The following is a 904,668-nucleotide window of genomic DNA, read 5'->3' as shown; positions in this document are numbered from 1 at the left end:
GCCGCGTCAGCAGCACCAGCTTGTCAGCCTGCTCGATCGCCTCGTCGAGGTCGTGCGACACCAGCAGCATGGTGGTCTTGGTCTTCATGAAGATCTTCTGCAGCTGCTCGCGCATCGACATCGTCATCTCGTAGTCCAGCGCCGAGAACGGCTCGTCGAGGAACAGCACCTCGGGCTCGGTCACCAGTGCGCGCAGGATCGACACGGTCTGCTGCTGCCCGCCCGACAGCGTGTAGGGATAGGCATTGAGATCGATGCGGATCTCGAACTCGGCCAGCAGCTTTTCGATCCGCCGCTTGCGCTCGGCGCGCGGCACGCCCATCACCTTGAGAGGGTAGTGGATGTTGTCGATCGCCTTCAGCCAGGGAAACAGCGCCTCGCGATAGTTCTGGAACACGTAGGAGATCCGCGTCTCGCTGATGCGCTGGCCATCGTACAGCACCTCGCCGGCGTCCATCGGCATCAAGCCCGAGATCATGTTGATCAGCGTACTCTTGCCGCAGCCGTTCGGACCGAACACCGAGATGAACTGGCCGAGCGGCAAGTCCAGGTCGAAGCCGTCGTAGATGACGGCGTCGTTGAACGTCTTGCGCAGGCCGCGGATCGTCATCTTCGCCTGCCGACCGGGCTTTGCGGCGGGGGGCGTGGGTGCAGTCTCGGTCATCGGCTCCGGCCGCAGTTGGAGGACGCTGCTCGGGCTCATTCGCCGAGATCCGCCTTGGTCAGCAGCTTCTCCCGAACGTTGATCGGCCCCGGCACCACGCCTTCGGCAACGAATACGTCGACCAGCGCCTGATAGGATTTGACGTCGGTGTCGTTGAGATCCTTGAAGCCGCGCAAGTAAGGCTGCGCGACCAGATCGAGCTGATCGGCCTTGATCGGCGTGTAGGCCGGCAGCACCGCCTTGTATTTGTTGAAGTCGGCGTTGACGAGGTCGGTGGCCTGATCGATCACCGCAACGACGCGGCGGGCGACGTCGGGGCGCTCGGTCATGAACTTGGTCGTCATCACCGAGGCGCCGGAGTAAAACGGATCGGCGATCACGCTGGCGACCGGATTGGTCATCGCGCGCTTGGCCTTGCCGGACGCGACCGCGATCGAGCCGACCGGCTCCAGTGACAGCGTGGCGTCGGCCGTGCCGCCGACCACCGCCGGCACCTGCATCGCGACCGCAAGGTCGACCAGCTTGACGTCCTTGTCGGGATCGAGGCCCGCCGCTTTCACCATGTGGCGGGAGATCGTCCGCCACTGGATGCCGGGCACGTGGCCGAGCGTCTTGCCTTTGAGATCGGCGAAGCTCTTGATGGTGCTGTCCGGCTTGACGATCAGCCCGTCATTGATGCGGTCGACCTTGATGCCGCCGCCCTGCAGCCCGAAGATCTTCAGCTTGCCGGGAAACTTCGCCTCCGCGATCATCGCGATGCCGGCGGCAGCGCCGGGCGGACCGAAATCGGCGCGGCCGGCGATCAGCGCGTCGATGATCTGGTTCGGCGATTCCATCTTGGCGGAGTCGATCTCGATGCAGGCCTTCTCGAACAGCTTCTGATCGAGCGCGACGTAGTAGGCGGTGGTCTGCATGATCGGCAGCCAGGCCGCAGTGACCTTGTCCATCTTGTCGCAGGCCGCCTGCGCGCCGCCGACGGTGGAGAGCGCAGCCGTGAGCGTGGCGGCCAGCAGGAATGATTTGGACATCGTCGTCTCCTTGTGAACGAGGGCAGCGGTGCGGATCATTTGCCCGACCAGTGGATGATCGAGCGCTCGATAAACAGCAGGATCAGATTGAGGCCGTAGCCCATTGCACCGGCGATCAGGATCGAGCCGTACATGTCGGTGAGCGAGTAGGAGATCTGCGCATCGATGATGCGGTGCCCCATGCCGTCGGTGGCGCCGATGAACATCTCGGCGACGATGATCACCACCAGCGCCAGCGACACCGCCGTTCGGAGTCCGATGAAGGTCTGCGGCAGGGTCTCGAAGAAGATGACGTCGCGGAAGATGCGCAGCGAGGACGCGCCCATCGACCGCGCGGCGAGGATGCGGGTCTGCCGCGCATTCATCACGCCATAGGCGACGTTGAACACGATCACCAGCCACGCCGCGAATGCCGCCACCGCGATCTTGGCGAGATCGCCGAGCCCGAACAGCAGCAGGAACAGTGGAAACATCGCGGTCGCCGGCGTCGAGCGGAAGAAGTCGACGATGAACTCGACCGAGCGATACACCGCCGCCTTGGCGCCGAGCACGATGCCGACCGGAACGCCCGCGACGATCGCAATCGCGATCGAGTAGGCGACGCGGACCATGGTGTGCCAGAAATCCTTGGTCATGCTGCCGGACCAGATCGCGGCAGCGGTGTCGCGAAGGGTGTCGACCGGGGAGGGCAGCAGATCCTTGTTGACCCAGCCGCCACGCGCGGCGAGCCACCAAATGCCGAACAGCAGCAGCGGGCCGACAGCGAGTTCGGTCGCGCGTCGCAACCTTGCTGTAGTGGCTTTCGAGATGGCTGTTTGCACGGCGCTCTCCTGCTGATCAGGTCGAAGTCGTTAGTTAGCTCGCTCATCATCGCTGACGGCGGCGCGATGAAAATGACGAATTGTGCAACGCAATGTGCAAATCTGCATATTCAAATCGGCAGGATGAGCGATCAATCTGTAATCATACACTGTCGAGATTGTGGGCAGTCTGGCGCCTTCCGCGGCTTCGCAAACTGCTGGGTGCCCCGCTCGGAGACGACGAGACATCGCGTGCGGAGCAATTTGTTCGCGGAGCGGCGGCACGTTCGTGGTGGCACGCGGACGGCTGTGGCTGGGCGAGTTTCCGCCCGCCCGTGGAGCCTTAACGAAACGTCAACGAACTCAGCCGGTTATGGTGAACCCTTTGTTAAGGGGCATGGTTTATTGATCGTTTATGAGAGGCGCCGAACAGGCGTGAGGTGAAGTTGCGTCGGCCGGAAGTGTCATGATTGTTCGGCAGTTCATCAGTTGGATCCGTCACGCACCGGCCGGCGAACGCGCCGAAGCCACCCGCGCTCTCGCCCGCGCCTGGTTGATTTCCGATCTCACGATCGACGACCGCATCGCCGCCGAAGGCGCGCTGCTGTTGATGCTGGATGATCCCGCTGCCCAGGTGCGGCAGGCGATCGCCGAAGTGTTCGCATCCCATCCTGACGCCCCGCCGACGATCGTGCGCGCGCTCGCCTCCGATCAGGCCTCGGTGGCGCTGCCGGTGCTGGAATTCTCGCCGCTCTTGCTCGACGCCGATCTGGTCGACATCGTCGCCACCGGCGACAACGCCGTGCAATGCGCGGTGGCGCGGCGTTTCCAACTGCCCGCCGCGGTGTGCGCGGCGATCGCCGAGGTCGGCTCACCCGCCGCGGCGCTGGAGCTGATCGAAAACCCGCACGCCGAACTGGCGCCGTTCTCGTGGGACCGCATCGTCGAGCGCCACGGCCATCTCGCCGCGATTCGCGAGTCGATGCTGGCGCTGCCCGATCTGCCGGCGGCGACGCGGCTGGCGCTGGTGGCGAAGCTGTCCGACACCTTGCAGCAATTCGTGGTGGCGCGCGGCTGGCTCAGCGCCGACCGCGCCGCGCGCGCGACCGGCGAGGCGATGGATCGCTCCACCATCGCGATCGCGGCGCGCGCCCGCGGCGCCGACATGGCGGCGTTGATGCGGCATCTGTGCGAGACCCGCACGCTGACCGCGGGACTGATCTTGCGCGCGCTGCTGTCCGGCAATCTCCTGCTGGTCGAACACGCGCTCGCCGAACTCTCCGGCACTGCGCCGGCGCGGGTTGCGGCGCTGCTCGCCGACGGCGGCCGCGCTTCGCTCAACGCGCTGCTCGGCCGCGCCGGGCTGCCCGAAACCGTCTTCCCGGCGTTCCGCGCCGCGCTCGCCGCCGAGCGTGAGATCGGCTTCGTCGCCAATGAATCCAGCGCCGCACGGCTCCGCCGCCGCATGGTCGAGCGGGTGCTGACCCAGTGCGAGACCGATCCGGATGCGGCCGGTCCGCTGTTGATCCTGCTGCGCCGCTTCGCCACCGAATTCGCCCGCGAAGAAGCCGCCGCGCTGCGGGACGAAGTGATCGCCGAAGAAGCCAGCTGGCGTTACGCGCCGGTTGCGGCGTAGGTCCAATCCCTGTCGCATTGCTACACGCACCAACATAGTTAGCGCTGAACCACTCCGCCTCGAGTCATCCCCGCGCAGGCGGGGATCCATATCCCCTGGCTTCGCAAGTGAGGGAAGGTGGCTGACGCAGGGCTTCAATCGAGATGCTGCGGCGTATGGGTCCCCGCCTACGCGGGGACGACATGTTGATAAGCGATGCCAGATAGCTGGTCGACGAGGTGCGGAGGCTCAGACGCGACGGGTTTGCCGCGCGGGAAGCGCTACGCGGCGCCCCCGGATGACGAGCGCAGGACGACCTACTCGTCCGGTGCGATGCTCGGTGCGAGGATGGCTTCGAGGTGTTCGGGGCGATCGCGGTTGACGGCGGCGAGGTAATCGTCGGCGACGCCGCGCAGCTTGCGGTTCAGCGCGCGCTGCACTTCGGATTTCTGGCCGCCGGCGCCTTCGCGCACGATCGCCTGGATCGCGGCGACGTGGTTGGCGATCAGCTCGGCCGGCACCTTGGCGAGATCGGGCGCGTGTTCGATGATCCGGCACAGGCTGGCGGCGGTCGCGGCCGCGGCCGGAAAGCCGAAGGTGGCGGCGTCGCCCTTGATGTCGTGGGCGGCGCGAAACAGCGCGGCGCGGCTGTCCTTGGTGACGCCGTCACGCACCAAATCGGCATGGGCGGCGGCGAGCCGCTGGCATTCCTCGGCCATCCAGTCGCCGAATTCGCCGGACAGCGACGCCAGCGCGGCTTCGGCGCGTGCCACCGGATCGTCGGCGGTCTCGGCCGGGGCGTCCTCGGCCAGCCGCCGCATCGCGCGGCGCAGCGGATTGGCCTGGGTGATCACCTGATGGGTCGGGAAGGTGGCGACCTGAATGTCGCCGGGGCGTGGCTTGCTCATGGCTGTCGAAACGCCTGCTAGGTGTTGACCCGGGCCTTATCGAGCAGCGACGGCTGCTGGATGATGTCCGCTTCGCCGCCGTGGCGCCGCTCCGGGCCGATATAGCCGGCGGTGGTGTTGCGGCGGCGGTCGGGGCCGAAGTAATTGCGGGTGCGGATGAACGGGCGCGGGCTCGCCACCACGTTGAGGATGCGCTGATACAGGCCCTTCGACGAGATCGGCTTGGCGAGGAATTCGGTGACGCCCGCATCGCGCGCCAGCGTGACGCGGCGCTTTTCCGAATGCGCGGTCAGCATGATGATCGGCGCATACGGATTGCCCTTGGCTTCCGGCTGCCGGATCATCTGCGCCAGCTCCAGCCCGTCGAAGATCGGCATCTCCCAATCGGTGATCAGGATGTCGGGCGAATAGTGGCTGTACATTTCCAGCGCGGTGGCGCCGTCTTCGGCCTCATAGACTTCGCGGGTGCCGAACGAGTGCAGCAGCGTGCGCATGATGCGCCGCATGTGCGGGTTGTCGTCGCAAATCAGGAAGCGCAGCTTGTTGAAGTCGATCCGATACATGGCCCGGCCCGGGAGCGCTGTGCGCCGATAAACGTTGCGTTAACGATAGCGGCGCGTCGTTAAGGAAGGGTTGAGGGCCCCGGTGGCGGGCAGGCCGCCGGCGAGGGGGCGACTTTGGGCTGCGACCGGATATCGCACCTTTGGCGAATCCGGCGTCGCGAGATCGCAGTGGCGGTGGAACCCGAAATCGTGCCGACTAGGGACTGTACTGATTCGGATGGCGCGCATGACCACGACCACCCCGCATTGCCCGACCTGCAACCTTCCGCTGGAGCTGATCGGCAATCGGCCGCTGGTGCAGGGCTATCAGGTGCGCGAATACAAATGCACGACCTGCGAGGCGGTGACCCACCGCGCGATGCCTTGGGACCACTCGCTGACCGAGCCGCACGGGCCGTTCTATCACGAGTAGCTTCGATGCGATCACGCCCCGCACCGGCCGGACCGTCCGCGGCACGATCGCTCCCCGACATCCCGCTTGCTGAAAGAGGTCGCCGCGGCGCACGTCGCTCTCGCCGCTTAGCAGTGCGCCACGCTTGCCATGTGCGCCCTCGTTGCGCTGCACTGCACAACAGAACGTTTAATCAGCGATTATCCATCGCACACGACAGACGCATCGGAGCGGCGATCGGTTGTTCCCGGTCATTCATGATTATGACTCCGGCGCCTAGCATCATGTATCGTTCATGCAGCGACGCAGCCGGCTGTCCCAGCCGGCCTGCGCGCCACGCGGCCCGCCAGCCAGCGGCCGTGCTCATCAAGGAAAGGGACGACCATGGGTGACGACGTCGTAGCGTTCGCAGTGTTCACGCTGATCTGCAGCGCGTTCCTCGCCGGACTGATGTTCAACTACACCCGCCGCATCAACCGCCTGCGTAGCACCGTCTCCGCCCTGACCACCCTGACCGAGCTCGTCCCGCAACCGGTGCCGGTGCGCAGCAAGAAGGGCTGATCGCCCGTCAGCGTTTTTTCGCGCGGCGCGGACAACCTCTCCCCAAGTCATTCCGGGGCGCGAGCAAAGCTCGCGAACCCGGAATCTCACGTTGTGTACGGCATGGCCATGCAAGCTGTCGCATCGTAAATCCCACATCTTCCGTCTCTGATTGCTTTGTGATCGCGCGCAGACCCGCGCCGCCGTTCGCGCGGCGCGCCGTTACTGCTATCACGCGCGGGGCGGGCCGGTGCCGGCCCGCTGGAGCAGCAGACGGAGGCAAGCATGGCAGTCGACAAAGTAGCCCTGATCACCGCGGGCGGCAGCGGCATGGGAGCTGCGGCGGCGCGACGGCTGGCCGCGGACGGCTTCCGCGTCGCGGTGCTGTCGTCGTCCGGCAAGGGCGAGGCGCTGGCGCGTGAGCTCGGCGGCTTCGGCGTCACCGGATCGAACCAGTCGAACGACGATCTGAAGCGCCTGGTCGATCAGGCGATGGCGCAGTGGGGCCGCATCGATGTGCTGGTCAACAGCGCCGGCCACGGTCCGCGCGCGCCGCTCCTCGAGATCTCCGACGAGCAGTGGCATCAGGGGCTCGACGTCTACTTCCTCAACGTCGTCCGCGCGACGCGGCTGGTGGCGCCGATCATGCAGCAGCAGAAGGCCGGCGCCATCATCAACATCTCGACCGCCTGGGCGTTCGAGCCGAGCGCGATGTTTCCGACCTCGGCGGTGGCGCGGGCGGGGCTCGCCGCCTACACCAAGATCTTCGCCGACCAATACGCCGCCGACAACGTCCGGATGAACAATGTGCTGCCGGGCTGGATCGACAGCCTGCCGGCCACCGAACAGCGCCGCGACACCGTGCCGATGAAACGCTACGGCACCAGCGCCGAAATCGCCGCCACCATCGCTTTCTTGGCTTCCGACGGGGCCGCCTACATCACCGGCCAGAACATCCGCGTGGACGGCGGCCTGACGCGGGCGGTGTGAGGGGGGGCGCCGAGAGCCGCAACCTTCAAGCTACGAGACGGAAGCCGCACCTCGCGGCCTCTCCCCACGTCATTCCAGGGCGCTCGCGAAAGCGAGCGAACCCGGAATCTCTGGCGATGAAGTTTGCGCTCGCCGGCAGATCAGTCGTTCAGCCGCAGCCTCCGCCCCGTGTCGTCCCCCGCCTGCGCGGGGTCGACAAGCTGACAGGTCGTGCCTGTGGCCATCAATCGCCGCCCATCCACGTCGGACGGAAGCGCTATGCAGCCCGACGTAGCGCGAAGCTGACGCCATCGGTCGTGCTGACGTAACCGAGCCGCGCGAGCGAGGCGAGCGCGTCAGCAATCCTTTTCTCGGAGGTCTTGGTGTATTTGAATTGCCCGGCGAGCGCCTTGGCATCGATCGCGCCTGGCGCTGCAGAGAGTGCTGCAAACACAGTGGCGGTTTGCTCCACTGGGCTTGCCGGAAAGGCTGGCTTGTGTCGCTTCTCACCGAGACTGAACGTTGCCGCGACCTGAGCTCCATCCTCCGCGGCCGCTTGCTTGTCGAGCGTCTTAGCAAATCGCGGGACCTGATAGTCCGGCCGAAGCCAGCGCACCAGGCCGCGCTGTTCTTCTTCGGCGCGCCGCTTGTTCAATGCCACCAAACGCGCAAGGATGTCCTCGTCCGAAATGTCAGCCGGCCAACCATAGGCGGCCGCGACAGCGACATCGAGCCTGTCGTGCAGCTCCTTGAGGATCAGCACGAGGCCATCGTCGAAAATGCGCTGCTCGTCCGACGTCAGCACATTGCTCTGCTCGTCATGGACCGTCGAACTTCTCCCTCCGTCATGGCCGGGCTCGTCCCGGCCATCCACGCTTTTCTTGCGGTCGCGCACCGAAGACGTGGATCTCCGGGACGAGCCCGGGGATGACGGCTGTGCCTGCGGCACGGCCCCCGCCTTCACACGCTCCAGCACGTTGTAAAGCCCGGTAAGCGTCAGATGCGGATGCTCCGCCAGCACGCGCTTGCGATGCGCGTCGAGTTCCTCGGCAATCACCCGAATGGTCTGCTTCTGAATCGGATTGGCGTCGGGGAAGGGGAAGGGGTCGAAACATTGAGACTTCGTGTATCGTGGACGGTCTTCGAGTGTGCCTCCTTGGGCGAGTGTCCAGATTAGATGGATGCGTGAAGAGAGTACTCCCAAGTGACACGCGTCGGCTGTCGCAATGCCTATGACCATGTGATCGTGGATAAAGCGGGAGTCGACAAACTGAAATATGCGATGTTTGGCTGTCTCTGTAGTGCCAACATAGCGATCCAAGTCGACTAGGGCGTCGCGAAAGGCGGCCCTCGGCTTTGCAAATAGCCACCATCTCGCGGCGTAGTCGTGAGCATCACGAACTGTAGTTTTTGCAGCGACGGAGGCGCGCTCGACCTTCACCGTCGTGGCAAGATGTTGATAGACGTTAGGGAATCGCGAGCGAGCGTCGTCCAGAGTGATCCCGAACAGGTCGATGATATGGCGCCCCGACCAACCATAGTACAACTCGCGCCCATTGATGTAGGGCCTTACAACGCTTTCCACTTCCAGTCGCGAGCCTACGCCAAGATGTTCTGCCTCGCTTCTAGATAGGACGAATCCGCGTCCCGCAAGCAGCATTCCATTACTCGAAAGGCCGAAGTTAGCTGTCAGCTTAGACGCGGAAGTAAGGTCGGCGCCGATTGTTAGGTCGGGGTTTATGCGACCTAGTTCGATGGTCATTTCGATGATTGGGTGATCGCTGGTTAGATCGCCTTCACGCTCGACTCTTGCCAACGCGCCCTGTCGAACATCTTTCTCACCCACTGTCATGGCGATCCGGACGGAGGCTGCGTCTTCGGTGGCCTTTGTCCATGGATGATCCGGAATCGCGAAGACGAGCGAGATGGGTTTTTTTGCCGTGAGATGACGTTCCACAACTCGTCGATTGAAAACCTGTGAGATGGAATTGGTGGTCACGAATCCAAACCGCCGAAGCACTGTACCTTTGACCGTGAGTAGCTCGGCGGCTCTGTCCCACCAGAACATCACGAGGTCTGCTGACTCGTTGATGCGAGGATTCGCTCTCCAGAGGGCTTCCGTCAGCCTCTCTCCGAGGGCCTCTCGCATGAATGCGCCTTTTCCGATAAAAGGCGGATTGCCCACGATGAACTCCGCCGGCGGCCATTCCGGCCGGCGCGGGTTCGGGTAGATCTCTTTTCCGTCCACGATCTTCGGCAGCGGCGCGCCGTCCCAGTCGAGTACGGCGTTCTTGACCTTGATGTTCTTGAAGGCGCGCAGGATCGGCTCATCCGGCGGGGCACCCTTGGTGCGGAAGTGCCATTGCAGATAGCCGATCCATAGCACCAGCTCTGCGATCGCTGCGGCACGTGGATTGATTTCGAGGCCGAGGAATTGGTGCGGGTCGACGCTGTGAGAGCCAAGACCTCGCAAGGCTTCCTGACCACCGAGATCGAGCAGAGCTTCCAGTACTTCACCTTCGAGACGCTTGATCAATTCGAGGGAGACATAAAGGAAGTTGCCAGTCCCGCAGGCGGGATCGAGCACGCGTGTTCTGCACAGCTGGTCGTGAAATGCCTGGACTTCCGCTGCGGCGCGCTTGAGGTCGCCGTTGCTGCGAAAGGTTTCTGCGGTGGCTTGAACGTTGCGCCAATCTTCGCGTAGCGGTTCGATGATCGTCGCGATGACGAGCCTTTCGACATAGGCGCGCGGGGTATAGTGGGCGCCGAGTTTTTTGCGATCTGCGGGATCGAGTGCTTGCTCCAGCAATGTGCCGAAGATCGACGGATCGACCTCATTCCAGTCGTGATCTGCGGCACGACGGAGTTCACCGATCTCTTCTCGACCAAGGGGGAGGGCGGCGCGGCTACGAAAGAACTCGCCGTTAAACTTCCGTACCTTGGCTTTGAGCGTATGAGCCCACGTACCACGATCCATCGCTTCCCACAGCTGTGTCACCTCGGGCACGGAATACCTCCGGACGTTGTTCGCACGCCTCCAGCAGTGTTCTGAACGCTTTCTTCGGAAGCAGGCCAACGTCTTCGGCGAACATCGTGAACAGACAACGCATCAGAAACATCGCCACGTCTTCGGCGGGATATTTCTGTCTGGTCTCCAGCGCGAGCGATACTTGTGCGAGGCGTTTGGCGATGTCGCGTGTCACCTTCGCGGAGTTTTGCGTTGGGTCGAGTGCCTGCGGTTCGAGCCAGATCCTACGTAGCCGCTCGCGGACGGCGTCATCGCGTAGGTCTTCGAGATAGATGCGGAAGCTCTGACGGTCGGGGAACTGCGTATAGTTCTTTCCCTGCCCGCTGAAGTCGGCATAAACCTCCACGCAATGGCCGACGTCGCAGACTAGGATGAATGGCGGCCAACCGTGTGAGGCGGGGAGGGCGCGTGCGTAGTCTTCTGCCTGACGCTTTGCATTGAGCATCAGAACATCCCACGCACGATCAGCGCCGCGGCGGCCGAGTTGCACGCGCTCGTATTCGGGACGTACAGAACCGACCCGGTCCCGGACTTCCTTTTTTTGGCCGTGCCAGCGGCTTTGTTTGGCCTCGAGAACGAAGCTGTTCTTCTTGTAGAGGTCGATACGTCCCCACGTGTCAAAGGCCTCTCCGCTTTTTTTCACGGCCCGCTCAAACACGTAGTCGTTGTTTTCGTGAGTTGCGCCGGCCGGCTGCGGATGTTCGACGCCGATCACGTCGCATAGCTCGGTCAGAAACAGGCTATAGTTCGCCCGCTCCTGGCCGCCTTCCCGGTCTTGCCAACGCTTAATAAAAAGATCGACTTGGGAAATACTAACGCTATCCATGACGGCAACGTAAGATTGCCGTATGTCGGTTGTACACCGTGATTTAATGCGACCTGTAGTTGGGTATGGTGGATTTAGGTTGTAGGGAAATTTCCGGTCATGGCCGTGTCGGCGTGCGGTTGAGCCTGGAGTTGTGCGACAAGATCAAAGATCACTGGCTAAGCCAGACAGCCGCGCCAGTCTCCGCTCCCTCAATACCCAAATTGCTCGCTCAAGATCCGCTCTTCCAGGCTGTGGCCCGGGTCGAACAGCATCCGCATCGCTATAGTCTTGTCGGAGATCACTTCGACGCGGCGGACGTCGCGGGCTTCGTCGTGGTCGGCGACGGCGGCGACCGGGCGCTTGTCGACTTCGAGCACGTCGATCACCACGTAGGCGGTGTCGGGCAAGAGCGCGCCGCGCCAGCGGCGCGGGCGGAATGGCGAGATCGGGGTGAGCGCCAAGAGCTGAGCGTTCATCGGCAGGATCGGGCCCTGCGCCGACAGATTGTAGGCGGTGGAGCCCGCCGGGGTTGCGACCATGATGCCGTCGGCGACCAGCTCGCTCATCCGCTCGCGCTCGTCGATGCTGATGCGCAGCCGCGCCGCCTGATGGGTCTGGCGAAACAGCGAGACCTCGTTGATGGCGTGATGGATGTGCACCTCGCCGTAGATGTCGGTGGCGCGCATCAACAGCGGATGGATCACGGTCTCGCGCGCGGCGGCGAGGCGGGCGCGCAAGTCCACCGTCGAATACTCGTTCATCAAAAAGCCGACGGTGCCGCGATGCATGCCGTAGATCGGCTTGCCGCTGCGCATCTGCTGATGCAGCGTCTGCAGCATCAATCCGTCGCCGCCGAGCGCGACCACGACGTCGGCCTCGTGCGGCTCCGCATTGCCATACAGCTGCACCAGCTGCGCCAGCGCGGCCTGCGCCTCGGCGCTGTTCGAGGCGACGAAGGCGATGCGGTCGGTCGCGATACGCGGCGAAACGGGATGGGAAGAAGCGGTGCGGTCTTGCCGCGCGGACGTGCTCATCGAAGGCGGCCTCTGACGGCGGCGGACGGCTGACAGGCCATCGTGGTGCCGGCCGCCTCTCACCGTCGCCGGTCTATACGACCTGCCCGGGGGTGTCGAGGCGAGCAGGCGAGGGCGCCTGTCGGCGCCGGCGCGGCACCAGCGTGCATGACCAACAATTCATGCTGATGAACGGAAGCCATCGGCGGCCGTCAGGTGCGGTTCAGTGCCGCAGATCTAGGGTCGGCACCGTGATCGAGCACCCGGCCGCTCCGGCCCCGCGTTCGGATCAAGCGAATTTCGAACCGCCTCTTGAAGGAGACCCACCATGATCAAGACCCTGTCCGCCGCGCTCGTTGCCGTTTCGATGCTGGCTGCCCCGGCGCTTGCCGCTTCCGCCGACAAGACCCCGGCTGCGCCGGCTACCACCCAGACCGCGCCGGCCGGCAAGACCGCGCAGGCCGCCCCGGTGCAGAAGCAGGCCGGCAAGCATCACGCCCAGCGCCACGTCGGCAAGCACCATGCCTCCAAGCATCACGCCAAGCACCAGGCGATGAAGCAGCCGGTCGCCAAGCAGCATCTGTCCAAGGCGTCGATCCGCCACATCGCGCCGAAGCGCGGCTGATCCTCAGCCGTCCCAACGCCCGCCGTGCCGCGCTTCCCCTCGCGGCACGGCGGGCGATTGATTTCGCCGCCCGGCGCGCTATTGCATGAGGCATGCGCCGTCCTGCGATCCCATTGCCGACCTTCCCGCGCCCGCTGCGCGCCGCTTTGGCGCTGCCGCTCGCGGCGCTGCTCGGCGCCTGTGCGATCGGCGGTTCGATGTCGTTCGACACCGATCCGCCGCAGCCGTTTCCGGTGAACTATCGCAGCGAGATCCCGGCCTTCCTGCGGACGTATCTCAACAACCCCTCGGGCCTGCGCGATGCCGCGATGGCCGAGCCGGTGCAGCGGCCGGTCGACGGCCGGGTGCGCTGGGTATCGTGCCTGCGCTTCACCCCGCGCGGCGGCACGCTGCAGGATATGGCGATCGTGCACGTCGACGGCCGGCTCGACCGGGTGGCCCCGCACGCCGGCGAGCTGTGCACCGGCGTCGTTTATGCGCCGTTTCCCGAACTTGAAAAATTGTCGCGCTGATCCCGACCGGATCGCAATCTGCCGCGACTAATCTGATGCCGGCCTGGCAGGGACGGGTTCCCGAGTGTTGCGGCGTCGTCACAGTCCTGCTGAATGATTGCTACGCCGTCGCCACCGGGCAACCAAACGATTGCCATGCTGTTTTGAGCACATCGGAACGCATCGAAAGAGGGACGACGATGAAGACGATGAAGAACACTCTGCTCGGCGCAGCGGCGGTGATCGCGCTCTCCGCTCCCGCCTTTGGCGCCGACCTGCCGCCGCGGCCCTATACCAAGGCCGCGCCCGCCTATACGGCGCCCGAGGTGGTTTACAATTGGACCGGCTTCTATGTCGGCGGCCACGTCGGTGGCGCCTGGGCCGGCGATAACAACATCACCGGCAACTCCGGCCGCTTCTTCGGCGGTGTGCAGGGCGGCGCGGACTATCAGTTCGCCACCAACTGGGTGATCGGTATCGAAGCCCAATATAGCTGGATGTCGTCGAACAACACCGGCGTGATCTTCCCGGGCGGCAGCACCGCGACCGAAGACACCCGCGGCCTCGGCTCGGTCACTGGCCGACTGGGTTACGCCTGGGGGCCGACGCTGGTCTACGCCAAGGGTGGTTACGCCTGGCGCGACAGCGATCTCAGCGTCGCCGCGCTCGGCGGCGTGCCGGCCGGCTACACCACCAGCGGCAGCCGGAACGACGGCTACACCGTCGGCGCCGGTCTCGAATACATGTTCGCGCCGAGCTGGTCGGCCAAGGTCGAGTACCAGTACTACAAGTTCGGCGACACCACCTTCACCGGCGGTCCGGCGGACGTGGTCGGCACCTCGTTCCGCAACGACGAGCACACCGTCAAGGCCGGTATCAATTACCGCTTCGGCTGGGGCGGTCCGGCGGTCGCCAAATACTGATCGGTGATCCGCTAAGTATCGATCCCGCCTCACGAATCGCAGCTTCAAGGCCGGCCTCAGCGCCGGCCTTTTTGCGTCAGCCGGAACGGGGCAGGGAGTCGGGAATCGAAGGTTAACGAGGGTTAAATCCGGCGAAAAATATCGCTTGGGACTCCAAGGCTAGAATCACCCGATGGTCCGGTCATGACATCGGGTTCCAACATGACGACGATCCTGAAAACCCGCATCGATAGCGCTCCGTTCGGCCTCACCCTGGCGTTGCTGGGGGCCTGTGCGGTCAATCTCACCGTTCTGGTGCGGTGGCTGTGAGCGCTGGAATGCCTGCCGCCGCCGCGGTTGACCGGCATCAAAGCCGGCCCGCGCCGTGCAGCAATAATCGCGCAAGAGTTGCGGCGCCGCGGATGCGACGCCGCCGAACGTAGCAGCCTTTTGGGCTACTACCCCGTCCTTGCGGAGGACTGATCCGATGAGCGAGACCGACCTACTGGTAGTGGTTGCGGCCGGCCTGTCGACCTTGGTGATCTGGCTCGGCGTCGTGATCCAGGGCCGTATCGCCGCGGCGCTCGCCTCGCGGCACTGAGGCCTGAGGTTCATTTCACCGGCCGTGCTCCGCGGCTGGCTCTGAAACCGCACCGGCGCCACGCGGGCGCCGGTGGTGATTGGTTGGCTAGGATCGAGCGCGGTGAGGCGTGCCGTGTCAGGCGGCGCGTACCGTGCTGAGAAACTTCGCGACTTCGCTGCGCAGCCGCTCGCTGTCGCGCGACAGCCCTTGGGCGGCCGACAGCACTTGGCTCGATGCCGAGCCGGTCTCGGTGACGCCGTGCTGCACCTCGACGATGTTCGACGACACCTGCTGGGTGCCTTGCGCGGCCTGCTGCACGTTGCGGGAGATTTCCTGCGTGGCGGCGCCTTGCTGTTCGACCGCCGCCGCAATCGTCGAGGAGATCTCCGACATCTTGGCGATGGTCTCGCCGATCTCGCGGATCGCCCGCACCGACTGATCGGTCGCGCTTTGGATGCCGCCGATCTGGGCGCTGATTTCACCGGTGGCCTTGGCAGTCTGCTCTGCCAGCGCCTTTACTTCGCTCGCGACGACCGCGAAGCCACGGCCGGCTTCACCAGCGCGGGCGGCTTCGATCGTGGCGTTCAGCGCCAGCAGGTTGGTCTGGCCGGCGATGGTGTTGATCAGTTCGACGACGTCGCCGATCCGTGCCGCGGCCGCCGACAATTCGCCGACGCTGGAATTGGTGGTGCGGGCCTGCTCGACCGCCTCGGTGGCGATCCGTGCCGAGTCCTGCACCTGACGGCTGATCTCGGAAATCGATGAGCTCATCTCCTCGGTCGCCGAGGCCACCGACTGCACGTTGGTGGACGCCTGTTCGGATGCCACCGCAACGCGGGTGGTGCGCTCCTGCGAACGTTCGGATGTGCCCGCGAGAGTCCGCGCCGAGGCTTCCAGTTCGGTCGACGCCGACGACACCGTCTCGACGATCTCGCCGACCGCGGCTTCGAACGAGTTCGCCAGATTCATCATCACCGTCTTGCGCTCGGCTTCGGTCTTGCGGTCGGCGGCGAGCTTGTCGTCCGCCTCGCGCCGCGCCTTCTCGGCGAGCATCAGATGAATATCGTTGACGGCATTGGCGATCTGGCCGATCTCGTCACCGCGCTCGGTGCCGCTGACATCGACATCCTGGCCGCGCGCCATCGCCTGGAGATCACCGACCAGCCGGGCGATCGGGCGGGCGACACCGAACTGCACCAGCGCGAACGCCGCGGCCAGCACCGCCAGGAAGGCGCCGCCGACGATCACCACCGTCGAGGTCACCGCGCTCTTCACGTCGGCCGCGGCTTCATTCGAGCGCTTTGCCAGCGAGTCGTCGAGCCGGGTGGTGATGGTGCGGACGTGATCGCGCAGCGCTTCGGTCTGCGGGATCATCGCGCGGTTGAGGCGCGAGGCTTCCTCGTTGTTGTTGGCGAGCGCTTCCTTCTCGAGCTTCGGATAGCTCTTGGTCATGATCTCGTCGAACATCGCCGCGGCCTTGTCGAAATCGGCGGCAAACTGCGGCAGCGCCTTACGGCCGATCGCAATCTGATCCTGGAAATCCTTGTAGTTGGCGCGGACCTCCTGGACGACTTCGTTCATCATTGCAGGATCCGTCTCGGCGGTGAGCCGCCACGCCAGTCGCCCGAAATTGTAGACGCGGGAGTTGACCCGAAGATTCGCCTTCATCCCGGCGACGTCCTTGTCGATCATCTCCGCATAGATGCTGACCGCTTCGCTGGTCTTCGACGACGAGTGCCACAATCCGAACGCTGTGACCAAACCGAGGAGCAGGAAGCAGGCGAGGATCTTGTACAGCAGCTTGATGTCGGAGAGTTTCATGGGACGGTCCGTTCGAAAGAGCGGGCGAGATCGTGAAAGTCGGGGAGCGGGGCGCGCTGAAAGGCATCGCCGGCGCGATCGGCGAGGCGGGCGGCCGGGCGGCCGGTCGGCGCGGCAGCGTGCGTGGATGTGCCGGGCAGGGCACCGAAGCGCGGACTCATGCGAAGACGCTCCGTTGCGAAGCACGAGTGATCTGGCAGTCGGTGGTAACTGAATGGAGCTATTCGATCGTTAATTCGGAAGCTGGTACATCTACCAGTTATACGCAGCGGGGCTGATCTCCGCGGAGGAGGCGGCGCCATGTCCACCATCCGCATCATCGTCCTAGCACCCGGCATGAATGAGCTCGAGGTGTGCGCGCGCTGGCGCGCCGAGACGTTCTCGGTGCTCAATGCCAGCGCGGCGGATGAACTCGCTTCACTGCAAGCGTTCGTGGCCGATCCAACCGATCAGGTCGCGCTGATGGCGATGCATGATGGCCAGCCGGCCGGGACCGCCCTGCTGGCTCGGTCCGAGATTGCCCCGGTGCACGATGTCACCCCCTGGCTCGCAGGGCTTTACGTCGCGCCGGCCCATCGACGCCATGGCGTCGGCGCAGCATTGGTCCGCGCGATCGAGGACCAGGCGCGGCAGCGCGGCCACCGCCGGCTGTTTCTCTACACCACGGACGCGGCGGACTACTATCAGGGGCTGGGATGGGGCATCGTCGATCGCGCCCGCTGGAACGGCGCCAACACGGTGCTGATGGCGATCGATCTCTAATCTTGAGGGGAGCGGTTCAGCTTGCGCCGCTGCCGCCACCGGCCGCCTCCATCTCGGGCGAGCCGATCACCGTCCAGGGCCTGCTGGCGTCCGGTCCGACCCCGAACAGGTCGATATGGCCGCACCGCCGGCATTCGTAGGTGCGATGCTCGCATCCGTCGGCTGCGGGCGTGTTGCGCGTCAGGTTGGCCACGGCTCCGCACATCCGGCACGGATGGAAGAAGTAGTCGCGGTGTTGAAACGATCGCATGCCGGATGATTCCCTTATCGGCGATGAAACTCAGCTTTGCAGCTCTGACGGGAACGGTATTGCGTTACATCAAGCTCGGCTTAGTTCCAGACGGGGGCTTCCAGCAGGCCAACGCGACGATTTTGGAGTGTCGATCACTAGGCGGCGCGCTGCGCCTCAACTTGGATGTTCCGAAGACCAGTCACATGCAGACGGAAAATTCAGCATTCCGCCGAAAAGCGCTGTGCCCGTCACATCCCAAGATGGTGGGCGACGAGCCGATCCGAATGGATGCGACACTGTGGCAAGGTGTAGGGAGGTCTTGCGGATTGACCGGTCATCGGCTCTCGGATAGCGGCATGCGCCGTACTCCTGTTGCGTTCCGGGTCGCGCTGGGAGTGAACGGCAGCAGCCGATACCACAAGGAATTCCGCGAGCATGATTGTGAACCCGAGCAGCGCCGAGGTCGTCCGCCACGTGCCTCACCGTTGGCTGATCAATCAGTGGGCGAGAGCGGGCGGTCGGGTCACCGACCCCGCCATGGTGCCGTTCTCGTTCGAGCCGGCGAGCGTCGACATGCCGCGTTCGATCCTGACCCGAGTGATGGGGGCGGACGAGCCGCGGTATCAGATCCTTCACTATGGATCGCTGCTGTCGGCGGCCAGCGGACTGGAGGCGCGGGGACTGTATCTCGACGAGGTGCTGTCGCCAGCAACGCGTGACTACATCCTGGCTCAATACGACCTTTGCCGCCGCATCCGTAAGCCGGTCTATTCGATTTCTTGCGTCTGCGACGTGCACGATGTGCCGGTGGACTACGAGAAGCTGCTGTTGCCGTTCACCAATGCGCAAGGCGAGGTGCATTGCATCTTCACTGCGACGCTGCTGATCAGCACCGAGGGACGGTTCGAGCGCGACGGCATCTTCGCCAATGGCGACTTTCCTGCGCCCAATTCGGTTGCGGTGTATTCGATCGACGTCGGCCGCGAGGATCACCCGCACCTTCGGGCGGCGATCTGACGGCCTATAAACCGAGATTCGATCCACGCCTGTGGATTTGCGTTCGAACAAGTCCTTCGCCCGGCGTCTCCGTATGATTTTGAACTGAGCGGACTGCGCGCCGACAGTATTCAAGATCAGGGATTCCCGCGGGGGGAAAGGGGTTCGATGCAGGATGAGCTGTTTCGCGTTCTCTATGTCAGCCGAAACCGGATCGAAGGACCGATCGATCGGCTGTCGTCGGAAATCGCCGGCATCCTGGCCACCTCCCGCATCAACAATGCCCGTGCCGGCATCACCGGGGCGCTGATCGTCAACAGCGGCTTCTTCGCCCAGGTGCTCGAAGGACCGCGCAGCGCGGTCGAGAAGGTGTTCGAGACCATCCAGCAGGACGGACGCCACAGCGACGTCCAGGTGCTGCTTGCCAGCCCGATCACCGTCCGCGCATTCCCGAACTGGTCGATGGCGTTCGTCGGGCAGTCGCCCCGCCACCAGCACGCGCTGGCCTGGCTGCAGACCGAAACCGGCTTCCACACCGGCCATCTGATCGGCGAGCGGCTCTACACCATCGTGATGGAGATGGCCTATTCCCAAGAGGCGGGGGACGTCGCGTAGGGACGAAGCTTGCTTGCGGGGGGAGATGGTGCCGGCGGAGAGGATCGAACTCCCGACCTTCGGTTTACAAATTTGGGCTCTGTAGGGCTATCGGTTGCGCTCGATGCAGGCAGCGTCTGCCTGATCGCCTTACCGTTCCTCCCTGACTGGCCATCGCTCATTCCCGATCGGCCAACTTTTTGTGCTTAGCATGATGCGTGCGCGTCACCTACGGCCCGAAGGTATCTGCTCGTGATCCGATGGTTTCTTTCATACTCAAATTGATAATTTTTCCATATCCATACGTTCGATCGTAAGAAACGCCGCCTCCCATGTCGAGTTTTTCGATGTGGTCTACCTTAGTAGCATCGCACACTTCGATGTCAAACTGTGAGAAAGAAAAGAGGATTTTCATGTTGTCATTGATCATCGCGAGTAGCTTGTCTGCTTCCTTTGCAGGTACCTTTTGCTCAAGGATCAGAAACCACTCTTCCAATGGTTCCGCCAGTCGCGAGGTGTCGTTTCGTACCGCGGGCTCGGGGAGCTCTCCACAGAAACGCGGGTCTTGATTGTTGGGAGTTGCAAATGAGATTTTGCCAGATAGCCCGCGGAGCATCACGGTCCTTCCGGTTCCGTTGAAGACTCGGAGAGTGATCTCGCTGTGGCGATCATCCGCAAGATGGTCAAGACCTATCCTAATCTCGCCGACGTAGAGCCCCTTTCGTAGTGATATCGTGATTCTGGGAGAGCTTGGCTCGATCGATCGCGTCTGTGGTTGGCCTCGATCTGCGTCGCTGGGTTCGCTGGTTTGATTGTGGGGTTGCGTTACTTGGGGGGCGCTTGGCCAAGAGAGCCAAATTAGAAATGACGTTAGAACAGTAGCAAGGGCCGCAGGAACCCACCACGGGGTCGAAAGTACCCATGCCGCGACAGCAGGCAGCCGCTCCATCAATTGATTGAAGTCATCACCGACGGTGGTTGCTCCGATAAGTGCAATAATCGCCTTAACCGTCGTCCAAGTCCAGAAAAACACCGTTGCAATGAATGTGCCGGTACGTGCAATTCCAAGTCTAAGGCGCACCATGGGTGAGTTTGCCTCTTATCGATTCGGTCTGAGTTTGCAGTTTGTAGTTGGTCAAGCTCAGTAAAATTGAACCCTCTTGAGGGCAATATAGCAAGTGTTCAAACCGCCGCTTCGTTGGCGCGGTGATGGTGGCCGGTCACCTCGAAAGCACATGCAGTCCCCATGCGAGCGAAGATCATTGGTCCGTTGTGATCGGCTGCCTGCAGCAGGACGTGGATGGCTGCCTGAATCTTTAAGGGGCTTCTGTTTCGTGGCGTGCAGGGCGGCGATATAGCTGTGCCGGCCTCGCGCAACATCTTTAGTTCTCTTCCCTCGGAGAGCTTGATCGGCGGGTCTAAGCAATTCGCCCAAGATATCTGCGCTAAACGCCGGTGGATTGCGATCTTCTGTCGTATGGGGGCTCGTCATGCGGTCGGGTCCGCCCCTAGCCGATGAAACGGGACTTTGTGGAGGCTGTTGTCGTGTCAGTTTGGCACGACGTGGATGCAGCCAGGCGTTCCGCATTCGGTGCAGAGCATGGCTCTGCAGACGCGGCGCCATGGCCAATCCGGCGGGAGCTGATCAAGTTGATCCCGGTTTGTTTCCGTGATCGCCGGATTTGGCGCGGCACAAATACTGCGAAAAATCCATATTATATGATGGTTTTCGTGGTGCCGGCGGAGAGGATCGAACTCCCGACCTTCGGTTTACAAAACCGCTGCACTACCGCTGTGCTACGCCGGCATCGGGCAGACAGCTAGCAGCGCCGCCGCGGATCGACAAGACCGCCGCGGGTGGTTTCCGAGGGGCGTACAGGGCGCGGGATCGAAAGAGCGCGTTAACGACGTTGCGGCGGAACGCAGCAGGCGGACCCGAAACCGCGCTCGCGCGTTAGGCTGAGCGGTCGCGAGCGGCCGTGCCTTAACCCATCTGCCAGGCTTTTCCCTTACCGTTGGCGCATGTCTGATCCTTTCACCCTTCGGCGTCTGGCCCAGGCGCTGGCGCTGCTGACCGTGACCGCGGCTCCGGCTTTTGCCGAGAGCGGCGGGCGGGCGATCGTGATTCCCGGCCGGCCCGGCGTGCCGATCATCATCAACGGACGCGACGCGTCTTATGCGACGATCGAAGGCGACTGGGGGCTGGAGAGCGGCAACCACGTGCAGCCGACGATCTATGGCAGCCGGCCGGTGGTGTATCCGGAGGTCGGCCACTATTACCCCGGCTCGAACCGGCTGCCGGGCTACGGCCGGTTGGAAGTCGAACCGCCAGCGGACCGCAAGCTGCCAAAGCCCGCCGAGAGCTTCCATCAATCCTGGGAAGTGGAATCGCGGCCGCCGCAGCCGGCACCGCCGACCCCGATGATCGAACCCCAGGTGCTGATCGCGCCGCCGTTCGACGAACCGCGGCCCGGTCCGCGGCCGTACCGTTGATGGCAACCCGCACGATCCCGACGACGACATCGAACAGGAGCGTAGTATGCGTACGATGATTTCCGGACTGGTTGCGGCAGTGGCCGTGGTGACCGCGAGCGCCGCGCCGGCGCTGGCCTGCGGAGGAGGGCTGTTCGGCAACGGCTGCGGGCCGTGCGGCTCGGTGGTCAGCCCGTGCGGCAACGGCTACGCCACGTTCGAAACCGGCTACGGCTATGGCTACGGTACCGCGTCGTTTGAACGCCTGCCGGACCCCACCCGGTATTATTACGTCAACCAGGGCCCGGCCTATACCGGTCCCGGCCAGTTCGCGCCGCGCCCCTATTACGACGAGCGCGCCGTCTCGGTATATCGCACCGGCACCGCCTACACCGGCGGTGCCTACGCGCACGCCATGACCCATCAGGTGATCGGCGAGCCGTCCTGGGGCCCGGCGGTGGTGCGCTATCATGGCCGCCATCACGCCCGCTCTTGGGCGCATCGCCACCATGCCGGCTGGCACCATGGCCACCGCAACCAGGGGCCGATCCATCGCCCGCGCGATTGATGGATCGGCATCTCGCCGGCTTGAAAGCGCCCGTCCGCAGCCGATGCGGGCGGGCGTTCTGCGTTCTGGATCTTAGCGGCGGCCCATCAGGCCGAGCCGGCTGGCCCCGATGTACAGCGCCAGTGCGGCCGCGTTGGAGACGTTGAGGCTTTTGATCTCGCCGGGCATGTCGAGCCGGGCGACGGTGTTGCAGGTCTGTCGCGTCAGCTGCCGCAGGCCCTTGCCCTCGGCGCCGAGCACCAGCGCCAGCGGCTGGCGCAGCTCGACCGCGGCGAGATCGTCATCGCCCTCGCTGTCGAGACCCACCGTGAGGAAGCCGCGGTCGTTCAGCTCGGTCAGCGCCCGGGCGAGGTTCTGCACGAGCACCAGCGGCACCAGCTCCAGCGCGCCGGAGGCGGATTTGGCGAGCACGCCGGTGGCTTCCGGGCTGTGTCGGGCGGTGGTCACAATCGCCTGCACAGCGAACGCGGCCGCCGAGCGCAGGATCGCGCCGACATTGTGCGGATCGGTGATCTGGTCGAGCACCAGCACAATGCCGTGCTGGGGCAGGGTGTCGATTCGCGGCACCTGCAGCGGATCGGCCTCGGCCAGCATGCCCTGATGCACCGCGTCCGGTCCGAGCTGGCGGTCGATCTCCGACGGCCGGACGATCTCCGGCGCGATTCGGGTGTCGATGTGCTCCTCGGCGAGCTTGCGGGCGGCGTTCTCGGTCAACCACAGCTTGCGAATCTTACGCCGCGGATTGGCCAGCGCCGCTGTGACGGTGTGCCAGCCGTACAGGATCACGGGCCCGTCGCCATCGCGTTCGCGGGCATCGCGGCGGAACCCGGCAGGGCGGGGCTTGCCGCGGGGCGGGCCGTCGCGGCGGGAAAAGCGGGGATTCGGCGGTCTGTCGCTCATGGCGGCGCTTGTCTCACGCTCTCTTGCACAAGGCAATTTCGCTTCCACCGTCCGATATGACGAAGGAGTGTCGAAATCGTCATGGGGTTGGTTGACTTTAGGGGGCCGCATCGCCCATAACCGCGCCGCGTTGCAGGCCCGCCCGCGGGCTCGCTGCGGCTTCCGGTCCCGGTTTTGCCTGCCACAGGCGTTCGGCCGGCGGCACGGGCGGGGGAGTGTCCCGAGTGGCAAAGGGAGCTGACTGTAAATCAGCCGCCTCATGGCTTCGCAGGTTCGAGTCCTGCCTCCCCCACCATCCAGCCGATCAGTTTGCCAATGGCCGGTGGTGTTTCCGCAGAGCGACGAGCGGCGGAATGACTTTCCAAGAGAATGGGGTTCGATCCGGGCCCTCATCCGGCTAACCGATCTTCCGCCCCTGCGGTCTGTCCCTCATTCAGAGAAGCTCTCGTGCGCCCAGTTCTCCTGACGGCCTTGATTCTGATCGCGACGGCTGAAGCTGCTGTTGCCGCTCCCCAATTCGGCGCTGGGATGAAGCTGCCCGATGTAACAATTGCCGCACGTGCGATGGCAAGTATGGATTTCCGCGCCGCCGTTCGCGATATCCTCAACGCCGAGCAGGTCATTCAGGCCGCTCTACAAACCGGCGACGAACGGAAACTGGACGAGCAGTCCAGCCGGCTTCTTCAGCTGCAATCGACGCTCGTCAAGGAAACGGAGCAGGGCGACGCGCGTCGCATATGCTCGCAGGCAGCTGGCGAGCTGTCGGCCGTTGCATCCCTGATGCGGCGCGCGACGCGGGGCGATGAGCCGGTGAAGTCGATGCTGGCAGCCGAAAAGACCGAGCAGTCCTACCGCGACCATCTGGCAAGCTGCGACAAGGCGATTACCGCCGCCAATCCCAGCCGCTGAGGCGGCAATCGGTTTGGACAGACGTCGGAGCTGCGTCCGGCGCGCAGTGGATTCGAAGGCCGACGGTATCAGCTACCGTTTGGTGACGTCCGGCGCGCATTGCGGAAACTTCAGTCTGGAACAGCCGGCATCTGACCTTATCAACATGCACGGCAATGTCGCGGCTCGCGGATTTGCAACTGCTCTATTCTTAGTTACGCTCGGGCAGTTGGATCTGGGAGGATCTCATGCGAGCTGTGATCTTGGTGGTTTCCGCCATCCTGTCGATGGCCGGTAGTGCATCCGCACAGAGCGTGGTGCCGCAACGCGACATGTACGGAAATCTGGTCCGCGATCGCGGGTCGAATAACATCGGTCCGGCGGATCGATCTCAGGCCGGCCGAGGAAACGCGAACGATTTTTCAAGCCGTCAGGGTGCGCCGAACAATGCCGGATCGCGGCCGGATAGATAGAAGCCTATCCGAACCGCCGTTTGGTCGCCGCGGCGCTTATTTGATTGAGCTTTGGGTTACCACCAAATCATCGCGCGGTCTGGGCTACCGCAGACCAGGACGAACTCACGTCCGTAGCGGCGGCTCTTGCCGACCGTCTTGATGCACGCCGGATGGATCGCCAGGTTGTAGTGGAAGGGCGGGCTATCGAATGACCCGTGCAGCTTACAGAGATAGGCGTTGTCCGGACCGCAGGTCGTGACCGGATAGAGGCGGTTTCGCGCAGATGCAGGCTCAGACACTGCGATGGCTGAACTGCCCAAAATCAGCGAAATGATCGCAAGCTTACTCAAGTTCATATCAGGTCTCCGAAACCAGAATCCGAATTTCCATCAAGTATCTGCCCGAAAAGCGGGCTGCACCAGATCATGCTTGTAGCACAGGATCGAAATCCAAGAGGCTAATCTTATTGCCAGAGAGGCCAACTGGCGCTTCTCTGTGCGAGGCTACGTCACAGGGCACAAGAAGATCGCGGCTACGCGCCTAAAGCACCATTCGCGTTCGACGGGACTGGTACAGCGTCTGTGCGAGCAGGCCGAAGAAATACCCGGCCTGGATGGCCGCCTGAGCCGCGAACACGACCACGATCGTTCTTGTGAAGCTGTATCCAAATCCGATGCAGATGCCGATCGTCAGGAGCAGCACCACGGCGAGGGCTTGAAGCAGTCCCACAAGCCGAAATCTCAGTCCAATCAAGAACCCCGCCGCCGCTAAGCCAATAGCCAGATACGCCATTACGGCCTCCCGCGGCTTCCTCCGTGGGCGTGACTCCAGCTCAGTCGAATGGATTGATAAATCATTGCCGCTCTCCCCCAAGCGCCTTTCGAGCGCCAGCCCCACTTCAGGTGCAGCGATCAGAGCACCGCTCACTCCTGATTGCATGAACATATGACTGTCGAGCGATACTGGGTGGAACTTTGTTTAATTTGAGGAGGGTAGCTCGACTGTCGGGTCAGGAAAGTAACTGCGGATAGTATTTCCGAAAATCGCCCAGTCACTTAATGCCTAATCAAAGCTCGGAATTTGCACCAGGACTGCGACCCTGGAGGTCGGTGGCGCTCCTCGCCTGGGGGGCGATCACCCTTCCCGTGGAAGCGAGGGGGCGACCAAAGGGAGGGGCGACATAGTTCGTAGCCGGATAGAGCCCGCCGTGCCGGCTCTGGTGGCCTTCTAGACCGGCCCGGGTACCGACTATCCGGACAAGAATGAGGGGCTGCGGAGGGCGGAAATGGGCCTTTTCGGTCACGGAAGTAGTGAATAGCACCGTTCAGTGTGGCTCAACTGCAACGTGTTTCCGCAGAATGAGGGCGGACGGGGGGAGCTTCTTCAAAAGCCTGTGCCCTCTAAGTAAGGTTCTGGGAGATATTCGAGGCTCGAATCGGAGGGACCGGTCGTCTCACCTCCCGACAAGGCCGCAGATTGATGTTCGTCCCCTGGACGCGCCGACCGGCACTGGTTGACCGCGGCCCCTGTGGCGCGATTCAATGAGGTTGCGCGTGGTACGCAAGACGTTTCAGGTGCTTGCTGGTCTGCTGTTGCTGATTTCGATGTCAGCATGCTCGGTTTTGCCGGGCACGGGCCCTTCAAGTGAATCAGTTGAAAATTATGCTGCGGCCGGGGTCCGGTCGACCACGGCATTGCCTTACGCGCTGGTGGACGTCTCGGCCGATACCATCGGCTTCCTGTCCCAGCCCAACGTCGTATCGTTCAAAGGCTCGTTCAAAGACCGGCGTCCGAAGCCTCAACAGGTGGTCGGCGTCGGCGACGTGCTGAACATCTCGATCTTCGAAGCCGCGCCAGGCGGCCTGTTCACCCCCGGTCAATCTGCCGGTGCTCGCCCCGGTAACTTCGTCGATCTGCCGCCGCAGGCCGTGGACCAGCGCGGCAATATTTCCGTTCCTTACGCGGGCGAAGTGCCGGCGGCGGGGCGGACGCTGCCGGAAGTTCAGCAGGCGGTCGTCGCGCGGCTGCGGAATCGCGCGATTGAGCCCCAGGTCGTGGTGAGCCTCAATCAGCAGCATTCGAGCGTCGTGAGTGTTCTCGGCGACGTCAATGCGCCGGGCGTGTTCGCGCTCAACAGCGTAGGCGAGAAGCTCCTCGCTGTGGTGGCGCGCGCGGGCGGACCGAAATACGAAGCGATCGAAAGCTATGTGACGCTTCAGCGCGACGGCAAGAAGGTCAAAGTCCTCCTGAGCCGGATCGTCCATGATCCGTCCGAGAACATCTTCATCCGTCCCAACGACGTGATCTTCATCACGCGGGAAGCTCCGACCTTCACGGCTCTTGGTGCTCTCAATCAGAACGTGTTCGGCTACAATTCCGAGCTGACCTTCGACGTCGAAACGCTGACGCTGGCCCAGGCGATCGGCAAGGCCGGCGGCCTGAACGATCAGCAGTCGGATCCGGCCGAAGTCTTCGTCTTCCGCTACGAAGATCGGCCGCTGCTCGAGAAGCTCGGCGTCGACACCAACCGCTTCGTCTACGACCGCATTCCGACCATCTATCACGTCAACCTGCGTGATCCGTCGGGCATGCTGCTTGCCTCTGGCTTCCAGATCCGAAGCAAGGACGTCATGTATGTGGCGAATGCGCGGGTGGTCGACTACTACAAGCTCCTGACGCTGATCAACAACACGGCCAACACCACGTCGAACGTGTCGAACGCGGCAATAAATGTGAACGCTGCGACGAAGACTCGTTGGTGACCGATAGGACCTCTCCGATTGCTTCGGCAGTGGGCCCGGGCGTAAAGCCCTCCCACGTCGAAGCTCTCGGAAAGGTTCAGCTAGGGCTCACCCTCGCGGCGTTCGCATTGGCGCCACTGCCATTCGGCTCCGTCGACACGATCTGGGTGCTGGCCTGGGTGGTTGTGCTGTCGCTGAGCTTGCTCGGGCGGCCGGTGCGATCGGTTTCCCGCGCTCAATTCCGTATTCTGATTGCATTTTTGGTCGTCTGCGCCGCGTACCTGGTTGTGGCGGCGATTCAGATCATTCCCGGCCTAACTTTTGGGCCGAACTCGGCCGCGTGGCAGAGGGCAGGGGAGCTCATGCAGCTCCCGACTCCTCGGAGAATATCGGCTCGCGCGGAGATCCCTGTCGTAACCGCCGGGCATTACCTGCTTCTGGTCACGTCGGTCCTTGCAGGCTTCTGGATCGGAACCTCGCGAAGCAACGCCGAGACGCTGTTCAGGGTCGCCCGCTATTCCATCCTGCTCTACGCGCTATATGGCTTGCTGGCGCGGGCGTTCACCCCGGGATTGGTGCTTTGGCAGCCGAAGACCGCCTACCACGGGGATTTGACGGCTACCTTCATCAATCACAATACCGCCGCCGCCTTGCTCGGCGCCGGGGTGATCTTGTGGGCCTGCTCGATCCAGCAGCAGCTCAGGTCCTTCGGCCCGCTTTCGTTTCGGCTGTTGATGCTGAGCCCTTCCAATGAAGCCGTCGGGATCCAGATTGCCACCCGGGCCGCAGCAGGCTTGCTGTGTTTCCTCGCGCTGCTCTCAACGGGCTCGCGCGCAGGCCTTGCCTGTGCCGTTGTGGGGCTTTTCGCGGCGATCCTCCAGATGGTCGCCGGGCAGCTCAGGCTTCGCTTCGTCTACGGCCTATTAATCGCGGCTGTGGGCCTAGTCGTGATCGCGCTGTGGCTGGCGCAAAGCCAGAGCGTCATGACCCGCGGCATGTTCGATGAAGGCCGGTGGATGGCCTACAAGCATGCTCTCCGCGTGATTGCCGAAAGCCCGATCTTGGGCATTGGCGCCGGAGCGTTTGGAGACGTGTTTCCTGCCTTTCGAGGCGGCGATATGTCGATGTGGGGCGTCTGGGACTACGCCCATTCGACACTCGTTGAAATCGCCGTCGAAATGGGGCTTCCAATCGCATTGCTCGTCTGCATGTCGGCGGTTGGCTCGCTGGTCGTTGTGGCGCGGGCCGGGACGCGTTCAGTCGGTCAAAGTCGGACCTTCCTGTGTGCCATCAGCGGCATCATGGTCATGACCTTCCTGCATTCGCTGATCGACTTTCCGCTGCAGGTCCCCGGCTACTCGATCCCCTTCGGCATCCTGGTCGGCTGTGGCCTCGCTTTGGCAACGCGGGAGCGAGGAGCGGAGACGGGCGAGGCTGCAGGGCATCGCTGAGCTGATCACGACGCGTTCTGGGAGCGCCCGACGCAGCTAGCCGGCAGGCGCTGGCCTACTCGGCGGTTCGCTGAGCGGCGAGCTGAAGGCGAGCGGAGACCTTGAGGTCCGCCGGCTCGGCCATCCTTCTGCCGACGTCAAACCAGAGACGAGCGTCAGCGCGAGACTGAATCTTCAGCCATTCGTAGTCGGTATTCTGCCAGGAGCGGATCGACGGCGTAAGATTGTCGAGCACAAGGTCGCCCTCAGTCGTCGAGACCAGGAGCACAAGGTGCCCAATCTGGTCGGGCGTCCGCACCACCGACAGCCGCAGCGCTCGCGCCGGCAGCCCGCTTTCGATCAGGCGATGCCTTTTGGTGACGGCGTAATCGTTGCAGTCCCCCGCCTTTGGCCCGATCGTCCAGCCGATCTTCAAATCCGATCCATAGACTTTCTGGATCGGTGCGATCTCGGAATTCACGCTGCGATTGATTGCTTCCAGCAATTTGAGCGTTGATGGGGAGAGTTCGACGCGTTCGGTCGGATCGCGATCGGACGCGCAGTCCGACGGATAACGCATGCAGAACCGCACATGCTGAAAGGGAGCCAATGCCGGGGTCGCCTCTGCCAGCACCTGGACAGCGCCGCTCCGGCCCGTGATAGGCCGTGCAACCGAAGAGCTGGCGACGACGATGACAGCCGCCAGCGAGAGGATCGGACAGAGCAGCTTCTTCAGCATCGAACGCAACTGATCTTGGGCTTGCCTACGGGAACGGCTGGTCCAGAGGATGCATCTGCGGAGTAAAGGAACGGCTACAGATCGAGGTTAACGATCAGTGCTGCTTTAAAGTGTGCTGCGTCAGCGGAGGCAGCCGGCGAACCGGTAACGTGGCTGCGGCAGCCGATTGCCTACAAGAGCAGAAGTCTACCAGAAGTCGGCCAAAAGGCTACGACGGCGGTGAGGCTCGATGAGGGCCGCTGGGAGCTTCTTTCGCGGGTGACGCTTGGCGGAGACTGGACGGGCCTGCTAATCCGAGATGATGGCGAAGCCGGGGGAAGCCCTGCAGGCGATGCGATTAATTCGCTAGGATTCAATGGGCGAGGCGGTCGAGCTGCCGGCCCAAAGGCCGATGCATTAATTCAGTGCGAAGTGTTTCTCGCGTCGAAGATAAGTCGGAGAACTGCACCAGGCGCTCTGAGCGGCCGAGGTGGTTGCGGATCGGCTCTGGCAGCCGGGGGCCTAGAGATACCTACTATTACAGAGGCATGTCCGCCTTCGGAGATCGTGGTTCACTTGAAAAAGAAGAGCCAGACTGCGGCGACCACGTTTTCCAGCGAGAGACCCAAGCCGATGACGAGCAGTCCCGTCCATGCCAACAGGGTCGCCGCGTTGAGAGCGACCAGGATTCTAAATACGCTCTTATGTTTCGGATGAGTGATGAGATCGGTGCTCACGTCTTAGCTCTCGACGAGTTGTCTATTGTGGAGTTCCTTTGTCTTTCCAGTTGCACATTCAGTTCACGACGCAGAACGCCTCGCCGCTATCGTCTCAATATGCGCCGTACGCGGTGAGGAGTGTCGGGATGGTCACCAAGATGATCCGTAGATCGAGGCGGTGCGACCAGTTGTTCGCGTAGTAGGAGTCCAGAGCCACACGCCGATCATACGTCGTGGTGTTACGGCCGCTGACTTGCCAGAGTCCTGTCAATCCTGGGCGGCATGCGAGATATTCCGCCGAGCAGTGACCGTAACGGCTTAACTCTTCTTCAGTAACAGGGCGCGGCCCGACGATGCTCATTTCGCCCTTCAGCACGTTGAAGAGTTGCGGGAGCTCATCCAGGCTTGATTTGCGAAGTGCGGCTCCGACCAACGTAATGCGGGGATCGCGGCGCAGCTTCTGCGTCAATCGCCATTCCTCGGCCGCCTCCGGATCGCTCTCCAACAGCCTTTGAAGCCGCTCATTGGCGTCGGTGGCCATGGTCCGGAATTTGAGACAGTCAAATCGCTGTCCGTTGAATCCGACTCGTCGGTGGCGGAAAATCGCCGGTCCGGGAGACGAGATCATCGTCGCGAAGTAGCACAGAAGTAACAGCGGAGCCAAGATCAGCAAGCCCGAAAGCGCCAAGAGAAGATCGAGGGTTCTCTTCGATGCGCAACCGACCGGAGTCGGCCGACTCCTGTCGGCGAGATCAAGCTCCGTATCTGTTCTCAGCAATCCATCCATCGTCGCACTCTCAAAGCCGCCCGTAGATGTCCAGATGAACTGTCACTCAAAGTGTTATTGAATTGAATGTTTATCAAATTGCGGATGGTGAATAAACTGTTGATCGCACCATTGCCGATGCAAGTTCGCGTTAAGATAAATCGCGCTGTTGACATATAGAGCAACAACCGCCTCGGATTGCGAAAGTCGCGTCCCAACAGCCCTTTCAGACATCATTGGAAATGTTCGCTCGTCCCAGAAATGACGCTGGCTCAGGCGTTGCGGTGATGTCGATTCAGTGGATATCGAGCTTGTCAGGGTCGAAAGACTCCGAGTGGCGACGCTCTCGAATTGGCTCTTTGCCAAGCTCCTAACGGCCTGCGCTATTGCGTGCCGAGCTTCTGCCGATGCAATTCTCGACGTGACATCAGAGTGCGCGAAGTAATAGATCGCGACTTGTCACTCGAAAGAGTTCGACGGTGTGGGCTGCTGTTTAAGATATCGCTCGCTCATTCGGCTGCGCGGTGCTCGGCGACCTGTATCGAGGCGTCCTTGCGGCAGTCGAGCGGATTGCTAAGGGCGCAACGCTGTCTTTGCACTCATGACTGGAGCGGATGCGGTGAGAGCATTCGGCGTTTTTCCCCGCGAACCTGACTCCCTGGGCTGGATTGCAGAGCAGGGAGGTTGCTTTGTGTTGCTGGAAGGAGCGAGGGCTTGCCGTCTATGCGCGGCCTGCCGGCTCTCTCAGGCTGGATGCTGCCGGTGTCTGGAGGGCTGAGGAGGCGAAGCCTGCTGTCCTCGCATCTGCCGCAGGATTGAAGCGATGGGTCAGGGCAAGAGTTTCGCCACGGCTGCCTTGAAACGCAACTGGGTGCGGACGTCGAGTTGCTCGACCTCGGTGTCCAGAAACTCTTTCACCCCCTGGTGAGATCGCGCGTAAGCCTGGGCTGGCAGCTCCACATATCCATCGAGCAGCAGTTGGCGAAACTCGGAGACAATCTTGCTTCGTGTTGCATCCGGGGCGAGTGAGGCAACCGGAGCTGCAACTGCGATCCTCCGAACAGCAATCCAGGCTTCGCGCGGAGACGTCTCGTAGGAGCGTTCGAGCAAGGCGAAGGTATCTGCGTCGAGCCGCCCAGCCTGCACCGCCAAGCCAAACAGAACCAGCCACGCGAAGGACTCGGTCGGTGCGCAGGAGAGGGCCTGATGGGCGCGGGTTCTGAGATCTGCCGTCTTGGCATCGAACTCGTTTGCTGCCCCGGCCCGAAGGGCGGCGTCCGCGAGCGGGATTTCCAGCATGATCAGCGCGCGTTGCGCTCGGGTGTCGCAGGCATCAAGCGCATGAGCTGAGCGACTGTTCAGCACCGTGGTGCTGAAGCTGTCGTCGAATATCTTGAAGCGCAGAAGATGGTCGGTAAATGCCTCGAAGCGATCGATCGCGATTGCGCGGTGAAAGTTGGCGGCCGCCCAGCCGATACCAATCACACCGATCGCGAAACATACGAACTTAATCGTCGTGGACCGACGAGAATCTGAGGACGTCAATTTGCGGTCTGCTCGTTCTCGTGCTTTGGAGCACCATAGTAATAATAACTGTGGCTGCGATACGAGTAGCCCTCGAGGCGGCGCATGACGTCTTCGTCCGTCTTGTTGAGGACGGCACCCAGTAGCCGCTCGGACAGAGAGCGAGAGACACCGACCGCGCTACGGACTTCGTCGCTCATGGTCGCTCCCCATTCGACAACCAGGACGAAGGCGTCGAACAGGTGCGCCGCGGCCTTGACGTCGACCACCGGAAGAATGGGGGGCAGGTCGACGATGATGTATTCGTAATTGCCTGCGGCAGACTTCAACATCCGCTTGACGGACGGCGAGGTGAGCACGTCCGCGCTGTTGATCGGCTTCATCTCGGTGGCCGATGGCAGAAAATCGAACTTGTAGACCGGATCGGTGACGACCAGGTCGCTCAATTGCAGCTGATCGGCGACGAGTTCGAGCAGGCCGCGCTTGTTCTTATACCCAAGTGTTCTGCTTAGAGACGGATTGCGCAGGTCGCCGTCGATCAGCAGCGTTCGCGCGCCGCTCTTCGACAAGAATGCTGCAAAGCTGGCGCAGATGGTTGTCTTGCCCTCTCCGGGGCGGGCGGACACGATGCCGATCACGCGTCCTCCACCGGGGCTCAGGTCAATCGCGACCTTGATATGGCGGAGGGCTTCTGCGGTCGCCGAAAACGGTGCAACGTCGTTGATCTTTTCGAAAGCCGCAGAATTCGCCGGGCTTTTCTCGCGAGGTTGCCCCGGGACGTTGTCTCTGCGATGGACGAGCTGCTTCACCGCCCGCGACAGTCGGGAGGATGTTGTGGCGGTCTGGGACGCGAGAGACGGATCCGCGAAGGACGGGATGATGGCAAGGCAGCTGGTGCCCAAGATGGTTTCCAGTTGCGCTCGGGTGTGGATCCGGCGGCTCATCCGATCGCGCGCGAAGGCAGCGAGGATCCCCAATGCCAAGCCTGATATGGCGGCGAGGGCGAGGGTTAGATTGGTTTTGGGCGAACTGCGGACCGAAGGCGGCGAGGCAAGGGTGACCACTCGTGCCTCGGTCGACGGAAACGACTGCTGTTGAACCGATTGGGTAAACCGGGTCAGGAAAGTCTCATAGATGCCACGGTATGTGGTGGCCGCGGTTTCGAGCTCCCTCAGATGGACCTGCGCCTGGCGCGTTCCGGTCGATAATTGAAAGACCTCGAGCATGCGTTTGTCGATCGAGTCTTCCTGCGTCTTCGCGATCTGGACTTCGCTGCGGTAGCTTTCGGCGATCCGGCTGACTTCATCCCAGATGGCTTGACGAACGTTGGCCATTTCCGACCGGAGATTGCGCGCGGCCTGATGGTCAGGTCCGTAGCGCGAGCTCCATTCGGCTTCCTTGCTCTGGTTGTCGAGATATTGCTGACGCAGGCGCGTGATAACCGGGTTGCTGAGGGCGTCGGTCACCACCGGATCGGGAATTTCATTGCTTCCCTTTTCCTGGCGCAGTTCGAGAACGCGGGTGATCCGCTCCAGCTTGGCTCGGGCTTGACTGGTTTCTGCCCGGGCCTTTGCAAGCGCGATGCCGAGCTGATCGAGCTCCAGGTCGCTCGCGAGCTTGCCGTCGCCATTCACGATGATCGAGTTGCTCGACTTGAAGTCCTGAACCGCCCGATAGGCATCGCTGGCCTGCTGGCGGAGTTCTCCGATCCTCTGCTGCAGCCACTCGCTGGCGCGCCGGGTCGCTTCGAACTTGGCCTGGATCTGGTCCTCGATATAGGCGTCCGCAAACGCGTTGGCGATGGCCGCCGCTTTCTCCGGCACCAGCGACGTGAACGAAATCTGCTCGATGTAGGATCGCCCGAGCCGGATCACCTTGAGATTGTCTTTCACCCGGCTGAGCGCACGTGCCTCGAGTTCGCTGGGCGTGAGCTGCGGCGAGATCGGGCCATCCAGATCCAGAAGCTGATAAAGCCGGTTGCGAAGTCCGGTGCCGGACCCGATGAATTCCGGGTCCTCGTTCAGGCGAAGCTTTCGAATGACCTGCAGAGCCACCTTTTCGGACTTCGTCGTCTCGATCTCGCTTTCGACCGACGCATCCTCGACCATCCGGTTCTCGGTCGCGAACTCCGACTGAGTCCAGGTGACACGTTTGGTGTCGATGATCATGTCGGTTTGGGCGGTGTATCGAGAAGGTGCCGCGGCCAAATAGGCGAGCGCGAGCGCGATCGAGAACACCGTCACCAGGCCGATGAAGCGCCAGTGCCGGGCAACGAAATCGCTGACGTCCAGCAGGGAGAGCGCGTCCTTCCCGGTGCCAATACGAGGCAGGCTACCATCTTGAAGAGGCTGACCGGCGAAGTTCATACGGCAGTCCTAAACCGTCATCGGCGTTGATACGGAAAATACGAGTGACAGGCGGGGGTCAGCGTGTAGCGCTGACCGATCCGCCGGCCGTGACTGACTTGACGTTGTTATCAGTGCCATCGACGGCAACGATAGCGCGGGCGCCGGCGGTGATCTGCGTCAGTAGCGAAGCCCCACCACCGACAGCGGGATTCAGAGTAACGCGAGCCGAGCGGTTCGGGTTGTTAATGATGACACTCCCTGCGGAGCTGGTCGCGGAGGCGGCCGCCGCCGCTGTGGCCGCAGTCGAAAGATCTCCTGCGATCGCCGCGAATGTCGCCTGGAATTCACCATCCGGGAGCGAGGCGACAGCTTGCTGGATCAGCATGGCGGACTGAGCATCGATCGTCGTGCAGGCGGTGGCCGCTTGCGCAAGGCCAGCCGCGATCGCCGTCTTAAGTCGCGGCGGTGCGCTTGCTGCTAACTTCACGATGTCCATCGCAAGTGTCGCGTCGGTGCCGACCAAGTCTCGAACGGCTGTTTCCACCGCGCGACCGTCCGTCGTGGGATTCAGCACGGCCTTCGGATTTGATCTGAACTGAGCGATCGCCTGATCAGTGAGCGGCGGATTGATACAGGCGGCTGATGCCGACCAGCTATAGAAGGGGATGGAAGAAACAGCCGCTAAAAGCGCTATGCGACCCAGCCTGCTCGCCATCTGACGACTCCAAGGTACTGTTTATGAATATAAATTTTGTAGTTTTTAGATACATTAAACGCCCAATAGGTTCAACAACGGTCGCCGGTTATAGTTGATTGTGATCAACCAGAGGGCTCGCGATCGAGCCCAGTATGACTATGAAAGATAAAGGGAGTTTCCTTCGTGTTGACATGTATGTCACCGGAGGCAAATAGGGGGATATGTTGAATCCGAGTAGCGGTACCTGTGGGCGAAAGGCTAAAGCGGCGTGAGCAGATGGGGCGGAAAAGCTGAACAGGATCTCGGTTCAGGGAAATTTGAGCGTTGGTTGCCCTTTCTGCCCGACGGATTGCGGATCTATGCGGTCGGTGACGTGCACGGCCGAGCCGATCTTTTGGAGCGGCTGTTTCGCCTGATCGATGATGATCTGGCTAAGCGCCCGGTGGTTCGCTCCGTGTGTGTGTTCCTCGGCGACTACATCGATCGTGGGCCAAAATCGCGCGACGTCATCGACAGCCTGGTCCGGAAATCACGTGAGAGGGAGCTTGTTTTTCTCCGCGGAAACCATGAGGCCGTCGCGATCAAATGCCTGTCCGATGAAGGCGTCTTCGAAAACTGGATGCGCCGCCTCGGCGGGGTCGAGACGCTCGTGTCCTACGGCATAGAACCGAAGAAGGTGCTGTCAGAAGCGGGTGTTGCAGAATTGCAGTCGGCGTTCCGGGACAGTCTTCCGGATGCGCATCACCGGTTCTTGAAGGGACTGCAGAGCACGTTTTCCTGCGGCAACGTATTCTTTGCCCATGCCGGCGTGAAACCAGGCGTTGCACTCTCCGACCAGACCGAACGCGACCTGCTTTGGATACGCGACGAATTCCTGTCGTCGACGGTGAACTTCGAAAAACTGGTTGTCCACGGTCATACGCCGGTTCAGCGGATCGATGTGCGATCGAACAGGATCAATATCGATACCGGCGCCTTCGCCACGGGGCATCTGACGTGCTTGGTAGTGGATCGCGATGCTCTTAAGGTGCTGGCGACCGGCTAGCCTCTGTTGCGCGCGGATGCTTCCGCCCTTGCTGCCAACAGCTGGTCGATGTGCGAGCGGAAGCCGTTAAAGAACGCCTGTTTGCCGAACCGGGCGGCATGATTGGCGATCTTGGCCGGATCGATTTCGATGTCATCGAGCTGCAGGATCGCCGCGCGGATTTGCTCGACCTCCTGTGCCTGAAAGAACAGCCCGGAGAGTCCGGGTACGACGGTTTCGGTTGCTCCGCCTTTTCCGAATGCGATCACCGGGCGCCCGGCTGCCATCGCTTCCACCGGCACCATGCCGAAATCTTCCTCGCCGGGGAAAATCAGCGCGCGGCAGTGCATGTAGTGGTCCCTCAAGACCTCGAAAGGTTGGGCCCCCATGACGGTCACATTCGGCCCGGCGATCCGCTTCAACTCGCTCAGCATCTCGCCGCCGCCGATCACCACCAGCTTTCGGCCGATCTGGTTGAATGCCTGGACCGCCAGATCCGGGCGTTTATAGGCCACGAGCTCGCCGGCCATCAGGTAATAGTCGCCCAGCTCTGACGCCGGAACGGGTGTGAATGCGGCGGTGTCGACCGGTGGATGGATGACGATGGAGTCTCGACGATAGTAACGGCGGACCCGATCTGCGACCGTCGCCGAATTTGCGATGAAGCTGTCGACGCGGGATGCGGTCGAAACATCCCACATCCGCAAATAGTGAGACAGTGGCGGCATCAGCAATTTCGTGAGCCGGCCGGCGCCATTCCGATAGTCGTGATACATATTCCAGATGTAGCGCATCGGCGTGTGGCAGTAGCACACGTGCAGGGCATCCGGTGGTGCGATAATGCCTTTGGCAGGCCCGGACTCGCTGCTGATGACCAAGTCGTAGCCGCTCAGGTCGAGGTGCTCGAGCGCGAGCGGCATTAGCGGCAGGTACGATTTATACATCGAGCTGGCGCGGGGCAGGGAGTTGATGAACGACGTCGTCACGCGATGACGACGAATCCGATCGCTGACCGCCTCGGGGACGAACACATGAGTGAAAATGTGGGCCTGGGGGTAGAGTTCGCACAGAGCCTCGATCACCTTTTCGCCGCCCCGCATCCCGACGAACCAGTAGTGTACGATCGCGACCTTCAACGGATTTCACCCCAGGTTACGGCGTTTCTGTTCACGGATCGCGGCGTTGCTCGACATCCACTCGACCGACCTGCCGAAACTGCCAATGGCGCTGCCGCAAGCTCTCGTCGCTCTTGCGAAGCTGGGCGTTCGTCAGAATCTTTCGGGCCTTGTTGATGACACGTGCGCCCTGCCAGGCCACGTTCTCCAAGCCTTGGACCTCAACTGTATGTGGAGGCATCGGGATGGAAGTTGGCGAGAACCGCTCGATGATCGGGTAGGGAAAGATCGAGTAGATCGGCAGCTGTGTGATCCAGAACGAATCCATGGCCAAATCGACGGTAGCGCGGATCGACCGGTAGCTGTCGAGGAAGCGCTGCGCCGCCATGCGCGACATCAGATAGGCTTGGGCGCCTGCCGGGCTTGTGGTGAAGCGGACGATCGACCGGTCGTAGAAGAAGCCGAGATGAACTGCCTTGGCGTAATGTTTGCCGAACAGCCGGACGTATTCCAACCCGTTGTCGGCGCAGAAGGCACAGAACTGGTCGAGCGGAAAATCGGTATCGAAGATGACGTCGTCTTCGAGCACCAGGATGTAATCGGCCTGGTTGCTGTCGACAAACTGATGGAGGATTGCGGCGTGGCTCGAGCAAACGGCAATTTCCGGAGGGGACAGATTGCGTCCGAAGTGTCGCCGCAGCTCGGCGCTGTCGTAGTGCAAGTTGGGGCACATCAGCGAGGCGTGGGCATCGAAGTACTGCCAATCCAGCGACGTCTTGCTGAGCATGGCGGTCATCTGGCTCCGGCGCGCGGTGGCAGTCGGTAAGCTCAAGACGACGATTTTGACCGATGGGTTCATTGCCTGTGGCTTCGATCTCGGAGCATCCAGCGTGACCTCGAAAACGTCGCGCTGAATGCACGCATTCAGGTGTCTCTAGGACGCCGCCTTGAGGAGGGACCGTCCACGCCATTCCATGAATGGAATCGGGTATTGCGGACCGAGCGAGACGCGGCAGGTCCGGGACAGGATGTCGAGCGTCCGGCTGCACATGTCTTCCGAGTATTGGATGTCTCGCTTGGCCCACTTCCACGGATTCATCCGATCATCGAACGTGCGCTGAGTCATGATCGGTCGCCAATTGGTATAGACGTGACGGCCGGTGTCGATCAGTCGATCCACGCCTCGGTTCTGTGCGAATTTTTTGGCATCTTCCGCTGTATCGAGGATCACCGTCAGTCCGGCAGCGTTCTCCGGATCATTGTGCGGCGAGACTCTGAGCTTATTGCTCTTGGACAGGTGCTTCACCATGATCGGGTAGCGCGCGCGCAGGCGGGAAATCAAAGGGTCGAGCTTGGGCAGCTGGGCGTGAAGGACCGCGCCGGTCAACTCCGAGACCTTGAAGTTCATGCCGGTGAACGGCGCTTCGTTGGACTCGTAAGAGTACTCCCGCGTGTAGCTCCCGGCATCGTGGAACATTCGCGCGCGAGTGAAAAGACGGTCGTCGTTGGTCAGGACCGCGCCGCCCTCGCCGGAATTGAGATTCTTGAATTGATTGAAGCTATACGCGCCGGCGTCGCCGATCGTGCCGACACGGCGCCCTTTGTAAGTCAGCCCGACGGCCTGACAGGCGTCTTCAATGATCTTCAGCCGATGCTCGCGAGCAATTGCGACGATCGAGTCCATGTCACACACTAGATTGAGCATGTGAACCGGCATGATCGCTTTGGTGTACGGCGTGATCTTCCGCTTGATGTCTTCCGGATCGATCGTCAGGCTTTCGTTGACGTCGACGACGATCGGAACAGCACCGACCATGAGCGGGGCGATCGCGGTCGCCACCCAGGTGTAGGCGGGAACGAGTACCTCATCACCTGGACCGATGCCTGCCGCCGCCAGCGCTGAGATCAGCGCGCTCGTTCCACTGTTCACCGTCAGCGCGTGCTTGACGCCGATCTGCTTCTCGAGATTTTGCTCGAATTGGGTCGTGTAGCCTTGTTCGCCTCCGCGGTAACGTAACAGTTGACCGCGAGCGACTACCTTCGTTAACGCGAGCCACTCCGAGAATCCAACGCGCGGCATTCGAGGACCCCAATTCGTTGCATTTAGTCCGAAGTTTATCCGTTGTACGTATCGGAGCAATGGACGATCAGCAAGTGATCGGTCCAAACATAATGAATCCGCGAGACTGGTTCGACGATCTGTGTGTGTCCACAGTCACATTGCGTGAGTGATCGTTGAGAGTGCGCGATGGCGCCAAAACAGGCGGCCTGATGTGCCGCCACTCAGCAATTCCTGTGCGTGTTTAGGCGTCATAAACATGCGGCGCGGCGCCCGCGTTTGGAATCAGAAGACAGAGTTTACCTCATGCGGTCAACTGCCTCTGACGGGATTGGCCTGTTGCTTCCTGCAATCCTCAACAGTTGCCTTCCCATCGGCAGTTCCCCAGGTAGCGCTGCATTGTGACCTCAGTATTCCGGCCGGTGGAGGCTTGTGTTGCCGCACTTTTCGGCGGAGCAGACCCGATTGCCGCTGCAGTTAACCCACTCGGATCTTCGCCAAGATGTTTGTTGCGGAAGAGACTGAACAAGATCAGCATGGATCGAAGACGAAGAAAATGAGCGTCGTGTTGGAAACTGCCGATCGGAGGCGGTTGGACCAGTGGGTTTCTGTCTCGGGAGCGCCAAACGTTGACGGGGTCTGTTGATATAAAGGTCAACAGAAGGCGGATCGATGCGATCCAGTTGCTTCGTGCGTTCGCGGCGACCGCGGTGGTGTTCACTCACGCGACGACCCGGATCGGCTATATGTTCCCGGAGGGAAAAGCGAGCTCGCACCTGTTTGATGGGACTTCCGGTCAGGTCAGAGTTGGTGATGCTGGCGTCGACCTGTTCTTCGTGATCTCCGGCTTCGTGATGCTGTATGTGCATCGGAACGATTTCGGCCAGCCGGGAGCGGTGACGGGATTCTTTAAAAAGCGGATCGCCAGGATTGTGCCGCTGTATTGGTTACTCACCACGGTGGCGGTGTCGGTCACGGTGCTGTCGCCGGCGTTATTCACAACGCATTATGCAGCGGCCGACCCGGCATGGATCGCCGGCTCGTATCTGTTCCTGCCCATTCCCGCTCCCGGACGGGAGTTGTCGCCTGTCATCGGGGTGGGGTGGACGCTGAATTACGAGATGTTTTTCTATCTGGTCTTCGGGCTGTTGCTGACGTTGCCGCGCCAACTGGCGCTACCATTGTTGTTCGCGTCGTTTACCGTTCTGGTCGGCATGGGAGCCGCTTTGGCTCCGGCTGCGCCTTGGGCGAAATTCGCAACGAGTTGGCTGCTGCTGGAGTTTCTGCTGGGGATCGGGGTCGCCTATTGGAAGCTCTCGGGAGGCCAGCTGACGGCCCAGGCCGCGCGCGTTCTGGCCGCCTTGTCATTGGCTGTTTTGTTGGCAACTGTGTATTGGACGCCGGACGAGCAGGGCGCTGGTCGGTTTGCATTCTGGGGTATCCCGGCGGCGGGGATCGTCGTTGCGGCGACGAACCTCGACTTGGGGCAGGGACGACAGCGTCGGCTGGCCGCGGTGCTGGGCGACGCGTCTTATTCGATCTATCTGTTTCAGGTGTTCGCGCTGCCGATGTGGGGGCTCGTGATGTCCCACCTAGGTTTCGGAATGTTGCCGTTCGATCTCAATGTGGTGATCTTGACCGTTCTGGTCGTTGCGAGCGGCGTCCTCGGCTGGGCATTTGTCGAGCGACCTCTGAGCCGCGCGATCAAGCCGCTGTTGTTTGGGCCGCCACAGAGGGATCATCCGGTCGGGGAATTGCGGTCGTGAAGCCTGTTGCCAGAAGATGCTCCATTGCCTGCCGTGTTTCGTCGAGGCGAGCCCAACCGATGCAACAGTGCAATCGCAAACCGATGATGGCTCGTCCCTTGGCCGGCGCGGCCTCGCGGGTCTGATGTCTGGTGGGTGATGGGCTCCGAGAGTCACGCTGAGGCGCCGGTTGGTGCGCGAGCCGCCGCGAGCGCCGGCCTGCTGGTCGCCTCACGCCTGATCACGCGGTGCATTGATCTGATCACCCTGAGCCTGTTGGGCCGGCTGCTGACGCCTGCCGACTTCGGCATCGTGGCCATCGCGATGTCCGTGATCTTCATCGTCGAAGCGGTGATGGAGATTCCGATCGGCGTGGCACTGGTCCGAGTGCGAAATCCCACCGAACGACATTACGACACCGCCTTCACTGTTGGACTATTGAGGTCCTGTGCGTTGATGGCCGTTGTGGTCGCGTTGTCGTGGCCGATCGCGCAACTGTATCGGGACGAAAGGCTCATCTGGCTCATTTCGGCGCTCGGCACCGCGCCCGCAGTCCGGAGCCTGGGAAGCCCGCGGATCACTGAGTTTACCCGTCGGATGGATTATCGGCCGATCGTTGCTTTGGAAGCGATGGGCAAGCTGACGTCGCTTGTGGTGTCGGTGGTGGTGGCCTGGTGCACGGGATCGTATTGGGCAATCGCTGTCGGGACGATCGCGACGCCGCTTACGATAGCTGTGGCGAGCCACATCGCGTTCAGATATAGGCCGCGACTGTCGCTGGCGGAATGGGGCGCATTCTCTGCCTTCGTACGCTGGTCCACGATCAATCAACTGGTCGGGGCTATGAACTGGCAGATTGACCAGTTGATGCTGGGCCGGATGGTGAGCCGTCAGGACCTCGGCCGGTTCTCCATGGCATCAAATCTGGCGTCGTTGCCGACCCAGGTGATCATCGTTCAGCTTCTCAATCCGCTCACCGTGGCGTTTTCGCTGATCCACGACAATCCTGCGCGATTGAAAGATGCGTATCGAGCAAGCGCTGCGATGATCGTCTGCGTTGGTCTGCCGGTGCTGATCGGGCTTGGCCTCGTTGCGGATCCGCTGATCCGCCTGGTGCTGGGCGAAAAATGGACCGTGATCTCGCCGATCGTATCGTTCATGGCGTTGTCGATTATTCCGTCGCTGTTCGTGTCGCCACTATCGCCGCTGTTGATGGCGTTGAACCGGACGCAGGCGCTGTTCCCGATCGCGCTGTCGGAATTGCTCTTCAAGATGCCGATTTTATTGGTCGCGATCTGGCTGTTCGGGATGGAAGGGGCGGTCGGGATGAGGACGCTGACCGCGTTATTCGTGGCAGCGGTTTCGATGCGGGCGGCACAACAAACGATCGGCTGGGCCGCATGGAAGCAGGTCGCGGAGCATTGGCGTTCGATCGTGGCGGGCGCGTTGATGGCGGCTGCGATCTATCCGCTCACGTGTGACCTGGAACACGAGCCGCAAATTGTTCTGATGGCCGCGAAGTTGGTGGGCGCCGTTCTGTTGGCTGCGGCGGTCTATGCCGTTGCCATCCTGGCGCTTTGGTTTGTCGCAGGACGACCAGCAGGCGCCGAGGCGAAGATCCTGAATCTCGTTCGATCAGTGATCAGGCGGTAGATCGATAGCGATTGCCGAACGTCGGCCTGATCGGAGCGCATTCGCAATCGCGGTGGCTGTGTTGGCGATGTCAATGCGGGCGGTAAAATAATACAAATCGGAAGTCACTGGCGAATGGAAAGAATGTTCTTTGGGTGATCCCGTCCGATCACCAAATCCAGGACGCCGATCCAGTTTCCCTTGCAGCGTCCTCTGCGATCGATCCACGGCTCGGGCTTGAAGGCGCGAACATGGTTCATTACCAGATTGCGCGCGATCAGCCGGATCCCGGCTTTGACAGACAAGGTCCCCTTCCGCATCAGATAGACTGGGTTGACGATCTGCGAATAGCCGAGGCGTACGCCCGCCAGACGAGCGGCTTTGACACCCTGATGAACTCCGGCGAAGGCGGTGGTCAGGGCGAGGCCGCCTCGGCGGCCCACGCGTGCCGCAAAGTCGATATCCTCTTGCCAAGCGTAGAGCGGCAGGTTCTCGTCGAAGCGCTCGGCCCCGATGGCAGCGCTGCGATACACCATGTTGCAGCCATACAGCCCATCGAGCGAACAGATTACTTTCGCCTTGGGCCTGCCGTTCCGATCGTTGGCGACGACCAGCGCGATGGCTTCTTCATACGGAATCCCCGCGGTGTTGATCCCGTCCGCCAGCAGCGATCCATTCACCGCGACCACTGCAGGATGGTGCTGGAAGAAATCCTCGATCCCCTCCAGGCAATAGGCCGACGGGACATAGTCATCGTCAAAGAACGCGATGATGTCCGTAGAGCCAAGAAGCAACTCCAGCGCAGCGTTGCGTTGCACGGGAAGGCCCGGATTGCAGTAGACAACCTCGGCGCCCGCCAGCATCGAATCCGAGGGCGGAAGGTCTGACGGCTTCACGACCGCAAATACGAACCGGCTTGGCTGGAGGGTCTGTCGGAGAATGTGATCTTTCCAGCGACCAAGCTCCTCGGGGCGGCCGGTGCTGGCGACGACTACCGCGATCCTGGTCGACCCCATCGGTCCTCCAACGGGGCCTTTGCTATCTGTCTTCGGCGACGTGTCGAATGACATTGCAGAGATCCGCTCCGGCTTTCCGCCACGTAAAATTCGCTGCCTGCGCTACCCCCTCGGCGGAGCGCTCCAGCCAGAATGGAGCCGAGCCCGCGAGCGACCTGATCGCTTCGATCCACTCCCTGGGATTGTCTGCAGCCGCGTAGAGCGCCCCTTTCCCCGCGACCTCGGGAAGGGCACCGCAGGGCGCGACGATGGCCGGGCAGCCCAAAGCCATTCCTTCCAAAGGTGGCAGGCCGAAGCCCTCCGTGGTCGATGGAAATGCTACGCAAAGCGCCGCTTCTAAGAGGGACCGTAACTCACCGTCGGTCACGGCCCCTGCAAACACGACATTGGCTGGAATGTTGGGGAACAAGCGGTCAAAGTCGCGGCGATCATGTCCGCCAAACAGGACGAGCTTGATGTCGCCAAGCTCCGGGCTGGAAAAGGCGTCCAGTAGAACCTTGATATTCTTGTGCGCCTGAGTGGAGGACAGCGCGACCACAAAGCGCCGCCGTGCAAGCGAGAGACGATCGATGATCTCGGGCGCTCGGGGATAGGTCAGGACGTGATCGACACCGTTATGGATCACCGAAATGCGCTCGGCATCGACGACGCCGGCTCTCGCCAGCTGCTCGGCGGAGAAATGGGACACTGTCAGAATGCGACGATGCCTTCGCCCGGTCAGCGGCAGAATGGTCTTATACCACGTGCGAAAAGCAGCCGAATAGGACTGCGGGGTGATGAACACTTGTGCATCATGGATCATGGTGATCGCGTTGCCGATCGCCACCGGTCCAAGATTGCAGAGGTTGAGCAGCAGATCGGAGCGCACGGCGCGGGGCAGGTCGATCTGCTCCCACAGCTGCCCGCGCAAGCGGCCATAGCGCTCAACGTGAACGCCTTGCGTGCCGTCCGGCGCGGACTTGGGAGCAACGATCGTTGGCGAGGTCGAAAATACGCCGTCCAGGAGGTCCTGGTTCAAAACGATCTGGCGAATAAGCTGATCGGCGACCCTGTGGACGCCGGTAGGTCGCGCTGTCAGGAACTTCCCGTTGATCGTCAGTCGACGAAAGGGCAATGGGTTCACCTAATGCGATCTCCAGAACGCCTCTCGCGTCCTGGGCAACTATCGATCTGCCGACGGCGCCAGATAGTGTCAAGACAACTGTAGAGGGAATAAGATCACCCGTGCTTGTTTGTTTGGGACAATGGTAAATTCATGGGGCGTTCTTAATGGGGATGGAGCAAGGCGTCGATCAGCCCATGGGCAGGCGGTGATGCTTGAGTTAGTAGGCGATACGCAGAGTCCGGCGGTCGCCAGGACATCATGGCGGCCTGTGCCTACTGCTTGTCCTGATAGCGTAGCTCGGATCGCTCTATTCGCGTACGTGGTCTGGTGCCGCGTCTGGACTGGCGGGATCGGTCCGATCATTGGGACAAGCGGCAGGCTACACAGCCGCCGGACGGGCACGGCCGGTTCGAAGGAGACGTTGACAGATTTGACTAAAGCGAGAAACTTCAGCGCGGCCGAGCCTCAATGAGCTCCGGCCGCCGACAGCAAGAGAAAGGCTCCGGGGCAACACCATGACGATCGAAGTCATCGGAATGATCACGCTCGCGCTCGGCGTGATCTGCCTCTTTCAGCCTGTATCTTTCATCATTCACGCCTTTGTATGCTCGATCCTGCTGGGCGCGGCCGCCGCCTTCACGCTGCCGAGCCTGGGCGGCACCAACGTCACCCCATCGCATTTGCTGTTAGGGTTTCTGACGATCCGCATTCTTGCTGAACCGGGTTGTCGGAGCCGGCTGTCCGATGCCCTGGCGATAGGGACGCCCGGATTCTGGCTGGCGCTGATCGTGGTCGACTGTCTGGTCTCGGCCTATTTCATGCCGCGGCTGTTTGCCGGAGACACCTTCGTCTATCCGGTGCGAACCACCGGCTACATGGTGGTGCTTCAGCCCGCGACGTCGAACTTCACGCAGTCGGTCTATCTTGTCGGAGATCTGGTCTGCTTCGTTCTGATCTGGGCGTATGCGACTTCCTACGTGGGGAGAAGCCAGTTAGGGAGTGCCGCCATCCTGTGCGTCGCCGCCAACCTGGCCTTCTCGGTCGTCGACCTCGCCACCTATTATTCGAACACCACTGAAATCCTGTCGTTCATCCGGAATGCCTCCTACGGGTTGTTGACCGAGGTGGAGCTTGCGGGCTCGAAGCGACTGGTCGGATCGTTTACCGAGGCGTCCGCGTTCGGATCGATGACGGTCGCGTTCTTTGCTTTCACGTTCCAGCTCTGGCTTTGTGGAGTTTACCGACGCTTGTCGCTGGTGCTGGCCGTGCTGTCCCTCGGCGCGGCGCTGCTCTCGAAATCGTCGACGGCCTATGTCGGGCTCGCGGTGGTGCTGGGCATCTTCTATTTCCAGATCGTCTCGGCGTCGTTCTCCGGCGCACTGCGTATTGAATCGATGGTTCTGCTGGCCGGGGCGCCGTTCGTGGTGGCGTTTATCATCCTGGGAATTCTCGCCGACGATCGTGCATCGAGCTATGTGGCAGACATTCTCAACGAGCTGGTGTTGAACAAACTGTCGAGTTCCTCGGGGGTCGAGAGATCGCTTTGGAACAGACAAGGGCTGGAGAACTTCTTCGACACCTTTGGGTTCGGCGTTGGCAACGGCAGCATGAGAGCGTCGAGCTTCCCGATTGCGGTGCTTGCGAGCCTTGGAGTGGTTGGAAGCATCCTCTTCGTCGGGTTCTTTCTGTCGGTGTTCTTGGCAAAAGACGGTAACGGTGTGGACGCGAGGGACGAGGGCTACAGAAAGGCGGCCAAGGTCACCTGTGCGGCAATGCTGGTCACGCAGGTTCTAGCTGGCGCGCTGACTGACCTGGGGCTGCCGTTCTTCATCTTCGCGGCTCTGGCCTGTGCCAAGCGCGATGCGTTGTCGAGAGTGAGGTCGAGCACCAGCTTGTCGCTCAAATCCGGGCTCGGTGTTCTCGCAGCGGCGCGCCGATCCGGCGCAAGAGGACTATAGCAGGGTCTGTCGGATACGGTCGGCAAGACGGACCGCAAAGGCCACGATCATAAGAGTTGGATTCGCGTGGCCACTGGTCGGAAAGATCGAGCTTCCGGCGACGTAAAGGCCGCGTACGCCGTGAACTTGGCAGTGTTGGTCGACCACGCCTGATCGCGCCGACGCCGACATCCGCGTGGTCCCCATGCTGTGCGCCATGTCGATGATCACGGCGTCGTTGAATGCGCCTTCCGCGACCCATGGTTCCAGGATCGGCTTCGGTAGCTGCACGTGCGCAAAAGCCGACTGCACGATGTGGCCGAGCCGCAAGATGGTTCGGCGCTCGTCAGCGTTGATCCGCCAATCGACCCGTGGCAGCGGCAGGCCCAACCTGTCCGTCTTCTCCGACAACGTGATGCGACTGTCGGGATCAGGGCGCTGCTCGGATATGGCGTCGATCCACACGTCCGTCACCTTGTGCGGAACGCCGCGACTGAGGAAGTCGTCCGCGGCTACATTAGGCATGTAACGAATGGCGGTTTGGACGATGAGATCCTTGACGGCGACCGGAAGCCGGTTGCTCGACAGTAGCTTCATGGCGGCGCCCTTGCCGAGGAGACCGGCGCCGGCAATGGCACGCATGGCATCCTTGACCTGTCGCTTACTCTTTCCGGTAAGGAGCCGTTTGACGGCGTCCCATGGGTCGTCCGCCGCATGCTCCGGCATGAAATAGATCGCGGAATTCAAGAGATGCTCTCGCTCCTGCACTTCAGGCGTGATCGCGAGGCCATGCATGTACATCGAGGTGCGACCGCTGTTGCGGAGGCCGTAGAAACCAAAGCGCCGCATGATCTGGTTGGCGTTCGACCCGCCGAACCTGGCGATCCGCGCGCCGGCATGGTCCATCAGGAAGCGCCCCACCAGATCGTGCTGATTGCCAACTCCGTTGGCGTGGATCGTCGTTGAAGCGAGCAGAAGGCGCGCATTTTCGATACCGCCGCCGGCGATCACGGCGGCCTTTGCGTGTACGGTGTGGCGTTGCCCGTTAATTGTCGCGATCTCTAATCCGCGAAACCCGTCTCCCTCCTGGGTCAGATCGAGGCGTGTCGCGGTCGCGTTGAGCAGAACGCGAATGTTGTCGGCTTCCAGCCTGAGAAAGTCGGCGCCGAACCGCATAATGTCGAGAGGATCGATCCGGGATCGCGAAAACTGCCAGAAGAACGAGCGAAGCCCCTGCGGGCCGAGTTGGGGGTCGGGAGGTGAAATGCCGAGCAGGGTCCAAAGAGTGTCGTCGTAGCGGTTCGGTCCGAGGTTCAGAATGTCGGCTGCGCGATCAAGAAACGGATCGAGGCTGGATCGGTCTATCGGCCAGCCGGAATGCGGGACCCATGCTCGCTCCTGGAAATCGATGCCATCGAAAGCGGCCGACTTTCCTGCCCAAGCATGTGTCGAGCCTCCGAGCGCTCGACAGCGGACACCATAAGGTTGCTGGTCCTGAGTCCAGGAGCGGCAATTGGCACCGTGAAAAGCAATCCGCTTCTGAATTTGGTGAGGGGCATTCGGCTCGCCGATGCTCTCCAGCGTCGAGAGCTCGGTTGCTTGAGGGGCCTCTTCAAGCAACCCGCTCTCGACGATCAGGACGCGTAGCGGAGCACCTCGCAACTCGCGTGCTACGGTGAGGCCTGCTGGGCCGCCTCCGATAATGACGAGGTCGGCCTCAAAACGAGTATCGGCGCTGAAATGAGCAAGGTTCTCGACAAGCATGATTTCAGCCTACCAGCCTGTGCTGAAGCCGGGAATCTCTTTCACGGCGGGCTGCTCTCACAGACACTTATCTGGTCAGGGAAGATGTATGCCTGACGAAGAGGGCGTTGCGCTGCCGTCGCTATGGCGATGTGGAGGGGCTTGCGTCCGTATGCTGGTGAAGCGATGCGGCCTGGGACAGAACGGATCGCCAGACCCTTAGGGCGTTCTCTGTTGAAAATCTCGCAATACTCGTTCGCATCTGATCCAAGCGCTGCGCCTTCTCATCCTCGCTCATAGCTGCGATCTGATGCATTCCCTGAGCGATCGCGTCGACATCCAACGGGTCGACAAGGATGGCTGATGGGCCAGCAACCTCTTGGAGAGCTCCTCCTCGGCTCAGCAGCGGTATTACTCCATAGTGGATCGCCTCGGCTGCCGGTAAGCCGAAGCCCTCAAGTAAACTTGGGAGGATGAATCCTTCTGCGTTGGAGTACAGCCAAAGAAGCTGGGGATCGTTGACGTACCCCGGGATGATAACGCCGGGGGTGCGGTCTGCGGCGGCGATGACGTGTTCGGCGCCAGGCTCCGGGCCGCCGCAGATCACATAGCTATACGCCTTCTCGGCGAGGCCGGTTCGTCCGAAGGCCTCGATCGCCCGCAACTGGTTCTTGCGAGTTCCCAGGCTGCCGACGGACAGAAAGAACTTGCCCGGGATAGACGTCACCGGTTGCTGGTCCGAGGAGCCCGAAGCGAACCTGATCGGCGGATACAGAACGCCCAGATAAGGGAAATCGTCGCCATAGAGCAGCTTGAATTCCTCGCACGAGCTTTCACTGGCGAACAGAAGATGCGGCTTGGCCTCCGCGATGCGATCGAACGCCGCCCGGTAGATCTGCTCGACACCATCGGCGTAAAAGGCCGGATGGGTCAGGGGGCCGACGTCGTGGCAAAGAATGATATCGGTTTCGCGCAGGTCGTGGATGAGGACTTCTCTTGGATCGGTAAAGACGATTGGCAGCCTGTTCCGGCGCGACAAGAAGGCTGTGAGTGTCCTGGGATGCCGAACCCGGAGATCGATTTCGACGACGGCCAGACGGCCCAGGATACGGGCAATCAGCCCGGTGGGAAGCCGGTCTAATCCGAGCCTCCAGTAATAAACCTTGCGGATCAGATCCTTCGAGCCGGCGATGAGATCGCCGCAGAAGAAGAACTTACCGGTCCTGTTGTTGAGCGCCAGCGTGAAGTCGCAATCGACAAGTCCTGGTTGACCAGACATGCGTAGCTCTTGTTCAGTCTTCAGGCGATCGGCGCCCGATGATGGCCTGATGGGGGCGCGCATGTCATGGACGTTTTTCCACGCGAATGTCCTTGACCAGAAATTCGCTGGGCGAGGCAATCGCGTTTATGCGGAAGTGCCAGCCCCACTGGCCGACGAAATTCGCGTCATCGATCGTCCATGTCAATTCCTGCCAGTCCGTTTCGCTCGGTATCTCACGATAGGAGGCGTTGATGTAGCCCTTCTGGGATTCATAGTCCAAGCTGAAGCCTGCCTTCGGACTCCCAGGCAGCCGTTTGACCGTTGCGCTGATCTGCAGGCGGCGGGTGCCCCACGGAACGAATTGCGGCGATACCGCGAAATAGGCGTAGTGACCTTCATTGTTCGCGACGGAAAAATCGAGCCGCCGCGAGATCGAACCCTCGTCCGTGAACACCTTGGTGGTCTGCGGATTGATCTGCTGGAGACCGCCGCCGCGATTGGTCTCACCAAGAGAGATCGTGACAGCGTCCACCTTCGAATAGTCGACATCTTGCAGAATCGGCAGGTCGCGGTTCTTTTTTGCCTGCTGCACGATCGCGTCCGGAAGCTTCGAAACGAACAGGGGCGTGGACGACAGGCTGAGGGGCTTGCCGGCATCCAGAGTAACCTCCGAGCCGTCGGTACGCGTGACCAGAACCGGCGACTGGAAGGTCGTTTCAACCGTTTTGTTCGAGGTGGTCCAAGCGGCCACTACGGGACCTTGTCGGCCCTCGAAGACAAAGCCTAGGCCGTCGGCGTCCGCTCGGACCCATCCAAGATAGGTCGGGCGATCGCCCAGCAGACGGATCAGGGTTGCAAGCGCCTCGAATGAGGGGCGCGGTGAAAAGTCCGTGCGAAGCAATCCGTGGTCTGCCTGATCATGATAGGCCGGCCCTCGCGCCTCGAACCAGAAGATCTTCTCGAACTCGGACGCGAGCGCGAGCACGTAGGCTTTTGTCAGCAGTCGCGATTGACCTGCTTCGGACCTCGGTTCGGTGGTTGCGACGGCTCCGACTTCCGAGATCCACAGCGGGAGCGAGCTGTCGAGGTTATGTGAGGCAAGCATGCGCCGCAGCGTCGATGCCATCGCCATGAACTCGATCTCGCCTCCAGCCTCCAGCAGATCGAGCTTTTCGTAGGGGTGCACGCAGATGAAGTCGAAATGCCCGGCCGCGCCCGCTTCGATCGCGCGCTCCAGAAAGTTGACGTCGAAATTTGCGACGCTAACTCCGATCTTTGCCGAAGGATCGGCCCGCTTGGCGGCCGTCGACGCCTCCTTGACCAACTCGGCGTAGATGGACGGATTTCCGTTAACGGCGAAGCTGCCGTTGAACTCGTTCCAGATCTCCCAGTGTTTCACCGACCCGCGATAGCGCTTGACGATGGCGCCGACGTAGTCTTTCCAGTACTGGATGTCCTTAATTGGGAAAGCGCGCGTGCCGCCATCGGCGGAGGCCCAGGGCGCCAGATAGGCTAGCGGATACAGCAGGCTGATGCCGTTCGCCGTCGCATCGCTGACGAGTCGATCAGCTGGGGCCCAGTTCCAGGTGCCTGGGTTGGGCTGAATGGTCTGCCATTCCTGGAAGGCCCGCAGCCATTTGACGCCCGCCTTCGCCAGGATCGGATTGAACCGGCGATGATCATCAAGCCATTCGGCGCCGGTGGCGACGCCCCACGGACTGGCCTGCTGTTCGGCGCGATCGCTGGTGGCATCTGAGGCGAGGGCGCTTCGTTGACCAACGGCAGCGCCGGCAGCGATAATTGTCGCCGTCACCACAACCGGCACCAACCGGCGTGCCCGAGCGCAGAGCTGACCGATAAAGGATGTGGGGCGCCCAAGACGAGCGCGGTCGAACGCCATTCTGTCTTGTCTCACTCGATCAAGTTGTCACCACCAGGTGGTTTAAGATGTCGCAGGAGTGCAGATCCTGCTCGCCGGCCCAGATGCTCATGCATCCGCTCTGACGGGAGCACTGCCGGGGACCACTGTGGTCCGGCGCATGATCCGCAGATATTGCTTTTCAAACGACCCGACCAGAGACTTCAGTTGCTGAGCGGGACGCTCCACAAAGTGCCATGACATCGCCGCGAGGATCGCTGCGAGCGGCACGCATACCAGGATGTTGATCCACCAGACGCGGCCGGACGGAATCGTGGCTGCGAAGGTCTGTTGGATGACAAACCCGTACAGGTACATCCCGTACGAGTAATCGCGGTCGCGAACGATCGCGAGGCGCCGCGGTGTGGTGAGGCCTAGGAAGATCGCGACATAAGGAACGACCAGCGCGCCAAAATATTCTCCGCCGTAGCGGGAGTACATCCCGAGCAACGCAACCGCCGTGGCGCCCCAGAATACGGACCAGCGCCACGGAATTTCATAGCGGTAGTAATATAGCGACAGGCCGACGATCCCCGAGATCATCAGGGCGAAACCCGGAACGTTGCCGTTGAAGGGCAGATATTGCCATCCGTGCCACCACAGGCGGGCGACGAAATGAAATACGATCAGCACGACAACCGAAATCGGACCCAAGATGCGATAGCGTTGCACGCCGGCAATGGCCAGCAGACCGATCGCCCCATAGGTGTACAACTCGAAAGGCACGGTCCAGAGTTGTGCGTTGACGATGTCGGGCTTGGGATTGTTTTGAAACACGCCTGGAAGAAGATAGTGGATCTCGCCAATCGCGTTGAGCAGGTAGAGGAAGAACAGCTTGTCCGTGAAATAGTCGCTCAATGCCAGTGTTGTCAGCATCGGGCCGATCAGAAATGCGGACAGCAGCACCTCTACGGTAAGCGCCGGGAATATTCTGATCGCCCGAAGTCCAAAGAACTTAATGAGTGTCTTGCAACGATCCAGGCTGGCGGCAACCAGAAACCCGCTCACTCCGAAGAACATCGGAAGAACAGATCGCAGGAATGGCCGCGCGGGCGTGTCCCACATTGCGGCATCCGCGGCTTGCCCATAGCTCGTCAGCACGCTGTGCGTCGCGATCACCATGACCGCGAGCGAGACCTTCATGTAGTCGAAGCCGGAAGGGCGTCCAGCGCTTGCATCAAGGCGGTCTCCGAGTGATTGCAATGACATTGCGCGATACCCAGTGATCGTTGACAAGGATGCATTCGGCGTTGAACAGCTTGGGGTTCAACGTAGTGCAGAAATATCGTGATCGCGGTGCGCGAAGTCGCATCGTAGTGCGTGTGCGACGATGGGTCGTTGCGCTATGCAACATCATTGTAGGTTTTTGAGAGCCTTTCAAGTGCGAGTTAGTCTCTCATCAAATTGTGCGCGTGAGAGACGGTGGCGTGTGAAGACTTGCGCGGGTGAAGTGCCCGTCTCGCAATGGTTGTTCCTCGCGCGCTGTCGAGCAGTGACGGCAGAGGTGGGATCTTTACAACGCTCGCGAGGCGCGATGAGAGGAGTGTGTTGACATATAGGTCAACGCACTGCGGTCGCAGGAACTATCGTTGATCGGGATCAGGCTCGCGTGATCGATCCGCGTTAGCGCTTTCGCTTACAGTCGGGTTAAGAGTAAGCTTAATATGCGAGGCAGATTGCCGTTAGTTGGTTGCAAGGGTAGGGATAGTCATGGCGAGCACCGTGGTTATCAAAGAAGGATCTGGCAGTGGCGCGGCTGCGGCATGCACCGTTCCAGATGTTCTTCAGCAAATTGCCCAACGTTTTCCGGAATCCGTTGCCGCCATTTCCGAGCGTGGGCGGATTACCTTTGCCGAGTTTGAGTTTCGTTCGAACCAATTGGCACGATTGCTTGTCAAAAGAGGCGTGAAGGTTGGCTCAATTGTTGTCCTCTTGACTGGGCGCTCGATCGATACGCTGATCGGCATGACCGCGATTTTGAAGGCGGGCGGAGTCTATATGCCGCTTGATATCGGGCTAGGCCCGGAAGCGATCGGCGGCGCCATCCAGGATGCACAGCCGACGCTGGTTCTGACGGAGCATCAACCGGCTTTGATTGACGCGATCGAGCAGCGCCGCCTGAGTGACGAGCTCGATGCCTCGCGGCTTGAGCCCGGTGATCCGTTGGCACTCGATCTGACGCCATCCTTGCCTGCCTATGTGATGTTCACGTCGGGATCGACAGGGCGGCCGAAGGGCGTTGTGGTGCCGCATCGTGCCATCGTCAGGCTGGTTGTTGATACGGATTTCATGACGTTGTCGCCCGCGACGGTCATGCTGCATGCGGCGCCATTGGCGTTCGATGCCTCGACGTTGGAAATCTGGGGGCCGTTGCTGAACGGCGGACAGGTCGTCATCGTCGAAGATGCGGTGCTGTCGGTCGAGCGGATCGCCGAGACGCTGGGGCGTTTCTCGGTCAATGCGGCCTGGCTCACAGCCGGTCTTTTCCATCTGATGGTCGACGAGCGACCCGAGGCGCTGTCGGGTCTCACGACTTTGCTGGCCGGCGGCGACGTCCTTTCGCCGGTGCACGTTCGTCGTGCGATGGCTCTGCTGCCGGATTGCACGATCATCAACGGGTACGGCCCCACTGAAAATACGACGTTCACGTGCTGCTATTCGATTCCGCGCACGGGCTGGGGCGATGGGCCGGTGCCGATCGGTTTTCCGATTTCGGGCACGAGTGTGCACATTCTATCGGATGCGCTCGAGCCGGTTCCGGACGGTGAGGAAGGTCAGCTTTGCGCGGGTGGGATCGGGCTGGCGCTCGGCTACCTCAATCGCCCGGAGCTGACCGCGGAAAAGTTCGTCGTCGATCCGTTGTCTGACGATCCGAAGGCTCGGCTTTATCTCACCGGGGATTACGTTCGTCGCCGGAGCGACGGAGCGATCGAGTTCCGTGGTCGGCGGGACCGTCAGGTCAAAATCAACGGCGTGCGTATCGAGCTCGACGGCGTAGAGCAGGCGCTGCGGCAGGATCCGGTCCTGGCCGACGCGGCGGTGGTTCTGTCCGCGGATCGAGGCGACGTAAAGCGGATTGTCGCTTTCTTGAAGCCGCTGCCAGGTGACGCTGCCGGTGATCTTGAAGCCGGCATCATCCGCAGACTCAAAGAGCAATTCCCCGCCCAAGCGATCCCATCAACGATCAAGATCGTGGATGAGTTGCCGCTCAACAAGAACGGCAAGATCGACAGAGCGAAGCTGCTGAGCGACCTGATCGCGACGGAGCAGCTGGGCGCAGGTACCGATGATGAAGATCTCTCTGACGATAGTGTCGGATCGATCGTGGCCGACATCTGGAGCGCATTACTGGGCAAGTCGGTCGATGCCAGGGCGAACCTGTTCGATCTTGGCGCGACGTCTCTGCAGATGATCGCGGCGCACGAGCGCATTCAGGCGGCGATTGGGATTCGATTTCCAGTTACGGACCTGTTCGCCCATCCCAGCATCGCCGAATTCCAGGCTTGTTTGGACGGAGCCTCGCATCGGTCGCTCGCCATTGCCGGAGCAGCGCGTGGACGCCGGCAGAGGCGTGCGATGAATGCTGCGTATGGCGCGATCAGTGTTCGGAGCCATCACGCATAGGGCTAGACGGAGCTGAGGCGAGATGTCGGACAGCAATGAGATCGGCTTCGCGATAGTGGGACTTTCTGGTCGCTTTCCAGGCGCACCCGACGTTCAGAAGTTTTGGCAGAACATCAAAGCGGGACGCACGAGCGTTTCGCGTTTCTCGCCTGAAGAGCTGGAGGACTCCTTCGCGGCTCATGAGCGTGCCGATCCCGATTTTGTTGCCGCCAAGCCGGTTCTCGACGACGTCGATCTGTTCGACAGCGATTACTTCGGGATGTCGCCGCGTGAAGCGGATTTGACCGATCCGCAGCAGCGGATCTTCCTCGAGATCTGCTCCGAGGCGTTGGACGATGCAGGGTACGACCCGGAGCGTTATCAGGGGGCGGTTGGCGTCTTCGCCGGCGCCTCGCTGAACACCTATTTCTTGCGGCACGTCTGCCCCGATCGCACCGCCCTCGAGCGGTTCACGTCGCAGTTTCAGGTGGGCTCGTATTCGGAGCTCCTCGGCACGCTCAATGACTTCGTTGCGACGCGGGTCGCCTACAAGCTCAATCTCAAAGGACCGGCAGTTTCTGTCCAGAGTGCCTGTTCGACCTCGCTTCTTGCCGTCGCGCAAGCGTGCGAAAGCCTCGCGGCTCTGCAGTGCGACATGGCATTGGCCGGCGGCGTCTCCGTCACGTTCCCCCAGAAACGCGGGTACATCTATCAGGACGGCGGAATTGCCTCCCGCGATGGCTCCTGCCGGCCGTTCGATGTCGATGCGGCCGGGACCGTGTTCGGCTCCGGCGCGGGCGTGGTGGCCATCAAACGGCTGGCGGATGCCGTCGCTGATCGCGACGCGATCTACGCGGTGATCAGAGGTTACGGCATCAACAATGATGGCGCGGCCAAGGTTGGCTTCACGGCTCCCAGCGTCGGCGGGCAGGCAGAGTGCATCGCGGCCGCGCTGGCGATGGCCGGATTCGACGCGGAATCGATTGGTTACGTCGAGTGTCACGGCACCGGCACGCCGCTGGGTGATCCGATCGAGATCGAGGGGCTGTCGCAAGCGTTCGCTGAAGCTTCCACCGGTGCGATCGAAGACCGCAACTGCACCCTGGGATCGGTGAAGGCGAATGTCGGTCACCTGGATGCCGCGGCGGGCGTGACAGGGCTGATCAAAACCGCCTTGATGCTTCACCACGGCATTGTGCCGCCTCAGGCAAATTTCTCCGAGCCGAACCCACACCTGGACCTCGCGAAGCGGGGATTCCGGGTGGCGACGGAGTTGCAGGACTGGCCTCGGGGAGATGCGCCGCGCCGCGCCGGAGTCAGTGCCTTCGGGGTCGGAGGCACCAATGTGCATCTGTGCCTGGAGGAGTCACCACCGACTGCAGCGGAGAACTCGCTGCCGGTCGAGAGTGCGGTGGTTCTCCGGCTGTCTGCCCGGTCCCCCACTGCATTGGAGGCGATGCGGCTCAGGCTGGCCGATCATCTCGAGGCGGCAGTGCAGCGTGGCGAGCGCATTGGCTTGAACGAACTCGCCCACACTCTGGCCGCAGGACGGCGAACGTTCGATCGGCGCTGGGCGGTCGCGGTCAATTCCGTGGAGGGAGCGGTTCAGTCGTTGCGGGAAGTCCGCTCCGACCCCCGACCTTCATCGCTTCGACCCGGCGCGGTGTTCATGTTTCCCGGCCAGGGCGCTCAGTACCCGGGGATGGGGCGTTGGCTCTTCGAGTCCGATCGCGAATTCCGCGCTGATGTCGAGCTCGGGGCGGCGATCGTCAAGGAACACCTCGGCGTCGATATCCTCGCCGTGCTGTTCGACGATCGTGATGTCGACGATCATGCCATCCGATCGACGACGTTGGCGCAGCCGGCGCTCTTCCTCATCGAATATGCTCTGGCACAGCGTCTGCTCCGGTCCGGTATCGAGCCGAAAGCGATGATCGGCCACAGCCTCGGCGAGTTGGTCGCGGCGGCGCTGGCGGGCGTGATGTCGTATCAGGATGCGCTCAAGCTTGTGGTGCATCGCGGACGGATCATGCAGGCCCAGGCGCCCGGCGCCATGCTCAGCGTGCGGTTGGCGGCAAGCGAGCTGTCGGCGCACCTGCCAGTCGGGGTCGAGATTGCGTCCGACAATTCGCCCCGTCTCAGTGTCGCCAGCGGTCCTTTTGAAGCTGTGGAAGAACTCGAGCGCCGGTTGGAGAGTGCGGAGATTCCCCATCGACGTCTCCACACGTCACACGCCTTCCATTCAGCAATGATGGATCCGGTGGCAGTCGAGCTCGAGAAGGTTGCGGCCGGGATTGCACTCCGACCACCGAAGCGTCGGCTGATCTCGACCGTCACTGGAACTTGGATGACCGCGGCGGAGGCCACGTCACCGGCCTATTGGGCCCGTCAATGCCGCGAGCCTGTCAACTTCCGTGCCGCGCTTACCACGCTGATCGATACGATATCCGAGCGGGCGGATTGTCTGCTGGTGGAGGTCGGTCCCGGTCGAACGCTGTCGACATTTGCAGGGGCCTCATCATCCGCATCGAAGGTCCGGGCGATCGTCACGACCGCACCGGACTATGCGGAGCGAAACGACGAAGAGCTCACCTTCGCTCAAGCGCTCGGAGATCTGTGGGCGCACGGCGCGAGGCTGAAATCCGATGTCCGTCCAGCCGCGGGTGCCGCACGCCTGCGATTGCCAAGCTATCCGTTCGAGCGCACGCGCCATTGGATCGCGCGCCCTGCTTCGGCCGGCCCTGAGATGACCATGCCAGTCGCATCGGCCCGAGGAGACGCGTTCCCTCAGACCGTGCCTCCGCAGGAGGTGCGTAGCGAGCAGGATGGTCTGCGTAGCGTTTCGATGGAGAGTAAGATGTCGGGTGATGAGGTCTCGAAGGCGCTGATCAAGGCGCTTGCGGCTATACTGTCGGATGTCTCGGGACGACCTCTTTCGGATCAGGACGCGGCGACTTCCTTCATCTCGCTTGGGTTCGATTCCTTGCTGCTCGGTCAGGTCGCGCAGCGCGTCAACAAGTCGTTTGGGGTGAAGATCACGTTCCGGCAGTTGATGCGAGATCTCAACTCGCTGGACGCCCTGGCTGCGATGTTGAAGGCCTCGGCACCGGCCGACAAATTGCCCCAGGCCGAACGAGCTGCCTTGAAGCCCCAGGTGGCGATGGTCGAGCGGCCGGCAGAGACTGCGTTGTCGAAAGACCCGCCAGCGCCGGTGATGGCGGGCGCCACGGGAGTCGAGGCGTTGCTTCGCGAGCAACTGCACTCGATGGAACGGATTTTTGCCGCTCAGCTTGCGGCGGTCGGCAAAGACCAGGGTGTCGCTGCCGAATTGCCTGTTGCGGCGGTCCCGGCCAATAGCAGCGCAGGGAGCGCGCCTGAGACTACCCTTGTGATGCCCGACACGGGTGAGGAAGGGGGCGGCCGGTTCAAGATGTATCGCCCCGGTGCCGCCGATGGCGATCTCGCACTTGCACCGGAGCAGCGCTCTTACATCGAGAATCTTGTCCGGCGCTATAACGACCGCACGCCTGGATCGAAGTCACGTGCTCAGGCGTCGCGCAGAGTTCTTGCCGATCCCCGGACCGCGAGCGGCTTCAATGCGCAGTGGAAGGAGATGGTTTACCCGATCGTGTGCAAGCGATCGAAGGGAGCGTCGATCTGGGATGTCGACGGCAACGAGTACATTGATCTGGTGAATGGCTACGGCCAGACGATGTTCGGCCATGTCCCGCCATTCGTCGCCGCCGCGTTGCACGCACAGTTGGAAGACGGATTCGCGATCGGACCGCAGACCGAACTGGCCGGGGAAGTCGCGGCGCGAATTAGCGCCATGACCGGCAATGAGCGGGTCGCCTTCTGCAACACCGGTTCCGAAGCTGTTATGGCCGCCATCCGGGTGGCGCGCGCTGTGACCGGACGACAGAAGGTCGTTGTTTTCAGTGGCGCCTATCACGGTCAGTTCGATGAGGTTCTGATCAAGTCGTGCCGCGCGGGCAGCGTCCCCGGTGCACTTCCGATCGCGTCCGGCATCCCGGCCGAAAACGTCGGACAGATGATCGTTCTGCCGTACGGCCATCCAGCAAGCCTCGAGCTTGTCAGCCAAATGGCCGACGATCTCGCCGCTGTTATCGTCGAGCCGATTCAAAGCCGGCATCCGGCTTTGCAGCCGCGAGACTTCGTGGCGTCGCTCCGAGAGCTGACCGCAAAGAGCGGGGCGGCGCTGGTGTTCGACGAGGTGGTGACCGGCTTCCGGGTCGACCCCGGTGGCATGCAGAAGGTGTTCGGTATCAAGGCTGACCTGGCGACCTATGGCAAAGTGCTGGGCGGAGGAATGCCGATCGGGGTGGTCGCAGGCCGCGCGGATTTCATGGACGCGCTGGACGGTGGCTTCTGGCAATACGGCGACGAGAGCGAGCCGGAAGTTGCGCCGACATTCTTCGCCGGAACGTTCGTTCGGCATCCGATGGTGCTCGCCGCAGCACGCGCTGTGCTCGAGCACATCGAACGGAACAAGGCCGAGATCTATGCGCCCTTGGCGCAGCGCACCGGGCAGCTTGTCGATCGGATCAATTCACACCTCGACAACTACGGACTGCCGACGCGGGCCGAGACATGTGCGAGCTGGTTCTTTGTCGATGGTTCACCTTTGGGACGGTTCGCCGGCCTGTTGTTCGCCGAGCTTCGCCTACAGGGGATCCATGTCCACGAAGGTTTCCCATGTTTTCTCACGACCGCACACGAGGCCGTTCAGTGCCAGGCGATCGACGGCGCGTTCGAACGAGCGATAGGGGCCTTCGCGGACGCCGGGCTGATCACGGGAGAAGCCAAGGGTGTCACCAGGAAGGCGGGCCGTAGTGGTGATGGTCAAGCTCAACCGCAGCCGCAGAAACTCAAAACGGTGCCCCTGACCGAGCCTCAGATGGAGGTGTTGCTCGCGGCGCAAATGGGTGATGCAGCCTCGATGGCGTTCAACGAGTCGGTCAGCATTCGCTTCGATGGGCCCGTCGTCGAGAGTGCGTTGATCAAAGCGGTCGAAGAAGTCGTCCGGCGTCACGAGGCACTTCGTAGCCGTGTCGTTGACTTCACCGGAATGCTCGAGATCAGTCCGGATTTCGTGCCCAAGGTGCCGGTCGTCAAGCTCGACGAGTCCAACGCCGATGCCGAACTGGCGCAGTGGCTTGCCAAGGATGCAAGAACACCATTTGACCTTTTCAACGGGCCGTTGGTTCGTGCCAGCGTTCTGTGTGTGGGGTCTGGCGTCCACGTGCTGGTCTTCACCGCGCATCACATCATCTGTGACGGCTGGTCGATGAACGTCCTGCTCGGTGACTTGGCCGAGATCTACAATGCTTATCGTGACGGAAGAACGCCGTCGCTGGTGCCTGCCGCGAGTTTCGCCGAACATGCTGCGGAGCGGCCGCGGCCGTCTGCGTCCACGGTTGAGTTCTGGCGAAAGCAGTTCGCGGATGTGCCGGTCGCCTCGGAGCTTCCGCTCGACCGCCCACGCCCGGAGGTCAAGAGCTTCCTCGGTGCATCGCTGCGCGAGCGGTTGGGGCAGGACCTTTGCGGCGGGGCGAGAGAGCTGGCCAAACGCCAGGGCGTAACCCTGTTCACGGTGCTGTTTGCCTCGGTGCAGACTCTGTTCGCGCGGCTTTGCGACAACGAGAGCGTTGTGTTGACCGTCCCGATGGGCGGCCAGGCACTGCTGGATCGGCAGGATCTGGTCGGGCACTGCGTGAACTTCCTGCCGGTGCCGGTCACCGCTCGGTCCGCCGTCTCTTTCTGTGAGCATCTGAAGCACGTCGACGAGAAGCTGAACGAGATCTTCGATCACCAGGACTACACGTTGGGATCGTTGGTCCGTGATCTGGACATTCCCCGTAGCATCAACCGGACGCCGCTGTCGGACATTCAGTTCAATCTTGAACGGGTCGGCTCTCGGCTGACATTCCGCGGCGCCGATACGCGCGTCGATACCAATCCAAAGGCCTTCGTCAATTTCGACATCTTCATCAACATGATCGAAACGGACGACGACATCACGATCGAGGTCGATTTCGCGACCGATCTTCTGGATCGGACGACGGTGTCGGGATGGCTCGATCAGCTCCGCAAGATCTTGGGACAAGCGCTCGAGCAGCCCCAGATCATCCTGCAGGACCTGAAGCTGCAGAAGCCAACCGTTCTTGGGACTGCAAGCGGACAGACCCACGCACTGCAAGCCTCGCGTTTCGACATTCCTCTGGTGGAGATGATCGAGCGGAACTGCTACCGTACGCCTGACGCAGTTGCGGTGGAGTACGAGACGGACGTTCTGCGCTATCGCGATCTGGAATCGAGGAGCAATCGAATTGCGGGGCTGTTGAGAGCGCTGAATCCGGCCAACGGAGCCCGGGTCGCGGTCGCGGTTCAACGGGGCCTTGATCTGCCGGTCGCATTGGTCGCGGTTGCGAAAGCTGGGCTCGCCTACGTCCCGGTCGATCCTTCGCTTCCCGTGGCTCGAATTCGGCAGATGGCTGAAGCGGCCGAGGTTGCGGCGTTCATCACGTCAGGAGCGGACTGCCCGGTTGCGGCCGAAATGGGGGTGCCGGTGATTGATCTCGTGCGAGATGCCGCACAGATCGACGCTGCCTCGTCCGCTCGTCCCGAACCGGTGCCCTCGCAGGAGGTGCTCGACTTGACCGCTTATGTGATTTTCACGTCCGGCTCGACCGGAACGCCCAAGGGCGTGGAGATCAGTCACCGCGCACTGGCCAACTTCCTCGGTTCGATGGCGGTCCGGCCGGGCTTCGGAGCCGATGATCGGATCGTCGCAGTGACCACGGTGTCGTTCGACATCGCGGTTCTCGAGCTTCTTCTGCCGCTGTATTGCGGCGGGCGGACCGTGATCTGCAGCAAGGACAGATTGCTCGAGCCCGAGAGCGTCGTGCGGTTGATTGAAACCAGCGCTGCGACGATCGTTCAGGCCACACCGACGCTTTGGCGCGTACTTCTGGAAGCTGGTTTGCAGCCATCGCGCCCGCTTCGCGCGTTGAGTGGCGGGGAGGCGCTGCCGCGCGATGTCGCCGAGAAGCTGATCGCCGCAGGCTTCGAACTGTGGAACATGTATGGGCCGACGGAGACCACGATTTGGTCGGCCTGCGGACGGATTGTCGATGCCAGCCGGCCGATCGTCATCGGCGAGCCAGTGGCTCATACTGATCTCTACATCCTGTCCGATGACGGAACGCAGGCGCCGGTCGGCACCCCTGGGGAGTTGTGTATTGGCGGACTTGGTCTTGCGAAGGGCTACGTCAACCGGCCCGATCTGACAGCCGCAGCGTTTCCCGTAATGTCTCTGCAGGATGGCGAAACGGTGCGTCTGTATCGAACCGGCGATTTGGCCACACGCTTGGCGGACGGCAGCATTCAACTGCTCGGCAGACGCGATCAGCAGGTGAAGATCCGCGGCTTCCGCATCGAGTTGGAAGAGATCGAGTCCGTGCTGCGGACCTGTCCAGAGATCGTGGACGCCGCGGTCATGGTCGAGAATGCCGGCACTGCCGACGCCGCGCTGGTGGCTGCCTTCTTGGCGAAGCCGGGCATGACGGTGAGCATCGACAGCCTGCAGCAGACGGCGCAGCTCAGCCTGCCTCACTACATGGTTCCCAACCGCTTTGTCGCGGTTGCCGAATTGCCCAAGACTGCAAACGGCAAACTGGATCGAAAGGCGCTATCGGCGGCGATCGTCAGTCCGTCGATCGTCGTCAGTTTCATCGACAAGACGGATGCGCGCGACGAGCCGGCACCGGAGGTTCTGACCAAGGTGATCTCGATCGTAGAGGCGGCGTTGAACCGAACCGGGATCAAGCCGGACGACCGGGTTTTCGCGCTCGGTGCGACCAGTCTGCACGTCTTCCGGATGGCTGCGCGGTTCTCCGAAGCGAAGCTGCCGATCCGGGCGCAAGATCTGATGACCAACCCGAGCATGAGCGATCTGGCGCGGCGGGCTTCCGTCGCGGCAAAGGCGCAGACGTCCGACAAGAAGACGCCATCGCTCGCAGAGTTTCGGCGTTCCTCGAGCCGCGTGAGGACAACATGAAGACGCAGGTCCCCTCCGCAGTCGGACAAGAGACGGGGATTGAACCGGTCCGCTGCACCAGCATTCAAGAGCGGTTTCTCGAACTGCAGAGACGCAATCCAGGCTCTTCGCTGGCCAATATCGCGATGCGCTGGCAGATGAAGGGAGCAGTGCGCGACCAGACGCTCCAGAAGGCGCTGGACTTTCTCGCCGATCGACACGAGGCGCTCCGGACGAGATTTGAACGCTCGGCCGACGGCTACTCGCAGATTGTCGTCGACACGTCGCCGAAACTATCGCTGATCGATCTGTCGCAGCTATCGAGCGAGCGCTACCAGGCGGAGGCGGAGCGGCTTGCGTCATTGGAGGCGAGGGCGGCGTTCGATCCTGTGGTCGCGCCAGCCTGGCGAACGACCGTACTTCGGCGCTCGCCGAACGAAGCGATCCTGCTGCTAACGATCCATCACGCCATCGCAGATCTCTGGTCGGTCGGACTGATCGCGCACGAATTTGCCCGGGTGGTCGATGCACTGGAGCGCGGTCAAAGGCCAGACTGCCGCGAGTTGAACCTTCAGTACGTGGACTATGCGCAGTGGCAGTCGGCGTTACTGGCGAGCGACGGCCTGACCGAGGAGCGGCAATACTGGCGTGGCAAGCTGTCGGGGCTGTCACCTTTGGACATCAAACCGACCAGGCAGCCCGTGCTTGATGCCGGCCGCAACGGCGAAATTAGGAGCCGTGTTCTTCCGCGGCCGTTGACGGATGCGCTGCAATCGCTGGCGCGGCGTGAAGGTTTCACGATGTACGGGCTGACGTGTGCGGCCTTGACGCGGGCGCTGGGCCGCAAGCTGGAGGCGGACGAGATCGTCATCGGAACGCAGGTCGCCAACCGCGACGATCCGTTGCTGTTCGATGTGGTCGGCCCCGTGGTCAACACTGTGGTCCTGAGGCTCGGGATCGAGGCGGGGAGCGATCCGCTCACGCACGCGCGCCGCATCAGGGACGAGGTCTCGCAGGCACTGGCGAACAAGGCGCTGCCTTTCGCCGAGATCGCCGCCGGCATCGAAATGTCGGATCGGAAAGATCTGCCGCTCGGCTACGCCATCAACTTTGCCGCCGGCAATGTCGAGACCGGCCAGGCCGGCGTGATCCGGCACGGCGACTTCGAACTGGTGTCGCTGCCGTCGGCGACGACGGGCTGCCTCTACGAATTCAGTTTCTTCTTGGTGGAGCGGCAGGAGGGGTGGCGGATCTCCTGCGAGTACAACACCGATCATCACGTCGCTGCCGCTGCCGATGCGCTGCTGAAAGCGTGGTCGGAGGAGATGGAGGCCCAAGTCGCTCCGATCGAGAGCGACCTGAAGAGCGTTGCGCCCGCTTTGAAGGGTGATCAGCCGGCCGGTGATGTCGTTGCGCCTCTCGCGCTTTCGCTCGAACGCAGGCTGCCGAACCGCCGTCCTGCGCGGCCCTATTTCCAGCCGTGCGTGCTGCAATCCGAAGGCAAGCTGCCGCCGATCTTCGCGTTGAGCAATCGGTCCTTGTACTATCCGCTGGTAGAACGGGTGGCGGCGGGGCGCCCGTTTGTCGACTTGCAATGGGCGGACGACGCCGAGTTGCCGCCGCTCGATCAGGACAGCATTTGCAGGATCGCGGCCGACGCGGTTCGGCAGATCCGGGCACACGATCCCGTTGGCCCGTACTATTTGATCAGCCTCTGCCTGATGGGCAACGTCGCGCTCGAAGTTGCGCAGCAACTGAAGAGCCTCAATGGCGAAGTGTCGGTGATCTTTCTGCTGGACACGGTCGCGCCCGGCTATGTGGAATCGATGAGCCGGTTCGACCGTTTGCTGAGGCGGGTCCAACTGACTGACAGGATCATCCCCGATCTGCTCGCACGGATTCGGAAAGTCCGGTCCGGGGACATGAGCCTTGCAGCCGCGATGTCGCAGTACTCGATCATCAGGAACAATCCACTCGTTCGATTGATCGGCCGCGGCGGTGATGCGCCTCGTCCGAGAGCCACCAATGAGGATTTCCTCAATCACGGCCTGATGGATTATCTGCTCGACGCCAGGGCCTTGTATCCCTGGAACCCGTATGACGGCGAAGTCGTGCTGTTCCGTAGCGCGAAATCGCGTGTCGGACGGTTGTTCGAGCGCGGCCTGGGATGGGACAAGGTCGTGAATGGGCAGCTGCGGATCTTCGACGTTCCCGGTGCACACGACGACATGACCCGCGAACCAGCGGTCGCGACAATTGCCGAATACATGAGCTGGATGATCGATCGGCGGGAGGGCCGCTGGTCCGCGAAGCGCTCGGTGGGCTGAGGACCGATGTCGTCGGCAAGCAACGATCGCGACGTGCCTGCCGGAGGCTCCCGCCGGGGGCCCGGCTGAACGATGCGCCGCGGTGCCGTCGTGCTTCTCATCGCTCTGGTAGGGTTGGTATCGGCAGCGCTGGTCGGAGGCTCGCTATGGGCCGAACGTCACGCCTCGAAGCTCGTCAGGCCAACCGATCAGGCGCGTGCCGGAGAAGTCGTCTTGATGGATTCCACCCGTGACACCGGGATTGCTGTCCGCATCTGGAGGCCGAACAATCCGGTGCCGCGTCCTGCGGTGAAGGCGGGCGCTTCTGATCGGGGGCTGCCGCTGGTGATCTATGTTCCGTCCTGGGGCGGCGGCCGGTCCGAGAACGATGTGTTGCTCTCCACGATCGCCAGCGCGGGCTTCATCGTCGTCGCCATGGACGACATCAGCCACGATCCGCCGGATCCCGCGACGGACGCTGCCGACGAGACGGTTCGGTTGGCGCCGTTCAGCATGCAAACCGCGCAGGACTACGCGAGCTTCCCCGCCACCAGTGAGCGCCGCACCCGGCTGGGATATGACAAGCTTCAGCGGGTGTTGGCTGCGCTCCGCACCGGACAAGCGTCGACGATGCTCGAGGGCGTCGATTTCTCGCGGATCGCGGTGGTCGGCTATTCGTTCGGCGGGGCCGTCGCGGCGAGGTCGCTCGCGCTGGATCGGAGCTTGGCGGCTGGCGTCGATCTCGACGGCTGGGTGATCCACACCCCTGCAGCCGCTGGCCTGAAACGACCGTTTCTGGCGGTGTACGCGTCGCTGCCATCTGCCGAACGGACGTGGTCGCATCGGCCGAACTACGAGACCAAGATCGGATGGGAGGATTTCGGCTGTCTGCTGGCGCTGGCCCGCTCGTCAGGCTCGGACGTGTTCATGGTCGACGGCGCGAGGCACGCGGACTTCTCAGATCAGCTCTATGCCGAAGGTCGCTGGCGCGATTGGCGGCCGTGGGCCCCCAGACGTATTGCGCCCGAGCGGATGCATGCGATCATCGATACGCTCCTGGTGCAGTTTCTTGTCGGGCATCTGATCCAGCGTGGAAGCCCGCCCAGGATCACTTTTGCAGAGGTCAGATCGGTGACGGAGATCGAAAGCCTCATCCCGAGCGGGCCGCGGCCGGGCGCCAGTTTGGCCAACTAGATCAGGCACTGCAAGATGAGCGAACCGGTTGAGATCTGGGAGATCTGCTTCGACGAAGCCGGGGAGGTGGATTGGCAACTCCTGGATCCGCGCGAGACCGCTGCGGCTGATGCGTTCATCCATGCTGACGACCGTTACCGCTACGGTGTGATCCACAGCGCGTTGCGGCTACGGCTTTCCGAACTGCTCGGCATGGCTGCGGAGGCCGTTCCGATCGTCGTGGGAGCCCACGGCCGGCCGTTTGTCGCGGGCCGCGCCGCCGAGATCGATTTCAACCTCTCGCACAGCCGGCGGACAGGGCTGATCGCGATCTCCAAGGCTGGGACCGTCGGAGTCGACGTCGAGGATCGTGACGTCGCCGCGGACTATTCGGAAATGATTGATACGATCTTCGAGCAGCACGAGGCCGCTTGCCTGCATCGCTTGGAAAGATCGGTCCGCAATGACCTCTTTCTGCGTGGATGGACCCGCAAGGAAGCGGTGGCGAAGGCGGTGGGAACGGGCTTTCTGCTGGACCCCAAGCTGTTCCAGGTGCCGCTGGACGATAGCGGCAGTTGGACCGTTTCGGTGCGCAGCCCATTGAGTCGCCGGCTCGCGCTGATCGATCTGAGCTCGGATGCCAGGGCGGCCGCTGTTGCCGGCGTGGCGCTGCCGGCTCGCCCCCGCGTCCGCAAATTCCGCTTCGAGCGGACCCTCCGGGCGCGTGCGGCCGCCACCCGATAGGCCTCTAGCTCCTCCAGACCGTGGCAGGGCGGTGCGGTAGCTGATAGCCGCTGGAGGCCTGCTTACCGGCGGTCGGGGCTTAGTCAGGCGGCAAATCCCGCCCAATCTGTCCTTTTCTGACGCGAAGGAGCCGATAGTCGTCATCGATTTGCAAGCTCACGTTAACCTTTGACGCTCATTGTCACGATATTAGGCGGAGGGGGGCAATGAAGAGCTCTGGAATTTCATTCTCCGAAGTTCCCGAATCGGCCTTCGGACGTACGGACGACGATGCCGGCCCGCCATCGGGCCCGCTGGCCGAGCTCCAGTATTCGTCTCCTTGGCCCTGGGTGGCCGCGATCTTCATCAGCTCTGGACTGTGGGCCGGTATCGGCTGGCTGATCTTCGCCTGATCTCCGCTAGGTGAAATCCGGGCCCGATCTGTGCTGCTGCGTCATGAGCGCCGGCATGGCTTGATGGCATCATTCGACATCGAGAGCTGAGTCGCTCTGCAGGCCGAGGTCGGCGGGCCGGCCTCTTACGATTTCGAAAGGAACCGCGTCCGATACTGAGTGGATCGAGGGGGAGCACCGATGCGGACCATCCGGATACTATCAGTCGCCACCGTTCTGATCGCCGCCTATCAGCCGGCTTGGGCCAGCGAGGCCTATGTGAGCCAGCCCACGGGCGGCAAGACGCAGCAGGCGCCGACCGGATCAGCACGAACCACGGCAGTCCCCGTGACGATCGAAAGCGCGGCGCGCTTGATGAAGGCGGCTGCCAAGATGCCTGATCCTGGCACAGCGAACGTGTCGATGATCGCTCAGTCGGGTACTCTGAACTCGGCGCTTCTGGCGCAGGTGGGCGGGGGAATGCCTCGTACATCATCCAACAGGGCTCCCAGAACAGCGCCATCGTCAGCCAGCGCCGGTAGCCGAGACGGTATGCGGTTCGGCCGGGTGTGTACCACCGGCCGAAGCCTTCGCCATTTGCGGCTGGCGGTGCTAATGACGGGGACCGAGAGAATCGTCCGGGGGGCGGACGATCTCCCATCGCAGGGGAGCAGCAGATGTCCTATCCGGCAATGCTATTGGCGGTGATGAGCGTCGGTGGTCTCGTTTGGGAAAGCGGCGCGGTCAAGTCGTCTGCGGCCGATCGGACCGGGACCTTCCGGGTCGCCAACGAGGTATATGTCCAGCAGCCCCACGGCATGCTTCCGCCGCTTGCGGCCCGCGCCGGAGAAGCCCCCAAGCTCTCACCGGAAAGCGGGTTGGTCGCTCCGAAAACCGCCCCCGGCGGCTTGAAGCCCGACGCGCCGAAAAAGAAGGGCTCGCCCGAACTGAGCGGTGGATCGCCGGTGCCGGCCGGCAGCAATGGCCAGGTGTCCTGCGATCCGAGCAACGCGTCGTCGCAGGCCTGCTACAGCGCCACCCAGCAAGCCAGACCGCCGACGCGCTGAGAGATCGTCTCCCGAGCGCCGTCGTCGCCCTACAGGGCGGGGCGCACAAGCAAAGATCGTAATTACTGTCCGAGGGAAGAGATCGGCGCGCACGGCGCCCGATGCTACCGTCCGTTCGCCACGTCAGCTTCGCACAGAGCGGCTGTCGACCCGCCAGGGGAATTCTTCAAACGATGAGCGACGTCGGGACTGTGAGATACCAGTCCCGGATCACATCGCGGCCGCGGCGACCGGAACAGCCGCCTTCCGTTGCAACTCGAGCTCGCGCATGAAGGCAGTGCCGGCTGCCGGATCCTTGAAGTTCCAGAGCTCCTTCTTCACGCCCTCGAAGATCAACGAATAGACAGCGAGCTGGATGCCCTCCCGCACCGCCAGGGTGGTCGGGGAGTTCTTGGTGAAGCCCACATCGGCCTGCAGCAGGCTGTCGATCGCCACATACTTGAAGCCGGTGCCGCTGACGTTGACGGAGTAGATGATCTTCGTCGTCGTGACGGCGGCGAGAACACGGCCGGTCTGGACGCTCACCGCGCGCAGCGACACCGTGACGATATCCTGCCGATACTGCATGTTGCCACCGAGGCCGAGGTAGTTCGCGCCGATGCCGCCGGTGGTCTCGTTGGTGTCGTATCCGACGATGCCGCCTTCGAGCAGCACGCCGGCGAATCGCAGCGGCGGCAGGCTCTGAGCCTTGTCGCCCTGCAGCGCCGAGCGCGTATTCTGAATGATCTGACGCTCCTGCAGCAGCGGCTGCAGGTCGGCGCGTTCTGCCACGTCGAACCACTGTCCGCCGCCCGCGGTCAGCAGCACGTCGGTGAGAATCGAGCTGCCGCCTTGGGTGACGGCGCGCGAGAATTCCGCGAAGTTGTCGTTCGACTTGTTCTGACCGGTGAGGTCCGGGAAGTTGTAGACGGCGACGTCGAGCTTCTTGGTCGGAGGAGGAAGCTGCTCCAGCACGACACCGGTCTTGGTCGGCGCCACCATGGTCGCCTGCGGAGTCACCGGGTCCTTATCAGTCCCGGTGATAGCGCATCCGCCTAAGGAAACAGCTAGCAAGACACACGCCAATGATCCGGCTCTGCTATCCATCGCAGCCGCCCCCCGTTTAAATAACTTAAGAATGACCAAGCACCATTGATGCTCGGTTACGGGCTGGTCGAAGCTGTGGTCGGCGTACCGCCGATCACGATCACGGACGAACCGCTGCCGACATTGCTGAGCGCCGAGCTCAAGCCGGAGAGGTCTGGCGTGTTGTTGCTGCCGGACTTGGTGCCCATGCCCTGAGCCTGGGCGGTGCTGAGAAGGAAGTTGCCGTTGAGCGGATTGCCGTTGAAGGTCGGGCTGACGGGCCGATAGATCTGTTCGGTCGCGAAGCTGGGCGCTGTGAGAATCACCAACGCGGCAGCGGCTAGCAGAAACTTCGACTTCATCCTACCCTCCTATAAGCTACAAACAATTCTTCTCAACGTCTGATCGGCAGGCCTCCGATCACCAATGCGCCGTTCGGTAATCGTCCGACGAGGAGGTTCAGCGGCGCTGCACCATTTCCCTGCAGGACGCCGACCGACGTTCCTGATGTACCAAGTAACACAAGATTGGATTGAAGGTTGTTGCCAGCCTGCAACACGCCGACTGCATTGTTGTGTCCACCGATGATGCCGACGTTGGAGACGTTACCAAAGCCGCTCTGGGCCTGGAAAACTGTGTTGTACGAGCCGATTTGCAGGGTGCTCGCGTAGTTTCCGCCAGTCATTCTCGGCGCGGCCATCTCCGGCAGCGACGTTTTTTGTCGATTACCGTTAGCGAAATTCGACGCGGTGCCGTTGCTGAGCGAAGAGGGCGCTAATCCGATCACGGGCGTGCCGCCATTGCCGGTAGCCTGCGAAATATAGGCAGTTTCGGCCCGCGCGATCGTTGCGTGTCCAAGGCCCGCGGCTGCGACGGCCAGCGCGGCCACCATCGAGGAGAACCGCGATTTCATCGTGAAGCACATGATACGCTCCCTTGATTGGATCTTATCGTTAGTTCGGCCCGAAGTTCGGTCTCTGGCGATCGATCGACGATGAGGCTGGTCAGGATCTCGTCTGCTGGGCCGGTGAGTTCGAAAGTCCCGCTCTGGGCGTTTTGGCTCACGCCGCTTGTCGATTGTTTGAAGACGTTCAGCTGATATTCGCCGGCCGCGGCCTTCGTCGCATGAAGAATCGCGTCGATCCTCAGCAGATTTCCGTCCGGCGTATTTCTGATCTCGCAGTCGAGTCCCATTGTCTTGCTCGCGTTGGCGTCGGGCGACCAGGCCGAAATCAGCAGCAGGCCCGCACTGCATCGGGCGAGGTGACTGAAATTTCGTGGTGCGACAAACATCGAAGTAACGACTCTGGATGCGTGTGAATTGGTTTGAACTAATTGCCCTGCGTGACGTGGAATTCGAAGGTGATCGTCGCGTTCGTCGGAATGTTTGCGGTCTGATCGACCGTTCGGCGCCGCTTATCGCCGAGGTGGCGATAGTTAAACGAGGTTTAATTGCCTCCACAAGAGTGGACTGCGAGTTGAATTAATTTGTCATCGGCCGGTTGGCTATCTCGGCCAGGGAATCAAAAAAGTCACGATTTTTCGGTGTTTTTTGCACTGCTTTTGCCGGAATTCCGGCCGTGTTGACATATGAGTCAACGCCGACGAGACGGCGGTTCCGCGCCATGTTGACCTGTATGTCAACGCCTCTGCCGTCAGCCGACAGTTAGTGTCTCGAATCCTCAAAAACCGACGTGTTAGCTGGCTGTTAGTTGGTGAGCCGCTTCGCGGTTAGGTTGACAGTTAAAGTAAACAACCGGTTTACGGTTGTCCGAATAGTTAAGTTGGAGTTAAATCGATTTTGAGGGCGGCGATGGTCGTCGACCCCGCTTCGGATAACAGGGAATAAAAACATGCGTATGCTGACAACGCTGGCCGTTCTGTTGGCCACGACGTCGCTTGCTTCCGCCGCCAGCAACGAATCGTTCATCGTGCAGGCTGGCTCGACCAACCACGCGATCGCCGGTCAGACCGGTGGTAACAACAAGCAGGGCACCGTTCAGGTGGGTCGCGGCAACTCGGCGCTGACCGCGCAGAGCGCAGCTTCGTCGAAGCCCAACGAGTCGGGCGTGCTGCAGATCGGCGCGCAGAACGGCGCCGTCGCGCTGCAGACCGGTGGCAACAACAAGCAGGGCACCGTGCAGGGCGGCGTGCGCAACTTCGCCGTCACCTCGCAGAAGGGCCGCCAGAGCGCTGCCAACCCGAACGACTCGACGACCGCCCAGTTCGGTGCGTTCAACGGCTCGATCGTCAATCAGAAGGACGGCAACAACAAGCAGACCACGCTGCAGGTCGGCGGCAGCAACTTCGCGGCGACCTCGCAGGATAACGCCGGCGCCAACAAGAACACCTCCTCGACCACCCAGCTCGGCGCCTTCAACAGCGCGCTGGTCGGCCAGACCGGCGGCAACAACAACCAGACCACGCTGAGCGTCGGCGTTGGCAACTTCGCTGCCACCAGCCAGGCCGGCGCCGCCGGCCGCACCAACGAGTCGTCCACCCTGCAGTTCGGCAGCTTCAACCGGTCGTTCGCCGGTCAGGCCGGCGGCGGCAACGATCAGGGCACGCTGCAGTTCGGCTACGGCAACCTGTCGGCGACCGGCCAGAACGCCAACGCGCAGGGCGCCACCAACTCGGCGCTGACCACGCAGGTCGGCATCGGAAACAAGGCGATCACTCTGCAGAGCACGAAGGGCTCGCCGAGCTTCGCGGCGAATGACGGCTCGGTCTCAGGCTCCGTCACGACTACTAAGGCGTACTGGGATCTCGGCGGTCTGCATCAGCCGGGCACCACCAGCTACGGCCCGTACTCTTGGCCGTACACTGCGCCGGCCGTTTCGGGCGGCACCAATGCAGCGACGACCTTGCAGGTGGGTAAGGGCAACTCTGCTCTTACGGTGCAGAACTCGGAAGGTACCCGTGCTCCGTTCTCGGTCGCCGTCTCGGATACGGTGAAGGTTGGAGTCGAGAATAAGAAGTTCTTGGGCGTTAACTATCCGGATCTCACTAAGCCGGTGTACGGTACCGTCAGCGCGACCGCTAACCTTCCCCAGGCGATCGCTCTGAACGGCGTCAACAACAATGCCGCGACCGTCCAGGTGGGCAAGAAGAACGCCGCGCTCACGCTGCAGGACGGCGTCAACATCGCGAAGGTGTCGAACGACTCGCTCGTCGCGCAGTTCGGCGAAAAGAACGGCTCGCTGGTCAGCCAGCAGAACGGCCTGAATGGCCAGGCGACCATCCAGCTCGGTGACCGCAACAACGCCGTCACCCTGCAGAAGAACGCCCCGGTGTCCGGCACGGTCAACGCCGCGGCGACCATCCAGGCCGGCTCGAAGAACCGCGCCTTCACCAACCAGGTCGCCAATCCGCTCAATGTCGGCGCCAACGGATCGCTGATCGCCCAGTTCGGCAACAGCAATACCGCGGTCGCCGCCCAGAGCACCGGCCTGCAGCCGATGATCGGCGCGCTCAACACGCAGGCGACCGTCCAGGTCGGCACCGGCAACTACGCCGTGACCGCTCAGAACAGCGCGACCGTGACCAACACCTCGGTGACGGCGCAGTTCGGCTCGCACAACGTTGCGTTCACCTCGCAGCACTAAGGTGCCTTCGGACGGCGGGACCTCGGTCCCGCCGTCCTTTCTTCAGGCGGCCGATTACCGTGGCCGCATCTGCCGTCGTCAAGATTCTGCAGGTTTCACTCAGGAAGTGGCCTTTAGGGCCCGCGAAATCCTTAATAGACCGGTCCGGTATCTTGTTCCGTTGAACCGTTGTGCGGCCAAAACATACTAAATCTTAGGGCCTGGGGGCCCGCTGCTTGGTGGGATGGATATTCGGCAACACTCCGCCTGTATTCATTCAGCAAGCCAACAAAAAAGGGCTGTCAACCTGTCCGCTTTGGTGCACAATAAACACTACTTGCAAGTGATAGGACGGCGCTTTGTATTGAGGATCGCGGCTGGGTAGGAGGTTCCGCAGTGACGTCTTATCATTTTGATATCGGCGGTCGTGCGCAGAAGGCAGGACGATTTATTGCCCGCGTACGCGACGAATTGCTCAAGGTTCTTTCGGAAAAGAAGAGGGACGGCCTGACCCAACAGGCACTCGCCAAACGCCTCGGGGTCAATCGTTCCGTGATCAATCGCCAGCTCTCCGGCGAGAGCAATCTCACCTTACGCAGCCTCGCTGACCTGGCCTGGGCCATGGACATGGAGCTGTCGTTCGAGCTCCGCCAGCCCGAGCGCCATCCCGGACAGAACGAGCCGGTGACGACCTCGACGCTCAGCTACGGACAGATCAAAGTCGTTAATATCCGCTCCGTGAAAAACGACTGCATCCCGGACCAGCGCGCGCGCAACTCGAATTATCAGAGTTTCTCCGGCGCCGCAGAGTAGGGGCGTCATGGCGTTCCCGGACGCGGGGCGGTCGTTGTCAGGATTTCCTGATCGGCCCCGACCGCGTGACAATCCGATCATGTTGCGGTCGTCAGGTCAGATCATTTGATCTTCGCCGAAGCATTGGATGGTGAGCGGCCGCTGTGCCGCAAACCGCGTGTTCGGTCTCTCGCAGTATCGACCGTGCCGCAGATCGTTGCGCGATGTTTCTGATCATTCCAGCGCTAAGGCCAATCTCTGGTCCGCAGTGAAGTCCTCGGACATCCGATCGCGCCAATCTCGATCGCCACCCAACCACGCGACTTTCAAAGTGAGCTCGACGCTTGAGACAGGCGCTGCTTGTTGGGAGCACTTTCGAGGTGTCGCCACGATTCAGTGAGAGACAGAACAGCTCTGGAATTGAGGGCTGGGCGTGCGATGCGCGGCCTGCGGTCGGATCTTCATCAGCGAAGTCCGGTGCGAACGGGGAGGGAATCCGTCAATGCGACCGGTTGCGGCTTAAGTCTGCGCCGGAGTCTTGCTCACGGCTGGCTCGAGCTCGGCAGATTCGTCGACCGCGGCAGCGGCGATCGACGGGAGATCTCAGTTGATGGCGGCTGGTCCGTGCTCGAGGGCGACCTGCGGCGCTGCTTGCGACGAGACGGCGAGCGATCCGAGATGTAGTTCAGTGGGGCTGTCGTTAATGACGGCGCGCACGTGGATCATGCCCGGCGATTTGATTTCGCACGGTGAAAAAATCAGACTTGCCGCCACCACGATGTAGGGCATCATCGGCTGATCTTTCGGCAGGCTGGTGAGAAGATTTATCTGGTCCTGCAGCGCAGGCACTTCGATGGTCTCCTCGGCGATCGGCCTGTCTTCTCCCGGCAGATAGCATCGGACCCGCAGAGATTTGTACGGCTGGTCGGCGGGCGAGAAGACGTTGAAGTGCACACACAGCTTGGGCAGCGACAGCGGAAACTCGTTGGTCACGAACATCGCCGAGTTGTAGCACCCGATAAAGCTGAGTTTTCCGCCGGCCTCGGTCCGAATGTCGTCGCAGAAGATGCAATAACCATATCGTTCCATTTGAGCTCGCTTGAATAAAAGGGTGTCAGAAAAGCATTCGGGCCAAAAGGCCGCCTTGAGCCAGTTATCTCAGTTGGCGCGCACGGTCCGATCGAGCATTCTGGCGCATGTCGGCCGAACATCCCGATCAAAAGATCGACCGTGCGCAGTGTCGGATCGATCCCAACGGACATCCTTCACTGCGGTTCGAGAGCGATCCGGGCCCGACAGAATTAATTTCCGCGCTGCGCACTTTGCGGGGGCGGATAGCGACGAGTCCGCCCTGTCGAATAGGCCAGCTAATTGCCCGGACGGCGCCGCCACGATGTGTTCGCGCGCCGTCGAGGCCCCGGAAACAGCAACGCGTATAGAGGTAGCAAAGCGCGTAGTGACTGTTGAATAGCCGCCATCTTCACATTGAAATGACGTCATCGGGTGAACTCCCTGTGACACACAGGGTAGCACCTATACCCAATTCTCGTCGAATTCGGCGGACTGATGTACGGTAACCTTTATATAAATTGTGATCTTTTACGTGATCGGTCCAATCGCCGAAAACGGCCACGAAACAATCCTTGCGCAAGAACCACCCGAAGATGCGCACATCGGGGGTCTTCAACTCCCACACGGCACTTTGCTCGACGCGTATCATCCTGAATTGACGGACATAAACCAAAGGCCGTCCGGAAATATAGGCGTAGAACAGCGCGTCGACTTGTTCGGCAGGGGTCGCTTCGCCAAGCCGTTGCTCCGGCTCCGCCCCCCCCAGCAAGTTCTCCAGCCATTCGATGAAATTCGGGGTGCCATACAGCAGCCGAGCCGGCTGCGCGCCCGCTCCGAGATCCACCTCGATCCGTCGTATCGCCCCTTGCCGCAGCAGATCCTCGATCGTCACGTGTCCCCGCGCGCTCCCCTTACGATCAGACTCTGTTGCTCCGTAGCGCCCGCCAGACTGCCGCAGGCTGCTACCGAGCTGCCGGAGTCCCCACCGGCAGTCTGACCAGATTCCCCTGCAATTTCGGTCACCTCGTGGCCGAATTTTGCAATTCACGCTTTCGTCCAGCGCCCCGTCGATCGACGCAAATCGTCCAACAACACCAGCGACAGCTCAAGATAGACTGCAGCTGGTGGTTGTGTGAGTGCTTTCTGCGCCTCATTCACAGCGAGCGTTTGCCGGTCATTGCCCTACCGATTTTCAACTCCCGGAGCGCTCGCTGGGCGTCGAGATCATTGTGCGAGGTTAACTCCGGCGAGGGCAGGGCGCGCGCGCCGCGATCCACATTGGAGAAGGCATAACGTTAATAAATACCTTCGGGATTGGCTAAGAATCTCAGCACTTCATCATGGGTTAAGTGCGTGCATGATCGCCATCAGACGGCGGACAAACGGCTCAACAAACCCGTGGCTGAGGTAGGCGTTTGGTCTCTCCTTCGGCTTGCCGAGGTCCGCCTGAACGATCCGAGGAGCGCGCCGACCGGGCCGTAGTTCTCGGCCGATGCGTCGATCTGCAGCGGGTGTGGCGCGGCAATCTCGACGATGGCGTTGACCGTCGCACCTCGTTTCCGACGAAATCGATCACGAGCGCGCCCCGATCTGGAGAGACGGCGGATGACCTGCCGCCGTTTGTGAGCGAGGGCCGAGGTCGGTATCAGTTCGGAGATTGCCCCACATTCTGATAGACAGTTGATCTGCCACTTGCTTGGAAAGGCGGCATGGTCCCGGGGCTCACCAAATTACGTGTCGCGATCGGTTCGTCGACGGCGATCGGCCTGCGTGCGCTCGCGAAATTGCCCTATGGCCCGCAGCTCATTCGCGCCGCGGCGAGCCGCCCCACAATCGAACGCTGGTTGCGGGCGCTATTGTGCGTCTATCAGCCGTTTCCTGACATCGACACGGCGACCCGATATATCCGGAGGTTCATTCCGGCCGGTCACGAGCACTCCGATGTGGTGAGCCAGCTCAAGCAGTTCGCCGACGTCACCCGAGAGAGCGACTATCCGGTTCTGTTCTATCTGTCCGGCTACGCGCCGAGCCTGTCGACGGTGTTCGATCTCGGCGGCGGGATCGGGAATCTGTTCTATCCCTACGACCGCGAATTGCGGTTGCCTGGGACGCTGCGCTGGATGGTGCACGATCTTCCCGACAAGGAAGAGATCGTGCTGCAGTTCGCCAAATCGCGCAACGAACCGCGGATCGGGTTTTCGCGCCGGATGGAGGATGCCTCGGGGGTCGATCTCTTTATTGTCTCCGGGGCGCTGCATTATTTCGAAGACGAACTGGCGGTGATCCTCGGCCGGCTTCCCCAATTGCCGCGGCTGGCGGTCGTCAACCGGACGCCGTTCTCTCAGGCGGATCCGATCGTGACGACGCAGGTGGGCGACGGCTATGTGCACGCCTGCAAGCTCCACAGCCTGGCGGGCACGATCGCGGGCATGGAAGCCATTGGATATCGGTTTGTTGCGAAATGGCCGGTCCACGAGCGGGCAAGCCGGGTGCCGCTGCGGCCGGACTTGAACGATACGTACTGGGGCCTGTTTTTCGTGCTCGACGCCGACGGCCGGCATACGGCAGCTTCCCGATAATTCGTCGTGTCTACCGGCCTGGGTCCGCTGGTCCTCGATTGTCGATCGCGTATCGCGTGCGACGTCCGTGACGTCTTGGTGACCGTCGAGCGATTCGACGCAGTAGGTATCTGTGCTGAATAATTAGTCGGGGCCATCGACGCGTTGATATATATGTCAACGCGCTCCGTCGAAATAACTGATGATACCGCTCAGCCTTCGAGCGACGTGCTCTTTTACCAGCTTTTTCCCGGCTCAGTTAACCGTTGACTAATCAGTTTGTTGCCGGCCGCCTCCAAAAGGTGTTCGATCCTCACCTCTGGGCGTGGGCGGTGAACAGCCCGCATCTGGTTCATAGAGGGGTGAGCCATGCTCCAACGATTGCTTTATTTCATTGCCGGCGTCGACCGGGAGCTGATCGCCCGCTGTCCGCCAACCGATCGAATTTGGGCGATGCAGATCGGCTTCTCGCTCTGCCTGTCGTTCCTGGTGGTGTTTGGCGTTTCGTACTACGCCCTCGGCTATATCGTTGGCTCGACCGCGCTGCGATCCTCCATTGCGGTCGTGATCGCGCTCACCGTGATGATGTTCGACCGCGCGCTGTTTCAGTCGGACTGGTTCGTGCAAGGCGCGTTCTGGCTGGACGACGATCAGTCGAAAAAGGTCGGGGAGGGGTTGAGGCGTTCGGTTTGGCAGTTCGTCCGCATCACGGCGCGTCTTGCCATCTCGCTTGGACTGGCCTGGGTCATCGCTCTGTTTCTCGAGCTCGCGCTATTCTCGGACGCCATCTCCCAGAAGATCGATCGGGATCGGGTCGCGGGCAATCGTCCGATCTACGAGCAGATCGACAAATATGCGTCGGGGCTGGATCGCGAGATCGCGGAAAGTCGCGCCCAGCTGACCGCCATTGAGCAGCATCAGCGGGAGCTGTTGGCGCAGGCGCCGGTTCCCTCCGATAGTCCAGCCGCTGCGGATCCCGAGGCCGACCGCGAATTGAAGGCGCTGGCTGAACGCGAAGCCACCGTCCGCGGTGAGGTCAGGGAGCTGGAAGCGACAATCAGGGATCAGTCCCTCGATATGAGCGCGGAGCAGTTCGGTGAGAAGCTTCGCCCGACCAATAGCGGACGGGCCGGCGCCGGACGGCGCTATGAACTCGCCAAGAAGCAGAAGGAGGCGGCCGAGACTCTGCTGCAGTCGCGGCAGGCGGAGCTGTCCGACATCGTCGCGCGGCGCGAGCGCGTGAAGAACGACGCGGCCGCGCGGCTGGCGGCGGACATCGCGCAACGCGACGATCAGAAGCAGGACTTTGCCGCAAAACGCGTAGCGATCCAGAAGCAGGTCGACACCGCGCGCGCCAACCTGCAGCTGCTGGAAAGCCAGCGCGAAGCCAAGGTTCAGCGTTATCGCGACCGCACGCTGGAAGGCTCGTTCGTCCAGCAGAGGAAGGACAGTAATGATCCGCTGGTGCGGCTGACCGCCTATCAGGCCTTGAAGAGCGATCCGCAGGAAGGCCAGGCGATTACGCTGTTCTCGTGGATGATCCGGCTGTTCGTGGTGTTTCTCGAAATCGTGCCGGTGGTCACCAAGATCTTCTTCTCACCGCCGAGCATGTACGCAATCAACGTCCAGTCCCAGCTGAAGTCTGCGCGGGTGGCTGCACGGTCGATGACGTGGAAACTGGCTGAGGACGAGCCGGAGCGCGAGCGGCCGATCCCGGAAGCTGTCGCGCCGGTCGAGCCAGCTCATGCCGACGACCGGGTGACCCCGATATTCCCGAGGTTCGAGCCGCCGGAGACGGTCCGCGCGCCATCGAATCCGACCGCAAGACGGCGATGGGGACTGCCGGTACGGAAAGCGAAGGAAGAGTATCCGGCGCCGACCAACGACCAGGCGATCGTCGCGACGATCCCGGTGCCTGCCGAGACCAGCGACAAGACCGAGGCTCAGCTGGCGGATGAGGTTTCGGGTGCGCCATTGGCCGCGGTGGAACGCGAGCCCTTGGTTGAGGAAGCCGTCCCCGCAAGCCAGCCCGAGGAGGCCGAGCGCGTGGTGGTCGTGTACAACGGCGGCGGCATGCGTGATGTCGGCCCCGGCTCGCACGCCCCGGCAGAGTCCGAACTCGCGACGCCGCGCCGTGCCTGACAGAGACGATGAGAGTTACGCCATGGGCTGAATCTTTCGATCTGTGCGAGGCCGCATCTTCGGGTTGAGCGTGATGCGATCTCTCCAATAGATCCGGGATAGAGGCTTGTGGCGTTCCTGGACCTGCGGCGGTGGGGGCCGCGAGGTGGACGTGTTCGGTCATCCCGGGGGAGGCGTGTTGACTCGACAATTCGTTGCAACCACAAAGAGATCGTAATCAGAGTTGGGTGTCTTCGATGAACGCTGTCGGGAAGTCTGCGAACGATCCTCGGTGTGTCCCCTTGATCATGTGCGGCGGCGCCGGGACGCGGCTATGGCCGGCCTCGCGTGAGGTGCGGCCGAAGCAGTTTCTGCCGCTGTTCGGGCCGCGCTCGACGTTCCAGGAGACGCTGCTGCGGGTGTCGGACCCGACGCTGTTCGGCCGGCCGATCATCATCACCAACACTGCCTACCGCTTCATGGTGCGCGACCAGCTCGCGGAGATCGGAATCGAGGCCGACGTCCTGCTCGAGCCGGCGCGGCGGGACTCCGGTCCCGCGATCGTGGCGGGTGCAGTGTTCGCCGAGCAGCGTGAGCCGGGCGCAATCGTGCTGGCGCTGGCGGCCGATCACGTGGTGCGGGACAAGGACGCGTTCATCGCCGCCTGCCGTGATGGTCTGGCCGGCGTCGCCGAGGGCCGGATCGTGACCTTCGGGGTGAAGCCGGAGCGTCCCGCGACCGAGTACGGCTACATTTCTCCCGGCGACGCGATTGTCGGCAAGGTCCGCAACGTCGCCAAGTTCGTCGAGAAGCCGGACCTCGCCACCGCCGAAGGCTATGTCGCGGCGGGTTATCTGTGGAACAGCGGCAACTTCATGTTCCCGGCGGCGGCCCTGCTCGAAGAGTACAATGCGGTCGATCCCGACAGCGTGGCCACCATCACCGAGGCGGTGACGACGGCCGGCCGCGACCTGGGATTCGTGACGCTGCCGGAAGCGTCGTTCGGCAAAGCCAAGCCGATCTCGATCGATTACGCCGTGATGGAGAAGACCAAGCGCGCCGCCGTGGTGCCGGTCGACTGCGGCTGGTCGGACGTCGGATCCTGGCGCGCGGTGTGGGAGCTCACCGCCAAGGACGGCGGCGGCAATGCCGCGCAAGGCCCCGCGGTGTTCGAAGATTCCCGCAACTGTCACGTGTCCAGCGACCACACGCTGGTCGCGCTCGAAGGCGTTGACGATCTCGTGGTGGTCGCGACCCAGGACGCGGTGCTGGTGTCGCGGCAGAAGGACGGCAATGGACTGAAGCGGCTGGTCGCCAAGGTCAAGACGGTCGCGCCGGAGGTCACCGACCACCACGCCCAGGTCCATCGCCCGTGGGGCTCCTACCGTTCGCTGGATTCCGGTGACCGGCATCAGGTCAAGCGTATTATCGTCAAGCCCGGCGAGCGGCTGTCGCTGCAGAAGCATCACCACCGCTCCGAGCACTGGATCGTGGTGCGCGGCACCGCGCAGGTGACGGTCGACGAACTGATCAAGATCATCCACGAGAACGAGTCGATCTACATCCCGATCGGGGCCACCCACCGGCTGGAGAACCCGGGCAAGATCACGCTTGAGCTGATCGAAGTGCAGACCGGCAGCTATCTGGGCGAAGACGACATCATCCGTTTCGACGACGACTATCGTCGGTCGTAAGACGATCGCCGTCTCCCGTCGCGCCCTTCCTTTTTGCGAAAGACCGCCATGTTCCCGACGCCGCAGCCGCTTCTGACGGCCAATACCTACGCCTATGAATCCGAGCCGATGGTGAAGCCCACCGGCTTCCGCGAATACGATGCGCGCTGGCTGTTCGGCCAGGAGATCAACCTGATGGGGGTGCAGGCGCTCGGCATGGGCCTCGGCACGCTGATCGCCGAACTCGGGCGGCCGCAGGAGATCGTCACCGGGCACGACTTCCGCGGCTATTCGGCCTCGATCAAATACGCGCTGATCGCCGGCCTGATGGCGTCCGGCTGCAAGGTGCACGACATCGGCCTTGCCGTGACGCCGATGGCGTATTTCGCGCAGTTCGAGCTCGATGTGCCGTGCGTTGCGATGGTGACCGCTTCGCACAACGACAATGGCTGGACCGGCGTCAAAATGGGCGCCAACCGGCCGCTGACCTTCGGCCCCGACGAGATGAACCGGCTGAAGGAGATCGTGCTCGGCGCAGCGTTCAAACAGGGCGCCGGCTCGTATGTGTTTCATCCGAACTTCCCGGCCCGCTACATCGCCGACCTCACCAAGCATGCGAAGCTGAAGCGCAAACTCAAGGTGGTGGTCGCCTGCGGCAACGGCACCGCCGGCGCGTTCGCCCCGCAGGTGATGGAAGCGATCGGCTGCGAGGTGATCCCGCTCGACACCGAGCTCGATCACACTTTCCCGAAGTACAATCCCAACCCCGAAGACATGGAGATGCTGCACGCGATCCGCGACGCGGTGCTGCAGCACAAGGCCGATCTCGGGCTCGGCTTCGACGGCGACGGCGACCGCTGCGGCGTGGTTGACGACACCGGCGAGGAGATCTTCGCCGACAAGGTCGGCGTCATGCTGGCGCGCGACATGTCGGCGATCCATCCGAACGCGCGCTTCGTCGTCGACGTCAAATCTACCGGCCTGTTCGCCACCGATCCGGTGCTGCAACAGCAGGGCGCCCAGACCGAATATTGGAAGACCGGCCACTCCTACATGAAGCGCCGCACCAATGAGAGCAACGCGCTCGCGGGCTTCGAGAAGTCGGGCCACTTCTTCTTCAACGCGCCGCTCGGCCGCGGCTATGACGATGGCTTGGTGTCGGCGATCGCGATCTGCGAGATGCTCGACCGCGCGCCGGGCAAGTCGATGTCGCAGCTGAAAGACGCACTGCCGAAGACCTGGTCGTCGCCGACGATGTCGCCGCATTGCGCCGACGAGGTGAAGTATCGCGTGATCGACGAGGTCGTGAAGCACTTCGAAAAAGCGCAGAAGAACGGCGATAAGGTCGCCGGCCAGCCGATCCGTGATCTCGTCACCGTCAACGGCGTCCGCGTCACCTGCGAAGACGGCAGCTGGGGCCTGGTCCGCGCCTCCTCGAACAAACCCGAGCTGGTGGTGGTGGTCGAGAGCCCGGTGTCGGAGCAGCGGATGCACGACATGTTCGAAGCCGTGAACGTCGTGCTGCGCCAGCATCCAGAAGTCGGCGCGTATAACCAGACGATCTGAGCTTGATCGCCCGGCAAGGCCGTGCACGGTCAAGCCGACGGCGCTGAACGCCTAACGGGTGACTGCAGAGCTTAGGAAGCTGCCATACGACAGGGCAGGTTGGCGGACGTCAGCCGTCACCCTCGCCCTAGGAGGAGGCGGTTGCTGGAGCCAGAGCCGCGAGCGAGCCGAGGCCTCTGACATATCCGACACGGTCGGCCGGCGTCGGCTGCCACCAATCAGAGATCAACTGCTCACGTCCTTTATAGTGCGTGATAAGATCAGCAAACGGACGCTCATTCAGCGGGATCGCGGATTCCAGCTTGTAGATCGACCTGGTGCCCTCCTGTGCATCGAGCTCATCGCTGAAACGCTGGATTTCCAGACCGCGATAGTTGGGCATCATGTGAAGGAAGCCCAAATGGGCCAGCCGGCTGAGCTGCAGCAGTTCGATCACTGACAGGTCGACGCGGATGTAGCCCTCGGCCGGTGCCATCATCTCAACGCCTTGCGCCTGGCCCTTCGAACAGCAGGCTTCGCCGATAGCGTCAGCCAGAATTGAGAGCTGAAGATGGTAACGCTCGATATCCTTGGTTTTCAGATGGGGACGTTGGCTGAACATCGCTTTGATGTCGGCCATCGCTTTCGAGACCCCCTCGGGAGTTGCTCTGGCGGCCATCTCGTAGTGGCGGCCAATCCCCCGAACGATCTGCCGGACGGCTTCGTCCATGCCCCTAATGCGCCCGTGCTGGTAGTATGATCTAGCCGAAGACCAGCACGCCCACAAAAGGGCGGCCAGAAGGCCGACGACTATCAGCAGAACGATCATTCCAGCCCCCGCTTGAATGTCTCGAAGCAAGCCCCTTAGCGCAATCCGGTGTCACTGTAATGAGTTCTGGTAATTCAATGGTAAACTAATCAGCGGCGGCGCAAAGTGTCGCGAGGGGGATCGTCCGAGTAATTCCCGTGGGGTGATTACGTCGGGATGACGATGTGTCCGCGCCGTCTGGGGGCGATCGGTGAGTTCGATCCGGCCCAAGTATTTCAACGGGGCATCTAAGAAGTAGCCCGCTGGGATCGGTCAAGCGACCGAAACAGACGGCGTGCTTACGCCGGGACAGGCGAGCCGCGCGTCCCCCGGTCATTGCCCTCAACGCCTTCACCCTTTCCCAGGCAAGACGCTTGCCAGCAGCTCCTTGGCGCTGTTGGTGAGGACGCTGCCGAGTTCGGGTTCGCTGCCCATCATGGTCATGAAGTTCTTGGCGTCTTTCAGGGTGATGTGGGGCGGCAGCGGCGGGACGTTGGGGTCGGTGTAGGCTTCCAGGATCACCGGGCGGTCGGCCGACAGAGCCTCGTCCCAGGCCGCGCCGACGCGGTCGGGGTTGTCGACGAAGATGCCCTTCAGCCCGATCAGTTCGGCGTAGCGGTGGTAGGGGAAGTCGGGAATGCTCTGGGTCGACTCGGTCTTGCCGGCGCCGAGCTGGATGCGCTCCTCCCAGGTCACCTGATTGAGGTCGCGGTTGTTCAGCACCAGCACGATCAGCCGCGGGTCCGACCACTGCTTCCAGTATTTGGCGATGGTGATCATCTCGTTGAGGCCGTTCATCTGCATCGCGCCGTCGCCCATGCAGGCGATCACCGTGCGGTCCGGATAGGCCATCTTGGCCGCGACCGCATAGGGCGTACCGGCGCCGAGCGAGGCGAGGCCGCCGGACAGCGATCCCTTCATGCCGCGGCGCATCTTCAGGTCGCGCGCGTACCAGTTCGCCACCGATCCTGAATCTGCGGTGATGATGGCGTTGTCGGGCAGCCGCGGCGACAGCTCCCAGAACACCCGCTGCGGATTGAGCGGTTCGGCGCTCTGCAGCGCGCGGTTCTCCAGCGTCTTCCACCATGAAGCCACACCGCGCACGATGCCGCGCCGCCACGAGGTCTCGTCCTTCTGGTTCAGCAGCGGCAATAGGGCACGCAGCGTCCTGGCGCTGTCGCCGATCAGGTTGACCTCCATCGGATAGCGCAGGCTGAGGCGGCGGCCGTCGACGTCGATCTGGACACCGCGGGCGTCGCCCGGCTTTGGCAGGAATTCGCTGTAAGGAAACGACGAGCCGACCACCAGCAGCGTGTCACAGCCCTTCATCAGGTCCCAGCTCGGCCTAGTGCCGAGCAGGCCGATCGAGCCGGTGACGAACGGTAGGTCATCGGGCAGGGCGGCCTTGCCGAGCAGCGCTTTGGCGACGCCGGCCTGCAGCCGCTCGGCCACCGCGATCAGCTCGTCGGTGGCGTCGAGCGCCCCGGCGCCCACCAGGATCGCCACCTTGCTGCCGGCGTTCAGCACCTGCGCGGCGGCCTTCAGGCCGGCTTCATCGGGCACCTGCGCCGGGTAGGCGTGGCCGATGCCGGTGTGGGTGGCGCCGTGCGCCATCGGTGGGTCTTCGTAGTCGAGGCCCTGCAGATCGTTCGGCAGGATCACGCAGGCGACGCCGCGTCTGTCGTGGGCGATCCGCACCGCGCGGTCGATCAGATGGCGCACCTGCGACGGAACGCTGGCGGTCGCGACATATTCGCTGACCTCGCCGAACAGCGTCTGCAGGTCCACTTCCTGCTGATAGTCAGCCCCGATCGCACTGCGCGCCTGCTGGCCGAGCAGCGCCACCACCGGCACGTGATCCATCTTGGCATCGTACAGGCCGTTGAGCAGGTGGATCGCGCCCGGCCCTGAGGTCGCGTAGCACAGCCCGACCTCGCCGGTGAACTTGGCATGCGCCGACGCCATGAACGCGGCCATCTCTTCGTGGCGGACCTGGACGTATTCGATGCGGTCCTTGGCTTTCTCCAGCGCGACATCCAGGCCGCCGACACCATCTCCCGGATAGCCGTAGACCCGCCGCAGGCCCCACTCGGCAAGTCGCTGCCAGACGAATTCGCTCACATTCATGTCGATGACCCGTGTTTGCGCGCGCCGTCGCGGGGGCGACGGCGCAAGTGCGGGATCAACGATGGGTTGGAGCAAACGTTGCAGCGCGGTGCGGCAGCGGCGGATGCAGCGCTGCCGGTCTCACCGCCTTTTGAGGCGGCGTTCGTCAGGCCGCGCCGGTGAGGCGCAGGATCGTCTGCACGACAAACTGGCTCGATTGCGCGATGAACTGCGTGGCGATGCCGATGCCGGCCAGCGGCAGGATGAAGATCAGCCCGAGCAGGATCAGCATGCCGTAGGGCTCCACCCGGGCCAGCGGATGAGCCAGCACCCGCGGCAGGATGCCGACGGCGATCCGGCCGCCGTCGAGCGGCGGGATTGGCAGCAGGTTGAAGATCGCCAGCACGACGTTGATCAAGAGCGCGTTGACGAGGTTCTGCGCCAGCCACTGGCCGGCTTCACCGGGCACATAGCCGACGACGTGAAACGCCAGCGCAGCAACCGCTGCGAGAATGAGATTGATCGCCGGACCGGCCGCGGCGACCAGCACCATGTCGCGGCGCGGATTGCGTAGATTGCGGAAGTTCACCGGCACAGGCTTGGCGTAGCCGAACAGGAACGGCGATTGCATCACCAGCAGCAACAGCGGCAGCAGCACGGTGCCGAACGGATCAATGTGCTTGATTGGGTTGAAGCTGACCCGGCCGAGCATCCAGGCGGTGTTGTCGCCGCACAGCTTGGCCACATAAGCGTGGGCAGCTTCGTGAAACGTGATCGCGATCAGGAGCGGCAGCGCCCAGACCGAGATCACCACCATCATGTTGGACAACGAGCCTGTCATGTCGATCCACTCGAGTTGGGATCGATCGGGAAGCCGAAGATCCGAAGCGGGAACCAGCGAGATATAGAAGCCACGCCGACGCTGCGCCAGCGCCGGCGGCGATGATGGACTCAAAGTAATCCAGCACCTTGCGGCAGGCGGTTGTTTATCTCCTCTTAACCATCGGCACCTTGGTGCGCCGCGACGGAGCACCGAACCAAGTGGTGGAACTCGCCGGAACCTGATGCATTAGCGCTGGCCGGCAAGCGGAACCTGGCTTGCCGCAGCTCCCGTAAGCGTCATCGTTCGAGACACGCCGCATGACCACGTTGCCGCCGCATGCTCCGCCGCCCCCGCGTCCGCCGGGGCTTGATCCACTGGCCCGCGAGCAGGCCCAGATCCGCCGGGCACAACGCACCGACCGCCTGCTGCGGGTCGCGATCGTCTGGCTGCTGGTGCTGGCGACGTTCTGGGTGGCGCAGCCTTATCTCAGCGCGCTTTGGTTCTCTGCGACGGGGCCACGGACGGTCACGGCGCGCGGTGAGCTGGCGCCGGCCGAGAAGGCGACAGTCGAGCTGTTCAAGCAGGTGTCGCCGTCGGTGGTGCACGTGTTCGCGCAAAGCAACCAAAAGGTATCGCCATTCTTCGCCCAGCAGGAAGCGCCGGTGCAGTCCGGCTCCGGCGTGATCTGGGACGCTGCCGGCCATGTCGTCACCAACAATCACGTCATCCAGAACGCCAGCCAGCTCGGCGTCCGGCTGGCCTCGGGCGAGTTCGTCACCGCGCGGGTGGTGGGGACGGCGCCGAACTACGACCTGGCGGTGCTGCAACTCGAGCGGCCGCACACACCGCTGCGCCCGATCGCCATCGGCAGCTCGGACGATCTGCAGGTCGGGCAGGCGACCTACGCGATTGGTAATCCCTACGGTCTCGAACAAACGCTCACCACCGGCATCGTCAGCGCATTGCGGCGGCGGCTGCCGACCGCAGCGGCCCACGAGGTGCGCGGCGTGATCCAGACCGACGCGGCGATCAATCCCGGCAATTCCGGCGGCCCGCTGCTCGACAGCGCCGGTCGGCTGATCGGCATCAACACTGCGATCATCTCCGGCTCCGGCGCTTCGGCTGGCATCGGCTTTGCGATCCCGGTCGATGCCGTCAATCGCGTCGTCACCGCGCTGATCACCAACGGCAGTGTCCCGGTGCCGGGCATCGGCATCGTCGCGGCACGCGAGACCGAGACCGCGCAGCTCGGCATCGACGGGGTGGTGATCCTGCGCACGCTACCGGATTCGCCGGCCGCGCAAGCCGGGCTCGAAGGCGCGACCGACGACGGTTACGTCCGCGATGTCATCACGGGGGCGAACGGCGCGCCGATCCACAGCATGTCGGATCTCGCTGCGGCCCTCGAAGAGGCCGGGATCGGCAGCGACGTCAAGCTGACGGTCGAGCGCGACGGGCGCAGCCGGACCGTCACCGTGAAGGTCACCGATATTTCGCAGCGCCGGCGCACCTGAGGCGCCCAATCGGAACGAATGCCCCCGCCGCCGATTGTTGCAGCAATTGGAGGTGAACGATGGGAAAGGCGTATTACGACATCATCGGCAGCGACGACCGCTGGGGCATCCGCCACGACGACGACCCGACTGGCGACTATTCCAGCAAGGAAGCGGCGTTCGAGGCCGCCTGCGCCGCGGCGTCCAATGCGATCAAATTCGGCCACGAAGTGCGGATCACCGTGCCGGGCAACGAAGGTTCGGAAACCAATCTCGGCGTGATCACGAACTGAACGGCATCAGTCGAAGTTAGAAGGGGTTCTGTGTCTCAGGCGGTCGGGTGCAAGCCCGGCCGCTTTTGCCGTGCAAGGAAGCGCCAGCCAAGCGTCATTGCGAGGCGGCGTAGCCGACGAAGCAATCCAGTGCTCCCGGCGGGGAGACTGGATTGCTTCGCTGCGCTCGCAATGACCGAAAGTGGTTACTCAAGATTGCGGTACGCCTCACGCCACCTTCGGCAGCTGTGCCTCCGTTGCTGCGGTCTCGTCCGTCACCTCGTGGGTGATCACTTCGAAATTCAGCAGGTTCGCGGTGCCGAACGAGGTGGAGATCGCGACGTCGGCGGCGTCGCGGCCGCGGGCGATGACGATGCGGCCGATCCGCGGGGTATTGTGCCTCGCGTCGAACGTGTACCAGCGGCCGTCGAGATAGACTTCGAACCACGCCGAAAAATCCATCGGTGCCGGATCCTGCGGCACGCCGATGTCGCCGAGATAGCCTGTGCAGTAGCGCGCCGGAATGTTCATGCAGCGGCACAGGGCGACCGCAAGATGCGCGAAGTCGCGGCAGACGCCGATCTGTTCGGCGTGACCTTCGGAGGCGGTGCGGTCGTTGCGGGCGAACTGATAGCCGAAGGTGATGCGATGGTGGACGTAGTCGACGATCGCCTGCACGAGCTCCCAGCCCGAGGTGATGCCGCCGAACAGTGACCAGGCGAGGTTCGACAGCTTGTCGGTGTCGCAATAGCGGCTGCCGAGCAGATAGACCATTACCTCGTCGGGCAGTTCCGCGACGGGGATTTGACGGGCGCCGGGTGCAGCCTCGTCGGGCAGCCCGGAGTCCTCGATCAGGAAGTCATTGCTGATATCGATGCGGCCGGGGGGCGCGACGATCCGGGTGCAGACGTTGCCGAACATGTCGGTGAAGTCGTGCGCGGGCACATCCGGCGAAAACCGGATAACATGCTCGCCGATGACGTGCTGGGCGCGCGACGGATGCACGCTGAGCAGCAGATTTATCGGCGTTTCCTGGAAGCAGTGGAAAGCGATGTTGTATCCGGCGCGAATGATCACCTGCAAAGCTCCGTTGCTGATCGAGAAAGGGCCGATGCGATCGGCCCTGTGTTGTGTTCTCAATCGCGGAACGAACCTGGTGTTCCCGATCAGGTGTGTCGACGGTTGCGCAAATTAGTGGCAGCACGCCGGCGATGAAATGGCCGGCGTGCTGCAGTTTATTCGGTCAGTCCGAACAGCAGAACGGACCGCGCGGTCACTTGATAAACCTCGCCGCAAGCGAACTGCTCGTCCGGAATGCCGCTCGGCAGGTTGGTATCGATCAGCAGCGACCACTTCGAGCCGTGCGGAACCTCCGGTAGCGTGAACTCGACGACACCGTCGAAGCTGTTCATCACCAGCAGCACGGTGGCGTCCTCGCCGTGCCGGCGGATGCCGGTGGTTTGGGCGCGGCCGTCGAGCAGCATGCCGAAGCATTTGACGTTGGGATCGTCCCAATGTTCCTGCTGCATCTCGCCGCCATTGGCGTTGATCCAGGTGACGTCGCGAACTTCGAGCGCCTCGTCATATTGCCCGGTGAGGAACCGGCTGCGCCGCAGCGTCGGCGTCGTCCGGCGCAATTCCAGAAGCCGCTGGGTGAAGGCGCGCAGCTGCTGCGCGGCCTCATCATGGTCCCAATGCACCCAGGAGATCTCATTGTCCTGGCAGTAGGCGTTGTTGTTGCCGTTTTGGGTACGGCCAAACTCGTCGCCGGCGAGCAGCATCGGCGTGCCTTGCGCGAGCAGCAACGTTGCCAGCATGTTGCGCTTCTGGCGTTCGCGAAGGGCGAGGATGGTCTCGTCGTCGGTTGGGCCTTCCGCGCCGCAATTCCATGAGCGGTTGTCGGAATGGCCGTCGCGATTGTCCTCGCCATTGGCCTCGTTGTGCTTGTCGTTGTAGCTCGCCCAATCGTTGAGGGTGAAGCCGTCATGCGCGGTGATGAAATTCACGCTCGCCCAGGCGCGCCGGCCCTGGCGGTTGAACACGTCGCCGGAGGCCGAGAGCCGTGGGGCCAGTGCCGCCGCCGGAGCTTCGCCGCGCCAATAGTCGCGAACGGTGTCGCGGAATTTGTCGTTCCACTCCGCCCAGCCCGGCGGGAAGCCGCCGACCTGATAGCCGCCGGGGCCGCAGTCCCACGGCTCGGCGATCAACTTCACCGAGGCGAGCAGCGGGTCCTGCATCACGGCTTTCAGAAAGCCGCTCTGCTCGTCGAAGCCGTAATGCTCGCGAGCCAGGATGGTGCCGAGATCGAACCGGAAGCCATCGATGTGCATTTCGCCGGCCCAGTAGCGCAGACTGTCATTGACCATCTGGATCACGCGCGGATGGGTGAGATTGACGGTGTTGCCGGTGCCGGTGTCGTTGATGTAGTAGCGCTTCTGTTCCGGCAGCAGCCGGTAATAGCTGGCGTTGTCGATGCCCTTGAACGACAGCGTCGGGCCGAGTTCGTTGCCCTCGGCGGTGTGGTTGTAAACCACGTCGAGGATGACGGCGAGGCCGACATCATGCAGCCGCGCCACCATCTCCTTGAATTCGCGCAAGCTGTTGGGCACGTCGGCGGCATAGCGCGGATCGGGTGCGAAGAAGCCGATGGTGTTGTAGCCCCAATAGTTCACCAGGTCCTTGTCGAGCAGATAGCTGTCATTGACGAAGGTGTGGATCGGCAACAGCTCGACAGCGGTGACGCCGAGCGAGGAGATGTAATCAACCACCGGTTTGGTGCCGAGGCCCGCATAGGTGCCGCGCAGATGCTCGGGCACTTCCGGATGCAGCTTGGTGAAACCCTTGACGTGGGTTTCGTAGATGATGGCCTGGTCCCATGGCACGAATTTGCGGCCGGGCTCGCCCTTCCAGTCGAAGTCGGGATCGACGACCACGCATTTCGGCACGAACCGGGCGCTGTCGCGCTCGTCGAAGGTGGTGTCGTCACCGCTCTCCATCACATAGCCGAACACGGCCGGATCCCAGGTCAGCGAGCCGGCGTGGGCGCGCGCATAAGGATCGAGCAGCAGCTTGTTGGGATTGAAGCGGTGGCCGTTCTCCGGCTCGTATGGGCCATACACGCGATAGCCGTAGAACGTGCCTGGGCCGACATCCGGGATGTAACCGTGAAACACCTCGTCGGTGTATTCGGGCAGCTCGACCCGCCGCTCGGTATCGCCGTCGAACAGGCAGACCTCGACCTTGGTGGCGTTGGCGGAGAACAGCGCGAAGTTGGTGCCATTACCGTCCCAGCACGAGCCGAGCGGGAAGGGCAGGCCCTCGCGAACGGTGGAGGAGTCGTTGACCACCTGATAGGGCGGCGGACCTGCCGGCTTGGCCGGCGTTTCGGGGGCGGTGGTTTCCGCCGGCGGCTCGAGCGTCTCGGTCGCGTCGTTCATCGCCCGCCCTCCATGAGAGAGGCGGCGCTGGCGCAAAGCGCCCGGTCGGAGCGGAAAAACACTGATCGTGTCGTCATTTGATACGGTCCCCCAAAACGATCTTCACCGACAATGCGGGAAGCCGGAATCCGGTTCCAAGGTCCGGAAGAACGGCGCCCGCCCGTGTGCATCAGGTCGGGCCCCGCGGGGGCCGGTCCGTCGTTGCTGGCCCGGCAGCGTGAACTGCCGGGCCGACGTTCTAGTTTCTTTCCACGTTACTTTGCGGACTTGGACGACTGCGAGGTGGTGTTGGTGCGGTCGCGCTCGAGCTGCTGGGCCATCTCGAGATGGTGCTGCAGCTTCGGCAGCGTGGTGCCGGCCCACTTCTTCAGGGCGTCATTGTCGCCACCCTTGGAGTAACGCTCGAACAGCGAGACGGCGTCCTTGTGGGCGGTGACCTGCTGCTCGTCGAAGGTCTCGCTGAATTCGGCGCCGTTGGCGTTCTTCAGCTTGTCGAGCTTGCTTTGATGAGCGGAGTCGAGCGCGGTCGGAAGTTCGGCCTTGACCTTGCCGTCCGACACCATCGCCTTCAGCTCGCTGGAGGTCTTGGTGTGATCGGCGATCATCTGCTTGGCGAACGCCTGTTCGGCGGCGTTGCCCTTGCGCTCGGCGAGCTGGTTCGACTGAATCTCGAACATGTCGCTGATCGCCACCTGCTTGACGAAATCCGCCGTGGACGGCGAAACGCCGAGCACGGAATTGATGCCGGTCTTCTCGGTGACCGATTGCGCCAGCGCCGGGGTGGCGACCAGCAGACAGCCGAGAACGAGTGCGGTCCGGTTCATGCGGTTGTTTCCTTTCAACTTGCAGCTTTACGATTGACGCCCTTGCGGAGCGCCACGGTGTTGAGCTTGGTGTTGGCGGCCTTTTCCTCGTTCAGATTGGTGGTGAGGAAGCGCACGATGTCGTCGTGGCCGAGCTCCTCGGCCCACGCGATCAGGGTGCCGTAGCGGGCGATCTCGTAGTGCTCGACCGCCTGCGCGTTAGCGACGATCGCGGCGTCGAGCACGGTCTTGTCGGCGATCTCGCCCGCGGTCTCGTCGGATTCCTTGATCAGGCCGTCGATCGCCGGGCAGTTCACCCCCGACGGCGTCTCGCCGAGCTTCTCGAACACCTGGTCGAGCCGTTCGATCTGCTTCTGGGTCTCTTCCAGATGCGCCTTCAGGCCCTGCGACAGGTCGCGGTTGGTAGCCTGTTCGATCATCTTCGGCAGCGCCTTGGTGATCTGCTGCTCGGCGTAATAGATGTCGCGGAGGCCGTGCAGCAGCAGGTCCTCCATCGTCTGAATGTCCTTGCTGAAAAATCCCATCGTCGCCTCCGCCCAAATAGTCCGCGTCCCGCGGCTCGACCGGAGAACCGGGGACGGCCGATTCTGTTCCGTCGCGTGGCAAGCGCCGGGGGGCGGGCGGCCGCTGGGTCGGGCAAGACGGGGCGGGCAGCGCTCCGGCGAACTGTCGGCCAATCGGACGACAGAAGTTGGTGGCGCGCCGGCGAGGGGAGTTGAGAGCCCCGGGCGAACGTGTTACGGGGGCTGCATCGCGGGTGTAGCTCAATGGTAGAGCAGCAGCCTTCCAAGCTGAATACGAGGGTTCGATTCCCTTCACCCGCTCCAGTCTCCGATCAAAATTCGATAGATATTGCTGAGGCTTACGGTTTTTGAGCCGGGTCTCCGTTGACTCTTGCTGGGCAGCCGGACGCCCAGGGCGCAAATCGGGCGCAGGCCCGCGCGCCGTCGCGGATCAATCCGGCAGCGCTGGCGTTGCTCAGGCCGTGAACGTGCTGAGGCGCGGCAGGCGAGCGGGTGCGGAGCGGCGTGAAGATCGCGACCTTCAACGTCAACAATGTCAACAAGCGGATGCCGGTGCTGCTAGCGTGGCTGAAGGCGGCGCGGCCGGACATCGTCTGCTTGCAGGAGTTGAAGGCGGCCGACGCGGAGTTTCCGGAAGCGGCGTTGCGCAAGGCTGGTTATGCGGCGGCGTGGGTCGGGCAGAAAAGCTGGAATGGCGTCGCGATCCTCGCTCGCCGCCGCGAGATCGTGGTGACGCGGCGGCGGTTGCCCGGCGCGCCGCACGACAAGCAGAGCCGCTACATCGAGGCGGCGGTCGCCGGGATCATCGTCGGCTGCCTGTACGCGCCGAACGGCAATCCGCAGCCGGGCCCGAAATTCGACGATAAGCTCGCCTGGCTGAAGCGGCTGAACCGCCATGCGGCAACGCTGCTGAAGAGCGGGGCGCCGGTGGTGCTGGCGGGCGATTTCAACGTAGTGCCGACGCCGGCCGATATCTACCCGACCAAGTCATGGGACAAGGACGCGCTGGTGCAGCCGGCGGCGCGCAAGCTGTTCGCGGCGCTGCTGCGCCAGGGTTGGACCGATGCACTACGGCACTGCTATCCGGACGACGCGCCCTATACGTTCTGGTCGTATTGGCGAAACCGGTTCGAGCGCGACGCGGGCTTGCGGATCGATCACCTGCTGCTCGATCCATCGCTGGCGGTGCGGCTGAAGCGGGCCGGTGTCGATCGCAAGGTGCGGGCGGCACCGCAGGCGAGCGATCATGCGCCCGCCTGGATCGTGATCAATTGAACGCTCCGTCACCGGCCGGTGAAGTTCGGCGCGCGTTTCTCGACGAAGGCGGCGGCGCCTTCGCGCAGGTCGGCGGTGACGAAGGCACGGCCCTGCTGTTCGGCTTCGTCGTCCAGCACCTCGGCGAGCGGGGCGCTCCATGCCGCTTCGATCTGGCGCTTGATCAGGCCGATGCCGATCGGCGGACCGGCTGCGAGCTGCTCGGCGATGGCCATCGCTTCGCCCATCAGGCGCTCATCGTCGATTGCCTGGAAGATCAGGCCGGATTGCTCGGCCTGTTCGGCGGACAGCGGACGGCCGAGCAGCGCCAGTGCGCGGGCGCGGGCGACGCCGATCGCCCGCTGCACGAACAGCGAGGTGCCGGCATCGAGCGCGGCGCCGAGCTTGACGAAGCTGAGCACGAATTTCGCCGAGCGCGCCGCCAGAACGATGTCGCCGGCGAGCGCAAGTCCGACGCCGGCGCCGGCCGCGGGGCCGTTGACGGCGACGACGATCGGCTTCGCGGAATCGCGCATCGCCTCCAGCACAGGGCTGAGTTCGGCGCGCATCCACGGCGCGACGTCGGCGCCGGCGTCGAACGTCTCGCTGCCGAGCGCTGCGCCGGCGCAGAAGCCCTTGCCAGCACCGGTGAGCAGGATGGCGCGGACCGCGTCATCGGCGAGCGCCGCGTTCAATGCGGCGCCGAGCTCGCCGAGCAGACCGCGGCGCATCGCGTTGTATTGCGCCGGGTTGTTCAACGTCAGCACCGCGACGGCGCCGCGCCGCTCAGATAGAACGAGGGTCATCGCCGAAGCCCTTGCTTACAGGATCAAGCCGCCGCCGCAGACCAGCACCTGGCCGCTGACGTAGTTGGATTCCGGGCTGCAGAACAGATACACTGCGTCAGCCGCTTCCTCCGGCGTGCCGCCGCGCCCGAGCGGGATCATCCGCGCCATCGCGTCCAGCATTTGCGGCTGCACGCCGACCTTGATGTCGCGGCCGGCGACGTCGATGGTTTTCTGCTGCGCTTCGATCGGCTGGGTGAGGCGGGTGTTGATCAGGCCGAAGGCGACGCAATTGACGTTGACCTTGTAGCGGCCCCATTCCTTGCACAGCGTGCGGGTCAGTCCGACCAGCGAGGCCTTCGCCGACGAGTAGCTGGCCTGGCCGGCATTGCCGTAGAGCCCGGCGATCGACGAGATGTTGACGACTTTGCGGAACACCTCCTGACCGGCTTCGGCTTCCTTCTTGGCGAAGATCCGGATCGGCTCGGCGGCGGCGCGCAGGATGCGGAACGGCGCCACCAGATGCACGTCGAGCATCGCCTGGAATTGCTCGTCGGTCATCTTCTGGATCGTCGAGTCCCAGGTGTAGCCGGCGTTGTTGACGATGATGTCGAGGCCGCCGAATTTTTCCACCGCGGCGCCGACGAAGCGATCGGCGAAGCCGGCTTCCGAAACGCTGCCATTGATCGCGATCGCGTCGCTGCCCATTGCCTTGATCTCAGCAGCGACGGCGTCGCCCGGCTCGGCGTCGAGGTCGTTGACGACGACCCGCGCGCCTTCGGATGCGAGCTTCAGCGCGATGGCGCGGCCGATGCCGCGGCCCGATCCGGTGACTAGCGCCACCTTGCCTTGCAGTTTGGCCATGAGATGTCCTTCAAATTGTTGAACGCACACGCAGTTATTAGGGGGCGTCATGCCCGGGCTCGTCCCGGGCATCCACGCCTTACGGCGGTCAACGACAGCAAAGACGTGGATGGCCGGGACAAGCCCGGCCATGACGGATGAGTAGTGCTAAACGGCGACGATCGCTTCGCCGGCGAGCTTGATCTCGCCGGTCTGGTCGCGGGCGGTCAGGGCGAGTCGGGCGCGGCGCTCGCCGCCGGCCTCGATCAGCTCAGTGACCTGGCCTTCGCAGGTGATCTCGGCACCGAGCTGGGTGATCGCCGCAAATCGCGTCGAAAAGCTGCGGATCCGGCCCGGCGGCACCGCGTCGCTGAGCGCTTGGCCGAGATAGCCCATCACCAGCATGCCGTGGGTGAATACGTCCGGAAAACCCGACGCCTTGGCGAAGTCGATATCGACGTGGATCGGATTGTGGTCGCCGGAGGCGCCGCAGTACAGCGCCAGCCGGTGGCGGTTGATCGCGGGGAAGCGCTTGTGGACGATGCGGTCGCCGACCGCGGGGGAGGTGGTCATGTCCATCGTATCGGTTATCCGTTGCGTACCACGATGGTCCGCGTCGTATCGGCCACGTGGACGCCGTGCTGATTGGTGACGGTGGTTTCGACGCCGATCAGCGTCATCGCGCCACCCTTCTTGTCGGTGACGCTGGTCACCTGGGGACTGAACGTCAGCGTATCGCCGACCATCACCGGCGCGTGGTAGGTGAAGCTCTGTTCGCCGTGCAGCACCCGCCCGAGATCGATCTGAAGCGCGGTGAGAAACTCGAACGGGTTTTCGTTGTCGAGCATCTCGAGGCAAAACAGATAGGTCGGCGGGATCGGCGGCGCCGCGAAGCCCTCGGCCTTGGCCGCGGCAGCGTCGCGATACACCGGATTGGTCTCGCCGAGCGTGTCGAGAAAATAGCGCAGCCGGCCGGCTTCGACATGGGCGGTCACCGGTGTGAACCGGCGACCGACAGCGGATTGATCGACCATCAGATTTGCCTCACGCGCGCTCGTACAGCGTCACCACGCAGGCGCCGCCGAGACCGAGATTGTGCTGCAACGCGCGCTTGGCGCCGTCGACCTGGGTCGCCTCCGCGGTGCCGCGGAGCTGCCGGGTCAGCTCGTAGCATTGTGCGAGGCCAGTGGCGCCGAGCGGATGGCCCTTCGACAGCAGACCGCCCGACGGGTTGGTGACGAACTTTCCGCCATAGGTGTTGTCGCCGTCGGCGATGAACTTCTCGGCGCCGCCTTCGGGGCAGAGACCAAGCGCCTCGTAGGTGATCAGTTCGTTATGGGCGAAGCAGTCGTGCAGCTCGACGACGTCGATGTCATCCGGCCCGACGCCGGCGTCCTCGTACACCTTGGTGGCCGCGGCGCGCGCCATGTCGTAGCCGACCACGCGCATCATGTCGTGCGCTTCGAAGGTCGACGCCGTATCGGTCGTCATCGCTTGCGCGGCGATGCGAACGTCGGTGCGGAGGCCGTGCTTCTTGGCGAAGGCTTCGGACACGAGCACCGCGGCGGCGCCGCCGCAGGTGGGGGGACAGGCCATCAGCCGGGTCATCACGCCCGGCCAGATCACTTGGTCATTGAGCACGTCGTCGGCCGAGACCTCCTTGCGGAACAGCGCCAGCGGATTCTTCGCCGCGTGACGGCTGGCTTTGGCGCGGACCTTGGCGAAGGACGACAGCGGCGTGCCGTATTTCTGCATGTGGCTGAGGCCGGCGCCGCCAAAATAACGCAGCGCCAGCGGCACGCCGGGGGCGTCGATCAACTGATCGGCGGCGGCGTCGAAGTCCTCGAACGCGCTGGGGCGATCGACGAATACCGAGCCGAGCGCGCCGGGCTTCATCTGCTCGAAGCCGAGCGCCAGCACGCAGTCGGCGGCGCCGGAGGCGATCGCCTGCCGCGCCAGGTACAGCGCGGTCGAGCCTGTCGAGCAGTTGTTGTTGACGTTTACGATCGGGATGCCGGTCATGCCGACCTGGTACAGCGCGCGCTGACCGCAGGTGGAGTCGCCATAGACGTATCCGACGAAGGCCTGCTGGATCGCATCGTAGCCGAGGCCGGCGTCGCGCAAGGCCAGCCGCGCCGCTTCGGCGCCCATCAGGTGATACGGCTCGTTCGCGCCCGGCTTGACGAACGGGATCATGCCGACGCCGGCGACGTGGACGGGTGACGCCATTGTTCTCTCCCTAAACTTACCCATTGGACTTTTTATTACCCATGAGTAATATATGTGAGCTGCTGGCGAGTCAATCGATCGGCGCCGGATCAGTTACTTGCCAAATTGCTGCCTGCGGAATTTGTGATGAGCGGACACGCCGCCGACGACCGATCGCCCTGGATGCCGTTCGAGAGCCGCCGCCGCGCCCGCGACGAAAAGCGCGAGGCAGTGCTGCGAACGGCGGTGCGTCTGTTCCTCGAACAGGGCTATCATCGCGCCACGCTCAACGAAGTGGCGGAGCAGCTGAACATCACCAAGCCGGCGCTGTACAATTACTTCCGCAGCAAGGAGGAGATTCTGTTCGAGTGCTGGGCGCTCGGTCAGGAGCAGGTCGACGAGATCATTGCGGGCATCAACGCTTCCGGTGACGACGGACTCGGCAAGCTGCGCGCGCTGGTGCGCGCCTATGCCGCAACGATGGCCACGGAGTTCGGTGCCAGCATGGTGCGGTTCAATCCGCGCGACCTGTCGCCGGAGAACGAGAAGACGGTGCGCGCCGCCAAGCGCGGCATCGACCAGACGTTCCGCCGCTTCATCGCGGAGGGCGTCGCCGACGGATCGATCAAGCCATGCGATCCGAAATTGACTGCGTTCGCGATCGCCGGATCGCTGAACTGGATCGGCCATTGGTATCAGCGCGACGGCGCGCTGTCGCCGGAGGCGATCGCCGACGAATTCGCGATGCGCCTCACCGAGGGGCTCGCAACCCGATCAACCAAGAAGAAGAGCGCCCTTCAGGCGCCCGACGGCAACAACAACAGGAAACGACCCAAGGGAGGACATCATGAACATCACCCACGGCCTGCGGCGCGCGTTGCAGATCAACCCGGAAGGGCTGGCCACCGTCTGCGCCGGCCGCCGACGTAACTGGCGCGAGGTCGGCGACCGCGTCGCGCGGCTTGCTGCTGGCCTGCGCGCCAGCGGTGTCGGCGAGGGCGAACGCGTGGCGATCCTGTCGCTGAATTCGGATCGCTATCTCGAAATGTATCTCGCCGCCGGCTGGTGCGGCGGCGTGATCGTGCCGCTCAACATCCGCTGGAGCGCGCTGGAGAACGAAGACGCGCTGCGCGACTGCCGCGCGGTGGCACTGGTGGTCGACAAGGCGTTCGCCGCGACCGGTGCCGCATTGGCGCAGGCGATCCCGTCGATGACGCTGATCTATGCCGACGAAGGCGATGTGCCGGCCGGCATGCAGAGCTATGAGGATCTGATCGCCACTCACGCGCCGATCCCGGATGCGATGCGTAAGGCCGAGGACCTCGCCGGCATCTTCTACACCGGCGGCACCACTGGCCGCTCCAAGGGCGTGATGCTGAGCCACGGCAATCTGATGGCGAACGCGCTCAATGCGCTGGGCGAGGGGCTGTTTCCCGGCACGTCTGTCTATCTGCACGCCGCGCCGATGTTCCACCTCGCCAATGGTGCGGCGATGTATTCGCTGCTGTTGTCGGGCGGCTCCAACGTGATGATCCCGTCGTTCACGCCGGAGGGCGTGATGCAGGCGATGCAGAACGATCGGGTCACGGATGTTCTGCTGGTGCCGACCATGATCCAGATGTTCGTCGATCACCCGGCGCTGAAGACTTACGACCTGTCGTCGCTGAAGAACATCGTCTATGGCGCGTCGCCGATCAGCGAGGCGGTGCTGGCCCGCGCGTCTGCGGCGCTGCCGAACGTTCAGTTCACCCAGGCCTACGGCATGACCGAGCTGTCGCCGATCGCGACGCTGCTGCACTGGAAGGAGCATATCGGCGAGGGCAAGGCCAAGGGGCGCCAGCGCGCCGCCGGCCGGGCCACGCTGGGCTGCGAAGTGCGGATCGTCGATGCCGAGGATCGCACCGTCCCTTATGGGACGGTCGGCGAGATCTGCGTCCGCGGCGACAACGTGATGATGGGCTATTGGGAGCGCCCGGAAGAAACCGCACGGGCGCTCGCCGGCGGCTGGATGCACACCGGCGACGGCGGCTACATGGACGAGCACGGCTTCGTTTACGTCGTCGACCGGGTCAAGGACATGATCATCTCCGGCGGCGAGAACGTGTACTCGGTCGAGGTCGAGAACGCGGTGGCGCAGCATCCGGCGGTGGCGCAGTGCGCGGTGATCGGCATTCCGCACGAGGCGTGGGGCGAGCAGGTTCACGCCGTCGTCGTCACCAAGGCCGGTGCCACCGTGACGGCGGAGGAGCTGATCGCTCACTGCAAGGCGCTGATCGCCGGCTACAAGTGCCCGCGCAGTGTCGAGATCACCGAGACGCCGCTGCCTCTGTCCGGCGCCGGCAAGATCCTCAAGCGTGAACTGCGGCAGCCGTATTGGGAGAGCCGCGAGCGTCGCGTCAGCTGACGCCGCGGCAGGCTGCCAGACACTATTCGCGCCGCGCGGGATCGCCTCGATTGAGGTGTTTCCCGCGCGGCGTTTTCTTTGCGCTCTGCATGCTCGGTCACTGGCGCGCGCTACACTGGCCCGATCGTCGATTCGTCCTTGCTCGAGATCCGAGGCCCCTCCCCATGCCGGCGCTTTTGAATGACCAGCCCGTTCCTGCTCAGTCAGAGGCAGCCTCAGGCAGGATCGACCGGCAGCGTCGGTCTCTGGTGTTCGGTGCCGCGGCTGCCGCCGGCGCCGCTGCGCTCGGCTTCAGTCCGGCACAGGCGGCGGTGCGGCGCTCCTCACTGCGATCCGGAATCGACCGCTCGGTGCGGGTCAGCGCCGCGCGGCTCGACGCCGAGGTGGCTAAGGCGTTCCCGCTGTTCAACGCCCCGGCGATCCTGCCGGCCTTCGATGCCGCCACCGCCGGCGCGCAGGGCGACGTCGATCTGCACCGGATCGTGACCACGACCCGCGTTCCCGAGACTGGTGAGCAGCTGAAGGTCAGCGGGCTGTTGGCCGTGCCGGCCGGCAAGACCGGCGAACTGCCGCTGCTATCCTGGCAGCACGGTACCATCCTGTCGTTCGATCAGATCCCGTCGAACCTGACCAAGCTGGCCGATCCGGCGTACCAGCTCAGCGATGCGGCGGATTCGCTGGAGACGCTGTTCAATGTGCAGCGGTTCGCGGCGCGCGGCTATGCGGTGGTCGCCGCCGATTATGTCGGCAAGGGTCCATTCCGCAACGGGCGAGGCGAGGGCTACGCAGTCAAGGGCGTCAGCGTCCAGACCTGTCTCGACACGCTGGCGGCGGGCGAGGTGGCGATGGCATCGCTCGGCCTGAAACCGTCGAAACTCTTCCTGCACGGCTGGTCGCAGGGCGCGCTCAACACCCAGTGGCTTCATCAGGCGCTGCGCCGCCGGTCGCGACCCGTTGCCGCCACGGCGGTCGCCAGCCCGTTCAATGATCTGAATGAAGCCTGGAGCTACTGGGCCGGCGCTCAGAGCTTTGCCCTGCCGGCCGGCACGACGTCCTATCCGGCCCTGCCGAACTGGATCTCGTTGTGCATGATCGTTGCCCTCGGCAGTTACGAGCTGAACTATCGCCTCAGCGGTCTGCTCGACAGCGCCATCCGCCCCGAATACCGGGCGATGGCCCGCAAATACTGGGAAGACTACAAGGTCGTGGCCGATCCGCAGCAGCCGTTCCCGACCGGCTCCGATCTGGTGGTGCCGGGCTTCTTCGAGCGCGCCACCGACGATCGCAACAGCGCCTTCCTGCGTCATCTCGCAGCCAATCGGGCGTCGTATTGGCGCTACGATTCGCCGATCCGGTTTCACTATGGGCTCGCCGACGAAGCGCTGCATCCGGCCATGGTGTATCGGGCCCTGTCGGCGGGTGGCCACCAGGCTGTGGGAATCCCAACCGCGAGCGCTAGCCATCGCGCGACCTTTCTCGCGGGGCTGTATGGCGATGCCGCCAGTCTCGGCGGTGCTGAGAATGTGCCGACCTGGTTTGGTAAATTCTAAACGATCCTCACACTCAGAACTGTGCGGTATCGGACATGATGTCGCGGGCGTGCATAGTCCAACGCGCGCTTGAGCGACCAAACGTCACATAAATTGGCGGACGCGGATGCGGAGACGTCCGAGTTGTTATTTGGTGCAGCGCGATATGTGACAGTTGTGACAACGCTGCAGTCACTGATCTGCCGACGCTTTCTGATCGATATGCACAATAGTTACTGTGACGAGTTGTCACGACAAACTGACGATTAGTTCTGTCAACCGCGCGAGCAATTACCTTCGCGCCGAACTGATTGAAGCTCCTTAGACAAAAGGAGCGGTTGACCCTATTGGACCCGCTCTCCAAGACTTCGGCTCCGCTGCCACCAAGAGCAGCCCGGGCATCGATCAGCGTGCGAGCGCGACGACCCGAGACTAACAAGAAGACTTCCCGAGGAACCCGAGGAGAGACGCCCCATGGCCGACAAGAAATTTATCATCGACCGCAGAACTGCGCTCAAGACCGGCCTGGCCGGTGCTGCCGCCCTTGCCACGCCGAGCTTTTTCATCCGCGACGCCTGGGCCGACGATTTCTGCAACATCCCGAAGGGCAAGGAAGTCGTGTTCGGCTTCAACGTCCCGCAGTCCGGCGCCTATGCCGACGAAGGCATGGATGAACTCAAGGCCTATCAGCTCGCGGTGAAGCACCTCAACGGTGAGGGCGACGGCGGCATGCTGAAGACCATGAAGCCGCTGGCGCTCAAGGGCAACGGCGTGCTCGGCAAGAAGGTTACCTTCGTCTCCGGTGATACCCAGACCAAGGCCGATCAGGCGCGCGCCACCGCCAAGCGCATGATCGAAAAGGACGGCGCGATCATGATCACCGGCGGCTCGTCGTCGGCCGAAGCGGTCGCCGTGCAGTCGCTGTGCCAGGATGTCGGCGTGATCTTCATGGCCGGCCTGACCCACTCCAACGACACCACCGGCAAGGACAAGCGCGCCTACGGTTTCCGCCACTTCTTCAACGCCTACATGTCCGGCGTGGCGCTCGGCCCGGTGCTCGCCGAAGCCTATGGCAAGGACCGCGTCGCCTATCACCTGACCGCCGACTACACCTGGGGCTGGACCCAGGAAGAGTCGATGAAGGACGCGACCGAGAAGCAGGGCTGGAAGACCGTCAAGGCGGTCCGCACCCCGCTCGGCGCCGCCGACTTCTCGCAGTACATCACCCCGGTGCTGAACTCCGGCGCCGACGTGCTGGTGCTGAACCACTACGGCAAGGACATGATCAACTCCTTGACCCAGGCGGTTCAGTTTGGCCTGCGCGACAAGATGGCGAACGGCAAGAAGTTCGAGATCGTCGTGCCGCTGTTCTCCGAGCTGATGGCGCAGGGCGCGGGCGATGCGATCAAGGGCATCTACGGCACCGCGAACTGGGACTGGAAGCTCGAAGACGCCGCCACCAGCGCCTTCACCAAGTCGTTCGGCGCCGCTTATGGCACCCCGCCGTCGCAGGCCGCGCAGACCTGCTACGTCCAGGCGATCCTGTATGCGGACGCCGTCGAGCGTGCCGGCACCTTCAATCCGTCGAAGGTGATTGCGGCGCTCGAAGGCTTCGAATTCGATGGCCTCGGCAACGGCAAGACGCTGTACCGCGCCGCCGACCATCAGTGCTTCAAGGACGTGCTGGTGGTGCAGGGCAAGGAAAAGCCGAAGGACAAGTTCGACCTGCTCGAGGTCAAGAAGATCGTGCCGGCGTCGCAGGTCACCTACGACCCGAGCATCTTCGGCGGCGAACTCGGCTCCAAGGACGCCAAGGCGTGCGGCTGATCTGATCCGACCGGGCTGCGAGCTGCGGCCCGGCGAGCAGAATCGTGACCGGTCGGCTGAGCCCCGCGGCGCAGCCGACCGCCACGTGTCTCTTGAACAGCAATAAAGCGCGTACCGCCTCTGACCGATGGTCGGGCGACAGTGACTGCAAAGTTTGTATTGGCCCGCCGGCCGGGGTCGGTCGCCGGGGAATTTCGATGGACGCGCGCCTTGGTGCCGCGGACACAGGGGGAGATTGACCACGCATGGACGCGATCGTTCTGCAGATCCTGAACGGCCTCGACAAAGGAGGGGCCTATGCGCTGATCGCGCTCGGGCTGACCTTGGCCTTCGGCACGCTCGGCGTGGTGAATTTCGCCCACGGCGCGCTGTTCATGCTCGGCGCGTTCTGCGCCGTGGTGTTCAACAAGCTGCTGACGCTGGAAATCGTCAAGATTGATCCGACGCGGACGACGCCCTGGGGCTCGCCGCTGGAGGTCAAGACGCCTTACGTTCAGTCGATGCTCGGCGACTGGGGCAAGGTGCTGATCGATTGCTCGGTGCCGGTGTCGATCCTGCTCGCGATCCCGGTGATGCTGCTGATCGGCATCCTGATCGAGCGGGGACTGATCCGGTTCTTCTACAAGCGCCCGCACGCCGACCAGATCCTGGTGACCTTCGGCCTCGCCATCGTGCTGCAGGAGATCGTCAAGCACTTCTTCGGCGCCAATCCGATCGCGCAATCCGCGCCGGCACTGTTCTCCGGTTCGCTGCAGATCACCGAGGCGATCGTCTATCCGTACTGGCGCATCGTCTATCTGTGCTTCTCGCTGGTGGTGATCGGTGCGGTGTTCGCATTCCTCCAGCTCACGACCTTCGGCATGGTGGTGCGCGCCGGCATGCAGGACCGTGAGACCGTGGGCCTGCTCGGCATCAATATCGAGCGGCGCTTCACCATCGTGTTCGGCCTCGCGGCGATCGTCGCCGGCCTCGCCGGTGTGATGTACACGCCGATCGTGCCGCCCGATTATCACATGGGGATGGACTTCCTGGTGTTGTCGTTCGTCGTCGTCGTGGTCGGCGGCATGGGCTCGTTGCCGGGTGCGGTGCTGGCCGGCTTCCTGCTCGGCATCCTGCAGTCGTTCGCCTCGATGAACGAGATCAAGGGGCTGCTGCCCGGCATCGACCAGATCATCATCTATCTGGTCGCCGTGGTGGTGTTGTTGGTGCGTCCGCGCGGATTGCTGGGACGCAAGGGCGTGATGGAGAGCTGATCCGATGAAGCACACCTCCAAACTCGCCGACATCGCGCTGCTGATCGGCTTTGCCATCGTGGTGGCGCTGGGCCCGATTATCTTCACCCCGATCGGCGCCGGCTATCCGGATCTATTACAGAAGTTCGCGATCTACGGCATCTTCGCGATCGGCTTCAACATCCTGTTCGGTCTCACCGGCTACCTGTCGTTCGGCCACGCCGCATTCCTCGGCGTCGGCTCCTACGCCGCGGTGTGGTCGTTCAAGCTGCTGTCGATGGATCTGCTGCCTGCGGTGGCGATGTCGGTGGTGCTGGCCGGGGTGCTGGCGCTGGCGATCGGCTTCGTCAGCTTGCGCCGCTCCGGCATCTACTTCTCGATCCTGACGCTGGCGTTCGCGCAGATGTGCTACAACATGGCATATTCGGTGCTGACGCCGATCACCAACGGCGAAACCGGCCTGCGCGTGCTGCGCCAGGATCCGCGCTATCTCGACGCCGCGATCGGCTACGTCTCGCCGACTCCGTCGCTGTTCGGCATGCAGATCACCGGCTGGACCGGGTTCTACATCTGCGGCGCGGTGCTGGTGGCGGCGTTCGGCCTGTCGATCGCGATCTTCCGCTCGCCGTTCGGCATGACGCTGCGCGCCATCAAGTCGAACCAGAACCGGATGGGCTACACTGGCTATTCGACCCGGCCGTATCTTCTGTCCGCCTTCGTGATCTCCGGCATGTTCGCCGGTCTCGCCGGCGCGCTGCTCGCCGCGACCGATCCGCTCGCGGGCGCCGAGCGCATGCAGTGGACCGCATCGGGCGAGGTGGTGCTGATGACCATCCTGGGCGGCGCCGGCACGCTGCTCGGCCCGGTCCTCGGCACCGGCATCATCAAGTACTTCGAGAACATCTTCTCGGCCTACAACGAAGCCCAGCTCAAGGCGATGTTCACCTTCGTGCCCGACGGGCTGCGCGAGCCGGTGGTCAAGACGCTGAGCCTGTTCGTCGGCGAAGGCTGGCAGCTCACCCTCGGCCTGCTGTTTATGGCGGTGGTGATCTTCCTGCCGGGCGGCGTGATGGAGGGCATCAACCGGTTGATCGGCCTGAAGCACACCCCGAAGGTCAAATCGCTCGGTGACTCGCCGCAGCGTGACGGTCTCGGCGAAATGGTGATCGAGGAGATGCCGTCGCACGACCGCACCGCCGAGATCGAGAAGAACGCCGCCGAGCAAAAAGCGAGAGTCACCGCGCCATGAACGTGAACAGCGACATCGTTCTGCACATCGATCACGTCCACAAGACGTTCGCGGGTCTGCACGCGCTGGCGGACGTGCATCTCGACATCCGTGAGGGCGAGACCCACGCCATCATCGGCCCCAACGGCGCCGGCAAATCGACGCTGCTCAACGTCTGCGTCGGCGTGCTGCCGCCGACGCAGGGCAAGGTGATGTTCCACGGCACCCAGCTCACCGGGCTGAAGCCGTATGAGATCAACCAGCTTGGCGTGGCGCGGGTGTTTCAGACGCCGGAGATCTTCGGCGATCTGACCGTGCTGGAAAACGTCATGATGGCGATGCTGTCGCATCAGGACGGCGCGTTCCGGCTCAAGCTGGTGTCGCGGTTCGACGAGCAGGGCGAGATCGGCCAGCGCGCCGTGCAGGCGCTGCGCGAGCGCGGCCTCGGCGGGCATCTGTATCACCTCGCCGGGGCGCTTTCGCGCGGCGACAAGCGCCGGCTCGAGCTGGTGATGGGCCTGGTGCAGAAGCCGAAGCTGCTGCTGCTCGACGAGCCGACCGCCGGCATGGCGCGCGCCGACACCAACGCCACCATCGAGATCCTGCGGCAGATCAAGCAGTCGGGCATGACCATCGTGATCATCGAGCACGACATGCACGTCGTGTTCTCGCTCGCCGACCGCATCACCGTGCTGGCCGGCGGCCGCGTCATCGCGCAGGGCGTGCCCGACGAGATCAAGGGCAACCCGAAAGTGATCGAAGCCTATCTCGGCGAGGAGCAAGTATGACGACGATGACCGCCGAACGGCCGCACCCCACCCATGCGGGCGAGACGCCGTATTTCTGCTGCCGCAACCTCAACGCCTATTACGGCGACAGCTACATCGTGCAGAACGTCTCGTTCTCGCTGAACAAGGGCGAGATCCTGGCGCTGCTCGGCCGCAACGGAGCCGGCAAGACCTCGACGCTGCGCTCGATCGCACGCGCCTCGACGCCCGAGCTGGTCTCGGGCGAAGTGATCCTCGACGGCGTGAAGCTGCACGGCAAACCGAACTATGTCGCCGCCCAGGCCGGCATCCAGCTGGTGCAGGAGGATCGCCGCATCATCCCGGGGATGACGGTGGAGCAGAACCTGCAGATCGCCGTGATCTCCGGCAGCGTCGGCTGGTCGTTCGAGCGGATCTACGAGCTGTTCCCGCGGCTCGCCGAGCGCCGCAAGCAGGAAGGCGTGACGATGTCGGGCGGCGAGCAGCAGATGCTGGCGATCGCTCGCGCGCTCGCACGCGATCTCAAGCTGCTGCTGCTCGACGAGCCCTACGAAGGCTTGGCGCCGGTGGTTCGCCACGACATTGCCAAGGCGCTGAAGGAAGTGCGTGCCGCGGGCATCACCACCATCATCGTTGAGCAGAACGCAGTTGCGGCGCTGGAATTGTCCGACCGCGCCGTCATCCTCGACACCGGCGAAGTGGTGTTCGACGGCACCGCCAAGCACGTCCTCGACAGCGAAGAGCTGCGCCATCGCTATCTGGCGATCTGAGGCGTCCGCGCACGTGCGCGCAGCAAGGACGGGCGGTGCTGCGCACCGTCCGTGCCCGCCGAACACGGCGGCGTGACCGGCCACAAACAGTGTTGACTCGATCGCAGGTGCGGGCGTAGGGCTCCGGCCGGGTCGAGCCTTTGCGCGCGATCCTTCCTTCTCATCCAACGAAGAGCACATGGGCCCTAGCAGCTTTGGCCGCCTTCTCCCCGCGATAGGCCGGGCGAACGCGACCGCAACACATCGGACCGCGACCGTGTCGGGCCGCGTGAGCAAGGTGCGCTGCTAGCCGCCTGATCTCACCGTCCCGCCGCGTTGCGGCCGTGGAGGTGAGTGATGTCGATCAACTTCAAAACCGCATGGTGGCCGGCCCGGACCGGCCGCGCCGCGCGCCCGGCCGACAGCCGGCGCGCCCACGCCAACGACAACGTTTGCAGCATGCCGCGCCGGGCGCAGCGTCCCGCGCTGGTGCTGCATTGGCATGTCGGCTCGGCCGGCACGCTGGTGGCCGGATGGACCGTGATGCCGTCCGTCGACGCGGCGGACGCCGAAGACGGTGACACCGGCGACCGCGTGTACCAGCCGCCCTCGCGCGCGGCGTAATTCCCAACGCCCGGCTGCACGCCGGGCAGGAGCCATTCCGATGGACCATCAACCCAGATTGCCCGCTGCCGCCTTCGTGCGTGCGGCGGGCCTGCCAGTCCCAAAATCAGCACCAGACGTGGCCGCGCCGCATCGGCGCCGGGCCGGCGAGGGCGCTTAGCGCCGCTCTCCGCGTCCGGCCGCTGCGCGCAGGCCGGATCAGGAGAGTCAAATGACCAAGCACATCCCCTTGCAGGCGACAGCGGCCTGCGCCGCCGTTCCGCCGAGCGCGGTGCTGGACAGCGCCCATCTCGGCGAGATCCGCGGCGCACTCGGCACTATCGCGGCCGATGACCGCGCGCCGCGGCGTACGCTCAAAGCCCGGCTGCAGACGCTGCTGGCAATCGCCGGTCCCGGCCTGATCGTGATGGTCGGCGATAATGACGCCGGTGCATTCGGCACCTACACCCAGGCCGGCCAGAATTACGGCACCACGCTGCTGTGGACGTTGCTGCTGCTGATCCCGGTGCTGTACGTCAACCAGGAGATGGTGGTGCGGCTCGGCGCCGTTACCGGCGTCGGCCATGCACGGCTGATCTTCGCGCGGTTCGGCAAGTTCTGGGGCGCGTTCAGCGTCGCCGACCTGTTCCTGCTCAACGCGCTGACGCTGGTGACCGAGTTCATCGGCATCAGCCTGGCGCTGCAATATCTCGGCCTGTCGCAGTTCTGGGGCGTGATCGCGGCCGCGGTGATCATCACCTTCGCGGTCTCGACCGGCGATTTCCGCCGGTTCGAGCGGTTCGCGCTGGCGCTGGTCGCCGGCAGCCTGCTGCTGATCCCGGTTGCCGTGATGGTGCATCCGCCGCTGCCGCAGCTGGCGCATGATTTCTTCGTGCCGAAGATGCCGGCCGGCGCGCCGCTCGGCGAGGTGATGCTGCTGATCATCGCCATCGTCGGCACCACGATCGCGCCGTGGCAGCTGTTCTTCCAGCAGAGCTATTTGATCGACAAGCGCATCACCCCGCGCTTCATCCGCTACGAGCGCTGGGATCTCTGCGTCGGGATCGGCCTGGTAATCATCGGCGCGGTGGCGATGATCGGGTTCTCGGCAGCGGCCTTTGCCGGCCGGCCGGAGTTCGGCGCCTATACCGATGCGCTCGGCACCGCGCATGGTCTGGAGCAGGCCGCCGGGCGGTTGCCGGCGATCCTGTTCGCGCTGGCGTTGCTCGACGCCAGCATCATCGGTGCGGCGGCCGTTTCGCTGTCGACTGCTTACGCGATCGGCGATGTGTTTGCGGTGGCGCATTCGCTGCATCGCAAGCCGCGCGAGGCGAAGGGGTTCTACGCGGTCTATGCCGGGCTGATCGCGTTTGCGGCGGCGCTGGTGGTGACGCCGGGAATGCCGCTCGGCCTGCTCACCAACGCGGTGCAGACGCTGGCCGGCGTGCTGCTGCCAAGCGCAACGGTGTTTCTGCTGCTGTTGTGCAACGACAAGGCCGTGCTCGGGCCGTGGGCCAACGGCCGCGCCGGCAACCTGTTCACCGGTGCGATCGTCGCGGTGCTGGTGCTACTGTCGGTCATCCTCACCGTGTCGGTACTGTTCCCCGGCGTCGGCGAGGGGATGATCCTCGGCATCCTGGGCGGCGGCGTGGTCGGCGCGCTACTGCTGTCCGCACTCGTGGCGCTGATCGCGCGCCGCCGACAGGACGTTCGCGCCGAGCCTGTCGCGGCGGCCGCTGTTGCGCCGGAAGAGTGGCGGATGCCGCCGCTGGCGACCCTGCCGCCGGCCCGTCTCAGCGCTGTCAGCCGCACCTGGTTGCTGGTATTGCGCGGCTATCTGGTGCTGGCGGCCGGGCTGGTGCTGTACCGCATTATCGAGCTGATCGCGCGCTGAGGTGAGGTCGTCGGCGGTCGCTGCGCAAGCTCAGCGCCGCCGCGACACCGCGGCCTCGCCGGTGCCGGTGTTGCCTGTCTTCAGCGCCAGCGACGCCACCGCGACGACGCGGTCGATCACCCCGTCGACGTCGTCGAGATCGCAAGTGCCTTCCGACAGCCGCAGCAGACGCTCGCTGTCGCGCACGGTCTGCTGCGCCATCGCCAACGCGAAGTGCAAGCCCCAGTAGATCTCGGCGTCCGGCTTGCCGGGCAGGGAGCGCCGCATTGCCGCGGCGAATTTGCGCAAGTGATCGATCTCGCGATTCTTGATCTTGCGGATCGGCGGGATGGTTTCGATCGCGGCGCGGATCATGAAGCGTGCGGCATCCGAGCGCTCGCTGTCCTGGCCGAGGCAGCCGCGCAATGTCGGGCCGATCAGCGCCCGCAACACCGCCTCGATCGGCGCGCGACCGCCGCCGGCGGTTTCCGCGGCCTTGAGCTCGTTGAACCGCTCGCGATTGGTGGCGATCGAGCGGGTCACGAACAGTTCGGCGATCAGCTCGTCCTTCGAGCCGAAGTGATAGTTCACCGCAGCGAGGTTGACGCCGGCTGCAGCGACGATGTCGCGCAAGGTGACGTCGCCGAAGCCGCGCTCGGCATACAACCGTTCGGCGGCGGTCAGGATCGCACTGCGTGTGGTGTCGGTGGACATGCCGCTCCGCGGGAAATCATCGTTCTTGCAATTCAAACAGCTGTATGAAACTATCGTTTCACAGCCGGAAGTCAATGCGCCGTAGGCGCTGAGACGCTGGCAGCTTCGTTTTCGCGGTTCGTGGTCGCCCGGCTCTCGGGGGATGCGGGGCGGAAATCCGACTTGCGGGCGCGATGCGGCAGGACGACAGTGCCGCCACCCCGTCGGTCACAACAGTCTGGGAAAACAGTGAGGATCGCCTGATGGATTTCACGATGTCCGATCGCCAAAGCGAATGGCTGGACCGCGTCACCAAGTTCATGAACGACCACGTCCGCCCCGCCGTGCCGATCTACAAGCAGCAGGACGCCGAGGGCGAGCGCTGGAAGGTGATCCCGGTTCTCGAGGAACTGAAGGCCAAGGCGAAGGCCGAAGGTCTGTGGAACCTGTTCCTGCCGCCGTCGACGCACGACGACGACGAATTCCACGGCGCGGGTCTGTCCAACCTCGAATACGCGCTGCTGTCCGAGCAGATGGGCCACATCTCCTGGGCCTCTGAAGTGTTCAACTGCTCGGCGCCCGACACCGGCAACATGGAAGTGCTGTTCCGCTACGGCACCAAGGAGCAGAAGCAGAAGTGGCTGCGGCCACTGATGGCCGGCGAAATTCGTTCGGCGTTCCTGATGACCGAGCCGGCGGTGGCGTCGTCGGACGCGACCAACATCGAGACCCGGATCGAGAAGGACGGCGATCACTACGTCATCAACGGCCGCAAGTGGTGGTCGTCGGGCGTCGGCGATCCGCGCTGCAAGATCGCGATCGTGATGGGCAAGACCGATCCGAACGCTGCGCGTCATCAGCAGCAGTCGCAGATCCTGGTGCCGCTCGACACCCCCGGCATCACCATCGAGAAGATGCTGCCGGTATTCGGCTTCGACGATGCGCCGCACGGTCACGGCATGGTCAAGCTGGAGAACGTCCGCGTTCCGGCGTCGAACCTGCTGCTCGGCGAAGGCCGCGGCTTCGAGATCGCGCAGGGCCGTCTCGGCCCGGGCCGCATCCATCACTGCATGCGCACCATCGGCAAGGCCGAAGAGGCGCTTGAGAAGATGGTCAAGCGCCTGCAGTCGCGCGTGGCGTTCGGCAAGCGGATCATCGAGTTCTCGGTGTGGGAGCAGCGGATCGCCGAAGCCCGCATCGACATCGAGATGAACCGCCTGCTGTGCCTCAAGGCCGCCGACATGATGGACAAGGTCGGCAACAAGACCGCCCAGCTCGAGATCGCGATGATCAAGGTGGCGGCGCCGCGCATGGCGCAGCGCATCATCGACGAAGCGATCCAGGCGTTCGGCGGCGCCGGCGTGTCCGACGATGCGGGTCTCGCCAAGGATTACGCCAACATCCGCACGCTACGGCTCGCGGACGGTCCCGACGAGGTGCACAACCGCGCCATCGCTCGCCTCGAGATGAAGAAGTACGCCAACGCGGCGCACTGACCACGTAGGCCGCATAAAAACGTCATCGCCGGACTTGATCCGGCGATCCATCTCTTGAAAAGATGGATACCCGGGCCAAGCCCGGGTATGACCATTTTGGGATTGTCGGAACGCGCGGCGCGTAACGCGCGAACAAGAACAAGGAGCGTCACTTGGTCGGGAAGCGAAACGACGACGATTACACCGGCACCAAGCCGGTCGAGGAGCGGCATCGGGTCGACGAGGCCCGCCTTGCCGAATGGATGCAGGCGAATGTCGAGGGCTATCAGGGCCCGCTCGAGGTTCAGCAGTTCAGGGGCGGGCAGTCCAACCCGACCTACAAGCTCGTCACCCCGAACCGTTCCTACGTGATGCGGCGCAAGCCGTTCGGCAAGCTGCTGCCGTCGGCGCACGCGGTCGATCGCGAATTCCGCGTCATCGCCGCCCTCGGCAAGCAGGGTTTCCCGGTCGCCAAGGCCTATGCGCTGTGCACCGACGACTCCGTGATCGGCGTGTCGTTCTACATCATGTCGATGGAAGAGGGCCGGGTGTTCTGGGATCCGACCCTGCCGACCCAGGCGCCGGAGTCGCGCTGGGCGATCTTCAAGGCCAAGATCGAGACGCTGGCGCAGCTGCACAGCTACGATCCGGAGAAGATCGGTCTCGGTGACTTCGGCAAGCCGGGCAATTACTTCGCCCGCCAAGTCGACCGCTGGAGCAAGCAGTACAAGGCGTCGGTGGCCGAGCCCATCCCGGAGATGGAGCGGCTGATGGAATGGCTGCCGAACACGCTGCCGGTGCAGGAGCGGGTGTCGGTGGTGCACGGCGACTACCGGCTCGACAACATGATCTTCCATGCCACCGAGCCGCGGGTGCTGGCGGTGCTCGATTGGGAGCTGTCGACGCTCGGCGATCCGATGGCCGACTTCACCTATCTGTTGATGCAGTGGGCGATGCCCGGCCTCGCCGAGGCCGATCTCAAGGCGCTGAATCTGCCGACGCTGGAGCAGGCCGCCGACATCTATTGCAAGGCCGCGGGCATCGCCGGCGTGCCGAACCTCAATTGGTATCTGGCCTATAACACATTCCGCCTCGCCGGCATTCTGGCGGGCATCGCTGGCCGCGTTCGCGACGGCACCGCCGCCTCTGACAAGGCAAAGGAATCTGCCGCCCGCACCGTGCCGATGGCGGAGCTGGCGTGGGAATACGCCCAGAAGGCCGGCGCGAAGTAAGCGGGTTTCGAGATTGAAAAAGGCGCGGTCCGCAAGGATCGCGCCTTTTTGTTGCTCTCACCAAAGTCATTCCGGGATGCACGCCGAAGGTGTGCAGACCCGGAATCCCGAGCTGATAAGAACGAGTGACAGCCAAGAAGAGATCCCGGGTTCGCGTATTACACGTGCGCCCCGGAATGACGAAATTGCAACATTGATCTCAAGAAAGTCGTCATCGCCCGGCTCGTCCGGGCGACCCAGTATCCCAGTGCGTCATTGTTATCACGAACGCCCTGGAATACTGGATCCCCGGATGCGCGGGGATGACGGTCGTGTGTGGAGCGGTCTGCGCCGCTCATCATCCCGTCTCAGATCGGTTTGCCCGCATAGGGCATCGACGCGGTCAGGCCGCCGTCGACCGGGAACGCCTGGCCGTTGACGTAGGACGCTTCGTCGCTGAGCAGGAACAGTCCCATGGTGGCGAGTTCGTGCGGCTGGCCGGCGCGCTTCAGCGGATTGAGCTGGCCGATCTTGTGATCGGTGCCGCGGGCGCGTGCGCCGTCGAATACCGGCTTGGTCATGCCGGTTTCGATCAGGCCGGGGCACACCGCGTTGATGCGCACGCCGGTGCCGGACAGCGAGTAGGCTGTGGTCTGCACCAGGCTGATCACGCCGGCTTTCGACGCCGCGTAGGGATGGCCCGACGCGCCGCTCTTCAGGCCCGCGACCGAGGCGGTGCACACGATCGCGCCGTGTCCCTGTTTGATCAGATGCGGCATGGTGTGCTTGATCGCAAGGAATGGACCGATCAGGTTGACGCGCAGGATCTCCTGCCAATGCTCCGGCGTCTGTTCGGGCAGCGGCACCAGCCCGCCGCTGATACCCGCATTGGCCCAGATGCCGTCGAGCTTGCCGTAAGCGGCGATCGCCTTGGCGACGAACCCCTTCACATCGTCCTCGGAGCCTGCATCGGCCATCACCGCTTCGGCGATGCCGCCCGCCTTGCGCACTTGCTCGACCGTCTCCTGCACGCCTTCGGTGCGATCGACCGCGATCAGTTGCGCGCCTTCCTTGGTGAACAGCAGCGATGCCGCGCGGCCGATGCCGCTACCGGCGCCGGTGATGATGATGGATTTGCCTTCGAGGCGGCCCATGCGTTGCTCCCTGCTGATCGCTTCGGCGTTTGCCGTTTGACGGAATTGGAACGACGATCGTTCGATCGACATCGCGCATTCGACACACAAGTGACTTGAGGCGATGCGAGGTCTGACGTACAGCGACTTGTGACCGGATTGAAAGGATTTTCTCGCATGACGAACGTGCCGCCGTCTTCCAACGACAAACCGTTCGTCGCACAGCATTCGGTGCCGGTCGGGGTCACCGCGACGCGGTGGTGGTGGGTGCGGCATGCGCCGGTGCGCAGCGATGGCGGCAACATCTACGGTCAGATCGACATCGACTGCGATTGCAGCGATCGCGTGGTGTTCGATGCGGTCAGCCGGGTGCTGCCGCAGAACGCGGTGTGGTACGCAAGCAAGCTGAAGCGCACCCATATGACCGCGGAAGCGATCTTCGCCGCCGGTTTCCCGCGACCCGACGCCATCACACAGGACGCCGATCTCAACGAGCAGCATCTCGGTGATTGGCAGGGTACCAACCGTGCCGCGTTCTTCGCCAAGCTACCGGTCAATCTCGACACCTTCTGGTTTGCGCCGATCGACGAGCGGGCGCCAAATGGCGAGAGCTTCATGGATCTGTACGAGCGTACAAAGCGTGCGATCGCGCGGATCACCGCCGCGCATCCGGGCGAAGACATCGTCGCGGTCGCGCATGGCGGTACCATCAAGGCCGCGATCGGCGTCGCGCTGCGCGATCAGCCGGAGCGGGGGCTGGCCTTCACCATCGACAACTGCTCGATCACCCGGCTTGATCACATGGCCTCCAATGGCCACGAAGGCTGGCGGATCCCTATGGTCAATCAGCAGCCGTGGATCGCCGATCCGTCGCACGCCGCGATGCATCAGCCCGCGGGCCCTGAATTGGCGACGCCCAGCAAGCTGGCGTAGGCACCATTGTCGAACCCAAGCCATCCGTCATTGCGAGGAGCGAAGCGACGAAGCAATCCAGCGTCGTGCACGGACCTCGATTGCTTCGCGGAGCCTGTGCTCGGACGGCGCGAAGCGCCGATCCGTGTGCTCGCAGTGACGGATAAGTCATGTACTCACAACAATCACAACGGGAGAGAAGCATGAACTTGTTCGACCTGAGCGGCAAAGTCGCCGTCATCACCGGCTCGTCGCGCGGCATTGGCAAGGCGATCGCCGAGCGGATGGCGGAGCACGGCGCCAAGGTAGTCATCTCGTCGCGCAAGCAGGATGCTTGTGACGCGGTCGCCAAGTCGATCAACGACACCTATGGCGCCGGGACTGCGTTGGCGCTCGCCGCCAACATCTCCAGCAAGGATGACCTGAAGCGCCTGGCGCAGGAAGCGACGCAAAAATTCGGCAAGATCGACGCGCTGGTTTGCAACGCCGCGTCGAACCCGTATTACGGCCCACAGGCCGGCATCAACGACGATCAGTTCCGCAAGATCCTCGACAACAACATCGTCGCCAACCACTGGCTGATCAGCGAAGTCGTGCCGCAGATGATCGAGCGCAAGGACGGTTCGATCACCATCGTATCCTCGATCGGTGGCCTGAAGGGCTCGACCGTGATCGGCGCTTACTGCATCTCCAAGGCCGCCGACATGCAACTCGCCCGCAACCTTGCTTGCGAGTACGGCGTGCACAACATTCGCGTCAATTGCATCGCGCCCGGCTTGATCAAGACCGACTTCGCCCGCGCACTGTGGGAGAACCCGGAGACGCTGAAGCACTCCACCGCGCGCTCGCCGCTGCAGCGCATCGGCGAACCCGACGAAATCGCCGGCGCCGCCGTGTTCCTCGCCTCCAAGGCCGGCAGCTTCACCACCGGCCAGACCCTCGTGATCGACGGCGGCGCGACGATTAGTTGAGGCGCTCCTCCTCGCCACACACTCCGTCATTCCGGGATGCGCGCCGCAGGCGCGCAGACCCGGAATCCCGAAGTAGTGGGGCGAGAGGGACGTCGCAGAACGCGTCGAGATTCCAGGTTTGCGAGCTGTCGCTCGCGCCCCGGAATGACTCGGGGAGAGGGCGGGTAACTACTCCACCGCCGCATACACCAAATCCCGCACCAGCGTGCGGAAGTATTCGCGCTGGCCCGGGCCTTGGGACATGAACACCGCGAACAGCTGTTCGGCGGGATCGATCCAGAAGAACGTGCCGGCGATGCCGCTCCAGTAGAACTGACCGACCGAGCCGGGGAACGGCGAGATGCCCGGCTGGGTGCGGACCGCGAAGCCGAGGCCGAAGCCGTTGCCCGGCGGCAGGATGTAGTTGTCCGGCGGGATGTGCGGCTCGAGGTGATTGCTGGCCATCAGCTCCAGCGTCTTGCGGCCGATGATCCGCGTCCCATCCAGCGTGCCGCCGTCGAGCAACATTTGGCAGAACCGCGCGTAGTCCATCGTGGTCGAGACCAGGCCGCCGCCGCCGGATTCCATCACCGGCTTTTCCAGCATGTTGAACAGCGCCACCGGATCGCCGGTCCACGGATCGGTCGGGAACGCCTCGGCGAGCCGGCCTTTGTTGTCCGCCGTGGTGTGGAAGCCGGTTTCGCTCATCTGCAGCGGCGCCAGGATGCGTTCGGTGAGGTACGCGCCGAGTGTCTTGCCCGCGACCACTTCGATCACCCGCCCAAGGATGTCGGTCGACCGGCTGTAATTCCACGCCGCGCCGGGCTGACACACCAGCGGCATCGAGGCGACCAGGGTGGCGTGTTCTTCGTTGGTGATCTTGCGGCTGCGGATCCGCGAGGCGCGGTACATCTTGTGGATCGGACCATCGCCGGTGTGGTCGTAGGTGATGCCCGAGGTGTGGCGCAGCAGATCCTGGATGGTGATCGGGCGTTGCTGCGGCACGAGTTCGAGTTCGCCGCCGCGCACGATGCCGACATTGGTATTCTCAAATTCGGGAATGAACTTCGAGAGCGGATCGTCGAGCAGCATCTGGCCGTCTTCGACCAGCTGCATGATGCCGACCGAGACGATCGGCTTGGTCATCGAGAAGATGCGGAAGATGCTGTCGCGGCGCATCGGTGCGTCGGAGCCGGGCGCCTGCCGGCCCAGCGCCTCGAACCAGCCGATCTTGCCCTTGCGCGACACCAGCACGGTGACGCCGGGGATGGTGCCCTTGTCGATCTCGCGCTTGAAGGCGTCCGACATCACCTGCAGCCGGCGCGGCGATAGCCCCAGGGTTTCGGGCTTGGCCTCCGGCAAAGCCGGGGTCTGCGGGGGGAGGGCGGAGGTTGCGGCGGCGGTCGCGGTCATGGCGTTTCCCGATTGCTGTTTTTGTTGTGGTCCGGCGCCGGTGTTCACACGGGTGTCATCCGGGCCTGCGGGGGCGTTCCGCGCCAGATTGACCCATAAAATCCGGCTTGAACAGGGTGCTTTTCCGCAGTAACCAGCCGCGGTTTCGCCGCCTTCCAGGCTGGCGCCGACAAGGATGGAGAACGATGGCCAAAGCAAAGTTTGAACGTACGAAGCCGCATTGCAACATCGGGACGATCGGTCACGTCGACCATGGCAAGACGTCGCTGACTGCGGCGATCACCAAGGTTCTGGCGGAGACGGGCGGTGCGACGTTCACGGCCTATGACCAGATCGACAAGGCGCCTGAAGAGAAGGCGCGCGGCATCACGATTTCGACCGCGCACGTCGAGTACGAGACGCAGAACCGTCACTACGCGCACGTCGACTGCCCCGGCCACGCCGACTACGTGAAGAACATGATCACCGGCGCGGCGCAGATGGACGGCGCGATCCTGGTGGTATCGGCGGCCGACGGCCCGATGCCGCAGACCCGCGAGCACATCCTGCTGGCCCGTCAGGTCGGCGTGCCGGCGCTGGTGGTGTTCCTGAACAAGTGCGACATGGTCGACGATCCGGAACTGCTCGAGCTGGTCGAGATGGAAGTGCGCGAGCTTCTGTCGAAGTACGACTTCCCGGGCGACGACATTCCGATCGTGAAGGGCTCGGCGCTCGCGGCGCTGGAGAACTCGGATCCGAAGCTGGGTCACGACGCGATCCTGGAGCTGATGCGCCAGGTCGATGCCTACATCCCGCAGCCGGAGCGTCCGATCGACCAGCCGTTCCTGATGCCGGTGGAAGACGTGTTCTCGATCTCGGGCCGCGGCACCGTGGTGACCGGCCGTGTCGAGCGCGGCATTCTGAAGGTCGGCGACGAAATCGAAATCGTCGGCATCCGCGACACGCAGAAGACCACCTGCACCGGCGTCGAAATGTTCCGCAAGCTGCTCGATCAGGGCCAGGCGGGCGACAACATCGGCGCGCTGCTGCGCGGCACCAAGCGTGAAGACGTCGAGCGTGGCCAGGTGCTGTGCAAGCCGGGTTCGGTGAAGCCGCACACCAAGTTCAAGGCCGAAGCCTACATCCTGACCAAGGAAGAGGGCGGCCGCCACACCCCGTTCTTCACCAACTACCGTCCGCAGTTCTACTTCCGCACCACCGACGTGACCGGTGTGGTGCACCTGCCGGAAGGCACCGAGATGGTGATGCCGGGCGACAACATCGCGATGGAAGTGCACCTGATCGTGCCGATCGCGATGGAAGAAAAGCTGCGGTTCGCCATCCGCGAAGGCGGCCGCACGGTGGGCGCCGGCGTCGTCGCCGCGATCATCGAGTAACAACTCGAGCGACGTGATGAGCTTGGGGAAGCCGCGCATACGCTTTGCCGTATGCGCGGCTTTTCTTTTCGCTTGGGCATGGCCGATGGCAGGCGAGGCGGCCTGTCCGGACCGGCCGCCGTGCAAAGGTTGCGGCTGCAGGGGCGGTCCCGGCTATCGCGCGCCGGATGGTCACTGCGTCGGTTTCCGCGAGCTCCACCGGGTGTGCGGCACCCCACCGAGCCGCTGCGTGTTCGAGAATGCGCCTGGCACCGGTGCCAACCGGGAATGTGCGCTGGCGCGCCCGGCGCGAGCCGGATCGAAGCCGGCTGCAGAGCCCGCGCCCAACGCGGCAGTGGAATAGACCAAAGCCTAACCGCGCATCCCACTTGCCAGCAGGGGGGTGCCTATGCTTCAACCGGCGCGTTCGGCGGCGACGCCGGCCCTAGGAGTGTAGCTCAATTGGTAGAGCACCGGTCTCCAAAACCGGGGGTTGGGAGTTCGAGCCTCTCCACTCCTGCCAGGCGCGCTCCGTAAATCTGACAGCTGGTTGAAACTGAACGGCTTTTCTGTCTGCGGCGGGTTGCCGCGACGGTCTCGTGCGCGGCTCTGTCCACCGCCGCGCAGCTTGACGTTTTGCCGAACTCGCCATACAAGGCCTCACTCGCTGCCGGCCCGCTTCGACGGATTTCCGGCGCGGCTTTGATTTCCCGAAAATTGGGCCCGTTGTCGGCTCATCCCCGGCGAGGTTCGCCAGGGTTGGGTTCACCGGGGCTGTTCGGATTTCTGAAACACCCACATTCGACTGATCTGGATCACACGATGGCCTTCAGCCCGTTCAAATTCCTGCAGGAAGTGCGGAGCGAGACCGCCAAGGTGACCTGGCCGACCCGCCGCGAGACCTCGATCACCACGATCATGGTGTTCGTGATGGTGGCGCTGGCTTCGATCTTCTTTTTTGCCGCCGACCAGGTGATCAGCGTTCTGATCCGCCTGTTGCTCGGCGTTTGACGGCAGGCCCCTTACCATGAGCATGCGCTGGTATATCGTCCACGCCTATTCGAACTTCGAAAAGAAGGTCGCCGAATCGATCAAGGAGCAGGCCAAGCAACGTGGCCTGGAAGATCTGTTCGAGCAGGTGCTGGTGCCGACCGAGAAGGTCACCGAGGTGCGCCGCGGCCGCAAGGTCGACGCCGAGCGCAAGTTCTTCCCGGGCTACGTGCTGGTGAAGATGAATCTCACCGACGAAGCCTTCCACCTGATCAAGAACACCCCGAAGGTCACCGGTTTCCTCGGCGCCGAGAACAAGCCGATGCCGATCTCGGAGTCCGAGGCGATGCGCATCCTGCACCAGGTGCAGGAAGGCGTGGAGCGCCCGAAGGCGTCGGTGTCGTTCGAGATCGGCGAGAACGTTCGCGTCGCCGACGGCCCGTTCGCGTCGTTCTCCGGCGTGGTCGAGGAAATCGACGAGGCGCGTTCGCGCGTGAAGGTCGCGGTGTCGATCTTCGGCCGTGCGACCCCGGTCGAACTGGAATTCGGTCAGGTCGAGAAGGTCTGATCGTTACTGTCATTGCCGGGCTTGACCCGGCAATCCATCCGCTTTGTTTGAAGAGGGATGGATGCCCGGATCAAGTCCGGGCATGACGGGAGTGAGCCGGGCTTGCGCCTTGCTCAAAAGCGACGTGGGAGGCGGGCCGGTGATCGCCAGTCATCGGAAAGCGCCCCACCACGGAACCTGAAACCGCCGGTTCGCCGGCAACAGGAGAGTTGGTATGGCAAAGAAAGTGACCGGATACCTGAAGTTGCAGGTGCCGGCCGGAGCGGCGAACCCGTCGCCTCCGATCGGTCCCGCGCTTGGTCAGCGCGGCCTCAACATCATGGAGTTCTGCAAGGCGTTCAACGCGCAGACCCAGAAGGAAGAGAAGAACACGCCGATTCCGGTGGTGATCACGATCTACGCCGATCGTTCGTTCACCTTCGAGATGAAGACCCCGCCGATGTCCTACTTCCTCAAGCAGGCGGCCAAGATCCAGTCCGGCTCCAAGGCGCCGGGCCGTGACTTCGTCGGCAAGGTGACCTCCGCGCAGGTGCGCGAGATCGCCGAGAAGAAGATGAAGGATCTCAATTGCGACACCGTCGATTCGGCCATGCGCATGGTCGAGGGCTCTGCCCGTTCGATGGGCCTGCGGGTCGAGGGGTAAGGCGAACATGGCAATCGGTAAGCGTCTGAAGAAGATCCGGGAAGGTATCGACCGCACCAAGCTGTATCCGCTCGACGAAGCGGTGAAGCTGGTCAAGGAGCGCGCCATCTCGAAGTTCGACGAGACCATCGAGGTCGCGATCAACCTCGGCGTCGATCCGCGTCACGCTGACCAGATGGTCCGCGGCGTGGTCATGCTGCCGAACGGCACCGGCCGCACCGTGCGCGTCGGCGTGTTCGCGCGTGGCGCCAAGGCGGACGAAGCCAAGGCTGCGGGCGCCGACGTGGTCGGCGCGGAAGATCTGGTGGAGCAGGTTCAGGCCGGCAACATCAACTTCGACCGCTGCATCGCCACTCCGGACATGATGCCCCTGGTCGGTCGCCTCGGTAAGGTGCTCGGCCCGCGCGGCATGATGCCGAACCCGAAGATCGGCACGGTGACCATGGACGTCGCCGGCGCGGTCAAGGGTGCCAAGGGCGGTTCGGTCGAGTTCCGCGTCGAGAAGGCCGGTATCATCCAGGCCGGCGTCGGCAAGGCCTCGTTCGACGCCGACAAGCTGGTGGAGAACATCAAGGCGCTCGCGGACGCGGTCAACAAGGCCAAGCCGACCGGCGCCAAGGGTACCTACATTCAGCGCGTCGCGGTGTCCTCGACCATGGGCCCGGGCGTGAAGGTCGAGCCGGGCACCGTCCACTAAGTCCGTTGCCCGGACGATGACGATTTGAAGAGGGCGGACGGGGCAACCCGTTCGCCCTTTTTGTTTGCTCGCAAAACAACAAAAAACGGGAGGGGCAGAAATGGCCGACAAGGTTCTGGTGGCGTCGCGGTTTGGGCGGTCGATGCTGGGGAGATTTGCCGAGCGCTTCGAGCTTCTGGAGACCGCCGGCAAACCGGCCGATCAGGTGTTCAGTGCCGCCGAGCTCGCCGATGTCCGCGCGCTGCTGACGATGGGCGGCCAGCCGCTCGGTCGCGAGACTTTCGACATGCTGCCGGCGCTCGGCGCGGTGGTCTGCTACGGCACCGGCTATGACGGCGTCGACCTGAAAGCTGCCGCCGAGCGCGGCATCGTGGTTGGCAACAGCCCGGCGGCGAATGCCTCCGCGGTCGCCGATCTGGCGCTGGCGCTGCTGTTGGCGCTGATGCGGCGGGTGCTGCCGGCCGACGCCTATGTGCGGGCCGGGGGCTGGTCCGGCGCCAAGCCGTCGCCGATGCTGAAGCCGCCGCGCGGACTGACCGGCGCCAAGGTCGGGGTCTATGGCATCGGCGAGATCGGCCGCAAGATTGCCGCCCGTGTCGCCGGCTTCGAGACCGAGGTCGCCTATTACAGCCGCAGCCGCCACGACGTGCCCTACACCTATATCGGCAGCCTCACCGAACTGGTGGAGTGGTGCGACGTGCTGCTGGTCGCGGTCCGCGCCGGCCCGGATACCGAGAACATCATCGATGCCGATTTGCTGAAGCGGCTCGGGCCGAGCGGTGTCGTGGTCAATATCTCACGTGGTTCGGTGATCGATCAGCCGGCGCTGATTGCCGCTCTGGCAGATGGCACGATCGCCGGGGCCGGCCTCGACGTGTTCGCGCAGGAGCCGTACGCGCCGGATGCGCTGGCCGAGTTTCCGAACGTGGTGCTGACGCCGCATATCGGCGGGCATACCCAGGAAGCCCACCGCGCGATGCAGGATTGCGTCATCGCCAATCTGGCGGCGTTCTTCGCGGGGCAGCCGCTGCCGAATCCGGTGCAGGGGTAACAGCTCCGACCTCAGGCCACGCTGACAGACTCGGAACTGCCGCCAGACCGGCGGCCGAACCCGTAATCGCGACAAGGACATGGTCGTCTCGGCTCACCATCTCGCTGAAGATGAGCGGGCGGGCCGGCGCCTCTTGTCGGACCGGTGAGTCGGTCGACCGGAAGGCTTGCGCGGCCCGGCTCGATCCGGCAGGATTCACCTCGTCGCTGCCGCCGCGGCCCCTAGTGTGGGCCCCTATGCCAAAATCGTGCCGATTGGCGAAGTTTGCTCTTGGCAAGCGCATTAAGACTCGCTAAACACCCCGCTCCGGGCGTGCCGGCTGTGGCTGGCGCGCCCGTGCGCGCATTCCAATGACCTGATCGATAGGAGACTGTTCCTTCAACTCATCCACCCGGATCGCTGAAGGATGCAGAACACTGTCGCTCGATCGGAATGCGGGCAGGGATCGGAAAGGTCGATGGGCCGGCTCGCCGGACTATTTGCCAGAACGATCTTGGTCCTGTCCAAGACTGCAGGCGCCGAAGCGGAATCTTACGTTTCCTCAAAGGCTTAATCATGCGGCCTGCATAGACGGGTGAAGACCGGATTTTGTGTCCCAACGCTACGGGCGTCGGGATGCGGATAGGGTTCGAACCTCGACACCCCGTTCGGGCGAAGGCGATCAGCCGGAGCCGGTTCGGGAGGGCAGGCAATTCACGATCGTCTCGCCCTACGTGTCCTTGGAGGCTTGTGCCTCGGGGTCGGGTTGGAGCGGGACGGTGGGTGCAACCCGGTGGTCCTGCTCGTAGGGACCGCCAACCGGAGAGAGCTTGCTGTGGAAAGAGCGGCAAAAAAAGAGGCGGTCGAATCGCTGAATGGTCTGTTCCAGACCACCAGCGTCGCGATCGTCGCTCACTATTCCGGCCTCACCGTTGCCCAGATGCAGAAGCTGCGCCAGCAGATGAAGCAGGCGGGCGCCTCGGTGAAGGTTTCGAAGAACCGTCTCGCCAAAATTGCTCTTGAAGGCACCGACGTCGCAGCCATCGGCTCCCTGCTGAAGGGGCCGACTGTGATCGCTACATCCAGCGATCCGGTGGCGGCGCCGAAAGTTGCCGTCGAATTCGCCAAGGCGAACGAGAAGTTCGTCATTCTCGGCGGTTCGATGGGCACAACCGTCCTGAACGTCGATGGCGTCAAGGCTCTTGCCTCGCTGCCGTCGCTCGATGAACTGCGCGCCAAGCTGGTCGGCCTCGTCCAGGCCCCGGCGACCAAGATCGCGCAGGTCACCACCGCTCCGGCTGCGAAGCTGGCCCGCGTGGTTCAGGCCTATGCCTCCAAAAGCGAAGCGGCCTGACGCTTCACTCCCAATCAACCCTGGTTCGAACTGATACCCGTAAGGAACTGATTCAATGGCTGATCTGCAGAAGATTGTTGACGACCTCTCGAGCCTCACCGTGCTCGAAGCCGCTGAGCTCGCCAAGATGCTCGAAGAGAAGTGGGGCGTCTCGGCCGCTGCGGCCGTCGCGGTTGCCGCTGCTCCGGGCGCCGGTGGCGCCGCTGCTCCGGCGGAAGAGAAGACCGACTTCACCGTTGTCCTGGCCTCGGCCGGCGACAAGAAGATCGAGGTGATCAAGGAAGTCCGCGCCATCACCGGCCTGGGCCTCAAGGAAGCCAAGGATCTGGTCGAAGGCGCTCCGAAGCCGCTCAAGGAAGGCGTCAACAAGGAAGAAGCCGACAAGATCAAGGCCCAGCTCGAGAAGGCTGGCGCCAAGGTCGAGCTCAAGTAAGCCGATCGGTTTGGCCGGGCCCGGGTCTCCCCGGGTCCGGCACGATCGCGGTTCGGGCCTTCGGGTCCGGGCGGCAACGGCGAGGCGGGCTGCGGTGTGCCCGGACGAGCCGTCACAGGAATGTGTGGAAAGACGCGGGGACAACCCCTCGAATCTCCACATTGCCGTCCCATATTGGTCCGGCAGCACGAAAGCGCAGGCGCGAGGACGTGGTAATGTGTCCGCGCAGCCTCTGGGAGAATCGGCAATTTCGGGCTTTTTCGGTCTGTGACGATGAGGTTTTCGACGGGCGGGTGCGGCAGCGCCCCGCGCGTCATTTTGCGTTCGGAATTAGTGCTGAGCCGACTTAGGATTTAGTTCCTGAAATCTGGCTCCTGAATTTCGGATGTTCGGTATTCAACCCGGGGGCGAGGCGGCTCGCGCTCCGGAAGGTTCGCCCCACCGGGCGACGAAACGAGAGGCCACGATGGCGCAGCAGACGTTCACCGGTCGCAAACGCGTTCGCAAGTTTTTCGGTCACATCCGGGAAGTCGCGGAGATGCCGAACCTCATCGAGGTTCAGAAGGCGTCTTACGACCAGTTCCTGATGGTCGCCGAACCTCCCGGAGGACGTCCAGACGAGGGTCTGCAGGCGGTGTTCCGGTCGGTCTTCCCGATTTCGGACTTCTCCAACGCCTCGATGCTCGAATTCGTTCGCTACGAATTCGAGCCGCCGAAGTACGACGTCGATGAGTGCCGCCAGCGCGGCATGACCTATGCTGCGCCGCTGAAGGTGACGCTGCGCCTCATCGTGTTCGATATCGACGAGGAAACCGGCGCCCGCTCCGTGAAGGACATCAAGGAGCAGGATGTCTACATGGGCGACATCCCGCTGATGACGATGAACGGTACCTTCATCGTTAACGGTACCGAGCGCGTCATCGTCTCGCAGATGCACCGGTCGCCGGGCGTGTTCTTCGACCACGACAAGGGCAAGACCCATTCGTCGGGCAAGCTGCTGTTCGCCGCCCGCATCATCCCGTATCGCGGTTCCTGGCTCGACATCGAGTTCGACGCCAAGGACATCGTCTATGCGCGTATCGACCGTCGCCGTAAGTTGCCGGTGACGTCGCTGATGTTCGCTCTCGGCCTCGATGGCGAAGAGATCCTGTCGACCTTCTACAACAAGATTCTCTACAAGCGGACCAAGGACGGCTGGCGCGTGCCGTTCGACGTCAACCGCTTCCGCGGCTACTCGACCGTCAACGACCTGATCGATGCCGACACCGGCAAGGTCGTGCTCGAGGCCGGCAAGAAGCTGACCGTGCGTGCCGCCCGCCAGCTGCAGGAAAAGGGCCTCAAGGCGCTGCGGATGTCCGACGAGGAACTCGTCGGCAACTACCTGGCCGAAGATCTGGTCAATCCGAAGACGGGTGAAATCTACGCGGAAGCCGGTGAGGAAATCACCGACAAGACGCTGAAGATGCTGAACGAGCAGGGTTACAAGGAACTGCCGCTGCTCGACATCGACCATGTCAACGTCGGCCCGTACATCCGCAACACGCTGAACGCCGACAAGAACATGACGCGCGAAGACGCGCTGTTCGACATCTACCGGGTGATGCGCCCGGGCGAGCCGCCGACTCTCGAGTCCGCGCAGAACATGTTCCAGTCGCTGTTCTTCGACGCCGAGCGCTACGACCTGTCGGCCGTGGGTCGCGTCAAGATGAACATGCGCCTCGACCTCGATGCGCCCGATACCCATCGCACGCTGCGCAAGGAAGACATCCTGGCGGTGATCAAGACCCTGGTCGGCCTGCGGGACGGCAAGGGCGAGATCGACGACATCGACCACCTCGGCAACCGCCGTGTGCGCTCGGTCGGCGAGCTGATGGAGAACCAATACCGCATCGGCCTGCTCCGCATGGAGCGCGCCATCAAGGAGCGGATGAGCTCGGTCGACATCGACACCGTGATGCCGCAGGACCTGATCAACGCCAAGCCGGCGGCGGCGGCGGTGCGCGAGTTCTTCGGCTCGTCGCAGCTCTCGCAGTTCATGGACCAGACCAACCCGCTGTCGGAGATCACCCACAAGCGGCGCCTGTCGGCGCTCGGCCCGGGTGGTCTGACCCGCGAGCGTGCCGGCTTCGAAGTCCGCGACGTGCATCCGACCCACTACGGCCGTATCTGCCCGATCGAGACGCCGGAAGGTCCGAACATCGGTCTGATCAACTCGCTGGCGACCTTCGCCCGCGTGAACAAATACGGCTTCGTCGAGACCCCGTACCGCAGGGTCAAGGAAGGCCGCGTCACCGACGAGGTGGTGTATCTGTCGGCGATGGAAGAGGGCCGCTACGCGGTCGCTCAGGCCAACGTGTCGCTCGACGCCAAGGGCAAGTTCACCGACGATCTGGTGGTCTGCCGCGCCGGTGGCACCCGCGACGTCGTTCCGATGCCGGCCGACCAGGTCGACTACATGGACGTGTCGCCGAAGCAGCTGGTTTCGGTCGCCGCGGCGCTGATCCCGTTCCTCGAGAACGACGACGCCAACCGCGCGCTGATGGGCTCGAACATGCAGCGCCAGGCGGTGCCGCTGGTTCGCGCCGAGGCGCCGTTCGTCGGTACCGGCATGGAAGGCGTGGTCGCCCGTGACTCGGGTGCGGCGATCGCCGCGCGCCGCACCGGCGTGATCGACCAGATCGACGCGACCCGCGTCGTTATCCGCGCCACCGAGGATCTCGATCCGACCAAGTCGGGCGTCGATATCTATCGGCTGATGAAATACCAGCGCTCGAACCAGTCGACCTGCATCAACCAGCGTCCGCTGGTGAAGGTCGGTGACCACGTCAAGAAGGGCGACATCATCGCCGACGGTCCGTCGACCGATCTCGGTGAGCTCGCGCTCGGCCGCAACGTGCTCGTCGCGTTCATGCCGTGGAACGGCTACAACTTCGAAGACTCGATCCTGCTCTCCGAGCGGATCGTGAAGGAAGACGTCTTCACTTCGATCCACATCGAAGAGTTCGAAGTGATGGCCCGCGATACCAAGCTGGGTCCGGAGGAAATCACGCGCGATATTCCGAACGTGTCGGAAGAAGCGCTGAAGAACCTCGACGAAGCCGGTATCGTCTACATCGGCGCCGAAGTCCGCGCCGGCGACATCCTGGTCGGCAAGATCACGCCGAAGGGCGAAAGCCCGATGACGCCGGAAGAGAAGCTGCTGCGCGCCATCTTCGGTGAAAAGGCTTCCGACGTTCGCGACACCTCGCTGCGGGTGCCGCCGGGCGTGCAGGGCACCATCGTCGAAGTCCGCGTGTTCAACCGCCACGGCGTCGACAAGGACGAGCGTGCGCTGGCGATCGAGCGGGAAGAGATCGAGCGTCTCGCCAAGGACCGCGACGACGAGCAGGCGATTCTCGACCGTAACGTTTACGGCCGTCTCGCCGACCTGCTCGACGGCCGCCAGGGCATCGCCGGTCCGAAGGGCTTCAAGAAGGACACCAAGATCACCCGCGCGGAGCTCGAGGAGTATCCGAAGTCGCAGTGGTGGCTGTTCGCGGCGCCGAACGACAAGCTGATGGCCGAAATCGAGGCCATGCGGAAGCAGTACGACGAGTCGAAGAAGGGCCTCGAGCAGCGCTTCCTCGACAAGGTCGAGAAGCTGCAGCGCGGCGACGAACTTCCGCCCGGCGTGATGAAGATGGTCAAGGTCTTCGTCGCGGTGAAGCGCAAGATCCAGCCGGGCGACAAGATGGCCGGCCGCCACGGCAACAAGGGTGTTGTGTCGAAGATCGTTCCGATCGAGGACATGCCGTTCCTCGAGGACGGCACTCACGCCGACATCGTGCTGAACCCGCTCGGCGTGCCGAGCCGCATGAACGTCGGTCAGATCCTCGAGACGCATCTGGGTTGGGCGTGTGCGGGCCTCGGCAAGCGCATCGGCCAGACCATCGACACCTACTACCAGAGCCAGGATCTCAAGCCGCTGCGCGAGACCCTGAAGAAGATCTACGGCGAGGACGAGACCATCAAGTCGCTCGACGATGGTGAGCTGCTCGAACTCGGCCGCAATCTCAGCCACGGCGTGCCGATTGCCACCCCGGTGTTCGACGGCGCCAAGGAGACCGACATCGAAGAGATGCTGAAGCTCGCGGGCTTCGACGCTTCGGGTCAGTCGACCGTGTACGACGGCCGCACCGGCGATCAGTTCGATCGTCGCGTGACCGTCGGCTACATCTACATGCTGAAGCTGCATCACCTCGTGGACGACAAGATCCACGCCCGGTCGATCGGTCCGTACTCGCTCGTCACCCAGCAGCCGCTGGGCGGCAAGGCGCAGTTCGGCGGCCAGCGCTTCGGCGAAATGGAGGTGTGGGCGCTCGAAGCTTACGGCGCGGCCTACACGCTGCAGGAAATGCTGACGGTGAAGTCGGACGACGTCGCCGGCCGCACCAAGGTGTACGAGGCGATCGTGCGCGGCGACGACACGTTCGAGGCCGGCATCCCGGAATCGTTCAACGTGCTCGTCAAGGAAATGCGCTCGCTCGGCCTCAACGTCGACCTGCACAACTCCAAGCTGGCGGCGCCGCCTCCGGCCGAGGCTGCCGAGTAACTCAATGCGTCGAGCCCGGCGGCGTGCGCTTTGCGCCGGCCGCCGGGTGTCTCCGCCGCGCCAGCGTCACGCGCGCGACGGGGAGTGCCTCTGGAATTCCGATTTTGCGGCTGGTGACGACCGGCACGCGAGGAGATGGCGATGAACCAGGAAATTATGAATCTGTTCAATCCGACGACGCCGGCTCAGGTCTTCGACCAGATCCGGATCTCGATCGCGTCGCCGGAGAAGATTCTGTCGTGGTCGTACGGCGAGATCAAGAAGCCGGAAACGATCAACTATCGTACCTTCAAGCCCGAGCGCGACGGCCTGTTCTGCGCCCGCATCTTCGGGCCGATCAAGGACTACGAGTGCTTGTGCGGCAAGTACAAGCGGATGAAGTACAAGGGCATCATCTGCGAGAAGTGCTCGGTCGAAGTGACCCTCAGCCGCGTCCGTCGCGAGCGCATGGGCCACATCGAGCTGGCCGCGCCGGTCGCTCACATCTGGTTCCTGAAGTCCTTGCCGTCGCGCATCGGGCAGCTGCTCGACATGACGCTGAAGGATCTCGAGCGCATCCTGTACTTCGAGTACTACGTGGTGCTGGAGCCGGGCCTCACCGACCTCAAGGAGCGTCAGCTCCTGTCGGAGGAGGAGTACCTGCGCGCCCAGGATCAGTACGGTCAGGACAGCTTCACCGCCATGATCGGCGCGGAAGCGATCCGCGAACTGCTGAAGGGCCTGGAACTCGAAAAGATCGACGCGCAGCTGCGCGCCGAGATGGCCGAGACCGACTCCGACATCAAGCACAAGAAGCTCGCCAAGCGGCTGAAGATCGTCGAAGCGTTCCGCTATTCCGGTAACAAGCCGGAGTGGATGATCCTCACGGTCGTGCCGGTGATCCCGCCGGATCTGCGCCCGCTGGTGCCGCTCGACGGCGGCCGGTTCGCGACCTCGGACCTCAACGACCTGTACCGCCGCGTCATCAACCGTAACAACCGCTTGAAGCGGCTGATGGAGCTGCGCGCGCCGGACATCATCATCCGCAACGAAAAGCGCATGTTGCAGGAGGCTGTGGACGCGCTGTTCGACAACGGCCGCCGCGGCCGCGTCATCACCGGCGCCAATAAGCGTCCGCTGAAGTCGCTCGCCGACATGCTGAAGGGCAAGCAGGGCCGGTTCCGTCAGAACCTGCTCGGCAAGCGCGTCGACTATTCGGGCCGTTCGGTGATCGTGGTCGGTCCCGAGCTCAAGCTGCATCAGTGCGGCCTGCCGAAGAAGATGGCGCTCGAACTGTTCAAGCCGTTCATCTACTCGCGGCTCGACGCCAAGGGTCTGTCGACTACCGTCAAGCAGGCCAAGAAGCTGGTGGAGAAGGAGCGGCCGGAGGTTTGGGACATCCTCGATGAGGTGATCCGCGAACATCCGGTGCTGCTGAACCGCGCGCCGACGCTGCATCGTCTCGGCATTCAGGCGTTCGAGCCGGTGCTGATCGAAGGCAAGGCGATCCAGCTGCATCCGCTGGTGTGCTCGGCGTTCAACGCCGACTTCGACGGCGACCAGATGGCCGTGCACGTTCCGCTGTCGCTCGAAGCGCAGCTGGAAGCGCGCGTGCTGATGATGTCGACCAACAACATCCTGCATCCGGCGAACGGCCAGCCGATCATCGTGCCGTCGCAGGACATCGTGCTCGGCCTGTACTACCTGTCGATCATGCGGGAAGGGCTGCCGGGCGAGGGCAAGGTGTTTGCCGACCTCGCCGAGCTCGAGCACGCGCTGTACTCGAAGGTCATCCACCTCCACACCAAGATCAAGTATCGCTGGCATTGGGTGAACGAGGAAGGCCAGAACACGGTCCGTCTGCTGGAGACCACCGCCGGCCGCATCCTGCTCGGTCAGGTGCTGCCGAAGTCGCCGAAGCTGCCGTTCGACGTCATCAACAAGCTGATGACCAAGCGCGAGATCTCCGGCGTCATCGACCAGGTCTATCGTCACTGCGGTCAGAAGGAGACGGTGATCTTCTGCGACCGGATCATGGCGCTCGGCTTCTTCAACGCGTTCAAGGCCGGCATCTCGTTCGGCAAGGACGACATGGTCGTGCCGGGTTCGAAGTGGAAGATCGTCGACTCGACCCGTACGCTGGCGAAGGATTTCGAGCAGCAGTACAACGACGGCCTCATCACCCACGGCGAGAAGTACAACAAGGTGGTCGACGCCTGGTCGAAGGCCACCGAGGAAATCGCCAAGGAGATGATGAAGGAGATCTCCGCGGTTCGGAAGGCGCCGGACGGCTCCGAACAGCAGGTCAACTCGATCTACATGATGGCCCACTCCGGTGCGCGTGGTTCGCCCGCGCAGATGCGTCAGCTCGCCGGTATGCGCGGCCTGATGGCCAAGCCGTCGGGTGAAATCATCGAGACGCCGATCATCTCGAACTTCAAGGAAGGTCTGTCGGTTCTCGAGTACTTCAACTCGACCCACGGCGCCCGTAAGGGTCTGGCCGACACCGCGCTGAAGACCGCGAACTCGGGCTACCTGACCCGCCGTCTGGTCGACGTGGCGCAGGACTGCATCATCACGCAGGCCGACTGCGGCACCTCGCTCGGCATCAAGATGCGGGCGATCGTCGACGCCGGCACCGTGGTCGCTTCGCTGGGCAGCCGTATCCTCGGCCGTACCGCGGGCGAGGACGTGCGCGACCCGGCCACCAACGAGATCATCGTCAAGCGCGGTGATCTGATGGAGGAGCGGGACGTCGAGGCAATCCACCAGGCCGGCGTGCAGGAAGTGAAGATCCGCTCGGCACTGACCTGCGAGTTGGTCAACGGCATCTGCGGCAAGTGCTACGGGCGCGATCTCGCCCGCGGCACCCCGGTCAACCACGGCGAAGCAGTCGGCGTGATCGCGGCGCAGTCGATCGGCGAGCCGGGCACGCAGCTGACGATGCGTACCTTCCACATCGGCGGTGCGGCGCAGATCAACGAGCAGTCGGTGATCGAGTCGAACTTCGAGGGCAAGATCGTCATCAAGAACCGCGCCATCGCCCGCAACGGCGAGGGCCACAATGTTGCGATGGTCCGCAACATGGTGATCGCGATCGTCGATCCGGACGGCTCCGAGCGTGCGACCCATCGCATCCAGTACGGCGCGCGCGTGCACGTCGACGAGGGCGATATGGTCAAGCGCGGCCAGCGTATCGCCGAGTGGGATCCGTACACCCGTCCGATCCTCACCGAGGTCGAGGGTACCATCGACTTCGAGGATCTGATCGAGGATCAGTCGATCTCCGAAACGCTCGACGAGTCGACCGGTATCGCCAAGCGTATCGTTATCGACTGGCGCTCGACCCGCGGCGGTGCGGATCTGCGTCCGGCGATCGTGATCAAGGGCAAGGACGGCAAGGTGCTGAAGCTGGCGCGCGGCGGTGACGCCCGCTACATGCTGTCGGTCGACGCCATTCTGTCGGTCGACGTCGGCGCCCAGGTCAAGCCCGGCGACATCCTCGCGCGTATCTCGACCGAGAGCGCCAAGACCCGTGACATCACCGGCGGTCTGCCGCGGGTGGCGGAGCTGTTCGAGGCACGGCGGCCGAAGGATGCGGCGATCATCGCCGAGATCGCCGGCACCATCCGGTTCGGTCGCGACTACAAGAACAAGCGCCGGCTCTCAATCGAGCCGCTCGACAAGAACGAGGAAGCGCGCGAGTACCTGATCCCGAAGGGCAAGCACATCCACTTGCAGGACGGCGACGTCGTCGAAAAGGGCGACTTCATCGTCGAGGGCAATCCGGCGCCGCACGACATCCTGGCGATCAAGGGCATCGAAGAACTCGCGGCCTATCTCGTCAACGAAATCCAGGAGGTCTATCGACTCCAGGGCGTGTTGATCAACGACAAGCACATCGAGGTGATCGTTCGCCAGATGCTGCAGAAGATCGAGATCACCGACCAGGGCGATACCGACATGATCTCGGGCGAGCAGGTCGACAAGATCGAGTTCAACGCGGTCAACGCCAAGGCGGTCGAAGAGGGCAAGAAGCCGGCAACCGGCAATCCTGTGCTGCTCGGCATCACCAAGGCGAGCTTGCAGACCCGCTCGTTCTTCTCGGCGGCGTCGTTCCAGGAGACCACCCGGGTGCTCACCGAAGCCGCGGTCAACGGCAAGGTGGATCCGCTGGAAGGCCTCAAGGAAAACGTCATCGTCGGCCGGCTGATCCCGGCGGGCACTGGCGCCTCGATGGCGAAGATCCGCGAAGTGGCGATGAAGCGCGATCGTCTGATCCTCGACGAGCGCGAGAAGCAGGCGGCGATCGTTCCGGCCGCTGCGCCGGAAGCCGAACCGCTGTCGCTGCCGCCGGCAGAGTAACGTTCGCTTCTGCCATTCAATCCTGGGAAGGGCCGGCCTTGTGCCGGCCTTTCTCATATCTGGGCCGCATTCCGGGCCTTTTGCCGCCACCTTACGGGTTGTTCATCTTCCCTTCAGGTGAAAGGCGCCTTGCTGTATGCCGAACGACGGGAATCCGGCACAGGGGCGCCGTTTCGCCGTCAAAACCAGCCCCAAGTCGCTGAAGTCACGCTGATTTTCTCGGAGAATCACGCCTCGACCGACGGCGCGGAGCAGAGACACGCTGCGTGGCGATCGATGCCGCGGGATGTTGAAAGAGCACCATGTTTGACCTTGCAATCGTAGGTGGCGGCCCGGGCGGTCTGATGAGCGCCTGGTATCTCAAACGAAAGCTCGGGGGCCTGTGCAAGGTCACCATCTTCGAGGCCTCCGATCGGCTCGGCGGCAAGATCGTCACCCAGAAATTCGAAACCGCGCCGGCGATGTACGAGGCGGGCGTCGCCGAGCTCTACGATTACTCGATGACCGGCCCGGATCCGCTGCGGGAACTGGTGCAGCACTTCGGCCTGCAGACCATTCCGATGGATGCCGAGCAGGTGCAGCTCGACGGCGAGCTGCTCAACGACGTGCCGGGCATGCGCAAGAAGTACGGCGACAAGACCGCCGAGGCGATCGTCGCGTTCCGCAAGAAGTGCACCGAGCAGATGACGCCGACCCAGTATTACGAGGGCGTCGGCGCGCACGACAACGAACACCCCTGGGCCTGGACCAATTGCGAGCAGCTGCTCGACAAGGAGGTCGAGGACTCCACCGCCAAGCGCTTCTTCAAGGTGATGGCGAAGTCCGACATCGCCACCGAGAGCCACAACACCAACGGCCTCAACGCGCTCAAGAACTTCGTGATGGATATCGACGGCTATATCGGCCTGTATTCGATCCAGAACGGCAACGAGCAGCTGATCGAGTGCCTGCGCTCGGAGATCGACGCCGACATCCAGTTCAATCATCGCGTCCTCAAGGTCGGCAAGACCGAGAGCGGCCGCTATGAGCTGAACATGATGAACGGCAAGGGGCCGGAGACGCGCGACTTCGATCTCGTTCTGATGTGCCTGCCGCACAACTGGCTCGCCACGCTGAGCTGGGGCAACGAGCAGCTGCGCAAGGCGATGGTCAAGCACGTCGCCTATTTCGATCGCCCGGCGCACTATTTGCGGATCTCGATGCTGTTCGATTCCCCGTTCTGGGGCGACAAGATCCCGGGCTCGTGGTTCATGTCGGAAGCGTTCGGCGGCTGCTGCGTTTACAACGAAGGCTCGCGCCACGACGTCGGCAAATACGGCGTGCTCAACTTCCTGATCGCCGGCTCGGACGCGCTGGCGTTCTCCAACCTCACCGACAAGGAACTGATCGAGCTGGCGCTGAAGTCGCTGCCGGCCGAGCTCGGCGACGTCCGCGGGCATTTCCTCGAAGGCAAGACCCACCGCTGGCTGTCGTCGGTGAACTGCATCCCCGGCGGCCTGCCGGTGCGCGACGTCATGACCAACCATCGCCCCGAGCCGAAGAACCATCCGGGCTTCGTGATCGTCGGCGACTATCTGTTCGACTCGACGCTGAACGGTCTGCTCGATTCCTCGGACGCCGCCACCGACATCATCGTCACCGAAACGATGAAGCTGCGCCGTGCCCGCGCCCAGGACGGCAAGCCGGTCTCCGACAAGATCGACCGCGACTATTTCGAGAACTATCGCAACCAGGGCCCGTATCGCGAGGTCTGGAGCCGGTTCACCGATCCGGACTATCTGATCCAGACCATCAAGACGGTGTGGGACAAGCCGGGCGGCTACAAGCTGTTGGTCGCCGGTTCCGCCAGCGGCGAGCTGGTCGGCGCGCTGCGCGAGCGCGGCATTGATGCCTACGGCGTCGAGAACAACCGCTACATCCATGGCAAGACGCCGGAGGCGCTGAAGCCCTACAACAAGCTCGGCTCGGTCGCCGAACTGCCGTTCGAAGACGAAGAGTTCGACTTCGTATTCGAAACCAGCCTGTGCCACCTCGCCGAGAATCGCGTCGTCAAGGCGATCCGCGAGCTGCACCGCGTTGCGCGCACCGGCGTGATCTTCGGCTCGGTCACCAGCGACATGGACCCGGGCGTGATCGACCGCTACGACCTGCTGCGCGGCGTCAAGAAGCTCGGCACCTGGTGGGAATGGTCGGAGCTGTTCTTCAACAACGGCTTCGACCTGTCGGTGCATCGTAACGATTGCGGCGACGCGCTGTGGGAGCTGGCGGTGAAGGCGGGCAGGGGCCCGGGCCAGTGGTACAGCGACGCCGACAGCCTGCGCTATTCGTTCTTCGACAAGGTCGACGACGAGGGTGACGACGACTGAGCCAAGGTCGTCGCGGACGGCTCGCGTTCGCTTCAGCAGATCCGACGCCGTGGCTTTGAACGAGTCACGGCGTCGCTTATTGTAGTCGTGCGGTCCGGCCACCTAGCGGTTTTCAATTCATGGCGCGCAAGCCCAATCCTCCCGTCACCCCGGACTCTCCGCCAGGCGACAAGTCCGCCGCGCCGCCGCCGGCCGATGCCGCCGCCGGCAGTCCCGCGCCGGGCAGTGAAGGCACCGCCCCCCCGGCTTCGCCGCTCGACGAGAAGTTCGCGCTGCCGGTCGGCGCCGCGGCGCCGGTGGTGCCGACCGTCAAGCCTCCGGTGAAGCAGCTGATCGCCGACAAGGTCCCGGCCACTCCCGCGCCTGGCGCCAAAGCCGCCGCGGCGGACGACGGCGACGAGGACGATGAGGACGACGACGAGGAAGATGACGACGACGACGATGAGGACGAGGAACTCGTCGTCTTCACCGCGCGCGAGGCCGCCGGCGCATTCGCGACGGTCGCCGGCTTCATCCGGCCGGTCGTTGCCAACTACAAGAAGATGCTGGCGTTCGTGGTGTTCGGCGTGGTCGTCGAAACGCTGTTCAACGTCATCATGCCGCTCAGCCTGAAGTTCCTGATCGACGACGCGCTCGGCGAGGAGGACTTCCACGAACTCTACAAGATCCTGTCGATCCTCGGCGTCGCCGGCGTCATCACCTCGATCATCGCGGTGTGGTACGAGCGCTGGGATGCCCGGCTGTCCGCGGCGGTGATCTCCGACGTCCGCACCCGATTGTTCGAACACGTCCAGCGCCTGCCGGCCGGGTATTTCGCCCGCACCAAGCGCGGCGAGATCCTGTCGCGGTTCTCGATCGACATGGCGGCGTTCTCGCGGGTGGTCGAGATCCTCGCCAACACCGCGCTGCTGCCGTTCCTCGAATTGGTCGCCGGCGTCGTCCTGATGCTGTTCCTGAACTGGCAGCTCGCAGTGTTGGCGCTGTTGATCTTCCCGATCACGCTGATCGGGCCGCGCATCCTGACGCCGAAGGCGGTGCAGGCGAACTACGAGCAGAAGGTGCAGGAAGCCGGGCTGCTCGGCCTGGTGCAGGAAAATGTCGGCGCCCAGGCGGTGGTCAAGGCGTTCAGCCTGCAGCGCAAGATGTTCGGCTTCTTCTCGCTGCGCAATCAGGCGACGCGGCAGAAGATGGCGCAGGCCACCTTCCTGACCTCGATGGTCGAACGCAGCGTCACCGTCGCGGTGCTGATGCTGCATTTGATGGTGCTGGCGCTCGGCGCCTATCTGGCGACCACGGGTCAGATCACCGTCGGCACCTTCGTCACCTTCGAGAGTGCGTTCTGGGAGGTGTCGTACAACATCGCCCATCTGATGCAGTTCATCCCGGTGTCGATCCAGGCGGCCGCCGCGGTGCGCCACATGCAAGAGCTGCTCGACGAGAAGACCCCGATCGCCGACAAGCCAGGCGCCGCCGAGATGCCGCGCATCGTCGACAACATCGCGTTCGAGCGGGTGTCGTTCGCCTATGAGGGCGCCGAGCAGCCGGTGATCGACAATCTCAGCCTCAAGCTGAAGGCCGGCAAGACCATCGCGATCGTCGGCCCGAGCGGCTCGGGCAAGAGCACGCTGCTCAACATGGTGTTGCGGCTGTACGACCCGACCGAAGGCCGGGTCTCGGTCGACGGCGTCGACATCCGCAACGTCACGCTGGATTCGCTGCGCCGGAGCATGGCCGTGGTGTTCCAGGAGAACATGCTGTTCAACATGTCGATCCGCGACAACATCCGGCTCGGCAAGGAAGGCGCGACCGACGCCGAGGTCGAGCAGGCGGCCAAGAAGGCGGAGATCCACCGCTTCATCATGAGCCTGCCGCAGAAGTACGACACCGTGGTCGGCGAGCGCGGCGACACGCTGTCCGGCGGCCAGCGCCAGCGCATCGCGATCGCCCGCGCGGTCGTCCGCGATCCATCGGTACTGCTGCTCGACGAGGCGACTTCGGCGCTCGACCAGACCACCGAGGCGGCGATCAACAAGACGCTGATGAAGCTGGCGCGCGGCCGCACCATGATCTTCTCGACCCATCGTCTGACCTCGGTGGTCGACATGGACGAAATCGTCGTCGTCTCCGGCGGGCAGGCGATCGAGCGCGGCTCGCACAAGGAGCTGCTCGCCAAGAACGGCGTCTATCGCAAGCTGTGGGACGACCAGAAACGCCACGGCGCCGGCGATGATGACGACGATGAGGATGATGACGACGAGTGAGGAGCGGGCGGCCCGCATCCCGCGGGACGCCGTCTTGTCCCGGGCTTGATGGCTCGGACTTAGTCGCCGTCGATATCAGCGCAATCCGGAAGGCCTAGACTGCCTCAATCGGCGAAGCGGCCGAGCACGTTCAGCTCGGCGCGCAGGCGGTCGGCATCGGCGAGATCGGATTCGATCTCCGCATGCAGCTTGCGCCAGATCGGAACTGCCGCAGCCAGCGTCGTCCGTCCCGTAGGCGTTAGCCGCAACAGCCGGGCGCGCCGATCCGAAGGATCGATCAGCACTTCGAGCAGATTGCGCCGCTCCAGCGGCTTCAGGTTCGCCGTCAGCGTGGTGCGGTCCATCGCCAGCAGCGCAGCGACGCCGCCGAGTGGGGCAGGCTGCGGACGGTTCAGCGACATCAGCAGCGAGAACTGACCGCTGGTGAGCCCGGCCGGCCTCAGCGCGAGGTCGAACCGGCGCGCCAGCGCCCGCGCGGCCCGCTGGGCGTGCAGGCACAGACAGCTGTCGCGCACCAGCAGCGTGGTTTCGAAACTCGGTTCGGCCGGGGAGCGCATCTGCGAACGGCTCTTGACAACGGAAGGACGATATACGTTGATATCAACCTAAATCGACGGGATCAAGCGCCGCCACCGGCGGGCTGCGCGGGCCTTAAGCCCGCGCGGCATTCATCGCGCCATGTCGATCAGGGAGGACCACCGCATGAAGATCGTGACCAGCCTGAGCTTCCAGGGGCAGTGCCGTGAGGCGTTCGAGTTTTACGCCAAGGTGCTGGACGGGAAGATCACCGCGGCGTTTCCCTACAGCGACGCGCCGCCGGAGATGCCAATCACCGATCCGAAGTACAAAACCTGGCTGATGCATTGCTGGCTCGAAGTCGGCGACCAGGCGCTGATGGGCGCCGACATGGACGTCGGCTGGGCGTCGAACATCGACAAGCCGAAGAACGGGTTCGATGTCACCCTGCACACCCAGGACAAGGCTCAGGCGCAGCGCTGGTACGAGCAATTGTCCGAAGGCGGCAAGCCGATGATGCCGTTCGCCGAGACGTTCTGGTCGCCCGGGTTCGGCTCGCTGATCGACCGCTTCGGCATCCCGTGGATGATCAATACCCAACCCGCGCAGACCTGAAGGCGCCGCGGACCCGGCGAAAAAATGCCGGTCCGATGTCGGCCGCAGCAGGGGGGCTTCGTCCTCGGAGCAAGGAGAGTCGCTCCTCTAGCGCAAGCCTTTCAACGTCATTGCGAGCGAAGCGAAGCAATCCAGCTTCGTGCACCGAGCTGGATGGCTTCGTCGCTTCACTCCTCGCAACGATGCGGCGAACGCTCGCGCAACATGGGAACAGCCATGAACCATTCGTATCGTTGGGTGATCGTTGCGGCCGGCGGCGTGCTCGGCTGCGTCGCCGCCGGCGCGATGTTCTCGCTGCCGGTGCTGATCCGGCCGATGTCGCAGGACACCGGATGGTCGGTCACCGGTATCTCGACCGCGATGACCATCGGCTTCCTGGCGATGGCCGCCGCCAGCATGCTGTGGGGCAATCTGTCGGACAGGTTCGGCCCGCGCCCCGTCGTGCTGACCGGCTCGGTGGTGCTCGCGGCCAGCCTCGCGCTCGCCAGCCGGGCCGGTTCGCTGATCGAATTTCAGGCGCTGTTCGGCGTGCTGGTCGGCGCTGCGACCGCCGCGGTGTTCGCGCCGATGATGGCTTGCGTCACCGGCTGGTTCGACACTGGCCGCGGCCTTGCGGTGTCACTGGTCTCCGCCGGCATGGGCATGGCGCCGCTGACGATGGCGCCGCTGGCGGCATGGCTGGTGACGATCCACGATTGGCGCGGCGCGATGCTGATCATCGCTGCGATCACCGCCGCACTGATGATCCCCGCGGCGCTGCTGGTGCGGCGGCCGCCGGCGCTCGAAATGGGCGTCGCTGAGATTACTTCCGCCGATGCGCAGGACGACATGACGCTCAAGCAGGCGGTGCGATCGCCGCAATTTGTCACGCTGATGCTGGCGAATTTCTTCTGCTGCGCGACCCATTCCGGCCCGATCTTCCACACCGTCAGCTACGCGGTGACCTGCGGCATTCCGATGATCGCCGCGACCTCGATCTACAGCGTCGAGGGGCTGTCCGGCATGTTCGGCCGGCTCGGCTTCGGCCTTGCCGGCGACCGCTTCGGCGCCCAGCGTGTGCTGGTCATCGGGCTTTTGGCGCAGGCCCTCGGCGTTTTGGCTTACGCCTTCGTCGCCGGACTCGGCGGCTTCTATGCCGTCGCCGTCGCGGTCGGCTTCATCTACGCCGGCACCATGCCGCTCTACGCCGTGATCATCCGCGAGAACTTTCCGCTGCGGATGATGGGCACCATCGTCGGCGGCACCGCGATGGCGGGCAGCCTCGGCATGTCGACCGGACCGGTGTTGGGCGGGCTGATCTACGATGCCTATGGCAGCTACGCGCCGATGTATGTCGCCTCCTGCGGCATGGGACTCGCCGCCATGCTGATCCTGGCGACCTTCAGGCCGTTCCCGCAGCGGCGGGTGGCATTGGCGGTGGCGTAGGAGGGGCGAGGCCCCCCGCGGGTGGTGCAAATGGGGATGTTACGATGGGCAAGCCGCGCCAGACGCCTGTTCTTCCCTCAGGGTAGTTCGATTGCCATAACTGTGCGCATGCGTCCGAGGTATTCGACTTCCTCGATTGGTTTCCACCCTAGCGCAGCGTAGTATGCTGGCAACGTACCAGACGTGAAGAGGTGGACGCGGCCAAATCCTAATTCAATAGCACGCGTCGTCAGTGCACGGATCAGCCTGATCCCGATCCCGTGCCTTCGCGCCGATTCGACCATGAAAAGCTGAGCTATCCACGGCGAAAGCTCGGGGCGTATCGTCATCTCACTCGCTAGCAAATTGATTGAGCCAATGTAAATTGGGCCGCGCCTGGCGACCAAAACTGATGGCAGTCGAGTTGATCGGGCTGCTTTCTTCAGGAAGTTCTCGTACTCCAGCTCAGTGTCGTGGCCGGTTAGCGCGCCCCAGTGCGCAAATTGAAGCGCGGCAATTGTAGTTACCAAATTGGGCCTATCGACCAAGTTCTCGATAACTGGATCGCTCATGACAAACTGAAGCCTGCTATTCTGCAGGCCAGCCTAGTGTTCGGTGACCCGGATTTCCATTCACGCATTCTTACATCCGCACCAACGGCTGATCGGCCTGCGTCGCTGCCCGCGACACCTGCGCGGTGATGCCGAATAGGCGGTTGTCGGTGTCGTCGATCTTGTAAGAATCGAACGTCGCCAGTCTCGGTGTGGCGACCGGCCGTTGCTCGCCGCGCCGATCCTTGATCACGCCTCCAGCTCCGCGCCGATGTCGCTCGCTTCCTCCGCCGTTGCCTCGCCGCGATGCCCGAGCCTGCTGCTCTGCCGGCTGGCGTCACCCGACCCGCACGGTGAATTCGTTGCCGCGGCCTTCGTCGATGTCGAGGGAGCGGGAGAAATAGCCGTTGGCGGGAGCGCGGATGTAATCGAGATAGTCTTGCGCAAACGCGTTCTCGCCGAGGATCAGGGCGCCGGGTGCCAGCCGCGGCTCGATCAGTTTGAGCACCGGCAGATACAGCGAGAACGCGCCGTCGATCGAGAGAACATCGACGGCGCCGCCGACGTCCTGCAGCGTGTTGAGCGCATCGCCTTCGCGGATCTCCACCAGGTCGGCCAGCCCCGCCGCGTCGAGGTGAGCCCGCGCCCGCGCGACCTTGGTGGGCTCGATCTCGGAGCTGATCAGCCGGCCGCCGCCATTGTCGCGCAGCGCAGCCGCGAGGTAGATCGTCGATATTCCCATCGATGTGCCGAACTCGACGATCCGGGTCGCCCTGCGGGCACGCGCGATCGCATAGAGGAAGCGGCCATAGGCCGGCGTAACCGCCAGGAAGTGTTCGGCGTGATCGCGATACGCCGCCCGGTAGTCCGACCGTTCGGCGGCGATCAGCTCACCCACCGCTTCCTCGACCGAAGTCCCGGACGCCTCCAGCCGCGCCATGAACTCGACCCCGAAATCATGGTCCGCGGCCTCGGCCTCTCCGTGGAGTTTGTCGAGCGTCTCTGCGACGCGCGTGCTGTTCAGCGATGTCATGCAGGTCCCTTTCGGTAGGCCGAGATGGTTTCGGTCTCGGCTGTCCGCGTAAGTAAAAGGAGGTCCCGTTGGCGTCATTACGCAGCTTAGACAGATTGTTATCCATTCACGCCAAGCGGCGCGGTAGGCTGCCCCATGCCACTTCTCACCGACAGCTCCACTGCGGCCGACTGGACCGAGCCCGACGACGTCGCGCGGCCGGTGGTGGCCTATGGCATGGCGTCGGAGATGATCGGTTCGTTCGAAATCGACAGGCACTGCCATGCCAAGGCACAGATCCTGCTGGTGCAGCGTGGTGCGCTGAGTTGCCGGGTGGACGGCGGATTGTGGATCGTGCCGCCGCGTAGCGCGGTCTGGATCCCAGGCGGCACGCTGCATGCGATCACGGCGACCGGCAGGCTCGAAGGCTACGCTGCGTTCGTCGCCGCCGGCATCGATGTGGGATTGCCGCAGCGCTGCTGCACCGTCTCGGTGACGCCGCTGCTGCGTGAACTGCTGTTCCGGGCCGCCAGGCTGCCGCTGCTGTACGACGAGGACGGAGCGGCTTCGCGTCTGATCGCGGTGTTGCTCGACGAGATCGCCGCAGCCAGAATCGAGGATCTGCATTTGCCGATGCCGTCCGATCCGCGGCTGCGCACTTTAGCCGACCTGATGATGGCCGCGCCCGCCGAACGCGGCTCGCTGGAGGAGTGGGCGGCGCGCGCCGGCCTCAGCGAGCGGACGCTGGGGCGGCTGATCAGCCGCGAAACCGGGATGAGCTTCGGGCGCTGGCGCCAGCAGCTCGGCGTCATGCTCGCGGTGCAGTGGCTGGCCGGCGGCGCCTCGATCCAGCAGGTCACCGCCGACCTCGGCTACGAAAGTGTGCCGAGCTTCGTCACCATGTTCCGCAAGACACTCGGCACGTCCCCGGGCCGCTACATGGCGGAGCGTTATGCCGGCCGAGCCACGGAGACTTAGTTGGCGGTATCGGCCCGTCCGGGACTGGGCCTCGCCGCAATGCTGATCCTGGCGACCTTCAGGCTGGTTCCGCAGCGGCGGAGCGAGTTGGCGGTGGCGTAGGTGAGGGCGACGGCTGCGGCGCCGGCAGCACTGCTGTCGCTGCTACGGTGACAGCGCCTCGATAATGCGGCAGTCGGCGACAGTGTCGCAGTCACACTGCGTGATCATGTAGTTCAGCTCCCGGCGCAGCGCCTGCAGGTCTGCGATCTTGCGGTCGACTTCGGCCAGATGCTGCTTGGCGATTGCGTCGATGGCATCGCAGGAGCGGGTGCGGTCGTCAGACAGATCGAGCAGCGCACGGATCTGATCGAGTGAAAAGCCGAGATCGCGGGCGCGACGGATGAAGCTCAAACGGTTGAGATGCTCGGTCGTGTAGGCGCGGTAGTTGCCCGAAGTGCGCGCGGGGGCCGACAGCAATCCGATCCGCTCGTAATACCGGATGGTTTCGACCTTGGTGTCGGTCTGACGTCCGAGATCCCCAATCGCGAGATGGTCCGTCTGCATGTCTTGACCCTGTAGCTGCTACAGGGTGCATATGGGGTGTCATAACGCTTTGTCGAGGTGACGCTATGGCGACCAACGCCTACAAAACTCGCGTAGAGGGCATGGATTGCGCCTCCTGCGCGCTGAAGATCGAAACGGCGATGCAGCGGCTGCCGGGTGTCGCGGATGTCCGCGTCAGCTATTCGGCCGCCACCTTGGCGCTTCGGTTCGATCAGGACAGAATCTCGCCGAGCACCATCGACGACGAGCTTCGCTCGCTCGGCTATCGTCCGCAGGCAATTGCGCCGTCGTCCAGCAGCATCCGGCCGGAGCGGAAGCGCCTGCCGTGGTGGCAGGACGCGAAGCTGCAATCGGTCATGATCGCAGCGGCGGTTTTCGCTCTGGCGTTTGCGTTAGCGCAGCTGCTTCCGGCTTTCGAGCGATGGTTCTATTCCGGAGCGGCCGCGGTCTGTCTGATCCCGATCGCACGCCGGGCCTTGATCGGCGCACGTTCGGGATCGCCGTTCAGCATCGAAACGCTGATGACCGTTGCGGCGATCGGCGCGGTCGTGATCGGTGAGGCCGAGGAAGCGGCCGTGGTCATCGTTCTGTTCAACGTTGGCGAATGGCTGGAGACGTTCGCGGCGGGGCGCGCACGAGCGGGCATTGAAGCGCTGACCGACGTCGTGCCACGCACGGCGAGACGGCTGCGCGACGGCTCGGACCAGGTCGAGGAAATTCCGGCCGCCGACCTGATGATCGGCGATGTCGTGGTGGTGCGTCCCGGCGACCGCATCCCGTCGGACGGCAAAGTCATCGACGGCCGTTCCGACGTGAACGAAGCGCCGATCACCGGCGAGTCCGTGCCGGTCGCCAAGGCGGTCGGCGATCACGTCTATGCCGGCAGCATCAATGCGAACGGCGAGCTGCGTATCGAGACGACGAATGCGGCGGCCGACAACACCATCGCGCGCATCATCCACCTCGTCGAACAAGCGCAGGAGAGCAAAGCGCCGACGGAACGGATGATCGATCGTCTCAGCCGGTGGTACACGCCCGCCGCGATGTTGGTGGCGCTCCTGGTCATCATCGTGCCGCCGCTCGGCTTCGGCGAGGATTGGGCGACCTGGATCTATCGCGGCCTGGCCACGCTGCTGATCGCGTGTCCGTGCGCCCTGGTGATTTCGACCCCGGCCGCGATTGCGTCCGGGCTTGCGGTGGGGGCTCGCAAAGGGCTGCTGATCAAGGGCGGCGCGGTGCTCGAAACGCTCGGCAAGGTGAGGACCGTCGCCTTCGACAAGACCGGCACGCTGACGCTGGGGCAGCCTCAGGTGACCGACGTGGTTGCCGTCATTGGCCAGGAAGACGCCGTACTCGCGCGCGCCGCGGCGGTCGAAGGCAACACCAGTCACCCGATCGGACAGGCGATCGTCCGCGCCGCGAAGGCACGTGCCTTGCAGCTGCCCGTCGTGTTCGGCGGAAGCCAGGCGGTACCAGGCAAGGCGATCTCCGCGCGTCTCAAAGACGGCTTCGCCTTCGTCGGATCTCCGCGCTTTGCCGCCGAACGGACCACGATCCCGCCGCAGCTTGCGACGACGATTTCGGACCTCGAGCGTGAAGGCAAGACGGTCGTGGTCCTCATCTCTGGAAACACCTGCGAGGGAGCGATTGCGGTGCGCGACGAGCCGCGCCCGGATGCGGCAGGAGCGTTGCGGCAACTGACGTCCAAAGGCATCGCGGTGGTGATGCTGACCGGCGACAACGCACGAACCGCTCAGGCCATCGCCGGCCAACTCGGCATGGAGGCGCGCGCGGAGCTGCTGCCCGACGCCAAGCTCGCCGAGATCAGTCGCCTGAAGGAAGTGTCTCCCGTCGCGATGGTTGGCGACGGCATCAATGATGCGCCGGCGCTCGCGGCCGCGTCCGTCGGCATCGCCATGGGCGGAGGAACCGACGTGGCACTGGAGACCGCTGACGCGGCGCTGCTGAATGATCGCGCCCATGGCGTCGCCGAATTGATCGCGCTGTCGCAGGCGACGCTCGGCAATATCTGGCAGAACATCTCGATCGCGCTCGGGCTGAAAGCGGTGTTTCTCGCCACCAGCCTGCTCGGCGTGACGACGCTGTGGATGGCGATCCTCGCCGACACCGGCGCTACCGTCCTGGTCACCGCCAACGCCCTCAGATTACTTCGGTGGCGGGCGTCAGAGGCTTGATGCGGTGTGCGGGCTTTAAGACACTCTGCATCTGCCGCGTGCTGTCTGCGCGCGCCTGCTCGACGACGCGTGCCGCCTCAGTTCTTCGTCAGATACAGCGGCGTCCGCACCGTGAGCTGATAGGCAGGCTTCGGTGTCCATGACACCTGCGCGGTGATGCCGAACAGGCGGTTGTCGTTGTCGTCGAGCTTGTCGAGGTCGATCCGCAGGATCGGCTGGGTGAAGGCGTCGATCGGGGTGAAGCGCAGCAATTCGGCGCCGCCGAATGACTGCAGGCCGGCGCGCCCGGTCAGCTTCCAGTTGTTGTCCCACTGATAGTAACCGCCGAGCCAGCCGACCGTGTTCGGACGGATCGCGGCACGGTCGGCGTCGATCGCCGTGGTGGTGAACTGGACGCCGGCGAGGACGCCGCGGGTCTCGTCGGCGTCGAACGCGTAGGACGCCTCCAGGATGGTGTTGAGCGAAGTGGTGGCGAGCGGTCCGCTCGGCACCGAGCGGGTGAGGGTGGTCTGCAGCGTCAGGGTCGGCAGCGAGCCACCGTCCTGGCGATAGATGTCGGCCTGGACGCCGACGTTCCAGCTGGTGATGTCGACCGAGCTCCAGCCCGCACCGCTGTTGCTGGTGGTGGTGCTGAATCCGCCGTACAGCGAGACGCGGTCATTGACGTCGATCGTCAGCGGCACGTCGAGTTCCACGCTCTGGCTCGCCGGCAGCGTTGGGGCCTGCAGCGGCGGCAGCGCCGCCAGCTCGCGCAGACGGGACAGCACAGCGATGGTCGGGTTCGAAAAGCCGATCGAGAGCGTGCCGGCCGGGGTGCGCCCGTAAGTGGTGCGGAAGTCGAGGTAAATATTGGGGTAGGTCTGCGCCGGCGTCTCGTCGTCGTCATCGTCGTCGGCCGCGAAGGCCGGGCCGGCGAGGAACTGCAGCGCGCCGGCGGCGATCGCGATCGCCGCCACCCGGCGCCAAGGCTGCGGCAGTGACCGATTTCGCCCCGAACCCGCCATTTGTTTCCACGCATCCCGCGGCGGGCCGATACGGCGCCCCCGGCGGCCACTTAGCCATAGCGCCGCCGCTGCCGGCAATCCGGAGCGGCGGCCGGTCTGTGGATCGTCCCGCCCCGAGACGCTCCCGGCGACCGGCTCGCCCATCTCATAGGTCTGCGGGCACAGTGCGCTGTACTAAAATACCGTCGCGTCCATCGGGGGCCTGAGCGGGGGTCTGCTGTCTCGAATCGAGACGCCAAGGGAGCGCGAATCCGTCGCCGAGTCGGTACGGAATCGCTCTTCCGATTGCTCACGATTCTATGAATCAGGTCCCGCGAGATGCCGATCCGCGTCCCGCGAGCCGGTCGTCGAGGCCGAAATCGGAGCTCCAGCGCGGCCGGAGCGGGATGCCAGAACGCCCCATTTCATCGGCGTTTCATGACGGTCGGAGCGGCAGTCAAAAGTCGTCGCCGAACCGTCATCTGGCAGCGGTTTTGCCTTGACTTAGGATAGGTCCGCCGATACAACCCGCCCACTTCAAGACAGGCGGTGAGCGTCGCCAACGTCGGAACGGACAACCCGGGCCGTCCTTGCAAGGACTTACGGGCACCACCCTCGACCCAAGACGCTCAAACGCTGTCGACATAAGCCAGGCAATGCCAGGACATTAAGCGTTCTTTCGAGATCTTTCTCGGCAAGGACGGTTTTGGAAGCATGACCTCGGTAGGAACCGGTCAGCGGAAAGCTGCCCGGTCTTTGCTGCGGTCCTCTGTTGCGTGGAAGCGCTTTCCGCTCAGCGATGGGTGGCTGGCGCGATTTCGCTTTGCGTGATCGGACGATTGGTTCGGTCGGGCAGGGCGGCCGCTGGAGCGGGTAGCTCCGAACGAATTTGCGAAACCGACTGACCGGTTTCGCGCGAAGCTTGAGGGTGAAGGCGAAGATGCCGACGATCAACCAGCTGATCGCAAATCCGCGCGTGGTGCAGAAGTCGCGCAAGAAGGTTCCGGCGCTGCAGCAATCGCCGCAGAAGCGCGGCGTGTGCACCCGCGTCTACACCACGACGCCGAAGAAGCCGAACTCGGCGCTGCGTAAGGTCGCCAAGGTGCGCCTGACCAATGGCTTCGAGGTCATCGGTTACATTCCGGGTGAGGGTCACAACCTGCAGGAGCACTCGGTGGTCATGATCCGCGGCGGCCGCGTCAAGGACTTGCCGGGTGTGCGCTACCACATCCTCCGCGGCGTCCTCGATACCCAGGGCGTCAAGAACCGTAAGCAGCGCCGTTCGAAGTACGGCGCGAAGCGTCCGAAGTAAGCGGGGAGAGCATCCATGTCCCGTCGTCACGCCGCCGAAAAGCGCGAAGTTCTTCCCGATCCGAAGTTCGGGAACATCATTGTCACCAAGTTCATGAACTCGGTGATGTACGCCGGCAAGAAGTCGGTCGCAGAAAGCATCGTCTACGGTGCGTTCGACCTGATCGAAGCCAAGACCAAGCAGCCGCCGCTCGGTGTGTTCGAGCAGGCGCTCGACAACGTGATGCCGACCATTGAGGTTCGCTCCCGCCGCGTCGGTGGTGCGACCTACCAGGTCCCGGTCGAAGTTCGTTCGACCCGCCGTCAGGCTCTGGGCATTCGCTGGCTGATCGCCGCCGCCCGCGGCCGCAACGAAAAGACCATGACCGAGCGGCTGTCGGCTGAACTGCTCGATGCGTCGAACAACCGTGGCAACGCGGTGAAGAAGCGTGAAGACGTGCACAAGATGGCGGAAGCCAACCGCGCGTTCTCGCACTATCGCTGGTAACGGCGAAGCAACGGAATCAAGGAAGACGCTATGCCCCGCGTTCACGCCATCGAGGACTACCGCAACTTCGGCATCATGGCCCACATTGATGCCGGCAAGACCACGACGACCGAGCGCATCCTCTATTACACCGGCAAGAGCCACAAAATCGGCGAAGTGCACGAAGGTGCCGCGACGATGGACTGGATGGAGCAGGAGCAGGAGCGCGGCATCACCATTACGTCGGCCGCCACGACCGCGTTCTGGAACGGCAAGCGTCTGAACATCATCGACACTCCCGGCCACGTCGACTTCACCATTGAAGTCGAGCGTTCGCTGCGCGTGCTCGACGGTGCCGTGTGCGTTCTCGACTCCAACCAGGGCGTCGAGCCGCAGACCGAGACCGTGTGGCGCCAGGGCGACAAGTACAAGGTTCCGCGTATCGTCTTCGCCAACAAGATGGACAAGACCGGCGCTGACTTCTTCAAGTGCCTGCAGGACATCATCGACCGCCTCGGCGCCAAGCCGGTGGCGATCCAGCTGCCGATCGGTTCGGAGAGCAACTTCAAGGGCGTGATCGATCTGGTCCGCATGAAGGCTGTGGTCTGGAACGACGAGTCGCTGGGCGCGAAGTTCGAAGACGCCGAGATCCCGGCCGAGCTGCTCGACCAGGCCAAGGAATATCGCGAGAAGATGATCGAAGCCGCCGTCGAGCTCGACGACGACGCGATGTCTGCGTATCTCGAAGGTAACGAGCCGGACGAGGCGACCCTCAAGCGCCTGATCCGCAAGGCGGTGCTGACCGGTGCGTTCTATCCGGTGCTGTGCGGCTCGGCGTTCAAGAACAAGGGTGTGCAGCCGCTGCTCGACGCCGTGGTCGACTACCTGCCGTCGCCGATCGACGTGCCGGCGATCAAGGGCACCGACGACAAGGGCAACGAAGTCGTGCGCAAGGCGGACGACAAGGAGCCGCTCGCTCTGCTCGCGTTCAAGATCATGGACGACCCGTTCGTCGGCACCATCACCTTCTGCCGCATCTACTCGGGTATCCTGCAGAGCGGCACCGGCGTGGTGAACTCGACCCGCGAGAAGAAGGAGCGCATCGGCCGCATGCTGCTGATGCACGCCAACAACCGCGAAGACATCAAGGAAGCCTATGCCGGCGACATCGTCGCGCTGGCCGGCCTCAAGGAAGCTCGCACCGGTGACACGCTGTGCGATCCCGCCAACCCGGTGATCCTCGAAAAGATGGAATTCCCGGAGCCGGTGATCGAGATCGCGATCGAGCCGAAGTCGAAGGCCGACCAGGAAAAGCTCGGCGTCGCACTGGCGAAGCTGGCGGCGGAAGATCCGTCGTTCCGGGTGTCGACTGATCAGGAGTCCGGCCAGACCATCCTCAAGGGCATGGGCGAACTCCATCTCGACATCAAGGTCGACATCCTGAAGCGCACCTACAAGGTGGACGCGAACATCGGTGCGCCGCAGGTGGCGTTCCGTGAGCGCATCACCAAGAAGGCCGAAGTCGACTACACCCACAAGAAGCAGACCGGCGGTACCGGTCAGTTCGCTGCGGTGAGCTTCGTGGTCGAGCCGACCGAGCCGGGCGCCGGTTACATCTTCGAGTCGAAGATCGTCGGCGGTGCGGTTCCGAAGGAGTACATCCCGGGTGTCGAAAAGGGCATCGAGAGCGTGCTGTCTTCGGGCGTGGTCGCGGGCTTCCCGGTGGTCGACGTCAAGGTGACGCTGGTCGACGGTAAGTACCACGACGTCGACTCGTCGGCGCTGGCCTTCGAAATCGCCTCTCGTGCCGCGTTCCGCGAAGCGCTGCAGAAGGGCAAGTCGGTTCTCCTCGAGCCGATCATGAAGGTCGAAGTCGTGACCCCGGAGGACTACACCGGTTCGGTCATCGGCGACCTGAACTCGCGGCGTGGCCAGATCCAGGGTCAGGACATGCGCGGCAATGCCAACGTGATCAACGCGATGGTGCCGCTGATGAACATGTTCGGCTACGTCAACAACCTGCGCTCGATGAGCCAGGGCCGGGCGAACTTCACCATGCAGTTCGACCACTACGCGGAAGCGCCGGCCAACGTGTCGGCTGAAGTCCAGAAGAAGTTTGCCTGATTGTCGCAGGTGTAAGCCGCGACTGAACGGAGAGAGCAATGGCCAAAGCAAAGTTTGAACGTACGAAGCCGCATTGCAACATCGGGACGATCGGTCACGTCGACCATGGCAAGACGTCGCTGACGGCGGCGATCACCAAGGTTCTGGCGGAGACGGGCGGTGCGACGTTCACGGCCTATGACCAGATCGACAAGGCGCCTGAAGAGAAGGCGCGCGGCATCACGATTTCGACCGCGCACGTCGAGTACGAGACGCAGAACCGTCACTACGCGCACGTCGACTGCCCCGGCCACGCCGACTACGTGAAGAACATGATCACCGGTGCGGCGCAGATGGACGGCGCGATCCTGGTGGTGTCGGCGGCCGACGGCCCGATGCCGCAGACCCGCGAGCACATCCTGCTGGCCCGTCAGGTCGGCGTGCCGGCGCTGGTGGTGTTCCTGAACAAGTGCGACATGGTCGACGATCCGGAACTGCTCGAGCTGGTCGAGATGGAAGTGCGCGAGCTTCTGTCGAAGTACGACTTCCCGGGCGACGACATTCCGATCGTGAAGGGCTCGGCGCTCGCCGCCCTCGAAAACTCGGATCCGAAGCTGGGTCACGACGCGATCCTGGAGCTGATGCGCCAGGTCGACGCCTACATCCCGCAGCCGGAGCGTCCGATCGACCAGCCGTTCCTGATGCCGGTGGAAGACGTGTTCTCGATCTCGGGCCGCGGCACCGTGGTGACCGGCCGTGTCGAGCGCGGCATTCTGAAGGTCGGCGACGAAATCGAAATCGTCGGCATCCGCGATACGCAGAAGACCACCTGCACCGGCGTCGAAATGTTCCGCAAGCTGCTCGATCAGGGCCAGGCGGGCGACAACATCGGCGCGCTGCTGCGCGGCACCAAGCGTGAAGACGTCGAGCGTGGCCAGGTGCTGTGCAAGCCGGGTTCGGTGAAGCCGCACACCAAGTTCAAGGCCGAAGCCTACATCCTGACCAAGGAAGAGGGCGGCCGCCACACCCCGTTCTTCACCAACTACCGTCCGCAGTTCTACTTCCGCACCACCGACGTGACCGGTGTGGTGCACCTGCCGGAAGGCACCGAGATGGTGATGCCGGGCGACAACATCGCGATGGAAGTGCACCTGATCGTGCCGATCGCGATGGAAGAAAAGCTGCGCTTCGCCATCCGCGAAGGCGGCCGCACGGTGGGCGCCGGCGTCGTCGCCGCGATCATCGAGTAAGCGGGGAATAGCGAATAGAGGGCGGCGGACGGATGTCCGTCCGCTGCTCACTACTCACCATTCGCGACACGAAAGAAAGAATACGGCAATGAACGGCCAGAATATTCGCATTCGCCTCAAGGCGTTCGACCATCGGATTCTCGATACGTCGACCCGTGAGATCGTCAACACCGCGAAGCGAACCGGTGCGCAGGTGCGTGGGCCGATCCCGCTGCCGACCCGGATCGAGAAGTTCACCGTCAACCGTTCGCCGCACGTCGACAAGAAGAGCCGCGAGCAGTTCGAGATGCGCACTCACAAGCGCCTGCTCGACATCGTCGACCCGACCCCGCAGACCGTCGATGCTCTGATGAAGCTCGACCTGGCCGCCGGCGTCGACGTCGAAATCAAGCTCTGAGATTGTAACGTCCGGTTATCGAACGGACAGAAAGAACAGGAAGCACGCCGATGCGCTCCGGAGTGATCGCACAGAAGGTCGGGATGACGCGGGTCTTTACAGAGGCCGGCGAGCATATCCCTGTGACCGTGCTGAAGCTTGGCAATTGCCAGGTGTTGGGCCACCGCACCACTGAGAAGAATGGCTACGTGGCGCTGCAAGTCGGTTCCGGCTCGCGCAAGACCGTGTATATGCCGAAGGCCGAGCGCGGCCAGTTCGCCGCCGCCAAGGTCGAGCCGAAGCGTAAGGTCGAGGAGTTCCGCGTTTCCGAGGATTCGCTGCTCCCGGTCGGCGCCGAGATCCAGGCCGACCACTTCGTCGTCGGCCAGTTCGTCGACGTCACCGGCACTTCGACCGGTAAGGGCTTCGCCGGCGGTATGAAGCGCTGGAACTTCGGCGGTCTGCGCGCCACCCACGGCGTGTCGGTGTCGCACCGTTCGATCGGTTCGACCGGTGGTCGTCAGGACCCCGGCAAGACCTTCAAGAACAAGAAGATGCCGGGCCACATGGGCGTCGATCGCGTCACCACGCTGAACCTGCGGGTGGTGCAGACCGATGTCGAGCGCGGGCTGATCCTGGTCGAGGGCGCTGTGCCCGGCACCAAGGGTGGCTGGATCCGCGTGCGTGACGCGGTGAAGAAGGCGCTGCCGGCGGATGCGCCGAAGCCGGGCAAGTTCCGGCTCGCCAATGGCGATGCGGCTGCGGAAGCGCCGGCCGCCGAGCAGGAAGGTGCGTGAGATGGAACTGAAAGTCACCACCCTCGAGGGTAAGGAAGCCGGTTCGGTCCAGCTCTCCGACGAGATCTTCGGTCTGGAGCCGCGCACCGACATCATTCAGCGTTGTGTGATCTGGCAGCTCGCGAAGCGGCAGGCCGGCACCCACAAGGCCAAGGGCCGCGCGGAAGTCTGGCGCACCGGCAAGAAGATGTACAAGCAGAAGGGCACCGGCGGTGCTCGTCACGGTTCGCAGCGGGTTCCGCAGTTCCGTGGCGGCGGTCGCGCCTTCGGCCCGGTGGTGCGTTCGCACGCCATCGACCTGCCGAAGAAGGTGCGTATCCTGGCGCTGCGTCATGCTCTGTCGGCGAAGGCCAAGGGCGGCGGTCTGATCGTGCTCGACAAGGCCGAGCTCGAAGCCGCCAAGACCAAGACGCTGGTCGGTCACTTCTCGGGCCTCGGCCTCGAGAGCGCGCTGATCATCGACGGTGCCGAGGTGAACAACGGTTTCGCCGCGGCGGCCCGCAACATCCCGAACATCGACGTGCTGCCGGTTCAGGGCATCAACGTCTATGACATTCTGCGCCGCAAGAAGCTGGTGCTGACCAAGGCGGCGGTCGATGCGTTGGAGGCGCGCTTCAAATGAAATCCATCGATCCGCGCCATTACGACGTGATCGTTGCGCCGGTCGTGACTGAAAAGTCCACGATGGCGTCCGAACACAACAAGGTCGTGTTCAAGGTGCAGGGCGGCGCGACCAAGCCGCAAATCAAAGAAGCCGTCGAAAAGCTGTTCGACGTCAAGGTGAAGAGCGTGAACACGCTGGTGCGCAAGGGCAAGACCAAGGCCTTCCGCGGCACCTTCGGCACGCAGTCGGACGTCAAGCGTGCGGTCGTGACCTTGGAAGAGGGCCACCGCATCGACGTCACCACCGGACTGTGAGGCGGGACCGACCATGGCATTGAAGACCTTTAATCCCACGACGCCGGGCCAGCGCCAGCTGGTGATGGTTGATCGTTCGGCGCTGTACAAGGGCAAGCCGGTCAAGCGGCTGACCGAAGGCAAGAACTCGAACGGCGGTCGTAACAACACCGGCCGCATCACGGTTCGGTTCCGCGGCGGTGGTCACAAGCAGACCTACCGCATCGTCGATTTCAAGCGCACCAAGGTCGACGTTCCGGCCAAGGTCGAGCGTCTGGAATACGATCCGAACCGCACCGCCTTCATCGCGCTGATCAAGTACGAAGACGGCGAGCAGGCCTACATCCTGGCGCCGCAGCGTCTGGCCGTCGGCGACACCGTGATCGCGGGTGCCTATGTCGACGTGAAGCCGGGCAACGTGATGCCGCTGGGCAACATGCCGATCGGCACCATCGTGCACAACGTCGAGTTGAAGATCGGCAAGGGCGGCCAGCTGGCCCGTTCGGCCGGTACCTACGCTCAGATCGTCGGTCGCGACCATGACTACGTGATCCTGCGCATGAACTCGGGCGAACAGCGCCTGGTTCACGGCCGCTGCATCGCGGCGATCGGTGCGGTGTCCAACCCGGACCACATGAACATCTCGATCGGCAAGGCCGGTCGTAAGCGCTGGCTCGGCCGTCGCCCGCATAACCGCGGCGTCGTCATGAACCCGATCGACCACCCGCACGGCGGCGGTGAAGGCCGCACCTCGGGCGGCCGTCACCCGGTCACCCCGTGGGGCAAGCCGACCAAGGGTAAGAAGACCCGTTCGAACAAGTCGACCGACAAGTTCATCCTCATCAGCCGCCACAAGCGGAAGAAGAAGTAAGGAAGCCGGACATGGTTCGCTCAGTCTGGAAGGGCCCGTTCGTCGAGGCCTCGCTGCTGAAGAAGGCCGATGCCGCGCGTGCGTCGGGCCGTCACGACGTAATCAAGATCTGGAGCCGTCGCTCGACCATCCTGCCGCAGTTCGTCGGCCTGACCTTCGGCGTCTACAACGGCCAGAAGCACGTCCCGGTGTCGGTGAACGAGGAAATGGTGGGTCACAAGTTCGGTGAGTTCTCGCCGACCCGCACTTTCCACGGCCACGCCGGCGACAAGAAGTCGAAGAAGGGTTGAGGACGAGACGATGAGCAAACCCAAGCGCGAACGTAGCCTGCCTGATAACGAGGCGAAGGCTGTCGCCAGGATGCTTCGCGTCTCTCCGCAGAAGCTCAACCTGGTCGCCCAACTGATCCGCGGCCGCAAGGCGTCGGCGGCTCTCGCCGACCTCGCGTTTTCGCGCAAGCGGATCGCGGTCGATGTCAAGAAGTGCCTCGAATCGGCTATCGCCAACGCCGAGAACAACCACGACCTCGACGTCGATGCGCTGGTCGTCTCCGAGGCCCACGTCGGCAAGGGCATCGTGATGAAGCGTTTCACCCCGCGCGGCCGTGGTCGCTCGGGCCGTATTTTCAAACCCTTCGCGCAGCTGACGATCGTCGTTCGTCAGGTCGAAGAAGCAAGCGCTTAAGCGAAGGCGCGGGAGACTTTCGATGGGTCAAAAGATCAATCCGATCGGGCTGCGGCTGGGTATCAACCGGACGTGGGATTCCCGTTGGTTCGCCGGCAAGAACGAGTACGGCAAGCTGCTGCACGAGGACGTCAAGATCCGCGAGATCCTGCACAAGGAACTGAAGCAGGCGGCGGTAGCGCGTATCGTGATCGAGCGCCCGCACAAGAAGTGCCGCGTGACGATCCACTCGGCGCGTCCCGGCGTGGTGATCGGCAAGAAGGGCGCCGACATCGACAAGCTGCGTAAGAAGGTTGCCGACATCACCTCTTCGGACGTGGTGATCAACATCGTCGAAATCCGCAAGCCCGAGCTCGACGCGACCCTGGTCGCCGAGTCGATCGCGCAGCAGCTCGAGCGCCGCGTTGCGTTCCGCCGCGCGATGAAGCGGGCGGTGCAGTCGGCGATGCGTCTCGGCGCCGAAGGCATCCGGATCAACTGCTCGGGCCGCCTCGGCGGCGCCGAAATCGCCCGTATGGAGTGGTACCGCGAAGGCCGCGTGCCGCTGCACACCCTGCGCGCCGACATCGACTACGGCGTTGCGACCGCGTTCACGACCTTCGGCACCTGCGGCGTCAAGGTCTGGATCTTCAAGGGTGAGATCCTCGAGCACGATCCGATGGCCCAGGACAAGCGCATGGCCGAAGGCGATGGTGGCGGTTCGTCCCGTCCGCGCCGCGACGCCGCCTGATCGCGCAGAATTCGAATTGAGGGCGTAAAGCCATGATGCAACCAAAGAGAACCAAGTTCCGTAAGGCGCACAAGGGCCGCATTCACGGCGTTGCGTCCTCGGGCGCGACCCTGGCTTTCGGCCAGTTCGGCCTGAAGGCGATGGAGCCGGAGCGGATCACCGCGCGTCAGATCGAAGCCGCCCGCCGTGCGCTGACCCGTCACATGAAGCGTGCCGGCCGCGTCTGGATCCGCGTGTTCCCCGATCTTCCGGTGTCGAAGAAGCCGGCCGAAGTCCGCATGGGCTCCGGCAAGGGTTCGCCGGAGTTGTGGGTGGCGCGCGTCAAGCCGGGCCGGGTGATGTTCGAGATCGACGGCGTCAACCAGCAGATCGCTCGCGAGGCGCTGACCCTGGCCGCCGCCAAGCTGCCGATCAAGACGCGCTTCGTCGCGCGTATCGCGGAGTAATCCTCATGGCTGAGATGAAGACTGCCGACATCCGTGCGATGAGCGAAGACCAGATGGACGACGCGATTCTGTCGCTCAAGAAGGAACGCTTCAACCTGCGCTTCCAGCGCGCCACCGGTCAGCTCGAGAACACCTCTCGGCTGCGCGAGGCTCGCCGCGACATCGCTCGCATCAAGACCATCGCCGCGCAGAAGCGCGCCGGCAAGACGAAGTAAGGACCTTTAGACATGCCGAAGAGGACCCTGCAGGGCGTGGTCGTCAGCGACAAGCAAGAAAAGACGATCGTGGTGCGCGTCGACCGCCGCTTCACTCACCCGATCTACAAGAAGACCATCCGGCGCTCGAAGAACTACCACGCGCACGACGAGAACAACCAGTTCAAGCCGGGCGACATGGTGTGGATCGAAGAGAGCAAGCCGATCTCCAAGTTGAAGCGCTGGACCGTCGTCCGGGGCGAACCGAAGAAGACCGCCTAAGCGCGCATTTGCGCATCAGTTTAGCGCGCGAATAGCGCAGCAGAGAGAGGACGAGGTGCATCAATGATTCAGATGCAGACCAACCTCGACGTGGCCGACAATTCAGGCGCACGCCGTGTCATGTGCATCAAGGTGATTGGGGGATCCAAGCGCCGGTATGCGACCGTGGGTGACGTCATTGTGGTCTCGATCAAGGAAGCGATTCCGCGGGGCAAGGTAAAGAAGGGCGACGTGATGAAGGCCGTGGTGGTCCGTGTCCGCAAGGACATCCGCCGCGCCGACGGCTCCGTCATCCGTTTCGACCGCAACGCCGCCGTTCTGATCAACAATCAGTCCGAGCCGATCGGCACCCGTATCTTTGGGCCGGTGCCGCGCGAGCTGCGTGCGAAGAACCACATGAAGATCATTTCGCTGGCGCCGGAGGTGCTGTGATGGCCGCCAAGATCCGTAAGGGTGACAAGGTGATCGTGCTGAGCGGTCGCGACAAGGGCCGCACCGGCGAGGTGTTTGAAGTCCGTCCGGACGCCGGCAAGGCGCTGGTTCGCGGCATCAACGTGGTCAAGCGTCACCAGAAGCAGACCCAGACCCAGGAAGGCGGCATCATCTCGAAAGAGGCGCCGATCGACCTGTCGAACATCGCGATCGTCGGCAAGGACGGCAAGCCGACCCGCGTCGGATTCAAGATTCTCGCGGACGGCAAGAAGGTCCGCGTTGCCAAGCGTTCGGGAGCAGAGATCGATGGCTGAGACCGCTTACGTTCCGCGGCTGCGCACGGAATACGACCGCCACATCCGCACCCAGCTGACTGAGAAGTTCGGCTACGCCAACGTCATGCAGGTTCCGAAGCTCGACAAGGTCGTGCTGAACATGGGCGTGGGCGAGGCGGTGAACGACCGCAAGAAGGCCGAGCAGGCGGCGGCGGATCTGTCGCTGATCGCCGGTCAGAAGGCCGTCATCACCTATTCGCGCGTCGCGATTTCGACCTTCAAGCTGCGCGAAAATCAGCCGATCGGCTGCAAGGTGACGCTGCGCCAGGCGCGGATGTATGAGTTCATCGACCGCCTGATCACGGTCGCGCTGCCGCGCGTCCGCGACTTCCGCGGCCTGAACCCGAAGAGCTTCGACGGCCGTGGCAACTATTCGCTCGGCATCAAGGAGCACATCATTTTCCCCGAAATCGACTTCGACAAGACCGGCGAGTCGTGGGGCATGGACATCACGGTGTGCACCACCGCGCGGACCGACGACGAGGCGCGTGCGCTACTCACCGCTTTCAATTTCCCGTTCCGGCAGTGAGACGCTGAAAAGCCTCTCAAACGCGGAAACCCAGGAGCCTGATATGGCAAAGAAGAGTGCGATCGAGAAGAACAACCGCCGGAAGAAGATGACCAAGAACGCTGCGCCGAAGCGCGCGCGTCTGAAGGCCATCATCGCCGACAAGTCGAAGCCGATGGAAGAGCGCTTCGCGGCCACGCTGAAGCTCGCCGAAATGCCGCGCAACTCGTCGGCGACTCGCATCCGTAACCGCTGCGACCTCACCGGCCGTCCGCGTTCGGTCTATCGTCTCAACAAGCTCAGCCGTATCGCGATCCGCGATCTCGGTTCGCGCGGCCTGGTTCCGGGCCTCGTGAAGTCGAGCTGGTAAGGGGAGGGTCGTCAGATGTCTACGCACGATCCGATCAGCGATCTCATCACCCGCATCCGCAACGCGCAGATGCGCTCCAAGTCCAAGGTTTCGACCCCGGGCTCCAAGATGCGCGCCAACGTTCTCGATGTGCTGAAGTCCGAGGGCTACATCCGCGGCTACGCCACCGTCGAGCATCCGTCGGGCCGCAGCGAGCTCGAGATCGAGCTGAAGTATTTCGACGGCGAGCCGGTGATCCGCGAAATCGAGCGCGTGTCGCGCCCGGGCCGTCGGGTTTACGCCTCGGTGAAGAACTTGCCGCGCGTCAACAACGGCCTCGGCATCTCGGTGCTGTCGACCCCGAAGGGGATCATGGCCGATCACGACGCCCGCGACGCCAATGTCGGCGGCGAGGTTCTGTTCACGGTGTTCTAATCGAAAGCGCGAACGGCCGGACGGTCCGGCCCGGGCGCGCGAAAGAGCGGAAATTGGCGCATCGTCCCGGGCGGGAATTCGCCGGATGATGCAGGGTTAAGAAGGATCGACCATGTCACGCGTTGGCAAGAAGCCCGTCACGGTCCCGTCTGGGGTGACGGCGACCGTCGAGGGACAGACCGTCAAGATGAAGGGGCCGAAGGGCCAGCTTCAGTTCGTCGTGCACGACGACGTCGACGTGAAGTTCGAGGACGGTGCGGTCAAGGTGGCGCCGCGGCACGAGACCAATCGTGCCCGTGCGCTGTACGGGACGGCTCGCGCTCAGATCGCGAATCTGGTGGAAGGCGTCACCAAGGGCTTCGAGAAGAAGCTCGAGATCACCGGCGTCGGCTATCGCGCGGCGATGCAGGGCAAGAAGCTGCAGCTCGCGCTCGGCTACAGCCACGACGTGCTGTACGACATCCCGGAAGGCATCACCATCACGGTGCCGAAGCCGACCGAGATCAACGTCGCCGGCATCGACTCTCAGAAGGTCGGTCAGGTCGCCGCCGAGATCCGCGACTACCGTCCGCCGGAGCCGTATAAGGGTAAGGGCGTGCGTTACGCCGACGAATTCATCTTCCGCAAGGAAGGCAAGAAGAAGTAACGGAGCCGGTCATGTCGAAGATGAAGGTTACGAATGCCCGGCGCACCAACCGGGTCCGGACTGCGCTGCGGCGCACCGCCAACGGCCGTCCGCGGCTGTCGGTGTTCCGCTCGTCCAAGCACATCTATGCCCAGGTGATCGACGACGCCAAGGGCGAGACGCTCGCTTCGGCTTCGTCGCTGGAGAAGACGATGCGCGAGGCCGGCAACACCGGCGCGAACATCGACGCCGCCAAGGCCGTCGGCAAGCTGGTTGCCGAGCGTGCGGTGGAGAAGGGCGTCAAGGAAGTCGTGTTCGACCGCGGCGGCTATCTGTATCACGGGCGCGTCAAGGCCCTGGCAGATGCGGCCCGCGAGAGCGGCCTGAGCTTCTAAATTTCGGTTTGAACGGATACCAGGATCGGGGCGCGAGCCTCGCAAGGATTGGAACACACCATGGCAGCTGAACGCGAACGCGGCGGACGCGAACGGAGCAGGGAGCGCGAGGAGCGCGACAGCGAGTTCGTCGACAAGCTCGTCCACATCAACCGTGTGGCGAAGGTGGTGAAGGGCGGCAAGCGCTTCGGCTTCGCTGCGCTGGTCGTGGTCGGCGATCAGAAGGGCCGGGTCGGCTTTGGCCACGGCAAGGCGCGCGAAGTGCCGGAAGCGATCCGCAAGGCCACCGAGTCGGCGAAGCGCAACCTGACCCGCGTCGCGCTGCGCGAGGGCCGCACCCTGCATCACGACATTGCCGGCCGTCACGGCGCTGGCCGCGTCTATCTCCGCGCCGCCCCGGCCGGTACCGGCATCATCGCCGGCGGTCCGATGCGTGCGGTGTTCGAGACCCTCGGCATCGCCGACGTGGTCGCGAAGTCGGTCGGCTCGTCGAACCCGTACAACATGGTTCGCGCCACCTTCGACGCGCTGAAGCACCTCGACTCGCCGCGTTCGGTTGCCGCGCGCCGCAACATCAAGGTTTCCACTCTGCAGGCCCGCCGCGTCGGTGGCGATGCCGAAGTGGTGGCCGAATAACAGCGTGATCGAGGGCGATCACGCGGTCTTCTGACAAGACGCGATCGGAGTGAACGAGATGGCCAAGGCCGCAAACATGATCAAGGTCGAGCAGATCGGCAGCCCGATTCGGCGCCATCACTCGCAGCGCGAGACGCTGATCGGCCTGAAGCTGAACAAGATCGGCCGCGTCGCCGAACTGCAGGACACCCCTGAAGTTCGCGGCATGATCGGCAAGGTGCAACACCTCGTCCGCGTCGTCGACGAGAAGTAAGGAGACAGGGCGATGAAGCTCAGCGAGATCGCCGACAACGTCGGTTCGCGCAAGAAGCGCATGCGGATCGGCCGTGGCATCGGTTCGGGCAAGGGCAAGACCGGCGGTCGTGGCGGCAAGGGCCAGACCGCGCGTTCGGGCGTGCGCATCAAGGGCTTCGAAGGCGGTCAGATGCCGCTGCATCGTCGCCTGCCGAAGCGCGGCTTCAACAACATCTTCGCGCTCGAATTCGCCGAAGTGAATCTCGACCGCCTCCAGGAGGCCGTGGATGCCAAGGCGATCGACGCCGGCAAGGTGGTCGACGCTGCGGCGCTGGTCGAGGCGGGCGTTCTGCGTCGCGCCAAGGACGGCGTTCGTCTGCTCGGCCGCGGTGAGCTCACCGCGAAGCTGAACATCGAAGTGCACGGTGCGACCAAGTCGGCGATCGCCGCGGTCGAAAAGGCCGGCGGTTCGGTGAAGATCCTCGCCCCGAAGGCGGAAGAAGGCGAGGCGGCGTAATATCCCCGTCAGCGCCCGCTGTTAAAGCGGGCGCCCGGCTTCGCCGGTACGGTGGATTTTTCGACACGCGCGCACCAAATTGAGGCCCGGCGCCGACCCGACCGCCGCATCCGGCGGCGGATCGGGACGAGCAGCGCGGGAGAAAGCCGGATATGGTCTCAGCAGCTGAACAACTAGCGGCAAACCTCAACTTTTCGGCGCTTGGTAAAGCCGAAGAGCTGAAGAAGCGGATCTGGTTCACGCTCGGCGCGCTGCTGGTGTACCGCTTCGGCACCTACATCCCGCTGCCGGGAATCGATCCGAACGTGTGGGAGCAGGTGTTCCGCCAGCAGGCTGGCGGCATCCTCGGCATGTTCAACATGTTCGCCGGCGGCGGCATCCACCGCATGGCGATCTTCGCGCTCAACATCATGCCGTACATCTCGGCATCGATCATCGTGCAGCTGCTGACTACCGTGTCGCCGCAGCTCGAAGCGCTGAAGAAGGAAGGCGAGAGCGGCCGTAAAACGCTCAATCAATACACCCGCTACCTCACCGTGATCCTGGCGCTGTTCCAGTCCTACGGTATAGCCGTCGGCCTCGAAGGCGCGGGCAATGTGGTGTCGGACCCGGGCATGTTCTTCCGGCTGTCGACCACGATCACGCTGACCGGCGGCACCATGTTCCTGATGTGGCTGGGTGAGCAGATCACCTCGCGCGGCATCGGTAACGGCATTTCGCTGATCATTCTGGCCGGCATCGTCGCCGAGCTGCCGTCGGCACTCGCCAACATGCTCGAGCTCGGCCGTCAGGGCGCGCTGTCGACCGGACTGATCCTGGTCGTGCTGGTGATGGCCGTCGTCGTGATCGCCTTCATCGTGTTCATGGAGCGGGCACAGCGCCGGCTTCTGATCCAATATCCGAAGCGCCAGGTCGGCAATAAGATGTTCGAGGGCCAGTCCTCGCATCTGCCGCTGAAGCTCAACACCTCGGGCGTGATTCCGCCGATCTTCGCGTCGTCGCTGCTGCTGCTGCCGACCACGATCGCGAACTTCAACGCCGGCAGCGGGCCGGAGTGGTTCCAGTGGATCGTGACCCAGTTCGGTCACGGCCGGCCGCTGTTCCTGCTGTTCTACATCGGCATGATCGTGTTCTTCGCGTTTTTCTACACCGCGATCGTGTTCAACCCGACCGAGACCGCGGACAATCTGAAGAAGCACGGCGGCTTCATCCCGGGCATCCGGCCGGGCGAGCGCACCGCCGAGTACATCGACTACGTGCTGTCGCGCATCACCGTGGTCGGTGCGATCTACCTGGCGATCGTCTGCTTGATCCCGGAGATCATGATTTCCTACGCCTCGGTCCCGTTCTATTTCGGCGGAACTTCGCTTCTGATCGTCGTCAGCGTGACGATGGATACGGTGGCGCAGGTGCAGGGCTATCTGCTGGCTCATCAGTATGAAGGCCTGATCAAGAAGTCGAAGTTGCGGGGGCGCAAGAAATGAGACTGATCCTCCTCGGACCGCCAGGCGCGGGCAAGGGCACGCAGGCGGGCCGACTGGTCGAGCGGCACGGCATCGTGCAGCTCTCCACCGGCGACATGCTGCGCGCCGCGGTCGCGGCCGGCACGCCGATCGGCCTCAAGGCCAAGGACATCATGGCGGCCGGCGGTCTGGTGCCGGACGAGGTGGTGATCGGGATCATCTCCGACCGAATCGATCAGGACGACGCCGCGCAGGGCTTCATCCTCGACGGCTTCCCGCGCACCGTGCCGCAGGCCGAGGCGCTCGACCGTCTGCTCAAGGACAAGGGCTTCGATCTCGACGCCGTGGTTGAGCTCAAGGTCAATGAGGGCGCGCTGCTCGACCGGGTCGAGACCCGCGTCGCCGAGATGCGCGCCCGCGGCGAGGAGCCGCGCGCCGACGACAACGCCGAAGCGCTGGCCAAGCGTCTGTCCGCCTACCGGGCGCAGACCGAGCCGCTGGTCGACTACTATTCCGAGAAGCGCAAGCTGCTGACCGTCGACGGCATGATGACGATCGACGAAGTCACCCGCGAGATCGGCCGGGTGCTCGAGGCGGTCCGCGCTGCGGATGCCAAGAAGGGGACCAAGGCCTCCCGCGCCAAGCGCACGGTCAAGACCGGCGCCAAGAAGGCTGCGACCAAGGCCAAGGGGTCCAAGGCTGCAACCAAGGCCAAGGCTCCGAAGAAGGCCGCGGCAAAGCCCGCCGCCAAGTCGGGTGCGAAGGCCGATTCGGCCAAGAAGGCTTCAGCTAAGAAGTCGTCGGCCAAACAGACGGTTGGCAAGAAGGCTTCAGGCAAGACCACCGTTGCCAAGAAGGCCGCCGGCAAGCCGGCCGCTTCCAAGGCAGGCAAGGCTGCGGTCGGCAAGACCGCGAAGGCCGGTCTGAAAAAAGCGGCCAAAGCCGTTGCAAAGGCTGGCAAAAAGGCCGCCAAGGCAGTCGTGAAGGCCGCCAAGGGCACGGCCAAACCGGCAGCCGGTAAGAAGGCGGCTGGCAAGAAGGCGACCCAAAAGGCCGCCGCGACCTCGAAGGCCAAGGCGGTTGCCAAGGTCCCGGCGCGCGGCAACAAGAAGGCCAAAAAGGTCACGAAGAAGCGAGCTTGAATTGGGATTCGGTTGACGAAGCGAAACTGAATCCTTTAATAAGGCCCGATATCCCGTCGGATAGGTTTCAGACGATGCCGGGCCCCAAAACTGAGCGAGGGGTCGGCGTCGTGTTCGCGTTTGTGAACGCCGCCCGAGAGAGCAAGGAATTGACCGGCTTTGGCCGGTGACAGGAGAGAAGTCTGTGGCCCGTATAGCCGGCGTGAATATCCCGACCAACAAGCGCGTCCTGATCGCGCTTCAGTACATCCATGGCATCGGTCAGAAGAACGCGGCCGACATCCTGGAGAAGGTGAAGATCCCGCTCGATCGTCGCGTCAATCAGCTCAGCGACGCCGAGGTGCTGCAGATCCGCGAAGTGATCGACCGCGACTATCTGGTCGAGGGTGACCTTCGCCGTGAGACCGGCATGAACATCAAGCGTCTGATGGACCTCGGCTGCTATCGCGGCCTGCGTCATCGTCGCGGCCTGCCGGTGCGCGGTCAGCGCACCCACACCAACGCCCGCACCCGCAAGGGTCCGGCGAAGGCGATCGCGGGCAAGAAGAAGTAAGTTTGCGAGTTGCGAATGGCCAATGGCGAGTAGGGGACTTCCCCTATTCGCCACTCGTTGTTCGCCATTCGTCGTTTCGGTGGAGCCGCTGGCGTTACGGCGGCGTTGAGATCACGTAGAAAGGTAGACTATGGCCAAGGACGCCACCCGCATTCGCCGTCGCGAGCGCAAGAACATCGCTTCCGGCATCGCGCATGTGAATTCGTCGTTCAACAACACCACCATCACCATCACCGACGCACAGGGCAATGCGATTGCCTGGTCGTCGGCCGGCACGATGGGTTTCAAGGGCTCGCGCAAGTCGACCCCGTACGCTGCGCAGGTCGCGGCCGAGGACGTCGCCAAGAAGGCGCAGGAGCACGGCATGCGCACCCTCGAAGTCGAGGTGGCGGGCCCTGGTTCGGGCCGTGAGTCGGCGCTGCGCGCGCTGCAGGCGGCGGGTTTCACGGTGACCTCGATCCGCGACGTCACCACCATCCCGCACAATGGTTGCCGTCCGCGTAAGCGTCGTCGCGTCTGAGTTTTGTTCGCCGGCGGTGTTCACCCCGCCGGCGATTCCATTCGTTGTTTCCCGCGGATTGATCCGCAGTTTCCAATGCTAGCAGCGATGCGCCGGGGCCCCGGCTTCGATCGCCTGGCCAGGAAGGTGACACAGTGACGATCCAGAAAAATTGGCAGGAATTGATTCGGCCGAACAAGCTCCAGGTTACCCCCGGGAGCGATGCCACCCGGTTCGCGACGCTGGTCGCCGAACCGCTTGAGCGCGGCTTCGGCCAGACGCTCGGCAACGCGCTGCGTCGCGTGCTGCTGTCGTCGCTGCAGGGCGCGGCGGTGCAGTCGGTCCACATCGACGGCGTTCTGCACGAGTTCTCCTCGATCGCCGGCGTGCGCGAGGACGTCACCGACATCGTGCTGAACATCAAGGACATCTCGCTGAAGATGCAGGGCGAAGGCCCGAAGCGGATGGTCGTGAAGAAGCAGGGTCCGGGCGTCGTCACCGCTGGTGACATCCAGACCGTCGGCGACATCGTCGTGCTGAACCCCGACCTGCAGCTCTGCACGCTGGACGACGGCGCCGAGATCCGCATGGAGTTCACCGTCAACACCGGCAAGGGCTACGTCGCCGCCGAGCGCAACCGTCCCGAGGACGCGCCGATCGGCCTGATCCCGGTCGACAGCCTGTACTCGCCGGTCCGGAAGGTGTCGTACAAGGTCGAGAACACCCGCGAGGGCCAGATCCTCGACTACGACAAGCTCACCATGACGGTCGAGACCAACGGCGCGATCTCGCCGGAAGACGCGGTGGCGTTCGCCGCCCGCATCCTGCAGGATCAGCTCAACGTCTTCGTCAACTTCGAAGAGCCGCGCAAGGAAGTCACTCAGGAGATCATTCCGGATCTCGCCTTCAACCCGGCCTTCCTCAAGAAGGTGGACGAGCTCGAGCTGTCGGTGCGTTCGGCGAACTGCCTGAAGAACGACAACATCGTCTACATCGGCGACCTGGTGCAGAAGTCGGAAGCGGAAATGCTCCGCACCCCGAACTTCGGCCGCAAGTCGCTGAACGAGATCAAGGAAGTGCTGGCGCAGATGGGCCTGCATCTCGGTATGGAAGTGCCGGGCTGGCCGCCGGAGAACATCGACGAGCTCGCTAAGCGCTTCGAAGATCACTACTAAGCAACTCGGCCTCATGGTTCGCCATGAGGCCTCTTCCTCGGCCTGAAGGAGCGGCGCTGCCGCTCTCGAAGGGTGAGGCTCCACCAGGGCGAACGCAGGTAGCCCGCCTGCAACTCCGACGAACCGTCGGGTATCATCGAGTGAAGGACTGACAACATGAAGCACGGCAAGGTTCATCGGAAGCTCAACCGCACGGCCGAACACCGCAAGGCGATGTTCGCCAACATGTGCGCCGCTCTGATCAAGCACGAGCAGATCGTCACCACGCTGCCGAAGGCCAAGGAGCTGCGGCCGATCGTCGAGAAGCTGGTCACCCTCGGCAAGAAGGGCGGCCTCGACAAGCGCCGCCAGGCGATCGCCGAAATGCGCGACATCGAGCAGGTCAAGAAGCTGTTCGACGTGCTGGCGCCGCGCTACGCCGACCGCAACGGCGGCTACACCCGCATCATCAAGGCCGGCTTCCGCTACGGCGACAATGCCGCGATGGCGGTGATCGAATTCGTCGACCGCGACGAAGACGCCAAGGGCAAGGATTCTGGCCCGACGCAGGACAGCAGCGAAGCCGAAGCGGCGTAAGCGGCTTCCTTCCAGTCTGAGTTTTCAAAAGGCGGTGCCGCAAGGCGCCGCCTTTTTCGTTGCGGCATAAGTTCTATCCCTACGTCATCCCCGCGGATGCGGGGATCCAGTATTCCAGAGCGCCGGTGATGAGCATGAAGGCTCTGCGATACTGGGTCGCCCGCCTTCGCGGGCGATGACGGCTGGTGGGTGAGGGCGCACGTCCTCGTGTCTGGCGCTGGCGATCAGCGGTCCGGATGGTTACTTCCGTCATCGCGTTGATGATTGAAAACGGGAGCACTCCATGCAGATCGATCTTTCCGGCAAGACCGCGCTCGTCACCGGCTCGACCGCCGGCATCGGCCACGCCATCGCCAAGGGCCTCGCCGCGACCGGCGCCAATGTCGTCATCAACGGCCGCGGCCAGGCCAAGGTCGACGCAGCGGTCGCCGCAGTTTCCAAGGTCGCCAAGGGCGGCAAGGTCAGCGGTGTGGCGGCCGACGTCTCGACCGCGGACGGCTGCGCCAAACTGGTCGCCGCCCAGCCCGACGTCGATATCCTGATCAACAACACCGGCATCTTCGAGCCGAAGCCGTTCTTCGATATTCCGGACGAAGACTGGCAGCGCTTCTTCGACGTCAACGTGATGAGCGGCGTTCGGCTGTCGCGCGCCTATATGCCCGCAATGCTGAAGCGCAATTGGGGCCGCATCGTCTTCATCGCTTCGGAATCCGCCCTGATGATTCCGCAGGAGATGATTCACTACGGCATGACCAAGACCGCGCAGCTCTCGGTCTCGCGCGGCCTCGCCGAACTCACGCGTGGCACCGCGGTGACGGTGAATGCGGTGATGCCGGGGCCGACGATGAGCGAGGGTGTGCAGACCTTCGTAGCCGATCTCGCCAAGCAGAACGGCCAGTCGGAGAGCGAAGCCGCAGCGAACTTCATCAAGCAGCATCGCCCCGGCTCACTGATCCAGCGCTTCGCCACCGTCGAGGAGATCGCCAACATGGTGGTCTATGTCAGCTCCAAGGAGTCCGCCGCCACCAACGGCGCCGCACTGCGGGCCGAAGGCGGCCTGCTGCAGACGATCGCGTAGTGAGAAGGGGAGGTTCTGGAGTCACTGCCCGCGGCAGCCCTCACCCCAACCCTCTCCCGCAAGCGAGACCTCTGCAAAACCTGACTGTTCTATCCAGATGTGATTCACTTGCGCTTAGTCGGAGGTGAACGGGATGGCGCAGGACAGTTTCATTGAGGCTTTGCTGCCGGCGGGCTTTGGGCGCAACGAGCGGCTGGAGCGCATTTCGGGCCTGCTCGATTGGGGCCGTCTTGCCGTCCTGATCCGGAAGGTGCGGCCGGGCGAGACCGGTCGGCCGCCCTACGAGCCGCTGACAATGTTCAAAGCCTTGTTGCTGCAGCAGTGGTACGGACTGTCCGACCCCGGTCTCGAAGAGGCCCTGCTCGACCGAGTTTCGTTCCGGCGCTTCTGCGGGTTCGCGCTGGATGCGCAGACACCCGACGAGACGACGCTTTGCCGGTTTCGCAATGCCTTGCAGCAGGCCGGCCTGGGAGACGCCCTGTTTCAGGAAGTTCTCCGGCAGCTCGAAGCGGCTGGATATGTCTTGAAGACAGGGACTTTGATCGACGCAACCCTGGTTCAAAGTTCAGGGCGGACGCCTGCCTCGGGATCGACCCCGCGCGAGGTCGAGAGCCGCTCGTCACACGATCCGGAAGCCAACTGGACAAGGCAGGGCCCCAAGCGCCAGCTGTTCTTCGGCTACAAGGCGCACATCGCAATCGATCAGGGATCGGGGCTGATCCGGGCCCGCAAACTGACCGGGGCGAAGACGTATGAGAGCCAAGTCGCCGACGATCTCGTCCTCGGCGACGAGAAGGCGGTCTATGCCGACAAGGCCTACGAGAAGCGTGCGCGCCGCCAAGCCCTCAAAGCTCGTGGCATCAAGGATCGCATCCAGCATCGTCGCAACAAACACCAGAAGACGCTGCCGCGATGGCAGGCCGTACGCAACAAGCTGATCGGGCGCGTGAGGCAGGCGATCGAACGGACCTTCTCGCAACTCAAAGGCCGCTACGGCTTCACCCGCATGCGCTACGCCGGCATCACCGCCAACGCATTCCACCTCGATCTAATCTCGATCGCCTACAACCTGCGAACCGCAGCCGCCATCCGCTGACCAATCTCCGGCCACGGCGGCCGAAACCGCCGCTCGCAGCCAAATCGCATCACGCCATCACCCCTCCAGCTGCCAACTCGCCAAATCAACAAGTTTCGCAGAGGTCTCGCAAGCGGGAGAGGGAGCTCGCCGCATTCGGAGCGGATGAAATGATCCCGTCACAATTTCCGAACTAACAGCAATCCTACGCCGCGTTCATCCGCAGCCCCGCCACGTCGGCAGCGTGCTCCCTCTCCCGCTTGCGGGAGAGGGGTGGGGTGAGGGCGACGCGGGCACGGCGCTCGTTGAAGAGCGCCTAACCCCACCCCTCCAGCACGACCTTGCCAACCGACTTGCCGCTTTCGATCAGCGCGTGGGCGCGTTTCAGGTTGGCAGCGGTGATGGTGCCGAAGGTCTGTTGATGGGTTGTCCGCAGCACGCCGGTGTCGATCAGGCCGGCGACTTCGTCGAGCAAATCGTGCTGCGCGATCATGTCGGCGGTCTGGTACGAGGAGCGGGCGAACATCGCTTCCCAATGCAGCGACGCCGATTTCGGCTTCAGCAGCATCGGGTTCAGCGCCGCCGGATCGTCGATCAGGCCGATCTTGCCCTGCGGCGCCAGGATATCGATCAGGCTGGCGAAGTGCCCCTCGGTGCCGGTGAGGCTGGCGATCAGCGCGACCGGCGGCAGCTTCAGCGCGTCGACCTGCGGCTTCATCGGCTTGGAGTGATCGATCACCGCGTGGGCGCCGAGGTCGAGGCACCACTGCCGTGTTTCGGGCCGCGATGCCGTGGCGATGATGGTCAGCCCGGTGAGGCGGCGCGCGAGCTGGATCAGGATCGAGCCGACGCCGCCAGCGCCGCCGACGATCAGCAGCGTGCGCGGATCGAACGCCTTGCTCGGCACCACGCCGAGCCGGTCGAACAGCAATTCCCAGGCGGTGATCGAGGTCAGCGGCAGCGCCGCGGCCTCGGCAAAGCCCAGCGTCTTCGGCTTGCGGCCGACGATGCGCTCGTCGACCAGATGCAGTTCGGCGTTGGTGCCCGGCCGTTGGATCGAGCCGGCGTAAAACACCTCGTCGCCCGGCTTGAACAACGTCACCTCGGCGCCGACCGCTTCGACCACACCGGCCGCGTCGTAGCCGAGGATCTTGTGTTCGCCGGCGGGCGGGGCGGCGCGCTTGCGCACCTTGAAGTCGACCGGATTGACCGAGATCGCCTTCACCGCCACCCGCAGGTCGCGTGGACCCGGCTCGGGCGTGGGCAGTTGCAGATCCAGCAGCGCCTCGGGATCTTCGATCGGGAGGCTCTTGGTGTAGCCGACAGCTTTCATGGTTGGGCTCCGTGCAGGGACGTTTGTCGCCGTGCAAGGTCGCCTTCACCGGCCTTTATTGCAAGTACTGTCGTTTCGGGGATATAGTCACCGATCGGATACTATTGGGCCACTCCGCATGAAACGTCGCAACTTTGCCTGTGCGCCGGGCTGCTCGGTCGAGGTGACGCTCGACCTGATCGACGGCAAGTGGAAGGGCGTCATCCTGTACCATCTGCAGGACGGCCGGCTGCGGTTCGGGGAGCTGCGCCGGCGGATGCCGGGCATCACCCAGCGAATGCTGACCAAGCAGCTGCGCGCCCTGGAAGACGACGACCTGATCACCCGCGAGGTGTTCGCCGAGGTGCCGCCGCGGGTGGAATACGCGCTGTCGGAAACCGGCGAGCGGCTGCGCCCGGTGATCGACGCGCTCAAGCGCTGGGGCGAGGAACACCGTGCCAGCCAGCAGCAGCTCGCGCTGCGCGCCGCCGAGCCGCCGTCCGAAGCCGCCGAGGCTCAGCCGGCGTGAGCGCCGGCCGCTTTTCCTTCTCCTGGCTGGGCCGGCGGACTATATCTGCTGCGCCATCGATGCCCCCTGTAACGGATTCCCGCATGAACCCGATCCGCACCTTCGCTGTCCTCTGTGTGTCACTCGCCCTCACCACGCCGCTCGCGGCGCAGGATCGGCGGGTGCCGTCGTCGCCGGCGGAGCTGAAGCTGTCCTACGCGCCGATCGTGCAGCACGTGCAGCCGGCGGTCGTGAACGTCTATGCCGCCAAGGTGGTGCAGAACCGCAATCCGCTGCTGGAAGATCCGATCTTCCGCCGGTTCTTCGGCGTGCCCGGTCAGCCGGAGCAGATCCAGCGCTCGCTCGGCTCGGGCGTGATGGTCGATGCCTCGGGCCTGGTCGTCACCAACAACCACGTCATCGAGGGCGCCGATCAGGTCAAGGTCGCGCTTGCCGACAAGCGCGAGTTCGAAGCCGAGATCGTGCTGAAGGACAGCCGCACCGATCTGGCGGTGCTGCGTCTCAAGGACACCAAGGAGAAGTTTGCCACGCTCGACTTCGCCAACTCCGACGACCTGATGGTCGGCGACGTGGTGCTGGCGATCGGCAACCCGTTCGGCGTCGGTCAGACCGTGACGCACGGCATCGTCTCGGCGCTGGCGAGGACCCAGGTCGGTATCACCGACTATCAATTCTTCATCCAGACCGACGCGGCGATCAATCCCGGCAATTCCGGCGGCGCGCTGGTCGATGTTTCGGGCAAGCTGGTTGGTATCAACACCGCGATCTTTTCGCGCTCGGGCGGCTCGCAGGGCATCGGCTTCGCGATCCCCGCCAACATGGTGCGCGTGGTGGTCGCCTCGGCCAAGAGCGGCGGCAAGGCCGTGAAGCGGCCGTGGCTCGGCGCGCGGCTGCAGGCGGTGACGCCGGAGATCGCCGAGACCCTCGGACTGAAGCGACCGGGCGGTGCGCTGGTCGCCAGCGTCACCAAGGGCAGCCCGGCGGAGCGGGCAGGGCTGAAGCTGTCCGACCTGATCGTGTCGATCGACGGCTTTGCGATCGATGATCCCAACGCGTTCGATTATCGCTTTGCCACCCGTCCGCTCGGCGGTGCCGCGCAGCTCGACGTGCAGCGCAGCGGCAAGGCGGTGAAGCTGTCGATCCCGCTCGAGACCGCGCCGGACTCCGGCCGCGACGAGCTGGTGATCACCTCGCGCTCGCCGTTCCAGGGCGCCAAGATCGCCAACATCTCGCCGGCGATCGCCGATGAGATGCGGCTCGATCCGAGCGTCGAAGGCGTCGTGGTCACCGAGCTGCCAGAAGACAGCACCGCGGCGAATGTCGGCTTCCAGAAGGGCGACATCATCGTTGCGGTCAACAACACCCGGATCGCCAAGACCAGCGACCTCGAACGCGTCGCCGGCCAGACGGCACGGCTGTGGCGCATCATGCTGGTCCGCGGCGGCCAGCAGATCCAAGTCACCCTGGGCGGATGAGCCGTCACGCAGCGAGACGTCTCCAAACCTCTCCCCGCGTGCGGGGAGAGGTCGCTCATCGAACGCAGTTCGATGAGCGGGTGAGGGGGCGTCTCCACACGGCAGAGTCTCAGCGAGTAGTAACAGCCGAGCCGCTCGGCCCCGGGGATACGCCCCCTCATCCCGACCTTCTCCCCGCGCGCGGGGAGAAGGAGCAGAGGGCCGCATGAGCCCGAAACGCCCGCAGCAATCCGAGAACCTGTTCGCCGCCGCCGGGCTGGAACGGGAGGCACCGCGTCCGTTGCCGGATCGGTTGCGGCCGCGCTCGCTTGCCGACGTGGTCGGCCAGGATCACATCCTCGGCCCGGACGGCGCGCTGACCCGGATGCTGCAGACCCGCACGCTCGGCTCGCTGGTGTTTTGGGGCCCGCCCGGCACCGGCAAGACCACCGTGGCGCGGCTGCTCGCCGATGCCACCGAGCTGCAGTTCGAACAGATCTCGGCAGTGTTCTCCGGCGTCGCCGATCTGAAGAAGGTGTTCGACGCCGCGCGCGCTCGCCGCGAGATGGGCAAAGGCACGCTGCTGTTCGTCGACGAGGTGCACCGCTTCAACAAGGCGCAGCAGGACTCGTTTCTGCCGGTGATGGAAGACGGCACCGTGGTGATGGTCGGCGCCACCACTGAGAACCCGTCGTTCGAACTCAACGCGGCGCTTCTATCCCGCGCGCGTGTGCTGATCTTCAAGCCGCTCGATGCGGCCGCGATCGAGCAACTCTTCGCCAAGGCCGAAGCCGCCGAAGGCCGCAAGCTGCCGCTCGACGACGAGGCGCGGGCGGTGCTGGCGCGGATGGCCGACGGCGATGGCCGCGCCTCGCTGACGCTGGCCGAAGAGGTCTGGCGCTCGGCCCGCGAGGGCGAAGTGTTCAATGCCGCGCAGCTTCAGGAGATCCTGCAGCGCCGCGCGCCGATCTACGACAAGAGCGCCGACGGCCACTACAATCTGATCTCGGCGCTGCACAAGTCGGTGCGCGGTTCCGACCCGGATGCGGCGCTGTACTATCTGTGCCGGATGCTCGACGCCGGCGAGGACCCGCTGTTCCTGGCGCGGCGGGTGGTGCGGATGGCGGTCGAAGACGTCGGGATGGCCGATCCGCAGGCGCTGGTGATCGCCAACGCCGCCAAGGACGCTTACGATTTCCTCGGCAGCCCGGAGGGGGAGTTGGCGATCGCGCAGGCGGTGATCTACGTCGCCACCGCGCCGAAATCCAATGCGGCCTACACCGCCTACAAGTCGGCGATGCGGCTCGCCAAGCAGGCCGGCTCGTTGCTGCCGCCCAAGCACATCCTTAATGCCCCGACCGGACTGATGAAGAACGAAGGCTACGGCTCGGGCTATCAGTACGACCACGACACCCCGGAGGGTTTCTCCGGCCAGGACTACTTCCCGGAAACGCTCGGCCGCCAGACCTTCTACGATCCGCCCGACCGCGGCTTCGAGCGCGAGATCCGCAAGCGGCTGGACTATTGGGCCAAGCTGCGCGCCGCCAAGGGTAGTTAGTCCGCAATTTGTTCGCAGTTGCGGCGAGTTCCAGGTACCTAAGCCATTATTGAAATCTGCGTGTTAGTTGCATTCAAGCGTCGAGAGGCCGGGTGCTGGCCGCTCAGCGCACGCGAAGGCCAAATGCTGTCTGCCGCGGACGCTTTGGCTGGCTGATCTTTCCAAACCGGAAACCAATCGGTTTGGATTGTCATGGCGCAGTCATTTTACCGCTGCGTGCAAAGCCAATGTTAAAAAGCCGCTGGTTGATTAGCTGACGTGAAGATCAGCCGCATTTCCCATCACCGATCGTTTGCCGCATGACCCGCGCCGACAGCAGCTTCAAGGCGATCGCTCTCGCCAAGGCCCAGGCCCGCACGGCGCTGCGCAATGTCCGGCTCACCTTGATCTCCAACATCGCGATCGCGCTGTCGCTGGCGGCGCTGCTGTATCGCGAGAACGGCGAGGCGCCGATCCTGTGGTGGCTCGGTGTCGCGATCGCGTTGGCGCTGTTCCGCGCCTGGTGGGTGTCGCGATTGGCAACGAGCGGGGCGGTCGAGACTGCGCCGTATCAGGTGCTGCGCCATTTGACGCTGCTGGCGTTGGCCAGTGGTCTGTTGTGGGGCTTCGTGCCGGCCGCCGTCGGCGTGTTCTCGGCCCAGCAGGGCCTCGACTACGTCACCTTCATCATGATCGGCGCCACCACCGGCGCGATCATTCAGGGCGCCGCCTATTCGCCCGTCGCGCTCGCCTTTGCGACGCCGGTGATGGCGGCGACGTTGTTCCGGATGATGATGTCCGGTAACAGCTCCGACTACATCATCCTGTTCGACGGCGTGTTCCTCACCTTCATGCTGTTCCGTGCCGCGATCGGCGGCGAGCGTGAGTTCACCGCCAGCCAGATGACCGCGCTGGAGGCGACCGACCTCGCCAATTCACTGGCGAGCGCCAACAACGAAGTGCTGAACTCGAACCGCGCGCTGGAGCAGATCGCGCGCGCCGATCCGCTCACCGGGCTGGCCAACCGCAGTCACTTCCGCGACGCCGCGGCGGCCGCGTGCCGCTCGGGGCAGGGCGTCGCCTTCGTGCTGTTCGACGTCGACAACTTCAAGACCATCAACGACACCCGCGGCCACGACGCCGGCGACCGCGTGATCGCCGCGGTCGCCGAACTGCTGCGCTCATCCTGCGGGCCGCATGATCTGCCGGTGCGGCTCGGCGGCGACGAGTTCATCGTGGTGCTGCAGGGCGACGACGTCGCCGCGCGGGCGCTGGCGCTGGCGCGGCGGCTGAGCGGCGCGCTGACGCGGCCGCTGCGGGTCGCGGGCCAGCCGCTGGCGATCAGTTGCTCGATCGGCATCGCGGCGCATCCGGGCGGCCCGATCGATGTCGAGGACGTGTTCTCCCGCGCCGACGCCGCGCTGTATCGCGCCAAGGACGATGGCCGCGCCTGCATCCGGCTGTTCGACGCGCGGATGCAGGAGGAATTTCTGCTGCAGCGCTGCATCGACGGCGATCTGCCGGGGGCGCTGGCGCGCGGCGAGCTGCATCTCGAATTCCAGCCGCAGGTGGTGCTCGCCACCGGGCAGGTGGTTGGGTTCGAGGCGCTGCTGCGCTGGCGCCATCCGACCGCCGGGCTGATCCCGCCGCCGGACATCATTCACGCCGCGATCCGCCTGCAGCTTTCGGCGCGGCTGCTGTCGTTCATCGGCGATGCGGCGTGCGACTTCCTGCGTGCGCTCGACGCCAGCGGCGCGCCGCCGGTCAATGTCGCGGTCAACGTCTCGCCGCGCGAGCTGACGTTGCATTCGCCGGCCAAGATCCTGATGGACCTGACGCAGCGCCACGGCATCGATCCGCACCGGATCGAGATCGAGATCACCGAAGAAGCGCTGTTCGATCCCAAGCAATGCGCCCGCGAATTGCAGCGCATCGAGCATTACGGCTTTGGGCTGGCGATCGACGATTTCGGCGTCGGTCATTCGTCGATCTCGAATCTGATGAGCGTGGCGCTCGACACCATCAAGATCGACCGCTCGTTCGTGCATGGCGTCAGCGCCAACCGCCAGAACCAGCAACTGATCGCCGCCATCACCGCGGTGGCGCGGCCGCTCGGCCACCGCATCATCGCCGAGGGCGTCGAAAGCCAGGGTGAAGCCGAGACGCTGCGGATGCTCGGCTGCTCTTACGGCCAGGGTTGGCTGTACGGCCGTCCGATGCGCGCCGCCGACGCGGTGGCGTGGCTCGCCGGGCTCGACGAGGAGCGGCGCAGCGAGCGGCAGCTCGCTTAGGCTTGATGCCGCGCCGCGGCCGCCGCATGGTTCGCCGCAACCGATCACACGCAGAAGGAGAACCGTGCGATGAAGTCGTATCGCAAGGAGCTGTGGTTTCAGACCCCGGGGCGGCGGGCGTTCATCAACATCACCGGCGAGGTCGAGCAGGCGCTGCACGACAGCGGCGTGCGCGAGGGGCTGGTGCTGGTCAACGCCATGCACATCACCGCCTCGGTGTTCATCAACGACGACGAGAGCGGGCTGCACGCCGATTATGAGAAATGGCTCGAGCAGCTCGCGCCGCACGAGCCGGTGTCGTCCTATCGCCACAACCGGACCGGCGAAGACAACGCCGACGCGCATATGAAGCGCCAGGTGATGGGCCGCGAAGTGGTGGTGGCGATCACCGAGGGCCGGCTCGATTTCGGCCCCTGGGAGCAGATCTTCTACGGCGAATTCGACGGTGGCCGGCGCAAGCGGGTGCTGATCAAGATCATCGGCGAGTAAGATGATACAGCGGCTGCGCGCAAGACCCGGTTAGTTCCGGTTTCCCATCCTCCCTGAAAAACAAAAGCGATCACCGCATCGCAACAAACAACAGGGAGAGAACGGATGAGGAGTCTTCGGCTCTGGCTCGGCGCTGCCGTCGCGGCGGCGCTCGCCACCACGGCGCAGGCACAGCAGAACGCGCCCGGCGTCACCGCCACCGAGATCAAGATCGGCAACACCATGCCGTATAGCGGCCCGGCCTCGGCGCTGAGCTCGACCGGCAAGGCGATCGCCGCCTATCTCGATCAGGTCAACGAGCAGGGCGGCGTGAACGGCCGCAAGATCACGATGATCTCGCTCGACGACGGCTTCTCGCCGCCGAAGACCATGGAGGCGACGCGCCGGCTGGTCGAAGGCGACGGCGTCGCGTTCATCGCCGCCACCATGGGCACCGCGCCGAGCTCGGTGATCGCCAAATATCTCAACACCAATAAGGTGCCGCAGATCTTCCTGATCAGCTCGGCGTCGAAGTGGAACGATCCCGCCAATATGCCGTGGTCGATGGCGCTGCCATGGGCGCCGAACTACATGAGCGAGGCCAAGATCGAAGTCGCCTATGCGCGCGCCAAGAACCCGAACGCGCGGTTCGCGGTGCTGTATCAGAACGACGACGCCGGCAAAGACTTCATGCGCGGCGTCAAGGATGCCCTCGGCCCCGACGCCGACAAGGCGATCGCGCTGGCGTCAAGCTTCGAGGTCTCCGATCCCACCGTCGACTCCCAGGTGCTGACGCTCGCCAACACCAAGGCGGACGTGTTCATGATCTACAGCGTCACGCCGCGCGCCTGCGCCCAGGCGCTGCGCAAGGCGCACGAGATCGGCTGGCGGCCGATCCGCTTCCTCGCCAGCGGTTGCGCCAACAAGGCGACCGTGATGGACCCGGCCGGCGTCGACGCCGGCAAGGGCGTGTTGTCGCTCGGCTCGCTGAAGCCCTATGTGGCCGAGCCGAAGGACGACAAGGCGATGAGCGCCTATATCGCGTTCATGAAGGCGCGGCTGCCGGGCCTCGACCCGAACAATATCGGCACGGTGTACGGCTACACGGTGGGCGAGGCGCTGGTGGCGCTGCTGAAGCAGTGCGGCAACGATCTGTCCCGCGACAACATCATGCGACAGGCGGCGAACATGAAGAACGTGCCGCTGTCGCTGCTGCTGCCCGGCATCACCCTGAACACGTCGCCGACCGATTTCCGCCCGATCAAGGACGGCTACCTGCTCGAATTCAACGGCAACGACTGGGTGGTGGTCAGCGAAATGCTGCGCGGCACTTGAGGCCCGCGCTGTAGCCGGCTGTAGCTGTAGCTGTAGCCCGCATGAGCGCAGCGATATGCGGGGATCGGACTTCCCACGGGTTCGGTCCCCGGATTTCGCGCTGCTGCATCCGGGCTACTCGGCGTGTTTGTACGACCTTGCTACTTCCCGATCAGTTCGCGGATCCGCGCCGCCAGCGTGTCGACCGCAAACGGCTTGGTCAGCACTGCCATGCCGGGTTCGAGCTGGCCGTTGTTGAGCAGCGCGTTCTCGGCGAAGCCGGTAATGAACAGCACGTTGAGGCCGGGGCGGATCTGGCGGGCGGCGTCGGCGAGCTGGCGACCGTTCATGCCGCCGGGCAGGCCGACGTCGGTGACGAGCAGGTCGATCCGCGCGTCGGATTGCAGCAGCTTCAGGCCGCCGACGCTGTCGGAAGCTTCCAGCGCGGTGTAGCCGAGGTCTTCGAGCACGTCGGCGACCAGCATCCGCACCGTGGGTTCGTCGTCGACCACCATCACGGTCTCGCCGGTTTGGGCGAACGGGATCTCGGTGGAGTCGGGGAAGCGCTCGTCCTCGGCGGCCTCGCCGCGGTGCCGCGGCAGATAGATGCACACCATCGTGCCCTGGCCGACCTCGGAATAGATCCGCACCTGGCCGCCGGACTGCTGCGCGAAGCCGTAGATCATCGACAGCCCGAGCCCGGTGCCCTGGCCGATCGGCTTGGTGGTGAAGAACGGATCGAACGCCTTGGCGATCACGTCCGGCGTCATGCCGGTGCCGGTGTCGGAGACGCACAGCGAGACGTATTGCCCGGGCGGGATGTCGTACAGCCGCGACTGCGCCCGGTCGATCCAGCGGTTGCCGGTCTCGATCGTGATCTTGCCGCCGCTGGGCATCGCGTCGCGGGCGTTGATACACAGATTGAGCAGCGCGCTTTCGAGTTGCGGCACGTCGACCAGCACGCTCCACAGCCCGGCGGCGCCGACATGCTGCACGTCGATGCCGGGACCGACGGTGCGCTGGATCAGGTCGATCATGCCGCTGACCAGCCGGTTGACGTTGGCGGCGGTCGGCGTCAGCGTCTGGCGGCGCGCGAAGGCGAGCAGGCGGTGGGTCAGCGATGCGGCGCGCTTCACCGCGCCCTGCGCCGCCACCACGTATTTGTCGATCTCGCCGATTCGGCCCTGGCGGATACGCGAACTCATCAGTTCGAGGCTGCCGGAGATGCCGGCGAGCAGATTGTTGAAGTCGTGCGCCAGTCCGCCGGTGAGCTGGCCGACGGCTTCCATCTTCTGCGACTGGCGCAGCTGTTCGGCGGAGCGCAATAGCTCGGCGCGGGCTTCGGCGACGCGTTGCTCCAGCGTCTCGTTCAGCGCGCGCAGCTCGGCGATGGCGCGGTCGCGCTCGGCGGCCAGCGCGCGGCGGTCGTCGACGTCGATCAGCACGCCGGGAAAGCTCAGCGGCGTGCCGTCGGGGCCGTGCTCGACGCGGCCGTTGGCCTCGAGCCAGTAGTACTTGCCGTCGGCGCGGCGCACCCGGTACTGATGCGCGTAAGGCCCGCCGCGCTTGACCGCTTCCTCGATCGCCGCCGCCAGCCCGGCCTGATCGTCGGGATGCACGGTGGCGACCACCTGCGCCAGGCTGAGGCCGTCGCGGCCGAGCGCCGGATCGAGCCCGAACGCGCGCGCGAACGCTTCGTCGACGGTGAAGCGGTCGGTCGGCAGGTCCCACAGCCAGGTGCCGATGATCGCGCCGGCGGCCAGCGCCAGCTGCACACGCTGCACGTTGTCGCGCGCCAGTTGCTCGCTGTCGCGCAGTGCCGCTTCTGCGCGCTTGCGCGCAGTGATGTCGCGGAACAGCACCGCGACCTGGCGCAGCTCCGGCGGCTCGATCCGCGTCGCCGACACTTCGATGATGCGATTCACCGCGATGAACTCGCGCTCGAAATGGATCGGCCGGCCGGTCACCAGCACGCTGCGATACAGTTCCGCCCAACCGTCGGCTTCATCCGGCACAAGATCGCGCAAGGTGCGGCCGATGATGTTGGGAATCCCGGTCTGCTTCTCGTAGCCCGCGTTGGCTTCGATATGGCGATAGTCGCTGAGCGGGCCGTGCGGGCCGTCGAAGAACTCGATGATGCAGAAGCCGTCGTCGATCGCTTCGAACAGCGCACGATAGCGCGCCTCGCTCTGACTGACCGCGGGACTGGAAGGGGACTGCATCGGGATCGACAACCGGCGAGCGTGACACGAACTGCACGAAACAGGACGGGAAGGGCGGCCGCGTTGTTGCGGCCGGCCCGTGCGGTGACCGCTCGGGCGCGGCTGCTTGCATTACTCTCCGAATTGCGAGGGTTTGTCAAAGCTGCTTGACACGCGCGGCACCCCGCGGCGCCGGGCCGCGGAGCGTTGTCGCGTTAGATCTTGTCAGCTTTCGAAGCCGACGAACCGCACGGCGTCGCGCACCGGCTTGCGCTCCGACACCACGGCATTGGCGGGGAACTCGTCGTCCGGCCAGCCGAGCGCTATCGCCTTCATGATCACCTGATCGTCGGCGATGCCGGCATGCTCGCGCACCACCGGCGATTGCATGATGCCCTGGCTGTTGATCACCGCACCTAAGCCGCGCGACCATGCGGCGTTGACCAGCGCGTTGGTCACCGCGCCGCAATCGAACGCGGTGTCGTCGCTGTCGCTGAGCACGCGGTCGTAGGTGATGATGATGCACACTGGCGCGTCGAACTGGCGGAAGCCGCGCAGCACCCAGTCCTGCCGCTTGGCCTGATCGTCGCGCGCGATCCCCATCGCCGAGAACAGCTGCTTGGCGACGGTGACCTGCCGCTCGCGATGAGGGCCGGCGAACGGCTGCCCGATCCGGAATTCGCGGCTGTGCGGCACGCCGGCGAGATTGCGCTCGGTGTTGCCGGCCCGGATGCGGTCGAGCGGCTCACCGGTGAGCACGGTGAAATTCCACGGCTGGCTGTTCATCGAGGAGGGCGCCCGCATCGCCAGTTCGAGGATTTCCTCGATCAATTCCCGCGGCACGGGATCAGGCTTGTAGCCGCGGATCGAGCGGCGGCCGCGGACCACGTCGTCGTATTGCATGCGTCTGGTTTCCCCCAAAGCTTCTGATTGGTGGCGATCTTCTGTGGTTTGCGAGGCTCGCGCAAGACGATGCTTCGAATTGCCAATGCGAATGCAGCTCGTCGCGCGAGCTTCGCCTCGGCCCATTCCGAAGACCAAGCGATGCTATCCGCCAATGACGCCCTTCAGGCCGGTGTAGAGCGATCCGACGCCGGTGGCTACCACACCAGCGAGGGGGCCGGCGGTCTGCAGCAGATCCTGAATCATCCGCGCCCTGCGGCGCAGCTGATCTTCGCCAACGTGTGGGCCGAGGAGCCGTGCCACGCGGAACGCAGCGGCGTTAGGTTTGCCAGTCTGCGCCAGAGTCGTCGGCAGCACGCGGAACACCGTGAGGCCGAGAATGTGTCCTGATAAGAAGGCGAGCAAGATGCTGGCGCCGTATTCGATCACTTCGCGCCACTCCACCCACACCGTCGGTAGGATCGGCACGTTGTCGTGCAGTCCGGTCACCATCAGCATCGATAGCACGCTGACCAGTGAGGTACAGAAGCCGAGCAGCGCCGCGCCAAGCAGTCCGACCTTATGGATCGGATAGGTGGCAAGTCCGAACAGCAAGGGGATCGCCACCGAGGCGATACGCAGCCACACCGGAGACACGTCGAGGACGATGGTCACCATCCAATGCGCGCCGACCAACAGCAGGACCGGCAGCAGCATGTAGATGAACGTGTGGAGGCCGTAGTAGCGCAGCGGATGTGCCAATCGTTCCAGCGTTACGCGGGCGCGATCGAGCTGGCGCTGCAGATCGTCAAGTTCTGAGACCAGCTCCTCGATCTCCAGCAATGTCGGTCGGACGTAGCGGAGGTCGCGCGAACAGTTCTTGCAGGCAATCGCCTCGTCCTTGATGGTCTCTACGCAGAACGGGCATTCCATCAGACGTCTCGTCGGGGCTTTGAAGGACGCAGGGCGTCGATCTGCGCGCAGACGCTACGCAGCTCCCCGCGTAGCGCGTCTCGCTTGCTCGCGAGCTGATCACGCTCCGTAATCAGAGAGGCGGGGATCGCGATGTCGCGCGAACACACGCTGCACACCAGCGCATCCGGCGGGTTCTGGCTCTGGCAGTAGAAGCAAGTGATCATTGCTGGCGATCAGGGTGAGACCTTGAGCACAAAGCTGGTCGTACCTGGGCGCCCGTCGGAATCCTTTAGGTCGACTCGCAGCATGTGTTCGCCCTGCGGTAGCTCGGCATCCGGTATGTCGATGCCGTTGGCCTGGATGAACGGCTTTAACCGCGGCGTCAGATCGACGTTCGGTGTACGCAGATAAGTCACCTTCACCGAATCCGGATCGATCTTGGTCCCGCCGAAGGACTCGAATTTCAAATGGAGCCTCGTCGGCGAGTGCACGGTATCGCCATCCGCGACGAACTGGATCTTGGGTCCGCGCAGGATGCCGCGGCGGTCGGCCGCGACTGCGCCCTTGGGAGGCGGCAGCTTGGCTTCGTCCTCGGTGATCAGGACCTGACCGGCCATCCCCGGGCCGGCCATCGGAGCAAGAACGATGCAGGCGACGAGGCCGCGTAGCAATGTCTTCAAGGCAGTATCTCCCGTCGAAAACCGATCGTCAACGAACACCGCCGTCTCCGATGATGGTGTATGGCGCCCAGAACAGCGGATGGGCGTAGGTGAAATCGGTTTTGCCGTCGCTGCCGACATGGCCGGGGCCGTCGACCAGCGCCATCATCGCCTGCCGCAGGGCTTCGCTGCGCGCCAGCTTGGCGTCACCAGTCTGGCGCTTGAACAAATCGGAGACGAGTTCACGCGCCGACTGCGAGTGTACTGACCAGTTGGTAACGAGCAGGGCTCGCGTGCCGGCGTAGAAGAACGCTCGGCCGAGACCTGAGGCGGCCTCGGCACCGGCGCCGGCGGCCGCGCCGGTGTTGCAGGCCGACAGAATCACCCAGTCCGCATCTAGCTTGAGGCCGAGGATTTCCTCCATGGTCAGCAGGCCGTCGCCGCTGTCGCCAGTGACGGAAGGCGACGACAGCGCCAGCGCCGGCTGCTGCAGCCCGTTGAGCTCGCCCGGGACGAGGCCGTGGGTAGCGAAGGCCAGGACCTTGAAGCCAGACAGGTTCATCGACTTCACGGTCTTCTCTGAGGCGTCCTTGCCGAGGAATAGGACTTTGGACGGATCGGCCTGCAGTGCCAGCGCGATCGATTTGAGCTCGTCGGACGTATCGGGGAGCCGCGGCAGCAGGCCGATTTCGGCGCTGTCGACACCGTCGAGCTTTGGGCTGTTGCGCCGCCTCAGCGGGCCCCCGCGCGTCAGCGTTTCGGGCGCCGTGTTGCCGCCGACATCAGCAACCTTGACCGTGGCGGCTTCCGCCGCCTGTTCCGTGTTGAAGTAGGGATCGCCAAAAGCCACTAGGTCGCCGCGATCCGGTTTGCTGGCCGGCAATTGCCGCAGCGTTCGCAGCGCCGCGGCAGACGGCACAGTGGTCACCGCATGGCCACGCGCCAGCCATGGTACGTCGCGGTAGGAGGCGAACAGAGGATCGGCATCGGGAGCGGCTTCCGCCGGTGCGACCGGCAGCAGTGACAGGGGCAACAGGCCCAGCGCGCCATTAGTGACCACGATCAGCTTCTTCGCTGGCTTCCAGCCGCTTTCGACCGGCTGCAGGAGGAGCGCGTAGAGTTCGTAGCCGAGCTTGAGGTCGAACTCGGGGATATCCGAGATCATCGCCGCCTGGGGCTCGAGTGCCTCGCGCAGCTTGCGTACCTTGCTCTCGATGTCGCCACTGCTCGCCTTGATCGCCGCGAACGCCACCGGTCCGGATTTCGGTACGGCCCAGACAAAGCAGCCGCTCTGGCCGAAATAGAACGACAGCATCGCCTCGTCATCGGACAGTGTCGCGCGGATCTCCGCCACCGTGGGCGGCTTCGGTGACACCAAGTCGGCATAGGCCGGGAATTTCTGATTGATGTCCTGGCGCGCCTTGTTGCGCTCCGTGCGGAGTGCGTTAATCGATGCGTTGATCGCCTGCACGCTCTTGTCGTCGCGTTCGGAAGAGGGCAGCGACAGCACGTTGTTCAATGTGCCGAGCTGGGCGTTGACCTGCTTGGAAAGGTCCTGCTCCTTTCGCACTAGTGCGGCCAGCGCCGGGTCCTTTGCCGCCGCGCGCGCGCTGGAAGCGGCCAGCGCTTGCTGCACCGAGCGGCCGCGCACCGCATCGGCTAGGCCGAACGTTTCTTCGCCGACCTCACTACGCGACGATGCATTGCGCGCTAGCATCAGGAAATAGGATTCAACCACACCCTGCAGCCGCTGGCTTCGCGCTGCGACGCCGGTGGTGTCGTCGTCGTCCGCGGCCTCGCGCGCCGCCGCCATCATCACCGGGATTGCGGCCTGGAACTCGCGCGTCGCCTCGGCATCGCGACCAGCGCGCATCAGGCCCACTGCCAGCGTGCCGCGCGCCGACGCCGTGTCGAAGTGTGTCTCTCCGACGCGGGCAATTTGCCGTTGCACCAGCTGTTCGGCAGCGGCAATGCCCTTGTCGGTCTGGCCTGATGCATAGAGCGAGATGATGCGCGCCGGATTGAGCTCGAAGGAGCGGCGCCGCTGCGGGTCCCAATTAGCGATAGCCTTGTCAATCTGCGCAAACACTGCATTCGCCTCGCGGCCCTTGCGCTGCAGGTTCAGCACGCCACCGAGCTGCGTCAGTAGCTGCACGTTGGTGACGGCGTCGTCGGCGACGCCGACGGTGGCATTGATCTCGAGGCAGGCGCGGGCCAGCTTCTCGGCTTCGGCGTAGCGGCCCTGTTCGATCAGGATGTCGGTCAGCGCCATGATGTAGCGCGGCGTGGACGGGTTGTACTTGCCAGTGTCCTTCAAGCGCGACAGCAGCGCGCGGCGGGCATCGGTCTCGGCCTCGGCGAGCCGGCCCTGCCGCGCCTTGGTCCGCGCCTGACTAATGATGGTGAGATCGACCGCCTGCAGTAATTGCGATTCAGATGGCGGGTTTTCCGAGCCGAGGAGCGGCTTGATAGCGGCCCTCCGTCGTTGCTCGCCGAGCCGATAGGCGGACTCTGCCTCGCGGACCTGGCCGCGAGCCTCGAACAGCAGGGCGCGGCCGGTCTCGATTTCGGCTTCCCAGCTCTGGCCAAACACGGCGTAGGACTTGCGCCACCCGGGCAGGAAGCTGGTGCGCGCTTCCTTGATCAGCGCATCGTTGCGGCGGAGATAAGCCTCCGCCTGCGGGATGTCGCCCATCTGGATCAGGAATTGCGCGATGCTGCGGTTGGCCCCGAATTGATACCCTTTGGAGCCAGCCTGAGTGCCGATCTCCTTGTTCTGACGTAGATAGAGGTCGAGTGCCTTCTTCGGATCGCCGGCGCCGGCGTATTGGAGGGCGGCGAGCTGGATCAAGCGACCCATGAGGTTAGGGCTCACCGCGCCGCGGCCGACCTCTATCGCCTTGCCGGCGTCGGCCAGCGTGTCGGCCAGACGGCCAAGCTGGGCGCGGGCATTCGCGCGGTCGAAATAGAACTGGGCCAACTCCGCCTTCGATTCCTTCCCTGTCGGAATCGCGTCGGCGGCAGCCTTGACCTCGGCGATTTTGGCTTCGTTCGGCTTCTCGCTATCGAGAATGGCTGTGATGTCTGCGATGGTGCGGGGCGGCGCGACGAAGCCTGCACTGGCGGCGGCACCGGTTGGCAGTTTGGGGGCAGCTTCGGTCGGGATAGCTACCGCCACATTAGCCCGCCCGTTGGCGGATTGCATCGCTGCCATCACGCAGGCGCGTACCCGCGGCGTCGCCCGAGCGCGGCAGGCTTCGAGACCACCGCCGCTGCGCATGCACTCCATCACAATCGGACGGCCGACCGACATGCGGCATTGTTCCACAGCAGCGTCCTTGGTCAGGGCGAGTGCCGGCGAGCTTGCGATACTAATTAAGCCGGCCGCGAGGAGACGGCGGCGGAGCCTTGAGCCAACATGGCACTTGCGGAGGAGGAGGGCCTGCTGTTGCATGGCGCTGCTTTCGACAAATGCATTCTCTAAAATACCAGTATTCTAGCGACACCCTGCTTTCGATCACAAGCGAAATAGCGACCCGGTAGTTCCGAAAATCCGGAACAATCTTGGTGATCGTCGGGTGCCTTGTGCACGACGAACCTGGTTCGGAGTGGGGAACCGGGCCGCTGGAGGACAGGAAATGCTCCTGCCGATGCTGTTAGGTGCCGCCTGGATCATCCTCGCGCTGGCGCAGCCGGCGGCAGCGGGAGAGGACGCCGATACGCTCGTGCTGCCGCACGACATCGTGCAGCGAGCGGCATCCTTCGCCGATGACCTGGTACTGCCTGATCACGCCGAGCCGATCGATGCGCTCACCGCGCCGCGAATGGCGCTGCTGAAGCCGTCCGGCGACGGGCCATTTCCCGCGCTAATGCTGCTGCATCAATGCGCTGGACTAAATAGTGCGGTTGCGGCTTGGGCGCGGCGGGCGGTGGCACGAAACTACGCGGTTCTATTGCTCGATGCGTTCAGCGCGCGCGGCGTCACCAGCGTGTGCTATGGCCCGAAGGCCGGGGTCAATCTCGTGCGCGGCGCCAAGGACGCGTTGCAGGCGGCGCAGCATCTGCGCCGAAAGCCCTTTGTTGATCCCAAACGAGTTGCGCTGGTCGGGTTTTCCTGGGGCGGCATGGTTGGCCTGTTGGCCGCGCGCCGGCACTATATAGACGCCTTCGGCACTGGACCGGGCTTTGCGGCGGTCGCTAGCTTCTATCCTGGCTGCTTCCGCATCAAGCCGCCCGGCGGCCGCGACTACGATCTGGTCGGCCCCGACATTGCCCAGCCGCTGCTGCTGCTGATGGGCGACGCCGATACCGAGACGCCCGCCGCCGAATGTGTCGACAAGCTGACGCCGCTCAAGGCCGCCGGCGCCCCGGTGGAGTGGCACGTCTATCCCAGCACGACGCATTGCTGGGACTGCCAGCAGCTCGACGGGCGGAGCAAGACCGATGTCCGCGGCAACCACGTTGCCTACCGCTATCAGCCGGACGTGGTCGCGGATTCGGAGCGGCGGCTGTTCGCGTTTCTGGAGCGAAGGTGGGCGCGAAAGTAAGCGGGCGTCGCCGTACGATTGCAGCCTTTGCCGGTGCGTGCAAGATTGCCAGCCGTGAGGACAGGGGGGCAGGTGCTGAAGACCATCGCGACGCTGGCCGTCGGCCTGCCGCTGGTTGCGCTGACGACGGCGCTGGCCGCATCCCGCCTGTATCAAGGCCTGGCGATCGGACTGATCTCTACCCGCATCAGCGGCCTCGACACCGGCTACGCCCGGCTGATCAGCTTCGACAGCGATCCAATCCAGTTCACGCTCGCCCTCATCGCCGCCGCCCTCGTGGTGGCCTTCGGGCTGTTTGTATTCGCCATGGCGGTGGCGAAGGGGTGGCGGTGGTTCAGTCGCCGTCAATAGCCCTCGGTAGCCCGCATGAGCGCAGCGACATGCGGCGCGGGCTACGCTTCCTGATGCCTAGCCTGAGATAAGTTAGCCGAAGCGTGGTCTTTGACATGCTGTCGGTCGGAAGAAGTGGCGATCGGGCTCGCGGCGCAGCAAATCCACCGTGACCGGCGGCCGCTTTTGCGCTAGGCACGGCACGAATTTCCCCCGGAGCATCCCATGAGCCGCCGCGTCAAGAAACCTCTCGCCAAGCGTGGCCCCGAAGGCACGCGCGGCAAGCCGGCTCGCGCCGGGCTGGGCGCCAAGACCGGGAAGCCGGGTGCCGGCAAGGCGATCGCGGGCAAGCCTGGCGCCGGCAAGCCCGGTGGCGCCAAGCCGTCGCGCGATGCCAAGCCGTTGCGCGCCGGCGCGCCGTCGAAGAGCTCGCGCGGCGAGGGAGCGGGGCGGCCGCCGCGGTCCGGCGACAAGCCGGTGCGGTTCGGGGCGGGGCCGGCGCGATCGTCGCGGCCGGTGGGTGAGGGCAGGCCGCGCCCGGCGCAGCCGGCACCGGTCGAGACCCGCGAGCGGTCCGAGGCCAAGCCCGACGCGCCGCTGCCGACGAAGGTCGAGACCGTCACCGTCACGGCGGACGAAAACGGCATGCGGGTCGATCGCTTCCTCGAAGCGCGGTTTCCCGGCCTGTCGTTCAGCCACATCCAGCGCATCGTCCGGAAAGGCGAGCTGCGGGTGAACGGCAAGCGCGCCGATTCGAAGGACCGGCTCGAAGAAGGCCAGAGCGTGCGGATTCCGCCGCTCAAGCTCGATACGCCGAAGCTGCCCGGTCATCTGTCCGAAGCCGAGCAGAAAACCCTTCAGACGCTGAAGGCGATGACGCTGTTCGAAGACGCCGACGTGCTGGTGCTGAACAAGCCGGCCGGGCTCGCGGTGCAGGGCGGCTCGGGCACCACGCGGCACATCGACCAGATGCTGGAAGTGCTGCGCGACGCTAAGGGCCAGAAGCCGCGCCTGGTGCACCGGATCGACAAGGAGACCGCCGGCTGTCTCTTGGTCGCCAAGACCCGGTTCGCCGCCACCGCGCTGACCGGCTCGTTCCGCCACCGCTCGGCGCGCAAGATCTATTGGGCGCTGGTCGCCGGCGTGCCGAAGCCGAAGCAGGGGCGGATCTCGACCTATCTGGCCAAGGACGAGAGCGAAGAGGATTCGATCATGCGCGTCGCCAAGCACGGCGACGACGGCGCCAGCCATGCGGTGACGTACTACGCGGTGGTCGAGACCTCGGGGCAGAAGCTGGCCTGGGTGTCGCTGAAGCCGGTGACCGGCCGCACTCATCAGCTCCGCGCCCATATGGCGCATATCGGCCACGCCATCGTCGGCGATCCGAAGTACTTCAACATCGAGAACTGGCAGCTCCCCGGCGGCCTGCAGAACCGGCTGCATCTCTTGGCGCGACGCATCGTGATCCCGCATCCGCGCGGCGGCGTGATCGACGTCTCGGCGCCGCTGCCGCCGCACATGCTGCAGAGCTGGAACCTGCTCGGCCTCGAGCACGACCGGTTCGATCCGATCGAACATGCGCCGGAAGAATGACGCCCCGGCGCCGCTTGCGGCGGGGCGCGGCGATGCCGACATGGCTAAGATGACAACGCTTCCTCTCCACTCACTCTCCCGTCATGGTCGGGCTCGTCCCGCCTGCGGGGCCGAAGCCGCTTCGGCGTGGCGAGGGCCCGGCCATCCACGCCTTGCGACGGCGGCCAAGACGTGGATGCCCGCGACAAGCGCGGGCATGACGAAGGTGAACTATCTGGCCGGTTGCGCACTCGCTGGTCTGATCACCTTGTTTGTCCTCGCCGGCCCGGCCGCCGCGCAGATCATCATTCCGGGCACCGCGCCGTCGAGCATCACGCCGCCGCCGCCACCTCCGTCTGCGCCGCCGCCGGTGATCACCGTGCCGGTGGTGCCGAAGCTCGCCGATCCGCCGCCGCTGACGCACGAGCGGATCCAGCCGGCGCCGGATCTGCCGAAGGCGCAGCTTCGGCGTGGCCGCTCGTTCGGCGACCGGATTCAGGACTGCCTGAACGACTCCACCGCGGCCCAGCTCAACTCGGCCGACCGCGCCGCGTATTCGCGCGCCTGTGCTCAACAGTAGTAGTTCGAGAAACCAAGATGCGTGATCTGTTCGACGAGGTGGCCGGCAAGTCGCCGCTCGATCCCAACGAAGCGGTGCGGCGCACCAGCCGGGCGCAACTGCCGAAGCGGTTCTACACCGAGGCCGGCATTGCCGAGGAGAACGGCGGCTTCGCGGTGCGGCTCGACGGCCGCTCGGTGAAGACACCGTCGCGCAACGCGCTGGCCGCGCCGGATCGGACGCTGGCCGAAGCGATCGCCGCCGAATGGCAGGCGCAGGGCGAGACCATCGATCCGTCGACGATGCCGCTGACCCGGCTCGCCAACAGCGTGATCGACGGCGTTAGCGGGCGCGTGGAAGCGGTGACCGATGACATCGCCAAGTACTTCGGCTCGGACCTGTTGTTCTATCGCGCCGAGCACCCGGAAGAACTGATCGCGCGCGAGGGCGCGCATTGGGATCCGGTGCTGTTTTGGGCCAAGGACGCGCTCGGGGCGCATTTCATCCTGGCGCAGGGCATCGTCCATGTCGGCCAGCCGGAGACCGCGCTCGCCGCGGCGCGCGCGGCGCTGCCGGCCGATCCCTGGCTGCTCGGCGCGCTGCATGTCGTCACCACCATCACCGGCTCGGCGCTGCTGGCGCTGGCGCTGGCGCATGGCCGGCTCGAGGCCGATCAGGTGTGGGCCGCGGCGCATGTCGACGAGGATTGGAACATCGAGCAGTGGGGCCTTGATGAGGAGGCCGCCGCGCGCCGCGCCGCCAAGCAGGCGGAGTTCGCAGCCGCAGCCCAGGTGATCGCGGCGCTGGGTTCCCGGAGAAGTTAACGACGGGTTTACGTCCCTCGCTTAGTCTGGGCGGATCGCACTCAGCGCAGCCGCCCGCAAAGGACAGCGATGGCGATTTCGGTCAATCCGAACCTTTCCCTCGTTGCGCTGCAAGGCGTGACCGCAGACGTTCTGCTGCAGCCCGGGGCGGTGCTGCAGGCCAAGGTGCTGTCGGTCGGCGATAACAACCAGGTTCGAATCGCGATCGGCGGCCAGACCGTCGAAGCCACCACGCAGGTGCCGCTGCAGGCCGGGCAGACGCTGCAGGTTTCGGTGTCGCAGACCGATGCCGGGGTGCGGCTCGCGATCGTCAATCAGCCCGTCACCACCACCACCGCGCAAGCGGCGCTGGCTGCCTCCGGCGCCGCGATCGACAGCGTCACGCTCGGGCCGCAGGCGATCGTGCTGACCTCGGCGCAGGCGGCGCCGAGCATCGTGCCGACCACGACCCAGGCGCTGACGCCGCAGCAGGCGGCCGCGGTGGCGACCGCAGCCGAAGCCGCGGTGACGCAGCAGACCGGGCTGTCGGCGCTGTTCGCCAATCTCGGCGCGGTGGCGAATTCGGCCGGGCTGCCGGCGGCGGTGCGCGACGCCGCGGCGCAGGTGTTGGCGCAGCAGTTGCCGACAGCGAGCCTGACCGGCGCCGACATCCAGAAAGCGTTTCAGAATTCCGGGATCTTCCTCGAAGCCGCGCTGGCGAGCGGGACCGCCAGCACCGGTGCCGGTACCGACCTGAAGGCGGCGCTGCTGGTGCTGCGCCAGGTGCTCACCACCGCGCTCGGCGCGGCGACCGCGCAGGCCGGCGGTACCACGACGACGCCGGTGCTGCAGAACGGGCAGGGCACCTCGCTGCTGGCGCTCACCGCCAAGCTCGAGGCCGAGGCCAATCTGCTCGGCGCCACCACTTCGACCGCCGCCGCGACGACCGCGAATGGCACCACCACCGCGCTGCCGCTGACCGCGTCGCCGACGCTGGCGGCGTCGGCGACCGCTGCGGGCGCGGCCGCAACCGCCCGCGCATCCACCTCCGAGCAGTCGCTGGTGCAGAACGTGATCGCCCAGCTCACCGGCACCGCGACCTCGGCGACCGCTTCGACGGCGCAGGCCCAGACCGCGGCGACCAGCACCGCCGCGACGCTGAGCGCGTTGCAGCAGGCGCTGCAGGCCGATCCGCAGACCGCGGCGGCGCTGGCCAAGGCCGGGCTCAGCAATCCGGTGCTGCTGTCGCTGCTGCCGGCGCTGACCGGTAACCGGATCGGCAAGGACGACAGCGGCATCGCCCGCACCAACACGCCGCCGCCGCCGTTTCCCGGCGCGCTGCCGGCCGCCCAGCCGGTGATGCCGGCCAATCTGACGCCGCATGCGCCGGTCGATGCCAATTTGCGCCGGATTCTGACCGAGACCGAAGGCGCGCTGGCGCGGCAGACGCTGCTGCAGGTCGCCTCGCTGCCGGATCGCACCGATGCGGCGCCGGTCCGGGTCGATTCCGCCCAGCCGCGCTGGGCGTTCGAGATTCCGCTTGCCACCCCGCAGGGAACCGCCGTGGCGCAGTTCGAGATTTCGCGCGACCGCGACGAAGCCGCGCAGGCCGCTGGCTCGTCCGGGACGGTGTGGCAGGCGCGGTTTTCGCTCGACGTCGAGCCGGCCGGGCCGGTGCATGCGCTGATCTCGCTCCGCGGCGAGAAGACCTCGGTGCGGCTGTGGGCCGAGCGCCCCGCCACCACCGCCCAATTGCGCGCCGGCGCCGCCGACCTCGGCCGCGCGCTCGCCCGCGTCGATCTGGCGCCCGGCGACATCGTGGTGCGCGACGGCGCGCCGCCCGCGCCACGCCCGGCCGCAGCCGGCCATTTCCTGGACCGCGCGCTGTGACCACAACAGACACCAAGAACCCGCTCGCGATCGCCCTCCACTACGACTACGCCGGGGCTCCGCGCGTGGTCGCCAAGGGCAAGGGCGTGCTCGGCGCCAAGATCATCGAAGTGGCCAAACAGCACGACATTCCCATCGAGGAGAACGAAGTGCTCGCCGGCGCGCTGTCGCACGTCGAGCTCGGCGACGAAATCCCCGAGGAGCTTTACAAGGCGGTGGCCGAAGTTCTGGCCTTCGTGCTGCGGCTGTCGGGGCGCGGCCCGGTGCGCTGAGCCTCAGCGCGGCTGCGCCGGCGCCTTGCCGATCGGGCCGAGATGGGTGAAGCGGAAACCGGTCTTGTATTTCAGGCCGTAGCCGAGCGCCCGGTCGAAGCCGATATGGGCCAGCCAGATCATCGCCACCGTGCCGGCATAGGGCACCACCAGCACGATCCCGGCGATCGCCAGCAGCAGTGGCCCGATGGTCGAATGCAGCACGTTGTAGACCACCGCGCCGACTTTGGGCCCGGCCAGATAGCCGAGGAAGCCGAGGTCGGGCGCGAAGAACAGCAGCGCATACAGCTCCCAGGGTGCGTCCGAGATCACATAGAACAGCGTGCAGCCGGCAAACACCGCCAGCCCCTCGGCCCGCAGCACGGTCAGGATGCCGCCGCTGGCCACGGACGGATCGGCGGAGGGCAGGGCGGCGGTCATCGGTCGGCTCCAGCTGGCGGCCCCGCGATATACAGGGCGGACAGGCGAAGCCGCCATCGCGGTTTCGCATCCGGCCGATGCAGATTTGGGGGCGGTGTCGGGGTGCCGTCCTCCGGTGCCCGCCGAACCGGCTCAGGACACGCCAAAAGGGCTAGGCCGGTTCGGTCCAAGGCGGTTTCCTCCTGCGAGGCGCCCTGCTAGAAGGCCTTGATTGTTGCGGTGAAAAGGGCAAAACCTCCGCACGCCCAACCAAGAAAAGAAAACCGGCTTATTGATCATGAAGCACATCCTGGAAGCATTGGACGAACGGCGCACGGCAGCCAAGCTTGGCGGCGGCGAAAAGCGCATCAATGCGCAGCACGCCCGCGGCCGGCTCACCGCACGCGAACGGATCGACCTGCTGCTCGACAAGCATTCGTTCGAGGAGATGGACATGTTCGTCCAGCACCGCTCGACCGAATTCGGGATGGCGAAGACCAAGATCCCCGGCGACGGTGTCGTCACCGGCTGGGGCACGGTCAACGGCCGCAAGGTGTTCGTGTTCGCCAAGGACTTCACCGTGTTCGGCGGCTCGCTGTCCGAGACCCACGCGGCGAAGATCACGAAGATCCAGGACATGGCGCTGAAGGCGCGGGCTCCGATCATCGGCCTGTACGACGCCGGCGGCGCCCGCATCCAGGAGGGCGTCGCGGCGCTCGCCGGTTACTCCTACGTGTTCCGCCGCGTGGTGCAGGCCTCCGGCGTGATCCCGCAGATCAGCGTCATCATGGGCCCGTGCGCCGGCGGCGACGTCTATGCGCCGGCAATGACCGACTTCATCTTCATGGTGAAGAACACCAGCTACATGTTCGTCACCGGCCCGGACGTCGTGAAGACGGTGACCAACGAAGTCGTCACTCCGGAAGAACTCGGCGGCGCCTCGGTGCACGCCACCAAGTCGTCGATTGCCGACGGCGCGTTCGAGAACGACGTCGAGACCCTGCTGCAGATGCGCCGGCTGCTCGACTTCCTGCCGGCGAACTCCTCCGAAGGCGTGCCGGAATGGCCGAGCTTCGACGATATCGAGCGTGAGGATTTCTCGCTCGATACGCTGATCCCCGACAATCCGAACAAGCCATACGACATGAAGGAACTGATCCTCAAAGTCGTGGACGAGGGCGACTTCTTCGAGCTGCAGGACACCTTCGCCAAGAACATCATCACCGGCTTCGGCCGCATCGCCGGCCGCACGGTGGGCTTCGTCGCCAATCAGCCGATGGTGCTGGCCGGCGTGCTCGACAGCGATGCCTCGCGCAAAGCGGCGCGGTTCGTGCGGTTCTGCGACAGCTTCAACATTCCGATCGTCACCTTCGTCGACGTGCCGGGCTTCCTGCCGGGCACCGCGCAGGAATATGGCGGCCTGATCAAGCACGGCGCCAAGCTGCTGTTCGCGTTCTCGCAGTGCACCGTGCCGCTGGTCACCGTGATCACCCGCAAGGCTTATGGTGGCGCGTTCGACGTCATGGCGTCGAAGGAAATCGGCGCCGACATCAACTACGCCTGGCCGTCGGCGCAGATCGCCGTGATGGGCGCCAAGGGCGCGGTCGAGATCATCTTCCGTCAGGACATGGACGATCCGGAGAAGATCGCGGCGCGGACCAAGGAATACGAGGACCGCTTCCTGTCGCCGTTCATCGCCGCCGAGCGCGGCTATATCGACGACGTCATCCTGCCGCACGCCACCCGCCGCCGCATCGCCCGCGCGCTGGCGATGCTGCGCGACAAGAAGATGGAAATCCCGCAGAAGAAGCACGATAACATGCCGCTGTAACGGCATCGGCTCGTTCGAGTTTGCAAAAGGGCGGTGATCGCGACACGATCACCGCCCTTCGTGTTTGAAGGGGCCGCGAGGCTCCCCGCCTGGCTTGTTTGACGGTCCAACCAGGACGCGGACCCATAAGAACGCAGCCATCGGCTCAGATGTCTGGTATCCGTGCGCATCGTCACGGCTAGATGAAATGATGTCCGGATGAGAATTCTGATTTTTGGCTTGGGCTATTCGGCCGGCTACATCGCGCAGCATTTGCAGAGCGCCGGGGTCGAGGTCACTGCAACCGTCAGAACAACCGCCAAGGCCGAAGAGTTGAGCCGGCGCGGGATCACTGCGCGGGTGTTCTCATCCTCTTCTATCGATCCGCGGATCGCTGGTGATATCAAGTCGAGCGACGCCATTCTGTCGTCGATCCCTCCGAATGAATCCGGCGATCCGGTTCTCGCGTCCTTCGCTGGCACGATCACCAATGATTCCAGGCCGCGGTGGATCGGGTATCTTTCGACGATCGGCGTGTACGGTGATCACCTCGGCAAGTGGGTCGACGAAACAACGCCTGCGGCCTCCGAAAAACCCCGCTCGCAGCTCCGGATCGCCGCCGAGCAGCGCTGGCTGGCGTTAGGCGCGCACGTTTTTCGTCTGTCAGGGATCTACGGCCCGGGCCGAAACCAACTGGAGAAGCTCGCAGCCGGAACGGCGGCGCGTATCATCAAGCCCGGCCAGGTCTTCAATCGAATTCACGTTGCCGATATCGCCGCGGTGGTCGCTGCGTCACTTTCGCGGCCGCGACCCGGCGCCATTTACAATGTCACCGACAACGAGCCGGGACCGCCGCAGCAGGTCGTCGAATTCGCCGCTGAACTCTGCGGACGAACACCGCCTCCTGAAATTGCTTTCGAGCACGCCGAGCTGTCCCCGATGGCGCGCAGCTTCTATCTGGAGAATTGCCGTGTCCGCAACGATCTGATCCGCACGGAGTTGGGAGTTACGTTGGCCTATCCATCCTATCGGGAAGGACTCTCGGCCTTGCGAGCGCTCGGCGAGGGTCCAGCTTAGTGCTCCGGAGTGCTTTGAGAGTGAGGCTCAGCGGCCCGTCTAAGCTGGTTGAGCCGCGTCCTGGAGCCGAATTCGGGACTGTGCTGCCTTATAGGCGGACAAGCAAGCGTAGCCTGGATGAGCGAAGCGACATCCAGGTGTGGCGCTCCCGCATGTCGCTGCGCTCATGCGGGCTACCGATTTAGGCCGCTCTCGACTTGATTGGCTTGATCCGCCTTAGCTCGTCGGCGCTGTTGTCTTCCGCGACCTCCAGATCGTATTGCGCCTGAAGGTTCATCCAGAGATTCGGCGTCGTGCCGAAGTATTTCGCCAGCCGCAGCGCGGTATCCGCCGTCACTGGGGTTTCCTGCCGTGTCAGCCGTTCGATGCGCGTGCGCGGTACGCCGCAGGCTGCGGCGACGGCGTAGGGCGACAGGTTCATCGGCAGCAGAAACTCTTCGCGGAGAATTTCGCCGGGATGAACAGGGAGGAGCTTCTTCGTCATCGTGACCTCACGCTAGCACGTGCAGCCTGGATGAGCGAAGCGACATCCAGGTGTGGCGCTCCCGCATGTCGCTGCGCTCATGCGGGCTACTGATTCAAACTACGCTTTTCAAGATTTGCACGACCGGCCAGACCTCATCATGAGGAAAGCGCGAATTGCCGTCTTAAACTATGTGTCGCGGGTCCATGCGTGGCCGCATCCTTCGAGACCTTAGCTCCTTGTATTCGTGCGACCCGCTCAGGAGGACGACCAATTACCCAGGGAAGGGCCAAATCCGCGTCGACCAATCAAGAAGCGGTTGAGGGCCCCAGGGCGCATTGGGGCGTTGCCTCAAATCCGAGCTATGCGCGGACCTGTTGCGCAGAGTCTGGGCATCGGGGCCGCCGGCGGCTGAGCCAGAGGGGCGTTATCTAAGGAATTTCTCGGGGAAATGCGCGTAGCCGGAGCCGTCAGGCGCTGGCACGGCGATTGCTTAGTAAGTTCCGGTCAACGACGACCGCCGTCCGAGAATTGCCAAGCCGGTGTCCGGCAGACAGCAATGGGACAGCTCTCCCGCCGATGGAGAGCCGCGGTGTCGTCGAGGCTCCGCCCCCTTGTTGCTTCCTCCGCTTGTGCGTTCCGACGCGGCCTTTTCAGCAGCAAACGGAGCACGGAGCAGATGTCCTACCTCGCGCCTTCTGAATTCGTCACCAAGATGGTCGACGCTGGCGAGTCCAAGATCTTCATGTCCACCCGCGACACGGTGATCCGCGCCTATATGGCCGGCGCCATTCTGGCGCTCGCCGCCTGGTTCGCGGTCACGATCAACGTCAATACCGGCCAGCCGCTGATCGGCGCACTGCTATTCCCGGTCGGCTTCACCATGCTGTATCTGCTCGGCTTCGATCTGCTCACCGGCGTATTCGTGCTGTCGCCGCTGGCGTGGCTCGATAAGCGTCCCGGCGTCACGATCGGCGGCGTGCTGCGCAATTGGGGCCTGGTGTTCGTCGGCAACTTCGCCGGCGCGCTGACGGTGGCGTTCCTGATGGCGTTCGTGACGACGTTCGGCTTTACCCAAGATCCCGACAAGGTCGGCACGGTGATCGGCAATATCGGCGAGGGGCGGACGCTCGGCTATGCGGCGCACGGCGCGGCCGGCATGGCGACGCTGTTCTTCCGCGGCATGCTGTGCAACTGGATGGTCTCCACCGGCGTGGTGATGGCGATGATCTCGACCACGGTGCCGGGCAAGGTGCTGGCGATGTGGATGCCGATCCTGGTGTTCTTCTACATGGTGTTCGAACACTCGGTGGTGAACATGTTCCTGTTTCCGTCGGGCCTGATGCTGCACGCCAAGTTCTCGATCCTCGACTATCTGGTCTGGAACGAGATCCCGACCGTGCTCGGCAATCTGGTCGGCGGGCTCGCCTTCACCGGGCTGACCCTCTACACCACTCACGTCCGCACCGCGGCGAAGCGCCGGATCGAAGCCGTTCCGGCGCCGCGCGTCGCGGCGTAAGCTGATTGCGTCCGGGAGCTTCGCCCGGTCCGGGTGAAGCTCCCGTTTTCTTGGGGCGCAGCAGGGCGCATGGCGCAGCAGCTCACAGTCTCGATCGGGCAGGCGTCGTCGCCGGGGCGCAAGCCCGTCAATCAGGACTTCTATGGCGCGCTGATCCCGGCCGAGCCGCTGCTGACCACCAAGGGCATCGCGCTCGCGCTCGCCGACGGCATCTCGTCGAGCGACGTCAGCCAGGTCGCCAGCGAGTCCGCGGTCAAGAGCTTTCTCACTGATTACTACTGTACGTCGGAAGCCTGGTCGGTGAAGTCGTCGGCGCAGCGGGTGATCGCCGCAACCAACTCATGGCTGCATGCCGAAACCCGGCGCAGCGATTATCGCTACGATCGCGACAAGGGCTATGTCTGCACCTTGAGCGCGCTGGTGCTCAAAGGCGCGGCAGCGCATCTGTTTCACATCGGCGACAGCCGGATCTACCGGCTGGCGGGCGCGTCGCTGGAGCAGCTCACCGAGGATCACCGCGTTCGGCTGTCCGCTGAGCAGAGTTATCTGGGCCGTGCGCTCGGCGTCAATCCGCAGGTTGAGATCGACTATCTGGCGGTGCCGGTCGTCCCCGGCGACCTGTTCGTGCTGGCGACCGACGGCGTGTATGAGCATGTCACGCAGCGCTTCGTCGTGCAGATACTGCGCGAACATGCCGAAGATCTCGATGCCGCGGCGCGGGCGATCCTCGGCGAGGCATTCGCCAATGGCAGCGACGACAATCTCACCGTGCAACTGGTGCGGATCGAGACCGTAGCGGATGCGGACACGATCGACCTGTTCGGCCGGGCGGCCGACTTGCCGCTGCCGCCGCGGCTCGAGCCGCGGGCCGAGTTCGACGGCTATCGGATCCTTCGCGAACTGCACGGCTCGAGCCGCAGCCACATCTATCTCGCCAGCGATCTCGCCACCGAAGAGCTGGTGGCGCTGAAGATTCCCTCGGCCGATCTGCGCGACGATCCGGATTATCGCAAACGGTTCATGCTGGAGGAATGGGCGGCGCGGCGGATCGACAGTCCGCACGTGCTGAAGCCATGCGCGGTGCAGCGGCCGCGCAGCTATCTTTACGTCGCCTTCGAGTACATCGAAGGGCAGACCCTGGCACAGTGGATGATCGACCATCCGCGCGCGGAGCTCGAAACCGTCCGCGGCCTGATCGAGCAGATTGCCAAGGGGCTCTACGCTTTCCACCGCAAGGAAATGGTGCATCAGGATCTGCGGCCGGCCAACGTGTTGATCGACCGCAGCGGCACGGTGAAGATCATCGACTTCGGCTCGGTGCGGGTCGCCGGCGTCGCGGAGCTGGGGCCGGCGGGTGGCGACGAGCTGCTCGGCACGGTGCAATACATGGCGCCGGAATATTTCGCCGGGCAGGGCGGCTCAGCGCTGTCGGATCAGTTCTCGCTCGGAGTGATCGCCTATCAGATGCTGACCGGCCGGCTGCCCTATGGCGCCGAACTGGCGCGCGCCAACCAGGCGCTGAAATCCCGCAAGCTGCGCTACAGCCCGGCCGCCGACCACAATGCGCAGGTGCCGGTCTGGGTCGACCGCGCGCTGAAACGCGCGGTCAGCCTGGAGCCTGCCAAGCGCTATCCGGCGTTGTCGGAATTCGTCCACGACCTGCGGCATCCGCGGGCCGACTATCTCGACGCCCGGCCGCAGCCGCTCGCCGCGCGCAATCCGCTATTGTTCTGGCAACTGTTATCGGCGCTGCTCGGATTGATCGTCGTGGCGCTGCTGGCGCGGCTGCACGGCGGCATCTGAGCGATTGCACCGCGTCTGGAGCTATATTGAACAGGCAGCGGTTCTCGGGCAAGCTTCGCCGCCTTCCATCATCCAGGCTCACCGTTCATGCTCCGCATTGCCGTTCTGTGTCTGATCGCGATGGTCGCCGCCGCCAGCGGCGCGCGCGCCGCCGACACCGAGAAACTGCTGCTGCAATCGCCGAAGGGCTTCAAAGTGGCGGCCGAAGCCAGCAACGCCAAGGAAAGCACGACTGTGCTGGTGCCGGGCACCGAGAACATCGCCAGCGCCACCACGCGGATCACGGCGCAGACGCTGTTCAGGCAGACTGACCAATCGCCCGAGGCGTTTCGCGAGGCGAGCCAGAAGAAGGCAGCAGCGGAGTGCCCGGGCGCGCGGTTCGAGCAGCTGCGGCACGGCAATGAAAACCTGTATCCGATGGTGATGTGGAGCGAGAGTTGCCCGCAGGCCAAGGAGGCTGGCAAGCCGGCGCTGACCTGGTGGAAGGCGGTGCAGGGGCGCGAGAACTTCTATGCGCTGCGGATGACCGCGGCCGCCGAACCGGATGCCAAGCAGCGCAAGCTGTGGACTCGTTTCTTCGAAGTGACGCGGGTCTGCGACAGCCGCGTGCCCGGCCAGCGCTGTACGACCAAATAACCGGTCGGGCGGCCGGCCGATCGCTGCCGGCTTTGATGCCGGACATGGCGGGGTCATCATCGGCGGCCTATAAGGTCGTCACCGGGGCAAGGACGCGTGCATCGACATGACTGTACCGTGGCATCTCGTTGCGCTGGCTTTCGCCGTCTGCCTCGTTGTTGCGGCACCCGGGTTCCGGCGCGTCTATTACTTCGTCAGCCTTTGCTATGCGGGCGCGATCGCGGCGCAGAGCCTGGTGTTCGCGCTGCTATTCGCCACCACCATCTCCGGCTGGGTAGCGCTGCAGCTGTTGCTGCTGCTGGTGTACGGCGTTCGGCTCGGCGCGTTCCTGGCGGTGCGCGAGCGCAATCCCGCTTATGCGGCCGAGCTCGCCCGCGCCGAGCGCCGCACTGCCGAGCTGAAGCTGTGGCACAGAATCGCGATCTGGCTCGGCGTCAGCCTGCTGTTCACGCTGTTGTTCCTGCCCGCGCTGCTGACGCTGTCGCTGCAGGCGCAGGGCGTGTGGCCGGTGTCGACGCCGCTCGGCGTGATGATCATGGCGGTGGGGCTGTGGGTCGAGAGCCTCGCCGACTGGCAGAAGTATCGCTACAAGGCCGAGCATCCGGCGCATTATTGCGACACCGGGCTGTACCGCGTGGTGCGTTGTCCGAACTATCTCGGCGAGATGGTGTTCTGGTTCGGCGTGTGGTTCTCCGGCCTGTCGGCCTATGGCTCCGGCGCGGCCTGGGCGTTGTCGCTACTCGGGATGCTGTACATTCTGGCGCTGATGACGGCCGCATCCGCGGGGCTCGAGCGCAAGCAGGACGAACGCTACGGCGATCGGCCGGACTATCAGGAGTACGTTCGGACCGTGCCGATCCTGTTTCCGTGGGTGCCGCTCTACACCTTGCGCAAGCTGCTGATCCGGTTTCGCTGAACTTCTCGGACGCACAAAAAAGCCCCGCGCGAGCGGGGCTTTTCGTGAGAGATGCGAGGCCGATCAGAACCGGCGGAAGCAGCGGCCGTGACGCCAGGCGTAGCCGGGAGGGCAGGCGCGGGGCGCGACGACGCGCGGCGGCACCACGACCGGACGGCCATAGCCGGGGCGCGCATACATCGGACGGCAGCGGCCCATCGGACCACGCGCCCAACCCGGACCGCAACCCTGCGCGACCTGGATCACGTCGCCGGACGTCGGCGAGCCCAGCGGCGCCAGCGGCATCGCATTGGCTGCACCGGCTCCCACCAGCGTCGCGGCAAACAAGGCGGCGGCAAAGATCTTCTTCATTTGTCGGTTCTTCCCTTCACTGGCCGATCAGCGGCTCTGTGACCCTCGCGGCCGCTTCGATCCGAAGGCAGCCCGCGTGTTATTCGTCCCCAGATTTCGTTTAGCCGATTCGGTCTGAACACGGCATGAATGCAGCCGCACTCGTCTGCACGCTGACGGACACAGCGATGCGGCGAATGACTTGCGCCGTTCGCCGCATCTGCTCACGGTGAAGTTGCGAGCGAGCTGTTAGTTGGCGTTGCCGCTGCTGGGGGCCGCGCGGGGAGCGGGGGCTGCGCCGGTGGTGACGCCGTTCTGGGCGTTCGGATCGGCGCCGCGAGGCGTCACGTCGCGAACGCCGGGCGGCACCGGAGGCGCGTTGTGCGCATCGGTCTGGCCTGGGGGCGGCGGTGAGGTCTGGGTCGCGACCGAGGGATTGTTCGGATCGGTCGACGGCCCGCTCATGCCATAGAACACGGCGGCGAACACCAGCACGATCGCGACGGCGAACAGCGCGAGCCGGCCGGACGTCACCGGGCCTTCGCGCATCTCCGGATCGGCCTGCAACTGCGCATCCAGCTGTGACGGCGTGCGGGGATCGTCGGGCGCCGTGTCGCGCCGGTAGGGATCGTCGGGATTGCGTTGCGCCATGGAGTCCTCCTTTCGGCTTCCTCCACCAATCCATCGCCTAACCTTCCGTTCCCGCGCCGCCCTTGGTTCCCCGGCCGAATCAAGATCACCAAGGATGGAACGTGTTGCGGTGCACCGGACATGATCGTTCGCCGAGCCGCGACGTGGCGGCACTTCATGCAAGCGGGATGCGGCTTTTGAGACATCAAAATGCGAACAGGCGGAATGCCTTGAACGCGCGGCTTTTTGTGGTGCGCGAGGCGGAAAAACCAGCTTAGACTGTTTCGAAACAGAGACCGCTTCAGCGGCCGAATGGCCCTTGCGGTCCAATGCCTTTCGCGAGGGCCGGATGGGAATCGACCAGGGACCGATCAGTCTCGATCAGAAATACACGCAGCACTCAGGACACGTCTTCCTCACCGGCATCCAGGCGCTGGTGCGGCTGCCGATGGCGCAGGTCCGGCGCGACCGCGCGGCCGGCCTCAACACCGCCGGCTTCGTCACCGGCTATCGCGGCTCGCCGCTCGGCGGCTACGATCAGCAGCTCGTCGCCGCGCGCCATCACCTCGAACAGTACAACGTCAAATTCCAGCCGGGCGTGAACGAAGACCTCGCCGCCACCGCGATCTGGGGCACGCAGCAGCTCAATCTGTCGCCCGGCGCGAAGTACGACGGCGTCACCGGGATCTGGTACGGCAAGGGCCCGGGCGTCGACCGCTGCGGCGACGTGTTCCGCCATGCCAACGCCGCGGGTTCGGCCAAGCACGGCGGCGTGCTGTGTCTCGCAGGCGACGATCACGGCGCCAAGTCGTCGACGGTGCCGCATCAGTCCGACCATGCCTTCATCGCGGCCTTGATGCCGTATCTGTATCCGTCGTCGATCCACGAGATGATCGAGATGGGGCTGCTCGGCATCGCGATGTCGCGCTACTCCGGCTGCTGGGTCGGCATGAAGGTGATCACCGAGACGGTGGAGACCACCGCGGAGATCAATCTCGCCGACGAGATGAAGCCGTTCGTGATTCCGACCGACTTCGAGATGCCGCCGGGCGGACTCAATCTGCGCTGGCCGGATGATCGTTACGACCAGGACCGACGGCTGCAGGACTACAAGGGCTTCGCCGCGATCGCGTTCGCCCGCGCCAACAAGGTCAACCGCATCACCATGGATTCGCCGAACGCGCGGTTCGGCATCATGGCGTCAGGCAAGAGCTATGAGGACGTGCGCCAGGCGCTGCGCGAACTCGGCGTCGACGAGCAGGTCGCCGCCCGGATCGGCCTGCGGCTGTACAAGATCGGCATGCCGTGGCCGCTGGAGCCGGAAGGCGTGCAGGAATTCGCGCGCGGGCTCGAAGAGATCTTCGTCGTCGAAGAGCGGCGCGAGATCGTCGAGAACCAGGTCAAGCAGCTGCTGTTCGGGATGCGCGAGCGGCCGCGCGTGATCGGCAAGATGGACGACCGCAACCATCGCTTCCTGCCGTTTGCCGAGGAGCTGAGCGTCGCCAAGGTGGCGACTTCGATGGTCGACCGGCTGCTGGCAATGGAGATCGACCCGACGATCGCCGAGATGCTGCGTGCCAAGGCCGACTGGTTCCATGGCCGCGACGCCTCGCAGGTCCAGGCGGTGGTGCCGATCGCGCGCACGCCGTATTTCTGCTCGGGCTGTCCGCACAACACCTCGACCAAGGTGCCGGAAGGCAGCCGCGCGCTCGCCGGCATCGGCTGTCACTTCATGTCGCTGTGGATGGATCGTTCGACCGAGACCTTCACTCATATGGGCGGCGAGGGCGTGCCGTGGGTCGGCATCGCGCCGTTCACCGACGAGAAGCACATCTTCGCCAATATCGGCGACGGCACTTACTTCCATTCCGGCAGCCTCGCGATCCGGCAGTCGATCGCCTCGAAGGCGAACATCACCTACAAGATCCTTTACAACGATGCGGTGGCGATGACCGGCGGTCAGCGTCACGACGGCGATCTGTCGCCGCAGCAGATCACCTACCAGCTGCATTCCGAAGGCATCCGCGAGATCTATCTGGTCTCCGAAAATCCCGAGGCCTATCCGGCCGACACCATCGCGCCGGGCGTGCATCTGCGCCACCGCGACGAGCTCGACGCGGTGATGAAGGAATGCCGCGAGATCAAGGGCGCGTCCGCGATCGTGTTCGTGCAGACCTGCGCGGCCGAGAAGCGCCGCCGCCGCAAGCGCGGCCTGATGGAAGATCCGGCGCGCCGGGTGATGATCAATGCCGCGGTGTGCGAAGGCTGCGGCGATTGCTCGGTGCAGTCGAACTGCATCTCGGTCGAGCCGCTCGAGACCGAGCTGGGCCGCAAGCGCGCCATCAACCAGTCAACCTGCAACAAGGACTATTCCTGCCTCAAGGGCTTCTGCCCGTCCTTCATCACCATCGACGGCGGCAAGCTGCGCAAGCGCGCGGCGGTCGACCTCGGCGACCTGGGCTCGTTGCCGGAGCCGGCGACGCGACCGGGGCTGGATAAGCCGTACAACGTCGCGGTCGGCGGCGTCGGCGGCACCGGCGTGCTGACGATCGGCGCGCTGCTCGGCATGGCGGCGCATATCGAAGGCAAGGCGTCGATGATCCTCGACATGTCGGGCCTGGCGCAGAAGGGCGGCGCGGTGCTCAGCCACGTCCGGCTGTCGGACAAGCCGGAGGACGTCACCTGTTCGCGGATCGTCACCGGCACCGCCGACGTGCTGATCGTCGCCGACGAGGTGATGGCGATCTCCAAGGAGACGCTGTCGCTGTGCGAAGCCGGCCGCACCCATGGCGTCGTCAACACCCATCTGATCCCGATCGCCGACTTCATCCGCAACCGCGACTTCGATTTCCAGACCCGCAAGGTCAACAGCGTGCTCGAAGCGGCGCTGCGCAAGGACTCGGCGTTCCTGGACTTCACCAAGGCGGCCGAGACGCTGCTCGGCGACTCGATCGCCACCAACATGATGATGATGGGCTTCGCCTATCAGCAGGGTCTGCTGCCGCTGTCGGCGACTGCGATCGAGCAGGCGATCGAACTCAACGGCGTGTCGATCAAGATGAACACCCAGGCGTTCAGGCTCGGCCGGCTTGCGGCCGCCGACCCGGCACGGCTGGCCTCGCTGCTGCACGGCGCCGATCATACGACGGTCGGCAAGACCCAGGGCGAGATGTCGCTGGACGAGATCATCGCGCATCGCAGCGCGCTGCTCACCTCGTATCAGGGCAGGCGGCTCGCCAAGCGCTACGCTGATCTGGTTGCCAAGGTGCGCAGCGCCGCGGAGGCCGGCGGCTACGGCGAGGCGCTGCCACGTGCGGTGGCGCTGAACTACGCCAAGCTGCTCGCCTATAAGGACGAATACGAAGTGGCGCGGCTGCTGACCGAGCCGGGCTTTGAACAGCAGATCCGCGACCAGTTCGAAGGCGACTACAAGATCAGCTTCAACCTCGCGCCGCCGATCCTGCCCGGTGTCGATCTCACCGGCCGGCCGAAGAAGCGGCAGTTCGGCGAGGCGATGCGGCCAGTGTTCCGGACGATGGCGAAGTTCAGCTTCCTGCGCGGCACGCCGCTCGATCCGTTCGGCTATCATCCGGAGCGCAAGCTGGAGCGGAAGTTGATCGCCGACTACGAGGCGGACGTCGCCAGCGTGCTGCAGCATCTGTCGCCGGCGACGATCGACACCGCGGTGGAGCTGCTCGCGATGCCGGACCGGATTCGCGGCTACGGCCCGATCAAGCAGAAGTCGGTGGACGACACCGCGCCGCGGTTCGCCGAACTCCGCGCCAATCTACGCGACCCGCAACCCGCGCCGCCACGGCAGATGGCGGCGGAGTAGGTCGTTCACAGTTTATCCGCGTCATTGCGAGGAGCGCAGCGACGAAGCAATCCAGCAGCCCGGTGCATTGGGCCTTGGATTGCTTCGCTTCGCTCGCAATGACGGAGAGGTCTTTCCCTCTGGCTCACTGTGACGATGCGGCCTCAAGACATTCCGCGACGTGGTAATTGTCCCCGCGCGCGAACACGCTTGCCAAGGTCGCTTGGAGCGGTCACAAAAACCGTCCGACCAAACGCCAGCGGAGAACTGCGTTGACAATAAGAGGCAAGGCTTACATTGCCGGCATCTACGAACATCCCACGCGCCACGCGCCCGATAAATCCATCGCCCAGCTCCACGCCGAAGTCGCCAAAGGTGCGCTCGACGACGCCGGCCTGACCAAGGCCGACATCGACGGCTACTTCTGCGCCGGAGACGCGCCCGGCGGCGTGATGGCGATGGTCGATTATCTCGGCCTCAAGGTTCGCCATTTCGATTCGACCGACACCGGCGGCTGCTCCTATCTGGTGCATCTCGGCCATGCCGCGGAGGCGATCGCCGCTGGCCGCTGCTCGGTCGCGCTGATCACGCTGGCCGGCAAGCCGCGGACCGGCGCGCTGCCGCCGCGTCCGGTCGGCGCCGAAGGTGACTTCGAACTGGCCTATGGCGCCACCACGCACAACGTCTATGCGATGTGCGCCGCGCGTCACATGCACCAGTACGGCACCACGTCCGAACAGCTCGCCTGGATCAAAGTCGCGGCCTCGCATCATGCGCAGTACAACGAGCACGCGATGCTGCGCGACGTCGTCACCGTCGAGGACGTGCTGAACTCGCCGCTGATCGCCGATCCGCTGCACCGGATGGATTGCTGCGTCGTCACCGACGGCGGCGGTGCGCTGATCGTCACCACCGAGGAGATCGCGCGCAGCCTGAAGAAGCCGCTGGTGCGGATGATCGGCGCCGGCGAGGCGATCAAGGGGCCGCGCGGTGGCCACAACCTCGATCTGACCTATTCGGCCGGCGTGTGGTCCGCGCCGCCGGCGTTCGAGATGGCCGGCGTCACGCCGAAGGACATCAAGTACGCCTCGATCTACGACAGCTTCACTATCACGGTGCTGATGCAGCTCGAAGATCTCGGCTTCTGCGAAAAGGGGCAGGGCGGCAAGTTCGTCGCCGACGGCAACCTGATCTCGGGCGTCGGCAAGCTGCCGTTCAACACCGATGGCGGCGGTTTGTGCAGCAACCACCCGGTCAATCGCGGCGGCATGACCAAGCTGCTCGAAGCCGTGCGGCAGCTCCGCGGTGAGGCGCATCCCAAGGTGCAGGTGCCGAACTGCGATCTCGCGATCGCTCATGGCACCGGCGGCATGCTCGGCATCCGCCACGCCGCCTCGACCTGCATTCTGGAGCGCGTGTGATGAACAGCCCCGTGAAATATCCCGCGCCTCAGGGCAACGCCGAAACCAAGCCGTTCTGGGATGCGGCGACCGAAGGCAAGCTGCTGATCAAGCGGTGCACCGCTTGCGGCGAAGCGCATTATTTCCCGCGCGCGCTGTGCCCGTTCTGCTTCTCCGACCAGACGGTGTGGGAAGAGAGCAAGGGTGAGGGCGAGATCTACAGCTACAGCCTGATGCGCAAATCGCCGACCGGTCCTTACGCGATCGGCTACGTCACGCTGAAGGAAGGCCCGTCGGTGCTGACCAACTTCGTCGACTGCGATTTCGCATCGTTGAAGATCGGCACCAAGGTCAAGGTGGTGTTCAAGCCCAGCGACGGCGGCGCACCGCTGCCGTTCTTTACGGTGGCCTAGCCGCGTCATTGCGAGCGAAGCGAAGCAATCCAGCGCCGCGTATGGCGCATGTGGATTACTTCGTCGCTTCGCTCCTCGCAATGACGGGGAGGCCGGTTTTTCGTCAAAGAGATAAACAAAGGAGAAGCCGATGTCGGCCCGTTATGACGAACTGATGGCGCTGAAGAGTGTCGGCCAGAAATACGCCTACACCGATCGCGACGTGATGCTGTACGCCTATGGCATCGGCATGGGCGCCGATCCGATGGACGAGAAGGAGCTCGGCTTCGTCAACGAGGCGACCTACACCGAGCGTCCGTTGAAGGTGGTGCCGACATTTGCGTCGGTCGCGGCGTGGGGCGCAGGGCCGGGCGAGATGAATCTCAACCGGCTGCTGGTGGTCGATGGCGAGCGTGACATCACCTTCCACCGGCCGATGCCGGTGGCGGCCAACATCACCGCCGATTCCAGCGTCGTCGAGGTGTACGACAAGGGCAAGGACAAGGGCGTGGTGATCCGTCACCAGACCATCCTGCGCGACGAGGCCGGTGAGGCCCTGGCGACGCTGCTGGCGTCGCGCTTCGCCCGCGGCGACGGCGGCTTTGGCGGCCCGGCGCTGGAGCAGCCCGAGCCGCACAAGATGCCGGACCGTGCTCCCGATCGCAGCGTCGACATCTCGACCCGGCCGGACCAGGCTTTGATCTACCGGCTGTGCGGCGACCGCAATCCGCTGCATTCCGATCCCGAGTTTGCGCAGAAGGCCGGTTTCCCGCGCCCGATCCTGCACGGCATGTGCACCTACGGCCTGACCTGCCGCGGCGTGCTGCAGACCTACGCCGATTACGACGCGTCGGCATTCCGGCAGCATGCGGTGCGGTTCTCTTCGCCGGTGTATCCGGGCGAGACCGTCACCATGGACATGTGGAAGGACGGCAACGTGATTTCGTTCGAAGCGCGAGTGAAGGCGCGCAACGTCACGGTGATCAAGAGCGGCCGGACGGTGCTGGGCTGAGTGGAAAAGGACGCTTATTCCGAGTGATGCGTCATGCCCGGACTTGATCCGGGCATCCATCGCTTCGAACAAGATGGATTGCCGGGTCGAGCCTGGCAATGACGACAACAGACGCGGTCAGCGCGCAGCAACAACGGGAGGACGCGATGGGATTGCTCGACGGCAAGGTGGCGTTGATCACCGGGGCGGGCGGCGGGCTGGGTGAGGCCTACGCCAAGCTGTTCGCGCGCGAAGGCGCCGCGGTTGTGGTCAACGATCTCGGCGGACCGCGGGACGGTTCGGGCTCCGACGCCGGCATGGCGCAGCAGGTGGTCGACGCCATCAAGGCCGCAGGCGGCCGCGCGGTCGCCAACACCGCCGACATCTCGACGATGGCCGGCGGGCAGTCGGTGTTCGACGACGCCATCAAGCATTTCGGCCGCGCCGATATCCTGGTCAACAACGCCGGCATCCTGCTCGACCAGACCTTTGCCAAGGTCTCGGAGGCGAACTGGGACAAGGTGATGAAGGTGCACCTCAAGGGCACGTTCTGCGTCACCCAGCCGGTGTTCAAATGGATGAAGGACAATGGCGGCGGCGTCATCGTCAACACCTCGTCGACGTCGGGCCTGCTCGGCAATTTCGGCCAGAGCAACTATGGCGCCGCGAAGGGCGGCATCTGGGGCCTCTCCAACGTGCTGGCGATCGAGGGCCGCAAATACAACATCCGGATCTGGACTTTGGCGCCGGGCGCGCTGACCCGGATGACCGAGGACCTGCCGCGCTACCGCGAGAACCCGGGCGCGGCGCTGACGCCGGAAGGGATCGCCCCGGCGGTGCTCTACATGGTCTCCGGCCTGTCCGGCGATCAGACCGGCAAGGTGCTCGGCGTCTCCGGCCCGCGCGGGGTGCGCGAGATGAAGCTGATGGAGATGGACGGCTGGAAGCCGCCGCACGACGCCTGGTCGGCGGAGGACATTGTGACCCACGCCGGGGAGATTTTCTTTTCGGAAGAGGCTATCAAGGCGGCCGGGCGCCCGCGCTGAACGGGCGCCGTGCGGCGCCGCCCGGGGAACACCCGGCGGCGAGCGCCGGTGCTGCGCAGCTCGACCTGCCGGCATCGGTGAAACCCATCGAAAGGCCCACTTCATGAAGCTCACCCCGGAAGCCGCAGGCACCTTCGCCATCGCGCCGACCCCGTTCCACGACGACGGCAAGATCGACGACGTTTCGATCGATCGTCTGACCGATTTCTACGCGGAGGTCGGCTGTGAGGGCGTCACCGTGCTCGGCATCCTCGGTGAGGCGCCGAAGCTCGATGCGGTCGAGGCCGAGGCGGTGGCGACCCGCTTCATCAAGCGCGCCAAGTCGATGCAGACGATCGTCGGCGTCTCGGCGCCGGGCTTCGCCGCGATGCGCCGGCTGGCGCGGCTGTCGATGGATGCGGGCGCGGCCGGCGTCATGATTGCGCCGCCGCCATCGCTGCGCACCGACGAGCAGATCACCACCTATTTCCGCCAGGCCACCGAGGCGATCGGCGATGACGTGCCCTGGGTGCTGCAGGATTATCCGCTGACGCTGTCGGTGGTGATGACCCCGAAGGTGATCCGGCAGATCGTCATGGACAGCGCATCCTGCGTGATGCTGAAGCACGAGGACTGGCCGGGGCTCGAGAAGATCACCACGCTGCGCGGCTTCCAGAAAGACGGATCGCTTCGCCCGCTGTCGATCCTGTGCGGCAATGGCGGCCTGTTCCTGGATTTCGAGATGGAGCGCGGCGCCGACGGCGCGATGACCGGCTACTGCTTCCCGGACATGCTGGTGGATGTCGTCAAGCTGTCGAAGGCCGGGCAGCGCGATCTCGCGCATAACCTGTTCGACGCGCATCTGCCGCTGATCCGCTACGAGCATCAGCAGGGCGTCGGCCTGTCGGTTCGCAAATACGTGCTGAAGAAGCGCGGGCTGTTGTCGTCGAGCGCACAGCGCAAGCCGGGCGCGAGCCTGACCGACACGGCACGCGAAGAAGTCGATTATCTGCTGTCGCGGCTGGCGCGGGTCGACAAACGCGCCGATCTCGAACCGCGCAGCAAAGCTGCGGAGTAACACCATGACCGTTGAAGCTGCCGCGCGTCCCGCATCGACCATTGTGCTGTTGCGTCAGGCCGCGGCCGGCTTCGACGTGTTCATGATGGTTCGGAATTATCAGGTCGAGTTTGCTTCCGGGGCGCTGGTGTTCCCCGGCGGCAGCGTCGATGCCGGCGACCGCGCCATCGTCGGGCGGCCGGAGCTGTATGCCGGTGTCGACGGATCGGTCGGTCCGGCGCTGGAATTCCGGATTGCGGCGATCCGCGAAACCTTCGAGGAAAGCGGCATCCTGCTGGCGCGGCCGCGTGGCAGCGACGCGCTGGTCGCCGCCAGCCGCGCCGCCGAGATCGAGGCGGCGCATCGCAAGGCGCTGTGTGACGGCAGCCTCGCGTTTGCGCAGATCCTGGTCGACAATGAACTGGTGCTGGCGCTCGATCTGCTGGTGCCTTACGCGCACTGGATCACGCCGGAGAAGCTGCCGAAGCGGTTCGACACCTGGTTCTTCCTAGCCGAGGCGCCGCCCGAACAGCTCGGCATGCACGACGGCGGGGAGACCACCGATTCGATCTGGCTGTCGCCGCGTGAAGCGCTCGACGGTGGCGACAGCGGGCGCTTCACGCTGCCGTTTCCGACCACCCGCAATCTGATCCGGCTCGGCCAGCAGCCGAGCGTCGCCGCAGCACTCGATCACGCACGTGCACAGAGCATTGTGACCGTGCTGCCGATCATGACCAAGGACGGCGACAAGCGTTTGCTGCGGATTCCGGCGGAAGCCGGTTACGACGGCGAGCTGTTCGAATTCTCCGGCGCGTAGTTCGCAGCCGCGGCATCGCAATGCAGCGCGCCGCGCATTGCATTGCGAGATCATAACTGCGTCTGCATCTCGTCCGCATTCTGGTTGACGCTCTCTCGACTGCGCGCAACACTTCCGCTCGGCCCGGCAAGAGGCCGTGTAGGGAGCGAATGCATGAGGAAGCCTGCTGACGCGGTGCGGACTGCGCACCGACCTGTCCAACATCCAGCGATACGATTAGCTGCGAGGCGTCTCGGCGCCGCGGCGCTGATGGCCGCGCTGCTGTCGCCGGCGATCGCCATCGCGCAAGACGCCAAAGGCTCCGCCGCGCATATCCGCGCGGTGACAGGTGCGGTCGACAGCGCGGCGATCGTCGCCAACGCCAAGACCACCAAGGACTGGCCGAGCTACGGCCTCGACTACGCCGAGACCCGCTTCAGCAAGCTCGACCAGATCAACGCCGACAACGTCAAACAGCTCGGCCTGCAATGGAGCTACAGCCTCGGCTCCGAGCGCGGCGTCGAAGCGACGCCGGTGGTGGTCGACGGCATCATGTACGTCACGGCGTCGTGGAGCGTTGTGCATGCGATCGACACCCGCACCGGCAAGAAGCTGTGGACCTTCGATCCCAAGGTCGATCACTCCAAGGGTTATCGCGGTTGCTGCGACGTCGTGAACCGCGGTGTCGCGCTGTACAAGGGCAAGGTGTTCGTCGGTGCCTATGACGGCCGGCTGATCGCGCTCGATGCCGCAACCGGCAACAAGGCGTGGGAGATCGACACGCTGATCGATCACGAACATTCCTACACCATCACCGGTGCGCCGCGGGTGTTCAACGGCAAGGTGGTGATCGGCAATGGCGGCGCCGAATACGGCGCGCGCGGTTACGTCACCGCCTATGATGCCGAGACCGGCAAGCAGGCGTGGCGCTGGTTCACGGTGCCGGGCGATCCGAGCAAGCCTTTCGAAGACGAGTCGATGGAGAAGGCCGCCAAGACCTGGGACCCGGCCGGCAAATGGTGGGAGAATGGCGGCGGCGGCACGGCGTGGGACACCATCACGTTCGATCCCGATCTCAACCTGATCTATGTCGGCACCGGCAACGGCTCGCCATGGAATCGCAACCTGCGCAGCCCGGCGGGCGGCGACAACCTATATCTGGCGTCGATCGTAGCGCTGAACGCCGACACCGGCAAATACGTCTGGCACTATCAGGAGACGCCCGGCGACAACTGGGACTACACCTCGACCCAGCCGATGATCCTCGCGGACATTGCGATCGACGGCAAGCCGCGCAAGGTGATCCTGCACGCGCCGAAGAACGGCTTCTTCTTCGTGATCGACCGCACCAACGGTCAGTTCATCTCGGCGAAGAACTTCGTCGATGTGAACTGGGCGACCGGCTATGACTCGAGCGGCCGGCCGATTGAAGTGCCGGAAGCGCGCTCCGCGGACAAACCGTTCGACGCGATCCCGGGGCCGTATGGCGCGCACAACTGGCACCCGATGTCGTTCAATCCGCAGACCGGTCTGGTGTACCTGCCGGCGCAGGGCGTGCCGATCAATCTCACCGGCGAGAAGGCGCTGACTCAGAACAAGATGGAGCCGTTCAAGTTCGGCTCGACCACGGGCTGGAATGTCGGCTTCACGCTGAACGCGGTGCCGCCGAAGAACCTGCCGTTCGGCCGGCTGGTGGCGTGGGACCCGGTGCAGCAGAAGGAAGCCTGGCGCGCCGAATACGTCTCGCCGTGGAATGGCGGCACGCTGACCACCGCGGGCAACCTCGTATTCCAGGGCACGGCTGACGGCCGCTTCGTGGCCTACAACGCCAAGACCGGCGAGAAGCTGTGGGAGAGCCCGCTCGGTACCGGCGCAGTGGCGGCGCCTGCGACCTACATGGTCGACGGCGTGCAGTACGTCTCGATCGCGGTCGGCTGGGGCGGCGTGTTCGGCATCAGCGCCCGCGCCACCGAGACCGAGGCGCCGGGCACGGTGTACACCTTCGCGGTCGGCGGCAAGGCCAAGATGCCGGAGTTCGCCAAGTATCAGATGGGCAATCTGCTCACTGGCATCGAGTACGATCCGAAGGACGTCGCGGAGGGGACGGCGATCTACGTCGCCGCTTGCGCCACCTGCCACGGCGTGCCCGGCGTCGACCGCGGCGGCAACGTCAAGAACCTCGGCTACTCGACCACCGAGCGGATCGCTCACCTCAAGGACATCGTGTTCAAGGGGCCGTTCCGCGACAAGGGCATGCCGGACTTCACCGGCAAGCTGACCGAAGCCGACGTGGTGAAGATCCAGGCCTTCATCCAAGGCACCGCGGACGCGATCCGGCCGAAGAAATAGCCGTCGACACTCTGCTGCCGCCCGGCTGATCCCGGGCGGCGATCGCTTCCATCACAACCTGAAGACCCCGGCAGCCCAGCGCCGCCCGGGGCTGCTTCGGCGATTGTTGACAGCCCACCGACGCTGTACTGTCGGCGGCGCAAGTGCGGGAGCAGGACGCCCGCACAGGGAGCGCCGGTCTCGTCAGCATGCCAAACGCTGTTTCATCGTTCATCCAGAGCGTGAGGACACGCACGCTCTCGATCGGACAGATGACGTTCGGCAGCTTCCTGTTGCTGCTGACGATCATCGCCGCCACCTCGATCGGCAGCGTGGTGGCGATCCGGCATATCGACCGCACCTTCGGCGAGTTGCAGCGGCTGCAGAGCGTCGGCGATCTCGCCGAAGAGATCGAGCGGCGGATGAGCGATCTGCGCTTTGCCGCGCGACAGGCGGTGACGGAGCCCGGGGCGCAGCCGGCCAGCAAGGTGTTCACCGCCGCATCCGCGCTCACCGAACTTCTGAAGAAGACCCGCCTGGAGCTGGCGCCGGATCAGCAGGAGATGCTCGACGGCGTCACCGAGCGGCTGACCAATTATCGCGACGGGCTGCAGCGCATCACCGAGCTGATGCAGCGCCGCGGCGAGCTGGTGGCGAAGATCCCGGCGCTGCGCGAGGCGTTCGAGGCGACGATCGCCGGCCTGTCCGATCGCAAGCTCGCCGGCGAACTGCATTCGGCCCAGATCAAGGTCGGGGCCGCGCTGCTGTCGCGCGACCTGATGGGCGCCAGCGACGCGGCTCGGCGGATGCGCGCGCTGCCGATCGGCGATGCGAGTGCGGCCCGTTCGGTGCGCGACTACGCCGAGCTGATTGCCGCGACCGCGGCGGTGGAGCAGGAAATCGCCGATCTCGACCGCGACGTGCTCGGCACCGAGGGCCGGCTGATCGGCAAGGTCACCGAACTGCTGCGCGATGCCGCCGCGCGTCGCGGACGGGTGCTGTCGCGCGATCTCGCCCGCACGCTGGCCGAAGACAAGTGGCAGAGCATCGTGCTCGGCATCGCCGGCGTGCTGGTCGGCTGGATGGCGGCGGCCTTCGTGGTCCGCCGCACCGTCGGACCGCTGACGGCGATCACCCGCGCGATCCGCTCGCTGGCGGCGGGGCAGCAATTCACCGCGATCCCGGCGACCGACGTGAAGAACGAGATCGGCGACATCGCCCGCGCCGCCGAAGTGTTCCGCCGCACCCTGGTCGAGGCCGACAACGCCCGCGAAGCTGCGGTGCGGGCGCTCGCCGAGCAGCGGCTCGCCGAAGAGAGCTATCGCAAGCTGTTCGAAGGCTCGATCGACGGCATCTATGTGACCACGCCCGACGGCGCGCTGCTCAACGCCAATCCGGCGCTGGCGCGGATGATGGGCTACGACAGCCCGGCCGAACTGATCCGCGCCACCGCCGACGTCACCACCACGATCTACATCGATCCGGCCAAGCGCGAGCAATATCGCGAACTGATGCAGCGCGACGGCATGGTCCGCGAATTCGAGTATCAGGCGCGCAAACGCAATGGCGACGAGCTGTGGCTGTCGGACAGCGCCGGTGCGGTCCGCGACGAGGCCGGCAACGTCATCCGCTATGAAGGCGCGGTGCGCGACATCACCGATCAGAAGCGGGCCGAGCAGGCGGTCGCCGAAAGCCGGCTGCTGCTGCAGCAGGTGATCGACACCGTTCCGGCGGTGATCAACGTCAAGGACACCGAGCTGCGCTACGTGCTGATGAACCGCTACATGGCGGGCGTGTTCGGCATCCATCCGCGCGACGCGATCGGCCACACCACCGCGGAGCTGATGTCGCGGTTCGGCTCGCACAAGACCGACGCCAACGACAAGCGCGTGTTGGAGACCGGCGAGGGCCTCGGCTTCTACGAGGAGGAGTATCGCGACGCCACCGGCGCGGTGCGGCAGTGGCTGGTCAACAAGATGCCGCTGAAGGATGCCGACGGCCAGATTGAGCGGATCGTCACGGTGGCGCTGGATATCGGCGAGCGCAAGCGCGGCGAACTCGAGATGCGCCAGGCCAAGGACGCCGCGGAAGCGGCGCTGCGCAACCTGCGCGAGACCCAGCAGTCGCTGATCGAAGCCGAAAAGCTTGCCGCGCTCGGCCGCTTGGTCGCCGGCGTCGCGCACGAGGTCAACAATCCGGTCGGCATCAGCCTGACAGTGGCCTCGGCGCTGGAGCGCAAGGCCGCGGTGTTCGCCACCGAGGTGGCGCGCGGCGAGCTGAAGCGGTCGCGCCTCAACGAGTTTTTGGAGACGACGCGCGATGCCTCGTCGCAGCTGGTCGCCAATCTCAACCGCGCTGCCGAGCTGATCCAGTCGTTCAAGCAGGTCGCGGCCGACCGCAACTACTCGGACCAGCGCCTGTTCGATCTCGGCGATCTCACCGAGCAGGTGGTGATGAGCTTGCGGCCGGGCCTGCGCAAACACAATCTGACGCTGAACGTCGAGTGCCAGCCCGGCCTGATGATGAATTCCTATCCGGGCCCTTATGGGCAGGTGCTGACGAACCTGTTCCTGAATTCGGTGGCGCATGCGTTTCCGAACGGCCGTGCCGGCACGGTCGAGATCCAGGTGCGCGCGGCGGGCAACGATCACGTCGTGGTGGCGTATTCCGACGACGGCTGCGGCATGAGCCTCGATGTCCGCCGCCGTGCGTTCGACCCGTTCTTCACCACCCGGCGCGACCAGGGCGGCACCGGCCTCGGCCTGCACATCGTCTACAACATCGTCACCAACCGGCTCGGCGGCCGGCTCGAACTCGACTCCGAGCCCGGTAACGGCACCCGCATCCTGATGACGCTGCCGCGCACCGCGCCGCAGGAGCGCGCCGAACTGTCGGCGGCTTCGGCCTCATAGCGAAGGGCGCGGACGACCGCCGCTGCGCCGCGTCAGTCGGCGGGCGCGAGCCAGCGCAGCGTGGCGCGAAACAGCTGGCTGGATTTGCCGACCAGCGCGGTGCCGGTCATCACCGCGGATTTTCCGTCCGACGTGCCGGTGACGCCGACGCCGACCGGCTCCTTCTGGCCGCCGAACAGCGGATTGGCGTCGGGGCTCGGGGTATGCTGGGTGACGGTGACCTCGCCCTTGAAGCTGTCGCCGGAGACCACGTAGCTGCCGACGTAATACAGATAAGCGTCGCCGCCGAGGATCTTGCCGTCGCGAAACAGCGCCACGCCGCTGCCCTTGCCGGAGCGGCCGTCGAGCAGATCAACGTGGAGCGAATACAGCCCGTTTTTCATCACGTTCCCCGCTGCGCCCACAACTGATCGGACGCACCGTCCCGTTATGCCAAAGCGGGTGAACGGGCGTCAACGTGACAGGATATCCGGTGCCCGCCGGCGCCGCCGGCGAGCCTCCTCGCGGATGGAGCCCTTGGCTCGGGGCGCCGAGGGCAGGGGGGCTATGATCAGGCCGCCCGGACGGTGTTGAGGAACTTGGAGACTTCGGTCTTCAGCCGGTTGCTGTCGGCGGACAGCGACTGGGCCGCGGTCAGCACCTGCGACGAGGCCGAGCCGGTCTCGCTCGCCCCGCGCTGCACGTCGGTGATGTTCGAGGACACCTGGTGCGTCCCTTGCGCCGCCTGCTGCACGTTGCGGGAAATCTCCAGGGTGGCTGCGCCTTGCTCTTCCACCGCCGAGGCGATGGTGGAGGAGATTTCAGACAGCTTCTCGATGGTCGCGCTGATGTCCCTGATCGCGTTCACCGACTCGTTGGTGGCGCCCTGGATGCTGGAGATCTGCTGACTGATATCGCCGGTGGCCTTGGCGGTCTGCTCGGCCAGGGCTTTGACTTCCGACGCCACCACCGCGAAGCCGCGTCCGGCCTCGCCGGCACGCGCCGCTTCGATTGTGGCGTTGAGCGCAAGCAGGTTGGTCTGGCCGGCAATGGTGTTGATCAGTTCGACGACGTCGCCGATCCGCGCGGCCGCCTTCGACAGTTCGCTGACGCGGTCGTTGGTGAGGCGCGCCTGGCTGACGGCGTCGTTGGCAATCCGCGCCGAGTCCTGCACCTGGCGGCTGATCTCGTTCACCGAGGACGACAGCTCCTCGGTGGCGGAGGCCACCGACTGGACGTTGGTCGACGCTTCTTCCGAGGCGGCTGCCACCATCGTGGTGAGCTCCTGGGCGCGCTCGGCGGTGCTCGTCAACGTCGCCGCGGACGCTTCGAGTTCGGTCGAGGCCGACGACACGGTATCGACGATTTCGCCCACCGCGGACTCGAAGCCGTCGGCGAGCTGGATCATCTCCTGCTTGCGCCGCTGCGCCGCGATCTGCTCCTGCCGGGCCTGGGCTTCGGCTTCCTCGCGCGCCTTCTGTTCGGCATTCTTGCTGATCACCACCACCGTCTTGGCGATGTCGCCGACTTCGTCGCCGCGGGTCGCTCCGGGAATCTCGGTGTTGAGCTGGCCCTCGGCAATCCGGCCGAGCGCGCCGTTCAGCCGGGTCAGCGGACGGGCGACGCCGACGAAGGTGAAGATCACCGAGCCGATCAGCGCCAGCATGACGATGATCGCGACCGCGAAGCTGACCCGGTTTGCCTGCACCAGTACGGCATCGGCATCGTCCTTGGCGGCGCGATAATTCTTGCTGGATTCATTCACGGCCGCGCGCATCAGTTCCGCCGACCGGTTGGCGATTCCGAGTGCCGTGGCTGCGATCTCGAGCTTGCCGGCTTCCGATTTCAGAGCGACGGTCGTCAGGTCGTTGAAGGTCTTGCCCGCGGCGGCGAGCTGATCGATCTCGTCGCTCAGCGATTTGTCGGTGACGACGCTTCGCAGCCGGGACAGCGTGTCGTTCAGCTCGTTCGTTCGGGTATCTATCGCCTTCTTCTGGCTGTCCTCTCCGGTGGCGCTGAAGCGCCAGGTCGCTGCGCGGATCGCGTTGAAGTGCGAATCCGCTTCGTAGAGGATCGCTTCAGTTGCGAGGCGATTGGCGGCGGTCGCCGGAGAGGTCCGGATCGCATCGAGCGCACTGCGCCATTCGCCGCTCAGCGCGTTGCGCTTGCCCGTAATCTCGAAGATCTGCCGGGTCGCCTTGATCAGCTCCGCTCCCTGCTTCTCGTAGTCCTTGGTGAGCGCGGCGATCTGGAGCAGGCGATCCTTGTTCTCCTGCTTCACCGTGCGCTGGGCCGCGCTGTCGATCTCCTTCGACATCCGGGCGATCATGTCCGCCAGCGACGCCGCCGGCTTGTCGAGGTCGGCCGGCGCCTTCGCCAGCCGGATATCGCGGAACGCAAGCTGCATGCGGCGCAGTGCGATGTTGGCTTCGAGTGTATGCTCGTTGATGTACTGCTGCCCATCGGCAAGCGCATTGGCAGCCTCGATCTTGCGCTCGGCGACGAACTGATTGGCCAGCATGCCGCCGGCGAGGATGACACCCAGCAGGCCTGCGGCGCCGAGCTTGTTACCAATGCGGTCGAATTTCATCGTGAGACTACCTAATTCGTGGTTGCGTCCGCAAACTGATCGCAGGGCGATTATTAAATGGTGAAAATAGGTTCCCGTAGAACTACCAACCTCGATTCGGGTCGTGATGCCATGGGGCGACGCGCGATGCGGCGATGAGTTGAACGCCACCGTTTCCTGCTCGCTCCGCGAACATCGCGTACGCCTTGTGGATGAGGGGCATAGCGTTACTTGGGGGAGCGGCACGACCGGGCTGATCCCGTCGGTTTTCGCTCATACCAAGGTCGCGATCGCGGGAAGGCGCCGGGGATGTCCCCGCGCGGATTTATCGCATGTGCCGAACGGCAACTTGCGGCGACCCGACCGATCCGGGCGGTCGCGTTTCATCGAAATTCATAGATGGGGTAGTGGGGCGGCGGCTGCATGGAGCCGGGGGCCAGCAGGGTGTTGATGGCGCGCCAGTCAGAACAAAATTGCGAACCCGTAATCATTGAAATATCTATATAATTTATAGTGGCGACTGCCGCGCGCCCGTCGGGCATAAATTGCAGCACCGCCCGCTGTGGCTTTGATCGCGCGCGCCGGCCTATCCACGGCCCCGGGGGTAGAATTAGAGCGTCGATACCTTCGGTGGCCGCCACCTAACGACAGGCGATCCGAGCAATTTGCCAGGGCTGGTTCTGAAGCTCAGTATATTTAACGCCCATAGTGAATTAACTTACGATCTCCGCGTAACCGGTTGCGAATGGTGAGGGCCGTAAAAGTCGAAAGCGAGCGGCGGTAGCGCGGGCCGGAGCAAGGCGACGGCACGGGCCCCGCTTTTCGCTCGCAGCGTTGCCCTTGATGACAGAAGCGGTAAGCCTTGTTTTCTGCGCGAGGGATGAAAGCCGTATGGGCGGCCGACGCGTAACTATTCTGTAACTGGCTGATTGATCCTCAGCGCTCGTGCCGCGGGATCGTCACTGAAATGCAAGACGAGATGATCGTCATCCTCGTCGACGTTGCGTGGCGCCATTTCAATCTTAGACATTGTAAAGCCTTGGTTCAGCCAGCTCTCAAACAAGTTCGGATCGTCCTTTCGTTGGCCCATGAAATGGCGGAACTGGTCAACAGAGATGCGACCCGCCAGGAAATCGAGAAAGGCGCGGGCCGGTACTTTTGCCTTGAAGTCCTTCATCGTCCCCTCAATCGACATGCCTAAATACCAACCGCTGCGTTTTGGCGAGAAAGCGCCCTGCCGAAACAGAGATCGTGCCTGGTAGCCTTCGAACCGTGGACTCGGAAGTGCTCTAACGATCCGATTGAGGCCCTCCGGCGGGTTGTCGAATCCGGACCGCCCGAAGAATGTCGCAGACCACTTTATTTCCCGATTGAGTGTCCAAGGCTGCTGCGGGCGCTGCGGCGCGAACACCACAATTGCGTCGACCCGATCCTTGTGCGCCTGCATAAACCGGGAAAGAATCTCACTTCCGGAAACACGTCGACGGGTGTGATCGATCTCACCGAAGCGGCCCAGGCGGTTCAATAGTGCGGAGCCAACGTCGGTCAGAAAGATAAATCTGAGAGTATCGCGATGGCCGCCCTTCAATTGCGCAGCCTTTCGCTTCAGCATCTTATAGAGAGGGTTATCGTCTATGGAGTGCGTTTCCGGAGGCATGCTCGACCAGACATTATGATAGCGAATCTGCTTATGCACAGAGCGTTCGATCTCAACGTCGAGGCCGGGTTCGACAATATGAAGCTTAGTGCCACTGGCAGGGCCGCTTGCGATCCAATCCTCGATCAGTTTCGCTGCATTCTCGGAAAGCTCATAGTCCAGAGGCGTCAGCCGCCGACGAAAGTAGCGCCCATTTTCGTATCCCTGTTCTTCTCTGAACCGGTAGTAGAGAAATGTGCTGATGCCCTTGCAAAAGCGATCCGCAAACTGACCGATAGCAATCGCAACATTGTCCATCGCCTCTTCGCCTGAAATAGCATTATCGCTCGTTGCGGCAATTTCGATGGCGCAGGGCTTTCCGGGCACGAGTCGTTCAGTGTAGGCGTCGGGACGGTTGCCGCTTCCCCACCATTCGGGCTCAATTTCGAGTTCTCCCAGTTGGCCGATTGCCCAAAGAAGACCCAATTCCATCTCCGCCGGCAATGCCTGTTCGACGCGCTTGTCTTCGAGACGATTCAGCAAGTCGCGGGCCTTGGCGTCACCCAACACGGGATATAGCTCATCCAGCATCAATTGGAGGCGTCGTCGGGTAAATATTGGCATCGCAATAGACTAACTACTTTCATCCTATCGAATATTGCTGCAGCCTTGCCGGATCTTCGTTGCCCGTTCGTTCAACGCAGCAGAAAATCAGCTGTTGCCCGAGGGAAGAGTTCACACGGCAGGCCGGTCGTGCAGCTCGGCGATGTCGTGCAAGGGGCCAAGCTCCAGTTCGATGTGTCCTGCCGCGGTCTGACCAAAACCCGCAAAGAGAAACCGATACTCCCTCTGATAGGCAAAACGAAACTCCTTCGACATGGCGTTGTCGATGCGTTCACGTGGCCGACGCTCATGGGTATCAAAATAGTCGATAGGGCAGTGATGGAAGTACCAACCGGGGAGCTGACTGGCAGCGGCTCGCTCCATGCGCCCGGCGAATTCGTCCGGATCTTTGATAACGACGCAGCAGTCGGTACCGGAGAATTCACCGAAGAGATACGGATCCCAGTCCATCGCGACGCAATAAAGGAAATAGTCGGTCCCGGACGTGCTGTATTTGAGGTCGCTGACTGGACGCACCACCTGGCCATCCGGCATCGTCAGGGTTACGTACTGCCCAGGCGAATAGGAATGCTTGACGCGTTCGTCATCGTGCCTCGCAGGATCTTTCTCCATCAGGGCATATTGCTCCGCGGACCGCATGCGCAGGCGCCCGAAATCTATGAGACCCTGTAGCCATTTTCGCTCACCGTAGCGAAACAAGATATCCCCGGCGTTCGGGCTCCGTGGCCGGGCCGGCGCAGCGGTCAAGTCGCGCTTCGCGATCAGGGGGAGCGGCCGGTGGAGCTGCAGCTTGCGAAGCGCAAACTCATACCGCGTTTGATGCTCTTTTCGGTACCAGTACCACGAACTCAGAAAGCTATGGATTGGAATGACGTTCCTGTCTTCGCTGATGATCGCATGCATGTTGCGGACGATATTATCGTATCGCGCGCGAAGGGCCTCATCATCGACCCGCCCCAGATAACGGTGAATTTCGTACTGGAGTTCCCAGTAGTCGGATTCATAGTCGGTGGTCGTTTGCTTCCATGATCTTATCGCGTCAGGATGGGGTAAGACGGATGGCAGCGGCAACGTCGGAATATCGGGCATGTGCTGTGCAACCGGTCGGTGAGGTAGTCCCCTGCCACCGATAGTATATCATGAGTCGGTGCTATTCTTGGCGAGCATCGCCAGTATCTGCTTTCGGCATCTCCGGCAAAGAATCGTCGCGACCGTCTGCAAGCTTGTCCGAGTAGGAGAATTTAGACAACTTGTATTCCGTCTGAATGAAGTGTCGGGCGAGGGCGAAGGTGACCTCGGCGGCTGAGTAGAGACGCCGCAGCTCGGGCGACGCGTCGGCATCGGACGGAAAGGACTCCGAGGCGTGTGCCGTCGCTACCCGGCAATTGTCGAAGACATATTTCTCAACGTCCTTGCCGCTACGGTCGGCGTCAAACCGCGAAAGTATCTCCGGCCGGAGCGACGCAGAAACCTCCGCGAAGACGTTCTTGATCCAGAGCTTGGTCGGATTCTGCTCCCCTGGCTTTGTTCTTGATCGTCTTTCGAAAACCTTGAAGAAACTCAACACCTCGAAGGTGACCAAGCCCGCCTGACGGGCATTTAGTCCCTCTCTGTAATAGGCCAGCCGCTGAAGCAATTCTGGATCGTCGGGGATGGATCGCGAGAAAACCCAATGTGACGTGGTCGACAACGCACCGTCAGAGCGCTGGATGGGTACCGGTATCGGGTTGCCAGACCAGCCGTCCTCCAACACTGCGTAGCTATCGTCGCACCAACTTAGCAAGCTCAGGAAGCGATTGAGAAGTGTTCGGGCCTCTTCGGCGGAAATACGCTCGTTGACCAGGTCGATGCTGATCGAATGCGAGAACTCCTTCGTCTTCGGGAAGAGTACGAAATGACGGCCGGCAAATTGCACACGGGTCGGCTCCTTCGGCCAAACCACCTGCGTATCGACGCCCAGATTCAGAAAACGCGAATTGCGGCGTGCGCCAAGGCTCTTGTGAAAGGCGTCTCGCTCTTCTTCCGTTTGATATTCTCGCCAGTCCGTCTTCAACGGCAGATCGAGCTGCCGCGAAAGTGAGACGGCCCGGCGAAGCTGGGTGAAAAAGTCGCGCCCCAGAACGAGTTGCCGAGCGGACGGGCGGTCCATCCGATCATGATCATAGGTGGTTTCAGCGCCTTTGCTGAGCAGAGAGGTCGCCATCTTGGAGACGTATGAGACCGTCTTTCGCCGTTCATCCTCTTGAAACAGCGCCCTCGCATGATAGTCGTCATCGTTCCGGGTTCGAGCAATCGAGAATGAAAAGCTGAGAACCGAGCTGCACGCCTCATCTGCTGCGATCACGGACGCTATGGAGTCCAACAAGGTCGCTCTGCCTCTGAATGAGGCAGCTGGTCCGCCGACCGCGCAAAGGCTGCCTAGGACAAGCGATACGTGCCCAGCCCATCCGGGCAATATTGGTACGAAGCCCAGCACCGCGCTGGCAATCTGTTCGTCCGAAAGGCGAGCACCTGCAGATTCTCGTCCGCGTGGCAGCAGGCCATAGCCTCGCAACGACTCGAACCGCTTGAGGGTGTCGTCGAATGCTCCCGGCTCCGCCAGCGCGCGGTGCAATATCTCGGACAAAGGACGCGCATACATCGCGGTTCAGCCTTGCGTGTTGCCTAGCGTGTTCAAGGGCTCGGGATCTTCAAATTCCACGAGTCCCTTCGTGATCATGAGTGTGAATACTGATTGAACTCTGCCCCCTCAATTACGTCATACAAAAATCTAGACTAGAGCTCTGATTTCATTGATGTGAGAGCGGTGCCCCCAGCGCCGATCGGCGTCCAACCCCCTCGCCGAAATGAATCGAATCTATCTTGTTCTATGTCGGTCTATCCACCGAGGTCGTGTTGGGTGACGGCCTGATGCCATCGATGCATGGCATGTGGGCCGCCGGCTTACAGCCTACGGTCAGAGGCTCCCGAAAGTGGGGCCGAGCTGCAAAACCGGCGCGAGACTCTAAATGGTGGTCCGGGCCAGAAAGTTCTGTATGAATTCTTCGGGGAGGCCGCGACGGGGGGGGCGCCCTGATTGCCATCGTCAGAAGTATGCAGCAAACAACCAAGCCTGCGATGGGCAGGCTTGAAGCACTGACGCCTAGGTCGTCCTGCGACGGATAGTTAGTGGTTTTATTTGGCGCGCTCGGAAGGATTCGAACCTCCGACCCTCGGAATCGAAATCCGATGCTCTATCCAGCTGAGCTACGAGCGCGGGGGCCGGGTGGGGCTTGCCGCCCGGCGAGGGCTTTCGAATACCCCACTTTTGCAGGCGCTTACAAGGGGGAGGGGGGCTCCCATGATTTCGCCGGAATGTGCGCATTAACGTCGCGCAAACCAAACTCGGCCAAAGTGCCGGTGCCGGCCTAGGCCGGCCCGCTCCCCTTGTCGCCACGGGTTTCGACCGAACCATGCGTACGCTGTTCTCGTCGCTGTTATTGCCGCTGATGCTGCTGGCCACGCCGGCACGCGCCGATCTCCACATCACCCGGGATCACGGCGGCTATGTCGAGGAGTACAAGGCCAAGTACCAGCGGATCCGGGATCGCCGCGAGCGGGTCATCATCGACGGCATCTGCAATTCGGCCTGCACCCTGGTGTTCGGGATCGTGCCGCTGAACAAGATCTGCGTCACCCCGCGCGCCAGCCTGGGCTTCCATCAGGCCTATTACGACAAGGCTTTCACCTTCGGCATCAAGGTCACCAGCCTCGAGGGCACCTCGGAGCTGATGTCGTATTATCCGCAGCCGGTGAAGGACTGGATCGCCCGCAACGGCGGCCTGACCACCGAGATGAAGAAGATCAAGAACGGCGTCGATCTGTGGAAGATCGTCGATCCCTGCCCGGAAGAATATTGAGCGCATCGGCGGTCTGACGGCCGAAGAGCGAGCGCCGGTCCGGCTTTCGCGGCCTTATTTGAGGCCGATCGTTCCCGCCATCACCGCCACGCAGTGTCCGCCGATCGCGGTGGTCGTGACTTCGCCCCCGCGCTTCTCCGCGCCGGCGAACAGCAGGCTCGGGCGGCCCATCTCGAGCCCCTGCAGGATGGTTTTCGACAGCGTCAGATCGGCTTCGGGGCGCAGCTTCGCCAACAGGCCGATCAGCGCGACATTGGCGCTGCCGGTGGCCGGGTCCTCGGGGATCTTGTTCAGCGGCGCGAACATCCGGGCGCGGATGTCGATGGTGTCCTCGGCGGTCTCCACATAGAGCAGGACCTTTGACGTCGGGTAGCCGGCGATGTGGTCGCCGAAGAGGTCGGCACGTGGGCTGGCGGCGGCGAGGGCGGTGCGGCTCTTCACCTCTGCGATGATGAAGCCGGTGCCGCAGGACGCGATGCACGGCCGGTGGTTGGCGATCTCGATATCGCCCTCGCTGAGCGAGCAGGCTGCCGCGATGACATCGGGGGCAATCTCGTCGGTCACCGACAGGGTCTGGGGCGACGTCAGGCGCGCGCCGGTGACTGCGCCGTCGTCCTTGATCAGTTGGATCGGGACGAGCCCGGCCTTCTCTTCGAACACCACGCGATCGCCGATGATGCTGCGGCCGTAGCTCTGCCCGATGCGGGCCAGCACGAAGGCGGTGCCGACATTCGGATGGCCGGCGAACGGCAGCTCGCCGTTGGGCGTGAAGATCCGAACCTGCGCGGTGTGGGCAGGGTCCTGCGGCGGCAGCACGAAGGTCGTTTCCGACAGATTGAACTCGCCGGCGATCGCCTGCATCTGCGCGCTCGACAACCCTTCCGCGTTGAGCACCACGGCAAGGGGATTGCCGCTGAACTGCTCGGCGGTGAACACGTCGACGGTTTCGAACTGCAGGCGCATGGCGGCTCCGGAAGATGACGAACGCGCGGTGCGGGAAGGGCGGCGGCGCGTTGATGATGACGATCCGTGCTGGCCGCGGCGGTTGCGGCGTGGCATGGACGTGGCGCCATCGGGCGCTTGCCCGTCACCATACGATCGGGCCCTCGGGGAAACAATGAACCGTAACGCAGAGCATCTCGCCGGCCGCGCCGCGCCCGCTGTGTTCGTCGTGCTGTGGAGCACCGGCTTCATTGGCACCAAATACGCGCTGGCCGGTGCCGAGCCGCTGACCTACCTGTCGATCCGGATGATCGCGGTGGTGACGCTGATTGCGGTGATCGCGGCGATCGCACGGCCGCGCTGGCCGGACCTCGCAGGCGTCGGCCACAGCATCGTCGCCGGGCTGCTGGTGCACGGCGTGTATCTGGCCGGCACCTCGATCGCGATCGCGCATTCGGTGCCGGCGGGCCTGTCGGCCTTGATCCCCGGCCTGCAGCCGATCCTGACCTCGACGCTGGCCAATCGCTGGCTCGGCGAGCGCGTCACGCCGCTGCAATGGCTGGGGCTGGGGCTCGGTCTCGGCGGCACGCTGTTGATCCTGCACAGCCGCAGCCTCACCGGCGACATCGGCTGGGGCTGGCTCGCCTCCGCCTGTTCGCTGATCGGCATCACCATCGGCACGCTGTACCAGAAGCGGTTCTGCAGCGGCATCGACTGGCGCGCCGGCAACATCATCCAGTTTCTGGCGGCGCTCGCGCTGTTCGCGGTCGGCGCCTTGCTGTTCGAAACCCGGGTGGTGAACTGGACCACCGAGTTCGTGCTGGCGGTGGGCTGGCTGGTGGTGGTGCTGTCGATCGGATCGATCGGGCTATTGTACTGGCTGATCCGGCATTCCGCCGCGACCTCTGTCGCCAGCCTGTTTTATCTGGTGCCCGGCACTACCGCGCTGATGGCCTATGTGCTGTTCGGTGAAAAGCTGGACGTGGTGTCGATCGTCGGCATGGTGATCTGCGCGGCGGCGGTGTTTCTGGTCAACCGCGCCAAGGCGTAGAGGCGCAGGGCAGGCCGTCCTCGGTTGCGCTTTGCGCGCAGCAAAAAGCCCCCGGGCACGGTGCTCCGGAGGCTTTCGCCGGCCGACGCGGATGAACCGCTCAGCGCTTGGATTTCTTGGCCTTCTTCGCCTTCTTCGGCGCCGCCTTCTTGGCCTTCTTCACGGTCTTCTTGGCTGCCTTCTTGGCCTTCTTGGGCGCCTTTTTGGCAGCTTTCTTGGCCTTCTTGGCGGCCTTCTTCGGAGCTTTCTTGGCTGCCTTTTTGGCGGCCTTCTTGCCGGCCTTCTTGGTCGCCTTCGCGGCCTTCTTGGCGCCGGCCTTCACCTTCTTGGCGACTTTCTTGGCCGCCTTGCGCGCCTTCTTGACCACGGTCTTGGCTGCATCAGCGGCCTCGGTGATCACCTCGCCCACCTGCTCGATAATCGGCTTGTCGTCGTCCATATTGATCCCCCAAGGGTTTGCAGATAACCGCGACGATAGCCGATTCGCGCAATTAGTAACGCTGCTAAGCGAAGTTGTTCAACGCTGACGCAGCTCGGCGTAGGCCGAAAGCGCCCGCTGCCGGCCGGTTTTGTGGTCGACGATCGGCCGCGGATAGTTGCCGCCGAGCTCGATGCCGGCGGCGGCGAGTTCGAGCGGCGTCGCGGTCCACGGCTGGTGGATCAGGTTGTCGGGCAGGCAGGCCAGCTCGGGGACCCAGCGCCGGATGTAGCTGCCGCCCGCGTCGAACTTCTCGCTCTGCAGCAACGGGTTGAACACCCGGAAATACGGCGCCGCGTCGGCGCCGCAGCCCGCCACCCACTGCCAGTTACCGGGATTGCTGCCGGGATCGGCGTCGACCAGCGTGTCCCAGAACCACTGCTCGCCGAGCCGCCAGTCGATCAGCAAGTGCTTGACCAGGAACGAGCCGACGACCATGCGGACGCGATTGTGCATCACCCCGGAGTGCCACAGCTCGCGCATTCCGGCGTCGACGATCGGGTAGCCGGTGCGGCCGCGCTGCCAGGCGCTGAGCGCCGCCTCGTCGCTGTGCCACGGGAAGGCGTCGAACGCCGGCTGCAGATTGCGGGTCGCCAGATCCGGATGGTCGAACAGCAGATGCCGGCAGAACTCGCGCCAGCCGAGCTCGCTCAGGAATTTGTCGATGTCGGGCGCGATCGCCGGCCGCTCGGCGGCGGCAAAGCGCGCGGCGTACCAGACCTGGCGCGGACTGATTTCGCCGAACCGCAGATGCGGCGACAGGCCGGAGGTGACGTGCCGATCCGGATAGTCGCGCCCGTCCGCATAGCCGGGCAGGCCCGCGAGGAAGCCGGATAGCCGCGCCTGTGCGGCGGCTTCGCCCGGCGTCCAGGTTTGGCGGAGGCCGCCGGCCCAGTCCGGCGCCGTCGGCTCGAGCTGCCAGTCGCCGAGCTGGTCGCTCGGTGGAGCCGGCGCCGGGCGCAGCGCCTTCGGGCGGGGCAGGGGCTGCGGTGGATCGCCGAGGCTGAGGACGCGCCGCCAGAACGGCGTGAACACCCGCATGCCGCGGCCATCCTTGCTGCGGATCGCACTCGGCGCCACCAGCGTGTCGCCAGGGTGGCGGTGATACGCGATGCCGGCCACCGTGAGGGCATCGGCCAGCGCATCGGCGACAGCCCGATGTGGAGCGATCTCTATCTCGTTCCAATGCACCGCCGCCGCATCGCTCTGCTGCGCCAGCTCGGCCAGCACCGCGGCCGCCGGCCCGCGTCGCAGGATCAGCGGCGCGCCGGCCGCGGCAAGCTCAGCTTCGAGCGAGCGCAGCGATTGCCCCAGCCACCACCGCGCTGCGCCGCCGTGGGGGCGCACATCATCGCTCACCTCATCGAGCACATAAACGCCCAGCACAGCCGCACCGGATTGTGCAGCCGCCTGCAACGCCGGATGATCGGCAAGACGGAGATCGTCGCGAAACCAGACGATGACGGGTCGGGAGCTGGAGGTTGTCAGCACGTGGGCTCATCCTGGATACGAGGCTGCGATTTTGCAGCCGCTGTCCGGCTGCGTCTGCAACCATCGACGAGGCATTCCGTATTTGACAGGATGCATTCTGCTTTGTTCAGGAGGACGATTTGAAGCGCTACGGTCTGCTCTATCTGGCAACATTCATTGTCCTGATTCCGCTCGACTTTCTCTTCCTCGGCACGATCGCCAAGAGCTTCTTCCAGTCGCAGGTCGGCGAGATGCTCGGCGAGGTGAGGCTGTTGCCGGCTGTGTTGTTCTACCTGCTTTACGTTGTCGGCATCGTCATCTTCGTCAACGGGTCGGCGCAGGCGACTTGGCAATCCTCTTTGTTGTACGGGGCGCTGTTCGGGCTGTTCTGCTACGCCACCTTCGAGCTGACGTCGCTGGCGCTGCTGAAGCACTGGACCTGGCCGGTGGTCGCGGTCGACATCTCGTGGGGGGCGTTCATTACCGCGGTGTCGGGAACGCTCGGCCTGCTGCTCGCCGACTGGTGGTCGCCGCGCTGACCGCGCGCCGACGGCTCGCCGCTTAAAACGCTGAAGGACTGCTGAATGACCGGTGCGGCCAAATGGCCGCCCGGCAAAGCCGCTTTGCCGCAATTGCGCCGCCAGTGCGCCCAACCGCCGCCGGAGCGGCTTGCGAATTGAGCCGGCGAGACCGCTGCTGCGACAAATCGGCAACCCTGTTTCGAAACATCGTGGGTAATTCCGATCGAATCGAGCGCAGGAGCGAAGTCTTAACCAAGCGTTTACGCCAGCGTGGAAATGCTGGCCCAGAGCCAGAAAAACGAGTGAAAGCAATGACTGCCGTCGCCACCGCCGAACTGTTCGGCATCGACCCTCTCAACGTTTCGGATCGTTATACCGCCGCGCAAGCGCTCGGGGTCGTGCGGGATGGGATCATCACCGGCGAAGGCCCGACCACCCGCGGTCGGGTGCATTTCTCCCGCACCCTCGACGCCGCCGACACCGCGTGGTGCATGGGTATCCTGACCGCTTCCGCGGTCGACAATCAGCCGATCAGCCGGGCCGAGGCCGAGGCGCTGTTCGAGATCAACGATGCCGCTGCCGAGCGTGTCGATGGCGGCCGGTTCGATGATCTGTTTGCCAAGGCTGTCGCCCACCACGCCGCGGCCGCCTCAGGCCTGCCGGTGCCGGCGCGCAGCGTCGCGCTGTCGCCGGACGTCGCGATCGAGTCCTGGGCTCCGACCCAGGCGGTCGGCGTCAACACTGAAGTCCTGGAGTGGATCTCGCGCCAGATGCGCGGCACCCGGCGCAGCAATCACACGCTGATGCGGCTGGTCGCCACGCTGGTCGGCGTCGCGACGCTGCCGCTGATCAGCCAGGTGCCGCAGATCTTCGATCTCGGCGTCTGATCGGCCGAAGCCAAGTTCTGCAAGGAAGCGGCGGGGGTTATTTCCCCGCCGCTTTTTGTTTGGAGGTCTCGCCATCGAGGCCGAGGGTGCGGCCGGGGAAACCGGCGGCATCGAAGTAACGCTGCTCACCAACGCGCTGCATTGCCAGCACGGTGCGCAGCCCGTTGGCGGCGTATTTCGAGCGCACCGTCTCCTGCGTGGCCTTCGGCACGGCGCCGTTCGGCATCGCCTCGGTCATCACCCGGCCGATCAGCTTGCCCTTGGTGGTCGGATCGAGACCCATCAGCTTCGCCGCGGTGAACCCCACGTCGGCGTTGCTCACCGGCAGCGGATCGGCGAAGCCGGCTTTGAAGTCCGGGCCGGTCGCCGCCATGAAATTCATGGTGTCGCCGCGGCTGAACGAGCCGTGCATGCCCTGGCCCTGCCGCAGCACGGTGTCGGCCACCTGCACCGAGCACTGCGTCGGCTCGGCGCAGCCGGACGCGTAGGACCGGAAGTTGACCACGATCGTCGGCGTCGGCGTCGCGGCCTTGCCCTTCAGGTTGAGCGCCGACAGCGGCAGCGCGCCGGGGAAGCTGCCGAGCGAGTCATCGACGAACAGTCCGCTGACGTAGTCCTGCTCGAGCAGGGCCCGGACGGTGCGGCCGGCGAGCTTCTTGTCGCCGGTCGGCAGATAGATCAGGTCCGAGCCGCCATTGGTGGCGACAACCAGATCCGGCTTGGCCGGGTCCTTGCCGAGCACGCCGTTGCCGGCCTTGGGGTGGGCATTGTCGCCGACCGCTGCGTTGCTGTTGTTGGGATCGAACAGCGGCAGCTTCAGCGCCTTTGCCAGATCGATGGCGAGGAAGCCCATCGGCAGGAAGCCGGCCGGGGTGTCGTCGTAGCTCGCCTTGGCGGACGGTGAGGTCTTGCTCTGCTTCGAGATCGTCGAGAAGCCGTGGTCGGCCGAGACGATGATGTTGGTCGAGGCGGACAGACCGAGCTCATCCAGAGCTTTGCGCAACTGCGCGAGGTTGTTGTCGGCATTGCGGATTCCGGCCAACGAGGTCGGTCCGTTAATGCCCGGTGTCAGCTGGTTCAGGCTATCGCCTTGATTGTGCTGGCTTCCATCCGGATCGCGGGACCAAAACACCAGCACGAAGGGCTTGCCGCGCTGCTTGAACAGCGGCAGCACCGCCTTGGCGGCGACATCGGCGAAATAGGCCTGCTGCACGACGTTCGCGACCAGCGTGCCGGGGGTCTTGGCGTCGCCGGCCTTGGCGTTCTCGCCGCGGGCCGGCGGCTTGAGCGGCAGGCCGAGCTTGTCGAGCTCGGCCTTGAAGTCGTCGGGCAGCGGCACGCCCTTCGGCGAGCCGGTCGCATCATCGATCACGATCGAATGCGGCCCCGGTCTGTCGGTCCGGTCGGTGTGGTCGAACAGCAGCGTGGGGCCGAGCTTGCCGATCGCCGCGGTGCTCAGCCCCTTGTCGCGGGCGAGCTTCAGCAGGCTTTCTTCGTTGAGGTAATTGCCGTCGAAATGATTATCGATGTCGCCGAGGACGTCGTCGTTCTCGATGAACGGAACCACGGTATTCCCGGCCGGCGGAACGCTGTAGCCGGTATAGATGGTGTTGCTGAAGGTGCCGGTGTCGCCGAGATAGTGTCCGGTCGCCATCGCCGAGCCGTTCGCCATGGTGAAGGTCGGAAACAGCGAATGCGGATTCTTGAAATTGACGCCCTGATCGCGCAGCGCGGCCATCGCCGGCGCGGTCTCCGGGCTGACGGACTTCGCCCGTAGACCGTCGGGAATGAACAGAATCAGGTTGCGGGGCGGAGTGTTCTGGGCGAAAGCGGTGGAGACGGACAGCAGGCAGAGGCCCGCGGACAGTAGGGCGAGTGTGCGGCGCATGACAGGGCCTTGGGTTGATTGGGGCCCACGCTGGGGACCCCTTCGCAATATCTAGTTTTCCCCGGCGACAGAATTGTTACAAGCACACCCGCAATGCCCCGTCGCTGCCCCGCCCGGGACAGCAGAACCATCCAAGGTTGCAAGAAAAAGAGCATGTTCAAACGAATTCTGATCGCCAACCGCGGCGAGATCGCCTGCCGGGTCATCAAGACCGCGCGTCGTATGGGTATCGAGACGGTTGCCGTCTATTCCGAGGCGGACCGCGACGCGCTGCACGTCGAAATGGCCGATGAAGCGGTGCTGATCGGCCCTCCGGCGGCGGCTGAGAGCTATCTGGTGATCGAGAAGATCGTCGAGGCCTGCAAGAAGACCGGCGCTGAGGCGGTGCATCCGGGCTACGGCTTCCTGTCCGAGCGCGAGGCGTTCGCCAAGGCGCTGGCCGAGGCCGGCATCGTATTCATCGGTCCGAACCCCGGCGCGATCGCCGCGATGGGTGACAAGATCGAGTCCAAGAAGGCCGCCGCGCAGGCCAAGGTTTCGACCGTGCCCGGCTTCCTCGGCGTGATCGAAGACGACAAGCACGCGGTGAAGATCGCCGACGAGATCGGCTACCCGGTGATGATCAAGGCCTCCGCCGGCGGTGGCGGCAAGGGCATGCGCATCGCGCATTCGCGGGCGGAAGTCGCCGAAGGCTTCAACCTCGCCAAGGCCGAGGCCAAGGCCTCGTTCGGCGACGACCGCGTGTTCATCGAGAAGTTCATCGTCGATCCGCGCCACATCGAAATCCAGGTGCTCGGCGACAAGCACGGTAACGTCATCTATCTCGGCGAGCGTGAATGCTCGATCCAGCGCCGCAATCAAAAGGTGATCGAAGAGGCGCCGTCGCCGCTGCTCGACGAAGTCACCCGCCGCAAGATGGGCGAGCAGGCGGTCGCGCTGGCCAAGGCCGTGAACTACGACTCCGCCGGCACCGTCGAGTTCGTCGCTGGTCAGGACAAGAGCTTCTACTTCCTCGAGATGAACACCCGCCTGCAGGTCGAACATCCGGTCACCGAAATGGTCACCGGCATCGATCTGGTCGAGCAGATGATCCGCGTGGCGGCCGGCGAGAAGCTGGCGCTGGCGCAGAAGGATGTCACGCTGAAGGGCTGGGCGATCGAGTCCCGCGTCTATGCGGAAGATCCGTTCCGCAACTTCCTGCCGTCGATCGGCCGCCTGGTGAAGTATCGCCCGCCGGCCGAGAGCGCAGCCTCCGGCATCACGGTGCGCAACGACACCGGCGTGCAGGAGGGCGGCGAGATCTCGATGTTCTACGACCCGATGATCGCCAAGCTGGTGACGCACGGGCCGTCGCGCGCCGCGGCGATCGAGGCGCAGACCCATGCGCTCGATGCGTTCTACGTCGACGGCATCCGCCACAACATTCCGTTCCTGTCGGCGCTGATGACGCATCCGCGCTGGCGCGAGGGCAATCTGTCGACCGGCTTCATCGCTGAAGAATTCCCGCAGGGCTTCCATCCGCGGGTGCCGGAGGGCGAAGTCGCCCGCCGCATCGCAGCCGTCGGCGCGGCGATCGACCGGGTGATCGGCGAACGCAAGCGCAAAATCTCGGGCCAGATGATCGGCCGCGCGGTGATCCGCGAGCGCCGCCGCTGCGTCTGGCTGGAGCGCAGCGAAGTGCCGCTCGACGTGATCCGCGAGGGTGAGGCGTTCGTCGTCCGCTTCGCCAATGCCGACGGCTCGCTCGGTCAGCCGCACCAGCTGCTGTCGTCCTGGATGCCGGGCGATCCGGTGTGGGAAGGCACCATCGACGGCCATCCGGTCGCGGTGCAGGTCCGTGCGATCCCGAACGGCTTCAAGCTGGCGCATCACGGCTACGAAGTGTCGGTCAACGTCTTCACCGAGCGTGAAGCGGCGGCCGCGCGCTGGATGAAGGAAGCCGACAAGGCCGACACCGGCAAGAAGGTGCTGTGCCCGATGCCGGGCCTGATCGTGTCGATCGCGGTGACCGAGGGCCAGGAGGTCAAGGCCGGCGAGACGCTCGCGGTGGTCGAGGCGATGAAGATGCAGAACGTGCTGCGCGCCGAACGTGACGGCACCGTCAAGAAGATCCACGCCGCGGCCGGAGCGACGCTCGCGGTCGATGCGCTGATCCTCGAGTTCGCGTAAGCCCGCCGTGGCCTGGCGCGACCGCCGCAGCGCATTGCGGGCAATCCTCACCGGATCCGCCTGCGTGCGCCCGGCGTCGGTGTACGATGCCATCTCGATCCGGATCGCCGACGACCTCGGCTTTCCGTTCGGGATGTTCGGCGGCTCGGTGGCCTCGCTGGCGATCCTCGGCGATCCCGACATCGCGCTGATTACGTTGACCGAGCTTGCCGAGCAGGTGCGGCGGATGAGCCGTGCCGCCGCGTTGCCGGTGGTGGTCGATGCCGACCACGGCTACGGCAATGCGCTCAACGTTCGCCGCACCGTCGAAGAATTGGAGGCGGCGGGGGCCGCCGGTCTCACCATCGAAGACACGCTACTGCCGCAGGCTTACGGCGAGGCCAAGCCGCAGCTGGTGTCGCGCGAGGAGGGGCTCGGCAAGATCAAGGCCGCGCTCGATGCGCGGCGCGATCCCAACCTGGTTATTTTCGGCCGCAACGGTGCCTGCTCGATCACGTCGCTCGATGATGCGATCGAACGCGCGCTGGCCTATGAGGCCGCTGGCGTCGATGCGTTGTTCTTCACCGGCGTGAAGACCCGCGCGCAGCTGGAAGCGATCAGCGCCGCGACCACGCTGCCGCTCGCGCTCGGCAGTCCGCCGGCTGAACTCGGCGACTTCGATCATCTTGCGGGCAGGCGTGTCCGCATTGCGGTGCAAGGCCATGCGCCGATCGCGGCTGCGACCGAGGCCGTGTTCAAAACGTTGTCGGCGATCAAAGCCGGTGCGACGCCGAAGCAACTGACCGGGCTCGCCGGCGTCGACCTGATGGACAAGGTCACGCGCGCCGACGTCGTCACCGATCGGAACGAACACTTCCTCGGTGTGAAGCGCTGATGAGCCAGATCATCCGGCAGGTGACGATCCGCGGCCGGGTGCAGGGCGTCGGCTATCGGGCCTGGCTGGCGATGACGGCGCAGGCGAACGGCCTCGAGGGCTGGGTCCGCAACCGCCGCGACGGCAGCGTTGAAGCGCTGCTCGGAGGCGACCAGACTGTGGTCACCGAGATGATCGCCGCCTGCCACCGCGGCCCCTCGGCCGCGCGGGTCGACGCGGTGGTGGTGGAAGAGGCCGGCGCCGCACTGCTGGCTCAGCGGGCGGCCGGTGAGCGGTTTTCGATCCTGTCGACTCTGTGAGACCGGCACGCCGCCGGCTTAGCCTGCGATCTGCCTGAAGGTCGCCGCCAAGGTCCTGAGCGCCGCGCGGCGGCTCGCGTCGCTGACGCGAGAGTGCAGCACGACCGGCGACGCAGGCAGGCGCGGCAGCTTCAGTTTGGCGCCGACATCGACGAGTCCCGGCGGCACGATGCGTTTGGCCAGCGGTGCGACGGCGAGGCCGGCGAGCGCAGCGGCGACCACTGCAGTGACGCCGCCGCCGACGAACACTTCGGTCCATGGCACCCTGGCCTTGTCGAGCGCCCGCACCGCGGTTGCCCGTACGCCGCACGGCGCAGCGAGCGAGGCCAGCGGAACGGGCGCGCCGTGGACGAGATCGAAATCGGGCGCTGCGAACCAGCCGAATTCATCGCGCAGCAAGGTCTCCCCGCCGCGTCGCCCCGCGCTCTCGCGGATGCAGATCGCATCGAGTTCAGCACGGTCGAACGCATCGACTAAGTCGCGCGAAAACCCGATGCTGACTTCGATCCGCAGGTCGGAGCGCCCTCGGCCAAGCCGGGCCAGCAGCGGCACCAAATCCGGTCCGGCGACGTGGTCGCTGATACCAAGCCGGAGTGACTGAACGATTACGCGCTCGCTGGCAACTGCGCGATCATTGTTGTCGATCAGCGCGCGGGCCCGATCCAGAAACGCCGAGCCTTCTGCGGTCAGCCCGACCGAGCGCGGCGAGCGCTCCAGCAGTCGCCGTTCGAGCAGTGCCTCCAAGCGCTGCAGCCGCATGCTGATTGCCGCCTGGGTGGTGCCGAGCGCTTCGGCGGCCCGCGTAAAGCTGCGCAGGTCGGCGACGTGGACGAAGGCGCGCACCGCGGCGATGTCGAGGTCGATCATCTAATCATCATAATTTGTTATGATTAAAACACAGATTGATACGGTAGCGTGATCTGTGGGCGAGGTCTAGCTTCTGCGGCATCGAACACTTGTTGAGAGGAGCTACCGATGCCGCTGATCACCGTGCATTATTCGACGCCGCGCCCGACCTCGGACCTGAAGCCGCGGATCGCCGCCGCGGCCAGCGATCTCGCCGCCACCATCCTGCACAAGGATCCCAAGGTGACGGCGGTGATCGTCGAGCAGGTCGATCCGGCCGACTGGTTCGCGGCCGGCGCCTCGCTGGCAGATCAGAACCTCGCCAGCTTCTGGCTCGACATCCGGATCGTCGATAGCAGCAACACCAAGGACGAGAAGGCGGAGTTCATCGCCGCAACCTACGCCCGCATGGGCGAACTACTCGGACCGCTGCACTCGGAAAGCTATGTCCACGTCAACGGCGTGCGGGCCGACGGCTATGGCTTCGGTGGTCTGACCCAGGAGCAGCGCTATATCGTGCGCAAGCTCGCCGCCGCACCACGATCGGCAGTCGTGGTATAAGCGCGCGCAAACGCGGTGGCGGTTAGTTCCGCCGCCGCGTGGCAGTGAACGGCGCCGTTCGGTCATCCGTGCTCGTCGGGCTAATGCGCTCCATCATGGTGCCGGCGCGGGCGGCGCTGTAGCCGAGCAGCCATTGCTCGAATGCAGCCGGCGCCAGTGCCGGCGCATACAGGAAGCCCTGGGCGACGTCACAGCCGAGCTCACTCAGGAGCTGGAATTGAGCGGTGGACTCGACGCCTTCGGCGACGACGCTGAGGGCGAGGCTCTGGCCGACCCGCACCACGGTGGTGACGACGGCGCGGGCGGTGGGGCTGGTCTCGAGTTCGCTCATGAAGCCGCGATCGATCTTCAGCTCGCGGATCGGCAATTGCGCCAGCCGGTTGAGATTGGAATAGCCGGTGCCGAAATCGTCGAGCGACAGTCCGACCCCGATCCGGCGCAGCGCCATCATCGTCTCTTGCGCGGTCGAGCGGTTGTCCTGGGCGACGCCTTCGGTGACCTCGAGCATCAGAGCTTCGGGTGGCAGGTGATAGGTCGCGAGCGTGTCGGCCACCAGTGTCGGCAGCGCTGGATTCTCGAAGTTGATCGGCGACAGATTGACGGCGACGCTCGGTACCTCGAGTCCCTGGTCTCGCCATGCCCGCATCTGCCGGCAGGCCTCGCGGATCGACCAGCACGCGATCTGATCGATCAGGCCGCACGCTTCGGCGAGTGGAATGAACTTCGTCGGCGGCACCGGACCGAACGCCGGATCGTTCCAGCGCGCCAGGGCTTCGACGCCGTGCAGTGCGCCGTCGCTGGTGCGGATCTGCGGCTGGTAATGCAATTCGAGGCGGCTGTTCGCCAGCGCCGAGCGTAGCGCGGCCGCATAGGCCATCCGCTGCTCGGCTGCGCCATGCATGTCGCTGTTGAACAGCCGGTAGGTCGAGCGGCCCGAGCGCTTGGCGCGATACATCGCGGTGTCGGCCTGGTTGATCAGCGTGTCGAGGTCGGTGGCGTTGTCGGGATACAGGCTGACGCCGATGCTGGCCGACATCGGCACCTGGCTGTTGCAGAGCGCGAACGGCAGCATCAGCGCCTCGCTGATCCGGGCGACCACCGGTTCGATTTCAGCCGGCTCCCGGTTCGGCAACACGACGACGAATTCGTCACCGCCGAGCCGTCCCACCACGTCGCCGGGCTGGACCTGATCGCGCAGCCTTCGCGCAAACTCGATCAGGAATTCGTCGCCGGCGGCATGACCCAGCGTGTCGTTGATGTCCTTGAAATTGTCGATGTCGAGAAACGCCAGCGCAACCGTGCGGCCCTGCGGGCAGGCCGCGGTCGCGGCCGCGATCAGATCCCGCAGCCGGGCGCGGTTGGGGAGGCCGGTCAGCATGTCGAAATAGGCAAGACGCGCGATCTGCGCGCGCGACTCCATGCGCTCGATCGCAAGCGCCCCGAGATGCAGGCAGGCGTCAACGATACGGTGATGCCAATGGCTCGGCGGACGGCAGGCGCGGAAATAGAACGCGAAGGTGCCGATCACACGGCCGTCCTTGGCCTTGACCGGCGACGACCAGCAGGCACGCAGCCCGATCTCCAACAGCCGCTTCTTGAACGGCTCCCAGCGCGGATCGGTGTCGATGTCGAGTGACAGCACCGGTTTGCCGAAATACGCGGCAGCGCCGCAGGAGCCGACCTGCGGGCCGATCGACACGGCGTCGAGCGCGCGCGAGTAATCATCGGGCAGGCTCGGGCCGCCGAGCGGGTGCAACAGCCCCTGGGCGTCGACGTGCAGGATCGTGGAGACCACGTCCGGCGCGATCTTCTCGACAAAGCGGCACATCCGGTCTGCGACGTCGGTGATCGGAATCTCGTCGGCGAGCGCGCTCAGCGTCACCTGCTGCAGCATGCGCAATTGCCGGGTTTCCGAGATGTCGGTCAGCAGCGCGAAGACCTGTGTGACCTGGCCTTGCGCATCGTGCAGCGCCTTAACGTCTGCCGATATCCAAATCTCGTCACCATTGTGATCGTAAACCAGGATCTCTTCTTCGCCACCCTCGGCGTCGGCAATCCGTTGTTTCAGGTTGGCGATTGTCCGGCGATTGGTGTGGTGGCCGGCGAGGAGGTCGATGACGTTGCGGCCTTTGACATCTGCGGCACTGAAGCCGAACAGACCGGTGAAGGCGGCGTTGGTGTAAAGCAGCTTTAGATCAGCGTCGGTGACCAGTACCGCGCGGGTGGTACGGTCTGCGATCGATGAGATCAGTTCGATGCCTTTGCGCCGCTCCATCTCTGGCGTGATATCGCGCGCGGTGACGAGAGTGTAGTTGTGGCCGTACGTGCTTATCGTCGATTGCGTGAGCTCGGCGCTGATGACCTGGCCGTCCGGCCGTGGGATTTCGAGAATGGCGACGCCGTTCGATGTAGCGTGTGGGGAGAAGGCACCGGAAGCGGGCTTCGAGGTCATGCCGTCGAGGCCGAGGATTCCGGTCGTACGGCCGACGATGTCCGTGCGACAAATTCCCCACATCCGTTCTGCGGCTCGGTTGAACAGACAGACGTTGCCAGCATCGTCGATAACGATGGCAGCATCGCGCGTCTGCTCGAGCGCGACGCGCCACAGCGACTGATTATCGGGAGAACTGGTGGGGCGTTGGATCATTCTTGAAACTAGGTACTAGGACAACTACGAGGGTGGCGCGGCCGCGGCTAATGAGACCGTCGCCGATCTTTCCCTGCTAACGTGACGAAAGCGTTGTCAGTGCCGCGCGGCGGGAACCGAGCGGTTTCATCCTTACAATTCCGTTGCCGGAGTCTGTGACTCGACACGGGGCCGCTGCGCTGATCGAGCCTCACGGCCGATTGTGACAGTCGCGCTTCCGGCGAGCGATCACTTCGCGTGCGGATCGATCCGGGAAGGAGGCGATCAGGCGCTTGTGGTTGCGGCTGTGCGGGTTTCGCCGAAGAGGTTTTCGAAGGCAGAGCGTAAAGCGATGTCGACGTCGGTCATCACCACCGGCAGGCCGAGGTCGACGAGGCTGGTGACGCCATAGCGCGGATCGCTGATGCCGCAGGGCACGATCGCCTTGAAGTGCGACAGGTCGGGCTCGACGTTGATGGCGATGCCGTGCAGCGACACCCAGCGTTTCAGCCGGACGCCGATCGCCGCGATCTTGTCCTCGTAACCTTCGCCCTTGTCGGGTCGGCGAACCCAGACGCCGACCCGATCTTCCCGGCGCTCGCCGCGGATGTTGAAGGCATCGAGGGTGGCGATGATCCATTGTTCGAGCGCAGCCACATAGGCCCGCACGTCCGGGCGCCGGCGCTTCAGGTCGAGCATTACATAGGCCACGCGCTGGCCGGGGCCATGATAGGTGAGCTGGCCGCCGCGGCCGGTGGTGAACAGCGGGAAGCGCTCTTCGAGCAGGTCGGAGGCATGGCCGCTAGTGCCTGAAGTGTAGAGCGGCGGATGCTCCAGCAGCCAGACCAGCTCGGGCGCGTCGCCCGCTGTGATCGCCGCGGCCCGTGCCTCCATAGTCGCCACCGCCTCCGGATAGGGCACGAGCGAATCGGAAATCCGCCATTCCACCGCCGGCGAGCCGTCGGCGGGCTTCAGAGCGGTCCAATCCAGCGTCTGGCGGGGGGAAGTGGGGGCGTTAATCATTGGATAACCATAACGTGGTGTCGTCGACCACGTCTTCGTTCCTCAGGCAAGTCAGTCCGGGTTCCAGTGCCGACACTCGATAAAGTTTCCGTCGATCTGATGGTGGTTCTCGGGACCACCTCGATGCCGATCCACCAGGTGCTGCGGCTGAGCCGCGGCGCCATCATCGAACTGGATGCCACCGAGGCCGACGAGGTCAAGATCCTCGCCAACAACATGCCGATCGCTTCCGGCATGGTTTTGGTCGATCGCAACCGAATTGCGGTCGAGGTCAAACAGATGTTGCCGCGATCCCCAGATCGAAGGTGATCTGGCCTTGTGGCCTCATCATTGTTTTGTTAAATGGGCGCCGTCGATCCGGTCGGCGATGCCCGAAACCGGTCCCAAGCGCTCGTGGCGGAATTGGTAGACGCGCTGCCTTGAGGTGGCAGTGAGTAAAATCGTGGGGGTTCGAGTCCCTCCGAGCGCACCACTTCCGCGCCGGCCGTGTAGCTCGGCGCACCCCTCCCAAACAACCTAACGACCTGGTCTCGCGCATAGGCACTGCGAGAACGTTGGCATTCGGATGCCGAAGCTTAATCGTCAGAACAGGCGGGGATCGAGGGTGAACGGCTCGATGTCTGCGATTCTGATCCGGTCGGCGCCAGAATGCCGGTGGTTGATCAGAACGTTGAGATCCGGTGATCCTTCGATCGGGACGATCGCGGATGGCACCCGCAGCAGCGGGGCTGTCAGCGAGGCCTGCCACGCATCACCGCGCCGTTGAGTCCAGCTCTCCCGACGTCGCCAATCGGTCGGAAGGGCGGAAAGTGGCACGTCGTCGACGGCCAAGTCGTCCGGTGCTTCGTAGCGCACCATCATCAGCGCAGGCAGCAGCAGCGGGTCTTCGACGTGCACCAGCTTCTCCAGCACACAGAGAGCGGGCGATGTCGCGCAGTAGGTGACGGGCCGGCCGACGGTGTTCCAACGGCCGTCGAAGAGCAGTCCATAACCGCCGTCGAACGCCCGAGCGTGACGGGCGAGAGACAGTCGCCACAGGCGCATCAGGCGGCTGCGCCCCAAGCAATCTTGCCGAGCACCATCTCGATCAGCCTGGCGCCAGCCTCGGTTTGCGCGACGGTGAGGGGTGTTTCGCCGTTCAGCTCAGCCAGAGGGCGGCGAAGCCAGAGGCTGGCCTTGTCCACGTCGAAGGTGTCCTCGGCGAGGCTCTGAATGCGCAGCAGGCGGACAGCCCGATCGGATTCGTCGATCGTGAGCGGCTGATTGCGCTCGGCGCGGTGTCGGCGTGTCCGCTGCGGGATGACGAACCGCTCGATTTCCTGATCGCTCAGCCCGGCGCGGCTCAATCCCTGGAGGGCGGCGAGGGGGAGCCGGTTGCGGACCACCATGGCCAAGTCTGCCTGGGACCGAACCGTTGCACCGAGTACCGGCTTGCCGCCGAGCTTATCCGCGACCGTTTCAACGATGGACATCGTCTGCCCCACCTCTGGCGTCGGCAATCTGCCATCAATTTAATGGCAAATTGCCGAGCGGCAAGGGGGCAAGTAACCCGGATCAGTGATTGAGCGGGCGAGGGCGGCTGCCGGTATCGAGCGGGCCGCGCTGCAGGCCTTCGGGGGCGATTCCGACGCTGCCGGCGATCGGGCGAGCGGCGGCGCCGATATCGATCGACATCGTGCGGCCGCTGGCTTCGCGGACGAGGGGCGCCGCTTCGCGGGCGGCCCGATCGGCTTTTACCGGCACCATGGCGCGGATCATCGGGGCGGTCCGTTCGGGAAGCGCGAACAGGCTCGGTGACGGCACCGGCAGGGTGATCAGGCTGTCGGTCGATTCGACCAGGGTCTGCCGCGGCCACGGCGCGTGCTGCGGCGTCGGCACCTGGCCGCGCGCCAGGCGATTCGACCGGATCGGCGCGCTGCCTGGAATCAGGCGGTCGCGATCGAGACCGATGTCGGCGAGTTCGGGGGCCGGCAGCATCTCCGCATTGGCAAACACGAAGTGCGGCACCTTCGGCCAGCGCACCTTCGCCACCGTCTCGGACGCCGGATGCAGCCGCCACTCCTGCGGCTCGGTCGGCGTCTTCGGCAACTCCGGCGTCGCCGCGACCACGTGCACGATCTTGTAGCCGCCTGCCTTCAGCGCCTGGAGGATGCGCGGCAGCGCCGCCACGGTGCGCGGCTGGATGTCATGCAGCAGCAGGATACCCTTACCCTTCGCGGCCAGCCGGCTCATCGCCAGATGAAACACCGTGTCGGGCGAGACGTGACGCCAGTCGTCGGCCGGGAAGTCGGCGCTCCACGCCTGGATGCCGCGGGAGGCGAGGTAGCCTTCAACCGCTTCGGCCCGCAGCAGGCCCGGAATGCGGAAGAACGGCGACAGCGCCGCGCGGTCCCCGTCGAGGGCGGCGAGCGTCGAGGCGATGCCTTCGTCGACCTCCTGCTGGGCCTGCTCCACCGACATCCGGTTGAAGCTCAGCGGATGATTCTGGCTGTGGGTGCCGATGGTATGGCCGGCGTCGCGCAGCTTGCGGACGCCGGCGGGAAACGTTTTCGCCATCCGCCCGACGACGAAGAACGTCGCCTTGACGCAGTCCTTGGCCAGGATGTCGAGAACCTGATTGCTTTCGCGCGGCAGCGGGCCGTCGTCGAAGGTCAGCACCACCTCATGGTCGCGCAGCGGCAGCGTCTCGCCATATTGCATCGTGCCGATGCGCGGATGCTCGCGCGGATCGACGACCAGCGTGCGCGATGTGCCGAGCGCATCGGGATTGCCGGGGCAGCTTGCCGCGCGGGCCTGTTGGGGCGGGAGGGTGAGAGCGGCGGCGACGCAGGCCGCACCAACGAGAGACGAAATTCGCAACGAACGTTCAGACAACAGTGCACCGCCTTCACGCAACCGACAGCGCGGTTCACGACGCCCGAATCCCAACCCGGACCGAAAAATAAAACCGCGTCATGAACGGCTGCTTAACCGTTCAAAGTTCCATGGCGATTCTGGGACGCGGGGCCGGCTCAGCGCGCAGTGCGGCCATGCGTATCCGACGCCACCGCGTGACCGGCTTCGTCAGAGGGCACCACGTGCACGACGCGGTAGTGGTTTTCGCGCAGCCAGCGCAGGAAGGCCGGCATCATCTCGGCAGTCTGCTTGCGCGGATCGTGAAACAGGATGATCCCGCGGCCAGTTGCTGTCAGCCGCTCGGTGATCAGCTTGAGCTGTTCGTCGGGCGTCATCGGATTCCAGTCGCTGGCCCACAGATCGGCGCCGAAAACCGGAATGCCGCGCGCCTGCAGATCATCCAGCAGCGCCGGGGTGGATTCGAAATACGGGAAGCGGAAGAACCGGGTGGTCGCCACCGGAATGCCCTTGGCGCGCATCACTGCTTCGTCGGCCGCGATGCCGCGGTCGATCTCGGTCAGCGCGTCGGCATGGCTCAGTGCCGACAGATGCTGATGGGTGTAGGTGTGATGGCCGATGGTGTGACCGCCGGCCGCGATCCGCCGAACCATGTCTCCCATTTCGGACGCGGGTTTGCCGACCAGGAAGAACGTGGCGCGGACGCATTCGTCGGCGAGCGCCTTCAGCACCGTCGGGGTCGTGGCGGCCGGGCCGTCGTCGAAGGTCAGCACGACTTCGCGATCAGCAAGCGGCAGGGTTTGCGGGAAGCTCTTCAGGCCGACGCGCGGATAGGTCGCCGGATCGACGGTGAGCACCCGCGAGGTGCCGAGCGTGCCGGGGCGGGGGCACTCGGTAGCGTGAGCAGTCCCGCCGAGGGCGGCAAGGGCGACAAAAGCAGCTGCGGTGCGCGCGATGATCACGACACCCTCCGGGTTGGCGGATTGTTGGTGGGTGTCACGAATATCATTGCGCTTTGCTTCACCGATTGGTTATTGCCACGGGCATTCGCGCCGCCGTTCGACAGTGCATCTTGCCCGACGGCGCCCGATTTCTGCAACCAGTAAAACCCGCGGGAGCCCCCATGACCGACGACGTGGATGCGGTCGTGCGGCCCGATCTGGCCGCTCTCGATCCTGTGGCAATGCGGGATGACCATGGCGACCTCCGGGCCGAGTTCGTCGAGGCGGTGTCTCACGCCATCGCCGGCGAGGACGCGGCTTCGCTGCGGGCCGTGGTGTCCGAACTCCACGAGGCCGACCTCGGCGACCTGATCAAGGCGCTGGATTCCGACGAGCGGGTCCGGCTGGTGGAACTGACCGGGGCCGATTTCGACTTCTCCGCGCTCAACGAAGTCGACGAAACCGTCCGCGAAGAGATCCTCGAAGAGCTCGAGCCGGCGACCGTCGCGGAGGGCGTTCGCGAACTGGATTCCGACGACGCCGTCGAGCTTCTCCAGGTGCTCGACGAAGAGGATCAGGATGAGATCCTCGACAAGCTGCCGCCCTCGGAACGCGATGCGCTCGAGCGCAGCCTCGACTATCCGGAAAGCTCCGCCGGCCGGCGGATGCAGACCGATTTCATCGCCGTGCCGCGGGACTGGACCGTCGGCGAAGCGATCGACTTCATGCGCGAGACCGCCGAGCTGCCGGATCGTTTCTACGAGATCTACGTCGTCGACGGCGTCAATCACTGGCAGGGCGCGGTGTCGCTGGATCGGCTGCTGCGCTCGCATCGCAATGTGCCATTGCCTGAACTGGTCGACGAGGACCGCCGCAAGGTGTCGGTGGACGACGATCAGGAGGAGGTCGCCCGGCTGTTCGGCAAGTACAACCTCGTCGCTGCCCCGGTGGTCGACGGCCAGAACCGCTTGGTCGGCGTCATCACCATCGACGACGTCGTCGACGTGATCGAGGAAGAGGCCGACGAAGACCTCAAGGCACTGGGCGGCGTCACCAGCGATGAAGAACTGTCCGACCGGATGTGGACGATCGCGCGCGGCCGGTTCAACTGGCTGCTGGTCAACCTCGCCACCGCGTTCCTGGCGTCCTCGGTGCTCGGCCTGTTCGAGGATCAGCTGCAGCAGATGGTGGCTCTGGCGGTGCTGGCGCCGATCGTCGCCAGCCAGGGCGGCAACGCTGCGACCCAGACCATGACGGTGGCGGTGCGGGCGCTGGCCACCCGCGAACTCGGCGCCTGGAACGCCGTGCGGGTGGTGATGCGCGAGGCGCTGGTCGGCCTGGTCAACGGCGTCGCGTTTGCGCTGATCACCGGCATCGCGGCCTACGCCTGGTTCAGGGTGCCGGGCCTCGGCGTGGTGATCGGGCTGGCGATGATCTGCAATCTGGTCGCCGGTGCGCTAGGTGGCATCCTGATACCGATGGCGCTGGAGAAAATGCGGGCCGACCCGGCCGTCGCCTCAGGCACCTTCGTCACCACCGTCACCGACGTGGTCGGCTTCTTCGCCTTCCTGGGTATCGCAACGCTGTGGTTCGGACTGAAGTAATCCTCTTCACGCGCTGTTAACGCTGTTGGCGGACGATTCCGTCCATGACCCAGATACAGCGGCTGCGGCTGAAAGCGGACGGGCGGATCGTCGAACTGCGCGACGGCGCCGAATTTCCGCTCGCGCCCAGAGTGGCCGAATCCACGGGACGCGGATCAGACCCCGAGCCGAAGGTGCGCGACCTGCGGCTGCGCGCCGGCCTGACCCAGATCGAGTTCGCCGCGCGGCTCGGTGTGCCGGTCGAGACCATCCGAAACTGGGAGCAGGGCAAGCGCAGCCCACGGGGACCTGCGCGTGCGCTGCTGACCGTGATCGCCCATACGCCCGATGTGGTGTTTGCGGCTTTGGCCGGTCGGCGGGAAGAAATTAGTAAGCTCGTCGCAGCGCCAGCGATTGGCAGCGAGTGCTGATCGGTTCATACTACTTCTGATCAGTCTGCGTACCCAAAATGCGGGACGATCGTCATGCAGACCGCCGACGCGCACTTCGTCGAAGCCCATGGGGCGAAGATTCCCCCAATCGGGCTCGGGACCTGGGAACTGAGCGGCCATAGCTGCGCGCGCATCGTCGAGCAGGCGCTCCGCCTCGGCTATCGCCATATCGACACCGCCCAGATCTACGACAACGAGCGCGAGGTCGGTGAGGGCATTCGCAACTCCCACATCCGCCGCGATCAGCTGTTCGTCACCACCAAGGTCTGGACCACGCATTTCGCGCCCAATGACCTCATTCGCTCGGCCAAGGAGAGCCTGGTCAAGCTGCGGCTGTCCGAGGTCGATCTCTTGCTGCTGCACTGGCCGAACGCGCATGTGCCGCTGGCGGAAACCCTCGGCGCTCTGGCGCAGGCCCGCGCGCTTGGCCTGACGCGGCACATCGGCGTTTCGAATTTCACGGTCGCGCTGCTCGCGGAGGCGGTCGCGGTCTGTCCTGCGCCGCTGGTGTGCAATCAGGTCGAGTACCACCCGTTTCTCGAGCAGCAGAAAGTGCTTGCCGCCTGCGCGCTGTACGGCATGGCGCTGGTCGCCTACAGCCCGATCGCCCGCGGCAACGCCAAGAAGAGCGAAGTTCTCACCATGATCGGCACCGTGCACGGCAAGACCGCGGCGCAGGTCTGCCTGCGCTGGCTGATCCAGCAGAACGTCGCGGCAATTCCGCGCAGTTCGCGGCTCGAGCGGCTGGCGCAGAACATCGACGTATTCGACTTCGAATTGTCAGAAGCCGAAATGCAGGAGATCTTCACCCTCGGCAGTTCGAAGGGACGGCTCACCACGATGGCGACCGCCCCGGTGTGGGACTGAGCGCTACCCGCCGTTGACCTCGCTTCCGGAATAACGCACGTCGAAAGAGACGACCTTCAGCGTGCCGGTGACCGATGTTCTTCCTGCTCTCCAAGATCCTCGGCTTCTTCGTCCATCCGTCCAACACGATCGCGATGATCTGTGTGGCGGGCCTGGTGCTCATGCTGACGCGGTGGTGGCGGGCCGGGCGGGCGCTCTTGATCGGCGGCGTCGCGCTGCTGCTGATCGCCGGTTACTCGCCGCTCGGCAACGTGCTGCTGCTATCGCTGTCGGAGCGGTTTCCGCCCTGGCACGAGGCCGGGCGTGCGCCGGATGGCATCATCGTGCTCGGCGGAGCGATCGATTCCGAACTCAGCGCGGCTCGCAACACCCTCGAACTCGACGCCTCGGCCGAACGCGTCCTCGCTACGCTCGATCTGGCGCGGCGCTATCCGAAGGCGCGGATCGTCTACAGCGGCGGCAGCGGCAATCTGATCCAGCGCTCGGTCGCCGAAGCGCCGCTCGCCGGCGAACTGCTGGAGCGGTTCGGTCTGGCGTCGGATCGCGTGGTGCTGGAGGACAAGTCGCGGACGACCGCCGAGAACGCCGCCTATACGCGTGCTCTGGTGGCACCGAAGCCCGGCGAACTCTGGCTGCTGGTGACGTCGGCGTTTCATATGCCGCGGTCGATCATCGCATTCCGCGCTGCCGGATTCGACGTCGTGCCGTATCCGGTCGATTGGCGAACGCGCGGCAGCGAGGATGCGGCCCGCACGTTCTCGACACTGGCGGCGGGGCTCGCACGCACCGACGTCGCCGTGCATGAATGGGCGGGGCTGCTCGCCTATCGGCTCGGCGGCAAAACCACGTCGCTGCTGCCGGCGCCGTAAGCGCACTCAGTCGTGGCGCGGCAGGCCGAGCCGGTACACGCCGCGGAAGTCGTTCGGGTCCGCCGGCTTGCCCTTGCGGTAGATCACCAGCCGGCCGTCCAGCGCCAGCGCCACGGCGGCGCGCCGGATCGGCATCAGCAGGCCGTGCCAGTCACCTTCGGGGCGAAGCGCATGAGCGATCTCCGGCGCGCTGAGCGTGCCGTGGCCGGCTTTGTTCAGCACGGCGAGGATGTCGTCTTCGAGGGCGGAGACAGGCGAGGCGGGGGCAGGCGCCGAATCGTGAGGGGTCATGGCAATGCAGTGCCGCAACGGCCGGCGCGCCGCAACCTCGACCGATTGACAGTCGCAGCGGCCGTGGATTGATTGCCGAGGGACGCATCGCTGCGGGGATGAAGGGAGTTTTCGGCCATGGCGCGGACGCTGGTGATCGGCAACAAGAACTACTCGTCATGGTCGATGCGGCCGTGGATCGCGCTGAAGGCCACCGGCGTCACATTCGATGAGGTGGTGATCCCGCTCTACACCGGCGACGCCGACAAGCGCCGCATCCTCGCCTTCACGCCCGCCGGCAAGGTGCCGGTGCTGGTCGACGGTGACGTCACGATCTGGGATTCCCTGGCGATCATCGAATACGCCGCCGAGCGCTTTCCCAAGGCCCAGCTCTGGCCCGACGATGTCGCCGCGCGGGCTCACGCACGGTCGGTGGCGGCCGAAATGCACTCCGGCTTCGCCGCGCTGCGCAACGAGTGCGGTATGAACATCCATCGGCCGGTCGGTGCCAAGCCGCTGTCGGATGCGGCGCGCGCCGACATCGCCCGGGTCCAGGAGATCTGGACCGACTGCCGCAACCGCTACGGCCGTTTCGGGCCGTATCTGTTCGGCCGCTTCAGCGGCGTCGACGCGATGTTCGCGCCCGTGGTGCACCGGTTTCGCACCTATGCGGTCGAGCTCGACCCGATCGCGCAGGGCTACATGGAGGTGATGATGGCGCTGCCGGCATTCCAGGAATGGACTCAGGCGGCCCTGGCCGAGACCTGGATCATCGACAAATTCGAGACCGATTGAGCTGCGGAAGGGGATTCATTCCCAAGCCCCCTCGGTTCCCGGCCTTCGGGCGCCTAGATCGCTGAAAAACAAGCAAAATCGGGGCGCCAGCCATGCGTGATTCACTGGCCAGGAGAGCGTCTTGCGTGCTATAAGCGCGCGGGGTTTGGGGGGAGCCGATCACACCCGGCAACAGGGATCGGATCGGTATTCAAGTGGCGCAGGAGTTGAGCGTTGAAGCACAAGTTCGTGGTAGGTGAATCCGTCTATTTTACCGCCAGCAACGTTGCCCGTCCGGCAGCCAGCGGCATGTACGAAATCGTCCGTCTGCTCCCGACCGATGGGTCTGATTGCCAGTACCGTATCAAGAATATCTCCGAGGCGTTCGAACGAGTCGCCAAGGAGAGCCAGCTCAGCATCTGCTGAGCCCCGCATCGTCTTTCTTCCAAAGACATAACAGCCTCTGAGATCATCATCGCTGTCCTGACGTCCCTCCGGGGGCAGGGGACAGCGATCTCGGGGCCGCGTTTGGCCAAGTCTTGCGCCCATTTTGGTCGTAAAGCCGGTGTTGACTCGCCGGATCGGCGCTCAGGGGACAACGCGCATGGATTGGGCTGCTTGGTCGACTTGGCTCGACCAGATTCTGCATTCACCAAATTTTCCGATGTGGGCCACCGTCGCGGTTGCGGCATTCGTGGCGCTGTTGGTGCTGGTCACGTTGCTGCGGGCTGACAAGTCGGTCGCTAACGGCGCGCTGGTGGCGATCACGATCGGGGCGATCGGGCTGGCGGGCTATTCGGCATTTCGGGGCTTTGGCAGCTCGGGGGGTGGACAAGCCGCGGGGGAGGCGCGCGATCCGATCGCCAAGGCGATGCCGGCACTGGCCTGCGTCGACGACCTGGCCGGCGATATGGTTCTGGCAGCCTGCGAGAAGGCGCTGTTCAGTTCGCCCGAGACCGTCGCGGCCGCGGTGTCCTATGCGTCGGCCCGGCTGGCACGGCTCACCGCCCTCGGTGACGTCGCCGCCGCCGACAAGCAGATGACGCCGGAGCTGGCCCGGCTGCGCCGCGCGATCGAGCGCGACCGCTATGGCCTGATTGCCTATGTGCTGTCGTCGCAGGACCGCTGCCAGCCGACCGACTGCGCGGCATTCCGGTCGCTCACCGATTCCAGCCGGATTGCGGCGAATATCGGCGACCATCTCTACGAGACCACCCTGACCCGTTACGCCCCGAGCTGGGGCGGCCTGCCGATGACCGCGGCGGGCGCAGGGCAGGTCCCGGCGGCTCCTGCTGGGGCTGCGCTCCCGGTGCCGGGCGCCACGCCGGCGCTCGCCGGCGTCACCGAAGCGCCGAGCGGCAAGCCGACCGATATCGACTTCCCAACCTCGGCCTCAATTCCGCCCGTCAGTATCATGACGGAGCCCGCGCCGGCCAAGCCGGCGGCGGCTGCCGCCACCAACGCCAAGAGCGCCCCGGCGGCCAAGAAGCCCCCGGCGCCGCCGGCTGCGGCCCAGGCGTCGGCCACCCACAATGCTGCCGGTGCGGCTGCCGCCAATCCTCCGCCCGCCAAGAGGCCGCCCGCTCCACCGAAACCGAAGCCGCCTGCGCCGGTCCAGCTTGCGCCGGAAGAGGCTCCCGCGGAAAACTGAGCGGCGGCATTCTTCAGGAAGCGAGACAGACGACCTCGATGGCTCTGCATTTGATCAAGCTCGCGGTGGGCTGCGAGTCGGTGAAGGATCTGACCGAGCGGGTGGCGGAGCGCGCCAGATCGGGTGGGCGGCATATCCACATCACCCGCATGGTGCCGAAGCGCGATGCGGAGCTGCTCGACGGCGGCTCGCTGTATTGGGTGATCCGCGGTGAGATCGCGGCGCGTGAAAAGCTGATCGCGATCGAGCCGTTTCGCGATGGCGACGGCATCAGCCGCTGCCGTCTGGTGCTGGAGCCGGAGGTGCTCCCGGTCAGCCCGCGGCCGATGCGGCCGTTCCAGGGCTGGCGCTATCTCACCGCAGCGGACGCGCCGGCGGACCTCGGCAAGGCCGCCGAGGGGATCGCGGCGATGCCGGAAGCGATGCGCCGCGAGCTGCGCGAACTCGGGCTGCTGTAGGCGTAGGGCCCCTGTGCCTTACACCGCGATATTATCGATCAGCCGGGTCTTGCCGAGCTTGGCAGCGACCAGCAGCCGGATCGGACCTTCCTTGGCGGATTTGATCGGCGCCAGCGTCTCGGCGTGGCGCGCCTCCAGGTAGTCGAGCACGAAGCCGGCTTCGGTGATCAACTCGGCGCCCGCAGTCAGCGACGACTCGATGCTCTTGCCCGCCTTGATCCGCTTCGCGACCTCTTTCATCGCCCGATACAGCGTCGGCGCAACCGCGCGCTCCTCAGCCGACAGGTAGACGTTACGGGACGACATCGCGAGGCCGTCGCGCTCGCGAACCGTCGGTGCGCCGATCACCTTGACGCCGAGGTCGAGATCGGCGGCCATCCGCGTCACCACGCGGAGCTGCTGGAAGTCCTTCGAGCCGAAGATCGCGACGTCCGGCCGGCACTGGATGAACAGCTTGCCGACCACGGTGGTGACGCCGCCGAAGAAGTGCGGGCGGAAGCGGTCTTCAAGGCCGGCGACGGCGGGGCCTTCGGTGGAGATCTTGGAGGCGAAGCCGTCCGGGTACATCACCTTGACATCGGGGTTCCAGATCAGGTCGACGTTCTCGCCCGCGAGCTTGGAGGCATCAGCCTTGAAGGTTCGCGGATACGAGCCGAAGTCCTCGTGCGGGGCGAACTGCGTCGGGTTCACGAACACTGAGACGACCACCTTGTCGGCGCGCCGCTTTGCCAGGCGAACCAGCGACAGGTGCCCGTCGTGCAACGCCCCCATGGTCGGCACCAACGCCACGCTGGCGTTACGCTTGCGCAGCTCGGCGAGCGCGCGACGAAGGGCGGGGAGAGTGCGGGCGACAACGGGAGGACGGGACATCGAAGGCTCGATCGCGGTCAGCGGAGACAAGCCGCTCCAGGCGGCGGCGGAAAGGAATCCGATCTTATCAAGCCGCGGCGCTGACCGCCACCAGGGCGGCCTGCTGCGGAGGCAGCACGTTAAGCTTGATCGTGACCATCAGGCGCGCCGCGGATTCATGATGAAGCGCGAAGCCGCTTCCGTCGCGGCCCGTCTTACGCAATTTGCTTGACCCTCGACATGGCCGATTTGAAGATCGGCGACGAAAGGGAGATCGATGCTGATTGAGGCCCCCGAAAGTCAGTCCGGCTCGGCGCGCGTGATCGTGCTCGGCAACGAGAAGGGCGGCTCCGGAAAATCGACGCTGGCGCTGCACATCGCGGTGGCGCTGCTGAAGGCTGGTCAGCGGGTCGCGACGATCGATCTCGATTGCCGGCAGCGCAGCTTCACCCGCTACATCGCCAATCGCCAGGCTTGGTCGCAGCACGCGCAGCTCGATCTCGAACTGCCGGACCATTGCTGCCTGACCCTCGGCGAGACCATGCAGGTCGCCGACAATGAAGCGGCTGAGTTTCAGCAATTCGCCGACGCCGTCGCAGCCGTCGAACACGATCACGACTTCATCGTGATCGATACACCGGGCTCGGATAGTTATCTGATGCGGCTGGCGCATTCGATGGCCGATACGCTGGTCACGCCGATCAACGACAGCTTTCTCGATTTCGATGTTCTCGGCGGTGTCGACCCAACGACCTTCGAAGTCACCGGTACGAGTCACTACGCGGAGATGGTGATCGATGCGCGGCGCCGGCGCCGCCAGCTCGACGGCTCGGACACTGACTGGATCGTGGTGCGGAATCGTCTGTCGACGATCGGATCGCGAAATAACCAGATGGTCGCCGCCGGCCTGAAAGAGCTGGCGATGCGGATCGGCTTTCGGCCGCTCGATGGCTTTGCCGAACGGGTGGTGTATCGCGAGTTCTTTCCGCGCGGCCTGACGGCGCTCGACAACCTCGATGCCGCGACGCTCGGTACGCGTCCGAGCATGGGGCACGTCACCGCGCGCGAGGAGGTCACTGATCTGCTGCGGCGGCTGAAGCTGCCGCTCGACGAGCGCGGTCGCCGCCGTGCCGCCAACCGCGCCGAGTGGTTCGCTCAGGCCGGGACGCCGCTCGAACTGCACGACATCGTCGGCGTGTAGTTCAAATTTTACCCAATCTTCTTCATTCTTTGGTCGGACATCAAAGCGGCGTGCGCAGTCATCCGATGTCGCTGCCGCACCCTCCTGAGAAATTTCGAATTCGTACAACCCGTTGAACGGCGAAAACTATTCCGATCGGCCGCGGCTTTGTGCAGTTGCACAAGGAGGGGGCGCAGATCCGCTAATCTTTGATCTTCCTGTCATATGACTGTGATTTATAGTCGTATGGTCGATCATCCTGGGCATGGGGCTGCTGATCGACTCAGGATGGATGATGACCCGCGGAATCACAGTTCTGCTGGCGCTGTGCCTCGTCTCGGCCGTCGCTTACTTCACCGCCTCGAAATGGGCGATCCGGCATCAGACGCTGACGTTCTACGATGCTTCGCGTCAGCGACCGGTCGAGATCGACATCGCAGTTCGCCGTGACAAGGAGATGCAGGCCGAAGGCGGCCTCGCAGAGCTCCCGGTTGCGGTGCTCAATCACGGTAACACCGTGAAATTCACCGAGTACTCGTTCCTCGCCAATCTGTTCGCCGCTCGCGGTTATCTGGCGATCAGCATTCAGCACGATCTGCCGATTGACGGGCCGCTGGTGACAAAAGTCGGCGAGCCTTACGTCGGCCGACTGCCTGTGTATGAGAAAGGCGTCGCCAATATCGATTTCGCTGTCGCACAGCTGAAGACCGTTCTGCCGAATGCCGATTATCGCCACCTCACCATGGTCGGGCATTCCAACGGCGGCGATATTTCGATGTACTACGCCCATCTGCATCCCGAGCTGATCCGGCGGGTGGTGACACTGGATAACCTGCGGGTGCCGTTCATGATCGACGGCAAATTCAAGACGTTGACGTTCCGGTCCGAAGACCCGGTGTTCAAGACTGACCCCGGCGTGGTGCCGGCGCAGGAGGTCTGCGACAAGGCCGGCATCACGGTGGTCAACACCCAGTTTCAGCACACCGAGATGAGCGATCGCGGGCCGACGAGCGTCAAGAATGCGATTGCGGAGTCGCTCGATCGCTTCCTCGACGATGGCACCGCATCGATCAAGCCGAAGCCGGTGCCGCGCGGCCCGAGCGCGGTGGCCTCGGCCAAATAGGGAAGCCACCGCTGGCGGGCGTTGACGCCTCATCCCGCCGTCTCCACATAGGTCTCGCTGTTCCAGAGCGAGCCCTGATGTCCCGCGAGCCGACCTCAATTCCACCCCAGACAACCGTCCGCGACAACGGCACGGCGACGCCTGCGCCGTCGTCGTCCGCGGAGATTGCCGCCTTCGTCGCGAAGGCGCGCGCGATGGCACCGAATGCCGCTGGGGCCCGCGGCCGCCTGGTGTTCGCACTCGATGCCACGATGAGCCGGCAGCCGACCTGGGACATGGCCTGCGCGCTGCAGGCCGACATGTTCCGTGAGGCAGAGGCGATCGGCAGTCTCGATATTCGCCTGGTGTACTACCGCGGTCTCAACGAATGCCGGGCCTCGACCTGGATCTCATCGAGCGCCGAGCTGGCGCGGCTGATGGGCAAGATCGATTGCCGCGGCGGGCATACCCAGATCGGCCGCGTGCTAGCCGATGCCCGCAAGGAGGCGATCGCCGCCGGGGTCCGTGCCATCGTGTTCGTCGGCGACGCCATGGAAGAGCAGGCCGACGATCTCTGCGCCAAGGCGGGCGAGCTCGGCATGCTCAACGTCCCGGTGTTCGTGTTTCAGGAGGGCGTCGATCCGGTCGCCGAGCAGACGTTTCGCGAGATCGCGCGGCTGAGCGGCGGGGCGTGGTGTCGCTTCGATCCAGGCGCTGCGGCGCAGCTCCGTGAACTGCTGCGCGCCGCGGCTGCGTATGCGGCCGGCGGACGGGAAGCGCTGCAGCGGCTGGCCGCGAGCGGCGGCGGCGGCGCGGCGCTGCTGCTCGGGCAGATGCGATAGCCGCGCGCGATCCGGCGGCGGTGCTTTTTCTGCCCGACCAACTTATATTCCGGCCATGCCTACGTTGATTGCCGGCGCTATCGCCGTTTTCGTGCTCTACACGCTGCTGCAGATGTTCCGGTCGGCCAACCCGGCGGTGCTGGCGCGGGCGCTGAAAATTGCCGGCGGGATCGTCACCCTGGCGGCTGCCCTGTTTACTGGCGTCAAAGGCGAGCTCGCGGTCGCAATCCCGCTCGGCCTGTTCGGCGCCGGGCTGCTCGGCTGGACGCCGCTGCAGAATGCCGGCTTCGGCAATCTCGGCGGGTTGTTCGGAGGCCTCGGCGGGCGCTCGCGGGGACAGGCCTCGACGGTGCGGTCGCAGTATCTGGAAATGGTGCTGGACCACGACAGCGGTTCGATGACCGGGCGGATCCTGGCCGGCCCCAATGCCGGCCGCTCGCTCGACGAATTCGACCTCGGCCAGCTCGCAGCGATGCTGGCCGGCTTCGATGCCGAGAGCTGTGCGCTACTTGAAAGCTATCTGGACCGCCGGTTTCCCGCTTGGCGTCAGAACGCGCATGGAGATGCGGCAGGGGGGCAGCGTAGCCAGGCGTCGGGCAGCAAAATGACGACCGAGGAAGCCTATGAGATCCTTGGCCTGCAGCCGGGAGCGGGGCCGGACGAGATCGGACGCGCCCACCGCACCCTCATGAAGAAATTGCATCCCGACCAAGGGGGGTCGACGTACCTTGCCGCCCGGGTAAACGCGGCCAAGGATACCTTGCTTCGAACGCATCGCAGCTAACTCCAGCAACGCAACTTTACGCTACAGACTGCGAGTGCCCTGATCCCGAATTGACGCCTCGGGTTGCCCGCCGCTTCGGCGTGGCTGTTGATTCAACTTTTATCGATCAATCCTTGACGAGTGGTTTCGCCATGTTCCCGTTGCGCGAGATCGTGCGGGTTCGAGGCCGGGCATGACCTGGGAGAGCGGGGCTCCGCATCTTCCGCCAAGTCTCCAGCGGCGCTGTGACGCCAAATGAAAAACGCGGCCGGGAGGGCCCGGCCGCGTTCGTTCTCGTTCGAGATCTTGGGAAAGATCAGTTCTTGATGGTGAAGCAGGAGATGTCGGAGCGCTTCAGCTTGCGGCACACCGCTTCGGCTTCATCACGTTCCAGTCCGGCAAAGCGGGCGCGATACAGCTTGCGGTCGCCCCGGGTGGTAACGGTTTCGGTGAACGGATCAGCCTTGCCGAGCAAGCCGCTGGCGCGTTCGCGGGCGGCATCGAGGCGCTTGCGGGCTTCCGGTTCGCTCTCCAGCGCGCCGACCTGAATGATCCAGCCGCTGTGGGCGACAGTCTTGATCGCGCCGTTCTGCTGAACCGCCGGAGCCGCCGGGGTCGGAGCCGCCGGGGCGGGGTCGGCATAGGCCATCGCCTGCGAGTGCTTCGGCGCCATGTTGCCGGGCAGCACGCCGAGGATGCCCTGGCCGGTGCCGTGGCCGGCCGGCTGCTGGATCGCTTCGGGGCGGGCTTCGACACGGGCGACCGCGGCGTTGGAAGTTTCGGCCGGATCCTGGCGGGGCGACGGGATGGCGTTGGTGACGGGAGGGGCGGCGACGGCGGAAGCGAGCTTGATCGGGGCGGATTTGACCTGGACGGTCTTGACCCGGACCGGCTTCATCGGCTCGGCCGAGCCGGGAATGATCTGCAGCGGCTTGGATTCCAGGCTGCCGCTGTTGAACGGGCCGGGCTCCGGCTTGGCTTCCGCTTTCGGCTCAGGCGCAGCGACCGAGCGGGTCATCGGCGCGGCGGGGCGGGGGACCGGGACAACGGCGGCTTCCGGGGCGGCGGAGGCGACCTGAACGGCGCCCTGCACCTGAACCGCCGGCGCCGGACGGGTATCCTCGGCGACCTCGGTCTCGTCCGAGCCGGGCGAGCGCTCGCTGATGGCGGCAACGGTGCGGCGAGTCGCGCCCTTTTCCAGATTCTCGGCCAGCAGGTTGCGCATGATGGCGTCACGCGAGCCGCCGCTGCGTCCGCCGAGCACGACGCCGACCAGGAAGCGGTTGCCGCGGTGCATCGAGGTGACGAGGTTGAAGCCGGAGGCGCGGGTGTAGCCGGTCTTGATGCCGTCGACGCCTTCGACATTGCCGAGCAGCCGATTGTGATTGCGGATGGCGTGGCCGCGATAGTTGAAGACGGAGGTCGCAAAGTAGCGGTAGTAGCGCGGGAAGCGGTCCTGGATCGCGCGGCCGAGGATCGACTGGTCCCGCGCGGTGGTGACCTGCTCGTCGTTCGGCAGGCCGGAGGCGTTACGGTACACGGTGCGCGACATGCCGAGCGCCCGCGCCTTGCGGGTCATCAGCTTGGCGAAGTCGGACTCGCTGCCGCCGACGGTCTCGGCGATCACCACGGCGGCGTCGTTGGCCGAGCGCGTCACCAGGCCCTTGATGGCGTCTTCGACCCGCAGCGTCGAGCCGGGGCGCAAGCCGAGCTTGGTCGGTGCCTGCTCGGAGGCGTGCTCGGAAACTTCCATCTCGCTGTCGAGGCTGAGCTTGCCCTGTTCGAGCTTCTCGAACAGCAGGTACAGCGTCATGATCTTGGTCAACGACGCCGGATGACGCAGGCTGTCGGGGTTGGTGGCGGTGAGTACCGCACCGGTGTTGCCGTCGACGATGATCGAGGCGAAGGCGGGGTTGTAGCTGATGCGCTCGACGTGATGGCGGGCGTGATGGTGACGATGCCGCTTCCGGGCGTCGGCTGTGTCGGTTGTAAAGATCACCGCGGCTGAGATCGTCGCCAAGCCGAGCACGCAAACTCGCAGCGCGCGCGAGCTGAAGGAAATATTGCGGTGCATGAACGTCCCCGTCCGATCTTTCATCATTCACCGGGCCGTGAGGCAAAATTAAGCCCGTGCGGTCCGGTGACGTTGGAATCCAGCGTTGGAATCACTCGCTTGCCCGGCACCAGCGGCAGCTCCCGATCGATCGGGTAAGCGGCTGAATTGACGCGGCTTTTCGTGGCGAGCGCAAATGTTTAGGGATTCAGGTTAGGAGCGGGCGGTTTCGAAAAGGTTAAGCATCTGTTGCGTTGATGCCGAGGATTCGCCGGATTGGTGTCGCAGTGCAGCATATTCCGCCACCCCGGGCTCGGCTCGGAGTGGTGGCTGGATGATGCCGGCTCGGGATGAGCGGGCGGGCCGGATCGGCCGCGGCTTACTTGGCGACGCGGAGCTTGGAGAGCGAGGAGCCGATCTGGGCGAAAGCGGTCCCGATGCCGCTAGACGTCGTGGTCGAAAAGAAACTGCCGCTGTCTGCGCAGTATTTCAGTACCGACGACTCTGGGTCGCCATCGGTGTTCACCTGGATCGTGTAAATTAGGACCGGGTTGGTGTTGGTCGCGGAGGCGCGGATGTTGTCGCACAAGATGCGCTGACGTGCGTCGACCTGAGGCGACCAATCGCGGCCGTTGCCATACCAGCGGTCGATCGTGTTCAAACCATCCGACAGCAGAATGATCGCATCGGTGTATTTGTAGTTGGAGTCTTTCGCCGGGGTGTTGAGCGGATCTCCGGTGCGCAGTGACATCCAGGCCCAGTGCATGCCGATTGCTTGGTTGGTGCCGCCGTTCGGCGAAAGTGCGTCGATCTTGTTCTTGATCGTGGTCGCATTCGACAATGAGTAGGCCGACGTCATTCCCAGCAGTTGCTCGGGGCAGGCGGCGTAATCGACGGCCGGAAATCGAGTGGCGAAACTCGTCGGCACATCCTTTGTGGTGTCAGCAGGCTGATCGCGATCGGTCACGCAGCCGCCCCACTGGTTGTGACTCGTCGCGTTCCAGGTGCGGCCGGCATTTTCGCAGCTGGATTTGGTCGAGTACCACCAAGAGCTACAGCTGCCGTTGCTTTCGTCCCAAAGGTCCCATCTGATCCAGCTCGCGTTCCGATTGCTGCTGCCGACGTTGACCATCTGTGCGAACGGCACCACCGAGATGTAGATGTCATCGGCGGTTTGGGCGGTTGCGCGGAGGCTGTCGACCAGATTCTTCGCTGCCGTCTTCATGGCTGACATCTTGCCGGCCGATGCCATCGATCCGGTGACGTCGAGCGCCATCGCGACGCGGAGGCGGGTTCCGCCCCAGGTCGTGGTCGTCGACGATCCGATCGCCAGCGTTTGGAAGCCGAGGATCTTCATGAACTGAGTTGGGACGGAGCCTTGTCCGCTCATCTCGATGGTGGACGAGCCGGAGCTGTCTTTCGCCGTATAGGTCGCGGTCACGGTCACGGCGCCGGACTCTTTGTTGGTGTAGAGGCTGTTGAAGTAAGTCTGCGCCTTGCTCGACACCTGGTCGGGGGTGATGGCGCCGACGCCGAGATCGCGCGACAGCATCAGGGCGGCCGAATCGAGCGCGTTTTGCAGCGAGGTGCGGGCGTTATTGGCGCGCGAATAGTCCACAGCCATGCCGATGAAGCCGAGCAGCGGCACCAGCGCCAGGGCGAAGATCACTGCGATATTGCCCCCGTTCGCCTGCGGGAAGCGGCGCGCCGCGCGCGTCAGTTGGGCGGCAAGGGAAATCATGGACATATCGGCACCGATCCTGGCTCTTCGCGGGGCAAGATCGGGCGGTATGGATAAACGCCGCGTAAAATGAATCTCAGAAACTCGCTAAACTGCGCCATAAATGCCGCGAAGCCGGGCGGTTTGCTTGCTGGTCCGTCACCGCGATGGGCCGGATTTGCCGGTTTCTTCTAACGCCCGGTTAACCCTGCGGCCTCCAACGGCGACGCTTGGCCTGCGCCCAGGCTAGGGGTGTGCCTCCGGGATTTCCGCGCTTGCAGCAAAACCGCACTCGACCCATATTTACCGTATTCCGCCGCTGCGTCGTGCCGGGAGCCGCTGCGCTGTGGGCGTGGTCGGCATTTGCGCGCTGACCGCAGGTCGCGGTTCCGGCGTCTGGGAAGTTCCCTGGGGATTTAAATACCGAAAGCCATGCTGCAACCTTCTCTAAGCCACCCCGCTGCCGGCCCTGCCGGCGACCGAATGAGCCGGCCGCGCGCGATGGCAGGCGACGGGGGCCGTTCCGGCCCGAGCACTCCGTCGACCTCGGTCATCACCAAGACCAAGCCGCGCACCAAGCGCCCCAATCTCTATCGTGTGCTGATCCTGAACGACGACTACACGCCGATGGAGTTCGTGGTTCATGTGCTGGAGAAGTTCTTCCAGATGGACGTCGAGGCCGCCACCAAGGTGATGCTGCACGTCCACCATCACGGCATCGGGGAGTGCGGCGTTTTCACCTACGAGATCGCCGAGACCAAAGTGACGCAGGTGATGGATTTCGCCCGCAAGCATCAACATCCTCTTCAGTGCGTCATGGAGAAAAAATAGCAGCGGGCGTGTCGCCAAACTCGGAACAGGTTTTGCATTGGTCCAAGCTGGCGGGTTTTCCCGGGCTTGCTGGGTGGACGGACTGATACGGAACCAGTCTTTCGCGATCAGGTTTGGACACTATATCTGGAAAGGTTGTTGTTGCGTCACGGTGCAGCGGCGATCATGATCAGCGGGGGACACAGAGGACGAGATGCCGACATTTTCCCAAAGCCTTGAGCAATCCCTCCATCGTGCGCTCGCCATCGCCAACGAGCGTCACCACCAGTACGCAACCCTCGAACATCTGCTGTTGTCTCTGGTCGACGATTCCGACGCGGCCGCAGTCATGCGCGCCTGCAGCGTCGATCTCGACAAGCTGCGCACCAGCCTGGTCAACTATCTCGAAACCGAGTTCGAGAATCTGGTGACCGACGGGTCTGAGGACGCCAAGCCGACCGCCGGCTTCCAGCGCGTGATTCAGCGCGCCGTGATCCATGTGCAATCCTCGGGGCGTGAGGAAGTGACCGGCGCCAACGTGCTGGTTGCGATCTTCGCCGAGCGTGAAAGCCATGCCGCGTACTTCCTGCAGGAGCAGGACATGACGCGCTACGACGCGGTCAACTACATCAGCCACGGCATCGCCAAGCGTCCCGGCGTGTCCGAAGCTCGCCCGGTGCGCGGTGTCGACGAAGAGACCGAGACCAAGGGCGGCGACGACTCCAAGAAGAAGGGCGACGCGCTCGAGACCTATTGCGTCAACCTCAACAAGAAGGCCCGCGACGGCAAGATCGATCCGGTGATCGGGCGCAATGCCGAGATCAGCCGCGCGATCCAGGTGCTGTGCCGCCGGCAGAAGAACAACCCGCTGTTCGTCGGCGAAGCCGGCGTCGGCAAGACGGCCATCGCCGAAGGTCTCGCCAAGCGCATCGTCGACGGCGAGGTGCCGGAGGTGCTGTCCGCCGCCACCGTGTTCTCGCTGGACATGGGCACGCTGCTGGCCGGTACGCGCTATCGCGGTGACTTCGAGGAACGCCTCAAGCAGGTCTTGAAGGAGCTCGAAGCGCATCCGAATGCGATCCTGTTCATCGACGAGATCCACACCGTGATCGGTGCCGGTGCCACGTCCGGTGGCGCGATGGATGCCTCGAATTTGCTCAAGCCTGCCTTGGCTTCGGGCACCATTCGGTGCATGGGCTCGACCACCTATAAGGAATACCGTCAGCACTTCGAGAAAGACCGCGCGCTGGTGCGGCGCTTCCAGAAGATCGACGTCAACGAGCCGACGGTCGAAGATGCGATCGCGATCCTGAAGGGGCTGAAGCCTTACTTCGAGGACTATCACAAGCTGAAGTACACCAACGAGGCGATCGAATCCGCGGTGCAGCTGTCGTCGCGCTACATCCATGACCGGAAGCTGCCGGACAAGGCGATCGACGTCATCGATGAGTCGGGCGCGGCGCAGATGCTGCTGTCTGAGAACAAGCGCAAGAAGACGATCGGCATCAAGGAAATCGAAGCCACCGTCGCGACCATGGCGCGGATCCCGCCGAAGAGCGTGTCGAAGGACGACGCCGAGGTGCTCAAGCATCTCGAGCAGACTCTGAAGCGCGTAGTGTTTGGTCAGGACAAGGCGATCGAGGCGCTGTCGGCGTCGATCAAGCTGGCGCGTGCCGGCCTGCGTGAACCGGAGAAGCCGATCGGCTGCTACCTGTTCTCGGGCCCGACCGGCGTCGGCAAGACCGAAGTCGCCAAGCAGCTCGCGTCGACGCTCGGCGTCGAACTGCTGCGCTTTGATATGTCGGAGTATATGGAGCGGCACACTGTGTCGCGTCTGATCGGCGCGCCTCCCGGCTATGTCGGCTTCGACCAGGGCGGCCTGCTGACCGACGGCGTCGATCAGCATCCGCACTGCGTGGTGCTGCTCGACGAAATCGAGAAGGCACATCCGGATCTGTACAACGTGCTGCTGCAGATCATGGATCACGGCCGGCTCACCGACCACAACGGCAAGCAGGTCAACTTCCGCAACGTCATCCTGATCATGACCACGAACGCGGGTGCGGCGGATCTGGCTCGGCAGGCGTTCGGCTTCACGCGCAACAAGCGGGAAGGCGACGACCACGAGGCGATCAACCGGCAGTTCGCGCCGGAATTCCGCAACCGTCTCGATGCGATCGTGTCGTTCGCGCATCTCAATGCCGACGTCATCGGCATGGTGGTGGAGAAGTTCGTGCTGCAGCTCGAAGCTCAGCTCGCGGACCGCGACGTCACCATCGAGCTGTCCGAGCCCGCCAAGGCGTGGCTGGTGCAGCATGGCTACGACGAGCAGATGGGCGCCCGGCCGATGGCCCGGGTCATCCAGGAGCACATCAAGAAGCCGTTGGCCGACGAAGTGCTGTTCGGCCGGCTGAAGGGCGGCGGCCACGTCAAGGTCGTGCTGGTCAAGGACGATGCCGTCGCCGGCGTCGAACTGGAGAAGATCGGCTTCGAATTCCTCGACGGCCCCGTGACGCCGAAGCCGGAAAATCTGCCCGGCAAGAAGCGTGGCGGCTCGGCCCGCAAGGCCAAAGCGAAGGATCAGGTCGAGAAGGCCTGATCTGAGACCAACGATCTCAATCAGCGAGGCCGGCGAGCGATCGCCGGCCTCGTCGTTTTTGGAGCTACCGAGTGCTATTCCGGTGACCTTGTCGGTGACGGTCCGGCCGGCGACGGCTGCTCGTCCTTTGGCGCCGCCGTAGAAGGCGCTTCCGGCTTTTCCGGTTCGTCCACAGCCGGCGGAGCAGATGGCTGCGCAGGCGCCGTTGCGGCCGGTGCAGAAGGCTCGGCGGCCTCGGGCGGAGCAGGCTGAGGTGCCTCTGGAGCGGCAACAGGCGGGCTAGGTGGGGCTGGCGCTGGAGCAGGCGAGGGCGGTGTCGGCGCTGGTGTCACGGTTGGCGCTGGCGGTGCCGCCGAGGGCGGAGGCGGCAGCACGACGCCGTCCGGCGGGATCATGGCCCAACCGTAGGCCTTCAGCTTGCCGCCGCCGAGCGGCAGCACCATGGTGCCGAATACCGGGGGCACATTGCCGAGTGCCGTCCGATACGGCGCCGGCAGCTCGTCGGTGCGTTTGAACTCGTCAGTGCTCCACACCACCAGGGTGCCGGAACGCTTCAACCGGTCGGCCGTGATCCAGGGGCTCTTGGCAAACTCGGCGTCGATGAACACCGAAGGCCGCGGCGAGGCGTAGGCTGCGACGAAACCGGCCTCGCGCGTGCTGCCGGTGATGATATCGAGCGGGCGGGTGGTCCGGCTCTTCCATACCGACTGCATCGCTTTCGACAGTGCCTTGGCCGGATACAGCTCGGTCGGCACCGGCCCGCTGCCATAGGCACGGGAGTAGGTCGAGGTCGCGTAGCCGATGGGGACGCCGAACAGCACCAGCATCCAGGCGGCGATCGCGAGGCGCGGCGCGCGGATCGTCAGCCGGGCCGGCAGCAACGCCACCAGAGCCAGACCTGAGAACGCCACCAGGGCGCTGCCGGTGTAGGCGCCGATCGTGAACCAGCCGAACACGCTGCCGAGCCCGACCAGCATCGACGGCAGCACTGCCGCTGCGACCAGCAGCGAGCGATCGAACGCGCTCGGAGCAGTGAGTTCGAGGTCCGCCGGCTCCCCCTGCAGCGGCAGCCGCGGGATGAAAGCGAGGCCGGCGATCACGATCAGTCCGAGGTTGAGCCCGACCTGGCCGAACACGAAAGCGAACGCCGCACTGATCCGCGGCCACAATCCTGTCGCTCCGTCGTCGGCGACGGGCGAGGCGATTTGGGCCTGCGCCAGCCACATCAGGTGCGGCAGCAGCACCACGAAACAGGCGCCCGCGGCGACCGCCACGCCACTGGTCGCCAGCCGGCGGCGACCATCTGCGGTCAGCAGCAAGTGTCCGATCAGCACCAGGACGAGTGCAACGCCGGCATGGTTAGTCGAGATCAGAAGCGCAGCGGCAATGCCGAGCCCGATCCAGCTCGACCGCGCGCCGCCGAGTACGGCGCGGCGATAAAGTAACACCACAGCGACCGCAAGGGGCAGGCTGGCGATTGCCGGATCATAGGCGGTGACCTGCGGGCCGAAGCAGCCGATCAGGATGGTGAGCGCCACAGCGAGCGTCGCACCGCTGGGGCCAAAGATCGAGGCGCCAAGGCGCCACAGCAGCGCCAGCGTCATCAGCGCGGAGCCCAGCGCGAGCAGAAGCTGTGCGCCGTTCCAGCGTCCGGTGGCGAGCGAAGCGAGTTCTGTCAGCCACGGCGCCAGCGGCGGATACTTCCAATAGCCGCCCTGCAGCTCGCTGCCGAACAGCGCCATTTCGTAGCCGACGGCGGGCAGCCCGGGGAAGCTAATGGCGCTGATGAACCACAGCGTGCCGTATAGGCCGAGCACCCACAGCAGCAGCCGCTGCGGACGGTTGCGCAGCATGTCGAACAGACTGTCGCAGGCGCCGAGCAGCAGCGTCAGCGGCAGGAAGCTGGCGCGCGCAGCGGCGGGCCGCGCGGTCGCCGCAGGAGCCGCGGCGGGCGCCGGTGCAGTCTGTCCGGTCCCACGTACCGGCCTGGCCTGCTTGGTCTGCGGTTGCTTCGGCTTCGGGCCAGGAAGCGGCTTCGGCGCGGTTTGCGGTTTGATCGGTGGCGGCGCAGGCCGGGGCTCCGCAGAGGCCGGTGCCGGCTTGGTGGCTGCAGGTGCGGCGGAGGCCTGAGCCTCGTCGGCGCTCGATGCGACAGCGGCCTCACCGTCCGGCGGCAACGCTCGTGCAGCGGCGGCCGGTCGCGGCTGACCGCCGTGATGCTTCTTCTTCGGCCGGCGCTGTTTTGGTTGTTTGCGCTTGATGGTCGTCGTCCCCTGGCGAGTCCGAACCTGCGGTATCGATGCCGTGGTTCGCGCGTGGCGTTTCGAATCGACGTTTTAGTCCAACGGGTCGACCAGGCAATTGCCGGAAAGACGAGGCGACAACGAGGCTTGCGGTATCGCTGCGCCGTTTCGACCCAGACTCTCGCACAGCTTTTGGCATCGGCCGCAGCGCTGGCATTCGGATCAGTTTCGGCCATCATGCGTTCCCGAAACTGCGTCGTTGAATTGCTAGTCCGTTGCCTGGGTGAGTCAAGGAATGCGGCCGTTGAAGGGAAACCGCGCATGATCCGGCCGCCTTGGCTTGCGCCCGTTGCGGCCGCGCTGACCTTGCTCAGCTGCGCGACCGTGCATGCTGAGGATACGCCACAGCCAAAGACGGACGCCGCCGCGCCGCCGGCTGTGGCCGAGCCGAGCAAGCCCGCACCTGCCGCGGACCAAGCCAAGCCTGCTGCAGAGCCCAATCAAGCCACACCCGGCGACAAGCCGGCTGATGCCACCGACAAGGGCAGTGATGCGGGTACGCGGGAGTCGATCTGCCTGATGATCGAATCCGCCGCCAAGGCGCACAATTTGCCGCTGGAGTTTTTCGCCCGGGTGATCTGGCAGGAGAGCCGGTTTCAGCCGGATGCCGTGGGTCCGGTGACACGCAGTGGTAAGCGCGCGCAAGGCATCGCCCAGTTCATGCCCGGCACGGCCAGCGAGCGGCGGCTGCTCGATCCGTTCGATCCCGTGCAGGCGCTGCCGAAGTCAGCCGAATTCCTCAAGGAGCTGCGCGATCAGTTCGGCAATCTCGGGCTTGCAGCGGCTGCCTATAACGCCGGGCCGCGCCGGGTGCAGGAATGGCTCGCCGGTACTGGCGGTATGCCGCTGCAGACACGGGACTACGTGTTCGCGATCACCGGCAGTTCGGTGGAGGACTGGGCGAAGGCGGGACGTGCCGCAAAGCTGCCGGAGACCAAGGCAGATACCGATTGCCGAACGCTGATGGCGCTGTTGAAGCGGGCGCCGAATCCGTTCGTCGCCGAGCTCGAACAGCGCGTGAAGCTCGGAGCCGATCGGCCCTGGGGTGTGCAGCTCGCCGCCGGGTTCAATCGCAACCGCGCACTGGCGAGCTACGCGCGGGCGATGTCACGGCTGAGCGGCGTGATCGGCGAGCGCGATCCGACATTGCTGAGCGGCCTGTTCCGCAGCCGCGGCACCCGGCCGTTCTATCAGGTACGGATTGGCGCCGACACGCGCGGCGAAGCGGACGATCTGTGCAAGCAGATCCGCCGGGCCGGGCAGGCGTGCCTGGTGCTGCGCAATCGAGGCTGACGGGCCGAGGCGGATCAGAATTGTGAGCGCAGGTCGCTGAGCTGCGTGCGGAGCTGCTGATTGACGCGCTCGGTCGCGCGCAACCGGAGCGCGATGTCGAGTGGCAGCGAATCCACGTGGCGCCGCGGCGTCTCCAGGACGAGGCCGGCCATGTTCTCGAGGCGCCAGACGATCCGGCCGAAATAGGAGATGCCCTGACGGGGGATCATCAACTCGACGGTGTCCGGCACGGCCGCAGGATTGTCGACCTCGACCTGCGCGCCGTTCCCCGAGAAGTTGCGGACGATGCAGTCGAAGGTGGATGCGCGCGCCTGAAACACCAGACGGCCGCCATAGTAAACACGCCGGCGAGCTGTGCACCGTCGATCGAACATCCCCGCCTCCTGTCGCGATGGTTGTGTTTTGCTATCACAGGTGGTGACGATTCTTGAATTCGACTGAAGAGAAACCAATGGTTAAGGTAAACGCAGCGCCTTGACCGCAGCGCCCTGGGCAGCGCGTATGGGGCGTAACTCGCAGAGACCGCATGCCCGTTTTCTCCTCGACTTCGCCGCACTGGCACAGCCCCGGCCGTGCCTTTCTCCGCGGCCTGATTGCCGCTAGCGGCAGTGTGCTGACGCTGGTGCTGTTCGCGACCTTCATCGGCATCGGTGCGCTCGCCCATGACAGCCATTTCAGCCTCGGTTGGGTGCTGCTGAGCACGGTGCTGGTGTGGGCCGGCCCGGCACAGATCATCCTGATCTCGTCGCTTGGCTCCGGAGCGACGCCGGTGCAGGCGGCGATCGCCGTCACGGTGTCGGCGATCCGGCTGTTTCCCATGGTGGTGTCGGTGCTGCCGATGCTGAGGACCCCGACTACAAAGCTGCGGCATCTCGTGCTGCCGGCGCACTTCGTCGCGGTGACGATGTGGGTGGAGTGCTTCCGTCTGCTGCCGCAGGTGCCGCGCGAGCGGCGCGTTGCCTTCGCCAATGGTCTCGGCACCGGCCTGGTCTTGGTGTGTCTCGTTGCCAATGTGATCGGCTTTCTGCTCGCGGCGAATCTGCCGCAGTCGTTCGGCGCTGCGATCCTGCTGCTGACGCCGCTGGCGTTTCTGCTATCGACCGCGCGCAACTGCCGCGAAATCGCCGACGTCGTCGCGCTGCTGCTCGGGCTGGCGCTGTTTCCGCTGGTCGCGCTGCTGCATACCGGCGTCGACGTGCTGATCAGCGGCGTCTCGGCCGGGACGATCGCCTACGGCGTGCACTGGATGCGGCGACGGAGGCGGGCGTGAGCGACTTCATCGGCAATTGGCAGGCGCTAATGGTGCTGGTGCTCGCCGGCGTGCTGCCGAACGAAGCCTGGCGGATGCTCGGACTGTGGCTCGGTGGTGGCATCGACGAAGGCTCGGAGCTTTTGATCTGGGTGCGCGCGGTTGCCACCGCGATCCTGGCGGGCGTGATTGCCCAGATCCTGTTCCTGCCGCCGGGCGCACTGGCGAGCGTGTCGCCGATGCTGCGCTATGGTGCAGTGGCGGCGGGCCTTGCGGTGTTTCTGGCCGCGCGCCGCTCGATCTTCGCCGGCGTGGTGGCGGGCGAGGCGGTGCTGCTGATCGGCCAACTTTGGTGGCGGTGAAACCTGTGCGGTTTCGCGCTACACCGGGCTGTCAGTGAGAAGGCGCATGATGATGGACAGAGGTGAGATCCGCGAAGGCGAGGTCGTGGTCGAGGCGCCGCCGCCGACCGATGCCGGTCTGGTGTTCATCGGCCGCATTCACACGCCCTGGACGTCGCGCGGCGAGACGCCGCGGCAGGGCAGTCACGACGGGCCGGTGTGCCGGCTCGAGATCTTCGAGCCGTGGATTCAGGCGCTCCAGGGGCTCGACAAGTTCGCCCATGCCCAGGTGGTGTACTGGCTGCATCTGTCGCGGCGCGATCTGGTGATCCAGCGTGGCCACGGTATCGACGGACCGCGCGGCACCTTTGCGCTTCGCTCGCCGCTGCGACCGAACCCAATCGGGATTTCGTCGGTGGCGGTGGTCGGGATCGAGGGCGCGACCGTGTTGGTGCGCGGCCTCGATTGCCTCGACGGCACGCCGCTGATCGACTTGAAGCCGGATCGCTGCGTGCACTCGATGGTGAAGTAGCCGTCTCAGCTCTGTGACAGTGCCGCCTTCAGTTGTGCGGCATGTTGTTCGAGCACCGCGGGCTCTTCCTTGCGCGAGGCCGGCGGCAGTAGCGGCACGCCTTCGTGGCGCGGCATCACGTGCATGTGCAGATGATAGACCACTTGGCCGGCGGCCGGTTCGCTGAACTGCTGCACCACAATGCCGTCGGCTTTGAACGCCTTCATCGCCGCGTGTGCGATCTTGTGCGCGCCGCGCGCCACATGGGCGAAATCCTCGGGCGTGATGTCGAGGATGTTGCGCGCCGGTGCTTTCGGGATCACCAGCGTGTGGCCGGTCGACCGCGGCATGATGTCGAGGAAGGCGAAGACGTGATCGTCTTCATAGATTTTGTGACACGGGATTTCGCCGCGCAGGATCTTGGCGAAAATATTCTCGGGATCGTAAGCGGTCATGGTTGCTCCGGGCTTGGCGGCGCGATTGTCGTCACCGTGCATAGGCGGGTCAAGCCGGATCGGCGATGTTACCTTTTTTAAATGGACCGGCTTCAGTCAGCTCGCGGCCCATCTCGTCAACATACATTCGTTCGCGCTTGAGATAATCGGCGATCGCGCGGCGCAGCGCCGGGTCTGCGATGAAGTGTGCCGAGTAGGTGGTCTGCGGCAGATAGCCACGTGCGATCTTGTGCTCGCCTTGTGCGCCGGCTTCCACCACCTTGAGGCCGCGCGTGATCGCAAAGTCGATCGCCTGATAGTAGCACACCTCGAAATGCAGAAATGGATGATGCTCGATCGCGCCCCAATGACGGCCGAACAGCGTGTCGCCGCCGATGAAGTTGATCGCGCCGGCGATCCAGCGGCCGTTGCGCTTCGCCATCACCAGCAGCACGTCCTCGCTCATGCTCTGGCCGATCAGGGAATAGAATTCCCTGTTCAGGTAGGGCCGTCCCCATTTGCGCGAGCCGGTCTCGATGTAGAACTCAAAGAACGCGTCCCATGCATCCTCAGTGATATCCGCGCCGGTGAGGTGATGGATGGTGATGCCATTCGCCACCGCGTCGCGCCGCTCGCGCTTGATGCCTTTGCGATGACGCGAGTTCAGCGTCGCGAGAAAATCGTCGAAGCTTGAATAGCCGGCATTGTGCCAGTGAAACTGCTGATCGGTGCGTTGCAGGAAACCGCGCTCGGCGAGGAAGCGCCACTCGCTCTCGCGCGCGAAGGTGACGTGCACCGACGACGCCTTGCTGAGATCGCACAGCGCCATCAGACCGTTCACCAGCGCGCCGCCGACACGCGCCGGATCGACGCCATCGCGGATCAGCAGGCGCGGCCCGGTTGCAGGGGTGAACGGCACCGACACCTGAAGCTTGGGATAGTAGCTGCCGCCTGCGCGCTCATACGCATCGGCCCAGCCGCGGTCGAACACGTATTCACCCTGCGAATGCGATTTCAGGTAGCACGGCACGAGCCCAACGATGCGGCCGTCCTCGCGGGCGATCAGGTGCCGCGGCCCCCAGCCGGTGCGGGCACTTGCCGACCGCGACTGTTCGAGCGCGGCGAAGAACGCGTGGCTGAGAAATGGATTGTAGGCGGCTGTCGCGGCGGTGCAGGCACTGCCGACTGCGCCGGCTTCATCCGGATGAGGGACGATCGTTCCGGAGCGCGCGCAGGCATCCCAATCGGCGGCGGAGATCGCATCCACCGATGACACGGCTTCCAGCGTGATGTCGGATGTTGTCGTCAAACCGCCGAACCGGTGGAAAGAGCGCTGCTGACTGTCATTCCGCAGAGATTGGGCATTTGCCGCGTTTCGTTCAAGACCGGTTGCGGTCACGATTACGGAACAAAGCCCTCGAAGATCATCTGGTCGGCATAGCGGGCGGCGCGGGCGCGCTGTTCGGGGGTACGCACCGTCCAGCTCAGCAGTGCGCAGCCGAACAAATTGCGCGCGATCCACGGCGCCGGGGCAGGGAGGTCGTCGACCCGGTAGGCGACGAAATGCGGCTGGGTTCTGAGACCGTGCTTCAACGCCACCATCGGGTCGCGCTGCGCCTCGTTGAGCTTCGCCCAATAGGCGTCGTCATAGCTACGCTCCGCGGTGATGCCACGCGGCAGCTTCGGCGCAAGCTGGCGCAGCGCCAGCACCTGGTCGGGATCGAACGACATTGCCGCGACCGGCCCCTTGTAGCTGTCCAGCACCTGGAGCAGCCGGCGGGCGAGCCTGCGGTCGCCGTCGAAATGGCTTTTCAGCTCGATCACCAGCGCCGCGCGGCCGGCGACGAGGTCGCACAGCTCGCCGACCGACATCATCCGCTCGGGCGTATCCTTGAACGGCACTTGGCGGAGCTGCGCGGCCGTCATGCCGAGCAGGGCCCCGTCACCGTCGGTCAGTCGGCCGAGAATGTCGTCATGGTGGACCATCGCTTCACCGTCGGCGGTGAGCTGGATGTCCACTTCGATGCTGAAATTGCCGGCGATCGATGCGTTGATCGCGCCGGGCATATTTTCGACGACGCCGCGGGCGCGGTCGTGCAGGCCGCGATGCGCGACCGGTCGGGCGATCAGCCAGTCGGGCGCGCGCATCGCTCTGTCTCCCGCGGGTTTACGCGACTTCGAACAGGCCTTCGACCTCGACCGCGGCATTGGCCGGCAGCGAGGCGACGCCGACGGTGGTGCGGGCGTGGCGGCCCTTGTCACCGAACACGGCGACCATCAGGTCGGAGGCGCCGTTCATCACCTTCGGCCCGTCGACGAAGTCCGGCGTCGAGTTGATGAAACCGCCCAGCCGCACCACACGCACCACCTTGTCGAGATCGCCCAGCGCCGCCTTGAGCTGCGCCAGCAGGTTGATCGCGCAAGCGCGCGCTGCGGCGTTGCCCTGTTCGATCGAGACGTCGGCGCCGAGCTTGCCCTGGGCGACCAGCTTGCCTTCGCCGTCAAAACAAACCTGCCCGGATACCACTAGCAGATTGCCGGTGCGGACGAAGCCGACATAGTTGGCGACCGGGCTTGCCGGCTCGTGCAACACGATCCCCTGTGCGGTCAGTTTCTGCTCGATCACCCCGGTCATGCCGATCCCCATTGCTCGTCGCGTCTCCCGGCGCTCCGTTCGGCCGGGCGGTCTTGTTTGGCCGATTGCGCAGGCTGTGGCAAGCAAGCCGCTGCAACTGGCAAAGCCTGCTCCGCTTGCAACCGTGTCGGCCGGCAGGTTCCGATCAAATTGGGTTTGAGCCAAATTGCTCCGTGATTTCACCGCAATCCGGTGGTCCACGAATCCCGGCCGTTGCTGCGACTCCGGCCGCTGCTTATTTTAATCCGACCGTTATCAGGGAGACGACATGCCCGTGTCACGACAGACGACGCGACCGAGCCGGGGACTGCTGGCAATCGTGGCGGCCTTCGCCATGTCGAGCGGATCGGCAGCCATCGCCGGCCCCGCGATCAACTTCCTGCCGCACCAGGCGCTGTACGACCTCAGCCTGGTGAAGACCCGCAACAACGCCTCGATCAGCACGGTGCGCGGCCGCATCCTGTACAATTTCTCCGGCAACGCCTGCGAAGGCTACACCTCCGATTTCCGTCAGGTGTCGGAGATCCAGAGCGGCGAGGGCAAGAACACGCTCAGCGACCTGCGCTCGTCGAGCTGGGAGGATGCCGCCGGCAAGAGCTATCGGTTCAAGATCGGCACCCGGATGGACGACTCCAAGGAGAGCGACGTCGACGGCATGGCCGAGCGCACCGGCGATCATATCACGGTGAAGCTGAAGCAGCCGGTGCAGAAGACGTTCGAACTCGATGGCTCGACCGTGTTCCCGACCGAGCAGATCGAACGCATCATCGAAGCCGCGCGCGCCGGCAAGTCGCTGCTGAACCTGTCGGTATATGACGGCTCGGACAACGGCGAGAAGGTCTACAACACGCTGACGGTGATCGGGCAGCCGATCAAGGGTAGCGGCGCGGTGGCATCGCCCGATCCGTCCACCAATGACGATGCCATGAAGGCGCTGACGCGCTGGCCGGTGACGGTGAGCTACTACGATCGCGACGCCAAATCCGCCACCGGCGAACAGACGCCGGTCTATGCGATGTCGTTCGAACTCTACGAGAACGGCGTGTCGCGCTCGCTGGTGCTCGACTACAACGATTTCGTCCTCGCCGGCGCGATGGGCAAGCTCGAGGTCAAGTCCGACAAGCCGTGTAAGTAACAAGGCCCTCGCGATCCGTCACTGCGAGGAGCAATGCGACGAAGCAGTCGATCTGTGAGTGCGTAACACTCTGGATTGCTTTGCTGCGCTCGCAATGACTTGCCCGTTCGGACTGATTGCCATCATCCTTGCGGCTTCTGCACCCGATCGAACGCGATGCCCCGGATGACGGCGGCGTCGCCGAACTTCTTGCGCAGGTCGTCGATAGCGCGTTCGGCGTGGGCGGAGCGGCGGTCGAGCATGTCGTCCTCCGCCGGGCCGGTTTGCTCGGTCAGCGCGCTGACGCCGGTACCGATCAGCCGGAACGCGGTGCCGTCGACTTCCTTGCTCAGCATCTCGCGTGACACCGAGAAGATCCGGTTGGCCATCTGGGTCGGCGCGTGGATGGTCTGGGCGCGGGTGCGCTGGCGAAAGTCGGCGGTCTTCAGTTTCAGAGTAATTGTCGAGCCGGAGAGAGCGGCGCTTTTCAGCCGCGACGACACCTTCTCCGACAGGCGCCATAGGATCTTCTCCAGCGTCGCGAGGTCGCGAATGTCGTCCTCGAAGGTAGTCTCGTTGGAAATCGATTTGGCGCCGCGATCGGGCACCACCTTGCGGTCGTCGATGCCGCGCGCCAGCCGCCACAGCCGCCGGCCTTCGTCGCCGAACTGCCGCATCAGCTCGATCTCATCGGCGCGCTGCAGATCCGCGATGGTGCGGAAACCGCGGCTCGCCAGCCGCGACGCGGTGGCCGGGCCGATGCCGAAGATGAAGCCGACCGGCCGCGGCGCCAACATCTCGCGGGCTTCGTCCTGATCCAGCGCGGCGAAGCCACGCGGCTTGTCGAGATCGGACGCGATCTTGGCGAGGAACTTGTTGCACGACAGCCCGACCGAGACGGTGACGCCGATGTCGCGCTCGACCTCGCGGGCGAACTTCGCCAGCACCTTGGCGGGGATCATGCCGTGCATCCGTTCGGTGCCGGCCAGGTCGAGGAACGCCTCATCGATCGACAGCGGCTCGACCAGCGGCGTCAGCGCCCGCATCGCTTGCCGCACCTCACGGCCGACCCGGACATACTTCGCCATGTCGGGCCGCACCACCGACGCCGAGGGGCACAGCGCCAGCGCCTTGAACATCGGCATCGCCGAGCGCACCCCGTAGGTGCGAGCGATGTAGCAGGCCGCCGACACCACCCCGCGCTTGCCGCCACCGACGATCACCGGCTTGTCGGCAAGCTCCGGATTGTCGCGCTTCTCCACCGTCGCATAGAACGCGTCGCAGTCGATATGAGCGAGCGACAGAGTTCCGAGCGACCGGTGCCGCAGCAGGCGCGGCGAACCGCAGGCCGTGCAGCGCCGCGCCTCGGCGCGCTGGTCGGCGAGGCAATCCCGGCAGAAGCCGGGTGCAGTCCGTGCGCCTGGGTCGTCGCCGCTCACGGCGTGTCACGCTCCCATGGCTTGTCCTCCAGCACCTGCAGGGCCGCAGCGACGTTGGTGGGGTGGAGCTGGACCGAGTCGGCGAAGGCTTTGGCGGTGGCGTCGTCGCGCAGCACGAAGTTCAGCACGCTGATCAGGAACTGCGGATCGGCGGCGGAACTGCGCAGAGTCTCCGGGCCGATCCCGGTTTCAGCCAGAAACAGGCCGAGCCGCTCGGGTTCTCCCGCGATGAAGGAGAGCGCCTGAATCGCCACGATTTCAGCCGCTTGGCGAGGATCTTGAAGCCGCTTTCGCATCGGTTGTGTTTGCCTTTCCGTAACTTCTCGTCTCTATTTTATTCAATCATGCCCGAGTCTTGCGGCTTGTCGAACGATCGCGGGCCGCCGGCCCGGGCATTTTAGTGCGAGTAGTGGAGGGGCGGGATGGCGAAAACCGTCCTGATCGTCGAAGACAACGAGCTCAATATGAAGCTCTTTCGCGACTTGCTGGAGGCCCATGGCTACCAGACGGCGGGAACGAGCAACGGTTACGAAGCGCTCGACCTGGTTCGCAAGCTGCGCCCCGATCTGATCCTGATGGACATCCAGCTGCCGCAGGTGTCCGGGCTCGAAGTCACGCGCTGGATCAAGGACGATGCCGAACTCCGTCACATTCCGGTGGTAGCCGTCACCGCATTCGCGATGAAGGGCGACGAGGAGCGAATCCGCGAAGGCGGCTGCGAAGCCTATTTGTCCAAGCCGATCTCGGTCGGCAAGTTCATCGAGACGGTCCGGCGGTTCATCGGCTAGGAGTGGTATCGTGTCAGCGCGTATCTTGGTGGTCGACGACATCCCGGCGAACGTCAAGCTGCTCGAAGACCGGTTGTCGGCCGAGTATTTCGACGTCATCACCGCATCGAACGGCATTCAGGCGCTGGAGATCTGCCAGCGCGCCGAATGCGACATCGTGCTGCTCGACGTGATGATGCCGGACATGGACGGCTTCGAAGTCTGTCGCCGGCTGAAGTCGAATCCGAAGACGCATTTCATCCCGGTGGTGATGGTGACGGCGCTCGACAGCCCGGCCGATCGCGTGCGCGGCCTCGAGGCCGGCGCCGATGATTTCCTCACCAAGCCGGTGTCGGATGTCGTGCTGATCGCACGGGTGCGGTCGCTGACCCGGCTGAAGATGATGACCGATGAGCTGCGGATGCGGGCGATCACCTCGCTCGAGATCGGCATGCAGGCGCCGGAGCGCGAAGCGGTCGCCGATCAGGGCAAGGGCGGCCGCATTTTGCTGGTCGACGATCGGCCGTCGTCCTACGAACGGCTGGCGCCGCTGCTCAGCGCCGAGCACGACGTCGACGTCGAGACCAATCCTTCCGAAGCGCTGTTCCACGCCGCCGACGGCAATTACGACCTGCTGATCGTGTCGCTGGGGCTGGAGAATTTCGACGGGCTGCGGCTGTGCAGCCAAGCGCGCTCGCTGGAGCGCACCCGGCATGTGCCGATCCTCGCGATCGCCGATGCCGAGAACAATGCGCGGCTGCTGCGCGGGCTCGAGATCGGCGTGAACGACTATCTGTTGCGGCCGGTCGACAAGAACGAATTGATGGCGCGGGCGCGGACCCAGATCCGCCGCCGCCGCTACACCGATCATCTGCGCGACAACGTGCAGCATTCGATCGAAATGGCGATCACCGACGGGCTCACCGGGCTGCACAATCGGCGCTACATGGAGAGCCATCTGGCGACGCTCGCCGAGCAGGCGGGCGCGCGCGGCAAGCCGCTGGCGCTGATGATCCTCGACATCGACTTCTTCAAGTCGATCAACGACAGCTACGGCCACGATGCCGGCGACGACGTGCTGCGCGAGTTCGCGCTGCGGATCAAGAAGTCGATCCGCGGCATCGATCTCGCTTGCCGCTACGGCGGCGAGGAGTTCGTGATCGTGATGCCGGAGACCGATCTGCATGTCGCACAGATGGTGGCCGAGCGGCTGCGCCGCGCCATCGCCGGCGAGCCGTTTGCAGTCGAGAAGGGCGCGCGCCGGATCGAGGTCACGATTTCGATCGGGCTGTCGACGCTGGAGCGCAAGGGCGAGCCGATCCCCGACCTGCTGAAACGCGCCGACACCGCGCTGTACCGGGCCAAGCACGACGGCCGCAATCGCGTGGTCGCCGCGGCGGCGTAAGCCAAAGTACCCGCACGACGTCACGTTACTGGACAGCTGTCATCCCCCGCGGATGCGGGGATCCAGTATGCCGCAGCTCAGCGGTTGATCTTTGCGCTCTGGGATACTTGATCGCCCGCCTGCGCGGGCGATGACGTCTGCTGGCTGCGCGAAGGCTGCCGATCATCGTCGAAAATAGAAACGGGGCCCGAAGGCCCCGCGGAAGGAATGCCGTCAGTAGGCCGAAGCGGCTTACTTGATCTTGGCTTCCTTGAACTCGACGTGCTTGCGCGCGACCGGGTCGTACTTCTTCTTGACCATCTTGTCGGTCATGGTGCGCGAGTTCTTCTTCGTCACGTAATAGAACCCGGTGTCGGCCGTCGACACGAGCTTGATCTTGATGGTGACCGCCTTGGCCATGATCTCAAACCTCGAATTTGGGAATAAACAGGCGAGGTCGAACGTCAGGACCCGCGTTTGGCCGGCAAACTAGCCACGGCTGCCCGAAAGTCAAGGTTCTCTGCAGGGATAGGCGAGCAGGATCGACGAAATCGCCTCTAAGCCCTGAAATTCGCACCCAAAGCGGCCAAAAGCTGGGCAAATCCGACAAGACAGCGTTCCGCGCATCGCAGATCTTCCTGCGGCCGCCCTCGATTTCGGAGCGCTGCGACCCATCTTCGGAACCTCGACCCCGATTCTGTCACGAAAGGCCCCAGATGAGCGTCAGTGAGCCGGCCCTGCGCATTGCGGAGAATTCTCAACCTGAACCTCCGCCGAAGCCGGGATCCGGCGGGGCAGCGGTGCCGGGTCCGGCAATGAGCGCGGGGCTGACGCTGGCGATGGCCGCTGCCGCGGGCATCAGCGTCTCCAACATCTATTACAACCAGCCGATGCTGGGGGTGATCGAGCGCGACCTCGGCAACCCCGCGCTGACCGGGATGATTCCGACCGCCACCCAGCTCGGTTATGCGGTGGGGCTGTTCCTGCTGGTGCCGCTCGGCGACCTGACCGACCGGCGGCGGCTGATCACCGGGCAGTTCGTGCTTCTGGCGGTCGCGGCCGCGCTGGTAGCGCTGGCGCCGTCAGCCTGGCTGATCATCGCCGCGTCGCTGGCGCTCGGCGCCTGCGCGTCGGTGGCGCAGCAGGTTGTGCCGTTTGCCGCCGCGCTGGCGGCGCCGGAGCGGCGCGGCAAGACCATCGGCCTGGTGATGGCCGGGCTGCTATGCGGCATCCTGCTCAGCCGGACGGTGGCAGGATTTGTGGCCGGTCACCTCGGCTGGCGGGAGATGTTCTGGCTGGCGGTGCCGGCGGCGCTCGCCGCCGCGGCGCTGATGGCGTGGTTGCTGCCGCGCCATCACGGCCACCTCGATATCAGCTACGGTGCCGCGCTGAAGTCGCTGGCCACGCTGTGGCGCCAGCAGCCGAATCTTCGGCGCGGGACGGCCGTGCAGGCGGCGCTGTTCGCGTCCTTCAGCGTGTTCTGGACGGTGCTGGCGCTGCATCTGCAGGAGCCGAAGTTCGGGCTCGGGGCCGAGGTGGCGGGCCTGTTCGGCCTCGTCGGCGTGGTCGGCGTGCTTGCGGCGCCTATCGCGGGACGGATCGCGGACAGAAGTGGGCCGGGACCGGTGATTGCGATCGGGGCGGCGTTGGTTTTGGTGGCGTGGATGCTGTTCGGGCTGTGGAGCAGCATCGCCGGACTGCTGATCGGCGTGGTGGTGCTGGATTTCGGCTTGCAGGGAGCGCTGATTTCCAACCAGCACATCGTCTACGCGCTGGTGCCGGAGGCGCGAAACCGGCTCAACACCGTGTTCATGACCGGGATGTTCATCGGCGGGTCGATCGGCTCGGCCGGCGCGGCCTTCGCCTGGGCGCATGGCGGCTGGACGGTGGTGAGCCTCTATGGCGGCGCTCTGGCGGCGATTGCCTTGCTGCTGGAACTAACGGCACGGTGGTCGCGCCGTTAGTTCGAGTGTGCTGGTGAGATGCAGGCCGGGCGCTCAGCCGCCCGGCAGCATGTCCTTCTGCATCTTGCCGCCGTAGAAGTGGAAGAACGGCAGCGCGGCGTCGTGGCGCAGCGGACCGGTGGCCAGCCGGCGATCGAGTTCTCCGAGCACGTTCTTGGTCATCGGATGCAGATCGGCGAGTGGCTTGGAGCCGAGCTCGACCCACACCAGCTCGACCAGCTCGGCGTCCGCGTGCACCACGTCCTCGACGCGGTGCGCGATCGCCGAAGCATCCGCAGTGAAGAAACGGGTGTCGAACCGCTTGATGCGGCCGGGCGGAGTAATCGCGCGCGCGATCAGGAATAGACCGGACGGATCCGGCAGCAGGCCGGCTTCGGCGAACGGCTGCCACGGACCGTCGAGCTTCGCCTTGGTGTCGGTCTTGCAGCCGAGGCACAGCCCGGTCTCTTCGCAGGCCTCGCGGATCGCCGCGATCGCCAGCGCACGGGCGCGGGACGGCGTGGTCTTCGGGCTACCTTTCAGCAGATTGGCTTCGAGCTCCGGCGGGATCGGCGCTGCGACCGGGACCCGGACGTCGCTCTTGTCGACGCGGCCGCCGGGAAACACGAACTTGCCGGGCATGAACACGACGTTGTCGTGGCGCTTGCCGACCAGCACCTTGGGCGTCGAGCCGCTGCGGTCCACCAGGATCAGCGTCGCGGCGTCCTTGGGGCGGAAATAGGGGTGGTGGCTGGCTTCCTGGTGATCCTGCTCGACCTTCGGCTCGGTCTGTGTCGCGGATTCGGTCATATCGCTCCCGTTGTCGTTTCTTGTTGGTGTTGTTGTTCGTCGTTGTGCCGCCGCGTGGGAATCGCGCCGTCAGTGGTCCGGGTTGGTCTCGTCGAAGCCGTGCATCCGGAATGCCCATTGCAGACCGACCACGGCGCCTTTGACCGGCTGCAGCAATAGCAGCGAAGCCAGCAGGGTGAAAGGCAGGTAGATCGCCAGCTGCAATTCCACCGGCGGCGCGTAATGCGTCTCGATCGACAGCGCGATCGGCACCACGATGTGGCCGACGATGACGATTACAAGGTAAGCGGGAAGGTCGTCGGCGCGGTGGCCGGTGAAGTCCTGGCCGCACTGAGTGCAGCTGTCAGCGGTCTTGAGGAACGCGCGAAACATTCGGCCTTCGCCGCAGTTTGGGCAGCGGCCGCGGAAGCCGCGCCACATCGCCTGCCAGACGTTGCGCTGCTGCGACGGGGCGGATTGCGGAGGCCAGACGATCGGCTCGCGGGTCAGCGTGCTCATCAGCGTTTTCCTCTCCCGGACTTGGTTTTTTGTTTCGGCTTGGCGGCTTTTCGCGGCTTCACCCGTCCGGGCTTGGCGCGCGCCGTCTTGCCGCTCTCGGTTTTCAGCTTGGCCTTGCTCTTCCCCTTGGTCTTGCGTGCAGTCTTGCGGTGCGTGAATTCGACGCTGGCGTTGCTCACCAGTTCGAACCGCAGCGCGCCGGCCACCGGTGCAGCTTCCACCAGCTTGACGTCGACGACATCCCCCAGCCGGTGCATGGCCCCGCTGCGCGAGCCGATGAGCGCGTGGCGAGTTTCGTCGTAGTTGTAATACTCGTCGCCGAGCGAGCGGATCGGGATCAGACCGTCAGCGCCGGTGTCGCTCAGCTTGACGAACAGGCCGGCCTTGGTGACGCCGGAGACGCGGCCCTGGAACGTGGCGCCGATCCGGTCGGCGAGATGATGCGCGATCAGCCGGTCGACGGTCTCGCGCTCGGCCTTCATCGCGCGCCGTTCGGTGAGCGAGATTTGCGCGGCGACTTCCGCTAGCGTCTCGGTGGTCTCGCTCGGCGGCAGCGCGCCGTCGCCGAGATCGAGCGCGCGGATCAGCGCGCGATGCACCACGAGGTCGGCGTAGCGGCGGATCGGCGAGGTGAAATGCGCGTAGCGCCGCAGGTTCAGGCCGAAATGGCCGTAGTTCTCGGAGCTGTATTCGGCTTGCGCCTGGGATCGCAGCACGACTTCATTGACCAGCGGCTCGGAGTCCTCGCCTTTGACCATCGCCAGGATGCGGTTGAACTGCGCTGGCCGCAGCGCGCCGCCTTTGGCGAACGACAGATCGAGCGTCTTCAGGAAGTCGACGAGGTTGTGGACCTTCTCCACCGACGGTTCGTCATGGACGCGGTAGATCAGCGGCAGCGCCTTCTTCTCCAGCATCTCGGCGGCGGCGACGTTGGCGAGGATCATGAACTCTTCGATCAGCCGGTGTGCATCGAGCCGTTCCGGGACGATGACGCGGTCGACGGTGCCGTCCGGCTTCAGAACAATCTTGCGTTCGGGCAGATCGAGGTCGAGCGGATCGCGCTCGTCGCGGCCGCGCTTGACCACCGCATAGGCGTCGTAGAGCGGCTTCAGGATGGTCTCGAGCAGCGGGCCGGTGACATCGTCCGGCTTGCCGTCGATCGCGGCCTGGGCCTGCGCGTAGCTCAGCTTCGCCGCCGAGCGCATCAGCACGCGGTGGAACGAATGCGAGCGCTTGTGCCCCTGCGCGTCGATCACCATGCGGACCGCGAGGGCGCCGCGGGCTTCGCCCGGCTTGAGCGAACACAGGTCGTTGGAGATCCGCTCCGGCAGCATCGGCACGACGCGATCGGGAAAGTACACCGAATTGCCGCGGCGCAGCGCATCGCGATCGAGCGCCGAGCCGGGGCGCACGTAGTAAGCGACGTCGGCGATCGCGACATGCAGGATCACGCCGCCTTTGTTGTTCGGATCCGGATCAGGCGCGGCGTGCACGGCGTCGTCGTGATCCTTGGCGTCCGGCGGATCAATCGTGACCAGAGGCAGGTCGCGCCAGTCTTCGCGGCCTTTCAGCGTCGCCGGCTGTGCGGCTTCGGACTCGCGGATCGCGGAGGTGGAGAATTCCTGCGGGATATCGTGGGTGTGGATCGCGATCAGGCTGATCGCCTTTTCGCTGGCGAGCGAGCCGAGCCGCTCCTTGACGCGGCCGGAGGCGAGGCCGTAGCCGCGGGTGCGGATCAGGTCGACACTGACGAGATCGCCATCCTGCGCGCCGCCGGCATCGTGCGCCGCGATGTTGAGTTCGCGCCCGGCCTGCTTCTTGTCGACGGGCACCATCCGGCCGCCGCCCTGCGGCAGCGCACGGAAGATGCCGAGGATACGGGCCTTGCCGCGCTCGAGGACGCGGATGATACGGCCGACATAAGCGGGGCCGGCCTCGCGCGGATCGGCGGTCTCGACATGCAACAGCGCGCGATCACCGACGCCCGCTGCGGTGCCGGGCTTGATCCGGCGCGGCGTGTGGATGCGGATCTTTGGCGCGTCGCCGTCCTGCTCGTCCCACTCGGACGGGGTGGCGATCAGTTCGCCGTCGGCGTCGCGCGAGACGATATCGGCGAGCAGGGTCGGCGGCAGCGTGGCGGGCTCCGACACCTTGCGGCGGCCGCTCTTGCGGATGCTGCCGCCGTCGGCGAGCTCGCGCAGCATGCGCTTCAGTTCGGCGCGGTCGGCGTTCTTCAGGCCGTATTCGCGCGCGATCTCCCGGGTCCCGACCTTGCCGGGGTGGGCACGGATGAAGGCGAGGAGGGTGGCCTTGTCCGGAAACTTCGCGTCGCGCGGCTTGCTCACATCTATCCGTTCTTGGCGGCGCTACCCTTGGCCGCGTCTTTAGGCTTGGCGGCCTTCTTCGCTGCTGTCTTTGCGGCGACACGCGCGCGCGCCTTGCTGGCGGCGGCGCCTTCAGCTTTCGGCTTGGCCTTCTTGGCCGCCGCCTTTTTCGCCGGCTTGGCTTCACCGTCGGCATCGGCCTTCTTGGCAGCAGCTTTCTTGGCCGGCGCCTTCTTGGCCTTGCCGCCGCCCTTGGCGGCGCGCTCGTCGAGCAGCGCGATCGCTTCGGGCAGGGTGATGGTGTCTTCGGTCTTGTCGTTCGGAATCGTGGCGTTGACGCCGCCGGCGGTGACGTAAGCACCGTAGCGGCCCTTCTTCACCGCGACCGCGCCGAGGCTCGGATGGTCGCCCAGCGCCTTGCCGGGATCGGAACCGAAGCGGCCCTTGCTCGGGCCCTTGGCGACCTTCTCGGCAATCAGCGTCACCGCGCGGTTGAGACCGATGGTGTGGACGTCGTCGCCGGCTTCGAGGCTGGCATAGGTCTTCTCGTGTTGGACGTAGGGGCCGAACCGGCCGATGCCGGCCTTGATCGGCTGCCCGGTCTCCGGATGCTTGCCGACTTCGCGCGGCAGCGCCAGCAGCCTGAGCGCCATTTCGAGATCGACGTCGGACGGCGAGGTGCCCTTCGGGATGCCGGCCCGCTTCGGCTTTTCGCCCTCGGCGTAGTCCTTGGCCTCACCGAGCTGGATGTAAGGCCCGAACCGGCCGGACTTCACCGCGACCTCGAGGCCGCTGTCGGGATCGGTGCCGAGCACGCGGTCGGCATCGCCGGCGCTGTCGGAAGCGAGCGGCCGGGTGTAGCGGCATTCCGGATAGTTCGAGCAGCCGACGAAGGCGCCGAACTTGCCGGCTTTCAGATTGAGCTTGCCGGTGCCGCAGCTCGGGCATTGCCGCGGATCGCCGCCGTCCTCGCGCGCCGGATAGATGTGCGGGCCGAGCATCTCGTCGAGCACGTCGAGCACCTGGGCGACGCGCAGATCCTTGATCTCGTCGACCGCGCCGATGAAGTCGCGCCAGAAGTCGCTCAGCACCTGTTTCCAGGACACTTCATTATTGGAGATCCGGTCGAGGTCTTCTTCGAGCCCGGCGGTGAAGTCGTATTCGACGTAGCGGGTGAAGAAGCTCTCCAGGAATGCCACCACGACGCGGCCCTTGTCCTCGCCGTGCAGCCGCTTCTTCTCCAGCCGGACGTAGCCGCGGTCCTTCAGCACCTGCAGAATGGAGGCGTAGGTCGAGGGCCGGCCGATGCCGAGCTCTTCCATCCGCTTCACCAGCGAGGCTTCGGAAAACCGCGGCGGCGGCTCGGTGAAATGCTGCGTGACGGCGAGGGCCTCGCGCTTCAGCGCCTCGTTCTCGGTCATCGCGGGGAGGCGGCGGGAATCCTCGTCCTCGGAATCGTCGTCGCGGCCTTCCTGATAGGCGGCGAGGAAGCCATCGAACTTCACCACCTGGCCGGTGGCGCGCAGCTCCAGCAACCGCGCCCCGGCTTTCGCCTCGATATCGACGGTGGTGCGCTCCAGCTCGGCGGATTCCATCTGGCTGGCGACGGTGCGGATCCAGATCAGCTCGTACAGCCGGGCCTGGTCGGAATCGAGGTTGCGGCTGACGTCGGACGGCCGGCGCGACAGGTCAGTCGGGCGGATCGCTTCGTGGGCTTCCTGTGCGTTCTTGGCCTTGGCGGTGTATTGGCGGGGCGCTTCCGGCACATAGGCGCTGCCGAAATCCTCGGCGATCACCTTGCGCGCCTGGGTGATGGCGGACGGATCGATCTGCACACCGTCGGTACGCATATAAGTAATGAGTCCGACGGTCTCGCCGCCGATATCGACACCTTCGTACAGCCGCTGCGCCACCCGCATGGTGTGGGCCGGTGCGAAGCCGAGCTTGCGGCTGGCTTCCTGCTGCAGCGTCGAGGTGGTGAACGGCGCATAGGGGTTGCGGCGCGCCGGCTTGGCTTCGACAGTGGCGACGCGGAAGTTCGCCGCCTCGATCGCCTTCTTGAAGTCCTCGGCCTCGGCACCGGTGCCGATGTCGAGCCGCTGGATCTTCTTGCCGTCGGCGCCGACCAGGCGGGCCTCGAAGGTCTCGCCGAGCGGCGTCGCCAGGGTGGCGATCAGCGACCAGTACTCGCGGGGGACGAACTTCTCGATTTCCGTTTCGCGGTCGCACACCAGACGCAGCGCCACCGACTGCACGCGGCCGGCGGACCGCGCGCCGGGCAGCTTGCGCCACAGCACCGGAGAAAGAGTAAAGCCGACCAGATAGTCGAGCGCTCGGCGCGCCATATAGGCGTCGACCAGCGCACCGTCGATCTGGCGCGGATGCTTCATCGCGTCGGTGACCGACTGCTTGGTGATGGCGTTGAACACGACGCGCTCGACCTGTTGGTCCTTCAGCGCACGCTTCTGCTTCATCACCTCCAGCACGTGCCAGGAGATCGCCTCACCCTCGCGATCAGGGTCGGTGGCGAGGATCAGCTTGTCCGCACTCTTCAGAGCTTTGGCGATGTCGTTGAGCCGGCTCGCAGCTTTCGGGTCGACTTCCCAGATCATCTGGAAGTCGGCGTCCGGATCGACCGATCCGTTCTTCGCCGGCAAGTCGCGCACGTGCCCGAACGAGGCCAGAACCTCGTAGGACGAGCCGAGATATTTGTTGATCGTCTTGGCCTTCGCGGGCGACTCGACAATGACGAGGTTCATCGCATTCCAAGCATCAGATGAAGAGAAAAAGGCCGGTCTGCGAGACTCGCGCCGGCCGGATTGCCCGGAACATGGGTGGTGACAGGGGCGCTGTCAAATCGCCGCTCGGGCAGGACGACACATATTCCGGCTACCTGGGCCTGAAATTCACAAAACATAAACCTAGAGATGTACAACCTATGCGTGTATATCGCTCTTCATCCATCCAATTTGGAGTGGATCGATTCCGCCAGGAATGGTGCCCCGATGTCACCGCCGTCCGACAGCAAGAAGAGCTCCCGTTACTCCCGTCCCGGCGACGGCGGCCCCGTGGAAGCAGCCCAATACCTGTCGGAAGCGACAGGTCAACTGATTCAGGTCGCGCAGGCGCATCGCCTCGACACTCTCTGTTACCTGCTCGACATGGCGCGGATGGAGGCCCGGGAGATCGTTCGTCGGCGGCGCAATTCCAGCGCCGAATGAACAAGTTCCCCGATCCCACTCATCAGGCAGGATTCTTCAGTTGGGTTTCATATCTTAGGTGAGGTTCTGTGGGGCCGTTCGGCAGTACAGCGTCGGCCGGTGCCGACGCTGTCACGAGGCGGTTGCAGTTTACGTCTAATTAACCGAACCAGTTCACGATTCGAACTGTCGGGGCGGGCCGGATGTACGTCCGCTCCTGGACAATGGCTCGAGGCTCACGCTTCGGGCCGTTGGCTTTTTTGGAAGGTGCTTCCCTCAGCTCAGCGACACCAGCGAACCGCCGTGCCGTTCGAGGCGGCCGGCGAGTTCGAGTTCGAGCAGGACGGTGCGCACCACGGCGGGCGGGATGCCGCTCAATCGGATCAGGTCGTCGATCCCGATGGGGCTCGGTCCGAGCAGCGACAGGATGCGGGCGCGGTCGCCGGCATCGGGCTCGCCGGTGGGCGGAGCGTGCTCCGGCTCGCGGCCGGGCGTCTCCAGCGGCCGCTCCAGGATTGATGCGACCGCCGCGACGATGTCGGCGGCCGAGGTGATCAGCGTCGCGCCTTGCTTGATCAGGTCGTTGGTGCCGGCAGCGCGCGGATCGAGCGGCGAGCCGGGCACGGCGAACACCTCGCGGCCCTGATCGGCGGCGCGCCGCGCGGTGATCAACGAGCCGGAGCGATACGCCGCTTCGATTACCGCGACTCCGACGGCCGCGCCGGAGATCAGCCGGTTGCGGCGGGGAAAATCCTTGCCGCGCGGGACGTGGCCGAGCGGCATCTCGGAGATCGCCGCGCCGCGTGCCTGGATGATGTCGAGCAGCAGATCCTCGTGCTCGGCCGGATAGATCCTATCGTGGCCGCCGGCCAGCACCGCAACGGTGCCGCTGGCCAGGCTCGCCCGATGCGCCGCTTGATCGATGCCGCGGGCGAGCCCGGAGATCACCACGAAGCCGGCCGCGCCGAGATCGGCGGCAAGCTGGCTCGCGAATTTCAGGCCGGCGCCGGAGGCATTGCGCGAGCCGACGATCGCGATCATCGGCTGCACCATCACGGCGAGTGCTTCGGGTAGGGCATGAACGCCGAGCAGCGGCGGGGCGTCGTCGATCGTGGTGAGGCGGGGCGGATAGCCGGGCTCACTCGGCGCGACCAGCTCGACGCCGATCTGCCTTCCGGCCTCAATCTCGCGCCGTGCCTCGTCCTCGGAGGGAATCCGGCCCGCGCGAGCGGCGCCACCGCGCCTGGCGAGTTCAGGAAGCCGCTCCAGTGCGGCGCGGGCGGAGCCGAAGTGATTGATTAGCGAGCGAAAGGTGCGAGGGCCGACGTTGTCGGCCCGGATCAGCCGCAGCCAATCCACCCGCTGCGCTTCGGTGAGGACGGTCGTCCCCTGATCGCTGCTACGCTCACCCACATCCGCCCCCGCGAGCGAAAGTGTTGCGCAACTTTAGCGTGTGTTCAAGGTCGACGACAGCGCGGCTGGAGGTATTATCTGATCGCGCCCGGTCAGCGCGATCGGGCGCCTTCGGAACAACAGCGACGCTTACTTCTTCTGGCCGATTTTGCTCTCGGTGCCGGCCTGCAGTCGCTGGATGTTTTCGCGGTGCATCCAGAACAGCAGCAGCGTCAGCACGGCGAACAGCGAGGCGAGGGCGTCGTGGCCGAACCACCACAGGAAGATCGGGGTGACGAAGCTCGCCACCAGCGCCGACAGTGACGAGTAGCGCGAGGTGAAGGCGGTCGCGAGCCACATCAGGCAGAACACGATCGCGGCAGGCCAGAACAGTCCGATCAGCACGCCGATATAGACGGCGACGCCCTTGCCGCCTTTGAACTTCAGCCACACCGGAAACAGATGGCCGAGGAAGGCGCCGAGCGCCGCCAGCATCGCGGCGTTTGCGGCAATCGCGTCGGTGCCGGAGGCGAGATAGGCGGCCAGGATGACCGCGGCGGTGCCCTTCAACGCATCGAGCAGCAGGGTCGCGGCGGCGAGGCCCTTGCGGCCGGTTCGCAGCACGTTAGTGGCGCCGATATTGCCGGAGCCGATCGAGCGCAGATCCTGGGTACCGGCGATCTTGGTGAGGATCAGGCCGAACGGGATCGAGCCGAACAGATAACCAATCACCAGCGCGGCGATGTAGATCCCGATCATCATCGTGGTCGTCTCCTCAATCAGTCGCGTTCGTCATTGCGAGGAGGCGAAGCCGACGAAGCAATCCATCTGTATTTGTGACTCTGGATTGCTTCGCTTCGCTCGCAATGACGAAGAGAAATGATTTCATTCAATCCGCGGCACATCAATGCGCGCCGACATGCTCATAGACGGTGCGGCCGCCGACGATGGTGCGGGTCACCCGGCCGGAGAACCGCGCTTCGTCGAACGGCGTATTCTTGCACTTCGATTTCAATTCGTCCGGATCGACCAGCCACGGCACGTCGGGATCGATCACGATCAGGTCTGCGGGCGCACCGGAGCGCAGCGTGCCGCCGGGCAGGCCGAGCAGTTCGGCCGGACGGGTCGACATCGCGCGGATCAGGCTCAGGAAGTCCAGTTCGCCGGCATGCACCAGCCGCAACCCGGCCGGCAGCATCGTCTCCAGCCCGATCGCGCCGGCGGCGGCCTCGGCGAACGGCAGCCGCTTGACCTCGACGTCCTGCGGATTGTGGTCCGACATAACCACGTCGATCAGCCCGGAGGCGATCGCCGCGATCAGAGCTTTGCGGTCGGCTTCGGTGCGCAGCGGAGGCGCCAGCTTGAGGAAGGTGCGATACGGCCCGATGTCGTTCTCGTTGAGCGCGACGTGATTGATCGAAACCGACGCCGACACCGGCAGGCCAAGGTCGCGGGCGCGCTGCAGGATCTCCAGGGACTCGATGCAGCTCAGCGACGCGGCGTGGTAGCGACCGCCGGTCAGCATCACCAGGCGAATGTCGCGCTCGAGCATCACCGTCTCGGCGGCGTTGGGGATGCCGGCGAGGCCGAGCCGGGTGGCGAACTCACCTTCGTTCATCACGCCTTCGCCGACGAGGTCAGGGTCCTCGGTGTGATGCACGATCAGCGCATCGAAATCGCGCGCGTAAGTCAGCGCACGGCGCATCACCTGCGCGTTGGTGATGCTGAGGTCGCCATCGCTGAACGCCACCGCGCCGGCGGCTTTCAACAGACCGATCTCGGTCATCTCGGCGCCGGCCAGCCCCTTGGTTACGGCGGCCATCGGATGGATGTTGACGATCGCGGTGTCGCGGGCGCGGCGCATCACGAAGTCGACCGTCGCCGAATTGTCGATCACTGGGTTGGTGTTCGGCTGGCAGACGATGGTGGTGATGCCGCCGGCGGCCGCGGCCTGGCTGGCGGATGCGAAGGTCTCGCGGTGGCTGGCGCCGGGTTCGCCGACGAAGGCTCGCATGTCGACCAGACCGGGCGCGACCACCATGCCGGCGCAGTTGATGATGTCGGTGCCTTCAGGGACGCCGGCAGCACCGATGCCGCGGCGGGCATCGCGGATCACACCGTCGGCGATCAGCACGTCGCCGATGCCGTCGAAGTCGCGTGAGGGGTCGATCAGGCGTGCGTTGGCGAGCAGGATCGGGCGGCGATCGGTCAGCATGTTGTTTCCCGTTCCGGCATCAGGCGTTCGGCAGGTTGCGGGCGAGCGCTTCGAGCACCGCCATACGCACCGCCACGCCCATTTCAACTTGTTCGCGGATCACCGACTGGGCGCCGTCGGCGACGATCGAGTCGATCTCGACGCCGCGGTTCATCGGGCCCGGGTGCATCACCAGCGCGTCCGGCTTGGCGTAGGACAGCTTCTTCTGGTCGAGCCCGAAATAGTTGAAGTACTCGGCCGAGGACGGCACGAACGAGCCGTTCATGCGCTCGCGCTGCAGCCGCAGCATCATCACGATGTCGGCGCCGTCGAGCCCTTCGCGCATGTCGCGCGCGACCTCGACGCCCATCCGTTCGATGCCCGCGGGCAGCAGCGTGGAAGGCGCAACGACGCGAACGCGGGCGCCCATGGTGTTCAGCAGCAGAATGTTGGAGCGGGCGACGCGCGAATGCATCACGTCACCGCAGATCGCCACCACCAGCCCTTCGAGCCGGCCCTTGTTGCGGCGGATCGTCAGCGCGTCGAGCAGCGCCTGGGTCGGATGCTCATGGGCGCCGTCGCCGGCGTTGATCACCGAGCCGTCGACCTTGCGGGCCAGCAGTTCCACGGCGCCGGAGGCGTGATGCCGGACCACCAGGATGTCCGGATGCATCGCGTTCAGCGTCACCGCGGTGTCCATCAGGGTCTCGCCCTTGCGCATCGACGATGATGACACGCTCATGTTCATCACGTCGGCGCCGAGGCGCTTGCCGGCGATCTCGAACGACGACTGCGTCCGGGTCGAGGCCTCGAAGAACAGATTGACCTGGGTGCGGCCGCGCAAACTGGTGCGCTTTTTGTCGACCTGCCGGTTGAGCTCGACATACTCCTCGGAGAGGTCGAGCAGGCCGGAAATGTCGGCGGCGGAAAGCCCTTCGATTCCCAGCAGATGCCGGTGACCGAGGACGAAAGTCGATTTTGGGGCGGGGGTCATTAAAGCAAGAGCTATAGGGAGAGTTGGAAAGCCGGGCAAGCGCCAACGGGGCGCGGCGCGGAATAATCCCCCGGCGTTGTGGAACAGCCGGCATTTCGGCCTTGCAGCGTGTCACGCGGGTGGGCGGTTGGTCGAAAGTCGGAAGCTCTGGTAAAGCGGTCCGGCGCTTTCCGTGCCCAGTCAGGAGCTCCCATGCCGACGCTTGCGACCGCGCTGCTCGACGCCCTCAAGGATCACGGTGCCCGGGAGATCTTCGGCATCCCCGGCGATTTCGTGCTGCCGTTTTTCAAGGTGATCGAGGAAAGCGGAGGCTTGCCGTATTTCACCATGAGCCACGAGCCGGCAGTCGGCTTTGCGGCCGATGCGGCGTCGCGCTATCGCGGCAGCATCGGCGTCGCGGTGGTGACCTACGGGGCCGGCGCGTTCAACCTCGTCAACTCGATCGCCGGCGCCTATGCGGAGCGCTCGCCGGTGGTGGTGATCGCCGGCGCGCCCGGCGCGCGCGAGCGCACCAGCGGCTATCTGCTGCATCACCAAGTCCGCACCGTCGATTCCCAACTTGCGGTATTCAAGGAAGTCACCTGCGATCAGGCCGTACTCAGCGATCCGGCGACCGCACCGGCCGAGATCGCCCGGGTACTGCGCAGCGCACTGGAATTGTCGCTGCCGGTGTACATCGAATTTCCGCGCGACATGGTCGACGCCAAGGTCGACCCGGTGCCGAAGCTGCCGCGGCGCGAGGCCGACGCTGGAGCGCGGGACGAGTGCGCGCAAGAAATCCTCGATCGGATCGCCAAGGCGAAGTCGCCGGTGATGGTGGTGGACGTCGAAATCCGCCGCTACGGCGTCGAGCAGCAGGTCGCTGCGCTGGCGCGCAAGCTCGGCCTCCCGGTGGTGACGACATTCATGGGGCGCGGCCTGCTGGAGGGTGCCGACGACGTCGTGGCCGGCACCTATCTTGGCGCCGCCGGCGATCCGGACCTGTCGGCTCTGGTCGAGAGCGCCGATCTGGTGCTGATGTTCGGCGTCATCCTGTCGGATACCAATTTCGCGTTGTCCTCGAACATGACCGATCCGCGCCGCACCGTGCTTGCGACCGGCCGCGAGGTGCAGATCGGCCACCACGTCTATCGCGACCTGCCGCTGGCTGACCTGATCGCCGGTCTCGACGCCCACGCCGCGCAGCATCCGCCACGGCCGCGCAATGTCGGGAAGGGAATGGCCTATCCGCGCGGGCTGACCCTCGACGCATCGCCGATCGCGCCGTCGGACATCGCCACCGCGATCAACGATCTGTTCGACCGCCACGGCAAGATGCCGATGACCGCCGATATCGGCGATTGCCTGTTCACCGCGATGGAAATCGACAATACCGCTCTGGCGGCCCCGGGATACTACGCGGGCATGGGGTTCGGCGTGCCCGCTGGTATCGGCGTTGCCGCCACCGGTCTGCGGCCGCTGGTGCTGGTCGGCGACGGTGCGTTCCAGATGACCGGTTGGGAGCTTGGCAACTGCAAGCGCTACGGCCTCGATCCGATCGTGGTGCTGTTCAACAATTGCAGCTGGGAAATGCTGCGGGTGTTCCAGCCGGAATCGAAGTTCAACGATCTCGACGACTGGCACTTTGCCGATATCGCCCATTCGATCGGCGGCTTCGGCGAGCGGGTCACGACCCGCGCCGAACTTGCCGCGGCGCTGCAGCGCGCGGTCGAGCGGCGCGGGGTGTTCTCACTGATCGAAGTGATGCTGCCGCGCGGCGCGACCTCCCATACGCTGGCGCGGTTCGTTACCGGATTCAAGGCGGCCCGTGAACGGATGAAGTGAGAGCGCGGCGATCCGCCGTGTCCTTGGGGCGGTTTTCTGCGTAACATGCGCGCGAATCCGTACCGCTCCAGGACCGACATGACGCAGCCTTCCTTCGCCACCCACGAGGTGTTCAACCAGTCGCCGCCGCTTCCGGACCTCGACCTGTTGGGCGCCGACCGGCCGCTGCTCGAGGCGGTCACTTTCAATCAGGGGGCTAACGCTCATATCGAGCTCGAAGCCTTCGGCAAGGCGTGGGGCACCACCGAGATGGCCGAACGCGGCCGTCTCGCCAACGAATACACCCCGAAGCTGAAGACCTTCGACGCCAAGGGCGTGCGCCGCGATCAGGTCGAATTTCATCCGTCCTATCACGAGCTGATGGCGGAGAGCTTCAAGGCCGGCCTGCACAACTCCACCTGGGACGCACACGGCAAGCCCGCCGGCAATGCGTCGGAAGTGGTGCGTGCCGCGAAGTTCTACATGGCCGCTCAGGTCGAGACCGGTCATCTCTGTCCTGTGACGATGACACGCGCGTCGGTCGCGGCGCTCGGCTCGCAGCCGGACCTGCTGGCGCAGGTGATGCCGGTGCTCGGCACCCGTCAGTACGATTCCAGCTTTGCGCCATGGACTGCCAAAGACGGCATGAGCATCGGCATGGGCATGACCGAGAAGCAGGGCGGCACCGATGTGCGCACCAATGCGACGCGCGCGTTCCGGGATGGCGACGCCTACCGCATCGTCGGCCACAAATGGTTCATGTCGGCGCCGATGTGCGACGCCTTCCTGGTGCTGGCGCAGGCCGACGAGGGACTGAGCTGTTTCTTCATGCCGCGGTTTCAGCCCGACGGGTCGGTCAACGAGATCCGTTTCCAGCGGCTGAAGGACAAGCTCGGCAACCGCTCCAACGCATCGTCCGAGGTCGAGTTCACCGGCGCCTACGCGCTGCCGGTCGGCGAGCTCGGCCGTGGTATCCGCACTATCATCCAGATGGTGCAGCTGACGCGGCAGGATTGCGCGATTGCGTCCGCCGGCTTGATGCGGTCGTCGCTCGCTCATGCGCTGCATCACACCCGGCATCGCACCGTGTTTCAGAAGCGTCTTGCCGACCACTCGCTGATGGTGTCGGTGCTTGCCGACATGGCGCTGCAGGTCGAGGCTTCGGTGGCGCTTGTGATGCGGCTGTGCCGTGCCTTCGACGAGGCGCCGAACGATCCGCTCGAAGCCGCCTATATGCGGCTGCTGACACCGGCGGTGAAATACTGGATCTGCAAGTCGGCGCCGCCGTTCGTGTATGAAGCGATGGAATGCCTCGGCGGCAATGGCTACGTCGAGGACGGCATCGTGGCGCGCCACTATCGCGAGGCGCCGGTCAATGCAATCTGGGAAGGCTCGGGCAACGTGATGTGCCTCGACGTGCTGCGGGCGATGTCGCGCGAGAGCGATGCCGGCACCGAGGTGTTGCAGGCGCTGATCCAGGATACGTCGGCGCTCACCGGCGGACCGGCGGCGGCCGGCCTGATCGCCCGTGCGCTGCTGCAGGTCGACAACGAGCGCACCGCGCGGCTGGCGGTCGAGATGCTGGCGAAGCTTGCTGCGGCTGCCGCGCTCAACGAAATCCATCCGCCGCACGCCGAACTGTTCGCCCGGACTCGTTTGGTGCCGGAGCCGGCAACGCTGTACGGCGCCGCTGACATTCCGACCGAGATTGCGAAGGGGCTGTTGGGACGCGTGCTGCCGGAGATGTGAGGCGGCGGGTGCTTTTGCGGAAGCGATAACTCCGTCATTGCGAGCGAAGCGAAGCAATCCAGAGGCTCAGTGCATTGCGTTTCTGGATCGCTTCGTCGCTTCGCTCCTCGCGATGACGGGAGCGCAAGTGATCAGCCGACCGCTTCGCCTTCCGAGAAGTACCAGCGGCCTCGGGCTTTACGGAATTGCGAGCGTTCGTGATGGCTTTGCTCGGGGCCGCCGCCGCGGCGGAAGCGGGCGACGAACTCGACGGTGCCGCGGCTGCCTTTCTCGCTGCTGCCGAGCACCCGCAATTCGAGGAAGTCGGACTCCTCCATCCAGGCGCGGTTGACGTCGTGATCGAACAGATCGCGCCGTTCCGGATCGGTGGTCTCGACGATGTAGTCGAAATCCTTCAGTGCGTAGGCCGCGTAGCGCGATCGCATCAGCGCTTCCGGCGAGGCCGCAGGCCGGGTGCGGGCGAGCAGGGGGCCGCAGCAGTCATCGTAAGTCTTTCCCGAGCCGCACACGCAATTCATCGCATCGATCCTGTTGCCGGTCACTCGGCCCGGCGTAGCGCCGCGAGCCGGTCGAGCGCGCCCTGCAGGATGAAGATCGCCGCGTGCTCGTCAATGACCTTGGCCCGTTTCGCCCGGCTGACATCGTTGGCGATCAGCTCGCGCTCGACCGCGGCGGTCGACAGCCGCTCGTCCCACAGCCCGATCGGCAGTTCGGTGAGCCGGGAGAGATTGCGCGCGAAGGCGCGGGTCGACTGGGCGCGCGGGCCTTCGCTGCCGTCCATGTTGAGCGGCAGGCCGAGCACGAAGCCGCAGGCGGTGCGTTCGCCCGCCAGCGCCAGCAGCCGGGCGGCATCGGCGGTGAACGCCTTGCGGGCGATGGTCTCGACGCCGGTGGCGAGCTTGCGGTCCGGATCGGACGCGGCGACGCCGATCGTCTTGGTGCCGAGGTCGAGGCCGAGCAGGCCACCGCGGGCCGGCCAATGCGCGGCGGCTTCGATCAGAGGAAGGATCAGGGCAGGCATGATGCCCGCATAGCACGCGCGGTCGACTTGCCAAAACATCCATTGGTTCTTCGTGAGGAGGGCGGGGCGCCATAGCGGAGCCGTGAGGCGGCGTGTAAAAGGGCTTCGGCGGGCAACGAGGCTGCGCCGCTTCCCCCTGCAATCGCGAAAGCCTGATCATGTGGCCGGATCGCCGTCTCCTCGACCTGTTCGCTATCGAATGTCCGATTCTGCTTGCCCCGATGGCAGGCGCGATGGATGCGGAACTCGCTATCGCCGCGGCCCGCAGCGGTGCGCTGGCCTCGCTGCCGTGCGCGATGCTGTCGCCGGATAAAGCGCGCGAGCAGGTCGGGATTTTTCGGCAACAGATTTCGGCGCCGATCAATCTGAACTTCTTCTGCCATCAGGCGGTGACGCCGGATGCGGCGCGCGAGCAAGTCTGGCGCAAGCGATTGACGCCGTACTTCAACGAGCTCGGGCTCGATCCGGCGATGCCGGCGCCGGCGGCGAGCCGGGCGCCGTTCGATGCGGCGATGTGTGCGCTGGTCGAGGAGCTGAAGCCCGAAGTCGTCAGCTTCCATTTCGGTCTGCCTGAGGCTGCACTACTCGACCGCGTCAAGGCGACCGGTGCCAAGGTGATCGCATCGGCGACGATCGTGCGCGAGGCGATCTGGCTGGAAGAGCACGGCGTCGACGCGGTCATCGTGCAGGGCGCTGAGGCCGGCGGCCATCGCGGCATGTTCATGACCGACGACATTGCGCAGCAGCCGGGATTGTTCGCGCTGCTGCCGCAGGTGGTCGATGCGGTGCGGGTGCCGGTGATCGCGGCGGGCGGTATCGCCGACGGTCGCGGCATCGCGGCGGCGTTCGCGCTCGGCGCGGCCGGCGTGCAGATCGGCACCGCGTATCTGCGCTGCCCGGAATCTCGGACCAGCGCGCTGGTGCGGGCCCAGCTCGCGCAGGGCACCGACGAAGCGACCGTGATCACCAATGTGATGACCGGGCGGCCGGCTCGCGGCGTCGCAAATCGCCTGATGCGCGAGGTCGGGCCGGTGTCGCCGGACGCGCCGGCGTTCCCGCACGCGGCCTCTGCCCTCGGCCCGCTGAAGGCGGCGGCGGAGAAGCAGGGGCAAACCGACTTCACCAATCTGTGGGCGGGACAGGCGGTCCGGCTCGGTCGCGACATGCCGGCGACCGAACTCACCCGGGCGCTGGCCGGTGCGGCGCTGGCGCGGCTCAGCCAGCTCGCCGGCTGAGGCAGGGCGGTCGGCGCACCGAGGTTGCGACGCGAAACCCGGCTCTGCTATACGGCGCAGGTCGATATCTCGCAGAAAGGCCCTATATTATGTCGGTTGACGCCGCCACTGTCCGCCGCATCGCGCATCTGGCGCGGATCGCCGTGACCGACGACGAGGTGCCGCATCTGCAGGGCGAGCTCAATGCGATGCTGGCCTTTGTCGAGCAGCTCTCCGAGGTCGACGTCGATGGCGTCGAGCCGATGACCTCGGTGACGCCGATGCAGATGAAGAAGCGCGCCGACGTGGTCAACGACGGCGAAATCGCCGATCAGGTGGTGGCGAATGCACCGTCGACTGAGGATCACTTCTTCCTGGTGCCGAAGGTGGTCGAATAAAGGACGCGCCGATGTGCCTGCTGTGCGACGACGAGAAGGCCTACCAGGCCTATCTAGACTACCTCGACGCGATGGGCCGGCAGGGCAAGGTCGTCGACGCCGATAAGGCGATGGATGCGGTGCTCGACCAGTTGCAGGCCGCCGACAAGGCCCGCCGCGACGCGCCCGAAAACGACAAGACGCTGTCGCCGTTCTTCTGCAGCCCGGTCAATAAGTAGGCCTCAGGCCTTCTTCAGCTTCCGCACCCGGCGCAGGTCGGCGTTGATCTGCGACTGCCAGCCGCGGCCCAAAGCGCGATAGGCATCCAGGACATCGGCATCCAGCCGCAGCGTCACCGAGCTTTTCGGTTGTGTCCCGAGCGGTGGACGTCCGCGGCGGACGATCTTGCCGTCGACGCGGACCTCACCGGTCCGGAAAAACTCGTCGAGCAGTTCCGGGGCATCGTCTGGATCGTCAGTCAAAGCTTCGCCGAAAGAGCGTGGCCCAGCGGACTTCTTCCTTGGCATGACAGTACCTCATCGAAATCACATGACGACCGCCGTTGCGAGGCGTCCAGACAATCACGACCATGCGCGAACCGACATATCCGGCCGTGATGTAACGGCTCTCGCCATAGTCAAATCGGTCGTCGAGCTTCGTCACGATACGCCCGGCAAAAGCCGTTGCAGCGTCCGCGGCGAAATCGAGACCGCGATGCCGCCGGGTCCAATCCCGCTTTGCCGGATCAAACGTGATCGCCATTGAATTATGTAACTACAATAATTTGCCGTCAATGGTCCGACTGTAACTGGCGGGCAAATCGGTGCAATCGCTTCATTTCCCGGAGGCGCTGTGCTAGCCAGCGCAGCAACAGAGCCGCACGATCCGCGGCGCCCGTGACCGGCCTGTCGCCGGCTTTTATCCAGGCGTGCCCTGAACCATGACCGACCTGACTTCGCTGACGCTGGCCGAGGCCCGCGATGGCCTCGCAAACAAGTCCTTCACCGCGGTCGAGCTGACCGATGCCCACCTCGCGGCGATCGAAGCCGCGCGCGTGCTCAATGCCTATGTGCTGGAGACGCCTGACCAGGCGCGGCAAATGGCGAAGGCCGCGGACGCGCAGATCGCCAAGGGCGAGGGCGGGCCGCTGGCGGGCCTCCCGCTCGGCATCAAGGACCTGTTCGCCACCAAGGGCGAACGCACCACCGCGTGTTCCAAGATCCTCGGCGACTTCAAGCCGACCTACGAGTCGACGGTGACGACACAGCTGTGGCGTGACGGCGCGGTGCTGCTCGGCAAGCTCAACAACGACGAGTTCGCGATGGGCTCGTCGAACGAGACCTCGTGCTTCGGCCCCGTGATCAATCCATGGCGCCGTGCCGGCTCCGATGCCAAGCTGGTGCCGGGCGGCTCGTCCGGCGGCTCGGCGGCCGCCGTTGCGGCGGGCCTGTGCCTCGGCGCCACGGCGACCGACACCGGCGGCTCGATCCGGCAGCCGGCCGCGTTCACCGGCACGGTCGGCATCAAGCCGACCTATGGCCGCTGCTCGCGCTGGGGTATCGTCGCGTTCGCGTCTTCGCTGGACCAGGCCGGCCCGATCGCGCGCACGGTGCGCGACAGCGCGATCCTGCTGCGCTCGATGGCCGGCCATGATCCGAAGGACACCACTTCGGTCGATCGGCCAGTGCCCAATTACGAGGCCGCGGTCGGCGGCTCGGTGAAGGGCATGAAGATCGGCATCCCGAAGGAGTATCGGCTCGACGGCATGCCGGCCGAGATCGAGAAACTTTGGAGCCAGGGCGCCGAGTGGCTGAAGGCCGCGGGCGCCGAGCTGGTCGAAGTGTTGCTGCCGCACACCAAATACGCGCTGCCGGCCTATTATATCGTGGCGCCGGCGGAGGCCTCGTCGAACCTCGCGCGCTATGACGGCGTCCGCTACGGCGCGCGCGTCAATGGCCGCAACATCATCGAGATGTACGAGAACACCCGCGCTGCCGGCTTCGGTGCCGAGGTCAAACGCCGCATCATGATCGGCACCTATGTGCTGTCGGCCGGCTATTACGACGCTTACTATCTGCGCGCCCAGAAGGTGCGCACGCTGATCAAGCGCGACTTCGAGCAGTGCTTCGATCAGGGCGTCTCGGCGATCCTGACCCCGGCGACGCCGTCGGCTGCATTCGGCATTGGCGAGAAGGGCGGCGCCGATCCGGTCGAGATGTATCTGAACGACATCTTTACCGTGACGGTGAACATGGCCGGCCTGCCTGGCATTGCCGTTCCGGCGGGAAGCGACTCGCAAGGTCTGCCGCTCGGGCTGCAGCTGATCGGCCGGCCGTTCGACGAGGACACCTTGTTCTCGCTCGGCGAGGTGATCGAGCAGTCCGCCGGCCGGTTCACGCCGGCCAAGTGGTGGGCCTGAGTCCGATCGTCCGCACGGGTTTGACGTTGCGTTTGCTGGCGCCGTTGGCCATTCTTGGCCCGGGCAGGGTGTTGCATGAGCGCTGACGACGTCCAAGGTCCACCGCAAGGTGTCGATCAGATCCTCGGATCGCCAAAGCTGGCCGCGGCGATCGAGAGCGACCGCTACAAGCATCTGCTGGACAATGTCCCGGTGGCGATCGCCGTGTCGCGCGGCTGCGGCGCGGACCAGCAGGTGGTCTATATCAACCAGGCGTTCGAGGCGCTGACCTCGCTGTCAAAGCCGGATGCCTGTGGTCAGGGCTGGTCGTCCCTCGATGGTTTCGCCGACCAGGATGACAGCGGCCGCCTGCTCGGTGCCGCGATCCGCGACGGCGAAGATTTCCTCGGCGTGTTCCGGAAGGTGGCGCCGTCCGATCGGCTGCTGATCGTCCAGGCCTATGCGGCGGTGATCGAGAGCGACGACGGTGTCGAGAGCTACCGGATCGCTGCGCTGGTCGACGTCGGCAGCCGCGAGCGCGCGCAGATCGAGCGGTTCGAAGTCCAGATCCGTGAACGCGATACCCTGATGCGCGAGCTGCAGCATCGGGTGAAGAACAATCTGCAATTGATCACCGCGCTGGTCCGCCTCGAAGCGCGGTCGGCTGCGGAAGGCGAGACCGTGGCGCTGGCGCGGCTCGCCAGCCGGATCGAAGCGCTGACCGCGCTCTACCGGGTGTTGTCGGACGAAAGCCCGCATGCCGATGGCGGGCAGATCGACCTCGGCCAGTATCTTTCGGACATCGCCAATGCGGTGATCCGCGCAAACGCCAGCTCGGACGTCAATTGCGAGGTCAATGCGGGCTATTGCCCGCTGTCGGTGAACATCGCGATGCCGGCCGGGCTGCTGGTCAACGAGATGCTGACCAACGCGCTGAAGTACGCCTTCGTCGGTCGCGACGGCGGACGGATCAAGGTGATCTGCGAGACAGACCAGGGCCGCGTCAGGATCATCGTGTCGGACGATGGCGTCGGCCTTCCCGAGGGGCAGAGCTGGCCATCGCCGCGCAAGCTTGGTGCGCTGATCCTGCAGACGCTGAAGGAGAATGCCCGCAACGTCAGCTTTGAAGCGCGCAGCATTCGCGGTCAGGGCGCGTTCTTCAACATCGGCTTCGATGCGCCGTCGTCGCCCGCCGCGAATTGATCGCACAGCGCGCCGCCTTGCTTATGCCACAAGCCGACTGCCAGCTTCCCCCGGTTCCGCAGCGTTAAGTGGACCTGAACCTTTGCAGCCGATGGTCCGCGGCAGCAACATTGCCGCCCCTTCAACCGGTGTCCTCTCGATGAAGCCGTGGAGAGATCGTCTCCTGTCCGCAGCCGCCGCCTGCCTCGTGCTCGCCGGTTGCGCCTCGGTTTACAACACGCCGGTCAACGTGCCGCTCGAAGGAGTGGTCTCCGACAAGGTTGCGTCCGATGTCGGTACGCGCAGCGAAGACGCCATCATCGGCCTTTCGTTCTCGGGCGGCGGCACCCGGGCGGCGGCATTCTCGTTCGGCGTGTTGTCGGAGATGGAGCGCCTGCCGCTGCATGGTGCGCGTTCGGCGATGCTCGACCGTGTCGGCTTCGTCTCAGGAGTTTCCGGCGGATCGGTGACTGCCGCCTATTTCGGACTGAAGGGGCGCACCGCGCTCAGCGACTTCCGCGAGCGTTTCCTGCTGCGCAATGCGGAGGAGGAGCTCCAGACCACGCTGTCGCTCAACACCATCGGCAAGGCGTTCACGGGCGGCATCAACGACTCCGTCGGCTTCACCCGTTGGCTCGACGCGCATCTGTTCGAGGGCGCGACCTTCGCGCAGCTGCGCGGCGGCGACCGGCCGACAGTGTGGATCAACGCCTCCGACATCTATAATCGCGTGCCGTTCGTGTTCAACAGCACGTCGTTCTCTGCCATTTGCAGCGACCTCGACGCCTATCCGCTGTCGAACGCGGTCGCGGCCTCGGCGGCGGTGCCGCTCGCATTTGCTCCGGCGGTGGTCCAGGCGTTCCCGGGCGCCTGCAACACGCCGCTGCCGCGCTGGGTCCGGCGTGCCGCGACCGAGGGTAACTCGTCGCCGATGCTGAGCTCCTACGCCAAGGCGGTGCTGCGCTATCGCGAGGGCGCGGTACCCTTCATCAAGCTGCTCGACGGTGGGTTGGTCGACAATTATGGCGTCTCCGCGCTGACGATCGCGCGGGAGTCCTCTGAGACGCCGTACGGTCCGCTGACCCCGCAGCAGGCGGTCAAGCTGCGGCGGCTGATGATGCTGGTGGTCGACGCCAAGACCGGCATCTCGGGTAACTGGGTCGACACCGTCGAAGGTCCGAGCGGCGTCGAGCTGATCAAGGCCGCGGTCGACACCACGATGGATGCCAGCGTCGGTGCCAGCTACACGGCGTTCGACCGCACGATTTCGGATTGGCGCGACAAACTGGTGCGCTGGCGCTGCAGCCTGTCGGCCGCGGACCGCGCGCGCTACGGCGCCGGCCCCGGCTGGGACTGCCGCGACCTGCGGTTCTTCGTCGGCCGGCTGGCGTTCGATCAACTCGAGACACAGCGGGCTGCGGCGCTGGAGCGGATCGCCACGCGTTTCGTGCTGCCGCCGCAGCAGGTCGACGAGCTGATCTCCGCCGGGCGCGACGTGCTGCGGCAGAGCCCGGTCTTCCGCGCCTTCGCCGCCAGCCTGTAAAGACCCTCGCCGGCCGGGCCTTCGGCTGCGCTGGCGCGGGCCTTGCGCCGGTTGCAGGGGTTTTCTCCGCGCCCGGAGCGGAGTAGAAACCGGCTTATGAACGCACCTGTCAAACCTTCGAAGCTCATCAAGGGCGCCACCGGCGATTGGGAAGTCGTGATCGGGCTGGAGATCCACGCCCAGGTCTCTTCCAACGCCAAGCTGTTCTCCGGCGCGGCCACCGCGTTCGGCGGCGATCAGAACACCCACGTGTCGCTGGTCGACGCCGCGATGCCCGGCATGCTGCCGGTGATCAACGAGGAGTGCGTGCGCCAGGCGATCCGCTCCGGGCTCGGGCTGAACGCCAGGATCCATCTGCGATCGGTGTTCGACCGGAAGAACTATTTCTATCCGGACCTGCCGCAGGGCTACCAGATCAGCCAATACAAATCGCCGATCGTCGGTGAGGGTGAGGTGGTGGTCGACCTGCCGGACGGCGACAGCATCACCGTCGGCATCGAGCGGCTGCATCTCGAACAGGACGCCGGCAAGCTGCTGCACGACCAGCATCCGACATCGACGTTTGTCGATCTCAACCGCTCCGGCGTCGCGCTGATGGAGATCGTCTCCAAGCCGGACATCCGCTCGTCCGAGCAGGCCAAGGCTTACGTGTCGAAGCTGCGCACGATCCTGCGCTATCTCGGCACCTGCGACGGCGACATGGAGAAGGGCAGCCTGCGTGCCGACGTCAACGTCTCGGTGCGCCGTCCCGGCGAGCCTTACGGCACCCGCTGCGAGATCAAGAACGTTAACTCGATCCGCTTCATCGGTCAGGCGATCGAATACGAAGCGCGCCGCCAGATCGGCATTCTGGAAGACGGCGGAACGATCGACCAGGAGACCCGGCTGTTCGACGCCAACAAGGGCGAGACCCGGTCGATGCGGTCGAAGGAAGAGGCACACGACTATCGCTACTTCCCCGATCCTGATCTGCTGCCGCTGGAATTCACCCAGGCCTATGTCGACGATCTGAAGGCCGGCCTGCCGGAATTGCCGGACGCCAAGAAGGAGCGGTTCGTCCGCGACTTCGGCCTCTCGGTCGAAGACGCAGGCGTGCTGGTCAGCGAGCGCGAGAGCGCCGAGTTCTACGAGGCGGTGCTGGCGCAGTTGAAGGATCAGGGCCGCGACGGCAAGCTCGCCGCCAACTGGGTGATCAACGAGCTGTTTGGCCGCCTCAACAAGGACGGCCAGTCGATCGATGCCTCGCCGGTGTCGGCGGCACAGCTCGCTGCGATCGTCGAGCTGATCGGCGAGGGCACCATCTCGGGCAAGATTGCCAAGGAGCTGTTCGAGATCGTCTGGACCGAAGGCGGTGATCCGCGCACGCTGGTGGAACAGCGCGGCATGAAGCAAGTCACCGATCTGTCGGCGATCGAGAAGGTGGTCGACGATATCGTCGCCGCCAATCCAGATAAGGTGGCACAAGTCGTCGCCAAGCCGGCGATGCTCGGCTGGTTCGTCGGCCAGGTGATGAAATCTTCCGGCGGCAAGGCCAATCCGCAGGCGGTCAACGACCTGCTGAAGCGCAAGCTCGGCCTCTGACGAACGACCTTCGGCGTCGCGCGCGAACCGCCGCGACGACGTTTCGTGCGCCCGCGACGGCGGTGGCGCTCGCGAATCAGCCGCATCTCCTCGTGCAGAAAACCCCTGTGCCGGAGCGTTTGGACGCTCCGGTGCGGCATCGCGCCTGAAAATTTTTTCATTGCCAAAGATTGCGACTCAGAGTCCGCGGACGGCCTTGCGTGACCGACTCGGTGCTCGGTCGGGTTTTGCAAAGTAGTTAGTTAGCTCGATTTGTGAGTTGATGAAATCGCTGCGGCACAGGCGTTTCCTGCGATCTTGACAAGTGCCGATGCAGGTTTTTCGCGCATAACTCGGTTCGCGCGATTGATCTTCCGACGCCTCGTTCGCTAAGACCGCCTGTGCGCGAGGGACAACTCCCATCAACTCTTCCTTAAGCGGGACACTGTTTTTTTCAAAGCGTTGGTGTATTCGGGAATTAGTGCATCTCGATTCCCGAGTGCACGCAGCAGCAATCAAGCCATCTCACTTATCGGAGGGCAACATGGCCAAGAAAGCAGCGAAGAAGGCGGCGACCAAGAAAGCGGCGCCGAAGAAGGCGAAGACCGCGAAGAGCGCGGTGAAGAAGACCGCGAAGAAGACCACCAAGAAGGTCGCCAAGAAGGCCGCCAAGAAGAAGTAAGCTCGCTTTCGAGCGGGTGCCGGCAGCATCACTGCCGGCCGCGTCACTGGACAGGCTCTTCGCACCGCGACACGAGCGAGGTCCTAGTCGACGAGAGGGTGTCGGCGAGACATCAGGTCAGACGACCGGATCCGATAGCGGCAGGGATCACCAGCCGCCGAAGAGCCCGGTAGAAGAAACGGTTTTTCTTCGAACGGTGCGGACGCAAGGTCCGCAGTTTCATGGGCGGCGAGCCGCGTGTGAGATCTGAACCTGACGTGTTCGCCGACGCCCTCGTTGTTTGTGGGGCCCATCGCCCCTCGCCGGCAGGGTCCGGCTTATCCAGTTCCATCCCTCCACATCCACCGAGTTCGATCAGCCCGCGGCAGCCGTTTGCGCCAGCGGCCGGACATGTCGTTTCCCCAGGCGGTTGCGGCGATGGTTATCGGTTCGCCAAACCGGAGGGTAAACCGTCTCTCACCGAATTCGAAAAACCGTTGGGGCACAGGCATTTCTCAAAATGCCTCGCGAGGAGTGCCGCGGCGCGTTCAGAAATCGTTCAGCGCAACGCTTAAACTGCTCTTCAAATTTGATCGGCCATGATTGCCCCATAACACGCCGGGTTACGGCGGTGGGGACGACAAACAGAGGACAGGAGCCGCCCTCGGTTCGGCGGCGAAAGATGGAGATCAAAGATGCTGCAGGGACATCTGAATATCGAAACCGCGATGCCGATCGAAGCCGGGGAGAACCCCGATGCGCTGTTCGACCTCGGCCTGCTGTTCGCCTCGGGACGCGGCGCGCCGGTCGACCTGATCGCCGCGCATAAGTGGTTCAACCTCGCCGCGCTGAAGGGCCGGGCCGACGCGATCGCGTATCGCCGCGAGCTGGCCGAACTGATGTCTGCCGACGAGATTGCGGTTGCCCAGCGCGAAGCCCGCGCCTGGATCTCCTCGCACTGATGGATTGCTTGCTTCCGCTGACGGAATGCGGCGCTTGGTATCGCCTTATGGTTCGCCCTAAGTCGCGCTGACCGCCGCAACTGACCGCGGATATCTTCTCCTCATGCTCCACAAAGGGAGCTTTCAAAGGAGGAGATGCCCATGAAACTCAAATCAGTATTATGTCTCGTCGCTGGCGCCAGCGTGTTTGCTGCCTCGGCCGCGTTCGCCGGCGAGTTCGGCACGGCCGACGAAGCCAAGGCGATGCTCACCAAGGCCGCTGCTGCGGTGAAGGCCGATAAGGCCAAGGCGCTCGCCGAATTTGCCAAGGGCGAGGGCGGTTTCAAGGATCGCGACCTGTATCCGTTCTGCGGCGGGCCGGACGGCCTGTTCACCGCGCATCCGACCCTGACCGGCAAGAGCCTCAAGGAACTCAAGGACAAGACCGGCAAGCCGCTGGGCGAAGAAATCTACGCCACCGCCAAGGAAGGCGAGGTCAAGGAAGTCGCCTATATGTGGCCGCGCCCGGGCCAGACCGATCCGGTGCAGAAGGTCAGCTTCGTCACCAAGATCGGCGACCAGACCTGCGCGGTCGGCTACTACAAGTAACCCCTTAGGCAGCGAGACGGCGGCGGTGCTTAGCCGCCGCCGGATCTTATTGCACCTTGATGCCTGCCGCGCGGATTACGTCCGCCCAGGCGCGCTTCTCGTCGGCGATCTTCTGGCGCAGCGCCTCGGGCGTCGAGGCCTCGGGCAACATCATCTGCGTTTTCAGCTTCGTGACGACGGCCGGATCGGCGAGCGCCACTTCGACCGCGCCGTGGATCGCCGCGATCAGTTCGGGTGAGGTGCCGGCCGGCGCGATCAGCGCGTTCCAGGCGTCCGACTGCACATCGATGCCGCTCTCCTTCAGCGTCGGCACGTCGGGCAGGAACGGCGAGCGCTCCGGCGTGGTCACCGCCAGGATCTTCACCGTTCCCGCCGCCTGCTGCGGCGCGACCGAGATCGCCGGCAGGCACGCGGCCTGGACGTCGCCGCGCATCAGCGCAGTCATCGCGTTCGGTGAGCCGGCATAGGGGATGTGCACCATCGCGGCGCCGGCCTTCTGCGCGATCGCTTCCATGCACAGCTGCGACAGCGAGCCGGCGCCGATCGACGCGTAGGCGAAGCCGCCTTTGTCGCTTTTCACCTTGGCGAGAAACTCAGCGACGCTGCCGATGCCTGCGGTCGCCGGCACGGCGAGCACGCTGGGCATCCGTGTCAGCAGCGTCACCGGTGCGAGGTCGCGCTCGGGATCGTAGGGCAGCTTCGGAAACAGCAGCGTGTTGATGGCGAGCGGGCCGGGGATTGAGATGCCGAGCGTGGCACCATCCGGGGCCGCCTTGGCCACCGCATCGGTGCCGATATTGCCCGAGGCGCCGGGCTTGTTTTCGATCACGAAGGTGGAGCCAGGGTGCTGCGTATGAAGCTGGTCGGCGAGCACCCGGCCGACCAGATCCGGTGTCGAGCCGGCGGCGAACGGCACCACGATCCGCACCGTCTTCAGCGGCCACGCGGTCGGCTGCGCCACGGCCGCGCTGCTGACTGCGCACGCCGCGATGCCGAGCATCGCGAGCGTCGGCGGCAGGGTCCGGCGGAGGAGATGTCCCAGCATTTGCATCGGTCCCGTAAACAATGATACCCGGATTTCGCCCGCATGGCGCCGCGCTGCGGCAGGCCGTGCGACGGCGCGGACCATAGGTGGAATTGGCCGGTGCGCAAACCGCCGCATGCGCGGGCCGAGACAGGAGTGACGCGATGGGACTTGCGTTGATGATCGTCGGCCTGGTGCTGTTCATCGGCACCCATGTCGTCACCACCCAGCGCGACCTGCGCAGCCGCCTGATCGGGATCGGCGGCGAGGCGGTCTACAAGCTCGCCTATGCGGTGGTGGCGCTCAGCGGCCTCGCCCTGATCGCTTACGGCTTCGGATCCTATCGCGCGCACGGCTGGATCGACGTCTGGTATCCGCCGCACTGGACCAAGCATCTCACCGCGCTCTTGATGCTGCCGATGGCGATCCTGCTGGCTGCGGCGTATTCGCGCGGCCGCATCTACGCGGCGGTCAAGCATCCGATGCTCACTGCGGTGAAGCTGTGGGCGGTCGGCCATTTGATCGCGAACGGCGATCTCGGCTCGATCATTCTGTTCGGCTCGCTGCTGGCCTGGGCGGTGTTTGACCGTATTTCGCTGAAGCGGCGCAGCGACGCCGGCGGTCCGCCGATTCCCGTCGGCGGCGTCAAGAACGACGTCATCGCCATCGTGGCCGGCGTCGTGCTGTATCTGGCGCTCGCCTTCGTCTTCCATCCCTACGTTATCGGCGTGTCCGTGTTCGGAGCCTAAGCATGTCTGTTCAATCGACGATCCGGCGGAAGACCGCTCCCGACATCCGCGCGCGCAAGGGCGGTGATCCGATCGTGATGCTGACCTCGTATCACGCGCACACCGCCTCGCTGGTCGATCGTTACTGCGACGCCATTCTGGTCGGGGACTCGCTCGGCAACGTGATGCACGGCTTCGAGACCACCGTGCCGGTGACGCTCGAGATGATGATCCTGCAGGGCCATGCGGTGATGCGCGGCTCGCAGCACGCGCTTGTCGTGGTCGACATGCCGTTCGGCTCGTATGAAGCGTCGAAGGAGCAGGCCTTTCACTCCGCGGCGCGGATTCTCAAGGAGACTCACTGCGGCGCCGTGAAGCTCGAAGGCGGCGTGCGGATGGCGGAGACGATCAGGTTCCTCACCGAACGCGGCATTCCGGTGATGGGCCACATTGGTCTGACGCCGCAGTCGATCAACACGCTGGGCTCGTTCCGCGCGCAGGGCCGCGAGGAGGGCAGCTGGGCGCCGATCGAGGCCGACGCAAAGGCGGTCGCCGAGGCCGGCGCGTTCTCGGTGGTGGTGGAAGCCGTCGCCGAGCCGCTCGGCCGCAAGATCACCGAGATGATTTCGATCCCGACCATCGGCATCGGCGCGAGCGCCGCCTGCGATGGTCAAGTCTTGGTGCTCGAAGACATGCTCGGCCTGTCGCCGAAGCCGCCGAAATTCGTCAAGCGCTATGGCGACCTTGGCCCCGGCATCGAGGCGGCGATCAAGGGCTACGCCGAGGAGGTCCGCTCGCGGGCGTTCCCCGGGCCTGAGCATGTTTACGGGATGAAGTCGAAGGCGTGAGGCGATCGCCAGGGCGTGCGTGCCGGTCAAGGTATCCCCTTGATCGGGCTCGCTTTGCCTTGCCAGCGCCATAACGCTAGGGTATCGCCCGCGCGGCGGCGAGGGATGGGCTAGCGGCGGCCCTGTCGGGCTGTTGCGCTGTCGGGACAGGAAGAATCTCCAAGTGTCTGAATTATTTAACGAAGTCGACGAGGAGCTGCGTCGCGAGCGGCTCAAGAGGCTGTGGGACAAGTACTCGATCGTTATCGTCGGCGGGGCGCTCCTGATCGTGGTCGGGGTCGGCGCCTGGCGCGGCTATGAATATTACGAGGCCAAGAAGGCAGCCGAAGCCGGCGCGGCCTTCGTCGCCGCTGCGGACCTTGCCGAGCAGAGCAAGCACACCGAGGCGGAGGCTGCGTTCGACAAGATCGCCGCCTCGGCGCCTGCCGGCTATCGCACGCTGGCGCGGCTGCGGGCCGCCGCCGAGATCGGCGCGCGAGATCCCCAAGCCGCGGTGAAGCGCTACGACGAGATCGCGGCCGATCGCAGCCTCGCGGCGCCGTTCCGTGAACTCGCCAGCATCCGCGCCGCCAACCTGGTGCTGGAGACCGCGAGCTACAACGATCTGGTGCAGCGCCTCGAGCCGGTGGCATCCGGCAACGGCGCCTTCCGTCATACCGCGCGCGAGCTGCTGGCGCTGGCGGCGTGGCGGGCCAACAACGTGGCGGCGACCCGGCAGTGGATCGACAAGATCACCACCGACGCCGAAACCCCCGGCAGCCTGCGCAGCCGGGCCGATGTGCTGCAGGCGCTGCTGCCGCCCACCGCGACCAAGAGCTGATGTCGTTCGAGCGACCGCGACACCAAAGATTGTGAGAGATAATCCATGCGCCTGTCGCACCGCCTGATTCCACTCGCCGTGCTGGTCGCACTGTCCAGCGCTCTGGCCGGTTGTGGCAGCATGAGCAGCTTCGATCCGACCGACATGTTCGACTTCCTGGATCAGAAGAAGAAGCTCGCCGGCGATCGGAAGCCGGTGTTTCCGGAAGGCGTGCCTGGCCTCGAGCAGGGCGTGCCGAAGAGTCTGTACAAAGACGAGGTCGAGCAGCAGCAGCGCCAGCAGGCCGCCGCCGAGGCCGCGCCTGCGCCGGTTGAAGAGAAGCTGAAGCCCGCCGCGCGCTCCAAGAGCCGGCACAATTCCGCGGCGCGTCGCCCGGCTGCGCCGGCCGCTGAGCCCGCCGCCGAACCGGCCGCCGAGGAAGAGGGCGGCGCCGCCGCCGTGCCGCCGGCGCCGAAGCCGGCCAAGCAGTCGCGCCGCCGCGTCACCACCCCGCCGGCCGACGATCAGTCCTCCGCGCCGGCGCCGGCGCAGTCGCAATCGTCCGGAACGGCTCCTTCCTTCCCGGCGCCGCTGCCGAGCGGCAGCTTCCAGCGCTAATTAAGGCTCCGGCCTCGAAGGTCTGACCCGAGCGACATTGACAGGCCGCCGCTTCTCGGCGACGGATCAGCCATGTCTTTCACCCTCGCAATTATCGGCCGGCCCAACGTCGGCAAATCGACGCTGTTCAATCGCCTCGTCGGCCAAAAGCTGGCGCTGGTCGACGATGCGCCCGGTGTGACCCGTGACCGCCGTGAAGGCGAAGGCCGGCTCGGCGATCTCAGCTTCACGCTGATCGACACCGCCGGCCTCGACGAGGGGCCGAAGGGCTCGCTCACCGCCCGGATGCAGGAGCAGACCGAGACCGCGATCGCGCTTGCCGATGCGCTGCTGTTCGTGATCGACGCCCGCGCCGGCCTGACCCCGAACGACCGCGCCTTTGCCGATTTCGCCCGCCGCGCCAACAAGCCGGTGGTGCTGGTCGCCAACAAGAGCGAAGGCAAGCACGGCGAGGTCGGCGCGATGGAGTCCTACGCGCTCGGCCTCGGCGACCCGGTGCAGATCTCCGCCGAGCACGGCGAGGGCATGGGCGAACTCTACGACGCACTGCGTCCGCTGCTCCCGGAGCCGGTCGAGGACGAGGAAGACGACGACCTCGCCGACCAGAGCGAAGAAGCGATCGCGACGCGGCCGATCCGGGTGGCGATCGTCGGCCGTCCCAACGCCGGCAAGTCGACCTTCATCAATCGGCTGCTCGGCGAGGAGCGGCTGCTGACCAGCCCCGAAGCCGGCACCACCCGCGACTCGATCGCCGTCGAGGTCGAATGGAAGGGCCGCGACTTCCGCGTGTTCGATACTGCCGGGCTGCGCCGCCGCTCGCGGATCGAAGAGAAGCTGGAGAAGCTGTCGGTTGCGGATGCGCTGCGCGCGGTGCGCTTCGCCGAAGTCGTGGTGCTGATGATGGATGCGCAGCACCGCTTCGAGGAGCAGGATCTGCGGATCGCCGACCTTGTCGAGCGCGAGGGCCGGGCGCTGGTGATCGCCGTCAACAAGTGGGACCTGATCGAGCGCCAGGGCGGCCAGATCGCGCAGCTTCGCGCCGATGCCGACCACTGGCTGCCGCAGATCAAGGGCGTGCCGATCGTCGCGACCTCCGGCATGCTGGGCGAGGGCGTCGATCGCCTGATGCAGGCGATCCAGGATGCCTATGCGGTGTGGAACAGGCGTGTGCCGACCGCGGCGCTGAACCGCTGGTTCGAGCAGGCGACTTCGCAGAACCCGCCGCCGGCGGTCTCGGGCCGCCGCCTCAAGCTGAACTACGTCACCCAGACCAAGGCGCGGCCGCCGAGCTTCGTGGTGTTCTGTTCGCGTGCCGACGCAGTGCCGGAATCGTACTTGCGCTATCTGGTGAACAGCCTGCGCGGCGCGTTCGAACTGCCCGGCACGCCGGTGCGGATCACGCTGCGCGAGAAGGCCAATCCGTTCGCGCACAAGCGTAAACGCAAGTCATGACCGAGGAAGCCACAGCGCAGCAGCCGCCGGTGCCCGGCATGATCGGGCCGCGCCGCGCCGCCGTCGGTTTCATCTTCGTCACCATCCTGCTCGATATGCTGAGCATCGGCATGATCCTGCCGATCCTGCCGAAGCTGATCGAGATCTTTTCAGGTAACAACACCTCAGATGCAGCGCGGATCTACGGACTGTTCGGTACTGCCTGGGCACTGATGCAGTTCGTTGCGTCGCCGGTGCTCGGCGGGTTGTCCGATCGTTTCGGCCGCCGGCCGGTGATCCTGCTGTCCAATCTCGGCCTCGGGCTCGACTACATCCTGATGGCGCTGGCGCCGTCGCTCGGCTGGCTGTTTCTCGGCCGGGTGATTTCCGGTATCACCTCGGCGAGCATTTCGACGGCTTTCGCCTACATCGCCGACGTCACGCCGGCGGAAAAGCGCGCGGCGGTGTTCGGCAAGGTCGGCGCGGCGTTCGGGCTCGGCTTCATCATCGGTCCGGCGATCGGCGGGCTGCTCGGCGGCGTCGATCCGCGACTGCCTTTCTGGGTCGCGGCCGGGCTGAGCCTTTGCAACGCGCTGTATGGTCTGTTCGTCCTGCCTGAGTCGCTGCCGCCGGAGCGGCGCTCGCCGTTCCGTTGGAAGTCCGCCAACCCGGTCGGCGCGGTGCGGCTGCTCGCCTCCAACAGCCGGCTCGCCGCGATGGCGGTGGTGGAGTTCTGTGCCGAGGTCGCCCATGTCGCGCTTCCGGCGACCTTCGTGTTGTACACGAGCTATCGCTATGGCTGGAGCGAGACCAAGGTCGGTCTGGCGCTCGCTTTCGTCGGCGTCTGCACTGCGATCGTGCAGGGCGGCCTGGTTGGTCCCGCGCTGAAGCGGCTCGGCGAACGCAACGCGCAGATTATCGGCTATGGCGGCGGGGCGCTCGGCTTTCTGATCTACGCGCTGGCACCGACTGGCGCGCTGTTCTGGATCGGCATTCCGGTGATGACGCTATGGGGCATTGCCGGGCCGGCAACCTCGGGGATGATGACCCGGCTGGTGGCGGCCGACCAGCAGGGCCAGCTGCAGGGCGCGATGACCAGCGTCAAGAGCATCGCGGAATTGATCGGGCCTTTCCTGTTCACGCTGATCTTTGCGTATTTCATCGGGGCAAACGCACCGTTCGCATTGCCAGGCGCGCCGTTCCTGCTCGCCGGCGTGCTACTGATCGTCTCGGTTCTGGTCGCGGCGACGGCCGGTGATGCGCGGCAGCGGGTTCCCGCCGGTTAGTTAGCTGATGCCGGCTGTTGCTGCGCGGCCGGCTCTCTCAGAACGGCACGGATGCCCGGCCGCGGAGCGTCCAGATCTGGACGGTGCCGCCCAGGCCGCCGAGTTCGCCGCCGACCGCGACCGCCGCGCCGTTGCTGAACCGCGCTGCGATGCCTCCGGTCAACCGTGCCGACCAGCCGTCCATCAGCGGCACCGAAGCCAGCGGCGCTCCGCTCGCGAGCGTGATTGTCTCCGCGTTGTCGCCGAGGAAGTAGTAGTCGGCAAACACGCCGGTGTAGGGCGCGAGCGTCAGCGTCGCGCTGTAGATCCAGGGGTAACTGACCTTGAGGCCGGCCGATGCCCGCCCGGTGAAGAACTCGCGCTGCGCCTGCGGAGTGCCAAGTGAATCGATGTAGGCGTTTTGGCGCTCCCACAGCGCATAGAGCTTCGCCGAGGGCTCGATCGCGAAACCCAACGCCTCCGTGGTGCCGGTGATGCCGCCAGACACCAGCCACCGCCGGCCATCGAAGCTGCCGAAGGCGCTGCCGGCCGAGCCGTCGTAACCGATCCCCGAATAGGCGCCGGCGATGTCGAAGCGCAGCCCGGCGGCGGACCGCCACGCCGCGTAGGAGCCGATCGTCCAGCCATCGCCTTTGAGCCTGCCGTCGAGCGTACCGGACTTGTAGTCGAAGCTCTCGTAACCACCGACGAGGCCGATCAGGAAGTCCGGAATCGGCTTCCGGGTCAGTCCGATCAATGCATTGACCTGGTTTCCGCTGAGCACCGAGCTGGTGCTGCTGGCGTTCCATTGCCCGATGCCGGTCGCTTTCACCTCAGCCCACATCAGCCAATCCTTCGGCTCGACCTGTGCCTTCGCGGGTGCCTTTGTGATGTCGGCCTTGCGATCAATCGCCGCGAAGGTGTCGTCAAAGCGGGATCGGCTTCGTCCCGGCCCGGTCGGATCGCCGATGCCGAATCCGATGCTACGGCCGGGCCCGTTGTCGCGGACGTATGACCTTGGCCAGCTGCTCTCGACGGCGCTGTCGGCCGCCCCGGTTCGGCTCTGCGACGGATCGTCGGTGAAGTTGAAGCGGAGGCCCGTGCCGGATGGTGCGACCAACTCGCCGCCGTCGTTGAACCCCTCGGAAATCGCAGAGTCGATCGCCCCAGAGATCACGGCGCCGGAGGTCTGCGCGATTGTCTTGCTCGCGATGATCTGCATGGCGCGCAGCTTGAGACTGTCCTGGGGTGTGTTGACGGCTTGCAGCAGCGGCGACGAGCTACTGGGGGAATAGCTGGCGTTGCCAATGAACGCGGCCAGAATGGTATGTGAGCCGACCGTCAGGCTGCTGGTGGTGAGCGTCGCGGTGCCGCCGGACAAAGCGACCGAGCCGATCGTGACGCCGCTGTCGGTGAAGGTCACGGTGCCGGTCGGGACGGAGCCGCTCGCCGTCACCGTCGCGGTGAAGCTGACCGGCTGTCCCGCTTCGCTGGGGTTGCGCGACGAGGTGAGGGTAGTGGTTGTCGTGGTGACGATATAGCTGAATAAGCCGGCCCCGGTGCTGCTGCCGCCCGGTGTCGTCACGGTGACGTCGACCACGCCCGCGGCATGAGCAGGCGTCGTTGCGGTGATGGTGGTGGCGCTGGTCACGCTCACGGCGGTGGCCGCGGTGCCGCCGAAGCTGACGGCGGTTGCGCCAGCGAGGTTGCTGCCGGTGATCGTCACCGAGGTGCCGCCCGCGCCGGGGCCGCTCGCCGGACTGATCGACGTGACGCTGGGACCGGCGACGTAGCTGTAGAGCCCGGTCCCCGTCGCGGTGCCGCCGGGCGTCGTCACCACGATGTCGACGCTGCCCGCAGCGTGAGCGGGCGTGGTCGCCGTGATCGTGGTGGCATTCACGATCGTGATGCTGGTGGCCGCAACCCCACCGATCGTTACGGCCGTCGCCCCGGTGAGGTTCGTCCCGGTGATGGTGACCGACGTGCCGCCGCCGATCGGGCCCGCGGCGGGAGCGATCGCCGTCACCGTGGCGGCCGCGATATAGGTGAAACCGCCAGTCGACGTGACCGGGCCGCCGGCGGTGGTGACGACGACATCCCGAGCGCCCGAGGTACCGGCAGGTGTCGTGATCGCGATCGAGGTCGCCGTGTTCGTCCCAAGGGTCGCGGCCGCTCCGCCGACCGTCACCGAGGTGACGCCGGACAGGTTGGTGCCGGTGATGGTCACCGATGTGCCGCCGGCAGCCGGGCCTGAGCTCGGCGAGATCGAGCTGATGGTCGGGGGCGCCACATAGGTGAAGCCGCCGGTGGATGTCACCGATCCCCCGGCGGTCGTCACGACGACGTCGCGTGCGCCGGCCGTTCCGCTCGGTGTCGTCACCACGATCGATGTGGATGTGTTCGTGCCGAGCGAGGCCGCAGTGCCGCCAATGCTGACCGAAATGACGTTGGCGAGATTGCTGCCGGAGATGGTGATGGAGGTGCCGCCGCTGGTCGAGCCGGAGTTGGGAGAGATCGTGCTGATCGTTGGCGGGCCCGCGTAGGTGAAGCCGCCGGTGGCCGTGGCCGAGCCGCCACCGGTCGTGACAACGACGTCGCGCGCCCCGGCTGTGCCGGCCGGCGTGGTCACGACGACCGAGGTGGACGTATTGGTGCCGACTGTGGCGGGTGAGCCGCCGATCGTCACCCCGGTGACCCCGGCCAGATTGGTGCCGGTGATCGTCACCGACGTGCCGCCCGCCGTCGGGCCGGCGTTCGGCGAGATTGAGCTGATCGACGGTGACAGGATGTAGGTGAACCCGCCGGTCGCTGTGACCGAACCGCCCGGGGTGGTCAGGACAACATCACGTGCTCCGGCCGTCCCGGACGGCGTCGTCACAACGATCGACGTCGATGTATTGGTGCCGAGGGTCGCGGATGCGCCGCCGATGGTGACGGCGGTCACTCCGGACAGGTTGGTGCCGCTGATCGTCACCGAGGTGCCGCCTCCGGTGGAACCGGAATTCGGGGAGATCGTGCTGATCGTCGGCGCCGCCGCGTAGGTGAAGCCGCCGGTCGATGTCGCCGCGCCACCGGGCGTGGTGACGACGACGTCTCGTGCCCCGGCCGTTCCGGACGGCGTGGTGATGACGATCGACGTCGCCGTATTGGTGCCCAGGGTCGCCGCAGCGCCGCCGACAGTCACGCTCGTGACACCGGACAGATTGCTGCCCGAGATGGTGACGCTGGTGCCGCCCGCAGTTGGGCCCGCACTGGGTGAAATCGAACCGATGGTCGGGCCGGCGATGTAGGTGAAGCCGCCGGTCGAGGTGGTTGAGCCGCCGGCCGTTGTCACCACCACGTCGCGCGCGCCAGCCGTCCCGGACGGCGTGGTAATGATGATCGAAGTCGATGTGTTGGTGCCGAGCGTCGCCGACGCCCCGCCCACCGTCACGCTGGTGACGCCGGACAGGTTGGTGCCGCTGATGGTTACCGACGTGCCGCCGGTGGCCGGGCCCGAACCCGGCGAAATCGAACCGATGCTCGGTGGGGCTACATAGGTGAAGCCGCCGGTCGCGGTCGCCGATCCGCCTGCGGTGGTAACAACGACGTCGCGTGCGCCGGCCGTGCCGGACGGCGTCGTGATGACGATCGACGTCGATGTGTTGGTGCCGAGCGTTGCCGATGCACCGCCGACTGTGACGCTGGTGACGCCTGACAGATTGGTACCGCTGATCGTCACCGACGTCGCGCCCCCGGTCGGACCGGAACTTGGCGAAATGCCTGTGATGGTCGGGGCGGCGATGTAGGTGAACTGGTCGCTCGAGCTGGTCGCCGATGTCCCGATCGGCGTGGTCACGGTGACGTGCACGGTCCCGGCGCTGCCGCTCGGTGAGGGGACGACGATCTGGGTTGACGAACTGCTGGTGAAGCCGCCACTCGCCACCGAATTCGAGCCGAAGCTGACCGAGGTTGCGCCGCTGAAGTTCGTGCCTGTGATGGTAACCGAGGTGCCGCCTGTGGCTGGACCGGACGTCGGCGAGATACCGGTAACTGCAGGGGGGGACACATAGGTGAAACCGCCGGTCGACGTAGCGGAGCCACCCGCGGTTGTCACGACGACGTCGCGTGCGCCTGCGGTGCCAGCCGGGGTGGTGATACTAATCGAGGTCGACGTATTGGTGCCGAGCGTCGCCGAGGCGCCGCCGACGGTCACCGAGGTGACGCCGGACAAGTTCGTCCCGCCGATCGTCACCGCAGTGCCGCCCGCGGTCGAGCCTGAACTCGGCGAGATCGAGCTGATCGTCGGAGGTGCCACATAGGTAAATTGGTCGCTCGAACTCGTCGCCGAGGTGCCGACTCCGTTTGTCACCGTGATATGCACCGTGCCGGCGCTGCCGCTCGGCGAGGGCACGACGATCTGGGTCGGTGAACTGCTGGTGAAGCTGCTGCTCGGTACCGAGTTCGAGCCGAAGCGCACTGACGTCGCCCCGGTGAAGTTCGTGCCGTTGATGGTCACCGAAGTGCCGCCGCCGGTCGTTCCGGACGACGGCGATACCGACGTGACCGTTGGACTGCCGGCCGCGGTGCAGGTGGCTGAGAACGCCACGCTGCCGCGAAACCCGCTGCCGGTCTGGTCGATCGCTTCCGAAGATAGGCCCGGCGTCGAAGCCCCATCCGGATTGTTGTTGATCTTCACTATGTCGCCGGCAGTTAGCGTGTAACTTCCGGACGTGCTGACATGGAAGCCAGCGCCGCTATTGTTATTGAAGGTCGCAGGAATACCGAACGAATAGTCGGCGGTAAATCCGGCATCGACGGTTCCCGCCGTCGTCGAGATGGTCACCGAATAATGGAGCGTGTCGCCAACGGCGAACGCCGTCAAATAGGCCTCGTTGAAGCCTTTTCCGTCGTCGGGGGCACCTGGCGACGAGAACGTCACGTTGTAGTTCAAAGCGCCGCCGTTCACGGCCGTACAACTTGCCGATGCCCAGCTTGCGGTCGGAGTCAGCGCGATTGCTGCGGCCACCAGTGCCGCGGACGCGAGGATTAGAAGCCTGTTCTTAAGTCCGGCCGGTGGCGCGCAGGTGCTGCCAACAAGCCGCATTAATCGCGCGCGGCTCTCCGCTGAGGGCGGCTTTGGTGGGCGAGAAACGGCCCATAGGCGCTCTGCCGCGGCGCCATCCGGCGCGGCGCGGGATTTCTGCGAGAACCCGCCGGAATCATTCAGGCTCATGAGTCTCGTCGAAATCAGAGAGAAGGACGAAATAACTGATAGTTCACGCGGCTTTTAGGAAATATGCGCGAGGTGAACGATCGAGCGTTGCATCTGTCTGGTTGTGGTATCAAGACATCTCGCGATTTAGCATTGCTAATTCGGCTTATCGTTGTAGATAAGTCACAAGTTCGCATTGCTGCGTGGTAGCCGTGTAGAGGCGGTGCGAAATCCACGTATTGTTACTTAGAGTTTATCTTTCCCGCGCGCTTGAATGCACGGTTTGATGAATTTGCGTCGAGTGACTGTTTTGGCGATTTGGTTGCTGGTGCAGAAATCTGATCGTGTGAGTGACGCGCGGGATCTGTTCGTCGACGGTGGATTGTTGTCGAAGTGATGATGAGTATCGTGCAAAGCGAATTCAGTTGGTCGGCTGTGCATAGGTGAAATGAGGTCGTTGGGCTAAGTTATCGAGGGATCGAATTTTCGGTCGTCGGTAGGTTGATCGTCATTCATTGCGGCGGTTCGCTTCATGGCTTCCAACAAGAAAGGGGGGAGATCCTGAGAATGAGCTCGGTCCGGATTCGCGCGGACCGGTCTTGACATTGGAGGGGCATGACGCCGCTGGCCTCGCGCCCCATCGTTCTCCACGAAAAGAATTGGTCAAATGGCAGACTCTTTTGTTGGTCAGATCATGCAGGTCAGTTTCAACTACGCACCGGTGGATTGGGCAGTCGCGGCCGGGCAGACATTCAACGTCACACAGAACCAGGCCCTGTTCTCTTTGATCGGCGGGACCTTCGGTGGCGACGGACGGACGACGTTTCAGCTCCCCAATCTTCAGTCGCGGGTGATCATCGGTGCCGGGCAGGGGCCGGGTCTCAGTAACTATGCGTGGGGTGCGCATGCCGGCGTCGAGCGCGTCACGCTGACCCAGGCAAACCTGCCTGCGCATTCACACGTGGCGACGTTCACGCCGACGGGCGGCGGCGGTGGTGGAGGTCCGGCGGCGGTCCAGGCCCTGACGGGTGTCACCGTTGGCTCGCTGTCGGGTTCCCCGGCTGCCGGATCGCTACTGGCCAATACCGGCCCGACCGGAGGAGGTCAGCCCAAGATTTACGCACCCGCCGGGACAGCAGGCACGCCCGTCAATCTGGGCGGCGTGAGTGGCGGCGGCGGGGGGATCACCGGCGGGACGGTTCAGATCGGCAACACCGGAAGCAACGTTCCCGTCGAGACCTTGCCGCCCTACCTCGCGCTCAGGATCAATATCTGTCTGTCGGGCCTGTATCCGGTTCACGACTGAGCAGAACTCGTTTGGTGGGCTCCTGATGGAAGCGTCGGGAGCTCACCACGCTCTGCTGGGCGTAGCAGAGATCTGTCAATTGAAGACGGCTTGATATCGCCTGCGACCGTTCTTCGGCTGTAGTTGAGAAATCAGGATGGTGTAAGGCCCGCCACGGCCGCAATCGAATTCATAGGCGGCATCGAGCAGGTATACGTCTTCGGCCGATTCAAAGAACAGGCTGAACGGCTCTCGCTCGGCACCGATGAGCAGCGGCTTGCGTTGTAGCCTGACCAGAGTGAGCTCGACCGGCTCGGGAACGGTGGACACGCGGACGGCACGCCCGATCCAGGGTTCGAAATCTTCAGGCTTCATCAGATACATTGGTGACCTCGATCAGGTGCAAATTATCATTCGGAAATGCAGCGTTCGGAGTTCATCCAAACGACAGATAGTATCGCCTTCGATGCGACGGACTGCCTTTGTCGTCAATGAGGCGCCGCAAAGATCCGGTCGGGGCAGATCATCGGGGCGACGGGATGAGTAGAATGGGCGCACATTTCACGTTGACGGTCCCCGGACTGACGATCCGGCCGGCGCGGCCCGAGGATGATGCCTTCTGCCGCAGTCTTTCGGATGCGACGTTGCGGGCGGCATGGGTTAGCATCGACATGCCGGATGAACTGAAGAGCGCGCTACTCATGCAGCAATTCGAAGCGCAGCGGATCGGCTATCGACAGAGCTTTCCGAGGGCTGAGTATTTCATCATTGCGGAGCGGGAGGTCGCCGTCGGTCGACTGGTGGTGGCGGACGAGGTGGGTAGCGACGGGCTGCATGATCAGAGCGAGCCGGATGCGGGCACTACAGGCAGGTCGGCCGAGCTTGCGCTACGTCTCGTCGATATCGCGCTGCTGCCGGCCGCGCAGGGACGTGGCATCGGGCGCGAGGTGATCGCGAGCCTCGCCCGCGCGGGGCGGGCGGTCGGGGCGCAGCGCCTGACATTGTCCGTGCAGCCATCCAATGATCGCGCGCGCAGCCTGTATCTTCGGCTGGGCTTCGTCGAGACGGACTGCGAGGCGTCGTGGCAGATGACGATGCGGCTGAACTGACCGGCGCCCCGGCCAAAATGATGATGGCCGGGGCAGACCCCGGCCATGATCAACTTCGCGAAGGGGCGGAGGGACGTTACTTTTTGACCAGCGGACACTCGCTGTCCGCCAGCGGACGCGCAGCGTCTTCGGCGGAGATGTCGGCGATCTTCTTGTAGTAGTCCCACGGGCCCTTGGATTCGGCCGGTGACTTCACTTCGAACAGGAACGCCGGCACCATGCGGCGGCCGTCGGCGCGGATCACCGATTTGCCGAACGGCAGATCGTCCGCCGGGATTTCCTTCATCTTGGCGACGACCTTGGCGCCGTCATGCGGATTGCCGCCCATCGCTTCCAGCGTCTTCAGATAGTGCAGCACCGCGGCATACACGCCGGCCTGGGTCATCGACGGCTTGGCGTTGTTCTTGGCCTGCTTCTGGAAGCGGTCCGCGAACGCGCGGGTGTTGTCGTTGAGGTCCCAATAGTAGGACTCGGTGAAGGTCAGGCCTTGCGCCGTCTTCAGCCCGAGCGAGTGCACGTCGTTGATGAACAGCAGCAGCGCGGCCAGCTTTTGTCCGCCCGCGGTGATGCCGAACTCGGCGGCCTGCTTGATCGAGTTGGTGGTGTCGCCGCCGGCATTGGCGAGGCCGATCACCTTGGCCTTCGACGCCTGCGCCTGCAGCAGGAACGACGAGAAGTCCGGGGTGTTCAGCGGATGCTTGACGCTGCCGACCACCTTGCCGCCATTGGCCTTGACGACCGCGGTGGTGTCGCGCTCGAGCGCGGCGCCGAACGCATAGTCGGCGGTGAGGAAGAACCAGGTATCACCGCCGGCCTTGGTCAGTGCCTGACCCGTGCCGTGCGCCAGCATGTAGGTGTCGTACGTCATCGAGATGGTATTGGCGTTGCACGCCTTACCCGTCAGGTCGGCGCTGGCGCCGCCCGAGTTCATCAGGATGTTGTTCTTCTCTTTAACCAGATTGCTGATCGCGAGCGCGACGCCCGAATTCGGCGTGTCGGTGATCAGGTCGACCTTGTCGACATCGATCCACTGCCGCGCCAAGTTGACGCCGACGTCCGGTTTGTTCTGGTGATCGCCGGAGACCAGTTCGATCTTCCAGCCCTTCGCTTCGAGCCCTGAATCAGCGATCGCCATCTTGGCGGCCACCACTGAGTTCGGGCCGCCGATGTCGGCGTACAGGCTCGACATGTCGTTAAGTACGCCGATCTTGGCGGTCTTGTCGCCGGACTGGGCCGACGCCGGCAGGATCAACGCCGCACTCACCAACGCAGCAGCGATGGCGTGCGAGAACACTCCTCTCATCACTTCCCCCTTTGTATGGATAGCTGATTGACTGCGGATGTTTCCCCGCTTGTAGTCAGTCAATCGCGCTGCCGGGCCGAAGTCAATCGGCCTGGGGGTCTTTCAGGGTGCGAGAGGGGCCGTCGAACAGCTTGCCGGTTTCGGTAAAGGACGGCAGGCACAGCGGCAGCAACAGCTCCGCGGCCTGGTCCGGCGTCGGCAGAATTTCCGGGTCTTCGCCCGGCATCACGCTGGCGCGCAGCTTGGTCCGGGTCGGACCGGGATCGAACAGGTTGATGCGGATCGGCGTGGTGTTGACCACTTCCTTGGCCCACACCTGAACCAGCGTTTCCAGGGCGGCCTTCGATGCCGCATACGGGCCGCGGTAGCCCGGCGCCTTGCCGCCGGCGCGCGAGGTCAGGAAGACGGCACGGCCGGCATCGGAGGCCCGCAGCAGCGGTTCCATGCAGCGCACGAGCTGGAAGTTCACATTCAGGTTGATGCCGATGACGTCGAGCCACGGCTTCAGCTCGATATGGCCGAGCGGCGAAGACGGGCCTCCGATGCCGGCGTTACCGACCAGGACATCGAGCTTGCCGTGGCGTTCGTAGATCGTGCCGCCGAGGCGGCCGATCGCCTGATAGTCGGTGAGATCGAGCGGGACCAGCGTCAGCGGATGACCGCCGTCCTTACGCACCTCGTCGTCGAGCTCTTCGAGACCGCCCTGGGTGCGGGCGACGGCGATGACGTGCGCGCCGGCCTTGGCGAGCGCCTTGGCGGTGGCGTAGCCGATGCCGCGCGAGGCGCCGGTGACGAGAGCGATGCGGGAGGCGAGAGGTTGGGTCATGTCAGGTCCGGCTCAAGATATATCGCGCATTGTCATACGCGGACCGGACCGGAGTATCCATCCTCTAAAAGAGGTATCGTGGGCGTCGTCACCGGCGTGGCCGATGACGACGTCAAGGCCGTGGCCGGATCAGCTCGCCTCGGCCAGCAGCGACAATTGCCGCGGCGCCGACTCGGTCTGATTGAGATCGGTGAGGCCGGTCGGATAGTCACCGGTAAAGCAGTGGTCGGTGAACTTCGGCAACGCCGGATCGCGGCCGGGTTCGCCCATCGCGCGATAGATGCCGTCGACCGACAGGAATGCCAGCGTGTCGGCGCCGATCAGGTCGCGCATCTCTTCGAGCGAATGCGTCGCGGCCAGCAGGCCGGCGCGATCCGGGGTGTCGATGCCGTAATAGTCCGGGTGGGTGATCGGCGGTGAGGCGATGCGGAAGTGCACCTCGCGGGCCCCGGCATCGCGCATCATCTTCACGATCTTCTTCGACGTGGTGCCGCGGACGAGGCTGTCGTCGATCAGCACGATCCGCTTGCCTTCGATCGCGGCGCGGTTGGCCGAGTGCTTCATCCGGACGCCGAGTTCGCGCACGCTCTGGGTCGGCTGAATGAAGGTGCGGCCGACATAGTGGTTGCGGATGATGCCGAGCTCGAACGGCACGCCGGACTGCCGCGAATAACCGATCGCCGCCGGCACGCCGGAATCCGGCACCGGCACGATGACGTCCGACTCGACGTGGCTCTCGAGTGCCAGCTGGGCGCCGAACGCCTTGCGAACGTCGTACACCGAACGGCCGCCGACGATGGAGTCCGGACGGGCGAAGTAGATGTATTCGAAGATGCAGGGGCGGGGCGGCTGCGGCGGGAACGGCTTGTGGCTGGTGACGCCGTGGCGGTCGAACACGATGACTTCGCCGGGCTCGACGTCGCGGACGTAATGCGCGCCGATGATGTCGAGCGCACAGGTCTCCGACGCCAGGATCGGGCAGCCGTCGAGTTCGCCGAGCACCAGCGGGCGGATGCCGAGCGGATCACGGGCGCCGACCAGTTTCTTGTTGGTCAGCGACACCAGCGAATAGGCACCTTCCAGCGCGCGCAGCGACTCGATGAAGCGCTCGATGAAGCGCGTTTTCTTGGAGTGCGCGACGAGATGCAGGATCACTTCGGTGTCGGTGGTCGACTGCATGATCGCGCCGCTGCGGATCAGCTCACGGCGCAGGGTGAGACCGTTGGTGAGGTTGCCGTTGTGGCCGACCGCGAAACCGCCGGCGTTGAGCTCGGCGAACAGCGGCTGGACGTTGCGCAGGATGGTCTCGCCGGTGGTCGAATAGCGGACGTGGCCGATCGCCGAATTGCCCGGCAGCCGCGCGATCACGTCGGCGCGCGAGAAGGTGTCACCGACCAGGCCGAGGCGACGTTCGGAATGAAACCGGCCGTTGTCGAACGACACGATACCAGCCGCTTCCTGGCCGCGGTGCTGCAGGGCGTGCAGGCCGAGCGCGGTGATCGCGGCGGCATCGGGGTGCCCGAAAATGCCGAACACGCCGCACTCTTCGCGCAGCGTGTCACCGTCAGTATCGAAAACGGTATCGTCGAGGATGTGTTGGTCGCGAGCGTCCGAAGCGGGCGTTGCGGCGTCGTCGGAAGAGCTGGGCATCGCGTCCATCGCGCCTCTCATGTGGGACACGCTCAGCGCGTGGCCGGTTTGCCCTCTATCAGCTTTTTCAGGCCGTCACGGGCAGGTTTGCTATAGCCGTCATTGGCACCGGGAGCAGCCGAATCCTCGGTCTGCTGCTGGTCTTCTTCCGGCTTGTTCTTCTTGAACCGTTTCAAGATGGTATTTTCAGGGTCGTCCGGCAAGAGCGTCATCAGCCAATCACCGGTTCCTTGCAGAACCGTGCGCGACTTCGCGTTGGTGACCCACTCGGGGCGCTGCTTGTCCGGCACCAGCCAGTTGAAGAACAGATACGCCACCACCACGATCAGCAGACCGCGGGCGAGACCGAACAGGAAGCCGAGGGTGCGATCAAGCGCGCCAATGCGCGAATCCAGGATCATGTCCGAGATCCGCACCGTGATGATCGACACGATGATCAGGGTGCCGAGGAAGACGCCGGCGATCACCACCACGGCGGCGACCGTCTCAGACGAGAAATAGGTCCGCGCCGTCGGCATCAGCTTCTGGAATGCGTACAGCGTCACCAGCGCGGCGGCGCCCCAGGCCGCGATCGACAGCACTTCGCGCATGAAGCCGCGCACCATCGCGAGCAGCCCCGACACCAACATCACCGCGAGAACAACGAGATCAAGGATGGTAATCGGCATCGGCAGGTCAGGTCCGCTCGGTCAGCACAACGGCGAATCGGCGTGCACGGGGTCGGCACAGGTGACGGTGGTATGGCACGCGACGCAAGGCGAGAAAACCACCCCCGTCCGCCTCGCCACAGCAATGTTCCGCTGGGTTAAAGCTTGGTGGCCGGATACGTTCAGCTTGCGCGGGCGTTGTATAGCGGCGCGCTCCCGAAACGTCACGCCGCTTCAACCCTCCTGGCGCCGGAATCGCGCCGGTGTTGCATTTGAGGCAGCTTTCGTCCGCTGCGCACCATCGTCGTCGCCCCGCCGTGTGCCGCGCGCAGCGATATCCGCCACCAGGCTGGAGAGGCCGCCGACGGACTGCAGCGTCAGCCCGGCATCGCTCGGCGCTTCGCCGCGGGTCTGTTCCGGCAGCACGGCGCGGGCGAAGCCAAGTTTGGCGGCTTCCTTCAGCCGTGCCGGGGTCTGCGCCACCGGGCGCACCGCGCCGGACAGCGAAATCTCGCCGAAATAAACCGCATCGGTCGGCAGCGGCGCGTTCGCCAGCGACGACACCAGCGCGGCGGCGGCGGCGAGGTCGGCGGCGGGCTCGTTGATGCGCAGGCCGCCGGCGACGTTGAAATAGACGTCGTAGCCGCTCAGCTTGACGCCGCAATGCGCCTCGAGCACCGCGAGCACCATCGACAGCCGTGCCGAATCCCATCCGACCACCGCGCGCCGCGGCGTGCCGAGCGTCGAGGGGGCCACCAGTGCCTGTAATTCCACCAGTACCGGCCGAGTGCCTTCGATGCCGGCAAACACCGCGGTGCCCGGCGAGCCGAGGTCCCGCTCGGACAGAAACAGCTCCGACGGGTTGCTGACTTCGCGCAGGCCCAGGCCGGTCATTTCGAACACGCCGATTTCGTCGGTCGGGCCGAAACGGTTCTTCACCGAGCGCAGGATGCGGAACTGCTGCGAGCCTTCGCCTTCGAACGACAGCACTGCGTCAACCATGTGCTCGACCACGCGGGGGCCGGCGATCTGGCCGTCCTTGGTGACGTGGCCGACCAGGATGATCGCCGCGCCGGTCTTCTTGGCGAAGCGGATCAGCGCCTGCGCCGAGGCGCGGACCTGGGTCACCGTGCCGGGCGCGGACTCCACCGTGTCGGTCCACATCGTCTGGATCGAGTCGATCACGATCAGCTTCGGCGTCGCGCCTTCCGACAGCGTTGCGATGATGTCCTCGACGGAGGTCTCGGCCGCGAGCTCGACAGGCGCTGAGGCGAGCCCGAGCCGTTCGGCGCGCAGCCGCACCTGGGCGATCGCTTCTTCGCCGGAGATGTAAACGGTGCGGTGACCGGCTTTGGCCATCAGACTGGTCGCCTGCGTCAGCAGCGTCGACTTGCCGATGCCCGGATCGCCGCCGACCAGCAGCACCGAGCCGCGCACGAAGCCGCCACCGGTGACGCGGTCGAGCTCCGCCATGCCGGAGGGCAGGCGGGGAGCGTCGTTGCTCTTGCCGGCCAGCGATTCCAGCTTGAACGTCCGGCCGCGTCGCTTGGCGCGGATCGACACCGGCACCGCGTTGTCACCGGCTTCCTCGACCAGCGTATTCCACTCGCCGCAAGCCTCGCACTTGCCCTGCCAGCGATTGAACGCCGCGCCGCAGTTCTGACAGACGAAGGAAGAGGAAGCTTTGGCCATGACGTCCACGTGGATGGGAAGAAAGCGCCCGACACCAAGACGGCCCGGCAGTCACCGAATATGTTCGCTTTTTGTTCCAGATGCAAGTCGCCGCGCCCGATTGAAGGCGATCGTCGGCCACCTTTCACAGGTTGCATTGACCTGGTGCTAACCCGCGGCCGCGATGATCCGCCGCCAACAGAGAACGGGGCGAGGGACTGCGCGTGATGATCAAGGCTGCCGATGCCGCGCCGGGCGGCGGACCGACGCTTGGCTGGTGGGCCGCGGCGGCTGCGCTTCTCGTGGTGCTGCTGGTGCCGTTGCTGATGGTCGATGTGCCGCCGGTGCTCGACTATCCTAATCATCTGGCGCGCTACTTCGTGCTGGCGCATCCGGACGATCCATTCCTGTCGCAGGTGTACGCGCCGCATTGGCGGATCCTGCCCAATCTCGGCATGGACGTGATCGGCGCGGCGCTGCTGAAAGTGTCGAGCGTTCACGTCGGCGGCCGCATCCTGCTGGCGCTCAGCCTGCTGATGCCGGTGATCGGTGCCATCGTGTACCACCGCGTGGTGTTCGGCCGGTTCTCGTATTGGTCGCTCGCCTCCGGCGTCGTCGCCTACAATGCGGTGTTCTTCCTCGGATTCATGAATTTCCTGCTGTCGCTCGGCCTGGCGCTGATCGGCGCGGCCGCGTGGATCGCGCTGCGCCGGCGTAACCGCAACACGGCGGCCGTGGTGATCGGCGCTACCTTCGCCGCGTTGACGTTCTTCTCGCACATCTTCGGCGTCGCGCTGTTCGCGCTTCTGATCGGCAGCGAAGAGATGGCGCGGATCATGCGCACCCGGCGTGATCGCGCGCCGGTGTTTGGCGAGACGGCCGTCTCGGCACTGCTGCTGGCGCTCGCGCTGGCTCCAGCGGTCGCGCTGTATCTGGCAAGCCCGCTCTCCGAAGCCGGCGCCAGCGTCGGACCATGGCGCGGCCTCGCCAAGCTATGGGACCTGTTTGCGCCGGTGATGACGACCAGCGAAGTCGTGACGATGCTGAGCGTCGCTGCGTTGTTGATCACGCTGGGGCTGGCGATCCGCGGCGCGCGGCTTGCGTCGGCGTTGCCGCTGACTCTGCTGGTGCTGGCGGCGGGCTTTGTCATCGTGCCGGCGATGTACAAAGGCGGCAGCTTTCTCGACATTCGCCTCGCGGTGATGGCGGCCGTGCTGCTGTTCGCAGGCATGTTGCCACAGCTCTCGCCGCGCCGTGCTGCGGCGGTGGCGGCGCTGGTGATCGCGCTGATTGCCGGCCGCTCGGCCTATGTGGCGCAGGGCTGGTACGACCATCGCCACGATCTCGCCGAACTGCGCGCTGCGATCGCCCATGTCGAGCCTGGCGAGCGGGTGCTGATGGCCCGCGGCCGCGAAGTCGATATCATTGCCGCGGCGCAGGCCGGGCGCGCGCTGGCCCGCTACTTTCCGCTCGACAATCACGTCGGCGCGCTGCTGACGATCGAGCGGCGCGCGTTCTGGCCGCTGATGTTCGCCGACGCCACGCAGCAGCCGCTGGTGGTGAAGCCGGCGTTCGCGTCCTATGCGGCGCCGCTGTGCGAGCCGGTGGAGCTGGCGTTGTTGATGGAGACGGCGTCGCTGCAGGTCGGGCAGGCGGGGCACCGCTGCAAGACGTATCTCGCCGACTGGCCGCACCGCTTCGACGCGGTGCTGATGCTGGAGCCGCCGGCCGCGGCGCCGTCGCCGGAACTGTCGCCGGTCTATCGAGGCAATTATGTCGCGCTGTATCGCGTGACGCCGCCGAAGGCCGAGCCGGGTTCCGCTGGCCGCGTTCATGCCGGTGAGGTAAGCTCGCCGGTGCAATGACCCCGCGCCGTCACGATAGCGATTACGAACGCCGCAAGTGGCGTCAGGTCGCCGGCCATTTCGGCATGGGCGCGGCATTCGGAGCGCTGTTCGCAGCGATCGTGCTATACAACAATTACTTCGGCCTGTCGGGCGTGATCGCGACCAGCGAGGCGCCGACTTTGGTGCGGATCATCTTCGTGGTCGGCGTTGCCGGATCATTCGCCTTCATGGCGGCGATCACCGGCTTTCTGTTTCTGGTCCACGAGGATTGAAAAATTAAGTGAGGCCCATCCGTCATTGCGAGCGAAGCGAAGCAATCCAGCGCAGTGCACTGGGCTGGATTGCTTCGTCGCTTCGCTCTTCGCAATGACGGGGAGAGTTGTAGTTGAAGCCGGGCGTCAGCTCGCCGGAGCCACCGGCTCGACCGCTCCCGGTTCGGTCGCCGGCTTGGCGTCGCCGCCTTTGTAGATCCGGGTGTAGCGCCGGCCGAGGCTGGTCAGCACTTCGTAGCCGATCGTCCCGAAGTGATGGCCGAGTTCGTCGACGGTGATGCCGTCGCCGATCAGGGTCGCCATCATGCCGCGGCGCGCGGCGTTGGCGGGCAGGTCGGTGACGTCGACCGCGAGCAGATCCATCGAGATCCGGCCGGCGATCGGACAGCGCTGGCCGGCGATGATCACATCGGCGCCGCGGGTGCCGTCGCTCGAACCGGCGGCACGGAAGTAACCGTCCGCATAGCCGGCCGACACCACCGCGATCTTGCTCGGGCGCCGTGCACTCCAGGTCGCGCCGTAGCCGACGGTGTCGCCGCGCTCGACGCTGCGGACCTGGACGATCCGCGCTTTCAGGTCGACCACCGGCTGCATCGGATTGTCGGCTTCCGGCGTTGGATTGATGCCGTACAGCGCCGCGCCGGGGCGGACCAGATCGAACGCGAACTGCGGACCCCGGAAGATGCCCGACGACGCCGACAGTGACGCCGGCACGCCGGCGAATTGACCGGCGATCTCGCGAAATGTCGCGGCCTGCTTGGCATTGAGCTGATGGTTGACGAGATCGGCGCAGGCGAGGTGGCTGATCACCAGCGTGATGCCATGGTCACCGGCGATGATGCGCGGCACGATGCCTTGCGCTTCGACGACGGTCAGGCCGAGCCGGCTCATGCCGGTGTCGATGTGGAGTGCGGCACCGCCGCGCCAGCCGGTGCGGCGGCAGAACACGTCCCATTCGGCGAGTTCGTACAGATCACCGATCACGGGTTGGCAGTTCAGCTTGGCGAATTCATCGCCGGAGTTCGGGAAGAACCCATCGAGCACGTACAGCGTCGCCTCGGGGGCGGCTTCGCGCACGATGCGTGCTTCGCTCAGCGTGGCGACGAAGAAGGTCTTGCAGCCGGCCGCGAGCAGCGCCTTGGTGACCGGACCGGCGCCGCAGCCATAGGCGTCACCTTTGACCACGCCGGCGCATTCGGAGGGGATCGCGGTCTTCTCGAGCTTGCGCCAGTTCGCGACCAGCGCGTCGAGATCGACGGTGAGAATGCCGGTTGCGGCCGCGTTGGCCGCGGCGAACTCAGCAGCTTTGCCCGCCTCCGGCGTCAACAACTCGGCGACGGTGGCGTTCGGATCGGGAAGGATATGCATGGCGCACCTTATGCGTTGCCTGCAGCGCGTTCAACGGCGGCCGGCGCGGCTCAGATCCGCTTCGGCATCAAATCCGTTCGGGCAGATGGCTGTCGTCGGTGAGATCGCTGAAGCGGGTGAACTGACCTTCGAACTGCAGATCGACGGTGCCGGTCGGACCGTGACGCTGCTTTGCGATGATCACTTCGGCCTTGCCGTGCACCAGCTCCATGTCGGTCGCCCACTTCTCGTGCTCGGGCGTACCGGGCCGCGGCTCCTTGTTCTGCAGATAGTATTCCTCGCGGAACACAAAGATCACGACGTCGGCGTCCTGCTCGATCGAACCGGATTCACGCAAGTCGGAGAGCTGCGGGCGCTTGTCGTCGCGGGATTCGACCTGACGCGAGAGCTGCGACAGCGCGATGACGGGGACGTTCAATTCCTTCGCCAGCGCTTTCAGACTGGTGGTGATTTCGGTGACTTCCTGGACGCGGTTGTCGCCTTTCTTGCTCGAGCCCTGCAGCAGCTGGATGTAGTCGACCACGATCATGTCGAGGCCCTTTTGCCGCTTCAGACGGCGGGCGCGGGCGGTGAGCTGGGCAATCGACAGACCGCCGGTTTCGTCGACGTAAAGCGGCAGCGACTGCAGCTCGATCGAGACGTCGCGGAGCTTGTCGAAGTCGGATTCCGAGATGCCGCCGCGGCGGATCTTGCTCGACGCGATCTCGGCCTGCTCGGCGAGAATACGGGTGGCGAGCTGTTCGGCCGACATTTCGCAACTGAAGAAGCCGACGATGCCGCCATTGACGGTCTTGGTCGAGCCGTCCGGCTGCACTTCGCCGCGATAGGCCTTGGCGACGTTGTAGGCGATGTTGGTGGCGAGCGCGGTCTTGCCCATGCCGGGACGGCCGGCGAGCACGATCAAGTCGGAGTGCTGCAGACCGCCCATCCGGGTGTCGAGGTCGCGCAGTCCGGTGGAGATGCCCGACAGCTTTCCGTCGCGCTGGAACGCCTTCGCCGCCATGTCGACGGCGGTGGTCAGCGCCTGGGAGAATTTCTGGAAGCCGCCGTCGTAGCGGCCGGATTCCGCCAGCTCGTACAGCCGGCGCTCAGCGTCTTCGATCTGGTTCTTCGGCGCGAAGTCGACCGGCGCATCGAAGGCGACGTTGACCATGTCGGTGCCGATGCCGATCAGATCGCGGCGCAGCGACAGTTCGTAGATCGTCCGCCCGTAGTCCTGGGCGTTGATGATGGTGGTGGCTTCGGCGGCGAGGCGCGCCAGGTATTGCGCGACCGTCAGGCCGCCGAGATCGAGATCGGCCGCCAGGAACGTTTTCAGTGTGACCGGGGTGGCGATCTTGCCGGCGCGGATGATGCTGGCAGCGGTCTCGAAGATGGTCTGGTGGATCGGCTCGAAAAAGTGCTTCGGCTCGAGGAAGTCCGACACCCGGTAGAACGCGTCATTGTTGACCAGGATCGCGCCCAGCAGGGCCTGTTCGGCCTCGATGTTGTGCGGCGCGGTCCGGAAAGCCGGCGCACCGGGTTCCGGCGCGAGCTTCAGAACGTTCGAATCAGATGCGGCCATAGCTCTCGAATATCGGGTCGAATTTGTCGGATGCGGGGCGCGACTAAAGCGCCGATTTGCTCGGGAGCGAAAGCCGCAATCGCGCGTTATGCACCAGCGCGACAAGGATGTGGATGACCGCAACAGCCGCCATCACCCGTGCTTGACGCGTTCCGGCGTGGCCTTCGGCGGCATTGAACCTCCAGCGGCGCTCGGACGACAGTTCAAAATGGACGGTCGAGACAGATCGATCCGCTCCAGTCGGGGATTCGTAAGAATTTTCGGCGAGGATAGCGGCAAGACGCGATCACCGAGGCTCCCCGACGGGATGCACTCGAACAAGGTGACGCGGGACAGGGCAAGAGCGTCGAGGACTTCGCAGCGGCTCGCGAGGCGCCTCGGATGATGGACAGAGCAGATGGCGCAGCAGTATTGCCACGACCACTCCGACCGCGATTGGCTGACCTCGCTGATCGATTCCTTCGAGCGCGCCTCGGCTGAAGAGGCCGAGCATCGGCCTTGCGACCGCGAACTGCTGTGCGCTGCCGAGGCTCATCTGGCACGCCCGCTGCCCCTTGCGCCGGATCATGAGGATCCGGTCCGTCTCGTCAGCTGAGAATTCCAACACTGCCCGGCGGCTTCACTCGCCGGCGCGTTGCAGCCGTGGCTTGCGGCTGTTTCAATCCCGCGGAGTCGTTTTTCCTCCGCCGCGCTATAGTCGCGTGTGTCGGCTGTTGATCACTCCGACAACTACTTCCGCCGACGTGCCGAATTGCTCAAGGCCGACGGCGTGATGTTGCGGCATTCGATCGGCCGCTCCGATGGCCCCCGGCTTCACCAATCCTTGGATCGCCAAATACATCTTCCGGGGGGCTGCCTGCCGGCCCTCCCGAAGGTGGCCGAACGGTCATACGACGCGTGGTTTGTGGTGCCGTGTTGGATGAGCGGCTGAGCAGAGCAGACAAAATACTCCGTCCATCGACTTGCCCCAAAACCGGACGCCGACAGCGAAGGGTCGCCTCGACTGCATCAAGGGCGGCCGTGCAGCTTTGTTCTTATCGCTGTGACCCGGCCGCGGCCGAAGCGTTCACAGGTAACATCCGCGTCATGACCAACAGGCTGATCAGCTGCCTCATTTCATGCACGGTGATGTTCCATCTCTCCCTTCCAATCATCTCACAATTCGCTAAAAGGTCACCGCCGCTACAGCGGCGATTGTTTGCATCGGAGGGCTAAATGGTAAGCCGATTGCTCAGTTCGGTAGCGGTACTGCTCGCGCTTGGGATCACCGTCGCGCAGCCCGCCCGGGCCCAGAATTTAGAGGCGGGCAAGAGCTCGGCACAGATCTTCACGAGCACCTGCTCGGTCTGCCATAAGAGCCCGCGTGGCCTGCTCCGCACCGTGCCGCCGAATGCGGTCGGGTCGTTCCTGAGACAGCATTACACCACCAGCGCCGAAATGGCGTCGGCGCTCGGCGCCTATCTGGTGTCGAACGGCGCCACCGACGCTCGCAGCCGGCAGGATGGACCTGCCGAGCCGAAGCAGCGGCGCCAGCGTCGCGGCGCTCCCGAAGCGGTTGCTCCGGACGAGGCTGCGCCGGCGCCGCAGGCGGAAGAGCCCAAGATTCAGCGCGGTCGCAAGTCCAAGCGCCGTGCTGCCCCAGTCGAGGCTGCGCCTCCGGCGGAGAGCGCAGCTCCGGCCCCGGGCGCCGAAGCCGAACCGACCGCCGCGCCTGAGCCGGAAGCCAAGCCGACCAAGAAGCGCCGCGACAAGAAGCGGCTGCGCGAGAAGCCGGCTCAGCCCGAAGCTGCCAAACCTGAAGCCGCCAAGCCGGAGGCGCCTGCGGCTGAGCCCAACAAGGGCGAGGTTGGCGCTGATCCGAAGCATGGAGCTGGCAAGCCCGCTGCGGCGCCGGCGGCCGAAACTCCCGCGCGCACTGATCCGGTGCCTGCGGTGACCCCGGCGCCGAAGGCTGCGGAGCCTGAGCCGGTCAAGCCGGCGGCTCCGTCCGAGACCAAGGCGCCCGAATCTGCCGCGCCGGCCGCCGCGACGCCGAAGCCGGCTGCTCCGCCGCCGTCACCGGCCGGTCCGCCGGCCCGACAGTCGGAAACGCCATCGGCGCCGTCGACCGAAGTGGTGCCGCCGCCCGTGCAGGCGCCGTCCGGATCGGGCGACGTGCCGGCCTCGAAATAACCACTCAGGTGTTCTGACGATCAAAGGGCCGCGCGATGCGCGGCCCTTTTTCGTTGGCTGTCAGCCAAGGCGGGTTCTGGAGATTGTGCCCGGCCTACGAGTGGGCAACAGAAAGCCCGGCCTGATTGCTCAGGCCGGGCTCCGGAAATGATCGGCTGCAGGCGAGACTTACTGCTCGGCCGGCTGCTCTTCGCCGAACTCCGCGTCCGGATCGAAGAACTCGCCGGCGGCGGCGAGCGCCTCGGCGGCGGCGTCTTCGTCCTCGCGGCGGGTCGAGATGTCTTCACCGCGGTTGATGCGCTCGGCTTCCTCGGCGCTGCGCGCCACGGTGACCGACACCTCGACTTCGACTTCCGGATGCACCGCGACCTGGATCGAGTGCTTGCCGATGGTCTTGATCGGGGCGTCGAGCAGCACCTGGCTGCGATCGATCTTGACGCCCTGGCCGTCGAAGCTGGCGATGATGTCGCGCACCGACACCGAACCGAACAGCTGGCCGCCTTCCGACGCCTGGCGGATGACCACCACGTTCTGACCTTCGATCTTCTCCGCGACCTTGGTGGCTTCGGCCTTCGCGGCGATGTTACGCGCCTCGAGATCGGCCTTCATGTGCTCGTACTTCTCGCGGTTGGCGGCGGTGGCGCGCAGCGCCTTGCCGCGCGGCAGCAGGAAGTTGCGCGCGAAACCGTCCTTGACGCGGACCAGCTCGCCCATCTGACCGAGCTTGGCGACACGTTCCAGTAGAATGACTTCCATGATGATCTCCTCGTGTGTTTGCGAAAGACGTTGAACTAGTGAGTAGGGGGAGGCGGCATTGAGCGGCGCTCGAAGTAGCGCTGCCGTAGATTGAGGAAGGCGTCGCCGAGGCCAAGTGCGATCAGGCCGACGGCGGGCCAGAGGAAGATCAGCATCAACGCGTAGGTCGAGCTGAGCAGAAACAGTCGGCTGCGCGACGCCATCGTCAGCGTGTGCAGGGTCGCCGCACCGGTGAGCCCATAGGCGACGAACAGCGCCGCGCTGGCGGTCTTGCCGAACATCGAGGTCAGGCCGCCGACGAAGCTGAGTGCGAGCGCCAGCGACAACACCGCCAGGGTCATCGGCGGCAGTGTCACGGTCCGCAGATCCGGCCACGGACGGCCAAGGCGGTTGGAGGCGGAGGTAATCTTTGCAGCCAGCCACAGATTGAGCGTGAGCGTCACCATCGCCACCGTGGCGGCGGCAGGCGGCGCGATCGCGACCAGCGCGTCAACGAGAGCGGCGTCGCTGCCGGGCGTGCTGCGCGGACCGAGCGCGCGCTGCAGGCCGTTGCGCAGGCCATCATTGATGGCGGCGCCGTCGGTGCCGAGCGTGAACAGAGCGGCCATCGTGGTGGTGGCGGCAAAGCCTGCCATCCAAACCACCAGGCGGCCGACCGGGTACCATTCCAGCGCGGGCGTTTCGCCTTGCGCGGCTTCCGCGGGGCGCGCCAGCAGCGCGAGATGACCAAGCCAGCAGGCCGGCACGGCGATCGTCACGACAAATGCAATGGCGTAGGAGAAGCTGACCAGCGCAGCGAGGCCGATGGCGGCGACCAGACCGCCGATCGCGGCGGCGAGCACGCCCCAGCCCAGCGCGGCCACCATCAGCGGCAGCGGTGCCAGATAGAACAGCAGCAGGGAGATCAGCGCGCCCGAAACGATCGAGACGAACATCAGCGCCGAAGCACAGCCGGCGGCGAGCGCGATCAGAATGTTGATCATCATCAGCTGTCCCGCTCCCTTCGAGCGGTTAGAGGCGTTTCGCCCCAACCATCGGCGACCGGACGACCCGGAAGCCTTATGAGAAAAAAGACGAGAGCCCCGCGGCGCGAACGCCGCGGGGGTGCTTCGATTAGCGGATCACGTAGGGCAGCAGACCGAGGAAGCGGGCGCGCTTGATGGCGCGCGCGAGCTCGCGCTGCTTCTTGGCGGACACGGCGGTGATGCGGCTCGGCACGATCTTGCCGCGCTCCGAGACGTAACGCATCAGCAGCTTGGAGTCCTTGTAATCGATCTTCGGCGCATTCGCTCCCGTGAACGGGCAGGTCTTGCGGCGGCGGAAGAACGGACGGCGTGCACCTGCTTCAGCCATGATGCTTACTCCTCGACTGCTGCTGCGGGGGCGTCGGCGTCTTCACGCGGACGGCGCGGACCACGATCGCCACGGAAACCGTCGCGGTCGCCACGGCCTTCGCGATCACCGCGGAAGCCACCCTCGCGGGGGCCACGGTCGTCGCGTTCGCGATCCCGATCGGCCTTGCGCATCATCGCCGAGGGGCCTTCCTCGTGTTCGTCGACGCGCACCGTCAGATAACGGATGACGTCTTCGTTGATCCGCTCCTGGCGCTCGATCTCGGCGACCACCGCGGCCGGGCCGTCGATGTTCAGCAGCACGAAATGCGCCTTGCGGTTCTTGTTCATGCGGTAGGTCAGGGAGCGCAGGCCCCACGACTCGGTCTTGGTGACCTTGCCGCCGAGACCTTCGATCACGCCGGTGATCTGGGTGGTGAGCTCTTCGACCTGCTGGGCGCTGGCATCCTGGCGCGCCAAAAAGACATGCTCATAAAGAGGCATGGTTGTCCTTTCTCGTGTTAGCGCAGAACCGGCGGCAAGCCCTTCGAACCCTTCGGAAAGGACTCGACTGCTCAGAAGGCGGAAGCACGGGACGACGAGCCGACTGGCCCTGCCGCATCAAAATCGCCAAGGGAGATAAAGCCCAGGGGAGATCATGGTGAGACCGTCCGTTCAGCTCCCGGCCGGGATCTGCGGATGCGCCGTTATACGGATTTCGGTCGCCTTGGCAAGGGACTGAAGCTGCCGTTTCGGCCATCGGTCGGCCGATTCCGCTGCCCGGCGTCTCGAGGGGGGAGCCAGGTTGGGGGTAGCGGGTGCGGGCGGTCGAGTGGCCGTGCCGCTAAGGCTGGATGCCACGAACCGGCCCTTTCCCTGACGTTTGGCCTGATACATGGCAATATCGGCGGCCCGCAGCAGGTCGTCCACCGTCGCGCCATCCTCTGGGAAGGTCGCGGCGCCGATGCTGACGCCGATGTCGAGCCGGCCGTGGCCCGCCAGTTCGAACGGCTCGGCAATCGCCGCGATGATTCGCTGCGCGACGGGAGCCGCACCGTCCGTCCGTGTTCCGGGCAGCAGCACCACGAATTCGTCGCCGCCGACGCGAAACACCTGATCTTGCTCGCGGACGCTGCTGCGGAGCCGCTCCGCGACCGAAACGAGCACGGCATCGCCGGCGGCATGACCGAACCGGTCGTTGGCGCTCTTAAAGCCGTCGAGGTCCAGACAGAACACGGTGAGCGGCTGATGGCCGGCCGCATCGGCCCCGCGCAGCAACCGTTCGAACCGCTGCCGCTTCAGCACCCGGTTGGGAAGCCCGGTGAGAGAATCGTAGTTGGCGAGACGGCGATTCTTCCGCTCGGAGAGAAACAGGTTGAGCAGCACCTCGTAATTCTCGAGCAGAACGAGAGCCATGCCCAGGCCCCAGATCGGAACGAGCAGTCCGACGATGTACATATAGGGCAGCGGCGACAGCACCATCGCCAAGCTGTAGGGCGTGCCGAGCAGATAGATCAGCGTAATTCCGTAGCGCGGCGTGCCCGAGTTTCGGGACGAGATCCCGCCCGCAAGGCCGGAGATGAAGATGCCCGCCATCAAAATCAGCAGCCACTCGCCGGAGATAGCGCAAAGCCCGCAACCAATTCCGTAGCAAATCGCCCAGGACATGCCGAGATAGAGCGGCAGCACCGCATTGCCGGGGCGACCGGCCGCTTCGTCGCGCTGCAATGCAGCAAGCGCGGAGTAGCGTGCCGCACCGAACCCGAGTTCGACCGCGAGCCAGACCATCGCCCAGATTGCACCGGTGGTGGCGGCGACCACCGCTGCCATCAGAGTTGTGGAGAAGATCGCCAGCACCAGCGTCCGCTTCCTGGTCTGTGTATGCAGCAGCAACTTGCGAACGATCGAGGCGGGCTGCGGCTGCGGGCCGCTGATCAGCCACGTGATGATCGGACCGGATGGGCCGATTGCGCGCAAAAAGCTCGCATTTGTCGAAGGCAAGTATCGTTCGCTGATCAATCGCATGAGGAATAATCGTCCGCTGTGCTGGTGATAGCGGTAGCCGGGAAAGCGTTGATGGGTTCCTTAAAGGTCGTACGCACCTTCCTGTACGGTAAATGCATTTCGCAGATGCCGGCCGTTCGACCCGGCGAGGCTTTGCCGAGACGATGACAACAACCCTGTGAGTCACAGGGCTGTTCGAAAGGATGTTAGACAGCAGTCAACTTGACACGACGGGGCCGGGCGGTGTCTTACGGCCCCGACTTCAGAGACAGGTTCAGGAATCCAGATGACCGCAGCATTCACTTTTCCGGGGCAGGGGTCCCAGGCCGTGGGCATGGGCAAGGCGCTCGCCGAAGCCTTCCCGGCGGCACGGGCGGTGTTCGACGAAGTCGATGCGGCGCTCGGCGAAAAGCTGACCTCGATCATCTGGGAAGGTCCGGCCGAAACGCTGCAGCTCACCGAGAACGCGCAGCCGGCGCTGATGGCGGTGTCGCTGGCGACGATGCGCGTGCTGGAGACCGAAGCCGGCGTGTCAGTCGGCAAGGATGCTGCCTTCGTCGCCGGTCATTCGCTCGGCGAATATTCCGCGCTGGCTGCGGCCGGCAGCCTGAGCGTGAGCGATACGGCGCGGCTGCTGCGGATCCGTGGTCAGGCAATGCAGAAGGCGGTGCCGGTCGGCGTCGGCGCGATGGCCGCGCTGCTCGGCCTCGATTACGACACCGCCGTTGCCGTGGCGGCCGAAGCCGCGCAGGGCCAGGTGTGCCAGGCCGCCAATGATAATGGCGGCGGACAGGTCGTCGTCTCCGGTCATAAGGACGCGGTGGAGCGCGCGGTCGAGTTCGCCAAGGGCAAGGGTGCCAAGCGCGCGATGCTGCTGCCGGTGTCCGCTCCGTTCCATTGTTCGCTGATGCAGCCGGCGGCCGAAGCCATGGCCGAGGCGCTTGCGGGCGTCACCATCAAGGCACCGGCGGCACCGCTGGTCGCCAACGTTCTGGCGTCGCCGATCACCGATCCGGATGAAATCCGCCGCCGTCTGGTCGAGCAGGTTACCGGGACCGTGCGCTGGCGCGAGTCGGTCGCCTTCATGGCGTCGCAGGGCGTGAACCAGTTTCTGGAAATCGGCGCCGGCAAGGTGCTGAGCGGCCTGGTGAAGCGGATCGCGGATGGCGCGACTGGTATTTCCGTAGGTGGCCCCAACGACATCGCGTCGGCCAAAGACGCGCTGGCGGCCGGACGCTCGGCATAAGCCGGCACAAGGAGGCGAGATGTTCGATCTGACAGGCAGAACCGCGCTGGTCACCGGCGCAACCGGCGGCATCGGCGGCGCGATCGCCCAGGCGCTGCACGGCCAGGGTGCCACCGTGGCGATCTCCGGCACGCGGCGCGAGGCGCTCGACGCGCTGGCCGGCAAGCTCGGCGAACGCGTGCATGTGCTGCCTTGCAATCTGTCGGATGCGGCGGACGTCGAGGCGCTGGTGCCGGCTGCGGCCGAGGCCATGGGCGGGCTCGACATCCTGGTATGTAACGCAGGTATCACCCGCGACAATCTGTTCGTGCAATTGCGCGACGAGGATTGGGACGAGGTGATCAAGGTCAACCTCACGGCGACCTTCCGGCTGACGCGTGCCGCCACCAAGCTGATGATGCGCAAGAAGTTCGGCCGCATCATCGCGATCACTTCGGTGGTCGGCGTCACCGGCAATCCGGGGCAGGGCAACTACACGGCCTCGAAGGCGGGCTTGATCGGCATGATCAAGACGATCGGCGCCGAATACGCCAAGCGCAACGTCACGGCGAACTGCATTGCGCCGGGCTTCATCGCGACGCCGATGACTGACGTTCTCAATGACAAGCAGCGCGAGGCGATTCTCGGCAAGGTGCCGGCCGGCCGGCTCGGCACGCCGGACGACATTGCGGCTGCGGCGGTTTATCTCAGTTCAAATGAGGCCGCCTACGTCACCGGTCAGACCATTCACGTCAACGGCGGGATGGCGATGATCTGACAGCAATCTGCGAGCTTGTGGCGGCGCACGCGGTCCCCCGCAGTCGCCGCGGGCTTGTGGTCAATGCATCGGAAGTATGATAACCGAACCACTGGCGGACAAGCAAAGAAGGCCATTGCAGGATGTCCAAACCCTGTATATTGGCGATGGGGAGCTTGCCGCCCGGGTGGTCGGCTTCGACCCGGGGACGGGGGCAAAATCAACACACTTCGCGATGCGACGGGAACTTAGCGAGTTGACGCACCACGATGGCTCGTATCGTCTGTCGGTCGGGTCGAAACGGAACAGCACGGGGTTAAATAGATGAGTGAGATTGGCGAGCGGGTTAAGAAGATCGTGGTCGAACACCTTGGTGTCGAACCCGAGAAAGTTGTCGATAGCGCCAGCTTCATCGACGATCTCGGCGCCGACAGCCTCGACACCGTCGAACTCGTGATGGCGTTCGAAGAAGAGTTCGGCTGCGAAATTCCGGACGATGCCGCCGAGACGATTCTCACCGTCGGCGACGCCACCAAGTTTCTCGAGAAGAACGCAAAGAGCTGACGCTCCGCGCGGTGTGATGGAAGCCGGACGGACCGCACAAAAGCGGTCCACCGGCTTCTTATTTTGCACCGCGCATTCTACGCCGGAGTGCTGGAGATGAGACGGGTTGTCGTCACGGGCCTTGGCATGGTGTCGCCGCTGGGCTGCGGCGTCGAACCAACCTGGAGCCGCGTGCTCGCCGGCGAAAGCGGCGCGCGCAAGATCGACGCGTTCGACGTGTCGGATATCGCCAGCCAGATCGCCTGCATCATTCCGCGTGGCGACGGTACCAACGGCACCTTCAATCCTGATCAATGGATGGAGCCGAAAGACCAGCGCAAGGTCGACGACTTCATCGTCTATGCGATGGCGGCGGCGCGTCAGGCGCTTGATGACGCCGGCTGGCGTCCCTCCACCGAAGAAGAGCGCTGCGCCTCGGGCGTGCTGATCGGCTCCGGCATCGGTGGTCTGCAGGGCATCGCCGAGACGGCGCTGCTGCTCGAGCAGCGCGGCCCGCGCAGGATCTCTCCGTTTTTCATTCCCGGCCGTCTGATCAATCTGGCATCGGGCTATGTCTCGATCGAATTCGGCCTCAAGGGCCCGAACCACGCGGTCGTCACCGCGTGCTCGACCGGCGCGCATGCGATCGGCGATGCGGCGCGGCTGATCGCGCTCGGTGACGCCGACGTGATGGTCGCAGGCGGCACCGAATCTCCGATCAGCCGTCTGGCGATGGCCGGCTTCGCCGCCGCGCGTGCGCTGTCGACCGGTTTCAACGATACGCCGACCAAGGCTTCGCGGCCGTATGACAAGGATCGCGACGGCTTCGTGATGGGCGAGGGCGCGGGCGTCGTCGTGCTGGAAGAGTACGAGCACGCCAAGGCGCGCGGCGCACGGATCTATGCCGAAGTGATCGGCTACGGTCTGTCGGGCGACGCACATCACATCACCGCGCCGAGCTCGGATGGTGACGGTGCGTTCCGTTGCATGAGCGCTGCGATCAAGCGCGGCGGCATCGCGGTGTCGGACATCGACTACATCAACGCGCACGGCACCTCGACGCCGCTCGGCGACGAGATCGAACTCGGTGCGGCGCAGCGTCTCCTGGGCAATGCGGCCTCGCGCGTGTCGATGTCGTCGACCAAGTCGTCGATCGGCCATCTGCTCGGCGCTGCCGGTGCCGTGGAAGCGATCTTCTGCGTGCTGGCGATTCGCGACAACGTCGCGCCGCCGACGATCAATCTCGACAATCCTTCGGTCGAGACCGCGATCGATCTGGTGCCGTGGAAGCCGCGGTCGCGCGAGATCAACGTTGCGTTGTCGAACTCTTTCGGGTTCGGTGGCACCAATGCGTCGCTGCTGTTGCAGCGCGTGCCGAACTAACGCGCGCGCCTTCATCCACCGTTTCGCCGCAATCGCTGCTAAACCCTACGCGGTCCGTTAGTTTCGGAGTATGATCGGTTGCAGCCCTCATCCGCCTGGATAGACTCCAGACCGGACATTGCATCGAAGTCGTGATCCCGAATGTCGCCGGTGCAGATTGCGCCGGCCCCAATGCGAGCCGACAGGATTCAGGTTGCACCGATGAGTGAAAGGCCGCCGATTTCGCCGAGAAGCCCGCGTGCGGCGCTCGAGCCGGAGCAGCTTCCGCCGCCGCCGAAGCGGTCCGATCATGCCCGCAATCCGCTGGTGATCATCGGCAATGCGATCATCACCTTCATCGTGGTTGTGATGGTCGGTGCCGGCGGCTTGTACGTGTATGGCAAGAACAAGCTTGAGGCACCGGGCCCGCTGGCGCAGGACAAGGTCGTCAACATCCCGCAGCGCGCCGGTCTCGACGACATCGCACAGATCCTGAAACGCGAAGGCGTGATCGAAGACGGGTGGCTGGTATTTGCCGGCGGTGTGATGGCGCTGCGCGCCCGCACTGAACTGAAGCCGGGTGAGTATCTGTTTCAGAAGAGCGCCAGCCTGCGCGACGTGATTGGAACCATCGTCGAAGGCAAGGTGGTTCAGCACGCGGTGACGATTCCCGAAGGACTGACTTCGGAGCAGATCGTCGAACGCCTGTCCGACAATCCGATCTTCACCGGCAGCATTCGGGAAATTCCGCGTGAAGGAACGTTGCTGCCCGAGACCTACAAGTTTCCCCGCGGCACGCCGCGCGAGCAGGTGATCCATCGTTTGCAGCAGGCGCAGAAGCGGGTGCTCAGCGAGATCTGGGAGCGTCGCAGTCAGGATCTGCCGATCAAGACGCCCGAGCAGCTGGTGACACTGGCGTCGCTGGTGGAGAAAGAGACCGGCAAGCCGGACGAGCGCACCCGCGTCGCCGCGGTGTTCGTCAATCGGCTGCAGAAGAAGATGCGGCTGCAGTCCGACCCGACGATCATCTACGGACTCGTCGGCGGCAAGGGCACTCTCGGCCGTCCGATCAAGCGCAGCGAGATCACGCAGCCGTCCCCGTACAACACCTATGTGATCGACGGATTGCCGCCGGGGCCGATCGCCAATCCGGGGCGCGCGTCGCTGGAAGCGGCCGCCAATCCGGCGCGCACCCGCGACCTGTACTTCGTTGCCGACGGCAGCGGTGGTCACGCCTTCAGCGACAATTACGAGGTGCACCAGAAGAACGTCGGCAAGCTGCGCGCCCAGGAAAAGCAGCTCCAGAACGACACTGTCGAGCCGCCGGAAGAAGCACCGCCGGCCGCAGCCGCTCCAGCTACCGAGCCGGCTGCAGATCCTGCCGCGGCGGCCGCGCCGGCGGGGGCGCCGAAGGCCGGCAAGAACGGCACGCAGAAGCGCCGCGCCCGCAACGCGACGCCGAACGGTGCGACCGAGTAACTTGCACGCGCCCGGCAGTTCACATCGCGGCGGAGTTTGCGTTAAGTTCCGCCGGCCGATACGCGGCGATTCTTAAACCTCGAAATCCGGAGACAGTGACGCGATGTCGTTATCGAGCATGACCGGATTTGCCCGCAGTCACGGTGCCAGCGGCCCCTACGTGTTCGAGTGGGAATTGAAGTCGGTGAACGCCAAGGGCTTCGATTTCCGGATGCGGCTGCCGCCCGGCTGGGACGATATCGAGCCGCCGGTCCGCAAGCGCGCCGCCGAGGTGCTGTCCCGCGGCACCGTCTACGCCAATCTCACCGTCAAGCGCGCCAACGCGGTCTCGGCCATCCAGATCAATCAGGATGTGCTCGCCTCGGTGTTGAAGGTTGCCAGTGAGATCGCCGGCAAAGTCGACGCCGTCGCGCCGAGCATCGATGGACTGCTCGGCATCAAGGGCGTCATCGAGGTGGTCGAACCCGAGGCCGACGAGGCCGAGGAGAAAGCCGCACGCGCCGCCGTCGAAACTGCATTCGGTGAAGCGCTGAAGAGCCTGATCGAGATGCGGAAGCGCGAGGGCGCGAGCCTCGGCGCGGTGCTGGCCCAACGTCTGGATGAGCTGGAAGCGCTCGCCAAGCAGGCCGAGGCGGCGCCTGGCCGCAAGCCCGATGCGATCAAGGCCCGCCTTGCCGAACAGATCGCGGCGCTGCTGGATACGTCCGACCGTTTCGACCCCGACCGGTTGCATCAGGAAGCCATCATGATGGCGACCAAAGCCGATATTCGGGAAGAGCTCGATCGCATTGCGTCCCATATCGCGCAGAGCCGCGAGATGCTCGCCAAGGGTGGCGCCGTCGGGCGCCGGCTCGATTTCCTCGCGCAGGAATTCAACCGCGAGGTCAACACCTGCTGCTCCAAGTCGATCGATCTGGAGCTGACCAATGCCGGACTGGCGATGAAGAACGTCGTCGAACAGTTCCGCGAGCAGGTTCAGAATCTGGAGTAATCATGAGCGACGGAGCGGCGGCCAGCTACAGCGGTGTCGAGCGGCGCGGGCTGATGTTCGTGCTGTCGTCGCCCTCCGGCGCCGGCAAGACGACGCTGTCGCGGATGCTGGTCGAGCAGATGCCGGGGCTGCAGATGTCGGTGTCGGCAACGACACGGCAGATGCGGCCCGGCGAGGTCGACGGCCGCGACTATTACTTCGTCGATCGGCCGAAATTCGACGAGATGGTCGGCGCCGGGGAATTCCTCGAATGGGCCAACGTGTTCGACAATCGCTATGGCACGCCGCGTGCGCCGGTCGAGGCCGCGCTCGCAGCCGGTCGCGATGTGTTGTTTGATATCGACTGGCAGGGCACGCAGCAGCTCCGCAGCCGCGCTGGAAGCGACGTTGTCAGCGTCTTCATCCTGCCTCCGTCCGTGCAAGCGCTGGAGCATCGGCTGCACACCCGCGCGCAGGATTCCCACGAGGTGATCCGCGGCCGGATGAAGAAAGCCGGCGACGAGATGAGCCATTTCGACGCCTACGATTACATCGTGGTCAACGACAATATCGGCGTTGCCTTCGAGTCCGTGCGCTCGATCCTGCGCGCCGAGCAGCTCAAGCGCGAGCGCCAAGTCGGATTGGATGCCTTCGTGCGCGGGATGCGCCAGCAGCTCGAAGGCTGACGATCACGCCGCAGAACGCTTCTGCGCCAGCGCCAGCAATTGTTCGATTTCGTCTGCTGCGGGCGGAGCCGGCTCCGCAACGGATCGGCTCGCCGTCTCCGATGGTGCCCGCGACTGAGCGCTGCTGAGTTCTGAGGCCCCGACCTCCGCCGCACCCGGCCGAATGCTGTCGTTGGCGATACGACGCTCGCGGGCCGCCTTGATCCAGGCTGGCGGTTCGATGTCATGCTCCGACGCCACGTGTTCGGCAGGCGGCGGTGTTGCCGGCTTGCGTCGCGGGGCATCGAGGTCGATCGGGCTCGACCGGAAGTCGTTGGCGTAAATATCGGTTGCAACCGGTTCGGTCCGGCCCGCCCAGAGGTCGGGACGTCCGCCGGGCTCACGCCGGACGATCGGCTCGCTGCGGCCGAATTTCATGAGTGCGGCCGCGATGCCGCCGGCGACCGCGAGGGCCGCGAGCAGGGCTCCGATCAGCGTGGCAAGTGTGCCCGCGCTCATCGATTCCTCGGTGATGGATGCCGGCGCCGACTTGGTCGCCTTTGCGGCCTTGCGCAGCTTGTCGGTGGCATCGGCATTGGCGGGAGCGCTACCGGCCGCTGAATCCGACCAGCGATCGTTCATCGAGGTGGGAGCGGGGGAGCTCGACGGCTCGGCCGCGGGGGCAGGCGTTGCCGCGGCTTGTGTCGCCTCCACGGGCGCTGTGAGCACCGGTGCGGGGAATGGCGAATTGGTCGTCGTCGGAGCGGCCGTCTGCGGCTGCTGCGGCGCTGCAAATTCGGCGCGGGCATCGGCAACGGAGGAGCGCAACGGAGCGGCACTCGATTGCGACGGCGCCGTTGGCTGCGTCATGCTCGGTGCTGCAGCGGACTTGGCTTTGGGCGATGGAGCTGGGCTAGTTGTTGCCGCTGCGGGGGCGCTCTCGGCAGTATCGGTCGCCTCGGGCGAGGTCGCTTCCGTGGGACTTGCCGCTGCCGATGCGCCGTCCACCTTGCGCAAGTACCAGCACTTTCGCTTGTTGGCGTGATCGGCCCGGTAGAACCAATGACTTCCGGCCGGGGTGGGCGCGTTGGGTGCCGACAAGCAGGTGTCGGCCTGCGCCGAGGACAAGGGGCTTGCTGTGATCGCAACGCTCGCGATCGCGCCGGCGCTCACGGCCAACAGCAGTTTCGCGGATCGGTTGTGCATGGCATTCCCCATTCTCACGCGGACAACGGAACTTCTGTTCGCCCGTTTTTTCCGCGACAAATGGGGTCGCAATATGCCGACAATCCGGTGAGGGTGAGACAATTCGGAGCCTGGCATTGCGGCTTTTGGAACCCGCAATGCCAGGGAGAAGGCGACGATTAGTTCGCCAGCATGATGCGTCCGACAACCTTGCCGGCGCGCAGCTGATCGATCCACTTCTGGGCGTCCTGCATCGGCTCTTCCTTCATCGGCGTCGGCTTGACCTTGCCCGCACGCGCGAGTGCCAGCAGCTCTTTGGTCTCTTCGAGCGTGCCGACCATGAAGCCTTCGACGGTCATGCGCTTGTAGATCCACTGCACCATCGGCAGGCTGAACTGGCCGCCCATCAGGCCGGACACCACTATCTTGCCGCCCCGCGCAACGGTGCTGACGGCGAAGTTCATCGACTTGTCGTTGCCGGCGAAATCCACCACGCCATCGAAGCCGCCATCGGTCTCCTTGAAGATGCGCTTGGCAACGTCGGGCTCCGATGGATCATAGGCAACGGCCGCACCGTTCTTCAGCGCGGCTTCGCGCGCTGCGGGGCTGAGATCGGCCACCGCGATCGGCTGCTTGAACATCGCCTGGGCCAGCGACAGCCCCATCATGCCGACGCCGCCCAATCCAATTAGCAGTAGATTGCGCTGACGCGGCCGGTCCACCAGACGCTTCAGGGCGCCATAGGCCGTGATACCAGAGCACATCAAAGTCGCCGCGACGTTGGTCGGCAGCGGGTCGTAGTCGAGCAGATACTTGGCGTCCGGTACCAGCACGTGGGTCGCGAAGCCACCGTCGATCGAGACGCCGAGAAAGCGGTTCTTGGCGCACAGGTTTTCGTCGCCGGCGAGGCAGTCACGGCATTTGCCGCAGCCGATCCAGGGAAACACCGCCTTCTTGGTGCCAATCAGCTCCTGCGGGGCATCGGGACCGACTTCGGCAACGACACCGGCGATCTCATGGCCCAGGGTGAAAGGCAGCGTCATGCCGCGTGTGGTATCAAGCTTTTTGCCGCCGCCGAGATCGGCGTAGCCGTCCTGAATATGCAGGTCGGAGTGGCACAGGCCGCAGCGCTCGATCTTCACCAGCACTTCGCGCCCCTGCGGCTTCGGCGCATCGATGATGGTCTCACACAGCGGGGCGTCGAATTTCACCAGAGACTGGCGACGCATTTGCGTCATGTCGGGTTTCTCCCTTTCAGGCTTGTGTTCTTATCGCGCGACTATTGGCCAATTCGTTCGCCATGGCAACAAAACCGGAGACGGGCACGGTCTCGGCACGCCGCGCCGGATCGATCCCGGCGGCCGCTGTGAGCTGTGCCGGATCGACGCCAAGCGATTTGAGGCTCTGACGCAGCATCTTGCGGCGTTGACCGAAAGCGGCGGCCGCGACTTGCTCAAGCGCTGCGCGATCGCACGGCTCCGGTTGCTGACGAGGCACCAGGCGCACCACCGAGGAGGTCACCTTCGGCGGCGGCACAAAGGCGGACGGCGAAATGTCGAACAGCATCTGCGTCTCGGCGCGCCAGTTCGCCAGCACCGCAAGTCGGCCATAGGCGTCGTCGTCGTGATCCGCGACGATGCGCTGCGCCACTTCGCGCTGAAACATCAGCACCATCATCTCGTACCACGGCGGCCATGGCTCGGCGCAGAGCCAGCCGATCAGCAACGGGGTGGCGATGTTGTAGGGCAGGTTGGCGACGATCCGGGCGCGGTCACCGTTCAGCAGCGGGCGCGGATCGAATTCCATGGCGTCGCCGCTGATGATTTCGAGGCGGCCAGGATAGTGCGCCGCGATTTCCTCCAGCGCACCGAGTGCGCGCTCATCTCGCTCGATCGCGATCACGCGTTTGGCGCCGGTCGCCAGCAGGGCGCGGGTGAGGCCGCCTGGACCGGGTCCGATCTCGACCACCGTGACACCCTCGAGCGGTCCGGCTGCTCGTGCGATGCGCGCCGTCAGATTGAGATCGAGCAGGAAGTTCTGGCCGAGCGATTTCCGCGCAGCGAGATCATGCCGCCGGATCACCTCGCGCAGCGGCGGCAAATCGTCGATCGCGCTCATGCAGTCTTGGCCGATGCCATTTGTGCGGCGAGCTTCAAGGCCGCGATCAGACTCGAGGGATTGGCGCGGCCGCTCCCGGCAATGTCGAACGCCGTGCCGTGATCGGGTGACGTCCGGATAAAGGGAAGACCAAGGGTGACGTTGACACCTTCATCAAACGCAATGGTCTTGATCGGGATCAGCGCCTGATCGTGATACATGCAGATCGCGCAGTCATAGGTCTTGCGTGCGGCCGCATGAAACATCGTGTCGGCCGGCAGCGGTCCCCGCGCGTCGATGCTTTCGCCCCGCAGCATCTCGACCGCAGGTGCCACCACGCTGCGGTCCTCATGCCCCAGCGCACCGTCTTCCCCGGCATGGGGATTGAGGCCGGCGAGGGCCAATCGGGGCTGCTTGATCCCCATGCGCTCGCGCAGATCTTTGACAACGATCCGTGCGGTGGACACGATCAGATCGGTGGTGAGTTGGGTGATCGCGTCGCGCAGCGAGACATGGATCGTCACCGGTACGACCGCAAGGGCAGGGCACCACAGCATCATCACCGGCTGCGGCACAATGCCGTCTCGCTTGGCGAGTTCGGCCAGAAACTCGGTGTGGCCGGGATGGTGGAAACCGGCTTGATACAGCACGCTCTTGGCAATCGGGTTGGTCACGACAGCGGCTGCGCGGCCGCTCCGAACGTCTGCCACGGCGTGCTCGATCGATGCGATGGCGGCCGGCGCGCTGGTGTCGTTCGGTTGGCCTGGCTGCGCGGTTGCGATGTGTCCCGTGGAGACGATTGGAAGGGCAGTGGCAAACGCAGCCGCGGCGTCTTCGGCTTTGACCTCGGCGAGTGGAACGTCGAGGCCAAGCATCGTGGCGCGGCGGGACAGACAGCCGGCATCACCAAGCAGGTAGAACGGCGGCAGTCCGTGTTGCTCGCGCTGCAGCCAGGCTGCCAGGGCGATGTCGGGGCCGATCCCTGCAGGCTCGCCGAGTGTCAGCGCCAGTGGTTTTGCCATTCCGGTCATGATCGACTCCGAGGCGCGGACCGCCGGCACTTGTGCCGCAAGGAAGCTCGCTGAAACGTCTCAGCGATACTCGATCATCGCGGCTTTGCGGACTTCCTGCAGATACTCTTTCGACTTCGCCTGGAATTTCTCGCCGAACAGCTTCTCACGAATTTCGCGCTTACGCGGCGTGTCGGCTGTCGACTGCTTGCGCTCGCACAGCGCCACCATCTCGATGCCCTGCTTGGTGGCTTCGGGCGGGGTGAGGTGGCCCACCGGCGTCTTGTCGAGGATATCGCGGAGGGCCGGCGGCAGATCGGCGGAGGTCTTCATCACGATGCCGCGGATCGCCGCATTCGGCATCGCTTTGAAGACGCGATCCGCCTCGGCGCAGCTCGAGATGCGGCCGCGAAGCTGCTCCGCTTCCTTGCGGCGGGATTCCAGTGACTCCGAACCCGAGCCGCGCGAAACGATCATCACCACGGGCCGGAGTTGATACTCGAAACTTTCGACGGCTTTGGAGTCGTCTCCGCCCTTGAGCTGGGCCTGAACTTCACGCTCGCTGACCTGGAGACTGTCCTTGAAGCGGCCACGCACCAGGCTCGCCCAGACCATTTCGGCCCTGATCCGCGACTTCAACGTATCCGGCCGAATGCCTTGAGCGGCCAGCATATTCGTCATCTGCGCGGTGCTCATCCGCATCCGCGACGCCATCGTGGAGAAAGAGGAGTCGATGTCGGAATCGCTGGGATTGACGCCGTACTTCTTGGCTTCCTTGATCTTGACCTTCTCGTCGATCAGATCCTCGAGAACCTGCTGCCGGCTGTCCGCTTTGTGCGACATCCGGTTCAGCTTCGAGCGCTGATCGATGTCGAAATTGGTGATCGGTTCGCCATTGACCATCACCACGACCGACTGCGCCTGGCCCTGCGTCGTTCCAAGACCCAGCGTCGCCGCCGCACAGCACAGCGCCAAGCCAATGATGCGAAGGGAAAGCTTGCTCGTCATGGGTCGCGTTTACCTCACAGCCGATCGGGTTCTGGGTGGTGGCGAGCCGGAAAACGTTCAGGCCCGCGCGGCGCGCGCTATTGGCCGAACATGCCGCTCGCTGCGCCAGACACACTCTGCTGCATCGCAAACATGCCGATGGTGCGGAGTCCGATCTGCACCATGACCGAGTGGTTGAGCGTCGGCGTCGTTCCGTAGTTGGCGTAGGAATAGCCGGTAACGTAGTTCAGCGCCAACACGAAGCAGTCGTCCACGTAACCGGCGCCGACGATGTATTGGTTGATCTTGTTGGCTTCAAGATCCCAGCGGGCGCCGCCCGAGACCACCCAATTGGATGCGATCTTGAGCGTTCCGGTTCCGAGAATGCCCTGACGACGTGTCAGGAAGCCGAGATCGGGCTGGGCGGCGTAGTTGCCGTAGATCATGCTCACCGACCAGCGATTGAAGCTGGCGCTGGCCTCGGCTTCGAACCGCTCGACGTTGAACGTCGCTTCGTTGAAGCGTGCGCGGGTCGTGAACTTGTAGGTCGAGTTCGGCGAGTACGACACCCGGCCGACATAGTCCGACTTCGGCTTAGCCAGACCGGAGTCGAGGCCGGTGTTGGTGGCGTCCGCCACCGCGAACGAGTTCAGGCCGAACAGCTGATAGGACTGGCCGAACAGCACGTTGACCGAGCCGCCCTGATCGAACTGCGTGGTTGCCTGGACGCCGACATTGGCGCGGCCGCCGCCTTCGACGCGGTCGTAGCCGGAGAACTTGTCGACGCTGAACAGATTGCTGGCGTCGAACACCATGGTCTGTGCGTCTTCGTTCGGCAGCTTGCCGGCGTAGGACTCGTTCGGGCGGATGATCACCTGCGCGATCGGCTCGATCGTGGTGGTGCCCCACGGCTGAACGTTGATGAACGGATAGCGATATTCCAGGCCGACGGTCGGCATCAGCCGCATCGCCTGCGTGTCGCCCGGCAGCAGATAGTTCGACACGCCCGGCTGGTTCGAAATCGAGGCATCGATCGCGTCGGCGCGCAGCGAAGCGAACGGGGTCCAGATCTGGCCGTACGGGTCGGTGAACGACCGCCGCCAGTCGGCCTGCGCGGTCAACCGGGTGTAGGTGCCGGGAACGCCGCGCAGCAGGCAGCTCGACGGCAGCCGCGCCGCCGGATCGGCCGACGTGTTGAGGCAGAGCCCCGTGGTGTTGGCGATGGTGGTGACCGGATCGAACTGCGCCGTCTGGCGGCTCAGGCTGGTCAGGTTGGTCTTGTAGCTGAACTCGCCGCCGAAGATGTTCTGATCGAGTGTCTTCGAATAGTCGAGCACCGGGTGCACGACCGGGATCTGGCCCTGAATATCCGCAGCGGCCCAACCGAGATAGTGGATCGCGCGAATGTCGAAATACGACCGGTTGCCGACGCCGGTCAGATAGATCTGCGACGTCGCCTCGGTCGATTGATTGAGGAACGTGCCCCAGCTGTCGCGATATTGCGCCAGCCGATAGTCCAGGAAGAACGCGCGATCGGACATCAGCACGCCTTCCCAGCCCCACACCCATTTGTCGTTGAGTGCGAACTGGCCTTTGGTATCGATTGCGCCGCGGAGGTCGCGGTTGCCGGGCGTGTTCGCTCCGAACGCGGCGGGGTCGGACTGGTTGATGCCGTAGGCGCGGACCTCGTAGGCACCGTCCAGCAGCCGCTGCCGGAACTCGCCCTGCATCAACACGCCTTGCTTGGTGGTGATGCGCGGGGTGATCGTGACGTCGTAGTCGGGCGCGAGCGCCCAATAGAACGGGATCTCGAAGCCCGAGCCGAACGTCGTGTTGCTTGTGTAGGCCGGCATCAGGAAGCCGGTCTTGCGCGCGACCGTCGGATCCGGGGTCGACAGATACGGCATGTAGGCCAGCGGGACGCCGAAGAACTCGATCCGAGCATCTTCGAAGTACAGCATCTTGTCGGTCTGGTCGTGGATGATCCGCGCACCCTTGACCTGCCACAGCGGGGGCTTTTTCGGATCGTCCTTACAGGGCGCGCACGCGGTGTACACGCCGTTCTGGAACACGTTGTAGTTGCCGCCGGTGCGGTCCGCGCGCGACGCCGCGATGCGGGTGTCCTGCGCCGTATCGACCCGCAGCGAGTCGACGAAGCCGTCGCGATAGTCGTCCGACAGATCGAGGAAATTGGCGTAGGTGATCTTGCCGTCCGCATCGGTCATGCGGACGTTGCCCTCGGCGCGCAGCCGCTTGGTGTCCTGGTCGTAGACCAGCCGATCAGCCTCGACGGTGGTGCCGTTGTAATACATCTGCACGTTGCCGACCGCGGCGACGCGCTTGTTGTTGTAGTCGTAATTCACCTCGCTGGCCTGAACCAGCATCTGGCCGTTGTTGGCGGCCGGCGGCGGAGGCGGCTTCGGCCGGGCAGGGCGCGGATTGTAGGTGTAGCCCTGAGCGGAGGCGGAATCGATCGCGACCGCCTGCATCCCGCCCGCAAGCGCGAGCACGGCAAACGGCGTCAGCAATACAGCCGTCACCACACGCTCGCGGCGCACCTTGGTGCGCCGACGCTTGGTCGACAGCTTTCCATGGAGGGCGGCCATCGCAGCCACTATCCGTCCTCCTGATAGAGCAAGGCTAGAAATCCAGCGAGACCGCCCACGCACACGGGCAACCACGCTGCAGCAAGCGGATGCATCAGTTCAGCCTTACTCAAATCCTCGGTCACTTTCGACAGGATATAGAGCAGAAAGCCTGCGGCCACGCCACTCAAAACCATCTTTTGCACGCCGCCGAAACGGAAGAATCGCAAGCTCACAGAAGCAGCTAGCATGACCATCGCGGCCAGCAAAAACGGCTTTGCCAGCAGCTTGTGATACTGCAGACGATAGCCAGCGGTCGCAAAACCGGAGTTTTCCGACGACTTGATGTAGGTCGGAAGTTGCCAAAAAGACACACTTTCGGGCGTGGCAAAACTGTTGCGGACCTGCGCGAGTGTGAGTGACGTCGGCAACTCAAGGGTGTCTTGATCTACCGGGGCACCGTTCATTGTATAACGGCGTACGTTTTTCAGCAGCCAATGCCCCGGTTCGAGCACCGCCTCCCGCGCCTCGATTCGGTCCTTGAACTGGAAGTCGGGTTCGAATCGAAACACCGTGATGCCGGTGAGCACCGCGCCTTGTTGCTGGCTGCGTGCGGCGTTGATGATCGCCTGTCCGTCAGGGCTGACCTGGTTCATCCAAAAGCCGTTGGCATCCTGCAGCCCGCCGGTGTTCTCACCGAACATTTCGGCTTCCATCTGCTTGGCGCGCTCCTGCATGTGCGCGGACAGCGGATTGAACACGGTGGTGGCAAAGATGCCGATCGCGATCGCGCTCCATAGGGCGGGCGAGATGAATTCCCAAGCCGAAAGCCCGGCAGCGCGCGCCACCACCAGTTCAAGGCTGCGCGACAACGCCAGGTAGCAGGTCATGCCGCCGATCAGGATGCAGAATGGCAGCAGGCGTTCGAGCAATTGCGGCACGCGGCAGAATGAGGCCTGCGCGACATAGAAAGCCGAGACGGCGAGGCCGCCGGCACGGCGCAGCAGATCGACATAGTCGACGAACACCAGCAGCACGAACAGCCCGAAGAAAACCCCGAGCGAGGCGATTACGAAGCGGCGGGCGAAGTAGCGTCCGAGCGTGTTGACGACCATCATGCGCCCCGCGTTACGCCGGCACCGGTCGCCGGATCAACCGGGCGATCGACGCATTGAAGGCGTTCAGGGCTTCAGTTACACGCGCCGGCGGTTCGATCACGACGTTGCGGTTGATCAGCCACAGGCACGTCCCGGTGGCGACGAACAGCAGCAGATACTGCAGGCCGGCGACGTAAGGCGTCTTGTTGGCGATCACCGACAACGCGAACCCGGCGAGTCGCACGACGAAAGCGACCAGCACCGCGCCGGCCATCGAGAAGTTGCGGCTCTGTCGGGTGGTCCGGGCCAGGCCGAGAAACGCGAAGGCGACCGCGGCGAAGAAGAACGGATAAATCGGCGCCAGCAACCGATCGTGCATTTCCGAGCGGAATTCGGTCGGCAGCCGCGCCAGCAGCGGATCGTTTTCCGCCGGCCACAACAGCTCCCACAGATAGCGTTCGCGAATGCCATAGGCGACGTCGCGGGCACGCGAGAACTTCGACATGTCGAAGGCGTAGCGGCTGAACGCCACCAACGCGGGCTCTTCCTTGCCGGTCTGGAAACGCTCGAGGTGGCCGTCTTCCAGCACCAGGAACGAGCCCTTGTCGTTTTTCACGACGGTGCCGTGGTCGGCAATGATGCTGATGCGCTCGTTGGGCGCGCGGGCGTCGTCGATGAACACGCCGACCAGCAGGCCGCCCGGCTGACGTTCGCGGACCCGGATCGTCAGCCCCTGTTCGAGCTGCGCGAACCGGCCGGGCTGCAGCACGTTGGCGAGCACGTCGGCGGTAATCTCGCTGTCCCACCGCGCGATCCGGCGAAGCCCATCGGGCGCGATATAGGCACCGATGATGATCACGAGCGCCGCCACCACCATGGTGGCGTAGAAGAACGGCCGGAACAGCCGAATCGGCGACAGGCCGGCGGCGTTCATCACGATGATTTCGGAATCGGTTGCCAGCCGGTTGAGGGTGTGGGCCACCGCGATCATCAGCGCGATCGGGGCGATCACCAGCACCAGCACCGGAACGGCGAGGCCAGTCAGCCCGAGAAAGGTGATGATGGTCTGGCCCTGGCTGGTCATCAAATCGATGCCGCGCAGCGCCTGGGTGATCCAGATCACACCCGTGAGGCTGCCCATCACGACCGCGAACGACACCAGCGTCGTGCGGAAGATATAGCGGTCGATGGAGCCCATCGCTCAGTACGATCCCCTCGAATCCGGATTCTATGGCCGCCCGGATTCATGATGAATCCTCCCCAGGGCGGAAAGCCCGGCCTTGTCCCAGGTTGCCATTACCATCTGTCTGATCTGTCAACAAAATGGCCGGGACGCGGCGCACTGGGGATATGGTTAATGGTGCGCGACCGGCTCCCGAAGACCACAGATTCCCGTCCCGCGCAATGTAAAGACAGGGCGACTGCCCGTTGACGGTGACCTCGCCGCCGATCTGCCGGCGGGGCGCCGCGCAATCCACTTTCCCGTGAAAGCTGCGCGGCTTAGCGATGTTGTCTTGACTTGACGCCTCAACGCTCCAAAACAACGGCTTTGGACCCGCGCCTGCCGGATCGTTTCCGCCGACAGCCTGTTTTTGGAGGAATGCCAATGCCCGACGCCGTCAAGGTCGGTTTCGTCCCGTTTTCTACGCCCGCGCGCGGCACGCTGATCGTGTTCTGCGATGACGGTCTGAAGTTCGGCGCGACGGCGACCAAGGCCTTGGGTGCAGCGGTCGCCACCGTCAAGCGCGCGGCGGCCACCGCGCAGTTCAAGGGCAAGTCCGGTTCCGCGCTGGACCTGTTGGCCCCTGAAGGCTTGAAGGTCGGTCGCCTGATCGTGGTTGGCGCCGGCAAGGTCGCGTCGATCAACGATTACGATCTGCTCAAGCTCGGCGGCGCCGTTGCGGGCAAGATCGGCGCGGGCGATACGGCCGTGACGGTGATTGCCGATCTGCCGACCGGCGCGATGAAGCCTGAGCAGGCGGCCGCGATCGCCTCCGGCATCCGGCTGCGGGCCTACAAGTTCGATCGCTACAAGACCAAGAAGAAGGATGACGAGAACGGCGCGGCGAATGCCAGCGTCACGCTCGCGGTGGCCGATCCGGCCGCAGCCAAGAAGGCGTTCACGCCCGACAGCCATGTCGTCGACGGCGTCATCCTGGCGCGCGAGCTCGTCAACGAGCCGCCGAACGTGCTGTATCCGGAAGAATTCGCCAAGCGGGCCGCTCAGCTCAAGAAGCTCGGCGTCGAGGTCCAGATCCTCGACGTCAAGGCAATGACCCAGCTGAAGATGGGCGCGCTGCTCGGCGTGTCGCAGGGCTCGGCGCATCCGGGCCGCACCGTGATCATGCGCTGGAACGGCGGCAAGAAGGGCGAGCAGCCGCTCGCCTTCGTCGGCAAGGGCGTGTGCTTCGACACCGGCGGCATCTCGATCAAGCCGTCGGCCAGCATGGAAGATATGAAGGGTGACATGGGCGGCGCGGCCTGCGTCGTCGGCCTGATGCACGCGCTCGCGGCCCGCAAGGCCAAGGTCAATGCAGTCGGGGCGATCGGCCTGGTCGAGAACATGCCGGACGGCAACGCGCAGCGGCCGGGCGACATCGTCACCTCGATGTCGGGCCAGACCATCGAGATCATCAACACCGACGCCGAGGGCCGCTTGGTGCTGGCCGATGTGCTGTGGTACGTGGCGCAGAAGCACAAGCCGAAGTTCATGGTTGATCTGGCAACGCTGACCGGCGCCATCATGGTGGCGCTCGGCACCGAATATGCCGGCCTGTTCTCCAACAACGATCAGCTCGCGGAGCGGCTGACCACCGTCGGTCAGTCCACCGGCGAGAAGGTTTGGCGGATGCCGCTCGGCCCGGAATACGACAAGCAGATCGATTCCCAGTTCGCCGACATGAAGAACACCGGATCGCGCAACGGCGGTTCGATCACCGCGGCGCAGTTCCTGCAGCGCTTCGTCGACGGCACGCCGTGGGCGCATCTCGACATCGCCGGAACCGCGATGGCCTCGCCGAAGAACGAGATCAATCAGAGCTGGGGCTCTGGCTACGGCGTCCGTCTGCTCAACCAGCTCGTGGCGGAGTACTACGAAGCCAAGAAGTAATCGGCGCGATGACCGAAGTGCTGTTCTATCACCTCCAAGGCAGGACCGTCGAACAGGTGCTGCCGCCGCTGCTCGAGAAATCGCTCGCGCGCGGCTGGCGGGTGGTGGTGCAGTCGACATCCGAGGAGCGGGCCGACGCGCTCGACTCGCATCTTTGGACCTATCGCGACGACTCGTTTCTGCCGCACGCCACCTGGCGTGTGGCAGACGCTACGCATCAGCCGATCCTGCTGACGACGGGCGAGGGCAATCCGAACGGAGCCAAGGTCCGGTTCCTCGTGGACAACGCAGCACTGCCCGACGATTCGGGCAGCTACGAACGGATGGTGCTGCTGTTCAATGGCGATGACGACGAGGCGGTGGCAATGGCCCGCGACGCCTGGAAGCAGTGCAAAGCGAAGGCTTTTGAGGTGACGTACTGGCAGGCCGACGAGGCCGGTCGCTGGCAGCGGCGGGACTAGGCGGGCGAGACCAGGCAACAGGCTGTGGATGCTGAAGGCGACCGCAGGGCTACGGCAAGGCCGTCACGGTGGTGCCGTAAATCGGTGATTGGACAAGTGCTTAAGATCTCTATTGGGGCGCGATCGATCGTGTATCAGAAGTTTTCCGTGCGGCCGCTGTTCATCACGCTGGCGCTGACCACGCCCTTGCTTGCGGGCTGTTCCGGCACCCCTGAATTCCTGTCGCGCGATGCCGAGTGGTTCTCGAAGCCGGGCCGGGTTTTCATCAAGAACATCTCGATCGAGACCCCGCCGCTGACTCCGGACAAACCGGTCACTCCGGAAGACCTGATCAGCGCCGACGGCCGCTGCCCTGGCATGGGGCCGGCGCCGGGCGATCCCAACGCGCCGCAGGACGGGCAGGCCGCTCCAATGACGGCAGGCGGCACGGTCGCGCTCGGTCACACCGAATGCGATGTCGCGCGCGGCCTCGGTGCGCCGGACCACGTCAGCCTGTCGAACAATGAGCGCGGCGACCGTCTCGCGGTTTTGACCTACAACCGCGGAGCGCGTGCCGGCATCTACACCTTCACGGCGGGCCGGCTCAGCGCGATTGAGCGTGCACCGGACGCTGTCCAGGAGCGCAAGCCGACGCGCGCCAAGAAGCGAAGCGCGCGCTCTGCGCAGTAGCGCTCAGCTTTGCGCGGCGTCCTGCGCCGCGCTCGCCTCCAGCCACTTCTCTTCAGCAGCTTGCAAGGCCGCCTGCGCGTTGGCGCGTGCGGTGCTGAGCTGAGCGGCCTGTTTCGGATCGCGGGTGAAGAGGTCCGGGATCGCCAGCGCCGCATCGATCTTCTCGATGATCGCGGTGATGCGGTCGATCTCGGCTTCGGCATCGGCGATCTGCTGCTTCAGCGAAACCGTCTTCTTGGGGCGCGGTGCCGACGCCTTGGCGGCGCTCTCATCGGCTTTGCGCTCCTTGGTCTCTGACGACGTCGTTCGGGCGCCACGGGACGACAGCACGGCCCGGCGATAATCGTCGAGGTCGCCGTCGAACGGTTTCACCTTGTGATCGGCCACCACCCACAATCGATCGGCGCAGGCGTCGATCAGATAGCGGTCGTGCGACACCATGATCACCGCGCCGGGAAAGTCGTTGATCGCCTCCGCCAGCGCCGCGCGGCTATCGATGTCAAGATGGTTGGTCGGCTCGTCGAGGATGATCATGTTCGGGCCGTAGAAGGTCGCGAGCCCGAGCAGCAGGCGCGCCTTCTCGCCGCCCGACAGGCTCTTGACCAGGGTATCGGCCGCCTTGCCGGAGAAGCCCATTGCGCCGGCACGCGCCCTGATCTTGCTCTCCGGCGCATCCGGCATCAGCCTGCGGACGTGATCATAGGTCGAGCCGTCCTCGTTCAGCTCATCGAGTTGATGCTGCGCGAAGTACGCGATCGACAGCTTGTCCGCCCGCGTCACGGATCCCGAGAACGGCGCCAACCGGTTCGCCAGCAGCTTCACCAGGGTCGACTTGCCGTTGCCATTGGAGCCGAGCAGCGCGATGCGGTCGTCCGGATCGATCCGCAGCGTGACGTGGCGCAGCACCGGATGTTTCGGGTCGTAGCCGACGGCGACGTTGTCGACCGCGATGATCGGCGGCGACAACGTTTTCTCAGGGGCCGGGAAGTTGATCTCCGGAGTATCGTCCGCCACCAGCGGCGCGATCGGCTTCATCTTCTCCAGCATCTTGACGCGTGATTGCGCCTGTCGCGCCTTGGTGGCCTTGGCTTTGAAGCGATCGACGAAGTCCTGCAGATGCTTGCGCCGCGCTTCGTCGCGCTTGGCGTTCTTGGCGTCGAGCGCCAGCTTGTTGGCGCGGAAGTCCGCGTAGGCCGAGTAACTGCCGCGGAAGTGGACCAGCCGGCCGCGGTCGAGATGCAGGATCTCGTTGACCGACGTATCGAGCAGGTCGCGATCGTGGCTGATCACGATCACGGTGCGCGGATAGTTGGCAAGGTGGTCCTCGAGCCACATCGTGCCCTCGAGGTCGAGATAGTTGGTCGGCTCGTCGAGCAGCAACAGGTCGGGCGCAGCGAACAGCGTCGCGGCCAGCGCCACGCGCATCCGCCAGCCGCCGGAGAATTCCGAGCAGGAACGCGCCTGGTCGGCAGCGGAGAAGCCGAGGCCGCTGAGAATGGCGCTGGCCCGCGCCGGCGCGGAGTGCGCGTCGATGTCGACCAGCCGGGTTTGAATGTCGGCGATGCGGTGCGGGTCCTGGGCGGTTTCGGCTTCGTGCAGCAACGCGGCGCGCTCGATGTCGGCGGCCAGCACCACCTCCAGCAGCGTCTCGGGCCCGTTCGGGGCCTCCTGGGCGAGGCTGCCGATCCGCCACCGCGGCGGCAGGGTGATCCGGCCGGTCTCGGTTGCAAGCTCGCCGCGGATCGCGCGAAACAGGGTGGATTTACCGGCGCCGTTGCGGCCGATGAAGCCGACGCGAGCGCCGGGGGCGATCTGGACCGAACTTTGGTCGATCAACAGCCGTCCGGCGAGCCGGATCGAAATGTCGGTAAGCGTGAGCATGGCGCGTTTTGGCCGGGTCGGGCCGCAAAGGCAACCGGATCGAGCAGATCAGTGCCGGATGAATCGCCACCCGCAGCTTGCCCGCGCGCGGCGGCGCCGATATAAGCCCGGCAACTCCTCCCGCCCTTAGCTTTCAAGGACATTCCATGGCGATCGAACGGACTTTCTCGATTCTCAAGCCCGATGCGACCGAGCGCAACATCACCGGCGCGATCAACGCGCTGATCGAAAAGGCCGGTCTGCGGATCGTCGCCCAGAAGCGCATCCGCATGACCCGCGACCAGGCCGAGACCTTCTACGCCGTGCACAAGGAACGCCCGTTCTTCGGCGAGCTGGTCGACTTCATGATCTCCGGCCCGGTGGTGGTTCAGGTGCTCGAAGGCGAGGGCGCGATCGCCAAGTACCGCGACGTGATGGGCGCGACCGATCCGTCGAAGGCGGCTGACGGCACCATCCGCAAGCTGCACGCCAAGTCGATCGGCGAGAACTCGGTGCACGGTTCGGACGCGGCGGAAACCGCCAAGATCGAGATCGCCCAGTTCTTCTCCGGCAACGAAATCGTCGGATAAGCATTACCCGTCGGACGTCCCCGGCCGCTGATCTTCGGCGGCCGCGGGATGCCGGCGCAGTCGGGGAAAGATCGTGGACTGGGTGCTGCACGTCTTTGACCCCGCGACCTTCTGGTCGATCGTCGCCCAATTCAAGAGCGGCGTGCAGCAGCCCGAATTCTGGATTTCCGTCGGCAAGATCATCTGGATCAACGTGCTGTTGTCTGGCGACAACGCGCTGGTGATCGCGCTCGCGTGCCGCGGGCTGAAGCCGAACCATCGATTGTGGGGCATGGTGCTCGGCGCGGGCGCAGCCGTCCTGCTACGCATCGTCTTCACCGGAATCGTCGCCACGCTGATGGAGTGGCCGTATCTGAAGCTGGTCGGCGGCCTGGCGCTGCTGGTGATCGCCGCCAAGCTGGTGGTCCCCGAGAGCGAAGACGAAGACAGCGTCAAAGCGGCCTCGCATCTGTTGCATGCCGTTCAGATCGTCGTCGTCGCCGACATCATCATGAGCCTCGACAACGTCATCGCGGTCGCCGCTGCCGCGGATGGCAGCGTGCCGCTGCTGATCCTTGGGCTCGCTATCAGCGTTCCGCTGATCGTGGCGGGCGCGGCGCTGATCCTGATGGTGCTGGAGAAACTGCCGATCCTGGTGTGGGCCGGTGCTGCGCTGCTCGGCTGGATCGCCGGGCAGGTGATTGCCACCGATCCGGTCGTGCTGCCTTTGGTGCACAAGCTCGATGCGCCGATCGGCGGTCAGCTCGATGCCCTGTTCGCAATGATTGGGATGTACACGCACCTCGCCGGCAACGGCGGCGTCGGCGAGCACTTGTTCGCCGTGGTCGGCGCCATCGTGGTGCTGATCGCGGGGTCGATCTGGCGAAGCCGGCAATCAGTCGAGCAGGGCGTCTAACCGCAGCTTGCCGCTACCGCGCCGGACAACAAAAAAGCGAGCCGGGCGGCTCGCTTTTTCCATGAATCTGAAAGTGGGCTGGTCTCAGGCAGTTCCGGCGACTAAGCCGTGGTGGCTGTGATCGGCCCCATCGTGACCGCAGCACTCGACGGTGCGGGTGCGATCATAGGCTTCGCGCACAATGTGGTAGCAATCGCAGGTGCGGCTTTCCAGCGCCTGGCGATCCACGATCCGCACCGCACCGCGGCGCTTCTCCACCACACCTTCAGCCTCGAGCTGCAGCAGCGCGTTGGTGATGCTCGCACGGCGAACGCCCATGCTGGAGGCGAGCAGTTCGTGCGTGATGTACAGCACGTCGCTTTGAATGCGATCGTTCGCCAGCAGCAGCCAGCGTGCGAGACGCTGATTGATTTCGTGCTTGGCGGCACAGAGCACGCTCTGTGTATTTTGGGCGATCAGAGCCGGCACGTAGCGCAGCATCTCTTCGCGGATCTGCGGCCGGTCGGCCATCAGCCGTGCCAGATCTTCGGCCTCGACCCTCAGGGCAGTTCCCGGCATACACACGACCGAGCGCTGCGACGCGACATCGGCTCCCAGCACCAGCGGAACCCCGACGTAGCCGAAATAGCCCACCATGGCCGTTTCAACGAAGTCGGTGCGGGTTCCAGAGAGGTGCGACACCAGGCCGTCCTCGATGAAGTGAACGCATTCGACGCGTCGGTTGGCCTCCTGCAGTACAGCGCGACCGCGAAACTCGACCGGCCGGAGCAATGGTTTAAGCGCTTCGAAATCGTCCGGTGCGAGCTGCGCCAGAATTCGATTTCTCACCGCAGGAGAGCTAGCTTGAAGATCGTTCGCCAAAATATCAACGGCTCCTTGGTGATGGATGGATGTCCGTGGAACCGGCTACGCCGATTCAGAAGGGAGCTTACCGGACAGAGGCGGGGGTGGCCACGTCTCGCAGGTGTCCAATATTGTCGCATCCTCGCCGCAGTGACGACGCAGTTCTGCAGTGCAGCAAACAGCAGCGCTGATCAGATGCGCGAAATTGAGTCAGTGCGAGTGAAACAGGCAGCAGCGGTGCGGCGGACGAACTACGCGTGCTGCAGATTGCAGCGTGCGCTGCATCGGAACTGATCAGTTACGCTACGTACTACACGAGATCAGAACGGTGCGTTGCGCGACACTTGCTATACCACAAATTTCGTGTTGCAATTGACCCGCAATCGGATCTGGCCCCTTCGGCTTTATGTTTCGCGACTGGGAAATCGATATCGCATTGGGTTCGCCGTTTGTGGCGTGGCACGCGGGCAGCGTGCCGCGTCTTTTTTGTATCTAGATCGGGAGGCAGGCGATGCAGAAGGGCACCGTCAAATGGTTCAACCCCACAAAAGGGTATGGCTTCATCCGTCCGACCACGGGCGATAAGGACGTTTTCGTCCATATTTCGGCGGTCGAGCGCGCTGGGCTGAGCACGCTCAACGAGAACCAGGCGATCGAGTACGATCTGGTCGAAAATCGCGGTCGTACCTCGGCGGAGAACCTGAAGATCTCCTAATTGAAGGCCGAAGGTTCGTCGGACTGCCCCCGGTCGAAAGCCGGGGGAACTTCGTGCTGCCGCTCAGCTGGCCGCGGGCACGATCAGCGTTCGCTCAGCTGCGCTTTGCGTGGCGGACCGGCAGACATCGCCGTCGAACCGGAGCAGGCCGGCAGCGAGCAGCCGCAGCGCCTCTGGGTAGATGCGATGCTCGACCGCGAGCACGCGCGCGGCCAGCGTGTCGGGCGTGTCGTCGTCCTGCACCGGCACCGCGCCCTGGACGATGATCGGGCCTGCGTCGGTGTCCGGCGTCACGAAGTGCACGGTGGCGCCGGAGATCTTGACGCCGGCGCGCAACGCCTGGCCATGCGGATCGAGGCCGGGAAACGACGGCAGCAGCGACGGGTGGATGTTCAGCATCCGGCCGTACCAGCGCTGCGCGAACTCGGCCGTGAACAGCCGCATGAAGCCGCCGAGGCAGATCAGCTCGATGCCGCGCGCGTCGAGTTCGGCCTGCAGCTTGGCTTCGAAGCCGGCGCGATCCTTGCCGAACGGCTTGCTTTCGATCACCACGGTGGCGATGCCGCTGCGCTCGGCGATCGCAAGACCGCCTGCGGTCGTTACGTTGGAAATCACCACAGCGATCTCTGCCGGAAAGCCGTCTTCAGCCGCGGCTTCGATCAGCGCGGCCATGTTGGAGCCGCGCCCGGAAATCAGGATAGCAACGCGAGGCTTCATCGGCGCGCTCACCAGGCGAGGTCGAGGTGGCCGTCATAGACCACGCGCTGCTCGCCCTTGGCGGCAATGACCTGACCGAGTAGGTGCACGCTTTCGCCGCTGGCGGTGAGGCTCTCGGTGACCTGATCGACGGCGTCGGCCTTGACGATCATGACCATGCCGATGCCGCAGTTGAAGGTGCGCAGCAGTTCGAGTTCGGCGATCTCGCCTTTTTCGGCGAGCCACTTGAACACCGGCAGAACCGGGATCCGCGGCAGGTCGATGCCGACGCCGAGATGCTTCGGCAGCACGCGCGGGATGTTCTCGGTGAAGCCGCCGCCGGTGATGTGCGCGAGGCCTTTGACCGCGCCGGTGTCGCGGATCGCCTGCAGGCAGGACTTCACATAGAGCTTGGTCGGCGCCAGCAGCGCACCGCCGAGCGTCATGACTGGCGAGAACGGCGCCGGCGCGTCATAGGGCAGGCCGGATTTCTCGACGATCTTGCGGACTAGCGAGAAGCCGTTGGAGTGCACGCCGGAGGACGCCAGCCCGATCACCGCATCGCCTTCGGCAATGTCCTTCGACGGCAGCAGCGTGCCGCGTTCGGCGGCGCCGACCGAGAAACCGGCAAGATCGTAGTCGCCGTCCTTGTACAGGCCGGGCATTTCGGCGGTCTCGCCGCCGATCAGCGCGCAGCCGGACTCGCGGCAGGCTTCCGCCACGCCGGCGACGATCTCGGCGGCCGCTTCCGGATCGAGCTTGCCGCAGGCGAAGTAATCGAGAAAGAACAGCGGCTCGGCGCCTTGCACCACGAGGTCGTTGACCGACATCGCCACCAGGTCGATGCCGATGCCGGCGTGCAGCCCGGCGTCGATCGCCACTTTGATCTTGGTGCCGACGCCGTCGGTGGCGGCGACCAGCACCGGGTCCTTGAAGCCGGCCGCCTTCAGATCGAACAGGCCGCCAAAGCCGCCGATCTCGGAATCCGCGCCGGCCCGCGCGGTGGCGCGCACCATCGGCTTGATCAGATCGACGAGCCGGTTGCCCGCATCGATGTCGACGCCGGAGTCGGCGTAGGTGAGGCCGTGCTTCCGCTCGGTCATGCCCGGTTTTCCCAATTCAAGCTGTGCGGCACCCGGGCATCCGTCGCCAGGGCGGAGCCCGCCGTCGATTTCGCCGGCGCGACGACGCTAGACCTAAGTCCCGCTTGTCCGCGCCCGGCCGATGTTTTGGGGTGGTTACGTCGGATTCCGCCAGCGTGCAATGGCTCGCAAGGGGACCCAGCATGGTCTATGTAGAAAACCAGCCCGCTCAACCGTCGAAAGTCGAGGTTTTTCGGCGGATTTGGGCCGGAAGCCGGGAACGTTGCGTGAGCATTCCAAACATCATTACGCTTTGCCGCATCCTGTTGGTGCCGGTGATCGTCTGGGCGATCGCGTCCAATGAGATGGAAATCGCCTTCGCGGTGTTCGTGGTGGCCGGGGTCAGCGACGCGGTCGACGGGTTTCTGGCCAAGCGCTTCAACATGTCCAGCGAGCTCGGTGCGCTGCTCGATCCGCTCGCCGACAAGGCGCTGCTGGTCTCGATCTACGTCTCGCTCGGGATCTGGGGGGCGATCCCGCGCTGGCTGGTGATCCTGGTGGTGTCGCGCGACATCATGATCGTCGGCGCGGTGATGATCTCCTGGGTGTTCGGGCGGCCGATCCCGATGAAGCCGCTGATGGTGTCGAAACTGAACACGGTCGCCCAGGTGTCGTTCGCCGCGCTGATCCTCGGCGCGCTCGCCTTCGGCTTCGAGCCGGCGCCTTACGACCTCTTTCTGATGGGCGCGGTGACCGTCTTGACCTTGCTTTCCGTCTCCCTCTATCTCGTCGAGTGGATGCGGCATATGAGCACGATCGAGCCAAGCCGTTGACCGCGTCGGCCGGCCGCGTTTTGGGCCGGCATGGAGCGCCCCGTGCCAGTTCGCGTTGAACCTCGACAATTAGCCCTCGACCTGCCGCATGCCGAAAGCCTGTCGCGCGAGGATTTCCTGGAAGGTTCAGCCAACACCGCGGCGCTGTCTCTGATCGAGAGCTGGCCGGACTGGCCCAACCGTATCATGATGCTGGTTGGCCCCGAGGGCAGCGGCAAGAGCCATCTGGCCGCGATCTGGGCCGAACTGGCTGGCGCGCGGTCGACCGCGGCGCAGGCGCTGAATGCAGCGGCGGTGCCCGGCGCGCTGGCGACCGGCGCGGTGGTGGTGGAAGACCTGGTGCCGGGCAGCTTCGACGAGCGGGCGCTCTTCCACCTGATGAACATGGCGCGGGAAGAAGAGGCCTATGTGCTGTTCACCGGCCGGGTCGAGCCTGCAGCCTTGTCGATCGACCTGCGCGACCTGAAGTCGCGGCTGCGGGCCGTGCCGGTGGTGTCGTTACTGCCGCCTGACGATGCGCTGTTTCGCGCCCTGATCGTCAAGTTCTGCGCCGACCGCCAGATGTGCATCGACGCTGCGCTTGTCGGCTACCTCGCCAACCGGATCGACCGGTCCTTCGTGGCTGCCCGCCAGGTGGTGGAAAAGCTCGACACCATGGCGCTGCGGCTCGGCCGCCCGGTGACCCGGGCGCTCGCCTCGGAAGTGCTGCGCGCCGACTAGCGCCCGCCCTGCGGCATATGGCGGGAAGGCGGCCCGCTTGACGGCTTCTGCGCCTCGTTTCTCAATGTCATGGAAACGTCATGCAGCGTCAGCATTGTCTCGCGGCGCCGCAGCCGCGGTGCGCCCCATCCTAGTCTGGATCAATTTCTCATGGACTCCGAGCAAGTGATTGCCATCGAAGAGAAAAAAGGCGAAGCCGAGCCGGCGTCGATGATCGCCGCCGGCCCCGAGCGATTCATCAATCGCGAGCTGTCATGGCTTCACTTCAACCGTCGGGTGCTCGAAGAATCGGTGAATCCGCACCACCCGGTGCTGGAGCGGGTGCGGTTTCTGTCGATTTCGGCCAACAACCTCGATGAATTCTTTATGGTCCGCGTCGCCGGTATCAAGGCGCAGATCCGCGAAGGCATCACCGAGCGCAGCCCGGACGGCCTGACGCCGTCCGAACAGCTCGCGCTGATCAACGAGGCGGTCTCCAAACTCGCCAGCGACCAGCAGTCGATCTGGCGCGAGCTGCGCGGCGTGCTCGCAGACTCCGGTATCCTGTTGTTGGACGGCAAGGACGTCACCAAGGCGGAGCGGACGTGGATCGAGGATCACTTCCTCCACAACATCTTCCCGCTGCTGACCCCGCTGGCGATCGACCCGGCGCATCCGTTCCCGTTCATCCCGAGTCTCGGCTTCACAATCGGCCTGCAGCTGGCTCGGGTCTCCGATGGCAAGCCGATGAATGCGCTGATCCGGATGCCGGCGCGGATCGACCGTTTCATCCGTCTGCCCGGGAATGGGCGCGACCAGGCCGTCCGGGTGATGACGCTGGAGCAGGCGACCTCGCTGTTCATCGGGCGGCTGTTCCCCGGCTACCACGTCAAGGGGCAGGGCTCGTTCCGGATCATCCGCGACAGCGAACTGGAAATCGAGGAAGAGGCCGAGGATCTGGTGCGGCTGTTCGAGACCGCGCTGAAGCGGCGGCGGCGCGGGTCGGTGATCCGGATGGAGGTCGACTCCTCCATGCCGGAGGAGCTGCGCGTGTTCGTGCAGCGCGCGCTCACCGCGGCCGACGACGAGGTGTTCCTGGTCGACGGCGTGCTGGCGATGAACGAGCTGTCGCAGCTCACCCGGGTCGATCGTCCCGATCTTGAATTCGTCCCGTACGTGCCGCGGCATCCGGAGCGGGTGCGCGACCATGGCGGTGATATCTTCGCGGCGATCCGGCAGAAGGACCTGATCGTCCACCACCCGTATGAATCGTTCGACGTCGTCGTTCAGTTCCTGCAGCAGGCGGCGCGCGATCCCGATGTCGTCGCGATCAAGCAGACGCTTTACCGCACCTCCAACAACTCGCCGATCGTGCGCGCGCTCGCCGAAGCCGCCGAGGCCGGCAAGTCGGTCACCGCGCTGGTCGAACTGAAGGCGCGGTTCGACGAAGAAGCCAACATCCGCTGGGCGCGCGACCTCGAGCGCGCCGGCGTGCAGGTGGTGTACGGCTTCCTGCAGCTCAAGACCCACGCCAAGCTGTCGCTGGTCGTGCGGCGCGAGGGTGGCAGCCTGACGACCTACATCCACACAGGCACCGGTAACTACCATCCGGTGACGGCGCGTATTTATACGGACCTGTCGTACTTCACCTCCGATCCGATCCTCGGCCGCGACGCTGCGCGGGTGTTCAACTACATCACAGGCTACGCCGAGCCTAGCGACATCGAGAAGATGGCGGTATCGCCGATCACGCTGCGCAAGACCATGCTCGAGCATATTCGCGGCGAGACGACCTTTGCCCGCCACGGCAAGCCGGCCGCGATCTGGCTGAAGATGAATGCACTGGTCGACCCCGAGATCATCGACGCGCTGTACGAAGCCTCGCGCGCAGGGGTCTCGGTCGAACTGGTGGTCCGCGGCATCTGCTGCCTGCGGCCGGGCGTGCCGGGGCTGTCGGACAACATCCGGGTGAAGTCGATCATCGGCCGGTTCCTCGAACACGGCCGTATCTACTGCTTCGGCAACGGCTACGGCCTGCCGAGTGCCAAGGCGGCGGTGTACATCTCCTCCGCCGACATGATGCCGCGCAATCTCGACCGCCGGGTCGAAGTGCTGTGCCCGATGCTCAACCCGACCGTGCATCAGCAGGTGCTGGAGCAGATCATGGTAGCCAACCTGAAAGATACCGAGCAAAGCTGGCGGTTGTTGCCGGACGGATCGTCGACGCGTATGAAGGCGGCCAAGGGCGAGGAGCCCTTCAACGTCCACAACTACTTCATGACCAATCCGAGCTTGTCCGGCCGTGGGAAGTCGCTCCAGGAATCCTCACCCCGCCGGCTCACCCGGCGTGCTGAACGTCAGCAGTCCCAGCAGACTTCCTAAGGGACGACGACGTTGAGCAAGCAGCCGCACAGGCGCGAACCCAGCGTCGCCGTCATCGACATCGGCTCGAACTCCGTGCGCCTCGTGGTCTACGAGGCGCTGGCGCGCAGTCTGGTCACCGTCTTCAACGAGAAGGCGCTGTGCGGCCTCGGCCGCGAGGTGCAGACCACCGGCCTGCTGACCAAGGATGCCGTCAGCAAGGCGCTGGTGGCCCTCCGGCGGTTTCGTGCGCTGATCCGGGTGATGAAGGTTGGCAAGGTGTTCGCGATCGCGACCGCCGCATGCCGTGACGCCAAGAACGGTCCCGACTTCATCGCCGAGGCCGAGCGGATCTGCGGCGTCACCATCGAGATCCTGTCGGGACCGCGCGAAGCCAAGCTGTCGGCGCTCGGGGTAATCTCCGGCGTGCACAAGCCGAACGGCGTCGTCGGTGATCTCGGTGGCGGCTCGCTCGAACTGATCGATGTCCGCGGCAACGCCGTTCGTAAGGGCGTGACGCTGCCGCTCGGCAGCCTGGCCCTGCAGGACGCTTCGCAAAAATCACTCAAGCGCGCCGAGCGGATCGCTCAACAATTGCTGTCCCAGGCGGGACCGCTGAAGACCGCCCGCGGCCGCACGTTCTACGCGGTCGGCGGCACATGGCGTGCGCTCGCCCGGATCCACATCATCCAGAGCGGCCATTCGCTCAAAGTGATGCACGGCTATTCCATCTCGGCGGCCGAAGCCTTGCGGTTCGCCCAGCGGCTGCGGGTGCTGGCCGCTGCTAATCAGCTCGCCGATATCGAAGTCGTCGCGGATGCGCGGCGGCCGCTGCTCGCCTATGCGGCGGTCGTGCTCGAATACGTCATCCGCATTGCCAAGCCGAAGACGATCGTGTTTTCGACCTATGGCGTGCGCGAAGGATTACTGTACGAGCAACTGCCGCCGGCAGAGCGCGCCAAGGATGGGCTGCTGTGCGCCGCGCAGAACCTGAACCTGCTGCTGTCGCGGTCGGCGCGTCACGCCGAGGAACTGATCGAGTGGACCGATCGGCTGTTCCGCGTCGCCAAAGTCAAGGAAACCGATGAGGATCGCCGGCTCCGCCGCGCCGCCTGCCTGATGTCTGACGTCGGCTGGCGTGTGCATCCGGATCATCGCGGCGAGCAGACACTGTCGCTGATCGCCAACGCCAATTTCGGCGATGTCACCCATCGCGACCGCGCGTTCATGGGGCTGTCAGTATACTACCGCTACGCTGGCTTCAGCGAACAGAACGAGCCGCCGATGTCGGCACGTGAGCTGGTGACCGAAGCGCTCGACGAGCGCGCCCGGCTGCTTGGCGCCGCGTTCCGGGTGGCGCATCTGATCAGTGCGGCGCGGCCTGGCGTGCTGCCTGCGACGCATTTCCGCACCGAGGGCCGCAAGCTGATGCTGGTGTTCGAGCACAGTCTGGTCGATCTCGTCGCCGACCGCGTCGGCAGCCGGTTCAAGCAGCTCGCCAAGATGGTCGGGTGCTCCGGGACCATCGTGCTGCGCTGAAGCCAGAGCAACTCTTCGCGGCTCACACCAGGATGTGGTTGACCGGCTTCGGCAAGGGCGGCAGATCGGTTTCGCCGAGCGCCTCGCGCAGATTGATCTCGATGGTATCGGCGAGCGCAGCGATCGGCAGATCGTTGGGCAATTGGCCGAACGGTTCTTCCAGCTCGGAGCCGAGCGCGTCGAGGCCGAAGAAGGTGTAGGCCGCCAGCGCCGTGGCGAACGGCGTCAGCCAGCCGAGCGTGTTGGCGAAGCCGAACGGCAGCAGGAGGCAGAACACGTAAGCAGTTCGGTGCAGCAGCAGCGAATAGCCGAACGGCACCGGCGTCGAACGGATGCGTTCGCACGCGGCCTGCACCATCGCCATCTGGCCGATGGTGCGATCGATGATCTGGAACGGGATGTCGCGTAGTTCGCCGCTACGATGCAGCGCCGCGAGTTCGGCCTGCATGGCTGAGAGGATGACTTCGGGCGCGTTGCAGCTGGCTTCATAGCGCGCTCGGGTTTCGGCAGTGAGATGGCGCGTCACCTTGGCGGTGTCGCCTCCCGGCCGAAGATGCAGCACCAGCCCTTGGACGAATGCCATCGCCAGCCTTAGCAGCGTCCGCCGGCTGCGCTCCGGCTCTTCGCCGGAGCCGGGCAAGATCTGCGTCTGCCGCGCCAGATTGCGGCTGAGACAGATCAGTTCGCCCCAATGCCGGCGAGCCTCCCACCAGCGGTCGTAACAGGCGTTGTTGCGGAAGCCCATGAAGATCGACAGCGCGATGCCCAGCACCGTGAACGGCGCGCTGTTGAAATCGGAAACGAGGCCCGGATAGGCGTGATGCGCCCACACCACCGCCACCGACAAGGCCGCGATCAGCAGCGCCTGCGGAAAGATCCGCTGCACCACCGAGCCTTGAACCAGAAAGAACAGCTGAAGCAGATTAGGCTGCGGTCGAACGATCATTGTTCGGCGCTTGGGCTCCGAGTGGCGGCGCTGCGGTCGACCTGAATCACCTTGCCGCGTTCGATCGCAAGCGACAGCCGGCCGTGCTTCAGGGCTAGAGCCGCCTCGCCGAACAACTCGCGGCGCCAGCCGCGTAGCGCGCCGACATCGGCGTTGTCGTCGGCCGCGATTTGTTCGAGGTCGTCGACGGTCGCGATGACTTTGGCGGCGACCGCGTGGCGCTCGGAAGTCATCCGCAGCAGCACCTTGAGCAGTTCGACGATCGCGGTGCCGTTGGAGTTATTCCGCGGCTTGTCGATCTTCGGCAGCGAAGCCATATCGCGCGCGAGCCCGCGCTGCACCGCTGCGACGATCTCGGTGCCCCATTTCGACCGATCGAACCCCTTCGGCAGCGAGCGCAGGTTGGCGAGCTTCTCCAACGAGGTCGGCGCGTGGGTGGCGATGTCGCCGAGCGCATCGTCCTTGAGCACGCGCGAGCGCGGCACGTCGCGGCTCTGCGCTTCCTGCTCGCGCCAGGCGGCGATCTCCATCAGCACCGCAAGCTCTTTGGGCTTGCGCACGCGGGTCTTCAGCCGTTCCCAGGCGCGCTCGGGGTGGACGTCATACGTGTTCGGCGAGGTCAGGACTTCCATTTCCTCGCTGACCCAATCGCTGCGGCCGCGCTTCTTCAGGTCGGCATCAAGTGCGGCGAACACGTCGCGCAGATGGGTGACGTCGGAGACCGCGTAGTGCACCTGTTCCTGGGTGAGCGGGCGGCGCGACCAGTCGGTGAAACGATGGGTCTTGTCGGGACGGTGGCCGGTGATGCGCTCGACCAGCTGATCGTAGGCGATGCTGTCGCCATAGCCGAGGACCATCGCGGCGACCTGGGTGTCGAAGATCGGATGCGGCACGATCCCGGCGCGGTGCCAGACGATCTCAATGTCCTGGCGAGCGGCGTGGAAGACCTTCAGCACCTGCTCGTTCGCCATCAGGTCGAAGAACGGCTTCAGGTCGATGCCTTCGGCGAGCGCGTCGATCACCAGCGCTTCGTCGGCACTCGCCATCTGCACCACGCAGAGCAGCGGATAAAACGTCGTCTCGCGCAAAAACTCGGTGTCGACCGTAATGACGGGATGGCGGGCGAGACGGGCGCAGGCGTCGGCAAGCTGCTCGGAAGTTGAAATCAGGTCCATTAAACTCTGTCGCGTTCGGGGGACGGTTCGGGCGACAATCGGCCGCGCCGGCTGCCCAAAGCCGTCGAATCCGGTCCACTAGACACGCTCACCCGGCGGCGATCAAGTTCCGCAGAAGGTTTCCAGCACCCGTTCATGGGGCTGCGGCGGCTCCGCATAGCGGGCGAATTCCGCCTGTTCCTCGAAGGGGTTGGCGAGCACCGTCAGGATCTCTTCGAACGGCGTGAAATCGTTTCGGTCGACGGCAGCCCGGATTACCGCCTCGATCCGGTGATTGCGCGGGATATAGGCCGGGTTGACCCGCCGCATCGCGGCCTGGCGGGTCGCGGCGTCCTCAGGCTCGGCCGCGATCCGGGCACGCCACCGCGGAGCCCACTCGTCGAACGGCGCCGGATCGGTGAACAGGGCCCGAACCTCACCAAGATCCGACGGATCGCCGGCGGCATCGCTCAGCCGGCGGAAGGCGAGTGTGAAGTCGGCTCCGCCCTTGGCCAGGGCAGCCAGGAATTCCTGCGACAGCTGCTGGTCGTCCGGCTGGCTGGTGAACAGGCCGAGCTTGGCCGCCAGCTTGGCGAGATAGGCGGCGTTGAAGCGCTCCGCAAAGCCGCCGAGCGCGGTCTGGGCGATTTCGATGCCCTTGTCGTCATCATCAGCCAGTAGCCGGACCAAGCATTCGGCGAGGCGGGTCAGGTTCCACAGCGCGATCGGGGGCTGGTTGCCGTAGGCATAGCGGCCGAACTGGTCGATCGAGGAGTAGACCGTCTTCGGATCGAAGGTGTCCATGAAGGCACAGGGGCCGTAATCGATGGTCTCGCCGGCAACCGAGCAGTTGTCGGTGTTCATCACCCCGTGGATGAAGCCGATCATCATCCAGCTCGCCACCAATTCCGCCTGCCGCCCGATCACGCTCTCGAGCAGCGCGAGATAAGGTGAGGGCGCCTGCGCCGCCTCTGGGTAGTGGCGGGCGATGGCATGGTCGGCGAGCGCCCGGACGCTGTCGAGATCGCCCCGGGCGGCAAAATACTGGAACGTGCCGACCCGGATATGGCTGGAGGCGACCCGCGTCAGCACCGCGCCGGGCTGGATCGGATCGCGCAGCACCGTTTCACCGGTCAGAACCGCAGCGAGCGACCGCGTGGTCGGGATCCCGAGCGCGGCCATCGCTTCGCTGACGACGTATTCGCGCAGCACGGGACCGAGCGCGGCCCGGCCGTCGCCCATCCGGGAAAACGGTGTCCGGCCGGCGCCCTTGAGCTGGATGTCGCGGCGAACCCCGTTCCTGTCGACCACCTCGCCGAGCAGGATCGCCCGGCCGTCGCCGAGCTGCGGCACGAAGTTGCCGAACTGGTGGCCGGCATAGGCCATCGCGATCGAGGCTGCGGTCTCCGGCATTTGGTTACCGGAAAGGATCTCGGTGCCCTCGGGCGTCTCGAGCAGGTCCGGATCGAGTCCGAGCTGGACCGCGAGCGGGCGGTTCAGCTTGATCAACCGAGGGGCGGCGACCGGCGTCGGCGCAACCCGCGCGAAGAAGTTCGGCGGGAGCGCCACGTAGCTGTTGTCGAACGGAAAATGCGCTGTCATCGATCACCAGTTAAGAACGCTTCGCCGTTTCGACAATCCGCCGGAAACCGGCCGGTTTCAACAGCTTCCGCGGAAAAGCTGCAATCCGGAGGCGGGTAGGCGAAAGGTTGTGAAGGGGAGTTGCGGCCTGCTTGGAACGCGGTGGTCCCCCGTTCCGCATTTGGTTGCCGCGGTGGGTTCGCTCGGGTAAACCCTGACGCTCTCCGCAACGGCTTGCGGACACGCGATTCTGCCTAAAGACGGCTTTCCCGGGATTTCCATGCACCGTTATCGAACCCATACCTGCGGCGCGCTCCGCGACAGCCATATCGACCAGACCGTTCGCCTGTCCGGCTGGTGCCACCGCATTCGCGACCATGGCGGCGTGCTGTTCATCGATCTGCGCGACCATTACGGCATTACCCAATGCGTCGCCGATCCAGATTCCCCGGCGTTCAAGGACGCCGAAAAGCTCCGCGCCGAATGGGTGGTGCGGATGGACGGCCGTGTCCGTCGTCGCCCCGAGGGCACCGAGAATCCCGACCTGCCGACCGGCGCGGTCGAAGTGTTCGTGACCGAGATAGAAGTGCTCGGCCCGGCGGGCGAACTGCCGCTGCCGGTGTTCGGCGAGCAGGAATACCCGGAAGACGTGCGCCTGCGTTATCGTTTCCTCGACCTGCGCCGCGAGAAGCTGCACCAGAACATCATGACGCGTGGCGCCATCGTCGACTCGATGCGCCGGCGGATGAAGGAGCAGGGCTTCTTCGAATTCCAGACCCCGATCCTGACGGCGTCGTCGCCGGAAGGCGCGCGCGACTTCCTGGTGCCGAGCCGCATCCATCCCGGCAAGTTCTACGCGCTGCCGCAGGCCCCGCAGCAGTACAAGCAGCTGCTGATGATGTCGGGCTTCGACCGCTACTTCCAGATCGCGCCGTGCTTCCGCGACGAAGACCCGCGCGCCGACCGTCTGCCGGGCGAATTCTATCAGCTCGACGTCGAGATGAGCTTCGTCACCCAGGACGACATCTTCGCCGCGATGGAGCCGGTCATCACCGGTGTGTTCGAGGAATTCGCGAAGGGCAAGCGCGTCACCAAGGGCTGGCCGCGCATCGCGTTCGCGGACTCGATGCGCAAGTACGGCACCGACAAGCCGGACCTGCGCAATCCGATCGAGATGCAGGACGTCTCCGAGCATTTCCGTGGCTCCGGCTTCAAGGTGTTCGCGCGCATGCTCGAAGAGCAGCGCAACCAGGTCTGGGCGATCCCGGGTCCCGGCGGCGGCTCGAGAGCGTTCTGCGATCGCATGAATTCGTGGGCGCAGGGTGAAGGTCAGCCCGGCCTCGGCTACATCATGTGGCGCGAAGGCGGCGAGGGCGCCGGTCCTTTGGCGAACAACATCGGGCCGGAGCGCACCGAAGCGATCCGCGCCGCGCTCGGCCTCAAGGCCGGCGATGCCGCGTTCTTCGTGGCCGGCGATCCATCCAAGTTCGTCAAGTTCGCCGGGCTCGCGCGCACCAAGGTCGGTGAGGAATTGAACCTGATCGACAAGGATCAGTTCTCGCTCGCCTGGGTCGTCGACTTCCCGATGTACGAGTACAACGAGGACGACAAGAAGGTCGACTTTTCGCACAACCCGTTCTCGATGCCGCAGGGTGGCTTGGATGCGCTGACGTCGCAGGATCCGCTGACCATCAAGGCGTTCCAGTACGACATCACCTGCAACGGCTACGAGATCGCCTCGGGCGGCATCCGCAACCATCGCCCCGAGGCGATGGTGAAGGCGTTCGAGATCGCGGGCTACGGCGAGCAGGAAGTGATCGACCGGTTCGGCGGCATGTACCGTGCCTTCCAGTACGGCGCTCCGCCGCATGGCGGCATGGCGGCCGGCGTCGACCGCATCGTGATGCTGCTGTGCGGCACCACCAACCTGCGCGAAATCTCGCTGTTCCCGATGAACCAGCGTGCCGAAGATCTGCTGATGGGTGCGCCGTCCGAGGTGTCGCCCAAGCAACTTCGCGAACTGCACATCCGGCTCAATCTGCCCGACACTAAGTAAGCGTCAGGCAGCGAGTCGAAACCAACCACAATGGCGGGGGAACGTATGGCGTCGTATTCCGAAGATCTTCAGGCGGCAGCGCTCGGCTATCATCGCCGGCCGAAGCCCGGAAAGCTGGAGATTCAGGCATCGAAGCCACTCGCCAACCAGCGCGACCTTGCGTTGGCCTATTCCCCCGGCGTTGCCGCAGCCTGTAACGCGATCGCAGCCGATCCGGCGCAGGCCGCCGAGCTCACCGTGCGATCCAACCTGGTCGCCGTCGTCACCAACGGCACGGCGGTGCTCGGCCTCGGCAATATCGGGCCGCTCGCCGCCAAGCCGGTGATGGAAGGCAAGGCGGTTCTGTTCAAGAAGTTCGCCGGCATCGACGTGTTCGACATCGAGATCGCGGCCGATACCGTCGATCGCGTGGTCGAAACGGTGGCCGCGCTGGAGCCGACCTTCGGCGGCATCAACCTCGAAGATATCAAGGGGCCGGAGTGCTTCGAGATCGAGGCGATGCTGAAAGACCGGATGAAGATCCCGGTGTTCCACGACGATCAGCACGGCACCGCGATCATCGTCGGCGCCGCGGTGAAGAACGCGCTGGCGCTGACCGGCAAGGACATCTCCAAGGTCAAGATCGTCGCGGCCGGTGCTGGCGCAGCGGCGCTCGCCTGCCTCAATCTGCTGGTGTCGCTCGGCGCGCAGCGCAAGAACATCTTCGTCTGTGACCTCGAAGGCCTGGTGTACCAAGGCCGCAATGTGCTGATGGACCGCTGGAAAGAGGTCTACGCCCAGAAGACCGACAAGCGGACGCTGGCCGAAGTCATCCCGGGCGCCGACATCTTCCTCGGCCTCTCCGGGCCGAACGTGCTGTCGCAGGACATGGTCAAGCAGATGGCGGAGCGGCCGCTGGTGATGGCGCTCGCCAATCCGACGCCCGAGATCATGCCGGAAGACGTGCGCAAGGTGCGGCCCGACGCGATGATCTGCACCGGGCGCTCGGACTTCCCGAACCAGGTCAACAACGTCCTGTGCTTCCCCTATATCTTCCGCGGCGCGCTCGATGTCGGCGCCACCGCGATCAACGAGGCGATGAAGCACGCGGCCGTCGATGCCATCGCGCAGCTCGCGCGCGAGGCGCCCGCGGACCCGGTGTCGGTCGGTCTCGATAACGACGAAGCGTTCGGCTTCGGGCCGGGCTCGCTGATCCCGAGCCCGTTCGATCCGCGCCTGATCTTGCGGATCGCGCCGGCGGTGGCGATGGCTGCGATGGATTCCGGCGTCGCGACCCGTCCGATCACCTCGTTCGACGATTACTACGCGCAGCTCGAGCGCTTCGCGTTCCGCTCCGGCCTGGTGATGAAGCCGGTGTTCGCCAAGGCGAAGGGCCAGCCCGTCCGCGTCATCTACGCCGAAGGCGAAGACGAGAAGGTGCTGCACGCGGTGCAGACCATCCTCGAGGAGAAGCTGGCACGGCCGATCCTGGTCGGCCGTCCGTCGGTGGTGGAAGCGCGGATCAAGCGCTCGGGCCTGTCGATCCGTCCCGGTGAGGATTTCGACCTGGTCAACCCGCAGGACGACCCGCGCTATCGCTCCTACGTGCAGTCCTACATCGACATCGCCGGTCGCGCCGGCGTGACGCCGGCAGCGGCGCGCACGGTGGTGCGCACCAACTCGACGGTGATCGCGGCGCTCGCCGTGGCGCGCGGCGAGGCCGATGCGATGATCTGCGGTCTCGATGGCCGCTACATGAACCATCTGCGCCACGTCCGCGACGTGATCGGCCGGCGCCCCGGCGTCTCGGACTACGCCGCGCTGGCGTTGCTGATCACCAAGAAGGGTCCGATCTTCATCGCCGATACCCAGGTTCGGCCCAATCCGACCGCGGAAGAGCTCGCCGAGTTGGCAGCGCTCGCTGCGGTCCATGTGCAGCGCTTCAACATCAAGCCGAAGATCGCGTTCCTGTCGCATTCGGACTTCGGCAGTTTCCCGACCGACTCGTCGCTGAAGATGCGCCGCGCCACCGCGATCCTGGCCGAGAAGCATCCGGAGATTGAAGCCGACGGCGAAATGCAGGGTGACAGCGCGCTGTCGGAAACGTCGCGGCAGATGATCCTGCCGCATTCGCGGCTGACCGGCGTCGCCAACGTGCTGATCATGCCGAATCTCGATACCGCGAATGTCGCCTATCAGATGATCAAGGTGGTGGGCGAGGCGCTGCCCGTCGGCCCGATCCTGATCGGACCTGCGCTGCCGGCGCACATCCTGACGCCGTCAGCGACCGCGCGCGGCATCCTCAACATGACCGCGGTGGCGGTGGTCGAAGCGCAGGAGCGGGCGGGCCGGCATCAGGGAACGCTGTTCGCCTGAGGCCACGTCAGGCCTGTCGTTTTTTGTTCGTTTGAAAACCCCATGCACCGCGCCCATACTGACGGCGCGGTGCGGCGCGTTCGCCGCTGTGGATGGGGATGCACATGCCGGCCTTGATCGCACTCGGGCGCTTTCTGTTCTCCATTCTGTTCATCTACTCCGGCGCGATCAAACTGCTCGATCTGCCTGCCACCACCCAGGCGGCCGGCAAGTTCGTGGTGCCGGAGATGCTGGCCACCTACACGGCGCAGCTCGAGCAGGCGGCCGGAATGCCATTCGCCCAGATGCTGGCGCTGGCGGCGGGCGGCATCGAGCTGTTGTGCGGCTTGCTGATCGCGCTGAATTTCGGGGCGCGGTTCTGCGCGCTGGTGCTGATCGTGTTCGTGGCGATCGGAACCTATTACTTCCACGACTTCTGGAACCAGACGGGTGCGGATGCGCAAGCCAATCTGGCGGTCGCACTGAAGAGCCTGTCGCTGGTCGGCGGGCTGCTGATCATTGCCGGGATCGGCAGGGGCGGCGCGGCGTCCGGCGGCCACGCCTGACCCTCTTAGCTGCGGCGCCAGGCGGTGACGCTGACCTCGTGGTCGGCGTCGAGGAGCTGGCGGTCGGCCGGGTGCAGGCCGTGCGCTGAGAGGATCTGCTCGGGCGTCCGCTCGGGCACACCTGGGAAGCAAGGCTCGCCGCCGGGGAGGCGGGCCTGCGGAGCCTGCGACAAATAGAACGTGTCGTAGCGATCGAAGAACAGCGCGAACACCTCGGGCCCGCCGATGATCGCTACGGTCCCGGTAGTCACGCCGGCACGGGCGCAGGCCTCCGCGAACGAGGCGCCCGCCGGATTCCACAGCAGCGCTTTCGGGTTCGACGGGTCGGGTGCTAGGCCGGAGACTTGCCGGGTCACGATCAGCCGGCGGCGCAGCGGCGAGTTGGGCTGGTCTTCGAACGAATTGCGGCCGTGCACGATCAGGTCGGCGCGGTCCAGCGCCGCGGCGAAGAACGCCTGATCACCTTTATACTTCAAGGCGTCCGGCATCAGCCGATTGGCGTCGGCGAGGTTGCCCTCGGCCGACACGATGACGTAGCCCTCGATCGTCAACGCCGGCTTCGCCGTCATTGGCGCTTCGCAATCCGCATCTGCAAGGCGATGCGGCTTATTCGGAGATCGTCTGCACGACGGCGCTGACCGGCCGGGTGCTCACCGTCGGCAGCGGATTGCTCTTGGCGAGCTCCTCGTCGTACTGCGGCAGCGTCTGCACCGGCGCCTTGGCACGCATCTGCACGACCTTGTAGCCGCCGGCCTTCAGTCGCCGCAGCAGCTCCGGCAACGCCTCGGCGGTGCTCTTCTGGAAGTCGTGCATCAGGATGATGCCTTTGCCGAGCTTGTCGAGCTTATTCATCACGTTGTCGACGACCTGCTGCGGCTTGCGCACCTTGAAGTCGAACGAGTCGATGTCGCAGGAGAACATCGCGACATTGCGGGTGCCGAGATAGGTCACCAGCGCCGGCGGATGCTGCAGCGCCGGGAAGCGGAAGAACGGCGACGGTGCGGTGCCGATCGCCCACTTCACCGCGGCGAAACCTTTTTCGATCTCGTCCTTGGCCTGTTGCTCGGTCAGCTTTTTGTTGGCGAGATTGGCGTGCGACCAAGTGTGCGAGCCGACAGTGTGGCCGGCTGCGGCGACCTGCTTGAGGATTTCGGGATGATAGGTGGCGTGCTTGCCGATCGGGAAGAAGATCCCCTTGGTGCACTGGTCGCCGAGCGCCTTCAGCACCGCCGGGGTGTTCACCGGCCAGGGGCCGTCGTCGAACGTCAGCACCACTTCCTTGTCACGCAGGAAGTCGAGCTGCTTGAAATGTTCGAAGCCGAAGCCAGGGCCGCCGGTGGTGTCGATCTCGACCACGCGGCCGACACCGAGCGCATCGGGATTGGCGCAGACCGGCTTGGCCGCGGCTGCCGCTTGTGGGGCGGGCGCTGCAGCAGGGGCGGCCTGCGGAGCGGCGGGGGCGGGAGCTTTCGGTGCCTGCGCAAAGGCCGCGGTCGTCCCGATAGACACCACACCTGCAACGATCAAAGCTGCTGCTGTCCGCATGCCGAAGTCCTTCTGCCGTTGGCCGTCCGAGCGCGGCCCGAGTCGGACCGGCGCGCATCGCCACGCCAAGGTAGAGGCTCGCACCCAGCCGTGCCAACGGCTTTTTGCCACGGCCGCGGAGTTGCCCGCAGATTCGAAGGTGCGCAGCTTAGCGCAACCGGACGATGAAGTCGGTGCCCTTGCCGGTCTCGCCAGCGGCGATGCCCTGGTCGGACACGATCAGCGAGCCGCCATTGGTCAGCGCTTCGGCGATCCGCTTCATCGCTTCCGGCGGGATCGTCAACCGATCGAGCGCTTCGGCCGGGCTGTTGGTGTGAAGCGAAGCTTTCGACTCTGCCGCCAAGGCATTGTCGTGACGCCGAGATTTGCGCTGCACTTCAGGTTCCGCTTTATACAGTGCCGCCGGCAGTGACACGACGGACCAGCGCACGCTCTGATCCTTGTCGAGCTCGGCGGTGAAGATGTGGGTGCCCAGCGGACGGTCGCTGGCGGCAATCGTCACCGGCACGTCGAACAGCGGCGTCTGGTTCTGCCGGACATACAGCTTGCCATCCTTGCCGCTGACGAAGGCGGCAATCTGCTCCCTCGGATTCGGCGCAGGCAGCGTCGGAGCGGCGGCGGTGTGCTCATCGCTCGTCGGCGCGTGCGACTGGTCCTTGGCGCCGGACGAGGTTGCGGCTTTGTCGTCGCTCGTTGCAGCGGACGCCTTGGGCTGGTCGGTAGCCGGTGCGGCCGCCACAGGCGCCTTGGCGTCGGTAGGCTTGGTGTCGACTGGCTTGTCCTGAGCCTTGGCAGCCTTGGTGGCATCGACGGTCCCGGTCGTCGCGGGAGCGGCGTCGGTGGTCTCAGGCGCTTTGCTCGACGAGGCATCGGTCAGCGTCACCGTCGCGGCGGCCGCATCCGCGGTCCGGACCGGCGAGGCCGATGGCTTGTCGCTGCCGAGCGCGAGGCCGCGCCGCAGCTCGTCGGCGGAAAGCGTGGGCTCCGCCGGTTGGTCATTGACGGCCGCCTTGTCGGATTTGGTCGTGGTCGCGGGCTTCGGCGAATCCGACATCATCGGCTCGGGATCCGGCGCGAGCTTCTTGGTGGCGAGCAGCGGATGAGCAAAGCTCACCGGCGTCACGTCACCGGGGGCGACGATCACGCGGGCGCCCATCCGGGTCCAGCCCCACATCTTCACCGCGAACGTCATCGGCATCCGGATGCAGCCATGTGATGCCGGGTAACCGGGGAGGGCGCCGGCATGCAGTGCGATCCCCGACCAGGTGATACGCTGCATGTAGGGCATCGGGGCGCCGCTGTAGATATTCGAGCGGTGATATTTGCTCTTCTGGATGACGCTGAACACGCCCATCGGGGTCGAGTGGCCACGCATCCCGGTCGACACCGGCGTCTCGGCAAACAGGCCGTTAGCGTCGTACACCCGGAGCTTCTGCTGCTCGATCGAAACCGCGATCACCACCGGCCCTTGCGGCTTGGTCGCCTGCTTTTCGATCTGCTTTTCAGCCTTGTGGTCGAGCTGAAGCCGCTTGCGCGGATGCTGATAATGCCGCTTCGGCGCAGCCGGCGGCGACTCGTCGTAAATCGGCACTTCGTCCGACCAGAACCAGGCGGGCGAGGCTTGCACGGGCGTGGCCGCCATCGCAGTGGCCATGAGGCCAGCGGCGAGGGTTGCCTGCGAAATCGTCAATCTCCCAGCACCGGTGCGCTTGCTGGTGCGGGAGTAACGCTCGTCGGTGAAATCGGCTTCGCATTGAAAGACGCGCACGCAGTTCTTCCCCGAATCTTGCCAGCAGGATTTTAGATTAGTGTCTCTGGCGCGAGATGCGTTCGCCTTCGTGGCGAACTGTCGCGCAATCTGTCCGACCGTAACAAAAAAGCTTCACAGGAGGTTAAACGCGGCGGCGGGTAGGAGTTGCACCTTTCAAACCGGCGACGTGCTCACCAAATGCACAGAACCGTTTCTATGGAGAATTCGATGAACCGGCGTGCCTCTCAGTTTCGCCTCTCCCGCTTCAAATCCGCGACCCTGGCGCTGCTCGCGCTGGCCGTGACGGGCGCCTCCACCGCCGCTGTGGCCGCCGACGATCCGGATCTGATCTTCCGACGCTCGACGGTGTTCAAACTGCTGAGCCCCAACGACAAGCTTGCCGTGTACGGCATCGACGATCCGGAGATCAAAGGCGTCGCCTGCCACTTCACGGTGCCGGAGCGCGGCGGCTTCAAGGGCTGGCTCGGTTTGGCCGAGGAAGTCTCCGACATTTCGCTGGCCTGCCGGCAGGTCGGACCGATCCACTTCACCAAGAAGCTCGATCAAGGCGACGACATGTTCAGCCAGCGCCGCTCGATGTTCTTCAAGCGGATGCAGATCGTCCGCGGCTGCGACGCCAAGCGGAACGTGCTGGTTTACATGGTGTACTCGGACAAGCTGATCGAGGGCTCGCCGAAGAACTCGACGTCGTCGGTGCCGGTGATGCCGTGGGGCGCGGACGCCACCATCGAGAAGTGCGGGGACTTCTTCAAGTAACGATCAAGGCGGCGGCGCTTCGGCTGCGGAGAGCAGCAGCGAAGCGCCGACGTGTCATTCTGGCACGTTGAAATTCACGGCACTTGGAATTCAGGCTGACTCCCGCTCAGTCGGGAGCGGTTGCGCCGCGGCCGAACGGGCCGGTGCGCAGTAGCCGATGAGACGCACGAGGCGCTGCGGCATGCCTTGTGTGGCGGAATGGCCGAACGGTCCCTGCAGCGCCATCTCCCCCGATGTCGCGACGCCTCTGCGGCCGTTGCGGAGCAGCTCAGTGTGCAGAGCCTCCGGGCGGGTGGAATGGCGGCGTTCTGTGGGAGGGTCGCTGCCAGTGCCGTCGCCGAGCGCATTACTGGCCATTTTTGTTTCCTCCATCATGTATGAACGCGGCCGATCCGGAATCGTTGCCGCACGTCGCCAAGCGACGCGTGGTCCGAACCGAAGCGGGCTTTCGTGACGCAAACCGGATCAGCCGGCGCGGCGAGGGGCGAGATCCGTTAATCTTCGGATCTCTAACGTCCAGGTCTCTGCCACGGCAGCGGTGTAATGCACCGCAATGATCTGCACCCGACGTCACAGCGCGGCTCAAAGCTGGATCACGCCAAGCTCCGCAACTAATCATTTGTAGAGCCGATCCAAAGAAATTACCAGCCTCAACTATCCAACGGCCAAAGTTGGTAACAGAGGGTGGGTGGATCCCTCGTTCTCGGACCGCTGTGTGTAACGGGATGCACGCCCTACTAAGCGTCGGTTGATGACGTGGTGATGTCACCGCCGCCCACCGGCTGGATCAGCGCCAGCAACTTTAGTCGTGCATGGCCGCGTCCTGGCCCGAACCAGAGCGTGCTGAAATCCCGATGGTTTTTTCCGCAATGTTTCGTCGAGGACGGTCCGACGAAACAATTCGCGGGTGGGACGAAACCATTCGGCTGCGCGCTTGCAGCGGTCTGGAAACACAGCGTGGTTATCAACTGCTCAACGGCAGCGGCGGCGGGGCCGGCTGACGACCGGCAGGAGATCTCGGATGCGGACCTGGAGCCTTTTCCTTGCCCTCGCTTTGGTGGCCAGCGGTGCTTCATCCGCCGGCTCATTGGAAGGACGGCTGCCGGGCGCCGGGACCTTCGCCTATCTCGGCACCCCTGTCGCGGAAGTTGCTGCGGTCCGGGATGGCGCAGTCTGGCGCGGCGGCGACCTCGCCGAATGGAGTCGGAATTGGTGACGATGTTTCGGATGGCTGCGCTGGCGGTCGGTTTCGGCCTGATGATCGGCCATGCGGCGCAGGCGCAGACCCATACACAGACCCGGTCCCTATTTGGCGCTCAGGATGCTCGGATGGAATTCATCCGCCAGTGCACCGCGCATATGACCAGTCGGTGGGCGCATCCGGACTCTGTTTGCGGCTGCCTGCACGATCACGCCGCCGCCAAAGTGTCCGATAGCGACCTGCGGCAGGCGCTGCTGCGCGGCATCCGCGAGAGTGGCGTGCCGACCATCGACAACGATTGGGTGCCGCAGACCAAGCAGTCGCAGATCAGCGCCACCTTCACGCTGATCGCCAAGCCTGCTCTGCAGTGCATGTTCGATCCGGCCGACTAACAGATCTGCCTTCCGGACGTGAGCCGGTCAGCGCCGCACGCGCGGGATGCACTTGACCGTCGCCACGACGCCCGAGGCCGACAGCGTCGATCCCGTCACTTCCTTGATCTGACCATTGGGGCAGGAGCCATCGTCGACCAGGATCTTCTGGCCGAGCCGCAGTTCGGTGATGTCCTGTTCGCGGAAGACCTGCAGTTGTTGTGCGGCGGCCGGCGTTGCAACGGCGAGAAGCGCGGCGGCTCCGAGCACGATCAGAGGCGAACGCAAAGGTTGTGAACGGAACATCGGATCTCCTGAACGGTGGCGCGGCATGAGGGCATGATTCGATCGCAGGGCCAAACTGCATGGAAAATCGGGCGATCTGTGGTTTGATCCGCGCGCCGGTGTCAGACCAAACAAAAAGGAGCGCCCACCCGCATGAGCGATAACGATCTCCAGCGCCGCATTCTCGATGCCGTCGATGCCGGTTTCGACGCCCAACTCGCCACCACGCGTGACTTCGTTGCGATCCCCAGCACCCGCGGGGCCGAGGGCCCGTGCCAGGACATGATCGGAGATCTGCTCCGGCAGCGCGGCTATGAAGTCGACGACTGGCATATCGACCTCGAGGATCTCAAGGATCTCCGCGGCTACGGTCCGATCGAGCACGATTTTTCGAAAGCGCGGACCGTGGTCGGCACCTATCGGCCCACCACCAATGCCGGCCGGTCGCTGATCCTGCAGGGGCATTGCGACGTGGTGCCGACCGGGCCGCTGGAGATGTGGGACACTCCACCGTTTTCGCCCGCGATCAAGGACGGCCGGATGTACGGCCGCGGCGCATGCGACATGAAGTCCGGCACCATCGGTGCGCTGTACGCATTGGATGCAATCAAGGCCGCCGGTCTGCGTCCGACGGGGCGGATTCACTTTCAATCGGTGATCGAGGAGGAGAGCACCGGCGTCGGCGCACTCTCGACCCTGCAGCGCGGTTATCGCGCCGATGCCTGCTTCATTCCCGAGCCGACCGGCGGCAAGATGGTGCGTTCCCAGGTCGGGGTGATCTGGTTTCGGCTGAAGGTGCGCGGTTTTCCCGTCCACGTGTTCGAAGCAGGGTCGGGATCGAACGCCATCACCGCGGCGTATCACTTGATCCACGCGCTGGAGAAGCTTGAGGAGGAGTGGAACAAGCGCGCGGCGAGCGATCGCCACTTCAAGAGCGTGGCGCATCCGATCAATTTCAACCCTGGAATTATCAAGGGCGGAGACTGGGCATCCAGTGTGCCGGCGTGGTGCGACGTCGATTGCCGCATCGCCATCCTGCCGGGCTGGTCGGTCGCCGACCACCAGGCCGAGATCATGGCCTGCGTCACCGCGGCGGCGCGCAACCACCGCTTCCTGTCGAACAATCCGCCGCAAGTGGAGTGGTCGGGCTTCCTGTCGGAAGGCTATGAGCTGACCAACTCGGCCGAACCCGAGGCCGCCTTCGGCAAGGCGTTCTCCGCGGTGTATGGCGGTGCGCCCGAAGATTTGGTGTTCACCGCGTTGACCGACACTCGGTTCTATGGCCTCAACTACAACATCCCCAGTCTTTGCTTCGGCGCTTCCGGTGCGGCGATGCACGGCTTCAATGAGTACGTCGATCTCGACTCGCTGCGGCAATCGACCAAGGCGACCGCGCTGTTCATTGCCGAATGGTGTGGCGTCGAGCCGGTCTGAGGCACAGCTCGCGTGCTGCGTCGATGACCTGACAGGTCATTGCACCGAGGCGGACCGGTAGGCATCGGTCCGCCTGACAAATCCAAATGAGCGACGGTCGGCAGCCCGCGCCGCCGTCGCCACATCGGCGGGCAGGGGAGGCGCGACCATGACGCCGCTGGAGAAGATCAATTCATTTCCGCTGCCGTTCGCGGCGCTGATGGGGCTCCGCTTCACCGAAGCCGAACCCGACCGTGTCGTCGCCACGCTGCTGGTGCGTGACGATCTCTGCACCGTGGGTGCAAGCATTCATGGCGGTGCGGTGATGGCGCTGGCCGACAGCGTCGGCGCGGCCGCGACGGTGATCAACCTGCCGGCCGATGCCAAGGGCACCACGACGCTGGAGAGCAAGACCAACTTCATCGGCCCGGCGAGGGCCGGCTCAACCGTGGTGGCGACCGCCACGCCGGTGCATCGCGGACGGCGGACCCAGGTGTGGCAGACCCGAATCGAGACCGAGGACGGCAAATTGGTGGCCGTGGTCACGCAGACGCAGATGGTGCTATGATAAGGTCTTAGCCCTCCGTAAGATTACGAGGGTGCGACGCAAAACCGCTCCCCGAGCACCGTTTGCGCTGCCTCAAGCTTCCTTAACCGCCTTAGTTTAGATAGGTTTTGCGAAAGTTCGAGGGCTCTCCGCCGTTCTTTCCTAGGCGTCGCCTGCGAATGGGTCTTGAATATTATTGTGCAATGCACAATATGACTTCTGTCTAGGGAAGAGAACGCCTCCTTGAGGGTCATCCCGAGAGGAGAGAAGACTTATGCACGACGCTCTCATCGCCGATCTCACCGGCTCAAAAGGGACGATCCGATCCCTGATCAATCAAGAGCTGCCGCTGCTGCGGGATCACCTGTTGCGCCTCGACGCCGAAAGCCGGCGCGATCGCTTCAATGGCTTCGCCGACGAAGGCTTCATCGATCGCTACGCCATGAAGTGCGGCGGCGACGGCACCATCATCATCGCATTCTTTGCGGAAGACGGTTCTGTGCATGCGGCTGCTGAGCTGCATCAGCCCGATCTGCACATCGACTCGCTTCCCGAAATCGCCTTCAGCGTGGAAAGCCATCTGCGCCGCAAGGGCATCGGCAGCATTCTGTTCAAGCAGCTGATGGAGGTCGCACGCTCGCTCGGCTACGAGAAGCTGCGGATCACCACCGGCTCGCAGAACCAGGCGATGCGCGCGCTCGCGAACAAGTTCGGCGCGCACCTGACCTTCCGCCAGGGCGAGTCGACCGGCACGATCGATCTCCAGCACGAGGCGGACACGGTCGCGCCCGCGCGCTCGATCGACATTCCGGGCGGCGCCGCCAATGCGCTGATCTCCTTCAATCAGGCTTGCTGGAACCTGTTTCTGAGAATGTCGGGCTTCAATCGCGCGGCCTGACGATCCGGCACCGCAAAACAACAACGCCGCGTGCTAACAGCCCGCGGCGTTCTTTTTTTGGTCAAAGGCTGGTGCGCCCGAACGGCCGAGCGCGCAGGCCGGTCAGATCCGCTTGTCGTTGCCGACGATCCGGCGCGACACCCGGCGCTCAACCACGACCGAGCGCTGGAAGCCTTGTTCGCCGGTGATCACCCGCGACGTCCGTGCCGAGGCACGGGCCGACTTCCGGACTTCCTTCAACACCGCTTCGATCGGCATCCCCATCAGGGACGCAGCAATCTCCGCCTGCGAGTCAACGTCGTCGGTGATGCCGGCCGCCGCAAAGATCGCTTCTTCAAGAGTCGGCGGGTCGCGTCGCACGCGCCGCACGCCATATTTGGTATTCCAGTCTTCGCTCATCGACGGCCCCGGGTTGAGTGCGTTTACCTAGTGGAGCCGATGTTGCATTGCAATATTGAATATCGGCGACGCGAACCGGACCTTGGTCGAAGGTGGCGGGCCACCGCTTGCGGCAGATCAAACAGGGAGCAGATCATGGCTGCCCTGCGCCGAAGCGCAGGGCGCTGCGTACTGATTAGGCTCTGAAGATCGTGAATCCGAGAATCAGCAGCACGACGAAAATCACCACGAAGATGTAGAACAGAATCCGCGCGATGTCGGCAGACGCGGCGGAAATTCCGGTGAATCCGAAGATGCCGGCGATGATCGAAACGACCAGAAAGATCAGCGTCCATTTCAAAATCGTCATTAGGTTCTTCCTTGGCTGAGACTGCCGGCTTGAACGACGCGCAAATGCAATAGTTCCGAGGCGGGGGCGGCCCGACCGAGCGGCTGACGCAGGGCAAGAGGCGGTGCCCGATGCCCATCCTGATGCTTGCGGCAAGTCGGTTTTCGATGGCCCGCGGGTCTCCTCCACAATCCTTTGTCGCGCCGGGTCAGTTTAAACCTGCGTGGGGATTGGCTAGATTGCGCCCGATCGAGGCAGCCTGTGGCGGCCGGAGGCTGCTTGCCGGGAGCCGGCGCGGCCCGCGTGTTTGGGGATGAATGATGATGACGAGATCGTGGGCCGCCGGCGGATCGGCTGTCCTGCTCGCGCTGTTACTTGGGGGCGCGATCACCTCCGCACACGCGCAGTCGGCCGATCTGGTGTTGTGCGATCGGATCGCCGCTGACCCGGCCGATCCCGACAAGCCCGCCGATGTGAAAGGCGTCACCGAGATCGCGCCCGGCGATGTCGCGACCGCCATCAAGTACTGCCGTGTTGCTTCGGCCGGATCGCGCCGGGCGATGTACGCGCTCGGTCGTGCCTATGCGGCCGGCGGGCAGACCGCCGAGGCGATGGCCGCGTACCGTAAGGCCGCGGATAAGGGCTCTAGCGCAGCCATGGTCGAACTCGGCGTGGCTTACGCGACCGGCGTCGGGCTGCCGAAAGACGAGGCCAAGGCGCGGCAGCTCCTGGAGCGTGCTGCGGCCGCGGGCAACCCGCGCGGTATCAGCAATCTGGCGGCGCTCGGCGGTGGGGCGTCGTCCGACCCCGTGAAAACCCGAGCCTTGCTTGCCAAGGGCGCGGAGAGTAACGCCGAAGCGCAATATCAGCTCGGCATGATGTTGGCCGACGGTATCGGCGGTCCGAAAGACGATGTCGGCGCGCGAGCTCTGTTCGAGAAGGCGGCGGGGCAGGGGCACCCGGGTGCTCTGCTGCAAATGGGCGCGTTCGCCCAGGCCGGCCGCGGCGGGCCGAAGGACAGTGACGCGGCCAAAGCGTACTACGAGAAGGCTGCCGCGCTCGGCAATGCCGACGCAAAGGCGGCGCTGAAGCGGAGCGATTGCCCCTATGTGCTTAAGGACAAGCGCGGAAACATGGTGACAAACCTATGCTTCTAGGCAATCGACGCAGCCGCGCCTGACTGGCTTCAACCGAATCAACACACACTCGACCACGTCCTGGAGCGTCGGCGCCGCGCGCCCCTGATCCAGGTCAATCAAGGGGCGTAGCCTTCATGCAACAGACGCGGGACCGATTTCGAGTGCTGCCCCGGGGAGATCGGCGCAGCGCGCCGGCTCATGGTCCGGCTGCGGCGCCCGCGCGGCAGGTGCTGTGCCCAGCGTCTATTGCATCCGCCCAGGCGGCCCGAGGATAGGCAATGAGCCAGCAGAAGAAGGGCATCGGTCTCCTGGTCAGTGCCATCGGAGTCGTGTTCGGCGACATCGGCACCAGCCCGCTCTACGCCCTGAAGGAAACCTTCGCCGGCCACCACCCGATTCCGGTGACGCCGGACAACATCTTCGGCGTGCTGTCGCTGGTGTTCTGGACGGTGATGCTGCTGGTGACGGTGAAGTACGTCATCGTCATCATGCGCGCCGACAACCACGGCGAGGGCGGCAGCCTGGCGCTTTTGGCGCTGGTGACCGAACTGACGCGCGGACGCCGCGTGCACTATCCGCTGATGATGCTCGGGGTGATCGCCGCCGCGTTGTTCTACGGCGACAGCATGATCACGCCGGCGATCTCGGTACTCAGCGCCGTGGAAGGCCTCGAAGTCGTCACGCCGGACCTGAAGGCCTATGTGGTGCCAATCACGGCCGTGGTGCTGACTCTGCTGTTTGCCATCCAGTCGCGCGGCACCGGATTGGTCGGGCGGCTGTTCGGCCCGGTCATGTGCCTGTGGTTCCTGACGCTGGCTTTGCTCGGGATCGCCAACATCGTGCATGCGCCCGAAGTTCTCGAAGCGATCAGCCCCACCTTCGCGATCGAATTCGTGTTCCGTCATCCGCTGATGAGCTTCTACGCGCTCGGCTCTGTGGTGCTGGCCGTCACCGGCGGTGAGGCGCTGTACACCGACATGGGACACTTCGGCCGCTTCCCGATCCGGCTGGCGTGGTTCGGCCTGGTACTGCCGGCGCTGCTGCTGAACTATTTCGGTCAGGGCGCGCTGCTGATCCATGATCCGAGCGCGATCCAGAATCCGTTCTTCCGGCTCGGGCCGGAATGGATGGTGGTGCCGATGGTCGCGCTCGCGACGCTCGCCACGGTGATCGCGTCGCAGGCGGTGATCTCCGGCGCCTACTCGGTGGCGCGGCAGGCGATCCAGCTCGGCCTGCTGCCCCGGATGACGATCGTCCACACCTCTGGCGAGGAGGCCGGCCAGATCTACGTGCCGTTCACCAACTGGACGCTGTACTTTGCGGTGATGGCGCTGGTGGTGGGCTTCCAGTCGTCGAGCAACCTGGCCGCGGCTTACGGCATCGCCGTGACCGGCACGATGATGATCGACACCATCTTGGTGTCGTTCGTCGCCGCTCTGCTGTGGCGGTGGCACCCGGCTGTGGTCGCGGTGGTGATCGGCACGCTGCTGCTGCTCGATTTTGCGTTCTTCGCCGCCAACATCATCAAGGTCGCGCAGGGCGGCTGGTTCCCGCTGTTCATCGGCTTCATCTCGTTCACGGTGCTGACGACCTGGCGTCGTGGGCGGGCGCTGGTGCGCAAGCAGCTCAAGAAGCAGGCGGTGCCGCTGGACGTGGTGCTGCGCGCGCTTGGGCCAAACGTGTCGCGCGCCCGGGGCACGGCGGTGTTTCTGACCGCCGCGACCGATGGCGTGCCGCCGGCGCTGCTGCATAATCTGAAACACAATCAGACCGTCCATCAGCGCGTCATCCTGACGACGGTAAGTACGGCCGAAACGCCCTACGTGCCGGACAGCGAGCGCGTGCATATGACCGATATCGGCGACGGCTTCCATCGCCTGATCATCCGCTACGGCTTTATGCAGACGCCGGACGTTCCGGCTGCGCTTTCGCTGTGCAAACAGTTCGGGCACGAGTTCAACATGATGTCGACCTCGTTCTTCCTGAGCCGGGAAACCTACGTGCCGAGCCTCAATCCCGGCATGGCGCTGTGGCGCGAGCGGCTGTTCACGTTCATGACGCTGAACGCGACGCGGGCGACGACCTTCTTCAAGATTCCGACCGACCGTGTGGTCGAGCTTGGGACGCAGCTCGAGATCTGAGGACGGCGATCAGGCAAGCCCGAGCGCAAAGGCGAGGGTGCCGACGGCGGCGTGCGAGGCGATCAGCGGCCAGATGTTGAGCGTGCGCCAGTAAACGAATCCCCACACCACGCCGAGCAGGAAGGTGTTGAGTAGCAGGGCCGGATCGCCGTAGCAGAGGTGGATCAGTGAGAACAGCGCCGCCGAATACAGCACATAGGCCCAGCCGCCGTGCTCCATCCGGTCGGTGATCAGCTTTGGAATTGAGCGGCACACCACCTCCTGGCACGGGCTTGATACCAGCACGTAGAACGGTGCGAAGCTGAGCCAGGCCGGCGGCTGCGCGTCAAAACTGAACAACCGGGTCTGGAGCAGCATCACCGCCGAGATCAGGCTGGTGACCGCAACAGCTCCAAGCCAATGCCGCCATTGGTGCGGACGGCCGAAGCCGAGTTCGGTGAAAGAGAAGCCCGCCCACAGGCACAGCCCAATGCACAGCGCCGACACCACGATCAGGGCGCCCATCCGGTACTCGAACGGCAGCAGCCCGAACTGGATGGCGAGGCCCGGCGCTGCCAGCAGCAGCGTCAGCCCGGCGAGCGGAGCGAACCGGACAGCCGGATGCGGGGCCGCCGCGGTCTGGGTGGGAACTTGTCGCAAAAACGTCATGAGACCCATAATCCGGTATTGGCCGGTGGGTTCCAGTACGGACGGCTCCGAGGTTAGCGGCGGACGCCGGCCCCGACGCTGATGCTGCCGCCGAGCTTGACGCAGGTGGTCCCGCCTTCGACCTGGACAAAGCCCGGGCCGAACGCCGCGCATGGATTTCGCCCGGACGCGAGTGGACGCGTCGGCGCGCTGTTCGTTTCCGCGCGCGCCGCAGGCGCCGCCGATTTGTGCGGTTCCGCACCGGCCGAGGCCGGGATCAGGATGGCGAGGGCGATCAGCATCCGTTTCATCGGTGCTGCTGTAGCGCCTTGGCGCTCATCTGGCCAGTCGCGGCAGATGTGGAGCCGGGTGGGCTTGCCCAAAACCTGCCGCAATCGCAACGCCGTGCTGAACGGTGGAAGGACCAGGGCTGCGGCAGCCGGCGTGCTTGACGGCACCCGATGGCTCCGGTTTGAGGATCATCGCCGCGGGCGGCGGCCAGCCGCGTGTGGTACGGGGCAAGGGACGGGGATTTCGATGAGAACGATCATGGTACTTGCCGCGCTGCTCGTGTCGAGCGCGGCGCTGGCGCAAAGCAACGCACCGGCTCAAGGCACTGCGCCGGCCGCTACCAACGGGACGCCGATGGTCGGCGATCAGCCGCTGGTGCAGATCAAGCCGAAGGGCCACAAGGCGGCCAAGCACACAGCGGCCGCCAAGCCGTCGATTGCCGATCAGACGAAGGCGTGCTTGGAGATTGAGGACGCCACCAAGGAGCGGCTGGATTGCTTCGATGCGGTGTATCCGCCGAAGCCGAAGGCGACCAAGGCGGGCGCTAAAGCGAAGCCGGCCAAGACTGCGGCGGATTGTCGCCTGCTCAAGGAAGAGGACGAGCGGCTTGCCTGCTACAACGGCTTCTTCGACAAGGCGCCGGCCGCCGCTCCGAAGACCTAATCTCACTTAGCTGGTCGGCCTCAGCCGTTGAGCCCGGCCAGCGCACTGTCCGGATAGCGCGCACCGACGGCGGCTCCGGGCGGCAGCGCGTCGCGGATGGTCGCAAGATCATCCGCGCTCAGCGACACCTCCGACGCACCGAGGTTTTCATCCAGCGTCGCGATCCGCCGCGTACCGGGGATCGGAATGATCCGATCGCTCTGGTGCAGCAGCCAGGCGATCGCAAGCTGCGCCGGCGTGCAGCCTTTAGCGGCCGCGAGCTGCCGGACCTTCTCCACGAGCTTCAGATTGGCATCGAGATTATCGCCGACGAACCGCGGCGAGCGGCGGCGGTAATCGTTCGCCTCGAAGGCGTTGGCGTCGTTGATCGCGCCAGTCAGCATGCCGCGGCCGAGCGGCGAGTAAGCCACGAAGGCAATGCCGAGTTTGCTGCACGCCGGCAGCACTTCGGCTTCCGGATCGCGGGTCCACAGGCTGTACTCGCTCTGCACCGCTGCGATCGGATGCACCGCGTGCGCCCGGCGTAGCGTTGCCGCCGAACACTCCGAAATGCCGAGCGCGCGGACTTTGCCGGCCTCGACCAGCCGTGCCATCGTGCCGATGGTTTCCTCGATCGGCCGGTTGGTGTCGATCCGGTGCACGTAGTACAGATCGATCACCTCGACGCCGAGCCGCTTCAACGAGGCGTCACAGGCCCGGACGATGTACTCCGGCGAATTATCGATCGTGCGCTCGAGCACATTGTCCTGACGCACGATGCCGAATTTGCTGGCGATGCGCACGTCGGGGTGCGCGCGCAGAAACGACGAGAGCAGTTGCTCATTGTGACCGCGGCCGTACATGTCGGCGGTGTCGTACAGCGTGACGCCGCGTTCGTAGGCATGCTCCAGCGTGCGCAGCGATGAGGCGTCGTCAGAGGAGCCGTAAAACTCCGGCGACATCCCCATGCAGCCGAGTCCGATCTCGCCGACGCTGATTCCGCTGCTACCGAGAATTCGCTGCTTCATCGCCACTCACTCCGACCTCAATGCACGGCACGATCTGACGCCGGAGTTATGTCACGGCGACGACAGGGCGCGCATTGAATTGGCGCAAACGAAGCTTCTCAGAGGGGCTGGTGAGTAGTTACCGTAAAAGTCGATGCTGGAACGTATCGACGATCAGGCCGCCGCAGGGTCCATCGAAAACGGCGCGCTGCGCGAGCAGCAGGATTGCTCGACTTCACCATCCGCCCAGGCGCAACCGCCGCCGGCGCGCTTCGCCACATACAGCGCTCGGTCGACGCGTTCGAGCAGTTGCGCGGTGGTGATTCCAGCCAGCGTCGCATGACTGACGGCGATGCCGGCGCTGGCACCGATGCACACCGGCAGGTCCACCAGCAGATACGGCATCGACAGGTCGAACACCGCCTTTCGCGCCAAAGCCAGCGCTTCGTCGCGGCCCCGTTCAGCGCTCGCGACCGGCTTCAGCAGCATGAACTCGTCGCCGCCGAACCGCGCGGCAACGCCGTCGGCTCCGACGCAGGCGGTTAGCCGCTCGGCGACCTGGCGGAGCAGATCGTCACCGGTGTGGTGACCATGGCGATCGTTGATCGGCTTGAAGCCGTCGAGATCGATCGCCACCACGGCGAAGTGTCCCGCCATGCCCGACAGCGCCTGCAGGAAGCCGGCGCGGTTCGGCAGATCGGTGAGGAAATCGTGCGTCGCCTGCCGGGCCAGGCGGTGCTTGGTCTCGAGGCGCTCGGTGAATGCGGCGCTGAGATGCTTCGATGCTTCCCGCAGGGTCAGCCAGAACAGCACCAGCATGCCGGCGCCGATGTTGTAGGCGAGCTCGGGCCGCATCATTCCGGCGATCATGATCGGCGTCAGGAGTGCGGCGGAGGCAGTAAGAATGATCCACGGCCGGATTGCGGCCCGGGACACCATGCCCACGCAGTATGACATCGACAGTCCGAACGACACCCAGGCGCCCGGCCCGTCGCCGAGTTGCAGCGCACGGAACGACAGCGCGCCGAGCGTGAGGCTGAACAGCGTGGCACCAGCGCCGTACAAGCGCTCCCAGCGCACGACATCGGCATCGGTGAACTGTGCGGCGCGGGCTTTGTACCGCAGGAGGGAAACAACGCGCGCGGTAGCCATGACGAAGATGCACAGCGAGATCACCGCGTAACCGGGATCGCCGCTGATCAGCGCCAGCGCTACCGCTCCGGTGACGGACGTGACGCCGATCGCGGCCACTTGGGGCAGCGAGGTATAAAGCAATTCGACCAGCTCGCGGCGAATCCGCGGGTCGGGGTGCAGAAAACGGGACAACACCGGAAAGCGCATTGTCGCAACATCGTCGACAGTTCCTAATAAGCGATAGCAACTGCGCGCAATGTTGGTAACCGGGTGACCGTATCCTTAACGAAATGTTTGCGGCGAGCCGACGCTTTCGTCACGCCCCACCAGCCTAGGCGTTACACGGGGGCCAGTTTCGGAGTGCCATGTCGGCGAGCTTGCGCAACTGATCGGAGGAGGCGCCGCTCGCTGCCTGGACCGCCATGCCCTGCAGGATCGCCGACACATAGCGCGCCAAATCGCCGGCATCCGCGGTGGCGGGCAGATCACCGTCGGTGATCGCGCGGGCGAGGCGGTCTTGCAGGTCCTGCTCGCCCTTCGCGCGCCGCGCGGCCAGTTCCTGCTTGATCGTCTCGGCCGCTTCGCCGCAGCACAGCGCGCCTTGCACCGCCAGACAGCCCGGGTTGCTGGGATCCGTCATCGCGGCGACCGCGCCGTACAGAATGTGTTCGACCACTTCGCGCGCGGTCGGCTTCTGCAGGCCGGCCTGATAGTAGCCGCCAGGGCCGTCGACGTAGCGGTCGAGGGCTTTCCGGAACAGATCTTCCTTGTTGCCGAACGCCGCATACAGGCTCGGCTTGGTGATCCCCATCGCCTCGGTGAGGTCGGCCATCGAGGTGCCTTCGTACCCCTTGCGCCAGAACACATGCAAAGCCAGGTCGAGCGCCGCATCGGCGTCGAATTCGCGGGGGCGTCCCAGGGCCATGGCTGGATCTCCAGAGATTTCTACCAACCGGTAGATAAGTCTCTTGACAGTGGATGTCGATAGTCCATTTATACCGGACGGTACGGATATGTGCGTCGCAACATGGACCGAGAGGCATCTCGCCAACTGCATCGCACCCACGAGTTACTGAAGTTGCTGGGCTTTTTGCAAGCCCGCTATGGTTGAACGGGAGTCATCATGGCGAATAAGATTGGTCGAAATGTCGCGCTGAGTGCCGGGATTGTGGCGGCTTCGGTAGCTCTCGCGGGCGGCGCGGTGCTGATGGAGCGCACCGGGGCCGCGCAGGCGGAAGCGGCCGCGGCGGCGCCGGCCGCTGTGCCGGTTTCGGTTGCGCTGGTCGAGGCCAAGGCCACGACCCCCTCGGATGAGTTCTCCGGCCGGCTCGAGGCGATCGAACGAGTTGAGATCCGCTCGCGGGTCGCCGGCGCTGTCCAAGAGATCCAGTTCCGGGAAGGCGCTCTGGTGAACAAGGGCGACCTGCTGGTCCGGATCGACCCGTCGCTCTACGCCGCCGAGGTCGATCGGGCCCAGGCGCAATTGTCGGCGGCCCGCGCGCGCGTCGTCTTCACCAAGGCCGACGTCGAGCGCAGCCAGCAGCTCTCCAGTTCCAGCATCACCCAGCGCGAGGTCGACAACCGCCTCAACGCCTATCGCGAGGCGGAGGCAAACCTCAAATCCGCCGAGGCGGCGCTGAAGACCGCTGAGCTGAACCTCAGCTACACCGAAATCCGCGCCCCGGTCTCCGGCCGGGTCGGCAAGGTGGAGATCACGGTCGGCAATCTGATCGCCGCCGGCCCGAGCTCGCCGCTATTGACGACGCTGGTCTCGGTCAATCCGATCTATGCCAGCTTCAATGCCGATGAGCAGGTCGTGACCCGCGCATTGAAGACGCTCGCTGATGAGAGAACGCCGGGCGCCATCGAACGCATCCCGGTCGAGATGACGACGATTGCGGGCGGGGCACCGGTGAAGGGCAAGATGCAGTTCATCGACAACCAGGTCGATCCGCGCTCAGGCACGGTGCGGGTGCGGGCCATGTTCGATAATGCCGATGGCCGGCTGATGCCCGGACAGTTCGCGCGGCTATCGATGGGGCAGCCGAAGTCCGAGCCAGCGCTGTTGGTCAGCGAGCGCGCAGTCGGCACCGACCAGAACAAGAAGTTCGTCATGGTGGTCGATGGCCAGAACCACGCCGAATATCGCGAAGTGACGCTCGGGGCCTCGGTCGATGGCCTGCGCGTGGTGGCGTCCGGGCTGAAGGCCGGCGAGCGCATCGTCGTCAACGGCCTGCAGCGCGTCCGTCCTGGCGTCACCATCAAGCCTGAGACGGTGGCGATGGACGCCGCCGCGAACAAGACGGTGGCTCAGAACTAACCGTTGCGGCTCCGCCGCCAAGGCGGAGCCGAACCTCCTTCTTCTCGTCAGACATCACGCGGCAGACGTCCCGTCCGCCGTGCAGGGATCATTGCGCTCGTGCGCGGGCGAACCGGCGGATCACAGCCATGAATTTCTCCAAGTTCTTCATCGATCGCCCGATCTTCGCCGGCGTGCTGTCGGCGGTGATCTTCCTCGCCGGCCTGTTGTCGATGCCGGTGCTGCCGATCTCCGAATATCCCGAAGTTGCGCCGCCGACGATTGTGGTGTCGGCGCAATATCCCGGTGCCAATCCGAAGGTGATCGCCGAGACCGTATCGACGCCGATCGAGGAGCAGATCAACGGCGTCGAGAACATGCTCTATATGAGCAGCCAGGCGACGACCGACGGCAAGATGACGCTCAACGTCACTTTCCGGCTCGGCACCGATCCCGACAAGGCGCAGCAACTGGTGCAGAACCGCGTCTCGCAAGCCGAACCGCGGCTGCCGGCGGAAGTCCGCGCGCTCGGCATCACCACCATCAAGAGCGCGCCCGACCTGACCATGGTGGTGCATCTGATGTCGCCGAACGACCGCTACGACATGACGTATTTGCGCAACTACGCGGTGCTCAACGTCAAGGATCGTCTGGCGCGGATTCCCGGCGTCGGTCAGGTGCAGTTATTCGGCTCCGGCGACTATTCGATGCGGGTCTGGCTCGATCCGCAGAAGGTTGCCGAGCGCGGTCTGTCGCCGGCCGACGTGGTGCGCGAGATCCGCGCCCAGAACGTCCAGGCCGCGGCCGGGCAGGTGGGCAGCTCGCCGGGCGAGCCGGGGCTCGATCTGCAGCTCTCCGTCAATGCACAGGGGCGGCTGCAGACCGAAGAGGAGTTCGGCGAGATCATCGTCAAGAACGGCGACAACGGCGAGGTGGTGCGGCTGCGCGATGTCGCGCGGATCGAGCTCGGCGCTGCCGACTACGCGCTGCGTTCGCTGCTCAACAACAAATCCGCGGTGGCGGTGCCGATCTTCCAATCGCCGGGCTCGAACGCGATCCAGATCTCCGACAACGTCCGTGCGACGATGAAGGAGCTGAAGGAGAACATGCCGGACGGCGTGTCCTACGACATCGTCTACGACCCGACCCAGTTCGTTCGCGCCTCGATCGAGGCGGTGATCCACACGTTGCTCGAAGCGATCGCGCTGGTGGTGCTGGTGGTGATCCTGTTCCTGCAGACCTGGCGCGCGTCGATCATCCCGCTGATCGCGGTGCCGGTGTCGGTGGTCGGCACTTTCGCGGTGATGCACGTGTTCGGATTTTCGATCAACGCGCTGACGTTGTTCGGCCTGGTGCTGGCGATCGGCATCGTGGTCGACGACGCCATCGTCGTGGTCGAGAACGTCGAGCGCAACATCGAACGCGGCCTCGGCCCGAAGGAGGCCGCTTATCAGGCGATGCGCGAGGTGACCGGGCCGATCATCGCGATCGCGCTGGTGCTGGTCGCGGTGTTCGTGCCGCTCGCCTTCATCACCGGCCTCACCGGGCAGTTCTATAAGCAGTTCGCCTTGACGGTGGCGATCTCGACGGTGATCTCCGCCTTCAATTCGCTGACGCTGTCGCCGGCGCTCGCCGCACTGCTGCTGAAGGGCCATGACGCACCGAAGGACGCGCTGACGAAGGCGATGGACAAGACCCTCGGCTGGTTCTTCGTTCGCTTCAATCGCTTCTTCACCCGCAGCTCGGAGGCTTATGGCGGCGGCGTTCGGCGCGTGGTGTCACGCCGGGCAGCGGGCATGGGGCTGTATCTGCTGCTGGTCGGGGCGACGTTCTATCTGTTCCACGCGGTGCCGGGCGGCTTCGTGCCGGGGCAGGACAAGCAATATCTGGTCGGCTTTGCGCAGCTTCCAGACGGCGCCACGCTGGACCGCACCGAGGAAGTGATCCGCCGGATGGGCGAGATCGCCCAGCAGGAGCCCGGGGTCGAGAACTCGATTCAATTTCCCGGCCTGTCGATCAACGGCTTCACCAACTCGTCGAACTCCGGCATCGTCTTCATCGGCCTGAAGGACTTCGCCGAGCGCAAGGACAAGTCGCTGAGCGGCAATGCGATCGCACTGTCGCTGAACAAGAAGTTCGCCGGCATCCAGGATGCGTTCATCGCCATGTTCCCGCCGCCACCGGTGGCTGGGCTCGGCACCATCGGCGGCTTCAAGCTGCAGATCGAGGATCGCGCTGGGCTCGGCTACGAGGCGCTCAACGAGGCGACCAAGGCGTTCGTCGCCAAGGCAAGCGCACAGAAGGAGCTGGCGGGGCTGTTCACCAGCTATCAGATCAACGTGCCGCAGCTCTATGCCGACGTCGATCGCACCAAGGCCCGGCAGCTCAACGTGCCGGTGACGTCGATCTTCGAGACGATGCAGATCTATCTCGGATCGCTCTACGTCAACGACTTCAACAAGTTTGGCCGCACCTATTCGGTGCGGGTGCAGGCCGACGCCAAGTTCAGGGCGCGGGCGGATGATATCGGCCAGCTCAAGGTGCGCTCGGACTCCGGCGAGATGATCCCGCTGTCGACGCTGTTGCGGGTCAAGGAAAGCGCCGGGCCGGAGCGGGCGATGCGCTACAACGGTTTCCTCACGGCCGACCTCAGCGGCGGCGCTGCGCCGGGTTTCTCGACCGGGCAGGCGCAGGCCGCGATCGAGCGGGTCGCCAAGGAGACACTGCCGAAGGGCACCTCGTATGAGTGGACCGAGCTGACCTACCAGGAGATCATCGCCGGCAATTCATCGCTGATCGTGTTCCCGGTGGCGCTGCTGCTGGTGTTCCTGGTGCTGGCCGCGCAGTACGAAAGCCTGACGCTGCCGCTGTCGATCATCATGATCGTGCCGATGGGACTGCTGGCCGCGATGTTCGGCGTCTGGATCAGCAAGGGCGACAACAACGTCTTCACTCAGATCGGATTGATCGTCCTTGTCGGTTTGTCGGCCAAGAACGCCATCCTGATCGTTGAATTCGCGCGCGAACTCGAATTCGCCGGGCGCAAGCCGATCGAGGCGGCGATCGAAGCCAGCCGCTTGCGACTGCGGCCGATCCTGATGACATCGATGGCCTTCATCATGGGCGTCGTGCCGCTGGTAACCTCGACCGGCGCCGGCTCCGAGATGCGCCACGCCATGGGTGTCGCGGTGTTCGCCGGCATGATCGGCGTCACGGCGTTCGGCATCTTCTTCACGCCGATGTTCTATGTGCTGCTGCGCGCCCTGACCGGCAACCGGCCGCTGACGCAGCATGGCGAGGGGACGGTCGATCACGCCGCGCCCTTGGCGCCGGCCGCGCACGACGCCGAACCGCGTCGGCAAACGGCGGTCGGGTCGCATCCTTGATGCGACCCGATCAGCTCAGACGGCGGAGGCGACTTTACTGGACCTGTTCGGCCTGTCCGCGTGCGAACGGCGTGGCGTCCTCGCCCAGGGTCTGGCGCGCGATCCACCGCGTGACGGCGCGGAGATCACCACCGCTGTCACGATAGGTCCGGAGCTGGGCATCGGCCGAGCTGCCGCGCTCCAGGATCTCGCGGCAGCCTTCGACCTCTTTGGCGCAGCCGAGATCTTCGGCATGCGGCAGCACGCGAGCGATCACCTGGTCGAGAAACTCGCGGATTTCGATCGGACCATCCTTCGACGCAAAGATGCAGTCGGTGCCGTAGCGCTGAGCGCGCCACTTATTCTCAACCGCGATCGCGCGTTCGACGTTGCCGACCTTGTGGGCTGCAGTCGGGTGCTCGCAGAGATACTTGATCAGCGCGCGGTACAACGACGCGATCAGCACCGCGTCCTCAAGCCGCGTACACACGTCGGGCGCGCGAAGCTCGAGCGTGGGGTGACGCAGCGACGGGCGTAGCGCCCACCAGACGTAGCTTTCGTCCGGCATCACGCCCGATCGCACCAGCGCCTCGACATAGGCGTCGTACTCGGCCTGAGTGGTGAACAATTCCGGCAGGCCGGTGCGGGGCAATTCGTCGTAAGCGGCGAGGCGATAGCCGCGCAGGCCGGTCTCCTTGGCGTTCCAGAACGGCGACGACGTCGCCAGCGCGATGAACAGCGGCAGATATGGGATCATCGCCCGCATTACCGCGACGCGCTCGACCGGCGGTGGGATCTGGACGTGGACGTGCATGCCGCACAGCATGTTGCGGTGACCGATGGTCCGCAGGTCCTCGATCATTTCCGCATAGCGCGGCTTCGGGCTCGGCTTGGAGAACCGCCACGACGCCGTCGGATGGGTTGCGCAGGCCATGATCACCAGGCCGTGCTGCGCCGCCGCTGCCGCCACTTCATTGCGCAGGAAGCGAAGCTCCTCGCGGGCATCGCTCGGATCGACGTGGACATTGGTCGCCACTTCGATCTGCGCCTGCAGCATCTCCCGCATCGCCTGACCGCCGGTCGACCAGCTCGCGGCCTCGAACAGGATGTTCGGCGTCTGCATGGCGACTTCGAACGTCTTTGCGTCGGCGAGAAAATACTCTTCCTCGATGCCGAACGAATAGGCGGCATTGGCATCGATGCCGATCGCAGACCGGATCACCAAGTGCTGCTGATTGGCACTCAGGTTGAGCCTGAGCTTGTCGAGGATCTTCGGATCAAACATGGGTCTGCAACCAAACTTCAAGGAGGGCGGCCTGCCACAGCCGCGAATGACCTTTCGGACTCATTTCTGCTTCGGGATGATGGAGCATGTGATCGATGAACTCAGGACGATACAGGCCGCGGCTGCGCGCAGCGGACGAGGACAGGGTGTCGCGAACGTAGTCGAGGAAGTCACCCCGCAGATGCCGCAGGGCCGGAACCGGGAAATAGCCTTTCGGCCGGTCGATGACCTCCGCAGGAAGCAGCGGCCGGGCCGCCTTCTTGAGAATGGACTTACCGCCGTCGCCGAGCTTGAGCGAGGTGGGCAGCCGGGCGGCCAGTTCGACCACCTCGTGGTCGAGAAAGGGGACGCGCGCTTCGAGGCCATGGGCCATGGTCATGTTGTCGACCCGCTTGATCGGATCGTCGACCATCATGATTTCTGCGTCGATCTGCAGCGCCTTGTCGACCGGCGAACTCGCCGAGGTGCGGTCGAAGAAGCTCTCGACGAACTCCGAGCTGTAGTCGTCCGACACCAGATCCGGCGTCAGCAGTTTGGCGATGTCGGAGTGCTTCCAGTCGAAATACACTTCGCGATACTGGTCGGAGGCATTATTCGCGGTGAGTAGGGAAGGGTACCAGCTATAGCCGCCGAAGACTTCGTCGGCACCCTGACCGCTTTGCACCACGGTGACCCGTTTGGCGACCTCGCGGGACAACAGATAGAAGGCGACGGCGTCGTGGCTGACCATCGGCTCGGACATCGCCTGGATCGCGTCCGGCAGATGCTGCAGAGCCTCCCGGCCGTCGATCCTGATCTGCTCGTGGGCGGTTGCGAAGTGCTTCGCCACCAGGTCGGAATAATAGAACTCGTCTCCGCGGTGCTCGCCGATACTGTCGAAGCCGATTGCGAAGGTTTTGACGTCGGCATGGCCGAGTTTGGCGAGCAGAGCCACGATCAGCGACGAGTCGAGGCCGCCAGACAGCAGGACGCCGACCGGGACGTCGGCGACGCGGCGGCGATCGACCGCGTTCAACATTGCGTCGGTGACGGCTTCGGTCCACTCCTGCTCAGTCATCGCCCGATCGTCGCGCCGGGCGCCGACCGCGAAATTCCAATAGCGCCGCGTGGTCCTCGATCCATCGGGCTCCAAGGTGAGAATGGTGGCGGGTTCGAGCTTCTTGACGCCACGCAGGATGGTGCGCGGCGGCGGCACGGCGGCGTGGAAGCTGAAGAAGTGATGCAATCCGACCGGATCGAGCGACGTATCGACGTCGCCGCCTGCGAGCAGCGCGGGCAGGTCGGACGCGAAGCGGAAATAGTCGGGGTGATCGATGTAGTACAGTGGCTTGATGCCGAGGCGATCGCGCGCCAGCACCACACGGCCGCTGTCGCGCTCCCACAGCGCGAAGGCGAACATACCCTTGAACTTGGTGACGCAATCGGCGCCCCAGGCGTGATAGCTTTTGAGGATGACTTCTGTGTCGCCTTGCGAAAAGAACCGGTAGCCACGCTGCGTCAGCTGTTCGCGCAGCTCGCGGAAATTGTAGATACAGCCGTTGAAAACAATGCCGAGGCCGAGTTCGCTGTCGATCATCGGCTGCTGCGAAGCGGCGGCCAGATCAAGAATGCTGAGGCGGCGATGCCCGAACGCCATGTTGCCTTGTGAGAACAATCCTTCCGCGTCAGGTCCGCGCCGATGCATCGCGCGGGTGACGGCCTTCAATGACGAAATCGAGGGCTCGCCACGCATGCGGATCTCTCCGCAGATTCCACACATCTTTCTCCGGGGCCTCCGTTGCCGATGTTTTAAGCTCGCTCGACAACATTCTGGGCAACCGTGGGTTCCTGCGGCAGATGCGCCGTTGGGAGCACGAACGGGCGGATTTCGACCGGCCGCGAGGGGCGTGAAATCAGCACGTGATTAGCAGGGACTTCGGACCAATGCTGTTCGGTGTCGAACGGCTCCGACGCCACGACCAGCGGGCCGTCATCGCGATAATACAGTGTGTTGGCGGTGTCGTTGTGCGCGAAGCGGAAGGCGTAGAGATCGTGCCCGTTCGCCAGCGCCGACGTAAACCGCAACCGTTCGCGCAGGCCGTCTTGGTCGACCAACGCGCTCAGCGCGCGCATCACGCGCTGCGTCGCGCCGATCGGATCGTGCTCCAGGCCTTCGCCCATCATTGCCAGAAACACCGCTTCGGAATCGGTGGTGCCGAGCCGCGACGGATACAGATGATCCGGAATCATCGCCTCGACCTTGCGCCGCAATCGGCTCCAGCTGCCGATGAAGCCGTTGTGCATGAACATCCACCGTCCGCACGCGAACGGGTGGCAGTTCTGCCGCGTCACCGCCGTTCCAGTCGCCGCGCGGACGTGGGCGAAGAACATGTGCGACTGCAGGTGCCGGCAGAGATAACGCAGGTTCTCGTCCGACCACGCCGGCCGGGTCTCGCGATAAAGCCCCGGCTCGGGATGAATGCCGTACCAGCCGAGCCCGAAGCCGTCGCCGTTGGTGCTTCCGGCGGATTCCCGGGCGCGGAGGCTCTGATTGATCAGGGAGTGGACCGGTTCGGTGACGTAGCTGTCGAATGACGTTTCTTCTCCGCGGTATGCCAGCCAGCGGCACATCGATTCACCTCGAATTTCATTTGGCGCAACGGCGCACATCGCGGGTCAACCCGAGCGCGGAAGACCAGTTCCGCAGGGGGCACTGCAAGGGGATAGGAACTGCCGTGGAGGATCCGGGTTAGCGGGCACGATCCCGTCCATTGAAGCATCGCCGCGCGCATGAACATCCTCGACCCGCAAGGTCCGGTCGCGTACGGGAACTCGACCATCCTGATCGACTCCGTTGTGATCATGCTGGCGATCGTGGTGCCGACGATCGTCGCGATCCTGGCGTTCGCCTTCTGGTTCCGCGCTTCCAATCCGCGCGCCAGACATCGGCCGGAGTTCACCTATTCGGGCCGGATCGAACTGGTGGTCTGGTCGATTCCGACGCTGACCATCATCCTGCTCGGCGGCGTCACCTGGATCGGATCGCATCAGCTCGATCCTGCCGCACCGGTCGAAGGCACCGGCAGCCCGGTCCGCATCCAGGTGGTGTCGATGGACTGGAAGTGGCTGTTCATCTACCCGGATCAGCGCGTCGCGACGGTCAACACGCTGACCGTGCCGGTCGGCGTGTCGCTGCAGTTCGAGCTGACGTCGGCGAGCGTGATGAACGCGTTCTTCATCCCGCAGCTCGGCAGCATGATCTACACCATGAACGGCATGGTGACGCGTCTTAACCTGCGCGCCGATGCCGAGGGCGATCTGCGAGGGTTGTCGTCGCATTTCAGCGGTGACGGCTTTCCCGACATGACGTTTCCGGTGCATGTGGTCTCGACCATGGCGTTTCCCGACTGGGTTGCCGAGACTGCGAAGAGCGGCCGCGAGCTCAACGCCGACAGCTACAAGGACCTGATGAAACAGGCGCCGGAGAGCGGCACGCCGACCTATCGGCTGGCTGATCCGTTGCTGTTTCACGCGATCAGCACCCAGCAAATCCCGCCACAGCCGGGACCGCGGCCGACCGAACAAGGCGCGCCGTCCCACATCGAAGTGAATTGGGGAGCCAACGCGATATGCTCGGCAAGCTCGACTGGTCGGCCATTCCGATTGATCAGCCAATCCCGCTGATCGCGGCGGCGATCGTGATGGCGGCGATCCTCGCCACGCTGCTGTGGGCGGGGATCAAGGGCTACTTCCCGTATCTTTGGCATGAATGGATCACCAGCGTCGATCACAAGCGGATCGGCGTGATGTACGTGCTGCTGGCGATGGTGATGCTGCTGCGCGGCGGAACCGATGCGATCATGATGCGGACCCAGCAGGCGGTCGCTTACCAGTCGCCGGGATATCTGCCGCCCGAGCACTACAACCAGATCTTCTCGGCGCACGGCACGATCATGATCTTCTTCGTCGCCATGCCGTTCGTGATCGGGCTGATGAATCTGGTGGTGCCGCTGCAGCTCGGCGTCCGTGATGTGGCGTTTCCGACTTTGAACTCGGTCGGGTTCTGGCTGACCGCGAGCGGAGCGCTGCTGGTGAACCTTTCGCTGGTGATCGGCGAATTCGCCCGCACCGGCTGGCTGCCGTTTCCGCCGCTGTCCGAGCTGAGCTATTCGCCCGGCGTCGGCGTCGACTATTACGCCTGGGCACTGCAGATCTCTGGCATCGGTACGCTGGTGGCTGGGATCAACCTCGTCACCACGGTTCTCAAGCTGCGGACCCGCGGCATGACCTACTTACGGATGCCGATGTTCTGCTGGACGACGCTGGCCTCGAATCTGCTGATCGTCGCGGCATTCCCGATCCTGACCGCCACCTTGGCGATGCTGCTGCTCGATCGCTACCTCGGCTTTCACTTCTTCACCAACGAGGCCGGCGGCAACATGATGATGTTCATGAACCTGATCTGGGCCTGGGGGCACCCGGAGGTTTATATCTTGGTGCTGCCGGCGTTTGGCGTGTTCTCCGAAGTGGTGTCGACGTTCTCCGGCAAGCCGCTGTTCGGCTATCGCTCGATGGTGCTGGCGACGATGGCGATCTGCATCATCTCGTTCATGGTGTGGCTGCACCACTTCTTCACCATGGGGGCGGGGGCAACCGTCAATGCGGTGTTCGGCATCGCCAGCATGATCATCGCGGTGCCGACCGGCGTGAAGATCTACAACTGGCTGTTCACAATGTATGGCGGCCGGATCCGGTTCGAGACTCCGATGCTGTGGGCGGTCGGCTTCATGGTGACGTTCATCATCGGAGGGCTCACCGGCGTTCTGGTTGCGGTGCCGCCGGCCGACTTCCAGCTCCACAACAGCATGTTTCTGGTGGCGCATTTCCATAACGTCATCATCGGCGGCGTGCTGTTCGGCGCGTTCGCCGGCTACACCTACTGGTTTCCGAAGGCATTCGGCTTCCGCCTGCACGAGGGGCTCGGCAAGGCCGCGTTCTGGTTCACGCTGATCGGCTTCTACGTCACCTTCATGCCGCTGTATGTCGCCGGCCTGCTCGGTATGACGCGTAGGCTGCAGCACTACGACGTCGCCGCGTGGCATCCCTGGATGATCGTGGCGGCGATCGGCACCGGGATTATCAGCATCGGCGTGGTGCTGCAGATCGCGCAGTTCGTCGTCAGCATACGCCACCGCGACGAGTTGCGCGATCGCACCGGTGATCCGTGGGATGGCCGTTCGCTGGAATGGGCCACCGCGTCGCCGCCGCCGGTGTTCAATTTCGCGGTCACCCCTGATGTTACGGGCGAGGACGCGTATTGGGCCGCGAAGCAGAAGGCGCAGGAGCACGGCCTCGAAACCCGCAAGCAGGACTATCGCGACATCGAGATGCCGCGCAATTCGCCGACAGGCATCGTCTGCGCGTTCTTCGCCACGGTGATGGGCTTTGCCATGGTGTGGCACATCTGGTGGATGGTGGTGCTCGGGGGCATCGGCGCGTTTGCCACCTTCGTGGTGTTCGCCTGGCGTGACCACGACGAATACGTCATTCCCGCCGCGGAGGTCGAACGGATCGACCGCGCCAATATCGCCGAGCGCAAGGCGGCGCTGAGCGCTGTGGGTGCGTCATGACCGAGGTCGCGCTGTCGCACGGTCAGGCAGACCCGCACCATCTGGGCGGGCTGCAGTCGGTCGGCGCCAGCCACGCCGGGCCGGCCTCGAAGCGGATCGTGGCCGGCTACGGCTTCTGGATCTTCCTATTGTCCGACATCGTGATGTTCTCGTGCTTCTTCGCGAGCTACGCGGTGCTGTCGGGCGCCACCGCTGGCGGACCAGCCGGTGCGCAGCTGTTTGATCTCCGCAACGTCGCAATTGAGACGGCTTGCCTGCTGTTGTCGAGCTTCACCTGCGGCATGGCGAGCCTTGCCGCTGCGGTCGGCAGCCAGCGCTGGTTTCAGGTCGCGATGGCGGCGACCGGTATGCTCGGCGCCGCGTTTCTCGGACTGGAGCTGCGCGAGTTTTCCGACCTGGTGGAGCAGGGGGCCGGCCCGACCCGGAGCGCGTTTCTCTCGGCATTCTTCACGCTGGTCGGCTGCCACGGCCTGCACGTCACCGCGGGCGTGCTGTGGCTGCTGACGATGATGGCTCAGGTGTTCGCCAAGGGCTTCCGGGCCGACATCTGCCGGCGGCTGTTGTGCTTCGCGCTGTTCTGGCACGCGCTCGACATCATCTGGGTGGCGATCTTTTCGATGGTCTATCTGTTGGGGAGCGGCACATGAGCGAGCAGCGAAGCGGGCACGGCGGCGAGCTCTATGACGTCGCGCCCGGCGATGAAGAGGAAGTCCGCATCGGCCCGCGGTTGCTCGGCTATGGTGTCGGGCTCGGCCTGTCGGTTCTGCTCACCGCGACGTCGTTCTTCATCGCCGGCACGGATCTGGTGTGGCAGCCGAGCATCCCGGTAGCGATCGCGGTGCTGGCGATCGCTCAGATGGGCGTGCAGCTCGTGTTCTTCCTGCACATCACCACCGGTCCCGATAACACCAACAACGTGCTGGCGCTCGCGTTCGGCAGCCTGATCGTGCTGCTGGTGGTCGGCGGCTCGATCTGGATCATGGGCCACCTCAATCACAACATGATGCCGATGGAGCAGATCATGCGGATGGGCGGCTGAGGCAACCCGATCAGCTCGGCGCGCCGAGTGGGACGCGGACGAACAGCGCGGTGCCGTGTCCGGTTTCGGTTTCCAGTTCGACGGTGCCGTCGACCAAGGCAAGTCGCTCCCGCATGCCGACAAGTCCGAGCCGGCGGGACGAATGCTCGTCGGCCTGTTCAGGAGGGATGCCGCAGCCGTCGTCTTCGATGATGCAGATCACGTCGCTGCCGCGGAATTCGAGGATTACGCCGACCCGGGTCGCATGGGCGTGGCGGACCACATTGGTGATGCCTTCCTGCACAATCCTGTACAGCGCGCTTTCGATATCGGCCGGTAGCCGTCGTTCGCCGAGACCGAGATGCAGATCGAACACCAGGCTGCAATGCGGCTCCCAGCTTGCGACCAGTTGGGACACGGCGTCTTCGAGCCCGAGCGTGTCGAGCGCGGTCGGCCGTACTTCCCATGCCACCCGGTGCAGGCTGGTGCTGAGATCGTTGACGATGTGCTTCAGCGACGCGACCTTTTCGGCGAGGCTGGCGGCCGTGGGCGTGCCGCGCGCGAGCGCATCCAGGCCGAATTGAACCAGGGTGACCATCTGCCCGAGATTGTCGTGCAGTTCCCGCGCGATGCGTTTTCGCTCGGTTTCCTGGTCGATCATGGTCTGCCGCAGCACCTTGAGCACGTCGGCTTCGGCTGCGGCGCGGCGTTCGCTCTGCACGGCCAGCTTCCGCGCTGTGGTACGGCATTCCACCAGTCGGCGGTCGAGGGTCGCCAGCGTCCTTGCCTGGCGGGTCGCGTAGCGCATCGCCCGTTCGAGCACGATGGCATCGAACTCACCTTTGACCAGGTAATCATTGGCGCCGACCTCGGTCGCCGCCTGATCGACCATCGGGTCGCCGTGGCCGGTCAGCACGATGATCGGCTTGATGTTGCCGCGATCACGCGCGTCGCGGATCAGATCGAGCCCGCTGCGCGGACCGAGGCGAAAGTCGACGAGATAGAGGTCGTGCTCCTTGCGATCGATCGCGGTCGCCGCCTCGTCGAACCGCGATACCCAGTCGAGCGTTGCGCGAAACCCGGGGATCTTCTGCAGCATCCGCTGCATCGTCAGGTATTCGATCTCCGCATCGTCGACGAGCAGAATACGGGACGCGATCGCGCTCACGGCCGATAAGCCTCCGTGGTCGGAAGCGAGGCCGTGTTCATCCAGAAGTGCCAGAGCGAGCGGATCGCCTCGACGTAGTCGGCGATATTGGCCGGCTTGACCAGATAGGCGTTGAAGCCGATCGAATAGGCTTCGGTGATGTGCTTGGCACTTTCCGACGTCGACAGTGCAATCACCACCAGATGCCGCACCGTCTCGTCCTGCCGCAACAGCCGCACGACTTTCCGGCCATCGAGCCGCGGCATGTTGAGGTCGAGCAGTACGAGCGCAGGGGTAGGTGCGTCCGCGCGGCCGGCGAACCGGTTGCGGCCATAGATGTAATCCAGCGTCTGCTCGCCATCGCTGACGAAGCGGAGATCGGCGGCAATCGAGGCCCGCGCGAAGACTTCGGTCAGGATCAGCTTGTCGTAGTCGTGGTCTTCCGCCACCAGCACCGTCGGAAGTGTGCGCTCGCGGGTCATTTCAGCTCTCCGTCGTGTCCTGCTCGCGCAACGGGAGCGTGAAGGTGAACACCGATCCCTGTCCGACGTGGCTCTTTGCCGAAATCGTGCCGCCGTGCCGATGGACGATCTTGCGGCAGATCGCCAGTCCTATCCCGGTGCCTTGATATTCGTCCGGACCGTGGAGGCGCTGAAACGGCTCGAAGATCTGCTCGCGGTATTGCTCATCGAAACCAATTCCGTTGTCGGCGATCGTGATACGCGCTCTCCGTATGTTCGCGCCGGTAGGCGCCGGTGGCGGGCTATCGACCGTCGCTGCGATGGTCACGCGCGGCAGCCGCTCGGCATCGCGATACTTCACCGCATTGCTGATCAGGTTCTGCAGCAACTGGCGGATCTGGCTGCCGTCGCATAGCACCGTGGGAAGCGGCTCCGAAATGACTTCGGCGCGTGCATCCTGCAGCATCGGCTTCAGATCGGACAGCACCTCGGCCAGGATCTGGTTGAGGTCGACCGGATGCAGCGGCCGGGCCTGCCGGCCGATCCTGGAGTATTCGGCCAGATCGTTGATCAGCGCGCGCAATCGGCGCGACGACGCCTCGATCCCATTCACCATCACGCTGAGGCGGCTCCGCGCTTCAGGGAGCAATAGATCGCTCAACAGGCCAGCGAATGCTTCGATGTGGCGCAGCGGCTCCTTGAGGTCGTGGGCCGCGACATAGGCGAACGATTCCAGCTCGTCGTTACTGCGGGATAGTTCGCGGTTGGCATTCTCCAGTTCCTCGGCGCGGCCGAGAATAACATCGACCACGAGGTCGCGGATCTCTTCCGCCGCGACGATTTCATGGCTACGCCAAGGGCGCGATCGGTCGCGGACTTCCTCGCGCCAAGCCTCGAACGACGCGCGGGTTTGCAGACGTTTACCCCGCGGGCCGATCTGCACCGGTTTGTGCGGATCGCCACCCCAGGTCACGGTCTGTGCCACTTCCGGCCGGAACCACAGCATCAGCGTCGTCGAGGCCCGCCCCAGGGGGACGGCGAGCAGGCCGCTGGCGATGTCGGAATACACCTCGGCCTCGGGAAAGCTCGCCGAGAGCTGCTGGGTTTGAAAGATGCCGCGCGACTCGCGGTGCGACAGCCATGACGCCAGAGCCTGGATCTCGTCGGCGGATGGGGTTCGTCCGAAGGCGGTGACACCGTCGAAGCTGCTCAGCGCAAATCCGGATGCGCCCATCAAGGTGAGCATTTCGTCGCTGACGCGGCTGAGGCCGGCGGTGAGGCCTTGCTCGTCGCCGAGCTCGTGCAGCAGCCTGTTCTGGATGGCGCGCATCCGCACGCTGTGGCGGACGATTTCGGCTTCCTCGAGCACGCCGATCTGCCAAGTCAGCACCTGGGCGATCAGTTCGCAGGCCTGACGGACTTCGTAAGAGACGAAGCGCGGCGTCAGATTGTGGCAGGAGATCATGCCCCAGAGCCGGCCGTCGCGCACGATCGAGATCGACATCGCGGCGTGCATGCCCATGTTGACCATGTACTCGAGATGGGTCGGGGATACGCTGCGCAGCACCGAGAAGCTGAGATCGATCGGGCCGCCGACCTGCGGGTTGACGTCAGGCACCAGCGGCGAGGGGCGATACCCGATGTTCGGAATGATGCGGACGGGATTGATCGTGTACAGCGCGCGCGATTGCGCGGGGATGTCGGACGACGGAAAGTGAAAGTCCATCAGCGACGGAATTCCGGTGTCACGGTCTTCGGCGATCACCTGACCGCTCCAGTCGGCCGCGAACCGGTACACCTTGATCCGGTCGAATCCGGTGATGCGGCGGACTTCGCTGGCGGCAATCCGGCAGGCCGCCGGCAAATCGGCCGCGGTCTGCAGACGACGGATCGCAACGCGCACGCTGCGGAAGAACTCGTTCGTGTAGCGCGACTCGTCGCGTGGCTCGAGTTCGAGAATGACCAGGGATTCGTGCCGGTGCAGAATGCCGTTGAACGCGCGTTCTCCTTCAGACGTCGCGACGTCCACCCGGATCGGGTTCATGGCCGCCGTATCGCCGCCGTAGAGAACGTGCGTCAGCCGCGCGAAGCTGGCAGCGGTGATGTGGCTAGCGATCGACACATCGAGCAGCGCAGCAGGCGACTGCCCGAGCAGATCCTCCACGTTGGCGCTGACGGATACGATCCGCAGATCGGCATCGACCAACGCGAACAGGTAGCCGTGGGGTTGGATCGCGCCGGGAATATGAATCGGTTCGCGGTCGCACTCGGTAAGGTCAAGCGCGAGCCGCCCGCTCGGATCTGTCACGGCTGCATCGGGCGGGCCCGGATTTGATGAAGAGCTCATCGTTCATCCTGCCCATGATCGCCCGCAACCGGCAGCGTGAACCAGAAGGTCGAACCTTTCCCCGCAATGGTGTCGACACCGACACGTCCGCCATGACGCTGAACGATCTTACGACAGATCGCGAGGCCGATGCCGCTGCCCTCGTAGTCGTCTGGACCGTGCAGCCGCTGGAACGGTTCGAACACCTGATCGATATATTTCTTGTCGAAGCCGATGCCGTTGTCGGTGACGCAGATTCGGATGGCCGGCTCCGCTCCGATCTCGGGACGCCCGCCATTGTCGTGCGGTTCTGCATAGACGTGAATTCGGCACGGCCGCGCCGGATCGCGATATTTGAGCGAGTTTGCGATCAGATTCTGCAACACCTGACGGATCTGGTTATGGTCGCAGCGCGCAAACGGCAGCCGGTCGGCCTGGATCTCGGCGCGTGCTTCCGCGATCCGCGGCTGCAGGTCGGCCAACACTTCGTTGAGGACCGTTTCGAGCGACACCCAGGACAACGGCTTCGATCGCCGGCCGAGCTGCGAAAATTCCGCCAGATCGTTGATCAGGTTGCGCAGCCGCCGCGACGATTTCTCGATGCCGCTGACCATGACGCCGAGGCGCTCATCCCCCATTTCGTGGATGTTGTCGGCGAGCAGACCGGCGAATGCCTCGATATGGCGAAGCGGCTCCTTGATATCGTGCGAGGCCACGTGGGCGAACGATTCCAGCTCCTCGTTGCTGCGGGCGAGCTGGGTGTTGATGCGTTCCAGCTTTTCGGTGTTGCGCAGAATGACGTCGATGATCAGGTCGCGGATTTCGACGGCGGCGGCAACTTCGTGCGGCTGCCATGCGATTGCTCGGCCGTGGGTCTGCTCGGTCCAAGCGGCGAACGAGGTGCGCGGCCGCAGGCGCCCGGATTCGGCCGTCACCGACTTGTCGGGATTGCCCGCCCAATACACCGTCTGCGCCACTTCGGGCCTGAACCACAGCATCACTCGGCGGGGCGGTGTGCGCGACAGCGGTACGGCGAGAACGCCACTCGCAACCTCGGCGCAGGCGCCGGCTTCCGGAATGATGGTCGACAGCCTGTCGGTCTGGAACAGTTCGCTGCCGCCGGAGCGGCCGGCCAGTTGTGCCAGTTGATCGATGATCGGCCCGGGCGGGGTTTGCCCGATCGTGATCACGCCTTCGCGGCTGTGGAGGCAAAGGCCGGATGCTCCCATCAGCTCGAGCAGCGCTTCGCTGTTGCGCGCCAGTCCCGCTCGATGATCGTGCAATTGTTCGATGTCGTTGATCAGGCTGCGCTGAATCGCCTGGCCTTTGAGCGTCTGGCGCGTGATCGCTTGCTCTTCCATCACCCCGATCTGCCAGGCCAGCACCTGGGCGACCAGTTCGCAGGCCTGACGGCCGTCGAGATCGACGTAGTTCGGCTTCCGGTGATGGCAGGCGATCAGCCCCCACAGCCGCTCGCCCCGCAAGATCGAGATCGACATCGTGCCGTGCATGCCGATATTGCGCATGTATTCGAGATGGACGGGCGACACGCTGCGCAGGATAGCAAAGCTGAGATCGATCGGCCGCCCGGTGATCGGGTTGAGGCTTGGGGAGACCGGCACCGGCCGATAATTGATATCGGGAATGATCCGGACCGGGTTGATGGTGTAGAGCCGGCGCGCCTGCGCCGGGATGTCGGAGGCCGGAAAATGCAGGCCGAAATACGACTCGACCTCGGCGCATCGATTCTCCGCGATCACTTCGCCGCTGAAGTCGGGAGCGAAACGATAGATCATCACCCGATCGAAGCCGGTGATCTCGCGCACTTCTTGCGCGGCGGCCGCGCAAGCGGTTTCCAGCGTCTCGGCGGCCTGCAGGCGGCGGATGGCGCTGTTGGTCCGGCGAAAGAACGCCTGCGGCTCTGCGACGTCCAGCTGCGGAGGCTCGAGTTCAAGGAAGACGAGCTGATCGTGGCGGTGCCAGGAGCCGACGAAGTCACCGCCTTTTCGCACCGAGAATCTGACCGCGATCGGCGCTCCCACGGCTGCTCCCGGCTCGGCCAAGGCAATCGTCAACCGGTTGTGGGTCTCGGAATCGAAGACGTCGGCCGCTGAACGGCCGATCAGGTCACCGATAGCCAGTCCGGTGAGTTCGGGGAGGTTGTCGCTGCCGGCGACGACCGTCATGTCGGCGGCGAGGGCGAGCAGCAATCCATGCGGCTGGATAGCACCGGGGATATGGATCGGCTCGTCGTCGCAGGTCGATAGGTCGGGCTGCCTGGCGACGGATCCTTCGGTCATTGCATTCCCGCTTGAGTGTCGATTGCTGGGCACGCAGCGTCTTGTGCCGCCCTTCAACGACCGATGCCGCCCAAATGCTGGCCCGCCATCGCGCGCACCGTTTTGCGCAAGATCAAGAGAATGAGGGAAGGTCTGCCGCTGCCGACCAAATTGGTAATAAAATGCCAATCTTCGGCGCTCCCTGTCGACCCGTCGAAATCTGCAGAACGGGAGACTTCGCTGTCTACAACCCGGAATTTTCCAGCCAGCCCATGTCCAGCGCGAAGCGGATCAGTTCGACGCGGTTGGTGAAGCCCAGCTTCTCCATGGCGCGCGCCTTATAGGTCTCGACGCTCTTCGGCCCAACCTGAAGCTTGGCGGAGATCACCTTGTTGCTGTGCCCGACCGACGCCAGCCGGAGCACATCCAACTCGCGGGCGCTGAGATGCGAGATCTGGCTGGTTTCGCCGAGATTTGTCGGCGCGGCATGGACGACTCTGCCCAGCGCCTGACCGGCGATCGCCGGATCGAGATACACACCACCCTTGGCCACCGCGTGAATGCCGCGGATCAGTTCATCGGTGGCCGATCGCTTGAGAATGTAGCCGGCGACGCCGAGCTTCAGCAGCCGGCGCAGATTGGCGCCGTCCTCCTGCACCGAGACGACGACGACGCGAGCCTTGGGACGGGCTGCGAGGTATTTCTGGATAACCTCCATGCCGTACAGCCCGGGCATCGACAGATCGAACACCGCCACGTCCGGCTGCAGTTCGATCGCCCGACGGAGCGCTGTCGGACCATCCGCTGCTTCGCCGACGACTTCGAACTCGGGATCGGCTTGGAGCAGCGTCTTCATCCCGCTCAAGACCACCGGATGATCGTCCGCGATGAAAATCCGGAGATGTCCCTGATGCACTCGCCGCGTGAGTTTCTGATCCATCGTCCGCACCATCCACCGCACAAGATTGGGGTGACGAAAGCGTTCTCGCTGCCCCTCATCTTCACGGCGAAAACTACACCCGGCGGTGTCGTGGTCGGTTGGCGCAAATCAAATCGGAACGTCAGGAAATCCTGACGTTGGAGTCCAACATCCAGCATCGTACGGACGGTTCGCTTCTGTCAGCCCAAATTGACGCTTCGAGACGTCGGCGTAAGTTCACCCCGCGTCCTGATCACAGAATCTTGATGATTATCGGGGCGGGGCGCACGAGAGCCGAGCTGAGACGCTTCCGAAATTTCGGATGCAGACAGCGGAGCGATCATCAGATCCATTGCTGACACCGCGAGCACTCGTTCGGCGTAGCAGTGAACAACTACCTGCGTGCGGGTTCAGCACGAAACTGATCGTTAGTCTCTTAGGAGGTTATCCATGGTAGACGATCCGAACAAGGTCTGGCCGACTGGGCTGACCATCGCGGAATCGGAAGAGCTCCACAAGCACGTGATCGATGGTTCGCGGATTTTCGTGGCCATCGCGATCGTCGCGCATTTCCTGGCGTACGTGTATTCGCCCTGGCTGCACTAAGGAGTATCGAAGATGAATCAAGGTCGTATCTGGACTGTCGTGAAGCCGACCGTCGGTCTCCCGCTGCTGCTCGGCAGCGTTGCCATCATGGTCTTCTTGGTCCACTTCGCTGTGCTGACGCACACCACCTGGGTCGCGAAGTTCATGAACGGTAAGGCTGCCGCGATCGAGAGCTCGATCAAGGCCGTCTAAGACAGTCTCTGACTGTTGCTGCGGTGGCTGGGATCCGAGGATCCCCGCTACCGCGGTCAGCCAGGCTTCCTGGCTCTTCCCTGGTTCCTGCGCGCTTTCCGACCGCGCGCGGGTGTCGGTTGATCTGCCCGGGACGTGAAGGAGAGATGCCATGACGTTTCAAGTCATTCTCTGCTACGAGACCGTCCGCCAGGTTGCGGGTCTGGAATCTGAATTGAAGACGAACGGTTTCGACAAGGCTCAGGTTCTTCCGAACGGAACCGTGCCGAACCGCGGCAGCATTGCCGACCTCACCAATGCGATCAGCAAGCTCGGCGTCCTGCGCGCGACCGCTGCGAGCCTGGCCGAAACGATCAGCCGAGGCGGTGCTGTTGCGATCGTGCCTGCGCATTTCGGAGCCGGCGGCAAGGCCACCGAAATCATGAAGAAGTACAATCCGATCGTCAACAAACCGGCTGCCAAGCCGCGTGCATGGGACGATGCGGCTCCGTTCTCGTCGCTGCTGCGTCTGCCGGTGCTGAGTAAATCGCAGCCGTTCAAAGGACATTCCGGCACGCCGTTGATCATCGAGCAGCAGGACGCTTACCGCTCGAATTCGGGCGAGCCGCTGGTGATCAAGCAGACCGGAGGCTACCGCTCGATGTCAGGGACGCCTCTGCTGCTCGACGGCGACACCTATCAGTCGTTCTCGGGAACACCTTTGTTGGTCGAACAGAAGGGCGCCTACAGTTCGTTCTCCGGCACGCCTCTGCTGGTGGACAGCAACACGCTGTTCCTGACCAGAACCTGAGTGCGGAGCCGACCGTCCGTTTTCCCTCTGCCGGCAGTGTTTTCAGCCATCACTGTCGACAGTCCGCGGTAACTCGAAGATTTAGCGAGCCTGCCATCTCGCGCACCTCCCGAGTTGCTTACGGCGCAGGCGGCACTGTTGAGGTGCCGCCTGCGGACTCGGACATCCTTCCTCCCAGCCTGTTGCATGACTGCTGCTTCGAGCTCTCTTGCGGTGCGTCCTTGGCCGCAGGGGCATGTGCCCGCCAGACGACATCATCCGACCTCGTCATTGGCGCCTGCGTGCCGCATCGCGCGACCGCGTTGGCCGTCGGCAACGCCGCGGGAATGGGATATCGCCGGAAGAGTGGATTTGTAGACGATCGGCGCCCGACCGCATTCTCGCGGGCGAGGTCATGGCCTCGTCAATCGGCTGTCCGCGCCGGCAAGGGCAACAAGGGGGAGATCGGGAGGGAGCTCCGAGGTCTCGGACTCTCCAGGAGGACAGAGCCGTCGCTGCGGGCTCCCTCCGTCACTCAGGAACGGGAAGTTACTTCTTAGCCGGCGCGGCCGGCGCCGCTGGTGCGGGCGCCGCAGCGACGGACTTACCGTTCATGAAAGCGGCCACCCACGAGGTGTTTTCGAGGACCGCGAAATGCACGGCAAAAGCCATGACAGCCACGCTGCCGAGCAGCAACGGAAGACCGACTGTCGGACTGACAACGGTCCAGATACGACCTTGATTCATCTCAGTGGCTCCTTAGTGCAGCCAAGGCGAATACACATACGCCAGGAAGTGCGCCACGATCGCGATCGCCACGAAGATGCGCGCGCCATCGATCACGTGCTTGTGGATTTCCTCGGATTCAGCAATCGTCAGACCCGTGGGCCAGACCTTTTTCGAATCGTCGACCATTAGATGACCCTCTTGTTGCGTCGCGTAGTTCACGCGACCGCGCTGTGACACTAGGCCGGCGCGACGCGTAGTAAATCGGGGATGACATGCGGGGTGGTCCGTCGGAACACGGACTCGTGATCGTCACGTCAGGAAATCCCTCTAGGAGCCGAGGCGGGTCAGGAAACGAATGGTACGTATCGCCGCCGGTGAGCACGGGTAGCCATCGTACACCATGCGGCCCGGGAGCCGTGGAGGTGACTGATGCCGGCGTTGGAAGCTGAGATTCGGGACAAGCCGATCCCAGCGTTCGCGCGGGTGAAGCTTTGCGAAAAGGGGCGATCGGGGCGCCTTTTGGACCTTGCAGGAGACCGATATAAAGATCTCATAAAGAACCGTCGGGCCCGATATAGGAGCCGTATAGGCGTAGCTACGATTGCGTGCATCGATGTCTTGACGTCGCGTCCGCCGTAATTTCAGGGTGCCGGAAACTGCGGGCAGGTGGCCCGCTGAACGTCACAGGGCGCCATGACTGAAGCCGTTTCCGACGTCGCCATCGCGAAGGACTCTCCCAAGCCGAACTCGTTCTGGACGCTCGCCCTGGGGTCGATCGGGGTCGTCTACGGCGATATCGGCACCAGCCCGTTGTATGCCCTGAAGGAAAGCCTCACCGCCGCGTCCGCGGGCGGGGCGCTGACGGAAGAGATGGTCTTCGGCGTGCTGTCGCTGATGCTGTGGACGCTGCTGATCATCGTCACCTTGAAATACGTGCTGCTGATCATGCGCGCCGACAACCACGGCGAAGGCGGCACGCTGACCTTAATGGCGCTGCTGCAGAGCGTGATGCGCCGTCGGTTCGCGGCGATCTCGCTGCTCGGCATGGCGGGCGCCGCGTTGTTCTACGGCGACGCCATCATCACGCCGGCGATCTCGGTGCTGTCGGCTGTCGAAGGCTTGAAGCTGGTCGCGCCGGGCTTTGATCCGTACATCCTGCCGCTCAGCATGGCGATCCTGGTCGGGCTGTTTCTGGTTCAGAGCTGGGGCACTGCGGCCGTTGCGACGTGGTTCGGGCCGTTGATGCTGATCTGGTTCGGCCTGATGGCGGTGGCCGGCACTGCCAATCTGATCGGCAATCTCCATATCCTCGGTGCGGTCAATCCGATCTACGGTATCGAGTTTCTGCTGCATCACGGCCATGCCGGCCTGCTGGCGCTCGGTGCGGTGTTCCTGACGGTGACCGGTGCCGAGGCGCTGTACGCCGACATGGGACATTTCGGCCGGCGGCCGATCCAGGTCGCGTGGCTGGTCCTGGTATTTCCGTCGCTCGCGCTGTGCTACCTGGGGCAGGGCGCGATGCTGCTGTCGTATCCGGAGCGGCTGGAGAACCCGTTCTTCCTGCTGTTTCCGGATTGGGCGCTGCTGCCGATGGTCTGGATCGCGACCGGCGCCACGATCATCGCCAGCCAGGCAGTGATTTCGGGCGCCTATTCGCTGACCCAGCAGGCGATCCAGCTCGGGCTGCTGCCGCGGATGGAGATCCGGCGCACGTCCGAGACCGAGAAGGGGCAGATCTACATTCCGCGCGCCAACTGGCTGCTCCTGATCGCGGTGCTGTATCTGGTATTCGCGTTCAAATCCTCGAGCGCGTTGGCGTCGGCCTACGGCATTGCCGTCACCGGCACGATGGTGCTGACCAGCATCATGGCGTTCTTCGTGATGCGGAAGTGTTGGCATTGGCCGGCGGCGGTCGCGACCGCGGTGATCGTGCCGTTTCTGATCATCGACCTGATCTTCCTGATGGCCAATCTGCTCAAGATCGTCGACGGCGGCTGGATCCCGTTGATGATCGGCGTCGGCCTGATGGGCGTGATGGTGACGTGGCGCCGCGGCTCGAAGATCGTGGCGCGGAAGACGGTTCGGGACGAGATCGATCTGAACGATTTCATCGCATCGATCTCGGCCTCGTCGTCGATCAGCCGGGTTCGCGGCACCGCCGTGTTCCTCACCGGTAATCCCAACTCGACGCCGACCTCGTTGATGCACAACCTCAAGCACAACAAGGTGCTGCACGAGAAGAACGTGATCTTGCGGGTCGTGACCGAAGACGTGCCGCGCGTCAGCGCGGAGGAGCGGCTGAGCTATGAGCCGGTCAACGACAGCTTCGCCAAAATCACGATCCGGTTCGGCTACATGGAGACGCCGGACGTGCCCAAAGCGCTGGTGGCGTGCCGGCCGCTCGGTTTTGCCTTCGACATGATGAGCACCTCGTTCTTCCTGTCGCGGCGGGTGATCCGCCAGGCAACTCCGTCCGAGATGCCGCGGTGGCAAGGCCTGCTATTCGTCAACATGGCGAAATGGTCGGACGACGCCAGCTTGTACTTCAAAATCCCGACCGGCCGTGCGGTGGAAGTCGGGATGCAGATCACGGTGTGAGTGCTGTCGTTGGGATCAGCGGTTAACCGTGCCGGCGCGCCAAGCGAGTTGAAGCTGCGAGTAAATCATCTCTCCGCTGGCGCTGTGATGGGCGATGGTGAGGGAGGCGTCGAGTCTGAGGGACTCCCAATCGTCGGGCAAGATATCGATCCAGCGGTCGTCGGATCGGCGCCTGCCTCGGGCGATGGTCGTACCAGCCTGCAACTGGCTCTGGATACTTACTCTCATCTCACGGGCGAGCATCTGGACGGCTTCATCGGCCATCACCGCCTCGATCGACAGCACCGCGATATGGTCCCGCAGTTTCCTGACGGCGGGCGACGTTTTGATCGACGCCGCCGTGATCCGGTCATGGAAATCGCGAAGCCTCACTTCGGCCTCGGCGCGCCTCCGGTGAACCCGATCTGACTGCCGCGCCACCTGTTCGAACCGCTGGATTGTGCGTCGCGGAAGCAACTGCGCGGCGATCGAAATGAAAGCATCACGGCGGTTCTCGCGGCTTCTATCCCTGCGCGGAAACCATGGCCGTGCCTCCGTCATCGCCGTCCCGGTCCATTTCGGACGAGCCGATATCCCCGTGGCCGCCAGACCGATGCCGATGTTGGCGAACGCGATCCAGGATGGTGACACCCCTAGGATCAGCAGGGTCGTTGAGGCCGAGGCGATACCCAGGACGGAGAGACACGCCCAGGACTTCATTTGTCGGGGTGACTTGAACCGAGGTGGCGACCGAACATCAGTGGGCATGTCGGTCATCCATCGTAGCTCTGAACGAACGGTGCGGGTCGGGGCGCAGTCGGCCAGTGCGGTACATCCGGACTGCTTTTCGAGCCGCGTTCCATAGCCCTGGCCAGTCGTTCAACCAGGGAAGCCAGTGCATGAGACGCGTGTGTCTCCCTCGTTCCGCCTGGTCATCGTCGAGAACGATCGCCGGCTTGATCTCTCCGGTGGTCATGCCGGCGAATGTGAGCGCTGACGATCTGAACAGGAAGCGGCCGCGGCATCGTCCGGCTTCGTCGAGGACGATCCAGCCGCCTTCAGGATCATGCCTGACGAAGAGCAGCGGGATCCCCGGTGCAAGGATCGCGGCGCAGGGGCGGGCGAACCGGCGCTCTCCGGATTTTCCGTTTGCCGACTGGTCCGACGGGATACGCAAAGTCTCCTGGGGATCGTGACGACCAACGGCCTGTGTGGCTTTCGAACGCAGCCAACCCGCCGTCGCTCGATCGGCCTGTGCGCGGAGCGTGTCGACAGCAGCGCGAAGGCTGCGGATCCACAGCGATGAAGTCCCGGTCACGATCGTTCCTCACGGCTGATGCGCCGTTGGCAAAGCTAGACGAGGGCCTCATAGGGATTCGAGACGATCCCGGGGACGAAAATGTAAAGAGAGAATAGGCAGCCGGCGTTCGGCGGTCGAAGCTATGCGGCGCTTATGGAATGGTCGGTTCGCCAGCCTGGAAAACACACGGCGCGACAATCAATCTCGTGGCGGTCACATAGCAAGGATGACGCCATGTCAACGACGCCAAACATCCGGATCGCAGCGGGCCTCCTGTCCGATCGGCGGGCTCCCCGTATCAAACCTTCACCGTCCCTCGCACAACGATTGCTCCGCGGCTTTTGGGGTGTGTTGCGTTCGGCCAAAGCCAAGATCGCCGCTGCGAAATTGCACCGGTTGAGGGTTGAACTCGAGCTCCGAGGCCGTCGCCTGCCGCGGTGACGAATTCGTGCCGCTTCGTCGGCACACGCTGCGGTCAGCCGTCAGAAGCAACGTCGCGTCCCGCGGCGACAACCAGGCCCGATCGCTCCCTGCTGGTTCCCACGGGATGCACGCCGACCCGGCCGTTTATAGCTTTCATATATCTTCGCCGCAGCGACGATCTCGAAAACTTACGCGGCAAGTGGCACTTCGGCAGGGTACGAGTTGGGCGCGTTGATGACGATGCCCGTCGCAGATGAGGCCTTCAATGTCCGACATTTTGATGCTGGCGCTGTGCGCCGGGTTATTCACGCTGGCGATTGGCTACGCTTATGCGTGCGAGCGTTTGTAGGAGAGCAGCGATGACCATCGACTATGCGTTGGCGGGCGCCGTGACAGCGGCGCTGCTCGCTTATCTCACCTACGCGCTGCTGCGTCCCGAACGGTTCTGACCCAAGGCCGGACGCACAACAAGGACGACTCTCATGACCTTCATTGGTTGGTGTCAAATCGCGCTATTCGGCGCCGTTGTGGTCGCGCTGGTCAAGCCGCTCGGCTGGTACATGACGCGTGTCTTTGCTGGCGAGTGGACGCCGCTGACGCCCGTGCTGCGCCCGGTCGAGACCGTGCTGTATCGTGCGGCTGGTGTCGATCCGAAGCAGGAACAGCATTGGCTGACCTTCACGTTGGCGATGCTGCTGTTTCACATCGGTGGCTTCGCCATCATCTACGCGGTGCTGCGTCTGCAGGCGGTGCTGCCGTTCAATCCGGCGGAGCAGGGCGCGGTGGCGCCGGACCTGGCGTTCAACACCGCGATCAGCTTCCTCACCAACACCAACTGGCAGAATTACGGCGGCGAGAGCACGCTGTCCTATCTGTCGCAGATGCTGGCGCTGACACACCAGAATTTCTTGTCAGCCGCGACCGGTATCGTCTTGGCAATGGCTTTGATCCGCGGGTTCTCGCGTGCGTCGGCGCGGACGGTCGGCAATTTCTGGGTCGATATCACCCGCTGCACGCTATACGTGCTGCTGCCGATCTGCATTCCCTATGCGCTGTTTCTGGTCTGGCAGGGCATGCCGCAGACCTTGGGCAGCTACGTCGACGCAACCACCCTTGAAGGTGCCAAGCAGACGATTGCGGTGGGCCCGGTAGCTTCGCAGGTCGCGATCAAGATGCTCGGCACCAATGGCGGCGGCTTCTTCAATGCCAACGCGGCGCATCCGTTCGAGAACCCGACCGCATTGTCAAATTTCGTGCAGATGTTGTCGATCTTCGTGCTCGGTGCCGCGCTGACCAACGTGTTCGGCCGGATGGTCGGGAATCAGCGGCAGGGCTGGGCCATTCTTGGCGTGATGGGCGTGTTGTTCGTGGTGGGCGTCGGGATCGCCTACTGGGCCGAGGCTTCCGGAACGGCGACGCTCGATGCGCTCGGGATCACCGGCGGCAACATGGAAGGCAAGGAAGTCCGGTTCGGCATCGAGGCGTCGGCGCTATTCGCCGTGGTGACCACCGCCGCCTCCTGCGGTGCGGTGAACGCGATGCACGATTCCTTCACCGCCCTCGGCGGCATGATCCCGCTGATCAACATGCAGCTGGGCGAGATCATTGTTGGCGGCGTCGGCGCCGGCCTTTACGGCATGCTGCTGTTCGTCGTGCTGGCGATCTTCGTCGCCGGGCTGATGGTCGGCCGCACCCCGGAATACGTCGGCAAGAAGATCGAGGCGCGCGAGGTGAAAATGGCGATGCTGGCGATCCTGGTGCTTCCGCTGATGTATCTCGGCTGGACCGCGGTCGCAGTGGTTCTGCCGTCGGCGGTTGCCTCGATGGGCAATGCCGGGCCGCATGGCTTCAGCGAGGTGCTGTACGCCTTCACGTCGGCGACCGCGAACAACGGGTCGGCGTTCGGCGGGCTCACCGGCAACACCTTCTTCTACAACCTCACTCTTGCGACCGCGATGTTCGTGGGCCGCTTCATGATGATCGTACCGACGATGGCGATCGCCGGATCGCTTGCCGGCAAGAAGCTGGTGCCGCCGTCGGCTGGCACGCTGCCGACTACCGGCGGGCTGTTCGTCGGTCTGGTCGTCGGTGTGATCCTGATCATCGGTGGGTTGACCTTCTTCCCGGCGCTCGCGCTCGGCCCGATCGTCGAGCAGGTTTCGATGACCGCCAAGACCCTGTTCTGAGACATTCGGAGTGACTGCAATGGATGCCGTTCAAATCAAGACACGCGGCAAGTCATCGACCTTGCTCGACCCGAAGATCGTGTTGCCGGCGATCGGCACATCGCTCGCCAAACTCGATCCTCGGGTGATGATCAAGAATCCGGTGATGTTCGTGGTGGAAGTGGTCGCGGCGCTGACCACGGTGCTGTTCGTACGGGATCTGGTCACCGGCAGCGCGGATCTCTGGTTCACCGGCCAAATCATCCTGTGGCTGTGGTTCACGGTGCTGTTCGCCAATTTTGCCGAAGCGGTCGCCGAAGGGCGCGGCAAGGCGCAGGCCAATACGCTGCGCGAAACTCGCGTCGGGACCGTTGCGAAGCGGCTGCTGATGCAGGGCAACACTGAGCTGTATGAAGGTGTCGCGGCCGAGCATCTCGCGGTCGGCGATCTGGTGCTGGTCGAAGCCGGAGACGTGATCCCCGGCGACGGCGAGGTGGTGGAAGGTGTGGCCTCGGTCAATGAGGCGGCGATCACCGGCGAGTCCGCGCCGGTGATCCGGGAATCCGGCGGCGACCGCTCGGCGGTGACGGGCGGCACCACGGTGATCTCCGATCGGATCGTAGTGCGGATCACCGCGGAAGTCGGCCATTCGTTCCTCGACCGGATGATCAAGCTGGTCGAAGGCGCGGAGCGGCAGAAGACCCCGAACGAGATCGCGCTGAACATTCTGCTTGCCGGGCTCACCATCATCTTCGTGTTCGCAACCGTGACGATCCCGAGCTTCGCGGCCTATGCGGGTGGGCAGATCTCCGTGGTGATCCTGGTGGCACTGTTCGTCACGCTGATCCCGACCACGATCGGCGCGCTGCTGTCGGCGATTGGCATTGCGGGCATGGACCGGCTGGTGCGCTTCAACGTACTTGCAATGTCGGGCCGTGCCGTCGAGGCCGCAGGTGACGTCGACACGCTGCTGCTCGACAAGACCGGCACCATCACGCTCGGCAATCGCCAGGCGACCGCGTTCCGCCCGGTGCGGGGCGTCAGCGAACGCGATCTTGCCGACGCTGCGCAGATGGCATCGCTCGCCGACGAGACGCCGGAAGGCCGCTCGATCGTGGTGCTGGCCAAGGAGAAGCACGGCATTCGCGGACGTGATCTGGCGGAGTTGGGGGCCCACTTCATTCCGTTCACCGCGCAGACGCGAATGAGCGGTGTCGACATCGGCGGATCGTCGATCCGCAAGGGGGCCGTCGACTCCATCCTGGTCTCCGTCGCGGCCGTCCCCGGCGTGGCGACCACCCAGGGAAATACCGCGCGCGCGATCGAGACAGTCTCCAATGTGGAGGGCGCTCAAGAGCTGGTGGCGATCGCCGACGAGATTGCCAAAGCCGGCGGCACACCGCTTGCTGTCGCGCGTGACGGCAAGCTGCTCGGCGTCATTCAGCTCAAGGACATCGTCAAGGGCGGCATCCGCGAACGCTTCGCCGAGCTGCGGCGGATGGGCATCCGCACGGTGATGATCACCGGCGACAATCCGATGACCGCCGCCGCGATCGCCGCCGAAGCCGGTGTCGATGACTTCCTCGCTCAGGCGACGCCGGAGGACAAGCTCAGGCTGATCCGCGACGAGCAGGCCAAGGGCAAACTGGTGGCGATGTGCGGCGACGGCACCAATGACGCGCCGGCGCTGGCGCAGGCCGATGTCGGCGTGGCGATGAATTCCGGCACGCAGGCGGCGCGCGAAGCGGGCAACATGGTCGATCTCGACTCCAACCCGACCAAGCTGATCGAGGTGGTCGAGATCGGCAAGCAGCTATTGATGACCCGCGGGGCGCTCACCACCTTCTCGATCGCCAACGACGTCGCCAAGTACTTTGCCATCATCCCGGCGATGTTCCTGGCGTTCTATCCGCAGCTCGGCGTGCTGAACGTCATGCATCTCGCCAGCCCGCAGAGCGCGATCCTGTCGGCGATCATTTTCAACGCGCTGATCATCATCGCGCTGATCCCGCTGGCGCTGAAGGGTGTCTCGTATCGCCCGGTCGGCGCAGCGGCGCTGCTGCGGCGTAATCTTCTGATCTACGGCCTCGGCGGAATCCTGGTGCCTTTCGTCGGCATCAAGGCGATCGATCTGGCCGTCTCGGCCCTGCATCTGGTGTGAGGAGAAGTCGTCATGTTGAAGCAAGTTCGCCCCGCTGTCGTGTCGCTGCTGGCGCTCACCATGATCACCGGTCTGGCCTATCCGCTTGCTGTCACCGGCATTGCCACCGTGCTGTTTCCGTATCAGGCCCAGGGAAGCCTGGTTGAGCGGGGAGGCCAGGTCGTCGGCTCGGTGCTGATCGGGCAGGAGTTCAAGGAGGACCGCTACTTCCACGGCCGTCCCTCGGCCACTGTCGCACCCGATCCTGCCGACGCCAGCAAGACGATCCCGGCGCCGTACAATGCAGCGAACTCCGGCGGCTCCAATCTCGGCCCGACCAGCAAGGCATTGGCGGATCGTTTGAGTGAAGACGTGGCCAAGCTGAAGGCGGAGAACCCAGCTGCCGCAATCCCGGTCGATCTCGTCACGACGAGCGGCAGCGGTCTCGATCCGGATGTCTCGCCGGAGGGCGCGTTGTTTCAAGTGCCGCGTGTCGCCAAAGCGCGCGGCGTCCCGGAGGAGCAAATCCGCAAACTGGTCACAGCCTCTGTGCAGCAGCCGCTCGGCGGCGTGCTCGGCGAGCCGCGGGTCAATGTGTTGAAGCTCAATCTGGCGCTCGACGCGGCGGTGCCGCGCTGACGCACGCTGCTAGGCGAGTCCGCTGCGGTCGGATATATTTTGCCCATGCCAGATCCGCGCGCTGAGCCGCCTTCGCGACCATCTCCGGACGCCTTGCTTGAACAGGCAAGGCGGCAGGAGCCCGGCACGGGCCGGCTGAAGGTCTTCCTCGGTGCGGCTCCGGGTGTCGGCAAGACCTTCGCGATGCTGCAGAGCGCGCACGCCCGCGCCAAGGCCGGGGTCGACGTGGTGATCGGCTACGCCGAGACCCACGGCCGCGCCGAGACCGAGGCCTTGCTCGCTGGCCTGGAGACTGTCCCGCGCCGGCGCATTCCCTACAAAGGGCAGGTCCTCGAAGAGATGGACCTCGATGCGGTGCTCGCCCGGCGGCCGCAGCTCGCCATCGTCGACGAGCTGGCGCACAGCAATGCTCCGGGCAGCCGCCATCCCAAGCGCTATCTCGACGTGTTGGAGCTGCTGGCGAACGGCATCGACGTCTACACCGCAGTCAATATTCAGCACATCGAGAGCCTGAACGATGTGGTGGCGCAGATCACCACGGTCCGAGTGCGCGAGACCGTGCCGGACTCGGCGTTCGAACGCGCGGATGCGATCGAGCTGGTCGACCTGACGCCGGACGATCTGATCCAGCGCCTCAAAGAGGGCAAGGTCTATGTGCCCAAGCAGGCCGAGCGCGCGCTGGAGCACTACTTCTCACCGGGCAACCTGACGGCGCTGCGCGAACTGGCGCTGCGGCGTACCGCCGAGCGGGTCGACGAGCAATTGCTGTCGCACATGCAGGCCAATGCGATCGCCGGGCCGTGGGCAGCGGGCGAACGCGTGCTGGTATGCGTCAGCGACGATCAGCGCTCGCAGGGGCTGGTCCGCTACACCAAGCGGCTTGCTGATCGTCTGCGCGCGCCATGGACGGCGATCAACATTGAGACGCGCCGTAGCCTGTCGCTGACCGAACAGCAGCGCGACCGGCTCGCCGATACGCTGCGTCTGGCCGAGGCGCTCGGCGGCGAGGCGCTGGCGATTCCCGGCGGTGATCGCAGCCTGGCGCACGACATCCTGGCATTCGCGCGTGCCAACAACATTACCCAGATCGTGGTCGGCAAGGCGCCGCGATCGTTCTGGTACGAAGCCCTGCGTGGCTCGACAGTCCACGAATTGGTGCGCGGCTCCGGCAACATCTCGATCCACGTCATGACCGGGACTGCGGTCTCGATCGAGGAAAGCCAGACCCGTTCGCTGCGGCCGGCCGAGGGAACCGAGCCGTTCAACCCGTGGCCGTATCCGATGGCCCTGGTGCTGGTCGGGATTGGGCTCGGCGTTGCCAAGCTGATCGAACCGTTCTTCAGCATCGAGAACGTCGACCTGGTGTTTCTCACTGCCGTCGTCGGCGTCTCGGTCCGCTACGGGCTGGGACCGTCGCTGCTCGCCAGCGTCGTCGCGTCGCTGTGCTACAATTTCTTCTTTCTCCCGCCGGTCTACACCTTCACCATCACCGATCCGACCAACATCGTCGCGTTCTTCTTCTTCATGTTGATCGCGATCTTGGTCTCGAACCTCGCCGGGCGCGTTCGTGCCCAGGCGACCGCCGCAGCGCAGCGGGTGAGGACAACAGAGTCGCTCTACGCCTTCAGCCGCAAGCTTGCCGGCACCGCAGCACTCGACGACGTACTGTGGGCGACCGCGTATCAGATCGCGCTGATGTTGAAGGTGCGTGTCGTGCTGCTGCTCCCCGAGCAAGGCCGCATCGCCGTCAAGGCCGGCTATCCGCCGGAGGATCAGCTCGATCCGGCAGATCTGGCGGCGGCGAATTGGGCGTGGGAGAACGATCGAGTGGCGGGGCGCGGCTCCGACACCTTGCCCGGCGCCAAGCGGCTGTTTCTGCCGATGCGGACCGGACGAGGGCCGATCGGAGTGATCGGGATCGACGACGACCGCGCCGGGCCGTTGCTGACGCCGGACCAGCGGCGGCTGCTCGACGCGCTCACCGACCAGGGAGCGCTCGCAATCGAGCGTGTGCATCTGGTCGAGGACATGGACCGGGTCAAGCGCGATGCCGAGTCCGACCGGTTACGGCAGGCGCTGCTCACCTCGATTTCGCACGATCTGAAGACTCCGCTCGCCGCGGTGCTCGGCGCGGCGACGACGATGCGGGATCTGGCGCCGCACCTGAGCGACGCGCAGCGGACCGAGCTGATCGGCACCATCGTCGAGGAGTCTGAACGCCTCAACCGCTTCATCGCCAATCTGCTGGACATGACCAAGCTCGAATCCGGTGCCGTCGTGCCGAACAGCGCGGCCCACGATCTCGGCGAACTGGTCGGCGCCACGCTGCGCCGCGCCACATCGATCCTCGCTCAGCATACGGTCGAACTGGACCTCGGCCAGGATCTGCCGATGATCGAGGTCGATCCCGTGCTGTTCGAGCAGGCGCTGTTCAACCTGCTCGACAACGCAGCGAAGTACGCGCCGACAGGCAGCGCGATCGAGCTTCGGGCCGCGCAGAGCGGCGGCCTCGTCGAGCTGCAGGTGCGCGACGAAGGCGAGGGAATTCCGCCCGGCGAGTTGGAAACCGTGTTCGACAAGTTTTATCGTGTGCGAAAAGGCGATCATATCAGGCCCGGCACCGGCCTCGGCCTGGCGATCGCACGCGGGTTCATCGAAGCGATGGGCGGGCGATTGTCGGCCGGCAATCGCGCCGATCGCAGCGGTGCCGCGATGACCATCCGTCTTCCCGTCGCATCGCGCCGCGATGCGCTGATCAGTGCAGCGTGAGTGCCATGGCGATTAAAGTTCTGGTCATCGACGACGAACCGCCAATCCGGAAGCTTCTGCGGATGGGTCTCGGAAGCCAAGGCTACGAGGTGATCGAAGCCAGCAACGGCAAGCTCGCGCTGCAAGCGATGGCGAACACGCCGCCGGATCTGGTGGTGCTCGATCTCGGATTGCCCGATCTGCCCGGCCACGAGTTACTCCGGCAAATCCGCGCGCGCAGCGAAGCCGTTCCGATCGTCGTGCTGTCGAGCCGCGGCGATGAGGCCGGCAAGGTCGAGGCGCTGGACCTCGGCGCGGACGATTACGTCACCAAGCCATTCGGCATGGACGAACTGCTCGCCCGGCTGCGCGCCGCGCTGCGGCATCAGCTTCAGGTGCAGGGCGAGCGCCCGGTGTTTCGCGTTGGCGATCTGTCGGTCGATCTAGTGCGACGGATCGTCAAGCTCGCCGACAAGGACGTGAAACTGTCGCCGAAGGAATACGATCTGCTGCGTGTTCTGGTGCAACACGCCGGCAAGGTGTTGACGCACAAGTTTCTCCTGCACGAATTGTGGGACGAACTCACCGACGCGCAGTATCTGCGAGTCTATGTTCGCCAGCTTCGGCAGAAGATCGAGCCGGATCCCGAGCGTCCGCAGTACCTGCTGACGGAGACTGGGATCGGCTACCGCCTGAAGGCACCGAACTAGAACAACATCCACTCGGAAACGCTATGGTTATTGGGGATATTCTGCTCCCGGCGCACGTCGTCGTGGGGTTGCGCTGCTCCGACAGGGGGCAGCTCATCAGTGAACTGTCGTCGATCGCGTCGAAGGCGGTCGATCGTCCGCAGGCGTTGCTGTCCGAGCGGCTGCTGGAGCGCGAGCGTCTCGGCTCGACCGGCGTCGGTGACGGTGTCGCGATTCCCCACGCGCGCTTCGACGAATTGGCGCAACCGTTCGGTCTGTTTGCGCGCCTGCAGCGGCCGATCGATTTCGATGCGATCGATAGCAAACCGGTCGACCTGGTGTTTCTTCTGCTGTTGCCGGCGGCCTCGAGCCGCGAGCAGCTCACGCTGCTGGCCTCGGTGGCGCGGCATCTGCGTCAACAGATGATTGCACGCGAGCTGCGAGCGGCCGCGGATGCCTCCGCGGCGTTCCAGGTGTTGACGCGCGCGTGAAGCGTTACTGTATGGGGCGCCAGGATCTCGCGCTTACGCGTCGATCGGTTCGGCGAGATCCTCGTCGGCCATCGCCGCCAATACGGCGGCAACATGTGCGGCCGGGGCGCCGGCCGGCGGGACAATCGGCAACCGCGTATCGGGCCGGATCAGGCCGAGCACATTCAGCGCGTATTTGAGAGACGCAGTCGAGTCCTGACCGAGGCTGGATGCCAGCGGCAGCAGGCGCTTTTCCAGATAACGCGCCGATTGCAAGCGTCCTTGGCGGCAATAGGCATGAATGGTGCGGCAAAGGTCGGATGCAATGTTGGCCACCTCTGAGACAGCGCCGTCGCCGCCGCTCGCGAGGAATCCGAAGGACGTCACGTCGTCTCCGGACAACATTCGAAAGCCGCTCGGCAGCCGCGACCGCAGCCGAAGCGGACGCATGATGTCGCCGGAGCCGTCGACCACGCCTGCGAACCGACCCGATCGTGCGATACGCACGAGCGTGTCGTCCGCCAGAGGACGAGCGGTGCGAGACGGCAGATCGTGCAGCAAAATCGGAAGCTCGATGGCGCGACCGATCGCGTCAAAGTGCGCCTGAATGCCGTCCTGCGTCGGTTTGTTGTAGTAGGGGACAACCGACAAAACGGCATCCGCACCGGCAGACCGCGCATGCGCGGCCAGTTCGATCGCTTGGCAGGTCGCGTTCGAGCCGGCGCCGGCGATGACCTTGATCCGTCCGCCTGCAATTCTCACCGCCTCGCTGATAACGGCCGTCTGCTCGGCCGGTGAGAGTGTGGATGCCTCGCCGGCGGCGCCACAGATCACGAGCGCCGATGCGCCCGAACCGATCGCGCGCTCGATCAAGCGGGCGAGCGAGGCCAAGTCGAGGTCGCCGGTTTCGTCGAACGGCGTTGGCAGATCGGGGATGTAGCCGGCCAGCCAGTCGGCTGTGGAGCAGAGCTTAGGCATCGATCAGGCCGCGAGTTTGGCTACGATCGATGTGGCTCCAGATGGCGTGAAGACGTCGAGGATTGCGGGATGGGAAATGTCGACGATGGCATGAGGGCTCTGTCCAAGTTGGGACAGAGCGAACTTGATGGCGTGCGCCCGGCTCACGAACAGGCCGCCGAACCGTCCATTCTGCTCGCGGGCCACCCAGCGGTTTAGCCCGTCTTTGCCGATCAGCACGATGTTCTGTTCAACGCCACACGAGGGAGGTTCGATGTTTTGCATGGGAGGCTCTTTGTTGCGCTCGTAACGGTTGTCGTCCGACTCGTCTTTCGAAGGCGCTTCGGCCACGACGGAAAGGTCGTCATTTCATCGTAGGATTACGAGAGCAGTGGTGGCCTTACGTCATAGGAAGGGCATAAACGGATAGGGCTGCAGCCGCGGACGTCCTAGCGGTCATCGCGTGATGGTCCCGAACAGGGCCGGGAGTCTCTCGGGCAAACGGCCGACTTGGTCGATGACGGCAAAGCCGCCAGAACCGAAAATCCGTTCGACGTAGCGGTCGGCCAGCGGATCCAGGCTGAGACAATAGGTTAGGATGCCGTCGGCACGCAGATCTTCGACCGCCTTCTTGGTATCCATCCGAAGATGTTGCGGATCACGTTCGTCGACGTCTGCCGGCGCGCCATCGGTGATCACCAGGAGCAGCCGGTGACCTTCGCGCCGCTGCGCGAGATATCGTCCGGCATGACGCATCGCCGCACCCATCCGTGTGGATAGTCCGCCAGACATGCCGGCGAGCTTCGACTTTGCGTCCGCATCGAACCGTTGGTCGAAATCCTTGAAGCGCATGTAGCGCACGTCGTGTCGCCCATTGGAAGCAAACCCATGGATCGCGAACGGGTCGCCGATCCCGGAGATCGCGGTGGACAGCAGGGCGCAGGCTTCCCGGGTCAGGTCGATCACGGTGCGGGTCGAACCATGCACCAGTTCGTTGGTCGACTCCGACAGATCGATCAGAATCAAGGCTGCGAGATCGCGGCGATGGATCACGTTGCGCATCGTAATGCGCGCATCCGGCTGGCAGCCGAGACGCAGCATCACCATGGCGTCGACCGCGGCGCCGAGATCGAGCTCCTCACCGTCTTCCAGCCGCCGCACGCGCTGCAGCCCCTGCGGACGAAGTTGATCGACGATGCGACGCACCCGCTGCCCGACCGCCTTCTGCTCTGCCAGCATGGTGTCGATCAACACCGGCGCTCCGCGTGGGGCAGGGTGCTCGCGCAGCATCACCCAATTGGGGCGAAGCGTTTGCATCTGGTAATCCCATTCCGGGTAGTGCACTGGCGCCGAGATCTGGGGGCGGCCCTCGCGCTGGTTGTAAGAAACGCCGTCGTCCTCGTACGGGAACAGTTCGGTGCCGAGCACCCAGACCTCCTGGGCGTCCTCACCGGCGTTTTCGACATCTGTTTCGTTGATGAACTCCATCAGGCCGACGCGGCGACGAATTTGCGCCTGACCGGACGCCGTACCACCGAACATCTCGAGCCGGTCGAAGTGCTCCGGTTGCCAGTAGAAGCGGTTGTTGTCGCGCCACGGCAGGCGAATTCGTTCCAGCAGTCGCAGGCTCGGCATCGCCTTTTGCGAGGTGAGATGATCGGCCAGCGCGCGCCCCAGCGGGAGCGAAATGTCCGGGTCATGCTCGACCGCGGCGTGGAAGCGGGTCGCGAGCAAATTTAGCTTCGCATCGCTGCTGCTCGCAGCCGGGTCGAGCAGCGCTGCTGCGAAGCGCTCGAGCACCGTGATTGTGGGATGGATCCTGGGCGGGGTCGCATCGCCAGGCATGAGCGACCGCCACAGCCGACCGAGGCCCGGGAAGCGTTTGATGGTGAGCTGCTCGACCCGGGCATCCTCGACAAAGCCAACCAGGAAGCGTTCGGCCGGGGATAGCCCATCGATCGAAGGCGGGCGGGTGGTAAAGATCAGATGCGCGGCCATATGCGCTGCCATGGCACGATACAGGTCGAGCCCCGACACCGTGCCGTGCACGTCGGCGGCGTCCGGCAGATGCATCCGGCCGTCCTCGATGAAGCAGCGGAAATCCTCATGATCGCTGATCGTCGGCCGCAGCAGGAAGTCGCGGCCCCAGAACGCGCGCAAATAGGCAGCCAGGCGCCGCTGGACATCGACGAACAACGTGCCGCGGCGCTCGCGTTCCATCACCGCGCGGCTGTCCTGGGATTCCAGTCCGAAATAGGCGGTCTGTGCCGCCAGATTGCGTTGATGCGCTTCGGCGCCAAACTCGACCCAGGCGCGGAGGCCGGACAGCGTCAGCCGGTCCAATAGCTCATCGATATGGCTGAGCATCGGCCGCAATCCGCGTGGAACACGCGCCGCAAGCCGGTGCAGCAGTTGCAGATAGACCGCGAGCAGTTCGGCATCGCTGAAGCGGCTCGCCGCAGTCGGCAGGCTGGCGAAGGTCATTGCCAGCACTTCGCCGGAGGTCATCGACGCGAGCTTCATCACGGCCAGACGGCAGTCGCGGATCGCGTCTTCCCCGCACTCGCGCGCCACCATCGGCATCGCGTCCAGATACGCGGCGACGACGGCGGTGCCTTTGCCAAGGCGTGCCAAACCGCAGGCGCCCTCGAACAGGTCTTCGAGAGCCGTCGGCGACAACTGCCGCGCCGCATCGCCGTAGGCGGTCTGAATCAGATCGGACAGCCCCGGCGCCACGGGGGCGAGCTCGGCCTGAATTGCTTCGAGCGTGATGGTCATGACGGTTCGCCTTCTGCCCTTGGTTCTCGTGCCTCGCAGGTCACCCGAAGAAGGTGTCGACCGCGGCGTCGAGCGTGTCCTGCATGTCGGGATCATCCGTGAGCGGCCGCACGAGAGCCGTGCGGCAGGCATCCGCGGGCGGAATCCCCATGGCGATCAGGCGTCCGGCATAGACCAGGAGGCGGGTGGAAATGCCTTCGTCCAGGCCATGGCCGCGCAGATTCCGGCTTCGCTGCGCAACCTCCACCAGCTTGGTGGCCGTCGTGGAATCGACGGCGGATTCGTGAGCGACGATTTCCGTTTCGATATCCGGAGTGGGGAAGTCGAACACCATCGCGCCAAAGCGCTGACGGGTCGATGGCTTCAGATCCTTGGTCAGGCTCTGGTAGCCGGGGTTGTAGCTGATCACTACCTGAAAGTCGGGGTGGGCTTCGACGACTTCGCCCTTCTTCTCGAGCGGCAACGTGCGGCGGTGATCGGTCAACGAGTGAATCACAACGACCGTATCCTGGCGCGCCTCGACCACTTCGTCGAGATAACAGATCGCGCCCATCCGCGCTGCCAGCGTGAGGGGGCCATCCCGCCAGGTTGTGCCATGAATGTCGAGCAGGAACCGGCCGACCAGATCGGCTGCGGTCATGTCTTCGTTGCACGCCACCGTGATCAGCGGTCGCTCGAGCTTCCAGGCCATGTACTCGACGAAGCGAGACTTGCCGCAGCCCGTCGGCCCTTTGAGCATGATCGGCATCCGCGCCGCATAGGCCGCGGTGTAGAGGTCGACCTCATTGCCGACCGGGCGGTAGTAGGGTTGAGTTCCAACTCGATAGGAGGCGCTGTCAATCTCGCTCATCACATCTGTCCTGCATGTTCGGGGGCGACCGGCGCCTCGGGTGAGACCGAGAGCGCCGGGAGAGGACGGGGCGCGCGTCTGCGATGCGCGGTGATGCGCCCACGTCCACGTTTTGTTGGAAGGACCTGCCTGAGCGGTCAGACCGCGATTGGCGCGCGATGCACCACCATCGAGGTGCCTTGGGTCTGAGCGATGTTGTCGTAACCGATCAGCCGGATGTGGTGGCTGGGATTGGCCGTCCGGCACTCGTCGATTTCGGCGATCACCCGGTCAACGTCGGTTTCGCCGAACATCGGCAGCTTCCACATGTACCAATAATGGCCGGAAGCGTGGCTCGGTTCGGTGTGCTCGATCGCGGCGGTCCAGCCGCGGCCGACGATGTAGTTGATCTGCTTCCGTAGCTGCTCGGCATCCATTGGCGGAAGATAGGAGAAGGTGCCGAGCTTGCGGCTGTTCGGATCGGAGATACGGGACGGATAGTCCTTCATCGGAGTGGTCATGATCGTTGCTTCCAAAAGTTGGCGCTAAAGAGTGGGAGGCGGTCAGCGGTGCGGCGCGTCGAGCTTGTCGACGACGTCGAATTCGAACCGGATCTCGCGCCAGGTCTCCATCGCGATCTTCAGTTCGGGGCTGGACTGCGCCGCGGTGGTGAGGATGTCCTTGCCTTCACGCTCGACATCGCGGCCTTCGTTGCGGGCCCGGACGCAGGCTTCCAGCGCGATGCGGTTCGCGGCGGCGCCGGCAGCGTTGCCCCACGGGTGGCCGAGCGTGCCACCGCCGAACTGGAACACGGCGTCGTCGCCGAAGATCGAGAGCAGCGCGGGCATGTGCCAGACGTGAATGCCGCCCGAAGCGACCGGCATCACCGGAGCCATGTGACCCCATGGCTGATCGAAGAACAGTCCGCGGCTGCGGTCTTCTTTGACGTAGCGTTCGCGCATCAGGTCCACCCAGCCGAGGGTTGCTTCGCGGTCGCCTTCGAGCTTGCCGACCACTGTGCCGGAGTGAAGATGATCGCCGCCGAGCAGGCGCAGCAGCTTGGCAAGAACGCGGAAATTTATGCCGTGGCGCGGATTGCGATCGATCACGCCGTGCATCGCGCGGTGCACGTGCAGCAGCATGCCGTTGGCCCGGCACCACCGCGACAGGCTGGAATGTGCCGCCCAGCCGATCGTCAGATAGTCGCTCATGATGATCGGGGTGCCGATCTCCTTGGCGAATTCGGCCCGCCGATAGATCTCCTCCATGTTCGGCGCAGTGACGTTGAGATAGTGGCCCTTGCGTTCGCCGGTTTCCTTCTCGGCCTTCTCGATCGCTTCCTGGCAGAATTCGAAACGATCGCGCCAACGCATGAACGGCTGCGAGTTGACGTTCTCGTCGTCCTTGGTGAAGTCCAGCCCGCCCCGCAGACACTCGTAGACGGCACGGCCGTAGTTCTTCGCCGAGAGGCCGAGCTTGGGCTTGATGGTGCAGCCGAGGAGAGGGCGGCCATACTTGTCGAGCTTGTCGCGCTCGACCTGAATGCCATGGGGCGGTCCATCGCAGGTGGTCACGAACCACAGCGGGAATCGAACGTCTTCGAGCCGCAGCGCGCGAACGGCCTTGAAGCCGAACACGTTGCCGACCAGCGAGGTGAAAACGTTGACGATCGAGCCTTCCTCGAACAGTCCCATCGGGTAGGCCACGAACGCATAGAACGCTTCGTCGTCGCCCGGCACGTCCTCGATCGCGTAGGCGCGCCCCTTATAGTAATCGAGGTCGGTGAGAAGGTCGGTCCAGACGGTCGTCCAGGTCGCGGTCGAGGACTCTGCGCACACCGCGGCGGCGGCCTCTTCGCGTGGCACGCCGGGCTGCGGGACCACCTTGAAGACAGCAAGCACGTCGCTGTCCTTGGGCGTGTAATGGGGATCCCAATAGGTCTCGCGGTATTCCCGCACGCCCGCCTGATAGCTCTTTCGTATCTGATGCATCCGAAGTCCCCTTGCACACGGTCCTCAGAGTGAGGCCGTCAACGCGGGGAACACTACGAACCGGCTTGCATAAACAGAAATTGATTGTATCAATCGATACGATTTACAAGACGACATGATCTCCGATGCATCTCACCCTTCAGCAGCTTCGATTGTTCGAAGCCGTCGCGCGTCATGGCCATTTCACCCGCGCGGCAGAGGAACTGCATCTCACTCAGCCGGCGGTCTCGATCCAATTGCGCCGGCTCGAGGAGAATGTCGGCGCGAAGCTGTTCGAGCACATCGGTAAGCGGTTCTTCTTGACCCCGGCCGGGCATGAAATGCGCTCGGCGTGTGCCGATATTCTGAGCCGTCTGCAGACGCTGGAGCAGTCCCTCGACTCGCTCGGTGATACGATGAAGGGGCCGCTGCGGCTGTCGGTTGTCACCAGCACCAAGTACTTTCTTCCGCATCTGCTCGGGATGTTCATTGCCGAGCACGAGGCCGTGGTGCCACGACTGATTGTGACCAACCGGGAGCGCGTGATCGACCGGCTCGCTAACAATCAGGATGACTTCGTGATCATGGGGCAGGTGCCGTTCGATCTTGCGGTCGAAGCCCGTCCGTTTCTCGAGAATTTGCTTGTCGTGGCAGCCCACCCGCAGCATACGCGTCGTTCGGCCAGAGTGATCTCGGCGACCGAGGTTGCCGGCGAGCGCTGGCTGGTGCGTGAGGCGGGATCGGGCACCCGCTCCGCATTCGATCGCTATCTGGCGGAGCAGAATGTCACGGTCTCGCCCTATATGGAGCTGGGCAGCACTGAGGCGATCAAGCAGGCGGTAATGGCGGGACTAGGCATCTCCGTGCTGCCGCTCGCGAGCATGCAGCTCGAACTGGCTTCCGGATGCCTTGCCGTGCTGAAGGTCGATGGTTTTCCGCTGTGCCGCCGGTGGAACGCAGTGTGGCTGAAGGGCAAGACATTGCCGCGGGTGGCCCGTTCGTTCATCGAGTTCCTCGGCAGCGTGTCATCGGCACCGATGCCGGTGCTCGATCCTTGCCGCCCGTATCCCTTGCGCTGAGTGTAGAGGCCGTTCAGGTCTGCGTGCTTACGCCAGCCAACGCTCCAGTCCGGCGATCGTCACCATCGTCTCCGTCTCGCCCTTTCCGGCCAAGTGACGATAAGGAGCCCCGGCGTCACCAAGGTCGCTCAGCACAGCCAGCGCGTCGCTGAACGCTTCGTGCTCGGTGTAGAGGCTCGGCGTGACCACGGTCGGAATCCCGGCAGCCCGCGCTGCCGCAAGGCCGTTACAAGAATCCTCGATCGCGAGGCAACGCTCTGCGGGAACACCGAGCTGGTTGAGCACGTAGTGGTACACGTCGGGTGCCGGCTTTTTCGCAGCCACGATGTCGCCGGCCCCGATCGCCGCAAATGCGTCGATTGCGTCGCTGCCAAGTGTTGCCTTCAGCAGGCTTGCAACGTTTGGCAGGCCGGTCGTGGTGGCAATCGCGAGCTTGATCCCGGATCGCTGAGCTTCCCGCAGCAGGCGGACCACTCCTGGCCGCAATCCAATCGTGCCATCAGCCACCATCGCGGCATAGCAATCGGTCTTGGCTGCGTGCAAGGCCGCCACGGAGACGCTGGTCGTATAGGTAGGGGCATAGTTCGCGATGAAATGGGCGAGCCGCTCCTTGCCGCCGGTGACCGTCAGCAGATCGCGATACAATTCGCGATCCCAATGCCAAGGAAGCCCGGTTTCCTCGAACGCGCGGTTGAAGGCCTGGCGGTGGAGTTCCTCGGTTTCCGACAACGTCCCGTCGACGTCGAAGATCAATGCATCCGGCATCTTGTCCTCCTGTTCATTTGGCCGCTACCGAGACGGAGATAGCTGCACAGCTCGTTCGGTTCACGGGTTGCATTCCGGGCACTGCGCCGGATCGGCATCTGCGCGTCCGTCGCTACGCGGCCTGAGTTCGCGGTGATCACAATTGGTGCAGCCGAAGATGCGATGACGCACCAGAAGGCTTGGCGCGCCGCAGGCCGAGCAGGGCAGGCCGGTCTCGACGCCGATTTGGCCATAACCCGGCAGGCCGCAGGCGGGGCAACCGGTTGCCAGCCGGCTACACAGCTTTGTGGCGAGACGCCCGATCGTCGCCATCCGCGTCGGGTTCATGTGTGCTCTCATGTCGGTCTGGATCAGCGCCTGACCGTCGCGCGAGCTTGCCGCACAGAGCGCGATCACCTCTGCGAGCGTCGCGGTCGTCCGAACGCCCTTGTGGATCGCCGCGTCACCATCGGCGGGAGCGTTGGCGCGAACGACTACGGCATGGTTCGGAAAATCGATCTGACGGAGAAAGCCGCTGATCACGCCTACGTTGCTGGCGATGGCATGGCCGAATACCGGTGCATCATCGATCAGATGCTCAGTGACGACGATACCGCGCTCGTCGTCGAGCAGCACCATCAGTTCAATGCCTCCGGCGACAAATGGGATCTGCGGGTGCGGCCCGTAGCTTCCTTCGCTGGCGATGGCGATTGGAAGCCCGGTGGCAACGATTCCCAGCCGCGCTTTGGCGATCGCGGCATCGCGAATGGTGCCGAGGCGCGGCACCTCTCCGGTGAAGGTGCCGAGCGTGTCGGTATCAATGCCCGGCGCGACCTCGACTGACAGACCAAGCCGATCACGAAAGACCGGCATGATGACGGTCTGTTTGCCGTGCATGGTCGCAAGCGTGGCGCGCCGGCCCGCATAAGGGCCGGAGCAGATCGCTCCGGTCGCTGCACGTTGCACCCGCGGCTGCGGTTTCATAGGAGGACCGCCGCGGTTTGGGTTGTATCCGCGGGCACCGCGATGGCGTTCCAGCGGCCATCGCCGACGTAGCGCCAGTGCATCCGACCACTCTCGTCGAGCGCGAACAGATGCATCCAGCCGTTGTCGAACAGTGCGCGCACGTCCGGGTGGCGATCGAGGATGGTGCTAATCGCCTCGTGTGGAGCTTCGATCAGCACCGAGAGCCGGAGCGGCTGGTGGACGAGGCGATCGCCATCATGCACCGATTGCCACGGCAGGCCTGCGCGCAGCAGGCCGCCATTGCCTTCGACGACGCCGATCCCGCCGGTGACGTTGTGCAGCAGCTTGTTGCCGGCGCCGAATGTTTCCGGCGCGACGGTCGAGCCGTAGTACTGCAGGCTGATCCAGCTTGCGACCACCACCGGCGCGGTGAGTATCAGTTCGAGCACCGAGAAATCGGTATCCTTGCGCCAGTCATAGTCGTGCAGGAACGCTTGCCCCTGAAGGTCACGACCACTGGTGTGAGACCGGGGCGCGGCGATGAAGGCCCGGCAGCCGGCGAGCGCCCATTCGGGGCGGACCTCGGCCCAATCGCGCGCGCGCCGTGCAATCCCGCCGCCCGTCGCCGCCCGGGGCAGCCGCAACGCCCGCTCGCTCCGCGTCAACGCCCCGGCGGCGGCGAGCCACGCCCGCGTCTGCGCGAGGTCCGCAGCGTGCGCCGGCGAGGGATGGTCGGCATCATACAGCGTCACTGCGTCCGTGGTGGTGTCATGCAGTGCGCCGACGAACAGCGTGTCGGCCGGGATCGCGATGTCGCGACCGACCAGCGCCGTACGGACCTCCGGATCGTTGAGCAGTCCGGCGAGCAGCCGCGCGTTGACGTCGCCGGGGAAGCCGCCGCATGCACCACAATGCAGCGCACTGGCGTGCGGATTGTTGACGACGCTGGCACCATGCCCGGCGATCAGCACCAGCGGCGCGAACGGACCGGTGAGCGACATCGCCTTCAAAACTGCTTCGGCCGTATCGACACGAGCGCCGAGAGCGAGCGGCGGATCAAACTGCGGTGCCGGATCAGAGCTGGTCTTGTGCCCACCGGCCCTCAGGCCATCGCTGAATAGCTTGGCGACATAGACCGGTCCCATCGACTCGACGAAAGCGAAGGACGAGATCGCTGCCAGCTTGAAGCGGCCCCAGGCGCGCTTCGCCCGTGCGGCGACACGCTTCGCGCGGTCGTTCGCCTCGTGTGCGTGCGCATGTCCGTCACAGCTGGTGGTGACACGCGGCGGCAACAGCACCGGCAGGCGGGCTTCGACGACGTCGGACGCGAACCGCCGATGCGCAATCGGAAGGCCGAAGAAGCCGCCGAAGCCGAGCGTGTGGATCCGCGGATTGAGGCTTTCCAGTGCGCGCCGGAACGGCTCGGAGCGCACGTCGATGCAGAACGCCATCTGCAGCGTCGGACGATCATCCGGCCTCGGCTGTATTGAGGTCGACAACACGGTTTGAAGCTTCCGCTGCGCGGCGCGTTCGACCGCATCCTGCAGGATGGCGTTGATGTGATCGTCTTCGGTCGGCTGCAGCGGCTCTGCGTAGGCGTCGATCGCGTTGGCCCAATCTGCCGCGATCTGGGGCTGATACTTGCGCAGCAGGGCCGACTCCCACACTGCGCAGATGGCGATGAGATCGGTCACCGCGGTATCGGTGCTCCCCGATAGCTCTGCCTGCCATAGCCGGTAGCGCGCCAGCTGAGCCCAGCCGCCGAGGCCGACCAGCAGGCGATGGAAGTAGCTTTCCGACGCAGCCTCGCTCAGGCCAAGCTGCTCAACGGCGCGGATCAGCGCCGCATCCGCCGATTCCGGAGCAGCGGCAACATTCGCCGCAAAGCCGGTGAGGCCGAAGATCTCCGGTGTGAGATCGTGGGTCGCGGTCAGCCGCCAGGCCGCATATGCGTTAGGTCTCTTCGGAGCGGCCCACAGCGCCTGGCCGCGATCGAAGTAACCGCTCGCCCAGGCGCTGATGCGCTCGGCGACCAAGCCGGTCCAATCGAAGCCCGAGACAGCGCTCGCAAGCTCGGCGACGGTCGGCAGCGCCTGCGGCGGCGCGATGTCGATCTGCGCGGCCCGCTTCAGATCGGCGATCGTCGGCGGACGTGAGGTCGGCGGTGCGGCGTCAAGCGCAGCGGCAAGGTCGACGTCGCTGATCTCGCCGGAGGCGATCCGCTCGGCGTACCAGGGGCGCGGCATCATCACGGCGGCGCCGGCGACGCGGTGGAGCCGGGCTGCCGCCATGGCCAACGGCTCACCGGTCTGGCCGAGGAATGGGTTGACCGCGACGCTCGACTCCAGTGGCCACAGCGGCGGGATGGCTCGGGCGGCGCGCCCGGCCGCCTCGTGCACGGCGGTGAGGTTGAACTGCGGGACGGGGGGCTTGGTCATCAGCATGGTTGGGCTCCCTTAGCCGGATCACGAGGTGGTGCGGGCGGACCAGCCGCTCAGCAGGCGATCGAGGGCGGCGTTGATGTAGAGGCCGTTCGACAGATGGACGCGCAGGCCCGCAGTCGCAGGGTGCGAGGTCCACAGCGGAAACAGCGCCTGGGCGATGGCAATGCCGCCGAAGCTCAGCACCGCCAGCGATATCAGGGTCCATTCCAGCCGGCCGGGCGCGAGCGGCGGCGGCAGCGTGCCGGCGGTCAGCCATTCGGCGGCTGTCTGGAGCGCGAAGTAACCGGCGGCGGTTGCGGCGGAGTAGATCGCGGTGCGGCGGGTCAGCAACCGCGGCGCGGCGTCAGCCAGGCCCTGGGCGAGCAGATAGGCGACGCCGAACACCAGGATGGCGCCGAGCGCGAGCGACTGCGGCGGCTTGTGATCGAACCCGAAGACCAAGCCGAAGCCGGTGCCGATCGCCACGTAGATCCCCAGGGCCGCCAGAAAGGCCCGCCCCACGGCCTGGCCGCTCGGCACCGCGATCGGACCGGGGCGCCGGATCGCGACGATCTGTTCGACCGCGCCGCCGGAGGCGAGGAAGGCGTGCGCCTTGTACAGCGAGTGGGCGACGATGTGCAGCAGTGCCAGCGGAAACAGCGCCAGCCCGCATTCCAGCATCATGAAGCCCATCTGCGCCACGGTGGACCACGCCAGCGAGGTCTTCACCGCCGGCTGGGTCAGCATCACCAGTGCGCCGAACAGCGCGGTGAAGCCGCCGACCATCGCCAGCACCGCAAGCACGCCGGGCACTGTCATGATCAGATCGGCGAAGCGGATCAGCAGGAAGCCGCCGGCATTGATCACGCCGGCATGCAGCAGTGCCGACACCGGCGTCGGCGCTTCCATCACTTCGGTGAGCCAGCCATGGGTCGGGAATTGCGCCGACTTCAGCAGCGCTGCGACAGCCAGTAAGCCGGCAGCGATCATCGCGGCGGCGGGCGCATCGCCGGTGCGTGCGGCGGCGTTGATGGTGGCAATGTCCGTGGAGTGATATGCGGTCGCCAGCAGCGCCACGCCACCCAGCATCGCGGCTGCACCGACGCTGGCGAACACCCGCTTCTTACGCGCGGCCCGCTGCGCGGTGGCGCGGTTCGGATAGAACAGCAGCAGCCGGTGCAGACACTCGCTGGTGGCGATCCAGCATGCCGCGAGCTGCACCAGGTTGCCTGATTGCACCAGCAGCAGCACCGCGGCGATCGCCGTGCACAGCCAGCCGAGAAACGCACCCTGCTGTGCCTCGCCGTCGAGATACGTCCGCGCGTAGCGCACCACGATCCAGCCGACGAACCCGACCAGGAGCAGCATGGTGGCACTGACGGCATCAATCCGTGCCGACAGGCCGACGCCGGCAAGGCCGATCAGCGGGCTCGTTGCTGGACCGACCATGATCAGCACCGCGAGCGCACCGGCGGCGATGACGAAAGCCAGCAGTGCCGCGGCCTCGGCCATCGCCGGCACCAGCGGCGGACGCCGCCCTGGACGCGCGAAGGCGAACGCGGCGGCGATCAGCAGGGGCAGCGGTGCGGCGAGCGGCAGCAGATCAAGGGGCACGAGGCTATTCTCCGGATGCGGGCGATGAAGAGTTTCGCCGCCGGGATAGACCCGCCGCCGGATCAAAGAAAATTCATTGTTTTCGGTCTGACGTTCGCTAAAATCGAACGATGAACGGGCTCAACTACAACCATCTGCGGTACTTCTGGGCGGTCGCGCATGACGGCAATCTGACCCGCACGGCGCAGCGGCTGAACCTGACGCAGTCGGCGCTGTCGGTGCAGATCCGCAAGCTCGAGGAGCGGATCGGCCACGCGCTGTTCGAGCGCCGCGGCCGGCAATTGCATCTCACCGAAGCCGGCCGCATCACGCTCGATCATGCCGACGCGATTTTCGCGACCGGCGAGGAACTGATCGATACGTTGCGCAACACCGGGGTGGCGCGACAGGCGTTGCGGGTGGGCGCACTGGCGACGCTGTCGCGCAATTTCCAGATGGCGTTTCTGCGCCCGGTGCTCGGCCGGCCCGACGTCGAACTGATCCTGCGCTCGGGAAGTGCGGCGGAGCTGTTGCAGCTGCTCGGGGCGCTGAGCCTCGACGTGGTGCTGATCAACCACGCCCCGGCGCGCGACAGCGTCAACCGGCTGGTGGTGCACCGGCTCGCCGAGCGCTCGGTCAGCCTGATCGGCACCCGCGCCCGGCTGCGGCGGAAGGGCAGTCTCGAAGACCGGCTGCGCAGCCATCCGGTGATCGTGCCGACCGCGGGCAGCAGCATCCGGATGGGCTTCGACGCGCTGGTGGCGCGGCTCGGCATCCGGCCGCAGATCGCCGCCGAGGTCGAGGACATGGCGATGATGCGGCTGCTGGCGCGGGAAGATCTCGGCCTCGCGGTGCTGCCGCCGATCGTGGTCAAGGATGAGCTCGACGACGGCCGGCTGATCGAAGCCGAGCAACTGTCCGGCATCGTCGAGACCTTCTACGCGGTGACGATCGAGCGGCGCTTTCCCAATCCGGTGCTGACGAAGCTGCTGCGGGCGAAGAAGATCTAGCGGTGGGAAGCGAGGCGTACCCAATGCACTCGGCGCGCGAGGTGGTGTAGCTTCGGCGAAGTCGGCGCGGCGTAGCCTGCGCGGTCTAAAGAAGGCGGCAGGTCTCGACATCATGGACAAGTTTCCGGTTCTGCTCGATCTGGCTGGGACCTTCGTGTTCGCGCTGAGCGGCGCGGTGGCCGGAGCGCGGCGGCGGCTCGATCTGTTCGGCGTGCTGGTGCTGGCGTTCGCGGCCGGCAATGCCGGCGGCATCACCCGCGACGTGCTGATCGGCGCGGTGCCGCCGGTCGCGGTGCAGGACTGGCGCTATCTCGGGGTGTCGCTGCTCGCCGGCCTTGTCACCTTCTATCTGGTGCCGGTGATCGTGCGGATCAGCAGCGCGATCCTGATGTTCGATGCCGCAGGGCTGGCGCTGTTCGCTGTCACCGGCGCCACCAAGGCGCTGGCGCACGGGCTCAGCCCGGTGACGGCAATCGCGCTCGGCGTGGTCACCGGGATCGGCGGCGGCATGGTACGCGACATGCTGCTAGCGGAAATCCCGACCGTGCTGCGAGCCGAGCTGTATGCGGTGGCGGCGGCGATCGCCGCGGCGATCATCGTGCTCGGCCAGATGCTGCATTGGCCCGATGGGCCGGTCACCACCGCGGCGCTGCTGGCGTGCTTTGCGCTGCGCGTCGCCGCGATCCGCCGCGGCTGGCGGTTGCCGGTGGCGAAGATCGAGGAGCCGGCGCCGAGTGACAAGCCGGGGCAGGGCGATTAGCGGGCGGTGATCCCGCGCCGATGTCGCAGCCAGGAACGGAGCGTTCGCGGTCGAGTTGCATCGATCAACAGGCCCGCGCCGGTAAGTTCCGGGCGCGGCTTCCGACACGCGGACATCAGGAGACACCGATATGAAGGGCGCCATCGTTCTGTTGAGCGGCATGCTGCTCGCCACTCCCGCCGCCGCGCAATCGGCCGCGCAGGCGCCCGGCGCGCCGCCGGTCGCGATGAGCTCGACCACGGCGGGCTTCATCCAGCAGGTCGCGATCTCGGATCTGTTCGAGACCGCCTCGGCGCGGCTGGCGCTCGCCCGCGGCACCGATGCGCAGAAGCAGTTCGCCAATCAGATGCTGCAGGACCACGGCAAGACCTCGGCCGACGTCCGCCGCCTGATTGCCCAGCGCGGGCTCAAGGTCGACGTCCCGAGCCAGCTCGATCCGCCGCATCAGGCGCTGCTCGACAAGCTCAACGCCACCGAGGGCGACGCCTTCGCCGCGACCTATGCCGAGCAGCAGGTGCAGGCGCATCAGCAGGCGGTGACGCTGTTCCGCGGCTATGCGGGCAATGGCGACTTCCCCGAGCTGAAGCAATGGGCCGCGCAGACGCTGCCGGTGCTCGAGCATCATTTGCAAATGGCGCAGCAGCTCGGCAGCGGCAACGCCGCGACGGTCGGCACCTCGCCGGCGGCGAAGTAAGCGCTGCGACGTGCGATCATGAGCGTTGGTATCACGTCATTGCCGGGCCTCGACCCGGCAATCCATCTTCTGTGAAAAGTTCATGCGTGCTAACGCACGCGATGGATGCGCGGGTCAAGCCCGCGCATGACGTTGGTCCGCGTGGAGAGGCTTTACGACGGCGCATGCTCGAAAGTTCGTCATTGCGAGGAGCGTAGCGACGAAGCAATCCATCTGCTGCAAGAGGCTGGATTGCTTCGCTTCGCTCGCAATGACGGTGGAGGCAACGCCCCGCGTTACGGCGCGATCCGGATGACCACCTTGCCGAACGCGTCGCGGCCGGCGAGGGTGGTGAAGGCGGCGCGGAAATCTTCCAGCGCGAAGGCCGAGACGATCGCCGGCTTCAGTGCGCCGCTGGCGAGCAGGCGCGACAGCTCCGTGGTGCAGCGCGCCAGCACGTCCGGCTCGCGCCGCGGCAATTGAGCGAGGTCGACGCCGAGCAGGCTGCCGCCTTTGAGCAGCGGCAGGTTGAACGGCAGCGCCGGGATGCTGCCGGCCGCGAACCCGACGACGATGTGCCGGCCGTTCCAGGCGATCGAGCGAAACGCCTCGACCGCGACCGGCCCGCCGATCGGATCGAAGATCACGTCGGCGCCGTGACCGCCGGTCAGCGTCTTGAAGGTGTCGCGCCAGTCTGGCTTTGTGTAGTCGATCACCGCATCGGCGCCGAGTTTCAGCGCGAAGTCGCGCTTCTGCGCGGTGGATGCTCCGGCGATGACACGGGCGCCGAGCAGTTTGCCGATCTGGATCGCCGCGGTGCCGACGCCGCCGGCGGCGCCGAGCACCAGCAGGATCTCGTCCCGCTGCAGCTTGGCGCGCTCGGCCAGCGCGTAATACGCGGTGAGGTAGTTGGCCCGGAACGAGGCGCCTTCTTCCGGCGAGACGCCGTCCGGCAGCGGCACGACCGCTTCGGCCGGCACCACGATGTATTCGGCGAGCGCACCGGAGCGCGCCATCCCCATCACCATCTGGCCGGGCGCGAGGTTGGCGACGCCGTCGCCGACCGCGTCGATCACGCCGGCGAATTCCGTGCCGGGAATGAACGGCAGCGGATCCTTGGTCTGATAGCGGCCCTGCACTTTGAGGCCGTCGACGAAGCCGATGCCGACCGCCTGCACCCGGACCCGCACCGATCCCGGTGTCACCGCCGGCCGCGCGATCTGTTTCAACGCGACCTGGTCGATCGCGGCATAGTCTTCGACGACGACGGCTTTCATCAGGGGCTCGGGCGCTGGCAAGGGCGATGGTCCTTTTTCGTGAGAGGAAAAATAGGCGGGCTTTCAGCAGATCTTTTCGAACCGGAAGAAGCCGCCGTCGGGCGGCAGGCCGTCCGGTTCGGCTTGATGTTCGAGCTCGTGCTCGTGCGGATCGGGGTGACGGTCGTTGTAGTACTCGACGATCTTGAAGCCGCATTTGTTGACGTAGAAGCGGATATTGCGGCGTTCGAAATACGGCGTGTGGGTCTGCCACACCTTGGTCTCCGGATAGCGCTGTTCGATCGCCCGCCACGCGGCGGTGCCGAGGCCGCGGCCGTGCGCCGACGTGGCGATGAAGAACAGGTCGAGCGAATTGTGCTGGGTCGCGGCGTCGATCCGCACCACCACGCCGCCGACGCGTTCGCCGTTCGCGACGATGTGCAGCACCTCGGCGCCCGGCGCATCGAACGATCGCTGGATGTCGCTGTCGGCAGGAATGCGCTCGCCCGGAATCGAGCCGAACTCTTCGACCACGGCCACCGCGAACGCGTCCTGCAGCTCGCGCATGAAGACGGGGAGATCCTGTTTCGCTGCGGGGTGAAGCGTGACGTGCTGGTCGGGGCGGTTCAAGCTCGAGAGCTCCTGTTGGGCTCGGTCGGCAGAGAGGCCGAGCTGGCTGCGTTGACTAGCAGCCTTCGTCCGCGATGGTGGCACCGAGATGGCGCGGGCTCGATCGCATCTGCGCATACAGCCAAGAGCGGCGCGGCGCTTGCGTTGATCCGCCGCGGGCTTGACCGCGCCGGCGCCAGCGCCAATGAAGGTACGGTGGTCACGGCGCATGAGGGAAGGGCGATGCCGCATCTGGTGATGGACTATTCCGGCGACGATCTCGGCCGCGACCGGATCGCGCCGCTGCTGGCGCAGCTCGCGGTCGCCGCGGCGGCGACCGGTGTGATGCAGGCGGCCGACATCAAGGTGCGGGCGCGCGGCTTCGACGACTATCTGGTGGCCGGCAAGCGCGACAGCTTCGTGCATCTTGCCGTGTTCATGCTGGCGGGCCGCACGCCGGAGCAGAAGGTCGCGCTCAGCGTCGCACTGCGCCAGACCCTGGTCGCGCATTGCCCGGACATCACCAGCCTCAGCGTCGACATCCGCGACATGGACCCGGAGGCCTACAAGAAGCGGCTGAAGCAGGCGTAGGGCGTTGGGTCGCGGCCTCTAGCGGCGAAGCAGCGCCATCATCTCGCGCCAATGATAGATCTGCAGCCTCGGCGCAGCGGTCCGTGCCGCCGCGATCATCGCCAGCGCCACGTCGCCGGCGTCGATGCCGCGATAGCGATCGGCGGCGCCGCGCAGCAGCGGGTTGATGATGTGTGCGAGCGCGATGAACAGCCGCTCCACCGGGCGGTGCTCGGCGCGCTCGCCCATCAGCATCGACGGGCGGAAGATCGCGGTGCGCGGAAAATCCAGCGCGATGATGTCGCGCTCGGCCTCGCCCTTGGTGCGGAGATAGAACGAGCGTGAGGCGGCGTCGGCGCCGACCGCGGTGACCAGAAACACCGCCTGCGCACCGGCCTCGCGCGCGATCCGCGCCGCCGCGACTGGATAGTCATGATCGATCTTGTAGTACGCAGCTTCGTCCGGCGTCTGCTTGCGCGTGGTGCCGAGCGCGATGAACACCTCGTCGGCTTTCAGCTGTGCGGCCAGCGCCGGCAGGCGGTCGAGGTCGCCGATCAGCGCCGTCAGCTTCGGATCGCTGAAGGTCAGCGGCCGCCGCACCACCGCGATCACCCGCGCGTAGTCGGTGCCGTCCAGCAGCCCGCGGAGGAGCTGCGAACCGATCAACCCGGTCGCGCCGAACACCAGCGCGGTTTTCGAAGCGTAGCTGTCGCCGGATGTGGTCATGGCCGGCAGGATGGCACAGGCGCGTGGCGGACCGCAACGCCAAGCCGCACAGCATCGGCGGCGACGGCCAAGGTGTCTCAGAAACCTTCACCAGCAGCTTCCGGGACGCGTGGCAAAACGCTGCGCGGATCGGCCGGAAGCGCTGTCACTTGGCTAAAATTGAATCGAGTGCGTGGTGGATTTAGACAGCCGATGGAGGCACAACACGCGGGCTTGAGCTGGTGAGGTCGCGACGTTCGAAATGCCGGGTTCCGTTGTCAGAGTCACGCTGTCCCTGATCGGGCCAGGCATCATCGGCGTATTCGGCTTCGCGTTTCTCGCGGCCTGGAGCTACGACCGGCGGCGGCCTTATCTCGCTCTTCTGGCGGCAGCGTGTGCGCTGTTCGCTCTCGGAGCGACGAGCCAGATTCTGTACTGGCCGCGTGACACGGGCCTCAACGCGATGGTGTCGGGCGCGCTCTACACCTGCGCCGTGATCGCGGCGGTCGAAGGCGTGCTGATCCGCTCGGGCAGGGCGTTCGGCTGGTGGATCGATGTCGCGATCTTCGCCGCGTTTTCGCTGGCGCTGTATTACTTCTTCTACGTCGATCGCAGTCTCTTGGCGCGCATCTACGTGCAGAACTTCGGCTACGGACTGCTGCTGTGCGTCGCCGCGCTGCGGCTTGCGCAGCTCAGACACGGCCGCGTGGTCGACCGCATCCTGTTCTGGACGCTGCTGCTGTTCGGGCTGCACTTCTTTCCCCGCACCGTCTTCACGGTCGGCGTGTCGCCGCCGTCGGGTGGACCACTCGCGTTCGCCGACTCGGTGTTCTGGCAGACGCTGCAATTGTCGCTCGCGGTGCTGGGCGCGGCCTTGGCGATGGCCATCCTGGCTGCGGCGGTGTCCGACCTGATCGACGATCTGCGCCGCGAACGCGACCTCGACCATCTCACCGGGCTGCTCAACCGCCGCGGCTTCGAGGCGGAGATCGCGGCGCCGATGCGCCGCGCGCCCGAAGGGGCGTCGCTGATTTTGTGCGACGTCGACCATTTCAAATCGATCAACGACACCTTCGGTCATGACGTCGGCGACGTCGTGCTGCAGGAGATTGGGACGATCCTGCGCAGAACCGCCCGCAAGGGCGATCTCGTCGGCCGCTGGGGCGGCGAGGAGTTCGCGGTGTTCCTGCCGGACGCCTCGCTGTCCGACGCCGCCGAGTGCGCCGAACGGCTTCGCCAGACCATCGCCAACAGCCGCATTCCCGGTCTGGACACGCGGCCGGTGACGGCGAGCTTCGGCGTGGCGACGATCCGCGAGGCCGGCGACTGGGCGGCGCTGTACAAGCTGGCGGACAGTCGGCTGTATTTGGCGAAGGCAGCGGGCCGGGACCGCACCGTCGATCGCGGGATCTAGTCGTCGCGTAGCCCGGATGAGCGAAGCGACATCCGGGAGCAGCATCTCGGCGGTGCAAAGAGTCCAGGGTATCGCTGCGCTCACCCGGGCTACGCCTGCTACGCTTCTATGCGAGCGCGAAATTGGTTAGTGTATTATTGGCGTACAGATTATTGGCGGTAGATATGGATAAAGGTGAAATCGCATTTTGGATGAGCGCCGTTCTTGCAGCCATAAAGCTCTACGAGTTTGTAAGCGACAGGTGGACAACAGTTACGGTTGATTCGTCATTCGTTGGGTTGGAAGAGATTGGAAATACGCTCACCGTTCTTAACAAATCGAAGCATCCGCTGACCGTCAGTTACTATGAGCTGGTCTGGGTGGAGCGCCGGAAATGGCTCGGGATAAATCTGCCGTTCACGCGGAAGGAGGTCAGTTCGGACTCGCCTGAGGACCCCGCAACTGGTTGTGATATCCACCTCAAGCCGCACGAGCCATACCCATTGGTGTTCTGTGACGAATACTATTTCGATTGGGGCGCCTCGAATCCTTACGATATCTATCTCAAAGTGTGGTTCGTCGGCAGAAAGAAGCCAAAGTGGTTTTGGGTAACGGGGCCCAGAAAGTATAGAGGGTAGTAGCAAAGTAGGGGGGGCGGCGAAGCGTATTGCACCCTCGCGTCATAGGTGGCGGATTACGCTGCACCAAACAGCCCTCCGCACTTCACCGTCCCTGGCCGGCGGCAGTCCACTCGGCGCGCGGCTAGTCCCTGATCCCGGATGAGCGAAGCGACATCCGGGATCAGCGTCTCTGCGGCACGAAGAGTCCCGGATATCGCTGCGCTCATCCGGGCTACGCTTGGTTAGTTTTTGACGCAGGCGGCGTTGAACCGCTCCACGATCGGCTTCAGTCCCTTGGCGGACCATTTGTCCGTCAGACCGCCCGAGACGCGGATCGGCTGTCCCGCTGTCAGTCCCGTAGCCCGGATGAGCGAAGCGACATCCGGGAGCAGCGTTTCTGCGGCACGAAACAGTCCCGGGTATCGCTGCGCTCACCCGGCCTACGCGTGCCAGGCCTGCGACCTTGCTACGTCCTTTGTCGCGTTGCGTGAAGCGGGAAAGACCCTAGGCTCGCTGCTTTCATTAACTCGTTGCTCGCCCCACTATGTCAAAAGACTCCCGCGACCTGATCCAGGAACTGCAGGCAGATGGCTGGCGGTTCGTCGGCGCCACCGGCAGTCACCACCACTTCAAGCATCCTGTGAAAGCTGGTAAAGTGACCGTTCCGCATCCGAAGAAGGACTTGCATCCGAAGGTCGTGCGGTCGGTCTATCGGCAGGCGGGTCTGAAGGAGGTCCGATGAGCGCATCATCCGGGTATCTGGCGCTGGTCTACAAGGACAGCGACACCTCCTATGGCGTCGCCTTTCCCGATGTGCCCGGCTGCATCTCGGCCGGCGACACCTTCGAGCACGCGATTGACAACGCCGCCGAAGCGCTCGGTGGTCATCTTGCATTGCTGCGTGCCGACGGCGATCCGATCCCGCAGCCACGCAGCATCGAGCAGCTGCGCGACGACCCGGAGTTTGTCGCGGATGCCGCCGATGCGGTCGTGGCCTTCGTCCGCCCGCAGGCGGAGCGAGCGGCGGCGGAGTGACGAGCCGCATAGTCCGTAGCCCGGATGAGCGAAGCGATATCCGGGGCCAGCATCTCGGCGCACGAAGACTCCCGGGTGTCGCTGCGCTCACCCGGGCTACGCTTGGTTAGTGCTTGACGCAGGCCGCGCTGAACCGCTCCACGATTGGCTTCAGTCCCTTGACGGACCATTGGTCCTTCAGACCGCCCGAGACGCGGATCGGCTGTCCCGCTGTCAGGACGCCGATCAACGGTTTGGTCTCGCCGGGAGCAAGATCCGCTCTCAACTCAAAGGCTCCCGTCATTTCGAAATTCTTGCTGCGCACCGACTTGCCGTTCAGCGTGACGGATTGCGTGCCGCTGGTCAGCGTGACGCTCAGCGGCTCGCTTTTGCCTTTGCCGAGGCTCGTGTATCCGCCCAGTCCGATCTGCACCGCGCCGCCCTTCAGGCAGGTCAAGCGCAACACATCGTCGGCTTCTTCCTCACCGGCGGGCATGCCGAGCACTTCGGCGGGCTGCTTGGTGGACGTCCACCGCACCTCCGCCGCTTGGGCCGCCGAGCCAAACGACAGAGCCAGCACCAACGTGCCGGCGAATGAAAGACGCATGACCTATCTCCCAAGCTGCGCCGCTCGTTCCGCGACGCCGGAGCGGGCGCAGGCGCGACGGCGTTCTGCCGAACGCCAGCCGCACCGGCGCGAGCAAAGCTCATGGTGAGACGCGCTGGTGGGGAAGATGGTTCACGGCCCTACGAGCTAGGCACGGAGAGTCCCGGGGGGGCGCTGGGATCAGCTCGGGCTACGCCTGCTACGCAGCCGTTTCCGATGTTTGCGTCACGTCGCTACGGCCAGCCAGCAGGCCGGCCACCGAAATGTCCTCGTCGAGCGCTTCCCAATGCAATCCGACGCGGCTCAATTCCACCTGTGCGCGCTCCGCTGGCGACGCTCGCAACAGGCGTGGAAACCAAGCCAGCGGCACGCCGAGGGTGCGGCCATCCGACAACTCGACCCACATCGTGTGATCGTCAAAGCGGACGCTAGTGGCCGAAATGGTCATACCATGCCCTCAGGATCAGGTCGCGGTTCTCAGCGACGGCCAACATTATAGCGGAAAGCTCGCGCCGATTGAACCCGTAGGCGTCGGCGATCGCGATCTCCGGAACCAGCCAGATCTTGGCATCCTTTCCGCCGCCCTTGACATGAATATGCGCCGGCTCAGGCGGCAGCCCCTCGTTGGAGAAGAAGTAGTATCTCAACCCGTCGCGACGGAAAACGACCGGCATGGGGAGTCTCCGAAGAGGTCGCCCGTATGTCCCGCGAGAACGGCGGATTACGCTGCGCTAATCCGCCCTACGGGCTACGCTTGCTGGTGCGTGAATCAAATGACGCCTTACTAGCTGCTTTGATTTGCTGAATCAGCCCCGCAAAACCAGAAAGACTTGTTACGAAAAACTGAGTACTCAAGGCGCGGGCCTCAAACCGATTGGCAGTCGATAGATTCTCAATAAAGACAGCCGGATTTGTCAAGTTGTCTAATGGGATTTCCGCTGCAAGAAGCCGCTCCCTTATGTCTTGGCTTAGTTCGCGTAAGTGTTCCTTGCTGTCCGAAAAAGTCGATCGAAAATGGTCTTCGTAATCTGGGCCGTAGTCCGAGAATAGTATGACTGAATCCGGTGATGAGCTGACGCTCTCGATTGAGTCTGCCTCCATTATCTTCTGTATGTTAATGTCACTGTGAAGCATACGAATAGGCGCGTTTGTGACCAAGATTTTTGCGAAAAAGATGGGTCTTGCTGCGTCATCAGGGTGTAGGGACATATTGAATGATAGTGCGTGTCTCAGTAATGCTGGTGTGGCGTATCTAAGTTGCTGTATTCCGTGAAGAAGTTCTTGATTGAATGCGCCGTCGTTACTTAACTCGATCCCTTTGTAGGCAAACCGAAAAGTAGCCTCTAGATCTGTAAGTGGCTTTTCTCCAAGCTCGTACGGCGTAAATTGATCTAGCGCGTTCACTGTGTCGCCTAGCGTGATTGGCGAAAATTCTCTGTTGGGCTCTTCAATAAATACGAACAGCTTTCCGGGAGATCTGTACTTGCATTCGACCAGAAGTCGAACTTCGAATTCAAGTCCGCTTGATTCGTCTGAGAACCAAGTTGCTGATATGTCGACCGAGCACTCCTTTGTTCCGGCGGAGTCGCGTCTGAGATAACTGAAGTCTGCGTCAACGGCCATGTCTTGGTTGGCAAGAAGCGAGGCTACTTCGTATTCAAGTAGCAAGCCCGATTTCAGGAGGTGTTCTTTCCATGTTTTTCGTGGCTTCGAGTCGGAGGTTGCGATCATGGCATGTCCAAGTGAGACGTGGCTGCGTTGCTTTGAAAGGAGTTGGCTGTTGCTCTCGGCGAATAATTCGGAGTACGCTTCGTTAGTCCGACCGAGATCACGGGGTGGTGCGCTGACGATTGCGTGGACATATCTCAAATAAATATTCCCGTAGCCCGGATGAGCGAAGCGACATCCGGGGTGGGCAGCATCTCGGCGGTGTGAAGAGTCCCGGGTATCGCTGCGCTCACTCGGGCTACGCTTGCTTCGAAAAATAGGTCGTCAGAATTCTCTGCCGTTCTCAAGGTCTTTAATTAATTGCTCTACGCTGGGTCGATTTGCGAGTAATTCGGCGGACCTTCGTTCTGATTTGGCCGACTCTTCGGCCAGTGTGTTGCGAACCTCAAGCTGCCCAAGGTGTCGGCCACGGGCGAATTCGTTGCCCAGCGAGCTATTAGTCGTCGGATTGAGATTGACGACGCAAAATGCGATGGCGCTTCCAATGCAACCGATCAGTAATGCGAGCGTCGAAATCGCACGGGCGTTCGCCTCAGCGCCAAACCACTGGAATAAAGCTCTCATCATTATCCCCAGTTGTGTGAAACCCCATTTGAGGCACAGATTGTATCGCTATCAATAGGTGGTTCGTGATTTGTTCTGTAATGTGAAGGGCGGCGAGTAATCGCCGCCCTTCAACTGTTGAGGTAGCCAAAGGATGCCGCAGAGCACCTGTAAGTAGTTGAAAATGTTAGGTGCGAATCTCGAAAGTGCCGCAGTGCAAGCCAAATGCTCGCATTGGAATGCCGCAGTGTAGCTACTCATAGAATGCCTCAGCTGCGGCAAACTATGCATGATCGGTCTTCCAGGCGATGGCTCATTCGTTGTCGGACGGAAAGTGATGAGCAACGTGAAGGTGTCGCCGGAATCAAAAAGCCCCTCGCTTCCGACTTCCGGAGAGCGAGGGGCTTTTGATGAATGGAGTGTGAGGTGGTGAGACTGCGGCGTCTAGGTTTGAGAGGCGTTCGTCTCGCTCAAGGTCGTTGGAAGTGTTCGCCGGTCGTAGAAGGGAACATTGACATCGGTGAGCACAAATGCCGGTTCGATCGTCATCGCGTCGAGTCGCGGACGGAGGAGGTGTCCTCTGGTCCCGAGCTCTCTCGCGAGGACGTCGATAGATGCGAACCGTTCCATGAAATCCTTGAGGGCTTCCTCGCGGACGTATGTTTGAGGACAGCGGTTCACTGGGTTGAGCATTTCTCCATAGGGCAAATGGTTGCCCTTGAGCAGGGCCTTCACGGTTGCTGAGGACGTACGCAGAACTTTTTCCACGCTTCGCAGCGTCAAGCCGTGCAGTTCGGGACCGCGGACGTGCCTGCCCACCTCAACCGGATCCACCAGAACCGAAAGATATCCGGATACGTCAGGCCGTCGCCCGACACATTCGAGCGATCCGTCCAAGAGTAGCCTCACGATCTCCATTGCCGCACAGTTGGAGCGCCTGGCTGCGTCGGGAATAGGAAGCAAGTGACCGCCCCGGTCTCCCTCGAGCGATCCACCGAGCAGACGAGCGAGAAATGCGTCCAGGTCCTGCCTGGCGAACGCATGGTTCTTAAATCGGTCGGTTCCACCCCTAATGAACGGCTGGATGAAGCCCGCCTCGAAGAGCAGCCGTTCGTGAGGTCTGGGGGCGTTGATGTATTTGCCCGCTTCCTTGAGCGACATCGCGCCCTCAATGCGCTCGAGAAACGGTTGGGCTCTCTCGGCTTCAAAGAGGATCCTGTCGTCCGACCGATCCAAGCAGTCCGCTTTGATGACGTCGGCGGCGAGCAGCAGTTTCCGAAGCCGTTTGGGATGTGCGCCAAACTCCAGCGATGCAGAGCGCAGCGAATGCAGCTTGCGACACTCGACCGGTTTCCCGAAGATCTCATCCCCGGGGCCGACCGGCATGGTCTCGATCACGTGCTTGGTGATGAGGCTGCGAAGCGGATCATAGGCCTCATCTGAGTTCTCATGCGCCAACCATTCGTAGAGGCGACCAAAGATCGACCGCGGTCCCCAGTCGTGCTTGGTCGCTCGAAAGGAGGCCTGGAGTGCCGAGAGCAGCGAACGAATGCCGTCCTCGCCACCCTCGGCAATTTCGTAGCCGCGACCGCCGCAAGCGTACCAATCCTCTTCCGACAACGAATTGGCGTAGAAGCGGATTCCGCGAGTCGCTACGGCACCGAGCATTTCGCACACCCTTGCAGCCGCATAGAATGGCAGCCGATCTAGCCAGCAGGGCTGCAATTGCTCCGGATGGAGAAGGCGCTCGCAGAGATAACTTTCCAACCCGGAGAGAGGGCGCTCTTTCGATGCGCGAATGAGCTCAGGCAGCGCATCAAGCGACGGCTTAATGAGAAGAGCGAAATCATGCACGCGGTGCGGATTATCGTCTTCGACAACTTGAACCAGGGCGGTATTGTGTCGAGGACAGTTTCTGATCGATCCAATCTGCCAGAGAGTGCGCCCATAGGGGCGTACGTCTCTCGGACCATCCAAAGACTCGAGGTCTTCGTGAAGGCAGACAGGACAGACGCGCATGGAAGACCTTGCCAGGCTGTCCCGCACGACCTCCTGCTGGCGAATCCGGTAGCGGCGGTCTCCAACTTTGACAATCGCAGCATCCGAAAGCCGCCGCAGGTCGATGCGGCAACAGGCTGCAATTCTTCCGAGGGCGCCTTGGTCGCCGTCAACTACTGCTTGGAACGTGAAGCCCATGTCGAGGCAGAAATCACGGGCGGTTCGGCCCAAGAGTTGACCGGCCCGCGAGCTGAAGCTCATAGGCGACTCGCCATCACGAAGATCCGCCGCCATTTTAGAATGAATAGAGTCCACGGGTTACTCCGTTACGCCTTCTTGGACTTTCTGGTCTTCTTCTTCGGCTTATCCTCTGGACCACCTTCAGGCGGAGGCTCCTCGATGTCATCGAGCCCGGACGTATCGATGAGGTCCCAATCCGAAGCAACGACGAAGACGTTGCTTTCCGGAACGCAGCCGGTGCGCGCCGCGTAAGCCGCGGCAAAGTGCTCGCTCAACAAATTGGGATCGTCCAAGCGAAGAGCATTCCCAACGGCGTCCTGAATGAGTTCGATAACGACGCCAAAGCTGCCGTTTGCTGCGTGGATAAGACGACCGATCAGATCATTGTCCTGAGCGATTGCGCACTCACGGCCTGCTTTGTCTTTCCCGTAGAACGTGATGAGTCGCCGGACCATCGGAATTTCATCCGGAAATTTCAGAGGCCGGAACACGACATGTCTGGTGCGACGGCGAACTTGGATGTCGTTCGACAAGAACGTTGCGACACTCGGAAGACCAGAAAGGATTAGCCAAACGGGCCAGTGCTTATCCTGCAGCAAGCCCTTCAGCGTGTCCTGCATCTTCCCAATCTCGACGGAATTGCGGGATTGAAGGACGTGCTGCAGCTCGTCGATATGCAGAAATTTCACCTGTCTCAGCTCGAGCGTCTTTCGAACGAGATCCCAGGCGACGTTTTCATCAAGCCTTCGCGTCAAGGGGTACCCCAGGGCCTTGAGAATGCTCTCGCCCAGAAGCCGCAGCGTGCAAGGTGAGGGCGCCGTCACCGATACGAGCAAGCAATCGGATTCCGGGCGTCCGTATCCCGTAAATTCCTCGCGCTTCAAGAACACTCGATCGAGCGCCCGCGATTTGCCTGCTCCCGAAGCTCCGGTAACCGTGAGGGCACGGCCTTCCCGGAGGCGCCCGACACGGCGGCTGCCTTCGGCTCCTTCAACTTCGAGGAAGGAGTCGATCAAAATGCTGATCTCTTCATCGAGCAACTTGTCGCGCTCGGTCCCAAAATACGCCGACTGGAGCTGCGTCATCGTGGCGCTTACCGTCGACCGCTGTTGGGAACGGAGGCGCCGCATGCGCGCGATCGGATCTTCAGCTTCAACAGGAGTTAGCATGCTGTCACTCATCTCAGTCCTCCACAAACCAGGCACCTTCGCCGCCATCGTCGAACCCGTCTCCGGCATCGCTCGGCGCTTCAACATTCTCTTCCGCGACGCTGCTCTCGCTCGCTACTTCAAGCACTTCCGGTCCGTTCTCCGGGCCTCGGACAAACTCGAAATTCCGAACGACATCGCGCTCGAACCGCCTGAATTCTTCAGCAGTGAGGAGAGGCGAAGCGATCCCGGCGCGCTGGGCGGCCATACGAGAAAATTCCGAGATATCGCGGAGAGCTTGGTGAACGACAGATTCGGTAACCTTTGCCGCATCCGCATGGGTTCTTCTGATTGCGCGGGCGGCGCGCATCCAATGGTCGACCGATACACCCTTAAGACCGGACGTCAGGCAATCAACGGAGATCCACCCATGATCAGAAGGGATGTTGCGACCAGGCTTCGGTCGCACCGAGATACGACTAAGATCGTTCCGGTCGATCCGAATTAGGACCGGCATTGTGCCCGTCCTGCGACGTAGGCGTTGAAGTTCCTGCGATTGATAGTTCAATCCGATGAAGCGCACTCCGTGATTCCCGATCCGAGCCTCGTGAGTCAGGCCGAAGATGTGGCGGTTGACTTCTTTGTCAGGGGGCGGGATGACCGGAAAGATCTTCGTCAGTCTGAGCCAAGCATTCCGGGGCGTTTCCCCGCCGAGACCAGCGTGCGGCTTGTTGTGATAAACGTCGACGATCCAGCGAACGAGGAGCCGTCCGAGTTCGGCGGCATCCAAGACAGCGTTCGCTTCGGAGTCGTAGTCTCCCTTTGCGAGCACGTTCTCAAACGTCCGACCATGCAATCTCGAAAAGAAGCCAGTATGGATGGTCCGATAGAGGCGTTCCTTTCTACCACGCATCTGCGGCGTGCCAGTCGTCGGAAACATTAGGTCAGCGCCAAGATCGCAAGCAGAGGCGCGGTATCCGAATGATTTGAGTCCAGCACCGCCATCATTTGAGATGCCCTCGCAGGTGCCTCCTTGGTCCCAAGGAGTCACGCACCCGGCAGCGGACGCATAGGCCGACTTGTCGTTGACCGCCATCTCCAGCGTCGCGATTGCGCTGGCCTCAGACGGGTTCTCGACAATGAGCGCAGCCAAACAGCACCTGGTTGCCGTGTCGATGGCCGTCGACAGCCAAGGGCGTCGACGTTCGACTCGTTCCTTCTGTTTAGCGGTTAGCTGGTCCCAAAGTCTTGCGTCGGTCAGCAACGTCTGTAGCGGAATCCGGTTCTCGTCGAGTTCAATTCTCTCCAGCGGTCTCGTGACCGAGAGGCCATTTTGGACGATGAAGAACTTCTTGCGGGCAGCGTCCGGCCCTTTGCGTCCAGCGTAGACGTGAAACGGATCAAGGCTGCTAATTACACGCTCAAACGCGGCGCGGCTCGGCAGCTTGAGCAACCGCTCCCCCTGACTCTGACGTTCTTTGTTCAGATCAGCGAACTTCCCAAGAAGATCGGAAAACAGAGACCGTTTGCTCGGCTGCAGACGGCTAGCGAACATCTCCGCGTATTCCTGCATCAGTTCGCGCTCCTCCTTCCCGAAGCGCGGCAGGCGATTGCCAGATCGACCGTAGTTGTGAGTCAACGCGATGGCGTCCCACTCGCATGCTGCGTAGGCATTGAGCCAGCGTCTAAGGCCTCGAGGACTGGGCGGCCGCTTGACTTTCAAATCCTCGCTTCCACACCGCCCACCATTCATTTCAGAGGTGATCAATTCGGCAAAGATGGATTTAATAGCCTGCTTCATCGACGCGTCGGAACGCGATGCAAGGCCATCGGCCTCCATTTGCAGAAAGCGATCGCAAACCGTCTTCCGGAAGAGCACCCTCTGCAATTGCTCGGAAGGCAAATCGCTAAGAAGAGTCGTCGGCCGTGCAGTCCGCAGTGTTGCTTTGCGCGAGGAGAAGAAGCCTCGGCAGTGTACCCAGCCATCTGCCTTTCTCAATTCATCGATCTCGCCGTGAGTGAAGGATTCGCTCATTTCCGGGTTGTCGACCCGACGAAACACATGCCCGAATTCATCAGCGGACTTCGGTACGTAGTCCACGCCTTTGATGGTGACCTTGTCTGTCGGCTCGAAGCGGAAGCGAGGCACGACGTGGAAAGACAGAGAGGCGATCTGTTGGGTGGCGGAGGAGCTGTTCATGATTGCGTCTCCGAAGTACGGTGGGGTCTAACTAGGCTGCTGTAGGTGATCAGACCCGGGCCGACGTGATCTAGAATGCGATCGTCAATCAGGCAGACCACGGCGTAGAATCCGTTGCCGCTGTTCAGGGATGCGGCAAGCAACGTCTGGATCGTTACTGTGCCGCACAAGTTCGCTGCGACCTTTGCAATGATTGCGATGTCTTCCTCACAACGCGTCCTTCGAGCACGATGGATCAGCCGGGCGTTTTCGGCGCGAATGCGGGTGATGTGCTCGCCAGTCCGGATTTCGTAGTGGTCAGCGAAATCGTTCGGGGCCTGCTCTCTGATCAGTTCAACCGTTTCTTCAATGCCACTCGACTGTACGCGCTTCGCGGGCTTGACGAAGAACGCCGTTTTGGTTCCGTTCTTAAGGGTAGCCACAAAGTCGATGGTGTGCTTTCGCTTCACGCCATTGTCGTAGTAGTCGATCGGAACTTGATCCTGAACATCAGCCACGTCCGGATGAGCCAAAAGGATGTACGCAAGGTCGCGCTCCAGCGAGCTTTCGTAAGTGATTTCGCGATTTAGCAATGGATTCACGAGAGCACCGCTAGTTGATCTCGAGGAAGGAGAGGGGCGTCGACTGGCGCGGGAAGCAGAAGGCGGGCTCCAGGCGGTGCCGACATCGGCTCGAAGTGTTAGTGCAGTCCTATCCGCAAGCTCCCGTTGGCGCTCTCCACCGCGGCCATGGAGGAGGAGGCACCGAGGGTGTGATCTTCAGTCGGGGACAGGGGGGCGAGAGGATAGTGAAGACGTGAGGTCTTTGCTCTGGCCATAAGACGAGCTCCATCGATGGGCGCCTACGTACGCCCACTTGACCGGTGAGATATCGGAGGTTGAGAGACCCGGGACGGCGGTGCGCGATGTTCGGCGGGGACACGAAACACGTTGTCCGACCGTGCTGAGACTTCGCCGGATGTCGGCTAGCTCAGCGGCTTATTTGGCTCTGGAGGGGAGCGAAAGGCACAGCTAGTCTCCTAGTCGGAAGCGCTGGCGTCCGACGTCTAGCCCAGTCGAGGAGATCACTGGGCTTCGTTCAACCGAATACGATGCGCCGGAGCGCAGGGTAATCAACCGACTATGGAGGAGAATGCGATGAGAGGAGTGCTGGGGCAGGAGGCTTGCGCGAAAATCGACATATTTTGCCTCCTCTGGCTCTGATGGATCTACTTGATCCAGATGCACTTTTCGCCGGAGCGAACGCGGCCAAACAAGTCGTTGTTTGGTGGGCCGTTAAGTACATCAGGGAACCCGACTTGAGAAGATCCTCCCAGAACCGGTCATATGGAATGGTTAATGGTCGTTTACCAATGTGCTCGCAATCCTTCTAATCGACGTATGAGCGCCTCTACAGATATTGAGAGATGATGTCCGGCATCCGACTCTTCGGTCTGGTCACAACAATGCTGCAGCAGTGGAGCTGGGGTATGTCGAAGACCGAGCGAGAGTTGTTCGGATCTGACGTAGCGAGAAGGTTTCGAGTGGCGCTCGTCTTGGTCGGTCTCTTAGTGCTGACGCTCGGCGCCTCGTCCGCTGCGATGAATGCAGGGGTTTGCCTCTCGGAAATGCGACTTCTAAAGGACATGGATTATTACCGAGGCGCGATTTCGGTCGTCATCACTGACCCTATCGACGGGATTACCGAACACGGAAAAGGGTACAGTACGTCGAAACGGGCTCATTCGCAGAAATACGCGACTACTGAGCAGTTTCTTGCTGACTTTCCCGACTGCTGTCGCATCTTTCCACCTAACTTTGGGGATGGCGGCGACAACGTTGACGGCTTTGATCAATTCGTCGGGTATCGCACGGTACTTGTCTCTTATGTGAAACGCTATCTTGGCGGCGATGGCACCCAGAGAACTGCTCCTGTCACCGCGCAAGTGGCTGTATCGCATTGTGGTGTGGGGCGATCCTTTCGGTAGACCTTGGAGCCCGAGGCCAAGTATGTGTCGAGAGTTGCTGTCGAAAACGTAGCCGAACTAAAACAAGGAATGTGTCTAGAGCTACTGTGCTGGACCGAGCGCTCGTTCGATATCACCGACTGAAGCCTGTCCGCTTTCGTTGAGAAGGCGAGCGATGCGGCGGAGTCCGACAATTCGTTCGTTAATGATTCCCTTTGCTCTCTGAAAGCAGTCGTCGAGCGTTCTCGCTACAATCCGTTGGAGCGAAGGGCTTCGCCGAAGGTTTCCCAATACGTCTCCTGAACGCCGAGACGTGAGGTAAACTAGGCTCTCACCAAGACCTAGTGAGATCTCCATTGTCGTCGCAATGAGCGTGGCCTGTCGGAGGTCAGAATCTTCGGATCCACCGCCGCCGTCGGCATAGTGCCCGAATACAAACTCTTCGGCTGCAAGTCCGGCAAGAAGGATGGTAATCTGAGCCAAATATGCCGCTCTCCCGAGGTTGCGGCCCGGGATCTGTCTCATGATTGTCCGGCCACCAGATCCGTCCAGACCCACCTCCCGGCAGACGTGGCTTTCGACTAGACGGCTTCCGGAGAGCTCCGCGAGGAGGTAGCCAACCATGGCGTGGCCAGCCTCATGGATGCAGGCCTCATGGAAGGCTTCGTCAGATTGCACAATCCGTACAGGCAGGCCGTGTAGAAGATCGGCAAACGCCATCGGGCGCCGTTCCGAACGAGCCTTGCGCCGTGCATCCCGGACCACCTGTTCGATCACAGCTCCGGAAGCACCCTCCAGGCGAGATGCGATGTCAGCGAGATCGGCAGATACACAGTCACCTCGGAGATGGTGGCGCAGAATCCCAACGCGAGCGTCGAGGTCGGGTAGGGAGATTTTGACATGCTTTCCCAAACGGCCCGGTCGCTGAATGGCCTTGTCGATCTTCTCTGGTAGATTGGTCGCACCGACCACCACCACGCCTTCACGCCCGTCTACGCCATCGAGGCATTCCAGGAAGGCGTTGATCACCTCGCGCGTATATTGCTCGTTCTTTCCCTCGAGGGTCTCGCGATCTCCAAAGGCGTCGATTTCGTCGACGAAAAGGATGCTAGGTGCATCCAGAATGGCATCTCGGAAAGCTCTCCTCATGGCCTTCAATAGGTCATTCAGATAGCCAGCAGCCTGCCAACGGGCGAGCGAGTGGATATGCACCGGAACCCTGCAGGTTCGAGCCAGAGCCTGTGCGAAGGTCGTCTTGCCTGTACCGGTTGGACCAGAGACGAGGACGCCTCGATCGACATCCGCCCATGGCAATCGCCCGGCCCGATAGTCATCGAGGTCCTTTGCAAGTTCGCGGCCCCAGACCGCGGCCTCCCCAAGTCCGTGTAGATCGGCCAGGCTCGGCATGGTCGCTACGGAGGATCGCCTCTGAGAGCTTCTTGCGAGCTGGTCCTTCTTGACCCTCCTGAGGCTCCGCTCGATGTGCAGCATGCTTCGACCTGGCTTGATCAGGATGCTCAGCAGGGAGAGAGGTTCTCCAACCGCAATCGCCAAAATGTCATCAGGCAGGCCGCGAATTCCAATGGCCTTGGAAGCTGTCTTCAGCACCGAGAGGTCGGCGACCGGGAGGGATAGAATCCCGTCGGCCGCAAGACGGAATGTGAGCGGAAATTCATCGGCACTGGAGGCAAAGGCGATGACATGATCATTGCCTGCCAGTGTTTTGCCGAGATCTTTCTCCTGTGTCCGTCGGATAGCAGCGTCACTGTCCCACTGCAAAATCGCAGGTCGGATCGTCCGCTTGGATCGATTCCGGTTTCGATAAAGCGTGCGCCCCGCTTCCTCGAAAGCCTTTCCATCGGCAGCATTGTGCAGGACGAATCCGACGACGGAAACGCATCCGGCTAATACGTGGTGCATACTGTTCTGACGCAGGGATCGAACCAGCAGTTGCCGCGCGACTGCCACGCCCATGTCTGTCGAACGTTGACGTGAGGCCACGCGCGATCTCAAAGGGTTTCTCAGATTCATTGCTGTCTCCGGAGATCCAGGCGGTCAATGGAGACTTGGATCGGCGTAGGGACTTCCAAGCCGATACAGACGCGAGAACGTTCTCGCGTATCCAAGAACCGGAGAAATCACCCACAAAGCTGATGTATGAATTTCTTTGTCGTCTTGGAGGATCGGGTGACCAGTGACGGCACCGGTGAGGCACAGATCGGGGCGCCGCGCCAATTCCCAGGAGTTCAAGATCGGCGCTTCGGCAAGTTGGGCCGCGCCGGGATGGTCTCCGCGCCGAATCCGCTCAAGGTCATCTACCAGACGACGTAGGCGCTCGATGTCGGGTTGAAGTTCTGGCACGGGGACGTGACCGTTGATCAAATACGACATGACGTGCTCCATTGCTTCCGGACGCACGAGGTGCGCTCGGTCAAGGTGGTCGGAGAAGAAGGAAGGGGTCAGCCGCGGAAGCGGGAGATTATGGTGTCAGGACCGATGCGAGCTTCATCGAGTTCGATCTCGATGAACCGTTGCAGCGCCAGCGAGGCGATGACCGCTATCGCGTCATGTCCGCTCCGAACGGCCTCCAGGCAGCTTGAGAGCGGCAACGAGCCGTTTTCCTCGAGCAGGGCGAGGATACGGACGCGATCGCCGAGCGATGCTCTGTAACCCGCGTATTGAAGAAGATCACGGGCGTTCTCGAGCCTGATGCTGCCACGCAGCTCGGCTTCCTCGCACTTTTCGTATTGGTAGCCCATCGCCTGAGCTGCTTCGCCGAGCCAGTCCGGAGGGGGCCACTTCACAAACGATGGATGGGCATCGAGCAGGCTTACGCCCTCCGGCCTGGTCACCAAGAAATCTGGGACGTGGTGGTGGCTCCGGCGGCTCAGAACCAGGGGCAGGCAGATCCATGACGTCACCGATGGATCGACGTCGAGCAAACAGCCCACGTCGCGTGCTAATCGCGTCCGAAAGATCGCAGGCCCGATGCACCGCATCGTGCTCTTTGGAGCAAAGAAGAGAGCCGCTGCCTCATCACGAGTGCGCTGAAGAAGCTTCGAGAGCTGATGCTGTTGGTAGTCAGAGCGCTGAGGTCTGGACATGATACGCTAGTCCCCCAAACAAATTGGGCGGTATCCGCGATACCTTCAAAAGCGAGGCGTCGTGGGTATCAGCGTATGTATGAAAAGCGCCGCTCAGCGGTGCGCTGGAGGCGCTTTCCAGAGACTTCGTTGTTGATGAACGCGCTTGACATGAAAAGAACAAATAGAGAACTTTGCACCGATGTCAACGCCTTTTTACGACGTTCGCCAACTGGCGCAGTCGGCACCGTGCTGCAGTAGCCCTCATCATTTCTTTGCAATTCGAGAGGGATATCGAGCTTCATCACATACGGTGAACTGTGAAGATGTCGGGACTCACCATTGCAGTCCGTCAGAAGAATTTCGCTAAGTACGATATTCTTCTAAAGAACGTATTCAACGTAGAGAAGAGTGGTCTCAGGCGATTGTTAGGATCCCGGATGTTGTTCCGACCAAGACGACCTCGTCATTGTTCAGGATCGGCCGATCCTGCGATCGGCTCGCCAGCGTTCTTGACGAGGTCCTTCAGAAATCTGTTTCGATCTGTTTCAATACCCCAGCGAAGGGCTGTACTTGGTAACTTCATCAATCCGAACGCCCTGACTTCTGTTCGAAAGGTTACTCCAATTGGAGGCCGTCGCCGGGCACATTCATACATCAGTGTGTGATCGACCTAATGGTCGCAGTCCCAGAAACCGCTGACTGGCTTAGTTCGGCTTTGATGCGGCCTTTGAAGCAAGGTATTCCCGTTTGTTGTTCTCCTCCTCTTGGTCGAAGCGAGCAGCTTCGTCGAGCAACCATCTCGCCAGTATGCTGGCTTCGTCCAACTCGTCGATTTCGGCGACGTACATCACTTCTTCCGTCACTTCACGGATCGCGGACGCTTCGTTCTCGAAACGCAAAAACCGTTTGTAAAGATTCTGAATACGGGATGCGAGGGCCCGGTGTTTGAAATAGGCATCCCATGCGGGGGCGATTTGGCGATTGGCTGATGCTCGATTTCCCGCTTCATCCCAATCCACCACGTGAGAGGCGTGGGGTGCCAAGCTCTGGATGCAGGCTAGGAGATCTAAACATGTAAGGGAGACGTCTGTTAGGTCCCGCCGCCTCGCTTTGAGTTGCGGAATGATCTCGGCGCAGTCAGAACAGATTTGAACGTTTCTCGCTTCACGCATAATGAACGCGTGAGAGAATCGAGGAAGAGTCATGCGCCTGAATCGCCGACCTTCCTGCGAAGTCTCTTCAACCGCTTCATAGAGATCGCGTATGCCGCCAGCCCATTTGCCGCTCCCGGACTTACGGACGATCTGGCGTTTTCTTCTTTTGCAAACTGGGCAAAACCATTCTTCGTTGGTGTTTTGCCACCGCTTCGGGGAGACTGGATCGTTATATGTGCTGTATTCCTCGTCGGACGGCTCTTGAACTTTCGCCCGCTTAGGCTGAGTTCGCGGTGCCAATATGTTAGAATCCTTCTGTACGGAGCGGGCGAGAAATTCCGTTGTGGCTTGGTTGAGTTCTCGGCCGCGCCCGTCACGATTGGAGGCGTTCAGAAACTCCGCGTAAAGCTGCAATTGTGGTTCGAAACGTCGCCATGCACGGTCCAGCGACGATGTGCCGCGTTCACGATGCAACGCCCCCGATTGGATCATGTGCAAAGCATTATCGACGAGATCTACGCGCGCCTTCAGGGACGGCTCAAGTTGCCGCCAGATCGCTTCCGCCTTTTTGAGATCGACCTTGTGGTCGGCATTTGGCGAAGGCTGAATGAAGCCCCTGATCTCAGTCGGAGCGAAGCTAAAGTAGGGTGGTACCATGTCCTTCAATGCGAGCTTGGCCTTGCCGTCGGCGGCATTGCATTCGGAGCAAACGAGCTCCCGAGGAAATGTCGACACGAGTGACTCAAGCGTGTCGACCATCGTTGCTCCACTGGACGGAAGGTCCAATACCCATCTCTCACCAAAGAGTTCGCGCCCTCGGCTGCCGACGTAGTCGCGGAAATGGTCGTGATGTTCTTCGAGGTTCGCCAGTAGGATGCCCCGGCTCGAGACCCGAAAGATATCGGCCTTAAATCGCTGGCAAACAGGGCACAGCCAACGCTGTTCGACGAGGGCCCAACTTTGATTCAAATCGAGGCCCTTTGCGTTAAAGCGCTCGATCGCTGCCTTCGTCTGAGCACTCCACCGGCCGTCACGGTCGACGAAAAATGCCTGCATCTCGGCATCGGAAAGTTGGGACGGTCGCCAGAACGAGAGATTTACGGACCACCGGCGCGGGTCGTACGGTTCAAATTCCGGTTCAAAATTGAGATCATCGGAGCCGTCGGTCATGGATGTGCTCGATCGTGACGTTCTCGGTGTGAATGGAGTCTGCTAATCTGCAGTCAAGCGAAGGAGGTGGACGTCTGATAATGGCGGGAAGGATTTAGAAGCAGAGGAATCGGAATTGCCAAGGATGGATTAGCTTCAACGAAGGAATTCTAGAACCGCCAAGCCGTCAGCACCGCAAGAAAGATCAACACGGCAGCGCAAACGGCCTAGATACCTACGGCACTAATCTTAAAACCCCACAAGCTAACTTCCAGCTTCGGCTCGCGCATGACGCAGTTCTCCATTCAATCTCTGAGAACTGGCTCCGGGGGACTTCCTTTTGTCTCCGGATTTAGAGTGGTCGTCAACTCCCAGCATCTCTTCGGGCAGCGAGGCGTTTAAAGCGGCTTTGAAGGGCCTTCAAAGGCTGTTTGAAGAGGTAGCTTTTAAGGGACGGCGTCTTTCCTTTGACGGAGCGCCATCACACTCAGCGATTCGGCGAGCTCCACCTCAGGTTGGACGCATTCATCATCCTCGTCCAAAGGCGGCAGCCTGCTGCAACGCTGATGAACCTGACGAGCTTGACGAATATGAGGAGCGGGACGATGGTGTGCAGTGGAGGTCCGTCATGGTCGAAACGCGTGAACGAAATCAAGCGGCGAGCGCAACGAAGAAGCGCAGCAAGAAACGTGGCCGCCCGGATGGAGTAACAGGCCACATCCGCATTGTATCCTTCGGAAAGACGTCAGAGACCGGCGCGAAGACCAGCCAAGAATCTATTGAAAAGCTGGCGATCCTCGAAATTATGAAAGGGTACAGGGCTGGAGCGAGGAAAGCCAAAAAGGTCCGGCAGCCCGTTCGCTTCACGGTGGAGGTGTCGCCAGACGGCAGCGCGAAAGCGATCGGCAGCCTCGTCACCCTTGCTTCGTTGGCTGTCTCGTCGTTGGAAGCATCGTTGTCAGCTGCCCGAGATCGCGGAAGGTTCAAGATCACAGAAATTCTGAAAGGCGACGACATGCTGACCGGGAACGACTTCGGCGCTCTCATCGGAGCTTCGCACGAGACGGTCAATGTCAGGCGAGGGCGGGGCGAGATTCTTGGACTGCAAGGAGCGACCCGCGGTGTCAGATATCCGAGTTGGCAAGTTACGGATGCCGGGATGCCGTTGCCTGGATTATCCGAACTGTTCGAAGTTCTTGGAAGGCAGCCTTGGTCGGTCTATCGGTTCCTAAAGACTGAACACCCCGAACTCGGCGGAAGGACCGCCTTGGATGTCTTGAAAGCGGGGCAAGTGGAAGCCGTGCTCGAAGTGGCTCAAAATCAGATGAATGGTGCCTTCTCCTGATGGCGAGGCGGAGAAGTACCCGAGCCTATGTTTGGTCGACCGGCCACATCCAGGACGGGTGATCATCGATGGCGCAGATCCGACGATCGACCGGGAGACAGCCAAGGGGCTCCGGCTTGCGTTGCATGAAATGACCACGAACGCTCTCAAGTATGGGGCTCTTTCTGAAGAGAAGGGACGCATCATCGTCCGATCTCAAATAGGCGAGGGTGGCTGTAAAATCGAATGGCTTGAGCAGGATGGACCCAAGGTTACTGCTCCCGCTAAGTTCAACTTCGGACCACGACTGATCAAACAATCACTCGCTCAGATTAATGCGTCTTTGGATGCCGAATACGCCGACGATGGCTACCGATACGTGATTATGCTTCCGACGAATGACCAGACAAAGGGTCGCTATTAAGGCATTGAAGCGCACGGCTATGACGGCTCCGATGTAAACTGCAATCCACGATCTTCCTGCTGATTTTGGGTCGCAGAGGGGAGCGATATCCTGAAGATTGTTCCGCCCTCTGCCTTGGCTTCCACCGTGATATCACCGCCATGCGCTTGTATGATGGTTTGTGAAATCGAGAGGCCGACGCCCATTCCATCTGCCTTGGTTGTTGAGAACGGTTGAAAGAGGCGCTCCACGATGGCCGGATCGATTCCGGGACCGTTGTCCGCCACAGCCAATTCCACCATCCCGCCGCTAACAGGGGTACTAACGACCGAAAGCTTGCGTTCGGACTGATCTCGCATTGCCTCGAAAGCGTTCCTGAGCAGGTTTACTAGCACCTGTTGGATCTGAATACGGTCAACGTGCACCTGATCGCACAGCGGATCCAGTCTGAGAGTAACGTTCACAGGTCTGTCACGCTGGACAACCGAGATGAGGGCGAGCGACTCATCCACTATGGCTCGGATGCTTTCGTCTCGGCGGTCGGTCTCGCCTCGGGAGACGAACTCTCTGAGCCGTTTGATGATCGCTCCCGCCCTAAGTCCTTGCTGGACCCCTTTCTCCAGCGCGACGATAGCGCGTTCGGTATCCGGTTTTGGCAGACGCAGGATACGGATCGCGCCGTTCACATAGTTGGTAATAGCGGAAAGGGGTTGATTGAGCTCGTGTGCAAGGGCGCTCGCCATGCCACCCATAGTGCTGAGGCGTGCGACGTGCATGAGCTCCGACTGAAGGCCTTGAATCCGCAGATCCGAGAGCCGCTGACTTATTATGGCTCGCTGATGTTCGATGAGAAATGTTGTAAATACCGCACCCGCCAAGGCCAGAAGAAGTAGCAGAGTGCTTGCGATGGCGACGCCTGTCGAACTCCGCTGTAGGTCCTTCTGACGTCGGTCAAGGAGTGAGCGCTCGACATTCGTCATTCCCGTCAGCAGCGTGATCGCCTGTTGGGTTAGTCCATCCATACGGGCGGTCTTTAGATATTCTACTGCGTCTGGCAGTCGAGCTGGACCCAACATGGCGGCGTGCTGTAATTGGGCCAATCGTCCGTCTGCCAAGGTTCGGAGCCTGTCCACGTTGGCGATTTGAACTGGATTGTCCGAAACCATTTGACGAAGACTGTCGATGCTCTGCCCAACCGCAACTCGAGAGAGTTCGAAGTCCTTTGCGAATTCATCGATCGCAGTGAGTAAATACGCCCGTTCATTCGACTCAGCGTTGAGCAACGCGTGTTGGATCGCTGAAATGGCGGCAATCGCGTCGTTTGTATGTTGCACCCATTCGGAGTGCTGACGCAGACGAGAGAGATTGAGGAGAACGGTACCTGCGATCAATATGACGAGGAACAGCGTTCCCGCGAGCAGCCAGGCTGCCGATCCGCCATAGCGGTTGATTGTCTCACGCACTTTCAAAAAGGTTCTCTCCCCCTATCCACGTTCCGAGCCGACATGGTGATCATGTGCGGGAACCGTCGCGAGTTCCATTTAACCTCCAGTTTAGCTGGAACCTCCCGGTCGCTTCATCATTGATTTGCGGACAAATTTCTGGAAACGCCATGGCGGCTATGGATGAATCTCCCAAGGACCCCGACACCGAAAATAGAACGGTTTATCTCGTGCTGGATGATTTCGGACGAGAGGGACGAGCATTTCGCGAGGCGGACTACGACCGCTGCGATCTGGAAAGCGTCACGGCCGATCCGATGGCAGGCGAATTCGAGAATCCCACTTTTGTCGTGGCCTTCAACCTAAGGCAGGGATGGGCGCGGGACGCAACAACGGAGGTTATCCATGAGGTCCAGCGCCGCGTCCGATCATTAGGTTGTGAGGTGCCCATTTGGCTGTCGGAGTTCGTGGATTGCCGAAATTATTCAGCAATCGAGAATGATGCTGCCGCTGGCCGCGAAGCTTCAGAGAATGTGAGCCATTTCGAAGGGTGATTGGCCTGCAGCAGATCAGCGGCAGGAACCTCTCGCTGAACGGCCATTTCGGGAGGGTGATTATGGATGTCACCCAGCCGATTGGAAACGCGGCAGCGAAGCTGACCTCGCTGTCCTGTCTGCCGCAGCTTCGAAGGCGCTTCCCCGCGGCGCAATTTCTGATCTGTCAGTCAAGACGCTGGTGGTGCTTGGTAGTGTTCATGCTGTGGGTAGTCTATGGAATCGGCCAGGGCGACTGGGTTATCTTGACGGCCGATACCGGTGGGTTGCGTAAGTGACCGCCGTCCTAGCATGCCTCCCTCAAAGATCATCAGGCGATCAAAGGTGGCTATCGGTGGCTCGAGATGAGTGCTCCCGCTGCAAGAACGCCGAACGAGGTCGACCGCCGCGCTGCTGCACCCGTCGTCGGCCTCTCAGGAGGAAGCCCTAAAGCTGCAGCGCCGCTGCCGGACGGGCGCAGCAGATCGTCGCTCGGGGAGTGAAGAAAGACGGGGATCTGCTCGCCCTATGCGGGAATCGACGTCCTGTATGATCGCCTCGAACGCACATGGAGGTCGCCTTGGAAGACAGCACCTGGCTCAAGCAGGAAGTTGAGCGGTTCCTAGATACGATGCGAACTGCCTGATGGGCTGCCAGCTGCAACAACCTAAGTATTTTTAGGCCATTGGTCGCGTCGACGTCTCGAACATCAAGTCGTCGGCGGGCCTCGTGCCCCGTGTTGGTCAAGATGATTAGTGGTTATGCATCCAACCCGCGCAGCTTGGCGCGATTGACCACCTGGATTTGACGAGCACTGGGAAGGCCAACAATGCCTTGTTTATGTAGTTCGGACACGGAGCGCGACACCGTCTCGAGGGTCAGTCCGAGATAGTCGCCGATGTCGCGCCTTCACATCGGTAGATACATCAAACCTGTGTGGGCCAGTCGGCGATCCATCTCTAGTAGAAAATTGGCGACCCTTTCTAGGGCACTCTTTCTGCCGAGGAGCAACAGGTGGCTCTCCGCATGACAGAGTTCGTTTGCAGTGATCGACCATAGGCTCCGCGCGATATCCACATCCGTGGCAGCAGCGCGCTCCAGACTACGACGATGAAGCAGACGAACGGTGGTGTCGATCACGGCTTCAGCGGTGAGGCGGTGTATGGCGCCAACTTCCAGCCCGAAAACATCTCCAGGCAGATAAAAGGCGCCAATCTGACGGCGACCGTCCGACAGCAGCTTGTGGCTGCGGACAGCGCCAGAGACAACCTGATAGACGTACTCGGAAGGTTCGTCTTCTCCGAAGATCTCCTCTTCTTTCCGATAGTGGAACTCAGTGGCTACAAGTCCGGCGGAACCTGACGGGAGGGAGAAGAAGTCGGTGCCGGGGAGGGGGGCCTTGCCAGAAGAGGGGCTGAACGACTGGGTGAGCATGTGGCCTACTCCTAATGCGAGAAGGCCAGATTGGCGGATTCCAACCGTGATTGTAGTTGGTGACGTCGCTTAGGGGGCGGCGCCTAAGGGAATCTACAGAGACGGTCAGCTTATCTTTCGGTAGGCTACGTGTGCCGTTCCGAATGGAAGTCCAGCCCTGCCAGCAGAGCCACGAACGATGCAGGCATTCTCCTCAATTAGGTAGAACCAATCGTCGAAATTCAATTTGACCGCCCCGCCATCCTTCTGCGGCGTGTTACGCGTGTAGCGCCAGTTGAACGCGCACCCGGCCTGATATCCTTCCGCTGGTCCCTCTAAGCGCGGCTCGGAGCCATTGTATTTGCCGTCCGCCACTTTGTGGATTGCCCAGTGCAGGGTATCCTCGTGCCCATCATCAAATCGATAAACCTCGGTAAAGTGGACGGTGCCTTCCGCCTCGCTCCAGCGTCCCTCCGCTCTGATGACGGCGCGCTTCTGCAAGCCCCCGACGAGACTTTCTAGAACTGCCCAGCCTTCCAAACATCCATCGAAGAAGCGCTCCGGGAGAAAGACCGGGGTGGTGCCGTTGAAGTCCTTGATCGACATCTACGATCTCCTGGTGGCGCCTACTTGTGGCCTGAAGTGCCGGTAGTCGCCGCAGGTTCGCTACTGGCGAGTTTCTGCGCCATAAAAGTGATCGCGACGAGCTTCAGTCGTGTGTTGCTCCGTGAGGGCTATTCAAACTGAAACCGGGAACCGCAGTCAAAGTTCCGGCGCCCCTCGCTTGTCCGAGCTCTCGCAGCGCGCCTGGCTGAGCCGACCAAATTGGTGCTCAGTGGCGCTTTGCGGTGACGTCAAAAAAGCTCCGAGGAGCTGCTGGATCCGACGCTGTATGGATCCGGTCTCTATCGTCTCACGAAACAACGCGATCGAAGGTATGGTGCGTCGAGACGCCACACGTCATTGAGGACGAAGGACCAGAAACGTCATCAGTCCTGCTTTCTAAATACTCCGCGAGTTGGATCAGCTGATTCGCGATCTCGGGAGAAGCTGCCTCAGCCGCCCGGCGGCAATGTTGAGCAGCAGCTACTAAGATTGGACTAGAGTTGACCATTGGATGAGACCATTGAGTTCAGCCGGATCATCTGTAACGAACGAAGCATAATGGAGCGTAAAGGGCGTTGACTGATGGTCGAAGGATCACTGAGGTCGTAAATAGCACCGGCGACGATGTTGTTCGCGGGCCAGGGCGATCCGTTGCTAACTCGTGGGAAGCGAACTGTAGATAATCGGGCATAGCGACCGTCGTAATTGAAAGGCGCGTGCACTTAATTGATGCGGGTCGAACAAAGTATAGTGATCTGAAAGCCCGGTCGTTCGTCAACTTAATACCGCTTGTTGGTTGAAACATGGCCTTCAGACTCGCAAATGTTAATGTCATTCGCTGTCGTTTCGACGAACATACAAGCACCAACTTGGGAGGAAATCGATGTGGCGGCCGATCGTGTGTGCTCCGTTCGACGTCGATTTGGAACTCGCTGTAATCGACGGGGAGGGCTGTCACGCCCTCGTTTTTCCATGTCGGCGCGGTATTAATGGTTGGCGAGATATGGACGACCTTCCGATCTTTGTTTCGGTGACTCATTGGCGGCTGTGGCTCCATACTCAATGCGTAGGTTGCCAAACTGAGCCAGCTGCGGCCTCCGCAGAGTAGGAGGTTGTCTTGGATTATGGCATCAAGCTGGGGGCTGTTGTGGATGTCGTCCTCGTCACTCCGAGGCGCAAGACCGGAGCGTGCTACGCAGCACGAACGGTGCTAAGGAATCTTCCGACCTCGCTGCGCAGCCTGTTACTGTCCGAGGCGAGGGTGCGGGCCGCGGAAAGAACTTGTGCTGATGCTGCGCCAGTTTCTGAAGCGTCGCGTTGAACCTCGCCAATGTTCGCGGAGACCTCGTGAGTGCCTTGCGCCGCGTGCTGAACGTTCCGAGAGATTTCCAAAGTGGCGGCACCCTGCTCCTCGACCGCCGAGGCGATCGTCGACGAGATTTCCGACAATCGTTCGATCGTGACACTGATTTCACGAATAGCGTGCACTGAAGCGTCCGTAGCCCCTTGGATGCTCGATATCTGCTGGCTGATGTCCCCCGTTGCCTTTGCTGTTTGCTCGGCCAGAATCTTGACCTCAGCCGCAACAACGGCAAAGCCGCGGCCAGCGTCTCCCGCCCGGGCGGCTTCGATGGTAGCGTTGAGCGCGAGCAGGTTGGTCTGACTTGCGATCGCGTTGATGAGCTCGACGACATCGCCAATCCGGGAGGCCGCCTTCGACAAATCGCCGACTCGATCGTTAGTGACGCGCGCCTGAGACACCGCTTCGTTGGCTATGCGCGCAGACTCTTGAACCTGTCGACTGATTTCGTTCACCGAGGAGGTCAGCTCTTCCGTCGCAGAAGCCACAGATTGCACGTTTGTGGACGCCTCTTCCGAGGCGGCAGCCACTACGGTAGTCAGCTCTTGAGTTCGGTCAGCCGTCGTCGTGAGCGTCGCAGCCGAGGCTTCAAGCTCTGTCGAGGCGGACGAGACAGTATCAACGATTTCTCCGACGGCGGCTTCGAAGCTGTCCGCAAGCTGGATCATGTCCGACTTTCTCTGTTGCGCTGCAAGTTGTTGTCGCTGCGCTTGAGCATCTGCCTCGTCTCGAGCCTTCTTTGCGGCGTTGGTGCTGATGACAACAACAGTCTTTGCAATATCTCCAATTTCATCGCCGCGATCCGCACCCGGAATCGTCAAATTGTGCGCACCATTCGCCATTTTGAGAAGGGCCCCGTTCAGGCGCTTGAGTGGCCGTGCGACTCCCATAAATGTAAACAGCACGGATCCAATCATCACAGTCATCACAAAGGCGGCGAGCAGGAAGGCGATGTTGTTTGCATGTGCCAGCTCTGTTGAGGCAAGCTCCCGGGCTTGACGATAGTTCTTGCTCGCGATGTCAACAGCTTCGCGCATAAGTTCGATGGTTTTGTTTCCTGTAGCCACAGCGGCTGCAGTCTGCTCATAACGGGTGAGTTCGATCTTGGTGACTTCAGCCGACAGTGCCGAAAACGAACTAGCGCTCAAAGACAGGCGATCTACAACGGCCAGATATAGTTTGTCAGGATTTGATGCACGAAGCTGGCTCAAAGCAGCCTGTGTAGCGTTGAGTTCTGCACTCATAACGGAAGGAAGTGCAGCGTCCCCCGTGGCCGTGTACCGCCAAGTCGCGGCTCTTGCTGCATTGAAATGAGCGTCGGCTTGGAACGCGATCTTTGCGAGGTCGTCTCGATCTGCGAGAAGACCCTGCAGAGTGTCGATCGCCTTCCGCCAATCGTCTGCAGTCGAATTACGGTGGGCCGTGACTTCAAAACTGCGCTGAAGCGTTTTCACGAGCTGTAGTGTCTGCTCATTATAATCGTGAGTCAGCGTAGTGATTGTCTCAACTCTCGTGCGGTTGGCCGGCGTGATCATCCGCTGGGCGGCATCGCTGAGTCTCTTGGAGATTCGGTCTCTCATGTCGGCCAGCACGACGATGGGTTTCTCTAGTTCACTGGAGCTTTTAGCCAACCGGATCTCGCGGGCGGCGACCTGCATTCGTCGAAGAGCGATGTTCGCTTCCAGCGCATTCTCGTTGATGAACTGCTGGCTGTCCGCCCGACTATTTGCTGCGCTGATTGCCAGGTCGGCACTGGTTTGATTCACCAGTATGCCCCCCGTGAGGAGCACCCCGATGATCCCTGCTAAACCGAGCTTGTTTCCAATCCGATTGATCTGCATTTGCGGCATTCCAACTGCGACGGGGTGGATAACGGTAATTTAATGCCGCGAGATTGCATAAAATGCTTTAGAAAGAGGTGAATATCGCCGCTGGTACAACTACGGGTTATCCAAATTGACGAGCGACCAAGTCTTGATTGGGTATGGAAGGTCGATTGGTTGCGAGCCGCAGCGCGGTTAGAGGGGTATGTTATTTGTTATGCTGGCGGCGTTTGCTGCGATCTGCCGGCGGGAGCGCCGAAAAAACTGCAACGTCCGGAAATCCGATCGATCTGCACTCTCTCGGTCGGCATGCGACGAACAGTTGCGGATTGGGTGCTCGTGCGGAGCACGCTCTAGGATTCGCAATGGGCCTGAAACCGCGCCCGTCCGGACCCGTCCGGATCGGAGATTGCGGTCTAATAGTGAGTGGTTTTCGCGGCGGTCGCTGCGACGCCGATGCGGCTCTAGGATGGCGCCCCCGGCTCGAAGAGCCGGGTGGCAGTATTTCACAAGGAGAGTCAGCTGTTGGTCGTGACGCTGGGGTCGGACTTCAGCCGTTCATACGTTTCCTTTTCACCACGAACGTCCTTCTCTGCTTGCTTCCGGAATTCATCGCGACGCTCCTCTGGCAGTCCCTTCACCTGTCGCATTTCTTCAGTGCGATGGTCGATGCGCTCCTCGAGTTGGTCTTTCATGTGATCTCCCACGTTATCGTTGACTACTGAGCTTCCTAGAGGCCGAAATCTACTTCCGTTTAATCAATCAGCTGATCGTTCGCTGGTTCCGTCGGGTCGAGTGCAGACAGTGAGGCTGGACACACAATCGACCCAGCTCCTCCAGCCAGAGGGCTAGCGGAGCCAAGTTCGCATCTAGAACGAGAGCTGTTGCCGTTGATTGAGGTGGACGATTGGACGGAGTATTGTTTTCAAGGGGTGGGTTGCTGGTTTCAAACTCAAACGCGGGTGGAGCGTTTTTCATGAGCGGCGTTATGGGGGAGTGGTCGCGCAAGCAAGGAGTTGAGGTGCCTTTGTCGGTCGTTGAAAAGGCTGGGGCTACTCGGCCTCAAGCGGACCTTAGCTATGCGCAATTCCGCGCGTTGGCGAACTCCATGCCGAACCTCGCCTGGATGGCCGACGCAGATGGTTGGCTGATCTGGTATAATGATCGGTGGTATGAATATACAGGCACCCGCCCTGACGATATGGTTGGGTGGGGATGGCAGTCGGTTCACCATCCCGATGTTCTGCCGGAGATGCTTCAGCGCTGGACAAAAGCCTTGGAAACTGGCGAACCGTTCGAATGGACTTTCCCGCTGCGGCGCGGCTCGGATGGCTCTTATCGAACCTTCATGACCCGAGCTGAGCCTCTAAAGGAGAATGGTAAGCTTGTTGGCTGGCTGGGCACGAACACGGACATTACCGAACTTGAGCTAACAAAGGAGCGCCTCCAGCTTGTCATTAACGAGCTGAACCATCGCGTTAAAAATACTCTCGCAACTATACAGTCGATCGCAAAGAATACCTTCGTTAATGCGTCTCCTGAACTCTATCGAGCCTTTGAACAGCGATTGCTAGCGCTGTCGGGTGTGCATGATGCACTTACGTCACGCGGATTTGCCGATACCTCATTGAGAGATTTGTTGCTGCGAGGCGTTTCCATGTTTGGAGCAGACCGTTTTATGCTCGATGGGATAGACGTTGCCGTGCCGGCGCGGCTCTCTTCAGCGCTGGCAATGACGTTACATGAGTTATGCACCAACGCGCTCAAGTATGGCAGTCTTTCCGTCGATAAGGGCAGCGTAGAAATCCGATGGGAAGTCGAGGAAGCGGGGAGCAGGCGGTGGCTTTCTTTATCGTGGCGCGAGGTAGGAGGGCCGACCGTCGAGAAGCCACTGAAGAATGGCTACGGCTCCAAGCTGATTAAGCGTGCCACCGCGATCGAGACGGGATCGTCGGTCGAGCACCGTTTCGAGTCCGACGGCGTCAAATGTGACATTCGGTTGCCGCTCGACTTGGGTTTAATCCAAAATGCCCCTTAGAGTTTTCGTGGTGGAAGATGAGGTTGCGGTCTCGCTGCTGATCGAAGACGCGGTTGAGGCGCTTGGGCATACTGTTGCGCACACCGCCACCAATATTCGTGAGGCGATGCATCTTGCTGCTACAGCTCAATTTGATGTTGCCCTGCTCGATTTGAATCTGAACGGGCAGAAGGCGCATGCGCTACCGGTTGCCTTGAAGGCTCGTGGAAAGCCCTTCGGCTTCATCACCGGCTATGGCCATGCTGGAGCTCTTACCATCTTTGCCGACGCTCCCTTGATTTCTAAACCGTTTCGGGAGGAGGATGTTGGCAATCTCTTGGAGGTTCTGGAGCGGCAGCTCTGAGGTGTATTCAGTCCGCTCAGAGTGACCGCGACTTGTGCGCGCAGTTCGTGACGGTCTTCCGGAACCAGCCGGTCGAAGCTTGGGGACGGCTGTAGCCCAGCTATCTATTCGATTATTGGGGCGGCAGGCCACTCACGCCTCTGCCGTGGCGACCCGCACCTCGCTATTCCGTCGGTAATGGGTTGGTAGCTAAGTTCACTGGCCAGATGACGTCGAGATGGCGGCGTGCTGTGGCTGAACCCGGCCGGCGGTCGCCGCTGGACAACTGAGCAGATCATGAAGCCCACGACCAAGTGGATCTCTGAGGCCTGCAAACGCGCCAGTTCTCAGGTCCGGGTATGCCATCACTGCTCCGAGGTTGTGGCCCAGCGATGGGGTTCCCTCCGAGGCGCGCCGTCTTTGGAACCAGTAAGGTTGGCAGAAAGTTGATGGGCGGCGCGCAGCGATTGGCGTTGGATGTGCGGTCCAAACAACTCTGATCTCGGTCCCGGAAGGATGATGGTTAACCCCAAGCAGGGAGGTGAGGAATGGCCCATTTCGTCGTGCGTTTCCTCAAAGACATACTCGGGGATAATGGGCACGAAGCCGAAGTGATCGAGAATCAGTTGGAGATCGACGCGGAGGACGAGGGGCGTGCAGAGGAATTGGCTAAGCAGCAGTTCTGTCAGCTGCACTCCACTAGGAATTGGTCCCTTCACGCAGACCGTATCGAAATCAAACCGGCGGAGTTCCCTTCGTAACGCCTATAGGGCGGTTTCGATCGGTAACCAAGGCACCGTTGGATCGGGCGATACGTCATAGCGGTCGACCTGTCCGCAGTTTCGGCACTCATAACTCCGAACGTCATGACCGTCTGTCAGTGGAGAAATTCGGATCAAATGGGATCGCGCTCCGCATCGACTGCAGAGCTTAATGTACATCTGGCTCGACACGGGCTGCATCGCGACTGCTCCTAGCTGACTGGGAGCATTAGGTGTGATTGCGCAGCTCTCGATTGCGATAGAACAAATCTACCGCCGGTTCCACAAATGGAACCGCCACTTGGGAGCCGCCGGTCCGTCGACGCTTGAGCCAAAGGCCCCTCGCGTGTCCTTGCACATTTTCTGTTGCTAGGTCATTTGGCCTGCGGCTCGAGCGCGTCTACGCTAAACCGGGCAGGACCGTGCAGCGCTGCGTTGTGCAGATATGGTAGTAAACGCAAGGTCGACGACACACTCCAATCTCTCAAGAGGAGGGTGCGATCTTTGGTCCGAAACGCCGAGTCCTTCAGTGGGGCGATATGGATCCAGTAACCTACTCGGACTCGACTACCTTCACTTCGCCGCAAGTCATACATCGATAGACATGTTTCAGGGGCAGATGGCTTCGCGCTGGCAAGATGCCGAGAAGCGTCATTGAGGCGCCGCATCGACAGCAGATCGGCGGTTGCTCGACGCTATTCATTACGCAGGTGCTCCCCAGATTCTGAGCATATTGGCCCGTTACTGTCTCCACAATCCGCATTGCGCCCAGCGGGGGTACGATTAGTTTTTTATCTGTGTCATGCGTCGAAGGCTGCCGGAGGCATCCCGATAATCTATTCTGCGGTAGACGAACCGTCGTCGAATCCGGAGTCTGGATACGTCTTCAGCTATCCTTTCTGCTAATCCCGCCGTTAACGCTCTCGGAATGTTCACATCCCATGAGTGTTCGAAACAGAACACTGCACCGACCGAGAAAGACGGCCGGTCAACGTGGGGATTCCGATGGCGGGGCTCAGCAACCTGAAGATCGTTTCGAAGATCGGGCTGATTGTTATGTCGCTGGCTCTACAGCTGGCGGGCCAGATCTGGTTTGCGTCGTTGCGGATGGAAGATATCGACCGGTCATACTCGGACGCTGTAAGGAGGCTCGACAGATTTACCGTGCTGAGTGCTCGTTCCGGAAGGGAGGCCGAGGGCTATCTCTCAGGGGCCCTACAAGCTGTTGCGCAACCGGACGCTCAAGCGTCTGCAGCTCTTCTCGCTCGGGTTGCCGCCAGTCGGAATGCGTATGATGAGGGTATGAAAGAGGTTCAGCGCAACCTTGCCGAGCATGATGCGATTGTTGGTCCGGTCCGTGCAAGCTTCGATGCAGCCTTTAAGGTGTGCGATCCTGTGATCCAGAGTGCAGCGCAATCAAAGTCAACGGATTCGCGAGGCGAGGGAATGCAGCGCTTGATTCAGCACTGCGCGCCTTTGATCGGAGAAGCAGTTGCGGCGCAGATACGATTGACTGACCGGCTCTCGGCGGAAGCCGCTGCGCTGGCGGAACAGCTTACGCAGCACACTCATTCGACAGTGATGACGACATATGTCACGGCCGCGATAGGCCTCGTCCTCAATCTAGCTTTCGCGATGTGGATCGGCATTAAATGGCTTTCGCAGCCGATTTCTCGGCTTAAGGATGTCATGCAGTCCTTTGCCAAGGGAGACCTGTCGCGCAACGTTCCTGGCACGACCGGCAAGGACGAAATTGGCGAGATGGCCAAGACCGTCGAGGTCTTCAAGCAAAATGCTCTGGAGGTTGAGCGGCTCAAAGAAGAGCAGCTTCTAATGGAAGAGCGGGCAGCTGCTCAAAGAAAGTCCGATATGGAGAACCTCGCGGGCGAGTTCGAGGCATCGGTCGGCGAGGTCATCCATGACCTTGCCAACGCTGCCGAAGAACTTGAAAGCGCCGCAAGGTCACTGACGTCGACGGCGGAACGCGAGGAGCAACTGTCCACCTCGGTGGCCGCCGCGTCAGAGCAGGCCTCAGCCAACGTTCAGTCAGTCGCATCGGCCACGGAGGAAATGACGGCGTCCGTCAGCGAAATCGCTCGGCGGGTTCAGCAGTCGGCGAGTATTGCTCATCAGGCGGTCGGCCAGGCTAGGGAGACCAACCAGCGAATTGGTGCGCTGGCAGACGCCGCCAACCACATCGGCGACATCATCGATCTCATCAACAATATCGCCAGTCAGACCAACCTTCTCGCTTTGAATGCCACGATTGAAGCCGCCCGCGCCGGCGACGCTGGTCGCGGTTTTGCCGTGGTTGCCTCGGAGGTGAAGTCGCTGGCCGAGCAGACGGGCAAAGCGACGGAGGAAATCAGGCAACAAATTGTCGGAATGCAATCGGCTACACAGGAGTCGGTTTCCGCCATTCGGCAGATCGGCGCCACCATCGAGCAAATGTCTGGAATTTCGTCGGACATCGCAGCGGCGGTCGAGCAGCAAGGCGCTGCCACTCGAGAGATCGCCCGCAACGTTCAACAGGCTGCGCTTGGAACCTCCGAGGTCAGTTCGAGCATCGAGGAAGTTCAACAAGGTGCCAATGATACGGGCGTTGCGTCCGCCCGCGTGCTGACCTCAGCGCGCTCACTAACGAACGACAGCTCGCGTCTCCAAGAGCAGGTTGGACGGTTCCTCGGAATCATTCGTTCAGCGTGATTTCGTCGGATACGGAAGAGAAATAGCGGGTGGCGAATAAGTCGCTATGCGGAAGTTCGGAAAATTTGATGAAAAGAAAGTGGCGGGATCGGAGAGGTGCAAGCTCCGATCGCGGTATCCGGTAACGGAGTCCGCCCGACGCACAGGGACGTCGGCTCGCCAACTCGAATCCTATCGATGAAAGCGACCACCGACAATGTTCACGCCGGTGCACGTTGCTTGACGATTGCAATCGGCAGCGGTGCTTTCTTTGCTCGTACTTTCCCGAGGTTGCCGGCCCTGCGCGTTTGTGGCCGTTTGTATGGATAGCGTTCTAAGTCGGACGAAATATTGCACGTGCGGCAAGATCTCCGGCAAGTATGTCACGGCAATTGGGGGCGGCGAATCGTGCAGTCCATGCGATGGCCGTTTAAGAAGAGATGCTGCATCCACGAGACGTCGTGACCTTCGAAGTCCCTATCGAGAATGTCGTTTAAAGCCTTGGACAGAACTGGTAACTCGGAGCAAGAGAGTGCCGAGTGTATAGGGGAGAAAGTCCTCTTCAGTTGCACAAAGTGCGAATCCGTCATGCAGTTGATCAAGGTTGACGGATCGTTTGGCGCAGAGCGGAGAGGGGTCTACAAGTGCCTGGTGTGTGGGCAAATTGACCGGCATACCGATCCGGCGTGAAACGGCGTCGGGCCACAACGGGCAGGTTGCTCGCAATCGCTGGGTCTCAGAATCTCAGAGGGGCAGCTCCGAGCGTAGGCCGCGCAGCTATGCACAACCAAAGTGCCGCGACGGCCATTGGCTTGCTTCCGTCCCTCTCGTCCAGCCGGGATGAGAGCTCCTCAGCCTGGTTCTTAATGACCTAGATCAAACCGGATCGTGCTCCATTGTCAGAGCATCGAAACCGGGTTCACTCTTCGTTATGGATGACGGTTAGACAGGTAGGATTACGAGTTGGGGCCGACGCGAGTTGGTGCGAATGTTTCGCGATTAGCCGCAGCGCCGCAGCTATAGCGGGTTACACGCCCAGCACCGGAAGAGTGCTTCCGATCTTCCAGCCCATTCATTCGTCGCCACTTGTAGCTCCGCGCGAAGTCACGGTGATCATCAAGCATGTTTGTCAATCCCTGCACCATGGAGGTCATCCGACATGTTCCTCATCGGTGGCTCGTACGCCAATGGGCAAGGATGGGGCCGTGCGCAGATCCAACAATGGTAGCGTTTGCTTTCGACGCAGCCAGCATTGATGTCTCGCGGTCTATTGTGAGTAAGGTCGAGGGACATCCGCTCGGACGGCGGTTGAGGATTATCCACTACGGTTCATCACTCTCTGCAGCGACCGGAGCGAATGCGTGCGGGCGCTTCTTGGACGAGATCTTCTCTGAGCGAAGAAGATCGTTTGCTATGGCTCATTATGAGCTCTGCTTGAATTCGATGAAGCCGGTCTATTCGATCGCTACCACAACCGATACCAACCAAGTTCCGGTCGACTATGAGAAGCTCCTTTTGCCCTTTCGAGGGGAAGATGGCCAAGTAAACTGTATCCTCACGACCACCCTTCTGATCAGCACCGAGGGGCGGTTCGTTCGCGACGGGATTTTTGCGCACGGTGACTTTCCTCAGCCGACATCGGCGGTGGTCTACTCAGTTCAAGTGGGGCAAGGCGTCGAAGCCTCGCCCCCTGAGAGCGCGTTGGACGCTCCCCAGGGGCGAATTGAACTTTCCTAAGGTCCTGTCGGGCGGTTCGGCCACCCCTTCTGGAAGAGGCGGGTTAAGTCGCAAGGCAATTGGCGGGTGAAGATCGACTGAATCGCGGTCAATGGATTCAATATTCGGTGAAACGAATATGTAAGAAGGCTGCATCAAAGTTGTGCAGCTCCGATTCTTCCTAATCGGGGTTGTACGGAGATACCGCTATGATGCCTCTCATCGGACGCCTTCGATTCACGATCGGCGCCAGGATCTATCTGCTTATCGCCATTTGCTTCCTCGGCCTCATTGGCATCGTAGCACTCGATACGAACGAGATGGTGTCCGCTCTTCACCAGCAGAAGCGAATTGAGCTGCAGCATTTGACTGATCTGGCAATTGGTGCCGTTAAGGACGAATACGAAGCATCGCAGCGGGGGGAGGTGGACGTTTCCGAAGCGCAGAAGCGCGCACAGCGCCGCGTAAAAGCAATGCTCTACGGCAGCGGTGACTATTTTTGGATTCTCGACCTTCAGGGTCGCATCGTGATGCACAGTACGAACCCGTCGCTGATTGGCAAAACGATGCTTGAGACGCAGGATCCGAGTGGAAAGCGCTTCATCGCGGAGATGATCGATCTCGTGCGAAAACAAGGTGCGGGCTTTGTCGAATATAGTTGGTCCAAGCCCGGATCAGAGCTGCCGCAACCCAAACTCTCGTACATTGCAGGCTTCACCCCTTGGGGATGGACCGTGACGACTGGCGTCTATATCGACGATCTGGACGCACAGACGTGGACGGCGATGAAGCGTTCGATGATTGCGGCGACGGGCGTCCTCGTCGTGTTGTTGGCTGCTTCTGTTTTCATGGGGCGGCGGATCACCAACCCAATTCATGCGATGACCGCGGCGATGAATGATCTTGCCGGTGGAAACCTACAGGTTGCAGTGCCGGGAGTTGGTCGCAGTGATGAAATCGGCGAAATGGCCGATGCGGTGCAGGTGTTCAAAACCAATGCGGTCGAGCGGCTGCGACTTGAGGCAGAGCAGGTTGAGCAGGAGTCGAGAGCTGCAGCACAGCGGAAGGCTGACATGGTCAAGCTTGCCGATGATTTCGAAGCTGCAGTCGGGGAAATCATTCACACGGTCTCTTCAGCCGCAACCGAACTGGAAGCCTCAGCGAAGACTTTGACAGGTACAGCGATTCGCTCTCAGGAACTCGCAGTCGTTGTTGCATCCGCATCCGATGAGGCATCGACAAATGTTCAGTCGGTGGCCTCCGCTACAGAAGAAATGTCTTCGTCGGTTAATGAGATCAGCCGCCAAGTCCAAGAGTCGGCCCGGATTGCAGGCGAAGCTGTTGTTCAAGCTCGGCAAACGAATGATAGAGTTGGTGAGCTATCAAAAGCTGCAGCTCGGATTGGTGATGTTGTCGAACTGATCAATACGATTGCGGGGCAGACCAATCTTTTGGCTCTAAACGCGACGATCGAGGCCGCGCGAGCGGGCGAGGCTGGTCGGGGTTTTGCGGTCGTGGCGGCAGAGGTCAAGGCGCTCGCGGAGCAGACCGCGAAAGCGACCGGAGAAATCGGACAGCAGATCTCAGGCATCCAATCTGCGACCGAGCATTCCGTGTCTGCAATTCACGAGATTGGGCAGACAATTGGCAGGATGTCGGAGATATCCGCCACTATCGCTTCTGCTGTGGAGGAACAGGGTGCCGCAACCCAGGAAATCTCTCGCAATGTGCAGAGGGCGGCCGCCGGTACTCAGCAAGTGACGGTTAACGTCGGTGAGGTGCGGCAAGGGGCGACTGAGACCGGGTCCGCATCAAGTCAGGTGCTATCTGCGGCTCAGTCCCTGGCTCGAGATTCGAATCGTTTGAGCGACCAAGTGGGGCGTTTTCTGGCTACCGTCCGAGCGGCGTAACGAGCCTACAAATAATGGCCAAGCGACGTTCTTGGAGAATGAGAGCGTTCCGATGCCGCACGTTGCAACATCCACATTCCCAAAGCCCGATTCTCTGAATCGGCGGTCGGGGCACCGTTTGGGCAAACGAACTCTACATGTGGATGGGATAGCTATATTCCTTCGAATGCTTGATATTGAGGAACAGGGTGCGAGCAGTGAAGGAGAAGCGAGCCATCCGCGCCGCTGATTGGCTGTGCGGGCGATCTCCTGTCCAATGGATTGTTGGGGTCGGAGCACTCTTGGTTCTCGCAATCGCCGTAGGGACTGGCTGGACAATTCTAGAATTCCGAGACCGAACCCTACAGAACGCGGAAAGGGAGCTCGGCAACGCGGCCTTTATGTTGTCCCGAAATTTCGATCGTGAGATTGAGTACCTGCTCGAGAGCCAAAGCAGGATCGTCAACGCGATCCGCACTCAGCCGGTTGGTTTCGAAGCAAAGGAGGAGTCGCTCCAACTGTTGGCGGCCGAGCGTGGGCGTTTTAGCGAGTTGGACCTCCTCGATAAGGAAGGGCGGCTGCTAAATTCATCAAGAGAGTTGGCATTGGCCAAGTCAGGTGAAGCCACAAAGCTGCTTGATCGGCATGATCCGCCTCCGACATCGGATGGCACGAACGAGTTCTTGCTAAAGAGAGACCGGCGGACAGGAGACTGGGCGCTGACGCTCATGAGCCGAGTGAAGTCTGACAATGGAACGTTCGATGGAACTGTCGAACGAGTATTGTCCAGCCGTGCCATCGAGAACTACTTTGCATCAGTAGCGCTTGGAGAGAAAGCTGCTGTCGCCATGGTGTTCTCAGACGGCTCTCTTGTTGCTCGCTATCCTCGGGCATCCGGACTGGCTGGTCAAAATGTCGCCTTTGGCTCCAATCGTGTCTTATTTGCAGAGGGCGGTGCGACAGCTAGGATCCAAAGTCCCTTCGATGGGAGCGAACGCATTGTTGCCTCGAGGCCGCTGAACCATGCGCCGATCCTGATCGTGGCTTCGAGGTCAGTGGATGCAGTTCTGGCAGATTGGAAAGAGCAAACAGAGAGGCTCATTACGATTGCCGTTGGACTTGCATTGGTTGCTGCTGCGGTTGTTATCGTAATTTCCATTAGCGTAGCCAAACAGCAGGGGGCCTCCCGCCGTCGGCTCGATGTCGCCATCAACAGCATGTCCCATGGTCTCACGGTCTTTGACGAATCGGCGCGTCTCGTCTTCTGCAATAGGCGCTATCTTGAAATGTTCGGCCTCTCGGAGAACGTCGTGAAGCGAGGGGTTTCGATTTCCGATGTTTTAAGGCACTTCAAGGAGCACGGCGTTGATCAGGCAACGCTGGATCGTTTCTGGACCTTTGCGAGAAGCAATGCATCGGTAAAGCAGTCGTTGGAACTGGACTTCCCAGATGGTCGTGCCTTCCTGATCACGCAGGACCCAGTCCCGTATGGCGGATGGGTTACAACCCACGAAGACATAACGGAGCGAAGGCTAGCGTTCTCTCGAATTGATCGGCTGGCCCACTACGACGAACTGACCGGTTTGCCGAATAGGGCCTCGTTCCGCGAGAAGCTACTGACCTGCCTGTCCAGACTCGAAACAGGCCAGCTTGCTCTCTTGTACGTGGACGTTGATGAATTCAAGTCGGTGAATGATACATTGGGCCATCCTGTCGGGGACCGTCTGCTCAAGAGTGTCGCGGCTAGGTTGAGGGGCTGCATCGACCGCGATGACGACGTTGCCAGATTGGGCGGCGATGAATTTGCGATCGTAACGACGAACGTCGTGGATCTTGATCAGCTTGCCGACCGCATTCAGGAAGCCCTGCGCGAGCCATACGATTGCAATGGGCACGTGATCTCCACGGAAGTGAGCATAGGTATTGCTGTGGCTCCCAGGGACGGCCGGGAGGTGGACCAATTGGTGAGCAAGGCTGATATGGCTCTTTACGCTGCGAAGGCCGCTGGACGTCGATCGTACAAATACTTTAGGCCGGAGATGGAAGCGAAGGCCGTCGCCCGTCATCAGCTAGGAGTTGAGCTCAAGAAGGCGCTTGCGGGGCGCAACTTCGCTCTGCACTACCAGCCTATCGTCGACATTTCGTCGGGAAAAATTGCCGGTTGCGAAGCTCTATTGCGTTGGACGCATGCTGAGCGTGGTCGCATTCCGCCGTCGGAATTCATCCCTCTTGCCGAAGACATGGGATTGATCGAGGAAATTGGTGAATGGGCCTTACGAGAGGCATGTCGGGTTGCCACAAGTTGGCCGTCGCACGTTACTGTCGCAGTGAACGTTTCGCCTCTGCAGTTTAGGCATACTACATTCCCCCTCAAGGTCGCGGCAGCTCTAGCTTGGTCTGGTCTGGAGCCTCATCGGCTTGAGCTCGAGATCACAGAGGCGACGTTGCTCGGGGACGATGAAATTACGCTTTCAGTGATCGACCAGTTGCGGGAACTGGGATTGAAGATCTCGCTCGACGATTTCGGAACGGGATATTCCTCTCTCAGCTATCTTCATCGTATCTCGATAGACAAGATCAAAATCGACAAGCGCTTTGTCGACACGATCACATCGGATAACGGGGCAACGGCTATTGTGCAGGCCATTGTCCACATTGCCTCGGCGAGCAATAAACGCACCGTAGCTGAGGGAGTGGAAACATTTCAGCAGCTGGCGTCCCTGAAGAAGCTGGGATGCGACCAAATGCAGGGCTACTTCTTTTCGCCCGCGGTGTCAGATAGGGAGCTAAAGCTGCTATTCTTAGGCGAAACGGTGGGGAAGGGAATGCTGCGCTAGTACTTTGCGATTATTGATGCGCAGAGAACCCGCCAAGGCTACGCGTTAGGCCGAATCCGACGTGCTGCCGTCCATCCGGCGCACCGTCTCCATGATGGCGTCCTGATCGTAGAGCCTTATGTCGTCAACACACTCGTTTTCGACCATTCGGTCGCCATGCCGGAGGAGAGGATTCGGATGTTGGCTCAGGGGCGCTGCCTCAGCGGAGGCGCCAAACGATGCCCGGCTCGGGTCGGGCGTCTGCGTCTTTCAAGAGCGCGTGCCAGGTGGCAAAGCGTCGGATCGTCCATGCTATGGTGTCGAGAGCGCTCGGCGTCACCGGCAGCGGCCATTTGCTTCACTGTCTCTATGAGCTCATGCGCCATCTCGATAAGAACACCAGTGGGAACAAAAAGAACAAAAGTCGAGGCTAACTGGCCCTAGGCTCTGCAAAGGGATCGTTGGCTCCACCGGGAACTCGCAGTGGACTCCTGAAGAACGTCGCCTGGCGCGTTTCATCCGGAGAGCCGTCGCGCCTTTCGTGGCGATCGCTTCGTCAGGCGGAGAGGCCGCCATCGGTATCATCCACCTCCTACGGTGGTGCCGAAAAGACGCAACACGCTCGTGAAAGTTGTTATTGTTCATCTTTGCTATTGTGAAACGGCTCTCCTGCGCTTTCACTGATTGCATTCGATTTCACCTCTGGGGAGTAGACGATATGCGGAAGATCCTAATGGCGGGCGTAGCCTTCGCCGCCCTGAGCGCTGCATCGGCGCAAGCCGCCGACTTGGCTGCTCGTCCCTATACGAAAGCGCCGATCGCTCCGGCGGTGGTCGGTTACAACTGGTCGGGCTTCTACGCCGGTGTAATGGGCGGCTACGGCTGGTCCGATCGGGTGAGCGTTGGAGGCGTCACCACTTCCAGCAGCGACCTGCGAGGGGGCTTCGGCGGCGGCCAGATCGGCTACAACTGGCAGGCTCCAGGCAGCCAGTGGGTCTGGGGTCTCGAAGTGGACGCCGCGGCATCTGACATCAAATACAGCGAGACCGGCTTCATCGGGATCTTCCCGGCTTCTCTTGAAGACAAGGTGCGGTCCTTCGGAAGCGTCACGGGCCGCATCGGTTTCGCGACCGGGCCGGCCCTGTTCTATGCCAAGGGCGGCTACGCTTGGGCTGACAATCGAATCTCGCTTACGGTGCTGGGGCTCAACTACACCGAAAGCAAGGTGCTGTCTGGCTGGACTGTCGGCGGCGGCGTTGAGTACATGTTCGCGCCGAACTGGTCGATCAAGGGCGAGTATATGTATGCCGACTATGGCAGCTCAACCTACCTGACCGGGGTCGTGGTGGGTGGCGTTGACCTCGGTGCTACGACGCACACGGTCAAGGGCGGCATCAACTATCACTTCTAATTGCCGAATTGAACTGAAGCGAAGGGCCCTCATTTCGGGGCCCTTCGTCACTTGGTGACGGCTAAAGGCGGGCTTCAGGCAATTGGAAAGCTGGAGAGCGCTGCTCGACCACGGACCATTCATCTGGCGAGTTCGAGCTGACATTGTATGCGTCCACCTGACCACATTTCCGGCATTCGTACGTGCGGCTCTCGTTGCCTGAAGGTGTCGGAGATCTTCGGGTCAGGTTTGCTGCCGAGCCGCAGTTCCGGCAGGGGTGGAAATAGTAGTCGCGCACTTGAAAGGACCGCATGGCAACCCCCGTTTCATGTGTTTGCAAAAGTGCAACCAAGACGAGAGCGGATGCTTGCGGCAGATCAAAATTGATCACCTAGGACTATTCCGAGTATCATTGCCGTACCTCGCAGGACGAGGTGCGGTTGGGCGTGGTGCAAAGCCCTCCGCCCGCATCTATCAGCTTGCTAGAAATCGTGACGGGAGATCTCCTGGGTTGCCGTGCCTTGCCCCTTAATCGCGAAGGCGATGTTTGAATCTCGGTAGCCGATCAGTCCCGTCCGGCTGTTTTCAAAAGGTTCGACGTTCCTTCATACCACAAAAGGCTGGGACGCCTTTCGGGCCCGCTCTCCGGCGAGAGCTCACTCGAATCCCGTCCCTTGGAAAACGGCTCAAACCGATCCTGTCGGCTGCCGCAATACCCGATAAAGAATCCTTCGTCGTCGAACAGGAGCCATCGTTCGCCGTCCCATACCACTTTGTATCGGTTATCAAGGTCCTGCAGGTGAGGGCGCTGGAAGTCACCTATAGGTTCATCCGGGACCTCAGTTCGTGCTTCTGGTAGTGGCGCAGAGCGATGAGCGGTCCAATGGCATTGTCGAACGGCTGCACCGGACGTTACTCGACGAGCGCTTCAGGGTCGAAGGCCGCCGTACCTGGCTCGAGACTATCGACGAGATGCAGATTATTTCCGACGATTACCTAGTCTACAACAATGAGCCACACCACCATCAAGGCTGCGGCATGAACTACCGAGCGCGCACCGCCGCCTTCGTCGAAGATCTGCGCCTGTCTCAACAAAGGAAGGAGGGACAGAAAGTCGAAAAGCAAGCCGCCGAGAAAGTCGCCTGGAATTGACCGTTCATCGCGGCATTGTCAGCCGGTTTCTCCCTGAACTCGCGGGTAAGCGGAAGTATCACCGCTGGTGAGAGCGCATGCTGGAGATCGAGAGCAATTGTCTAAGCAGGTGGTCGAATCTGCGCTGACGTTGGCTTAGATCGTTTTTCTAATCCGTGCCTTCCGAATAATCGGGACGTCTGAGGAGCGCTCCCAGACTCTTTTCCGCGTCTTCGTCAGTTTGCTCCAGGGTCAGGATGATGTCCGCCTCGTTCGGCAGGCGGACTCGCTGCGGTCCATCCGACAATACGGCCTCAAACAAAGCGCGCGGATTCGCGACCGCATCGGCTTCGGTCCAAACGTGCTGGCGCGGTCGTTTCAAGCTTCAACCCCTCGAATCCGCTCAGATTAGAGCGTCTGAGGATTTCACGAAAGGACTCGCTGGGTAAACGGAGTTCTTCCACCGTAATCCGAGACTAGAACAAGGAAGGGCGCGGAGGGGCTAGAAATTGTTAACCATTCCTCAAGTCACGCTAGAAGATGGTATTCGGGAACCGAGATTCGCGTTCCGGATGACCCTTTACCTTCTCGATACCAATGTCCTGTCGAACCTTTCCAAGCCTCGGCCTTCACCATCGGTGCTCGCCTGGTGTCATCGTCTGCGACCGCGAAACTGGTGCATTGCACAGTGCACGATCATTGAGATCCGGCGGGGGATCAAGATACTGTATTTGAAGGGCGAGCGAGGGAGGGCAGATGCCCTGAACAACTGGTTCGACGAACTGCTGGCTTTGCGACCGCGCATCATTGCACTCAACGACCACATCATCGATGTGTTCACTGATTTGTCATTGATACCAGAACTACAAAATGTCTTCGCCCCTAGTCCGGGCAAGTATCCTGCTAGAGTAGGTCGTGATCTTGAGATCGCCGCCACCGCCATCGTCATGAACGCGTCAGTGGTGACGCTCAACGTCTCCGACTTCTTGGCGATCAACAATCATGTACGGCTGCCAGGACTCTTTAATCCCGACACCGACCAATGGCTGGTTCGCCCAAGAAGGAGGGGGACCGAGCCTGCTGAAGAGGAGGGGCACTGGGACATGCACCGAAGGTTGAGCACCAAAATTATCAAGCAGTGATCAAATCCATTGTCGAATTCAAACTGAATATTGCACTAGAGATTTTCGTGATTTCGCGCCGGATAATGTTCATCCGATTCCCGGGGCGTAGCAATGTTCCGTGGTGAACTGGTCGAGACCTTTGAACGTTGTTGCGGCAATCGATCGGGTAAAGAGACCTGATCTGAGCGCTTTCGTCGGGAAGGGGCTAATAAGGCCAGTTCTGCCTCTTAGTGAAGCAAGTGTTTCAATGAATTTCCTGTTCAGTCGGAATTGCAGGCAACGCCGAGTCCTCTATCGACGAGGACAGGAGCTGTTGCCCTCACTGTCCCACTCTGATCAGTCGAATAGAACTGCATTCGATTGCTGTCGGTGTCGATCATCGCCATCGTAAGTACGTCAGTGTAGACCGCGTTGGTATCCAGCGAGATCCGGTTTTCAGTCACAACGGGCAGTGGCGGCGTCGACGGCGAATGGCCGTGGACTACGACATGCGAGAGGTGGCCGACGTGATCCAAGAACCGGCTCCTGATTTGGAGTGCGTCGGCTAAGTGCTGGTCATTAGGTGGCCGGGTCGGATCGATACCGGCGTGCACGAAGAGATATCGCCCTAGGACTTCGCTCAACGAGGCTGATTGTAAGACTTCCAAATGGTCTTCAAAACGTTCTTTAATCTCGCGGAGATCATCGAAGGTGAAACAGTCTGAGTGTCCAAGGTATGATGCAAGCGTGGTAGCTGCACCACGCTTAAACCAATCTTCGACGAACCTCTGCTCCGTCAAGGCATCGCGAAACATGAAATCATGATTTCCCAGGAGCAAACGGCTTTCAGGCCAGCGCTTCAGTGTTTCGCATACGATATTCATGGCTCCGCGGCTGTCTGGTCCGCGGTCAACGATGTCGCCCAGGAAGTAGACACGGGGGCGACGACGAGTTTCGGCCGAATGCTCGTCTATGAACTTGATGAGAGACTCCAGGAGGTCAGAACGTCCGTGGACATCGCCAATCGCGTACACGGTCGAGTTCAGATTTAATAGATTCATCGAGGACGGGGAGGGGGCGGAGGAGATGTTGCGTCCTGGAACTGATGGAACATGACCTCGGAATAATCCCTTTCGAACCGCCTGCAGAATTGAGGCATTCATTCGGCTCGCCCTTAGACAATCGGCGGATCCCTTAAGGGTGACTCGACGAATGTTCATGGAATGTTCTATGGTGGCGCATGTCCGATCGACCCGCGAGCTGGCGCATGCCGACACCTCGACAGATGGAAAGGCTCGCGGAGGCCGCCGTCCGTAAGGAATGCGGTGGTGACCTCCGCCCCGATGACAATCTTCCCGAGGACTATTGGAGGGCCATCCTTGCCGACGCACGGGCCCAGGGAGCTCCAGCAGCATCGATCGCACGCCGCCGCGTCTCAGACGTCACTTCAGCCTCGCTTCGCGTCTCCTGCCGTCGCTGTGGCCGTCTGGTGGAGATTGGCGCAGGCGACGCTGGGCGGCTGTATGGCGCGGGGACTGCGTTAAAGGACGTCGCACGACGACTTCTTGATGGCACGTGCGAATCCAGAACCGGCCGCTACGAAGAGGACGGCTGCTGGCCGTCCGTAGAGATGCGCTGACCGGTCCCCATGGCGCCGAAGCACCATCCAACGCCACTCTCCGGAGGCGACCGGAAGGCGCTAAAGAAGGAGCTGGGCCGGGCGCGCGCGGTGACCACCCTCCTAGCTGCCCAATCGGCGGAGATGCGGGCGAGGGGAGAGGCTCTGATCCAGCAAGCCGACCGCCTGCTGTGTGAAAGCTGGAACGAGAGAATGTGGGCCGACGGCGGCCCAATTGACCCGTCACCGACTATCGACCAAGCCTTGAACGGCGGCTATTGCTGGATCGAGATCGAATGCTCACGGTGCAGAACACCGAATAAGGTCGACCTGGCGGCGCTCCGTCACCCGTCGACGACCTGTGTTCACGACCTTGTCGGTCGCCTTCGTTGCAGCAAGTGCGCGAAGGCAGGAAAGCGGCCGCCAGCGACGCTGCTTCAGCTGGCGCAGCGCGCTCGGCATGGTGATCCGGAGACTTGACCGTGTGTAATCTCTACTCGATCACCACCAACCAGGCGGCCATCATCGCGCTCTTCCGCGTCGTCAGCCAGAAGGTCGGCAACCTCGCGCCCATGCCCGGCGTGTTTCCGGACTACAAGGCGCCGATCATCCGGAACGGCGCCGGCGGCCGCGAACTCGTAACCGCCAGATGGGGCATGCCGTCATCTGCGAAGGCGCTTTTAGACAACGCCCAAAAGCGAGCGGACAAGCTGCGAGCCAAAGGGAAGGCCGTCGATTTCGATGAATTGCTGCGGATGGAGCCGGATGGCGGGACGACCAACATCCGCAACGTGAAGTCGAAGCACTGGACAAGGTGGCTGGGTCCAGAAAACCGTTGCGTGGTCCCGTTCAACAGCTTCAGCGAATTCAACAAGGTTTGAGGGCGGCGACATCTGGTTCGCACTCGAGGAGACCCGTCCGCTCGCCTGCTTCGCTGGCATCTGGACCAACTGGACTTCGGTCCGAAAGGTGAAGGAGGGCGAGACGACCAACGACCTCTACGCATTCCTGACTACCGAACCGAATGCTGAGGTCGGCGCCCTCCATCCGAAAGCGATGCCGGTCATCCTGACAACTCCTGCCGAGGTCGAGACATGGCTGTCTGCCTCTCAGGAGGAAGCTCTGAAGCTGCAGCACCCGCTGCCGGACGGTGCACTGCGGATCGTTGCTCGGGGTGTGAAGAAGGACGGGGATCTGCCCGCCGTTTGACACCATGACCGAAGCCTCTACTTCAGCCGCCCATCGTAAGATCATCCACGTCGACATGGACGCGTTCTACGCCTCGGTCGAGCAGAGGGACGATCCGGGGCTGCGGGGAAAACCGGTCGCAGTCGGTGGCTCGCGCGAGCGCGGCGTCGTCGCGGCCGCAAGTTACGAAGCTCGCAAGTCTGGCGTGCGGTCGGCGATGCCGTCCGTCACAGCGAGGCGGCAGTGTCCCGACCTGATCTTCGTGAAGCCGCGTTTTGAGGTCTACAAGTCGATCAGCCAACAGATCCGTGAGATCTTCGCGGAGCATACAGCAATCATCGAACCGCTATCGCTGGACGAAGCCTACCTCGACGTCACGGAGAACCTTCAGAACATCCCCCTGGCACGAGACATCGCACTCGCCGTCAGGGCCAAGATCAAGGAGGTAACCGGTCTCAACGCATCCGCGGGCATCTCCTACAATAAATTCCTGGCCAAGCTCGCATCCGACCATCGTAAGCCCAACGGCCAATACGTCATCTCGCCGGAGATGGGACCTTCGTTCGTCGAGGGCCTTCCCGTCGCCGCATTCCACGGGATAGGTCCGGCCACAGCCGCGAAGTTCAACGCGCTCGGCATTCGAACGGGGCAGGATATTCGGAATCAGACCCTCGAATTCCTGCAGGGCCATTTCGGCAAGGCCGGGACTTACTACTACTGGATCTCGCGTGGCGTCGATGAGCGACCAGTTCGGGCCAATCGTATCCGTAAGTCGGTCGGTGCAGAGAATACCTTCGCATCCGATCTCAAATCGTTCGAGGCGATGGCCGCGGAGCTGCAACCGCTCATCGACAAGGTCTGGGAGCATTGTGAGAAGACCGGCGATCGAGGCAGGACTGTCACGCTCAAGATCAAGTTTTCGGATTTTGAGATCGTCTCGCGAAGCAAAACGTTGGCCACCCCTGTTACAAGTCGGGCAGCCCTCACGACCAGATCGGTCGGGCTGTTGGAGGCTGCGATGCCTCTGCCGAAACCGGTTCGGCTTCTTGGCATCTCGTTGTCGTCGCTGAAAAACGACGACGAAGTTGAGCCGCAGTTTGGGCTGCCTCTCTGAATAGATGCGTTACCCGGCGAGGTCCTGGCCACCTATCGAGGCCCGGCTTGGCACCGCAGAGCGCCCACCTTCGATTTGGTCACGACTCTAATTCTAAAAACCAGCGGGTCCAGCAGAATAGAAGGAGAGTCTCGAACCATGCTGGGATTTAGCGTCCTCCGAGAAACACAGAGGCGGTCCGCCGGTGGCGGCTTGCATGCGCAAGCAGCTCAAGCCCTCCGTCGAAACGGCTTGAGCTGCGACCGAACCGCAAACAGGCAGGACATGGGGAAAGTGGAGTTCATCTAATTCACAAGCAACTGAGCGACTTCACTCACTCCGGCGGCCGAATCCGTCCTCGCATAGATATTTGACCGGCGAATATGAAAATTGCGCAGGTCGTCGAAATGATCGTTTAGGTGGAAGTGTGCCTCTGTAGACCGTGGTTTAAGCCTCAGCTTCCATTAGTCGCAGATTTGAGAGGTCGCAGGTATAATGGTCAATTCGGATGAAGAAATCGCTCGTCGGCGCAAGGTTATGGCGGAAGCGGCAGCTCGTGCGGACCGTCTAATTCAAGAGGCGATGGAAGAAAGATTGGCACGAATTATCAGGGCTGCGTTGGAAGAGGGAGGTGAATCTATGTCCGTCGAGGAAGCGCGAAGAAGGCTCGCTGCCTTCTAAAATAATGCGCTCATCTCTCCCAACCGGCGAGGGATGAGTTCAGGCAGATCGATACTGAAGGCCAATAGAAAACCCGCCGTTTCCGGCGGGTTTCTTTTTACCGCAAAGGGATGCGGTCTATCTTTGGGGCGCTTTGCGGCACACTTTGGCTGAATTCGGCCATCCTATGCCAGCGTTTACAGGTGTTGCGGTAGCCAAAGGATATCGCAGCGCACTCCGCAAGGCGTTGAAAATGTTCAGCGGGAATCTCGAAAGTGCCGCAGAGCAAGCCAAATGCTCGCATTGGAGTGCCGCTGTGCCGCGCTCGGAGGATTGGCCGAACTGCTCGCGCTGGGCTTTCGGCAACAGCGACTTAAGGCCGACCACCAGCTTGGCGCTAGCAGAATGGCCGGGTTTCGCTGCTAGCCTGACCACTCTAAATGACCGCCACAACAGGCGTATTGCATCTTATGACTGTTATAACGGTCAATGCTTGCAAGAAGGTCAAATGTTTGCTATGTGACTGACGTGGCGGTCATTTAGGTCCTCACGCCTTCTATATCGTTCAAAATGGAAATCTCATCTCCCAAACGCCCGCGCACCTACTCGCGCCTCACGAAAGAAGCTCTGGAGCTGCTGGGCAAGCAAGTGCGCCTCGCGCGCAAGCAGCGTCGCATGTCCGAGGCCGATCTGGCGGCTCGCGTTGGTATCGCGCGCAGCACGCTTCAACTGATCGAAAAGGGCGATCCGAAGGTCGAGATGGGCCTCGCATTCGAAGCCGCGACATTGGCCGGCGTGAGCCTGTTCGTGCCCGAGGCCTCGACACTTGCATCTCAATCGGAACGGCTCAACGACAAGCTCGCGCTTCTCCCGAAGTCGATCCGTCGTCCGCGCAAAGAGGTCGACGATGATTTCTAAGAACGAAAAGCGCGAGGCCCCACAGACTGCGTTTGTGTGGATCTGGCTGCCAAATGCCGATGAACCGATCGTGGCTGGCCGTATCGATCGCGATGGCGATCTTTACGCTTTCACCTACGGCCGAAACTATCTCGCGCACAAGCAGGCGATCCCGATCTATTTGCCGGAGCTGCCGTTGCAGCGCGGCGCAATGCTGCCGAACGCTCCTCTGTTGATGGCGAGCTGTCTGCGCGACGGCGCGCCCGATGCCTGGGGGCGGCGCGTCGTCATCAATCGCCTGACAGGTCTTAAAGGCGACGCGGCCAAAGATGTCGAATTCGACGAGCTGACATTCATGCTGAATTCGGGTTCGGATCGCGCCGGCGCTCTCGATTTTCAAACCTCTGCCGAGGTTTACAAGCCGCGTGATCAAGCCAGCGCGACGCTGGAACAATTGATGACCGCGGCCGAGTTCGTCGAGCGCGGCGAGCCGATTCCGCAGGCGCTCGACAACGCGCTCTTTCATGGCAGCTCGATCGGTGGCGCGAGACCCAAGGCGTTGATTGAAGATGGTGCTAAGAAGTATATCGCGAAATTCTCCGCGACGAACGACACCTATGCTGTCGTTAAAGCCGAATTCATCGCGATGCGGCTTGCTGCGCGGGCCGGTCTCGTTGTCGCTCCCGTTTCCCTGTGCGCGGTCGCTGGCAAGGATGTGCTGCTGGTCGAAAGGTTTGATCGCACGCGTGCGGGCAAAGCGTGGCGTCGCCGCGCTATGGTCTCCGCTCTTACGCTGTTCGGACTCGATGAGCTGTCGGCACGCCACGCGAGTTACACCGAACTCGCCGACATCGTTCGAGCGCGCTTCACCGCGCCGCAGGAAACGTTGCGTGAGCTGTATGCGCGGATGGTGTTCAATGTGCTGGTCGGCAACACCGACGATCATGCGCGCAATCATGCCGCGTTCTGGGACGGATCCACTCTGACACTGACGCCAGCCTACGACATCTGCCCGCAAGCTCGCAACGCGCGGGAGGCGATCCAGGCGATTGGCATCGACGGCAACGAACGCAGAAGTTTGCTCAAAGCCTGCCGCGCGGCCGCGCCCAAGTTCCTACTGAACGATAACGACGCGCGCGCCGTCATCGACGGTCAGGTTGTAACGATTCGGCAGAGTTGGGCCGACGTTTGTGACGAAGCCGGCTTGAGCGAGATCGATCGGACGTTCCTATGGCAGCGCCAATTTCTGAATGACTACGCATTCGACGGCTACTCAACATTTGCGACCGAATAAACTTCGTGAGCTGCCTTAATTGAAAAGCCTCGCCTGTCGATAAGCAAGGTCTTGCTCAACGCCTATCGACTGACCGCTCGACAGCATTTTCACCGAAGAAAAACCCGCCGTTTCCGGCGGGTTTTTCGTTACGAAACGAGTGCGGCATAATATGCACTGCATTGGGACAGACTTTGGGTGAATCTGGCCATCCTATGCCAGCATTTACATCAACCTGTGGACTAATCGATTACGAACACCCCGTCGTGCTGCCGCAAGTATCACACTTCATGCACGTGCCATTCCGCACCAGCGTGAAGTTGCCGCACTCCGAGCACATCTCGCCTTCGTAGCCCTTGGCTTTCGCTTCGGCGCGGCGTTCGGCTTTGGTCGGGGCGGCCTGGGTCGCGGCGGTGGTGGCTTTGCTCCACTGCAGCGCTTCCAGCTTTTCGGTCGGCGACAGATCGGTCTGCACTTCCTGCTTCAGCGCGGTGGCGCCTTCGAGGGCGTCGCCGACGCGCGAGGAGGCGAGTGCGGTGACGGTCGGCGCGGCGCCGGCCGGGGCGTTGCGCGGCGTCGTCTCCGCCGGGTGGGCGGGGGTGCTGCGCATCACCACCAGATTGTCGGTGCGCGACCGGGTCAGGCCTTTGGACAGATACTTGGTCGCGGCCGCGGGGCCCGCGATCACGCCGCCATCCGGCACCTTGCCTTCGTCGACGCCCTTGCCGATGGCGTCGAAGCCGGTCTCGGTCGGATCGACATGGGCGAGGTCGAACCGGCCCATGTAGCTCACCGCCAGCTCGCGGAACACGTAGTCGAGGATCGAGGTGGCGTACTTGATCGAGTCGTTGCCCTGGACGGGGCCGGCCGGCTCGAACCGGGTGAAGGTGAAGGCGTCGACATATTCTTCGAGCGGCACGCCGTATTGCAGGCCGAGCGAGACCGCGATGGCGAAGTTGTTGATGAAGGAGCGCAGCGCCGCGCCTTCCTTGTGCATGTCGATGAAGATCTCGCCGAGGCGGCCGTCATCGTATTCGCCGGTGCGCAGGTAGACCTTGTGGCCGCCGACCACCGCCTTCTGGGTGTAGCCCTTGCGGCGATCCGGCATCTTCTCGCGCTCGCGCATCACCACGATGCGCTCGACCAGGCGCTCCACCACCTTCTCGGAGACGTGCGCGGCGCGGGCGGCCATCGGCTTGTCGAGGAAAGTGTCGATGTCCTCGTCCTCGTCGTCGTCCGCGATCAGCTGCGCGTTCAGCGGCTGCGACAGCTTGGAGCCGTCGCGGTACAGCGCGTTGGCCTTCAGCGCCAGCTTCCACGACAGCATGTAGGCGGACTTGCAGTCCTCCACCGTGGCGTCGTTCGGCATGTTGATGGTCTTGGAGATCGCACCGGAGATGAACGGCTGCGCCGCGGCCATCATCCGGATGTGGCTCTCGACCGACAGATAACGCTTGCCGATCTTGCCGCACGGATTGGCGCAATCGAACACCGCGTAGTGCTCGGGCTTCAGGTGCGGCGCACCTTCGACGGTCATCGCGCCGCAGATGTGGATGTTGGCGGCCTCGATCTCGCGCTTGGTGAAGCCGAGCGCGGTGAGGAGGTCGAAGTTCGGCTGCGCGATCTGCTCGGCTTCGATCTTGAGGACGTCCTTGAGGAAGTCCTCGCCGAAGGTCCACTTGTTGAAGGCGAACTTGATGTCGAACGCGGTCGGCAGCGCCTTCTCGACCTTGGCGAGCGCTTCATCGGTGAAGCCCTTGGCCTTCAGGGTCGAGGCGTTGATGGCCGGCGCGTTGGAGAGCGAGCCGTGGCCGACGGCGTAGGCCGAGATCTCTTCGATCTGGTGCTCCGGATAGCCGAGCACGCGCAGGGCGGTCGGCACGGCGCGGTTGATGATCTTGAAGTAGCCGCCGCCGGCCAGCTTCTTGAACTTCACCAGCGCGAAGTCGGGCTCGATGCCGGTGGTGTCGCAGTCCATCACCAGGCCGATGGTGCCGGTCGGCGCGATCACGGTGACCTGTGCGTTGCGGTAGCCGTGCTGCTCGCCGAGTTCGAGCGCCTTGTCCCAGGCCGCCTTGGCGTGGGCGACGGCGTCCGGGATCGGGCAGCCGGCGTGGTCGAGCGGCACCGGGTTGACCGACAGCGCTTCATAGACCCGGGTCTCGCCATGCGCGGCGCGGCGGTGATTGCGGATCACGCGCAGCATATGGTCGGCGTTCTTCTTGTAGCCGGGGAAGGCGCCGAGCTTGGCGGCCATCTCGGCCGAGGTCGCATACGCGGTGCCGGTCATGATGGCGGAGAGGGCGCCGCACAGCGCGCGACCTTCCTTGGAGTCGTACGACAGACCCATGGTCATCAACAGGCCGCCGATATTGGCGAAGCCGAGGCCGAGGGTGCGGAATTCGTAAGACAGCTCGGCGATCTGCTTGGACGGGAACTGCGCCATCAGCACCGAGATTTCGAGCACCACGGTCCACAGCCGGCACAGATGCTCGTAGGCGTCGAGATCGAAGCGGTTGGCGCCGACGTCGTAGAACGCCAGCAGGTTCGCCGAGGCGAGGTTGCAGGCGGTGTCGTCCAGGAACATGTATTCCGAGCACGGATTCGACGCGCGGATGTCGCCGGACGCCTTGCAGGTGTGCCAGTCGTTCATCGTGGTGTTGAAGTGCAGGCCGGGATCGGCGCTGGCCCAGGCCGCGGTGCCGATCTTCTCCCACAGGTCGCGAGCCTTCAGCGTCTTCACCACCTTCTTGTTGGTGCGGGCGGTGAGGTGCCAGTCGCCGTCGGTCTCGACCGCGCGCAGGAAGTCGTCCTTCAGCGACACCGAGTTGTTGGAGTTCTGGCCGGCGACGGTGAGGTAGGCCTCGCTATCCCAGTCGGTGTCGTAGATCGGGAAGTCGATCTCCTTGTAGCCCTGCTTGGCGAACTGGATGACGCGCTTGATCATCGCGTCGGTCACCAGCGCGCGGCGCGCCAGCTTGACCTCGCGGCGCAGCGCCGGGTTCTTCTCCGGATCGAAGCAGTCGTCGCCCGAGCCCTGGCAGTTGACGCAGGCCTTCAGGATCGCCTTGAGGTGCTTCTGGTTGACCTTCGAGCCGGTGACGAGAGCGGCGACCTTCTGCTCCTCCTTCACCTTCCAGTCGATATAGGCCTCGATGTCCGGGTGATCGACGTCGACCACCACCATCTTGGCGGCGCGGCGGGTGGTGCCGCCGCTCTTGATGGCGCCGGCGGCGCGGTCGCCGATCTTCAGGAAGCTCATCAGGCCGCTCGACTTGCCGCCGCCCGACAGCCGTTCGCCTTCACCGCGCAGCCGCGAGAAGTTGGAGCCGGTGCCGGAGCCGTATTTGAACAGCCGGGCTTCACGCACCCACAGGTCCATGATGCCGCCGTCGTTGACGAGATCGTCCTCGATGCCCTGGATGAAGCAGGCGTGCGGCTGCGGGTGCTCATAGGCCGACTTCGACTTGGTCAGCTTGCCGGTCTTGTAGTCGACGTAGTAGTGGCCCTGGCCGGGACCGTCGACGCCGTAGGCCCAATGCAGGCCGGTGTTGAACCACTGCGGCGAATTCGGCGCCACCATCTGCATCGCCAGCATGTAGCGCAGCTCGTCGAAGAACGCGCGGGCATCGTCCTCGCTGGAGAAGTAGCTGCCCTTCCAGCCCCAATAGGTCCAGCAGCCGGCGAGGCGGTCGAACACCTGCTTGGCGGAATGCTCGGAGGTGTAGCGCTCGCTCTCGGGCAGGGCGGTGAGGGCGTCGGTGTCGGCGACCGAGCGCCACAGCCACGACGGCACGCTCTCTTCCTCGACCTTCTTCAGGCGCGCGGCGACGCCGGCTTTACGGAAATACTTCTGCGCCAGCACGTCGGAGGCGACCTGCGACCAGAACTCCGGCACCTCGACATTCTCGAGGCGGAACACCACCGATCCGTCCGGATTGCGAATCTCGCTGGTCGTCAGCCTGAACGCGATGTCCGCGTAAGGAGACTGGCCGTCCTTGGTGTAGCGCCGTTCGATCTTCATCTCGTGCCCCGTTCAAGTCGCCCGAACCCCCGCCTTGGGTGGCCCAGGAAGTTGCTAGATGGACGAACCTTGTTCGCCCGGCGAGCCGTGACCCGGCTCCATCTGTTTTCGCGGGCAGAGGCGACGGCCGCATTTTTGCAGCCGGACACTCCACCCAACATAACGCCCCATGTCGCTTTGCGAGCCGTTTTGCCGGCCCGTCGGAATGCGCCCCAACGGTCGATTTAGGAGCAGACGACGCCTCGCCCCGCTGCCGCTGTGGCCGTCGGAGGTGGTCGGTCTGGACCCTTCTGGGAAACGTCCGGCGGGACAAAAACACTCCCTCGCTGGACGGCCCTGAAGCTAGGCCGACTCCGTCCGACCCGTCAAGCAATAGTGCGGGTTCCTGAATCAAATACTAAATGTGGTGGATTAGGGTGGAAAACAGGGGCCGCGGCTCGCCCTGACCCGGTCAAGTATCGGTGAGTCCTCAGAGATTCCAAAGATCAAAAACGCGGCGCGGCGCCGCCGATCGCGGCTGCACCCGCTGTTCACAGGACAGGTATTTTTTCGCTCCAGGGGCTTGCCAAACCCGACTCATGAGAGACGGCCAAAAGGTGTCTGATTACGGGTGGCGCCGGGGGCCCAACACCGGCATTCTGCGCGCTCCTCCTGCCGGGTTTTCCATGTCCGATCCTTCTCCGATTCCCGCGCGCGGCCGCATCGCGTCCGGCGGCCTGGTGTTCCTGACCGTGACCACGGTGGCCTGGGGCCTGAGCTGGCCGGTCACCAAATATCTGATCGCGCAGTGGCCGCCGCTGCCGCTGCGCGGCCTGACCGGGATCGCCGGCTCGCTGGCGCTGTTCGGCTATGCGGCGCTGCGCGGCGACAGCCTGGCGGTGCCGCGCGACCAGCGGCTGCGGCTGGTGGTGTCGGCGTTCTTCAACGTCACGCTGTGGATGGCGGTGATGGGGCTGGCGCTGCTGTGGCTGCCGGCCGGCGAGACCGCGGTGATCGCCTACACCATGCCGGTGTGGACCGCGCTGCTCGCTTGGCCGCTGCTCGGCGAGCGGCTGACGCTGCGGCGGGTCGCGGCGCTGGCGTTGGCGTTCGGCGGCATCGCGGCGCTGATGGGCGCGGCGGGCTTTGCCGCCAGCATGACGAAACTGCCCGGCATCCTGCTGGCGCTCACCGGTGCACTCGGCTTTGCGCTCGGCACCATCTTCCTGAAGCGGTTTCCGATCGCGCTGCCCGGCGCCACGTCGGCGGCGTGGCAGATCGGGCTCGGCTGCATTCCGGTGGCGGTGATCGGGCTCGCCTTCGAGATCCCGAATCCTTCGGTGCTGACGCCGCTCGGCTGGGGCGGGCTGGTGTATCTCGTCGTGATCCAGTTCTGCGTCGCTTACGTCTGCTGGTTCGCCGCGTTGCAGCGGCTGCCGGCATCGGTCGCCGCGATCGGCACCATGGCGACGCCGGTGATCGGCGTCATCGCCTCGGCGGTCGCGCTGCACGAGCCGCTCGGCGTCGGCCAGATCGCCGCGCTGGTGATGACGCTGACCGGCGTGGCGCTGGCGACGCGGTCCTGATCCACGGCAATTGCCGGTGGACCGCGCCGCGCGCGGCCTGATACAAAATGCCGTCGCCGCCATCTCACGAGCGGCGCGGACAACGAACAAGACCCCAGGGGCATGACATGACGTCCAACACGAAGAAGCTGCTGGTGACGGAATCGTTGTCGCAGCGGGGCAGGGCGCTGATCGCCGAACGCGGCGATATCGAGATGATCGAATTTCCCAACATGATCTCGGCGGAGGATTTCGACGCGCTGTTGCGCGCCGAGGCGCCGGTGCACGGCGTCGCGCTCGGCGCCACAAGGTTCGGCGAGCGCGAACTCGACGCGGCGCAGGATATGCGCGTGGTGGCGCGGATCGGCGTCGGCTTTGATGCGATCGACGTGCCGGCGCTGAACAAGCGCAAGGTGCCGCTGATGACCGCCGGCACCGCAAATTCGCCCTCGGTCGCCGAGCAGGCGCTGTTCATGATGCTGACGCTCGCCAAGCGCGGCGCCGAGCTGCATGCGCTGGTGAAGACCGGCGCCTGGGCGACGCGGCTCGGGCTGCTGCCGTTCGATCTGTTCGGCAAGACGGTGCTGATCGTCGGCTTCGGCCGGATCGGCACCCGCACCGCCAAGCGTTGCCTGGCGATGGAAATGACCGTGCTGGTGTACGACCCCTACGTGCCCGCGGCGGCGATCGAAGCGGCCGGCTGCAAGGCAGTGGACGATCTCGCCGCGGCGCTCCCGGAGGCCGATTTCGTCAGCCTGCACTGCCCGAAGACGGCGGAGACCACCGGGCTGTTCGACGCGGCGCTTCTGTCGAAGATGAAGCCGACCGCGTATCTGATCAACACCGCGCGCGGCGGCATCGTGGTCGAGCAGGCGCTGTACGAGGCGCTGCTCGCCGGCAAGCTCGCCGGCGCCGGGCTCGATGTGTTCGAGCAGGAGCCGCCGCCGCACGGCCACAAGCTGTTCGATCTGCCCAACGTGATCATCGCGCCGCACGTTGCCGGCGTCACCCGCGAAGCGCTCGACCGGATGGGCGAGCAGACCGCGCGCAACATGCTGAGCGTGCTCGACGGCGATCCGATCCGCGTCAACGTCGTCAATCAGGACGTGCTCGGTTAGTTGGACCCTCAGCGCTCATCACCTTAGCGCGCGTCACTGCGAGCACCCGGATCGGCGTTCCGCGCCGTCCGAGCACAGGCTCCGCGAAGCAATCCAGGGCCGCAAGTCCCGAGATTGGATTGCTTCGTCGCTTCGCTCGCAATGACGCCTCAAACATCATTGCATCATCACCAAAACAAGATTCGGGGAGAGGTCCATCATGGCGTTCAAGGAGTACGGCGATTACGACGGCGTCGGCCTCGCCGAACTGGTCCGCAGCAAACAGGTCACCCCTGCCGAACTGCTCGACGAAGCGATCGCGCGGACCGATGCGCTCGATCCCACGCTGAATGCGGTGGTGGTGCGGCACGACGACTACGCGCGCAAGCAGATCGAAGCCGGCCTGCCGCAGGGGCCGTTCAGCGGGGTGCCGTTTCTCTTGAAAGATCTCGACCTGCTCGCCGGCACCCGCACCACCTTCGGCGCCAGCCTCTACAAGGACTTCGTCGCGCCCCACACCGGCACGCTGGCGGGACGGTTTCTCGCATCTGGCGTGACGATCTTCGGCAAGAGCGCCAGCCCGGAATTCGGCCTGATGCCGACCACGGAGTCGCGGCTACACGGCCCGACCCGCAATCCGTGGAATATTGATCACTCCTCCGGCGGCTCGTCGGGCGGCGCGGCTGCGGCCGTCGCCGCGCGCATCCTGCCGGTGGCGCATGCCAGCGACGGCGGCGGCTCGATCCGGATTCCGGCCTCCGCCTGCGGCGTGTTCGGGCTGAAGCCGACGCGGGCGCGCAATCCGATCGGCCCGGATCGCGGCGAGGGTTGGGGCGGTTTCGCCTGCGGTCACGTCGTAAGTATCAGCGTCCGTGATAGTGCCGCGATGCTCGACGCGCTGCACGGCCCGGAGCCATCGAGCCCCTACGTTGCGCCGCCGCCCGAGCGGCCGTTCGCCGAGGAAGTCGGGCGTGAACCGGGGCGGCTGCGGATCGCGTTCACCGACCGCTCGACCTATGGCGATGCGATCGATCCGGAAGTTGCTGCGGCGGTGCGTGATACCGCAAGGTTACTCGAAGGCCTCGGTCACCACGTCGAAGAACGCGCGCCGGTACTACCTGCCGATCCGGCGCAGGTGATCGCCACCATCGTTGCCTGCAACACCGGTCTTGCGGTGCAGCTCGCCGAACAGACAGTCGGCCGCGCCATGACCGAGCGCGATTTCGAAGTGCTGACGCTGGCGTCGGCCGCCAATGCACGCAAAGCGAGCGGTGTCGATTATTGCGCGGCGCAGCTCGCCGCGTTCCAGATCTCACGCGCGATGGCTGATTTCTTCGCGAATGTCGACGTGTTCTTGTCGCCGACACTCTGCACGCTGCCGCTGCGGATCGGCGAGATCGATACCATGGCGCATGACCTTTCCGGGATCAGCCCGACGCTACGTCGGTATATTCCGGGCACGAGCCTGTCTAATATGTCCGGACAACCGTCGATGTCAGTGCCGCTGGCCTGGAGTGCGAGTGGCCTGCCGATCGGCATGATGTTCGCAGGCCGGTTCGGCGACGAAGCCACGCTGTTGCGTCTTGCTGCGCAGCTGGAGCGTGAACGGCCGTGGAAAACTCGGCGCCCACCGGTCTGTGCCTCGACATAGCCACACAAAATAGAAACCAGCGACCATTGTCTGCGTTGACGTGTTCGGCCTTGGTGTTGTCTTCAGGCCGACTGGGGGAGCTTTGTATTGACTGCCAACGACCCGACCGATGAAGCGCTCGCGGCGATCGCGAGCATCTTCGAAAAGCCCGACGCCAAGGCGGCGGCGCCAGACGAAGTGGTGCCGGAGGAGGGCTCGCCCTCTGTCCCGCCGTCGTCCGATGCCGACGCGCAGGGCGACGAGCCTGTTGCGGCCGAGGCAATGTCCGACAGCGATGCCTCCGACTCCGAGTCAGCCGCTGAACCGGTGAAGACGACCGACGAGCCCGTGTCGGGAGCGGTGCCGGAGCCCGACGACAGCGACGACGATCTCGAACGCTATACGCGCGAGGGCCCGGGACCGCTGGATGCGCTGCGCTTCAAGTGGCGTATGCGCCGCGACGGTCGTGGTTATTTCGTCGACGAGACCATCGGGGCCAGCGTGCATCCGATTTCCAGCGGGCCGATGTCGCGCGCCGACGCCATCGTCTTCATCGAGGCCCGCGACCAGGAGACCCGGCGCCGGTTCGAGGCGCTGCGCCACGAGATCGTGATGGGCCCCTCGGAGCGGGGCTATGACGAGGACAGTGACGAGCTCGACGACGCGCGCTAAGCAAGGCCCGCGCTGAGCCGGCCTGTGGTTCCCACCGCCTGCGGCCGCCTGTGCGCCGCATAATCCACCACCTGCGGCGGTCAAACGACGGCAGCGCCCGCTCTGCGGCAAGCTGCCGCACCACCAGGACTAGATCAATGTACCAGAGCCTTGAAGCCGACCTGCGTTCACTTGCGGATGCTGGGCGGCGACGCACGCTCCAGCCGCGCGCCGGCGTCGACTTCACGTCCAACGATTACCTCGGCCTCGCCGAGTCCGACGAACTGCGCCAGGCAGCCGCCGACGCGATTGCGCGCGGCGTGCCGGTCGGAGCCGGCGGTTCGCGCTTGCTGCGTGGTAATCACGAAGAGCACGAAACGCTCGAAGCGGAAGCGGCCGATTACTTCGGTGCGGAGAGTGCGCTGTATCTCGGCGGCGGCTTCAGCGCCAACCATGCGATCTTCGCGACGCTGCCGCAGCGTGGCGATCTCGTGCTGTACGACGAACTGATCCACGCCAGCGTCCACGAAGGCATGCGGCGTGGCCGCGCGACCTGTGAAAGCGTGCCACACAGCGATATCGACGCCTTCGATACGCGGCTGCGGCAATGGCGAGCAGGCGGTGGTCGTGGCCGCGCCTGGATCGCGGTCGAAAGCGTGTACAGCATGGACGGCGACAGCCCGCGGCTCGACGAGCTGGTCGCGGTGGCGGATCGGCACGACGCCATTCTGGTGATCGACGAGGCGCATGCCACCGGCGTCTGCGGCCCGGAGGGGCGGGGACTGGCCGCCTCATTCGAGGGCCGCGCCAACGTGATCACGCTGCACACCTGCGGCAAGGCTCTGGGCACCATGGGTGGCTTCGTGCTGGGCCCGAAGATCGTGCGCGACTTCCTGGTCAACCGGGCGCGGCCGTTCATTTTCGCCACTGCGCCGTCGCCGCTGATCGCTGCTGTGACGCGGGCGGCGCTCGACATCAGCCGCACCCGGCCGGAGCGGCGGGGGCGGCTCGCATCGCTGGTCGCGTTCGCGGACCGCGAATTGAAGCAGCGCTGCGGCATCACTTCGTCCGGCTCGCACATCCTGCCGATCATTGTCGGCGCCAACGCCACCGCGGTGGCGCTGGCGACATCGCTGCAGCGGCGTGGCTTCGACGTCCGCGCGATCCGGCCGCCGACCGTGCCCGAAGGCACTGCGCGGCTGCGCATCGCGCTCAGCGCCAATCTGTCGGAGGACGTGATCGCCTCGCTGTTCGCGGCGCTCGCCGAAGACATGAGGGCGGCGGCATGAGCGCGCGGATCGTCGTCACCGGCACTGACACCGGCATCGGCAAGACCGTCTTTGCTGCTGCGCTCGCCGGCGCGCTGGATGCCAGCTACTGGAAGCCGGTGCAGTCCGGCCTCGAAGACGAGACCGACGCCTGCGCGGTGCAGCGGCTGTCGGGACTTGCCGCCGATCGCATCCTGCCGGAGCGCTACCGGCTGAAGACGCCGGCTTCGCCGCATCTCGCCGCAGCGATCGACGGCGTCAGCATCGATTACAATGCGCTCGAACTGCCTGCAGTGCCGCGTCCGCTGGTGGTCGAAGGCGCCGGCGGACTGATGGTGCCGCTGACGCGCGAGGTGACTTACATCGACGTATTCGCGCGCTGGCGCGCGCCGCTGGTGCTGTGCGCCCGCACCTCGCTGGGCACGATCAACCACACGCTGCTGTCGATCGAAGCGATCCGGGCGCGCGACATTCCGCTGCTCGGCGTCGCCTTCCTCGGCGACGAAAACGCCGACTCCGAACAGATCATCACCGAGCTCGGCCGCACCCGCCGGCTCGGCCGCCTGCCGCGGCTGGCTACGCTCGAGGCGGCCGCGCTACGCGCTGCATTCGCGGCGGCGTTCGATCCGCAGGACTTTGTTGGAGATGTGCCATGAGCCACACCTCGCCGGTCTGGCATCCGTTCACCCAGCATGCGGTGCAGGGTGAAACCCCGACGATCGTGCACAGCGAGGGCGCCTGGCTTCAGGCCGACGACGGACGGCGGATCTTCGATGCGATCAGTTCATGGTGGGTGGTGACGCATGGCCATCGCCATCCGACGATCATCTCGGCGATCAAGCAGCAGGCCGATCAGCTCGATCAGATCATCTTCGCCGGCTTCACCCATCCGCCGGCCGAACAGCTTGCGCAGCGCCTGGTCGAGATCACGCCGCCCGAGCTGACGCACGTGTTCTACTCCGACAGCGGCTCGACCTCGGTCGAGGTCGGCTTGAAGATGGCGCTCGGCTATTGGCTGCATTCCGGTGAGAACCGACGGCGCATTCTGGCGCTAGAAGGCGCGTATCACGGCGACACCATCGGCGGCATGTCGGTCGGCGAACGCGGCGTGTTCAACGCGCCCTACGATCCGCTGCTGTTCGACGTCAGCCGGCTGCCGTTTCCGCGCGCGGGAGCCGAGCAGGCGACGCTCGACGCGCTGGAGCAGGCGTGCCGTGCTGAGGCGGTGGCGGCACTGATCGTCGAGCCGCTGGTGCTCGGGGCCGGCGGGATGCTGATCTATCCGCCCTGGGTGCTGGCCGAGATGGCGCGGATCTGCAAGGCGCACGGCGTGCTGCTGATCGCGGATGAAGTGATGACCGGCTGGGGCCGCACCGGCACGCTGTTCGCGTGCGAACAGGCGAACGTCGTGCCCGACATTGCCTGCTACTCCAAGGGACTGACCGGCGGCTCGGTGCCGCTCGCGGTGACGATGTGCCGGCGCGAGATCTTCGACGCGCATTTCTCGACCGACCGGCGCAAGACGTTCTTTCACTCCAGCTCCTACACCGCCAATCCGATCGCCTGCGCTGCAGCGCTGGCTAATCTTCAGGTGTGGGCAAGCGAGCCGGTGCGGCAGCGGATCGAAGATCTCGCCGCTGGTCACGCCCGCGCGCTCGATCGTTTTCGCGACGACACGCGCTTCACCAACGTCCGCCAGATCGGTACCATCGCGGCAGTCGATCTCGAGGTCGGCGACAGCGGCTATCTCGCCGACGTCGGGCCGCGACTGTATGCGTACTTCATCGCCCGTGGCCTGCTGGTCCGTCCGCTCGGCAATACCATCTACCTGATGCCGCCCTATTGCAGCACGGCGGCGGAGATCGAGACGGTGTATGAGGCGATTGCTGCGGCGCCAGAGGTGCTGGGCGCGTAGCGGCGACGTAAGCTCGCTTTAAGACCTCATGGTGAGGAGGCGCGAAGCGCCGTCTCGAACCATGGGCCGCGAGCCCGTGCGGTGCCTTCATCCTTCGAGACGCCCGGCTTCGCCGGGCTCCTCAGGATGAGGAGCCCGTGCTTCGTTGGCGCTATCGCTTCAGCTGATCGATGAAGCATTCGAGGCGAGGGGGGAAGAGCAGATTGTCTGCTGTTACTTCTTCGGGGTGAACGCCTGCGAGATCCGGGCCCAGGTCTTCTCGTACACCGCGGCGGTCTCGTCGAGGCCGGCCTTCAGCGCGTTCCAGGTCTCGTCGCCGGCCGCCGACAATTGGGTCAGCTTCGGGCCGAGCGTCTTTTCGGTTTCTTCGGTCCAGCGGCGGAGCTGGGATTCCATTTCCTTGCGGCCCTGTTCGAGCGCCGCGGCGGTGCCGGTCTGGATCGTCTCCAGCGACGACAGGAACGACTGCCGCTGCGCTTCGGCGCGGGCGGCGAGCGCATCCTTGACCAGTCCGGCCTGGTCGCCGGCGGTGCCGAGGAACTTCTGGAACGCCAGCTCGACCTCGTTCCACTGCGCCGAGACCGCCGACAGCGCGGCGTCGGTCACCTGCTTGGAGGCGCCGAGATCGGCCTGCAGCGCGTTGACTTGCGTCTGGAAGGCGTCACGCGCGGTGCGGAGCTGCGCCAGGGCTTCCTGCGCCTTGGCGCTCGAGGCGTCGCCGAGCTTGGCGGCCGCTTCCTCGATCTTGGCGATCGTCGCGGCAGACTCGTCGAGTTTCTGCTTGGTCCATTCCAGATAGGCTTGAGTGAGATCGGGCTTGGTCATGGCAGCTTCCTTTTGAAGTCAGGCCGTGGGTGATGGTTGGGCTCCGAACGCGGAGCCGAGCGGGGGATGGACGTCGGACGGGGCGCCTACGCCGATGCCGAGCAGTTCGGCCAGCGCCAGCCGCCGGACGGCCGTCTCGACGGTCCGCTTTCGCTCGGCGTCGAATGTGTCCCAGCCGAGTGAACTCAGCATGACGTTGCGCATGGTGCGGAAGTTGGAGATCGCGCCGAGCACGATCGCGACCCGGACCTTCAGGTCCTCGTCATCCGGCGAACGGCCGGTGGCGGCGGCCACTTCGGCGATCAGGGCGGCCTGAAACCGTGCGACCGATTGGTAATAGATGATGCGGAAGGCATCGTCGGCGTCGCGCTCGCAGCGGACGAAGAACACCGTCCAGGCCTCGGGCTCTTCGTCGCCGGCGATGAACTGGAAGAAGCGCATCACCACCGCATCGATGTGACGGGCGGGATCGGCGCTGGCCGTGCGGAGCTGGTCGATCAGCGGCTCGATGCGGGATCGCATGTAGTCGGCGATCGCTTGCGCGGCGGCGAGGTACAGCTCGCGCTTGCCGCCGAAATGATACGGGATCGCCGCCTGATTGACTTTGGCCCGCTCGGCGAGCTGGCGCGTGGTGGCGCCGTGGTAGCCGACCGAGCCGAACACCTCGATCGCTGCCTCGATCATCCGGGCGCGCGTGTCGTGGCTTTGCGAGCCGAGCGCGGGCCGGAGCAGGGCGGTGTGGCCGTTGGACTTCATCGTCGACGCCTCATTGGCGTCTGTTTAATTCATTCGAATGAATGAGACTTTGCGCTGGATCAATCGTGCGCGCCGGCAAGCGATGGCCGCTGTCGCAGGCATAGGGGGCCTTCATGTTTTCACGCGGACGCATCACCTGCGCGCTTGGTTCGAGATGGCCGACCCCCAAGTCCTTACGATGAGGTCGTCCAGAGGACCTGCCGCGGCACCGCGTTGTGAGGGCGGTTCTGTGTTTGATGAAGCGCCATCATCCAAAAGAAAAAGGCGCCCCGCGAGGAGCGCCTTTCCCTAACTGGTATCGCGGAAGCGATTAGTACGAGTAGTACATCTCGAACTCGACCGGGTGCGGGGTCATTTCGAACCGCGCGACTTCGGTCATCTTCAGCTCGATGAAGGCGTCGATGAAGTCGTCATCGAACACGCCGCCGGCCTTGAGGAAGGCGCGATCCTTGTCGAGGTTCTCGAGCGCTTCACGCAGGCTGCCGCAAACGGTCGGGATCTGCTTCAGCTCTTCCTTCGGCAGGTCGTACAGATCCTTGTCCATCGCCGGACCCGGATCGATCTTGTTCTTGATGCCGTCGAGGCCGGCCATCAGCATCGCCGCGAAGGCGAGATACGGGTTGGCCATCGGGTCCGGGAAGCGGACTTCGACGCGCTTGGCCTTCGGCGAGGTGGTGTAGGGGATGCGGCACGAGGCCGAGCGGTTGCGGGCCGAGTAGGCCAGCAGCACCGGCGCTTCATAGCCCGGGACCAGACGCTTGTAGGAGTTGGTCGACGGGTTGGTGAAGGCGTTGATCGCCTTGGCGTGCTTGATGATGCCGCCGATGTAGTGGAGGCAGGTTTCCGACAGGTCGGCGTACTTGTTGCCGGCGAAGGTCGGCTTGCCGTCCTTCCAGATCGACTGGTGCACGTGCATGCCCGAGCCGTTGTCGCCGAACACCGGCTTCGGCATGAAGGTCGCGGTCTTGCCGTAGATGTGGGCGACCTGATGGATGCAGTACTTGTAGATCTGCATCTGGTCGGCCATGTGGGTCAGGGTGTCGAACTTCATGCCGAGCTCGTGCTGGGCCGAAGCGACTTCGTGGTGATGCTTCTCGACCTTGACGCCCATCTTGGCCATCGCGCCGAGCATTTCCGAGCGCATGTCCTGCACGGAATCCTGCGGCGGAACCGGGAAGTAACCGCCGAAAAATAACTAACCGAAAAGGTTGGGATGGACGATGAGGGCCGAACGTCGCGGGCACAAACTCGATCGCTTGTCTTGACATTCCGCGAACGAGATCTTGTGTCTGGCATCTAATTACCGGAGAAGGTCTACGAATTATGCTCACCTACGTTCATTGAGAAGCGATGCGTGTGAGGAGTATTGGCGATAGCCAAAGGGATATGTCATATTACCGAAGATATCAAAACGAGGCCAACTATGTGGGCCGTCTCAATTACATTGACACAATTTTCCGATGAGAGATTGGCGTCGCTTTCTATCGAAAGCCCCGCCAATCTACATACCAAAGATGGTCTTGGGCTACTAGTTGGGCTTTGGTGCGGTCGCCTCTACGATGAGGTTGGGACCGACCAAGGTCTGCTCCAGTTTTCAGTTGGGTTTCAGGTTGGCGAAGTCGTCGTTGAGCCCAAAGGTGGACAAATTAGCAATCGAGGCCGGCTGCAGACCAGCGGCGGACATCTTAAGGTCCATCGGTCGGAAGTCGATCAAGCGAAAAGAGAGGGGGCGGCCGGAGGTCACTTAGGAATCAATCTCTCTAGATGGATTGGCAGTCTGGCAAAGGTTGACGTCGATGTCGGAGGGAAATTGGAGCGTACCACCTCTCATTCGGAAGAAAGGAATCGCGAATACGTTCAGCATTTCTGGCGCGTAGCGGACGCAGGCCACAATTTTTGGAGAGTCTACGGGCTGGGGCTAAATCAAGAAAATGTATTGGAACATAGAATTATCGGTGATGAACCTCTGTGTCACATCCTGCCCGAACTTGAGAGTGGAGTGATTGAGGTGATGGTCACCTTTCGTTGTTCACTTAGGGACCTTTCATTTCAGCGAACAAGTGCCCTTCCAACGATATATGATCGTCGATTTGACCAGAGACAAGAAGAGATAAATCGAGCCGCAGTTGCCAGCCGGGTCGCTGCCATAGCAATTGGTCGAGCCGCAAACCCAGGTGGTTTTGGGAGCGCTGAAGGGGATCTCGTGCTGGCAAAACAGTCGCTCCGGGCGGTGAAGCAAACAGAGTAGAGAGCCCGTGATGGCAGATAACGATGAATCCCCTCTTTTGCCGTTGAGTGTTGGTTGGTTTCAGGAGAACGAAAAGACCAGCATTGCAGCTGTGTACCAATCTAAGTCTGCATGCTTCTCTGATTTGGTGCGACTTTCCGGTTTGAATCCTGGCGTAGACTTCCGCTTCGCTGACCTCACCGGCGTTGATTTCCGGGGGGCGGATCTCCGTGGTTACAATTTCTTTGGAGCAAATCTATCCTACACTAGTTGGGAAACGGCAGTGTGGGATGCGACGACAAATCTAGAAGGCGCCCTCCTAACTGGAGCAAGAGGCTACCAGACGTTGCCGATGCTCGGCCCGGTGCGCGGGCTTGGTGACGATCAGGTCCAGAGCGATGGACGCACGGAGTCCGAGAGTTCTGTCGGCAGAGTTGGCTTGGAGCGCGTCTTCGGCAACACGCTGGGTCAATTGTCATCAGGCATTGCAATATTCGACGGTCAGTGTCGTCTTGCCTATTACAACGAGTCTTATCGCCAGATGTGGGGGCTCGATCGCTTGTTTCTGGACAGTCTTCCGTATGATTCGAGTGTACTGGATCGGCTGTATGCTGCGCACAAAATCCCCGCTGGACCGGACTTCCAAGCGTGGAAGGCTGGGCTGCACGAGGCGTACAGCGCGGCCGTATCAGCCAAGCACGTCTGGCATCTGCCCGACGGGCGCGTGCTTTCGGTTGTCACAACACCGAATCCAGGAGGTGGGGTCACCTACGTATTCGATGATATTACCGGGAGGGTAAACTCGGCGCGAGGCTACGATGAACTGATCGAGGTCCAGCGCGAGGCGCTTGATAGCCTGACTGAAGCATTCGCCGTGTTCGACAACAATGGCAGAGTACGGCTATTCAACCCAGCGTTCGCGCGGATGTGGAACCTTGCTCCGGAGGCTCTGCAGGAGCGACCGCATATCGATTTGATTCAGGAATGGTGCCTGCCGCTGTTCGACGACAACATCGTCTGGCAAACGTTACGTGGCGTGATCTCGGGCATCGACGATAGCCGCTACGTGCTGCTCAAGCTCGACCGGAACGACAGGAGCGTGTTGCAATGCCGTGGCATGCGGCTACCAGAGGGCGGAACTATACTAACGTTTCAGGACATCACTGACACCGAGAACGTTGAGCGTGTGTTACGCGAGCGGAATGAAGCGCTTGAAGCGGCCGATCGGATTAAGATCGATTTCGTCCACCATGTTTCGTACGAACTGCGCTCTCCACTGACCACGATCCTTGGTTTCGCAAATTTTCTCAGCGATTCCTCGACCGGACCGCTGACCGACAAGCAGGCTGAGTACGTGAATTACATCACGACCTCGACCAACGCGCTGATGGCGATCATCAACAACATCCTCGATCTCGCCAGCATCGACGCCGGCGCCATGACCCTCAATCTCGGGCCGATCGATATCCGCAAGGCGATCGACGCCGCTGCCGAGGGCATTCAGGACCGGCTGGCGCGCGACCAGATCGGGCTGCAGATCGATATCGACCCGGCGATCGACAGCTTTATCGGCGACGAGCGGCGGGTCGTGCAAGTGCTGTACAATCTGCTGGCCAATGCGGTCAATTTCTCGCCCGTGCAGGCAACGGTGCGGCTTGCGGTACGCAGGTGCGGGGCCCACGTGGAGTTCACTGTTACCGACTCCGGGCCCGGCATCGCGCCGGCGTTGAAGGAGAAGATGTTCGATCTATTCGCGCACGATCCGCAGGGGCGGCATCGCGGTGCCGGCCTCGGCCTGTCGCTGGTGCGATCGGTTGTCGAACTGCACGGTGGGAGGCTTTCTGTAAGTTCGGGAGTGGGGCAAGGTACTTCCGTCTGCTGCAGTTTTCCGATTGGAGAACTGGCGATCAGTCGAGACGTCCATCGCTCAAAGTCGGCGAAAGGCTGAACAATCTGTCAGCTATTCCAATGGCCGTTTGTCCGTGGCCATTCAGGGGGGCGCTACACGGCTAGAGGTCAAAGTTTCGCTTAAAAGAGGGCGTCCACAGGGGGCGCCCTCTTCGTTGATCATAATCAGTACGATCGTTGGAGAGCCGGATGGCGATTGCCGCCGGCTTGGCTTAGTAGGAGTAGTACATCTCGAACTCGACCGGGTGCGGGGTCATTTCGAACCGCGCGACTTCGGTCATCTTCAGCTCGATGAAGGCGTCGATGAAGTCGTCATCGAACACGCCGCCGGCCTTGAGGAAGGCGCGATCCTTGTCGAGGTTCTCGAGCGCTTCACGCAGGCTGCCGCAAACGGTCGGGATCTGCTTCAGCTCTTCCTTCGGCAGGTCGTACAGATCCTTGTCCATCGCCGGACCCGGATCGATCTTGTTCTTGATGCCGTCGAGGCCGGCCATCAGCATCGCCGCGAAGGCGAGATACGGGTTGGCCATCGGGTCCGGGAAGCGGACTTCGACGCGCTTGGCCTTCGGCGAGGTGGTGTAGGGGATGCGGCACGAGGCCGAGCGGTTGCGGGCCGAGTAGGCCAGCAGCACCGGCGCTTCATAGCCCGGGACCAGACGCTTGTAGGAGTTGGTCGACGGGTTGGTGAAGGCGTTGATCGCCTTGGCGTGCTTGATGATGCCGCCGATGTAGTGGAGGCAGGTTTCCGACAGGTCGGCGTACTTGTTGCCGGCGAAGGTCGGCTTGCCGTCCTTCCAGATCGACTGGTGCACGTGCATGCCCGAGCCGTTGTCGCCGAACACCGGCTTCGGCATGAAGGTCGCGGTCTTGCCGTAGATGTGGGCGACCTGATGGATGCAGTACTTGTAGATCTGCATCTGGTCGGCCATGTGGGTCAGGGTGTCGAACTTCATGCCGAGCTCGTGCTGGGCCGAAGCGACTTCGTGGTGATGCTTCTCGACCTTGACGCCCATCTTGGCCATCGCGCCGAGCATTTCCGAGCGCATGTCCTGCACGGAATCCTGCGGCGGAACCGGGAAGTAACCGGCCTTGGTGCGGATGCGGTGGCCGAGGTTGCCGCCTTCGTACTCGGTGTCCGAATTGGTCGGCAGTTCCGACGAGTCGAGCTTGAAGCCGGTGTTGTACGGAGTCGCCGAATAGCGCACGTCGTCGAACACGAAGAACTCGGCTTCGGGGCCGACGAACACGGTGTCGCCGATGCCGAGCGCCTTGACCTGGGCTTCCGCCTTCTTGGCGATGCCGCGCGGATCGCGGTTGTAGGGCTCGCCGGTCGACGGCTCGAGGATGTCGCAGGTGATCACCATGGTGGTCTCTGCGAAGAACGGGTCGATCGTCGCGGTCGACGGATCCGGCATCAGGGTCATGTCGGACTCATTGATCGCCTTCCAGCCTGCGATCGAAGAACCGTCGAACATGGTGCCTTCGGAGAAGATGTCCTCGTCGATCATCGACACGTCGAAAGTGACATGCTGCCACTTGCCGCGCGGATCGGTGAAACGCAGATCGACGTATTTCACGTCGTTGTCCTTGATGGATTTCAGGACTTCTTTAGCGGTCGTCATGAGTACCCCTTTGCTACGGGTCGTCGTGAAATGGCGGCCGGATCGGCCGCCAGGTGATGCGATCAGGCGAGGGTTGATAGGCCGGGTGCTTAGATGGCGTCCAGTCCGGATTCGCCCGTCCTGATGCGGATGGCTTCTTCAATGTTGGAAACGAAAATCTTGCCGTCGCCGATGCGGCCGGTCTGGGCAGCGCGCCGGATGGCGTCGATCGCTTTCTCGACTAGGTCGTCGGCGATCACGATCTCGATCTTCACCTTGGGCAGGAAGTCGACGATGTATTCCGCGCCGCGATACAATTCGGCGTGGCCCTTCTGCCGGCCGAAGCCCTTGGCTTCCGTGACCGTGATCCCCTGCAATCCGACTTCCTGCAGCGCCTCTTTGACCTCGTCGAGCTTGAACGGCTTGATGATGGCTTCGATCTTCTTCACTTACACTCTCCCCGGACTTCCCACGTCGTGAGTCGGCATGTGTATGCCAGATTGCGCGACGCTGCGCAGTTGATCGATAACACCGCGGCCGACTGGGTGAGCAACACCATCCCCAAATCCCGCCAGGCCGGAACTCGGAAAACGGTCGCGCAGACCCCGCCTCAAAGAGGCGAGCGCGAGGGATCGAAACTGGCTTCCGTAAAAGCAGGGTCCGTGCCAATTTGCGCACCGGCCGATTGTGAAGCTTTATCAGGATATTAATCGCCCGCAGCGTTCACTGAGCGGATGCAAAATGGGCTTTGCCTGATCAATTGTTCAGCAATCAGCCCACAGATTGTGCATTTGAAGGTTTTGTCCGGTCTCGCACCGTTGATGCTGCCTTCGCTGCAGGCGACTGTACCGGGAATTGGGCATGGAACTGTTGACGCCCGCTGAAATGGACCGCGCCGACCTTTTGACGATCGCAGGCGGATCATCAGGCTTCGCGCTGATGCTGCATGCCGGCCGCCACGTTGCCCAGGCGGCGATCGATCTGGCCGAGGAGGGCCCGATCCTGGTGATCGCCGGTCCCGGCAACAACGGCGGCGATGGGCTGATTGCCGCGACCGAATTGGTTGCACTCGGCCGCACCGTGCACGTGATGCTGCTTGGCGAACGCGAGGCACTGAAAGGTGACGCGGCGCTGGCGGCCCGGGAGTGGAAGGGGCCGCTGCTGCCGTTCCTCACCCAGTCGATCGGTTCGCCGGCGCTGATCATCGACGCGCTGTTCGGCTCCGGCCTCAACCGGCCGGTGAAGGATCAGGCGCTCGAGGTGATCGAGGCGGTGAACCACAGCGGCGTGCCGGTGCTGGCGGTCGACCTGCCGAGCGGCATCAATGGCGCCACCGGCGCCGTGATGGGCGCGGCGATCCGGGCGCGCGAGACCGTCACCTTCTTCCGGCGCAAGATCGGCCACCTGCTGCTGCCCGGCCGGCTGCATTGCGGTCAGGTCCGGCTGGTCGATATCGGCATCGAGCCCGGGGTGCTGGGCGAAATCCGGCCGCAGGCGTTCGAAAACGATCCCGATTTGTGGCTGCCGGACTTTCCGGTGCCGCGTGCCGACGGCCACAAATACGGCCGCGGCCACGCGGTGGTGGTGTCGGGTGAGCTGTCGCAGACCGGGGCGGCGCGGCTGGCTGCGCGGGGCGCGCTCCGTGCCGGCGCCGGTCTGGTGACAGTCGCGTCGCCCCGCGACGCGCTGGCCGTGAATGCGGCGGCGCTCACTGCGGTGATGGTGCGGCCGGTCGATACGCCGGATGAGCTCGGCACCATGCTGGCCGACCGCCGTTTCAACGCCATCGGGATTGGGCCGGGCGCGGGGATTGGCGACGACACCCGCGGCAAGGTGCTGGCGGCGCTGGCTGCCGGTGCCGCGGTGGTGCTCGACGCCGACGCGCTGACCAGCTTCGCCGGGCATCCGGACGAATTGTTCGAGGCGATCAAATCGTCCAGCAACCCGCAGGTCGTGCTGACGCCCCACGAAGGCGAATTTCCGCGCCTGTTCAGCGATATGAGCAACAAAAATCCACTTCGCTCGAAGCTTGAACGAGTCCGCGTAGCGGCACAGCGTTCCGGCGCCGTGGTGCTGCTCAAGGGCGCCGATACGGTGGTGGCGTCGCCGGACGGCCGGGCGGCGATCGCCGCCAATGCGCCGCCGTGGCTGGCGACCGCCGGCTCAGGCGACGTGCTGACCGGGATCATCACCGGCCTGCTGGCGCAGCGCGTCCCGGCGTTCGAGGCTGCCTGTATCGGCGTGTGGATGCACGGCGAGGCGGCGTGCGAGGCCGGTCCGGGCCTGATCGCCGAGGATCTGACCGAGACCCTGCCGGCGGTGCACCGCCGGGTCTATGACGCGCTCGGCATCGAGTACTGACGGTTCCGAAAAAGAGTCTCGATTCCCCCGGGGCTTGGAACCGGACTCTCAGGTGACGAGATAGCTCCGCACCAGCCGCGGCTCCGACCATTTCGCCGCGTAGGACTCGATCAGCCACAGTCCGGGATACTCGGCCGCGAAGGCGATGCGTTGGGTCTGGCCGGCGTCGATCGCCAGCGTATCGAGCCAGAACGGCTTCCAGCCGTCATCGAGCCGGTCGAGCAGCCGGAAGTGATGGCCGTGCAGGTGAAACACCATCGGCATGGTGGCGTGGTTGGTCAGCGCCAGCACCACGGTGCGGCCGCGCTTGACCTGAAACGCCGGGCCGGCCGCCGGGTTGAACTTGTCCGGCGCGAACCAATCGAGCTGCGCATTGACCAGGGCGCCGAGCAGCAGCTCGGTGCGGAGCGCGCCGCCGAGCGGCAGCTGGGTCGGAAGGCCTGCGGCCGGCAGCGGCGCCGGCTGCGGCAGCGGCGCGGGACGGAACGGATCGCCGGCATAGACCAGCTTGCCAAGCTCGGTCGGCTTGCCGCCATCGTGCAGGGTGATCGCCGCCCGCGATCCGGCGGCCTTCGGGGTATCGATCAGCGTATCGACGCGGCCTCCCGGCGCGATCACCAGCGCACCGCCGCGCGCCAGGAACGGCTCCGCCGGCTGGCTGTCGAGGGCCATCACCCAGACGTTGTGATCCTCGATTTTGAGCGCGATCACATTGCGTTGGCAGGCGTTGATGAAGCGGAATCTAAATCGGCCATTGGTCCGGACGGCAAACTCCGCCGACGGCTTGCCATTGACCGTGTAGAGCCACGGCGTCGCGCCGGCATCGACGCCGGCCGGGCGCGGCTTGCCGTCGTCGCCGAGACGATAGTCTTCGATCAGCACCACCTGATCGCCGTCGGCCTGCGGCGGCTCCGGCTCGGTGACGATCAGCGGCAGCGCCGGCATCGGCGCCGGTCCGGCGTCGGCGGCAAGCCGCAGATCGGCGAGCAGGGTGCCGGCCGATCGTAAGGTGAGCAGGAAGCTGTCGCTGCCGCCGGGCGGGACCGGCTGCATCTTCACCAGTGGTTCCGCCGCGCCAGCTCCGCCGAGGCCGCGCAGGGTCAGCAGGGCCGGCTCGGCGAGCTTGTTGTCGAACTGCACCGCGACCTCGTCGCCGCGCAGCAGCGGCGGGCCTTCGAGGCTCAAGATCGGCCGCGCCACCGCAGCCGCGCCCGGCTTCAGCTCCACAGAGCCCATCGCGGCGCGGAGCATCAGCGTTTTGCGAGCCGGTGCAGCCGCGGCCTGGATCGGCAGCGCGGGTGCAATCGTCGCGGCGCCAAGGCCGGCGAGCACGGTGCGGCGGGACAGGGCAGGCGGCTGATCGGTCATGTGTGATGCGGACCACGTTCGCCGCGCGCTGTCCAGCGGTCTGCGACAACGTGATGCTTGAGGTGTCCGAGATTCGGCCCCTAAGACTGAGTTCCCATTTGCTGCATGACGAGGCTGCCTTCTCCATCATGACGACGACCGAAGATGCCGGTTGGCTCGAACGCCTCTCTCTTATTCTCGACGCGTTTCGGGAGATTCACCCCGAAATCACCGCCAACCAGATCCTCGTCTTGCTGCAGATCGGGGGCAAACCCGGCATCACTCAGCGCGAGCTTTCGGATCGCACGGGCCTCAAGGACGGCACGATTTCGCGAATCTGCGCGCTGATGTCCGAGCGCGGCCACCAGGATCGCGCCGGCCTTTCGATCGTCGATATCCGGGGCGTACCGGGCGATTACCGCCTGAAAGGCCAGTATCTGGTCGGTCGCGGCAGCGATCTCTACGCCCGCGTACAGTCATTGATGACCGCCGGCGGCTGAGCGGAGAGGCGGTTTGGGGGCGGTAACCCGTGTCGGCTCAAAGGAGGCGACGCCGATCTGCGACGGCCCGCCGCGGTTGGTAAAAGCTGCGGGTTTCTCTTGATGCGGGCCCTATATGTCATGCTATAAGCCGCCGCCCGCGGCATCGCGGCCGGACATGATGCTCTTCGCGGGCGTGGCGGAATTGGTAGACGCGCTGGATTTAGGTTCCAGTGACGAAAGTTGTGGGGGTTCGAGTCCCTCCGCCCGCACCACGCAAGTGCTTTTGCTCATGACGATTTTCGGAGGGCCGTCCGCCAGGACGGATGTCCGCCAACCCGATGGTGCAGGCCGCGAGGCCGCATCGTACAGTTCGACCATTTCCGGTCCTTCGGCCGGAGCCAAGAGAAGAAGATTGACGCCATGCAGGTCAAGGAAACCGTTGCCGACGGATTGAAGCGCGAATTCCAGGTCAATGTCCCGGCTGCGGACATCGACGCCAAGATCGACGAGAAGCTCGCCGATCTGAAGGACAAGGTGCGCCTCAACGGCTTTCGTCCGGGCAAGGTGCCGACCGCTCACCTGAAGCGCGTCTACGGCCGTTCGGTCGCCGCCGAGACCATCGACAAGCTGGTCCGCGACACCAATGACGGCATCTTCTCCGAGCGTGGCTTCCGGCTCGCGACCGAGCCGAAGATCACCATGCCGCAGGACCAGAAGGAGATCGAGGACATCCTCGAGGGCAAGTCCGATCTCAACTACACCGTGGCGATCGAAGTCGTTCCGGCGATCGAACTGGCCGACTTCAAGAGCTTCTCGGTCGAGAAGCCGGTGGTCGAGGTTGCCGATTCCGACGTCGATGAAGCGATCAAGCGCATCGCTGACGCCAACCGCGCCTATGCCGACAAGGCGGAAGGCGCCAAGGCCGAGACCGGCGACCGCGTCACCGTGTCGTTCAAGGGCACCATCGACGGCGTCGCGTTCGATGGTGGCACCGGCGAGGACATCCCGGTGGTGATCGGCTCGGCGTCCTTCATTCCGGGCTTCGAGGATCAGCTCGTCGGCATCGCGGTCGGCGAGACCCGCACCATCAAGGTGACGTTCCCGACCAACTACGCCAGCGAGACGCTGGCCGGTAAGCCGGCCGAGTTCGAGACCACCGCGACCAAGCTCGAGGCTCCGCAGGAGACCACGATCGACGACGAATTCGCCAAGACCCTCGGCCTGGAGTCGCTCGACAAGCTGAAGGAAGCCGCCAAGGCCCGTCTCGCCGCCGAATACGCCGGCGCTTCGCGGCTCAAGGTCAAGCGCCAGCTGCTCGATCGCCTCGACGAAGCCCACAAGTTCGATGCTCCGCCGTCGCTGATCGAGCAGGAGTTCGAGGTGATGTGGCGCTCGATCAACGCCGAGATGCAGTCGACCGGCAAGACCTTCGCCGACGAGAACACCACTGAAGACGCCGCGAAGGAAGAGTACCGCAAGATCGCCGACCGCCGCGTCCGCCTGGGCCTGGTGCTGTCGGAGATCGGCGAGAAGAACAAGATTCAGGTCACCGACGACGAAGTCAGCCGCGCGGTGATCGAGCGCGCCCGTCAGATGCCGGGCCGCGAGAAGGAAGTCTGGGACTTCTACCGCTCCAATCCGGAAGCGTTGGCCCAGCTCCGCGCCCCGATTTACGAAGACAAGGTGGTCGACTTCATCCTGGAGCTCGCCAACGTGACCGAGAAGCCGGTCACTCGCGAGGAGCTCTACAAGGACGAGGACGACAAGACCGCGGCTTGATCCGCATCGTCTAACGAATCATCGCTGCGGCCGCCGTGATACCGTCACGGCGGCCGTTTTGCGTCGTCAGGCACCGTTAACGATGCGGCGTGAAAGCCGGCTTGCGGGCGGCGAAAAGCCGTTCGTCGGTTTTGCCGGGATTGGCCGAATCGGTATCAACTCACAGGTGGAAACGAGGCCCACCCTTGTCGCCGCGCAATCGGCTCATATCTGTGACCTCGCTTCACGTCCTGCATCACGGGGCGAACGCCTGCGGCGGAGCCGTTTTTTGTCGCTCCCGCGAGCTGTCGCCTACGACAACCCTCAGGTGATTTATGCGCGATCCGGTGGAAACCTACATGAACCTCGTGCCGATGGTGGTCGAGCAGACCAACCGCGGCGAACGAGCCTACGACATCTTCTCGCGCCTCCTGAAAGAGCGGATCATTTTCGTCACCGGCCCGGTCGAAGACGGCATGTCGACGCTGATCGTCGCGCAGCTGCTTTTCCTCGAAGCGGAAAATCCGAAGAAGGAAATTTCGATGTACATCAACTCGCCGGGCGGGGTGGTGACATCGGGTCTGGCGATCTACGACACCATGCAGTTCATCCGCCCGCCGGTCTCGACGCTGTGCACCGGTCAGGCCGCGTCGATGGGCTCGCTGCTGCTCGCCGCCGGCCACAAGGACATGCGGTTCTCGCTGCCGAACGCGCGGATCATGGTGCATCAGCCGTCCGGCGGCTTCCAGGGCCAGGCGACGGACATCATGCTGCACGCCCAGGAGATTCTGAACCTGAAGAAGCGGCTCAACGAGATCTACGTGCATCACACCGGTCAGACCTACAAGGCGATCGAGGATGCGCTGGAGCGCGACAAGTTCCTGACCGCCGAAATGGCCCGGGAATTCGGTATCGTCGACAAGGTGATCGACAAGCGCCCCGAAGATCCCGCGCCGGCCCCGAAGGCTGGCTGAGCCGCGAGTGTCCCGAGGTCGGGGATTCTGCCCTCGGGATTCTCACAGGAAAGCCCCAATGTTCCGCTTTCGTGCCGAGCTCCCGCGTGACAATGGCGCAACGCTGCGTTGATTTCAGCGACCAAGGGTCGCGCAGACGCAACAAATCACGCTATTGTCACGTCGGCCGGCGTCCGGCCGATTAGCGAATTCTTGATAGACGGGTGACAGTCTGATTGGCTGAACCTGATCGACGAAAGTGCTTGGGGGATTCGAACTCGGTCGCGGTTCGCGGCCAGACTGATGCGGGGGTCTTTTCTGGTACGGAAATTGCTAACTTTAAACTCGACTGCCGGGCATCGGCTCGGATCAGGCGATGACCGGAAAAGACCGAACGGCGGACGGAGATAGAAATGAGTAAGGTCGGTACGAGCGACTCCAAGAACACCCTGTACTGCTCGTTCTGCGGAAAGAGCCAGCACGAGGTCCGCAAGCTGATCGCCGGCCCCACGGTATTCATCTGCGATGAATGTGTGGAACTGTGCATGGACATCATTCGCGAGGAGAACAAGTCCTCGCTGGTGAAGTCGCGTGACGGAATCCCGACGCCGAAGGAGATCTGCAAGGTTCTCGATGACTACGTCATCGGTCAGAACCATGCGAAGAAGGTTCTCTCGGTCGCGGTCCACAATCACTACAAGCGGCTGAACCACCAGACCAAGCACAACGACGTCGAACTGGCGAAGTCGAACATCCTGCTGATCGGTCCGACCGGCTCGGGCAAGACGCTGCTGGCGCAGACGCTGGCGCGGATTCTCGACGTGCCGTTCACGATGGCGGATGCGACGACGCTGACCGAAGCCGGCTACGTCGGTGAGGATGTCGAGAACATCATCCTGAAGCTGCTGCAGGCGGCCGACTACAATGTCGAGCGGGCGCAGCGCGGCATCGTGTACATCGACGAAATCGACAAGATCAGCCGCAAGTCGGACAATCCCTCGATCACCCGCGATGTTTCGGGCGAGGGCGTCCAGCAGGCGCTGCTGAAGATCATGGAAGGGACGGTGGCGTCGGTCCCGCCGCAGGGCGGCCGCAAGCATCCGCAGCAGGAATTCCTGCAGGTGGACACCACCAACATCCTGTTCATCTGCGGCGGCGCGTTCGCCGGCCTCGAGAAGATCATCTCGTCGCGCGGTCGGACCACCTCGATCGGCTTCGCCGCGCAAGTGCTCGCGCCGGAAGATCGCCGCACCGGTGAGATCTTCCGCCACGTCGAACCCGAGGATCTGCTCAAGTACGGCCTGATCCCGGAATTCGTCGGCCGTCTGCCGGTGGTCGCCACCCTGGAAGACCTCGACGAGAACTCGCTGAAGAAGATCCTGACCGATCCGAAGAACGCGCTGGTCAAGCAGTACCAGCGGCTGTTCGAAATGGAGAACGTCGAGCTCACCTTCGCCGACGAAGCGCTCGGAGCGGTCGCCCGCAAGGCGATCGAGCGCAAGACCGGCGCCCGCGGCCTGCGGTCGATCCTGGAGAGCATCCTGCTCGAGACCATGTTCGACCTCCCGGGCCTGGAAGGCGTCGAGGAAGTGGTGATCTCGCGCGAAGTGGTCGATGGCACTGCGCGGCCGCTTTACATCTATGCCGACCGCACCGATCGTGCGGCCGAGACCAGCGCCAGCGCCTGACGCGCAGCGCCGACGCGGCGGCCCTCCGGGCCGCTGCCGCAACGATCAGAACGGGCTGCCGCCGCGTGTGGCGGCTCGTCTCTGTGCATCAGAAGTCCGCGCCCAAGCCGGACAAAACGTTGCGTTTTCCACGACTTGACACCCCACCGCCGGATAGCCACCTAATTGGTCGGCGATGACAAGCGTTTTCAGGATTCGCCTCAATCATTCCGGAGACCGAGGCCCTGACCGGCCGGAGAAGACCGGACACCTCCGCACCTCGTGACGGCAGCGCCGATGGCGGGCCGAGGGCGAGGGGGCAAAACGAAAGGAACGGGGCCATGACCGCCACCAAACCCAGGCCATCGATCACCTACGGCGAAAGCCACTCCTATCCGGTTCTCCCGCTGCGCGACATCGTCGTGTTTCCGCACATGATCGTGCCGCTGTTCGTCGGCCGCGAGAAGTCGATCCGCGCCCTCGAAGAGGTGATGAAGAACGACGCGCTGATCATGCTGGCGACGCAGAAGAACGCGTCCGATGACGATCCGGCTCCCGATGCGATTTACGAGATCGGCACGCTGGCCAGCGTTCTGCAGCTGCTGAAATTGCCCGACGGCACCGTCAAGGTGCTGGTCGAAGGCCTCGCGCGCGCCAAGGTCGACAAGTACACCGATCGCGCCGATTACTACGAGGCCGACGCCGTTGCGCTCGAAGACAGCGATGCCAGCTCGGTGGAAGCCGAAGCGCTGGGCCGCTCGGTCGTGTCCGACTTCGAGAGCTACGTGAAGCTCAACAAGAAGATCTCGGCCGAAGTCGTCGGCGTGGTGCAGTCGATCACCGACTTCGCCAAGCTCGCCGACACCGTCGCCTCGCATCTCGCCGTCAAGATCGCCGACCGCCAGGGCATCCTGGAGACGCTGTCGGTGACGCAGCGGCTTGAGAAGGTGCTCGGCCTGATGGAGAGCGAAATCTCGGTCTTGCAGGTCGAGAAGCGCATCCGCTCGCGCGTCAAGCGCCAGATGGAGAAGACCCAGCGCGAGTACTATCTCAACGAGCAGATGAAGGCGATCCAGAAGGAGCTCGGCGACGAAGACGGCCGGGACGAACTCGCCGAGCTCGAAGAGAAGATCGCCAAGACCAAGCTCTCCAAGGAAGCGCGGGAGAAGGCGCAGCACGAGCTGAAGAAGCTGCGCCAGATGTCGCCGATGTCCGCGGAAGCGACCGTCGTGCGCAACTATCTCGACTGGCTGCTGTCGATCCCGTGGAACAAGAAGTCCAAGGTGAAGAAGGATCTGGAAGCGGCGCAGGCCGTGCTGGATTCCGATCACTACGGGCTCGAGAAGGTCAAGGAGCGGATCGTCGAGTATCTCGCGGTGCAGTCGCGCGCCAACAAGCTGTCGGGCCCGATCCTGTGCCTCGTCGGCCCGCCCGGCGTCGGCAAGACCTCGCTCGGCAAGTCGATCGCCAAGGCCACTGGACGCGAGTTCGTCCGCGTGTCGCTCGGCGGCGTGCGTGACGAAGCCGAGATCCGCGGTCACCGCCGCACCTACATCGGCTCGATGCCCGGCAAGATCATCCAGTCGATGCGGAAGGCGAAGACGTCTAACCCGCTGTTCCTGCTCGATGAGATCGACAAGATGGGCGCCGATTTCCGCGGCGATCCGTCCTCGGCTCTGCTCGAGGTGCTCGACCCCGAGCAGAACGGCACCTTCAACGACCACTATCTCGAGGTGGACTACGATCTGTCCAACGTGATGTTCATCACCACGGCGAACACCCTGAACATTCCGGGCCCGCTGATGGATCGTATGGAGATCATCCGGATCGCCGGCTACACCGAGACCGAGAAGGTCGAGATCGCACGCAAGCATCTGATCCCGCTGGCGCTGACCAAGCACGGCCTGGAGCCGAAGGAGTGGTCGATCGACGACGACGCGTTGTTGCTCGTCATCCGCCGCTACACCCGCGAGGCCGGCGTCCGCAACCTCGAGCGCGAGATCTCTACGCTCGCGCGGAAGGTGGTGAAGGACTTGATGCTGTCGAAGAAGAAGTCGGTCCACATCGACGAGAAGCAGATCGAGGAATATCTCGGCGTGCCGAAGTTCCGCTTCGGCGAGATCGAGAAGGACGATCAGGTCGGCGTGGTGACGGGTCTGGCATGGACGGATGTCGGCGGCGAGCTGCTGACGATCGAAAGCGTGATGATGCCGGGCAAGGGCCGGATGACTGTCACCGGCAACCTGCGCGACGTCATGAAGGAATCGATCCAGGCGGCGGCGTCCTACGTCCGCAGCCGTGCGATCACCTTCGGGATCGAGCCGCCGTTCTTCGAGAAGCGCGACATCCACGTCCACGTGCCGGAGGGGGCGACCCCGAAGGACGGCCCGTCGGCCGGCGTGGCGATGGCGACCACCATCGTGTCGGTGCTGACCGGCATTCCGATCCGCCGCGATATCGCCATGACCGGCGAGATCACGCTGCGTGGCCGGGTGCTGCCGATCGGCGGCCTGAAGGAGAAGCTGCTCGCCGCGGCCCGCGGCGGCATCAAGACGGTGCTGATCCCCGAAGACAACGCCAAGGATCTCACCGAGATTCCGGACGCCATCAAGGGTGGTCTCAACATCATCCCGGTGGCGCGGATGGACGAGGTGATCGCTAACGCGCTGACCCGCGCGCCGGTGCCGATCGTCTGGGAAGAGGACACCAAGCTGCCCGGCACCCCGGACAGCGCGGAAGCCTCCGACGAAGCCGGCGGCGGCCTGACCGCCCACTAAGGCGGCGACAGCCTCACACCGACATCAACGGCGCCCTGCGGGGCGCCGTTTGCGTTTCGGCGTTGGGGAGGCCGATCAGGCGGGCCAGGGCGCCTTCGGGCAGCGCGGGGCTGAACAGGTAGCCTTGCATCTGCTGGCAGCCGAGGCGGCGCAGCAGGTCGCGCTGGGCGGCGGTCTCGACGCCTTCGGCCAGCGTGGTCTTGTTGCCGGCGGCGGCGATCTGAACGATCGCCCGGACGATGGTGGCCGATCCGGCTTCCTCGGTGAGGGTGTCGACGAAGCTCTTGTCGATCTTGATCTTGTCGATCGGGAAGCGGTGCAGATAGCTGAGCGACGAATAGCCGGTGCCGAAATCGTCGAGCGCGATTTTGACGCCGAGGTCGCGGAGCTGATTGAGGATCGCCAGCGTCGACTCGTTGTCCTGCAGCAGCAGCGCCTCGGTGATCTCGAGCTCCAGCCGGTGAGCGGCGAGCCCGGTGCGGGCCAGCGCCGCGGCGACCTTGAGCGGGAAGGTGGCGCGCCGGAACTGGATCGGCGACACGTTGACCGCCACCGTCATCGACGCCGGCCAGCCGACCGCGACACGGCAGGCGTGGTCCAACACCCATTCGCCGAGGTCTTCGATCAGCCCGATGTCTTCGGCGAGCGGAATGAACTCGGCGGGCGAGACGAAGCCGCGCAGCGGATGCTGCCAGCGCAGCAGCGCCTCGCAGCCGGCGATCGCGCCGGAATTCAGATCGACCAGCGGCTGGAAGTGGAGCTGGAAGTCGTGCTCGGCCACCGCGCGCTTCAGCTCGGTCGCGAGGTCGTGCCGGGCTTTGGCCTTGGTATCCATCTCCGGCATGAAGAACCGGTAGGTGCGGCGGCCTTCGGCCTTCGCCGCGTACAGCGCGAGGTCTGCCTTGGCGATCAGATCGTCGACCTCGCAGCCGTGTTCCGGCGCCAGCGCGATGCCGATGCTGGCATCCGGCGAAATCACCTGGCCGGCGCAGTCGATACCATCGCGCAGCGTCGACTGCAGCTTTGCCACCAGCTCGCGGACGTCGGTGGCATCGGCCATCACCACGGCGAATTCGTCGCCGCCGAGCCGGGCGACGTAGTCGGCCGGCGTCAGGCAGCGCCGCAGCCGCTCGGCGATGACCTGCAGCAACTGATCGCCGACCGGATGACCGAGGGTGTCGTTGACGATCTTGAACTCGTCGATGTCGATGTAGAGCAGGGCGATCTGATCGCCGGGCTCGATCGCGCCGAGCGCGTCGCCGAGATGCTTGCGGAACGAGGAGCGGTTCGGCAGGCCGGTGAGGTCGTCGTAATGCGCGAGATGATGGATGCGGGAGTCGGCGCGCTTGCGCTCGGTGATCTCCTCATGGGTCATGACCCAGCCGCCGCCCTGGATCGGCTCGCGGGTGATCAGGATGGTTCGCCCGTCGGGAAGTTCGACCTCGAACGCACTGTGGGTACCGGCGTTTTTCAGGGCGAACGCCTGATAGGATTCGAGCAGATGCGGATCGTGGCCGGCCTGCTGCAACTGGTGCACGATTTCGAAGGTGCGCATACCGAGCTTCAGTGCATCGGCGGGCAGGCCATACAGATCGAGGTAGCGCTGGTTGAACAGCAACAGCCGTCCCGCGGAGTCGAACAGCGACAGGCCCTGCGCCATGTTGTCGACCGCAATGCTGTAGCGCTTCCGCAAATCAGTTTCCTGCCGGATGATCTGGCGGCCGAGCTGGAACAGCACCACGGCAACCGCGAGCGCCGAGGCGCATGCGACCGCCACCATCACCCACAGCTCGCGCCACCAGCTCGACAGCACGCCGGTGACCGAGCGCGACACCACCACGAACACCGGCTGCTTGGTCAGCATCCGCGACGCCGCGAGCCGTTCGGCGCCGTCGAACGGGCTGTTCACCCGCTCGGTGACGCTCGGATGCAGGAACAGCGGCTTGAGTTCGGAATCGAGGAAGTTCTGGCCGTTCGCCTGGGTGAAGCGCGGCCAGCGCGTGATCAGCGTGCCGCCGCTGGTGAACACCGCGATCGAGGCGTCTTCGCCGAGCACGATCGAGGAGGCGAGGTTCTCGTACCAGGTGTTGGGAATCGTCCGGGTCAGGATGCCGGCGGTCTCGCGGGTCGGGCCGCGCAGCCGCTTGACCAGGGTCAGCGAGAGGCTGCCACGCACCGGATCACGGATGAACTCGGCTTCGCCCTCGTCACGCTCGTAGTCGGCGATCCAACGTTTGAAGCCGGGGTGCTGGCCGATCTCCACATTCGGCAGCGGCCAGCCGCGCGAGGAGTTGATCAGCGCGCCGCCGACGTCGAACAGGTCGAAGTCGCCGAGCTCGCCGGCTTTCAGCGCCAGCAGCGTGTGGGTCGACACCGCCTTGGCGAGCGGGAAGGTTTGTTCGAGCGAGGAAGCGGTGTCGCTCTGATCGGCGTTCAGGGTCTCGAAGGTACGGTCGAATTGGCGTGCGAGCAGCAGGGCGGTGTTGCCGAGTTCGCGCTCGGCGTTGCGCAGCACGCGTTCACGGCCGTCGGCGATCATCCAGGCGGTGACGATCGAGATCGCGGCGATCAGCAGCACGCCGATCCCGACGATCCATCGCACGGACACGTTCCCCGGTCCTCGCAACAGGCTGCGCGCCCGTGCGTTCCACCCAACCCTTGCCATTGACCACCCCAGCCGGCGTCTTGATGTCCTCTTCACTACCGGGGGTAGATGGATATCTCGTTAGTACATTTACCGGCACTTTCGCCGCTCAAGAGCGCACGGCACAGCCGGTGAGACTGCTGTCGGTACTATGTTGGGTAGAAAATAGTGCGTTGCGGTACCGAAGTCCGCATCGGCTGTTGGCCGATCCCTAACGGCGTCTCCGGACGTTCGGAGATCGTTCACCAGTGGAGAACAATTTTCTCTGGGTTGGCGCGCGGAAGTCGGCTGACGTCACCGGGGCGAGCGCTGAAGGTGGGCGGCAGACGCCGGGAGCCTCGGGCAGCGGCGCAAGAACCATGGTGGGCGGCGAGAGATTCGAACTCCCGACCCTCTCGGTGTAAACGAGATGCTCTAACCAGCTGAGCTAGCCGCCCGCCGCGCCTATCTACCGCGTGGGCCAGGGTCTGCGCAAGGCAAGCTGGACCGGCGTGGGGCTGATCCAGCTTTGTGACGGTCTCCGGCGTTATCCCTCGGCCGGAGAGGCCGCAGGCTCGCGACGTGTCCCTATCCGCTGCAGCACCGCGAAGAACGCCGGGACGAACAGCACGGCGAGGCCGGTCGAGGCCAGCATGCCGGCCACCACTGCGATGCCGAGCGAGACGCGGGCGCCGGCACCGGCGCCGGTCGCGAGCGCCAGCGGCAGCATGCCGAAGATGAAGGCGAACGAGGTCATCAGGATCGGCCGGAACCGCAGCCGCGCCGCTTCCACCGCAGCCTCGGCGACCGGCATGCCCTCCATACATTTCTCGCGCGCGTATTCGACGATCAGAATCGCGTTCTTTGCCGCGAGCGCGATCAGCAGCACGATGCCGATCTGGGTGTAGAGATCGTTCGGCAGGCCCGACCATTCCAGCGCCGCGACGGTGCCGAGCAGGGTCAGCGGCACGGCGAGGATCACCGCCAGCGGCTGCAGCCAGCTTTCATATTGTCCGGCGAGCACGAAATACACCAGCAGCAGCGCGACCGCGAACACGTAGTAGATCTGATCGCCGACCACCTGCTCTTGGTACGACATCCCGGTCCAGGCCGTGCCCATCGACGAGGGCAGCGACTTGGCGGCGACTTCGCTCATCAGCGACATTGCTTCGCCGGAGCTGAAGCCGGCAGCCGGGCTGCCGACCAGCGTTGCGGCCGGGTACAGATTGTACAGCGTGATCAGCGGCGGGCCGACTTCGTCGGTCAGGTACGCGACCGCGCCGACCGGCACCATCTGGCCATTGCTGCCCTTGACCTTCAGTTTCAACACGTCGTCGGGCCGCAGCCGGAACGGCGCGTCGGCCTGGACGTAGACCTGGAACACGTTGTTGAACTTGGTGAACTGGTTGACGTAGGTCGAGCCGAGATAGCTTTCGACGGCGGAGAACACCTGGCCGACGGTGACGCCGAGCGTCTCCGCCTTCATCCGGTCCACCACCAGGCGGAGCTGCTTGACGTTGCCCTTGAAGGTCGAGGCCGCGTGGGTGATGCCGCTCTGGGTCGAGGCGTTGGCGGCGAGCTGTTCGGTGGCGTTCTGCAGCGCCAGGAAGTCCGAACTGCCGTTCTTCATCTCCACCATCATGGTGAAGCCGCCGGTGTTGCCGATGCCCTGGATCGGCGGCGGCAACAGCACCAGCGCGGTCGCGGTGTCGAGCTGGCCGAGCGCGGCGCGCACCTTGGCGGCGATCGCGTCGATGCTGAGATCCTTGGTCTTGCGCTGATCCCAGTCGTGCAGCACCACGTACAGCATGCCGGCGTTGTACATCGTGGCGTTGTTGTCGAGCGGCGAGACGCCGGAGACGCCGATCACGCTTTCCACGCCCGGAGTCTTGCGCACCAGCTCGACCGCCTTGGCGACCGCGGCGTCGCTGCGCCCGGCGGAGGCCGCATCCGGCAGCTTCAGGCTGACGATGAAATAGCCTTGGTCTTCCGAGGGCAGGAAGGCGGTCGGCACCCGCGACACGCCATAGAACGCGACCCCGACCAGCACCAGGCCGACGATCGTGGTCAGGATGCTGAACGCGACCAGGCGGCGGATCAGCGCCGCATACACCGCCTCGCAGCGCGCATACACCGCATTGAAGATGCGATAGACGATGCCGCGCTGCTCCGGCGGCACCGGCGCGCGCAGCCATAGCGCGCATTGCGTCGGCTTCAGCGTCACCGCATTCACCGCCGAGATCAGCGCGGTGGCGGCGATCACCAGCGCGAACTGCTGATACATCTTGCCGGTGAGGCCGGGCAGGGCAGCGGCGGGCAGGAACACCGCCATCAGCACCAGCGTGATGCCGATGATCGGGCCGAATAGCTCCGACATCGCCTTCACCGCGGCTTCGCGGCTCGACATCCCGCCGGCGATGTGCCGCGACACGCCTTCGACGATGACGATGGCGTCGTCGACCACGATGCCGATCGCCAGCACCAGCGCGAACAGGCTGGTGGTGTTGACGGTGAAACCCATCGCCGACATCGCCGCGAACGCGCCGATGATCGTCACCGGAACGGTGGTGGCGGGAACCAGCATCGCCCGCCAGTCCTGCAGGAACATCAGGATCACCACCAGCACCAGCACGGCAGCGATGAGGAGCGTTTCGTAGACCTCGTTGACCGAAGCGGTGATGAACTTGGTGCTGTCGAACGACACCTTGTAGTCGAGGCCGGCCGGGAACGAGCCGGCCATCTCCTTCATCTTGACGTTGACCGCCTGCGCCACCGACAGCGCATTGGCGCCCGAGAGCAGCGAGATCGCGATCGCGGCCGAGGGCTTGCCGTCGAGCGTGGCGTTCTGGCCGTAAGAGGAGGCGCCGAGCTCGACGCGGCCGATGTCGCCGATCCGCACCAACTGGCCGCCGCCCTGGTCGACCGCTTTGACCACGATCTTCTCGAAATCGGTGGCTTCGTTGAAGCGGCCGACGACGTCGAGTGCGTATTGGAAGTTGACGATCGATGGAGCCGGCGGGCCGCCGACCAGGCCGGCGGTGACCTGGTTGCTCTGCTGTTTCACGGCGCTGATCACGTCGCTCGGCGTCAGGCCGTAGCTCTGCAGCTTGTCCGGATCGAGCCAGATCCGCATCGCGTAGGAGCCGGAGCCGAGCACCGAGACGTCGCCGACGCCGGGCAGCCGCGCCAGTTCATTCTGGATGTTGATCTTGGCGTAGTTGGCGAGAAACAGATTATCGTATCGGCCGTCCGACGAATACAGGCTGACGAACTGCAGAATCGCCGTCGACTTCTTCTTGATGTTGAGGCCTTGGGTCGAGACCGAGGTCGGCAATTGCGCGCTGGCCAGCGACACGCGATTCTGCACCAGCACCTGCGCCATGTTCGGGTCGGTGCCGATGTCGAAGGTGACGATCAGGCTGTAGCTGCCGTCGCTGGCGCTGGTCGACTGCATGTAGATCATGCCCTCGACGCCGTTGACCTGCTGTTCGATCGGCAGCGCCACCGAATCCATCACGGTGCGCGCGCTGGCGCCCGGATAGGTCGCGGTGACCGACACCGTCGGCGGCACCACGTCGGGATATTGCGACACCGGCAGTCGCATCAGCGCAAGGACGCCGAGCAGGACGATCAGGAAGGCGAGGGTGTTGGACAACACCGGCCGTTCGATGAAGAAGCGCGAGAACATGGGCAACGCCTCGTGAGGGCCGGTGGACTCAGGGTTTCGCGGTGCCGGATTCGGCTCCAGGGTTCAGCGCAGCGGGGGCCGGTGTCGGCGCCGTCGGTGCGGTCGCCATCGCTCCGGCGACCGGCGCGACGGTGTTGCCGGCGATCGCGCGCTGGATCGCGCCGATCACCACCCGGTCGTCGGCCTTCAGGCCCTTGGTGATCACCCGGAGCTGTCCCTCCTGCGGGCCGAGCGTGACCTGGCGCTGCTCGACCACGTCGCCGGCGCCGACCACCATCACGTAGCTGCCCGTCTGGTTGGACATCACCGCGGTGTCGTTGATCAACAGCGCGTCGTCGAGCTTGCCGACCGCGACGCGGACTCGCACGAACAGGCCGGGGACCAGCGCCACATCCTTGTTCGGCAGCGTGCCGCGGAGCTGCAGCGTCCCGGTCGACGGATCGACCTGCGGCGCGATGTAGTCGACCTTGCCGGCATATTGGAACGAGGTGTCGGACGACAGCGCGACCTGGATCGGCATCTCCAGCCGTTCTTCGCGCATGTCCTTCAGCGTCTTGCCGCGTTTGGCGAGCGCGTCGCGCAGATTGATCTGCTGCTGCTCGGTGATGTTGAAATACACGTACAGCGAATCGACCTGAAGGATGGTGGCGAGCTTGGTGGGGCCCGCCGATCCGACCAGGGTGCCGACGTTGACCAGGCGCCGGGTCACCACACCGTCGAACGGTGCCGTCACCGTGGTGTAGCCGAGCGAGGTCTTGGCCAGCGCCAGCGATGCCTGGGCGGCTGCGACCTGGGCGTTGGCCGCCGCCAGATTGGTCTGGGCGTCGTCGACGTTGCGCTGCGAGGCGACGTCTTTCTGGCCGAGGATCGACTGCCGGTCGGCTTCGCGCTGGGCATTGGCCTGCTTGGCTTTCGCGCCGTCGAGCTGGGCCTGCTGCAGGTCGACCTGGGCCTGGTATTGGGCCTTCTCGATCTTGAACAGCTCGCGATCCTTCTTGACCGCTTCACCGTCGAGATAATCGATGCTCTCGATAAAGCCCTGCACCCGCGCTTCGAGATCGACCGAGGCAACCGGCGAGGTGTTGCCGGTGAATTCCGCATAAAGCGTCACGGGCGCCTGTGTCGGCTTGGCGACGGTGACCTTGGCGGGTGGCGGCGCGGCGTATTTGTTCTCCTCCTTGCAGCCGGCGAGGAGAAGGGGCGCGCCTGCGATCAGCGCAGCGATCCCGACCCGTCGAGCAGATGCCAAAGATGCGAAGCGGGCGCAAATCATCCGAATGTCTCCGTGTCGCGCGCAGGCAGATCGTTGCGGCACGGGAACTCAGAACTGATTCCAGGGTGGCGGTCCAACGATTGGGACAAAACGGTGGCCGCTCTGCGCGCCACCGGATGCGCGGCTGAGCCGCGCGATCGTTGCTAGGCCTGCTCTTCGAAGATCGTCGCCAGATGCACGATGGTCTCGACCGCCTTCTCCATGTCCTGACGGCTGACCCATTCAAGACGGGAGTGGAAGGCGTGCTCGCCGGCGAACACGTTGGGGCAGGGCAGCCCCATGAACGACAGCCGCGCACCATCGGTGCCGCCGCGGATTGCAGCGGTGACCGGCGTGAGTCCGGCGCGGCGGATCGCTTCGCGGGCGTTCTCAACCAGCTCTGGATGGCGGTCGAGCACCTGCTTCATGTTGCGATATTGCGGCTGGATCTCGATCCTGGCGCGCGAGCGCGGATAATCCAGCATCACCTCTTCGACGATGCTCTGCAGCAGCGTCTCCTTGTCCTTCAACCCGGCCTCGGTGAAGTCGCGGACGATGAAGCTGACGCTGGCTTTCTCCAGGGTGCCGGTGATTCCGATCGGATGCAGGAAGCCTTCGCGTCCTTCGGTCGTTTCCGGCGAGCAGCCGGTCTTGGGCAGCCGCTCGATGATCGCGGCGGCGATCTTGATGGCGTGCTCGATCTTGCCCTTGGCGAATCCCGGATGGGCGCTGACGCCTTCGATGGTGATCAGCGCGCTGTCGGCCGAAAACGTCTCGTCCTCGATATGACCGGCGCTTTCGCCGTCCATGGTGTAGGCGAAATCGGCGCCGAGCTTGGCGAGATCGACCTTGTCGACGCCGCGGCCGATCTCTTCGTCGGGCGTGAAGAGGATTTTGAGCGTGCCGTGCTTGATCTCCGGGTGCGCCAGCAGAAACCGCGCCGCATCCATGATCTCGGCAACGCCGGCCTTGTTGTCGGCGCCGAGCAGGGTGGTGCCGTCGCTGGTGACGATGTCGTGGCCGATCTGATTCGACAGCGCCGGATGCTCCGCGCGTCGAATCACCTGCGAGGAATCACCCGGCAGAACGATGTCGCCGCCCTGATAGTCCTTCCACACCTGCGGTTTGACACCGGCGCCTGAACAATCGGGTGAGGTGTCCATGTGGGCGCAGAAGCAGATCACCGGGACGTTCTGCTTCACGGTGGTCGAAGGAATCGTCGCGTAGACGTAGCCGTGCTGGTCGAGATGCGCGTCGGCGAGTCCCAATTCGCGCAGTTCCTGCGCCAGCAGCGCGCCGAGGTCTTTCTGCTTTTCTGTGGACGGGCAGGATTCGGAATGCGGGTCCGATTGGGTGTCGATGGTGACGTAGCGGAGAAAACGCTCCAACACGGTGAAGTCGAAGTTAATCGCGGTCACGTCCGAACTCCCTTGCAGGCTCGCAGCACCCGAACGCGGGACCATGCGCTTCGGGCACGCGGCATTCCTGTTGATATCCGGTCCTGACCTGCGGCGCGACCCAGTGAGCGGCGTGCTGCGCCGCCAAAAAGAAACGGCAGGCGGGGCGGGTGCCCGAGCCTGCCGTTCTTCAATCTGAACTGGAGTTCCGATCCCGATCCGATCAGGACCTGCACTCCAGCGCATTGCTGCGACGAGCGTTTTTCATGCGACCCGGGACAACCGAGTCGCCCGCTGAAAAACGCTCTGGAAGCAGAATCAGATCGCTTCCTTGAGTTCCTTGGCGGCGCGGAACGCCACTTTCTTGGAGGCCTTGATCTGGATCTGCTCGCCGGTGGCCGGGTTGCGGCCCATGCGGGCGGCGCGCTTGCGAACCTGGAGGATGCCGAGGCCGACGATCCGGATGCGCTCACCCTTCTTCAGGTGCTTGGTGATGCGGGTCACCATGTCGCCCAGAATGGCTTCGGTCTGCTTCTTCGACAGCTCGTGCTCTTCCGCGAGCGCCGCTGCGAGATGCTTCAAGGTCACCGTCGCCGGCGTCGCGGATTTGGCAACTGCTTTCTTCGCCATATAGCCCTCCTGCTGTGTGTGGCGGCTTAGAAACTAAGACGTAGCAGGGCTTAGACGATTCGGGTGGGCGCTGCCTACGTCGTTTGCCCCGTAAACAGCGCATTATTTGCATTCGGGTGTCGAAAAATGCCGACATTAAAGGCGAAATGCAAAGGCTGTGCACGAGAATGGGAATCTCTGCCTCAAGCCGCTTGACTTGGGGGAGCGAGCCCTTTAATTCGACCGCCACTGCGGCGGTTGACGCAAAACCACGCGGGAGTAGCTCAGTTGGTTAGAGCGCCGGCCTGTCACGCCGGAGGTCGCGGGTTCGAGCCCCGTCTCTCGCGCCACTTCGCCACGATGGCGATTGGCGCACTGCAGTCCCCCTCTGAAACATCCTGAACTCCACAGCGATCTCATCGCGGTCCGATGCTGTCTGCGCTCCGGAGCTCAGAGCCGACCGGAAATGCGGGCAACACATTCAAAGGCTTTCACAAGCCGTCCAATTGACGATTAGTTTCGTCTTGGCCGGGCTTGTCCCGGCCATCCGCGCCTTTTCTCGCCGTTTCGCTGCAAGACGTGATGCCCGCCACAAAGCCGGCATGACGAAAGTGCTCGATTTCATGGCCCGCATGTCCAGTCGGGCTCTCAGGTTAAGTCTGCGCGGGTCTCTGGGTCGAAGCGGACAGCAGGCGAGGGCACTGACGCGCGATGTGGATGATGCGCGCGAATGCTTGCTGTTTGCATCTGGCTGCTATGCAAAAGGCCGCCGAGGTGGCGGCCTTCTCAACCCTCTGTTACCGCTGATGCGCGGTCGGGGATGGGTGGCTATCTCACTGTCGAGCGGCCAGAGTCCGTGACGGTCATCTGCTTGGTGGCCTTGATGACCTGGGCCGTCTGGCTGTCGGCTGCGGTGGTGCGGGCTGTAATCCCCAGCGCTGCTACGCTGATACCTGCGATGAGAGCCACCACCACGATCTTCAGGTGGGTCGCACGATCCGCTGAATGCAAAGAGTGGTTCATCGCTGCCTCCCCGCGGCGCTTGTTGTTGCCGCGTCGACAAACGGACGATAGCCTTGCGTGTGTTTCAGGAAAGTTTCGCCGGTTCCGAAAATGGTTTCGTCCGCGCTGCGTATGGTTTCTAACGCGTTGACGAGTTCGGTTGTGAATGATGAGTCACGAATTCGTGCAGGTGAGGATCGGATTCACGCCGAGGACCTCGGTCTTGCCACAGCTTGGCTTGCGCCCCCTGTTGCACTGCGCTAAGCGGTAGAACAATTCAAATGCGAACGAGTCTGCGGCAGCGCAACAGCCGCGGGGTTAGGGAACGGGTGATGAGTGGCATTCTGTCTAACTACCTGCCAATCGTCGTTTTTATCATCGTTGCGGCTGGTTTGAGCTTCGTTTTGCTGGTGGCGCCGTTCGCGGTGGCGTATCAGCAACCGGACCCCGAGAAGCTCTCCGCCTATGAATGCGGATTCAATGCTTTCAGCGATGCCCGCATGAAATTCGACGTCAGATTCTACCTCGTCGCCATTCTGTTCATCATCTTCGACCTCGAAGTCGCATTTCTGTTTCCGTGGGCGGTTGCCTTCGGCAAGCTGGGCGCGACCGGCTTCTGGTCGATGATGGTATTCCTTGGCGTCCTGACCGTCGGCTTTGCCTACGAATGGAAGAAGGGCGCGTTGGAATGGGATTGAGGCCTGAAACGATGCAGCCGACGCCGTCGCAATATCCGACCGGCGCGCAGCCGCTGATCGCGCGGCCCGCCACCGGCATCATCGACCCCAACACCGGCAAGCCGGTCGGGGCGGACGATCCATTCTTCCTCAACGTCAACCGCGAGCTGTCCGACAAGGGCTTCTTCGTCGCCGCGACCGATGACCTGATCACCTGGGCGCGCACCGGCTCGTTGATGTGGATGACGTTCGGTCTCGCCTGCTGCGCGGTCGAGATGATGCAGCTGTCGATGCCGCGTTACGACGCCGAGCGGTTCGGCTTCGCGCCGCGTGCGTCGCCGCGTCAGTCCGACGTGATGATCGTCGCCGGCACGCTGACCAACAAGATGGCTCCGGCGCTGCGCAAGGTTTACGACCAGATGCCGGAGCCGCGCTACGTGATCTCGATGGGATCGTGCGCCAACGGCGGCGGCTACTATCACTATTCGTATTCCGTGGTGCGCGGCTGCGACCGCATCGTCCCGATCGACATCTATGTGCCCGGCTGTCCGCCCACCGCCGAAGCGCTGCTGTACGGCGTGATGTTGCTGCAGAAGAAAATCCGGCGGACCGGCACTATCGAACGCTGAAGAAGGCTGTTTCATGGACGACAACGGGCTCGACACCCTGGGTCAGACGATCGTCGGCGCCTTGCCGGGAATCGCGACCGGTTACTCCGTCGCGTTCGGTCAGCTCACGCTGACCGTCGATGCCGGCAAAATCGTGGAGGTGATGCGGCTGCTGCGCGACGATCCGCGTTTCCGCTTCATCAGCTTCGTCGACATGACCGCGGTCGATTATCCGGGTCGCGCGGAGCGGTTCGAGATCGTCTACCACCTGCTGTCGCCGAAGCTGAACGAGCGGGTGCGGGTCAAGGCCGAAGTCGGCGAGACCACGCTGGTGCCGTCGATCATCGACGTCTTCCCCGGCGCCGACTGGTTCGAGCGCGAAGCCTACGACCTCTACGGCATCATCATCACCGGTCATCCCGATATGCGCCGGCTGCTGACTGATTATGGTTTCGAAGGTCATCCGCTGCGCAAGGATTTTCCGCTGACCGGGTTCGTCGAGGTTCGCTACGACGACGACCAGAAGCGGGTGATCTACGAGCCGGTGCGGCTCAATCAGGAGTTCCGTAAGTTCGACTTCCTATCGCCCTGGGAAGGGGCTGACTATCCGGTCCTTCCCGGAGACGAGAAGGCGGGAGTGAAGTCGTGACCTCGTTCGCTGTTCGTAATTCGCTATTCGCTTTGACGCGGAGCCCGCTCCATGGCTGACGCTGCTGCTCCCGACGCTGCCAGCGTCCGCAACTTCACCATCAACTTCGGCCCGCAGCATCCGGCGGCGCACGGCGTGCTGCGTCTGGTGCTGGAGCTCGACGGCGAGGTGGTCGAACGGGTCGATCCGCATATCGGCCTTCTGCATCGCGGCACCGAGAAGCTGATCGAGCAGAAGACCTACCTGCAGGCCATTCCGTATTTCGATCGGCTCGACTACGTCGCGCCGATGAACCAGGAGCACGCATTCTGCCTCGCGGTGGAAAAGCTGCTGGGGATCGCGGTGCCGCGCCGCGCGCAACTGATCCGCGTGCTGTACGCCGAGATCGGCCGCATCCTGTCGCATCTGCTCAACGTCACCACGCAGGCGATGGACGTCGGCGCGCTGACCCCGCCGCTGTGGGGCTTCGAAGAGCGCGAAAAGCTGATGATGTTCTACGAGCGCGCATCCGGCAGCCGGATGCACGCGGCGTATTTCCGCGTCGGCGGCGTGCATCAGGATCTGCCGCCGAAGCTGGTCGACGATATCGATGCTTGGTGCGACGCATTCCCGGCGGTGGTCGACGATCTCGACCGGCTGCTCAGCGACAACCGCATCTTCAAGCAGCGCAACGTCGATATCGGCGTGGTGACGCTGGATCAGGCCTGGGCCTGGGGCTTCTCCGGCGTAATGGTGCGCGGCTCGGGCGCGGCCTGGGACCTGCGCAAGGCGCAGCCTTACGAGTGCTACGCCGAACTCGATTTCGAGGTGCCGATCGGCAAGAACGGCGACTGCTACGACCGCTACCATATCCGCATGGAAGAGATGCGGCAGGCGGTGCGGATCATGAAGCAGTGCATCGCCAAGCTGCGCGAACCGGCCGGGCAGGGGCCCGTCGTGGTCGACGACCACAAGATCTTCCCGCCGCGCCGCGGTGAGATGAAGCGGTCGATGGAAGCGCTGATCCATCACTTCAAGCTGTACACCGAGGGCTTCCACGTCCCGGCCGGCGAAGTCTATGCCGCGGTCGAAGCGCCGAAGGGCGAGTTCGGCGTGTATCTGGTCTCGGACGGCACCAACAAGCCGTACAAGTGCAAGATCCGCGCGCCGGGCTTTGCGCATCTGCAGGCGATGGACTTCCTCAGCCGCGGCCATCTGCTCGCCGACGTTTCGGCGATCCTCGGCTCGCTCGACATCGTGTTCGGAGAGGTCGATCGGTGAACGAACCCGGGCCCATCCAGTTTGATCGCGCCACCGGCGCTCTCGAGGGCGCCGGCGCCCTCGAGCGCATGGCGGCGTGTGCGCTGGTGATGGGCGCGCGGGTGTCGTCGACCTTCTCGTATCGCGGCTACAACGCCGCGGCGAATTTGATGCGCAAGGCGCTGCCGGAACGCGATATCGCGATCAAGCTCAATCCCGACGCGACCTTCGTGTTTCCTTACGGCGACGGCTATTGGAGCAAGCTGCTGCAGCGCGATTACTCTTACGAGATCGAGCTGGACTTGTTGTTCCGCGACGCCGCCGACGTCGACTACACGCTGGTCGATTGCGGTGCGAATTACGGCTACTGGTCGGTGCTGGTGTCGAGCGCGCCGTTCGGTGCGCATCGCACCCTGGCGATCGAACCGTCGAGCCAGAACTTCGCGCGTCTGGCGCACAATGCGCAGGTCAACGGCAACCGGTTCTCGGTGATGAAGTGCGCAGTCGGTGCTGCGCGCGGCACCGCGAAGCTGTCGGGCACCAAGCATGAGGCGTTCAGCATCGCCGGCAAGCCCGGCGCCGACGGCGAAACTGTGCCGGTGATCCGTCTCGATGATCTGATCGACGACGGCCATCTGCCGCTCGGCGGCAAGTACATCGTCAAGCTCGACGTCGAGGGTGTCGAGATCGACGCGATCCGCGGCGGCGAGCGGCTGCTCGCTGAAGACACCGCGATCCTGTGCGAAGAGCACGGCAGCGACCGCGATCACAAAGTGTCGCGCTTCATCCTCGAACACACCCCGCTGAAGCTGGTCGTGTACGACCCGCAAAGCAATCGCTACGAGGCCGTAGTCGACCTCGGCATTCTCGACCGGATCAAGGTCGCGTCGAATGTCGGCTACAACGTCGTCGGAACCGCAAGCGCGTTCTGGCAGGCCCGGATCCAACACCTGAATGCGAGCGTGGCGCAGCGCTCGGCGAGAAACTGAGCATGTCCGTTCGTCGTCTGGCACCGAAAGAGCTGCAACCCGAGAGCTTCGCGTTCACCGCGGAAAATCTCGCCTGGGCGCAGAAGGAAATCACCAAGTATCCGCCGGGCCGGCAGTTCTCGGCGGTGATCGCGATCATGTGGCGGGCGCAGGAACAGTGCGGCGGCTGGCTGCCGGAAGCGGCGATCCGCACCGTCGCCGACATGCTGCAGATGCCGCACATCCGCGCGCTGGAAGTGGCGACCTTCTACACGATGTTCCAGCTCAACCCGGTCGGCAAGAAGGCCCACGTCCAGGTCTGCGGCACCACGCCGTGCCGGCTGCGCGGCGCCGGTGAGCTGATCGAGGTCTGCAAGAATCGGATCCATCACGACCCGTTCCATCTGTCGGCCGACGGTGACTTCTCCTGGGAGGAGGTCGAGTGCGCCGGCGCCTGCGTGAACGCGCCGATGGTGCAGATCTGGAAGGACACCTACGAGGACCTGACGCCCGAGACGCTGAACAAGGTGCTGGACGGCTTCGCCAGCGGCAATCCGCCGACGCCGGGCCCGCAAAATGGCCGCCAGCACGCGGCACCGATTACCGGCCCGACCACGCTGAAGACGGGTGGTATCAACGTATCACCGGTCAACGCCAACGGGCCGCCCTTGACCGATGACGAGGCGAAGCGGGCGGGGGCGGCTGCCAACGTCCAGGAACGCCCCGCGCCCAAGCCGCCCGCAGCAGACGCCACCGAGAAGAACCCGCCATGACGACGCCCGCCCCGGTGGGGCGCGCCGTCGCGGAAAGCGCGAGAGCCATGCCGATCCCCGTTTACATGCTGCTGCACGGTGTCGCCGCCGCAGCGTTCATATTTCTGCTGCAGCGCTACGCGCTCGGTGCAACACTCCAATCGAGCGTGATCTGGGCGCTGACCTTCGGGGGCTGCGCTACCGGGCTCGCTTACATGCAATCCAAACGCTGACAGGGAACGCCGCAAGCCATGCTGGACGACAAGGACCGCATCTTCCGGAACCTGTACGGTCTCGACGACTGGACGCTGAAGGGCGCGCGCCGTCGTGGCGCGTGGGAAGGTACCAAGGCGATCATCGACAAGGGCCGCGACTGGATCATCAACGAGATGAAGGCGTCGGGCCTGCGCGGCCGCGGCGGCGCAGGCTTCCCGACCGGCCTGAAGTGGTCCTTCATGCCGAAGGACAATGCCGACGGTCGGCCGAGCTATCTGGTCGTTAACGCCGACGAGTCCGAACCCGGCACCTGCAAAGACCGCGAGATCATGCGCCACGACCCGCACACGCTGGTCGAAGGCTGTCTGGTCGCCGGCTGCGCGATGGGCGCCCACACCGGCTACATCTACGTGCGCGGCGAGTTCATTCGCGAGCGCGAGCGGCTGCAGGCGGCGATCGACCAGGCCTACGAGGCCAAGCTGATTGGCAAGGACAACGTCCACGGCTATCCGTTTGATCTCTACGTCGCCCACGGCGCCGGCGCGTACATCTGCGGTGAAGAAACCGCGCTGCTCGAAAGCCTCGAGGGCAAGAAGGGCCAGCCGCGGCTGAAGCCGCCGTTCCCGGCGAACGTCGGTCTGTTCGGCTGCCCGACCACGGTAAACAACGTCGAGTCGATCGCGGTCGCGCCGGATATCCTGCGTCGCGGTGCGGCGTGGTTCTCGTCGATCGGCCGCGCCAACAACGTTGGGACCAAGCTTTACGGTATCTCCGGCCACGTCAACACGCCCTGCGTCGTCGAAGAGGCGATGGGCATTCCGTTCCGCGAGCTGATCGAAAAGCACGGCGGCGGCATTCGTGGCGGCTGGGACAATCTGCTGGCGATCATTCCCGGCGGCGCGTCGTGCCCGTTGATCCCGGCGGCGGATTGCCAGGACCTGATCATGGACTTCGACGGCACCCGCGCGGTGAAGTCGAGCTTCGGCACCGCCGGCGTGATCGTGATGGACAAGTCGACCGACGTCGTCGCGGCGATCGCGCGCATCAGCTACTTCTTCAAGCACGAAAGCTGCGGCCAGTGCACGCCGTGCCGCGAAGGCACCGGCTGGATGTGGCGCGTGCTCGACCGCATGGTCGAAGGCCGCGCTCACAAGCGTGAAATCGACATGCTGCTGGAAGTAACCAAGCAGGTCGAAGGCCACACCATCTGCGCGCTCGGCGATGCCGCGGCCTGGCCGATCCAGGGCCTGATCCGCGCCTTCCGCCCCGAGATCGAGCGCCGCATCGACGACTTCTCGCGCAAGGCCACGCTCGACGATCAGGGCGTGCTCGATCCGGCGCACATGCAAGCGGCGGAGTGACTGCCATGATCAAGATCATCGTCGACGGCAAGGAAGTCGAAGTTCCGCCGGAGTACACGCTGCTGCAGGCCTGTGAGTCGGCCGGCGCCGAAATTCCGCGGTTCTGTTACCACGAGCGGCTGTCGATCGCCGGCAACTGCCGGATGTGTCTGGTCGAGCTGAAGGGCACGCCGAAGCCGGTGGCGAGCTGCGCTTGGGGCGTGCGCGACTGCCGCCCGGGTCCGAACGGCGAGCCGCCGGAGATCTCGACCAAATCGCCGATGGTCAAGAAGGCACGCGAAGGCGTGATGGAGTTCCTGCTGATCAACCATCCGCTCGACTGCCCGATCTGCGATCAGGGCGGCGAGTGCGACCTGCAGGACCAGGCGATGGGCTACGGCGTCGATCAGAGCCGGTTCGCCGAGAACAAGCGCGCGGTCGAGGACAAGTATCTCGGCGTGCTGGTCAAGACCTCGATGACCCGCTGCATCCAGTGCACCCGCTGCGTGCGCTTTGCGGCGGAAATCTGCGGCGTGCCGGAGATGGGCGCGATCGGCCGCGGCGAGGATATGGAGATCACCACCTATCTCGAGCGGGCGCTGACCTCGGAGCTGCAGGGCAACCTCGTCGACATCTGCCCGGTCGGCGCGCTGACGTCCAAGCCGTATGCCTTTGCGGCGCGGCCCTGGGAGCTCGGCAAGACCCAGTCGGTTGATGTGATGGACGGCGTCGGTTCGGCGATCCGCGTCGATACCCGCGGCCGCGAAGTGATGCGCATCCTGCCGCGCGTCAACGAGGCGATCAACGAGGAGTGGATCTCCGACAAGACCCGCCACGTCGTCGACGGCCTGCGCACGCAGCGGCTCGACCGGCCTTACGTTCGTGAGGGCGGCAAGCTAAAGCCGGCGAGCTGGCAGCAGGCGTTCGCCGCGATCAAGGCCAAGCTCGACGGCACCTCGGCCAAGAAGATCGGCGCGATCGCCGGCGATCTCGCCGCGGTCGAAGAGATGTTTGCGCTGAAGCAGCTGCTCGCCAAGCTCGGCTCGACCAACGTTGCGGCCCAGAACGTCGCGGCGTTCGATCCGAAGGCCGGCCGCGCCAGCTACATCTTCAATCCCGGCATCGTCGGCATCGAGCAGGCCGATGCGGTGCTGATCATCGGCTCCGATCCGCGCAAGGAAGCGGCAATCCTCAATGCCCGCATCCGGAAGCGCTGGCGGGCCAGCGGCATGCCGATCGGTGTGATCGGCGACCAGGCCGAGCTGACCTATCACTACAACTATCTCGGCGCCGGCACCGACACGCTGAACGATCTGATCGCCGGCAAGCACGCCTTCGCCGAGACGCTGAAGAACGCCAAGCGTCCGATCATCCTGGTCGGTGCGGCGGCGACCGCGCGTCGCGACGGCGCGGCGATCCTGTCGCTGGCGGCCAAGCTCGCCGCCGACGTCGGCGCGCTCGACGATGGCTGGAACGGCTTTGCGGTGCTGCATCCGGCAGCCTCCAGCGTCGGCGCGCTCGACATCGGCTTCGTGCCGGGAGCGGGCGGGCTGGGCGCGGCGGAGATGGCGACGGCCGGCGGCGTCGACGTGCTGTTTTCGCTGGGCGCCGACGAGGTCAAGGTGCCGGACGGCGCGTTCGTGGTTTACATCGGCACCCATGGCGATCGCGGCGCACACCGCGCCGACGTGATCCTGCCGGGCGCCGCTTATACCGAGAAGTCCGGCATCTACGTCAACACCGAAGGCCGCGTGCAGATCGCCAATCGGGCTTCGTTCCCGCCGGGCGACGCGCGCGAAGACTGGGCGATCCTTCGGGCGCTGTCCGAAGCGGTCGGCGCCAAGCTGCCCTACGACTCGCTGGCGGCGCTGCGCAAGGCGCTGTTCGCCGAGGTGCCGCATCTGATGCGGGTCGATCAAATCGAGGCCGGCGATCCGGCCGATCTGCGCAAGCTGGCGGCCGCCGGCGGCAGCGTCGAAAAGACGCCGTTCAAGCCGGTGATCGCCGATTTCTACATGACCAACCCGATCGCGCGGGCGTCCGCGGTGATGGCGGAATGTTCCCGCCTTGCGTCGGGGCAATTGCTGACGGCGGCGGAGTAGGCGGGACCCATGGCTGAATTCTTCGCGACCAACCTGTGGCCGCTGCTCGTGGTGATCGGGCAGAGCGTGCTGCTGTTGGTCATCCTCCTGATCGCGATCGCCTACATCCTGCTCGCCGACCGCAAGATCTGGGCGGCGGTGCAGATCCGCCGCGGCCCGAACGTGGTCGGACCGTGGGGTCTGCTGCAGTCGTTCGCCGACTTGCTGAAGTTCGTTCTCAAGGAGCCGACCATTCCGGACGGCGCCAACAAGGGCCTGTTCCTGCTGGCGCCGCTGGTGACCTGCGTGCTGGCGCTCGCGGCCTGGGCGGTGATCCCGGTGAATGCCGGCTGGGTGATCGCCGACATCAACGTCGGCGTGCTCTACATCCTCGCGGTGTCGTCACTGTCGGTGTACGGCATCATCATGGCGGGCTGGTCGTCGAACTCGAAGTACCCGTTCCTCGCCGCGCTGCGTTCGGCGGCGCAGATGGTGTCGTACGAAGTCTCGATCGGCTTCGTGGTGATCTGCGTGCTGCTGTGCGTCGGCTCGCTGAACCTGACCGCGATCGTCGAGGCCCAGGACGGCAAGTGGGGCATGCTCGGCTGGTACTGGCTGCCGCTGTTCCCGATGTTCGTGGTGTTCTACGTCTCGGCGCTGGCCGAAACCAACCGCCCGCCGTTCGACCTCGTCGAAGCGGAGTCGGAACTGGTCGCCGGCTTCATGGTCGAATACTCGTCGACCCCGTATCTGCTGTTCATGCTCGGCGAGTACGTGGCGATCGTCACGATGTGCGCGATGGGCACGATCCTGTTCCTCGGCGGATGGTTGCCGCCGGTGCCTTACGCGCCCTTCACCTGGGTGCCGGGCATCGTCTGGTTCTCGCTGAAGCTGCTGTTCATGTTCTTCCTGTTCGCGATGGCGAAGGCGATCGTGCCGCGCTACCGCTACGACCAGTTGATGCGGCTGGGCTGGAAGGTGTTCCTGCCGCTGTCGCTGGCGATGGTGGTGATCGTGGCGTCGGTCCTGCAGTTCGCCGGCCTGGCACCGAAATGAGGCTTCGATGAACGTCACCGCTACCGCCCGTTCGCTGCTTCTGACCGAGTTCGTATCGGCGTTTTTCCTCGCCATGCGTTACTTCTTCAAACCGAAGCCGACGATCAATTATCCTTTCGAGAAGAACCCGATCTCTCCGCGGTTCCGCGGCGAGCACGCGCTGCGCCGTTATCCCAACGGCGAGGAACGCTGCATCGCCTGCAAGCTGTGCGAGGCGGTGTGCCCCGCGCAGGCGATCACCATCGAGGCCGGCCCGCGCCGCAACGACGGCACCCGCCGCACGGTGCGCTACGACATCGACATGGTGAAGTGCATCTATTGCGGGTTCTGCCAGGAGGCGTGCCCGGTCGACGCGATCGTCGAGGGACCGAACTTCGAGTTCGCCACCGAGACCCGCGAAGAATTGTACTACGACAAGGCCCGCCTGCTGGCCAACGGCGACCGCTGGGAACGCGAAATCGCCAAGGCCATCTCCCTCGACGCGCCGTACCGGTGAGCTGACGCCATGTCGATGCCCGTCCTGTTCTTCTATCTCTACGCCGGGGTGGCGATCGCTGCCGCGGTGATGGTCGTGGTCGCCCGCAACCCGGTGCACTCCGCGCTGTTCCTGATCCTGGTTTTCGTCAACGCCGCCGGCATGTTCGTGCTGATGGGGGCCGAATTCCTGGCGATGATCCTGATCGTGGTCTATGTCGGCGCCGTCGCGGTGCTGTTCCTGTTCGTGATCATGATGCTGGATGTCGACTACAGCCAGCTTCGCGAGGGCTTCCTCGAATATCTGCCGTTCGGCCTGTTGATCGGCTTCATCTTCCTGGCCGAGCTGTTGCTGCTGGCCGGCGGCTGGGTGATCAGCCCGACTGTCACCAAGGCGGTGACGTCGCCGATCCCTACCGGCGTCTCCAACACCGAGGCGCTCGGCCTCGTGCTCTATACCCGCTACATCCACTACTTCCAGGTGTCGGGCATGGTGCTGCTGGTGGCGATGGTCGGCGCGATCGTGCTGACGCTGCGCCACAAGAAGAAGGTCAAGCGGCAGGATATCGCCGCGCAGAACGCCCGCTCCAAGGAGACGGCGATGGCGATCCGCCACGTCAAGCCGGGGCAGGGCCTGTCCGACAACGATGCTCCGGAGTGGGTGCGATGAACGAGATCGGTCTCGGCCATTTCCTGTCGGTCGCCGCGGTGCTGTTCACGCTCGGCACGCTCGGCATCTTCCTGAACCGCAAGAACGTCATCATCATCCTGATGTCGATCGAGCTGATGCTGCTCGCCGTCAACATCAATCTGGTGGCGTTCTCGATCTACCTGAACGACATCGTCGGCCAGGTTTACGCGCTGCTGGTGCTCACCGTCGCAGCCGCGGAGGCCGCGATCGGCCTTGCGGTGCTGGTGGTGTTCTTCCGCAACCGCGGCACCATCGCGGTGCAAGATATCAACTTGATGAAGGGCTAGGGCATGATCGGCAATCGTTTGCGGATTGACGGCATGTCCGGGGGGCTGAAGGCGCGCGCATGATCCAGGCTATCGTATTCCTGCCGCTTGTCGGCGCGCTGATCGCGGCCGTCATTGCGCTGGTGGGCGCCCACGCCCGCAACCCGAGCGGCGACACCGTCGAGCATCACGATGATCACGGCCATGGCCACGACGCCCATGGCCACGCGGCGCACGGCCATGACGCTCATGCGCATGCCGCGCATGGTCACGACGACCACGCGCACGACGATCACGCTCACGGTCCGGTTGAACCGGCCGCCGCCGGCTCGCGTCTCGCCGAGATCGTCACAACGACGCTGCTGCTGATTTCCTGCGCGCTGTCCTGGGTGACGCTGGTCGAAGTCGGCTTCATGCACCACGATTCACGCGTGGCGTTGTTGCCGTGGATCAATTCCGGCGAGCTGCAGGTCGCCTGGGCGCTGCGCGTCGACACCCTCACGGCCGTGATGCTGGTGGTGGTGACGACGGTGTCGTCGCTCGTTCACCTGTATTCGATCGGCTACATGCACGAGGATCCGCATCGGCCGCGGTTCTTCGGCTATCTGTCGCTGTTCACCTTCGCGATGCTGATGCTGGTGACCGCCGACAACCTGCTGCAGCTGTTCTTCGGCTGGGAAGGCGTCGGTCTGGCGAGCTACCTGCTGATCGGGTTCTGGTACCAGAAGCCGTCGGCCAACGCCGCCGCCATCAAGGCCTTCGTGGTCAACCGCGTCGGCGACTTCGGCTTCCTGCTCGGCATCTTCACGGTGTTCGTGCTGGTCGGCTCGACCGATTTCGACACCATCTTCTCGGCGGCCCCGGGTCTGACCGGCAAGACCATCAACTTCTTCGGCTGGCACGCCGACGCGCTGACGCTGGCCTGCCTGATGCTGTTCATGGGCGCGATGGGCAAGTCGGCGCAGTTCCTGCTGCACACCTGGCTGCCGGACGCGATGGAAGGCCCGACCCCGGTGTCGGCGCTGATCCACGCCGCGACCATGGTCACCGCCGGCGTGTTCATGGTGGCGCGGATGTCGCCGCTGTTCGAACTCGCGCCGAATGCCCAGGCCGTGGTGATGTTCTTTGGTGCCACCACCGCGTTCTTCGCGGCGACGATTGGTCTGGTCCAGAACGACATCAAGCGGATCGTGGCGTATTCGACCTGTTCGCAGCTCGGCTACATGTTCGTGGCGATGGGGGCGGGCGCTTACTCGGTCGGCATGTTCCACCTGTTCACGCACGCTTTCTTCAAGGCGCTGCTGTTCTTGGGTGCAGGCTCGGTGATCCACGCGATGCATCACGAGCAGGACATCCGCAACATGGGTGGCCTGAAGGACCGCATCCCGTTCACCTACGGCGTGATGCTGATCGGCACCCTGGCGCTGACCGGCTTCCCGCTGACCGCAGGCTACTTCTCGAAGGACGCGATCATCGAGGCGGCGTTCGTCTCGAAGAACCCGCTGGCGTTCTACGGCTTCCTGATGACCGTGGTGGCAGCGCTGCTGACCTCGTTCTATTCGTGGCGCCTGGTGTTCAAGACCTTCCACGGCGAGCCGCACGATCGGAAGCATTACGAGGCGGCGCATGAGAGCCCGCTGGTGATGACGATCCCGCTGTTCGTGCTCGCCTTCGGCGCGCTGGCGGCCGGCTATCCGTTCAAGGAGCTGTTCGCCGGCCACGGCATCGAGGAGTTCTTCCGCTCGTCGCTGAAGATGCACCCGCACATCATCGAAGAGATGCACCACATCCCGGCCTGGATCGCGTTGCTGCCGACGGTGATGATGGTGGTGGGCTTCCTGGTGTCCTGGTTCTTCTACATCCGGCGCCCGGATATCCCGATGGAGCTCGCCAGCCAGCATCGGCTGCTCTACCAGTTCCTGCTCAACAAGTGGTACTTCGACGAGTTGTACGAGATCATCTTCGTGCGTCCGGCGAAGTGGATCGGCCGCCAGCTCTGGAAGAAGGGCGATGGCATGCTGATCGACGGCTTCGGCCCCGACGGCATCTCTGCCCGGGTGCTCGACGTCACCCGCGGGGTGGTCCGGATGCAGACCGGCTACCTCTACCACTACGCATTCGCGATGCTGATCGGCGTGGCCGGTCTGATCACCTGGTTCATCCTCGGCTTGGGGGGCCGGTAAATGTCGGCTTCGATCATGACCTGGCCGGTGCTGTCGGTCGTTACGTTCCTGCCGGTGCTCGGTGCGGCACTGGTCTATCTGGCCCGCGGCGAGGACGAGGCGGCGCGGCGTAACGCCCGCTGGATCTCGCTGTGGACCACGCTGATCACCTTCGCGGTGTCGCTGCTGCTGGTGTGGCACTTCGATCCCGCCAACCCGGGCTTCCAGTTCGTCGAAAAGGCACCTTGGCTCGGCAACACCATCACCTACCACATGGGTGTCGACGGCATTTCGCTGCCGCTGGTGATCCTGACCACCGCAATCATGCCGTTCTGCATCATCGCGAGCTGGCGCTCGGTGACGGTGCGGGTGCGCGAATACATGATCGCGTTCCTGATCCTCGAAACGCTGATGATCGGCACCTTCTCGGCGCTGGATCTGGTGCTGTTCTATCTGTTCTTCGAAGGCGGCCTGATCCCGATGTTCCTGATCATCGGCATCTGGGGCGGTCCGCGCCGGGTGTACGCGTCGTTCAAGTTCTTCCTGTACACGCTGCTCGGCTCGGTGCTGATGCTGCTGGCGATCATGGCGCTGTACTGGAACGCCGGCACCACCGACATTCCGACCCTGATGCGCACCTCGGTCCCGAGCGGTCTGCAGACCTGGGCGTGGCTGGCGTTCTTCGCTTCATTCGCGGTGAAGATGCCGATGTGGCCGGTGCACACCTGGCTGCCGGACGCTCACGTCGAAGCGCCGACCGCGGGTTCGGTCGTGCTGGCCGCGATCCTGCTGAAGATGGGCGGCTACGGCTTCCTGCGGTTCTCGCTGCCGATGTTCCCCGACGCCTCGGTGTATTTCGCGCCGCTGATCTACACCCTGTCGGTGATCGCGATCATCTACACCTCGCTGGTCGCGCTGATGCAGGAGGACATCAAGAAGCTGATTGCGTACTCCTCAGTGGCGCATATGGGCTTCGTCACTATGGGCATCTTCTCCGGCACCACCCAGGGCGTCGCCGGCGCGGTGTTCCAGATGATCAGCCACGGCATCGTGTCGGGCGCGCTGTTCCTCTGCGTCGGCGTCGTCTACGACCGGATGCACACCCGCGAGATCGCCGCCTATGGAGGCCTGGTCAACCGGATGCCGCTGTACGCGCTGGTGTTCATGGTGTTCACGATGGCCAATGTCGGTCTGCCCGGCACCTCCGGCTTCATCGGTGAATTCCTGACGCTGCTCGGCACCTTCCGCGTCAACATCCCGACCGCGACGCTGGCGACCACCGGCGTGATCCTGTCGGCCGGCTACGCGCTGTGGCTGTATCGCAAGGTGGTGTTCGGAGCGATGACCAAGCCGGCGCTCGCCAGCATCAAGGATTTGACCTGGCGCGAAGGTCTGATGATGGCGCCGCTGGTGGTTCTGACGATCCTGTTCGGCTTCTATCCGAAGCCGGTGCTCGACATGTCGGCCGCCTCCGTTCAGCAACTCGTCAACAACTACGCCGCCGCCGTGACTGCCGTGAAGGCAGCGGCGCTGCCGTGACCGGCAAGGACTGATCCAGATGAACTTTGAAACAGCCGGTTACCCGCTGCTTCCGATCCTGCCGGAACTGGTTCTGGTGGTGGGGGCGATGCTGCTCCTGATGCTCGGCGCGTATCGCGGGCCGAAGGCCACCGGCACCGTCACGGTGCTGGCGATCCTGCTGCTGGTCGCCACCGGCGCGCTGGAGCTGTTCGCGCTGCCGGCCGGCAAGCTGGTCACCTTCGGCGGCAGCTTCATCGTCGACGACTTCGCCCGCTTCCTGAAGGTGCTGGCGCTGATCGGTTCGGCGGTGACGCTGATCCTGTCGCTCGAAGTGCTGACCCATCCGACGCGGCGGATGTTCGAATACGCCATTCTGGTGCTGCTCTCGTCCGCCGGCATGCTGCTGCTGATCTCGGCCGGCGACCTGATCATGCTGTATCTCGGCCTCGAGCTGATGAGCCTCGCGCTCTACGTGGTCGCGGCCAGCAACCGTCAGGATGCCAAGTCGAACGAAGCCGGCATGAAGTACTTCGTGCTCGGCGCGCTGTCGTCCGGCATGCTGCTGTACGGCGCCTCGCTGATCTACGGATTCACCGGCACGGTGCAGTTCTCCGGCATTGCGGCTGCGGCCAAGGACGGCAATGTCGGCCTGGTGTTCGGCCTTGTGTTCCTGCTCGCCGGCCTGTGCTTTAAGGTCTCCGCTGTGCCGTTCCACATGTGGACGCCGGACGTCTATGAAGGCGCGCCGACTCCGGTCACTGCGTTCTTCGCCTCGGCGCCGAAGGTGGCGGGCATCGCGATCTTCACCCGCGTCACGCTGACGGCGTTCCCGAGCATCGCGCCGCAGTGGCAGCAGATCGTGATCTTCGTGGCGATCGCCTCGATGGCGCTCGGCTCGTTCGCGGCGATCGGCCAGAAGAACATCAAGCGCCTGATGGCGTATTCGGCGATCGCCAATATCGGCTTCGCGCTGGTCGGTCTGTCGGCCGGCACGGTCGAAGGCGCGCAGGGCGTGATCGTCTACATCTCGATCTATGTGGCGATGACGCTGGGCGCGTTCGCGGTGATCCTGGCGATGCGTCGCAACGGCATGCACGTCGAGAACATCAGCGACTTCGCTGGCCTGTCGCGGACCAATCCTCCGCTGGCGTTCTTCTTCGCGATGCTGCTGTTCTCGTTTGCCGGCATCCCGCCGCTCGCCGGGTTCTTCGCCAAGTTCTACGTGTTCATGGCCGCGATCAAGGCCGGCATGTTCGTGCTGGCTGTGGTCGGCGTCGTCACCAGCGTGGTGGGTGCCTACTACTATCTCGCCATCGTCAAGGTGATGTACTTCGACGAGCCGGCGCCGGGCGTCGATCCGGTGCGGCCGGAGCTGCGCGGCGTCCTGATGGTCGCCGGCCTGTTCAATATGCTGTTCTTCGTCTACCCGGCACCGCTGGTGAACGCAGCAACAGCGGCAGCCAAGTCGCTGTTCTAAATGACAGCGCTGCATCTCGGATCAAAGGCGGCAGCGGCGGGCTATAGGCTCGCCGCTTTCGATTCCACGGGCTCGACCAACGCCGAGGCGCTGACCAGCGCGCGAGCAGGCGAGGCGGGCCCGATGTGGTTTGTCACCACCGAGCAGACCGCCGGTCGTGGCCGGCGCCAGCGCGCCTGGATCGCGCCGCGGGGCAATCTCGCCAGCAGTGTTCTCGAAGTGATGCGAGTGCCGCCCGGCACCGCGGCGACGCTCGGCTTCGCGGCCGGGCTCGCGCTCGAAGCCGCGCTGCAGCAGGTCAGCCTGGAAGCGCGGGCGCGCTCAGGGATCGATTTTGGTTTCCGGCTGAAATGGCCGAACGACGTGTTGGCATCCGGCAAGAAGCTCGCCGGCATTTTGCTCGAAGCCGAGAACGTCGGCGATCGCCTCGCTGTGGTGGTCGGCATCGGCACCAACGTCATCGCGGCGCCGACTGATACGCCGTATCCGGCGGTCTCGCTGCACGACCTCGGCATTCCGGTGAGCGCGGAGGATTTGTTCGCGGCGCTGTCCGACGCCTGGACCGAGCTGCGCGGCATCTGGGACGACGGCCGCGGCTTTCCGGAGATTCGCCGGCGCTGGCTGGAGCGCGCCGCCGGTCTCGGCGAACCGGTGTCGATCCGGTCCGGCGACAGCGGGCTCGAAGGCGTGTTCGACAGCATCGACGACACCGGCTGTCTGATCGTGCGCACCACCGACGGAAGAAGGGTGCCGGTTTCGGCCGGTGACGTGTATTTCAAAGGCGTCGCATCAATGGGAGCGGCGTGATGGCGCGTCCGGACGAGTTTACATTTGCGCCGCTCGGCGGCGTCGGCGAGATCGGCATGAACCTGTCGATCTACGGCCTCGGCAATCGCGCTCAGCGGAGCTGGCTGGCGGTCGACCTCGGCGTTTCGTTCGGCGACGAGGAGCATCTGCCCGGCATTGATTTGATCATGCCGGACATCCGCTTCCTGGAAAAAGAGAAGAAGAACCTCGTCGGCCTGGTGCTGACCCATGCGCACGAGGATCATTTCGGCGCGATCATCGATCTGTGGCCGAAGCTCGGCTGCCCGATCTACGCCACCAAATTCAGCGCCTCGCTGTTCGCCGCCAAGCTGGCGGCCGAACGCACCACGCTGAAGATTCCGATCACCGAAGTGCCGTCGGGCGGCACCATCGATCTCGGCCCGTTCAGCGTCGAGTTCATCCCGGTGGCGCATTCGATTCCGGAAAGCCACGCGCTGGCGATCCGCACCTCGGTCGGCACCGTGCTGCACACCGGCGACTGGAAGATCGATCCGACGCCTGTCGTCGGCCCGCCGACCGACGAAGCGCGGCTGCGCCAGCTCGGCGACGAAGGCGTGCTGGCGCTGATCGGCGATTCCACCAACGCGGTGCGCGACGGCCGCTCGCCGTCGGAAGCTGAAGTTGCAGTTTCGCTCGCCGGCCTGATCAAGTCGGCGAAGGGCCGCGTCGCGGTGACGACCTTCGCATCCAATGTCGGTCGCATCCGTGCCGTCGCCGATGCGGCGAAGGCGGCGGGGCGCGAGGTTGTTCTGGTTGGACGCGCGATGGACCGCGTCGCGCAGGTCGCACGCGAGACCGGGCATCTCGAAGGCGTGCAGAGCTTCCGCGGGCCCGAATATTACGGGCATTTTCCGCCCGACAAGGTGCTGGCGCTGTGCACCGGCAGCCAGGGCGAGCCGCGCGCTGCGCTGGCGCGGATCGCCAGAGACGACCATCCCGAAATCACCCTCAACAAGGGCGACTGCGTGATCTTCTCGTCGCGTACGATTCCGGGCAACGAGAAGGCGGTCGGCAGCATCATCAACGGGCTGGTGACGCAAGGCATCGAAGTCATCACCGATCGCGATCACCTCGTTCACGTCTCCGGCCATCCGCGCCGCGACGAACTGCGCGAGATGATCTCCTGGGTGCGGCCGCAGCTCTTGATCCCGGTGCACGGCGAGGCGCTGCATCTGAACGCACACGCCAAGCTGGCGCGGCAGATGGGCGTGCCCAAGGTGATGACCTGCCGCAACGGCGACCTGATCCGTCTCGGCCCGGGCGATCCGGCGGTGATCGATCAACTGCCGTCGGGCCGGCTGTACAAAGACGGCACCATCCTCGAGCAGGACACTTCACGCGCCGTGGTCGAGCGCCGCAAGATGGCGTTCGCCGGCTGTGCCTTCGTGGCGTTGGCGTTGACCGAGGCGGGCGAACTTGCCGACGATCCCGAGGTCGATCTGGTCGGCATGCCGGAGAACAACACCGCGGGCGAACCACTCGAAGACATCGTATTCGATGCCGTGGTTGCCACTGTCGAGGGGCTGCCGCGCGCGCGGCGACGCGATCCGGACTCGGTCGCGGAATCGGTGCGACGCACGGTCCGCTCGATCGTTCAGGCGGAATGGGGCAAGAAACCTTTGTGCACGGTGCACGTGCTGACGGTTTGAGATAAACACCAACAAGAACACGACAACGAAAGAGGGTGACCATGCTCGGGCGGCTCAACCACGTGGCGATCGCGGTGAAGGATGCGGTACAGGCCGCCAAGGTCTATGGCGCCGGCTTCGATGCGGCGATCTCGGAAGCGGTGCCGCTGCCGGAGCACGGCGTCATCACCGTGTTCGTGACCCTGCCGAACACTAAGATCGAGTTCATCCAGCCGCTCGGCGAAGCCTCGCCGATCGCAAAGTTTCTCGAACGCAATGCCGACGGCGGCATTCACCACGTCTGCTATGAAGTGCCGGACATCATCGAAGCGCGCGACCGCCTGACCAAGGAAGGCGCACGGGTGCTTGGCGACGGCAATCCGAAGATCGGTGCCCACGGCAAGCCGGTGCTGTTCTTCCATCCGAAGGATTTTTCCGGCGCGCTGGTCGAGATCGAACAAGCCTGATCGATGGCCTCCACCATCGCCGGGCTGCTCGCGATCTACTTCGTCTTATGGTGGATCGTGTTGTTCGTGACGCTGCCGTTCGGCGTGCGCAGTCACGCCGAGAGCGAAGGTGAGGGGCCGTCTCCCGGCACAGATCCCGGCGCCCCAGTGGCAACGCTGCTGGCGCGCAAGTCGCTGTGGACCACGCTGATCTCGGCGGTGATCTTCGCCGTCGCACTGTACGCGTATCGGTCCGGCTGGCTCGGTATCGATCGTCTCGCCAAGCTGATGAATCTGCCTCTGTAGCCGCTGCGCGCCGAGTGACGCGCTGTCGTGACGACATGCTGTGGTTCGGCGCTGCGTGTTGAGGGCAGCGAGCCTCACGGGCGCGTGCACGATTCGCTGCGATGAATTTCGCTGCGTTCAATCGATCCTACCAGTCGCGCACGCGCAGCAGCTCTTTTTGCCAAATGTATCTGGGTTGGATTCGCCTGCGAGCGGCGTCGGTTGCTTGGCGATTCGTCGAATGAAAAATAGTGCCGAAATGGTGCTGAAAAAGAAAAAGCAGGGCGCGGCGCCCTGCTAAAAAACTTGTCGACCCTATAATTTCCCCGAATAGTTGTTCGTATTTTTTGGCCGGGCGACGTTCGTTGGTGAACGTCAGGGTTCCTCCCGAGACTTGGACCACTCAGACCTTCGCCGCAAGGCTCAGCCTGTAGCCACATTGATAGCCTATTCTAAGCGTCTTGTCATCATTCACGGCAACGAATGTTCAAATTTAAGGCAAGACGTGAAATGAACGAGAACTCGCCAGCTGCACGCGGTTTGCAGTTTCGTTTGGCGCGGTTGCCGAGCTGTGCGATGCTGCGTTGGTCAACCGAACGCAACCGACCTGCATGATAATTCACCCGCCCAAAGGACTGTCTGCGCTGCGCCGACGCCTCGGGCGGCTGATTCCGTTGGTTGCTGTGGTGGTGCTGGTGCAGCTTTTGGCGCCGATCGGGGCGGTGCGTTTCATTGCCAGCGCGATCGCCGATCCGGTCGGCGTCGCGCCGCTGTGCGCCGAGATGGCGAAGCCGGGGCAGGCGTCCCATGCCGCTTTACCGTCGGCGCACGACTCCGGCTGCTGCGCGATCTGCGCCGTCGGCTTCAGCGGTGCGCCGGTGCCGGCGCTGCCGCCGCAGGATTTCGTGGTGGCGCGGTTTGCCCAGGTGGTGGTCTGGCACCTTGCCGATTCGGCGCCGGCCGACCGTCGCTCGTTCGCGCACGCCCAGGCGCGCGGGCCGCCTGCTGCGGTCCGAGCCTCTGCCTGACCGCGGCGTCCGCCGCTCTTTTCAATGCTCGACAATCGCCGGACGGCGCGTCACCCCGCAATCGCCGGGAACGCGCCTGCCGCAGCTTTCGTTCTGACTTCCTCAACTGACAGAAAGACCCACCCATGAAGATGTTCATCCGCAGCGTTGCGTCCGTCGCCGTCGCCACCTTGCTGTCCACCGCCGCCGTGCAGGCCGCCGAGGTCAAGGCCGGCGATCTGGTGATCAGCCAGTCGTGGAGCCGCGCCACCCCGGGCGGCGCCAAGGTTGCCGGCGGCTTCCTCACCATCGAGAACAAGGGCAGCAGCGCCGACCGTCTGGTGTCCGGCACCGCCGATATCGCCGGCAAGGTCGAGATCCACGAGATGTCGATGGACAACGGCGTGATGAAGATGCGCCCGCTCGACAAGGGTCTGCCGATCGAGCCCGGCAAGACCGTGACGCTGATGCCGGGCAGCTACCACATCATGCTGATGGATCTGAAAGGCCCGCTGAAGCAGGGCGACAAGGTGCCGATGACGCTGCAGTTCGAGAAGGCCGGCAAGGTGCAGGTCACGCTCGACGTCGAAGGCGTCGGCGCCAAGGCGCCCGGCGATGCCGGCGGCAGCATGATGAAGATGGACCATGGCACGATGGATCACAGCGGCCACGGGATGAAGAAGTGATGCGGCTGCGATCCGTATCGGCAGCGGCGGCCCTCGCGGCCGCCGCGCTCGGCGCCGCGCCAGCGCTGGCTCACGTCACGCTGCAGCCGAACGAGGCAACGGCGGGCAATTACTTCCAGGCAGCATTCAGCGTGCCGCACGGCTGCGACGGCAGCGCGACGGTTGCGGTCCGCGTCAAGATTCCGGACGGCGTGCTGTCGGTGAAGCCGCAGATGAAGCCGGGCTGGTCGGTCGACATCAAGACCCGCAAGATCGAGGGTGAACAGCCGAAGCTGCACGGCAAGACCATCACGGAAACCGTTGACGAGGTGACCTGGCGCGGCGGGCCGCTCCCGGACAACCTCTACGACACATTCGGTCTGGTGATGAAACTGCCCGACGCTGCCGGCAAGACGCTGTACTTCCCGGTGGTGCAGGAATGCGAAAAGGGCGTTTCGCGTTGGATCGAAATTCCTGCCTCGGGACAGAAGCCCGACGCCCTGCATGAGCCGGCGCCGGCGCTGCGGCTGAAGCCGAAGGCGCCGTGACGGCGGGCTACACTCACACGCGCCGCCGCGGGCGCTGGCTGGCCTGGATCACGGCGATCGCCGTGCTGCTGTGGCCGGCGCTCGCGGCCGCGCATGCCAGCCTCGTCGCCAGCGATCCCGCTTCTGAAGCGGTGCTGGCGACGCCGCCGACCAGTTTCTCGCTGACCTTCAACGAACCGGTCACCGCGCTGCTGCTGCAACTGATCGACGCGCGCGGCCGCAGCCAGGCGATCACGGCGATCGATCAGGACGGCGCGACGCTGCGATTTGCGCCGCCGGCCGCGCTCGGCGAGGGCGCCCATGTGCTGAGCTGGCGGGTGGTCTCTGCCGACGGTCACCCGATCGGGGGCGCGCTGACGTTCTGGATCGGTACGCCCGGCCAAAGGCTGCCGCCGATCGTCGTGCCGGACGATCCCGCGCGCCGCACCGCGATTTGGGCAACGCGCATCCTGGTCGGCTTTACGCTGCTGACCGCCGTCGGCGGCGCGGCGTTCCTGGCCTGGATCGCAGCGACACCGGTCGCGGGCGCAGCGATGCTGACCGCAGGACTCGCGCTGCTCGGCCTGCTCGCCGTCGTGCTGTCCGCCGGTTTGCAAGGGCTGGACGCGCTCGATCTGCCGCTGGCCCGGCTCGGCGATGCCGCAGTGTGGCGCGCCGGCGCATTGGGCTCGTTCGGCGATGCGGCCGCACTGTCCGGCATGGCCTTCGTCCTGACGCTGCTGGCGCTGCGCTGGCGCGGCTGGAATGCGCGGCTGCTGTCGCTCGGCGCCGTGGTGAGCCTCGGCACAGCGTTCGCCGTCAGCGGGCATGCGGCCACAGCCGAGCCGCGCGCGCTCTCCGGCGCTGCCGTCTGGCTGCACGGCGTCAGCCTGTCGCTATGGATCGGCGCACTGCTGCCGCTGGCGATCGCGGTCGGCAGGCGCGATGCGGCGCCGGCGACGCTGCGGCGGTTCTCCAAGGCGATCCCGCTGGCGATCGTAATGCTGCTGATCAGCGGCATCGCGCTGGCGGCGATCGAACTCGGGCGGATCGATGCGCTGTGGCAGAGCGATTATGGCCGTGTGCTGATCGCCAAGCTGGCGCTGGTTTGCGTGCTGCTCGCTCTGGCGCTGTGGAACCGGGTGCGGCTGACGCCGCTGCTGCTGGCCGGCGAGGTGTCGGCGGTGCGGAGAATGCGGGCCAGCATCCTGGCCGAGCTGGTGTTGGTGATCGCCATCCTGGGCGTGGTCGGGCTGTGGCGGTTCACGCCGCCGCCGCGCAGCGCCGCATCTCCGTCGGCAGCAGCCTCGGAGATGGTGCATCTTCATACCGAGCGGGCGATGGCCACGGTGACGCTGGCGCCCGCCCGAGCCGGGCCTGTCGAGATCGAAGTGCTGCTGCAGACGGCCGAGGAGGCGCCGCTTGCCGCGCAGGCGCTGACCGTGACGCTGGCCAATCCTGATGCCGGGATCGAGCCGCTCAGCGCCGAGGCGCGGAAGACGACTGACGGACTCTGGCGGGCGCGGCTCACGGCGCCGGTGCCAGGGACATGGACGCTGACGCTCGGCGTCCTGATCTCGGATTTCGAGAAGGTGAACCTCGAAACCCCGATCGTGATTCGATAGTCGGGTGCCGAGCACCCGGTCGCCGTGCTAGACCGCAAGTGTCCCGCACCGACCTGAGCACCGGCCAATCCGGCCCGAATTGCAGAGTTGCGCGGCTCCCGCCCTTGTGTTTTCGCGTCCGATCCGGTTTCACTGGCGCAAAATCAGCTTCCACCCGATTCTCCGAGCAAATCCCATGCGTTTGTCGCGATTCTTCCTGCCGATCCTGAAGGAAAACCCGAAGGAGGCCGAGATCGTCTCGCACCGGCTGATGCTGCGCGCCGGCATGCTGCGGCAGGAGGCGGCCGGCATCTACGCCTGGCTGCCGCTCGGCCATCGGGTGCTGAAGAAGATCGAGCAGATCGTCCGCGAGGAGCAGAACCGCGCCGGCGCGATCGAACTGCTGATGCCGACGCTGCAGCTCGCCGACCTGTGGCGCGAAAGCGGCCGCTACGATGCCTACGGTCCGGAGATGCTGCGGATCGCCGACCGGCATAAGCGGGAATTGCTCTACGGCCCGACCAACGAGGAAATGATCACCGAGATCTTCCGGGCCTACATCAAGTCCTACAAGAGCCTGCCGCTGAATCTCTATCATATTCAATGGAAATTCCGCGACGAGCAGCGTCCGCGTTTCGGCGTGATGCGCGGCCGCGAATTCCTGATGAAGGACGCCTACTCGTTCGACGTCGACGAAGCCGGCGCGCGCAAGTCCTACAACAAGATGTTCGTCGCTTACCTGCGCACCTTCGCGCGGATGGGCCTGAAGGCAATCCCGATGCGCGCCGAGACCGGCCCGATCGGCGGTGATCTCAGCCACGAATTCATCGTGCTGGCCGAGACCGGCGAGTCCGGCGTCTACATCGATCGCGACGTGCTGAACCTGCCGGTGCCGGACGAGAACGTCGACTACGACGGCGACCTGACCCCGATCATCAAGCAGTGGACCTCGGTCTATGCGGCGACTGAGGACGTTCACGAGGCGGCGCGCTATGAGAGCGAAGTGCCGGAGGCCAACCGCCTCAACACCCGTGGCATCGAGGTCGGCCAGATCTTCTACTTCGGCACCAAGTATTCCGACTCGATGAAGGCCAATGTCACCGGTCCGGACGGGACCGATGCGCCGATCCACGGCGGCTCCTACGGCGTCGGCGTGTCGCGGCTGGTCGGCGCGATCATCGAGGCCTGCCACGACGACAACGGCATCATCTGGCCGGAGGCGGTGGCGCCGTTCCGGGTGACGATCCTCAATCTGAAGCAGGGCGACGCCGCCACCGACGCGGCCTGCGACCAGCTGTATCGCGAACTGTCAGCCAAGGGCGTCGACGTTCTGTACGACGACACCGATCAGCGCGCCGGCGCCAAGTTCGCGACTGCGGACCTGATCGGCATTCCGTGGCAGATCCACGTCGGTCCGCGCGGGCTCGCCGAAGGCAAGGTCGAACTCAAGCGCCGCAGCGACGGGTCGCGCGAAAATCTCGCGCTCGCCGATGTGGTCGCACGTCTGACGTAATAGGCACTTATCCACCGCGGGCCTGAACGGCGAGGGCGGCGTCGGCCAGATAAAGCCCGAATCGTGTGAAATTCGGACTATGGATCACGCCATGAACGAGCCAGTTCGAACTCCTCCTTTTGCGCCATTCGAATGGCTGGTTTCCGGGCGCTATCTGCGCGCGCGCCGGCGTGAGGGGTTCATCTCGGTGATCGCCGGCTTCTCGTTCCTCGGCATCATGCTCGGGGTGGCGACGCTGATCATCGTCATGGCGGTGATGAACGGCTTCCGCAAAGAGCTGCTCGACAAGATCCTCGGCCTGAACGGCCACCTCCTGGTGCAGCCGCTGGAAAGCCCGCTGACCGACTGGAAGGACGTCGCCGACCGGCTCAGCGGCGTGCAGGGCATCAAGCTCGCAGCCCCGGTGGTCGACGGCCAGGCGCTGGCATCGTCGCCGTTCAACGCCTCGGGCGTGTTCGTGCGCGGCATCCGCGCCGACGACCTCAATCATCTGTCGTCGATCGCCAATCACCTGAAGCAGGGCACGCTGGAAGGCTTCGACGACAGCCAGGGCGTCGCGATCGGACGCCGGCTCGCCGATCAGCTGTCGCTGCACGCCGGCGACAGCATCACGCTGGTGGCGCCGCGCGGCGCCGTGACGCCTATGGGCACCACGCCGCGGATCAAGCCCTATAAGGTCGCGGCGGTGTTTGAGATCGGCATGTCCGAATACGACTCGACGTTCGTGTTCATGCCGCTGAAGGAAGCGCAGGCGTATTTCAACCGCGCCAACGACGTCACCGCGATCGAGGTCTATACCGACAATCCCGACCGCATCGACGTCTTCCGCAAGGCCGTGACCGAGGCGGCCGGACGGCCGGTGTTCCTGGTCGACTGGCGGCAGCGCAATTCGACGTTCTTCAACGCGCTCCAGGTCGAGCGCAACGTCATGTTCCTGATCCTGACGCTGATCGTGCTGGTGGCGGCGCTGAACATCATCTCCGGCCTGATCATGCTGGTGAAGGACAAGGGCGCCGATATCGCAATCCTGCGCACCATGGGCGCGAGCCAGGGCTCGATCATGCGGGTGTTCCTGATCACCGGCGCGGCGATCGGGGTGGTCGGCACGCTGACCGGGTTCTTCGTCGGCGTGCTGGTGTGCATGAACATCGAGTCGATCCGGCAGTTCCTGTCCTGGGTCACCAACACCGAACTGTTCTCGCCGGAGCTGTATTTCCTGTCGAAGCTGCCGGCTGAGATCGATTTCGCCGAGACCAGCGCGGTGGTGATCATGGCGCTGACGCTGTCGTTCCTCGCCACGCTGTACCCGTCGTGGCGCGCCGCGCGCCTCGATCCGGTCGACGCGCTGCGCTACGAGTAAGGCGAAACACGATGGAGCAGGGCGCCGAAGACATCCCGGTCGTGTACCTTCACGACATCAAGCGCCAGTATTCGCAAGGCGAGGCGACGCTGACGATCCTCGACGGCGCCAGGCTGGCGCTGTGGGCGGGGCAATCGGTGGCGCTGGTGGCGCCGTCCGGTTCGGGTAAGTCGACGCTGCTGCACATCGCCGGGCTGCTCGAGCATCCCGATGAGGGCGAGGTCTATGTCAGCGGCGCGGCAACGTCGGCGCTGACCGATGCCGAGCGAACCCAGATCCGCCGCACCGACATCGGCTTCGTTTACCAGTCGCACCGGCTGCTGCCGGAATTCACCGCGCTGGAAAACGTCATGCTGCCGCAGATGATCCGCGGCCTGAAGCGCAAAGAGACGATCAGCCGCTCCAAGGAAATCCTGTCCTATCTGGGGCTCGCCGACCGCATCACCCATCGGCCGTCGGAATTGTCGGGCGGCGAGCAGCAGCGCGTCGCGATCGCCCGCGCGGTCGCCAATGCGCCCCGCGTGCTGTTCGCCGACGAGCCGACCGGCAATCTCGATCCGCACACCGCTGATTACGTGTTCAACGCGCTGATGCAGCTGGTCAAGGCGACCCAGGTGGCGATGCTGATCGCCACCCACAACATGGAGCTCGCCGCCCGCATGGACCGCCGCGTCTCGCTGCAGGACGGCGTCGTAGTCGAGCTGGAATAAAGCACTCGGCTTCAGCCCGTCATTGGCACGTCATTCCGGGGCGCTCGCGTCAGCGAGCGAACCCGGAATCCCGCGGTGCAGGGTGCAGCGCCTCAACGCAGAACATCTCGAGATTCCGGGATCGCGCTTGCGCGCGCCCCGGAATGACGGGGCATCGGGAGAGCCGCGCTCGCCCTCAATGCTGGCGGCGATGCTTGCGCTTCTTCTTGGTCGGCTGCTGCTGCGGCGCGGTGTACCACGGGTTGGTCATGCAATCGGCGGCGCGGCCCGAGGCCGACATCCGGCACTGTGCCATGGTGTCGTAGCTGCACTCGTCGTACCAGTCGTGATAGCTCTGATACACCCGCAGGCAGACCGGATAATCCCGCGCCTCGGCGGTGGTGGTCAGGCCGAGGCCGGCGAGCATCGCGATCAGGAGCAGCTTGCGCATCTTCGTTCGGATCCTTGTTGAGCAGCCGGTCGCGGTGGCGGCGACTCGGCACACCCGAGAGTGTGACAGAAATCTATGACGGCGCGGGGTCGGCGCACATGCGCCGGCTCAATGCCGCCGGGCGCGGCGCGAACTGGGACCCGCCGGCGGCTGATACCACGGATTGGTCAGACACTGGGCGGCGATACCCGATGCGGCCGGCCGACACTGTTCGATCGATGTGTAGCGGCACTCGTCGTAGCGCACCGGGCCATACACCCGCAGGCAGACCGGGTAGTTGTCGTAAGGCTGTGCCGAAGCTGCTCCCGGCAGCGCCAGCCCGGCCAGCAGCACCATCGCTCCAATCCGCATCGTCGCCTCCGCTGGCTGCGGCGCGGTTCATAAGCCGCGCGCCTTTCGTTCCGTGCGCCAATCCCGAATGACCGTCAATGCGGGGCCGGGCCGGTGAATTCCGGGGATAGTAACGTCTCATTAACGGTCCAGGTTGCTGCGCCGCCCGCTTGCTTGACTCTAGAACGAAATGAGAACATTGTTCTTGTTATGTTCACAAGGTCAGGGAGGCGGACGATGTTGAAGATCTTCATCCAAGAAGCTGCGGCGCTGACGTCGATTGCACTGTTCATCGGCATGGTGGCGGTGTGGGCTCAGGTGCTGGCGCAGGCCTGAACGCGGGCAGCGTTGCGACCGCTTCGGCATAGCGGGGATAAGGTCGCCGCCAATGCTTGCGGTGAAGGGTGAGGGAGCCCACCATTGGGCTTCCGAGTCGGTGGCCGTCACGGCGACCGGTTCCGCAAACCACTCGTCCCAACCCGCACGTTTGTCTGAAGAGCCGCCGCGCCGATGAGCAACGCCGGATTCGTCCATCTGCACGTCCACTCGGCCTATTCGTTGCTGAAAGGCTCGATGAAAGTCGCCAAGCTGGCCGAGCTGGCGAAGGCCGACCGGCAACCGGCGCTGGCCCTGACCGACACCGACAACATGTTCGGCGGTCTGGAATTCTCCGACAAGCTGTCGGGCTATGGCATTCAGCCGATCGTCGGCCTCGAACTCGGCATCGACTTCGGCGACCAGGATCCGAACTCGCGCCATGGCGCCTTGGCGACGCCGGCGCGGATCGTGCTGCTGGCTGCACGCGAGCAGGGCTATCGCAGCCTGATGCGGCTGAACTCACGGGCGTTCCTGGAGACGCCGGTCAATCAGGTGCCGCACGTCAAGCTCGAATGGCTCGCCGGCGAAACCGACGGCGTGATCGCGCTGACCGGCGGGCCGGACGGGCCGATCTCGCTGGCGATGCTGACCGATCCGGCGCTCGCCGCGCAGCGCTGCGAGCGGCTGCAGCAGGCGTTCGGCGATCGGCTGTATGTCGAACTGCAGCGTCATGGCACCGAGGCCGAGCGCCGCGCCGAAGGCGGGCTGATCGATCTCGCTTACGACAAGGGCCTGCCACTGGTTGCGACCAACGAGCCGCATTTCGCCAGCACCGAGGATTACGAGGCGCACGATGCGCTGCTGTGTATCGCCTCCGGCAAGCTGATCGCCGAGACCGATCGCCTCCAGCTTACTCCCGACCACCGCTTCAAGACCCGCGCCGAGATGGCGGTGCTGTTCGCCGATCTGCCCGAGGCACTTGCCTCGACGGTGGAGATCGCGCAGCGCTGCGCCTATCGGCCGCTGACCCGCAAGCCGATCCTGCCGCTGTTCACCGTCGGCGCCAGCGTCAGCGACGCGGCGGAAGCGGCCGCCGCTGAAGCGGCCGAACTGCGCCGCCAGGCCGAGCAGGGCCTTGCCAAACGGCTCAGCGTTCACGGCCTGTCGCCGGGGACGACCGAAGAGGATTACAACAAGCGGCTCGCCTTCGAGCTCGACGTCATCACCCGCATGAAATACGCGGGCTACTTCCTGATCGTGTCGGACTTCATCAAATGGGCCAAGGCCCACGGCATTCCGGTCGGTCCGGGCCGTGGTTCGGGTGCAGGCTCGCTGGTGGCGTATTCGCTGACGATTACCGACCTCGATCCGATCCGGTTCGGCCTGCTGTTCGAGCGCTTCCTCAATCCCGAACGCGTCTCGATGCCGGACTTCGATATCGACTTCTGCCAGGATCGCCGCGGCGAAGTGATCGAATACGTGCAGCATCGCTATGGCCGCGATCAGGTAGCGCAGATCATCACCTTCGGTACGCTGCAGGCGCGCGGCGTGCTGCGCGACGTCGGCCGCGTGCTGCAGATGCCGTACGGTCAGGTCGACAAGCTGACCAAGCTGGTGCCGCAGAATCCGGCGGCGCCGATCACCTTGAAGCAGGCGATCGAAGGCGAGCCGAAGCTGCAGGCGGCACGCGACGAAGACCCGATCGTGGCGCGCGCATTCGACATCGCGCAGAAGCTCGAAGGCCTGACGCGGCACGCCTCGACCCACGCGGCCGGCATCGTGATCGGCGATCGCCCGCTCAGCGATCTGGTGCCGCTGTATCGCGATCCGAAATCCGACATGCCGGTGACCCAGTTCAACATGAAATGGGTCGAACCGGCGGGCCTGGTGAAGTTCGACTTCCTCGGCCTGAAGACGCTGACGACGCTCGACGTCGCGGTGAAGCTGCTCAAGCAGCGCGACATCCATGTCGACCTGCACACGCTGCCGATCGACGATGCGCCGAGTTATCAGATGCTGGCCCGCGGCGACGTCGTCGGCGTGTTCCAGGTGGAAAGCGCGGGCATGCGGCGGGCGCTGATCGACATGCGCCCCGACCGGTTCGAAGACATCATCGCGCTGGTGGCGCTGTATCGCCCGGGTCCGATGGCCAACATCCCGACCTACTGCGCCCGCAAACACGGCGACGAGGAGCCCGAATATCTGCATCCGATGCTGGAGCCGATCCTGAAGGAGACGTTCGGCGTCATCATCTACCAGGAACAGGTGATGCAGATCGCGCAGGTGATGGCCGGCTACTCGCTCGGCGACGCCGACCTGCTGCGCCGCGCGATGGGTAAGAAGATCCGCGCCGAGATGGACAAGCAGCGTGCGATCTTCGTCGAAGGCGCGGTGAAGAATGGCGTCGCCAAGGACGCCGCCGACACCATCTTCGACCTGCTCGCCAAGTTCGCCGACTACGGCTTCAACAAGAGCCACGCGGCCGCCTATGCGCTGGTGTCGTATCACACCGCCTATATGAAGGCGCACTATCCGGTGGAATTCCTCGCCGCGTCGATGACGCTGGAAATCCACAACACCGACAAGCTGTCGGAATTCCGCGCCGAAGCGCAGCGGCTCGGCATCAAGGTCGAAGCGCCGTCGGTCAACCGCTCCGGCGCTACCTTCGAGGTCGGTCCGAACACCATCTACTACGCGCTCGCCGGCCTGAAGGGCGTCGGCATGCAGGCGGTGCAACAGATTGTCGAGGCGAGGGGCGATCGGCCGTTTGCCTCGCTTGCCGACTTCGCCGCACGGGTCAATCCGCGCGCCATCAACAAGCGTGTCATCGAATGTCTTGCGGCGGCCGGTGCGTTCGACTGCCTCAACTCGAACCGTGCGGCGGTGTTTGCGGGCGCCGACGCGATCGTCGCGGCCTGCCAGCGCAATCATGAAGCCGCCACCAGCGGCCAGAACGACATGTTCGGCGGTCTGTCGGATGCGCCGTCAATCATCCTGCCGCAGCTCGAGCCGTGGCTGCCGGCGGAGCGGCTGCGCCGTGAATACGATGCGATCGGCTTCTTCCTGTCGGGCCATCCGCTCGACGACTACGCCACCGCCTTGAAGCGGCTGCGGGTGCAGTCCTGGACCGAGTTCTGCAAGGCGGTGAAGTCCGGCGCCACCGCCGGCAAGGTTGCCGCCACCGTGGTGTCGCGGATGGAGCGGCGGACCAAGACCGGCAACAAGATGGGCATCATGGGCCTGTCGGACCCGACCGGGCATTTCGAGGCGGTGCTGTTCTCCGAAGGTCTGGCACAGTATCGCGAGGTGCTGGAGCCGGGCGCCGCGGTGCTGATGCAGCTCGGCGCCGAACTGCAGGGTGAGGATGTGCGCGCCCGGGTGCTGCACGCCGAGCCGCTCGACGCCGCGGCGGCGAAAACTCAGAAGGGTCTGCGCATCTTCCTGCGCGACACCAAATTCCTCGACTCGGTCGCCAAGCGGCTGCAGCCGCCGGAGACCAAGGTGGCGGGCGGCAACATCGCGCTGGTGCTGCGGCTCGATCCGCAGACCGAGGTCGAGTTCGATATTCCCGGGCGCTACCACGTCTCGCCGCAGATCGCCGGCGCGATCAAGGCTGTGACCGGCGTCGAGCACGTCGAAACGCTGTGACCACGGGTTTGCTCTCGCGTCACGGAAAACGGACGGCGAGGGCGGTATTTGTTCGCGAACCGGTCGCGGATTGTTCAATCGCCGTTCAGATTGGGACGCGCTGAAATGCGATCGGCGGCGCTGCGCCGGTTCCGGCTGCGCCCTTGCAATGGGTCCCGGCCATGCGTCTCAATCATCTTTTTTCGGTCGTCTCCACCATCCTCGTCGTTCTGATCGCCGGGCCGGTTGGTCCCGCGGCCGCGCAGCAGCAGGAAAAACGCATCGCGCTGGTGATCGGCAATGGCGCCTATGCCAAGGCGCCGCTCTCCACCGCCGCCAATGATGGCGGCCTGATCGCGCAGACCTTGCAGGCGGCAGGCTTCGACGTCAGCGGCGCGCGCGACCTCGACGGCGACACGCTGCGCGGCGCGTTTCGCGACTTCGTGAAGAAGGCCGAGGACTCCGGTCCCGACACCGTCGCGGCGGTGTATCTCGCCGGTTATGGCGTGCAATACGCCGGCGAGAATTACTTCATCCCCGTCGACTCGCGGCTGTCGCGCGACACGGAAATTCCCACTGAAGGCCTGCGCATCAGCGACTATCTGCGCCAGCTCGCGGCGCTGCCGCTGAAGACCAGCGTCGTGGTGCTCGATCTGGCGCGCGAACAGCCGTTCGTGCCCGGCGGATCGATCGCCTCGGGTCTGGCGATGGTCGAGCCGAACCCGAAGATGCTGATCGCCTTCAACGCCGCGCCCGGCACGGTGGCGCCGGAGGAGCGGGGCGCCTACGGCGTCTATGCGCAAGCGCTCGCCGAGATGATCCGCACCGGCGGCCTCACGCTGCCGCAGCTGTTCGATCGGGTGCGGCTGCGCGTCAATGAAACCACCAAGGGCGCGCAGGTGCCGTGGGATACGCAGAGCGTGGAGTCGAACTTCATGTTCTTCGATCGCGCGCCCGATGCGCCGCCGCTGCCGGCGCCGGATCAGGCACTGCGCAGCAAGCCGATCCGCGACATGGGCGCCGCCGAAGCGTACGCGGCCGCGCTCGATCGCGACACGCTGCAGGCTTACGAAGACTTTCTCGCCGCCTATCCGAACGATCCGCTGGCCAAGCGGGTGAGGGCGATCGTCGCCGCGCGGCGTGAGGCGATTACTTGGCGGCGGACGTATCGCGTCGATACGCCGGATGCCTACTGGTCGTATCTGCGCCGCTATCCGCGCGGCCCGCACGCGGCGGACGCCCGGCGCCGGCTGGAAATCCTCTCCGCTGCGCTGGAGCCGCCACCGAGCTTCAGCGTGATCGACTATGACGTGCCGCCGCCGCCGCCGGACGAGATCGTCTATGTCGACCGGCCGGTGCTGATGTTCAGCGATCCGGTGTTCGACTTCGCGCCGCCGCCACCGCCGCCGGTGTTCTTCCTGCCGCCACCGCCGCCGGACTTCGTGGTGCTGCCGCCACCGCCACCGCCGATCGGCCTGTTCTATCTGCCGCGGCCGTTGTTCGTGCCGATCCCGGCCTATGTCCGGCCGCCGGTCTATGTGCAGCCGCCGCCGAACAACATCATCTTCGCCAACATCCACAACACCACGGTGATCAATCAGGTGATCAACCAGCCGCCGGCCGCCGCCAACCCGGCCGCGCCGGTGGTGAGTCCGCCGGTGGCGGGGCCTGCAGTCGCGACACCTGGCGCACCGGCAGCGACGGCGGCTGCCGTGGCGTCCGGCGCTGTGTTGGGCGCGGCGCTGCCGGCCGCCGCGCTGCATCGCGCCACGCTGATCCAGCAGGGCAAGGCGCCGGTGCCGCAGAGCGCCTCGATCGCCACGACGCCGCCGGGCGGGTTTGCGCAACGTCCGGGCGTCCAGCCGCAGGGCCCGCGGCTGGCGCAGCCCGCCGCCGCGCCGACCCAGGCTCCTACTGCGACCGCGCCGGTCTCCGCGTCCACGCCCGCTCCTGGCACGCCGCCGAACCAACCGACCGGACCAGCCGTTGCGCCGCCGACGGCGCAGGGCCGGCCGGGGCCAGGCGCGCCCGCCGGCGCTGCACCGGCCGGCCAGGCGCTGCCGGTCCCTGGAACCAAGGGATTGCCGCCTGCGCCAGGAGTCGTTGCTCGCCCGGGGGCTCCGTCAGGCGCTCAGCCACAACTTCCTGCTCGGCCTGCTCTCGGCCCCGGCGCCCCCGCCGCGGCCCGAAACGGGACCGTCGTGCCACCGGCCGGACCGGCGCCGAAGCCGCCCGCAGCTCAGCCGTCAGCCGGTGCCGGTCCGGCCGTGCGTCCGGAAGCCGTTCGCCCGCAGCAGCCTCCCGCCGCCCGGCTGCGGCCGACCCCACCGGTGACGGCGCCCGCCAGACCGGCGGGACCGCCGCCCGGCGCAGCCGCCGACCGCCGTCCGCCGCCTGCGGCTCCGCGGATCCAGCGTCCCGCACCGCCGACCGTGTCCCGTCCGGTTCCGCCGCCGATGCATGTGGCTCCCCGGGTTGCTCCGCCGCCGCCCCAGCACGCGGCGCCCCGAATGGCACCGCCGCCGGCTCCGGTTCGCGCGGCACCGCCGCCGCCCCATGTGGCTCCGCCGCGGCCGCCGGCACCGCCGAGGGCCGCCCCGCCGCCGCGGCCGCAGAGCCCCGCCAAACGCTGTCCGCCGGGCGTGAAGGAGTGCTGACAAGGGCGAGGGTAGGTCAAGCTGGCGGATCGCGGCCGTCGCGGTCCGCCCCTCGCAGGCGCGATCTCGGCCGCTCCGCCTTGCGTTATCGGGGAATCCCGCTATAACGCGCGCCATCTCACACGGAAACATGGCTCACAAGGCCGTCCGGTGGCACCGGGCCGCGCAGGGATTCGTCCCCAGTTAGGCACGGTTGCCCACACGTTTCCGGAGGAACCAACCGGAGAAGATACAATGTCGCTTCCTGAATTTTCTATGCGTCAGCTGCTCGAAGCTGGCGTGCATTTCGGTCACCAGTCGCATCGCTGGAATCCGAAGATGGCGGACTACATTTTCGGCGTCCGAAACAACATCCACATTGTCGACCTGACCCAGACCGTGCCGCTGCTGCATCGCGCGCTGCAGGCGATCAGCGACACCGTCGCCAAGGGCGGCCGCGTGCTGTTCGTCGGCACCAAACGCCAGGCGCAGGACGCCGTGGCTGATGCCGCCAAGCGTTCGGCCCAGTACTTCGTCAACTCGCGCTGGCTCGGCGGCACGCTGACCAACTGGAAGACGATCTCGGGTTCGATCCGCCGCCTGCGTCACCTCGAAGACGTGCTGAGCTCGGCCGACGCCAATGCCTACACCAAGAAGGAGCGTCTGGAGCTGCAGCGCGAGCGCGACAAGCTCAATCGCTCGCTCGGCGGCATCAAGGATATGGGCGGTCTGCCCGACCTGATTTTCGTGATCGACACCAACAAGGAAGACATCGCGATCCAGGAAGCCCAGCGTCTCGGCATCCCGGTCGCGGCGATCGTCGATACCAACTGCGATCCGAAGGGCATCACCTATCTGGTGCCGGGCAACGACGACGCCGGCCGCGCGATCGCGCTGTACTGCGATCTGGTCGCCCGTGCGGTGATCGATGGCATTTCGCGCGCGCAGGGCGACATGGGCGTCGACATCGGAGCGGCGTCGCAGCCGCTGCGTGAGGATCTGCCGGCGGCGCAGGCGACCACCTTCCAGGGTCTGCCGGGTCCGCGCGGCACTCCGGACGACCTCAAGAAGCTGCCGGGCGTGTCCGGCGCGATCGAAAAGAAGTTCAACGACCTCGGCATCTTCCACTTCTGGCAGCTCGCCGAGCTCGATCAGGCCACCGCACATCAGATCGGCGAAGAGCTCGGTCTGCCGAGCCGGGCCGATGCCTGGGTGGCGCAGGCCAAGTCGCTGACCGCCGAGGCGGAGTAATACGAGGCGATGCGGCCGGCTTCCGGCCGCATCGTTCCGTCGTCAAAATCTGAGATGTGTTCCTGATTGCGAACCGCGGGCTTCGGCTGCGCGGTCGCACTCACAGGCAGAGGGCTTATTAGCGATGGCAACGATTACTGCAGCAATGGTCAAGGAGCTGCGCGAGACCACCGGCGTCGGCATGATGGATTGCAAGCAGGCGCTCGCCGAGACCGACGGCAACATCGACGCCGCGATCGATTGGCTGCGCAAGAAGGGCCTGTCCAAGGCCGCCAAGAAGGCCGGCCGCGTCGCCGCGGAAGGTCTGATCGGCGCGCTGACCGACGGCACCAAGGGCGTTGTCATCGAGGTCAATTCCGAGACCGACTTCGTCGCGCGCAACGAGCAGTTCCAGGGGCTGGTCAAGATGATCGCCCAGGTCGCGCTCAAGGTCGGCGCCGATATCGACGCGATCAACGCTGCTCCGGTCGGCTCGACCAACGTGGCCGGCGCGATTGCCGACGCGATCGCCACCATCGGCGAGAACATGACGCTGCGCCGCGCTGCCGCGCTCGAAGTGTCGCAGGGCGTGGTCGCCAGCTACATCCACAACGCGGTGATCGACGGCGCCGGCAAGATGGGCGTGATCGTCGCGCTCGAATCCGCCGGTAAGGCCGACGAGCTTGCGACCCTCGGCCGCCAGCTCGCCATGCATGTCGCCGCTGCGAACCCGCAAGCGCTCGATCCGACCAGCCTCGATCCGGCTGTCGTGCAGCGCGAGCGCGAGGTGATGGCCGACAAGTATCGTCAGCAGGGCAAGCCGGAGAACATGATCGAGAAGATCGTCGAGAACGGCCTGAAGACCTACTACAAGGAAGTCTGCCTGCTCGAGCAGGCCTACATCCACGACGAGAAGGGTAAGTCCGTCGCGCAGGCCGTCAAGGAAGCCGAAGGCAAGGTCGGTGCGCCGATCAAGATCACCGGCTTCGTGCGCTACGCGCTCGGCGAAGGCATCGAGAAGCAGACCTCCGACTTCGCCGCCGAAGTCGCAGCCGCTTCCGGCCAGAAGTAATCGCGGCTCACGCGAAATTCTCCCGGCCTTCGGGCCGGGAGCCAATCTTAAAGGGAGCGACCGCAACATGGCTGAGCCAATCTATCGTCGTGTGCTGGTCAAGCTGTCGGGCGAATACTTCGCCGGTCCCCAGGACTACGGTATCGATCAGGCCACCATCGATCGCGTCGCTGGCGAACTGATCGCCGCACGCGGCCTCGGCATCGAAATCGCCGTCGTGATCGGCGGCGGCAACATCTTCCGCGGCGTCGAAGTTTCCGCCCGCGGCGTGTCCCGGACCACCGGCGACACCATGGGCATGCTGGCCACCGTGATGAACTGCCTGGCGCTCGCCGAAGCGCTGCAGCGTCACGGCCAGAAGGCGCGTACGCTGGCCGCATTGATGATGCCGGAAGTCTGCGAGCTTTATACGCGCGCTGCCGCCGAACAGACGCTTGCCGAGGGCGGCATCGCGCTGCTCGCCGCCGGCACCGGCAATCCGTATTTCACCACTGATACCGCCGCCGTGCTTCGGGCCGCTGAAATCGGCGCCGGTGCGGTGCTCAAGGCGACCAATGTCGACGGCGTTTACAGCGCCGATCCGAAGCTCGATCCGAATGCGAAGCGGTTCGAGAAACTCACTCATTCCGAAGCGCTTGCCGGCGGCTACAAGGTGATGGATGCGACGGCTTTCGCGCTTGCCCGTGAAACCTCGCTGCCTATCATCGTGTTCTCGATCGCCGAACCCGGTTCGATCGGCGCGGTGCTCAGCGGCGCGGGACGGGCCACTGTAGTCGCGGGCTGATAAGCGATCACGCGCGTATCGCGCGCCGATGTTGATTTGAGATTCGAGAAACCAGAGAGGCGGGTATGTCCGACAAGTTCGACGTCAACGAATTGAAGCGGCGTATGCAGGGCGCTGCGCAGTCCCTGAAGCACGAGCTCGGCGGTCTGCGCACGGGGCGCGCCTCGGCCTCGATGCTCGAGCCGGTGCAGGTCGACGCCTATGGCAGCCACATGCCGCTCAACCAGGTCGCCACCGTATCGGTGCCGGAGCCGCGGCTGATCTCGGTGCAGGTCTGGGACAAGTCGATGGTGAAGGCGGTCGAGAAGGGGATCGTCGATTCGAACCTCGGCCTGTCGCCGGCGACTGAGGGGCAGGTGATCCGGCTGCGGATCCCCGAACTCAACGAGGAGCGCCGCAAGGAGCTGGTCAAGGTCGCGCACAAATACGCCGAAGCTGCCCGCGTCGCCGTCCGCCATGTCCGCCGTGACGGCCTCGACACCATCAAGAAGCTGGAGAAGGCCCACGAGATCTCCGAGGACGATCAGAAGCGCCTCGACCAGGAGGTGCAGAAGGCCACCGACGCCGCGATCGCTGAGATCGATCAGTTGCTCGCGAACAAGGAAAAGGAAATCCTTACGGTCTAATCTTTCGGCCGTGCGTGCGGGACGTGGTCGCCCGGCCGCGTCCCGGCGGTGATCCGGCCAAACGGATCGCCGCCCAGTTCGGGACCCGGGCGGTTTTGCAGCGACCGCGGGCACATCTCGGGCCTTGTCGTCGTGGCGACTATAACTTACTGATCTCGAATAATTTCTGGCAGCGAGCCGGTGACCTTCTCGCGGGATGACGCTTCGGGAATGAGCTATGTCGAAAGCTGCCGCGCCTCTGCCTGATCCGTCCGATCCACCGAGCGCGCCCGCGCACGTGGCGATCATCATGGACGGCAACGGCCGCTGGGCCGCCGCGCGGGGGCTGCCGCGTGCCGAAGGCCATCGCCGCGGCGTCGAAGCTCTCCGCCGTGTCGTCCGCGCCTCCAGCGAACTCGGCATCCGCTATCTGACCATCTTCTCGTTCAGCTCGGAAAACTGGGCGCGCCCGGCGACCGAAATCGTCGACCTGTTCGGGCTGCTGCGCCGCTTCATCCGCAACGATCTCGCATCGCTTCACCGCGACGGCGTCCGAATCCGGGTGATCGGCGAGCGGGATCGGCTCGACCGCGACCTGTGCGCGATGCTCGACGAGGCGCAGGAGCTGACGCGCAACAACACCAAGCTCAATCTGGTGGTGGCGTTCAACTACGGCTCCCGCCAGGAAATCGCCAATGCGGCGCAGCGCCTGGCGCGCGAAGTCGCCGAAGGCAAGCGCGACCCGGCGACGATCGATATCGAGACTCTCGGCCGCTATCTCGACGCGCCCGACATTCCCGATCCCGACCTGATCATCCGCACCAGCGGAGAACAACGATTGTCGAATTTCCTGATGTGGCAGGCGGCGTACAGTGAATTGGTATTCGTGCCCATTCACTGGCCGGATTTCGACAAGGCTGCGCTGGAAGGCGCGATCGCCGAATATTCGCGGCGCGAGCGCCGGTTCGGCGGGTTGGCCGCCAAAACAGGATCGTGACACGCGTGAGCCAGGACAAGGCGGCGCCGGCGCCGGCGGCCGAGCAGGGGTCCCGGAATCTGATTTTGCGAATCGCAGCCGCGCTTGTGCTGGCGCCGGGCGCGATCGCGATCGCTTATCTCGGCGGCTGGCCGTGGGCTGTGCTCGCGACCGCCGTTGCGGTCGGCTTGTGGTTGGAATGGCTGAGCATCGTCGGCCTCGGCCGTAACTGGTCGGTCGTCGGGTTGGGGGGGGCGGCCTTGTGGTCTGCGGCGCTGCGCTGGGAGCCGGCGTGCCGTGGTTGGCTGCCGCCGCGATCGTGCTTGCGCTGGCCGTTTTGGCGCTGCTCGGCGGCGGGCAGCGCCGTTGGGCGACGTCTGGCTTCGGCTACGCCGCGGCTGCCCTGGTCGCCTCGATCCTGATCCGCGCCGATCCGGACTATGGCTTCGCCGCCTTGATGCTGATTCTGTTGATCGTCTGGGTCACCGACATCGGCGGCTATTTCGCCGGTCGGGGGATTGGCGGGCCGAAGCTGTGGCCGCGGGTCAGCCCGAAGAAGACCTGGGCGGGAGCGATCGGGGGCTTCGTTCTGAGCCTCGTGATCGCGGCTGGCTTTGCCTTGTTCGGTCTTGGAAAAATGCTGCCGCTGCTTGTGCTTGCGGCAATCCTTTCAACTGTTTCTCAGCTCGGTGATCTGTTCGAATCCGCGGTCAAGCGCCGCTTCGGCGTGAAGGACTCAAGCCACATCATTCCCGGCCACGGCGGGTTGATGGATCGGCTCGACGGCTATGTGGCGGCGGTCGTGGTGGCGGTATTGATCGGGCTGACGCGCGGACCGCTGGATGGTATTGGCCGCGGATTGATGGTGTGGTGACGCAATGAGCCCTGTTCCTTTGAAAAACGCCGAGCGTGCCCATAGCGGCGTCCGCACTGTCAGTGTGCTCGGCGCCACCGGTTCGATCGGCGACAGCACGATGGACTTGATCCGCGCCGAGCCCGAGCGCTACCGGGTCGAGGCGCTGACCGGCAACGCCAACGTCGCCGGCCTTGCCAAGCTGGCCAAGGAGTTCAACGCCCGCTTTGTCGCCGTTGCCGATCCGGCTCGCCTCGGCGAATTGCGCGCGGCTCTTGCGGGGACCGACATCGCCTGCGGTGCGGGCGAGAGCGCCGTGATCGAAGCGGCGGCCCGGCCGGCCGATTGGGTGATGGCGGCGATTTCGGGGGCGGCTGGTCTGAAGCCGGCGCTGGCGGCGGTCGACCGCGGTACTACCGTGGCGCTCGCCAACAAGGAGTGCCTGGTGTGCGCCGGCGACTTCTTCATGAGCCGGGCGACTGCTGCCGGGGCGCAGATCCTGCCGGCGGATTCCGAGCACAACGCGCTGTTCCAGGCGCTCGCCTCCGGCAACCGCCATGAACTGACCCGCGTCATTATTACCGCCTCGGGCGGTCCGTTCCGCACCTGGGCCGCCGCCGACATCGAGCAGGCGACCCTGGCGCAGGCCCTGAAGCATCCGAACTGGAGCATGGGCCAGAAGATCACCATCGATTCGGCATCGATGATGAACAAGGGCCTCGAGGTGATCGAAGCCTCGTATCTGTTCGCGTTGTCACCGGACGAGATTGACGTGCTGGTGCATCCGCAGTCGATCGTTCACGGCCTCGTCGAGTTTGCCGACCGCTCGGTCGTGGCTCAGCTCGGTGCGCCGGATATGCGGATTCCGATCGCGCATTGTCTCGGCTTCCCGGATCGTATTGCCGGGCGCGCAGCGAAGCTCGACCTCGCCAAGATTGGTCAGTTGACCTTCGAAGCCCCTGATTTCGCGCGTTTTCCGGGTCTGCGGCTGGCTTATGACGCGCTCCGCACCGGCAATGGCGCCACCACCGTGTATAACGCCGCCAATGAGGTGGCGGTCGCGGCCTTCATCGCGCAGAAGATCCGGTTCGGGGCGATCGCGCGGCTGGTCGAAGACACGCTCAATAGCTGGGTCCGCGCCGGCAACCAGGCGCCGCTCGGCTCCGCCGACGACGCCATCGCGCTTGACCAACAGGCGCGAAACCTCGCTGCCACCCTATTGCCTCAAATTGCCGCAAAGGCATCCTAGAGGAGATAGGGAACAGGGCCGTCGGTTCTGCTCGAAGGGAATGGGATGGCCGATCTTTTTCTGAATAGTTTCCACACGTTGAGCCACGGACTGGTGGGGTATGTGGTGCCCTTCTTGTTCGTGTTGACCATCGTGGTGTTCTTCCACGAACTCGGCCACTTCCTGGTGGCGCGCTGGAACGGCGTGAAGGTTCTGACCTTCTCGATCGGTTTTGGTCCGGAGATCCTCGGCTTCAACGACCGCTACGGCACCCGCTGGAAGCTGTCGGCCGTGCCGCTCGGCGGCTACGTGAAGTTCTTTGGTGACGACAGCGAGGCCAGCACGCCTTCCGGCGATGCGTTGTCGCAGATGTCGGCGTCCGAGCGGGCGGTCAGTTTCCACCACAAGCCGGTGGGGCCGCGCGCCGCGATCGTGGTCGCCGGCCCGTTGGCCAACTTCATTCTGGCCGTGGTGCTGTTCACCTTCCTGTTCAGCGTGTTTGGGGTGCCGAATACCTCCGCGCGTGTCGATGGCGTGCAGCCGGGCAGTGCCGCCGAGGCGGCTGGCTTCAAGCCGGGCGACGTGGTGACGTCAATCAACGGCAGCGCGATCAGCAATTTCCTTGAGATGCAGCGCTTCGTCGGTGCCGAAGCCGGCAACCAGCTCAAATTTACCGTCAAGCGTGGCGATTCGACCGTCGATCTGGTGGCGACGCCCCAGCTCAAGGAGATCAAGGACCGCTTCGGTAACGTCCAGCGCCTTGGCATCCTCGGCATCAGCCGCTCGACCGCGGCGGGTGAGGTGACCACCGAGCAGGTCAATCCGGCGGTGGCGTTCTGGATGGGGATCAAGGAGACCTGGTTCGTCGTCGACCGGACGTTCTCCTACATCGGCGGTATTTTCACCGGCCGGGAAGCGGCCGACCAGCTCGGCGGCCCGCTGCGGATCGCTCAGGTGTCGGGGCAGGTGGCCACGATCGGCTTTACCCCGCTGCTGCATCTGGCGGCGGTGCTGTCGATCTCGATCGGCTTGTTGAACCTGTTCCCGGTTCCGTTGCTGGATGGCGGGCATTTGTTGTTCTATGGAATCGAAGCCGCGCGCGGCCGGCCGCTGTCGGAGCGGGCGCAGGAGGTTGGGTTCCGGATCGGGCTCGCCTTGGTGCTGATGTTGATGATGTTTGCGACCTACAACGACATCCTGCACCTGGCGTCGTCGTGAGTCTCCCATTTGTCAAACGTGGCGGATGGGCAACGTGTTGGAATGAAATTGAAATCGCAGCGCTAAAGGACGTTTGCCGGGGCGGCAAAATTGTCTACAAGCGAGGCAACCTGGGGATTCTGTCGGGGCGGGGACTCCGTGCCGGCATCGGAATGACAAGGGCGCGTTGCGCATGAAAGTTGGAATGCGAGTGTTGCGGGGGGTAGTCGGTGCCGCCCTGGTGTTTTTCGCCGTACCGGTCGCCACGACGGCGGTCGGGGTGGTGATGGCGTCTCCTGCCGCCGCCCAATCCGCTTCGTCGATCGCGGTCGAGGGCAATCGGCGAGTCGAGGCCGAGACCATTCGCTCCTATTTCAAGCCGGGTCCGGGCGGGCGGCTCGACCAGGGCTCGATCGATGACGGCCTCAAGGCGCTGATCGAGACCGGCCTGTTCCAGGACGTGCGCATCAATCAGGCGGGCGGGCGGCTGGTCGTCAGCGTCGTCGAAAACCCGGTGATCGGTCGCCTGGCTTTCGAGGGCAACAAGAAGATCAAGGACGAGCAGCTCTCGGCTGAAATCCAGTCGAAGCCGCGCGGCACGCTGTCCCGCCCGATGGTGCAGGGCGACGCGCTGCGGATCGCCGAAATCTATCGCCGTTCGGGTCGCTACGACGTTCGCGTCGACCCGCAGATTATCGAGCAGCCGAACAACCGCGTCGATCTGGTGTTCGTGATCACCGAAGGTCCGAAGACCGGCGTGAAGTCGATCGAGTTCGTCGGCAACAAGGCCTATTCGTCCTATCGCCTGAAGGACGTGATCAAGACCCGCGAGAGCAACCTGCTCAGCTTCCTCGGCAACGGTGACGTTTACGATCCGGACCGGGTCGAGGCCGACCGCGACCTGATCCGCCGCTTCTACCTGAAGCACGGCTTCGCCGATGTGCAGGTGGTTGCCGCGCTGACCGAGTACGATCCGGAGCGCAAGGGCTTCCTGGTCACCTTCAAGATCGAGGAAGGCCAGCAGTACCGCGTTGGTTCGGTGACCTTCGAATCCGCCATTCCGACCCTCGACGGCAACTCGATGCGCAGCTTCTCGCGCGTCAATGTCGGCTCGCTCTACAACGCCGAAGCGCTGGAGAAGTCGGTCGAAGAGATGCAGATCGAGCTGTCGCGCCGCGGCTATGCGTTCGCGACCGTGCGTCCGCGTGGTGACCGTAACTTCGACGAGCACACCGTTTCGATCGTGTTCTCGATCGAAGAGGGTCCGCGCGTCTACATCGAGCGCATCAACGTCGTCGGCAACACCCGGACCCGCGATTACGTGATCCGGCGTGAGTTCGACATCTCTGAAGGCGACGCCTACAACCGTGCGCTGGTCGACCGCGCTGAGCGCCGCCTGAAGAACCTCGACTTCTTCAAGACGGTCAAGATCACCACGGAGCCGGGCTCTTCGAGCGACCGCGTCATTCTGGTGGTCAACCTCGAAGAAAAGTCGACCGGCGACTTCTCGGTGTCGGGCGGTTACTCGACCAGCGACGGTGCGCTGGGCGAAGTCTCGGTCTCGGAACGTAACTTCCTCGGCCGTGGCATCTTCGCCAAGGCGTCGGTGCAGTACGGTCAGTACGCCCGCGGCTACTCGCTGTCGTTCGTCGAGCCGTATCTGCTCGACTACCGCGTGGCGCTCGGCCTCGACCTGTATCAGCGCGAGCAGCTCGCCAACCGTTACATCTCGTACTCGACCAAGACGCTCGGCTTCAGCCCGCGCCTCGGCTTCGCGCTGCGGGAAGATCTGTCGCTGCAGGTCCGCTACTCGCTGTACCGGCAGGAAATCACGCTGCCGTCGTACCTGAACAACTGTAACAACATCCCGGGCCCGGGCTTCTTCCCGACGCCGCAGTACATCGCCGCGAACAATCTGCAGGCCACCTACGGCGTGCTGGGTTGCTACGGTGACGGCGAAGCCTCCCTGCCGGTCCGCATCGGTCTGGCTGGCGGCGCCTACTGGACTTCGTCGCTCGGCTATACGCTGACCTACAACACCCTCGACAACATCAAGAACCCGACCGACGGTCTGCTCGTCGACCTGCGTCAGGACTTCGCTGGTGTCGGCGGCGACGTGAAGTTCATCAAGACCGCGTTCGACGCCAAGTACTACACGTCGCTGGTGTCGGATCTGGTCGGCTTGGTTCACCTGCAGGCTGGTAACCTGAGCACCTATGGCGGCAACCAGCTGCGGATGCTCGACCACTTCCAGATGGGCTCGAACCTGGTTCGCGGCTTCGCTCCGAACGGTATCGGTCCGCGCGACATCGGCCAGTACGCCCTGTACGGCTACGGTGGCGACGCGCTGGGCGGCACCAACTACTGGGGTGCGTCGGTCGAGTTGCAGATGCCGTTCTGGTTCCTGCCGAAGGAAGTCGGGCTCAAGGGCGCCGTCTATGCCGACGCCGGTTCGCTGTTCGACTACAAGGGCCCGACGTCGTGGTCGGTCACCGGCGAAGTCAACACCCCCGGCTGTATCCCGGCGAGCCAGACCACGATCGGTACCTGCTCGGGTCTGAACTACGACGACACCAATCTGGTCCGTACCTCGGTCGGTGTCGGCCTGATCTGGGCGTCGCCGTTCGGTCCGCTGCGCTTCGACTACGCGATCCCGATCACCAAGGGTAAGTACGACCGCGTTCAGGAGTTCAAGTTCGGCGGCGGGACCTCGTTCTAAGTCCCGCACTCCGGACCACGACCGAAGGAATGGCATCCACGTCGTTTTTCCCGCCGCGTCCTTCGTCGACCCTGGCCGAGATCGCCAGCCTGACGAAAGCAACGCTGGTTGATGCTTCGCACGCGGAGCATCGCATCACCGGACTGGCCTCGCTCGACGAGGCCGGCCCCATGCACTTGAGCTTCTTCGAGAATCTCCGCTACTCGGACGAACTCGCCAACACGCGCGCGGGCGCGTGCCTTGTCAGCGAGCGGTTTGAGGGCAGGGTGCCGTCGCACGTCGCTGTGCTGCGCGCCCGGCGTCCGTTCCATGCCTTCGTGGCCTACGCCCGGCATCTGTATTCCGATGCGTTGCGTCCGCACACCGGCATCGGAGCGCCCGGCATCGCGCCGACGGCGGTCATCCATGACAGCGCCAAGCTCGAAGACGAGGTCACGGTCGAGCCGCTGGCGGTGATCGGGCCAGACGTCGAGATCGGCTCGGGAACGGTGATCGGGGCGGGGGCGGTGATCGCTGCCGGCGTCAAGATCGGCCGCGATTGCGACATCGGTGCCGGCAGCCACCTGCAGCACGCGCTGATTGGCAACAATGTGCTGATGCATCCGGGCTGCCATATCGGCCAGGACGGCTTCGGCTTTATCTTCGCAGGCCAGCACACCAAGGTGCCGCAGACCGGCCGCGTGATCATCCAGCACGATGTCGAGCTCGGCGCCGGGACGACGATCGACCGCGGCTCGCTGCGTGACACGGTGATCGGCGAGGGCACCAAGATCGACAATCAGGTTCAGATCGGCCACAACGTAACAATTGGTCGACATTGCGTGATCGCCGCCAAATGCGGTCTTGCCGGCAGCCTGACGCTGGGCGACAACGTCGCGCTCGGCGCCATGGTCGGCATCAACAATCATGTGGTGATTGGCGACGGCGCCCAGGTGGCGGCGATGTCCGGGGTGAAGGACAGTATTCCCGCAGGTGAGCGCTGGGGCGGTATCTTCGCACGGCCGACCAGAACATGGTTCCGGGAGATGCTCGCGGTGCGGCGGCTCGCTGAAGGCAGCGGAGCCGACACGGCGGCAAGACCCGATGACGACAGGGATGAAGGACGGGGGTGATGGAATCGCCGATTCGCTTTGAGAACGTTGACATCAACACCATCCTCAAGACCCTGCCGCACCGTTTCCCGTTTCTGCTGATCGATCGCGTGATCAACATCCGCGAGGACTACAGCGGCATCGGCATCAAGAACGTCACCGTCAACGAGCCGGCGTTCCAGGGCCACTTTCCGGAGCGACCGGTGTATCCGGGCGTGCTGATGATCGAGGGCATGGCCCAGACCGCGGGCGTGATCGGCATCCTGTCTGTCACCGGCACCGAGAAGCCGCGCGCGGTGTATTTCCTGACCATCGACAAGTGCAAGTTCCGCAAGCCGGTGATGCCTGGCGATACCGTCGAGTATCACCTGACCCGCACCGGGCGGCGCAAGACGATGTGGTGGTTTCACGGCGAGGCCAAGGTCGACGGACAGATCGTGGCGGAAGCCGATGTCGGCGCGATGCTGGCAGATTGACGGGCTGAATGAGCACAATTGATCCGACTGCGCGTATCGAAGACGGCGCCGTCATCGGCGACGACGTGACCATCGGGCCCTTCTGCACCATTGGGCCGCACGTCAGCATCGGCGCCGGTACGACGCTGATCGGCCACGTCAACGTCACCGGCCACACCACGATCGGCGAAGCCTGTACCATCCATCCGTTCGCCTCGCTGGGCGGCGCGCCGCAGTCGACCGGCTATAAGGGCGAGCCGACGACACTGATCATCGGCAACGCCTGTACCATCCGCGAGAACGTGACGATGAACACCGGCACGGTCGGCGGCGGCGGCGTCACCCGCGTCGGCGACCGCGGGTTCTTCATGGCGGCGAGTCATGTCGGCCACGACTGCATCGTCGGCAACGACGTGATCTTCGCCAATGCCGCGACCCTCGGCGGTCACTGCGAGATCGGCGATTTCACCTTCATCGGTGGCATGACGGTGCTGCAGCAGTTCACCCGGGTCGGCCCCCAGGTGATGATCGGCGGCATGAGCGGGTTGCGCACCCACGTCATTCCATACGCGCTCGCCAACGGCATCTATGCGAAGCTCGCCGGGTTGAATATCGTTGGCATGCGCCGGCGGAAGTTCACCAAGGAGCGGCTCGCGATTGTGCGCTCGTTCTTCAACGATCTGTTCTACAGCAGCGGTCCGCTCGCCGAACGGCTCGAACGGGTGCGTCCGCGCACGGCGGAGGATCCGGCGATCGCCGAGATCGTCACGTTCATCGACGACATCAAGGGCCGCGGCGGTCGCGGCCAGCGTGTCGCGCTGTGCATGGCGCGTGAGGGCGGTGCGGCCGTCAATGACGGCGACGACGCCTGACCTGCGGTCGGCGCGGCCATGACTGATCCATCACTGCAGATTGGCGCGCCCGTCGGCATCATCGCCGGCGGCGGCACGCTGCCATTCGCCGTTGCCGACTCGCTCGCCGCGCGCGGCCTGACGCCGGTGCTGTTCGCGCTGAAGGGAAGCTGCGACGCCGAACGCGTCACCGCGTACCGGCATCATTGGCTGCGAATGGGAGCTTTCGGCAGGCTGCTGCGACTGCTCCGCGCCGAAGGCTGCCGCGACCTGGTGTTCATCGGCTCGCTGGTGCGGCCGGCGCTGTCGGACATGCGGCTCGACTGGGGCGCGATCAAAGTGCTGCCGGCGGTGCTCGCGGCCTATCGGGGCGGTGACGACCACCTGCTGACCGGTGTCGGCCGGCTGTTCGAGCGTCACGGCTTCAGGCTGCTTGGCTTGAAAGACGTCGCGACCGACGTGCTGATGCCCGAGGGCTGTCTCACCCGTGCCGCCCCCGATGCGGGCGTTCAGGCCGATATCGCCAAAGGACGGGCGGTGCTGGCGGCGCTCAGCCCGTTCGACATCGGCCAGGGCTGTGTGGTGATCGACGGTCACGTCGTTGCTGTCGAGGACACCGGCGGGACCGACGAGCTGCTGCGGCGCGTGGCGCAGCTTCGCGACGCCAGGCGGATCCGCGCCAAGCCCGGCCACGGCGTGCTGGTGAAGGCGCCGAAGACCGGTCAGGACCTGCGCTTCGACCTGCCTGCACTCGGGCCGAAAACCATCGAAGGACTGATCGCCGCGCAGCTCGGCGGCGTCGCCGTGGTGGCCGGGCACACCGTCGTCGCCGAGCCGCAAGAGATGATTACGGCCGCCGACAAGGCCGGCGTGTTCGCGATTGGGATGCCGGCATGAGCGGCGCTGCCAAGGCCGGGGATCGGGTTCGCACGGTCTATCTGATCGCGACCGAGGAGTCGGGGGATCGGCTCGGCGCTGCGTTGATGCGCGAACTCAGGGCGCGGCTCGGATCGAATGTCCGGTTCGCCGGCGTCGGCGGCCACAGCATGGCCGGCGAGGGGCTCGCCTCGCTGTTTCCGATCGAGGAGCTGTCGATCATCGGCTTCGCCGCCGTGGTGCAGCGGCTGCCGTTGATCCTGAAGCTGATCCGCCGTGCGGTCGACGCGGTGCTGGCGGCCAAGCCCGACATCCTGGTGATCATCGACAGCCCCGACTTCACCCACCGCGTTGCGCGCCGGGTGCGGAAGCGTGATCCGTCGATTCCGATCGTCGACTACGTCTCCCCGACGGTGTGGGCGTGGCGGCCTGGGCGGGCGCGGGCGATGCTCGGCTATGTCGATCACGTGCTGGCGCTGCTGCCGTTCGAGCCGACCGAGTATCGAAGGCTGCAGGGCCCGCCGTGCAGCTATGTGGGGCATCCGCTCACCGAGCAGTTCGGTTCGCTACGGCCTGATGCCGCCGAGCAGGCGCGCCGCGAGGCTTCGCCGCCGGTGCTTTTGGTGCTGCCGGGCAGCCGACGCAGCGAAGTCCGCCACCATGCTGCTGCGTTCGGTGAGACGCTGGCGCGGCTGAAGCGCGACGGTGTCGCATTCGAAGCGGTGTTGCCGACGACGCCGCATTTGGAAAGCCTTGTTCGTTCTGCGGTCGCGTCCTGGGAGGTGCAGCCGCGGATCGTCGTCGGTGAACAGGACAAACGGGCGGCGTTCCGGATCGCCCATGCGGCGCTGGCCAAGTCGGGCACGGTGACGCTCGAGCTCGCGATCGCCGGCGTGCCGATGGTGACGGCCTATCGAGCCGGCAGCGTCGAGATCTGGATCGCGCGGCGTGTCGTTCGTCCCGGCACCGTGATCCTCGCCAATCTCGTGATCGGCGACGATGTGATCCCGGAGTTCATCCAGGAAGATTGCGTACCCGACCGGCTCGCCCCGGCGGTACGTGACCTGCTCGGCGACACGCCGGCGCGGCGGCACCAGCTCGCGGGCTTTGCGAAGATCGACGACATCCTGTCGACCGGCGAGCAGACGCCGAGCGGACGTGCGGCCGATATCGTGCTGGACGTGATGCGGCACAAGGGTGGTAATCACCACAGCGCTTCATCGGCGGATTGAGGGACTGCTCTACCGACCCGAGCCCGGAAACGAAAAGGACCGGCGCGAGGCCGGTCCTTCAACGACGTTTGTGCGTGTAGAGATCAGCCGCGCTTGCCGATCTCGACGTAGTTGCGGGTGGTCGCGCCGGTGAAGAGCTGGCGCGGACGGCCGATCTTCTGATGCGGATCTTCGATCATCTCGCTCCACTGGCTGATCCAGCCGACGGTGCGGGCGACCGCGAACAGCACGGTGAACATGTCGGTCGGGAAGCCCATCGCCTTCAGCGTGATACCCGAATAGAAGTCGACGTTCGGGTACAGCTTGCGGTCGATGAAGTACTGATCGCTGAGCGCGATCTTCTCGAGCTCCATCGCCACCTTCAGCAGCGGGTCGCCGTGGTGACCGGTTTCGGCCAGCACTTCGTGGCAGACCTGCTGCATGATCTTGGCGCGCGGATCGTAGTTCTTATAGACGCGGTGGCCGAAGCCCATCAGCCGCACCGACGAGTTCTTGTCCTTCACCTTGGCGATGAAGTCCGGAATGTTGGAGACGTCGCCGATCTCCTTGAGCATCGCCAGCGCCGCCTCGTTGGCGCCGCCATGCGCCGGGCCCCACAGGCAGGCGATGCCGGCCGCGATACAGGCAAACGGGTTGGCGCCCGACGAGCCGGCGATACGGACGGTCGAGGTCGAGGCGTTCTGCTCGTGATCGGCATGCAGGGTGAAGATCTTGTCGAGCGCGTTCGCCAGCACCGGGTTGACGACGTATTCCTCGCACGGCGTGGCGAAGCACATCCGCATGAAGTTGGCGGCGTAGCCCAGCGAGTTCTTCGGGTAGATGAAGGGCTGACCGACCGAATACTTGTAGGCCATCGCGGCGAGCGTCGGCACCTTGGCGATCATCCGGATCGACGCCACCATCCGCTGCTGCGGATCGTTGATGTCGGTGGAGTCGTGGTAGAACGCGGCCAGCGCGCCGACCGAAGCGACCATCACGGCCATCGGATGCGCGTCGCGGCGGAAGCCGTTGAAGAACCGCGACATCTGATCGTGCACCATGTTGTGGCGCGTGACGCGGTAGTCGAAGTCTTCCTTCTGCGCCTTGGTCGGCAGCTCGCCGTACAGCAAGAGATAGCAGGTTTCGAGGAAGTCGCCTTTTTCAGCGAGCTGTTCGATCGGGTAACCGCGATACTCGAGAACGCCTGCGTCGCCGTCGATGTAAGTGATTTTGGACTGGCAGCTCGCCGTCGACGTGAAACCCGGATCGTAGGTGAACATCCCGGTCTGCGCGTAGAGCTTGCCGATGTCGATGACGTCGGGACCGACTGTCCCGGTGAGCACCGGAAGATCGAAGTTCTTGTTTCCAACCGTCAGCGTTGCCGTTTTGTTGTTGGTCGTTGCGTCCATCGTGTGGTCCCCGATGTTCGTTGGCGAAACCAGCCGTATGCGCAGCGCTCTTGCGAGCGAGACTGGTTGTCTTGAAGCGCTGGCGGAAAGGCGTAGCTCATTGCAGTGTGCACTGCAAGGCGGCCGGACGCGAGCCGTTTCCCGGGTTTTTTACGCGGCCTGATCGGCGAGGCGGGACAGGCACTCGTCGCGCCCCAACACCGCCAAAACGTCGAAGATTCCCGGCGATGTGGTTCGTCCCGTGAGTGCCACGCGGAGCGGTTGCGCCACAGCACCCAGCTTCAGCCCAGCCTGCTCGGCGAACGTCCGCATCGCGGCCTCGGTCGTCGCCGCCGTCCACGGCGTGACGTCCTCCAGCGCGGCGCGCAGCCGGCCGATCAGCTGTCGGGTTTCGGGCGTCAATACCGCCTGCGCCTTGGGATCCAGGGCCAGCGGCCGGTCGGCGAAGATGAAGCCGGCATTGTCGAGCAGCTCGATCAGCGTCTTGGCGCGTTCCTTCAGACCCGGCATGGCCTGGGTGAGCTTGGCACGGATGCTGTCGTCGAACTTCGCCGCAATCGCCGGGCCCTGCGGGATGTATTTCAGCAGGTCCTCGAGCAGGGTCACGAGAGAGTGATCATCGCTCTGACGGATGTAGTGACCGTTGAGGCTTTCTAGCTTGGCGAAATCGAACCGCGCCGCCGACCGGCCAATCGCCGCCAGGTCGAACGCCTCGATCATTTCCTGCGTGGTAAAGATTTCCTGATCGCCGTGGCTCCAGCCGAGTCGGACCAGGTAGTTGCGCAGCGCAGCGGGCAGGTATCCCATCGCGCGGTAAGCATCGACGCCGAGCGCGCCGTGGCGCTTCGACAGCTTCGAGCCGTCGGGACCGTGGATCAGCGGGATGTGTGCCATCACCGGCAGCTCCCACTCCATCGCGTCGTAGATCTGCTTCTGGCGCGCCGCGTTGATCAGATGGTCGTCGCCACGGATGACGTGGGTGACGCCCATGTCGTGGTCGTCGACCACCACTGCCAGCATGTAGGTCGGGGTGCCGTCGCCGCGCAGCAGCACCAGGTCGTCGAGGTTCTCGTTCTGCCAGGCGACACGGCCCTGCACCTGATCCTCGATCACGGTCTCGCCGGTCAGCGGTGCCTTCAGGCGGATGGTCGGCTTGACGCCTTCCGGGGCCTCGGAGGGATCGCGGTCGCGCCAGCTACCGTCGTACAGCTTGGCACGGCCCTCGGCGCGGGCCTTGTCGCGCATCGCCGCCAGCTCCTCGGTGGTGGCGTAACAGCGGTAGGCCTTGCCGGCCGCCAGCAGCTGCTCGGCGACCTCGCGGTGCCGCGCCGCGCGCGCAAACTGGTAAACGGTGTCGCCGTCCCAATCGATCCCGAGCCATTTCAGCCCGTCGAGGATGGCGTCGATCGCCTCCTGGGTCGAACGCTGACGGTCGGTGTCCTCGATTCGCAGCAGCATCGTGCCGCCGTGCTTGCGCGCATACAGCCAATTGAACAGCGCGGTGCGGCCTCCGCCGATGTGCAGAAAACCAGTGGGCGAGGGCGCGAAGCGGGTGACGACGGGACGGGTCATTCGAACCAAATGCAGGGAAGGGAACGCGCCGGAGCGGCGCGCAGGGTGTATAGCAGGATCGGCGCATAACTAAAGTGGTCCGCGCAGCCCCTGGGGGTTGGCGCGGGGCGGCGGATTTGGCAGATACCCCTTTCGGTTCCGACCAGTAGGACGATTGACGCATGACGACGGCAGATACAGCGGCGGGCGAGGCAGGGCGCGACTTCATTCGCGACATCGTCCAGGCCGATCTCGACAGCGGGAAGCACCGGACCATCGTGACCCGGTTCCCGCCGGAGCCCAACGGCTATCTGCATATCGGCCATGCCAAGTCGATCGCGCTGAATTTCGGCATCGCGCAGGAATTCGGCGGGCGCTGCCATCTGCGGTTCGACGACACCAATCCGACCAAAGAAGAACAGGAATACATCGACTCGATCCAGGCCGACGTTCACTGGCTCGGCTTCGACTGGGGCGAGCATATGTTCTACGCCTCGGACTATTTCGAGCAGCTCTACGCCTGGGCGGAGCTGATGATCAAAAACGGCGACGCCTATGTCGACGATCAGTCGCAGGACGAGATCCGCGCCAGCCGCGGCACGCTGACCGAGCCGGGCAAGAACAGCCCGTTCCGCGATCGCTCGGTCGAGGAAAATCTCGACCTGTTCCGGCGGATGAAGGCCGGCGAATTCCCGAACGGCGCGCGGGTGCTGCGCGCCAAGATCGATATGGCGTCGGGCAACATCAACCTGCGCGATCCGGTGCTGTACCGCATCCTGCATGCGCACCATCCGCGCACCGGCGACAAATGGTCGATCTATCCGAGCTACGACTACGCGCACGGCCAGTCGGATGCGATCGAGGGCATCACCCACTCGATCTGTACGCTGGAGTTCGAGGATCACCGGCCGCTGTACGAATGGCTGCTGTCGAAGCTGCCGGTGCCGTCGCAGCCGCGTCAGTATGAATTCGCGCGGCTCAACATCACCTACACGCTGCTGTCGAAGCGCGTGCTGACCGAACTGGTGCGCGGCGGCCATGTCGCCGGCTGGGACGATCCGCGGATGCCGACGATGGCCGGGATGCGGCGGCGCGGCGTGCCGCCGGCGGCGCTGCGCGACTTCGTCAAGCGGATCGGCGTCGCCAAGGCCAACAGCGTGGTCGATCTCGGCATGCTGGAATTCTGCATCCGCGAGGAATTGAACCGCACCGCGCAGCGGCGGATGGCGGTGCTGAAGCCGCTGAAGGTGGTGATTGAGAACTACCCGGAAGGTCAGACCGAGGAGCTCGAGGCGATCAACCATCCTGATGATCCGAGCCTCGGCACCCGCAAGATCGCGTTCGGCCGCGAGATCTACATCGAGCAGGACGACTTCATGGAGAACCCGCCGAAGAAGTTCTTCCGGCTGTCTCCGGGCAATGAGGTGCGGCTGCGTTATGCTTACTTCATCAAGTGCCGTGAGGTGATCAAGAACGAGGCCGGCGAGATCGTCGAGCTGCGCTGCACCTATGATCCGGAAACCCGCGGCGGCAACGCGCCCGACGGACGCAAGGTCAAGGCGACGATGCACTGGCTGCCGGCGGCGCAGTCGGTGAAGGCCGAGATCCGGATCTACAATCAGCTGTTCGCCAATCCGGCGCCGAGCGCTGCGAGCTTTGCCGATGACCTCAATCCGCAGTCGCTCGAGGTGCTGACCGAGGCGCGGATCGAGCCGGAGACGGCGGCGAGCAACTCGACCGAGCCGCTGCAGTTCGAGCGTCAGGGTTACTTCGTCCGCGATCGTGACTCGACACCGGATAAGCCGGTGTTCAATCGCACCATCGGGTTGCGCGATACCTTCGCCAAGGAAGTCGCGAAGGGCTGAACTACCACCGATCTCGATTGCGCTCCGCCGGTGATTGCCGGCGGAGGCATTCTGCTCCACTGTTCCGCTCGCGGCGGACGGGGGCGGGTGCCGTGGAGCGGCGCGATCGGACCAGAGCACGGACATGGCCGACCGGGGCGCCGGCGGGCGCCGGTGCGTTGCTGCCGTCCGGTTTGTCGTGGGGACCGGCTTTTCTTGATCTTTTCCGCGACTGGGCGCGGGCCGAGGCGGGGCCGGGCCGGTTGCTGCCGTGGACGCCGGTGGCATTCGGCGCCGGTATTGCCTTGTACTTCGCCGCCGATCACGAGCCGGTTGCCTGGGTGGCGGCAGCGACCGCGGCAGTGTTCGGAATCGTGGCTATCCTGCTGCAGCGCAGCCAGGCCTTCGCACCGGTCCTGTTGCTGGCGGCCCTGGTGGCAGGCTTTGCGACCGCGTCGCTGAAAGCGGCGCGGATCGCGCATCCGGTGCTGGCCGCGCCGGTGTTCGCAGCGGAGCTGCGGGGCTTCGTCGAAATCCGCGAAGAGCGCGAGCGCACCGACCGCTTCGTTCTCCGCGTGACGCAGATGCAGGCGGCGCGGGCACCATCGCTGGAGCGGGTGCGGCTGTCGGTGAAGAAGGGAACGGCGCCTGCGGTCGGCAGCTTCGTGACGCTGAAGGCGCGGCTGCAGCCGCCGCTTCAGCCGCTGCGACCGGGCAGCTACGACTTCGCGCGCGATTTGTACTTCCAGGGCATCGCTGCGTCCGGCTTCGTGCTCGGTGCAATTACCACCGCCGAGCCGCCGCAGGATGGCGGCTGGCGCTTGCGCTACGCCGCGGTGATGCAGGGTCTGCGCGATGCGATCGACGCCCAAATCCGCGCGTCGCTGGGCGGCGATCCGCGCGCGATCGCCACCGCGCTGCTCACAGGTAAGCGAGACGCGATCTCGACCCCGGTGAACGATGCGATGTTCATCTCCGGTCTCGGTCACGTGCTGTCGATCTCCGGCTATCACATGGCGGTGGTGGCCGGCGTGGTGTTCTTCGCGCTCCGCGCCCTGCTGGCGCTGATCCCGCGGCTGACCGTGACGTTTCCGATCAAGAAGGTCGCGGCCGCGGTCGCGCTGATGGCGGCCGCGTTCTATCTGGCGCTGTCGGGCGCGGAAGTCGCGACCCAGCGCAGCTTTCTGATGACCGCGGTGGTGCTGATCGCCGTGATGGTCGACCGCCGCGCAATCACGTTCCGGACGCTGGCGCTGGCCGCACTGGTCGTGCTGCTGATCGCGCCGGAAGCGTTGGTGCATCCGAGCTTCCAGATGTCGTTCGCGGCCACACTCGGCCTGGTCGCGCTGGTACAGATCGGCATGCCGGCGCTGTTCGCGCAGGCCGATAGTTCGACTGCTGCGCGGGTGGCGCTGTGGGGCGGGCGGGAGATTGCGCTGCTTGCGCTGGCCTCGCTGGTCGCCGGCTTCGCGACGATGCCGTACGCGGCCTATCACTTCCACCGCATCACGCCCTATGGCGTGCTCAGCAATCTGGCGGCCATGCCGGTGGTGTCGGCGATCGTGATGCCGGCGGGGCTGCTCGGGCTCGCGGCGATGCCGTTCGGGCTCGATGCGCCGTTCTGGCGGATCATGGAACTCGGGATCGACTGGATGATCCTGGTCGCCCAATGGGTGGCGTCGCTGCCCGGCGCGGTCGGCCGCGTGACCGCGTTCGGTAGCGGCCCCTTGCTCGTCGCCTCGCTCGGTATCGTGATGCTCGGTCTGCTGCGCTCGCCGCTGCGCTGGGGCGGGGCGTTCGGCGTTGGCGTCGCCATCGCCTGGGCGGCGCTGACGCCGCAGCCGGAGGTACTGATTGCCGGCGACGGCAGGCAGGTCGCGGTGCGCGGCGCCGACGGCCGGCTGCACCTGATGCAAAGCGGCGCGGATACCTTTCGGCTGAAGGAGTGGCTCGCCGCCGATGCCGATTCCCGCGCCCCGGATGCAGCGTCGCTGCGCGCCGGCGTCTCCTGCGATCCGGACGGCTGTGTCACGCCGCTCGCCGACGGACGGCTGGTGGCACTGTCGCTCCGGCCCGACGGGCTCGCCGACGATTGCGCCCGTGCGGTGCTGATCGTCACCGCCGGCCAGCCGCCGCCGGATTGTGCCGCACGGGTGATCGGCCGGGACGAATTGCAGGCGAATGGCGCGCTGGCGCTGCGGCGGAGCGGAAATGATCCAGGGCTGTTCGTGGCGGAGGCCGCCCGACCTCGCGGCCAGAGCCGGCCCTGGGCTCCAGCGGCCGCGGCGGCGACGGACGCGGCTATCTCGACCGAACCTTCAAGCCGTCGCCGTGCGCCGATCGACGCCACGCCGGCGCCGCAGGACCAGGTGGGCGACGAGTAGGACGCAAAGGTCCGCACGCCGACGGCAGAGCGGGCGATCAGCTCTGCCCGCTGCGCGCCTCAATACTTGCGGTACAGCCCAATCAGCTTGCCCTGGATGCGGACGCGGTTCGGCGGCAGGATCCGTACCTCATAGGCGGCGTTGGCCGGCTCCAGCGCGATCGAGGCGCCGCGGCGGCGGAAGCGCTTCAGCGTGGCTTCCTCTTCGTCGATCAGCGCCACCACGATGTCGCCGGTGTCGGCGATGTCGTTCTTCTGGATCAGCGCCATGTCGCCATCGAGGATGCCGGCTTCGACCATCGAGTCGCCGCGCACTTCCAGCGCGTAGTGTTCGCCGCTGCCGAGCATGTCGGCCGGCACGCTGATAGTGTGGCTGCGGCTTTGCAAGGCTTCGATCGGCGTACCGGCCGCAATCCGGCCCATCACCGGCACCGCGACGCTGCCGCGATCGTGGTCATCCTCGGCCGGCGCCGGGCTCGGCGGCCGCACCTTGCCGAGATTGCCTTCGATCACGCTCGGGGTGAAACCGCGCCGGCTGTTGCCGGGCATCCCGCCGGTGTCGGGCAGCTTGATGACTTCGATCGCGCGGGCGCGGTTGGGCAGCCGCCGGATGAAGCCGCGCTCTTCCAGCGCAGTGATCAGGCGATGAATGCCGGACTTCGAACGGAGGTCGAGCGCATCCTTCATCTCGTCGAAGGACGGCGGCACGCCGGCCTCCTTCAGTCGCTCGTTGATGAATTTCAACAGCTCAAACTGCTTGCGGGTCAGCATCGGCAAATCCCCAGTCGGCGATGATGTGCCGGTTCGAGGTGCGTTTCGGTTCGGGCCACGAGCCCTTGTGAGAGCGTCATCGTCGCCGAATCTCGAAAACAAATCATGAACGGACACTATCTGTTCGGGGTGTGTTCCGCAACCTCTTAATCGAAATCTAGGATTTTCACGGGTCGCTATAGCGGGAGCTTAAGGATGACGCAGGGTGAACCGGCCGGTGCCGCCGGCGCGAAAGCCGGGCGCACGATCAGCGCTTCCGCGGTCGCCAGCCGTGCCAGCAGCGACGAATCCTGGCTGTCGACCGGAGTGGCGATCTGCCGTCCGGTTTGGTCGCGTGACAGCGTGGCGCGCAGATAGTCTTCGCGCTGATCGTTGCCGGGAAGGTCCGCGCCGAGCAGCGCCGGCTCGCGGACATGCCTTGGCTTGCTCATGCCGCACAGCGCGCGGATCAGCGGCACCATGAACAGCACCGCGCAGACGTAGGACGACACCGGATTGCCGGGCAGGCCGATCACCCGCATCGGGCCGAGATGACCGTGCATCATCGGCTTGCCCGGGCGCATCGCGATCTTCCAGAACGCGATCGTGGTGCCTTCGGCTTCCAGCGCGCCCTTGACCAGATCATGGTCGCCGGCCGATGCGCCGCCGGTGGTGACGAGCAGATCGACGCCGAAATCGCGCGCCTGCCGGATCGCGGCCTGGGTCGCTTCCAGCGTGTCGGCGGCGATGCCGAGGTCGATCACGTCGGCGCCCTCGGCGTGCGCCAGCGCACGTAGCGCGTAGCCGTTGGAATAGACGATCTGGCCGGGGGCGGGTGTCGTGCCCGGCATCACCAGCTCATCGCCGGTGGCGAGCATCGCCAGCCGCGGGCGGCGATGCACCGGCAGCGCCGCGTGGTTCATGCCGGCCGCAAGCGCGAGGTCGCGGTCGCTGAGCCGGTGGCCCTGGCGCAGCAGAACCTGGCTCTCCTTGAAATCGATTCCGGCCGGGCGGATGTGACGGCCGGATTTGACCGCTTCGTTGACGGTGACGCGGTCGCCGTCGCGCACGGTGTCTTCCTGGATCACCACGGCGTCCGAACCGTCCGGCACCACGCCGCCGGTGAAGATGCGCAGCGCCTCGCCTGGGCCGATGCCGATCGTCGAGGGGCGGCCGGCCGCGATCTCCCCGATCACCCGGAGCGTTGCAGGTGTCGCCGCCACGTCCGCAGCGCGCACCGCGTAGCCGTCCATTGCCGACATCGCCTGGGGCGGCTGGGTCCGCAGCGCTGCGAGATCGCGCGCCAGCACGCGGCGGTGAGCGTCCTCGATCGCGACCAGCTCGGTGTCGAGCCCGTGCGCACCAGCCAGTACCGCGGCCAGCGCGTCGTCGACCGGCATCAGAGCCATCGGGCTTCTCCCTCGCAGGCGAGTTGAAATCGAACCGTCACGATCCGGCTTTAGGTGGCGCGCGGCGCCCGCGCAAGATGCGCTCGGAGTCTACGGCGAGCGCGGCGTCCCGCCGCGTCGGCCTAAATCATTATTGTCGAACCGTCGTCTTCGCCTGTACGACCGGTTCCAGGCATCGAGCGGACGTGGAGCGCGCAGATGGAAGATTTCCCGAAATGGTTCCTGCGGATCATGGTCGTGGTCGGCATCATCGCGTTCGGCTCGGTGTATTGGATGCGCCACGACTGGAGCAAAGGCTGGGCGCCGTCGTTTAACGCCGGCGACTACGGCCCGCCGTCCGCATCCGCGCCTGAGCCTGCAGCGGCCCCTGCAGCCGCGCCGGCCGCAGCTTCGAGCGAAGCCGCGCGGCCTGCGGCAGCGCCGAGCGCGCAGCCGAGCCGTGCGTCCACGCCGTGCCAGCCGATCGGCCGCACCGCGAAGGGCGAGCTGGTGTACTCGATGGATTGCCGGGCGCTGCCGGCGCAGTAACGGACGGTCGCGGCGTTGCGCGCGAGCGCACGCCGCCGTGCTTCTGAAGCGCTAATCGATGATCTCGGCGCCTTCGGCGCTGAGGCGGGCGAGACCGTCCTTCATCTGCTGCACGCGCTCCGGCGGGTGGCCCTGCCATTTGGTCACTTCGGCGACGATGCGCAGCGGATGTTTCGAGCGATAGGACAGCGTCGGGTTGCCGGGAAACTTCTTGTCGGTGAGATTGGGGTCGTCTTCGAACGGGCCGGTCGGCTCGACCACATAGATCCGCTGCGGCGCATCGCCGGCGGCGAGCTCGGCGCCCCAGATCGCAGCGTCCAGCGTGCCGGAGAAATACACCCAGGACAGCGGCGCTACGGTGGTGAAGTTGGACTGGTAGCCGACCACGATCAGCTCGCCGGGACCGAGATCGGCCCGGGTCCCATGGAAGAACTGACGCACGAACATGCTGGCCGCTGCGGACATGAGGGGCGCGCTCCGGTGTGACTGAACCGACGACAACGACGTCGGTGCGCGTCGGGTTCATCAGCCTCGAGGCTGATACCGACCGCGCCGTAATTTCCTTCGCCCCGGCTCACGACGAAGTCGGGCCGGGCGGAAGAGACTTGTCCTAAGTCGTTGCCGGCGCTGGGCCGCCGTCGTCGGCCTTGATCATCACCGGCAGATAGATGCTGGCGAATTCCGGCGGCAGGCGGCGCGGGCGGCCGCTGCTCAGTTCGATGCACACCAGCTGCCAGCGCCCGCGCATGATGGTGGCGCCGTCGCGCAGGCGGATCAGCTGGAAGCGGCGTTCCATCACCAGCTTGCCGTCGCTGCCATAGATCCAGGTTCCGAGCAGCAGCTCGTCGCCCAAATGGCTCGGCAGCAGGTAGTCGTATTCGCCGCGCCGGATCGCCATCGCCCGATCGATCCGCTGCCAGTCGGCAAGCGACAGCCCGAGCGCTTCTGAATGCGCCCAGCCGACGCTGTCGCACCAGCGCACATAGACGGAGTTGTTGGTGTGGTTGAGGCCGTCGATATCGGCCGGCGCGGGCGTCACCGGCAGGGTGAACGGGGCGGGATGATCCCAGGCAAGATCGGCAGAAGCGTCGGTCATCATCACGTCTCGTCGGTCGGTCGTCTCGCGCGCTTACAGCCCGAGCTGATCGAGCGTGCGGGCGACGTCGTCGCTGGAATACACCTGGACGGCGTGCAGCCCGCGCTCGCGCGCGGCTTCGATGTTTTCCGCCAGATCGTCGAAGAACACAATGCGCTGCGGCGCAACCCCGATCGCCTTGACGACGTAATCGTAGGTCTCGCCGTGCGGTTTGCGCATGCCGATCTGCGACGACAGAAACAGTTCGCGGAAGTGCACCAGCAGCTCGGCGTAGTGCTCGGAGAAATGCGCGATATGCGCATCGTTGGTGTTGGACAGCGCGTACAGCGGAAGCTGCTCGGCGGCACGGTCGAGCAGCGGCGCGATGCCCGGCATTTCGCCGATGAAGATCGCGTTCCAGCCTTCGCGCAATTGCTCGTCGGTCAGCGTCAGCCCGAGCGCGCTGCGCACGGCGGCGAAGAACTGCGCATCGGTGACGTGGCCTGTCTCATAGCGATGAAAGGTGTCGTCCTGCGCCAGCTTGGCCATCAGCGCATGCGGATCGCTGCCGAGCTCGACGGCCCACGCCTTCAAGGTGCGGCGCAGATCGTAGTCGATCACCACGCGGCCGAGATCGAACAGCAGCGCATCGGCGGCGCCGGGGGCGAGGGCGGTGGTCATGCTGAGAACCTTGTCGATGAGGAGCTGCGAGTCGTGAGGTGGCGACACAGACGCATTTTGGTTAAAGAATGTTATAGACTGACGAAACCGTTTGGTAATCCGCAGCCGCTACAAGAAATGCCGCTGCGAAGCGCATCTTGCTGCAATCACCTTGCACCGTATGCGGGGTCGCGGCGCCGGGTATTGACCAGCGGCGATCCGCTCATGCGCTTCGGACTTCCCATCTTGCTGCCGTCGTCGACCGCATCGGATCAAAGCCGATGAAGGGTGGTGGTGGACGCCTGTCCTCGGGCAACAACAAGAAGAAGCCCGAGGAAGCTCACGCCACCCACGGCTGGTTCGTCACCTTTGCCGACCTGATGGGCCTTCTGGTCAGCTTCTTCGTCATGCTGGTGTCGTTCTCGACCCAGGACTTGCGCAAGATGCAGATCGTGGCCGGCTCGATGCGCGACGCGTTCGGCGTGCAGCAGAACTCGCGGTTCGCCGGCGTGATCGAGACCGACGGCGTGCCGGTGCAGGGCCACGTCAAGAGCAAGCGCAACGTCGCACCCGATCAGGCCAGCAACACGCCGCATCTGGAAGAGGCCGGTGGTTCGGGGAGCGCCGCGTCTCATGCCAAGGCCGAGCGCGAATTCGCGCTGGCTTCCGCGTCGCTGCGTCAGGCGCTGCAGGACGTGCCGGAACTAGCCGAGATGTCCAAGAACGTCGTGTTCGAAGAGACGCCGGTCGGGCTCAATCTCGAACTCACCGATCAGGACGGCCGGCCGATGTTTCCGGACGGCTCGGCGGTGCCGTATGAACGCACCCGCAAGCTGGTCGCCCGGCTTGCTGCGCCGCTGCGCGCCACCTCGCTGCGCGTGATCATCGTCGGCCACACCGCGGCGACCGTGGTGCAAGCTGGCGATGACGATCCGCTCAGCCTGTCGGTGAACCGCGCCAATGCGGTGCGCGAGGTCCTGAAGCAGGAGGGCCTGCCCACCAGCCAGGTGCTGTCGCTGGTCGGCAAGGGCGACGGCGAACCGCTGTTTCCGGATGCGCCGACACTCGCCGCCAACCGCCGCGTCACCATCACCTTGATGCGCGAGAACCCGCCGCTGCCGCCGGATCTGCAGCGCTGACAATCGGTTGAGCTGACGACTTCGATTGGCGGCTCAAGCTCAGAAGCACAATCCGACGCGGCGGCCGCGCTTCCACACCATCCGGCATTTCTTCTTGGTCGCGCCGTGCAGCATCTCGAAGCGCTGCGGCAAATTGGCGTCGGCATTGAGCTCGACGCAGGCGCCGCCCGCTGAGTAGTCGACGACGCGGCACGGGATCACCGGCAGCTTCGGGCCGACGATCAGATTGGCATTCCCAGAGACGAGCCCGCTGGGGCGGACGCGTGCAAACCGTCGCGGCTGAGTCATGCAAGTGGCTCCCGGGCTGGCTGGATAAGGGATCAGCCCGATTGCAACCGAGACTTGTTAAATTCGAGTTGTTGTCGACTCTAAACCGACGCTACTTCCTTGCAACTAAGCCGCGCCCCGGACCGCTTCGAGGGAGCCGGGGCGCGGATGCTTAATGCCAGGTTATGAGTTCGCAGGCCGGATCTCGATCCGCTTCGCCGTCGAGGGTGACGGTTCCACCTTCGGCAGCGTCACGGTCAGTACGCCGTTCTTGAAGCTGGCGCTGACCTGATCGGCGGCGACTGCGACGTCCAGCGGAATCCGGCGTTCGAACTTGCCGTAGAAGTGCTCGCTGAACTGCTTGTCCTTGGCCTCGTTCGACGACGTCTTTTCACCGCGGATCGTCAGCGTACCGTCGTCCAGCAGCACCTCGATATCTTTCTCCTCGAGGCCCGGCACTTCGGCAGCAATCTTCAGCTCCTTGTCGCCATCGGTGATTTCGAGTTTCGGCCAACCGGTACTGAACGGCGTCAGGGCGCCGGCGCGGGCCGGCACGTCGAAGCCGCGGAATACGTCGTCGAACAGCCGATTCATCTCGCGGTGCAGCGACAGGAACGGGTCGCCTTCGAACGAGCGGGTCGCGGGTTGATTGGTCCGGCCCCAGGGGATGATGTCGCGCATGTTCATGGATGCCTCCTCGTAGTCAGTCTTGAAGTCCTCGATACTGTTAGTTGTGATCTGGAAGTCGCCCGCGTATCGCGGGTGCGCTTTCGATTTGGGCGCGGTTGCGCCGCCGTCAAGGGGCAGGGTGGTAGTCCCGTGGAGGGAGTACGAAGATTTTTTTCGCGCACCGTCTTGAAAACGGTAACGCCGTGTCCAAGTCATCGGCCGTCCCGGTTTGGAAGGAGGAATTCGGGAGGACCACAGATGCGATCTACCAATTTCGAACACAGCTACGCGCCTGGCGCCGCCAGCGTCACCGCCTTGCGCCCCTCGGCAACGGTCTATGATCATCCCGACCAGGTGCTGCGCGACGACGCGCTTTGCACCGCCGAAAAGCGCGCCATCCTCTCCTCATGGGCGTCCGACGCCAACGCCGTCGAGCAGCAGCCATGGCTGCGTCTCGCGCCGGGGCACCGCAATCCGGTGCCGCTACGCGCGATCCTCGACGCCTTGCAGCGGCTCGATGACGACGAGCCGCCGCCGAAAGGCGGGGCCTCGATCCGGCTGAGCGGCGACTGCGCCGCTCAGCATGATCCGTCCGACGACTACCGGCCATCATGGAGGAGGCATTATGGTCTGGCGCCACGTATCAACCAGTTTCGACCCGTCCCGCTGCCCGGAGTGCGGCGCGACCATGCAGCTCGTGCGCGTCGAGCCACGACCGGTCGGACGCAAGGTTGAGTTCGAGCGCCACATCTATCGCTGTGAAGACTGCGCCAATACCAGCCGGTTCGTGATCGACCGGCAGGCCGCGGACTACGCATTCGCGTAACGACGCCAATCCGCGTCCCGCGATGCGGCGGCCGGGCGCTACCCCGGTTGCCGCATCATCCTCCGCCACAGCGGCTTGACCAGTTCCAGCACGATCAGCACCACCAGCGCCGCGGCCGCGGTGAGGCCGAGATCGTCTGGATGCAGCGGGCCGAACCGGAACAGATCGCGCAGCCAGGGCCATGCCAGGCTGGCGATCAGCACCACCGCGACGATGCCGAGCATCCCCGCCAGCATCGCGTTGGGACGCCGAAGGGCCGTCAGCAGCGAGGCGCTGAACGAGCGATTGACGAAGATCAGTCCGACGAAACTCAGCACCAGCGCGAAGAACGTCAGCGCGCGCAGCTCGGTGTCCGGCATCGCGCGCATCTGGCCGATCACGAACACGCCGGCGACCAGCACGAACACCAACAGGCCCTGCAACATGCCCCACACGATCAGCGCCCGGCTGAACAGCGGCTGCTCCGGATCGCGGGGCGGGCGGCGCATCGCGTCGTCCTCCGCGGTCTCGGCCTCGAACACGATCGAGCACACCGGATCGATGATCATCTCCAGGAACGCGATGTGGATCGGCCCGAGCAGGATCGGCAGTCCGAACAGCAGCGGCAGCAGCGCCAGCCCGGCGATCGGCACGTGCACGGCGAAGATGAAGCCCATCGCCTTGACGAGGTTGTCGTAGATCCGCCGGCCGAGCCGGATTGCCTTGACGATCGAGGCGAAGTCGTCGTCGAGCAGCACGATCGCCGACGCTTCGCGGGCGACGTCGGTGCCGCGGCCGCCCATCGCGATGCCGATATGCGCGGCCTTCAGCGATGGCGCGTCGTTGACGCCGTCGCCGGTCATTGCAACGACTTCGCCGTCAGCTTTTAGCGCTTCGACGATCCGCAGCTTCTGTTCGGGCATGATCCGCGCGAACACGGTGGCGCGGCGCAGCCGCGCGGCGAGCGCGGCGTCGTCGAGCGTGGCGATCTCCTCGCCGGTGACGCAACTGTCCGCATCGATCCCGGCCTGGCGCGCGATCGCCTGTGCGGTCGCCGGATAGTCGCCGGTGATCATCACCACGCGGATGCCGGCGGCACGGCAGTCGGCGACGGCGGCCGGCACCGATGCGCGCAGCGGATCGGCGAGGCCGACGAGGCCGAGGAAGTCGAAGCGGAAGCCGAGCTGGGTCTCCGGCCAATCCTCGCCTGGATGCGATGCGCGCGCGACGCCGAGCACCCGCAGCCCCTCGGCCGCCATCGCATCGACGGTGCGCGAGACGGTGCCGAGCGCGGTGGCATCGAGGCCGCACATCCGCGCGATCGCCTCCGGCGCACCTTTCGCTGCCACCACGTAGTTGCTGGCATCGTCCGGGGCGCGCCAGACCTGGGTGATCGCCAGCAGGTCGCGGCGCAGCCCGTAAGCGTGGACTAGGCTGCGCTCGCCATTGCGGCTGGGTAGATGGTCGCCCGCGAGCCGGTGCAGCGCGAGGTCCATCGGGTCGAACGGATCGGGCGCGGCGGCGAGCAGACCAGTCTCTAGCAGCGGCGCAAAGCCTTGCGGCAGCGTGCCGTCCTCGCGCGGCCGGAACACCTCGCCGGAAGGAAGCCGCAGTTCGGCGACCGACATCCGGTTTTCGGTCAGCGTTCCGGTCTTGTCGGTACACAGCACGGTGGCGGAGCCGAGCGCCTCGATCGCGGCAGCGCGCCGAGTCAGCACCCGGGCCTGCGAGATCCGCCAGGCGCCCATCGCCATGAACACCGTCAGTACCACCGGGAATTCTTCCGGCAGCATCGACATGCCGACGGTGATGCCGGCGAGCACTGCGTCGAGCCAGCCGTCGCGCAATGCGCCGTAGAGGATCACGACCAGCGCGGTGAAGGCGGCGGCGATGATGCCGAAGGTGCGGACCAGCGCGCGGGTCTGCTGCTGCAGCCGTGGTGCTTCGGTCTGCATCGAGCCGAGCGCCTGACCGATCTTGCCGATTTCGCTGCGTGCGCCCGTGGCGGTCACTTCGGCAAGGCCGCCGCCGCGCACCACCAGCGAGCCGGAATACACATTGGGCTGATCGTCGCCGCCGGGACGATGCGACGCGGTGGTGTCGGCTTCGTCCCGGCTGAGCTTGCGCACCGGCACCGACTCGCCGGTGAGCAGCGACTCGTCGACCAAGAGATCGTCGGCCTGCAGCAACACCGCGTCGGCGGCGACGCGGTCACCCTCCGACAACACCATGACGTCTCCGCGCGCTACCTCGCGCCCCGCAATGCGTTTGCGGATGCCGTCGCGGATCACCAGGGCACGCGGGCTGGTGAGATCGCGCAGCGTCTCCAGCACGCGTTCGGTGCGTGCTTCCTGAACCACCGTGATCACCACCGACAGCGTGGCGAAGATCAGCAGGATGATCGCTTCCTTCAGATCGCCGAGCGCCATGTAGACCACGCCGCCGCCGAGCAGCAGCGCCAGCATCGGCTCGCGCACCACCTCGAACACGATGCCGAGCAGGGGGCGGCGATCAGGGCTTGGCAGCTCGTTGTAGCCCTCGCTGGCGAGCCGTTCCGCAGCCTCGCGCTCGCTGAGGCCGGAGATGCTGTCGGAGGGAGAGGCGAGGTCGGGCATCGGGCAACCTGACGTTCGAGAGCCCGCCGATGTTAGCCTATTTTCGGCTCGCGCTCGCGACGTAGTCGCCCGACTTGCCGCCGGTCTTGGCGATCAGATGGATGCCTTCGATCCGGACGCCGCGTTCGGCAGCCTTGATCATGTCGTAGATCGTTAGGCACGCGACGGACACCGCGGTCAGCGCTTCCATCTCGACGCCGGTCGGGCCGGTGACCTTGACGGTGGCGCGGACGATGCAGCCCGGCAGCTTGGCGTCCGGGGTGATGTCGAGCGTGACCTTCGACAGCGCCAGCGGATGGCACAGCGGGATCAGTTCGGCGGTGCGCTTGGCCGCCATGATGCCGGCGACGCGCGCGGTGCCGAGCACGTCGCCCTTCTTGGCGTCGCCGCTGAGGATCAGCTCCAGCGTCGCCTTCTTCATCACCACGCGGCCTTCCGCGACTGCGACGCGTTCGGTGGCGGGTTTTTCCGACACGTCCACCATCCGCGCCTCGCCGCTGGCGCCGATATGGGTGAGGGCGGCAGGCGCCGCCGCTTCTGGCTTGGATTTCGACTTCGCTGTCTTTGCCATGCTCCGCCTCAGGCCGCGCGCGTCAGCAGCGCGCGGGTGGCGGCGGTGACGTCCTGCTGCCGCATCAGGCTTTCGCCGACCAGGAAGGTCGACATCCCGACGTGGGCGAGGCGGGCGAGATCGGCGGGCGTGAAGATGCCGCTTTCGCCGACCATCAGGCGATCGTTCGGGATCAGCGGCGCGAGCGCCTCGCTCGTCGCCAGCGTGACTTCGAAGGTGCGCAGGTTGCGGTTGTTGACGCCGACCATCGGCGACCGCAGCTTCAGCGCGCGCTCCAGCTCGGGCGCATTGTGGACTTCGAGCAGTACGTCCATGCCGAGGTCGAACGCGGCGTCCTCGATGTCCTTGGCGGCGGCGTCGTCGAGCGCCGCCATGATGATCAGGATGCAATCGGCGCCGTGGGCGCGGGCCTCGACCACCTGATAGGTGTCGTACATGAAGTCCTTTCGCAGCGCCGGCAGCGACACCGCGGCACGCGCGGCGACGAGATAATCGAGGCTGCCCTGGAACGACGGCGTATCGGTCAGCACCGACAGGCAGGCCGCGCCGCCGGCCTCGTAGGCGCGGGCCAGCGCCGGCGGATCGAAGTCGGCGCGGATCAGGCCCTTCGAGGGCGAGGCCTTCTTGATCTCGGCAATCAGCCCGTAGTCGCCGGCCGCCTGCTTGGCGCGCAGCGCCTTGATGAAGCCGCGCGGCGGCGACGCCTCACGGGCGATCGCCTCGACCGCAGCCAGCGGACGCTCGCGCTTGGCGGCGGCGATCTCCTCGCGCTTATAGGCTTCGATCTTGGTCAGGATGTCGGACACGATGGGGTCTCCCGCATCAGCAAACGAGGGTCGTCATTGCGAGGAGCGAAGCGACGAAGCAATCCAGGAGCTCAATGCAGGGAGCCTTTGGATTGCTTCGCTTCGCTCGCAATGACGAATCTGAATCATCGGCTCATTCACGCCGCTGACGACACCGCGATCAGCTTCTTCAGCCGCGCCTCCGCCGCACCGCTGTCGATCGACTGGGTGCCGAGCGCGACGCCTTCCTTCAGATCCTTGGCCTTGCCGGCGACGACCAGCGTCGCGGCGGCGTTGAGCAGGGCGACGTCGCGGTACGGACCCGGCATGCCTTCCAGCACGGCGCGTAGCGCCACCGCATTGGCCTGGGCGTCGCCGCCCTTCAGCGCGTCGGCCGGCGCGCGGGGCAGGCCGGCGTCCTCGGGGCTGATCTCGAAGCTGGTGATCTCGCCGTTCTTCAGCTCGGCGACCGCGGTGGTGCCGGACAGCGTGATCTCGTCGAGGCCGTCGGAGCCGTGCACCACCCAGACCGCCTCGGCGCCGAGATTCTTCAGCACCTGCGCCAGCGGCTGCACCCATTGCCGCGAGAACACGCCGATCATCTGCCGCTTGACGCCGGCCGGGTTGGACAGCGGCCCGAGCAGATTGAAGATGGTCCGGGTCGCAAGTTCGACCCGGGTCGGGCCGACGTTCTTCATCGCCGGATGATGCGTCGGCGCGAACATGAAGCCGATGCCGGCTTCGTTGATGCAGCGGCCGACCTGCTCGGGCGTGATGTCGATCTTGACGCCGAGCGCGGCGAGCACGTCGGCGGCGCCGGATTTCGACGACAGCGCGCGGTTGCCGTGCTTGGCGACGGTGACGCCGCAGCCGGCGACCACGAACGACGCGCAGGTCGACACGTTGACCGAGCCGGAGCCGTCACCGCCGGTTCCGACGATGTCCACCGCGTCCGCCGGCGCCGAGACCGGCAGCATCTTGGACCGCATCGTGGTCACCGCGCCGGTGATCTCGTCGACGGTTTCGCCGCGGACCCTGAGGCCCATCAGCAGTGCGCCCATCTGCGACGGCGTCGCGTCGCCGGACATCATCGCGTCGAAAGCGTCGGTGGCTTCGTCGCGCGTCAGCGTCGCGCCGGTCGCGACCTTTGCGATAATCGATTTGAAATCAACCATTGTCCCTTTCGGTGACGAAACGGCGGCACTGCGCCGTCAGTTCGTCGCCGCCCCCGTTGCCTGCGCCACCGCTTCCTGATTGACCTTGGTGCCGATGTCCTTCTCCAGCCAGGCGATGTACTCGCCGACCTGTTCGTCGCGCAGCCGCTGCACCAGATTGTCCTTCAACTGCTGCATCTGCGGCGCGTTGAGATCGGCGGTCGGCACCGTGTCGCCGGTGACGCGGAACACGTACCACTCGGTGGCGCTGCCGCCCTGAACCTGGCCGGCGCCGTCCTTGGCGGTGCGGAACACCGCGTCGACCACCGTGTTCGGCAGGCCGGCATCGGCGCCTTCGCGCTTGATGCCGGAGGCCGTCTGTACGGTGACGCCGGCCGGCGCGACGTCCGCGAGCTTGGCGCCGCCCTGCAGCTTCTGCACCAGCTCGGCCGCGAGCTTGCGCAGCTTCTCGGTGACCTGCTCGGCGCGCCAGCCGGCTTCGACCTTGTCCTTGACCTCGTCGAGCGGCCGCTCGTGCGACGGCATGATGCCGAGGATGTCGTACCAGACGTAGCCGTTCTGGAAGCTGATCGCGTCGTTGTCGACGCCCGGCTCGCTGTTGAAGGCGGCGTTGGCGAGTTCGAGCCCTTGCGGGATCGCTGCCACCGGCGCGCCGTCCGGCCCGCGGCCGGCGCGGTCGATCGCGTCGACCGTCACGGCGGTGAGGCCGAGCTGCTTGGCTGCGTCGACGACGCTGGCACCGCCGCCGCGCGCGTCTTCCATCTTGTCGTGCAGCTCCTGCACCTGCTTGCGGGCGCGCTCCTGGGCGAGGTCGCGCTTCAGGCTGGCCGCCACGCTGGCGTAGTCCGGCTGCTTGCCGGGTTCGATCTTGGTGACTTCGAGCAGCACGGTGCCGAACTGTCCCTGCACCGGCTGGCTGACTTCGTTCAGCGGCAGCGCGAACGCAGCCGCGGCGACCTTCTGATCGAGCATCTCCGACTGGCTGACCTGGCCGAGATCGAGATCGGCCGGCTTGACGCCGCGCTCCTTGGCGAGGTCGGCGAAGCTGGTGCCGCTGGCGATCTTGGCGCGGGCCGCCTGGGCCTCTTCGACATTCGGGAACACGATCTGCAGGATCTGGCGCTTCTCCGGCGTCGACAGCTTGTCCTTGCGCTGCTCGAACAGCTTCTGCGCGTCGGCGTCCGACACCTCGGCCCACTTGGCGATCGATTCCGGCGTCACCACCAGGAACGAGATCTTGCGATACTCGGGGGCGCGGAACTGCGCCTTGTGCGAGTCGTAGAACGCGGTGAGGTCGGCGGGCGAGGGCGCCGGGATGGTGCCGGCCTGCGCGTCAGTCAGCTTCAAATAGTCGATCGCGCGCTCCTCGTTCTGAAATTGGCTCAGCGCCTGCATCAGCGTCTTCGGCGGCTCGAGGCCGGCGGTCAGGCTGCCGGCGATCTGGCGGCGGAGCGCGACGCGGCGCTGCTCGGCCAGATAGCGCTGCTCGGTGAAGCCGAACTGGCGGATCAGCTGCTGGAAGCGATTGGCGTCGAACTGGCCGTTGGCGCCCTTGAAGTTCGGATCCTCCAGGATCGACTTCATGGTGTCGGCGTCGGACTGGCCGAGCCCGAGCCGGCGCGCGTCTTCGTCGAGCGCGGCTTCGGCGATGGTCTGCTGCAGCACCTGGCGATCGATTCCGATCGCGCGCGCCTGATCCGGGGTCAGCGGCCGGCCGAACTGGCGGCCGATCTGCTGCAGACGGTCATTGTAGGTCTGGCGGAATTGCTCGGTGGAAATTTCGGTGCTGCCGATCTTGGCGAGCGTCGACCGGCCAAAGCCGCGGAATACGTCGGCAATACCCCAGACTCCGAAGCTGACGATCAGGACGCCCATCACGATCGTCATGATGGTCTTGCCAATCCAGTTGGATGAGGCTTTGCGCATTCCTCGGAGCATGGAGTCACTTTTTGTCAGGAGGGAACCGGCCGCGCTGGGTCAGCGCGGGGGGCAAACTAGCGTCGCCGGCTTGAAAATCCATCATAAAGTGCCGTCTGGGGCGTCGCAACCGCAGCCAATGTCGCGGTCGGTGCAGATGCCATCCCGTTGCAGCGGCCGATGCTGCGGATCGCCGCAGCACTCGCGTTCACGTCTCCTTGAGTCTCGCAATCGGCTCTGCTAGCGGAACGGTTCAACCCTTTATTGCGAGAGTGCTCATGCCGGTCCCCGCCGTTCGTCCTCTGATTGCTGGAAACTGGAAGATGAACGGCCTGAAGGATTCGGTGGCCGAGCTCGACGCGATGCTGAAAGGCGCCGCGGAGCTGCCGCAGGGCATCGATCTGTTGGTCTGCCCGCCGGCGACGCTGGTCGCGAGCTTCGCGGCGCGAGTCGCGGAGGCGCACGCCGGCAAGGCGCTGCCGTTCTCGATCGGCGGTCAAGATTGCCACGCCAATGCATCGGGCGCTCACACCGGCGATATCGCCGCCGAGATGCTGGCCGATGCCGGCGCGGCTGCGATCATCGTCGGCCATTCCGAGCGCCGCGCCGACCATGCTGAAAACGACGCAATCGTCCGCGCCAAGGCACAGGCGGTGTGGCGCGCCGGGCTGGTGGCGATCGTCTGCGTCGGCGAGACTCAGGGCGAACGCGATGCCGGCCACACCCTCGACGTGGTCGCCGGCATGCTGGCCGGCTCGCTGCCGGACGGCGCGACCGCGGCGAATCTGGTGGTGGCCTACGAGCCGGTCTGGGCGATCGGCACCGGCCGCACCCCGACGGCGGCCGATGTCGAGGAAGTTCATGGCTTTATCCGCAAGACTTTGAGCGATCGGTTCGGTGCGGCCGGCGAGACCATGCGGATCCTGTATGGCGGCTCGGTGAAGCCCTCGAACGCCCGCGAATTGCTGGCGGTGCCGCATGTCAACGGCGCGCTGATCGGCGGCGCCAGCCTGAAGGCATCCGATTTCCTTGCGATTGCGGCGGGCTGCCCCTAACTAAACCGCGCCAAGCGGTATTCCTGCGGCGTTTCCGGCGCGGCGCGGGGGTGACAAATCCCCGCGCGATCGTGTAGACACCGCGCGACTTCATTTATCCCGCAAGCCTGTCGAGCAGCCGCCCGCCGGCGCCTATCGGCCATTCGGCGGCGTTGGCTTGCGATGGAAGGGTACGATGCAGACTGTCATTATCGTCATTCACCTGATGTTCGTGCTGGGCCTGATCGGCGTGGTGCTTCTGCAGAAGTCCGAAGGCGGTGGCCTGGGCGTCGGCGGTGGTGGCGGTTTCATGTCGAGTCGCGGCACCGCCAACCTGCTGACGCGCACCACGGCGATTCTCGCGGCCGGGTTCTTCGCCACCAGCCTGCTGCTCACCTGGCTGGCGAGCTACAACCGTAAGCCGACAACGATCCTGCCGACCGCCGCGCCGATTCAGCAGCAGGCCCCGGGACAGCCGGCGCCGCCGCTATCGCAGGGCGGTGGTCTGCTCGACACGCTGAAGCAGACCGATCAGCAGCAGAACCAGCAGCCGGCGGCACCGGCCGCGCCTGCGGCACCGACCCCGCCGCAGTCGCAGTAAGCATTGCCGATATGCGCTGACGGGGCCTCGCATCTGGTCTGAGGCCCCTTTAGCAATCGTCTGAAATAGCTGAGTTTTCAGCGTCACCCACAGGCATTCGTCAAACTGCCCGAGGGGTTGCGAATCGCTTTGGCGAATCGGACCGGCGGCATTAAAGGTAAAGTCCCATGGCGCGGTATATCTTCATCACCGGCGGCGTGGTCTCCTCGCTCGGCAAGGGTCTGGCATCAGCGGCACTCGGTGCGCTGCTGCAGGCGCGTGGCTACAAAGTCCGGCTTCGTAAGCTCGATCCCTATCTCAACCTCGATCCCGGAACGATGTCGCCGTATCAGCACGGCGAAGTGTTCGTGACCGACGACGGCGCCGAGACCGACCTCGATCTCGGCCACTACGAACGGTTCACCGGGCGGCCTGCGACCAAGCAGGACAACATCACCACCGGCCGGATCTACCAGGACATTCTGACCAAGGAACGCCGTGGCGACTATCTCGGCGCCACCATCCAGGTGGTCCCGCACGTCACCAACGCGATCAAGGAATTCATCGTCAGCGACAATGACGGCTACGACTTCGTGCTGGTCGAGATCGGCGGCACCGTCGGCGACATCGAGGGCCTGCCGTTCTTCGAGGCGATCCGTCAGATCAAGAATGATCTGCCGCGCGGCGACGTGATCTACATCCACCTGACGCTGCTGCCCTACATCCCGAGCGCCGGCGAACTGAAGACCAAGCCGACCCAGCATTCGGTCAAGGAGCTGCGCTCGATCGGCATCCAGCCGGACATCCTGCTGTGCCGCACCGACCGCGAGATTCCCAAGGAAGAGCGGCGCAAGCTCGGTCTGTTCTGCAATGTCCGGGAAAGCGCCGTGATCGAGGCGCGCGACGTCGACAACATTTACGCGGTGCCGGAGGCGTATCACGCCGCCGGGCTCGACGACGAAGTGCTGGCGGCGTTTGCGATCGCTGCTAAAGAGCCGCCGCAGCTGGCGCGCTGGCATGAGATCAACGAGCGGATCCGCAATCCCGAGGGCGCGGTGACGATCGCGATCGTCGGCAAGTACACCGGAATGAAGGACGCCTATAAGTCGCTGATCGAGGCGCTTAGCCACGGCGGCATCGCCAACAAGGTCCAGGTCAAGCTCGACTGGATCGAGAGCGAGGTGTTCGAGAACGAGGACCCGGCGCCGTTCCTCGAGCACGTCAACGGCATCCTGGTGCCCGGCGGCTTCGGCCAGCGTGGCGCCGAGGGCAAGATCGAGGCGGCGCGGTTCGCGCGCGAGCGCAACGTGCCGTATTTCGGCATCTGCTTCGGCATGCAGATGGCGGTGATTGAAGCGGCGCGAAACCTTGCGGGGATCGAGCAGGCCAACTCGACCGAGTTCGGTCCGACGCCGGAGCCGCTGGTCGGCCTGATGACCGAATGGGTGCGCGGCAACGAGCTGGAGAAGCGGTCCCAGGCCGGCGATCTCGGCGGCACGATGCGGCTCGGCGCCTATCCGGCGTCGCTCAAGCGCGGCAGCCGGGTTAGCCAAGTCTATGGTGGCGCCACCGAGATTTCGGAGCGTCATCGCCACCGTTACGAGGTAAACACCGCCTATAAGGACCGGCTCGAACAGCACGGTCTGAAATTCTCCGGCATGTCGCCGGACGGCGTGCTGCCGGAGATCGTCGAATACGAGGATCACCCGTGGTTCATCGGCGTCCAGTTCCACCCCGAACTGAAGTCGCGCCCGTTCGACCCGCACCCGCTGTTCGCCTCGTTCGTCCAGGCGGCGCTGGTGCAAAGTCGGCTGGTGTAAGGCGGTTCGGCAGTTAGTTCTCGAACAGCACGAACGCCGCCCAGACGGACGGGTCTTCGGCGGCTTTGATCTTGCCGTGGATCGCCTCGATGCGGACTTGGCGTAGCGCCGAGGCGTAGTCGAGATTGTCGTCGGCGAGCACCTGGTACAGCCGCGCCATGAAATTCGCGGTGCCTTCGTCACTGACTTCCCACAGCGTCAGGAGCGAGCGCCGCGCACCGGCGATCGCCAGTGCGGTCGGCAGACCGCGGACGCTGCCGATCCGGCTCGGATCGCCGAGCGCGGTCTGGCAGGCCGACAGCACGACGAGGTCGGCGGCCGACAGATTCCAGTCCATCAGTTCGCGGGCGTAGATCACGCCGTCGTCGCCGTCGCGCCGCGGCGGGCGGTCGAGCAGGGGACGGGCGGCGACGAGGCCGCTGCGCCACAGCGCGTCGGTGCGATCGGTCGCCGCCTTGTAGAAGCCGTGGGTGGCGAGATGTAGCAGTGCGGCGCCTTCGGCCTTGCTGCGGATCGTAGCTTCGCCGGCATTGCCGGTCATCGTCGTGTTGGCGATGTCCCTGCGCTGCAGATCGGGCGCGATGCGCTCGATCTCGGTTTTAGTCGAGGGCAGTTGACTGGCCGCGCCGGCGTAGTCGAGCCCGCCGACCAGCACCGCCTTGCTTCCCGCGAGCAGTTTGTCGTCCTGCTCGGCGAACACGATCGCGTCGGCGCGGGTCAGGATCCGGGTGTCGTAGATCTCGTCGAGATAGCGGCCGCTGCCGTCCTGCAGCATCGCGAACGGCAGGCTGTAGAGGTCTGCATCCGGCACCAGAAACAGCCGCGTGACGCCCGCGAGCTGCGGCTTCAGCGGCCCGATCAGCGTCGCGTACAGTCGCCGGAACGGCTGGGTGCGATCCGCGTCGGCCACGCTGGGGGCGGTGAAGCTATCGAGCGGGCCGAGGTCGATCACCTGCGGCGGCTTGCCGTGACGGTGGATCACCGCCTGCAGTCGTGCGGCCGGTTTCGGTTCGGCAGGATTGATCCGGCTGCCGCGGCCGCTGACGAAGAAATCGACCAGCGCGTCGGTCGCCCCGAGTTTGTCGTCGACCGTTGGCAGTTGCACACCGGCCGGCGGCTTGGTGCCGGCGCGTGCGGCGAGCTGCTGCCGCGCCTCCTGCAGACGCTTCAGCACGTCGCGGGCATCGTCGTCGAGCTTGCCGGAGGACAGCATCTCCTGCTGCTGACCGGACAGCCGCAGCACGGTGCGCGCGAGTTCGCGCGTCGGCTCGTCCGGCAGCCGGTCGAGCGTCAGCCGCAGCAACGTGCGCTCGCCGTCCTCCATGGTCTTCCAGCGCGACACGGCGTCCGCATAGGCGACCGCCGCCGTTGGATCGATCAGCGCGTAGCGGCCGTATTCGTAGAGGATATCGTCGGCGAGCTTGCGCATCGTCTCCGCGACGTAGCGGTTGCCGGCGGTGCCGACCTCGCGCAGCATCCAGTTGAAGGATTGCTGCTCGACGTCCTTGAAGGTCGCCAGCGCATCAGGATCACCGCGCTTCAGGCGTGTCACGGCGACGCCGAGCAGGGCGTCGAACGTGATCGGATGCTGGCGAGCGATGGTTTCCTGCGAGCGGTGATAGGCGTCGAGCCGCAGCGTCAGCGCACGCGCACTATCGCCGCGACGTTCGTAGTGATCGGCTGCAAGTTGCGCGGATTTGATCCGCAGCAGGTCGGGCGCGCCGTTCCAATCCTTCACCCGTGTCGTCGCTTCCAGCTCGGCCGTGCTCAGCGCGCGGTCGGGATGGAAGTAGGCTTTGGCGTAGGCGATCCAGGTGTCGGCCTGGGCGACGTGCTCGGAGGTCGGATCGGCGAGTTCGGCTGCGCAACGTTTCTGCAGCGCGAGCGCCTGCATGGTCTCGGCCTCGTTGCCCATCGCCAGATGGTCGAGCGCGAGATTGCTGGCGCTGACCAGCGCCTGGATGCTGCCGACGCCGTAATGCGCGATGCGTTTCTTCAACAGCGGCGCGTCGATCTTGGCGGCGAGGTCGGGATGTCCGACCATGCGCAGCGCTTCGGCGTAGTTGTTCTCGGTGCGCCAGGTCAGCGGCTCCTTGTCGCCGAGCGCCCGGCGCGCCCCGAGATAGGTCTCTTCCGACAGGTTGAGCCCGGCTGCTACGGCGCCGTTGTTGGTCAGCAGCGTGGCGAGGATATCGCTGCCGGCAATGTCCTGTGCGGTGTTCGCCCCATAGCTTTCGCGCATCCGCTTGCGCGCCTCGACCGCGACCGGAATGCCGCGTTCGTATTGGACTGTGCGCTCGAGGAAGCGGGCGTATTCGAACCACAGCGTGGTGGCCTCGGGGCTCGTCTCGTGCGCGGCGCGGGTGTTGGCGGCCTCAGCGAACAGTTCGGAGGCCGTGGCGGTGTCGCGGCGGCGTTCAAACAAGGTGACGGCGCTGAGATAGGCCTGGATGGTCAGCGGGTGATAGCTGCTATCACGCACGGCGCGCAGCGCGGCGGTGAGACGCTGGCGACCGCCGGCGCGATCGCCGGCCTGCAGCGAACGGAACGCATCGTTGATCTTCGCCACGAGTTCGCGTTCGGTCGGCGCTCCGCGCTGCTGCGCTTGGGCGTGCGTGGCGAAGGTCGAAACCAGCACAGGGGGAAGGGCGAGCGCTGCGAGGAGCAGGCGAGCGGCACAACGAGGACCGATGAATTGGCGTGGCGGTAACGAAACTGGCATGCCGGACCGGGCGATCTCGTTACTTGCAGTTCACGGTGCTGTCGCCCGCGCGTGCCACCGGCTTGCCGTTGATGAATACGCCCGAGCCGCTGCCGATCACCACCCCGCCGCAGCCGGTGCGGCTGCCGCCGATCGCCGCCGGCTTGCCGTTGATGAAGACATTTTTTGAGCCTTCGACGATCGCGCCGTCGCTGGTGGTGTCGCCGGCGCGGGCCGCCGGCTTGCCGCCGACCATCACGTCCTGACTGCCGCCGGTGACAACACCCGGCGCTCCGCTTCCCGGCGATTCGGCCAACGCCGACGCGGCGCTCAGCATCAGCAGCAAAACGACCGCCGAGGTTACGCCACAAGCAGGGCACAGCGCGCCGCCGGCGCTACGCTCGGGTGGTGTGGCCATACCTGACTCCTTGGTGGTTCGGCGATTTCCGTGAATGACCATGACCTGCGATGGACATTCCCCCTGCGGTGGATGATGTTTTCATCGCAACCGTAACGTGTCCGGTGACTTCTCTTCAGGGGAATGGAAATGACACCTTCGGTCAACCTCTACGCCTGGGCCGCCCCGGCCTGGTCTTCCGAATCCCCGGTCGACCACACCTGGGTCACCAGCTACGACAATCAGGTTCACCCCTACAGCACTATCGCCGACGTCGTCGTGGCAGGCCAGTCGTTCTGGTACTGCTGGGGATCGTTTCATCCGCAAGGCGGAACGCCGATCAATCCGACCGGCGCGCTCGGCCAGCAGTCCGGCAATCTCAAGCTGGCGCAGTGCCTGGTGCAGCCGAATGCGGACTCCAACACCACGGCGGCGGCGCGCGGCACGATTTACACCTACGGCGTCGACGGCGTGTGCCACCAATTAGCCAATCAGGTGTTGTACGCGACGGCGAACGGCAGCGTTCCGCCGCTGACGGTCAGCAAGGCGCGGGGCTATCCGCTGTCGAGCTTCATCTACGGCACCTACGGGCTGCAGCACACCGCCTGGGCCGCCAAGGTTGCTTCGTGCAGCGGTGCGCAATTGGTGGCGCGGCTGGCGCGGCCGGGCGGGCTGACGGTGGTGGCGGGCGGCGAGGGCATCGCAGTGGACGAATTCGAACGACGCGCGACAGAAGTGCTGGCGACCGAGCCGGCGAAGCTGGCCAGCCTGCTGCGGCTGCGCGGCGAGGTGCAGCGCTTTGCGGCGCAGCCCTGGCCCGGCACCGGCCAGCCCAGCGCCGAGGCGCTGAATGCCCGCAACCAGCACCTGATCGACGAAGCGGCCAAACTGCTCGGGCCGGAGCATTTCAGAAAGCTGTTCGGCGTCGAACCCGGCGCCAAGGTGACGCTGGTCGACCCGCGGACCGCGGCCACCGCCGGCGAAATCCCGCCGCCGAAGCCGCGCTGACGCCGCACGGTTTGCGTCAGCCGATCGGCAGGAATTAGCCGGCCTTCAGCTTCGCTGCCTTGCGCAGCGTCTCGTCGATCCGGGACTGCCAGCCCGGGCCGGTCGCCTTGTAGTGCTCCACCACGTCGGCGCTGAGCCGGATCGACACCGGGACTTTGGTCGGCGCCTTTTGCGGACCGCGGGTGTTCTTGAACTGCGCCAGGATCTCGGGCGGTAGAATTTCTTCCGGCGGCCGCGCGTTGGCGAAGTCCTGTTCGGTCCACTCAGGATTATCGTCGTCGAAGACCGGTTCTTTCGATCTAGGTGACATAGCGGCTAATCTCCTTCATGTGAGCACGACGAAGACTGGGCCGGACTTTTCCATGTCGGTCGGCGAAGACCAGACAGTATGGCAGGCCGTCGATATAGCCGTAGGCACGATAGCGATCTTCGCCATAGTCGCGCCGTTTATCCTTGATGGTCACCTGCATATCGATATCGACCCAACGCGCCAGGGAGATGCCGTGCTTGGCACGGTTGATCGCATCCTTGGCCGGGTCGAAATCCGACATTGCTGTATATACAATTTGCTATGGCAATGCGCAACTCTGCTCCTTGCGCGGCGGGCAAGACAACCCCCGTCGCTTACCGCTATAAGCGCCACAACGATGTGGAGGGCGTCATGATCTACGAGTCGCGAGTCTATCGCTGTGTGCCGGGCAAGCTGCCGGCGATCCTCAAGCGGTTCGAGACCATCACCTTAAAGCTGTTCGAGAAGCACGGCATCCGTCAGGCCGGATTCTTCACCACGCTGGTCGGCGCTTCCAACCAGGAATTGACCTATCTGCTGGCCTGGGAGAGCCTTGCCGAGCGCGAGCAGAAATGGACCGCATTCGCCACCGATCCGGAATGGCTCGCCGCCAAGGCCGAAACCGAGAAGGATGGCCAGATCGTCGACACCATCACCAATCAGCTGTTGGTGCCGACCGCGTTCTCGGCGCTGAAGTAATTCGGATGAGTATCAGTTTCGATCGTCATTGCGAGCGAAGCGAAGCAATCCAACGCCGAGCACGGAGCTGGATTGCTTCGTCGCTGCGCTCCTCGCAATGACGGCCTCGTTGATGTCCAACGGTTTCGACCATATCGTTCATGCGGTGCGCGATCTCGATGCGGCCGCGGATCTGTATCAGTGGCTCGGCTTCATCGTCGGCGCGCGCAACGTTCACCCCTGGGGAACACACAATCGTATTGTCCAGTTCGATCGCTTCTTCATCGAGCTGCTGACGATCGGCGAGCCCGACAAGATTCCGCCGCATCGCGACGGCGCGTTTTCGTTCGGGGCGTTTCAACGCGATTACCTGGCGGTCCGCGAAGGCCTGTCGATGCTGCTGCTGGCGAGCGACGACGCGGCAGCCGACCTGAGTCGGTTCACCGCCGCCGGCATCGCGGCCGGTGAGGTGTTCACGTTCGGACGGGAAGGGCGGCGTCCCGACGGCAGCGTGGTGAAGCTGCAGTTTTCGCTGGCGTTCGCGCGCGATGCGCTGTCGCCGCAGGCCGGCTTCGCCACCTGTCAGCATCACTACCCGGAGAATTTCTGGAATCCGGCGTTCCAGGCGCATGCCAATGGCGCGCGCGCTGCGACGGCGGTGGTGATGGTCGCCGACAATCCGACCGATCATCACATCTTCCTCGAAGCCTTCACCGGCAGCCGCGATCTGCGCTCGACGTCGATCGGCGTCACCGCGCCCACCAAGCGCGGCGAGATCGATATCGTCGAACCGGTGTCGCTGCGCGACCAATACGGCATCACGGTTCCATCCGAAGGCGAGGGCGCAAGCTTCGTCGGATTACGGATTGCCGCCGATGATCTCGGCGTGGTTGAACGGCTGCTGCAAGACCACAAGATCCCGGCGGCGCGCCATGTCGGCCGCCTGGTGGTGCCGAATGTCTGCGGCGCGACCCTGATCTTCGAACAAGGAACAGTGCGGTGAACAAGAGCATTGCGCCCGCGACCAGCGTCGTGGCGGGCAACGTCAAATTCGGCAACGCTTTGCCGCTGTCGATCATTGCCGGCCCGTGCCAGCTCGAAAGCCGTGCGCACGCGCTGGAAGTCGCATCGGCGCTGAAAGAGATCGCGACGCGGCTCGGCATCGGGCTCGTCTACAAGACCTCGTTCGACAAGGCCAACCGCACCAGCGCCGCCAGCGCCCGTGGTCTCGGCCTCGACGCCGCGCTGCCGATCTTCGCCGAGATCCGCGACAGCCTCGGCCTGCCGGTGCTGACCGACGTGCACGAGAACGAGCAATGCGCGCGCGCCGCCGAAGCGGTCGATATCCTGCAGATCCCGGCTTTCTTGTGCCGGCAGACCGACCTGCTGCTCGCGGCCGCGGCGACCGGCAAGATCGTCAACGTCAAGAAGGGGCAGTTCCTGGCGCCATGGGACATGGGCAATGTGGTGTCCAAGATCACCTACGCCGGCAACACGAAGGTGCTGGTGACCGAGCGCGGCGTATCGTTCGGCTACAACACGCTGGTGTCTGACATGCGCGCGCTGCCGATCATGGCCAAGACCACCGGCGCGCCGGTGATCTTCGATGCCACCCATTCGGTGCAGCAGCCGGGCGGCAAGGGCACCTCGTCGGGCGGCGAGCGTGAATACGTCCCGGTGCTGGCGCGCGCGGCGGTCGCGGTCGGCGTTGCCGGCGTGTTCATCGAGACCCATCCGGATCCGGATCACGCACCGTCAGATGGGCCGAACATGGTGCCGCTGCGCGAGTTCGAAGCGCTGATCAAGACGCTGATGGAATTCGACGCGCTCGCCAAGAAGCGGCCCGCGGTCGGGGCCGTTTGATGCCGTCAGCCGGTGGTGCAGCCTCCTCATCGCGGCTGCCGCCGGCGCTTAACATCATCGCTCTATCAAGCTTTGCCGCGTCGCTGTCGACGCGCGCGCTCGATCCGGTGCTGCCGCGGATCGCCGAAGAGTTCTCGGTGACGATCACCACCGCGGCGGGTCTCGCCGCGGTCACCGCGTTTACTTTCGCGGTGGTACAGCCGGCGATCGGTGCGCTCGGCGATCTGTTCGGCAAAGCGCGGCTGATGATCGTGTGCCTGGCGCTGCTCGGCTTCGCCAGCCTGCTCGGCGCGTTGTCGTCGTCGTTCACTGTGCTGTTCGTCTGCCGCATCCTCGCCGGCGTCGGCTCGGGCGGGGTGTTTCCGGTGGCGCTGGGCCTTGCCAGCGATCTCGTCACCGTCGATCGGCGTCAGGTCGCGATCGGCCGCGTGCTCGGCGGCTCGATGGCCGGCAATCTGCTCGGCGCCTCGGCCTCGGGCGTGATCGGTGATTTCCTCGGCTGGCGCGGCGTGCTGGCGATCCTCGGCGTGCTGGTGATCGTCGCCGCCATTGCGGTGGCGTTCGGCGCCCGCGGCGCCAAGATGCCGCCGCGCAGCGCCGAGATGGACCTGCCGGCGCTGCGCCGCGGCTATCGCACCATCTTCAGTAATCCCAACGCGGCGATCTGCTTCACCGCGGTGCTGATCGAAGGCACCTGCGTGATGGGCGTGTTTCCTTACGTCGCGGCGTTCCTGCATGAGCAGGGCGAGCAGAGCCTAGCGATCGCCGGCCTGGTGATCGCCGGCTTTGCGGTCGGCGGGCTGATCTACACGCTGACGGTGTCGCAATTGCTGCCGCGTCTACGTACCACCGGCATGATGATCGGCGGCGGTCTTCTGGTGGCTCTGCAGCTTGCCGCGATTATGCTCGGCCCGCATTGGCAGGCGCAGATGTTCGCCTTCGTCCTGATGGGGATGGGGTTCTACATGCTGCACGGCTGCATCCAGGTGTTCGCGTCCGAACTCACCGAGACCGCGCGCGGTACCGCGATGTCGCTGCACTCGTTTTTCTTCTTCATGGGACAGACCACCGGCCCGATCGCCTACGGCTTCGGCCTGTCGCATCTCGGCAAGACCGCAACGTTGACCCTGACCGCGCTGACCATGGCCACGCTCGGAATCGTGCTGGCCCGCATCCTCAAACCGCGGCCGCCGGCTGATGCAGTCGCTCGCGAGTTGCCACTCTAACCGCGGGACTCGGTGGCGATTGGTCCTGGTCCATCTCCGCCGGGCAATGCCAGCAGCCCTTGGAGGGTCTCACGATCACCGAGCACAGCGCGGATTTCGCGCGGGCCGAGCCAGCCGGCAGCCTCGCTATAACTTTCAGCGTCGTCGATCAGCACGCGCGCGGTCGCCAGATGCGGATCGATACGGCCGCGCCGGCGCGGAGAATGGAAGGCCAGGGCTGCGAGATGGAGCTCTCGGAGTCGTCGGTCGCTACAAAGCGCGCTCAGCGGATCGGTTGTCTGGTTTGCCTGGCAAAGACGATCGGCGAGTGCGTGCACCTGCGCCAGGATCGCCGGCGGATCGATCTGCTCCGGCGTCGTCATCAGCAACGGACGCGAGCGGGAGACACGCGTCGTCAGCAGCGCCACCGGGATCGCGAGCAGCAGGCCGACGATTACCGGCGTCATCCACAGGAGCAGTGGCCACGATACCAGCCACGCTCCGATTGCCATGGTCGCGCCCAACGCTGTCGGGAGCGCGTAGCGGCGGACGACTTCCCGCAGCGGGATCGCGCCATCGCCGCGATGCTGAACCTGCCAGCCGGCGTCGCGGCCGAGCAGGATCTCGATCACCGCGGTGGATTGAAACACCATCATCACCGGCGCGGTCAGAGCCGAGATCAGCGTTTCTAGCAGCACGCCGCCAAACGCGCGCAGGCCGCCGCCGAACTTCCTGCGGGTTTCGTTGCGCATCAGCACCAGCAATAGGGCTAGCAACTTCGGCAGGATCAACAGTCCCATCGTGCCGGCGAACACCCAGGCGGCGCGCACCGGGTCCTGCGCCGGCCAGATCGGAAACAGCGAGAAGTCCTTGGGGAAATACTCGGGGCGGACAAATTGCGCCTGCAGCGAAATCAGGATGCCGGCAATCAGAAACGCCAGCCACATCGGCGCGGTGAGATAAGCGCCAATTCCGGTGAGGAAATGCAGCCTCGACACCCAATGCAGTCCGCGGGCGGTGAGCAGCTTGCCGTGTTGCAGATTGCCCTGGCACCAGCGCCGATCGCGCGCGGCGAAATCGAGAAGTGAAGGTGGGCACTCTTCGTAGCTGCCGCGCAGCGTTGGGGCGAGGTGAATGCGCCAGCCTGCGCGGCGCATAAGCGCCGCCTCGACGAAATCGTGGCTGAGGATTTCGCCGCCGAATGGTTTGCGGCCCGCCAACGTCGGCAGCCCGGCGCTGCCCGCGAACGCCGATACTCGGATGATCGCGTTGTGGCCCCAATAGTTGCTCTCGGAGCCGTGCCACCATGCTGTGCCGGCGGCGATCATTGGCCCGTAGATGCTGCCGGCGAATTGCTGGACCCGCGCGAACAGCGTGCGCGCCTGGATCACGACCGGCAGAGTTTGGATCAATCCGACGTCGCTGTTCGTCTCCATCGCGGCGGCGATACGCACCAGCACGTCACCGGTCATCACGCTGTCGGCGTCGAGGATGACCATGAAGTCGTAGGCACCGCCGAAACGTTCGACCCAGTCGGCAATGTTGCCGGATTTGCGCGCCGTATTGTGGGGCCGGTGGCGATAGTAGAGGCGGTCCTGTGTGGCGGCGAGTTCGGCATAGCAGCGCTCTTCATCGATCCATACTGACGGATCGGTGGAGTCGCTGAGCACGAACCAGTCGAATTGTGCGCCGCGTCCGGTTTCGTCGACCGATTGCCGCGTCGCCTGCAGCCGCGCGAACACCACCGGGGCGTCTTCGTTGTAGGTCGGCAGCAGCATCGCGATCCTGGAGGAGACCGCCGGAACAGAGCCATCCGCCATGATGCCGATATCGTCGCGCCAGCCGCAGCACAGCACAGTGAAGCCGGCCAGCGCCGACACGAACGACAGTGCGACCCAGGCGAACAGCGCGGCGAACAGCACCAGCACCACGCCTTCGAGAACCGTGATGCCGCCGACCTGCAGCACCTGATACATCTCGTAGATGCCCGCCGCGGACAGCACTGCGGCCGCGACCATGATCAGCACGCGGCGCCAAGCGGCCGGCGATCTGAGGGCGGCAGCCCGGGGACTCTGCAGCAACGACTGCACCGGCATCGGCAACGGTGCGTTCGCAGGCAGCGGTTCGGCTCGGCGCGCGGTGTCGCGGCAGCCCTCGCGCCGCGGCCCGATCACGGCGTCCATCGGTACAGCCAGACTTCCGAGACCGCCGCGTCGCCCTCGCACACGACCGCCCGTAATTCGACCGGTGCTCGCGCCTGCGCGAGGTCAAAGCTGAGCCGCCAGCCGCCCATCGCCGGGTTCGGTTGGGTCACGATATTGCGGATCTCGCCCTTGTCGGCGGTGACTACGCCGCGGATCGCGGCGGCATCGACGGTCTTCAGCCGCTCGCCGGCGAGATCGAGCACGAATAATCGTTCGGTGTCGCCCCGCGCGCTGACGCCGGTCCGCACGAACCGTGCAAGCGCCTTGGGTTTCGGCGCGTCCGGTCCCCAGTGCAGGCGATAGGTGTAGATGTGTTCGCCCTTGGCGCGTAGCGGCTGCTTGGGCTCCCAGAACGCCGCGATATTGTCGTGCACCTCTTCGCGGGTGGGAATCTCGATCAGCTTGACCGCGCCATCGGTCCAGTCGCCGATCGGCTCGGCCCACAGGCTCGGCCGCAGCTCGTATCGGGATTCGAGATCTTGATAGTTGGCGAAGCTGCGTTCGCGCTGCATCAGGCCGAAGCCGCGCGGGTTGCGGTCGCCGAACGAGCTGATCTGCAGATCCTTCGGATTGCACAGCGGCCGCCACAGCTCCTCGCCGCTGCCGTTGAAGATCGCCAGCCCGTCCGAATCGTGCACCGCGGCGCGGAAGTCCGGGGTGTCGGGCGGATCGTTCGGGCCGAACAGAAACATGCTGGTCATCGGCGCCAGTCCGGCATGCTGCAGATCGACGCGCGGATACAGCGCCATCTCGACATCGAACACCGTGGTGTCACCGGGCCGGATGGTGAAGCGGTAGGCGCCGGCGACGCTCTTGCTGTCGAGCAGCGCATGTACCACCAGCGACGATGCGCCCGGAGCAGGCCGCTCGAGCCAGAATGTTTTGAACAGTGGGAATTCCTCCCCGCTCGACTGGCCGGTGTCGATCGACAGGCCGCGCGCAGAGAGCCCGTAACGCTCGCCCTTGGTGACCGCGCGAAAGTAGGCCGCTCCGAGGAAGGCGCTGACCTCGTCGTAATAATCCGCACGCTGCAGCGGCGCGTGAATCCGAAACCCCGCAAAGCCGAGATCGGCATCCGGCGGCGGCGCGACGTCGCCGAACGAGAAGTCGTCCGCGCGATACGGCACGTGGCGCGCCTTGCCATCGGCGACTTCAAAGATCGTCACCCGGTTCTTGTAGAGGAAGCCGCGGTGGAAGAACTGGACCTGAAACGGAAGGTTCTCGGCACGCCAGAGCGCACGCTCGGGTCGAAAGCGCAGCGACCGGTAGGAGTCGTAGCTGAGGTCGTTCAGCGAGGCCGGCAGCGAACCGTCGGGTGCCTCATAGGGTTTGCTCGCCAGTTCGCGCGCCAGCTTGCGCACCATCCAAGGATCGAAGTCGATCGAGGAAGAGCGGTCCGCCGCGGCGGGATCGGGCTTTGCCTGCAACAGCGGCAACGCCGCCAGCCCGGTCAGAACTTGCCGCCGGTTCAATCTCGCTTCTCCGCCTAAACATTGCAGTTCCGTTCAAACGTTCGCGAGCGCGAAAAGTTCCAATCTGTTGCGAGATGCGCGACGTTGTCGCAATGTCAATCGACGGCGCCGCCGACTTCAAGCCGATCGCACACCTCTACAAGTCGGAGGTCTATCAGCTCGCCGATCAGCTCGGCGGGCCGCGGAGATCCAGCCGCCACTGCTTGTGGACGACGCGGTGCGGCTGTAGCGGCCGCGGCAGCGTCGTCAGTGATGCGGACGATGTTCGCCACCAGAGGGGCTTTGCGGTATTGGCCAGAGCGCAAAACCGGCGACGCGGTTGATGTCGGCGAGCTTCCGCTCGGAATCGCCGTGCAGTTCAAGTGACGCCAACAATTGCATCAGCCGATGATGCACGTCGCGTGCGAGCTCGGCCGGCAGAGGCGCTTCATCGAACGCTTCGATGTAATCCTGCACGAGGTGAGATAGCACACGGCACAGACCGCGTTGTGCGGGATGGTGCTCGGCGAACTGCTCAAGCTTGTCTTGGAAGGATTTGAAGGTGTGCAAGCCGTGGTGCTGATGCGCAATCCACGAATACAAATCGTTCATGTCAGCCTCTTCAGATAGCAGAAGAAGCTGCGATTGATTACCTGTTCTTGCGCCGCTGCGCAACCCTTCGGGCGAAACACCATTCGCCGCGCCGGGACGCATAGCGTCCCCAAGTGCTAGCGCTAACCCCGCCCGCGATACGGCTGCACGCCTTGGTCGGGTACCCAGACGTCCTTCGGCAGTTTGCCGGTCTGCCAGAATACGTCGATCGGGATGCCGCCGCGCGGATACCAGTAGCCACCGATGCGCAGCCATTTCGGTTTGATTTCGATGGCGATCCGCTTGCCGATCGCCACGGTGCAGTCCTCGTGGAAAGCGCCGTGGTTGCGGAAAGAGGCGAGGTACAGCTTCAGCGATTTCGACTCGAGGAGCCACGGGCCTGGAACGTAGTCGATCACCAGATGCGCGAAGTCCGGCTGGCCGGTCACCGGGCACAGCGAGGTGAATTCCGGCGCGGTGAAGCGCGCCAGGAAGTTGGTGTCCTTCTGCGGGTTCGGCACCCGGTCGAGCTTGGCCGCTTCCGGCCGGTCGGGCCATTCGACGGCCTGGCCGAGCTGCAGGGACGGGGTGGCGGCGGATTTGCGAGGGGTTTTCGACATGGCTTGAACTTGTGGTCTCCGTTACCGCCGTCCTAGAGCATTTTCCGGGGCAGGGGAATCCGTTGCAAAACCGGTGCGTTCGCCGTTGGTCGGGCCCCATGGAGCGGGCGAGCGGCCTTTTCGTGCCCGGAGCCATGCTGTAGAAGCGGCGCAACTCCATTCCCTCCATCCGATCAAGAGGCATTCATGACCGCCATCGTCGACATCATCGGCCGCGAAATTCTCGACAGCCGCGGCAATCCGACCGTCGAAGTCGACGTGGTGCTCGAGGACGGCTCGGTAGGCCGCGCCGCGGTGCCGTCGGGCGCCTCCACTGGCGCCCATGAGGCGGTCGAGCTGCGCGACGGCGACAAGGCCCGCTATCTCGGCAAGGGCGTGCTGAAGGCGGTCGAGGCCGTCAACGGCGAGCTGTTCGACGCGCTCGGCGGCATGGATGCCGAGCAGCAGGTGCAGATCGACCAGACCATGATCGAGCTCGACGGCACCCCGAACAAGGGCCGGATCGGTGCCAATGCGATCCTGGGCGTGTCGCTCGCGGTCGCCAAGGCTGCGGCATCGTCTTACGATCTGCCGCTGTATCGCTATGTCGGCGGCACCTCGGCCCGCACCCTGCCGGTGCCGATGATGAACATCATCAATGGCGGCGCGCATGCCGACAATCCGATCGACTTCCAGGAATTCATGATCATGCCGGTCGGTGCGCCGAGCTTCGCGGAAGCGCTGCGCTATGGTTCGGAGATCTTCCACACCCTCAAGGGCGAGTTGAAGAAGGCCGGCCACAACACCAATGTCGGCGACGAGGGCGGCTTCGCGCCGAACCTGCCGTCGGCCGACGCCGCGCTCGACTTCGTGCTGTCGGCGATCGGCAAGGCGGGCTTCAAGGCCGGCGAAGATGTCATGATCGCGCTCGATCCGGCGTCGACCGAGTTCTTCAAGAACGGCAAGTATGTCTATGAAGCGGAAGGCCGCAGCCTCGGTCCGCAGGAGCAGGCCAAGTATCTCGCCGATCTGGTGTCGCGTTATCCGATCGTGTCGATCGAAGACGGCATGGCCGAGGACGACATGGAAGGCTGGAAGGCGATCACCGATCTGATCGGCGACAAATGCCAGCTCGTCGGCGACGATTTGTTCGTCACCAACGTCTCGCGCCTCGCCGACGGCATCAAGGCCGGCCGCGCCAACTCGATCCTGATCAAGGTCAATCAGATCGGTACGCTGACCGAAACGCTGGCCGCCGTCGAGATGGCGCACAAGGCCGGCTATACTGCGGTGATGTCGCATCGCTCGGGCGAGACCGAGGACTCCACCATCGCCGACCTCGCGGTCGCCACCAATTGCGGGCAAATCAAGACCGGCTCGCTGGCCCGCGCCGACCGCACCTCGAAGTACAACCAGTTGCTGCGCATCGAGCAGGAGCTCGGCGCGAGCGCATACTTCCCCGGCAGGGCGGCGCTGAAGGCGTTCCGCTGAACTAGAACCGCGTCATTGCGAGCGAAGCGAAGCAATCCAGAGTCCGGGTGTCGGAACTGGATTGCTTCGTCGCTTCGCTCCTCGCAATGACGGATAGGTTATCAGCGCGGCCTTGAACCCTGCGCGCGGCTGCCCCAAGGTGCGGCCGCGATGACAACAAGCAGGGAGACGACGCGTGAGTGAAACCACCGGACTGCAACTGCGTTCGCTGATCAAGGCGAGCGGCGACCTCGAAGTTTCGCTGGTGCCGGTGAGCATTCCCGAGCCCGGCCCCGACGAGGTCGTGGTCCGGGTCGAAGCCACCCCGATCAATCCCTCCGATCTCGGCCTGCTGTTCGGCGCCGCCGACATGTCGAGCGCCAAGGCCTCCGGAACGCCGGACGCGCCGGTGATCACCGCCAAGGTGCCCGAAGCCGCCATGAAGGCGATGGCGGGCCGGCTCGACGAGTCGATGCCGGTCGGCAATGAAGGCGCCGGCACGGTGATCAAGGCCGGCAGCTCGGATGCGGCGCAGGCGCTGCTCGGCAAGACCGTGGCGATGATCGGCGGCGCGATGTACGCGCAGTATCGCCTGATCAAAGCGGCCGACTGCCTGAAGCTGGCCGACGGCACCACCGCAGCCGAAGGCGCCTCGTGCTTCGTCAATCCGCTGACCGCGCTCGGTATGACCGCGACGATGAAGCGCGAGGGCCACAAGGCGCTGGTGCACACCGCCGCGGCGTCGAACCTCGGCCAGATGCTGAACCGGATCTGCCTCAAGGACGGCATCGATCTGGTCAACATCGTCCGCAGCGAGGCGCAGGCCAAGCTGCTCCGCGACATCGGCGCCAAGTACGTGGTCGACTCCACGGCGCCGACCTTCCTCGATGATCTCACCGACGCGCTGGTCAAGACGGGGGCCACCATCGCGTTCGACGCGATCGGCGGCGGCCGGCTTGCAGGCCAAATCCTGAGCTGCATGGAAGCCGCGATCGGCAAGACCGCGACCGGACCGTACAGCCGCTATGGGTCGAACGTGCTGAAGCAGGTGTACATCTACGGCAGCCTCGATACCAAGCCGACCGAGATCGTCCGCAATTTCGGCTTCGCCTGGGCGGCCGGCGGCTGGCTTCTGTTCCCGTTCCTGCAGAAGATCGGTGCGGCCGATGCGGCCAAGCTCCGCGCCCGCGTCGCCGCCGAGCTCAAGACCACCTTCGCCAGCCACTACACCAAGGTCGTGTCGCTGAAGGAAGCTCTGACCCTCGACGCCATCGCCGCCTACAACAAGCGCGCCACCGGCGAGAAGTACCTGATCGATCCGACCAAATAATCGCCGCGATCGCCTGCGAAACATGCTGGCTCTGGTTGAGAACAAGAGTTAGTCTCAACCAGAGCGGCAAGCAGGGAAAGCAGCATGGATCAGATGGCTGAGCAGCGTCCGTCGGAACTGGCGGAGGCGACCGCTGCGTTGATCAACCACATCGTCGGTGCGATCGAGGCGGCCGCTGTGGTGATGGAGCCGTTCTATCACCTCGAATTTGTCGGGATCTTTCCCGCGCTGGTGTACGCGGCGATGCTTCAGGCGCTGCCGCGCAACACCGACTACCGGCCGATGCACGGCCGCAGCAAAGGCAACGATCTCGCCGACGGCACCCATACCCGCGTGAAGATCGATTTGTTTCCCGAGTACATCCGGCACCTGCCGCCGCAGCAGCGCTCCGTCTGGCGCATGGTCGGAGATGCGCTGTGTTCAGAGCCGGTGAAAAACGCATTCCGCCGCAAGCTGGCGCCGGCGCTGGAGAAGCGATTTGGCCCGGACGCGCAGGACGTCGGGATGTTTCCGATCCCGATCCTGACCCGCGATGTGCCCGGCTATAAGATTACGCCGCATACCGACACGCATTGGAAGGGCATCACCGTGCAGCTGTATCTGCCGCGGGACGAAGCCCACACCGACATCGGCACGATCTTCCATGACGTCTTGCCGGACGGGTCGATGCCGAAAGCGCGGCAGATGAAGTTCGCGCCGAATTCTGGCTACGCGTTTGCGGTCGACAAGCACACTTGGCATTCAGCCGACACCGTGCCTGCAGGCGTTGAGACGCGGGACAGCATTCTGCTGACCTATTTCGTCGATCAGGGCGTTCTCAAGGTGCTGCGCAATCGCGGCAAGCGGCTCGGCAACTTCCTGCTCAACGAAATCCGCGCGCGGACGTGATACACTTCGTCATTGCGAGGCGGCGTAGCCGACGAAGCAATCCAGCGGGCAGTGCGCTGGATTCCTGGATTGCTTCGCTTCGCTCGCAATGACGCTGGATGAGCTCACCGCTCCGCGGTCGCCAGCTTGGCGCCGAGCGCGACGAAGGCGGCGGCGAAGCTGCGCCGGAGCCAGGTCATGACTTGCGGCCGGGTGATGACGTGGTCGCGCAGCCACGCAGCGAACAGGCCGTAGATCACGAACACCGCGAACGTCATCAGCATGAAGATGCCGCTGAGCTCGATCATCCGGCCGAGCGGATGGGTGTCATCGGCCGAGACGAACTGCGGCAGGAAGGCGAGGAAGAAGATCGACAGCTTCGGATTGAGGATGTTGATCAGCACGCCGGTCACCGTCATCTGCAACGCCGAGGGGGCTCCGACGTCGCTATCGACGCTGAGCGGTCCGCGCTCGCCGAGCGTCTTCCACGCCATGTACAGCAGATAGGCGACACCGAGATATTTGAACAGCTGGAACGCCACCGCGCTGGTGTGGAGCAGGGCGGCGAGGCCGAGGATCGCCGCCGCCATGTGCGGCACGATGCCGATGGTCGAGCCGAACGCTGCGATGGCGCTGGCCCGCGGCCCGCGCGACAGCCCGGTGGCCACCGTGTAGAGCACGCCGGTTCCGGGCGAGGCGACCACGATCAGCGAGGTGATGAGAAATTCGGCGGTCACCATTGCACGCTCCGCTCCTGCCAGACACTTGCAATTTGCCTCGCACCCCTGAAACAGTGCGCGCCAACAGACATAACACGAAATCGGAGACCGCAATGGGTGGACCGCTCGCCGGCATCAAAGTGATCGAGATCGCGCAGGCGATCGCCGGGCCAATGGCCGGTATGATCCTCGGCGACATGGGCGCCGAAGTGATCAAGGTCGAGAAGCACGACGGCGGCGACGATGCCCGGCACTGGGGCCCGCCCTTCATCGACGGCGACTCTCTGCTGTTTCACACCTACAACCGCAACAAGCGCTCGGTGACTCTGGACATCAAGGACCCGGACGATGTCGCGCGGCTCAAACGGCTCGTCCAGGATGCGGACATCCTGATCCAGAACCTGCGCTCCGGCGTGGTCGCGTCGTGCGGCATCGGGCCGGACGTGATGTGCGCGGTCAATCCGCGGCTGATCTATTGCTCGGTCTGGGCGTTCGGCAAAGCCGGTCCGCTGAGCAAGGAGCCGGGCTTCGATCCGCTGCTGCAGGCCTATGGCGGGGTGATGTCGCTCACCGGCGGTCCCGAGCATCCGCCGACCTTCTGCGCACCGCCGATCAACGATCGCGCCACTGCGCAGTGGTGCGTGATCGGCGCGCTGGCAGCGCTGCAGCAGCGCCACGTCACCGGCAAAGGCTGCGTGATCGACACCTCGCTGTTCGACACGGCGGTCGGCTGGGTCGACATGTCGCTCAGCGGCTATCTGCTCGACGGCGAGCCGCCGGCCCGCCATGGCACCGCCAGCGGCACGCTGGCGCCGTATCAGGTGTTCGAGACCGCCGACCGTCCGATCGTGATCGCCGCCGGCAACGACCGGTTGTTCGCGCGCTGTGCCGCCGTGCTCGGCCATCCGGAGTGGAGCGCCGACCAGCGCTTTGCGCGGGTGCGCGACCGGCAGGCGCATCGGCCCGTATTGATCCCGTTGATGCAGGAGGTGCTGAGAACCCGCGGCGCCGCCGATTGGCTCGCGGACTTCAAGAACGCGGGCGTGCCGGTGAGTCCGGTCAATGACATTCCCGAGCTCGCCGCCACCGAGCAGCTCGCCACGGCCGATCTGCTGCGCACGATGCCGGACACCGGCCTCAAGGTCGCCGGCCTGCCGATCCTGTTCGACGGCCAGCGGCCTGATCCCGAACTCGCCACGCCCAAGCTCGGCGCGCACAACCATGAGGTGCTGGGTAACCGCGCTGCGGCCGAATAGGCGGCGCGCGCACCGAGTTAGGTGAGGGGACCATCAAAACCGCGTCATCGCCACACGACTGTCGCATGTTGCGCTTTCTCCGTCATCGCGGCGGGCTAGGCTCGCCGCGACTGTTCATGGCTTACGGAGGATTTTGAATGGCCCCACCATATCGCGTCGCCGCCGTCGTCGGTAGTTTGCGCAAGCAGGCGTATTCGCTGCGCACCGCGCAGGCCCTGAGCAAGCTCGCGCCGGACACTCTGAAGCTGGACATCGTCACGCTGCACGGCCTGTCGATGTACAACCAGGATCTCGAGACCGACGCGCCGCCTGCCGACTGGACCGCGTTCCGCGACAGCATCAAGGCCTCTGATGCGGTGCTGTTCGTGACGCCGGAATACAACCGCTCGATTCCGGGCGTGCTGAAGAACGCCATCGACGTCGGTTCGCGTCCGTACGGCAAGAGCTGCTTCGACAAGAAGCCGGCCGGCGTGCTGTCGAATTCGCCCGGTGCGATCGGCGGCTTCGGCGCCAACCACCATTTGCGGCAGTGCCTGGTGTTTCTCAACATGCCGACGCTGCAGCAGCCGGAGGCTTATGTCGGCGGCATCGGCGATGCGTTCGGCGAGGACGGTGCGCTGGTCAAGGATTCGCTCCGCGAGTTCCTGCAGAAGTACATCGACGCCTTCGCCGGCTTCGTCGCCCAGCAGTACAAATAGCGCCAGACCTGTCCCGCCGGTTGTAAAGCTGGCGGGACAGTCGCTGCGTTAGCCGCGCGTTAACCGCGCTGTCCCATGGTCCGGCCATGGTCACCCGCAGTCGCCTCAAATCGATCCTCGCCGGCATCGCGCTGTACGCGATCGCTGCGGCCGTGATCGGCTATTTCGGCGTCAATGCCTACACCGGCCGCTACGGCCTGACCGCGCAGCAGGAGCTCGACCAGGAAATCACCGCGCTCACTGCGGAACTGGTGCAACTGCGTCAGCAGCGCGCCGAGGCCGAGCAGCGTGTCTCGCTGCTGCGCTCCGACCGGATCGACCCGGATATGCTCGACGAGCGCGTGCGCTATCAGCTCGACTTCGCCAATCCGGCGGACTTGGTGCGGATGCTGCCCGAGCGCTGAGTGCGCAAATTCCAAAAATCTGGACGAACGATTTCGAAAGTTTCGTGTCGCTGCACTGCGGCATATTGATTTGCGCGCAGCGACATAGCGATCCTTTCAAGCCGCTATAAGTTACGATAGAGAGGCTCATCTCATCTCTAATCGGAATCGCCATGGCCGCACCCAAGAAGAGCGCCGCGAAGGAAACAGCACAGGACAATGCTGGAGGAGCGTCACCATCGAACGTGCCGCCTTTCACCAAGGAACAGGAGCTCGGCGCTTTTCGAGAAATGCTGCTGATCCGCCGCTTCGAAGAGAAGGCCGGTCAGCTCTACGGCATGGGTGCGATCGGCGGTTTCTGTCATCTCTATATCGGTCAGGAAGCCGTCGTCGTCGGCATGCAGATGGCGCTGCGCGAAGGTGATCAGGTGATCACCGGTTATCGCGATCACGGCCACATGCTCGCCTGCGGCATGGACGCCAACGGTGTGATGGCCGAACTCACCGGACGCCGCGGCGGCTACTCCAAGGGCAAGGGTGGCTCGATGCACATGTTCAGCCGGGAGAAGAGTTTCTTCGGCGGACACGGCATCGTCGGTGCGCAAGTCTCGCTCGGCACCGGCATCGCCTTCGCCAACCGCTATCGCGGCGATGGCCGCGTCTGCCTCGCTTATTTCGGCGACGGCGCCGCCAATCAGGGCCAGGTGTACGAGAGCTTCAACATGGCGGAGCTGTGGAAGCTCCCCGTGGTGTACGTGATCGAGAACAACCGCTACGCGATGGGCACCTCGGTGACGCGCTCTTCGGCGCAGACCGATTTCTCCAAGCGCGGCGTGTCGTTCAACATTCCGGGCGAGCAGGTCGACGGCATGGACGTGCGTGCGGTGAAGGCCGCCGGCGACAAGGCGGTTGCACATTGCCGCGCCGGCAACGGCCCGTTCATCCTCGAAATGCAGACCTATCGCTATCGCGGTCACTCGATGTCGGACCCGGCGAAGTATCGGTCGCGCGAAGAGGTCGACAAGATCCGTAACGATCAGGATCCGATCGAACAGGTTCGCAAGCGTCTGCTCGCGCTCGACATGACCGAAGACGATCTCAAGGCGATCGATGCCGAGGTGCGCAAGGTCGTCAATGAGTCGGCGGACTTCGCCCAGCACGATCCCGAGCCTGATCCGTCCGAACTGTACACCGATGTGTATCGCTGATCCCCGCCTTGCCGTGTCGCGGCTGCTTCCCGCCTGACTGAATGACTGCGGAGCCCCAATGCCAATCCAAGTTCTGATGCCCGCGCTGTCGCCGACCATGGAGAAGGGCAACCTGTCGAAATGGCTCAAGAAGGAAGGCGACAAAGTCAAAAGCGGTGACGTCATCGCCGAGATCGAGACCGACAAGGCGACCATGGAAGTCGAAGCCGCCGACGAAGGCACGCTCGGCAAGATCCTGATCCCCGAAGGTACCAACGACGTCGCGGTCAACACGCCGATCGCCACCATTCTCGGTGACGGCGAAAGCGCGGCCGACGCCGACAAAGCGTCGGACCCTGCCGTGCAGAACAAGGCCTCGCAATCGGCTCCGCCGGCAGCGGAGCCTGAAGCCGCGCAGGCCAAGTCCGCAGCGGCGCCCGCGCAGCACGCGCCAGAAGCACCGACGGTGTCGGCCGCCGCTGATCCGGATATTCCGGCCGGCACCGAGATGGTGACGGTGACGGTCCGCGAAGCGCTGCGCGATGCGATGGCGGAGGAAATGCGCCGCGATCCCGACGTGTTCGTGATGGGCGAAGAGGTCGCCGAGTATCAGGGCGCCTACAAGGTCACGCAGGGACTACTGCAGGAATTCGGCGACCGCCGCGTGATCGACACCCCGATCACCGAGCACGGCTTCGCCGGCGTCGGCGTCGGTGCCGGCTTTGCCGGGTTGAAGCCGATCGTCGAGTTCATGACCTTCAACTTCGCCATGCAGGCGATCGATCAGATCATCAACTCGGCGGCGAAGACGCTTTACATGTCGGGCGGCCAGCTCGGCTGCTCGATCGTGTTCCGCGGCCCGAACGGCGCCGCCTCGCGCGTCGCCGCGCAGCACAGCCAGGACTACTCGGCCTGGTACGCGCAGATCCCCGGCCTCAAAGTGGTGGCGCCGTATTCGGCCGCCGACGCCAAGGGCCTGCTCAAGGCGGCGATCCGCGATCCCAATCCGGTGATATTCCTCGAGCACGAGATGCTGTACGGCCAGCACGGCGAAGTGCCGAAGCTCGACGACTACGTGATCCCGATCGGTAGGGCGCGCATCGTCCGCGAGGGCAAGGATGTCACGCTGATCTCGTGGTCGCACGGCATGACCTACACGCTGAAGGCCGCCGACGAGCTGGCGAAGGACGGCATCTCGGCCGAAGTGATCGACCTGCGCACGCTGCGTCCGCTCGACACCGAAACGATCATCGCCTCGGTGAAGAAGACCGGGCGCGCTGTGACGATCGAAGAGGGCTGGCAGCAGAACGGCGTCGGCGCCGAACTCTCCGCCCGGATCATGGAGCACGCGTTCGATTACTTGGACGCGCCGGTGACGCGCGTATCCGGCAAGGACGTGCCGATGCCGTATGCCGCCAATCTCGAAAAGCTGGCACTGCCCAGCGTCGCCGAGGTGGTCGAGGCCGCCAAAGCCGTCTGCTATCGGTGAGCCTATGACCGGACCCAAGCAACAGCCGCTGCCGCCCGACGTCGCAAACCGCGAAGACGCGATCGAGGTGCTGCGCGCCTTCGTGCTCGACGGCGGTCTGTCGATCGCATTCATGCGCGCGTTCGAAGATCCGGAGATGTGGGGGCTGCTGCTGGTCGACATCGCCCGCCACGCCGCGCGCGCCTATGCGCGCGAGAGCGAATACACCGAGGACGAGGCGCTGGAGCGCATCGTCGAGATGTTCGAGGCCGAGCTGTCGCGCCCGACCGACACCGGCGCCACCACCGAACGGCCGCAGTAAGGTTCTGTCCTCATGCCGATCAACATTCTGATGCCCGCGCTGTCGCCGACCATGGAGAAGGGCAACCTTGCGAAGTGGCTGAAGAAGGAGGGCGACAAGGTCAAAAGTGGCGACGTCATCGCCGAGATCGAGACCGATAAGGCGACGATGGAAGTCGAGGCCGCCGACGAAGGCACGCTGGCCAAGATCATCGTGCCCGAAGGCACCCAAGACGTTCCGGTCAACGACGTGATCGCGGTGCTCGCCGCGGACGGCGAGGACGTGAAAGCGGCGGGGGCAGGCGGGACGGCCAGTGCCGGCGGTGCCCCCTCACCCCAGCCCTCTCCCCAGAGGGGAGAGGGAGCCGGCCCTGCGGGTGGCAAGGCCGAGGCCAATTCGCACGCACAGGACAAGGCTGACCAGAGGCCGACGCCACAGCCGCCTTCACCTCTCCCCAACGGGGGGAGGTCGCCGCCGCAGGCGGCGGGTGAGGGGGCTACGGCGCCAGCGAATGGCCGCGTGTTCGCCTCGCCGTTGGCGCGGCGGCTGGCGAAGGATGCGGGCATCGATATCGCCCGCGTCACCGGCACCGGCCCGCACGGCCGCGTCATCGCCCGCGACGTCGAGCAGGCCAAGAGCGGCGGCGGCCTGAAGGCGCCGGCAGCGGCCCCTGCGGCCGGTCCGGCGATCGCGCCGGCGATGTCGGATCAGCAGATCCGTGCGCTGTATCCGGAAGGCTCTTACGAAGTGGTGCCGCACGACGGCATGCGCCGGACCATTGCGCAAAGGTTGACGCAGTCGACCCAGACCATTCCGCATTTCTATCTGACGATCGACTGCAACCTCGACCGGCTGCTCGCCGCGCGCGAGGACATCAACGCCGCCGCGCCGAAGGACAAGGACGGCAAGCCGGCCTACAAGCTGTCGGTCAACGACTTCATCATCAAAGCGATGGCGATCGCCCTGCAGCGCATCCCGGACGCCAACGTGTCGTGGACCGAAGGCGGAATGCTGAAGCACAAGCACTCCGACATCGGCGTTGCTGTCGCGATGCCGGGCGGGCTGATCACCCCGATCATCCGCAGTGCGGAGACGGCGTCGCTGTCGTCGATCTCGGCGCAGATGAAGGACTTTGCCGCGCGCGCCCGCGCTCGCAAGCTGAAGCCCGAAGAGTATCAGGGCGGCACTACCGCGGTGTCCAATCTCGGCATGTTCGGCATCAAGGACTTCACCGCGGTGATCAATCCGCCGCATGCCACCATCCTGGCGGTCGGCACCGGCGAGCAGCGCCCGATCGTCAAGGATGGCAAGATCGAGATCGCCACCATGATGAGCGTGACGCTGTCTTGCGATCACCGCGCCGTCGACGGTGCGCTCGGCGCCGAACTGATCGGCGCCTTCAAGACGTTGATCGAAAATCCCGTGATGATGATGGTGTGAACGTCTTCCCCTCTCTCCTTGTGGGAGAGGGGGCCACCTGGGGCCGGGTGAAGGGAAGAAGAGCGAGTAGTTATGTCCGACACCTCCTTCGACGTTATCATCATCGGCTCCGGACCCGGCGGCTATGTCGCGGCGATCCGGGCGGCGCAGCTTGGGTTCAAGACCGCGATCGTCGAGAAGTCGTATCTCGGCGGCATCTGTTTGAACTGGGGCTGCATTCCGACCAAGGCGCTGCTGCGCTCGGCGGAGATCTATCACTACATGCAGCACGCCAAGGATTACGGGCTGTCGGCCGACAACATCTCGTTCGATCCGAAGGCGATCGTGCAGCGCTCGCGCGGGGTGTCGAAGCGGCTGAACGACGGCGTCGGCTTCCTGATGAAGAAGAACAAGATCTCGATCATCTGGGGCGCGGCGACCATCGACGCGCCGGGCAAGCTCACCGTCGCCGCCTCCAAGACCGAAGCGCCGAAGGGCGCGCTGCCGCCGGGCAGTTATCAGGCCAAGCACATCATCGTCGCGACCGGGGCGCGGCCGCGGGTGCTGCCGGGGCTCGAGCCGGACAAGAAGCTGGTCTGGACCTATTTCGAGGCGATGGTGCCGGAAGTGATGCCGAAGTCGCTGCTGGTGGTCGGCTCCGGCGCGATCGGCATCGAGTTCGCCTCGTTCTTCCACACCATGGGCGCCAAGGTCACCGTAGTCGAGGTGTTGCCGCAGATCCTCCCGGTCGAGGACGCCGAGATCGCCGCGCTCGCCCGCAAGCGGTTCGAGAAGCAGGGCATCAAGATTCTGACCGGCGCCAAGGTCACCAAGCTCGACAAGAAGGCCGATAGCGTCGTTGCCACCATCGATCCCGGCAACGGCAAGCCGGAGACTGCCGAATTCGACCGTGTGATCTCGGCGGTCGGCGTGGTCGGCAACGTCGAGAACCTGGGCCTCGACAAGCTCGGGGTGAAGCTCGATCGCGGCACCATCGTCACCGACGGGCTCGGCAAGACCAATGTGCCGGGCATTTACGCCATCGGCGACGTCGCCGGGCCGCCGATGCTGGCGCACAAGGCCGAGCATGAGGGGGTGATCTGTGTGGAGGCCATCAAGGGCCTGCATCCGCATCCGCTCGACAAGAGCCTGATCCCGGGCTGCACCTACTGCCAGCCTCAAATCGCCTCCGTGGGCCTTACTGAGGCCAAGGCGAAGGAGCAGGGCCGGGAGATCCGGGTCGGCCGTTTCCCGTTCACCGCCAACGGCAAGGCGATTGCGCTCGGCGAGGACCAGGGCCTGGTCAAGGTGATCTTCGACAAGACCACCGGGCAGCTCTTGGGCGCGCATATGATCGGCGCCGAAGTCACCGAGCTGATCCAGGGCTACGTGGTGGCGATGAACCTCGAAACCACCGAGGAAGAGCTGATGCACACCGTCTTCCCGCATCCGACCCTGTCGGAGATGATGAAGGAAGCCGTGCTCGACGCCTACGGCAAGGTGCTCAACGCCTGACCCCAGCGGCTACTAAGTGCACCTGAAAAGGGTGTCCGCCAGGACACTCTTGTTGCTATGCCGCAACAGTTCCGCATCATTTAACCGTCTTTGACGGTCGCTCTTGCACACGCCGCTTTTTGGCCACACCGGTCAATGAGATCATCAGACCTAAGCCGAGCGCAGGTCGATGGTCTTACCGGGAGGGTCCGGAAGCCCGATAGCGAGGCGGCCGGAAAGACGAGTTCGCGAATGTTCGCCACGACGCCGATGAGGTCGATGCCGACGAGCCACCAGGTCACTGGCGGCGCCGCGAACCTGTCGGAAGCGGTTAGTGCGGGCCTGCTCGGCCTCGACTCCCAAATTCACGTCTTCAAAAAGTCACTGTCTGCCGCGGATTTGCAGCGGCTCGGCCGTCATCTCGCCAAACAGCAGGGCGATGGTGAGGTTGCCCAGCTCCCGGCGACGATCTTGCGCAATCATGGCCACATAAGGTGCGATCACCTGACCGTCGAACAGCCGACGGCCGGTCGCGGCCGTGACAGAAATTTGACCGCCGCAGCGTTGGCAACCGACCCGTCCGAAACGGGTGTTGCCGCGACAGAGGAGAGGGCGGGAGCGTGTTGGATGGAAAGCCGGCGGGTCGTTGCGACCACACCGGGGGTGACCCGCGAGATGTGCGATGCGGAATTTTAAGCGTAGCGTTTTTGCCGCGTTGCTGATCGGCGCAGGAGCGAGCGCCGTCCCGGCGGCTGCATTCGAAGGCACCCCGGTTCGCCCGGAGGACACCGCGATCCCGGTCGCCACCAGCCAGCCGGCCACCGCGCCGGCGCTGAAGAAGGCGCTGCCGGCGGCGCCCTCGACCACTTCGCTCACGGCCTTGCAGTATGCCGCCGAAGGCGGCCACCCGATTGCGCAGTGGCGGCTCGGGAAGATGTATGCCGACGGCAACGGCGTCGACCAGGACGACCTGCGCGCGTTCGACTATTTCAGCAAGATCGCCAACGCCCACGCCGAGGACAGCCCGTCCGCGCCGCAGGCCGCGATCGTCGCCAACGCCTTTGTGGCGCTCGGCCGCTACTATCTCGACGGCATCCCGAATTCGAAGGTCAAGCGCGATCCGGAGCGGGCGCGCGAGATGTTCTCTTACGCCGCCTCGTATTTCGGCAATGCCGACGCGCAGTACGATCTGGCCCGGCTGTACATCGACGGCGTCGGCGTGCCGCGCGACTTCCGCTATGGCGCGCGCTGGCTCGGCCTCGCGGCTCAGAAGGGCCAGCACCAGGCCCAGGCCATGCTCGGCCAGCTGCTGTTCAACGGCGAGAAGCTGCCCCGCCAGGCCGCCCGCGGCCTGATGTGGCTGACGCTGGCCCGCGATGCCGCGACGCCGGAAGAGGCGTGGATCAAGGACAGCTACAACAAGGCCTTCTCCAAGGCATCTGACGACGACCGGGTGATGGCGCTGCAGATGCTCGAGCACTGGGTCCAGGGCCGCCGGGACTGATTGATCCCGCCACGTTCGCCGTCTCCAGAGGTGGCGAACGACGCGAGCCGTCGAAGGCAACGCTGAGGTCAGGGTCTTGCGCCATCCTTCGAGGCCGCCGCTGCCCGGCGGCGCCTCCGAATGCCACTCAGATTTGCGCGTACGTCGCTACGCAGCTTCGAGGTCGAGATCCGCCCACACCGGAACGTGGTCCGAGGGCTTTTCCCAATTGCGCACATAGCTGTCGATGCCGACGTGGCGCAGCCGGTCGGCGGCCTGCGGCGACAGCAGCAGGTGGTCGATCCGCAGCCCCCAGTTCTTCTGCCAGGCGCCGGCCTGGTAGTCCCAGAAGGTGTACTGGCCGGGCGCATCGGTGGTGGCGCGCAGGGCGTCGGTCAGGCCGAGGCCGAGCAGGGTCTGGAAGCTCTCGCGGGTCTCCGGGCGGAATAGCGCGTCCTCGGTCCAGGCGGCCGGATTATGGACGTCCTCCGGCTGCGGGATCACGTTGAAATCGCCGGCCAGGATCAGCGGCTCCTCGGTCTTCAACCGCTGCTGGGCGTAGTCGCGCAGCCGCGCCATCCAGCTCAGCTTGTAGGGATACTTTTCGGTGCCGACCGGGTTGCCGTTCGGCAGGTACAGGCAGGCGACGCGGACGACGCCGCGCTTCAAAGACACCACACCTTCGAGAAACCGGGCATGGACGTCGGCGTCGTCACCGGCGAGGCCTGGATTGGCTTCTTCCAGCGGATATTTCGACAGCAGCGCCACGCCGTTGAAGGTCTTCTGGCCGTGGGTGACGACGTTGTAGCCGAGCGCCTCGATCGGCTCGCGCGGAAACGCCTCGTCGACGCACTTGATTTCCTGCAGGCAGACCACGTCGGGCTGGCAGTCCTGCAGCCAGCTGACCAGATGGTCCAACCGCTGCCGGACCGAGTTGACGTTCCAAGTCGCAATCCGCATCGCGCCGTCCGTTGCCCGGGATGATTTGCGCCGCGGCAGATCGTGCCGTGCAGCGCTGTGATAGAGCAATCCGCGTCGGACGCAAATCGGGCGCGGCGATCGCTGTGAGCCGCCGCGCGATCGTCCACGGCAGCGCGAACAGCCGAGAGCGGAGCGCCGGGCATGTCGAGTCGCGGAGCACGGATGGTCGAAGCCATGCAGCTCAGGGGCATGACCAAGCAACATGCCTTGGCCTTCGCCATGGGCGTCAACGAAAGCACCGTGACCCGCTGGAAGAACAACGGCCCGATCTCGGTCGATCACGCCGTGCTGCTGTGCGGCGTTCTCGACATCTCGCTGGACTGGTTCCTGACCGGCCGCGGCCGGATCGACGGCCACGCCCTTCCGCCGCGTGCCGAGCCGGCTGATTCGAGACTGGTCAGCTGCGTCCGGCGAGCCGAGATGCGGATGTCGGAGCGCTCGAAGACGCTTCTGATTGCCTTCATCGCCTCGTTATTCCCCGAGGTCACGGACCTCTGAGCGCCCCAAGTTGCCACCCGCGCAAGTTGAGCGGCTGCATTTTGCTCGTAATGCAATCATAAGTTGCATTTCGGTAGGACTGCGTGCGTTACGGTTGTGCAACTCTCGGTTGTATATATTCCGAGGGTTCAACCCGCACCCGTAGCCCGCCAGGAGAGACCATCATGGCCACCAAGATCACCATCAACGTCACGAACAACAGCGCTTCGACCCAGAATTTCTTCTTCTTCCAACAGCCGGCGGTCTATTCCGGCGGTCCCAAGGTCTACACCAACAGCCTCTACAGTCAGACGCTGCTGCCGTATGCGACCTCGGGGTCGGTGCTGAGCTTCACCATGATCCTGCAGTACTATGCCGGCGTGCAGCAGCAGGTGGATCCGCCGCAGATCGGGCAGCCGTCCGGGCAGCTCGGCGCGATTCAGCCGATCGAGCTCACGCCTGCGACCGGCGGTACGCCGACGAAGAACACCACAAACATGACAGTTGATCCGTCGCTGGGCCTGACCGTACCGACTTCGACCGATGGTCCGCAGGCCGGTTCGTTCCGGATCATCACGCCGGTGTACGATCCGGTGCTGATGAACTACAGCGCGGGCTCGGCGGTGCAATCACTGACCGGGGCCATCACGCTGTCGAACTTCGTGACCGCTCAGCCGAACACCAATCTGGACTGTCAGCCGATCATCAAGTTCTACGTTCAGACCGGCACCTACACCGCCGGAACGGTGATGAACTTCACCTCGTCGTCGGTGGGCGCGGCGCTCTGCGACGCCACCCCTGGCTTCACCACCTTCAACGTCAGCTACAACAACAACGGCACCTGGACGGTGAAGAACATGGCGGTGTCGCAGCTCGCCAATGGCAGCCGCGGTCTGCTCGAGAAGTCGTCCTTCACGACCGAGCTGAACGCGGCGGCACAGGCCGCGGAGGTTCTCAACGAGGCAGGTACGGCAGTTGTGTCGACGGGCCAGGCGGCGAACTTCCTGCGCCCGATCACCGTGACCAACCTCACGACCCCGGGCGCGATCATTCTGAATCGCGACTACCAGGTCGGCCCGGTCGGTGGCCGGTATCAGGGTTTGACCTGCACGGACATTACCGGAAATACCGCGGTATTCGACTAAGAGTGCGCTAAGCTCTTGGTCGGTTAAAGCCCGAGCCGGCGGCACTAAGTCACGGCCGGAGGCGATGCTGCCTCCGGCCGTTCGCGTTGACGAAGACGACGGAAGCGACGCGACAGTCATGGCGACGACGATCACCATCAATCTCAAGAACAACAGCGATACTTCGCAGGATTTCTGCTTCTTCCAGCAGCCCGCGCAGTATTCGACCAGTGCTCAGGTCTATGTCAGCAGCCTGTGCGGTCAGCCTTTGCTGCCTTACACCACGTCCGGCGCGGTGCTCAGTTTCATGTTCACGCCGAAATCCTACGCCGGCGTTCAGCAGCAGATTGCGCCGCCAACGCCGGGTCAACCGGTCGGGCAGGCGGGCGCTATTCGCGCGATCGAGCTGACGCCGGCGCAAGGGACGCCGATCAACAACACCACGACGATGTCGGTGTCGCCGTCGCTCGGCCTGTCGATGCCGACGTCGACAGACGACGTGCCGGTCGGCGCGTTCCGGATCGTCACCGCGGTGTTCGACCCGACGCTGACCAACTACAACGCCGGCGTGGCCATGCAGTCGCTCGCCGGCGGGGTCCTGCTGTCCAATTTCGTGACAGCGCCGCCGAATGCTCGGCTCGACTGCACCCCGTCGCTGAAATTCTACGTCCAGACCGGCAAGTACGTCGCCGGCACGGTGTTGAGCTTTGCATCCCTGTCGCCGACCGCAGCGCTGTGTGATGCGGCGGCGGGCTACACGGCGTTCGATGTCAGCTACAACACCGATGGTAGCTGGACGGTCAAGAACATGGTGGCCGGGCGCCTCAAGGACGGCAAGCCCGGTCTGATCGTGAAGTCCGAATTTACAACGTCCTGACGAGCGCCGGGCCAAAAGGCGCTGCTATCCCGGCAGTCCCCGCAACACCAGTGCAAGGCAGACGATCACCATGATCGACGGCAGCGCCCAGCGGCAGTGCGAACGCAGTCCCATGGCGAGGACGTGATAGCGCGAGGCTGGATCGCTGCGCGGCTTCCATAGCAGCGCGTCGATCAGCACCACCACCACGAGATAGAAATAACCGAGCGAGATGATCTTCGCGATCGGCGTGTTCAGCGAGATCGAGCCGGGAAAGCTCGCTTCGTAGGTGAAGCTGATCGCCGCCAGCGCCAGCAGGGCGGAGAACACCAGGCTTCCGTGATCCTTAGGCGCGGTGCCGGGGATCCACAGCACGAACAGCGACACCGCCAAGGTCGAGACGATCGGGATGAACAGCCGCAGCAGATAGCGCTCCGACAGCCGCTCGATTCCGACGGTCGCGTTCAGCCGCGAATACGCCCGCGCGTTCCAGCCGGCTGCTTCGTCGTAGAAGAACGTCAGGTCGAGCGGGCGCCAATCGATCACCGATAGTTTCGGTTCGATCCGCGAGAACAGCCGGTCGGTCTCGGTGGTCACCAGCATCGCGTCCTGCTTGGCGTAGCGCGGCAGCGAAAACGACAGCGACAGCCGTTGGCGGTCGAATGGAAACGCCGCCATGTCCACGCCGACGCGGAAATCGGCCTCGTAGCGTTCCACCAGCACGACGCTGCCGTCCGAATAGACAGAGACGGCGTCGGCCTTGGCACGGGGCTCGCCGAGCTGATTGTCGATCGCCAGACCCGGCGTCCAGATCCCGGCGATATACTGCCGTGCTTCGGCGCCGACGCGGTCGATCCGTGAGGTGCCGGCGTCGAGCGGATCGAACCGCCGGCGCGGATCGGTCCAGCGCTGGGTGACTTCGATGTACAGCCGCGCGCGGCCGATCACCTCGCGGATTTCTGTGATGTCGAGTACGCGCAAACCGATGCGGACCTTGACCGGCAGCTCGACGCCTTCGGGCAGTCCTTCCGACGGTGAGCCTGCGGCGGATGCGGGTGCTCCGCATAGCGCGACGAAAACGATCATTAGAGCCGCGAGCAGTGACCTCATGCCTGCGCCTCATCGCGCGGCCTCAGCATCCGGGCCAACACCGAGAAGGCGACAAAGGCGAGCACGGTGCCGATCAGCGCCGCCGCGATCAGTTCGATCCGGGTCCGCTGCAACGCGGCGCCGTGCGACGGGAAGCTCTTCACCGCCGCGATGTTGCCGATCATCCGGCCGGAGAAGTCGATCAGCGGCTGCACCAGGATCGCGCCGGTCTCGCCGCCGATCCGATACGGGCTGATCTCGCGGGTGCGAGCGAGGCGGATCGCGCCGTCGCGCAACAGGCCGGTGAACAGCGGGGTGTCGGTCGAGGCGAGCGCGATCAGGTCGCCGAACTGCTCGCCCTTATCGCCTGGCCCACGCGGCGGCAGCTCGGCGAGTGATTGGCTCAGCACCACCGCGATGTCGGCGTTGGTCAGCGTCTTCACCTGTTCGAGGATTGGCTCGAGATTGAGGCCGGCCTCGACGGTGCCGACGAAGCGGTCGCCATCGTTGATCACCGCGATGCCGCGCACGAAGGTGCCGGCGACGCCGATCTCCAAGCCGACCTGCGAGCGCCGCGTCTTGTTGGCGGCGAGCACCATCTGGCGAAACTTCGTCAGGTCGTCGCCGAACTTGTCCGGCAGATGCAGCCGCAACAGATAGGTCATGTCGGCGGCGTGAAAGCCGAACACCCGCACGCCCTGGCTTTTCAGATACGCATAGGGCGCGGCCGTGAGCTCCGTCAGCGCGGCGCGGTCACCGGCGGCAAGCGCGCGCGCGACGGCGCGCTGCCGCGCCGTGGTCTCCGCCTGGGTCAGCGCGAACCGTCCGGCTTCGTCGAGCGCGGCGGTGATCGCCTGGCTGACCGCCGCCATCTGGTGATCGCGGTCGCGCGCGATCACGTCGTTCTGCATTGAGAAGGTGAGGGCGAGCATTGCGCCAAAGCTCAGCGCCAGCACCAGTGCGGTGATCAGGCCGGCTTGGACGCTGGAGACGCGCAGAGGCACACGAGGAACGCTGGGAGGCAACGACATCGAGGTTTCCGGGGGCTGTTGACCCATCCTCGACATGGCGCGCAGCGCGCGGGGCACCGCGCGCTGCCAAAAGGTCGTTTGGAGGGGTCTTTGGCCGCGCCTTAGCGGAATTGGGAACCGGAACCAAGAGCGGAAGGTACGGCAGGGGACGTTTGTCTTGACCGAGCGTCTCAAAGCTCACGGCCGCGGGTGCCACCCGGCCGCCGCAACCGTGCCGTCGATCAGAACCTCAGATCGAGAAGCTGGTGCCGCAGCCGCAGGAGGCGGTGGCGTTCGGGTTGTTGACCCGGAACGAGGCGCCGATCAGGTCATCGACGAAGTCGACTTCCGAGCCCGCGAGGAACGGCACCGAGGCGGAATCGACCAGAACCACCGCGCCATCCCTGGCGATCACCAGATCGTCGTCGGTCTTGGTGCGGTCGACGTCGAATTTGTACTGGAAGCCGGAGCAGCCGCCGCCTTCGACGCTGATCCGCAGCATCGCGCCCTGGCCTTCGCCCTTGAGGATTTCGCCGATCCGGCGCGCCGCGCGTTCGCTGATGGTGACGCTGGATTCCGTCATCTCGCCGCTCCGTTTCGTCGGGCAGGGCCCGTCATTGGATTTCTTTGCCAACAATAGTTAAGTGCGCCGCACCGCAGAATCAAACGTTGAAGGACGAGTCGCGCGCGTGTCGGTCGGTATGGCAGCTCCCCGTGCAGCTTTTGGCTGCGATCCGGACCACAGCCGCGGCCGGCAATTCCATGAGCCGCCGAGCCGGACCCGCAGCGCGTTTCGACGCGATTGCGACCGCGTCATCCATTCCAACGCGTTTCGCCGGCTGAAGCACAAGACCCAGGTCTTCGTGTTTCACGAAGGCGATCACTACCGAACCCGTCTGACCCACAGCCTGGAAGTAGCGCAGATCGCCCGGGCGCTGGCCCGCCAGCTCGGGCTCGACGAAGACCTCACCGAGACGCTGGCGCTGGCCCACGACCTCGGTCATCCGCCGTTCGGCCACGCCGGTGAGCGCGCGCTCGACGCTTGCCTCAAGGATGCCGGCGGCTTCGATCACAATGCGCAGACGCTGCGGGTGCTGACGGCACTCGAACACCGCTATCCCGAGTTCGACGGGCTCAACCTGACCTGGGAAACGCTGGAAGGCGTGGTCAAGCACAATGGCCCGCTGACCGACCGCGCCGGCGCGCCGCTGCCGCGCTATGCCGAACACGGCGTGCCGCGCGGCATCACCGAGTTCAACCAGCGCTTCGATCTGCAGCTGTGGAGCTTCGCCTCGCTCGAGGCCCAGGTCGCGGCGATCGCCGACGACATCGCCTACGATGCCCATGACATCGACGACGGCCTGCGCGCCGGTCTGTTCGGCATCGACGATCTGGTCGAAGTACCGCTGGTGGCGCGGATCATCGCCGCGATCGATAAGCGCTATCCGGGGCTCGACGACGGCCGGCGCGGCGCCGAGCTGGTGCGCGAGCTGATCTCGCTCTTCATCGGCGCGGTCGCGGCCGAGGCGGAGCGGCGGATCAGCGAGGCGGGGCCGGGCTCGGCGGATGACGTTCGCCGTGCGGAGCGGGCGCTGGTCGCGTTTCCGGCCGAGACCGCCAAAGCCGAAGCCGAGATCAAGGCGTTCCTGTGGACCCGGATGTACCGCGCCGAGCGGGTGATGAAGGTGATGCGCGACGCCGAGGCGATCGTCGCCGACCTGTTTCAGCGCTATTGCGACCATCCGTCGGACCTGCCGCCGGACTGGCTGCCGGCCAACGGTCCGGTGGCCGAGTGCGAAGCCGACCGGCTGCTGCGGATTCGCAATTTCATCGCCGGGATGACCGACCGCTACGCGCTTGCCGAGCATCAGCGGCTTTTTGACTCGACCCCGGATTTGCGTTAGGCGGCGCCTCGACCGGCCTGAAACGGCCGCTCCATTTTTCCCTTGTCAGATATGGCCGAGCTCCCGATGTCCACGCATCTTTTCGCCCGTCTCCTGTCGCGCGTGCACGCTGTGTGCGGGGCGCTGATCGAAGAGGGCACGCTGCCCGCCGGGATCGACCTGTCGCGTATCGTGGTCGAGCCGCCGAAGGACGCCTCCCACGGCGACATGGCGACCAATGCCGCGATGGTGCTGGCCAAGGACGCCAAGGCCAAGCCGCGCGACCTCGCCGACAAGATCGCCGACAAGCTGCGCGCCGAGGAGCTGATCGACCAGGTCGCGATCGCCGGCCCCGGCTTCATCAATCTCACGCTGAAGCCGGCGGTGTGGGCGGAGGCGCTGCGCGCCGTGCTCGATGCCGGCACAGGTTACGGCCGCAGCACCATCGGCGGCGGTGAGAAGGTCAACGTCGAATACGTCTCGGCCAATCCGACCGGGCCGATGCATGTCGGCCACTGCCGCGGCGCGGTGTTCGGCGATGCGCTGGCCAATCTGCTCGACACCGCCGGCTTTGCCGTCACCCGCGAGTACTACATCAACGACGCCGGCGCCCAGGTCGATGTGCTGGCACGCTCCGCCTTCCTGCGCTACCGCGAAGCGCTCGGCGAGGCGATCGGTGAAATTCCCGAAGGGCTGTATCCGGGCGATTACCTCAAGCCGGTCGGCGAGGCGCTGAAGGCCGAGCACGGCGCGGCGCTCAAGGAACTGCCGGAAGCGCAGTGGCTGCCGACCGTCCGCGCCAAGGCGATCGTGATGATGATGGAAGCGATCAAGGGCGACCTTGCCGCGCTGAACATCACCCATGAGGTGTTCTTCTCGGAGCGCTCGCTGATCGAAGGCGGCCGCAACCGCGTTGCCGAGACCATCGAGTTCCTGCGCGCCAAGGGTGACGTGTATCAGGGTCGGCTGCCGCCGCCGAAGGGCGCGCCGGTGGAAGACTATGAGGATCGCGAACAGACGCTGTTCCGCGCCACCGCCTATGGCGACGACGTCGATCGGCCGCTGCTGAAGTCGGACGGCTCCTACACCTACTTCGCGTCCGACATCGCCTATCACAAGGTCAAGTTCGACGCCGGCTTCGCCAACATGGTCGACGTCTGGGGCGCCGACCACGGCGGTTACATCAAGCGGATGCAGGCGGCGATCCAGGCGGTGACGGCCGGCAAGGGCGCGCTCGACGTCAAGATCGTTCAGCTCGTGCGGCTGCTGCGCAACGGCGAGCCGGTGAAGATGTCGAAGCGGGCTGGCGACTTCGTCACGCTACGTGAAGTGGTGGATGAGGTTGGTTCCGACGCCGTCCGCTTCATGATGCTGTTCCGCAAGAACGACGCGGTGCTCGACTTCGACCTCGCCAAGGTGATCGAGCAGTCGAAAGACAATCCGGTGTTCTACGTTCAGTACGGCCACGCGCGCGGCCATTCGATCTTCCGCAACGCGCGGGAGGTGGTACCGGATCTGCCCGAGGATTCGCAGGCGCGGGCGGCGATGCTGCGGCAGGCGCCGCTGGAGCGTCTGAACGATCCTGCCGAGCTCGAACTATTGAAGCGACTTGCGCTCTATCCGCGGATCGTCGAAGCCGCCGCCCAGGCTCACGAGCCGCACAGAATCGCGTTTTATCTCAATGAGCTCGCGAGCGAGTTTCATGCGCTTTGGACGCATGGCCGCGATTTGCCTCATTTACGCTTCATTATCAATAATGATGCAGAGATTACCAGGGCGCGCTTGGCGATGGTCCAAGGCGTCGTCTCGGTTTTGGCCTCGGGGCTCGCCATTCTCGGCGTCACTGCGCCGGACGAGATGCGATAGGGGATCGGCCGTCAGATGGGGATCTGGAGCGGCTTGTGAGAGCGGCCGTGTCGTCTGCGAGGGCGCCTTGGGCAGCTTTCCCGAATGGGACGCGACATCACGATGACGGATCGATATCAGAGCCGACCTTTTCCGCTGGACGATGACGACAGCCGGGCGTCGTCCCGCTATCCGCAGAAGCCGGAAAACGATCCGCTCGCCGAACTCGCGCGCCTGATCGGTCAGACCGATCCGTTCGGGCAGACCGCTCCGCGCACCGAGCCGGCGCCGCCGGTTGCGCCGCAGACGCGTTCCACCGATTTTCGTGCCAGCCGTCCGGTGCCGCCGCAGGCCGAGGACGAGTTGTCGCCGCCGCCGATGCCATCGTGGATGCAGCATCGCCAGACGCCGCGTGCGCCTGAGCCGGCGCGCACCCAGGAACCGACCTTTGCGCCGGAGCCGGATTTCAGCCGGCCGCCGTCGTTCATCAATGCGGCACCGCCGCGCCGCGCTGAGGCTCCGAGCTTCGAGCGCGCGCCGGCGATCCAGCCGCCGATCGATCCGAACCCGCTGCAGATGCGGCCGATCGAGCAGCCGGCGATGGATCTGCGCTCGCTCGATCCGCGGTTCGATCCGGCGCCGCCGGAGCAGCGTCAGCTCGATCTGCCGCCGCCGGATCGCGTGCACTACGACCCGCCATTCGAGCCGCTTCCCGCGACGTCGCTGGAGCCCGATCGCTACGACGAGGCGCTGTATGGCCAGCTTCCGGCCGACCCCGCGCCGATCGGTGGCTATCAGGAGGCGCCGTACGGATACGAAGACGGCTACGACGATCAGGCCGATCAGCGCGCGCTGAAGCCGCGCCGCAATACGATGCTGACGGTGGTGGGGATCCTCGCGCTCGCGGTGGTCGGCACTGGTGGCGCGCTGGCGTATCGTACCTTCGCCGGCACGACCCGCACCGGCGAGCCGCCGGTGATCAAGGCTGATACCAGCCCGACCAAGATTCCGGGCCCGTCCAACGACAACGCCGGCAAGCCGATCCAGGATCGGCTCGCGTCCAGCAACGGCGTCGAAGCGTTGGTCTCACGGGAAGAGCAGCCCGCCACCGATCCTTCGCGGATGCCCGGTTCGGGCCCGCGGGTCGTGCTGCCGCAGCTCAACCAGAACCCCAATCCGCCGCCGGTCGCGAGCGTCGCGCCCGGTGCCAAGCCGAACCTGCCGCCGCCGCCGAACAACGGCACGCTGGCTGGCGATGAGCCGCGCAAGATCAAGACCTACAGCATCCGCCCGGATCAGGCCGATGCGGCGGCTCAGCCAGCCGGTGCGGCCCGCACCGCGGCGCCTGCCGCCCGGACGCCCGGACGCGGCGTCGCTGACGCCAACGCCTCGGCCGGCAATGCGCCGCTGTCGCTGTCGCCGAATTCGGCCGAGACCGCAGCGCCGCGGCCGCAGCGCGTCGCCTCGGCGCCTGCGTCAGAGCCGGCCGCCACCTCCGGCGGCTACGTCGTGCAGGTGTCGTCGCAGCGCAACGAGGCCGACGCCAAGGCGTCCTACCGCAGCCTGCAGAGCAAGTTCCCGTCCGTGCTCGGATCGCAGCCGCCGCTGATCAAGCGGGTCGATCTCGGCAGCAAGGGCACCTACTACCGCGCGATGGTCGGACCGTTCTCGTCCGCCGAGCAGGCCCAACAGGTCTGCGGCAACCTAAAAAGTGCCGGCGGACAGTGCGTCGTCCAGAGGAATTAACGGCGGTTTCCTTGACCCTGGAGGCGCGCGCGGGCTAAGCGGCCATGTATGGCACCGCGCGCTTTCATCACCGGTATTGCCGGCTTAAGCCTCAGCGACGATGAGCGCGGATTTCTCCGCGAATCTCGTCCCTGGGGCTTCATCCTGTTCAAGCGTAATGTCGACAATCCGGCGCAAGTCAAGGCGCTGGTTGAAGAATTGCGTGGAACCGTGGATTCCGCGGATGCGCCGGTTCTGATCGACCAGGAAGGCGGCCGGGTGCAGCGGCTTGGACCGCCGCATTGGCCGGTGTATCCGCCGGGCGCAGTTTTCTCCACGCTCTACGACGTCGATCCCGAGGCAGGGTTGACCGCGGCGCGGCTGAGTGCCCGGCTGATTGCGGACGATCTCGCCGCGCTCGGCATCACCGTCGACTGCCTGCCGCTGGCCGACGTGCCGATCGCCGGCGCCGACGCGGTGATTGGTGACCGCGCCTATGGCACCAGCCCGGACAAGGTCGCGGCGATCGCCCGCGCCGTCACCGACGGCCTGGCGCAAGGCGGCGTGCTGCCGGTGCTCAAGCATATCCCCGGTCATGGCCGGGCCACCGCCGACAGTCATCATCGCCTGCCGACGGTGGACACGGCGCGCGAGGAACTCGACCGCACCGACTTCGCCGCGTTCCGGCCGCTCGCGGATCTGCCGATGGCGATGACTGCACATGTTGTGTTTAGCGCGCTCGATGCCGCCCAACCCGCGACCACTTCTGCGACAATCATCGACCGGGTGATTCGCGAATCGATCGGGTTCCAAGGATTGCTGATGAGCGACGACGTCTCGATGAACGCGCTGGCCGGCAGCATCGCCGAGCGCACCCGCGCGATCGTCGCGGCGGGCTGCGACGTCGTCCTGCATTGCAATGGCAAGCTCGACGAGATGCGCCAGGTGGTGGTCGAGACTCCGGAGCTTCAGGGCAGGGCGCTGGCACGCGCCGAGGCGGCGCTGGCCGCCCGCCATGCTCCCCAGCCGTTCGACCGCGCGGCGGCGCGTGCCGAACTCGACGCATTGATCGGCCGCGCAAAGGTGGGCGCATGACCGCTGAGATTCTGCAATTCGAGACTGGCCGGCCTGTCGAGCAGCAGACCGACCAGGACGACGCGCTCGTCATCGACGTCGAGGGCTATGAAGGCCCGCTCGATCTGCTGCTCACGCTGGCGCGGCAGCAGAAGGTCGACCTGCACAAGATCTCGATCCTGGCGCTCGCCGATCAGTATCTGCTGTTCATCGAAGAAGCGCGGAAGATCCGGCTCGAACTCGCCGCCGACTATCTGGTGATGGCGGCGTGGCTCGCCTTCCTGAAGTCGCGCCTGCTGCTGCCGGAGCCGCCGGCCCAGGAAGGTCCGAGCGCCGAAGACATGGCGAACGCGCTGGCCAACCGGCTGCGCCGCCTCGAAGCGATCCGCGAAGCCGCCAACAGGCTGATGACCCGCGCCCAGCTCAATCGCGACATCTTTCCGCGCGGTCAGGTCGAAGAGATCGCCGAGATCAAACATCCGAAATTCACGGCGACGCTGTATGACCTGCTCAGTGCCTACGCGTCGCAGCGCCAGTCGCGCGTGCTCACCACCGTGCATCTCGCCAAGCGCACGGTGTGGTCGCTGAGCGAAGCGCGCGCGTCGCTGGAGCGCCTGGTCGGGCTCGCCGAGGATTGGAGCCGGCTCGACGAATATTTGCTGCGCTACATGCCCGATCCGACCCAGCGCGCCACCGTGCTGGCGTCGAGCTTTGCGGCCGCGCTCGAATTGGTGCGCGAGGGCGAGGTCGAGCTGCATCAGTCGGGCCCCTTGGCGCCTTTGTATTTTCGTAAGCGTCCGCCGTCTCCAGCGATGGAAGCGGCAGCCTTACCGGATGCTCCGGTCGGGTAGTGGAAGAAGGAGACCGAGCCATGGCAAGTCTGGCGGAGAAGCGCATCGTGGAGTTCGAACAGCCGGTCGAACATCTCGCTGATGACAGCGCCGAACAGCAGCCGCAGTCCCGGCCCGAGGAGCTGCGTCTGCTCGAAGCCCTGCTGTTCGCGTCCCCTGAGCCGCTCGATCAGGCTGCGCTTGCCAAGCGCATGCCCGAAGGCGTGGACGTCAAGGTCGCGCTGAAGCAGTTGCAGGAGGACTACGCCGGTCGCGGCGTGAATCTCGTCCGCATTGCCAACAAGTGGACGTTCCGCACCGCCGGCGATCTCGCCTGGCTGATGACGCGCGAGTCCACCGAGACACGGAAGCTGTCGCGTGCCGCGATCGAGATGCTGGCGATCATCGCCTATCACCAGCCGATCACCCGGGTTGAGATCGAAGAGATCCGCGGCGTGGCGACTTCGAAGGGTACGCTCGATGTGCTGCTGGAGACCGGTTGGATCAAGCCGCGCGGCCGTCGCAAGACACCGGGGCGGCCGCTGACCTTCGGCACTACCGAAGCGTTCCTGTCGCAGTTCAGCCTGGAGTCGCTCACCGACCTGCCGGGGCTCGAAGAACTCAAGGGTACCGGCCTGCTCGACACCCGCCTGCCGACCGGCTTCAGCGTGCCGACGCCGTCGGACGATCCGGCGCTGCGCGAAGACGAAGACCCGCTCGAGCCCGGTGATCTCGATCTGGCGCTGGCGCCGCAAGCCGACCCCGAGCTGGATTTGGAGGGCGAAGCCGCGACCGCCGAAGCTGCCGCGTCGGCGACCACCGAGACCACGGGCACCGCGGAGACCGGTGAGTCCGAGCTGGGCGTTGCCGAAGCCGCTGAGCAGGATGCGATCGCGCCGGAGGTCGGTTTCGCCGAGACCGCGGATGACGACGCCGAACCGGTCGAGACCGGCTTTGCCGAGACCTCTGACGATGAGGCCGAGGCTGAAACCGGCTTCGCCGAGACCGAGGAGGCCGACGAGACCGGCGAGATCGAAGACGCCGCCGAAGTCGACGATGGCGAGCTGGAAGCCGAGCAGGCTGACGCTGGCGATTTCGAGGCCGAGGAGGACGTCAGCATCGAGATCGAGACGGTCGAAGTGGAGCTGGTCGCGTCGGATGATCAGGATGAGGACGTTGTCGCCGAGGCGGACGAGGTCGCGTCTGACGACGTCGAAATCGGGGAAGACGACACCGACCAGACCGATGCTCCGGAACTCGATACCGCTGAGTCGGAAGGCTCCGACGAGGACGCCGAGCACGACGCTCACGGCGAGGATGATCAGCACCAGTAAGTCGGCGCTACGCCTCGAAAGGAACTGGATCAGCGGCGATCAACTCGCCGTTGCGACAGCTTAAATCCTTGTTTCGGGCGGCTCTTTCACCTAGCTTCGCAAGTGAATAGGGCTGGCGCGCCGGTCGAGTTTCGGGAGAAGGCAGGATGGGTTCACTCAGTATCTGGCACTGGATCGTCGTTATCGCGGTCGTCCTGCTGCTGTTCGGTCGTGGCAAGATTTCGGACCTGATGGGCGACGTCGCCCAGGGCATCAAGTCCTTCAAGAAGGGCTTGCAGGACGATGAAAAGACGGCCGAAAAGTCCGAGCCGGTGAAGTCGATCGACCACACCTCGACGCCCGGCGCGACCAACCGCACCGACGTCGGCAGCAAGGCGGTCTGAAGCGCGGTCGCAACGCGCCTGATCCGTCTTCGAGCTCCGTGCGGCATCGCCGCGCCGGGGCCGCTTGATCCGGCGACGGCACGCGCCGCCGGATGACCCAAGGGTGAGCGCATCGCGGGGACGGCGGGGCGCGCCCGTAAGCGTCCCGGCAGTTGCGCGGGCGCATTGAGGCATAGTCGGCACGTTTCATGTTCGACATCGGGTGGAGTGAACTGATGGTGATCGGGGTGGTCGCGCTGATCGCGATCGGCCCCAAGGAACTGCCGGGCGTGCTGCGCACGGTCGGGCAGTGGCTGGGCAAGGCGCGCCGGCTCGCCACCGAATTCCAGGGTCAGTTCCAGGAAGCGATGCGCGAGGCTGAGATGGCCGACCTCAAGAAGTCGTTCGACGAGGTCAAGGAAGCCACCAGCGGGCTGTCGACCAACAACATGCTCACCAAGCTGTCGAGCCAGGTTACCGACGCCATGGCGCTCGACAAGGCCACCAACATCGATACCCCGCCGACCGAGCCGACCGAGCCGACGACGCCGGCGCAGCCGACCGCGGAGACCTTCGTCGAGGCGACCCAGCACGATGCGGCGGCGTCCGAGCCGCTGGCGATCGTGCGCGAGGCGCAGGCCACCGAGCCGGCGAATCTGCCTGTCGCCGCCGAAACGCATGCGCTTGCCACGCCTGATGCCGCGCCGCCGGATCTCGCGCATCCCGAACCCGCCAAGGACGCCAAAGCGTCATGAGTGCGGAAGATATCGAGGCCTCCAAGGCGCCGCTGATGGACCACCTGATCGAGCTGCGGTCGCGGCTGATCAAGGCGCTGCTCGGCTTCGGCGTCGCGTTCATCTTCTGCTTCTTCTTCGCCAAGCAGATCTACAACGTGCTGGTCTGGCCGTTCGTCTGGGTCGCGGGGCCGGAGAACTCCAAGTTCATCTACACCGCGCTGCTCGAATACTTCCTCACCCAGCTCAAGCTGGCGATGTTTGGCGCCGGCTTCATCTCGTTCCCGATCATCGCCACCCAGATCTACAAGTTCGTCGCGCCGGGCCTCTACAAGCACGAGCGCAACGCCTTCGTGCCTTACCTGATCGCCACGCCGGGTTTCTTCCTGCTCGGCTCGCTGGTGGTGTACTTCCTGGTGCTGCCGATGCTGGTGCGGTTCTCGCTCGGCATGCAGCAGATGGGCGGCGCTGAGACCGCGCAGATCCAGCTCTTGCCCAAGGTCGGCGAGTATCTGTCGCTGATGATGTCGCTGATCTTCGCGTTCGGCCTGGCGTTCCAGCTGCCGGTGATCCTGACGCTGCTCGGGCGGATCGGCGTGCTCACCGCCAAGCAGCTCAAGGAGAAGCGGCGCTATTTCATCGTCGGCGCCTTCATCATCGCCGCGGTGCTGACGCCGCCCGATGTGATCAGCCAGGCCTCGCTCGCGATTCCGCTGCTGCTGCTGTACGAGGGCTCGATCATCGCGGTGTCGATGGTCGAGAAGAAGCGTGCCGCCGCCGACGCTAGCGCCAACTCGAGCACCGACTCCTCGACACCGGCGGCCTGAGCCTCAACCCGCTCGTGATTGTTAGTTGCTGCTTCGGCGGCCGTGTCGGGCAGGGCTGGTAACCCGGTCAGCATTGCGCGGTTTTCCGAATCGAACGCATGCTCGCGCGTGCAGCGAGGCCTTTCGTCGGTCGGCCCGTTCGCCGGACGATCGGTCATCCTATGCGCAAATTCCGAGATACGATCCTCCTGACGCTGACGTTGATCACTACGATCACAGCGCCGCCTCTGGCGCTCGCCCAGCAGCCGAGTTGCACGGGGATTTGCGCGCTGCAGGCCGCCGATCAGGAAGCACTGCTGGCGCCGTTCAACAGCCTGCCGTCGACCGCGCAGGGGCGGGCGGTGCTCGACGCCAATCTCGCCAAGCAGGTCGAGATCTATCTGAACTCGACCCAAGCCGAGAAGATCGCCGCAGGTACCGTGCTGATCCTGCCCGCGGTGCCTGCCAACGTGCTGCTGCGCGCGTTCCCGGGCAATCCCGCCTACGGCTACAATGCGCAAGGCATTCCGACCGCGCCGACGCTGCCGCCCTCCATCTTGAAGATGGAAGCCGCGATCATCGGCAGCAATCAGATCGTGGCGATGAAGCCATACTTCGGCACCACCGACGTCTACGGCAACGCCTACGGCTATCTGCCCGGCCAGACCGACAGCTATGGCAACCCGCCGCCTTATCAGGTCTCCGCGGCGATCTTGAACAACCCGTTCACACCGCAGAATTCGTCGTATCTGGCGTGGCAGAACCAGCAGACGCCGGGCGCGTACAAGATCAATTGGGTACTCGGCGACTCCAATGTCGGCGACTTCCCCAGCGCCCACACGATGCTGGCGACCTCCAACGCGGTGCCGTTCGCGATCCTGGCGCCGGGCTATTATCAGCAGTTCGTCATGGCGGCGGCGCAGTTCTCCTACGACCTCAACGTCTACGCGGCACACTATCCGCTTGACGTAATCGGAGGCCGGGTGATGGCGACCTACGTCACCGCCAACATGCTGGCCGGCAATCCGCTGTACGCCTCTGCCGATTTCAACACGACGCTTTTGCCGTCGCTCAGAAACGACATGCAGACCTATCTCGGCGGCGGTGGCAGTTCGCCTTACGCCGCGGCCTGCGCCAATCTGGTCGCGTGCCTCAGCGGCGGCGTGATCCCGACGGCCACGAGCTATCAGCAGCAGGCGCAGGCTTATCGGCATTTCCTGACCTACGATCTGCCGTCGGTCGGACCGACCGATATTGCGCCCGTGGTGCCGGCGGAAGCGCACTATCTGATCGCGACGCGCTATCCGTATCTGACGACCGTTCAGCTCGACGAGATCCTCGCCACCACGGAGCTGCCGTCGGGTGGTCCGCTCGACAACGGCACCGGCTGGGCGCGGCTTAATCTGTATGCGGCGGGCGGCGGCTACGGCGCGTTCCTCAGCAACGTCACCGTGACGATGGACGCGACGCAGGGCGGCCTCAACGCGTTCGACGTCTGGAGCAATGACATCTCCGGCCCAGGTGGACTGACGCTGGCAGGTACCGGCACGCTGGTGCTGGCGGGGGCCAACACCTACACCGGCGGCACCCGGGTCCAGAGCGGCAGCACGCTCGGCCTCAGCGGCAGTCTGCTCGGGCCGCTGTGGATCGCCTCCGGGGCGAGCTTCGTCGTCGGCCGGACCGGCACGTTCACCGGCGCGCTGAGTAACGACGGCACCGTGTACAATGCCGGCGTGGTCGACGGCAGCTTCAGCGGTGGCGGCGCCTTCACCAATGCCGGCTGGCTCGGCGGAACCGGCACGTTCGGCTCGCTCGATCTGCGTGGCGGCTCGATCGTGTCGCCGGGTCATTCGGTCGGCACCATTCAAGTCTCCGGCAATCTCAGCGTGTCGGCGGGCGCCGCTTACTTCGCCCAGGTCGAGGGAAGCACCGCGGATCTGATCCAGGTCGGCGGCACCGCGAACCTGTCGGGCGGCACCGTCATCGCCGGGCTGATCGGGCACAGCCCGATCCTCGGCCAGGCCTATCCGATCCTCACCGCGGCCGGCGGCATCACCGGCAGGTTTGCGAGCGCGGTGACCGACGATCTGCCGTTCCTCGACGCGTCGTTGAGCACCTCGGCCAACGCGGTGACGCTGACGCTGACCCGCAACGCCGTTCCGTTCGCCAGCCTGGCGACCAGTGCTAATCAGGCCGCCGTCGCCAATGCGCTCGACGCCGGCGCGGCAGCGAGCGGGCTTGGCCTGCTGATCGCCACGCAATCCACCGCCGGGGCGCCGCGCGCGTTCGATGCGCTATCCGGCGAAGTTCATGCCAGCGCCCAATCCGCGCTGCTCGACGACAGCCTGCTCCTACGCGAGGCGGTGCTCGGGCGGATGCGGCAGAGCGGGGTCACCGACACGGTGCTCGCGACCGGCCCCAGCGTGTGGGCGCAGGGCATCGGCACCTGGGGCCGCAACGGCAGCGACGGCAATGCGGCGGAGGCGACCAGCTCGGTCGCAGGCTTCGTGAGCGGCGTCGATTATCGGTTCGGCTCGGGTTGGCAGGTCGGCCTCGCGGGCGGTACAACAAGCTCCACCATCACGGTCCGCGACCGCGCCAGTTCCGCCGATATCGATACTGCGCATCTCGCCGGCTACGCCTCGGGCGAAGCCGGCCCGTGGCGGCTGCGTGCGGCCGCCGCCGCCAGCTTCACCACGCTGTCGACCAGCCGCTCGGTGAGTTTCCCCGGCATCACCGACATCGCCGGTGCGCGCTACGATGCCACCACCGCGCAGGCGTTCGGCGAGATCGGCTACCGTGTGCCCGTCGGGCAGGCCGTCGCCGAGCCGTTCGGCGGGCTGGCGCTGGTGCATCTGCATCGCGACGCGTTCACCGAAGGCGGCGGCATCACCGCGCTGGCGGGGACCAGCCGCAACGACGACGTTGGCTTTTCGACGCTGGGCGGCCGGCTGACCACCAGCTTCACGTTGTCGCCCGGTCTGGTGGCGATGCCGCGGCTGGCGGCGTCCTGGCAGCATGCGTTCGGCGCGGCGGCTCCGATCGCGGATCTGGCGTTTCGCAGCACTGGCGAGCCGTTCGCGGTTGCCGGCGTGCCGCTCGATCGCGACACTGCGCTGGTCGAATGCGGCTTCGATCTGCAGCTCGGCCCGCAGGCCCGGGCCGGACTGTTGTACGCCGCCCAGCGCGGCGAGCGGGGCCGGCGCGACCAGGTCCGCGGCCTGTTGAGCTGGCAGTTCTGAGCTGTCTCCGTTGCCGTGCCCGGCCTTGTGCCGGGCATTGCCGTCTTCTACAGACGTTGCTCCGCAAAACGGAAATGGCCGGGACGGGCTCGGCCATGACGAGGCGATTCCATGCACGACATCAAAGCGATCCGCGACAATCCGCAGGCCTTCGACGCAGCGTTCACGAGGCGCGGTCTGGCGCCGATCGCCGATAGCCTGATCAAGCTCGACGAGGCCCGCCGTGCCGCGGTGCAGGCGGCCGAGCAAGCCCAGGCGCGGCGCAATGCGGCGTCGAAGGAGATCGGCGACGCCAAGAAGGCCAAGGACAACGCCCGCGCCGAGGCGCTGATGGCCGAGGTCACTGAACTGAAGACCACGATGCCGGCGCTCGACGCCGCCGTGAAGGAGGCCGACGAGGCGCTGAAAAAGGCGCTGTCGGAGATCCCGAACCTGCCGCTGGCCGAGGTGCCGGAAGGCGCCGACGAGCACGGCAACGTCGAACATCATCGCTTCGGCGAAAAGCCGAGCTACACGTTCACGCCGAAGCCGCATTACGACCTCGGCGAAGCGCTCGGCATGATGGACTTCGAAGCCGCGGCCAAGCTCTCGGGTGCGCGCTTCACCGTGCTGAAGAAGGGACTTGCGCGACTCGAACGCGCGATTGGCCAGTTCTTCCTCGACGTTCACACCGGTGACCATGGCTACACCGAGGTCAATCCGCCGTTGCTGGTCAAAGACGACGCGATGTTCGGTACCGCGCAGTTGCCGAAATTTCGCGAGGATCAGTTTGCCGCCGGCGCAATCGGCAGCGGCGGCGAGGGCTACTGGCTGATCCCCACCGCCGAAGTGTCGCTGACGAATCTGGTGCGCGAGTCCATCCTCGACGAGAAAGAGCTGCCGATGCGGCTCACCGCGCTGACGCCGTGCTTCCGCGCCGAGGCGGGCGCGGCGGGCCGAGATACCCGCGGCATGATCCGGCAGCATCAGTTCACCAAGGTCGAGTTGGTGTCGATCACCACGCCGGAGCAGTCGAAGGACGAGCACGAGCGGATGCTGTCCTGCGCCGAGGAAGTGCTGCGGCGGCTCGGGTTGCATTATCGCGTGATGACGCTGTGCACCGGCGACATGGGCTTTGCCTCGCAGAAGACCTACGACATCGAAGTCTGGATGCCGGGACAGGGCGAAGGCGGCGCGTACCGCGAAATCTCCTCGTGCTCGGTTTGCGGCGACTTCCAGGCCCGCCGCATGGATGCACGCTCGCGCGGCCCGGACGGCAAGCCGCGTTTCGTCCACACGCTGAACGGCTCGGGCACCGCCGTTGGCCGTGCGCTGATCGCGGTGATCGAAAACTATCAGCAGGAAGACGGCTCGATCGCCGTTCCCGACGTGCTGCAGCCTTACATGGGCGGGCTGAAGGTGATCGCGAAGGCGTAAGGCTGATGACTCTCTCCGTCATTGCGAGCCACCGGGGCGGCGCAAAGCGCCGCCCGACGAAAGGATCGGCGAAGCAATCCAACTCCGTGCACCGGGCGCTGGATTGCTTCGCTGCGCTCGCAATGACGTTGATACTTGCGGTGACCTTCTTCGTTTCAGTTTCTGTGCTGCCCGCCTTCGCCGCCGGCCCCGCCGAGATGATTTCCGACTTCCGCGCCAAGAACGGCGAGGGCAAGGTGGTGATGGACGCGACGCTGAATGCGATTGCGCAGCGGCAGGCGGTCGCGATGGCGTCGAAGGACGTCCTTAGCCACGAGGCCGGGGGCTCGTTCACCTCGCGCGTGGCGCCGGCCAAGGTGTCGCGCGCTGCCGAGAACATCGCCTACGGCTATCCGGACTTTCCGAACACGCTGAAGCAGTGGATCAACTCGCCCGGCCATCGCGCCAATTTGCTGCTGAAAGGCGCCTCCAAAGTCGGCGTTGCCAGCGTCCGGTCGAGCGCAAGCGGACGGACCTATTGGGCGATGGTGATCGCCGGCGGCGACGAGAAACCGAAGCCGAAGGCCAAGCCGCCGGCCAAATCCTCGGGCAAGCAACCGGCGAAATCGACCGCCAACTCCAAGGCCGCGGCCGAGCCGCCGGCCACTTGGAGCAAGCAGCTGCCGAAACCTTCCGCCGCACGGGATTGCACAGTGCGGATGCTCGGCCTCTGCCTCTAAAACTGATTGCAAAGCGTGTCGTGCGCTACTTTCCGAACCGTTCGGCAACACGCCGCATTCGGAAATAATTAGAATAGTTCGAACAGTGCGCGGCACCAAGCGTCTACGCGCCTGCTATGGCCAATTATCGCGGATTTTCCAAGTAATGCGTGCTGACGTCGCTGTCCTGTTTGGACCCATTCAAATTGTTCCAGAGCGCCTCGCCCCCCATAAGCCGTTTCCAGTTGTTACAGCTGGGGACTTGGAATGCCGGGTTGGGAAATATCGCGAAAGGTTGCGCTCGCGAGCTGTAGTTTGTTGATCATCGATGGCTGCTTGAGCCGAGAGGGACATGCTCAGACGAGCCTGCCGTCGGTGACGGTCGAAGCGCCGAAGCCGGCGCAGGCGCGAACCGTACGCGCTGATCGCCGTTCGACCGCCACGCAGCAGCGCCGCACCACGCAACGCGTGACGCCTGCTCAGCCTCCGGTCGCGATCGTGCCAGCCTCCGCCACGACGCTGTCGAGCGCGACCGGACCGGTCAATGGCTTCGTCGCGTCCGGCAGCGCCACCGGCACCAAGACCAATACGCCGCTGATCGAAAGCTCGCAGTCGGTCTCGGTCGTGACCCAGGATCAGATCCGCGACACCGGCGCCCGCACGGTCGGCGAGGCGCTCGCCTATACGGCGGGCGTGCACACGCAGCCGTTCGGTTACGACGCCCGCTACGATCAGTTCATGATCCGCGGCTTCTCGAGCACGCAGTACGGCAATTATCGCGACGGTCTGCGCCAGGGGAACGGTCTGTACGTCTATTTCCGCAACGAGCCCTACGGCGCCGAACGCATCGAGGTGTTGCGCGGGCCGTCCTCGGTGCTGTACGGCGCCAACGACGCGGGCGGGCTGGTGAACTACGTCAGCAAGATGCCGCTGCCGTATCGCCTCAACGAAGCCGGCTTCGACGTCGGTAATTTCAACCGCTACCAGGGCCGGTTCGATTTCAGCGGACCGGTGCCCGGCCACGAGGATCTGTTGTATCGCTTCACCGGTCTGGTGCGCGACAGCGGCACGCAGATTCCCGGCACCTGGGACGACCGCGTCTACCTCGCGCCGAGCGTTACCGCGAAGCTGGGCGAGGATACGACACTGACCATCCTGTCCGAGTACACGCGTAGCAAGGCCTCGATGTGGCCGTACTACATGCAGAACCCGGTCACCGGGCTTGCTACCAGTGTCCGGCTCGGCGATCCCGCGTTCGACGTGCTGAAGATATCGCAGGCGTCGATCGGCTACCGGCTGGAGCATCGCTTCAATCCGGCGCTGACGTTCCGGCAGAACGTGCGCATCGGCCATGCGCGGCTCGACGGCGACATGATCGACGGGCTCGGCCTGTCGGACGATGGACGCACGCTCAACCGCTATGCGTCCAACTTCAAGGAAACGCTGAACACCTTCGCCATCGACAGCCAAATCGAGGCCAAGCTGGTGACCGGGCCGATCCGGCACACCGTGCTGGCCGGCATCGATTACTTTAGGCAGGGAACGAAGTTCGGCTACTCCGTCGGGTTCGCGCCGCCGCTCGATTTGACCAATCCGGTGATCGGCGTCGCGTTTCCGACCTCCGAGCTTTCGCTGCTCGCCGCCAACCGGCAGACGCTCGGACAGCTCGGCCTCTATGTGCAGGATCAGCTCGCGCTCGGCGGTTGGCGGCTGACGGTCGGAGGCCGGCAGGATTTCTCCGAGCTGTCGCAGTACAACGAACTGTCGGGGACGACGACCTCCAGCACACCTGACCGCTTCACCGGGCGCGCCGGGCTGCTGTATCTGTTCGACAGCGGCGTCGCGCCTTACGTCAACTACGCGACGTCGTTCCTGCCGCAGGCCGGCACCACAGCGCCGGGGCGGGGGGCATCGCCGTTCGCGCCGACCACCGGCGAGTCGATCGAGGCCGGCATCAAGTATCAGCCGCGCGGCTGGAACAGCTACTTCACAGCGACTTGGTTCAACCTGACCAAGGACAATGTGCTGACGGTCGATCCGGTGTTCGGCGCGATGTATTCGGTGCAGACCGGGCAGGTCCGGTCGCGCGGCGCGGAGCTGGAGGCGGTGCTGTCGCTCGCCGATGGCTTGAAGGGCATCGCGTCCTATAGCTACACCAGCGCCGAGGTGACGCGCAGCAATGACGTCGATCTCGGCAAGGTCCCGATCGGTGTGCCGACCCAGCAGGCGGCGCTGTTCATGGATTATACGTGGCAGACCGGCGCGCTCGCCGGCTTCGGTCTGGGCGCCGGTGTGCGCTGGACAGACCAAACCTGGGCGGATTCCATCAATACCGTGCGCAATCCGGCAATCACCGCGTTCGATGCCGGCGTGCATTACGATTTCCGCGGCATGCGGTTCGCCGTCAACGCGCGCAATCTTGGCGATCAGCGTGTCGGCATCTGCAACGGCGGCAATTGCACCTTCACGCAAGGCCGCACCGTGCTCGGCAGCGTCACCGCGCGCTGGTGACGTTCGGGCGCCCCCTAGGCCCAATTGCCCCTGGGGGCGCCGCACGATTCCGGCCGGCTTGGGCCGAATTTGCCTCTCGCGGCTGGGCCGGATATGACGACGGCCCAAGAAAGACCTTCAGAGAGGCGGCCCTGCGACATGCGGATTCTGTGCACCAACGACGACGGCATTCATGCGCCCGGCCTGAAGACGGTCGAACAGATCGCCCGTGCGATCTCCGACGACGTCTGGGTGGTGGCGCCCGAGCTCGACCAGTCCGGGGTGTCGCATTCGCTGTCGCTCAACGATCCTTTGCGGCTGCGCGAAGTCGGCCCGCGGCACTTCGCGGTGCGCGGCACGCCGACCGACTGCGTGATCATGGGCTCGCGCTTCATCCTCAAGGACAAGGCGCCGGATCTGGTGCTGTCGGGCGTCAACCGCGGCCGTAACGTCGCCGAGGACGTGGTCTATTCCGGCACCATCGCCGGCGCGCTGGAAGGCACCATTTTGGGCCTACCGTCGTTCGCGCTGTCGCAGGAATTCACCATCGAGACCCGCAACGCGCCGCTGTGGGAGACCGCGCGAACTCATGCGCCCGACATCATCCGCAAGGTGATGGCCGCGGGCGTGCCAAAGAACACCGTGGTCAACATCAACTTCCCGGCCTGTACGCCGGACCAGGTCAAGGGCGTGGTGGTGACGCGGCAGGGCAAGCGCAATCCCGGCTTCCTGCGGATCGACGAGCGTCACGACGGCCGCGGCAATCCGTATTACTGGATCGGCTTTGAGCGGATCAAAGTCGAAGACATGCCGGCCGAAGGCACCGATCTGGCCGCGCTCGCCGCCAACTTCGTCTCGGTGACGCCGCTCAAGCTCGATCGTACCGACGAAACATTCTCGGCAGCGCTGACCAAAACGCTGGCCTGAGATCGCGCGCGCCGGATGGGTTGAGCGTAGCGCAACCCATCAATCGGGCGCCCGAGGTCAATGGGCGTGCGGCGTTCGACGTCGCAGCGCTGAGACGGTAGCAAGGCGAAGCGGCGAGGATGAAGCGTGGCCGCACACGGCCGCCGTTGCGTAGCGACGGTCGGATGCGTGGACATGTGGGCATGGCGCGAAGCGCTTTTTTCTACCCTGCGGTCAATGCAAATGCCCAATCCTGATCGGTTCCACATTGCCGCGGATCATGACCACGCCCGCGATGCCGTCGAGCGTCTGTTTGCTGCAGTTAAGCAGCAGCTCGTCGCCGTTCTGCCCAAGACCTGTGAGCTCCTGCACATTGGTGCGACGTCAGTTCCGGGGTGTCTCACCAAGGGCGACCTCGACATCGTGGTCCGGGTGGAGCGCGAAGACTTCCAGGTCACGGAGGCCGCGTTCGCCGCCCGGTACGCGCGCAATTCAGGCTCGGTGCGGACCAACGAATTCGCCGCCTTCGAAGACGACGCCTGCACGCCCCATCTCGGCATCCAGCTCACCGTCAAGGGCGGAGAGTTCGACGTTTTTCACCGCTTCGCCGACGCGCTACGCGCCTATCCGGCTCTGGTAGAACGCTACAATGAGCTTAAGCGGGCGCATGATGGGCAACCGATGGACCGCTACAGAGCCGCGAAGGATGCCTTCGTGACGGACGCGCTGCGTCTTCGCACGGGCAAACGCGGGGATGATCGCACGGAGTGACGCAGCAGCTACGCCGCGCCGCGCAGTGTTGCGTCGAGTGCCTGCTTCAGCGATTCGATCTGGAACGGCTTCTGCAGCGCCGGGCGGTCGCGATAATCTTCCGGCACGCCCTGGGTCCCGTAGCCGGTGGCGAAGATGAAGGGGCGGTTCCGCGCCTTCAGCAGATCGGCGACCGGCGAGATCACCTTGCCGTTGACGTTGACGTCGAGGATCGCGATGTCGAATTCGGTGGCTTCGGCGAGCTGCAGCGCCTCGTTGATTTCGCCGGTCTCCGCGGCCACCGAGAACCCTAGCTCCTCCAGCATGTCGACGACCATCATGCGGATCATCGCTTCGTCCTCGACCAGGAAAACGGAGCCGCCGGTCGGACTCGGTGTCGTCATCGGGTGATGTCCTCGAGAAAGTGCTGTCGCACGCCGGTCGATAGCTTCGGCGCTTTCAACGAACACCGTCGCAAATAAGCGATGCGCTGGCAATTGCAAGCTTGACGCGCGCGTGCGTGACGCTCCGCACTTGCAAGGTTTCGTTCCGCACGCCAACACTCTGCTGAGAATCGCGCCAACTGGAACCCGACCGGCGAGGCGCACGACCGATCGCGAGACCCGAAATGCCGAGCCCCGCGGCGCCGCCGCCCGAAAAGATGATGTTCCAGCTCAGCCTGCGGCGGCGCGGCATCAGCGATCAGGCGGTGCTGCGGACGATGGAGGCGGTGCCGCGCGACCAGTTCGTCGACCCCAATTATCGCGACGGCGCCTGGCGCGACACCGCGCTGCCGATCGCCTGCGGCCAAACCATCAGCCAGCCGTTCGTGGTCGCCTTCATGACCGAGCAGCTCGAGCTGCGGCCGCGCGACCGCGTGCTCGAGATCGGCACCGGCTCCGGCTACCACGCCGCGGTGCTGTCGCGGCTCGCGGCGGACGTGCTCAGCTTCGAGCGCTTCAAAACGCTCGCCGACCGCGCCCGCAAACGACTCGCCGAAATCGGTTGCCGCAATGTCGAGGTGGTGTTCGGGGACGGATTCGATCTGCCAGAGACCGCCGGCACCTTCGACCGAATCCTGGTGACCGCTGCGGTCCCCGAGCTGCCCGAGCGGCTGCTCGAGCGACTCGATCCCGGCGGTGTTCTGATCGCGCCAGTCGGACCACCCAACGGTCGCCAGAAGCTGCTGCGTGTGCGCCGCACGCCGACCGGCGATGAGCACAAGGTGCTGGGCGAAGTCCGTTTCGTACCCGCGCTCCGCGGCACCGCACGCGAACTCTGAGCGCGCTGGATTTTTCGATTTCTCAGCGTCAACAAGCGGTTTCCTCGCAAGGTTAAACGGTTGTTTACTGGCGCGGTGTTTACTCAATTTACCAATCGTATTGCGTATGAGTGAGTAACCATGTCCCGCGTTGCCGCGTTGCTTTGCTCGCGCCGCGCCCCGCAGATGGCGGTGCTGGCGTTGATGTCTGTCGGTTTCAGTGCGTGCAGCGCCGACATGCAGACACGCTTTCAACAGGCCCCGTTCGGGCCGGTTGAGACCACCGGATCGGTGGCGCCTCCACAACACCGCCAGGAACTGCCGCAGTACGCGCGGCCCCAGTACCAGTCCCAGCCGCAATACCAGTCGCAGGCGCTGCCGCCGATCACGGCGCCGTCGTCCTATCCGGTGGCGAACGGGGGCGGGGGCTTCTCCGGCGGCGGTCGCGGTGTGGCATCCTACGAACCGCCGGCGCGTGCGCCGCTCGATCAGACCGGGACCGTGCAGGCGCCGCGCTCGGTTGCTGCAGCCCGGCCGATGCCTGCCGCTGCTCCCGCCGCCGCGCCGGTGCATGCGCCCGGCACCACGATCATCGTCGGCACCAGCGATACGCTGGAAATCCTGGCGCAGCGCTACAACGTCTCGACCGCCGAGATCCTGCGCGCCAACGGCTACAAGGGGCCGCGCCGGCTGCAGCCGGGTCAGCAGCTGGTGATCCCGAGCCGCACCACGGCGACCGCCCAGGTCGCGGCTCCGATCGCCGCGCCGGTGGCTGCTCCGCCGGCTCCGCGTCCGGTCGCGACCGCTGCGCCAGCTCCGGCCCGGGTGCACTACGTCAACAATGGCGACACGCTGATGAATATCGCGCGCCGCAACAACATCTCGCTCGGCGAGCTGGCGCGTTACAACAACCTCACCACCACGACCAAGCTGAAGCCGGGCATGAAGATCAACGTGCCGAGCGCCCAGGTCGCTGGTCTCGCGCCGGCACAGCCCCCGATCCAGGCGCCAGCCGCCGCGCCGATGGCGGCAGCGCCTGTGCGGATGGCAAACGTCGCTCCGACGGCGCCGGCCGAGCCGCCGCAGAAGGCCCGGATGGTCGCGCCGACCGAAACGCCTGAAGCCGCTGCCCCTGCCGAAGCTGCGCCGGTGAAGGCGGCCGAAGCGACCGGCGCGCTGCCGAGCTTCCGCTGGCCGGCCCGCGGCCGGGTGATCGCAGCCTACGGCGCCAAGACCAACGGCAAGTCCAACGACGGCATCAACCTGTCGGTGCCGGAAGGCACGCCGGTGAAGGCCGCCGAAGATGGCGTCGTCGCCTATGCCGGCAGCGAGCTGAAGGGCTACGGCAATCTGGTGCTGATCCGTCATTCCAACGGCTACGTCTCGGCCTACGCCCACGCCAGCGAACTGATGGTGAAGCGCGGCGAGACCATTAAGCGCGGTCAGGTGATCGCCAAGTCTGGCCAGAGCGGCGAGGTGTCCTCACCACAGCTGCACTTCGAAATTCGGAAGGGATCGACCCCGGTCGACCCGCTTAAGTTCCTCAACGGCGCCTGAGCAACGCGGTTGAGCGATACTGGGGAAGACAAAATGCCCGGCCCGAATGGCCGGGCATTTTTGTTTGCCATGCCGCGATCCGTGAAGTCGAACTAACAATCTTTAAGGACGAGGCCTGGTCCGCTTCGGATTCGCGCGGCGAACGAGGCCGCTGACAAACGGCCTGATGGCGTCGAGCACCGGACGTTGGTCCCCCGCGAAGAACCAGTGGTCGTCGCCGTCGAGCTCCACAAATTCGGCGCCGGCGATCCGAGCGGCCATGTCGCGTCCCGCCGCGATCCGGACGGCACGGTCGCCGCGGCGGTGTAGCACCAAGGTCGGCACAGTGAGTTGGGGCAGCAGCTCGAGGACATCGGCGTCACGTAAAGCTGCCAGCACGGCCCAGATGCCGCCGGGACTGGAAGCCGCGCGGAGCAGCCCGGCCCACCACGCTTTGGATTTGGCATCGTTCGCGAGGCTTGGGCCGAACGTCTCGATGCCGGCTGCGCTACCCCATGCGCCGATCAGCTGCCGGCGCCAAACCTCATACTGCTCGACCGTCAAGGCATACGGGTAGTTCGGGGCGCGGCAACCTTTGGCAAGCGAGCCGAACAGGATCAGGCCGGCGACGAGGCGGGGATGATCGACCGCGAATTTAATGCAGGCCGGCCCGCATTCGGATGCACCAAACAGCACGACGCGGTGCGCCCCTGCGGCCCGCAGCACGGTGCCGATATCCTCGGCGGTGACATCGACATTCGGCGCCGAGCCGACCCGGTCGGACAGCCCGACGCCGCGGCGGTCAAAGATAATCAGCCGGCCGAGCGCCATCATCGAAACGAGAAACGCCCGGCACGACGGATGCTCCCAAACCCGTTCAACATGCGAGACGAACCCCGGCATCACCAGGATGTCGAGCTCGCCGCTGCCGAAGGTCTGGTACGCCAAGTGGATGCTGTCGCCCTCGGCATAGCGCGTCGCCGGGACAGTGGGAGCGGCAGGCGTCGCCGCCTCATGCATCAACTCCTCGGTTTCGGTCTCGGGCGTCACCCCGAGTTCATCGCGCAGCCGCCGGGTCAACGCGGCGTGATGGCGTTCCGCCGCCCGACGGTCGCCTGCCAGCAGCAGACTGCGGATCAGATGGCGGCCGTAGATCTCGCTGAGCGGATCTAATTCGACCAGACGCGTCGCGCGAATTGCGGCTGCTGCGTGATCGCCGGCGGCGGTGTTGTCCTGGACCAAGCGCTCCAATGCGTGCAGGTAGCGTCCGCGCAGCGCCTCGCGGCGGAAAAACGCCCACTCTTCGAACTCGGCGCAATCCGGCAATGCGAAGCCGGCGAGAAAATCACCGTGATAATAGCCGCAGGCTTGCGCGAAATCCCCGCGCTCACAGGCGGCTTCAAAGAGCTGCGTGTCGACGCTGAGTTCGACCGAGGGCGACCAACGCAGGCTGGTGCGGTCGGTCTCGAACACCGGCTGGCCGAGCGCTTGCTCGATGCGGTGCAGCAAACGTCGCAGCCGCGCGCGGGCAACGTCGATGGCGCTGTCCGGCCACAGCAGGGTGGCGACGACGTCGCGGGACACAACTGCGCGCGCTTCTGCGAGATGCACCAGCAGCGCCAGCCCCTTGCGCAGATTGAGCCTGACGGAACCGTCGAAGCTGCGGATCTCCGGAAACCCGAAGGTTTGGAGCCGAAATCCGGTCACGACAGCTGCCTCAGTGCGACCCGGCACGCGCCGAGGGGACGGGCAGGGGACGGTGCGGCGGTAGCAATCGTGGCTGATCGCCGTCGAATGGCGGTCGTGACCGCATCGCCTGCCGCCGCCGGCGGCGTCCCAATCGGAAAGGCACTCATGATCAAACGCCTCCTGATCCCGACCTACGGTCTGTTGAGCTATGCCGTGTTCCTCGTCTCGATGATCTACGCGCCCGGCTTTTTCGGCAACACGCTGGTGTCGAAATCCATCGACGTCGGCGGCGCGTCCAGTCCGGGCCAAGCCGTCCTCATCAATCTGCAACTGATCGGTCTCTTCGCGATCCAGCACAGCATCATGGCGCGCCAGCGCTTCAAACAGTGGTGGGCGAGGCATCTGCCCGCGCCGTGCCAGCGCAGCACCTACGTGCTGCTGACAAGCCTGCTGCTTCTGTTGCTGTTCTGGCAGTGGCGGCCGATTCCGGTCGTGGTCTGGAGCACCAGCGGCATCGCCACTTGGTTGCTGGTCGTGCTGTATTGGCTGGGCTGGGTGCTGGTCTTGGCGTCGACCCACATGATCGATCACCTCGATCTGTTCGGGCTTCGCCAGAGCTTCTCAGCGCTGCGCGGCACCGAGCCTTTGCGCCCAACGTTCCGGACGCCCTTGCTATACAGGATGGTGCGGCACCCGCTGATGCTCGGCTTCCTGATCGTGTTCTGGGCGGCGCCCGAGATGACGGCGGGTCATCTGCTGTTCGCGGTCGTCATCACGATCTACATCCTGATCGCGCTGCAATTCGAAGAGCGCGACCTGATCGCCGAATTTGGCGCAACCTACCAGCAGTATCGCGAGCGCGTTCCGATGCTGCTGCCTCGTGTTCTCCGCCGGACTGCACGACGGCACGCCGCTGGACAAGCCGGCGCCGTACGCGATGAGAGCGGAGGGGCTGTTTCGCCTCCATCCGGCGGCTGAGCCGCCGGCGAGGTGGTAGATGAATCGCCAGACAACCCGACCGGAATCAGCGATCGAACTTGTAGGACGCCTGCACGAAGGTGCCGTAGCGCTCGACGCGGATTGGGAGCAATTGGGTCGGCACCGGGCTGCCGAAGCCCGCGGTGTCGACGTCGGTCGCCCACATCGCCCAGTAGCGGCCACCGACACCGACGTTGAACCTCGAGGTGATGTCGTACGTCAGAATGGCTTCGAGCTGGACACCGCGGCCGGTGCCCCAGGCCGGCGAATTCTTGTCGGCGACGTCGGTCCTGTTGTGATGGATGTCGAGCGCTGAAATATGTGTGTAGGGCAGGTACGCCGCGTCGACGACCAGCTTGGTGTTCGGTGCGACAGCCAAAGTGCCGTTGGCGCCGATCCGCAGCGAGTGCCAGTCTTCGTACTGGCTGATCGAAATTCCATCCGACGATCCGCAGAAGGCTGTCGGAACAGCAAGCGCGATCTGGTGGCAATTGAACGCGTCCTTGCGGTCGCGGTAGAAATTGTAGCCGGCGAACACGCCGAGTTTGCCGAACGTGTCGCTGAACAGATCAATGCCGGCATCGAGCGTCGCATAACCGATCGTGCCGGTGACCTTGTTGTGGTCCGTGTTGGAATACGCCGTGGCGTTTTGCTGATCGGTGGGGAACCAGTCTTCGTCGTTCATCTTGCCGGCCACCAACCCGCCGCCGCCGGCAAATCCCTTCAGAAACAGCTTTTGCGGACCGTCGATCCGCCAGAACACTTCGCCGGAATGACCGTCACTCTCGTAGGTGAGGCGCGACACCAGATGCTCCTGGAGCGCGCTGTTGGTGCTCAGCGTGAGATCGTTCTGATAACGGCCGTGGCTGTACCAGTAGCGCGCACCGACCTCGAACTGCCAGGCCGACCAGCGATCGGCCGCGGGCGCTTTCACCGGCAGCAGCGGCGTCTGATCGAAACCTCCGTCGCCACGGCCGAAGTAATAGTTCAGCCCGAGCTTGATCAGGTGCATGTCCTGATGCACCTGCGTGGGCGCGCCGGCGGTGTTGACCAGGGAGTTCGGGTCGAACGGAGTCTGCAGAAAGCCGCCGCCGGGCGTGTCGAGTCCGCGGTGACCGAAATTGGCGTAATCGTATTCGGCGCGTACCGCCCAGCGCGACGACAGCGCGTATTCGATCCCGGCGCCGACGGTCCAGCCCCACCGCGTGGTGTCGAGCTCCGCCGCCGGCTGATTGAGATAGTCGGAGGCGTTGGTCGTCATCCGGAAGTTGCCGACCAGAACCGCGCCGCCGCCTTTGACGTACATCAGCGAGCGCCCGTCGGGACCGAAAGTGTGGCCGAGCCGGCCGGTGAGGGTGCCGAGCATGTGCTCGCGCACGCGGCAGTTCGCCGAGACGAACTGACCGGAATAGGCAAGGCAGGTGTCGGTGCCGTCGGCGTCGATCGCCGAGGCATCGGCTTCCACACCGAACACCCAGGGCGAGCCGGGAGCTTGCCAGTTGTAGCCGGCCTGCAGGCCGGCCAGAGCTTTGGGTGCGCGCACGGTGTCGCCGTAGATCGACGCCCCAAACGGATTGTCGACTTTCGCGGTGCCGAACCCGGCGCCGAGATGGCCGCCGAGATAGAAGCCGGTCCAGCTCCAGGCCGGAATGGCTTTGACGGCCGGAGGCCGCGACAGATCTGCAGCTTGCGCAGCGCCGCAGGATGCGGCGAGCACGGCGGAAACACAGATGATGGACGTGCGCACGGCCTTTGCCCCCAAGGTCGCATGATCGACGCGGCAACACGGCCGTCAGCGTGACGGCGCGGGTCCGCGAATCGAGACTGCAGTTTAGGGACGAGATGTTCGGTTTGCGAACTCGGTAAGCTCCGAGTCCGGTTCGACTGTTGATCGAACCGGACTCGTGAAAGCAGTTACTTGGTTCCGAGCCGCACCTTGAGACGGCCGGCGAGATCCTGCACGAACTGCCAGGCGACGCGGCCGGAGCGGGAGCCGCGAGTGGTCGACCATTCCAATGCTTCGCGCTCGAGCTGCTCGTCGTCGATCGTGATTCCGAAGTGCGCACAGTAACCACGCACCATCGCCAGAAATTCGTCCTGGCTGCACTTGTGGAACCCGAGCCAAAGCCCGAACCGATCCGACAGCGACACCTTCTCCTCGACCGCCTCGCCGGGATTGATCGCAGTCGAGCGCTCGTTCTCGACCATTTCGCGCGCCAGCAGATGCCGTCGATTGGAGGTCGCGTAGAGAATCACGTTGTCGGGCCGGCCCTCGATGCCGCCTTCGAGCACCGCTTTGAGCGATTTGTAGGAGGCGTCGTTGCCGTCGAACGACAGGTCGTCGCAGAACACGATGAAGCGGTAGTCCGAGGCGCGGAGCAGCGTCATCAGCGCCGGCAGGCTCTCGATGTCCTCGCGGTGAATCTCGATCAGCTTCAGCTGGCCGGCGACGTCGGGCCGTGCGTTGACATGCGCGTGAGCGGCTTTGACCAGCGACGATTTGCCCATCCCGCGCGCGCCCCACAACAGGGCGTTGTTGGCGGGCAGGCCGGTCGCGAACCGCTCGGTATTTTCGATCAGCGTGTCGCGCATCCGGTCGACGCCCTGCAGCAGCGACAGATCGACCCGGCTGACCCGGGGAACCGGTGCGAGACGCCCCTCGGGCTGCCAGATGAACGCATCGGCCGAATTCAACGCGGCATCGGCCGGGGCGGCGGAAGTGCCCGCCAGGTGGGCGGAAATGCCCTCCAGGGCGGTGGCGATGCGCTCCAGCAATGCGCCGTCGAGGGGCGCGCCGGGGGATGTCCCCGATGGGCGGCGCTTTGCCGCCGCTGTACGGGCGGGCTTGCGGGCGGCGGACTTCGGGGCGGCTTTGGCGGGGCGGGATTTTGTCTTTTTGGCCATGCTTGCACTTCCTGATGCCGCAGCCATATCGGGCCATGTCACCCCCGGCAACCCACGGAAATGGGAGCGCTATGAGGCGGGTGGCAGCGTTGCAATTGGGACCGCGGCGGTTATAGTCCGCGCGAATTTGCGCCCCCCGGCCGACGCTTTCCGCGCCGGGCCGGCTCGCTTGCTTTCACGGGGAATCCGAATGTTCGTTACGCCCGCTTACGCCCAGGCTGCTGCCGCCGGCGGCGACGCCAACAGCATGATCATGTCGCTGCTGCCGTTCGCGCTGATCTTTGTCATCATGTATTTCCTGATCCTGCGCCCGCAGCAGAAGAAGGTCAAAGAGCACGCCGAGATGGTGAAGAACATTCGCCGCGGCGACACCATCATCACCTCGGGTGGTCTGGTCGGCAAGGTCACCAAGGTGATCGACGATGATACCGTCGAGTTCGAACTCGCGGATGGGATTCGCGCGCGCCAGATGCGCCAGATGATCACCGGCGTCCGCAGCAAGGGCGAACCGGTCAAGGATGCTCCCGAAGCCAATGGCAAGGCCAAGGGCAAGAAGGACAAGGACGCTCCGGCCAAAACCGAGGGCGACAAGACCGAGCCGGCGAAGGACGACACTGCGTCGAGCTGATGCTTCGACGCGCCGCCTCTTTCGGTTTCTGACGGGACAACTCGATGCTTTATATCTCACGGTGGAAGGCGCTGGCGATCATACTGACGGCGCTGGCAGTGTGCCTTTGCGCCGTTCCCAATTTCTTCCCCGAGAGCACCGTCAAGAGCTGGCCGAAATGGGCGCAGCGACATCTGGTGCTCGGCCTCGACCTGCAGGGTGGCTCGCACATCCTGCTCGAGGTCGACGCCAATTCGGTGAAGAAGGACAAGCTCGATTCGGTTCGTGACGACGCCCGCCGGGTGCTGCGCGAAGCCCGGATCGCCTATACCGGTCTTGCGACCAAGGGTGACTCGGTCGAGGTCCGGATCAGCAAGGATACGGATGTTCCGGCCGCGCTCGCCAAGCTGCGTGAGCTGTCGCAGCCGCTCGGCGGTCTGCTCGGCTCCAATGGCCAGCGTAGCCTTGAAGTCTCCGACGCCGGCGGCGGATTGATCCGCCTGACGGTGCCGCAGGCCGCGATCGCCGACCGTGTCCGTCAGTCGGTCGACCAGTCGATTCAGATCGTCGAACGTCGCGTCAACGAACTCGGTACCGTCGAGCCGTTGATCCAGCGTCAGGGCGCCGACCGCATTCTGGTGCAGGTGCCCGGTCTGCAGGATCCGACCCGGCTGAAGGAACTGCTCGGCAAGACCGCCAAGCTCGACTTCCGTATGGTCGACAGCTCGGTGTCGGGCGACCAGGCGATGGGCGGCAACGTCCCGCCGGATTCCGAACTGCTGATGAGCGCGTCGTCGCCGAAGCAGCCGTACGTGATCAAGAAGCAGGTGCTGGTGTCGGGCGCCGATCTCACTGACGCGCAGCCCGGCTTTGACCAGCGCACCGGCGAGCCGATCGTCTCGTTCCGCTTCAACACCAACGGCGCCCGCAAATTCGCCCGCGCCACCACCGAGAACGTCGGCCTGCCGTTCGCCATCGTGCTCGACAACGAGGTGATTTCGGCTCCGGTGATCCGCGAGCCGATCACCGGCGGCTCAGGTCAGATCTCCGGCAGCTTCACGGTGCAGGGCGCCAACGACCTCGCGATCCTGCTGCGCGCCGGCGCGCTGCCGGCGCCGCTGACCATCATCGAAGAACGCACCGTCGGTCCGGGCCTTGGCCAGGACTCGATCGAGAAGGGCGAACGCGCCGCCTATGTCGGCTCGATCCTCGTCATCGTGTTCATGCTGCTGACCTACCGCCTGTTCGGCGTGTTCGCCAACCTCGCGGTGGCGGTCAACGTCGCGATGATCTTCGGCATTCTGTCGTTGCTCAACGCCACCCTGACGCTGCCCGGCATCGCCGGCATCGTGCTCACGGTCGGCATCGCGGTCGACAGTAACGTGCTGATCTACGAGCGCATCCGCGAGGAGATTCGCGCGGGCCGAAACGCGATCTCGGCGATCGACGCCGGCTTCAAACGCGCGCTGGCGACGATTCTGGACTCCAACATCACCACCTTCATCGCCGCCGCCGTGCTGTTCTACATCGGCACCGGTCCGGTGCGCGGTTTCGCGGTGACGCTTGGTATCGGCATCATCACCACGGTGTTCACCGCCTTCACTTTGACCCGACTGATCGTCGCGACCTGGGTGCGCTGGAAGCGGCCGCACCACGTGCCGATCTGACGCATCGAATCCGAGAGAGCCACACGTGACACACTGGATTTTGGTCGGGCTGGGCGTTCTGATTGCGGTGCTGACGGTCGTCAGCATCTTCGGCTGGCTGCCGTCGCTGCGCATCGTTCCCGACAATACCCACTTCGACTTCACCCGTTTCCGCCGCATCAGCTTCCCGATCTCGGCGGTGCTGTCGATCGCCGCGATCACGCTGTTCTTCACCCACGGGCTGAATTTCGGCATCGACTTCCGCGGCGGCACGCTGCTCGAGGTCCGCGCTCATTCCGGTGCGGCCGATATCGCGGGCATGCGCGACACGCTGAGCAAGCTCAACCTCGGCGATGTGCAGCTGCAGCAGTTCGGCGGTCCGGCCGAAGTGCTGATCCGTATCGCCGAGCAGCCCGGCGGCGACCAGGCGCAGCAGGCGGCGGTGCAGAAGGTGCGCGCCGCGCTCGGCGACTCGGTCGACTATCGCCGCGTCGAAGTGGTCGGCCCGCGCGTCTCGAGCGAGCTGCTCGCGTTCGGCATGCTTGGCCTGATGGTCGCGATCCTGGGCATCCTGGTCTATCTCTGGTTCCGGTTCGAATGGCAGTTCGCGCTCGGCGCGATGATCGCCAACGTGCACGATATCGTGCTGACGATCGGCTTCATGTCGATCAGTCAGGTCGACTTCGACCTGACCTCGATCGCGGCGCTGCTGACGATTCTCGGCTACTCGCTGAACGACACCGTCGTGATCTACGACCGTATCCGCGAGATGCTGCGGCGCTACAAGAAGATGCCGATGCCGCAGCTGCTCAACGAGTCGATCAACTCGACGCTGTCGCGCTCGATCATCACCCACGTCACCGTGACGCTGGCTCTGCTCGCGCTGCTGCTGTTCGGCGGCCATGCGATCCACTCGTTCACGGCGGTGATGATGTTCGGCGTGGTGCTGGTCGGCACCTACACCTCGATCTTCATCGCGGCACCGATCCTGATCTATCTCGGCGTCGGCACCCATCGGCTCGACGAGCCGGCTGAAAAGCCGGCGAAGCCCGAGCCGGTCGCGCCGCCCGCGGCCGAAGAGGTCCCGGCGCGGTTCGTCGATCCGGAGCCGACCGCACCGGCCGCCAAGCCGGCCAAGGCCGGTAAGCCGAAGAAGCGGTAAGTCAGGCGGGCAGGGCTGCTGGTAGGAGGCGGCCCCGGCCGGCTTGTTTGAACCGTTGCCGTGCCACCGCATTGACGCGCTGTCGCCGCTCGCTGCCGAGCGGCGCAAACCTGTAGGGTGCCGCCGCATGACGCCAACACTCGACGCCGGACGCTAGCTCGTGGCGCAGCGCTCCGAGTTTCCGCACTTTCCTCGCATGGCCGCGATCGATGCCTATGGCAAAGGCGGGTTTTACTTTGCCGACATGTCGCATCAGGGCTCGCTGCTGTTCCTGCCCGATGCGGTGTGGGGCTGGGACGTGACCAAGCCGGAGCAGATCGACCGCTACAGTCTGCAGCGCGTGTTCGACAACGCCAACGCGATCGACACGCTGATCGTTGGTACCGGCGCCGATGTGTGGATCGCGCCGCGGCAGCTGCGCGAGGCGCTGCGCGGCGTCAACATCGTGCTCGACACCATGCAGACCGGTCCGGCGATCCGCACCTACAACATCATGATCGGCGAGCGGCGGCGGGTCGCCGCTGCGCTGATCGCGGTGCCATGAGCGAGACGGCCGACAACGGCGCTGCTGCGTTCTGCGCCAATTTGGTGCGCGAGGCCGACTTCGACCGCTATGCGGCGACGCTGTTCGTCCCACCCGAGAAACGCCGCTCGCTGCTGGCGCTCGCTGCCTTCAACGCCGAGATCGTGCGGGTTCGCAGTCAGGTCAGCCAGCCGCTGCCCGGCGAGCTCCGGCTGCAATGGTGGACCGATCTGCTTGCCGGGTCGGCACATGGCGGCGCCGAAGGCAATCCGGTCGCGGCCGAGCTGACCCGGGCGATCGCCGAGCACGGGCTGCCGATCGAACCGCTGACGCGGCTGATCGAGGCGCACATCTTCGACCTCTATAACGACCCGATGCCCGACTGGACCGTGCTTGAGCCGCATCTGGCGGAGACCGACGGGGCGCTTCTTGCGCTCGGAGCGCGGGGTCTTGGGCAGACTAACGGGCAGAATGCCGAAGCGATCGATCACATTGCACGGCACGCCGGCGTCGTGGTTGGAGTCGCGCGCATCGTGGCGCGGCTGCCTTATGATTCCGCCCGTCGCCAACTCTATCTGCCGAACGACGTGCTGCAGCGGCACGGCTGCGACTTGGAGCAGGTGTTCGGCGGCCAATCGGGCCCGGCGCTGAAAGCCGCGCTGGCCGACGTCATCGCGGAAGCCCGCAAGCAGCTCGGTCAGGCGCTGCAGGAGCTGACCGAGCTGCCGGCGGCGGTGCGCCCCGCCTTTCTGCCGCTGGCGCTGGCGCGCCGCGATCTCGACCGGCTGGCCTCCCCAGAACGCGATCCGTTCACGCCATTCGAGCGCTCGCGCCTGGCGACGTTATGGACGCTGTGGCGAGCGAGCCGGAGCAAAGCGCTTCGCATGTAACGGGACCTCTCCGCGTCATTGCGAGGAGCGAAGCGACGAAGCAATCCAGCACTGTGCATGGAGCTCTGGATTGCTTCGCTTCGCTCGCAATGACGAGGATGGGATTTCGATTGCTTCGAACGCCCGCGCTCACGCCGCCTTCGGCAGCTTCAGGTGCGCGGCGATCCAGCTGTCGATGTCGGCGAGGGCGCGGGCGCTAAGGGCCTGCTTCTTGGCGACCGACTTCTCCGGACCGCGCAGGCGCTTGCCGTCCGGGCCCTTGGTCGGCGGGTTGGCGAGCGGCGGGAACAGGCCGAAGTTGATATTCATCGGCTGAAACGAGCGCGGGCCGGCATCGATGGTTTCGATGTGGCCGCCGGTGATGTGGCCGAGCAGGGCGCCGAGCGCCGTGGTCGGCGGCGGCGGCGCCAGCGGTGCTCCGAGCACATCGGCCGCTGCGGCCAGGCCGGCGAACAACCCGACGCTGGCGGATTCGACGTAGCCCTCGCATCCGGTCATCTGACCGGCGAACCGCAGCCGTGGCGCCGCGCGCAGCCGGAGGCTTTCGTCGAGCAGTTTCGGCGAGTTCAGAAACGTGTTGCGATGCAGGCCGCCAAGCCTTGCAAACTCAGCATTTTCGAGTCCCGGGATGGTACGGAAAACACGCAGTTGCGCGCCGTGCTTCAACTTGGTCTGGAAGCCGACCATGTTGTACAGCGTGCCTAGCTTGTTGTCCTGCCGAAGCTGCACGATGGCGTAGGGTTTGACCGTCGGGTTGTGTGGGTTGGTCAGGCCGACCGGCTTCATCGGGCCATGCCGCAGCGTCTCGCGGCCGCGCTCGGCCATTACTTCGATCGGCAGGCAGCCGTCGAAATACGGCGTGTCCTTTTCCCAGTCCTTGAAGTCGACCTTCTCGCCCTCGATCAATGCGTCGACGAAGGCGTCGTACTGCTCGCGGGTCATCGGGCAATTCAGATAGTCGGCGCCGGTGCCCCCGGGGCCGACCTTGTCGTAGCGCGACTGAAACCACGCCACCGACATGTCGATCGAGTCGCGATGCACGATCGGCGCGATCGCGTCGAAGAACGCCAGCGCAGTCTCGTCGGTGAGGCCGCGGATCGCGTCGGCTAGCGGCGCCGACGTCAGCGGGCCGGTCGCGACCACAACGCTGGCCCATTCCTCCGGCGGCAGGCCATCGATCTCTTCGCGGCAGATCTCGATCAGCGGATGCTCCGCCAGCGCCTTGGTGACCGCGGACGAAAAGCCATCGCGGTCGACTGCCAGCGCGCCGCCAGCCGGCACCTGGTTGGCGTCGGCCGCCTGCATGATCAACGAGCCGAGCTTGCGCATCTCGGCATGCAGCAGCCCGACCGCGTTGTTGGCGGCATCGTCGGAGCGGAACGAATTCGAGCACACCAGCTCGGCAAGGCCATCGGTCTTGTGGGCCTCAGTGGTACGGACCGGCCGCATCTCATGCAGCACGACACGCACCCCTGCGCGGGCGATTTGCCAAGCGGCTTCCGAGCCGGCGAGGCCGGCGCCGATGACGTGAACGACGGGTGAGGCGGAGGGGATGCTGCTGGTCATCGGCTACAGCTAGCTTGTTTCGGTCGTGGGTCAAATCCCGTTTGCGACGCTGCGAAACTGCTCGACTCTTCTCCACAAACGACAACGCCCGCCAGGAGGCGGGCGTTGGCCGTAGAAGGCAGAAACAGGCGGTCGGGTCAGCCGTTGTAGTGACCCGAAGCGACGCGCGGGATGTCCGAACGGTCAAGTCCGATGTCGGCCAGTTCGCGATCGCTGAGCTGGGACAGCTCAGCGACGTTGCGCTGGTAGTCCCGGAACGCGCGGATCGCGCGGATGAGCGAAAGCAGCATGGGATGGTCTCCTTGTCCACGATTCAGTTCTTCGGAAGAACCGAAGCGTCGAGAGGAATATAGGCGACGAGTCGGGAATCCAGCAGCGTAAATGCTGCACCGCAGCTAATCCGTGGATGCATACCGTCGGGAAGGAATGATTAACCCTTCTGCGCCGGCTCGGCCTCCGAGATCTGCTCGCAGCTTGGAGCGGGGGACCAGCTGATCTCGCCTCTCGGGGGCTTCCGAGCTGAAATATAGTGCAATTTCAGCGCAATCTTGCTCCGCTTTCCGCCAGAGAGGCCATCTCACCGGAATTCTAGTGCCGGTCAGCTCCGCCGTCCGGGTTAAGACCTTCGGACAATCTGGTCCGGTCCCATGCATTATACGCATAAATACGGAGGTCGTGAATGAGTATTCATGGCGAATCAAGGGATTTGATCTGCCGCAATGCACAAAACGGCCGCCGACCTCTGAGAACGATCGGCGGCCGAGGTGGGGAGCTTGCCGATGAGTCGGCTCAGGTCCCGTTGCGCTTCCATTGCAGCAGGTTGGCCGGGAAATCAGCGGCCGACCGCTTGAGCGGGCTGGGCGGGGGCAACCGAGGCGGATTGGGGTTCGGCTCGACCGCCTTGCGGTACAGATGCCAGGTGGCATGGCCGAGCAGCGGGATCACCACCGCGAGCCCGAGGAAGGCCGGCACCGAGCCCACCACCAGCAGCAGCGCGACGATGACGCCCCAGGCGGCGATCGGCAGCGGGTTGACCGCGACCACCCGGAGCGAGGTGGCCATCGCGTCGCCGATCCCGGCATGCCGGTCCAGCATCATCGGGAACGCCACCACGCTGAGGCACAGCGCCGCCAGGGCAAACAGGAATCCGACGCCGCAGCCGACCAGGATCAGGCTCCAGCCTTCCGGCGTGGTCAGCACGCGCCGAGCGAAGTCGGGGATCGCAGCCGCCGGCGCATAGCCGAACAGCGCGACGTAGATCGCCTGCGCCGCCGCGAGCCACACCAGAAACAGCGCCAGCAGGATCGCGCCGAAGCCGAGCATTGCGCCGAGCGAGGGTGACCGCAGCACCGCCAAGGCATCCGATGCGAAGGCCGGTTCGCCAAGTTCGCGGCGCCGGCTCAGCTCATACAGACCGAGCGCGGCGAACGGGCCAAGCAGCGCGAAGCCGGCAGCGAGCGGAAACAGCAACGGCAGCACCGCGTAGCCTTGCACCAGCCGCGCCAGCACCAGGCCCAGCACCGGATAGATCAGCACCAGCATCACGGCGTGGCTCGGCACCGCCTTGAAGTCCTCCCAGCCTTGCCGGAGCGCGGCGCCGAGATCGGCAAAGCCGATGCGGTGGACTGCGGGGGCGGCCTCGTCCGCAGCGATGGCGGACGGAGCAGAAGAATAGGTCGTAGCCATGCGTAGCGTCCTCCCATGTTCGACAGTGGTGATCACCGGCCGTTACGCCAAAACGGCGGGCCGGGCGCTTCTTGCGCGGAGACGAACGATCAGAAGGAGCCAGACGCGAGAGCAACGAACGAACTGGTCCTGTGACCCGAGCTTGCCGCGACCTGTGAAGGTATCCTAACGCCGCTCAGCTCCGGTCGTTGCTCAAGCTTTGGTGAGCGTCGATGCTGCAATGCGAACTAATCGACGGATCGCTGCGCGTGCGCTCCATCGTGCTGGCATGTGCCGCAGGCTGATCCGCGCGCGGAACCCAGATGCCTCAGCGCTGTTGATGCGGACGGTGCGTGGCATCGCAACAGGGGTGAGACAGCATGAGCATTTTCGGCAAGATCATGAGCGCGATTTTCGGCGATAGTGCCGCTGCGGAGCCAGGTGGCGCAGCCGCGCCAGCGCCGGCACCGGCAACGACCGCTGGCGCAGGCACCGCGCCGGCGCCGACTGCACCGCAGCCGACGGCCGCACCGTCGGTCGATGTTGCGCCGATCCTCGACAAGGCCGTCAAAGCCAAAGGCGAGAAGCTGGAATGGCGGACTTCGATCGTCGATCTGATGAAGGCGCTCGATATCGACTCCAGCCTGTCGGCCCGCAAGGAGCTCGCCAAGGAGCTCGGCTATAGCGGCGACATGAATGACTCGGCGTCGATGAACATCTGGCTGCACAAGCAGGTGATGAGCAAGCTGGTCGCCAACGGCGGCAAGCTGCCGCCCGAGATCAAGCACTGATCCCACACGCCATCTTGGTTGGTCAGCCGTGCCGCTCGGTCGCGGCACGGCATGGCCGCGCCGGATGCGTTATGACTCGAAGATCCGAAACACAGCGCTTGTGGTCACCAGCAGCTTGTCACCGGCGAGTGCTTCGGCGTCGATGAAGGCGAGGCTGCGCGACAGCTTCTTCATGGTGGTGCGGCCGGTGATCCATCCGCCCGGCTCGATGGTGGCGATGAAGCGGCTGTCGAGCGACACCGTCGCGCAGCGCCGCTGGCCCGCCAGCACCACCGAGAATCCCAGAATGGTATCGAGGAAGCCGAGCAGCGCGCCGCCGTGCAGCACGCCGTTGGGATTGCCGTGGCGATCGTCGCTGAGGAAGCCGAACTCCGGCTGGCTGTCGCCGCTCTGCCGCCAGTAATACGGGCCGTTGGTGCCGATATAGCCATCCTGAACGGCGAACGGTTGAAAGCCCGGCGGCGGTGACACGGTCATGGGCGGCTCCTGCGCGGAGCGCGGCCGCAGGAGATCACAGGATTGGACCGGCGGGCCGCGCGCGGTGGAACCGATGCCACAGCGCGCGGCGGCGGGCAATCGCCGGACCGTAGCAAACGGTCCGGCCAAGTCCTCACGCCGTGAGGTCGGCGTATTCCGGGTGAGCGTCGAGATAGTCGGCGACGAAGCCGCAGCCGGCGCTGACCTTGGCGCCTTCGGCGCGGATCAGATCGAGCGCGCCGCGCACCAGATTGGAGGCGATGCCGCGGCCGCGCAGTGGCGGCGGGGTCTCGGTGTGGGTGATGACGACGCGGCCGCCGGTGCGGCGATAATTCGCGAATGCAACCTCGCCATGGGCGTCGAGTTCGAAGCGGTTCAGCGCCTTGTTGTCGCGCACGTTGGCCGCGGCTGTGGTCCCGCTCATAGCGTCTCCTCGTGTTCAATGTCCGGCGCGCGGCAGGAGCCGTGTGCCGTTGGCTGTCAAGGTGATGCCGGCCCCGTTGAAATCAAGGGGACGGCGAGGTGGCAAGCGCGGCGTCGTTGCGACGCAGGCCACGATGGATTGGTGTGGAGGGTAAGGCCACACCGCGCTGCGCCGCGCAACCCGGACAATCCCGGAGGCGACGGCGTTCAGGTGCGTGCGTCACCGCACCAGGATCGTGATGGCGCGGAGCTGCAACGCCGGCAGCTTCGATTAGTTCTTCAGCGACGCCTCGAGCATCTGCCGCAAAGACCACGCCTGACCGTCGACACTGCCGCGGATGTCGTCGATCCGCCATGACGTGCCGTCGCGCACCAGCTCGTAACGGATCACGCCGTCGGCGGCGACCTTGCGCGACTGACTGCCGATCAGCGCCACCGCCAGCGTCGCGCGCGCGTCGTCCTGGCTCTCGGTCTTGATGACGAACGATTTGATGTCCGGGTCCTGCGAATTGCTCACGGGATCGAAATCGATCGGCCCGATCTCGCCCTGTGGCACCTTGGCCTCGGCCTTGTTCCACAGCGCCGCCAGAGACTTCGACAGATACTTGCCGCGCTCCTTGGCGTTGTTGACGAAGGCGCCGCCGGCATTGTCCTTGGCGGCCGCCTTATAGAGCCGCGTCAGCAGGGCCGCGGGATCGGCCGTGGCCGGTTTGGTGGCAGACGCGACGGCCGGCTGGGCCGGAGCCTGCGCAAGCGCGGCAGCGGGCAGGGCAATAGTGGCGGCGAGGCAGGCGAGTGAAGCGAAGGCGGAGCGGCGGGTAAGCATGGCGGGTCCTGTCGGCAGCGAGGATCGCGGCACCGGCTCAGTCGCGGCCCTCATCCGGAATATTCAGCACGGTGCCGCACGCCTTGCAATGCACCGCGTCGGCATCGTGGCGCTGCAGCCCGCACACCGGGCAGGGGAAGCGCACCTTGTTCGGGCTGATCAGCGCCCGCGCCAGATTGAAGAACAGCGTGACACCGAAGATCATGATCACGACGCTGATCATTCGCCCCAACGTGCCGGGCAGGGTGATGTCGCCGAACCCGGTGGTGGTCAGCGCGGTAACGGTGAAGTACAGCGCGTCCGCGTAGTTGGCGATCTGCGGATTGCTGAACCGCTGGGTCTCGAACACGATCGCCGTCATCACGAAGATGAACACCGCCAGCCGCGCCACCGCGATCACCACCTCCTCGTGGTGACGGAAGAAGGCGCTGTCGCTGCGCAGCCGGGTCAGCATCTGATAGTCCTGGAACGCGCGCAGCGTGCGCAGGATGCGCAGGAAGCCGGCGCCCTCGCCGGGCAGCGGCGCCAGGAACGAGCCGATCGCCACCAGGTCGGTCCAGGTCGCGAGCCGGCCGAATTCCCGCATCGGCCTGCGGCTGGCATAGAGTCGCGCCAGGAAGTCGACCAGGATCAGCACGCCGAACCCGGTATCGAGCGCCTCGACGATCGGGTTGGGCGGCAGAAACGACGTGCCGACGATGAACAGGATGGTGACGACGTCGAACGCCAGCAGGCCGTAGCGGAACGCCACCCCACGCGGCGTCGCGCCGTCGTACAGCCGCCGAACGGCGAGTCGGACATCGTGCAGCGTCATGGCCGATTATTGGCCTTGGAGGGGCGGTGAAGGCAATGGGGCGGAGTGGCCAACGGATCGGCGACGCCCAATTACACTGCGTGCAGGATGAGGACGACGGAGTGCTTTACTTCCCGCAATTCCAGACCGGCCCGATTGGCGTCTGGGTCCAGCACGGCCCGAAGCTGCCGCCATTGTAGCGGCCGCGATAGAAGCCGGCGCGGCCGAGATAGCGCCATTCGCCGCTCCAGGGGCCGTTCCAGCGATAATAGTCCGGTGTCGGGTCGATGTACCATGGCCGCTTTGGCCGCAGCAGCGCGCGCTGCGCCGGCGACAGCTTCTGCATGTACAGCGGCACAGCATTGTTCGGCGGCTGCACATAGCCGGGCAGGAAGCCATACCCCTGCGCCCGCTTGGCGTGCTTCTTGTGCGAAGCGGCCGAGGCGGCGGCGGGGAGCAGGGCGAGAGCGGCGGCGAGCGTGAGGGAGGTGAGGCGGAGCATGAGGGGAGTGTAGACGGGAGGAGGCGGGAGGGCGAGACACATTCGGGTAGGGGGAGCGATGCGCCGTAGCCCGCATGAAGCGAAGCGGAATGCGGGGCTCTATGAATGATCCGCCCGCCCCGGCTTGCGCCTCGCGCAACCGCGCTCCGCTGGCTGACAATGGGCACCGTGAATGCTAGGATTTACGAGGAGATCACCGATGTCAGACCTGCTCGCACGCATCACGATTGATCCGAATGTGCTCCACGGCCGCCCCTGCATTCGCGGCATGCGGATCAGCGTCTCCGACGTATTGGCGCAGCTCTCGTCGGGAGCGTCGCGCGACGATGTCCTGCACGACTATCCGTATCTGGAAGACGCGGATATCGACGCGGTGCTGGCCTTTGCAGCAAAGCAGGCGGATCACCCCATCATCGCGGCGGAATGAGCCCGCGCTTCATAATCGATGCCCAACTTCCGCCGGCGTTGGCGGAGGCGTTCAGGCGTGCCGGTTTCGACGCCGTTCACGTGGCAGATATCGGCTTACTTTCCGGGACCGATCATCAGATTTGGCGAGCGGCAATTGCTAAGTCGGCGGCCCTGGTGACCAAAGACCGGGACTTTCTGATGCTACGTGCTGCTACCGACAGTGGGCCTACGGTGGTCTGGATCAGATCGGGGAATGCGAGCAATCGCGACCTGATCGAACTGGTCACCGGTGCGCTGCCCGCGATCCTCGCCGCGATCACACGACAAGAAGCGGTGATCGAGGTGTCGGCTCGTCGCTGATCAGGTCGAGATCGGCTTCAGTTCGAAAATGCGGCCGTACTTTGCCGCCTCGGCCAGGTCGCCGCGTCGCAGGGCCGATCGAACCGCCTCAAGCCTACGTACGTCGTCCGGCGAAAGGTAGGGCGCCCACGCGCCTTCCTCGCCGCGCGCGACAGTGACTTCGGCTGCGTAGCGGCCTTCATGGATGAATTCGAGCCGTGTCCGGGGCATCACGACGGTCCTCGTGAAGAGCTCCCACAATCTGAGAGGGCGACCTGTAACCCGCATGAGCGAAGCGATATGCGGGAGCGCTCAGGTCCCGGGTATCGCTTCGCTCACCCGGGCTACGCTTGCTGCCATCTGATGCACCTTGCAACCCTCAAACATCTTCGCCGTCCATTCCGCTTCGCGAGCCTCGTATTCTGCCTTTACCTTCTCGATATGCGATAATCGCTGTTCTAATATTTCACGCGGCTTCCGATTTCCGATGTCTTGCCCTTGAATACTGTACCGAGTTCGTAAATCATTCGCTAGTTGCAGCGCTACCAAGCCCAACCGAGCGTATTGGATAGAACGCTCCCAGAAATATTCTGAATGATCTGGTGGATTCGAGATCTCCGACGCCACGAAGCTGATAGTTTGGTTGGCTACGACAATTTCATTCGGCATCGTCAATATCCGGTACATCAGTTCCGTATCGACAGCGCGCCAGTCGACATCGTCCGGCGGGATCAGCTTGGGAAGCGATGTGTTCGACACAAACTCGCCCTCTGGTGGACTTGGTACCCCTTCATCGTGAGCGACCTCTACGCAACCGCTAACGAATGGGTCTAGAATGCAAACGACTCTAATGGCGATGTAGCGTGCATTGCGCTCCAATTCTTCGACCCGGAGAGTGCGGTCCTTTAGCAAGCCGAGCCAGTGGCCGAACCAAGTCGTTCCAAGAGTAGCGACAACGCTAACTGCGGCAGTGACAACGATCGTCCAGGTGTTTTGCATAAAGCCTCCTTAGGTTAGGCCACCGATCCTGTCATTGCCTTAAGGCAATTCGGGTCCGGCCTCAGCTCAAGCCCACCGGTCGCTTGGCTCACCCGGGCTGCCGCCTGTAGTCCGCAGGAATGGCGCGGACGATTGCCACTATCATTTTAGTCGCCTTGGACATCATTTGTAGTGGATGCGTTCTTACATTTGAGGATCAAATCGAACCCATTCACGCAGTCTCTGTGCAGAACGCATGAAATTGGCTCATTCAGCCCGACAGGAAAATAGTTCAGCTCTGCGGTAGCAGCATCGATCGTTTCTGTGCGGAAATAAACAGGCCGAAACGAGTCTGGATCGCAATCGATGGTCAAAGTCCCAAGGTGCTCTACCACGGGAATATCTAGAATATGGCCGTGAACGACAGTTCCAACCCCAAGCTTCTCAACGTGTCTGACAATAAACGGCAGCCATCGATCCGTCTCGAAACGCCCGGGCTTCACGCGAAGCTTTGGTCTGCCCGATCGTGAATATACCGAGTACTTCTTCGAGTTGTCAGTGCATGCATGCTTAGGCCAAGGAGGGCCAAGTTGGTTGAAGTATGCGCCGCCGCCATGTCGCCCGCGAATAAAATAGACTGGTGCGCGGCATTCCGGGCACCGTGCAGTCGGTCCCTTTAAGGCTCTCCGCGCTGTCCTTGGGACCCATCCGTGCCACTCGGGTGGGTTGAAGCGCTGATGTCCGCCTCTAAAATTACATCTGCAATCTGATGAATGGTGATATCCGTTGCAGGCCATAAGACCCTCTTCAAATTACTCCGCCGCCTCGTCCGCCTTCCTTTTCCGCGCCGCCTTCACCGGCGGCTTCTTCTCCAGCACCGGCTTCAGGAACTTCCCCGTGTAGCTGCGCGGCGCCTTGACGATATCTTCGGGCGGGCCCCAGGCGACGATTTCGCCGCCGCCGTCGCCGCCTTCGGGGCCGAGGTCGATGACCCAGTCGGCGGTCTTGATGACTTCGAGATTGTGCTCGATCACCACCACGGTGTTGCCCTGTGCGACGAGCTCGTGCAGCACTTCGAGCAGCTTGGCGACGTCGTGAAAATGTAGCCCGGTCGTGGGCTCGTCGAGGATGTAAAGCGTGCGGCCGGTGGCGCGCTTGCTGAGTTCCTTAGCGAGCTTGACGCGCTGGGCTTCGCCGCCGGACAGCGTGGTGGCCTGCTGGCCGACATGGATGTAGTCGAGGCCGACACGCTGCAGCGTCTTGAAGGTTTCGCGGACGCGCGGCACCGCTTTGAAGAACTCGGCGGCTTCCTCGACCGTCATGTCGAGCACGTCGGCGATCGACTTGCCTTTGAACAGTACGTCGAGCGTCTCGCGGTTGTAGCGCTTGCCTTTGCAGACGTCGCAGGTGACGTAGACGTCGGGCAGGAAGTGCATCTCGATCTTGATGACGCCGTCGCCCTGGCAGGCCTCGCAGCGGCCGCCCTTGACGTTGAACGAGAACCGGCCGGGCTCGTAGCCGCGCGCCTTGGATTCCGGCAGGCCGGCGAACCACTCGCGGATCGGCGTGAACGCGCCGGTGTAGGTCGCGGGGTTCGAGCGCGGGGTGCGGCCGATCGGCGACTGATCGATGTCGATGATCTTGTCGATGTGCTCGAGGCCTTCGATGCGGTCGTGCGGGGCCGGCGGCTCGGAGGCGTTGTTCAGCTTGCGGGCGATCGCGCGATACAGCGTGTCGATCAGTAGCGTCGACTTGCCGCCGCCGGAGACACCGGTGACGCAGGTGAACAGGCCGAGCGGAATCTCGGCGGTGACGTTCTTCAGATTGTTGCCGCGAGCATTGACCAGCTTGATGGTGCGGCGATGGTTCGGGGGCCGCCGCTCCGGCACCGGCACGTCAAGTTCGCCGGTGAGATATTTGCCGGTCAGCGACTTCGGATTGCGCATGATCTCGGCGGGCGTGCCCTGCGCGACGATGTGGCCGCCATGGACGCCAGCGCCGGGGCCGATGTCGAGCACGTAATCGGCGAGGCGGATGGCGTCCTCGTCGTGCTCGACGACGATCACGGTGTTGCCGAGATCGCGCAGCCGCTTGAGGGTATCGAGCAGCCGGGCGTTGTCGCGCTGGTGCAGGCCGATCGACGGCTCGTCGAGCACGTAGAGCACGCCGGTGAGGCCGCTGCCGATCTGCGAGGCGAGGCGGATGCGCTGGCTTTCGCCGCCGCTCAATGTGCCGGACGAGCGCGACAGCGTCAGATAATTGAGGCCGACGTCGAGCAGGAAGCTGAGGCGGTCGCGGATCTCTTTGAGGATGCGGACGGCGATCTCGCTCTGCTGCTTGTTGAGCACGTCCGGCACCTTGGCGAACCAGTCGCCGGCCGCCTTGACCGACAGCTCGGAGACTTCGCCGATATGCTTGCCGCCGATCTTGACGCACAGCGCCTCGGGCTTGAGGCGATGGCCGTGGCAGGCGTCGCACGGCACGTCGGAGAAGTACTTGCCGAGCTCCTCGCGCGCCCACTCGCTCTCGGTCTCGCGGAATCGGCGCTCGATATTGGTGACGACGCCCTCGAATGGTTTCTTGGTGTCGTAGGAGCGGACGCCGTCTTCGTAGGAGAATTTGATTTCGTCGTCGCCGGAGCCGTGCAGCAGCACGTTCTGGACCTTCTTGGTCAGGTCCTTCCACTTGGTGTCGAGCGTAAACTTGTAGTGCTTGCCGAGCGCGGTCAGCGTCTGCAGGTAGTATGGCGAGGACGACTTCGCCCAGGGCGCGATCGCGCCCTTGCGCAAGCTGAGCTCCTTGTCGGGCACCACGAGATCGGCGTCGATGTGCTGCTCGATGCCGAGGCCGCCGCATTCCGGGCAGGCGCCGTACGGGTTGTTGAACGAGAATAGCCTGGGCTCGATCTCCGGAATGGTGAAGCCGGACACCGGGCAGGCGAACTTCTCCGAGAACAGGATGCGTTCGGCACCGCTCTTGTCGTGGATCTTTGCGACCTTCTTGTCGGCCTTTTTCTTTTTGCCTTCGACGTCGTCATGGCCGGGCTCAGCCGCCGGCGGGGCGGCGGGCGCGTCCGCAAACTCGATCACCGCCAGCCCCTCGGCAAGCTTCAGCGCGGTCTCAAAGCTCTCGGCGAGGCGCTGGCCGATGTCGGGACGGACCACGATGCGGTCGACCACGACGTCAATGTCGTGCGGGAATTTCTTGTCGAGCGTCGGCGCCTCGGCGAGCTCGTGAAACGCGCCGTCGATCTTGACCCGCTGGAAGCCCTTTTTCAGCCAGTCGGCCAGCTCCTTGCGGTACTCGCCCTTGCGGCCGCGGACCACCGGCGCCAGCAGATACAGCCGGGTGCCTTCCGGCAGCGCCAGCACGCGGTCGACCATCTGCGACACCGTCTGGCTTTCGATCGGCAGGCCGGTCGCGGGCGAGTAGGGCACGCCGACGCGCGCCCAGAGCAGACGCATGTAGTCGTAGATCTCGGTGACGGTGCCGACGGTCGAGCGCGGGTTCTTGGAGGTGGTCTTCTGTTCGATCGAGATTGCCGGCGACAGGCCGTCGATCTGGTCGACGTCCGGCTTCTGCATCATCTCAAGGAATTGCCGCGCATAGGCCGAAAGCGACTCGACGTAGCGGCGCTGGCCCTCGGCATAGATGGTGTCGAACGCCAGCGACGACTTGCCGGAGCCGGACAGGCCGGTGAACACCACCAGCTTGTCGCGCGGGATGGTGACGTCGACGTTCTTGAGATTGTGCTCGCGGGCGCCGCGAATGGTGATGGCGGTTCGGCTCGAGGCCGCGGGGGTCTGACGCTTGGCCTTGATCACTTCGTCCATGCGGGTGTCCAGACGCGCGACAACGCGCCGGTTGGGGCGCGCGCCGGAGCGTCCGGGGCTGGCGCCGGTTGGGGCTGAGCCTGGAACATAGGAAGAACGCGACGCGATTGCCAGAGGCTGGGCGCCTCCATCAACCGGATTGTTGGCGATAACGGTGAGGCGGCTGGTTCCGCTCAGGCCGAGCCGGGGCGATCGCTTCTCCGCGGTCCGCCGCGGCCGACGTGGGGCTGCTGTATCGGTCCGAACGCAAAAAGGCCGACGCGAGGCCGGCCTTCCGCAAGCGCGATTGAAATCAGCCGCCGCGAAGCTCAGTAGCGCGCCACGATCGGGCCGCCCCAGCGATAGTTGATGCGGGCGGTGACGACGTCGACGTCCTGCTTGATGTGGGAGACGTTGGTTACGTTGGCGGCGACCGGCGAGAAGGTGAGGTCGCGGCCGCCCATGAACAGGTGGTCGTATTCGACGGCGAACGACCAGTTCGGGGTGAAGCCGTATTCGAGGCCGGTGCCGACGGTCGCACCCCAGCGGGTCTCGCTGGCATCGTCGTTGAAAGCGCCGGTCGCGGTGATGAACCGGGTGTACTTGTCGCTGGTGACCGCAGCACCGCCCTTCACGTAGAGCAAAGCGTTGCTCCAGGCGTAGCCGACGCGAGCGGTGAACAGGCCGAACGCGTCGACCTTGGTCTGATTGGTGCTCGCACCGCCCCCGAGCAGGTTGACGTTGGAGCCCTTGAAGTCGGCCCAGTTGCCCTGTGCTTCGACGCCGAACACCCAGGTGCTGATCTGCCAATTGTAGCCGACCTGGCCGCCGGCCGTGCCGCCCGAGGCGTCGTGGCAACCCTCGCCAAGTGCCACTGCCGGAGTCGCGGTGGTGCCGAGATAATCCCAGCAATTGCGGCTGGTGCCCCAGCCGCCGTTGGCGCCGACGTAAATGCCCGACCAGTCGTAAACCGCCGCAATGATCGGCGGTGCCTTGGTGTACGGACGAGCCGCGAGATCGGCAGCCATCGCCGGCGCAGCGCCCAGCGCAATTAAAACGACAGTCCCCAATAGAAATTTCTTCATTGCAATCCCCCCGGTTGGTCTGTGCTTCACCGGCTCTCGGTCCGCGGTGTGTCCCCCGTCGCGGACCGAGACGCGCGAGCGCCCCTCTGAAATTCCACGTGACGACCATACACGCTATGCGAGCAACGCGCCGTCGCTGAAATGCAACACCCGCGAGTGAAGTGTGATTCCTAAAACCATGGATAGGTCGCCTAAGATAGGTGCGCGTAATTGCGGGTCACCGCGAGCTATGGTCGCCCGACAGCCACGGCAGGCCGGGTGACATGCGGACGCTCCAGCGCGATTGAAATTTGCACTTCACTTTGGAACAAAAATAGAACAGACTGGCCGAGATCGCGCCGGTGGATAAATCTCATCGGACGGGCGTTTTCGCTCGTGGACGTATGGGCGTAGCGGCGGCGACAGCGTAATCGCTTGAGGCTGGGACGGCTCGCGCCAGCTTGGGCGCGACCGCAGCGGCGGAGCAGGACGGCGGGCGGTCGCCGGCCGGTTGCGGAGCCGCTCAGTCAGTATGGTTTTAAGAGGAGACGTCGATGGCGGGTAGCGTGAACAAGGTGATCCTGGTCGGGAATCTCGGTGCCGATCCGGAGATCAAGCGGACCCAGGACGGGCGTCCGATTGCCAACCTGCGGATTGCCACTTCCGAGTCCTGGCGCGATCGCGCCACCGGCGAGCGCAAGGAAAAGACCGAGTGGCACCGCGTCGTGATTTTCAACGAAGGGTTGTGCAAAGTCGCCGAGCAGTACCTGAGAAAAGGCGCGAAGGTTTACATCGAAGGCCAGCTGCAGACACGCAAATGGACCGACCAGAGCGGCGCTGAGCGCTACAGCACCGAGGTTGTACTGCAGAACTTCAACTCGAACCTGACCATGCTCGACGGCCGCAGCGGCGGCGGTGGAGGTGGTGGCGGCTATGGCGACGACAATTCCGGCGGCGATTTCGGCTCCAGCGGACCGTCGGGCGGCGGCGGCGGACGCCGGCCGATGCCGGTTAGCAGCGGCGGCGGCCGCAGCGACATGGACGACGACATTCCGTTCTAAGCCCACCGTTCTCAGTCATTCCGTTCCGGCCGCGCCCGGCGGGGATGGGATACGAGCCGACGGCCGCCGCGCCCCGATCGCGGCGGCCGTCGCCGTTTGTGGACCGAAGAGAGACAGGCTCAACCTGTCAGCAGCGCCCAGCCGAGCTGGAATTGGCTGAGGGCGAACAGCGTGCCGAACAGCCGCTGGTTATAGCGGGCGAGCCAGCGCGGCAACACCAGCACCAAAACTTCGCCCCACACGAAGACGCTGAGCCACAGCGCGGCCACCAGCTGCCCGAGCCAGACCGTCACCGGGATCGCCAGGATCGAGGACGCAAAGAACGCCCAGATCGCGGTGTGCAGCAGTCGCACGGCGGTGAGGGCGCGCGCGTCGCCTCGCCCACGTGCGGCTGGTGGCGTCATGGCGAGGCTTCGTCGTCAGGCAGGCGGCTCGCCAGGATCTTGTCGATCCGGCGGTGATCGAGGTCGAGGATTTCGAACCGCCACCCTTGGAAGTCGAACTTGTCGCCGACGGCCGGCAGCGCGCCGAGGTGGGCCAGCACCAGGCCGGCGACGGTGTGATAATCGCGCGGCGTCGGCACCAGAATGCCGAGCAGATCGCCGAACTCGTCGACCGGCATCCAGCCGGCGATCAGATATGAGCCGTCGTCGCGGCGCACTGCCGCCGGCTCCGGCGGACCGTCTTCGGAGCTGAACGCGCCGACGATCGATTCCAGGATATCCGCGGTGCTGACCACGCCCTCGAAGCCGCCGAATTCGTCGTACACCAGCCCCATATGCACCGAGGCGTTGCGCAGCATCAGCAGGGCGTCGCGGGCATCAGCCGAGGCGGGGATCACCGGTGCGTCGCGGACCAGCGCGCGGAAGTCCGGCGTGTCGCCGCGCAGATAGATCTCCAGCACGTCCTTGGCCTGGATGATGCCGATCGGGTCGTCGCGATCTCCGTCTGTCGCGGGCAGCCGCGAATGCGGGCTCTCGACGAAGGCAGCCCGGATGAGCTCCGGTGGATCGGACACGTCGATCATGTCGACCTCCGGCCGCGGCGTCATCACCGCGCCGACCGGGCGGTCGCCGAGCCGCATCACGCCGGCGATCATCTGCCTCTCGCCCGGCTCGAGCACGCCGGCGGTCTCAGCCTCCAGCACCAGGCTATGGATCTCCTCTTCGGAGATCTTGTCCTCGGGCTCACCGCTCTGGCCGAGCAGCGCCAGCATTGCCTTGCCGGAGACGTCGAGCACCACCACCACCGGCAGCGAAATCTTGGCGAGCAGCGCCATGGCCGGCGCGACCTTCACCGCAACGGCTTCGGGGTCGCGCAGCGCAAGCTGCTTCGGCACCAGCTCGCCGACGATCAGCGTCGCGTAGGTGATCAGCGTCACCACCAGGCCGACGCCGATGATATCGGCGAACGGCACGCCGGTCGCTGCCAGCCAGTCGCTCAGGCGCTGGCCCAGCGTCGCGCCGGAGAACGCGCCGGACGCCACGCCGACCAAGGTGATGCCGATCTGGACGGTCGAGAGAAAACGGCCCGGATCTTCGCTCAGCTTGAGCGCCTGCCGGGCTCCGCGAACGCCGCGCTGCGCCAGGATTGAGAGCCGCGCCGGGCGAGAGGAAACGATCGCCAGTTCGGACATCGACAGCAGACCGTTGACGACGATCAGGACGACAACGATTGCCAATTCCACCGAGAGCATGATGCTCGCGCGACCCCCTGCATTGTTTTCGTGCAAGCATAGATAGGAAGCCGCGGCCGGAATCGGAACCGGGAGGCGTTATTTCGTCGCTTCGGTCGCCTTGGCCTCGTTCCACAGCGCGTCCATCTCGGCGAGCGTGGCGTCGTCGGGCGAGCGGCCCTGTGCCGCCAGCGCCTGCTCGATATAGGCGAAGCGGCGCTCGAATTTGGCGTTGGCGCCGCGTAGCGCGATTTCCGGGTCGGCATTGGCGTGGCGGGCAAGGTTGACCAGCGCGAACAACAGATCGCCGGTCTCTTCGGTAATGTGCGCCTGATCGCCGCGGTCCAGCGCCGCCTCGATCTCATCGGTCTCCTCGCGGATCTTCGCCAGCACCGCGCGCGGATCGTTCCAGTCGAACCCGACCTTGGCGGCCTTGCGCTGCAGATCCATCGCCCGCGACAGTGCCGGCTGGCCGGATTTGACGCCGGCCAGCACCGAGCTGGACGGCTGCTCGGTGAGGCCACGGCGGGCGGCGCGCTCGGCCTTTTCCTCCGCCTTGATCCGGTCCCAGACGCCCTCGACATGCGACGGCGTCAGATTGCCCTCGGCATCGGCAAACACATGCGGATGGCGGCGGATCATCTTGCGGGTGATGGCCTCGACCACGTCGCCGAACGCAAAGGCGCCGCGCTCTTCGGCGATCCGTGCGTGGAACACCACCTGCAACAGTAGGTCACCCAGTTCTTCGCGGAGGTCGTCGAGGTCGTGGCGGGCGATCGCTTCGGCGACCTCGAACGCTTCCTCGATGGTGTAGGGCGCGATCGTCGCGAAATCCTGCTCGAGGTCCCAGGGACAACCGGTCACCGGGGTCCGGAGCGCAGCCATGATCTCGATCAGGCGGGCGATATCGCGGGAAGGGGTCATGGCGCTGGTCCGGGGCAGGAGGAAGTCCCGTCTCCTATGCCGCAACCGGGGCCGCCATCCCAGCGAAAATAGCGCAGGATTTGGCGCGCCCGCCGCGCGGTGCTACAGCCATGCGCATGACCGACCATTCATCCGACAAGACCGCGCTGGTGCTGTTCTCCGGCGGGCAGGACTCCGCGACCTGTTTGGCCTGGGCGCTGGCGCGCTTCGCCCGCGTCGAGACCATCGGCTTCGATTACGGCCAGCGGCATCTGATCGAATTGGAGTGCCGCGCGCGGCTGCTCGACGGTTTCCGCGCCATCAGCGACGACTGGGCCGCCAAGCTCGGCGACAATCACACCCTGACAATCCCGACGCTGGCACAAATCTCCGACACCGCGCTGACCCGCGACGTCGCGATCGCGATGGGCGCCGATGGCCTGCCGAACACGTTCGTGCCCGGCCGCAATCTGATCTTCCTGAATTTCGCGGCAGCGCTGGCGTATCGGCGCGGCATCACCGACATCGTCGGCGGGATGTGCGAGACCGATTACTCCGGCTATCCGGACTGCCGCAACGATACCATCCAGGCGTTGCAGACGGCGCTGTCGCTTGGCATGGCGCGCGACATCACGCTACACACACCGCTGATGTGGCGCGACAAGGCCGCCACGTGGCAGCTCGCGCAAGAGCTCGGCGGCGATGCGTTGGTCGATCTGATCCGCGAGGACTCGCACACCTGCTATCTCGGCGAGCGTGGGGCGCGTCACGATTGGGGCTATGGCTGCGGCGAATGTCCGGCATGCCGGCTGCGTGCCAAGGGCTGGATCGAGTACGCCTCCGGCATCTGATCCGTACTCTTTCGTATCATCGAGCCGCAACGGTGCGCGTGCTAAAGCTGGCGTCTCGACGCTACGGACATGCTCGCCATGCCGCGCTCCTTCGTTTCGATCCGCCGCCGCCAGATTCTCCAAGCGATCGGCGCGGCGCTGACCATGCCTGCTGGGACGGTGCGGCTCGCCGCCGCGCCCGGTAGCGCCGCGGCGGCTCCCAAGCCTGAGAAGCTGGCGCGACTCAGCGCCTTCTTCGATCATGAAGTTTCGTCCGGAAAGCTGCCGGGTGCCGTGGTGCTGATCCAGCAGCACGGCAAACCGGTGTATCTGCAGTGCTTCGGCTGGCGTACCGCCGCGCGGCGTCACCGGATGACGCCGGATACGATCTTTGCGCTGCATTCGATGACCAAGCCGATCACCAGTGTCGCGGCGATGATGCTGATCGACGAGCACCGACTTGGATTGCAGGATCCGCTCGCGAAGTACATTCCGTCGTTCGCGCACGTGAAGGTCGGGATCGAGACTGTCGAAGACGGCAAACCGGTGCTGAAGCTGGTCGATCCGGATCGGCCGGTGACGATCGAAGATCTGCTGCGCCACACCTCGGGAATGACGTACGAATATATCGGCGGCGAACTGATTATGGCGGCGTATCAGCGGGCAAACCTGTTTGCTGGCCGATTCGACAATGCTGAGTTCGCGGAGCGGATGGCCCGGCTGCCGCTGGCGCGCCAGCCCGGCACGCTGTGGCGCTACGGCCATTCGACCGACGTGCTTGGCCGTGTCATTGAGATCGTGTCGGGCGAGCCGCTGTACGATTTCCTCAAGCACCGGCTGTTCAATCCGCTCGGCATGACCAGCACCAGCTTTGTGCTGCGAACCGAGGCGGAGCAGGAGCGGATGGCCGCGGTGTTTCCCACCGATACCGTGCTGGCCGATGCCGAGCGGCAGCGCCGCGCGCATCCGGAATGGCAGTCGGGTGGCGGCGGACTGTTGTCGACCGTCACGGACTACGCGCGGTTCGCCCAAATGTTGCTGGAAGGTGGTGAACTCGACGGCCGCCGCTATCTGAGCCCTGCGGCATTCAAGATAATGACCACCGATCAGATCGGTCCCGGCTCCGGCGTCGAGCGCGACTACTTCTATTTTCCCGGCGACGGCTTTGGGTACGGCTACGGTCTGGCCGTGCGGGTCGAGCCGGGTGAGGCAAATCCGCCGGCGCCAGGCTCAATCGGTGAATTGAAATGGGACAGCGGCAGCGGCACCTATTTCGGCGTCGATCCGTCGCTCGACATGATCTACATCCTGATGCAGCAGACCGAGACTGAACGCGGCCGGGTGGTGCCGATGTTCAAGAAGCTGGTTTACGACGCCTTCGCCGTCAGCGACTGAACCAGCGAGCGGCCGCCCGTATAGGTCGACCACGCCGACAGCGCCATTCGGCCTTTCAGCGTCAGCGCCTTCTCCAGCACCAGCAGCGGCTGCGGCTCGCAGCCGAGCTGCTTCTTGTAGTCGTAGCCTCCGGCGCCGAGATCGAACTGCTCGATGCCGTTGTCGATCAGCCAACGGATGATCTCGCTGGCGAGCACAATGCCAGGCGATCCACGGCTCCATTCTGCGCGGGCGTTCGCGAGCCGCACCGTCGTGCAGCTCTGCCGATGCAGCAGGCTGTAGGCGACCGCGACGACGGAATCGCCGGATTCCATCACCGACAGCATCGCCTGTCCGCGCGAAAACACCTCGCGATAGAACCGCGCATAAGCCGGCCGGTCGAGTACGTAGCGCTTGCCGAGCGCGGCGATGCGCGCGCGCTGAAACTGATCGAGCTTGCCGAACAGCTTTGCGGTGTCGTCGCCGGGCGAGGTGATCATCCGAACCCGCACGCCGCCGAGCGCGTCGAGAGTGCGATGGTGCTGGCGCAGCGCCTTGCGGAATTTGCGCGGACGCGACTCGAGATAGTCGTCCCATGAGTGCGGCAGCGTGGTGACGTTGCGCACTGTCGAAGAGGGCGTGGATGCGAGTAGCGCCAGAGGATTGACCTTGCCACCCGCGGTCAGCGGCAGGTTGCACAGCCGCACCACGTCGACGTCGGGCATCGCCGCCAACGCGGCGGCGAAAGCCGCGGCGGCCGCTTCCGGCGTCGAGGGGGCGGCGGGGCCGAGCAGCGGCACGTTGTAGTCAGACACCGAGAGGTCGGCGAATTCGACCAGCGCCACGCCGCACACCCGGCGGATCACCAGCGGCAGCAGCATCGCGATCTCGTCGCGGAAGCTGTCGCGGACGGTGATCAGCAGCGGCTCGGCGGACGCGGAAGGCCCGAGCAGTCTCAGCCAGGCGTTCAGCCAGTCGGTAGATTGAAACGGGGTGATCGCCGCGGAGGGGCCGAGTGCCGCGGCGCGTTGCAGAAACAGTTCGGAGTCGCAGGTCGCTTCGGCGAGATAGCGGCCGGCGGCATTTGCCGCCCACCGCATCGGTCGATCAAAATCGATCTGCGCCATCACCCAACTCGCTGCCGCCGCAGCCTCGCCATCCGCGATCTGTCGGCAGGCTGCAGATTAGCGCCGATCGGTTCGGTTCTCGTTGACGTCAATGACGCACAGACCAAACTTGTCGCATCAGCGTTAACGCGGCGGTGACTCAGCCGCCGAAAACGCTTCTGACTGTGAAAAATCGCCGGGCTGCAACTCGATCGGATGGCCGTGCGGGGTCCGATCGGCGGCGCGGTCCCAGGCGTCGCGGTATTGATGCTGGGTCGCGAGGCTGGCGACGCCCTTGGCCGCGACCATCTGTTCCAGCGTCGCGAGCCAATGGCGGTAGTAGGTGTCACCGCAGTCGGGATCGCCGTCGGCCTGGGCTCGGCGGATCTCGGCGGACAACGCCGCCGCCCATTCAGGCCAGGTGAACAGGCCGCGGCTGTGCAGCGTCACCGCCATTGCAAAGGCGTGGGCTTCCCAGGGCTCCCGGAACACGGGGCCGTCATCGTCGCGGGGCAGGCCCGGCACGCTGCGTGCCGCGATCGCCGCAGCCTCGGAATGGCCCCTCATCACGCCGGCTCCAGATAAGAATCCCAGGCATCGACCGAGACCCGTGAGGTCGGGTCGGCATCGTCGCCCCACAATTCGCGTGCTGCGAATGCCACCGTGTACAACCATTGCGGCTGCTCGCCGCCGCCATGCGCGTGGCTGTCGGGAAATACATGCGCGCCGTGCACCAGTTCGATCGTGCCGACCCGGCCGCGGACGTAGCGTGGCAGCCGGATATGGGTTCGTGGATGCAGTTCCTTGGCGCGGACCCGATCGCCGACGCCGAACCGGGCAGGGACCGCGGCTTCACGTTCGGTCGGCGCGCCCCGCGCCAGCGTCGGGGCGACGTCCGCGGCCGAGAGCACCGACACATGCTTTGCCGGATGCAGCGGGCGGCCGGCGGCGATCTCGTCTGCGGTGACAAGGCCGCGCTCGGCCATCAGCGTTTCGAGGCCCGCGAGCCAGAGCTGATAGTAGCTCTTCGACAGATAATCGATCGGCGCACGGTTCTCGCGGGCGAACCGCGACATGTCGATGTTCCAGCCGCCGGGACGTCCCATCGCCAGCGTCAGCGCGAAGGCACGGCGCTCCCACGCGGCATGAAACAGCGGCTCATCGCTCTCGGGCATCACCGGCCCGAAGCCGTCCATGCCGCCCATGTCGTGTGCGCCGTTCATTCCGTGATCTCCGCGGGCGTGCGAGCAAGGCCTGTGCCGATCATGCTGTCGCGGGTGACGAGGTCGGCGAGCTGTTCTTCGCTGAGATCGTCGCTGCCGACCGGACGCATGGGAATGACTAGGTAACGGATTTCCGCAGTTGAATCCCACACCCGGATCGACGTGTCCTGCGGCAGTGTCACACCGAATTCGGCCAGCACCGCGCGGGGTTCTTTGACCACACGCGAACGATACGGCGCCGATTTGTACCAGACCGGCGGCAGGCCGAGCACCGGCCACGGGTAGCAGGAGCACAGCGTGCACACGACCATGTTGTGGGTGGCCGGCGTATTCTCGACGGCGACGATGTGTTCGCCCTGGCGGCCGGTGTAGCCGAGCTCGGCGATCGCTGCGGTGGCGTCGTGCAGCAGCCGCTCGCGATACGCCGGGTCGCTCCAGGCCTTGGCGACCACGCGGGCGCCGTTGCGCGGGCCGACCTTGGTCTCATAGGTTTCGATCAGCTCATCGAGTGCCGCTGGATCGACATAGCCTTTTTCGGTGAGGATGGTTTCGAGCGCGCGCACCCGCAGCTCGGTCTCCGACAATTCGGAATGGTCGTGATCGTGGGGATGATGATGCTCATGGTCGGCCATGAAGTTGAGGATAGGCGGAAGTCGCGGAAGCTGTCGAGCCGGCCGTCTGCTAAGGCTGGTTCCATGCTTCCGCTGACCCGCGCCCTGACCGTTCTGCTGCTTGCCGTGATCGGGCTGGCTTTGCTGCTGTCGGGCGAAGCCTGGGCGGCGAACGGCGCCTACGCGGTCGATGCCACGGACATTTCCGAACTGGGTTCGTGCAAGCTGGAAAGCTGGTGGTCGCGAGCCACCAACACCGACTTTTCAGCAGTGGCGAACCCGTCCTGCGTGGTCGACCTCGGTCGTCCGTTCGAGCTGACGCTGCAGGCCAACCAGGCGCGCGCCGACGGCGACTGGAGCACGACACTGTCGCCGAAGCTCAAGACCGTCCTGGTGCCGACCGCGATCGGCCGGTTCGGTCTCGCGATCGAGGCGGGCGGCTCCTACGATGCAGCCAGCGGCAACAACACGGTCGCGTTCGTGACGCTGCCGGCGACCTACCGGCTGTCCGAGACGATGCGGGTCAACCTCAACGCCGGCTGGCTGTGGGATCGGATGATCGACCAGCACTATCTCAGCTACGGCGTCGGCTTCGACTGGAAGTTCACCGACACGCTGCAACTGACGCTGGAGGGCTTCGGCCCCTCAGGCGCGCCCGACGACAGCGCCGGCAAGATCCGGCCCCGCGCGCAGGCGGGCGTGCGCTGGCGGCCCAACGAGATCTTCTCGATGGACCTGATCGTCGGCCACAACATCACCGGCGAAAATGCCCGCTGGATTACCCTTGGCACCACGGTGCGATTTCCGGAAGCGTTCAAATAGCCGGCCCGCGGCGGGCAGAGACAGCGTGGCGCCGACTGCGCTAAGATGCCGGAAAAATCCGAGGAGGTTCCTATGATCACCACCGTCGTGCAGTTTCACATGGCGACGCCGATCAGCCTGGAGGAGGCAAAGAAGCGGTTCGAGAGCAGCGCGCCGAAATACCAAAAGCTGCCGGGCCTGATCCGCAAATATTACATTCGCTCCGAGGACGGCGCGACCGCCGGAGGCATCTACCTGTGGGAGAGCCGCGAGGCTGCCGAAGCCGTCTATGGCGGCGAATGGCGCGCTCGCGTCGCCGCTTTGTACGGCGCCGAGCCGGTGATGAGCTGGTTCGACAGCCCGGTGATCGTCGACAACGCCGACGGCGGCACCATCACCACCAGCGCGGCGGCCTGATCGCGCTCAGGTCCACATCCGCCGCATCCGCGAATTGATGTCCATACGCGGGCCGCGCTGCGACGCCGCTGCTGCGGCTTCAGGCGTGACGCGCGGCCAGCTGGTGCGTTCGAACAGCGGCAGCAGCCGCTCGGGGATGAACCGGGTGCGTGACGCATAAACGTGGCGATCGCCTTGGGCGTTCTGGCCGTGGGTGAAGAAACGCTGCGGCACCACGAGGTGCAGATCGTCCTTCGCCCGGGTCATCGCCACATAGAGCAGGCGGCGCTCTTCCTCGATCTCGGCCGAGGTGCCGGTGCCGAGGTCGGACGGCATGCAGCCATCGACGACGTTCAGCACGAACACCTGCTTCCATTCCTGGCCCTTGGCGGAATGGATTGTCGACAGGATCAGATAGTCGTCGTCGAGCGTCGGCACGCCGGCCTGATCGGAGGTCGCGTCCGGCGGATCAAGCGTCAGCTCGGTCAGGAAGCGCTCGCGCGACGGATAGCCCGAGGCGATCTGCGCCAGTTGCACCAGATCGGCCCTGCGCGTTTCAGCATCCTCATGAATGCGATCGAGATGCGGCGCGTACCAGATCAGCGCCCGCTCGATCTCGGCCGGCCACCCGGCATCGCCGCTGCGCAGCTCCTGGACCGCCTCGACGAAGCCGCGCCAGTCGGCGCCGGCGCGCGGCGGCGCGGGCAGGGCGGCCAGCGTGCCGAGCGGATCGGCCGCGGCCGTCATTGCATCCAGCGCCTTCTGCGCTGACGCCGGGCCGACGCCCTGCATCAGCAGCATCACCCGGAAACCGGCGACACGGTCGCGCGGATTCTGCACGAAGCGCAGCAGCGCCAGCATGTCTTTGACGTGCGCGGCATCGAGGAACTTGAGCCCGCCGAACTTGACGAACGGGATGTTGCGCCGGGTCAACTCGAGTTCCAGCGGCGCGGAATGCGACGAGGTGCGGAATAGCACCGCCTGCTGCTTCAGTGTCGCGCCGCCTTCGCGGGCGTCGAGCACGCGCTCGACGATGTAACGCGCCTGATCGGCTTCGTCGCGGACGCCGACCAGCAACGGCCGCGAACCTTCGGCCCGATCGGTCCAAAGGTTCTTGGTGAAACGCTCGCGCGCCAGATCGATCACGCCATTGGCGGCCGACAGGATCGCCTGGGTCGAGCGATAGTTGCGGTCGAGCGTGACCACGCGAGCGGGCGGATTGAAGGCCTTCGGGAAGTCGAGGATGTTGCGCACCGTGGCGGCGCGGAACGAGTAGATCGCCTGGGCATCGTCGCCAACCACGGTGAGGCCGGCGCCATCTGGTTTGAGTGCCAGCAGCACCCGCGCCTGCAGCGCGTTCGTGTCCTGATACTCGTCGACCAGCACGTGATCGAACCGGCCGCCGATCTCTTCGGCAAAGGCCGGCTCCTCCATCACCTGCGCCCAGTACAGCAACAGGTCGTCGTAATCGAGAACGTTGTGGCGCTGCTTGGCGTCGACATAGGCCGCGAACAGTTGCTTCAGCTCGGCGGCCCAGCCGGCGCACCACGGATAGTTCGCGCCAAGCACGACATCGAGCGGCTGGCCGGCGTTGACGCAGCGTGAGTAGATCGACAGGCACGTCGCCTTGGCCGGAAAACGGCTGTCGGTCTTGGAGAAGCCGAGGTCGTGGCGGACCAGGTTCATCAGGTCGGCGGAGTCTTCGCGGTCGTGGATGGTGAAGCCGGGATCGAGCCCGATCCGCTCGGCATAATCGCGCAGCAGCCGGGCGCCGATGCCGTGGAAGGTGCCGGCCCAATGCAGCCCGCCGCTCAGCGCCGAGGCGCGGTCGCCGAGCACCTTGCGGGCAATCCGCTCGACCCGGCGGGTCATCTCGGCGGCGGCGCGGCGCGAGAACGTCATCAGCAGGATGCGATACGGGTCGGCGCCGCCGACGACGAGATGCGCAACCCGGTGAGCCAGCGTGTTGGTCTTGCCGCTGCCGGCGCCCGCGATCACCAGAAGTGGCTGGCAGGCAGCTGCGCCAGCGCCGTGCTCGACGGCGCAGCGCTGCTCGGGATTGAGGCCATCGAGGATCGGAGCGGGCAAGGACACGAATCAGCGCCTGTCGGGTGAAGGATGGACGCTCCCAGATTCCTGCTTTGTTCGCAATCCCGGCTTGGCGCGGGTGTGACACACAGGTGTCCACGGCGAACTGTGCGCTCCGTAGCAAAAATGTCGCGCTGCCCCGGCTATGCTCCGCCATCCATTCGGCTATCCTCGGTTGTGGCGACCGCGGGCGGCCGCCTTGGCGATGGACACGACGCGCAAGCGTCACTGCAACAGGTGGGGAGAAGTTGATGGCAAGACGATCCATTCTGGTCGGAGCCGCGATCCTGGCGATGACCTCCGGCGCGGCCTCGGCGCTGGAGATCGACACGCTGGCGATCGAGAGCGGCAAGCTGGTGATCACCGGCAAGACCACCAAGGCCGGCCAGGAGGTCGAGGTCGTCGGCACCGGCGACAAGGCCAAGAGCTCGTCGTCGCGTCGTTTCAAATTCTCGCTGTCGGACGCCCCCGAGACCTGCAAGCTCGACCTGAAATCGGGGACCGAAACCCTGACCGGCCTGCTGGTCGCCAATTGCGGACCGCGCGGTCCGAAGGGCGAAGCGGGCGCCGCCGGCGCTCAAGGTCCGGCCGGCCCCGCTGGTCCTGCAGGCCCGGCGGGTCCCGCCGGTCCGAAGGGAGATGTTGGTCCTGCAGGTCCCGCGGGACCTGCCGGCCCGGCTGGTCCCTCAGGCGCCGTCGGCCCTGCCGGCCCGAAGGGGGAAGCCGGCGAAGCCGCGCCGAAGAACTGATCGAGCTTGCATGCGATCCGGCTGCGCGGCATCGCGCCGCGCAGCCGCGATCGTGCGAGGCTGCGCTGACGTTTGACATCGAGCCCGGCGCGCGCCAGAGTCGCCGCGGGTGGATACGACCCGCCGCTTGCGCCCCCTCAGGGAATGGTGAACGTATCAGAGCGACCCGTGCCCCCTTTTGCCAAGGCGAACGGAGTCAGTAACGCAAGCATCTGACCTGATCAGTTCGCCCTGCAGAGGGGTCATGATGCGCGATTTCCGCGACGCGAAGGCCATGGCGCAGACGCTGCGCGAGGCGATCAAGCCGAAAGCCGAACTTACCCATAGCGAGAGCCTGGAGCTGATCGCCAAAGTTCTGGGCTGCCAGAACTGGAATGTGCTGTCGGCGGCCGTCCAGTCCGCAGGAGAGCCGACGCGAAGCTCCGAGCGTGAGGAGGTTCGGCTCGATCCGGCGATCCTGGATCGCTACGTCGGTTTCTACGAGCTCGCCAATCAGGGTGTGATGACGATCAGCCGGGAGGGCGGACGGCTGGTGTCGCGGCTGACCGGGCAGCCAGGCGTGCCGCTGTTCGCCGAGAGCCGCACACAGTTCTTTGCCAAGGTCGTCGACGCGCAGATTAGCTTCGTCACTGACTCTTCAGGCGTGGCACAATCGCTGGTGCTGCATCAGAACGGTCTCGATATCCCGATGCCGCGCATCGACGCCGAAGAGGCTCGGCGGATCGAACAGCAGCTCGCCCAGAAACTGACGAGTAACCGCCCGAGTCCCGGCACGGAAGCTGCGCTGCGCCGACTGATCGACGGGATTTACACTGGTCAGCCCAACTACGATGAGATGACCGAGGTGCTGGCCAACGCCACCAGACAGCAACTGGCAAAGTTGCACGAGGAGATCGGCGAGGCCGGCGCGGTTCGGACCGTCGAGTTCGTCGGCGTCGGCAATGGCGGTGTTGATGTCTATCTGGTGCAGCACGAGCGGCGGCCGCTGTACTGGCGCATCGGCCTTGATGGCCGCGGCGCGATTTCGACCGCGTGGGTCGCGCCGGGGCTTTAACGCTCGAAGCGGCAGTACCCCGAAGTGCTATTTGATGATGGATGATCCGGCGTCATCGAGGAGTCTCGCCGCAGGTGGGGTTCAGTGCATCGATGACGCTGGCAAGCTGCATCTCGCGTTCACCAGCGGCGATGGTGCGTTTCAGCACGTCGAGCACGATGGCGGCGGCGCGGCGGGCGGCATCGACCAGGCTGAGATTGCGGGCGAGGCCCGCAATCAGAAGGCCGGTGTAGAGGTCGCCTGTGCCCGCCGCCGCCAGCTCCAGGCGCGGCGACGGCAGTCGGGTGGAGGTCGCGCCCTCGAACACGATGTTCTCGAGCGAGTCGTCCGGCGTATCCGCCAGCCTGCAACTGGTCACGACGACACGGGCTCCCCGCCAAGCCTGCATTTTGTCGATCGTGGTCTTGAGCTCGGACCATGTCGCCAGCGGGTGGCCGGCGATCAGTCCGGCCTCGAACTGGTTGGGCGTCAGCAGATCAGCCAGCGGCACGAGTTCGTTGCAGATGCAAGCGGCAACGTCATCGGGCACGAACACCCCGACATGGGAATCTCCCATCACCGGATCGCAAATGTAGGTGATGGCGGGATTGAGTTGTCGGGCGCGTTTGACGAACGCCGCCACCACCTCGCCGTTGGCGCGCGAGCCGAGATAGCCGGACACGATGTAGCGGCTGGTTTCGATCAGCCCGCGTTCTTCGATCCCGCGCAGCAGTTCGCCGACCAGCTCGGCGTCCAACACTCGGCCGCGCGTGCTCCCGAGGCCCGGATGATTGGAGAGCAGCGTCGTCGGCACCGCCGCCACGTTCAGTCCGTGCGCCTGCATCGGCAGCACGGCGGCGCTGTTGCCGACGTGGCCGTGCGCAACCTGGCTCTGGATCGAGATGATGGACGTCGTCATCGGCGTCGTTCCGTAGTTCATTTTGCAGCCGCCTCGGCGGCGGAGCGATCGGCTGTCGCGCCATAAGGGATGCGGCCGTTGAGCACAACATAGGCGAGTCCGCCGATCAGCAAGCCCCAGAATGCGCCGCCGATGCCGAGCAGCTTGATGTTCGCGGCCGAGGCCAGGAACGTGATCAATGCCGCCTCGCGCGAGGTCGGGTCTGCCATCGCCCCGGCGAGGCTGCCGCCGATGGTGCCGAGCAGGGCCAGACCGGCAAGGGTGGTGATGAAGGTGGCGGGAAACGCCATGAACACCGCAGCAAGCGTGACGCCGAACACGCCGACCAGCACATAGAAGCAGCCCGCCGCGATGCCGGCAATCCATCTCTTGGACGGGTCTTCGTGGGCCTCCCGGCCGGTGGCGATCGCAGCCGTGATCGCCGCGATGTTGAAGGCGTGCGAACCGAACGGCGCCATGATCAGCGAGCCGAGACCGGTGACGGTGACGATCGGATTGGCGCTGGTCTTGAACCCGTCGTTCCGCAGCACCAGCATCCCCGGCATGTATTGACCGGTGAGCGTGATCAGGAATAGCGGCAATGCGACCGAGAGCAGGGCGTTGAGTGAGAACTCCGGCATGCTGAACACCGGGGCCGCGAAGACGAGTTTGAGGCCGGAGAGATCGACGCGACCTTGCGTCAGCAGGAACGTGAGGCCGAGCAGCAGAATGCCGACCACGGCGTAGCGCGCGGAGAAGCGCTTGAACGCGACGTAAGCGGCAATCAGCAAGCCGACCAGCCACGGATCGACGCTGGCGCCGCCGAAAGCTCCAATCCCGAACTGCAGCAGAATGCCGGCAAGCAGCCCCGAGGCGATCCCGGGCGGAATCAGACGGATCACCCTTTCGAAATAGCCGGACAGGCCGAGCACGACGAACGCCGCCGCCGAGATCATGTAGGCGCCGATCGCCTCGGCATAGGGCGTCGTCGCCAGCGCGGTCACCAGAAATGCCGCCGCCGGCGTCGACCACGCGGTGATGATCGGCTCACGATAGTGCAGGCTCAGCAACAATCCGGTCAGTCCAACGCCGATCGAAATCGACCAGACCCAGGATGCCGTCAACTCGGGACTGAGGCCAGCGATCTTGGCAGCCTGAAACACCAGGATGAACGTGCCGCCGTAGTTGACGATCACCGAGATCAGGCCGGCGATAACCGGGTGGGTGAGGTCGCCGAGGCGGATCGGAGAAGGCGGGGGGCGGGACGGCATGCGGTCGACAATCCTCTGCTGGAAGCGAGGCGAGCTCGATGGATTGACATCTAGCTGTCAGGTGGCCTGATGTGCCCGGCCATTCTCCGCCACAAGGGCAGACCAATTGTTCAAGCACTCCCAGCTCGAATCCGTCAAAGCGTGGGTCGCGCATCCGGCTCATGCGGCGATGCCGCTGCACGCGCGGGTGCAGCGTGCCATCCGCCAGCTGATCGTCGATGGTGCGCTGGGCGCAGGCAAGCCGCTGCCGGCATCGCGCGCGCTTTCTCAATCGCTCGGAGTGTCGCGCGATACGATCGAAGTCGCCTATGGCCAGCTTCACGCCGAGGGCTTCATTGAGCGGCGGGTGGGCAGCGGCAGCTTCGTTGCGGAGATGACGGAGTTCACGCCGGGCCGCCGTCTGGCGCAGCGGGACGCGCTGCTCAGCAACCAGGCGCCGAAGCTCAGCAAGCGCGGAGCCGCGATGTTCGGCAGCGGCGGCATTCGCGAGCAGCTGTTGCCGAGGCCGTTCGTCCATGGCGTGCCGGAAACGCGGACATTTCCACTTCAGCTCTGGGAGCGATTGGAGCGCCAGGTCCGCAAAGAGATGAGGACGCAGACCTTGCTCCACTGCGATCCGCAGGGCAGCGAGCCGCTGCGCCGCGCCATCGCCGACTACGTCAACCTCGAACGCGGGGCACGCGCCTCCGCGGATCGCGTTCTGGTGCTCACGAGTTCGCAGCAGGCGCTGTCGCTGTGCGCGAATATGCTGCTCGATCCCGGCGATCGGATCTTCATCGAAGATCCAGCCTATTACGGCGCGCGCAAAGCATTCGATGCAGCAGGCGTTGAGTGCGTTCCGATTTCGGTCGACCGTCAGGGCCTCAGTGTCGACCAGATCACCGCCCAGCCGCGCCGGGCCAAGGCGGTGTTCCTGACGCCGTCCCACCAGTTTCCGACCGGCGCGACACTGGCGCTGGACCGGCGCCTCGCACTGATTGAGTGGGCAACGCGGCACCAGACCTGGATCATCGAAGATGACTACGACAGCGAATTTCATTACGCCGGCAAGCCGACGGCGTGCGTGCAAGGTCTCGATCCTCACGACCGGACGATTTACATCGGCACCTTCACCAAATCGCTGTTTCCGGGCCTGCGGATCGGATACGTCGTGTTGCCGCCGCAGCTGGTGAAGCCGATGACGGTTGCGCGCACGCTGCTGGATGGTCACAGCGCCTCGATGGCGCAACTGACGCTGGCCCGGTTCATGGAGGGCGGCCATTTCGGCGCGCATGTCCGCACCATGCGCGGTGTCTATGCGACGCGCCTGGACGTCCTCGTCCGCCTCGTCCGCAGACATCTGTCCGGCTTTGTCGAGCCGCGCGTTCCGGTCGGCGGCCTGCAACTCCCCTGCGTGCTGTCGTGTGAACTGCCGGAGCGAACTGCGGTCGCAGCCGCACGCCGTGCCGGGATCGAAGTGCTCGGGCTGTCGGGGCTGCATCATGCCCGCGACGGTGAGGCCGGCTTCCTGATGGGCTTTGCTGCGTACACGCCGCTCGAGATCGAAGGCGCCGTCAAGAAGCTCGCCAAAGCGCTTCGGGCGGCAACGAAATCCTGAAGCCCCGGCGCGAATGGGGCGTCCTCAATTGGTCCGGTCTGGTTGAAGGAAATGGAGGGGAGAGCCAGACCACGACGTGCTATGTTATGCTGACTACTGTAGCCGCGGCCTCATACCGGAAGGACAGCCGGCCGGCCTCACTGATCGGAGGCGGATGGATACGATGCCTGCCAACCTCGAGCTTTCCCCCGACGAGATCGCACGCTTCGGCACCGATCCCACCGCTGTCTTTGCCGCCAATCTGACGCTGGTCCGCCAGCGCATCGCGGCCGCCTGCGATCGCTGCGGCCGGAGCACCGAGGATGTCCGCTTATTGCCGGTCACCAAGACGGTGCCGGCGAATGTGCTTCGCCTGGGCTATGCGGCCGGAATCTCCGAGTTTGGTGAAAACAAGCTGCAGGAGGCCCGCGATAAGCGCGCCATCCTCGCGGATCTGCCGATCCGCTGGTCGATCATCGGCCACCTCCAGACCAACAAAGTGAAGTATCTCGTCCGGTTCGCTTCCGAATTCCACGCGCTCGACAGTCTGCGGCTGGCCGACGAGCTCAATCGTCGCCTGGATGCGGAGGGGCGGGATCTCGATGTGTTCGTGCAGGTGAACACCTCCGGCGAGGCAAGCAAATACGGCCTAGCGCCCGGCGAACTCGTCCCGTTTGTCGAGCGTCTGTCCGACTATCCACGGCTCAAGCCACGCGGCCTGATGACGCTGGCGGTCTTCAGCGCCGACACCGAACGCGTCCGCGGCTGCTTCCGGCTGCTGCGCGATCTGCGGGACCGCACGGTGAAGATCCATCCCGATCTGACGCAACTGTCGATGGGCATGTCCGGCGATTTCGAAGTCGCGATCGAGGAGGGCGCGACCGTGGTGCGCGTCGGACAGGCGATCTTTGGCGCACGGCCGACCACCGACCGGTTCTATTGGCCGGACGCAAGCTTCGATCGGTAGTTCGGCAGACTAAACCTTACCCTTGTTCTTCTTTGCGCGGCTTGCGCTGGGCGCGTTGCCGGACGTCGTCGATGCGTCCTTCGGCGGTGTCGCGGAACAGGGCGGCACGGACCAGCAGCATCAGCGTCACTGGCGTGGTGATGGTGACGAAGCCGAGGATCAGCACCTCGTGCAGCAGCGGCCGCATCTGCAGCAGCGAGAAGCACAGCATCGACGCGGCGACGATGAAGGCCGTGCCGAGTGTGGTGCCAAGGGTCGGCGCATGGGCGCGCTGGTAGAAACCGCGCAGCCGCAGCAGTCCGATCGATCCGATCAGCGTGATGCCGGCGCCGAACAGCAGCAGCAGCGCTACGATCCATGCCGCCCAGGCGGGAAGATCCGTCGCGTGAGTCATTCGATCACCTCGCCGCGCATCAGGAATTTCGACAAGGCCACGGTGCCGACGAAGCCGAGCAGGGCGATGATCAGCGCCGCCTCGAAATAAACGTCGGTGCCGGTACGGATGCCGACGGTCAGCATCAGCAGCATGGCGTTGACGTACAGGGTATCCAGCCCAAGCACGCGGTCCTGCGCGCGGGGTCCAACCAGCATCCGATAGGCAGCGCAGGCCATGGCGAGGGCGAGCATCACCTGCGCAATCACGACCGACCAGGTCAGCACCAGACTGCTCATTCGAAGATCTCCAACAGCAGACGCTCGTAGCGCCCCTTGATGCGTTCGACCCACTCGCTCTCGTCGACCAAATCCAGCACGTGAAGCTGCAGCACGCCGGTCTCCCGGGTGAAGTTCACCCACAGCGTGCCGGGCGTCGAGGTGATGATGCAGGCCAGCACCGCGAGCCCCTGACGGCTGCGCAGATCGAGCGGGATATCGACGAAGCCGGAGGTGATATTGTCGCGCTGGCCGCCGAGGATGATGCTGGCCACCGCGATATTCGACCGCACCACGTCGATCAGCACCAAGCCGGTCAGCCGGATGATCGCGCCCGGATTGCGCACGCGGTCGGAGTCCGATTGCAGCAGGCTGAGCAGCCAGCCGCCGATCCACGCGAACAGACTGCCGAGCAGGATCGGTCCGAGCGCGATGCTCTGGCTCAGCCATAGCCACATCGCCAGCAGGCACAGCGAAATCAGCGGGAAGGGCAGCACCCTGTTCATGAGCCGCCTCCGGTCTTCACCCGCGTCGCAACCGGCGCCAGCACGCTGTCGGTATAGGCGGCCGGCGCATGTAGCGAATTGGCCGCGCCCTGCATGTAGGTCATCGCCGCCTGCGGCTGCACGGTCATCGCCGCGCAGCCGAGCAGCAGGAGTGCGATCGGGACGATCTCCGCAAGCCGCACCCGGGGATCGGCCCGCTCGCTGGGCGTCCACAGCGTGCGGATGCCGGCGCGGGTCATCGCGATCAGCATGGTGAGACCGGACGCCATCAGCAGAGCCAGCAGCGTCCAGTGCAGCGGCGAGATGCTGCTGCCGGTGTCCTCGCCGAGCAGTGCTGTCAGCATCGCGAATTTGGCGATGAAGCCGGACACCGGCGGCAGGCCGGCGATCACTGCGGCGCAACCCACGAAGCACCAGCCGAGGATCGCCATCGAGGCGGGGATCACCATCCCGACTTCCTCAGCGTCCGGATCGTCAGGCATGTCTTCGCCGTAGGCTTCGCGCGTCACCGCCAGCATGTCGGCACCGGGATCGCGGCCGCGTTCCAGCAGTTCGATCAGCATGAAGAACGCGGCGATCGCGAGTGTCGAACTCACCAGATAGAACAGCGCCGAGGCTGTGACCGCAGGCTTGCCGGATGCGGCCGCGACCGCCAGCACGGTGCCGGACGACACCAGCACCGCGTAGCCGGCGAGCCGCGAGATTTCCTGCGATGCCAGCGCGCCGATCAACCCGAACAGAATGGTGGCGATGCCGGCGGCGATCAGCCACTCGCTGCCGAACAGCGCTGAAGCGCCGCTGCCGGCGCCGAAGAATAGCAGCGACAGTCGCAGCAGAATGTAGATCCCGACCTTGCTCATGATCGCGAAGATCGCCGCGACCGGCGCCGCTGCGGCCGCATAGGTGGTCGGCAGCCAGAAACACAGCGGCCACATCCCGGCCTTGACCATGAAGGCGACGCCGAGCACGGCGGCGCCGGCTTCGAGCAGCGCCCGGTCCTGCGCCGGCACCTGCGGAATTCGGATCGCCAGATCGGCCATGTTGAGCGTGCCGGTGACCGCGTAGATCAGGCTGACACCGATCAGGAACAGCACAGAAGCCGTTAGGTTGATGGCGATGTATTGCAGCCCGGCCCGCACCCGTGCCTGCCCCGAGCCGTGCAGCACCAGGCCGTAGGACGCGGCCAGCAGCAGCTCGAAGAACACGAACAGGTTGAACAGATCGCCGGTCAGGAAGGCACCGTTCAGTCCCATCAGCAGGAACTGCATCAGCGAGTGGAAATGTGCGCCGACCCGGTGCCACCGCGCCGTCGCGAAGATCGTCGACGCGAAGGCGAGCACGCTGGTAAGCGCTAGCATCAGCGCCGACAGCCGGTCCGCCACCAGCACGATCGCGAACGGCGACGGCCAGTCGCCGAGACGGTACACCGCGATCGGCGCCGCTCCGGTCGCGGTCGGAAGATCCGCGGCGCGCATCAACAGCAGCGCGATGATGCCCATGATCACTATCGAGGCGAGATTGGCGAACGCCTTGATTTGCTGATAGCGCTCGTCGATCAGCAGCATCGCCGCGCCGACGAACAGCGGCAGCAGGATCGGCAGGATGATCAGATGGTCGGTCCAGCTTGTCATTCGTGGTCCCGGCCGTCGACGTGGTCATTTCCGGTCAGGCCGCGCGATGCCAGCAGCACCACCAGGAATAGCGCCGTGGTGGCGAAGCTGATGACGATGGCGGTGAGCACCAGCGCCTGCGGCAGCGGATCGGCGAACGCCTGAGGATCGGCGATCTGTCCCTTCTCCAGCACGGCGGCGGCGCCGACCTTGAGGCGCCCCATGCTGAAGATGAACAGGTTTACCGCGTAGGACAGCAGCGCCAGGCCGATGATCACCTGGAAGGTGCGCGGCCGCAGTAGCAGCCAGACCCCGCAGCCGGTCAGCACGGCGATGGCCAATGAGACGATCAGTTCCATCGGCTGGCCTCGGGCGTTGCGGCGCGGCCGCCGGAGGGGCGGCGATGGCCGCGGATCGATTGGTGGGCCAAGGCCAGCAGCATCAGCGCGGTGGCGCCGACCACCAGCGAGAATACGCCGAGGTCGAACAGCGCCGCGCTGGCGAGTGGCACCTTGCCGATCAGCGGGATCTCGGCGTAGGCGAAGGCGGAGGTGAGGAACGGACGTGCCAGCGGTAGCGCCGCGGCGCCGGTGAACAGCGCCAGCAATAGCCCGATGGCGATCCAGCGCAGCGGATGGATGCGGAGCCGCGCTTCAATCCAGCGGGCGCCGCCCGCCATGTATTGCAGGATCAGTGCTGCGGCCATCGCGATCCCGGCAACGAAGCCGCCGCCGGGCTGATCATGACCGCGCAATAGCAGATACATCGCCGCGATGAAGATGAACGGAAACAACAGCTGCATGATCATCGCCGGCACCGCGAGATAATCGGCGATGGTGTCGCCCTTGCGGCGATCGGCGTCGGCGTCGTCGTGTTCGTCCTGCAGCCGCTGCTGCTCGGGGATGTCGATACTGTCGGCGGCGGGGCGGAAGCGGCGGAGTAGGGCGAACACCGTCAGCGCCACCACCGCCAGCACGGTGATCTCGCCGAGCGTATCGAAGCCGCGGAAGTCGACCAGGATGACGTTGACGACGTTGGTGCCGCCGCCGTCCGCGTAAGCGTGGCGCATGAAGAACTGCGCGATGCTGTCGGGCGCGGCGCGGGTCATCACCGCATAGGCCAGCAGCGCGACGCCGATGCCGGCGGCCGCTGCGATCGCGAGGTCGCGGATCCGCTGAACACGCTTGAGCACGCTGCGGTTGGCGGTGATCTCGCCGGTCTCGAGCTGCTTCGGCAGCCAGCGCAGCCCGAGCAGCAACAGCACCGTGGTGACGATCTCGACGCCGATCTGGGTCAGCGCCAGGTCGGGTGCCGAGAACCAGACGAAGGTGAGGCAGGTGGTCAGTCCCGATCCGCCGATCAGGATCAGCGCCGCCAGCCGGTGGAATTTGGCCACCGCCGTGCCGCCGAGTGCGCAACCGATGCCGACCGCCCACACCACGGCGAGCGCCGGATCGATATCGTTGAACGCAACCGGCGCGAGGCTGAGACCGCGCATCAGTACTGGAACTGCGGCTGCAATCAACGCGACGCAAACCAGCAAAAGCAGTTGCGGCTGCAGCCGGCGGGTGCCGAACACGCGCTCGATCGCGCGGGCCCAGCGCCACGACACCGTCACCAGCACGAGGTCGAACACCCGCTGGGTCTTGAAGCGTCCGGCGAACAGCGAGCTTGTCAGCCCCTGCTGCAAGGGCTCGCGCAGCATCACGTACAACAGAACGCCGCCGATCAGCGCGATCACGCTCATCAGCAGCGGCCAATTGAAGCCGTGCCAGACCGCGAGGCTGTAATACGGCGTCGCCGCACCGAGCACCGCATGCACCGCGAGCTGCAGGAACGGCCCGATCGTCAGCGACGGCACGATGCCGACTACCAGACAGGTCAGCACCAGCAGCTCGACCGGAAACCGCATCCAGCGCGGCGGCTCGTGCGGCGTGCGGGGCAGGTCGACCGGCGGCGGGCCGAAGAACACTTCGCGGATGAAACGCAGCGAATACGCCACCGTGAACATGCTGGCGAGCGTGACGATATAGGGCAGGGCATCGTCGAGCAGCGAGCCGTCATGGGTCTCGATCGTCTCGGCGAAGAACATTTCCTTCGACAGGAAGCCATTCAGCAGCGGCACGCCGGCCATCGCCGAGGCGGCGACAATCGCTAGCGCGCCGGTCTTCGGCATGAACTTCCAGAGACCGCTGAGCCGGCGCAGATCGCGCGTGCCGGTTTCGTGGTCGATGATGCCCGCCGCCATGAATAGCGACGCCTTGAAAGTTGCGTGGTTGAACACGTGGAAGATCGCGGCCACCAGCGCCAGCGGGCGGTCGAGGCCGATCAGCAGCGTGATCAGGCCGAGATGGCTGATGGTGGAGTAGGCCAGCAGGCCCTTCAGGTCGCGCTGGAACACCGCGAGGTAGGCGCCGACGATGAAGGTGGCGAGGCCGGTGGTGCCCACGATCCACAGCCATTCATTGGTGCCGCCGAGCACGGGCCACAGCCGAACCAGCAAGAACACGCCGGCTTTCACCATGGTGGCGGAGTGCAGATAGGCGGAGACCGGCGTCGGCGCCGTCATCGCCCGCGGCAGCCAGAAATGGAACGGAAACTGCGCGCTCTTGGTCAGCGCGCCGAGCAGGATTAGGATCAGCGTTGGCACGTACAGCGCGTGGGCGCGGACTTCGGTGCCGGCTGCCAGCACGGCGTCGAGGTCGTAGCTGCCGACGATATGACCGAGCACCACGACGCCGGCGAACAGGCACAGCCCGCCGGTGCCGGTGATGGTCAGCGCGACACGAGCGCCTTCACGCGCCGCGGCGTTGTGGTGCCAGTAGCCGATCAGCAGAAACGAGAACAGGCTGGTGAGCTCCCAGAAGAACACCAGCTGGATCAGATTGCCGGACAGCACGATGCCGAGCATCGCGCCCATGAAGCCCTGCAGGAACGAGAAGAACCGCGGCACCGGGTCGGACGGCGACATGTAGTAGCGCGCGTACAGCACGACGAGGGCGCCGATCGCGGTGATCAGGCAGGCGAACGCCCAGGCGAAGCCGTCCAGCCGCAGCGTGAAGTTCAGGCCGAACTGCGGCAGCCAATCGAGCTGATAGCGGATCGGCGCAGCATCGGCACCGGGATACAGCAGCACCAGCAGGAACAGACAGCCGAGCGCAACGGCCGCCGCGAGCCAGGCCTCGGCATTACGCGCGTTGGCAGGCAGCAGCGCCGCAAGCAGGCTGCCGGCGAACGGGAGAAGGATCACCGCGAGAAGAAAGACGTTCTGCGGCATTCCTCGGTCCTTCCAATCCTGTTCGTCGCTCCGCAGCCCTTTCGGCAACGTTCTTGGTCACGATTCATTTTATGGGGTTCGAAGGCGCCCGGAGCAAGACCAATGAGCCGCGTCGATCGCGCGCGGCCTGAAAAAGCCCTCGGCAGATGCGACTTTTTGGCTCATTCGGGCAGGGCCGGCAGTCGAGGCTCTACAGCTCGACGAGATCGACCTGATGATCGGGCAGGGACTGCGCGAGCTCGGCGACATGGCGGTGATGAGTAAAAAGGATGATCTGGCGCTGGCGGCCCGCCTCGGCGAGCAGGCGCAACGTCGTCACAGTCCGCCTGTCATCGAAGCTAGCGAGCAGATCGTCACCGATGAACGGTAGCGGCTCGGACGCGCGGCGTTCGAGCAGCGCCAGCCGCAGCGCCAGGAACAACTGATCGCGCGTGCCCTCGCTCAGCCCGGGCAGAGAGACGCGCTCGCCCGAGGCGCGACGCGCCACCAGCGTCGGCTCGTCCTGATCGCCGTAATCAATCCCCAATCCCGCGAACGCATCCGCCGTCGCCAGCGCGAACAGTTCACCGGCGCGGGCGACCATCGGATCCTGCACCTTAGCACGGTGGAGCTCGACCACGCGGCGGGCCAGTAGCGCCGACGCCGCGCGTAGCAGCCAGCTTTCGGCGATGCCGATCAACTCGGCGGCGGCCTCGCGGCGCCGAACGGCGGCACCCGCGGCGTCGCGGCCCTTGGTCAGCGTCTCCAATTCGCGCTGGCGCTGATACAGCGTCGCGGAGGCGTCCGAGATGTCCTGGAGCAATCGCGCCTGTTGCTCGGTGGCACTGGCGATGTCGGCCTGCAGCCGGTCGAAATCGATGCCCTCGCGCTCCTGTCGAAGCGCGGTCTCGTCGTGGCCGTCGGCGACCTCGAGCAGTTGCCGCCGCAGCTCCGTTTGTTCGGTCTGCAATTGCAGCCGGAAGCTGAGCCTCGATAACAGCTCCGGCACAGCGGCAATCTCGGCGTCCAACGCCTCGCCGGCGCGCTGCAGCGTCTCGGTGGTCGCGGCGAGTTCAGTCGCCAGCGCGCCGAGGCTGATCGTCCGCTTGGCGGCGTTGTCGTGCAGGCGGCGGCAGGCTTCGCTGGCGCGGCGCGCCTCCACTAACCGCTCGCCGATGCGCGCAACGGCGTCCTGGGCCGCGAGGCTGATCAGATCCGGCGCGACCCGGCCGACGAGATCGGCGACATCGCGGTCGAACTCCTGCAGGTCCGACGTGATGGTATCGACGCTGCGGCCCTCGCGCTCGTAATTGGCGCGCGGCACGCCGACCGAATTCCACACCGTCAGCGCGGCTTCGGCCTGAGCCGGCGAGGCATCGACGCCAAGCCCGATCGCCGTCATGGTTTGCGGCCAATGCTGGCGCAGCTCGGCGAGTTGGCGCTCGCAGTCCAGGCGCGCGGCCTCGGCTTCTGCCAGATCGCGCGCGATCCGGTCTCGGGTCGCGGCGCGCGCCTTGGCGTCGCTCCAGGCCGCGACCAACTGATCGTACCGCCCCTTGGCCTCGCGATACAGCACGCCGGCCGCCGCGTTCGCGTCGGACTGGCGGCCGACGCTGTCGAGAAAGCCGAGGATCGCCGCCTTGCCGTCGCCGCGTGCCATCTCCTGCGTGGCGATGCCCGCACGCTGCTGGTCACACTTCGCCAGTCTGGCGATGATCTCGTCGACCCGGTCGCGCCAGCGCAGCATCTCGGCCGCACCCAACGGCTGCAGTTCCGATGCGGCCCAGGCCTTGGTCCAGCGCTCGGTGATATCAGCAAGTCCCTGCTGCAACCCTACGCGTTTTTCGTCGACACGTTCGCGCTCGCTACGTGTTTCCGCAAGCCGCCGCTGCGCGTCCTCGTGCAAGGCGGCGCGTTCGGTATCGCTCAGCAGCGAGTCGGTGATGTCGTCGATCGTGCGCGACGCTTCGGCGACATCGTCGAACCGGAGTCGGCGCTCGCCGCGATCGCCATCGAGCGCATCGTAGAGCGCGCCGAGGCGGTCGTCGCGAGTCTGCCGGGCGGCGATCAGATCGGCCTTCGTCGGCACCGCGCCGGCGCTCGACAGTTTGGCCAGCTCCGCTTCGGAAGCTGTGATCGCCGCATCGTACTTGGCGATCTCGGCATCGAGCCGCTTCAATTCGGTTTCGCTGAGTTCGAACGCGCTGGCGAATTTGATGATGATGGCGCGGTCGGGCACCGGCAGCGCGCGCACCCGGTCGAGCGGACCCGGCGCCGGATCGAGCGCGGCGAGGGCGCACCCGATCGCTTCGTATTCGACCGCGAGCGCGGCGCGATCACGACGCAACCGGTCTTCCTGCGCCGGAATGTCGCCGAGCGCCTCGAAGCGCTGGCGCAGCGGTTCGAGATCGACGAGATGAGGATCGTCGCCGGTCACGGCGGCACTGTCGAGCTCACGCTTCGCCCGCGCGTGCCGGGCTTCGAGTTCGGCCAGCTCCTGAGTGGTGCGCCGCATCTTCTCGAGGCGGTAACGGGCGTCGGCGAGCGCCGGTTCGGTCGGCAGGGAAGTCAGCAGCTCGACATGGGACGGAAGGCCGAGACGGCGCGCACAATCGTCCAGCGCCGCTTCTGCGACGGCGCGGTCGTGACGGCGCCGCGGCAGATCTGCCGCCGCTTTCCGCACCGCGCCGAGCCGCTCGCGCAGCGCCTCGATCGCAGCGGCTTCCGCGAGCAGCGCCTCGTCGACGTCGATCGTTGCCAGCTCGGCGGCATCTGCCGCGGCAGCGGCGTCGACTGCGGCGATCCCGGCCTCCAGCGCGGTCTTGCCGTCGAGCGCGGAACGCCATTCGGCGAGCCGTTGCTCGGTCACGGCCGGCAGGTTGGCGAGTGCCTGAAGTTCGGTCTCGATGCGATCGAGCCGGGCGAGTTGCGAACGCACCCGCTGCGTTCGCTGCCACCGCGAAAGCTTGCCGCCGCAGGCGGCGTGCTCGGTCTTCAGCCGCTCCAGCTGCGCCTCGGCGTCCTGCACCGCGGTTTGGAGTTGCCGCAGTGCCTCGCTGGTGACAATGGCGTTGCGCAGCTCCTTGTCGGCGGCGTCGCGGCGGTCGGCCGCGAGATAGAACGGCTTGCTGCCGGATTTGCGCGGCGTGAACAGCTCATCGGCCTGCTGCTGCAACCGGTCCTTGATGCGGGACAGTTCGGCCATCCCGGCCGAACTCGACGCCAGGGTTTCAGCTAGATCGCCGCCGGCGCTGATCAGCTTGGTGCCGCCTTCGCGCAGCGCCTGCGAGGTCATGCCGAATTCGCGGTCGAAGGTGACGCGCGAGACGTCGCCGAGCAGGGGCGCGAAGTGATCGTCGGGTAGGGCACGATCGTCGGCATCGAGCAGCGTGTTCTTGTTGCCCTTGCGCCGGCGCGCCGCGATCAGCCGACCGTCGGAATGGCGAAAGCTGCCGCCGATCCGCAGCAGTTTGCTGTCGTGCTTGAAATCGTAATCGGTGCGGGCGCCGAAGCCGAACAACAGATCGCCGATCGCCGTCAGTGCCGAGGTCTTGCCGGCTTCGTTGGCGCCGAGTACGACGTGCAGCGACGCCTGCGGTGCGAACGACAGCACGCGGTCGGTGAAGAGGCCGTAGCGCTCCAGGGCCAGCCGCTCGATCCTCACGACAATTCTCCGTTGAGCAGCGCGCGCGCATCGTCGCTCAGGCTGGCGAGAAGTTCGGAAGCGTTGAACTCATCATGCAGATCGCGCGGCAACTTCGCCTTGACAGCCTCGGTCAGCTCGGCTAGCGCCGCGGCAAAGCTGGGATCCTGCGCGCCTTCGTCGAGTAGGGCGGCGACGTCGATATCGTCGCCGTTCGGCTCGGCGGCCGCGGCGCGCGCCGGCATCGAGGTCTTGATCTTGAGCTGCTCGATCCAGCAATCGGCGGCGAGCTGCAGCGCGCCGGCGCGCAGATCGTCCTGCAGCGTTTCACGGTTCACCAGCAACTTGTTGTGCAGCGGCGTCGCGCCGGTCAGCGTCACCCGGACCGCCAGCGCGCGGCCTTCGCTTCGTTTATGCAGCTCGGCGAGCCGTTCGCCGACCAACACGGGAATCTGCGCTTCCTCGGTGCTGCCGGACAGATCGATCGTCAGATGCTCCCAGCGCGCACCGTCGAGCGCCAGCGGCGTGACGTCGACGATGCTGCCGTCCTCGACGGTCACGCGCATCGCGCCCTTGGGTCCGGTCTCGCGGACGCTGCGGCCCTGCAGATTGCCCGGAAACACCACCCACGGATCGCGGCTGACGATCTCGGCGGCGTGGACGTGGCCGAGCGCCCAATAGTCGTAGCCGAACCGCTTGAGGTCATCGAGGCTGCACGGCGCGTAGCCTTCGTGACCGCGGGTGCCGTCGAGCGAGGTGTGCAGCACGCCGATATTGAGCCAGCCTTCGCGGCGCGCCGGGTAGCCGGCGACGAAATCGGCGTTGACCCGGTCGGCGAAGCTGCGGCCGTGAAGCGCCACGCGATAATGTTCGAGTTCGACGGTCGCGGCCTTGGTCGGAAACACCTTGACGCTGTCCGGGTAGGGCAGCCCACGCGACATCAGGCTTTCGGCGTCGTGATTGCCCTTGACGATAAACACCGGAATTCCGGCGCGATGCAGCGCGCCGATCGCGCCGACGAAGAACAGCCCGGTGGTGACGTCCTTCCAGTCGCCGTCGAAGATGTCGCCGGCGATGATCAGGAATGCGGCACCACTGGCGATGGTCTCGTCGACCAGCGCCTGGACGGCCTTGCGTCCGGCCGCGGCGAACCGCTGGGCAACGTCGTTGTCCTTGGTCCGTAGCCCTGCCAGCGGGCTGTCGATATGGAGGTCGGCGGCGTGAATGAAGGTGAATCGCATGGTGAAGGTCTGGGAGTCCGAACGTAAGGTCGGGCAGCGCGGTATAATGCGGAGCCCAAGCGTGTGGTCGGCATAAACGTGCAGCGATTCAATTTTTAGATTCAATCTGTACTTGCGATCAAGCGTATGATCGCGCCTGGATGGCGGCGCGAAGGAGCCGTCGTGGTGATTGCGTTGGTCGGCGCGTGGGCGAAATGACGCCGATGCGTGATTACTGCACTGAGATCAGGTGCCGCGCCCCCCTGGCGGCGCAGACAACCGCATGAACAAAGGAGCTTCTCGAGTGGACATTCCGCGGATCTTTACCGTCAGCGAAAGCGCGCATCGCATCCACAATCCGTTCACGGCCGAGAAGCTCGCGGCGCTCGGCGCTTCGCTGCGGATGGAGCCGGGGACCCGCGTGCTCGATCTCGGCAGCGGGTCGGGAGAGATGCTGTGCACCTGGGCCCGTGATCACGGGATCAGCGGCACCGGGATCGACATGAGTCCTTTATTCACCGCGCAAGCGCAGCTCCGCGCCCGCGAACTCGGCGTTGCCGATCGGGTCACCTTCGTTCATGGCGATGCCGCCGGCTATGTCGCCGATGCGAAAGTCGGCGTGGCGGCCTGCGTCGGTGCCACCTGGATCGGCGGAGGCATCGGGGGCACGATCGATCTGCTCGCGAAGAGCCTGCAGGACGGCGGCCTGATTTTGATCGGCGAGCCCTACTGGCTGCGCCTGCCGCCGACCGAGGAGGTCGCCCAGGGATGCCGTGCCCAGGCGATCTCGGACTTCCTGCTGCTTCCGGATCTGATCGCGTCGTTCGACGCGCTGCATTACGACGTCGTCGAAATGATGCTGGCCAGTCAGGACAGCTGGGACCGGTACGAGGCCGCCAAGTGGCTCACCATGCGGCGATGGCTCGACGCCAATCCCGACGACGACTTCGCGCCTGAAGTCCGTGCCGAGCTGACCACGTCGCCGGAACGCTACACGCGGTACGGCCGCGACTACCTCGGCTGGGGCGTGTTTGCGCTGATAGCTCGGTAATGACTGTCGGGATCGTGCGGGCCCTCGGGCCTTGTTGAGCTTCAGATGGCCGCCAGCGCATTGGCGACACGCGCCTGGATCCGCGTCACGGCGGCCGCATCGAGCTGCTCGCAGCCATAGAACGATAGAAACGTCAGCTTGGCCTGCGGCGCGCAGGTGCCGAGAATCGCGGTCTTGAGGATGCGCTTGATCGGCTGGCGCAGCACCAGCCGGTCGACCCACCACGGGGACCCCAGCGTGGTGATCGCGACGACACGCCGGAGCGAGCGGAGGCGGGGACGGATGCGCCCCAGATCGGACGCGTGGTCGTAGGCGACCCCGGGCGCCCACACCCTGTCGAACCAACCTTTCAGGAGCGCCGGCATGCCGAACCACCAGGTGGGAAACACCAGCACCAGCGTTTCGGCCCACGACAGATCGTCGATCTCGGCCGCCAGCTCCGACCGGTCAAAGGCGGCGTAATAGCTCGACCGCTCGGCTGCGGTCAGCGCCGGCGCAAAGCCATCAACGTGAAGATCGAGCAGCCGGACCTCGTGGCCGGCGCGCGCCAGCACTGCCTGGGCATCGCGGCCGAGCTGTCCGCACAGACTGTCTGCGAGCGGATGTGCGACGACGACAAGGCATCTGGTCGGTGTCATGTGGCGCAGACCATAGCGCGAGTCGACGGGCTTCGTCGTGACGTCGATCCGGGATGAAATGCGACCTTAGGGGCAGGACCATCGACATCGACGCTGCTCCTTTGGGCTGGCTCACCCCATCCGTAATTCGCATAAGGTATATTATGGAATATATAGATACGTGAGATTTGCCAGATACTTGTCTGGCATACACAAAGTTCTGCGTGCGTAACGCTTCGTGGCTCTGGGTTTCCGTTTGGTCGACGCCTCGAAGCCGCGAGCATCTAGACCCTGGTCTCCGAATGATCGCTGCAGCATCGACGCCGCGACCAAGTTACAGCGCGCGATCATGTGCGCGGCTCGGTCATGCTGGCGCCTTGCGACAGGCTCAGCCGTGCCTCTGGACGCCTGCGCGACCGTCGCCCCAAGCCGTCCGCCGGTCGTGCATCGCTCGGAGCTGGGGCGTCTCCAGGCTCCGGTGCCGACCGGTCCGTCTCGGTCCCAGCGTGCCAGGCCGTCCGGCCGCAACCTTGGTCCGGTCGATGGCCCGGCCATCCACCGGCGGCTCAAAATCGCTTGACCGGACCAGCCGAAATGATGACCAAGGGCGCGTCGACATTTCGGGTGGGTTCTCACAAAAAGACCACGCGGGCAGGAGGAAGCGAGATGAGTTTTTCACGCAGGAGCTTGTTGAAGGCGTCGGCGGCGGCAGCCGCGATCGGTGGCATCGGTGCGCCTTGGGTGGCACGGGCCGCTGAGGCCGAATTCAAGTACAAATACGCCAACAACCTGCCCGACACCCATCCGCTCAACGTTCGCGCCCGCGAGATGTCGGCAGCGATCAAGGCCGAGACCGACGGCAAGGTCCAGATCGACGTTTTCCCGAACAATCAGCTCGGCTCCGACACCGATATGCTGAGCCAGATTCGCGCTGGCGGCGTCGAGTTCTTCACGCTGTCAGGCCTGATCCTGTCGACCCTGGTGCCGGCGGCATCGATCAACGGCATCGGCTTCGCATTCCCGGACTATGAGACGGTCTGGAAGGCCATGGATGGCGAGCTCGGCGGCTACGTCCGCGGCGAGATCCAGAAGGCCGGCCTGATGGTGATGGACAAGATCTGGGACAACGGCTTCCGCCAGACCACGTCCTCGACCAAGCCGATCAACGGCCCGGACGACTTCAAGGGCTTCAAGATCCGCGTGCCGGTGTCGCCGCTGTGGACGTCGATGTTCAAGGCGTTCGATGCAGCCCCCGCCTCGATCAATTTCAGCGAAGTCTATTCGGCGCTGCAGACCAAGGTGGTCGAAGGCCAGGAAAACCCGCTGGCGCTGATCTCGACCGCCAAGCTGTATGAAGTGCAGAAGTACTGCTCGCTGACCAACCACATGTGGGACGGCTTCTGGTTCCTGGCCAACCGTCGCGCCTGGGAGAAGCTGCCGCCGGACGTACGCACGATCGTCGCCAAGCACATCAATGCCGCCGCGGTGAAGGAACGCGAAGACACCGCCAAGCTCAACGCCACGGTCAAGGAAGAGCTGACCGCCAAGGGCCTGCTGTTCAATCAGCCGCCGGTGATGCCGTTCCGCGACAAGCTGCGCAGCGCCGGCTTCTACGCCGAGTGGAAAGGCAAATACGGCGATCAGGCGTGGTCGCTGCTCGAGAAGTCCGTCGGCAAGCTGGCTTAACGGCTGGCCGATATGGCGAGCGCCGACGCTTCCCAGCTCACTGCCGGTGAACGGCTCCACGCGCCGCAGCGTAAGACGCTGATCGGCGCGCTGGAGGCTGGGCTCGGCCTGATGGTCGAGATTCCGGCGGCGATCCTGGTCGTCGTCGAGGTCGTCGTGCTGTTCGCCGGCGTGGTATCTCGCTACGTCTTCCACAGTCCGCTGATCTGGTCCGACGAGCTGGCGTCGATCCTGTTTCTGTGGCTGGCGATGTTCGGTGCGGCGGTCGCGTTCCGGCGCGGCGAGCACATGCGGATGACTGCGATGGTGGCGGGGGCCTCCCCGCGCCTGCGCGCCTGGCTCGATCTGGTCGGCATCTGCGCGGCAATGGCGTTCCTGCTGCTGATCGCCGCACCGGCCTACGAATACGCCTACGAAGAGAGCTACATCACCACGCCGGCGCTGTCGCTCGCCAACAGCTGGCGCGCCGCCGCGCTGCCGGTCGGCATCGCGCTGATGGCGCTGTTCGCGGCTCTGCGGCTGATCCGGTTTGGTGATCTCAAGCTGGTGTTCGGCGCGGCGCTGACCGTCGCGCTGCTGATCGGCGCGTTCTGGCTGGCGCAGCCGCTGTTCAAGCCGCTCGGCAACCTCAATCTGGTGATCTTCTTCGTCGGCGTGGTTGCGACCTGCGTGTTCGCCGGCGTGCCGATCGCGTTCGGTTTCGGCTTGGCGATCTACGGCTATCTGGCGCTGACCACCACGACACCGCTGCTGATCCTGGTCGGCCGGATGGACGAGGGCATGAGCCACCTCATCCTGCTGTCGGTGCCGCTGTTCGTCTTCCTTGGTCTGCTGATCGAGATGACCGGGATGGCGCGGGCGATGGTGGCGTTTCTCGCCAGCCTGCTCGGCCATGTCCGCGGCGGCCTGCATTACGTGCTGGTCGGTGCGATGTATCTGGTCTCCGGCATCTCCGGCTCGAAGGCCGCCGACATGGCGGCGGTGGCGCCGGTGCTGTTTCCCGAAATGAAGGAACGCGGCGCGAAGCCGGGCGATCTGGTCGCCCTGCTCTCCGCCACCGGCGCCCAGACCGAGACCATTCCGCCGAGCCTGGTGCTGATCACCATCGGCTCGGTCACCGGCGTGTCGATCTCGGCGCTGTTTACCGGCGGCCTGTTACCCGGCGTGGTGCTGGCGATCATGCTGTGCGGCCTGGTGTGGTGGCGCTATCGCGGTGAAGACCTCAGCCACGTCAAACGCGCGCGCGGCAGCGAGATCGGCAAGGCCTTCGTCGTCGCCCTGCCCGCGCTGGCGCTGCCGTTCGTGATCCGGGCCGCCGTGGTCGAAGGCGTCGCCACCGCCACCGAAGTCTCGACCATCGGCATCGTCTATGCCGTGGTGGTCGGCATCCTGGTGTACCGCAAGTTTGATTGGCGCCGGCTGCGGCCGATGCTGGTCGAGACCGCTGCGCTGTCGGGGGCCATTCTGCTGATCATCGGCACCGCCACCGGTATGGCCTGGGGCTTGACGCAGTCCGGCTTTTCGCGGGCACTGGCGGCGTTGATGACCGGCCTGCCCGGCGGCTCGGCCACGTTCCTGGCGGTGTCGATCGTCGCCTTCGTGATCCTCGGCAGCGTGCTGGAAGGGATTCCGGCGATCGTGCTGTTCGGGCCGCTGCTGTTTCCGATCGCCCGCGCCGTCGGTATCCACGAGGTGCACTACGCCATGGTGGTGATCCTGGCGATGGGCATCGGATTGTTCGCGCCGCCGTTCGGTGTCGGCTATTATGCGGCCTGCGCGATCGGCCGCGTCGATCCCGCCGAAGGCATGCGCCCGATCTGGGGTTATATGCTGGCGCTGCTGATCGGCTTGATCGTGGTCGCGGCGATCCCGTGGATTTCGATTGGATTCTTGTAGAGGCGCTGCGGGGAGAACGCAGCGGCGCCGTCGTGAAGTGAGAGGCAGGTCGTCATGAGCACCCCGCAAGGTCATTACAGCATCGGTCTGGACAAGACCCCGGCCAACTTCGTGCCGCTGTCACCGCTGAGCTTCCTGGAGCGCACCGCCAACGTTTATCCGGAGCTGACCTCCGTGGTGTACGAAGGCCGTCACTACACCTGGAAAGAAACCCGCGCGCGCTGCCGACGCTTCGCCTCCTGGCTGACCCGTAGCGGTATCGGCCGCGGCGACACGGTGGCGGTGATGCTGCCCAACGTGCCGGCGATGGTCGAAGTGCACTTCGCGGTGCCGATGGCTGGCGCGGTGTTGAACGCGCTGAACATCCGGCTCGATGCTGCGGCGATCGCGTTCCAACTCGATCACGGCGGCGCCAAGATCATCCTGGTCGATCCGGAGTTTTCCAGCGTCGTCGCCGAAGCGCTGAAGCTGATGACCAAGCCGAAGCCGCTGGTGATCGACGTCGACGACAAGATGTTTCCCGGCAGCCACCGGATCGGTGAGCTCGAATACGAATACGCCGTTGCCTCCGGCGATCCGACCTTCGTCGGCCATCGCCCCGAGGACGAGTGGGATGCGATCTCCCTCGGCTACACCTCCGGCACCACCGGCAATCCGAAGGGTGTCGTCACGCATCATCGCGGCGCGTATCTCAACGCCGTTAGCAACATTCTTGCCGGCAATCTCGGCCAGCATCCGGTGTATCTGTGGACGCTGCCGATGTTCCACTGCAACGGCTGGTGCTTCCCGTGGACGATCGCTGCCGCGGCCGGCATCAACGTCTGCCTGCGCAAGGTCGATCCGGCCAAGATCTTTGAGCTGATCCCGAAGCACGGCGTCACCCATATGTGCGGCGCGCCGATCGTCTATAACGCGCTGATCAATGCACCCGAGGCGCCGAAGGGCGTTGCGACGAAGCCCGTCGTCGGCCTGATCGCCGGCGCGGCGCCGCCGATGGCTGTACTGGCCGGCGCCGAGACCATCGGCATCAAGCTGACCCACGTGTACGGCCTCACCGAAGTGTACGGCCCCGCCTCCGTGTGCGCCGAGCAACCCGGCTGGGACGATCTGCCGGTCGCCGAGCGCGCCAAGCTGAAGCGCCGGCAGGGCGTGCCCTACCCGATGCAGGAAGGCGTCACCGTGCTCGATCCGGAGACGATGCGGGAAGTGCCGCGCGACGGCGAGACCATCGGCGAGGTGATGTTCCGCGGCAACATCGTGATGAAGGGTTATCTGAAGAACGAGAAGGCCACCAAGGAAGCGCTCGCCGGCGGCTGGTTTCACACCGGCGATCTCGGCGTGCTCGACGCCGACGGCTACGTCATCATCAAGGACCGCTCCAAGGATATCATCATCTCCGGCGGTGAGAACGTGTCGTCGGTCGAGGTCGAAGACGTGCTGTACAAGCACCCGGCGATCCTGTTCGCCGCCGTGGTCGCCAAGCCGGATCCGAAATGGGGCGAAGTGCCTTGTGCCTTCGTCGAACTGAAGGACGGCGCCAGCGCCACCGAAGCCGAGATCATCGCCTATTGCCGCGAACACCTCCCCGGTTTCAAGACGCCGAAGAGCATCGTGTTCTCGTCGATCCCAAAAACCTCGACCGGCAAGATCCAAAAGTTCATGCTGCGCGATCAGGTGAAATCGGCGAAGGCGATTTTGGAGTAGCAGGCAGCGTCGTAACGGCGCGGGCACGGGACATACTGGGAAAGACCCCAGGTTCGTCATTCCGGGGCGCGAGCGAAGCTCGCGAGCCCGGAATCTATAACCCCTGTGCATGCTAATGAGTGACGTCGGCCAACGAGCGTCCGTCGTAACCGCACCGCTGCGGCGTATGGATTCCGGGTGTGCGCTTCGCGCGCCCCGGAATGACAAAAGAAGGGCCGGACGCGTGCCGGCCTCAGCCCGCGATCTCCAGCCGCATCCCATCGAACCCCGGCACCACGCCCTCAGGCAATTCCTTGCGCAGCGTCTCGTAGTCGATATCCGCGTGCATATTGGTGATCACGGCGCGCTTCGGCTGGAAGCGGGCGATCCATTTCAGTGCAGTTTCGATGTTGAAGTGGCTGGCGTGGTGCTTGTAGCGCAGGCCGTCGATGATCCACAGGTCGAGGCCTTCAAGGGCGCTGAAGCTCTGTTCGGGGATGTCGTGGACGTCGGGCGTGTAGGCCGCGCCGGCGATGCGATAGCCGAGCGCGGGGATATCGCCATGCTTCAGCAGAAACGCAGTCAGGGTCAGGTCGCCGCCGGCGCCCGCGATCGTCTTGCTGTCGCCGGCCTCGATCTCGCGCGATTCCAGGATCGCCGGATATGAGCTGCCCGGCGCTTGCTTGAAGCAATAGGCGAAACGGTACAGCACGTGCTCGCCGGTCGATTGGTTGAGATACACCGGGATGCGCCGCTTCATTGCCATCACCACCGAGCGCAGATCGTCGATGCCGTGGGTCTGATCGGCGTGCTCGTGGGTGAGGAATACCGCGTCGAGATGATCGACGTCGGCGCTGATCAGTTGCTCGCGCAGGTCCGGCGAAGTGTCGATCAGCACGCGGGTGATGCCACCCTCCGGCGTGATGCGCTCGGCCAGCAACGAGCAGCGCAGCCTCCGGTTTTTCGGGTTGGACGGATCCGCGGCGCCCCAGCCGAGCGCGGGGCGCGGCACGCCGGCGGAGGAGCCCGAGCCGAGGATGGTGAGCGTCAGCGTCATGCGGCGACCCCGATTGTCAAAGGCGTCATGCGGCGGCGGGCGCCGGCACCTTGCCGAACAGGCGGAAGAAGTTCTCGGTCGTCTGGCGGGCGATCTCGTCGAGCGACACGCCGCGGACCTCGGCCAGCACCTTGGCGGTCTCGACCACATAGGCGGGCTCGTTGCGCTTGCCGCGATATTTTCCCGGCGCCAGATACGGCGAGTCGGTCTCGACCATGACACGGTCGGCCGGCAGTTCGGCGGCGAGATCCCGCAGCGTCTGCGACTTCTTGAAGGTGAGAATGCCGGTGAAGGAAATCATCAGTCCGAGGTCGATGGCCTTCATCGCGAGATCGCGGCCGCCGGTGTAGCAATGCAGCACCGCGCGAAAAGCTCCCTTCCCCATTTCGTCTTCGAGAATCTTGCCGCAATCCTCGTCCGCCTCGCGGGTGTGGATCACTAGTGGCAGCCCGGTCTCGCGCGCCGCCGCGATATGGGCGCGGAAGCCGCGCTCCTGCGCCGGCCGCGAGCCCATTTCGTAGAAGTAATCGAGCCCGGCCTCGCCGAACGCCACCACCTTCGGATGCTGCGCCAGCTTCACCAGCTCATCGGTGGTGATGCCGTCTTCCTCGTCGGCGTGATGCGGGTGGGTGCCGACCGAGCAGTACACGTTGGGAAACCGCTCGGCGATCGCCACCAGGTCGGGCAGCTTCTTGACCCGTGTCGAGATCGTCACCATCCGCCCCACCCCGCTCGCCTCCGCACGGGCGACGATGCCGGCGAGGTCGTCGGCAAAGTCGGGGAAATCGAGATGGCAGTGGCTGTCGACCAGCATGGCGTCAGCTTGCCGCCGGCTCGACGTAGCGCGGGAAGATCGGCGCCGGCGCCGGCAGCGGCGTGCCCGGCACGATCCGGGTCGGCAGCGCCGCGAAGTTACGCGAACCTTCCGCGACGCCGAGGATGTCGAGCAGCTTCGCCGCCGAGGTCGGGATCGCCGGCTGCGCCAGGATCGCGATCTGCCGCAGCACTTCGGCGGTGACGTACAGCACCGTCTTCTGCCGCGCCGGATCGGTCTTGGCGAGCGCCCATGGCGCTTCACCGGCGAAGTAACGATTAGCTTCGGCCACCACCGCCCACACCGTATTCAGCGCCTGATGGATCTGCTGCGTCGCCATCGCGGTCCGCGCCTGTGCGATCATGCCGTCGGCCATCGCCAGGATGGCGCTATCGGTCTCGCTGAACGCGCCGTGCTCGGGCACTTTGCCATCGCATTGCTTGGCGATCATGGTGAGCGAACGTTGCGCCAGATTGCCGAGGTCGTTGGCGAGATCGGCGTTGATGCGGTTGACGATCGCCTCGTGATTGTAGCTGCCGTCAGAACCGAACGGCACCTCGCGCAGGAAGAAGTAGCGCACCTGATCGACGCCGTACTGGTCGGCCAGATTGAACGGGTCGACGATGTTGCCGACCGACTTCGACATCTTCTCGCCCTTGTTGAACAGGAAGCCGTGGGCGTAGACGCGCTTCTGGATCGGGATGCCCGCCGACATCAGGAACGCCGGCCAGTACACCGCATGGAAGCGGATGATGTCCTTGCCGATGACGTGAACGTCGGCCGGCCAGTAATGCCAGTTCTTGTCGGATTCATCCGGGAAGCCGACGCCGGTGATGTAGTTGGTCAGCGCGTCGACCCAGACATACATCACGTGCTCGGGATCGCCCGGCACCTTGACGCCCCAGTCGAACGTGGTGCGCGACACCGACAGATCCTTCAGCCCGCCTTTGACGAAGCTCACCACCTCGTTGCGGCGCGCGTCGGGGCCGATGAAGTCCGGCTGCTCCTCATAGAGCTTCAGCAGTCTGTCCTGATAGGCCGACAGCTTGAAGAAGTAGCTCTTCTCCTCGACCCACTCGACCGGCGTGCCTTGCGGACCACGGCGAACGCCGTCCTCGCCGACGACGGTTTCATCCTCGGCGTAATAGGCTTCGTCCCGGACCGAGTACCAGCCGGAATAGCTGTCGAGATAGATGTCGCCGCTGGCCTGCATCCGCTTCCAGATTTCCTGGACGGACGCGTGATGCTGCTCCTCGGAGGTGCGGATGAAACGGTCGTAGGAGATGCCGAAGCGATCATCCATGTCGCGGAAGCGGCCGGCATTGCGGGTGGCAAGCTCAGCCGGCGTCATCCCCTCGCGTTGCGCGGTCTGGATCATCTTCAGGCCGTGCTCGTCGGTGCCGGTCAGGAAGAACACGTCCTTGCCGTCGAGACGCTGGAACCGGGCCAGCGCGTCGGTCGCGATCGCCTCATAGGCGTGGCCGATATGCGGCGCGCCGTTCGGATAGGAGATCGCCGTGGTGATGTAGAATGAATTTCGCTGCGCCATCTGCGCGGACGCCTTTCAAATCTGGATCGGTTGAGCGCGGCGGCGCTGACCATGCCGGGCGATCGATCGCCGGATCGGCGTCAGCGCACCGCCTCCGCGAGAAGCCCGAACACCGAAAATACCAGCGGTTTCCGCTCGAGATTGTAGGCTTCGGTGTCGCGTGCGGCGCGGCCGATCTTTTCCCATACCTCCGCCAGCCGTGCAAGGCGCGGCAGTTCCGCATTCGGATCGGGCGTGCGCAGCCGCGCCGCGACCCAGCGGTCGACGCCATCGACAAAGGCCTGCAGCGTCGCGCGATCGGTCCCGCCGATCGCGTCGCCGAGCGCGTGCAGTGCGCGGGGATCGACATTCGGCAGGCTGTCGAGCAGCGCGGTCGTGGTCTGCTGCAGCGACAACGCGCCGCCGCCCATCAGCATCAGCGCGCGCGCGACGCTGCCTTCGGACGCCGCGGCCGCTTCGCCGAGCTGCGGATCATCGCGCTCGAGACCGGCCGCATCCGCCGCTGCGGCGATCACGTCGGCGGTCGCGAGCGGGCGTAGCATCAGCTTGCGGCATCGCGATTGGATCGTCGGCAGCACGCGCGCCGGCGCATTCGACAGCAGCAGGAACAGCGAGCGCTGCGGCGGCTCCTCGATCACCTTGAGCAGCGCGTTCGCCGAATTGGCATTCAGGTCGTCGACGGTGTCGACGATGCACACCCGCCAGCCGTCGATCGCCGCGGTAGCGCCGAAGAACGAGATCGTCTCGCGCGATTCATCGACAGTGATCACGTTGCGCAGCACGCCTTTGTCGTTGACCGAACGCTCCAGCGTCAGCAGCCCGCCATGGGCCTCGGCCGCGATATGGCGCGCCACCGGGTGATCGGGATCGATCGCCAACGAGGCTGCGCTCTGCACCGCGTCCGATTGCGGCTCGCGATGCGTCAGCACGAACCGCGCCATCCGGTACGCCAGAGTCGCCTTGCCGACTCCCTGCGCGCCGCCGATCAGCCAGGCATGCGCAATCCGCCCGCCGCGATAAGCGTCGAGCAGCGCCTGCTCGGCGGCGGCGTGACCGTACAGCTCCGTGGTCTCGCGCGGATGCCGGACGGTGTTTTCCGGCGCCGCTGCCTTCGAGGCGGCCTTGCGGGCACTCATGCCGATTTCGCCCCGCTGCGGGCTGGCTCCAGCAGACGTAGGCGTACCGCCTGCCAAATCCGGTCGGCGACCTCCTCCGGCTCGGCGTTGGCATCGATCAGCACGCAGCGCTCCGGCTCCTGCGCGGCGATCTGGCGAAACACTTCGCGCAGGCCGCGGTGGAAATCGATCGCCTCGGATTCGAACCGGTCCGGCGTCTCGCTGCCGCGGCGCACCGCGGCGCGCGCCAGCCCGATCTCGACCGGAATATCGAGGATCACGGTGAGGTCCGGCTTCATGTCCCCGATCGTCACCTGCTGCAGCGCGTTGAGCAGATCCAGGCTGACGGCGCCGAGCTTGCCCTGATACGCCCGGGTTGAATCGTAGAAGCGGTCGCACAGCACCCATTCGCCGCGCGCCAGCGCCGGCTCGATCAGGGTGCGAACATGGTCGTCGCGGGCAGCGGCGAACAGCAGCGCCTCGGCATCGGCACCGCCGATCAGCTTGCCGATCCCCGCCAGCAGCGCGCTGCGGATCGCCTCCGCGCCGGGCGAGCCGCCGGGTTCGCGGGTCACCAGCGCGCGCAGCCGCGCCTTCTCCAGCCGCTTCGCCAGCAACCTGATTTGGGTCGACTTGCCGGCGCCCTCTCCACCTTCAAAGGTGATGAAGCGCCCGCGCAATGAACGATTTGTCGGCTTCTTTTGAACCATGGTCAGAGCTTTGCCATGCCGGCCCGCACCAGGCCGATCGCCAGCTCGCTGGCGCCGTCGAGCGCGCGCCGCATGGTCGAGCCGACCGGATTGGCCTCGGCCGCCTTCAGCGGCACCTCGACTGCCAGATTGGGGCCTCGCCACACCCGGACCATTCCGACCCGCTGCCCGGACTCGACCGGAGCCGGCACCGGCCCCTGATACACGATCCGTGCGATCAGCTTGTCGCTGCCGTTCTTGCGCACCATCACGCGGACCGGCTCGGCCGGCGTCAGCGGGACGTAGCGCTTCTCGCCGCCGAACACCCGCGCGTAGCCGATCGTGGCGTCATTGGCGAACAGCGACCGCGACTCGAAATTGCGGAAGCCCCATTCCAGCAGCTTCTTGGCTTCGCTGGCGCGGTCGTCGGCATCCTCGAGACCGTTCACCACCACGATCAGCCGCATCCCGTTTTGCACCGCCGAGCCGACCATGCCGTAGCCGCCCTCCTTGGTGTAGCCGGTCTTGAAGCCATCGGCGCCCGGCATCGCATTCAGCAGCGGATTGCGATTGGTTTGGCGGATCTTGTTCCAGGTGAATTCCTTCTCACCGAACAGCGGGTAGTATTCGGGATAGGTCAGGATGATGTGGCGGGCGAGCTTCGCCAGCTCGCGCACGCTCATCTTGTTGTCGGGGTTCGGCAGCCCGGTGGAGTTGGCGAAGGTCGATTGCGTCAGCCCGATTTCGCGCGCCCGCTTGGTCATCTGCTCGACGAACGCCGCTTCGCTGCCGGCGATGCCCTCGGCCAGCACCATGCATGAGTCGTTGCCGCTCTGGATGATCGCGCCGTGCAGCAGATTGTCGACCGAGATGATGCTGTGGATCTCGGCGAACATCGTCGAGCCGCCGGCCGGCGCGCCGCCGTTGCGCCACGCATTCTCGCTCACCCGGTATTCCTGGGTGAGTTGGAGTTCGCCGGCCTTGAGCAGATGAAACACGGTTTCGACCGTCATCAGCTTCATCATGCTGGACGGCGCGCGCAGTTCGTCGGCGTTCTTCTCGAACAGCACACTGCCGCTTTCGGCATCGACCAGGATGGCGCTCGGCGCCTGAGCCTCGAAACCGGAATCGTCCTTCTTGGCGCCCTGCACGCTCTGATTGGCGGCGGTCACCGGCCCTGCCCCGATCGCCACGGCGATCAGGCCCGCCAACAGGCCGCGCCAAAGGGACGAGCGCGGAGAAAGCAGCGAAGTCAGGACGGCCATCGACGGGATTTCCAGGGCAGCGTTACGACCGCCGGCCGTGCAACCGGCGCGGCCGTTTTCGATTGTGGTGACGGACGATCAATCCTACCGTGAGCGCAAGCTCGCTTCCACACAAACTCAATAACAATCAGGGCGGATACACCATGGCTTCCACACGCACCGTCACAGTCAATGGCATCGAACTGTTCCTGCGTGAACAGGGTGAAGGTCCGCTGGTGGTCCTGTGCCACGGCTGGCCGGAGCTGTCGTATTCGTGGCGGCACCAGATCGGCGCGCTCGCGGACGCGGGCTATCACGTGGTGGCGCCTGACATGCGCGGCTTCGGCCGTTCCTCGGCTCCCCAAGCGGTCGAGGCCTACAGCATCTTCGATCTGGTGGGCGACATGGTGGCGTTGGTGGCCGAGCTCGGCGAGACTCGCGCCGCGATCATCGGCCATGATTGGGGCGCACCGGTCGCCTGGCACGCGGCGCAGTTTAGGCCAGATCTGTTCGCGGCGGTCGCGGGCCTCAGCGTGCCGCCGCCGTGGCGCGGCAAGGGCCGGCCGCTGGAACTCTTGCGCGCCGCCGGTATCACCAATTTCTATTGGCAGTATTTCCAAAAGCCCGGGGTCGCCGAGGCTGAATTCGAGCGCGATGTCGCAGGAACGATGCGGGGCATGCTGTGCGGCGGCTTCGCCGACCCGGCGCGCTCACTGTTCGTGCCGGAAGGCCGCGGCTTCGTCGGCCGGTCAGCCGCCACGTTGCCGCTGCCGAGCTGGTTGACCGAGGCCGAACTCGCCTTCTTCACCGAGCAATATAAAGAGAGCGGCTTCCGCGGCGGCCTCAACTGGTACCGCAATATCGATCGCAACTGGGAGCTGACCGCGCCCTGGCAAGGCGCTCAGATTCGCCAGCCCGCTGCGTTCATTGCCGGCAGCAACGACCCGGTGATTTCCGACAAGATGAGCGGCAAGCATCTTGCCGTGATCGAGCGGGTGCTGCCGAATCTGAAACAGAAGCTGATCATCGACGGCGCCGGACATTGGATCCAGCAGGAAAAGCCCGCCGAAGTGAATGCGGCGCTGATCGCGTTTCTGAAAGAGAACTACTGAGACGATTTGAGCGACTGGATCTCGCCGCTCAATACAGGCCGCGGGCGGACAGCAGGTTGCCGATCTCGTCGTTGCGGCGGACCGGCGCGCTGGCCGGCTCTGCATCGGCTTCTTCTGAGCCGACATTGTAAGAGACCGCGCGCGGGTTCGGCGCCAGCGCCTGCCGGTTGGAGCGGCTGCTGCGCGAGGCCGAGACTTCGGTGGTGGCGCCGACCGAAGCGACGTCCATCGAGGTGTTGCCGAGCGAATATGGCCGACCTTCCGGCAGCGGAATGTTGCCGTGGATCCGGCCGCCGCCACTGCTGGCGCTCGCGCTGCCGAAGTCCGGCACGAAAGGCTTGGCCGACGCGATGCGGACGCCGGTGGGCGCCGGGGCCGGTTCGCCCTGGCGCAGCGTCGCGATCAACTGCCGGTCGTCGGAGCCCTCGAGCGGTGCCCGGCCGACATATTCGACCCGCACCTTCGCGGTGCCTCTGTGTTTGAATTCAAGCAGTTCGGCGGCTTTGTTCGAAACGTCGATGAGCCGGTTGCCGTGGTACGGTCCGCGGTCGTTGATGCGCACGATCAGCGACCGGCCGTTGGCCATATTGGTCACCCGGGCGTAGCTCGGGATCGGCAGGGTCGGATGCGCCGCCGACAGCGACGCCATGTCGAAAACTTCGCCGTTGGCCGTCAGCCGGCCATGGAAGTCATCGCCGTACCAGGAGGCCAAGCCTTCGGCGCGGTAATGCGGATTCTCTTCAGGAACGTAGGTGCGGCCGGCAACGACGTAAGGCTTGCCGACCCGATAGGTGCCGCCGCCCTTCGGCACGGGCTCGCCAAAGGCGACCACGCGCGGGCTCGACGACACGCCGTATTTCGGATCAAGCCGGCTGAATTGGCCGTTCTGGGCACAATTGGCAAGGACAAGGCAGGCACCCGCAGCGACCACGACACGCGCGGCACGGCCTTTGGAATCTCGCTCGCGAATCCCCATGAGTCCCCGAATACCATTCCCGCAGCCAGCGCCCAACTCGGCGCTTCCCCAGCCACGACCGATGCACGCCCATTCCGGCATCGGTTGGGAGCATATCGCACAGCGAACACGGCGAAAATGGGACCAGTCAAACTTGATCGATTGATGGTTAAGGCTTTTTCGGTCCACCAGCTGCCCCACCCAACGCTCTTCATCGCACGCTTGCCCCCGCACGCCGATTCGCGGAACACTGCACCGCAGAGTGAAAGGACCGCCTGTGACCGCCCCCCTTCTCGATCGCACTCCGTCCCGCACAGATCTCGCTTGGGCGATCGCCCTCGGGGCATTGCAACCGTGTCGTTCGCGGCGCTGCTCTATGCGTCGTGGCAGTTCGCCGGCACGCTATTTCTGATCTTTGCCGGCGTGCTGTTCGGCGTTTTCCTCAATGCGCTGACCGAGCTCACAGGCAAGCTGGTCGGCGGGCCTCATGGCCTGCGGCTGGCGCTGATCTGCCTGGTTCTGACCAGCCTGACGATCGGCGTGGCGTTTCTTGGCGGCAACACCATCAGCCAGCAGGCCAAGGCGCTGTCCGGCACGATCAAGACGCAGATCGTCAACGTGAAGGCATTCCTCGAGCGCAATGGCGTCGATACCGGCTTCCTTGAGCTCAACACCACGCCAAGCGCAGCGCATCCCGAAACCACGACACCCGTTCAGCCACGCAACCTGCCGAGTGCCGGCGAGATCGCTTCCGGCGGCGGCGCGATCGTCAGCCAGACCCTGAAGCTGATCCTCGGCACCATCGGTGCCGTCGGCAACTTCTTCATCGTGATGTTTCTCGGGCTGGCCTTCGCGGCGCAGCCGTCGGTGTATCGCAACGGATTGGTGCGGATGGTGCCGCGGCGCTATCGGCCACAAGCCGACGTCATCGTCACCGACACCGGCGAGATGTTGAAACGCTGGCTGCTGGCGCAGCTGATCACCATGATGGCGGTGTTCGCCGTGACCGCGACCGGTCTGTCGCTGATCGGAATTCCTGGAGCGTTCATCCTCGGCATCCAGGCCGGCCTGCTCGCCTTCATCCCGACCGTGGGCGCGATTCTGGGCGGGCTGATCATCGTGCTCGCCGCGATCGGCTCCGGCTGGATCGCCGTGGTCAGCGCCTTCGTGCTGTTCCTCGGCGTTCACGCGCTTGAAAGCTACATCCTGACGCCGTTGATCCAGCGTCAGGCGATCGACATCCCGCCGGCCACGCTGTTCGCGATGCAGATCCTGCTCGGCATCGTTTTCGGATTGTGGGGGCTGGCGCTGGCGTTGCCGCTGATGGCGATCGGCCGGGTCGTGCTCGACCATCTGCGCGGCGAGGAACCGGCCGAGCTGATCACTCCGGCCGGCGCCGCACCGCTTGCGATTAAGCCTGAGACGTAAGCACCGTCTCGGTATGCTCGACATCCGGCGGCGCGGCGAAGAAGCCGCCGACGAGGCCGCGCCACTCGGTGAAGTTCTCCGAGCCGCGGAAGTCGACGGTGTGGTTCTCTAGCGTCTGCCACTTCACCATCAGGCGGTAGCGCTGCGGCTTCTCGATCGACTTGTGCAGCTCGAAGCCGCAGAACCCTTTGGAGCGGCCGAACGCCTCGCGCGCCTTGGCGACCGCGGCTTCGAAGTCGGCCTCGCTGCCGGGTTTGACGTCGATCTGTGCGATTTCGGTGATCATGCGCGTGCGCCTCGTCCGTGATGGGACGAGCGTCTTATCGCACCGGGCGGCGCAATTGAAGCGGTCGGAAGCAGCGCTTAGGCCACCGCCTGCCCGACCTCGCCGCCTCGTGCGACAACCTGATGCTCGCGTGCCTGTGCAGCCTTGCGCCGGCTCTCCTCGAGCGACACCGGCTGCTCCACGGTTGCGACCACGCGGTTTCGGCCGCCGCGTTTGGCTTGATACAGCGCGGTGTCGGCCGCGGCGAGCAGCACCTCGAGCTCGACACCGGCCGGCCCGCCGGCGACGCCGATCGACACCGTGGTCGCCACCGGCGCGTCGTCGACCTCGATACCGCAATTCTGGAACGCCTCGCGGACGCGGTCGGCCGCGGTGACCGCCTCGTCGATCGGGCACGGCAGCAGCGCGGCGAACTCCTCGCCGCCGATCCGGCCCGACAGGTCCGAAATCCGTAGCGAATTGGTAACGATGGCAGCAAACAGCTTCAGCACTTCGTCGCCGGCCGGGTGACCGAACCGGTCGTTGATCGACTTGAAGTGGTCGATGTCGAAGATCAGCGCCGACACCGGCCGGCCGGCGATCGCTTCGCGCTCGATCATCCGGGCGCACGCTTCGGAGAAGCCGCGGCGGTTGAGCATGCCGGTCAGCGGGTCCAGCGACGCGGCGGTCTTGTGCAAGCTGACCGAACGCTCGGACACCAGCATAAAGATCACGAACACGGTGCCGATCGCGTACAGCACCAGTTCAACGGCAAACAGCACCACCCAGACGTTGCCGGCGAAGCCGGAATGCGGCGACGGCCACAGATCGGCCAACACGATCGGCAGCATCAGCACGGCGCCATGCAGCAGCGGCACCACCATCGTTGGCCAGCGCCGATGCATCGCTTTGCGACGCTCGGCAGCGAGCTGGCTGGCAGTCAGACCGGCATAGGCGGCGACGATCGCGGCGCCGATCGTCATCCGCAGCGCGTCCTGTTCGGGCGGCAGGCTGGTGACGGCCGCAAGCCAGGCAAGCGCGCCGAGGAACAGCCCCGGCCAGTTCGGCTTCAGACCATGGAACACCCGAGCCGCGTTCCACATCATGCCGCAGGCGATAAAGCCGAGGCTGGCCATCGCCAGCGTGATCACCTCGCCGAACACCGGCGTGAGGATGGTCCACAGCGCCACCGTGATGGCTCCGAGCAGGTAGGCGTTTCCCCACCAGTTCAGGGCGAGGATTTTCTCTTGGCGGCCGAAATAGTGCAGCATCACGCCGAGCAGCGCGCAGATCAGAGTCGCAACAAGGAACAGTGTCGAGATATCGAGCGACATGATTGGTACTCGGTGATGGCTTCCGGTGATGGCATTTCAACACCGCGGGCGCGGCGCTGATCCCCTCATGCAGGCGATTTGACTCCGGGTGAATTGAAATCGCGTTTGTTCGACAGGTCCGATTTGTCCGATAACTCGCTGGAAATTGCCGACAATTTGCGTGCAAAGCCACGCTCGCCGGTAAGCCTGCCCCCGGCCGCTTGCGCCATTCCAAACGGCAACAAAAAAGGGCGCCCCGCAGGGCGCCCTTTGGATCGACCGACGAGACCGGGAAAGATCAGCGCTTCGAGAACTGGAAGGAGCGGCGGGCCTTGGCCTTGCCGTACTTCTTACGCTCGACGACGCGGCTGTCGCGGGTCAGGAAGCCGCCCTTCTTCAGCACGCTGCGCAGCTCCGGCTCGAAATTGGTGAGCGCCTTGGAGATGCCGTGACGAACCGCACCGGCCTGGCCGGACAGGCCGCCGCCGGCGACGGTGCAGATCACGTCGTACTGGCCGGCACGGGCCGCGGCGACCAGCGGCTGCTGGATCATCATGCGCAGCACCGGACGGGCGAAGTAGGTTTCGACCTCACGGCTGTTGACGGTGATCTTGCCGGCGCCCGGCTTGATCCAGACGCGGGCGACCGCGTCCTTGCGCTTGCCGGTGGCGTAGGCGCGACCGAACTTGTCGACCTTCTTGGTGTAGGTCGGCGCGTCCGCGGCAGCGACGGTGGTCTTCAGCGCGGCGAGCTGGTCGAGAGACTGCATGGTCTCGGACATCTTATGCGGCCCTCATGTTCTTGCGGTTCATCGCACCGATGTCGAGCTTCTCGGGCTGCTGAGCTTCGTGCGGGTGTTCGGCGCCGGGATAGACGCGCAGGTTGCCCATCTGGACACGGCCGAGCGGACCGCGCGGGATCATGCGCTCGATCGCCTTCTCAACCACGCGCTCCGGGAAACGACCTTCGAGGATCGCCTTCGCAGAGCGCTCCTTGATGCCGCCGATGAAGCCGGTGTGATGGTAGTAAACCTTGTTGTCGCGCTTGCGACCGGTCAGCACCACCTTCGAGGCGTTGATGATGATGACATTGTCGCCGCAGTCGACGTGCGGGGTGTAGGTCGGGAGGTGCTTGCCGCGCAGGCGCATCGCGACCAGCGTGGCGAGCCGGCCGACCACGAGACCGGTGGCGTCAATAATGACCCACTTCTTCGTGACTTCGGCGGGCTTGGCCGAAAACGTCTTCATGAGAATGATCCATGACAGGGGGAATTCGGTGCACGAAGCACCGGACTGCGGGCGCTTGTAGAGAAGCACCGCTTTCGCGTCAATCCCTTCCGGCCTGAATTTCGCCTGTCAAACCAGATGGTTACAAATAAGGTGCAATAATACCTTCTAAAACATCAAGCGACTGGAATGGAATAGGTCGACGTCACATGGGCGATCGGATCCGGCGAGGTGCCGGACAGCAGCGTCACCTCCCCGACCGCCAGCCGCCGGCCGAGCTTCAACAGCTTGGCGACCGCGACCACGTCCTGGCCGGGCTGGCCTTTCCGCAGGAAGTTGATGTTGAGATTGGTGGTGACCGCGAGCGCGACCGGACCGATCGCCGACAGCAGCACGACGTACATGGCGAAATCCGCCAGCGCCATCAGGGTCGGCCCCGAAACGGTGCCTCCGGGGCGCAGCATCCGGTCGCTGTAGCGCTGCCGTAACAGAGATGTGCGACCATCGGCGGTCTCGATCGAAATGTCACCGTGGCTGAACGCCTGCGGGAACTCGCGCTGCAGAAATTCTTCGAGTTCGGCTACGCCCATCCTCGCATGTGTCATGTCGTTCCCGCCCCTGCTCTCGCTTCGTTCGGCTTGTTACAATAAGGTGACGCTCGTTCCCAGCGCTTCATTTTGTTCCCGGACGTCGCCATGACCGTGTTGCCCGCTTTCGCTGCGACCCAGCCTTCACCGATTCTGTTGCGCGAGACCGTCGATGGCGGTGTTGCAGTGCTGACGTTGAACCGACCGGCGGCGCGCAACAGCCTGTCGCTGGAGATGATCGACGATCTGCACGCGGCGCTGGATCTGATCGGCCGCGATGACGGCGTGCGTGTCGTGGTGATCGCCGCCAATGGACCCGCGTTCTGCGCCGGCCACGACCTCAAGGAGCTGACCGCACATCGCAATGACGCTGATCGCGGCCGTGCCAGCTTCACCCGGATCATGACCGCCTGCAGCGCGATGATGCAGGCGATCGTCAAACTGCCCAAGCCAGTGATCGCGGCGGTGCAAGGCGTCGCCACCGCGGCAGGCTGTCAGCTGGTCGCGAGCTGCGATCTCGCGATCGCGTCCGAGCAGGCGACCTTCGCGACGCCCGGCGTCGATATCGGACTGTTCTGCTCCACCCCGATGGTGGCGCTGTCCCGCAACGTGCCGCGCAAGAACGCGATGCACATGCTGCTGACCGGCGAACCGGTCGGCGCCGACGAAGCCCGCCAGATCGGCCTGATCAATCGCGTGGTGCCGCACGGCACCGAGCGTGCGGCGGCGGTCGCGCTGGCCGAGCAGATCGCCGGCAAATCTGCCCACACCATCAAGATCGGCAAGGAAGCGTTCTACCGCCAGACCGAGCTCAACCTCGCCGACGCCTATCACTACGCCTCGCAGGTGATGGCCGAGAACATGATGGCCGCTGATGCCGAAGAAGGCATTTGCGCTTTCCTGGAAAAGCGCCAGCCGGAATGGAAGGATCGTTGATCCGCCCTTCGACCATGCCCCGTCATTGCGAGCGAAGCGAAGCAATCCAGGGCCAAGCACCGGAAGCTGGATTGCTTCGTCGCTTCGCTCCTCGCAATGACGGACTTTTAAGATGAACCACGACAGCTACCCCGACAACTACATCCGCGCGATCCTGAATGGTGTGAAGACGATTGCGATGGTCGGGGCATCGCCGCTCAACGTGCGGCCGAGCTACTTCGTGTTCAAATATCTCACCGAGCGCGGCTACGACGTCATTCCGATCAATCCCGGACAGGTCGGCAAGAGCCTGCTCGGCAAGCCGTTCGTGGCGTCGCTGAAGGAGATCGACCGGCCGCTCGATATGGTCGACGTGTTTCGCGGCTCCGCGCATGTGATGCCGGTCGTCGACGAGGTGCTGTCGCTGTCGCCGCTGCCGAAAGTGATCTGGATGCAGATTGGGGTGCGCAACGACGAAGCCGCCGCAAATGCCGAGGCTGCCGGCCTCAAGGTGGTGATGGATCGCTGCCCGAAGATCGAATACGGCCGGTTGTCGTCGGAGATCTCCTGGATGGGGGTGAATTCGCGTACCCTCAGCGCCAAGCGCGCGCCGATTCCGGTCAAGGGAATGCGGCTGTCGCTCGATCGTCAGAGTGTCGCCGGCGCCAATACCGCCGCGTCCGACCGCGCCGTGAAGAGCCGCAACGAGGCGGGCTGAACGCCGCAGCGCGGCTGCCCCGCCGGCGCTTGACCTGATCCGGGGTTCCGATCAGATAGCTCAACCATCAGCCAGAGTACGGAGGGATCGACCATGACCGAACGCAACCCGGGATTCGCGACGCTGGCGGTCCATGCCGGCGCCCAGCCCGATCCCACCACCGGTGCGCGCGCGACGCCGATCTATCAGACCACGTCTTACGTGTTCAACGATGCCGACCACGCCGCCTCGCTGTTCGGCCTGCAGGCGTTCGGCAACATCTACACCCGCATCACCAACCCGACGACGTCGGTGCTCGAAGAGCGCGTCGCCGCGCTGGAAGGCGGCACCGCCGCGCTCGCCACTGCGTCGGGCCACGCCGCGCAGCTCGTCGCGCTGCAGCAGTTGATGCAGCCGGGCGATGAATTTATCGCCGCGCGAAAACTCTATGGCGGGTCGATCAATCAGTTCACCCACGCCTTCAAGAGCTTCGGCTGGAACGTGGTGTGGGCCGACACCGACGACGTCGCCAGCTTCCAGCGTGCAGTGTCGCCGAAGACCAAGGCGATCTTCATCGAGTCGATCGCCAATCCGGGTGGCAGCATCACCGACATCGAGGCGATTGCGGAAGTCGCGCGCAATACCGGCGTGCCGCTGATCGTCGACAATACGCTGGCGACGCCCTATTTGATCCGCCCGATCGACCATGGCGCCGACATCGTGGTGCATTCGCTCACCAAGTTCCTCGGCGGCCATGGCAACTCGCTCGGCGGCATCATCGTCGATGCCGGCACCTTCGATTGGTCGAAGGACGGCAAGTATCCGATGCTGAGCGAGCCGCGTCCCGAGTATCACGGCCTGAAGATCCAGGAGACATTCGGCAACTTCTCGTTCGCAATCGCCTGCCGCGTGCTCGGCTTGCGCGATCTCGGCCCGGCGCTGTCGCCGTTCAATGCCTTCATGCTGCTGACCGGCATCGAGACGCTGCCGCTGCGCATGCAGAAGCACTGCGAAAACGCCAAGGCGATCGCCGAATTCCTCTCGACCCACAAGGCGGTCGATGAGGTCAACTACTCCGGCCTCGCCTCCAGCAAATACGCCGCCCTCGCCCGCAAATACGCGCCGAAGGGCGCCGGCGCGGTGTTCACCTTCAGCCTCAAGGGCGGCTATCAGGCCGGCGTCGATCTCGTCGCCAATCTGAAGCTGTTCTCGCATCTGGCCAATGTCGGCGACACCCGGTCGCTGATCATCCACCCGGCCTCGACCACCCACAGCCAGCTCGACGATGCCCAGAAGACCGCCGCCGGCGCCGCGCCCAACATGGTGCGGGTGTCGATCGGCATTGAGGACAAGGACGACCTGATCGCCGACCTCGACCAGGCACTCGGCGGCTGACCGGGAAACACTGGAGCAGCGTCGTCGAGGAGGCGGCGATGAGCAGCGGTCATTTCGAACTGCGGCGGCTGGAAGCGCTCAGCAACACCGTGTTCGGCGTCGCGATGACGCTGCTCGCCTACCAGGCGCCGCGCGAGAAGTTCGCCGGCGGCGATCCGCAGTGGCACGAGATCTGGCACGTCTACGGTGCCTTCGTCTCGACGCTGCTGCTCAGCTTCATCGTCGCCGGGATGTTTTGGTACAGCCACCAGCAGCGGCTGGCCTACGCCACACACGCTGGCCGCAGCGAGGTGATCGGCAATCTGTTCTTCCTGTTGTCGATCATCCTGCTGCCGGTGACCTGCGGCCTTTACGGCAACAACTACGACTCGCCCAACGTCACCACGCTGTACAGCTTCAACCTGTGGCTGATCGCGCTGTTCAACACCGCGCTCTGGGCACTTGCGGTCGCGCCGCGGGGCGACTGGCTGAAGCTGGCGACACCGGCATTTTCGTTCGTACTGTTTACCTTTGCGACGTTGGTCTGTCTGGTCGAACCGCACTGGCCGAAATTCATCTGGCCGCTGGCGTTCCTGTCGCCCGCAATCAGCGCGTGGGCCGAGAAGCGGCGATAGCAACTCTCATGACGGCATTCGTTGCCGCGATCGAAGCCGCTGGGGCCGCCATGGTGTGGCAGCCCCAAGCATCGAACGGCACGCTCCGCAGATCCACCCGATCGAAGAACGGCCCGACCAGGACTCCTCAGGGACTAAGCCTGGCCGGGATCGACCAGAAGCTTGATGCACGCGTCGGCCTTTGACAGCGTCGAGAAGGCAGCAGCCACTCCCCCGCGTCCGACCGTCCCCGAGATCAGGGGAGAGACGTCGCAGTGTCCCTCCGCGATCGCGTGCAGCGTGGCGGCGAATTCGGCGGGGCTGTAGCCGAACACAAACCGCAACGACAGCTGTTTGTTGATCGCCAGCGACGGCTCGATCGTATCGCTTTCCATGCAGACGCCGACCACGATGATGGTCGCCGTCGGCGGGGATTTCTCGATCAGCTGCTGCAGCATGCCCGGCACGCCCACGCATTCGAACACCACGGCATCGCGGATCGTACGCCCCTGCAGCGTCGCGGCGCCGAAGCTCGCCAAGGTCGCGGGAACGTCGAGAGCCTCCCAGCGATCGTGTGGCGAGTGCTCACCAGGATCGATCACCAGGTCGGCACCGAGCGCCACAGCTGCGGCGCGCCGATGTGGTGAGAAGTCGCTGGCGATGACCGGACCGATTCCCCGCGCCTTGAGCGCGGCAATCACCGACAGACCGACCGGTCCGCAGCCGATCACCAAGGCCACGCTACGCGGTGTCAGCGGCGCACTGGCGACCGCATGCGCGCCGACCGCCATCGGCTCGGTGAGCGCAGCGCGCGCGTCATCAAGTCCATTCGGCACTTCGAGCAGCAGCGCCTCCTGCAGCACCATTCGTTCGGCAAAGCCGCCGGGAAAGCGGTTCGAGTAGCCGACGAGTTCGCTGCCCGCCGGGCCGAATGCGGCCGGCACCGAAACCACCTTGGTGCCCGGAGCAAGGGTTTTGTTGCAGCCAGGACCGTGGTCGATCACTTCGGCGCAGAACTCATGGCCGAACACGACGTCCTGGGATGGGTCGAGGCTGGGGCGTCCGCCGGCGCGGCGGGTGAGTGCAATCATGTGATCGAGATGATGAAGCGCGTGAAGATCCGATCCGCAGATCCCGCAAACCAGCGTCTTCACCAGCACCTGGCCCTCGCCCGGTGTGACTTCGGCGATGTCTGTGTCGACCAGCTGGCCGGCACGCCTGACGACAGCCTTCATTGCGCAGCTCCCGCCAGAGCATTCATGACGCGCGGCAGATTGGGTTGCCCAGTGTGCGCGGTCAGTCCGCCATCGACCGGCATAGCAACGCCGGTGACGTATGACGCGGCATCGGAGGCGAGGAACGCGATGACTTGCGCAATCTCCGGTGGGCTCGCGAACCGGCCGATCGGCACCCGATCTTCCCAATCGGCGCGCAGACCCGGGATACCCTGAACGCCTGCGAGGATCGGGGTGTCGACCGGACCAGGGCACACAGCATTGACCCGTATTCCATCACGCGCATGATCGATTGCTGCGGTGCGGGTGAAGTTGATGACGCCTGCCTTCGCAGCGTTGTAGGCCGCGAATCCGAAGTCGCCGGCGAGGCCCGAAGCCGAGGCGGTATTGACGATCGCCCCTGCCCGCTGCGCGACCATCACCGGGAGCGCGGCTTTGCAGCCGAAGAACACGCCGTCGAGATTGATCGCGAGCACCTTCTTCCAGTCCTCGACCGGCAGTGCAGCAATCGACGACAGGCTGCCGATCCCGGCGTTGTTGATCAGCACATCGAGCCGCCCGAAGGCAGCTACCGCGCCGTCGATCAGCGCGGTCACCGATCCGAAATCAGACACGTCGGTGGTGATGAACCGTGTGCGCTCGGCGCTGAGTTCAGCAACCAAGGCATTCCCCGCCGCTACGTCGAGATCGCCGATCACCACGCTCGCGCCTTCGGCATGAAGGAGCCGCGCGGTCGCCGCGCCGATGCCGGATGCTCCACCTGTGATCACCGCGACTTTTCCACCAAAGCGCGTGCGCTCATTCATCCTCTTGTCCTCCCGGGTCGATGTTTATAATTATAGCGCACTATAATAACACCGCGGCAAACGCCGCAACAGGGAGGAATGAGATGGCAGAACACGATCGCCTGGTCGGCGGACAATTACTGGCAAAGACGCTGAAGGCCGCTGGTGTCACCCAGGCGTTTGCGCTGCACGGCGGACATCTCGAAGCGCTGCTCAAGGGGTGCATCGAGGAAGACATCGCCCTGATCGATTTCCGTCACGAATCCTCGGCGGGCCACGCTGCCGACGCTTATGCGCGTGCCACCGGCAAGCTCGGGGTCTGCATTGTCACGGCCGGGCCCGGATTCACCAACGCACTCTCGGCGATGACCAACGCGCAGCTCGATGGCTCACCGGTGCTGTTCATCGTCGGAGCGCCGCCGCTGCGCGAGATCGAAACCAATCCGCTGCAAGGCGGCATCGATCAGGTCGCGATTGCGCGGCCGGCGGTGAAGTGGGCGTTCTCGATCCCCAGCACGGAGCGGATCGCCGATCTCACAGCGATGGCGATCCGTAAGGCGATGACGTTGCCGCGGGGCGCCGTGCTGCTCGAAGTGCCGATCGACGTGCTGCACATGAGCGTCTCCGCTGCGCGCGCCACTCCACCGGCCGGCGTCGGCGTCAATCCGCGCCCCGCGCCTGCCCCGGCTGAGGTTGCGCGATTAGTTGAGCTGCTGAAGGCGGCCAAATGCCCTGTCTTGATCGCGGGCAATGGCGCAGCCAATCACGAAACCGCGGAGGCGTTGCGAGCGCTGTGCGCCAAAGTGCCGCTGCCGGTGTTCACCAAGTCGCTGGCGGCCGGCATCCTGCCGCCGGGCCACCCCTGCAATGGCGGTGCGGCCGGCAACCTCGCCTTGTTGCCGATGCTGGGGATCGATCGGCCGGATCTGGTCATCCTGCTGGGCGGCAAGCTCGGCCTGCTGCTCGGCGGACGTTCAGGCGTTCTGGTGCCGCACGGCGCAACCCTGGTGCAGATCCACGGCGATGCGGCCGAGATGGGCCGGATCCGCGACGTCGATCTGGCCATCCTGGCGGACTGCACCGAGGCAACGCGCGCGCTCGACGCAGCTCTGAAAGATGTCCAGTTCAACGAGTTGGAAGGGTGGCGGGCGAAGGCGGTCTCGGCAACCGGGCTGTTTGCCACGATGTTTCCCGATCATGAGACCGCGCAAGGCATTCATCCGTACCACGCGGCTCGTGCAGTCGCCGAAGCCGCTGGGCCGGGGGCGATGTATGTGTTCGATGGCGGGGAATCCGCATCATGGGGCGCTGCGGCAGCGGTGGTCGATCGGCCGGGGGCGGTGATCAGTCACGGCTATCTCGGCTGCCTGGGGATCGGACCAGGATTTGCGATCGGCGCCCAGCTCGCAGCTCCAGACCGTCGGGTGATCCACCTGACCGGCGACGGCGCGTTCGGATTCCACCTGCAGGAACTCGACACCATGGTCCGGCACCGCTTGCCGATCGTTACCGTGGTCCTCAACAATGAAGTCTGGGGAATGTCGATCCACGGGCAGCAAATCATGTTCGGCAGCAACTATCATGTGATCTCGAAGCTGGGCGGGACGCATTTTGCCAACATCGCCCAGGCCTTCGGCTGCCACGCCGAGCGTGTGACCCGCTTTGCCGACCTCGCGCCGGCGCTGGAGCGCGCCTTCGCCAGTGGCGGCCCGGCGTTTATCGAGGTGATGACGGATGCCGACGTGGTGCATCCTGTGACGGTGGCGATGCTCGGTCAGGTTCAGGAAGGCAGCAACGACGTGTTGATCCCCTATTACGAGAACATCCCCGCAGACACGGCCTGAGATGACGCTATCGACGAGCACCCTGGAATCGCGGCGGCGCGGGCTGGTCACAGCCGCGCACGCCCTGATCCGCGAATCCGGCGGTGCCGGGTTTTCAATGATCCAGCTCGCCAAGCGCGCGGGCGTGAGCCCGGCGACGCCCTACAATCTGGTCGGGACGAAGGCCGACTTGTTGCGGCTGGTCGTTCGGGACGAGTTCGCCGCGTTCGAAACCCGCCTCGCCACCCGGCCCCCAGGATCGCCGCTTGCGCAGCTCGAGGCGGCGATTGATCTCGTGGTGAAGCACTATTGCGCAGAGCCTGCGTTCTATCGCGGTCTCTACGCCGCGATGCAGGGCGAGCACGCCGTCGAGCTCCGCGGGATGATGCTCGCCGAAGGGCAGCAATTGTGGTGCGCGATGGTGCGCACTGCGGTGGATGCCGGCGAGATCCAGCGCGTCATCGACGATGAAGCCTTCACCGAGGTGCTGCTGCGCGCGATGGCCTCAACCACGGAAGCTTGGCTCGCCGTGAACTGGAGCCGGAAGCGCTTCGCCCAGGAGATGCATCTGGCAACGCGCCTGCTGCTGCTGGGCGTGGTCACCAAAACGGCGCGCAGCCGGATTGCTGCTGAATTCGCATCGTCGCGCCGGACCAGCGCACGAACGCCTGCGCGAACGGGCAGGTCCGCCAGGTCGTAGTCGGCCGCCGCGACTATGCCGATAGGGCTGGCTTGGATGGAAGTCGCTCGGCAGCACCGCGATCAAGCGAGGTTTGATGGCCGCTCGTCGCTGTCAGCCGTTCAGCGTGCAGCACGGCCAGCGTCAGCACCACCAGTGCCATTGCCTGATGCGCCAGAGCGAGGTCGATCGGCGCGGCGTACAGCACGGTGAAGATGCCGAGCGCGCCCTGGGCTGTCAGCGCCAGGAACAGCAGTACCGCGCCACGTGCCGCGGCCCCTGCCCGCGTGCGCAGCGCGTCAATCATGTGCAACGCCGCCAGCGTCCACAGCGCATAGGCCAGCATGCGGTGATCGAACTGCACGGTGAGATGATTGTCGAATAGGTTCTTCCACCACGGGCTTTCGAACCACAGCCGCGCCGCGTCCGGGATCAGCGCGCCGTCGATCGTCGGCCAGGTGTTGTACACCCGCCCGGCGCGCAGGCCGGCGACCAGCGCGCCCGCGTAAAGCTGCACGAAGGTCAGCCCGAGCAGCAGCAGTGCGGTCGCCTTCAGCCGCGTCGGCGCGGCCGCGCGCGCCCGGTCCGACAGCCGGCGCAACGTCCAGACGATCGCTGCATAGATGATCAGCGCCAGCGACAGATGCGTGGCGAGCCGCACCTGCGACACTTCGGTTCGCTGCGACAGGCCGGACGCGACCATCCACCAGCCGACCGCGCCCTGCAGCGCGCCGAGCGCGAAGATGATCCACAGCGCGCGCTTCCACTGCGGACCGATTGCCCCGCGCCACAGGAACCAGAGGAACGGCAGCAAATAGACGATGCCGATGACCCGGCCGAGCAGCCGGTGGCTCCACTCCCACCAGAAGATCGTCTTGAACTGATCGAGCGTCATGCCGGCGTTCAGTTCGCGATATTGCGGGATCTGCTTGTAGCCCTCGAACGCGGCGTGCCACTGCGCATCGGTGAGCGGCGGCAGCGTGCCGGTGACCGGCTTCCATTCGACGATCGACAGCCCGGATTCCGTCAGCCGCGTCGCGCCGCCGACCAGGACCATCATGGCGATCAGGGTCGCCACCAGGGCCAGCCAAATCCGTACAGCGCGAACTCGGGACGATGGCGGCGCCGCGGCGATGGTCATAAAGCATCCCTTGAACGGATTTTTCCGCACTCTATAGTCCGGCCGTTCTTACGCGCAAGGCGTTGCGAGAACGCATCAACGGCGTGTGAGCGAGGCATGAATATTCGAACCCGGAAATTGATTGGAACCGTCGGCCTGCTGCTGCTGGCGATCGTGTGGTCGCTGACCGCGATGGCGTTCGCGCAGGCGCCGGTGATCGCAGACTCGAAATGGCTGCAGGCCGTGTACTACGTGGTCGCCGGCCTCGGCTGGGTGCTGCCGGCGATGCCGCTGGTCACCTGGATGTCGCGTCCCGATCCGACCGAATAAGCGATCTGACGCAATTCAAAACAGAAACGCCGCCACCGGGACCACGGTGGCGGCGTTGTTGTTTCAGAGATGAGAAGCTCGGTTCAGAACAGATAGTTGAACCGCAGCATCGCCTGGTGGCGCTCGAAGTCGTCGAGATCGAGATGGCGCGGATCGTTGCAGGCCTGACCCGCAACCTGCGTACTCCAGGTGCCCGACAGGCCGATCTTCTCGGTCAGATGCGCCGAGAATGTCGGGCCGACATAGACCGCATCGCCGGAGAACCGGTCGAGCCCGAGGCCTTCATAGGCCCGCACGTAGCGTGCCTCGACGCCGACGATCAGCGTCGGATTGAGCTTGTAGGATAGCGCGCCCTGCACGGCGAATTCGGAATCGTGCGACCAGGTGTTGGCGAGATCGCGCGAGGCGCCGCCGGAGTACCAGAGATTGAACGCGGCGAACAACGTGCCGCGGATCAGCTCCTTGTCCATCAGCGCGGCGAATTCGGTGCCGTAGATCTGCGCGTCGAAACCGGTGAGTTCGTCGACCCGGTTCCAACCCGGCGCCGCATGCAGCGTCAACCCGAACGGCATCTCGTCGCGATCGAGCACTTTGTAGCGGAATTCCATCGACGCGCCGGCGATGGCGTTGCGCCGATTGTCGATCATGCCGGGCACGCCGCTGATCTGGGTCGAGGCGAAGCTGACGCCGGGGGCGACGCGGAAATTGTCGGTCAGCGTGAACTTGAACTGCGATAGCACGCCGACGCCGGTGTAGGAGCCGAACCGCCGCCCAAACCGGCCGACGTTCTCGATCTCGAGTTCGATCTCGCCCTTCTTCCCGATGTCCGAACCCATGCTGAAGCCGAAGATGTGCTCGGTATCGACATCGTCATGGTCGGCCTTGGCGGCAGCCCCCCGCTCCAGCGCCGGTACCACAACCCTTGCGGATGGGGCGGCCGTATAGGACAGCCAGCCCGGCAGTTCCTCCGCGGCCGCCACCGGCGTCGCCAGCGCGGCGGCGACCAGTATCGCCATCGCTGCCGCCTGTGGCCCGTCAAATCCGCAAATTCGGCCGCAACGGCCACGCCCCCTAGAAGTACGCGCAATCATTAGTCGCCCCCGATGAATTCCATCGGTCTACTAATTGCAATTGCGAATGCCTCTCGGTCAAAGCCTTTTGTTTACAGGCCCTGTAAATGCGAGGCGTCTGAAAATTGATCGATGACAATGATTAGTAGTTGCGTACCGCGGCAGGATGGCAACGTTCCGCGACGGATGCCGCAGCCGGCTTACGATCAGCACCTTGAGCGACGTCGGCGGTGCAATGTTGCCGAAGCGGTACTCATCTACGACCGCCGGCATCCGTGCCGGCACGCTGCAAAGGACCGGACATGACCAAGCCTGCCAAGATCAACATCGGTATCCCGGAAGACAAGCGCGAGAAGATCGCCGACGGCCTGTCCCGGCTGCTCGCCGACTCCTACACGCTGTATCTGATGACGCACAATTTCCATTGGAACGTCACCGGGCCGATGTTCAACACCCTGCATGCGATGTTCATGACGCAGTACACCGAGCAGTGGACCGCGCTCGACCAGATCGCGGAGCGGATCCGCGCCCTCGGCTTCCCGGCGCCCGGCACCTACAAGGAGTTCGTCAAGCTCGCCTCGATCGCCGAAGTCGAAGGCCAGCCCAAGGCGATGGAGATGGTGCGGCACCTGGTGACCGCGCAGGAAGCCACCGCGCGCACCGCACGCGAGCTGTTCCCGCTGGTCGAAGACGCCAATGACCAGCCGACGGCCGACCTTTTGACCCAGCGTCTCGACGTCCACGAAAAGACCGCCTGGATGCTGCGCAGCCTGTTGGAAGACTGATCAACCACTAAGTCGGCTTGGGCGGTTCGCAGCGACGCTGTGGACCGCCTTTGCTTGTGAGAACCGCTATCGACTTTCGTCTCAAGGCGCCACGGCCGAACTCAAAAAGCCTTCTACTGCAGTGACTTTGCGTCGTCTGTGAAGGTTATCCTGCTGTCTTGCGATTGACCCGCATCAAAGATCATTGCTGCGAATAAGAATTACTCTAGAGGCCCTTCCGCATCGTCGCGGAGCGACCGTCGGTCCCCCCTGCGATGCCATCCTGCCCCTGGGGGTTCTCATGAAAACCGCACAAGTGTTGCTCTTGGCGACGGCGCTCTCCGTCTCGTTGTCGCTCCCCGCCCGTGCCGCCACCGACGAGCCGATCTCTCCGATCAAGCCGGCCGTGGTGAAAGATCCGAACCTGGTCGAGCTCGGCAAGAAGCTGTTCTTCGATCCGCGGCTGTCGAAGTCGGGCTTCATCTCCTGCAACTCGTGCCACAACCTGTCGATGGGCGGCTCGGACAATCTGAAGACGTCGATCGGCCACAACTGGCAGAAGGGGCCGATCAACGCGCCGACCGTGCTCAACGCCAGCCTCAATGTGGCGCAGTTCTGGGACGGCCGCGCGCTGACCTTGAAGGATCAAGCCGGCGGACCGATCGCCAACCCGGGTGAGATGGCATTCACCCACGCGCTGGCGGTCGACCTGCTGAAATCGATCCCGGGCTACGTCACCGAGTTCAAATCTGTGTTCGGCCAGAACAGCACGGTCGACATCGACGAGGTAACACGGGCCATCGCCGCGTTCGAAGAGACGCTGGTGACGCCGAACTCGCGGTTCGACAAATGGCTGCAGGGCGACAAGAAGGCGCTGACGCCGACCGAGCGCGCCGGCTACGAGCTGTTCAAGGATTCCGGCTGCACCGGATGCCACAATGGCGCAGCGGTCGGTGGCAACACCTTCCAGAAGATGGGCGTGGTCGAGCCGTACAAGACCGACAATCCGGCCGAGGGCCGCTTCGCCGTCACCAAGGAGGAAGCCGATCGCTTCAACTTCAAAGTGCCGACGCTGCGCAACGTCGAACTGACCTATCCCTATTTCCACGACGGCGCGGCGCAGAAGCTGTCTGACGCGGTCGAGACCATGGGACGGATCCAGCTCGGCAAAACCTTTACGCCGGAGGAGAACGCCAAGATCGTCGCCTTCCTCAAGACGCTGACCGGCGACCAGCCCAACTTCAAGCTGCCGATCCTGCCGCCGTCGAGCGACAAGACTACTCCTCCGAAGCCGTTCGACTGATCTCGGCCAACCAGGCGCATTGCGGACGGCGGAGCTGACACGCCGTCCGCACGCCGCGGATAGTCTGGCACCACGGAACTAACTCATGACGTCGATCTGGAGCCGACTGGCGCGGCCCGGCCCGCTCGCGCTCGCCCTGGTGCTGGCCGCCATTGGCGGCGCGGTCGCCTGGGGTGGTCTCAACACCGCGATGCACGCAACCAACAGCCTGGCGTTCTGCACGTCGTGCCACGTGATGCGCGACAACGTGTATCAAGAATACAAGACCACCGCGCACTACACCAACCGTACCGGCGTTCGCGCCATCTGTTCCGACTGTCACGTTCCGCGCGACTGGAGTCACATGCTGATCCGCAAGGTGACGGCCACCAAGGAGCTGTATCATTGGGCGATCGGCAGCATCGACACGCGCGAGAAGTTCGAGGCCAAGCGCCACGAACTCGCGCGTCACGAATGGCAGCGGATGCGCGCCAACGGCAGCCGCGAATGCCGCAACTGCCACACCTTCGAAGCGATGGACTTCCACAAGCAGACACCGAAGGCGGCAACCGCGATGCAGGAGGCCAGCAAGGCCGGCAAGACCTGCATCGATTGCCACAAGGGCATCGCCCACAAGATGCCGGACGTCACGGCCGGTCACCGCAAGGCGTTTGCGGCGCTGCAGGTCGACGCCGGCAAGCTGGCTGCGGCACCAGGCGTGACATTGTATGCGATCGGGTCCGTGCCCCTGCAGCTTGGCGATTCCGACGAAAGCGCCGGCGAACTCGCGGCCAGCACCGCGGTGACGGTCCGCGCCGTCGATCATGAGCGATTGACACTTGAGTTGACCGGCTGGCAGCGCGAGGGCTCTCCCGAACTCCTGTATCAACGCTTTGGCAAACGCATCCTTGCCGCGACGCTGACCGAGCCAGCACGCGCGCGAGTCGAGACGCTGCAAATTGCAACGGACGACGACACTGGCGATCAATGGACGCAGGTGCGGCTCTTGGTCGGCGCGGCGCCGGGCCGGTTCATCAGTTCGCGCGCGCCGCTATGGACTCTCGCGGCGCGGATCGAGGACGATAATTGCACCCTGTGTCATGCGTTGAAGCCGCCGGGTAGTGCCAAGGCGGACGCCTGGATCGGCCATCTCAACGCCATGAAGCGGCTGACCGCGCTCGACGGAGAGGAAGTCGCCCTGCTTCGTGCTTACTTGCAGAACCATGCCAAGGACGTCGCGCCAGCGCCGTGAACTCGCGAACTAGCTGCTCCGCCCGATTCCTCGTGCCGCATCCGGCATCAGGCCGGACAGGATCACGCGCAGATCTCGCAGCGAGCGCTCCCGGCCATCCCAGGCGATCCGCGGCAGCGCCAGCGGATCGATCGGGCCTGCCCCGATCACGCCCGGGATCGACGTCATCGCCCCGGCGACCCCTGCCTCCTTGGCCATTGCGACATGCTGCGGACCGAAGCTGTTGCGCTCACCGAACGGATACGCGAAGTGCGAGGCGTCGCGGCCGAGCGCCGCCTGCAGCACCGCGCGGCCCATTGCGATTTCCTTTTGTGCCGCCGCGTCCGGCAGATTGGCAAGCACCGGATAGTTCACCGTTGCGCTGCCGATCGTCACCTTCGGATCGATGGCGAGCCGCCCGATCTCGTCCCAGTCCATCACAGCCTCGCGCGTGACTGCCGCGAGATCGACCGCATAGCGCTTGCACAGATCGTGGATCGCCGCAGTGAGTGCCGCGGGCGGCATGGTGCGCAGCCAGCTCGCGAGGAAATGGAACACCTGCGCCTTGTCGGCAACCGTCGCGGTGTCGAACCGGCGTTCGTTGTGATCGATCAGCAGCGCAATCCGTTCGGTGCGCGCGATCACCTGCTCCAGCGCCAGCCACCAGGCTTCGCCGATGCCGTCCGGAAACGCTGTCGGCAGATACACTGCGAACGGTACAGCGTGCCGTGCCAGGATCGGATAAGCGAAGGTGGTGATATCGCGCGAGCCACCGTCGAAGGTCAGGCAGACGAACCGACCGGGTGAGCCCCCTTGAGCGATCCGGACGCAAACTTCGGCGGGCGAGACGACCGGACAATTCCAGCGTTTCAGCGCGCGCAACAGGCGGTCGAGAAACTGCGGGGTAATTTCGCGAGCGCGCAGCGGCTGAAACCGGTCGCGGCGCGCCGGACGCACCCGATCGAACCGCAGGATCACTCCGCAGCCGCCGCCCTTCCATTCCGACAAGCGCGCAGCACCGCTCGCATAAGCAAGCTGCAGCCGGGCCGCTGTCCACCAGCCGTTCGTCGACAAGGTTCAGTCCTTTGCGGCGCCGGGACCGGCAGCGGTTTCGCGGGTCATCATTACGCTTTGTTGAGATTTGTTTGTAAAGGTCCGCAACGTTGCGCCAGTCACGCCTAGTTTATTCTCATTGGATCGCCGGATGACGATGATGGCCGAGCTGATCGAGGCCCGGACCGCCGATCGCATGGCGGCCGCGCAGAGCCGGATCGCCGACGTCGAGATCATCCCCGACATCGACTCCGCCGAACCAATCTGGCGCGCGCTCGAGCAGACCGGTCAGCATTGTTCGCACTATCAGCGGTTCGATTTCCTTAGTGCCTGGCAGCGCCACGTCGGCCACGCCGAGGGGCGACAGCCATTCATCGTGGTTGCACGCGACGTCGAGCGCCGGCCGCTGTTGCTTCTGCCGTTGGGTCTCGAACGCAAATTCGGCGTCCGCGTGGCGGGATTCCTCGGCGGTAAACATTCGACCTTCAACATGCCGTTATGGCGGCGTGATTTCGCGGCGAGCGCGGGCGAAGCCGACATCGCCGAGCTGATCCGGCGGGTGCGGGATATCGGTGGGGCCGATCTGCTTGCATTCGAACAGCAGCCGGCGCGCTGGAACGATCTCGTCAATCCGTTGGGCCGCCTTCCCCACCAGCCGTCGGTCAATGATTGCCCGGTGCTGGTGCTGCCGCCCGGCGCGGCCCCGAGCGACTTGATCAGCAACTCGATGCGCCGCCGGCTCAAGGGCAAGGAACGCAAACTGCAGGAACTGCCTGGCTATCGCTATGCCCAGGCGCGCACGCAAGCCGATGTCGACCGCCTGCTCGAGGCGTTCTTCCGGATCAAGCCGCTGCGAATGGCGGCGCAGAATCTGCCGAACGTGTTCGCCGAACCCGGCGTTGCCGATTTCATCCGGCAGGCCTGCTCCACGGAGCTCAGCGGCGGCGGCCGCGCGATCGAAATCCACGCGCTGGAATGCGATGAGGAGATGATCGCGATGTATGCGGGCGTCGCCGACGGCAGCCGCTACTCGATGATGTTCAACACCTACACGCTGTCGGACGCGGCGCGCTACAGCCCCGGCCTGATCCTGATGCGCCATATCATCGATCACTACGCCGCCTGTGGCTATCGCTGGATCGATCTCGGCATCGGCTCGGACGACTACAAGAAAATGTTCTGCAAGGACCTCGAGCCGATCTTCGACAGCTTCATCCCGCTGACACCGCGCGGACAGGTCGCTGGTGCGGCGCTATCGGCGATCGGCCGCGGCAAGCGCGCGGTCAAGCACAGTCCGGCGATGATGCAGTTGGTGCAACGCTTGCGCAGCGTGCTGCCGCGCTGAGATCAACGTTCCTTCAGATTGCCCAAAGGAAAACGCCCGGGACCAGCCCGGGCGTTTCTCGTTGATCTGTTTGGTGGCTTTACGCCGCTGCCGATCGCTGTCCCGGCTCGATCGGATCGATTGGCTCGGCGGCGCGCAGCATCGTCACCTCGGAGAAGCCGACCGCGACCAGTTGCTCGGCCATTTTGGCGCGCGCCTCGCTGGTCATCGTGGGCGCCGGCACGACGGCGGCCTGGGCTTGCGACGTCAGCAGCTCGGCCGGCAGATCCGACGCGGTGCCGGCATCGAGCAGCACGTGGTCATACACACGCATCAGTGCATCGATCGCCAGCGAAAGCCGCGGCGAATGCAGCAGCATCCGGTCGAAGCCCGGCTTGCCGGCGCTGACCAGTTGCAGCGACGAGGAGCGGTCGCGGGTGATGATCTGGCCGAACGCTGCCTCACCCAGCATCAATTCGGCAAGACCGGGGGCCGACGGATCGATCGACGCGACCTTCAGCATCGCGGAGGATTCCGACAGGTCGATCAGCACAACCTTGGCGTCCTGGGCGAGCCGGCGGGCCAGCACCAGAGCCGTCGTGGTGACCGAGTCGGTGTCGCCAGTCCCAAGCACGGTGAGTTTCCGCCCGCCCTCGCCGGCCGTGCGCAGACGTTGCACCAGTGCTTCGATTTCCCCGACCGGCGCAGCGGCAGGCGCCGCAACCGGAGCAGTTTCGATTGGAGCCGTCGCCACGATCGGCGCTGGTGTAGCCGGCGCAGCAAAGGTCGGCGGTGCTGCCGGTGCGGAGCGCACGACGGGAGCCGCTGCCGTAACCGGCACCAGATCCGGCTCGACAACCGCCGGCGCAGCCACCTCACGAGCCCGCGGCTGCGTCATCCGCAGCAGTTCACCGGTCGCGATGCTGCCCGAGGTCAACAGCAGCGTCGCCAGCGTGGCGATCAGCACGATCGGCAACTTCTTCGGGTAGTCCGGCGTGTTGGAGACGATCGCACGCGAGATGATGCGGCCATCCGACGGCGATTGGTCGATCGTCTCGCGCGTCGTGGCCTCGCGATACTTTGCCAGATAGGATTCCAGCAGATCGCGCTGCGCCTTGGCTTCGCGTTCCAGCGCGCGGAGCTGTACGTCCTGGCCGTTGGTCGCCGAGGCCTGCTTTTTCAGCTGATCGAGGCTGGCCGACAGGTTCTCCACTCGGCTGCTGGCGATCCGCGCATCGTTCTCGAACGAGCGCGACAGCTTCACAGCCTCGTCGCGGAGCTGCTGGTCAAGATCGGACAGCTGCGCCTTCAGTTCCTTGATCCGCGGATGACCGCCGAGCAGCGTCGAGCTCTGTTCGGCGAGCTGCGCACGCAGCGTGACCCGCTGCTCCGACAGCCGACGGATCAGTTCGGAGTTCAGCACTTCAGAAGCTTCGATCGGGCCGCCGCTCTTCAACATCTCCTTGATCAGCCGGGACTTGGCTTCGGCATCCGACTTCAGCGCACGGGCGTTGGCGAGCTGCGCATTGATGTCGCCGAGCTGTTGGTTCGATAGCGTGGTGTTGTTGGTGCCGATGAACAGGCTCGACTTGGAGCGGAAGTCCTCGACCTTGTCTTCGGCCTCCGACACCTTCTTGCGCAGCGACTCGATCTCGCCGGACAGCCACTGCCCCGCCGCCTTGGCCTGCGCCTGACGCGCGTTCTGCTGCAGCACCAAATAGCCGTCCGCGATCGAATTGGCGACGCGCGCGGCAAGCTCGGGATCTTCGGACTGGAATTCGACCACCATCACCCGCGACTTGTCGACCGCATATGCGGTCAGCCGCTCATAGTAAGCGTTCAGCACGCGCTCTTCCGGCGTCATCGCGAACGGATCGCGGCCGATGCCGATCAGCGCCAGCAGCGATTTGATCGGATTGATGCCTTTCAGCACCGGATCGAATTCCGGCCGCTCGGCGAGCTTGTTCTTCTTGATGGTCTCGAGCGCGAGTTGGCGCGACAGCAGCAATTGAACCTGGCTGGTCACCGCTTCCGGGTCCGGGCCGCTGCGTTGATCGTCACGATCGCCGCTGGGACGCAGGAAGGTGTTCTCGCGACCGTCGATCAGGATTCGCGCCTCGGATTTGTAGCGCGGCGTGATCAGGTTCACGATCGCCAGCGAGACGACCAGCGCAAGCAGAGTCGGCGCGATGATCAGGTGCTTTTTGCGGGCCAGCGCCTGCCCGATCAGCCGCACGTCGATGTCGCCGTCCGGCGGCAGCGGTGCCGGCTTGTCGATCTGAACGGTACGAGTTGGGGGGCGCTTGAAGATCGCCTGACGAATCGCAGGCTTCTGCGCGGGAGCCGGGGCGGTTTCGGTTGCAGCCGCTGAAGTTGCGGCGGTCGAGGATACGCGTGATGGGGCTGATGCCTTTGCCGTGTTGTCGGTGTTCCGGCGCCAGAACGCGATCCGCATTGCCTACTCCTACGTGACGCGACCAACCGTCAGTTCGGTTCCGACTACAAACCATTAAGGTTGCTGCACGGTTAATCTCGACGTACGCGAGTAACTAATTCATGCTGCTCGCGCTTACGCAAACACGTTTTGTTAACCACGAAAGTCGTTAATCGGAATCGACTTTTCCGGATCCATCCATGCCCTGCGCCGCCATTTTGACTGGCTTTTGTCCCGCTGCGCGCTGTCGCGGCGGATGGCCCAGCATGCCGTACGCACCGGCGATCCGATGACCGCAACAACGCAGGATCAGCCGCTGCGGATCGTTCATGCGGTGCGCGCTCCGGTCGGCGGTATCATCCGCCATATCCTTGATCTCGCCAACGGCCAGGCCGATCGCGGCCATCACGTCGCGCTGATCACCGACAGCCTCACTGGCGGCGACCGCGCTGTGGCCGCGCTCGACGAGATCGCACCGAAGATGAAGCTCGGCGTCTATCGGCTGCCGATCCGGCGCGAGCCGAGCATCACCGATCTGTTCGTCTGGGGCCGCTTCGTTCGCCTGATCGCGACGCTGCGGCCGGACGTGTTGCACGGCCACGGCGCCAAGGCCGGCATCTTCATGCGCGTGGTGCCGCGGCCGGCCGGCTCGATCCGGGTCTACACCCCGCATGGCGGCTCGCTGCACTATCCGACGACGACGTTCAAAGGGCAGCTGTACAGCCGGCTCGAGCGGCTCTCGATGAACCGCACCGAACTATTCCTGTTCGAGAGCGAGTTCGCGCGCTCAACCTATGAGCGCATGATCGGCAAGCCCGAGGGGCTGGTCCGCTGCGTATTCAACGGCGTCACCGCCGGCGAATTCGATCCGGTTTCGCTGGCGGCCGATGCCACCGACGTCTGCTACGTCGGTGAATTCCGCCACATCAAGGGCGCCGATCTGTTGGTCGACGCGATTGCGCGGCTGCGGGCCGAGGGCCGCTCCGTAACGCTGACGCTCGGCGGCGACGGCGAGGAAACCGCAGCGTTGAAGGCGCAGGTGGCGCGGCTCGACCTCGGCGCCGCGGTGCGTTTCATCGGCCACGTCAAAGCTCGTCATGGCTTCGCGCAGGGCCGTCTGCTGGTGGTGCCGTCGCGCGGCGATTCCATGCCCTATGTGGTGATCGAAGCGGCCGCTGCCGGCGTCCCGATGATCGCCGCCAATGTCGGTGGCATCCCGGAGATCTTTGGTCCTGACCATCGCGACGCGTTGTTCGCTCCCAGCGATCCGGCCGCGATGGCGAAGGCGATCGCGACCGCGCTCGACGACCTGAATGCCGCCCGCGACCGGGCCAGACGGCTGCGCGAGCGGATCTTTCTGCACTTCTCGCAAAAGGCGATGGTCGAAGGCGTGCTCGCCGGCTACCGCGAAGCCTTGGCGCAGCAGCGCTGAGCGTCGGCGGTCGCGCTAACCGTTTCTTGCGACTTTTTCGTTAAGGCCCGGACCGGGGGAGTTCGTCGGACGACAAAGTCGTGCCGACGCAAGAGACGGACATGAACGGATGGAGCCGATCAGCGCACGCTCGATGATCAGCGCTGCAGCGACGGAAGCCGTGGTCGCCAGCGGCGACGGCGCGCCGCGCGTGGAGCGCCGCAAGCGCTTGTCGCCGGCCGCCCTCGCCGTCGCCAATCAGAAGGTTCCGCCGGCGTTTTCGCCGATCGTGATCGCCGGCTCCGTCCGCCTGGCTGATTTCCTGGTGATCGCCGCCGTCGGCATCGCGCTGTACTTCGCGCTGGTGGTCCGCCGCGATGGCTTTGCTTGGGAGTACATCGCTGCGATCCTCGGCACGACGGCGACCGCAATCGTCGCATTCCAGGCAGCCGACCTCTACGAGGTGCAGCTGTTCCGCGGCACCTTGAAACAGATGACCAGGATCATCTCGACCTGGTCGATCGTGTTCCTGCTGTTCATCGGCGCATCGTTCTTCGCCAAGCTTGGCGGCGAAGTGTCGCGGCTATGGCTGGGTTCGTTCTTTTTCGCCGGCCTCGCCTTGCTGATCATCGAGCGACTGTCGGTGCGCGCGCTGGTGCGGCACTGGGCGTCGCAAGGCCGGCTCGACCGCCGCACCGTGATCGTCGGCGCCGACGCTAATGGCGCCAAGCTGATCGAAGCGCTGAAGGCCGAGCACGCCGACGCCTCCGACATCCGCATCCTCGGCGTATTCGATGATCGCAACGACGCCCGTTCGCAGTCCACCTGCGCCGGCGTGCCGAAGCTCGGCAAGGTCGACGACATTCCGGAATTCGCCCGCCGCACCCGTGTCGACCTCGTGCTGTTCGCGCTGCCGATCTCCGCCGAGACCCGCATCCTCGACATGCTGAAGAAGCTGTGGGTGCTGCCGGTCGACATCCGGCTGTCGGCCCATACCAACAAGCTCCGGTTCCGGCCGCGCGCTTATTCCTATGTCGGCAAGGTGCCGACGCTCGACGTGTTCGAAGCGCCCATCACCGATTGGGATCAGGTGATGAAACAGGTGTTCGACCGCGTGGTCGGCGGCTTCATCCTGCTGCTCGCGGCGCCGGTGATGGCGCTGGTGGCGCTGGCGATCAAGCTCGACAGTCCGGGGCCGGTGCTGTTCCGGCAGAAGCGGTTCGGTTTCAATAACGAGCGGATCGACGTGCTCAAGTTCCGGTCGATGTATCACCACCAGGCCGACCCGACGGCGTCCAAGGTCGTCACCCGCAACGATCCGCGCGTCACCCGCGTCGGCCGCTTCATCCGCCGCACCAGCCTCGACGAGCTGCCGCAGCTGATCAACGTGGTGTTCAAGGGCAACCTGTCGCTGGTCGGCCCTCGCCCGCATGCGGTGCAGGGCAAGCTGCAGAGCCGGCTGTTTGACGAAGCCGTCGACGGCTACTTCGCCCGCCACCGCGTCAAGCCGGGTATCACCGGCTGGGCTCAGATCAACGGCTGGCGCGGCGAGATCGACAACGAAGAGAAGATCCAGAAGCGCGTCGAGTTCGACCTGTATTACATCGAAAACTGGTCGGTGCTGTTCGATCTCTACATCCTGCTGAAGACGCCGTGGGCTCTGCTCAAGGGCGAAAACGCGTACTAATCGTCCCTCTTCATCAGTCCCCTCCGTCGTCATTCCGGGATGCGCTGCGAAGCAGCGCAGGCCCGGAATCCATATCCACCGTGACCGCGTTAAGGCACGGCGGGCCCCGCTGTGCGCCGAACTCAACCATCCGGGGTTATGGATTCCGGGCTCGCGCTGCGCGCGCCCCGGAATGACGAACGCGAGATTGTTACTTCCCGCCGTATGACACGCCCATCCCGGCCCGGACGTCGGCCTGGATGCCGTATGGTGCGATCGGGTAGCGCAGGCCGTTCTTGGCGAGCTGCTTCATGCCGTCGATCGCCTTGGCAAGATGCGCGGGGCTCAGCGCCATCAGCATCTCTTCGTCCGGCACACCGCCATAGCGGCGCTCGGCGAAACACGGCAGCGAAAGGCTCGGCTCGCCGGTCTTCAGCGCCCGGCCCCAGGAATCGGCGCAGGCGGTTTCGCCGACCACGCTCCATTCGAACTTCTTGTAGCCGGCATACTGCAGCCCGTTGATCAGGATGATCATCTGACCGGGCGTTGCATAGACGAGGCAGATGTCCGGCGGATCGAGCCGGCCGCTCGCCAGCGGCGACACCGCCATCGCCTGGTGATGGCCGAATGGCACCACGTCGAGCGCGTGCTGACGCGCACTGGCGTCCTCCTGTGTCGCATGCCAGACGCCGACGTACGACCGTCCGGCGAGCCATTGCTCGTCCTGCGGCGCCAGGCCGATCACCGCGCGGCACTGCTCGCCGACCAGATCGGCGGCGGTGATGCCGACGGTCCAGCCGAGACGCGACGCCATCGATACAATCTGGTCGGTGGTGTGGATCGCGCTCGGCCGGCGGATCTTCGGCACAGCCTCCATCTCGGCGACGGTTCGGAACAGCTTCATCCCGATCACCGTGGTCTTCAGCCGCAATAGAGCGTTGAGATCGGCGACCAGGCCGGCGAGATCGATGCGCTCCGGCGCGACGGCGGCATCCATAGCGGGCTCCCTTTGGTTGTTATTGGTCTTGGTCGCGGTCAGCCGAGCCGCCAGCCGACTTCGGCCGCGAAGCTCTGGTAGAACTCGACCTCGTAGGCGCGCTCCGGCATCGCGCGAACGCGAGCGTCGAGCGCATGAGCATCGTCGCCGACCAGGATGCGCCAATCACCGCGGCGCACGCCGTCGAGGATACTGCGGGCCGCGGCGGCAGCGCTGGTCGGCGCGTCTTCCTGGAAGCTTCGGGCCCGCTCCTTGGCCATTGCGCGAAGGTCGTCGTCCGACGTCTGCGCCAGATCGATCCCGGCCGCCGACAGACGCTGGCGCATGCCGGCGACTTCCTCGGCGCTGAGTTCGTCGGAGCTGTCGCCAAGCTGGATCCGCCTGGAGTTGGTCATAATCGACGTGCCGATGTGGCCCGGCATCACCACCGAACAGCGGACATGCGGCGCATTCAGCCGAAGATCGCCGATCAGCGCTTCGGAAAATCCCTTCACGGCGAATTTCGCGGCGCTGTAGGCAGTGTGCGGCACCGTGGGTCCGAGCGAGGCCCAGAAGCCGTTGACGCTGGAGGTGTTGACGATGTGACCGTGGTCGGCCGCGATCAGCATCGGCAGGAAAATGCGCGTGCCGAGATACACGCCGCCCCAGCAGATGTTGAAGGTGCGCTCCCACTGCTCGCGGGAATTGGCGATCATGCTGCCACCGCCGCCGATGCCGGCGTTGTTGAACAACAGATGGATGCAGCCGGTGGCATGCTGCGCGGTGACCTCGTCGCGAAACCGCTGCATCTGCGCTTCGTCGGCAACGTCGACGACGTGGGTGGTGATCCGCACGCCTTGCGGCAGGCCGTCGGCCTCGCACAGCCGCCGCGTTTCATCCATCGCGGCTTGCGCCACGTCGCAGATCGCGACGTGGCAGCCTTCGGCGACGAGCTGGCGGGCGAGTTCACGGCCCATCCCCGCGCCGCCGCCGGTGATCACGGCAATCCTGCCGGCGAAATCCCTCATGGTCGCATCGTCCCTTCCCGATTTTTGATGCGCTCCGGTTCGAGCCGGAGCTGCAGGGGCGAGCTTAGCTGCAGGTCATCGCTTGCGCGAGTCCATCGCAAGGCATTGCAGGCGGCCTGCATTCGTCGTCAGGCGCGTCCCGGACAGCGCCGCGCTTTTGCGATTCGGTGAATTGCCCTAGTCTTGCAGGCAGATTCAGTCGATCCTTATGGAGTCCCCGATCATGCTGGCAGCCACCCTTCAGACCGCGGCGTTTCTGTTCCTGCTGCTGGTCGCGCTTCTGGTGTTTTCGGTATTCGTCGCCTTCACGGCACCGGCGCTGACCAAGTCGCCGAAGCCCGGCTTCACCACGGTGCTGATGTATTTCGCCGCCGAGCTCGCTGCGTTGATCGTGGCGATCTGGATCGTGGTCGAGGTGTCGTCGTTCGAACTGTTGCCGGTTTTGATCGCGCTGGCGATCGCCGCGGTGGTGTTCGCCCCGCAGCTCGTCGCCAAGATCCCGCTGCCGGAGCCGGTCGCCGGTTTTCTTGGGCGCAAGTAATCCCGCTGCGGAGCCTACCCGCGCCGCGCGGCGGGTCAGGCCAAGCAGAGCTCGCCACGATGCTGGAAAACCGCCCTCCGGGGCGGTTTTCGTTTCTGGGGGGATGAAAGCCAGCTTTAGTGGGCGTGCGCGCGGCGTATCCGGGCGATCGCGCCAGCGGTGATCTGCATCGTCACGCCGGCGAGCCAGCCGAGCAAAATCAGCCAACTCCAGACCGAATGCAGGTTGAGCCGTAGCACCACGGCGCTGACGGACGCGAACGCCGCGAGCGTCGCCAGAAACGTCCCGAAAGCGCTGAGAAACTCGGCGGCGTCGATCTTGCCGCTGGCGCGACTGTCCTCGTCGGCGCCGTGGAACGGCAGCGGCGGAATGTCGATGCCGAGATAAAACCCGATCGCGCCGAGTGCGATCATCCCCAGCAGGAAGCCGATCGTGGTCAAGGCCGCGAAGCTGGTGCCGACATGAGCGCCGACGAAGGTGCCGCACGCCGCGCCGGCCAGCGCCAGCCCGGTTCGTTCGAGAAAATGGGCGGCCTTCCGTACACGCAGTCGCATCGTCGAATCCTCGCTTGTCGCGATGCAACGACGTTATGACATTTCAATGAAGCGCGGAAGGATGTGGGCTTCCGGTAACCTGAGGCCGGCACGGTCACATCGTCGCGGCAAGCCGCGCCGTCCCGCGCAGCCAAAGCAACGCGGGACGGCCCTGGTCGATCAGAAGTTGAACGTCGTCGACAACAAGTAGGTGCGTGGCGCGCCGAGCCCGATCGCGCTGCCGCTATAAGACGACGCGTAGTAGGCCACGTTTTCCACGTTCTCGATCGCAGCCCGCACCACGATCGGCTTGCCGTTCCATGGCGACAGGAAGGTGTAGCGCGCCCCGAGATCGAACCGCGTCCAGGCCGGCAGCACCTGGGTGTTGGCGGCGTTGGCGTAGGTCCAGCCGGTGTGGATCACCCGGCCCGTCAGCGTGAAGCCGTCGACGCCCGGCACATCGACCTCGGCGCCGAGGTTGACGTTGACCCGGGCCACGCCGGGCGCGCGGTTGCCGTCGTTGAGGCCATTGGCGGTCTTCTCCAGCACTCCGTCCATGAACGTGGCGCCGCCGAGCAGCCGCAGGCCCGGCGCCAGTTCACCGAACATATTGAGTTCGGCACCTCGGTTGCGCTGCTCGCCGTCGGCCGACAGCGTCAGCAATCCGTTCGCACTCGACGCGATCGCGCTTGGCTGCTTGATCTCGAACAGGCTGCCAGTGACGCTGATCTTGCCGAAATCGACCTTCACACCGGTTTCGACCTGCTTGGTCTGGAACGGCGGAAACACTTGGCCGATATTGGCATAGCCGGCACCCACGGTCGTACCGGGCTGCAGCCCTTCGATGTAGTTGGCGTACAGCGTGACGTTCGACAGCGGCCGGATCAGCAGCGCATAGGCGGGGCTCCAGGCGGCACCGTCCTGTCCGGTGGTGATGCCGGTGAGCAGATCGGTCGAGCTGTTGCTGACGTGCTGGCGCCGAACGCCGACGACGGCCTGCACGCCGCCGTTCAGGATCGACATCGTGTCCGCGGCCCCGACGCTCCACTGCTTCAAGCTGACCGAGTTGCTGCTTGGGATCGAAAACAGCGGTTCCGGGATCGCCTTGTAATTGTAGATGTTCGAGCCGACCAGACTGTTCGCGCCCAAATAGGAGCTGTCGCTCGGACGATCGAGCACCCCGTAGTTCACCACGAATTTGTGGTTGATCGGCCCGGTGTCGGCGTCGCCGCGTAACCCGACCTCACCGGTCTTGGCCGTAAAGGTCTGCTCGCCGCCGAACGGGCGCGAGCCATAGTCACCCGCCTGGTTGATGATGGTCGGCGACAGGAATTTGAAATCGATCTTGGCCTGATGATACCCGGCCGCGCCATACACCGTCAGGCCGGGCGTGACGTCGACTTCGGCCTTGACCGTGGCGAAGGTGTCCTTCGGTTTCCAATACGCCCAATCCGGAATCGCGTTGGAGCTCGCCGCGGGCGCCGGCGGCAGCGGAACGACGTTCGGCTGGAAGCTGAAGAACCGGATCGGCGGATTCAGATTGTTGGCCTGATAGCCGACGTCGGCCGAGACGCGGACGTTCTCGCCGCGATAATCGAGGCCGAGCACCGCGTTGCCGAATTCGCTGCTCTGCCGATCGAACGGCGTTTTGCCGTCGCTGTAGCTGCCGTTGAAGCGGACGCCCCACTCCTTGTGCTCGCCATAGCGCCGCGCCACGTCGGCCTGCAGACCGAATTGCGAGCGTGACGCGTAGGTCGCGGTCAGCTGGGTGATGTCGTAATCCGGCGCCTTCTTGGTGACGAGATTGATGCTGCCGCCGACCGCGCCGAGCGGCGAGATGCCGGTGAGCAGGGCGGTCGGGCCTTTCAGGATTTCGACCCGTTCGATGAAATTCGCGCCGACGCTCCAGAACGGCGCCATGCCATACATGCCGTTCAGCGCCAGATCGCCGACGTCATAGTAGAAGCCGCGGATGAAATAGCCGTCCTGTCCGCCGCCGGCGGACGTCACCGCCCGCACCGAGGGATCGTTGGCGACGACATCGCGGATCGTACGCGCCTGCTGATCCTGCATCAGCTTGGCAGTGTAGTTGGTCTGGCTGAACGGCGTGTCGAGCAGGCTGCGATTCCCGAGGAAACCGACCTGCCCGCCACTCGCGACCTGACCGCCCGCGTAGCTGGCCGGCAGCGCGCCGAGCGTGCCGGTCGACGGCGTCACGTATGGCACCGGCGCGACCGGCGCAGGCGGCCGCGCCTCCCGGCGAGCGGTAACGCGTCGTGTGGTGCCGGCGCGCGTGCTGGCGACTGGACGCGCGGTGCGCGCCCGCTCGGCGCGCGGCGCATCGACGGTGACGGCCGGCAGATTGGATTGCGCTTGCGCGCCCTGCGGAATTGGAATCGTCAGCGCGACCGCACCGACGGTGCAGAGCAGAAGAGTTCGCCCTGTCGCTTTTGTTGTTGTTTGAAACATGCCCATGCCCCGATGTTGCTGGGAGGCCCAGCGCCATCGCTGCTGTAATCGAGCATGTCCGTCCGAACACGAGGTCGCAGCATAGAATACCTCAAACCGGACGCGCGACGCGGACGAATGAGGACAATCGACAAGTGATTAGTTGATGGAAGGTTCTTCAACGCCTGTCAGCGATTAGCTGATACACGGCGCTTGCGAGTGGGCGTATCGAAGTAAGCCCGAGATGCGACAAATTGTCAGGTCAGGCTTTCTTTTGATCGATTCTGAAAACTGTTACTTCGGAGCGAGTAGTACTCACGACTTCGCCCGACGATTGCGCCAACCTAGCTATTCGCTGTCCTCTTATCCGGCGCCGGATGACTTGGCGGATCATCGTGGGGGTGGTGATGAACGGCGGCTGTGACGTCGGTAAGACCGTCACCAGCCGTCCCATCGATCATGGTCTGCCCGAACTCGATCGTGCGCATACCGGCACCGCCATCGTCCCCGTCCCGCTCCAGCAGCCGCCAAGGGATGAAGGCATTCTTCACCGATTGCCAAAACGACGACATGTCGTGTGCCCTCTAAAGCCCGTCTCGATAAGGCGTGTTGGACCTGGCGGCCGCACCGGGACTTGCCGAGATTCCGTGTCTGAATCTGAGGCAGCAAAATAACGCGCCCGAACTCGCGCCGCACTCGATGAACAAAATACCGAAGGCCGATAAATGGTCGGAGCGAAAGGATTTGAACCTTCGACCCCTAGTCTCCCAGACTAGTGCGCTAACCGGGCTGCGCCACGCTCCGATGCCGTTTCGGCCCTGATGCTGTAGCGGCGATCGCGCGTTCGCGCAAGCTGCGGAGGATCAATTCGGGGGCGTGTTTGCCGAAGAATGCGGGGCCGGATCTGGCGATCCGGTCCGACCGCAACCTAAGCCACCGCCAGCCGTTTCCGTCCTCCCACAATCGACACACCGGAGTGGCCGAGCGCTTCCCCAAGCGACGGTCAGTCAACTGCGCTCAAGTATTCGCAGACAAGCTCGACGGTGGATGGCCGGACAACCCGGCGTGGCGAAACTGAAAGCCCTGCCGAACCTTAGACCCGATTCCTGAGGTTACTGCTCAAGACCGTCACCTGCCCTCAGCCGTCCTTAATTGCGGCGTCGAGCAGTTCGCGGCAGGCAATCAGGTCGGTCAGTGCGGCGCGAAGCGGACCAAGATCGACCGGTGGCGGAGCCGGCGGCGCCTTGGCGGCCGGGAACTCCAGCGGCGGCAGATCGAACCGCGGTGCGCGGCCGGGAGCTGCCATGACGGCAGCCGGCTCGACGGCGAAATCGTCGTCGTGGTCGTCGTCCTCGTGATCGTCGAACCGCGGCGCGTGGCGCGACTCGGCCTCGACGTGGCGTCGCGGCGCGGGTGCTGCGCGCCGATCCGGCTCGGCCATCGTGGCGTGCAGGTCGAGCCCTTCGTCCTCGCCATCGTAATCGTCGTCATCGACGTCGATACCGCCGGGGACGGGCTCGAACTCTTCTTCCTCGGCCACGGTCCGGGTGATCGCCGCCTCGACCGCGCCGAAGCTGGCGTGGACCTCGGCGTCGGCCAGCCGCTGCACCGATTTGATGCCGTGCTCTTTCAGGATCCGCTGCACACCGCGGATGGTGTAGCCCTCGCCGTACAGCAGACGGCGGATGCCCTTGAGCAGATCGACGTCGTCGGGCCGGTAATAACGCCGGCCGCCGGACCGCTTCATCGGCTTGATCTGGGTGAACCGTGTTTCCCAGAACCGCAACACGTGCTGCGGAATGTCGAGCTCGGCTGCGACCTCGCTGATGGTGCGGAATGCGTCGGGTGCCTTGTCCAAAGGCCAGCTCCCCGTCAGCTGCCGGATGCGGTTGCGGCTGCGTTTTCTTCAGACTCGTCGTCGGTTGCCGGCACGGCACCATTGGCGTTGATGCGCTGCTTCAGGATCGCCGATGGCTTGAACACCATCACCCGGCGCGGCGAGATCGGCACTTCGGTGCCGGTCTTCGGGTTGCGCCCGATGCGTTGCCCCTTTTGCCGGACCAGGAACGACCCGAACGACGACAGCTTCACCGTCTCGCCCCGTTCGAGGCAGTCGGTGATCTCTTTCAGCACCAGTTCGACGAATGCCGACGACTCGGTGCGCGACAGGCCGACCTTCTGATAGACCGCCTCGCATAGATCGACACGTGTGACTGTTCGTCCGGCCATCGCCTGCCCCACCTCACGGCGAAAGAAAAAATCCGCGCTGAAATTAAGAGGTTAACTACCGGCGGTCAACTCCACCGCGTCTCAAAGTTAGCACCGAACGCCATGGAAATGCTGCTAAAATTTTACGCGCACAACTACCAGCGGAGCAGCGCGGCGCCCCAGGTGAAGCCGCCGCCCATCGCTTCGAGCAGAACGAGGTGGCCCTTCTGGATGCGGCCATCGGCGACCGCAGTGCACAACGCCAGCGGAATCGAGGCCGCCGAGGTATTGCCGTGACGGTCGACCGTCATCACCACCTTCTCGGGCGCGATGTGCAGCTTCTGCGCCGAGGCGTCGATGATCCGCTTGTTGGCCTGATGCGGCACGAACCAGTCGACATTGTCGGCGCTGGTGCCGGAGGCGTTGAAGGCGTCGACGATCACCCCGGTGATCATGCCGACCGCGTGCTTGAACACCTCGCGCCCTTCCATCCGCAGATGGCCGACGGTCTGGGTGCTCGACGGGCCGCCGTCGACGTATAATTTGTGTTTGTGACGGCCGTCCGAACGCAGATGTGTGGTCAGCACGCCGCGGTCGGCCGAGGTGCCCCAGCCTTCCTGCGCCTCCAGCACGATCGCGCCGGCGCCGTCGCCGAACAGCACGCAAGTGCCGCGATCATTCCAGTCGAGGATGCGGGAGAAGGTCTCGGCGCCGATCACCAGCGCCCGCTTCGCCGAGCCGGCGCGCAGGTAATTGTCCGCAGTGGCGACCGCGAACACGAAGCCGGAGCACACCGCCTGCAGGTCGAAGGCGACGCCGTGGGTCATGCCGAGTGCGGCCTGAACCTGCACCGCGGTCGCCGGGAAGGTGTGGTCGGGGGTCGAGGTCGCCAGCACGATCAGGTCGATCTGATCGGCAGTCAGGCCCGCATTGTCGAGCGCCGCCTGGGCGGCCTTGGTGGCCAGATGCGAGGTGAATTCGCCGTCGGCGGCGATATGGCGTTCGCGGATTCCGGTGCGCTGGACGATCCATTCGTCCGAGGTGTCGACCGTCCGGGCCAGTTCTTCGTTGGTGAGGACCCGCTCCGGCAAGTAAGCGCCGCAGCCCAGTACGACCGAACGAATCACCGTCACGAGACAACCTCCTGAGCGCTCGGCGTCGCGACCAACGCGCCGGCATCACGATTGAGCGTTTGATTGATCTTGGTCAGGAGATCGTAGCGGACCATGTCATAGCCAACATCGACCGCGTAGGCAAAGCCCTCGGCATTGGTTCCGCCGTGGCTCTTGACCACGATTCCGTTAAGCCCGAGGAAAACGCCGCCGTTGGACTTGTTGGGGTCCATCTTGTCCTTGAGCGCCTTGAAGGCGTCGCGCGCGAACAGATAGCCGATCTTCGACCGCCAGGTCCGGGACATCGCGGCGCGCAGATATTCGGCGAGCTGGCGGGCGGTGCCCTCCGCGGCCTTCAGCGCGATATTGCCGGCGAAGCCCTCCGACACGATGACGTCGGCTGCGCCCTTGCCGATGCCGTCACCCTCGACGAAGCCGATGAAATCGAAGCGCTGCGAATTCATCGCGCGCAGCAACTCGGCCGCCTCGCGGATCTCCTCGCCGCCTTTGATTTCCTCGACGCCGATGTTGAGCAGGCCGACGGTCGGACGCTCCAGGTCGAACAGCACGCTGGCCATCGCCGCGCCCATGATCGCAAGCGCCTTCAGGTGCTGCGCGTCGCCGCCAATCGAGGCGCCGAGATCGAGCACCACCGAATCGCCCCGCATCGTCGGCCAGGTGGCGGCGATCGCCGGACGGTCGATGCCGGGCAGCGTGCGCAGGCAGAATCGCGCCATCGCCATCAGCGCGCCGGTGTTGCCGGCCGAGACCGTGACGTCGGCCTCAGTCTTCTTCACCGCGTCGATCGCCTGCCACATCGACGATTTGTAGCGACCGCGGCGCAGCGCCACGCTCGGCTTGTCGTGCATCGCCACGGCGACATCGGTGTGAATCACACGCGAAGCTTTGCGCAGCGCCGGATGCGCGGCCAGCTCTTTCTCGATCAGCTTGGCGTCGCCGTAGAGCAGGAATTCAACGTCCGGATGCCGGCCGAGTGAGATCGCCGCGCCGGGTATCACGACGGAGGGGCCGAAATCGCCCCCCATTGCGTCGAGCGCGATTCGAACTTTTTGAGGCATGGGCGTTCCGGAAGCCTGATCGCCTGCGACCTTGTGCGCTTGGCCGTGGACTCAAAAAAAGCCCCGTCGGGGCGGTGAAAAGCGTGCAGCGCTGCACACCGATTTGGCCGGACAATAGCCATTCTCCGCCCCGATACAACATCTTGATCGGGCAGATTTAAGTCGCATTTCGTAGCGTGTGCGCATGATTTTCGGCTGCGAACAGGCCGCGTCTGCGGCGGCTGGGCGGACGCTGTCCGCTCAGCCCTTTTTCGGCTTGCGCGGACTGTCCGAGGCCGCTGGCTGTTGCAGCGCTTTCAACGCCGCGAACGGGTTCATGTCGGGATCGTCGCGGTCGACGACCGGCTCGAACACCGCATCCGGTTTGCGCGGATAAGGATCGAGTCCGAGATACAACGCATCGGTGGCGACTCGGCCGATATCGATGATGCCGCGTTCGATCGCCTCCGGCGGATCGCCTGGATCGGGCTCGCCCTCTTCGTCGACCGTGTCGGACAGCTCGCGAATCTGCTCCGGCGGCAGGAAGGTGAGATCGACGCTCTCGTCGATAACGTTGTCGACCGGATCGAGCGTCACCACGCAGGTCTGCGTCACCTTGGCGCGCACCCGACCGGTGAGATGGATGCGGCCGTCAGTGAACGGCTTCAGATCAAATGACGCGGTGGCCTCCGCGACCCCGCGCAGATCACCGAGCGCGCTGATCGCCTCCCGCTCCGCGGCGCTCGCAACGATGTCGCGGTGCAGCCCTGTTTCGGGAATCTGCAGCACCACCACCGGCACGCTCCACGGGTTGTCTTCGCTCGCCATCGTCGAAAGTCCTCGTCTTAAGCGGTCGGCTGCGGGAATGGCAGCTCGCCGCTGCGCAGCTTGGCCGGCGGCACCGCGTCGAGCGCGTCGATGACCTGCCCGACATAGACCGCCAGCTTGCGCGCGTTCTCAATGTCGGCGCCGTCGAGAACGTTCCGGTTCAGCGCCAGCTCAAGGTCCTCGCGGCCTTCCGTGAGAGCCAGATCATACGCCGCCGAGCGGCCGTAGAACGCCTCGCCGAACGCCTGCATCCGCTTGGGCACCGACAGATCGCCGACGCCGAGCTCCCGCAGGTTGGCGTCGAGGTCGCTGCAGAAATAGTCGAACAGCGCCTGGGCGAAGGTCGATGCGTCCTGGATGCTGCGAATCCGCCGCAGCACCAGCCACAGATGGACCACCAGCATCTCGAATCGGCCGTTGACGGTGTCGGCGACGCCGAATTGCTGGTAAAAGACCGGCAGGCGCGACTGCGCCACGATCGTGCCATAGATCGCTTCAATGGTGCCGCGCGACGGCGTCCGGGGCGGACGGAGCAGATTGAACGGCCAAATCATTGCGGGTTCCAGGTCCGGGCCCGTACGGGCCTTTCGGGATTGCTTTCCGAGTTCCTGCCCGGTACGTCAACGCCCTGCGCGATGCAAGGGGATGAGGCCAACTCCCGGATGAGTATTTCGATCGACCGACGCGGGCGCGCCAACGCGCTGCGAAGCCGTTTTTCGCTGCCGCGCAACCTCGGCCTGGCCGTGGCGCTGACGCTGATCGGCGCCGGCATGGGTGCCTGCACGTCAGAGCAATTCCAGAAGGGTTACATTCTGCCCAATGGCGCGCTGGAGCAGATTCCGATCGGCGCCAGCCAGGATCAGGTGCTGCTGGTGATGGGCACGCCGTCGACGGTGGCGACCCTGGACGGCGAGGTGTTCTACTACATCTCGCAGCGCACCGAGCGTGCGGTGGCGTTCATGCCGCAGAAGGTGATCGACCAGCGCGTGATCGCGATCTATTTCGACAAGAACCGCCAGGTTCGCCGTATCGCCAATTACGGCCTGCAGGACGGCAAGATCTTCGACTTCATCAGCCGCACCACGCCGACCTCCGGTCAGGAGATGAGCTATCTGGCGCCGCTGTTCCGGCTGATCAGCTTCCGCTAAGGCGGAGGCGGATCAACGCAATGGGTTTGATGGGTTTCGCTTGCGCTCAACCCATCCTACCTGAGCCTTCGTAGGATGGGTTGAGCGCAAGCGAAACCCATCTCAGAAGCGCCGTCCCGGCTACGCCAGCCCCTTCCCCCGCGCCCACTCCGCAATCGTCGCGTTGACTTCATCGGGCGCATCCTGCTGCACCCAATGCGACGCGCGCGGCAGCTTGTGCAGGGTGAAGTCTTCGACGAACTGCTCGTTGCCTTCGGTCAGCGCGATGTCGAGCGCGAGATCGTCCTTGCCCCAAATCATCAGCGTCGGCACGGTGATCACCGGATTGCTGCCGGCGCCGCCGGCAAGGCCGGAGAAGTTGGCGCGATAGTAGTTCAGCATCGCGGTTGCCGCACCCGGCTGCAGGATGTTGCGGCGATAGATCTCGAGCTGTTCGGCCGGGATCTTGTGGCTGTGGCTCTTGAACATCTTCACCAGCGGCGCGCCGCCCTTGCGGGTCAGCAGCCATTCCGGCAGCCACGGCAATTGGAAGAACGCGACGTACCAGGAGCGGCGGCGCTGCGCCCATCCGCGGGCGAGCTCACGCGCGAACGCATCCGGATGCGGCGCGTTGAGGATGATCAGCCCGTCGAGATGCACCTTACCGCGCAGCGCGGTCTGCCAGGCGATCACGCCGCCCCAGTCGTGGCCAATCAGGATGCGGCGCTTGCCGCCAAGCGCGGCGAACAGCGCCGCGACGTCGTCGGTGAGGTGCTCGATCGAGTATGCCGCCTTACCCTCGGGCCGCGACGTGCCGCCATAGCCGCGCAGATCCGGCGCCACCACCCGCCAGCCGAGCTCTGCCAGGAACGGGATCTGCCGATGCCAGGATTGCCGCGCCTCGGGAAATCCATGCAGCAAGAGCGCGACGGTCTCGCCCTGCCCCGCGGTGTCGGCCGCAAAGCGCAGTCCGTTGGCCTCCAGCGTCGCCGTCTCGATCGCCATCCTCAAGTCCCTGCCCTTTGATGGCAGATCCTACACTAGGATTTGTCCTTGTTGATCTTCTTGATCTTGGCGTCGGTCGTCTCGATCAAACTCGCCAGCTCGAGAATCGCCTTCGACAGCAATTCGATCGCTTCCTTCTGATCCTGCGACTTGGCCGCGCGCAGCGCGTAGTTCTTGGCGGATGACAGCGACATGGGGGCTCCTATTCTTGTGTCGACGATTGCTGCTCATCCATGTAGCAGACACGCGGCATTTGTAGGATGGGTTGAGCGCAGCGAAACCCATCAGCCCGACGGTTATCGCTCGCCGCAATCAATCTGCATCTCTCGACCATCCCCACCCCAATCGCGCGGATAGACACCGCTGCGCACCATCGCTCTGAACGACGAATACGGCCAATCGATTACCCGGCTAACGTAGCCGTGCTTCACGGGATTGAAATGGATGTAATCGGCATGAGCCGCAAAATCGCGCTCATCGCGAAGGGTATGTTCCCAGAATCGACGTTGCCACAGTCCACGCTTCGCCCTGGCGGCGCGACTCGACGAGATCGTTTCGATCGACGGCAGTCGCCGGGAAAATGCAGACTTAAGCAAGCGCCACCGAGTTGAATAGTCGGCGTCACCTTGGGGTAACGTCCAGATTGCATGGAGATGATCGGGTAGCACGACAATCGCGTCGATTGCGAAAGGATGCCGTCGTCGCACATACCGGCATGCGGCCCGAAGCTCCGCGATGTGGTCGATCAGCAATGCAGACCGGCGGTCGTTCAAATTCACAGTAAAAAAGAAGGTGCCGCCGAGCACAAAATTGCGCCGATACGACGTCATCGAAGCCGCCCCCACACGCCAAGCCCGTAGGATGGGTTGAGCGTAAGCGAAACCCATCGAAGGAGCAGCCAAAAAATCGGCCGAAATTGGGAGGCGCCGACGATTACCAGCATACTGAGAAAGCGATGGGTTTCGCTGCGCTCAACCCATCCTACGAACTACTTCTCTTCTTCCATCGACACCGCGACGGCGCCGTTGGCGGACAGGCGCACCTTGTTGCCTTCAACTTCGGCGACCAGGCCGCCGTCGATGAAGTGGTGGTGGCCCTTGTGATGGCCTTCGCCGCTGTCCTTCTTGGTCAGCTTGATGCGATTGCCGTCGACACGATCGACGGTGCCGACATGCACGCCGTCGGCGCCGATGACTTCCATATGTTCCTTGATACCGCTCACACCGCTCATGTCGTGATCCTTCCGCAAGATGGGAACGGGTAACGCAGCGAGTTCCGATAGGTTCAATCGGAAGGCGGGTGAGCTCGGGAGCGCTCTGCGATAGCGGCCTCAAAGCAAAAGCCCCGCGGCTTTCGCCGCGGGGCTTTGTGTTGGACCAACCGGTCTTGCGCTTAGTGCGCCAGGATCGCCAGCAGCAGCAGGGCGACGATGTTGGTGATCTTGATCATCGGGTTCACGGCCGGACCCGCGGTGTCCTTGTAGGGATCGCCGACGGTGTCGCCGGTCACCGCGGCCTTATGGGCGTCGGAGCCCTTGCCGCCGAAGTGGCCGTCCTCGATGTACTTCTTGGCGTTGTCCCAGGCGCCGCCGCCCGAGGTCATCGAGATCGCGACGAACAGGCCGGTGACGATGACGCCGAGCAGCATCGCGCCGACCGCCGAGAACGCCGCCGACTTGCCGGCCGCACCGCCACCCGCGATCGCATAGATCGCGAAGTAGACGAAGATCGGCGACAGCACCGGCAGCAGCGACGGGATGATCATTTCCTTGATCGCCGCCTTGGTCAGCAGGTCGACGGCCTTGCCGTAGTCCGGCTTGTCGGTGCCCTTCATGATGCCGGGCTTTTCGCGGAACTGACGACGCACTTCCTCGACGATCGCGCCGGCGGCGCGGCCGACCGCGGTCATGCCCATCGCGCCGAACAGGTACGGCAGCAGGCCGCCGAACAGCAGGCCGACCACGACGTACGGGTTGTTCAGCGAGAAGTCCGGGGCGACGCCGACGAAGTACGGCGACTTCTGCGCAATGAAGAACTTGAGGTCTTCATTGTAGGCCGCGAACAGCACCAGCGCGCCGAGACCGGCCGAGCCGATCGCGTAGCCCTTGGTGACCGCCTTGGTGGTGTTGCCGACGGCGTCGAGCGCGTCGGTCGACTTGCGCACTTCCTTCGGCAGGCCGGCCATTTCGGCGATGCCGCCGGCGTTGTCGGTGACCGGACCGAAGGCGTCGAGTGCGACGATCATGCCGGCCAGCGCCAGCATGGTGGTGGTGGCGATCGCGATGCCGAACAGGCCGGCAAGGCTGTAGGTGATCAGGATGCCGGCGATGATCACGATCGCGGGCAGCGCGGTCGCTTCCATCGAGATGGCGAGGCCCTGGATCACGTTGGTGCCGTGGCCGGTGACCGAGGACTGGGCAATCGACTTCACGGGACGGAAGTCGGTGCCGGTGTAGTACTCGGTGATCCAGATGATCAGGCCGGTGACCGCGAGGCCGACGACGCCGCACAGGAACAGCGACATGCCGGTGTAGCTGACGCCCGGCAGCGCGCCGAAGCCGACCAGCCAGTAGATCGCGGCGCCGACGCCGATCAGCGACAGCACGCCGGTGGCGATCAGGCCCTTGTACAGCGCGCCCATGATCGACTGGGAAGCGCCGAGCTTGACGAAGAAGGTGCCGACGATCGAGGTCAGGATGCAGATGCCGCCGATGGCGAGCGGCAGCGTCATCACGTTCTGCAGATGCGCCGGATCGGCGCTGCCGAAGAAGATCGCGGCGAGCACCATGGTGGCGACCGCGGTCACCGCATAGGTCTCGAACAGGTCGGCCGCCATGCCGGCGCAGTCACCGACGTTGTCGCCGACGTTATCGGCGATCGTCGCCGGGTTGCGCGGATCGTCTTCCGGAATGCCGGCTTCGACCTTGCCGACGAGATCGCCGCCGACGTCCGCACCCTTGGTGAAGATGCCGCCGCCGAGACGGGCGAAGATCGAGATCAGCGAGGCGCCGAAGCCGAGGGCCACCAACGCGTCGACCACGGTGCGGCTGTTGGCCTGCAGACCGGCGAAGTGGATCAGGTAGATGAAGTAGAGGGTGACGCCCAGCAGCGCGAGACCGGCGACCAGCAGGCCGGTGATCGCGCCCGCCTTGAAGGCGAGCTCGAGGCCGCCGGCGAGCGAGGTGGTGGCCGCCTGCGCGGTGCGGACGTTGGCGCGCACCGACACATTCATGCCGATGAAGCCGGCCGCGCCGGACAGGATCGCGCCGATCGCGAAGCCGATCGCCACGAGGATGCCGAGGAAGTAAGCGAGCAGCGCGAAGATCACCACGCCGACGAGGGCGATGGTCATGTATTGGCGCTTCAGATAGGCCTGCGCGCCTTCACGCACCGCGCCCGCGATTTCCTGCATCCGCGCGTTGCCCTGGTCGGCAGCGAGCACCGACGAGGTCGCCCAGATGGCGTATACGATCGATAGCGCTCCGCAGAGCACGATCACCCATAGAGCTGTCATACCTGATTGCCTCAGTCCCGAGTTTCACCCCCGTGCCTGCGCTGCGGGAGCGGCGCGGGCGCGCAACAAGATGGCGTGCCCTCTTTTGCGGGGCAGCCTCAAATCGCGGCGAACCTTGCCAAAATCACAGGTGCTCCGCAATCGCTGCGAAGGGACTAAGCTGGGCTTTTCCGCTGACCTTCGGAGTATTCCAGCGAACTTCCTCGCGTCGGAATACCAGTGACTAAGCGTCAGAAATGACTGAAAGACAGCGTCTTCAGCGGGATTTCAGCGCCGCCCGCGCCGAGCCATCGCGGCGGTGTGGTTCCGTCTTCGGCAACGCCGATGACTGTCACCTGCACATGGCTCCGCTGCGCCGCAGCAAGGAACTGATCGAGATTATTTTGTGCAACGCCGCAAAGCAGCTCGTAGTCATCACCGCCGCTGAGTAATCGCGCCAGCTTCGACTCATCGGTTCCCGCGATCGCACGCGCAGCCTCCGACAACGGCACGGCGGCCGCGTCGAGAGTCGCGGTGACGCCGGAAGCGGCGCACATCTTGGCGAGATCGCCGGCGAGCCCGTCCGAGATGTCCATCGCGGCGCCGGCATAATCGCGCACGGCCTCGGCCAGCGCCGAGCGCGGCTGCGGCACCCGGTAGCGGTCGATCAGGAAGGCGCGGCCCTCGTCGCTGGCGGCGGTCGCCCGCCCCTGCAGCAGGTCGAGACCGAGCGCGGCATCGCCGATCGTGCCGGTGACGACGATCGCGTCGCCGGGGCGCAGCGCGTCGCGGGCCACCATCCGGCCCGGCGGCACCCGGCCGAGCGCAGTCACTGAGATCATCATCGGGCCGGGAGTCGAGACCGTGTCGCCGCCGAGCAGCGGGCAGCGGAACGTCGCCGCATCCTCGCCGAGCGCGGCGGCGAACGGAGCGAGAAAGCCCTCATCGGCCTGGCGCAGCGCCAGCGTCAGCAGAAAGCCGGCCGGTGCGGCGCCCTTAGCGGCGAGATCAGACAGGTTTACCCGGAGTGCCTTGCGAGCGATCGCGGCGGGCGGGTCGCCCGGCAGGTAATGCACGCCTTCGACGATCGCATCGGTGGTCAACACCAGATCGCTGCCCGTGGCCGCCAAGACAGCGGCGTCATCCACCAGCCCCCGCGCCCCCGGATCGGTCGCCAGAGGCTTGAAGTACCGAGCGATCAGATCGTCTTCACCGGAGGGCATGGGGCATCCATACACTGGAGCGTCATTCCGGGATGCGCCCCCTTGGGCGCAGGCCCGGAATCCATACGCCCTGCAGTGGTTATGGATTCCGGACTTGCTCGCTTCGCTCGCAATCCGGAATGACAACCGAAATGCGGTCGCAGCGGCTAGCGCGTAAACTCGTCTTCGCGGAACCGCCGCGCGATCTGGTCGAGCACGGCGTTGACCATGCCGGTCTCGTCCTTCTCGACGAAGGCGTGGGCGACGTCGACGTATTCGGAGACGACGACCCGCGCCGGGATGTCCTTGCGGTGTTCGAGCTCGTAGGCCCCTGCCCGCATCACCGCGCGCAGGATCGCGTCGATCCGCGCCAGCGGCCAGCCCTTGGCGAGCAGATCGTCGATCAGGGGATCGATCTGCTTCTGATCGCGCACCACGCCGGCGACGATGTCGCGGAAGAACGCGGCTTCGGCCGGCAGATACTGCTCGCCCTCGACCTCGTTGCCGATCCAGAAGCTCTCGAACTCGGCGAAGGTCTCGTTGATGCCGGCGCCGCCGATGTCCATCTGGTACAGCGCCTGCACCGCCGCGAGCCGCGCCGCACCGCGGCGGTTGGCCTTACGCTCGCCTTTCGGCACCGGTTTCTTGAACGCGGGTTTGTTGATCTCGGCCATCGGCATCACGCCTTCGCCAGCCGGCGCTTGATCCGCAGCATCGCCAGCGCGGCGCGCGCGGCGTCACCGCCCTTGTTGAGGTCACCGGGCTTGGCTCGTGCCCAGGCCTGCTCGTCAGTGTTGACGGTGATGATGCCGTTGCCGAGCGGGAATTTGCGCGCGACGCTGAGGTCCATCAGCGCGCGGGCCGACTCCATCGACACGATCTCGAAATGGATGGTCTCGCCGCGGACCACGCAGCCGAGCGCGATCGCTGCGTCGTAAGGCTTGCCGGCGGCTTCGGCGGCATCGATAGCGATTGCGACCGCGGCCGGGATCTCCAGCGCGCCCGGCACGGTCAGGACGTCGTGGGTGGCGCCGGCGGCCTTCAGCTCGGCGACCGCGCCTTCCAGCAGCGCGTCCTGGATGTCGTCATAAAACCGTGCCTCGACGATCAGGACGCGCGCGCCCGAAACGTCGGTCTGGTCTTTCAGGGGTGCGCGCCGCGCGTCTGCCATACTCTACCTTGCCTTTGATCGTCAGGGCCGGGCTTGACCCGGCCATCCATCGTCTTTCGGAACGATGGAGCGTTCTTGTTAAGAGGATGGATGCGCGGGTCAAGCCCGCGCATGACGGGAGCGTTGCTATTTCATCTCGCTCAGGCGCGCGGCATAGCGGGCCATCAGGTCGACCTCGATATTGACCTCGCTGCCCACCTGCCAGCCGTTCAGAATCGTCGCCGACAGCGTGTGCGGGATGATCAGCACCGAGAATTTGGTGTCCTCGACGGTGTTCACCGTCAGCGAGGTGCCGTCGAGCGTGACCGAGCCCTTCGGCGCGATGAACCGCGCCAGCTGGCGGCTGGTTTCCAGCGTGAAGCGGGCCATGTCCGGCAGCTCCTCGCGCGCCACCACCTTGGCGATGCCGTCGACATGGCCGGTGACGATGTGGCCGCCGAGCTCGTCGCCGATCTTCAGCGCGCGCTCGAGGTTGAGCCGGGTACCCGCGGTCCAAGCTTTCGCCGTGGTCTTGGCCAGCGTCTCGGCGCCGGCGTCGACCTCGTACCAGGTCTTGCCGCCCTCGGTGCCGGAGCCGACCACGGTCATGCAGATGCCGTTCGAGGCGATCGAGGCGCCGTCGGCGATAGTCGTCTGGTCGTAGGCGCAGCGGATCCGCAGCCGGTGCAACTGGCCCTGCGCGACCGGCTTGACGGTCTCGATCTCGCCGATGTCGGTGACGATGCCGGTGAACATGGAATGCCTTCTAGTTCGAATCGTAAATGGTGAGGGTATCTGCGCCGACCCGCTCGGTGCTGCGCGAGCGCCAGCGCGGTGAGTCGGTGATCGCTGTCAGCGGCAGGCCGTGCAGCGCATCGATGCCGTCGGCGCCGATCGGATTGTCGCTGCGCCACAGCCAGATTTCATCGGCGAGTTCGCCGGCGACCAGCGAGGCCGCGACGCGGGCGCCGCCTTCGACCAGGAGCCGCGTCACGCCCTTATCGGCCAGCGCGTGCAGCACGGCCGGCAGATCGAGGCCCGGCGTGTCGGCGCAATCGGCGACGTGGATGACTTCGGCACCGGCCGCGCCGAGCCGCGCAGCAGTAGCAGCTTCGACGGTCTCTGAGGCCATCAGCCACAGCGGCGTGGTGCGGGCGGAATGCAGCAGCTTGCTCGCGGTGGGAATGCGCAAGCTCCGGTCGAGCACCACGCGGATCGGCGACTGCGTCGCCATGCCAGGCAGCCGGCAGGTCAGTTCCGGATCGTCGGCGAGAACGGTGCCGATCCCGACCAGCACCGCATCGGAGCGGGCGCGCAGCAGATGCGTCCGCGCATTGGCAGCCTCGCCGGTGATCGCGACCGGCTTGTGGCCGGCGGCGGCGATCTTGCCGTCGGCCGAAACCGCAAGTTTCAGCGTCACCAGCGGGCGGCGGTCACGGATGCGGCGGATGTGGCCGGCGTGGTCGCGCGCGGCCTCCTCGGCGCAGACGCCGATCTCCACCGCGATCCCAGCGGCGCGCAGCCGCGCATGGCCCTGGCCGGCCACCAGCGGATTCGGGTCTTCAATCGCCGACACCACCCGCGCAATGCCGGCCGCGATCACCGCATCGGCGCAAGGCGGGGTGCGGCCGTGATGCGAGCACGGCTCCAGCGTCACGTAAAGCGTGGCGCCGCGGGCGGCCTCACCGGCCCGGCGCAACGCTTCGACCTCGGCATGCGGACGGCCGCCATCCTGGGTCCAGCCCCGGCCGACGATCACGCCATCCTTGACCAGCACCGCGCCGACCGCGGGGTTGGGCGCGGTGCGCCCCTGGCCGCGCCGGCCGAGCGCCAGCGCCAATTGCATGAAGCGGCGGTCGGCGGAATCGGCGGCTTTGGCCGCCTTTTCGGCGGCGAGCTTCTGGCCGATCTGCTCCTCCAGGATGCGGAAGATCATTTGCGGACCAGCGCCGCCCTCGCCTCGTCTTCGTGGGAGAGTTCGCCGAGCACGGCCTCGAAATCCTTGGCCTCGCGGAAATTGCGGTACACCGAGGCGAAGCGGACATAGGCGACGTCGTCGAGCTTGCGCAGGTGATCCATCACGCTCTCGCCGATCGTCTCCGACGAGATCTCGGCCTCGCCGCCGCTTTCCAGCTCGCGCACGATCGCCGATACCATCTGCTCCACCCGCTCCGGATCCACCGGCCGCTTGCGCAAACTGATCTGCACCGAGCGCACCAGCTTGTCGCGATCGAACGGCACCCGGCGGCCGTTGCGCTTGATCACGATCAGCTCGCGCAGCTGCACCCGCTCGAAGGTGGTGAAGCGGAAGTTGCAGGCGATGCACACCCGCCGGCGCCGGATCACCGAGGAATCCTCGGTCGGCCGGCTATCCTTCACCTGAGTATCAAGGCTGTTGCAGTTCGGGCAGCGCATTGCGACGCGTCCTCAGAGCGGTCCGAGGGGATCGGTCCCTCACCTTTCGTCATGGCCGGGCTCGTCCCGGCCATCCACGCCTTGTGCCGTCGCCACGCTTGAAGGCGTGGATGCCCGGGACAAGCCCGGGCATGACGGGCCTTTGGTCGTTACTGATAAATCGGGAAGCGGTCGGTCAATTCCTTCACCCGCTGCTTCACCGAAGCTTCCACCAGCGGCGCGCTGCCGTCCGGCGATTGTGCAATGGCGTTCAGCACTTCGGCGATCAAGTGACCAACCTGCTGGAACTCGGCGACGCCGAATCCCCGAGTGGTCGCCGCCGGGGTGCCGAGGCGCAGGCCCGAGGTCACGAACGGCTTCTCCGGGTCGAACGGAATACCGTTCTTGTTGCAGGTGATGCCGGCGCGGACCAGCGCCTTCTCCGAGACATTGCCCTTCAGCCCCTTCGGCCGCAGGTCGACCAGCATGAGGTGGTTGTCGGTGCCGCCCGAAACCAGATCGAAGCCGGCCGAGCGCAGCGTTTCCGCAAGCGCCTTGGCGTTTTCGACGACGTTCTTCGTGTAGACCTTGAAGTCGGGCTGCAGCGCTTCCTTGAACGCCACCGCCTTGGCGGCGATCACGTGCATCAGCGGGCCGCCCTGCAGTCCGGGGAAGATCGCCGAGTTGAACTTCTTGGCCAGCGCCTCGTCGTTGGTGAGGATCAGGCCGCCGCGCGGGCCACGCAGCGACTTGTGGGTGGTGGTGGTGACGACATGGGCGTGCGGCACCGGCGAGGCATGGACGCCGCCCGCCACCAGGCCGGCGAAGTGCGCCATGTCGACCATGAAGTACGCGCCGACGCTGTCGGCGATCTCGCGGAAGCGCTTGAAGTCCCAGGCGCGCGGATAGGCCGAGCCGCCGGCGATGATCAGCTTCGGCTTGGCTTCCTCGGCGAGCTTGGCGACCGCATCCATATCGATCATCTGGTCTTCGCGGCGCACCGTGTAGTGCACCGGCTTGAACCACTTGCCGCTCATGTTGACCGGGGCGCCGTGGGTGAGATGGCCGCCGGCGGCGAGATCGAGGCCCATGAAGGTGTCGCCGGGCTGCAGCAGCGCCAGGAACACCGCCTGGTTCATCTGGCTGCCGGAATTCGGCTGGACGTTGGCGAAGCCCGCGCCGAACAGCTTCTTGGCGCGGTCGATGGCGAGGTTCTCGGCGACGTCGACGAATTCGCAGCCGCCGTAATAGCGGTTGCCCGGATAGCCTTCCGCGTACTTGTTGGTCATCACCGAGCCCTGCGCTTCCAGCACCGCGCGGCTGACGATGTTCTCGGAGGCGATCAGCTCGACTTCGTGGCGCTGGCGGCCGAGTTCGCCGCGGATCGCAGCGGCGATCTCGGGATCGGCCTGCTCCAGCGAGGCGGAGAAGAAGCTGTCGGGCGCGGACGCGGGATTGGCTGTGCTCATGGGAAAAGTCTCCACCGTCGCAGCCGGTTCATCGGGTGCGAGCGGTTACGGGATAGCGGTTCGGAAGCGGCGGCTGCCGCATAGCACATCCGGCCCCGCCGGCCAAGGATCTGAACCATGCATTGCGGCATCCGGCCTCAGCCCCGCCCAGATATGGTGGCTGCGACAGAGTTGCAGAAGGGGCTGCCAAACTGCCTCGAAACTCCTGGTTTTGTGCCTACCGGCGGTTCTGCCAGCTCCCTTTCCCTTTGCGGAGGGAGCCGTGGCCGTCGACGAGGCAGGTCTTATGTCAGGTTAGGCCCGCCCTGCCCTCGACAGCGCAACCCATCGGACTTAGCTTTTGGCCATGAACCTGATCCGCCGCACCTTCGATCTCGACTTGGCGACCGACGAGCGTTTGAAGGCGCTTGCGGCCGAGCGGGGTCAAGACGAAGCAGCGGTGCTCGCTAAAGCACTCGCGCTCCTCGACTCAGTGGGCGAGATCGAAATCCCGGATGTTGCGGAAGATCGTCGGCGTCTCGACCGGTTTCGGGAAACCGGCGAAGCGGTGCCGATTGCCGAAGTCCGGGCCTGGGTCGAAAGCTGGGGCACCGATAGCGAGTTGCCACAACCATCGGCGCGACTGGTGGGATGATCCGGTTCGCACCGGAAGCCGTCGACGATTTCGCGCGGGTGCGTGACTTTCTCGATGTGAACAGCCCTGACGCTGCCAAGCGCGCTATCGCCACGGTCTTTGCTGCCCTTCAGCGCCTCGAAGACTTTCCGAATCTCGGTCGTCCGACCGACGACGTCAGTATTCGACAAATTGTCGTTCCGTTCGGATCGGCCTGTTATGTCCTGCGCTACGTTTTGGGCGACAACGGCGATCTTCTCGTCCTACGGGTTTGGCACGGTCGCGAGGCACGGACATGAGCGGTTGGCGTTAGCATGACGCAGAGTTGATGGTGGCATCGCTGAGTTCGGCCTAGTGACAAACAAACGGGCATGACCTGTCCGATTCCACTCCCCCTTGCGGTAGGGGGCGGGGCACGCGTCAAAAGCCTGCCACTCCGGCGGAGCTGATCGCCGAACTTAGCGTTTGACGGGAGCTCGACAGGAGCGCAACCCGCTGCGACCGACTGCGATGCGTCCAGACCAGGACGCAACCGCCCGCCCCTCGCCGCTCCGATCGCAGTCGCTCATACTGGCCGCAAAAAGGCTTCAAGCCGTCCAATGAAGTTGATCGACAAATACGTGCCAGCGTTCAGCTTCAACGAGCGCCATGCCATCCAGGTCGACGCGCCGGGCGATAAGGTGCTCGACGCAATTCTCAGCTTCCGGCCGGAAGATGATCCGTTCTTCCGCCTGATGATCACGTTGCGCGAACTGCCGATGCGCACCGCGCGCCTGTTCGGCGGCGGCGGGCAGACCACACCAACAGTGTTCGGCATCGACGACTTCACGCTGCTCGAACACGACGACCAGGAGGTGGTGTTCGGACTGGTCGGCCAATTCTGGCGTCCCGATTTCGGCCTCGTCCGCATTGCGGATGGCGCGGCGTTCGCCGCATTTCAGCGCAGCGGCTTCGTGAAGCTCGGACTCACCTTCGCGATTGCTCCGCAAAGCGACGGCCGCATTCGCCTGACGACCGAGACCCGCGCGTTCTGCCCCGATCGCGGCGTGCGCCTGAAGCTGCTGCCCTACTGGTACGCCGTCCGCCCGTTCAGCGGCCTGATCCGCCGCCGCATCCTCGCCGGCCTGAAGCGCCGCAGTGAGGCGGCGTGCGTGAGCGCCTAGTGACCAGCATCGCAGCCTACATCCGCGAAGCGAAGCGGGCTTGATCGCTGGCTCCTCACGCTCTGTTATGCTGCAGCAAGCCGGCGCGTGCAGATCGCATCCTGCGCGATGCGGCTGCCCGCTATCAATGCCCCAACAAAAAGGAGCCGCCGAATGATCCAGCAAGGCACGATCGCCAAGAAGTTCTCGGCATTCACGGAGCATTGGCGCCCGAAGGTCATCGCCAGCCTCAACGGCCAGGAGCTGAAAGTCGTCAAGGTCCAGGGCGTGTTTCCATGGCACCTGCACGAGGATTGCGAGGAGATGTTCCTGGTTTGGAAGGGCCGCTTCCGCGTCGAATTTCGCGACCATGTCGTCGAGATGGGCCCCGGCGACTACATCGTCGTCCCGCGCGGCATCGAGCATCGCACCGCCGCCGATGAAGAAGCCGAAGTGATGATCTTTGAGCCCGCCGAAGTTCGCAACACCGGCAACGTCCTCGACGACACCTTCACGGCGCCGCAGGGGGTGAGAGTTTGAGGGTGAAACCAAGTGTTGGTGACGAGAAGCGTTCTGACACATCAGCACGCTTGAATTGCCGAGACGCTGCACTCTTGCAAGTCGATCTAGACAAATGCATTGCGAGCGAGCTTTGCGAGTTCGTTAGCTGCGACGCCGATTGCCTCGGCGCATTTCGTAGCCCTTGATCCGAGCTACCGAGCTGCGCTCACAGCGTCTCCTGCTTCGCCCCGCATTCCTTGCAGGTGTAGGCCACGCGGGTAACGCCCTTCGGGGCCTTGACCTTGTTCGGCGCGCCGCATTTGCCGCAGGTGGCCATGATCACGGTGTCGCCCTGCTTCACCGTCACGTTGCGGTTCGCCATCGCCTCGCGCATCAGCCGTTCGGCCTCTTCGCGCATCGCCTTCTTGTCCATGTCGTCCATCGTTCGTTGTGTCGTCGCCCCGCGTTGTAGCGCAGCGCGATGACGGCGGCCGCATCAAATCCGCAGCGCCCCGCGAAAATCGGTTGACAGTGGAGCTCTGCAACCTCGCCTGCGGCCTCCCCGCTCGTCGGGCACTGCCTGCGGGCGTCGCAGCCGCTTGCCGGGCATGACCAAGCTGCCGCGATGCCCCTTGCAATGCGCGCGCGGCTCGCCAATCTCTGCTGTCCCGCTCAACCACAATCCGAACCTCAATCCGGAGCCCATTGATGACCGACGCCCCCTACACGCCGCCCAAAGTCTGGACCTGGGACAAGGAGAACGGCGGGAAATTCGCGTCGATCAACCGTCCGATCGCCGGCCCCACCCATGACAAGGAGCTGCCGGTCGGCAAGCACCCGCTGCAGCTGTATTCGCTGGCGACGCCGAACGGCCAGAAGGTGACGATCCTGCTCGAGGAGCTGCTGGCGCGCGGCCATAGCGGCGCCGACTACGACGCCTGGCTGATCAAGATCGGTGATGGCGACCAGTTCTCGTCGGGTTTCGTCGCAGTCAACCCGAACTCGAAGATCCCGGCGCTGCTCGACCGCTCGGTGAACCCGCCGCAGCGCGTGTTCGAATCCGGCTCGATCCTGCTGTACCTCGCCGAGAAGTTCGGCGAATTCATTCCGAAGGATCCGGCCGGCCGCACCGAATGCCTGAACTGGCTGTTCTGGCAGATGGGCTCGGCGCCGTATCTCGGCGGCGGCTTCGGCCATTTCTATGCCTATGCGCCGGAGAAGTGGGAGTACCCGATCAACCGCTTCGCCATGGAAGTGAAGCGGCAGATGGACGTGCTCGACCGCAGGCTCGCCGAGACCGAGTATCTGGCCGGCGCCGAATACTCGATCGCCGACATCGCGGTGTGGCCGTGGTACGGCGGCCTCGCCAACGGCGTGCTGTACGGCGATAGCGCCACCTTCCTGGATGTGGCGAGCTACAAGAACGTGCAGCGCTGGACCAAGGCGATCGGTGCCCGCCCCGCCGTGAAGCGCGGCCGCATGGTCAACCGCATCAGCGGCGACCTCTCTACCCAACTCCACGAACGCCACGACGCCAGCGACTTCGAGACCAAGACGCAGGATAAGCTCGAGGCGAAGTAAGCGGGAGAATTCAGACGGGATCGCGTCAGCGCCCGCTCCTCCCCACGTCATTCCGGGGCGCGAACGCAGTTCGCGAACCCGGAATCTCGAAGTTAGCAGGCGAACCGGTTCTACAATCTCGGGATTCCGGGTTCGCTCACTGACGTGAGCGCCCCGGAATGACGGGCTGGATGGCCCCGCCGAACTACACGCTGTGCCTGGGCGTCGCGACTTTGCCTTGGGTCGTGGCGATGCCCATCTCGAAACTGTCGGCGATGCGGCGGGCGCGGATAATGAATTCGGCCGCCACCTCCGGGGTGAACAGCTCGGCTGCGGTCGCTTCGAACAGCTTCAGCCAGCGGTCGAAATGCTCCGGCGCGAGGTTGAGCATCAGGTGCGGCCGCATCGGCCGGCCGCCATAGCGCCCGGTCTTCAGCAGCATCGACGACCAGAAATCGGTGATCTGGGCGATGTGGTGATCCCAGTCGTGGACAGCGCGGTCGAAGATCGGCCCGATCACCTCATCCTCCCGGGCGCGGCCATAGAAGGTCCGCACCAGCTGGGCGATCTGGTCGTCGGTCAGAATGTCCGAATGGGCGAGGCTCATGACGACGATGTAGGCCACCCGGCGGCGGTGCTCAAGCCGGCCAGCCTTGAGAACCGATCAACTCGTCGCCTGCCCTTCCAGGATCGCCAGATCGCGTTCCAGCAGCGGCAACTGCTGGATTGCGAAGCGGCGGATCAGGTCGTTGTCCGGATGCAGCAGAAACCGCCGCATCAGCGCAATCATACGGCGGAATTCCTTGACCTGCTTGGCGTGGAAATCGGCCATGAACCGCTCGCCGACGGCGCCGCGCAGGCCCGCCAGCTCGTTGCTGAGGATTACGTTGGAATGATCGGGAAAATCGATCGACAGCAGCGTGAAGGTGTTGAGCCGGAACACCTGCTGGTCCCGCTCGCGGGCCTGCCGGGCCTGATCGGCCGCGAACTGCCGCAGCGCGTCGTCGCCGCGCGAATCCGCCAGCCCCGCTGCCTGGGTCTGAAACATGTTGAACTGGTGTAAATAGCGCAGCACGTCAGCGGCGTTCGGCGGCCAGCCGAACACCTGCTTGATTCCGAGCGCTTCAACGAGGGCATGTTGTCGGGGCGTTTCCGCGCTGGCAATGACGCCGACGAAAATGACGATGGCCGGCAGGATCGCAACCAGTCCCGCGATCAGCCGCATCATCATCCGTGCACCGCCTGCTACAACCCCGTGTAGCCAGCTTTCACCGGATCATTGCTGCCGTCAAGCTCGCGCAAATAGACCAGACCGCACACCGTCAGGCGGTTGTCGTCGGTCTCGCCCGCCTCGACCAGCGTGCGGATATAGCTTTCGACTTTGGCTTTGGCATTCTCGGCCGCTTCCTGGTTGGTCAGCAGCCCATAGGTCTGGATCACGCGGTCAATGGCGCGTTGCATATCGTCCCCTTGTTGTCAGGCCGCGATCTTCGCGGACTCGAAGTTGGAGATCGCCTTGTTGGCGAGACGGATCGGATGGGTCTCGCCGCGCTGGAACATCTGCACGATCAACTCGAGCAGGCCGTCGTGGGTCGCCGTGGTGTCGGGGATCGCGCCGGTGCGGCGCAGATAGTTCGCCGCGATATCGTAAGCCTTCCCGATCGTGTCGACGTTCATCACCCGAAGCCCTCGCTCGATCAGCATCGTCCTCTCCAACGGCTGGCGCAGGGATAAGCATCGAGGCAGACTAAGGTTCCAGAGGGTTCCTGCGAAAATTCGGCAGCGCAAAACAAATCGGCCTCCCTTGTGGGGAGGCCGAGGACGACAGGTCTGGAGACTGACAGCGCGCGGGCCTGCTTCTTTGTGAGCAGCGGCTCGGCGGTTGGCCGGCCGACGTTGGCGCGTATCTCTTAGGCGGCCTTACAGCCGATACAGGATCTGGTCGGTCCAGAACCGCTCGAGGCGGTGCAGCGACTTATTCAGCGTGGCAAACTCCTCGCTGGAGATGCCGCCGACCTGCTCCACCGTCTTGACGTGCTTCTGATACAGCGCCTCGACGATGTGGCGGACTTCCTGGCCCTGCGGGGTCAGACGGATCCGCACCGAGCGGCGATCGACGCGCGACCGCTGATGATCGAGGAAGCCGAGTTCGACCAGCTTCTTCAGATTGTAGGAGACGTTGGAGCCGAGGTAGTAACCGCGGGTGCGCAGTTCGCCGGCGGTCAGCTCCTTGTCGCCGATGTTGTAGAGCAGCAGCGCTTGCACCGAGTTGATATCAGCGCGGCCGCGACGATCGAACTCGTCCTTGATGACGTCGAGCAACCGGCGGTGCAGTCGCTCCACGAGAGTGAGCGCCTCGAGATAGAGCGGCTGGACCGGCGTGTTGGCTGCTACTGCGGGTGCGGAGGTTTCCGCCGCCGTGGCGACTGCTTTGATCATGACACTTCCCCTGTCGTCTTTTTTGATCGACTTATTCGACGAAACTTCTGTCTCGTCTGATAGGTCCACCTTAAGGGGCCGCTTTGAACATCAGCTTAAATAAGACGATAAAGAGATCATGAATTTAAGACAGTGAACCGTGCATTAAGCCTGCAAATCAAGGGCTTTTTGCAACGATTGATTCACGGATCGACGGCGATTCAAGGGTTTTCCGGATGCCCGTGTCGCATTTGAAGACAGCTTCGTTCGAATTTGAAAGATCTGCGTAACGGATCCGGCGCCGCGTCCGCGATCCGGTTAAGGTCTTCACAACCCTATCCGGACCGCGTTTCGATAAAATGCCGCGAGCTTGTTTACGCGACGCCGCGGTTGCGGCCTTCCCAATATGGGGCACGCAGCACCTTGCGATCGATTTTGCCGAGACCGGTCACCGGAATCGCTTCGACAAAATCGATCGATTTCGGCGACCACGGCGCGCCGCGCTTCTCTTTGACGTGCGCCTGCAGTTCGGCGGCGTCGTTGTTGGCGCCAGGCTTCAGCACCACGAACGCTTTGACGGCTTCGCCCCATTTGTCGTCAGGCACGCCGATCACCGCAGCGGACGCGACCGCATGGTGCGCCATCAACGCATCTTCGACTTCGCGCGGATAGATGTTGAAGCCGCCGGAGATGATCATGTCCTTGGTGCGGTCGACGATATAGAGATAGCCGTCAGCGTCTTTCACAGCGACGTCGCCGGAGTGCAGCCAGCCGCCGCGGAACGCTTCCGCCGTCGCTTCGGGCCGCTTCCAATAGCCGTCCATCACCAGCGTGCCGCGCACGCAGATCTCGCCGGGCTCGCCGGTGCCGACTTCGCGCATCTCGGAATCGAACAGCTTGACGTCGAGCAACGGGCTCGGCCGCCCGCATGAGCCGAGGCGTCCGGGCTTGGAGTCGTCGTGGTCGACCTTGCGCATCGTGGTGATGCATTGCGGCGCCTCGGTCTGGCCGTACAGCTGCACGAACACGTTGCCGAAGATCTTGATGCCCTCGCGCAAGCGATCCGGCGACATCGGGGCGGCGCCATACACAATCATGTCGAGCGACGACAGGTCGTGACGCGCCCTCACCTGCGGCGCATCGATCAGGGCGTAGATCAGCGTCGGCACCAGAAACGCCGCGGTGATCTTGTCCTCGGCGATGACGCGGCAATACGACTCGACCTCGAAGCCCTGCACCAGCCGCGTGAAGCCGCCGCGCATCATTACCGGATACACCGTCACGCCGGCGGCGTGGCTGATCGGCGTGGCAGCGAGATAGCGGATGTCGGCAGGCCAGTCCCAATCCGAATACAGGATCACCGCCATCGTGGTCAGCGCGCGATGCGGGATCATCACGCCCTTGGAGCGGCCGGTGGTGCCGCCGGTGTAGGCCAGCCACGCAATGTCGGAGGTCACGCTGTCGTCGACCAGCGGCGCCGGCTGCACCGCTGCGAAGCCATCCAGCAGATCGCGCGCGCCGTTCACCGGCCCGAACGACAAAAGATGCTTCAGTCCTGGCACGCGGACGCGGATCGCCTCGCCGCGCGCGGCGAACTTGCCGCCTTCGACGATCAGCGCATCGATCTCGGCATCCTCAATGATGAAGGCGTGGTCGTCCTCGGCCGCCATCGGATGCAGCGGCGTGTAGCGCATGCCCATCACCGTGGCGGCGCAGATCGCGGCCCAGGATTCGGCGCGGTTCGACGACAGGATCGACAGCGCGCTGCCCTTGGCCAGGCCGCAGTCGCGAAACAGCGTGATGAAGCGGCCGACCGCGTCACCGAGTTCGCGATAGCTCCAGCGAAGGCTGCCGTCGGCGATTGCCGGACGGTCACCGTAGCGCGCGATCGCATTGATGATCAGGCTGCCGCCGGTGCCGCCAGAATGAAGCTGGTCCATGGTTTCCCCCTTGTTGTGGTTTTTGTTGATACGGCGCCGCCTTGCGTGATGCGGCAGCGCTCGGCGCACGGCGCTATGGCGGCCGTTCGCGCGCGGCCATCCAGGCGAGCGCCAGATAGGCGGCGAGCAGCAGCGCTTCGCCGAGCACCACCAGCAGGCTGCCGCCATAGATCGTCGGGAACATCAGTTCGATCACCGCCATCGACACGACGGTCGTCAGCCACACCACGGCACCCCACGGCGTCGCGAGCCACAGCCCGACGGCGGCGACCAGCTCGATCACCGCGAAATAGATGGTGGCGGTCTGCCAGGCCATGGTCTGGACTTCGAACGCGTCGTCTTCGCCGCCGACGAAGCCGGTGATCTGCGCCCAGTGGTAAAGCCCCTTGGCGACCGACAGCACCGCCATCACCCGCAGGAACAGCACCAGGCGCCGCGTCCAGTCGTTCTCATGATTATCCGGCCGCTCCGGCGAGATCGCCGCGACCGAAATCGCCTGGTCTCTCGGCGGTTGTTCGCGTGGTGGAAGTTCGGACATGCGGCTCGGCTACCGGATCGGTGGTGGTGCGGTGCGGTCTGACCTGAGTCTTGGCCCGCCGGGCCAGCAAAATCAATCGGCTGTGATCGCCACGGAACATTCTGATTGCGCCAAATCAACAGTGCGGTGACGCGGGGGTGCCAAAATGCTACTTTCCATGAACACAGCAGAGCCTGCAGGGAGAGTTGGCACCATGGCGATCAAGTTCGGCCGTCCCATCGAGATTCGTGACCCCTCGACCCGGCCCGCCGCTCCGCCGCTCGATCTCACCATCCGTCCGCGCCGCAACCGCAAGACCGAGTGGGCTCGCCGTTTGGTGCGTGAGAACGTCCTGACCACTGACGACCTGATCTGGCCGATGTTCGTGATCGACGGCACCAACCAGCGGGTTCAGGTCGCCTCGATGCCGGGCGTCGAGCGACTCAGCGTCGACCAGATCGTTCGCGACGCCGAGCGCGCCGCCAAGCTCGATATCCCGTGCATCGCACTGTTCCCGTTCACCGAGCCGTCGCTGCGTGACGAGCACGGCACCGAAGCGTCCAATCCGGACAACCTGATCTGCAAGACGGTCCGCGCGATCAAGAAGGAATTCCCGCAGATCGGCGTGCTGTGCGACGTGGCGCTCGACCCCTACACCAGCCACGGCCATGACGGCCTGATCGAGGACGGTCGCATCCTCAACGACGAGACCGTCGCGGTGCTGGTGCAGCAGTCGCTGGTGCAGGCCCAGGCCGGCTGCGACGTGATCGCGCCGTCGGACATGATGGACGGCCGCATCGGCGCGATCCGCGAAGCGCTCGATGCCGCCGGCTATCTCGACGTTCAGATCATGGCCTATGCGGCCAAGTATGCGTCCGCCTTCTACGGCCCGTTCCGCGATGCGATCGGTTCGGCCAAGGCGCTGACCGGCGACAAGCGCACCTATCAGATGGACCCGGCCAACACCGACGAGGCGATCCGCGAGGTCGAACTCGATCTCGCCGAAGGCGCCGACATGGTGATGGTCAAGCCGGGCATGCCATATCTCGACATCGTCCGGCGCGTGAAGGACACCTTCGGCGTGCCGACCTTCGCCTATCAGGTGTCGGGCGAGTACGCGATGATCGCCGCTGCCGCCAACAACGGCTGGCTCGACGGCGACCGGGCAATGATGGAAAGCCTGCTCGCCTTCAAGCGCGCTGGCGCCAATGGCGTGCTGACCTACTTCGCCCCGGCGGCGGCCGAGAAGCTGCGGCAGCAGGGCTAAGTCTCCCTCCTGGCCTCCTTCAACCCTCCATCGATTCGCCGGTCTGCTGCGGATCAATGGAGGGTTTGTAATGACGCGGCAGCCTTGCAAGGAGCGCCTGCCGTCGCCATGTCGAACCCGACCACCGTTCTGTCGGAACGGTGCAACGGGGAGCAGGCTGATGGCTGACTATGGCGGGAGTGGCTGGCGCGGCGGCGAGGTACGGCCGGCGGCGGTCGATCCCTGGCTTAATCCGGAACTGTTTCAAGGCGTGCTGACCAAGCGTGTCTTCGCGTTCCTGATTGATCTCGTTGTGCTCACCATCCCGGTGCTGGTGGTCACGGTCTTCATCGCGATGTTCGGCCTGGTGACGCTCGGCATCGGCTGGACGCTGTTCTGGCTGGTCTCGCCGTTGTCGGTGATCTGGGCGCTGGTGTACTACGGCGCCTCGCTCGGCGGTCCGCACTCGGCGACGATCGGCATGCGCACGATGGGCCTCGAGCTGACCACCTGGACCGGCGAGCCCGGCTACTTCGTGCTCGGCGCGGCGCACGCCTTCCTGTTCTGGCTGTCGCTGTCGATGTTGACGCCGCTGGTGCTGCTGGTCGGGCTGTTCAATGCCCGCCGCCGCCTGCTGCACGACATCGTACTCGGAACTGTGATTATCAACAGCACGGTGCCCGCCTCCCAGCCGGCGCGCTCCTACTAAGGGCGAAAGCGATTGACCGGAGACGGACGTAAGGCGATGCTGGTCACGTTGGAGGCCGACGACCCGACGTGACCCAGCACTCGCGCGACACACCGCAATTCTATCTGACGGCCCCCTCGCCGTGCCCGTATCTGCCGGGCCGGCACGAACGCAAGGTGTTCACCCACCTCGTCGGCAACAAGGCCGGCGAGCTCAATGACCTCCTCACCCATGGCGGCTTCCGCCGCAGCCAGTCGATCGCCTACCGCCCGGCCTGCGACCAGTGCCGGGCCTGCGTGTCCGTCCGGGTGATCGCCAACGAATTCAAGCCGTCGCGCAACCAGCGCAAGCTGCTGGCCCGCAATGCCGACCTCGTCGGCGAGCAGCGCAATCCGGTGCCGACCTCTGAGCAATATTCGGTGTTCCGCGCCTATCTCGACCAGCGCCATCGCCATGGTGGCATGGCGGACATGACGGTGCTCGACTACGCGATGATGGTTGAGGACAGCCACGTCCAGACCCGGATGATCGAGTACCGCAAGCGCACGCCCGACACCGGTGTCACCGGCCGCGGCGGCGAGTTGATCGCGGCGGCGCTGACCGACGTGCTCGGCGACGGGCTGTCGATGGTGTATTCGTTCTACGAGCCGAACGAACAGCACCGATCGCTCGGCACCTTCATGATCCTCGACCACATCGCCCGCGCGCGGCGGCTCGGCCTGCCCTACGTCTATCTCGGCTATTGGATCGAAGGGTCGAAGAAGATGGACTACAAGGGCCGCTACCTGCCGCAGCAGCGGTTGGCGCCAAGCGGCTGGCTGCGGGTCGATGCCTCCGGCGAAATGCAGCCCGAGCCGCAGGACTAGCCGCAGCCTCGCGACCTGTCGGCGCTCGCTCCATCACTCCCTCTCCGCTCCACCTGGTGAGTCAATAGGACAGCAGAAGCGCGAGCCCGCATCATGACCGCTGCCCCGCATTCGCTCCGACCTCAGCGGGAATGATCTCGACCGTTGCAGTCATGCCCGCGGCCAACTCGACGCCGGAAGGCACCCGATCGAGATGGATGCGGACCGGGATGCGCTGGGCAAGACGCACCCAGGAGAACGTCGCCGCCACATTCGGCAGACCGAAACGACCGGGTGTTTCGTTGCTGTTCTCGATGCCTCGACCGATGCTCTCGACATACCCGGACGCCGGCTGATCGAAGCCCATCAGCTTGACCCGCGCCGAAGCTCCCACACGGATCTGCTGGAGTTTCGTCTCTTCGAAATAGCCGGTGATCCAGAAACTCGCCCCGTCGAGGATCGCAACATTTGTCACGCCAGCGGTCGCATAGTCGCCGGGCCGGAGCTTCAAATTGGTGACATAGCCGTCGACTGGGGAACGAATGACGGAGCGCGCAAGATTGAGTTTGGCCAGCTCCTGCGTCGCCACCGCCGCCTGATAGGCCGCAGTGGCCATCGCCGCCGCGCCGCTCGATTGCTGGAGCGCTTCCTGTGAGACCACGTCATTCAGTTTGAGTTGCTGCTTCCGTTGAGCCGTGGCTTGCCGCACCAGCATATCCTGATACTTCGCTTCGACGTCAGCCTCCGCCAGCGCCACGGCGAGTCGCAGCCGCTCCGGGTCGATCTCGTAGAGAACGTCGCCACGTTTCACATACTGATTATCGGCTATCGGCACGGTGCGGATCGTACCCGAGACTTCCGGCGCGATCTGGACCACATCGACGCTCACACGGCCGTCGCGAGTCCATGGCGTTCGTTCGTAATGGCTCCAAGCCTGGAGGGCGACGATTCCGGAAACAACGAAGACGCAGAGCGTCAGCGAATAGTGGCCGAGCAGTGATCCAAGCGATTTCACAATGACAGTCCGATCATTGGCAGGGACTGCATCAGCAGACCGCAGACGATGACAAAGATGGCGATTTCGGCGAGCGGCCGATAGGCGAATAGGCGCGAGACGCCGATCTCGGTGCAAACGCGCATCGTCGCGATCGTGACGATCAACCCGATGAACGCAACGACGACGAGGCCGGGGATTAAGACGCCTCCGATATTCAGATCAGCGATCATCAATTAGGGCTCCTTTCTTGGCTGCTCCACTCGCGCCGAGCGCGAAGCGCAGGTCGATCAACAGATCGAATATCCGCGACCGGCTTTTCTGTGAGCTGTGCTCCATCATCGCCGTCAGCCGCTCAATGCGCCGATCGAAATCGATGAGGACGGTTGGCGTCGTCGGTCTCCTGCCACGAAAGTGCGCGGCGATCTCGCTAAGAAGACCTTCTATTGCAGCGCGGGCCTCGCCCTTGACCTGCGGGATCGTCTTGCAAAGCTGACCGGCGACGTGACCGATACGAAGAAGGCGGAGCGTATCGTCAAGCACGTCTGCATAGGCAGTCCTTGCCGCTCGCAGCCTCGGCAGCAGCAGCGCCGTTCGGTCAATCATCAGACTTGCCCAACGCGCCTCGTTCGGTGCGCCGCCCAGCGCGCGGCGGCCGACATCGCGCCGGCTGAGGTGAAGCAATCGTTTGATCGCAATGTCGACCGGTACGGTTTGGAAGATCGACATGCTGACCGCGCCAAATCCAACCGCAACGAAAAGCGCGATCGTCATATTGAGGGAGGCGGCGAAATCACCGGTGTAGCTGGTGCCCAACCCGGAAAGGATCGGAATGGTGAGCGTGATGCCCATCGCCATGAAGGCCGTTGGCATGCGCGCTTGGAGAGAGCCGGCGAACAGGAACGCCGGGGCAAGGACCGCAACGAGCACCGCGAAGTTTGTCACATGGGGAAGGATGACGAAGCTGTAGAGCAGGCTGAGCAGCACGCCGAAAATCGAGCCGATGATATACTTCACGACGAATGGCACAGGTGTGTCGACGTTTCCGAACAAGGTGCAGCAGACGCCGAGAATGGAGACCGCCGTCCCGCCGTCGGGCCACGCCGACCAAATCCAGAAAGCGCAGCCGCCGAGGATGCCGACCATCGCGCCGAACGCTGCGCGGGCTGCCATCCATGGATCGCGGTGATAGATGTACCCCTTTGCAAGCTCGGGGCCGTGAAGCGCCGCTGCTTTTCGGACGCGCCGGCTGGCAGTCATGCTCTGACTGAGCTTGTTGCAGTCGTTCAGCAGGCCGATCATCTCCGCCAGATGGCCGGCAAGGTTGGCACCTACCCTGTCGATAGGCATCGTTGCGTCCGTGCCCAAACATTTCTGAATTGATCTCGCACGCCCAATCAGACGAGCAGCTTCCGCCTGGTGATCATCATCCGGCTGATTGACTGCGATCCAGCCTCCCACATCAGCGACCAAGGCGGCCGGTTCATCGACCGACGCTGCGCGCTCGATGTCGAGAGAACGTACGCGCTCCTCGATTTCGGCCGTGAGTGGCAGAAGCCGAGCAAGCCGGTCATGGATGAGCTGCACCGTCTGCCGGCGGGGCCTTGCAGACGCGGAATCGTATGGAAGATGTGTCGCCAGCCCCTGAATCACCAGAAGGTCGACAGCAAGCTGTTCGCGCCGTTGGCGGTTCTCTTCCGACGATCCTGTCAGCGCGACACGCGCAAGCCGGCGAGCGTCCTGCAGCATCGCCGATAGCTTGCCGGTGAACTGTCCCGTCATCGGCTTCGGCCAAACATATCGATGGATCAGAACTGCGCAGAGAATGCCGATGCAGATCTCCTGGACCCGCAAGGAAGCCGTGTCGAAGACTGCGCCGGGGTCAAGTACGCTTGGGAAGCCGATCAGGCTCGTCGTGTAGCCTGCAAGGACAAAAGCATAAGCTCGTGGTGTGCGATCAAGCAGCGAGAGAAACAGGCAACGGCCGATCCAGCCGGCGAGGATCAGGCAGCATACGATCGGATCGTTGACGAAATTCGGAACGATCGCGACGGTCGCAATTGCACCCACGAACGTCCCGGCGAAGCGATACACGCCACGACTCACCGAGGCTCCCGCCGATGTCTGGGAGACGATATAGACCGTGACGATGGCCCAAAACGGCTTGGGCAGCCCGATCCGCAGCGAAACGTAATAGGCGAGCATCGCCGCGGCGAAACTCTTTGCCGAAAACAGAATCGCATCGGCATCTTCCTTCCTGGCGGGCTGGCGGAGGAAGTTCGCTAGTGCGCGTCCCGCTGCTGGGCAGGTCTGAGTCAAAGGGGGGCGTCCCGACGGCATGGTGTTCATGACGCCAGTTGTGACCAATTTGCAGAAGCGAATAAATTCGGTATTACGACATAAAATCCCTGAAAACGGCCATTCGTATGCCCGCGCAATCTGTCGTTTCCGTTTTCGACCCCGACCTGACGCGTCTGCCGGCCGTCGCCCATCGGCTGCATTTCTCCGACCATGAGTCGGAGGTGCCGTTGCATGTGCATCGGAAGGGGCAGCTGATCCTCGCCCTGCACGGAGCCGTCACCTGCACGGCCGCCAATGAAGTCTGGATCGTGCCGCCCAACTGCGGGGTATGGATTCCGGGCGGCGTGCCTCACAGCGCGCGCGCGACTGCCAATGCCCAGCTCAACTACCTGTTCGTCGAACCGGAAGCGGCGAACCTGCCCCGCTCCAGTTGCACGCTGGCGATTTCTCCGCTGATACGAGAATTAGTCGAGCGTCTAGCAGAGGAACGTGCGGACTATCCCGCAGACAGCCATGCAGCCCGAATGGCGCGCGTGCTGCTGGAAGAACTCGCGGACATGCCGCGAGAGCGGTTCAATCTGCCAATTTCCAGCCACCCCAAAATCCGGGCGATCGCCGACGCTCTGACAGCCGAGCCGTCCGACCGCAGGACCTTGAGCGATTGGGCAAAGCAGGTCGCGATGAGTGAAAGATCGTTGGCGCGGCTGTTGATCCGGGAGACGGGTCTGACATTCGGACGCTGGCGGCAGCAACTTCACCTCGTCGTCGCCCTTCGGGAACTCGCGAGCGGCGAAGCGGTGCAGAACGTTGCGGCCGAACTCGGCTACGAGTCCGTCAACGCCTTCATCACCATGTTCAAGAAGGCGCTTGGAAGCACGCCCGCTCAGTACTTCGCGCAGCGTCATGCCCCCACGAAAGCGTGATCGGATGAGCAGAAGCGTGGTTGATCAGGCATCAGTTCTGTTCAGCGGGCAGATCCGAATGCTCGAATTCTGCGCGTCGGTGCACTATCCGCCGGTCGCGTAGTCGAACACCAGCTTGATATTCAGCGCGACGATGATCGCGGCGATCAGCGATGCGATGGCGGTGAGCCAGCGCGGCGCAACGAACTCGCCCATCTTCGCCCGGCTGGCGGTGAACACCACCAGCGGCACCACGGCGAACGGCAGCTGCAAGCTGAGCACCACCTGACTGAGGATCAGGAGCTGTCCGGTGCCCTTCTCGCCGGCGATGATCGTCACCGCAACCGCCGGGACGATTGCGATCAGCCGCGTCACCATCCGTCGCAGCCATGGCTTGATCCGGATCTGGATGAAGCCTTCCATCACGATCTGGCCAGCCAGCGTGGCGGTGATGGTCGAGTTCAGGCCGCAGGCGAGCAGCGCGATGCCAAACAACGTCGGCGCCAGCGTCGAGCCGAGCAGCGGCGCCAGGAAGGCGTGGGCCTGGTCGAGTTCGGCAATATCGGTCTTGCCGGCATGGTGGAAGGTTGCGGCCGCCAGGATCAGGATCGACGCATTGATGCTCAGCGCGAAGGTCAGCGCGATCGTGGAGTCGAAGGTGGCGAGCTTGATCGCTTCGTGCTTCTCGGCTGGGCTTGTCCCGAAACCGCGCGTCTGCACCAGGCCGGAGTGCAGGTAGAGATTGTGGGGCATCACCGTGGCGCCGAGGATGCCGAGCGCCAGATACAACATGCCGGGCTCGGTCAGCACCCGCGTGGTGGGGGCAAAGCCGCGGATCACCGCGCCCCAGTCCGGATCGGCCATTGCGATCTGGACCGCAAAGCACGCCGCGATCACGCCGAGCAGCGCCACCACGAAGGCCTCGATCCAGCGGAAACCGAACGCCTGCAGGGCCAGCACCAGGAACACGTCGGCCGCGGTGATCAGCACGCCGATCTCGAGCGGAATGCCGAACAACAAATTGAGGCCAATGGCAGTGCCGATCACTTCGGCAAGGTCGGTGGCGGTGATGGCGATCTCAGCCGACAGCCACAGCGGCCATGAGACCCAACGCGGATAGGCGTCGCGGCAGGCCTGGGCGAGGTCCCTGCCCGCGCCGACGCCGAGCCGCGTGCACAGCGACTGCAGCACCACGGCCATGATGTTGGAGACCAGCGCGACGGTGAGAAGTGCGTAGCCGTATTTGGAGCCGCCCGCGAGCGAGGTCGCCCAGTTGCCGGGGTCCATGTAGCCGACCGCGACGAGATAGCCGGGGCCGAGGAAGGCGATCAGCTTGCGCCAGAACGGACCCTTGGCCCGGGTCGGCACAGTCCCGAACATCCCGGCGAGCGACGGCTCGCCGCGCGCCAACCGCCACCCCGTGGTCTGCTCCGGTGCCGGCGAGGGTTCGGCTGTCATCTGCGGCGATCTTGCATCCATCGCATCACAATGCAGGCTCACGCGGCTTCTTGCAAGTCATTTGCAATAGCAAGAAGGTAGCCAAGCACTGGTCGATGACGATATTTGCGGTCAAGGAGCCTCCAGCGGCCGAGTCGCGGGCCACTTCAAACACTGCCACAAAAGACGTCAGTGGTCATTGATCAGGCTTCGACCGTATCGTTTCGGGTACGGACGAGATACAGCCGCGATTTTCCAGCTTGCGTTCGCCCGCAAATCGCGCAAAACGCCGCCATGACAAATCAAGCGCCAGAGCGGATGTCTTTTAGCGGCTTGCTGGGTTGGGCCACGAAGCCTCCGCAAGCCTATCTCGTGTACGCGATCTGCGTCGTGCTGGTCGGCGGCGTATCGTTCTACGTCGGTACGCTGAAGCCGAAGCACACGCCGGGCCTGCCCCCTGCCCCCGCCGCTACAGCGCCGCAGACCAAGTGACGGCCCCGCGGCTCAGTGCAGCCGCAGGTTCGGAACGATCGGCAGGAACGTCAGCAGCAGGAACAGCGGGATCAACACCAGGCCAGCCCGCAGCGCGTAGCCGAAGAAACCCGGCATCTTGATGCCGCGCTCGGTGGCGATCGCATAGACCATGAAGTTCGGCGCGTTACCGACATAGGTCAGCGCGCCCATATAGACCGCGCCCATCGAGATCGCCGCGAGCGTGCCGGCGAGCGGCCCCATCAGCTCGGCGGGACGGCCGCCTGCCAGCTCGAAGAACACCAGATAGGTCGGCGCGTTATCGAGCACCGCCGACAACAGGCCCGTGAACCAGAAGTACGGTACTTCGCGCGGCGTGCCGTCGCTCGCCGTCACCGCCTCCAGCAGCGGCGCAAACAGCCCGCTCTTGCCGGCGTGCAGCATCGCCAGCACCGGGATGATCGCGACGAAGATCCCGGCGAACAGCTTGGCGACCTCGCGGATCGGCTCCCAGGTGAAGCCGTTGGCGGCGCGATGCTCGTCCGCGGTCCACCACAGCGACAGCAGCGCGAGCACCACCAGCATCGCGTCGCGCACCAGATTCTGCAGCGCGACCTTGGTGCCGTAAACGTCGAACTCGATGCCGGGATGCCACTGCGCGCAGGCCAGAATGGTGGCGATGATGCCGGCGATCAGCAGAAAATTGATGCCGCCGCGAAATCCGATCGGTGCCTCGGCGGTTTTGGCCGGCGCATCGTGCCGCGCATACCAGCGGTCGAGCAGATAGAACACCACCAGCAGGACGCCGGCGACGATCAGCGTCTGCTGCCACAGGTGTTGGACCGGCCAGAAGAAATCGACGCCGCGCAGGAAGCCGACGAACAGCGGCGGGTCGCCGAGCGGCGACAATGCGCCGCCGATATTGGCGACCAGGATGATGAAGAACACCACGACGTGAACATTGTGCTGCCGCCCGGCATTGGCGCGGATCAGCGGCCGGATCAGCACCATCGCGGCGCCGGTTGTGCCGATCAGGCTGGCGCAGGCCGTGCCCACGGCAAGCAGTCCGGTGTTGAGCAGCGGCGTTGCCCGGATGGTGCCGGTGACCAGGATGCCGCCCGACACCGTGAACAGCGCGAACAGCAGCACGATGAAGCTGAGATACTCGGCGAGCAGAGCATGGATCAGCGATGCCAGCGCGATGTCCCAACCGTAGACGATCGCAATCGGCGCCAGTGCCAGCGCGGCCCAGCCGGCGGCGATCTTGCCGTAATGCGCGTGCCAGATCTTCGGCGCCAGCAGCGGTCCGAGCGCGATCGACAACAGGATGCCGGCGAACGGCACACCCCAGGCCCAGCCGAGCGCCGCGCCGTCGAGCTCGGCCGCCTGAGCGGGGCCCGGAAGCGCAGCGAAGACCAGCAGCGGAAGCAGCAGGCGAAATCGGCGGGAGCAGCGTTCGATCATCGCATCCACTTCAATGCAATTCAGGAGCGAGACGCAAAGCCAAACGAACGGCCCGCCTGCGGCATAGCGCGCAGGCGGGCCAGCATCATGCGATGCTGCGTCCGAACTTGTTGGACTTCGGGAAGCCCTTCGGCGGCAGCCGGCCGGCATCGGCGCGGTTGCCGCGCCATTCGGCGAGCTCCTTCATGGTCGCGCTGAACTCGCGGCCGGCGGAGTCGCGCCAGCTGAGGCCCTGCTTCGACGAGAAGGTGGCGATATCGGACAGGCCGCCGTCCTTGTACTTCTGCAGCCGCACGCCGCGGCCGCGGGTCATCTCCGGCACCTGATCGAGCGGGAAGATCACCATCTTGCGGTTATCGCCGATCACCGCGACGCTGTCGTCGCCCTCGCTGACAACCGTGAGCGCGCGCGCTTCGTTGGGGATGTCGACGTTGAGGATCTGCTTGCCCTTGCGGGTCGAGCCGACACACTCGTCCTCGTTGACCATGAAGCCCTGCCCGTCATGGCTGGCGATCAGGAATTTGCGGCCGCCGGTGTGCACGAACACCGTGACGATCGCGGCGTCCTGCTCCATATCGATGAACATGCGGATCGGCTCGCCATGGCCGCGGCCGCCGGGCAGCTTGGCGACATCCAGCGCATAGAACCGGCCGTTGGTCGCAAGTAGCAGCAGCTTCGACGTCGTCTCGGCGAAGAACGACTGGCCGAGCTTGTCGTCCTGCTTGAAGTTCAGGCCGGACAGATCCTCGACATGGCCCTTCAGGGTGCGGACCCAGCCCTTGTCGGAGATCACCACCGTCACCGGCTCGCGCTCGACGAAGGCTTCTTCGATCGCCGCCAGATCGTGCTCGGGCGCGTCGGCAAACTGGGTGCGGCGCTTGCCGAGCGGCGTCTTCGGCCCGAACATCTCGCGCACCTTGCGGACCTGTTCGCCGACCTTGGCCCACTGCTCGGTCTCGGATTTCAGGATCGCGTTGATGCCCTTCAGCTCCGCGCGGAGGTTCTTGTCCTCGGTGCGGATCTCGAACTCCTCGAGCTTGCGCAACGAGCGCAGCCGCATGTTGAGGATCGCTTCGGCCTGGATCTCGGTGAGATTGAAGGCCTTCATCAGCACCGGCTTGGGCTCGTCCTCGGTGCGGATGATCTTGATCACCTTGTCGATGTTCAAGTACGCGATCAGATAGCCGCCGAGCACTTCGAGCCGATGCTCGATCTGGCCCTTACGATACTCCGAGCGGCGCAGCAGCACGTCGCGCAGATGATCGAGCCATTCGCGCAGGCACTCGGCGAGGCCGAGCACCTTCGGAATCCGACCCTTTACCAGCACGTTGAGGTTGAGCGGGATCCGGCTCTCCAGCTCGGTCAGCCGGAACAGCGATTCCATCATCAGCGTCGGATCGACGCTGCGCGACTTCGGCTCGATGACGATGCGGACGTCCTCGGCGGATTCGTCGCGGATGTCGCCGACCAGCGGCAGCTTCTTCTCGTTGAGCAGCTCGGCGATCTTCTCGATCAGCCGCGACTTCTGCACCAGCCAGGGGATCTGCGTCACCACCACGGTCCAGGTGCCGCGCGCGCCCTCTTCCTGCTCCCATTTGGCGCGGGTGCGGAACGCGCCGCGGCCAGTGGTGTAGGCCTCGGCGATGCTCTCCTTGGAATCGATAATGATGCCGCCGGTCGGGAAGTCCGGGCCCTTGACGAAGCGCAGCAGCGCTTTCGACTTGGCGTCGGGTTTCTCGATCAGATGCAGCGCGGCGTCGCACAGCTCGGCGGCGTTGTGCGGCGGGATCGCCGTCGCCATGCCGACGGCGATGCCTTGTGCGCCGTTGGCGAGCAGGTTCGGGAAGCCGCCGGGCAGCACGACCGGCTCTTTCGACTGGCCGTCATAGTTGGCGCGGAACGCGACGCCGTCCTCGTCGATGCCTTCCAGCAGCAGCCGAGCGACGTCAGTCATCCGCGCTTCGGTGTAGCGGTAGGCCGCCGGGTTATCACCGTCGATGTTGCCGAAATTCCCCTGGCCGTCGACCAGCGGGTAGCGCGACGAGAAGTCTTGCGCCAGGCGCACCAGCGCGTCGTAGATCGATTGGTCGCCGTGCGGATGGAACGAACCCATCACGTCGCCGACGATCTTGGCGGACTTCTTGAACGGCGTACCGGGGTCGAGCCGCAGCAGCCGCATGCCGTAGAGGATGCGGCGATGCACCGGTTTGAGGCCGTCGCGCGCGTCCGGCAGCGCCCGGTGCATGATGGTCGACAGCGCGTAGGCGAGATAGCGCTCTTCCAGCGCCTCGCGAAGCTGGACCTCGTGAATCTCGGCCGGCTCCGGCGGAATCAATCTTTTTCCCATGGCGTGGGGTTATCCCCTGACCGGAAGCGGAGCAAGCGCCAGCGGGCTTTCCGGCCTTGCGGATTCGCCTGGAACCTGGGCGCCACCCTCCTGGGCCGCCGAGTCGAACCGGGCGCGGGCGCGCTCAATCTCGGGGAAGTTCTGCTCCGCCCAGCCGACCAAGGCCGTCAACGGTCCAAGCACGGACTCGCCGGACGCCGACAAACGGTACTCCACACTGGGCGGCTTGGTCGGAAACACCTGCCGGGCGACCAGCCCGTCGCGCTCGAGATCGCGCAGCGTCTGGGTCAGCATCCGCTTCGAAATGTCTGGAACATCCCGCAGCAGCGCATTGAACCGCATCGGCTTTTCGGCCAGCGCGATCAACAGCAGCGTGCTCCATTTGCTGCCCAGGTGGTCGAGCACGTTGCGCACAGGACAGCGCGACGCGTCGAAGCCGAGCTCCCGCCAGGCGGCGTAGCGGTCGGTCAGGGTGGCGCGGTGCGCAGCGACCGCCAGGTTATCTGCAGGTGACCTTGTCACGAAATACTGCCTCCTTACGCGGCCGGTCGAAGGTCTCCAATATAGACCTGCCCTCAATTGAAAACCACCAGGAGATCCTGATGTCCGCCTCCCGTTTCCTCGTCACCGGTGCCAGCGGTCAGCTCGGCCGGCTCGTCATCGACGGCCTGCTCAAGACCGTCCCGGCCTCCCAGATCGGCGTGCTGGTCCGCAGCGAAACGGCTGCCGCCGAATTCGCTGCCAAGGGCCTGCACGTCCACAACGGCGACTACAGCCGTCCTGACAGCCTCAAGGCGGCCTTCGCCGGCGTCGACCGTGCTCTTCTGATCTCCTCCAGCGAGATCGGCCAGCGCACCGCGCAGCACCGCAACGCGATCGAGGCGGCGCGCCAAGCAGGCGTGAAACTGCTCGCCTATACCAGCCTGCTACACGCCGACACCTCCCCGCTGGGGCTCGCCGAGGAGCATCGCCAAACCGAGGCGGCCTTGAAGGCGTCCGGCGTACCGCACGCCCTGCTCCGCAATGGCTGGTACAGCGAGAACTACGCGGCTTCGATTCCGGCCGCGCTGGCGCACGGCGCCCTGCTCGGCAGCGCCAATGCCGGCCGGATCGCCTCCGCGGCGCGCGCCGATTATGCCGCGGCCGCGGTTCGTGTGCTCACCGCCGCGGAGCCGCAGGCTGGCCGCATCTACGAACTCGCTGGCGATGCGTCCTATACGCTGGCCGAGTTTGCGGCCGAGCTGTCGAAGCAATCCGGCAAAGCGGTCGCCTATCGCGATCTGCCGCAGGCCGACTACCAGGCCGCACTGGTCGGGGCCGGCCTGCCGGGACCGTTCGCCGCGCTGCTGGCGGACTCCGACGCCGGTGCCGCCAAGGGCGCGCTGTTCGACGACAGCCACACCTTGAGCCAGCTGATCGGTCGTCCGACCACGCCGATTGCGGCGACGATCTCAGCAGCTCTGAAAGCCTGATGCAGCGATCGCGGCATCTCGCGGATGTGACGCGGCCGGTTACGACTCCGCCGGCCGCTGCAGCGCGCGGGTGATCGCATTGATGAACCCCGCGCGGGCGTCCGAATGGCTCTGCCCGCGTGGCTCGAGAACATTGCGCAGCAGGAAGCGTCCAGTCAGCTCGAAGCCATCGAACAGGTCCTGCCCGGACCAGCCACTCTCGCTCGCGGCCTCGTCGTCGCGCAGGAAGGCCGGCAGGCGCAGCAGCCGGTCGCGCCACGGTTCGCCGGCGCTGCGCGAGACGGCGCTCCCCGACTTCGGCGACACATAGATCAGTTCCGTGGTGCTGCCGGTCGCGGCGCAGACCGACAGATCGAGCCCGAAGCCGAGCTCGGCCAGGATCGCCAGTTCGAACCGGATCAGATGCGCGGCAGCGACACCGAGGTCGTCGAAATCATCGAGCGTGAACAACAGCCGCTGATAGATGTCCTCGTGCGGATCGCGCTCCGGCAGCAGCCGCGCCAGCGCCGCCAGATGGGTGACGCCGTACACCGCATAGGATGATGCCAGCAGCGTCGCGGCGCGCATCTTGGTGGCTTCGAGCTGATAGTAGCCGAGATGCTCGTCGAGCCTTGCCCGCCATGACGCCAGCACGCTGTTGCCGGGCTGCAGCAACGGCCGCATCCGCGCCGACGCCCCGCCGCGCACCATGCCGAGATGCCGGCCATGCTCGCGGGTCAGAAGCTCGACGATCGCGGCGGACTCGCCATGGCGCCGCACCCCGAGAATGATGCCCTCGTCGCTCCATTCCATCGGACGAGCCTATCGGATTTCGCGCAGTCGCGCCCGGCCTTACGCGGTGAACCAGCCTCGGGCGTCGCCGGTGTAGGACAGATACAGTCCCGCCGCGGTCAGGATGCAGGACGCAATATCGATCCACAGTCCGGCTTCGATGCCGCTGTCGCCGACGATCTGGGCCAGCGACACCACTGAGAACACCAGCGAGGCGGTCAGCACCGCCCTCGCCCAGTTCTTGCGGGCGTGGGCGGCGAGCCACACCAGATAGCTCAGCAGCACGATCAGGCCGGCCGCCATGGTGTTGGCGGCGGCCACCACACCGGCCGACATGCTCGGCTCGATCACGGTGCGATCCTGAAACGCCACCGAGATGCAGTCGAGCATCAGCGAGGTGAGCAGCAGCACTTCGAACCAGTACACATTGCGCGGCAGGCTGGTGGTGGTGCTGGTGGTCATTCCTTGGGGAACTCCAGGCCCATTTCGCGGTAACGATCCGGATCGTTACCCCAATCCTCGCGCACCTTGACGAACAGGAACAGGTGCACCGGCTGCTCGAGGATCTCACCGATCTCCTTGCGGGCTTCGGCGCCGATCGCCTTGATGGTCGCGCCACCCTTGCCGAGCACGATTTTGCGCTGGCTCTCGCGCTCGACGAAGATGGTCTGCTCGATCTTCACCGAGCCATCCTTGCGCTCGGTCCAGGTGTCGGTCTCGACCGTCGACTGATACGGCAGCTCCTGATGCAGTTGCCGGAAGATCTTCTCGCGGGTGATCTCGGCGGCGAGATGGCGCAGCGGCGCATCCGACATCTGGTCTTCGGGATAATGGAACGGGCCCGGCGGCACCTGCGCAGCCAAGGCCTTGCGCAGATCGTCGACACCATCGCCGGTCAGCGCCGAGACCATGAAGGTCTGATCGAACGCCAGCCGCTGATTGGCGGCCTGCGCGAGCGCCAGCAGCTTCTCTCGGGCAATCAGATCGATCTTGTTGAGCACCAGCAGCTTCGGCCGATCGACATTGGCGAGGTTGGCCAGGATATCTTCGGCCTGCTCGTTGATGCCGGCACGGGCGTCGAGTAGCACGCAGACGATGTCGGCATCATGCGCGCCGCTCCATGCAGTCTTGACCATCGCGCGGTCGAGCCGCCGCTTCGGCGCGAAGATGCCGGGCGTGTCGACCAGGATGATCTGCGAGGCATCTTCGATCACGATGCCGCGGATCAGCGCGCGCGTGGTCTGCACCTTGCGCGACACGATCGTCACCTTGGAGCCGACCAGCGCGTTGACGAGTGTGGATTTGCCGACGTTCGGCGCACCGATCAGCGCAACGAAACCGCAGCGGGTCGCGGCGGTCGCCGCGTCTTCATGTTCAGCCATCATTGCCGCCTGTGCCGACGCCTTCACGCGCCAGCATCGCCGACGCCGCGACCTTCTCGGCCGCGCGCTTGCTGCCACCGACACCTTCGGCCGGCTCGAGGCCCGGCAGTATGACGGCGACACGGAATTGGGGATCGTGATGCGGACCGGTGCGCTCGACTTCGCGGTACACCGGCGTCGGCAGGCCGCGGGCCTGTGCCCACTCCTGCAACACGGTCTTGGGATCGCGCAGCGACCGCGCCGGTTTGCGCATCCGCTCGGTCCAGTTGCGGCGGACGAAATCGGACACTGTGTCGTAGCCGCCGTCGAGATAGATCGCGCCGATCACCGCTTCGCAGATGTCGCCGAGCACCGACTTGCGCAGCTTGGCGCCGGCGCCGGCCCCAACCGTGCCGAGCTTGATGCCTTCGACCAGGTCGAGACTGCGGGCCACGTCGGCGCAAGTTTCCTTGCGGACCAGATCGGCGAGCCGCTTCGACAACTCGCCTTCGTCGGCGTCCGGAAACGCCCGGTACAGCATGTCGGAGACGATCAGGCCGAGCACGTGATCGCCGAGAAACTCAAGCCGCTGATAGCTATCGGTGCGGCGTGCGGATTTCAGTGCGGAGACGTGGGTGAGCGCGGTGGTCAGCAGCGCCGGATCGGCGAAGCTGTGGCCGAGCCGCTGCTCGATCGCGGCTGCGGTCGCCTTGGACTTCGCCTTGCTGGCGCGCCGCTTCTTTGCAGCCGAAGGCTCCGCCGCCGGAACATCCTGCGGTTGCGGTTCACTCGCCGTCGAGGGTTGCTCGACGTTGGTCACATCATCGCTCATCGCACGATGGAGAAGATACGGCTCCAGCGCACCGCGGTCGGCCAGCGCCAGATCTGCCAGGCGTGCTCGCCGTCGGCGATCGAGAAGAAGATCATCTGGGCGCGGCCGATGATGTTCTCGTATGGCACATAGCCCACCGCAGACAGCACGCGGCTGTCGGTGGAGTTGTCGCGGTTGTCGCCCATCATGAAGAAGTGGCCGGGCGGCACGGTGTAGACGTTGGTGTTGTCGTAGAAGCCGTTGTCGACGCAATCCAGCGTCTCATAGGACACGCCGTTCGGCAGCGTTTCCTTCCAGCGCTTGACGCGCGCGGTGGCTTCCGAGCCGCACGGATCTTCGCCGACGTAGTCCGACAGCCGCTCGCGATCGACCGGCTTGTCGTTGATGTACAGCAGGCCTTCGCGCATCTGGATGCGATCGCCCGGCAGACCGATCACACGCTTGATGTAGTCGGTGGAGTCGTCCTTCGGCAGGCGGAACACCACCACGTCGCCGCGGTTCGGATCCGAGCCGAAGATCCGGCCGGAGAACAGCGGCGGCGACAGCGGGATCGAGTAGTGGCTGTAGCCATAGGTGTATTTCGAGACGAAAAGATAGTCGCCGACCAGCAGCGTCGCCTTCATCGATCCGGACGGAATGTTGAAAGGCTGGAACAGGAAAGTGCGGATGATCAGCGCGATGATGAGGGCGTGAATGACGACGCGGATGGTTTCGCCGACGCCGCTCTCAGATTTGGTTCCGGATGTCACGCTCATCGCTTTCCCGATTCCCGTCGCGGGGAGCCGCGCGGTGGACGACTGGACTGGTGCGAAGCGGGTCCAAGTGATGGGCGAGACGTAGGCCGCAGCGACGGACACCGCCACGACCGGCGCTCGTTCGCCGAGGACTCGACCCCGCTGGGGATTCCGCGCGGTTTTAGACTGTTGTCGCGACCGGTGCAATCAAGCGTCGCGGCATCGCGAGCTAATGCTATGACGAATCAACCGCTTTTCCGTCTCACGAGGACGTGGCGCCGGTCGCCTCGGCGGCCGCCGGGACCGCCGAGATCACCACGAAAGCCTGCGCGAGCGGCCATTCGTCGGTGATCGACAGGTCGATCCGCGCCGTCATGCCGGGAGGCATCAGCGCGTCGAGGCGGGCTTTGGCACCGCCGGTCAGCATCATGGTCGGCCGGCCACCGGGCAGATTGACCACCCCCATGTCGCGCCACCACACCCCTTGCCGGATACCGGTCCCGAGTGCCTTGGAGCAGGCCTCCTTGGCGGCAAACCGCTTGGCGTAGGTGGCGGCGACCAGTTCCGCCTTCTTGGCACGCCGCTCGGCCTTTGCCCGCTCCGCCTCGGTGAACACCCGATCCAGGAACCGCTCGCCGTGGCGTTCGATCACCTTGGCGATCCGGGTGATGTCGATCAGATCCGAGCCGATGCCGATGATCATGCGGCGATCGCCTTGGCGCGGCCGCGGTCCATCGCTGCCCGCATCGCCCGCACGGTCTCGCCGAGGCCGACGAATAGCGCCTCTCCGATCATGTAGAAGCCGATATTGAGTTCGACGATCTGCGGCAGCTCAGAGATCGTCTCGGCGGTGGCATAGTCGAGACCATGACCGGCGTGGACTTCGAGCCCAGCCGACCGCGCCAGCGCGGCGCCGGCAAAGATCCGCTGCCATTCTGTATTGGCCTTGGCCGCATCGCCGTCGGTAATCGCGTCGCACCAGGCGCCGGTGTGGATTTCGATCGCGGGGGCCTTCAGCTTCGCCGCCATCTCGATCTGCGCCGGATCGGCGGCGATGAACAGCGAGGTCCGGATGCCGGCATCGTTGAAGCGCGCGATCGCCGGCCCGAGCGAGGCTTGCTGGCCGACCACGTCGAGGCCGCCCTCGGTGGTCAGTTCCTCGCGCCGCTCCGGAACCAGGCACACCGCGTGCGGCTTCACACCGAGCGCGATCCTGATCATGTCGTCGGTTGCCGCCATTTCGAAATTTAGCGGCTTGGAAATCTCCGCCTTCAGCCGCTGCATGTCGGCGTCGCGGATGTGGCGGCGATCCTCACGCAAATGCGCGGTGATTCCGTCGGCCCCCGCCTCGATCGCTGCGAACGCAGCCCGCAACGGATCGGGATGGCGACCGCCGCGGGCGTTCCGCAGCGTGGCGATGTGATCGATGTTGACGCCGAGACGAAGCGGAGGAGTTTTGGACATTATCGAGAACCGAAAGACTTGGAGTGGATATCACTCGTCATTGCGAGGAGCGAAGCGGCGAAGCAATCCGGTTCAGTGCTCGTTGTCCTCGATTGCTTCGCTTCGCTCGCACTGACGAACATACTAACTGCCTCGTGCGACCTCTGGCCTCAGCCGTTCACCCGCTCGACGTGAGCGACGACGTCCTTGGCGCGCAACTGGGCGATGATCGCGCTGAGGTGCTTGAGGTCATAGACCTCGAGATCGATGGTGAGCTCGGTGAAGTCGGGCGAACGCCGGCTCATGTTGATGTTGTCGATGTTGCCGTCGTGCTCGGCGATGACGCCGGCGATCTGCGCCAGGCTGCCGGGCTCGTTGACGTTCTGCACGAACAACCGCGCCGGGAAACGCTGCGGCGTGGTCTCGTCGATGTCCCACTTTACGTCGAGCCAGCGCTCAGGCTCTTCCTCGAATTCCTTCAAGTCCGGCGACTGGATCGGATAGATGGTGATCCCCTCGCCCGGCGTGACGATGCCGACGATGCGATCGCCCGGCACCGCGCCGCCGTTCGGCGCGAACTTCACCGGCAATCCGGAATGCAGGCCGCCGATCGGAATCACCGAGGAGACCTTGCCGGTCTCGGGGGCCTTGCCGATCACCTTGTCCGGCACATCCTTCTTGCCGCCGAACCGCGCGATGCGCTCTTCCTTGTAGTCCGGGTACATCGCCCGGGCGACGTCGGACGCCTTCATCTCGCCGCGGCCGACCGAGGCCATCACGTCCTCGACCGAGGCCCGCGCAAGCCGCGGCAGCGCGCCCTTCAGCTTGTCGTCGGCATATTCGATCTTGGCGCGGGCAAACAAACGCTCGACGATGCGGCGGCCGAGACCGGCATATTGATCGCGCATCGCGACGCGTGTCGCACGGCGGATCGCCGCCCGCGCCTTACCGGTGACGGCGAGCGATTCCCATGCCGCCGGCGGCGCCGACTGCACCGGCGAGGTCAGCACTTCGACCTCGTCGCCGTTCTGCAGCTCCGACGACAGCGGCGCGAACTTGCCGTTGATCTTGCACCCGACCGCGCTGTTGCCGACGTCGGTGTGCACCGCATAAGCGAAGTCGACCACATTGGCCTTGCGCGGCAGCGCGATCAGCTTGCCCTTGGGCGTGAAGCAGAACACCTGGTCGTGGAACAGTTCGAGCTTGGTGTGCTCGAGGAATTCCTCGGGGTTCGAGCTTTCCGACAGCATCTCGATGGTGTGACGGAGCCAGGCGAACGCATTCGACTCGCGGTTGAGCAGCTCGGTCGGCGAGCCGACGCCGTCCTTGTAGAACGCGTGCGCGGCGATGCCGTATTCCGCGATCTGATTCATCTCGCGGGTCCGGAACTGCAGCTCGACGCGCTGCTGGCCGGGGCCGATCACCGTGGTGTGCAGCGAACGATAGTCGTTCTGCTTCGGTGTCGAGATGTAATCCTTGAACCGCCCCGGCACCATCGGCCAGGTCGTATGCACGACGCCGAGCGCGCGATAGCAGGCCTCGACGTTGTCGAGAACGACGCGGAATCCGTAGATATCGGAGAGCTGCTCGAACCCGACCGACTTCCGCTCCATCTTGGTCCAGATCGAGAACGGCCGCTTCCGCCGCCCGGTGACCTCGGCGGTGATGCCGTGGCGGGCCAGATTGGCGGAGAGCTGGCTTTCAATCTCGCCGATCAGGTTGCGGTTGCGTTCGGCCAGCGCGTCGAGCCGCTGCATCACGACCGTAAAGGCTTCCGGATCGAGGCTGCGGAACGACAGGTCCTCGAGCTCCTCGCGCATCTCCTGCATGCCCATGCGGCCTGCGAGTGGCGCGTAGATGTCGAGCGTCTCCTCGGCAATGCGCTGACGGGCGGCGGGCGGCACGAACTCCAGCGTGCGCATGTTGTGCAGGCGGTCGGCGAGCTTGATCAGCAGGACGCGGACGTCGTCGGCGATCGCCAGCAGCAGCTTGCGCAGGTTTTCGGCCTGCTTGGCCTCGCGCGACACCAGCTCCAGCCGCTTCAGCTTGGTCAGCCCCTCGACCAAGGCGCCGATCTCCGGACCGAACATGGTGTCGATCTCGGTCCGGGTCGCCTCGGTGTCTTCAATGGTATCGTGCAACAGCGCGGCGACGATGGTGGCGTCGTCGAGCTTGAGGTTGGTCAGGATCGCGGCGACTTCGAGCGGGTGCGAGAAATACGGGTCGCCGGAGGCGCGGGTCTGCTCCCCATGCGCCATCATCGCGTAGACGTACGCCCGGTTGAGCAGATCCTCGTCGGTATTCGGATTGTAAGAGCGGACCCGCTCGACCAGATCGTATTGCCGCATCATGCGGGCACGGGATCGGGGCTTGGCGGCAGCAGACGGCTCGGCGACGGCGGCTGCACCGCCGGCCTGCTCCATCTGCTTCGAACTCTGGCGTCCTGACGCCATTCCACAACCTTTATTGCATTGCAGCGAGGACGGAACTCCGCCCTCGGAGGTTTAATTACGCCCGCTAGCCCTCTGATCTTGTGCCATGAAAGGAACCAGAACGGCCAGAAAAAACCGCGATTTCGGCGGAGTTTAGGTCAGGGCAGCAATGCGCCGGACACTGTTCCGTGTGCACCCGAATCTCCTTCGAAAACGAAAAACGGCCCGGAAGCGATCCGAGCCGTTTTTGCAGAGCATCACGGAAACGTGCAAAGCCGCCGTAAGGCTTATTCGTCTTCCTCGGGCTGCTCTTCCGGGGGCGCCAGGCCCTCCAGACCCTTGAGCAGCTCTTCCTCGGTCATCCGCTCCATCGCCACTTCGGTGTCGTCGGCATCGACGCTGGCGCCGGCCGAACCGATCAGTGGCACGGTATCGGGTTCCGGCTCATCGACCTCGACGAACTTCTGCAGCGAGTGCACCAGCTCTTCCTTGAGGTCTTCCGGCGAGATCGTCTGATCGGCAATTTCGCGAAGCGAAACAACGGGGTTCTTGTCGTTGTCGCGATCAATCGTAAGCGGCGAGCCGGACGAGATCATGCGGGCGCGATGAGCGGCCAACAGGACGAGGTCGAACCGGTTGTCGACCTTGTCAATGCAGTCTTCCACGGTGACGCGCGCCATGGCCAGTCGCTCCGTTCAATAGGACCAAAATCGGGGTTAGACCGCTACCTATAGCGCGAAGGCGGCTTTCGCAAGCAGCAATTTGTCATTTGGCCGATCAGCCCCACTCTGATAATGCACCCGACATTCCGGGACGGCCGGCCACTGGCCAACTCGGACGAACACGAGTCCGACAACAAAAGGCTTCTTTTCAGAAAGAAAAGTATAGAATACCGGCTGATGCTTCGTGCGGTTGAAGTTTGTGCCGGTTGCCCAGCGCGACGGCTATTCGTGCAAAAATTGACTTGAGCTGCGCAGCTATTTCCGTTGCGCCAAGAAGCTGACAACAGACACATGAGAGATCTTGATGTCCACTTCCTCCAGTAACAAAATTGCGCTGTTCATCGACGGTGCCAACCTTTACGCAACCGCAAAAACTCTCGGGTTCGACATCGACTACAAGCGGTTGCTGAAGGAATTTCAAAGCCGCGGCAATTTGGTCCGCGCCTTCTACTACACCGCGATCATCGAAGATCAGGAATACTCGTCGATCCGCCCGCTGATCGACTGGCTGGACTACAACGGCTACACCGTCGTCACCAAGGCGACCAAGGAATTCATCGACGCCTCCGGCCGCCGCAAGGTCAAGGGCAACATGGACATCGAGCTTGCTGTCGATGCCATGGAGCTGGCCGAACACATCGATCAGATGGTGTTGTTCTCGGGCGACGGCGACTTCCGCTCGCTGGTCGAAGCCGTGCAGCGCCGTGGCGTCCGCGTCACCGTGATTTCGACGATTTCCAGCCAGCCGCCGATGATCGCCGACGAGCTCCGCCGCCAGGCCGACATCTTTACCGATCTGGTCGAGCTGCAATCGAAGATCGGCCGCGACCCGGCCGACCGCCCGCCGCCGCGGGAACCGCGCGAGCCCCGCGAACCGCGTCACCACGCGCCGCAGTTCCTGCAGCGGTCCACTGCCTTGGCGTCGCGCGCCGGCGCTGACGACTTCGAAGACTAAGGTCCATGCCGACGTTGACGCGGGGCTCCGGGCCCCGCGTCCCGACCTCCCTCACCGACCCTGACCGCGACTGCCCGTTCTGCCTGCGTCTCGCTGAATTCCGCAGCGAAGCCCGCGCACGCGAACCGGGCTGGTTCAACGCGCCCGTCCCGTCTTTCGGCGGCGCCGACGCCTCGCTTCTGATTGTCGGCCTTGCGCCGGGCCTGCAAGGCGCCAACCGCACCGGCCGGCCGTTTACCGGCGACTACGCCGGCGACCTGCTCTACGCCACGCTGATCGACTACGGCTTCGCCAAAGGTCACTATCAGGCACGGCCCGACGACGGGCTGCAATTGATCGGCTGCCGGATCAGCAACGCGGTGCGGTGCGTGCCGCCGCAGAACAAGCCGTTGCCGATCGAAATCAACACCTGCCGCCGCTTTCTGATCGCCACGATCGAGGCGATGCCGAAGCTGCGCGCGATCGTCCTGCTCGGGCGGATCGCCCATGATTCAACGCTGAAGGCGCTCGGCCTCCGCGCCGCCCAGGCCCCGTTCGGCCACGGCGCCGTGCACGACGCCGGCCGGCTGCGCCTCTACGACAGCTACCACTGCTCGCGCTACAACACGAACACCGGCGTGCTGACACCGAAGATGTTCCGCGATGTGTTCGCGCGGGTCCGGGCTGATCTCGACGCGTAGTTGATCAGAAAGAATCGTCATTGCGAGGAGCGAAGCGACGAAGCAATCCAGAGGCCACACGTCTGAGGCCTCTGGATTGCTTCGCTTCGCTCGCAATGACGGCGATGGGCATCCGCGGCTGCTAACTAGCGCCGATTGCCCTTGAGCCATTCCAGCACGTCGCTGGCGTTTCGATCCGGCGGGAAGACCGGATAGAACACGTGGCTGATCCGGCCGTCGTCGATGATCAGCGCCATGCGCTTGAGCAGCGTCATGCCGGCGACCTGCATCGTCGGCAGGTTCAAGGCGTGGGTCAGTTCGAGGCTCTCATCGGACAGCACCGCAAACGGGAGATGCAGCCGGGTCGCCATCTCGGTTTGATAAGCGGTCGATTGCGTCGACAGTCCGAACACCGCGTCGGCGCCGGCGGCCTTCAACTCGGCGAACAGATCGCGGAACGAACAGGTCTGCGGCGTGCAGCCGCGCGCACCGGGGATCATGTCCCAGTCGTCGACCAGGCTGATCTGACCCGGCACGCCCGTCCGCGGATAGATGAACAGCACGGTCCGCCCCGGCAGCGACGACAGCGTCACGGAGCCACCATCAGTCGCCGGTAGAACGACAGACGGGATCACGGCGCCGGCTAAATGCGCGGCGGCGCGATCATCCTCCGGTGCAGGGATTGCGCTCCAATCGACCTTGAGAAGATCTGGCTGCTTGGTCATGGCCGCCTCCCTCTGACCCGCTCAGCCGCGCGACCGCAGCAGACGGCCCTTCTCGCGACTCCAATCGCGCTTCTTCTCGGTCTCGCGCTTGTCGTGCAGCTTCTTGCCCTTGGCGAGGGCGAGCTGCAGCTTGGCACGGCCGCGTTCGTTGAAATACAGCTTGAGCGGAATCAGCGTCATGCCTTCGCGCTCGACCGCGCCGATCAGCTTGTTGATCTGCTTGCGATGCAGCAGCAGCTTGCGCGGCCGCTTCGGCTCGTGATTGAAGCGGTTGGCCTGCAGATATTCCGGGATATTGGCGTTGATCAGCCAGATCTCGCTGCCGCGGGCGTCCGCATAGGACTCCGCGATCGTGGTCTTGCCGTTGCGGATCGACTTCACCTCGGTGCCGGTCAGCGCAATGCCGGCCTCGACGGTGTCGTCGATCGCGTAGTTGAACCGCGCCTTGCGGTTCTCCGCGACCACCTTGATCGGGCGTTCATTCTTCTCGGCCATTGTGGGCGATTCCTGTCGGCGCGGTCGTCGTCACCTACGGCGACGGACCGGCGCCCTTCTTCAACAAATCCCTGATCTCGGTGAGGAGCTCTTCCTGCCGGGTCGGGGTCGGCGGCGGCGACTTGGCCTCTTCCGCCTGTTGCTTCAACTTGTTCAGCGACCGGATCACCGCAAACAGCACCGCCGCGACGATCAGGAAGTTCAGCGTCACCGTGAGGAAATTGCCCCAGGCGAGCACCGCACCCTGCTTCTTCGCGTCGGCCAGCGTGCCCGCCGTGACCGACTTCGACAGCGGCGTGAAGTAGTTGGAGAAATCCAACCCGCCGGTGATCGCTCCGATGATCGGCATGATCACGTCGCCGACCAGCGAGGTCACGATCGCGCCGAACGCTGCACCGATGATGACGCCGACCGCGAGGTCGACGACATTGCCCTTCATCGCGAAATCGCGAAATTCCTTGAGAAGCCTCGAGCCCTTCTGCTCGAAGTGACGGACGGAATCGGTGCTGTTCATGCGCTCCCTGTCAGTTGATGACTCCTGCGTGCACCATCGCCGCACGGATCGTCTTGCCGGTCGGTTCGGTCACCGGCATCAGCGGCAGCCGGACCTCTTCCTGAATACGGCCGAGCAGCGTCAGGCCATGCTTGGCACCGGCGACGCCCGGCTCCTTGAAAACGGCGTCGTGCAGCGGCACCAGACGGTCCTGGATCTTCAGCGCGCCGGGATAATCGCCCGCGAACACCGCGCCCATCAGATCAGAACACAGCTTCGGCGCGACGTTCGACACCACCGAGATGCAGCCGTGGCCGCCGGCCGCCATATAGGCCAGCGCGGTCATATCCTCGCCCGAGAGCTGGATGAAATCGGGGCCCATCGCGTGGCGCTGCTGCGACACGCGGCCGAGATTGGCGGTCGCGTCCTTCACACCGACGATGTTGTCGAGCTCGTACAGCCGGCTCATGGTGTCGACCGACATGTCGACGACCGACCGCGGCGGAATGTTGTAGATGATGATCGGAATCCCGATCGCATCGTTCACCGCCTTGAAGTGCTGATACATGCCTTCCTGGGTCGGCTTGTTGTAGTACGGCGTCACCACCAGCACCGCATCGGCGCCGGCCTTCTCGGCGTGGCGCGCGAGCTCGACGGCTTCGCGAGTCGAGTTGGAGCCAGCGCCGGCGATCACCGGCACGCGGCCCTTGGCCTCCGCGATGCACCACTCCACCACCTTGTGGTGCTCCTCGTGGCTCAGCGTCGGGCTCTCACCGGTGGTTCCGACCGGCACCAGGCCGTGGGTGCCCTGCTCGATCTGCCAGTTCACCAGGCTGCGAAACGCCTGTTCGTCGAGCGCGCCATTTTTGAACGGCGTGACCAAGGCGGTAAACGACCCCCGAAATTTCGTCTTGGCTGCCATTCTATTCTCCTCAACGCCCGCCACCTTGCAACGAAGCGCCCTTCATACCGAGTCCCCACCCGGCGGGAAAGGGTCCCATCGGCGGAGAAACCGGCGGTTTTGAGGATTCTGATCGGCGGCGGCCGCGGATCTCAGGCGGACGGCGCGACGGCGTAATCGTCGTCGGAGACATGCTCCATCCAGGTGGCGAAACTGCCGTCCAGCGCCTCCTGCATCGCAATATGGGTCATGCCGTTGGTCGGCGAGGCGCCGTGCCAGTGTTTCTCGCCCGGCGGAATCCACACCACGTCGCCGGCGCGAATCTCCCGCACCGGGCCGCCTTCGGTCTGGATCCGGCCGACACCGGTCACGATATACAGCGTCTGGCCGAGCGGATGGGTGTGCCACGCGGTGCGCGCGCCGGGTTCGAACGCCACGCGCGTGGCGGCGAGCCGCGCCGGCGCCGGCGCGGCTACGATCGGGTCCTGCCACACCGTGCCGGTGAAATAGTCCTTGGGCGCCCGCTGGGTCGGGCGTGAGCCCGCCGCGAAGATGTCCATCGACCAGGCTCCTTAGGTTTTGTCGGCCTTCTCCTTGAACGCGGCGTAGCGCGCCTTGGTTTCCGCATTCATCGGATACAGCCCGGGCAGCACCGCGCCCTTGTTAACCTCTTCGACGATCCAGCCTTCCATCCGCTCCTGCTCCGGGCCCTCGGCGAGCACGTGGTCGAGCAGCGCCTGCGGGATCAGCACCGCACCATCCTGGTCGGCCACGATGACGTCCTTCGGGAACACCGCGACGCCGCCGCAACCGATCGGCTGGTCCCAGCCGACGAAGGTCAGGCCGGCCACCGACGGCGGCGCAGCCGCGCCGTCGCACCACACCGGCAGACCGGTGCCCAGCACGCCCTCGAGGTCGCGCACCACGCCGTCGGTGATCAGCGCCTTGATGCCGCGCTTGACCATGCGGGCGCAGAGAATGTCGCCGAAGATGCCGGCGTCCTTGATGCCCATGGCGTCGACCACGGCGATGCAGCCTTCCGGCATCGCCTCGATCGCCGCGCGGGTCGAGATCGGCGAGGCCCAGGACTCGGGCGTCGCCAGATCCTCGCGCGCCGGGACGAAGCGCAGCGTGAACGCCTCACCGACCAGCCGCGTCGCCCCCGGACGCAGCGGCCGCGCACCGCGCATCCAGACGTTGCGGAGCCCCTTCTTCAGCAGCACCGTGGTGATGGTCGCGGTCGAAACGCGCGACAGGATGTCGATGGCTTCCGGGGTCAGTGACATGAAGAGAGAGCTCCAGTGATTGTCGGCGCATCTTGCGGGCCGCGCCTGCCGCGTCAAGACGCAACCCTGCGCTCAGCAGCTCTTCCCAGCGCATGGCGATCATCGCAATTTATCACCTCCAAAGTCACCGACTTATCGACCTCGCATGAGTTGCGAAGTGCTTTTCAACCGCTCGGAAAAGGCGCTATCGCTGCCGGTAGCTTTGTGAGATCGTTGCAGCATGACCACCCCACCTCCCAGGATGCTGCCGAGCGGTGACACCGCGATCACCGTCGAGTTCGGCCGCGATATCAGTGATGAAGCTAATCGTCGCGTGTTGGCGCTCGATCGCAAGCTGAAGCACGCTCCGATCTCCGGCATCGTCGAAACCGTGCCGACCTATCGGTCGCTTCTGGTGCATTACGATCCGGAGACGATCGGCTTCGGCGCACTATCCGATCAACTCGTAACGCTCGCGCAGACGCCCGATGAAAGCGAGACCGTCGCCAAGCGGCGCTGGCGGATTCCGGTGTGTTATGGCGGCGAGCACGGTATCGATCTGGAGGATGCGGCGCAGGCTTTGAACACCACACCGGATGCACTGGTCGCGCGCCACGCCGCCGGCGATTATCGCGTCGCGATGATCGGCTTCACACCGGGCTGGTCGTATCTTTCTGGCCTCGATCCGGCGTTGGCGATGCCCCGGCGGCAAGCGCCGCGACTGCACACTCCGGCCGGCACGATTTCGGTCGGCGGCATCCAGACCGGCATCCAATGTCTGGCCGGACCGAGCGGATGGCACCTGCTCGGTCGCACGCCGGTGCGCACTTATCAGTTGTATCGCGAGCCGATCTTTTTGCTCGAACCTGGCGACGCCATCAGCTTCGCGCAGATCGACGCCAAGGAGTTCGCCGAGCGCGACGATGCAGCGTCCCATGGTGAAGTCGTCGCGGAATTGCTGAGCGCATGACGAAGCTTGTGATCGATAGCGTCGGCCCGGCCACCTCCGTGCAGGATGCCGGGCGCCACGGCGCGCAGCGTTACGGCCTGCCGCCGAGCGGCGCGATGGACCGGCTGTCGCTTGCCGCCGCCAATGTGCTGGTCGGCAACAGCGCGTTCGCGGCGGCGATCGAACTCGGGCCGCTCGGCGCGAAACTGAGCGTCCGAGACGGCGCGGTGCGCCTGGCGCTGACAGGCGCCGAGCGGCCCGCTGCGCTGGACGGAAAGCCGCTGGCGTTCAACGAGTCGTTCACGCTCACCGAAGGCCAGATCCTCACCGTCGGCGTCGCGCGTGGCGGCGTCTTCAGCTATCTGGGAATTGAGGGCGCCGTCGGCGGCGAGCCGATGTTCGGCAGTCTTGCTGTCAACGCGCGCGCCGGTCTCGGCAGCCCCTACCCGCGGCCGCTGCAGGCCGGCGACACCATCGAGGTCAAGTCCGCGGCACCGGCGCTCGAACGCCGCCTCGACCTGCCCGAGCAACAGGACACGCCGATCCGCGTCGTCCTCGGTCCGCAGAACGATGAGTTCGGCGACGCGGTCGAGACGTTCCTCGCCGGCGAATGGACGATCTCGGCGACCAGCGACCGCATGGGCTATCGGCTCGACGGTCCGCAGATCTCGCATCTCCACGGCCACAACATCGTCTCGGACGGCACCGTCGACGGCAGCATCCAGGTGCCCGGCTCGGGCCAGCCGATCGTGCTGATGCCCGATCGCGGCACCAGCGGCGGCTATCCGAAGATTGCCACGGTGATCTCAGCCGATCTCGGGCGGCTGGCGCAGCGTCAACCCGGCCGACCGTTCCGCTTTCAGACGGTGAGCGTCGACGAAGCTCAGGAAGCTTATCGCGCGATGGCCAGGCTGATCCGCTCGCTGCCTGACCGGCTGCGCGACGCGCAGCACGCCACCATCGACCTCGACGCGCTGCTCTCCGCCAACGTCGCCGGTGCGGCGATCGACGCGCTGGCGGCGGAGTAATCGAATCTGACGACGGGACCAATCGGGATGAAGATCGATCTAAACTGCGACCTCGGCGAAGGCTTTGGCGTCTGGCAGATGGGTGACGATGCGGCGATGATGCAAATCGCCACCAGCGTCAACATCGCCTGCGGCTTCCACGCCGGCGATCCGGACATCATGCATGCGACCGTCAAGCTCGCGAAGCAAAACGGCGTCGCGATCGGCGCGCATCCGGGCTTCCGCGACCTGCACGGTTTCGGCCGCCGGCCGGTGCCGGGGATTACAGCCGCGGAGATCGAAAACCTCGTCGCCTATCAGATCGGCGCGCTGCAGGCGGTCGCGGCCCTCGCCGGCCACAAGGTCACCCACGTCAAGGCGCACGGCGCGCTGTCCAACGTCGCCTGCGAAGACGACATGACCGCACGCGCGATTGCCTTGGCGATCAAGGCGGTCGATCCATCGCTGGTGTTCGTCGTGCTGGCGAACTCGAAACTGATGGTTGCAGGCGAAGCAGCCGGCCTGCCGCTGGCGCACGAAGTGTTTGCCGATCGGGCCTATGAGGACGACGGCAATCTGGTGTCGCGCAAGAAGCCCGGCGCGGTGCTGCACGACCCCGATGAGATCGCCGAACGCGTGCTGCGGATGGCGCAGGACGGCGCCGTCGTCTCCGTCACCGGCAAGGTGATCAAGATGCGCACCGACACGGTGTGCATCCATGGCGACACCAAGGGCGCGGTCGAGATCGCGCGCGGCGTCCGCCGCAAGCTGGAAGCCAGCGGCATCACCGTCGCGCCCTTTGCCGGCACCTGACGCGTAGCTACGCCCCGATCAGGGCCAGCAGCTCGGCGGTGAGTGCGCCGTCCGCGTTCCATTCATTCAGAATGGAGAAATGGTGATGCCGCGGCAGGATGCTCAGAGTGATGGGCAATCCTGCCCGCGCAGCGACGTTGGAATAGTCCAGCGACTGACGCTGCAGTTCGGGCAACTCATCACCGCCGACCACCAGCGACTGTGGCGCCGTACCAAGGCGGGTGCGCCGGATCGGGCTCAATATCTCGATCTCCTGGCGGTCGAGGCGCAGCGCGTCGTCGAGATAGCACAGCGCAATCGGCTCGAGATCGAAGATGCCGCTGATGCACACCGCGCCTCGGACCGCGGCATGCGCGCTCGCGACCGACGCCAGATGCCCGCCCGCGGACCAGCCGCTGACCACCAGCTTGCGCCGGTCGAAGCCGAAGCGCTCGGTGTCAGCGGCGAGCGCATCGAGCGCCAGATCGACCTCGGCGACGATGTCCGACAGCCGCGCCGTCGGAGCCAACGTGTAGCCGACCACAGCGACATCGATGCCCTGCGCATTCGGCCCATCGGCAACGAAGGAGAAAATCTCCTTCGAATTGCGCTGCCAATAGCCGCCGTGCAGAAACACCAGCAGCGGCGCGCCGGTTTCGCCGGAGGCAAAATAGTCGATCGAAGTCCGTTCGCGCTCCGCATACGGGATATCGAGCCGTGCTCCGGGACCGGCGCGGCGGACAGCACTGCGCTGGCGCCAGCGTTCCAGCCATTGCGGGCTGTCGACGACTGCTGCGCTGTTGTTGTAGGCGGCATCGAGAGCCGCACGATCCATCCCGCGATAGACCGATCGCGACGCGTGGGGGGCTGCAACGTCCACGTCAGGAATCCGCCGTCGCTGCAACCTTGCGGCCTGCGCCGACATGGCTGGTCAGTTGCTGCGTGATGCTGCGCCGAAGCCGATTGAACTCGACCGACGCCACGTCGCGCGGCCGCGGCAGCTCGATCTCGACGTCTTGGTCGATCCGGCCCGGCGACGAGCTCATCACCACAACCCGATCGGCGAGCAGAACCGCCTCTTCGACCGAATGGGTGACGAAGATCACGGTCAGCTTGGTGCTGCGCCAGATCTCGATCAGCTCTTCCTGCAAAGCGGCGCGGGTCAGGGCGTCGAGCGCACCGAACGGCTCGTCCATCAACAGAATGTCGGCATCATTGGCGAGCACGCGGGCGATCGCCACACGCTGCTTCATGCCGCCGGAGAGCTGGTGCGGATAGCGGTCTGCAAAGGCCGTCAGCCCGACCATCGCCATGAACCGATCGGTCAGTTTGTCGACTTCCTGCGCCGCGACGCGGCGATGGCTGGGGCCGAACCCAATGTTCTGCCGGACCGTCAGCCACGGAAACAGGGCGTAGTCCTGAAACACCATGCCGCGGTCGGGGCCAGGTCCCCTCACCTCGCAGCCGTACACGCCGACTGAGCCCTGCGTCGCCTGCTCGAAGCCGGCGATGATCCGTAGCAGAGTCGACTTGCCGCAGCCGGAGGCGCCGAGCAGGCAGATGAACTCGCCCTTGCGCACTGTCAGGTCAACGCTGCGCAGCGCTTCGACTGGGCCATTCGAGGCCTGATAGATCTTATTGAGCCCGCTGACCTCCAGGATCACCGGCGGCGCGTCGCGATGGGTGGTTTGATCAAGCATGATGCTGCGGGCTCCAGCGCAGGAAGTAATTGCTGAGGGACACCAGGATGCGGTCCGACAGGAATCCGGTGATGCCGATGATGATCATCCCGGTGATGACCAGGTCGGTGCGCGACAGTGTGCGGCCATCCATGATCACGGCGCCGAGACCTTCCGGCACGCCGGTCATCTCGCCGACCACGATCAGGATCCAGGCGAATGACGCGCCGAGCCGGAGGCCGTTGAAGATGCTCGGCAGCGCCGCAGGCAGCACCACGGATCTGAACAATTGCGGACCGCTGCAGCCGAGCATCCCGGCCGCCTCGAACAGCCGGACATCGACCGATTTCACGCCGAACACGGTGTTGAGCAGGATCGGATAGAACGCCCCGAGGAACACCAGGAACACCGCCGACTTCGGCCCCAGGCCGAAGAAGATCATCGACAGCGGCAGCCAGGCGGTGACCGGGATCGGCCTCAGCAGGGCGAGCGTCGGATCGAGCAGCGCACGCAGCAGCGGAATCCGGCCGATCATCAGCCCGAGCGGAATCCCGAGCAGCGCCGCCAGGAAGAAGCCGCCATACACGCGCTGCACTGACTTCCAGAAATGGATCGGCAGGCTGCCGCTATAGGCGTCGTCGTAGATTCCGCCGAAGGCGAAATCCCACATCATGGTCGCGACACCGGAGGGCGGCGGAACCAGCCGCGTCCCGGTCCACCGCACCATCAGGTCCCAAACCAGCAGCAGACCGAGCGGCACGATCAGCGCAAGGGCGGCGGTGCGGAGCCTGGCTCTGAGTTTGGCGAACTGTCTGGTGCTGCTGCCGCGTACATTGGCGGCAGCCTTGGTGATCGCGGGGCCACTCATGGCGGACGGGGAGACCGTACTTTCCAAGCTCATTGATCGCTCACGACGCCGAGATGGCCTTGATGAAGCTTGGATCGATGAACGTCTTGTAGTCGGGGAGCTGCCGGATCTGCTTCTTGTCGAGCATCTGGGCGCCGTAATACTGCGCCTGCTTCAGAAACTGATCGTCGATGTTCCAGGTCAGCTCGACGTTCGGCGCCGCCTGCTCGATCGATGCCTTCTGCTGGCCGAGCTTCTGCATCGCCATCTCGACGAAGGCGTCGCGGTTGCTCATCGCGAATTCGCTGGCCTTGCGATGTACCTTCAGCAGCGTGCGGATTAGTTCGGGGTCTTTCTCGATCAGCTCGCGCCGGGTGCTCAGCACCATGTTCAGCGAACCGGTCGGCGTCGAATACGGATATTCGACGATCTTGCCGACGCCGCTGGCGAGGCTGATACCTGCCGCCGGCTCGGCGCCCACATAGGCGTCGATGTCGCCGCGTGCCAACGCCGGAGCCATATCGCTGAACGAGACGCGGACCGCCTGAATGTCCTTGATCGACATGCCCTCGGCGGCCAGCCGGTCGAGGATGACGACCTCCTGGGTCGAGCCCGGCCAGATCGCGACCTTCTTGCCCTTCAAATCCTTGATGCTGGCAATGCCGGAGTCCTTGCCGGCCACCACCGCCATGCCCCGATTGCAGGCCGCGCCGACTACCACCACGGGTTCGCCATTGGCGCCGCCGAGGGTCGCGGCCGCGAGGCCGAAGATGCCGAAATCGACCGAGCCGGTGACCACGGCGTTCTTGCCATCGGTCGGGCTCTCGAATGGCACCACCACCACCTTGACGCCCGCCGGCACGAATTTCTCGTAGAAGTACGGCGTGATGCCGTGGATCAGCTTCAAGGTCCCGACCTTGATGACGCGATCCTCCGCAAGCGCTGTCAGGCTGGTGGCGGCAAGCGCTGTCGCGGTCACCGCAAGGCGGATGAAGTGGCGTCTGGTGCTGTTGTGCATGGCTTCCTCGCTGCTGATCCCGGCAAGCCACTGTAGGTGCGACGCAACAACATCAGAAATTTATTGTTTATATCGGTTTTATAAGCTGGCTTAATAAAACCATGCTCGCCCCACTCGACCTCCGCCTGCTGCAAACCTTCATCGTGCTGGTTCAGACCGGCAGCTTTTCCGAAACGTCGCGGCGGCTGGGCCGGACCCAGCCGGCCGTCAGCCTGCAGCTCAACCGGCTGGAGGAAGCAACCGGAGCACCGCTGTTCACCAAGGTCGGCCGCAAGCTGGTGCTGACTAATCACGGTGAGCTCGTACTCGGCTATGCGCGCACCATCATGGGCCTGCAGGACGAACTACGTGCCCGCCTCGCCGCACCGAAACTTGACGGCGTGGTCGTGCTGGGGATGCCCGATCTCTACGCCGCGTATCTGCTGCCGGGCATTCTGGCGGACTTCCGCAGCGCCTACCCAAATGTCGATGTCGAGCTGAAATGCGCGCTGTCGAGCAAGCTGATGGCGTCGGTCGAGCGCGCGGAGATTGATCTGGCGATCGTCACGGGGATGCCGGCGTTCAAGGTCGGCGAGTTGGTGGCACAGGAAGAACTGGTGTGGGTGGCGTCTGAGCGAAGCTCGGTGCACCTCGAAAACCCAGTGCCGCTGGCGATGCTGCCGCCCGGCAACATCTTCCGCGATTTCGGTCTCGCGGCGCTCGAAAGCATCGGCCGGATCTGGCGGCTGAGCTGCATCAGCGAGAGCATCAGCGGCATTCAGGCGGCGGTGTTCTCAGGGATTGCGGTCAGCGTCGTTGGCAAGAGCTCGGTGCTGCCGGGGATGCGCATGCTCGGCCGCGGTGATACGTTCCCCGCCCTGCCCAAAGTCGACTTAGTCCTCTATCGCTCGGCGCGAAGCTCCAATCCTGCGGCACAGGCGCTCGCCAGCGTGATCGTCCGGCATTTCGCAAATTCAGCGCTCGCTCCCGCGGCGCGTTTCGTGCGAACCCAGGCGGGCAGCGGTTCACACGAGTAGTAGCCCTCAGGCGATCACGGCAGCCGCAGATGCGGGGCGGCGATCACGATCGCGCCGATCAGCCCGAATGCCGCGCCGAGCATCAGGACGTGAATATCGACGGCGACCGCCGACCACGACCGAAGCCGCTGGGCTGTCGCGGACTGCAAATGAGGCTGTTGTCGCACCGGTCCGTCTCCTGGTTCCGCAGAACAAGAAAGGCCTGGCCGTCGACCTCCGCAAGACGGCCGCCGAAATAACAACGGGCCCGCTGCACGGGTCCCGGAACCGGAAAAATTCGTCTCTTCCGGAACCTCGCCAAAGAGCATTCTTCTCGCCCAACCGAGTTCCGGCCCGCCTTGCCAGCGCCGCCGATCCGGTTTAGCTCCTCTCCACCCCAATCCAGGCAGTTCGACCATGCAGCAGGCCACCGCGCCCAAGATCAGTTTTGTTTCGCTGGGATGCCCCAAGGCCCTGGTCGATTCCGAGCGCATCATCACGCGGTTGCGCGCAGAGGGCTATGAGCTAGCTCGCAAGCACGACGGCGCTGACCTCGTGATCGTCAACACCTGCGGCTTTCTCGACAGCGCCAAGCAGGAATCGCTGGCGGCGATCGGCGAAGCGATGGCGGCCAACGGCAAGGTGATCGTCACCGGCTGCATGGGCGCCGAGCCGGAGCAGATCGAAGCCGCCTACCCCGGCGTGCTGTCGATCACCGGACCGCAGCAATATGAAAGCGTGCTCGAGGCGGTGCATCGGGCCCGGCCGGCGCTTCACAACCCGCATCTCGATCTGGTGCCGCCGCAGGGCGTGCGGCTGACGCCGCGGCACTACGCGTATTTGAAGATCTCCGAGGGCTGCAACAATCGCTGCAGCTTCTGCATCATCCCGAAGCTGCGCGGCGATCTCGCATCGCGCCCGGCCGGCGACGTGCTGCGCGAAGCCGAGAAGTTGGTCGCTGCCGGCGTCAAGGAGCTGCTGGTGATCTCGCAGGACACCTCGGCCTACGGCGTCGATGTGAAGTACGCAGAGAGCCCATGGAAGGATCGCAGCGTCCGCGCCAAATTCCTCGATCTGGCCAGCGAGCTCGGCGAGCTCGGCGCCTGGGTGCGGCTGCACTACGTCTATCCGTATCCGCATGTCGACGATGTGATCGGCTTGATGGCGGACGGCAAGGTGCTGCCCTATCTCGACATCCCGTTCCAGCACGCCAGCCCCGACGTGCTGAAGCTGATGAAGCGTCCGGCCGCGCAGGACAAGACGCTGGACCGGATCAAGCGCTGGCGCGAGCAGTGCCCGGATCTGGCGCTGCGCTCGACCTTCATTGTGGGCTTCCCTGGCGAGACCGAGCGCGACTTCGAATTCCTGCTCGAATGGCTGGACGAAGCCGAAATCGATCGTCTCGGGGCGTTTAAATACGAGCCGGTCGCCGGCGCACCGTCCAACGCCCTGCCCGATCAGATATCGGATGAGGTCAAGCAGGAGCGCTGGAACAGGCTGATGGCGCGGCAGCAGGCGATCTCTGCCCGCCGGCTGAAGCGCAAGGTCGGCACCCGTCAGCAGGTGATCATCGACGAGATCGGCCCGACCGTCGCCAAAGGCCGCTCCAAGGCCGACGCGCCGGACATCGACGGCGCGGTCTATCTGTCCAGCCGCCGCCCGCTGCGCGTCGGCGAAATCGTCACCGCCAAGATCGACAGTGCTGACGCGTACGACCTCCACGGCACCGTGGCGGGGTTCTGAACTCGCCGCTAACGCACGGCTCCTCGACATCTAATCACGTCATCGCCCGGCTTGTCCGGGCGACCCAGTATTGCAGAGCACTGATGTCAAGTAACAGGCGCTCTTGAATACTGGATCCCCCGCATGCGCGGGGGATGACGACTGTACCTTGAGAGGCCGCAGCGTCGCAGCCGCGACCTTACGGCTTCAGAATCGAAGCACCGGTCGTGACACGCCCTTCCAGATCGACATGCGCCTTGGCGGCGTCCTTGAGCGCATAGGCGTGGTTGATCGGGACGTGCAGCTTACCTTCGATCACGGCCGAGAACAGCGTGTCGGCGCCCTCGATCAGCTCCTTCCGCGTGCCGATATAGTCGTTCAGCTTCGGACGGGTCGCGAACAGCGAGCCGTGGTTGTTGAGCTCGGTAAGCGGGAACGGCGGCACCGGGCCTGAGGCGTTGCCGAACGACACGAACAGCCCGCGCGGCTTGATGCACTTCAGCGAGCCGGGGAACGTCGCCTTGCCGACGCCGTCATAGACCACATCGCACAGCTCATTGCGGCTGATCTGCTTGACCCGCGCCACCCAGTCTTCTTCGTTGTAGAGGATGACGTGATCGCAGCCATTGGCCAGCGCCAGATCGGCCTTGGCCTTGGAGCCGACGGTGCCGATGACATGCGCGCCGAGCGCCCGCGCCCATTGGCACGCGAGCAGACCGATGCCGCCGGCGGCAGCGTGGATCAACACGCGGTGGCCGGGTTCGACCTTGAAGGTCTTGTGCAGCAGGTACCAAACCGTCAGGCCCTTGAGCATCAGCACGGCGCCCTGCTCGTAGGTGATGTGGTCGGGCAGCTTGACCAGCTTGGCGGCTTCGATGTTGCGCTCGGTGGCATAGCCGCCGAGATTCGCGTAGTACGCGACGCGGTCACCGGGATGGAAATTGGTGACGTGCGGGCCGACCGAGACGACCTCACCGGCCGCCTCGTTGCCGATCACGAACGGCAGCGATGGCGCCTTGTAGAGTCCGGTGCGGAAATACACGTCGATGAAGTTAAGGCCGACCGCGTGCTGGCGGATGCGGACCTCGCCCTCGCCCGGCGGCGGCAGCTCGACGTCCTCGTAGACCAGAACCTCCGGTCCACCCACCTGATGCACCCGCACCGCCTTCGCCATTATCGTCCCCTCAGGTCTATTGTCAGCGTCACGGAATGCCATCGCCCCGGCCTTGTCAACCGGCGGCGATGCGGCGGCGCACGGCGTCAACGCGGCTTGGCGCGGTTACGCTTGGCAAGCACGTTGAAGAACTCCACCGCGGCCGAGAACAGGATGGCGAAGTAGATGTAGCCGCGCGGGATGTGGAACGCGAAACCATCGGCCACCAGCGCCACGCCGATCAGCACCAGGAATGCCAGCGCCAACATCTTGGTGGTCGGGTGCTCGGAGACGAATCGCGCCACCGGGCCGGACGAGACGTACATCACCGCCATTGCGATCAGCACCGCCGCGACCATGATCTCGATGTCCTGGGCCATGCCGATCGCGGTGATGATCGAGTCGATCGAGAACACCAGGTCGACCACCACGATCTGCACGATCACCCAGAAGAACGCCCGATCGGCGGCCGAGGCTTGCGCCTCGCCTTCCTTGGCCTCGACCTCGGCATGAATCTCGTGGGTCGCCTTGGCGATCAGAAACAGGCCGCCGAGGATCAGGATGATGTCGCGCCAGGAGAACGCCCTGTCGGCGATGCTGAACACCGGCGCCGTCAGCCCGATCAGCCACACCAGCACGCTGAGCAGCATGAGCCGAAACAGCAGCGCCAGGCCGAGGCCGATCTGGCGGGCGCGGGTCGCCCGCGGCTCGGGGATACGGGACACCAGCACGGACAGGAAGATGACGTTGTCGATGCCGAGGACAATTTCGAGCGCCGTCAGGGTGAGCAGCGCGGCCCAGGCTTCGGGACTGGACAACAATTCGATCATCGGGGGGCTCGTCGGAATAAGCGGATGACACTATCGGCAAGGCAGACATAGAGGGCGACCGCGCACAGCACGATGGTAACCGGCAGCGGGACTTCGAAGTCACGGACAATTGCATAGGCAGCGAGCACCGCCCACAGCGCGATCAGCGCCAGCGTCAAGGCGCGCCACCGCGCAACACGCACCGGATGCACGACGCGAAACGGCACGAAGGTGAGCACGATCAAGGCTGCTATTCCCAGGCTGCCGACGATCGCCGGCGGGTGCAGCAAGAACAGATAGAACGCTGCTGCGTTCCACAGCGCCGGAAAGCCGCGGAAGTGATTATCGTCGGTCTTCATCCGTCGGTCGGCGAAGTACATCGCCGAACTGATCACGATGCCGATGCCGAGCAGCGGCGCTGCGATCGGCAATAGCAGGCCACTCGCGGTGATCGCATAGGCCGGGACGAACACGTAGGTGACGAAATCGACCACCAGATCGAGCACGTCACCCGACCATTGCGGCTGCAACCTTGCGACGTCCAGGCGCCGCGCCAGCGGGCCGTCGATCGCGTCGATCAGCAGCGCCAACCCGAGCCAGGCGAACATCCCGGCCCAATGCTGGCGGACAGCTTCCAGCATCGCGAGCAATGCGATCGCCGCCCCTGCGGCCGTAAACAGGTGCACGCCGAGCGCGGCGGCGCGGCGTGTGCCCGATCCGGGCGGCAATGGCGAAGGGTCCAGCTGGGTCATCGGGCCTCGTGCATATCAGGTTGGGTACCTGTCTGCACAATCAGTTGCGGCGTTCCGTCGCGCAAACGGCCGGAAACGTTAATGTTTCGCGGCGGACTTGAAATCGTCGCTGGCGAGAGCAATTGTCCGTGCCATGACCCAGAGCCTGATCGAGCCTAACAGCTACGACGCCGTCATTGTGGGCGGCGGTCCCGCCGGCCTCACCGCCGCCATCGCGCTTGCCGAGACCGGCGCAACCACCGCACTGATCGCGCGGCTGGTGCCCTACGGCGATAATCGCACCACGGCTCTGCTGGGCGATTCGATCGACATTCTCGACCGACTCGACGTCTGGCGCCGCTGCTCGAGCAAGGCCGCCGCGCTGCGGTCGATGCGCTTGGTGGACGATACCGGCCGGCTGATCCGGGCCCCCGAAGTGAAGTTCGCGTCCGATGAAATCGGCATGGATGCGTTCGGCTACAACATCGAGAACCGTGCCCTGCTGGTCGGCCTCGAAGAACGCGCGGCCGAGCTGTCGAACCTGCAGCGTTTCGACGATGAAGCTGAATCGGTCGTGCCCGGCGACGACGAAGTGATCGTTCGGATCCGCGGCGGCCGGACCATCTCGGCCAAGCTGGTGGTCGGCGCCGATGGCCGCCAGTCGCAGTGCCGTGAGGCCGCCGGCATCAAGGTGAGCAGCCGCGCCCTGCACCAGTCGGCGCTGACCTTCAACGTCAAGACGACACGCTCGCACGACAACGTCTCCACCGAGTTTCACACCAAGGAAGGCCCGTGCGTATTCGTGCCGCTGCCGGGCCGTCGGATGAGCATTGTCTGGGTCGCCTCACCGAAGGAGGCGCAACGGCTGATGGCGCTGTCCGACGACGAACTGTCGGCTGCGGCGGAGAAGCAGTCACAGTCGATCTACGGCAAAATGACCGTCGAGCCCGGCCGCAATCTGTTTCCGCTGGCGATCGAGAAACCGGCCGCTTACGCGCAGCATCGCATCGCGTTGGTTGGTGAAGCCGCTCACGTCGTGCCCCCGATCGGGGCGCAGGGGTTGAATATGGGTCTGCGGGACGCCGGCGACCTTGCCGAGATCGTGCGCGACGCGCTGGCGAACGGCACGGATATCGGCTCGGACGCCGTGATGGCGCGCTATGGCCGCAGCCGCGGACCCGACATCGCCAGCCGCACCGCCGCGATCGACATCGCCAACCGCACCCTGCTCAGCGATCTCTTACCCGCGCAGATGCTGCGGGCGGTGGGGATGCATCTGATCAGCTCCGTAGCCCCGATCCGCCGGTTCGCCATGCGCGAGGGGCTGTCGCCGTTCTGGCGCTCGATCTGAGCACGGCTAGCCCGGGAACGGGATCTGCCCGGTCCGGATCAGCCACATCACGGTGGTGAGCGTCACCACCGACATGAAGGTGCCGATCAGCACCGCGACCGACGCTGGTTCGACCCAGGTATTGTATTGCCGGGCGATCACGAACACGTTCAGCGCAGGCGGCAGTGACGCCATCAGCACCGCAGTCGCCGCCCATTCGGGCGAAAACGGCCCGAACGCCAAGATCAGACAAAACACGATCACCGGGTGCAGCAGCAGCTTCACCGCCACCAGGCTTGGGATCTCCCACGGCACCCGGCCGAATGGCCGCAGCGCCACAGTAACGCCGAGCGTGAACAGCGCCACCGGCGCCGCGGCGTTCTGCAGGAACCCCAACATCTTATCGACCGCGACCGGCAGCTCGACATGGAACGCGGCCGCCGCCGCTCCGCAATAGGCGGCGACGATCAGCGGGTGGAACAGGATCTCCCGCAGCACCGCGATGATGGTCGGGATCAAGGGACGTTTATCGGCGGCTGTGAGCGCCATGCCGAGCGGCACGATCGAAAACAGAAAGATCGTGTCGAAGCAGAAAATCAGAGCGGTTGGCGCGGCTGCCTGGGTGCCGAGCACCGACAACGCCAGCCCCGGCCCCATATAGCCGATATTGCCGTAGCCGCCGGACAGCGCCGCCATCGTTGCTTCCCGCATCGACAGCTTGCCGATCAGCCGGCCGAGCAGCCCTGACAGGAAGAAGGCGATCGCGGTCGCCAGCGTGGTCGCCAGCACGAACGGCAGGTTGTTCAGTTCCTCGAACGGCGTCTTCGACATGATCCGGAAGAACAGCGCCGGCAGCGAGACGAAGACGAGGAAGAAATTCATCCAAACCAGGCCCTGTTCGGGCAATTTCTTCCAGCGTCCGCAGGCGAAGCCGACGAAGATCAGGCCGAAATACGGCAGAGCGAGGTTGAGAATATCGATCATGAAAATGCGGCAGTGAGGGGTTGGAACCGAGCGGTATCAGGGAAACCCCGGGTGAACCACCGCGGAGCAGAGTCGCCGGTTTACCACTAGCGTCCGCCGCCAAGCTGGTCTATCCGACTCCCATGATCAAAACGCGAACCGCTAAATTTCAGATCGGTCAGATCGTCCGCCACCGGATCTTCTCGTTCCGCGGGGTGGTGTTCGACATCGATCCGGAATTCGCCAACACCGAGGAATGGTGGCTGGCAATTCCCGAAGAGGTGCGGCCGAGCAAGGACCAGCCGTTCTACCACCTGCTGGCGGAGAACGCGGAGTCGGAATACGTCGCCTACGTGTCGGAGCAGAATCTGCTGCCCGACGATTCCGGCGAGCCGATCCGGCATTCCCAGGTCGCCGAGATCTTCATCAAGGACAAGTCCGGCGGCTATCGGCCGCGCAATCCGTCGCTGAACTAATCGGGCGCCGCGCGGTTTCGATCGACGTATCGACCCACCCAGCCGGGACGGATTGCCGGAACGCGCCGTCTCACGCGAAAGCACAAAAGCGCAGAGAGCCACATCCCTGCTAGGCTGTCGTGGGAAGGAGCTCTCATGACGCAGACGCCGGAGCTTTTGCGCCAGACCCTTACGACTGTGCTGAGCTTGGCGAAGCTGGAGGGCGGCTTCGACTACCGCCTGATCGGCACAGCCGCGGACCTGCTGCGCGGGGTGCCGATCGAGCCCGGCGACGTCGACTTTCTGATGCCCACACGCAGCGATGTCGACACCTTCGCGCGGGCGCTTGCCGCCTACCGATGCCTGAGCCCGCCGACCTGGATGCCCTGTTGCGTGCAGTATTACGCGGCGTTCGAGGTGGGCGGCGTTCAGGTCGATGCCAGCACCGTCGAGTCTCCCTCGCAGTCCGCTTTCATCGAGGCCTTCGGCAGCGGCCCCTGGACGCACTTTTCCGAGATCGCCGTGGGCAACACGCGCGTTGCGGTGGTGGCGCCCGAACTGCGGCTGGCGACCGAGCTCTGCCGTGATCGAAAGGATCGCGCCGAGATCATCGCCCGCTGGATGCGCGATCACGGCTGTGACGCGCCGCTGCTGAAGAACGCCATGGAGGCACGCGGCATCGACGCGGCAACCCAGTTGTCCGTGATGGCAACCGTCACCGGCTGACAACTCGGCAGGCGCAGGCGAGTACGCAGAAAACAGAAAGGGCGCCACCGGGGCGCCCTTTGCATTTTGCGATTGCAGTCACGTGTTACTTGGCAGCCGGGTTGGCGCCGGCCGGAGCCTGAGCTTCCAGCTTCTTGCGCTGCTCTTCGGCGCGCTTCTGCAGCTCTTCCTGCAGCTTCTTCTGGGTCTCTTCGAACTGCTTCGGATCGGTCGGCGGACCGTCATAGGCCTTGGCGAACTCGGCCAGCGGCAGCGGCAGCGTCAGCGGCGCGCCGTTGGAATTGATCGCCTGCACGATCAGGTTCTGGCCCTTCTTGAGCTGATTGATCAGATCCGGCGTCGCTTCGTAGTCCGACATACAGCCGTTGGCGAAGCAAATCACATACGGGCTCTGCTGCGGCGCGTTGCTGTCGACGATGATGCGGGTGCCGTGCACGAGCTGCATGCCGAGCGGCAGCGTCACGCGCAGGATCTTCTTCGGCTCGCCTTCCGGCTCGATGATCACAGCGGCGATCACCGGCTGACCGGACTCGATACGGCCGTCTTTGCCGGTGAAGCAGACCTGCTTGGCGTTGGCGTCCTGCCCCTTGAGGCAGAACTTGGTCCAGGGCGCGTAGATCAGTTGAACCTGCTGCTGCTCAGGCTGTCCCTGGGCGGGAGCCTGCTGCGCCGGCGCCGGGGCGGCCTTCGGCGCCGCCTTGGGGGCTGCCTTCGGAGGAGCCGGCTGCTGGGCCTGCGCGGCGGGGGCGATGGTCAACGCCGCGAACGCGGTCGCCGCCAGCAGGGCGAAGGCCCGCCCGCGCGGCCCGGCCGACGCGACCAAGTTGCAAGACTTCATTCGGAAAACCCTTTCTGAAACGGTCGCGCACCCCAACCTGCGACGCTGGAGCTGACAGCGGTCCGTTTGGCCGCTGTCTCGGTGCCAATTGAGGCGGTTACGTGACGAGCCGGTGGGCATCATCGACTGCCCGCCTTCAATACATTGGCGAACGCAAAGATCAATGGCAACAATCCCCCGGCACCGGTTTCCGGGCGCTAATGTGGTAAAAATCCCGGCGTGGGACGCGCCGAATCAGAACACCGCTTCATCCGCCGAATCAAGGCCCTCGCCGCCGCGCTCGCGATCGGCACCTGCTGCCTGACCGGCGTCACGACGGCAGGCGCCGAGCCGGCCGGCACTCCCGCACCTGCGATCGTCAGCCATGCGATCGCGATGCACGGTAAGCCCGCGCAGCCAGCCGACTTTACCGCGATGCCCTACGTCAACCCGGACGCCCCCAAGGGTGGCCGGATGATCGCCAGCGTCGTCGGCGCGTTCGACAGTCTCAACCCGCTGATCGTCAAAGGCATCGCCGTCCAGCAGATGCGCGGCTATGTGATCGAAAGTCTGCTGGCGCGCGGCCACGACGAGCCGTTCACCTTGTACGGCCTGCTCGCGCGCTCGGTCGAAACCGACGACATTCGCAGCTACGTCACATTTCGGATCGATCCGCGCGCCCGGTTTTCCGACGGCAAGCCGGTCACCGCCGAGGACGTGCTGTTCTCCTGGAAGCTACTCCGCGACAAGGGCCGGCCGAACCTCCGCCTGTACTACGGCAAGGTCGCCAGCGCCGAGGCGCCAGATCCCCTCACCGTCCGGTTCGATTTCGGCGGTGCGCCGGACCGCGAACTGCCGCTGATCCTCGGCCTGATGCCGGTGCTGCCCCGCCACGCGGTCAATCCCGACAGCTTCGAAGAAACCTCCCTCAAACCGCCACTCGGCTCGGGCCCCTACCGTGTCACCAATGTTCAGGCCGGCACCAGCGTCACCCTGACGCGCGACCCGAACTACTGGGGCCGCGACCTGCCGATCAACCGCGGCCTGTGGAACTTCGACGAGGTGCGGATCGATTACTTCCGCGAGTCCAATGCGCAGTTCGAGGCGTTCAAGCGCGGGCTCTACGACTTCCGCGTCGAGACCGATCCGCTGCGTTGGAGCGAAGGCTATGACTTCCCCGCCGCACGCCATGGCGACGTGATCCGCGACGCGATCAAGCCGGGCACGCCGGAGCCGACCGACACCCTGGTGTTCAACACCCGCCGTCCGGTGTTCGCCGATGTCCGGGTCCGCGAGGCACTGCTCAACCTGTTCGACTTCGAGTGGATCAATCGCAACTACTTCTTTGGCCTCTACACCCGCACCGCGGGGTTCTTCGGCGGCTCGGAGCTGTCGGCCTATGGCCGCGCAGCCGATGACGGCGAACGCAAGCTGCTCCAGCCATATCTGCTGCGGCTTCGCGCCGATATCCTGGACGGCAGTTTCCGGCTCCCGCAGAGCGACGGTTCGGGCCGCGACCGCGCCGGCCTGCGCCGGGCGCTCGATCTGCTGGAGCAGGCCGGCTACCAGCTCGACGGCACCGTGCTGCGCAAGCGCGACACCCGCCAGCCCCTCACCTTCGAGCTCTTGGTGACGACGCGGGAGCAGGAGCGGATCGCGCTGGCGTTCGCCCGCGACCTCAAGCGCGCTGGCATCACCGTGTCGGTCCGCACCGTGGATGCCGTGCAGTTCGATCAGCGCCGCCTCGCCTACGACTTCGACATGATCCCGAACCGCTGGGACCAGTCGCTGTCGCCCGGCAACGAACAATCTTTCTATTGGGGCAGCGACGCCGCCGACACGCCGGGCACCCGCAACTACATGGGCGCCAAGGATCCGGCAATCGACGCGATGATTGCCGCGCTGCTAAGCGCTCGCGGCCGCGCGGATTTCGTCGACGCCGTGCGCGCGCTCGACCGCGTCCTGATCTCGGGGTTCTACGTGGTCCCTGTGTACAGCGTGCGTGAGCAATGGATCGCGCGCTGGAATCGTTTAGAACGTCCGAAGGCCACTGCCCTGACGGGTTATCTTCCCGAAACATGGTGGTATCGGCCGCCGCCGCAGCAACCGCCGCAGAGGTGATCCAGTGAGCCCGCCCAACACCTCGCCGACGCTCGACGGACTGTTTCGCCGCACCCTCGCCCGTCAGCCGGATGCGATCGCGCTGATCGATCCGCCGGACAAGCAGCGCATCACCGGGCAGCCGCCGCGGCGCATGACCTATGCCGAGGCCGACCGTGCGATCTCGGCGCTGGCCGCGCATTTCGTCACCGCTGGTCTGCCGAGCAATTCGGTGATCGCGGTGCAACTGCCGAACACCATCGAATTTCCGCTCACCGTCCTGGCGGCACATCGCGCCGGCCTCGTCGTCGCGTTGCTGCCGCAGCTCTGGCGCCACGCCGATCTCACCGCCGCGCTGAACCGCACCGGTGCACGGGCGATCGTGTCGACGCGCTGGATCGACGGCGTCAGCCACTCCGATCTGGCCATGAATGCCGCGGCGGAGGCGTTCTCGATCCGCCATGTCTGCGGCTTCGGCGATGACCTGCCCGAGGGCATGGCCTCGCTCGATGCCGCGATGGAAGACCCCACCGCCTTGCCGCCGGCGCCGGGGCCGCAGGAGGCCCGCCGTGCCGCGGTGATCTCGTTCGACACCACCGGCGACGGCGTCCGGGCGATCCCGCGCAGCCATCTGCATCTGATCGCAGGCGGCCTGGTTGTCTTCCTCGAAAGCGCGATCCCGCAGGGGGCGGTGCTGCTGTCGGCGCAGACGCCGGCGACGTTCGCCGGGCTGGCTTCATCGATGGTGACGTGGCTGCTCAGCGGCGGCACGCTGGCCCTGCACCACCCGTTCGATGACGCGGTGCTGGAGCGGCAGATCGTCGACCTTGGCTGTCAGGCCCTGGTCGCACCGGCGCCGCTTGCGCTTCGCCTCGGCGAAGCCGGACTGACGGCGCAGGCTCCGTCGCTGCGCAGCGTGGTGGGCCTGTGGCGGGCGCCCGAGCAGGTCGCCTCAAGCCCGAACTGGATCGGCGCGCCGGCCCACTTCACCGACATCTATCTGTTCGGCGAAGCCGGATTGTTCGGCGCCCAGCGTGCAGCGGACGGTACGCCGGCGGCCATCATGCCGGGACCGCACACGGCGCCCCGTGATCATGCCGGCGGTTCGACGGCAGGCGAAATCCTGATCACGCCGAAAGGCACGCTCGGTCTGCGCGGCCCGATGGTGACGCTCGCCGCCTATGCGCCGCTCCCACCGCTCAACAGTTCGATCCCGATGGCGCCGCCGCCGGACTATGTCGACACCGGCTACGCGGCAAGGCTCGACCGTGCCACCGGCGCGATCTGCATCACCGCTCCACCCGCCGGGGTGATGGCGGTCGGCGGCTATCGCTTCCTCGCCCAAGACCTGCAGGAATGGGCGAAGCGGCTCGGCCAGGGTGCGCTGCTCACCGCGCTGCCGGACCGGCTCAGCGGCTATCGGCTCGCCGGCCGCGCCCAGGACAATTCCAGAGCTCGTGAAGCACTTGCAGAACTCGGCCTAAACCCCTTGATGGTCGAGGCCTTCCGCGACGCTCCGAAGGTCGATGAAAACCGCGCATCGACGTTGACGCCGCATTAACAGCGACGGCTTACGGTTTCCGCCTCGACCGCGGGAGCCGTTCTTGGAATGTCGTACCACGCGCCTATCCTCGTCGTAACCGACGATGAAAGCTCGCCGACCCTCGCAGCACTGACGGACGCCAAACTGTTTCCAGTGCTCGCTTCTGCATGGCCGGAGGCCGGCGAAGCGGTCGGCCGGCTGCGCCCGTCGGCTGTGGTCGCAGATGGCGGTCCGCCCGCCGGCTCCCTCGAGACACTCGCCCGCCAGATCGGCTTGCTGCAGCCCTACGTGCCGCTGATCGCGATCGGGACCGATGGCGGCCTGCCCGACAACGTCATGCCGTTCAGCGCCGATCCGGGCGAGCTCATCCATCTGGCGCCGCGGCTGCGGGCCGCGCTGCGGGTGCGGACGCTGCACGCCACGGCGATGCGGCGCCTGAGCGATCCAAGTGGCCTCACCGAACTATCCGACCATGATCCGCTGCAGGACGCGACCGTACTGCTGATCGGCCGCGGCGCCGCCTATCCGGCGCTGTCGGTCGCGCTCGGCGAACGCGTCGGGGTGGTCGGCGCGCTGTCGATCGAAGCCGCCGCCAAGCATCTCAACGCCCGCGATCTCGACGGCATCGTGCTGGCCGAAGGCTTCAGCCCGCGCGTGGTCGATGCCTTCTTGACTGTGCTGTCGGAAGACACCCGGTTCCGGCATCTGCCGATCGTGGTCGGCGTTCCGGCGCCGCACAGCAGCTTCGAGCTGCCCAATCTCGAATTCGTCGATGGCGATCCGGCACGGATCGTCGGCGCCGCGTTGCCGCTGGTACGTCAGCACGCCTTCGAGGCCCGGCTCACCCGCACGCTGGCCTCGCTCGATGCTGGCGGCCTGCTCGATCCCCGCACCGGCCTTCTCACCGAGGCGGCGTTCGAGCGTGATTTTGCGACCGCCGTGTATCAGGCGCAGACTCGCGGCGAAGGCCTGTCGGTCGCGCGCTTCGTCCTGCACCGCGCCGATCGCCGAGCGGTGAACGACGCCGCACGGATCGTCAGCCGGCTGATGCGCAAGATGGACTTCGGCACGCTGCAAACCGACGGCACGCTGCTGGTGGTGTTCGCGGCAACTGACCTGCGCAACGCCCAGGCGATCGCGCGGCGGCTCAGCAGCGTGATCAAGCAGACCGCTCACAGCGCCCGGCGCGAGGCCCGGATCGATCCCGACGTCAGCGTCGCGACCCTGATGCCGGACGAATCCGCCCGCGCCATCCTGACCCGCGTCGTGCAGCAGGACCGCCGCCGCGCGGCGTCGTGACCGCCTCGCGCTGATCGCGCTTCCCGTCATTGCGAGCCGAAGGCGAAGCAATCCACAGGCCGGTGTACGGAGCTTCTGGATTGCTTCGGCGCTGCGCGCCTCGCAATGACGCGGAGGCAAAATCACGCCGCCTTGCGGTTCTCGGCGAGGTCGGCGAGCTGCTTGAGGATATCGGTCGTCCCCATCAACCGCTCTTCCGGCGTCTCCCAGACCTGGAAGAACACCACCTTCATGTCGGGCCGCACCTTGGCGGCTTCACCGTGGCGCTTGATGAAGAACACCAGCTTGTCCGGCTGTGCGAAGGCGTTGTCGCGGAAGCTGATGACGACGCCCTTCGGACCGGCGTCGACCTTCTCGACATTGGCACGGCGGCAATACGCCTTGATCGCCGCCACCTTGAACAGGTAGCGGACCTCGTCCGGCAGCGGACCGAAACGGTCGCGCAGCTCGGCGGCGAAGTTCTCGATCTCCTCGTCGGTGTCGAGATCGGCGAGCCGGCGATACAGCGACAGCCGCACCGCAAGATCGGCGACGAAGTCCTCCGGAATCAGCACCGGCATGCCAATGGTGATCTGCGGCGACCAGCGGTCGGCGACCGGCTCGTCGACGATGCCGGCCTTGAGGTTGGTGATCGCCTCCTCCAGCATCTGCTGATACAGCTCGAAGCCGACTTCCTTGATGTGGCCGGACTGCTCCTCGCCGAGCAGATTGCCGGCGCCGCGGATATCGAGGTCGTGCGAGGCGAGCTGGAAGCCGGCGCCGAGCGTTTCCAGCGATTGCAGCACCTTGAGCCGGCGCTCCGCCTGGGCGGTGATGTTGTGCTGCGGCAGCGTGAACAGCGCGTAGGCGCGCAGCTTGGACCGGCCGACGCGGCCGCGGAGCTGATACAATTGCGCCAGGCCAAACATGTCGGCGCGGTGCACGATCAGCGTGTTCGCGTTGGGGATGTCCAGGCCGGATTCGACGATCGTGGTCGACAGCAGGATGTCGAACTTGCCGTCGTAGAACGCCGACATGATGTCCTCGATCACCGCCGGCGGCATCTGGCCGTGCGCCACCGCGACCTTCATCTCCGGCACATGCTTGTCGAGGAAGTCCTTCACCTCGGCGAGATCGTCGATCCGCGGCACGACGTAGAACGCCTGACCGCCGCGATAGCGCTCGCGCAGCAGCGCTTCGCGGATCATCAGCGGATCGTGCGGCGCCACGAAGGTTCGCACCGCGAGCCGGTCGACCGGCGGCGAAGCAATGATCGACAGGTCGCGCACGCCGGTCATGGCGAGCTGCAGCGTGCGCGGGATCGGCGTCGCGCTCAGCGTCAGCACGTGGACCTCGGAGCGAAGCTGCTTCAGCTTCTCCTTGTGGGTGACGCCGAAGTGCTGCTCCTCGTCGACGATGACGAGGCCGAGGTCCTTGAACTTGATCGACTTGCCGAGCAGCGCGTGCGTGCCGACCACGATGTCGAGCGTGCCGTCGGCAATGCCCTTCTTGACCTGCGACAGCTCCTTGGTCGAAACCAGCCGCGAGGCTTGGCCGACATTCACCGGGAAGCCACGGAACCGTTCGGTGAAGGTCTTGGCGTGCTGCCGCGCGAGCAGCGTGGTCGGGACCACGACCGCGACCTGCTTGCCGTCGAGCGCCACGGCAAACGCCGCGCGCAGCGCCACCTCGGTCTTGCCGAAACCGACGTCGCCGCAAACCAGGCGGTCCATCGGCGTGCCCTTCTCCAGATCGCTCAGCGCGGCGTTAATCGCAGCGAGCTGATCCTCGGTCTCGTCGTAGGGGAAGCGCGCGCAGAACTCGTCATAGAGCTGCGGCTGCACCGGCAGCTTCGGCGCCTCGCGCAAGTGCCGTTCGGCCGCGACCTTGATCAGTTCGCCGGCGATCTGCCGGATACGGTTCTTCAGCTTGGCCTTGCGCGCCTGCCAACCGGAGCCGCCGAGCTTGTCGAGTTCGACCGCGGTGCCGTCGGAGCCGTAGCGTGACAGCAGCTCGATGTTCTCGACCGGCAGGAACAGCTTGGTGTCGTTGGCGTAGTGAAGTTCGACGCAATCGTGCGGCGCGCCGCCGACTTCGAGCGTCTGCAGCCCGACGAAGCGGCCGATGCCGTGCTCGACATGCACCACGATGTCACCGGTCGAGAGGCTGGTGACCTCGGAGATGAAGTTGTCGAGCTTCTTGCTGGCCTTCCGCTGCCGCACCAATCGGTCGCCGAGCACATCCTGCTCGGTGATCACCGCAAACGCATCGGTCTCGAAGCCGGACTCCAGCCCGACCACCGCCAGCATGGTTTCGTTGCGCGGCGTCGCCTGCACGGTACGCCAGGAATTGACGCTGGTGAGCGCGACCAGCTTGTGGTCCTTCAGCATGCTCGCCATGCGGTCGCGCGAGCCTTCGCTCCACAGCGCGATTACCACCTTCTTGCGCGCCGCCTGCAGCGCATAGACGTGCGCCACCAGCGTCTCGAACACGTTGACGTTGGCGTCCGCGCGCTCCGGCGCGAAGTTGCGGCCGGCACGGGCACCGGCATCGATCACGTCGTTGGTGTCGTCCGGCAGCGCGAATGGCGTCAGCCGCGCCAGGGCGACACCTTCGAGCCGCGCGGTCCATTCACTGTCGGTGAGATACAGCCGATCCGGCGGCAGCGGCTTATAGATCGCGCCGGAGCCGGGCTGCTCCATCGCTTCGCGCCGGGCGTCGTAGTAGTCGGCAATCTGCTTGAAGCGCTCGCGCGCGGCGTCTTCGCTCTGCGGCTCGATCGCGACCGGCGTACCTTTCAGGTACTCGAACAGCGTGTCCATCCGCTCCTGGAACAGCGGCAGCCAGTGCTCCATGCCGGGATGGCGGCGGCCTTCGCTGACCGCGGCGTACAGCTGGTCGTCCGGATGCGGCGCACCAAACGCGGCAACGTAGCCCATGCGGAAGCGGCGGATGGTCTCGGTGACGAGCTGGAATTCCGACACCGGCACCAGGTCCAGGCCGCGCATGGTGTGCAGCGTGCGCTGGGTCTCGGCGTCGAAGGTGCGGATCGATTCGAGCTGGTCGCCGAAGAAGTCGAATCGCACCGGCTGGTCGAGGCCGGCCGGAAACAGATCGAGAATGCCGCCGCGGACCGCGTATTCACCGGCTTCGCGCACCGTGGAGGCGCGGCTGTAGCCGTTGTGTTCGAGCCAGGCGACGATCGAATCCATCGGCACCACGTTGCCGGGAGCCACCGACAGCGCCTGCGCGGCGATGATCTCGCGCACCGGCACCCGCTGCACGGCGGCGTTGACCGTGGTCAGCACGATCAGCGGCTTGTCGCTGCCGGTCAGGCGCGACAGCTTCGCCAGGGTGGTGACACGCTGCGCCAGGATGCCGGCGTGCGGCGAAACGCGGTCATAAGGCTGGCAGTCCCAGGCCGGAAACTGCAGCACCTCGAGATCGGGCGCGAAGAACTCCAGGCTGCGCGCGAGCTGCTGCATCCGCGGACCATCGCGGCAGATCACCGTCAGGCTGACAGCGGGCGCCTTCGGCTTGGCCGCGACCGCGCGGGCCAGATCGGCGATGATCAGCCCCTCGGCGCCTTCGGCGACGTTGGCGAAGGTCAGCGCCTTGCCGGGCGTAAGCTGTTCCGCCGGCGACCTGCTCGGAGTCTTCATACGGCGCCGTCCTGATGGCCGTAGGTCTTGATCCGTTCGAACAGCCCGCCCTTGAACTCGGCCGGCAGCGTGTCGCCGCCGGCGACCGCAGCGTAGAGATCGTGGTCGTTGACCTCGATCAGGCGTTCGAGCTCGTCGATCTCCGCCTCCGACAGTGTGCCGATCTCGGCGTCGGCGAACTGGCCGAGAATCAGATCCATCTCGCGTGTGCCGCGATGCCAGCAGCGGAACAGAAGCCGCTTGCGGCGGTCGTCGAGCCCGCCGCTCGACCGTGTGGTGCCCGTCATGTCGAAATCCACCTCAACGCCAAAAGCCCGGACGTGCCGGGCGGCCTTGATATAGCGACCGGCATCGCCGCTGTCAGCCCGCACTGGCGCATTGCAATCGGCCGCAAATGCAGCCAACCCTGCGGGCAACCGCCCATCCACCCGCTTGGTTCGATGCGCCCTGCTCTGCTCAATCCGCTGTTCGCCCCGGTCACCGGCCTGACCGGCGTCGGACCGAAACAGGACAAGCTGTTCCGCTATCTGCTGGACCGCGACGACACCCCGCGGCTGGCCGACCTGCTGCTGCATCTGCCGAGCAGCGTGATCGACCGCCGCGCCCGGCCAAAGATTCGGGACGCCGTGCCGGGAACGGTGGTGACGCTGGAGGTCACGGTCGATCGCCACCGCGCGCCGCCGCCGGGCCGCTCCCGCGCGCCGTATCTGGTCTATGCCAGCGACGACACCGGCGACGTGGTGCTGACGTTCTTCCGCGCCAAGCCGGACTATGTGCAGAAGCTGCTGCCGGTCGGCGCCAAGCGCTACGTCTCCGGCACCGGCCAGCTCTACGACGGCACGCTGCAGATCGTGCATCCCGACCGCGTCGTCGACGAGGAAGCCTTCGCCAAGCTGCCGCAGATCGATCCGGTCTATCCGCTGACCGAGGGGCTGGCGATCGGCTCGCTGCGCCGGGCGGTGGCGCAGGCGCTGACCAAGCTGCCGGCGCTGCCGGAATGGATCAGCCCCGAGGTGCTGCGGCGCTGCCGGTTTCCCTCGTTCGCCGAAGCGCTGAAGCACGTCCACATCCCGGATCAGCCGACCGACATTCTGCCCGATGGGCCGTATTGGTCGCGGCTCGCCTATGACGAACTGCTCGCCGGACAGCTCGCGCTGGCGCTGGTGCGGGCGCAGCTCCGCCGCCCGGCCGGCAGCCGCAACGCCGGCGACGGCCGCCTGCGCCACAAGATCATCGACGCGCTACCCTACGCGCTGACCAATTCGCAGCAGCAGGCCGCCGCGGCGATCGCCGAAGATCTGCTCCAGCCGGTGCGGATGCTACGACTGCTGCAGGGCGACGTCGGAAGCGGCAAGACCGTGGTGGCGCTGCTGGCCGCAGCGGCGGTCGCCGAAGCCGGCAAGCAGGCGGCGCTGATGGCGCCGACCGAAATCCTCGCCCGCCAGCACATCAAGACCATCGCGCCGCTGGCCGAACGCGCCGGGATGCAGGTCGCGATTCTCACCGGCCGCGAGAAAGGCAAAGAGCGCCGCGAGATCCTGGAGCGGCTCGCCGCCGGCGAGATCGATTTTCTGGTCGGCACTCACGCGCTGATCCAGGACGACGTGATCTATAAATCGCTGGCGCTGGCGGTCGTCGACGAGCAGCACCGTTTCGGCGTGCGCGAGCGCCTGGCGCTGACCAGCAAGGGGGCCGATGTCGACGTGCTGGTGCTCAGCGCAACGCCGATTCCGCGCACGCTGGTGCTGACTTACTTCGGCGACATGGACGTTTCGGAACTCCGCGAGAAGCCCGCCGGCCGCCAGCCGATCGACACCCGCACGCTGTCCGATACGCGGCTGCCGGAAGTGGTCGACGGCATCGGCCGCGCGATCGCCGCCGGCAAGCGCGTGTACTGGATCTGCCCGCTGGTCGAGGAATCCGAGAACGTCAAACTCACCGACGCCGAACAACGCTACGAGTCGCTGCGGCAGCGCTTCGGCGATCATCAGGTCGGCTTGGTGCATGGACGGATGCGCGGCAGCGACAAGGACCAGGTGATGGGCCAGTTCGCGCGCGGCGAGATCAGCGTGCTGGTCGCCACCACGGTGGTCGAGGTCGGTGTCGACGTGCCCGAAGCCACCATCATGGTGATCGAAAACGCCGAACGGTTCGGTCTGGCACAGCTGCATCAGCTGCGCGGCCGGGTCGGCCGCGGCAGCGAGGCGTCGACGTGCCTGCTGCTGTATCGTGAGCCGCTGGGCGAACTCTCCGGGGCGCGCCTGCGTGTGATCCGCGACACCACCGACGGTTTCCGGATCGCCGAGGAAGATCTCAAGCTGCGCGGCGAAGGCGATGTGCTCGGCACGCGGCAGAGCGGCCTGCCCGGCTACCGGATTGCGCGCTCCGAAGTCCATGCTCAGCTCATCACCCAGGCGCGCGACGAAGCGCTGCGGATCCTGAAAGACAACCCCAAGCTCGAAGGCCCGTCCGGAGAGGCGCTACGCTGCCTGCTGTATCTTTACGAACGCGACGAAGCGATCCCGCTGCTGGGGGCGGGTTAGAAGTGATCGTCATTCCGGGGCGCGCGCAGCGCGAACCCGGAATCCATAGCCCCTGGCCTAGCGACTGACACCCGGCGATGCCCCCCGCAAATCATCATCCGCGTTGGTGATTATGGATTCCGGGCCCGCCGCTGAGCGGCGTCCCGGAATGACGAACGTGAATGATGATTGCGAACGGCCTCAGCCGCACCGTGGCCGAACTAATCGACCTTGTCGGGCGCCTTGTTCACGCGGCGGCGCGAGAACGCCGATTCCGGCTCGCCGGGTTCGCGGACCTTCTTGGCGGCCAGCGCGGTTGCCGCCAGCGCCGCGATCTTCTTCTGCGGATCGGAACCCGGCTGCACCACGCCCGCCGACATGATCAGCGTCGCGGCCTCCTCGGCGCTCATATCGACCGGGATCACCTTGCTGCGCGGGACGTAGAAGAAGAAGCCGGTGGTCGGGTTCGGCGCGCACGGCAGGAACACCGAGATGTGCTCGTCCTGGCTCGGGATCTTGGTCGCGACTTCCTGGTTCGGCGGCAGCGAGATCAGCACGATCGACCACATCCCCGGCTGTGGGAACTCGACCAGGCCAACTTTCCGCAGGCTGTTGCCGTTGCCCGAGAACAGCGTCTCGAACACCTGCTTCAGGCCACGGTAGATCGCCCGCACCACCGGCATCCGGCCGAGCAGACGCTCGCCGAGATCGACCAGGCTGCGGCCGATCAGGTTGGCGGTGAGGAAACCGAGCAGCGTCAGCGCGACGAACGCGACGACCAGGCCGGAGCCCGGCACCGCGAACGGCAGATAGGTCTCGGGGCGATAGTCCGGCGGAACCAGCGGACGCACGAAGCCATCGACCCAGTTCACGAACCACCAGGTCAGGTAGAACGTGATCGCGACCGGGCCTGCCACGATCAGGCCGGTCAGGAAGTAATTGCGGAGACGCCCCATCACGCCGCGCGGCGGGTCCGGCGGAAGATCACCGGTCGGGGTCGGAAGCTGGTCGGTCATCGGCAGTCCAGGTCGGTGCTACGGATGTCGCGGCCGAAGCCCCGACGCGAGGTTCACTGTAGCAGAGCGCCCTGGGGATAAGCGATCGATCCGACCCGGCCAGGCTCGATCGCGCCACTTCGGCGTTCTGCCAACGCCGCCAGATATAAGGGCTCCAGCAGCCGCCAACAACCGGCCGGGTGTGGACAGCCAGCCGGCCGCGACAACTTGCCGGATGCCTCGGCAGAGTGCTGCGAACGTTTCGCGCCGAGGGGCCGATGGGCGTGTGAACGCCCTATTCCACCGTGACCGACTTCGCCAGATTGCGCGGCTGGTCGACGTCGGTGCCCATCACCACGGCGGTGTGGTAGGCGAGCAGTTGCACCGGGATGGCATAGACCATCGGGGTGAACGCCGAAGGCATGTCCGGCATCACGATCGTCACCATCGACTCGACGGTCGCTTCCTCGGCGCCCTTGGCGTCGGTCATCAGGATGATCCGGCCGCCGCGGGCCGCGACCTCCTGCATGTTGGAGACGGTCTTCTCGAACACCCGGTCGTACGGCGCGATCACCACCACCGGCATCTTCTCGTCGATCAGCGCGATCGGGCCGTGCTTAAGCTCGCCGGCGGCATAGCCCTCGGCGTGGATGTAGGAGATTTCCTTCAACTTCAGCGCGCCTTCCAGCGCCAGCGGATACGACGTGCCGCGGCCTAAATAGAGGACGTCCTGGGCCTTGGAGATGTCGCGCGCCAGCCGCTCGATCTGCGGCTCGTGGGTCAGCGCCGCCGCCATCAGCCGGGGCAATTCGATCAGGCCGTGCACCAGCTTGGCTTCGTCGTCATCGGTCAAGGTACCGCGCGCCCGTCCCGCCGCGATCGCCAGCGCCGCCAGCGCCGTGAGCTGGCAGGTGAACGCCTTGGTCGAGGCGACGCCGATCTCGGGGCCCGCCAGGGTCGGCATCACCACCTCGCTCTCGCGGGCGATGGTCGAGGTCGGCACGTTGACCACCGACAGCGTGTGCAGCCCCTGCTCCTTGGCGTAGCGCAGCGCTGCCAGCGTGTCGGCGGTCTCGCCCGATTGCGAGATGAAGACCGCCAGATCGCCCTTGCGCAGCGGCGCTTCGCGGTAGCGGAATTCCGACGCGATATCGATCTCGACCGGCAGCCGCGCAAAGCGTTCGAACCAGTACTTGGCGACGTAGCCGGCGTAGTTCGCCGTGCCGCAGGCGGTGATCGACAGATGTTGCACGTCCTTGAAGTCGAACGGCAGCTTCATCGGCAGCGCGATCCGCTCGCTCGCCATGTCGAGATAGCGCGCCAGGGTGTGGCCGACGACTTCCGGCTGCTCGTGGATCTCCTTGGCCATGAAGTGGCGATAGTTGGCCTTGTCGACCACGAACGACGAGGCGCCCGACTTCATCACGTCGCGCTTGACGACGTCGCCCTTGGCATCGCGGACTTCGGCGCTGGTGTGGGTCAGCACCACCCAGTCGCCGTCGTCGAGATAGCTGATGTCATCGGTGAGCGGCGCCAGCGCGATCGCATCCGAGCCGAGATACATCTCGCCGTCGCCATAGCCGATCGCCAGCGGCGAGCCCTTCCGGGCGCCGATCATCAGATCGTCATAGTCCTTGAACACGAACGCCAGCGCGAATGCGCCGCGCAGCCGCGGCAGCGCCGCCTTCACCGCGTCCTGCGGCGACAACCCCTTGGCCAGAAACGAGTTGACCAGATGCGCCACCACTTCGGTGTCGGTCTCGCTGGCGAAGGTCGCACCGCCACCCTCGAGCTCGTCACGCAGCTCGCGAAAGTTTTCGATGATGCCGTTGTGCACGACCGCGACGCCCGACGCCGCATGCGGGTGCGCATTGGCCTCGTTGGGCTTGCCGTGGGTCGCCCACCGGGTGTGGCCGATCCCGACATGGCCGGCCAGTGGCTGCCGCTTCAACACCGCTTCGAGATTCTTCAACTTGCCTTCGGCCCGGCGGCGCACGAGCTCGCCGTCTTCGAGCGTTGCGACCCCGGCCGAGTCATAACCTCGGTACTCGAGCCGCTTCAGCGAATCGACCAGCTGCTCAGCAACCGGTCCACGTCCCAGAATTCCGATGATGCCGCACATGCGGTTGAATAATCCCCAGTTCGCCGGGCGACCTGCCGACGCCCCGACTTCTAGCGGCTTCTGCGAAAGCCTTGGTAGTCAACAATTATTGCGATTTGACACAAGGTTAAGCCAAACCGGCGGCTTCAATGCGCCTTCGGCTTGCGATGGCGCGACTTGGCGTCCCGGAAGCGCTTGGCCCAGCCGTCCTTGGCGGTCTGCACGTTGCGCTCGACTGCCAGCGCATCATCCGGCACGTCCTTGGTGATCACCGAACCGGACCCGATATAGGCGCCGCTGCCGATCTTGACCGGCGCGACCAGCGACGAATTCGAGCCGATGAATGCACCCGCCCCGATCTCGGTCTTGTGCTTGTCGAAGCCGTCATAATTACAAGTGATGGTACCGGCACCGATGTTGGCCGACGCACCGATGTGGGCATCACCGATATAGGTCAGGTGATTGACCTTGGCGCCGGCGTCGATCTGCGCGGCTTTGGTCTCGACGAAATTACCGATCTTGGCGCCGTCGCCGAGCGACGTCCCCGGCCGCAACCGCGCATAGGGACCGACCTGCGCCTTGCTGCCGATCTTTGCTTCGGAAAGGTGCGAGAACGAGTGGATCACCGCGCCGTCGGCAATCGACACGCCGGGGCCGATCACCACGAACGGCTCGATGACCACATTCTTGCCGAACGTCGTGTCGGCGGCGAGATACACGGTCTCCGGCGCGATCAGCGTCACGCCGGCCGCCATCGCGGCCTGGCGCAGGCGGGTCTGCATCACGGTCTCGGCCTCGGCGAGCTGCGCCTTGGTGTTGATGCCGCGAACCTCGTCCTCGCTGGTTTCGATCACGCTGGCAGTCAGGCCGAGATCGCGAACGATCCCAATCGCGTCAGTCAGGTAGTACTCGCCCTTGGCGTTGGCGTTGCCGATCTTGTCGAGCACGTCGAGCGCGATGTTGCCGTCGATCGCCATCACGCCGGCGTTGCACAGCGTGATCTTCAGTTCATCGGCGCTGGCGTCCGCCTGCTCACGGATCGCCGTCAGCTTGCCGTCCTCGACCACCAGACGGCCATAACCCGTCGGATCGGCCGCGCGGAAACCGAGCACCACCAGAGACGAGCCGTTGTGTAGCGGCTCGCGCAGACGGGCGAACGTCTCGGCCGAGATCAACGGGGTGTCGCCGAACGCGATCAGCAGATCGTCGGCGCCCTGGGCGATCGCCTCGCGAGCCGCCAGCACCGCATGCGCGGTCCCGAGCCGCTGCGCCTGAATATGGATGGCCGCGTCAGAGCGGACACGTTTGGCCTCGTCGCCGACCGCCTGATGATCCGGACCGATCACCACCGCGAGCCGATCGCGTTCGCCATGCGGCGCCGCGCTCAGCACGTGGGAAAGCAGCGAGCGGCCGGCGACGGGGTTCAGCACCTTCGGCAGCGAAGATCGCATCCGCGTGCCCTCGCCCGCGGCAAGCACGATCGTCAGGCTGTTTCTGGCAGTCATTTCAACATCCATGGTCTGGTGATGCGGCCCTCATAAAGGGTTTTGCCACGAAGGGGAAACGGGTTTGCGGCTCTGGCGGCAAGCGCGGCCCACCTGAAAACGGCAATTCCCTGATACTGTTGGGCATCTGATTCGCGTTGCGCGCTTCAAGGCTTTGAGACCATCCGATGGCCAGAAAAACCGACGATCTGGCAGACAGCTTCGCGACCGAGGAAACGGGCGGCTGGCTGACCCGGCTGCTGGCAGATGAAGAAGAGCTCAACACCCAGGACAAGTGGCGCCTGGGATCGTGGGCAATTGCCTCGCTCGGCGCGGTCGTGCTCGCCATCATGGCCGTCCAGAACGTCACCGACCGGCGCCGCGAGCAGACGGCGGCGGCGGACGTCGCCCAGCAGTCACAGATGATCCAGCGCCTCGCCAAGGACACCCAGACGGCGACCAGCCGGCTGATCGCGGCGATCGATTCGCTGAACACTGACCGCGACCGGCTGTATGCGCGCGTCGGCACGCTCGAACAGGGCCTGGACTCGGTCACAGGCTCGATCGCGCGGGTGCAGGCGGTCGGCAGCAAGCCGCACTCACCCGCGGCCGACAATCCGATGGACCGTTGGGGACCGGCCGCAACCCTGCCGGAGATCCCCACCAAAGAGACGCCCCCACCTGCTCCGCCGGTCGCTCCGGTTGAAACCAAGCCGAATACGCCCGCCGCGCCTGCCAAGAAGCTGGGTGCGATCGAGCCTGCGTCCAACGCGGCCGCTCCAGCGTCATCCCCCGCGGTCGCTGCGGCGGCTGCAATGACACCGACTACAGCCAAGCCGGAAGAGCCGGCCGCGGCCCAAGCTCCTGCTGCTGTTGAGGCCAAAAAGCCGTCGGACGACAAGGCGGTGGCGGAAAAACCTCAGGAAAGATCTCGGCTCGACAAGCCGCGGCTGGAGCCGGCCCCGCCGGAGCGGCCCGCGGCGCAGACGACGGCGGCGATGATTTCGACCACGCCGTTGATGCCGTCGCGGTCGATCCTGGCTCCGCCCGATCCCGGCGCGGCCAAGCTGCTCGAACCGAAGGCCGCAACGTCGCCTGAAGAGACCGGCGAAGATGCGGAGGCTGCCGCGGAAACGCCGGCGCCGCGCACTGACTTCGGCGTCGACCTCGGTGCCGCCAATACCGTCGAGGGGCTGCGCGGGTTGTGGCGCAAGCTGTCGAAGACCCAGAAGGCGCTCAAGGGCCTGCAGCCGATCATCATGATCAAGGAAAACGGCAACGCCACCCAGTTGCGGCTGGTCGCCGGTCCGATCGCGGATGCGGCCGCCGCCGCCAAGGTCTGTGCCGCGCTCGGCAGCGCGGACCGGGCCTGTGAAGCGTCGGTCTATGACGGCCAGCGCCTGCCGATGGCGGCGCCTGCGAGCGCGCCCCAACCGGCACCACAGCGCCCGGTGCGCCGGCATCGCGAGCGCGTGACCTTGCAGCAGCCCGAACCGCCGCCGCCTCCGCCGGCACCAGCGCAGGATGCACCTCCGCCGCCACGGCCGGCCACCCTGTCATCGATCCTCGGCATCCGCTAAAAGCTCGGGGCGGCCTCGGTCAGAACGCCGCGTCAGCTTGTTCGCCCTCTCGAAGCGCAGCATAATCACGCTATGAAGAAAAAGCCGTTCCGCCTTACTCCGTATCAGGTGCAATTCCTGCTGATCGTCGGTTTTCTGACCGTCGGCTACGCGCTGTACCTGCGCTACCTCGCGATCGAGCTGTCGACCGTGGCCTTGGCCTGCGACGCCGGATTGCGCTCGATGCTGTGCAAAGCCCGATTGCTGATGACGTATCTGTTTCAGAATTCGGTGTTCGGCATCGCGGCGTTGGTGATCGCGGCGCTGCACTTCATCCGGCCGTCGATCGTGCTGCTCACCGGCGGCGTGATCTGCGCCGGCCTCGGCATCGTGCTCTACAATATCGGCCTGTCGGGGATCGCGATCGGGCTGCTTATTTTGGGGTTTGCGCGACCCGCGCCCGCCACAGCGTGAGCGCGAGCATCGCGTAAACTGCGCAGGTCCACAGCGACTGCCAGTTCTTCGGCCCTTCGTTGAACACCGTGTACAGCGCGCAGACGGCGAACAGGCCGGCGAACGAGGCTTCGGCGATCGGCCGGAGCCCCTGCTGCGGCCGGTTCAGCAGCATCAGCAGGAACAGCGGCACCACCGCCATCGTCAGCGACGCGAACGGGAAGTCGCGGTAGCGCGGATCGAAGGTGAAGCCGAGCGCGGTCTGTGCGCCGATCAACACGGTGACCGCCACAGCCAGACCAAGCGCCCAGGTCGCAAACGAGTGCGACCGGTCTTCGCGCGGCCCGAACAGATCCAGGAAGGTCGGGAGCGGCCGGCCGGACATCAACGCATGCGCGCCAAGGATCGGCGTCAAAATGCCGCTGGCGAGCAGCAGGCTCCACTGCGCCCAGCGTCCGACGCCGTAGCTTTCGACCAGCAGCTTGTCGACCGCGATACCGAGCAGAACGCCGGCGACCGTCGCAGACGTGCCGACCGCCAGCCAGGAGATCAGCCGCGGTGCCCACGGGCGCCGACGCAGCGTCAGGATTGCGGTCAGGAACACCAGAACGCTCAGCGTCATGCCGGCGGCAGCGTCGAGCTTCCAATACGGGAAGTTGCTGATCGGCACGCCGGCCGGATACTTCTCGGCACGGTTGTCGGCGTCGATCAGGCCCCAATAACCGCCGACGGTGCCTTCGAGGTCGCGCTTCCAAGGCTGGTCGTAGGCTTCGATCAGATTGACGCGGAAGTTCTCCGCCTTGGCGAGAGCAAGAATCTCCGAGACCACCCGCGCCTGATTGGCACGCGACGGCAACGCGCCTTCGCGCATCCGGCCGGCGCTCGGCCATCCGGTTTCGCCGATCAGGATTTCCTTGCCCGGGAAGGCGACCGCGACCTGCTTGCGGATCGCGTCGACGTGGTTCGCGGCATAGCGGGCGCGGACCGGCATGTCCTCCCAGTACGGCAGGATATGGATCGTGACGAAATCGACCGCGTCGTAGATCTCGCGGTTACGCAGCCAGTATTCCCAGACGTCCGCATAGGTCACCGGCACCTTGGCCTGCGCCTTCACCAACCGAATGGTCGCAGCCAGGTCCGCCGTCGTCATCTCGCCGCGAAGCAAGACTTCGTTGCCGACCACCAGACCTGTGATCACGTCCGGATAGGCTTTGGTGAGTCCGACCGCGGTTGCGATCTGCGCAAGGTTCTTCGAGCGGTCGTTCGACAGCCAGATGCCCTGCAGCACCTTCAGCCCGACCTTGGCGGCGAGCGGCGGAAGCTGGTCCAGGCCGTTATCGATCGAATAGGTACGAACGCACTTCGAGATCTTGGCGAGCTGCGCCATATCCTGAGCGATCTGCTCGGCGTCGATATGCGTGGTCGGATCGAGCGGCGTCTGCGCGCCGCGGAACGGCGCGTACGAGACGCATTCCAGTTTGGAGTTGGCTTCGATCGGCGCTCGTTCGAGCGTGATCGGCGTGGCGATCCACCACCACACACCGAAGATCATGGCCAACGAGATCGGGATCAACAACAGCGGCGTGCGCAAGGATTTCGATTCCGTCCGTTGCAAAAGGGTCCCGTCGATTAGCCGCTCGCGACCGATCTGCCAAGGCCGCCTTGTGCACTGCGCCGTTCAGCCGCCACGACACCAGACGTTCTTCCGCCATCAATTCGTCGCCATGCACCGAAGGACGAACTGCCATTGCTGGACAAAATCAAAAATGTCCGTCATGGGATTCTGCCGAGGGCCACGCCCTATCGGCGACGAATTCAAGCGGCATCAGGTGGATGGACCGGCGCCGCGATGGCCCGGCAACGAGATCGGGGACACGATGCGACGAGTATTCCTTGAGTTCCAGAACGCGATGCTGCGTTGCCTGGCCGTGAGCGGTCTTGCTCTGTCGGTCGGCGTCGGCGGCGCGATCGCCCAGAGCGGCGATCTGCGCGCCCAGGATCAGACGCAGAAGCCGCCGGCGGCCGCCAACAATCAGCCGGCTCAGTCGACTGCCGACGCGCTCAAGGAAAGCCAGAAGAAGACCGACGAATTCGCCGAGGCTGCGCAGGCGATCAACGGCCCCGCCGGCAATCCCGAATGCGTCTGGCTCGGCCGCCGCGTCGTGGTGCTGATGTGGCGCGACGACCTCGACACCGCATTCCGTCACCTTGATATGTACGATCGCTTCGGCTGCCCGACGGGTCACATTCAGGCGGCATTCAGGTGTGTCGTGCGATCTGGTCCTATCGACCCGAAAGCCCCCGACAGCCTCAGCGGACGCGTGCACGCATGCTGGATCAATCCGACCGCCCAGCAGCAGCCTGCCGCAGCGGCCGCAACGCCTCCCGGTCCGGCCGCCAAGCCGGCGCAAGCGCCTGCCCCGCAGCAACCGACAGCTCCGGCTCCCGCACCTGCGAAATAACTCCGCGGCGCGCTGGAACGTTCGGGATTTTCTCGGGTTTGGTCGCCGGACGCCCTCAATTCGCCATGGGGTCGGCCGAGTTGCTTGGACACGGGGCGCATCCGTACAGTGATGCGCCCACGATGTGGACAGACCTCGGGGACGGGTTAGTCCACCTGCCAAACTGGCCCCTTATGGTTTAGTCGCGATGCGCGCTGTCGTCGCCGTTCTGCTTTTCGTCACCGCCGCTCACGCCGGGCTCTGGGGCCTCCTTCGGGAGAAACAACAAGCCGCCGACTTCACCGGCATGCTACCGAGCGTGTCCTACGCGCCGTTCGATGGCTCCGGCCATCCGGACGTCGACAACTTCCCGACCGCTGAACGGATCCGCTCGGACCTGAAAAAGCTGTCGGCGCAGACCCGCGCCATCCGTCTGTATTCGTCGACCGGCGGTCCCGAGATGGTGCCGCCGATCGCCAACGAGTTCGGCCTGAAGGTCAATGTCGGCGCCTGGATCGACAAGGACGTCACCCGCAACGAGCGCGAGATCCAGGCCGCAATCGACCTCGCCAAGCACAACGCCAATGTCAGCGGCATCGTCGTCGGCAACGAAACGGTGTATCGCGGCGATCAGATCCCGCTGGAAAATCTCGGGCTGAGCGAGGAAGAGCGCTACCGTCTCGTCGCCGAAGAGAACCAGCGGGTCCGCGACGCCGAAGCCCAGCCGGCCGACAAGCGCGACGAAGCGGTGCGCTGGGCCACGGCCGAAAACAATGTCCGCCGCCTCACCCGGCTGATCCAGCGCGTGAAGTCTCAGGTCAAAGCGCCGGTCACCTCTGGCGAAATCTGGAACATCTGGCTCGAGCATCCCGAGCTCGCCTCGTCGGTCGACTTCATCGCCGCGCACGTCCTGCCGTACTGGGAAGGCTTCTCCGCCAAGCAGGCGGTCGATCAGGCGATGATCATCTATCAGAAGCTGCGCGAGGCCTTCCCCGGCAAGCGCATCGTGATCGCAGAATTCGGCTGGCCGAGCGCTGGCTATAACCGCAAGGCCGCGGTGCCCGGTCAGTTCGAGCAAGCGGTGACGCTGCGCAATTTCGTCAGCCGCGCCGACTCGATCGGCATGGAATACAACATCGTTGAAGCGATCGATCAGCCCTGGAAGTTCTTCGAAGGCGGCGTCGGTCCGTATTGGGGCTTCCTCGACGCCTCGCGCCAGCCGAAGTTCGCCTGGACCGGCCCGGTGGTCGATCCGAACTACTGGAAGCTCGCCGGCATCGCGCTGCTGGTCGGCATCCTGCTGTCGCTGCCGATCCTGCAGCTCGCCGCGCCGACGGCGATGCAGACGCTGCTGCTATCGGCGGCCGCCCACGGCGCGGGCGCCTGGGCCGCGACGGTGTTCGCCTATTGGAACGGACATTACTTTTTGTTCGGCTCGGCCTTCGCGCTGACGCTCGGTATGATCCTGCTGGTGCCGCTGGTGGCGATCGCCCTCGCCCGGATCGAGGAAATCTCGGCGGTCGCCTTCGGCCGCAAGCCGCGCCGCCTGATCACCCGCGCCCTCACCGACGCGCAGGAAGCCAAGCGCGCCGCCGCGCTCGCCAAGGGCGAACCGGTGACCTTCCCCAAGGTCTCGATCCACGTCCCGGCATATTTCGAACCGCCGGAGATGCTGAAGCAGACGCTGGATGCGCTGGCGCGGCTCGATTACCCGAACTTCGAAGTCGTGGTGATCATCAACAACACGCCCGACCCGGCCTTTACCCAGCCGATCCAGGATCACTGCCGCGAGCTCGGCGAACGCTTCAAGTTCATCAACGCCGAGAAGGTCAAAGGCTTCAAGGCCGGCGCGCTGCGGATCGCGATGGAGCGCACCGCGGTCGACGCCGAGATCATCGGTATCATCGACGCCGACTATGTGGTGACGCCGGACTGGCTGAAGGACCTCGTTCCCGCGTTCGACGATCCGCGGGTCGGCCTGGTGCAGGCGCCGCAGGAGCATCGCGACGGCGACCGCTCGCTGATGCACTACATCATGAACGGCGAATATGCCGGGTTCTTCGACATCGGCATGGTCCAGCGCAACGAGTACAACGGCATTATCGTGCACGGCACGATGTGCCTGATCCGCCGTGCCGCGATGGACATGGCTGGCGGCTGGTCGAGCGACACCATCTGCGAGGACTCCGATCTCGGCCTTGAGATCATGGAGCACGGCTGGCTCACCCACTACACCAACACCCGCTACGGCTACGGCCTGCTGCCGGACACCTATGAGGCGTTCAAGAAGCAGCGGCACCGCTGGGCCTATGGCGGCTTCCAGATCATCAAGAAGCACTGGCGCCGGTTCCTCCCCGGCAACAGCCGCCTTTCCCGCGACCAGCGCCGCGAATTCGGCCTCGGCTGGCTGAACTGGCTCGGCGCCGAAAGCCTCGGCGTGGTGGTGGCGATCCTCAACCTGATCTGGGTGCCGATCGTGGCGTTCGCCGACATCGCGATTCCCGACAAGATCCTCACCCTGCCGATCATCGCCTCCTTCATCGTCACGCTGGCGCACTTCCTGGTGCTGTACCGGCTGCGGGTGAAGATCGGCGTGCCGCAGATGCTGGGGGCGATGATCGCGGCAATGTCGGTGCAATGGACCGTGTCCCGCGCCGTCGCCCAGGGCCTGATCACCGAGCACCTCGCCTTCGCCCGCACCTCCAAGGGCGGCCTGACGATGATGTCGGTGGAATTCCAGGCGTTCTGGGAAGCCGTGATCGGCGTGCTGCTGCTGATCGGCGCCGCGATCCTGGTGGTCTCCAACAGCAACATCCAGATCACCGAGATCTACATCTTCGCCGGCGTCTTGGTGCTGCAGAGCCTGCCGTTCCTGGCGGCGGTGGCGATCGCGATTCTGGAGAACTCGCGAATCAACCAGTTCGGCTGGTGGACCGCGACCGCGGTGCGGACCGCCGAATTGATCGGCCTGCGCCCCGTCGCGCTGCCGACCCCGATCCCGGCGCCGCAGAAGGTCGCCTCCGAGCTTCACCGCGACGCGTAACCGCGCGTCGCGGCCGTGCGCGCCAGCTGATTGGTTGCACGAGGAAGACTGGATAAATATCTGTGGGCTTGAGCCAATTCGGCTTTTGCTGAGGCTGGCGCCGTCACCGCGGGTATTGACCCCGCCGGCCCCGCCCCCTACACAGCGCCTCACGTGAGCGCGTAGCTCAGCCGGTAGAGCACGTGACTTTTAATCATGGGGTCGAGGGTTCGAGTCCCTCCGCGCTCACCATGATATTTCAATGGGTTATGATGTTTTGCCCCCTATAGCGTACTTCGAAATTCGATTTGGGCCACATGGAGGGCCACTTGGAAACAAAGGTTTTCAGTACTTCTTCGGGACCGCGGTTCGGTGAGCAGCTAAACAACCTCGACCGCTGCCCACACTGTTCAATAGCGAATCCGCACTTTTCTGTTGCTTGGGCTAGTCAGGGACCGATTCCGCGGAAAGACGGCGGGATACCCCAAAACTGGGGCTGCTTTGTCTGCTCATCTTGCGGATCTGTATTAACGGTCAGTGGTAAGGTTCATGGCACCTCTGTGGATTGGACCGGGATGTTTCCACAGTCAAAATCGGCTCATAAAGACCTGCCTGAGGCGGCACGCAAATACTTACAGCAAGCCTTCGAAACGCTACATGCTCCAGACGCTGCAGCCGTCATGGCTGGGAGCGCTGTGGACGCAATGCTTAAAGCCCGCGGCCTCAGTGAAGGCTCGCTTTACTCTCGCATCGATAAAGCCCTTGAGCAGAACTTACTGACCAAGGGTATGGCCGATTGGGCGCACGCGGTCCGATTGGGATCTAATCGCCCTCGACATGCAGACGCCGACAAACCCCACGTTTCTCCTACAGAAGCCAAGCAATCGGTGGAATTTGCAGAGGCCCTCGGCAACTTCCTCTTCGTGCTCACGGCTCAAATTGAACGGGGCTTGGCGAACGCGGGAGCTAAGGGACGACAGCCCCCCGCGCAATCAATCTAGCACCTCATCCACTTATGAATCGGCACTCCACTTTTTCACAGTGACGACCTGCGGGATGTCTCAAAATCGCGTCCAATAATTTCAGGGTAGTTCGATTCTGACCTTTCGGTGGTCATCAACACCGATGTAAGCGTTGCTTCGGAAATGCCGAACCTGCGCGCCAGATCGGCCGTCTTGGCGCCGGCCTCGTGCTCCTTCAGCACCGCGATGATCTGCTCTTCCGTAAACCTGCTCGCTTAATCAGTCCGTCCTCGTCAGGGCCGGACTCCAACTGGAGGAAGGACTCAGGGGAAGGTCAGGCGGTCCGCCACCACAGCCCCCTCTGCCACTCTCTAATAAGAGTCGGCGGAAAGTCCTGAGCCGAACCAGCACCTGGCAGATCAGAAGGTTTATTCCGCAATGGCCATGGCGTGCGAGAATCGAAACCGTCTGGACAAGCAGAAGCCGCAACTGAGAATGCGCGTGAAATGTCATTATAATACCGCCTTACGACCAACGGATCACGCGGCGCTCACGAAAATTTGAGCCGGCTCAATGTTCGGTCGGGGGGAGCGGGTCAATATGCGCGCCATCGAGGGCCGCAATGCGGCTCGGCGATGCGCAGAAACCCCATTATGAGGTCTCAAAATGGCTGACAAGACGCTGACCGGCCTGACGGTCGAGGAGTCCGAAGAGCTCCACAAGCACGTGATCGATGGCACCCGCATTTTCGGTGCGATCGCGATCGTCGCGCACTTCCTCGCCTACGTTTACTCGCCCTGGCTGCACTAATTAGCTGCCCAAAGGAGTATAGAATATGAATCAAGCTCGTATCTGGACTGTGGTGAAGCCGACCGTCGGTCTCCCGCTCCTGCTCGGCAGCGTCACCGTGATCGCGATCCTGGTGCACTTCGCTGTGCTGTCGCACACCACCTGGTTCTCGAAGTACTGGAACGGCAAGGCCGCGGCGATCGAGTCGTCGGTCAACGTCGGCTAATCAATACTGCTCTTCTGAGCTGTGTTGCCAAACCGGGCTCCGAAAGGGGCCCGGTTTTCGTTTGGGAGCACGCTGCCGCGGCGAGCCTTTGAATGCCCTGCCGCGGCGCGCGGTCAGGCCCTCGCCTTCGGCGCGGCCAGCGCGGTCGCGGTGCGCTTGATGGTCTTGGCGACCAGCAGCGCCTGCTCCTTGGTCAGGGCGAAGTCCTGCACGCCCTTCTGGGTGGTCAGCGACAGGATCATCACCTCCGGCTGAGCCTCCGGCCAGCCGGTGGCGAAGGCGGTGACGAAATCGGCCGAGGTCGAGCGCTGGGTCATCGAACGAAACTCCTTGGAAAAGCTCGCGGCTCATTGGCCGAAACCGGCCGCGCTGGCAAGCATCCGCAAGGCTAAGTCGCCCAGGCTGCGTCACCGCGCCGGCACGAACGCCGTCACCTCGAGTTCGACCTTGGCCCGGGGATCGACCAGCCCGCCGATATAGAGCAGCGTCGACGGCGGAAAGTGCCGGCCCAGCGTCTCCTTCCAGGCCGCACCGATTCCGGCTCCAGCGGCCTCGTATTCGGCGCGGCTGGTGAGATACCAGGTCAGCCGTACGATGTGCTCAGGGCCCGCTCCGGCCTCCGCCAGCAGCCGCGTCACGCGCCGCAGCGCCGCGCCGACTTGCGCGGCGAGATCGTCCGATTCGTACTCGCCCTGATCATTGGTGCCGGTCTGCCCCGCCAGCACCAGCCACTGGCCGGGACCGTTGAAGGCGACGCCGTGCGAAAAACCTCGCGGCTTGGCCCATCCATCCGGTTGCAGCACCCGCATCGTCGATCCTCCCTTAGGTCACCGGCTTGTCCGCCGCTTTGACGGCAATTGCGCGCACAAGCGGCGGCGGAAATCAACCGCAGCGGCCGCAGACGGGCCTCTGCGGCGCGGCGGTTGCCAAGCCTGCCGTTGTCGAAGATAGAGCGACCTCAGGAAACGCCGACGCCATCAACGAGCCAAACCGCCGCGATGACCCGCTCTCCCTCGATGTTGAAGGCCGCGCTGTGGATGGCCGGCTGGCTGGCGCTGATGGTGATCGTCGCCGTCGCCGGCCGCGAGACGCTGCGCGAATTGAGCGTGTTTCAGGTAATGGAACTGCGCTCGCTGATCGGCTTCGCGATGCTGTACCCGCTGATCCACAAGGCCGGCGGGCTGACCGCGATGGCGACGGCACGGCCGCTCGCGCATCTGAGCCGCAACCTGGTGCACTACGCCGCGCAGATCGGCTGGTTCTACGCGCTGACGCTGATCTCGATCGGCCAGGTGGTGTCGATCGAGTTCACCATGCCGATCTGGATCGCGATCCTGGCCGCGACCTTCCTCGGCGAACACATGAACGTCTGGAAGATCACCGCCGTGGTGCTCGGGCTGATCGGCGTCGTGGTGATCGTCCGTCCCGCCACCTCTTCGATCGACCCGGGACAATTGATCGCACTCGGCGCCGCCGTCGGCTTCGGCATTTCGGTCACGCTGATGAAATCGCTGACCCGCACCGAGAGCACGCTCGCGATCATTTTCTGGATGCTGACCATCCAGAGCGCTGCCGGCCTGGTGCCGGCGCTGTGGCTGTGGCAATGGCCGTCGGCCTATGTCTGGGCCTGGATTGTGACCATCGCGTTCTGCGGCACGTTCTCGCACTACTGCATGGCGCGGGCGCTGACCTACGCAGACGCCACCATCGTGGTGCCGATGGACTTCCTGCGGGTGCCGCTGTCGGCAACCGCGGGCTGGCTGCTGTATGGCGAGCGGCTCGACGCCTACACGGTGATCGGCGCCGCACTGATCCTGACCGGCAACCTGCTCAATCTGCGCGGCGGACCGCGACCGCCCGCCGCAGCCTCGATCCGGAATGCACGCTAGTCGTTGAGGCCGGCGGCCTTGCGCAGCGCGGCGTTGATGCGATCCTGCCAGCCCGGGCCGCCCTCCTGGAAGTGTTCCAGCACGGCCTGATCGATCCGCAGCGAAACCATCTCCTTCACGCCCGGCACTGCCTGCCGCTTCGGCGGCGCTTCCACCGGCTTGGCCGTAACCTTCTTGAAGGCGGCCTCCGCCTCAGTGCGGGCATCGTTCAGCGTGCGGGGTCGGCGGGGCGGCTGCGACATGGCGGTTTTCTCGGCAGGTTGAGCAGACTTAAGGCGTTGATGTGACTCGTCGAATGACCGGCGAGCCCGCTTCACGACAGTTGAACGAACGCCGCGCATCGCGGCGCACAAGACTCAGCTGTGACAGGCTTCATCACCGGTTGATCACGCCCCCTTGCCGGCCGCAATAGTAATTGAATCGCTAACGATCCTGTTCGCAATCGAGATGTCGGCGGCAAAGCTCGCGCGAGGCGTGCAGTGCAGAATCGAATTTCTCAAAACGAACGCATTTGTGTTGCGACATCGTCAGAGTTCCTAGTGTATAGTTCGTGCAACTGAGGTGGTGATCACTTCAGTCGAACACGTGCCTGACGTTTAGGTTCATTCGAACTCTCAGGCCATTCAACCAGTCAGATCTGTTCAACCAATCAGGTCCAACGCTTTTGGAAGATGAGGAGGTCACGATGCCGGCGATTGCTGAAGTCCTGTCGACCAACGTTCCTCGTCCCGCACCACGCGGCAGCGATCTTCCTACCTGCCCGGTCTGCGCCGACTCGATGGTCGCAGCCGAAGCATCGGCGTATCTCACCGAGAGCGTGGTGAGCTATCTGTGGACCTGCGACACCTGCGGCTATGGTTTCGTGACCAAGCACACGGTGAAACGCTTTTCCTGCAACTAACTCATTCGATCCATCAGGCGTCGGCAGGTTGCGCGGCGAACGGTCGACCGTCGCTCGCGTCGTATATCATCGCGCCGCGATGTCGCCCCGCTCCCAGCCGGCGCGGGTGCGGAGCCTGAACTCTTCGAACTGACCCGCGGCGATCGCGGCGCGGATGTCACGCATCAGCCGTTGATAGTAGGCGATGTTGATCTCCGACAGCAGCATCGCGCCGAGCGTCTCGCTCGACCGCACCAGATGGTGCAGATACGCCCGCGAGTAAGTGCGCGCCGACGGCCAGTCGCTCTCCTCGTCGAGCGGCCGCGGATCGTCGGCGTGCTTGGCGTTACGCAGGTTGATCGGGCCGTACTGCGTGAACGCCAGGCCGTGGCGGCCATTGCGGGTCGGCATCACGCAATCGAACATGTCGATACCGCGCGCCACCGCTTCCAGCATGTCCTCCGGCGTGCCGACGCCCATCAGATAGCGCGGCCGCTCCGCGGGCAGGATCGGCGCCGCCTCCTCGATCATCGCCAACATCACGTCCTGCGGCTCGCCGACCGCGAGGCCGCCGATCGCATAGCCGTGGAAGCCGATGTCGATCAGCCCCTGCGCCGAGGCGTGACGCAGCTCCGGCACGTCGCCGCCCTGCACGATGCCGAACAGCATGTAGCCATCCGGCGCGGTTTCGAAGGCGCGCTTGCAGCGCTCCGCCCAGCGCAGCGACAACTGCATCGCCCGCTCGATATCGGCGTGGTCCGCCGGCAGCCGCACGCATTCGTCGAGCTGCATCGCGATGTCGGAGCCGAGCAGACGCTGCACCTCGATCGCGCGTTCCGGCGACAATTCGATCGCAGCGCCGTCGATGTGCGAGCGGAAGGTCACCGCCTGTTCGTTGACTTTGCGAAGCTGCGCCAGCGACATCACTTGAAAGCCGCCGGAGTCGGTCAGCATCGGACCGTTCCAGGTGGTGAAGCGCTGCAGGCCGCCGAGCGCCGCGATCCGCTCGGCGCCGGGCCGCAGCATCAGGTGATAGGTGTTGCCGAGCACGATATCGGCGCCGGCGTCGCGGACTTCGCGCCAGTGCAGCCCCTTCATGGCGCCCGCGGTGCCGACCGGCATGAAGGCCGGGGTGCGAACGACGCCATGCGGTGTGGTGAGCCGGCCGGTGCGCGCGGCGCCGTCGGTTCCGAGCAGTTCGAAGTGATTGGGCACGGTCATGGGGTGATGTCGTTCCGGAACAGCAGGCTGGCGTCGCCGTAAGAGTAGAACCGATAGCCGGTTCGAATGGCGTGGGCGTAGGCCGCCTGCATGCTGTCGAGACCGCAGAATGCCGACACCAGCATGAACAGCGTCGACCGCGGCAGGTGGAAATTGGTCATCAGCACGTCGACAGCGCGGAAGCGATAGCCCGGCGTGATGAAGATCGAGGTCTCATCGGCGAATGGCGCAATGTGGCCGTCATCGCGCGCCGCACTTTCCAACAAGCGCAGCGACGTCGTCCCCACCGCAACGATCCGGCCTCCCGCCGCACGCGCTGCGTTCAGCGCCTCCGCGGTGCCGGAGCTGATCGTGCCCCATTCGGCGTGCATGCGATGCTCGCTGGTGTCCTCGGCCTTCACCGGCAGGAACGTCCCTGCCCCGACATGCAACGTGATCCGGTGCAGGCCGACGCCCCGCGCGGCGAGCGCAGCTTCGAGCTCGGCGGTGAAATGCAGCCCCGCGGTCGGCGCCGCGACCGCGCCCTCATTGGCGGCGAACATGGTTTGATAATCGGTAGTGTCCTGCGCGTCGGGCGGGCGCTTGGACGCGATATAGGGCGGCAGAGGCGTGGCGCCGATCTCCGCGATCGCCTGGTCGAGCACCGGGCCATGGAACGAGAACGCCAGCGTCACCTCGCCGGCCTCGCCCTTGGCCTCCACAGTGGCGTCGAGATGACCGAGCAGACAGACCCGGCCGTCGTGACCGAAGCGAACGACATCGCCCGGCACCAGCTTCTTGGCGGGTTTGACCAGCGCCTGCCAGCGCGCGCCGTCGAGCCGCTTGATCAGCGTCGCTTCGATCTTTGGCTCGAGGCCGCGGCCGATCCGGCGACCGGTCAGCTGTGCCGCGATCACCCTTGTATCGTTGACCACCAGCTGATCGCCGGGCGCCAGCAGCGACGGCAGATCGCGCACGATCCGATCTTCGAGCGACGCGCCCGGGCGCACCACCAGCATCCGCGCGGCATCGCGCGGGCTCACCGGCCGCAGCGCGATGTTCTCGGCAGGCAGATCGAAATCGAACAGATCGGTGCGCATGATTCCAGTACGTCATTGCCGGGCTCGACCCGGCAATCCATCCTCTTCAAAAAGATGGATGCCCGGGCCTCCGCCGCGCCGAAGAGGGCTACGGCCCCGCAGGCGGGTCAAGCCCGGGCATGACACCTTCATTGTAGTGATGTCAGCCTTAGTTGGCTGACGCGAGCGACGCTTAGGCAGCGTCGGCCGCGATGCTCGCCTTGACGATCTTGTCCGGATCCTTGACCGGCTCGCCGCGCTTGATCTTGTCGACGTTCTCCATGCCTTCGATCACCTTGCCCCAGACGGTGTACTGCTTGTCCAGGAAGCGCGCGTCGTCGAAGCAGATGAAGAACTGGCTGTCGCCGGAGTCCGGATTGGCGGCGCGGGCCATCGACGCGGTGCCGCGGACGTGCGGCTCGGCGTTGAACTCGGCCTTCAGCTTCTTGCCGGAGCCGCCCATGCCGGTGCCCTGCGGGCAGCCGGTCTGCGCCATGAAGCCTTCGATCACGCGGTGGAACACGATGCCGTCGTAGAAGCCCTCGCGCACCAGCTCCTTGATCCGGGCGACGTGGTTCGGCGCCAGATCCGGGCGCAATTCGATCTTCACGGTGCCCTGGGTGGTTTCGAGGATCAGGATGTTGTCGTTATCAGCCATGCTCTCTTCTCTGTTGGTTTGGGACTCTGTCTGCGATCGTCGAACCGCAGCGTGAACGGACGTCCGGCGACGGCGCCCCCCATCGAGGGCGTGAATGGCAGCGGCGTGCATCGCTGCAACGCCTCCATCACCGCAACGCGATAGGCCAGGCTGTCGTCCCGGCCGGCCTCCGGGCTTTCAAAGGTGATCCGCGGCTTGCCGAGGATCTCACCGCTGCGCGTGAAGCTCACCAGCACGGTGATCTGCATGCCGGGATTCCCGGCCGGCAGACGCGGCGGACGCCAGCATTGCTTCATCGCGGAAAACAATGCGTTGAGATTGTCGATCGGCGCGTTCTGCGCAGACGCGGGGCGAACGGCGAAACCGATCGCCCCTGCGATAAAGGCTACCGCGACTGTCGTCAGTCGGCGCGGCAGCATTAAGATCGCCTATTTCACGTCGGAGGCGACCTGGACCTTCACCATCTTATCCGGATCGGTCACGGCGCCGCCGGGCGAGGACGGCGAAGCCTTCTTCAGCTTGTCGACGACATCCATGCCGGACACGACATTGCCGATGACGGTGTACTGGCCGTTCAGGCTCGGGCCGTCGGCGAACATGATGAAGAACTGCGAGTTGGCGCTGTCGACGCTGTCGCCGCGCCGGGCCATGCCGACCACCCCGCGGGTGAACGGCACGTTGGAGAATTCCTGCTTCAGGTTCGGATACTTCGAACCGCCGGTGCCGTTGAAGTTCTGACCGTCGCCGGTCTGCGCCATGAAGCCGCCCATCACCCGGTGGAACGGCACGTTGTTGTAGAAGCCTTCGCGGGCAAGCTGCTTCAGCCGCTCGGCGTGCTTGGGCGCGATGTCGGCGCGGAGCGCAATCACGATGCGGCCCTTGGTGGTGTCGATGACGAGCGCGTTCTGCTTGTCGAGATTGGCGGGCAGCGGCTGCGCCAGCGCCGGCAGCGCGAACAGCAGCGCCGCGAAGAGGCCGATCAGACGGATCATGAAAACTCCGGGTCGGTTAGGCCGGCGAGCCGGCGGCAAACTTGGATGTCAGAGCGGACGCCACCTCGGCCGGAACAAAGGCCGAGACGTCGCCGCCCATCGCAGCGATCTGCCGCACCAGTGTGGCGGTGATCGGGCGCACGCCGACCGAAGCCGGCAGGAAAACGGTATGGATTGCCGGCGCCATGGTCTCGTTCATGCCGGCGATCTGCATCTCGTAGTCGAGATCGGTGCCGTCGCGCAGGCCGCGGATCATGATGGTCGCCCCCACCTTCTCGGCCGCGGTCACGGTGAGATTGTCGTAGGTGGTGCAGCCGAACGCGCAACCGGCCGCCTTGGCGACCGGGCCGAACACCCGTTCGACCATCGCGAGGCGCTCCTCGGTGGTGAACAGCGGCTTCTTGCCGGGATGAATGCCGATCGCCACCACGAGCTTGTCGCACAGCGCCACGGCGTGGCGGACGACGTCGAGATGGCCGTTGGTGACGGGATCAAAAGAGCCCGGATAAAGCGCGATGCGTGACATCCGGCCCGTCTAGCGCGGCGCGCGGGATCGAGCAAGCGGCGCCAGTTCCTTCAAAACTGCAGTCCGGCCGCGGATTTATTTCGCGCTGCGGATCGAACCGGATCGCGGCGTCGCGCGTCTTCTGCATGGTAACGCGAGGCGCCTGAAAACACTCACGTTTTTACAGGTTTGTTTCATGCGCCCGAAAGCCAAGAAACAAATCCCCGCGGTCATGAAACCTGAATGGCCGGGCGATGAAGACATTCTGAAACCAGCGCTGGGTAAACCAGCCGCATCGGGAAGCGACAAAGCACTCCAGGCCGAAACGGCCGGACCATCGAGACGACAGGGGACACCGTCATGATCAAGGCTCTTTCCGTGATCGCGATCGCCGCCTTTGCTGCCGCGGCAGTCACCATTCTTCCGGGCTTTGCCCCGCAGGTCGAAGCCAGCGTTCCGCAGGCTCTGGCCAAGGGCGACCGGCTCGACATCCGTCCCCTCGGCACCGCCTGCTCGGAGCAGGCCTGGCCGAATTTCGAGCCGTCCTGCCTCCGCAACGCCAATGCCAGCCACGCGCCGATCGGTCAGGCGCGGCTGGTGACCGCGGAACGACATTAAGGTTTTGGCGTTATCCGACCGCTAGTTTCCGCAAAGCGCTTCCCTCCAAGGGCGCTCTGTACCGAAGACCCCCGAGTTGCCCCCTCGGGGGTCTTTCGATTCCGGCGATCGTGAAACCGGCTGACGGCGCCACAGCGTGGCGCAGAGGCGGCGAGCGGAACCGCCGCCTTTCCTCGAGCGGCGGCCTAGCCGCCGTTGCCGTTGTCGCCGTCGTCGGTCTCCGGGATGCGCTCGACCGAGACCACCTTCTCGTCATCCGCGGTGTCGAACACGATCACGCCCTGCGTCGAGCGGCCGGCGACGCGGATGCCTTCGACCGGGCAGCGGATCAGCTGGCCGTTGTCGGTCACCAGCATGATCTGGTCGGAGTCCTCGACCGGGAACGACGCTATCAGCTTGCCGTTGCGGCTGTTCACCGACATCGCCACGATGCCTTTGCCGCCGCGCCCGGTGGTGCGGTACTCGAACGACGAGGTCCGCTTGCCGTAGCCGTTCTCCGAGATCGTCAGCACGAACTGCTCGGACGCCGACATCTCGGCATAGCGCTCCTGCGACAGCGCCGCGGACGTATCGCCCTCCTCGGCTTCAGCTTCCGGCGTCTCGATCGGCTCGTTCTCCTCACCGGTCGCGGCACGGCGGATCGCGCCGGACTGCTTCAGATAGGTCGAGCGTTCGGCCGGCGTCGCCTCGAAGTGACGCAGGATGCTGAGCGAGATCACCTTGTCGCCGGACGACAGGGCGATGCCGCGCACGCCCATCGAGGTGCGGCCGCTGAACACGCGCACGTCCGGCACCGGGAAGCGGATGCACTGGCCGCCGGCGGCGGTCAGCAGCACGTCGTCGCGCTCGGTGCAGATCTGGACGTCGACGATCGCCTCGCCCTCGTCGAGCTTCATCGCGATGATGCCGGAGCGGCGGACGTCGACGAAGTCGGACAGCTTGTTGCGGCGGACGTTGCCGCCGGTGGTGGCGAACATCACGTCGAGCTCGCTCCACGACGCTTCGTCCTCCGGCAGCGGCATGATCGTGGTGATGCGCTCGCCCTGCTCCAGCGGCAGGATGTTGATCAGCGCCTTGCCACGGCCGTTCGGCGGCGCGAGCGGCAACCGCCAGACCTTCTCCTTGTAGACCTGCCCGCGCGACGAGAAGAACAGCACCGGTGTGTGCGTCGAGGCAACGAACAGCCGTGAGACGAAATCCTCCTCGCGCGTCGCCATGCCGGAGCGGCCCTTGCCGCCGCGGCGCTGCGCCCGATAGGTCGACAGCGGCACCCGCTTGACGTAGCCGGCGTGCGACACGGTCACCACCATGTCCTCGCGCTGGATCAGGTCTTCGTCTTCGACCTCGCCTTCCTGCTCGACAATCTCGGTCCGGCGCGGCGTTGCGAACTCGGCCTTGACCTCGCCGAGCTCGGTCTTGACGATCGTCTGCACCCGCGCCCGCGAGCGCAGGATTTCCAGATAATCGGCGATTTCGACCGCGAGCTTGTCGAGCTCTTCGGAAATCTCGTCGCGTCCCAGTGCGGTGAGGCGTTGCAGCCGCAGATCGAGGATCGCCTTGGCCTGCTCGAACGACAGCCGCGCGGTGCCGTCCTCGTTGAGCTTGTGGCGCGGATCGTCGATCAGCGTGATCATCGCCGCGACATCCGCCGCCGGCCAGTCGCGCGACATCAGGGTCTCGCGCGCCGTGTTCGGATCGGGCGAATTGCGGATCACCCGAATGATCTCGTCGATATTCGCCACCGCGATCGCGAGGCCGACCAAGATGTGGGCGCGATCGCGCGCCTTGTTGAGCAGGAATTTGGTGCGGCGGGTGACGACCTGTTCGCGGAATGCGACGAAGACCGTCAGCAGATCCTTCAGGTTCATCAGCAGCGGCCGGCCGCCTTCCAGCGCCACCATGTTGGCGCCGAAATTGGTCTGCAGCGGCGTGAACTTGTAGAGCTGATTGAGCACGACTTCCGGAACGGCGTCGCGGCGCAGCTCGATCACCACGCGGAAGCCGTCGCGGTCGGATTCGTCGCGCAGATCGCCGATGCCTTCGATCTTCTTCTCACGCACCAGTTCGGCGATGCGCTCGACCATCGTGGCCTTGTTCACCTGATACGGAATCTCGGTGACGATGATCGCTTCACGGTCCTTGCGGACGGTCTCGATTTCGACCTTGCCACGCATCACGATCGAGCCGCGGCCGGTCTGATAGGCGGCGCGGATGCCGGCGCGGCCGAGGATGATGCCGCCGGTCGGGAAGTCAGGGCCCGGCACGATCTTGTTGAGGTCATCGATCGACAGCGCCGGATCGTCGATCAGCGCGATACAGGCATCGATCACCTCGCCGAGATTGTGCGGCGGGATGTTGGTGGCCATGCCGACCGCGATGCCGCCGGCGCCGTTCACCAACAGGTTCGGGAACTTGGCCGGAAGAACCTGCGGCTCCCGTTCCGAATTGTCGTAGTTCGGCTGGAAGTCGACGGTGTCCTTGTCGATATCGTCGAGCAGCGTCTGCGCGATCTTGGTCAGGCGGGATTCGGTGTACCGCATCGCCGCCGGCATATCGCCGTCGACCGAACCGAAATTGCCCTGACCGTCGATCAGCGGCACGCGCATCGAGAAGTTCTGCGCCATGCGGACCAGCGCGTCGTACACCGACTGGTCGCCGTGCGGGTGATACTTACCGATGACGTCGCCGACGGTGCGCGCCGACTTGCGATACGGCTTGTTCCACTCGAAGCCGTTCTCGTACATCCCGTACAGGATACGGCGATGCACCGGCTTCAGCCCGTCGCGCGCATCCGGCAGCGCTCGCGCCACGATCACGCTCATCGCGTAATCGAGATAGCTGCGCTTCATCTCGTCGAGAATGGATACGGGGCGAATATCCGAGGGCGCCAGCGGCTCCCCGGGCTTCTCGTCGTCTTTGTCGGACAAGGGTGAATTCCGGTCAGAATCTGATCGGATTCGTATAGCGTATCGGGGTGTTGTGAACCACCCTTTCGGGCGCGGTTTTCGAAGGTTTTTCCGTTCGTTTTTCCAAAGGCTTACGGGGCGTTTTCGACGACCGCGAAAAGCCTTCGCGAAAGGCGCCGAAATTGCCGCGACCGGCGCTTCCGCAAAGCGCCGATTCGCGCCCTCAATCCGGCCGCGGCACCGCTCCGAAACGGTCGACCACGACGTCGCGCTTGTTGTCCTCGACCCGCACCGTCATGGCGTATCGGCCGTCGATCAGATCCTTCGCCAGCACCTCGGTGTTGCGATGGAGCCAACTCACGCCGGCACCGTCCGCCGCATCGATCGACAGATCGAGCACGGTGCGGGTGGCGGCCAGGCGCTGCTCGATCGCCAGCAGAAGGTCATCGACGCCCTCGCCGCTCACCGCCGACACCAGAAGGCACGGATGATCCTCGGGCCGGCGTGCCGCGATATTCTTCAACTCGTCGCGCTGCTCGGGCTCGAAGCGGTCGATCTTATTCCAGACTTCGACAATTCGGCCGCTGGCCGCATCGACGCCGAGCTGGCGCAGCACGTTGTCGACGTCGTGCTGCTGCGCTTCGGCATCCTCGTGGCTGATGTCGCGGACGTGCAGGATCAGATCGGCTTCCAGCACCTCTTCCAGCGTCGCGCGGAATGCAGCGACGAGCTGGGTCGGCAGATTGGAGATGAAGCCGACGGTGTCGGACAGCATCGCCTTGCCGCCGTGCGGCAGCTCGATCGCGCGCAGCGTCGGGTCGAGCGTTGCGAACAGCATGTCGGCCGCCTGCACGTCGGCCCGCGTCAGACGGTTGAACAGCGTCGACTTGCCGGCGTTGGTGTAGCCGACCAGCGCGACCACGCGATACGGCACGCGCTGCCGGCCGGCGCGATGCAGCCGCCGCGTCGCCTGCACCTTCTTCAGCTCGGACTCGAGCTTGGTGATGCGCTCGCCGATCAGCCGGCGGTCGGCCTCGATCTGGGTTTCGCCAGGGCCGCCCATGAAGCCGAAGCCGCCGCGCTGGCGCTCGAGGTGGGTCCACGAGCGGACCAGGCGTGAGCGTTGATAGTTGAGATGCGCCAGCTCGACCTGGAGAGTGCCTTCGCGGGTCTTGGCGCGGCGCCCGAAGATTTCCAGGATCAGGCCGGTGCGATCGAGCACCTTGGCGTTCCAGGCCTTCTCCAGGTTGCGCTGCTGGATCGGCGACAGCGCGCAATCCATCACCACGAGGTCGGCTTCGTGCGCGGCAATCAGCCCGACGATCTCTTCGACCTTGCCCTTGCCGAGATAGGTCGCGGGACGAATCTGGCTGATCGGCGTGAGCACCGCCTCGACGACGTCGAGGTCGATGGCGCGCGCAAGACCCGCGGCTTCATCGAGCCGCGCGTCGTTGTCGCGGACAGCCGTATCCGCGGCGTCCGGATCGCCCCGACGCGCGCGCAAATACGGACCGACAACGATGACTCGTCCGGTCTCTCCGCCCTGCCCCGATCGCGGACGATCGGCGCCCCCGTCAATGCTGCGGGGTTCCAATCAGGCCCGCCTCAAGCTGGCGAGTCCTCGCCGCTTTCGAACAGCTGGATCGGCGCCCCCGGCATGATCGTCGAGATCGCGTGTTTGTAGACGAGCTGCGAATGACCGTCGCGCCGCAACAAAAGGCAAAAATTATCGAACCAGGTGACAATACCCTGCAACTTCACCCCGTTGACCAGAAAGATCGTCAGGGGAGTCTTTGTCTTGCGTACGTGGTTGAGGAAAGTGTCTTGAAGGTTTTGTGCGCGGTCTGCCGCCATTTTTTATCCCGCAATTGGTTTTGTCTTTTCTTGCCGGTGCGCGTCTCTCTATCGGAGCTCCACCCCGGTTGCCGACTCCTCCGAGATCCCCCTCCGGAAGCCGACATCCGATTAGAGGGTAGGCATGGCTTTTAAGCAAGCAACTAAAACCCCGACTGGATGCTCCCCGCGCCGCAAAGCTTAAGAAAACACCGCAAATCGGTGAAACTGCTCTCTTAGACGTTTGGCCAATGCGCCCGGCTTGCCGTCGCCAATCGGCTGCCCGTCGATCGCCACCACCGGCATCACGATCTGGCTGGACGCGGTGACGAATGCCTCGGCGGCACTGGCGGCCTCGGCCGGCGTGAACGGCCGCTCCTCGAACCGAACTTGCAGCGCTTCGAACGCATCCATCAGCACCGCACGAGTGACGCCGGGGAGAATGCCGGCCTCGGCCGAGCGGGTCACCACCCGGCCCTCTTTGGTGACGATCCAGGCGTTGCTGGAGGAGCCTTCGGTGACATAACCGTCGCGGTCGAAGTACCACGCCTCATAGGCACCGGCCTCGCGCGCCGCCTGCTTGGCCAGCACGTTGGGTAGCAGCGCCGTCGACTTGATATCGACCCGCGGCCAGCGGTTCTCCGGCAGCGTGATCACCTTGATGCCGTGGGCGGCATTGGCCTGCCCCTTGGCCGGATCGAGGCTGCGCGCCGTCACCACCACGGCGGGCTTCACCGACGCGGCTGGAAAACCGTGATCGCGCCGCGCCACGCCACGCGTGACCTGCAGATAGACGATGCCATGGTTCACCCGGTTGCGCCGCACCACTTCGTGCATCACGACCGACAAGGCCGAAAGAGGCATCGGCTCCTTGATCCGCAATTCGCCGAGCGAGCGTTGCAGTCGCGCCAAGTGCCGTGGCATGTCGACCAGCTTGCCGCCGCGGACTTCGCAGACTTCATAGACGCCGTCAGCGAACTGATAGCCGCGATCTTCGATGTTCACGCTCGCATCGCGCATGTCGAGATAACGGCCGTTGACATAGGCGATGCGCGACATCGATTGAATCCAGGTCTGAGATATGAATGGAAGGACGGCTTAGCCGACGCCGAGCGCCTTGAGCTTGCGGTGCAACGCCGAGCGCTCCATGCCGACGAACTCGGCGGTGCGCGAGATGTTGCCGGAGAACCGGCTGATCTGCGCGATCAGATAGTCGCGCTCGAACGCCTCGCGAGCCTCGCGCAGCGGCAGGCCCATGATGTGCTCGCCATTATTGCCGGTCGGCATCGTCGGCACCATCGAGCCGACATCCTGCGGCAGCATGTCGGCGGTGATCACCGCATCCGGTCCGCCGCCGGCCAGAATCATCAGCCGCTCGACGTTGTTGCGGAGCTGGCGGACGTTGCCGGGCCAGACATGCGATTGCAGCACCGCCATCGCGTCCTGGCCGATCTGCCGGCGCGGCAGGCCGGTCGCCGCCGAGATCTGCTCCATGAAGTACTCGATCAGTTCCGGAATGTCGTCGCGGCGCTCAGATAGCGGCGGGACGCGGATCGGCACCACAGAAAGCCGATGATACAGATCTTCGCGGAAACGGCCGGCAGCGATTTCCTCTTCGAGGTTGCGCGCCGTCGACGAGATGATGCGGACGTCGACATTGACCTTGGTGGTGCCGCCGCAGCGCTGGAAGGTCTGCTCCACCAAGACACGCAGAATCTTGTTCTGGGTCTCGCGCGGCATGTCGGCGATTTCGTCGATGAACAGCGTGCCGCCGTGCGCCTCTTCGAGCGCGCCGGCCTTGCGCGAATGCTCGCCGTTGGCTTCGACGCCGAACAGCTCGATTTCCATTTTCTCCGGAGTGATCGCCGCGGCATTGATCACCACGAACGGCCCCTCGGCGCGCGACGACGAATTGTGCAGCGTCCGCGCCGCCAGCTCCTTGCCGGCGCCGGACGGGCCGACGATCAGAATCCGGCTGTTGGCCTTGGCGGCGCGCTCGATGGTCTGGCGCAGCTGATTGATGCAGGCGGAGCGGCCGACCAGCGTCGATGCCGACGGCGCGAGCTGCTTCAATTCACGCACCTCGCGCTTCAGCCGCGAAGTTTCGAGCGCACGCGTCGCCACCAGGATCAGCCGGTCGGATTTGAACGGCTTTTCGATAAAGTCGTAAGCGCCGCGCTTGATCGCCGCGACCGCGGTTTCGATGTTGCCATGGCCGGAGATCATCACCACCGGGACGTCGGTGTGATCCTTCTTGATCTGCTCCAGCAATTGCAGACCGTCGAGCTTGCTGCCCTGCAGCCAGATGTCGAGGAAGATCAGGTTCGGCCGCCGATTGGCGATCTCGGCCAGCGCCGAATCGCTGTCGCGCGCAGTGCGCGTGGAGAAGCCTTCGTCCTCGAGAATACCGGCAACGAGATCGCGGATGTCCGCTTCATCGTCGACGATCAGAATATCATTCGCCATGGTCGCGCCTGTCGCTTTAGCTGCCGCTGGCAGCCGCTATCCTTGGTTCGTTCTCGGCCTGCTGTTTTGGTTCACCCGATCCGGGAGGTGATGCCGGCTGACCGGACATCGCGAATCGAAGGCGCATCCATGCACCGCGCTGGCCTGGACGAACGTGGGATGCGTCGTTGAGTTCAATGCCGCCGCCGTGGTCGACCAGCACACGTCCGACGATCGCAAGACCGAGGCCGGTGCCCTTCTCACGGGTGGTGACGTAGGGTTCGAGCAGCCGCGAACGGCTTTCTTTGGGCAGACCGATGCCGTTGTCGATCACGTCGATCACGACGAAGTCGCCGTCGCGTGCCGCCACCACTTCGATCTTGCCCTTGCCGAGTTCTTCCTCGGGCACAGCCTCGATCGCCTCGGTGGCATTCTTGATGATGTTGGTCAGCGCCTGCGAGATCAGGCGGCGGTCGAACCGCGCGTGCAGCGGCTCGTCCTTGATCTCGGTTTCGATGTCGACGTCGGGATGCCCGACGCGCATCAGGAACACCACCTGCCGCACGGTGTCGCCGACATCCTCGCCTTCGATCACCGGCTTCGGCATCCGGGCAAACCGCGAGAATTCGTCGACCATGCGCCGGATGTCATCGACCTGACGGACGATGGTGTCGGTGCACTGCTCGAAGATGCTCTTGTCCTCGACGATCACCTTGCCGAACTTGCGCTTGATCCGCTCCGCTGAGAGCTGAATCGGCGTCAGCGGATTCTTGATCTCATGCGCGATGCGGCGCGCGACGTCGCCCCACGCGGAGGTGCGCTGCGCCGACACCAGCTCGGTGATGTCATCGAGCGTGATGATGTAGCTGTCGCTGGTATGGCCGGTCTGTTCGGCGGTGACGCGGACGTTGAGGATGCGCTCGCGGCCGTCGCGGATGATGGTGATCTGGCCCTGCACCAGGCGCTGCGATCCCTCGCGCGCATTGGCCATGATCTCGTCGAGCTCGGGGATGATCTCGGACAGTGGATGGCCAAGCGCTTCGGCCTCGGCGTGGCCGATCAGCTTCTCGGCGGAGCGGTTGAGGATGCCGATCGACAGCGAGCCGTCGACGCCGATGATGCCGGCGCTCGCTGACGACAGCACCGCCTCGATGAAGCGGCGCCGGCTATCGATCAACTCGCTGGCGCTGACCAGCTCGTCGCGCTGGGTGCGCAGCTCCTGGGTCATCTTGTTGAAGGTCATGCCGAGCTGCGACAGGTCGCCCTCGGATTTCGACACCGGCACCTGGACGTGCAGGTCGCCGGTCGAGACCAGATGCGCTGCGCCCATCAGGCGGCGGATCGGCGCCACCAGCCAATTGGCGAAGTTCAGGCCGATCAGAACCGCCGACATCAGCACGGTGAGCGCGATCACCGTGAACATCAGCGCGAACGCGACCTGGACGCCAAGCCGGCGCGCTTCGAGTTCGGAATATTCGGCGACGCTGGCCTGGGTCTGGCGTAACTGCGCCACGACGTGCGGATCGAGGAAGCGCGCGACGTACAGGAAGGTGTCTTCGAAGCCCTTCAGCCGGATCACCGCGGCGACGTAATTGGCCTCGATGAACACCGCGATCTGCGGTTCGGTGTCGTCGACGTTCTTCAGAAACTCCGGCGCCGGCACGTCGAAGTCGCGGCGGATGCCGTTCTGCGCCGCCTCCAGAATGTTGCGGTCCTTGTCGATCAGCATCGCGCCCGGCAGGTTGCGGGTGGCGGCGTCGTTGGTCAGGAATTCGCGGAAGGATTTGCGGTCGAGGTCGAACAGCGCCCGGGCGTGCGAGATGTCGTTCGCCATGCCGAGGATGTCGCCGCGGATCAGCTGGCCGTGCTCGTGCAGATAGGCGTTGGCGACGATCAGCGAGTTCTGGATCACCGCCCGGGTCGGGCCGGAGAACAGCCGGTCGAGGCCGCGGTCGAGCGTGACGTTGGCGACGATCGACACCAGCACCGCCGGCAGCACCGCGATCACCGAAAACAGGCTGACGATCTGGATGTGCAGCCGCGACGCCGCCCGCCCCCGCCGGCGGGCCTGGACCACCTTCCAGACCTCGCGGGCAATGATACCGAGCAGCAGCAGGATGGTGACGGCGTTGATCAGCAGGAAGCTGACCACGACTTCCCGGGTCGGCGCGATCGGCGTCAGGCCGGTCAGGACGATGAAGGTCAGGAACGCCGAGAACAGCGCAATGCCGACTGCCATCGGGGCCAGCAGCTTGCGCCAGGTGCGCAGCCGCGGCTCGGCAATCGAGGGGTCGTCAACGGGTTGGGCCGACGTCTCTGCGCTGGTCATTCCGGCAATAATCATTGAATGCGTTCGGCCGCCGCTTTGAGCAGACCGTGTGATGCATTCCTACAACAATGTTGCTCAATTGCGACAATATCGCGGCGCCTCGCCCGAGCCACCTCGGGCGAGTACGCGGTCCACAGCCGAAAAGCTTGCCCCGGCGTCTCAGCCGCCGGTGCGGTAGACCTGAATGTCGAGGTCTCGGATCTTCTTCCGCAGGGTGTTGCGGTTGAGCCCCAGCAAGTCGGCGGCCCGAATCTGGTTGCCGCGAGTCGCCGCCAGCGCAGCGGTGAGCAGCGGCACTTCGATCTCGCGCAGCACCCGGTGGTAGAGGCCGGGCGGCGGCACACCATTCGGGAAGCCCGAGAAATGCGACGACAGATACATCTCTACCGCGCCGCCGAGGTTGTCGACGGTGTGCGGAGCGTTGCCGCCCGCGACCACCGGCGGCGGCGCCAATTCGCCGTCGATCACCGAGGCGGTGATCACCTCCTGCGGGTACAGCGCCGCCAGTCGGCGCGCGAGATTTTCGAGCTCGCGGACGTTGCCCGGCCAACGATGCTGCTTCATCCGCTCGAGCGCCGCGGCGTCGAGCTTCTTGGCTGGCAGGCCATCCTTCTCGGCCAGCGCGAAGAAGTGCCGGACCAGATCCGGCAAGTCCTCGATGTGCTCGCGCAGCGGCGGCAGCCGCAGCGGCACCACGTTGAGGCGGAAGAACAGGTCTTCGCGGAACAGGCCCTGCTGGATCAGGACGCGGAGGTCCTTGTTCGACGCAGCGACGATCCGGACGTCGGTCTTGATCGGGGTGCGGCCGCCGACCGTGGTGTACTCACCCTGCTGCAGCACGCGCAGCAGCCGGGTCTGCGCTTCCATCGGCATGTCGCCGATTTCGTCGAGAAACAGCGTGCCACCCTCGGCCTGCTCGAACCGGCCCGAGGCTCGGGTGTTGGCGCCGGTGAAGGCACCACGCTCATGGCCGAACAATTCGGATTCGATCAGGTCGCGCGGGATCGCCGCCATGTTAACGGCAACGAACGGACCGTTGCGACGCTTGCCGTAGTCGTGCAGCGCCCGCGACACCAGCTCCTTGCCGGTCCCGGACTCGCCGGTGATCATCACCGTGAGGTCGGTCTGCATCAGGCGCGCCAGAACGCGATAGATTTCCTGCATCGCCGGCGAACGGCCGACCAGCGGGATCGAGTCGAATTCGCCTTCATCGTTCGCGCTGGAGATCCGCTCCTTCGGCTCGGCAAGCGCGCGGCCGACGATCGCGATCAGCTCCTTCAGGTCGAACGGCTTCGGCAGATATTCGTAGGCGCCCTTCTCCGATGCGCGGATCGCCGTCATGAAGGTGTTCTGCGCGCTCATCACGATGACCGGCAAATTCGGGCGCAGCTTCTTGATCCGCGGCAGCAGATCGAACGCGTTCTCGTCGGGCATCACCACGTCGGTGATCACCAGATCACCCTCGCCCTGGCTCACCCAACGCCACAGCGTCGCCGCGTTGCCGGTCAGCCGCACTTCGTAGCCGGCGCGCGATAGCGCTTGGTTGAGTACCGTGCGGATGGCGGTGTCGTCGTCCGCGACGAGAATACTACCTGCGGGCATTGGGAGTCCTCATCTTGCAGTCTGTGAGGCATCGGACGACGCCGGCGCGTCCTCGCCGTTCGGGGATTGAAGGGCCTTAGCGGTGTTGAACATCGGCATCAGCACCCGGAAGGTGGTTTTGCGCGGCTGCGATTCACACTCGATGATGCCGCCGTGATCGCCGACGATCTTCGCTACCAATGCAAGACCGAGGCCGGAGCCGGACGGCTTGGTGGTGACGAACGGATCGAACAAGTTCGGCAGCAGATCTTCGGGAACGCCGGGACCGTTGTCCCGCACGCAGAATTCCAGCGGCAGCGACACCCGCGTCTTCTTGCCCGGCACCGACAGCCGGACGCCGGGGCGGAACGCGGTGGTGAGTTGGATCTCGCCATCGGAGCCGAGATCGACCACAGCCTCGGCAGCGTTCTTCACCAGATTGAGGAACACCTGGATCAGCTGATCCTGATTGGCGAGCACCGGCGGCAGCGATGGGTCGTAGTCCTCGATGAACTTGATGTTGCGGGCAAAGCCCGACTGCGCCAGCCGCTTCACGTGATCGAGCACCGAGTGGATGTTCACCGGGCCGCGTGCGACCGGACGGTCGTCGCCAAACACTTCCATACGGTCGACCAGCGTGACGATACGGTCGGCCTCGTCGCAGATCAGCCGGGTCAGCATGCGGTCTTCGGCGGACGCCTGCTGCTCCAGCAGTTGCGCCGCGCCGCGGATACCGGACAGCGGGTTCTTGATCTCATGCGCCAGCATGGCGGCGAGCGCGATCACCGAGCGCGCCGCGCTGCGATGCGTGAGCTGGCGGTCCATCTTGTCGGCGATGGTGCGCTCCTGCAGCATCACCACGATGTGGCCGGGCCGTTCATTGAGGGGCGCGACGTGAAGATCGACCTGGCGGTCGGCGCCGATCCGCGGCGTGCCGAGGTCGACCTTGTATTCGTTGACCGGAGAATGCCCGACGCGAACCTGATCGATCAACGCCAGTAGCGGGCTGCCGAACGGCACCAGATCGGTCAGCGACTGCCGCCGCAGCAATTGCGTCGAAATCTCAAAGAACGATTCCGCCGCCATGTTGGCGTCGACGATCTTGCCGTCCGGGCCGACCAGCAGCACGGGATTCGGCAGCGCGTTGAGGATCGCATCGCTGTCGGTCGGCTGCGCCCGGCGCGGTTCGACGATGGCGTTCATGCGGCGGCCCTCCAGGCGAAATCATCGTAGGCATCGGCGAGCGCGCTGTGCACGCGGGCCGGATTCTCTTCGGTCAGGATCGTGGTGCGCCAGCTCTTCAGAACCGACGGCGGAGCGCCGGCGCTGGCAGCGGCCACCTCGAGCGACCAGCCGAGATGTTTGCGGGCGTGACGCAGCCCGATTTTGACGCCGTACAGCGCCAGAATGTCGTCGTAGAGCGTGCGCAAGTAATCGCGCTGCGCGGCGAGCGGAGGCTCGGCCTCGACCTGACCGGTGGTGAGCTGGCGCCCGATCTGCCCCGGCAACCACGGCCGCCCCTGGGCGCCGCGCCCGATCATCACCGCGTCGGCTCCGGAGCGCTTGAGCGCCTCGACCGCGCTGGCGTGGCAGGTGATGTCGCCGTTGACCACCAGCGGAATCGAGATCGCGTCACGGACGGCGCGGACCGCGTTCCAATCGGCTTCGCCCTTGTAGAATTGCTGCCGGGTGCGGCCATGAACCGTGACGAGCTGCACCCCGGCGTCCTGCGCACGCCGCGCCAGCTCGGGCGCGTTACGCGAACGATCGTCCCAGCCGAGCCGCATCTTCAGCGTGACCGGCACCCGCACCGCACCGATCGTCGCCTCGATCAGCGTCAGCGCGTGATCGAGATCACGCATCAGCGCCGAGCCGGACAGACCGCCGGTAACGTGCCGCGCCGGGCAGCCCATATTGATGTCGATGATGTCGGCGCCCCCGGCTTCCGCAATCCGGGCGCCCTCCGCCATCCAGCGCGCCTCGCAGCCGGCAAGCTGGACCACGTGCGGCCCCTGCCCGACCTTGTCGCAGCGACGAACCGACATCCGGCGGCCGGCGACCAGATCCTCGCTGGCGGTCATCTCCGATACCACCAGACCGGCGCCCAGCTCCGCGACTTGCCGGCGGAACGGCGCATCGGTAATGCCTGTCATCGGCGCCAACAACACCGGATCAGGCACCGCAATATTGCCAATCCTCAAAGGCGGCGAACCTGTTACAGTCGGGCGCGTCACTCGTTGCTCATTTGATAGCCAGCGCAGTTGCAGGCTCGGCCTCGCTCAATGTTTGAGCATAGTAGATCATTGCCTACAGTTTAGCCAATCATATCTGACATGCAAGTGCGTTGCAGCAATTGTCCCCGGCCGCCGGCGGCTGCGGCGATGGAATCATGCTGCTTTCCTGCTCCGGCATGGTAAGGGCTGTGCACCGGCGCGACCAGCGCAGGCCATCCCAATTCCGTATCAATTGATCCGATGCCGAACTCGCCCCGTACTGCTGCCATTATCGTCGCCGCCGGTCGCGGCCTGCGCGCCGGCGCAGGCGGTCCCAAGCAATACCGCACCCTCGCCGGACGGCCGGTGATCGCCCGGGCGATGGAGCCGTTCTGCACCCATCCGGGCGTGATGGCGGTGCAGCCGGTGACCAATCCCGACGACACCGAGATGTTCAACGCGGCGGTGGCCGGCCTGAATTTCCGCCCCGCGGTTGGCGGCGGAGCGACCCGGCAGGCCTCGGTGCGCGCCGGCCTGGAGGCTTTGGCCGAACTGAAGCCGGATATCGTGCTGATCCATGACGCCGCGCGCTGCTTCGTCACCCCGGAACTGATCTCCCGCGCCATCACCGCGGCTGGCGCGACTGGCGCGGCGCTGCCGGTGGTCCCGGTGACTGACACCATCAAGCAGGTCGACGCCAACGGCGCGGTCGATGCGACGCCGGACCGCGCTACCTTGCGGATCGCCCAGACCCCGCAGGCGTTCCGCTTCGACGTGATCCTCGACGCCCACCGCCGCGCTGCCCAGGACGGCCGGGACGAATTCACCGACGACGCCGCAATCGCCGAATGGGCGGGATTGACGGTGTCGACCTTCGAGGGCGATGCTAACAACATGAAGATGACCACTCCGGAAGATTTCGCGCGCGAGGAAAGCCGGCTGATGGCCGCACTCGGCGATATCCGCACCGGCACCGGCTACGACGTTCATGCGTTCGGCGAAGGCGACCACGTCTGGCTGTGCGGCCTGAAGGTGCCGCACACCCGCGGCTTCCTGGCGCATTCGGACGGTGACGTCGGCCTGCATGCGCTGGTCGACGCGATCCTCGGCGCGCTGGCGGATGGCGACATCGGCTCGCACTTCCCGCCGACGGATCCGCAGTGGAAGGGCGCAGCCTCCGACAAGTTCCTCAAATACGCGATCGACCGCGTCACCGCGCGTGGCGGCCGCGTCGCCAATCTCGAAGTGACGATGATCTGCGAGCGGCCGAAGATCGGCCCGCTGCGCGACGCGATGCGCCAGCGCATCGCCGAGATCACCGGCGTGCCGGTGTCGCGCGTCGCGGTGAAGGCCACCACCAGCGAGAAGCTCGGCTTCACCGGCCGTGAGGAAGGCATCGCGGCGACCGCATCCGCCACCATCCGGCTGCCCTGGGGCGCCGACGGACTGGCCGGCTGACGATGAGTAGCAACGACGCCCGCGCCCTCGCCCGCTCGTTGCTCGACCTCTGCCGTTCGCGGAAGCTGATGATCGCGACCGCCGAGTCCTGCACCGGCGGTCTGGTCGCCGGCGCGCTGACCGACATCCCCGGCTCGTCCGACGTGATCGACCGCGGTTTCGTCACCTATTCCAACGCCGCCAAGCATGACCTGCTCGGCGTCGAGAACGCCACACTCACCACCTTCGGCGCCGTCAGCAAGGAAACCGCGATCGCGATGGCGGTCGGCGCGCTGGAGAATGCCGACGTCGATCTCGCGGTCTCGATCACCGGGATCGCCGGCCCCGGCGGCGCGACGCCCGGCAAGCCGGTCGGCCTGGTGCATTTCGCGGTGGCGTCACGCGACGGCCGGATCTCGCATCGCGAGCAGCGGTTCGGCGCGATCGGCCGCAGCAACGTCCGCCAGCGCTCGGTGGTCGAAGCCCTGCGGATGCTGCTGGAACTCGCCCGCGGCCCGAAGCCGCCGACCAAGGCCAAGCGCGAAGTCGCCACCGGCGTGCACAAACGCGTCGCCCGCTCCCCCCGCCGCGTCGCCGCCAAGCGTCCGCAGCCGAAGCGGCCGGTGAAGCCGAAGAAGACTTAGCGGCGGCGCTATTCGTCAGGCCGGCATGAAGTGCACGGCTCGGCCCGATCATCGCCGTCCCCCTCCGCGAAGGCGGAGGGCCAGTATCTCAGAGCACTCGTGATCTGCGGAAGCGCTCTGGAATACTGGGTCGCCCGGCTTGTTGTATGGCCCGGAGAGATAGGTAATGGCTGTTCGGAGACATGGGTAACACATCGATGGCATCGAGAGGCTCAGGAGGCCGGGATGCCGTGGCCCAAGGTGTTACTCATGGACCAGAGGATTGAGTTTATTCAGTTGTTTCAGCAGCCGGAGGTGAACCGGCAGGAGCTGTGCCGCCGGTTCGGGATCAGCCCGAAGACCGCCTACAAATGGCTGAAGCGAGCGACCTCTGGTGATCCGGATTGGGCGCAAGATCGGACCCGGCGTCCGCATCGCTCGCCCAAGCGCAGTGGCAAGACGATTGAAGCGGCGGTCCTGCAGATCAGGGACGATCATCCGGCCTGGGGAGCGCGCAAGATCCGCCGCCGCCTGAAGACGGCGGCCGTTCCGGCGGCCTCGACCGTGCACGCCATCCTGCAGCGGAACGATCGAATCCCGGCGCAGCAGCATCCGCCGCATTATACGCGGTTCGAACACGCCGCACCGAACGATCTCTGGCAGATGGACTTCAAAGGACGATTCGCATTCGGCAACCGCGTCTTCTGTCATCCGCTCACGATGGTCGACGACCATTCACGATATAATTTGTGCCTGCAGGCTTGCGCTAACGAGCAAAGCGAGACCGTCCAGCAGCACCTCGAACGAACCTTCGGCCAGTTCCGTCTACCGAACGCTTTTCTGGTCGACAACGGGGTGCCGTGTGGCACTTGCTCGCAGATGCGATGGACAAAGCTGCGGGTCTGGTTGCTCAAGCTTGGCGTCGACGTCGTCTACGCGCGCCCCTACCATCCACAGACCAACGGCAAGAACGAGCGCTTCCATCGCACACTCAAGGAAGAGGTGCTCTCGATGATGGCGTTCACAAGCCTCCGACAGATCCTGGCGGCATTCGATCGCTGGCGCAAGGTCTACAACATGGAACGGCCACACCAAGCGATCGACTACGATGTGCCGGCGAGCCGTTATCGGCCGAGCGAGCGTTCGATGCCGACCAAATTACCCGAAGTCGAATACGAAGAGGGCACGATCGTGCGCCGGGCCAGCCAACTCAAAGCCGACTTCCGCTTCGCCAATCGCCGCTTCAGCGCACCCGAAGCTTTCCGCGGCGAACTGCTGGCGATCAGACCAACTGCCATCGATGGCACCTTCGGCGTCTTCTTCGGCGCCCACCAAATCGCATGCATCGACCTACATAAATCGGCTAAATGAAACCGTGACCCATGTCTCCGAACACCCGTCACCCATGTGCCCGGGCCATACATCGAGCCCGGCGATGACGACGGAGTGTGTAGATTCAAGTATTCGCCATCTCCGTCATTGCGAGCGAAGCGAAGCAATCCAGCTCCGTGCATCGAGCTGGATTGCGTCGTCGCTGCGCTCCTCGCAATGACGGAAGGCTGTTGACGGTGCGAAACTAACTACACCCGCGACAGCTTCGGGCCGGTGCCGTAGATCTGGTCGGCGCGGGTTTCGAAGGCTTCGGCGAAGCGGTGGAACGCGGTGTCGAACATCGCGCCCATCAGGGTGGCGAGCATCCGGCTCTTGAATTCGTAGGCGATGAAGAAGCCGACTTCGCAGGCGCGCTCGGTCTTGGCCGCGAACGTCCAGCGGTTCTCCAGATTGGAGAATGGGCCTTTGAGATACTCGACCAGGATCTTGAGATTGGCGCGATCGAGGGTGACGCGGCTGGTGAAGGTCTCCTGCACCAGCTTGAACGACACCGTCATGTCGGCGATCACCACCTCGTTGCCGTCCGGCTGCTGGATGCGTTCGCGGATCTTCAGCGCCTTGCACAGCGGCACGAATTGCGGATAGCGCTCGACGTCAGCAACGAGGTCGAACATCTGCTGAGCACTGTGCGGCACTCTGCGCCTGTTGGAAAACTGCGGCATCGTCTCGGACTTCAGGTCTTGGACTGTTAGCGGGCTCGCGCCGCGCGCGCCGCCTTGAGCTTGGCGAAGTCGTCGCCGGCGTGATGCGACGAGCGCGTCATCGGGCTCGCCGACACCATCAGGAAGCCCTTGGCGTAGGCGGTGGTCTGATAGCCGGCGAACTCGTCCGGCGTGACGTAGCGCATCACCGCGTGGTGCTTGCGGGTCGGCTGCAGATACTGGCCGATGGTGAGGAAATCGACCTCCGCCGAGCGCAGATCGTCCATCACCTGCAGCACCTCGTGGCGCTCCTCGCCGAGGCCGACCATGATGCCGGACTTGGTGAAGATGGTCGGATCGAGTTCCTTCACCCGCTGCAGCAGCCGGATCGAATGGAAGTAACGCGCGCCCGGCCGCACCGACAGATAGCGCGACGGCACGGTTTCGAGATTGTGGTTGAACACGTCCGGCTTGGCGGCGACCACGACTTCCAGCGCGCCGTCCTTGCGCAGGAAGTCCGGCGTCAGGATCTCGATCGTCGTGGTCGGGCAGGCTTCGCGCACCGCGCGGATCGTCGCGGCAAAGTGCGCCGCCCCGCCGTCGGCCAGATCGTCGCGATCGACCGAGGTGATCACCAGATGCTGCAGCCCGAGCTTCCGCGTCGCCTCGGCGACATAGGCCGGCTCGTTGGCGTCGAGCGCGCCCGGCATCCCGGTCTTGACGTTGCAGAACGCGCACGCCCGGGTGCAGGTGTCCCCCATGATCATGAAGGTGGCGTGCTTCTTGTCCCAGCACTCGCCGATGTTCGGGCAGCCGGCCTCTTCGCACACAGTGTGCAGGCCGTTTTCCTTGACGATGCCGCGGGTCTCGCCATAGCCGCGCGTGGTCGGCGCGCGCACCCGGATCCAGTCCGGCTTCTTCGGCGACAGCGCGTCGGGCCGCGCCGCCTTCTCCGGATGCCGGGGGCGGACGGGATTGGCGGACACCGTATCGACGAGAACGACCATGAGCTGCCTGGGTTTGCGCGAGAACCCTACCTAATCCGGCCGCCCCCGTCCCGCAACCCGGGCTGCTTGCGGGCCGTTATCCCTTGGAATAATGCTCGAATTGTAAGCATAACGCGCATCGTCGGCCGCGCCTTCTGGCGCACAATCCCTGTCGCAGATGACCAAGCCCCGCGTTCCGAAGGCGTCGCCGGACGGAACACATCCCACCCTCGGCCCACTACTGAAGCGCCGGTTCTTTGCCCGCAGCGTCCACGACGTCGCGCCCGAGCTGATCGGCGCAACGCTACTGTTCGGCGGCGCCGGCGGTGTCATCGTCGAGGTCGAAGCCTATCACCACACCGACCCGGCGGCGCATTCCTATGGCGGACCGACACCGCGCAACCAGGTGATGTTCGGCCCGCCGGGCGTCGCCTACGTGTATCGCTCCTACGGCATTCATTGGTGCGTCAATGTCGTTTGCGAGCCCGAAGGCTCGGCCAGCGCGGTGCTGATCCGCGCGCTGGAGCCGACTCACGGCCTTGCGGCGATGCGCAAGCGCCGCGGTCTCGACGAGCCGCGCAGCCTGTGTTCCGGCCCCGGCAAGCTGGCGCAGGCCCTCGGCATCACCATCGCTCACAACGGCCTGCCGCTCGACGCCGCCCCGTTCGCGATCCATCGCCGGATCACCACGCCGGAGATCGTCACCGGACCGCGCATCGGCATCACCAAGGCGGCCGATTATCCGTGGCGCTATGGGCTGAAGGGCTCGCGGTTCTGGAGCAAGCCATTCCCGCGCTGAGCGCGGTTCAGTTTGCCGCCCTCGCCTTCCGCAAATGGTCCGGGTACCACACCGTGAAGATCGCGGTGCCGATCAGCACCGCATAGGAGATCAGCTCGTAGGCGAGTTCGGGCAGTGCGACCTGCTCCATCTTGCCGAATGCCAGCGCCGCGTTGATGGTGAAAGCCGTCGCCCAGATGCCGGTCATCAGCACGTTGATGCGGATGAATTTCGGATCGTTCCAGACAGCCGGATCGACATGCTCCTTGGCGTAGTCGAGCGTGAACGGCTTTCCGAGCAGGATGGTCAGCCAGGCGCCGGCCGCCAGCGCGCCGTTGGCGAGCACGCCAAGATGGTGCAGCGTCCAGGTGTCGTTGAAACCCATCACCGCGATGGTCGCGGCGCCGAAGAACACCACGCCGACCCACAGAATGATACCGCGATGGAGCTTCAACACGCCCATCAGGACCGTCAGCGCCAGTGCGACGCAGAGGCCGATCTCCACCCGGAGCAACGTGTCACGGGCGATGATCAGAAACGACAGCCACGGCGCAAACGAGATCAGCAGCTTGAGGAAAGCGAGCATCGGCACAGCCCCCTTGATGCCCGATCCTACGCGACTGCCGCGGTGTCATACTTTGGCGCCGATCAACGCCGCGGAGACGGACAGCAGGTGCACGGAAAGCGCTCAGCCGAGCGTGTGGCACGCCGCTTCGAGCCGGTTACCGTCCGGGTCGGCGATGAAGGCCGCGTAGTAACCGGGATGATAATCGCGCAGTCCCGGTGCGCCCTGATCGATGCCGCCGTGCGCGAGCCCGGCTTGCCAGAATGCATCGACCACTGAGCGGCTACTCGCCTTGAAGCACCAGTGCCGGCCATAGGCCGGCTCCGGCCTGTCGCCCTTGCGGATCGACAGATAGACGCGGTCCGGATGATCAGGCCGCGCCCGCTCGCCATAGCCGAGCCAATCGCCGCGGGCGCCGACTTTGACGACGCCGAGCGCCGCCATGATCGCATCGTAAAACGGCTCGGCCACCGCAATGTCGGACACGGTGATCGAGACGTGGTCGAGCAAAGGTCAGCTCGCGTTCTTGAGCCGAAGCAGCGCTTCGAGGATCTTGACCTTGCGTGCGACCGCGGCCTCGCGCTTCTCGCGTTCTTCCTCGACAACTTCTTCGGCGGCGTTGGCAACGAACTTCTCGTTCGCCAGCTTGGCCTCGGCGCGCTTGATGTCGGCTTCGGCCTTGCCGAGCTCCTTCTCGAGCCGGACCTGCTCGGCGGCGAAATCGACCACGCCCTTGAGCGGCAGCGCCGCCACTTCGCCGCGCACCAGGAGCTGCACGGCCCCTTGCGGTGCCGCGTCCGCGAACGAGATGTCGCCGACGCGAGCCAGCCGCTTGATCACGTCACTCCAGCGGCTCGCCCGCGCATTGGTGTCGGCGGAAGCGCCGGCCAGCACCAGCGGCGTCAGGGTCGACGGCACGATGTTCATCTCGGCGCGCACTGAGCGGATCGCGGTGACGAGATCGACCACCCAGCCGATCTCGGCTTCAGCCGCATCGTCGGTGAAGTCCGGCTCCTGCGGCTCCGGAATTGCCAGCATCGCCGGCCCGGCCATCGGATCAGTCGCGGCAGAGGCCGCCAGCACCGACACTTCCTCGTCCGAGATCCCGGCCTTGCGCGACCACGGCGCCAGCACCAGCAGTCCGTCGCGCGGCGCGGTCACCGCCCACAGCTCTTCGGTGATGAACGGCATGAACGGATGCAGGATCTTGAGGATCTCGTCGCGCGCCCACGCCACCATCGCCCGGGTCTCGGTCTTGGCAGCGCCCTCGTCGCCCATCAGCACCGGCTTTGCGAGTTCGAGATACCAATCGCAATACACGTTCCAGACGAAGCGATACGCAGCTTCGGCGGCGTCGTTGAAGCGATAGGATTCGATCGCCTCGGTGACCTCGCGCACCGCGCGGACGGTCTCGTGCGCGATCCAGCGGTTCAGCGTTTCCTTGGCCGCCGTGAAATCGAAGTCCTTCGGCGCGACGCAGCCGTTCATCTCGGCGAAGCGGCATGCGTTCCAGAGCTTGGTGGCGAAGTTGCGATAGCCTTCGACGCGCGAAGTCGCGAGCTTGATGTCGCGGCCCTGCGCCGCCATCGCCGCCAGCGTGAAGCGCAGCGCATCGGCGCCGTATTGGTCGATCAGGTTGAGCGGATCGATGACGTTGCCCTTCGACTTCGACATCTTGGCGCCCTTCTCGTCGCGAACGAGGGCGTGGATGTAGACAGTCGGGAACGGCACATCGTCCATGAAGTGCAGGCCCATCATCATCATCCGGGCGACCCAGAAGAAGATAATGTCGAATCCGGTGACCAGCACATTGGTCGGATAGTAGCGGTCGAGTTCGGGCGTCTCGTCCGGCCAGCCGAGCGTCGAGAACGGCCACAGTGCCGACGAGAACCAGGTGTCGAGCACGTCCTCGTCGCGGGTGATGAAGCCCTCACGCTTGGCGGGATCTTCCGCCATATCGTGGGCCTGCGCGGGCGTGATCACTTCCTGCTCGACGTAGTAGCCGAGCGCGTTGCCGACCGCCTCTTCCTCGGTTTCGGCAACGAACACCTTGCCGTCCGGCCCGTACCACGCCGGGATCTGGTGGCCCCACCACAGCTGGCGCGAGATGCACCACGGCTGGATGTTCTCCATCCACTCGAAGTAGGTCTTCTCCCAGTTCTTCGGCACGAAGGTGGTCTCACCCGAGCGCACCGCGGCGATTGCCGGCTGCGCCAGCGTCTTGGCGTCGACGTACCACTGGTCGGTGAGGAACGGCTCGATCACCACGCCGGAGCGGTCGCCATGCGGCACCATGTGGACGTTGGGCTCGATCTTCTCCAGGAAGCCGAAATCATCGAGCCGCGCCACGATCATCTTGCGGGCGACGAAGCGGTCGGTGCCGTTGATCTCCTCGGCGAATTCGCGCGCGCCTTCCGGCAGGCCTTCGAGATAGGCGCTGTTGTCCGCGACCGAGATCTTGCCCTCAATGTCGAGCACGTTGATCTGCGGCAGATGGTGCCGCTTGCCGACATCGAAGTCGTTGAAGTCGTGCGCCGGCGTGATCTTCACCGCGCCCGAGCCCTTCTCGGGGTCCGAGTATTCGTCGGCCACGATCGGAATCCGCCGGCCGACCAGCGGCAGGATGACGTGCTTGCCGACCAGATGCGTGTAGCGCTCGTCTTCCGGATTCACCGCCACCGCGGTGTCGCCCAGCATGGTTTCGGGACGTGTGGTGGCGACGACGATGAAGGTCGACGGATCGGCCGGATCGAAGGTCTTGCCCTCGAACGGATAGCGCAGATGCCAGAGGCTGCCCTTCACCTCGATCTGCTGGACTTCCAGATCCGAGATCGCGGTCAGCAGCTTCGGGTCCCAATTGACCAGCCGCTTGTCCTTGTAGATCAGGCCCTGGCGGTGCAGCTCGACGAACACCTTGGCGACGGCGCGGGACAGCCCCTCGTCCATGGTGAAGCGCTCGCGCGACCAGTCGCACGACGCGCCGAGCCGCTTCAGCTGGTTGACGATGACGCCGCCGCTCTCGGCCTTCCACTGCCACACCCGCTCCAGGAACTTGGCGCGGCCCATGTCGCGGCGGCTCGGCTCCTGGCGCTCCATCAGCTGGCGCTCGACCACCATCTGGGTGGCGATGCCGGCGTGATCGGTGCCGGGCTGCCACAGCACGTCGCGGCCGCGCATCCGTTCGAACCGGCACAGGATGTCCTGCAGCGTGTTGTTGAGCGCATGGCCCATGTGCAGCGAGCCGGTGACGTTCGGCGGCGGAATCACGATCGAGTACGGGACGGCGTCGCGGCGATCCGGACGGCCGGCCTTGAAGGCCTCCGCGTCTTCCCAGGCGCGCGAAATGCGGGCCTCGATGTCGGCTGGCTGGTAGGTTTTCTCGATCATGGCGCTGCAATCAAAAAAGGCGCGTCGCCGGGCCGCGAACGCGCTCGTTGGACGACGCTAGAAACCTTCCGGCGCGCCGCAAGTCAACAATGGAGGCCGGTCCATTGGATCAGGCGGAGGATCAGGCGGAGGCAGCGCCTCCGCCAAACGGGCTCAGCGCCCGCGCGAGACCCGCTCGATTTCCTGGCGGACGATCCGCTCGACCAGCGTCGGCAGATTGTCGTCGAGCCAAGCCTTCAGCATCGGCCGCAGCATCTCCTTGACCAGATCCTCAAGGGTCCGGGCATTGTTGCTGAGCACTGTGGTGGCGAGCGAATTGAACGCCGATTCCACCGCCGCGGCGGTGGTCCGCGACAGGATCGGCTGCTGCGGCTCTTCGCTCCAGGCCGCCGCCGCGGGCGGCGGCTCGTAGGCCGGCTCCGGCGCGCGCGGCTTGGGCGCGGCTTCGGCGAATTCGATGTCGTCCTCGATCGGCGCTTTCTGAACGGGCGGCGGCGGCGGAGGTGGTGGCGGCGGCGCCGGCTCGGGTCCGGGCTCCGGCAGCGCCATCTCGTCGGTCAGTTCGAGCACGTCGCCATCCGGCTGCGGCGGACGAACCTCCTCCTCCGTGGTGTCGGCGTCGAGGCCGGCGAGCAGCGCGTCGATGTCGTCCTGACTGTTGCTCTCGGCCGGCGCCGGCGTTGGCGGAGGCGCCGGCTTCGGCGCAGCGGCGGCGGGCTTGGGCGGCGCGGCTTGCGCCACCGGACTCGGTGCAGACGGAGGTGGGGTCATGGCCGCGGGCTTGCTCGGCGGGGGAGCCGGCTTGGGCGGCTCCGGCTTCGGGGCAACGGCCACCGGCGCAGGTGCCGGGGTCGCGGGCTTGGCTTCGTCATCGGCAATGATGCGACGGATCGACGCCAGAATCTCCTCCATGGAAGGCTCTTGCGCCTTTGCAGGCTGCGTCATCTCCGACTCCACATCATCACGCCCTTCCCGGCGTTGTAACATCAAAGCTCTACGGGAGAGACCGGTTCCGGATCGGCGGCGCCAGGTTTCGCGTTGGAAGCAGGACTTGTCCCCAGCTTCAACTACGGTACGCCCCGAGGTCCGCTCCACGTGTAACAACGTGGAGCGCCACGAAACACGGGCGCATCTCCGACTCGAATCGTCACGACGACCCGATCAACGGTAGGCAGCCGATTAGTTGTTTGCAAGCAAACGCGCCCGGGCAGAATCCCGGGCGCAGTCGCGGCCGCAATCAGCGGCCGTCGGGAGTCCGCACGCCGCCCCAGCTGTCGCGCACCTGCTGGTAGTGCACGCTGGGATCATAGACGTCGGTCTTCAGGCCGAGCACCTGCGGCGACAACCGGCCGACCGCGTTCAGCACCGCATAAGAAGCAACGACGCGGTCATGCTGCGCGGTCACCAGCGCGACGCGGGCATTCACCAGCGCCTGCTGCGCGTTCAACACGTCGAGCGTGGTGCGCTGGCCGGCGCGGGCTTCTTCACGCACGCCGTTGAGCGCGATTTCCGAGGCCTTGACCTGGGACTGCGCCGACGAGACCTGCGCCTTGGCGGCCTGCAGCTGGCCCCACGCCTGCACCACGCTGGCGCGGGTCTGGTCGCGCACCTGTTCGAGGTTGAGGCGCTGCTGCGCCAGCGTTTCCTTCGACTGCCGGATCAGCGCGTATTCACCGCCGCCCTGGTAGATCGGGACCGATAGCTGCGCGACGCCCGAAGCAAGGAACTGGCGCGGCGACGAGATCGACGGCTCCCACGACTGCTGCGCGCTGGCCTGCAGCGTCAGCGTCGGGAACAGCGCCCCCTCGTTGATCTTCACGTTCAGATAGCTGACGTCGATGCCGTACATCGCAGCGGTGACGTTCGGATTCTCGACCAGCGCCAGATTGATCGCCTGGGCCAGCGATGTCGGCAGATAGCGATCGACCGGCGAACCCGGCGCGAGATTGCCCGGCTCGGTGCCGATGATGCGGCGGTAGTTCGACCGCGTCGTCGTCAGCGTCGATTCGGCGGCGAGCTGCTGGGTGTTTCCGGCCGCGAGCTGCGCCTGCGACTGCGCCACGTCGGTGCGGGTCACCTCGCCGACGTTGAAGCGATCGTTGGTCTGCCGCAGCGTCTGCTCGAGCACGCGCACGTTGGAGCGCTGCACTTCGAGCGTGGCCGAGTCGCGCAGGTAGTCCATGTAGATGGTCGCGGCCGACAGTAGCACCGACTGCTCCAGCACCCGCAGACCTTCTCGCGCCGACGACACCTGGCTTTCGGCCGCACGGGTGCGGTTCGCCGTCTGATTGCCGTTGAACAGCGTCTGCGATGCGGTCACGCCGACCGAGCGCGGGATCTGGGTGCCGGACGCCTGGAACTGGTTGCCGGCGACCGACGAAATCACGTCGGTGTACTGATAACCGCCGCTCGCCGTGACGGCGACCTTGGGACGGTAGCCGGACAGAGCCTGAGGGACCGATTCGTCAGTGGCGCGCACCGAGGCGCGCTGTGCATTGAGCTGAGGATTAGTCTGGTAAGCGCGAACCAGCGCGCCTTCGATGGTATCCGCTCGGGCCGCTGTCTGCGACACGCACGCCAGAACGATGCCGGCAGCCGCGAGGCCGGAAATCCGCTTAAGCCCATCCATTCTGGCAATCCAATCCTGAACTTTTCCCCACACCGGACTTTCCGGTGCCCAACGCCGTGCGCTCGGCCGAACGATGTCCGGTAAGTCCATCCTCACCATAGGACACGGAATTGACCGAAGAAACCCCCCGGCCGTGGTGCACAACGAAACTTGCGAGCTGGGGCATTCGCGCCACAGGTATGATTCCTCTAAAGAATCCGGCCGCTTGCGTCAGAATTCGAAGGCCGGCGCGCGCTCCAAACCGGGCAGCACGGGAATCGACGCATCGAACAGAATGCGGGCACCGTAGTCGCCGTGCGAACGGGTCACCACGGTAACACGCTGCGGCCGACCGTTGGCGAAGGCGCCGACCAGGCGGCCGCCGAGCTTGAGCTGATCGTACAGCGCGGTCGGTTCGACCTCGGTGGCGCCGCACAGCAGGATCGCGTCGAACGGCGAGTCATGCAGATCGCCCTTCGCCGCGTCAGCGACCCGGACGTTGACGTTGGACACACCGAGCGCCGGCAGCGTCGAGCGGATGCGTTGCGCCAGCGATTCGTCATCGATCGTCGTGGTGACGCGGGTAACCAGCTTCGCCGCCACGGCCGCGATGTACCCGGTCGGACAGCCCACCACGAGCACACGGTCGTCGTGCTGCAGCTCGGCAGCCTGCAGCATCCGCGCGGTCATGATCGGATTGAGCATGAAGTGCTTGTGGCCGTCGTGGCCTTCGATCTCGAGATCGAGGTCGAGATAGACCAGCTCGCGCTTTGATTCCGGCACGAATGCCTCGCGCGGCAGCGCCCGCATCGCATCGATGATTCGCCAATCGGTCACGCTGGCAGGCCGAATTTGCCCGTCGACCATGTTTTGCCGCGCGCGCTCGAATTCCAACATCCTCGATCCCCTGCGTGAAACCCGCGCCATCCATGCTGCAACGCCGCTGAAAACGCAACATGTCGCCGCACTCAACAGATTTAGTGCAAAGGGGGCTTCACGCGGCGCAGATCATCCCCTACATAGCCCTCGCCGTCACGGCGGCTCGCCGCGGCGTTGCGGCGGAAAACGGCCGGTGTGGATCGACCGATTTCTGCTTTCCAACGCCGAACGGCTTTGTTATACGCTGCCCCGCGAAGCGCTGCTTCGCATGTTCCCTGGTAGCTCAGTGGTAGAGCAACCGGCTGTTAACCGGTTGGTCGCTGGTTCGAATCCGGCCCGGGGAGCCATTCTCATTTTCCATCATTGCAGGTCGTGACGCCCACGCTAGCTCGTGGGCTCCCGAGGATGCGCCAGCTCCCTCACAGCGGCGCGCCAGCGACCTTTCACGCCGCTGTGACTCCGCCTCCCCTGGTCCCCGGAACGTTCTCGCGCCGACGCACGTTGCGTCGGCATCGGAAACAAAGAGGGAGACCACAGATGTTGAAGCCGATCACCTTTGCCGCTGCCGTGCTCGCGGGCGCCGCGGCCCTGACCAGCGCCGCCTCGGCTCAGCAGCCGACGCAGATGCGCGGCCAGCTCTACGGCGAGAGCACTCGTTATCAGGGTTATCAGGAGCGTGGTTACCAGGAGCGCAATTGGCGCGACAGCAACGCGTTCTGGCCGGGCCAGGTGGCTGCCGGCGTCGTTGGCGGCGCGATCGGCGCGGCGGGAGCCATCGCCACGGCGCCGTTCGAGGCCGGCTATCAGGGCAACTACGACATGCGCAGTTACGCCGAGCGCAACGGCTTCGTCTGTCTGCCCGGCACCACGTTCCGCGGCGAAGACGGACGGATGCATCTCTGCCAGTAA

At 64.6% G+C, this 904,668-nt stretch carries 822 protein-coding genes, 12 tRNA genes and 9 pseudogenes (1 of these 843 running past the window's edge); 454 read left to right on the top strand and 389 right to left on the bottom strand.

The genetic code is table 11. The features are described from left to right. The 3 genes in view from LRC39_RS17345 to LRC39_RS17335 are tightly spaced (at most 35 nt apart) and all read right to left on the bottom strand, a layout consistent with a single transcriptional unit that may run on beyond the window. Nucleotides 1-703 carry the 5' portion of an ABC transporter ATP-binding protein gene (locus LRC39_RS17345; RefSeq protein WP_346295073.1) on the bottom strand. The gene continues 134 nt to the left of window position 1, outside the view, so the window shows 703 of its 837 coding nt (coding positions 1-703); its start codon is at nt 701-703; the stop codon falls past the left edge of the window. Further along, nucleotides 700-1,692, bottom strand: coding sequence for an ABC transporter substrate-binding protein (locus tag LRC39_RS17340; RefSeq protein ID WP_346295072.1), 993 nt, complete (start codon nt 1,690-1,692; stop codon nt 700-702). The genes LRC39_RS17345 and LRC39_RS17340 overlap by 4 nt, the downstream gene beginning before the upstream one ends. A 35-nt stretch (nt 1,693-1,727) precedes the next feature. Next, complete coding sequence (locus LRC39_RS17335) at nt 1,728-2,513, bottom strand: ABC transporter permease (RefSeq protein ID WP_107345181.1); 786 nt, start codon at nt 2,511-2,513, stop codon at nt 1,728-1,730. A 445-nt stretch (nt 2,514-2,958) separates the two neighbouring features. On the opposite strand from LRC39_RS17335, the gene LRC39_RS17330 reads away from it, so the two are divergent. Then, nucleotides 2,959-4,128 carry a DUF2336 domain-containing protein gene (locus LRC39_RS17330; RefSeq protein WP_119017965.1) on the top strand — a complete coding sequence of 390 codons (1,170 nt, stop codon included), beginning with the start codon at nt 2,959-2,961 and terminating at the stop codon, nt 4,126-4,128. Between the two features lie 296 nt (nt 4,129-4,424). Here LRC39_RS17330 and LRC39_RS17325 read toward each other — a convergent pair whose 3' ends face one another. After that, nucleotides 4,425-5,015, bottom strand: a complete 591-nt coding sequence (locus tag LRC39_RS17325) for an Hpt domain-containing protein (protein WP_263988994.1) — start codon at nt 5,013-5,015, stop codon at nt 4,425-4,427. A gap of 17 nt (nt 5,016-5,032) precedes the next feature. Then, the gene (locus tag LRC39_RS17320; protein ID WP_346295071.1) at nt 5,033-5,578 is read right to left on the bottom strand and encodes a response regulator; all 546 of its coding nucleotides are present in this window, start codon (nt 5,576-5,578) and stop codon (nt 5,033-5,035) included. A gap of 226 nt (nt 5,579-5,804) precedes the next feature. Here LRC39_RS17320 and LRC39_RS17315 point away from each other — a divergent pair, with 226 nt between their 5' ends. The 3 genes from LRC39_RS17315 (at nt 5,805) to LRC39_RS17305 (ending at nt 7,499) form a co-directional block, all read left to right on the top strand. Then, entirely contained in the window at nt 5,805-5,990 is a 186-nt protein-coding gene (locus LRC39_RS17315) for a hypothetical protein (protein WP_234832199.1), read from the top strand. 363 nt (nt 5,991-6,353) lie between these two features. Continuing rightward, nucleotides 6,354-6,530: a hypothetical protein gene (locus LRC39_RS17310; RefSeq protein ID WP_011158920.1), complete on the top strand. Its 177-nt coding sequence runs from the start codon at nt 6,354-6,356 to the stop codon at nt 6,528-6,530. 264 nt (nt 6,531-6,794) lie between these two features. Further along, a complete protein-coding gene (locus tag LRC39_RS17305) occupies nt 6,795-7,499 on the top strand; it encodes an SDR family oxidoreductase (RefSeq protein ID WP_346295070.1) in 705 nt (234 codons plus the stop codon). A 256-nt stretch (nt 7,500-7,755) separates the two neighbouring features. Here the strand turns inward: LRC39_RS17305 and LRC39_RS17300 are convergent, their stop codons facing one another. From LRC39_RS17300 to LRC39_RS17290, 3 genes are all read right to left on the bottom strand, one after another. Beyond that, nucleotides 7,756-10,485 carry a class I SAM-dependent DNA methyltransferase gene (locus LRC39_RS17300; protein WP_346295069.1) on the bottom strand — a complete coding sequence of 910 codons (2,730 nt, stop codon included), beginning with the start codon at nt 10,483-10,485 and terminating at the stop codon, nt 7,756-7,758. After that, nucleotides 10,403-11,332 carry a type IIL restriction-modification enzyme MmeI gene (locus tag LRC39_RS17295; RefSeq protein WP_346295068.1) on the bottom strand — a complete coding sequence of 310 codons (930 nt, stop codon included), beginning with the start codon at nt 11,330-11,332 and terminating at the stop codon, nt 10,403-10,405. The genes LRC39_RS17300 and LRC39_RS17295 overlap by 83 nt, the downstream gene beginning before the upstream one ends. A 191-nt stretch (nt 11,333-11,523) precedes the next feature. Further along, a complete protein-coding gene (locus LRC39_RS17290; protein ID WP_346295067.1) occupies nt 11,524-12,348 on the bottom strand; it encodes an NAD kinase in 825 nt (274 codons plus the stop codon). A 307-nt stretch (nt 12,349-12,655) separates the two neighbouring features. Between LRC39_RS17290 and LRC39_RS17285 the strand changes: the two genes are divergently transcribed. From LRC39_RS17285 to LRC39_RS17265, 5 genes are all read left to right on the top strand, one after another. Next, nucleotides 12,656-12,952, top strand: coding sequence for a His-rich protein BRANT (locus LRC39_RS17285; RefSeq protein WP_107345173.1), 297 nt, complete (start codon nt 12,656-12,658; stop codon nt 12,950-12,952). Between the two features lie 92 nt (nt 12,953-13,044). Further along, on the top strand, nt 13,045-13,464 hold the full coding sequence (locus LRC39_RS17280) for a hypothetical protein (protein WP_346295066.1): 420 nt from the start codon (nt 13,045-13,047) through the stop codon (nt 13,462-13,464). A 188-nt stretch (nt 13,465-13,652) separates the two neighbouring features. Continuing rightward, on the top strand, nt 13,653-14,366 hold the full coding sequence (locus tag LRC39_RS17275) for an outer membrane protein (protein ID WP_346297523.1): 714 nt from the start codon (nt 13,653-13,655) through the stop codon (nt 14,364-14,366). A gap of 183 nt (nt 14,367-14,549) precedes the next feature. Further along, a complete protein-coding gene (locus tag LRC39_RS17270) occupies nt 14,550-14,675 on the top strand; it encodes a hypothetical protein (RefSeq protein WP_012496802.1) in 126 nt (41 codons plus the stop codon). Nucleotides 14,676-14,832: 157 nt separating this feature from the next. Beyond that, entirely contained in the window at nt 14,833-14,946 is a 114-nt protein-coding gene (locus LRC39_RS17265) for a sodium:solute symporter (protein ID WP_107356214.1), read from the top strand. A gap of 117 nt (nt 14,947-15,063) precedes the next feature. Here LRC39_RS17265 and LRC39_RS17260 read toward each other — a convergent pair whose 3' ends face one another. After that, complete coding sequence (locus tag LRC39_RS17260) at nt 15,064-16,749, bottom strand: methyl-accepting chemotaxis protein (RefSeq protein ID WP_264052753.1); 1,686 nt, start codon at nt 16,747-16,749, stop codon at nt 15,064-15,066. 300 nt (nt 16,750-17,049) lie between these two features. On the opposite strand from LRC39_RS17260, the gene LRC39_RS17255 reads away from it, so the two are divergent. Then, complete coding sequence (locus LRC39_RS17255) at nt 17,050-17,511, top strand: GNAT family N-acetyltransferase (RefSeq protein ID WP_346295065.1); 462 nt, start codon at nt 17,050-17,052, stop codon at nt 17,509-17,511. Nucleotides 17,512-17,527: 16 nt separating this feature from the next. On the opposite strand, the gene LRC39_RS17250 is transcribed toward LRC39_RS17255, so the two are convergent. Then, nucleotides 17,528-17,761, bottom strand: coding sequence for a hypothetical protein (locus tag LRC39_RS17250; protein WP_164573722.1), 234 nt, complete (start codon nt 17,759-17,761; stop codon nt 17,528-17,530). A 417-nt stretch (nt 17,762-18,178) separates the two neighbouring features. On the opposite strand from LRC39_RS17250, the gene LRC39_RS17245 reads away from it, so the two are divergent. Both LRC39_RS17245 and LRC39_RS17240 read left to right on the top strand, forming a co-directional pair. Continuing rightward, nucleotides 18,179-18,760 (top strand): hypothetical protein, encoded by a 582-nt coding sequence (locus LRC39_RS17245; protein ID WP_346295064.1) that lies wholly within the window; start codon nt 18,179-18,181, stop codon nt 18,758-18,760. A gap of 147 nt (nt 18,761-18,907) precedes the next feature. Further along, complete coding sequence (locus tag LRC39_RS17240; protein WP_346295063.1) at nt 18,908-19,354, top strand: BLUF domain-containing protein; 447 nt, start codon at nt 18,908-18,910, stop codon at nt 19,352-19,354. A gap of 208 nt (nt 19,355-19,562) precedes the next feature. On the opposite strand, the gene LRC39_RS17235 is transcribed toward LRC39_RS17240, so the two are convergent. Both LRC39_RS17235 and LRC39_RS17230 read right to left on the bottom strand, forming a co-directional pair. Beyond that, complete coding sequence (locus tag LRC39_RS17235; RefSeq protein ID WP_346295062.1) at nt 19,563-20,417, bottom strand: hypothetical protein; 855 nt, start codon at nt 20,415-20,417, stop codon at nt 19,563-19,565. Nucleotides 20,418-21,065: 648 nt separating this feature from the next. Continuing rightward, nucleotides 21,066-21,140: transfer RNA gene (locus LRC39_RS17230), tRNA-Thr, on the bottom strand. Nucleotides 21,141-21,355: 215 nt separating this feature from the next. Here LRC39_RS17230 and LRC39_RS17225 point away from each other — a divergent pair. Both LRC39_RS17225 and LRC39_RS17220 read left to right on the top strand, forming a co-directional pair. Then, nucleotides 21,356-21,826 carry a hypothetical protein gene (locus LRC39_RS17225; protein WP_107345164.1) on the top strand — a complete coding sequence of 157 codons (471 nt, stop codon included), beginning with the start codon at nt 21,356-21,358 and terminating at the stop codon, nt 21,824-21,826. Between the two features lie 46 nt (nt 21,827-21,872). Continuing rightward, nucleotides 21,873-22,373, top strand: a complete 501-nt coding sequence (locus LRC39_RS17220; protein WP_346295061.1) for a hypothetical protein — start codon at nt 21,873-21,875, stop codon at nt 22,371-22,373. 72 nt (nt 22,374-22,445) lie between these two features. Here LRC39_RS17220 and rlmB read toward each other — a convergent pair whose 3' ends face one another. Next, nucleotides 22,446-23,273 carry a 23S rRNA (guanosine(2251)-2'-O)-methyltransferase RlmB gene (gene rlmB / locus LRC39_RS17215; RefSeq protein WP_346295060.1) on the bottom strand — a complete coding sequence of 276 codons (828 nt, stop codon included), beginning with the start codon at nt 23,271-23,273 and terminating at the stop codon, nt 22,446-22,448. 209 nt (nt 23,274-23,482) lie between these two features. Here rlmB and LRC39_RS17210 point away from each other — a divergent pair. Further along, nucleotides 23,483-23,568 (top strand) — tRNA-Tyr (locus LRC39_RS17210). A 152-nt stretch (nt 23,569-23,720) separates the two neighbouring features. After that, nucleotides 23,721-24,182 (top strand): hypothetical protein, encoded by a 462-nt coding sequence (locus tag LRC39_RS17205; protein WP_346295059.1) that lies wholly within the window; start codon nt 23,721-23,723, stop codon nt 24,180-24,182. A 508-nt stretch (nt 24,183-24,690) separates the two neighbouring features. Here LRC39_RS17205 and LRC39_RS17200 read toward each other — a convergent pair. Further along, nucleotides 24,691-24,972: a hypothetical protein gene (locus tag LRC39_RS17200; RefSeq protein ID WP_164636880.1), complete on the bottom strand. Its 282-nt coding sequence runs from the start codon at nt 24,970-24,972 to the stop codon at nt 24,691-24,693. Nucleotides 24,973-25,156: 184 nt separating this feature from the next. Continuing rightward, nucleotides 25,157-25,408, bottom strand: coding sequence for a hypothetical protein (locus LRC39_RS17195; RefSeq protein ID WP_164571698.1), 252 nt, complete (start codon nt 25,406-25,408; stop codon nt 25,157-25,159). 902 nt (nt 25,409-26,310) lie between these two features. Between LRC39_RS17195 and LRC39_RS17190 the strand changes: the two genes are divergently transcribed. Together LRC39_RS17190 and LRC39_RS17185 are read left to right on the top strand one after the other, a co-directional pair. Continuing rightward, entirely contained in the window at nt 26,311-27,378 is a 1,068-nt protein-coding gene (locus tag LRC39_RS17190; RefSeq protein ID WP_234819978.1) for a polysaccharide biosynthesis/export family protein, read from the top strand. Beyond that, nucleotides 27,375-28,808 (top strand): O-antigen ligase family protein, encoded by a 1,434-nt coding sequence (locus tag LRC39_RS17185; RefSeq protein ID WP_346295058.1) that lies wholly within the window; start codon nt 27,375-27,377, stop codon nt 28,806-28,808. The genes LRC39_RS17190 and LRC39_RS17185 overlap by 4 nt, the downstream gene beginning before the upstream one ends. A gap of 55 nt (nt 28,809-28,863) precedes the next feature. On the opposite strand, the gene LRC39_RS17180 is transcribed toward LRC39_RS17185, so the two are convergent. The 6 genes from LRC39_RS17180 to LRC39_RS17155 all read right to left on the bottom strand — a co-directional run bounded on the left by LRC39_RS17180 (nt 28,864) and on the right by LRC39_RS17155 (nt 35,577). Beyond that, nucleotides 28,864-29,526, bottom strand: a complete 663-nt coding sequence (locus tag LRC39_RS17180) for a transglutaminase-like cysteine peptidase (protein ID WP_346295057.1) — start codon at nt 29,524-29,526, stop codon at nt 28,864-28,866. A 551-nt stretch (nt 29,527-30,077) separates the two neighbouring features. Then, on the bottom strand, nt 30,078-30,242 hold the full coding sequence (locus LRC39_RS17175) for a hypothetical protein (RefSeq protein ID WP_346295056.1): 165 nt from the start codon (nt 30,240-30,242) through the stop codon (nt 30,078-30,080). A gap of 94 nt (nt 30,243-30,336) precedes the next feature. Beyond that, nucleotides 30,337-31,011, bottom strand: coding sequence for a sugar transferase (locus LRC39_RS17170; protein WP_346295055.1), 675 nt, complete (start codon nt 31,009-31,011; stop codon nt 30,337-30,339). Nucleotides 31,012-31,818: 807 nt separating this feature from the next. Further along, the gene (locus LRC39_RS17165) at nt 31,819-32,535 is read right to left on the bottom strand and encodes a hypothetical protein (protein WP_346295054.1); all 717 of its coding nucleotides are present in this window, start codon (nt 32,533-32,535) and stop codon (nt 31,819-31,821) included. Further along, nucleotides 32,532-34,880: a polysaccharide biosynthesis tyrosine autokinase gene (locus tag LRC39_RS17160; RefSeq protein WP_164571693.1), complete on the bottom strand. Its 2,349-nt coding sequence runs from the start codon at nt 34,878-34,880 to the stop codon at nt 32,532-32,534. The genes LRC39_RS17165 and LRC39_RS17160 overlap by 4 nt, the downstream gene beginning before the upstream one ends. A 58-nt stretch (nt 34,881-34,938) precedes the next feature. Continuing rightward, nucleotides 34,939-35,577 carry a hypothetical protein gene (locus LRC39_RS17155; RefSeq protein WP_164636868.1) on the bottom strand — a complete coding sequence of 213 codons (639 nt, stop codon included), beginning with the start codon at nt 35,575-35,577 and terminating at the stop codon, nt 34,939-34,941. 310 nt (nt 35,578-35,887) lie between these two features. Between LRC39_RS17155 and LRC39_RS17150 the strand changes: the two genes are divergently transcribed. Beyond that, entirely contained in the window at nt 35,888-36,604 is a 717-nt protein-coding gene (locus LRC39_RS17150; RefSeq protein ID WP_430624902.1) for a metallophosphoesterase family protein, read from the top strand. Here the strand turns inward: LRC39_RS17150 and LRC39_RS17145 are convergent. The 3 genes from LRC39_RS17145 to LRC39_RS17135 all read right to left on the bottom strand — a co-directional run bounded on the left by LRC39_RS17145 (nt 36,601) and on the right by LRC39_RS17135 (nt 39,778). After that, nucleotides 36,601-37,719 carry a glycosyltransferase gene (locus LRC39_RS17145; protein WP_346295052.1) on the bottom strand — a complete coding sequence of 373 codons (1,119 nt, stop codon included), beginning with the start codon at nt 37,717-37,719 and terminating at the stop codon, nt 36,601-36,603. The two genes, LRC39_RS17150 and LRC39_RS17145, sit on opposite strands and share 4 nt — an antisense overlap. A gap of 31 nt (nt 37,720-37,750) precedes the next feature. After that, nucleotides 37,751-38,557 (bottom strand): glycosyltransferase family 25 protein, encoded by an 807-nt coding sequence (locus LRC39_RS17140; protein ID WP_346295051.1) that lies wholly within the window; start codon nt 38,555-38,557, stop codon nt 37,751-37,753. 75 nt (nt 38,558-38,632) lie between these two features. Then, nucleotides 38,633-39,778 (bottom strand): DegT/DnrJ/EryC1/StrS family aminotransferase, encoded by a 1,146-nt coding sequence (locus LRC39_RS17135; protein WP_164636859.1) that lies wholly within the window; start codon nt 39,776-39,778, stop codon nt 38,633-38,635. 608 nt (nt 39,779-40,386) lie between these two features. Between LRC39_RS17135 and LRC39_RS17130 the strand changes: the two genes are divergently transcribed. Together LRC39_RS17130 and LRC39_RS17125 are read left to right on the top strand one after the other, a co-directional pair. Then, nucleotides 40,387-41,523, top strand: a complete 1,137-nt coding sequence (locus LRC39_RS17130; RefSeq protein WP_346295050.1) for an acyltransferase family protein — start codon at nt 40,387-40,389, stop codon at nt 41,521-41,523. A gap of 138 nt (nt 41,524-41,661) precedes the next feature. Further along, nucleotides 41,662-43,155 carry a lipopolysaccharide biosynthesis protein gene (locus tag LRC39_RS17125; RefSeq protein WP_346295049.1) on the top strand — a complete coding sequence of 498 codons (1,494 nt, stop codon included), beginning with the start codon at nt 41,662-41,664 and terminating at the stop codon, nt 43,153-43,155. A 104-nt stretch (nt 43,156-43,259) separates the two neighbouring features. Here the strand turns inward: LRC39_RS17125 and LRC39_RS17120 are convergent, their stop codons facing one another. Both LRC39_RS17120 and LRC39_RS17115 read right to left on the bottom strand, forming a co-directional pair. Further along, entirely contained in the window at nt 43,260-44,150 is an 891-nt protein-coding gene (locus LRC39_RS17120; protein ID WP_346295048.1) for a glycosyltransferase family 2 protein, read from the bottom strand. A gap of 22 nt (nt 44,151-44,172) precedes the next feature. After that, nucleotides 44,173-45,273, bottom strand: coding sequence for a glycosyltransferase family 4 protein (locus LRC39_RS17115; RefSeq protein ID WP_346295047.1), 1,101 nt, complete (start codon nt 45,271-45,273; stop codon nt 44,173-44,175). A 497-nt stretch (nt 45,274-45,770) separates the two neighbouring features. Between LRC39_RS17115 and LRC39_RS17110 the strand changes: the two genes are divergently transcribed. After that, the gene (locus LRC39_RS17110; protein WP_346295046.1) at nt 45,771-47,213 is read left to right on the top strand and encodes a hypothetical protein; all 1,443 of its coding nucleotides are present in this window, start codon (nt 45,771-45,773) and stop codon (nt 47,211-47,213) included. Here the strand turns inward: LRC39_RS17110 and LRC39_RS17105 are convergent. The 4 genes from LRC39_RS17105 to LRC39_RS17090 form a co-directional block, all read right to left on the bottom strand. After that, the gene (locus LRC39_RS17105) at nt 47,208-48,956 is read right to left on the bottom strand and encodes a GMC family oxidoreductase (protein WP_346295045.1); all 1,749 of its coding nucleotides are present in this window, start codon (nt 48,954-48,956) and stop codon (nt 47,208-47,210) included. The genes LRC39_RS17110 and LRC39_RS17105 overlap by 6 nt on opposite strands. A gap of 121 nt (nt 48,957-49,077) precedes the next feature. Then, on the bottom strand, nt 49,078-50,214 hold the full coding sequence (locus LRC39_RS17100) for a glycosyltransferase (protein ID WP_346295044.1): 1,137 nt from the start codon (nt 50,212-50,214) through the stop codon (nt 49,078-49,080). 64 nt (nt 50,215-50,278) lie between these two features. Beyond that, on the bottom strand, nt 50,279-52,096 hold the full coding sequence (locus LRC39_RS17095) for an endo-1,4-beta-xylanase (RefSeq protein ID WP_346295043.1): 1,818 nt from the start codon (nt 52,094-52,096) through the stop codon (nt 50,279-50,281). Nucleotides 52,097-52,183: 87 nt separating this feature from the next. Continuing rightward, nucleotides 52,184-53,257, bottom strand: a complete 1,074-nt coding sequence (locus LRC39_RS17090) for an acyltransferase family protein (RefSeq protein WP_346295042.1) — start codon at nt 53,255-53,257, stop codon at nt 52,184-52,186. A 567-nt stretch (nt 53,258-53,824) separates the two neighbouring features. On the opposite strand from LRC39_RS17090, the gene LRC39_RS17085 reads away from it, so the two are divergent. The 8 genes from LRC39_RS17085 to LRC39_RS17055 all read left to right on the top strand — a co-directional run bounded on the left by LRC39_RS17085 (nt 53,825) and on the right by LRC39_RS17055 (nt 69,437). Next, the gene (locus LRC39_RS17085) at nt 53,825-55,738 is read left to right on the top strand and encodes a non-ribosomal peptide synthetase (RefSeq protein WP_346295041.1); all 1,914 of its coding nucleotides are present in this window, start codon (nt 53,825-53,827) and stop codon (nt 55,736-55,738) included. A 22-nt stretch (nt 55,739-55,760) separates the two neighbouring features. Then, nucleotides 55,761-63,797 (top strand): non-ribosomal peptide synthetase/type I polyketide synthase, encoded by an 8,037-nt coding sequence (locus LRC39_RS17080; RefSeq protein ID WP_346295040.1) that lies wholly within the window; start codon nt 55,761-55,763, stop codon nt 63,795-63,797. Beyond that, nucleotides 63,794-66,103 (top strand): condensation domain-containing protein, encoded by a 2,310-nt coding sequence (locus LRC39_RS17075; protein WP_346295039.1) that lies wholly within the window; start codon nt 63,794-63,796, stop codon nt 66,101-66,103. Before LRC39_RS17080 ends, LRC39_RS17075 begins: the two co-directional genes overlap by 4 nt. A gap of 72 nt (nt 66,104-66,175) precedes the next feature. Beyond that, nucleotides 66,176-67,276 (top strand): dienelactone hydrolase family protein, encoded by a 1,101-nt coding sequence (locus LRC39_RS17070; RefSeq protein ID WP_346295038.1) that lies wholly within the window; start codon nt 66,176-66,178, stop codon nt 67,274-67,276. A gap of 15 nt (nt 67,277-67,291) precedes the next feature. Then, a complete protein-coding gene (locus LRC39_RS17065) occupies nt 67,292-67,999 on the top strand; it encodes a 4'-phosphopantetheinyl transferase family protein (RefSeq protein WP_346295037.1) in 708 nt (235 codons plus the stop codon). 206 nt (nt 68,000-68,205) lie between these two features. After that, nucleotides 68,206-68,391 (top strand): hypothetical protein, encoded by a 186-nt coding sequence (locus LRC39_RS17060; RefSeq protein ID WP_107345135.1) that lies wholly within the window; start codon nt 68,206-68,208, stop codon nt 68,389-68,391. Nucleotides 68,392-68,861: 470 nt separating this feature from the next. Next, entirely contained in the window at nt 68,862-68,912 is a 51-nt protein-coding gene (locus tag LRC39_RS24595) for a hypothetical protein (protein ID WP_430624947.1), read from the top strand. A gap of 135 nt (nt 68,913-69,047) precedes the next feature. After that, nucleotides 69,048-69,437, top strand: a complete 390-nt coding sequence (locus LRC39_RS17055) for a hypothetical protein (protein WP_346295036.1) — start codon at nt 69,048-69,050, stop codon at nt 69,435-69,437. 210 nt (nt 69,438-69,647) lie between these two features. Here the strand turns inward: LRC39_RS17055 and LRC39_RS17050 are convergent, their stop codons facing one another. The 4 genes from LRC39_RS17050 to csgH are packed head-to-tail and all read right to left on the bottom strand — an operon-like array spanning nt 69,648 to nt 71,795. Then, entirely contained in the window at nt 69,648-70,523 is an 876-nt protein-coding gene (locus LRC39_RS17050; protein WP_413776019.1) for a CsgG/HfaB family protein, read from the bottom strand. Nucleotides 70,524-70,579: 56 nt separating this feature from the next. After that, entirely contained in the window at nt 70,580-70,864 is a 285-nt protein-coding gene (locus tag LRC39_RS17045) for a curli assembly protein CsgF (protein WP_264052708.1), read from the bottom strand. Between the two features lie 32 nt (nt 70,865-70,896). Beyond that, nucleotides 70,897-71,427 carry a hypothetical protein gene (locus LRC39_RS17040; RefSeq protein WP_346295035.1) on the bottom strand — a complete coding sequence of 177 codons (531 nt, stop codon included), beginning with the start codon at nt 71,425-71,427 and terminating at the stop codon, nt 70,897-70,899. Continuing rightward, nucleotides 71,412-71,795, bottom strand: coding sequence for a curli-like amyloid fiber formation chaperone CsgH (gene csgH, locus LRC39_RS17035; protein WP_346295034.1), 384 nt, complete (start codon nt 71,793-71,795; stop codon nt 71,412-71,414). Before csgH ends, LRC39_RS17040 begins: the two co-directional genes overlap by 16 nt. A 560-nt stretch (nt 71,796-72,355) precedes the next feature. Between csgH and LRC39_RS17030 the strand changes: the two genes are divergently transcribed. Next, entirely contained in the window at nt 72,356-74,107 is a 1,752-nt protein-coding gene (locus LRC39_RS17030) for a curlin (protein ID WP_346295033.1), read from the top strand. Between the two features lie 375 nt (nt 74,108-74,482). Then, nucleotides 74,483-74,899 (top strand): helix-turn-helix domain-containing protein, encoded by a 417-nt coding sequence (locus LRC39_RS17025; protein WP_107345128.1) that lies wholly within the window; start codon nt 74,483-74,485, stop codon nt 74,897-74,899. A gap of 582 nt (nt 74,900-75,481) precedes the next feature. On the opposite strand, the gene LRC39_RS17020 is transcribed toward LRC39_RS17025, so the two are convergent. Both LRC39_RS17020 and LRC39_RS17015 read right to left on the bottom strand, forming a co-directional pair. Continuing rightward, nucleotides 75,482-75,967, bottom strand: a complete 486-nt coding sequence (locus tag LRC39_RS17020; RefSeq protein ID WP_107345127.1) for a hypothetical protein — start codon at nt 75,965-75,967, stop codon at nt 75,482-75,484. A gap of 391 nt (nt 75,968-76,358) precedes the next feature. After that, nucleotides 76,359-76,841: a hypothetical protein gene (locus LRC39_RS17015; RefSeq protein ID WP_107345126.1), complete on the bottom strand. Its 483-nt coding sequence runs from the start codon at nt 76,839-76,841 to the stop codon at nt 76,359-76,361. An 817-nt stretch (nt 76,842-77,658) separates the two neighbouring features. On the opposite strand from LRC39_RS17015, the gene LRC39_RS17010 reads away from it, so the two are divergent. The 4 genes from LRC39_RS17010 to LRC39_RS16995 all read left to right on the top strand — a co-directional run bounded on the left by LRC39_RS17010 (nt 77,659) and on the right by LRC39_RS16995 (nt 83,867). Then, nucleotides 77,659-78,528 (top strand): TIGR04325 family methyltransferase, encoded by an 870-nt coding sequence (locus LRC39_RS17010; RefSeq protein WP_346295032.1) that lies wholly within the window; start codon nt 77,659-77,661, stop codon nt 78,526-78,528. A 348-nt stretch (nt 78,529-78,876) separates the two neighbouring features. Next, nucleotides 78,877-80,649, top strand: coding sequence for a DUF4407 domain-containing protein (locus LRC39_RS17005; protein WP_346295031.1), 1,773 nt, complete (start codon nt 78,877-78,879; stop codon nt 80,647-80,649). Between the two features lie 236 nt (nt 80,650-80,885). Next, nucleotides 80,886-82,322 (top strand): mannose-1-phosphate guanylyltransferase/mannose-6-phosphate isomerase, encoded by a 1,437-nt coding sequence (locus LRC39_RS17000; protein WP_346295030.1) that lies wholly within the window; start codon nt 80,886-80,888, stop codon nt 82,320-82,322. 48 nt (nt 82,323-82,370) lie between these two features. Then, nucleotides 82,371-83,867 carry a phosphomannomutase/phosphoglucomutase gene (locus tag LRC39_RS16995; RefSeq protein WP_346295029.1) on the top strand — a complete coding sequence of 499 codons (1,497 nt, stop codon included), beginning with the start codon at nt 82,371-82,373 and terminating at the stop codon, nt 83,865-83,867. Nucleotides 83,868-83,994: 127 nt separating this feature from the next. Here LRC39_RS16995 and LRC39_RS16990 read toward each other — a convergent pair whose 3' ends face one another. From LRC39_RS16990 to LRC39_RS16980, 3 genes are all read right to left on the bottom strand, one after another. Beyond that, nucleotides 83,995-84,576, bottom strand: coding sequence for a hypothetical protein (locus tag LRC39_RS16990; RefSeq protein ID WP_346295028.1), 582 nt, complete (start codon nt 84,574-84,576; stop codon nt 83,995-83,997). Nucleotides 84,577-85,005: 429 nt separating this feature from the next. Next, nucleotides 85,006-86,781, bottom strand: coding sequence for a thiamine pyrophosphate-requiring protein (locus LRC39_RS16985; protein WP_346295027.1), 1,776 nt, complete (start codon nt 86,779-86,781; stop codon nt 85,006-85,008). Between the two features lie 145 nt (nt 86,782-86,926). Next, entirely contained in the window at nt 86,927-87,601 is a 675-nt protein-coding gene (locus LRC39_RS16980) for a site-2 protease family protein (protein WP_346295026.1), read from the bottom strand. Between the two features lie 299 nt (nt 87,602-87,900). On the opposite strand from LRC39_RS16980, the gene LRC39_RS16975 reads away from it, so the two are divergent. Together LRC39_RS16975 and LRC39_RS16970 are read left to right on the top strand one after the other, a co-directional pair. Then, nucleotides 87,901-89,097, top strand: coding sequence for a S1C family serine protease (locus LRC39_RS16975; protein ID WP_346295025.1), 1,197 nt, complete (start codon nt 87,901-87,903; stop codon nt 89,095-89,097). Nucleotides 89,098-89,156: 59 nt separating this feature from the next. Continuing rightward, the gene (locus LRC39_RS16970) at nt 89,157-89,369 is read left to right on the top strand and encodes a hypothetical protein (protein WP_346295024.1); all 213 of its coding nucleotides are present in this window, start codon (nt 89,157-89,159) and stop codon (nt 89,367-89,369) included. A gap of 207 nt (nt 89,370-89,576) precedes the next feature. On the opposite strand, the gene LRC39_RS16965 is transcribed toward LRC39_RS16970, so the two are convergent. From LRC39_RS16965 to LRC39_RS16950, 4 genes are all read right to left on the bottom strand, one after another. Beyond that, the gene (locus LRC39_RS16965; protein ID WP_346295023.1) at nt 89,577-90,425 is read right to left on the bottom strand and encodes a transglutaminase-like domain-containing protein; all 849 of its coding nucleotides are present in this window, start codon (nt 90,423-90,425) and stop codon (nt 89,577-89,579) included. Nucleotides 90,426-90,583: 158 nt separating this feature from the next. Further along, nucleotides 90,584-92,785: a glycogen debranching protein GlgX gene (glgX, locus tag LRC39_RS16960; RefSeq protein ID WP_346295022.1), complete on the bottom strand. Its 2,202-nt coding sequence runs from the start codon at nt 92,783-92,785 to the stop codon at nt 90,584-90,586. A 254-nt stretch (nt 92,786-93,039) separates the two neighbouring features. Then, a complete protein-coding gene (locus LRC39_RS16955) occupies nt 93,040-93,609 on the bottom strand; it encodes a DUF4142 domain-containing protein (RefSeq protein WP_107345117.1) in 570 nt (189 codons plus the stop codon). A gap of 14 nt (nt 93,610-93,623) precedes the next feature. Further along, a complete protein-coding gene (locus tag LRC39_RS16950; protein ID WP_346295021.1) occupies nt 93,624-94,133 on the bottom strand; it encodes a ferritin-like domain-containing protein in 510 nt (169 codons plus the stop codon). Between the two features lie 229 nt (nt 94,134-94,362). On the opposite strand from LRC39_RS16950, the gene LRC39_RS16945 reads away from it, so the two are divergent. Then, nucleotides 94,363-94,436 (top strand) — tRNA-Gly (locus LRC39_RS16945). Nucleotides 94,437-94,637: 201 nt separating this feature from the next. Next, nucleotides 94,638-95,408 (top strand): exodeoxyribonuclease III, encoded by a 771-nt coding sequence (locus LRC39_RS16940; protein WP_346295020.1) that lies wholly within the window; start codon nt 94,638-94,640, stop codon nt 95,406-95,408. 8 nt (nt 95,409-95,416) lie between these two features. On the opposite strand, the gene LRC39_RS16935 is transcribed toward LRC39_RS16940, so the two are convergent. The 5 genes from LRC39_RS16935 to LRC39_RS16915 form a co-directional block, all read right to left on the bottom strand. Continuing rightward, nucleotides 95,417-96,193 carry an enoyl-CoA hydratase-related protein gene (locus LRC39_RS16935; RefSeq protein ID WP_346295019.1) on the bottom strand — a complete coding sequence of 259 codons (777 nt, stop codon included), beginning with the start codon at nt 96,191-96,193 and terminating at the stop codon, nt 95,417-95,419. Nucleotides 96,194-96,208: 15 nt separating this feature from the next. Then, the gene (locus LRC39_RS16930) at nt 96,209-97,036 is read right to left on the bottom strand and encodes an SDR family NAD(P)-dependent oxidoreductase (protein ID WP_346295018.1); all 828 of its coding nucleotides are present in this window, start codon (nt 97,034-97,036) and stop codon (nt 96,209-96,211) included. Nucleotides 97,037-97,183: 147 nt separating this feature from the next. Further along, nucleotides 97,184-97,588 (bottom strand): MaoC/PaaZ C-terminal domain-containing protein, encoded by a 405-nt coding sequence (locus tag LRC39_RS16925; protein ID WP_107357557.1) that lies wholly within the window; start codon nt 97,586-97,588, stop codon nt 97,184-97,186. A gap of 14 nt (nt 97,589-97,602) precedes the next feature. Then, complete coding sequence (locus LRC39_RS16920; RefSeq protein ID WP_263988934.1) at nt 97,603-98,049, bottom strand: MaoC family dehydratase N-terminal domain-containing protein; 447 nt, start codon at nt 98,047-98,049, stop codon at nt 97,603-97,605. 10 nt (nt 98,050-98,059) lie between these two features. Continuing rightward, nucleotides 98,060-99,244 carry a lipid-transfer protein gene (locus LRC39_RS16915; RefSeq protein WP_107356151.1) on the bottom strand — a complete coding sequence of 395 codons (1,185 nt, stop codon included), beginning with the start codon at nt 99,242-99,244 and terminating at the stop codon, nt 98,060-98,062. A 126-nt stretch (nt 99,245-99,370) separates the two neighbouring features. On the opposite strand from LRC39_RS16915, the gene LRC39_RS16910 reads away from it, so the two are divergent. The 10 genes from LRC39_RS16910 (at nt 99,371) to LRC39_RS16865 (ending at nt 111,456) form a co-directional block, all read left to right on the top strand. Then, nucleotides 99,371-100,153: a TetR/AcrR family transcriptional regulator gene (locus LRC39_RS16910; protein WP_346295017.1), complete on the top strand. Its 783-nt coding sequence runs from the start codon at nt 99,371-99,373 to the stop codon at nt 100,151-100,153. Further along, entirely contained in the window at nt 100,071-101,627 is a 1,557-nt protein-coding gene (locus tag LRC39_RS16905) for an acyl-CoA synthetase (RefSeq protein ID WP_346295016.1), read from the top strand. The genes LRC39_RS16910 and LRC39_RS16905 overlap by 83 nt, the downstream gene beginning before the upstream one ends. A gap of 248 nt (nt 101,628-101,875) precedes the next feature. Next, complete coding sequence (locus tag LRC39_RS16900; RefSeq protein ID WP_346295015.1) at nt 101,876-103,177, top strand: alpha/beta hydrolase family protein; 1,302 nt, start codon at nt 101,876-101,878, stop codon at nt 103,175-103,177. A 453-nt stretch (nt 103,178-103,630) separates the two neighbouring features. Then, a complete protein-coding gene (locus tag LRC39_RS16895) occupies nt 103,631-104,983 on the top strand; it encodes a substrate-binding protein (protein ID WP_107345106.1) in 1,353 nt (450 codons plus the stop codon). Nucleotides 104,984-105,228: 245 nt separating this feature from the next. Beyond that, on the top strand, nt 105,229-106,236 hold the full coding sequence (locus LRC39_RS16890) for a branched-chain amino acid ABC transporter permease (RefSeq protein WP_346295014.1): 1,008 nt from the start codon (nt 105,229-105,231) through the stop codon (nt 106,234-106,236). A gap of 4 nt (nt 106,237-106,240) precedes the next feature. Continuing rightward, nucleotides 106,241-107,464, top strand: a complete 1,224-nt coding sequence (locus LRC39_RS16885) for a branched-chain amino acid ABC transporter permease (protein ID WP_346295013.1) — start codon at nt 106,241-106,243, stop codon at nt 107,462-107,464. Beyond that, the gene (locus tag LRC39_RS16880) at nt 107,461-108,231 is read left to right on the top strand and encodes an ABC transporter ATP-binding protein (protein WP_107345103.1); all 771 of its coding nucleotides are present in this window, start codon (nt 107,461-107,463) and stop codon (nt 108,229-108,231) included. The genes LRC39_RS16885 and LRC39_RS16880 overlap by 4 nt, the downstream gene beginning before the upstream one ends. Next, a complete protein-coding gene (locus LRC39_RS16875; protein WP_346295012.1) occupies nt 108,228-108,980 on the top strand; it encodes an ABC transporter ATP-binding protein in 753 nt (250 codons plus the stop codon). Before LRC39_RS16880 ends, LRC39_RS16875 begins: the two co-directional genes overlap by 4 nt. A 336-nt stretch (nt 108,981-109,316) precedes the next feature. Beyond that, nucleotides 109,317-109,583: a hypothetical protein gene (locus LRC39_RS16870; RefSeq protein ID WP_346295011.1), complete on the top strand. Its 267-nt coding sequence runs from the start codon at nt 109,317-109,319 to the stop codon at nt 109,581-109,583. 211 nt (nt 109,584-109,794) lie between these two features. After that, entirely contained in the window at nt 109,795-111,456 is a 1,662-nt protein-coding gene (locus LRC39_RS16865; RefSeq protein ID WP_346295010.1) for an NRAMP family divalent metal transporter, read from the top strand. A gap of 30 nt (nt 111,457-111,486) precedes the next feature. On the opposite strand, the gene LRC39_RS16860 is transcribed toward LRC39_RS16865, so the two are convergent. Continuing rightward, nucleotides 111,487-112,149, bottom strand: a complete 663-nt coding sequence (locus LRC39_RS16860) for a TetR/AcrR family transcriptional regulator (RefSeq protein ID WP_346295009.1) — start codon at nt 112,147-112,149, stop codon at nt 111,487-111,489. Nucleotides 112,150-112,391: 242 nt separating this feature from the next. Between LRC39_RS16860 and LRC39_RS16855 the strand changes: the two genes are divergently transcribed. Continuing rightward, nucleotides 112,392-113,624, top strand: coding sequence for an acyl-CoA dehydrogenase family protein (locus LRC39_RS16855; protein WP_346295008.1), 1,233 nt, complete (start codon nt 112,392-112,394; stop codon nt 113,622-113,624). 152 nt (nt 113,625-113,776) lie between these two features. Further along, complete coding sequence (locus LRC39_RS16850; protein ID WP_346295007.1) at nt 113,777-114,835, top strand: phosphotransferase family protein; 1,059 nt, start codon at nt 113,777-113,779, stop codon at nt 114,833-114,835. 347 nt (nt 114,836-115,182) lie between these two features. Here LRC39_RS16850 and LRC39_RS16845 read toward each other — a convergent pair whose 3' ends face one another. Continuing rightward, nucleotides 115,183-115,968: an SDR family NAD(P)-dependent oxidoreductase gene (locus tag LRC39_RS16845; RefSeq protein ID WP_346295006.1), complete on the bottom strand. Its 786-nt coding sequence runs from the start codon at nt 115,966-115,968 to the stop codon at nt 115,183-115,185. A gap of 156 nt (nt 115,969-116,124) precedes the next feature. Between LRC39_RS16845 and LRC39_RS16840 the strand changes: the two genes are divergently transcribed. After that, entirely contained in the window at nt 116,125-116,880 is a 756-nt protein-coding gene (locus LRC39_RS16840; RefSeq protein WP_107356144.1) for a histidine phosphatase family protein, read from the top strand. A 182-nt stretch (nt 116,881-117,062) separates the two neighbouring features. After that, nucleotides 117,063-117,830, top strand: coding sequence for an SDR family NAD(P)-dependent oxidoreductase (locus LRC39_RS16835; protein WP_107356143.1), 768 nt, complete (start codon nt 117,063-117,065; stop codon nt 117,828-117,830). 168 nt (nt 117,831-117,998) lie between these two features. On the opposite strand, the gene LRC39_RS16830 is transcribed toward LRC39_RS16835, so the two are convergent. Beyond that, nucleotides 117,999-119,222 (bottom strand): serine hydrolase domain-containing protein, encoded by a 1,224-nt coding sequence (locus LRC39_RS16830; RefSeq protein WP_346295005.1) that lies wholly within the window; start codon nt 119,220-119,222, stop codon nt 117,999-118,001. Between the two features lie 185 nt (nt 119,223-119,407). On the opposite strand from LRC39_RS16830, the gene tuf (LRC39_RS16825) reads away from it, so the two are divergent. The 13 genes from tuf (LRC39_RS16825) to LRC39_RS16765 all read left to right on the top strand — a co-directional run bounded on the left by tuf (LRC39_RS16825) (nt 119,408) and on the right by LRC39_RS16765 (nt 139,854). After that, nucleotides 119,408-120,598: an elongation factor Tu gene (tuf, locus tag LRC39_RS16825; RefSeq protein WP_107345079.1), complete on the top strand. Its 1,191-nt coding sequence runs from the start codon at nt 119,408-119,410 to the stop codon at nt 120,596-120,598. Between the two features lie 426 nt (nt 120,599-121,024). Continuing rightward, nucleotides 121,025-121,100 (top strand) — tRNA-Trp (locus LRC39_RS16820). 299 nt (nt 121,101-121,399) lie between these two features. Then, complete coding sequence (gene secE / locus LRC39_RS16815; protein WP_012496665.1) at nt 121,400-121,588, top strand: preprotein translocase subunit SecE; 189 nt, start codon at nt 121,400-121,402, stop codon at nt 121,586-121,588. Nucleotides 121,589-121,604: 16 nt separating this feature from the next. Next, complete coding sequence (nusG, locus tag LRC39_RS16810; protein ID WP_011158817.1) at nt 121,605-122,135, top strand: transcription termination/antitermination protein NusG; 531 nt, start codon at nt 121,605-121,607, stop codon at nt 122,133-122,135. 214 nt (nt 122,136-122,349) lie between these two features. Further along, nucleotides 122,350-122,778, top strand: coding sequence for a 50S ribosomal protein L11 (gene rplK / locus LRC39_RS16805; RefSeq protein WP_107345094.1), 429 nt, complete (start codon nt 122,350-122,352; stop codon nt 122,776-122,778). Nucleotides 122,779-122,785: 7 nt separating this feature from the next. Continuing rightward, the gene (gene rplA, locus LRC39_RS16800; protein WP_012496664.1) at nt 122,786-123,475 is read left to right on the top strand and encodes a 50S ribosomal protein L1; all 690 of its coding nucleotides are present in this window, start codon (nt 122,786-122,788) and stop codon (nt 123,473-123,475) included. 100 nt (nt 123,476-123,575) lie between these two features. Further along, a complete protein-coding gene (locus LRC39_RS16795; RefSeq protein WP_346295004.1) occupies nt 123,576-124,526 on the top strand; it encodes a 2-hydroxyacid dehydrogenase in 951 nt (316 codons plus the stop codon). An 814-nt stretch (nt 124,527-125,340) separates the two neighbouring features. Beyond that, on the top strand, nt 125,341-125,859 hold the full coding sequence (rplJ, locus tag LRC39_RS16790; RefSeq protein WP_107345092.1) for a 50S ribosomal protein L10: 519 nt from the start codon (nt 125,341-125,343) through the stop codon (nt 125,857-125,859). A gap of 55 nt (nt 125,860-125,914) precedes the next feature. Continuing rightward, nucleotides 125,915-126,292, top strand: a complete 378-nt coding sequence (gene rplL / locus LRC39_RS16785) for a 50S ribosomal protein L7/L12 (protein ID WP_107345091.1) — start codon at nt 125,915-125,917, stop codon at nt 126,290-126,292. Nucleotides 126,293-126,758: 466 nt separating this feature from the next. Then, complete coding sequence (rpoB, locus tag LRC39_RS16780) at nt 126,759-130,883, top strand: DNA-directed RNA polymerase subunit beta (RefSeq protein ID WP_107356139.1); 4,125 nt, start codon at nt 126,759-126,761, stop codon at nt 130,881-130,883. Nucleotides 130,884-131,024: 141 nt separating this feature from the next. Further along, nucleotides 131,025-135,227, top strand: coding sequence for a DNA-directed RNA polymerase subunit beta' (gene rpoC, locus LRC39_RS16775; protein WP_107346649.1), 4,203 nt, complete (start codon nt 131,025-131,027; stop codon nt 135,225-135,227). A gap of 302 nt (nt 135,228-135,529) precedes the next feature. After that, complete coding sequence (locus LRC39_RS16770; protein WP_164573097.1) at nt 135,530-137,593, top strand: FAD-dependent oxidoreductase; 2,064 nt, start codon at nt 135,530-135,532, stop codon at nt 137,591-137,593. A gap of 119 nt (nt 137,594-137,712) precedes the next feature. Further along, nucleotides 137,713-139,854, top strand: coding sequence for an ABC transporter ATP-binding protein (locus LRC39_RS16765; RefSeq protein ID WP_346295003.1), 2,142 nt, complete (start codon nt 137,713-137,715; stop codon nt 139,852-139,854). 104 nt (nt 139,855-139,958) lie between these two features. Here LRC39_RS16765 and LRC39_RS16760 read toward each other — a convergent pair whose 3' ends face one another. Continuing rightward, complete coding sequence (locus LRC39_RS16760; RefSeq protein WP_346295002.1) at nt 139,959-140,411, bottom strand: MarR family winged helix-turn-helix transcriptional regulator; 453 nt, start codon at nt 140,409-140,411, stop codon at nt 139,959-139,961. Nucleotides 140,412-140,556: 145 nt separating this feature from the next. Here LRC39_RS16760 and LRC39_RS16755 point away from each other — a divergent pair, with 145 nt between their 5' ends. Both LRC39_RS16755 and LRC39_RS16750 read left to right on the top strand, forming a co-directional pair. Beyond that, nucleotides 140,557-140,985, top strand: coding sequence for a VOC family protein (locus LRC39_RS16755; RefSeq protein WP_346295001.1), 429 nt, complete (start codon nt 140,557-140,559; stop codon nt 140,983-140,985). 216 nt (nt 140,986-141,201) lie between these two features. Further along, the gene (locus tag LRC39_RS16750) at nt 141,202-142,410 is read left to right on the top strand and encodes an MFS transporter (RefSeq protein WP_346295000.1); all 1,209 of its coding nucleotides are present in this window, start codon (nt 141,202-141,204) and stop codon (nt 142,408-142,410) included. 77 nt (nt 142,411-142,487) lie between these two features. Here the strand turns inward: LRC39_RS16750 and LRC39_RS16745 are convergent, their stop codons facing one another. From LRC39_RS16745 to LRC39_RS16735, 3 genes are all read right to left on the bottom strand, one after another. Beyond that, nucleotides 142,488-142,961, bottom strand: coding sequence for a GNAT family N-acetyltransferase (locus tag LRC39_RS16745; protein WP_346294999.1), 474 nt, complete (start codon nt 142,959-142,961; stop codon nt 142,488-142,490). Between the two features lie 70 nt (nt 142,962-143,031). Continuing rightward, nucleotides 143,032-143,193: a hypothetical protein gene (locus LRC39_RS16740; protein WP_346294998.1), complete on the bottom strand. Its 162-nt coding sequence runs from the start codon at nt 143,191-143,193 to the stop codon at nt 143,032-143,034. An 84-nt stretch (nt 143,194-143,277) separates the two neighbouring features. After that, nucleotides 143,278-143,973 carry an O-methyltransferase gene (locus LRC39_RS16735; RefSeq protein WP_346294997.1) on the bottom strand — a complete coding sequence of 232 codons (696 nt, stop codon included), beginning with the start codon at nt 143,971-143,973 and terminating at the stop codon, nt 143,278-143,280. Between the two features lie 135 nt (nt 143,974-144,108). Here LRC39_RS16735 and LRC39_RS16730 point away from each other — a divergent pair, with 135 nt between their 5' ends. Next, nucleotides 144,109-144,930 carry an AraC family transcriptional regulator gene (locus LRC39_RS16730; protein WP_346294996.1) on the top strand — a complete coding sequence of 274 codons (822 nt, stop codon included), beginning with the start codon at nt 144,109-144,111 and terminating at the stop codon, nt 144,928-144,930. Nucleotides 144,931-145,074: 144 nt separating this feature from the next. Here LRC39_RS16730 and LRC39_RS16725 read toward each other — a convergent pair whose 3' ends face one another. After that, nucleotides 145,075-145,476, bottom strand: coding sequence for a MerR family transcriptional regulator (locus LRC39_RS16725; RefSeq protein ID WP_346294995.1), 402 nt, complete (start codon nt 145,474-145,476; stop codon nt 145,075-145,077). Between the two features lie 65 nt (nt 145,477-145,541). Here LRC39_RS16725 and LRC39_RS16720 point away from each other — a divergent pair, with 65 nt between their 5' ends. Then, nucleotides 145,542-147,671: a heavy metal translocating P-type ATPase gene (locus LRC39_RS16720; protein ID WP_346294994.1), complete on the top strand. Its 2,130-nt coding sequence runs from the start codon at nt 145,542-145,544 to the stop codon at nt 147,669-147,671. A gap of 77 nt (nt 147,672-147,748) precedes the next feature. Here the strand turns inward: LRC39_RS16720 and LRC39_RS16715 are convergent, their stop codons facing one another. Then, complete coding sequence (locus LRC39_RS16715) at nt 147,749-148,675, bottom strand: hypothetical protein (protein ID WP_346294993.1); 927 nt, start codon at nt 148,673-148,675, stop codon at nt 147,749-147,751. Between the two features lie 919 nt (nt 148,676-149,594). On the opposite strand from LRC39_RS16715, the gene rpsL reads away from it, so the two are divergent. The 33 genes from rpsL to LRC39_RS16550 all read left to right on the top strand — a co-directional run bounded on the left by rpsL (nt 149,595) and on the right by LRC39_RS16550 (nt 171,109). Beyond that, nucleotides 149,595-149,966 carry a 30S ribosomal protein S12 gene (gene rpsL / locus LRC39_RS16710; RefSeq protein WP_008969396.1) on the top strand — a complete coding sequence of 124 codons (372 nt, stop codon included), beginning with the start codon at nt 149,595-149,597 and terminating at the stop codon, nt 149,964-149,966. Nucleotides 149,967-149,981: 15 nt separating this feature from the next. Next, entirely contained in the window at nt 149,982-150,452 is a 471-nt protein-coding gene (gene rpsG / locus LRC39_RS16705) for a 30S ribosomal protein S7 (RefSeq protein WP_107345081.1), read from the top strand. Nucleotides 150,453-150,482: 30 nt separating this feature from the next. Then, nucleotides 150,483-152,555: an elongation factor G gene (gene fusA, locus LRC39_RS16700; RefSeq protein ID WP_107345080.1), complete on the top strand. Its 2,073-nt coding sequence runs from the start codon at nt 150,483-150,485 to the stop codon at nt 152,553-152,555. A 38-nt stretch (nt 152,556-152,593) separates the two neighbouring features. Further along, nucleotides 152,594-153,784 carry an elongation factor Tu gene (gene tuf / locus LRC39_RS16695; protein ID WP_107345079.1) on the top strand — a complete coding sequence of 397 codons (1,191 nt, stop codon included), beginning with the start codon at nt 152,594-152,596 and terminating at the stop codon, nt 153,782-153,784. 88 nt (nt 153,785-153,872) lie between these two features. Further along, nucleotides 153,873-154,181, top strand: a complete 309-nt coding sequence (gene rpsJ / locus LRC39_RS16690; protein WP_002712302.1) for a 30S ribosomal protein S10 — start codon at nt 153,873-153,875, stop codon at nt 154,179-154,181. Nucleotides 154,182-154,231: 50 nt separating this feature from the next. Continuing rightward, on the top strand, nt 154,232-154,957 hold the full coding sequence (rplC, locus tag LRC39_RS16685; protein WP_107345078.1) for a 50S ribosomal protein L3: 726 nt from the start codon (nt 154,232-154,234) through the stop codon (nt 154,955-154,957). Between the two features lies 1 nt (nt 154,958). Further along, entirely contained in the window at nt 154,959-155,579 is a 621-nt protein-coding gene (gene rplD / locus LRC39_RS16680) for a 50S ribosomal protein L4 (protein WP_107346648.1), read from the top strand. After that, complete coding sequence (locus LRC39_RS16675; RefSeq protein WP_011158793.1) at nt 155,576-155,875, top strand: 50S ribosomal protein L23; 300 nt, start codon at nt 155,576-155,578, stop codon at nt 155,873-155,875. Before rplD ends, LRC39_RS16675 begins: the two co-directional genes overlap by 4 nt. Before the next feature lie 13 nt (nt 155,876-155,888). Beyond that, nucleotides 155,889-156,725 carry a 50S ribosomal protein L2 gene (gene rplB / locus LRC39_RS16670; RefSeq protein WP_107345077.1) on the top strand — a complete coding sequence of 279 codons (837 nt, stop codon included), beginning with the start codon at nt 155,889-155,891 and terminating at the stop codon, nt 156,723-156,725. Nucleotides 156,726-156,736: 11 nt separating this feature from the next. Beyond that, entirely contained in the window at nt 156,737-157,015 is a 279-nt protein-coding gene (gene rpsS, locus LRC39_RS16665) for a 30S ribosomal protein S19 (protein ID WP_011158791.1), read from the top strand. 10 nt (nt 157,016-157,025) lie between these two features. Then, the gene (gene rplV / locus LRC39_RS16660) at nt 157,026-157,409 is read left to right on the top strand and encodes a 50S ribosomal protein L22 (protein WP_011158790.1); all 384 of its coding nucleotides are present in this window, start codon (nt 157,026-157,028) and stop codon (nt 157,407-157,409) included. Between the two features lie 22 nt (nt 157,410-157,431). Continuing rightward, nucleotides 157,432-158,139: a 30S ribosomal protein S3 gene (rpsC, locus tag LRC39_RS16655; RefSeq protein WP_011158789.1), complete on the top strand. Its 708-nt coding sequence runs from the start codon at nt 157,432-157,434 to the stop codon at nt 158,137-158,139. A 32-nt stretch (nt 158,140-158,171) separates the two neighbouring features. Next, a complete protein-coding gene (gene rplP / locus LRC39_RS16650; protein WP_011158788.1) occupies nt 158,172-158,585 on the top strand; it encodes a 50S ribosomal protein L16 in 414 nt (137 codons plus the stop codon). Between the two features lie 5 nt (nt 158,586-158,590). Continuing rightward, nucleotides 158,591-158,800: a 50S ribosomal protein L29 gene (gene rpmC, locus LRC39_RS16645; protein WP_011158787.1), complete on the top strand. Its 210-nt coding sequence runs from the start codon at nt 158,591-158,593 to the stop codon at nt 158,798-158,800. Nucleotides 158,801-158,812: 12 nt separating this feature from the next. After that, entirely contained in the window at nt 158,813-159,061 is a 249-nt protein-coding gene (rpsQ, locus tag LRC39_RS16640; RefSeq protein ID WP_013501923.1) for a 30S ribosomal protein S17, read from the top strand. 63 nt (nt 159,062-159,124) lie between these two features. Beyond that, nucleotides 159,125-159,493 (top strand): 50S ribosomal protein L14, encoded by a 369-nt coding sequence (rplN, locus tag LRC39_RS16635; RefSeq protein ID WP_011158785.1) that lies wholly within the window; start codon nt 159,125-159,127, stop codon nt 159,491-159,493. Then, the gene (gene rplX, locus LRC39_RS16630; RefSeq protein ID WP_011158784.1) at nt 159,493-159,807 is read left to right on the top strand and encodes a 50S ribosomal protein L24; all 315 of its coding nucleotides are present in this window, start codon (nt 159,493-159,495) and stop codon (nt 159,805-159,807) included. Before rplN ends, rplX begins: the two co-directional genes overlap by 1 nt. Then, nucleotides 159,800-160,357, top strand: a complete 558-nt coding sequence (gene rplE, locus LRC39_RS16625) for a 50S ribosomal protein L5 (protein ID WP_011158783.1) — start codon at nt 159,800-159,802, stop codon at nt 160,355-160,357. The genes rplX and rplE overlap by 8 nt, the downstream gene beginning before the upstream one ends. Nucleotides 160,358-160,400: 43 nt before the next feature. Further along, nucleotides 160,401-160,706 (top strand): 30S ribosomal protein S14, encoded by a 306-nt coding sequence (rpsN, locus tag LRC39_RS16620; protein WP_012496648.1) that lies wholly within the window; start codon nt 160,401-160,403, stop codon nt 160,704-160,706. Between the two features lie 15 nt (nt 160,707-160,721). After that, entirely contained in the window at nt 160,722-161,120 is a 399-nt protein-coding gene (gene rpsH, locus LRC39_RS16615; RefSeq protein WP_107345076.1) for a 30S ribosomal protein S8, read from the top strand. 112 nt (nt 161,121-161,232) lie between these two features. Beyond that, nucleotides 161,233-161,766: a 50S ribosomal protein L6 gene (rplF, locus tag LRC39_RS16610; protein ID WP_107345075.1), complete on the top strand. Its 534-nt coding sequence runs from the start codon at nt 161,233-161,235 to the stop codon at nt 161,764-161,766. Between the two features lie 11 nt (nt 161,767-161,777). Then, nucleotides 161,778-162,140 carry a 50S ribosomal protein L18 gene (rplR, locus tag LRC39_RS16605; protein ID WP_107345074.1) on the top strand — a complete coding sequence of 121 codons (363 nt, stop codon included), beginning with the start codon at nt 161,778-161,780 and terminating at the stop codon, nt 162,138-162,140. 60 nt (nt 162,141-162,200) lie between these two features. Beyond that, on the top strand, nt 162,201-162,776 hold the full coding sequence (rpsE, locus tag LRC39_RS16600) for a 30S ribosomal protein S5 (RefSeq protein WP_011158778.1): 576 nt from the start codon (nt 162,201-162,203) through the stop codon (nt 162,774-162,776). 58 nt (nt 162,777-162,834) lie between these two features. Further along, a complete protein-coding gene (gene rpmD / locus LRC39_RS16595; protein WP_011158777.1) occupies nt 162,835-163,029 on the top strand; it encodes a 50S ribosomal protein L30 in 195 nt (64 codons plus the stop codon). 12 nt (nt 163,030-163,041) lie between these two features. Further along, on the top strand, nt 163,042-163,527 hold the full coding sequence (gene rplO / locus LRC39_RS16590; RefSeq protein ID WP_107345073.1) for a 50S ribosomal protein L15: 486 nt from the start codon (nt 163,042-163,044) through the stop codon (nt 163,525-163,527). Between the two features lie 152 nt (nt 163,528-163,679). Continuing rightward, complete coding sequence (gene secY / locus LRC39_RS16585) at nt 163,680-165,011, top strand: preprotein translocase subunit SecY (RefSeq protein ID WP_107345072.1); 1,332 nt, start codon at nt 163,680-163,682, stop codon at nt 165,009-165,011. Beyond that, entirely contained in the window at nt 165,008-166,132 is a 1,125-nt protein-coding gene (locus tag LRC39_RS16580; protein ID WP_346294992.1) for an adenylate kinase, read from the top strand. The genes secY and LRC39_RS16580 overlap by 4 nt, the downstream gene beginning before the upstream one ends. Before the next feature lie 184 nt (nt 166,133-166,316). Further along, complete coding sequence (rpsM, locus tag LRC39_RS16575) at nt 166,317-166,685, top strand: 30S ribosomal protein S13 (protein ID WP_011158773.1); 369 nt, start codon at nt 166,317-166,319, stop codon at nt 166,683-166,685. A gap of 130 nt (nt 166,686-166,815) precedes the next feature. After that, complete coding sequence (rpsK, locus tag LRC39_RS16570; RefSeq protein ID WP_011158772.1) at nt 166,816-167,205, top strand: 30S ribosomal protein S11; 390 nt, start codon at nt 166,816-166,818, stop codon at nt 167,203-167,205. A gap of 134 nt (nt 167,206-167,339) precedes the next feature. Beyond that, a complete protein-coding gene (locus tag LRC39_RS16565) occupies nt 167,340-168,359 on the top strand; it encodes a DNA-directed RNA polymerase subunit alpha (RefSeq protein WP_107345070.1) in 1,020 nt (339 codons plus the stop codon). Nucleotides 168,360-168,515: 156 nt separating this feature from the next. Further along, entirely contained in the window at nt 168,516-168,935 is a 420-nt protein-coding gene (rplQ, locus tag LRC39_RS16560) for a 50S ribosomal protein L17 (protein ID WP_107345069.1), read from the top strand. 283 nt (nt 168,936-169,218) lie between these two features. After that, on the top strand, nt 169,219-170,013 hold the full coding sequence (locus LRC39_RS16555; RefSeq protein ID WP_346294991.1) for an SDR family NAD(P)-dependent oxidoreductase: 795 nt from the start codon (nt 169,219-169,221) through the stop codon (nt 170,011-170,013). Nucleotides 170,014-170,146: 133 nt separating this feature from the next. Then, the gene (locus LRC39_RS16550; RefSeq protein WP_346294990.1) at nt 170,147-171,109 is read left to right on the top strand and encodes an IS5 family transposase; all 963 of its coding nucleotides are present in this window, start codon (nt 170,147-170,149) and stop codon (nt 171,107-171,109) included. Nucleotides 171,110-171,404: 295 nt separating this feature from the next. On the opposite strand, the gene LRC39_RS16545 is transcribed toward LRC39_RS16550, so the two are convergent. Then, a complete protein-coding gene (locus LRC39_RS16545) occupies nt 171,405-172,421 on the bottom strand; it encodes a zinc-binding alcohol dehydrogenase family protein (RefSeq protein WP_346294989.1) in 1,017 nt (338 codons plus the stop codon). Between the two features lie 118 nt (nt 172,422-172,539). On the opposite strand from LRC39_RS16545, the gene LRC39_RS16540 reads away from it, so the two are divergent. The 6 genes from LRC39_RS16540 (at nt 172,540) to LRC39_RS16515 (ending at nt 180,014) form a co-directional block, all read left to right on the top strand. Next, a complete protein-coding gene (locus tag LRC39_RS16540; protein ID WP_346294988.1) occupies nt 172,540-172,929 on the top strand; it encodes a winged helix-turn-helix transcriptional regulator in 390 nt (129 codons plus the stop codon). Between the two features lie 83 nt (nt 172,930-173,012). After that, nucleotides 173,013-174,404 (top strand): DegQ family serine endoprotease, encoded by a 1,392-nt coding sequence (locus LRC39_RS16535; protein ID WP_107345066.1) that lies wholly within the window; start codon nt 173,013-173,015, stop codon nt 174,402-174,404. Nucleotides 174,405-174,609: 205 nt separating this feature from the next. Next, nucleotides 174,610-175,941, top strand: a complete 1,332-nt coding sequence (locus LRC39_RS16530; RefSeq protein ID WP_107345065.1) for a replication-associated recombination protein A — start codon at nt 174,610-174,612, stop codon at nt 175,939-175,941. A 299-nt stretch (nt 175,942-176,240) separates the two neighbouring features. Next, a complete protein-coding gene (locus LRC39_RS16525) occupies nt 176,241-178,211 on the top strand; it encodes a putative bifunctional diguanylate cyclase/phosphodiesterase (protein WP_346294987.1) in 1,971 nt (656 codons plus the stop codon). Nucleotides 178,212-178,280: 69 nt separating this feature from the next. Then, entirely contained in the window at nt 178,281-178,700 is a 420-nt protein-coding gene (locus LRC39_RS16520; protein ID WP_264052655.1) for a secondary thiamine-phosphate synthase enzyme YjbQ, read from the top strand. Between the two features lie 105 nt (nt 178,701-178,805). Further along, nucleotides 178,806-180,014, top strand: a complete 1,209-nt coding sequence (locus LRC39_RS16515; protein ID WP_346294986.1) for an ABC transporter substrate-binding protein — start codon at nt 178,806-178,808, stop codon at nt 180,012-180,014. A gap of 140 nt (nt 180,015-180,154) precedes the next feature. Here LRC39_RS16515 and LRC39_RS16510 read toward each other — a convergent pair whose 3' ends face one another. From LRC39_RS16510 to LRC39_RS16490, 5 genes are all read right to left on the bottom strand, one after another. Further along, entirely contained in the window at nt 180,155-182,215 is a 2,061-nt protein-coding gene (locus LRC39_RS16510; protein WP_264052654.1) for a hybrid sensor histidine kinase/response regulator, read from the bottom strand. Nucleotides 182,216-182,419: 204 nt separating this feature from the next. Then, nucleotides 182,420-183,097: a nitroreductase gene (locus LRC39_RS16505; RefSeq protein WP_346294985.1), complete on the bottom strand. Its 678-nt coding sequence runs from the start codon at nt 183,095-183,097 to the stop codon at nt 182,420-182,422. Between the two features lie 144 nt (nt 183,098-183,241). Beyond that, nucleotides 183,242-184,009 (bottom strand): hypothetical protein, encoded by a 768-nt coding sequence (locus tag LRC39_RS16500; RefSeq protein WP_107345061.1) that lies wholly within the window; start codon nt 184,007-184,009, stop codon nt 183,242-183,244. Between the two features lie 215 nt (nt 184,010-184,224). Next, nucleotides 184,225-184,671, bottom strand: coding sequence for a hypothetical protein (locus LRC39_RS16495; protein ID WP_346297522.1), 447 nt, complete (start codon nt 184,669-184,671; stop codon nt 184,225-184,227). A 28-nt stretch (nt 184,672-184,699) separates the two neighbouring features. Beyond that, nucleotides 184,700-188,104: a CHAT domain-containing tetratricopeptide repeat protein gene (locus LRC39_RS16490; RefSeq protein WP_430624901.1), complete on the bottom strand. Its 3,405-nt coding sequence runs from the start codon at nt 188,102-188,104 to the stop codon at nt 184,700-184,702. A 184-nt stretch (nt 188,105-188,288) separates the two neighbouring features. Between LRC39_RS16490 and LRC39_RS16485 the strand changes: the two genes are divergently transcribed. The 7 genes from LRC39_RS16485 to LRC39_RS16455 all read left to right on the top strand — a co-directional run bounded on the left by LRC39_RS16485 (nt 188,289) and on the right by LRC39_RS16455 (nt 194,623). Continuing rightward, on the top strand, nt 188,289-189,197 hold the full coding sequence (locus LRC39_RS16485; RefSeq protein WP_042441173.1) for a dienelactone hydrolase family protein: 909 nt from the start codon (nt 188,289-188,291) through the stop codon (nt 189,195-189,197). Between the two features lie 72 nt (nt 189,198-189,269). Next, complete coding sequence (locus LRC39_RS16480) at nt 189,270-189,548, top strand: hypothetical protein (RefSeq protein WP_042441171.1); 279 nt, start codon at nt 189,270-189,272, stop codon at nt 189,546-189,548. 204 nt (nt 189,549-189,752) lie between these two features. Continuing rightward, a complete protein-coding gene (locus LRC39_RS16475) occupies nt 189,753-191,120 on the top strand; it encodes an RluA family pseudouridine synthase (RefSeq protein ID WP_346294983.1) in 1,368 nt (455 codons plus the stop codon). Nucleotides 191,121-191,316: 196 nt separating this feature from the next. Further along, complete coding sequence (locus LRC39_RS16470; RefSeq protein ID WP_107345054.1) at nt 191,317-191,679, top strand: hypothetical protein; 363 nt, start codon at nt 191,317-191,319, stop codon at nt 191,677-191,679. 17 nt (nt 191,680-191,696) lie between these two features. Continuing rightward, the gene (locus LRC39_RS16465) at nt 191,697-192,482 is read left to right on the top strand and encodes an ATP12 family chaperone protein (RefSeq protein ID WP_346294982.1); all 786 of its coding nucleotides are present in this window, start codon (nt 191,697-191,699) and stop codon (nt 192,480-192,482) included. Between the two features lie 69 nt (nt 192,483-192,551). Continuing rightward, complete coding sequence (locus LRC39_RS16460) at nt 192,552-194,351, top strand: flagellar hook-length control protein FliK (protein ID WP_346294981.1); 1,800 nt, start codon at nt 192,552-192,554, stop codon at nt 194,349-194,351. After that, the gene (locus LRC39_RS16455) at nt 194,348-194,623 is read left to right on the top strand and encodes an EscU/YscU/HrcU family type III secretion system export apparatus switch protein (protein WP_107356109.1); all 276 of its coding nucleotides are present in this window, start codon (nt 194,348-194,350) and stop codon (nt 194,621-194,623) included. Before LRC39_RS16460 ends, LRC39_RS16455 begins: the two co-directional genes overlap by 4 nt. A gap of 3 nt (nt 194,624-194,626) precedes the next feature. Here the strand turns inward: LRC39_RS16455 and LRC39_RS16450 are convergent, their stop codons facing one another. After that, nucleotides 194,627-195,043: a DUF4260 domain-containing protein gene (locus LRC39_RS16450; RefSeq protein ID WP_107356108.1), complete on the bottom strand. Its 417-nt coding sequence runs from the start codon at nt 195,041-195,043 to the stop codon at nt 194,627-194,629. A gap of 277 nt (nt 195,044-195,320) precedes the next feature. On the opposite strand from LRC39_RS16450, the gene LRC39_RS16445 reads away from it, so the two are divergent. Together LRC39_RS16445 and LRC39_RS16440 are read left to right on the top strand one after the other, a co-directional pair. Beyond that, a complete protein-coding gene (locus LRC39_RS16445; protein WP_107345049.1) occupies nt 195,321-196,853 on the top strand; it encodes an acyl-CoA carboxylase subunit beta in 1,533 nt (510 codons plus the stop codon). A 198-nt stretch (nt 196,854-197,051) separates the two neighbouring features. Further along, entirely contained in the window at nt 197,052-197,909 is an 858-nt protein-coding gene (locus LRC39_RS16440) for an SDR family oxidoreductase (RefSeq protein WP_346294980.1), read from the top strand. A 181-nt stretch (nt 197,910-198,090) separates the two neighbouring features. On the opposite strand, the gene LRC39_RS16435 is transcribed toward LRC39_RS16440, so the two are convergent. After that, complete coding sequence (locus LRC39_RS16435; RefSeq protein ID WP_346294979.1) at nt 198,091-198,393, bottom strand: HigA family addiction module antitoxin; 303 nt, start codon at nt 198,391-198,393, stop codon at nt 198,091-198,093. A gap of 658 nt (nt 198,394-199,051) precedes the next feature. Here LRC39_RS16435 and LRC39_RS16430 point away from each other — a divergent pair. The 4 genes from LRC39_RS16430 (at nt 199,052) to LRC39_RS16415 (ending at nt 203,246) form a co-directional block, all read left to right on the top strand. Continuing rightward, nucleotides 199,052-199,891, top strand: a complete 840-nt coding sequence (locus LRC39_RS16430) for a formate/nitrite transporter family protein (protein WP_107356105.1) — start codon at nt 199,052-199,054, stop codon at nt 199,889-199,891. 69 nt (nt 199,892-199,960) lie between these two features. Further along, complete coding sequence (locus LRC39_RS16425; RefSeq protein ID WP_346294978.1) at nt 199,961-201,694, top strand: protein kinase domain-containing protein; 1,734 nt, start codon at nt 199,961-199,963, stop codon at nt 201,692-201,694. Between the two features lie 87 nt (nt 201,695-201,781). Beyond that, nucleotides 201,782-202,330 (top strand): hypothetical protein, encoded by a 549-nt coding sequence (locus tag LRC39_RS16420; RefSeq protein WP_346294977.1) that lies wholly within the window; start codon nt 201,782-201,784, stop codon nt 202,328-202,330. Nucleotides 202,331-202,436: 106 nt separating this feature from the next. Next, nucleotides 202,437-203,246 (top strand): DUF1295 domain-containing protein, encoded by an 810-nt coding sequence (locus LRC39_RS16415; RefSeq protein ID WP_346294976.1) that lies wholly within the window; start codon nt 202,437-202,439, stop codon nt 203,244-203,246. A gap of 63 nt (nt 203,247-203,309) precedes the next feature. Here LRC39_RS16415 and LRC39_RS16410 read toward each other — a convergent pair whose 3' ends face one another. Both LRC39_RS16410 and LRC39_RS16405 read right to left on the bottom strand, forming a co-directional pair. Then, on the bottom strand, nt 203,310-203,597 hold the full coding sequence (locus tag LRC39_RS16410) for a GCG_CRPN prefix-to-repeats domain-containing protein (RefSeq protein ID WP_346294975.1): 288 nt from the start codon (nt 203,595-203,597) through the stop codon (nt 203,310-203,312). A gap of 228 nt (nt 203,598-203,825) precedes the next feature. Then, nucleotides 203,826-204,227, bottom strand: a complete 402-nt coding sequence (locus LRC39_RS16405) for a hypothetical protein (RefSeq protein WP_119019173.1) — start codon at nt 204,225-204,227, stop codon at nt 203,826-203,828. A 328-nt stretch (nt 204,228-204,555) separates the two neighbouring features. Between LRC39_RS16405 and LRC39_RS16400 the strand changes: the two genes are divergently transcribed. The 9 genes from LRC39_RS16400 to LRC39_RS16360 all read left to right on the top strand — a co-directional run bounded on the left by LRC39_RS16400 (nt 204,556) and on the right by LRC39_RS16360 (nt 218,921). Beyond that, complete coding sequence (locus tag LRC39_RS16400) at nt 204,556-208,041, top strand: indolepyruvate ferredoxin oxidoreductase family protein (RefSeq protein WP_346294974.1); 3,486 nt, start codon at nt 204,556-204,558, stop codon at nt 208,039-208,041. Nucleotides 208,042-208,292: 251 nt separating this feature from the next. Next, a complete protein-coding gene (locus LRC39_RS16395) occupies nt 208,293-209,441 on the top strand; it encodes a thiolase domain-containing protein (protein WP_011158739.1) in 1,149 nt (382 codons plus the stop codon). Next, nucleotides 209,441-209,833: a Zn-ribbon domain-containing OB-fold protein gene (locus LRC39_RS16390; protein WP_107356098.1), complete on the top strand. Its 393-nt coding sequence runs from the start codon at nt 209,441-209,443 to the stop codon at nt 209,831-209,833. The genes LRC39_RS16395 and LRC39_RS16390 overlap by 1 nt, the downstream gene beginning before the upstream one ends. A gap of 130 nt (nt 209,834-209,963) precedes the next feature. Then, nucleotides 209,964-210,824 carry a MaoC family dehydratase gene (locus LRC39_RS16385; RefSeq protein WP_346294973.1) on the top strand — a complete coding sequence of 287 codons (861 nt, stop codon included), beginning with the start codon at nt 209,964-209,966 and terminating at the stop codon, nt 210,822-210,824. A gap of 146 nt (nt 210,825-210,970) precedes the next feature. Continuing rightward, nucleotides 210,971-211,849 carry an SDR family oxidoreductase gene (locus LRC39_RS16380; RefSeq protein WP_346297521.1) on the top strand — a complete coding sequence of 293 codons (879 nt, stop codon included), beginning with the start codon at nt 210,971-210,973 and terminating at the stop codon, nt 211,847-211,849. A gap of 103 nt (nt 211,850-211,952) precedes the next feature. Beyond that, complete coding sequence (locus tag LRC39_RS16375; protein ID WP_346294972.1) at nt 211,953-212,906, top strand: dihydrodipicolinate synthase family protein; 954 nt, start codon at nt 211,953-211,955, stop codon at nt 212,904-212,906. Nucleotides 212,907-212,910: 4 nt separating this feature from the next. Further along, nucleotides 212,911-213,702, top strand: coding sequence for an NUDIX hydrolase (locus LRC39_RS16370; RefSeq protein WP_346294971.1), 792 nt, complete (start codon nt 212,911-212,913; stop codon nt 213,700-213,702). 153 nt (nt 213,703-213,855) lie between these two features. Beyond that, nucleotides 213,856-216,030, top strand: a complete 2,175-nt coding sequence (locus tag LRC39_RS16365; protein ID WP_346294970.1) for a PQQ-dependent dehydrogenase, methanol/ethanol family — start codon at nt 213,856-213,858, stop codon at nt 216,028-216,030. A 188-nt stretch (nt 216,031-216,218) separates the two neighbouring features. Next, entirely contained in the window at nt 216,219-218,921 is a 2,703-nt protein-coding gene (locus LRC39_RS16360) for a PAS domain S-box protein (RefSeq protein ID WP_263988865.1), read from the top strand. Nucleotides 218,922-218,953: 32 nt separating this feature from the next. Here LRC39_RS16360 and LRC39_RS16355 read toward each other — a convergent pair whose 3' ends face one another. The 6 genes from LRC39_RS16355 to LRC39_RS16330 all read right to left on the bottom strand — a co-directional run bounded on the left by LRC39_RS16355 (nt 218,954) and on the right by LRC39_RS16330 (nt 226,985). Then, nucleotides 218,954-219,304: a GrlR family regulatory protein gene (locus tag LRC39_RS16355; protein ID WP_107345033.1), complete on the bottom strand. Its 351-nt coding sequence runs from the start codon at nt 219,302-219,304 to the stop codon at nt 218,954-218,956. 167 nt (nt 219,305-219,471) lie between these two features. Continuing rightward, the gene (locus LRC39_RS16350; RefSeq protein WP_346297520.1) at nt 219,472-221,490 is read right to left on the bottom strand and encodes a methyl-accepting chemotaxis protein; all 2,019 of its coding nucleotides are present in this window, start codon (nt 221,488-221,490) and stop codon (nt 219,472-219,474) included. Nucleotides 221,491-222,379: 889 nt separating this feature from the next. After that, entirely contained in the window at nt 222,380-223,696 is a 1,317-nt protein-coding gene (locus LRC39_RS16345) for a hypothetical protein (protein ID WP_346294969.1), read from the bottom strand. Nucleotides 223,697-223,840: 144 nt separating this feature from the next. Continuing rightward, complete coding sequence (locus LRC39_RS16340; RefSeq protein WP_346294968.1) at nt 223,841-224,818, bottom strand: hypothetical protein; 978 nt, start codon at nt 224,816-224,818, stop codon at nt 223,841-223,843. A 61-nt stretch (nt 224,819-224,879) separates the two neighbouring features. Beyond that, nucleotides 224,880-226,370: a methylamine utilization protein MauJ gene (gene mauJ / locus LRC39_RS16335; protein WP_346294967.1), complete on the bottom strand. Its 1,491-nt coding sequence runs from the start codon at nt 226,368-226,370 to the stop codon at nt 224,880-224,882. 538 nt (nt 226,371-226,908) lie between these two features. After that, nucleotides 226,909-226,985, bottom strand: a tRNA-Arg gene (locus LRC39_RS16330). A gap of 196 nt (nt 226,986-227,181) precedes the next feature. On the opposite strand from LRC39_RS16330, the gene LRC39_RS16325 reads away from it, so the two are divergent. Beyond that, the gene (locus LRC39_RS16325; RefSeq protein WP_011158728.1) at nt 227,182-227,628 is read left to right on the top strand and encodes a hypothetical protein; all 447 of its coding nucleotides are present in this window, start codon (nt 227,182-227,184) and stop codon (nt 227,626-227,628) included. 54 nt (nt 227,629-227,682) lie between these two features. On the opposite strand, the gene LRC39_RS16320 is transcribed toward LRC39_RS16325, so the two are convergent. Beyond that, nucleotides 227,683-228,591: a PhzF family phenazine biosynthesis protein gene (locus tag LRC39_RS16320; protein ID WP_346294966.1), complete on the bottom strand. Its 909-nt coding sequence runs from the start codon at nt 228,589-228,591 to the stop codon at nt 227,683-227,685. Between the two features lie 154 nt (nt 228,592-228,745). On the opposite strand from LRC39_RS16320, the gene LRC39_RS16315 reads away from it, so the two are divergent. After that, nucleotides 228,746-229,621: a DMT family transporter gene (locus tag LRC39_RS16315; RefSeq protein WP_346294965.1), complete on the top strand. Its 876-nt coding sequence runs from the start codon at nt 228,746-228,748 to the stop codon at nt 229,619-229,621. 100 nt (nt 229,622-229,721) lie between these two features. Here the strand turns inward: LRC39_RS16315 and LRC39_RS16310 are convergent, their stop codons facing one another. Both LRC39_RS16310 and LRC39_RS16305 read right to left on the bottom strand, forming a co-directional pair. Then, nucleotides 229,722-230,060 carry a histone gene (locus LRC39_RS16310; RefSeq protein ID WP_346294964.1) on the bottom strand — a complete coding sequence of 113 codons (339 nt, stop codon included), beginning with the start codon at nt 230,058-230,060 and terminating at the stop codon, nt 229,722-229,724. A 78-nt stretch (nt 230,061-230,138) separates the two neighbouring features. Beyond that, nucleotides 230,139-231,590, bottom strand: a complete 1,452-nt coding sequence (locus tag LRC39_RS16305; protein ID WP_346294963.1) for a cryptochrome/photolyase family protein — start codon at nt 231,588-231,590, stop codon at nt 230,139-230,141. A gap of 119 nt (nt 231,591-231,709) precedes the next feature. Between LRC39_RS16305 and LRC39_RS16300 the strand changes: the two genes are divergently transcribed. Beyond that, a complete protein-coding gene (locus tag LRC39_RS16300) occupies nt 231,710-232,108 on the top strand; it encodes a DUF2177 family protein (protein ID WP_164574460.1) in 399 nt (132 codons plus the stop codon). 293 nt (nt 232,109-232,401) lie between these two features. Beyond that, complete coding sequence (locus tag LRC39_RS16295; RefSeq protein WP_107345025.1) at nt 232,402-232,977, top strand: hypothetical protein; 576 nt, start codon at nt 232,402-232,404, stop codon at nt 232,975-232,977. A 37-nt stretch (nt 232,978-233,014) separates the two neighbouring features. Here the strand turns inward: LRC39_RS16295 and LRC39_RS16290 are convergent, their stop codons facing one another. Beyond that, nucleotides 233,015-234,865: a nucleotide pyrophosphatase/phosphodiesterase family protein gene (locus tag LRC39_RS16290; protein WP_346294962.1), complete on the bottom strand. Its 1,851-nt coding sequence runs from the start codon at nt 234,863-234,865 to the stop codon at nt 233,015-233,017. Between the two features lie 153 nt (nt 234,866-235,018). Between LRC39_RS16290 and LRC39_RS16285 the strand changes: the two genes are divergently transcribed. The 3 genes from LRC39_RS16285 to LRC39_RS16275 are packed head-to-tail and all read left to right on the top strand — an operon-like array spanning nt 235,019 to nt 238,207. Continuing rightward, complete coding sequence (locus LRC39_RS16285; protein ID WP_107345023.1) at nt 235,019-237,034, top strand: acetyl-CoA carboxylase biotin carboxylase subunit; 2,016 nt, start codon at nt 235,019-235,021, stop codon at nt 237,032-237,034. Between the two features lie 7 nt (nt 237,035-237,041). Beyond that, nucleotides 237,042-237,908, top strand: a complete 867-nt coding sequence (locus tag LRC39_RS16280) for an isocitrate lyase/PEP mutase family protein (protein WP_346294961.1) — start codon at nt 237,042-237,044, stop codon at nt 237,906-237,908. Then, nucleotides 237,908-238,207: an acylphosphatase gene (locus LRC39_RS16275; RefSeq protein ID WP_346294960.1), complete on the top strand. Its 300-nt coding sequence runs from the start codon at nt 237,908-237,910 to the stop codon at nt 238,205-238,207. The genes LRC39_RS16280 and LRC39_RS16275 overlap by 1 nt, the downstream gene beginning before the upstream one ends. Before the next feature lie 18 nt (nt 238,208-238,225). Here LRC39_RS16275 and LRC39_RS16270 read toward each other — a convergent pair whose 3' ends face one another. Beyond that, nucleotides 238,226-239,074 (bottom strand): LysR family transcriptional regulator, encoded by an 849-nt coding sequence (locus LRC39_RS16270; RefSeq protein WP_346294959.1) that lies wholly within the window; start codon nt 239,072-239,074, stop codon nt 238,226-238,228. 108 nt (nt 239,075-239,182) lie between these two features. Here LRC39_RS16270 and LRC39_RS16265 point away from each other — a divergent pair, with 108 nt between their 5' ends. Further along, nucleotides 239,183-239,614, top strand: coding sequence for a tautomerase family protein (locus tag LRC39_RS16265; RefSeq protein ID WP_263988851.1), 432 nt, complete (start codon nt 239,183-239,185; stop codon nt 239,612-239,614). 22 nt (nt 239,615-239,636) lie between these two features. Here LRC39_RS16265 and LRC39_RS16260 read toward each other — a convergent pair whose 3' ends face one another. Next, complete coding sequence (locus LRC39_RS16260) at nt 239,637-242,261, bottom strand: EAL domain-containing protein (RefSeq protein WP_430624900.1); 2,625 nt, start codon at nt 242,259-242,261, stop codon at nt 239,637-239,639. A 264-nt stretch (nt 242,262-242,525) separates the two neighbouring features. Beyond that, nucleotides 242,526-243,263: a lipoyl(octanoyl) transferase LipB gene (gene lipB, locus LRC39_RS16255; protein WP_346294958.1), complete on the bottom strand. Its 738-nt coding sequence runs from the start codon at nt 243,261-243,263 to the stop codon at nt 242,526-242,528. Between the two features lie 66 nt (nt 243,264-243,329). Between lipB and LRC39_RS16250 the strand changes: the two genes are divergently transcribed. Both LRC39_RS16250 and LRC39_RS16245 read left to right on the top strand, forming a co-directional pair. Continuing rightward, nucleotides 243,330-243,572, top strand: coding sequence for a FliM/FliN family flagellar motor switch protein (locus tag LRC39_RS16250; RefSeq protein WP_011158713.1), 243 nt, complete (start codon nt 243,330-243,332; stop codon nt 243,570-243,572). Between the two features lie 78 nt (nt 243,573-243,650). Then, nucleotides 243,651-243,735: transfer RNA gene (locus LRC39_RS16245), tRNA-Leu, on the top strand. A gap of 110 nt (nt 243,736-243,845) precedes the next feature. On the opposite strand, the gene LRC39_RS16240 is transcribed toward LRC39_RS16245, so the two are convergent. The 4 genes from LRC39_RS16240 to LRC39_RS16225 all read right to left on the bottom strand — a co-directional run bounded on the left by LRC39_RS16240 (nt 243,846) and on the right by LRC39_RS16225 (nt 247,078). After that, on the bottom strand, nt 243,846-244,307 hold the full coding sequence (locus LRC39_RS16240; RefSeq protein ID WP_119019191.1) for an RES family NAD+ phosphorylase: 462 nt from the start codon (nt 244,305-244,307) through the stop codon (nt 243,846-243,848). Further along, a complete protein-coding gene (locus LRC39_RS16235; RefSeq protein WP_346294957.1) occupies nt 244,307-244,735 on the bottom strand; it encodes an antitoxin Xre/MbcA/ParS toxin-binding domain-containing protein in 429 nt (142 codons plus the stop codon). Before LRC39_RS16235 ends, LRC39_RS16240 begins: the two co-directional genes overlap by 1 nt. Nucleotides 244,736-244,817: 82 nt before the next feature. Next, nucleotides 244,818-246,137: a polysaccharide deacetylase family protein gene (locus tag LRC39_RS16230; RefSeq protein WP_346294956.1), complete on the bottom strand. Its 1,320-nt coding sequence runs from the start codon at nt 246,135-246,137 to the stop codon at nt 244,818-244,820. Nucleotides 246,138-246,274: 137 nt separating this feature from the next. After that, nucleotides 246,275-247,078, bottom strand: a complete 804-nt coding sequence (locus LRC39_RS16225; RefSeq protein WP_164573437.1) for a polysaccharide deacetylase family protein — start codon at nt 247,076-247,078, stop codon at nt 246,275-246,277. Between the two features lie 161 nt (nt 247,079-247,239). Between LRC39_RS16225 and mgtE the strand changes: the two genes are divergently transcribed. From mgtE to LRC39_RS16205, 4 genes are all read left to right on the top strand, one after another. Further along, nucleotides 247,240-248,661 (top strand): magnesium transporter, encoded by a 1,422-nt coding sequence (gene mgtE / locus LRC39_RS16220; protein ID WP_107356077.1) that lies wholly within the window; start codon nt 247,240-247,242, stop codon nt 248,659-248,661. Nucleotides 248,662-248,714: 53 nt separating this feature from the next. Next, entirely contained in the window at nt 248,715-249,071 is a 357-nt protein-coding gene (locus tag LRC39_RS16215; RefSeq protein ID WP_346297518.1) for a helix-turn-helix domain-containing protein, read from the top strand. Between the two features lie 54 nt (nt 249,072-249,125). After that, on the top strand, nt 249,126-249,959 hold the full coding sequence (locus LRC39_RS16210) for an aldo/keto reductase (RefSeq protein ID WP_346294955.1): 834 nt from the start codon (nt 249,126-249,128) through the stop codon (nt 249,957-249,959). A gap of 74 nt (nt 249,960-250,033) precedes the next feature. Then, nucleotides 250,034-250,828, top strand: a complete 795-nt coding sequence (locus LRC39_RS16205; RefSeq protein WP_346294954.1) for a YdcF family protein — start codon at nt 250,034-250,036, stop codon at nt 250,826-250,828. A 6-nt stretch (nt 250,829-250,834) separates the two neighbouring features. Here the strand turns inward: LRC39_RS16205 and LRC39_RS16200 are convergent, their stop codons facing one another. Then, entirely contained in the window at nt 250,835-251,119 is a 285-nt protein-coding gene (locus tag LRC39_RS16200; RefSeq protein WP_107345010.1) for a DUF3253 domain-containing protein, read from the bottom strand. A 117-nt stretch (nt 251,120-251,236) separates the two neighbouring features. Here LRC39_RS16200 and LRC39_RS16195 point away from each other — a divergent pair, with 117 nt between their 5' ends. The 4 genes from LRC39_RS16195 to LRC39_RS16180 all read left to right on the top strand — a co-directional run bounded on the left by LRC39_RS16195 (nt 251,237) and on the right by LRC39_RS16180 (nt 253,981). Further along, nucleotides 251,237-251,893, top strand: a complete 657-nt coding sequence (locus LRC39_RS16195) for a glutathione S-transferase family protein (RefSeq protein WP_264052615.1) — start codon at nt 251,237-251,239, stop codon at nt 251,891-251,893. Nucleotides 251,894-252,106: 213 nt separating this feature from the next. Further along, nucleotides 252,107-252,298 (top strand): hypothetical protein, encoded by a 192-nt coding sequence (locus tag LRC39_RS16190; RefSeq protein ID WP_107345008.1) that lies wholly within the window; start codon nt 252,107-252,109, stop codon nt 252,296-252,298. Nucleotides 252,299-252,476: 178 nt separating this feature from the next. Then, nucleotides 252,477-253,523 carry a hypothetical protein gene (locus LRC39_RS16185; RefSeq protein ID WP_264052614.1) on the top strand — a complete coding sequence of 349 codons (1,047 nt, stop codon included), beginning with the start codon at nt 252,477-252,479 and terminating at the stop codon, nt 253,521-253,523. 38 nt (nt 253,524-253,561) lie between these two features. Next, nucleotides 253,562-253,981 carry a DUF1489 family protein gene (locus LRC39_RS16180; protein WP_264052612.1) on the top strand — a complete coding sequence of 140 codons (420 nt, stop codon included), beginning with the start codon at nt 253,562-253,564 and terminating at the stop codon, nt 253,979-253,981. 18 nt (nt 253,982-253,999) lie between these two features. On the opposite strand, the gene panC is transcribed toward LRC39_RS16180, so the two are convergent. Both panC and LRC39_RS16170 read right to left on the bottom strand, forming a co-directional pair. After that, entirely contained in the window at nt 254,000-254,851 is an 852-nt protein-coding gene (panC, locus tag LRC39_RS16175) for a pantoate--beta-alanine ligase (protein WP_264052611.1), read from the bottom strand. A gap of 67 nt (nt 254,852-254,918) precedes the next feature. After that, entirely contained in the window at nt 254,919-255,053 is a 135-nt protein-coding gene (locus LRC39_RS16170; protein ID WP_346294953.1) for a hypothetical protein, read from the bottom strand. 54 nt (nt 255,054-255,107) lie between these two features. Between LRC39_RS16170 and LRC39_RS16165 the strand changes: the two genes are divergently transcribed. The 4 genes from LRC39_RS16165 to LRC39_RS16150 all read left to right on the top strand — a co-directional run bounded on the left by LRC39_RS16165 (nt 255,108) and on the right by LRC39_RS16150 (nt 258,738). Then, the gene (locus tag LRC39_RS16165) at nt 255,108-256,031 is read left to right on the top strand and encodes a division plane positioning ATPase MipZ (protein ID WP_346294952.1); all 924 of its coding nucleotides are present in this window, start codon (nt 255,108-255,110) and stop codon (nt 256,029-256,031) included. Between the two features lie 274 nt (nt 256,032-256,305). Then, complete coding sequence (locus tag LRC39_RS16160; protein ID WP_346294951.1) at nt 256,306-257,133, top strand: alpha/beta fold hydrolase; 828 nt, start codon at nt 256,306-256,308, stop codon at nt 257,131-257,133. A 77-nt stretch (nt 257,134-257,210) separates the two neighbouring features. Then, entirely contained in the window at nt 257,211-257,954 is a 744-nt protein-coding gene (locus LRC39_RS16155) for a VWA domain-containing protein (RefSeq protein WP_346294950.1), read from the top strand. A gap of 55 nt (nt 257,955-258,009) precedes the next feature. Beyond that, nucleotides 258,010-258,738, top strand: a complete 729-nt coding sequence (locus LRC39_RS16150) for a DnaJ domain-containing protein (RefSeq protein ID WP_107345003.1) — start codon at nt 258,010-258,012, stop codon at nt 258,736-258,738. Nucleotides 258,739-259,033: 295 nt separating this feature from the next. Here the strand turns inward: LRC39_RS16150 and LRC39_RS16145 are convergent, their stop codons facing one another. Then, complete coding sequence (locus tag LRC39_RS16145) at nt 259,034-260,791, bottom strand: serine hydrolase (RefSeq protein ID WP_346294949.1); 1,758 nt, start codon at nt 260,789-260,791, stop codon at nt 259,034-259,036. 358 nt (nt 260,792-261,149) lie between these two features. Next, nucleotides 261,150-262,517 carry a TadE/TadG family type IV pilus assembly protein gene (locus tag LRC39_RS16140; RefSeq protein WP_346294948.1) on the bottom strand — a complete coding sequence of 456 codons (1,368 nt, stop codon included), beginning with the start codon at nt 262,515-262,517 and terminating at the stop codon, nt 261,150-261,152. Between the two features lie 474 nt (nt 262,518-262,991). Between LRC39_RS16140 and clpS the strand changes: the two genes are divergently transcribed. After that, complete coding sequence (clpS, locus tag LRC39_RS16135; protein WP_041810535.1) at nt 262,992-263,321, top strand: ATP-dependent Clp protease adapter ClpS; 330 nt, start codon at nt 262,992-262,994, stop codon at nt 263,319-263,321. Between the two features lie 193 nt (nt 263,322-263,514). Beyond that, the gene (gene clpA / locus LRC39_RS16130; protein ID WP_346294947.1) at nt 263,515-265,899 is read left to right on the top strand and encodes an ATP-dependent Clp protease ATP-binding subunit ClpA; all 2,385 of its coding nucleotides are present in this window, start codon (nt 263,515-263,517) and stop codon (nt 265,897-265,899) included. A 74-nt stretch (nt 265,900-265,973) separates the two neighbouring features. Here clpA and LRC39_RS16125 read toward each other — a convergent pair whose 3' ends face one another. Next, complete coding sequence (locus LRC39_RS16125) at nt 265,974-267,752, bottom strand: ArnT family glycosyltransferase (RefSeq protein WP_430624946.1); 1,779 nt, start codon at nt 267,750-267,752, stop codon at nt 265,974-265,976. A gap of 711 nt (nt 267,753-268,463) precedes the next feature. On the opposite strand from LRC39_RS16125, the gene LRC39_RS16120 reads away from it, so the two are divergent. Then, the gene (locus LRC39_RS16120) at nt 268,464-269,495 is read left to right on the top strand and encodes a transglycosylase SLT domain-containing protein (protein ID WP_346297517.1); all 1,032 of its coding nucleotides are present in this window, start codon (nt 268,464-268,466) and stop codon (nt 269,493-269,495) included. Between the two features lie 14 nt (nt 269,496-269,509). Here LRC39_RS16120 and LRC39_RS16115 read toward each other — a convergent pair whose 3' ends face one another. Beyond that, nucleotides 269,510-269,869, bottom strand: coding sequence for a PilZ domain-containing protein (locus LRC39_RS16115; RefSeq protein ID WP_346294945.1), 360 nt, complete (start codon nt 269,867-269,869; stop codon nt 269,510-269,512). A 152-nt stretch (nt 269,870-270,021) separates the two neighbouring features. On the opposite strand from LRC39_RS16115, the gene LRC39_RS16110 reads away from it, so the two are divergent. Genes LRC39_RS16110 through tsaA form a run of 3 tightly spaced genes read left to right on the top strand, consistent with a single transcriptional unit; the run spans nt 270,022 to nt 271,617 of the window. After that, complete coding sequence (locus LRC39_RS16110) at nt 270,022-270,765, top strand: AzlC family ABC transporter permease (protein ID WP_346294944.1); 744 nt, start codon at nt 270,022-270,024, stop codon at nt 270,763-270,765. Continuing rightward, nucleotides 270,762-271,106 carry an AzlD domain-containing protein gene (locus tag LRC39_RS16105; protein WP_107344995.1) on the top strand — a complete coding sequence of 115 codons (345 nt, stop codon included), beginning with the start codon at nt 270,762-270,764 and terminating at the stop codon, nt 271,104-271,106. Before LRC39_RS16110 ends, LRC39_RS16105 begins: the two co-directional genes overlap by 4 nt. A gap of 49 nt (nt 271,107-271,155) precedes the next feature. Beyond that, nucleotides 271,156-271,617, top strand: coding sequence for a tRNA (N6-threonylcarbamoyladenosine(37)-N6)-methyltransferase TrmO (gene tsaA / locus LRC39_RS16100; protein ID WP_107344994.1), 462 nt, complete (start codon nt 271,156-271,158; stop codon nt 271,615-271,617). Nucleotides 271,618-271,622: 5 nt separating this feature from the next. On the opposite strand, the gene LRC39_RS16095 is transcribed toward tsaA, so the two are convergent. The 4 genes from LRC39_RS16095 to LRC39_RS16080 form a co-directional block, all read right to left on the bottom strand. Then, nucleotides 271,623-272,051, bottom strand: coding sequence for an HIT family protein (locus tag LRC39_RS16095; RefSeq protein WP_107357544.1), 429 nt, complete (start codon nt 272,049-272,051; stop codon nt 271,623-271,625). Between the two features lie 49 nt (nt 272,052-272,100). Next, complete coding sequence (locus LRC39_RS16090) at nt 272,101-273,339, bottom strand: GNAT family N-acetyltransferase (RefSeq protein ID WP_346297516.1); 1,239 nt, start codon at nt 273,337-273,339, stop codon at nt 272,101-272,103. Nucleotides 273,340-273,431: 92 nt separating this feature from the next. Beyond that, nucleotides 273,432-274,178 (bottom strand): glycerophosphodiester phosphodiesterase, encoded by a 747-nt coding sequence (locus tag LRC39_RS16085; RefSeq protein ID WP_346294943.1) that lies wholly within the window; start codon nt 274,176-274,178, stop codon nt 273,432-273,434. A 19-nt stretch (nt 274,179-274,197) separates the two neighbouring features. Continuing rightward, on the bottom strand, nt 274,198-274,665 hold the full coding sequence (locus LRC39_RS16080) for a RidA family protein (RefSeq protein ID WP_263988829.1): 468 nt from the start codon (nt 274,663-274,665) through the stop codon (nt 274,198-274,200). 268 nt (nt 274,666-274,933) lie between these two features. Between LRC39_RS16080 and LRC39_RS16075 the strand changes: the two genes are divergently transcribed. Further along, nucleotides 274,934-275,800, top strand: coding sequence for a cell envelope integrity EipB family protein (locus LRC39_RS16075; protein WP_107344991.1), 867 nt, complete (start codon nt 274,934-274,936; stop codon nt 275,798-275,800). Nucleotides 275,801-275,922: 122 nt separating this feature from the next. On the opposite strand, the gene LRC39_RS16070 is transcribed toward LRC39_RS16075, so the two are convergent. Together LRC39_RS16070 and LRC39_RS16065 are read right to left on the bottom strand one after the other, a co-directional pair. Then, nucleotides 275,923-277,218 (bottom strand): DNA polymerase IV, encoded by a 1,296-nt coding sequence (locus LRC39_RS16070; RefSeq protein WP_346294942.1) that lies wholly within the window; start codon nt 277,216-277,218, stop codon nt 275,923-275,925. Beyond that, nucleotides 277,215-277,514, bottom strand: coding sequence for a DUF3572 domain-containing protein (locus LRC39_RS16065; RefSeq protein WP_107344989.1), 300 nt, complete (start codon nt 277,512-277,514; stop codon nt 277,215-277,217). The genes LRC39_RS16070 and LRC39_RS16065 overlap by 4 nt, the downstream gene beginning before the upstream one ends. A 126-nt stretch (nt 277,515-277,640) precedes the next feature. Here LRC39_RS16065 and LRC39_RS16060 point away from each other — a divergent pair, with 126 nt between their 5' ends. After that, nucleotides 277,641-278,006 (top strand): response regulator, encoded by a 366-nt coding sequence (locus tag LRC39_RS16060; protein WP_011158678.1) that lies wholly within the window; start codon nt 277,641-277,643, stop codon nt 278,004-278,006. 10 nt (nt 278,007-278,016) lie between these two features. Then, entirely contained in the window at nt 278,017-279,390 is a 1,374-nt protein-coding gene (locus tag LRC39_RS16055) for a PleD family two-component system response regulator (RefSeq protein WP_107344988.1), read from the top strand. 231 nt (nt 279,391-279,621) lie between these two features. Here the strand turns inward: LRC39_RS16055 and rpmG are convergent, their stop codons facing one another. Further along, on the bottom strand, nt 279,622-279,789 hold the full coding sequence (rpmG, locus tag LRC39_RS16050) for a 50S ribosomal protein L33 (RefSeq protein WP_011158674.1): 168 nt from the start codon (nt 279,787-279,789) through the stop codon (nt 279,622-279,624). A 395-nt stretch (nt 279,790-280,184) separates the two neighbouring features. Here rpmG and LRC39_RS16045 point away from each other — a divergent pair, with 395 nt between their 5' ends. Then, a complete protein-coding gene (locus LRC39_RS16045; protein ID WP_346294941.1) occupies nt 280,185-281,333 on the top strand; it encodes an MFS transporter in 1,149 nt (382 codons plus the stop codon). A 33-nt stretch (nt 281,334-281,366) separates the two neighbouring features. Here LRC39_RS16045 and LRC39_RS16040 read toward each other — a convergent pair whose 3' ends face one another. From LRC39_RS16040 to topA, 4 genes are all read right to left on the bottom strand, one after another. Next, nucleotides 281,367-282,122, bottom strand: a complete 756-nt coding sequence (locus LRC39_RS16040) for an NUDIX hydrolase (RefSeq protein WP_346294940.1) — start codon at nt 282,120-282,122, stop codon at nt 281,367-281,369. A gap of 69 nt (nt 282,123-282,191) precedes the next feature. After that, nucleotides 282,192-282,620, bottom strand: a complete 429-nt coding sequence (locus tag LRC39_RS16035) for a DUF983 domain-containing protein (protein WP_107344983.1) — start codon at nt 282,618-282,620, stop codon at nt 282,192-282,194. Then, nucleotides 282,620-284,965, bottom strand: a complete 2,346-nt coding sequence (rnr, locus tag LRC39_RS16030; protein ID WP_346294939.1) for a ribonuclease R — start codon at nt 284,963-284,965, stop codon at nt 282,620-282,622. The genes LRC39_RS16035 and rnr overlap by 1 nt, the downstream gene beginning before the upstream one ends. A 2-nt stretch (nt 284,966-284,967) precedes the next feature. Beyond that, nucleotides 284,968-287,703 (bottom strand): type I DNA topoisomerase, encoded by a 2,736-nt coding sequence (gene topA / locus LRC39_RS16025; protein ID WP_346294938.1) that lies wholly within the window; start codon nt 287,701-287,703, stop codon nt 284,968-284,970. A gap of 246 nt (nt 287,704-287,949) precedes the next feature. On the opposite strand from topA, the gene LRC39_RS16020 reads away from it, so the two are divergent. Continuing rightward, complete coding sequence (locus tag LRC39_RS16020) at nt 287,950-288,165, top strand: hypothetical protein (RefSeq protein WP_263988819.1); 216 nt, start codon at nt 287,950-287,952, stop codon at nt 288,163-288,165. 255 nt (nt 288,166-288,420) lie between these two features. On the opposite strand, the gene dprA is transcribed toward LRC39_RS16020, so the two are convergent. The 4 genes from dprA to LRC39_RS16000 form a co-directional block, all read right to left on the bottom strand. Next, nucleotides 288,421-289,557, bottom strand: a complete 1,137-nt coding sequence (gene dprA, locus LRC39_RS16015; RefSeq protein WP_346294937.1) for a DNA-processing protein DprA — start codon at nt 289,555-289,557, stop codon at nt 288,421-288,423. 129 nt (nt 289,558-289,686) lie between these two features. Then, entirely contained in the window at nt 289,687-290,298 is a 612-nt protein-coding gene (plsY, locus tag LRC39_RS16010; RefSeq protein ID WP_346294936.1) for a glycerol-3-phosphate 1-O-acyltransferase PlsY, read from the bottom strand. 142 nt (nt 290,299-290,440) lie between these two features. Continuing rightward, nucleotides 290,441-291,751: a dihydroorotase gene (locus LRC39_RS16005; protein WP_264073774.1), complete on the bottom strand. Its 1,311-nt coding sequence runs from the start codon at nt 291,749-291,751 to the stop codon at nt 290,441-290,443. A 19-nt stretch (nt 291,752-291,770) separates the two neighbouring features. After that, entirely contained in the window at nt 291,771-292,724 is a 954-nt protein-coding gene (locus LRC39_RS16000) for an aspartate carbamoyltransferase catalytic subunit (RefSeq protein WP_011158662.1), read from the bottom strand. Nucleotides 292,725-292,916: 192 nt separating this feature from the next. On the opposite strand from LRC39_RS16000, the gene ipdC reads away from it, so the two are divergent. After that, nucleotides 292,917-294,548, top strand: coding sequence for an indolepyruvate/phenylpyruvate decarboxylase (ipdC, locus tag LRC39_RS15995; protein WP_346294935.1), 1,632 nt, complete (start codon nt 292,917-292,919; stop codon nt 294,546-294,548). Between the two features lie 78 nt (nt 294,549-294,626). Further along, nucleotides 294,627-296,276 carry an acyl-CoA dehydrogenase family protein gene (locus LRC39_RS15990; RefSeq protein WP_346294934.1) on the top strand — a complete coding sequence of 550 codons (1,650 nt, stop codon included), beginning with the start codon at nt 294,627-294,629 and terminating at the stop codon, nt 296,274-296,276. Nucleotides 296,277-296,407: 131 nt separating this feature from the next. Here the strand turns inward: LRC39_RS15990 and LRC39_RS15985 are convergent, their stop codons facing one another. After that, nucleotides 296,408-296,794 (bottom strand): YchJ family protein, encoded by a 387-nt coding sequence (locus tag LRC39_RS15985; protein ID WP_107344974.1) that lies wholly within the window; start codon nt 296,792-296,794, stop codon nt 296,408-296,410. A gap of 20 nt (nt 296,795-296,814) precedes the next feature. Then, nucleotides 296,815-297,297, bottom strand: a complete 483-nt coding sequence (gene ruvX / locus LRC39_RS15980) for a Holliday junction resolvase RuvX (protein WP_346297515.1) — start codon at nt 297,295-297,297, stop codon at nt 296,815-296,817. 158 nt (nt 297,298-297,455) lie between these two features. Here ruvX and LRC39_RS15975 point away from each other — a divergent pair, with 158 nt between their 5' ends. From LRC39_RS15975 to LRC39_RS15965, 3 genes are all read left to right on the top strand, one after another. Then, nucleotides 297,456-298,532 carry an NAD(P)H-dependent flavin oxidoreductase gene (locus LRC39_RS15975; RefSeq protein WP_346294933.1) on the top strand — a complete coding sequence of 359 codons (1,077 nt, stop codon included), beginning with the start codon at nt 297,456-297,458 and terminating at the stop codon, nt 298,530-298,532. 89 nt (nt 298,533-298,621) lie between these two features. Further along, nucleotides 298,622-298,909, top strand: a complete 288-nt coding sequence (gatC, locus tag LRC39_RS15970; RefSeq protein ID WP_107344972.1) for an Asp-tRNA(Asn)/Glu-tRNA(Gln) amidotransferase subunit GatC — start codon at nt 298,622-298,624, stop codon at nt 298,907-298,909. An 11-nt stretch (nt 298,910-298,920) separates the two neighbouring features. Beyond that, the gene (locus tag LRC39_RS15965; protein ID WP_107344971.1) at nt 298,921-299,127 is read left to right on the top strand and encodes a hypothetical protein; all 207 of its coding nucleotides are present in this window, start codon (nt 298,921-298,923) and stop codon (nt 299,125-299,127) included. Between the two features lie 3 nt (nt 299,128-299,130). Here LRC39_RS15965 and LRC39_RS15960 read toward each other — a convergent pair whose 3' ends face one another. Beyond that, nucleotides 299,131-299,370, bottom strand: a complete 240-nt coding sequence (locus tag LRC39_RS15960; RefSeq protein WP_430624899.1) for a BrnA antitoxin family protein — start codon at nt 299,368-299,370, stop codon at nt 299,131-299,133. Beyond that, nucleotides 299,363-299,650, bottom strand: a complete 288-nt coding sequence (locus LRC39_RS15955; RefSeq protein ID WP_346294931.1) for a BrnT family toxin — start codon at nt 299,648-299,650, stop codon at nt 299,363-299,365. The genes LRC39_RS15960 and LRC39_RS15955 overlap by 8 nt, the downstream gene beginning before the upstream one ends. Nucleotides 299,651-299,828: 178 nt before the next feature. On the opposite strand from LRC39_RS15955, the gene gatA reads away from it, so the two are divergent. The 7 genes from gatA (at nt 299,829) to LRC39_RS15920 (ending at nt 307,782) form a co-directional block, all read left to right on the top strand. Beyond that, nucleotides 299,829-301,307 carry an Asp-tRNA(Asn)/Glu-tRNA(Gln) amidotransferase subunit GatA gene (gene gatA, locus LRC39_RS15950; RefSeq protein ID WP_346294930.1) on the top strand — a complete coding sequence of 493 codons (1,479 nt, stop codon included), beginning with the start codon at nt 299,829-299,831 and terminating at the stop codon, nt 301,305-301,307. 75 nt (nt 301,308-301,382) lie between these two features. Continuing rightward, a complete protein-coding gene (locus LRC39_RS15945; protein WP_346294929.1) occupies nt 301,383-302,489 on the top strand; it encodes a sensor histidine kinase in 1,107 nt (368 codons plus the stop codon). A 139-nt stretch (nt 302,490-302,628) separates the two neighbouring features. Beyond that, nucleotides 302,629-304,011: a patatin-like phospholipase family protein gene (locus LRC39_RS15940; protein WP_346294928.1), complete on the top strand. Its 1,383-nt coding sequence runs from the start codon at nt 302,629-302,631 to the stop codon at nt 304,009-304,011. A gap of 96 nt (nt 304,012-304,107) precedes the next feature. Next, nucleotides 304,108-305,592 carry an Asp-tRNA(Asn)/Glu-tRNA(Gln) amidotransferase subunit GatB gene (gatB, locus tag LRC39_RS15935; protein WP_107356037.1) on the top strand — a complete coding sequence of 495 codons (1,485 nt, stop codon included), beginning with the start codon at nt 304,108-304,110 and terminating at the stop codon, nt 305,590-305,592. Nucleotides 305,593-306,115: 523 nt separating this feature from the next. After that, the gene (locus LRC39_RS15930) at nt 306,116-306,253 is read left to right on the top strand and encodes a hypothetical protein (RefSeq protein WP_012496544.1); all 138 of its coding nucleotides are present in this window, start codon (nt 306,116-306,118) and stop codon (nt 306,251-306,253) included. A 674-nt stretch (nt 306,254-306,927) separates the two neighbouring features. Further along, nucleotides 306,928-307,194: a sel1 repeat family protein gene (locus tag LRC39_RS15925; protein WP_107344964.1), complete on the top strand. Its 267-nt coding sequence runs from the start codon at nt 306,928-306,930 to the stop codon at nt 307,192-307,194. 141 nt (nt 307,195-307,335) lie between these two features. Beyond that, a complete protein-coding gene (locus tag LRC39_RS15920; RefSeq protein ID WP_346294927.1) occupies nt 307,336-307,782 on the top strand; it encodes a cache domain-containing protein in 447 nt (148 codons plus the stop codon). A gap of 46 nt (nt 307,783-307,828) precedes the next feature. Here the strand turns inward: LRC39_RS15920 and LRC39_RS15915 are convergent, their stop codons facing one another. Beyond that, nucleotides 307,829-308,827 carry a Bug family tripartite tricarboxylate transporter substrate binding protein gene (locus tag LRC39_RS15915; protein ID WP_346294926.1) on the bottom strand — a complete coding sequence of 333 codons (999 nt, stop codon included), beginning with the start codon at nt 308,825-308,827 and terminating at the stop codon, nt 307,829-307,831. Between the two features lie 143 nt (nt 308,828-308,970). On the opposite strand from LRC39_RS15915, the gene LRC39_RS15910 reads away from it, so the two are divergent. The 6 genes from LRC39_RS15910 (at nt 308,971) to LRC39_RS15885 (ending at nt 314,516) form a co-directional block, all read left to right on the top strand. After that, a complete protein-coding gene (locus tag LRC39_RS15910; protein ID WP_107344961.1) occupies nt 308,971-309,555 on the top strand; it encodes an NnrU family protein in 585 nt (194 codons plus the stop codon). Between the two features lie 2 nt (nt 309,556-309,557). Next, nucleotides 309,558-310,382 (top strand): 3-methyl-2-oxobutanoate hydroxymethyltransferase, encoded by an 825-nt coding sequence (gene panB / locus LRC39_RS15905; protein ID WP_107344960.1) that lies wholly within the window; start codon nt 309,558-309,560, stop codon nt 310,380-310,382. 163 nt (nt 310,383-310,545) lie between these two features. Further along, nucleotides 310,546-311,202, top strand: coding sequence for a tetratricopeptide repeat protein (locus LRC39_RS15900; protein WP_346294925.1), 657 nt, complete (start codon nt 310,546-310,548; stop codon nt 311,200-311,202). 45 nt (nt 311,203-311,247) lie between these two features. Next, nucleotides 311,248-311,799, top strand: a complete 552-nt coding sequence (locus LRC39_RS15895) for a hypothetical protein (RefSeq protein ID WP_346294924.1) — start codon at nt 311,248-311,250, stop codon at nt 311,797-311,799. A 72-nt stretch (nt 311,800-311,871) separates the two neighbouring features. Continuing rightward, nucleotides 311,872-313,251 (top strand): ribosome biogenesis GTPase Der, encoded by a 1,380-nt coding sequence (gene der, locus LRC39_RS15890; protein ID WP_346294923.1) that lies wholly within the window; start codon nt 311,872-311,874, stop codon nt 313,249-313,251. Continuing rightward, entirely contained in the window at nt 313,248-314,516 is a 1,269-nt protein-coding gene (locus LRC39_RS15885; RefSeq protein WP_346294922.1) for a TCR/Tet family MFS transporter, read from the top strand. Before der ends, LRC39_RS15885 begins: the two co-directional genes overlap by 4 nt. A gap of 37 nt (nt 314,517-314,553) precedes the next feature. On the opposite strand, the gene LRC39_RS15880 is transcribed toward LRC39_RS15885, so the two are convergent. Continuing rightward, on the bottom strand, nt 314,554-319,443 hold the full coding sequence (locus tag LRC39_RS15880) for an IPT/TIG domain-containing protein (protein WP_430624898.1): 4,890 nt from the start codon (nt 319,441-319,443) through the stop codon (nt 314,554-314,556). A 913-nt stretch (nt 319,444-320,356) separates the two neighbouring features. Here LRC39_RS15880 and LRC39_RS15875 point away from each other — a divergent pair. Then, entirely contained in the window at nt 320,357-320,995 is a 639-nt protein-coding gene (locus tag LRC39_RS15875) for a phage tail protein (RefSeq protein ID WP_346294921.1), read from the top strand. A 75-nt stretch (nt 320,996-321,070) separates the two neighbouring features. Here the strand turns inward: LRC39_RS15875 and LRC39_RS15870 are convergent, their stop codons facing one another. Beyond that, nucleotides 321,071-321,358: a DUF6916 family protein gene (locus tag LRC39_RS15870; RefSeq protein WP_346294920.1), complete on the bottom strand. Its 288-nt coding sequence runs from the start codon at nt 321,356-321,358 to the stop codon at nt 321,071-321,073. Between the two features lie 164 nt (nt 321,359-321,522). Between LRC39_RS15870 and LRC39_RS15865 the strand changes: the two genes are divergently transcribed. Beyond that, nucleotides 321,523-322,083, top strand: coding sequence for a GNAT family N-acetyltransferase (locus LRC39_RS15865; protein ID WP_346294919.1), 561 nt, complete (start codon nt 321,523-321,525; stop codon nt 322,081-322,083). Between the two features lie 76 nt (nt 322,084-322,159). On the opposite strand, the gene LRC39_RS15860 is transcribed toward LRC39_RS15865, so the two are convergent. The 5 genes from LRC39_RS15860 to radA form a co-directional block, all read right to left on the bottom strand. Continuing rightward, entirely contained in the window at nt 322,160-323,386 is a 1,227-nt protein-coding gene (locus tag LRC39_RS15860; RefSeq protein WP_346294918.1) for an ABC transporter substrate-binding protein, read from the bottom strand. An 82-nt stretch (nt 323,387-323,468) separates the two neighbouring features. Then, a complete protein-coding gene (locus LRC39_RS15855; RefSeq protein ID WP_346294917.1) occupies nt 323,469-324,212 on the bottom strand; it encodes an SDR family NAD(P)-dependent oxidoreductase in 744 nt (247 codons plus the stop codon). 129 nt (nt 324,213-324,341) lie between these two features. Continuing rightward, the gene (purF, locus tag LRC39_RS15850) at nt 324,342-325,871 is read right to left on the bottom strand and encodes an amidophosphoribosyltransferase (protein ID WP_107344954.1); all 1,530 of its coding nucleotides are present in this window, start codon (nt 325,869-325,871) and stop codon (nt 324,342-324,344) included. A gap of 23 nt (nt 325,872-325,894) precedes the next feature. Beyond that, nucleotides 325,895-326,530 carry a CvpA family protein gene (locus LRC39_RS15845; RefSeq protein ID WP_011158635.1) on the bottom strand — a complete coding sequence of 212 codons (636 nt, stop codon included), beginning with the start codon at nt 326,528-326,530 and terminating at the stop codon, nt 325,895-325,897. A 213-nt stretch (nt 326,531-326,743) separates the two neighbouring features. After that, nucleotides 326,744-328,201, bottom strand: a complete 1,458-nt coding sequence (radA, locus tag LRC39_RS15840; protein ID WP_346294916.1) for a DNA repair protein RadA — start codon at nt 328,199-328,201, stop codon at nt 326,744-326,746. 206 nt (nt 328,202-328,407) lie between these two features. Here radA and LRC39_RS15835 point away from each other — a divergent pair, with 206 nt between their 5' ends. Next, nucleotides 328,408-330,045 carry a hypothetical protein gene (locus tag LRC39_RS15835; RefSeq protein ID WP_346294915.1) on the top strand — a complete coding sequence of 546 codons (1,638 nt, stop codon included), beginning with the start codon at nt 328,408-328,410 and terminating at the stop codon, nt 330,043-330,045. Further along, entirely contained in the window at nt 330,042-330,299 is a 258-nt protein-coding gene (locus LRC39_RS15830; protein ID WP_346294914.1) for a hypothetical protein, read from the top strand. Before LRC39_RS15835 ends, LRC39_RS15830 begins: the two co-directional genes overlap by 4 nt. 126 nt (nt 330,300-330,425) lie before the next feature. Here LRC39_RS15830 and alr read toward each other — a convergent pair whose 3' ends face one another. Together alr and LRC39_RS15820 are read right to left on the bottom strand one after the other, a co-directional pair. Next, the gene (gene alr, locus LRC39_RS15825; protein ID WP_346294913.1) at nt 330,426-331,667 is read right to left on the bottom strand and encodes an alanine racemase; all 1,242 of its coding nucleotides are present in this window, start codon (nt 331,665-331,667) and stop codon (nt 330,426-330,428) included. Between the two features lie 67 nt (nt 331,668-331,734). After that, on the bottom strand, nt 331,735-333,231 hold the full coding sequence (locus LRC39_RS15820) for a replicative DNA helicase (RefSeq protein WP_107356027.1): 1,497 nt from the start codon (nt 333,229-333,231) through the stop codon (nt 331,735-331,737). A 397-nt stretch (nt 333,232-333,628) separates the two neighbouring features. Here LRC39_RS15820 and LRC39_RS15815 point away from each other — a divergent pair, with 397 nt between their 5' ends. From LRC39_RS15815 to LRC39_RS15805, 3 genes are all read left to right on the top strand, one after another. After that, nucleotides 333,629-333,826, top strand: coding sequence for a hypothetical protein (locus LRC39_RS15815; RefSeq protein ID WP_107344949.1), 198 nt, complete (start codon nt 333,629-333,631; stop codon nt 333,824-333,826). A 108-nt stretch (nt 333,827-333,934) separates the two neighbouring features. Then, a complete protein-coding gene (locus LRC39_RS15810) occupies nt 333,935-334,162 on the top strand; it encodes a class I SAM-dependent methyltransferase (RefSeq protein WP_430624897.1) in 228 nt (75 codons plus the stop codon). A gap of 284 nt (nt 334,163-334,446) precedes the next feature. After that, nucleotides 334,447-335,403 (top strand): hypothetical protein, encoded by a 957-nt coding sequence (locus tag LRC39_RS15805; RefSeq protein ID WP_346294912.1) that lies wholly within the window; start codon nt 334,447-334,449, stop codon nt 335,401-335,403. A 168-nt stretch (nt 335,404-335,571) separates the two neighbouring features. On the opposite strand, the gene rplI is transcribed toward LRC39_RS15805, so the two are convergent. The 5 genes from rplI to LRC39_RS15780 all read right to left on the bottom strand — a co-directional run bounded on the left by rplI (nt 335,572) and on the right by LRC39_RS15780 (nt 339,515). Continuing rightward, nucleotides 335,572-336,159: a 50S ribosomal protein L9 gene (gene rplI / locus LRC39_RS15800; RefSeq protein WP_107344947.1), complete on the bottom strand. Its 588-nt coding sequence runs from the start codon at nt 336,157-336,159 to the stop codon at nt 335,572-335,574. A 35-nt stretch (nt 336,160-336,194) separates the two neighbouring features. Then, a complete protein-coding gene (locus LRC39_RS15795) occupies nt 336,195-337,145 on the bottom strand; it encodes a hypothetical protein (protein WP_264073754.1) in 951 nt (316 codons plus the stop codon). A 127-nt stretch (nt 337,146-337,272) separates the two neighbouring features. Beyond that, on the bottom strand, nt 337,273-337,512 hold the full coding sequence (rpsR, locus tag LRC39_RS15790) for a 30S ribosomal protein S18 (protein WP_011158623.1): 240 nt from the start codon (nt 337,510-337,512) through the stop codon (nt 337,273-337,275). A gap of 5 nt (nt 337,513-337,517) precedes the next feature. Beyond that, nucleotides 337,518-337,994: a 30S ribosomal protein S6 gene (rpsF, locus tag LRC39_RS15785; protein ID WP_107344945.1), complete on the bottom strand. Its 477-nt coding sequence runs from the start codon at nt 337,992-337,994 to the stop codon at nt 337,518-337,520. 171 nt (nt 337,995-338,165) lie between these two features. After that, the gene (locus tag LRC39_RS15780) at nt 338,166-339,515 is read right to left on the bottom strand and encodes a GGDEF domain-containing protein (protein WP_346294911.1); all 1,350 of its coding nucleotides are present in this window, start codon (nt 339,513-339,515) and stop codon (nt 338,166-338,168) included. A 265-nt stretch (nt 339,516-339,780) separates the two neighbouring features. Between LRC39_RS15780 and fabD the strand changes: the two genes are divergently transcribed. The 7 genes from fabD (at nt 339,781) to gmk (ending at nt 346,516) form a co-directional block, all read left to right on the top strand. Further along, on the top strand, nt 339,781-340,740 hold the full coding sequence (gene fabD, locus LRC39_RS15775; RefSeq protein ID WP_346294910.1) for an ACP S-malonyltransferase: 960 nt from the start codon (nt 339,781-339,783) through the stop codon (nt 340,738-340,740). A gap of 19 nt (nt 340,741-340,759) precedes the next feature. Next, a complete protein-coding gene (fabG, locus tag LRC39_RS15770) occupies nt 340,760-341,497 on the top strand; it encodes a 3-oxoacyl-[acyl-carrier-protein] reductase (RefSeq protein WP_107344942.1) in 738 nt (245 codons plus the stop codon). Between the two features lie 303 nt (nt 341,498-341,800). Continuing rightward, nucleotides 341,801-342,040, top strand: coding sequence for an acyl carrier protein (locus LRC39_RS15765; protein ID WP_002716125.1), 240 nt, complete (start codon nt 341,801-341,803; stop codon nt 342,038-342,040). 96 nt (nt 342,041-342,136) lie between these two features. Then, nucleotides 342,137-343,402 carry a beta-ketoacyl-ACP synthase II gene (gene fabF / locus LRC39_RS15760; RefSeq protein ID WP_107356019.1) on the top strand — a complete coding sequence of 422 codons (1,266 nt, stop codon included), beginning with the start codon at nt 342,137-342,139 and terminating at the stop codon, nt 343,400-343,402. A 201-nt stretch (nt 343,403-343,603) separates the two neighbouring features. Then, nucleotides 343,604-344,860: an endolytic transglycosylase MltG gene (mltG, locus tag LRC39_RS15755; RefSeq protein WP_346294909.1), complete on the top strand. Its 1,257-nt coding sequence runs from the start codon at nt 343,604-343,606 to the stop codon at nt 344,858-344,860. 103 nt (nt 344,861-344,963) lie between these two features. After that, the gene (locus LRC39_RS15750; protein ID WP_107356018.1) at nt 344,964-345,851 is read left to right on the top strand and encodes a YicC/YloC family endoribonuclease; all 888 of its coding nucleotides are present in this window, start codon (nt 344,964-344,966) and stop codon (nt 345,849-345,851) included. 2 nt (nt 345,852-345,853) lie between these two features. Next, nucleotides 345,854-346,516 carry a guanylate kinase gene (gene gmk / locus LRC39_RS15745; RefSeq protein WP_346294908.1) on the top strand — a complete coding sequence of 221 codons (663 nt, stop codon included), beginning with the start codon at nt 345,854-345,856 and terminating at the stop codon, nt 346,514-346,516. Between the two features lie 3 nt (nt 346,517-346,519). Here gmk and LRC39_RS15740 read toward each other — a convergent pair whose 3' ends face one another. Next, complete coding sequence (locus LRC39_RS15740; RefSeq protein ID WP_346297513.1) at nt 346,520-347,503, bottom strand: hypothetical protein; 984 nt, start codon at nt 347,501-347,503, stop codon at nt 346,520-346,522. A 79-nt stretch (nt 347,504-347,582) separates the two neighbouring features. Here LRC39_RS15740 and LRC39_RS15735 point away from each other — a divergent pair, with 79 nt between their 5' ends. Continuing rightward, complete coding sequence (locus tag LRC39_RS15735) at nt 347,583-347,792, top strand: hypothetical protein (protein ID WP_346294907.1); 210 nt, start codon at nt 347,583-347,585, stop codon at nt 347,790-347,792. Nucleotides 347,793-347,859: 67 nt separating this feature from the next. Here the strand turns inward: LRC39_RS15735 and LRC39_RS15730 are convergent, their stop codons facing one another. The 7 genes from LRC39_RS15730 to lptF all read right to left on the bottom strand — a co-directional run bounded on the left by LRC39_RS15730 (nt 347,860) and on the right by lptF (nt 356,654). Continuing rightward, complete coding sequence (locus LRC39_RS15730; protein ID WP_107356015.1) at nt 347,860-348,918, bottom strand: alcohol dehydrogenase; 1,059 nt, start codon at nt 348,916-348,918, stop codon at nt 347,860-347,862. Nucleotides 348,919-348,934: 16 nt separating this feature from the next. Then, on the bottom strand, nt 348,935-349,798 hold the full coding sequence (gene rsmA / locus LRC39_RS15725) for a 16S rRNA (adenine(1518)-N(6)/adenine(1519)-N(6))-dimethyltransferase RsmA (protein ID WP_263988778.1): 864 nt from the start codon (nt 349,796-349,798) through the stop codon (nt 348,935-348,937). Beyond that, nucleotides 349,795-350,808, bottom strand: a complete 1,014-nt coding sequence (gene pdxA / locus LRC39_RS15720) for a 4-hydroxythreonine-4-phosphate dehydrogenase PdxA (protein ID WP_346294906.1) — start codon at nt 350,806-350,808, stop codon at nt 349,795-349,797. The genes rsmA and pdxA overlap by 4 nt, the downstream gene beginning before the upstream one ends. A 60-nt stretch (nt 350,809-350,868) precedes the next feature. Beyond that, entirely contained in the window at nt 350,869-351,795 is a 927-nt protein-coding gene (locus tag LRC39_RS15715) for a SurA N-terminal domain-containing protein (protein WP_264052558.1), read from the bottom strand. A gap of 77 nt (nt 351,796-351,872) precedes the next feature. Next, nucleotides 351,873-354,380 (bottom strand): LPS-assembly protein LptD, encoded by a 2,508-nt coding sequence (locus tag LRC39_RS15710; protein ID WP_199851743.1) that lies wholly within the window; start codon nt 354,378-354,380, stop codon nt 351,873-351,875. Between the two features lie 8 nt (nt 354,381-354,388). Beyond that, the gene (gene lptG, locus LRC39_RS15705; RefSeq protein ID WP_107346633.1) at nt 354,389-355,474 is read right to left on the bottom strand and encodes an LPS export ABC transporter permease LptG; all 1,086 of its coding nucleotides are present in this window, start codon (nt 355,472-355,474) and stop codon (nt 354,389-354,391) included. Nucleotides 355,475-355,487: 13 nt separating this feature from the next. After that, the gene (lptF, locus tag LRC39_RS15700) at nt 355,488-356,654 is read right to left on the bottom strand and encodes an LPS export ABC transporter permease LptF (protein WP_107344933.1); all 1,167 of its coding nucleotides are present in this window, start codon (nt 356,652-356,654) and stop codon (nt 355,488-355,490) included. A gap of 408 nt (nt 356,655-357,062) precedes the next feature. Between lptF and LRC39_RS15695 the strand changes: the two genes are divergently transcribed. The 3 genes from LRC39_RS15695 to LRC39_RS15685 all read left to right on the top strand — a co-directional run bounded on the left by LRC39_RS15695 (nt 357,063) and on the right by LRC39_RS15685 (nt 359,695). Beyond that, complete coding sequence (locus tag LRC39_RS15695; protein ID WP_346294905.1) at nt 357,063-358,565, top strand: leucyl aminopeptidase; 1,503 nt, start codon at nt 357,063-357,065, stop codon at nt 358,563-358,565. An 8-nt stretch (nt 358,566-358,573) separates the two neighbouring features. Next, nucleotides 358,574-359,026: a DNA polymerase III subunit chi gene (locus LRC39_RS15690; protein ID WP_346294904.1), complete on the top strand. Its 453-nt coding sequence runs from the start codon at nt 358,574-358,576 to the stop codon at nt 359,024-359,026. A gap of 129 nt (nt 359,027-359,155) precedes the next feature. Beyond that, on the top strand, nt 359,156-359,695 hold the full coding sequence (locus LRC39_RS15685; RefSeq protein ID WP_107344930.1) for a hypothetical protein: 540 nt from the start codon (nt 359,156-359,158) through the stop codon (nt 359,693-359,695). Between the two features lie 3 nt (nt 359,696-359,698). Here the strand turns inward: LRC39_RS15685 and LRC39_RS15680 are convergent, their stop codons facing one another. Continuing rightward, the gene (locus tag LRC39_RS15680; protein WP_346294903.1) at nt 359,699-361,576 is read right to left on the bottom strand and encodes an ABC-F family ATP-binding cassette domain-containing protein; all 1,878 of its coding nucleotides are present in this window, start codon (nt 361,574-361,576) and stop codon (nt 359,699-359,701) included. A gap of 146 nt (nt 361,577-361,722) precedes the next feature. On the opposite strand from LRC39_RS15680, the gene ndk reads away from it, so the two are divergent. Beyond that, entirely contained in the window at nt 361,723-362,145 is a 423-nt protein-coding gene (gene ndk, locus LRC39_RS15675; RefSeq protein WP_011158602.1) for a nucleoside-diphosphate kinase, read from the top strand. Nucleotides 362,146-362,218: 73 nt separating this feature from the next. Further along, on the top strand, nt 362,219-363,040 hold the full coding sequence (locus LRC39_RS15670) for a TerC family protein (RefSeq protein ID WP_346294902.1): 822 nt from the start codon (nt 362,219-362,221) through the stop codon (nt 363,038-363,040). Nucleotides 363,041-363,124: 84 nt separating this feature from the next. On the opposite strand, the gene LRC39_RS15665 is transcribed toward LRC39_RS15670, so the two are convergent. Then, nucleotides 363,125-363,901: a Crp/Fnr family transcriptional regulator gene (locus tag LRC39_RS15665; protein ID WP_264052554.1), complete on the bottom strand. Its 777-nt coding sequence runs from the start codon at nt 363,899-363,901 to the stop codon at nt 363,125-363,127. A 493-nt stretch (nt 363,902-364,394) separates the two neighbouring features. Between LRC39_RS15665 and LRC39_RS15660 the strand changes: the two genes are divergently transcribed. Then, on the top strand, nt 364,395-364,598 hold the full coding sequence (locus tag LRC39_RS15660; RefSeq protein WP_013502093.1) for a cold-shock protein: 204 nt from the start codon (nt 364,395-364,397) through the stop codon (nt 364,596-364,598). Nucleotides 364,599-364,661: 63 nt separating this feature from the next. Here the strand turns inward: LRC39_RS15660 and purN are convergent, their stop codons facing one another. Further along, on the bottom strand, nt 364,662-365,315 hold the full coding sequence (gene purN, locus LRC39_RS15655) for a phosphoribosylglycinamide formyltransferase (RefSeq protein WP_346294901.1): 654 nt from the start codon (nt 365,313-365,315) through the stop codon (nt 364,662-364,664). 8 nt (nt 365,316-365,323) lie between these two features. Then, nucleotides 365,324-366,397 (bottom strand): phosphoribosylformylglycinamidine cyclo-ligase, encoded by a 1,074-nt coding sequence (gene purM, locus LRC39_RS15650; protein ID WP_346294900.1) that lies wholly within the window; start codon nt 366,395-366,397, stop codon nt 365,324-365,326. Between the two features lie 266 nt (nt 366,398-366,663). On the opposite strand from purM, the gene LRC39_RS15645 reads away from it, so the two are divergent. The 4 genes from LRC39_RS15645 to ppx all read left to right on the top strand — a co-directional run bounded on the left by LRC39_RS15645 (nt 366,664) and on the right by ppx (nt 371,808). Further along, nucleotides 366,664-367,209 carry a CDP-alcohol phosphatidyltransferase family protein gene (locus tag LRC39_RS15645; RefSeq protein ID WP_107344924.1) on the top strand — a complete coding sequence of 182 codons (546 nt, stop codon included), beginning with the start codon at nt 366,664-366,666 and terminating at the stop codon, nt 367,207-367,209. Between the two features lie 30 nt (nt 367,210-367,239). Next, nucleotides 367,240-367,929: a chromosomal replication initiator DnaA gene (locus tag LRC39_RS15640; RefSeq protein WP_430624896.1), complete on the top strand. Its 690-nt coding sequence runs from the start codon at nt 367,240-367,242 to the stop codon at nt 367,927-367,929. 150 nt (nt 367,930-368,079) lie between these two features. Next, nucleotides 368,080-370,290, top strand: coding sequence for an RNA degradosome polyphosphate kinase (locus tag LRC39_RS15635; RefSeq protein ID WP_346294898.1), 2,211 nt, complete (start codon nt 368,080-368,082; stop codon nt 370,288-370,290). A 12-nt stretch (nt 370,291-370,302) separates the two neighbouring features. After that, nucleotides 370,303-371,808 carry an exopolyphosphatase gene (gene ppx / locus LRC39_RS15630; protein ID WP_346294897.1) on the top strand — a complete coding sequence of 502 codons (1,506 nt, stop codon included), beginning with the start codon at nt 370,303-370,305 and terminating at the stop codon, nt 371,806-371,808. Nucleotides 371,809-371,830: 22 nt separating this feature from the next. On the opposite strand, the gene LRC39_RS15625 is transcribed toward ppx, so the two are convergent. From LRC39_RS15625 to LRC39_RS15615, 3 genes are all read right to left on the bottom strand, one after another. After that, on the bottom strand, nt 371,831-372,754 hold the full coding sequence (locus LRC39_RS15625; RefSeq protein ID WP_346294896.1) for a bestrophin family protein: 924 nt from the start codon (nt 372,752-372,754) through the stop codon (nt 371,831-371,833). Continuing rightward, nucleotides 372,751-373,929, bottom strand: coding sequence for a ribonuclease D (rnd, locus tag LRC39_RS15620; protein WP_346294895.1), 1,179 nt, complete (start codon nt 373,927-373,929; stop codon nt 372,751-372,753). The genes LRC39_RS15625 and rnd overlap by 4 nt, the downstream gene beginning before the upstream one ends. 102 nt (nt 373,930-374,031) lie before the next feature. Then, on the bottom strand, nt 374,032-375,510 hold the full coding sequence (locus LRC39_RS15615) for a protein adenylyltransferase SelO (protein WP_346294894.1): 1,479 nt from the start codon (nt 375,508-375,510) through the stop codon (nt 374,032-374,034). A 259-nt stretch (nt 375,511-375,769) separates the two neighbouring features. Here LRC39_RS15615 and aspS point away from each other — a divergent pair, with 259 nt between their 5' ends. The 3 genes from aspS to LRC39_RS15600 all read left to right on the top strand — a co-directional run bounded on the left by aspS (nt 375,770) and on the right by LRC39_RS15600 (nt 380,445). Next, nucleotides 375,770-377,545, top strand: coding sequence for an aspartate--tRNA ligase (aspS, locus tag LRC39_RS15610; RefSeq protein WP_264052550.1), 1,776 nt, complete (start codon nt 375,770-375,772; stop codon nt 377,543-377,545). Between the two features lie 45 nt (nt 377,546-377,590). Continuing rightward, nucleotides 377,591-379,900 (top strand): NADP-dependent malic enzyme, encoded by a 2,310-nt coding sequence (locus LRC39_RS15605; protein ID WP_107344917.1) that lies wholly within the window; start codon nt 377,591-377,593, stop codon nt 379,898-379,900. Between the two features lie 104 nt (nt 379,901-380,004). Beyond that, entirely contained in the window at nt 380,005-380,445 is a 441-nt protein-coding gene (locus LRC39_RS15600; RefSeq protein WP_107346631.1) for a DoxX family protein, read from the top strand. Between the two features lie 5 nt (nt 380,446-380,450). Here the strand turns inward: LRC39_RS15600 and LRC39_RS15595 are convergent, their stop codons facing one another. The 3 genes from LRC39_RS15595 to LRC39_RS15585 form a co-directional block, all read right to left on the bottom strand. Then, a complete protein-coding gene (locus tag LRC39_RS15595; RefSeq protein WP_346294893.1) occupies nt 380,451-381,014 on the bottom strand; it encodes a dihydrofolate reductase in 564 nt (187 codons plus the stop codon). Nucleotides 381,015-381,051: 37 nt separating this feature from the next. Continuing rightward, nucleotides 381,052-381,990: a polysaccharide deacetylase family protein gene (locus LRC39_RS15590; protein ID WP_346294892.1), complete on the bottom strand. Its 939-nt coding sequence runs from the start codon at nt 381,988-381,990 to the stop codon at nt 381,052-381,054. Nucleotides 381,991-382,138: 148 nt separating this feature from the next. Further along, entirely contained in the window at nt 382,139-383,758 is a 1,620-nt protein-coding gene (locus LRC39_RS15585; protein ID WP_346294891.1) for a L,D-transpeptidase family protein, read from the bottom strand. A 210-nt stretch (nt 383,759-383,968) separates the two neighbouring features. Between LRC39_RS15585 and LRC39_RS15580 the strand changes: the two genes are divergently transcribed. Continuing rightward, the gene (locus LRC39_RS15580) at nt 383,969-384,517 is read left to right on the top strand and encodes a CreA family protein (protein ID WP_107346629.1); all 549 of its coding nucleotides are present in this window, start codon (nt 383,969-383,971) and stop codon (nt 384,515-384,517) included. 1,218 nt (nt 384,518-385,735) lie between these two features. Then, nucleotides 385,736-386,110 (top strand): hypothetical protein, encoded by a 375-nt coding sequence (locus LRC39_RS15575; RefSeq protein ID WP_346297512.1) that lies wholly within the window; start codon nt 385,736-385,738, stop codon nt 386,108-386,110. Between the two features lie 27 nt (nt 386,111-386,137). On the opposite strand, the gene LRC39_RS15570 is transcribed toward LRC39_RS15575, so the two are convergent. Continuing rightward, nucleotides 386,138-386,395 (bottom strand): DUF6719 family protein, encoded by a 258-nt coding sequence (locus tag LRC39_RS15570; RefSeq protein ID WP_346297511.1) that lies wholly within the window; start codon nt 386,393-386,395, stop codon nt 386,138-386,140. A 132-nt stretch (nt 386,396-386,527) separates the two neighbouring features. Here LRC39_RS15570 and LRC39_RS15565 point away from each other — a divergent pair, with 132 nt between their 5' ends. The 3 genes from LRC39_RS15565 (at nt 386,528) to LRC39_RS15555 (ending at nt 389,232) form a co-directional block, all read left to right on the top strand. Further along, a complete protein-coding gene (locus LRC39_RS15565) occupies nt 386,528-387,808 on the top strand; it encodes an ArgE/DapE family deacylase (RefSeq protein WP_346294890.1) in 1,281 nt (426 codons plus the stop codon). Between the two features lie 148 nt (nt 387,809-387,956). Next, a complete protein-coding gene (locus tag LRC39_RS15560; protein ID WP_164634758.1) occupies nt 387,957-388,355 on the top strand; it encodes a PaaI family thioesterase in 399 nt (132 codons plus the stop codon). 253 nt (nt 388,356-388,608) lie between these two features. After that, nucleotides 388,609-389,232: a GNAT family N-acetyltransferase gene (locus LRC39_RS15555; protein WP_107344911.1), complete on the top strand. Its 624-nt coding sequence runs from the start codon at nt 388,609-388,611 to the stop codon at nt 389,230-389,232. Between the two features lie 102 nt (nt 389,233-389,334). Here the strand turns inward: LRC39_RS15555 and LRC39_RS15550 are convergent, their stop codons facing one another. Further along, on the bottom strand, nt 389,335-389,631 hold the full coding sequence (locus tag LRC39_RS15550) for a hypothetical protein (RefSeq protein ID WP_011158576.1): 297 nt from the start codon (nt 389,629-389,631) through the stop codon (nt 389,335-389,337). Nucleotides 389,632-389,806: 175 nt separating this feature from the next. Then, a complete protein-coding gene (locus tag LRC39_RS15545; RefSeq protein ID WP_346294889.1) occupies nt 389,807-389,980 on the bottom strand; it encodes a DUF1328 domain-containing protein in 174 nt (57 codons plus the stop codon). A 299-nt stretch (nt 389,981-390,279) separates the two neighbouring features. On the opposite strand from LRC39_RS15545, the gene LRC39_RS15540 reads away from it, so the two are divergent. Next, nucleotides 390,280-391,116 carry a tetratricopeptide repeat protein gene (locus LRC39_RS15540; protein WP_346294888.1) on the top strand — a complete coding sequence of 279 codons (837 nt, stop codon included), beginning with the start codon at nt 390,280-390,282 and terminating at the stop codon, nt 391,114-391,116. 260 nt (nt 391,117-391,376) lie between these two features. Then, entirely contained in the window at nt 391,377-393,239 is a 1,863-nt protein-coding gene (locus tag LRC39_RS15535; protein WP_346294887.1) for a potassium transporter Kup, read from the top strand. A gap of 9 nt (nt 393,240-393,248) precedes the next feature. Here LRC39_RS15535 and LRC39_RS15530 read toward each other — a convergent pair whose 3' ends face one another. Beyond that, nucleotides 393,249-393,896, bottom strand: a complete 648-nt coding sequence (locus tag LRC39_RS15530; protein WP_346294886.1) for a CPBP family intramembrane glutamic endopeptidase — start codon at nt 393,894-393,896, stop codon at nt 393,249-393,251. Nucleotides 393,897-393,940: 44 nt separating this feature from the next. Continuing rightward, entirely contained in the window at nt 393,941-394,168 is a 228-nt protein-coding gene (locus LRC39_RS15525; protein WP_346294885.1) for a hypothetical protein, read from the bottom strand. Nucleotides 394,169-394,403: 235 nt separating this feature from the next. Between LRC39_RS15525 and LRC39_RS15520 the strand changes: the two genes are divergently transcribed. Beyond that, nucleotides 394,404-394,820, top strand: a complete 417-nt coding sequence (locus LRC39_RS15520) for a hypothetical protein (RefSeq protein ID WP_264073733.1) — start codon at nt 394,404-394,406, stop codon at nt 394,818-394,820. Nucleotides 394,821-394,840: 20 nt separating this feature from the next. Here the strand turns inward: LRC39_RS15520 and LRC39_RS15515 are convergent, their stop codons facing one another. The 3 genes from LRC39_RS15515 to LRC39_RS15505 form a co-directional block, all read right to left on the bottom strand. Next, the gene (locus LRC39_RS15515; RefSeq protein ID WP_346294884.1) at nt 394,841-395,827 is read right to left on the bottom strand and encodes an aldo/keto reductase; all 987 of its coding nucleotides are present in this window, start codon (nt 395,825-395,827) and stop codon (nt 394,841-394,843) included. A gap of 153 nt (nt 395,828-395,980) precedes the next feature. Next, nucleotides 395,981-397,147: a GGDEF domain-containing protein gene (locus LRC39_RS15510; protein WP_346294883.1), complete on the bottom strand. Its 1,167-nt coding sequence runs from the start codon at nt 397,145-397,147 to the stop codon at nt 395,981-395,983. Between the two features lie 124 nt (nt 397,148-397,271). Further along, entirely contained in the window at nt 397,272-397,865 is a 594-nt protein-coding gene (locus tag LRC39_RS15505; protein WP_346294882.1) for a TetR/AcrR family transcriptional regulator, read from the bottom strand. Nucleotides 397,866-398,063: 198 nt separating this feature from the next. Between LRC39_RS15505 and LRC39_RS15500 the strand changes: the two genes are divergently transcribed. Then, complete coding sequence (locus tag LRC39_RS15500; protein ID WP_346294881.1) at nt 398,064-399,260, top strand: efflux RND transporter periplasmic adaptor subunit; 1,197 nt, start codon at nt 398,064-398,066, stop codon at nt 399,258-399,260. Between the two features lie 128 nt (nt 399,261-399,388). Further along, complete coding sequence (locus tag LRC39_RS15495; RefSeq protein ID WP_346294880.1) at nt 399,389-402,625, top strand: efflux RND transporter permease subunit; 3,237 nt, start codon at nt 399,389-399,391, stop codon at nt 402,623-402,625. A gap of 34 nt (nt 402,626-402,659) precedes the next feature. Here the strand turns inward: LRC39_RS15495 and LRC39_RS15490 are convergent, their stop codons facing one another. Genes LRC39_RS15490 through LRC39_RS15480 form a run of 3 tightly spaced genes read right to left on the bottom strand, consistent with a single transcriptional unit; the run spans nt 402,660 to nt 406,499 of the window. Next, the gene (locus LRC39_RS15490) at nt 402,660-403,889 is read right to left on the bottom strand and encodes a carboxylate-amine ligase (RefSeq protein ID WP_346294879.1); all 1,230 of its coding nucleotides are present in this window, start codon (nt 403,887-403,889) and stop codon (nt 402,660-402,662) included. Continuing rightward, nucleotides 403,882-405,648 carry an N-acetylglutaminylglutamine amidotransferase gene (locus tag LRC39_RS15485; RefSeq protein WP_346294878.1) on the bottom strand — a complete coding sequence of 589 codons (1,767 nt, stop codon included), beginning with the start codon at nt 405,646-405,648 and terminating at the stop codon, nt 403,882-403,884. Before LRC39_RS15485 ends, LRC39_RS15490 begins: the two co-directional genes overlap by 8 nt. A gap of 29 nt (nt 405,649-405,677) precedes the next feature. Beyond that, the gene (locus LRC39_RS15480; RefSeq protein WP_346294877.1) at nt 405,678-406,499 is read right to left on the bottom strand and encodes a class II glutamine amidotransferase; all 822 of its coding nucleotides are present in this window, start codon (nt 406,497-406,499) and stop codon (nt 405,678-405,680) included. A 159-nt stretch (nt 406,500-406,658) separates the two neighbouring features. Between LRC39_RS15480 and LRC39_RS15475 the strand changes: the two genes are divergently transcribed. From LRC39_RS15475 to cyoD, 4 genes are read left to right on the top strand one after another with little or no spacing between them, the layout of a single operon-like run. After that, nucleotides 406,659-407,552: a cytochrome ubiquinol oxidase subunit II gene (locus tag LRC39_RS15475; protein ID WP_346294876.1), complete on the top strand. Its 894-nt coding sequence runs from the start codon at nt 406,659-406,661 to the stop codon at nt 407,550-407,552. Next, the gene (cyoB, locus tag LRC39_RS15470; protein WP_346294875.1) at nt 407,498-409,498 is read left to right on the top strand and encodes a cytochrome o ubiquinol oxidase subunit I; all 2,001 of its coding nucleotides are present in this window, start codon (nt 407,498-407,500) and stop codon (nt 409,496-409,498) included. The genes LRC39_RS15475 and cyoB overlap by 55 nt, the downstream gene beginning before the upstream one ends. Then, nucleotides 409,495-410,145 (top strand): cytochrome (ubi)quinol oxidase subunit III, encoded by a 651-nt coding sequence (locus tag LRC39_RS15465; RefSeq protein ID WP_346294874.1) that lies wholly within the window; start codon nt 409,495-409,497, stop codon nt 410,143-410,145. The genes cyoB and LRC39_RS15465 overlap by 4 nt, the downstream gene beginning before the upstream one ends. Further along, a complete protein-coding gene (gene cyoD / locus LRC39_RS15460; RefSeq protein ID WP_164634781.1) occupies nt 410,142-410,537 on the top strand; it encodes a cytochrome o ubiquinol oxidase subunit IV in 396 nt (131 codons plus the stop codon). Before LRC39_RS15465 ends, cyoD begins: the two co-directional genes overlap by 4 nt. A 10-nt stretch (nt 410,538-410,547) precedes the next feature. Here cyoD and LRC39_RS15455 read toward each other — a convergent pair whose 3' ends face one another. The 5 genes from LRC39_RS15455 to LRC39_RS15435 form a co-directional block, all read right to left on the bottom strand. After that, on the bottom strand, nt 410,548-411,684 hold the full coding sequence (locus LRC39_RS15455) for an ATP-binding response regulator (protein ID WP_346294873.1): 1,137 nt from the start codon (nt 411,682-411,684) through the stop codon (nt 410,548-410,550). After that, nucleotides 411,681-412,145: a response regulator gene (locus tag LRC39_RS15450; protein WP_107344893.1), complete on the bottom strand. Its 465-nt coding sequence runs from the start codon at nt 412,143-412,145 to the stop codon at nt 411,681-411,683. The genes LRC39_RS15455 and LRC39_RS15450 overlap by 4 nt, the downstream gene beginning before the upstream one ends. Before the next feature lies 1 nt (nt 412,146). Next, nucleotides 412,147-414,471, bottom strand: a complete 2,325-nt coding sequence (locus LRC39_RS15445) for an ATP-binding protein (protein WP_346294872.1) — start codon at nt 414,469-414,471, stop codon at nt 412,147-412,149. Beyond that, nucleotides 414,468-416,750: an ATP-binding protein gene (locus tag LRC39_RS15440; protein ID WP_346294871.1), complete on the bottom strand. Its 2,283-nt coding sequence runs from the start codon at nt 416,748-416,750 to the stop codon at nt 414,468-414,470. Before LRC39_RS15440 ends, LRC39_RS15445 begins: the two co-directional genes overlap by 4 nt. Before the next feature lie 223 nt (nt 416,751-416,973). Continuing rightward, entirely contained in the window at nt 416,974-417,681 is a 708-nt protein-coding gene (locus tag LRC39_RS15435) for a response regulator transcription factor (RefSeq protein WP_263988739.1), read from the bottom strand. Here LRC39_RS15435 and LRC39_RS15430 point away from each other — a divergent pair. The 4 genes from LRC39_RS15430 to LRC39_RS15415 all read left to right on the top strand — a co-directional run bounded on the left by LRC39_RS15430 (nt 417,604) and on the right by LRC39_RS15415 (nt 419,236). Next, nucleotides 417,604-417,804, top strand: coding sequence for a hypothetical protein (locus tag LRC39_RS15430; protein WP_346297565.1), 201 nt, complete (start codon nt 417,604-417,606; stop codon nt 417,802-417,804). The two genes, LRC39_RS15435 and LRC39_RS15430, sit on opposite strands and share 78 nt — an antisense overlap. Nucleotides 417,805-418,098: 294 nt before the next feature. Next, on the top strand, nt 418,099-418,254 hold the full coding sequence (gene pufB, locus LRC39_RS15425) for a light-harvesting antenna LH1, beta subunit (protein WP_011158560.1): 156 nt from the start codon (nt 418,099-418,101) through the stop codon (nt 418,252-418,254). A 12-nt stretch (nt 418,255-418,266) separates the two neighbouring features. Then, on the top strand, nt 418,267-418,446 hold the full coding sequence (locus LRC39_RS15420) for a light-harvesting protein (protein WP_011158559.1): 180 nt from the start codon (nt 418,267-418,269) through the stop codon (nt 418,444-418,446). Nucleotides 418,447-418,597: 151 nt separating this feature from the next. Further along, a complete protein-coding gene (locus LRC39_RS15415) occupies nt 418,598-419,236 on the top strand; it encodes a hypothetical protein (protein WP_346294870.1) in 639 nt (212 codons plus the stop codon). Between the two features lie 528 nt (nt 419,237-419,764). On the opposite strand, the gene LRC39_RS15410 is transcribed toward LRC39_RS15415, so the two are convergent. After that, nucleotides 419,765-419,962 (bottom strand): light-harvesting protein, encoded by a 198-nt coding sequence (locus LRC39_RS15410; protein WP_107344888.1) that lies wholly within the window; start codon nt 419,960-419,962, stop codon nt 419,765-419,767. 12 nt (nt 419,963-419,974) lie between these two features. Continuing rightward, a complete protein-coding gene (pufB, locus tag LRC39_RS15405) occupies nt 419,975-420,130 on the bottom strand; it encodes a light-harvesting antenna LH1, beta subunit (protein ID WP_011158557.1) in 156 nt (51 codons plus the stop codon). A 507-nt stretch (nt 420,131-420,637) separates the two neighbouring features. On the opposite strand from pufB (LRC39_RS15405), the gene LRC39_RS15400 reads away from it, so the two are divergent. Next, nucleotides 420,638-422,542: a potassium transporter Kup gene (locus LRC39_RS15400; protein WP_264073717.1), complete on the top strand. Its 1,905-nt coding sequence runs from the start codon at nt 420,638-420,640 to the stop codon at nt 422,540-422,542. Nucleotides 422,543-422,557: 15 nt separating this feature from the next. Here the strand turns inward: LRC39_RS15400 and LRC39_RS15395 are convergent, their stop codons facing one another. Next, nucleotides 422,558-423,298 (bottom strand): hypothetical protein, encoded by a 741-nt coding sequence (locus LRC39_RS15395; RefSeq protein ID WP_346294869.1) that lies wholly within the window; start codon nt 423,296-423,298, stop codon nt 422,558-422,560. After that, nucleotides 423,279-423,839 carry a hypothetical protein gene (locus LRC39_RS15390; protein WP_346294868.1) on the bottom strand — a complete coding sequence of 187 codons (561 nt, stop codon included), beginning with the start codon at nt 423,837-423,839 and terminating at the stop codon, nt 423,279-423,281. Before LRC39_RS15390 ends, LRC39_RS15395 begins: the two co-directional genes overlap by 20 nt. A gap of 764 nt (nt 423,840-424,603) precedes the next feature. On the opposite strand from LRC39_RS15390, the gene LRC39_RS15385 reads away from it, so the two are divergent. Genes LRC39_RS15385 through LRC39_RS15355 form a run of 7 tightly spaced genes read left to right on the top strand, consistent with a single transcriptional unit; the run spans nt 424,604 to nt 433,116 of the window. Continuing rightward, nucleotides 424,604-424,693 carry a K(+)-transporting ATPase subunit F gene (locus tag LRC39_RS15385; protein WP_107344886.1) on the top strand — a complete coding sequence of 30 codons (90 nt, stop codon included), beginning with the start codon at nt 424,604-424,606 and terminating at the stop codon, nt 424,691-424,693. 33 nt (nt 424,694-424,726) lie between these two features. Then, the gene (kdpA, locus tag LRC39_RS15380) at nt 424,727-426,430 is read left to right on the top strand and encodes a potassium-transporting ATPase subunit KdpA (RefSeq protein ID WP_346294867.1); all 1,704 of its coding nucleotides are present in this window, start codon (nt 424,727-424,729) and stop codon (nt 426,428-426,430) included. 19 nt (nt 426,431-426,449) lie between these two features. After that, nucleotides 426,450-428,570, top strand: a complete 2,121-nt coding sequence (kdpB, locus tag LRC39_RS15375; protein ID WP_346294866.1) for a potassium-transporting ATPase subunit KdpB — start codon at nt 426,450-426,452, stop codon at nt 428,568-428,570. Nucleotides 428,571-428,582: 12 nt separating this feature from the next. After that, entirely contained in the window at nt 428,583-429,188 is a 606-nt protein-coding gene (locus LRC39_RS15370) for a K(+)-transporting ATPase subunit C (RefSeq protein ID WP_346294865.1), read from the top strand. Between the two features lie 45 nt (nt 429,189-429,233). Beyond that, complete coding sequence (locus LRC39_RS15365) at nt 429,234-431,957, top strand: sensor histidine kinase KdpD (protein WP_346294864.1); 2,724 nt, start codon at nt 429,234-429,236, stop codon at nt 431,955-431,957. After that, nucleotides 431,954-432,646, top strand: a complete 693-nt coding sequence (locus LRC39_RS15360; protein ID WP_107355964.1) for a response regulator transcription factor — start codon at nt 431,954-431,956, stop codon at nt 432,644-432,646. The genes LRC39_RS15365 and LRC39_RS15360 overlap by 4 nt, the downstream gene beginning before the upstream one ends. Nucleotides 432,647-432,669: 23 nt before the next feature. Beyond that, nucleotides 432,670-433,116, top strand: a complete 447-nt coding sequence (locus LRC39_RS15355) for a PTS sugar transporter subunit IIA (RefSeq protein ID WP_264073708.1) — start codon at nt 432,670-432,672, stop codon at nt 433,114-433,116. A 33-nt stretch (nt 433,117-433,149) separates the two neighbouring features. Here LRC39_RS15355 and dapA (LRC39_RS15350) read toward each other — a convergent pair whose 3' ends face one another. The 6 genes from dapA (LRC39_RS15350) to LRC39_RS15325 form a co-directional block, all read right to left on the bottom strand. After that, the gene (gene dapA / locus LRC39_RS15350; protein WP_346294863.1) at nt 433,150-434,073 is read right to left on the bottom strand and encodes a 4-hydroxy-tetrahydrodipicolinate synthase; all 924 of its coding nucleotides are present in this window, start codon (nt 434,071-434,073) and stop codon (nt 433,150-433,152) included. Nucleotides 434,074-434,076: 3 nt separating this feature from the next. After that, the gene (locus LRC39_RS15345) at nt 434,077-434,403 is read right to left on the bottom strand and encodes a hypothetical protein (RefSeq protein ID WP_346294862.1); all 327 of its coding nucleotides are present in this window, start codon (nt 434,401-434,403) and stop codon (nt 434,077-434,079) included. A gap of 105 nt (nt 434,404-434,508) precedes the next feature. Continuing rightward, nucleotides 434,509-436,830 (bottom strand): nitric oxide reductase activation protein NorD, encoded by a 2,322-nt coding sequence (locus LRC39_RS15340; RefSeq protein ID WP_346294861.1) that lies wholly within the window; start codon nt 436,828-436,830, stop codon nt 434,509-434,511. A gap of 40 nt (nt 436,831-436,870) precedes the next feature. Beyond that, the gene (locus LRC39_RS15335) at nt 436,871-437,680 is read right to left on the bottom strand and encodes a CbbQ/NirQ/NorQ/GpvN family protein (protein ID WP_264052507.1); all 810 of its coding nucleotides are present in this window, start codon (nt 437,678-437,680) and stop codon (nt 436,871-436,873) included. A 137-nt stretch (nt 437,681-437,817) separates the two neighbouring features. After that, nucleotides 437,818-438,180 carry a ribulose bisphosphate carboxylase small subunit gene (locus tag LRC39_RS15330; protein ID WP_107357535.1) on the bottom strand — a complete coding sequence of 121 codons (363 nt, stop codon included), beginning with the start codon at nt 438,178-438,180 and terminating at the stop codon, nt 437,818-437,820. A 42-nt stretch (nt 438,181-438,222) separates the two neighbouring features. Beyond that, nucleotides 438,223-439,650, bottom strand: a complete 1,428-nt coding sequence (locus LRC39_RS15325; RefSeq protein ID WP_264052506.1) for a form I ribulose bisphosphate carboxylase large subunit — start codon at nt 439,648-439,650, stop codon at nt 438,223-438,225. Between the two features lie 125 nt (nt 439,651-439,775). Here LRC39_RS15325 and LRC39_RS15320 point away from each other — a divergent pair, with 125 nt between their 5' ends. Next, nucleotides 439,776-440,708, top strand: coding sequence for a LysR family transcriptional regulator (locus LRC39_RS15320; protein ID WP_346294860.1), 933 nt, complete (start codon nt 439,776-439,778; stop codon nt 440,706-440,708). 27 nt (nt 440,709-440,735) lie between these two features. Here the strand turns inward: LRC39_RS15320 and LRC39_RS15315 are convergent, their stop codons facing one another. From LRC39_RS15315 to LRC39_RS15300, 4 genes are all read right to left on the bottom strand, one after another. Further along, entirely contained in the window at nt 440,736-441,473 is a 738-nt protein-coding gene (locus tag LRC39_RS15315; protein ID WP_346294859.1) for an HAD family hydrolase, read from the bottom strand. Nucleotides 441,474-441,533: 60 nt separating this feature from the next. Next, complete coding sequence (locus LRC39_RS15310; protein ID WP_346294858.1) at nt 441,534-442,349, bottom strand: DUF6671 family protein; 816 nt, start codon at nt 442,347-442,349, stop codon at nt 441,534-441,536. 83 nt (nt 442,350-442,432) lie between these two features. Beyond that, nucleotides 442,433-444,862, bottom strand: a complete 2,430-nt coding sequence (locus tag LRC39_RS15305; protein ID WP_346294857.1) for a YbcC family protein — start codon at nt 444,860-444,862, stop codon at nt 442,433-442,435. A gap of 21 nt (nt 444,863-444,883) precedes the next feature. Then, on the bottom strand, nt 444,884-446,455 hold the full coding sequence (locus LRC39_RS15300; RefSeq protein WP_346294856.1) for a proton-conducting transporter membrane subunit: 1,572 nt from the start codon (nt 446,453-446,455) through the stop codon (nt 444,884-444,886). A 110-nt stretch (nt 446,456-446,565) separates the two neighbouring features. On the opposite strand from LRC39_RS15300, the gene LRC39_RS15295 reads away from it, so the two are divergent. The 3 genes from LRC39_RS15295 (at nt 446,566) to LRC39_RS15285 (ending at nt 448,898) form a co-directional block, all read left to right on the top strand. Next, complete coding sequence (locus tag LRC39_RS15295; RefSeq protein WP_264073697.1) at nt 446,566-447,444, top strand: LysR family transcriptional regulator; 879 nt, start codon at nt 446,566-446,568, stop codon at nt 447,442-447,444. 112 nt (nt 447,445-447,556) lie between these two features. Next, nucleotides 447,557-448,204 (top strand): trimeric intracellular cation channel family protein, encoded by a 648-nt coding sequence (locus tag LRC39_RS15290; RefSeq protein WP_107355952.1) that lies wholly within the window; start codon nt 447,557-447,559, stop codon nt 448,202-448,204. A gap of 130 nt (nt 448,205-448,334) precedes the next feature. After that, nucleotides 448,335-448,898, top strand: coding sequence for a DUF4142 domain-containing protein (locus tag LRC39_RS15285; protein WP_346294855.1), 564 nt, complete (start codon nt 448,335-448,337; stop codon nt 448,896-448,898). Nucleotides 448,899-449,173: 275 nt separating this feature from the next. Here the strand turns inward: LRC39_RS15285 and LRC39_RS15280 are convergent, their stop codons facing one another. After that, on the bottom strand, nt 449,174-450,154 hold the full coding sequence (locus tag LRC39_RS15280) for an NADPH:quinone oxidoreductase family protein (RefSeq protein ID WP_346294854.1): 981 nt from the start codon (nt 450,152-450,154) through the stop codon (nt 449,174-449,176). Nucleotides 450,155-450,217: 63 nt separating this feature from the next. Next, the gene (locus tag LRC39_RS15275; protein ID WP_346294853.1) at nt 450,218-450,763 is read right to left on the bottom strand and encodes a GNAT family N-acetyltransferase; all 546 of its coding nucleotides are present in this window, start codon (nt 450,761-450,763) and stop codon (nt 450,218-450,220) included. Between the two features lie 222 nt (nt 450,764-450,985). Between LRC39_RS15275 and LRC39_RS15270 the strand changes: the two genes are divergently transcribed. Then, nucleotides 450,986-451,333 (top strand): 5-carboxymethyl-2-hydroxymuconate Delta-isomerase, encoded by a 348-nt coding sequence (locus LRC39_RS15270; RefSeq protein WP_346294852.1) that lies wholly within the window; start codon nt 450,986-450,988, stop codon nt 451,331-451,333. A gap of 18 nt (nt 451,334-451,351) precedes the next feature. On the opposite strand, the gene LRC39_RS15265 is transcribed toward LRC39_RS15270, so the two are convergent. After that, nucleotides 451,352-452,038 carry an oxidoreductase gene (locus tag LRC39_RS15265; protein WP_346294851.1) on the bottom strand — a complete coding sequence of 229 codons (687 nt, stop codon included), beginning with the start codon at nt 452,036-452,038 and terminating at the stop codon, nt 451,352-451,354. Between the two features lie 241 nt (nt 452,039-452,279). Here LRC39_RS15265 and LRC39_RS15260 point away from each other — a divergent pair, with 241 nt between their 5' ends. The 4 genes from LRC39_RS15260 to LRC39_RS15245 all read left to right on the top strand — a co-directional run bounded on the left by LRC39_RS15260 (nt 452,280) and on the right by LRC39_RS15245 (nt 455,065). Continuing rightward, nucleotides 452,280-453,431, top strand: a complete 1,152-nt coding sequence (locus LRC39_RS15260) for a GGDEF domain-containing protein (protein ID WP_346294850.1) — start codon at nt 452,280-452,282, stop codon at nt 453,429-453,431. Between the two features lie 164 nt (nt 453,432-453,595). After that, nucleotides 453,596-454,048 (top strand): hypothetical protein, encoded by a 453-nt coding sequence (locus LRC39_RS15255; protein ID WP_271100117.1) that lies wholly within the window; start codon nt 453,596-453,598, stop codon nt 454,046-454,048. Between the two features lie 526 nt (nt 454,049-454,574). Further along, nucleotides 454,575-454,772, top strand: a complete 198-nt coding sequence (locus tag LRC39_RS15250; protein WP_346294849.1) for a type II toxin-antitoxin system HicA family toxin — start codon at nt 454,575-454,577, stop codon at nt 454,770-454,772. Then, nucleotides 454,769-455,065 (top strand): type II toxin-antitoxin system HicB family antitoxin, encoded by a 297-nt coding sequence (locus tag LRC39_RS15245; RefSeq protein ID WP_264073689.1) that lies wholly within the window; start codon nt 454,769-454,771, stop codon nt 455,063-455,065. The genes LRC39_RS15250 and LRC39_RS15245 overlap by 4 nt, the downstream gene beginning before the upstream one ends. A gap of 106 nt (nt 455,066-455,171) precedes the next feature. On the opposite strand, the gene LRC39_RS15240 is transcribed toward LRC39_RS15245, so the two are convergent. The 9 genes from LRC39_RS15240 to LRC39_RS15200 form a co-directional block, all read right to left on the bottom strand. Further along, the gene (locus tag LRC39_RS15240; RefSeq protein WP_346294848.1) at nt 455,172-455,651 is read right to left on the bottom strand and encodes a hypothetical protein; all 480 of its coding nucleotides are present in this window, start codon (nt 455,649-455,651) and stop codon (nt 455,172-455,174) included. A gap of 199 nt (nt 455,652-455,850) precedes the next feature. Beyond that, nucleotides 455,851-456,099 carry a DUF2442 domain-containing protein gene (locus tag LRC39_RS15235; RefSeq protein ID WP_346294847.1) on the bottom strand — a complete coding sequence of 83 codons (249 nt, stop codon included), beginning with the start codon at nt 456,097-456,099 and terminating at the stop codon, nt 455,851-455,853. Beyond that, nucleotides 456,080-456,325, bottom strand: a complete 246-nt coding sequence (locus LRC39_RS15230; protein ID WP_346294846.1) for a DUF4160 domain-containing protein — start codon at nt 456,323-456,325, stop codon at nt 456,080-456,082. The genes LRC39_RS15235 and LRC39_RS15230 overlap by 20 nt, the downstream gene beginning before the upstream one ends. Nucleotides 456,326-456,392: 67 nt before the next feature. Beyond that, nucleotides 456,393-457,382: a hypothetical protein gene (locus LRC39_RS15225; protein WP_346294845.1), complete on the bottom strand. Its 990-nt coding sequence runs from the start codon at nt 457,380-457,382 to the stop codon at nt 456,393-456,395. A gap of 261 nt (nt 457,383-457,643) precedes the next feature. Then, on the bottom strand, nt 457,644-457,943 hold the full coding sequence (locus tag LRC39_RS15220; RefSeq protein ID WP_346294844.1) for a hypothetical protein: 300 nt from the start codon (nt 457,941-457,943) through the stop codon (nt 457,644-457,646). Between the two features lie 423 nt (nt 457,944-458,366). Further along, nucleotides 458,367-460,235, bottom strand: a complete 1,869-nt coding sequence (locus LRC39_RS15215) for a TniQ family protein (protein ID WP_346294843.1) — start codon at nt 460,233-460,235, stop codon at nt 458,367-458,369. An 11-nt stretch (nt 460,236-460,246) separates the two neighbouring features. Further along, nucleotides 460,247-461,341: an ATP-binding protein gene (locus LRC39_RS15210; RefSeq protein ID WP_346294842.1), complete on the bottom strand. Its 1,095-nt coding sequence runs from the start codon at nt 461,339-461,341 to the stop codon at nt 460,247-460,249. Between the two features lies 1 nt (nt 461,342). Next, nucleotides 461,343-463,508: a Mu transposase C-terminal domain-containing protein gene (locus LRC39_RS15205; protein WP_346294841.1), complete on the bottom strand. Its 2,166-nt coding sequence runs from the start codon at nt 463,506-463,508 to the stop codon at nt 461,343-461,345. Continuing rightward, complete coding sequence (locus LRC39_RS15200) at nt 463,505-464,089, bottom strand: hypothetical protein (protein ID WP_346294840.1); 585 nt, start codon at nt 464,087-464,089, stop codon at nt 463,505-463,507. Before LRC39_RS15200 ends, LRC39_RS15205 begins: the two co-directional genes overlap by 4 nt. Before the next feature lie 887 nt (nt 464,090-464,976). Between LRC39_RS15200 and LRC39_RS15195 the strand changes: the two genes are divergently transcribed. Further along, nucleotides 464,977-465,474 (top strand): hypothetical protein, encoded by a 498-nt coding sequence (locus tag LRC39_RS15195; RefSeq protein ID WP_346294839.1) that lies wholly within the window; start codon nt 464,977-464,979, stop codon nt 465,472-465,474. A gap of 81 nt (nt 465,475-465,555) precedes the next feature. Here the strand turns inward: LRC39_RS15195 and LRC39_RS15190 are convergent, their stop codons facing one another. The 5 genes from LRC39_RS15190 to LRC39_RS15170 all read right to left on the bottom strand — a co-directional run bounded on the left by LRC39_RS15190 (nt 465,556) and on the right by LRC39_RS15170 (nt 470,863). Beyond that, nucleotides 465,556-467,427, bottom strand: coding sequence for an AAA family ATPase (locus LRC39_RS15190; protein WP_346294838.1), 1,872 nt, complete (start codon nt 467,425-467,427; stop codon nt 465,556-465,558). A gap of 81 nt (nt 467,428-467,508) precedes the next feature. Then, complete coding sequence (locus LRC39_RS15185) at nt 467,509-467,844, bottom strand: DUF6634 family protein (RefSeq protein ID WP_346294837.1); 336 nt, start codon at nt 467,842-467,844, stop codon at nt 467,509-467,511. A gap of 68 nt (nt 467,845-467,912) precedes the next feature. Further along, the gene (locus LRC39_RS15180; protein ID WP_346294836.1) at nt 467,913-468,395 is read right to left on the bottom strand and encodes a hypothetical protein; all 483 of its coding nucleotides are present in this window, start codon (nt 468,393-468,395) and stop codon (nt 467,913-467,915) included. A gap of 230 nt (nt 468,396-468,625) precedes the next feature. Continuing rightward, a complete protein-coding gene (locus LRC39_RS15175; protein WP_346294835.1) occupies nt 468,626-468,841 on the bottom strand; it encodes a hypothetical protein in 216 nt (71 codons plus the stop codon). Between the two features lie 402 nt (nt 468,842-469,243). After that, entirely contained in the window at nt 469,244-470,863 is a 1,620-nt protein-coding gene (locus LRC39_RS15170; RefSeq protein ID WP_346294834.1) for a hypothetical protein, read from the bottom strand. A 607-nt stretch (nt 470,864-471,470) separates the two neighbouring features. Here LRC39_RS15170 and LRC39_RS15165 point away from each other — a divergent pair. Beyond that, a complete protein-coding gene (locus tag LRC39_RS15165) occupies nt 471,471-472,187 on the top strand; it encodes an antitoxin Xre/MbcA/ParS toxin-binding domain-containing protein (protein ID WP_346294833.1) in 717 nt (238 codons plus the stop codon). Continuing rightward, nucleotides 472,171-472,590, top strand: a complete 420-nt coding sequence (locus LRC39_RS15160) for a sensor histidine kinase (protein WP_346294832.1) — start codon at nt 472,171-472,173, stop codon at nt 472,588-472,590. The genes LRC39_RS15165 and LRC39_RS15160 overlap by 17 nt, the downstream gene beginning before the upstream one ends. A 17-nt stretch (nt 472,591-472,607) precedes the next feature. Here the strand turns inward: LRC39_RS15160 and LRC39_RS15155 are convergent, their stop codons facing one another. After that, on the bottom strand, nt 472,608-474,032 hold the full coding sequence (locus tag LRC39_RS15155) for an ATP-binding protein (RefSeq protein ID WP_346297510.1): 1,425 nt from the start codon (nt 474,030-474,032) through the stop codon (nt 472,608-472,610). Nucleotides 474,033-474,181: 149 nt separating this feature from the next. On the opposite strand from LRC39_RS15155, the gene LRC39_RS15150 reads away from it, so the two are divergent. Further along, a complete protein-coding gene (locus LRC39_RS15150) occupies nt 474,182-474,565 on the top strand; it encodes a hypothetical protein (protein WP_346294831.1) in 384 nt (127 codons plus the stop codon). Nucleotides 474,566-474,627: 62 nt separating this feature from the next. Continuing rightward, complete coding sequence (locus tag LRC39_RS15145) at nt 474,628-474,843, top strand: hypothetical protein (RefSeq protein ID WP_346294830.1); 216 nt, start codon at nt 474,628-474,630, stop codon at nt 474,841-474,843. Nucleotides 474,844-475,303: 460 nt separating this feature from the next. Here the strand turns inward: LRC39_RS15145 and LRC39_RS15140 are convergent. The 4 genes and pseudogenes from LRC39_RS15140 to LRC39_RS15125 all read right to left on the bottom strand — a co-directional run bounded on the left by LRC39_RS15140 (nt 475,304) and on the right by LRC39_RS15125 (nt 480,441). Beyond that, a pseudogene (locus tag LRC39_RS15140) lies at nt 475,304-475,978 on the bottom strand (helix-turn-helix domain-containing protein). A 105-nt stretch (nt 475,979-476,083) separates the two neighbouring features. Next, nucleotides 476,084-476,563 (bottom strand): DUF3833 family protein, encoded by a 480-nt coding sequence (locus tag LRC39_RS15135; protein WP_346294829.1) that lies wholly within the window; start codon nt 476,561-476,563, stop codon nt 476,084-476,086. 1,191 nt (nt 476,564-477,754) lie between these two features. Continuing rightward, entirely contained in the window at nt 477,755-479,764 is a 2,010-nt protein-coding gene (locus LRC39_RS15130) for a methyl-accepting chemotaxis protein (RefSeq protein ID WP_346294828.1), read from the bottom strand. Nucleotides 479,765-480,264: 500 nt separating this feature from the next. Continuing rightward, nucleotides 480,265-480,441, bottom strand: a complete 177-nt coding sequence (locus LRC39_RS15125; protein ID WP_346294827.1) for a DUF2934 domain-containing protein — start codon at nt 480,439-480,441, stop codon at nt 480,265-480,267. Nucleotides 480,442-480,722: 281 nt separating this feature from the next. On the opposite strand from LRC39_RS15125, the gene LRC39_RS15120 reads away from it, so the two are divergent. From LRC39_RS15120 to LRC39_RS15075, 10 genes are all read left to right on the top strand, one after another. After that, entirely contained in the window at nt 480,723-481,784 is a 1,062-nt protein-coding gene (locus tag LRC39_RS15120; protein WP_346294826.1) for a sensor histidine kinase, read from the top strand. A gap of 10 nt (nt 481,785-481,794) precedes the next feature. Next, complete coding sequence (locus tag LRC39_RS15115) at nt 481,795-482,127, top strand: response regulator (protein WP_346294825.1); 333 nt, start codon at nt 481,795-481,797, stop codon at nt 482,125-482,127. A gap of 527 nt (nt 482,128-482,654) precedes the next feature. Next, nucleotides 482,655-482,867, top strand: a complete 213-nt coding sequence (locus tag LRC39_RS15110; RefSeq protein WP_346294824.1) for a hypothetical protein — start codon at nt 482,655-482,657, stop codon at nt 482,865-482,867. Between the two features lie 1,005 nt (nt 482,868-483,872). Further along, nucleotides 483,873-485,573: a methyl-accepting chemotaxis protein gene (locus tag LRC39_RS15105; protein ID WP_346294823.1), complete on the top strand. Its 1,701-nt coding sequence runs from the start codon at nt 483,873-483,875 to the stop codon at nt 485,571-485,573. A 1,200-nt stretch (nt 485,574-486,773) separates the two neighbouring features. Next, complete coding sequence (locus LRC39_RS15100; RefSeq protein ID WP_346294822.1) at nt 486,774-487,289, top strand: hypothetical protein; 516 nt, start codon at nt 486,774-486,776, stop codon at nt 487,287-487,289. 191 nt (nt 487,290-487,480) lie between these two features. Beyond that, nucleotides 487,481-489,178, top strand: a complete 1,698-nt coding sequence (locus LRC39_RS15095; protein ID WP_430624945.1) for a methyl-accepting chemotaxis protein — start codon at nt 487,481-487,483, stop codon at nt 489,176-489,178. Between the two features lie 197 nt (nt 489,179-489,375). Further along, a complete protein-coding gene (locus LRC39_RS15090; RefSeq protein WP_346294820.1) occupies nt 489,376-491,994 on the top strand; it encodes a bifunctional diguanylate cyclase/phosphodiesterase in 2,619 nt (872 codons plus the stop codon). A 697-nt stretch (nt 491,995-492,691) separates the two neighbouring features. Then, complete coding sequence (locus LRC39_RS15085) at nt 492,692-493,384, top strand: outer membrane protein (RefSeq protein ID WP_346294819.1); 693 nt, start codon at nt 492,692-492,694, stop codon at nt 493,382-493,384. An 825-nt stretch (nt 493,385-494,209) separates the two neighbouring features. Beyond that, on the top strand, nt 494,210-494,515 hold the full coding sequence (locus LRC39_RS15080; protein WP_346297564.1) for a hypothetical protein: 306 nt from the start codon (nt 494,210-494,212) through the stop codon (nt 494,513-494,515). A 551-nt stretch (nt 494,516-495,066) separates the two neighbouring features. Further along, complete coding sequence (locus tag LRC39_RS15075) at nt 495,067-495,636, top strand: PIN domain-containing protein (RefSeq protein WP_346294818.1); 570 nt, start codon at nt 495,067-495,069, stop codon at nt 495,634-495,636. 242 nt (nt 495,637-495,878) lie between these two features. On the opposite strand, the gene LRC39_RS15070 is transcribed toward LRC39_RS15075, so the two are convergent. Next, complete coding sequence (locus LRC39_RS15070; RefSeq protein WP_346294817.1) at nt 495,879-496,760, bottom strand: metallophosphoesterase; 882 nt, start codon at nt 496,758-496,760, stop codon at nt 495,879-495,881. A 485-nt stretch (nt 496,761-497,245) separates the two neighbouring features. Between LRC39_RS15070 and LRC39_RS15065 the strand changes: the two genes are divergently transcribed. The 5 genes and pseudogenes from LRC39_RS15065 to LRC39_RS15045 all read left to right on the top strand — a co-directional run bounded on the left by LRC39_RS15065 (nt 497,246) and on the right by LRC39_RS15045 (nt 502,347). Beyond that, nucleotides 497,246-497,695: a hypothetical protein gene (locus tag LRC39_RS15065; RefSeq protein ID WP_346294816.1), complete on the top strand. Its 450-nt coding sequence runs from the start codon at nt 497,246-497,248 to the stop codon at nt 497,693-497,695. A 2-nt stretch (nt 497,696-497,697) separates the two neighbouring features. Next, nucleotides 497,698-498,424, top strand: a pseudogene (locus LRC39_RS15060) (SOS response-associated peptidase). Nucleotides 498,425-498,428: 4 nt separating this feature from the next. Beyond that, complete coding sequence (gene dinB, locus LRC39_RS15055) at nt 498,429-499,517, top strand: DNA polymerase IV (protein ID WP_346294815.1); 1,089 nt, start codon at nt 498,429-498,431, stop codon at nt 499,515-499,517. A gap of 1,209 nt (nt 499,518-500,726) precedes the next feature. Next, nucleotides 500,727-501,074 carry a helix-turn-helix transcriptional regulator gene (locus LRC39_RS15050; RefSeq protein ID WP_346294814.1) on the top strand — a complete coding sequence of 116 codons (348 nt, stop codon included), beginning with the start codon at nt 500,727-500,729 and terminating at the stop codon, nt 501,072-501,074. Further along, entirely contained in the window at nt 501,064-502,347 is a 1,284-nt protein-coding gene (locus LRC39_RS15045; RefSeq protein ID WP_346294813.1) for a type II toxin-antitoxin system HipA family toxin, read from the top strand. The genes LRC39_RS15050 and LRC39_RS15045 overlap by 11 nt, the downstream gene beginning before the upstream one ends. A gap of 229 nt (nt 502,348-502,576) precedes the next feature. Here LRC39_RS15045 and LRC39_RS15040 read toward each other — a convergent pair whose 3' ends face one another. Beyond that, entirely contained in the window at nt 502,577-506,350 is a 3,774-nt protein-coding gene (locus tag LRC39_RS15040; protein ID WP_346294812.1) for a vitamin B12-dependent ribonucleotide reductase, read from the bottom strand. A gap of 665 nt (nt 506,351-507,015) precedes the next feature. Between LRC39_RS15040 and LRC39_RS15035 the strand changes: the two genes are divergently transcribed. The 7 genes from LRC39_RS15035 (at nt 507,016) to LRC39_RS15005 (ending at nt 514,455) form a co-directional block, all read left to right on the top strand. After that, on the top strand, nt 507,016-507,915 hold the full coding sequence (locus tag LRC39_RS15035; protein ID WP_346294811.1) for a DMT family transporter: 900 nt from the start codon (nt 507,016-507,018) through the stop codon (nt 507,913-507,915). Between the two features lie 107 nt (nt 507,916-508,022). Then, complete coding sequence (locus tag LRC39_RS15030; protein ID WP_346294810.1) at nt 508,023-509,012, top strand: hydroxyacid dehydrogenase; 990 nt, start codon at nt 508,023-508,025, stop codon at nt 509,010-509,012. 199 nt (nt 509,013-509,211) lie between these two features. Then, nucleotides 509,212-510,642: an amidase gene (locus LRC39_RS15025; RefSeq protein ID WP_346294809.1), complete on the top strand. Its 1,431-nt coding sequence runs from the start codon at nt 509,212-509,214 to the stop codon at nt 510,640-510,642. A gap of 87 nt (nt 510,643-510,729) precedes the next feature. After that, nucleotides 510,730-511,293: a hypothetical protein gene (locus tag LRC39_RS15020; protein ID WP_346294808.1), complete on the top strand. Its 564-nt coding sequence runs from the start codon at nt 510,730-510,732 to the stop codon at nt 511,291-511,293. 137 nt (nt 511,294-511,430) lie between these two features. Further along, complete coding sequence (locus tag LRC39_RS15015) at nt 511,431-512,561, top strand: 8-amino-7-oxononanoate synthase (RefSeq protein ID WP_346294807.1); 1,131 nt, start codon at nt 511,431-511,433, stop codon at nt 512,559-512,561. Further along, nucleotides 512,558-513,196, top strand: coding sequence for a dethiobiotin synthase (gene bioD / locus LRC39_RS15010; protein WP_346294806.1), 639 nt, complete (start codon nt 512,558-512,560; stop codon nt 513,194-513,196). Before LRC39_RS15015 ends, bioD begins: the two co-directional genes overlap by 4 nt. After that, nucleotides 513,193-514,455, top strand: coding sequence for an adenosylmethionine--8-amino-7-oxononanoate transaminase (locus LRC39_RS15005; protein WP_346294805.1), 1,263 nt, complete (start codon nt 513,193-513,195; stop codon nt 514,453-514,455). The genes bioD and LRC39_RS15005 overlap by 4 nt, the downstream gene beginning before the upstream one ends. Nucleotides 514,456-514,668: 213 nt before the next feature. Here the strand turns inward: LRC39_RS15005 and LRC39_RS15000 are convergent, their stop codons facing one another. The 3 genes and pseudogenes from LRC39_RS15000 to glnA (LRC39_RS14990) form a co-directional block, all read right to left on the bottom strand. Beyond that, complete coding sequence (locus LRC39_RS15000) at nt 514,669-515,280, bottom strand: hypothetical protein (protein WP_107344861.1); 612 nt, start codon at nt 515,278-515,280, stop codon at nt 514,669-514,671. An 18-nt stretch (nt 515,281-515,298) separates the two neighbouring features. Then, entirely contained in the window at nt 515,299-516,036 is a 738-nt protein-coding gene (locus tag LRC39_RS14995; RefSeq protein ID WP_264052484.1) for a CerR family C-terminal domain-containing protein, read from the bottom strand. A gap of 310 nt (nt 516,037-516,346) precedes the next feature. Next, a pseudogene (gene glnA / locus LRC39_RS14990) lies at nt 516,347-517,219 on the bottom strand (type I glutamate--ammonia ligase); the annotation flags it as partial. Nucleotides 517,220-517,402: 183 nt separating this feature from the next. Here glnA (LRC39_RS14990) and LRC39_RS14985 point away from each other — a divergent pair. The 3 genes and pseudogenes from LRC39_RS14985 to LRC39_RS14975 all read left to right on the top strand — a co-directional run. Then, nucleotides 517,403-518,284: a hypothetical protein gene (locus LRC39_RS14985; RefSeq protein ID WP_346294804.1), complete on the top strand. Its 882-nt coding sequence runs from the start codon at nt 517,403-517,405 to the stop codon at nt 518,282-518,284. A 10-nt stretch (nt 518,285-518,294) separates the two neighbouring features. Continuing rightward, a pseudogene (locus tag LRC39_RS14980) lies at nt 518,295-518,519 on the top strand (pentapeptide repeat-containing protein); the annotation flags it as partial. A 156-nt stretch (nt 518,520-518,675) separates the two neighbouring features. After that, a pseudogene (locus LRC39_RS14975) lies at nt 518,676-520,211 on the top strand (PAS-domain containing protein); the annotation flags it as partial. A 172-nt stretch (nt 520,212-520,383) separates the two neighbouring features. Here LRC39_RS14975 and glnA (LRC39_RS14970) read toward each other — a convergent pair. After that, on the bottom strand, nt 520,384-521,793 hold the full coding sequence (glnA, locus tag LRC39_RS14970) for a type I glutamate--ammonia ligase (RefSeq protein WP_107355932.1): 1,410 nt from the start codon (nt 521,791-521,793) through the stop codon (nt 520,384-520,386). A gap of 89 nt (nt 521,794-521,882) precedes the next feature. Then, nucleotides 521,883-522,221 (bottom strand): P-II family nitrogen regulator, encoded by a 339-nt coding sequence (locus tag LRC39_RS14965; protein ID WP_011158515.1) that lies wholly within the window; start codon nt 522,219-522,221, stop codon nt 521,883-521,885. A gap of 412 nt (nt 522,222-522,633) precedes the next feature. On the opposite strand from LRC39_RS14965, the gene LRC39_RS14960 reads away from it, so the two are divergent. Continuing rightward, nucleotides 522,634-524,133: an NAD(P)H-hydrate dehydratase gene (locus tag LRC39_RS14960; RefSeq protein WP_346294803.1), complete on the top strand. Its 1,500-nt coding sequence runs from the start codon at nt 522,634-522,636 to the stop codon at nt 524,131-524,133. Between the two features lie 48 nt (nt 524,134-524,181). On the opposite strand, the gene LRC39_RS14955 is transcribed toward LRC39_RS14960, so the two are convergent. Next, nucleotides 524,182-525,501 carry a multicopper oxidase family protein gene (locus LRC39_RS14955; RefSeq protein WP_346294802.1) on the bottom strand — a complete coding sequence of 440 codons (1,320 nt, stop codon included), beginning with the start codon at nt 525,499-525,501 and terminating at the stop codon, nt 524,182-524,184. 5 nt (nt 525,502-525,506) lie between these two features. On the opposite strand from LRC39_RS14955, the gene LRC39_RS14950 reads away from it, so the two are divergent. The 6 genes from LRC39_RS14950 (at nt 525,507) to lon (ending at nt 533,117) form a co-directional block, all read left to right on the top strand. Further along, nucleotides 525,507-525,980, top strand: coding sequence for a MarR family transcriptional regulator (locus LRC39_RS14950; RefSeq protein WP_346294801.1), 474 nt, complete (start codon nt 525,507-525,509; stop codon nt 525,978-525,980). A 169-nt stretch (nt 525,981-526,149) separates the two neighbouring features. Further along, nucleotides 526,150-526,234 (top strand) — tRNA-Leu (locus LRC39_RS14945). Between the two features lie 148 nt (nt 526,235-526,382). Then, complete coding sequence (tig, locus tag LRC39_RS14940; protein ID WP_107344855.1) at nt 526,383-527,741, top strand: trigger factor; 1,359 nt, start codon at nt 526,383-526,385, stop codon at nt 527,739-527,741. 314 nt (nt 527,742-528,055) lie between these two features. After that, nucleotides 528,056-528,694 (top strand): ATP-dependent Clp protease proteolytic subunit, encoded by a 639-nt coding sequence (locus LRC39_RS14935; protein WP_107344854.1) that lies wholly within the window; start codon nt 528,056-528,058, stop codon nt 528,692-528,694. A gap of 392 nt (nt 528,695-529,086) precedes the next feature. After that, a complete protein-coding gene (clpX, locus tag LRC39_RS14930) occupies nt 529,087-530,361 on the top strand; it encodes an ATP-dependent Clp protease ATP-binding subunit ClpX (RefSeq protein WP_011158509.1) in 1,275 nt (424 codons plus the stop codon). A 320-nt stretch (nt 530,362-530,681) separates the two neighbouring features. Next, a complete protein-coding gene (gene lon / locus LRC39_RS14925) occupies nt 530,682-533,117 on the top strand; it encodes an endopeptidase La (protein ID WP_107355927.1) in 2,436 nt (811 codons plus the stop codon). A 13-nt stretch (nt 533,118-533,130) separates the two neighbouring features. Here the strand turns inward: lon and LRC39_RS14920 are convergent, their stop codons facing one another. From LRC39_RS14920 to LRC39_RS14895, 6 genes are all read right to left on the bottom strand, one after another. Beyond that, the gene (locus LRC39_RS14920; protein ID WP_346294800.1) at nt 533,131-535,725 is read right to left on the bottom strand and encodes a bifunctional diguanylate cyclase/phosphodiesterase; all 2,595 of its coding nucleotides are present in this window, start codon (nt 535,723-535,725) and stop codon (nt 533,131-533,133) included. A gap of 396 nt (nt 535,726-536,121) precedes the next feature. Continuing rightward, nucleotides 536,122-536,198: transfer RNA gene (locus tag LRC39_RS14915), tRNA-Val, on the bottom strand. Between the two features lie 89 nt (nt 536,199-536,287). Further along, nucleotides 536,288-539,428, bottom strand: coding sequence for an efflux RND transporter permease subunit (locus tag LRC39_RS14910; RefSeq protein WP_346294799.1), 3,141 nt, complete (start codon nt 539,426-539,428; stop codon nt 536,288-536,290). A 28-nt stretch (nt 539,429-539,456) separates the two neighbouring features. Further along, entirely contained in the window at nt 539,457-540,701 is a 1,245-nt protein-coding gene (locus LRC39_RS14905) for an efflux RND transporter periplasmic adaptor subunit (RefSeq protein ID WP_346294798.1), read from the bottom strand. A gap of 143 nt (nt 540,702-540,844) precedes the next feature. Continuing rightward, nucleotides 540,845-542,143 (bottom strand): peptidase T, encoded by a 1,299-nt coding sequence (gene pepT, locus LRC39_RS14900; RefSeq protein WP_430624895.1) that lies wholly within the window; start codon nt 542,141-542,143, stop codon nt 540,845-540,847. Nucleotides 542,144-542,395: 252 nt separating this feature from the next. Continuing rightward, the gene (locus LRC39_RS14895; RefSeq protein ID WP_011158502.1) at nt 542,396-542,707 is read right to left on the bottom strand and encodes an HU family DNA-binding protein; all 312 of its coding nucleotides are present in this window, start codon (nt 542,705-542,707) and stop codon (nt 542,396-542,398) included. A gap of 252 nt (nt 542,708-542,959) precedes the next feature. On the opposite strand from LRC39_RS14895, the gene LRC39_RS14890 reads away from it, so the two are divergent. Continuing rightward, nucleotides 542,960-543,036 (top strand) — tRNA-Asp (locus LRC39_RS14890). A gap of 478 nt (nt 543,037-543,514) precedes the next feature. Here the strand turns inward: LRC39_RS14890 and LRC39_RS14885 are convergent. Then, nucleotides 543,515-543,709 (bottom strand): hypothetical protein, encoded by a 195-nt coding sequence (locus tag LRC39_RS14885; protein WP_107355922.1) that lies wholly within the window; start codon nt 543,707-543,709, stop codon nt 543,515-543,517. Nucleotides 543,710-544,020: 311 nt separating this feature from the next. Here LRC39_RS14885 and LRC39_RS14880 point away from each other — a divergent pair, with 311 nt between their 5' ends. From LRC39_RS14880 to LRC39_RS14750, 27 genes are all read left to right on the top strand, one after another. Then, entirely contained in the window at nt 544,021-544,386 is a 366-nt protein-coding gene (locus LRC39_RS14880) for an NADH-quinone oxidoreductase subunit A (RefSeq protein WP_011158501.1), read from the top strand. Further along, nucleotides 544,377-544,994 (top strand): NuoB/complex I 20 kDa subunit family protein, encoded by a 618-nt coding sequence (locus tag LRC39_RS14875; RefSeq protein ID WP_408018706.1) that lies wholly within the window; start codon nt 544,377-544,379, stop codon nt 544,992-544,994. The genes LRC39_RS14880 and LRC39_RS14875 overlap by 10 nt, the downstream gene beginning before the upstream one ends. 13 nt (nt 544,995-545,007) lie before the next feature. Beyond that, nucleotides 545,008-545,622: an NADH-quinone oxidoreductase subunit C gene (locus LRC39_RS14870; RefSeq protein WP_346294797.1), complete on the top strand. Its 615-nt coding sequence runs from the start codon at nt 545,008-545,010 to the stop codon at nt 545,620-545,622. Nucleotides 545,623-545,673: 51 nt separating this feature from the next. Beyond that, nucleotides 545,674-546,882 (top strand): NADH-quinone oxidoreductase subunit D, encoded by a 1,209-nt coding sequence (locus tag LRC39_RS14865; RefSeq protein WP_107344845.1) that lies wholly within the window; start codon nt 545,674-545,676, stop codon nt 546,880-546,882. Continuing rightward, nucleotides 546,879-547,850 carry an FkbM family methyltransferase gene (locus LRC39_RS14860; protein WP_346294796.1) on the top strand — a complete coding sequence of 324 codons (972 nt, stop codon included), beginning with the start codon at nt 546,879-546,881 and terminating at the stop codon, nt 547,848-547,850. The genes LRC39_RS14865 and LRC39_RS14860 overlap by 4 nt, the downstream gene beginning before the upstream one ends. Before the next feature lie 2 nt (nt 547,851-547,852). Further along, nucleotides 547,853-548,602, top strand: coding sequence for an NADH-quinone oxidoreductase subunit NuoE (nuoE, locus tag LRC39_RS14855; RefSeq protein WP_346294795.1), 750 nt, complete (start codon nt 547,853-547,855; stop codon nt 548,600-548,602). Next, a complete protein-coding gene (locus tag LRC39_RS14850) occupies nt 548,599-548,814 on the top strand; it encodes a hypothetical protein (RefSeq protein WP_107344842.1) in 216 nt (71 codons plus the stop codon). The genes nuoE and LRC39_RS14850 overlap by 4 nt, the downstream gene beginning before the upstream one ends. Nucleotides 548,815-548,832: 18 nt before the next feature. Beyond that, on the top strand, nt 548,833-550,158 hold the full coding sequence (gene nuoF / locus LRC39_RS14845; protein WP_107344841.1) for an NADH-quinone oxidoreductase subunit NuoF: 1,326 nt from the start codon (nt 548,833-548,835) through the stop codon (nt 550,156-550,158). A gap of 5 nt (nt 550,159-550,163) precedes the next feature. Continuing rightward, on the top strand, nt 550,164-552,239 hold the full coding sequence (gene nuoG, locus LRC39_RS14840; RefSeq protein WP_346294794.1) for an NADH-quinone oxidoreductase subunit NuoG: 2,076 nt from the start codon (nt 550,164-550,166) through the stop codon (nt 552,237-552,239). A 9-nt stretch (nt 552,240-552,248) separates the two neighbouring features. Further along, nucleotides 552,249-553,274, top strand: coding sequence for an NADH-quinone oxidoreductase subunit NuoH (gene nuoH, locus LRC39_RS14835; RefSeq protein ID WP_012496375.1), 1,026 nt, complete (start codon nt 552,249-552,251; stop codon nt 553,272-553,274). Between the two features lie 7 nt (nt 553,275-553,281). Continuing rightward, nucleotides 553,282-553,770: an NADH-quinone oxidoreductase subunit NuoI gene (gene nuoI / locus LRC39_RS14830; protein WP_011158491.1), complete on the top strand. Its 489-nt coding sequence runs from the start codon at nt 553,282-553,284 to the stop codon at nt 553,768-553,770. 9 nt (nt 553,771-553,779) lie between these two features. Continuing rightward, on the top strand, nt 553,780-554,418 hold the full coding sequence (locus LRC39_RS14825) for an NADH-quinone oxidoreductase subunit J (protein WP_346294793.1): 639 nt from the start codon (nt 553,780-553,782) through the stop codon (nt 554,416-554,418). Continuing rightward, complete coding sequence (gene nuoK / locus LRC39_RS14820; RefSeq protein WP_107344838.1) at nt 554,415-554,726, top strand: NADH-quinone oxidoreductase subunit NuoK; 312 nt, start codon at nt 554,415-554,417, stop codon at nt 554,724-554,726. The genes LRC39_RS14825 and nuoK overlap by 4 nt, the downstream gene beginning before the upstream one ends. A gap of 59 nt (nt 554,727-554,785) precedes the next feature. Continuing rightward, nucleotides 554,786-556,888: an NADH-quinone oxidoreductase subunit L gene (nuoL, locus tag LRC39_RS14815; RefSeq protein ID WP_346294792.1), complete on the top strand. Its 2,103-nt coding sequence runs from the start codon at nt 554,786-554,788 to the stop codon at nt 556,886-556,888. Then, nucleotides 556,889-558,406, top strand: a complete 1,518-nt coding sequence (locus tag LRC39_RS14810; protein ID WP_164571091.1) for an NADH-quinone oxidoreductase subunit M — start codon at nt 556,889-556,891, stop codon at nt 558,404-558,406. A gap of 19 nt (nt 558,407-558,425) precedes the next feature. After that, complete coding sequence (nuoN, locus tag LRC39_RS14805; RefSeq protein ID WP_107344836.1) at nt 558,426-559,865, top strand: NADH-quinone oxidoreductase subunit NuoN; 1,440 nt, start codon at nt 558,426-558,428, stop codon at nt 559,863-559,865. Further along, the gene (locus LRC39_RS14800) at nt 559,866-560,672 is read left to right on the top strand and encodes a biotin--[acetyl-CoA-carboxylase] ligase (protein WP_346294791.1); all 807 of its coding nucleotides are present in this window, start codon (nt 559,866-559,868) and stop codon (nt 560,670-560,672) included. Continuing rightward, nucleotides 560,672-562,342, top strand: coding sequence for a ribonuclease J (locus LRC39_RS14795; RefSeq protein WP_346294790.1), 1,671 nt, complete (start codon nt 560,672-560,674; stop codon nt 562,340-562,342). The genes LRC39_RS14800 and LRC39_RS14795 overlap by 1 nt, the downstream gene beginning before the upstream one ends. A 41-nt stretch (nt 562,343-562,383) precedes the next feature. Then, nucleotides 562,384-562,788 carry a methylmalonyl-CoA epimerase gene (gene mce / locus LRC39_RS14790; RefSeq protein ID WP_011158483.1) on the top strand — a complete coding sequence of 135 codons (405 nt, stop codon included), beginning with the start codon at nt 562,384-562,386 and terminating at the stop codon, nt 562,786-562,788. Between the two features lie 3 nt (nt 562,789-562,791). Next, complete coding sequence (locus LRC39_RS14785; protein ID WP_346294789.1) at nt 562,792-563,073, top strand: DUF1467 family protein; 282 nt, start codon at nt 562,792-562,794, stop codon at nt 563,071-563,073. Between the two features lie 590 nt (nt 563,074-563,663). Further along, a complete protein-coding gene (locus LRC39_RS14780; protein WP_346294788.1) occupies nt 563,664-564,080 on the top strand; it encodes a hypothetical protein in 417 nt (138 codons plus the stop codon). 125 nt (nt 564,081-564,205) lie between these two features. After that, a complete protein-coding gene (locus tag LRC39_RS14775; protein WP_107344831.1) occupies nt 564,206-564,745 on the top strand; it encodes a copper chaperone PCu(A)C in 540 nt (179 codons plus the stop codon). Then, nucleotides 564,745-565,272 carry a YcnI family protein gene (locus tag LRC39_RS14770; RefSeq protein WP_346294787.1) on the top strand — a complete coding sequence of 176 codons (528 nt, stop codon included), beginning with the start codon at nt 564,745-564,747 and terminating at the stop codon, nt 565,270-565,272. The genes LRC39_RS14775 and LRC39_RS14770 overlap by 1 nt, the downstream gene beginning before the upstream one ends. Continuing rightward, nucleotides 565,269-566,876 carry a copper resistance CopC/CopD family protein gene (locus tag LRC39_RS14765; RefSeq protein ID WP_346294786.1) on the top strand — a complete coding sequence of 536 codons (1,608 nt, stop codon included), beginning with the start codon at nt 565,269-565,271 and terminating at the stop codon, nt 566,874-566,876. Before LRC39_RS14770 ends, LRC39_RS14765 begins: the two co-directional genes overlap by 4 nt. A gap of 175 nt (nt 566,877-567,051) precedes the next feature. Continuing rightward, nucleotides 567,052-568,368 (top strand): proline--tRNA ligase, encoded by a 1,317-nt coding sequence (gene proS / locus LRC39_RS14760; RefSeq protein WP_164571098.1) that lies wholly within the window; start codon nt 567,052-567,054, stop codon nt 568,366-568,368. A 79-nt stretch (nt 568,369-568,447) separates the two neighbouring features. Beyond that, nucleotides 568,448-569,728 (top strand): lipoprotein-releasing ABC transporter permease subunit, encoded by a 1,281-nt coding sequence (locus LRC39_RS14755; protein ID WP_346294785.1) that lies wholly within the window; start codon nt 568,448-568,450, stop codon nt 569,726-569,728. Nucleotides 569,729-569,739: 11 nt separating this feature from the next. Continuing rightward, nucleotides 569,740-570,438 (top strand): ABC transporter ATP-binding protein, encoded by a 699-nt coding sequence (locus tag LRC39_RS14750; RefSeq protein WP_107344826.1) that lies wholly within the window; start codon nt 569,740-569,742, stop codon nt 570,436-570,438. A 175-nt stretch (nt 570,439-570,613) separates the two neighbouring features. Here the strand turns inward: LRC39_RS14750 and LRC39_RS14745 are convergent, their stop codons facing one another. Together LRC39_RS14745 and LRC39_RS14740 are read right to left on the bottom strand one after the other, a co-directional pair. Further along, nucleotides 570,614-570,868 carry a DUF3551 domain-containing protein gene (locus tag LRC39_RS14745; RefSeq protein WP_263988682.1) on the bottom strand — a complete coding sequence of 85 codons (255 nt, stop codon included), beginning with the start codon at nt 570,866-570,868 and terminating at the stop codon, nt 570,614-570,616. A gap of 108 nt (nt 570,869-570,976) precedes the next feature. After that, complete coding sequence (locus LRC39_RS14740) at nt 570,977-571,219, bottom strand: DUF3551 domain-containing protein (RefSeq protein WP_263988681.1); 243 nt, start codon at nt 571,217-571,219, stop codon at nt 570,977-570,979. Nucleotides 571,220-571,708: 489 nt separating this feature from the next. Here LRC39_RS14740 and dnaE point away from each other — a divergent pair, with 489 nt between their 5' ends. The 16 genes and pseudogenes from dnaE to lpxB all read left to right on the top strand — a co-directional run bounded on the left by dnaE (nt 571,709) and on the right by lpxB (nt 592,948). Continuing rightward, the gene (dnaE, locus tag LRC39_RS14735) at nt 571,709-575,164 is read left to right on the top strand and encodes a DNA polymerase III subunit alpha (protein ID WP_107355908.1); all 3,456 of its coding nucleotides are present in this window, start codon (nt 571,709-571,711) and stop codon (nt 575,162-575,164) included. Nucleotides 575,165-575,325: 161 nt separating this feature from the next. After that, on the top strand, nt 575,326-577,800 hold the full coding sequence (locus tag LRC39_RS14730) for a caspase family protein (RefSeq protein WP_346294784.1): 2,475 nt from the start codon (nt 575,326-575,328) through the stop codon (nt 577,798-577,800). A gap of 234 nt (nt 577,801-578,034) precedes the next feature. Then, nucleotides 578,035-579,030 carry a 30S ribosomal protein S2 gene (locus tag LRC39_RS14725; protein WP_346294783.1) on the top strand — a complete coding sequence of 332 codons (996 nt, stop codon included), beginning with the start codon at nt 578,035-578,037 and terminating at the stop codon, nt 579,028-579,030. A gap of 124 nt (nt 579,031-579,154) precedes the next feature. After that, on the top strand, nt 579,155-580,081 hold the full coding sequence (tsf, locus tag LRC39_RS14720; protein WP_346294782.1) for a translation elongation factor Ts: 927 nt from the start codon (nt 579,155-579,157) through the stop codon (nt 580,079-580,081). A 67-nt stretch (nt 580,082-580,148) separates the two neighbouring features. Beyond that, nucleotides 580,149-580,865, top strand: coding sequence for a UMP kinase (gene pyrH / locus LRC39_RS14715; RefSeq protein WP_107344820.1), 717 nt, complete (start codon nt 580,149-580,151; stop codon nt 580,863-580,865). A gap of 65 nt (nt 580,866-580,930) precedes the next feature. Beyond that, complete coding sequence (frr, locus tag LRC39_RS14710) at nt 580,931-581,491, top strand: ribosome recycling factor (protein WP_011158468.1); 561 nt, start codon at nt 580,931-580,933, stop codon at nt 581,489-581,491. Between the two features lie 217 nt (nt 581,492-581,708). Further along, nucleotides 581,709-582,467: an isoprenyl transferase gene (locus LRC39_RS14705; protein WP_107344818.1), complete on the top strand. Its 759-nt coding sequence runs from the start codon at nt 581,709-581,711 to the stop codon at nt 582,465-582,467. Between the two features lie 5 nt (nt 582,468-582,472). After that, a pseudogene (locus LRC39_RS14700) lies at nt 582,473-583,320 on the top strand (phosphatidate cytidylyltransferase). 4 nt (nt 583,321-583,324) lie between these two features. Further along, nucleotides 583,325-584,548 carry a 1-deoxy-D-xylulose-5-phosphate reductoisomerase gene (dxr, locus tag LRC39_RS14695; protein WP_346294781.1) on the top strand — a complete coding sequence of 408 codons (1,224 nt, stop codon included), beginning with the start codon at nt 583,325-583,327 and terminating at the stop codon, nt 584,546-584,548. A 45-nt stretch (nt 584,549-584,593) separates the two neighbouring features. Further along, nucleotides 584,594-585,745, top strand: a complete 1,152-nt coding sequence (gene rseP, locus LRC39_RS14690; RefSeq protein WP_346294780.1) for an RIP metalloprotease RseP — start codon at nt 584,594-584,596, stop codon at nt 585,743-585,745. Between the two features lie 172 nt (nt 585,746-585,917). Beyond that, complete coding sequence (bamA, locus tag LRC39_RS14685) at nt 585,918-588,443, top strand: outer membrane protein assembly factor BamA (RefSeq protein WP_346294779.1); 2,526 nt, start codon at nt 585,918-585,920, stop codon at nt 588,441-588,443. A gap of 29 nt (nt 588,444-588,472) precedes the next feature. After that, entirely contained in the window at nt 588,473-589,555 is a 1,083-nt protein-coding gene (gene lpxD / locus LRC39_RS14680; RefSeq protein WP_264052458.1) for a UDP-3-O-(3-hydroxymyristoyl)glucosamine N-acyltransferase, read from the top strand. Then, nucleotides 589,555-590,010, top strand: coding sequence for a 3-hydroxyacyl-ACP dehydratase FabZ (gene fabZ / locus LRC39_RS14675; RefSeq protein ID WP_011158461.1), 456 nt, complete (start codon nt 589,555-589,557; stop codon nt 590,008-590,010). Before lpxD ends, fabZ begins: the two co-directional genes overlap by 1 nt. 8 nt (nt 590,011-590,018) lie before the next feature. Then, nucleotides 590,019-590,861 (top strand): acyl-ACP--UDP-N-acetylglucosamine O-acyltransferase, encoded by an 843-nt coding sequence (lpxA, locus tag LRC39_RS14670; protein WP_346294778.1) that lies wholly within the window; start codon nt 590,019-590,021, stop codon nt 590,859-590,861. A gap of 18 nt (nt 590,862-590,879) precedes the next feature. After that, nucleotides 590,880-591,737, top strand: coding sequence for an LpxI family protein (locus LRC39_RS14665; protein WP_346294777.1), 858 nt, complete (start codon nt 590,880-590,882; stop codon nt 591,735-591,737). Next, nucleotides 591,734-592,948: a lipid-A-disaccharide synthase gene (gene lpxB, locus LRC39_RS14660; RefSeq protein ID WP_346294776.1), complete on the top strand. Its 1,215-nt coding sequence runs from the start codon at nt 591,734-591,736 to the stop codon at nt 592,946-592,948. Before LRC39_RS14665 ends, lpxB begins: the two co-directional genes overlap by 4 nt. An 83-nt stretch (nt 592,949-593,031) precedes the next feature. On the opposite strand, the gene gltA is transcribed toward lpxB, so the two are convergent. Together gltA and gltX are read right to left on the bottom strand one after the other, a co-directional pair. Next, entirely contained in the window at nt 593,032-594,336 is a 1,305-nt protein-coding gene (gene gltA, locus LRC39_RS14655; protein WP_346294775.1) for a citrate synthase, read from the bottom strand. Nucleotides 594,337-594,486: 150 nt separating this feature from the next. Then, entirely contained in the window at nt 594,487-595,908 is a 1,422-nt protein-coding gene (gene gltX, locus LRC39_RS14650; RefSeq protein WP_346294774.1) for a glutamate--tRNA ligase, read from the bottom strand. A gap of 161 nt (nt 595,909-596,069) precedes the next feature. Between gltX and LRC39_RS14645 the strand changes: the two genes are divergently transcribed. Together LRC39_RS14645 and LRC39_RS14640 are read left to right on the top strand one after the other, a co-directional pair. Next, the gene (locus tag LRC39_RS14645; RefSeq protein WP_263988671.1) at nt 596,070-597,752 is read left to right on the top strand and encodes a glutamine--tRNA ligase/YqeY domain fusion protein; all 1,683 of its coding nucleotides are present in this window, start codon (nt 596,070-596,072) and stop codon (nt 597,750-597,752) included. A gap of 92 nt (nt 597,753-597,844) precedes the next feature. Next, on the top strand, nt 597,845-600,115 hold the full coding sequence (locus tag LRC39_RS14640; protein ID WP_346294773.1) for a ComEC/Rec2 family competence protein: 2,271 nt from the start codon (nt 597,845-597,847) through the stop codon (nt 600,113-600,115). Nucleotides 600,116-600,174: 59 nt separating this feature from the next. Here LRC39_RS14640 and lexA read toward each other — a convergent pair whose 3' ends face one another. Together lexA and LRC39_RS14630 are read right to left on the bottom strand one after the other, a co-directional pair. Continuing rightward, nucleotides 600,175-600,885 carry a transcriptional repressor LexA gene (gene lexA / locus LRC39_RS14635; RefSeq protein ID WP_107344803.1) on the bottom strand — a complete coding sequence of 237 codons (711 nt, stop codon included), beginning with the start codon at nt 600,883-600,885 and terminating at the stop codon, nt 600,175-600,177. A 176-nt stretch (nt 600,886-601,061) separates the two neighbouring features. Further along, nucleotides 601,062-602,273: a molybdopterin molybdotransferase MoeA gene (locus LRC39_RS14630; protein WP_346294772.1), complete on the bottom strand. Its 1,212-nt coding sequence runs from the start codon at nt 602,271-602,273 to the stop codon at nt 601,062-601,064. Nucleotides 602,274-602,471: 198 nt separating this feature from the next. On the opposite strand from LRC39_RS14630, the gene LRC39_RS14625 reads away from it, so the two are divergent. Beyond that, nucleotides 602,472-602,801, top strand: coding sequence for a hypothetical protein (locus LRC39_RS14625; protein WP_346294771.1), 330 nt, complete (start codon nt 602,472-602,474; stop codon nt 602,799-602,801). A gap of 51 nt (nt 602,802-602,852) precedes the next feature. On the opposite strand, the gene arr is transcribed toward LRC39_RS14625, so the two are convergent. From arr to LRC39_RS14610, 3 genes are all read right to left on the bottom strand, one after another. Beyond that, complete coding sequence (gene arr, locus LRC39_RS14620; protein WP_107355893.1) at nt 602,853-603,266, bottom strand: NAD(+)--rifampin ADP-ribosyltransferase; 414 nt, start codon at nt 603,264-603,266, stop codon at nt 602,853-602,855. Between the two features lie 145 nt (nt 603,267-603,411). Continuing rightward, nucleotides 603,412-603,900, bottom strand: coding sequence for an acyl-CoA thioesterase (locus tag LRC39_RS14615; RefSeq protein ID WP_430624894.1), 489 nt, complete (start codon nt 603,898-603,900; stop codon nt 603,412-603,414). Between the two features lie 30 nt (nt 603,901-603,930). Continuing rightward, nucleotides 603,931-604,557: an HAD family hydrolase gene (locus tag LRC39_RS14610; protein ID WP_346294769.1), complete on the bottom strand. Its 627-nt coding sequence runs from the start codon at nt 604,555-604,557 to the stop codon at nt 603,931-603,933. A 260-nt stretch (nt 604,558-604,817) separates the two neighbouring features. Here LRC39_RS14610 and LRC39_RS14605 point away from each other — a divergent pair, with 260 nt between their 5' ends. After that, the gene (locus LRC39_RS14605; protein ID WP_107344798.1) at nt 604,818-605,675 is read left to right on the top strand and encodes an OmpA/MotB family protein; all 858 of its coding nucleotides are present in this window, start codon (nt 604,818-604,820) and stop codon (nt 605,673-605,675) included. Nucleotides 605,676-605,714: 39 nt separating this feature from the next. Here LRC39_RS14605 and LRC39_RS14600 read toward each other — a convergent pair whose 3' ends face one another. Next, on the bottom strand, nt 605,715-605,963 hold the full coding sequence (locus tag LRC39_RS14600) for a PilZ domain-containing protein (protein WP_013502316.1): 249 nt from the start codon (nt 605,961-605,963) through the stop codon (nt 605,715-605,717). Between the two features lie 162 nt (nt 605,964-606,125). Beyond that, complete coding sequence (locus LRC39_RS14595; protein WP_107355890.1) at nt 606,126-606,629, bottom strand: Hsp20/alpha crystallin family protein; 504 nt, start codon at nt 606,627-606,629, stop codon at nt 606,126-606,128. A 240-nt stretch (nt 606,630-606,869) separates the two neighbouring features. Here LRC39_RS14595 and LRC39_RS14590 point away from each other — a divergent pair, with 240 nt between their 5' ends. After that, nucleotides 606,870-607,346 (top strand): hypothetical protein, encoded by a 477-nt coding sequence (locus LRC39_RS14590; RefSeq protein WP_346294768.1) that lies wholly within the window; start codon nt 606,870-606,872, stop codon nt 607,344-607,346. Between the two features lie 129 nt (nt 607,347-607,475). Here the strand turns inward: LRC39_RS14590 and LRC39_RS14585 are convergent, their stop codons facing one another. From LRC39_RS14585 to LRC39_RS14565, 5 genes are all read right to left on the bottom strand, one after another. Then, nucleotides 607,476-610,031 (bottom strand): cation-translocating P-type ATPase, encoded by a 2,556-nt coding sequence (locus LRC39_RS14585; RefSeq protein WP_346294767.1) that lies wholly within the window; start codon nt 610,029-610,031, stop codon nt 607,476-607,478. Between the two features lie 37 nt (nt 610,032-610,068). Then, nucleotides 610,069-610,602 (bottom strand): cyclic pyranopterin monophosphate synthase MoaC, encoded by a 534-nt coding sequence (gene moaC, locus LRC39_RS14580; RefSeq protein WP_264052444.1) that lies wholly within the window; start codon nt 610,600-610,602, stop codon nt 610,069-610,071. Between the two features lie 8 nt (nt 610,603-610,610). Then, on the bottom strand, nt 610,611-611,408 hold the full coding sequence (gene trpC / locus LRC39_RS14575; RefSeq protein ID WP_346294766.1) for an indole-3-glycerol phosphate synthase TrpC: 798 nt from the start codon (nt 611,406-611,408) through the stop codon (nt 610,611-610,613). A gap of 137 nt (nt 611,409-611,545) precedes the next feature. After that, complete coding sequence (gene trpD / locus LRC39_RS14570; RefSeq protein ID WP_346294765.1) at nt 611,546-612,562, bottom strand: anthranilate phosphoribosyltransferase; 1,017 nt, start codon at nt 612,560-612,562, stop codon at nt 611,546-611,548. A 36-nt stretch (nt 612,563-612,598) separates the two neighbouring features. Further along, nucleotides 612,599-614,500, bottom strand: a complete 1,902-nt coding sequence (locus LRC39_RS14565) for a SurA N-terminal domain-containing protein (protein WP_346294764.1) — start codon at nt 614,498-614,500, stop codon at nt 612,599-612,601. 257 nt (nt 614,501-614,757) lie between these two features. Here LRC39_RS14565 and tpiA point away from each other — a divergent pair, with 257 nt between their 5' ends. The 3 genes from tpiA (at nt 614,758) to LRC39_RS14550 (ending at nt 617,913) form a co-directional block, all read left to right on the top strand. Then, a complete protein-coding gene (gene tpiA / locus LRC39_RS14560; protein WP_107344790.1) occupies nt 614,758-615,534 on the top strand; it encodes a triose-phosphate isomerase in 777 nt (258 codons plus the stop codon). Nucleotides 615,535-615,709: 175 nt separating this feature from the next. Continuing rightward, a complete protein-coding gene (gene secG / locus LRC39_RS14555) occupies nt 615,710-616,114 on the top strand; it encodes a preprotein translocase subunit SecG (RefSeq protein ID WP_107344789.1) in 405 nt (134 codons plus the stop codon). A 167-nt stretch (nt 616,115-616,281) separates the two neighbouring features. After that, entirely contained in the window at nt 616,282-617,913 is a 1,632-nt protein-coding gene (locus LRC39_RS14550) for a CTP synthase (RefSeq protein ID WP_107355881.1), read from the top strand. A gap of 13 nt (nt 617,914-617,926) precedes the next feature. On the opposite strand, the gene LRC39_RS14545 is transcribed toward LRC39_RS14550, so the two are convergent. Next, a complete protein-coding gene (locus tag LRC39_RS14545) occupies nt 617,927-620,482 on the bottom strand; it encodes a CHAT domain-containing protein (RefSeq protein ID WP_346294763.1) in 2,556 nt (851 codons plus the stop codon). A gap of 172 nt (nt 620,483-620,654) precedes the next feature. After that, nucleotides 620,655-621,032, bottom strand: a complete 378-nt coding sequence (locus tag LRC39_RS14540; RefSeq protein ID WP_346294762.1) for a PAAR domain-containing protein — start codon at nt 621,030-621,032, stop codon at nt 620,655-620,657. A 129-nt stretch (nt 621,033-621,161) separates the two neighbouring features. On the opposite strand from LRC39_RS14540, the gene LRC39_RS14535 reads away from it, so the two are divergent. Then, on the top strand, nt 621,162-622,019 hold the full coding sequence (locus LRC39_RS14535) for a hypothetical protein (protein WP_346294761.1): 858 nt from the start codon (nt 621,162-621,164) through the stop codon (nt 622,017-622,019). A gap of 34 nt (nt 622,020-622,053) precedes the next feature. Here the strand turns inward: LRC39_RS14535 and LRC39_RS14530 are convergent, their stop codons facing one another. Then, nucleotides 622,054-622,329, bottom strand: a complete 276-nt coding sequence (locus LRC39_RS14530) for a BrnA antitoxin family protein (protein WP_107355878.1) — start codon at nt 622,327-622,329, stop codon at nt 622,054-622,056. Continuing rightward, entirely contained in the window at nt 622,319-622,570 is a 252-nt protein-coding gene (locus LRC39_RS14525; RefSeq protein WP_346294760.1) for a BrnT family toxin, read from the bottom strand. The genes LRC39_RS14530 and LRC39_RS14525 overlap by 11 nt, the downstream gene beginning before the upstream one ends. Nucleotides 622,571-622,680: 110 nt before the next feature. Here LRC39_RS14525 and LRC39_RS14520 point away from each other — a divergent pair, with 110 nt between their 5' ends. From LRC39_RS14520 to LRC39_RS14505, 4 genes are all read left to right on the top strand, one after another. Further along, nucleotides 622,681-623,007, top strand: coding sequence for an NIPSNAP family protein (locus LRC39_RS14520; RefSeq protein ID WP_164633546.1), 327 nt, complete (start codon nt 622,681-622,683; stop codon nt 623,005-623,007). 112 nt (nt 623,008-623,119) lie between these two features. Continuing rightward, entirely contained in the window at nt 623,120-623,989 is an 870-nt protein-coding gene (locus tag LRC39_RS14515; RefSeq protein ID WP_346294759.1) for a VOC family protein, read from the top strand. Further along, nucleotides 623,986-624,849 (top strand): 3-deoxy-8-phosphooctulonate synthase, encoded by an 864-nt coding sequence (gene kdsA / locus LRC39_RS14510; protein WP_107355876.1) that lies wholly within the window; start codon nt 623,986-623,988, stop codon nt 624,847-624,849. The genes LRC39_RS14515 and kdsA overlap by 4 nt, the downstream gene beginning before the upstream one ends. Further along, nucleotides 624,849-626,075, top strand: coding sequence for an MFS transporter (locus LRC39_RS14505; RefSeq protein WP_346294758.1), 1,227 nt, complete (start codon nt 624,849-624,851; stop codon nt 626,073-626,075). The genes kdsA and LRC39_RS14505 overlap by 1 nt, the downstream gene beginning before the upstream one ends. On the opposite strand, the gene mdoH is transcribed toward LRC39_RS14505, so the two are convergent. The 4 genes from mdoH to queF all read right to left on the bottom strand — a co-directional run bounded on the left by mdoH (nt 626,072) and on the right by queF (nt 630,920). After that, nucleotides 626,072-628,237 (bottom strand): glucans biosynthesis glucosyltransferase MdoH, encoded by a 2,166-nt coding sequence (gene mdoH / locus LRC39_RS14500; RefSeq protein ID WP_346294757.1) that lies wholly within the window; start codon nt 628,235-628,237, stop codon nt 626,072-626,074. The two genes, LRC39_RS14505 and mdoH, sit on opposite strands and share 4 nt — an antisense overlap. Beyond that, on the bottom strand, nt 628,225-629,730 hold the full coding sequence (locus LRC39_RS14495; RefSeq protein ID WP_346294756.1) for a glucan biosynthesis protein G: 1,506 nt from the start codon (nt 629,728-629,730) through the stop codon (nt 628,225-628,227). Before LRC39_RS14495 ends, mdoH begins: the two co-directional genes overlap by 13 nt. Before the next feature lie 246 nt (nt 629,731-629,976). Next, nucleotides 629,977-630,321: a hypothetical protein gene (locus LRC39_RS14490; RefSeq protein ID WP_346294755.1), complete on the bottom strand. Its 345-nt coding sequence runs from the start codon at nt 630,319-630,321 to the stop codon at nt 629,977-629,979. A 122-nt stretch (nt 630,322-630,443) separates the two neighbouring features. Next, on the bottom strand, nt 630,444-630,920 hold the full coding sequence (gene queF, locus LRC39_RS14485) for a preQ(1) synthase (RefSeq protein WP_346294754.1): 477 nt from the start codon (nt 630,918-630,920) through the stop codon (nt 630,444-630,446). A gap of 186 nt (nt 630,921-631,106) precedes the next feature. Here queF and eno point away from each other — a divergent pair, with 186 nt between their 5' ends. The 3 genes from eno (at nt 631,107) to LRC39_RS14470 (ending at nt 634,587) form a co-directional block, all read left to right on the top strand. After that, nucleotides 631,107-632,390, top strand: coding sequence for a phosphopyruvate hydratase (eno, locus tag LRC39_RS14480; RefSeq protein ID WP_346294753.1), 1,284 nt, complete (start codon nt 631,107-631,109; stop codon nt 632,388-632,390). A 175-nt stretch (nt 632,391-632,565) separates the two neighbouring features. Further along, nucleotides 632,566-633,699 (top strand): zinc-binding dehydrogenase, encoded by a 1,134-nt coding sequence (locus LRC39_RS14475; protein ID WP_346294752.1) that lies wholly within the window; start codon nt 632,566-632,568, stop codon nt 633,697-633,699. Nucleotides 633,700-633,783: 84 nt separating this feature from the next. After that, nucleotides 633,784-634,587, top strand: a complete 804-nt coding sequence (locus tag LRC39_RS14470; RefSeq protein ID WP_107355868.1) for a hypothetical protein — start codon at nt 633,784-633,786, stop codon at nt 634,585-634,587. 104 nt (nt 634,588-634,691) lie between these two features. Here LRC39_RS14470 and LRC39_RS14465 read toward each other — a convergent pair whose 3' ends face one another. After that, nucleotides 634,692-635,306 (bottom strand): LysE family translocator, encoded by a 615-nt coding sequence (locus LRC39_RS14465; RefSeq protein WP_346294751.1) that lies wholly within the window; start codon nt 635,304-635,306, stop codon nt 634,692-634,694. Nucleotides 635,307-635,398: 92 nt separating this feature from the next. On the opposite strand from LRC39_RS14465, the gene LRC39_RS14460 reads away from it, so the two are divergent. The 10 genes from LRC39_RS14460 (at nt 635,399) to LRC39_RS14415 (ending at nt 644,995) form a co-directional block, all read left to right on the top strand. Further along, complete coding sequence (locus tag LRC39_RS14460; protein WP_346294750.1) at nt 635,399-636,541, top strand: CaiB/BaiF CoA transferase family protein; 1,143 nt, start codon at nt 635,399-635,401, stop codon at nt 636,539-636,541. Nucleotides 636,542-636,678: 137 nt separating this feature from the next. Beyond that, nucleotides 636,679-637,239 carry an NADPH-dependent FMN reductase gene (locus tag LRC39_RS14455; protein WP_107344771.1) on the top strand — a complete coding sequence of 187 codons (561 nt, stop codon included), beginning with the start codon at nt 636,679-636,681 and terminating at the stop codon, nt 637,237-637,239. Nucleotides 637,240-637,325: 86 nt separating this feature from the next. Further along, nucleotides 637,326-637,643, top strand: coding sequence for an FtsB family cell division protein (locus LRC39_RS14450; RefSeq protein WP_107344770.1), 318 nt, complete (start codon nt 637,326-637,328; stop codon nt 637,641-637,643). Between the two features lie 152 nt (nt 637,644-637,795). Continuing rightward, entirely contained in the window at nt 637,796-638,830 is a 1,035-nt protein-coding gene (pdhA, locus tag LRC39_RS14445) for a pyruvate dehydrogenase (acetyl-transferring) E1 component subunit alpha (protein WP_264052424.1), read from the top strand. 58 nt (nt 638,831-638,888) lie between these two features. Continuing rightward, nucleotides 638,889-640,298, top strand: a complete 1,410-nt coding sequence (locus LRC39_RS14440; protein WP_346294749.1) for a pyruvate dehydrogenase complex E1 component subunit beta — start codon at nt 638,889-638,891, stop codon at nt 640,296-640,298. Nucleotides 640,299-640,302: 4 nt separating this feature from the next. Next, complete coding sequence (locus LRC39_RS14435) at nt 640,303-640,599, top strand: DUF5076 domain-containing protein (protein WP_107344767.1); 297 nt, start codon at nt 640,303-640,305, stop codon at nt 640,597-640,599. Nucleotides 640,600-640,611: 12 nt separating this feature from the next. Next, entirely contained in the window at nt 640,612-642,018 is a 1,407-nt protein-coding gene (locus tag LRC39_RS14430) for a pyruvate dehydrogenase complex dihydrolipoamide acetyltransferase (protein WP_346294748.1), read from the top strand. A gap of 72 nt (nt 642,019-642,090) precedes the next feature. After that, nucleotides 642,091-643,512 (top strand): dihydrolipoyl dehydrogenase, encoded by a 1,422-nt coding sequence (gene lpdA, locus LRC39_RS14425; RefSeq protein ID WP_346294747.1) that lies wholly within the window; start codon nt 642,091-642,093, stop codon nt 643,510-643,512. Nucleotides 643,513-643,743: 231 nt separating this feature from the next. Further along, the gene (locus tag LRC39_RS14420; protein ID WP_346294746.1) at nt 643,744-644,187 is read left to right on the top strand and encodes a hypothetical protein; all 444 of its coding nucleotides are present in this window, start codon (nt 643,744-643,746) and stop codon (nt 644,185-644,187) included. Further along, complete coding sequence (locus LRC39_RS14415) at nt 644,174-644,995, top strand: tetratricopeptide repeat protein (protein WP_011158411.1); 822 nt, start codon at nt 644,174-644,176, stop codon at nt 644,993-644,995. Before LRC39_RS14420 ends, LRC39_RS14415 begins: the two co-directional genes overlap by 14 nt. Nucleotides 644,996-645,142: 147 nt before the next feature. Here LRC39_RS14415 and xth read toward each other — a convergent pair whose 3' ends face one another. Then, nucleotides 645,143-645,934 (bottom strand): exodeoxyribonuclease III, encoded by a 792-nt coding sequence (gene xth / locus LRC39_RS14410; protein ID WP_107346614.1) that lies wholly within the window; start codon nt 645,932-645,934, stop codon nt 645,143-645,145. 183 nt (nt 645,935-646,117) lie between these two features. Here xth and LRC39_RS14405 point away from each other — a divergent pair, with 183 nt between their 5' ends. The 3 genes from LRC39_RS14405 to LRC39_RS14395 all read left to right on the top strand — a co-directional run bounded on the left by LRC39_RS14405 (nt 646,118) and on the right by LRC39_RS14395 (nt 648,433). Next, nucleotides 646,118-646,453 (top strand): helix-turn-helix domain-containing protein, encoded by a 336-nt coding sequence (locus LRC39_RS14405; RefSeq protein ID WP_346294745.1) that lies wholly within the window; start codon nt 646,118-646,120, stop codon nt 646,451-646,453. A gap of 164 nt (nt 646,454-646,617) precedes the next feature. Next, nucleotides 646,618-647,577 carry a hypothetical protein gene (locus LRC39_RS14400; protein ID WP_346294744.1) on the top strand — a complete coding sequence of 320 codons (960 nt, stop codon included), beginning with the start codon at nt 646,618-646,620 and terminating at the stop codon, nt 647,575-647,577. 118 nt (nt 647,578-647,695) lie between these two features. After that, nucleotides 647,696-648,433, top strand: a complete 738-nt coding sequence (locus LRC39_RS14395; RefSeq protein ID WP_346294743.1) for a hypothetical protein — start codon at nt 647,696-647,698, stop codon at nt 648,431-648,433. Nucleotides 648,434-648,457: 24 nt separating this feature from the next. Here the strand turns inward: LRC39_RS14395 and LRC39_RS14390 are convergent, their stop codons facing one another. From LRC39_RS14390 to erpA, 3 genes are all read right to left on the bottom strand, one after another. Beyond that, nucleotides 648,458-649,522, bottom strand: a complete 1,065-nt coding sequence (locus tag LRC39_RS14390; protein WP_346294742.1) for a neurotransmitter-gated ion-channel ligand-binding protein — start codon at nt 649,520-649,522, stop codon at nt 648,458-648,460. Then, complete coding sequence (locus LRC39_RS14385; RefSeq protein WP_346294741.1) at nt 649,519-650,532, bottom strand: cache domain-containing protein; 1,014 nt, start codon at nt 650,530-650,532, stop codon at nt 649,519-649,521. The genes LRC39_RS14390 and LRC39_RS14385 overlap by 4 nt, the downstream gene beginning before the upstream one ends. Nucleotides 650,533-650,761: 229 nt before the next feature. Then, the gene (erpA, locus tag LRC39_RS14380) at nt 650,762-651,094 is read right to left on the bottom strand and encodes an iron-sulfur cluster insertion protein ErpA (RefSeq protein ID WP_107344758.1); all 333 of its coding nucleotides are present in this window, start codon (nt 651,092-651,094) and stop codon (nt 650,762-650,764) included. A gap of 106 nt (nt 651,095-651,200) precedes the next feature. Here erpA and LRC39_RS14375 point away from each other — a divergent pair, with 106 nt between their 5' ends. The 15 genes from LRC39_RS14375 (at nt 651,201) to LRC39_RS14305 (ending at nt 670,627) form a co-directional block, all read left to right on the top strand. Next, nucleotides 651,201-652,415: a deoxyguanosinetriphosphate triphosphohydrolase gene (locus tag LRC39_RS14375; RefSeq protein ID WP_346294740.1), complete on the top strand. Its 1,215-nt coding sequence runs from the start codon at nt 651,201-651,203 to the stop codon at nt 652,413-652,415. A gap of 51 nt (nt 652,416-652,466) precedes the next feature. Next, nucleotides 652,467-654,260 carry an arginine--tRNA ligase gene (argS, locus tag LRC39_RS14370; RefSeq protein ID WP_346294739.1) on the top strand — a complete coding sequence of 598 codons (1,794 nt, stop codon included), beginning with the start codon at nt 652,467-652,469 and terminating at the stop codon, nt 654,258-654,260. A gap of 102 nt (nt 654,261-654,362) precedes the next feature. Further along, nucleotides 654,363-655,985 (top strand): SPOR domain-containing protein, encoded by a 1,623-nt coding sequence (locus LRC39_RS14365; RefSeq protein WP_346294738.1) that lies wholly within the window; start codon nt 654,363-654,365, stop codon nt 655,983-655,985. A 48-nt stretch (nt 655,986-656,033) separates the two neighbouring features. Then, complete coding sequence (gene nagZ, locus LRC39_RS14360) at nt 656,034-657,059, top strand: beta-N-acetylhexosaminidase (RefSeq protein WP_346294737.1); 1,026 nt, start codon at nt 656,034-656,036, stop codon at nt 657,057-657,059. Continuing rightward, complete coding sequence (locus LRC39_RS14355; protein WP_107355852.1) at nt 657,056-657,889, top strand: segregation and condensation protein A; 834 nt, start codon at nt 657,056-657,058, stop codon at nt 657,887-657,889. The genes nagZ and LRC39_RS14355 overlap by 4 nt, the downstream gene beginning before the upstream one ends. Before the next feature lie 20 nt (nt 657,890-657,909). After that, a complete protein-coding gene (gene scpB / locus LRC39_RS14350; protein WP_346294736.1) occupies nt 657,910-659,202 on the top strand; it encodes an SMC-Scp complex subunit ScpB in 1,293 nt (430 codons plus the stop codon). 146 nt (nt 659,203-659,348) lie between these two features. Then, nucleotides 659,349-659,585: a twin-arginine translocase TatA/TatE family subunit gene (locus tag LRC39_RS14345; RefSeq protein ID WP_011158398.1), complete on the top strand. Its 237-nt coding sequence runs from the start codon at nt 659,349-659,351 to the stop codon at nt 659,583-659,585. A 188-nt stretch (nt 659,586-659,773) separates the two neighbouring features. Further along, the gene (gene tatB / locus LRC39_RS14340) at nt 659,774-660,319 is read left to right on the top strand and encodes a Sec-independent protein translocase protein TatB (RefSeq protein ID WP_346294735.1); all 546 of its coding nucleotides are present in this window, start codon (nt 659,774-659,776) and stop codon (nt 660,317-660,319) included. Then, complete coding sequence (gene tatC / locus LRC39_RS14335; protein ID WP_264073588.1) at nt 660,316-661,125, top strand: twin-arginine translocase subunit TatC; 810 nt, start codon at nt 660,316-660,318, stop codon at nt 661,123-661,125. Before tatB ends, tatC begins: the two co-directional genes overlap by 4 nt. Before the next feature lie 161 nt (nt 661,126-661,286). Further along, nucleotides 661,287-664,346, top strand: a complete 3,060-nt coding sequence (locus LRC39_RS14330) for an autotransporter domain-containing protein (RefSeq protein ID WP_346294734.1) — start codon at nt 661,287-661,289, stop codon at nt 664,344-664,346. A 111-nt stretch (nt 664,347-664,457) separates the two neighbouring features. After that, nucleotides 664,458-665,762, top strand: a complete 1,305-nt coding sequence (gene serS, locus LRC39_RS14325; RefSeq protein ID WP_164633574.1) for a serine--tRNA ligase — start codon at nt 664,458-664,460, stop codon at nt 665,760-665,762. Between the two features lie 122 nt (nt 665,763-665,884). After that, nucleotides 665,885-666,481, top strand: coding sequence for a CAP domain-containing protein (locus tag LRC39_RS14320; RefSeq protein WP_234822229.1), 597 nt, complete (start codon nt 665,885-665,887; stop codon nt 666,479-666,481). Between the two features lie 354 nt (nt 666,482-666,835). Continuing rightward, nucleotides 666,836-668,971, top strand: a complete 2,136-nt coding sequence (locus LRC39_RS14315; protein ID WP_159059356.1) for a TonB-dependent siderophore receptor — start codon at nt 666,836-666,838, stop codon at nt 668,969-668,971. A 138-nt stretch (nt 668,972-669,109) separates the two neighbouring features. Then, entirely contained in the window at nt 669,110-669,877 is a 768-nt protein-coding gene (gene surE / locus LRC39_RS14310) for a 5'/3'-nucleotidase SurE (protein ID WP_164604926.1), read from the top strand. 126 nt (nt 669,878-670,003) lie between these two features. Then, a complete protein-coding gene (locus LRC39_RS14305; RefSeq protein ID WP_346294733.1) occupies nt 670,004-670,627 on the top strand; it encodes a GrpB family protein in 624 nt (207 codons plus the stop codon). An 8-nt stretch (nt 670,628-670,635) separates the two neighbouring features. Here the strand turns inward: LRC39_RS14305 and LRC39_RS14300 are convergent, their stop codons facing one another. Then, nucleotides 670,636-671,010: a response regulator gene (locus tag LRC39_RS14300; RefSeq protein ID WP_011158390.1), complete on the bottom strand. Its 375-nt coding sequence runs from the start codon at nt 671,008-671,010 to the stop codon at nt 670,636-670,638. Nucleotides 671,011-671,234: 224 nt separating this feature from the next. On the opposite strand from LRC39_RS14300, the gene LRC39_RS14295 reads away from it, so the two are divergent. Then, entirely contained in the window at nt 671,235-671,888 is a 654-nt protein-coding gene (locus LRC39_RS14295; RefSeq protein ID WP_107344745.1) for a protein-L-isoaspartate(D-aspartate) O-methyltransferase, read from the top strand. Between the two features lie 120 nt (nt 671,889-672,008). Continuing rightward, nucleotides 672,009-673,424, top strand: a complete 1,416-nt coding sequence (locus tag LRC39_RS14290; RefSeq protein WP_346294732.1) for a peptidoglycan DD-metalloendopeptidase family protein — start codon at nt 672,009-672,011, stop codon at nt 673,422-673,424. A gap of 102 nt (nt 673,425-673,526) precedes the next feature. Here LRC39_RS14290 and LRC39_RS14285 read toward each other — a convergent pair whose 3' ends face one another. Then, the gene (locus LRC39_RS14285; protein WP_346294731.1) at nt 673,527-675,110 is read right to left on the bottom strand and encodes an alpha/beta fold hydrolase; all 1,584 of its coding nucleotides are present in this window, start codon (nt 675,108-675,110) and stop codon (nt 673,527-673,529) included. A gap of 147 nt (nt 675,111-675,257) precedes the next feature. On the opposite strand from LRC39_RS14285, the gene mddA reads away from it, so the two are divergent. Beyond that, nucleotides 675,258-676,070, top strand: a complete 813-nt coding sequence (gene mddA, locus LRC39_RS14280; RefSeq protein ID WP_346297509.1) for a methanethiol S-methyltransferase — start codon at nt 675,258-675,260, stop codon at nt 676,068-676,070. Nucleotides 676,071-676,116: 46 nt separating this feature from the next. On the opposite strand, the gene LRC39_RS14275 is transcribed toward mddA, so the two are convergent. Next, a complete protein-coding gene (locus LRC39_RS14275) occupies nt 676,117-677,817 on the bottom strand; it encodes an outer membrane protein (protein WP_346294730.1) in 1,701 nt (566 codons plus the stop codon). A 167-nt stretch (nt 677,818-677,984) separates the two neighbouring features. After that, complete coding sequence (locus LRC39_RS14270) at nt 677,985-678,974, bottom strand: ATP-binding protein (protein ID WP_107355839.1); 990 nt, start codon at nt 678,972-678,974, stop codon at nt 677,985-677,987. Between the two features lie 190 nt (nt 678,975-679,164). Between LRC39_RS14270 and yajC the strand changes: the two genes are divergently transcribed. The 5 genes from yajC (at nt 679,165) to LRC39_RS14245 (ending at nt 683,802) form a co-directional block, all read left to right on the top strand. Continuing rightward, nucleotides 679,165-679,602, top strand: coding sequence for a preprotein translocase subunit YajC (gene yajC, locus LRC39_RS14265; protein WP_107344740.1), 438 nt, complete (start codon nt 679,165-679,167; stop codon nt 679,600-679,602). Nucleotides 679,603-679,646: 44 nt separating this feature from the next. After that, nucleotides 679,647-681,248, top strand: coding sequence for a protein translocase subunit SecD (secD, locus tag LRC39_RS14260; protein WP_107344739.1), 1,602 nt, complete (start codon nt 679,647-679,649; stop codon nt 681,246-681,248). Between the two features lie 25 nt (nt 681,249-681,273). After that, nucleotides 681,274-682,389 (top strand): protein translocase subunit SecF, encoded by a 1,116-nt coding sequence (gene secF / locus LRC39_RS14255; RefSeq protein WP_107344738.1) that lies wholly within the window; start codon nt 681,274-681,276, stop codon nt 682,387-682,389. 196 nt (nt 682,390-682,585) lie between these two features. Further along, nucleotides 682,586-682,933 (top strand): Mth938-like domain-containing protein, encoded by a 348-nt coding sequence (locus tag LRC39_RS14250; protein ID WP_430624893.1) that lies wholly within the window; start codon nt 682,586-682,588, stop codon nt 682,931-682,933. Further along, nucleotides 682,930-683,802 carry a phytoene/squalene synthase family protein gene (locus LRC39_RS14245; RefSeq protein ID WP_346294729.1) on the top strand — a complete coding sequence of 291 codons (873 nt, stop codon included), beginning with the start codon at nt 682,930-682,932 and terminating at the stop codon, nt 683,800-683,802. The genes LRC39_RS14250 and LRC39_RS14245 overlap by 4 nt, the downstream gene beginning before the upstream one ends. 129 nt (nt 683,803-683,931) lie before the next feature. On the opposite strand, the gene trmFO is transcribed toward LRC39_RS14245, so the two are convergent. The 3 genes from trmFO to LRC39_RS14230 all read right to left on the bottom strand — a co-directional run bounded on the left by trmFO (nt 683,932) and on the right by LRC39_RS14230 (nt 687,054). After that, complete coding sequence (trmFO, locus tag LRC39_RS14240) at nt 683,932-685,368, bottom strand: methylenetetrahydrofolate--tRNA-(uracil(54)-C(5))-methyltransferase (FADH(2)-oxidizing) TrmFO (RefSeq protein ID WP_346294728.1); 1,437 nt, start codon at nt 685,366-685,368, stop codon at nt 683,932-683,934. Between the two features lie 137 nt (nt 685,369-685,505). Continuing rightward, nucleotides 685,506-685,658 carry a DUF1127 domain-containing protein gene (locus tag LRC39_RS14235; RefSeq protein WP_012496279.1) on the bottom strand — a complete coding sequence of 51 codons (153 nt, stop codon included), beginning with the start codon at nt 685,656-685,658 and terminating at the stop codon, nt 685,506-685,508. 499 nt (nt 685,659-686,157) lie between these two features. Continuing rightward, complete coding sequence (locus LRC39_RS14230; RefSeq protein WP_264073571.1) at nt 686,158-687,054, bottom strand: DUF2189 domain-containing protein; 897 nt, start codon at nt 687,052-687,054, stop codon at nt 686,158-686,160. A 359-nt stretch (nt 687,055-687,413) separates the two neighbouring features. On the opposite strand from LRC39_RS14230, the gene LRC39_RS14225 reads away from it, so the two are divergent. Next, nucleotides 687,414-687,824: a DUF3597 domain-containing protein gene (locus LRC39_RS14225; RefSeq protein ID WP_346294727.1), complete on the top strand. Its 411-nt coding sequence runs from the start codon at nt 687,414-687,416 to the stop codon at nt 687,822-687,824. A gap of 69 nt (nt 687,825-687,893) precedes the next feature. On the opposite strand, the gene LRC39_RS14220 is transcribed toward LRC39_RS14225, so the two are convergent. The 5 genes from LRC39_RS14220 to LRC39_RS14200 all read right to left on the bottom strand — a co-directional run bounded on the left by LRC39_RS14220 (nt 687,894) and on the right by LRC39_RS14200 (nt 690,845). Continuing rightward, nucleotides 687,894-688,301 (bottom strand): PaaI family thioesterase, encoded by a 408-nt coding sequence (locus LRC39_RS14220; RefSeq protein WP_107344732.1) that lies wholly within the window; start codon nt 688,299-688,301, stop codon nt 687,894-687,896. A gap of 133 nt (nt 688,302-688,434) precedes the next feature. Further along, entirely contained in the window at nt 688,435-688,725 is a 291-nt protein-coding gene (locus LRC39_RS14215; RefSeq protein ID WP_107355737.1) for a GNAT family N-acetyltransferase, read from the bottom strand. A 270-nt stretch (nt 688,726-688,995) separates the two neighbouring features. Then, entirely contained in the window at nt 688,996-689,550 is a 555-nt protein-coding gene (locus LRC39_RS14210; protein WP_346294726.1) for a DUF3828 domain-containing protein, read from the bottom strand. Between the two features lie 37 nt (nt 689,551-689,587). After that, on the bottom strand, nt 689,588-690,364 hold the full coding sequence (locus tag LRC39_RS14205) for an ion transporter (protein ID WP_346294725.1): 777 nt from the start codon (nt 690,362-690,364) through the stop codon (nt 689,588-689,590). A gap of 106 nt (nt 690,365-690,470) precedes the next feature. After that, on the bottom strand, nt 690,471-690,845 hold the full coding sequence (locus LRC39_RS14200; RefSeq protein WP_346294724.1) for a hypothetical protein: 375 nt from the start codon (nt 690,843-690,845) through the stop codon (nt 690,471-690,473). Between the two features lie 199 nt (nt 690,846-691,044). Here LRC39_RS14200 and LRC39_RS14195 point away from each other — a divergent pair, with 199 nt between their 5' ends. Continuing rightward, a complete protein-coding gene (locus tag LRC39_RS14195; RefSeq protein WP_013502391.1) occupies nt 691,045-691,272 on the top strand; it encodes a DUF433 domain-containing protein in 228 nt (75 codons plus the stop codon). Further along, nucleotides 691,269-691,613 (top strand): DUF5615 family PIN-like protein, encoded by a 345-nt coding sequence (locus LRC39_RS14190; protein ID WP_346294723.1) that lies wholly within the window; start codon nt 691,269-691,271, stop codon nt 691,611-691,613. Before LRC39_RS14195 ends, LRC39_RS14190 begins: the two co-directional genes overlap by 4 nt. On the opposite strand, the gene LRC39_RS14185 is transcribed toward LRC39_RS14190, so the two are convergent. The 4 genes from LRC39_RS14185 to LRC39_RS14170 all read right to left on the bottom strand — a co-directional run bounded on the left by LRC39_RS14185 (nt 691,614) and on the right by LRC39_RS14170 (nt 697,467). Beyond that, complete coding sequence (locus tag LRC39_RS14185; RefSeq protein ID WP_346294722.1) at nt 691,614-691,823, bottom strand: hypothetical protein; 210 nt, start codon at nt 691,821-691,823, stop codon at nt 691,614-691,616. It abuts the gene before it with no gap. Between the two features lie 81 nt (nt 691,824-691,904). Next, nucleotides 691,905-692,591: a hypothetical protein gene (locus tag LRC39_RS14180; RefSeq protein WP_346294721.1), complete on the bottom strand. Its 687-nt coding sequence runs from the start codon at nt 692,589-692,591 to the stop codon at nt 691,905-691,907. Between the two features lie 791 nt (nt 692,592-693,382). Then, entirely contained in the window at nt 693,383-696,403 is a 3,021-nt protein-coding gene (gene uvrA / locus LRC39_RS14175) for an excinuclease ABC subunit UvrA (RefSeq protein ID WP_346294720.1), read from the bottom strand. Nucleotides 696,404-696,711: 308 nt separating this feature from the next. Further along, the gene (locus LRC39_RS14170; protein WP_346294719.1) at nt 696,712-697,467 is read right to left on the bottom strand and encodes an outer membrane protein; all 756 of its coding nucleotides are present in this window, start codon (nt 697,465-697,467) and stop codon (nt 696,712-696,714) included. Between the two features lie 533 nt (nt 697,468-698,000). On the opposite strand from LRC39_RS14170, the gene LRC39_RS14165 reads away from it, so the two are divergent. Next, on the top strand, nt 698,001-698,507 hold the full coding sequence (locus tag LRC39_RS14165; protein ID WP_107344726.1) for a single-stranded DNA-binding protein: 507 nt from the start codon (nt 698,001-698,003) through the stop codon (nt 698,505-698,507). Between the two features lie 119 nt (nt 698,508-698,626). Here the strand turns inward: LRC39_RS14165 and LRC39_RS14160 are convergent, their stop codons facing one another. The 3 genes from LRC39_RS14160 to mazG form a co-directional block, all read right to left on the bottom strand. Further along, nucleotides 698,627-698,911, bottom strand: a complete 285-nt coding sequence (locus LRC39_RS14160; protein WP_346294718.1) for a hypothetical protein — start codon at nt 698,909-698,911, stop codon at nt 698,627-698,629. After that, nucleotides 698,908-700,203, bottom strand: a complete 1,296-nt coding sequence (locus LRC39_RS14155; protein ID WP_346294717.1) for a hemolysin family protein — start codon at nt 700,201-700,203, stop codon at nt 698,908-698,910. Before LRC39_RS14155 ends, LRC39_RS14160 begins: the two co-directional genes overlap by 4 nt. A 78-nt stretch (nt 700,204-700,281) precedes the next feature. Beyond that, nucleotides 700,282-701,106: a nucleoside triphosphate pyrophosphohydrolase gene (mazG, locus tag LRC39_RS14150; protein ID WP_107344723.1), complete on the bottom strand. Its 825-nt coding sequence runs from the start codon at nt 701,104-701,106 to the stop codon at nt 700,282-700,284. A 116-nt stretch (nt 701,107-701,222) separates the two neighbouring features. Between mazG and queC the strand changes: the two genes are divergently transcribed. Then, nucleotides 701,223-701,936, top strand: coding sequence for a 7-cyano-7-deazaguanine synthase QueC (gene queC / locus LRC39_RS14145; RefSeq protein WP_107346607.1), 714 nt, complete (start codon nt 701,223-701,225; stop codon nt 701,934-701,936). A 78-nt stretch (nt 701,937-702,014) separates the two neighbouring features. After that, nucleotides 702,015-703,310, top strand: coding sequence for a serine hydrolase domain-containing protein (locus tag LRC39_RS14140; protein ID WP_346294716.1), 1,296 nt, complete (start codon nt 702,015-702,017; stop codon nt 703,308-703,310). On the opposite strand, the gene LRC39_RS14135 is transcribed toward LRC39_RS14140, so the two are convergent. From LRC39_RS14135 to nthA, 4 genes are all read right to left on the bottom strand, one after another. Continuing rightward, entirely contained in the window at nt 703,283-704,416 is a 1,134-nt protein-coding gene (locus LRC39_RS14135) for a GNAT family N-acetyltransferase (protein ID WP_346294715.1), read from the bottom strand. The genes LRC39_RS14140 and LRC39_RS14135 overlap by 28 nt on opposite strands. Nucleotides 704,417-704,539: 123 nt before the next feature. Beyond that, the gene (locus tag LRC39_RS14130; RefSeq protein WP_346294714.1) at nt 704,540-704,962 is read right to left on the bottom strand and encodes a nitrile hydratase accessory protein; all 423 of its coding nucleotides are present in this window, start codon (nt 704,960-704,962) and stop codon (nt 704,540-704,542) included. Continuing rightward, nucleotides 704,962-705,618: a nitrile hydratase subunit beta gene (gene nthB / locus LRC39_RS14125; protein WP_346294713.1), complete on the bottom strand. Its 657-nt coding sequence runs from the start codon at nt 705,616-705,618 to the stop codon at nt 704,962-704,964. The genes LRC39_RS14130 and nthB overlap by 1 nt, the downstream gene beginning before the upstream one ends. Next, the gene (gene nthA / locus LRC39_RS14120; RefSeq protein ID WP_346294712.1) at nt 705,615-706,250 is read right to left on the bottom strand and encodes a nitrile hydratase subunit alpha; all 636 of its coding nucleotides are present in this window, start codon (nt 706,248-706,250) and stop codon (nt 705,615-705,617) included. Before nthA ends, nthB begins: the two co-directional genes overlap by 4 nt. Nucleotides 706,251-706,313: 63 nt before the next feature. On the opposite strand from nthA, the gene LRC39_RS14115 reads away from it, so the two are divergent. Further along, complete coding sequence (locus LRC39_RS14115; RefSeq protein WP_346294711.1) at nt 706,314-707,051, top strand: hypothetical protein; 738 nt, start codon at nt 706,314-706,316, stop codon at nt 707,049-707,051. A 72-nt stretch (nt 707,052-707,123) separates the two neighbouring features. Continuing rightward, nucleotides 707,124-707,447 carry a YdhR family protein gene (locus LRC39_RS14110; RefSeq protein WP_107357514.1) on the top strand — a complete coding sequence of 108 codons (324 nt, stop codon included), beginning with the start codon at nt 707,124-707,126 and terminating at the stop codon, nt 707,445-707,447. A 6-nt stretch (nt 707,448-707,453) separates the two neighbouring features. On the opposite strand, the gene LRC39_RS14105 is transcribed toward LRC39_RS14110, so the two are convergent. Next, the gene (locus LRC39_RS14105; protein ID WP_346294710.1) at nt 707,454-709,520 is read right to left on the bottom strand and encodes an ATP-dependent helicase; all 2,067 of its coding nucleotides are present in this window, start codon (nt 709,518-709,520) and stop codon (nt 707,454-707,456) included. Between the two features lie 245 nt (nt 709,521-709,765). Between LRC39_RS14105 and LRC39_RS14100 the strand changes: the two genes are divergently transcribed. Next, complete coding sequence (locus tag LRC39_RS14100; RefSeq protein WP_346294709.1) at nt 709,766-710,263, top strand: collagen-like protein; 498 nt, start codon at nt 709,766-709,768, stop codon at nt 710,261-710,263. A 178-nt stretch (nt 710,264-710,441) separates the two neighbouring features. Then, entirely contained in the window at nt 710,442-711,317 is an 876-nt protein-coding gene (locus LRC39_RS14095) for a DUF3471 domain-containing protein (RefSeq protein ID WP_346294708.1), read from the top strand. 52 nt (nt 711,318-711,369) lie between these two features. Here LRC39_RS14095 and pdxY read toward each other — a convergent pair whose 3' ends face one another. Together pdxY and LRC39_RS14085 are read right to left on the bottom strand one after the other, a co-directional pair. Further along, nucleotides 711,370-712,236, bottom strand: coding sequence for a pyridoxal kinase (gene pdxY, locus LRC39_RS14090; RefSeq protein ID WP_346294707.1), 867 nt, complete (start codon nt 712,234-712,236; stop codon nt 711,370-711,372). Beyond that, entirely contained in the window at nt 712,233-713,465 is a 1,233-nt protein-coding gene (locus LRC39_RS14085) for a benzoate/H(+) symporter BenE family transporter (RefSeq protein ID WP_346294706.1), read from the bottom strand. Before LRC39_RS14085 ends, pdxY begins: the two co-directional genes overlap by 4 nt. Before the next feature lie 106 nt (nt 713,466-713,571). On the opposite strand from LRC39_RS14085, the gene LRC39_RS14080 reads away from it, so the two are divergent. Beyond that, nucleotides 713,572-715,062 carry a PLP-dependent aminotransferase family protein gene (locus LRC39_RS14080; RefSeq protein WP_346294705.1) on the top strand — a complete coding sequence of 497 codons (1,491 nt, stop codon included), beginning with the start codon at nt 713,572-713,574 and terminating at the stop codon, nt 715,060-715,062. Nucleotides 715,063-715,225: 163 nt separating this feature from the next. Further along, nucleotides 715,226-716,008, top strand: a complete 783-nt coding sequence (locus tag LRC39_RS14075; protein ID WP_346294704.1) for a YggS family pyridoxal phosphate-dependent enzyme — start codon at nt 715,226-715,228, stop codon at nt 716,006-716,008. 16 nt (nt 716,009-716,024) lie between these two features. On the opposite strand, the gene mnhG is transcribed toward LRC39_RS14075, so the two are convergent. The 8 genes from mnhG to LRC39_RS14035 all read right to left on the bottom strand — a co-directional run bounded on the left by mnhG (nt 716,025) and on the right by LRC39_RS14035 (nt 726,915). Next, nucleotides 716,025-716,402: a monovalent cation/H(+) antiporter subunit G gene (gene mnhG, locus LRC39_RS14070; protein ID WP_346294703.1), complete on the bottom strand. Its 378-nt coding sequence runs from the start codon at nt 716,400-716,402 to the stop codon at nt 716,025-716,027. Then, nucleotides 716,399-716,680: a K+/H+ antiporter subunit F gene (locus LRC39_RS14065; RefSeq protein ID WP_107344711.1), complete on the bottom strand. Its 282-nt coding sequence runs from the start codon at nt 716,678-716,680 to the stop codon at nt 716,399-716,401. Before LRC39_RS14065 ends, mnhG begins: the two co-directional genes overlap by 4 nt. Continuing rightward, nucleotides 716,677-717,165, bottom strand: coding sequence for a Na+/H+ antiporter subunit E (locus tag LRC39_RS14060; RefSeq protein WP_107355762.1), 489 nt, complete (start codon nt 717,163-717,165; stop codon nt 716,677-716,679). The genes LRC39_RS14065 and LRC39_RS14060 overlap by 4 nt, the downstream gene beginning before the upstream one ends. Continuing rightward, nucleotides 717,162-718,796 (bottom strand): monovalent cation/H+ antiporter subunit D, encoded by a 1,635-nt coding sequence (locus tag LRC39_RS14055; RefSeq protein WP_346294702.1) that lies wholly within the window; start codon nt 718,794-718,796, stop codon nt 717,162-717,164. The genes LRC39_RS14060 and LRC39_RS14055 overlap by 4 nt, the downstream gene beginning before the upstream one ends. Continuing rightward, nucleotides 718,793-719,134: a Na+/H+ antiporter subunit C gene (locus tag LRC39_RS14050; protein ID WP_107355764.1), complete on the bottom strand. Its 342-nt coding sequence runs from the start codon at nt 719,132-719,134 to the stop codon at nt 718,793-718,795. Before LRC39_RS14050 ends, LRC39_RS14055 begins: the two co-directional genes overlap by 4 nt. Continuing rightward, nucleotides 719,125-722,052: a monovalent cation/H+ antiporter subunit A gene (locus LRC39_RS14045; RefSeq protein ID WP_346294701.1), complete on the bottom strand. Its 2,928-nt coding sequence runs from the start codon at nt 722,050-722,052 to the stop codon at nt 719,125-719,127. Before LRC39_RS14045 ends, LRC39_RS14050 begins: the two co-directional genes overlap by 10 nt. A 190-nt stretch (nt 722,053-722,242) precedes the next feature. Next, a complete protein-coding gene (locus LRC39_RS14040; RefSeq protein ID WP_346294700.1) occupies nt 722,243-725,695 on the bottom strand; it encodes an AAA family ATPase in 3,453 nt (1,150 codons plus the stop codon). Beyond that, nucleotides 725,692-726,915, bottom strand: coding sequence for a metallophosphoesterase family protein (locus LRC39_RS14035; protein ID WP_346297508.1), 1,224 nt, complete (start codon nt 726,913-726,915; stop codon nt 725,692-725,694). Before LRC39_RS14035 ends, LRC39_RS14040 begins: the two co-directional genes overlap by 4 nt. A gap of 283 nt (nt 726,916-727,198) precedes the next feature. Between LRC39_RS14035 and LRC39_RS14030 the strand changes: the two genes are divergently transcribed. Further along, a complete protein-coding gene (locus LRC39_RS14030; protein WP_346294699.1) occupies nt 727,199-727,945 on the top strand; it encodes an SAM-dependent methyltransferase in 747 nt (248 codons plus the stop codon). A 41-nt stretch (nt 727,946-727,986) separates the two neighbouring features. Here the strand turns inward: LRC39_RS14030 and LRC39_RS14025 are convergent, their stop codons facing one another. Next, complete coding sequence (locus tag LRC39_RS14025; protein ID WP_346294698.1) at nt 727,987-728,583, bottom strand: NAD(P)H-dependent oxidoreductase; 597 nt, start codon at nt 728,581-728,583, stop codon at nt 727,987-727,989. 645 nt (nt 728,584-729,228) lie between these two features. Here LRC39_RS14025 and LRC39_RS14020 point away from each other — a divergent pair. From LRC39_RS14020 to LRC39_RS14010, 3 genes are read left to right on the top strand one after another with little or no spacing between them, the layout of a single operon-like run. Then, the gene (locus LRC39_RS14020) at nt 729,229-730,248 is read left to right on the top strand and encodes a TRAP transporter substrate-binding protein (protein WP_107344705.1); all 1,020 of its coding nucleotides are present in this window, start codon (nt 729,229-729,231) and stop codon (nt 730,246-730,248) included. 12 nt (nt 730,249-730,260) lie between these two features. Beyond that, entirely contained in the window at nt 730,261-732,144 is a 1,884-nt protein-coding gene (locus LRC39_RS14015) for a TRAP transporter large permease subunit (RefSeq protein WP_346294697.1), read from the top strand. 54 nt (nt 732,145-732,198) lie between these two features. Continuing rightward, complete coding sequence (locus LRC39_RS14010; protein ID WP_346294696.1) at nt 732,199-733,848, top strand: acyl-CoA synthetase; 1,650 nt, start codon at nt 732,199-732,201, stop codon at nt 733,846-733,848. A gap of 232 nt (nt 733,849-734,080) precedes the next feature. On the opposite strand, the gene LRC39_RS14005 is transcribed toward LRC39_RS14010, so the two are convergent. The 6 genes from LRC39_RS14005 to LRC39_RS13980 all read right to left on the bottom strand — a co-directional run bounded on the left by LRC39_RS14005 (nt 734,081) and on the right by LRC39_RS13980 (nt 740,316). Then, nucleotides 734,081-734,884, bottom strand: a complete 804-nt coding sequence (locus LRC39_RS14005) for an MBL fold metallo-hydrolase (protein WP_346294695.1) — start codon at nt 734,882-734,884, stop codon at nt 734,081-734,083. A 25-nt stretch (nt 734,885-734,909) separates the two neighbouring features. Further along, nucleotides 734,910-735,698 carry a TatD family hydrolase gene (locus LRC39_RS14000; RefSeq protein ID WP_346294694.1) on the bottom strand — a complete coding sequence of 263 codons (789 nt, stop codon included), beginning with the start codon at nt 735,696-735,698 and terminating at the stop codon, nt 734,910-734,912. 4 nt (nt 735,699-735,702) lie between these two features. Continuing rightward, entirely contained in the window at nt 735,703-737,247 is a 1,545-nt protein-coding gene (gene metG / locus LRC39_RS13995; RefSeq protein ID WP_346294693.1) for a methionine--tRNA ligase, read from the bottom strand. Nucleotides 737,248-737,327: 80 nt separating this feature from the next. Beyond that, nucleotides 737,328-738,383: a DNA polymerase III subunit delta' gene (locus tag LRC39_RS13990; protein ID WP_346294692.1), complete on the bottom strand. Its 1,056-nt coding sequence runs from the start codon at nt 738,381-738,383 to the stop codon at nt 737,328-737,330. Beyond that, on the bottom strand, nt 738,380-739,072 hold the full coding sequence (gene tmk, locus LRC39_RS13985; RefSeq protein WP_107344698.1) for a dTMP kinase: 693 nt from the start codon (nt 739,070-739,072) through the stop codon (nt 738,380-738,382). The genes LRC39_RS13990 and tmk overlap by 4 nt, the downstream gene beginning before the upstream one ends. Nucleotides 739,073-739,074: 2 nt before the next feature. After that, entirely contained in the window at nt 739,075-740,316 is a 1,242-nt protein-coding gene (locus tag LRC39_RS13980) for a D-alanyl-D-alanine carboxypeptidase family protein (protein WP_346294691.1), read from the bottom strand. Between the two features lie 143 nt (nt 740,317-740,459). Between LRC39_RS13980 and LRC39_RS13975 the strand changes: the two genes are divergently transcribed. Next, nucleotides 740,460-741,407, top strand: coding sequence for an alpha/beta fold hydrolase (locus LRC39_RS13975; protein WP_346294690.1), 948 nt, complete (start codon nt 740,460-740,462; stop codon nt 741,405-741,407). Nucleotides 741,408-741,435: 28 nt separating this feature from the next. On the opposite strand, the gene LRC39_RS13970 is transcribed toward LRC39_RS13975, so the two are convergent. Next, nucleotides 741,436-742,383 (bottom strand): septal ring lytic transglycosylase RlpA family protein, encoded by a 948-nt coding sequence (locus tag LRC39_RS13970; protein WP_107355775.1) that lies wholly within the window; start codon nt 742,381-742,383, stop codon nt 741,436-741,438. Nucleotides 742,384-742,639: 256 nt separating this feature from the next. Here LRC39_RS13970 and LRC39_RS13965 point away from each other — a divergent pair. Next, a pseudogene (locus tag LRC39_RS13965) lies at nt 742,640-743,790 on the top strand (AI-2E family transporter). Here the strand turns inward: LRC39_RS13965 and LRC39_RS13960 are convergent. The 5 genes from LRC39_RS13960 to LRC39_RS13940 all read right to left on the bottom strand — a co-directional run bounded on the left by LRC39_RS13960 (nt 743,774) and on the right by LRC39_RS13940 (nt 747,199). Beyond that, nucleotides 743,774-744,076: an antibiotic biosynthesis monooxygenase family protein gene (locus LRC39_RS13960; protein WP_011158321.1), complete on the bottom strand. Its 303-nt coding sequence runs from the start codon at nt 744,074-744,076 to the stop codon at nt 743,774-743,776. The pseudogene LRC39_RS13965 and the gene LRC39_RS13960 overlap by 17 nt on opposite strands. Nucleotides 744,077-744,153: 77 nt before the next feature. After that, a complete protein-coding gene (locus LRC39_RS13955; protein ID WP_107355777.1) occupies nt 744,154-745,389 on the bottom strand; it encodes a GGDEF domain-containing protein in 1,236 nt (411 codons plus the stop codon). Between the two features lie 277 nt (nt 745,390-745,666). Then, the gene (rpsI, locus tag LRC39_RS13950; protein WP_107344691.1) at nt 745,667-746,149 is read right to left on the bottom strand and encodes a 30S ribosomal protein S9; all 483 of its coding nucleotides are present in this window, start codon (nt 746,147-746,149) and stop codon (nt 745,667-745,669) included. 1 nt (nt 746,150) lies between these two features. Next, on the bottom strand, nt 746,151-746,615 hold the full coding sequence (gene rplM, locus LRC39_RS13945; RefSeq protein WP_011158318.1) for a 50S ribosomal protein L13: 465 nt from the start codon (nt 746,613-746,615) through the stop codon (nt 746,151-746,153). Nucleotides 746,616-746,770: 155 nt separating this feature from the next. Continuing rightward, the gene (locus tag LRC39_RS13940; protein ID WP_107344690.1) at nt 746,771-747,199 is read right to left on the bottom strand and encodes a PaaI family thioesterase; all 429 of its coding nucleotides are present in this window, start codon (nt 747,197-747,199) and stop codon (nt 746,771-746,773) included. A 90-nt stretch (nt 747,200-747,289) separates the two neighbouring features. Between LRC39_RS13940 and LRC39_RS13935 the strand changes: the two genes are divergently transcribed. The 4 genes from LRC39_RS13935 (at nt 747,290) to LRC39_RS13920 (ending at nt 750,802) form a co-directional block, all read left to right on the top strand. After that, nucleotides 747,290-748,117: an enoyl-CoA hydratase gene (locus LRC39_RS13935; RefSeq protein ID WP_346294689.1), complete on the top strand. Its 828-nt coding sequence runs from the start codon at nt 747,290-747,292 to the stop codon at nt 748,115-748,117. Nucleotides 748,118-748,229: 112 nt separating this feature from the next. After that, a complete protein-coding gene (locus LRC39_RS13930; protein WP_346294688.1) occupies nt 748,230-748,814 on the top strand; it encodes a CoA-binding protein in 585 nt (194 codons plus the stop codon). A 93-nt stretch (nt 748,815-748,907) separates the two neighbouring features. After that, nucleotides 748,908-750,188 carry an O-acetylhomoserine aminocarboxypropyltransferase gene (locus LRC39_RS13925; protein WP_346294687.1) on the top strand — a complete coding sequence of 427 codons (1,281 nt, stop codon included), beginning with the start codon at nt 748,908-748,910 and terminating at the stop codon, nt 750,186-750,188. Between the two features lie 38 nt (nt 750,189-750,226). Further along, nucleotides 750,227-750,802 (top strand): TMEM175 family protein, encoded by a 576-nt coding sequence (locus LRC39_RS13920; RefSeq protein ID WP_346294686.1) that lies wholly within the window; start codon nt 750,227-750,229, stop codon nt 750,800-750,802. Between the two features lie 134 nt (nt 750,803-750,936). Here LRC39_RS13920 and LRC39_RS13915 read toward each other — a convergent pair whose 3' ends face one another. Then, complete coding sequence (locus LRC39_RS13915; RefSeq protein WP_346294685.1) at nt 750,937-752,016, bottom strand: zinc-binding dehydrogenase; 1,080 nt, start codon at nt 752,014-752,016, stop codon at nt 750,937-750,939. Beyond that, nucleotides 752,013-752,822 carry an SDR family NAD(P)-dependent oxidoreductase gene (locus LRC39_RS13910; RefSeq protein ID WP_346294684.1) on the bottom strand — a complete coding sequence of 270 codons (810 nt, stop codon included), beginning with the start codon at nt 752,820-752,822 and terminating at the stop codon, nt 752,013-752,015. The genes LRC39_RS13915 and LRC39_RS13910 overlap by 4 nt, the downstream gene beginning before the upstream one ends. 83 nt (nt 752,823-752,905) lie before the next feature. On the opposite strand from LRC39_RS13910, the gene LRC39_RS13905 reads away from it, so the two are divergent. Together LRC39_RS13905 and LRC39_RS13900 are read left to right on the top strand one after the other, a co-directional pair. After that, nucleotides 752,906-754,645, top strand: a complete 1,740-nt coding sequence (locus LRC39_RS13905; RefSeq protein ID WP_346294683.1) for a thiamine pyrophosphate-binding protein — start codon at nt 752,906-752,908, stop codon at nt 754,643-754,645. Nucleotide 754,646: 1 nt separating this feature from the next. Then, entirely contained in the window at nt 754,647-755,324 is a 678-nt protein-coding gene (locus tag LRC39_RS13900) for a TetR/AcrR family transcriptional regulator (RefSeq protein WP_346294682.1), read from the top strand. A 13-nt stretch (nt 755,325-755,337) separates the two neighbouring features. Here LRC39_RS13900 and LRC39_RS13895 read toward each other — a convergent pair whose 3' ends face one another. Continuing rightward, nucleotides 755,338-756,444: a COX15/CtaA family protein gene (locus LRC39_RS13895; protein ID WP_346294681.1), complete on the bottom strand. Its 1,107-nt coding sequence runs from the start codon at nt 756,442-756,444 to the stop codon at nt 755,338-755,340. 96 nt (nt 756,445-756,540) lie between these two features. Between LRC39_RS13895 and LRC39_RS13890 the strand changes: the two genes are divergently transcribed. Continuing rightward, on the top strand, nt 756,541-756,753 hold the full coding sequence (locus LRC39_RS13890) for a DUF2842 domain-containing protein (RefSeq protein ID WP_107355786.1): 213 nt from the start codon (nt 756,541-756,543) through the stop codon (nt 756,751-756,753). Nucleotides 756,754-756,836: 83 nt separating this feature from the next. On the opposite strand, the gene LRC39_RS13885 is transcribed toward LRC39_RS13890, so the two are convergent. Then, nucleotides 756,837-757,769, bottom strand: coding sequence for a transporter (locus LRC39_RS13885; RefSeq protein WP_346294680.1), 933 nt, complete (start codon nt 757,767-757,769; stop codon nt 756,837-756,839). A 356-nt stretch (nt 757,770-758,125) separates the two neighbouring features. Between LRC39_RS13885 and LRC39_RS13880 the strand changes: the two genes are divergently transcribed. The 3 genes from LRC39_RS13880 to LRC39_RS13870 all read left to right on the top strand — a co-directional run bounded on the left by LRC39_RS13880 (nt 758,126) and on the right by LRC39_RS13870 (nt 761,121). Continuing rightward, nucleotides 758,126-758,608, top strand: a complete 483-nt coding sequence (locus tag LRC39_RS13880; protein WP_011158306.1) for a Dps family protein — start codon at nt 758,126-758,128, stop codon at nt 758,606-758,608. Nucleotides 758,609-758,888: 280 nt separating this feature from the next. Continuing rightward, nucleotides 758,889-759,890 carry a cytochrome-c peroxidase gene (locus LRC39_RS13875; protein WP_263988556.1) on the top strand — a complete coding sequence of 334 codons (1,002 nt, stop codon included), beginning with the start codon at nt 758,889-758,891 and terminating at the stop codon, nt 759,888-759,890. Nucleotides 759,891-759,975: 85 nt separating this feature from the next. After that, a complete protein-coding gene (locus tag LRC39_RS13870; RefSeq protein ID WP_346294679.1) occupies nt 759,976-761,121 on the top strand; it encodes a NapC/NirT family cytochrome c in 1,146 nt (381 codons plus the stop codon). A 9-nt stretch (nt 761,122-761,130) separates the two neighbouring features. Here LRC39_RS13870 and LRC39_RS13865 read toward each other — a convergent pair whose 3' ends face one another. Further along, on the bottom strand, nt 761,131-762,174 hold the full coding sequence (locus tag LRC39_RS13865) for a polysaccharide deacetylase family protein (protein WP_346294678.1): 1,044 nt from the start codon (nt 762,172-762,174) through the stop codon (nt 761,131-761,133). 130 nt (nt 762,175-762,304) lie between these two features. On the opposite strand from LRC39_RS13865, the gene LRC39_RS13860 reads away from it, so the two are divergent. Continuing rightward, nucleotides 762,305-763,498 (top strand): GNAT family N-acetyltransferase, encoded by a 1,194-nt coding sequence (locus tag LRC39_RS13860; RefSeq protein WP_346294677.1) that lies wholly within the window; start codon nt 762,305-762,307, stop codon nt 763,496-763,498. A gap of 79 nt (nt 763,499-763,577) precedes the next feature. On the opposite strand, the gene LRC39_RS13855 is transcribed toward LRC39_RS13860, so the two are convergent. Beyond that, nucleotides 763,578-765,932: a GumC family protein gene (locus LRC39_RS13855; RefSeq protein WP_346294676.1), complete on the bottom strand. Its 2,355-nt coding sequence runs from the start codon at nt 765,930-765,932 to the stop codon at nt 763,578-763,580. A 268-nt stretch (nt 765,933-766,200) separates the two neighbouring features. Between LRC39_RS13855 and LRC39_RS13850 the strand changes: the two genes are divergently transcribed. Together LRC39_RS13850 and LRC39_RS13845 are read left to right on the top strand one after the other, a co-directional pair. Then, nucleotides 766,201-767,343 carry a glycosyltransferase gene (locus LRC39_RS13850; protein WP_346294675.1) on the top strand — a complete coding sequence of 381 codons (1,143 nt, stop codon included), beginning with the start codon at nt 766,201-766,203 and terminating at the stop codon, nt 767,341-767,343. A 109-nt stretch (nt 767,344-767,452) separates the two neighbouring features. After that, the gene (locus tag LRC39_RS13845; RefSeq protein WP_264073516.1) at nt 767,453-769,009 is read left to right on the top strand and encodes an undecaprenyl-phosphate glucose phosphotransferase; all 1,557 of its coding nucleotides are present in this window, start codon (nt 767,453-767,455) and stop codon (nt 769,007-769,009) included. Between the two features lie 190 nt (nt 769,010-769,199). Here LRC39_RS13845 and LRC39_RS13840 read toward each other — a convergent pair whose 3' ends face one another. After that, nucleotides 769,200-769,985 (bottom strand): DUF169 domain-containing protein, encoded by a 786-nt coding sequence (locus tag LRC39_RS13840; protein WP_346294674.1) that lies wholly within the window; start codon nt 769,983-769,985, stop codon nt 769,200-769,202. Between the two features lie 38 nt (nt 769,986-770,023). Next, on the bottom strand, nt 770,024-770,992 hold the full coding sequence (locus LRC39_RS13835) for an SDR family NAD(P)-dependent oxidoreductase (RefSeq protein WP_346294673.1): 969 nt from the start codon (nt 770,990-770,992) through the stop codon (nt 770,024-770,026). A gap of 223 nt (nt 770,993-771,215) precedes the next feature. Between LRC39_RS13835 and LRC39_RS13830 the strand changes: the two genes are divergently transcribed. After that, nucleotides 771,216-771,533, top strand: a complete 318-nt coding sequence (locus LRC39_RS13830; RefSeq protein ID WP_107346601.1) for a hypothetical protein — start codon at nt 771,216-771,218, stop codon at nt 771,531-771,533. A gap of 116 nt (nt 771,534-771,649) precedes the next feature. On the opposite strand, the gene LRC39_RS13825 is transcribed toward LRC39_RS13830, so the two are convergent. The 10 genes from LRC39_RS13825 to LRC39_RS13780 all read right to left on the bottom strand — a co-directional run bounded on the left by LRC39_RS13825 (nt 771,650) and on the right by LRC39_RS13780 (nt 780,274). After that, nucleotides 771,650-772,087, bottom strand: a complete 438-nt coding sequence (locus LRC39_RS13825) for a hypothetical protein (protein ID WP_264052335.1) — start codon at nt 772,085-772,087, stop codon at nt 771,650-771,652. 159 nt (nt 772,088-772,246) lie between these two features. Then, complete coding sequence (locus LRC39_RS13820; RefSeq protein ID WP_346294672.1) at nt 772,247-774,541, bottom strand: TonB-dependent receptor; 2,295 nt, start codon at nt 774,539-774,541, stop codon at nt 772,247-772,249. Nucleotides 774,542-774,858: 317 nt separating this feature from the next. Further along, the gene (locus tag LRC39_RS13815) at nt 774,859-775,086 is read right to left on the bottom strand and encodes a hypothetical protein (protein WP_346294671.1); all 228 of its coding nucleotides are present in this window, start codon (nt 775,084-775,086) and stop codon (nt 774,859-774,861) included. Between the two features lie 154 nt (nt 775,087-775,240). Continuing rightward, a tRNA-Pro gene (locus tag LRC39_RS13810) sits at nt 775,241-775,318 on the bottom strand. A gap of 334 nt (nt 775,319-775,652) precedes the next feature. Further along, on the bottom strand, nt 775,653-776,372 hold the full coding sequence (locus tag LRC39_RS13805) for a MerR family transcriptional regulator (RefSeq protein WP_346294670.1): 720 nt from the start codon (nt 776,370-776,372) through the stop codon (nt 775,653-775,655). A 14-nt stretch (nt 776,373-776,386) separates the two neighbouring features. Further along, nucleotides 776,387-776,743 carry an integration host factor subunit alpha gene (locus LRC39_RS13800; protein ID WP_164571976.1) on the bottom strand — a complete coding sequence of 119 codons (357 nt, stop codon included), beginning with the start codon at nt 776,741-776,743 and terminating at the stop codon, nt 776,387-776,389. A gap of 134 nt (nt 776,744-776,877) precedes the next feature. Then, entirely contained in the window at nt 776,878-777,855 is a 978-nt protein-coding gene (locus LRC39_RS13795) for a beta-ketoacyl-ACP synthase III (RefSeq protein ID WP_107344666.1), read from the bottom strand. After that, nucleotides 777,852-778,913 (bottom strand): phosphate acyltransferase PlsX, encoded by a 1,062-nt coding sequence (gene plsX / locus LRC39_RS13790; protein WP_107355801.1) that lies wholly within the window; start codon nt 778,911-778,913, stop codon nt 777,852-777,854. The genes LRC39_RS13795 and plsX overlap by 4 nt, the downstream gene beginning before the upstream one ends. A gap of 240 nt (nt 778,914-779,153) precedes the next feature. Beyond that, nucleotides 779,154-779,720 (bottom strand): YceD family protein, encoded by a 567-nt coding sequence (locus tag LRC39_RS13785; protein ID WP_346294669.1) that lies wholly within the window; start codon nt 779,718-779,720, stop codon nt 779,154-779,156. Between the two features lie 17 nt (nt 779,721-779,737). Continuing rightward, complete coding sequence (locus LRC39_RS13780) at nt 779,738-780,274, bottom strand: ubiquinol-cytochrome C chaperone family protein (RefSeq protein ID WP_107344663.1); 537 nt, start codon at nt 780,272-780,274, stop codon at nt 779,738-779,740. Between the two features lie 108 nt (nt 780,275-780,382). Between LRC39_RS13780 and LRC39_RS13775 the strand changes: the two genes are divergently transcribed. Beyond that, nucleotides 780,383-780,868: an outer membrane protein assembly factor BamE gene (locus LRC39_RS13775; protein ID WP_346294668.1), complete on the top strand. Its 486-nt coding sequence runs from the start codon at nt 780,383-780,385 to the stop codon at nt 780,866-780,868. Between the two features lie 120 nt (nt 780,869-780,988). On the opposite strand, the gene LRC39_RS13770 is transcribed toward LRC39_RS13775, so the two are convergent. From LRC39_RS13770 to glyA, 12 genes are all read right to left on the bottom strand, one after another. Next, nucleotides 780,989-781,852, bottom strand: a complete 864-nt coding sequence (locus LRC39_RS13770) for an alpha/beta fold hydrolase (protein WP_346294667.1) — start codon at nt 781,850-781,852, stop codon at nt 780,989-780,991. Between the two features lie 35 nt (nt 781,853-781,887). Next, a complete protein-coding gene (locus tag LRC39_RS13765; protein ID WP_346294666.1) occupies nt 781,888-782,046 on the bottom strand; it encodes a hypothetical protein in 159 nt (52 codons plus the stop codon). Between the two features lie 102 nt (nt 782,047-782,148). Beyond that, complete coding sequence (locus LRC39_RS13760; RefSeq protein ID WP_346294665.1) at nt 782,149-782,682, bottom strand: REP-associated tyrosine transposase; 534 nt, start codon at nt 782,680-782,682, stop codon at nt 782,149-782,151. Between the two features lie 158 nt (nt 782,683-782,840). Beyond that, entirely contained in the window at nt 782,841-783,083 is a 243-nt protein-coding gene (locus LRC39_RS13755; RefSeq protein WP_107355806.1) for a DUF2171 domain-containing protein, read from the bottom strand. A 161-nt stretch (nt 783,084-783,244) separates the two neighbouring features. Then, nucleotides 783,245-785,365 carry a sodium-translocating pyrophosphatase gene (locus tag LRC39_RS13750; RefSeq protein WP_264052327.1) on the bottom strand — a complete coding sequence of 707 codons (2,121 nt, stop codon included), beginning with the start codon at nt 785,363-785,365 and terminating at the stop codon, nt 783,245-783,247. Between the two features lie 230 nt (nt 785,366-785,595). Further along, nucleotides 785,596-786,567, bottom strand: coding sequence for a thiamine-phosphate kinase (gene thiL / locus LRC39_RS13745; RefSeq protein ID WP_346294664.1), 972 nt, complete (start codon nt 786,565-786,567; stop codon nt 785,596-785,598). Nucleotides 786,568-786,713: 146 nt separating this feature from the next. Then, nucleotides 786,714-787,220: a transcription antitermination factor NusB gene (gene nusB / locus LRC39_RS13740; protein WP_107357518.1), complete on the bottom strand. Its 507-nt coding sequence runs from the start codon at nt 787,218-787,220 to the stop codon at nt 786,714-786,716. A gap of 5 nt (nt 787,221-787,225) precedes the next feature. Then, nucleotides 787,226-787,717: a 6,7-dimethyl-8-ribityllumazine synthase gene (ribH, locus tag LRC39_RS13735; RefSeq protein WP_164573619.1), complete on the bottom strand. Its 492-nt coding sequence runs from the start codon at nt 787,715-787,717 to the stop codon at nt 787,226-787,228. Nucleotides 787,718-787,843: 126 nt separating this feature from the next. Beyond that, the gene (locus LRC39_RS13730) at nt 787,844-788,452 is read right to left on the bottom strand and encodes a riboflavin synthase (RefSeq protein WP_346294663.1); all 609 of its coding nucleotides are present in this window, start codon (nt 788,450-788,452) and stop codon (nt 787,844-787,846) included. Between the two features lie 10 nt (nt 788,453-788,462). Next, nucleotides 788,463-789,632, bottom strand: a complete 1,170-nt coding sequence (gene ribD / locus LRC39_RS13725) for a bifunctional diaminohydroxyphosphoribosylaminopyrimidine deaminase/5-amino-6-(5-phosphoribosylamino)uracil reductase RibD (RefSeq protein ID WP_346294662.1) — start codon at nt 789,630-789,632, stop codon at nt 788,463-788,465. Further along, complete coding sequence (nrdR, locus tag LRC39_RS13720; protein WP_107344655.1) at nt 789,629-790,111, bottom strand: transcriptional regulator NrdR; 483 nt, start codon at nt 790,109-790,111, stop codon at nt 789,629-789,631. Before nrdR ends, ribD begins: the two co-directional genes overlap by 4 nt. A gap of 149 nt (nt 790,112-790,260) precedes the next feature. Then, nucleotides 790,261-791,559: a serine hydroxymethyltransferase gene (gene glyA / locus LRC39_RS13715; RefSeq protein WP_263988533.1), complete on the bottom strand. Its 1,299-nt coding sequence runs from the start codon at nt 791,557-791,559 to the stop codon at nt 790,261-790,263. A 346-nt stretch (nt 791,560-791,905) separates the two neighbouring features. Here glyA and LRC39_RS13710 point away from each other — a divergent pair, with 346 nt between their 5' ends. From LRC39_RS13710 to LRC39_RS13695, 4 genes are all read left to right on the top strand, one after another. Next, entirely contained in the window at nt 791,906-792,193 is a 288-nt protein-coding gene (locus LRC39_RS13710) for a hypothetical protein (protein WP_346294661.1), read from the top strand. After that, the gene (locus tag LRC39_RS13705) at nt 792,190-792,471 is read left to right on the top strand and encodes a type II toxin-antitoxin system RelE/ParE family toxin (RefSeq protein ID WP_346294660.1); all 282 of its coding nucleotides are present in this window, start codon (nt 792,190-792,192) and stop codon (nt 792,469-792,471) included. The genes LRC39_RS13710 and LRC39_RS13705 overlap by 4 nt, the downstream gene beginning before the upstream one ends. Nucleotides 792,472-792,771: 300 nt before the next feature. Next, entirely contained in the window at nt 792,772-793,335 is a 564-nt protein-coding gene (locus LRC39_RS13700; protein ID WP_346294659.1) for a hypothetical protein, read from the top strand. Nucleotides 793,336-793,488: 153 nt separating this feature from the next. After that, a complete protein-coding gene (locus LRC39_RS13695) occupies nt 793,489-793,854 on the top strand; it encodes a cupin domain-containing protein (protein ID WP_107355815.1) in 366 nt (121 codons plus the stop codon). A 187-nt stretch (nt 793,855-794,041) separates the two neighbouring features. Here LRC39_RS13695 and LRC39_RS13690 read toward each other — a convergent pair whose 3' ends face one another. After that, complete coding sequence (locus tag LRC39_RS13690; protein ID WP_107346597.1) at nt 794,042-794,248, bottom strand: hypothetical protein; 207 nt, start codon at nt 794,246-794,248, stop codon at nt 794,042-794,044. A 275-nt stretch (nt 794,249-794,523) separates the two neighbouring features. On the opposite strand from LRC39_RS13690, the gene yghU reads away from it, so the two are divergent. Next, on the top strand, nt 794,524-795,396 hold the full coding sequence (gene yghU / locus LRC39_RS13685; RefSeq protein ID WP_346294658.1) for a glutathione-dependent disulfide-bond oxidoreductase: 873 nt from the start codon (nt 794,524-794,526) through the stop codon (nt 795,394-795,396). Between the two features lie 184 nt (nt 795,397-795,580). On the opposite strand, the gene LRC39_RS13680 is transcribed toward yghU, so the two are convergent. From LRC39_RS13680 to LRC39_RS13650, 7 genes are all read right to left on the bottom strand, one after another. Next, nucleotides 795,581-795,982: a group III truncated hemoglobin gene (locus LRC39_RS13680; RefSeq protein ID WP_346294657.1), complete on the bottom strand. Its 402-nt coding sequence runs from the start codon at nt 795,980-795,982 to the stop codon at nt 795,581-795,583. A gap of 57 nt (nt 795,983-796,039) precedes the next feature. Beyond that, nucleotides 796,040-796,600 carry a DUF4142 domain-containing protein gene (locus tag LRC39_RS13675; protein WP_234819955.1) on the bottom strand — a complete coding sequence of 187 codons (561 nt, stop codon included), beginning with the start codon at nt 796,598-796,600 and terminating at the stop codon, nt 796,040-796,042. 20 nt (nt 796,601-796,620) lie between these two features. Continuing rightward, nucleotides 796,621-796,836, bottom strand: coding sequence for a hypothetical protein (locus LRC39_RS13670; protein WP_107344645.1), 216 nt, complete (start codon nt 796,834-796,836; stop codon nt 796,621-796,623). Nucleotides 796,837-796,851: 15 nt separating this feature from the next. Next, nucleotides 796,852-797,079 (bottom strand): hypothetical protein, encoded by a 228-nt coding sequence (locus tag LRC39_RS13665; protein WP_107344644.1) that lies wholly within the window; start codon nt 797,077-797,079, stop codon nt 796,852-796,854. A gap of 216 nt (nt 797,080-797,295) precedes the next feature. Then, the gene (gene ldtR / locus LRC39_RS13660; RefSeq protein ID WP_013502490.1) at nt 797,296-797,814 is read right to left on the bottom strand and encodes a transcriptional regulator LdtR; all 519 of its coding nucleotides are present in this window, start codon (nt 797,812-797,814) and stop codon (nt 797,296-797,298) included. 353 nt (nt 797,815-798,167) lie between these two features. Then, nucleotides 798,168-799,733, bottom strand: coding sequence for an AMP-binding protein (locus tag LRC39_RS13655; RefSeq protein WP_346294656.1), 1,566 nt, complete (start codon nt 799,731-799,733; stop codon nt 798,168-798,170). Nucleotides 799,734-799,806: 73 nt separating this feature from the next. Then, nucleotides 799,807-800,271, bottom strand: a complete 465-nt coding sequence (locus tag LRC39_RS13650; RefSeq protein WP_107344642.1) for a DUF6163 family protein — start codon at nt 800,269-800,271, stop codon at nt 799,807-799,809. 193 nt (nt 800,272-800,464) lie between these two features. Between LRC39_RS13650 and hemB the strand changes: the two genes are divergently transcribed. The 3 genes from hemB (at nt 800,465) to LRC39_RS13635 (ending at nt 803,050) form a co-directional block, all read left to right on the top strand. Then, nucleotides 800,465-801,517 (top strand): porphobilinogen synthase, encoded by a 1,053-nt coding sequence (gene hemB, locus LRC39_RS13645; protein ID WP_346294655.1) that lies wholly within the window; start codon nt 800,465-800,467, stop codon nt 801,515-801,517. A gap of 160 nt (nt 801,518-801,677) precedes the next feature. Beyond that, nucleotides 801,678-802,205 (top strand): RDD family protein, encoded by a 528-nt coding sequence (locus tag LRC39_RS13640; protein ID WP_346294654.1) that lies wholly within the window; start codon nt 801,678-801,680, stop codon nt 802,203-802,205. Between the two features lie 68 nt (nt 802,206-802,273). Beyond that, nucleotides 802,274-803,050 (top strand): arginyltransferase, encoded by a 777-nt coding sequence (locus tag LRC39_RS13635; RefSeq protein ID WP_107355818.1) that lies wholly within the window; start codon nt 802,274-802,276, stop codon nt 803,048-803,050. 91 nt (nt 803,051-803,141) lie between these two features. On the opposite strand, the gene LRC39_RS13630 is transcribed toward LRC39_RS13635, so the two are convergent. The 3 genes from LRC39_RS13630 to LRC39_RS13620 are packed head-to-tail and all read right to left on the bottom strand — an operon-like array spanning nt 803,142 to nt 806,372. Further along, nucleotides 803,142-804,044: an efflux RND transporter periplasmic adaptor subunit gene (locus tag LRC39_RS13630; RefSeq protein ID WP_346294653.1), complete on the bottom strand. Its 903-nt coding sequence runs from the start codon at nt 804,042-804,044 to the stop codon at nt 803,142-803,144. Continuing rightward, a complete protein-coding gene (locus tag LRC39_RS13625; RefSeq protein WP_164633675.1) occupies nt 804,041-804,256 on the bottom strand; it encodes a DUF1656 domain-containing protein in 216 nt (71 codons plus the stop codon). Before LRC39_RS13625 ends, LRC39_RS13630 begins: the two co-directional genes overlap by 4 nt. Beyond that, nucleotides 804,246-806,372, bottom strand: coding sequence for an FUSC family protein (locus tag LRC39_RS13620; protein ID WP_346294652.1), 2,127 nt, complete (start codon nt 806,370-806,372; stop codon nt 804,246-804,248). The genes LRC39_RS13625 and LRC39_RS13620 overlap by 11 nt, the downstream gene beginning before the upstream one ends. Before the next feature lie 77 nt (nt 806,373-806,449). Between LRC39_RS13620 and LRC39_RS13615 the strand changes: the two genes are divergently transcribed. Beyond that, nucleotides 806,450-807,247, top strand: a complete 798-nt coding sequence (locus LRC39_RS13615; RefSeq protein WP_346294651.1) for an AraC family transcriptional regulator — start codon at nt 806,450-806,452, stop codon at nt 807,245-807,247. An 84-nt stretch (nt 807,248-807,331) separates the two neighbouring features. Here LRC39_RS13615 and LRC39_RS13610 read toward each other — a convergent pair whose 3' ends face one another. Beyond that, nucleotides 807,332-808,705: an Nramp family divalent metal transporter gene (locus LRC39_RS13610; RefSeq protein WP_346294650.1), complete on the bottom strand. Its 1,374-nt coding sequence runs from the start codon at nt 808,703-808,705 to the stop codon at nt 807,332-807,334. A 276-nt stretch (nt 808,706-808,981) separates the two neighbouring features. Here LRC39_RS13610 and LRC39_RS13605 point away from each other — a divergent pair, with 276 nt between their 5' ends. Continuing rightward, entirely contained in the window at nt 808,982-809,155 is a 174-nt protein-coding gene (locus LRC39_RS13605) for a hypothetical protein (protein WP_430624892.1), read from the top strand. A gap of 12 nt (nt 809,156-809,167) precedes the next feature. Here the strand turns inward: LRC39_RS13605 and LRC39_RS13600 are convergent, their stop codons facing one another. From LRC39_RS13600 to LRC39_RS13590, 3 genes are all read right to left on the bottom strand, one after another. After that, entirely contained in the window at nt 809,168-810,598 is a 1,431-nt protein-coding gene (locus LRC39_RS13600; RefSeq protein ID WP_263988514.1) for a sodium:proton antiporter, read from the bottom strand. Between the two features lie 85 nt (nt 810,599-810,683). Continuing rightward, the gene (gene parC / locus LRC39_RS13595) at nt 810,684-812,945 is read right to left on the bottom strand and encodes a DNA topoisomerase IV subunit A (protein ID WP_164571529.1); all 2,262 of its coding nucleotides are present in this window, start codon (nt 812,943-812,945) and stop codon (nt 810,684-810,686) included. 9 nt (nt 812,946-812,954) lie between these two features. Beyond that, nucleotides 812,955-813,467: a winged helix-turn-helix transcriptional regulator gene (locus tag LRC39_RS13590; protein WP_346294648.1), complete on the bottom strand. Its 513-nt coding sequence runs from the start codon at nt 813,465-813,467 to the stop codon at nt 812,955-812,957. Nucleotides 813,468-813,547: 80 nt separating this feature from the next. On the opposite strand from LRC39_RS13590, the gene LRC39_RS13585 reads away from it, so the two are divergent. Then, nucleotides 813,548-814,417 carry an SDR family oxidoreductase gene (locus tag LRC39_RS13585; RefSeq protein WP_346294647.1) on the top strand — a complete coding sequence of 290 codons (870 nt, stop codon included), beginning with the start codon at nt 813,548-813,550 and terminating at the stop codon, nt 814,415-814,417. A 39-nt stretch (nt 814,418-814,456) separates the two neighbouring features. Here the strand turns inward: LRC39_RS13585 and recO are convergent, their stop codons facing one another. The 9 genes from recO to rpoZ all read right to left on the bottom strand — a co-directional run bounded on the left by recO (nt 814,457) and on the right by rpoZ (nt 822,670). Next, on the bottom strand, nt 814,457-815,209 hold the full coding sequence (recO, locus tag LRC39_RS13580; protein ID WP_107355827.1) for a DNA repair protein RecO: 753 nt from the start codon (nt 815,207-815,209) through the stop codon (nt 814,457-814,459). Nucleotides 815,210-815,248: 39 nt separating this feature from the next. Beyond that, entirely contained in the window at nt 815,249-815,650 is a 402-nt protein-coding gene (locus LRC39_RS13575) for a hypothetical protein (protein WP_107344628.1), read from the bottom strand. Beyond that, nucleotides 815,647-816,570: a GTPase Era gene (era, locus tag LRC39_RS13570; RefSeq protein ID WP_413776069.1), complete on the bottom strand. Its 924-nt coding sequence runs from the start codon at nt 816,568-816,570 to the stop codon at nt 815,647-815,649. Before era ends, LRC39_RS13575 begins: the two co-directional genes overlap by 4 nt. Continuing rightward, complete coding sequence (gene rnc / locus LRC39_RS13565) at nt 816,563-817,381, bottom strand: ribonuclease III (protein WP_107344626.1); 819 nt, start codon at nt 817,379-817,381, stop codon at nt 816,563-816,565. The genes era and rnc overlap by 8 nt, the downstream gene beginning before the upstream one ends. Continuing rightward, nucleotides 817,378-818,136 carry a signal peptidase I gene (lepB, locus tag LRC39_RS13560; protein WP_346294646.1) on the bottom strand — a complete coding sequence of 253 codons (759 nt, stop codon included), beginning with the start codon at nt 818,134-818,136 and terminating at the stop codon, nt 817,378-817,380. Before lepB ends, rnc begins: the two co-directional genes overlap by 4 nt. Nucleotides 818,137-818,377: 241 nt before the next feature. Next, nucleotides 818,378-818,818 (bottom strand): holo-ACP synthase, encoded by a 441-nt coding sequence (gene acpS / locus LRC39_RS13555; RefSeq protein WP_346294645.1) that lies wholly within the window; start codon nt 818,816-818,818, stop codon nt 818,378-818,380. Then, a complete protein-coding gene (locus LRC39_RS13550; RefSeq protein WP_164633685.1) occupies nt 818,815-819,579 on the bottom strand; it encodes a pyridoxine 5'-phosphate synthase in 765 nt (254 codons plus the stop codon). The genes acpS and LRC39_RS13550 overlap by 4 nt, the downstream gene beginning before the upstream one ends. Nucleotides 819,580-819,728: 149 nt before the next feature. Then, nucleotides 819,729-822,011 (bottom strand): RelA/SpoT family protein, encoded by a 2,283-nt coding sequence (locus LRC39_RS13545; RefSeq protein WP_107344622.1) that lies wholly within the window; start codon nt 822,009-822,011, stop codon nt 819,729-819,731. Between the two features lie 266 nt (nt 822,012-822,277). Beyond that, nucleotides 822,278-822,670: a DNA-directed RNA polymerase subunit omega gene (gene rpoZ / locus LRC39_RS13540; protein WP_011158242.1), complete on the bottom strand. Its 393-nt coding sequence runs from the start codon at nt 822,668-822,670 to the stop codon at nt 822,278-822,280. Between the two features lie 346 nt (nt 822,671-823,016). On the opposite strand from rpoZ, the gene LRC39_RS13535 reads away from it, so the two are divergent. Both LRC39_RS13535 and LRC39_RS13530 read left to right on the top strand, forming a co-directional pair. After that, on the top strand, nt 823,017-823,667 hold the full coding sequence (locus LRC39_RS13535; protein WP_107355834.1) for an NYN domain-containing protein: 651 nt from the start codon (nt 823,017-823,019) through the stop codon (nt 823,665-823,667). 5 nt (nt 823,668-823,672) lie between these two features. After that, nucleotides 823,673-824,347 (top strand): uracil-DNA glycosylase, encoded by a 675-nt coding sequence (locus tag LRC39_RS13530; RefSeq protein ID WP_346294644.1) that lies wholly within the window; start codon nt 823,673-823,675, stop codon nt 824,345-824,347. Nucleotides 824,348-824,472: 125 nt separating this feature from the next. Here LRC39_RS13530 and LRC39_RS13525 read toward each other — a convergent pair whose 3' ends face one another. The 6 genes from LRC39_RS13525 to LRC39_RS13500 all read right to left on the bottom strand — a co-directional run bounded on the left by LRC39_RS13525 (nt 824,473) and on the right by LRC39_RS13500 (nt 828,226). Then, on the bottom strand, nt 824,473-825,051 hold the full coding sequence (locus tag LRC39_RS13525; protein WP_346294643.1) for a peroxiredoxin: 579 nt from the start codon (nt 825,049-825,051) through the stop codon (nt 824,473-824,475). A gap of 21 nt (nt 825,052-825,072) precedes the next feature. Then, nucleotides 825,073-825,546: an SsrA-binding protein SmpB gene (gene smpB, locus LRC39_RS13520; RefSeq protein WP_107355732.1), complete on the bottom strand. Its 474-nt coding sequence runs from the start codon at nt 825,544-825,546 to the stop codon at nt 825,073-825,075. 34 nt (nt 825,547-825,580) lie between these two features. Continuing rightward, nucleotides 825,581-826,060 (bottom strand): large conductance mechanosensitive channel protein MscL, encoded by a 480-nt coding sequence (gene mscL / locus LRC39_RS13515; protein WP_263988505.1) that lies wholly within the window; start codon nt 826,058-826,060, stop codon nt 825,581-825,583. Between the two features lie 10 nt (nt 826,061-826,070). Beyond that, nucleotides 826,071-826,961 (bottom strand): 4-hydroxy-tetrahydrodipicolinate synthase, encoded by an 891-nt coding sequence (gene dapA / locus LRC39_RS13510; protein WP_107344617.1) that lies wholly within the window; start codon nt 826,959-826,961, stop codon nt 826,071-826,073. A 131-nt stretch (nt 826,962-827,092) separates the two neighbouring features. Next, nucleotides 827,093-827,500 (bottom strand): (R)-mandelonitrile lyase, encoded by a 408-nt coding sequence (locus LRC39_RS13505; RefSeq protein ID WP_346294642.1) that lies wholly within the window; start codon nt 827,498-827,500, stop codon nt 827,093-827,095. Between the two features lie 12 nt (nt 827,501-827,512). Continuing rightward, nucleotides 827,513-828,226 carry a ribonuclease activity regulator RraA gene (locus LRC39_RS13500; protein ID WP_107344616.1) on the bottom strand — a complete coding sequence of 238 codons (714 nt, stop codon included), beginning with the start codon at nt 828,224-828,226 and terminating at the stop codon, nt 827,513-827,515. Between the two features lie 220 nt (nt 828,227-828,446). On the opposite strand from LRC39_RS13500, the gene pxpB reads away from it, so the two are divergent. From pxpB to LRC39_RS13485, 3 genes are read left to right on the top strand one after another with little or no spacing between them, the layout of a single operon-like run. Continuing rightward, nucleotides 828,447-829,175, top strand: a complete 729-nt coding sequence (gene pxpB / locus LRC39_RS13495) for a 5-oxoprolinase subunit PxpB (RefSeq protein ID WP_346294641.1) — start codon at nt 828,447-828,449, stop codon at nt 829,173-829,175. Continuing rightward, on the top strand, nt 829,172-830,182 hold the full coding sequence (locus LRC39_RS13490) for a biotin-dependent carboxyltransferase family protein (protein ID WP_346294640.1): 1,011 nt from the start codon (nt 829,172-829,174) through the stop codon (nt 830,180-830,182). Before pxpB ends, LRC39_RS13490 begins: the two co-directional genes overlap by 4 nt. Before the next feature lie 27 nt (nt 830,183-830,209). Continuing rightward, complete coding sequence (locus tag LRC39_RS13485; RefSeq protein WP_346294639.1) at nt 830,210-830,974, top strand: LamB/YcsF family protein; 765 nt, start codon at nt 830,210-830,212, stop codon at nt 830,972-830,974. Nucleotides 830,975-830,981: 7 nt separating this feature from the next. Here the strand turns inward: LRC39_RS13485 and LRC39_RS13480 are convergent, their stop codons facing one another. From LRC39_RS13480 to LRC39_RS13465, 4 genes are read right to left on the bottom strand one after another with little or no spacing between them, the layout of a single operon-like run. Further along, on the bottom strand, nt 830,982-831,833 hold the full coding sequence (locus LRC39_RS13480; RefSeq protein ID WP_346294638.1) for an alpha/beta hydrolase: 852 nt from the start codon (nt 831,831-831,833) through the stop codon (nt 830,982-830,984). Nucleotide 831,834: 1 nt separating this feature from the next. Continuing rightward, on the bottom strand, nt 831,835-832,653 hold the full coding sequence (locus LRC39_RS13475; RefSeq protein WP_107355726.1) for an ABC transporter ATP-binding protein: 819 nt from the start codon (nt 832,651-832,653) through the stop codon (nt 831,835-831,837). Further along, nucleotides 832,646-833,533 (bottom strand): ABC transporter permease, encoded by an 888-nt coding sequence (locus LRC39_RS13470; protein ID WP_346294637.1) that lies wholly within the window; start codon nt 833,531-833,533, stop codon nt 832,646-832,648. Before LRC39_RS13470 ends, LRC39_RS13475 begins: the two co-directional genes overlap by 8 nt. 7 nt (nt 833,534-833,540) lie before the next feature. Then, on the bottom strand, nt 833,541-834,497 hold the full coding sequence (locus LRC39_RS13465; RefSeq protein ID WP_011158227.1) for an ABC transporter substrate-binding protein: 957 nt from the start codon (nt 834,495-834,497) through the stop codon (nt 833,541-833,543). Nucleotides 834,498-834,598: 101 nt separating this feature from the next. Here LRC39_RS13465 and LRC39_RS13460 point away from each other — a divergent pair, with 101 nt between their 5' ends. Next, nucleotides 834,599-835,513 (top strand): LysR substrate-binding domain-containing protein, encoded by a 915-nt coding sequence (locus LRC39_RS13460; RefSeq protein ID WP_164572470.1) that lies wholly within the window; start codon nt 834,599-834,601, stop codon nt 835,511-835,513. Nucleotides 835,514-835,527: 14 nt separating this feature from the next. On the opposite strand, the gene LRC39_RS13455 is transcribed toward LRC39_RS13460, so the two are convergent. Next, nucleotides 835,528-835,680: a hypothetical protein gene (locus LRC39_RS13455; RefSeq protein WP_159060686.1), complete on the bottom strand. Its 153-nt coding sequence runs from the start codon at nt 835,678-835,680 to the stop codon at nt 835,528-835,530. 229 nt (nt 835,681-835,909) lie between these two features. On the opposite strand from LRC39_RS13455, the gene rimO reads away from it, so the two are divergent. Beyond that, complete coding sequence (rimO, locus tag LRC39_RS13450; RefSeq protein ID WP_346294636.1) at nt 835,910-837,235, top strand: 30S ribosomal protein S12 methylthiotransferase RimO; 1,326 nt, start codon at nt 835,910-835,912, stop codon at nt 837,233-837,235. A 178-nt stretch (nt 837,236-837,413) separates the two neighbouring features. Here rimO and LRC39_RS13445 read toward each other — a convergent pair whose 3' ends face one another. The 3 genes from LRC39_RS13445 to pcsA form a co-directional block, all read right to left on the bottom strand. After that, nucleotides 837,414-838,388 carry a quinone oxidoreductase family protein gene (locus tag LRC39_RS13445; RefSeq protein WP_107344606.1) on the bottom strand — a complete coding sequence of 325 codons (975 nt, stop codon included), beginning with the start codon at nt 838,386-838,388 and terminating at the stop codon, nt 837,414-837,416. A gap of 86 nt (nt 838,389-838,474) precedes the next feature. Beyond that, nucleotides 838,475-839,197, bottom strand: coding sequence for a TerC family protein (locus tag LRC39_RS13440; protein WP_346294635.1), 723 nt, complete (start codon nt 839,195-839,197; stop codon nt 838,475-838,477). Beyond that, nucleotides 839,194-839,928 carry a phosphatidylcholine synthase gene (gene pcsA / locus LRC39_RS13435; RefSeq protein ID WP_346294634.1) on the bottom strand — a complete coding sequence of 245 codons (735 nt, stop codon included), beginning with the start codon at nt 839,926-839,928 and terminating at the stop codon, nt 839,194-839,196. Before pcsA ends, LRC39_RS13440 begins: the two co-directional genes overlap by 4 nt. A gap of 133 nt (nt 839,929-840,061) precedes the next feature. Between pcsA and LRC39_RS13430 the strand changes: the two genes are divergently transcribed. Beyond that, the gene (locus LRC39_RS13430; RefSeq protein WP_346294633.1) at nt 840,062-841,258 is read left to right on the top strand and encodes a UbiH/UbiF family hydroxylase; all 1,197 of its coding nucleotides are present in this window, start codon (nt 840,062-840,064) and stop codon (nt 841,256-841,258) included. Nucleotides 841,259-841,264: 6 nt separating this feature from the next. On the opposite strand, the gene LRC39_RS13425 is transcribed toward LRC39_RS13430, so the two are convergent. After that, complete coding sequence (locus LRC39_RS13425; RefSeq protein ID WP_264052283.1) at nt 841,265-842,221, bottom strand: AEC family transporter; 957 nt, start codon at nt 842,219-842,221, stop codon at nt 841,265-841,267. 122 nt (nt 842,222-842,343) lie between these two features. Here LRC39_RS13425 and hspQ point away from each other — a divergent pair, with 122 nt between their 5' ends. Together hspQ and LRC39_RS13415 are read left to right on the top strand one after the other, a co-directional pair. Further along, entirely contained in the window at nt 842,344-842,676 is a 333-nt protein-coding gene (gene hspQ / locus LRC39_RS13420; RefSeq protein WP_011158219.1) for a heat shock protein HspQ, read from the top strand. Nucleotides 842,677-842,811: 135 nt separating this feature from the next. Beyond that, entirely contained in the window at nt 842,812-843,381 is a 570-nt protein-coding gene (locus LRC39_RS13415; RefSeq protein WP_346294632.1) for a hypothetical protein, read from the top strand. Between the two features lie 85 nt (nt 843,382-843,466). On the opposite strand, the gene LRC39_RS13410 is transcribed toward LRC39_RS13415, so the two are convergent. After that, the gene (locus tag LRC39_RS13410) at nt 843,467-844,219 is read right to left on the bottom strand and encodes an invasion associated locus B family protein (RefSeq protein ID WP_164633703.1); all 753 of its coding nucleotides are present in this window, start codon (nt 844,217-844,219) and stop codon (nt 843,467-843,469) included. 219 nt (nt 844,220-844,438) lie between these two features. On the opposite strand from LRC39_RS13410, the gene LRC39_RS13405 reads away from it, so the two are divergent. The 3 genes from LRC39_RS13405 to LRC39_RS13395 are packed head-to-tail and all read left to right on the top strand — an operon-like array spanning nt 844,439 to nt 849,140. Further along, nucleotides 844,439-846,319 (top strand): extracellular solute-binding protein, encoded by a 1,881-nt coding sequence (locus LRC39_RS13405; RefSeq protein ID WP_346294631.1) that lies wholly within the window; start codon nt 844,439-844,441, stop codon nt 846,317-846,319. 4 nt (nt 846,320-846,323) lie between these two features. Further along, nucleotides 846,324-847,859, top strand: a complete 1,536-nt coding sequence (locus LRC39_RS13400; protein WP_346294630.1) for a class I adenylate-forming enzyme family protein — start codon at nt 846,324-846,326, stop codon at nt 847,857-847,859. 48 nt (nt 847,860-847,907) lie between these two features. Then, nucleotides 847,908-849,140 (top strand): GGDEF domain-containing protein, encoded by a 1,233-nt coding sequence (locus tag LRC39_RS13395; protein WP_346294629.1) that lies wholly within the window; start codon nt 847,908-847,910, stop codon nt 849,138-849,140. Nucleotides 849,141-849,262: 122 nt separating this feature from the next. Here LRC39_RS13395 and mfd read toward each other — a convergent pair whose 3' ends face one another. Together mfd and LRC39_RS13385 are read right to left on the bottom strand one after the other, a co-directional pair. Continuing rightward, the gene (gene mfd / locus LRC39_RS13390; RefSeq protein ID WP_346294628.1) at nt 849,263-852,781 is read right to left on the bottom strand and encodes a transcription-repair coupling factor; all 3,519 of its coding nucleotides are present in this window, start codon (nt 852,779-852,781) and stop codon (nt 849,263-849,265) included. Then, complete coding sequence (locus LRC39_RS13385) at nt 852,778-853,068, bottom strand: succinate dehydrogenase assembly factor 2 (RefSeq protein WP_346294627.1); 291 nt, start codon at nt 853,066-853,068, stop codon at nt 852,778-852,780. The genes mfd and LRC39_RS13385 overlap by 4 nt, the downstream gene beginning before the upstream one ends. Before the next feature lie 153 nt (nt 853,069-853,221). Between LRC39_RS13385 and recG the strand changes: the two genes are divergently transcribed. Further along, nucleotides 853,222-855,324, top strand: a complete 2,103-nt coding sequence (gene recG / locus LRC39_RS13380) for an ATP-dependent DNA helicase RecG (protein WP_346294626.1) — start codon at nt 853,222-853,224, stop codon at nt 855,322-855,324. A 200-nt stretch (nt 855,325-855,524) separates the two neighbouring features. On the opposite strand, the gene LRC39_RS13375 is transcribed toward recG, so the two are convergent. The 3 genes from LRC39_RS13375 to glmU form a co-directional block, all read right to left on the bottom strand. Further along, nucleotides 855,525-856,319: a DUF502 domain-containing protein gene (locus LRC39_RS13375; RefSeq protein ID WP_346294625.1), complete on the bottom strand. Its 795-nt coding sequence runs from the start codon at nt 856,317-856,319 to the stop codon at nt 855,525-855,527. Nucleotides 856,320-856,593: 274 nt separating this feature from the next. Continuing rightward, entirely contained in the window at nt 856,594-858,420 is a 1,827-nt protein-coding gene (gene glmS, locus LRC39_RS13370; RefSeq protein ID WP_346294624.1) for a glutamine--fructose-6-phosphate transaminase (isomerizing), read from the bottom strand. Nucleotides 858,421-858,545: 125 nt separating this feature from the next. Beyond that, complete coding sequence (glmU, locus tag LRC39_RS13365; RefSeq protein WP_346294623.1) at nt 858,546-859,904, bottom strand: bifunctional UDP-N-acetylglucosamine diphosphorylase/glucosamine-1-phosphate N-acetyltransferase GlmU; 1,359 nt, start codon at nt 859,902-859,904, stop codon at nt 858,546-858,548. 167 nt (nt 859,905-860,071) lie between these two features. On the opposite strand from glmU, the gene LRC39_RS13360 reads away from it, so the two are divergent. Both LRC39_RS13360 and LRC39_RS13355 read left to right on the top strand, forming a co-directional pair. Further along, nucleotides 860,072-861,463, top strand: coding sequence for an SPOR domain-containing protein (locus LRC39_RS13360; RefSeq protein ID WP_346294622.1), 1,392 nt, complete (start codon nt 860,072-860,074; stop codon nt 861,461-861,463). 72 nt (nt 861,464-861,535) lie between these two features. Further along, the gene (locus tag LRC39_RS13355) at nt 861,536-861,916 is read left to right on the top strand and encodes a hypothetical protein (protein WP_107344588.1); all 381 of its coding nucleotides are present in this window, start codon (nt 861,536-861,538) and stop codon (nt 861,914-861,916) included. On the opposite strand, the gene LRC39_RS13350 is transcribed toward LRC39_RS13355, so the two are convergent. Further along, entirely contained in the window at nt 861,876-863,447 is a 1,572-nt protein-coding gene (locus tag LRC39_RS13350) for a beta-(1-6) glucans synthase (protein WP_263988481.1), read from the bottom strand. The genes LRC39_RS13355 and LRC39_RS13350 overlap by 41 nt on opposite strands. A gap of 325 nt (nt 863,448-863,772) precedes the next feature. On the opposite strand from LRC39_RS13350, the gene LRC39_RS13345 reads away from it, so the two are divergent. From LRC39_RS13345 to LRC39_RS24590, 4 genes are all read left to right on the top strand, one after another. Beyond that, nucleotides 863,773-864,357 carry a beta-1-3, beta-1-6-glucan biosynthesis protein gene (locus tag LRC39_RS13345; protein ID WP_346297507.1) on the top strand — a complete coding sequence of 195 codons (585 nt, stop codon included), beginning with the start codon at nt 863,773-863,775 and terminating at the stop codon, nt 864,355-864,357. A 187-nt stretch (nt 864,358-864,544) separates the two neighbouring features. Then, on the top strand, nt 864,545-867,379 hold the full coding sequence (locus LRC39_RS13340; protein WP_263988480.1) for a glycosyltransferase: 2,835 nt from the start codon (nt 864,545-864,547) through the stop codon (nt 867,377-867,379). 155 nt (nt 867,380-867,534) lie between these two features. Continuing rightward, nucleotides 867,535-867,610, top strand: a tRNA-Lys gene (locus LRC39_RS13335). A gap of 65 nt (nt 867,611-867,675) precedes the next feature. Continuing rightward, nucleotides 867,676-868,359: a DUF4145 domain-containing protein gene (locus tag LRC39_RS24590; protein ID WP_430624891.1), complete on the top strand. Its 684-nt coding sequence runs from the start codon at nt 867,676-867,678 to the stop codon at nt 868,357-868,359. A gap of 131 nt (nt 868,360-868,490) precedes the next feature. Here the strand turns inward: LRC39_RS24590 and LRC39_RS13330 are convergent. Further along, a pseudogene (locus tag LRC39_RS13330) lies at nt 868,491-868,589 on the bottom strand (transposase); the annotation flags it as partial. A 397-nt stretch (nt 868,590-868,986) separates the two neighbouring features. Here LRC39_RS13330 and pufB (LRC39_RS13325) point away from each other — a divergent pair. Then, nucleotides 868,987-869,130: a light-harvesting antenna LH1, beta subunit gene (pufB, locus tag LRC39_RS13325; protein WP_011158204.1), complete on the top strand. Its 144-nt coding sequence runs from the start codon at nt 868,987-868,989 to the stop codon at nt 869,128-869,130. 25 nt (nt 869,131-869,155) lie between these two features. Further along, nucleotides 869,156-869,335 (top strand): light-harvesting protein, encoded by a 180-nt coding sequence (locus LRC39_RS13320; protein ID WP_011158203.1) that lies wholly within the window; start codon nt 869,156-869,158, stop codon nt 869,333-869,335. 113 nt (nt 869,336-869,448) lie between these two features. Here the strand turns inward: LRC39_RS13320 and LRC39_RS13315 are convergent, their stop codons facing one another. Further along, the gene (locus LRC39_RS13315) at nt 869,449-869,652 is read right to left on the bottom strand and encodes a hypothetical protein (RefSeq protein WP_011158202.1); all 204 of its coding nucleotides are present in this window, start codon (nt 869,650-869,652) and stop codon (nt 869,449-869,451) included. Nucleotides 869,653-869,742: 90 nt separating this feature from the next. Further along, on the bottom strand, nt 869,743-870,144 hold the full coding sequence (locus tag LRC39_RS13310) for a RidA family protein (RefSeq protein WP_011158201.1): 402 nt from the start codon (nt 870,142-870,144) through the stop codon (nt 869,743-869,745). A gap of 189 nt (nt 870,145-870,333) precedes the next feature. On the opposite strand from LRC39_RS13310, the gene LRC39_RS13305 reads away from it, so the two are divergent. Continuing rightward, nucleotides 870,334-871,224 (top strand): DMT family transporter, encoded by an 891-nt coding sequence (locus tag LRC39_RS13305; RefSeq protein WP_346294621.1) that lies wholly within the window; start codon nt 870,334-870,336, stop codon nt 871,222-871,224. On the opposite strand, the gene LRC39_RS13300 is transcribed toward LRC39_RS13305, so the two are convergent. Next, nucleotides 871,221-871,466 carry a BrnA antitoxin family protein gene (locus LRC39_RS13300; RefSeq protein ID WP_346294620.1) on the bottom strand — a complete coding sequence of 82 codons (246 nt, stop codon included), beginning with the start codon at nt 871,464-871,466 and terminating at the stop codon, nt 871,221-871,223. The genes LRC39_RS13305 and LRC39_RS13300 overlap by 4 nt on opposite strands. A 443-nt stretch (nt 871,467-871,909) precedes the next feature. Here LRC39_RS13300 and LRC39_RS13295 point away from each other — a divergent pair, with 443 nt between their 5' ends. Continuing rightward, nucleotides 871,910-872,125 (top strand): hypothetical protein, encoded by a 216-nt coding sequence (locus tag LRC39_RS13295; protein ID WP_264052270.1) that lies wholly within the window; start codon nt 871,910-871,912, stop codon nt 872,123-872,125. A gap of 66 nt (nt 872,126-872,191) precedes the next feature. On the opposite strand, the gene tgt is transcribed toward LRC39_RS13295, so the two are convergent. The 6 genes from tgt to coaD all read right to left on the bottom strand — a co-directional run bounded on the left by tgt (nt 872,192) and on the right by coaD (nt 876,559). Then, the gene (gene tgt / locus LRC39_RS13290; RefSeq protein ID WP_107355681.1) at nt 872,192-873,325 is read right to left on the bottom strand and encodes a tRNA guanosine(34) transglycosylase Tgt; all 1,134 of its coding nucleotides are present in this window, start codon (nt 873,323-873,325) and stop codon (nt 872,192-872,194) included. Continuing rightward, complete coding sequence (gene queA, locus LRC39_RS13285; protein WP_346294619.1) at nt 873,322-874,404, bottom strand: tRNA preQ1(34) S-adenosylmethionine ribosyltransferase-isomerase QueA; 1,083 nt, start codon at nt 874,402-874,404, stop codon at nt 873,322-873,324. The genes tgt and queA overlap by 4 nt, the downstream gene beginning before the upstream one ends. Before the next feature lie 172 nt (nt 874,405-874,576). Further along, on the bottom strand, nt 874,577-875,041 hold the full coding sequence (locus LRC39_RS13280; protein WP_107355679.1) for a peptidylprolyl isomerase: 465 nt from the start codon (nt 875,039-875,041) through the stop codon (nt 874,577-874,579). Continuing rightward, nucleotides 875,017-875,460, bottom strand: a complete 444-nt coding sequence (locus tag LRC39_RS13275; protein ID WP_346294618.1) for a hypothetical protein — start codon at nt 875,458-875,460, stop codon at nt 875,017-875,019. Before LRC39_RS13275 ends, LRC39_RS13280 begins: the two co-directional genes overlap by 25 nt. A gap of 9 nt (nt 875,461-875,469) precedes the next feature. Further along, nucleotides 875,470-876,033, bottom strand: a complete 564-nt coding sequence (locus LRC39_RS13270; RefSeq protein WP_346294617.1) for a peptidylprolyl isomerase — start codon at nt 876,031-876,033, stop codon at nt 875,470-875,472. A gap of 16 nt (nt 876,034-876,049) precedes the next feature. Beyond that, nucleotides 876,050-876,559, bottom strand: coding sequence for a pantetheine-phosphate adenylyltransferase (gene coaD / locus LRC39_RS13265; RefSeq protein WP_346294616.1), 510 nt, complete (start codon nt 876,557-876,559; stop codon nt 876,050-876,052). Between the two features lie 339 nt (nt 876,560-876,898). Between coaD and LRC39_RS13260 the strand changes: the two genes are divergently transcribed. Then, complete coding sequence (locus LRC39_RS13260) at nt 876,899-877,156, top strand: hypothetical protein (protein ID WP_107344575.1); 258 nt, start codon at nt 876,899-876,901, stop codon at nt 877,154-877,156. A gap of 185 nt (nt 877,157-877,341) precedes the next feature. Here the strand turns inward: LRC39_RS13260 and gyrA are convergent, their stop codons facing one another. The 9 genes from gyrA to dusB form a co-directional block, all read right to left on the bottom strand. Then, nucleotides 877,342-880,083, bottom strand: a complete 2,742-nt coding sequence (gyrA, locus tag LRC39_RS13255; protein WP_346294615.1) for a DNA gyrase subunit A — start codon at nt 880,081-880,083, stop codon at nt 877,342-877,344. Nucleotides 880,084-880,285: 202 nt separating this feature from the next. Beyond that, nucleotides 880,286-881,656: a GTPase HflX gene (hflX, locus tag LRC39_RS13250; RefSeq protein WP_263988440.1), complete on the bottom strand. Its 1,371-nt coding sequence runs from the start codon at nt 881,654-881,656 to the stop codon at nt 880,286-880,288. A gap of 11 nt (nt 881,657-881,667) precedes the next feature. Beyond that, nucleotides 881,668-881,916, bottom strand: a complete 249-nt coding sequence (gene hfq / locus LRC39_RS13245) for an RNA chaperone Hfq (RefSeq protein WP_011158147.1) — start codon at nt 881,914-881,916, stop codon at nt 881,668-881,670. Nucleotides 881,917-882,096: 180 nt separating this feature from the next. Next, nucleotides 882,097-882,954, bottom strand: a complete 858-nt coding sequence (locus LRC39_RS13240; protein ID WP_346294614.1) for a D-amino-acid transaminase — start codon at nt 882,952-882,954, stop codon at nt 882,097-882,099. Between the two features lie 39 nt (nt 882,955-882,993). Then, nucleotides 882,994-884,361 carry a sigma-54-dependent transcriptional regulator gene (locus tag LRC39_RS13235; RefSeq protein WP_107344571.1) on the bottom strand — a complete coding sequence of 456 codons (1,368 nt, stop codon included), beginning with the start codon at nt 884,359-884,361 and terminating at the stop codon, nt 882,994-882,996. 16 nt (nt 884,362-884,377) lie between these two features. Continuing rightward, entirely contained in the window at nt 884,378-886,669 is a 2,292-nt protein-coding gene (locus LRC39_RS13230) for a sensor histidine kinase NtrY-like (protein ID WP_107344570.1), read from the bottom strand. A 159-nt stretch (nt 886,670-886,828) separates the two neighbouring features. Then, nucleotides 886,829-888,271: a nitrogen regulation protein NR(I) gene (gene ntrC, locus LRC39_RS13225; RefSeq protein WP_107344569.1), complete on the bottom strand. Its 1,443-nt coding sequence runs from the start codon at nt 888,269-888,271 to the stop codon at nt 886,829-886,831. Nucleotides 888,272-888,280: 9 nt separating this feature from the next. Continuing rightward, nucleotides 888,281-889,453 carry a two-component system sensor histidine kinase NtrB gene (locus LRC39_RS13220; protein WP_346294613.1) on the bottom strand — a complete coding sequence of 391 codons (1,173 nt, stop codon included), beginning with the start codon at nt 889,451-889,453 and terminating at the stop codon, nt 888,281-888,283. Then, on the bottom strand, nt 889,450-890,451 hold the full coding sequence (dusB, locus tag LRC39_RS13215; protein ID WP_346294612.1) for a tRNA dihydrouridine synthase DusB: 1,002 nt from the start codon (nt 890,449-890,451) through the stop codon (nt 889,450-889,452). Before dusB ends, LRC39_RS13220 begins: the two co-directional genes overlap by 4 nt. A 273-nt stretch (nt 890,452-890,724) precedes the next feature. Between dusB and LRC39_RS13210 the strand changes: the two genes are divergently transcribed. From LRC39_RS13210 to LRC39_RS13200, 3 genes and pseudogenes are all read left to right on the top strand, one after another. Further along, the gene (locus LRC39_RS13210) at nt 890,725-891,921 is read left to right on the top strand and encodes a bifunctional 2-C-methyl-D-erythritol 4-phosphate cytidylyltransferase/2-C-methyl-D-erythritol 2,4-cyclodiphosphate synthase (RefSeq protein WP_346294611.1); all 1,197 of its coding nucleotides are present in this window, start codon (nt 890,725-890,727) and stop codon (nt 891,919-891,921) included. 2 nt (nt 891,922-891,923) lie between these two features. Further along, the gene (locus LRC39_RS13205; RefSeq protein ID WP_107344566.1) at nt 891,924-892,544 is read left to right on the top strand and encodes a CinA family protein; all 621 of its coding nucleotides are present in this window, start codon (nt 891,924-891,926) and stop codon (nt 892,542-892,544) included. 225 nt (nt 892,545-892,769) lie between these two features. Continuing rightward, nucleotides 892,770-893,940: pseudogene (locus tag LRC39_RS13200) on the top strand (IS481 family transposase); the annotation flags it as partial. Nucleotides 893,941-894,103: 163 nt separating this feature from the next. Here LRC39_RS13200 and LRC39_RS13195 read toward each other — a convergent pair. Both LRC39_RS13195 and lipA read right to left on the bottom strand, forming a co-directional pair. Next, complete coding sequence (locus LRC39_RS13195; RefSeq protein WP_012496037.1) at nt 894,104-894,577, bottom strand: type II toxin-antitoxin system RatA family toxin; 474 nt, start codon at nt 894,575-894,577, stop codon at nt 894,104-894,106. 26 nt (nt 894,578-894,603) lie between these two features. Further along, complete coding sequence (gene lipA, locus LRC39_RS13190) at nt 894,604-895,563, bottom strand: lipoyl synthase (RefSeq protein WP_107355672.1); 960 nt, start codon at nt 895,561-895,563, stop codon at nt 894,604-894,606. Nucleotides 895,564-895,720: 157 nt separating this feature from the next. Here lipA and LRC39_RS13185 point away from each other — a divergent pair, with 157 nt between their 5' ends. After that, nucleotides 895,721-896,341: a DNA-3-methyladenine glycosylase gene (locus LRC39_RS13185; RefSeq protein ID WP_346294610.1), complete on the top strand. Its 621-nt coding sequence runs from the start codon at nt 895,721-895,723 to the stop codon at nt 896,339-896,341. Between the two features lie 7 nt (nt 896,342-896,348). On the opposite strand, the gene LRC39_RS13180 is transcribed toward LRC39_RS13185, so the two are convergent. From LRC39_RS13180 to LRC39_RS13155, 6 genes are all read right to left on the bottom strand, one after another. Beyond that, nucleotides 896,349-896,906: a hypothetical protein gene (locus LRC39_RS13180; RefSeq protein WP_346294609.1), complete on the bottom strand. Its 558-nt coding sequence runs from the start codon at nt 896,904-896,906 to the stop codon at nt 896,349-896,351. A 102-nt stretch (nt 896,907-897,008) separates the two neighbouring features. Further along, complete coding sequence (locus LRC39_RS13175) at nt 897,009-897,395, bottom strand: VOC family protein (RefSeq protein WP_346294608.1); 387 nt, start codon at nt 897,393-897,395, stop codon at nt 897,009-897,011. Nucleotides 897,396-897,398: 3 nt separating this feature from the next. Further along, complete coding sequence (locus tag LRC39_RS13170) at nt 897,399-900,272, bottom strand: valine--tRNA ligase (protein WP_346294607.1); 2,874 nt, start codon at nt 900,270-900,272, stop codon at nt 897,399-897,401. A gap of 153 nt (nt 900,273-900,425) precedes the next feature. Next, nucleotides 900,426-901,217, bottom strand: a complete 792-nt coding sequence (locus LRC39_RS13165; RefSeq protein WP_346294606.1) for a PopZ family protein — start codon at nt 901,215-901,217, stop codon at nt 900,426-900,428. Between the two features lie 292 nt (nt 901,218-901,509). Next, the gene (locus LRC39_RS13160; RefSeq protein ID WP_107355666.1) at nt 901,510-902,901 is read right to left on the bottom strand and encodes a TolC family outer membrane protein; all 1,392 of its coding nucleotides are present in this window, start codon (nt 902,899-902,901) and stop codon (nt 901,510-901,512) included. A 210-nt stretch (nt 902,902-903,111) separates the two neighbouring features. Next, on the bottom strand, nt 903,112-903,777 hold the full coding sequence (locus LRC39_RS13155) for a protein-L-isoaspartate O-methyltransferase family protein (RefSeq protein ID WP_346294605.1): 666 nt from the start codon (nt 903,775-903,777) through the stop codon (nt 903,112-903,114). 254 nt (nt 903,778-904,031) lie between these two features. Between LRC39_RS13155 and LRC39_RS13150 the strand changes: the two genes are divergently transcribed. Together LRC39_RS13150 and LRC39_RS13145 are read left to right on the top strand one after the other, a co-directional pair. Further along, nucleotides 904,032-904,106: transfer RNA gene (locus tag LRC39_RS13150), tRNA-Asn, on the top strand. A 190-nt stretch (nt 904,107-904,296) separates the two neighbouring features. Then, nucleotides 904,297-904,668, top strand: coding sequence for a hypothetical protein (locus LRC39_RS13145; RefSeq protein ID WP_346294604.1), 372 nt, complete (start codon nt 904,297-904,299; stop codon nt 904,666-904,668).

Origin of the sequence: Rhodopseudomonas sp. P1 (assembly GCF_039642825.1) — a bacterium.
In the GTDB taxonomy this organism is placed as follows: domain Bacteria; phylum Pseudomonadota; class Alphaproteobacteria; order Rhizobiales; family Xanthobacteraceae; genus Rhodopseudomonas; species Rhodopseudomonas palustris_H.
The sequence above is the reverse complement of the archived record's forward strand: the minus strand, read 5'-3'. Positions and strand labels throughout refer to the sequence as shown.

What these genes read in the sequence shown, in the direction of transcription:
- LRC39_RS17340 (WP_346295072.1), bottom strand. Translation starts at nt 1,692, where the DNA reads ATGTCCAAATCATTCCTGCTGGCCGCCACGCTCACGGCTGCGCTCTCC.
- LRC39_RS17330 (WP_119017965.1), top strand. Translation starts at nt 2,959, where the DNA reads ATGATTGTTCGGCAGTTCATCAGTTGGATCCGTCACGCACCGGCCGGC.
- LRC39_RS17325 (WP_263988994.1), bottom strand. Translation starts at nt 5,015, where the DNA reads ATGAGCAAGCCACGCCCCGGCGACATTCAGGTCGCCACCTTCCCGACC.
- LRC39_RS17320 (WP_346295071.1), bottom strand. Translation starts at nt 5,578, where the DNA reads ATGTATCGGATCGACTTCAACAAGCTGCGCTTCCTGATTTGCGACGAC.
- LRC39_RS17315 (WP_234832199.1), top strand. Translation starts at nt 5,805, where the DNA reads ATGACCACGACCACCCCGCATTGCCCGACCTGCAACCTTCCGCTGGAG.
- LRC39_RS17310 (WP_011158920.1), top strand. Translation starts at nt 6,354, where the DNA reads ATGGGTGACGACGTCGTAGCGTTCGCAGTGTTCACGCTGATCTGCAGC.
- LRC39_RS17305 (WP_346295070.1), top strand. Translation starts at nt 6,795, where the DNA reads ATGGCAGTCGACAAAGTAGCCCTGATCACCGCGGGCGGCAGCGGCATG.
- LRC39_RS17295 (WP_346295068.1), bottom strand. Translation starts at nt 11,332, where the DNA reads ATGGATAGCGTTAGTATTTCCCAAGTCGATCTTTTTATTAAGCGTTGG.
- LRC39_RS17290 (WP_346295067.1), bottom strand. Translation starts at nt 12,348, where the DNA reads ATGAGCACGTCCGCGCGGCAAGACCGCACCGCTTCTTCCCATCCCGTT.
- LRC39_RS17285 (WP_107345173.1), top strand. Translation starts at nt 12,656, where the DNA reads ATGATCAAGACCCTGTCCGCCGCGCTCGTTGCCGTTTCGATGCTGGCT.
- LRC39_RS17280 (WP_346295066.1), top strand. Translation starts at nt 13,045, where the DNA reads ATGCGCCGTCCTGCGATCCCATTGCCGACCTTCCCGCGCCCGCTGCGC.
- LRC39_RS17275 (WP_346297523.1), top strand. Translation starts at nt 13,653, where the DNA reads ATGAAGAACACTCTGCTCGGCGCAGCGGCGGTGATCGCGCTCTCCGCT.
- LRC39_RS17270 (WP_012496802.1), top strand. Translation starts at nt 14,550, where the DNA reads ATGACATCGGGTTCCAACATGACGACGATCCTGAAAACCCGCATCGAT.
- LRC39_RS17265 (WP_107356214.1), top strand. Translation starts at nt 14,833, where the DNA reads ATGAGCGAGACCGACCTACTGGTAGTGGTTGCGGCCGGCCTGTCGACC.
- LRC39_RS17260 (WP_264052753.1), bottom strand. Translation starts at nt 16,749, where the DNA reads ATGAAACTCTCCGACATCAAGCTGCTGTACAAGATCCTCGCCTGCTTC.
- LRC39_RS17255 (WP_346295065.1), top strand. Translation starts at nt 17,050, where the DNA reads ATGTCCACCATCCGCATCATCGTCCTAGCACCCGGCATGAATGAGCTC.
- LRC39_RS17250 (WP_164573722.1), bottom strand. Translation starts at nt 17,761, where the DNA reads ATGCGATCGTTTCAACACCGCGACTACTTCTTCCATCCGTGCCGGATG.
- LRC39_RS17245 (WP_346295064.1), top strand. Translation starts at nt 18,179, where the DNA reads ATGATTGTGAACCCGAGCAGCGCCGAGGTCGTCCGCCACGTGCCTCAC.
- LRC39_RS17240 (WP_346295063.1), top strand. Translation starts at nt 18,908, where the DNA reads ATGCAGGATGAGCTGTTTCGCGTTCTCTATGTCAGCCGAAACCGGATC.
- LRC39_RS17235 (WP_346295062.1), bottom strand. Translation starts at nt 20,417, where the DNA reads ATGGTGCGCCTTAGACTTGGAATTGCACGTACCGGCACATTCATTGCA.
- LRC39_RS17225 (WP_107345164.1), top strand. Translation starts at nt 21,356, where the DNA reads ATGTCTGATCCTTTCACCCTTCGGCGTCTGGCCCAGGCGCTGGCGCTG.
- LRC39_RS17220 (WP_346295061.1), top strand. Translation starts at nt 21,873, where the DNA reads ATGCGTACGATGATTTCCGGACTGGTTGCGGCAGTGGCCGTGGTGACC.
- rlmB (WP_346295060.1), bottom strand. Translation starts at nt 23,273, where the DNA reads ATGAGCGACAGACCGCCGAATCCCCGCTTTTCCCGCCGCGACGGCCCG.
- LRC39_RS17200 (WP_164636880.1), bottom strand. Translation starts at nt 24,972, where the DNA reads ATGAACTTGAGTAAGCTTGCGATCATTTCGCTGATTTTGGGCAGTTCA.
- LRC39_RS17195 (WP_164571698.1), bottom strand. Translation starts at nt 25,408, where the DNA reads ATGGCGTATCTGGCTATTGGCTTAGCGGCGGCGGGGTTCTTGATTGGA.
- LRC39_RS17180 (WP_346295057.1), bottom strand. Translation starts at nt 29,526, where the DNA reads ATGCTGAAGAAGCTGCTCTGTCCGATCCTCTCGCTGGCGGCTGTCATC.
- LRC39_RS17170 (WP_346295055.1), bottom strand. Translation starts at nt 31,011, where the DNA reads ATGGATGGATTGCTGAGAACAGATACGGAGCTTGATCTCGCCGACAGG.
- LRC39_RS17160 (WP_164571693.1), bottom strand. Translation starts at nt 34,880, where the DNA reads ATGAACTTCGCCGGTCAGCCTCTTCAAGATGGTAGCCTGCCTCGTATT.
- LRC39_RS17155 (WP_164636868.1), bottom strand. Translation starts at nt 35,577, where the DNA reads ATGGCGAGCAGGCTGGGTCGCATAGCGCTTTTAGCGGCTGTTTCTTCC.
- LRC39_RS17140 (WP_346295051.1), bottom strand. Translation starts at nt 38,557, where the DNA reads ATGAACCCATCGGTCAAAATCGTCGTCTTGAGCTTACCGACTGCCACC.
- LRC39_RS17135 (WP_164636859.1), bottom strand. Translation starts at nt 39,778, where the DNA reads ATGCCGCGCGTTGGATTCTCGGAGTGGCTCGCGTTAACGAAGGTAGTC.
- LRC39_RS17125 (WP_346295049.1), top strand. Translation starts at nt 41,662, where the DNA reads ATGGGCTCCGAGAGTCACGCTGAGGCGCCGGTTGGTGCGCGAGCCGCC.
- LRC39_RS17120 (WP_346295048.1), bottom strand. Translation starts at nt 44,150, where the DNA reads ATGGGGTCGACCAGGATCGCGGTAGTCGTCGCCAGCACCGGCCGCCCC.
- LRC39_RS17110 (WP_346295046.1), top strand. Translation starts at nt 45,771, where the DNA reads ATGACGATCGAAGTCATCGGAATGATCACGCTCGCGCTCGGCGTGATC.
- LRC39_RS17105 (WP_346295045.1), bottom strand. Translation starts at nt 48,956, where the DNA reads ATGCTTGTCGAGAACCTTGCTCATTTCAGCGCCGATACTCGTTTTGAG.
- LRC39_RS17100 (WP_346295044.1), bottom strand. Translation starts at nt 50,214, where the DNA reads ATGTCTGGTCAACCAGGACTTGTCGATTGCGACTTCACGCTGGCGCTC.
- LRC39_RS17095 (WP_346295043.1), bottom strand. Translation starts at nt 52,096, where the DNA reads ATGGCGTTCGACCGCGCTCGTCTTGGGCGCCCCACATCCTTTATCGGT.
- LRC39_RS17090 (WP_346295042.1), bottom strand. Translation starts at nt 53,257, where the DNA reads ATGAAGGTCTCGCTCGCGGTCATGGTGATCGCGACGCACAGCGTGCTG.
- LRC39_RS17085 (WP_346295041.1), top strand. Translation starts at nt 53,825, where the DNA reads ATGGCGAGCACCGTGGTTATCAAAGAAGGATCTGGCAGTGGCGCGGCT.
- LRC39_RS17080 (WP_346295040.1), top strand. Translation starts at nt 55,761, where the DNA reads ATGTCGGACAGCAATGAGATCGGCTTCGCGATAGTGGGACTTTCTGGT.
- LRC39_RS17075 (WP_346295039.1), top strand. Translation starts at nt 63,794, where the DNA reads ATGAAGACGCAGGTCCCCTCCGCAGTCGGACAAGAGACGGGGATTGAA.
- LRC39_RS17070 (WP_346295038.1), top strand. Translation starts at nt 66,176, where the DNA reads ATGCGCCGCGGTGCCGTCGTGCTTCTCATCGCTCTGGTAGGGTTGGTA.
- LRC39_RS17065 (WP_346295037.1), top strand. Translation starts at nt 67,292, where the DNA reads ATGAGCGAACCGGTTGAGATCTGGGAGATCTGCTTCGACGAAGCCGGG.
- LRC39_RS17060 (WP_107345135.1), top strand. Translation starts at nt 68,206, where the DNA reads ATGAAGAGCTCTGGAATTTCATTCTCCGAAGTTCCCGAATCGGCCTTC.
- LRC39_RS17055 (WP_346295036.1), top strand. Translation starts at nt 69,048, where the DNA reads ATGTCCTATCCGGCAATGCTATTGGCGGTGATGAGCGTCGGTGGTCTC.
- LRC39_RS17050 (WP_413776019.1), bottom strand. Translation starts at nt 70,523, where the DNA reads ATGGATAGCAGAGCCGGATCATTGGCGTGTGTCTTGCTAGCTGTTTCC.
- LRC39_RS17045 (WP_264052708.1), bottom strand. Translation starts at nt 70,864, where the DNA reads ATGAAGTCGAAGTTTCTGCTAGCCGCTGCCGCGTTGGTGATTCTCACA.
- LRC39_RS17040 (WP_346295035.1), bottom strand. Translation starts at nt 71,427, where the DNA reads ATGTGCTTCACGATGAAATCGCGGTTCTCCTCGATGGTGGCCGCGCTG.
- csgH (WP_346295034.1), bottom strand. Translation starts at nt 71,795, where the DNA reads ATGTTTGTCGCACCACGAAATTTCAGTCACCTCGCCCGATGCAGTGCG.
- LRC39_RS17030 (WP_346295033.1), top strand. Translation starts at nt 72,356, where the DNA reads ATGCGTATGCTGACAACGCTGGCCGTTCTGTTGGCCACGACGTCGCTT.
- LRC39_RS17020 (WP_107345127.1), bottom strand. Translation starts at nt 75,967, where the DNA reads ATGGAACGATATGGTTATTGCATCTTCTGCGACGACATTCGGACCGAG.
- LRC39_RS17010 (WP_346295032.1), top strand. Translation starts at nt 77,659, where the DNA reads ATGGTCCCGGGGCTCACCAAATTACGTGTCGCGATCGGTTCGTCGACG.
- LRC39_RS17005 (WP_346295031.1), top strand. Translation starts at nt 78,877, where the DNA reads ATGCTCCAACGATTGCTTTATTTCATTGCCGGCGTCGACCGGGAGCTG.
- LRC39_RS17000 (WP_346295030.1), top strand. Translation starts at nt 80,886, where the DNA reads ATGAACGCTGTCGGGAAGTCTGCGAACGATCCTCGGTGTGTCCCCTTG.
- LRC39_RS16995 (WP_346295029.1), top strand. Translation starts at nt 82,371, where the DNA reads ATGTTCCCGACGCCGCAGCCGCTTCTGACGGCCAATACCTACGCCTAT.
- LRC39_RS16990 (WP_346295028.1), bottom strand. Translation starts at nt 84,576, where the DNA reads ATGGACGAAGCCGTCCGGCAGATCGTTCGGGGGATTGGCCGCCACTAC.
- LRC39_RS16985 (WP_346295027.1), bottom strand. Translation starts at nt 86,781, where the DNA reads ATGAATGTGAGCGAATTCGTCTGGCAGCGACTTGCCGAGTGGGGCCTG.
- LRC39_RS16980 (WP_346295026.1), bottom strand. Translation starts at nt 87,601, where the DNA reads ATGACAGGCTCGTTGTCCAACATGATGGTGGTGATCTCGGTCTGGGCG.
- LRC39_RS16975 (WP_346295025.1), top strand. Translation starts at nt 87,901, where the DNA reads ATGACCACGTTGCCGCCGCATGCTCCGCCGCCCCCGCGTCCGCCGGGG.
- LRC39_RS16970 (WP_346295024.1), top strand. Translation starts at nt 89,157, where the DNA reads ATGGGAAAGGCGTATTACGACATCATCGGCAGCGACGACCGCTGGGGC.
- glgX (WP_346295022.1), bottom strand. Translation starts at nt 92,785, where the DNA reads ATGAACGACGCGACCGAGACGCTCGAGCCGCCGGCGGAAACCACCGCC.
- LRC39_RS16955 (WP_107345117.1), bottom strand. Translation starts at nt 93,609, where the DNA reads ATGAACCGGACCGCACTCGTTCTCGGCTGTCTGCTGGTCGCCACCCCG.
- LRC39_RS16950 (WP_346295021.1), bottom strand. Translation starts at nt 94,133, where the DNA reads ATGGGATTTTTCAGCAAGGACATTCAGACGATGGAGGACCTGCTGCTG.
- LRC39_RS16935 (WP_346295019.1), bottom strand. Translation starts at nt 96,193, where the DNA reads ATGACCCTCGTTCTATCTGAGCGGCGCGGCGCCGTCGCGGTGCTGACG.
- LRC39_RS16930 (WP_346295018.1), bottom strand. Translation starts at nt 97,036, where the DNA reads ATGGCCAAACTGCAAGGCAAGGTGGCGCTAGTCACCGGATCGGGCCGC.
- LRC39_RS16925 (WP_107357557.1), bottom strand. Translation starts at nt 97,588, where the DNA reads ATGACCACCTCCCCCGCGGTCGGCGACCGCATCGTCCACAAGCGCTTC.
- LRC39_RS16920 (WP_263988934.1), bottom strand. Translation starts at nt 98,049, where the DNA reads ATGGTCGATCAATCCGCTGTCGGTCGCCGGTTCACACCGGTGACCGCC.
- LRC39_RS16915 (WP_107356151.1), bottom strand. Translation starts at nt 99,244, where the DNA reads ATGGCGTCACCCGTCCACGTCGCCGGCGTCGGCATGATCCCGTTCGTC.
- LRC39_RS16910 (WP_346295017.1), top strand. Translation starts at nt 99,371, where the DNA reads ATGAGCGGACACGCCGCCGACGACCGATCGCCCTGGATGCCGTTCGAG.
- LRC39_RS16905 (WP_346295016.1), top strand. Translation starts at nt 100,071, where the DNA reads ATGAACATCACCCACGGCCTGCGGCGCGCGTTGCAGATCAACCCGGAA.
- LRC39_RS16895 (WP_107345106.1), top strand. Translation starts at nt 103,631, where the DNA reads ATGGCCGACAAGAAATTTATCATCGACCGCAGAACTGCGCTCAAGACC.
- LRC39_RS16890 (WP_346295014.1), top strand. Translation starts at nt 105,229, where the DNA reads ATGGACGCGATCGTTCTGCAGATCCTGAACGGCCTCGACAAAGGAGGG.
- LRC39_RS16885 (WP_346295013.1), top strand. Translation starts at nt 106,241, where the DNA reads ATGAAGCACACCTCCAAACTCGCCGACATCGCGCTGCTGATCGGCTTT.
- LRC39_RS16880 (WP_107345103.1), top strand. Translation starts at nt 107,461, where the DNA reads ATGAACGTGAACAGCGACATCGTTCTGCACATCGATCACGTCCACAAG.
- LRC39_RS16875 (WP_346295012.1), top strand. Translation starts at nt 108,228, where the DNA reads ATGACGACGATGACCGCCGAACGGCCGCACCCCACCCATGCGGGCGAG.
- LRC39_RS16870 (WP_346295011.1), top strand. Translation starts at nt 109,317, where the DNA reads ATGTCGATCAACTTCAAAACCGCATGGTGGCCGGCCCGGACCGGCCGC.
- LRC39_RS16865 (WP_346295010.1), top strand. Translation starts at nt 109,795, where the DNA reads ATGACCAAGCACATCCCCTTGCAGGCGACAGCGGCCTGCGCCGCCGTT.
- LRC39_RS16860 (WP_346295009.1), bottom strand. Translation starts at nt 112,149, where the DNA reads ATGTCCACCGACACCACACGCAGTGCGATCCTGACCGCCGCCGAACGG.
- LRC39_RS16855 (WP_346295008.1), top strand. Translation starts at nt 112,392, where the DNA reads ATGGATTTCACGATGTCCGATCGCCAAAGCGAATGGCTGGACCGCGTC.
- LRC39_RS16845 (WP_346295006.1), bottom strand. Translation starts at nt 115,968, where the DNA reads ATGGGCCGCCTCGAAGGCAAATCCATCATCATCACCGGCGCCGGTAGC.
- LRC39_RS16840 (WP_107356144.1), top strand. Translation starts at nt 116,125, where the DNA reads ATGACGAACGTGCCGCCGTCTTCCAACGACAAACCGTTCGTCGCACAG.
- LRC39_RS16835 (WP_107356143.1), top strand. Translation starts at nt 117,063, where the DNA reads ATGAACTTGTTCGACCTGAGCGGCAAAGTCGCCGTCATCACCGGCTCG.
- LRC39_RS16830 (WP_346295005.1), bottom strand. Translation starts at nt 119,222, where the DNA reads ATGACCGCGACCGCCGCCGCAACCTCCGCCCTCCCCCCGCAGACCCCG.
- tuf (WP_107345079.1), top strand. Translation starts at nt 119,408, where the DNA reads ATGGCCAAAGCAAAGTTTGAACGTACGAAGCCGCATTGCAACATCGGG.
- secE (WP_012496665.1), top strand. Translation starts at nt 121,400, where the DNA reads ATGGCCTTCAGCCCGTTCAAATTCCTGCAGGAAGTGCGGAGCGAGACC.
- nusG (WP_011158817.1), top strand. Translation starts at nt 121,605, where the DNA reads ATGAGCATGCGCTGGTATATCGTCCACGCCTATTCGAACTTCGAAAAG.
- rplK (WP_107345094.1), top strand. Translation starts at nt 122,350, where the DNA reads ATGGCAAAGAAAGTGACCGGATACCTGAAGTTGCAGGTGCCGGCCGGA.
- rplA (WP_012496664.1), top strand. Translation starts at nt 122,786, where the DNA reads ATGGCAATCGGTAAGCGTCTGAAGAAGATCCGGGAAGGTATCGACCGC.
- LRC39_RS16795 (WP_346295004.1), top strand. Translation starts at nt 123,576, where the DNA reads ATGGCCGACAAGGTTCTGGTGGCGTCGCGGTTTGGGCGGTCGATGCTG.
- rplL (WP_107345091.1), top strand. Translation starts at nt 125,915, where the DNA reads ATGGCTGATCTGCAGAAGATTGTTGACGACCTCTCGAGCCTCACCGTG.
- rpoB (WP_107356139.1), top strand. Translation starts at nt 126,759, where the DNA reads ATGGCGCAGCAGACGTTCACCGGTCGCAAACGCGTTCGCAAGTTTTTC.
- rpoC (WP_107346649.1), top strand. Translation starts at nt 131,025, where the DNA reads ATGAACCAGGAAATTATGAATCTGTTCAATCCGACGACGCCGGCTCAG.
- LRC39_RS16770 (WP_164573097.1), top strand. Translation starts at nt 135,530, where the DNA reads ATGTTTGACCTTGCAATCGTAGGTGGCGGCCCGGGCGGTCTGATGAGC.
- LRC39_RS16765 (WP_346295003.1), top strand. Translation starts at nt 137,713, where the DNA reads ATGGCGCGCAAGCCCAATCCTCCCGTCACCCCGGACTCTCCGCCAGGC.
- LRC39_RS16760 (WP_346295002.1), bottom strand. Translation starts at nt 140,411, where the DNA reads ATGCGCTCCCCGGCCGAACCGAGTTTCGAAACCACGCTGCTGGTGCGC.
- LRC39_RS16755 (WP_346295001.1), top strand. Translation starts at nt 140,557, where the DNA reads ATGAAGATCGTGACCAGCCTGAGCTTCCAGGGGCAGTGCCGTGAGGCG.
- LRC39_RS16750 (WP_346295000.1), top strand. Translation starts at nt 141,202, where the DNA reads ATGAACCATTCGTATCGTTGGGTGATCGTTGCGGCCGGCGGCGTGCTC.
- LRC39_RS16745 (WP_346294999.1), bottom strand. Translation starts at nt 142,961, where the DNA reads ATGAGCGATCCAGTTATCGAGAACTTGGTCGATAGGCCCAATTTGGTA.
- LRC39_RS16735 (WP_346294997.1), bottom strand. Translation starts at nt 143,973, where the DNA reads ATGACATCGCTGAACAGCACGCGCGTCGCAGAGACGCTCGACAAACTC.
- LRC39_RS16730 (WP_346294996.1), top strand. Translation starts at nt 144,109, where the DNA reads ATGCCACTTCTCACCGACAGCTCCACTGCGGCCGACTGGACCGAGCCC.
- LRC39_RS16725 (WP_346294995.1), bottom strand. Translation starts at nt 145,476, where the DNA reads ATGCAGACGGACCATCTCGCGATTGGGGATCTCGGACGTCAGACCGAC.
- LRC39_RS16720 (WP_346294994.1), top strand. Translation starts at nt 145,542, where the DNA reads ATGGCGACCAACGCCTACAAAACTCGCGTAGAGGGCATGGATTGCGCC.
- LRC39_RS16715 (WP_346294993.1), bottom strand. Translation starts at nt 148,675, where the DNA reads ATGGCGGGTTCGGGGCGAAATCGGTCACTGCCGCAGCCTTGGCGCCGG.
- rpsL (WP_008969396.1), top strand. Translation starts at nt 149,595, where the DNA reads ATGCCGACGATCAACCAGCTGATCGCAAATCCGCGCGTGGTGCAGAAG.
- rpsG (WP_107345081.1), top strand. Translation starts at nt 149,982, where the DNA reads ATGTCCCGTCGTCACGCCGCCGAAAAGCGCGAAGTTCTTCCCGATCCG.
- fusA (WP_107345080.1), top strand. Translation starts at nt 150,483, where the DNA reads ATGCCCCGCGTTCACGCCATCGAGGACTACCGCAACTTCGGCATCATG.
- tuf (WP_107345079.1), top strand. Translation starts at nt 152,594, where the DNA reads ATGGCCAAAGCAAAGTTTGAACGTACGAAGCCGCATTGCAACATCGGG.
- rpsJ (WP_002712302.1), top strand. Translation starts at nt 153,873, where the DNA reads ATGAACGGCCAGAATATTCGCATTCGCCTCAAGGCGTTCGACCATCGG.
- rplC (WP_107345078.1), top strand. Translation starts at nt 154,232, where the DNA reads ATGCGCTCCGGAGTGATCGCACAGAAGGTCGGGATGACGCGGGTCTTT.
- rplD (WP_107346648.1), top strand. Translation starts at nt 154,959, where the DNA reads ATGGAACTGAAAGTCACCACCCTCGAGGGTAAGGAAGCCGGTTCGGTC.
- LRC39_RS16675 (WP_011158793.1), top strand. Translation starts at nt 155,576, where the DNA reads ATGAAATCCATCGATCCGCGCCATTACGACGTGATCGTTGCGCCGGTC.
- rplB (WP_107345077.1), top strand. Translation starts at nt 155,889, where the DNA reads ATGGCATTGAAGACCTTTAATCCCACGACGCCGGGCCAGCGCCAGCTG.
- rpsS (WP_011158791.1), top strand. Translation starts at nt 156,737, where the DNA reads ATGGTTCGCTCAGTCTGGAAGGGCCCGTTCGTCGAGGCCTCGCTGCTG.
- rplV (WP_011158790.1), top strand. Translation starts at nt 157,026, where the DNA reads ATGAGCAAACCCAAGCGCGAACGTAGCCTGCCTGATAACGAGGCGAAG.
- rpsC (WP_011158789.1), top strand. Translation starts at nt 157,432, where the DNA reads ATGGGTCAAAAGATCAATCCGATCGGGCTGCGGCTGGGTATCAACCGG.
- rplP (WP_011158788.1), top strand. Translation starts at nt 158,172, where the DNA reads ATGATGCAACCAAAGAGAACCAAGTTCCGTAAGGCGCACAAGGGCCGC.
- rpmC (WP_011158787.1), top strand. Translation starts at nt 158,591, where the DNA reads ATGGCTGAGATGAAGACTGCCGACATCCGTGCGATGAGCGAAGACCAG.
- rpsQ (WP_013501923.1), top strand. Translation starts at nt 158,813, where the DNA reads ATGCCGAAGAGGACCCTGCAGGGCGTGGTCGTCAGCGACAAGCAAGAA.
- rplN (WP_011158785.1), top strand. Translation starts at nt 159,125, where the DNA reads ATGATTCAGATGCAGACCAACCTCGACGTGGCCGACAATTCAGGCGCA.
- rplX (WP_011158784.1), top strand. Translation starts at nt 159,493, where the DNA reads ATGGCCGCCAAGATCCGTAAGGGTGACAAGGTGATCGTGCTGAGCGGT.
- rplE (WP_011158783.1), top strand. Translation starts at nt 159,800, where the DNA reads ATGGCTGAGACCGCTTACGTTCCGCGGCTGCGCACGGAATACGACCGC.
- rpsN (WP_012496648.1), top strand. Translation starts at nt 160,401, where the DNA reads ATGGCAAAGAAGAGTGCGATCGAGAAGAACAACCGCCGGAAGAAGATG.
- rpsH (WP_107345076.1), top strand. Translation starts at nt 160,722, where the DNA reads ATGTCTACGCACGATCCGATCAGCGATCTCATCACCCGCATCCGCAAC.
- rplF (WP_107345075.1), top strand. Translation starts at nt 161,233, where the DNA reads ATGTCACGCGTTGGCAAGAAGCCCGTCACGGTCCCGTCTGGGGTGACG.
- rplR (WP_107345074.1), top strand. Translation starts at nt 161,778, where the DNA reads ATGTCGAAGATGAAGGTTACGAATGCCCGGCGCACCAACCGGGTCCGG.
- rpsE (WP_011158778.1), top strand. Translation starts at nt 162,201, where the DNA reads ATGGCAGCTGAACGCGAACGCGGCGGACGCGAACGGAGCAGGGAGCGC.
- rpmD (WP_011158777.1), top strand. Translation starts at nt 162,835, where the DNA reads ATGGCCAAGGCCGCAAACATGATCAAGGTCGAGCAGATCGGCAGCCCG.
- rplO (WP_107345073.1), top strand. Translation starts at nt 163,042, where the DNA reads ATGAAGCTCAGCGAGATCGCCGACAACGTCGGTTCGCGCAAGAAGCGC.
- secY (WP_107345072.1), top strand. Translation starts at nt 163,680, where the DNA reads ATGGTCTCAGCAGCTGAACAACTAGCGGCAAACCTCAACTTTTCGGCG.
- LRC39_RS16580 (WP_346294992.1), top strand. Translation starts at nt 165,008, where the DNA reads ATGAGACTGATCCTCCTCGGACCGCCAGGCGCGGGCAAGGGCACGCAG.
- rpsK (WP_011158772.1), top strand. Translation starts at nt 166,816, where the DNA reads ATGGCCAAGGACGCCACCCGCATTCGCCGTCGCGAGCGCAAGAACATC.
- rplQ (WP_107345069.1), top strand. Translation starts at nt 168,516, where the DNA reads ATGAAGCACGGCAAGGTTCATCGGAAGCTCAACCGCACGGCCGAACAC.
- LRC39_RS16555 (WP_346294991.1), top strand. Translation starts at nt 169,219, where the DNA reads ATGCAGATCGATCTTTCCGGCAAGACCGCGCTCGTCACCGGCTCGACC.
- LRC39_RS16550 (WP_346294990.1), top strand. Translation starts at nt 170,147, where the DNA reads ATGGCGCAGGACAGTTTCATTGAGGCTTTGCTGCCGGCGGGCTTTGGG.
- LRC39_RS16545 (WP_346294989.1), bottom strand. Translation starts at nt 172,421, where the DNA reads ATGAAAGCTGTCGGCTACACCAAGAGCCTCCCGATCGAAGATCCCGAG.
- LRC39_RS16540 (WP_346294988.1), top strand. Translation starts at nt 172,540, where the DNA reads ATGAAACGTCGCAACTTTGCCTGTGCGCCGGGCTGCTCGGTCGAGGTG.
- LRC39_RS16535 (WP_107345066.1), top strand. Translation starts at nt 173,013, where the DNA reads ATGAACCCGATCCGCACCTTCGCTGTCCTCTGTGTGTCACTCGCCCTC.
- LRC39_RS16530 (WP_107345065.1), top strand. Translation starts at nt 174,610, where the DNA reads ATGAGCCCGAAACGCCCGCAGCAATCCGAGAACCTGTTCGCCGCCGCC.
- LRC39_RS16525 (WP_346294987.1), top strand. Translation starts at nt 176,241, where the DNA reads ATGACCCGCGCCGACAGCAGCTTCAAGGCGATCGCTCTCGCCAAGGCC.
- LRC39_RS16520 (WP_264052655.1), top strand. Translation starts at nt 178,281, where the DNA reads ATGAAGTCGTATCGCAAGGAGCTGTGGTTTCAGACCCCGGGGCGGCGG.
- LRC39_RS16515 (WP_346294986.1), top strand. Translation starts at nt 178,806, where the DNA reads ATGAGGAGTCTTCGGCTCTGGCTCGGCGCTGCCGTCGCGGCGGCGCTC.
- LRC39_RS16510 (WP_264052654.1), bottom strand. Translation starts at nt 182,215, where the DNA reads ATGCAGTCCCCTTCCAGTCCCGCGGTCAGTCAGAGCGAGGCGCGCTAT.
- LRC39_RS16505 (WP_346294985.1), bottom strand. Translation starts at nt 183,097, where the DNA reads ATGCAATACGACGACGTGGTCCGCGGCCGCCGCTCGATCCGCGGCTAC.
- LRC39_RS16500 (WP_107345061.1), bottom strand. Translation starts at nt 184,009, where the DNA reads ATGGAATGCCCGTTCTGCGTAGAGACCATCAAGGACGAGGCGATTGCC.
- LRC39_RS16490 (WP_430624901.1), bottom strand. Translation starts at nt 188,104, where the DNA reads ATGCAACAGCAGGCCCTCCTCCTCCGCAAGTGCCATGTTGGCTCAAGG.
- LRC39_RS16485 (WP_042441173.1), top strand. Translation starts at nt 188,289, where the DNA reads ATGCTCCTGCCGATGCTGTTAGGTGCCGCCTGGATCATCCTCGCGCTG.
- LRC39_RS16475 (WP_346294983.1), top strand. Translation starts at nt 189,753, where the DNA reads ATGAGCCGCCGCGTCAAGAAACCTCTCGCCAAGCGTGGCCCCGAAGGC.
- LRC39_RS16470 (WP_107345054.1), top strand. Translation starts at nt 191,317, where the DNA reads ATGACGAAGGTGAACTATCTGGCCGGTTGCGCACTCGCTGGTCTGATC.
- LRC39_RS16465 (WP_346294982.1), top strand. Translation starts at nt 191,697, where the DNA reads ATGCGTGATCTGTTCGACGAGGTGGCCGGCAAGTCGCCGCTCGATCCC.
- LRC39_RS16460 (WP_346294981.1), top strand. Translation starts at nt 192,552, where the DNA reads ATGGCGATTTCGGTCAATCCGAACCTTTCCCTCGTTGCGCTGCAAGGC.
- LRC39_RS16450 (WP_107356108.1), bottom strand. Translation starts at nt 195,043, where the DNA reads ATGACCGCCGCCCTGCCCTCCGCCGATCCGTCCGTGGCCAGCGGCGGC.
- LRC39_RS16445 (WP_107345049.1), top strand. Translation starts at nt 195,321, where the DNA reads ATGAAGCACATCCTGGAAGCATTGGACGAACGGCGCACGGCAGCCAAG.
- LRC39_RS16440 (WP_346294980.1), top strand. Translation starts at nt 197,052, where the DNA reads ATGAGAATTCTGATTTTTGGCTTGGGCTATTCGGCCGGCTACATCGCG.
- LRC39_RS16435 (WP_346294979.1), bottom strand. Translation starts at nt 198,393, where the DNA reads ATGACGAAGAAGCTCCTCCCTGTTCATCCCGGCGAAATTCTCCGCGAA.
- LRC39_RS16430 (WP_107356105.1), top strand. Translation starts at nt 199,052, where the DNA reads ATGTCCTACCTCGCGCCTTCTGAATTCGTCACCAAGATGGTCGACGCT.
- LRC39_RS16425 (WP_346294978.1), top strand. Translation starts at nt 199,961, where the DNA reads ATGGCGCAGCAGCTCACAGTCTCGATCGGGCAGGCGTCGTCGCCGGGG.
- LRC39_RS16420 (WP_346294977.1), top strand. Translation starts at nt 201,782, where the DNA reads ATGCTCCGCATTGCCGTTCTGTGTCTGATCGCGATGGTCGCCGCCGCC.
- LRC39_RS16415 (WP_346294976.1), top strand. Translation starts at nt 202,437, where the DNA reads ATGACTGTACCGTGGCATCTCGTTGCGCTGGCTTTCGCCGTCTGCCTC.
- LRC39_RS16410 (WP_346294975.1), bottom strand. Translation starts at nt 203,597, where the DNA reads ATGAAGAAGATCTTTGCCGCCGCCTTGTTTGCCGCGACGCTGGTGGGA.
- LRC39_RS16405 (WP_119019173.1), bottom strand. Translation starts at nt 204,227, where the DNA reads ATGGCGCAACGCAATCCCGACGATCCCTACCGGCGCGACACGGCGCCC.
- LRC39_RS16400 (WP_346294974.1), top strand. Translation starts at nt 204,556, where the DNA reads ATGGGAATCGACCAGGGACCGATCAGTCTCGATCAGAAATACACGCAG.
- LRC39_RS16390 (WP_107356098.1), top strand. Translation starts at nt 209,441, where the DNA reads ATGAACAGCCCCGTGAAATATCCCGCGCCTCAGGGCAACGCCGAAACC.
- LRC39_RS16385 (WP_346294973.1), top strand. Translation starts at nt 209,964, where the DNA reads ATGTCGGCCCGTTATGACGAACTGATGGCGCTGAAGAGTGTCGGCCAG.
- LRC39_RS16380 (WP_346297521.1), top strand. Translation starts at nt 210,971, where the DNA reads ATGGGATTGCTCGACGGCAAGGTGGCGTTGATCACCGGGGCGGGCGGC.
- LRC39_RS16375 (WP_346294972.1), top strand. Translation starts at nt 211,953, where the DNA reads ATGAAGCTCACCCCGGAAGCCGCAGGCACCTTCGCCATCGCGCCGACC.
- LRC39_RS16370 (WP_346294971.1), top strand. Translation starts at nt 212,911, where the DNA reads ATGACCGTTGAAGCTGCCGCGCGTCCCGCATCGACCATTGTGCTGTTG.
- LRC39_RS16365 (WP_346294970.1), top strand. Translation starts at nt 213,856, where the DNA reads ATGAGGAAGCCTGCTGACGCGGTGCGGACTGCGCACCGACCTGTCCAA.
- LRC39_RS16360 (WP_263988865.1), top strand. Translation starts at nt 216,219, where the DNA reads ATGCCAAACGCTGTTTCATCGTTCATCCAGAGCGTGAGGACACGCACG.
- LRC39_RS16355 (WP_107345033.1), bottom strand. Translation starts at nt 219,304, where the DNA reads ATGAAAAACGGGCTGTATTCGCTCCACGTTGATCTGCTCGACGGCCGC.
- LRC39_RS16350 (WP_346297520.1), bottom strand. Translation starts at nt 221,490, where the DNA reads ATGAAATTCGACCGCATTGGTAACAAGCTCGGCGCCGCAGGCCTGCTG.
- LRC39_RS16345 (WP_346294969.1), bottom strand. Translation starts at nt 223,696, where the DNA reads ATGCTGGATGAGCTATATCCCGTGTTGGGTGACGCCAAGGCCCGCGAC.
- LRC39_RS16340 (WP_346294968.1), bottom strand. Translation starts at nt 224,818, where the DNA reads ATGCCCGATATTCCGACGTTGCCGCTGCCATCCGTCTTACCCCATCCT.
- mauJ (WP_346294967.1), bottom strand. Translation starts at nt 226,370, where the DNA reads ATGTATGCGCGTCCTTTGTCCGAGATATTGCACCGCGCGCTGGCGGAG.
- LRC39_RS16325 (WP_011158728.1), top strand. Translation starts at nt 227,182, where the DNA reads ATGCGTACGCTGTTCTCGTCGCTGTTATTGCCGCTGATGCTGCTGGCC.
- LRC39_RS16320 (WP_346294966.1), bottom strand. Translation starts at nt 228,591, where the DNA reads ATGCGCCTGCAGTTCGAAACCGTCGACGTGTTCACCGCCGAGCAGTTC.
- LRC39_RS16315 (WP_346294965.1), top strand. Translation starts at nt 228,746, where the DNA reads ATGAACCGTAACGCAGAGCATCTCGCCGGCCGCGCCGCGCCCGCTGTG.
- LRC39_RS16310 (WP_346294964.1), bottom strand. Translation starts at nt 230,060, where the DNA reads ATGGACGACGACAAGCCGATTATCGAGCAGGTGGGCGAGGTGATCACC.
- LRC39_RS16295 (WP_107345025.1), top strand. Translation starts at nt 232,402, where the DNA reads ATGACTGCCGTCGCCACCGCCGAACTGTTCGGCATCGACCCTCTCAAC.
- LRC39_RS16290 (WP_346294962.1), bottom strand. Translation starts at nt 234,865, where the DNA reads ATGCGCCGCACACTCGCCCTACTGTCCGCGGGCCTCTGCCTGCTGTCC.
- LRC39_RS16285 (WP_107345023.1), top strand. Translation starts at nt 235,019, where the DNA reads ATGTTCAAACGAATTCTGATCGCCAACCGCGGCGAGATCGCCTGCCGG.
- LRC39_RS16275 (WP_346294960.1), top strand. Translation starts at nt 237,908, where the DNA reads ATGAGCCAGATCATCCGGCAGGTGACGATCCGCGGCCGGGTGCAGGGC.
- LRC39_RS16270 (WP_346294959.1), bottom strand. Translation starts at nt 239,074, where the DNA reads ATGATCGACCTCGACATCGCCGCGGTGCGCGCCTTCGTCCACGTCGCC.
- LRC39_RS16265 (WP_263988851.1), top strand. Translation starts at nt 239,183, where the DNA reads ATGCCGCTGATCACCGTGCATTATTCGACGCCGCGCCCGACCTCGGAC.
- LRC39_RS16260 (WP_430624900.1), bottom strand. Translation starts at nt 242,261, where the DNA reads ATGATCCAACGCCCCACCAGTTCTCCCGATAATCAGTCGCTGTGGCGC.
- lipB (WP_346294958.1), bottom strand. Translation starts at nt 243,263, where the DNA reads ATGATTAACGCCCCCACTTCCCCCCGCCAGACGCTGGATTGGACCGCT.
- LRC39_RS16240 (WP_119019191.1), bottom strand. Translation starts at nt 244,307, where the DNA reads ATGCGCCTGTGGCGACTGTCTCTCGCCCGTCACGCTCGGGCGTTCGAC.
- LRC39_RS16235 (WP_346294957.1), bottom strand. Translation starts at nt 244,735, where the DNA reads ATGTCCATCGTTGAAACGGTCGCGGATAAGCTCGGCGGCAAGCCGGTA.
- mgtE (WP_107356077.1), top strand. Translation starts at nt 247,240, where the DNA reads ATGACCGACGACGTGGATGCGGTCGTGCGGCCCGATCTGGCCGCTCTC.
- LRC39_RS16210 (WP_346294955.1), top strand. Translation starts at nt 249,126, where the DNA reads ATGCAGACCGCCGACGCGCACTTCGTCGAAGCCCATGGGGCGAAGATT.
- LRC39_RS16205 (WP_346294954.1), top strand. Translation starts at nt 250,034, where the DNA reads ATGTTCTTCCTGCTCTCCAAGATCCTCGGCTTCTTCGTCCATCCGTCC.
- LRC39_RS16200 (WP_107345010.1), bottom strand. Translation starts at nt 251,119, where the DNA reads ATGACCCCTCACGATTCGGCGCCTGCCCCCGCCTCGCCTGTCTCCGCC.
- LRC39_RS16195 (WP_264052615.1), top strand. Translation starts at nt 251,237, where the DNA reads ATGGCGCGGACGCTGGTGATCGGCAACAAGAACTACTCGTCATGGTCG.
- LRC39_RS16185 (WP_264052614.1), top strand. Translation starts at nt 252,477, where the DNA reads ATGGATTGGGCTGCTTGGTCGACTTGGCTCGACCAGATTCTGCATTCA.
- LRC39_RS16180 (WP_264052612.1), top strand. Translation starts at nt 253,562, where the DNA reads ATGGCTCTGCATTTGATCAAGCTCGCGGTGGGCTGCGAGTCGGTGAAG.
- panC (WP_264052611.1), bottom strand. Translation starts at nt 254,851, where the DNA reads ATGTCCCGTCCTCCCGTTGTCGCCCGCACTCTCCCCGCCCTTCGTCGC.
- LRC39_RS16165 (WP_346294952.1), top strand. Translation starts at nt 255,108, where the DNA reads ATGCTGATTGAGGCCCCCGAAAGTCAGTCCGGCTCGGCGCGCGTGATC.
- LRC39_RS16160 (WP_346294951.1), top strand. Translation starts at nt 256,306, where the DNA reads ATGACCCGCGGAATCACAGTTCTGCTGGCGCTGTGCCTCGTCTCGGCC.
- LRC39_RS16155 (WP_346294950.1), top strand. Translation starts at nt 257,211, where the DNA reads ATGTCCCGCGAGCCGACCTCAATTCCACCCCAGACAACCGTCCGCGAC.
- LRC39_RS16150 (WP_107345003.1), top strand. Translation starts at nt 258,010, where the DNA reads ATGCCTACGTTGATTGCCGGCGCTATCGCCGTTTTCGTGCTCTACACG.
- LRC39_RS16145 (WP_346294949.1), bottom strand. Translation starts at nt 260,791, where the DNA reads ATGCACCGCAATATTTCCTTCAGCTCGCGCGCGCTGCGAGTTTGCGTG.
- LRC39_RS16140 (WP_346294948.1), bottom strand. Translation starts at nt 262,517, where the DNA reads ATGTCCATGATTTCCCTTGCCGCCCAACTGACGCGCGCGGCGCGCCGC.
- clpS (WP_041810535.1), top strand. Translation starts at nt 262,992, where the DNA reads ATGGCAGGCGACGGGGGCCGTTCCGGCCCGAGCACTCCGTCGACCTCG.
- clpA (WP_346294947.1), top strand. Translation starts at nt 263,515, where the DNA reads ATGCCGACATTTTCCCAAAGCCTTGAGCAATCCCTCCATCGTGCGCTC.
- LRC39_RS16125 (WP_430624946.1), bottom strand. Translation starts at nt 267,752, where the DNA reads ATGCTGCGCAACCGTCCGCAGCGGCTGCTGCTGTGGGTGCTCGGCCTA.
- LRC39_RS16120 (WP_346297517.1), top strand. Translation starts at nt 268,464, where the DNA reads ATGATCCGGCCGCCTTGGCTTGCGCCCGTTGCGGCCGCGCTGACCTTG.
- LRC39_RS16115 (WP_346294945.1), bottom strand. Translation starts at nt 269,869, where the DNA reads ATGTTCGATCGACGGTGCACAGCTCGCCGGCGTGTTTACTATGGCGGC.
- LRC39_RS16110 (WP_346294944.1), top strand. Translation starts at nt 270,022, where the DNA reads ATGCCCGTTTTCTCCTCGACTTCGCCGCACTGGCACAGCCCCGGCCGT.
- tsaA (WP_107344994.1), top strand. Translation starts at nt 271,156, where the DNA reads ATGATGGACAGAGGTGAGATCCGCGAAGGCGAGGTCGTGGTCGAGGCG.
- LRC39_RS16095 (WP_107357544.1), bottom strand. Translation starts at nt 272,051, where the DNA reads ATGACCGCTTACGATCCCGAGAATATTTTCGCCAAGATCCTGCGCGGC.
- LRC39_RS16085 (WP_346294943.1), bottom strand. Translation starts at nt 274,178, where the DNA reads ATGCGCGCGCCCGACTGGCTGATCGCCCGACCGGTCGCGCATCGCGGC.
- LRC39_RS16080 (WP_263988829.1), bottom strand. Translation starts at nt 274,665, where the DNA reads ATGACCGGGGTGATCGAGCAGAAACTGACCGCACAGGGGATCGTGTTG.
- LRC39_RS16075 (WP_107344991.1), top strand. Translation starts at nt 274,934, where the DNA reads ATGCCCGTGTCACGACAGACGACGCGACCGAGCCGGGGACTGCTGGCA.
- LRC39_RS16065 (WP_107344989.1), bottom strand. Translation starts at nt 277,514, where the DNA reads ATGCGAAAGCGGCTTCAAGATCCTCGCCAAGCGGCTGAAATCGTGGCG.
- LRC39_RS16060 (WP_011158678.1), top strand. Translation starts at nt 277,641, where the DNA reads ATGGCGAAAACCGTCCTGATCGTCGAAGACAACGAGCTCAATATGAAG.
- rpmG (WP_011158674.1), bottom strand. Translation starts at nt 279,789, where the DNA reads ATGGCCAAGGCGGTCACCATCAAGATCAAGCTCGTGTCGACGGCCGAC.
- LRC39_RS16045 (WP_346294941.1), top strand. Translation starts at nt 280,185, where the DNA reads ATGAGCGCGGGGCTGACGCTGGCGATGGCCGCTGCCGCGGGCATCAGC.
- LRC39_RS16040 (WP_346294940.1), bottom strand. Translation starts at nt 282,122, where the DNA reads ATGACCGAATCCGCGACACAGACCGAGCCGAAGGTCGAGCAGGATCAC.
- LRC39_RS16035 (WP_107344983.1), bottom strand. Translation starts at nt 282,620, where the DNA reads ATGAGCACGCTGACCCGCGAGCCGATCGTCTGGCCTCCGCAATCCGCC.
- topA (WP_346294938.1), bottom strand. Translation starts at nt 287,703, where the DNA reads ATGAACCTCGTCATTGTCGAGTCGCCCGCGAAGGCCAAGACGATCAAC.
- LRC39_RS16020 (WP_263988819.1), top strand. Translation starts at nt 287,950, where the DNA reads ATGTCACCGCCGTCCGACAGCAAGAAGAGCTCCCGTTACTCCCGTCCC.
- plsY (WP_346294936.1), bottom strand. Translation starts at nt 290,298, where the DNA reads ATGATGATCGGGATCTACATCGCCGCGCTGGTGATTGGTTATCTGTTC.
- LRC39_RS16005 (WP_264073774.1), bottom strand. Translation starts at nt 291,751, where the DNA reads ATGCTGACCGATCGCCGCCCGATCCTGCTCGCCAACGCACGCCTGATC.
- LRC39_RS16000 (WP_011158662.1), bottom strand. Translation starts at nt 292,724, where the DNA reads ATGACCCCCGCCCCAAAATCGACTTTCGTCCTCGGTCACCGGCATCTG.
- ipdC (WP_346294935.1), top strand. Translation starts at nt 292,917, where the DNA reads ATGCCGACGCTTGCGACCGCGCTGCTCGACGCCCTCAAGGATCACGGT.
- LRC39_RS15990 (WP_346294934.1), top strand. Translation starts at nt 294,627, where the DNA reads ATGACGCAGCCTTCCTTCGCCACCCACGAGGTGTTCAACCAGTCGCCG.
- LRC39_RS15985 (WP_107344974.1), bottom strand. Translation starts at nt 296,794, where the DNA reads ATGAATTGCGTGTGCGGCTCGGGAAAGACTTACGATGACTGCTGCGGC.
- ruvX (WP_346297515.1), bottom strand. Translation starts at nt 297,297, where the DNA reads ATGCCTGCCCTGATCCTTCCTCTGATCGAAGCCGCCGCGCATTGGCCG.
- LRC39_RS15975 (WP_346294933.1), top strand. Translation starts at nt 297,456, where the DNA reads ATGTGGCCGGATCGCCGTCTCCTCGACCTGTTCGCTATCGAATGTCCG.
- gatC (WP_107344972.1), top strand. Translation starts at nt 298,622, where the DNA reads ATGTCGGTTGACGCCGCCACTGTCCGCCGCATCGCGCATCTGGCGCGG.
- LRC39_RS15965 (WP_107344971.1), top strand. Translation starts at nt 298,921, where the DNA reads ATGTGCCTGCTGTGCGACGACGAGAAGGCCTACCAGGCCTATCTAGAC.
- LRC39_RS15955 (WP_346294931.1), bottom strand. Translation starts at nt 299,650, where the DNA reads ATGGCGATCACGTTTGATCCGGCAAAGCGGGATTGGACCCGGCGGCAT.
- gatA (WP_346294930.1), top strand. Translation starts at nt 299,829, where the DNA reads ATGACCGACCTGACTTCGCTGACGCTGGCCGAGGCCCGCGATGGCCTC.
- LRC39_RS15945 (WP_346294929.1), top strand. Translation starts at nt 301,383, where the DNA reads ATGAGCGCTGACGACGTCCAAGGTCCACCGCAAGGTGTCGATCAGATC.
- LRC39_RS15940 (WP_346294928.1), top strand. Translation starts at nt 302,629, where the DNA reads ATGAAGCCGTGGAGAGATCGTCTCCTGTCCGCAGCCGCCGCCTGCCTC.
- gatB (WP_107356037.1), top strand. Translation starts at nt 304,108, where the DNA reads ATGAACGCACCTGTCAAACCTTCGAAGCTCATCAAGGGCGCCACCGGC.
- LRC39_RS15930 (WP_012496544.1), top strand. Translation starts at nt 306,116, where the DNA reads ATGGCCAAGAAAGCAGCGAAGAAGGCGGCGACCAAGAAAGCGGCGCCG.
- LRC39_RS15925 (WP_107344964.1), top strand. Translation starts at nt 306,928, where the DNA reads ATGCTGCAGGGACATCTGAATATCGAAACCGCGATGCCGATCGAAGCC.
- LRC39_RS15920 (WP_346294927.1), top strand. Translation starts at nt 307,336, where the DNA reads ATGAAACTCAAATCAGTATTATGTCTCGTCGCTGGCGCCAGCGTGTTT.
- LRC39_RS15915 (WP_346294926.1), bottom strand. Translation starts at nt 308,827, where the DNA reads ATGCTGGGACATCTCCTCCGCCGGACCCTGCCGCCGACGCTCGCGATG.
- LRC39_RS15910 (WP_107344961.1), top strand. Translation starts at nt 308,971, where the DNA reads ATGGGACTTGCGTTGATGATCGTCGGCCTGGTGCTGTTCATCGGCACC.
- panB (WP_107344960.1), top strand. Translation starts at nt 309,558, where the DNA reads ATGTCTGTTCAATCGACGATCCGGCGGAAGACCGCTCCCGACATCCGC.
- LRC39_RS15895 (WP_346294924.1), top strand. Translation starts at nt 311,248, where the DNA reads ATGCGCCTGTCGCACCGCCTGATTCCACTCGCCGTGCTGGTCGCACTG.
- der (WP_346294923.1), top strand. Translation starts at nt 311,872, where the DNA reads ATGTCTTTCACCCTCGCAATTATCGGCCGGCCCAACGTCGGCAAATCG.
- LRC39_RS15885 (WP_346294922.1), top strand. Translation starts at nt 313,248, where the DNA reads ATGACCGAGGAAGCCACAGCGCAGCAGCCGCCGGTGCCCGGCATGATC.
- LRC39_RS15875 (WP_346294921.1), top strand. Translation starts at nt 320,357, where the DNA reads ATGGCAGACTCTTTTGTTGGTCAGATCATGCAGGTCAGTTTCAACTAC.
- LRC39_RS15870 (WP_346294920.1), bottom strand. Translation starts at nt 321,358, where the DNA reads ATGTATCTGATGAAGCCTGAAGATTTCGAACCCTGGATCGGGCGTGCC.
- LRC39_RS15865 (WP_346294919.1), top strand. Translation starts at nt 321,523, where the DNA reads ATGGGCGCACATTTCACGTTGACGGTCCCCGGACTGACGATCCGGCCG.
- LRC39_RS15860 (WP_346294918.1), bottom strand. Translation starts at nt 323,386, where the DNA reads ATGAGAGGAGTGTTCTCGCACGCCATCGCTGCTGCGTTGGTGAGTGCG.
- LRC39_RS15855 (WP_346294917.1), bottom strand. Translation starts at nt 324,212, where the DNA reads ATGACCCAACCTCTCGCCTCCCGCATCGCTCTCGTCACCGGCGCCTCG.
- purF (WP_107344954.1), bottom strand. Translation starts at nt 325,871, where the DNA reads ATGGACGCGATGCCCAGCTCTTCCGACGACGCCGCAACGCCCGCTTCG.
- LRC39_RS15845 (WP_011158635.1), bottom strand. Translation starts at nt 326,530, where the DNA reads ATGCCGATTACCATCCTTGATCTCGTTGTTCTCGCGGTGATGTTGGTG.
- radA (WP_346294916.1), bottom strand. Translation starts at nt 328,201, where the DNA reads ATGGCCAAAGCTTCCTCTTCCTTCGTCTGTCAGAACTGCGGCGCGGCG.
- LRC39_RS15835 (WP_346294915.1), top strand. Translation starts at nt 328,408, where the DNA reads ATGATCAAGGCTGCCGATGCCGCGCCGGGCGGCGGACCGACGCTTGGC.
- LRC39_RS15830 (WP_346294914.1), top strand. Translation starts at nt 330,042, where the DNA reads ATGACCCCGCGCCGTCACGATAGCGATTACGAACGCCGCAAGTGGCGT.
- alr (WP_346294913.1), bottom strand. Translation starts at nt 331,667, where the DNA reads ATGCATATCCTTCCCGATCCGAACGCCACCGTCGCCGAGTTGTTGACG.
- LRC39_RS15820 (WP_107356027.1), bottom strand. Translation starts at nt 333,231, where the DNA reads ATGGCCGCATCTGATTCGAACGTTCTGAAGCTCGCGCCGGAACCCGGT.
- LRC39_RS15815 (WP_107344949.1), top strand. Translation starts at nt 333,629, where the DNA reads ATGGCGCAGCAGTATTGCCACGACCACTCCGACCGCGATTGGCTGACC.
- LRC39_RS15805 (WP_346294912.1), top strand. Translation starts at nt 334,447, where the DNA reads ATGGTAAGCCGATTGCTCAGTTCGGTAGCGGTACTGCTCGCGCTTGGG.
- rplI (WP_107344947.1), bottom strand. Translation starts at nt 336,159, where the DNA reads ATGGAAGTCATTCTACTGGAACGTGTCGCCAAGCTCGGTCAGATGGGC.
- LRC39_RS15795 (WP_264073754.1), bottom strand. Translation starts at nt 337,145, where the DNA reads ATGATGATCAACATTCTGATCGCGCTCGCCGCCGGCTGTGCTTCGGCG.
- rpsR (WP_011158623.1), bottom strand. Translation starts at nt 337,512, where the DNA reads ATGGCTGAAGCAGGTGCACGCCGTCCGTTCTTCCGCCGCCGCAAGACC.
- rpsF (WP_107344945.1), bottom strand. Translation starts at nt 337,994, where the DNA reads ATGCCTCTTTATGAGCATGTCTTTTTGGCGCGCCAGGATGCCAGCGCC.
- LRC39_RS15780 (WP_346294911.1), bottom strand. Translation starts at nt 339,515, where the DNA reads ATGCGATTGATCAGCGAACGATACTTGCCTTCGACAAATGCGAGCTTT.
- fabD (WP_346294910.1), top strand. Translation starts at nt 339,781, where the DNA reads ATGACCGCAGCATTCACTTTTCCGGGGCAGGGGTCCCAGGCCGTGGGC.
- fabG (WP_107344942.1), top strand. Translation starts at nt 340,760, where the DNA reads ATGTTCGATCTGACAGGCAGAACCGCGCTGGTCACCGGCGCAACCGGC.
- LRC39_RS15765 (WP_002716125.1), top strand. Translation starts at nt 341,801, where the DNA reads ATGAGTGAGATTGGCGAGCGGGTTAAGAAGATCGTGGTCGAACACCTT.
- fabF (WP_107356019.1), top strand. Translation starts at nt 342,137, where the DNA reads ATGAGACGGGTTGTCGTCACGGGCCTTGGCATGGTGTCGCCGCTGGGC.
- mltG (WP_346294909.1), top strand. Translation starts at nt 343,604, where the DNA reads ATGAGTGAAAGGCCGCCGATTTCGCCGAGAAGCCCGCGTGCGGCGCTC.
- LRC39_RS15750 (WP_107356018.1), top strand. Translation starts at nt 344,964, where the DNA reads ATGTCGTTATCGAGCATGACCGGATTTGCCCGCAGTCACGGTGCCAGC.
- gmk (WP_346294908.1), top strand. Translation starts at nt 345,854, where the DNA reads ATGAGCGACGGAGCGGCGGCCAGCTACAGCGGTGTCGAGCGGCGCGGG.
- LRC39_RS15730 (WP_107356015.1), bottom strand. Translation starts at nt 348,918, where the DNA reads ATGACGCAAATGCGTCGCCAGTCTCTGGTGAAATTCGACGCCCCGCTG.
- rsmA (WP_263988778.1), bottom strand. Translation starts at nt 349,798, where the DNA reads ATGAGCGCGATCGACGATTTGCCGCCGCTGCGCGAGGTGATCCGGCGG.
- pdxA (WP_346294906.1), bottom strand. Translation starts at nt 350,808, where the DNA reads ATGACCGGAATGGCAAAACCACTGGCGCTGACACTCGGCGAGCCTGCA.
- LRC39_RS15715 (WP_264052558.1), bottom strand. Translation starts at nt 351,795, where the DNA reads ATGACGAGCAAGCTTTCCCTTCGCATCATTGGCTTGGCGCTGTGCTGT.
- LRC39_RS15710 (WP_199851743.1), bottom strand. Translation starts at nt 354,380, where the DNA reads ATGGCCGCCCTCCATGGAAAGCTGTCGACCAAGCGTCGGCGCACCAAG.
- lptG (WP_107346633.1), bottom strand. Translation starts at nt 355,474, where the DNA reads ATGGTCGTCAACACGCTCGGACGCTACTTCGCCCGCCGCTTCGTAATC.
- lptF (WP_107344933.1), bottom strand. Translation starts at nt 356,654, where the DNA reads ATGGGCTCCATCGACCGCTATATCTTCCGCACGACGCTGGTGTCGTTC.
- LRC39_RS15695 (WP_346294905.1), top strand. Translation starts at nt 357,063, where the DNA reads ATGCCCGACGCCGTCAAGGTCGGTTTCGTCCCGTTTTCTACGCCCGCG.
- LRC39_RS15690 (WP_346294904.1), top strand. Translation starts at nt 358,574, where the DNA reads ATGACCGAAGTGCTGTTCTATCACCTCCAAGGCAGGACCGTCGAACAG.
- LRC39_RS15680 (WP_346294903.1), bottom strand. Translation starts at nt 361,576, where the DNA reads ATGCTCACGCTTACCGACATTTCGATCCGGCTCGCCGGACGGCTGTTG.
- ndk (WP_011158602.1), top strand. Translation starts at nt 361,723, where the DNA reads ATGGCGATCGAACGGACTTTCTCGATTCTCAAGCCCGATGCGACCGAG.
- LRC39_RS15660 (WP_013502093.1), top strand. Translation starts at nt 364,395, where the DNA reads ATGCAGAAGGGCACCGTCAAATGGTTCAACCCCACAAAAGGGTATGGC.
- purN (WP_346294901.1), bottom strand. Translation starts at nt 365,315, where the DNA reads ATGAAGCCTCGCGTTGCTATCCTGATTTCCGGGCGCGGCTCCAACATG.
- purM (WP_346294900.1), bottom strand. Translation starts at nt 366,397, where the DNA reads ATGACCGAGCGGAAGCACGGCCTCACCTACGCCGACTCCGGCGTCGAC.
- LRC39_RS15640 (WP_430624896.1), top strand. Translation starts at nt 367,240, where the DNA reads ATGGAGCGCCCCGTGCCAGTTCGCGTTGAACCTCGACAATTAGCCCTC.
- LRC39_RS15635 (WP_346294898.1), top strand. Translation starts at nt 368,080, where the DNA reads ATGGACTCCGAGCAAGTGATTGCCATCGAAGAGAAAAAAGGCGAAGCC.
- LRC39_RS15625 (WP_346294896.1), bottom strand. Translation starts at nt 372,754, where the DNA reads ATGATCGTTCGACCGCAGCCTAATCTGCTTCAGCTGTTCTTTCTGGTT.
- rnd (WP_346294895.1), bottom strand. Translation starts at nt 373,929, where the DNA reads ATGGACCTGATTTCAACTTCCGAGCAGCTTGCCGACGCCTGCGCCCGT.
- LRC39_RS15615 (WP_346294894.1), bottom strand. Translation starts at nt 375,510, where the DNA reads ATGACAGCGCATTTTCCGTTCGACAACAGCTACGTGGCGCTCCCGCCG.
- aspS (WP_264052550.1), top strand. Translation starts at nt 375,770, where the DNA reads ATGCACCGTTATCGAACCCATACCTGCGGCGCGCTCCGCGACAGCCAT.
- LRC39_RS15605 (WP_107344917.1), top strand. Translation starts at nt 377,591, where the DNA reads ATGGCGTCGTATTCCGAAGATCTTCAGGCGGCAGCGCTCGGCTATCAT.
- LRC39_RS15600 (WP_107346631.1), top strand. Translation starts at nt 380,005, where the DNA reads ATGCCGGCCTTGATCGCACTCGGGCGCTTTCTGTTCTCCATTCTGTTC.
- LRC39_RS15595 (WP_346294893.1), bottom strand. Translation starts at nt 381,014, where the DNA reads ATGACGGCGAAGCCGGCGTTGACGATCGAGGGCTACGTCATCGTGTCG.
- LRC39_RS15590 (WP_346294892.1), bottom strand. Translation starts at nt 381,990, where the DNA reads ATGCGGACAGCAGCAGCTTTGATCGTTGCAGGTGTGGTGTCTATCGGG.
- LRC39_RS15580 (WP_107346629.1), top strand. Translation starts at nt 383,969, where the DNA reads ATGAACCGGCGTGCCTCTCAGTTTCGCCTCTCCCGCTTCAAATCCGCG.
- LRC39_RS15575 (WP_346297512.1), top strand. Translation starts at nt 385,736, where the DNA reads ATGTTTCGGATGGCTGCGCTGGCGGTCGGTTTCGGCCTGATGATCGGC.
- LRC39_RS15570 (WP_346297511.1), bottom strand. Translation starts at nt 386,395, where the DNA reads ATGTTCCGTTCACAACCTTTGCGTTCGCCTCTGATCGTGCTCGGAGCC.
- LRC39_RS15565 (WP_346294890.1), top strand. Translation starts at nt 386,528, where the DNA reads ATGAGCGATAACGATCTCCAGCGCCGCATTCTCGATGCCGTCGATGCC.
- LRC39_RS15560 (WP_164634758.1), top strand. Translation starts at nt 387,957, where the DNA reads ATGACGCCGCTGGAGAAGATCAATTCATTTCCGCTGCCGTTCGCGGCG.
- LRC39_RS15555 (WP_107344911.1), top strand. Translation starts at nt 388,609, where the DNA reads ATGCACGACGCTCTCATCGCCGATCTCACCGGCTCAAAAGGGACGATC.
- LRC39_RS15550 (WP_011158576.1), bottom strand. Translation starts at nt 389,631, where the DNA reads ATGAGCGAAGACTGGAATACCAAATATGGCGTGCGGCGCGTGCGACGC.
- LRC39_RS15545 (WP_346294889.1), bottom strand. Translation starts at nt 389,980, where the DNA reads ATGACGATTTTGAAATGGACGCTGATCTTTCTGGTCGTTTCGATCATC.
- LRC39_RS15540 (WP_346294888.1), top strand. Translation starts at nt 390,280, where the DNA reads ATGATGACGAGATCGTGGGCCGCCGGCGGATCGGCTGTCCTGCTCGCG.
- LRC39_RS15535 (WP_346294887.1), top strand. Translation starts at nt 391,377, where the DNA reads ATGAGCCAGCAGAAGAAGGGCATCGGTCTCCTGGTCAGTGCCATCGGA.
- LRC39_RS15530 (WP_346294886.1), bottom strand. Translation starts at nt 393,896, where the DNA reads ATGGGTCTCATGACGTTTTTGCGACAAGTTCCCACCCAGACCGCGGCG.
- LRC39_RS15525 (WP_346294885.1), bottom strand. Translation starts at nt 394,168, where the DNA reads ATGCTGATCGCCCTCGCCATCCTGATCCCGGCCTCGGCCGGTGCGGAA.
- LRC39_RS15520 (WP_264073733.1), top strand. Translation starts at nt 394,404, where the DNA reads ATGAGAACGATCATGGTACTTGCCGCGCTGCTCGTGTCGAGCGCGGCG.
- LRC39_RS15515 (WP_346294884.1), bottom strand. Translation starts at nt 395,827, where the DNA reads ATGAAGCAGCGAATTCTCGGTAGCAGCGGAATCAGCGTCGGCGAGATC.
- LRC39_RS15510 (WP_346294883.1), bottom strand. Translation starts at nt 397,147, where the DNA reads ATGCGCTTTCCGGTGTTGTCCCGTTTTCTGCACCCCGACCCGCGGATT.
- LRC39_RS15505 (WP_346294882.1), bottom strand. Translation starts at nt 397,865, where the DNA reads ATGGCCCTGGGACGCCCCCGCGAATTCGACGCCGATGCGGCGCTCGAC.
- LRC39_RS15500 (WP_346294881.1), top strand. Translation starts at nt 398,064, where the DNA reads ATGGCGAATAAGATTGGTCGAAATGTCGCGCTGAGTGCCGGGATTGTG.
- LRC39_RS15495 (WP_346294880.1), top strand. Translation starts at nt 399,389, where the DNA reads ATGAATTTCTCCAAGTTCTTCATCGATCGCCCGATCTTCGCCGGCGTG.
- LRC39_RS15490 (WP_346294879.1), bottom strand. Translation starts at nt 403,889, where the DNA reads ATGTTTGATCCGAAGATCCTCGACAAGCTCAGGCTCAACCTGAGTGCC.
- LRC39_RS15485 (WP_346294878.1), bottom strand. Translation starts at nt 405,648, where the DNA reads ATGTGTGGAATCTGCGGAGAGATCCGCATGCGTGGCGAGCCCTCGATT.
- LRC39_RS15480 (WP_346294877.1), bottom strand. Translation starts at nt 406,499, where the DNA reads ATGTGCCGCTGGCTGGCATACCGCGGAGAAGAAACGTCATTCGACAGC.
- LRC39_RS15475 (WP_346294876.1), top strand. Translation starts at nt 406,659, where the DNA reads ATGAACATCCTCGACCCGCAAGGTCCGGTCGCGTACGGGAACTCGACC.
- cyoB (WP_346294875.1), top strand. Translation starts at nt 407,498, where the DNA reads ATGCTCGGCAAGCTCGACTGGTCGGCCATTCCGATTGATCAGCCAATC.
- LRC39_RS15465 (WP_346294874.1), top strand. Translation starts at nt 409,495, where the DNA reads ATGACCGAGGTCGCGCTGTCGCACGGTCAGGCAGACCCGCACCATCTG.
- cyoD (WP_164634781.1), top strand. Translation starts at nt 410,142, where the DNA reads ATGAGCGAGCAGCGAAGCGGGCACGGCGGCGAGCTCTATGACGTCGCG.
- LRC39_RS15450 (WP_107344893.1), bottom strand. Translation starts at nt 412,145, where the DNA reads ATGACCCGCGAGCGCACACTTCCGACGGTGCTGGTGGCGGAAGACCAC.
- LRC39_RS15445 (WP_346294872.1), bottom strand. Translation starts at nt 414,471, where the DNA reads ATGAGCTCTTCATCAAATCCGGGCCCGCCCGATGCAGCCGTGACAGAT.
- LRC39_RS15440 (WP_346294871.1), bottom strand. Translation starts at nt 416,750, where the DNA reads ATGACCGAAGGATCCGTCGCCAGGCAGCCCGACCTATCGACCTGCGAC.
- LRC39_RS15430 (WP_346297565.1), top strand. Translation starts at nt 417,604, where the DNA reads ATGATCGTCCGCGATGAAAATCCGGAGATGTCCCTGATGCACTCGCCG.
- LRC39_RS15435 (WP_263988739.1), bottom strand. Translation starts at nt 417,681, where the DNA reads ATGGTGCGGACGATGGATCAGAAACTCACGCGGCGAGTGCATCAGGGA.
- pufB (WP_011158560.1), top strand. Translation starts at nt 418,099, where the DNA reads ATGGTAGACGATCCGAACAAGGTCTGGCCGACTGGGCTGACCATCGCG.
- LRC39_RS15420 (WP_011158559.1), top strand. Translation starts at nt 418,267, where the DNA reads ATGAATCAAGGTCGTATCTGGACTGTCGTGAAGCCGACCGTCGGTCTC.
- LRC39_RS15415 (WP_346294870.1), top strand. Translation starts at nt 418,598, where the DNA reads ATGACGTTTCAAGTCATTCTCTGCTACGAGACCGTCCGCCAGGTTGCG.
- LRC39_RS15410 (WP_107344888.1), bottom strand. Translation starts at nt 419,962, where the DNA reads ATGAATCAAGGTCGTATCTGGACCGTTGTCAGTCCGACAGTCGGTCTT.
- pufB (WP_011158557.1), bottom strand. Translation starts at nt 420,130, where the DNA reads ATGGTCGACGATTCGAAAAAGGTCTGGCCCACGGGTCTGACGATTGCT.
- LRC39_RS15400 (WP_264073717.1), top strand. Translation starts at nt 420,638, where the DNA reads ATGACTGAAGCCGTTTCCGACGTCGCCATCGCGAAGGACTCTCCCAAG.
- LRC39_RS15395 (WP_346294869.1), bottom strand. Translation starts at nt 423,298, where the DNA reads ATGACCGACATGCCCACTGATGTTCGGTCGCCACCTCGGTTCAAGTCA.
- LRC39_RS15385 (WP_107344886.1), top strand. Translation starts at nt 424,604, where the DNA reads ATGACCATCGACTATGCGTTGGCGGGCGCCGTGACAGCGGCGCTGCTC.
- kdpA (WP_346294867.1), top strand. Translation starts at nt 424,727, where the DNA reads ATGACCTTCATTGGTTGGTGTCAAATCGCGCTATTCGGCGCCGTTGTG.
- kdpB (WP_346294866.1), top strand. Translation starts at nt 426,450, where the DNA reads ATGGATGCCGTTCAAATCAAGACACGCGGCAAGTCATCGACCTTGCTC.
- LRC39_RS15370 (WP_346294865.1), top strand. Translation starts at nt 428,583, where the DNA reads ATGTTGAAGCAAGTTCGCCCCGCTGTCGTGTCGCTGCTGGCGCTCACC.
- LRC39_RS15365 (WP_346294864.1), top strand. Translation starts at nt 429,234, where the DNA reads ATGCCAGATCCGCGCGCTGAGCCGCCTTCGCGACCATCTCCGGACGCC.
- LRC39_RS15355 (WP_264073708.1), top strand. Translation starts at nt 432,670, where the DNA reads ATGGTTATTGGGGATATTCTGCTCCCGGCGCACGTCGTCGTGGGGTTG.
- dapA (WP_346294863.1), bottom strand. Translation starts at nt 434,073, where the DNA reads ATGCCTAAGCTCTGCTCCACAGCCGACTGGCTGGCCGGCTACATCCCC.
- LRC39_RS15340 (WP_346294861.1), bottom strand. Translation starts at nt 436,830, where the DNA reads ATGACCATCACGCTCGAAGCAATTCAGGCCGAGCTCGCCCCCGTGGCG.
- LRC39_RS15335 (WP_264052507.1), bottom strand. Translation starts at nt 437,680, where the DNA reads ATGAGCGAGATTGACAGCGCCTCCTATCGAGTTGGAACTCAACCCTAC.
- LRC39_RS15330 (WP_107357535.1), bottom strand. Translation starts at nt 438,180, where the DNA reads ATGACCACTCCGATGAAGGACTATCCGTCCCGTATCTCCGATCCGAAC.
- LRC39_RS15325 (WP_264052506.1), bottom strand. Translation starts at nt 439,650, where the DNA reads ATGCATCAGATACGAAAGAGCTATCAGGCGGGCGTGCGGGAATACCGC.
- LRC39_RS15320 (WP_346294860.1), top strand. Translation starts at nt 439,776, where the DNA reads ATGCATCTCACCCTTCAGCAGCTTCGATTGTTCGAAGCCGTCGCGCGT.
- LRC39_RS15315 (WP_346294859.1), bottom strand. Translation starts at nt 441,473, where the DNA reads ATGCCGGATGCATTGATCTTCGACGTCGACGGGACGTTGTCGGAAACC.
- LRC39_RS15310 (WP_346294858.1), bottom strand. Translation starts at nt 442,349, where the DNA reads ATGCACGGCAAACAGACCGTCATCATGCCGGTCTTTCGTGATCGGCTT.
- LRC39_RS15305 (WP_346294857.1), bottom strand. Translation starts at nt 444,862, where the DNA reads ATGCTGATGACCAAGCCCCCCGTCCCGCAGTTCAACCTCACCGCCGTG.
- LRC39_RS15295 (WP_264073697.1), top strand. Translation starts at nt 446,566, where the DNA reads ATGAACGGGCTCAACTACAACCATCTGCGGTACTTCTGGGCGGTCGCG.
- LRC39_RS15290 (WP_107355952.1), top strand. Translation starts at nt 447,557, where the DNA reads ATGGACAAGTTTCCGGTTCTGCTCGATCTGGCTGGGACCTTCGTGTTC.
- LRC39_RS15285 (WP_346294855.1), top strand. Translation starts at nt 448,335, where the DNA reads ATGAAGGGCGCCATCGTTCTGTTGAGCGGCATGCTGCTCGCCACTCCC.
- LRC39_RS15280 (WP_346294854.1), bottom strand. Translation starts at nt 450,154, where the DNA reads ATGAAAGCCGTCGTCGTCGAAGACTATGCCGCGATCGACCAGGTCGCG.
- LRC39_RS15270 (WP_346294852.1), top strand. Translation starts at nt 450,986, where the DNA reads ATGCCGCATCTGGTGATGGACTATTCCGGCGACGATCTCGGCCGCGAC.
- LRC39_RS15265 (WP_346294851.1), bottom strand. Translation starts at nt 452,038, where the DNA reads ATGACCACATCCGGCGACAGCTACGCTTCGAAAACCGCGCTGGTGTTC.
- LRC39_RS15260 (WP_346294850.1), top strand. Translation starts at nt 452,280, where the DNA reads ATGCCGGGTTCCGTTGTCAGAGTCACGCTGTCCCTGATCGGGCCAGGC.
- LRC39_RS15255 (WP_271100117.1), top strand. Translation starts at nt 453,596, where the DNA reads ATGGATAAAGGTGAAATCGCATTTTGGATGAGCGCCGTTCTTGCAGCC.
- LRC39_RS15250 (WP_346294849.1), top strand. Translation starts at nt 454,575, where the DNA reads ATGTCAAAAGACTCCCGCGACCTGATCCAGGAACTGCAGGCAGATGGC.
- LRC39_RS15245 (WP_264073689.1), top strand. Translation starts at nt 454,769, where the DNA reads ATGAGCGCATCATCCGGGTATCTGGCGCTGGTCTACAAGGACAGCGAC.
- LRC39_RS15240 (WP_346294848.1), bottom strand. Translation starts at nt 455,651, where the DNA reads ATGCGTCTTTCATTCGCCGGCACGTTGGTGCTGGCTCTGTCGTTTGGC.
- LRC39_RS15235 (WP_346294847.1), bottom strand. Translation starts at nt 456,099, where the DNA reads ATGACCATTTCGGCCACTAGCGTCCGCTTTGACGATCACACGATGTGG.
- LRC39_RS15230 (WP_346294846.1), bottom strand. Translation starts at nt 456,325, where the DNA reads ATGCCGGTCGTTTTCCGTCGCGACGGGTTGAGATACTACTTCTTCTCC.
- LRC39_RS15225 (WP_346294845.1), bottom strand. Translation starts at nt 457,382, where the DNA reads ATGATCGCAACCTCCGACTCGAAGCCACGAAAAACATGGAAAGAACAC.
- LRC39_RS15220 (WP_346294844.1), bottom strand. Translation starts at nt 457,943, where the DNA reads ATGAGAGCTTTATTCCAGTGGTTTGGCGCTGAGGCGAACGCCCGTGCG.
- LRC39_RS15210 (WP_346294842.1), bottom strand. Translation starts at nt 461,341, where the DNA reads ATGAGTGACAGCATGCTAACTCCTGTTGAAGCTGAAGATCCGATCGCG.
- LRC39_RS15205 (WP_346294841.1), bottom strand. Translation starts at nt 463,508, where the DNA reads ATGAACAGCTCCTCCGCCACCCAACAGATCGCCTCTCTGTCTTTCCAC.
- LRC39_RS15195 (WP_346294839.1), top strand. Translation starts at nt 464,977, where the DNA reads ATGTCGAAGACCGAGCGAGAGTTGTTCGGATCTGACGTAGCGAGAAGG.
- LRC39_RS15190 (WP_346294838.1), bottom strand. Translation starts at nt 467,427, where the DNA reads ATGGGCGTGGCAGTCGCGCGGCAACTGCTGGTTCGATCCCTGCGTCAG.
- LRC39_RS15185 (WP_346294837.1), bottom strand. Translation starts at nt 467,844, where the DNA reads ATGTCGTATTTGATCAACGGTCACGTCCCCGTGCCAGAACTTCAACCC.
- LRC39_RS15175 (WP_346294835.1), bottom strand. Translation starts at nt 468,841, where the DNA reads ATGAAGCTCGATATCCCTCTCGAATTGCAAAGAAATGATGAGGGCTAC.
- LRC39_RS15170 (WP_346294834.1), bottom strand. Translation starts at nt 470,863, where the DNA reads ATGACCGACGGCTCCGATGATCTCAATTTTGAACCGGAATTTGAACCG.
- LRC39_RS15165 (WP_346294833.1), top strand. Translation starts at nt 471,471, where the DNA reads ATGGTCGAAACGCGTGAACGAAATCAAGCGGCGAGCGCAACGAAGAAG.
- LRC39_RS15160 (WP_346294832.1), top strand. Translation starts at nt 472,171, where the DNA reads ATGGTGCCTTCTCCTGATGGCGAGGCGGAGAAGTACCCGAGCCTATGT.
- LRC39_RS15150 (WP_346294831.1), top strand. Translation starts at nt 474,182, where the DNA reads ATGGCGGCTATGGATGAATCTCCCAAGGACCCCGACACCGAAAATAGA.
- LRC39_RS15145 (WP_346294830.1), top strand. Translation starts at nt 474,628, where the DNA reads ATGGATGTCACCCAGCCGATTGGAAACGCGGCAGCGAAGCTGACCTCG.
- LRC39_RS15135 (WP_346294829.1), bottom strand. Translation starts at nt 476,563, where the DNA reads ATGTCGATCAAGGACTTCAACGGCACCACCCCGGTCTTTCTCCCGGAG.
- LRC39_RS15130 (WP_346294828.1), bottom strand. Translation starts at nt 479,764, where the DNA reads ATGCAGATCAATCGGATTGGAAACAAGCTCGGTTTAGCAGGGATCATC.
- LRC39_RS15125 (WP_346294827.1), bottom strand. Translation starts at nt 480,441, where the DNA reads ATGAAAGACCAACTCGAGGAGCGCATCGACCATCGCACTGAAGAAATG.
- LRC39_RS15120 (WP_346294826.1), top strand. Translation starts at nt 480,723, where the DNA reads ATGAGCGGCGTTATGGGGGAGTGGTCGCGCAAGCAAGGAGTTGAGGTG.
- LRC39_RS15110 (WP_346294824.1), top strand. Translation starts at nt 482,655, where the DNA reads ATGGCCCATTTCGTCGTGCGTTTCCTCAAAGACATACTCGGGGATAAT.
- LRC39_RS15105 (WP_346294823.1), top strand. Translation starts at nt 483,873, where the DNA reads ATGGCGGGGCTCAGCAACCTGAAGATCGTTTCGAAGATCGGGCTGATT.
- LRC39_RS15100 (WP_346294822.1), top strand. Translation starts at nt 486,774, where the DNA reads ATGGTAGCGTTTGCTTTCGACGCAGCCAGCATTGATGTCTCGCGGTCT.
- LRC39_RS15095 (WP_430624945.1), top strand. Translation starts at nt 487,481, where the DNA reads ATGCCTCTCATCGGACGCCTTCGATTCACGATCGGCGCCAGGATCTAT.
- LRC39_RS15085 (WP_346294819.1), top strand. Translation starts at nt 492,692, where the DNA reads ATGCGGAAGATCCTAATGGCGGGCGTAGCCTTCGCCGCCCTGAGCGCT.
- LRC39_RS15075 (WP_346294818.1), top strand. Translation starts at nt 495,067, where the DNA reads ATGACCCTTTACCTTCTCGATACCAATGTCCTGTCGAACCTTTCCAAG.
- LRC39_RS15070 (WP_346294817.1), bottom strand. Translation starts at nt 496,760, where the DNA reads ATGAATGCCTCAATTCTGCAGGCGGTTCGAAAGGGATTATTCCGAGGT.
- LRC39_RS15065 (WP_346294816.1), top strand. Translation starts at nt 497,246, where the DNA reads ATGGCGCCGAAGCACCATCCAACGCCACTCTCCGGAGGCGACCGGAAG.
- dinB (WP_346294815.1), top strand. Translation starts at nt 498,429, where the DNA reads ATGACCGAAGCCTCTACTTCAGCCGCCCATCGTAAGATCATCCACGTC.
- LRC39_RS15050 (WP_346294814.1), top strand. Translation starts at nt 500,727, where the DNA reads ATGGAAATCTCATCTCCCAAACGCCCGCGCACCTACTCGCGCCTCACG.
- LRC39_RS15045 (WP_346294813.1), top strand. Translation starts at nt 501,064, where the DNA reads ATGATTTCTAAGAACGAAAAGCGCGAGGCCCCACAGACTGCGTTTGTG.
- LRC39_RS15040 (WP_346294812.1), bottom strand. Translation starts at nt 506,350, where the DNA reads ATGAAGATCGAACGGCGCTACACCAAGGACGGCCAGTCTCCTTACGCG.
- LRC39_RS15035 (WP_346294811.1), top strand. Translation starts at nt 507,016, where the DNA reads ATGTCCGATCCTTCTCCGATTCCCGCGCGCGGCCGCATCGCGTCCGGC.
- LRC39_RS15030 (WP_346294810.1), top strand. Translation starts at nt 508,023, where the DNA reads ATGACGTCCAACACGAAGAAGCTGCTGGTGACGGAATCGTTGTCGCAG.
- LRC39_RS15025 (WP_346294809.1), top strand. Translation starts at nt 509,212, where the DNA reads ATGGCGTTCAAGGAGTACGGCGATTACGACGGCGTCGGCCTCGCCGAA.
- LRC39_RS15015 (WP_346294807.1), top strand. Translation starts at nt 511,431, where the DNA reads ATGTACCAGAGCCTTGAAGCCGACCTGCGTTCACTTGCGGATGCTGGG.
- bioD (WP_346294806.1), top strand. Translation starts at nt 512,558, where the DNA reads ATGAGCGCGCGGATCGTCGTCACCGGCACTGACACCGGCATCGGCAAG.
- LRC39_RS15005 (WP_346294805.1), top strand. Translation starts at nt 513,193, where the DNA reads ATGAGCCACACCTCGCCGGTCTGGCATCCGTTCACCCAGCATGCGGTG.
- LRC39_RS15000 (WP_107344861.1), bottom strand. Translation starts at nt 515,280, where the DNA reads ATGACCAAGCCCGATCTCACTCAAGCCTATCTGGAATGGACCAAGCAG.
- LRC39_RS14995 (WP_264052484.1), bottom strand. Translation starts at nt 516,036, where the DNA reads ATGAAGTCCAACGGCCACACCGCCCTGCTCCGGCCCGCGCTCGGCTCG.
- glnA (WP_107355932.1), bottom strand. Translation starts at nt 521,793, where the DNA reads ATGACGACCGCTAAAGAAGTCCTGAAATCCATCAAGGACAACGACGTG.
- LRC39_RS14960 (WP_346294803.1), top strand. Translation starts at nt 522,634, where the DNA reads ATGGAACTGTTGACGCCCGCTGAAATGGACCGCGCCGACCTTTTGACG.
- LRC39_RS14955 (WP_346294802.1), bottom strand. Translation starts at nt 525,501, where the DNA reads ATGACCGATCAGCCGCCTGCCCTGTCCCGCCGCACCGTGCTCGCCGGC.
- LRC39_RS14950 (WP_346294801.1), top strand. Translation starts at nt 525,507, where the DNA reads ATGCGGACCACGTTCGCCGCGCGCTGTCCAGCGGTCTGCGACAACGTG.
- tig (WP_107344855.1), top strand. Translation starts at nt 526,383, where the DNA reads ATGCAGGTCAAGGAAACCGTTGCCGACGGATTGAAGCGCGAATTCCAG.
- LRC39_RS14935 (WP_107344854.1), top strand. Translation starts at nt 528,056, where the DNA reads ATGCGCGATCCGGTGGAAACCTACATGAACCTCGTGCCGATGGTGGTC.
- clpX (WP_011158509.1), top strand. Translation starts at nt 529,087, where the DNA reads ATGAGTAAGGTCGGTACGAGCGACTCCAAGAACACCCTGTACTGCTCG.
- lon (WP_107355927.1), top strand. Translation starts at nt 530,682, where the DNA reads ATGACCGCCACCAAACCCAGGCCATCGATCACCTACGGCGAAAGCCAC.
- LRC39_RS14910 (WP_346294799.1), bottom strand. Translation starts at nt 539,428, where the DNA reads ATGTTCTCGCGCTTCTTCATCGAACGGCCGGTGTTGTCCAACACCCTC.
- LRC39_RS14905 (WP_346294798.1), bottom strand. Translation starts at nt 540,701, where the DNA reads ATGATTTGCGCCCGCTTCGCATCTTTGGCATCTGCTCGACGGGTCGGG.
- pepT (WP_430624895.1), bottom strand. Translation starts at nt 542,143, where the DNA reads ATGGTCCCGCGTTCGGGTGCTGCGAGCCTGCAAGGGAGTTCGGACGTG.
- LRC39_RS14895 (WP_011158502.1), bottom strand. Translation starts at nt 542,707, where the DNA reads ATGGCGAAGAAAGCAGTTGCCAAATCCGCGACGCCGGCGACGGTGACC.
- LRC39_RS14885 (WP_107355922.1), bottom strand. Translation starts at nt 543,709, where the DNA reads ATGAACCACTCTTTGCATTCAGCGGATCGTGCGACCCACCTGAAGATC.
- LRC39_RS14880 (WP_011158501.1), top strand. Translation starts at nt 544,021, where the DNA reads ATGAGTGGCATTCTGTCTAACTACCTGCCAATCGTCGTTTTTATCATC.
- LRC39_RS14875 (WP_408018706.1), top strand. Translation starts at nt 544,377, where the DNA reads ATGGGATTGAGGCCTGAAACGATGCAGCCGACGCCGTCGCAATATCCG.
- LRC39_RS14870 (WP_346294797.1), top strand. Translation starts at nt 545,008, where the DNA reads ATGGACGACAACGGGCTCGACACCCTGGGTCAGACGATCGTCGGCGCC.
- LRC39_RS14865 (WP_107344845.1), top strand. Translation starts at nt 545,674, where the DNA reads ATGGCTGACGCTGCTGCTCCCGACGCTGCCAGCGTCCGCAACTTCACC.
- nuoE (WP_346294795.1), top strand. Translation starts at nt 547,853, where the DNA reads ATGTCCGTTCGTCGTCTGGCACCGAAAGAGCTGCAACCCGAGAGCTTC.
- LRC39_RS14850 (WP_107344842.1), top strand. Translation starts at nt 548,599, where the DNA reads ATGACGACGCCCGCCCCGGTGGGGCGCGCCGTCGCGGAAAGCGCGAGA.
- nuoF (WP_107344841.1), top strand. Translation starts at nt 548,833, where the DNA reads ATGCTGGACGACAAGGACCGCATCTTCCGGAACCTGTACGGTCTCGAC.
- nuoG (WP_346294794.1), top strand. Translation starts at nt 550,164, where the DNA reads ATGATCAAGATCATCGTCGACGGCAAGGAAGTCGAAGTTCCGCCGGAG.
- nuoH (WP_012496375.1), top strand. Translation starts at nt 552,249, where the DNA reads ATGGCTGAATTCTTCGCGACCAACCTGTGGCCGCTGCTCGTGGTGATC.
- nuoI (WP_011158491.1), top strand. Translation starts at nt 553,282, where the DNA reads ATGAACGTCACCGCTACCGCCCGTTCGCTGCTTCTGACCGAGTTCGTA.
- LRC39_RS14825 (WP_346294793.1), top strand. Translation starts at nt 553,780, where the DNA reads ATGTCGATGCCCGTCCTGTTCTTCTATCTCTACGCCGGGGTGGCGATC.
- nuoK (WP_107344838.1), top strand. Translation starts at nt 554,415, where the DNA reads ATGAACGAGATCGGTCTCGGCCATTTCCTGTCGGTCGCCGCGGTGCTG.
- nuoL (WP_346294792.1), top strand. Translation starts at nt 554,786, where the DNA reads ATGATCCAGGCTATCGTATTCCTGCCGCTTGTCGGCGCGCTGATCGCG.
- LRC39_RS14810 (WP_164571091.1), top strand. Translation starts at nt 556,889, where the DNA reads ATGTCGGCTTCGATCATGACCTGGCCGGTGCTGTCGGTCGTTACGTTC.
- nuoN (WP_107344836.1), top strand. Translation starts at nt 558,426, where the DNA reads ATGAACTTTGAAACAGCCGGTTACCCGCTGCTTCCGATCCTGCCGGAA.
- LRC39_RS14800 (WP_346294791.1), top strand. Translation starts at nt 559,866, where the DNA reads ATGACAGCGCTGCATCTCGGATCAAAGGCGGCAGCGGCGGGCTATAGG.
- LRC39_RS14795 (WP_346294790.1), top strand. Translation starts at nt 560,672, where the DNA reads ATGGCGCGTCCGGACGAGTTTACATTTGCGCCGCTCGGCGGCGTCGGC.
- mce (WP_011158483.1), top strand. Translation starts at nt 562,384, where the DNA reads ATGCTCGGGCGGCTCAACCACGTGGCGATCGCGGTGAAGGATGCGGTA.
- LRC39_RS14785 (WP_346294789.1), top strand. Translation starts at nt 562,792, where the DNA reads ATGGCCTCCACCATCGCCGGGCTGCTCGCGATCTACTTCGTCTTATGG.
- LRC39_RS14780 (WP_346294788.1), top strand. Translation starts at nt 563,664, where the DNA reads ATGATAATTCACCCGCCCAAAGGACTGTCTGCGCTGCGCCGACGCCTC.
- LRC39_RS14775 (WP_107344831.1), top strand. Translation starts at nt 564,206, where the DNA reads ATGAAGATGTTCATCCGCAGCGTTGCGTCCGTCGCCGTCGCCACCTTG.
- LRC39_RS14770 (WP_346294787.1), top strand. Translation starts at nt 564,745, where the DNA reads ATGCGGCTGCGATCCGTATCGGCAGCGGCGGCCCTCGCGGCCGCCGCG.
- proS (WP_164571098.1), top strand. Translation starts at nt 567,052, where the DNA reads ATGCGTTTGTCGCGATTCTTCCTGCCGATCCTGAAGGAAAACCCGAAG.
- LRC39_RS14755 (WP_346294785.1), top strand. Translation starts at nt 568,448, where the DNA reads ATGGATCACGCCATGAACGAGCCAGTTCGAACTCCTCCTTTTGCGCCA.
- LRC39_RS14750 (WP_107344826.1), top strand. Translation starts at nt 569,740, where the DNA reads ATGGAGCAGGGCGCCGAAGACATCCCGGTCGTGTACCTTCACGACATC.
- LRC39_RS14745 (WP_263988682.1), bottom strand. Translation starts at nt 570,868, where the DNA reads ATGCGCAAGCTGCTCCTGATCGCGATGCTCGCCGGCCTCGGCCTGACC.
- LRC39_RS14740 (WP_263988681.1), bottom strand. Translation starts at nt 571,219, where the DNA reads ATGCGGATTGGAGCGATGGTGCTGCTGGCCGGGCTGGCGCTGCCGGGA.
- dnaE (WP_107355908.1), top strand. Translation starts at nt 571,709, where the DNA reads ATGAGCAACGCCGGATTCGTCCATCTGCACGTCCACTCGGCCTATTCG.
- LRC39_RS14730 (WP_346294784.1), top strand. Translation starts at nt 575,326, where the DNA reads ATGCGTCTCAATCATCTTTTTTCGGTCGTCTCCACCATCCTCGTCGTT.
- LRC39_RS14725 (WP_346294783.1), top strand. Translation starts at nt 578,035, where the DNA reads ATGTCGCTTCCTGAATTTTCTATGCGTCAGCTGCTCGAAGCTGGCGTG.
- tsf (WP_346294782.1), top strand. Translation starts at nt 579,155, where the DNA reads ATGGCAACGATTACTGCAGCAATGGTCAAGGAGCTGCGCGAGACCACC.
- pyrH (WP_107344820.1), top strand. Translation starts at nt 580,149, where the DNA reads ATGGCTGAGCCAATCTATCGTCGTGTGCTGGTCAAGCTGTCGGGCGAA.
- frr (WP_011158468.1), top strand. Translation starts at nt 580,931, where the DNA reads ATGTCCGACAAGTTCGACGTCAACGAATTGAAGCGGCGTATGCAGGGC.
- LRC39_RS14705 (WP_107344818.1), top strand. Translation starts at nt 581,709, where the DNA reads ATGTCGAAAGCTGCCGCGCCTCTGCCTGATCCGTCCGATCCACCGAGC.
- dxr (WP_346294781.1), top strand. Translation starts at nt 583,325, where the DNA reads ATGAGCCCTGTTCCTTTGAAAAACGCCGAGCGTGCCCATAGCGGCGTC.
- rseP (WP_346294780.1), top strand. Translation starts at nt 584,594, where the DNA reads ATGGCCGATCTTTTTCTGAATAGTTTCCACACGTTGAGCCACGGACTG.
- bamA (WP_346294779.1), top strand. Translation starts at nt 585,918, where the DNA reads ATGAAAGTTGGAATGCGAGTGTTGCGGGGGGTAGTCGGTGCCGCCCTG.
- lpxD (WP_264052458.1), top strand. Translation starts at nt 588,473, where the DNA reads ATGGCATCCACGTCGTTTTTCCCGCCGCGTCCTTCGTCGACCCTGGCC.
- fabZ (WP_011158461.1), top strand. Translation starts at nt 589,555, where the DNA reads ATGGAATCGCCGATTCGCTTTGAGAACGTTGACATCAACACCATCCTC.
- lpxA (WP_346294778.1), top strand. Translation starts at nt 590,019, where the DNA reads ATGAGCACAATTGATCCGACTGCGCGTATCGAAGACGGCGCCGTCATC.
- LRC39_RS14665 (WP_346294777.1), top strand. Translation starts at nt 590,880, where the DNA reads ATGACTGATCCATCACTGCAGATTGGCGCGCCCGTCGGCATCATCGCC.
- lpxB (WP_346294776.1), top strand. Translation starts at nt 591,734, where the DNA reads ATGAGCGGCGCTGCCAAGGCCGGGGATCGGGTTCGCACGGTCTATCTG.
- gltA (WP_346294775.1), bottom strand. Translation starts at nt 594,336, where the DNA reads ATGGACGCAACGACCAACAACAAAACGGCAACGCTGACGGTTGGAAAC.
- gltX (WP_346294774.1), bottom strand. Translation starts at nt 595,908, where the DNA reads ATGACCCGTCCCGTCGTCACCCGCTTCGCGCCCTCGCCCACTGGTTTT.
- LRC39_RS14645 (WP_263988671.1), top strand. Translation starts at nt 596,070, where the DNA reads ATGACGACGGCAGATACAGCGGCGGGCGAGGCAGGGCGCGACTTCATT.
- lexA (WP_107344803.1), bottom strand. Translation starts at nt 600,885, where the DNA reads ATGCTGACCCGCAAGCAGTTTGAGCTGTTGAAATTCATCAACGAGCGA.
- LRC39_RS14630 (WP_346294772.1), bottom strand. Translation starts at nt 602,273, where the DNA reads ATGGCTCTGATGCCGGTCGACGACGCGCTGGCCGCGGTACTGGCTGGT.
- LRC39_RS14625 (WP_346294771.1), top strand. Translation starts at nt 602,472, where the DNA reads ATGGAAGATTTCCCGAAATGGTTCCTGCGGATCATGGTCGTGGTCGGC.
- arr (WP_107355893.1), bottom strand. Translation starts at nt 603,266, where the DNA reads ATGTCCGCAGCGGCCAGCATGTTCGTGCGTCAGTTCTTCCATGGGACC.
- LRC39_RS14615 (WP_430624894.1), bottom strand. Translation starts at nt 603,900, where the DNA reads ATGATGACCGACGCTTCTGCCGATCTTGCCTGGGATCATCCCGCCCCG.
- LRC39_RS14610 (WP_346294769.1), bottom strand. Translation starts at nt 604,557, where the DNA reads ATGACCACCGCCCTCGCCCCCGGCGCCGCCGATGCGCTGCTGTTCGAT.
- LRC39_RS14605 (WP_107344798.1), top strand. Translation starts at nt 604,818, where the DNA reads ATGAAGGGTGGTGGTGGACGCCTGTCCTCGGGCAACAACAAGAAGAAG.
- LRC39_RS14600 (WP_013502316.1), bottom strand. Translation starts at nt 605,963, where the DNA reads ATGACTCAGCCGCGACGGTTTGCACGCGTCCGCCCCAGCGGGCTCGTC.
- LRC39_RS14595 (WP_107355890.1), bottom strand. Translation starts at nt 606,629, where the DNA reads ATGAACATGCGCGACATCATCCCCTGGGGCCGGACCAATCAACCCGCG.
- LRC39_RS14590 (WP_346294768.1), top strand. Translation starts at nt 606,870, where the DNA reads ATGCGATCTACCAATTTCGAACACAGCTACGCGCCTGGCGCCGCCAGC.
- LRC39_RS14585 (WP_346294767.1), bottom strand. Translation starts at nt 610,031, where the DNA reads ATGCCCGACCTCGCCTCTCCCTCCGACAGCATCTCCGGCCTCAGCGAG.
- moaC (WP_264052444.1), bottom strand. Translation starts at nt 610,602, where the DNA reads ATGGCAAAGACAGCGAAGTCGAAATCCAAGCCAGAAGCGGCGGCGCCT.
- trpD (WP_346294765.1), bottom strand. Translation starts at nt 612,562, where the DNA reads ATGGTTGATTTCAAATCGATTATCGCAAAGGTCGCGACCGGCGCGACG.
- LRC39_RS14565 (WP_346294764.1), bottom strand. Translation starts at nt 614,500, where the DNA reads ATGCTCCGAGGAATGCGCAAAGCCTCATCCAACTGGATTGGCAAGACC.
- tpiA (WP_107344790.1), top strand. Translation starts at nt 614,758, where the DNA reads ATGCCGGTCCCCGCCGTTCGTCCTCTGATTGCTGGAAACTGGAAGATG.
- secG (WP_107344789.1), top strand. Translation starts at nt 615,710, where the DNA reads ATGCAGACTGTCATTATCGTCATTCACCTGATGTTCGTGCTGGGCCTG.
- LRC39_RS14550 (WP_107355881.1), top strand. Translation starts at nt 616,282, where the DNA reads ATGGCGCGGTATATCTTCATCACCGGCGGCGTGGTCTCCTCGCTCGGC.
- LRC39_RS14540 (WP_346294762.1), bottom strand. Translation starts at nt 621,032, where the DNA reads ATGGCCACACCACCCGAGCGTAGCGCCGGCGGCGCGCTGTGCCCTGCT.
- LRC39_RS14535 (WP_346294761.1), top strand. Translation starts at nt 621,162, where the DNA reads ATGACACCTTCGGTCAACCTCTACGCCTGGGCCGCCCCGGCCTGGTCT.
- LRC39_RS14530 (WP_107355878.1), bottom strand. Translation starts at nt 622,329, where the DNA reads ATGTCACCTAGATCGAAAGAACCGGTCTTCGACGACGATAATCCTGAG.
- LRC39_RS14525 (WP_346294760.1), bottom strand. Translation starts at nt 622,570, where the DNA reads ATGTCGGATTTCGACCCGGCCAAGGATGCGATCAACCGTGCCAAGCAC.
- LRC39_RS14520 (WP_164633546.1), top strand. Translation starts at nt 622,681, where the DNA reads ATGATCTACGAGTCGCGAGTCTATCGCTGTGTGCCGGGCAAGCTGCCG.
- LRC39_RS14515 (WP_346294759.1), top strand. Translation starts at nt 623,120, where the DNA reads ATGTCCAACGGTTTCGACCATATCGTTCATGCGGTGCGCGATCTCGAT.
- LRC39_RS14505 (WP_346294758.1), top strand. Translation starts at nt 624,849, where the DNA reads ATGCCGTCAGCCGGTGGTGCAGCCTCCTCATCGCGGCTGCCGCCGGCG.
- mdoH (WP_346294757.1), bottom strand. Translation starts at nt 628,237, where the DNA reads ATGGACGCCGTGATCGGGCCGCGGCGCGAGGGCTGCCGCGACACCGCG.
- LRC39_RS14490 (WP_346294755.1), bottom strand. Translation starts at nt 630,321, where the DNA reads ATGAACGATTTGTATTCGTGGATTGCGCATCAGCACCACGGCTTGCAC.
- queF (WP_346294754.1), bottom strand. Translation starts at nt 630,920, where the DNA reads ATGTCGAAAACCCCTCGCAAATCCGCCGCCACCCCGTCCCTGCAGCTC.
- eno (WP_346294753.1), top strand. Translation starts at nt 631,107, where the DNA reads ATGACCGCCATCGTCGACATCATCGGCCGCGAAATTCTCGACAGCCGC.
- LRC39_RS14470 (WP_107355868.1), top strand. Translation starts at nt 633,784, where the DNA reads ATGGATCAGATGGCTGAGCAGCGTCCGTCGGAACTGGCGGAGGCGACC.
- LRC39_RS14465 (WP_346294751.1), bottom strand. Translation starts at nt 635,306, where the DNA reads ATGGTGACCGCCGAATTTCTCATCACCTCGCTGATCGTGGTCGCCTCG.
- LRC39_RS14460 (WP_346294750.1), top strand. Translation starts at nt 635,399, where the DNA reads ATGGGTGGACCGCTCGCCGGCATCAAAGTGATCGAGATCGCGCAGGCG.
- LRC39_RS14455 (WP_107344771.1), top strand. Translation starts at nt 636,679, where the DNA reads ATGGCCCCACCATATCGCGTCGCCGCCGTCGTCGGTAGTTTGCGCAAG.
- LRC39_RS14450 (WP_107344770.1), top strand. Translation starts at nt 637,326, where the DNA reads ATGGTCACCCGCAGTCGCCTCAAATCGATCCTCGCCGGCATCGCGCTG.
- pdhA (WP_264052424.1), top strand. Translation starts at nt 637,796, where the DNA reads ATGGCCGCACCCAAGAAGAGCGCCGCGAAGGAAACAGCACAGGACAAT.
- LRC39_RS14440 (WP_346294749.1), top strand. Translation starts at nt 638,889, where the DNA reads ATGCCAATCCAAGTTCTGATGCCCGCGCTGTCGCCGACCATGGAGAAG.
- LRC39_RS14435 (WP_107344767.1), top strand. Translation starts at nt 640,303, where the DNA reads ATGACCGGACCCAAGCAACAGCCGCTGCCGCCCGACGTCGCAAACCGC.
- LRC39_RS14430 (WP_346294748.1), top strand. Translation starts at nt 640,612, where the DNA reads ATGCCGATCAACATTCTGATGCCCGCGCTGTCGCCGACCATGGAGAAG.
- lpdA (WP_346294747.1), top strand. Translation starts at nt 642,091, where the DNA reads ATGTCCGACACCTCCTTCGACGTTATCATCATCGGCTCCGGACCCGGC.
- LRC39_RS14420 (WP_346294746.1), top strand. Translation starts at nt 643,744, where the DNA reads ATGTTCGCCACGACGCCGATGAGGTCGATGCCGACGAGCCACCAGGTC.
- LRC39_RS14415 (WP_011158411.1), top strand. Translation starts at nt 644,174, where the DNA reads ATGCGGAATTTTAAGCGTAGCGTTTTTGCCGCGTTGCTGATCGGCGCA.
- xth (WP_107346614.1), bottom strand. Translation starts at nt 645,934, where the DNA reads ATGCGGATTGCGACTTGGAACGTCAACTCGGTCCGGCAGCGGTTGGAC.
- LRC39_RS14405 (WP_346294745.1), top strand. Translation starts at nt 646,118, where the DNA reads ATGGTCGAAGCCATGCAGCTCAGGGGCATGACCAAGCAACATGCCTTG.
- LRC39_RS14400 (WP_346294744.1), top strand. Translation starts at nt 646,618, where the DNA reads ATGGCCACCAAGATCACCATCAACGTCACGAACAACAGCGCTTCGACC.
- LRC39_RS14395 (WP_346294743.1), top strand. Translation starts at nt 647,696, where the DNA reads ATGGCGACGACGATCACCATCAATCTCAAGAACAACAGCGATACTTCG.
- LRC39_RS14390 (WP_346294742.1), bottom strand. Translation starts at nt 649,522, where the DNA reads ATGAGGTCACTGCTCGCGGCTCTAATGATCGTTTTCGTCGCGCTATGC.
- LRC39_RS14385 (WP_346294741.1), bottom strand. Translation starts at nt 650,532, where the DNA reads ATGTCGTTGCCTCCCAGCGTTCCTCGTGTGCCTCTGCGCGTCTCCAGC.
- erpA (WP_107344758.1), bottom strand. Translation starts at nt 651,094, where the DNA reads ATGACGGAATCCAGCGTCACCATCAGCGAACGCGCGGCGCGCCGGATC.
- argS (WP_346294739.1), top strand. Translation starts at nt 652,467, where the DNA reads ATGGCCGAGCTCCCGATGTCCACGCATCTTTTCGCCCGTCTCCTGTCG.
- LRC39_RS14365 (WP_346294738.1), top strand. Translation starts at nt 654,363, where the DNA reads ATGACGGATCGATATCAGAGCCGACCTTTTCCGCTGGACGATGACGAC.
- nagZ (WP_346294737.1), top strand. Translation starts at nt 656,034, where the DNA reads ATGGCACCGCGCGCTTTCATCACCGGTATTGCCGGCTTAAGCCTCAGC.
- LRC39_RS14355 (WP_107355852.1), top strand. Translation starts at nt 657,056, where the DNA reads ATGACCGCTGAGATTCTGCAATTCGAGACTGGCCGGCCTGTCGAGCAG.
- scpB (WP_346294736.1), top strand. Translation starts at nt 657,910, where the DNA reads ATGGCAAGTCTGGCGGAGAAGCGCATCGTGGAGTTCGAACAGCCGGTC.
- LRC39_RS14345 (WP_011158398.1), top strand. Translation starts at nt 659,349, where the DNA reads ATGGGTTCACTCAGTATCTGGCACTGGATCGTCGTTATCGCGGTCGTC.
- tatB (WP_346294735.1), top strand. Translation starts at nt 659,774, where the DNA reads ATGTTCGACATCGGGTGGAGTGAACTGATGGTGATCGGGGTGGTCGCG.
- tatC (WP_264073588.1), top strand. Translation starts at nt 660,316, where the DNA reads ATGAGTGCGGAAGATATCGAGGCCTCCAAGGCGCCGCTGATGGACCAC.
- LRC39_RS14330 (WP_346294734.1), top strand. Translation starts at nt 661,287, where the DNA reads ATGCGCAAATTCCGAGATACGATCCTCCTGACGCTGACGTTGATCACT.
- serS (WP_164633574.1), top strand. Translation starts at nt 664,458, where the DNA reads ATGCACGACATCAAAGCGATCCGCGACAATCCGCAGGCCTTCGACGCA.
- LRC39_RS14320 (WP_234822229.1), top strand. Translation starts at nt 665,885, where the DNA reads ATGACGTTGATACTTGCGGTGACCTTCTTCGTTTCAGTTTCTGTGCTG.
- surE (WP_164604926.1), top strand. Translation starts at nt 669,110, where the DNA reads ATGCGGATTCTGTGCACCAACGACGACGGCATTCATGCGCCCGGCCTG.
- LRC39_RS14300 (WP_011158390.1), bottom strand. Translation starts at nt 671,010, where the DNA reads ATGACGACACCGAGTCCGACCGGCGGCTCCGTTTTCCTGGTCGAGGAC.
- LRC39_RS14295 (WP_107344745.1), top strand. Translation starts at nt 671,235, where the DNA reads ATGCCGAGCCCCGCGGCGCCGCCGCCCGAAAAGATGATGTTCCAGCTC.
- LRC39_RS14290 (WP_346294732.1), top strand. Translation starts at nt 672,009, where the DNA reads ATGTCCCGCGTTGCCGCGTTGCTTTGCTCGCGCCGCGCCCCGCAGATG.
- mddA (WP_346297509.1), top strand. Translation starts at nt 675,258, where the DNA reads ATGATCAAACGCCTCCTGATCCCGACCTACGGTCTGTTGAGCTATGCC.
- LRC39_RS14270 (WP_107355839.1), bottom strand. Translation starts at nt 678,974, where the DNA reads ATGGCCAAAAAGACAAAATCCCGCCCCGCCAAAGCCGCCCCGAAGTCC.
- yajC (WP_107344740.1), top strand. Translation starts at nt 679,165, where the DNA reads ATGTTCGTTACGCCCGCTTACGCCCAGGCTGCTGCCGCCGGCGGCGAC.
- secD (WP_107344739.1), top strand. Translation starts at nt 679,647, where the DNA reads ATGCTTTATATCTCACGGTGGAAGGCGCTGGCGATCATACTGACGGCG.
- LRC39_RS14250 (WP_430624893.1), top strand. Translation starts at nt 682,586, where the DNA reads ATGGCCGCGATCGATGCCTATGGCAAAGGCGGGTTTTACTTTGCCGAC.
- LRC39_RS14245 (WP_346294729.1), top strand. Translation starts at nt 682,930, where the DNA reads ATGAGCGAGACGGCCGACAACGGCGCTGCTGCGTTCTGCGCCAATTTG.
- trmFO (WP_346294728.1), bottom strand. Translation starts at nt 685,368, where the DNA reads ATGACCAGCAGCATCCCCTCCGCCTCACCCGTCGTTCACGTCATCGGC.
- LRC39_RS14235 (WP_012496279.1), bottom strand. Translation starts at nt 685,658, where the DNA reads ATGCTGCTTTCGCTCATCCGCGCGATCCGCGCGTTCCGGGACTACCAG.
- LRC39_RS14230 (WP_264073571.1), bottom strand. Translation starts at nt 687,054, where the DNA reads ATGGCTACGACCTATTCTTCTGCTCCGTCCGCCATCGCTGCGGACGAG.
- LRC39_RS14225 (WP_346294727.1), top strand. Translation starts at nt 687,414, where the DNA reads ATGAGCATTTTCGGCAAGATCATGAGCGCGATTTTCGGCGATAGTGCC.
- LRC39_RS14220 (WP_107344732.1), bottom strand. Translation starts at nt 688,301, where the DNA reads ATGACCGTGTCACCGCCGCCGGGCTTTCAACCGTTCGCCGTTCAGGAT.
- LRC39_RS14215 (WP_107355737.1), bottom strand. Translation starts at nt 688,725, where the DNA reads ATGAGCGGGACCACAGCCGCGGCCAACGTGCGCGACAACAAGGCGCTG.
- LRC39_RS14210 (WP_346294726.1), bottom strand. Translation starts at nt 689,550, where the DNA reads ATGCTTACCCGCCGCTCCGCCTTCGCTTCACTCGCCTGCCTCGCCGCC.
- LRC39_RS14205 (WP_346294725.1), bottom strand. Translation starts at nt 690,364, where the DNA reads ATGACGCTGCACGATGTCCGACTCGCCGTTCGGCGGCTGTACGACGGC.
- LRC39_RS14200 (WP_346294724.1), bottom strand. Translation starts at nt 690,845, where the DNA reads ATGCTCCGCCTCACCTCCCTCACGCTCGCCGCCGCTCTCGCCCTGCTC.
- LRC39_RS14195 (WP_013502391.1), top strand. Translation starts at nt 691,045, where the DNA reads ATGTCAGACCTGCTCGCACGCATCACGATTGATCCGAATGTGCTCCAC.
- LRC39_RS14190 (WP_346294723.1), top strand. Translation starts at nt 691,269, where the DNA reads ATGAGCCCGCGCTTCATAATCGATGCCCAACTTCCGCCGGCGTTGGCG.
- LRC39_RS14185 (WP_346294722.1), bottom strand. Translation starts at nt 691,823, where the DNA reads ATGCCCCGGACACGGCTCGAATTCATCCATGAAGGCCGCTACGCAGCC.
- LRC39_RS14180 (WP_346294721.1), bottom strand. Translation starts at nt 692,591, where the DNA reads ATGCAAAACACCTGGACGATCGTTGTCACTGCCGCAGTTAGCGTTGTC.
- uvrA (WP_346294720.1), bottom strand. Translation starts at nt 696,403, where the DNA reads ATGGACGAAGTGATCAAGGCCAAGCGTCAGACCCCCGCGGCCTCGAGC.
- LRC39_RS14170 (WP_346294719.1), bottom strand. Translation starts at nt 697,467, where the DNA reads ATGAAGAAATTTCTATTGGGGACTGTCGTTTTAATTGCGCTGGGCGCT.
- LRC39_RS14165 (WP_107344726.1), top strand. Translation starts at nt 698,001, where the DNA reads ATGGCGGGTAGCGTGAACAAGGTGATCCTGGTCGGGAATCTCGGTGCC.
- LRC39_RS14160 (WP_346294718.1), bottom strand. Translation starts at nt 698,911, where the DNA reads ATGACGCCACCAGCCGCACGTGGGCGAGGCGACGCGCGCGCCCTCACC.
- LRC39_RS14155 (WP_346294717.1), bottom strand. Translation starts at nt 700,203, where the DNA reads ATGCTCTCGGTGGAATTGGCAATCGTTGTCGTCCTGATCGTCGTCAAC.
- mazG (WP_107344723.1), bottom strand. Translation starts at nt 701,106, where the DNA reads ATGACCCCTTCCCGCGATATCGCCCGCCTGATCGAGATCATGGCTGCG.
- queC (WP_107346607.1), top strand. Translation starts at nt 701,223, where the DNA reads ATGACCGACCATTCATCCGACAAGACCGCGCTGGTGCTGTTCTCCGGC.
- LRC39_RS14140 (WP_346294716.1), top strand. Translation starts at nt 702,015, where the DNA reads ATGCCGCGCTCCTTCGTTTCGATCCGCCGCCGCCAGATTCTCCAAGCG.
- LRC39_RS14135 (WP_346294715.1), bottom strand. Translation starts at nt 704,416, where the DNA reads ATGGCGCAGATCGATTTTGATCGACCGATGCGGTGGGCGGCAAATGCC.
- LRC39_RS14130 (WP_346294714.1), bottom strand. Translation starts at nt 704,962, where the DNA reads ATGAGGGGCCATTCCGAGGCTGCGGCGATCGCGGCACGCAGCGTGCCG.
- nthB (WP_346294713.1), bottom strand. Translation starts at nt 705,618, where the DNA reads ATGAACGGCGCACACGACATGGGCGGCATGGACGGCTTCGGGCCGGTG.
- nthA (WP_346294712.1), bottom strand. Translation starts at nt 706,250, where the DNA reads ATGGCCGACCATGAGCATCATCATCCCCACGATCACGACCATTCCGAA.
- LRC39_RS14115 (WP_346294711.1), top strand. Translation starts at nt 706,314, where the DNA reads ATGCTTCCGCTGACCCGCGCCCTGACCGTTCTGCTGCTTGCCGTGATC.
- LRC39_RS14110 (WP_107357514.1), top strand. Translation starts at nt 707,124, where the DNA reads ATGATCACCACCGTCGTGCAGTTTCACATGGCGACGCCGATCAGCCTG.
- LRC39_RS14100 (WP_346294709.1), top strand. Translation starts at nt 709,766, where the DNA reads ATGGCAAGACGATCCATTCTGGTCGGAGCCGCGATCCTGGCGATGACC.
- pdxY (WP_346294707.1), bottom strand. Translation starts at nt 712,236, where the DNA reads ATGAACTACGGAACGACGCCGATGACGACGTCCATCATCTCGATCCAG.
- LRC39_RS14085 (WP_346294706.1), bottom strand. Translation starts at nt 713,465, where the DNA reads ATGCCGTCCCGCCCCCCGCCTTCTCCGATCCGCCTCGGCGACCTCACC.
- LRC39_RS14075 (WP_346294704.1), top strand. Translation starts at nt 715,226, where the DNA reads ATGCCTGCCAACCTCGAGCTTTCCCCCGACGAGATCGCACGCTTCGGC.
- mnhG (WP_346294703.1), bottom strand. Translation starts at nt 716,402, where the DNA reads ATGACTCACGCGACGGATCTTCCCGCCTGGGCGGCATGGATCGTAGCG.
- LRC39_RS14065 (WP_107344711.1), bottom strand. Translation starts at nt 716,680, where the DNA reads ATGAGCAGTCTGGTGCTGACCTGGTCGGTCGTGATTGCGCAGGTGATG.
- LRC39_RS14060 (WP_107355762.1), bottom strand. Translation starts at nt 717,165, where the DNA reads ATGAACAGGGTGCTGCCCTTCCCGCTGATTTCGCTGTGCCTGCTGGCG.
- LRC39_RS14055 (WP_346294702.1), bottom strand. Translation starts at nt 718,796, where the DNA reads ATGACAAGCTGGACCGACCATCTGATCATCCTGCCGATCCTGCTGCCG.
- LRC39_RS14050 (WP_107355764.1), bottom strand. Translation starts at nt 719,134, where the DNA reads ATGGAACTGATCGTCTCATTGGCCATCGCCGTGCTGACCGGCTGCGGG.
- LRC39_RS14045 (WP_346294701.1), bottom strand. Translation starts at nt 722,052, where the DNA reads ATGCCGCAGAACGTCTTTCTTCTCGCGGTGATCCTTCTCCCGTTCGCC.
- LRC39_RS14035 (WP_346297508.1), bottom strand. Translation starts at nt 726,915, where the DNA reads ATGCGATTCACCTTCATTCACGCCGCCGACCTCCATATCGACAGCCCG.
- LRC39_RS14025 (WP_346294698.1), bottom strand. Translation starts at nt 728,583, where the DNA reads ATGACACCGACCAGATGCCTTGTCGTCGTCGCACATCCGCTCGCAGAC.
- LRC39_RS14020 (WP_107344705.1), top strand. Translation starts at nt 729,229, where the DNA reads ATGAGTTTTTCACGCAGGAGCTTGTTGAAGGCGTCGGCGGCGGCAGCC.
- LRC39_RS14015 (WP_346294697.1), top strand. Translation starts at nt 730,261, where the DNA reads ATGGCGAGCGCCGACGCTTCCCAGCTCACTGCCGGTGAACGGCTCCAC.
- LRC39_RS14010 (WP_346294696.1), top strand. Translation starts at nt 732,199, where the DNA reads ATGAGCACCCCGCAAGGTCATTACAGCATCGGTCTGGACAAGACCCCG.
- LRC39_RS14005 (WP_346294695.1), bottom strand. Translation starts at nt 734,884, where the DNA reads ATGACGCTGACGCTCACCATCCTCGGCTCGGGCTCCTCCGCCGGCGTG.
- LRC39_RS14000 (WP_346294694.1), bottom strand. Translation starts at nt 735,698, where the DNA reads ATGCTGGTCGACAGCCACTGCCATCTCGATTTCCCCGACTTTGCCGAC.
- metG (WP_346294693.1), bottom strand. Translation starts at nt 737,247, where the DNA reads ATGGCGCAGCGAAATTCATTCTACATCACCACGGCGATCTCCTATCCG.
- LRC39_RS13990 (WP_346294692.1), bottom strand. Translation starts at nt 738,383, where the DNA reads ATGAGTGCCCGCAAGGCCGCCTCGAAGGCAGCGGCGCCGGAAAACACC.
- tmk (WP_107344698.1), bottom strand. Translation starts at nt 739,072, where the DNA reads ATGGTTCAAAAGAAGCCGACAAATCGTTCATTGCGCGGGCGCTTCATC.
- LRC39_RS13980 (WP_346294691.1), bottom strand. Translation starts at nt 740,316, where the DNA reads ATGGCCGTCCTGACTTCGCTGCTTTCTCCGCGCTCGTCCCTTTGGCGC.
- LRC39_RS13975 (WP_346294690.1), top strand. Translation starts at nt 740,460, where the DNA reads ATGGCTTCCACACGCACCGTCACAGTCAATGGCATCGAACTGTTCCTG.
- LRC39_RS13970 (WP_107355775.1), bottom strand. Translation starts at nt 742,383, where the DNA reads ATGGGGATTCGCGAGCGAGATTCCAAAGGCCGTGCCGCGCGTGTCGTG.
- LRC39_RS13960 (WP_011158321.1), bottom strand. Translation starts at nt 744,076, where the DNA reads ATGATCACCGAAATCGCACAGATCGACGTCAAACCCGGCAGCGAGGCC.
- LRC39_RS13955 (WP_107355777.1), bottom strand. Translation starts at nt 745,389, where the DNA reads ATGTCGCTCGATATCTCGACACTGTTCCTTGTTGCGACTCTGATCTGC.
- rpsI (WP_107344691.1), bottom strand. Translation starts at nt 746,149, where the DNA reads ATGTCCGAGACCATGCAGTCTCTCGACCAGCTCGCCGCGCTGAAGACC.
- rplM (WP_011158318.1), bottom strand. Translation starts at nt 746,615, where the DNA reads ATGAAGACGTTTTCGGCCAAGCCCGCCGAAGTCACGAAGAAGTGGGTC.
- LRC39_RS13940 (WP_107344690.1), bottom strand. Translation starts at nt 747,199, where the DNA reads ATGACACATGCGAGGATGGGCGTAGCCGAACTCGAAGAATTTCTGCAG.
- LRC39_RS13935 (WP_346294689.1), top strand. Translation starts at nt 747,290, where the DNA reads ATGACCGTGTTGCCCGCTTTCGCTGCGACCCAGCCTTCACCGATTCTG.
- LRC39_RS13930 (WP_346294688.1), top strand. Translation starts at nt 748,230, where the DNA reads ATGAACCACGACAGCTACCCCGACAACTACATCCGCGCGATCCTGAAT.
- LRC39_RS13925 (WP_346294687.1), top strand. Translation starts at nt 748,908, where the DNA reads ATGACCGAACGCAACCCGGGATTCGCGACGCTGGCGGTCCATGCCGGC.
- LRC39_RS13920 (WP_346294686.1), top strand. Translation starts at nt 750,227, where the DNA reads ATGAGCAGCGGTCATTTCGAACTGCGGCGGCTGGAAGCGCTCAGCAAC.
- LRC39_RS13915 (WP_346294685.1), bottom strand. Translation starts at nt 752,016, where the DNA reads ATGAAGGCTGTCGTCAGGCGTGCCGGCCAGCTGGTCGACACAGACATC.
- LRC39_RS13910 (WP_346294684.1), bottom strand. Translation starts at nt 752,822, where the DNA reads ATGAATGAGCGCACGCGCTTTGGTGGAAAAGTCGCGGTGATCACAGGT.
- LRC39_RS13905 (WP_346294683.1), top strand. Translation starts at nt 752,906, where the DNA reads ATGGCAGAACACGATCGCCTGGTCGGCGGACAATTACTGGCAAAGACG.
- LRC39_RS13900 (WP_346294682.1), top strand. Translation starts at nt 754,647, where the DNA reads ATGACGCTATCGACGAGCACCCTGGAATCGCGGCGGCGCGGGCTGGTC.
- LRC39_RS13895 (WP_346294681.1), bottom strand. Translation starts at nt 756,444, where the DNA reads ATGACCATCGCCGCGGCGCCGCCATCGTCCCGAGTTCGCGCTGTACGG.
- LRC39_RS13890 (WP_107355786.1), top strand. Translation starts at nt 756,541, where the DNA reads ATGAATATTCGAACCCGGAAATTGATTGGAACCGTCGGCCTGCTGCTG.
- LRC39_RS13885 (WP_346294680.1), bottom strand. Translation starts at nt 757,769, where the DNA reads ATGGCGATACTGGTCGCCGCCGCGCTGGCGACGCCGGTGGCGGCCGCG.
- LRC39_RS13880 (WP_011158306.1), top strand. Translation starts at nt 758,126, where the DNA reads ATGACCAAGCCTGCCAAGATCAACATCGGTATCCCGGAAGACAAGCGC.
- LRC39_RS13875 (WP_263988556.1), top strand. Translation starts at nt 758,889, where the DNA reads ATGAAAACCGCACAAGTGTTGCTCTTGGCGACGGCGCTCTCCGTCTCG.
- LRC39_RS13870 (WP_346294679.1), top strand. Translation starts at nt 759,976, where the DNA reads ATGACGTCGATCTGGAGCCGACTGGCGCGGCCCGGCCCGCTCGCGCTC.
- LRC39_RS13860 (WP_346294677.1), top strand. Translation starts at nt 762,305, where the DNA reads ATGACGATGATGGCCGAGCTGATCGAGGCCCGGACCGCCGATCGCATG.
- LRC39_RS13855 (WP_346294676.1), bottom strand. Translation starts at nt 765,932, where the DNA reads ATGCGGATCGCGTTCTGGCGCCGGAACACCGACAACACGGCAAAGGCA.
- LRC39_RS13850 (WP_346294675.1), top strand. Translation starts at nt 766,201, where the DNA reads ATGACCGCAACAACGCAGGATCAGCCGCTGCGGATCGTTCATGCGGTG.
- LRC39_RS13845 (WP_264073516.1), top strand. Translation starts at nt 767,453, where the DNA reads ATGGAGCCGATCAGCGCACGCTCGATGATCAGCGCTGCAGCGACGGAA.
- LRC39_RS13840 (WP_346294674.1), bottom strand. Translation starts at nt 769,985, where the DNA reads ATGGATGCCGCCGTCGCGCCGGAGCGCATCGATCTCGCCGGCCTGGTC.
- LRC39_RS13835 (WP_346294673.1), bottom strand. Translation starts at nt 770,992, where the DNA reads ATGAGGGATTTCGCCGGCAGGATTGCCGTGATCACCGGCGGCGGCGCG.
- LRC39_RS13830 (WP_107346601.1), top strand. Translation starts at nt 771,216, where the DNA reads ATGCTGGCAGCCACCCTTCAGACCGCGGCGTTTCTGTTCCTGCTGCTG.
- LRC39_RS13825 (WP_264052335.1), bottom strand. Translation starts at nt 772,087, where the DNA reads ATGCGACTGCGTGTACGGAAGGCCGCCCATTTTCTCGAACGAACCGGG.
- LRC39_RS13820 (WP_346294672.1), bottom strand. Translation starts at nt 774,541, where the DNA reads ATGGGCATGTTTCAAACAACAACAAAAGCGACAGGGCGAACTCTTCTG.
- LRC39_RS13815 (WP_346294671.1), bottom strand. Translation starts at nt 775,086, where the DNA reads ATGTCGTCGTTTTGGCAATCGGTGAAGAATGCCTTCATCCCTTGGCGG.
- LRC39_RS13800 (WP_164571976.1), bottom strand. Translation starts at nt 776,743, where the DNA reads ATGGCCGGACGAACAGTCACACGTGTCGATCTATGCGAGGCGGTCTAT.
- plsX (WP_107355801.1), bottom strand. Translation starts at nt 778,913, where the DNA reads ATGCCTCAAAAAGTTCGAATCGCGCTCGACGCAATGGGGGGCGATTTC.
- LRC39_RS13785 (WP_346294669.1), bottom strand. Translation starts at nt 779,720, where the DNA reads ATGGCGAGCGAAGACAACCCGTGGAGCGTGCCGGTGGTGGTGCTGCAG.
- LRC39_RS13780 (WP_107344663.1), bottom strand. Translation starts at nt 780,274, where the DNA reads ATGATTTGGCCGTTCAATCTGCTCCGTCCGCCCCGGACGCCGTCGCGC.
- LRC39_RS13775 (WP_346294668.1), top strand. Translation starts at nt 780,383, where the DNA reads ATGAGTATTTCGATCGACCGACGCGGGCGCGCCAACGCGCTGCGAAGC.
- LRC39_RS13770 (WP_346294667.1), bottom strand. Translation starts at nt 781,852, where the DNA reads ATGGCGATCGAGACGGCGACGCTGGAGGCCAACGGACTGCGCTTTGCG.
- LRC39_RS13765 (WP_346294666.1), bottom strand. Translation starts at nt 782,046, where the DNA reads ATGTCGCTGTCATCCGCCAAGAACTACGCGCTGCGCGCGGCCAAGTCG.
- LRC39_RS13760 (WP_346294665.1), bottom strand. Translation starts at nt 782,682, where the DNA reads ATGACGTCGTATCGGCGCAATTTTGTGCTCGGCGGCACCTTCTTTTTT.
- LRC39_RS13755 (WP_107355806.1), bottom strand. Translation starts at nt 783,083, where the DNA reads ATGAGCGGTGTGAGCGGTATCAAGGAACATATGGAAGTCATCGGCGCC.
- LRC39_RS13750 (WP_264052327.1), bottom strand. Translation starts at nt 785,365, where the DNA reads ATGACAGCTCTATGGGTGATCGTGCTCTGCGGAGCGCTATCGATCGTA.
- thiL (WP_346294664.1), bottom strand. Translation starts at nt 786,567, where the DNA reads ATGCCCTCCGGTGAAGACGATCTGATCGCTCGGTACTTCAAGCCTCTG.
- nusB (WP_107357518.1), bottom strand. Translation starts at nt 787,220, where the DNA reads ATGGCCGAGATCAACAAACCCGCGTTCAAGAAACCGGTGCCGAAAGGC.
- ribH (WP_164573619.1), bottom strand. Translation starts at nt 787,717, where the DNA reads ATGGCAGACGCGCGGCGCGCACCCCTGAAAGACCAGACCGACGTTTCG.
- LRC39_RS13730 (WP_346294663.1), bottom strand. Translation starts at nt 788,452, where the DNA reads ATGTTCACCGGCATCGTCACCGACATCGGCGAGATCGAGACCGTCAAG.
- ribD (WP_346294662.1), bottom strand. Translation starts at nt 789,632, where the DNA reads ATGATCTTCCGCATCCTGGAGGAGCAGATCGGCCAGAAGCTCGCCGCC.
- nrdR (WP_107344655.1), bottom strand. Translation starts at nt 790,111, where the DNA reads ATGCGCTGCCCGAACTGCAACAGCCTTGATACTCAGGTGAAGGATAGC.
- glyA (WP_263988533.1), bottom strand. Translation starts at nt 791,559, where the DNA reads ATGAGCACAGCCAATCCCGCGTCCGCGCCCGACAGCTTCTTCTCCGCC.
- LRC39_RS13710 (WP_346294661.1), top strand. Translation starts at nt 791,906, where the DNA reads ATGAACCTGATCCGCCGCACCTTCGATCTCGACTTGGCGACCGACGAG.
- LRC39_RS13705 (WP_346294660.1), top strand. Translation starts at nt 792,190, where the DNA reads ATGATCCGGTTCGCACCGGAAGCCGTCGACGATTTCGCGCGGGTGCGT.
- LRC39_RS13700 (WP_346294659.1), top strand. Translation starts at nt 792,772, where the DNA reads ATGAAGTTGATCGACAAATACGTGCCAGCGTTCAGCTTCAACGAGCGC.
- LRC39_RS13695 (WP_107355815.1), top strand. Translation starts at nt 793,489, where the DNA reads ATGATCCAGCAAGGCACGATCGCCAAGAAGTTCTCGGCATTCACGGAG.
- LRC39_RS13690 (WP_107346597.1), bottom strand. Translation starts at nt 794,248, where the DNA reads ATGGACAAGAAGGCGATGCGCGAAGAGGCCGAACGGCTGATGCGCGAG.
- yghU (WP_346294658.1), top strand. Translation starts at nt 794,524, where the DNA reads ATGACCGACGCCCCCTACACGCCGCCCAAAGTCTGGACCTGGGACAAG.
- LRC39_RS13680 (WP_346294657.1), bottom strand. Translation starts at nt 795,982, where the DNA reads ATGAGCCTCGCCCATTCGGACATTCTGACCGACGACCAGATCGCCCAG.
- LRC39_RS13675 (WP_234819955.1), bottom strand. Translation starts at nt 796,600, where the DNA reads ATGCGGCTGATCGCGGGACTGGTTGCGATCCTGCCGGCCATCGTCATT.
- LRC39_RS13670 (WP_107344645.1), bottom strand. Translation starts at nt 796,836, where the DNA reads ATGCAACGCGCCATTGACCGCGTGATCCAGACCTATGGGCTGCTGACC.
- LRC39_RS13665 (WP_107344644.1), bottom strand. Translation starts at nt 797,079, where the DNA reads ATGCTGATCGAGCGAGGGCTTCGGGTGATGAACGTCGACACGATCGGG.
- ldtR (WP_013502490.1), bottom strand. Translation starts at nt 797,814, where the DNA reads ATGATCAAAGCAGTCGCCACGGCGGCGGAAACCTCCGCACCCGCAGTA.
- LRC39_RS13655 (WP_346294656.1), bottom strand. Translation starts at nt 799,733, where the DNA reads ATGGACCAGCTTCATTCTGGCGGCACCGGCGGCAGCCTGATCATCAAT.
- LRC39_RS13650 (WP_107344642.1), bottom strand. Translation starts at nt 800,271, where the DNA reads ATGTCCGAACTTCCACCACGCGAACAACCGCCGAGAGACCAGGCGATT.
- hemB (WP_346294655.1), top strand. Translation starts at nt 800,465, where the DNA reads ATGGCGATCAAGTTCGGCCGTCCCATCGAGATTCGTGACCCCTCGACC.
- LRC39_RS13640 (WP_346294654.1), top strand. Translation starts at nt 801,678, where the DNA reads ATGGCTGACTATGGCGGGAGTGGCTGGCGCGGCGGCGAGGTACGGCCG.
- LRC39_RS13625 (WP_164633675.1), bottom strand. Translation starts at nt 804,256, where the DNA reads ATGATCGCTGATCTGAATATCGGAGGCGTCTTAATCCCCGGCCTCGTC.
- LRC39_RS13620 (WP_346294652.1), bottom strand. Translation starts at nt 806,372, where the DNA reads ATGAACACCATGCCGTCGGGACGCCCCCCTTTGACTCAGACCTGCCCA.
- LRC39_RS13615 (WP_346294651.1), top strand. Translation starts at nt 806,450, where the DNA reads ATGCCCGCGCAATCTGTCGTTTCCGTTTTCGACCCCGACCTGACGCGT.
- LRC39_RS13610 (WP_346294650.1), bottom strand. Translation starts at nt 808,705, where the DNA reads ATGGATGCAAGATCGCCGCAGATGACAGCCGAACCCTCGCCGGCACCG.
- LRC39_RS13605 (WP_430624892.1), top strand. Translation starts at nt 808,982, where the DNA reads ATGTCTTTTAGCGGCTTGCTGGGTTGGGCCACGAAGCCTCCGCAAGCC.
- LRC39_RS13600 (WP_263988514.1), bottom strand. Translation starts at nt 810,598, where the DNA reads ATGATCGAACGCTGCTCCCGCCGATTTCGCCTGCTGCTTCCGCTGCTG.
- parC (WP_164571529.1), bottom strand. Translation starts at nt 812,945, where the DNA reads ATGGGAAAAAGATTGATTCCGCCGGAGCCGGCCGAGATTCACGAGGTC.
- LRC39_RS13585 (WP_346294647.1), top strand. Translation starts at nt 813,548, where the DNA reads ATGTCCGCCTCCCGTTTCCTCGTCACCGGTGCCAGCGGTCAGCTCGGC.
- recO (WP_107355827.1), bottom strand. Translation starts at nt 815,209, where the DNA reads ATGGAATGGAGCGACGAGGGCATCATTCTCGGGGTGCGGCGCCATGGC.
- LRC39_RS13575 (WP_107344628.1), bottom strand. Translation starts at nt 815,650, where the DNA reads ATGACCACCAGCACCACCACCAGCCTGCCGCGCAATGTGTACTGGTTC.
- era (WP_413776069.1), bottom strand. Translation starts at nt 816,570, where the DNA reads ATGGCTGAACATGAAGACGCGGCGACCGCCGCGACCCGCTGCGGTTTC.
- rnc (WP_107344626.1), bottom strand. Translation starts at nt 817,381, where the DNA reads ATGAGCGATGATGTGACCAACGTCGAGCAACCCTCGACGGCGAGTGAA.
- lepB (WP_346294646.1), bottom strand. Translation starts at nt 818,136, where the DNA reads ATGAGCGTGACATCCGGAACCAAATCTGAGAGCGGCGTCGGCGAAACC.
- acpS (WP_346294645.1), bottom strand. Translation starts at nt 818,818, where the DNA reads ATGATCATCGGCATCGGCTCGGATCTGATCGACATCACCCGGATCGCC.
- LRC39_RS13550 (WP_164633685.1), bottom strand. Translation starts at nt 819,579, where the DNA reads ATGTCCAAAACTCCTCCGCTTCGTCTCGGCGTCAACATCGATCACATC.
- LRC39_RS13545 (WP_107344622.1), bottom strand. Translation starts at nt 822,011, where the DNA reads ATGGCGTCAGGACGCCAGAGTTCGAAGCAGATGGAGCAGGCCGGCGGT.
- rpoZ (WP_011158242.1), bottom strand. Translation starts at nt 822,670, where the DNA reads ATGGCGCGCGTCACCGTGGAAGACTGCATTGACAAGGTCGACAACCGG.
- LRC39_RS13535 (WP_107355834.1), top strand. Translation starts at nt 823,017, where the DNA reads ATGTCCACTTCCTCCAGTAACAAAATTGCGCTGTTCATCGACGGTGCC.
- LRC39_RS13530 (WP_346294644.1), top strand. Translation starts at nt 823,673, where the DNA reads ATGCCGACGTTGACGCGGGGCTCCGGGCCCCGCGTCCCGACCTCCCTC.
- LRC39_RS13525 (WP_346294643.1), bottom strand. Translation starts at nt 825,051, where the DNA reads ATGACCAAGCAGCCAGATCTTCTCAAGGTCGATTGGAGCGCAATCCCT.
- smpB (WP_107355732.1), bottom strand. Translation starts at nt 825,546, where the DNA reads ATGGCCGAGAAGAATGAACGCCCGATCAAGGTGGTCGCGGAGAACCGC.
- mscL (WP_263988505.1), bottom strand. Translation starts at nt 826,060, where the DNA reads ATGAACAGCACCGATTCCGTCCGTCACTTCGAGCAGAAGGGCTCGAGG.
- dapA (WP_107344617.1), bottom strand. Translation starts at nt 826,961, where the DNA reads ATGGCAGCCAAGACGAAATTTCGGGGGTCGTTTACCGCCTTGGTCACG.
- LRC39_RS13505 (WP_346294642.1), bottom strand. Translation starts at nt 827,500, where the DNA reads ATGGACATCTTCGCGGCGGGCTCACGCCCGACCCAGCGGGCGCCCAAG.
- LRC39_RS13500 (WP_107344616.1), bottom strand. Translation starts at nt 828,226, where the DNA reads ATGTCACTGACCCCGGAAGCCATCGACATCCTGTCGCGCGTTTCGACC.
- pxpB (WP_346294641.1), top strand. Translation starts at nt 828,447, where the DNA reads ATGACCACCCCACCTCCCAGGATGCTGCCGAGCGGTGACACCGCGATC.
- LRC39_RS13490 (WP_346294640.1), top strand. Translation starts at nt 829,172, where the DNA reads ATGACGAAGCTTGTGATCGATAGCGTCGGCCCGGCCACCTCCGTGCAG.
- LRC39_RS13485 (WP_346294639.1), top strand. Translation starts at nt 830,210, where the DNA reads ATGAAGATCGATCTAAACTGCGACCTCGGCGAAGGCTTTGGCGTCTGG.
- LRC39_RS13475 (WP_107355726.1), bottom strand. Translation starts at nt 832,653, where the DNA reads ATGCTTGATCAAACCACCCATCGCGACGCGCCGCCGGTGATCCTGGAG.
- LRC39_RS13470 (WP_346294637.1), bottom strand. Translation starts at nt 833,533, where the DNA reads ATGAGCTTGGAAAGTACGGTCTCCCCGTCCGCCATGAGTGGCCCCGCG.
- LRC39_RS13465 (WP_011158227.1), bottom strand. Translation starts at nt 834,497, where the DNA reads ATGCACAACAGCACCAGACGCCACTTCATCCGCCTTGCGGTGACCGCG.
- LRC39_RS13460 (WP_164572470.1), top strand. Translation starts at nt 834,599, where the DNA reads ATGCTCGCCCCACTCGACCTCCGCCTGCTGCAAACCTTCATCGTGCTG.
- rimO (WP_346294636.1), top strand. Translation starts at nt 835,910, where the DNA reads ATGCAGCAGGCCACCGCGCCCAAGATCAGTTTTGTTTCGCTGGGATGC.
- LRC39_RS13445 (WP_107344606.1), bottom strand. Translation starts at nt 838,388, where the DNA reads ATGGCGAAGGCGGTGCGGGTGCATCAGGTGGGTGGACCGGAGGTTCTG.
- LRC39_RS13440 (WP_346294635.1), bottom strand. Translation starts at nt 839,197, where the DNA reads ATGATCGAATTGTTGTCCAGTCCCGAAGCCTGGGCCGCGCTGCTCACC.
- pcsA (WP_346294634.1), bottom strand. Translation starts at nt 839,928, where the DNA reads ATGACCCAGCTGGACCCTTCGCCATTGCCGCCCGGATCGGGCACACGC.
- LRC39_RS13430 (WP_346294633.1), top strand. Translation starts at nt 840,062, where the DNA reads ATGACCCAGAGCCTGATCGAGCCTAACAGCTACGACGCCGTCATTGTG.
- LRC39_RS13425 (WP_264052283.1), bottom strand. Translation starts at nt 842,221, where the DNA reads ATGATCGATATTCTCAACCTCGCTCTGCCGTATTTCGGCCTGATCTTC.
- hspQ (WP_011158219.1), top strand. Translation starts at nt 842,344, where the DNA reads ATGATCAAAACGCGAACCGCTAAATTTCAGATCGGTCAGATCGTCCGC.
- LRC39_RS13415 (WP_346294632.1), top strand. Translation starts at nt 842,812, where the DNA reads ATGACGCAGACGCCGGAGCTTTTGCGCCAGACCCTTACGACTGTGCTG.
- LRC39_RS13410 (WP_164633703.1), bottom strand. Translation starts at nt 844,219, where the DNA reads ATGAAGTCTTGCAACTTGGTCGCGTCGGCCGGGCCGCGCGGGCGGGCC.
- LRC39_RS13395 (WP_346294629.1), top strand. Translation starts at nt 847,908, where the DNA reads ATGTCGTACCACGCGCCTATCCTCGTCGTAACCGACGATGAAAGCTCG.
- mfd (WP_346294628.1), bottom strand. Translation starts at nt 852,781, where the DNA reads ATGAAGACTCCGAGCAGGTCGCCGGCGGAACAGCTTACGCCCGGCAAG.
- LRC39_RS13385 (WP_346294627.1), bottom strand. Translation starts at nt 853,068, where the DNA reads ATGACGGGCACCACACGGTCGAGCGGCGGGCTCGACGACCGCCGCAAG.
- recG (WP_346294626.1), top strand. Translation starts at nt 853,222, where the DNA reads ATGCGCCCTGCTCTGCTCAATCCGCTGTTCGCCCCGGTCACCGGCCTG.
- LRC39_RS13375 (WP_346294625.1), bottom strand. Translation starts at nt 856,319, where the DNA reads ATGACCGACCAGCTTCCGACCCCGACCGGTGATCTTCCGCCGGACCCG.
- glmS (WP_346294624.1), bottom strand. Translation starts at nt 858,420, where the DNA reads ATGTGCGGCATCATCGGAATTCTGGGACGTGGACCGGTTGCTGAGCAG.
- glmU (WP_346294623.1), bottom strand. Translation starts at nt 859,904, where the DNA reads ATGACTGCCAGAAACAGCCTGACGATCGTGCTTGCCGCGGGCGAGGGC.
- LRC39_RS13360 (WP_346294622.1), top strand. Translation starts at nt 860,072, where the DNA reads ATGGCCAGAAAAACCGACGATCTGGCAGACAGCTTCGCGACCGAGGAA.
- LRC39_RS13355 (WP_107344588.1), top strand. Translation starts at nt 861,536, where the DNA reads ATGAAGAAAAAGCCGTTCCGCCTTACTCCGTATCAGGTGCAATTCCTG.
- LRC39_RS13350 (WP_263988481.1), bottom strand. Translation starts at nt 863,447, where the DNA reads ATGATCTTCGGTGTGTGGTGGTGGATCGCCACGCCGATCACGCTCGAA.
- LRC39_RS13345 (WP_346297507.1), top strand. Translation starts at nt 863,773, where the DNA reads ATGCGACGAGTATTCCTTGAGTTCCAGAACGCGATGCTGCGTTGCCTG.
- LRC39_RS13340 (WP_263988480.1), top strand. Translation starts at nt 864,545, where the DNA reads ATGCGCGCTGTCGTCGCCGTTCTGCTTTTCGTCACCGCCGCTCACGCC.
- LRC39_RS24590 (WP_430624891.1), top strand. Translation starts at nt 867,676, where the DNA reads ATGGAGGGCCACTTGGAAACAAAGGTTTTCAGTACTTCTTCGGGACCG.
- pufB (WP_011158204.1), top strand. Translation starts at nt 868,987, where the DNA reads ATGGCTGACAAGACGCTGACCGGCCTGACGGTCGAGGAGTCCGAAGAG.
- LRC39_RS13320 (WP_011158203.1), top strand. Translation starts at nt 869,156, where the DNA reads ATGAATCAAGCTCGTATCTGGACTGTGGTGAAGCCGACCGTCGGTCTC.
- LRC39_RS13315 (WP_011158202.1), bottom strand. Translation starts at nt 869,652, where the DNA reads ATGACCCAGCGCTCGACCTCGGCCGATTTCGTCACCGCCTTCGCCACC.
- LRC39_RS13310 (WP_011158201.1), bottom strand. Translation starts at nt 870,144, where the DNA reads ATGCGGGTGCTGCAACCGGATGGATGGGCCAAGCCGCGAGGTTTTTCG.
- LRC39_RS13305 (WP_346294621.1), top strand. Translation starts at nt 870,334, where the DNA reads ATGACCCGCTCTCCCTCGATGTTGAAGGCCGCGCTGTGGATGGCCGGC.
- LRC39_RS13300 (WP_346294620.1), bottom strand. Translation starts at nt 871,466, where the DNA reads ATGTCGCAGCCGCCCCGCCGACCCCGCACGCTGAACGATGCCCGCACT.
- LRC39_RS13295 (WP_264052270.1), top strand. Translation starts at nt 871,910, where the DNA reads ATGCCGGCGATTGCTGAAGTCCTGTCGACCAACGTTCCTCGTCCCGCA.
- tgt (WP_107355681.1), bottom strand. Translation starts at nt 873,325, where the DNA reads ATGACCGTGCCCAATCACTTCGAACTGCTCGGAACCGACGGCGCCGCG.
- queA (WP_346294619.1), bottom strand. Translation starts at nt 874,404, where the DNA reads ATGCGCACCGATCTGTTCGATTTCGATCTGCCTGCCGAGAACATCGCG.
- LRC39_RS13280 (WP_107355679.1), bottom strand. Translation starts at nt 875,041, where the DNA reads ATGGCTGATAACGACAACATCCTGATCCTCGAAACCACCCAGGGCACC.
- LRC39_RS13275 (WP_346294618.1), bottom strand. Translation starts at nt 875,460, where the DNA reads ATGCTGCCGCGCCGACTGACGACAGTCGCGGTAGCCTTTATCGCAGGG.
- LRC39_RS13270 (WP_346294617.1), bottom strand. Translation starts at nt 876,033, where the DNA reads ATGATCCGTCTGATCGGCCTCTTCGCGGCGCTGCTGTTCGCGCTGCCG.
- coaD (WP_346294616.1), bottom strand. Translation starts at nt 876,559, where the DNA reads ATGTCACGCATCGCGCTTTATCCGGGCTCTTTTGATCCCGTCACCAAC.
- LRC39_RS13260 (WP_107344575.1), top strand. Translation starts at nt 876,899, where the DNA reads ATGATCAAGGCTCTTTCCGTGATCGCGATCGCCGCCTTTGCTGCCGCG.
- hfq (WP_011158147.1), bottom strand. Translation starts at nt 881,916, where the DNA reads ATGGCGGCAGACCGCGCACAAAACCTTCAAGACACTTTCCTCAACCAC.
- LRC39_RS13240 (WP_346294614.1), bottom strand. Translation starts at nt 882,954, where the DNA reads ATGTCGCGCATCGCCTATGTCAACGGCCGTTATCTCGACATGCGCGAT.
- LRC39_RS13235 (WP_107344571.1), bottom strand. Translation starts at nt 884,361, where the DNA reads ATGGCGAATGATATTCTGATCGTCGACGATGAAGCGGACATCCGCGAT.
- LRC39_RS13230 (WP_107344570.1), bottom strand. Translation starts at nt 886,669, where the DNA reads ATGACCAGCGCAGAGACGTCGGCCCAACCCGTTGACGACCCCTCGATT.
- ntrC (WP_107344569.1), bottom strand. Translation starts at nt 888,271, where the DNA reads ATGCCCGCAGGTAGTATTCTCGTCGCGGACGACGACACCGCCATCCGC.
- LRC39_RS13220 (WP_346294613.1), bottom strand. Translation starts at nt 889,453, where the DNA reads ATGAACGCCATCGTCGAACCGCGCCGGGCGCAGCCGACCGACAGCGAT.
- LRC39_RS13210 (WP_346294611.1), top strand. Translation starts at nt 890,725, where the DNA reads ATGCCGAACTCGCCCCGTACTGCTGCCATTATCGTCGCCGCCGGTCGC.
- LRC39_RS13205 (WP_107344566.1), top strand. Translation starts at nt 891,924, where the DNA reads ATGAGTAGCAACGACGCCCGCGCCCTCGCCCGCTCGTTGCTCGACCTC.
- LRC39_RS13195 (WP_012496037.1), bottom strand. Translation starts at nt 894,577, where the DNA reads ATGCCGCAGTTTTCCAACAGGCGCAGAGTGCCGCACAGTGCTCAGCAG.
- lipA (WP_107355672.1), bottom strand. Translation starts at nt 895,563, where the DNA reads ATGGTCGTTCTCGTCGATACGGTGTCCGCCAATCCCGTCCGCCCCCGG.
- LRC39_RS13185 (WP_346294610.1), top strand. Translation starts at nt 895,721, where the DNA reads ATGACCAAGCCCCGCGTTCCGAAGGCGTCGCCGGACGGAACACATCCC.
- LRC39_RS13180 (WP_346294609.1), bottom strand. Translation starts at nt 896,906, where the DNA reads ATGCTCGCTTTCCTCAAGCTGCTGATCTCGTTTGCGCCGTGGCTGTCG.
- LRC39_RS13170 (WP_346294607.1), bottom strand. Translation starts at nt 900,272, where the DNA reads ATGATCGAGAAAACCTACCAGCCAGCCGACATCGAGGCCCGCATTTCG.
- LRC39_RS13165 (WP_346294606.1), bottom strand. Translation starts at nt 901,217, where the DNA reads ATGACGCAGCCTGCAAAGGCGCAAGAGCCTTCCATGGAGGAGATTCTG.
- LRC39_RS13160 (WP_107355666.1), bottom strand. Translation starts at nt 902,901, where the DNA reads ATGGATGGGCTTAAGCGGATTTCCGGCCTCGCGGCTGCCGGCATCGTT.
- LRC39_RS13155 (WP_346294605.1), bottom strand. Translation starts at nt 903,777, where the DNA reads ATGTTGGAATTCGAGCGCGCGCGGCAAAACATGGTCGACGGGCAAATT.
- LRC39_RS13145 (WP_346294604.1), top strand. Translation starts at nt 904,297, where the DNA reads ATGTTGAAGCCGATCACCTTTGCCGCTGCCGTGCTCGCGGGCGCCGCG.